The sequence below is a fragment of the Dechloromonas aromatica RCB genome, from assembly GCF_000012425.1.
In genome coordinates this window covers 1,461,709-2,384,454 of the sequence record NC_007298.1, presented here as the reverse complement: position 1 = coordinate 2,384,454, position 922,746 = coordinate 1,461,709, and the positions used below count along the sequence as shown (strand labels likewise).

Here is a 922,746-nt window from a genome sequence, read left to right as displayed (position 1 = left end):
ATGCTGGGGAATGAGCGGCATGCACCGATTGTGGCGCTTATCCCGCTCGACAGGCTGCTGACTGAAACCGACGGCCCGTTCACAAAGACGGATGAACGCCCGTCCAGACCTGCCGATGTGAGGGATGTGGTCGAAGCGCTTGGCCGACTACATGGGATGGCGGCCTCAGCGGTTGCCGCAACGATGCGGGTGAATCTTCGCGCTTTGCTCGAGCCGAATGGCGGGCCGAAGAACGATTCAGTGCTCCCGTCAAAGGCTGCCAATCAATAAGGGAGATTATCGAAGTGCCAAAAAAATTTCATGTCGCACTGTCCTTTGCCGGCGAAGAACGTGTGTATGTCGATGCCGTAGCCAAAGCGTTGCAGGCTGAAGGTATCGATGTCTTCTACGACAAGTTCGAAGAAGTCGATTTGTGGGGCAAGGATTTGTACACGCACCTGAGCGATGTCTACCAGAACCGAGCTGTCTTCACTGTCATGTTCGTCTCCGACGCGTATTGCAAGAAGCTGTGGACGAATCATGAGCGCAAGAGTGCTCAGGCTCGAGCATTCACCGAAAACCGCGAATATATCTTGCCAGCCTTCTTTGACGAGACTGTCGAAGTGCCTGGTCTCTTGAAGACAACAGGGCACATTGCTCTTGCAGGTCGTTCACCCGCTGCCCTGGCCGACCTCATCACCAAGAAGCTACGAAAGGCCGGTGTACGCCTGAAGCAAGCCTTTTCGTATTCGGATGAAGCCAAAGCCGATGTGGATTTTCCGCTAAAGAACGGAAACAAGATCGCTGGTTTTATCAAGGCGATGAAAACCTACAACTGGTATCAGCAGAATCCGGCCGTCGTCGCCATACTGGAACTCGATTGGGGCAAGGTCAGCGCTGACGAGGCCTTTGTGCTGGGGCGCAATCTATATCAATGCGCTAGTGGAAGCGAAAATCGGGCGGTCGCGTTCTTGGACAAACTGCGTCAGGAATTGGCTTCCATTCCAATCGAGCGGGCGCTCGACCTATTGAACGGGATGTTCTTCGAGGTCTATTTCAATGCCGCTGGCGAATTTCGCTCCGGCAAGATCAAGGGGCGATGTTTGGAGAAGTTGTTGGCTATTCAAACGGTGAAAAAGTATGAGCCCGCAATGCTATTCATCCAAAGGACGCTTGAGCCATATCGTGACGAACTTCCGTTTGTGCCTTCCACCGCACCTCAGGAAGTGATCCTAGAGTTGAGCGTCAGGCGTAGTGCTCCGCCTCTCGTTAAGGCGCTGACGATTGGCGGACGCAGTCTGTTGAGTGAAGACAAAGATAGCGATAGCCCCGAAGGGCGGGTATGGCGCCTGTCATTCCGCGGCTTCACAGTTAAAGAACTGAAGGCGCAATTGTCCGAGGAATGGAGCATTCCACTCGAACTGCTCACGATTGCTTCAGACCGCAAGCTGGATCCGAAGCTTGAACTCGAGCTTCCAGACGGTGTGAGTATCCGATGGTCGACGCGCTGACGACCAAACTAGCCGTACAAGGAACCAATGGCGAATACCACCACCCTCGTAAAGCCACTGTTTGAACACGCGCGCAAGGTGCCGTTCAACATTGCACCGGCGCAGGGCGCGCGGCTAGCCTCCGAGATGTTTAGGAAAAAAGGTTGGGTTTTTCTCAACGAAGCTGAGATAGGGCAGGGTTCTGATCATCCGCCAGCGTTCAACCGGTTTCGGGAAGCCTCCGCCCTGTTTCAAGGTCTCGGTTTCCGCAGTCCGGCGCTCGAGAACGCCACCTACCTGTTCAAGGCAGTGTTCGATCCTGAAGCAGTATCTCCATCGTTCGAAAATCCATCCGAAGGATTTGACTGGATGGTGGCAAGGCTGGAACAGCTGTTTCCTCGATAGGCACAGGCGGAAATGTTATGGATGACGCTGACGTAGAACTGCTCACCGTCGCTCAAACGCCAGGCGGATATTTACATGGATAAGCAGGCTGAAACTTTGAAGGAACTGCGGACGATCATTGCCGCACAACAGGAACTCTTGCGCATCGCGTTGTACACGATGACGCAAGGGCCGATCGCTTACGGCGATCAAGAGTTGAAGTGCATCCTAGAGGAAGACCAAGTGCGGGCAACGTGCGCGGTTGCCATGGGCGCCGGTCAGTCGCTGAATACCATCCTGAAGCTGTCGGACGATCAAGGCATTGGGATCCGCGACCTGTACCCGATCGCGCGCTCAGTTGTGGAAGGCTTTATCAATGCAGCCTTCTTCGTAACGCAGCCCGCTGACATTTCGCGCCGTGCACTGGAACACAGGCACTTTGCGGCTTGGAAGCACCACAACCGCATCATTGGCAACGGCGATATCATGATTGCGATTGGCGCAGCCGACCCCAAGACTGAAGCAGCAAGGCTGTTCCCCAACTTCGCGGAGAAGGGAAAGGACTCTTGGACTGCGCTGAACGCCGTGGACCGCATCAACAAGGTCGGCAAGGTCGTCAAGGCGTCTGCCGGTGCGTTGATCGGTGCATACGCTGGCATCTACGCTGTGTCGTCCGAAATCATCCACGGCTCTGTGTACGGAATGAGCTACTTTTTCAGCGCCCACGTCCGAGAACAAACCGTTGAGGGCTTCAAGTCGGGGACAGTCGAACAAGTCATCGACATACTAATAGCGGTCTCGCACGCGTCCAGCGGCTTCCTGTCCGCATTCGCAAACGTACAAGAGCTTGGCCCTTTCGTGCTGGCCGAACACGACATGTTCAAACGCTTGTTCAAAGCGGCGACGGGCGACGAATGGCAGGGGCAGGACGAATGATTGCTCTATACACGTAGGTAGTCCTAGATGTCGAGTCAATCCTCTGTTCGGTACATTCACTGAATCGGTGTTGACGCTGGGTCGCGCGGGTTCGAGTCCTCCTGTTGCGCGATGGCTTGCTTGCTGGCAAAGCAGAGTCCCGTGGCGCTCAGTCCCCAGGAATGTGTCGGATATGCCAATTTCGACAGGAGCGTATGTCGTCCTAATAGATAATATCGTATATGAATGAATCGACGATGGTGGATAAGGAGCTTGCACAATGGGAAGTCGGGATGCGTATCGGGCGTTTCGCGACGCAGTCCTGAAGAAAAGCGATTTTAAGCGCGGAAGTGGCTGGCGACCCGCACGCTACGATGACAAGAACGAATTGCATCCATTTGGTGTGCGGCGGGCCGCGATTACCGAGTTTCGCAGCAATGTGGCTTACCGTTTGGAAGCAATATTGCGCGAGTCGCCCGAGCATGAGTCCCACATTCGGCGAGCCTTGGGAATTCCCGCTTCGATACCGCTGCTCCCCAATAGGTGGCAAGTGGCAGGACAATTCGGACTGTTTTTTTTGCCGGAGGCAGTTCTGCTGCATCGCGCGTATTCGCTGCTTGGGCGGGTGCGCTGCTTCGAAGGCCGAAATCACGTCTTCATGCATTTCATCCGGCGCACACTCCCTCGATGTCATTACTACGATGATCGACTCGATTTCTCGCTGAGGCGTTTCCGTCCGGCACGAACCGTCCAGGCGTTGGAGCATCTTCAACGCTTCGAGGTGGGTGTGCTCAAGGCTGCTCTTTGCCTGGGCCTCCGCACCCCGGCCGAGGTGGTGAAGGCTTTCCCGTTGACGCATGACCGGCTGGCGGGGAGCCTGTTGCTGGCACTCGTCGAAGAAGGGGCCATCCAGCGCGCCGAAGAACTTTCTTGGGTCGGGCGTAAGGTCTGGAATCCAAGCGGGCGCGAGCCTCAAACGGAAGAGGTGCGCCACGCCAGGGGCATAATCCGCTGTCTGCTGGCGAACGGTGTTGAGCGTCGTCTTGTGGCCGCCATCTTCCAGTATGCTCTTGGGGGCTTGGCGCCCGATCAGTTGGCCGAGAATCTGGATCTGTTGCTGGCTGCTGGCATAACCGATGTGTCTATGGTTTTTGTGCGGGTAGGTGATCGGTTGTGGCGGGCATCGGCGGCAAACTGGAAATTCGTATTAGACACGGTCGGTGCGCGGAGCGCTGAGGACATTGGCCGCTTCAAGTCCTTACTTGACTCCCCGCGGAACGTGTCGGCGGAACTCGTGCGCAGACTATTCGCCTTGGGCGCGGATCTCGAGGGTTTGGCCGGCTGTCAGTCGCTGCTGCTGGCGGTCGCGCGGGACCACGGTGGCGTGCCACCACCAGTCGATGAACTGATGTTGCTGACCTCACCCCCACACGCCCTCAACATCGACCAGATCGCGCAGTGCACAACCTACCTGGGCGGCAAACGTGAGCTCGCGGCCTTCCTGAAGGTGCTGGCCGATCACGGCTACGGCGGCGCAGAAGCGGTGCTGGCGTTCCAGGTCTGCTACAGCAGCGTATCGCCGGAGGTGCTGGCCCGGCTGCTCGCCATACTGGGGGAGCGCGGGCGCGGAGAATTGATACCGTTGGTTGCGACCTGGGTGTTGCAGGCAGGCCAGGGAGGCTACCTCGATGCCTTCAAATACTTGGTCACTGCTGTCGACATGCCAAGCTTGGCCGCCTTGCAGCAGGCATTAAAGCTGGTAGCACTGGGCACACCGTTACTGCGCTATCTGGTCGAGGAGCGCAGTCTGACCAGTTTCAAGGAAATTCGCGACTGGTATTACCGGGATGCTAACGGCATCGATGGTTATCGAAGCTGGCGCGCCTTCGACGCGGTCGACAAGGTACTGCTGGATGACGCGTGCGAACGCAAGCAATTCAATCAGTTGGATGGCAATCAGCGGTGCATAGCCGATGCGGTCAACCAACGGATCAAGGTCGAACTCGGGTCATGGCCCTTCCAGGCTGATGAAAGCGTTCGGGAAAAATATCGAATAGCGAGCGAACAGGCGGTACAGCGAGAACGGGCGCCGCTCCTGCCCCTCCTGCCGGTTATCCTGCGCAGGACAGGAGGCATCTTGCTGCAAAGCCTGCTCGAAGGCGCATGGAAGGGATCCCACGACCTTGAGGCCAAGCTCGCGCAACTAGCCCCGCTAGTGAAGGAATTGCTGGCTGGGCGGGGGCCGACCCGCTTGAGCTTGAGTCCGTTGGAAGTGGACGCCATAGCGGTGCTTTATCGCACTTCGGCGGCGAACGTCGCATCGCAATGGCCGCAATTGATCGGGAGAGAGCAGGACCTCGGACAGTTGAGGCTGGACTCATACTATCCACTGGCATGGACACGGGCACAATGGCAACTCCAGCGGCCATTGGCACGCAGTGGCTTCTTCGCCTTGCTCAAAGCAGTTGAGTGTGCCGGCCGCTTCGCGCCCAGTCGGTTCGAGAACATGTTTACTGCATGCCAGCGACTGAGTCCCAAGCAATTGAACGAGCGATCCGCAGACGTTGGATCGATGGCGCTGCACCTGGGCATTCTGTTGGCGATCGCCGCAGAGGACGAGGTTGTCGCGCAGTGGATGCACCAAGGCTTCGACGCACTGACCCGAATCGACGAGGAGAGCCTACTTGCCTACCAACGCTTAGGGGAACTGCTGGCGCTGTTCGACGTGGTATTGCCCGATGCGCTGGATGCCCATGTCGAGCGATTCGTAAAGCGTTTCAGCGACGACGACGCATTTCACTTGGCGTCCCGCCTCGGGAACATCTCCTCCGAGGCAGAGCCGATGGACGGTCGGACTCGGCTCAGGAGCACCTTGGTGCGGGTCCGGGACAAGGTATTGCGCATTTACCTGACATGGGCACGCCACGAGTGGCGAAAATACGGCAAGTCGAGCAGTGCTAGTCACGAGGCGACGCCTTTGCAGGCTATCGTTTCCAAGCATCCGGCGGCGTTTTTCGCCAAGGCGGCGGTTAATCTGTGTACCAGTGGCAATGTCGAGATGTGGCGGGAATCGCGGCAATCGCACCTGCTGGTGGTCGACCCGGCAGGCCAGCGCTTGGCGGGCATGGCTTTACTCTACGTCGAGGTGGTGCCGGGGCTCGACCCAAAGCGCCCCAGTCTGGTGATACGCGCGCTCAATCCGACGGACGAGATGTTGGTCGGCCATGCGGCCGACTCCATCGTGGACGGCTTCCTCGACGTGGCTATTCGCATCGCCCGGGACAATGACCTGGCCTGCGTGGCCTTCCCGTCGCCGCTCGGGATGCACCTACTGTCGAACCGTGAAGCTATCGAGGCGGACCTCAAGAATCGCTACGTCAAACGGTCGGTGCATCACTTCGCACGGGTAGGGCACGCGTCTCTGGAGACTGATCCCCCTTTCCTGCGGGATACCCCACAGCGTGTGGAAGCGCCATTCGACGCATATGAGCGCGGGCAGACCACAGTCGATACGCTCTACGTTATCTGGCGGCCGGAACCCATCGCAGAGGCTGCGAGCGAAGACGAGTGCATGGCCGTGGCCTGAGTATTCGGTGTCTGGCGTGGAGCAAGAGGCTGTGTAGACCGGTCAAGGCGGGGGGGCATCTTGTCGCCTGCCAGCAATGCAATTTACTGGTCGACGCGACGCACTTCGAGGCCGAACATCCGGGCGAGTCTGAGGAGCGCTACGTCGCCTCGCTACGCCGCTGGCGACCCGCCCGAGCGAAGATCAATCTGCGCCGTCCGAACAATGTGGTGAATGTCCTCGCCGCCAACGCTGAAACGGCCCGCCGAAGTCGTGTAGCCTCGCGCAGCCCGTTCTACTTCTGGATGGAAGAGCAACTCGGACGCACCGATCCGGTCGGCGACCTAGCGCAGGATACCGGCAGGATCGGCACTTCCCTGTCCCGGAAGCCTCCCACGATTTGTTGCGGCGCTACATAGAAGGTGTCGCGCGGGACAGGGCTGTAGTGAATGCTTTCGATGAGGCGTGGGTCGAATTTGCACAACACAACGGCATGCGCCCTACCATGCCGTAACGCAGCACGCGCTACAGCAAGCACTCGTCAATCCCGACATAAATCTCGATGGGGTGGAATATCATGTAGGAGCAAGCTGCAAGAATCTTCGCATCGTTGCCATGGTGTTTTGGGCTGATGCAGTCTGAGTTGGATTTCCTCGGCCTTGTATGCGTGCGATTGCCGCACCGAGTTTGACGGTATTGGAGGAAAACACCGCCCGCTGATACCGTCAGGTGCCGATTTTGAACGACTTACGGGGCAAAAGCTTCTGGGAGAGTCTCGTGCGTGGGACGGAGTGGATTGAAATGGGATTAGACTGGATCGCCGCTGCAAAGGCAGAAGAGTTTGACGGTATCACTAGCGGTATCAACGGACTATGGATGGCATAACATCTTGTTAGAAAAAGACAAAACTTGTCCTGTTGACGATCGAGTGGGAATAATCGAGGAAACCGTCGCCGGACTCGGCGATGAATTTTTCATGCGCGAGGCTATTTCGCTAGCCCGCGCAGCCGAGTGCCTCGGCGAGGTGCCGGTTGGTGCTGTCGTCGTCCTGAATGGCGAGATTGTAGGGCGTGGATTCAATTCGCCGATCGGTGAAAGCGATCCGACAGCTCACGCCGAAATTGCAGCATTGCGCGATGCCGCGAGGGTTTTGGGCAATTACCGCCTGCCGGGGTGCGAGTTGTTCGTGACTCTGGAGCCCTGTGCCATGTGTGCCGGGGCGATCATGCATTCCCGGATCAGCCGTGTCATTTACGGAGCGCGTGATCCGAAGACAGGGGTGCATGGGAGTGTCGTCGATCTGTTCGGCGTTGAACGCCTGAATCATCACGCCACTGTTGAAGGCGGGGTGCTTGCGGAGGAGTGCAGCACGTTGTTGTCGGGCTTCTTCGCCAGTCGTCGCAAAAAATCGCAATGAAGCTTCAGGTATCCGTCGCCCGGCAGCTGATGAGTGTCATCGACGACGCTGGTACTACGCTCCACGAGTATCCTGTATCGACAGCGCTGGCTGGTGTGGGCGAAGTTTCCGGCAGCTACCAGACACCCCGCGGTCGACACATCATACGGGCCAAGATCGGCGGTGGTCTGCCGGAAAATGCGGTTTTCGTTCGTCGTCGGCCGACTGGCGAAATCTGGACGCCGGAGTTGGGCGAGCAGTTCCCGGATCGCGACTGGATTCTGACGCGCATCCTGTGGCTGTCGGGTTGTGAACCTGGCTGTAATCGTCTCGGCTGTGTCGATACCATGCGCCGCTACATCTACATCCACGGTTGCCCAGATAGCTCGGAAATAGGCTCGCCCGGTTCGCATGGCTGCATTCGTATGCGTAACGCGGATATCGTTGAACTGTTCGACCTTGTACCCTGCTATACGGAAGTCGAGATTACCGAAGATTGAAGCGGCTGCCCGAATGGGCCGAAGCTTTTCTCGTGGATGGTGATGTCGCCATTGGCGCCTTGCCAGACGAGCGTCGAGGCCCGGGTGCCGTAGTTTTCTGATTTGACGAAAATGGCTGATAGCAGGCGTTCCCATTCGATCGGTGCGCCTGTGCTGGGCAGGTTCTTGTCATCAACAATGCCTTGGTCGGCCAACAAGTCGAAGAAGGCCGGTTCATCAGGCAAGCGGGGCAGCGCTTCGGCGAATCGTTCGCGGGCCTGCAGCAGTTTTGGCCACGGGCTGTCCAGCAGTTGGTTGGATAGCCCATAGACGCCGGGGGCCAGTACGCGCGGTTGGCCATCGCGATTGGAGCAGTAAACCAGCGACTCGCCATCGCTCAGTAGCAAATTGAACCCGGAATATTGAGCGTAATCGATCTGCGAGGCGTATTCGCTTGCTGTTAATTCAGACGTCAGGAAATTGCGGGTCAGGGCGCCACGTGAAAGTAGTCCCTTGACCACGCCGGGCTCGCGAACATTGGTCACCGCTGCAAAGCGCCCCATGCCGGTGATGCCCAGCCAAGTCCCTCCCGCTTCCAGATCGAGACCACCAATGACTTGTGGTGCATCGGGCCAGCGAGCCAAAGCGGCGGTAGGGCGGGCGTAGAACTCGTCACGGTTGGCGGCGACGACCAGCGGGTAGTCCGGATGCACCCGCCAGCCGACGACGATCAAGCACATGACTGTGGGTATTTAAGACGGATTGACTGCAGCCGCCTGGACGCTTGGGCCTTCCAGAGAACCGAGGCGGATATTGCCCGCAAAATTGCTCTGGACGACGGCCAGCGCTTCGAAGCCACCAGCCGGCGAGGGCGCTACGGTCATCACCGTGCCGCAGGATTGATCGGGGTTGTCTGGTGAGTGCAGCGCGTCGCCAGCCTTCAGGGGTTGCTGGCTGGTCAGCCGATAGAGGTGGCGTTTTACCTTGCCTAGGTATTGGGTTCGGGCGACCACTTCCTGGCCTGGGTAACAGCCTTTGTGGAAGCTGACGCCGCCGATTTTCTCGAAGTCGGCCATCTGCGGCACGAATTCTTCCTTGGTGGCCAGGGTGACCAGCGGGAAGGCTGCTTGCACATCGAGCCAGCGCCAGACGGGCAGACCGGCCGGGCGAGCCTTGATGGTCAGCTTTTGCCACAGTGGTGCCATGGCAGATTCGGAGGCCGAAATAATGAAGCGGTTTTGATCAAGGCGGATGACGGTCACGCCGTCCGAAATGACAGTAGCCATGGCATCGGTTGGGCAGGGCAGTGCCGCATCGGCCAGCGCTTCCTCTGCCTGCGGGCCGGCAAGGCCGAGCATGATGGTGCTGTCGGTCAGTGCTGCAAGTTTGACCTTGGAGCGAAGAACAAACATCAGCAGGCGTTTTTGCGTGGCTTCCTGCAAATCGGCGGAAAGAGCCAGCAAATAGCGTTCATCGTGGCGCCAGACGAGGAAACTGGCCTGCATCCGCCCCTTGGCCGTACACCATCCGGCATGCTGCGCCAGGTTCTCTGGCAGATGGTTGATGTCGCTGGTGAATTGGCTGTGCAGGAAAGCCTTGGCATCTTCACCGGTGGCTTCGATCAGTCCGAGATGGGTGAGCGGGACGACAACGGTTTTTTGCGTTGCTGCCTGCAGTTCGCTGGCGGCATCGCCAAAATTGAGAAGCTCGGCTGAGTCAGCAGCGAAGATACCTTCGGCTGATTCCAAAAAGCTGCGCCAGTGGGGATTCATGGGGGCTCCTGATGGGGTTTCGGATATTATATCGCTCGTTATAACGTGCTCGTTCCACACGGGCAAGACCTGCTTGCAGCCGACGAGTTCCCGTGCGCACCCTGACCAAGATTCTTTTCGCTGTTTTTGTGTTGTTCGCGATCGCGGCTGGCGGGCTGTGGTGGTGGGCAAATCAGCCATTGTCGCTGCGCTCTTCACCGCTCGATTTTCGTATTGCGGCCGGTAGCAGCCTGCGTTCGGCGATTACCCAGATGCGGGAGTCGGGTATTGAGGTCGAGCCTGGCTTGCTCGCCTTCCTGGCACGGCTTAACCGGGCCGATACGGCCATCAAGGCAGGTAGCTATGCGGTCAAGGATGGGGTAACCCCGATCCGCCTGCTGGATAAATTGCTCAAGGGCAAAGTTACGCAAGGTGAACTGACCCTGGTTGAAGGCTGGACTTTTCGGCAATGGCGAGCCCGTCTGGATAAACATCCGGATCTGAAGCACGAATTGCTTGGCTTGAGCGAAGCGGAAATCATCGAAAAGCTGGGTTTGAGCGTTGCAGGACTGGAAGGGCAGTTGTTCCCGGATACTTATCTGTTCGACAAACAATCCAGCGATCTCGAACTGCTCGCGCGGGCCCAGCGGGCCATGCAGCGCAAACTGGATGCGGAATGGGCAGGCCGCGCCGCCGGTCTTCCCTACAAAACTTCGAATGACGCGCTGATCATGGCATCCATCGTCGAGAAAGAAACCGGGCGCGAATCGGATCGAGAGCTCGTTGCCGCAGTCTTCGTCAATCGCTTGCGCAAAGGGATGTTGCTGCAGACTGATCCGACTGTGATCTACGGCATTGGCGAGAAATTTGATGGCAATCTGAGAAAGCGCGACCTGCTCACGGACACCCCGTACAATACCTACACCCGTCCTGGCTTGCCGCCAACGCCGATCGCGATGCCGGGGCAGGCTTCCATCAGGGCGGCGCTGAATCCGGCGCCCAGCGACGTCATCTATTTCGTGGCTCGAGGCGATGGCAGCAGTGAATTTTCCCGGACCCTGGACGAACACAACCGGGCGGTTAACAAATATCAGAGAGGTGGGAAGTGAAAGGCAAATTCATCACTTTCGAAGGCATCGACGGTGCCGGCAAAAGTAGCCACGTCGAATGGCTGGCTGGATTGCTGCGCCAACGCGGTATCGTTGTTCATGTAACGCGCGAGCCGGGCGGCACCGAATTGGGTGAAAAGCTGCGCGAATTGTTGCTCAACGAACCGATGCATCTGGAAACCGAAACGCTGCTGATGTTCGCTGCTCGTCGTGAACACCTGGCGCGGCTGATCGAGCCGGCCCTGGCGCGGGGTGAATGGGTGGTCTGCGACCGCTTTAGCGATGCCACCTATGCCTACCAGGGGGGAGGGCGCGGTCTGGACCGGGCCAAGTTCCTCGCGCTGGAACATTGGGTCCATGGGCATTTGCAACCCGACCTGACGCTACTGTTCGATTTGCCGCTGGACGTTGCGCGTGAACGCATCGTGCTGGCCAATCGTGTACTGGACAAGTTTGAGCAGGAGCGCGTCGATTTTCATGAGCGTGTTCGTCAGGCTTATCTGGAAAGAGCGCATACCAGTCCGTCGAGAATCCGGGTAATTGACGCCAATCAGAGCATTGAAAATATTCGCAAACAGCTTGAACAAATCGTCTCAACTGACTGTTTATGAATGTAATTGAGCTTCATAGTAAGGTATGGTTAGGCTTGCAGGCAAGGCGAGAGCGCCTGCCCCATTCCTTGTTGCTGGTCGGGCAAAAAGGGCTCGGAAAATTCGAACTGGCGCGACGTTTTGCCGCCAGCCTGTTATGCGAGTCTCCTCAGTCGAATGGTCTGGCTTGTGGAAAATGCCTGGCCTGCAATTGGTTCGAGCAAGGAAATCATCCTGACTTTCGCCTTTTGCAGCCCGACGCACTCGGCGAGGATGTCGAAGTCGAAGATGGCAAGAAGAAGCCGAGTCAGCAGATCACTATCGATCAGGTTCGGGCGCTCGATGAGTTCTTCAACGTAGGAACGCACCGGGGTGGTTTGCGGATTGTCATCGTCAATCCGACCGAAGCAATGAACCGCAGTACGGCAAACTCTCTTCTTAAAACACTTGAAGAACCGTCTGCAGATACATTGTTTTTATTGGTTTCAAGTGAGCCTATGCGCTTGCTGCCGACGATTCGAAGCCGTTGTCAGGTGGTTCCCGTGCCCGTTCCTTCGGCGAAGCTGGCAGGAAAGATACTGGCCGACGAAGGGCTGCAGCAATCCGAGCGTTGGCTGGCGCTGGCCGGTGGTTCGCCGGTATTGGCGCTGGATCTTGCTGCATCCGGTCAAAGCGCCTGGATTGAGCTGTTGGTGGCCAGATTGGGCAATGGCCGGAATGCAGACCCTTTGGCGATGGCGGCTGAACTGGAAAAAGCGGTCAAGGACAGCAAAGGAAAACTTTTGCTGAAGCATGTTGTAGAAGGGGTGCAGAAATGGCTGGTCGATTTGACGCTGGCCAAGAACGGCATGCCTGTGCGTTATTTTCTGCCGCAACAGCCCACAATTTCAGGGCTGGCTGATATGATTCCGGCTGCGCGGCTGATACATTCTTATCGAGCCGTAATATCGCGCCGCCAGGAGGCCGAGCAGCCGCTAAATGCGCGCCTCTTTCTGGAAGGCCTCTTTCTGGATTATCGAGCCCTGTTTGCCAATTGATCAACGATGAGTGAAGCAAAACCCGCTCCCCAGCGCCCGAGCGTTCTCTCGCTGAACATCAATTCAAAATCCGCGCTTTATGCTGCGTTTATGCCGCATTTGCGAGCTGGTGGTATCTTTATTCCGACGACCAGAGGCTACAAGATCGGCGACGAAGTGTTCATGCTTCTTTCGTTGATGGACGACCCGGCCAAGCTGCCAATCGCCGGCACTGTGGTCTGGATTACTCCGGCGGGGGCCCAGAATGGTCGGGCGCAGGGTATCGGCGTGCATTTCAACAATGACGAAAGCGGTCAGGAAGCGCGGCGCAAGATCGAAGGCCTGCTCGGCGGTGTCATGCAATCTGCACGGCCGACGCACACGCTCTGATCAGCCATCATGCTGGTCGACTCCCACTGCCATCTCGATTTTCCTGATCTGGCCAATCGCCTGCCTGATGTGCTTCGGCACATGCAGGACAACCAGGTTGGGTTGGCCGTCTGCATCGGCGTCAATCTGGAAGATTTTCCCAAGGTTCTCGCGCTGGCCGAACATGAGCCACGCCTGTTCGCTACCGTGGGGGTACATCCGGAATATACGGATGTCGAAGAGCCTGATGAAAATCGCCTTGTCGAGCTTGCCTCGCACCCGAAGGTCATCGCCATCGGCGAAACCGGGCTCGACTACTATTGGCAAAAAGACCAGCCAGAGTGGCAACGCGATCGTTTTCGCACGCATATTCGTGCGGCAAAACGTTGCGACAAGCCGCTGGTTGTGCATACCCGCGATTCCGCTCTCGATACGCTTATGCTGCTGAAGGAAGAGGGAGCTGATGCAGTCGGTGGTGTGATGCATTGTTTTACCGAAAACTGGGACATGGCCAGGCAAGCACTTGATCTCGGCTTCTATATCTCGTTTTCGGGCATTGTTACATTCAAGAACGCCGCCATCGTCAAGGAAGTGGCTCAAAAATGCCCGCTTGATCGCATTCTCGTCGAAACCGATTCTCCGTACCTGGCCCCGGTGCCGTACCGGGGAAAGCCTAACGAACCGGCCTATGTTCGTTATGTCGCTGAAGAAATTGCTCGCCTGCGCGGGCTCTCATTTGAAGAGCTTGCCGCCGCGACGACGAATAATTTTTTCCGCTTGTTCAAACACGCTTGCCGCCCGTGAAAACCATGAAAAAAACCTTGTTGACCGCTGTCTTTGCGCTGGCCTTTCCCGTGCTGGCCTGCGCTGCGACCTATGATGATTTGATCAACTCTGCAAAGATGGGCGATGCCAATGGCGTAGCGGGGCTGGTGCAGAAAGGGGCTTCGATCGATACGACCGATATCGATGGCAATACGCTGTTGATGCTGGCTGCCCGCGATGGCCATGCCGATTTGGTCGGCTACCTGATCAAGCATCGAGCCAAACTCAATGCACGCAACTCGGCGGGCGATACCGCCTTGCGCCTGGCGGCATTTCGTGGCCACCTCAAGGTAGTCGAGCTATTGGTGGCTGGCGGTGCCAATGTAAATATGACGGGCTGGACGCCACTGGCGTATGCCGCATTCAGTGGGCATCTAGAGATAGCCAAGGTGCTGCTCAACGCTGGGGCAGATATCAATGCGCCGAGCGAGAATGGTACGACTCCCTTGATCGCTGCTTCCCGAGGCGGACACGCCGAGATCGTTCAATTGTTGTTGAGCCAAAAAGCTGACCCGAATCGGAAGCTGGATACCGGAGAGACGGCGCTCGATATCGCGCTACGAAACAAGAATACCGACATCGGCGAAGTGTTGCGACGCGCCGGTGGTGTGTCGGGTCGATCGGTGACCATCGAGGTCAGATAAGCTTGGCTCAGCAAGGCCTCGCTGGCAAGCGCGGCATGGATGCCATTCTGTTTCGATAAGTTTTGTTTGCCCCGCGATGCGGGGCATTTTGCGCTGAGGTCAGCTTGTCCGCAGCGAGTCGCCAGTCTTGCTAGGTGCTGACTAGCGAACGATTGCCGTAATGATGTCGATGTCGCGTTCGGCTGCCTTTTTGGTAGCTGGCTGTGAGTTTTTTTCGACATATGCCCTGTTCGCCTGCTTTCGTTCAGCTGTGTGCTCAGTCGCTTTTCTGCTCTTCTGCTGCGCGGTTTCTTCCCTTGCTTCCGGCTTAGTAGCCTGGCCTGAATTTGCTGACTTTTTCGATTCCGGCGCGATTGAAGCGAAAGGTGCAGATTCATCGCTTTTAGCTGAATTTGCCAAGACTGCTTCCCTGCTTTCCTGAATGACTGCGCTCCCTCCGCCGGTAGAGGCGGGCGATGAATCTGCGCCCCTGGATGTGGTGGCTTGCGAGGGGCTGCTGCTCGGGGATTTAACTGCTTCGGTGTTTAGACTGCCTTGATCCCGCCCTATGTTTGCGGTCAGGATGTTTTTTGAGGCGCCATCGTCTCGCTGCAGGGTAAAGACGAGCCAGCTGGCCCACAGGAGAACAAGCAGCAACGACAAAATCCAGGTAATCGACTTCCACCCGGCAAATGAAGATTGGGTGTGAATTTTTGCGTATTTTGGGTCGAGATCTTGCAGGATGCTCATCATTCAGCCTTTGTTTTCTTCCGGTTTTGATATGCATTCATCGTGAAATTGTCGAATTGCATATAGTCAAAAGTCATTATAATAGGACGTTGGCAAGTTCATAAAGAAATCCATTTGTATTAAAATAATACGAATTGATTATTTGCATGTTCTGTTCGCCTCGTCCGGGTGCGCCTTGAACGGCTATTTGTGAAGGTTTCTCGTGGTTGCGGCTGCCGTATTGGCGTATTTCCTGATTGTTGTGCTGGGTGTGTTGCTGATCGTTTTTCCGGGCTATCGCACATATGTCATCTCGACGCTGCTGGGCGCGTTTAATCATGGCGCGATGCCGGTTTTTCGTGCTGGGCTCAAATTTTATTCGGGCGTCATCGTGGCCGGGCAGGCGCTTTGCAATGGCATCAAAGGGGTTGGCCGCTTCGTCAGTTGCAGTCCTTTGCTCACCGCCGCTGCTTTTCTATTGGTCGTTGCCCCCTCGCTGACCGCGCTGGTTTTGCACAGTCCGGCTGTGTTCGACTTTTCCGATGACCGTCGAGTTGCCGACCGGCAGATTGCCGTCTTGCTCGAAGGCGAGCAATTGGTGCCGCCACCGCCGTTGCCGCCCGAGGTTTTTACGACCAGGGAAGTGGAGATGGTTCGCCCGGATGTCGTTCATGCCAGTCGCAACTGGAACTTGCTTGATCAGGTATTTACCCAGCGTCTTCTGGTCGTTTTCAAGCTAATGAAGGAGCGGCATGGTTACGACATGGTGTTGATTGAAGGCTATCGCAGCCCGGAGCGCCAGGCTCGATTGTATGAGCAGGGAGCCCATGTCACTCAGGTCGGCGCCAACATGAGTTACCACCAGCACGGCCTGGCTGCAGATTCAGCGTTTTACCGGGATGGCAAGGTTGTTATTTCGGAACGTGATCCGTGGGCCATGCGCGGTTACCAGTTGTATGGAGAAGTCGCCGAGCAGGTCGGGCTGACTTGGGGGGGCAGGTGGAAGATGCAGGATTACGGGCATGTCGAATTGCGCCGTAGCGGAGTCCTGGGGCGGGACAGCAATCGGTAATCAAATCCCTGTACGGGCTATTTCGTATCTTCTGGAGTAATCGATGAGCAGACCTTTCATTCTATTGGGCGACAAGACGGATCACGGCGGGGTGGTAATCACCGCATCCGAATCGAGCGACTGCAACGGAAAGGGCGTGGCCCGGGTTGGTGATCAGGTGACCTGCCCGAAGCGTGGTCATGGCAACGTAACGACCATTGTTACCGGAGATTCCACGGCGCTGATTGATGGACGCCCGGCGGCTCGTCATGGGGACAAAACTGCTTGTGGTGCGATATTGATCGCCAGCCAATCGTTGACAACTGATTAAAAAGCGGCGTTCGATATCCATGTGGCCTAGCGTATTCAAAGTAGTCGGCGGCAGCTTGCTGACATTTGCCCTCGTCTGGGCGCTTGTGCTCGGGTGGTGGCAGTCGAATGATTACGAGCCAAGCAAACTTGATCTTGCGCTCTATCTTGGGGCCTTGCCGCTGGCCTTCGTAGGTGGCTATTTGCTGTTACGCAGTTTTATCGAACATCTCAAGGCGCCGCCAGTCGTCGACAAGCCGGCAGCACCGGCCTTGCGTGACGATGACCCCCTGGCTGCCACATCGGCCAAGACTGCGGCCGTTGAGCGCGCATTCAATATTTGTCTGCTTGAAGGCTTTGTCACGACAGCGGTTGGCGCATCGACGGATGACGTACTTTCTGCAATTGATGGCGGTCAGCGGCCGGTGCCGAGTTTTCGCTTGACTGACGAGGCTGGCTTCCCTGTCTTCCTTGCCGAGGTCAAAGACCTCGACGTCGACGGCTTGCAGGAAAAAATTGCAGCCGATGCCGCACCAATTCGCGAATTTGCTGGGAGGGAAGGGGTTGCTCGTACTCTGGCGTTGCTCGATCAGTTGCTGGGCACGGTCAAGGAGCGCCTGACGCCTTTGTTGGCGCAAGAAGGTGAAGCCTTGAAGCTGCGCGTCATCTGGTTGATTCCGGCCAACTGGGATTCTTCGCAGCTAGCCGGATTGCGGGCCTGGTTGCAGTTGAACTACTGGCCGGATCAGGCGCGTTCCAGGCTGGAAATATCCCTGGTGCCTGTGGGCACTGAAGTTGACGCGATGCATCAGCTGGATGAAATCAACCTGCGAACCAATCGTGATCCGTCAAATAGCGAAGTCACCTTGTTGCTCGGGGCTGTGTCGGCCGTAGATGAGCAGACGGTGGAAAGCTGGGCTGCTGGCAACAGGCTATTTTCCGCTGATCATCAGGATCGAAGGATACCGGGAGAGGGGGCCGTCGCTTTGCTCCTTGCCAGTCGGGCAACGGTAGAGCGTCTTGATCTACCGGAGGTGGTGGTGCTCAGTCGGGTCAGCATGGGCGCTCGCGACAAGCCGGTTGATTCCGGCGGGCGAATTGGCGGCAAGCTGATCGAACAACTCGTTACCGGGCTGCTTGATGTCAGCGTTGTCGAGAGTACGCAGGTCAAGACTGCCTTGCTGGATGCCGATCATCGCGCTACCAGGGTTGCCGAAGCCATGGAAGGGCTCGGGCAGACCTTCGCGCATCTTGATCCGATCAAGGATTGTCTCGCTGTTGGTACCGTCAGTGGTGATCTGTCGCCAATTGGTAGCCTGATTGCGCTTGCCTGCGCCAGAACGAAGGTTCAGGCGACCGAGGCACCGGTGCTGTGCCTGAGCAACCAACATGAACGCGATAGGGCAGTGCTGCTGGCCATGCCTTTTACCGCGCAACCGAATACCGAATCCAGCCCTACTTGAGTCAATGAGCAAAGCCAATTCATGATGTCCCAAATCCGTTCGTTTCTGACTGACTCCCGATTTCTTTCATTTGTCGGGGTGGCCGCCGTGGCGGCATTCTTTTTCCTGGGGGCCAAGACGCTGAAGGTGGCGATGATTTGGGCCGGGATCGCCAGTCTGGCCATACTCGCTGTCTGGGCTGTGGTCTGGTTCGTGCGCCGGCAAAGGGCACGCAAGGCGGGCGAGGCAATCGGCTCCATGCTTGAGCAGCAGGCCGATGTTTTGCCAAAGCGTTCTGGTGCCGCGACCTCGGCTGAGATCCTGGCACTCAAGCAGCGCATGCAGGAGGCGGTCAAGACAATCAAGACCTCCAAGCTTGGCCAGGTCTCCGGGGCTGAGGCCTTGTATGAATTGCCGTGGTACATGACGATAGGCAACCCGGCAGCCGGGAAAAGTACGGCCATCGTCAATTCAGGTCTGAAATTCCCGTTTGACGACGGTGGCGACGCGATCATCAAGGGCATTGGTGGCACCCGCAACTGCGATTGGTTTTTCACGACCGATGGCATCCTGCTTGATACGGCGGGCCGTTATTCAGTGCATGAAGAAGACCGCGAGGAGTGGCTCGGCTTCCTTGGCTTGCTGAAGAAGCATCGGCCGCGCGCGCCGATCAACGGCATCATTGTCACCGTCAGCATTGGCGAATTGATGGGTAATTCGCCCAGTTTCGCGATCAACCTGGCCAAGAGCCTGCGCCAGCGGGTCCAGGAACTGACCGAGAAGCTGGAGGTATTTGCCCCGGTCTATGTGCTATTTACCAAGGTCGACCTGATTCCGGGGTTTCATGAATTCTTTCTCGATCTCGACTGGAACGAGCGGGACCGGGTTTGGGGGGCGACCATTCCATATGACCAGTCGAACGGCAACGAATTGATCACGCTGTTTGATCGTCATTTTGACGAGTTGTATGAAGGTCTGCGTGCCATGAGCGTCGCTCAAATGTCGCGGCTGCAGGGCGAAAACGCACCGCCTGGACTGCTGACTTTCCCATCCGAGTTTGCCTCGATCAAACCCGCCCTGAAGGCCTTTATCGCTACCCTGTTCGAGGATAATCCCTTTCAGTTCAAGCCGGTTTTCCGGGGCTTCTATATCACCTCGGCCATCCAGAGCACCGATATCAAGCCGGTCTCCAACGACCGCATCCTGAGAAAGTTTTCCTTGAATGGCGGTGGCAGTGCTTCAGTGCGTACCGCTTTGAGTCATGGTTACTTCCTGAAGGAACTGTTCTCGAAAGTGATTTTTCCTGACCGAAATCTGGTCCGCCAGCACACGACCAAGGCAAAGGCTCAGTTACGCCAGTTCGCGGTGCTGGGGGCCTTGTGTTTCCTGGGCGTAGCACTGGGTGGGTGGAGCTGGTCGTATTTCAATAACCGTAGCCTGCTGGCCAATGTCGAGCAGGACATCGCCAAGGCTGTGAAGGTGCAGGAGGGGCGGATTGATCTGCAGTCTCGTCTTGAAGCGCTCGAAATCATCCAGGATCGCCTGGCCCAACTTGAACAATTCAACGAGGATCACCCACTTTCCATTGGCCTTGGGCTGTATCAAGGTGAGTTGATGGCTGACAAACTACGTCGGGAATACTTTGCCGGCGTCAATAACGTCATGCTGATTCCGGTCAAGGATAACCTCGAAGCTTTCCTGAACGAGGTCAATGCCCAGGGTGACCGTCTCAAGCCACAAGGCGCTGCAGTAGCCAATCAGGCCGCCAAGCCGGCGCGTAGCAAACAGTACAAGGATGCGACGCCTTCCGATGTCGAAGACGGCTACAACGCGCTCAAGACTTACCTGATGCTGTCCAGCCACGAGCATGTCGATGTCGGACATCTTTCTGACCAGATGACGCGTTTCTGGCGCGGCTGGCTGGAGGCTAATCGCGGCACCATGACGCGCGAGCAGATGATTCGCTCGGCCGGGAAAGTGCTGACCTTCTATCTGGAACACGCAACGCATCCTGAGTGGCCAGTCATCGACAACAATCTGGTTCTGGTCGATGAAGTGCGCGACAAGCTGCGCCAGGTCGTACGTGGCATGCCGGCGGCCGAACGAGTCTATGCCGAAATCAAGGCACGGGCATCGACACGCTTTGCTCCGCTGACCGTCGCCAACATCGTTGGTCCGGACAATGCAGCGCTGGTTGCCGGTAGCCACGTTGTGTCGGGGGCATTCACGGTTGAGGCATGGCGCGAATACATCCAGAACGCGATCAAGGAAGCGGCAACCAATGAACAGAACAACGCGGATTGGGTACTGCAAACCTCGACCAAGGACGATCTGACCCTGGAGGGCAGCCCGGAGCAGATCCAGAAATCGCTGGTGGTCATGTACAAGCGTGATTACACGGAAGAGTGGAAGCAGTTTGTGCAGGGGGTCAGTGTCTCATCCTTTGAAACGTTCCCCGAGGCTGTGGCGGCGATGGATCGTTTGGGCGATGCGCAAATGTCACCGGTCGGCACGCTGATCAAGGTGGTTTTTGACCAGACGGCCTGGGATAACCCGGCGATGGCCAATCTTGGTCTTGAGCGGGCCCAGAAGGGGTTTATCGAATGGTTCAAGCGATCGGTGCTGCAGATGGCGCCGAGTCGTGTCCAGATGGATGTCAATGTGTCCGCCAAGCCGGCTGAAATCCCGATGGGGCCGATCGGCAAGGAGTTTGCCGGATTTGGCCGCTTGGTCATACCGCGCGACAAGGCTGATCCCTTGGTCGATACCTACCTTAAGCAGCTATCCAAGGTTCGCACCCGCCTGAATCAACTCAAGAACCAGGGAGATCCTGGGCCGGGAGCGCTCAAGCTGATGCGGGAAACCATTGATGGCAACGGCTCCGAGTTGGCGGAAACACTCCGTTTCGTCGATGAGCAGATGCTGACCGGTCTGCCGGATAATCAGCGTGCCGTCTTGCGTCCGTTGCTGGTTCGCCCTTTGTTGCAGTCTTATGCCGCGATTATCAGGCCTGCCTCGGAAGAGCTAAACAAGACGTGGGAAGCCCAGGTTTACGAGCCGTTTAACCGCAAGCTCGCGATCAAGTATCCGTTTGCCGCAAAATCCAATATCGAGGCTTCGCCGACTGAAATTGCCCAGGTTTTCGGGCCAGAAGGCGCCGTCTCCAAATACGTTGAATCTGCAATGGGGGCGTTGGTTGTCCGTCGGGGCAATACCGTGACACCGCGGACCTGGGGGGATCTTGGCATTACCTTGCAGCCTGAGTTCATGAGCGACTTCGCGCGCTGGGTCTCGCCGCTGGAGGGGGGCGCTGCAACCGATGCCGGCGGTGGGGCTGGCGGTGCCGGTGGTCAGGCGCAGACCGTCTTCATGTTGCGCCCGCAGCCATCGCCGGGAACCAGCGGCTACGTGATCGAGATTGACGGGCAGAAGCTGGCTTATCGCAATGGCGCGCCGCAATGGGCCAATTTTGTCTGGCCGAATGCCGCTGGCGCACCGGGGGCAAAGATCACCGCGACCACGTTCGAGGGCAAAATTGTCGAGGTCATCAACGTTCCAGGCCGCTTCGGGCTTGAAAAAATGATCAATGCCGCCAAGCGTACCCGTCAGGCCGATGGTTCGTTCCATATGACCTGGCTGGCAGATGGTGTAGAGGTCGGTATCGACCTCCGCGTGGTCAGCAGTGCGCAGGCGCAGGCAGCGGGCAACGCGAACGAAGGTGGCAGTGCCCAGCGTGGCCTGGCCGGGGTCGTACTGCCCCGATCGGTGGCTGTCGGCAAAGCTGGCAAATATCAGGAACCAGCGCAGGAGACAGCCGCGCCGGCCCCAGTCAATACGGGAGGAGGTGTCCAATGAGTACGGTGATCGCCTCTCAGGCCACCTGTTTCGGCAAAATTCCTTCGCGCGGCGATTTCGTCAAGGGAGCCGGGCAGCATCAGCTGATCAGCGTCCTTGACCGCTGGGTTTCGCAAACCATGGAGTTGCTGTCGGAAGATCCGCGCTGGAAGAGCGCCTACGACAGTGCCTGCGCGGTGGACTTCGCCTTTATCGGGGCTAGAAGCCGGCTGTCTGTCGTCGGTCACCTGCGGCCCAGTACCGACTCATCCGGCCGTCGTTTTCCGTTCATTGCAGCGGCAACGATCGAGCGTGATGATGCGCTGATGTTCCGCTGCGCTCCTGTAGGACTTGCCTATTCCTTTGGCGCTTTGGCACGTATTTCCGAAGCCGGGGTCAATGGCGCGGAGGTCGGAGGTCTGCTGGCCGAACTTGACTCGATCAATTGTGCTGCTGACTTTGAAACGGCCGTCCAGACTGATCCGCTGGGCAATTTTGTCCGGCGTAATACGCTCGATTCGTTGGCGAGCCTGGTCGGTTCTCCGAATGCCGAATCGGTGCGCCGGATCATTCTCGCGATTGGCTTACTGATGCGTCCGATTCTCGGTCAAGGGACGGTCTCTGTCGAAAAAGACATCGTCTTGCCGCTGCCCAACGAAGAGCGCAATCGCAATCTAGTGGCCGGTCTGTGGTTATATCTGGTGACAGCATTCCTGCGCAAAACCTCGGTTGAGCTTCAGGTAATCATCGAACGGCGCGCCGGCGACCCTCATCTGGTACTCGGCTTCAATGGATCTTCGGCTTCAACCCTGTTGGCAGCACTTTCGCCTGAAACGGCAGCCGAGAGGATTATTTCCCTTGTCGACCCCGAGTGGATTGACGACCAGCCGGATATTGTCAATGACTATGGGGTTGCCAAGCTTTCCTCATATCTCGCTCAGCCGAATATTTCCCTTGAGCATGCCATCAATACGTTCAGAGAAGTTTTTCTAGGCGAATGAATATGAAAACCCCACTAATCGTTGCTGCATTGTGTCTCGCCTTCCAAGGGGCAGCTTTTGCCCAGTCAAAATCCCCCGAAGAGCCAGGTAAGGTGATTGCATCTGGTACCGTTCCGGATGAGGCATCGCGTGCGGCGATCCTCGGCAAGCTTCGCGATCTTTATGGCGCGGGTAATGTGGTTGATCGCATGGAAGTTGGCGGGGTCGTTCCGCCAAGTAACTGGACCGAGAACATGACCAAGATCATCGGTCCCAATCTCAAGCAGGTTCATAAGGGCCAAATGCAGGTTAACGGTACCCAGATCGCGATCAAGGGCAATGTGGCCAATGAGGCTTTGCGCCAACAGGTGGTCAGCAATCTGGCCACTTCGCTCAACCCAACCTATACCATCGATAACGGCCTGGTTGCAGCTGCTGGCGAGGCACAGAACGTGCTGGACAAGACGCTATCCAATCGTGTCGTTGAATTCGAGGTTGGCGCAGCAACGCTGACGCCGGCTGGGCGTGTCATTCTTGATGAAATGTATGCCGCTATCAAGCAAATCGGCACCCCCAAGGTTCAGGTGATCGGCCACACTGATAGTTCGGGAAGCCGACAAGCCAATATCGCACTCAGCTTGTCGCGGGCTAATTCGGTCCGCTCTTACCTTATTGAAAAAGGTCTTCCGGCAGATGGTTTGACTGCAGTGGGCTCGGGGCCGGATCAACCGGTGGGTTCGAACGATTCGTCAGAGGGGCGGGCGAAAAACCGACGCATAGAATTCAAACTGGCCGGTCAATAACCAAATACAGGCGGTTGCCAGTCAGCAACCGCCTGATAAGACTGTTTTAGTTTGATTCCCCGGTGTTGGGATCGACGCCCAGCAACTCTTCCATGCGCAGCAGGGCGCTGTCGTCCTTGACCACTGTGCGTAGCCATTCGTGGAGTGGCATCGTTCCCCATTTGGCCGCTTTTTCCGCCAGATAGGCCACCGGGCTGTGCGGTTCCGTGCGCCGGAAGAAGGCGCCAATTTCCTGTAGTTGGCGAATGGCCTGGTCGCGGGAGCGAATTGGCCCGCAGGCTACCTCGCCGATTTCTCCGCCAATGCTTGGCTCGACCCGTTCGATGGCGCCAAGAGCCTTGTTTCCCGCTCCATCACTTGCTTTGTCCTGTGTTTCCAATGGTTTTGTTCCTGCATCACCAGCATGGCGCTGGAAAAAGCGATAAACGTCGTCAAGTGCTTCAAAGCTTGGACTGAAGGCTGGTGAATATTCCCCCATCTTTGCGTCGAGCACTGTTTGCAGGGATTTGACAGAATCCTTCAGGAGCTCGGCATTGCGCATGCCGTCGACAAAATAAGGTTTGGGTGTATCTTTCAGTGCTGCTTCGAAGGTTTCCAACCTGACGTGAGCGGTGCGGCTAAGTTCGTCGGCCATGCCCGGGTTGCGTTCAATATTTTTGGCCGTAGCACGGGCTGACTCGTGGTTGATCAATGAAAACCTGCCCTTGTCGGAATGCGTTAGCGGCGTTTCACGAATCAGGCGAGCCGTCTGATTGACCAGCCAATCAAGCACGCCGACCCGTTGTTCAATATCACCATCTTCCGGTTGCGGGTGGATGTCATTCCAGTAGGTTTCGCACAACCGCCCAAGTAGCGTATAGCCGTTGTCCAGGCCACCAAGGCCTTCGAGCTTGCAGCAAGCTTCAGTCAACCAGGCGGCAACGCGCAGATCTTTGGACTTCTTGGCCAGGATGCCTTCGCAGATGCGCACCACGCTTGCCCAGTCAGCCTCCTTGACCTCAGTAACCCATTCACCCTGAGACAGAGAAGGGTCATCAAAGCGCCTGGCTTCCTGAATTTCGTCGAATTCGGTAGAAAAGACCAGATCGTCACCGCACGGGCCGTGGTTGGAGGGCAGCGCTTGGGTTAGCTGTTCAAAATCCATCGTCGTATGCCTAGGTGTAAATTGGCATATTTTAAAGGCTTAAAGTGATTTAAAGTAAATATATGTCATATTTAGCTGTTCAATGCCATGTGGTTTCGACGATATTTATTTTGATTATCCCACTGGGAACCTTGGGGGGAAGGAAGATAAGCATTCCGCGGCGCACTTTGTGGCGTTGGCGTCATTGTTCACTATTTCTGAGAAACACAACTTGAATAAAATGCTGTTGGCAAATTCAGGACCGACTCATTCGACCAGAGGGCTTCAGGGTAGTCGGCGAGAATCTGGCCGATCAACGAATGAAGTTGTCCAAAATTTCTCGTATTTCATCTTTGGATATTCGCTTGGAGTTAAGAATTGACTCAAGGTCGCTTTTTGTCAAAGGATAATCACGTAAAAGTTTTAACAAATCCTCTTTGCTGGGCGCAACAGCATCAATAGGATCAATTTCAGTGGGGTCGCTCAAGTCATCCAGCTTTAATGGCATGCGATCAATATTTATATATATCTTGTATCGCGTAAAACCTTCCGGGTAAGATTTGTCAAAGTACAAAACAGTGCCTTTTGGAAGCATGTGGGTATTTTTTGAAGCCGATTCACTTGATAATATTAACGGGTATTCTAATTTATGGATTTTTGTCATTGTTTTATGCTCCGGTGCGAAGTGATTTACAGAAAGGCATAATATGAAAGTTATGGCGCTGGCGCCAATAGCGATTCCAGTTTTATTCATTTTCCGTTGCCATAAATATCTACTCGTAGAGGTTTGACCGGTTGTCCTGTATTTAAGAATGCCAACAGATTTGCTGGTAAAAATAATCGGGATGATCCCCCTTTTGCTTTGAGCGCCATTCTCTCAGTAAAAGTCAAAACATCCTCAGGTTTGTTGTTTTTTTCAGAGCCTTGGTCAATGTTATTAATGGCTTGTTTGGCGCCATCAATACTTAAGGTCGTGCAATTTGGTCCGAGGGCATGATAGTCCGTGGCTAGCTTATAAACGAGTTTTGTGGAGGTGCTTTTTCCTTCGATTTTTTTTCCTGATTTTATTAGGCAATCAAAGTATATATTCGATAAAGAGGCTTGGTGATCAAATATTGAATATACAAATCCTGTTGTTTTTCGCTGCAGGGCAATTTCCCCGCTTATATAAGGCTGAAATGAATTCCACACTCTAAGTATCCCCTCGCCACTTTCGCCAAAAGTACCACTAATTTTTCCATAGCGGCCGAAGTCGTATGTTAAATCCGAATTTTTGGTTTTAATACGCAACGCAGTGTGACCGTATCGGTGCTCCTCTCCGGAGGGGTCAGTATATGGTCCGCCCACCAAGATATGCATTTCTGCGCTTGGTTTCAGTTTGTCGTCGACAACACTCTTGGGCGTATCGTTGGTCTTCGCTTGAAAGGGTTTCTGTCCTCCTGCCATGTCATGTCTCGCTGGGTGGCATTTCACCCCAATATACTTTTACTGTGCTCGGCTCGGCAGATCCGATGCGCATGGTTTTTCCTTCTTGGTCAGTAAATCCATAGAAGACCTCGCCATCTCCTGTCACCATTTTGTATGGCATCTCGGCAATAGGCTGCCCAGTTTCAGAATGCAGCGCACGAATTTGTTCATCGAACACCTTCGCCCGTGAATCCGGCAACCCCTCCACCTGGGCCGGGTCACTCCCCGGCCCCATAAACGCATTCCCACTCCCCTTGACCGAGAAATTCCCCGGACAAGCGAAGGTGATATTGCCCCCCTCCAGCGTCACGGAAGACTGCCCGGCTTGCAGGACGATCTTGTCCTTGGCCAGGATGTGAATCTCGTCATTGGTGCTGGTCACGGTCAGGGATTGATCGGCGAGGATTTCCAGCTGATCGGTATTCGCCTGAATGGTGTGTGTTCCAGCCTGGGCAAAGCTCTTGATCCCGCCGGCGTGACTGAACCAGCTGGCGCCTTGTCCTACTGCCGTCGACACCGTATACGCACTGGCGATATGCATATCCTGCTGTGCCGTCACATGCAGATTGGCCCCAGCGAAGAGCAGGGTACTGGCCGGGCTGGCCAGGCCGATATCGCCCGGTGCTTCGGCCAGGATGAACGGTTCAGCATAACGCTCAGTCGGATCGCCCAGTTCGCGGCTCCCCGGTTGCGCCTTCTGGGCCGCCTGCCCACCGACACTGCCGGAGAATTTGCCTTGTTGCTTGGGATCGATGCCTTCGATAAATTTCGTTTGCGCCGCATTCGCCTTCAGCGGCAAGGCCTGTTGCTGGCTCGCCGCATCGGACAAGGCCTTGGCCGTTTCTTCAGCTACCTTCAACTGCGCCACGGTTTCGGCCACATCCATTTGGGTACTTTGGGCATTCGGGCGAGCTGTGGCTGAAATCAGGATGCCTTCGCCGGCTCGCACCGCTAGCCAGCCATCGGTTCTCAGTTCAAAGCCGCTGCCGCGCCAAGCACCTCGGCTGGCGCTTTCCGGGGCTTGGTGCACCAGATGTCCCAATCCGAGCTGGCCGGCATTCTCGCTGGTGGCCAGACGGGTGCGCAGTTGCCCCGGTGCATCATCGACCACCCACTGGTTATGGCCTTCCTCGTGGTTGTGGCTCATCCAGCCTGACAGTACACCGGGGTGATTGGCATTCGCCTCGTGGCCAGCCGAGAAGGGCGGCAGGTCCGCTCCGTTATAGCTCTGGCCAACAATCACTGGTCGGTCGATATCACCGTCGAGGAAATCGACCAGAACCTCGTTACCGATCCGGGGCAGGAAATGGCTCCCCCAGTTCGGACCCGACAGCCATTCGGCGACGCGCACCCAAGTGCCGGATTGGTCGTTGCCCGGTGCATTGCCGGTCTTGCCGGCGCTTCGCCCGTTCGGGCCGGTTGCGGAGATACCGCCGGTGTTGGGTGCTTCACCGCGCTGCCAGTGAAACTGGATCTTTATCCGGTGATCGCGCTCGGTGGTGATGACCTGATCGGATAAGCCAACCACCAGCGCGGTCTGCGGGTGGGCCGCCGGTTTGGCCAGCAGCGCGGAGACGACCGGGATCGACGCTGGCTGCGCATTTAGCGTATTGCGATAACTACCGGCCTCGACCTCGGTGCTGCCCAACAGCTCGGCAGCACTGGCGCCTAGATTGTTGGCTCCGTGATGATCAACGGACAACACCTTGAAACGCGACTCGTCACTGACATAGGCCTCATGCTGGGTCAGCGTGATGACGGTTCCTTCGGCTAATTGACGAACGCTGCTTTCACCGGCAAAGCGGCGATAGTTTGCTTCGATGGCGGCGAGCGCCAGGTCGGTGCGCAACTGGGCGGCAGCGCTGTCTTCAAAGCGGTAAGGGCGGGAGGCGTCGTGGATTTCCAGCCGGGGCAAGGCGCCGTTGTCATGGCTGCTCTGAGCCTGGGCACCGGTCGCGACCAAGGTCTTGTAGTCCCAGCCGGCCAGCGACACGGCGTTGGGCAGGGCAGTGCGGATTTCATGCCACTGTTGCAGAGTGTCCGACGCCTCCGTTGCGTTGTTGCGGTGGAAACGGATGGTCGGTTGTACCCCATCGGGCAGCTCGGTCTCCCGGTCGAAGACGATCAACTGGTGGCGGGCGTGGGTGGCATCGTCACCGGCTGCGGCGGATTGGTCGTGTTCGAAACGGAAGGAGAGGCCTTCTTCGGAGAGCAGGCGATGGATGAACTCGAAATCCGTTTCCCGATACTGGGTTGCCACGCTATGGGAGCGTAGCGACTGGGTCACCTGATTTGACCAATGGGCTTCCGGGTAGTCGGCCAGAATCTGGCCAATGATATCGATGACCGTTTTGTCCTGAAACAGGTAGCAGTCCCGACGCTGGGCCAGGAAGGCGAGGAAGGGCTCCATGATCAGGCGGTAGCGGGCCAGCCCGCCATCGGCACCGAGTTGCATGGCTTGCGTCACGTAGCCGTGCCAGGAGCGCTTGCTGCCGTCGGCCTGCAAAAGGCGCAGGGTGATCTCTTCGCCGATCAGTGGCTTGAGGTCGAAGTAGGCGTTGGTTGAGACGCAGTCGATTTCGAAGCGGAAGGATTCAGAGATGGCTTCGCGACCATTGAAGCGTTCGACAATCAAGGCAGCGTCAGGCAGGGCAGTCTTGAGTTCGAGCAGGCGGGCGTGCTGGTTGAACAGGGGGTCGAGGAGGAGCTGAGTCATGGCTGGCTGATCAGGGCAGGGTGATGGTCAGCGTTGGCGCCCGAGGGGCCAGTTGGACAATGTTTTTGAAGGGTGACAGGGTGTTCTGGACCGTGCTGCCGGCATGCCAGTCAAGGCCGATATAGGCGACTAGGCCGAGTAGCGCTAGTACGGAGGTGATGACCCAGAAAGGAATGTCGCGTTTGATGGCGTTGGAGATGGTGTCGGGAGCTGCCCAATTCGGGGCGAACGTCGCTGCCTTGCCCTTGATGTGGGCGATTTGCTCGCCAAGTTGCAATGTCAGGTATTTGAGCTTTTCCGGACCTTCCAGCAGGTAGCGCCCTTTGAAGCCGATTAGCAGGCACATGTGGAAGACTTCGAGGGCGTTGATCCGGCTGGCGCCACCATTGCGTGCAATTTCAAGCTTGTCAAAAAAATGTTCGCCGGCCAGCTGGTCGCCGAATAGCACCAGCTGCAAAGGGCGGCGTTCCCAGACATCGCGAATGTTCATCCTGGAGGAAAGAACGGACTCGTCGATCGCCGCACAGAAAGCGTACTTGGCATCGAAAATGTCTTCGGCATTGAAGTTGTTTTTCTTGGCTGCCCGCTCGAACTGGTCAAGAAATTTCTGGATGTTTCCGGAGAATTCGTCAGGATCCTTCGGAACGCTGCGGTTGTTGAGCAGGATCAGCATGTAGAAGCCGTCGTACAGCAGGTCGACAAGGTTCTTGGCCGGACGATCAGTGACTGAGTCGTCTGGGCGTGTACTCGGAGCGATGGAAAAAAGACTGGGGGCTGTGGTCATGGCGTAACGGCAATCAATTCAATGGTGAGATCCCGGTAACTTTCCGGGGCGTAAATCATGATGGATTGGGCTTTGAGCATTCGTTCGTAAAGCGGGCCGTGGGCATCCAGTGCGAAATAGCAGGCGCCGGGACGAACCGGAATGGCGGCTGGAACTTGGGCGGCATGGGTCAGGCGAACGCCGGACATGGCGGAGAGTACGAGTTTTTCGACATCGTCCGGGGCGCCCAGCTTGATGCGGAAAGGAATCGACTCGATGATTTCGGACTGTGGATGCGCTGCCGTGATCGAAAGGTAAAAAGCTGTTTCGCTATTGATCTTTTCGGAATCCAGATGGCCGGCGTAGAACGCCGGCTTGGGCTGAGTCAGAGAAATCGCGAAGAAACGGGTGGAAATCACGGTGTCGAGCAATTCGCGCAAAATCTGGTCGATACGGGCAAAGCCAGGGCCGGGCTGCAGGTGGTCGTAGCTGGGCAGGTCGTTCAGGGTATACGCCTTGGAAAAGGTCATCAGTCCACCGGCCAGGCGCAGCAATTCCTGGAATAGTCGTTCCGGTGAGGTGTCCGGGTTGCGGAACAGGTGGGTCAGCGTGGCGCAGGCACTACTCGCCGTGTGGAGCAGCCAGAAGGAGGCAATGTCGCCGGAGCGGAATTCGATCACGTTTTTTGATGGCTCTCGATGAAAGCCATAAAGCGCATCTACCTTGGCAAGAAGGGCATCAATCTGCCGGCGGAGCAGCGTGTATAGATTGGGGGCGCTACGCAGGCTGATCGACGGCGGAACAAAAGAGGGATCAACTTCAAAACCGTTGCTGGAAGTGCGGCGAATTCGTGCGACAGGCAGCGTCAGGAACTGGTCGCGATTCTCGTTGGCGGATTTAAGGTGCGAAATTTGGCTGAGCGTGGCGATGTCGGCTTCGGCTGCCTCGGTATAAAGATCGGCCCTGTCGCGGGGAACGATCAGATAACGAGCCTGGCCCGAGTCGGAAACGTCTTCAGCACAGTTGCCGCCATGGGCGTTCAGGTGATGCAGCGCCAGAAAGAACTCGGTAGCTCCGTCTTCGTCGACGGCAGCATCCAGAGCCAGAGGGGCGGGTAACTGGTCAATATCGGGAGCCGTGAAAAAATTTCCATTGGCAAAAACTGCATCAATGCGGTTGAAGCGCAGTACCCCGTTTTTCAGCGAATCGAGATCGAGATCCAGGTCGCGCATGCCCCAGGCGAAGGGGTTGGCCGAGAGCAAGGTGCGCCGGTTCATGGCGTCGGTTTGGATGTCCTGCTGTTGGAAATGCTGTGGACGAAGAAAAAGCCCTTCACCCCAGAGAATTTTTGCGTTGTTCATTGTTTCAGTTTGTTAAGAGTTGCATTGGATGCCGACCAGTGATCGCACTGATTCAGGGCTGATTTCGGTGACCAAGGCGCCTTTGCTGGCGCTCAGGGCACAGGCGTGCGCCCCGATGGTGATTCCGCTATCGAATGACTGCTTGCTGTCGAAAGCGAGTTTCCATCTGGACGAATACGGCGCGCGAAACATGCCAACGACACCGATCGTTGTGGCATCTCCGGGAATCTTTAGAACAGCGTCGTAGGATTTTCCGGGGAGCAGAATAATTTCACGGACTGAAATCAACTCATCGCCAAGAGCCTCCTTTTCGCTCTCGGTGGAGGTTATCTGCGGGTAGGTGAGTGTTTTAAGGCGTTCAGAAGAACGCAAAACGTAAATCTTGATGACCAGGGACAGCGGTTTGCTGTTGCTAGTCAAATTTAACTGATCACCGGCAAAAATCCTTATTGGCAGATCTTTGGTGATTTTGCTTTGGTCGCCATTGTCTTTCTTGGTGACGCCCGTCGCTTCGAGAACCATCCCCACAGCGGTTCCGGCCATCTGCAAGGCGGAAACCTGAGCACAGCCGGAAAGCAGCATGGATAAGAACATCACGGCTGCCAACTGGGTGCTGAAAAACCGTATCGGTGTTGCAATTGTCATTGAAGGTGCATTAATTATTGAAATTGGCTAAAAATCATATAAATGAGAAACGAAAATATGCATATGTGTTGATAATTGCCGAGTTCGTAATGTACTATTTCGGTTTCATCTAAGCAAACCAAATGGCATGTTATACGCCATTTGGCATACTCAGGAGTCTGAATGTTTACCTTTAAACGTCTGTCAGTTGCACTTGTTTTCAGTGCCTCGGTGGCGATTTCTGGTTGTGCCGGCAACAAGCCATCGATGAGCCAGGAAGAGTTTTCTGCTGCAATGGCTCAATCCAGCATGAGCGTAGATTCCTTGTTGGAAAAGGGTAACCAGGAGGAAGCGGTAAAAGTTCTCGGTGATTTGGCAAAAAGGAATCCTGGGCGAAAGGAACCTTGGATACGCATGGCCAAGGTGCATTTCGACGCCGAGAACTACGCGCAGGCGATTGTTGCGGCCGAAGAGGCTTTGCAGCGCGATGGTACGGATCGATCGGCAAAAAGTATTCGTGCTGTCGCCGGCTTGAGGGTGGCGGCCCAGTCTTTGACTGATCTGCGTGGAGATGTCGAGTTGAAAGGTGATGCTCGCTCTGATGCCGTTGGCTTGGCCAAGGTCATGCGCGATACCTTGGGCGAGGATGTGTTGGTTCCGCCAGGTGAAGAGAAGAAAAAGAAGGCGATACCTGTAGCTCGTCCCAAACCAGTGGCGGCAACAACTCCCAAAAAGGCCAGCGCGGCGGCGGATACCGCGCCAGCGGCATCTGGTGCCAATCCGTTCAGCCTTTTGAAGTGATTTTTTAAGTTAATTATTGATCGGCCCTGAGGCGTTTTTCGCTTTGTGTGGCCGGCTGGATATCCATACCGGAGGGTCTTGTGGCGAAAAAAGAGAGTGTTCAAAAGCGGTTGCAAAAGGTTCGTCCGCCGCGCGTTCAGCTAACCTACGATGTTGAGATCGGCGATGCCCTCGAGGTCAAGGAGTTGCCCTTTGTGGTTGGCGTACTAGGGGATTTTGCTGCCCAGTCAAAAGAGCCGCAGGGCAAGGTTCGCGATCGCAAGTTTGTGAACGTTGATATGGACAATTTCGACGATGTCATGGAAGGCATGGCGCCGCGCGCTGCATTCCGCGTCAAGAACCGACTGACCGAAGCCGGTGGCGAACTGGGCGTCGATATCAAGTTCGAAAAATTCGAGGATTTTCGCCCGGAGTCTGTGGTTCAGCAGGTTGAACCGCTGCGCAAGCTGCAGGAAGCGCGGGCCAAGCTGGCCGATCTCCGTAACAAGCTGGCCGGCAATGAAAAGCTTGAAGATCTGCTGAATGATGTCCTGAACAGCACCGAGCAGTTGCAGAGTCTGGGCGGCAAGACGAACGCAGGAGACGGACAATGAGCGCGCAGGCTGCAGTTGCCTCCGCGCCGGCCAATGCTCGCGAATCGGGCCTGCTCGACCAGATCATCGAAGAGAGCCGTGTCGCCCAGTCCGATCAGGAAAAGAACCGGGCCCGCGACATTATCAGCGAACTGGTCAATCAGGTGCTGGATGGCGAAGTGGTTGTTTCCGAGAATCTGGCAGCATCCCTCGATGCCCGCGTGGCCGAACTCGATCGCCTGATTTCCGAGCAGCTAAGTGAAGTGATGCATGCTCCTGAATTCCAAGCCCTCGAAAGTGCCTGGACCGGTCTGCATTACCTTTGCAAGCAGACCTCGACTGGCCAGCAACTCAAGATCAAGCTGTTCAACGCTTCGAAGCGCGAATTGGTCAAAGATTTCAAGACAGCCATCGATTTCGACCAGAGCGCCTTGTTCAAGAAGGTTTATGAAGAAGAATTCGGCACTTTCGGTGGTGCGCCGTTTGGTACCTTGATCGGTCAGTACGAAATCAGCCGTCAGCCCGAGGATATGTACTTCGTCGAACAGATGTCGCATATCGCCGCTGCCTCGCATGCGCCGTTCATTGCTTCCGCCGCGCCGCAGTTGTTCGGCCTGGAGTCACATACCGAACTCGGCAAGCCGCGCGACATGGGCAAGGTGTTCGATACCGTCGAATACGCCAAGTGGAAGTCCTTCCGTGAGTCCGAGGATTCGCGCTATGTCGGTCTCGCCTTGCCACGCTTCCTCGGCCGATTGCCCTATAACCCGATTGATGGCGAAGTCACTGAGGGCTTCAATTTTGTTGAAGAGGTTGATGGTACTGATCACGACAAGTACCTCTGGTGCAATGCCGCCTTTGCCTTTGCGGCCCGTCTGACCGATGCCTTCGAGAACTATGGCTGGTGTGCCGCGATTCGCGGCGTTGAAGGTGGTGGCCTGGTTGAAGATCTGCCGACGCACACCTTCCGCACCGACGACGGTGAAGTAGCACTCAAGTGCCCGACGGAAATTTCGATTACCGATCGTCGCGAAAAAGAGTTGAGCGATCTTGGCTTCATCCCGCTGGTTCATTGCAAGAACACAGATTACGCGGCGTTCTTTGGCGCGCAATCAGCGCAGAAGGCAAGAAAGTACGATACCGACTCGGCCAATGCCAATGCTTCGCTGTCCGCCCAGTTGCAATACATGTTTGCTGTGTCCCGTATCGCTCATTACATGAAGGCGATGATGCGCGACAAGATCGGCAGCTTTGCTTCCGCGGCCAATGTGCAGAACTATCTGCAGCGATGGATTGATCAGTATGTAACCGCCGACGATTCCGCTTCCCAGGAAACCAAGGCGCAATTCCCGCTGCGCGAGGCTTCCGTGGAAGTCAGCGAAGTGCCGGGTCGCCCTGGTGTTTATCGGGCCGTGTCGTTTATCCGGCCACATTTCCAGCTGGATGAGCTTTCGGTATCGCTGCGTCTGGTTGCCGAGTTGCCGCAATCGACCAAGAGCTAAGCGTTGTTTAACCTCCAAGGAGAAAGTAAGAAATGAAGGATATTTACGTCGAATTCAAGGGTAGTGACATCAAGGGCGATTCCCGCGATGCCAAGCACAAGGACACGGTTGAGGTTTACAGCTGGAGCCACACCATGCGCCAGCCGAAGTCGGCAACGGCATCGGCTGCTGGCGGCCATACTGCCGAGCGCGTCGAACACGGCGAAATGATCTTTACCAAGGATATCGACGGTTCCAGCCCGAAGCTGTATCAGGCTTGTTCGTCCGGCCTGGTGGTCAGCGATGTCATCATCTACTTCTACCGCGCTTTCGGTGGTCAGAATACGACCGGCAATCCGTCGGCTACCCAGAATCGTCATCAGTACCTGAAGATCGAACTGAAGAATGTCATCATCGCCTCGGTTTCCCCGGCTGTTGATGAGGAAGGCATTCCCAAGGAAAGTTTCTCGCTGAAGTATTCCGCCGTGAAGTGGACCTACGACGAGCTGAACATCGACGGTACCAAGTCCGGCAAGGTCAATATCCAGGGCGCCTGGAACCTGGCCAAGAACACGCCGAATCTGACCTGATAATCATTTTTGTGGAATCCACGGCGGAAACTCGTTTCCGCCTTTTTTATGATCAAAGGTTTTGAGCCTTCCCTGTTCGATAAATTATTCGACGATCAGCCCGTTGGGGCTGCCCGGCGTCGTCTGTCGCTTGAGCAGTTGAAGGACTCGGTCGCCCGTGATCTTGAAGCGCTGCTCAATACACGGGTGGTGCTCGATGATGGGTTCGAGACAACCTACCCGCTGACGATGCGCTCGGTCGCCGGTTTTGGTTTGTCCGACTTCGCCGGGCTCAGCCTGGCTAATGTCCATGACCGACGTCGAATCTGCGCTTCGATCGAATCGGCCATTGCGGCTCACGAGCCGCGCTTGCGTGAGGTTCGTGTCGATCTTGAATTGCATCGAAAGACGGTGAACGCCCTGTATTTCTCAATCAATGCCGTGCTGGTCGTCAGGCCAGCCCAGGAACCGGTCAGTTTCGATGCACTGCTGCAGCCGACCAGCCTGCAGTATTCCGTGACCCGGCACCGTCCGCGGCTGGGGGGCTAGGTGGAAGATCTGCTGCCTTATTACGAGCGAGAGCTGGCGTTTTTGCGCCAGCATTCCCGCGAGTTCGCCGAGCGCTACCCGAAGCTTTCTGCACAGTTGTTGCTGTCGGGCGAGGGCTGCGACGACCCGCATGTCGAGCGGATGATCCAGTCCTTCGCGTTGCTGACGGCGCGGGTTTCCAAAAAGCTGGAAGACAGCTACCCGCAATTCACTGAAGCACTGCTCAACGTCCTCTACCCGCACTATCTGCGGCCGTTTCCGAGTTGCTCCATCGCTCATTTCGAACATGGCGGCGGTGAGCTGACCTCAGTTGCGACCATCTTGCGGGGAACAGAGTTGCAATCCCGACCGATCAAGGGTGCCGTCTGCAAGTTCCGGACGGCATGGGATGTTCAACTGGCGCCGGTTTCCATTGGCGAGCTGGCATTCGATCCGGTGGCCAGTGCGCCCAGCGAAGTACGTCTGCCGGTCGGTTGTAATGCCATTCTTTCGTTTTCGCTTACCTTGCGTGGCAACAACCCCGAGGCCGGGCTGGGCAAGCTCGAGAAGTTGCGGGTCTATATCGATGCCGAGCCGTCGGTCGCTTCGGCGCTGCGCGACGCCATTTTCCTGCGCAAATTGAAAGTTTATGCCGTCGGTGCAGACGAGCGCTGGCGTATCGCGCGGGAGAAGCTGATCAGCGAGGTCGGCTTTGCCGATCAGGAGGCGCTGATCGACATGCCGGACACGTCACACGGCGCCTATCGCTACCTGACCGAGTATTTCTGTTTCCCGGAGAAATTCAATTTTTTTGATATCAACATCGGCGAGATTCCTTCCGGCTTGCACGCCGAAGGGAAGATATCCCTTCACATCGCGCTCGGTGATCTGCGGGCGGACAGTGATGCCTCCCGTTTGCTGCAAACGCTAACCACGCAGAACCTGCGCTTGGGTTGTGTGCCGGTAGTCAATCTGTTTGCCCAGCGGGGTGATCCGATCCGGATCAGCAATCGCCAGACGGCCTATCCGGTGGTTGCCGACGGGCGACGGGCTTACGCCTACGATGTTTATTCGATTGACTCGGTCCGACGAGTCCGCCAAAGCGCGCAGGGCGAAGCGATTACCGAGTTTCGCTCCTTCTTTTCGCTGCGCCATGGCGAAACCCCGGAGCGCAACGGCTATTACTGGTATGCCCAGCGTGATCACCTGGTTGCAGAAAGCAGCCCGGGTTACGAAACCTCGCTGTCCATCGTCGATGCCGATTTCGACCCGGTGCAGCCGAAGACCGACGTGCTCAGCCTGCAGCTGACCTGCACCAATCGCGAATTGCCGACCTTAATGTCAGTCGGCATGCCGTCCGGCGACCTGTTTCTCGAAGGCGGCTCGAGCGTTCGTTCGATCAAGCTGCTGCGTAAACCGACTCAGCCCTATCGTTTCGATCATCGACGGGATGGTCAGTGGCGGATCATTTCGCATCTGTCGCTGAATCATCTGTCGCTGACCGGCAATGGTCTCAAGGCATTCCAGGAGATGCTGGCGCTCTACGATCTGCCGAGAACGGCGGCCAGCCGCCGGCAGATCGAAGGCGTGCTCGATATCGAGCAGCGAGACAAAACGGTGTGGATGGCCGGAAAACCGTTTGCCTGCTTTGTGCGAGGCCAGGAGGTTCGCATCACCATTGACGAATCCAGCTTCGTCGGCAGCGGTCTTGATGTGTTCGTTCGCTGCATCGACCGCTTCCTCGGCCTGTACGTCAGTCTCAACAGCTTCATTCAACTGGTTGTGGTTTCCAATCGAACCGGAGAGGAATTGATCCGATGCGCACCTCGCAACGGCGACTCGATCCTGGCCTAGTCGATAGCACCCTTGAGGCGCCGGAACGCTACGAGTTTTTCCAGCTCGTGCGTCTGTATGAAAGCGTCTTCCGGAAAACGGCCCGGACAGCCGGTGGCGATGTCGTCAACGAGCGGATTCGCTTCCGTAATTCGTTGCGTCTCGGCTTTGCACCCAGCCAGGTCGACGCCATGGCACCGAGTTACCGGATCGATGAAGAAGGGCTGGCTACCGCCGATCTGGAGCGGGTCGAGATCACGCCAAGTTTCATGGGTATGCTGGGCGTCAATGGCACGCTGCCGATTCATTACACCGAGCAGGTCATCAACCAGGCGCGCTTCAAGCGTGATGACTCCGGGCGGGCATTCCTCGATCTGTTCACCAATCGCTCGGTTGGTCATTTCTACCGCGCCTGGAAGAAATACAAGCTGCCGATCCAGTATGAAACGGATCGGCAGAACCGTTTTCTCCCGATTATTCTGGCGCTGAGCGGACTGGGCTTTGATGCCTTGCGTCAACGCATGAATGAAGGACCAGGCGCCATCGACGATGAGTCGATTGCCTTCTTTGCCGGCCTTTTGCGGCAGCGGCCGGTCTCGGCCGAAACCCTGCAGCGCGTGATCAGCGGCTATTTTCGCGAAAGCGTCGAAGTTGAACAGTTCGTCGGGCATTGGTATGCCATTCCTGCTGAGCAGCGCTCGACGCTGGGTGGCCACAACGTCGTACTGGGCGGCAACGCCCTGGTTGGCGAACGGGTCTGGCAGCGTAATTTGCGACTGCGCATCCATATTGGCCCCCTGCGTCACGAGCGCTACCTGGCCTTCCTGCCTAATGGCGAGCTGGCTGCCGCCCTCAAGAAAATCCTTACGCTGGCGACGGGCGGCCAGTTCGAATACGAAATCTGCCCGATCCTGCGCGCTGCCGATGTGCGCCCGGCCGGCCTGGGCGCTGCGAACGGCTGCCGCCTGGGTTACGACAGCTTCATGCTGACTAGTCCGGAAACAAACGACCGCAGCGATACCCGCTATCTCACCAATTTCATTCACTAAGACAACGAACGACCGCGATGAGCACCTCCCTGAAAACCCTGATCAGCAAACTGAATAGCACCTGCCGCCAGGCAGCCGAACGCGCCGCCAGTCTGTGCATGTCGCGCGGCAATTACGAGGTTGATCTTGAGCACCTGTTGATCGCGATTCTCGAAAATCCCGGGGCAGACCTGCTGGTCATCGGCAAGCGTTGCGGTATCAGCCCGACCGGCCTGGAGCGCGAACTGAACCAGGAAATCGACCGCTTCAAGACCGGCAATACCCGGACGCCGGTTTTCTCGACGCACATTCTCAAGCTCTTCGAACAAGCCTGGCTGATCGCCTCGCTCGATGCCCGCCTGCCGCGCATTCGTTCCGGCCACCTGTTGCTGGCGCTGCTGACCGAGCCGGAGCTGTCGCAACTGGCTTTCCGTGGTTCCAAACTGCTGGGCAAGGTTCGTTTGGACGAACTGAAGCACAACTTCGACCAGATGACCGAAGGCTCGGCCGAAGCGGCCGAAGTAGCCGGCCTGGCAGCGTCGGCTGAGGGCGGAGATGAATCCGACCCCTTGCTCGCCGGTAGCCCGCAAGGTGGCAAGACACCGGCGCTTGACCAATTCACCACCAACCTGACGCAACGGGCTCGCGATGGCAAGGTTGATCCGGTGATCGGCCGTGACAGCGAAATTCGTCAGGTGATCGACATCCTGATGCGGCGCCGCCAGAACAATCCGATCCTGACCGGTGAGGCCGGTGTCGGCAAGACCGCCGTTGTCGAAGGGTTGGCCTTGCGCATCGCCCAGGACGATGTGCCGCCACCGCTGCTCGGAGTCGAACTGCACACGCTGGACATGGGGCTGCTGCAGGCCGGCGCCAGCGTCAAGGGCGAGTTCGAGAACCGCCTGAAAAACGTCATCGATGAGGTCAAGAAGAGCGTCAAGCCGATCATCCTGTTCATCGACGAAGCCCACACCATGATCGGGGCAGGGGGGCAGTCCGGCCAGAACGACGCGGCCAACCTGCTCAAGCCGGCGCTGGCACGCGGCGAGTTGCGCACCGTGGCGGCAACGACCTGGGCCGAGTACAAGAAATACTTCGAGAAGGATGCCGCGCTGGCTCGCCGCTTCCAGGGCGTCAAAGTCGAGGAGCCAACCGAGATACTGGCCTCTGCCATGTTGCGCGGCATGGTGCCGTTGATGGAAAAGCATTTCGGTATTCGCGTTCTCGACGAAGCCGTGACCGAAGCGGTTCGCCTGTCGCACCGCTACATCAGCGGCCGCCAACTGCCGGACAAGGCAATCAGCGTGCTCGACACGGCTTGTGCCAAGGTGGCGCTTGGCCAGAGTGCCACGCCAGCCTTGATAGACGAAGCTGACAAGCGGCTGCTGCGCGAGCGGGCCGAACTGGCCGCCCTTGAACGCGAAGCCGCCAGCGGCGCCTGGCACGATACGCGGATCAAGGAACTCAAGGCGCAGATTTCCGCCATCGAATCTGATCTCAGCATCTTCAAGACGCGTTTTGAAGAAGAAAAAACCTTGGTCAATCGCGTTCTCGAACTGCGTGGACAGCTCGAAAATGGCGAGGTGGCCGTCGACGCCGCACCAAAACCCAAAGCCAGGGCGCGCAAGAAAGGCGAGGGCGAAGCGGTCGGTGATAGCGAACTCGACAAGGCCCTGGCGCGTCTGCGCGAGTTGCAGGGCGAGTCGCCGATGGTTCCGCTGCAGGTCGATGGTCACGTCGTCGCCGAGATCATTGCCGCCTGGACCGGTATTCCGCTCGGCAAAATGGTCAAGAACGAGATCAACACTGTCCTCAACCTGAAGCCGCTCCTAAAGGAACGGGTCATCGGCCAGGATCATGCGCTGGAGGCTGTGGCCCAGCGCGTTCGCACCGCCCGCGCCTACCTCGAAGACCCGAACAAGCCGAAAGGCGTCTTCATGTTTGTCGGCCCCTCCGGTGTCGGCAAGACCGAAACCGCCCTGGCGCTGGCCGATATCCTCTACGGCGGCGAACGCAAGCTGGTTACCATCAATATGAGCGAATACCAGGAAGCTCACTCGGTGTCCGGTCTCAAGGGCTCGCCACCGGGCTACGTTGGCTACGGCGAAGGCGGGGTGCTGACCGAAGCCGTGCGGCGCAATCCCTATAGCGTTGTCCTGCTCGATGAAGTGGAGAAGGCTCACCCGGACGTGCTGGAACTCTTCTTCCAGGTCTTCGACAAGGGCGTCCTCGACGATGCCGAAGGCCGTGAAATCGATTTCCGCAACACCCTGATCATCCTGACCAGCAATGTCGGTTCGACGCAGATCATGCAGTCCTGTCTGAACAAGCCGGCCGAAGAACTGCCGGAAGCCGATGCGCTGGCCGATGCCCTGCGCCCGATCCTGTTCAAGTCCTTCAAGCCGGCCTTCCTTGGCCGTATGAAGGTGGTTCCTTACTACCCGATCTCCGACGACGTGCTGGTCAGCATCATCGAACTCAAGCTCGGCCGCATCCGTGACCGGATTGCCGCCAACCACAAGGCTGAGTTCATCTGGGACGACAAGCTGGTCGAAGCCGTGCTGGCTCGCTGCACAGAGGTCGATTCCGGGGCGCGCAACGTCGATCACATCCTCAACGGCACCCTGTTGCCCGAGATCGCCGAGGTGGTATTGGCCCGCATGGCTGAAGGCGCTGCGGTCGAGCGCATCAAGGTAGGGGCCGGCAAGAGCGGTGAATTCAAATACGCCATCAAGTAAGCGGCGCATTCCATCGGTCAAGGAACTGGAGAGCTATGCATGTTTAACCTGAACTACGCCAACTTTGCCAATGCCTACCGGCGTTATACCGCGCTGGACAAGGATAGTCTGTTCAATACCCTGGGCTGGGCCGATAAGGTCGGTTCGTTAGGCTATGCGCATAACGGCGCGGTGCTGACCAGTCTGGCGCTGCTCTCCTGTGGCGTACCGCTCAGCGGGGCATTGCGCATCGAGGCCGGCCCGCTGGCGGGTGGCAAGGCTTTCAATGGAGCCAACCGACTCGCCGACTGGTTGAGCGTGCGTCATGAAACGCCAGAAATTTTGACACTCGACAAGGGCTTGCCTGAAGTTGCCTACCAGTTGTTTGGCCGGCGCGGCATTATTGCCTTTATTCAGGGCTCAGGCCCACAGGGTGGCTTGATCGGACTGCTCGATGGGCGAAATGCTGGCGCCTTGTGCTGTGCGGCAGAAATCAAACATCCGCTTGAAGTCCGCTTCTGGCAGCTACCTTGATCAGCTATATATCCCATTGGCTTAATAAAATTCGTTTAACATATCGCGTTGGGCTCGATCCGGTTTTCGATGAGCTGCTCAAAAGTTCATCCTGCCGTTTATTTACACCACACCAACCGTTGATTGCATGACCATGAACAGCTTCCTAGATCTGATTTCCGGCGGCGCCGCCTGGCGCCAGACCGACCGGCTACTGACGCTGACCACGCCGGCCGGGCCGGATGCCTTGCTGGCCGAAACGGCCAGCATTGACGAAGCCCTCGGCCCGGTTGCAGAGCACGCCGGTTATCGCATCCAATTAACGGTTCTGACGGCCAACGCCGAGCAATCCCTGACCGCCTTGCTCGGCCAGCCAGCCCGTCTGGACCTGCAAACCAGTGCCTTGCGCACAGTGCGGCGGCCTTTCCACGGTCACATTACGCAAGTCACCCGTCTTGGTGCCAACGGCGGTTTCGCCCGTTACAAACTGATCATCGAACCCTGGCTCGCCTTCCTTGGCCACAATCAGGACAACTACCTGTTTCAGGACAAGAGCGTCATCGAGATCATTGACGAACTGCTCGGCGACTGGAAGTCCCAAGGCAAGCTCGTTCCCGACTGGCGCTGGGTCCTGGCTGACACCGCCGCTTACCCCAAGCGCGGCATGACCGTGCAATACCGCGAAAGCGATCTCGCTTTCCTCAAGCGTCTGCTGGCCGAAGAGGGGTTGTTCTGCTGGTTCGAACACCAGGCTGAAGAAGGCGACACCCTGGGTAAGCACACCCTGATCATCGCTGACCATAACGGTGCCTTCACCGATAACACGCAACCCCGCATCCGCTTCACCCAGGCCGGCGCAACGCTCTCCGAAGACAGTCTCGACCGCTGGCACGGCCTGCGCCAGCTCGACACCGTCGAAACCAACGCCAGCAGTTGGGATTACCGCAGCCTCTCGACCCGGCCGCAAGGCGCCCGCAGCAGTATCGACAGCGGCAGCCTACCCAAGACCGCTGCCTGGCACGACCCCGGCCAATACGCCTGGCAGAACAGCGCCCACGGCGAACGTATGCTCGGCAACCAACGCCAAGCTATCGATGCGCGAATGAAACAATTCGACGGCCAAGGCACCGTCCGTAGCGCCGCCCCCGGCACCACCTTCAGGCTGGCCGACCACCCCGAACACGACCTCGACGCCCCGGAACAACGCAAGTTCCTGATCACCGCCGTCAGCCACCAAGCTCGTAATAATCTGGACGAAACCGTCAATGGCGAACAAGGCCGGGAGCAGGGCAGCGAACAAAGCGTCGACCTCTACCGCAACCAGATCACCGCCATCCGTGCCAGCATCCCCTGGCGCCCCTTGAGCTCGGACAGCCACGGCCGGAACATCCACCCGCGCCCGACCATCAACGGCACGCTGACCGCTGTCGTCGTCGGCAACGGCCAACCCACCCACACCGACCGTGACAGGCGCGTCCGCGTCCAGTTCCCCTGGCAACGTGGTGCCCAATCCGCCGGGCGCAGCGAACACCCCACCGGCGCGGACAACGGTCCGGCCAGCGACGCCCTTGGCGTCTGGCTCCGCGTCATGACCCCCGTCGCCGGTGCCAACTGGGGCGGCCACATGACCCCGCGCCCCGGCCAGGAAGTCCTCGTCGCCTTCCAGAACGGCAACATCGACCGCCCGATCATCATCGGCACCGTCTACAACGGCAGCGGCAACACCGACGCCCAAGGCAACCAGCAAGCCGGCAGCACCCTGCAAGCCAGTGCCAATGCCCCCGCCTTCTTCGCGGGCAAGGAAGCCGAAGCCCACACCCACAACGCCAGCCTCTCCGGCCTCAAAAGCCAGCAACTCAATGCCAGCAAAACCGGGCAGGGCGGCTACAACCAACTCGTCTTCGACGACACCCCCGGCGAATCCCGCATCGAAGTCTCTACCACCGAATACCAGAGCATTCTCCAACTCGGCCACCTCAAACAACAAAGTGACAACGCCCGCCAAGCCGACCGTGGCCACGGCGCCGAACTGGCGACCCAGTCTGCCAGCGCCATACGCGCCGGCAACGGCCTCCTGATCAGTGCCGATGCCCGCCCCAATGCCAGCAGCAGCCACCTCGACAGCCGCGAACCCATCGCCCAGACCCAGGACGCCCAAAGCCTGACGCAAAGCTTGGCGGAGGTCGCCGCCAAACAAAACGCCGCCCTCAAAGGCGACCCCCAAGCCGACAAACTCCCGGCCAGCGAAGCCCTCAAACACGCCATCGACGTCATGAGCGCCACCGCGACTCAAGGCCAAACTCAAGCCGGCAGCGACACCATCAAAGCCACCCTCGGCGGCACCGGTACCGTCCCCGCCTGGTCAGAACCGCGCATTCAATACAGCGCCCCGGCCGGCATCGCCCAACTCACCCCGCAAAACCACATCCTCGCCGCCGGCAAACACCTCAGCATTGCCACCGGACAGGACACCAACCTCATCGCCCAAGGCCACCACAGCCTCTCCGTCAAGGATGGCATTGCCCTCTTCACCGTCGGCAAAGCCAAGGGCAAAAACAAACCCAACACTGAAACTGGCATCCACCTCCACGCCGCCAGCGGAAGCGTCAGCCTGCAAAGCCAAAGCGGCAAAACCACCGGTGCTGCCGACAAGAAAGTGACGATCGCCAGCACCACCGGTAACCTCAACGCCAGTGCCAAACAACACATCCTCGCTATGGCCCAAGGGGCTTACCTGAAGATCGAGGGCGGGAATATTAGCCTGCATGCACCGGGCAAGGTGGAACTGAAGGCGAGTCAAAAGAATTTGACGGGGCCCAAGAGTGCTTCAACAAACTTGCCGGCCTGGAACGTTGGCGAACTGAACTTGGCCAATTCTCCTGAGCGAAAAGCAACCTGCCTCCAGGCGGCAAGCCGTAGCGGCGCTGCATTCGTTCAACTGGATAAGTAACTATGGCGTGGCACTACGAATGCATCCCGGCCCAAACGCCGGATACGTTGGCGGCCTGGCTTTCAGAACCGGACCAAACTGACCGCTATGCGCTCATTGACGCCCAGCGTTTGAGTGCTGCACAGATTCAAGCAGTCGATAGACATCAATGGGGTATTGCCGTCAATTTGTACGGTGATCTCGAAGGCACGGCGATCGCCGCTATGGGGCCGAGGCTGGTTAAGCTTCCCCGCGAAGAGATACCCAATATTGTTCAGCTGGCGCTGGCGAGCCGATCCGTCAGTTTCTTGATTGGAAAATGTGATTTCTCGACGCTGTCAGCGCATCTGCAAGCAATACGCGAGGTAGAGATTCCCAACCGGACGGCGGTGCTGTTTCGCTATCAGGATATTCACGTCACTGCCGTGCTCTTTCCAATTCTTCCATCGGGGGAAATGGCACGTTGCCTTGGTCCGCTCTCCGCATGGGCTGTGCCGGATGCCTGCAACAAACTTCATATCATTTCGGCAAGCGGCCAACAACGAAGCAGCGGTTCGTTGCGCTTCGATCAGAAGACGGTTGAAATTCTTGAGGACCGCCTGTTCGTGCATGCTGCCATAGCTCAGGTCAATGATGCGGATAGCCTCCTGCTGGCCTCCTACAGTGAATGCGAAGCAGAAACCTTGGTCCGGGAACGTATCGAAACGGCCAGATCATTCGGCCTTGAGCAACGAGAAGACTTGGCGCTGTATTGCGTACTAAGCCTGCAATTTCCGCCCGGTTTCGAGAAAGAGTCACCGTTTGCCGAGGCAATCCACTATCGGGATAAAAGCAAGCCGTCCTTTGGTGCAGCCTTGGATGATGCATCCTCCGAAGTTTGGATCCGATGGGATGATCGTTTGAAAGACAAGGAGTAATGATGGGATTCTCTCGAATACTTCAATCCATTTTTATGTTCATGGTTATTCTTTTGTTGTCAGCCAGTTTTTCTGCGCTGTTGGGCTATGGGGTGCTGGAGGTTATGCCGTGTCACTGGTTCGGCTCGTCCTTTGAGGGTACTTGCGGCTATAGAGCAATGTTTTTCACCGTCGCGGGTGGCCTTGTTCTGACCTTCGTCCTCACTACAATCGGAATGGCGAAGTTTTTAGGCGTGATTCCGCCTCGCAAAGGCAAGGAGAAATAAACCATGGAAATAAGGAGATTTTTTGCCAGCGTGAACGGTGGTGGGCGGAGCGGCTTGTTTGATAAAGCGGTCTTTTACGGGGTGGTAGTCGCGCTATGTTTGGCTGGGTGCCAAGCCAGGGAACCGGCAACAGTCGGCTTGAGCGGGATTGTCTATAACTACTCGCAGGATGCTCTGATAGCGGTATACATCGACGGCAAAGACATCGGAAGCATGGACGACGTTAAACCAGGCGAAGTAACCAGCGGGGGAACCATTTGCTGTTTCAAATTGCCGGCAAACGCAACCGAGGTTGAAGTTGAGGTAAAGCTACCCAAAGGGCAGGGCTACAAAACCATCGCCAAAATCGAAAAATGGTGGCCCGATCTGGCGCATTACGGCGTGGTGCACATCTTGCCTGGGCGGAAGGTAGTGATGCAGGTGACGCCTAGCGCACCTTCTCCCAGAAAGGATTTGCTGGAAGCTCAGCAACGCGCTCTCGGGATGGAAGTGAAAACCTTATTCAAAATTTGGGATGGCGGACCAATTGAACGTATTGATGGGAAGGGGAAATAATGGCTGACGTGCTTACACCCAAGGTTCGTTCAGTCGAGAACATGGTTCAGCGGGCAAGGGGAGCGACCCGAAAATCATCTTCACCGGCTTGCCCGGTATGCCATCTCAAGGCTTGGATTTCGGTATTTTTTGATGGTACGGGTAACCACCGTGAACGGGATTTTCCAAAATGCCATTCCAATGTGGCGGCCTTGTTCGATGCGCATCAGGACAATCCCGACGAGGGGATCATTCGTCTCTATTACGAAGGCTTGGGCCGTTCCTTCAGCTTTCGGGAACGCTACGAGGAAACCAAGGTTTATACCCGCGGTGGCGTACGTACATTAAAAACCGAGGGCTATCAAGAAGCCGACGACAGAAAATTGGGCAAGGGTTTTGCCGATGGCATTACCGAGCGCCTGGAAAAGGCATTGTTTGAACTCACTGACCAAATTGACCGCTTGAGGGGAAAACTCAACGTCGATGAAATCAACCTCGCCGTTTTCGGCTTCTCCCGTGGTTCGACGGAAGCGCGAGCTTTCCTGCATTGGCTGGCAGCCCATAGCAAGGTCAAGAAAGCCGGTACGAAACTGACTTACGACGATGTTCCCCTGAACGTGAAATTTCTCGGGATTTTCGATACCGTCGAGTCGGTTGGCTGGGCGGGCACCAACAAAATGCCCGAACTGATCAAGACCAAGGTGCCGGCTTTCGTGGAAAAGTGTACGCATATCGTCGCCGCCCACGAATTGCGCAGTGCGTTTCCGCTGACCCAGGTCGACCGCAATCATCGGTGCGTGGTTTATCCCGGTGCCCATGCCGACATCGGCGGCGGCTATGAGATGGATGAGCAAGGGCGCTCCAGTCAGCTTGCCCGCATTGCCCTCTTGCAGATGCTCGACGAGGCGCGCGGGGCCGGGCTGAAGATGAGGTCGCTGGGGGAAATGAAGGCAAGCAAGCGTTGGGACGAAAGGTTTAAACCTTCCTTCGACGTCCCCGCCACCGCTCAAAAATCCCTGAACGACTACCTTGCCGCTGTCAAACCGGCGGGTTCCATGACGCATCATTTTCAGGCGCACATGGATCATTACTGGCGCTGGATCGATTCGGGTCTGGCGATGGAGGATGTCGAGCAGAAACGCCAAGCATTCAAGGGCAACAAGGACAGGGAAGCGGATTTCCGCATCATGAAACACTTGCTGACCTTCACTGCGCGAACGCCGGAAGGGCGCGGCCAGGGCAAGATGCCAGTGAAGCGCGAGGGTATTCCAGCACCCGTCGAAAGTTTTTTTGAAACCTACGTGCATGATTCGTTTGAGCACTTTTCGGCAACGGGTGGAACCTTACAGACTGATGCCAGTACAGCAGACTATTATCATTTACGAACAGTTCTTCAGCCAGTTGGTTGATTGATTCATCGCGCCAAACTGATTTACTTCCGACTCATTCCAGCGGACGGCCCAAAGTGCCACTTTGGGCCGTCCGCTAAATTCACATCGACGAACTGCTCTCCGGCTGGAAAACCCAAGGCAGGCTCGTTCCCTACTGGCGCTGGAATCTGTCCGACACCGTAGCCTACCCAAGCGTGGCTATGAACGCTGTTACCCACATAGGAGCGCACGAGTCAAAACCATGACCTTACGGCCTTTCATTTTCTCCCTGCTATTACTTGCCTCTGTATCCATCCCCGCGCTTGCTTCCACCACGTCGCTACCTAAAAGCATCATGCAGCAGATACCGGCAGGCTACGAGGTTATCTCAACAGCGGAGGGAAACCTGGACGAAGACCAACTACCGGATTTTCTAGTGGCCCTTGGCCGAAAAGTTGAAGTGCAATTTGCTAAAAAAAACCCAACAGGGATTATTGGATATGACGCCCAACCTCGTCCATTGCTGATCTTCATTCAAAACAAGGATGGCACCTACCGACTGGCCAAGCGAAACGACCATTTGATTCTGCGCATGAATGAAGGTGGCCAGTGCGATCCCTTCGAGGACGGTGAGGATGGTTTAGTGATCAACAAGCGGTTTTTTACGGTCCAGAATTCCGTTGCATGTGGCCAGCACTGGAGCCTGTATTACACCTTCAAGTACAGCAAGGAACTCAAGGACTGGATTTTCCACAAGGAAATTTCTGAAACCTGGATATTGAATCCTCGTGCCAAAAATTCCGATGACGAAGCTCTGGTTCGTGGCGGCTCAAGTGTTATCTCGGCAAAAAAGAACGCACCGGTTCGATTTGAAAATTATCGCCCCAAGAATTAACTGCTGTATCGGGAGGAGCAATTTTGCCGATTCAATGCCAATTGTTATACGGACCCCAGGGTCCGTATAAGCAATGCTTGAGCGACCAAGTCATCAAGACAACCCATCCGATTTCCACCCCCCACCCAGCGCCTTGAACAGATCAATCGCCGCACCTAACCTGGCTTGGCGCATGGTGATCATCGTTGTTACGGCATCGTTGTGGGTGCGTTGGGCGTCAAGCACTTCGAGGTAGCCAGCATGGCCGGCTTCGTAGCGCAGGCGGGAAACGTCAAGCGCCTTGCGGGCGCTATCTACGCGGATGTTTTGGGCAGTTTCGGCTTCGCCGTCTTCACGCAGGCTGACCAGGGCATCCCGGACTTCCTTGTAGGCGGTTTGCAGGGAATTCTGCCAGGCGATCAAGGATTGCTGGTTGAGGGCCTTGGCTTGATCGACGCGGGCTGAGGTGCGGCCGAAGTCGAGGATGGGCATCAGCGCGCTAAGTCCGAGCGACCAGGTGCCGGAACCGGCGCTGAACAGATCGGACAGTATCTTGCTCTCGCTGCCGATGCTGCCGGTCAGCGTGAATTTCGGGAAGTAGCCGGCCTTGGCGATGCCGATACCGGCGTTGGTGGCGATCAACTCGGCTTCGGCCTGGCGGACATCGGGGCGGCCTTCGATCAGGTCGGAGGGCAGGCCAGCCGGGGGGAGCGGCGGCAGAGGCAGTTGGCGCAGATCGCCAGCAGCGAGCTTGAGTTCCGGGTTGCCGGTCAGTAGCGCCAGCTGGTGTTCGGCCAGGGCACGCTGCCGACGTTGTTCGGCGATTTGCACCTGTGCGGCGGCGAGCGCGCCTTCGGCCTGGTAGCCATCGAGTGGCGATACCAGGCCGGCATCGACACGGGTTTTCACCAGTTTCAGGCTGTCTTCGCGGCTCTTCAGGGTTTCGCTGGTCAGGGCTAGTTGGGCATCGTAGGCCCGTAAGGCCAGGTAGTTGCTGGCGACTAGCCCGGCCACCGTGATCCGGATGGAGTCTCGGGAATATTGGCTGGCCAGCAGGGTGGCTTGGGCGGCTTCGTTGGCACGGCGGACGCGGCCCCAGACATCGAGTTCGAACGATGTGCTGAGCCCGGCGCTGCGGGCGTGGCGAATCGCCGGTTGCGAAGCGACGTAAGTGGCCGTCTTGGTGCTTGCCTTGGTGTTGCTGCTGGCGGCCGAACCATCGATTTCCGGGAAGAACGAGGCGCCGGCTTCACGGGCCACGGCTTCAGCCTGTTCGACGCGGGCGATGGCCTGGCGGAGGCTGGCGTTGTTGCTTAGCGCCTGATCGACCAGATCGTTCAGCGTGGCGTCGTTGAACAGCGTCCACCAGCGCGGATCAATCGCCGGGTTGGGGGCAATCGCGACCGTCTCGGCTGGCTTGGCTTCGCCGAAGAGGCTGGGCAGCAGTGCCGAGGGGCGCAGGTAGTCAGGGCCAATGGCGCAGCCGCTAAGGGCAAAGGCCAGTGCCAGCGGTGTCAGACGGTAAAGAGCGGGGGAAATCATGCTTGTTCCTCCTCGTTGTTATCGAGGTGCGAGGGGTCGATCTGCTTGCCGCGTTCCAGCCACTTGAAGAATAGCGGGATGAACAGCGTGGCGATGAAGGTGGCAGCCAGCATGCCGCCGAAGACGCCGGTACCCATTGACTGGCGGGCCGACGCGCCGGCACCAGTGGCCTTGACCAGCGGGAAGACGCCGAGCACGAAGGCGAGTGAGGTCATGATGATTGGGCGCAGGCGCAGACGAGCCGCTTCGACCGCGGCTTCGGCCGCGCTCATGCCTTCGGCGTACTTCTGGGCGGCGAACTCGACAATCAGGATGGCGTTTTTCGATGCCAATCCGATCAGCACGACGAGGCCGATCTGGAAGTAGATGTCATTCGGCATACCCCGCAGCCAGATTGCAGTCAGTGCGCCCATCAGAGCGAAGGGCACAGCCATCACGACAGCGACGGGCAGCGACCACTTTTCATATTGGGCGGCGAGGATCAAGAAGACCATGATGATGGCGAAGCCGAAGGCTTGCAGCGAGGAACCTGAACTGCGTTTCTCCTGGAAAGCCTGGCCGGTCCAGGCAATGCCATAGCCGCTGGGCAGGGTTTCTTCGGCCACTTGTTCAACGATCTTGATTGCGTCACCGGAGCTGATGCCCGGTTTGCTGTCACCCATCACCTTGGCGGCGATGAAGCCGTTGAAGCGCTCGACCTGTTCAGGGCCGACGACGTTCTTCACCTTGCTGACTGCCGACAGCGGAATCATCGCGTTGGTCGTTGCGCTGCGTACGTAGACCTTGCCGATATCGTCCGCCTTCATGCGGTAATTGGCTTCGGCCTGCAACTGCACGCGATAGACGCGGCCGGCCTTGTTGAAGTCATTGACGTAGAGCGCACCCATCGTGCTTTGCAGCGTCGAGTAGATGTCGCCAATGGGAATGCCCAGCGCCAGCGCTTTCTGTTCATCAACTTCGACGAACAACTGCGGCACGGTTGGGCGGAAGAAGGTGGAAATTCGGGTGAATTCCGGATGCGTCTTCAGCGCTTCCATGAACGTCTGGATGATGTCGTTGAGCTTGCGGGCATCGCCATCGACACGGTTCTGCACGTAGACCTCAAAACCGCCGGCCGAGCCCAAACCCATGATCGGCGGGGGGTTGAACACCAGACCCATGCCGTCCGACTGCATCATGCCAATGCCCATGAACTTGCCAGCCAGATCCTGTGCCTTGCCTTGCCGTTCGGACCAGTCCTTGAGCGGAATGAACATGGTGCCGGCGTTGGGCTTGTTGCCGCCGCCGATCAGGTCGAAACCGGAGACGATGAAGGTGTGCTTGACGGCCTCGTCCTTGGCGATCATCTGGCGCATGCCTTCGCCGGTCTTTTCCGTGCGTTTCAGCGTCGCACCATCCGGCAGCATCAGCGCCGAGATCAGGTAACCCTGGTCTTCGGCCGGCACGAAACTGCCCGGGATGATGCGGAAGAAGGCCAGGGTGGCACCAATCACAGCCAGGAACACCAGAGAGCCAACGATACCGTGCTTGAGCGTGAAGCCGACGGCGCGGGTGTAGTTGCCGGTCAGACGTTCGAACATCCTGTTGAACGGAGCGAACAGCTTGTTCTCGGTGTGCTGGGCCTTGAGGAGCAGGGCGCAGAGCGCTGGCGTCAAGGTCAGCGCGACCACGCCGGAGAGCACAACGGCCACCGCGACGGTCACCGCAAACTGTTTGTAGAGCTGGCCGGCAATGCCACCGAGGAAGGCGACCGGGATGAACACGGCACACAGCACCAGCACGATGGCAATCAGTGCCCCGGTGACTTGATGCATGGCCTTGATGGCGGCCTGCTTGGGCGGCAGCTTCTCTTCGGCCATCAAACGTTCGACGTTTTCGAGCACGACGATCGCGTCATCAACGACGATACCGATGGCCAACACCATGGCGAACAGGGTCAGGGTATTGATCGAGAACCCGAACAGCCACAGGCCGGCAAAGGTGCCGATCAGCGAGATCGGCACGGCGACCATCGGAATCAGCGTGGCGCGCCAGCTCTGCAGGAACAGGAAGACCACTGCCAAGACCAGGATCATCGCTTCGACGAGCGTATGCACAACCTCGTGAATCGAGGCCGAGACAAAGCGCGTGGTGTCGAAAGGAATGACGTAATCCATCGCTTCGGGGAACTTGGTCTTCAATTCAACCATCTTGGCCTTGACCAGGTCGGCAACCTCCAGTGCATTGGCGCCGGTCTGCAGGAAAACGCCCATGGCGATGGTTGGCTGGCCGTCCAGCGTCACGCGCTGGTCGTAACTGTAGGCACCCAGTTCAATGCGCGCGATGTCCTTCAGGCGCAGCACGCCGCCAGGGCCGCTGGCGCGGATGACGATGTTGCCGAATTCCTCTTCACTCAGCAGGCGACCTTTAGCGGTTACCGTATAAACCAGTTGCTGGTCATTCGGAGCGGGTTCCTGGCCGATCTTGCCGGCGGCGTTCTGGGCATTTTGCGCGCTGATCGCGTTCGATACTTCAGTCGTCGTCAGGCCAAGCTGGGCCATGCGGTCCGGCTTCAGCCAGACGCGCATCGAGTAATCCTGCGCACCAAAAATGGTAACGTCGCCGACGCCCTTGACTCGCTTCAGTTCATCGACGATGTTCAGACTGGCGTAGTTGGACAGGAAGAGCGTGTTGTACTTGCCGCCTTCCGACTTCAGGGCGACGACCTGAAGAATGTCGTTGGAACGCTTCTGGACAATAACGCCATTGCGTCGAACCGCTTCCGGCAGGCGCGGTTCGGCCGCCTTGACCCGGTTGTTGACGTTGACCGAAGCCATGTCGACATTGGTGCCGACTTCAAAGGTCGCCGTGATGGTCACCGCGCCATTGGCACTGGCCGATGACGTGAAGTAGAGCATGTTCTCGACGCCGTTCAGCTGCTCCTCGATCGGCGCAGCCACCGTCTTGGCCAGCGTTTCAGCCGAAGCACCCGGGTAGGTGGCGGTGATCAGCACCGTCGGCGGGGCAATCTGCGGGTATTGCGCGATGGGCAATACCTGCGAGGCAACCAGCCCGGCAATGACGATGATGATCGAGATGACCGACGCGAAAATCGGCCGGTTGATAAAAAACTTTGCCATGGCCGTTCCTTACTGTTGCGTACGGGTGGTGGCGGATGTTCCCGATTTGCCGGCTACTTCCTGCGGCTTGCTGCCAGCTTGCTCGGCGCCGGGCACAACTGGCGGATGCGGATCGACCGGCATGCCAGGACGCAGCTTGATCAGATTGTCCACAATGACTTTGTCGCCAGCATTCAGGCCGCCGAGGATGACCCAGTCCTTGCCGTACCACTCGCCGGCCTTGACCGGGCGGGGGGCAACCTTGTTTTCCGGGCCGGCGGTCATGACCAGCGTGCCTTGCTCGGTTTGAAGTACGGCTGATTGCGGCACCAGATAGACACCATCGCGCTCACCGGTTAGCAGGCGGACACGGACGAACTGGCCGGGCAGCAGCTGGCCGCCGGCGTTGTCGAATTCGGCGCGCAAAGCCTGGGTACCCAGGGTGGTATCGATGTTGGTCGCGAGGAAATTGACTTTGCCGGGCTTCTCATATTTCTGGCCATTGGCCATGACCAGTTCGACGCCCTTGACGTCCTTGGTGCTGATGCGGCCAGACGGGAATTTCGCCAGATCGCTTTCGCCCAGGCTGAAGCGGACCCAGATCGGGTTGGTCTGGTAAATAGAGGTCAGCAGGCTGTCGCCGGTTGAGATCAGGTTGCCGTCCGATTTGATGGCGCGGCCGGTGGTGCCGGCGACCGGCGCCGTCACGGTGGTCCAGGAAAGATTCAGTTCGGCCTGGTGCAAGGCGGCCTGAGCCATCGCATTGGCGGAGACGGCATCGTCATAGTCTTTCTGGGCGATTGCCTTGGCTTCGGCCAAGCCTTTCAGGCGGCCCACTTCGCGGGCAGTCTGCTCGGCCTTGGCCTTGGCCTCGGCGAGAGCGATTTCATAAGGGGAGCGGTCGATCTGGAATAGCGGCTGGCCGGCCTTGACGGTTTCGCCTTCCTGATAGAGACGCTTGGTCAGAATGCCGCCGACACGGGCACGGACTTCAGTTTCGCGGGCGCCTTCGGTTTGCGCCATGATCTCGATGCTCGACGGCACCTTCTGCGGTTGCATGTCGAGGACAGTGACCGGCATTGGCCCCATTTTGGGTGGTCCGCCAGCGGTCTTGTCGCCGGAACACCCGGCGACAGCCAGTGCGCCAATGATGGCTGAAACGACGAAGGGCAGGGCCTTGCGAGGGAATTTTGAGGTTGGGGTCACGCCGGTTCTCCTTGATTATTTTTGCTGGCTAGATTATAAACATTCATGAATGTATGTAAATACGAATTTGTAACTAACCGTTATCAAGCATTTTAGGACGCATAAATTAACGGAAGTTCGTTCAGGAGAGAAAGTGGTACGCAAAACCAAGGAAGAAGCAGAGCAGACGCGGAAGCACCTGATCGACGCGGCGCGCACTGTGTTCCATGAGTGTGGCGTCAGCCGTTCGACGCTGGAAAAAATTGCCAAGGCGGCTGGCGTGACACGCGGCGCCGTTTATTGGCATTTCAAGGACAAGGCCGAGTTGTTCTTCGCCATGCGCGAAGATGTTTTTGCCCCGATGGTCGAACGGACCGATGCTTTATTGCTGTCGGATCAATTTGCCAATCCGCTCGACGCCATCGAAGCCTCGATCAAGGAGTTCTTCCGAGTCCTTGATGACTGCTCGGTCGTTCGTGAAGTGTTCGAGATCATGATTTCGCGCTGCGAGTATGTCGACGAGTTTGCCGCGGTACAGGAAGAAGTCGGCCGGCCGGCCCAGACCTTTCTGGCCAAGATTGAGCGCGTTTATCTACAGGCCGCCGAGCGGGGCACCTTGCGTCAGGGGCTTGATCCACACGCCACGGCCAAGGATACTTGGGCGTTTACCACAGGGTTGGTGCATCTGCTGCTCGGTTGCCAGAAGGGTTCGGATCTGCCGTCACGGGTGCCGGAAATGATTTCCGCCCACATGGCCTTGCGGCGGGCCTGAGCCGCAAGGCGTTCTTGATTATTTACTGCAGGCAGCGCGGATGATGCGCTCGGTCTTGGCTTCATCGAGTTCGGCGTGACCACCTAGTGCCGCATTGCCGTGATCGCGCAAGGCCTGCATGACGCGAGTTGCCGCTTCGGGGTCATTGGCGTCGGTGTCGCCCAGATGCAGCGGCATGTTCAGGCTGCGATAAAAACTTTCAATAGCGGCAATGGTCGTTTCGGCGGAGGGCTGGGTCAGGCCGAAAACGGCACGTCCCATTTGTTCCAGCTTGGCCCGTTTGGCTTCAATCGTTTCTCTCAGCAACGCCGGCTGGATGATAGCCAAGGTCCGTCCGTGGTCGATGCCATAAAGGGCGGTTAGTTCGACGGCCATCCGGTGGGTGGCCCAATCTGTCGGCACGCCAACACCGATGATGCCGCACAGGGCCTGGTTGGCCGCCCACATCAGGTTTTGCAGCCAGCCGATGTCGCGACGTTGCTCGAACGTGTCGGCCAGGGTTTTCAGGGCGCGCATGACGGCCTCGGCATAGCCGTCCTGAACCAAGGCGCCGACCGGATAGGTCAGATATTGCTCGCAGACATGGACGAAGGCGTCGACGACACCATTTTCCAGCTGACGGTCAGGCAAGCTGGCCAAGACCTGAGGATTCAGGATGGCAAAGCGTGGCCGGGCCGGCTGGACATAAAACACCCGCTTTTCGTGATTGGCGGCGCGAGTCACCACGGCGCCGGCATTCGATTCCGAGCCGGTCGCCGCCAGGGTCAGCACCACGCCCACCGGCAAAGCGCGTTCCACTTTGTGCTTGCTGCTGACGATGTCCCAGCCGTCACCGTCGTACAAGGCGGCGCAGGCGATGTATTTTGCGCCGTCGCTGACCGAGCCTCCGCCAACAGCCAGGATGAAATCCAGCTTTTCGGCCCGCACCAGGTCGACGGCGCGGTTGAGCGTTTCGAAGGTCGGGTTCGGCTCGACGCCAGCGCATTCGACGACCTGATGACCGGATAAGGCCTGTGTTACTTGCTCATAGACCCCGTTTTTCTTGATCGAGCCACCACCGTAGAGCATCAGCACCCTGGCGCCTTGGGGCACCAGTTCTTTCAATTTGCTGAAGCTGTTCAATCCGAAGTGAATCTGGGTCGGGTTGTGATAGCTGAAGTCAAAAAGGTGCGGCATGGCGGTTTTCCTTCGTGAGGGTTTGTTCGGTGCGGAGCTGTCAGGATTTGTCTATGGCTGATTTTGCCCGATTGCTTCGGCTAGCGGCCCAGCTTAACAGGGGCAAGCGGGGCCATCGCGATGCAGTTGGCCAGGGCGATATCGCCGATTCAATCGGTGGTGTTCTAGCGCGTTTCGTCCACAATCATCACCATTTTGGCTTCAATCTCGGAAGCAATCCGGGATAGTTCGGCATTTTCGCCAAGCTCCGCCAGCATCGTGCTCGGGCGGGCCAGGCTAATTTTGGTGGCGCCGTTTTCGGTAAAGATTGAAATCCGCCACGGCATGGTCAGACTGAGTTGCATATCGGTGGCGAGCATTTTCTCGGCGTACCGGTAGTTGCAGATCTCAAATACCTGGCATTCTTCGTCGAGGCCGATACCTTTGCGGGAGAGGATTTCGCTGAAGTCGTAGGTATGCAGGATGACAAAGCCAAGGCGCTGGATAACAGGATCCAGGTCGAAGCAAGCTTCGTAAAATGATTTGCTGCTTTCAACGATGTAAAACAAGGAAGTTCCTTTCTGCGGCCCTCTCGGGCAATCCTCGGGGCGCAACAGGCGACAGCCCTAATTTAAGGGAAAAGCAGAATTCTGCCTGATCCGGCGCGTAAAAACAGATAGCCGGTTCAGTTCGCTGCGTTTGCTTTCGAAAGCGGACGGAGCAGCCCATTGCAGCAGGGTTTTAAAGTCGCAGCCGAGGCGGCTACTGCCTAATCAACGGAAATCACGACAATTGATTTCAGGCCACAATGCGGCGACAGGAACGGTATAGCCATACTGCTTTTTAGCCGCTTTCGGCGACAACTCGTCGCGGCAATACAGGCGCGCCAGTTCATCTTTTGCGTTCCACAGAACGACGACTTCCTCGCCGGATGGTGGGGCCGACGAAAAGACCAGTCCGGAGTCGATTCGCCAGCCACTGATCGGCCTACGGCTGGATGGATCGACTCCGAATGTCTGCGCCTGGCGTTGGCCAAGCCGCTCCAGATAGGCTTCGACCAGAGGCCAGGAGGCATGCGGAAAGCGTAGCATCTGACTACGCAAGCCGTGCTGCCCAAAACCAAAGACGACGATATGGGCCGGAATACCCCAAGCCTCTCCGATATTGGTCCAGCAATCGTGGGTATCGTCTTCCTGCAGTCGGTTTTGCGGTTCCAGTTCCGCCCGGCTGAAACAGCTCAGCCGATGCCCGCCAAGCGCAACGCGTGACTTGAGTTCGTCAACCGAGAGTTGACCGGGCAGAGTGTCAAATTCATGTATCCACGGCTTGGCTGCGCGACGCTCGGCTTCATCGCTGGCCGCGTAGCCTTGCTCTCGCGCCCGATAATCAGCGTAGCGTTGATAGATGAGCATGCCTGCCACAGCCATCAAAATGAGGGCAAGACAGGTTTTCAGCATTTCGTTTGCCGGCGTGTTTTTTCCGCACGGCAGTTGCTGGCGCGTCGCAGGTTTTGCCTGATCGAGAAAGGCGATGAGCAGGATGCTACAAAATGTCGTGCTTACAGCGGCACCCCAGCGTACGCCATTGCCCAACCCCGGCAGAAAGAAGCCAATCAGCGTCAGTGTGCATGCCAGCAGGGCGGTGAGCTGACCAAACCACCAAAACCAGCGGCCGACATGATGATAGGCGGCCACCGCATCGACGCCATCAATGCGGTCGATGATCGAAGCCAATGCAACGGTAATTCCGCAATAAGCGGCAATTGCGCTCAAGATCATCGGAGGCCCCTGCAAGGCGGTGTACAAGCCTAGAGGCAGGGGAAAACGCCCAGCCAGAAGGATCAACACGCCAGCAAGCAGGATAAGCCCGCCACCGAGCATTTTGGTGTCTGGTATGCCGCCAGCTTTTTTCATGGCTTGATCTCACGAATGGCAGTTATCCGGCGGATGGTGTCGGGGTGGGTGCCCAACAAGTCACCACGGGCTTTGCCTGACTCCTGCAATTTGCCCAGCGCGCTGACCAGCGCCTCGCTTGAGGCGCAGCATTGCAGCAAACGGCGGGCAGCGAATGCGTCCGCCTCGGCTTCTGCCTCGCGGGAATAGCCTGACATGGCGAGCAGGGCTCCGGCGCTGGCGATGACCGACGACATATCGCCAAACCAGGCGGCCATGACCAGAGATATCGCAGTTCCTTCGATCAGTTGCTGTATGCCGTGGTGGTGTACCACGTGGCCCAATTCATGGGCCAACACGCCGACGATTTCTTCGTCAGTGAGTTTGGCCACCAGGCCGTCAAGGAGAACGATGTCACCTGCGGGCAGCGCGAAGGCATTGGCACCCAATGTGGGCGATCCCCTGAAATGCAGGCGCCACACCGGCGAATTGGTGTCATTCAGGCGCGCCCTTGCGTATTCGAGAATCTGTTGCTGGCGTGGGGCAGGAAGCACGCTGCTTGTCAGCAGACCTTGGTCGGCCTGGGCCAGCGCCAGATCGGAAATGCGCTGGACGGCAGGACTCGGCACATGCGGGGCCAGGCCTTTTGCCAGGGCAGGCAAGCCCCAGATATAGGCGCTGGCAAAGATCGAGCACAGTGCGAGCAAGGATGCCAATGCCCAGCGCCAGTGGCGCTGCATACGGACCACCAGTGATTCGCGAAGGTCGGCTTCTTGCAGCAATTTGGCCAACGCCGTCTCGTTGCTTACTTCGCAACAGGCCCCATCGAGGAATTCGATGCAGCGAGATGCACCGGCCAGCGGTTCGCCAAAATCAATGTCACTCAGCTGGTCGGTGCGATTAACCGTTGGGCCAGACAAATACAGGCGGCCATCGCGAATGCTCAGACTCACGTCGTGCCGGCGTGCGCTGCGGCCATCGTAGTACGAGGCTTCAAGCATCAGAAAGATACGTCGAGACCCATGACGTCAAGCGCTTCGCTGCCCAGCGCCGCAGGATTCTCTGCCGCTTCGGAAACTGCCTCGCGCAGGGTCTGGGGGCTGGCAATGGAAAGATTGTTGGCCCGGAAATTGGCAAGACGAATCTGGGCAAATGGCCAGAAAAATCCAAGCGTGAGTACCGTCATCAGCCAGTTGGTGACAATCAGGCCAATATACGAACCGACTTTCTGCGTGCTGATGAATGTCGTTTTGCCATAAGACAGATGATTCCAGAACAGGTTGATACCGACCACGCGAATCCATGGCACGACGATTGAATAGACCAGGACCAACGCAACTATGGCTGCCTGCAGGAAGAGCATGGCCATGACCAGGCCAGCCATGCCGCTTTTTCCAATGATTGGGATCACGATGGCGAATAGCGAACCAATCAACAAGACCTGGGCCAGTACGCCAAGGATCAACGGTGCTTTCATGGCGCTATAGAAGATGGAAACTTGCCCGGCATAGTTGCACTGGCGATCGCCAAAGTGCAGATGGCTGGCCAGGAAAGCTTTTTGTTTCTGGATGAACGCCGGGACATAGATACCAAGTGTGATCAGCGACAGACCTCCGTGCACCAGATAGAGGAGAAGCGCTTGCTGATAAGTACCCGAAAAACTGAGGCGAACGCCGCGATAGCTGGTGTTACGGGCACGAAAGCGCATCGATTGAACCATCAGCCACGGAAAAGCCAGGCCAAAAAAGGCCAGCCCACCGAGCTTGGCCGCTCCACCGAGTTTGTCGGTCACGCTCAGAATAGCCAGCAGGATGACCAGCAGGATGCGTCCAAGGAGAATGGCTTTGGGCTTGCCGTGATAATTGAGGGCGGCACCGTCAATAATCAGGTTGCAATGGAAATACTTCTCTCGCCGAACTTTGGCCCAGGCCGAGTAGATGCCCAGCGTCAGGAAGCTCAGGACCATGTTGACCAGCCAGATCCGGAAATACTCGCCCCCGTTACCGCGAAACGCGACCTGGATTTCCTCGTCGTCCCGGGCGACGCGTGGCGGTGCGGAGGGGGGGGCTGCAGCGGTCGACAACGGCGATTCAGATATGGCTGACCTTGAACTGCTCGGGCTCGTTGCATGTCGTGACAGATCGTATTCAGCCCGGCAAGCAGGATCGGAAAGCACCCGGTAAGCCTCGCGAATTGCTTCAAAATGCGAGACCGGTAACGGGTTTTCGGAGTTCATCCGCTCGCGAAATTTTTTCAAGGCCTGCGCGTAGGCATTCTTGATCTGTGCCTCAAGGGCATCGGCGGTCACGCCAAGCGTGGCGTAATGGCAAGCGGCTTCCAATCCTTACTCCCTGACTGATTTTTTGTTTTTCGATATTGGCAGCCGATTCCGCGAGGTACGAGGATTTTGTATGCCAAATGCGTACTCTATCACGGCAACTTAACTTCTTATGATTTTGATGATGTTCCTGGCTTGCTGTCCCGAAGTGCGGATTTCCGCACTATTTTATTTTTCATGAGCGGGAAACCGCATTATTCTTTGTTCCCGGGAGTATTCAAGGTTTTGTTTTTTCAATTTATTCAATTGCTTGACAGATTTGTTCTGGCTGGCACATCTCCTGCAATTGCATTTGAACAATCCGCGCTGCGGCTAACGAAAAACTCTGGAGGAAATATCCATGTCCAAGACCATTTGCCTTGCCCTGATCGCCGCCTTTGGCGTTGCTACCCCTCTGGCCGCCCAGGCCCAGACGCCTGATGTCGTTCGCCTCGGCAACCTGAAGTTTGCCCACTACGGCGCCGTCTCCTACATGAAGGAGGCCTGCGGCAAGTACAACCTGAAGGTCGAGGAGCGCATGTTCCCGAAGGGACCGGACATCATGCCGGCCATCGTCGCCGGTGAAATCGACATCGCTGCGCTGGCGTCCGACGGTGCCATTTCCGGCCGGGCCAATGGCGTGCCGATCTACACCGTGGCAGGTTTCGCCAAGGGCGGGGCACGGATCGTTGCGGGGATCGATAGCGGCATCAAGAGCATTGCCGATCTCAAGGGCAAGAAGGTCGGCGTCACCCGTGGCGGCGCCCACGAACTGCTGCTTTACGCGGAACTGGAAAAGGCCGGCCTGACCTGGTCCGACAAGCCGGGCAAGGACGTGCAGGTCGTTTTCCTCGCCTTCGCCGACCTCAACCAGGCGCTGGCCGCCAAGCAGATCGATGCGATGAACCAGTCCGAACCGCAGTCTTCGCAGGCGATCAACAAGAAGTTTGGCGTCGAAATCATGAAGCCCTACACGACCAGGATGGGTGAGCCGGTCCGTCTGCTGGTCATGACCGAGAAGATGTACAACGAGAAGAAGGATGTCGCCCAGCGCCTGATGAAGTGCTTCGTCGAGACCACCACGCTGTTCAACAAGGACACCGCGCTGGCCGACAAGTATGTGCGCGAACAGATGTTCAAGGGGCAGATCACCTCGCAGGATTTCAAGGATGCGATGGATAACGCAGATTACACCTACGACGTGACGCTGGAGCATGTGGATATCACCACCGAGTTCATGCAGAAGTACGGTGTCGGCCGCATGGCCAAGCCGCCGAAGGCGGCCGAGTGGGTCAAGCTCGACCTGCTGCAAAAGGCCAAGGCCGATCTGAAGGTGAAATAAGCCATGCTGCAGAAAATGAAAGACTTCGCTCACGGTGCGCTGGTGCCGGTGCTCTTGCTGATTCTGTGGGAGGCCGGCTCGCGGGCCGGCCTGTTCTCGGAGGTGCTGCTGCCGTCGCCGACGGCGGTGGCCATCAAGTGGTGGGCCTACCTGATGCCGGGGCAGCCGCAGGAAGCAGGGCAGAGTACGCTGGCCTGGATGTTCTCCGGCGAACTGCCGCATGACGCTTACTCCAGCCTGTTCCGCGTCATTGCCGGCTTCCTGATCGGTGCCGGTCTGGCCTTGCCGTTCGGTCTGCTGATGGGGGCCAGCACCCGCATCTACGCCCTGTTCAACCCGCTGATGCAGATCCTGCGACCGATTCCGCCGATTGCCTACATCCCGCTGGCGATCCTCTGGTTCGGGCTGGGCAATCCGCCTTCCTTCTTCCTGATCGCCATCGGCGCCTTTTTTCCGGTGCTGATGAACACCATCGCCGGTGTGCGGCAGGTGGATGGCATCTACCTGCGGGCAGCGCGCAACCTCGGCGTCAATCAATGGACGATGTTCACCCGAGTGATCCTGCCCGCCGCCACGCCCTATATCCTGGCCGGCGTGCGTATCGGCATCGGTACCGCTTTCATCGTGGTGATCGTTTCCGAAATGATCGCGGTCAATGACGGCCTCGGCTTCCGCATCCTCGAAGCCCGGGAATTCATGTGGTCGGACAAGATCATCGCCGGCATGATCACCATCGGCCTGCTTGGCCTGGCCATCGACACGGCGGTTAGCCGACTGAACAACCACCTGCTGCGCTGGCATCGCGGCCTGGAGCACTAAGCATGGCGCAAATCCATATCAACAACGTACAGAAGGTCTTCAAGACGCCGGGCGAGGATGTCGTCGCCCTGAAGGACATCAATCTCGAAATCAAGGCCGGCGAGTTCGTCTGCCTGCTTGGCCCATCCGGCTGCGGCAAGTCGACCCTGCTCAACGCGGTGGCCGGTTTTGCCTTGCCCTCTGGAGGTGAAATCACCGTTGAAGGCAGGAAGATCATCGCCCCGGGGCCGGATCGCGGCATGGTGTTCCAGGAGTACGCGCTTTTCCCGTGGATGACCGTGGCCCAGAACATCGCTTTTGGCCTGGAAGTCCAGAAAAAGGACAAGGCGGAGATCGAACTGACCGTGAGCCAGTTGCTCGAACTGCTGCACCTCAAGGACTTCCGTGATCGCTTCCCGAAAGACCTGTCCGGTGGCATGCGCCAGCGCGTTGCCATCGCCCGCGTGCTGGCCCTCGACTCGCCAATCATGCTGATGGACGAACCGTTCGGCGCCCTTGATGCGCTGACCCGGCGCAACCTGCAGGACGAGTTGCTGCGCATCTGGAACAAGTTGGGCAAGACCATCCTGTTCGTCACCCATTCGATCGAGGAGTCGATTTACCTGGCCGACCGCATCGTGGTCATGACCTACCGCCCCGGTACCGTGAAGCGTGATCAATACGTCGATATGCCGCGCCCGCGCGATCCGTCGTCGGCCGCCTTCAACGATCTCAAGCGCGAACTTGGGCGACTGGTCATGGAAGAGCAGCAGCGCCATGCCAACGACGAATTGAAATTGGCTGCGGTCGACTGAGAGAAATGGCCCAAATCGCTACGACGACGGCGTGAACCACATCGATCACGCCGTCCGGCCCAGCCGCCGCAACTTGCTTATGCTCGGGGCGGCGGTCGCTTTTTGCCTGCTGCTCGGCTGGCTGGCCTACCGTACCTTGTTCGCCGTCACCCTAGATAATGAGCGACGACTGGCTGCGCAGCGCCTTGATGCCTTCGCGTTATCGCTGGAAGCCACGCTGTCGCGGCACGAATCCTTGCCTGGCCTGCTGGCGCTGGATCCTTCGCTGGCCGCCGTGCTCGGTGAGCCGGACAGCCAGCCGCGGATTGCCGCCGCCAATGCCTATCTCGAAGCGGCCCAGCAGGGGGCCAACGTGGCGGTCACGTTCCTGATCGATGCGCAGGGCAAGACGGTGGCCGCCAGCAACTGGCGCCTGCCGCGCAGCTTTGTCGGCCACAACTACGCGTTTCGCCCGTATTTTCGCGATGCGCTGGCCAATGGCCTTGGTCGTTTCTACGGTGTTGGTGTCACTACTGGTGAGCCCGGTTATTTTCTTGCAGCGCCGGTGCGCGAGCAGGGCAGGGTGCTCGGCGTGATCGTCCTCAAGGTCGGGCTGGAGAGCATGGAGCAGGCCCTGGCCAATGCCGGCGATACCCTGCTGCTGGCCGATGCCGATGGCGTCGTCTTTTTGTCATCCGACCGCCAGTTGCGCTATCGGTCGCTGGCACCACTCGGCGATGCGGTCCAAGCCCGGCTGGCTGAAACACAGCAATACGGTATGCAGCACATCACGCCGTTGGCCGACCAGCCGTTGATGCTCACCGCGACGCAGCCGGTGCGCCTTGCCTTGTCTGGTGAAGCGCCGCGCGAACGGCTGATCCACGCTCGCCCGGTTGGTCACTCCGGCTGGCAGGTCGTGCAGCTTGGCGACCCCGGCGAGGCCCGGGCCACCGCCCTTGGGGCCGCGGCGGCGGTGGCCTTTGCGGCTGCCTTTACCCTCGGTCTGGCCGCCCATTTCCGCCACCGGGCCCGCCGTCGCGACGAGCTGCGCCGCGTCTATGACGAACTGGAAAACCGCATTGCCGAGCGTACGGCCGATTTGACCGAGCAGATCGCTGCCCTCGAAAGCACCAAGGCCATCCTGCGCGAAACCCGCGATGCTGCGGTGCAGGCCGGCAAGCTGGCGACGCTGGGCCAGATGTCGGCCGGCATCAGCCACGAACTGAACCAGCCACTGGCCGCGTTGCAAACCTTTGCCGACAACGCCTCTGCCTTGCTGGCGCGCGGTCGTTACGAAGAGGTCGCCGAAAACCTGCAAATGATCAGCGAACTGGTCGATCGAACCGGGCGCATCGTTCGGCAGCTCAAGACCTTTGCCCGCAAGGAAGCGCCGACGCCGCAGGCGGTGACGGTGGCCAGCGCCATCGAGCATGCGCTGATGATCGTCGAGCCGCGTCGCCGCGAAATCGGTGCCCATATTGTCGTCGAGCCGCAATCGGCTGCACTGCTGGTCATCGCCGAGGCAGGCCGGCTGGAACAGGTTCTGGTCAACCTGCTGCGTAACGGGCTGGATGCCATGGCCGGTCAGACTGCGCCGGTGCTGGAAGTGGCTGCCCGACGTGAAGGCAGCGTGGTCAGCATGGCCGTTCGCGATCATGGTGCCGGCTTGTCGGACGAGGCGCGCAACCACCTGTTCGAACCTTTCTACACCACCAAGCCAGCCGGCGAGGGCCTGGGCCTCGGGCTGGCGCTATCTCTGACCATTGCCGAAAGTTACGGCGGCACGCTGAGCGCGCACAATGCGCCCGATGGCGGCGCTGTCTTCGTGCTGACCTTGCCAACGGCAGGAGACCCGAATGCCTCATCTGACACTTGAATACACCCGCAATCTAGCCGGCTTCGTCCCCGCGCACGCACTGGCAGCGGTCAATGAAGCGATGTTCGATTCCGGCCTGTTCAGCGAACCGGATATAAAAAGTCGCGCCATTGGGCTCGATTGTTTTCAGGTCGGTGTCCGGCCGGGCAAGCGTGGGTTCATCCATGTGCGAGTCGCCATGCTGGCCGGACGCAGCAGCGATGAGCGTCAGCAACTTGCCGAGGCGGTGCTGGCTGCGTTGAACACCACGGTCAATGGCGAAAAAGGCATGGACATCCAGCTCAGCGTGGAGACGGTCGATCTCGACCGCCCGAGCTATGCCAAGGCGGTGATCCATGGCTGATCACCCGGTCTTTCTGGTCGAGGACGATGCCGCCGTTCGCAAGGGCTGCGAGCAGGCCTTGTCGCTGGCTGACATTGCGGTGCGCGGCTTTGCCGATGGCGAATCCATGCTCGCTGCGCTGGCGACATCAAGCCCGGCCTTGGTGGTGACCGATGTCCGCCTGCCCGGCAAGGACGGCCTCAGCCTGTTGCGCGAACTGCGCCAGCTTGACCGCGAACTGCCGGTGCTGCTGATGACTGGTCACGGTGACGTGGCGATGGCCGTCGAAGCCATGCGCGAAGGGGCTTACGATTTCATCGAAAAGCCGTTTCCTTCTGAGCGCCTGATCGCCGCCGTGCGCAGCGCCCTGGAAAAAAGGGCGCTGATTCTGGAGAACCGCCTGCTGAAGGAGCGTATCGGCGACAACGGCGTGGCCCCTATCATCGGCCAGTCGCCGGCCATGCAGCATATCCGGCAACTGGTCGCCACGCTGGCGCCGACCGGCGTCGATATCCTGATTAACGGCGAAACCGGCAGTGGCAAGGAGGTCGTGGCTCGTGCCATTCACGAAGCCAGCGGCCGGCGTGGCCCTTTCGTCGCGATCAATTGCGGCGCCTTGCCGGAAACGGTGTTCGAGAGCGAATTGTTCGGCCACGAAGCCGGCGCCTTCACCGGGGCAGGGAAGCGACGTATCGGCCGCATCGAGCACGCCAACGGCGGCACACTGTTTCTCGATGAAATCGAATCGATGCCGCTCAACCTACAGGTCAAGCTGCTGCGGGTGTTGCAGGAACGCTGTGTCGAACGACTCGGCAGTAATGCTTCGATTCCGGTCGATTGCCGTCTCGTCGCGGCCAGCAAGGTCGATCTCAAGGCGGCCTCGGAGGCTGGCCAGTTTCGGGCTGACGTTTATTATCGGCTCAATGTCGTCAGTCTCGAATTGCCGCCGCTGCGCCAGCGTCGCGAAGATATTCCGCTCCTGATGGCGCATTTCCTGCACGAAGCGGCGCAGCGCTTCTCGCGGCCGGATGCGGTCTGGTCGGCGGCCGAACTGGCCCGCTGGTCAGCTCATGCCTGGCCCGGCAATGTTCGCGAACTGAAGAATGTGGCCGAACGCTGGGCGCTCGGCTTGCCTGATGCGCTGGGGGGCAACGCAATCCAGCCAGACACCACGCTGCCGCTGGCCGAGCAGGTCGATATCGCCGAGCGCGCCATTATCGAAACCGTCCTTGGCCAATCGGCCGGCAATGTGGCCCGGGCCGCTGAACTGCTGCAGACGCCGAAGAAGACGCTTTACGACAAGCTGGTTCGCCACGGGATCAATGTCGAGAGCTTCCGGTAGGGCATCGCCGGCCGTTTTTCAAAAATAAGAGCGGGTGGCTAATAGGTCATCTGCAGCCCTAATGTGAGGGGCTGCGCTCAACTCCGGCGCCATTGGTTTCCACCGGAAGCAAGGCCTTCAGCAGTGCCTTGTGGAAGCCATCCGGATCTTCGATCTGCGGTGCATGGCCGAGGCCCGGAAACTCAACCAGCTGTCCGCGCGGAATTCGCTTGATGACCGCCTTGCCCAGAACGTCGTAACGGCCAAGTTTTGCCTTGATTTCCGGGGCGGCGATGTCGCTGCCAATGGCGGTGGTATCCGCATCGCCAAGCATCAGCGTGGTTGGTACTTTGAGCAGGGGAAATTCATAGACCACTGGCTGGGTAAAGATCATGTCGTAGATCAAGGCCGAATTCCAGGCGACCAGCTTGTGGCCCGGACCTTGATTCAGCCCGGCCAGCATGTCCACCCAGCGTTCGTAGGCCGGCTTCCAGCGGCCGCCGTAATAAACGGATTTTTCATACTGACGGACCCCGTCGGCCGATAACTTCAGTTCCCGTTCATACCATTGGTCAACGGTTCGATTCGGGACACCGAGTGCTTTCCAGTCCTCCAAGCCAATCGGATTGACCATGACGAGCTGTTCAACGGACTCCGGGTACATCAAGGCGAAGCGGGTTGCCAGCATGCCGCCGGTTGAATGTCCGACCAAAATGGCGCGTGTTATGCCGAGCTGCTTCAACAGCGACATAGTGTTGGCGGAGAGTTGCTGAAAACTGTATTGGTAATACGCGGGTTTGCTGGATGCGCAGAAGCCTATCTGGTCAGGAACGACCACCCGGTAGCCAGCATTGGTTAGCGCGCTGATCGTGGTTTCCCAGGTTGCGCCGCAGAAATTCTTGCCGTGCATCAGTACCGCTGTCCGTCCGTTAGGCTGGCCCGTAGGTGGCACATCCATATAGCTCATCTGGAGGTTTTGCCCCTGTGAGACAAACGTGAAATGCTGAATAGGATAAGGGTAAGGGAAGCCTTGGAGTTCAGCACCGTAGCCAGCCGTGTTGCTTGCCGAGCAGGCGTAGCCGGTTGCAGTGAGCATCAGCGCCATCAAGAGTGCGTTCATCGATCTGCGCATCAACAGCTCCTTTATGGGGGTAGCACACGTTCATCGATCGGTTACGGCATAGAGCCCACCGGAAGCCGCCATTTTACTACCGGGCCTCAACAGGCATTTTGTGAACCCGATTCACCAGGTCGTCAGCCACGGCCATCGTGCTCTCGCGGCCAGCGTGATCAATGGATGCTTTTTTTAATCGCTAACGTTTGCCACCGTAATTGCTTTTCAGGAGTGGCGTTACAAGTTTTTCCAGGGTGGCCAGATCGATCTTCGGATCACCTTCATAACCGTTCTTGCGCAATATTCCATTCCAGTCAATCACGAATTATTGACCAGAGCGGCTTTGATGAAGCCAGGTGGTGACGACCAGATTTCGACCTGACATTCTTCGACGGCGGCAAACTGTGGGCTGGCTGGCCAGTAGCAGGTTTCAGACGAGCTTGCCGTTGACATATTGCTCGAGCCATCAGGTGATCGGTGCCGGACGCCGCCGCCTCGGATCGTCGGTCTGCAGGCGGGTGACCTAGGCCTGGGCGGCCGATTTGCCATAGTCGATATCAGCCACGTATTTCGTGACGTCGAACAGCGGTCATGGCAGCTTCGCGTTAGGTGTCTGACAGAAATGGAACCTGTGGCCGGAACCTGCAAATTCGATGATTGTCCTATCGGTTGATTGCCGCCTGGTTTGGCCGCTCGAGAGCGCCCGGTTTGCCCTTCTCGCGTTGTAGATCGACTTCGTCCGCGATGATGCGGGCTGCCGCGAGCAGTCGGGTATCCTTGGCTTTGTTGCCCGCCTTTTCATCCTTGCCGTCCGTATCGGGTTCGCGTTCGCTATCGAGCAGGCCGTCGTCGGCACGAGCCAGCCCGCTTAGGCGTTTTTCCAGGCTTTCATTTTCGCGGCGTCTTTCTGCTTCGTTCAAGGAGACGCTCGTTTGCAGGCGTAATCGCTGGAGTTCCGAGGCCGTTTCTTCGAGGCGCTGAAATTCCGGGTCGTTGGCCGCCCGCGCGACATGGCGGGCGAGCAGGGCGGGAATCACCTCGCCCTTGTCGGCAACCCGGTCGTAGGCGGCAGCGCGGATGTGCGTCCAGGGCAGGGCATTGTCGTTGCTGGCCTCACCGGTCAGCGTCGGATCATTGGCGGCCGGCAGGGCGATGTCCGGCTGGACGCCGCGTACTTGCGTGGTGCTGCCATTGATCCGGAAAAACTGGGCGATGGTCATCCGCAGTTCGCCAAGCGCCGGCTTCTCGCTGCCGACAGCCTGGTCGAGGTTGAGTACGGTCTGGACGGTGCCCTTGCCATAACTCTGCTCGCCGATGACGATACCCCGGCCGTAGTCCTGAATGGCTGCCGCAAAAATCTCGGAGGCCGAGGCCGATTCGCCATCGATCAGTACCCCCAGCGGGCCATCCCAGGCGGTGCCGGGAGTAGTGTCGCCATCGACAAAAACCTGGCCCTGTGCATTGCGTTCCATGACGACCGGCCCGGTGTCGATGAACAGTCCGGTCAGCTCGATGGCTTCCTTCAGCGAACCGCCGCCGTTGTGGCGCAGGTCGAGCACGACCCCATCAACCTTCTCCTTGCCCAGTTCCTTGAGCAGCTTCGCCACATCGCGGGTGGCGCTCCGAAAGTTCGGGTCGCCCTTGCGGCGGCCTTCGAAGTCGTCGTAGAAGGCGGGCAGGGTAATCACGCCGATGCGCCGGGCGCTGCCATTGTCCGTGACGTCGAGGACGGCTTTCTTGGCCGCTTGCTGGGCCAGGTCGACCTTCTTGCGGACCAGCGTTATCTGTCGATGTTTGGCATCCGGGCCAGCGTTGGCCGGCAAAATGTCGAGGCGAACCACGCTGTCGGCCGCGCCGCGGATCAGGGCAACCGTGTCATCGAGACGGGCGCCGACGACATCGACGAAGGCGCCTTTCTCGCCCTGGGCGACGGCAACGATTCGGTCACCAGCCTTGAGCTGGCCGGAACGGGCGGCCGGCCCGCCGGGGGTCACTTCGCGGACCATGGTGTAATCGTTTCGTTCCTGCAGCACCGCACCAATGCCGGTCAGTGACAGGCGCATCGATATGTCGAAGTCAGCCGAAGCACGCGGCCCGAGGTAGGTGGTATGGGGCTCGATGGCGGTGGTGTAGGCGTTCATGAACATCTGGAAAGCGTCGTCGCTCTTCAGACGGTTGATGCGCCGGATCGATTGCTCATAGCGTTTGTCGAGGGCGGTAACGATCTCAGGATCGCTCTTGCCAGCCAGTTTCAGGCGCAGCCAGTCGTTCTTGACGCGCTGCTGCCAGATTTCGCGCAATGCTTCGTCGGAGCTTGCCCATTCGGCCTTGTCGCGGACAAAGGTGAAGCGGTCGTTCTGATCGAAGCGGAAACCGCCTTTGAGCAGGCTGCGGGCATAGGAAAAGTGTTCCTCCGCCCGGCGCGCGTAAAGGTTGAAGATGGCAAATGGCGCTTGCAGGTTCTCTTCGATGATCGCATCGTCGAGCCGGGTTCGGTATTCACTGAGCTGGTCGATGTCGCTCTGGGTGAAATAGTATTTTTCGCTATCGAGCGTCTTCAGATAGCGCTCGAAGATCGCCTCTGACAGGGCATCGTCGAGGACTGCCGGTTTGTAATGGTAATGGCCGAGCAGGGCGGCGCTGATCCGGACGACGCGCTGGTGCTGCGGTTGCGGTGCCAGTTCGGCCGCTTGTGCGCTGACGGTAAGGCCGAGGACGATCCAGCAGAGTTGCTTCAACAAGGTAGTTCTCCAAAGGGGGCTGGACAGTCCATCCATCGCTTGTCGCGGGCGTCTTGTCATGGCTTGCTGTGACACGATTGTCGGCCACGAGTTTCTAGTGGCCGGTACGCAGTCTGGCAAAGATATTCCGCGCTGTATAGCCGGACCGGCTGGACATTGTCGCAGCCGGCCCGGCCACCTTGAATCCCTTGCTGCTCAACAGGTCGCCGACCGCGCCGGCGCGATGAGCGCGGTTCGAGACGGTGACGATGGTGCGGTCCTTGGGAATGTAGCCGAGGCTTTTTTGCAGACGTCAGGCTAATTCCGCCTCCGGATCGCAGACAGGGATCTGAAGGGCCTCGCCGACCGGTGCGCAGGTGAGCTTGCCGCGGTGAATGTTCAGCCCGGCCCGCAAGTTTGGATCATCGCGCAGGGCCTGGCGATAACCCTTGTTCGCCAGCGTCAGTACGAAGGGAAGGGTGGCGTTGTTCAGGGCGAAAGTCGAGGTTCGCGCTACGGCCCCCGGCATGTTGGCGACGCAGTAATGCACGATGTCGTCGACGATATAGGTCGGTTCGGCATGGGTAGTCGGTCGGCTCGTCTCGAAGCAGCCGCCCTGGTCGATTGACACATCGACCAGCACGGAACCCGGGCGAATCCGTTTCAGCAGTTCGCGGCTGACCAGATGCGGTGCCGAGGCGCCGGGAATCAAGACGGCGCCGATGGTCAGATCAGCCTCGCTGACGCTGGCTTCGATCGATTCGGCGGTTGCATACAGCGTCCTGATTCGATTGCCAAACTGGCGATCCAGCCAGCGCAGACGATCCAGTGATCGGTCGATGACGGTGACGTCACCCCCCATGCCGACCGCGATCTGCGCAGCGTTGTAGCCAACCACGCCACCGCCGAGGATGGTGACTTTCCCCGGCGCGACGCCGGGAACGCCGCCGAGCAGAACACCGGACCCCCCTTTCGATTTTTCGAGCGCTGCGGCTCCGGCCTGGATAGACATTCGCCCGGCGACCTCGCTCATCGGGGCGAGCAGGGGGAGGCTGGCGCCCGGGCCAGTCACCGTTTCATAAGCAATGGCGGTGACCCCCGAGGCCAGCAGCAATTCGGTCTGGCGACGGTCCGGGGCCAGGTGCAGGTAGGTGAAAAGCACCTGTCCATCCCTGAGTTGGCGGCATTCGTTGGGTTGCGGTTCCTTGACCTTGACGATGAGTTCGGCCCGGATAAACACCTCATCGGCGGTGTCGACCAATTCGGCTCCGGCACCTGCGTAGAGCGCATCAGTCAGGCCGATGGCAGTGCCGGCATTCTTCTGCACGATCACGCGATGACCATGCGCCACCAGCTCGCGTACGCTGGCCGGTGTGAGTCCGACCCGATATTCATTATTCTTGATTTCCTTCGGTACGCCGATCTGCATCGCATTGCCTCATTAGTAGGGTTGGGACTCGCCTGTCAAACATAGCCCTTGGCGCCTGGTCAGTAAACGATCAATTCGTTCTATGGACATCAGATATGCATTGTCAGGAGAAGGCGAACTTCAGGTCAGCTCCTGAATATTGCAGATGCTTATGTGGTCCGGGGCAATAAACAACCAACAAGAACGTCGTATCAGCGCCTGGCGCAGATGGCTACATTGAGGCCATGGTCATACAGGGAGTACGTCATGGCAGCGTTGATCGTTGGTGGAGATCGTGTCGATTCATTTCGTGACTATCTGTCGCAGCAAGGCTTTGAGCCGATTCGCCACTGGAGCGGACGCAAGGCCGGCGAATGTCATCACCAGATTCCGCTCGATACGCGAGTGGTGATCGTGATGGTCGATCAGATCAACCATGGCCTGGCGCGCAAGGTTCGCCGGGAAGCCGGCGACATGCTGGTGCCAGTGGTTTTCAGCAAGCGGAGTCTGAGCCAGTTAAGCAACGCGCTGGCCTGCGTTCCGGCTTGAGGGCGATGGTTTGGCGCGGGCAGGGTGGTCGTCTGGTTTTAGAGTGGAGCAGCCATTTTTAAATGGTTTCTCCCGGCCGAGACTGTGTAAAAACTCAAAATCCGATGATTTTCAGGGGTGTGCAAACCATTCCCAATGGGAAGAAAGTCGATTGTGGAGCGATTGCGAAGGCTGAATTCCATTGGCATCTCCCCTGTCGGAGTTTTTACACAGTCTGGGCCAGGAGCGGACATGAGGAATGCTCACCCAAAGCCGCCTTTTGGGCGCCAGCTTCCGCCAAGAATGACAAATGCGTTGATTGCGGGAAAAATTTCGTTATTGGCTTAAACATCCCCCCCGCAGTCGAGCGGACCTGCACGAAAAGCCCCGTAGGCCGCTCACTTCAGCGGTTATACGGTACGTTTCGCCGCATCACGGACCATTTTTTCTTGGTTCCTATCGGCGGCCATTTTGATTTAGGCTAGATCGCATGAACATCAACATTAAATTGAACTCTCTTGCGCTTGGCGTGCCTGTTGTTCGCAGCATCTTTTTTGGAGGGTTTCTTGCGAGCCTGGTTTCGGGTTGTGCACTTCTCCAACCGCCGACTATCGACCCCACGCCCCTGGAGATCGGCAAGCTCCCGGCGCCCGATATCACCGTCCGAATCCCACAGTTGGGTCCCTGTACCGATGCGCCGGAGAAGAATATATCCCTCGACTCGTCACAGCCGGTCACCGTTCTGGTGCACGGTTGTAATGGTTCAGCGGGACGGTTCCGCTCCCTCGCCCAGCTCTATGCGTTTCATGGCCAACAGGCGGTCTGTTTCAGCTATGACGACCGGGCCAGCCTGGTCCAAAGCGCAACCCAGCTGGCTGAGGCGGTCGGGGCTCTGGCGGGGAAAATGCGCAATCGCGACATCACGGTTATTGGTCACAGCATGGGCGGACTGATAGCAAGGAGGTCGATGGAAGGCGAGCACAGATCCGAGTGGGAGCGCGATGCGGTTAACGTGAACCTGGTAACAGTCTCGGCGCCACTTTCCGGCATTGCGGCGGCGAGTCCATGCGGCTATAGCGGCTTGCACTGGGCTAGTTTTGGTCTAGTGCCGCTCAGTTGCCGGGCGGTCACCGGCGACAACTGGTATGAAATCACTTCATCTTCTGATTTCATCCGCCGCCCCGGTCCGCTGATCGCCTCAGTCCAACGCTACCTGAAGGTGGTGACGGATGAGCGCGATAGATGCCGCCGTCGCGACGACGCGGGCGCTTGCGTGGAGAGCGACTATATCTTCAGCCTCGCCGAGCAGTACCAGCCGATCATCGACAGCTACCCGCGCCTTGCCAACGTTGAAGTGGCGGCCGGCCACGTGGAGATCGTTGGCTACAAAGGGGTCGCGCCGCGCCAGTTGATTTCGATTCTGCAACAGCAGGGTTTGCTGGCCTCCACCGCAGCGGAACGCGAGGCGGCCTTCAACCTGCTGATAGCAGAGCTCTACTGACGCCAAATTTATTGCCAGCTCCCGCAATGGCAAGAACAATAGGGGGGGCACGGTTTTCCATTTTGATTAGCCGCTTTCAGACAGCAGCTAGGTCCGCAATGGACACGAAACTGCCTAGGAGTTGCAACTCAATCAGCATCAGGCAATAGGCGACTGTCAGTTCCTGGCCTCTCCTTGAGCTTTCAATGAAGCAGCCCTTCAGGAATTCACTTTTCCCTGATCAACCGCATCTGCAGTCTGTGGCGGAGCTTCCTCAAGTTGCGGACGGCTCGGCACCCCGCAGCGGCCGCGCTTGCAACTCCCTGGTGCTGCGATATCGATGCCTTCTTCACTCATATTCTTCAGTATCAGATAGATAGCCGCCACACCGGCGGAAAGAATGACGAGGGCGATGAGTACAGCGAACATGGCTAAGGCTCGGATGAGGGGCGGGGTTGGACTATACCGCGGCGAACTGCATGGTCAATGAATTGCAACCTTGTAGATGGGAATCTGCCCAACAGCTTTGAACGATTGTAGTAAGGAATGTTTATGCCGACATCACCGGGTCATCAGCCCATAGACCCCGACACTCCCAAGCCCAAAGATCCTATCCATCACCCCCATAAACCGGACCACCCGTTTCACGATGAACGTGAAGAGGAAGGGATCGAAACGGATGTCGATGAAGATACCGGGGCAGACCCCTGGTGGATGTAGGGCGACTACCACCTCGGCAATAACCGGTATTTTTGCGCTCCCGGGATCGGTAATTTCTGGACAATCTGGCGTGTGACTTACCACCGCTATGGGCAGCGCGATTCTCCGGTCAGGCCGATAGCGGGTTCGCTCCTGACCGGAAATGTCTCCGCCAGATCAATCAAAACAAATGATCAGCCTGAGCCAGCGGGGCGCCACGCCGGATGGCCTGGCGGAGCAGGGCGCGGGCTTCTGCCGGGCTGAGTTCGTCAAGCCAGATGGGCAGGGCGCCAAAGCGGCTTTCGTAGCTGGTGAAGGGATCGAAGCTGGCCGGGCGGATCGGCAATTCGAGGGTGAGTACCATGGTTTGCTCCTTCTCCCCTGTTGTGTCCGGCGTAACCGGCTCCCGGGGAGTTTGGAGCGAGCGACGCTTTAGCCAGCATTTATTACCGCCCTGGCAAGTTATCGATTAAATCCGGCGGGTGAAGTGATTCTCCGTATATCTCGCCGCCGGGGGAAAGAATTTCTGGCTATTTCGATATGCATTCCGCTGTCGATAAGCATCGAATAAACGATTCGTTTGCTTGAACGAAAGTACTGCCTAGCCTGTGCCTCCAATCACCAACAACGACTGGAGAACTTTCGTGCGTATTACCCCTTTGCTCAAGGCAGCCTTGCTTCCCGCCATTCTCGCGCCAGGATTGGCGCTGGCCACCAACGGTTATTTTTCCCACGGCTACGGCGTCAAATCGCAAGGCCTGGCCGGCGTCGGCATTGCCTTGCCACAGGATGGTCTGGCGGCGGCGATCGTCTTGACGTCGGTGCAAGCTGGTTCCGTCCTGATCGCGGATCGGAAGTGACCGGCAACGGGGCCGGCCTGAACGGCACCTATAACGCCAATGACAGCAAGGATTTTCTGATCCCCGAGATCGGCTACGTCAAGCAGCTTTCGCCGCAATGGGCGGCCGGGGTGGCCATCTATGGCAATGGCGGGATGAATACTGACTACGGGAACAATCCTTTCCGCGCTTTTGGCAGTACCGGTTCGGCCGGCGTCAATCTTGAGCAATTGTTCATTTCGCCGTCGGTGGCCTACAAGCTCAATGAATATTACGCGCTCGGCCTGGCCGTCAATTTCGCCTATCAACGCTTCGAGGCCAAGGGGCTGGGGGCTTTCGACAATCCCTTCTTTTCATCATCTCCGGGCAATGTGACCAATCGCGGTACTGATACCTCGACTGGCTGGGGTGCCCGCCTCGGCTATACGGGCAAGATCACGCCCGATATAACCATTGGCGCCACCTGGTCCTCGAAGATCAGAACCAGCAATCTCGACAAGTAAAAGGGCCTGTTCGCCGAGGATGGCGGCTTCGATATTCCGGCCAATTACGGACTGGGCTTGGCCTGGAAGGCGACCTCGGCGCTGACGCTGGCCGCCGACTGGCAGTGCATCGAATACAGCGACATCAAGTCGGTCGGCGGGGCGCTGAACAACAACCTGTTTGGCAGCGCCAATGGTCCTGGCTTCGGCTGGAAGGATGTCGATGTGATCAAGCTGGGCGTCGCCTACGACGTCAGCGACTGGACCCTGCGCGCCGGCTACAGCCACGCCAGTCAGCCGATTCCAAAGGATCAGACCTTCTTGAATATCCTGGCCCCTGGCGTCATCCAGGATCACGTCAGCTTGGGCGCGACATGGCGCCAAGGAAAGTCGGGCGAATTGAGCCTCGCCTACACCCATGGCTTCAAGAAGACGGTCAATGGCTCAGGTTCAATTCCGGCGGGCTATGGCGGCGGCGAAGCCAATATCCATCTGGCCGAAGACATTCTGGGCATCGCCTACGGCTGGAAGTTTTGATGCCTGGCGCTGATGGCGATAGACAACATCCTTATTAGGGTAATTGTTATATCGATCTGAATTTTTATTCGTTCTTGGGATAAGCGGCGGGGAATAAATTGGTGGCTACAGGCATCAGTGAGCTTGTTCAGTGATCCCCGCCCCCGAACAAAGCCGGTTAATCCGGCTGGCCGAAAGCGAAAGGAATCGCCATGACCGATGCAGTAATCGACGCAGTAAACGACATTCAATCGTCTGCCCAAGTGTCCCCTTCGTTTGCCGAAGGCAGCAATGCCGGCGGCGCCTCACCGATTCTTGAGCAGGCGCGCCAGCAGGCTGCCGCCGACAACCTGCCGTACGCCGGCAGCGTCAGGCCGCAGGATGCCTGGGCGCTGTTCCAGTCCGGCGAAGCCGTGCTGATCGACGTTCGGACAGCCGAAGAGCGCAAGTTCGTCGGGCATGTGCCGGAGACCAAGCACGTCGCCTGGATGACCGGCCTGTCGTTGTCGCGCAACCCGCGTTTCGTCAAGGAACTGGAAGCCAAGGCCGGCAAGGAGACCGTTGTGCTGTTGCTCTGTCGCAGCGGCAAGCGTTCGGCTGCCGCAGCCGAAGCGGCGGCCAAGGGCGGTTTCAAGAACGTTTTCAACATCCTCGAAGGCTTCGAGGGCGATCTCGACGAACAGCAGCGGCGTGGTTCCTTCAATGGCTGGCGTAGCGCCGGCCTGCCGTGGATTCAGGACTGATTCAAACATTTTCAGGGAGAAAACAGCATGTCCAAATGGTTTGCAGATAATTCACAGTCGATCGGCCGCACGCCGCTGATCAAGCTCAACCGTGTCATCGACGGCGCCAAGGCTACCGTGCTCGCCAAGATCGAAGGTCGCAACCCGGCCTATTCGGTCAAGTGCCGGATCGGCGCCGCCCTGATCAATGATGCCGAGAAGCGTGGCCTGCTCGGTCCGGGCAAGGAGCTGGTCGAGCCGACTTCCGGCAACACCGGCATCGCGCTGGCTTTCGTCGCCGCCGCCAAGGGTATTCCGCTGACGCTGACCATGCCCGAAACGATGAGTATCGAACGGCGCAAGCTGCTGACGGCTTTTGGTGCCAAGCTGGTGCTGACCGAAGGCGCCAAGGGCATGTCCGGCGCCATCGCCAAGGCCGAGGAAATTGCCGCTTCCGATGCCAAGTACGTGTTGTTGCAGCAGTTCAAGAACCCGGCCAATCCGGCCATCCACGAACTGACCACCGGTCCGGAAATCTGGGACGACACCGATGGCGCCATCGACATTCTGGTGTCCGGGGTCGGCACTGGCGGCACGATCACCGGTGTTTCGCGTTACATCAAGAACACCAAGGGCAAGGCGATCCAGTCGGTCGCCGTCGAGCCGACCGCCAGCCCGGTGCTGACCCAGGCTCGTGCCGGCGAGCCAATCAAGCCCGGTCCGCACAAGATTCAGGGGATTGGCGCCGGTTTCGTGCCGGCCGTGCTCGATCTGTCGCTGCTCGATGCCGTTGAGCAAGTGTCTAATGAGGATGCCGTGCTTTACGCCCGCCGCCTGGCCAAGGAAGAGGGCATCATCTCCGGGATTTCCAGCGGTGCTGCGGTTGCGGCGGCCGCTCGTCTGGCCCGGATACCGGAAAATGCCGGCAAGACCATTGTCGCCATCCTGCCTGACTCCGGCGAGCGTTACCTCAGCTCCATCCTGTTCGAAGGCTTGTTCAACGAAGCCGGGCTGGCCGCATGAGACACCCCGTTGCCAACTCATCCCTGGCCTACGAGCAGGTGGGTGGCTGGGGCGTCAAAGGGATCGTTGCCGAACTGCATTCGGCACGAGATCGCTGGCGTGCAGCGCAGCAGCGGAGTCTGGAATTCGCGGTGCGCGAATTTCCGTCCCGCGAAGCGCTCAATCGGTCCGACCGGGATCGGCGTGGTCTACGGCAAGAAGGCGCTGCTGGAGCAGATGCCTCCCTGGCAGGGGGGCGGCAACATGATTGCTGACGTCACCTTCGAGAAGACGTTGTTCCAGCCGGCACCGAACAAGTTCGAAGCTGGTACTGGCAACATCGCCGACGCGGTAGGGCTGGGCGCTGCTTTGGATTACGTCGACCGCATCGGCATCGAGAACATTGCCCGCTACGAGCACGACCTGCTGGTCTATGCGACGCGCGGCCTGTCCTTGATTCCTGGCGTGCGCCTGATCGGCACGGCGGCGGACAAGGCGAGCGTGGCGTCCTTCGTGCTGGCCGGTTACACGACGGAGGAAGTGGGCCGGGCGTTGAACGAGGAAGGCATCGCGGTGCGCTCCGGTCACCACTGCGCCCAGCCGATTCTGCGTCGCTTCGGCGTCGAGGCGACCGTTCGTCCTTCACTGGCGTTCTACAACACCTGTGAGGAAATCGACCGCATGCTGGCTGTGGTACGTCGTTTGGCCCGTGGCAAGGGCAAGGTTGCGGCCTGATTCGGTCAGGCCACGACAAAAAAGGAGCCGGCGGTAACGTCGGCTCTTTTTTTACCTGCCGGTGCGGCGCTTGCGTTCGAAGGTGATGGCGCGGTGCAGGTAGGCGCCATATTCGCGCATGCCGATGGAGCTATTGCTGTAGCCCTGCTGTTCGAGGTCGGCATCGATGATCTTTTCGGCTTCCTGGGAAAGCGAGGCGGCGGGGTAGGTGGTTCGTTTCTTGGCGATTTTCATGGTGCGTCATTCCGTAGGGAGCCGCTTTATAGCAGAGGAGCGGCCCGGTTGCCTACGGGTTGTGATGCTGGCGGCACAGAATTTTTATCCCCGTTTCCTGTGGATAAGCTTGGGGGTAGGGACTGAGTTCCCTATCTAATGCACTGTTGCAAAAACGGTTTATATGGTTTGCTCAATTAACAGGCAGGTCGCTCATGCGCAATAAATTCCCTGCAGCATGCCAATGATTTCGGTCAGTCGCCGATCATTGATCGCGTAATAAACACGGTTGATTTCCTTGCGTGACTTCAGCAACTTCTGGTTGTGGAGCACGAGCAAGTGTTGGGTAATGTTGGGCTGCGTCGTTCCTACGGCCTCGCATATGTCGCCGACGCTGCGTTCTCCATCGGCGAGCAGGCAGACAATGGCCAGTCGGAGTGGGTGAGCGACTGCCTTGAAACGATAGGCGGTCTGCTCGATCTCTTTGTCGCTCCAGAGCTTGTCCATGTTATTTCTTCAGATAGATCTGGTCGAAGGTGCCACCATCGGCGAAGTGCGTTTTCTGCGCTTTCTGCCAACCGCCGAAGCTGTCGTTGATGGTGACCAGTTTCAGTTTCGGGAAAATGGCCGCGTACTTGGCCGCCACCTTGGCGTTGCTCGGCCGGTAGTAGTGCTTGGCAGCGATCTGCTGGCCTTCTTCGGAATACAGGTAATCGAGATAGGCCTGCGCTGTCAGCCGCGTGCCGCGCTTCTCGACGACCTTGTCGACGACCGCGACCGGTGGTTCGGCCAGGATGGACAGGCTCGGCGCGACGATCTCGAACTTGTCCTTGCCCAGTTCCGTCACCGCCAGAATGGCTTCGTTCTCCCAGGCGATCAGCACATCACCCAGGCCTCGCTCGACGAAGGTGGTGGTCGAACCACGGGCGCCGGAATCGAGGACCGGCACGTTCTTGAATATTGCGCTGACCAGATCCTTGGCCTTTTGCTCATTGCCACCGGGTTGTTTCAACGCCCAGGCCCAGGCCGCCAGATAGTTCCAGCGGGCACCGCCCGAAGTCTTCGGGTTCGGTGTGATGACCGCGACGCCTGGCTTGGCCAGATCACCCCAGTCCTTGATCGCTTTCGGGTTGCCCTTGCGGACCAGGAAGACAATGGTCGAGGTATAGGGCGAGGAGTTGTTCGGGAAGCGCTTCTGCCAATCGGCGGGGATCAGCTTCCGCTCGGCCAGGGCATCGATGTCGTAGCCAAGGGCCAGGGTGACCACATCGGCTTCCAGACCGTCGGCCACCGAACGGGCCTGCTTGCCGGAACCGCCGTGTGACTGGCGGACGTTAACGATCTGGCCGGTCTTGGCCTGCCATTGCTTGGCAAAGGCAGCGTTGAAGTCCTTGTACAACTCACGCGTCGGGTCGTAGGAGACATTGAGCAGCGTGGTCTGGGCAGCGGCGCTACCGAGGCCGAAAGCGAGAGTCAGTGCAGCGAAAAGGCCAATCTTGCGCATGGGGAACCCTGTCGAAAAGATTTTGATATGCGCAGTTTATGGGGCTGTGAAAAAAACCAAAAAGAATGAATTATTCGATACTTATCAGGTTTTGATATATGAATTCAGGCGCCGCGCAACTGCTCGAACAGGCGCAGGCCATCTGGCCAGGGGCCATGACCGGAGTCGACATTGATATGCCCGGCCTCGCCGATGTTCCGGTATTCGCTGCCCCATTGTCTTGCCCAGTATTCGGCGACCGGCGCCTTGACCCACGGGTCGTTGCTGCTGGAAACGACCAGGCTGGGAAAGAGAAGTTTTTCTTCGAGCAAGGCGGCTGGTTCACCGAAGCGATCCGGGTCGGCCGGTGCCACGAGCAGGGCGCCGCGTATCCGTTCCGGCCGGGTGAGCGATGCCGTGACCGAGGCCAGGCAGCCGAAGCTGTGGGCGACGATCCACACCGATTCCGTCAGCACATCGATTTCTTCGCCAACGCGAGCGGCCCAATCGGACAGGCAGGTTTTCTCCCAGTCAGCCTGTTCGACACGCCGGGTGTTCGTCAGTTGTTCCTCGAACCAGCTTTGCCAATGCGTCGGGCCGCTGTTGCGCAGCCCGGGAACGATCAGGATGGTGGTCATGGAGATGTCCTCGTGAAATCGGTTGATCCATTGTCGAAGCAGGGCCGGGGAAGGGGAACGATGATGTTCTTATGTGCTTATGCAGCACCATGGGGTTTGTCGATAGCCGCCGGTTGTGGTGTCATTGGCCCGGACAATTTTGGAAAGTTACAGCGATGGCGGCAAGACCGATCCTGCGTATGGGAGAACCACTCCTGTTTGAAGTGGCAAAAGCGGTGACCGAGTTCGGGACCTCCGAACTGCGTGCGCTGATCGAGGACATGTTCGATTCGATGGAGGCTGCCGGTGGCGTCGGGCTCGCCGCGCCGCAGATCGGGATCGGTTTGCAGATGGTGATTTTCGGCTTCGAAAAGAGCGAGCGTTATCCCGACGCCGAAGCGGTGCCGCTGACTGTCCTGATCAACCCGCTCATCACGCCCGTGGGCGACGAGGAAGAACTTGGCTGGGAAGGCTGCCTGTCGGTACCTGGTCTGCGGGGTGAAGTGCCGCGCCATACCCGCATCCGCTACCAGGGCTTCGACCCGGAAGGCACACCAATCGATCGTACCGTGGAGGGCTTCCATGCCCGTGTTGTCCAGCATGAGTGTGATCACCTGATCGGTCGGCTTTACCCGTCGCGGATCCGTGACTTCTCGCGCTTCGGCTTTACCGACATTCTCTTCCCGGAACTGGTCCGGGAAGATTGAGGGCCACTATTTCGATCGCCTCTCATCCTTCCAGCGGGCGATAGCTCCAGCGCGGAATGATGAGCAGGGCAAGCACCGAAATGCCGGCCCCCAGAATCAGCAGAGACAGGGTGAATGGCTAGGCAGGTGACCGGGAAGTCGAAAACCAGACATTCGACCGGCAGTTGCTTGCCCTTGGAAGCAGACTGCATGGTGACCAAGCCAGTCCGCAGTGTAAGTATCAAACAGCGCCAGCGATTGCTGGTGCTGGAGAGTCAGGTTATTCATGACGAGGGCAATTTTTATATCGGGGGTATATCGATATGCCTATTTCGTCGTTCGCTTTGCCTGTTGCGCTGCCTAATGTTGTAGCGTCAGATAACTGATCTCAACCCTTACGCATGTGATATTCCATGGTCGGTGACAATAATGGCGACACGCCGGATTCTTCTTGTCGCATTTCCGCTAGCCAACGGGCGTCACGCTTTGCCGCCGAGGCGATGAAGTTATTGCCGACCTTGCAGTGCAATGCACTGCGCAAGGTTTTCGACCGCCATGATTTTCTGCCGGAGGAGGTGGCCTCCCTTGGCTACAAGCGGCTCCAGCAGGCCGAAGGGATTGGCAACAAGGGCCTGGCGGCCATTACCGCCTGGCTGAACAACTACGGCTTCGAGTTGAACCCGCCACCGTTGAGCCCTCATGCCGGCGCAGCTCCCAAGCGGACGCGCCAGAGAATCGAACAGGCGCTTCGTTTACTTCGCACCCATGGTTACGAAATTGTTCCGCTATCAAGTGGCGATGGCAGCAAAGAAGGTCGGCGCTAGGAAATTAACCGCCAGCGACTTCTATATGCCCGATTTGAATTTTTATTTAAGAATTTATTATTTCTGATTATAAGCGTGCTTCAATAAACTGGTCTCATCGACGCTGCAACGCAGCCGCTCAACGTATCAGGAGACCATTTCATGAGTATCGCCGTCCGCAATATCAGCAAGCACTTCAGTGCCTTTCAGGCGCTGAATAACGTATCCATCAACATTCCTTCCGGTGAATTGGTCGCGCTGCTCGGTCCATCCGGGTGTGGCAAAACGACCTTGCTGCGGATCATCGCCTGACTTGAGCATGCCGACGACGGCCAGATTATTCTGGAAGGCGATGATGCCTCTGATCGTCACGTCCGCGAACGCGAAGTCGGCTTCGTCTTTCAGCATTACCGCCAGAACGGCGAACTGCTGGAGGTTTCCGTCCTCCGCGACACGCTGGCTGCGCTGGGTTTGCGGGATGGTGACGATGTTTCTGTTCGACCCCGGCATATCCGGGTATTCAACAATAACGACAAACTGGCCGCCTGACGGCCTCCAGAGAATAGAGCGGAGAACAGCATGAATTTCCAGCAACTCAGAATCATCCGGGAAACGGTACGTCAGGATTTCAACCTGACCGAAGTGGCCAATGCCCTGTACACCTCGCAACCCGGGGTCAGCAAGCACATCAAGGATCTCGAAGACGAACTCGGGATTGAGGTCTTCATACGTCGCGGCAAGCGTCTTCTCGGCCTGACCGAACCGGGCAAGGAACTGGTCGGCGTAGTCGAACGCATCCTGCTCGATACGCAGAATCTGCGGCGCATTGCCGATCAGTTCGCCAGCCGGGAAACTGGCCATTTTGTCGTGGCGACAACACATACCCAGGCCCGTTATGCGCTGCCCAAGATCATCCAGTGGTTCAAGGCCGATTACCCCAAGGTGCACTTGACGCTCTTACAAGGCAGTCCGCGCGAAATCGCCGAGCTGCTCGAGACAGGTCAGGCCGACGTTGGTATCGCCACCGAATCACTCGACAATGTGCCGGAACTCGCTTCCTTCCCGTTCTATTCGTGGCATCACGCGGTGATCGTGCCTGACGGCCACCCGCTGCTCAATCTCGAAAAGGTCACGCTCGAGGCTCTGGGTGAATACCCGATCATCACCTATCACGAAGGATTCACGGGGCGGGCGCATGTCGACAAGGGCTTCGCCGATGCGGGCATCGTCCCGGATATCGTGCTGTCGGCCATCGATGCCGATGTGATCAAGACCTACGTCAGTCTTGGCTTGGGCGTCGGTATCGTCGCCTCAGTAGCCTACGATCAGGAGCAGGATCGCAATCTCGCCCTGATTCCGGTTCCCGACCTGTTCCCGGCGAACACAACGCGCATCGCCGTGCGTCGTGGCACCTATCTGCGCAGCTATGTTCATGCCTTTATCGAGAAGGTTTGCCCGGATCTCGGCGAGGATGCGATCAAGGCAGCCCTCAAACCGCAGTCCGGCAACGATTGAGGCAGGGCTTGTTATTTGCCGAGAACAAATAAGTTGTTTTTCTTCGCGATTTCAAACTGGGTTCATTCCCGCTTTTTTACAATGAAGCCACTTTGATCATTCCGGACTACAGGCTTGGGCAGGGAAGTTTTTTCTCGACCCAGTGGATGAAATCGCTTGCCATCGCCTCGGTAATTTCGTGCCGGGCGGGGTAGAAGTTAGCCTCGAAGGGCACTCCGAGGTCACGTAACTGGGCCGAACTTCGCTCAGCCCAGGCGATCGGTAGCGTGCTATCCAGTTCGCCGTGCAGGATCAGCGCATCGAGCTTGGCCAGGGCATCCCGGTGGGCGATGAGCGGCGCAATTTCCGGCAGGATACGGCCGGACAAAATGCCGAACCCGGCGACACTTTCAGGACTGGTAAGTGCCAGGCTGGCCGACATGATGCCGCCCTGGCTAAATCCGGCGATCAGCGTCCGGCGCGAGCTTAGGCCGGTTCGTGCCTGCAGTTCGGAGACGAATTTCACCAGTTTCCGGCGGCTTGCCTCCGCCGCGGCCTGATCGATGACCGGGCCGTTGGGCGTGAAATTGACCGGGAATGCACAAAACGCATTGGAACCCATCGGAATCGGCGAACGAACGAGCGCAACGGCATACCGTTTCGGGAGCAGGGCGGCCAGCCCCGCCATTGAGCTTTCATTGCTGCCGACACCATGCAGCAGGATGATCAGGCCTTGATCCGCTTTCCGTGGCGCGCGACTGCGGTAGGTGAGTGTCAGGTCTTCGACCAGGGGCGGGAGTAATGGGGTTTCGGTCATGGGCATCGGTCATCCGGCGGTTTGGTAATTCAAAACGGTTGGCGGACGCAGTCCGCCGACAACAAGGTTTGGTCAATTCAGCTGCTGATTGGTTCTTGGCCACCGGCGGCAACCGCTACCACAAGAGATTAATGTCTTCTGGGGTGGCTGGCAGGTTCCCGGGTAACCCAGGCCCCCAAAAGGCGAAAGCCCCGCAGGGGGAGGCGGGGCTTTCTGACGGCCAATTGGGGGAGGGGGAGGTAGGCCGTCTGCACTGTTGGGGGTCAGCGCATGGATGTAATTTAAGGCCCATGCCTCTCCGTTTCAAGTAACAGCTTGCAACGGTTTGTATCCAAAGACGCGGGGCGATCAAGTCCTTACCCGGTGCGCCGCACCAGGTTATGGAACTCGCTAGGTGAGACCGGTTTGCCGAACAGGTAGCCCTGACAAAGATCGACTTTCAGCATGCCGAGCAAATCGGCTTGCTCTTCCGTCTCGACGCCTTCGGCGATGGTCTCAAGATCTAGCGCCTTGGCCATCGCGACAATGGCCGTGGTGATGGCAACCGCATCGGCCTTTTCCGGCATGTCGCGGACAAACGAGATATCGATCTTGAGCGAATCGATAGGGAATTGACGGAGATAGGACAAGGATGAATAGCCGGTACCGAAGTCATCGAGCGAGATGGCGGCACCCAGCGCCTTGACTTCATGCATGCGCGCCGTGACGAGCTTGGCGTCGTTGGCCACCACCGACTCGGTCAGTTCGATGACCAGTTTTGCAGGATCGACCTGGTTCTCGGCGAGGAGTTTGCCGATTTTGGTGACAAGATGTGGCTGGAGAAAATCGAGTGCGGATAAATTGACGGCAACGGTAATCGACTGGTCGGCGCAGGCGGCGATCTCGCGCATCGACTGGCGCATTACCTCGTCTGTGATGCAGCCAATCAGCCCAAGGCGTTCGGCGATTGGAATGAATTCACTCGGCTGGACCAGGCCAAGTTCATCATCGATCCAGCGAACAAGCGCTTCGGCCCCGGCAATCCGGCGATCAGCCAAGCGAATTTTCGGTTGCAGGGCGAGGGACAGCCCGCCGTTATGCAGCGTTTTGCGCAGGTGGGTTTCAATCTGCAACTCGCGCTGCGTCCGCCGACACATCTCGTCGTCGAACGCGTTAACGCGGCCTTTGCCCTGCGGGCCGGCTCGGTCGCAAGCCAGTTGAGCGTCATGCAGGCGTTGCTCGATGCTGCCCAGGGGCCGGGAAATGCCGATCGTGCAGGTCAGCGGGAAGTACATGCTGCCCTGCGTGAGCGGTTTTCTCAGCAATTGTCGCAAGCTTTCGACCCGGCTGCCGGCGTCACCCGGAATCAGGACGGCAAAGGCGTCCTCGCGCACCCGCGCCGCCATCTCGCCGGGCTTCAGAAATCCCTGCAGGCGCAGCGCGAACTCATGCAGCGTGGCCTCGCTCCAATGCCGATTGTAGGCAACTGCCAGGCGTCTGAACTCTTCAAGACGAATGAAAACGACCTGGGCTTCGCCGTCCGCGGGCAGCGGGCTGCCGCAAAAGCCCCGGTAGTTGAGTAGTCCGCTATCCGTGTCGTGAATGGCCAGGAAGTGCATGTGGTCTTCGTTTCGTTGGCGCTCGCTCATGTCGCGGACGAAACCCGTGAAATAGCGCTTGCCGCCCTGGACGAAGGCGGAAATACCAACCTCGACGGGAAAGCGAGTGCCGTCCTTGCGCTCGCCATCCAGTCGCTGGCCGCTGCCGAGCACATGCTTGATCCCCCGGTCAGGGCTGAACGCAGCGAGGAAGCCGTCATGCTGTTCTTTGAGCGGGCTAGGCACAATGCAGGAAATATTGCTGCCCAGGAATTCCTCGCGGCTCCGACCGAACATCCTTACTGCCGCGTCATTCAAATCGACGATACGACCTCGCTCATCGATCGTGAACACCGCGTCGAGGCTGGTCCCCAGGATTGAAGCGACGGTGATGCTTTCGTAACTGAACATGGCGCGCCCCAAGGAAAGAGACTTCAGACGCCAGGCCTTGCCGGCCGGCGAAAATCAAGACAATCCAGTTTGTTGACTGGCCCGGCACGCTATCGTTCAGGCGCTCGCGGACCCAGTGCCCCATCTGATTTGGATCATGGTCGCTCCACCTGAAGGTTCCGGCATTTATCACTGATTCCCTCCTGGCGCAGGAAGGCCAGCAGGTCGTGCCGCTCAGCATCGTTCTTGACGCCGTCGTAGCCCATGGCAGTTCCAGGCATGAAGGCCATTGGCGCCTTGATGAAGCGATCGAGATTGGCTTCGCTCCAGATAAGGCGTGACTGGCGCATGGCCGGCGAGTAGGCAAAACCGGGCACGCTGCCGGCACGGCGCCCGATCAGGCCGCAGTGGCGTGGTCCGGTACGGTCGGTCTGCAAGGCATGGCAGGCAGCGCAGCGTTCGTAAATGATGGCACCACGTGCATGGGCATCGGCCGGGCTGTCACCGGCATGGACCGGTGACAGGGCCAGTGACAGCAGGATGGCGAGGAGGCCCGGCCTGGGCGTCCGGCATTTCATGTCGCGTCACCGCTGATCAGGAGACGAAGGCGCCGGGTACCGGTACGTCGCCCACGGCGTTGCGCAGGATGGCCCAGTGCATGGCTTCGTCGCCGAGGATGCTGCCGGCTGCCTTGGCCAGATCCCGGTTGCCGAATACCGGGATGGCCCCGAGATAGGCGCTGACCGCACCTTTTTCCAGCCCGGCGGCGAAGCGCAGCACATCGACTTGGGTTTTCAGGGTTTCGAGCGGGAAACTGTACTTGCTTCTGGCGGTCACGGGCTTGCCGCCAAGCTTCATGATGGTGCTGCCGAGCAGATCGGCATGCTCCTTGTGGTGTCCCTGAAACGTCATTGCCAGATCGAGTACCGGTTTTTGCAGCAGGCCGCTTTCGGCGCCCAGCTGATAAGCGGCGATAGCCTCGAGTTCGGCTCCCAGCGCGGTGTTGAGGATGCGCAGATCGGATTCGACACCGTCTGCGGATTTGGCCGCGAGGGCGTCCTGGCCGGTGAGCAGCGCGACGGCGGCGCCTGAGAGGAGCAGCCCGGATTGCGAAATGAAGGCACGACGGGGGATAGCCTTGGCGCTGTCGCCAAGCATTTTGAGCATGGTCATGATGAATCTCCGGTGGGTTTGCGGCGCTCAGGAAATCTCTTCTTCCAGTCGCCTGAAGACACCGGCTACGATGCGGTCGCATCGATGGCCGGCGAAGGAAAATGCGTCACCGACAGCAATATCGATGTCCTGCGCCAGGGTCTCGCGTAACTGGTGCCGGGCGCGAAAGAAGCGGGTGCGGACGGTGGCCTCGGGCAGGCCGAGCGCGCTGGCGGTTTCTTCGACATCCAGTTCCTCGACGCCGCGCAAGATGAAGACTTCACGGTACATATCGGGCAGGCGGTCGATATGTGATTCAAGCAGGCGTCGCAATTCGCCGTTTGCCGCGTTTGATTCGGGGGTTTCGGTTGGACTTGGGTGCATATCCTCGACCTCGTTTTCAGCAGAGTCGACGCGTATCGTTGTGTCGCGCATCTGGCCTTGCCGACGGCGCAGCGCGAGATTGACGACGATGCGGATCAACCAGGTGGAGAGCTTGGCCTCGCCACGAAAACCGTGCAGCGCGCGGTAGGCGAGCAGCCAGGCCTCCTGGACGATTTCTTCGGCGTCGGCATCGTTGCGCAGGACGGCGCGGGCGGTGCGGTAGAGCGTTTGATTGTGCCGCCGCATCAAGGTCCGGAAGGCATCAGAATCGCCTGCCGCAACCTGTCGTGCAAGTTCCAGCTCGGTATCGTGCTGGCGTGGCTCCAGTGCGCTTCTTGTTTTCATTTTCGCCCCTGTGTTGGCTGCTCTTGACCCATTGGATGCAGGAAAGAGAGACGGCGTTTCAAGGTTCGAGAAAATTATTGCGGCGATCTGGCAAGTGGCCAGCAACGCTTGACGGCCTGGATTCTTGAACTCATACGCCGATTGACCGGCGGGTGCGACGATGTCCTGTCCTGGATAGCCGATGGGCTGAATCGCCCCGATCAACGGAGATCAGCGCAGCGGCCGGTCTAAATTTCAAGAGACTGCTGGGCGGGCAGATCAGCCAGCGTTGACGCGGATGCCAGTGCCGAGGCTCGAACCCCCAGCAAGCGAATACGCTTTTCCAATGGGACGCGCTTCAGACATTCTCCAGCGGCCCGACGAATCGTCATTCCGTCATCGGTTGCCAGGTCCAAGGTGAAATCCCGCGTTACCGCCTGAAAGTCAGCGTAACGCACCTTGATTCCGATGGTCTTGGCGACCAGACCCTTGCGTTTCAGGTCATCGGCAACACGCAGGCAGATGCCGGTGAATATCTCGGAGAGTTCGGAACGGTCCTGTTTGGCATGCAGATCGCGCTGAAACGTACTTTCCCGACTGATCGACTTGGTCTCCCGGCTTGTCTTCACAGGACGATCGTCGCGCCCGTGGGCAACCTGATGCATCCACTGCCCCGTGCTTCGTCCAAAATGATTCAGCAATAGCTCAACCGGGGTGGCCGCCAATTGCCCGATCGTCTGGATGCCAAGTTTCTCAAGGCGCTCATTGGCCTTCGGGCCGATTCCGTTGATCTTTTTGGCGGCCAATGGCCAGATGCGGGATTCGATATCCGCTATGCCGAGGATCGTGATGCCGTCCGGCTTTTGCAGGTCGGAACAGATTTTCGACAACAATTTGTTTGGCGTGATGCCAATGGAACAAGTCAGTCCGGTCGCATCGAAGACCGCCTGCTTGATCCGGCGAGCGAGCGGCAGGCTCTCTTCATCGATATCACTCAGGTCAATGTAGATTTCATCAATGCCTCGATCTTCGATCAGCGGAGCGATGGTGGCGACTGCGGCCTTGAAGCGCCGTGAATAGTTCAGGTAGGCATCGAAGTTGGCCGGTAGCAGGATAGTGCCTGGTGCCATTTCCGCCGATTTCATCAGGCCCATGCCCGAGAAGACACCGAAAGCCCGTGCTTCGTAGGTCGACGTCGTCACCACGCCACGGCCGACATACTCCCGCAGGCGCCCAAAGCGTTTCGTGCCATCTGGCTGGCTGATCGGTTGATTCACATTGCGACCACCCACCACCACGGGCTGGCCACGGAGTTCCGGGTAGTTCAGGAGTTCGACGGACGCGAAGAAGGCATCCATATCGAGATGCGCAATCCGGCGCTTTGGCAGGGAGGTGCTTGCTGAGTCAGTCATGCGAATACGACCATCCAGGTCCGTGCGACTTCCTGGTGTCGATCTCCGTCGGCATGAATTTCCAGACTGGCAAAGAACAAGGCCTCGAGCTGGAGACTCGCCGCACGGATCGGGCAATGAAAATTATTGTTCTCCGGCCACACCTTCTGGGGCTGGTTAGCCCGAATGGCCGGCGCAGCATCAAGCTCGCTTTGTTTCAGGAAAATGCCGAATTGGCGAAAACGGGTGACGGTAGCTAGCATGGCTGTATAAATATACAGCCTTCGGTGGCGTTAGCGAAGCACTTGACGTAACTGCCTGAATTTTAGGTAGCAGATAAGCCGCCAGACCGACATTCTGAGCTAGCGGGAATGTCAAACGAGGTGGGGTAGGGGGAACTGCAATTGCCGTTTTTCGGCCCAAGCGCACAGTGGCCTACTCATTGAAAAATGGCTGGCTATAAATTCAGAACGGCAATTGGCATTTGCCGCCTTGTCGCTTGGCTGCTGAAGAATCCGGTTCTGCGTAAGATACCTCACCACAAAGACGGCGCAACACACCAAAATATTTTCAAATAACTTCAAGCACAGATGAACTGCAATCTAGGATCTTTTAATTGTGGGACTGGCTGAGAATATTCAAAAATGTAGAAGGAGCGAGAGTGTTCACGCACAACGAGGTTCTAGCATTCTGGTTTGAGGAAATCGAACCAAGGATGTGGTGGGCGACAGATCCGGCATTTGATGATCAGATCCAGCGAAGGTATGGATCGCTTCTGGACAAAGCCTCAAAAGGTGAGTTGTATCTTTGGCGTAAAGAAGCACAAGGCCGACTCGCAGAAATCATCGTGCTAGATCAGTTTTCTAGAAACATACATCGCAATTCACCCGCTGCTTTTTCACAGGATTCAATGGCGCTGGCCTTGGCTCAGGAGGCTGTTGCTGCGGGATTCCATACTCAGCTTTCTGAAATTGAGCGTGCATTCTTGCTAATTCCATACATGCACAGTGAGTCGAAGTTAATTCACGAGCAGGCTGAACGCCTGTACCGTGAATATGCTCCGGCGGGCAACTATCAATTTGAACTTAAACATAAGGCCATCATTGACCGTTTTGAGCGCTATCCGCATCGCAACCAGATTCTTGGTCGCGAATCTACATCAGAAGAAATCGAGTTTTTGAAGCAGCCGGGCTCAAGCTTTTGAGCGACGGGGCTTAAGAGCAGGGTTCTTGCCTTCGAAAAGTTCACTGAAACTTTGTTGCTTGCGCCAGCAATGCAGATGCGGAAAGCATCAAAACAGGTGCAATTTGCACACCTCGCCGCCTGCCAACTTCCTAGTCGGAATTTCTCAATTGCATCGCCACATATAACAGGAGCCGATCATCGGTATTGGTCAGGTTCAGGCCCGTCAATTCGCTAATTTTCTGCAAGCGATAATCAAGCGTGTTGCGATGAATATGCATGGCCTTGGCGGTTAAAGTCGGCTGGCTGTTATGGCTGAACCAGGCCACCAGTGTCTTCATGAGTACTCCGGATTTTTGATCAAAGGCACCGAGTCTGGCCAGGGGTTCCCGTAGTTGCTCGGCTTGCCAGCCTGACTCAAGACCGGCAAGAAGCACGGGCAAACTCAGGTTGTAGTAGGAAAAGATGGGGGACTCTGGCGATCGCAATCGCCCGACCCGCCCAGTCTGTTTTGCCGACTCGTAGGAGGCTGCGGCGCCATCCAGCCCAGGCAAGGCGATCCCCATGCCCGGCTGGCCTCGGACAGCAAGGATGTCCTTGCAGCAGCGTTCAGTTCCTCCAGGCGTTTCCGGGCTCTCATTGCACGAATGCTCGGGCTGCCGGATGTGTCGAAGGTTTCGAACATCGCCAGTTCGCCTGGCGAGATCACGGCCGTGAGCAGCTCCGGCCAATGGGCCGCCAGTTCGGCTTGCACACCTTGCAGTTCGAGCATGGCCAAGTCCGGACGCGGCGTGTCGTTGGCCAGTTGCAACACAAAAAATGCGCCGGGTTGTCGCAAATCCACTTTCAGCCGCGCCGCCCAGGCTTGCATGCTGGCCTCCGAAATGCCGGATTTGTTGGCCAGCTGAAAAACAAACTCTTCGCGATAGCGCTTTTCATGCTGCAATTCACCGATCAGCAGCGCCTGCTCAAGAATCATCTCGGCGGTAAGGCGAACTAGTTCTCCAAACTGACGAACTTCATCGGGATTCCCGGTAATCCCGACGACACCCCAGATCGCCCCGCGCACCGACAGCGGGAGATTGATACCGGCCCTCGCTCCCGGCAGACTGGGCGTCGCCACGCTGTCGATCTCGACCGCATCCTGCTTGGCCAGTGCGAGTTGCGCCCCTGGGTGCAAGGAGCCAACCCGCTCGGGATTTCCACTGCCAATGATGATGCCGCGTGCATCCATCACGTTCACGTTGAATGGAATGATTTTCATCGTCCGCTCAACGATTTCCCTGGCCAACTCCGCTCCGATTGTTGCCATCTTTCCCCAACGTGCACTTTGGGCCAAGCCCTTGGTTTGTAATAACGCACAAAATTATTATTAATTGCTAATGATTTTACATGCATCCGCACGATGTTTGTCCATTGCCGGCACCCTACCATTTGCCTGCGTTATTGCAGTGGTAAATCAATTCACTATTAGGAGACAAACATGGCCAATGCACAAAGTGCCACGCTGCCCGCCAACATGTCGGCGAATCATGCCGAACTGGACGGCGCGTATCGCAAGGTAACCCTGCACCTCATTCCCTTCATTTTTATTTGCTACCTGTTCAATTACCTGGACCGGGTCAATGTCGGCTTCGCGAAGTTGCAGATGATCGACGCTCTGAAATGGAGCGAAACGATCTACGGTCTTGGCGCCGGAATCTTTTTTATCGGCTATGTCCTGAGCGGCGTGCCGAGCAACCTCCTGCTGCACCGTCTCGGTGCCCGCAAGGTGATCGGCACCCTGATGATTGCCTGGGGCATCGCCTCGGCCTCGCTGATGTTCGTCAAGACCCCGGAAGCCTTCTACACGCTGCGCTTCATCACCGGCGTCTTCGAAGCCGGCTTCTTCCCCGGCATCGTGCTCTACTTCACCAACTGGTTCCCGGCCTCGCGACGCGGCCGGATCATGGGCCTCTTCATGTCGGCCATTCCCATCTCCGGGCTTCTGGGGAGCCCGCTCTCGGGCTGGATGATGCAGTCCTTTGCCGGTCAGGGCGGCCTCGCCGGCTGGCAATGGATGTTCCTTCTGCAGGGCATTCCGACCGTGCTGCTCGGCCTCCTTGTTTATGTGATGCTCAATGACGGTATCGCCCAGGCGAAATGGCTGAGCACCGATGAAAAGCAGATGCTGATCGCCGAACTGGAAAAGGACGAAAAAAATCGCCGCGAAAGCAGTCTGGCGGCCGACACTTTTGCCAGCGTGCTGCGTAATCCGCATGTCTGGCTACTCGGCCTGGTCTACTTCTGCATCCAGATGGGGGTCTATGCCATCAACTTCTGGCTGCCGAGCATCATCAAATCGCTCGGCTTCCAGAGCCCGCTGACCGTTGGCTGGATCAGCGCCATTCCTTATCTGTGCGCCAGCATCTTCATGATCTGGATCGGCCGCTCCGGCGACGCCCGCAAGGAACGTCGCTGGCACTTGAGCGGTCCGCTGCTGATGGGCCTGTGCGGTCTGATGATTGCCACCATGGCCGGCGGCAACGCTGTCATCGCCGTCTTCGGTCTCTCCCTGGCAACGATGGGGGCGCTGTCCGGCCTGCCGATGTTCTGGCCGCTGCCGACCGCCTTCCTGGGCAGCGCCGCCGCAGCCGGTGGCCTCGCCCTGATCAACTCGCTCGGCCAGATCGCCGGTTTCATCAGCCCCTTCCTGGTCGGCTGGATCAAGGATGCCACGGGCGGCACCACGGTCGCGCTCTACATCCTGTCCGGTGTGCTCTTCTTCGGCGCCATGCTGGTCTTGCGTGTCCCGGCCAAAATCGTCAATCGCTAACCCGGTGAATTGCGGCTTGGGCGACCTGCCTCGCCCAAGCCGCATGACGAAGTCACACCCACTCCGAGGATTTCAGACATGACCACTCCCATCCAGCCGCGCCATTTGCTGCAGCAGATGTTCCACGCCGCCATCGAGGCCGCCCAGTCGACACATTGCATTCCGCCATACCTTCCAGAAGTACCTAACGGCCGCCTGATTGTCATCGGTGCCGGCAAGGCTTCGGCGGCGATGGCCCAGGCCGTCGAGGACAACTGGCCCGGCGAACTTTCCGGCCTGGTCGTCACCCGCTACGGCTATGGCGTTCCCTGCAAGCGCATCGAAATCGTCGAAGCCGCCCATCCGGTGCCCGATGCCGCCGGGCTCGCCGCCGCCGGTCGCATTCGCGATCTGGTCAGCGACCTTACCGCCGACGACACGGTGCTCTGCCTGATCTCAGGCGGAGGTTCGGCGCTGCTTGCCTTGCCGCTCGCCGGCATCACGCTTGAAGACAAGCAGGCAGTCAGTCGCGCCCTGCTCAAGTCGGGGGCCAGCATCAGCGAAATGAATTGCGTGCGCCGTCATCTGTCGGCGATCAAGGGCGGTCGCCTGGCTGCTGCCTGCCATCCTGCCCGAGTGGTCACGCTGCTGATTTCCGACGTACCCGGCGACAATCCCTGCGACATCGCCTCCGGTCCCACCGTCGCCGACGCAACCACCTGCGCTGATGCGTTAGCCATCGTCCGCCGCTATGGCATCGACCTGCCGCCGCATGTCCGGGAAATTCTCGAAAGCGGCGAGGGCGAATCCATCAAGCCGGACGATCCCGTGCTGAGCAGGATCGAAACTCACATGATTGCCACACCCCAGATGGCGCTCGAAGCTGCCGCCAAAGTCGCTGCTGCTCATGGCTACCCAGCTCACATTCTGGGAGACAGCATCGAAGGCGAAGCTGCCGATGTTGGCAAGGTCATGGCCGGCATGGCTTTGCAGGTTTCCCGTCATGGCCAACCGTTCAAAGCCCCCTGCATCCTGCTCTCCGGTGGAGAAACCACAGTTACCGTCAGCGGCAGTGGGCGGGGCGGGCGCAATGTCGAGTTTCTTTTGTCACTCGGCGTGGCTCTCGAAGGCCGGGCCGGCATCCATGCCCTGGCCGGTGATACCGATGGTGTCGATGGACAGGAGGAGATTGCCGGCGCCTATCTCGCGCCCCACTCGCTACAACGCGCCTGGGGCTTGGGCATCCGTCCCAAGGATAGCCTCGACAACAACGATGGGCATTCCTTCTTCAGTGCCTTGGGCGACTCGATCATTACTGGCCCGACGCTGACCAACCTCAATGACTTTCGCGCCATTTTCATTACCGGCGAGACGGCTTGAGTCGCTCGCTTGAAAGGACACTGAACATGCACCGTAACCGTAATGCCAAAATTGTCGCCACCCTCGGCCCAGCCAGTTCTGATCGCGACACGATCCAGAAGCTTTACTTGAATGGGGCCGATATCTTTCGTCTTAACTTCAGCCACGGTACCCATGAGGATCACAAAAGAAGCCTGGAAACCATCCGTGATGTCGAGCGAGAAGCCGGTCGTCCAATTGGCGTGCTCCTTGATCTTCAGGGCCCAAAGCTGCGCCTCGGCAAATTTGCCAATGGCCCCATCACTTTGGCCGAAGGCGACAAGTTCCGCCTCGACCTGGACTGTGACAGGCCGGGCGATCAAACCCGGGCCCCCATGCCGCACCCGGAGATTTTCAAGGCGCTGAGCGTACAGTCCAGCCTCCTGATTGACGATGGCCGCATTCGCCTGTTCGTCGAAAAATGCGGGCCCGACTTCGCCGAAACCAGAGTTGTTGCCGGGGGAACACTATCTGACCGCAAGGGCGTCAATGTCCCCGGATCACTTATTCCGATGTCGGCAATGACCGACAAGGATCGCGCGGACCTCGATTTTGGTTTAACCCTGGGAGTAGATTGGGTTGCGCTCTCCTTTGTGCAACGAGCCGAGGACATACTGGAAATCAAGAAAATCATCGATGGCCGTGCCGGTGTTATCGCCAAACTGGAGAAGCCAGCGGCAATCGAGCGTCTCGAGGCCATCGTCAATGTCAGCGACGCCATCATGGTTGCTCGTGGCGACCTGGGCGTCGAAATGCCACCGGAACAAGTGCCAGCGATTCAAAAGCGGATCATTCGTGCCTGCAGAAGCGCCGGCAAGCCGGTTATTGTGGCAACGCAGATGCTTGATTCCATGGTCGCTGCACCGGTGCCGACCCGCGCCGAAGCATCCGATGTAGCAACAGCGATCTACGATGGTGCCGATGCCGTCATGCTTTCCGCTGAATCGGCCTCTGGAAAATATCCAGTTGCAGCAGTAAAGATGATGGACAGCATCATCAGCAGAACCGAGTCCGATCCCTACTATCGGGTAGCCATCGACGCGTCACAACCACCGGCACGGGCCAACAAGGCGGATGCCATCGGTTCTGCTGTACGCCATGTCGCCGATCTGCTGCATATTGCCGTGACCGTTGCCTATACCAGTTCGGGCACGTCTGCATTGAGCATGGCGCGAGAACGACCCAAGGCCCCGATCATCGCCCTGACGCCACGACTGGCCACGGCCCGTCGACTGTCTCTGGCCTGGGGTTTGCATGCCGTCATGTGCCATGACGTTGTCGATGTGACTGAAATGACTGACCTGGCCTGCGAAACGGCCAGAAGGCAGCATTTTGCTTCACGAGGGCAAAGCGTTGTGATCTCGGCTGGCATGCCTTTCGGTAGGTCTGGCACGACCAATTTGCTGCGCATCGCCGAACTTAGCTGATCAGCTGATTAACCATGGCAAGGACTAAGCGGCAGTCGCAGCGCGTACGGGAAAATCACACTATCGCACGGGCGGCAAATTGGACAGAATCACCAATAATTTTCTTGTGGTGACCCAATAAGATGACGCTGAATGAAGCCCTTCTCGTTGCCCTCGGCGCATTCCTGGCTGGAGGCATGAACGCTATCGCTGGTGGAGGTACCTTTTTTTCCTTCCCGGCCATGCTCGCTGCGGGAGTGCCGCCCGTTACGGCCAATGCCAGCAATACGGTCGCTCTATGGCCAGCCAGCTTGTCCAGCGCCTGGGCGTATCGCAAGGAAGCCATGCGCCACGGGCGCTGGGCCATCTTGCTGATCGCCGTATCCGTCATCGGCGGCCTCGCCGGCGGTTTGCTGCTGCTCTCTACTTCAAATGCTGCCTTTTCGGCACTGATCCCTTGGTTACTTCTGGTCGCCACCAGCTTGTTTGCCTTCAGTGCCCGGGTCAGTCGGCTCGTCGCATGGGGCAAGCGGCGCTTCGGAGCAGAGTCAACCGGCGAGCCCGGTGGCGGTATTGGTGGGGCCTTGTTTCAACTTATCGTCGCCATTTACGGCGGATTCTTTGGTGCCGGCATGGGTATCCTGACTCTGGCTGCGCTATCCATTCAAGGTTATGAGGACATGCAGGAACTCAATGCCTTGAAGAATCTGACTTCCGCGGTGAACTACAGCATCGCAGCAGTGACCTTTCTGGTTGCCGGCGCAATCAGTTGGCCGCACACCCTAGTCGCCCTGGGTACAGCGACCATCGGTGGCATGGCTGGTGCAGCGGTTGCCAAGCGCATGCCGGCGATCTGGCTACGGCGACTGGTGATTGCCGTCGGCGCGACGTTGACCACCGTCTACTTCTTCAAAACCTACTGATCGATATCGCAGAGTAATAAGGCCCTAACTGGCCGGGTTAGGAGGTAGCAAAGGTCCCGAAGGACCAAGTGATGCCGAATGTTCGCTTCCATACGCCGGGGAGGGCAGGTTCGTGCCCAAAAGCGACTGATGACATTTTCAATGTGCTTTGGCAGCTTACTGATCCTTAAGCCGCCATTCGCTGAAAACAGACCCTGTCGGCACCTCGGCCAATGAGGTCAGTGGTGTGCTGCGCCCCCAACGGCGGCAAAGCTCAAGTCCTATTGATCCAGAACGAAAGCTCACCGATGAGACTCAGAAGTTCATTGTCCTGTATCAATCTCCCAAGTCAGGTTGGGCTATGCATTGGTGTTCGGTAAGAAACAGCCCTTCAAGGCTCACTGGCTTACACTCGTTGCGAGCAAAGCGATTGCTCGGTCAATAGCTTTCCAAGTGTGCTCAAGCAACGCTAGTGTTTCAGGTGTGATTTCTCCAGGGCGAGTTGCGTAAAAAGCAATGATCAGGCGTTTGTCAAAATCGATATACAAACTTGTTCCATGTGCACCGAAAAGCGCCACTCGATTTGGTGCCCCACCCAAGTGCACAAAACCGTAGCGTTGCTCACTGCCCTTGGATAGCCCCTTGATTTCCGTAAGTCGCATGCCCGATGATGCGACCAAGGCCTCAATGAACCAACTTGGAATTTTGGCACGATTGCGACTGCTGCGTGCCTCGACAAGCAGTTGGCCCAGTTTTGCAAAATCCCGCAAAGATAAACCTAGTCCAGACGCTAATTCGACCCCTTGCGAGTCGCTGACCCAAAGTGCGGAGTGTTCCGGCGGGTTGCGGCTCAGGAGTCCTTCGCAAAATAGTCGCGAGAGCGGCATGGCGTTACTCTCAGCCAATACCCAGGCCAACAGGTCGTCATCCGGGTTGGCAGCAAAGGTGTTTGTTTCCGGTTCGCCCAGCGGCTTTTCCCAACGCCCGGCCTGAGCAAGCCAGGCCCGGATGCCGTTGCCAGCCTGATTCGTTGTCCAGCCACCGGCTTGCTGCCAGGATTCCAAGTCTTCCGAAGTCCAGGAATGGCGCTGCTCGTTTTCGAGGAGGCGCCTTATCGACAGCTTGCGTAGCCCGGCAGACGGTGCCATTTTGGGAAGAAAACGGCTGACGGATTTGTCGGCGGCCAGCTTGCCCTGGCTGACGCTCATGGCGCCGAGCAGGTTAAGTAAAGGACGGGTTGCCTGGAGCAATAGCCTGGGTTTGTCAGGTGTCAGCCCGTTTCGATAGCGTTCTGCGACGACACGGCCGTTGCGCAGGACGACGAGGCCGTCGACATAGAGGCGACTGTCGAGCAAGAATGCGAGGTCGCGGCTACTGCCGTCGAGCGGATCGACAACCTGAAAATCATCTATCGGGCGTTGCTTTGCAGTCGTGATCTGACCATCGCCAGTCGGGGCCAGTCGCCAGGCGGGCATGAATAATTCGCCGGCCTGTAACGTCAGGCGCTGGTTTTCAATGGCCAGCCAGTTGCTCTTGTCGATCCAGGGGCCCTGTTTTTGTGGGCCGACCGGCACCTGCTCAAATTGACAAGTCGAGTTCGCCGCCCAAGTGCCCGAGGCAATGAACAGTGACAACAAGGTTGCAGGCAACCGGCGGATCATTTTGTCTTCTCCTGGAATTGATCGTTTTTGCCCATCAGCCGTTTGCTGGCTTCGCGCACCACATCGTTCAAGTTGCCATGCTGGTTTTCCCTGGCCCGCAACCAGGCTGCATCGCCCGTATTTTCAGCGACCGCCTGCTTGAGCGGGCTCAGCCAGTCGGCGCAGTCCAGTTCCCGGGCATCCTCTGAAACGGCTTCGAGCAAGTCGGCCAGGGTTTGCTTTAATGGCGTCTGGCATAAGTTAACCGGGTCGGAAATCATCGCCTCGAAGCCATAGCGACAGGCCTGAAATTTGTTGTAACGGGCAACATGAGCCTGCTTGGCGGTATGCAGTGGCGGACGGGTGCGCAGCAGCCAACGGGCAAGAGATTGAGCCAAGGCAGCCAGCGAGGTCGCCTGTTCGATGGTCAGCGGCGTATCGCAGACGCGTATTTCAACGGTGCCGAATTCCGGTTTCGGGCGGACATCCCAATACAGATCCTTGATGCTCTGGGCGATGCCGCAGGCTTGCAGGAAGGCGAAGTGTTCGGTGAATTCCTGCCAACTACCGAGCGGCGGGCACTGTCCGCTCAGCGGAAAGGCTGAAACCGCATTGAGCCGGGCCGACTGGTAGAAGCTGTCCACGCCATCTACAAAGGGCGATGAGGCGGATAAGGCGATGAATGCCGGCACATAAACGCCGAACGCCTGGGTCAGCCAAATGGCCTCATCGGCCGAGGTGCAGCCAATATGGACATGCTGGCCGAATACGGTGAATTGCTTGGCGAGATAACCATAGCGCTGGTAAAGATCGTTGAAGCGGTCACCGGGACAGATGCGTCGTTCTGGCCAATGATGGAAAGGGTGCGTGCCGCCGCCGCAGATACCGATGTTGTTGCGTTCGCAATGCTGGCGCAGGGTGTCGCGTAGGCCGCTGAGATCAGCGGCAATGCCGTCGACGGTCGACTGCGGCTGGGTGCTGATCTCGATCATGCTTTCGGTGATTTCCAGCTTGATCTCGCCAAAACGTTCGTCGTAATCGAGGCTGCCGAGCAGGTCGGTGGCGCCACGCGTCAGGTCGAAATCGCGCTTCGAGACGAGTTGCAGTTCGAGTTCGACACCGAGCGAAAAAGCGGCGCTGTCCTTGAAATCGCCCAATGCTTTGGTCGTCATGCGATACCTCCTCGATCACGCTCGCCGCTTTCGCATTCGTCTGATCTATGCAGCGCCAGTCGGCATAGGGCAGGGCCGACCAGTTCCATCATGGCGGCGGCGAAAAGGGGCAAGGTTAGGGCCGAACGCCCGACTTCCGGGTACAAACTGGCGATTTCATAGGCCATGAATACGGCCGTGGCCGACAGTGGCTGGATACCCATGCCAACCAGCAGGCGTTTGGGCAAGGGCATGCTGCCGCCCGACCAGGCCATCGCCCCAGCTTTGGCTGCCGCGCGCACCAGCAGCAGGCCGAGTGCCTGCAGGCCGGCCTGCCAAGTGAAGTCCTGCCAGGGCAAGGAGGCGCCGACGATGACAAAAAGCACGATGGCGAGTAGCCAGTGCCCTTCGGGCAAAGCGGTGTAACGCAGGGTTTGTTGCCGGTCACGCGAAGCGAGCAGAACGCCCATCAGAAAGAGGGTCAAAAAGACCGGCACGGCGAGCATGCGCGCGATGCCGACGGCCAGCAGGGCACAGGCGATCAGGACAAAAACCTGGGCCAGTGAGCCTTTCGGTAAGGTTCTAGCAATGCGCAGCGCCAACCAGGTGCCGATGCCGCCGACCAGAAACGCGCCGACGACCACCCACAGCGGATGGACAAGGGCATTGAGCCAGTCTTCGCTCAGTTCGGCGTGAACGATGCCGAGCACGACGGCGAAGGCAACAAAGGATGCGGCTGAGCCAAGAGCGGTATGCAGGATGATGCGTTCGGTGACCTGTCCCTGGGCCTTGGCTTCCTCAATGGTCAACAGGACCACGGCCGGGGCCGAGGCCATGGTCACGGCGGCCGTGGCGGCGGCCCAGGCGGGTGTCAGACCGACCAGCCAGAGGGCGAAAATGAAGATCAGGGCAAACGACAGCGTGATGTCAGCCAGTGTGCTGCGCACCAATTCCGGATTGCGCCGGAGCCAACTCAGGTCGAGACGCCGCCCGACCTCCATCATCAGCAAACCTAGGGCTGCGTCGGCAATCGGTCGCGCCTGAGCCAGGGCCTCGATGCTGATCCAGCCCAGTGCCGATGGACCGAATACGATGCCGGCCAGCACGTAGCCGGTGACCTTGGGCCAGCGGGCGTGGGCGTGCAGCCATTCGCCGAGAAGCAGACCGACGACCAGCAACAGGCTGAACAGGGCGAGCGAATCAATGGTCTCGGGAAAGGGCGGCAGGAAAAACAGGCGTTCGAGCAGGCTTTCCCAAATGGTGCGCAATGGCGCAGTGATCGTCTCGATCATGTCTGGCCCTTTGCTACGGTCAATGGTAAAAAACGGTCAAAGATCACCAACGCCTACCTCGCGCCGCACTCAGGAATTCATCGAGAATCGGATTGCAGTTCAGCAAATCCAGGGCGCCTGGTGGGTGAAACTCCGGGTGCCACTGCAGACCCAGCACATAGGGCTTTCCTTCAAGGCGGATCGCTTCGATCAGCCCATCTTCGGCGCTGCGCGCCTCGACGCGCAGACCCTTGCCGAGGGCCTTGATGGCCTGGTGATGAATCGAAATAACCTTGCTGCTACCCGGTTCGGGATACAGCTTGGCCAGGCCGCTACCGGCTTCCCAAGTGATGTTGTGGGCGTGCTTGTCGTAGTCCTCGTTTACATGGATTTGCGGCGCCTCGTACTGCGTGGCGATATCCTGGTACAAGGTGCCGCCCAGCGCCACGTTGATCAGTTGGGCGCCCCGGCAAATTCCGAGTACCGGCCGGCCGGCTTCCATGAATTCGTGCAATAGTTCCATTTCATAGGCATCACGCAGGCGGTCGCCCGCCCACTCGGCTTGCAGCGGCTGTTCGCCATAGGATTGCGGGCTGATATCGGCACCGCCCTGCAGGACCAGCCCGTCGAGGTATTGCGGATAGTCCGAAAGGCGGATGCTGCTGCGGTGCACGATGCCGTCACCACTGACCGAGGGGATCATGAAAACCATCACCTCGCGTGACATCACCCAATGCGCCACCGATTGTTCAAGGTATTGCAGTGACTTGGACTGCAGCCCGGTGGCACCGGGCTGTGGATGGTAAATTCGGGCCGAAAGCCCGATACGCAAGGGGCGTCTGCTCATGATGTGCCTCCATGGTTCTCTGCGGGTATTTCGTTTTTGGTTGTGGGGCGAAGTCGAGTTGCCTCGCCGAATCCCTTGATCGCCGTTTGAGTCGCCAGCGGACCAAATAATTGCATCAGCAGGATCGTTGCCATCAGCATGCCAACCAGCTTGGCATCCATGCCGCTATAGAGCATCTGGGTGTTAACCAGAAGTACCAGCGCGATGCTCGACATCGGTTGTAGTCCGATACTCAGGAAATAACACTCACGCATATTCAGGCCAATAAATTTGCGCGAAATAAATATAGACACCATTTGCCCAATCAATCGCACGACTGCAATCAATGTGGCTTCCAGCCAATAGTCGCGCAGATAGGCGATATCAAGTGCCGCTCCGGCAAGTACGAAGGTGATGACAAGAAATACACGGGCATCACTGGCAATCCGAATGGCAATCACCTTCCGTTCGCGGTCGATTGTGCTCACCAGAATGCCAAAGATCAGCATAGGCAGAAACACCGAGACATCCAGATAAACGGCAGTGCCGACACCGAGCACGATGGTCCCGAGAATCAAAAGATGCTGGTATTCAGCCTGCCTTTCGAGTCTTTCAGCGCCCATTAGGACCAATCCGGTACAGGCCCCACCCAGGACTATCGAGCCGATAATGCTTCCCAGTGCACTGCTTACGCGTGCGAATCCACTCATCGGCTCGTTGTCGATAAGGAAAGGAACGAGCAACACTACCGCCGCAAATGCAACAGCACCATTGATCGCTACCATCGTATAAAGCAAGCCGGTAAGATCCCCTTTGGCCCCGACATCACTGCAAGTGGCAATGGTGATGGCAGGCGAAGTGGCAACGCAAAGTGCCGCCGCAAACAAAGCAGAACCTGCTGAAAAGCCCCAGTAGCGAAACAAAACCAATACTAGGAAGCCCGTCATTAAGGAAAGGGCTAAACCAGTTAGCAATCGATTGCGGCTGTTCTCAAAATTACTGCGCGGAACCAGATAGCCTAGCTCGAACAAAATCAAGCCAAGCGCCAGATCGATGAAAAGCTGCGCAGATTCGATGTGTAAAAGCGTCACCCAGTTTAGGCCACTCTGACCAACCAGCAATCCAAACAGCACATAGCCGATCGTTCGCGGCAAGGCGAAAAATCTTCTCGAAACTTCTCCGGCGGTCAATCCACCCAGCAATACCAGACCAAAGAGTTGAATCGAGTTGAACATATAAAAAGGGGGGGCTAGCCCCCTAAAACCTTTGTCGATAAGGATTGTTGTAACAGTCGCTCAAACTACATTGATTAGCAATATAATTTCAGCTCCGAATTTGTGCAACCAATCATTCAATGAATGACACTACAGCCCCGTTGGCCCTTGAGGTTCTTCAACAGTTTCGCGTGATCTACGGCAGCATGCGGCAGTATTTTCGAGAGCTTGAGGAGTGCTTTGGATTGCCCGGTTCCCAGGCCTGGGTTCTTCAGGAGGTTGAACGTACGCCTGAAATCGGGATCACCGACTTAGCTGGGAGGCTGGCGATTCATCAATCTACATGCAGCATTCTTGTTGAAAAGCTGGTCGCAAAAGGGTATCTGGTCAAACGAAAAGCGACTAAGGATCAGCGACGAATAGGCTTGCGCCTAAGTGCGTCGGGCGAAGAGCTTATTGCAAGATTGCCTGGTCCGGCGGAAGGCGTGCTTCCAGAGGCACTATCAAGCATCCCTTTGGTTAGCTTAAAAACATTGCATATCAATTTAGATGAGTTGATACAGCATATGCCAGGAAAGAATGAAACCTTTGCAGCAACGCCGCTGGCGGAGATGGTTCGTGGCCAAGAGTAAGCCCCGTGCAAAGTGGGGCATATGCATACTTGGAATATGCTGGCTAGTGGGATGCGCATCTCCGCTGCCAGTCCAACTGGAAGCCAAACCTAAGCCAGTTGAATATCTGGCTCCGACACCAACAGTGCCTCTATCTGCAAATAGCTCTTTAAGTATGGAGGCTCATCCTGAGCCAACTGAAAAGGGTGCGCGAGAAATCCGTGACGACGAATGCGTCTTTTTCTCCCTTGGCTCATCAACGGTCAGCAACAAAGAGAAATACAAGATTGATTCCCTCGCCCGAAGATTGCTCGACGACAAAAGTCTCGTTGCAACGCTAATCGGACATGCAAATGACAACGGTAGCTCGTCTTTCAATCTAGCTGTTTCAGACAGCAGAGTTATGGCCGTTGCAGAACGACTACGAAATCACGGGGTTCAAAGATCGCAGATAAGAAAAGAGGTGCTTGGTAGCGAACGAACTCCTAAGAGTTGTCGCTCTGAGGAGTGCCGCCTGAGATCGCGTCGGGTGGAGTTTGTTTTTACAAAGCAACGATAGATTCAGTGCTATGAAAACGGAGGGTAGCATTTGCTGCTCGCACATGAGTTTAAAGAGTAGCCATGGATAAAATAAGTCTTACACTCAAGCATTCTCATGAGAAATCATCGGCTCTTGCGCATCTTTGTCGGCAACTCGATTGGGATGCATTGACCAGTTACTCGTCTGATCATGCCCAGTGTATTCAAACGCGCTACACCCTTGCCGCACTAAGGTTTTTATTGACTGATGCCGGCTATATGGCGAACGTGCCAAGTCAGTGATTACCGTAATTTTTTAGTCGTATGTCGCGCTTTAGCTGCACTGCCTATGTGCGCACAAAATAATGGCCGGTCTGGACTCAGCACCGGCCATTTGTCATTGAGCCCCCAAACGGCTGCTAAGTCCGACCAAGAGACTGATGAATAAAGCGATTGAAGGCGGCTTGGAGATCAGTTACCTGCCGTTCGAGCCTGACGACTTTTCATAGTCGCTATGTCCGCAGTTGGCCCAGACTGTGTAAAAACGTGAACGAAAATTGGCAGTCGCGATCAATGCAATAGGCATTGACGACAAGGCGACCAAGATGAAGCGTTTTATCCAGGGCGAGAGCCGAACCCAAAGCACTTTGCTTCCCGCAGTGCTGGATGACTACATCGCGGATACCAACCCGGTTCGGGTTGTCGATGTCTTTGTTGATGAACTGTCGCTGGGAGTCTTGGGTTTTGCGAGCGTTGATCCGGCGACGACAGGGCGTCCTGCTTACCACCCGGCCGTGTTGCTGAAGCTGTATATCTACGGCTACCTCAACCGTATTCCGTCGAGTCGGCGGCTGGAGCGGGAAGCCCAGCGCAACGTCGAACTGATGTGGCTCACCGGGCGCCTGACGCCCGACCACAAGACTATCGCCAATTTCCGTAAGGACAACGGTCCAGCGATCTGCAAGGTCTGCCGGCAATTCGTGGTCATATGCCGGCAACTCAAACTATTCACGGAGGCGCTGGTCGCCATCGACGGCAGCAAATTCAAAGCCGTCAATAATCGTGACCGGAATTTCACGAGCGCCAAATTACAGCGGCGGATGGCTGACATCGAGGCGAGCATTCAGCGTTATCTAACTGACCTCGAGACTGCGGATCGGCAGGAACCGGAGATTGCCCAGGCCAAGGCGGCTCGGCTCAATGACAAGATCGCGGCCCTGAAGGCACAGATGCAGCAACTCCAAGTCATCGAAACCCGGTTGGGGCAATCACCCGACGGGCAACTCTCTTTAACCGACCCCGATGCCCGCTCGATGAAAACTCGGAGCACCGGGATTGTGGGCTACAACGTGCAGACCGCAGTGGAAGCCAAACACCATCTGATTGTGGCACACGAAGTCACCAATGTTGGCATTGATCGGGATCTTCTGGTCGGCATGGCGAAGCGGGCACGAGAAGCCATTGGTGGCGGTGATCTGACAGTGATTGCCGATAGAGGCTACTTTAAAGGTGAGCAGATTCTGGCCTGCGAAGAAGCGGGGATCACGGCCATCGTCCCTAAAACCAGCACCTCGGCCGCTAAGGCTGAGGGCCGCTTCGATAAAGCTGATTTCATCTATGACCCTACGGCCGATGAATACCGCTGCCCGGCCAATCAGCATCTCATCTGGCGCTTCGCCCGCGTCGAAGGCGGTCTGATGATGAACCGTTACTGGAGTTCAGCCTGTCCACAATGTGCCATCAAGGCGCAATGTACGCCGAGTGACTACCGGCGGGTCAGTCGCTGGGAACACCAGGCGGTGCTTGATGTCATGGAACGCCGGCTGGATCGCGCGCCAGACAGCATGCGCATTCGCCGACAGACGGTGGAGCATCCGTTCGGGACCCTCAAGGCATGGATGGGCGCCACCCACTTTCTGACCCGTACCCTGGAAAAGGTAAGAACGGAGATGAGTTTGCAGATACTCGCCTACAACCTGAAACGGGTGATGAATCTCTTGGGCGTGAATGAGTTCATGGCAGCATTGCAGGCGGCCTGACGGCCAGCCCGTCACCTTCAATTTCTCCCTGCCTTCCGCCTATGCCCAACGCCCACGCCAGCCACCCTTGCTACCTGGGGTTTTTACACAGTCTGGGCCAGTTGTGGCCTCATGCCGATTGAGTTGCACCTCCTAGGCGGCTTCGTGCCCATTGCTGACGGACATACCATCAGAGCTTCAAAGGTAGGTAACGAATAACAGCAGTCCTTCCTGACGACCGCTCACTGACAATTTCTTGGCCAAAACCGACCTTGGGTTTCTTGCCAAAATCGGGCGGCAATAGCTCAATTGACTGCCATTAGGCCGCTGATCGGAGCTAACGGCTATTTTTATCTGCTGTCTAGGACGGCACGCTTCCCATAACATCGCGAAATTGTTTGCTTAAAACCGGCGCCCCAGCATGAAAAAAATACGTGGGTTGCGATCGACGTTTTCCGAGGTTGAGGGGCCGCCTTGCGTGCGCCAAGCGACGGTGGCGTCAAGACTCCAGCCGTCAAGCATGGCACGGATACCGACACCGGAGCCGGCCAACTTGCGCTTGGCTGCTGAATTTGCATCCCAAGGCTTCGCATTCGTGTCCGTTTCGCCCATATCGTGGAAAACGAAAGGCGTTACCTGGCCAATCGCGTAGCGCAGTTCCAGCTGGGTGAACCATCCCTTGTCGCCAACGCCTTCTCCCAGCGGATAAGCGCGCACACCATAGAAACCACCGAGGTTGAATTTCTCGGAGGAATCCAGATTCTTGTCCGCCCATTGCCCGGAATAGCGCGCGTAGGCGGTCACTGTGCCGAACACTTGCTGGATGCGGGCAATGTCCAGATTTACCTTGTTGAAGCTGCCTTTGGTCTTTGCCGTTTCGCTATCCGTGGCCGTCATGTTGGCATCGAGTTTGAGATTTCCGGGAAGCCAGCCGAGCGAACCGTAGGTCACACCTCCGCCCCACAGCGTATCGCGCTTGTCGAACTGTAGCCCGACCGGAATGCCATCGCTGCTCTTGTTGCGAATGGTATGTGTGCTGTCGTAACGATCTTCAAGGTCCTTGTGCTGGTAACCCAGTGTCAGCAGCACATTCGTGGCTTGCGAGCGAATCAGTGGATAGCTCAATCTGGCCGTCGCTACGTCCGCATAACCTTTGGCATTCAGCGCTGCAAACTGCGCGCCCAACTGATAACTGGTATGTGCAAAACCGACCTGACCGCGCAAGCCGGAAGCGCCCAGCGGCAATTCGTAATCCAGCGAACCGAGCCACATATCCTTGTCGGTGTACAAGCCATTCAGCGAAAGCTTGTCGCCGTACATGAACGGGCTGTTGGCATACAACGCGGCTCGGGCTCGATATTCGCCGGTGGAGCGTGCGCCGGTGTTGTCCACACCGGCCTCGCCGCTGATATACGAGGCACGCTCGACGTTCACCTCCAGATCAGCCTCGCCGAAGTTGTCGCCGGGCCGAATGACCGGGCGAATTTTCATGCCCGGCTGATCGTCAAGTATCAGCAGTCTACGTTCAAGCACCTTGTTCTCGATTGGATCACCGCCGTTCAAGCCAAAGTCGAGGAAAGGCTGGGCGCCCGCCGGCAGCGTACCTTTTCCGGTAGCGCGAATGAGGCCATACCGCCCCTCGATGACATTGATTCTGAGGACACCGTCCTTCAGGTCCTGCGGCGGAAGGATCACCTGGGTGAATGGATAGCCGGCAGCGCGATACTGCGTTTCAATATTTGCAGTCAGGGCATTCAGGCCAGCCATGTCGAAAGACTTGCCCGACACTTGGCCAAGACCGGAAAGCAGCGTGGCGCTATCCAGGGTCTTGTTGCCGGTAATTTCGACGGACTTGAGAAGCACGCTTACCCCGCCGGCCTCGGACGCCTTCGCCTTGATCGCGGGAAGCGCTGGCACAGCCCCGGCGTCAGAGGGCAAGGGCTGGGGCGGTACCGGCCCCTGCAGGGACGAGCCTGCCTGCGCAGCGGCTTGCGCCACGTAGGCCATGAGTGCCATGGCCAAGCACGTGCTGAATTTGTTCTTCTTCATGCCTATTCCTAACGATTGTTCAGCAAATCGAGCGTTACCGTGCGAGCAATGTTGATGCCGCTATCCACAACGAATACATCGAGCGGACCGGAAGAGCTGGGTACTGTCACGTTGTTTACGTTGAGTTCCTGAGCCGCCTTGCGCTTGCCAGCCTCTGCTGGGGGATTGCCGGTGCGATCGGCGGCTAGTTTGCCTTCGGCCGAATCGTCACCCACGAAATTCAAGGTCGAGCGCGATCCGGTTGGCTGCTCTCCGTTGCCTTCTGCGGCCAGGCGTCGCTCTTCGCCCGAGTTGCCAGCCTGGCTGCTAGTGCCGCTGCCGGTACGATTGCTTGTTGCATCTCCACCGGCGTTGCTTGATGTGCCATTAGCTGCGGCAAGGTTGGTGTCAGCCGAATTGTTCGTCACGTCGGACAGTGCAGAACGAATGCCAGTGGTTTGCTCACTACCACCCGCTGCTGGATTGTTCGGCTGAACGCCAGCGCCATTGCCAGCAACCTCTGTCGAGGTATTGCCGACAAAGTTAAGAGAAGAACGTCCTGCCTGCGCCTGATCGCCACTGGCACCGCTTTGCGCGACGGATCCAGCGCTTTGCCCGCCGCCGACAGGAACGTAGCTGAGGCCGCCAAAACTCGCCGGTCTGACCGCTGCGCTCAGGGCCGACGAACCGTTGTCAATGAACGCGGGCACAATGATCGGGTTAGGCGGCGGGGGGGGCTCGTTACGAGCCAGGATGTCCAGCTTGCCGTCAACCGCGGTGATCGCATAATTGCTGTTGTTCAATCCTGCGTGAATGGCGTATTGCCCCAGACTTTCGCCGGAGGCCCTGGCGAGGCTGCCGGCAAGGCTGTCACCGGCGGCCAATGAGCCGCTGGCGATTTGGTACGTCAGCCCGGGATCGGTGTCGCCGACGAATTTCTGCTGGTCGTCTGCGGCAACGGTGATTGCTCGGCGAGCAAGCGTCGCGGTATTGGTCGCACCGGAGCCATCCAGCGCGTTACCGGCCGTGGCCGGCGTCGTGTTCACCGAACCGTCGAGCACGTAGTTGCGCAGATCGAAGGTGCCGGTGCCGGTCAGCGAAACAACCTTGCTGGCACTGGCGACGTTCTTCGAATCCAGCGTCGCCGTGTTCAGGCTGATGCCTGAGTCTTGACCGACCAGGCCATAGCCCGTGATCGTTGCGCCATCAGCCGTCGATACCGTGCTCGTGCCGTTGTAGGTGCCGCTCACTGCCACGCCCAGCGGGGCGCGGACCAGCGTGGCATTGTTGTGCGCCGTGGAGATGGTCGCGCCGCTGGTGGTCGTGTTGGTATTACCGCTGAGAGTGTAGTTCGCCAGGCTGGCCGTGCCCCCCGTCAATGCAGTGATGTAGTTGCTGCCGTTGCTGAAGACATTGGCGTCATGCACCGTCACGCTGGTCAACGTGTCACCGCCGACCAGACCGTTGGTCGTGATCGTGGCGTTGCTCGAAGTAAAGCTGGTCGTGCCGTTGTACGTGCCATTGACGGCTACGCCCAGGGTGGCCCTGGCCAGGGTCGCGGTATTGGTCGCACCGGAGCCATCCAGCGCACTACCGGCCGTGGCCGGCGTCGTATTCACCGAACCGTCGAGCACGTAGTTGCGCAGATCGAAGGTGCCGGTGCCGCTCAGCGAGGCAACCTTGCTGGCACTGGCCACGTTCTTCGAATCCAGCGTCGCCGTGTTCAGGCTGATGCTCGCATCCTGCCCGACCAGGCCATAGCCAGTGATCGTCGCGCCGTCAGCCGTCGACACCGTGCTCGTGCCGTTGTAGGTGCCGGCTACAGCAACGCCCAGCGGGGCACGGACCAGCGTGGCATTGTTATGTGCCGTGGAGATGGTCGCGCCGCTGGTGGTCGTGTTGGTAGTACCGCTGAGAATGTAGTTCGCCAGGCTGGCCGTGCCACCTGTCAGGGCGGTGATGTAGTTGCCGCCGTTGCTGAAGACATTGGCGTCATGCACCGTCACGCCGGTCAGCGTGTCGCCGCCGACCAGACCGTTGGTCGTGATCGTGGCGTTGCTCGAAGTAAAGCTGGTCGTGCCGTTGTACGTGCCATTGATGGCCACGCCCAAGGCGGCCCTGGCCAGGGCGGCGGTATTGGTCGCCCCGGAGCCATCCAGCGCACTACCGGCCGTGGCCGGCGTCGTATTCACTGAACCGTCGAGCACGTAGTTGCGCAGATCGAAGGTGCCGGTGCCGCTCAGCGAGACAACCTTGCTGGCACTGGCGACGTTCTTCGAATCCAGCGTCGCCGTGTTCAGGCTGCTGTCTGAGTCTTGACCGACCAGGCCATAGCCCGTGATCGTCGCGCCGTCAGCCGTCGATACCGTGCTCGTGCCGTTGTAGGTGCCGGCTACAGCAACGCCCAGCGGGGCGCGGACCAGCGTGGCAACGCTGGTTGTGGTGCTGCTGGCGTTGCCGTTGATATCCAGCGTGGCGTTGTAAGTCTGGTTGATCGCGTAGTTGCGGATATCGGTGCTGCCGCTGCCGACCACGATTGATTTGACGAAATTGCTGCCGTTGGCATAGACGTTAGGGCTGTTGATTGTGGCACTGGTCAGCGCGGTGATGGTGTCGCTACCGAGCAGGCCGTAGGGGCTGAACGAGGTCGGGGCGATGCTGGTGGTGCCGTTGTAGGTGCCGCCGATGGCAACGCCCAGTGGCGCCGCGGCGAGCGCAACCACGTTGGTGGCGGCCGAGCCGTCGGTTGCGCCGCCGGCAACGACCGACGAGGCACTGCCGAACGTGGCGCCGTTCAGAACGTAGTTGCGGGCGTCGATGCCGCCATTGAGCGTAACCCCCGTCACCTTGGTGGCGCCCACGACGTTGGCGTTGTCGAGCGTGAAGCCGCCCAGGGTTTGCCCATTGACCAGACCGGCGGCGGTAACGTTGCCGCCAGTGGTCAGGCTGCCGGTACCGTTATCCGGAACGCCGGAGGAGGCGGTAAAGCCGGTCGAACCGTTGTAAGTGGGCGCCGCGGCAATTCCCAACGGTGCCGGGGTGATGCTGACCGTGTTGTTGCTGGTCGTGATCGCGTTGCCAACCGTACTGACGTTGTAAGTCGGGGTGCCTGCGTTGTACAAGGCGTAGTTGCTAGCCAGGAAGCCATTGCTGCCGACGGTGCCGGTGACGTACTTGTTACCGGTCACCACATCGACGTTGGCGTCGGAAACGGTCACGCCGGTGAGCCTTTCGCTACCAACCAAACCTGTGACTGCAAGCGTGCCGCCGGTGCCAATCGTTCCGGCGCTGGCATTCGTGGCACCGCCGGTGCTCACGAAGGCATTGGTGCCGTTATAAACAGCATTGACTGCCACACCCAACGGTGCGGGGTTGATGAGGGCCGATACGGCGCCGCCCGTCAGCGTGTAGTTGGATGCCTGGGTGCCGGTCAGCGACAGGCTCGACGAAGTCCATTGGGTATAGGTGCCGACGTTCTTGCTCGCTACGTCGGCACTGCCGGCCAGCGCGACGCTGTCGCCACCGGCTACGCCGGCGCCGAGGTTGAGTTGGCTGGCGCTGAAGGTCGCCGTGCCATCGTAATTCTTGCTGCCGCCAACGCCGATAACCGTCACGCCAAACGGATTGATCGTCGCGGTGTTCTGGGTGCTCCGTGCCGATAGCGACGGCAGGACGTAGTTGCTGGCCAGGCCGGCTGTACCGGAAGCACCGTTGGCGAGGGTCAGGCCGCCCAGGGCAGTCAGGAAGTTGGTTGTGTTGTCCGTCACCTGAGATGAATTTGCCGTGGCAGGGCCGCTACCGGTGAGCGCAAGCGTTTCCCCATTGACGCCGGATGCGGTGATCTGAGCGCTGCTGAAGCTGGCATCACCGTTGTAGGTTTTGACGGCGCTCAGCGTGGCCGTGGCCGGGGTAATGGTGTAGCTGGGTGAAACCGTGAAGTTGTAGCCCACGACGTAGGTGTTTCCGTTAGCCGTGTAATTGCGCGACAGCGAACTGGCCGACAGATTGGAATAGGCACCAACGTTGGCGCCAGGCGTGACATAAGAGGCCGAAGTAACGTTGGCACTTGAGTAACCGGACGTGTTGGGATCCAGGATACTGATGTTGCTGAACCCCAGATTGGTTGCTGCCAGTGTGCCGTCATAGGCTTTTGTGCCCGTCAGTGTGGCCGATACGTAGACCGGCAGCGTCGACATATTGACGGCGTTGTAAGTGGCGTAAAGGTAGGAATTGTTGGCGCCGCTGACAAACAGCATGCCGCAATTTGGATAGCCGGTACGACAACCGGAGGTTGGCGGGCTGTACGTGAAGGTGGCACCCGTGAGGCCACCGTTCAAGATGAAAATCAGGTCGGCGACAGAATAGGCGTTGAAATAAATGTTACCGGCCAGACCGTTGGTCGCCATGTTCAGTGCGTAAGTCCCCGGTGTGTCGTAGGTGCTGCTACCTTCAATACGAATGGCGCCGGTAGTCGTGGAGGCGGAGATGGTCGTTTGCCCACCGCCGCCGCTCGGGTTGTCAATCTTTACGCCAAAGACCTTGTTGGAATTGCCGCCGACACCGCCAACATACTTGCCGGAGATGTTGATATAGCCACCGTACGACGCCGTGGTTGCCGATGGCGCGTAATAACCGCTGTCGATCACTGCACTGGCGCCGACGTGCACGCCGGTCGTGTCGCTGTTACCGGCAACCGGTTGATTGGAATAACCGTTAATCGTGATGTCACCACCACGGGAGAGGATATTGGCGCTGGAGCCGATGGATACAGCCTCCTGACTCGCGGAGTAGTTCAGGGCATAGCCGATGCCGTGGGAAAGCGTCTGGGCGCCCGCCACGCTACCGCCGGCACCGCCGATGAGGATATTGCCGCCGTTTGAGTTCAGCGTCTTGCCACTGACGATCTGCACGCCGCCCAAGGTTCCGGACGCATTGTTGGCGGCGCTCAGTTCGATATTGAGCGGTGCGCCGATGGAGGTGATCGAAGCATTGACCTCAATGTTGCGCTCTGCCAGGAAGGTCAGCGAAGTGGTGCCGGCAGCCGCGGTTTTGGTGATGTTGTCGTTAATGAAGATGTCGCCGCTGCCGCCGGCCGTGCCATAGCTCGCCGTTGAAATCGTTACGTTGTTGCTGTTGATCAGGCTGGTGAACGAAGCGCCGGTTGCGTTGCCACCGCTTGCCGCGACCGTGTAGTTGTTCGGATCGACCAGCAGGGTTCCTGTCTTGCCATAAGGCGCCAGGGTGGTGACGGCCAAACCGTCTGCCATGTTGACGGTCATCGCGCTGGTTTCGATGAAGCCGCCATCGCCTCCGCGCGGTGCGCTCGCATCCAGCGTGCCGCCAACGTTGAGCGTGCCGTGGCTCATATCCCCGATCAGCCGGATCTCGCCTTTTTCGCCTGTCGCCAGGGTCTGGGCCCGGACCGTTCCGGTGTTATTGACGGTAGCGCTGGTCAGTTCATTGACCGCCTTGGCGGTAAGGTAAATGAATCCCCCGTCCGCCTGAATGGCGCCGCCATTTTCCACCAGCGCATCCAGTGTTCCCTGATTGACCTGAAGCTTGACCGGGCCGCCGAGATCAAGCGTCACGCTGCTGGCCGCTGCCATCAACACGTTGCCGCCGGTGGCTGCCAGATTGCCTTCGTTACTCACCTTGGCGGCGATCAGCGCGATGCTGCCACCCTTGCCGCCGTCTCCCACGGCAGTAATGTTGCCCTGATTTACAACGGCATTGCTGCTCGTACCCGATAGCTTGTAGTTGCCGGCCATGAAATCGGCGGTACTCATGTTCAAGGTCGATGCCAGCAGGCTGCCGACATTCACTTGGGCCGTCGGGGAAAAAAGCACCCCGTTCGGGTTAATCAAAAATACCTGTCCGTTTGCTTTGATCGACCCTTGAATGACCGAAACATCGGATCCAAGCACGCGGTTCAGCGCCACGGCATTCGCGCCGGGCTGAACGAAATTGACCTGGTAGCCTTGCCCAACGGAAAAGCTTTGCCAGTCGATTGCCAGCTTGCTGGAGGACTGGTTGATCGTCATCGCGTTGCCGCTCTGGCTAATGCTGCCAGTGCCAGCCACTACGTTGCCGCCTGTCGGTAAGGTTCCGGCAGCAAGCGCTTGATCCGCGCCGAGCAGCGACAAGCCAGCAGCAACCGCAACCGTCATGAGTTTTTCCGACTTGGTTTTGCCTCGACCTCGAGCGCATTCAGCCACGGCTTGCCACGTGTTTTTCACGTGATTCCAGACAACGCGATATGTGCGATTCACCTGTTATCCCTCCAGAACAGTCGGCGTCGGTGTAACGAGGTGCCCTCAATTTGAGTTGGACCGACCGATCTACCTTGGCAAGCCCCAAAAACACCTGTATTCCAAAAACACAAAAATAGTTAGCTTGTCGTCACATTAATTGATATTGTTATTTTTGGCAAATAGTGTGGCGTGTTGATCGTGGCATGCAGCTTCCACTTCGATGTTTTCTATCACGCGAATGCAAAAAATCTGCCTCTGGAAAGACAGATAGCAAAGGGAATCATGTGGGCTGTTTCGTTGTCAGAAGCCAGTCTTACGCTTTTTTCTCAGTCTGCGCAGTGTTGTTTGGTACTTAAGAGTAGTTGCAAATAATTCATATCTATTTTTATTGTAAAAATCATTAGAATCGCTGAATCTGATTTGTGAAACCCTCATCGCCACAACACTTTGACGAGGCATTCCCTGCAATGAGCAATGCGGAAAACGACCTTTCGAACGAACGATTGCATGATTTTTCTCGCAGTTCTGCTGACTGGTTTTGGGAAACGGATACTGATCACCGGTTTACCTATCTGTCCGATGATATTGAGTCTAAAGTCGGCGTCCCTATTGACTACTTGATGGGGAAAAGCCGCAGGGAACTGGCCACGCAACTCACTAACAATCCTCCCGGAGACTGGGAGAAGTACTTGGCCGCCTTGAATGCGCGAGAAGCTTTTCGGGATTTTGAATACTGCGCCTTAGCGCCGAATGGCGTGGCCTATTGGTTCAGCATCAGCGGCGTCCCGTTCTTTGACGAACAGGGGGAATTTCGTGGCTATCGGGGGGTCGGGCGTGATGTCACCGAAACGCACTCGATGCAGGTTGAGCTGCACCGTTACCGGAGCCACCTTGAAGACGAGGTCCGAAGGCGCACGGAAGAATCATTGAAGGAGCGTGAACGGGCAATATCGGCGTCGCAGGCAAAGTCGATTTTTCTCGCCAACATGAGCCATGAAATTCGTACGCCGATGAATGCGATCGTCGGACTGACGCATTTGTTGCGCAAAGAGATCACGACGCCCGCACAGCTTGAAAAGCTCGCCCAGGTTTCTGCGTCTGCTGACCATTTGTTATCGGTCATCAACGATATTCTCGATATCTCAAAAATCGAGTCCGGCAATGCCGCCCTGGACGAACTGGATTTTGAGCTGGAAGGCATGATCCGGCGGGTCAGCAGCGTCATCGCACTGCGCGCCCAGGCCAAGGGACTGGAACTCATCGTCGATATCAGAACGCTGCCGACTGTCCTGCATGGCGACCCCACCCGACTGAGCCAGGTCCTGATCAATTTTCTTGGCAATGCAGTCAAATTTACCGTGCAGGGGTCGATTACCTTGCGCGGCCGGATAGAGGCCGAAACGGCAACAGATATGGTTGTCCGATTCGAAGTCGAAGACACCGGCATCGGCATTTCGCCTGACGCACAAGAAAAAATCTTTGAGGCGTTTGAACAGGCGGATCAATCAACCACCCGCAACTATGGCGGAACGGGATTGGGACTGGCGATTGCCAAGCATGCGGCGAAAATGATGAAAGGCGATGTCGGGGTACGCAGCACGCCTGGCGTCGGCAGCGTATTCTGGATTACCGCCAGACTCGGGAAAGTCAATGCAGCCGGCCCGGAGTTCATTGTCCCGGAAGCGGTAGGCGTATCCACTTTGGTGGTAGACGACTTGCCGTTAACGCAGGCGGTCCACTCTCAATTGCTCAAACGCATCGGCCTCAACCCGATAGCGGTGATGTCCGGTCAAGAAGCTTTAACCGCTGTGCAGATTGCCGACCGCGAACTGCATCCGTTTGGGATTGCCTTTATTGACCTTCACATGCCCGACTTGAATGGCCTGGAAGTCATTGCGAAAATCCGAGCCTTGCCCTTGCGATACCAGCCGCATTGCGTTCTGGTCACTGCCGCTGGTATTCAAAGCATTGTCGACGAAGCCAAGTCAGTCGGATATGCGGCAGTTTTGCAGAAACCAGCCAGCTTGGCTGGCCTGCGTGAAATTGTCAGCCAGCTTCTGACAACACAGGGAAGCCAATTTCAATATCTGAAAGAAAAAAAACGTCCTTGCGAAGCCTTGCTTCGGGAACACAAAGCCGGTTGCCGCATTCTGCTGGTTGAGGATGAACCAATCAATCAAATGATCGCCCGCGAATTGCTCGAAGATGCTTCGCTGGTTGTCCACGTGGCGGACAACGGCCAACAGGCGGTTGAAATGGCGCTATCAACGCCTTCTCCTTATGACCTTATCCTGATGGACGTACAGATGCCGGTTTTGGACGGCATTGCCGCTGCCCACTGTATCCGCGAAAAGCGCCCGGATCTCCATACGCCCATCATTGCGCTGACGGCAAATGCGTTTTCTGATGACCGCCGCAAATGTCTGGCTGCAGGGATGAATGATTTTGTCTCCAAACCCGTTGATCCGGATGTTCTATTCGAGATCATCTGGAAATGGCTGTCAAAATAGGTACAGGTGTTCGTTTGAGCGCTGCCCGCCAATATTTTGTCGTCCTTGCCCACTCGTTACTGAACGTCAGGAAAGCAGTGAATGGCTGCCTGATTAGCAGCGTCCAGCCAATGCCCGTTATGGCCAAAAGCCTTCCTTTGCCATCGGCATGGGGGAGCCATAGACCGGTGGCCGACGTTCTATTACCGATTTGTCGCGCTACGTTTTGTCGTCCGCGCCTTCTTTTTCTCTCCCTCGCCACTCGATGAACGGCCGGTCGCCGGCTTTGTCGGGTCAGCGTAGTCCAGCCAGATCAGCGTATCGATGTAGGACATGAATCCTTGCAGATAGTCAGGCGCGATGTCGCGCATGACTTGCAGGCTGCGCAGTACGAGGTGCTGGGAATTCATGGGGCCGGCGTTTTCCGGGGCTTGGGCAAGGGTTTGCGTGAGGTGTTGCTCGGTGCTGAGCTTCGACCAGGTGTTGCGGAAGTAGGCGACAGACTTGAGTTCAGGGGTTTGACGGGTGGGGCTGGTTGAAGCGGTGTGTGAATTTCGCAATGAGTTCCGCTTGGCCGACGCATTCTCCGTCGCGGACTGCGCCGTTTCGGGCTGCTCATGGGCGTGCTGGCTGATATAGGCGAGCAGGTCGGTGAGCGGGCTGGCAGGGTTTTTCGTGGTTATTTCAGTCAGCGGAACGGCCGGTCGGGCAGCGAGTTGATCGGCCAGGGCGTTGAGCTTGATGAGCAGCGGCTGGCGAATCGGCTCGGGCTGCGTGGCGGCACGGCGTGCCAACGCATCGATGTAGGCGAAGCGCACCGGATATTGTTCGGCGGCACCGCTGGCGCGAAGGCCGTCGAGGCGGGTTTGCAGATCGACCGGAGTGCCTGTTGCTTCAGCCATTGCCTTCCTTGCCGGCCGGGCTGGTTTTTGGCACGGGCGCCATTTCGACGCGGCGGTTTCGGGCCCGGCCTTCGGCGGCGGCATTATCGGCGACCGGTTGCTGCGCGCCGAAGGCGGCGGCGAAGATGGACGAGGCGGGCACGCCGTCGTCGATCAGCGTGCGGGTGACGGTCAGCGCGCGCTGGGCGGAGAGTTCCCAGTTGTCGGCGAACTGGCGGTTGCTGCCGCGCACGGGCATGTCATCGGTAAAGCCGCTGACCATCAGCATCTGTTCGCTGGCGCCGAGGTAGGCGGCGATGGGCTGGGATAGGCTCTTGAGCAGTTGTTTGCCTTCCGGCTGCAACTGGTCGGAGTTGAGCGCGAAGAGGACGTTGCCGCTGATGCCGATCTTGCCGTTGGTCAGCGTTACGCGGCCGGAGGCGAGCGGGCCGGCGAGGGCCTTTTCGAGCGCCATGCGGCGTTGTTCTTCCTGCTGGCGTTTCTGGATTTCGCTTTCGAGGCTGGTGACGAGTTCGAGCTGGACGCCGAGCACGCCGACCAGAATGAGCACGAAGGCGCCGAGCAGGCCTGACATTAGGTCACCGAAGACGGCCCAGATGGGCGTACTGTGTTCGACGCTGGCGTCGATGTCTTCCATGCTCACGCCTCGCTACCCGCTGCGCGTTGCAGGTCGTCGACCATTTTTTTCTGCGACATGATGCTGAGGTCGATGATTTCGCGCGCCTGGGCAACGTAGTAGGCGAGTTGCTCGTCGCTGCGGGTGAGCGACTTGGCCAGCGCGCCTTCGATGCGCTGCAGCGCAATCATCATCTTGTCGTTGGATTCGCTGAAGAGCTTTACGGCATGGCCGAAAGCCTCGCCCAGGCTGGCGACTTCGAGGGCGCCGCCGGTGATGCTGGCGCCGATGTCGACCAGCTTGCCGGCTTCGCCTTCAACCTTGGCGGCAAACTGGTTGCCAACGCGCTCGAGCAGTTCGGCCGACGAGGCGACCAGCGCATCGATGGCGCTGCGCTGCTCGGTCGAGGCGTGGTTGATGGCATCGAGCAGGGCGCCCAGCGTTTCCATGATGCGGCTGCGTTCTTCAAGCAGGCTGTTGTCGCGGGCCATGCTGGCGGAGAGCTCATGGCGCAGTTGGCCGATGACCTCGGCGGCCGCCTTGGGCGCTTCGGCCGCGGTCTGCATCAGGCGGGTGACTTCGGCGATGGTCGTTTCGGCCTGGCGCTGGTGGGTTGCAACGAGGTCGCGGGCCGTGGCACCGAGCGTTTGAGTGATTTGCTCCTGCTGAGCCAGCGTGGACTGGCCGGCCTGTTGCCACTGGGCTTCCATCTTGGCGGACATGGCGGTCAGGGTATCGGTGAAGGTGGCCTGGCGTGCTTGTTCGCCGGCCGACCATTCGCTCTGCCAGGCAGCTTGAGTGGCGCGCATGTCGGCGAGCAGCGCAGCAGTGCGCTCGACGAAGGTTTCGGCCAGCGTGCGCTGGGTCTGGTCCAGTGCCTGAGTGAGGCGCTCACTGGCTTGCTCGTGTTTGGCCAGCGCCCCGTTCCAGGTGTCGGAAACCGTTTGCACCGTGCCATCGAAACGCTCGGCAATGCCATCGAGCTGGCTGGCGACCTGCTGGGTCAGGGCGGCCTGCTGGGCCTGCATGCTCTGGGCGAAGGTGGTGTGGCTGCTGTCTACGGCATCCAGCAGGTTTCGGGTGCGCTCGCTGAAGGTGTCGGCAACCTGGCTCACGGCCTGATCAAGGCGGGTGGTGACGCCGTCGAACTGGCTGGCGAGTGTGCTGGCCAGTTGCTGCTGACTGGCGGCTGTTGTCTCGGCCAGCAAGCTGTGTTGTTGCGCCGCTTCGGTCTGCAGTCTGGCCTGGGTGCTGTCGACCGAGGCGAGCAGCGCAGCGGCACGTTGATCGAACGTGTTGGCGTAGGTAGTGAGCGCGTCTTGCAGTTGCTGGTGCTGCGCGTCGGTGGCCTGTTCGTGGCAGTTCAGCGCGTGTGTCCAGGTGTCGCTGACCGTGCTGACGGTTTGTGCGAACTGGCCGGCGATGCCCGAGAGCTGGGTTTCCATGGTGCCGAACAGCTTGTCGTGCAGGCCGCGCGTTTCGTTGGCAATGCCTGTCATCGTGGCAGTGACCACCGGTTGTATGGTTTCTGCCGCGACCGTTGCACTGTCCCTCAGGCTGGCCTTGAGCGATTGATCGACGGACTGGGCGAGGTTGGCATAAAGCCCCCGGGCTTCGTCATGGAATCGCTGCTGGCCGGCCTGCAGCTGGTCGCCGAGCTGGCGACTGTGCTCGGCCATCTGGGTCATCAAGGTATCGAGTTTGCCGACCAGGTCGGGCAGTACCTGGGCCTGCACCTGCAGGGCCTTGAAGGTTTCCTGGCGCTGGTAGTTGAGCGAAAAATCCCGCAACACGCTGGCTGTCTTGCTGTCGAGCAACTGTCCGACCTGCAGGCGCTCACGCCGGCAGAGGGCGGAGATCATGCCGAGCATGGCCGAGGTGGCAACGCCGGCGATGGAGGTGCCGAAAGCGACACCGAGGCCCTTGACCGGCGCGGCCAGCGCGGCGCGGATGGTTTGCAGGTCGGTGGTGCTTTCCAGCGCCAGCACGGCGCCGTTCAGCGTGACGACCATGCCAAGGAAGGTGCCGAGCATGCCGAGCAGGACCAGCAACCCGACAAGATAGGGCGTGATGTTTGGCCCCGGCAAGGCAACGCGTTCGCCTTCGATGCGCAGCCGGACGGCGTTTTGCAACGCGACTGGCACGTGTTGCAGCCATTCGCCGAGGTGGCCGATGTCGTCCGGAATATTGCCGAGCGCCCTGGCCAGCGCGGCGGTATTGGCGTGGAAGCTCCGCATTTCGAGGGCGCCGGCGATATAGACCATCGCGATGATGCAGGAGACGGAAAAAGCCAACGTGTGGCTGCCGATGTAGCCGATGGCGACCCAGACAACGGCAAGCAGGCCGAGGATGAAAGCGAAGAGACTGAGTTGGCGGTTCATTGGGGTTTCGTTTCGGTAGTTTCGCTGGCGCAGCCCAGTGCGGCGATCAGGCCGGTGACGGGCTTCAGGCGCAGTTCGAGTTCGGTGAGCAGCACGGTCTGGGCATCCTGGCAGAAGGCCTCGAGCCAACCGCCCGCCTGGGCCCAGGTGGCAGGGTCGTCGGTGCAGCCCTCGGGCAGGGCTGCGCGGTGCTCGGTGTAGTACTGGTTGAAGCGCTTGGCGAGCATGATGGGGATGTTCGCCAGCAGGTTTCGCTCGCGGTCGGCCAGGAATTTCTCGAAGGCGGCGTCGAGCTCGGCGAGTTGCCGACCAGCGGCCGACTGACCGGCTAGCGCCTTGCGGGCGTTGGCGCGCAGGGCGGTGATGGCGGCGTTCATGTCGCGCTGGTGGGCGAGGTAGTAGCGGTGGTAGGGCGAAAAATCGGCGGCGTTTTCCGGTGTGGCGTTGGGCAGCGGCGTCGGAAACGGGATGCGCGCCGGGGTGCCTGTATTGGCGCTGAAAACACCGTCGTTGTGGATGGAATCGTTCAGGTTGCGGCGGAGTCGGGCCAACTGAGCCGGCAGGTCGCTGTCTGCCTGGCCTGTGGACGTGCCTTTGCCGGCCTCGGTATTGAGGACCGAAAACAGCGTCAGCGCATCCGAAAAGTCCAGCCACTGCCCGAGCCGTTCGCCGAAATCGTATTTCGGATCAGGGGCTTCCGGGAGCGTGTCGGACAGGACGCGGACGAGGGCAGAGCGGTTGAAGGTGGCGCGTTGCAATTCACGCGACATGTTCATGACCTGGTTCGACGTCGAAAGGGGACGCAAGGCTACTACAACTTTGCGGCGCGGTCAGCGTTCGTGCGAACAGGACTCCGCTGATCGCACCGGGTACGCTTGCCTGGCGCGCGATTGTGGTCCTTCGGTAGTCGCCGGAATACTTTCGATTTTGGCCATCTTCTCCGCGTGGCCGATGGGGTTTAGCCGGCTATCTCGGCACCGCAGCCAGCTGCATGGCGTTTCGATCGGCCGGGCATTCAGTCCGCAATGCACTCCTTCGTTGCACCGTCATCCTTCCGGTAGATCAGCCAGTAAATGCCACCGACGAACAATGCGCCACCCACCCAGTTACCCAGCGTCACTGCGGCCAGATTGATCACAAACTGATCAATCGGTATGTCTGCCGGTGCGATCTGAAGGTGGGCCAGGTCTTCCCAGAAGGATTGCGGCGCCCACCACTTGATGAACAGGCCGTAGGGAATGAAATACATGTTGGCCACGCAGTGCTCGAAGCCGGCTGCGACGAAGGCCGCAATCGGAAAGAACATGGCCAGGATTTTGTCGGTGATGCTGCGTGCCGCCATGGCTACCCAGGCGGCCAAACAAACCAGGACATTGCACAGAATGCCGAGGAAGAAGGCCTTGTCCGGCGCCAGGCTGCTTTTCGCCGACGCCAGGTAGAGCGCGCTGGCCCCGACTTCTCCGTGACCAAAGGCGTATTGCCCCGACAGAAATACCAGGGCAGCGACGCCCAGGGCGCCGACGAAGTTGCCGAGCCAGACGGTTGTCCATACCCGCAACATTCGGACGGTTTTCAGCCGGCCGCTGGCCCAGGCCATGACCATCAGGGCATCGCTGGTGAACAGTTGTGCCCCGGCGATGACCACCAGCATCAAGCCCAGCGAGAAGGTGGCGCCCATCAGCAGGCGCATCACGCCATAGGGCAGATGTCCCGCCGCGCCGGAGATGGTCACCGTGGCAAATAGTCCTCCCAGTGCGACGAAGGCGCCGCCGAGCATCGATAAACAAAAGATGGTCCACAGCTTTTGCTTGGCTTTCTTGACGCCGACATCTTCGGCGGCCAGGGCAACGGCATCGGGCAACAGCGGGTCGAGCGACAGTGCGGCGATCGATTCGGCATGCGGGGCGGTTTTGAAGCCGCCATCGGCATGGTGATCGTCGTGGCCGAAGTCAATTTTCTTGAGCATGGAAGGAAATCCGGAAAGGGCCCGTGGTCGTGCCATTCAATGCACCACCACGGCAACCCTGTGATCAGCGACGTTGGCGACTCAGGCGTTACCCATCATCTGGCCCAGGACATTGATCGTGTGCTTGGCGATCATCATCTCTTCGTTGGTCGGAATGACGAAGACCGGCACACGGGATTCAGGTGCGGCAATGTAGTATTCCCGCTCCCTGTTGGCGCAGGGATTGAGCCTGACGCCCAGCCATGCCAGGCGCTCGGCGATCAGGGCCCGGATTTCCGGCGAGTTTTCGCCGATGCCCGCCGTGAAGACCAGGGCATCCAGCCCGCCCATCGACGAGGCCAGTGCGGCCACCTCCTTGGCAACCCGGAAACAGAACAGATCGACCGCCTTTTGGGCGTTGGGATCTTTCGATTCCTGGAGCACCTTCATGTCATTGCTGATGCCGGAGACGCCCAGCAGGCCCGATTGCTTGTAGAGCAGGTCTTCGATGGCTTCGAGGTCCATCTTCTTCTCGCGCATCAGGTAAAGGATGACGCCAGGATCGATGCTTCCTGTCCGCGTACCCATCGGCACGCCATCCAGGGCGGAGAAGCCCATCGAGGTATCGACGCTGCGCCCCCCCTTGACGGCACACAGGCTGGACCCGTTGCCCAGGTGGCAAATGACGATGTTGCCTTCCGCCAGATCCGGCCGGCTGTCCAGCAACTGGCTGGTGACATACTCGTAGGACAGGCCATGAAAACCGTAGCTACAGACGCCCTCGTCGGTCAGTTCCTGCGGCAGGGCGAAAGTTCGTGCCAGCCAGGGCTGGGTGCTGTGGAAGGCGGTATCGAAGCAGGCCACCTGATCCAGATCGGGGAAGTTCCTGGCCAGAATGCGCATCGGGGCCAGGTTGTGCGGCTGATGGAGCGGCGCCAGGGGCACCAGGCCATCGAGTTCCTCCAGCAACTTCGGACCGACCCGCATCGGTCGGCCAAGGTTGCGTCCGCCATGGACCACGCGGTGCCCGACGGCGACAATCTCGTCGTCCACCAGGGTCGTGCGTATCCAGTTCAGCACATATTGCAGCAGGGCATCGCGGCAGGCGGAATCTTCATCGTTCCACGTATGGTCGGCCAGCAGGCGATGGTCGGCCCCCTTGGCCTGGAACCTGGCAACGCGGCCAATGCCGGAGATTTGTCCCGAGAGGAGGGTTTCCAGATCATCGGTCTGCGAGTGCTGGCGGAAGGCGGAAAATTTCAGGCTGGACGAACCGGCATTCAGAACCAGGTAGGCGGGCTGTTTGGCATGCATGATGAGCTCCTCACTTGATCACGGGCGCATGGCGCGCTGTGCGATTGGCGGCGGCCAGGAGTGCAGCCACGGCGCAGGAAGCCAGACGGCTGCGCAGGTTGTCGGCCCGGCTGGTCAGGATGATCGGCACCTTGGCACCGAGGACGATGCCAGCCGCGTCGGCATTGGCCAGGAAGGAAAGCTGCTTGGCCAGCATGTTGCCGGATTCGAGATCGGGCACGAGCAAGATGTCGACCACGCCGGCAACCGGCGAACAGATCCCCTTGGTCTTCGCTGCCTCGGCCGATATGGCGTTGTCGAAGGCGAGCGGGCCATCGAGCACGCCACCGGTAATCTGGCCGCGATCGGCCATCTTGCACAATACGGCCGCTTCCAGTGTGGAGGGAATCTTCAGGTTGATGTTTTCAACTGCAGACAGGATGCCAACGTTCGGTTTCTCGACACCGAGCGCATGGGCCAGGTGGATGGCGTTCTGAACGATATGCACCTTGTCTTCCAGGGTCGGGGCGATGTTGATGGCGGCATCGGTGATCATCAGCGTGCGCTCGTAAGTCGGCACGTTCATCACGAAGACATGGCTGATCCGCGACTTGGTACGCAGGCAGTTTTCCTTGCGGACCACGGCGCCCATCAGTTCATCGGTATGCAGCGAGCCTTTCATCAAGGCCTCGACCTCACCGGTACGGGCCAACTGCGCGGCTGCTTCGGCCGCATCCGGGCCGAATTCTGCATCGACCAGACGGTAGGGCGAGATATCGATGGCGAAGGTCGCGGCGATCTCCCGGATCAGCTCGGCCGGACCGACCAGGATCGGGTCGATCAGGTTGGCCTGGGCGGCTTCGACAGCACCGCGCAGGGCGCTCTCATTGCACGGATAGACCACGGCGGTCGGCACCGGGTCCAGCGCAGCGCACTTCTGCAGCAGCGCATCATGCTGGTCGTGGTGAATCAGTTGCACTTCCGGCAGGTCCTGCGTGTCCTGATGCACTTTCTGGGTCGGTGCCGCGACCTTAGCGGTACCCGTCACGATGACTTGGCCATCCTGATTGACGCAGACGCAGTCGAGGATGACTTCTTTGCTTTCAGTGTGTTTTTCGATGACCGTGACGGTGGCTGTAATGATGTCGCCCAGGCCGACGGTGTGCAGGAAATTCAGATCCTGCCCCAGGTAAACCGTACCTGAACCAGGCAGCTTGGAGCCGAGGACGCCCGAGACCAGCGCTCCGGACCACATGCCGTGGGCGATGATCTTGTGATGTCGCGTCTTGGCGGCATATTTTTCATCGAGATGGACCGGGTTGCTGTTGCCCGAAACGGTGGCGAACAGTTCGATGTCATCCATGGTCAATTGGCGCGACATGCTGGCCGACTGGCCAATCCTGATTTCGTCGAAGGGGACGTTGTCATAACCTTCGGCGATGACTTCATTGGTGGCAGGCGTTACCGGCGTGCCGGTAACCAGGCCAATTTTTGTTGCAAGTTCTGTCAACACGCTATTCTCCAGATGCTTCATAGGTCATTCGTTACCGGCCGGCTCGTGACGCTCAGTGAGCCAACAGCCCGGCGGCGCGAAATATCTCGCGGGTTTGTTCGATCAATGCTTCGGAGGGCGGCTGGACGCGCTCCAGGCGATAATCCAGGCCGCGATCCCGCCATTTGTGCTCGCCCAGCTTGTGGAAGGGCAGGACATCGACCCGCTCGACATTGCCCAATTGGGCGGCGAACCGGGCCAGGGACCTGATGTCGTCCAGCTTGTCGGTCAGCCCGGGAACCAGGACATAGCGCAGCCATACGGCCTTGTTCAGCGACGCCAGATCCTCGGCAAACTGGATCGTCGGTTTCAGCTCGGCGCCGGTCAGCTTGCGATAGGTGCGCCCGGTGGCCGCCTTGATGTCGAGCAGGACCAAATCGACGTCGGCCAGCAATTCGGCATCGGCCAGCGATCCCAGGTAGCCCGAGGTGTCCAGCGCCGTGTGCAGGCCCATGGCCTTGCAGCCGCGCAGGATGGCCTTGCAGAATTTGGGCTGGACCAGCGGTTCGCCACCGCTCAGCGTGACGCCTCCCTGGCTGCGAATGAAACCGCGGTAGCCGGCAATATCGGCCAGCACGTCCTCAACGGGGGTTAAGGTTCCGTCCTGGCGATGCCAGGTGTCCGGGTTGTGGCAATACAGACAGCGCATCGGGCAACCGGACAGAAAGAGCACGTAGCGAATGCCCGGGCCATCGGCCGTGCCAAAGGTTTCCGTGGAATGTACCCAGCCTTCCAGGGTCGCCTTGGCCGCCACTACCCCCGAAGAGGTAGCGGCCGAGCCATGCAGGGTTTGATTAGTGGGAGACATGGAAGGTGCGGCTGATCACGTCCAGCTGCTGTTCGCGGGTGAGCTTGACGAAGTTCACCGCATAACCTGATACCCGGATGGTGAGTTGCGGGTACAACTCCGGGTGATCCATGGCGTGCATCAGCGTTTCACGATCGAAGACATTCACATTGACGTGGTGACCGTTGCTCGCGAAATAGCCATCGAGCATGGTCGCCAGATTGCCCACTCGTTCCTTCTCCGTCGGGCCAAGCGCACTGGGCACGATGGTGAAGGTGTAGGAAATACCGTCCTGCGAGCAGCCGTAGGGCAGCTTGCAGACCGAGGCCATGGAGGCCAGTGCCCCCTTGTGATCCCGGCCGTGCATCGGGTTGGCGCCCGGCGCGAAAGGCTGGCCGGCCTTGCGACCGTCCGGCGTGTTGCCGGTCTTCTTCCCATAAACCACGTTGGATGTAATGGTCAGCACCGACATGGTCGGTACGGCATCGCGATAGGTCCGCTCGCGACGCAGATAGCCCATGAAGGTCTCGACCAGCCAGGTGGCAATCGAATCGACGCGGTCATCGTTGTTGCCATAGGACGGGTAGTCGCCTTCGATGCGGAAGTCGCTGGCCAGCCCACGCTCGTCGCGCACGACATGGACTTTGGCGTGACGCATGGCGGAGAGTGAATCGGCGACCACCGACAGGCCAGCAATGCCGCAAGCCATGGTGCGCAGGATGTCGCGGTCGTGCAGCGCCATTTCAATGCGCTCGTAGGCGTATTTGTCGTGCATGAAGTGGATGGTGTTCAGCGCCTTCATATAAACGCCGCTCAGCCATTCCATCATGGGCAGGAACCTGGCGACGACCTCGTCGTAATCCAGCACCTCGCCGACGATAGGCTCAAAGGTCGGGCCGACCTGCTCGCCGCTGATTTCGTCGCGACCGCCATTGATCGCGTAGAGCATGGCTTTGGCCAGATTGGCCCGGGCCCCGAAGAACTGCATCTGCTTGCCGATGCGCATGGCCGAGACGCAGCAGGCGATACCGTAGTCGTCGCCCCAGTGCGGGCGCATCAGGTCGTCGTTTTCATATTGCAGGGAGCAGGTCTCGATCGAGGTCTTGGCGCAGAAATCCTTGAAGCCCTGGGGTAATTTCTCGGACCACAGCACCGTCAGGTTGGGTTCCGGGGCGGGGCCCAGGTTGTTGAGGGTGTGCAGGATACGGAAACTGTTCTTGGTGACGAGCGGCCGGCCATCCTCACCGACACCGCCGATCGATTCGGTGACCCAGGTCGGGTCGCCCGAGAACAGCTGGTCGTATTCCGGGGTGCGCAGGAAGCGGACGATGCGCAGCTTGATGACCAGGTCGTCCATCATTTCCTGGGCCTGCGCTTCGTCGATCAGGCCGGCGGCCATGTCGCGTTCCATGTAGATGTCGAGGAAGGTCGAGATGCGGCCGATCGACATGGCGGCACCGTTCTGTTCCTTGATCGCCGCCAGGTAGCCGAAGTAGGTCCACTGCACGGCTTCCTGGGCATTGGCCGCCGGGCGACCGATGTCGAACCCATACTTGGCGGCCATCTGTTTCAGCTCGTCGAGGGCGCGATATTGTTCGCTGACTTCCTCGCGCAGGCGGATGACGCTTTCGGTGAATTCGGCGCTATCCAGCTCATGGAATTCCGCTTTCTTGAACTTGCGCAGCGCATCGACGCCGTACAGGGCGACACGGCGATAGTCACCAATGATGCGGCCACGCCCATAGGCATCGGGCAGGCCGGTCAGGATGGCCGATTTGCGGGCCTTGGCGATTTCCGGCGAATAGACGTCGAAGACGCCGCTGTTGTGATCCTTGCGATACTTGCTCCAGATCTCGGCCACGGTCGGGTCGAGCCTGAAACCGTAAGCCTTGAGGCCGCCTTCGACCATGCGCACGCCGCCGTTCGGCATGATGGCGCGCTTCAGGGGCGCATCGGTTTGCAGGCCGACGATGATTTCACTGTCGCGATCGATATAGCCTGCGTCGTGGGCGGTGATGGTCGAGGGGCGGTCGGCGGAAACATCGAGAACGCCCTTGGCCTGTTCCTGCTTGAGCAACACTTCGAGTTTGGCCCAGAGGGCAGTGGTACGCTGGGTCGGGCCCTGCAGAAAGGCGCTGTTGCCGGCGTAAGGGGTGAAGTTGGCCTGGATGAAGCCGCGGACATCGACGGAGGTCTTCCAGTCGTTACCGACAAAACCTTCCCAGGCATCGGCCCGGCTGGTGATCTTGGTCATGGTGTTCATGTGTTGCTCCTTGCGATTGGAATTTCTTGTGGTTTCCGATTGGCGCCGACCGGGTAGGCCGGCGCCGTCACTGCACGGAGAAGCGGCGGGTAGCCGCTTGCTGCCTTACTCAGGCGGGACTGACAGTCAGGGCTGACGGGATGCTGTTCGATTCGCCGCGGGCCTTCCACAACACCGCCCAGCGCTTGAGCGAGGCGGCCATGATGACGAAGCCGAGGACCAGCATGACCGAAGCGATACCAGCGTTGAACAGGTTGTAGCCCTTGCCGGCGCTATTCAGATAGACGTTGGAGATCATCCAGTAGCCGGCGTAATTCACCGTGACGAACAGGTAAGCGAGCGGGATCAGGCAGGTCAGGATGTAGGCACGCTTGCTGGACAGACGGAGCACGATGGTGGCGCCGATCATCAGGCCGATGGAGGCCATCAGCTGGTTGGAGACACCGAACAGGGCCCAGACCGAACCGATGTCACCGGAGAGCAGCAGGTAACCCCACAGGACGCAGGCGATGATGCTGGCGATGATGGCGGCGGGCAGGGAGTCCAGGCGCTTCATGAACGGGAAGAAGTCGCCGAGTAGATCCTGGATCAGGTAGCGCGAGACACGGGTGCCGGAATCGACTGCCGTCAGGATGAAGACCGCTTCGAACATGATCACGAACTGGAAGAAGTAGGCGGCCAGGTGGCTGAACCAGGAGATCTTGGTGAAGATGTAGGTCATGCCGACGGCCAACGTCACGGCACCACCGGTTCGACCGTAGAGGTCGATGCCCATGGCTTCGCTCAGTTGCGGCAGATCGACGACTTGCATGCCCAGGGTCTTGAAGACTTCCGGTGTCGAGTTGATGGCGAAGTAGTCGGCCGGGTGCAGCGAGGTGGCGGCAATCAGGGCCATCACCGCAACCAGGCATTCGGCCAGCATGGCGCCGAAGGCAACCGGCTGGATGTCGCTCCACTTATCGACCAGCTTGGGCGTCGTGCCGGAACCGATGAAGGCATGGAAACCGGAGATGGCACCGCAGGCGATGGTGATCGAGATGAACGGCCAGACCGAACCCTTGAGGATGGGGCCGCCGCCGTTGATGAACTCGGTCAGGGCAGGGAACTGGATGGTCGGGTTGATGACGACGACGCCGACGATCAGGGCCAGGAAGACGCCAACCTTCATGAAGCTGGACAGGTAACCACGGGGGGTCAGCAGCATCCACACCGGCAGCGCCGTCGCGAAGAAGGCGTAGATCGGCAGGATCCAGCAGACAGTGGTCTTGTGCAGCGTCAGCCAGTCGCCGAGCAGGGTGCCCTGCAGGTGCGGGCCGGCGGCCACCGAGGCCATCACGGCGGCAACGCCGACATAGGTGGCCCACTTGGACGAACCGACATAGCGTTCATAAAGACCCAGGGCGATGGCAATCGGCACCGTCATGAAGACGGCGAAGGTACCCCAGGCATTGCGTTCCAGCGCATGGACAACCACGATGGAGAGGCCGGCCATGGTGATGGTGATGATGAACAGCATGGCGAGACCGGTACTCCAGCCGGCGACCGGGCCGAGTTCGGCCTTGGCGACTTCGGAGAGCGACTTGCCCTGGTGCTTCATCGAGGCGAAGAGCACGACGGTGTCGTGTACCGCGCCGCCGACCACGGCGCCGATCAGCAGCCAGAGGAAGCCTGGCAGGTAACCGAACTGGGCGGCGAGGACCGGACCGACCAGCGGGCCGGCGGCGGCAATGGCGGCGAAGTGCTGGCCGGCATTGACCCATTTCTTGGTCGGCACGTAGTTCTTGCCGTCCTCGAGCTCGTGCGACGGGGTGATTTCCTTGTCATCGGCAGCCAGTACTTTGCGCACGAAGAATATCCCGTAGAAGCGATATGCCAGGGCCAGAATGCAGACTGTCAAGACTACGAAGTAGATGGCTTGATCCATTTTTCGTCCCTCCAGGTAGTGTTGAATGGAATGTTCTACACGGTGAATATTAGGAGTCGGCAAGCAGAGGTTCCCGGCTTTCCCGGGAGCGGTTGCCGGTTGCCCCCGAGCGGCGGATTGGCCGGGGTCAGCGGTTGGGGGATCTGGGAAACAGATCGAATTTGTTGGCCAAAACACCTGTTTTCCAGCCGGTAACTAGCTGGCAACTGCCGATCTGTGGACTTTTTTGGGTATTTCCTGCATTTCGGGCGACGTTTTTCCGCCAACGGTCGCCAGGAAGGGGCGAACGGTCGCCGAGCGTGGGCAAGTGGTTATATTCAGCCGCTTTGCACGGTTTGAAATCTCGGTCCGCCACGGTTTTTCCAGTGCCGCTGGTTGCTGCCCGGCAGTCTAGCTGCCACTATTGGGGAAACGTCGCCGCCGCGCGCGGTGCAACAGAGGCAAGTCCCATGTTCTTCGAATCAATTACGCTCAGTCTGACCCTGCTGCAGCAGACTTGCGTTTATCTGGTGATTGCGTATCTGCTCAGCCGGACCCGCATCTTCATCCCGCTGATGCACGTCACCATTCGCCTGCCACACCGGGCGACCTGCTACGTGGTGTTCTCGCTGTTCTGCATCATGGGCACCTACCTCGGCCTGAAGATCGACGATTCGATTGCCAACACGCGTGCCATCGGCGCCGTGCTCGGCGGTATCCTGGGCGGCCCGTCGGTTGGCCTGGCGGTCGGTTTCACCGGCGGGCTGCATCGCTATTCGCTGGGCGGTATTTCGGCCCAGGCCTGCATGATCTCGACCATCATCGAAGGCCTGATCGGCGGCATGTTCCACCGTCACATGATGCAGCAGGGCAAGGTTGGTGCCATTTTTCAGCCGCTACCGGTGGCGCTGGTCACCTTCGTGGCAGAAATCGCCCAGATGCTGACGCTGTTGTTGCTGGTCAAACCTTTCTCGGTGGCTTTCCACCTGGTCGAACAGATCGCCGTCCCGATGTGCCTCGCCAACGCCCTGGGGGCCGGACTGTTCATGCGCATTCTGCTCGATCGCCGGCAGTTGTACGAACGGCAATCGACGGTGTTCTCGACCAAGGCCCTGGCCATCGCCGCCCGGGTCGAGGGGGTCTTGCGCGATGGCTTCAACATCGATACCAGTGCCCAGGTGGCGCAGGTGCTGTATGAGGAAACCGGTGTCGGCGCCGTGGCCATTACCGATACCGAACACCTGCTGGCCTTCATCGGCATCGGCGCCGACCACCATATCCCGGGAACGCCGATCAGTTCTGTGCTGACCCGCCAGGCAATCGAGCGTAACGAGGTGGTTTACGCCGACGGCAATGAAATCGCCTATCGCTGCTCGATCAACCCGAAATGCCCGCTCGCCGCCTCGCTGATCATCCCGCTGGTCGGCGAAGATGGGCGGGTGATCGGTACCATCAAGCTCTACGAACCGCGCAGCCGTCTGTTCTCGACCATCAACCGGACGCTGGGCGAAGGCATCGCCCGGTTGCTCTCCAATCAGATCCTGGCCGGCCGCTACATGCGCCAGCGCGAAATGCTGGCGCAATCGGAAATCAAGCTGTTGCATGCCCAGGTCAATCCGCACTTTCTGTTCAATGCGCTGAACACGCTATCGGCCGTCATCCGGCGCGATCCGGAAAAGGCCTGTCATCTGGTGCTCAATCTGTCGACCTTCTTCCGCAAGAACCTCAAGCGGCCGAGCGAGGAGGCCGCCCTTAGCGAAGAAGTCGCCCACGTCGCGGCGTATCTGGAAATCGAACAGGCCCGCTTCCTCGACAAGCTGGAGGTCGAGTTCGACATTCCGGACCATCTCAAGCATGTCCGCATGCCGGCATTTTCATTGCAACCGGTGGTCGAAAATGCGATCAAACACGGCACCTCGCAACTGCTGGGCGTTGGCCGGGTGCGTATTTCGGCACGGGAAGAGGGCGATGATCTGCTGCTCTGCGTCGAAGACAATGCCGGCCTCTATGTGCCATCGACCGACAGCGGCGGACTCGGCGTCAATCTGGTTCGTCGTCGTATCGTCAATCGCTATGGCTCGCGTTACGGTATGGAAATCGAATGTGAACCCGAAGTTTGCACGCGAGTGACCCTCCGCTTGCCGATCCCGCCCAGCGACTGTCGGCCCATCCAAGGAGCAAGCCTTGAACGTATTGATCATTGACGACGAAACCCCGGCCCGCGAGGAAATCGCCCGCGTCCTGGCCAAGGAGCCGGATATTGTCATCCTCGGCGAATGCGCCAACGCCATCGACGGGCTCTCGGCAATCAACCGGCTGCATCCGGAAGTGGTGTTTCTGGATATCCAGATGCCGCGCGTCAGCGGCCTGGAGCTGTTGAGCATGCTCGATCCGGAAAAGATGCCGCGTGTCGTTTTTCTCACTGCGTACAACGAATACGCCTTGCAGGCCTTCGATCAGGATGCCTTCGATTACCTGCTCAAGCCGATCGATCCAGCGCGGCTGGAGATCACGCTGCAGCGCCTGCGCCGCGACCGGGCGCCAAATGAGGCTTTGTTCAAGGCCGCGGCGCCGCTCAAGCAGATTCCCTGTCCGGGTCATCAACGGGTGCAACTGGTCAAGGTCGATAGCGTCGAATATGCCTATTCCAATACGACGGGGGTGTACGTCGTGACTCAGGATGGTGCCGAGCATTTCACCGAATTGACCCTGCGCACGCTGGAAGAAAAGACACCGCTATTGCGTTGCCACCGGCAGTACCTGGTCAATCCGGAGCAGATCCAGGAAATCGTCTTTCAGGATATCGGTGGCGCCGAGATCGTCACCCACGGTGGTCGTCGGCTACCAGTCAGCCGGCGCCTGTTTGGCGAACTCAAAGAGCACCTCGGTTTATCCTGAGCGCCCCTTTGGCGCCCGCTTCAGTGGGCGCCAAGCAAGCGGCTGAAGAAGCCGAAACCGCTGAAGCGCGGCCGGGGCTCCTCGATCCGGCCGTTCGGCGTCAGCCGATTGATGGCGTGGGGTAGCGCTTCCGCGAGGATGGCACTGGCTTCGTCGGCTTCGAGATCAAGGCGGCGGGCCAGGCGATGGTAGGCCTTCTCGCCGAGTGCCTCGCGGACGGCGCAAATCGGCATTTCAAGATTGTCGCCAGTTCCGATCCAGGAACGCAGTTGGCGCTCCAGCCCGCCTTGGCGGAAGCGCTCGGCCAGCGTCAGCAAGCCGCCATCATGATGTTCGATCAGTTTCATCAGACTGTTCACCAGCCGGCTATTGGCGCCGCCGGCGCGTTGTGCGTTGCGCGCAAGCTGGATGGCCATTTCCTCAAATTCGCAGCACATCGGCGTCTCCAGAAATATTGGGGTTGGGGTGCTGGATGCTCTGCGGCATCCGTTGCTGTTGCGAAATTACAGGGATAGATTTTGGGTGTCCAGCTGCGAGTCATTGATTTGATTGAATATTGACTCGTTATCCAGCTCTTTTTGCCTGGCCGGATACCGTTCAATCCGGCTATCCGACCGTTCGCGATCGGTTTTCTGCCGTTGCTGTGAAATTAGAAAAAAGTCACTTTTTCCCCCTTTTTCGGGGTGATATTTACTGGTTTCGGCAAGGCTTGATCTCAGAAAGACAAGGACAGTAGTATTTCCAGGTCATTGCTCAGAATCGCCCTTGGAACTTTTCTGCCCGCTCCGGCTCTATTGCGGGCATTTCCACATCAGATACCCTCCCGGAGTTAAGTCGTGCAAAAGGTCATTGAAGGTTTCTTGAAGTTTCAGAAGGACGTCTTTCCGGAAAGAACGCAGCTGTTCAAGCAATTGGCGCAGCAGCAGAACCCCAAGGTGCTGTTTGTGACCTGTTCGGATAGTCGGGTGGTGCCGGAATTGTTTACACAGCAGGAACCCGGCGATCTGTTCGTCATTCGTAACGCGGGCAACATCGTGCCGTCCTACGGGCCAGAGCCGGGCGGTGTTTCGGCAACCGTCGAGTATGCGGTATCTGTCCTTCAGGTCAGCGATATCGTGATTTGCGGTCATTCGAATTGTGGGGCGATGGCGGCAATTTCCAGCTGTCAATGCCTCGATCATCTGCCGGCGGTCGCCCACTGGTTGCGCCACGCGGATTCCGCCAAGGCCATCGTCGCCTCGGAGACGTACGCGACCCAGCAGGAGAAAGCTGATGCGCTGGTTCGCCAGAACGTGATCGCCCAGCTCGCCAATATCCGCACGCATCCGTCGGTTGCGCTGGCCCTCGCACAGCGCCGCCTGAACCTGCACGGCTGGGTGTACGACATCGAGAATGGGGTGATCGATGCCCTCGACGGTGCAAGTGCGAGCTTCGTGCCGCTATCCGCCAATCACCAGGTGGTTGCCACCTAGCGCCAACCACCGAGGTGGCTAGTTCCGGCATGAAGCGGTGGCGAAAACGGAATCTCTTCATCACCGTACGCCGCGGCTGCCTGTTTGCAGGATAAGGATGCGCGGTGAACCGTAATTCGCTTATGTTTTTCATGTAATCGAAACGCGCGGGTGGCTCTGTGCGCCAGCACACAGAGCCGCCGATCCGGAAGGCGTAGCCTTGGCGCCAACTGCCGAAAGGGCAGGTGTGGCATCGGGGATGTATGAATAAGAAGATGGTTGTGCTTGCGCTGGCCTTTTTGCCACGTTTGGTCATGTCAGCGGAGCCCCTGGCCGGGTGCGCTGCCGAAGCGGATGATCGCTTGCGGCTGGCCTGCTATGACAATGCCTACAAGCGATTGAAAGCAGGGAGCGAGACGGTCAGCGATGCCCAGGTCGATGCGCAGGTGGCGACGAGCAACAGCCAGCGTGAATCGTCAGTCATGTCGAAAACCTGGGAACTGGGGCCGACCGACAAGCGCAACACCTTTGTCGTTCGAACCTATCTGCCCAACTTCCTGCTTCCGCTTCACTACACCTCGAACATCAACCGTACGCCGCATAGTCCGACCCAGCAGGCCGGTGCGGCCAATAGCGGCTACCGCAGTATCGAAGCCAAGCTGCAAATTTCATTGCGGGCCAAGGTCGTCGAAGACCTTCTTTTGCCGGGCGCCGACCTGTGGGCTGCCTACACCCAGCGCTCGCTTTGGCAATTGTGGGATGCCGGTGATTCCTCACCATTCCGCAGCACCGATTACCAGCCGGAAATGATCTATGTCGTGCCGGTACCCGAGAAATTCGGGAAGCTGCCACTGGGCTGGAACCTGCGCATGCTTCAGCTGGGTTTTGCCCACCAGTCGAACGGACAAAGCGATCCGCTTTCCCGTAGCTGGAACCGGGTCACCATGGGCGCCGGCTTCGAGCACGGCGACTTCACTCTTCAGATTCGTGGCAATCAACGGATTAGCTTGCAGGGCAAGGATGACAACCCGGATCTCGCAGATTACATCGGGCGGGGTGAGGTCAACATGGCCTGGTTGCCAGGTACTTCGACGCTCGGCCTGACCTGGCGAACCAATATGAAGTCGGCCAGTCGCGGCTCGCTGCAACTTGACTGGACCTACCCGGTATTCGCCAATCAACCGACCGGACTGCGCTGGTATGCCCAGTTGTTCCATGGCTATGGGGAGACCCTGCTAGACTACAACCAGCGGCAGACCAGCCTGGGGCTGGGGTTGACGCTGTTTCAGTTCTGACTCGCTCTTCAATGCGTACCCGATTATCAAGCCGACATCCTGAAAAGCACCGGACAACGCGGATCGGCTGGCTACGGGCGGCGGTGCTTGGTGCCAACGACGGCATTGTGTCCACGGCCAGTCTGATCCTGGGTGTTGCAGCGGCCGGCGTGGATGCCAAGGCGATCCTGATTTCCGGTGTTGCGGGACTGGTAGCCGGTGCCTCATCGATGGCTGCCGGTGAATATGTCTCGGTCAGTTCCCAGTCGGATACCGAACGCGCCGATTTGACACGTGAAAAAGAGGAATTGGCGACTGATCCTGCGCATGAACATGCGGAGATGGCAGCGATTTACGTCAAGCGTGGTCTTGATCCAGCGCTTGCTGCCGTGGTGGCCACGCAACTGACGGCACACGATGCGCTGGGCGCGCATGCCCGCGACGAGCTTGGGATTACCGATACCTCGACCGCCCGGCCGCTCCAGGCGGCACTGAGTTCGGCGCTGGCATTTTCGCTGGGGGCCGCATTGCCGTTGTTGGTGGTATTGCTGGCACCGGGTCATTGGCTGGCCTTGGCGGTGGCGGGAAGTGCATTGCTGTTTCTTGCTGTTCTAGGGGCACTATCCGCCGCCGTCGGCGGTGCTCCGGTGCTCATGGCAACCCTACGGGTGACCCTTTGGGGCGCGCTGGCGATGGCCACGACTGCAGGAATTGGCGCCTTGTTCGGGGTTAGTGCTTAAGTCTTCTGGCGCTCATCGCGAAGCGTTTTTTCCTTATGTGCGCCAAGGGACAGATGGCTTGGCACTGAGCCCATAAGCTGGGTTCATCCGATCCCATTGCAGCCATTGCTGCGGGAATCGCCGCCGCAGTCACGCTGCGCGATTCCGGTGAAGAAAGCGGCAGCACCTGCCGCGGCGAAACGAATCACTTCCATCAAGGAACAACATGAACAAGTTCAACATCAACGTAGCCGCACTCGCAATTGCTCTGGCTTTCAGCACCGGCGCCATGGCTGAAGGTATGTCAAAAACCGAGTACAAGGCCGCCAAGGACAAGATTGGTGCCGAGTACAAGACCGCCAAAGCATCCTGCGGCTCGCTTTCGGGCAATGCCAAGGATATCTGCTCGGCCGAAGCCAAGGGCAAGGAGAAGGTTGCTGAAGCCGAACTCAAGGCATCTTACGAGCCGACCCAGAAGCATCGCTACGAGGCGCGCGTTGCCAAGGCCGAGGCCGATCATGATGTCGCCATCGAAAAATGTGACGACCTGGCCGGCAATGCCAAGGATGTCTGCGTCAAGGAAGCCAAGGCGGCCGAAACGACTGCCAAGGCCGATGCCAAGGCGCAAATGAAGACGTCGGAAGCCAATACGAAGGCCGATGAAAAGACGGCTGATGCGCGTAGCGATGCCAGCAAGAAGGGCACTGATGCCCGCAAGGATGCGGCAGAAGACAAGAGCGATGCCAACTACTCGGTCGCCAAGGAAAAGTGCGACACCTACTCGGGTACCGCCAAGGACTCCTGCCTGAGCCAGGCCAAGGCGCGTTTCAACAAGTAATTACTGACGCTAATTCAGGCGTCAGACACGATGTTTCATCAGGAGTAAATCCCATGAAAACCATGCAGAAAGTCTCGTTCAACGCTGTTGTCGTGACCGTCTTGCTCGGTCTCGGCGCCTGTTCCGGCATGTCGTCGCAAGGGCAGAGCACCGCCATCGGCGCTGGCGCCGGGGCAATCGGCGGCGCGGTGCTGACCGGTGGCAGTGCTGCCGGAACCGTCGGTGGCGCTGTCGTTGGCGGCGTCATCGGTCACGAAGTGGCCAAGTAAGGGCCGGTGACCAAACGCGATGCGCCCGGCCGGCATGGTCGGGCCATCCGTTTATTGCCGGCTTAAGGAGAAGCAAATGATCAAACCAGGAAAAACACTCAGCGCAGCCGTGATGATGGCCGCTCTGCTCGTCGCACTAAGCGCTTGCCAGAAGAAGGAAGGGCCGGTCGAACAGGCGGGCAAGAAAGTCGATCAGGCCGCAGAAAAAGCGGGTCAGCAGATCGAGAAAGCCGGCAACAAGATTCAGGATGCCGCTCAGGGCGACAAGAAATAGGCTGGGCAACGGACAAAGGAGTTTCAGCATGAAATTATTCCTGCTTGCAGTGTTACTGGCTGCCGCATCGGCGCCGACACGGGCTGCCGATGTCGGTGTATCGGTCAGTGTTGGTCAGCCCGGCTTTTATGGCCGTCTCGATATCGGTGATTATCCGCAACCGCAACTGCTCTATCAGCAGCCACGGATGATCGAGCGCGTTCCAGAGGGGCGTCCGCCGGTCTATATGCGTGTGCCGCCTGGGCATGCCAGGAACTGGCGCCGGCATTGTTCCGCCTACAACGCCTGTGACGAGCGGGTCTATTTTGTTCGCGATGGCTGGTACAACAACCAGTACGTCCCGCGTTACCGGGAGCAAAACCGTTACCGTGATGACGGACGTCATGATGGACGCCGCGATGATCATCGCGGGTACAACCGGGATGACCACCAACGGGGTGGTGATGACCGTGGTCAGCGTCGGTGAGGCCAGCCATGACTAATCTCGCAGCAGTCTCTGTCGGCAAGGCGCAAACGCGCCATGGTCGCCTTGGGGTCATTGCCATGGTGCTGGCCTTGCAATGTTTGCCAGCGCTAGCCGTTGATGTCGACGATGCCGCAAAAAGCAATGTCGCCAGCAGCACGCAAGCTGAGGTTTCCTGGATCAGCGGTGGCGTTGGTGACGAAGCCATGACGGAAATGCACAAGGTGGCGGCGGCCTATAACGTTCATGTGATGATGACCGGGGTGCTTGGCAACTATCTGGCCGGGGTTCCCTTTACGGTCAGCCGCCGCAACGGGCAAATGAAGGTTTCCGGCGCGACCGAGGGGCCGCTGCTTTACCTGAAACTGCCTGCCGGCAGCTATCAGATTGCCGTTGAAATCAACGGAGCGTCGCAAACCCGGCGCATTCAGGTGTCAGCTTCAGGGCCGGCAACAAAGGTGCGCTTTGTCGCCAAGAGCGAATAAAGCGCTAAATGCCTCAGCCGGCCTTTCGTCAAATTTGGCATGGGCCGGGAAAGGGCGAAATCGTCCTGCCAGCAAATGATCAGCTTTGATCGCCACCTCTGGCTGCGTTTTCGCAAAATCGCCGCACCCTACTGGTTTCGCGAGGAGAAGTGGCAGGCCAGGCGACTGCTTTTACTGCTCATTCTGTTGCTGCTCGGGCAGACTGGCTTTGCGGTCTTTTTCAACGAGCAGACCGGCGAATTTACCTCGGCGCTGGCGGCGAAGGATATCGACCGTTTCTGGCTTTCCATTCAGAAAAGCCTGCTTATCCTGGTCATCGGCGTGCCGGTCTTTGGTTTTTACTACGTCCGGGACCGACTCGCCTTGCACTGGCGGCGCTGGCTGACGCGGGATTTTCTCGGTGATTATTTCAGCCATCGCGCCTATTACGAACTGAACGCCAGTGCCGATATCGACAATCCGGATCAGCGGATTGCCGAGGATATCAATACCTTTACCCAGCGCTCACTGCAGTTCCTGATGGTGCTGTTCGGGGCGCTGCTTCAGCTGGTGGCCTTTTCCGGCGTGCTCTGGTCCATTTCGAAAGAGCTGGTTGCCTTCCTGGTCATCTATGCCGCCGCGGGTACGGCGGTGACGCTGCTGGTTTTTGGCAAGATCCTGATCGGGCTGAACTTCTATCAGCTCAAGCGCGAAGCCAATTTTCGCTTCAGTCTGGTGCGCATCCGCGAGAATGCTGAGGCTATCGCCTTCTATCGCGGCGAAGCACGCGAATCATCACTGGTTGGCGGGTATTTCAACGAAATCTTCAAGAATCTCAGCAAGCTGATCCGGGTGCAGTTGAATCTGAACCTGTTCCAGTTTGGCTACAGTTTCCTGACGGTCGTGCTGCCCAGCGCCATCATTGCCGAGCGCGTGATCTCCGGTGAGCTTGAAGTCGGCCGGGCTGTTCAGGCGGCGGGGGCTGTCGCCGCCATCCTGAGCGCGCTGACGGTGATCGTCGACAACTTCGACAACCTGAGCAAGTTTGCGGCCGGGATTCGGCGTCTCGACACCTTCCGCAAGTTTCTCGTCGACAGTGGCAGCGCATCATCTGCCAAAGATCGCGTTATCAAGTTTGTTCCTGGCCAGGATCTGGCCATCGAAAAGCTGACGCTGCGCACACCGAATCACGAGCGGACCTTGCTCAAGAACCTGTCGCTGACAATCAGCCCCGGACATGGCTTGCTGATCGTCGGCCCCAGCGGTTGCGGCAAGAGTTCACTATTGCGCGCCATCGCCGGGTTGTGGCACTCGGGCAGCGGACGGATCATCGGGCCGGATAGCCGGGAAATGCTCTTCCTGCCGCAGCGGCCTTACATGGTTCAAGGGAGCCTGCGCAACCAGCTGCTTTAGCCGAATGTCGAGAAAGGCCTGACCGATGCCGAGCTGCTGAATGTGCTGAAACAGGTCAATCTGCCCGACATTGCCACGAATTTCGATGGTCTGGATGCTGAACTGGACTGGGGCAAGGTACTGTCGGTTGGCGAGCAGCAACGCGTCGCTTTCGCCCGCGTCCTGCTGATCGAGCCGCGCTATGCCATCCTCGATGAGGCGACCAGCGCCCTCGATATCGCCAATGAGGAGAGTCTGTATCGACTGCTCGCGGCAACGAAGACGACTCTGGTCAGCGTCGGGCATCGGCCATCGATCCTGAAATTCCACCCGCAGGTACTGGAACTGAGCGGCGATGGGGCCTGGAAATTGACTGCGGCGGCCGATTATTGTTTCGAGTGATCTTTTCGGGGCTCTTTGTGCGCCAGCGAACGGAGCGGACAAGGACGTCGGGGTACTTTGACGTGGTAACTCCCGGTGCTTGCATGGCTGCCAAGCGGATGGGCTCTCATTCAATAGCCAGGAGGAATTTCCATGAAATATTCGATCATCTTTGCGGCAGTTTTGGCTGCCTTGGCGTTAAGTGCCTGTGACAAAAAACCGACCGTCGTGACACCGACTGTGGTCACCGTGCCTGTGCCTGGTCCGGCTGGCCCGACAGGGGCCACTGGTTCGAGTGGCACGACCGGGCAGACGGGTGCGACTGGATCAACGGGTGACACCGGCGCCACCGGCTCCAGTGGTGGCACTGGCGCCACCGGCTCGACCGGGGCAACCGGCGAGCCAGGAAAAACCAGCAGCGACACGGTTATCGTCATCCCGCCAACCCCTGCGCCGGCCCGTTGAGCCTTCGCTAGATCGAGTCTGGGACAGGCGGTGAGAAGGCAATCGTGGTTTTGCTGCCCAGCCCGGATATCGACCGCATGGTGAAGGCCTGTTCGCACTTGAGACTGGCGCTGACGTCAGCGTTTCTGCTGTTCGTTGCCGCCGGTTGTGCGATGCTGCCCGATACCGATGCCATCATCGCCCGTCATTCCGCGCAAACGGCCCGTTTCGAGAGTGCGCGCGGGACGATTTCGCCCGAGAAAAGCGCCGCCATCGTCGCCAGTCTGAAAAGCAGCGCTGGCGACATCGATATTCTCGACAAGCAAATCGCGCTCGAGCAAGCCATCGTGGGCAGTCCGCTGATCGTCGGCAACAAGGTCATCCTGCTTCAGGACGGCGAGGCCACCTACGCCGCCATGTTTGCCGCCATCCGTGCCGCCCGTGACCATATCAACCTGGAGTCCTACATCATCGAGGACGATGAAATCGGGCGCCAGTTTGCTGACTTGTTGCTGGCTCAACAGCAGCAGGGCGTGCAGGTCAATGTGATCTATGACAGCTTCGGCGGCATGAATACCCCAGCGGCGTATTTCGACCGCCTGCGGCAAGGCGGCATCAACGTCGTCGAGTTCAACCCGATCAACCCGCTCATCGCCAAGGGGCAGTGGCTGTTCAACAATCGGGATCACCGGAAGCTGCTGGTCGTCGATGGCCGGATCGCCTTCATTGGCGGCATCAATATCAGCAATGTCTATTCATCGAGCCCTGGCTCACGGCGCGCCAAGAAGGCGCTGGGTAGCGCGATTGACTGGCGCGATACCGATTTGCAGATCGAAGGGCCAGTCGCTGGCGAGTTGCAGAAATTGTTCATGGACACCTGGTCCAAACAGCAGGGAAAGCCGCTGGCTGGCCGAAATTACTTTCCGGAACTCAAGGCGCAGGGCAAGGATATCGTCCGTGCCATCGGCAGTACGCCGGACGACCCCTACAGCCTGATTTACCTGACGCTGATCTCGGCCATAGGGAACGCCGAAAGAGAGATTCACCTGACCAATGCCTATTTCGTTCCCGATCCCCGGTTGCTCAAGGCCCTCAGCGATGCGGCCGGGCGCGGTGTCGATGTCAATCTGATCTTGCCCAGTCAGACCGATTCGAAAATTGTCTTTCATGCCGGCCGCTCGCACTATTCAGCGCTGCTGAAGGTGGGCGTCAAGATTCACGAGAGGGGCGGGGCGCTGCTTCATTCCAAGACGGCGCTGATCGATGGCGTCTGGTCATGTGTCGGTTCGACCAATCTGGACTGGCGCAGCTTTCTCGATAATGACGAGGTCAATGCCGTGATCCTCGGTCGCGATTTCGGCTTGCAGATGAAGGCCATGATTGCCCGCGACCTTGCGGCATCGAAGGCGATCAGTGCGGAAGACTGGGCGAACCGATCCCTGTTGTTGCGCCTCCAGGAGTGGGGCGCCAGCCTGCTGCAGAGACTGCTCTAAGTCGAATTTGCGTTCGCACGGTTCAGCGGGGATCGAGAGCGATGATGCAAAATCTATATTCGTCTCGCTTCTGCGGCCTCTATCTGTGTCCTGGCGTACAGACCAGAAACCGACGTCAGGTCACGATGCGAACTGATTGCCGCGTCGCCGGTGCCTTGACGGCTTTTGTCTGGGCTAAAAAGGAAGGGTTCATCATGTTGCGCTACGCCATTGTGTTTTTCATCATCGCGCTGATCGCAGCGCTATTCGGCTTTACCGGTATCGCAGCGGGGGCTGTCGAAATCGCCAAGATCATGTTTTTCATCTTCGTGCTTTTGGCCCTGGTCTCCCTCGTCATGGGTTTTACGCGGCGCAAGTGAATCTCTTGAACGTCACGAATGAAATGCGATTGGCGGTGCTTTGCGTCAATGTGGCCGACGGAACGAAGCGGGTGCAGAGTCTCGGCGACCCGGAAGCGCGCTACGTGATTGAACGCTGTGCCAAACGCATTCGGCGCGCTGTTGAGAATCACGGTGGCCGCCTGGTGGATTATCAGGGCAGCAAGCTGATGGCTTTTTTTAACGATGGCGCCATTGCCTTCAAGTCCGCCATCGAGATACAGCAGCGGGTATCCGATTTGCCCCCGCATTCCGGATTTCCCCTGGCCGTGGGGGTCGGTCTGTGCGCCGGACATCAGGCGAGGGAAGGGCGGTATTTTCCAGCCGAAGGAAACAACCCGGCGGCCAATCTTTCTGCCGCCGCCCAGCCCGGCCGGATCCTGCTCAGCGTGCCCCGACGGGCCAGGCTTTTTCCCTGGCTGGAACTGGCTGGCGACCGTGTGCCGGATGTCGTGCTGAATTGTGGCCAGCGGCGCCTGGGCGTGTTTCAGGTGCCGACGCAGGAACCAGAACAAATGGCATTGAGCCTTGCCCTGGCCGATGCCGGCGATGGCGCTGGGCGACTCAGCCTGCGCTTCCGGGGGGCCGAGATGGTGCTTGACGAGAACCAGCCGATTACCCGGATCGGTCGCCTGCCGGACAGCGATATCGTTGTCCGTGCGGCCCGCTGCTCGCGCCAACACGGCAGGATTGAACGCCGTCTCGACCGTTTTGTCTTTATCGATCAGAGCACGAATGGCAGCTTTGTGACCTTTGATAAACAGGCCGAGGTGTTTGTTCATCGGAAGGAATTGCTCCTCTTTGGCCGGGGCCAAATCAGTTGCGGCTCGCCAGCTTCGAGGATGGGGGCTGAGGTGCTACGATTCCAGACGCTGGGACTGACCGATTAGCCGATCTTGATCAAAGAGGGTGGCTTCTAGAATGGCAACAGATTCGAATATCCGGCCCTGGTGGCTTCAGCCGCTTCCTGATCCGGCAAGGGCAACCGCTCCGGCGACCACCGGCTTGTCGAGTGGCGAAGCCAAGCTTCGCCTGAGTAAATTCGGCCCCAACCTGTTCAGTGATCATCAGGAACAGCCTCTGTGGCTACAGTTCCTGGCCCGCTTCAAGAATCCGTTGGTCCTGCTGCTGCTCGTCGCCAGTGCGATTTCGGCCATGACCGGCGAGATGACCAATTTTTTCATCATCTTCGTGATGGTGACGTTCAGCGTCACGCTCGATTTCGTTCAGGAACACCGGGCCGGCAAGGCGGCAGCCAGCCTGCGCCAGTCGGTGTCATTGCGGGCAAGCGTCATTCGCGACGGCCAGCGGCTCGACGTGGCGGTCGCCGAGGTGGTGCCAGGGGATATTGTCGTGCTCTCGGCCGGCGACATGATTCCGGCCGATGGTTTGGTGCTGGAATCGAATGACTTTTTCGTCAAGCAGGCCCTGCTGACCGGCGAGCCCTATCCGGTGGAAAAGCGCCCGGGCGAACTGACGGCCACGGCCACCGATATTCAGGACGCCGCCAATGCGGTGTTCATGGGGACCACGGTGATCAGCGGCAGTGCCAAGGTTCAGGTCGTCAATACCGGCGCCGGTACTGCCATTGGCGCCATTGCCGACACCTTGACCCGGAAGCCGCCACCCACGTCTTTCGAGATCGGCACGCACCGTTTCGGCATGCTGATCATGCGCCTGACCATCCTGCTCGTGCTCTTCGTGCTGCTGGTCAATGCCTTCATGCACAAGCCCTGGCTGGATTCTTTCCTGTTCGCCGTGGCGCTTGCCGTCGGCCTGACGCCCGAACTGCTGCCCATGGTGGTGTCCGTCACCCTGGCCCGCGGCGCCTTGCTGATGGCGAAAAAGAAGGTCATCGTCAAACGCCTGACGGCGATTCAGAATCTGGGATCGATGGATGTCTTCTGCACCGACAAGACCGGCACGCTGACTGAAGCCAAGATCCGCCTGGAACAGCACACCGATCCGCAAGGCAAGCCAAGCGATCGGGTGCTGGAACTGGCCTACCTCAACAGCTTCTTCGAAACCGGATTGAAGAGTCCGCTTGACGAAGCCATCCTGGCGCATCAGGACATTGATGTCAGCGCCTGGAAAAAGATCGATGAAGTGCCCTTCGATTTCGAACGGCGGCGCGTCTCGGTCCTGCTCGACAAGGGGCAGGGGCGCCTGCTGGTCGTCAAAGGTGCCTCGGAAGAAATCATTGGCCTGTGCTCGACCTATGAGGAGCAGGGCAATGTCGCCCGAATCCCGCTCGACAAGGCGGCCCGGGAAAAGATACACGCGGTGCATGTCGATCTGGAAAAAGAGGGCTTTCGTGTACTGGGCATCGCCTGGCGGGATGTTGCCGCCGACCACCCCCATGCCGTGATCGGAGACGAAGCGGAACTGGTCTTCGCCGGCTTTGCCGCCTTCCTCGACCCGCCGAAGGAGAGTGCCGGTAGCGCGCTGGCTGCCCTCAAGGAGAGTGGCATCAGCGTCAAGATCGTCACAGGTGACAGCGAACTGGTGACCCAGCATGTTTGCGGCCAGTTGAACATTCCGGTCATCGGCATCCTGACCGGCAAGGAAATGGCGGTAATGGATGACGCCGCCCTGCGCATCCATGTCGAAATGGCCAACCTGTTCTGTCGGGTGAATCCAGCCCAGAAGGAGCGGGTCATCCTGGCCCTCAAGGCACGCGGCCATGTTGTTGGCTACCTCGGCGATGGCATCAACGACGCACCGTCGCTGCACGCGGCCGATGTCGGCCTGTCAGTGGATTCGGCCGTCGACGTGGCCAAGGAGGCGGCTGACATGATCCTGCTCGATCATGACCTGCATGTGCTGCACGACGGCGTGCTGGAAGGGCGCAGAACATTCGGCAACATCATGAAGTACATCATGATGGGCACCAGCTCCAATTTCGGGAACATGTTCAGCATGGCCGGTGCGGCTTTGTTCCTGCCTTTCCTGCCGATGATGCCGACCCAGATCCTGCTCAACAATGTGCTTTACGATATCTCCGAGGTACCGGTTCCGCTCGACAAGGTCGATCCCGAGGAACTGCGCCGGCCGAGGGTCATGGACATGAAATTCATTCGCAATTTCATGCTGACCATCGGCCCGATCAGTTCAGCCTTCGATTTCCTGACTTTCTACCTCATGCTCAGCGTCCTGCAGGCCGATGAGAAGCTGTTTCAGACCGGCTGGTTCGTCGAGTCGCTGTGCACCCAGGTGCTGGTGATCTTCGTCATCCGTACCCGGGGTAATCCCTTCCAGAGTCGCCCGCATCCGGTATTGGTCGCCACTTCGCTGGGGGTCGCGCTGCTCGGCGCCGTACTGCCGTTCACGCCGCTGGGTACCTACTTCGGATTCGTGCCGCCACCGGCCAAGTTCTACTTCATCCTGGCCGGCATGGCACTGGCTTATCTGGTGATTGTCGAAGTGGCCAAGCGGGGGTTTTATCGCTGGCATTCGGCCAAAAGCCCGGCCCTACCGTGACGGATGATGGATCATCCGGCCGAAAATGATTGTTGTTGGCGCAGCGATTACTTTACGGGCAAGTTGCCTACCCAGTCGCATTTCAGTGAGCGGCAGCGATAGCGCTGAACCGGTGTGAATAGACTGAGCACCAGATCGATGAAACGTCTTGGAATGCGGTTCATCGAGCCGTGGCACAAAGGGCAGCGCCGGGCATTGCTGACCAGGGTGTGATCAGCGGTCGATAGCGTTGTCATGGCGGCCTCCTGTGAAATTCTGATGATGGCCATTTGAATTTGTTTGATGGGCTGACACAGGGAAAGTTGCTGACTCCCCGCGTCAGGCCCAAAGGGATCAGCGTGTCGGCGGGACGACGATCACCGTGCTGCCACTGGTGGTGCCGCCGGTCGAGCCTGTCTTGCCCTTGGCGCCGGTTGCGCCAGTGCTGCCCTGGGTTCCTGTTGCCCCGGTATCACCAACGGCACCGGTCGAACCTTGCGTTCCGGTTTCACCCTGGGCACCGGTGTAGCCGGTATTACCCTGATTGCCGGTCGATCCCTTGGCGCCGGTGTTACCGGTACTGCCTGTATTGCCCGTGTTACCGGTATTGCCGGTGCTACCGCGCTCGCCTTGCGGGCCCATCGGTCCGGTGCAGGCGCCCAAACCGAAGGCGGCGATGATCAATAGCGTGCTGAGTGATTTTTTCATGATTTTCCTCTTGAGTCGTATGCGGCCGAAAAGCTGCATGGCCCAGACTGCTCCCGGGGAGAGGGGAGGTCTGTTCGCTGGCACGCACAGCCCGGAATTGCTGTGGCCTTCAGCCGGTGCAGCTCACGCACGATGTTCGGAATGTTTGCCAGCACACTGACTGCCATGCGGCAAACGGGGTTTCATCCCCTCTCCTTAGTGGGGGGAATCCCGCATGCTTCATTCAATTGACCTTGTCGCGGCCAGCAGCCTTGTTGTGGACCACATACTTCCGGCCCTGATGTTGTTCGTTGCCCTGGCCCTGATCATCGTATTCATCGATTGAAGCGACTCACTCCGCGGCCCCTGTGTGGCTTGGCGCACAGTATGCGCAATGAGTTTGCCCTATTCTGGATTCATGTCGGTGATGGCACCGGCGTATGACGAATCAGGAGAACCCCATGAACCAGAAACCCAAAGAGCCGCTCCATAAAACCGGGCAAACACCACCGTCCTATTCGGATGAAGTGATCAAGCAGAAACAGAAGGCCGAACAGCGGGAAATCGCAGGCCGGCACAAGAATAGCGGCCCGAAGGATCACAAGGGCGCCCGATAAGCGATCTTGGTCTGCCCCGGGGCTTCCGTGAACGACTTTCCGATTGTTTGCGTTGGCGGTTCGGCCGGTGGCCTTGAGGCCTACATCAGGCTATTGCGTAATCTGCCGGCCGACATGGGTGTGGCCATCGTACGCATTGTCCAATGCCGGATTTGAACGAAAGCATTTAATGCCGGCCAATTATTTTTGCCTTGTGTGTGCAAGCGAACCCAGGGCCTGGTCGACGGATTATGAGCATCACGGCATAGCGCTAACCAGCGCTAATGCGTTGGCAAGCCAGTGTTGCAGCAGCAACCGGGCAGTGCCTGCGCAAAATCGTCGTGGCGGAACCATCCATCACCGTAAAGGGTAGACACCATGTATATCAAACTCGCTGCAAGCTGTTTCATCAGTGCCGCACTGATGCTTCCAATGGCCGGTTATACGGCGGATTCAGACAAATCATCGGCAACCACGATGGTCAAGGACTCAGTCATCACCACCAAGATCAAGGCAGAACTGGCTGCCGAGAAAATGTCCAGCCTCGTCAATATCAGCGTCGATACGGATCACAAGGGCGTTGTGACCCTCGGCGGCACGGCCGCCAGCAAGACTGCGGTAGACAAGGCTGTATCGATTGCCAAAGCGGTCAAAGGCGTCACCTCAGTCGACAATCAGATCAAGGTCGTGGCGGACAAGTAACCCATTTTTTTCCGTGATCAAGCGCACGTTTCGGGCTGCGATGCGGTCCCGGGACGTGCGAAATAGGAGTTGTAATGAACGGTTTTGTTCAGGATATTCAAAAACTCGCCCTTGAAAATGACGACTTTCGCCAGGTGTTGTACACGGCAAAGAATTCCCAACTGGTCCTGATGTCGCTGAAACCGCAGGAGGACATCGGCGCGGAAATTCACAAGGTGGATCAGTTCTTCCGCGTTGAGGAAGGCACTGGCGAGGCAGTTCTGAACGGGGCCCGAACGCCGATTCAAGCCGGCTTCGCAGTGCTCGTCCCGGCCGGGGTGAATCACAACATCATCAATACCGGCACGGTGCCGCTCAAACTTTATACGCTCTATGCCCCGCCCAACCATCGCGATGGGGTCATCCACAAAAGCCGTTCAGATGCCGAGGGTGATGCCGAGCATTTCAACGGCAAAACGACTGAACAACGGAGTATCAAATGAATGACGTGGCGATCAATAGCCATGTAGTGAGTTCAGGCTAGGGTACGCCTTGCTGATCTTTATGGGCCACCACAAGCACAGTTTGACGTGATGCCTGATCCAGTCCTGCGTATTTCCTTGCTGCCTTTTCCCGACCGGGCGGGCAGCAAGGCTGATTTCTATTGGTGGAGACTGATTCCTGCTACGGGGGACTTTGGGCGGAAAAGGAACCACCAGCCGGCCAGTGCAATCCCGAAGACGGCATGGGCGGCCATGGTTACCCAGTCGCGGCTCACGGTGAACCATGGGAAGACGGCCGTAAAGCCATGAAGATTGACGGCGTAAATGGCCAGGCCGTACAACCCCCCGATGGCCATTGCCTGGCGCGCGCCAAGGCGGCTGGCGAGCAGGGCAGGAATAATGGCGTAGATCGCAGACAGCCCAAAGTGGAGCAAGCTGGCGACCATCAAAATATCCCACTGTGCGGTTGCTGGCGGTGGCAAAACGTCCGCTCCCATGACGATGGCAGCGGCCAGGCGTGCATCGCGTAGCAGCGTTGCGAGCATGGGGATGTCGGTCAGCCACCACAGGGCAAGCTGAGCGATTGTGGCTATCGTTCCCGCGAAAATGCCAGAAAGAAGAACCGTGACCGGATTGATTCGGCGACCCCGATGCCAGGGGAAGCGATCAGACCTTGGCGGTTCATCCTTTGCCATCAGATCAACGCTTTTCTGGCCAACAAGGGGCGACTGGAGGTGGGCAGCCAGTCCCTTGCCGCCTTGAGCCATTAGTCGCACATGATTTCTGATGAAAATGGACCGGGCAAATGGAGCGAGCAGATTCATCCACCATTTGGTGCTGTGAACATGCCATTCAAAACGCACGACACTGACTTCCCCGTCGCAAGCAAAGCGCCAGCGGCCAATGCCTTGCAAGTCACCTTCGGCCATGCCCTCGATGGCTTCCAGATTTCTGATGCTGGTGGCACGTATCTCGAAGACGACCGGGTAGGGAAGTTTTCCGCGCCAGACATAGCGCCGGATGCTGTCGATGCCATCGTCGTCACCATCGACAATGGTTTCCACTTTTTCCGCCCCTTGCCACCAGTCCGGCCAGTGCATGGAGTCGTGAATGGCGTCGTAAACCTGCGTCAGCGGCGCTTTGATGTGCCAGATCGTCAGCAGGTGGTATTCGGCCACAACGTCTCCACGGCTTCTGGTGTTGTTAGTTCCAGACCGGTTCGCCCTTTGCCCGGCGAGCCGATTTTTCCAGTTGTACCAGTGTGATCAACAATTTCTGGATCAGTTTCCGGCTCCGTTCATCGGTCAGGCGGCCATCCTGGTCAAATCGTTCGGCGGCATTGCCGATCATGACCTCGGGTTGAACGACAACGGGCATATCGAGCGCCACGAGAATTTTCCGCAGATCGTACTGGGCGCGGGCAGTGCCGAAATTACCGATCGAGACGCCCATGATGGCGGCTGTCTTGCCTTGCCAGGCACTTTGGCCGTAGGGTCTTGAGGCCCAGTCGATGGCGTTTTTCAAGCCACCGGGCAGCGAGTAGTTGTATTCCGGGGTGGCGAACAGGATTGCATCGGCGGCAATGATCTTCTGCTTGAATTCGAGCACGGCGGCGGGTGGTGCCATTTCCTCGTCCTGATTGAAAACCGGAATCCCCTGAAGATCGGCAATATCCAGCGTGACGCCTTCAGGGAGTAATTCCTGCGCTGCTTTCAGGGCAAAACCGTTGTACGAATTCTTGCGCAGACTGCCCACGATTCCGAGAATATTCAGCGTAGCCATTTCATTCCTCCATTTGTCAGTTTGCCAGCATGCCTGCCAGCGAATGCGCGCTCTGTGCGATAGCGCACATAGGCAATCCCCTGTCCTATATGCGCTGCCGAACGGAGAACCTGCAGATGGAAAGAGATACTGATTGCAGGCTCCTGATATTTGAGCGCTTGGTGTGATTTCCAGTTCAAAAGGAGCCGGTTGTAATGTCTTTTTCCGTCTGGGCGCTGATCGTCGGCGCCTTGCTGATCACCATGGCTTTGGCCGGTACGCTGATGAAGCGATTGCCGGTCAGTGCTTCGATGTTTTATCTGGCGGTCGGCTACGGGCTGGGCAGTGCCGGATGGGGGCTGATGGCGCCTGATCCACGGCAGGTATCGGTCATTCTCGAGCGGGTCGCCGAAGTGGCCTTGCTGATTTCACTGTTTTCGGTCGGCCTGAAACTGGGACTGCCGTTTTCCAGCCGACACTGGCGCTTGCCCTTGCGTCTGGCTTTTGTCTCGATGGCGCTGACCATCGGCCTCATTACGTTGGCCGGCATCTTCCTGCTGGGTATGCCGCTGGGGGCTGCGATCCTGCTCGGCGGGATTCTGGCCCCGACTGACCCGGTCCTCGCTGCGGATGTCCAGGTCGATGAACCTAGTGACCGTGATCGTCTGCGCTTCAGCCTGACCGGCGAGGGCGGTTTCAACGACGGCGCCGCTTTCCCCTTCGTGATGCTGGGCCTGGGACTGCTGGGCATGCACGAACTTGGCAGCTGGGGCTGGCGATGGATCGCGATCGATGTCCTCTGGGCCTTGGCCGGTGGCTTGCTCATCGGGAGCCTGCTGGGGGCATTGATCGGCAAACTGGTGGTCTATCTGAGAACGCGCCATCAGGAAGCGGTCGGGCTGGATGAATTTCTGGCACTTGGGCTGGTTGCCCTGGCTTTCGGTGTGGCGCAATTGCTTCAGGCTTCGGGATTTCTCGCGGTCTTCGCCGCCGGGCTTGCCTTGCAGCGAGTCAAGGAACGCTCGCGCCACCAGAAGGCGCCAGACGAAGGGCCGGCCGGTTTGCAAGGCAAGGATGCGCACCTGGCTGTCGCCACCCATCCCAATCTCGCCAGCGCCTACATGATGCAGGCGGTACGTGGCTTCAACGAACAACTCGAGCGGATCGCCGAACTGGTGATTGTCCTTGCCGTTGGCGCCATGCTGGCCTATGTCCGGATCGATGCATGGGCAATTGCCTTCCTTGCCCTCCTGTTTTTCGTCCTGCGCCCGGTGTCGGTCTGGCTGGGATTGCTTGGCGCCTCAGTGTCCGGTGATCAGCGTTTCCTGATTGCCTGGTTCGGCATCCGCGGTATTGGCTCTGTCTATTACCTGATGTTCGCCCTGAATCATGGCCTCTCAGGTTCGCTGGCCGATCAGGCGATCAATATCACCCTGCTGGCGGTGGCTGCTTCCATCATCCTGCACGGGGTTTCGGTGACCCCTTTGATGGCGCTCTATGGCAGGCGGCAGGCCGGCAGGAGCAGGCGTTCGCTATCAGAGAACCGTCGCCACGACATTCGCTGATCGCCCCGCTTCGGCATCGGCCAGCAGGCAGGCATCGTTGCGCACGGCATGCGCAATCGGTAGCTTGGCGTCTTGCTGCCAGGCGAACAAAGCGGGGGACTTTTCAGCACCGGTAACCAGGACCAATTGCTTGCGGCAGGCCCGCAGTGTCTGAAAGTTCAGGCTGACCCGCTCGCTGGGGGGCTTGGGTGCGCTGTGTACCGCGATCACCGGTGCGACGTGGTGGCCGTTCAGCGAAAACAGACTGGCGGTGTGCCCATCTTCTCCCATGCCAAGCAGCACGAGATCGAAAGGCTGTTTGTCTCGAATGGTGGCTGAGTATTCTTCCGCCGCACGTGTTGCGCCATGTTCGGCCGGCATCGGGTGGATCTGCCCGGCCGGCATCGCCACGCGGGAAAGCCAGACCTCATTTGCCAGGCGTGAGTTTCGTCCGGGGTCGTCAGCAGGCAGGCAGCGTTCGTCAGTCCAGAATATCTCCCAGGCTCGCCAGTCCTGAACCATCCCGGCGAGCATTTCATAGGTCCGTCGCGGTGTGTTGCCTCCGGCCAGGACGATGCGAAATACTTGCCGCTCGCGGATCGCAGCCTCGGCTTCGGCAATGATGATGCGGCAGGCCTGAGCCGCCACTTCCTCAGGGTTTGCCAATATTTTGGTGTTGACCGGCAGCATCAGGTTTCCCCTTCGGATTTGCCATTGCAGCTCAAAGTCTGCCGCCATGCCCGATCCGCCTGGCCAAATATCTGGTCGGCTGCTTTCGGCCCCCAACTGCCGACCGGATACTGCAATGGCGGGCGTTCATCGTCAGCCCAGCCGCGCATGACAGGATCGACCACATTCCATGCCGCCTTCACCTCGTCATAACGCAGGAAGAGGGATCGATCGCCTTGAATGACGTCCATCAGCAAGTCTTCGTAAGCATCCGCCTTGCGTTCGCCGGGATTGCCAACCGAGGCATCCATCGATATCTGACGGGTGCGCGTTTCCTGGCCGGGCACCTTGGCCGATATTTCCATCTGCACCACATCGTCCGGCTGAATACCGATCAGCAGCCAGTTCGGATGAACGGCGGAGGCACCTGTTCCTTGGAAAAGCTGCATTGGCGGTTCGCGGAAACGCACGGCAACCATCGAACGGCGTTCCTTGAGGCGCTTGCCGGTACGCAGATAGAACGGCACATCGCGCCAGCGCCAGTTGTCCACATACAGCTTCAGCGCGGCATAAGTCTCGGTATGGCTGCCGGCGGCGACTCCTGCTTCCTGCTGATAGCCGGCATACTGGGCGCGCACCGTATGGCTGGCCAGTTGCGGCAACTCTAGCGGGCGGATCGAGCGCAGCACCTTGACCTTTTCATCACGCAGCGACTCGGCTTCCAACGAAACCGGCGGCTCCATGGCCAGCAAGGCAAGAACCTGCAACAGGTGGCTCTGGATCATGTCGCGCGTTGCGCCGCCATGCCGGTCGTAATAATTGGCCCGCCCATCCAGGCCGACCGTTTCGGCATGGGTGATCTGTACCTGGTCGATGTAATGCCGGTTCCACAGGGGTTCGAGGATCATGTTGGCGAAACGCAGGACCAGCAGGTTCTGGACGGATTCCTTGCCGACGTAATGATCGATCCGGTAAATCTGCTCTTCCTTGAGGTGCGTATTGAGTTCGTGCTGCAAGTCGCGGGCCGATTGCAGGTCGTGGCCGAAGGGCTTTTCAATCACCATCCGTCGCCAGCCAGCGCGCTCCGCCAGCAAACCGGCCTGGGCCAGCCTGATGGTGATCGGCGCGTAGAACTCGGGACTGACCGAGAGGTAGAAAATCACGTTGTTGCCGCAGTCGCTGGCCCCGATCCAGCTGTCCAGCGCCTGATAGAAGGCGGCATCTTCAAGGTCGCCGGCGAGATAGTCGAGGCGCTGGAGAAAGCGGTCGAGCAGTGCTGGATCGCTTGTTTCCAGGCGCTGCCGAACCTCGCTGCGCCAGCCATCCCGCGTATGAGGCGTGCGGCCGCAGCCGAGAATGCGGACATCCGGCGCCAGCTGCCCGAGGCGGTGCAGCTGGTACAAGGCGGGCAGGAGCTTGGCCATGGCCAGATTACCCGTCGCCCCGAAGATCACATAGGCATGCGACTCGGTGGCGCAACTCATGGCAGTTGCTCCTCGACTCCGTCACCCAGCCAGCGGGTGTGGAAGTTTTCCGACCCGTCGCGGTCGGTGCGCTGGTAGGAATGGGCGCCGAAGAAGTCGCGCTGCGCCTGAATGATGTTGGCCGAACCATTGGCGCAACGATAGCCATCGTAGAAGGCGAGGGCAGAGGAGAGAGCGGGCGCCGCGACGCCGCTGCCGACGGCGAGCATCACGGCCTGCCGCCAACCGGCTTCGGCGGCCTTGATTTCGGCGATGAAGAAGGGATCCTGCAACAGGCTGGGCGGCACCGGTGTACGGGAAAAGCTGGCCTTGATGTCGGCCAGGAAGCGGCTGCGGATGATGCAACCGGCGCGCCAGAGCAACGCAATTTCGCCGTAGGGCAAAACCCAGCCCTCGGCTTCGGCGGCCGCCTGCATCAGCATGAAGCCTTGCGCGTAGGAAACCAGCTTGGCGGCATAGAGCGCGTCGTGCAGGGCGCTGAGACAATCGGCGCGAGCTGTTTTCGCCACCGCGACCGGTTTGCTGCCGAGCAGGGCAGCCGCCGCCACCCGTTCGGCCTTGCGCGCCGACAGCATCCGGGCATGCACCGCTTCGCCGATCAGGGTCAGCGGCACGGCGTGGTCGAGCGCGTCCTGAGCCGTCCATACGCCTGTGCCTTTCTGGCCTGCACGGTCGAGAATGTTATCGACCAGCGGGCTGCCGTCCTTGTCGCGCTGGCGCAGGATGCGACTGGTGATATCGATCAGGTAGGACTCGAGGCGGCCGGCATTCCATTCGGCGAAGGTGTCGGCCATTTCATCGTGGCTCATGCCCAGCGCGTGCTGCATCAGGTGGCAGACTTCGGCGATCAGCTGCATGTCGCCGTATTCGATGCCGTTATGCACCATCTTGACGTAATGGCCGGCCCCGCCGTCGCCCAGCCACTGACAGCAGGGTATGTCATCGACCCGGGCCGCAATCGACTGGAACATGTCGCGTATGGTCGGCCAGGCCGCAGCCGCGCCGCCCGGCATCAGCGATGGCCCGTGGCGGGCACCTTCTTCGCCGCCGGAGATGCCCATGCCGACGAAATGAATGCCCTGGGTCGCCAGTTCACGGCAGCGCCGCTGGCTGTCCCGGTAATTGGAGTTGCCGCCATCGATCAGGATATCGCCCGGTTCGAGCCTTGGCAGCAGTTGCCCGATCACAGCATCGACCGCCCGCCCGGCGGTGACCATCAGCAGGATGATGCGCGGCGGGGCCAGATGGCTGACCAGTTCCTCAGGGCTGCCAGCCGCTGCGATCACCCGGTCCAGGCCGTGGGTGGCGACGAATTCCGTGGTCACGGCCAGCGTGCGGTTATAAACGCTGAGGCGGAAACCCTGGTCGCTGAGGTTGAGCGCCAGGTTGACGCCCATCACCCCGAGGCCAATGACGCCGATATCTGCTGTGCTCATGCCTGTCTCCGCCTTTGAGGCCTGGTCTACGCTGGACAACGGGAAAAGCGGCTTGTTCCCAAGCCTTGCCTGCCTCAGAGAATGAAGTGGGTGTTGATGAAGTTCGATTTGTTACCGAGCACGATGGCGTCGAGCAGCTTCTTCGAGGCCTCGGTCTGCTTGGCGGCGACCATGGTGCGGATCGAGAAGGCGCGCAGCGCGTCATGGACGGACAGGGTGCCTTCGGCCGAATCCCTGCGCCCGACGAAGGGGAAGACGTCCGGGCCGCGCTGGCACTGGCAGTTGATATTGACCCGGCAGACCTGATTGACCAGCGTATCGACCAGCGAGGCGATCTGCCCCGGATCGCTGCCGAAGATGCTGACCTGCTGGCCATGGTCGGAGGTGATCACGTACTCGAGCGGCGTTTCGATGTCCTCGAAGGTCGCGACCGGGATGATCGGGCCGAACTGTTCCTCGCGGTAGAGCTTCATGCCCTCGCTGACCGGAAAGATCACAGCCGGGTAGAACAGGGTTTCAACCGTGGTGCCGCCGCCGGGGTTGATGACCTTGGCGCCCTTGCTCAGGGCATCGGCAATGCACTCGTTCATGTAGGTGACCATCGCCATCTCGGGCAGCGGGGTCAGCGTGACCCCGGCTTCCCAAGGCATGCCGATGGCCAGCTTGCCGACTTCCTCGCAGAAGCGACGCAGGAAAGTTTCGGCGATCGACTGATGCACCAGGATCATCTTGATTGCCGTGCACCGTTGGCCATTGAAGGAGAGGGCGCCGGTGATGCATTCCCTGACCGTCAGCTCGATGTCGGCGTCGGGCATGATGATCGCCGCGTTCTTGGCGCCGAGGCCGAGGATGGCGCGCAGGCGGTTGGTCTTCGGGTGCGATTTCTTGAGCTGGTCGGCGACTTCGGACGAGCCGATCAGGGCCAGCACATTGACCTGGCCGGAGCCCATGATGTGCGGAACGACGACGTGGCCCTGGCCATAGACGATGTTGATGACGCCGGGCGGGAAGGCACTACGGAAAGCTTCGAGCATCGGGTAGTAGAGCAGCACGCCAAAGCGCGGCGGCTTGAAGAGCACGACGTTGCCCATGATCAGCGCCGGGATCAGCGTGCTGAAGGTCTCGTTCATCGGGTAGTTGTACGGCCCCATGCACAGCGCGATGCCGACCGGCGAGCGGCGGATCTGGGCGATGGTGCCGTCGACGATCTCGAAGCGCGAATTGCTGTTGTCCAGCCGTTTCAACTCCTCGACGGTGGCGCGGATGTAGTCGATGGTGCGGTCGAATTCCTTCTGCGAATCGGCCAGGCTCTTGCCGATTTCCCACATGATCAGGTTCACGATCTCGCGGCGGCGGGCGACGATCTGGTTGGTGAAATCGCCAACGCAGGCAATGCGCTCGGCCACCGACAGGTTCGGCCAGGCGCCACGGCCGTGATCGTAGGCGGTTACCGCCGCGGCCAGTGCTGCATCGGCCTCGACGGTGCCGGTGACCGGCACGCTGCCCAGTTCGACATGACTCAGCGAGCCGTCACTACCCTGCACGCAGACCGGCGAATGCACCGTCCGCGTCTCGCCCTTCCAGATCCGCATTTCACCGTTGATCAGGATCGCGCGCTGGTGAATTGGCGCAATGATGCGGCAGTCGCCGGGGATCTCGCTTTCGCGAGGGAATAGCGCAGTCAGCTGATCGGCGGTTTTCATCCGTTAGTAGCGGTTGGGATTGTTCGGGCGCGAGTCTTGACGGTCAGGTACACCGTCGCGGTCATGGTCCCTGTCGCCCCGATGGGATCCGCCATCGCGCCCGCCGCGATGTTCGCCACCATCCCGGTATGGACCGTCGTAAACCACGCAGCCGGAGAGCAGGCTAGCCAAGGCGAGCATCAGTACAAGTATTTTTTTCATGGTTTTTCCTGATCAGGTTTCGAGTTTTACCGACAGCGTGATCGGTGCGTTGAACAGCTTGGATACCGGGCATTCGCGTTTGGCGATATTGGCGAGTCTTTCCAGGCTGGCCTGGTCTGCCCCCGGAACATTGGCGACCAGTTCAAGCTGGATGGCAGTAATCGAGAATGCGTTGTCGACCTTGTCGAGTGTGACAGTAACGTGGGTTTCGAGGCGATCCGGCGTCATGCCTTCGTTCTCCAGCAGCGCCGCCAGTGCCATGCTGAAACAGCCGGCATGGGCGGCGGCGATCAGTTCTTCCGGGTTGGTGCCGGCGCTTTCCTCGAAGCGCTCCTTGAAACCGTATTGGGCATTGTTCAGGATGCCGCTTTGCGTTGAGATCTTGCCGGCGCCTTTTTGAAGTCCGCCAGTCCAGGCGGCTGATGCAGTTCGTTTCATGGTGATTCCATTGATGGTTGCTCAGTTGGCAATGCGCATCGGCTTGCCGGGGAGTTGGGCCCGGATTTCGCCGTTCGGGTAAGCCTGGCTATGTACGTTCACATACAGGTTGCCGGCCAGGTAGCTGGTGTATTGGGCGTCGCTGAATTTGGCGTCGGCCGGGATGGTGAAGGTGTTATCGTCCTTCCTGATCAGGGTGATGATCGGCGGCCCATTCTTGCCGACGGCGCCCTCGTGGATATGGGCCATCGTCGGCACCATGCCCTTGGTGTCGATACTGCCGCTGACGGTGCGATTGGGCAGAACGTTGATCGTCACCATGCCGGTGGCCGCAGTGGTAACCGGTGGCACCTCGGCAGCGCCGGTCAGCGAAATCGAGATCGGCGAGTCGGCATAGAGGTTGAAAGCGGTCAGCAGCAGGGCGAACGGCACAAGGCGGCTGAGCCAGCGAGCGGAACTTGATTGCATGGTCATTTGCGGCACCTTCAAATGAATTGTCGAGTCGTGATGGTGCGCCGGTCGGGGGGGCTTCTCTGTTCGCCAACACACACAGGCGGAATTCACCGGTATCTATGTTGGCTGGCACACTGAAACCTTTGCCTTTGTCATGCATAGTCGTGACGGCAGCAGTTGGCTGCTCAGGCATTGGAGATCGCAAATGAATGACGAAATCGAACACCTGCCGGGTACGCGGCACCGCGCGACACAAACCGGTTGTCGCCACTGGGCGCCGATTGCGCCACTGCTGGAGGATGAGAAAGATGGGTCCAAGGAAAGACTGGTGATGCCGCAGCTCGGCGAATTCACCGTTGCGCACGTCGAGCCACCCGGTCCTGAGTAAAGCCTCGCCATGGAATTCAAGGACTATTACAAGATCATGGGGGTGGCGCGGGATGCGACCCAGGACGAGATCAAGCGCGCCTATCGCCAGCTGGCCCGCAAATATCACCCCGATGTCAGCAAGGACCCCGAGGCCGAGATTCGGTTCAAGGAACTCGGCGAAGCCTACGCGGTGCTCAAGGATCTGGAAAAGCGCGCCGCCTACGACCGGCTGGGTGCCAACTGGCAGGCCGGGCAGGATTTTCGGCCGCCACCCGATTGGAACGCCGGTTTCGAGTTTTCGGGCGATGGCGCGAACGGCAGGGGCGCCGAGGATTTCAGCGACTTTTTCGAATCCTTGTATGGCCGTGGTTTTGCCGGTGCCGGCCGGGGCCAGCGGGAGTTCCATGCCCGCGGCGAGGACCGTCACGCCCAGATCATGATCGATCTGGCCGACGCCTATAGTGGCGCCACCCGGGTCATCACGCTCGGCACGCCCGAGGTGGATGCCAACGGCCGGGTGACGATGCGTTCACATCAGCTCAACGTGACCATACCGCGCGGTGTTCGCGCCGGTCAGCACATTCGTCTGACCGGGCAGGGCGCACCCGGTATCGGTCAGGGCAAGGCAGGCGATCTTTATCTGGAAGTCGCATTCAATCCCCATGCCCATTTCCGGGTCGAGCAGCGCGATGTCTTTCTCGACCTGCCGCTGGCGCCATGGGAAGCGGCCCTAGGGGCAACGGTCAGCGTACCGACGCCGGATGCCACGGTCGACCTGAAAATTCCGCCCAATTCGAAATCCGGCGGCAAGCTGCGACTGAAAGGCCGCGGTATCCCGGGCAATACACCCGGCGATTTCTATGTCGTGTTGCAGGTGGTCTTGCCGGTGGCGGAAAGCGAGGCCGACAAGGCCTTCTACGCCAGTATGGCCGAGCAGTTCAAATCATTCAAACCGCGGTCTAGACTGGGAGCGTAAGCATGGACAAAGACAAGATGCTGCCGCAACCGAGCGCGATCATTCTTGAAGAGCAAACCGACCTGACGCTGAGTGACGTCAGTCAGGCCTGCGCCGTGCGCGTCGAAACCATCGTCGAACTGGTCGACGAGGGGGTACTCACGCCCAGCGGCCGGGAGCCGCATCGCTGGCTTTTTACCGGCACCCACCTGCGTCGCGCCACGGTGGCCATCCGTCTGCAGCGTGATCTCGGCGTCAATCTGGCCGGCGCTGCGCTGGCCCTGCAACTGCTCGACGAACTCGAAGCCCTGCAAGCCCGGCTGCGCAAAGCCGGCGCTCTATGAAAACGGAACAAGGATAAGCCAATGCTGACCACACACACGCCGCTCGCCGCCGACGAACTGGATCGAATGAATGCCTGGTGGCGCGCCGCCAACTATCTTTCGGTCGGCCAGATCTACCTGCTCGACAACCCGCTGCTCAAAACACCACTCACGCTGGCGCACATCAAGCCGCGTCTATTGGGCCACTGGGGTACGACGCCGGGACTGAACTTCATCTACGTGCATATGAACCGGGTGATCCGGCAGCACGGTCTGAACATGATCTTCATTGCCGGCCCCGGCCACGGAGGCCCGGGCGTGGTGGCGAATACCTGGCTCGAAGGCAGCTACAGCGAGTTTTACCAGAATATTTCACAGGACGAGGAGGGCATGCGCCGGCTGTTCCGCCAGTTCTCCTTCCCTGGCGGCATTCCCAGTCATGCCTCGCCGGATACACCGGGATCGATCCACGAAGGCGGCGAACTCGGTTACGCGCTGTTCCATGCCTATGGTGCGGTGTTCGACAACCCGCACCTGATCACCTGTTGCGTCGTTGGCGATGGCGAAGCGGAAACCGGGCCGCTGGCCACCTCATGGCACTCCAACAAATTCCTCAATCCGCGCACCGACGGCGCCGTGCTGCCCATCCTGCATCTCAACGGCTACAAGATCGCCAACCCGACCATCCTGGCCCGGATCAGCCACACCGAACTGGAATGCCTGTTCGTGGGTTATGGCTACCAGCCGCTCTTTGTCGAGGGCGACGATCCGCAAACCATGCATCAGTTGATGGCAGCAGCCGTCGACACGGCAATCGCCAGCATTGCCGCCATCCAGCGCCGGGCGCGTGAAGGCGGCGACGAAAGCCGGCCGCGCTGGCCGATGATCATCCTGCGTTCGCCAAAAGGCTGGACCGGGCCGAAAACAGTCGACGGCAAGCAGAGCGAAGGCTCCTGGCGTTCGCATCAGGTGCCGTTCAGCGACATGGACAAGCCGGAGCATGTGCAATTGCTGGGCGAATGGATGGCCTCCTACAAACCCGCCGAGCTGTTCGACAAGGATGGCCGGCTGATGCCCGAGATCGCCGCACTGGCCCCCGCTGGGCAACGGCGCATGGGCGCCAACCTGCACGCCAACGGTGGCGCCTTGCTGCGTGACCTGCGTCTGCCGGATTTTCGCGACTACGCCGTGGCGGTGCCGACGCCAGGTGGCTCAGTGGCCGAGGCGACGCGCGCCATGGGCGTCTTCCTGCGCGATGTGATGCGCCAGAACCCGGACAATTTCCGCGTCTTCGGTCCGGATGAAACCGCTTCCAACCGCCTCGGCGCGCTGTTCGAAGTCACCAACCGGACATGGATGGCCGAACACCTGGCTGGTGACGACCATCTGGCGCCCGATGGCCGGGTCATGGAAGTGCTTTCCGAACACGCCTGCCAGGGCTGGCTCGAAGGCTACCTGCTGACCGGCCGTCACGGCCTGTTCTCCTGCTACGAAGCCTTCATCCACATCGTCGATTCGATGTTCAACCAGCACGCCAAGTGGCTGAAGATGTGTGGCGAGATTCCCTGGCGGCGGCCGATTGCCTCGCTCAACATCCTGCTCACCTCGCACGTCTGGCGCCAGGATCACAACGGTTTCTCGCATCAGGACCCGGGCTTCATCGACCACGTGGTCAACAAGAAGGCCGACATCATCCGCGTTTATCTGCCGCCCGATGCCAACACCCTGCTTTACGTCACCGACCGCTGCCTGAAGAGCCGCAATCTGGTCAATGTCATCGTCGCCGGCAAGCAGCCGGACTGGCAGTGGCTGGACATGGAAGCCGCGATCAACCATGCCAGCGCCGGTATCGGCCTGTGGGAATGGGCTTGCAACGACCAGCCGGGCGAACCGGACATCGTGCTCGCCTCGGCCGGGGATGTACCGACGCTGGAAATGCTGGCTGCCATCGACATCCTGCACCGCATGGTGCCGACCCTGAAGATCCGCTATATCAATGTTGTCGACCTGATGACCCTGCAGCCGCAGGAAGAGCATCCGCATGGTCTGTCGAGCGACGAATTCAATTCGCTGTTCACCACCGACAAGCCGATCATCTTTGCTTACCACGGCTATCCGTGGCTGATTCACCGTCTGACCTATCGGCGCACCAACACCAATCTGCATGTGCGCGGCTACAAGGAAGAGGGCACCACGACGACGCCTTTCGACATGGTCGTGCTCAACAATCTGGACCGCTACCATCTGGTCATGGACGTGGCCAAGCGGGTGCCGAAACTGCACGCCCAGGCGGCGCACATCAAGCAGGCCATGCGTGACAAGCTCAACCAGCACACGCAATACATCCTCGAACACGGCGAAGACATGCCGGAAATCCTCGACTGGCAATGGCCGGGAGCGAAGTCATGAATAAATCCAAAAGCACCAACCCGCTGCTGGCGATCAAGGCGCTTGGCCAGCACCTCTGGCTCGACAACCTGTCGCGCACCTTGTTGCGCGAAGGCGGCCTGCAACGCCTGATCAACGAGGACGGCATTGATGGCGTGACCTCGAATCCGGCCATTTTCGAGAAGGCCATCGCCGGCAGCCCGTATTACCGTGAAGATCTGGAACGCTTGCGTGGTGCCGGCCTGGATGCCGAGGCCTGTTACGAATCGCTGGTCATCGCCGACATTCGGGCGGCCTGCGCCATGTTGCTGCCGGCCTTCCGGGCCAGTCGTGGCGAGAGCGGTTACGTCAGCCTGGAAGTTTCGCCGGCGCTGGCCAACGATACGGCGGGCACCGTTGCCGCAGCCCATCGCCTGTTCGATACGGTCGGGCGCGACAATCTGCTGATCAAGGTGCCAGGAACACCGGCGGGAATTGACGCTTTTGAAGCCTTGAGCGCGGCCGGACTGTCGGTCAACGTCACCCTGATTTTTTCGCTGGCGCAATACGAGGCAGTCGCTCAGGCTTATTTGCGCGGTGCTTTGCGCTGGGTGGAGAGCGGGGGAAAAGCCCGGCATCTGCGTTCGGTCGCCAGCATCTTCCTCAGTCGTGTCGATACGGTGGTTGATAAACGCCTCGATTTACTGGGCACCGCGCATGCCGAGCGACTCAGCGGGCGCGCCGGCGTCGCGCTGGCCAAATGTTGCCATGGCCGATACCGCGACATTTTCCACGGGCCTGATTTTGCCTTGCTGCGTCTGGCCGGCCTCCGGCCGCAGACACCGCTCTGGGCCAGCACCGGCAGCAAGAATCTGGCGTACAGCGATGTGCTCTATGTCGAACCGCTGATCGGCGCAGAAAGTATCAATACGCTGCCCGATCCGACGCTGGCGGCTTTTCGCCAGCATGGGCAGGTGGCCAATCGCCTGCAGGAAGGCCTGGAGGAAGCTCAGGCACATATTCAGGCCCTGCTGGACCTGGGTATCGATCTGAACGCAGTGGGCGAAAGCCTGCAAAGCGATGGTGTAAAACTGTTTGCCGAGGCCTATCAGAAGATCTTGCTTGGCTTGCAGGCGTGAGGTCCTGGCCGATTCGTGCGCTTACTGCTCGGTCAGCTTGAGCAGGATGTCGGCGTACCAGGCGCCGTTCAGTCCCAGTGCTTCATCAGCGATCAGGTCGCGATTGCCGACGTCGAAGCGCGATGAATGAATGCCGAGCAGCATCCATGGCAGATCGCCGTGGGTTGGTGCCGATTCGGCAATGCGCATGACTACCGGCGCGCCGCTGCTGCCGCGATGGGTGCGGGCATCGGTCAGAAAGAAGCCTTCCCCCTGAAAGCGCAGGCCGAATGACGAAGCGATGATGGCATGGCGCACCACCGGGGTGTGATGCAAGGCGTCATGGAAGCCGAGCGGGAAGCCGACAATGAGCAAGGACGAGCCGACCTCGACCTGATCGAGGCTGCTCAACAGATGGCGCGGGCTGAAGGCCCGATAGACGGCGGTCTTGGGCAGAGCCTTGCGGTTGATCTCGATGACCGCGACGTCAATTTCACCGGCCGCATCCAGCCCCTGGCGCCAGAGGCTTTTTCCATCGCGGTAGAGCGGAATGGAAAAGCCGGTGGATTCGGCCACGTTGGCGGCATTGGTGTGCAGCTCGATCTCGATTCGGGTCGGAAAGTGCTTGCTGGTCTTGCCGAACAGCACATGCCGGCTGGTGACCAGAAACAGCCGTTCATCGCGCTCGAAGAAAAAGCCGCTGGCGTTGGTCAGCAATGTTCTTTCGTTGAAAGTCGAGATACGGGCAGCGGTGAGTAGTAGCGGTTCGATCATGGGCGAGGGCGGCAGCAGACGAAAGGGTAACGGTTCAATTGATGGCTACTTTGCCACAGCGTTTCAGTGCGCAGCCCCCTTGTTGGCAAGGCTCGTAATTACTTCTTCTGTGAGAGGATTCTGCCAACAATAGGGTATCGCGCCATTTTTGCAAGGACGCATTGTCGTCCGGCCGTCCAACGGTGGTCAGTGCACCTGGCTGTACTCAAGAAATGATTAGTCATTGCGTTGCTGTTTGCAGCCACGTTCGACCTTTGCCCGAGCGCTCCCGTCAGGCTCGAACAGGCTGGCCGGACGGGATCAGGACTGAATGCGAAGAAAGAGCGCCTTGGCCGTAGTGCCGGCCAAGGTTTCGAATGCTTATTTACCCTTGCTGGCATCCTTGACGTCTTCTTTCAGGTCGCCGTAGGCCGCCTGGACTTTGCCCCCGGATTTTTGAATCTTTCCTTTCAGTTCCAGTTCGTCGTTGCCGACGAGCTTGCCAGCGACTTCCTTTACTTTACCTTTGGCTTCTTCAATACGACCCTTGGCTTGATCTTTGTTCATGCTTGGCTCCTGAGCGTTACATCAATGGTGGGACGGGGCCGGAACTGCAATCCGACACCCGTGATGCATAGAATAGGCAAGGTGCTACCGGCAATCGGTACGCTGGCACGCATAGCGAACCGCTCTGGCCAATGTTCGAGAGCAGACAGAGGCCGCTGCGGGTATGGCTTGATAATCGGGCCACTGACGACACCGCTTGGAGGCTGCTCAAATGGCAAGGCGAATACGAAAAACGGTCTGGAGCCGATCATTCCAGAGTGCACTGAAGGCAATGACGCGAACGGCAATGCGTGTCGGCACCAAAGCAATCAAGCAAAGTTTGCGGGCCGCGCCGCTGACGAGCCAACGCAAACCCGTCAAAAAGGCGACGGCGCACTCGGCCAACTGGACGAAGGGGATCGCCATCGGCGCGGCGGGGCCTCGTGGCTATCGACTCTATAAGCCATCCGGCATGCGGCGCAATGAGACGCGGCCCTTGCTCGTCATGCTGCACGGCTGCGGGCAGGATGCCGAAGCGCTGGCTGCCAGTAGCCGGATGAACACGATTGCAGCCCGTGAGCGATTTTTTGTGCTCTACCCCGAGCAGGATCGCCTGTCGAACGTGCAAGGTTGCTGGAACTGGTACGACACCCGGACAGGCAGGGCGCAGGCCGAAGCCAATTCGATCAGTGCGGCCATCGAGCAGATTTGCCTGTCGCAAGCGGTAGACCGCAGTAAAGTTGCCCTGGCCGGAATTTCAGCCGGGGCGGGGATGGCGGTGTTGCTGGCGACGCATCATCCGGAACGTTTTCGGGCCATTGCCATGCATTCGGGAATCGCACCGGGGGTTGCGCATTCGTCGGCCAGCGCCATCAAGGCCATGTTCGGGCAAAGCGTGACAAGCTCGCCGCTCCCGGCCATTCCGCCCGACGTGAGGCTGCCGGCCTTATTGGTCATCCACGGTGCAGCCGACCACGTGGTGGCGCCGGGGAATGGTGCCGAAGCGGCCATGCGGTGGGGGGAACGGGTTGGCGCCAAGACGAGCAAGCCGCGCCTGGTGCAGCGCGGTGCGCGTTATGCGGCGACCATTACCGATTATCGAAAAAGCGGCCGCTTGGTGGCGACGCTCTGTGCAGTCGACCGGCTTGGGCACGCCTGGAGCGGTGGCGCCGCAGGGCATTCTTACAGCGATCCCAAAGGCCCGGACGCATCTCGAATGATCTGGTCTTTCGTCGCCAGGCAATTTGCCCGTTCGGCAGACTAGCAAGCGGATTGGGTGCAGTCGGCCGGTTCTCCATCAAATTGTTTTAGCGTTGAAGTGCTCAGTATTCCCCCTGGCATCCGGGGCATTCAGCAGTGACCTTCATAAACATGGAAGAGCTGGGCAAGCTGTCATTTGCCATCCCCGTCTCGATTGATCCAGAACCATGAAAAATATTGAAACAGGACCAGTTCCCAGTTGAAATATCCGATGTCTGGATGCTTGATTGCCTGGTCAGGGCAAATATTATTTATCTGGTGGTCGTAGGCGACCTTCGAGTCTGGACGTTTGAGCGTTCTGTAGGCCTCGGCGACATCCTTGAATTTCTGCTCTCCATCCCGATCATTGGTGACGTCTGGATGAAAGCGTTGGGCCAGCGTGCGGAAAGCCGACTTGATTTCGGCACAAGAGGCGCATCGATCGATGTGCAAGGTTGCATAGTGATTCTGGCGATTCATTGCTTTCTCCTTCGCGTTGGCGGCCCGCTTCGCTGGATATTGCCTGTCGTCGATAGGTTCAGCTGTCGCCTGCCTCCAAACTACTCGCCGCTGAGTATCCGTCTGTTCGCTACCCCGCATAGGGCTTGATCATTTTGCGGACAGGGCCATTCAGGCGGATTCTGCTCTCGTCTATGTGCGCCAGCGAACGGTTCCATTGCAGTCTTGATCCTATGCTGAACCATCAACGCCAGTGACCCGTCCGCGAGAACGTTGTTGCGTTCGCCTCGGTGTCGATCTCTCAATCTTCATCCAATTCAACATAGACAGGACAAAACCATGACTACCAGACGCCACGTTTTGAAAAACATGCTTCTCATCACAGCCGCCACATTTTCGCTGGGTACATTGAGCAGCCAGGCCATTGCTGCAAGTGCAGAAGACCTTGACCAGGATGCTTCACAGGCGCTGCAAACCCTTTACAAGAGCAGCCCGGTGGCCGAAAGCCTTGGTAAAAAAGCCAAGGGCATCCTGATCTTTCCCAAGATCGTCAAGGCCGGACTGGTCTTCGGCGGCAGCTATGGCGAAGGCGTCCTGACCAAGGACTCGAAGCAGTCCGGCTATTTCAATTCCGTGTCCGCCTCGTGGGGCTGGCAAGCCGGTGCTGAATCCTACGGCTATGTCGTCTTCCTGATGAGTGACAAGGCCATCAAGTACCTAGATCAGTCCAAGGGCTGGGAATTCGGTGTCGGGCCAAGCGTGGTCGTTGTCAATGAAGGAATTGCCAAGAATCTGTCGACCTCGACGCTGAAAAATGACGCCTATGCCTTCATCTTCGACCAGCAGGGTCTGATGGCCAGCCTGAGCATCGAAGGTACCAAGATCAGCCGTATCAAGCGCTGATATAACTCGTGCCTGCTACCGGCAGGCATGAGCGGGGCGAGGGTGGCCGAGCGCTTGCCATTGTCCCGGTAACGCACACATTGGGGCGCTTGAGCGGCCGTTCGTTCCTGTGCCGGGCAAGCGGATATAAAAGGAGAAACACCATGCTCTATACGATCGCAGTTGTCTTGATCATCCTCTGGCTACTTGGACTGCTCACCGCCTACACTGCCGGCGGACTGATCCACATTCTTCTGGTCATCGCCATTGTCGCCATCCTGCTTCGGGTGATCCGGGGTGGCAACGTCCTCTAGTTTTTTGGCGGTTGCAGGTTTGTTCCTCAAGCATGGGGCAGCGCCAAATTTTCGTTCCCGTTGAACGGCCATCAGGAGTTGCCATTGCTGCCATTGGTCAAATGGGGTGCCAACTGCACTGCGCGGCGTAGGCCGAACCGGAGCGGCCGGCGACAATGATGGCCGTGATCAACGGCGCGAATTCGCGCAACATCGATAGGCCAACCAGATCAGCGACAAAGATGTTGGCGCCGTACTGCCTGAGCTGGTCTGCTCCCTGGTAGGCGACGACGATGCCGAGCAGCAAGGCGAGAATGCCAACGATGGGCAGGGCGTCGAAGCCGGCGCTGCGAATGTTGTAGAGGATAGGGCGCCAGCGCAGGCAGCTCGGGCGGGCAAGGCATCGTCCGAGAGTGAGGGTGCATTCCCCGACAAAGCCAAGGAGTGCCATGCCCTGTTCAAAAGCCGCCGCCGCGCCCAGGCCAAGGCTGGTGAGCCGAGTCGGGGGCTCGCTGGCAGCCTGCTTGCCGGTTTCAGCTTGACGACTGACTTCCTAGCCAACAACTTCAAGTAGTTTAGCAAAGACAGGCTGCAAATATATGATTTCAATAACGATAGAATCACCGCCAAGGCGACGGTGCAGCTTTTCCATGACCCAGGCACCTGTCGTATCAAAGGCCTCAATCCGCGAAGCATCAATGACCATGGTCGAGCCAAAAGATGCTGACAGGGCCTCGAGTTGCGTTTCGATCTGACCAATGCCATGCGCCGTCCAGGAACCTGATGCCGCCAGTTCCTGTGAGGATGTCCGGGTGATTTCAGCCGGCGCCACCGGGATGAGAGTCATGGCTCGCCTAAGCTTTTGTGCTTGAAAAACGCCAGGCTTCCAAAGACTTATCGGCCACGTCCCTGACTACGCTCGTCCGAGTTGTCCCGTTCCCGTTGTTGTCCTTGGCGCTGGCCTTGATCCGGCTGGCGGGAACCTGGTCGTTCCTCATTGGGCGGCCGAGCCTGCTGCTGGGCAGGTTCAGCCTGTGGACGCAGGTTGGTCTCGCGCGGAGGCTGCGGATTATTGCGCGGGGCAGGGCGCTCATCCATCCGTGGGTCCGCCTGGGGGGCGCGCTGTTGCTCCCGGTTTTCCCGGACCCGTTGGGGTTGCTGTTCCTGATTGGCGCCAGGGGCATCCTGCCTGACTGAAGGAGCGGGGCGTTGCGGTGCCGCCGAAGGCTCGGCGTTTCTCCGTTGGGGGGCTTCCGCTCTGCCGCGTTGATCATGTTCGGGCTGGTTTCTCGGCGGTGGCGACGCCTGGGATTGCTGGCGAACCAGCGGATCGCGTGCTTCGTGGCGATAGTTCTGGCTTTGCAGGACCGGCTGCCGATCCGGGGACGGGTAACGCTCCCCGGCGTAATTGCGTTGATAGGTCGGTAGCGGGGCCGGGACGGGCGTGGCTCGGCGGTTCCAGTGATCCCAGCCGCGACGGCGTTGCGACCAGTCGTTGCCCCAATGCTCATCCCAGCGCGGCGGCGAGTTTCCTTGCCAGCCCATGAAAAAGGTCGGTGGACGGCGGTAGTAGCGCACCGGAACACGCAACAGGTAGAGCGGAATGAAGTCCGGATCGACCATCATCCACGGGCCGTTGTACCAGGAACTCGAATACCAGCGGTCAGACTCGAAAATCCAGTACATGCCGTCGTAGAAAAAGTAGTTTGAATTCAGGCCAGAGGCGTAATAGACCGGGTAGCCGGGCACCCGAACCAGATTCGGGTAGGTCGACAGGCTGATGCTGACGTTATCCGTCTGGAAACCGAAGCCAAAGCTCACCTGAGCCGGTGCCGGCGCAGCAAAATGGAGCAATATCCCCAGGACGATCAGTTGTTTACGCATTGCCTTCCTCCGTTTCAACAGGTGGCAACGGTGAGTCGGTCAATGGCCGGCCGGTTGCCCATTCATCAGAACGATTGTCCGGGTGTGACGGCGAAGGTCTGTGGGGTAGCCCACACAGCGGGATGCCAGGCTCGATTCGCCGCCCATCCTGTCTTTACATGACAAAGAAATGGCGCCCTCAGGCGCCATTCTGATTACTGCTTGAATTTCGACTGTGCGTCGCTCAGTCCGGTCTTCAGGTCGTCCCACATCTTGTCGGCGGTCACTCTGACCTGTTCCCAGGCGTCGCCGGTTGACTTGCCGAGTTCCTTCATCTTGTCGCCAGCTGCGTGCTGCTTGGCGCGCAAAGCCTGAATCTCTTCCGCGCGCATGATTTTCATGTCGGCGGTAAAGCTGTCTATCTTGGCTTCCAGCAGATTGACCTGAGCGCTCCACTCCTTGAGTTGTGCGCCCATTTTTTCTCTATATTCTTTATGCAGTTCCATGATTTGCTCCTTTAGTGCGGGTGGTGGTTCGTACTTATTTGCTGGTTGTAATGACGAGCTGGTTAGTCACGTCCTTGACACCGCTAATCGCCATCGTTCGGGCCCTGGCCTTGTCACTGTTGGCTTTCGAATCAACCGTACCGCTCAGCGTGACAACCCCCTTGATGGTGTCGACACTGATTTGCATCGACTTGAGGCCTGGTTCACCCATTAGTTCAGCTTTGACTTTGGCAGTGATTTCCGTGTCATCGAATACCTGAGCGGTTTTCTCGCCTTGCTCGGTCATCTTCTTTTCGACTTTTCCGACGGTATCGCCGACCTTCTTGTCGGTATCGCTGGCGACCTGATCCATTTTCTTGCCCGCCTTTTCGGCTGATCCTGGCTTGTCGCAAGCGCTCAGGCCAAGCGCAAGGAGCAGTGAAACGGTAATAAACGTGCTTTTGTTTTGCATCATGACTTGAATCTCCGGTGTGGTTTTGGGGGCTAAATCCTGCCCAGCATCACAAGAACGAGCAGGATGACCACGACCAGCCCGATGCCGCCGCTTGGGCCATATCCCCAGCCCCGGCTATGCGGCCAGCTTGGAATGGCGCCGATCAATAACAGGACCAGAACGATCAACAGAATGGTTCCCAAGCTCATTTCTTTCTCCTCAGTGTTGCGGGGCATTAACGATTAATGCGGTGCCTCTCATCTTACGGAGGCGATCACCGTGGTCTGTTCGCCAGCGCACAGACCCGGCATTTGCCAGCACTGAAGATGCATGTCAGAGGAATGGAATGGCCATCCAGTCGGATGGTCCGTCCTTCCCTACAACCACGCATTGCAGACACCAGGAGAAATCATGAGTACAGAAATCACTACCACCCCGGGATCGACCGAAAACCCGAAGGAAAGCCTGTTCAAAGGGATGGTCGGCAAGGCCGACCATCTGCTCAAGGACGCCAGCCATTCCGTGGCCGAAGAGTTCTCCGCAACGCGCCATGCGGTGTCGGAAAAGGCTTGTGGCGCCGCCAATTTAACCCACGAATACGTGCGGGCGAATCCCTGGAAAGTCGCCGGCATCGCCGCGGCCGCCGGTGTCTTCATCGGCGCCTTGATCATCCGCCGCTGATCCACGCATACCCCCATCAATTCAGGAGGCATCAATGTCTAGTGTCGGTTATCACGAACCCGTCGACGAACTACCCGCCGAAATCCGCGACATGCACCGGGCGCTGGTTTCACTGATGGAGGAACTGGAGGCGGTCGACTGGTACAACCAGCGTGCCGCTGCCTGCCAGGATGTTGGTTTGAAAGCCATCATCGAACACAACCGCGATGAGGAAAAGGAGCATGCCGCCATGCTTCTGGAGTGGATACGACGGAAGGACGAGGGCTTTTCCGGACAGCTCAAGGAGTATCTCTTTACCGAAACACCGGTGCCTCACCCGTGACCGGCGAGCTGTTCTGAAGCAAGTCAGGAGACCGGGCGATGAATGATGCTGCGCTTCACGTACTTCTGGTTGAAGACAATTCGGACGACGCCCGACTGATCGAAGCGGCACTGGATCACCAAGGAGGGGCGACCTACCAGATCGATAAGGCTGCACGTCTGTCTGAGGCCCTGAACTGTCTGGGCAAGGCGAATTTCGATATCGTCCTGCTCGATCTCAGTTTGCCTGATGGACAAGGCATAGCAGTTTTCGAGCAGGTCTCCCGCCTGGCGGCCAATGCACTGATTCTCATCCTGAGTTCGGCCGACGATGAAGAGGTGGCACGCCTGGCCGTACAGAATGGCGCCGACGATTACTTGGTCAAGGGCCTGGTCGATGCCCACTGGTTGCCGCGCACGCTGCGCTACCTGATAGAGCGCAAGACAACACGCCAGGCCCTGACTCTCAGCGAAGCCCGTTTTCGTGCCATGAGTGATGCCTCGCCGCTTGGCATCTTCGTCTCGGACATCCACGGCGAATGCGTCTATACCAACGCGGCCTATCACAAGATATCGGGGCTGAATCTGGAACAGACCCTGGGCACCAACTGGAGCATGGCGATTCATCCCGATGATCGCCAGCGCGTCCTGCTCGAATGGCGGGCAGCGGCGCTCGGCGAGGCAACATTTCAGACGGAAGCCAGGTTTCTGCGAGCCGACGGCAGTATCGTCTGGGCCCGCCTGAATGCGGCGGCCATGCTGGATGGCCTGCATCTGCGCGGCCATGTTCAGACGGTGGAAGACATCAGCGAACGCAAGATAACGGAGGACGCCCTGTTCGAGGAAAAGGAGCGCGCCCAGGTAACGCTCAATTCCATCGGCGACGCGGTATTGACGACCAATCTGAAGGGTGATGTGACCTACCTGAATCTTGTCGCCGAGATGATGACCGGCTGGCCCAGGGAGGCGGCTATCGGTCAGCCGCTGTCCGAGGTATTCAGAATTCTCAACGGTACAACTCGTGAGGTGGCGCCAAATCCAGCGCAGCTGGCCATTCGCGAGAATCGAACGGTCGGGCTGGCCGCGGACAGCATCCTTATTCATCGCGATGGTCTGGAAGCTGCTATCGAGGATTCGGCGGCGCCGATTCATAACCGGGACGGCCAGGTGGCCGGTGCGGTCATTGTTTTTCACGACGTCAGCGAGTCGCGGGCCATGGCGCTGAAGATGGCGCATCTGGCCCAACACGATTTCCTGACCGGCTTGCCGAATCGGGCTTTGCTGACTGAGCGTCTTTCGCGAGCGATTGGCCAGGCGCGGCGGCACAACAAGCGGGTCGGAATGTTGTTTCTCGACCTCGACTATTTCAAGCATATCAACGACTCCCTTGGGCATGCCGTCGGCGACCAGTTACTGCAACAGGTCGCCGAGCGTCTGATCGTCTGCATCCGCGATACCGACACGGTTTGCCGGCAGGGCGGGGATGAGTTCGTGATCCTGCTTGCCGAGATCGAGCAGGCGAGGGATGCCGCACCGATTGCTGAAAAACTTCTCGCCGCTTTTGCCGAACCCTGCCTGATTGCCGGGAATGAGCTTCACGTCTCCCTGAGCATCGGTATCAGCATTTATCCCGATGATGGGATGGATGCCGATACCGTGATGAAGAATGCCGATACCGCGATGTATCACGCCAAGGCCAACGGCCGGAACAATTACCAGTTTTTCACCACCGAAATGAATACCCGTGCCGTCCGGCGCCTGTTTATCGAAGGCAACCTGCGCCGTGCACTGCGCCAGGGCGAGTTCATGCTCTATTACCAGCCCAAGATCGATCTGGCTTCAGGGATGATGATCGGCAGCGAAGCCCTGATCCGCTGGCAGGACCCTGAACATGGGCTGGTTTATCCCAAGCAGTTCGTGCCGATCGCCGAAGAATCGGGTCTGATCGTCCCGATTGGCAGTTGGGTACTGCGCGAAGCCTGCCGTCAGGTCCGTGCCTGGCAGGAATCCGGGCTGGTGGCCGTGCCCGTTTCAGTCAACATTTCAGCCGTCGAGTTTCGCCACAAGGACTTTCTCGAAGGGGTGGCACTGATCCTGAAGGAAACCGGCATGCTGCCCAGTTATCTCGAACTGGAATTGACCGAAAGCATCCTGATGCACGATGCCGAATCGTCGGCGACGGTACTGGAAGCGCTGAAGACGATGGGCATGCAGCTGGCCATCGACGACTTTGGCACCGGCTATTCGAGCCTCAGCTATCTGAAGCGCTTTCCGATCAATACACTGAAGATCGACCAGTCGTTCGTTCATGACATTGCGATCGATCCGGACGATGCCAGCATCGTCGGCGCCATGATCGGCATGGGCAAGAACCTCAAGCAGCGCGTCGTTGCAGAGGGCGTGGAAACCGAGGAGCAACTGGCTTTCCTGCGCACGCTGCATTGCGATGAAGGGCAGGGCTTCCTGTTCGGCCGTCCTTTGCCGGCCGATGAATTCGCCCGCCTGCTGCTCAATGACCGTGGTTTTTCCGCCGACCTGAACTGATACCGGGTGCTATGTGTGCCAACACACCGACGCATTCGTCATCGCTGACTAGTCTCTGTCATTGAGGCGTCGAAGTTCCAACGGGAAGCGGTGCCGGAATCAGGAAGTCCCGTGTTTCCCCCAATTGGAGAGTCCCATGAATCAATTCAGCAAATATCTGTCCGCCCTGTTTCTGTCACTGACGCTGCTCACCGCCGTTGGTTGCGCATCCACTTCCAAGTCGGAAAGCACTGGCGAATACGTCGACGACGCAATGATCACCAGCAAGGTCAAGGCCGCCATCCTTGGCGAATCCACCCTGAAATCAGCCGAAATCAATGTCGAAACCTACAAGGGTGTCGTGCAGTTGAGCGGTTTCGTCAGTTCGCAGGCCGCTGCCAGCAAGGCCGTCGAGGTCGCCCGTACGGTCAAGGGTGTCAGCTCGGTCAAGAACGACATGCGTATCAAGTAATTGACGATCAGCCCGCGGGCCGGTGCAGGAATTTGGTCTGGCACCGGACCGGCGGATTGAAGTAGTCAATCTCACGGTGCGCCATGCATCGTGAGATTTTTTGTTTCTGGAAAGGCCGTTCAATTTGAAATCAGGCAAGTCGCTCCCGGGATATTTTCGCCAGTTGATCAAAGGCCTCGGCGAGGCTGAATGGTCGGCCGCCCAGTCCACCGAAGAGGCACCGTTACGGGCCGCCCTGTACAGTGCCGATCAGATGGCGCAGCATGGCAAGGCGCTGGCCGCCGCTCACCGGCTGGCGGCGAGTCCGGTCGCGGATCGCCTGCTCGGTCGCCTGGCCGCCAATGAAAATACCCTGGTCGATGTTTGCCGCCGACTGACCTCGGTTTCTACCGAAAAACGACGGATCACCCCGGCTGGAGAATGGCTGCTCGATAACTTCTACCTGATCGAGGAGCAGATTCGCACCGCCAAGCGGCACCTGCCCAAGGGTTACAGCCGCGAATTACCGCGTCTGGCCAACGGTCCATCGGCCGGTCATCCGCGCGTTTACGACATTGCGCTGGAAACCGTGGCGCATGGCGATGGCCGGGTCGATCCGGAAACGCTGAGCCGTTTCGTCGCCGCCTATCAAACGGTCACCGACCTGCGGCTCGGCGAGTTGTGGGCGATCCCGATCATGCTGCGCCTGGCCGTGATTGAAAACCTGCGCCGGGTCGGGGTTCGCATCGCGGCCGGCTGGGACGAGCGCAACCTGGCCGAACTGTGGGCGGACCGGATGATCGAGGCCGCCGAGCATGACCCGAAGAACCTGATTCTGACCATCGCCGACATGGCGCGCTCGCAACCGCCGATGGTCAGCGCCTTTGTCGCCGAACTGGCTCGCCGCCTGCAGGGCCGCGGCCCGGCGCTGGCGCTGCCGCTGACCTGGATCGAGCAGCATCTGGCCGAATCGGGCCTGACGATTGCCCATATGGTGCAGGCCGAGACTCAGTTGCAGGCGGCCGATCAGGTGTCGATCAGCAACAGCATCGGCAGCCTGCGCATCCTGGGCGCCATGGACTGGCAGAAATTCGTCGAAACCCAGAGCATTGTCGAACAAACCTTGCTCGGCGATCCCGGCGGCGTTTATGGCGAGATGGATTTCGCCACTCGCGACCGCTACCGCCACGCCACCGAAGCGATAGCCCGCAAGTCCGATCTGAGCGAAGGGGCGCTGGCGGCCCGGGTGGTCGAACTGGCCCGCACCGGGGCGGAAGAGGGCGGGGCGGCTGGCCACGTCGGTTTCTATCTGCTTGGTCCGGGCTTGCCAAAGCTCGAAAGCGCCGTCGAAGTACGTCATACCTTCCCAGAGAGCGTGCGCCGGGCGGCAAGCCGCATGCCGCTGACGATCTACCTCGGCGGTGTCACCGCAATCGCCATGCTGCTGGCCGGCAGCCTGGTCATGCGCGCCATTCCGGCCGGTTTGCCGCTGTGGGCAATGATTTTGCTCGGCCTGGTCGCCTTGCTGGCGACCAGCCAACTGGCCGTCTCGCTGGTGAACTGGCTGGCCAGCCTGCTGGTGTCGCCGCACCCCCTGCCGAAAATGGATTTTTCGGAAGGCATCCCGTCAGCCTCGCGAACGCTGGTCGTCGTACCGACCATGCTGACCAGTGCGAGCGGTGTCGAGAGCCTGATCGAGGCCCTGGAGGTCAGGTTCCTGGCCAATCGCGATCCCAGCCTGCACTTCGCGCTGTTGAGCGATTTCCTCGATGCCGCACAGGAAATGCTGCCTGAAGACGCCGCCCTGATGCAGATGGCTGGCGAACGAATCGCCGCCTTGAACACGAAATATTGCGCTCAGGCAGAATTCACCGCACCCGACATCTTTTTCCTGTTCCACCGGCCACGCCGCTGGAATCCGCAGGAACACGTCTGGATGGGCTACGAACGAAAACGCGGCAAGCTGGCCGATCTGAATGCGCTGCTCCTGAATGGCACGCGCGACGGATTTTCGCTGATTGCCGGTGATACAGCAGCGCTGCTTGGCACCCGCTATGTGATCACGCTCGATACCGACACCCAGTTGCCGCGTGATGCCGCACGGCAGTTTGTCGGGACGATGGCGCATCCGCTCAATCGCCCGCGCTTTGACGAGGCCCGGCAGCGGGTCGTCAGCGGCTACGGCATCCTTCAACCGCGTGTCGCGGTCAGCCTGCCGGGTACCAATCGCTCGCGCCTGGCTCGGCTGTACGGCGGCGAGCCCGGCATCGACCCCTATACCCGCGCCGTGTCGGATGTTTATCAGGATGTCTTCGGCGAAGGCTCGTTCATCGGCAAGGGCATCTACGATATCGCCGCCTTCGAGCGTGCGCTGGGTGGCTGTTTCCCGGAAAACCGCATTCTCAGCCATGATCTTCTCGAAGGCTGCTACGCCCGGGCCGGGCTGCTCAGTGATGTGCAGTTGTACGAGGATTGCCCGGCCAGCTACCGGGCCGATGTCATTCGTCGCCATCGCTGGATGCGCGGCGACTGGCAACTGGTCGGCTGGCTGTTCCGGCGCGTACCGGGTGAGGGCTTGTGTCGGCATCGCAATCCGCTCTCGAATCTGTCGCAATGGAAGTTGATCGACAACCTGAGGCGCAGCCTCGTTCCGGCCGCGCTGAGCGTACTGCTCGTGCTGGGCTGGACCGCACTCGCGCCGGTGGCGTGGTGGACGCTATCGATTCTCGGCATCCTGATCGTGCGGCCGATTTTTGCCGCCTTGCTCGATGCCTGCCGCAAACCTGATGAAGTCCTGCTCCGGCAGCACTTTGCCGCCGTGGCCGGCTCGGCCCTGCGCCATTTCCGGCAGCTAGGCTTTGAACTGGCCTGTCTGCCCTATGAAGCATTGTTCAGCCTCGATGCCATTGCCCGCACCACCTGGCGCCTGCTGGTGTCGCATCGTCAACTGCTCGAATGGAATCCATCGAGCGAGGTCGAGCGCCAGTTGGCCGGGCGCCGCCGTAGCGAGCTGGTCGCTTGCCTGCGCAGCATGTGGGTCGGACCGTTGCTGGGCATCGTGCTGGGAGCCTGGCTGATGCTGGCCGGTCCGGAACAGATGTTTATCGCGACGCCGGTTCTGTTGCTCTGGCTGGGTTCACCGTTCATGGCCTGGTGGCTCAGCCGCCCGCTGGCGGCCCCCAAGGCTCACCTGACCGCCGAGCAGGGCTTCTTCCTGCGCCGGATTGCCCGGCGGACCTGGGCCTTCTTCGAGCATTTTGCTGGCCCGGAGGATCACTGGCTGGCCCCGGACAATTATCAGGAATACCGGGTCGCCGCCGTCGCCCACCGCACCTCGCCAACCAACATGGGGCTGGCCCTGCTGGCCAACCTGAGCGCCTGGGATTTCGGCTACATTCCGACTGGCAAGCTGCTCGAACGCACGGCCAACACGCTGCAGACCATGCTTGGGCTGGAACGTTATCGCGGCCATTTTTATAACTGGTACGACACGCAGACCCTGCAACCGCTGCCGCTGCTCTACGTGTCGACGGTCGACAGCGGCAATCTGGCCGGACATCTGCTGACCCTGCGCGGTGGCCTGCTCGGGCTGGCCGAAGCACCGATACTGCAGCCACGCTTGCTGGCCGGTCTGAACGACACGCTCGGCCTGCTCGCCGAATCTGCGGATGAAGCCGTGGCCGGCACACTGGCCGCCTTCCGCAAGGCGCTTGATGCGGCGATGCTTAATCCACCCGCGACCATCACGGCCATGGCTCGGCTGTTGCAGCAATTGGCTGAGGGCGCCGACGAGTTGGCGACCGAGGTTGCGGCGAGCCTTTCCGTGCACGATGAAACGCCGCTTGAGAATGAGTCCGCCGAATGGGTGCAGGCGCTCGTTCGGCAGTTGGCCGAGTCGCAGTCTGAACTGGAGCAACTGGTCCCCTGGCTGAGTCTGCCGCCACCGCCGGTGGGGTTGGAAGTGTTTGCCCGAATCTCCAACGAGGCAGCCTTGCCGACCCTGCGCGGTCTGGCCCGGCTGTCCACCGAACGCTGCCCGGACATCGAGACACACCTTGCGATGGACTTGAATGCCGAACAACGGAACTGGCTGGTCGAACTGTCGCGCCAGATTGTGGCCGCCGGCGATGGCGCCAACCGGAGAATTGTCCAGATCGAGGAGTTGGCCGTTCAGGCAGGCGAGCTGGCCGAAATGGACTATGACCTCCTGTTCGACAAGGCGCGGCACCTGCTGACCATCGGCTACAACGTGACTGAACGCCGGGTCGATAGCAGTTACTACGATCTGCTGGCTTCCGAAGCACGCCTGTGCAATTTCGTGGCCATCGCGCAAGGGCAACTGCCGCAGGAAAGCTGGTTCTCGCTCGGCCGTCTGCTGACCGGCACCGGTGGCGAACCAGCGTTGCTGTCGTGGAGCGGCTCGATGTTCGAGTACCTGATGCCGATGCTGGTCATGCCAAATTATGAGAACACCTTGCTCGACCAGACCTGCAAGGCCGCCGTGGCGCGGCAGATTGAATATGGCAAGCAGCGCGGCGTGCCGTGGGGCGTGTCAGAATCGGGCTACAACACGGTCGATGTCCACCTCAACTACCAGTATCGCGCTTTTGGGGTGCCGGGGCTGGGCCTGAAGCGCGGGCTGGCCGAAGATCTGGTCATTGCCCCCTATGCTTCAGCGCTGGCGCTGATGGTGGCGCCGGAAGCGGCCTGCCTCAACCTGCAACGAATGGCCGACGAAGGCTTCGTCGGCAAATACGGTTTCTTCGAGTCCATCGACTACACGCCGGCCCGTCAGCGGCGCGGCCAGTCGCACGTCGTGGTCCGTTCATTCATGGCGCACCATCAGGGCATGAGCCTGCTGGCACTGGACTACCTGCTGCTCAATCAGCCGATGCAAAAGCGCTTTGTCGCCGACCGCCTGTTTCAGGCCATCCTGCTGCTGCTCCAGGAACGCATTCCCAAGGTCACGACGCTGTTCTCGCACACGGCCGAACTGGCCGATGCGCGTTCGGCATCGATTTCCGAAGAGACGCCGATCCGTGTCTTCACCACCCCGGATACGCCGGTGCCGGAAGTCCAGTTGCTGTCGAACGGTCGCTATCACGTGATGGTGACCAATGCTGGCGGCGGTTACAGCCGCTGGAACGATCTGGCCGTGACGCGCTGGCGCGAGGATGGCACCCGCGACCATTGGGGCAACTTCTGCTATATCCGCGAACTGGCCAGTGGCGCTGTCTGGTCGACTGCCTTTCAGCCGACGCTCAAACGGCCGGATCATTACGAGGCCATCTTCTCCGAAGGGCGCGCCGAATTCCGCCGCCGTGATTCGCTGGCCGGCGGGGAAGGGGAGTTCGAAACCTATACCGACATCGTCGTTTCCCCCGAGGACGATATTGAACTACGCCGGACCAAGATCACCAACCGGTCCCGCCAGCGCCGCGAAATCGAGGTGACCAGCTATGCCGAGGTCGTCATCGCCCCGGCGGCGGCCGATGAACTGCACCCAGCCTTCAGCAACCTGTTCGTGCAGAGTGAAATCCTGCACGGGCGCAATGCTGTGCTGTGTACCCGCCGGCCCCGTTCGCTCGACGAACAGGCGCCGTGGATGCTGCACCTGATGGCGGTCCATGATGCCGTTTCGAGCGCCGTTTCCGCCGAGACGGATCGCTCCCGCTTCATCGGTCGCACCCGTAGCACCGCCAGTCCGCAGGCCATGGATGAAGCCGGTCGCCTGTCCGGCACCGATGGCTCGGTGCTCGATCCCATCGTCGCCATCCGTCACCGCATCGTGCTTGAGCCCGAGCAGTCGGTGACCATCGATCTGGTCACAGGTATCGCCGAAACGCGAGCCATGGCCCTCGGGCTGATCGAAAAATATCAGGACCGCCACCTGGCCGACCGCGTCTTCGAACTGACCTGGACGCACAGCCAGGTCGTGCTGCGCCAGCTCAATGCCACCGAAGCCGACGCCCAGCTTTACGCCCGCCTGGCCGGCTCGGTCATCCATGCCAATGCCTCGCTGCGCGCCGATGCCTCGGTGCTGATCCGCAACCAGCGCGGCCAGTCCGGCCTGTGGGGCTATGCCATTTCCGGCGACCTGCCGATTGTGCTGCTGCAGATTGGCGATGCCGCCAATATCGATCTCGTCCGCCAACTGGTGCAGGCCCACGCCTATTGGCGCCTGAAAGGCCTGGTCGTGGACCTGGTGATCTGGAACGAAGACCACGCCGGCTACCGGCAGCGCCTGCAGGATCAGATCATGGGCTTGATCGCATCGGGCATCGAGGCCAGCGTCATCGACCGGCCGGGCGGCATTTTCGTGCGGCTGGCCGAACAGATTTCCAGTGAAGACCGCATCCTGCTGCAATCCGTGGCGCGGGCCGTGATCACCGACGGCCGCGGCAGTCTGGCCGAACAACTCGACCAGCGAGCCCCGGTTGAAACCCGCGTGCCGCGTCTGGTGCCGAGCCGGCGCTATCGGCCCGAAGCCCCACCGGCCGCCACCGTGAATGGCCTCGATCTGCTGTTCTACAACGGACTGGGTGGCTTTTCCACCGATGGCCGGGAATACGTCATTACCCTGGCCCAAGAGCATGCCACGCCGGCACCATGGGCCAATGTACTGGCCAACCCGAAATTCGGTACGGTACTTTCGGAAAGCGGCAGCGCCTACACCTGGTGCGACAACGCCCATGAATTTCGCCTGACGCCCTGGCACGATGACCCGGTCAGCGATGCCGGTGGCGAGGCCATCTACCTGCGCGACGAAGAAACCGGCCACGTCTGGTCGCCCACACCTTTGCCGGTGCGCGGCGCCATGCCTTATACGATCCGCCACGGTTTCGGCGTCAGCACTTTCGAAACCAACGCCGGCGGCATTCATTCCGAACTCAAGGTTTATGTCGCCATCGATGCTGCCGTCAAATTCTCGGTGCTGAAACTGACCAACAATTCAGGTCGCCCGCGGCAAATCTCGGCCACCGGCTACGTTGAATGGGTGCTCGGTGATCTGCGGGCCAAATCGGCCATGCATGTCAGCACCGAGGTCGCGGCTGACAGTGGCGCGCTGCTGGCGCGCAACCCCTACAGCCCCGAGTTCTCCGAGCGCGTGGCCTTCCTCGATATCGATGAGCCGAGTCGAACGCTGACAGGCGATCGTAACGAATTCATCGGACGCAATGGTACGCCGCAAGAGCCGGCAGCGCTGAAGAGGGCCCGTCTTTCCGGCAAGGTTGGCGCCGGGCTGGACCCGTGCGGCGCCATCCAGATCGTTTTCGACCTGGCCGATGGCGAGGAACGCGAGATCATCTTCCGCCTTGGTGTCGGGCATGGCACTGACGAAGCGAGCCAGCTGATCCAGCGTTTTCGTGGCCCACTGGCGGCGCGCATGGCGCTCGAAGCGGTTGAAGAATACTGGATGCAGTCGCTCGGCGCCGTGCAGGTCGAGACGCCGGACCCGGCGCTCGATCTGCTGGCCAACGGCTGGCTGGTCTATCAGACGCTGGCCTGCCGGATCTGGGCGCGCAGCGGCTATTACCAATCGGGAGGCGCCTTTGGCTTCCGTGACCAGTTGCAGGACATGATGGCGCTGGTCCATACCGAACCGGCACTGGTTCGCGCCCATCTGCTCCTTTGCGCCAGCCGCCAGTTTGCCGAAGGCGATGTCCAGCACTGGTGGCATCCACCCTCGGGGCGTGGCGTTCGCACCCGTTGTTCCGACGACTACCTTTGGCTGCCGCTGGCCGTCTGCCGCTATGTGCAGTGTACCGGCGACACTGGCGTGCTGGATGAAAGCACCTGTTTCCTCGAAGGCCGACCGGTCAACCCGGAAGACGACTCCTACTACGATCTGCCGGTCCGTTCGGGCGAGGTCGGCAGCCTGTACGAACACTGTGTCCGTGCCATCCGCCACGGCCTGCGCTTTGGCGTCCATGGCCTGCCGCTGATCGGTTCCGGGGACTGGAATGACGGCATGAGCCGGGTCGGTATTCAGGGCAAGGGCGAGAGCGTCTGGCTGGGCTTTTTCCTCCATGACGTGCTGCATCAGTTCAGCGCACTGGCGACGAATCATGGCGATACGGCATTTGCCGAATTCTGCCGGGGCGAGGCGGCCAGATTGCACCAGAACATCGATCAACAGGGGTGGGATGGCGCCTGGTACCGCCGTGCCTATTTCGACGACGGAACCCCACTCGGCTCCAGTTCTAGCGCCGAATGCCGGATCGATTCCATCTCGCAGAGTTGGTCTGTCTTGTCAGGTGTGGCCGATGCTTCGCGCGGGCGACAGGCCATGCAGGCCGTCGACGAGCATCTGGTGCGCCGACCGGCCGGGCTGATTCAACTGCTCGATCCGCCTTTCGACAAAACGAAGCTCGACCCCGGCTATATCCGGGGCTACGTGCCGGGCGTGCGGGAAAACGGCGGGCAATATACCCACGGCGCGATCTGGGCCGCCATGGCCTTCGCTGCCCTTGGCGACCGTGAGCGGGCCTGGGAACTGACGGCGATGATCAATCCGATCAGCCATACCAGTTCGGTCGCCGCCGTTGCCACCTACAAGGCTGAGCCTTACGTGATGGCTGCCGATGTCTATGCACTGGCACCGCATACCGGTCGTGCCGGCTGGTCGTGGTATTCCGGCTCGGCCGGCTGGATGTACCGGCTACTCGTCGAATCGCTGCTTGGCCTGCGCCTGGAAGGTGACAAACTCCACCTGTCGCCCTGTCTGCCGGCGGGCTGGCCCGGGTTCAAGATTCGCTACCGTTATCGGGCGACGATATTTCATATTGCCGTACAGCTGATACCGGCCGGCCCGGAGTTTGCCGGGAGTTCGGTCAGCGTCGATGGCCTTGAACAGGCGGAGCAGGCGATTTCCCTGGTCGACGACCTGGGCGAACATCAGGTCGTGATCAGGCTTCAGTCCGGGTTATCGGTTTCCCGGTAGGGCAGTTCTGGCGGCCCGGAGTTCGGCTTCGAGGCGTTTCGCCTCGCTGATGTCGATGAACGTGATCACCACGCCGTCGATCACGTTTTCGAGCGTCCGGTAGGGCATGATCCGAACGATGTACCAGCATCCGTCGTTGCTGGTGATCTGTTTTTCACAGAAGGCCAGCGTTCGCAAGACCTCTTGGGCATCGTCCTGCAAATCGGTGTAGTCGAGCTTATGGACGATATCGGCCAGCGGCCGTCCGATGTCGCTCGGAATGAACTTGAATATGTGTGTCGCCTGGCGGGTAAAACGCCGCACATGCAGCATGTTGTCGAGAAAAACCGTGGCGATGTCGGTGCTGTTCAGCAGGTTCTTCATGTCGTTGCTGGTCGCCGACCATTCATCGACTTTTGACTGGAGTTCGGCATTGACCGTCTGCAACTCTTCGTTGAGAGACTGCATTTCCTCCTTGGAAGTGGTCAGCTCCTCGTTGGTCGACTGCAGCTCTTCATTGGTCGATTGCAACTCTTCGTTGGCCGATTTGAGTTCTTCGTGCGAGGTCTGCATTTCCTCCCGAATGCTCTGAAGCTCTTCCCTTGCCTGGAGCAGGGCCTGCTCCAGTTCGGCGACCCGGGCATCGACAAGCTGCTTCCGCGAATGGCGTTTGGGCGCTGGTTTTGCCGCGACAACATCGGCAAAAACGATCATTGCCATGCCGTGGAGGGGTGCGGGTTCGTCGATGGGATAAACGGTCAGGTCAAGGCTCTGGCGTTCGCTGCCATCCTCAATCGTCAGGTCTTTGACGACGACGGCCTCGCCGATACGCAGTGCTTTGGGCAGGGCGAGAATCAGCTCCTGACGCAAGCCTTCGTGGGCCATCGCATGAATGTTCCAGTTGGCCTTGCCAGCCGCCGGCTCCAGGTATTTTCCGGTCCGCCCGCTGATGAAAAGGATGTCCCCATCCGCATTGGTCAACACGGCGGCCGGCGAGAATTTCTGCAGCAGCAGTTGGTCGGCCAGGGTTTGCAGGTTGGCAGGTTGCATGGTCGGTGACGGTATCAGGGCAGGGTTGGGGGAGTCGCCTAAATAGCGGGTCGGGAAATCGACATCGATTGCTCGTTGGTTAACTTCTTCCCGGCGATAGATTCGCGCCTTGGGCTCCAGCGGGGAAAACAGCTCGGCAAAGTTGCCGATGCTTTCGGCCGAACCCAGAAAAAGCGTGCCACCGGGTTTCAGGCTGTAGTGAAAGAGGGGCAACAAGCGCTTTTGCAGGTCGGCGCCCAGATAAATCAGCACGTTCCGACAGGTCAGGATATCCAGCCGGGTAAAAGGCGGGTCCATCGTGACATTGTGCGGTGCGAACACCACCATCTGGCGGATTTCCTGGCAGATCCGAAACCGGCCATTTTCTTCAACAAAAAACCGCGCCAGCCGCTCCGGGGAAACGTCGCCGGCAATACTGGATGGATAGATTCCCTGTCTTGCCTTGGCAATGGCATCCGGATCGAGGTCGGTGGCGAAAATTTGCAGCTCGATCCGGTTGGTGGGTTTGGCATGGTCCATCGCTTCGCCGAAAATCATGGCCAGCGTGTAGGCTTCCTCGCCACTCGAGCAGCCGGCCACCCAGGCGCGCAGCAGGTTGTCGTGCGTTTTGGCGAGAATCATCCCGGGTAGCACTTGTTCCTGCAGGTAGGCCCAGGCCGCGGGGTCGCGGAAGAAGCTGGTGACGCCGATCAGCAATTCCTTGAAGAGCAGGTCGACTTCCTGCGGGTTGGTCTGGAGAAAACCGACGTAGTCGGCGATTCCGCCCAGACGATGAATGCCCATGCGGCGCTCGACGCGCCGATAGATCGTGCTTTTCTTGTACAGCGAAAAATCGTGGCCGGTCTGGGCTCGCAGCAGGATGCAGATCTTCTCGAAGGCCGAGCTCTTGGCCTCGCTATCCGGCACAAGAAAGGTTTCGGGGGGCAAAAGGCGAGGCGGGTGGTGCAGACGATCAATAATCCGTCTGGCTAGATCGCCCGGCGGGGCAACGATATCCGCCAGCCGGGCATCAATTGCGCTGCGTGGCATGGCATCGAACTTGGCCGTAGTAGGGTCTTGTACAACCGACAGGCCACCATGTTCGCTGATCGCCAGCAGGCCCTGGGTTCCATCTGATCCCATGCCGGAAAGGATGATGCCGATGGCTCGTTCGCGCCGGTCTTCGGCCAAGCTACAGAGAAAGGAGTTGATCGGCAGACGTAATCCTCTTGCCGCTACCGGATCGAGCAGGTAGAGCGTGTCGTGGAGGATCGACAGATCCTTGTTGGGTGGGATCACATAGACACAATCCGGCTTGATCTTCATCCGGTTTCCTGCCTGCTTGACCACCATCGGGGTGGACCGTTGCAAGAGCTCCGGAAGCATGCCGTAGCGATTGGGGTCGAGGTGCTGGACGACGACAAAAGCCATGCCGCAATTGACCGGCACACCGCCCAAAAACTGCTCGAGTGCTTCCAATCCTCCGGCTGACGTACCTATGCCGACGATCGGAAAGTACTTGTCCTCAGCTAATGCGGAGGAGGGTAGCAGGGCTTGCTCGTGCTTTCCTTGAGACGGCATTGGCGGATCATACCCCCCAGAGAACTGGGTTGCCGGCCTTTATGGCGCGTTCGAGCATGTCGATGAAGGGGGCTGCGCGTTGGGCGAGACTAACCGGCGGCTCGTCATCGGGCTCGGTTTCGCTCGGGCTGGTGGCAGTTTCCGAGGAACTGGCCTTCTCGGCAGCGGTCGCTTGTTGCAGCGTCGCAACCGCTCCGGGCAACTGTTCGACCGTGATGATTCCACGCGCTTCATCCGGATTCTTGCCGAGCAGGAGCAGAATTTCCTTGCCGCTCTTCTCGTGCATGATCAGATCGGCATTGGTGGCGGATTTGAAAGTAATAAGCATGATGATTATTCCTCTGAGGGGATGTTGTCGCTGGTACGACGCGACAGGTGCTTGGTGCTTGTTGCATTGCCCGAGGTGTCGATGACGACCATGCGGCATTCGCGGCCGTCGGCATCTGGCACTGCCTCGATCCGGATGTTGGTGGCCGGGCGGTGGGCATTGGCAGCCAGCACGGATTCGCAGTGCAGCTTCTTTCTTGAGCAGAGAACTTCCTCGACAAAGTGATTGAATGCCTCGGCATGATTGGGCTCCAGAAAAGCGGCAAAGCGATGCCGGCCTTTCTGGGATCCCTTGGTGCCGAGCAGCACGGCGCCGGCCAGATTCATGTCGATGATGACGCCGAGCGGATCGAGCGTTATATAGCCGACCGGCGCGAAGTCATAGATATCGGCGTAGCGTTCACGCAGATTGTCTGATTCTTCATAGGCGTGGCGGAGCTCTTCGTTGCTCATGTCAAGTTCGATCTGGTGCACCTGCAGTTCGTGCACCAGTTGGGCGTTGTCCCAGGCGGTTTGCGGCTCCGGATGCGGCGATTGCAGTAAGCGGGCTTCGGCGCGATTGCGCACGCTGGCCGGGTTGGGGCGAGGGCGCCCGGAGCTTCGAATATCGGATTTCAGGTGAAATATCCGGTCATATTCGGTCTTGACGGCGGCGTAGCATTCGCATGCCCGGGCTTTCAGGCCGGGGCGATCCAGCACTGTGATATGGCCACGGCTGTACTCGATCAGGCCGGCTGCCTGCAGTTTTCCGGCAGCTTCGGTGATCGCCTCACGGCGCACACCGAGCATGTTGGCAATAAGTTCCTGCGTCATGTTCAGTTGATTGCCGGGCAGCAGGTCGAGGCTGAACAGAAGCCAGCGGCACAGTTGCTGATCGACTGCGTGGAAACGGTTGCAGACGATGCTTTGTGCCATCTGGGTCATCAGCGCCTGGGTGTAGCGTAGTGCGAGATGCTGCAGCTCGCCCCCCTGGTCGAGTTCCCAGCGGACGACTTCGACCTTGAGCCGGTAGGCGGCGCCGGCGCTCTGCACAACGACCCGGTGCGTGGTGGTTTCGCCGCCCAGCACCAGAGGAATGCCGACCAGACCATCGTTGCCGGTAATCGCCAGTTCGGCGGTGCCGCCTTTTCTGGTGGTGAAGATCAGGGAAACGATGCAGGTGATCGGGAAGTAGATGTAGCCAAACGTATCGCCGGATTCATAGAGAACCTGGCCCAGTTCGAGATGGACAAGATCAAGGTCATCTTGCAGGCGTGCGTAGTCATTGGTTGGCAGCGAGCCAAGAATGCGGTTCTGTTTCGGGCTGTATATCAATTCGGATGGCATCGCGCCTCCATTTTTATCCGCCAGGTACTTCTCGGAAATTTGATGACACAAATTGCTGGTGTCGATCGGTGTCAGGGGTTGTTTTGAACTTTCTCTAATGTGAGGCTGGCTTCGTTTGGCGCCAGTCATTTATAAAACCCCCAACCAATTTGCATGATACAGAACAAATCAAAAACGATATGTGCGCTCGCCAACATACAGAAAATTGTTTTTTCGCTAGTTTCTGTAGTTCCCCATTAACAACAAGGAGAACGACCATGGGCAAGGAAAAACACGGAACGAAGGAAGGCAAGAAACCGGCCGTTTTGACGCATAAGGAAAAGAAGGTGGCCAAGCAAATCAAGAAACAGGAGAAGGCCGCGCCACACCCGCTGATTCCTCGCTAAGTTTGTGCTTTGTCACGGTGCCTCCCAGTTTTTCAAATGTCGGGCAAGAATAGCCAATCACACAAGGTCGAAGACTGTATGGAAAATTACTCTGTGAGGCCCGCATCACCATTGCGGCAGGAGGATGTAATCGTTTCCTCCGAGGAAGAAGTAGAAAAGGAAAATCTTTTCCTGGATGCGTCTACTGCAGCAGAAAGGCTGACAAAACGGGCTGAGACAACGGCGCTTGCTGTAATAGCCGCCGAGGCAATAGTGCTGATGGCACTTTCAGCGGTGACGGCAGTTGCAGGCAAGTTGGATAACGCGGCTCAGGAAACCCTGCTTGTGGCGAAGAAGGCTGCTGAGAAAACGCTACAGGTGGCAAAGGATGACGCTGAGGAAACGCTGGCGCTTGCAAAGGAGGTGGCTAAAGAGCTACTCGAAGATGCCCGTAGAAAAAGCGAGAGGCATGGATCAGATTCCACCTAAGGGCCGCATAACGAATGAAAGGGACTTCCCCGTCCCGAACTAGCGGCGGAAGCCGCAGGCAGCGTGAGCTGCCATGATTGAGTTTCCACACTGAATCATTTGCTCGAAAGGGGAAGTCCATGAATATTGTCACTGTAGGCATCGATCTCGCCAAGAATGTATTCGCTTTGCATGCCGTTGACCAGTATGGCAAAGCCATTTTTATCAAGCCAAAAGTAGCGCGCGGCCAATTGCTGGAAATGGTCGCCCAGCTGCCGCCCTGCCTGATCGGCATGGAAGCCTGCTCCGGTGCTCACCATTGGGCGAGAGAGTTCAGCCGCGTCGGCCACACCGTGAAGTTGATGGCACCCAAGTTTGTGGTGCCGTACCGGATGAGCGGCAAGCGCGGCAAGAACGACGCCGCCGATGCCGCGGCCATCTGCGAGGCCGTCACGCGGCCGAACATGCGTTTCGTCCCGGTCAAGGATGTCGATCAGCAGGCCATCCTCTGCCTGCACCGCACCCGGCAAGGTTTTGTTGAAGAACGCACCGCGCTCTACAACCGCTTGCGCGGCCTGATCAGCGAGTTCGGCATTGTGCTGCCACAGAAAGTCGAACGCCTGCGCCGGGAAATCGGTGCCCACCTCGAAGCACTGCCCGGCTGGGCCAACCGCTGTGTCGGTGATCTGCTGGCTCACGCCGACCGACTGAATGAACACATCGACGAGTACGACAAAGCCATCGCCCTGGCCGCCAAACAAGACCAGCGGAGCCGGCAGCTCATGCAACTTCCTGGCATCGGCCCGACCACCGCCAGCGCCCTGGTTGCCAGCCTGGGCGGCGGCCACGACTTCAAGAATGGTCGGCAGCTTGCCGCCTGGGTCGGGCTCGTTCCCGGCCAATACAGCAGTGGCGGCAAAGCCCGGCTGGGCAGGATCACCAAGGCCGGCGACGCCTACCTGCGCAGTCTGCTCGTCATGGGCGGCCGATCTGTTCTCGCCGGACTCGGTGACAAGCAAGACCGCTTCAGTCGTTGGGCCAGAAATCTAGTCGAGCGACGCGGGTACTGGAAAGCGGCGGTTGCCATCGCCGCCAAGAACTTGCGACTCGCCTGGGCGGTCATGCACTACGGAGAGGAATTTCGGCGTATCGAAGATCTCGCCTGAAAAGCAAAAAGCGTTTGCAAGGAAAAACCTGAAAGGAATCACCGGCCGTTCGCTGGCGGCCCAAGACCAGCGAAGCACTGCCAGCGTTGATGTGAAGCGGGTTGGACCCGCGCGGGGAGCGCCTGATTAACTCAAGGGGAGGCAAGCGACTCCCGGCTAACGATTGAGGCCCCCGCGCGCGTCTTTCATCAGGGTCCGGGCAAAAGCCCAAGATGACCGGTTGTAGTACCGCAGTCCTTCACCTTCTCGCACCGACACGACAGGGTTCGATCAACAGTCAGAAAACAGGATCAGGAATGAAACGATAAAACTTCAGAACGCTTGCAAAGAATGGGGAAGCCCTTGTAGTTAGTTAACTGCCTTCCGCCACGTTCCAGAAACGCGCATAATTTGCATTATGTTAAATTATCTGCACAGAAAAAAGGATCAATTCAGATCCTCCTCCTTTACTGCCGGCAGATGCAAAACCTGGATACCTTCATCACGTAATGCATCGCACTCATCCGGAGTTGCCTGGCCACGAATCGGACGCTCCGGCGCTTCGTTGTAATGAATCTTCCGCGCTTCTTCCGCGAAGGCGTTGCCGACATCTTCGCTATTGCTGACGATTGTCTGAACCAAATGCCGGTAAAGTGCCATGGCTTGAGTGCCAACAGGCATCAAGGCCGTGCTGTTACCCGAACTCCTGGGTTTGGCGTCAGCACGTCGCTCCTCGGTAGCATGAGAAGAAATGGCTACCGCCGATGGGATGCGGTGAACTTTATGGCTATCGCACTGTGGGCAGCAAAGCAGACGGCGTTCAATCTGATCATCGAAGGCATCCGCGCTACGAAACCAGCCTTCGAATTTGTGATCGTTGTCGCAGCAGAGGTCGTAAATGATCATGTGTTCAATCTTAGTGCCGGACGGGAGTCGACTAAATCTCCAAATCCATTGCAGCACAAGCAAATCAATTAATAGAAATCGGGGGTTTCCCCCAGCGTTTCCCGGCGAGAACCGGCTAGTGCCTTTTTCGTTGGGGCGCGAATCATACCACCCTACACCAACGCTTCCTGATTGAGACTACAGAGTATTGAGAAGGCAACGGTGAATCCATACAGTAAGTTGCTATCCATACCCAAGGCAATGGCAATAGCGTGCGCTTATCCCCGATCTCGTGAAGAGATCAAGGTGTCGCAGAGCGTATTCTCGGTTTGCTTGAAATGGCCAGAAGGCCAGGCTTGGAAGCTTTGCAGTGTGTTGCCCGGTTCAAATACCCGAGGACCAGTCACTACCCTGCTCTGCAGAAGCTAATCGCTGATCCATTCAGCGCCCGGGCGCCAAAATCTTCTGTTCTCCAGACCGGAAAAAGAAGGGCAACTAATCAAACAAAACCGTTAGTAGCCGTCACGTACTCGATCAAGGATTTCAGCCGCCTCGTCAAACAGGTTGGCGTTACTGCTCACCACTTTTCCGAATGAGCCGAAGTATTTAGCAAACTCGTCCGGAGATAACTGAGCCTCTTCGGCAGCAGGCAGGCGACGTTCAGCGCGGCGGCGACGCTCGGCCCAACCGCCAGGTGGGCCAAAATCGAACTGGCGACGATCAGTCGTTGCTCTATGAACGGTCATTTTCGGCCTCTCTTTCCATTATGCCTTTACCATAGCTTCGATTGATGTAAGTTTCAATACGCGACCGTATTTAATCGAAGCAATTCATCGCATCCTGTGAAAACAATAAGCAAAAAAACCCGCACTTAGGCGGGTTCTCTGGACTTGCTTGGACTACGTCAAATGCTTGATTGGTGCCCGGGACGGGAATCGAACCCGTACACTCGAAGAGCGAGAGATTTTAAGTCTCTTGTGTCTACCAATTTCACCACCCGGGCTGGGTTGTCGATTATATCGGCATCCCGACATGAAAAAAGGGAAAGCGACCGGCGCTTTCCCTTTTTGAATTTGGAGCGGCAGAAGAGTCTCGAACTCTCGACCTCAACCTTGGCAAGGTTGCGCTCTACCAACTGAGCTACTGCCGCGTATTCTGGAGGCGCGGGCCGGAGTCGAACCGACCTACACGGATTTGCAATCCGGTGCATAACCGCTTTGCTACCGCGCCCCGCCTACTAGCTATGCATTACTAATTTCACTGCAGAAAAAACCAAAGGTTCTTTCCAAAATTCTGGAGCGGCAGAAGAGTCTCGAACTCTCGACCTCAACCTTGGCAAGGTTGCGCTCTACCAACTGAGCTACTGCCGCGTCAAACAGAGCGCGCATTATAGGCCAGGCAAGGCAAATGTCAACATTTCACCCCTACTTTTCTGCACTCCGTTTGAGGATTTCCGGCCATGCCATACGCAGGTAGTAGCCCATTGACCACAAGGTCAACAAGGCTGCGATCCAGATAAGCCAGTTGCCCAGCGATTTCATGTCGATACCTGACAATGGGGCATAGTAGAGAAGCATGGGCAGGGCGAGCATCTGGGCGGCTGTCTTGACTTTGCCCAGCATCGACACAGCGACGCTTTTTGCGGCGCCAATCTTTGCCATCCATTCGCGCAGCGCTGAAATGGTGATTTCCCGACCAATGATGATGGTGGCAATGATCGCGTCGGTTCTTCCCAGCTGGACAAGAACGATCAAGGCTGCGGCAACCATCAGTTTGTCGGCGACGGGGTCGAGAAAAGCGCCAAAGGCCGAAGTCTGGTTCAGCTTGCGCGCCAAATAGCCGTCGGCCCAGTCAGTCAGTGCGGCAGCCATGAAGATCAGTGTCGCGGCGACATCACGTTCATGCAGAGTCGCCCAGCCTGTTGGCAGGTAATAAATGGCGATCAGCAGCGGAATCGCTACGATGCGGAGCCACGTCAGGAGGATGGGAAGGTTGAAAGGCATGGTTCAGTGTAATGCGGAATGTATCTTCTCGGCCATTTCCCGACTGACTCCGGGAACTTCGGCCAACTGGTCGATGCTTGCCGCAAGTACGCCAGGAAGGCCACCAAAGCGCGCGACGAGCGCCTTTCTACGAGCCGGTCCTATGCCAGGCAGGCTTTCCAGCTTCGAGGTTTTTCTCGCTTTGCCGCGCTGGGCACGATGGCCGGTAATGGCAAAACGATGGGCTTCGTCGCGGATTTCCTGGATCAAGTGTAGTGCCGGATGTTGCGGCGGCAATTGTAACGGCTCCCGCCCCTCCGGGAAAATCAGGGTTTCAAGCCCCGGCTTACGTTCTTCACCTTTGGCGACACCGATCATCGGCAAATGGGTCAATCCGAGGTCGGCAAGCGCACTGAAGGCCGAGCTGACCTGGCCTTTGCCGCCATCAATGAGAATCAGATCGGGCGCAGTCCCCTCCCCGCCCGCGATGCTGTCGTAACGGCGACTGACCGCCTGACGCATGGCGGCGTAGTCATCGCCCGCCTGAATGTCGCGGATATTGAAGCGGCGATAGTCGCTCTTTTTCATGCGATTGCCTTCGTAGACGACACAGGAGGCAACAGTTGCTTCGCCCATCGTGTGGCTGATGTCGAAACATTCGATCCGTGCTATAGGCTCTGGAAGTTGCAAGGCATCCTGCAAGGCAGCAAGTCGTTGTTCTTGCTGGGCAGTCGCCTGATTTTTCGCCAGGATAGCCAGACGTGCGTTTTGTATCGCCATTTCGACCCAGGCCTTGTGGGTGGCGCCCCGCCCTTCCTGCACGGGCACTGGGCGGCCAGCCAATTCGGCAAGCGCCACTTCGGTTTCACCCGCCTCGTCTTCAGAAGGCAATGGATATGAAAGGATCCGTGCTGGTGCTGGATGGGCTGCGTAATGTTGGCGAATGAAGGCGGCACATGCATCCGATGGTTCGGAGTCAGCTGCATTCGTGGGGAAAAATGGTCGATCGCCGAGGTGCCTGCCGCCGCGGACCATGGCCAGATTGACGCACAGCTGCCCCGCCTCCTTGATTGCGACCAGGACGTCGACATCCTCTCCTTTACTGCTGGAGACAAACTGCTTTTCTTGAACCTGATGCAAAGACTGTATCTGATCACGGAATACGGCAGCCTGCTCAAAGGCCAGCTTGGCAGAAGCCTCTTCCATCGACTTGGTTAGGCGGCGGGTTACTTCCTGCTGCTTGCCAAGGAGAAACATTGCAGCTAACTGGATGTCGGCCGCGTAGTCGTCCGCCGATATGAAGCCCACGCAGGGGCCGCTGCAGCGCTTGATCTGGTAAAGAAGACAAGGGCGCGAGCGATTGGAAAAGACAGTGTCTTCGCACGTGCGCAGACGGAACATTTTTTGCATCAAATGAATGCTGTCACGTACAGCCCAAGAGGATGGATAGGGGCCGAAATAATCAGCCTTGCGGTCCGGATTACCGCGAAAGAAACCCAGTCGAGGAAACTTTCCCTTGCTCAGGACGATATACGGATAGGATTTGTCATCCCGAAACAGGATGTTGTAGCGCGGCGCCAGCGACTTGATCAGGTTGTTTTCAAGTAGCAGCGCTTCGGCTTCGGTACGGGTTGCCGTGGTCTCAATCGAAGCGATCTGACTGACCATGTGCGCAATACGCGGACTGGAGAGGTTCTCCCGAAAGTAGGAGGCAACCCGTTTCTTCAGATTCTTGGCTTTGCCGACGTAAAGCACATTTCCGCCTATATCCAGCATGCGGTAGACGCCGGGTAATTCAGTCAGCGTGGCCAGAAAGGCCTTGGCATCAAAACTCATGATTTAGGCGAGATGTGCCTTGACCCCTGCAAAGACCGCTTCAAAGCTCTCTCGTGTCAGTCGTCCGGTACGCCAGTTATAGCCGCTGCAATGGTAGCTGGTGACCAGTGTTCGCCCATCCGGCAGCTTGTGGGTGACATGGTGGCCAAATGGCAAGTCTTTTGCCTTGAGTCCGTACGTCCAGAGTAATGCCTGATGGGCAATGGCCCCCAGGACAACGATGATCTTCAACTTCGGCATGGCTGCCAGTTCGGCCTTCAGGTGGGCATTGCACTGGCGAATTTCCGCCGTCGTTGGCTTGTTGGCCGGCGGCAGGCAGCGCACGGCGTTAGTGATGCGGCAATTAGTAAGTTGCATCGTCGGATTGGCCCAGCCATCAGACCCAAGCGGTTCCGGACTACTGGCAAATCCGAAGCGATGCAGTGCCGGGTAGAGCAACTCGCCGGCGACGTCGCCAGTAAATGGACGTCCGGTTCGATTGGCTCCTTTTTCGCCCGGGCCGAGGCCGACGACGAGCAATTCAGCATCCAGAGAGCCGAAGGCGGGAACCGGCAAGGCATGCCAGTCAGGGTCGCGTTGACGAATGGTGGCCAGGTGTTCCGCCAGCCGTGAACAGGCGATGCAGTTGGTGGGATCTTGAAATCTTGACATGGCGGGAATGTTAGCATGGCGGCCATGCAGCTTCATTGGGACATCTTTTGCCGGGTTATCGACAACTACGGCGACATCGGCATTTGCTGGCGCCTGGCCAGGCAATTGGCGGTCGAACATGGCCGTCGAGTCAGATTGTGGGTGGATGATCCATCCAGCTTGCAGCCGCTGTGCCCAGCCGTCGACCCTGCAATTGATGGATATTCGTGCCACGGTGTCGAAATCCGTCACTGGAGAGAAAACTCCTTGTTTGACCGGCCTGCCGAAGTTGTTATCGAAGCCTTTGCCTGTGATTTACCGAATGCCTATCTTGCCTCGATGGCCAGCGCCGATCCAAAGCCCTGCTGGATCAACCTGGAATACCTGACTGCCGAATCGTGGGCTGATGGCTGTCACGGCATGGCCTCGCCCCACCCCTCTTTACCCTTGGTCAAGTATTTCTTTTTCCCGGGTTTTTCAGGGGCAGGAGGTGGCTTGCTGCGGGAAAAGAATCTGCTTGATGAACGTGATCGCAGCCTTCTTCAAAACGGAGGCAGCAGCGAGTTCGAAATCAGTCTGTTCTGCTATGACACGGCACCGATCGGAGGATTGATCGATGCGCTAGCAAAAATGTCCAAGCCTGTAACCTGCCATGTGCCACCGGGGAAACCCCTGGCAGCGGTCAGCACTTACCTTGGCGGAGCCGGGCCATGGCAGTGCGGAAATGCCTTGATCCGGCCTATCCCCTTCATGCCAATGGACGATTACGATCGCCTTTTGTGGCGATGTGATGTCAATTTTGTCCGCGGCGAGGATTCGTTCGTTCGTGCCCAGTGGGCCGGCAAGCCATTCGTCTGGCAGATATATTTTCAGGACGAAGATGCCCATCTGATCAAACTCGAGGCATTCCTTGAGCGCTATTGTGCCGGCATGAACAAGACTCTGGAGGCCGTGGTCCGCGAGATGTTCCTGGCGTGGAACACTGGAAGCAATGTCGAGTTGGCGTGGCTGAATTTCATGGCTAACTACGCGGATATTGCCCGATACAGCAAGCACTGGGCCGAAACTCAAGCCTCTCAGCCCGACTTGGCATCGGCCCTCGTCAAATTCTGTGCTGCCAAGGTATAATTTAACGTTATCCTTTTCCGATCTTAGAGAATCCCGTATGAAAACCGCAATGGAACTCCGCTCCGGCAACGTCATCATGGTTGGTGCCGACCCGCTCGTCGTTCAGAAGAGTGAGTACAACAAGTCCGGCCGCAACGCTGCCGTGGTCAAAATGAAGCTCAAGAACCTGTTGACCGGCGCCGCTTCCGAAGCCGTTTACAAGGCAGATGACAAGTTCGAAGTAGTTGTGCTCGACAAGAAGGAAGTGACCTACTCCTACTTTGCCGACCCGATGTACGTTTTCATGGATGCCGACTACGAGCAGTTCGAAGTCGAAGCCGAAAACATGACCGACGCACTGAAGTATCTGGAAGATGGCCTGGCTTGCGAAGTCGTTTTTTACAATGGCAAGGCAATTTCCGTCGAACTGCCGAACAGCGTGGTTCGTGAAGTCGTTTACACCGAACCGGCTGTCAAGGGCGACACTTCCGGCAAGGTCATGAAGCCGGCCAAGCTGGCAACAGGTTTCGAACTGCCAGTTCCGGCCTTCGTCTCTATCGGCGACAAGATCGAAATCGACACCCGCACCGACGAATACAAGAACCGCGTCAAGTAATCGGCGGTTTTTCAGCAGTGCAAGATTCGGGCAGCTTCGGCTGCCCGAATGCATTTCAGGCCATCAATTCGGCGATGGTCTTTTGGGCCGCCTGATAAGCCGGGTCTGCCTGAAGCACTTGCCAAGGCACGGCGGGCGTCTTGGGGATCAGCGCCTCGACCCGTTTGCCGCGCCGCAAATCGATTTCCGGCTTCCAGTTTTCCAGCACATCGCCGACAACATCAGGGGCATTACACACGAGCAGCATGTCGCAGCCGGCTGCGTAAGCTGTCTCGACCCGAGACAGCATGCCGCCGACCACACCGGCGCCGGCCATCGATAAATCGTCGGTGAAAACCGCCCCGTTAAATTTAATGTCATTTCTCAAATAACTTATCCATTTATTTGAAAATACAGCCGTATTGCAGTCCATGCAGTTGTAAATCACATGGGCAGCCATCACGCCATCCAGCGGAAGATTCCGGTAGGGAGCGATATCTTCCTGCATTGCTTCGAAAGCACGATCATCGACCGGCAGTTCGACATGCGAATCGGGGATGACATAACCGTGTCCCGGATAATGCTTGCCACAACTGCCCATGCCTGCCTGGCGCAGACCTTCACCTAGCGCAGCGGCGAGCGCGATTACCGCGTCCGGTTGGCGGTGGAAAGCACGATCGCCGATGACGCGTGAGGGGCCATAATCGAGATCAAGCACCGGTGTAAAGGAATAATCGACGCCACGGGCGCGAAGTTCGGCGGCCAGCACGTAGCCAGTCTGGCGGGTGGCGACAAGTGCCGCCTGCGGATCCCTATCCCAAAGTTTCCCCAACGTGGCCATGGGTGGCAGACGGGTAAAACCGTCGCGAAAACGCTGAACCCTGCCCCCCTCGTGATCAACGGCAATCAGCAGCGATGGCGAGCGCAAGGTATGGATTGCCGAACAGAGTTCTAGCAATTGATCCTGGTTGGCATAGTTTCGAGAAAACAGGATGATCCCACCAACCAATGAATGGCAAAGGCGTTCGCGATCAAGATCTGTCAGTTCGGTGCCAGTAATGTCGATCATCAGCGGGCCGAGCGGTAAATGCATCATGCATGCTCCAGAATCACGTAGGCGACGGCGTATTCGGCTTCGTCGCTGATCGAAAGATGGGCTCTAAGGTTTTTGTTTTTGAGCACTTCGGCGAGTTGTCCGTAGCATTCGAGTATTGGCTTGCCCAAATCGTCGTGGGTGACAGCAATGGCTGGCAAAGTTGCCGGCGGGCGTACGCCTGTGCCGAGTGCCTTGCTGAAAGCCTCCTTCGCGGCAAAACGCTTGGCGAGAAAGCGACCTTTGTCAGCAGCTTTGGAAAAATCAGCAATTTCCTGTGGAGTCAGCAGCTTGTCGAGCACCCTGTCGCCATGTCGCTCCCACATGCCACGCAAGCGGGCAACGGCAACGATATCCGTGCCGATGCCGTAGATCATTCGCCGCGTTCCGCTGCTTCGCGCATCAGAACCTTCATTTCGCGCACCGCTTCGCGTAGCCCAACGAAGACGGCGCGACTGACAATTGCGTGACCAATATGCAATTCGCGAATGCCGGCCAGCCTGGCAAGCGGTTGCACATTGTAGTAGTTCAGGGCGTGGCCGGCATTGAAGCGCATGCCAAGGTGGCGAATGGTCTGTCCGGCTTTGCGAATCTTGGCGATCTCAGCCAGCACGGCTGGCGCCTCAGCATCTCGGCCTTTATCGTAAAAGGCATGCGCATACGGACCGGTGTGAATTTCGCAGACACTGGCACCAATTCGTGCTGCAGCTTCAATCTGCTCCGGATCGGCATCAATGAAGACGCTGGTGACAATACCGGCGTCAGCAAGACGGGAAATCACCCCCTTCAACCGAGCCTCCTGGGCAAGGATGTCGAGACCGCCTTCAGTCGTCACCTCATGGCGACCTTCCGGTACCAACATGGCCATTTCCGGCTTCAGGCCACAAGCGATGCCGACCATCTCGTCGGTCGCCGCCATTTCAAGATTAAGTTTAATCTGCGTGGTTTCACGCAGGCGCCGTACATCGGAATCCTGAATGTGGCGCCGGTCCTCGCGTAAATGAACCGTGATTCCGTCAGCCCCCCCCAGATGAGCTTCAACCGCTCCCCAGACCGGATCTGGTTCGTAGGTCCGACGGGCCTGACGGATGGTCGCGATGTGATCAATGTTGACGCCTAGTTCAATCATAGCTCCTGCAACTCCTTGAATATTTTACGTGTTTCGAGTTCTTTACCTGCCAGATAATAGGCCATCAACATGCGCATCAGGGCCTTGGCCTCATGGCGGGTACGCGGATCGGAAAAATCCTCAGCATCAAGATCGAGCAAGGTCTTGCCTCGAACGACCTGCGTAGCCCCTTCCCCGTGATCAATTCGAACCGGCCCTTGTTCTATGCGGTAGGTGTAAAATGTATCAGGTTCGATTAAATTGGCATCGCTATCGTGATTCAGCGTCAAGCCATAGCCCAGTTCCTGAAGCAGCGCTTTCTCAAAGCAACGCAGATCTGCTTCGCGGACCTTGCCGCTTGGATCGGCAGCCAGAAGTGCCAGCATCTTGGCGTAGCTGGCAAACAACTGTTCATGGGCATCTTCGCGAGGCAGAAGGTGCATCAGCAGTTCATTTAGGTAGTAGCCGCAAAACAGGGCTTCACCGGCCAGTAAGGGCAGCCCACCTTGCCACTCTGCCTTCATCAGGGTGAGCACTTCGCCCTTGCCTGCCCATGCAATCTCTAGTGGCTGAAACGCCATTAACAGGCCGCGAATTGCGGAGCGTGGACGACGGGCGCCACGTGCCAACAGTGCCATGCGACCAAAATCGCGGGAAAACACTTCAACGATAAGACTAGTTTCCCGAAAAGGGTAGCTGTGCAGAACGTAAGCCGGCTGGCTGTCGACTTTGCTGCGCAGGTTCATTCGTAACCGAGACTCTTCAGCAGGCGCTCGTCATCGTTCCAGCCAGACTTCACCTTGACCCAGATTTCAAGATAAACCTTGCTGCCAAAAAGGCGCTCCATATCCTGACGAGCTTCGCTGGCGATGCGTTTCAGCGACTCTCCCCCTTTGCCAATCACAATGGCCTTATGCCCCTCCCGGTCGACAACGATGGCCGCGAATATCCGGCGCAGGTCGCCTTCAACCTCGAATTTCTCGATTTCCACGGCAGTGGCATACGGAAGTTCGTCACCAAGCAGGCGAAAAACCTTTTCACGGATGTATTCGGAGGCCAGGAAACGCTCACTTTTATCAGTCAATTCGTCTTCCGGGAACATCAATCCCTCATTGGGCAGATGTTTCCTTGCCTCAGCCAGCAATTCGTCAGTTTGCTTTCCTTTGGCGGCACTGATCGGCACTACCGCGGCGTAATCGTGATCGGCAGACACTTCAGCGAGAAACGGAAACAGGGAGCTGCGATCCTTGATCTGGTCCGTTTTATTAACAACCAGAATAACCGGCCTGTCCTTGGGCAGGAGCCTGACTACCGCCTTGTCCTTGGCGTCATAGCGCCCAGCTTCGATCAGAAAGAGTACGACGTCGACGTCGTTCAGCGTCTGGGTGACGCCTCGATTCATCGCACGATTCAGCGCGTTGGAAAATTTGGTCTGGAAACCCGGTGTATCGACGAAAACGAACTGTGCGTCGTCGTTGGTCAGAATACCAGTGATCCGGTGCCTGGTAGTCTGTGCCTTGCGCGAGACAATGCTGATCTTTTCACCAACCAGCCGGTTGAGCAGGGTCGACTTTCCGACATTGGGGCGGCCAACGATGGCGATATAACCGGAACGGATTTTTTTCATGCGAGGAGTTCTTTCAAGGCCTTCTCGGCCGCAACCTGTTCGGCGATACGTCGGCTGGAACCATGGCCAACAGTGCGCAAAGCGGGACTTTCTATTTCACAGGCGATTTCGAAACGCTGTTCGTGAGCAGCCCCTGTCGCCTCCAAGAGATGATATCGGGGTAGCGCCTTCTTGCGCCCCTGTAGCCATTCCTGAAGACGCGTCTTCGCATCCTTCTGGAATTGACCGGGCTTCAAATCATCCAGAAGCGGTGCAAATAGCTTTTCGATGACGGCCCGAGAAGCTTCAAATCCGGCATCAAGATAGATTGCGCCAAACAAGGCTTCCAACGCATCCGCCAGAATAGAAGGGCGCTGAGCACCGCCGCTTTTTAACTCGCCTTCGCCAAGACGCAGGAATGCGCCGATATTCAACTCTAAAGCCAGGCGGTGCAGGGTTTCTTGTCGAACCAGATTAGCCCGCAATCTGGAAAGATCACCTTCCGGCAAGTCAGGAAAGCGATGATACAAAGAGGCCGCAATGACGAAATCCAAAACGCCATCACCAAGGAATTCCAGACGCTCATTATTCGGAGTGCCAAAACTCCGATGGGTCAACGCTGTCCGAAACAGCGCTTGATCCGAAAAACAGTGGTTGAGCTTCTTGGCTACGGACTGCGAAGTCATTCCTTATTACCCAGCGGTCGACCCTTTGTAGTCGATCAGCAGGCTGACATTCCAGAACAGGGGAATACGCTTTTCATAAGCAAATTCGATAACGATCCTGCCGCCATCCTTGGAAATATCGAGTTGACTCGACTTGAAATCCAGCATGTCAATATCCGCAAACTTATCAAAAGTCTTACGTACATCGGCCACGGTTGAATCAGCTCCAACTTGTGAAACGGTGCTCTTCGCATCCTTCAGAATCTTGGTGTACTCAATGTAAGTCGGCACCACTTTCATACCAAGGACCGCGACCAGAACGAGCACAACACTCCAGAACAAAAGCCCGGAGAGCGCAACGCCACGTTGATTTTTCATCTCTTTTCCCCTTAGCGGAATGAGCCAATCCGGCTGAAATCACTGAAATTCAACCAGATAAAGAATGCCTTGCCGACAATATTTTCCTCGGGAACAAAACCCCAGGCGCGGCTATCTCGGCTGTTGTCCCGATTGTCCCCCATCATGAAATAGTGACCGAGAGGCACTTTACAAATCACCCCCGTCGCATTGTAAGTACAATTTTCTCGATGCGGAAACCTTGCAGCATCTGCAACGAAGGCCGGGGCATCGGTATCGTTCAGCGCCCGATGCTCTACCTCACCCAGTTTTTCCAGAAACTGTTCGGAGTAATACAGACGCTCCGGATGCAGATAATCACCAATTTTCTGTGTTTCGACAGACTGCCCATTGATAGTCAGCTTTTTATTCTGGTAAGCCACGGTATCACCGGGCAAACCCACAACTCGCTTGATGTAGTCCAGCGATGGATCCTCGGGGTAACGGAAGACCATGACGTCACCACGCTGTGGCGAATTGAAATCGATCACTTTTTTGTTGATCACCGGCAAGCGGATACCGTAGGTGAACTTGTTAACCAGAATGAAATCCCCCACCAGCAGCGTCGGGATCATCGATCCTGAGGGAATCTTGAATGGTTCAAACAGAAAGGAACGCAGCACGAAGACGATCAGGATAACGGGGAAGAAACTGGCGCCCCATTCGACCCACAATGGCTCTCTGGCATCCTTTGCACGTAATTTCCGAAATTTCAGGACGTCGACCGCATAAAGAATACCGGTCAAAACCAACAGGACAAAAAGAATCAGGGCAAAGTTCATTGCTACTCTCAGTTATCGACGCGCAGCACCGCCAGAAAGGCTTCCTGCGGGATTTCAACGCTACCAACTTGCTTCATGCGTTTCTTGCCGGCCTTTTGCTTTTCCAGTAGTTTTTTCTTGCGCGAGATGTCGCCGCCGTAACATTTGGCCAGCACGTCTTTGCGCATTGCCTTGACGTTCTCACGAGAAATAATATGGGAGCCGATGGCCGCCTGAATCGCCACATCGTACATCTGGCGCGGAATCAGTTCGCGCATCTTGGAGGCCAGTTCGCGGCCGCGATATTGCGCATTGGCCCGGTGCACAATAAGTGACAAGGCATCAACCTTTTCACTGTTGATCAGGATGTCCAACTTAACGACATCCGCAGCACGATATTCCTTGAAATCGTAATCAAGCGAGGCATAACCTTTCGAGCAGGATTTCAGCTTGTCAAAGAAATCCATGACCACTTCGGCCATCGGCATTTCATAGACCAGCTTTACCTGGCGGCCGTGGTAATGCATGTCGACCTGATTGCCACGCTTCTGATTACAAAGGGTGATGACGTTGCCCAGATAATCTTGAGGAACGAAGATGGTGGCGGTAATAATCGGCTCACGCACCTCTTCCATTTTGGTGACGTCTGGCAATTTGGCCGGGTTTTCCACCTCGATGATCGATCCATCACGCATAACCACTTGATACACAACGGTAGGCGCTGTGGTGATCAAATCCTGATCAAACTCGCGCTCCAGGCGCTCCTGTACGATTTCCATGTGCAGTAATCCGAGGAAGCCACAACGGAAGCCAAAACCAAGCGCCTGGGAAACTTCGGGTTCGTATTGCAGCGAGGCATCGTTCAGTTTGAGTTTTTCCAGCGATTCGCGCAGCGAATCGTACTGATTGGACTCTACCGGATACAAGCCGGCAAAAACCTGCGGCTTGATTTCCTTGAAGCCAGGCAAAGCTTCAGTCGCCTTGCGGTCCATCGTGGTGATCGTGTCGCCAACTTTGGCTGCTTTCAGTTCCTTGATACCGGAAATAACGAAGCCGACCTCACCAGCGCGCAGCATGTCGCGCTTCTCGGATTTTGGTGCAAAGACACCAACCTGCTCACATAGCTGCTCTGCTTCAGTCGCCATGAAAAGCAATTTATCTTTGGGCTTGATGACCCCGTCAACCACACGAACCAACATAACGACGCCGACATAGTTGTCGAACCACGAGTCAATGATCAACGCCTTGAGCGGCGCGTCCGGATTTCCCTTGGGAGGGGGAATTCGAGCGACTACTGCCTCCAGGATGTCCTCAACGCCGAGACCGGTCTTGGCAGAAGCCAGTACAGCTTCGGAGGCGTCAATCCCGATCACATCCTCAATTTCCTGGCGAGCATTTTCCGGGTCGGCCGACGGCAAGTCGATCTTGTTTAGAACCGGTACCACCTCGACATCCAGTTCAAGCGCTGTGTAGCAATTAGCCACTGTCTGCGCTTCGACGCCTTGTGAAGCATCCACGACCAGCAAGGCACCTTCGCAAGCTGATAACGAACGGGAGACCTCGTAGGAAAAGTCGACGTGTCCCGGCGTATCGATCAGGTTCAGGTTGTAAACCTTACCATCACGCGCCTTGTAGCTCAGGGCCGCAGTTTGAGCCTTGATCGTGATGCCGCGTTCGCGTTCGATATCCATCGAATCGAGCACTTGCGCTTCCATCTCGCGATCAGACAAACCGCCGCAGAGGTGGATGATGCGATCGGCCAGCGTCGATTTGCCGTGGTCAATGTGCGCGATGATCGAGAAGTTTCTAATATGATCCATTGGTGCCAGTAAAAAAGGGCGCTGTCCGGCGCCCTTCCCTTTTCAGAAGACCCTGAATTTTAGCGGATTTCAGCCAAATATTCACGAACTTTGGCCTCATCCAGAAAGTAATGGCATAACTCTGTCTCGCCATGCAATAGCACAGGTACCTGCTCGTCGTATTTGGCCTCCAAGGCGGGATCAGCGTCAACATCAAATACAGCCACTGAGGCGCCAAACTCTTTAGCAAGCGGTGCTAGTGCCAACTCCATATCGTGACAGAGGTGACAGTAGCCGCGACTCATCAGGGTTAATTCAACCACCGTTCAAGCCTTTTACGGTGATGAAAGTCTGCATTTCGCCACGACGAACAAGCAGGGTCACGTTACTACCTTTCTCAAACTGAGCCAGTAGCTTATTGAACTGGTCCACCGTCTTGACCTCAGTGGTAGCACCTTTCGCAATCACTGCAATCACAATGTCACCAGCACGCAGATCGGTACGAGCCCCCTGCCCGCGAACATCTTCGATTAGCAGGCCGGAATTCATTTTCAGCTCGCGTTTTTGATCAGGAGTCAGTTCGCTGACGACCAAACCGAGGCGATTGGCCGTCTGTTCAGAGAGTTTCCCGCGTGGCACCTTTGTATTTGCCTGCTTTTCATCAGGAACCTCACCTATCGTGACACCGATATCGCGTGTCGCCCCCTTGCGCCAAACCTGAACTACAGAGCGGCCACCCGGCCTGGTTGCACCCACCATGCGTGGCAAGTCAGCCGAATTGTTGATCGTCTTGCCATCAAATTTCAGGATTACGTCGCCAGCCTCTATGCCGGCTCGTTCAGCTGGCCCGCCCTTTTCCACAGAGTTCACCACAGCGCCAATCGGTTTGGTCAAGCCCAGCGAATCGGCGAGTTCCTTGTTAACCTCCTGAATCACCACCCCCAGGCGACCACGACTAACCTTGCCGGAAGCGCGCAACTGATTCTGGATGTCCATCGCCACATCGATAGGAATGGCGAAGGAAACCCCCATGTAGCCACCACTACGGCTGTAAATCTGCGAATTGATACCAACCACTTCGCCACGCATATTGAACAGTGGGCCGCCGGAATTACCAGGGTTAATCGCGACATCGGTCTGGATGAAAGGAACGTAGTTTTCCTGGGGCAGAGAGCGCCCCTTGGCGGAAACAATACCAGCGGTTACCGAGTTGTCGAACCCGAATGGCGAGCCAATGGCGACCACCCATTCCCCTACCTTGATTTGGCCCGGATCACCCAGCTTGGCAGCAGGAAGTCCGGTAGCTTCAATCTTGATCAACGCAACATCGGTTCGTTTGTCTGCACCGATGATCTTGGCCTTGAATTCACGCTTGTCCGTCAGGCGTACCGCAACTTCATCGGCCCCATCAACGACGTGCGCGTTCGTCAGGATATAGCCATCACCGCTGATAATGAAGCCGGAACCGAGTGACTTGTTTTCGAAGTCACGCGGTACGGCGCCACCTGGGTTGCGTGGAATGAAGCGCTTGAAGAATTCGAAGGCAGGGTCATTTTCGTCAAACGGGAACGGCATCATTTGTGCCTGCCCGCGGACGATCTGTGTCGTGCTGATATTGACGACTGCCGGTCCCTGCTTTTCGGCCAACTCGGAAAAATCGGGTAAGCCACGCGTCTGGGCAACAACAGGCAGTGAGCACAAGAAGCAAAGAGAACACAGAGCCACAAAGCGTTTCATGGGAACAAATACCTCCGGATTCGATCAGGAACGGGAAATTATATGAGGGCGTTCAGTCGAGTTTCCAGCATTGGCTTGCGAGCGAAAACGAATGTACAAAAAAGACAGAATCAAGCCACTTGCCGCACCAAGCACGGCACCGCCGTCACCGGCAAATGAAGCCCCGATGACAGCTCCACCGATGCAGCCGATCAGCGGAACCCCGTAAGCCAGATTAGCTGTATGGCGAACGCTACCGGCAGCAACTGCGATCGTCACGTGATCACCAATATCCGCGCCGATTGCGTTGTCTACCTGATAAGTTTTTGGCCCGGCACAAAACATCTGGGTTAGGTGCTGGCCGCCACAGCCGCCTTTTTCATGACACCGCCCACAGCCACCCTGCTCTACTTCAACAAGGGCGCTTGCCCCCTCTCGAGCACGAACTACGGCCCGGATCGTTGTCTGTTCATCACTCATGCTTACCAACGCTTGTCAGGTGACGTATCAAGTAACGGGCGTAACTTTGCAGCTACAGCCTCTCTGGCACGAAAAATACGTGACCGGACAGTTCCTATCGGACAATTCATAATTCCGGCGATTTCCTCATAGGACAACCCCTCCAGTTCGCGTAGTACGATTGCTGTACGGAGTTCCTCCGGCAAGGAATCCATTGCTGCATTCACTGTTTCACCAATCTGCTTGGACAGAAGAAGGCTTTCTGGAGTATTGATATCCCGTAACTGGCTGGCTTCTTCGAAAGTTTCAGCCTCCTCTGAGTCGAACTCAGTGCTAGTCGGCGCCCTTCGCCCCTGCGACACCAGATAGTTCTTCGCAGTATTGATGCCAATGCGATACAACCAAGTGTAAAAGGCACTCTCGCCACGGAAGGAAGGCAAGGCCCGATAAGCCTTAATGAAAGCCTCCTGCGACACATCCTCGACTTCCGCCGCATCACGGATGAAACGCGACAGCAAACGCCCCAGCTTACGCTGGTATTTGCTCACCAACTGGTCGAAGGCGCGCTGATCTCCGCCTTGCGCCCGTTCGACCAGCACCTGATCGATTTCGCGCTCACTCATGGCTCTCGTTTTCCCTGAGGGTAATGATTAGTATGTTTATTGGTCAGAGTATAGCGCAGCCATTTTGGTGGTGAAGATAGGTAGTTATCCTTAATTTGTGACTATCTGTAACGGGATGAATCGTTTTCTGCGTGCTATATTTCGTTCAAAACTATTCATATAGAGAACAGCCGTGCAGAAATTTGATGTCCTGATCATCGGTAGCGGGCTTGCTGGCCAGTCTGCCGCATTGAGACTCGCCCCTCATTGCCGAGTGGTACTCGTCAGCAAGCGTAGCCTTGAAGACTCCGCATCCGGCTGGGCTCAAGGGGGGATTGCTGCGGTACTGGACAGCCAGGATTCCATCGAAGCGCATATTCGGGATACGCTGATTGCCGGCGCTTGGTTGAACGACGAAAAAGCTACCCGCCATGTCGTTGAAAACGGGCGCCGAGTTATCGAGTGGCTGATTGAACAAGGCGTCCCTTTCACCAAAGACGACTCTGGCTACCACCTTACCCGCGAAGGAGGCCACAGTGCTCGCCGTGTTATCCACGTTGCTGACGCGACTGGTCTTGCCGTACAGGACACGTTAACCAAGAAAGTTCGCGCCAATCCAAACATTACCGTTCTGGAAGATCACATCGCGATCGACCTGATCACGGGAGACAAGCTCGGTCAAAACGATAAGCGCTGCTATGGCGCCTACATTCTGAATAATCGTAATGGTGAAGTGATCACCATTGGCGCCCAGAACACCCTTATCGCCACAGGCGGTGCCGGCAAGGTTTATCTCTATACGACCAACCCCGATACCTCCACAGGTGATGGCATAGCCATGGCTTATCGTGCGGGTTGCCGGGTATCGAACATGGAATTTATCCAGTTTCACCCGACCTGTCTCTATCACCCCCAGGCTAAATCATTCCTTATATCTGAAGCAGTACGTGGCGAAGGCGGGCTACTCCGCCTGCCGGACGGAACTCGCTTCATGCCTGAGCACGATGACCGCGCAGAACTGGCACCGCGTGACATCGTCGCTCGTGCCATCGACTTCGAAATGAAGAAACGCGGCCTCGATTGTGTCTTCCTCGATATTTCACACAAGGATGAAGCGTTCATTCGCGGTCATTTCCCGAATATTTACGCTCGCTGCCTGGAACTGGGTATTGATATCACCCAGGAAGCGATTCCTGTCGTGCCTGCTGCCCACTACACCTGCGGCGGTATTGTCAGCGATCTTCACGGCCGCACCGATGTGTCAGGACTGTACGTCGCCGGTGAAGCCTCCTGCACCGGACTGCACGGTGCCAACCGCCTTGCTTCCAACTCATTGCTTGAATGCCTAGTGTTTGCCGAAGCAGCGGTTAACGACATCTTGAGCAAGAAATCCGAAAAAATCCCCACATTGCCGCGCTGGGATGAAAGCCGGGTGACTGATGCCGATGAAGAAGTGGTCATATCCCATAACTGGGATGAGCTCCGTCGCTTCATGTGGGATTACGTCGGTATTGTCCGAACGACCAAACGACTGAAACGGGCAAAACATCGCATTGGTTTGTTGATGCGGGAAATTGACGAGTTTTATGCCAATTTCCGGGTTAGCCATGACCTTATTGAGTTACGCAATTTGGTAGTAACCGCGGACTTGATCGTGCGCTGTGCCATGTTGCGCAAAGAAAGCCGGGGACTACATTTTTCCCGAGATTTTCCTGATATGGCCAGCAAGCCGAAGAACACGGTCCTCAAGCGTCGCCGACAAGCGGGCTGAATTTCGCTCGCCAACGGAGAAATACGCGCAGGCGCCTGAAATCGTCAGTTTTCATGCTATCCGCAGCCACAACAAGTACGCATTTTTTGCCGTTCAGTGCGCGGAGCCGAACAACAGTCAACCAGGGATGCACTGTTGCACCTGGCAATAATTCGGCCTCAAGGAAATTCATGCTCCCTGCTTCTGAAACAAAGATCAGACCGGAGCGCTCAAGCCGAATACCAGAAACTGTCGACTTCAATTTTCGCCAAGCATCGTAGCCAACCACCACGATAAGCAAAGCGATCACCAATCGGATGATCGCAGAATACGGTAACACCATCGTGATGGCCATTACGAGCAAAGTCGTGACGATTAATGCGCCATCCAGAAAGCGAGAACGGTGCAGTCCGATGATGGTCGGAAACTGCACCGTTTGATTCCTTTCGGAAGCGGCTGGCTTAGACGCGCTTGAAAACCAGCGAGCCGTTCGTACCGCCGAAGCCGAAGTTGTTTTTCAGCGCAATATCAATCTTCATCGGCCGTGCCTTGTTGGCACAGTAGTCCAGGTCGCACTCCGGATCCTGGTTGAAGATGTTGATGGTTGGCGGAGATATCTGGTGATGGATGGCCAGAACCGTGAACAAAGACTCGACGCCACCAGCGCCACCCAACAGGTGACCGGTCATCGACTTTGTCGAATTGACGACGATCTTATAAGCGGCATCACCGAAAGCAGCCTTGATGGCATCCGACTCGTTCTTGTCACCAAGCGGAGTCGAAGTGCCATGCGCGTTGACGTACTGCACGTCGGACGGCGCAATGCCAGCATTCTTCAGTGCATTGACCATGGAACGACGTGGGCCGTCCATGTTCGGCGCAGTAATGTGATAAGCATCAGCGCTCCGGCCGTAGCCAGCCACTTCGGCATAGATCTTTGCGCCGCGGGCCTTGGCATGCTCGTACTCTTCGAGAACCAGAACACCGGCACCTTCGCCGAGGACAAAGCCATCACGATCCTTGTCCCACGGACGACTGGCCGTCGTCGGATCATCATTGCGAGTAGACAGAGCACGAGCGGCACTGAAGCCCCCCATGCCCAGCGGCGAAACCGTCGATTCAGCACCACCGGCCACCATCACATCGGCATCGCCGTATTCAATGATGCGCGCGGCCTCGCCGATCGAGTGGGTACCCGTCGTACAAGCGGTGACGATAGCCAGATTCGGCCCCTTGAAGCCGTACTCGATCGACAGGTTGCCGGAGATCATGTTAATGATCGAACCGGGCACGAAGAACGGCGAAACCTTGCGCACACCGCCAGCAATGTATTCGTCTTTGGTTTCCTCGATCAGCGGCAGACCGCCGATACCGGAGCCAATGGCGACACCGACGCGCTCGGGGTCAGCAGCACCTTCCTTATCCAGACCGGCATCGCGGACAGCCTGTATGCCGGCAGCCAGACCGTAATGGATAAACCTATCCATGCGCCGGGCATCCTTGGCCGAAATATATTGGGTAATATCGAAATTCTTGACCTCACCGGCAAACTGAACCGGGAAGGTGGAAGTATCGAATCGGGTAACGGGAGCGATACCAGAACGGCCGGCGATGATGTTCTGCCAGCCTTCCTCTACGCTGTTGCCGACCGGGGAAATGAGCCCCAAACCGGTAATTACGACTCTGCGACGTGCCAAGATGCACTCCGAAAGCAAATGTAGCAAAGCCGGCCTTTGAGGCCGGCCTTGCCTGGTTCAAACCGGAATTGGCTTACTTCTTGCCGGCGAGGATGTAATCGACAGCCTGCTGGACAGTGGTGATTTTCTCAGCCTGGTCGTCAGGAATCTCGCACTCGAATTCCTCTTCCAGAGCCATGACCAGCTCGACGGTGTCCAGGGAGTCAGCGCCCAGATCATCCACAAAAGAGGACTCGTTCTTGATGTCCGCTTCGTTCACGCCCAGTTGTTCGGCGACGATCTTTTTGACGCGCTCTACGATGTTATCCATTAGAAAAACTCCTTCCCCTCAGGGGTACGAAAAAAAACGTTACGATTCTACCAAAAGCCGAGGCTTAGCGGAATCAATCCATAAACATGCCGCCATTCACATGCACGGTAGTGCCCGTGACATACGAGGCAGCGGGAGAAACCAGAAAACCCACGGCACCGGCGATATCCTCCGGAGTGCCGGCTCGAGCCAGCGGAATGGACGCCAGCATGGCTGCCTTCTGCTCTTCGGTCAAGGCGTGCGTCATGTCAGTGGCGATAAAACCCGGTGCAACGCAATTGACAGTGATGTTGCGGCTACCTAATTCGCGAGCCAGCGAACGACTCAGGCCAGCCACGCCAGCCTTGGCTGCACAGTAGTTGGCCTGCCCAGCATTGCCGGAGTAACCAACCACCGAGGAAATATTGACGATGCGGCCAAAACGCGCCTTCATCATGCCCCGCATCACGCCACGGGAAAGTCGGAAAACCGCCTTCAGGTTCGTATCAATGACAGCATCCCACTCGTCGTCACCCATGCGCATGGTGAGATTGTCACGAGTAATACCAGCGTTATTAACCAAAATGGTTATGGCACCGAATTCCTTGGCGATATCGGATAAGGCAGCATCCGTCTGCGCTACGTCGCAGACATTCAGCGCAATTCCCTTGCCCTTGATACCCGCTTCCAAAAGATAGGCGGAGATTTTTCCTGCACCTTCTTCACTGGTAGCAGTACCAATCACGGTTGCCCCCTGCTTGCCAAGCTCCAGAGCAATAGCCCGCCCGATACCCCGGGTCGCACCGGTCACCAGCGCAATTTTATCGGTCAGCATATTCATTCCAGACCCAGATTTGCTTCAATGGACGCCGCATCAGCCAGCGCGACACCGACGACACCATCGGCACATCGCTTGGTCAAACCAGCCAGCACCTTGCCGGGGCCGCATTCAGCAACAGTAGAGACGCCCAGCGAAGCCATGACCTGAATAGTCTCGACCCAGCGTACAGGATTGTAGGCCTGACGCACCAAGGCATCCTTGATGCGACCGGGATCATTTTCGATTGAAACATCGACGTTATTGATCACCGGAATTAATGGAGCATTCAGAGACAACTCAGCCAAGCGGGCAGCAAGTTTGTCAGCAGCCGGGCGAATCAGAGATGAATGAAAGGGAGCTGAGACGGGCAATGCCTTGGCCATCTTGGCACCACGGGCTTTGCACGCCTCCATGGCGCGCTCGACAGCTGCTTTGTGACCGGCAATAACGGTCTGACCATTGGCATTGAAATTAACTGGCTCGACTACTTCGCCTTGCGCTGCCTCTGCACAGGCAGCAGCAATCCCAGCATTATCCAATCCAAGTACCGCGGCCATGGCACCAGTCCCTACCGGAACAGCCTCCTGCATGGCTGCAGCACGCAGGCGAACCAGCGGCACCGCATCCTTCAGGTCGATCACCCCGGCCGCGACGAGCGCGGAGTATTCACCCAGGCTGTGGCCGGCAACGACCGCCGGCTTCCTGCCGCCCTTCTCTTGCCACAGGCGCCAAACTGCAATACCTGCGGTCAGCATAACAGGCTGCGTGTTAACCGTTTGGGTCAGCAATTCAGCCGGGCCATTGGCGACCATGGACCAAAGATCATCGCCCAGCGCCGCTGAGGCCTCATCAAAAGTGGCGCGAACCACGGGCGCATCGCCGTAAGCTGACATCATGCCAACGCTCTGTGAGCCTTGACCGGGAAATACGAATGCAAAAGACATGTTTTTGTCCCCTGGTTCAGAATTCAAGCAGGGCTGCGCCCCAAGTAAAGCCGCCACCAACGCCTTCAAGAAGTACCTTCTGGCCTCGCTGGATACGCCCGTCGCGCACCGCTTCATCTAGCGCCAGCGGTACAGAAGCGGCGGAAGTGTTGCCATGGCGGTCAACAGTAACGATCACCTTATCGCGATCGACCCCCAGCTTCTTGCCGGTAGCTTCGATAATTCGAATATTTGCCTGATGAGGAATCAACCAATCAACATCACTGGTTTGAATATCGGCGGCTTGACAGACTTTCTCGGCTATATCGGCCAGCACGCGCACAGCAAATTTGAAGACTGCCTGGCCGTCCATGCGCAGGAAAGGGTCACCAGTCACCTGACCGCCGCAAATTTGCCCCGGCACATTCAGGATACCGCTCTGGCTACCGTCGGCATGCATGGCCGTAGCCAGAATGCCTGGTTTATCAGCGGCCTCAAGAACCACAGCCCCGGCGCCATCGCCAAACAGGACGCAGGTCCCCCTATCGTTCCAGTCAAGGATGCGCGAAAACACCTCGGCACCAATAACCAAGGCTTTCTTGTGGCTGCCGGAGCAAATGAATTTTTCGGCAATACCCAGAGCGTAGGTAAAACCGGCGCAGACTGCCTGAACATCAAAGGCTGCAGCCCCCTTGTTGCCAAGTTTTCCTTGGATTAGGCAGGCAGTGCTCGGAAAGATGAAATCGGGAGTCGAGGTAGCAACGATGATCAGATCAAGGTCGGCGCCTGCCACGCCGGCCATTTCCAGCGCTTTTTGCGCGGCGATCAAGCCAAGTTCGCTCGAAGTAGTACCCGGTGGAGCGAGATAGCGACTGCGAATGCCGGTACGAGTGACGATCCACTCGTCGCTGGTATCGATACCGCGCGCAGCTAGATCGCTGTTGCTGACAGGATTACCCGGCAGATAACTGCCGGTGCCACTCAGGCGTGCATACATTCAGACGTTCTCCACGGCTGCAGGAATCATCGCTGCTATTCGGCTAGAAATGCGTTCAACAACCCGGTTTTCTGCCGCATCATAGGCGCGCGAAATGGCATTCCCGAAAGCCAGTATATCGGCTGAGCCGTGGCTCTTGACCGAAATACCCTTGAGTCCGAGAAGAATTGCACCATTGTAACGGCGATGGTCAAAGCGCTTTTTGAAATTATTGAGTACTGAGATGGCAATCAAGGCAGCCAGCTTGGTCAGCCAATTACGCTTAAATTCGCTGCGCAGCGAGGAGGCCAGCATCTGGGCCAGCCCCTCGGAGGTTTTTAAGGCGACATTTCCGACGAAACCGTCGCAAACGATGACGTCAGCTTCGCCTTTATATATGCCATCACCCTCGACATTGCCGATGAAGTTAAGATCTGAAGCCCTAAGTAACTCGGCAGCAGCCTTGACCACCTCATTGCCCTTGATTTCTTCTTCGCCAATATTGAGGATACCGACGGTCGGCTGATCCTTGTGTTCCATCGCAGCAACCAGCATGGCGCCCATGATGCCAAACTGGAGCAGATGGTGCGGACCACAATCGACGTTCGCGCCAAGATCCAGCATGTGCGTATGGCCATTAACGGTTGGCAGCGGCGCACAAATAGCCGGGCGATCGATACCGGGGAGCATCTTCAATACAAAGCGAGAGATTGCCATCAAGGCACCGGTGTTGCCAGCTGAAACACAGGCATCGGCATCACCAGCCTTGACCTGATTAATAGCCACCCGCATAGACGAATCTTTTTTATTGCGTAGGGCAAGCGCCGGCGACTCATCCATACCAACGATTTCGGAGGCGTGGAGAAGGCGAATGCGGGAATCGTTGGCATGATTGCCGAGCAACGGACGCAAAACCCCCTCCTGACCAACCAGGACGAGATTAGCAGACGGATGCTCCGCAAGAAATTGAATGGCCGCAGGTACCGTCACAGACGGACCGTGGTCACCCCCCATGCAATCAATGGCAATGCGGGTTGTCATAAGGCAAAAGAAAAGGCAGGCGGCTCACGATGAGCCAGCCTGCCCTTCGTTGAACGATTATTCGCCCTTGCCTTTGGTAACCTTCTTGCCGCGGTAAAAACCGGCGGGGGAGATATGGTGACGCAGATGTGCTTCACCGGTGGTCGATTCAACGGCCAGCGGCGGGGTGGTCAGGAAGTCGTGAGCGCGGTGCATGCCACGCTTGGAAGGGGACTTTTTGTTTTGTTGAACGGCCATGTTGATACTCCAAAAAAAATCAGTTCGGCTTGCCTTTAAGCCCGGACAGCGCAGCAAACGGATTAATCCGATCACCGGCATCTGCCGCACCAGGCAAGCCACATTCTTCGTGCCGCGGCGCCACTGGTAGAGTCAGGAGGATCTCATCCTCAACAAACTCAGCCACATCCAGTTCACTCGCCAACGGCAGAAAATCTCGGGTGTCGTCTTCCAGTTCATCTTGCGATAACTCGGCGCCCTCCGGAACAAGCTCCAGCAGGCTATCGACATCAAGATCGAAAAATACGGCACTCAGGCAGCGCTGACAGGCCAAAGGGAGTGTCCCCGTGACTTCCAGGCGCAGCATGAACTCCCCTCTTTCGCCCTTGAACCCCTGAAGGTGGTAAGCCACCTCACCCGTGATCTCAGTCAGCAGATCATGCAGGCGTTCAAAACCCGAGACAGGTAGCGTTCCCTTGAGAACACGACCATCTCTGGCAAATGCGAAAGCGTCCGAAATTCTTTTCAATCTTGAGCTGTTGCGACTTAAACCTTGAATGATATTATTTTTGGCTTTCCAAGTCAAAACAAAGTTCTGCTTCAAGTATTCAACGCAACGCTTTGTTGTAACGGGTCTTTCATGCCACAGAAACTAATTCTTGCTTCCACATCCCCCTATCGCCGGGAACTATTGAGCCGCCTCGGGCTGGCTTTTGACGTTGCCAATCCTCAAACCGACGAAAGCCCTATTTTTGGCGAATCCCCCGAGAGCATGGCTCTGCGCCTTTCTGAAGCAAAGGCCAGGGCGGCTGCCCAAGCCTATCCCGACGCCCTGATTATCGGCAGCGACCAGGTCGCGACGGTCAACGGAAATATCTATGGAAAACCAGGAACGCATGAGCGAGCCGTCAAACAGTTGAGAGAACTGTCCGGTAAAACCGTCAATTTCTTCACAGGCTTGTGCTTGCTGAACGCACGGACAGGCGAAGCCGAGGTTCGTGGCATTCCGACGCTAGTCACGTTCCGCGAATTAACAGACAGCGAAATCGACAATTATTTGCGCCGGGAGCCGGCCTACAACTGCGCCGGCTCTGCAAAATCCGAAGGCTTGGGTATTGCATTGATGAGCAGCATGCGTGGCGACGACCCCAATGCATTGGTTGGCCTACCGCTGATTGCGCTGTGTGATATGTTGCGCAAACAGAGCCTGGGGGTATTGTGATGGCCGGCACCCTCTATTTGATACCCGTCCCGCTTGGCCCAACCCCCCCCCAAGACTCACTACCCCAGAATGTCTTGGCAACCATTTGGCCGCTTAGCCACTTTGTTGTTGAGCAAGCCAAGACTGCCCGGGCTTTTCTGAAGGCGGCAGGCACCGAGAAGCCCCTGCAAGAGCTGCAGCTTGAGGAGCTAAATGAGCACACCCGAGCCGATGCCCTGGATCGACTACTAGCACCTCTGCACGCGGGTCACGATGTCGGCCTGCTCTCCGAAGCCGGCTGCCCGGCAGTCGCCGACCCCGGCGCCAATCTGGTTGCTTTAGCGCAGCAGAATAATATTCGTATCGTGCCGCTGATTGGCCCTTCATCGCTATTGCTGGCACTGATGGCATCAGGCCTGAACGGCCAACGTTTTGCCTTTCAAGGCTACCTGCCAGCCAAGGATGGCGATCGCTTGAAAGCACTGCGCGACCTGGAGAGCGAGTCACGGAAGCGTGTTCAAACGCAAATATTCATTGAAACGCCCTACCGGAATCGCGCCATGTTTGACGCAATTTTGCAGGCGTGTCAGCCGGCCACACGCCTAACCGTGGCCACCGACCTATCTCTACCCGGAGAATCGGTGCTAACACGCACGATTCAGCAATGGAAAAAACAAACGCCGCCCGAAATCGAGCGGCGTCCGACAGTTTTTCTATTGCTGGCGTAGGTCTCAGTACAAACGCACGCCAAGAGCGCTTTCCGAGAAACCCTTCCAAAAACCAGCGAAGGTGCTTGCCCCAAGGCGCTTGGCAAAGCGTTCGGCAATATTGTCCTTGACCGAGTAATCAAGGACTTTTTCTGCCTTGATGATGTCACGCGCCACTGAGTCGACGCTACCGAAGTCGTCGGCGAGGCCAAGCTGAATACTCTGAGCCCCCGTCCACATCAAGCCCGAGAACATTTCCGGGGTTTCCTTTAGGCGCTTGCCACGGCCAGCTTTCACCACATCAATGAATTGCTTGTGAATATCATTGAGCAACAGTTGGGCATGGGCCTTATGTTGTGGCGCCTGCGGGGAAAACGGATCAAGAAACCCCTTGTTTTCCCCAGCAGTTAATAGGCGCCGCTCAACACCAGCTTTATCCATGGTGCCCGTAAAACCGAAGCCATCCATCAACACGCCGATGGAGCCAACAATACTCGCCTTATTAACGTAAATATTATCCGCGGCTGCAGCAACGTAATAACCACCAGAGGCACACATATCCTCGACCACGGCATAGAGCGGCTTGGCGGGGTATTTTCCGCGGAGACGTCGAATCTCGTCGTTGATAATGCCAGCCTGAACCGGACTGCCTCCGGGGCTGTTGATACGCAAGATGATGCCCACCGCATTTTTTTCATCAAAGGCGCTGTTTAAAGCGGCCACCAGATTCTCGGCATTGGCCTCTCCCTTGGCCTCGATAACCCCTGTCAGATTGACCATGGCAGTGTGGCGCTCCTGATGCTCAGCGCCAGCCCCCCAGTCAACGACTGCAATTAGTACAACCAGGAGATAAACAAAACCAAGCGCCTTGAAGGCAATACCCCAGCGCCGCCGTGATCGCTGCTCATCAAGTGCGGCGAAGACCAGCTTCTCCAGGGTTTTGCGCTCCCAGGCGGAATCGTTATTGGGGGATTGGGGGTTATCCATGGTTATCGTCTTGTTCTATAAAAATCTGCCCATCTATCTCGCGAACGGGTAAAGCCTTCAAGCCCTTGCCTTGACAGCGCCCACCGAGACACCTGCCCGTCTCCGGAGCATAAAGTGCGCCATGAATCGAACAGATCAAGTATAGCTTGGAATCATCGAAGAATTCGCCCGGCAACCAGTCGAGTTCGGCGGGAACATGAGCACATTCGTTCAAATAGGCATACGCCTGCCCATGAAAGCGGACGATGAAGGCTGAAACCTCTCTGCTGTAGCGCTTCACGATAAAACGAAAGCCCTTGCCAGCCTCGGCAACATCCTCGCTGGAGCAGATCAGGCGTAGTTCTGCAGCCACAAATCCAACTCCCCGACGCTATGGAGACAGGCTGTCGGTTTGTATTCCAAAAGATGGTCATGGGGATGCGCCCCATAAGTTACAGCCAACCCATCAACGCCCGCATTGTTGGCCATCAGCAAATCGTGAGAGGTATCGCCAATCATTACTGTCGATTCTTTCGAAATGCCGAATATGCGGTTAGCTCCTCCAGCATTTGAGGATGCGGCTTGGAATGGCACTCATCGGCACAACGAGATGCCTGAAATAATGAACGAAGACCGGAGTGATCGAGCGCGCGATCAAGCCCTACCCGGCTTTTTCCGGTCGCGACCGCCAAGATATGCCCGGTTGCATGCAAGCGTTCCAGCATTTGCGGTATGCCCTTGAACAAGGTCAACTGGTGATCACCCGCGAGGTAATGAAAACGGTAGCGCTCAACCATCTCCTGATAGCGATCTGGTGATAAATCAGGTACCGCGTGACGTAGCGCATCTACCAACCCGAGACCGATTACGTGTCGGGCACGGCTATCGTCCGGCACTGACAGGTTGAGATCGCGACATGCCGACTGGATGGCTTGAACAATAGCACCAGCGGAATCGAGTAGCGTTCCATCCCAGTCAAAAACAATCAGTTCGTATTTCATCGGGCAGCAAGGATCGATTCAAGGTTTTCAGCAGAAAACTCCCGAGGGCTTTGCCCGTCGAGAGCAGCAATGTAGTTTCCAACCCCCTCAGGCAAGGGAGCAATGCATTCGAGCGGCACAGCCGTCAGAGGATGTTGAAAAACCATGCGCCAGGCATGCAGCGCCATTCGCTTCAGGCCATCGCGCTTGAGCGCCTTGTTTAGCGCAAAATCACCATATTTCTCATCACCGAGAATCGGAAAACCGAGGTGCGCCAAATGAACACGAATCTGGTGGGTGCGCCCAGTCTTCAATTGCGCTTCCAGTAGACTTGCCTCGGGCCAGCGAGCCAGCAGGCGAAATACCGTATGCGAAGCCTTACCCTGGGCGTCGACTGAAACACGTCGCTCACCGCCTTCAGTCAGATACTTGTGCAAGGGCAATTTGACGTGCTGAGTATTGTTCATCCAGCGTCCTTTGACCAGCACCAGATAGCGCTTGTCGGCACCAGCACCGTGCTCGCGAAACATGTCGTGCAATGCGGTAAGTGCCAGGCGCTTCTTACCAACGAGAAGAACGCCGGAGGTTTCGCGGTCAAGGCGATGGGCCAGTTCGAGAAACTTGGCTTGCGGACGCTGTCGGCGCAACGCTTCAATTACCCCGAAGCTGACCCCGCTACCACCGTGCACTGCAATACCTTCGGGCTTGTCGATGATCAGCATAGCCTCGTCTTCGTAGATGATCGGCAGATCAACCCGTTCCTTGGCGGCTTCATCGACTTCGTTCTGGGGTCGTTCTGCAATGCGTATCGGCGGGATGCGGATGTTGTCGCCAACACAAAGCCGATAGGTTGCATCAACCCGCTTGCTGTTCACGCGGACTTCTCCGCTACGCAAAATCCGGTAGATGTGACTCTTTGGAACCCCCTTGCAGCGCCTGATCAGAAAGTTGTCGAGGCGTTGCCCCAACTCCTCTTCGCCGACCTCGACATGGGTCACTGAATTGTTACCTGCACCATTCATTTTCTAATATACTGCCCACGTTTTACGTCTCGGTTTGCAAGAGATGCCGAACCGTCAGACCGTTTGCCCTCGCGCTAAATGCACGACCGCCATACGGCAGGCTCCGAAGTCTCACCTATGCCAATTGCACAGGCCAGACCAACGTGAAACGACTGGTTAAGTTCACTCACCAAAAGTAGTGATGTTAATGGATAAGCCCACTGTAAGCACGCACGGATTGCCCGTTGCAGGAATTTTCAGGTCGCGCATTTCAATAAAAAGCACGCGACCGTTTGTTGATCAGCACATTCACCATCGCCTTTGCCCACCATTTATGACGCAACCCGATAACTGAAACTGTCGCTGCCTGTAAGGGCGTTTCGTTGCAGCGTGCCGCTGTGCGCTGGAGCCCAAAAATAATGAAACGCATGCTATTCAATGCGACACAGGCGGAAGAACTCCGTGTCGCCATTGTCGATGGTCAAAAACTGATTGACCTCGACATTGAATCCGCCGCCAAGGAACAACGTAAAAGCAACATCTACAAAGGGGTCATCACCCGCATCGAACCGTCGCTCGAAGCCTGCTTCGTCGACTACGGTGCTGACCGACACGGCTTCCTTCCCTTCAAGGAAGTCTCCCGCGCCTTCTTCCAGCCAGGCACTGAAGTTGGTCGCGCCCGGATTCAGGATGCGCTGAAAGAAGGCCAGGAACTGATCATCCAGGTCGACAAGGACGAACGTGGCAACAAGGGTGCCGCCCTAACCACCTATGTCTCGCTAGCCGGTCGCTATCTTGTTCTGATGCCGAACAACCCGCGCGGCGGTGGTGTTTCCCGCCGCGTTGACGGCGATGAGCGCGCTGAACTGCGCGACGTCATGGATCAGCTCGAAGTACCCAACGGCATGAGCCTGATCGCCCGCACCGCAGCCATTGGCCGCCAGGCCGAAGAGCTGCAGTGGGATTTGAATTACCTGCTGCAACTGTGGACCGCCATTGACGGTGCCGCCCAGCAACAGAGCGGCGCTTTCCTGATTTATCTGGAAGGCAGCCTGGTTATCCGCGCGATTCGTGACTATTTCCAGCCCGATATCGGCGAAATTCTGATCGACACCGACGAAGTCTATGAGCAGGCTCGCGCCTTCATGGGCACGGTCATGCCGGGCAATATCAATCGCGTCAAGCGCTATCGCGATGATGTGCCACTGTTCTCGCGCTTCCAGATCGAACACCAGATCGAAACCGCCTTCGCTCGCCAGGTCAACCTGCCGTCCGGTGGCGCCATCGTTATCGATCACACTGAAGCGCTGGTCGCCGTCGACGTCAACTCCGGTCGCGCCACCAAAGGTTCCGATATCGAAGAAACCGCATTCAAGACGAATCAGGAAGCAGCTGAAGAACTGGCCCGCCAGTTGCGTCTGCGCGACTTGGGCGGCCTGATCGTGATCGACTTCATCGACATGGAAAACCAGAAGAACCAGCGTGAAGTCGAAAACCGCCTGCGCGATGCACTGCGTTTCGACCGTGCCCGAGTCCAAATGGGCAAGATCAGCCGCTTCGGCCTGATGGAGCTATCCCGCCAGCGCCTGCGTCCGGCGCTTGCCGAAACCAGCTACATCCCCTGCCCGCGCTGCACCGGCACCGGCCACATCCGCTCCGCCGAATCGGCTGCCTTGCACATCCTGCGCATCCTTGAAGAAGAGGCGATGAAGGAAAATACCGGCGCCGTGCATGTCCAAGTTCCGGTTGATGTCGCCACCTTCCTGCTCAACGAAAAGCGCCCGGACATCCAGGCCATCGAGTTGCGTCATAAGGTCACCATTCTGTTGATTCCGAATGTTCATCTCGAAACGCCGGCCCACACCATTACCCGCCTGCGCCACGATGATCTGAACCAAGACGATCTTCGCGAGCCATCCTACAAGATGGTCGACATGCCGATCGAGGAAGCTATCAAGCAGGCAACCCAGGCGGAAGCCGCCAAACCTCGTCAGGAAGCTGCGATCAAGGGTATTTCCCCTGATCAGCCCGCACCGATCATGCCGGAAAAGGCCGAAGCGCCGGTTGCCGCGCCTGCTCAGCCAGAAGGCGGCTTGTTCTCGAAAATTTTCTCGTGGTTCCGCTCCTCACCCAAACCGGTTGAACCGGTCGCAGCTCCGGAGCCCGCCAAAAAGCCGCGCGAAGGTCGCGGGGATGGCCGTCGCGATGGTCGCCGCGGTGGCCGAAATGGCAATCGTCGCGACGAAGAGCGCGGCGAACGCAAGGAACGTCCTGAGCGCAAGGAGCGCAATGCAGTCGACAAGGCTCCGCAAGACGGAACACCGGCCTCGAACGGCGAACGCAAGGAACGCCGTCCGCGTGGTGAACGCAAGGAGCGCGGCGAACGCCAGCAGCAAGCGGAAACGGTTGAAAACAAGCTGGTTCAGCAAACAGCAGCCGCCGATGCCGCCGTTGCTCCGCTGCTGGCCAACGAAGCCCCAGACGCACAGGGCAACGAAGAGCAAGGCAATCGTCGTCGCGGTCGTCGCGGTGGCAGAGGTCGTGGCGAGCGTCGCAACGAGGCTGACTCCACTCCGGTGGCCGAGGTGCTACCAGTGATTGAGCCGGCTGTTGAGCCAATCAACCAAGAGCCGGTTGTCGTTGTAATCCCTGCGGCCGAACCGGTTGTTGTCGCAGCCGAAGTTGTCACCCCGGTTGTTGAACCAGTGGCCTCGCCCATTGTTGAACCGGTTCAGGTTGCCGAAGTTATTGAAGCTGCCCCAGCTGCAATCATCGAAGCGCTTCCGGTCGAAATTCAGGAAAGCCCGAAAGCCGAAGCACCTGCACCTGCTCCTGCTCCTGTCGTGGCAGAACCAGTCAATCTTGAAGCGACACTCGCTGAAAGCGGTTTGGTCATGGTTCAAACGACATCTGCTGCAGTCGCTGCTGCCCAGCCAGAACCCCCGGTCAAACTGGGTCGTCCGCGCAAGGCGAAACCGGCAAGCAAGCAGGCTGAAAGCGAATCGCTGGTCATGGTTGAAACCGCCAAATAACGGCTGAGTCAACCAATAAAAAGGGGCACCCTCGGGTGCCCCTTTTGTTTTCGTGGATCGATCAACTTCGCCCCAACTTTTGCTTGATCTCTTCAATCAAGCCGCGCGAGGCATCCTCCACCATATCGAGCACGAGATCGAATCCGTGACCCAATCCGTAATAAGGGTCCGGCACCTCGTCATCATCAAAATTTTTCGCATAATCCATGAACAATCCAAGGCGCTTTTGCTGCTCAGGTGTTGCCATTCGCTGCAGGTTATCGAGATTGCTTTTGTCCATAGCAAGGATCAGATCGAAATAATCCAGATCCTGGCGGGCAACCTTTCGCGCCCTCAGTTGTGACAGGTTATAACCCCGAACCGAAGCTGCCCGCTGAGTTCTGGAGTCCGGCGCTTCACCAACGTGGTAGCCGTGCGTCCCCGCAGAATCAACTTCAACTTTATCGCCGAGGTTATTGATTGTAATAAAATAACGAAGAACGCCCTCCGCCGTTGGGGAGCGACAGATATTGCCCATGCAGACGAGTAGCACGCGATAATTCATTTTGTCCCATCTCCGTCGAGGTCGTGCTGAGCCGCGCCGAAAACTCGTTCCCTGAGTCGGAACAGATCGTCGCGGGCCGCCGCCGCTTTTTCGAATTCCAGGTTTTTCGCGCACTCCATCATTGATTTTTCGAGTCGCTTGATTTCCCTGGCTACTGCTTTTTCATCCATCGCATCGTATGCTGCCCGCTGCTGCGCTGCCTTCAATTCCGTCTGGGCAGAGCCTGCGTCATACACACCGTCAATGATGTCCTTGATCTTCTTGGACACCCCGCGCGGTGTAATTCCGTGTTCCAGGTTAAAGGCAATCTGCTTCTCTCGCCGCCTCCCTGTTTCGGCAATCGCACGCTGCATGGATTGCGTAACTGTATCAGCATAGAGGATGGCCGTGCCATGGATATGGCGGGCCGCCCGTCCAATTGTTTGAATCAGGGAGCGCTCGGAGCGCAGAAATCCCTCTTTGTCCGCATCGAGAATTGCGACCAGCGAAACTTCAGGAATATCCAACCCTTCGCGTAGCAGATTGATACCAACCAGCACGTCAAACTCGCCGAGGCGAAGGTCGCGAATGATTTCGACGCGCTCGACCGTATCGATGTCCGAATGCAGATAGCGAACCTTGATGCCGTTATCAGCCAGGAAATCGGTCAGATCCTCGGACATGCGCTTGGTTAGCGTAGTGACCAACACCCGCTCACCGACGGCAATTCGCTTGCCGATCTCAGCCAGCAGATCGTCCACCTGCGTCGACGCCGGGCGCACAATGACTTCTGGATCGATTAGCCCGGTCGGTCTCGCCACCTGCTCCACAACCTGACCGGCATGCTGTTGCTCATAATCGGCAGGCGTCGCGGAAACAAAGATTGTCTGACGCATGTGCGCCTCGAATTCATTAAATTGCAGCGGCCGGTTATCCAGCGCCGACGGCAGGCGAAAGCCGTAATCAACCAGGTTTTCCTTCCGCGAGCGGTCGCCCTTGTACATACCACCGACCTGACCAATGGAGACGTGCGACTCATCAATGAACATCAGCGCATCGGGTGGCAGATAGTCAATCAATGTAGGCGGCGACTCTCCTGCCTTGCGCCCGGAAAAATGTCGGGAATAATTTTCGATACCCTTGCAGAAGCCGATCTGATCAAGCATTTCGAGATCAAAGCGGGTGCGCTGTTCAATGCGCTGCGCTTCAACCAACTTGTTGTTGCGAGTGAAGAAATCAATACGTTCGCGCAATTCATCCTTGATTGCCTCAACGGCGCGCAGCACCGTCGCACGCGGCGTCACGTAGTGAGACGCAGGGAAAACCGTAAAGCGGAGCGCCTTGTGCAGCAGATGGCCCGTTAAGGGATCAAAGAACTGCATCCCTTCAACTTCGTCGTCGAACAAGGAAATGCGAATGGCGTGCTCGGCATGCTCGGCTGGAAAGATGTCGATAATGTCGCCGCGCACCCGAAAGGTGCCACGGTGAAAATCCATCTCGTTGCGCTCGTACTGCATGTCAGTCAGGCGCTTGACGATGGCGCGCTGATCGAGCTTGTCACCGACGCGCATGGTCAGGATCATGTTGTGATATTCGTCTCGGTCGCCAATGCCATAAATGCAGGAAACCGTGGCGACAATGACGACATCCCGTCGCTCAATCAGGCTCTTGGTCGCCGACAAGCGCATCTGCTCAATGTGATCATTGATCGAACTATCTTTTTCAATGAACAAGTCGCGGGATGGAACGTAAGCCTCCGGCTGGTAGTAATCGTAGTAGGAAACAAAATACTCAACAGAATTCTCCGGGAAGAACTCCTTGAACTCCGAGTACAACTGCGCCGCCAGCGTCTTATTGGGCGCTAGCACCAGCGCAGGACGGCCGGTACGAGCTATTACATTGGCCATCGTGTAAGTCTTGCCAGAGCCCGTCACGCCAAGCAAGGTCTGAAAGGACAAGCCATCATCCAGCCCCTCAACGAGTTGCCGAATCGCCTCTGGCTGGTCGCCCGCCGGCGGAAAGGGTTGGTGCAATCGATACGGGCTACCCTCGAAGGTGACGACAGGCGTGCCGGTGTTGGTTTCGCTCATGTTAAAATTCTTCGGTTTCTCGTCGCATAGCCGGTTGGCTGCGCGAACATTATTCGTATTATTCCACGGAGTCTCTATGTCCTCTTCGATCTTCGCTGCGGTGGAAATGGCCCCGCGCGATCCTATCCTGGGTCTGAATGAAGCTTTCAATGCTGATGCGCGCACTACCAAGGTTAACCTTGGCGTCGGCGTGTATTTCGACGACAACGGCAAGATTCCGCTGCTGGCCGCCGTCAAGGCCGCTGAGGACGTCCGCGTCAAGGCCGCACTGCCGCGCGGCTATCAGCCGATCGAAGGCAATCCGGCCTACAACACGGCTGTCCAGAACCTGTTGCTCGGCAAGGACTCCGCACTGATCGCCAACGGCCAGGTCATCACCGCTCAGGCCCTCGGTGGCACAGGCGCCCTGAAAATTGGCGCCGACTACCTGAAGCGCCTGAATCCAAACGCCAAGGTATACATCAGCGACCCATCCTGGGAAAACCATCGCGCCCTGTTCGAATCCGCCGGCTTCGTCGTAGAAAACTATCCGTATTACGACGCCGCCACGCGTGGCGTTAACTTCGAGGGAATGAAGGCCTGCCTGAAGGGTCTGGATGCAGGCTCGGTCATCATCCTTCACGCTTGCTGCCACAACCCGACCGGCGCCGATTTGTCGGATGCCCAATGGAGCGAAGTTGTCGCAATCTGCCAGGAGCGCGGTTTGGTACCCTTCCTCGACATGGCCTACCAGGGCTTTGCCGATGGTATCGATGCCGACGCCGTCGCTGTTCGTGCTTTCTCCGCTTCCGGCCTGCAATTCTTCGCTTCCAGCTCGTTCTCCAAGAACTTCTCGCTTTATGGCGAGCGCGTCGGCGCCCTGTCCATCGTCACGGCCGGCAAGGAAGAATCTGCTCGCGTCATGTCGCAGGTCAAGCGCGTCATCCGCACCAATTACTCCAACCCGCCGACCCATGGCGGTGCGCTAGTGGCTGGTGTTCTGGCGTCCGCGGAACTACGCCAGATGTGGGAAACCGAGCTGGCCGGCATGCGTGACCGCATCCGCGCCATGCGCACCGGTCTGGTCGATGCCATCAAGGCACAAGGCGTGGCGCAGGATTTCTCCTTCGTTGCCCAGCAGCGCGGTATGTTCTCCTATACCGGCCTGACGGCTGCCCAGGTCGAACGCATGCGTGAAGAATTCGGCATCTACGCCGTGTCGACCGGCCGTATCTGCCTGGCTGCGCTGAATACCAAGAATCTGGATTACGTGGCCAAGGCGATTGCCGCAGTTACCAAGCCCTGATCAACATCAAGTTGATTGGCAAAAAGGGCGGAACCAAGGTTCCGCCCTTTTTTATTTTTGGGTGGTGGCACTCAAGTCAGGCAACGTACCAAAAATCCGAACCGGGGCGTGCACTGTCGATACAGACGTTTGCAGGGTAACCGCCATGTTGCCTTCAACTTGCCCGTCTCGACTGGAAACAAACTGCCCTACTGCCGTCACCATACCGGCATCCATGCGAACATCCCGACCAGCAACTTGCTTGGGAGTGATGCTGATATTCGAGCGCAAGCGGTCAAACCTGGTTGCCCCAGCGCGAACCTCCGATACACCATTGCGCCGAACCGCCTCTCCGAGGTCGACACCATAAAGCACCCCGCGGGTAATTTCAGTATTCAAGGTCGCTTCAGAATTCGCCCACAGACTTTCCCAGTCGCGCCCAGTCGAGCGTAAACGCACCGAACCGTTCATGTCGCCTTCGATTTTCAAGGACGGCACAAGCGTAGCAGCAAGCTTGCGACTGTCAATTCGGCTCAGTGTGCCATCGCCTGCCATGGCAAGACCGTTGCTCCAATCTAGCAACCAGTCTCCCTTAAGAAGGCCGCCCAGGAAGGTGGTATCGATATTCTGAACCAGCAGCCTGTCCTTCTGCAAAACCCCCTTCGCCTGCAGGGATGCAAACGAAATAGTGGTTCCGGAGGGCTTCCAGGCACGCCCTTCAATATTCAAGGCAATCCCCAACGAACTGGGTTGCGCATCGATAAGAAGGCCGCGGTCATTCGTCTCGAAAGTAGCCTTTTCGACCACGCCATCCGCGCCGAAATTGATTTCGCCATAGATATCAGTCATCGCCAGATTGTCAGTGAAGATGAACTGCGAATGATCGATCCGTATTTTCCTGATGATGACTATGCCGTTTCCTGTGACCCCGCCTTTGAGTAACGGCATAGCTACGACTCGATTGGCAGCTAGCGCGGCACCGGTAATATCAATACGCGGTATCTGAAACGGTGAGCTCCAAAGCAGTGAAAGAGGAGAGGAAATACGAACCTCTGCGATACTCCCATCAGAAGGGTTGCCGATGCGAACACCGGTCAATTTGAGTTGAGGCATGGGGAATAGAGCGACACCAACGCCATCAATTTTGACCGGAGCTTGAAGGTACTGCGCAAGCGAGGACTCCAAGGCAGGCTTGAATCGCTCATAAGGATAAAGCAGCAGCGCAGCAGCCAGAGTGGCGAGCAATCCCGCAAGACCAAGCGCGGCGAAGCGCCATGTCAGCAACGCGTGCCTCACTGGGCTGTACTCTAGCTCCTGCTCGGGGGCAACCCCCGAGGTGCGTTTGAGCGCCTCTGGGGTTGCCCGGTTTTGAGCGGGAAGAATGGGTTTTCCGAAAGAGGAAAAACCACTTCCAGAGGCTGGCCCAGCCATGGAGTCGAGCGCCGCCTGTGATTTTGGCCCGAATACAGAAAACTGCGACATTGCCTCCGATGCCTGTCGTTGAGGCTCGGCTTGGGCTGCCTTCTTGCTCTCTTCCCACACAGAAACCGCTTCGCTCGCTGGGGTGATATAGCCCCCTTCTTCCAATTCGCGCAAAGCAGATTCAACAAGACGCGGATTGCCGATTTTGCCCGCCAACTCATCGACGCTGGTTTTTCCATCAACCTGCACGAGAACCATGCGCAAATTGCGCTGAACGACGCGCGTACTCTGGCGCACAGCCTCGTCACCGACGGGCGTTTTTGCGTAGACTAAATTGGGATTCATGATCGTGTTTTTCTTCTTAAAAGCCACAAAACGCTTGACACTAGGGCATTCTACTCCTATAATGCGCTCCTCTGTTCCTCGATAGCTCAGTCGGTAGAGCGCCGGACTGTTAATCCGTAGGTCCCTGGTTCGAGCCCAGGTCGGGGAGCCAGAATTTAATAGTAGAAAGCCCAGCCTGTCGGTTGGGCTTTTTGCTTTTTCGGCCTGTAATCGCTCATCGTTCACTCACAAAGTAACGGCCCAGCACCCCGGGGTAACGTCATCTCCACTCCTCTGCTGAATGGCACAAGGATACCCAACTTTCGCCGCGCCGCGGCCCAAAACCTTGTCATTGAGCGCAATGGAAAATGAATGCCTAAGCATTTCCTCTGTTCGTGAAATAGTTCCATGACAGGAAGTTGCCTCTCCTTTAACGTACGAAATCATTAGCGTTCGTCGGCCCCGAGAGGAGTGCCACCATGACATCCTATTTCAGCAACTCTGCGCTCAGTGCTCTCGAAGCCACAGCAACTACCGCATCGGTGTACTTGGATGCATGCGATAACGGCGCCAGATTTGTTCGTCTAGATCCCGCCTACTACAAATCATGTGGCGCCGTGTTGATCGGGATTTTTTCCCTGGTTGATGCAAAAAAGGTTTTCCCGCTTCTCCTTGAGCAATCAACTTCGGCACGTGAAGTAGCTGAGTCAGTTCAAATCGGACGTCGAATTGAACTTAGCAGACTGGGATTCTATCCAGAGCTGGCCGTGCTACTCAACCGCGCCGCAGCATGAATGTAGCCCCCAGGGCGCGCCCAAGCGAACCGGCCCGTGCTGAAACATAACGATTCCACTCCCTCAGGAAAAACCTGCGAACTTTTCGTTTTTTGATCTCTCTACTTGTTCAGTAGATGTTTGACGCTGATAATCGCCGTCCAGACTTCAAGCCCGCATCTTGCGGCTCGCCAACGAAATTGTCCGCCATGCAAAACGAAACCCTCAGGCCGGAATCAACCCCCGCTGGATTTGCCGATTTCACACCGATCATCTCGGCAGCGAGCGGCGGGCACAGTGAAGGAACGCTACTCGACAAATACGGGCGGCGGATTACTTATGTTCGCCTGTCAATAACCGATCGCTGTGACTTTCGTTGCACCTATTGCATGGCGGAGGAAATGACCTTCCTTCCTCGCAAGGAAGTCATGAGCCTGGAAGAATGCCTGCGCGTTGCGTCGGTCTTTGTCGGACTGGGCGTGACCAAACTGCGGATTACCGGCGGCGAACCCCTGGTTCGCAAAGGGGCCATGTGGCTGATCGAACGACTGGGCGCCCTGCCCGGTCTCGAAAACCTTGTATTAACCACCAATGGGTCGCAACTGGACAAGTTTGCAGCCCCATTGCACGCCGCAGGTGTAAAGCGCATCAACATCAGTCTGGACACCCTGAAAGCTGATCGTTTCCGGGCAATCACCCGCATCGGCGACTTGGCCAAGGTGCTGCGTGGCATCGAGGCAGCCCGTGCCACCGGCTTCCGCAGGACCAAGCTAAATGCCGTCATGATGCGCGGAACCAACGACGACGAATTCGTTGACCTGGTTCGTTTCGCCATCGATCAGGAGCTGGATATTTCCTTCATCGAGGAAATGCCGCTTGGTGAAATCTTTGGACGAAATAGCACCTTCATCTCATCTGAAGAAACCCGGGAAATGCTCGGACGTCATTTCGACTTGATTCCCTCTGCTGAAAATTCCGGGGGACCGGCTCGTTATTGGCGAATTCCGGGCAGCGAGTCGCGCGTTGGCTTCATTTCGCCGCATAGCCACAACTTCTGCGACACCTGCAACCGGGTACGGATTACTGCCAAAGGCGAGCTCTATCCCTGCCTGGGCCAAAACGATGCCGCCAATTTGCTACCGGCGCTGCGCGCCGGAAATGACAATGCCGATGTACGCCAGGCCATCGTAAACAGCATGGGTATCAAACCGTTTGGCCATGATTTCACCCAACAAATGGATACACCACAGGTCGTTCGATTTATGTCGATGACAGGCGGCTGATTTCCCCTGGCGCTCGGTAGCACCTTGGGCAATCAGCAGCCCGCATCCAATTCCTCACCAGAGAAACGTTAGCCGTACCCGGACTCAGGGATAGACCCTGCAGAAACCAATGCCATTGACCGGATCGGTTACCAAGCCAAGCACGGTAAAAAATACGGAAACAATCAATAAAAAAGCGACCCACCGGGCCGCCTTTTTATGTTCACTCGTCAAGTCCCGACAGGACTGGCAGAGGCTCATTTCTTCAAACTGATTACAGGCCGCGAACCGCGCGCTTGCGCTCAATCTCGGTCAGATAACGCTTGCGCAAACGAATCGACTTCGGCGTCAGCTCGACCAGTTCGTCTTCCTCGATAAACTCGACAGCGGCTTCCAGGCTAAGCTGGACGGCCGGCACCAGGCGAACAGCTTCGTCCGTACCGGAGGCGCGAACGTTGGTCAGCTGCTTGCCCTTGATCGGGTTAACCACGAGGTCGTTTTCACGGCTGTGGATACCGATGATCATGCCTTCGTACAGCTTGTCGCCCGGCACAACGAACATGCGGCCGCGATCCTGCAGCTTCCACAGTGCATAGGCAACAGCTTCGCCATTGTCCTGGGAGATCAGTACGCCGTTGCGACGCTCGGCAACGCTGCCATCCTTGACCGGGGCATATTCGTCGAAAACGTGGCTCATCAGGCCGTTACCACGGGTCAAGTTCATGAACTCGCCCTGGAAGCCGATCAGACCACGGGCCGGAATGCGGTATTCGATACGGACGCGACCGCGGCCGTCTGGCACCATGTCCGTCAGGTCGCCCTTGCGCTGGCCAAGGCTTTCCATGACACCGCCCTGGGTGTCTTCTTCGACGTCAACGGTCAGCAACTCATACGGCTCGCACTCGACACCATTGATGGTCTTCTTGACGACGCGCGGACGGCCGACGGCCAGCTCGTAGCCTTCGCGACGCATGTTCTCGAGCAGGATGCCGAGGTGCAGTTCGCCACGACCTGAAACGTCGAACACGTCGCCATTACCGGTGTCATGAACGCGCAGGGCCATATTGGTCAGCAGTTCCTTGTGCAGACGATCGCGGATCTGACGGCTAGTCACGAACTTGCCTTCGGTACCAGCCAGCGGGCTGGTGTTGACCATGAACTGCATGGACAACGTCGGCTCGTCGATCTTCAGCAGCGGCAGGGATTCCGGTTGCTCCGGATCGGTTACGGTGCAGCCGAGCACCAGGTCTTCGATGCCGGTAATCTGGACGATGTCGCCAGCATGACCTTCTTCCAGCTCAACCTTGTTCAGGCCCTTGTAGCCGAAAACCTGGCCAATCTTGGCCTTGATCGGGGTGCGCTCGTGTTCGGCCGCTTCTTCTTCGGTACCGAACATGACCAGCACGTTCTGACCGGTCTTGACCTTGCCGCGATTGATCTTGCCAACGCCGATACGACCGACGTAGGAAGAGTAATCAAGCGCAGTAATCTGCAGTTGCAGCGGTGCTTCGATATCGGTATCCGGGGCGGGCACGTGGCGCAGAATCGTGTCGAACAGCGGAATCATGTTTTCGCGCGGCTGATCCAGCTCCATGGCAGCCCAGCCATTGAGGCCGGATGCGTAAACGATCGGGAAATCGAGTTGCTCGTCGGTCGCGCCCAGCTTGTCGAACAGGTCGAAGGTCAGATTGACGGCCTGATCGGGATCGGCGCCATCGCGGTCAACCTTGTTGACCAGAACGATCGGGCGCAGGCCGAGGGCCAGCGCCTTCTTGGTCACGAAACGGGTTTGCGGCATCGGGCCTTCGGCAGCATCGACCAGCAGGACCACACCATCAACCATACCCAGCACGCGCTCGACTTCACCACCGAAGTCCGCGTGTCCCGGGGTATCAACGATGTTGATGTGGACGCCCTGATACTCGACCGCAGTGTTCTTGGAAAGGATCGTGATGCCACGCTCTTTTTCCAGGTCATTGGAGTCCATAACGCACTCAACCAATTGTTGGTGAGCAGCAAAAGTACCGGACTGGCGGAGCAGCTGGTCGACCAGGGTGGTTTTACCGTGGTCAACGTGGGCGATGATGGCGATGTTACGGATCGGACGAGCGGACATGGACAATAGGGCCTGAAAGACAAAGGCGATATTCTATCATCCCGTGTTGCGCCGCAGCATGCTTTGTTGCGCGTTAGGCGCTTGATCAGGCAGAAAAACGTGCTAGAAAGAACGCAAAAATTACAGCACAGCCTAACTGGTGCAGATGCACCTGTGCGGCACTATCATCCGCCATCAATTCAGGAGCAACTCGCTGCGTGATGTTTCATCCAGGCGTACCTGATCAGGCTGTGGATCAGAACGGTTGCAACAAGTTAGCAAGCCGGGCCGCCACTGGCGGCCCGAAGGGCTGGCAAAACCGGATTGCCAGACGATGACCAAGCAGCTCGATCACCCGGCAGGCCATCCCGGCAATCGTTATCAATCACGGATGAACCACGTGCCCTGCTCAGAACCGGCTTATTCGCTCTTGTTGCGCATGAAGTCAGCGGTGTTGAAGAAATTGTTCAACAGCACCTTGCGAATGTCTTCGCTGAGGCCGACATCTTCCATGGCCAGCGCCATGCAGGCAACCCACTGATCGCGCTCCTTGACCCCAATGGCGAAGGGCATGTGACGTCCCCGCAGCCGCGGATGGCCGAACTTTTCGACAAACAGATCCGGCCCGCCAAACCAGCCGGACAGGAACATGTAGAGCTTGTCACGCGAACCCTGCAGGTCTTCGGGGTGCATGGCGCGGAGCTCGGCAAATTGCGGAATTGTGCCCATCAACTCGTAGAAGCGGTCGCATAATTTCCCGACGACCGGCTCGCCGCCAATCTTCTCGTAGGTTGTCGCGGTGTTTTCCATTTTTTGAATTCTCCCTGGTTGATCAGGATGGCCGGTTCTTGCGAGCCCCGGCTCCTCCTTTATTGAAGGCTGTGGGCTTGACGCCGGGCCGTCCCGGACGAGCCTGCTCCACCCGACGTGTCGACCCAGCCTTTTTTATCTGCCCCGCTTTTTCTGGTTGGCCGCAGGACTTGCCGGGGACACCGGCCGGCTGCCATGCCGGAATCAGCTGTTTCTTGCCATTACCGATCAGGTCGGCCCGGCCCATTTCCTTGAGCGCTTCGCGCAACATCGGCCAGTTGGCTGGATCGTGATAGCGCAGGAAAGCCTTTTGCAGCTTGCGCTGCCGGCCATTACGCACCGCACCGACATGTTCGCTGCTGCGATTGACCTTGCGCAGCGGGTTGCGCTCGGTGTGATACATCGTCGTTGCCAATGCCATCGGCGTCGGAATGAAGGTCTGTACCTGATCGAGGCGAAAATTGTTCTTCTTCAGCCACAAGGCCAGGTTCAGCATGTCTTCGTCAGTTGTTCCCGGATGGGCGGCAATAAAGTACGGAATCAGGTACTGCTCCTTGCCAGCTTCGCGTGAGAAACGGTCGAACAGTTGCTTGAAGCGGTCATAGGATCCGATGCCCGGCTTCATCATCTTGGAGAGCACGCCCTCCTCTGTATGTTCGGGAGCAATTTTCAGGTAGCCGCCAACATGATGGGTGACCAGTTCCTTGATGTACTCCGGGGAGCGCACGGCAAGGTCGTAGCGCAGGCCTGAGCCAATCTGCACCTTCTTGACGCCCTTGATGCTGCGCGCCCGACGATACAGCGAGATCAACTGCGAGTGATCAGTATTCATGTTCTCGCAGATGTCCGGATAGACACAGGAAAGCCGACGACAGGCCGACTCGATTTTTTCATCCTTGCACTTCAGGTGGAACATGTTGGCGGTCGGGCCGCCGAGATCGGAGACGACGCCGGTGAAGCCCGGCGTCTTGTCGCGCATTTCCTCGATCTCGCGGATAACCGAGTCTTCCGAGCGGCTCTGGATGATGCGCCCTTCATGCTCGGTAATCGAACAAAACGTACAGCCACCAAAGCAGCCACGCATGATATTCACCGAGAAACGGATCATCTCCCAGGCAGGAATCTTGGCATCACCGTAACTCGGATGCGGGCGACGGGCATAGGGCAGTTCGTAGACTTGGTCCAGCTCTTCGGTGCTCAGCGGGAACGGCGGCGGATTCAGCCAGACATCGCGTTCGCCATGTGCCTGTCGCAGGGCTCGCGCATTGCCGGGGTTGGACTCAAGGTGAAAAGTGCGCGAAGCATGCGCGTAGAGCACCGGATCGGCCTTGACCTGCTCGTAGGACGGCAAGCGAATCACGGTATGGGCGCGGCGTTCTTTGCGGGCAGCCAAGCGCTGGGCCAGAGAAACGATGCGGATGGGTTGCTCACCAGGTGTCGCCGGGGCTGCAGTTGAGCTTCCCCCTGTATCCATCGCGTATGGGTCGGCATGCTTGACCAGCGGCCCCGGCGTGTCGACTTCAGTCGAGTCCATCACATCCCAGTCCTCCGAAGGCAGCCAGTTCGGCGACACCATGAAGGCGGTACCGCGCAGATCGCGGATTTCGGAAATTTTTTCGCCCTTGGCCAGACGGTGCGTCACCTCAACGATGGCGCGCTCGGCATTGCCAAAAATCAGCAGATCTGCCTTGGAGTCAGGCAGCACCGAGCGCCGTACCTTGTCCGACCAGTAATCGTAGTGGGCAATGCGGCGCAGACTGGCTTCAATCGAGCCGACAATCACCGCCGTACCGGGAAAGGCCTCACGGCAGCGCTGCGCATATACAGTGACGGCACGGTCGGGCCGCTTGTTAGGCTCGGCATTGGGCGTGTAGGCATCGTCCGTACGAATCTTGCGGTCAGCCGTGTAACGGTTGACCATCGAATCCATATTGCCGGCTGTGACACCAAAATACAGGTTAGGCTTCCCCAGTTTCTTGAAATCGGCTGCAGAGTTCCAATCCGGCTGGACCAGAATACCGACCCGAAAGCCCTGCGCTTCGAGCAATCGGCCGATCAGCGCCATGCCGAAGCTCGGATGGTCGATATAGGCATCCCCAGTAACCAGGATGACGTCGCAGGAATCCCAGCCCAGTGCATCCATCTCGGCACGTGACATTGGGAGGAAAGGGGCCGGACCGAAGCGGTGTGCCCAGAATTTGCGGTGGCTGAAAAGCGGACGCGCGACTTGCTGATTTGAATCCATGCAATATTTTACCCGAGTGAGCTGGCCGACATGGCATACTCGCCACTTTCAAAGCACCCGAAATCCTTACGCGATAATGAATCTCCCCACACGCGAACAGGCTGGTGTCCTGATTGTTTCGGTCAGCGGCCGCATAGACCACAATGCGAGCGAAGAGTTCACTAAAGCTCTTGAACCTTTGCTTGATCGCTGTGCCAAGGGCTGCCCGGCGCTCCTGTTAGATTTCTCCGGTGTCGACTACATCAGCAGCGCTGGGCTACGCGTCCTGATGCTGGCCTCCCGCCGTTCTAAGGTACAACAAGGTGTTTTTGCGATCGCTGCTCTGCAGCCGATGGTTCAGGAGGTTTTTGCGATCAGCCGCTTTAACCTGATCGTCCCCTGCTACATTTCTGTAGATGCTGCCTGCCGGGTCATTGGCGCATGAATCAGGTTGTTTTTTGGGGCACGCGTGGATCGCTACCCGTCGCATTGACTCACCGTGACATCCGCGAAAAAATAATTGCAGCACTGACGGCGGCCAATGGCAAATCTTTCAAGACGCAAATGGCGCTTGATGAATTTGTCGACAGCCTCCCTTTCGCCATCAACGGTACTTTCGGCGGCAACTCTTCCTGCGTCGAGATCGTAGGCGATGGCCCCGAGCACTTCATCTGCGACATGGGCAGCGGTGCTCGCCCGTTGGGGCTGGCAAAAATAGCCCGGTACGGCGTTCCCAACCAGCAGACTTACCATATCTTCATCTCCCACCTGCAGTGGGATCACCTGATGGGCTTTCCGTATTTCGCGCCCATGTACATCCCCGGCAATCGCATCGTCATCCACGGCTGCCACCCACAACTGGAAGCGTCAATCCGCCTCCAGATGCAGGCGCCCTGTTTCCCTGTTGACTACGCACAGGCTGGCGCCCGTATTGAGTTCGACGTGATGACGCCGGACAAGCCGCAATATATCGCCGAGCTCAATGTGACGCCCAAGAAACAGCTACACGCCGGCGATTCTTACGGTTATCGTTTCGAGAGCTTGACCAAGACGGTTGTCTACTCGACCGATTCCGAACATCGGCTCGACAACCCAGGTGAGCACGAAGCCTTCGTTGCTTTTTTTGCCAAGGCTGACCTCGTTATTTTCGACGCCATGTACTCGCTGGCTGAAGCTGTTTCAGTCAAAGCCGACTGGGGACACTCAAGCAATGTCGTTGGCGTCGAACTTTGCCAGGCGGCGGCAGCCAAGCGGCTGGTACTGTTTCACCATGAACCGGTGCACGACGATAAGCAGTTGGCGCGACTGGTTGCTGAAACGCGACGCCTCGAGCAGATCACCCGAGGCAGCCGGGCACCACTCGAAATCATTTCTGCCTACGACGGGTTAGCCATAGACCTGTGACGCGACCAAGCGGACTGCTCCTTGCAGCGATCCGGGCCGGACGCGGCCGGGCGCTCCCGCTGCTGTTGCTGCTCCTCGCAGCCTTGGTGCTGAATGGAATCGAGAACACACCACTGCTCAGTGTTCGCGAGGCGCAATTCGACCACTACCAGCGACTGATGCCGCGTGCTCGCGACAGCGAGCCAGTCATCATCGTCGGAATTGATAGCCAGAGCCTGGTCAAGCACGGGCAATGGCCGTGGTCGCGAGATCTGGTCGCCCGATTGGCGGACAAGATACTCGCTGGCAAACCTCTGGCCCTGGGCATCGATATTGTTTTTGCCGAGCGTGATCGCTACAGCCCGGAAATCCTTGCCAATCAGTTCCCCGGCTTGCCGGCCGATGCATTTGCAAAACTACCCGAGCCCGACCAGCAACTGGCCCTGGCCCTGGCTGGACAGCCGACCGTATTGGCTGTTGTCGGCTTGAGCAAGTTGCTGCCCGGTTCAAAACAACCGACCAGGCCGCTCCCGGTTTTCAGCCAGGAGCCCAGTCACGACCAATACCTGCCGCATTACGCCAGCGCCTTTGCCAGCCGCCCTCTTCTTGAAAGTGCCGCAGCTGGCGAGGGTTTGATCAACGCCAGCCCAGGCTTGCTGCAGTCGAACAGTGAGCGCGGCATACTGCGCCGAGTGCCAACCCTGTCATTGATCAACGACCTGCCCTTCCTGTCATTGCCACTGGAAATGGTTCGCCTGGCGCTTGGCCCTGGTGGCAAGGTGGCAATGGAAGGTGGAAGTCATGGCCTGACCGCAGTCCGGATTGGTAGCTACCGCCTGCCGACCCGCCCGAATGGCGAACTACTGATGCATTTCGGCCGCGCCAACTCCAATTACTATCTTTCTGCCGCTGACGTGCTGGCGGGCGTACATCCTCCGGAGCTCTTCAACAACCACTTCGTCATCATCGGCTTTAACAGCACAGGTCTGCAGGACCGCATCATCACCCCACTCGGCGAAAGCCTGCCGGGGATCGATATTCACGCTCAGGTCATCGAAAGCCTGTTGGATGGACAGGCATTACAACGCCCCTACTGGATAGCGCAGATCGAACTGGCTTCACTGTTGTGTGGCGGTTTGCTGCTGATCGGCACTATCCCGTTGCTCAGGGCGCGACGCTACGCGGCCCTGAGTTTTACCGTTCTAATGCTGTTTCTCCTGGCCGGCGGCTACCTCGCTTTTTTTGCCGGACGTTGGCTTTTCGACGGTGCTTCGCAAATTATCCTGCTCAGCCCGGTTTTCATAGCGTTGCTTGGCAACACACTGATCACCGCTGACACCCAGCGTCGCGAGGCGGAACGGCAGTTGCAGAAAAGCCGTGAAGAGGCGGCATGGGTTAATGGTGAACTCGATGCGGCAAGGCGAATCCAGATGGGGTTGTTACCGGACACCACCGCGATGTTTGCCGAGGAAACCCGATTTGAGGTGGCCGCCTTGCTCGAACCGGCTCGAGCGGTAGGTGGTGACTACTACGATTGCTTCATGCTCGACGACCGTCGGCTCTGCCTGGCCATCGGCGACGTCTCCGGCAAGGGCGTGCCAGCCAGCCTGTTCATGGCAATCTCGAAGACCCTGACCGGTACGCTGGCCCGCCGCCAACATGACCTCGGACTGGCGCTCCGAGAAATCGAAAGCGAACTGAACCGGGAGAATCCGGAATGCCTGTTCGTCACCGCCTTCATCAGCATCCTGGATATCGAAACCGGCACCATGGAATATGCCTGCGCCGGCCACGATGCTCCCATCGTGCTGCGAGACGGTGGTCTGTCGCGCATCGATACGGCAAACATTTCCGGACCACCACTATGCACTGCCGATGACTACCCGTTCCTTGCTGCAAAAGTGCAACTGCTACCAGGCGATCTGCTTTGTCTGTTTACTGACGGCGTCACCGAAGCCATGAACGACAAGGAAATGTTCGGCAGCGACCGACTGTTGGCGAACATCGGCGAGCTCCAGGCCGCTGATCTTCCGGCAGCCATCAAGACACTGCGCGATGCTGTTCGGTATTTCGAAGCAGGTCACCCATCATCGGATGACCTGACCCTGCTCTTGATGCGCTGGAACGGGCCTAGCGTACGTTGATTTCAACGCGTCGATTCTTCGGTTCGTCGACTTCGTCTGCCGTCGGCACCAGCGGGTCGCGCTCACCGCGCCCAACCGCTTCCATCTTTTCGGCCGAGATGCCGGATTCGATCAACAAATCACGCAGCCCTTCAGCACGCTGCAACGAAAGTTTGTCATTGCCTTCGACACTACCGACGCGATCGGTATGGCCGATGACCATAACCTCTGAAGCGGCGCGCTCGGCGATTTCCTTACGGATATTGACCAGGGCCGCTTTTGACTCCTGCGTCAGGATGTTGCCGCCAGCCTCAAAATAAAGCACATAACTCCGCGGACGGGCCGGCTGGGCTGCCAGTACATTTGCGTAGCGTTCCCTGACCTCTTCCGGCGACGATTGATAACCGACATTCGAATCCAGACGCCGCTTCACGGCAGCATAAGGCTGGTTCAACAGCACCTCGCCGGCCGGATCACGCACCACCACCGCACTCTGGCCACCATCGGCCGACGGCAACAGGACAACCCGCTCGGTGGTGCAGGCACTCAGCACCAAAGAGCCGGCCAGCGCGACGCAAAGAATGGTCTTATTCATCGCTACCCCCAAGCACTTCGACGATGAACTCGGTGCCGCGCACACCAAGCACTGAAGTTGGCGTATGGAAATCGACCGATTCCGGCGTCCGTTTGGCGATCTTTCCGGAAGCCACGGAGAGCGTTCCCTTGCGGATACTGACCGACATGTTGCCGTCCTGGGTCGTATTATCGAAGGCAAACCTGTCAATGATGATTAGCGAATTCGGGCCAGCCGAGAGCAGCGTGTTGTCACGCAGTGTGACGCCCACCGAACCATCCGCAGCGGTGCGGATGCGATCGGCTACCAGAACGGGCGTACCGACCTCTGCAGCAAGCTTTTTTCCGTCGCGCTCTATGTTGACCAGCCCCATGCTGACCTTGATCATGCCAGCCTGTTCGGCAGCCATAGCGGGAAGGCTAGCAATCAATCCACCCACCGCCATACAGACAGCCACCCAATGTGCTTTAATCATGTGCAATACCTAGTAGATTCAATGGCTGATCATTTTACGGACATTTCTGTCAGCGCGCGCCATTCAGAATTACCCGATTTGCATCGAATGCTCGCTGAACACGCCAACCGATTCGGCATTTCGGCCGACGATGTTTTGCGCCTGCAATTGTTAGCTGAGGAATTGTTTATCAACACAATCTCTCATGGCTACCGTGGCGACAGTGATGCCTCCATCCATCTGAGCCTGACCCGGAATGGCAATGCGCTGCATCTTTGTTATGAGGACAAGGCGCCGGCCTTTGACCCGACAAGAACACCCGAAAAGCAGGAGGCAGCAAGCGACATCGGCGGCTTGGGCATCTGCCTTATCCGGGGTATGTGCAAAAAGGTCCGCTACGAACGTCGAAACGACAGCAACGTTATCGACATCGACCTTTAGGCAGCGCTCCGCAAAACCAGCAAGGGCGCCGTCATGACCAGACGACGCACGGCCAGCCAGCCGATGGCCACAGTGACCAGGGCGCCGCCAGCCATCGTCAGAGGGAGCAGGCTGTATCCGAAGGCCAGGTCCAGCTGGAATACCTGCCAGCCCACAATGCGCCCGAGCACCATGGCCCCCATGGCGGCGAACAGACCGGCCATGCCACCGATGGCCGCCAGTTCAACCATCATCGCCTGCGTCAGCTGTTGGCGCTGGGCGCCGAGGGCTCGCATTACAGCCAACTCGTAACGGCGCTCGTCGAAAGCTGTCAGCAGGGCCGAATACAGCACGACCCCTCCGGCCAGCAGCGTAAAAATGAAAACGAACTGCACCGCACCAGCCACCTGCCCAATCACCGATTGCAATTGCTGGAGGACGGCCGCAACGTCGATCAGTGTCAGATTGGGAAATCGTCTGACCAGATCGGAGCCCGCCGCTGTCTGACTGGCAGAGAGGTAGAAGCTGGTGATGTAGCTGGCCGGCGCATTTTCGATCACACCGGGCGGGGCCATGACGAAGAAATTGACCCGCATCGAATCCCAGGCCAATTTGCGCAAGCTGGTCACCCGCAATCGTTTTTCGCTACCGGCAATCATGAAGACCAATTCGTCACCGTTTCGGATGCCGAGCGTCTTGGCCAGCCCCTCTTCAACCGAAGCCAGGCCCTGCCCCGCCTGATCTGGCCTGAACCATTGACCGGCGATCACTTGATTGCCGTCCGGCAGTTCCTTTCGCCACGAAAGATTGAACTCCCGCTCAATCAGGCGCTGGGCGCGCTCATCGTCAGGAAAGCTGTCCGGACTGACCGCCTTGCCGCCGATTTGCACCAGCCTGGCACGTATCATGGGCAACAATTCGGCCTTGATCCCGCTGGCGGTCAACATGGCCAAAACATCCTCGCGCTGCTCCGGCTGAATGTTAATGACGAAACGATTCGGCGCATCGAGCGGGAGCGATTTCTGCCAGGCGTCGAGCAGTTCTCCGCGAATAACCGTCAGCAACAGCATGGCCATCAAGCCGATCGCCAAGGCGACCACTTGGATGGCGCCAGATGAAGCATGTCGCGTCAAACTGGCCAAACCTTGCCGCCACCCGAAGCCGCCACCACCACGCAGGCGGGAAATGGCGCCGATAAGCAGCCTGGCAAGAACCCAGACCCCGCCGAGCGCCCCGGCAAAACCACCGACGGCCAGCCCCCCCAGCTTGGCATCCCCCGCCACCCAGATGATCAACCCGGCGAGCAAGACGAGGCCAAGCACGTAACCGCCAAGCAGGAATGGCTGTGGCGGCCCAAGCTCCCGGCGCAGAACACGCAGGGTCGGCACTCTGGCTAACTGCAGCAACGGCGGAAAAGCAAACCCAAAAAGCAGCACGCCGGCAACGCCAAAGGCACTGACCAGTGGAGACCAGCCAGGATTCGGCAACTCAAGGGACAACAATTCGGTGAGCCAACGAATCAGGACAAAATGAGCCGCATAGCCGAGCAGGCTGCCCAGCATACCAGCCAGCAAGGCCAGCCAAAGGAATAGCGAGGCATGGAAGCCCAGCAGGCGTCCATGCGTCATGCCCAGGCAACGCATCACGGCGCACGCATCGAGGTGGCGTTGCATATAGCGCCGAGCGGCCAGCGCTGCGGCAACGGCCGAAAGCACGACCGTCAGCAAGGTAGCCAGGCCAAGAAAACGTTCGGCCCGATCCAGCGCATTGCGGATTTCAGGGCGCGAATTACGCGCATCTTCCAGCCGTTCGCCGTGCGAAAGCCGGGGCAGGAGCCAGCCTTGATAGCTGGCGATGGTCTTTTCCTCGCCGGCCGCCAGCAGGTTATAGCGAACCCGCGCCCCGAACTGGACCAAGCCGGTGGCCGGAATATCGTCGACATGCATCATCAGGCGCGGCGCGAGGCTGAAGAAATTGACTCCGCGATCAGGCTCCCGGGTCAGGATAGCCCCAACCCTGAATTGCTGACTGCCGACAGTGACGGCATCACCAGGCAATACCTCCAGGGACGATGACAGCCGTTCATCGAGCCAGACTGTTCCTGGCATCGGTCCTTTGTCCACGGGCAAGCCGCCATCGCCGGCGCGCTGACTGCTCGCCAGCTTGCCGCGTAACGGATAGGCGCTGCTGACTGCCTTGATATCGGCAAGCTGTGCCTGTGTCTTGCCAATCACCATGCTGGGAAAAACCAGCGTTTGAGCTAGCTGCAGCCCGCGCCGGCGAGCCTCGGCAAGGTAGCTATCGGGCAACGGGTGGTCGGAGATAAGGACGAGATCGCCGCCCATCATTTGTCGGGCCTCGCGCTGCAAGCCCTGGCGAACTCGGTCGGCGAAGAAGCCGACCGCCGTCACGGCAGCGACGGCGATGGCCAGCGCCGCAAAAAGCAGGCGCAATTCGCCGGAGCGCAACTCCCTGCCCAGCAATCGCCAGGCAAGCATCATGGGCGAACAGACCAGCGGGCGCGAAACTCCACGGGGCTCACCGCCTGTCCATGCAAAAAACCCTGCAACTGCTCGCACCCAAGATCAGCCAGAAAGTTGGCTTGCTCGACGGTTTCAACGCCTTCCGCCACCACCTCAAAACCAAGACTCCTGGCCAGTTCCATGATGGTCCGGATGATGGCCTCATCGCCAGAATTTCGGCCAATGCCCTCAACAAACGAGCGATCAATCTTCAGTTGCTGGACCGGCAGCATCTTCAAATAGCTGAGAGACGAATAACCGGTGCCGAAATCGTCCAGCGCCAAGCTGATCCCGAGATCGCGCAAGCGTTCAAGCGGGGTAAAGGCATCACCGACGGCCATGACCACGGATTCAGTCAATTCCAGCTTGAGAAGGGTCGGGTCCATACCGGTTTCGTCGAGTATTTTGTCCAGCACGTCGATGAATTCCGGGCGCTCCAGCTGCTTGACCGAGAGATTGACCGAAACCTGCGGCAACTCGAAACCGCTCATCCGCCATTGCATGAACTGGCGGCAGGTTTCGCGCAAGACCCAGTTGCCGAGTCCGATTATCAACCCCGAGTCCTCAGCCAATGGGATAAAGCGTATCGGCATGACCTGTCCGAGCTCCGGACTGTTCCAGCGAACCAGGGCCTCTGCACCAACCAGCTGACCACTCCGGGAATCAACCTGTGGCTGCAGATGGACCGACAGTTCCCCGTTGTCGAGGGCGCGCCGCAGCAGATTTTCCATCTGGATACGCTCCTGGGCCTCCCGGGTCATTTCGGCCGTATAAAAATGGAAATTGCCGCGGCCCAGCATTTTGGCCCGATACATGGCCGTATCGGCATTGCGCATCAGATCAAGCACGCTATTGCCGTCACTGGGGCAAAGACTGATGCCGACCGATGCCGTCAGAAAGAGTTCATGGTCGCCCAGTTTGAACGGGTATTCGAACGCAGCAATGATTTCGCGAGCCAGAAGTTCGACCTCATCTTCGCTGCGCGCGGCCTCCATCAGGCAGATGAATTCGTCCCCCCCCAGGCGGGCCAGCATGTCGATCAGCCGAACGTGCTCAGACAGGCGGGCGGCGACCGAAACAAGCAGTTCGTCGCCAACGCCATGGCCAAGGGAATCGTTGACCTGTTTGAACTGGTCGAGATCGATGTACAAGACGGCCAGTTTTTCGCCATGGCGCTCGCCTTCGCTGAGACTTTCCTCGAGTCGTTCGATAAAACAGCGACGGTTGGCCAAGCCGGTCAGCGGATCGTGATAAGCCAGATAATTGAGCTTGCTTTGCGCCTGCCGCCGCTCCGAAATTTCGCCCTCAAGCTGGCTGTTGGTCCGCTTTAATTCTTCCGTACGGGCCGCCACCTGAATCTCCAGCGTATCGCGCGCCGCCTTGATGCGCCCCTCCTGGTCTTCCAGAATACCTTGGGCCCGCCGAACAACCAGGAACTGCATCAGGTAGAGCGCGGCGAACACCAGCACCACGGCGGCCGTCACCCACCACAGATTGCGGTTCAACTGGGTAACAAAGGGAGTGACGTTCTGATAGAGCTCAAAGGCGCCCTCGACCGCGTGTTCTTTGCCGAGTATGGGAATATAGCTCGACAGGACATCGACCTCGACCAACTGCCCTTCGAAGGCATCGATGGTGTTTCGATGTATCAACTCGCTGGTTACCAAACCACTGATCGCCGCTCGGAAGCCCGGGTTCTGCAACTGGCTATCACCAATTTGCCTGGTATCCGTCGAGAAAATGGTACTTCCCAGGCGGTTGTAGACCTTGACCTTGATCACGGAGGTATCCCGCATCAGATCATGCACCGTGGCCTGCAACTGAAGGATGTCATCGGTGACCTGGCCTGAATGGATGTCCCGGCCGACGGCATCGCTGATCAGCGACTCCAGTTGTGTGTGCAGCGAATTCTGGAAAACCTGCGCCATGGCGATATTTCGGCTCTCCGCCAGATTCTGCATCTGCAGCAGCGAAAGCCGTTGGTACAGAGGGCCAAGTACCCCCGCTGCCAACACGATTAGGATGAAACTGACCGTCGAGAAATAACGCGAAAGATTGAACATATATGCCGAAAGGGATATCCGCCAGCTTATTCCATCTCGCGTATCCGCGCTACCGCCTCCTCGACTCGTTTTACCGCAATAACTTCCATGCCGGGAATCGCCTGTTTCGGACGATTTGCCTCCGGGATCAGGGCGCGGGTAAAGCCGAGCTTGGCGGCCTCCTTCAAACGCTCCTGCCCACGCGGTGCCGGGCGGATCTCCCCGGCCAAACCAACTTCACCAAATACAATAAGTTTAGATGGCAATGCTTTGTTTTTTAAAGATGATGTTATCGAAAGAAGCACTGCCAAATCGGCGGCAGGCTCAGTAATCTTGACGCCACCAACCGCGTTGACGAACACATCCTGATCGAAACAAACAATCCCGGCATGTCGATGCAAAACGGCCAGCAACATGGCCAGTCGCTGCGGATCGAGGCCAACCGTCAGACGCCGCGGGTTGCCGTGCGAGGTATCGACCAGCGCCTGAATCTCGACCAGTAAGGGCCGTGTTCCCTCCTGCGTCACCATCACACAGGAACCAGCCACATCCTGACCGTGCTGGGACAGGAACAAGGCTGAGGGGTTGTTGACTCCCTTCAGCCCCTTGTCCGTCATGGCAAAAACACCCAGCTCGTTGACGGCGCCAAAGCGGTTTTTGACGGCCCGCACCAGTCGGAAGCTGGAATGCGTATCCCCCTCGAAATAAAGCACGGTATCGACAATATGTTCAAGCACGCGCGGCCCGGCCAAGGCCCCCTCCTTGGTCACATGGCCGACCAGGATGACCGTGATGCCGGCCTGCTTGGCTAACCGAGTCAATTGTGCCGCGCATTCCCGGACCTGCGCCACCGATCCCGGAGCACTGGAGAGTTGATCGGACCACAACGTCTGGATCGAGTCGATCACCGCCACGACAGGCTTTTCCGCCTGCAAAGTGGCGAGAATCCGTTCGAGGTTGATCTCGGCCATCAATTGCAGCCGGCGAGTATCCAGGCCCAGACGACGAGCCCGTAGGGCGACCTGTTCGCCCGACTCCTCGCCGCTGACGTAAAGCACCTTGTTATCGAGCGACAGATGCGCCAAAGCCTGCAGCAGCAGGGTGCTCTTGCCAATTCCCGGATCGCCGCCAATCAGTACCACGGCACCATTGACCAGACCGCCGCCCAGGGCACGATCGAATTCACCGATGCCGGTGGCGATCCGCTCGACTTCACGTGCTTCGATTTCCGACAGGTTCTGCAACCTTGCCGTCGGCGCCAGTGACTCGAAACGACTGTTGGTTGCCGCCTTTTCGGCGACAGTTTCGACCAGCGTATTCCACTCATTGCAACCGGGGCACTGCCCCTGCCACTTCGGACTGGTTGCCCCGCACTCGGTACATGAGTAGATGGTTTTGACTTTGGCCATTATGGGCGCCCTGCCGCGACAGCGTCATCCACCACCACCGGTACACGCGGCGCCACGGCACAGAAGAGCTCATAGGCAACAGTACCGGCCGCAGCGGCCACTTCGTCGGCCGGCACAGCGCCGGCTATACCCAGCCCCCACAGCGTCACCGGCGAGCCGATACCCGCCTCCGGAACATCAGTCAGATCACAGGCCAGCATGTCCATCGATACCCGGCCTATCGTACGCGTCCGGCGGCCCATGACTGCTATGGGTGTGCCGGTCGGTGCGTGACGCGGGTAACCGTCGGCATATCCACAGGCGACGACGCCAATCCGCATCGGCCGATCGGCAGTAAAAGTTCCGCCATAACCAACCCGCTCCCCCGCTGCCAGATCCTGGATGCCGATGACGGCACTCTCCAGCGTCATGACCGGTCGCAAACCCAGATCAACTGCACTTTGATCAGCAAACGGGCTGGCGCCATAAAGCATGATGCCCGGCCGCACCCAGTCGCCGTGCGCCTTGGGGTGGCTCAGAATGGCTGCCGAATTACCGAGACTCACCGGCCCCGCCCAATCTCCGGCCAGGTCATGAAAGCGCTCCAATTGCCAAGTTACGCCCCGCTCACCATCGGCGTCGGCAAAGTGAGTCATCAAGGTGACATCAACCTGCGGCAATTGCTGGAGTATCTCCCAGGCGCGGGGCAAGGTCGCGGCCGTAAAACCCAGGCGGTTCATCCCTGTATTCAGCTTCAGGCACACAGAGATCGGTGTGTCGAACCGGCCATTGCGGACGAGTAGTTCCAATTGTTCGAGGCAATGAATGACGCTGGTCAGCCGGTATTCGATAACGGCCCGCACGTCACGGGCACTGAATATTCCCTCCAGCATCAGGATGGGTTGAGTAACGCCAGCCTCACGCAGGGCAACCGCGTTTTCACATTCGAGCAGCGCAAAACCATCGGCCTCGCCGCGCAAGGCATCAACGGCACGCCATTGGCCATGTCCGTAGGCATTGGCCTTGATCACGGCCCAAGCCTTGGACTGGGGAGCGTGACGTTTAGCCAGACGATAGTTGTGCAAAATCGCCGCCGGCGCAATGCGTGCGCGGATGGGACGCGATGTTTTCATAAAGCCAGTTCTTTCAGTTTAGCTTTGGCAAATTCGATGAAGGTTGCGCTCAATCGGGACTGGAAACGATCCTGATGGAAAACGAGGTAGAGACTACGCTTCAAGGGGGGATTGAGCGGAATGGCAACGAGCTCGCCAAGCTGCGTTTCCTTTTCGACCACGGCCCGCGACACAACGGCAAAACCCAGCCCGGTCGAGACGACGCCTTTCAGGGCTTCCGGGCTGCCCAGCTCCATTTGTGTCTTCAGATTTTCCGGCGATATCTTGTGTTTCCGGAAATAACTATCGGTAATTTCGCGCGTCCCGGAACCCGGCTCCCGCGAAATGTATTCGTATTCGGCCAGTGTCTTCGGGGTAACCGACTTCATGCCGGCGAGCGGGTAATCCGGCGCACAGATCACTCGCAGTTCATCTTCGCAGCAGATCTGGCTCGTCAGTCCATTCAATTTGGCCGTTGCTTCGATCAAGCCAATATCAAGGGTATGTTCGGCCACCCTGCTCTCGATGCTTTCCGAATTAGCGACGATCAGGCGAGCCCTGACCTGCGGATAAAGCGCATTGAATTCGCCCAGAACGCGTGGCAACATGAATTCGGCGATTGTCGTGCTGGCCCCGACCAGTAGCGGACCACGCATCTCGCCAGTCATTTCACCAAGGCGAATTTCCATTTCGTCTGATAACGCAAGAATCCGCTCCGCGTAGGAGAGCACCAGTTCTCCCGCCGGCGTCAGGGAAATCCCACCGTGCCGCCGCTCGAACAGCCGGGTGCTGTACTGCTCCTCCAGTTGCTTGATCTGGAAGGTGACGGCCGGCTGCGTCATGAACAAGGCGTCTGCTGCCCGCGTAAAACTCAGATGTTTGGCGACGGCATGAAAGACCTGCAAACGCCGGTCAGCCATGATGTTTCTCCCAGATGGTGTGCGGGCGATATTCAATCACATTCCACCCTGTTTCCGAATGGCGAGTTTGATTTTGGCCCAAATTTGATAGGCCGCTGGCCTTGGAGGCTGTCATTACACCTTAACCAAGCCGACACAAACTCAAGGCTTTCCGCCGCCCGGCAAAATAATGCACAACCCCGACGACAGCGCAAGCCTTGCGCCCAATCCTGAGCGTGGTATAAACCTCGCCCAAAGTCATATAAGAGACAAATACTTCGTGCCGTTCGGCTTCTACATCATCATGGCCGCGCAGTTTTTTTCCGCGCTGGCCGACAACGCCCTGCTGATTGCCGCTATCGCCGCCCTGCGCGAGATGCACGCACCTTCGGAATACGAACCGCTACTCAAGACTTTTTTCACCGTTTCCTACGTACTGCTGGCCGCCTTCGTCGGTGCCTTTGCCGACTCCATGCCCAAGTGGCGGGTCATGTTCATCAGCAACACGATCAAGATCGTCGGCTGCAGCATGATGTTCTTTGGCGCACACCCGCTGGCTGCCTATGCCGTAGTCGGTCTGGGGGCTGCAGCCTACTCGCCGGCCAAGTACGGCATCCTGACCGAATACCTGCCGCATCGCCTGCTCGTCGTGGCCAATGGCTGGATCGAGGGGCTAACCGTCGGCGCGATCATTCTCGGCGTCGTTATCGGCGGCACATTGATCCGCCCTGAAGTGGCCCAGCATCTGCTATCTTTCGATTTTCCGCTGTTCGATACGGGGGTCGACACGGTCGGCGAAATGGCTCTTTCCATCGTTGCCGTGCTCTATGTGCTTGCCGCCATCTTCAACCTGTACGTCCCGGATACCGGGGTTGACCACAAGCAGTTGAAGAAAAACCCGATATTCCTGATCCACGAGTTCAATCACTGCCTGGCCCTGCTTTGGCGCGACAAACTCGGTCAAATCTCGCTGGCGGTCACCACGCTGTTCTGGGGGGCCGGTGCGACGCTGCAGTTCATCGTCATCAAGTGGGCCGAAGTGGCTCTCGGTCTCGGCCTCTCCAAGGCGTCAATGCTGCAGGGTGTCGTTGCGGTCGGCGTCGCAGCCGGGGCAATCATCGCTGCCAAGTTCATCACACTGCGCAAATCGGTTCGCGTCATTCCGCTCGGCATCGCCATGGGCCTGATCGTGCTGGTCATGAACTTCGTCGGCAGCTTGTGGCTGGCCGTACCGCTGCTCATCATCATTGGCGGCTTGTCCGGCTTCTTTGTCGTGCCGATGAATGCGCTGCTCCAGCATCGCGGCCACATCCTGATGGGTGCCGGCCACTCGATTGCGGTTCAGAACTTCAACGAAAACATCTCCATCCTGATCATGACCGGGCTCTATTACCTGATGATCAAGATGGATTTGTCGATCTACTGGGTTGTCACGATGTTCGGGCTGTTCGTCAGCGGCCTGATGTACATGATCCGCCAGCGCCACTTTGCCAATCAGGCAGCACAGGACGACGTCCAGCACCTGGACGATTCAGCACACCACTAAGGCCTAGAACGGCAGTTCAGGCGCCATTTGCTCGCGCAGCGTTCGACGAGCGAACAGCAGGTCTTCCCAGGCCTTCGCTTTGTCCGGCAAGTTGCGCAACAAATACGCCGGGTGATAGGTCACCACGACCGGAATCCCAGCCAATTCAAAGCGTTTGCCACGTAACGAGGCCAGCGATTTATCGTCGTGGAGCACGGCGTGAACCGCCGCCTTACCGAGCAGCACAATGACCTTGGGCTTGAGCAAGGCAATCTGCCGTTCCAGATAGGGCCAGCAGGCGGCCATTTCGGCCGCATCTGGCGTGCGGTTGCCGGGTGGCCGGCACTTTACCGCGTTGGCGATATAAACCCGGTTGCCACGCGCAATGTCGAGCGAAGCCAGCATGTTGTCGAGCAGCTTGCCGGCTTGGCCAACAAAGGGTTCACCCTTGACATCCTCTTCGGCCCCCGGGCCTTCACCGATGAACAGCCATTCAGGATTGGTATCGCCAACGCCCAGCACGGCCTGCTTGCGCTGTTCGCACAAGGAACAAGCGCGGCACTCGGCAACCTGTCGCGCCAGGGCTGGCCAATCCAGCGTATCGACGGCTGCCGCCGTCGAACGAGGCGGTGGTGTCTGCGCCGGAATGGGAGCCGAGGGCACTTCGGCGACCTGAGGCGGGGTAACTGCCTCGGCCTCCATCTGCGGGCTGGATTCAATCGCCGAAGCTGGCGGTGCGACATCGCGCAGCACCCAGATCGGGGAAATACCCATCTCGGCCAGCATCTGCTCGCGACTTAAACTCATGCCAGTTCCTTGTCAAAAATCAGGCCATCCTCGCGCCCGAGCACTGCCGGATAATAGCCCTTGCGGGTGCCAATCTGACGGAATCCGAAATGACGATAGAGTTCAACCGCCCGTTCGTTGGAGGGCCGAACCTCGAGAAACAGTTTGGCTGCTCCGCCCAGCCTGGCGCATTCCATCGCATGCCGCAGCATCCGAGCACCATAGCCCTGCCCCTGATAACGCTTGCAAACGCCGATATTGAGCAGATGCGCCTCGTCGATCACCGACATCACCACCGAAAATCCAACAAGATCCCCCCCCAGGCGCAATACCCAGACACTATGGCCAGCAGTCAGCGAGTCTTCAAAATTGCCGCGCGACCAAGGAAAAATCTGCAAGCTCGCCTCAAGCGCGGCTACCGAGTCGAGATCACGCTCGTTCATCGGGAAAAATTCGGCGGCGATCTTCAAATCGCTCACGCCCGCCCGCCTTCGCTGAGTCGCTCGGCCACCGTCTTGGCGACCTTGTCGCGCACATAAAGTGGTGCCGCCAACGCAGCATCAATCCCTTCACCCCGCATTGCCCGTGGCGCCGCCAATTGCGCCACGACAGCCGCGGTCGGCGCAGTCACAGGCAGAGTAGCGACGTCAGCGGCGCTCAAACGTTCCGCCAGAGCAGGATAGGCAGCAATCGCATTGCCGCAGGCAATCCATCCGGATTCACTCGGCAAGCTCAAATCGCCCGGTGCCGAAACACGAATCTCTCCATCCAGCGCATAGCTATCCGCAGTCAACCGGTAGCGGCCCGAATAGACCTCGCCCATGCGTGCATCGAGCAAAGCCAGCACACGTTCCGCGCCAGCCATGGCGGCCATCGTTTCCAGGCTGGTTACCGGAATCAACGGCACATTAGCGGCAACCGCCAAGCCCTGTGCCGCTCCGCAGGCGATGCGCAAGCCGGTAAAGGCGCCGGGGCCGACGCCGAAGGCAATAGCATCGAGTTGCGCGACCTTCACACCGGCTTCAAGCAACAGTTCGCGGACCAGCGGCAGCAGTGTTTCGGAATGTGACCTGCCGCGTGGGCAAACGCGTTCGGAGACCACGCCATCACGCCACAAGGCGCAGGAACCGAGATCGGTGGAGGTTTCGAGAGCAAGGATCAACATGGGCCAGCATTTTACCGGAGCTGCGACCCGGTCGGGATTCAATCTCGACGTCGACCACGCCCTTCGCGCTGATCCGGCCAGCCGCGCTGCTCGCGCATTTCGTCGCGCAGGCGACGACGATCCTCCGGCGGCACATCGCGCCAACGCGGCGGAGCCCCCTCTTCGCGGCGGATTTCCCTTTCCTGCTGCCAGTGTTCGCGCATTTGCTGACGCATTTGGCGCCGCTCGTCCGGCGGCAGGTCGCGCCAATAGCCCTGAGCCCATGCGTTACCCACCGAGCCAAGCAGGCTCAGCAGCAGGGAAAGGGCAAGACGACGTTTCATGGTGGCGAATACACACTGGGTTTCAGATGTGATCATTGTCCATCGCTCAGCGACAGGCAAGCGGCTCGAAATGTAAGAATATGTTTCCCGGCCGGCCTCCGACAATCCTTGTTACCATTTGCCGCGATTCATTCACTGTGTGCCTTTATCCTTGCCAGCATGAGCGAACAACACCAACACCACCATATTCTTGTCGTCGATGACGATGCCCGGCTGCGCGACCTGCTGGTTCGCTACCTGGGCGAACAGGGCTTCGAGGTCAAGGCCGCTGCCGATGGCCAGCAGATGGACAAGCTGCGCAGCCGCGAACACTACCACCTGATCGTGCTCGACCTGATGATGCCGGGCGAAGATGGCCTGACCATCTGCCGCCGCCTGCGCGGCCAGGGCGACCAGACACCGATCATCATGCTGACGGCCAAGGGCGATGAAGTGGATCGTATCGTTGGCCTCGAAATGGGTGCCGACGATTACCTGCCCAAGCCCTTCAACCCGCGTGAACTGCTCGCCCGCATCCACGCCGTGTTGCGCCGCCAGGGCAGCAAACCGCCAGGTGCTCCGGAAGATGAGCCGGAAACGATCACCTTCAGCAACATCGAAGTCGATCTCGCAGCCCGCACGCTGAAGCGTGGCGAAGAACTGCAAGCGCTGACCACCGGTGAATTTGCCGTGCTGAAAGTGCTGCTCCAGCACCCGCGCCAGCCGCTTTCCCGCGACAAGCTGATGTCGCTGGCCCGCGGCCGGGAACAAGGGCCATTCGACCGCGCCATCGACGTCCAGGTATCCCGCCTGCGCAAGCTGATCGAAACTGATCCGGCCCAACCGCGCTACCTGCAGACCGTCTGGGGCTTCGGCTACGTCTTCGTGCCGGACGGCGCCTCCCGGGACTGATGCCAATGCCGCGCACGCTGCTGGCGCGCACCTTCCTGCTGTTGGCCATGCTGGTGCTGCTGACCACGGCGGCCTGGCTGAGCCTGTTCCGCTATATCGACGCCGAGCCACGCGCCCGGGAAACCGCCAAGTTGGCGGCTTCGGCCGTCAATCTGATCCGCGCCTCACTGTTTGCCGCCGCGCCGGAAAAACGCCTGGGTCTGTTTACCGAGTTTTCAACCCGCGAGGGCATCCGTCTGCTACCGGCCGAACCTGAAGACGAGATCGAGGCGATGCCCGATTCACGCTTTTTTCGGCTGTTGCAGCGCGAACTTCTTTCCCGACTGGGCGACCACACCCGTGTCGCGGCCAGTGTTGATGGCATTCCCGGATTCTGGGTCAGCTTCCGGCTCGACGATGCTGACGAAGAAGAGTACTGGCTGGTCCTGCCTCGTGATCGTACCGCCAGGAGTATCGCCAGCCATTGGCTGGCCTGGGGGCTGCTCGCCATCGTCCTGGCCATGGCAGTCGCGTGGCTGATCGCCTCGCGCATCAGCCGACCACTGAAAGCGATGGCCAAGTCGGCTGAAACCCTTGGCCGCGGCCAGATACCGGACCCTTTGCCGGAAGATGGCACCGAAGAACTCAGCCGGCTGGCGACTGCATTCAATACCATGGCCGCCGATCTTCAACGCCATGAAAAAGACCGTTCCGAAGTGCTGGCCGGTATCTCCCACGATCTACGCACGCCGCTGACCCGCCTGCGCCTGGAAGCCGAAATGAGCGTTGCCGATGATGGTGCCCGGCAAGCGGTCGTGACCGACATCGAGCAGATGGAGGCGGTCATTTCCCAGTTCATGGACTACGCCCGCGCCGAATCCGGTGAGGCCCCCACCCTGACCGACCTGTCAGCCCTGCTTGCAAGCCTTGCCGAACGCCAGGCCTATATCGGCCGGCAGATCGTCACCGACATCCAGGCATTGCCGGAAGCGATGCTCCGCCCGAAAGCAGTCACCCGTGCCATCAACAATCTGCTGGATAACGCGGCAAAATATGGCGGCGGAGATATCACCTTGAAAGCAGCCACGATCAATGGCGAAATTCAAATAGACGTTGGTGATCATGGACCGGGTGTTCCGCCTGATGACATCGAACGACTGAAGCGCCCGTTTACTCGCCTGGAAGCTGCCAGAACCAATGCCACAGGAACCGGCCTGGGACTGGCCATTGTCGAGCGCATCGCCCGCCTGCACGATGGCCGTTTCGACCTGTTACCCAATCAAGGGGGCGGGCTGCTGGCCCGCCTGTCGCTACCGATCAGGCGATAAAGGCCTGACAGGTTTCGTCCATTTCCTTCATCACCTGCGGCAGAATACGGGCGATCTTTTCGCTGTCCATCCCCAGGCGCTGCCAAGCAGTCTGATCCACTGGCATCACCATTTCGCTGTCGGTTTTCGCCAAGCCCAAAGCATGGGCGACGCCGTCGGCAAGATGCATCAGATCCGCCAGCGAGTCGGCCGTTGCCGCAGACGGTGCATGATGATCAGCGACGGCCGAACGCAACGAAGCGGGAAAACGCCACGCGTCAGCCAGCAAGCCGCCGACCACGGCATGGTCCAGGCCGATGATGTCGCGCTCGGCCTCGACCAGCGTGCAATCATGTTGCGCTCGATAGGCGAGCACCTTGGCATACTGCTCGGGGAAGCACGTGGCCAGCACCAGCTCGCCAATATCGTGCAGGATGCCTCCGGTAAAGGCCAACTCCGGATTTCGACCAGTCGCCTGCGCCAATGCGCGGGCAGCCAGACCAACGCCAACGCTATGCCGGACATAGGCGTGAGGATCGAAACCCGGGCAATGCTCTGGACGAAAAACACCGCTCACGCCCACCGCCAGCACCATGCTGCGTACGGCACGAAAGCCGAGGACAACCACTGCTTCATTGATTGTCGATATTCGACTTTGCAGTCCGTAAAACGAGGAATTGGCGACCCGAAGCAGGCGCGCTGTCAATGCTTGATCATGGGATATCTGCTGGGCCAGCAGAGCGATATCGACGTCCTCATTGCCAAATGACGCCAGCAACTCGGCGACAACCGTCGGCAGCGCTGGAAGCTGCATCAGCCGGGTAACGATCTGCTCGACCTGAAGCGCACTCATGCCTGATGTTCCTGCGAAAAATCAGAGATCGCCCTATACAGCGATTTCGTTCCCGCACCATCCCCGGCTTTGCGAAAGCGGCGGGCTAGCGCTTCTTCTATTTTTTCCCGACGCGCCAAGGCTATTGCCGGATCTTCTACACATTCCCGCTCGATGGGCAACTCAAGGATATTTCGGCGAACCAGGCCGTGCAGCATGCTCTCGGTCAACTCCGTGGCAGCGGGCACCAGCACACGTCCAGCATCATCCATCAACGCATCTGCCAGACACATCCCCGGCAAAACATCGCTGATGGGCAAGGTTTCCTTGATTTTCATTGTTCAAGCGCCTCCAGCAACAGGAGACGTCCAACCCTGGATTCTTCGAGACTGAGCTGACGCCAGCGACAGTGGTAAAAGTTACCGTTGATACTCAGTGTTTCGTTGTCGCTCAGCGATGCCACCTCTGGCAGCACACGTTCGAGCTCGGCACCGAGAAACAGGCCGCGAGATGCAAATGCCTGAAGCGCGGCATCATTGGCCAGCACGATCTGGCCGTTTTCATCGATCCCGATGACCGATAACGGCAATTCGGCAAGCACCTCCTGCAAAATGCGGTAGCCCTGACGCTCCTGAACCTGCAGCACCTGATTTTCTTCGAGCAGGCGACGGCGATCTTCCTCGATACTCACCAATTGCCGTTCGACCACCTCGACTTCATGCGACAGGCGGCTGTATTCATCCGAAATATGTCGCCGACTCAATGATTCCTCGACGACCAATTGGAAAGCATCGGCCTCGACCGGCAGATGAATGACCCGATGGACCAGCCCTGAACTGCTCAGGTCGGCCACTGCCTTGCGATTCCACTGGCGGCTGTCGGCCAGCAGCATGCGCTCGCAGCGTGGCTGCATTCCAGCCGCCTGCCGGATCAGCTCCTCTGCGTTGAAACCCTTGCGAGGAGCACCGCAGACCAGCACATCAACCACATTACCGGAAAGCCACTGCAACGCCCCCGGCATGTCCGGCGCAGTACAAACCTGGTGTCCGGCCCGGATCAGCGTTGAAATAACTTGTTCAAAGCCATCGACAGCGACGAACAAGGCCATAGGCTTGCGAGTGCCGGAACGCAACATATTGTCAGGCAGGCGCCGGTCAGAGACCAACAACTCAGTCATTCCTGATGCTGGCATAGGCCGCGAGAAGAAATAGCCCTGAATGACGTCGCACTGATGTGAAATGAGCAACGCCAGTTGCTCGGGCGTTTCGACACCTTCGGCCACGACCTTGAGCTTCAGGTGGTGAGCCATGGTAATCACGGCCCGGGTGATCGAGGCGTCATCCGAATCGGCAGCGATATCCTGCACGAAGGAGCGATCGACCTTGATGGCATCGAGCGGGAAGCGTTTCAGGTAAGCCAGGCTCGAATAGCCCGTACCAAAATCATCAAGCGAAATGGTGACGCCCATTTTTTTCAGGGCCGATAACGTTTGGATCGCCATGTCGGCGTTATCCATCAGCATGCTCTCGGTGATTTCAAGATCGAGGCAGGCGGCATTGAGTCCCGTTTTCTCCAGGGTTGCCGCAACGTCCGTCAGCAATGTCTCAGCCTGCAGCTGCCGGGCCGAAAGGTTCACCGAGACGCTGGGGATATTCAACCCGGCGGCTTGCCATTCGACAGCCTGCCGACAGGCCTCCTCAAGGACCCAGCGACCAACCTGAACGATCAGTCCGGTTTCCTCAAGCAAGGGAATGAACTGATCAGGCGACACGATCCCCCGCTCTGGATGCTGCCAGCGAAGCAAGGCCTCGACACCGGTAATCCGGCCGTCGGCGCAACTGGCCTTGGGCTGGTAATACAGCACAAACTCATTGCGCAAGGTGGCGTGACGCAAGTCGATTTCCAGGAACATCCGGTCCCGGGCGCCTTCATGCATGCCAGGAAAATAGTATTGGTAGCTGTTGCGTCCCAAGTTCTTAGCGTGACGCCCGGCAATCCCGGCATTGGTTACCAGTTCGTGCACATCATTGCCGTCCTGCGGGTAGAAAACGATACCGACGCCCGCCGTTGCAAAAACATCCTGGCCGGCGACACGGACCGGCATGATCATCGTGTCGATGATCCGCCGAGCAACGATGCTCGCCTGGTGGGTATCGGCCACATCCGGCAAAAGAATGCCGAAGACATCAGTCCCCAGACGCCCCAGAATATCCGACTCACGAAGCGAGCCGGAAAGGCGGCCAGCCACCTGACGCAGCAACTCGTCTCCGGAGGCATGACCCAGCGTCTGGTTGAGCTGACGAAAACGATCGATATCGACCACCATCAGGCTGAGCGGCAGATCCTTGCGCTTGGACAGCGCAATCATCCGCTTCACCTGATCGTAAAACATCAACTGATTGGGAAGCGCCGTCAGCGCATCGAAATGGGCGAAATACGGAGATTTCCATTGATCGGCCAGCAAGCTGGTGATGTCCGTGGCCACGCCGCCAACGCTGACGATATTTCCCTCTTCGTCACGGACCGGGAAATTTCGGGCATGCAGCCAGCACTGGACATCCCCGGGGCGCCGAACGCGAAATTTGGCGTCCAGCCCACCCAGTCGATAAGTGCGCACGGCGGCAAGCACTCGATCTTGGTCTTCAGGATGAACATAGTTCAGCCAGTCGTGAGAGTCCGCATAAAGCGCTTCGACATGGCGCCCCAAGATCTTTTCGTACCCCGCACTGACATAGGTCACGCGCTGGGTAGCCGCATCGGTCAGCCAATAACATTCGGGGGTATTGCTGGCCAACTGGAAAAAGCGGGCAACCCCCTGATCGATCTGTTCAATACGCTCGGGGCTGACCAGAACCTGCTGCTCTTCACGCGACAGTTTGACGTTGGCGCATTCGCGCTCGATCACCGCAAGCAGGCGAGCCGGATTGCTCTTGAAGACAAAGTCACAGGCGCCATTTTCCAGCAGTTCGAACGGAAACTCCTGCGCCCCTCGCTCGATGGTCAGGATCACCGGCATACGCGGGGCGTGTTCACGAAACAACACAATCGCTTCTGCAGCAGGCAACTCTGCAAGTGAGCAACTGAGGAGCGCCACATCCCACACCTCACCGCGCAATGCACGCTTCAAATCCGCACGCTGCGAAACCTGACATGTCACTACGGAATGCCCACTACCCTGCAGAGCGCCAAGTAAACGCTGGCCATCCCGGCCAGCGGACTCAATCAATAGCACCCTCAGGCTTGCCGTATTTTCCGACCAGCCAATCGCCCCCAAAAGACCCCCCCTTTTTTCCGTATCCGCGTTCGCTCTGGATACGTGGAATTGATTGTGTCGTCTGTTATCCAGCTTGTTACCGACATCTATTTCGGAAACTTTAGACCCTGAGCGCGCCCTCTGTCGAATTCTTTTTATGGCAAAAACACGCCATGGTCATTTACGACATAAAAAATTCCCGAAGAATCAGATACTCCGACCCAGAGGGGGACAAGCTGGAGCGGACAAGAACAAATCGATCCGCACGCCATGCCAATGATTCGAAGGATGGAAATTGCTGGTTTTCCAACAATCCGGCACTCGCCGGAATTTTGCGAACCAGCGTCACGTGGGGCACGAAGCCCTGCTGCTCGGTATCGACCTTGAAACCGGCATTCGCCAATGCGTGGCGCAAGCGACCAACAAGCTCGCCAAGCGACGCAACCGGAGCCTGGGACCCGGCCCACAACAGATGGTTGTGCCGCCAGAAACCCAGCCGGTCGAGGCTCATGGTAAATGATTGCCCCTGAACGCCATCGGCCACGACGCAAAGCTCAGGCAGACGCGATTCGGGCACCTCGCCAAGGAAAGCCAGTGTCAGATGGATGGTTTCGCGGCGAGTGGCCCGCCCACCAAAGCTGGCCACCGCCTTGCCCGCCATATCGGCGAGGCGGTCGGCCACCTCGGCCGACGGCCACAGGGCGAAGAACACTCTGGCTGTTGCCGGCCTGTCAGCGGGTTCAACTCGGCCTTCAGCCGACACGTTCCACCAGCGCCACAGCCTGCGCCTCGATCGCTTCCTCACGCCCCAGATAACCCAGGCGTTCGTTGGTCTTGCCCTTGATATTCACGCAGTCGGGCGAAATCCCGAGATCGGCCGCGACATTGGCCACCATCGCTACGGCGTGCGGGGCCAGCTTCGGTTGCTGGGCGATCAGCGTCGCATCGACATTGACCGGCCGCCAGCCACGTTCGGCTAACAGGGCAACGGCGGCGCGCAACAGTACGCGGCTATCGGCGCCCTTGTAGCGTGGATCGGTATCCGGAAAATGCCGGCCAATGTCGCCCAGCGCAACAGCGCCGAGCAGCGCATCGGTTATTGCATGCAACAACGCATCGGCGTCGGAATGACCGAGCAACCCGGTCGGATGCGGAATCTCGACACCGCCGAGGATCAACTTGCGGCCATCGACCAGCTTGTGCACATCGTAGCCCTGCCCGACGCGGAAATTCATTTGCGTGCCCTCAGTATCATCGCAGCCAGCGCGAGATCGGCCGGATAAGTAACTTTCAGATTGGTCGAATCGCCGCGCACCAGCTTGGGTTTCAACCCCACCGCCTCGATGGCGCCAGCTTCATCGGTCACGTCACGACATTTTTCCAGTGCTTCACCGAGCAAGCCGTAGCGGAACATTTGCGGCGTTTGCGCCTGCCAAAGACCATCGCGGGGTTCGGTGGCGCCGACACGCTGTTCGGCATCAGCCCGCTTCAAGGTGTCGGCGACCGGCACAGCCAGGATGCCGCCGACCGGATCGCTGGCCAGTTCGGCAAACAGCGCATCGAGCATAGCCGCCGAGAGACAGGGCCGCGCTGCATCGTGCACCAGCACCCAGTCATCGTCTGCAGCAACCATCGCTGCCGCCCTCAAACCGTTGCTCACACTTTCAGCGCGTGTCGCCCCGCCGCAGCGTACAGTTTCGAGCTTGGAACCGAGTTCGCTCCAGTCGTAGCGTGGCCACCACGGGTCATCCGGAGCAAGTACCACCCAGACGCGCTCAATGTCCGGGCTGGCAGTCAGGGCGGCCAAAGTGTGAAAAATCAGGGGGCGGCCAAGGAGGTCCAGGTACTGCTTTGGCTTCTCGGCGCCGAAGCGGGAACCGCTGCCGGCAGCGGGAACGATTGCGTAATGACGTGGCATGGCTTAATTTTACTGAATAACGATCAGAAAAGAGGAATCGCATGAGCTTCGTCGTTCCCGAACTGGCTGCTCCCGTCGAGGCTTTTTCAACGGCGCTCGGTATCGGTCTGCTGATCGGCATGGAGCGCGAACGCCGTCCTGAAGCCTCGGCCGGCCTGAGAACCTTCGCGCTGGTCGCCATGCTGGGCTGCCTCTTTGCCCTGCTTGGTGACAAAACCGGTGGTCCCTGGCTGCTGGTTGCCGGCCTGCTGGTCATTTCCGGCAGCATGATCGCCTCGAATTTTTCGGCCCAGCAGGAAGAGCAATATCGGGGCTTTACCTCGGAAGCGGCGATCATCGTCACCTATGCGCTGGGCGCCGCCGTCTGGTTCGGCTATTCGACGCTGGCTGTCATGCTCGCCATCACGACCACCGTGCTCCTCTATTTCAAGGCCGAACTCCGGCAATTCAGCGAACGCACGACACCGAAGGATATCAACTCCATCCTGCAGTTTGCCGTGTTGTCGCTGGTCATCCTGCCCATCCTGCCGAGCGAGGATTTCGGCCCCTACAACGCGATCAATCCGCGCCAGGTCTGGTACATGGTCGTGCTGATCTCCGGGCTGGCACTGGCCGGCTATCTCGCCTTGCGCATCATCGGCGCCCGCCACGGCGCGGCATTGCTTGGCATTTTCGGCGGCCTGGCGTCGTCGACCGCAACGACCATGATGTTCTCGCGTCACGCCCGCGACCATGTTCATCTGGTCCATATGTCCGCTATCGTGATCCTGATCGCCAACGTGATGGTCATGATCCGCCTTTGGCTGGTTGCCGGCGTGGTCGCCCCCGGCTTGGCCACACCGATCGCCATCGTCTTCGCCTGCGGCATCGTTCCCGGGGTGGCCATGTCGCTCTACGGCTGGAGGGTTTTAAGCGCGGCCGGCGAATTGCCGATGCCCGAGGTCAAGAACCCGACAGAGCTGAAGACAGCCCTGTCCTTTGGTCTGCTTTACGCCGTGGTGCTGCTCGCCTCCGCCTGGTTGCAGGATATTGCCGGCAGCAGCGGCCTGTATATCGTCGCCCTGGTTTCCGGCCTGACCGATGCGGACGCCAGCGTGCTGTCCACCCTGCGCATGTTCAATCTGGAAAAAGTCGCCAGTGGCGATGCCGTGATCGCCGTCACGCTGGCGCTGATGGCCAACCTGATCTTCAAGATCAGCCTGGTCATCAGCATCGGCGGTGGCAAGCTGGCCCGCCATGCCCTTCCCGGCCTGCTCGCCATCGGTAGCGGCATGGCCGTCGGTTTGATGCTCGTTTAAGGAGCTGACCATGATCAATACCCGCCCCCCTGCCGTCGCCGGCACCTTCTACCCCGGCGATCCCGAGACGCTATCCACCACCGTCGATCGCTTTCTGGCCGACGCCAGCCCCCAGTCCGGTCAGCAGCCCAAGGCCCTGATCGTTCCACATGCCGGTTATATCTACTCCGGTTCCACTGCCGCAAACGCCTACGCCACGCTGAAACCATGGGCGAAAACCATCCGGCGCGTCATTCTGCTCGGCCCGACGCATCGCGTTGCCGTCGAGGGCATCGCGCTTCCGGAGGTCGAGGCCTTTTCCACGCCGCTAGGCACCATCCGGCTCGATGCGCAGGCCATCGCCAGCATTGCCGGGTTGCCACAGATCGTTTTCAGCAACCATGTCCATGCATTCGAGCACTCGCTGGAAGTACACCTGCCCTTCCTGCAGCGCATCCTCGAGCAATTCACGCTGGTGCCGCTCGCCGTTGGCGATGCCGCGCCGGACGCAGTCGCCGAAATACTCGATCTGCTGTGGGGAGGTCCGGAAACTTTGATTGTCGTCAGCTCGGACCTCTCGCACTTCCTGCCCTACGGTACGGCGCAGCAGGTCGATGGCAACACCTGCCGGCACATCCTGCAATTCGATACCCACATCCACCCGGAGCAGGCCTGCGGCGCCTACCCGATCAATGGATTGCTGCTTGCTGCCCGCCAGCGGGGCCTGACGCCTAGCCTGCTCGGCCTGTGCAATTCCGGCGATACCGCCGGAGACAAAAGTCGCGTCGTCGGTTATGCGGCATTCTCGTTTGCGGAGGGAGCACATCATGACTGATCTCGGCACCACCCTGCTGACACTGGCTCGCAATTCAATTGCCTCCCACTTTGGCCTTGCCGGCATGCCGGTAGCGGATTTGACAGAATTGCACGAACCAGGCGCCGTCTTTGTCACCCTGACCCAGCACGACAATCTGCGCGGCTGCATTGGCAGTCTGGAGGCTTGGCGACCATTGATCAAAGACGTGCAGGAAAACGCGCTCGCCGCAGCCTTCCGCGATCCACGTTTCGAGCCGCTGAGCCTCGACGAATTGCCGATCACCCGCGTCGAAGTCTCGCTGCTGACACCCGCCGAGCCAATGAGCTTCAGCAGCGAAGCCGACGCCCTCACCCAGTTGCGCCCGGAAATCGACGGCGTGATCTTCACTGCTGGAAATCGCCGCTCAACCTTTCTGCCTCAGGTCTGGGAACAATTGCCCGATCCGGCCATGTTCATGGCCCACCTTAAGCAAAAGGCCGGATTACCGGCCGACTACTGGGGCCCCAATGTTCAGCTTGAGCGCTACCAGGTCAAAAAATGGAAGGAGGATTGATCATGAACCAGTCCGATTCGCTTTACCCGGCCCGCTGGTGGCATGCCCTACCCGACGGCCGCGTCCAGTGCGACCTCTGCCCGCGCGACTGCCAATTGCACGAAGGCCAGCGCGGCGCCTGCTTTGTCCGCCAGATGGTCAATGGGGCCATGCAACTGACGACCTATGGCCGCTCATCGGGCTTCTGTGTCGATCCGATCGAGAAGAAGCCGCTCAACCACTTCTACCCGGGCAGCAGCATCCTGTCCTTCGGCACAGCCGGCTGCAACCTGGCCTGCAAGTTTTGCCAGAACTGGGACATTTCCAAGTCGAAGGACATGGATCGTCTGATGGACAGCGCCAGTCCGCAGGCCATTGCCGAGGCCGCCCGGCGCTACGGGGCTGACGCGGTGGCCTACACCTACAACGACCCGGTGATCTTCGCCGAATACGCCATCGACACTGCGCTCGCCTGCCGCGAACAGGGCATCCGCAACGTCGCCGTCACCGCCGGCTACATTCATCCGACACCGGCCCGCGAATTCTTCGCCGTCATGGATGCCGCCAACGTCGACCTCAAGGCCTTTACCGAAGACTTCTACCGCAAGCTCTGCGTTGCCCACCTGCAGCCGATTCTCGACACCCTGGCCTACATTCACCACGAAACCGATTGCTGGCTGGAAATCACCACGCTGCTGATTCCCGGCCAGAACGACAGTCCGCAAGAAGTCAACGAACTATCCACCTGGATCGCCAGGGAGCTTGGGCCGGACGTCCCGCTGCATTTCTCGGCCTTCCACCCCGACTGGAAAATGGAAGATATCCCGCCAACCCCACCGTCCACGCTGACACAAACCCGCCGCATCGCACTCGATGCCGGCCTGAACTACGTGTTCACCGGCAACGTCCATGACAGCGAAGGCGGCACCACCTTCTGCCCCAACTGCCACGCCGCGCTAATCGTCCGCGACTGGTACGACATTCGCCGTTACAACCTGACGCCAGAAGGTCATTGTCCGCACTGCCAGACCGCCATTGCCGGGCGCTTCGGCAAAACCCTTGGCCGTGACGGTCACGCCTTCGGCCCCAAGCGCATCCCGGTACGCCTGTCCGCATGAATCGCCACATCACCCTGCAAACCCCGCACGGCTCACTCCACGGACAGCTCGAAAGACCAGACTTTCCGCGTGGCCTGATCCTGCTCGCCCGCTCACACCATGTCCCGCTCGATACGGTGACTACGGCCAGATTGGCCGCGCAGGGCTACGCTGTATTCGTCATGGAGTTGCTGTCAGCACACGAGTTACAGTTTGCCGATGCCACGCAAAACGTGCCACGTCTCACCCTACGCCTGATCGACATCCTCGACATGATTCGCAATGATGGCGACATGCAGGATCTGCCGCTCGGCATCATCGCCAGTGGCGACATCACCCCGGCCACCATCCGTGCGGCGGCTCAGCGTGATGCACAGGTCAAGGCGGTGGTTTGCCACGGCGGCCTGATCGACCGCGCCGGCGTACAAGCCCTGGACTTGCTCGTCGCGCCGCTCCTGATGCTGTTCGATGCCGACGACACCATCGGCGAAACATCTTACCAGCGGGCGACGTCGCACCTGCGCTGCATTCATGAAAGGCAGGTACTGGAAATCAGTGAAGACCCAGTGCTACCGGTTGCCGCCTGGTTTTCAAAACACCTGGGCAGTTGAACGGCAATGGTAATCGGCCACATACGGACTAGACTGAGTATCTAAACTACAAAACAGGAGACACCGATGTCCTTCTTCGATTCCCCGCTCGCCCGTTGCGAAGCCGTTCGCGAACTGGTTCTGACCGATGAGACTCAGGCTGAATGTGCTCGCGAACACAACTGCCCACCGGGCTTCAAATGCCCGTTATGCGGCTACTTCACCGAAAGCAGCGGGATCAGCGAAGAAGGCAGCATCGAAACGCTGAGTGCCACTCACCCGGCAGCCCATTAAGATCGTCTGCGGGTGGTACTTACTTGGCAGACGGCTTGTTGTTAGCCTCGACGGTTGGTGCTGGCTTGCTCAACCATTCCTCAACACAGCACGCGTCGAGATTGAACAGCCGCCGCTCAATATTGACGCGCCGGTCACCCAAACCGATTGGCAGCCCGCCATCCATGTGACGCCGTTGAGACCCCATGCGGCGCTCGTTGCTCAAGTTTGAAGTCATTTTTTACCCATCCCTAAAACGGCAAAAATAATAGCATTTCAGCGCGGATCAGAAGTCCCACATCGATCAAGGATGCCGTTCAAATTGATGCTTACGACAAATCAGCCCTCCCATCCCGGAAGGCCAACAGTGCCGATACAAGCCATCCTCCGGATCGCCGGAACAAAATAACGTCCAACTTTTAAGCCAACAAAATTTCACAAAAAAGTCCCCGAACTCGGGGACTTTTCATCAAGCACGCAGGCGACGAATCAGCTGTAGCGAACAGTCTTCTTGATACGCTGGATATGGCCGCGGCCCAGCCCCTTCACCTCGCAACCCAGCTCAAAATAACGGGCAATGGTGGCGTCCTTGAGCATGCCGAAACAATCGATGATGGCAATCGGCCGGCCAGCCCACTCGACCACCTGCTCCGGGGTGAGATTGCGGTAGGCATCGTGCGGAACCGCCAGGATCAATGCATCGACGCCTTTTAGCGCTGCTTCAAGATTGTTCTCGACCTTGAGTTCCGACAATTCATCCTGGTTGCGGAAGAAGCGCTTCCACGAAAGGCCGGAAGTCGGGTATTTGTCCTGCTCCGAGAATTCCCACCATTGCTCGACATACGGATCATGCGCCCGCATCTCGGCGCCCATTTCGGCCAGCTTGCGGACCACCAGCTCCGAGCCGCTGTAGCGCGTGTCGCCAACGTCCTGCCGGTAGGAGGCGCCGGCAATCAGCACCTGCGAGGCGGCGATATAGCGGTCCATGTTGCGCAGCGCATCGCGGGTCAGTTCGGCCACATGCAGGGCGCGGGTGTCGTTGATATCGACGGCCACCGGTGTAATGCGGAAAACCTTGTCGCCATCCTCGAAGCCGAGGATGTGTTTGTAGGCCCAGTAGCCGAGACCACCGTCCTTGGGCAGGCAATAACCGCCGATGCCGGGACCGGGAAAGATCATGTTGCTGTGCGTCGGCCGCATCTTGATCGCGTCGACCACCTTGACCAGATCAACCCCGTTGCGCTCGGCAAAAATCGACCACTCATGCAGATAGGCGAGGATGGTGGCCCGGTAGCTGTTCTCGACAATCTTTGCCGTTTCCGACTCGATCGGGCGGTCCATCACGGTCAACGGGAACTTGTCGGTGTTCAGCACTTCGTGCAGAAACTTCTCGACCCGCGCCCGGGCAGCATCATCGCAGCCGGCACAGACACGCCAGAAGTCACGAATACTGGCCACATACTCGCGGCCCGGCATCACACGTTCGTAGGAATGCGCCAGCAAGGGGGCCGAGGCAATGCCGCGGCCGGCAAAAGCCTTCTTCAGGATCGGCCAGGCAACGAATTCCGTCGTTCCCGGCGCCACCGTTGTTTCGATCAGGGTCAGGCATTCCGGACGAACATGCTGGCCAACGGTTTTCAGCGTCGCCTCCAGCGCTGCCATATCACACTCGCCGGACTTCATGTTGCCGAGTTCCTGCTTCAGGAAATCGCACTGCACGTCGACGACCACGCAATCGGCCAGATCGAGTACCTGGCTGTTGTAGGTCGCAATCAGCGTCTTCTTTTCCAGCACACAGCGGCCGATCAGCACATCGACCTGCGGGTCTTCGGCCTTGACCGGGGAAATACCGCGGTTGAGCAGCGGTATTTTCCAGAAGGAGCGCGTCGACGGGCGTTGGCAGCCAATCACGAACTTGCTCGGCCGGCCATCCTTGTCTTCGCAATCAGCCACGATGGCCGCCATCACCGCGCCGACAAAGCCGACGCCCATGACCACCACGACCTCCTTGCCACTCGCTCGTGCCGCCTCGGCGAGGACTTTGACGCGCTGATATTCGGCCGCATAGTCGGCTTGATCAGGTAACGGAAAGGATTCGCCCGTCGGCGAAATCGATACTTTATTTTGCGATGCAGACACGATGAATGCTCCTGATGTCAGTAATGCTCAGACGATAACTCTCTGCAGATTATTCCACTTGGCAGATAAGGAAAACATCGAATTCATCACGGATAAGGCTTATCGCACGGAGTAGCGGGAGTCTTGGTCAATAAGCGCTCAGCACAAGGCACACTCAAAGTGTGAAATACCCCCACAATGGCTGCCGAAAAAATTCGCTAAAATCGATGCCGTTTCACTAAATAATAAATTTCAGGGAGAACACATGAATCGAATTGGCCTGGCCACCATCCTCGTCGCACTAGCGCTGAGCGTCTCTGCCGATGCAAGCGCGAAGGGGCGCATTCGCTCCTCACATACTCACCACTCCGCTGACACGCATGTCAGTGAAAGCGGTAGTGGTATCGTCCGTAACGCTGTGGCGCGTTCCGGGCGATCTAATGACAATTCGGCAACCGGCGACAATCCTTCGTTCGGTAACTCAGCAACGAGCGAAGAAGACGAAAACCTTCGTCGCATACGCCAGGAAAAAGAAGCTGCACGCGCCAAGCGAGATGCAGCAACCCTGGCGGCCAGAAAGCTGCAACAGGCAGCCGATGAAGAAAAGCGCAAAGAGCAGGCCGAACAGGCCGCCATCGCCGCTGCCGACGAGAAAAAGCGCCGCGAGGCCGAAGCCAAGGTCAAGAATCGCGAACTCGCCTTGCTTGAGCGCCAGAAACGTCAGGTCGCCTGGGAGGCTCGCTGCGATATCAAGCCGGTCATGAGCGACGAGGAAATCGCCATCTGCAAGGAAGTCAGAAGCAAACCAGCGCCCTGATCAGCAAAATTATCTGCCCTGGAAGGGACCAGGGCCTCCAGGGCAGCAAGCTATTCCGATCATGGCATAACCCGGAAACATCTCCGGCCCCATCGGGCGAAGCGGCTATAATCCAAGCCCCGCAACGCCGCCCGCCTCTTAGTGTCCGCTTCCAAGCCCCTGCTTTCCCTCCCCGCCCTGCCCAAGGCCGGTGCCCGACTCGATCTGCCGTCGCTGGCCGGGTCGGCCGATGCGTTGGCGCTGGCTGAAATTGCCGTCGGCAATCCCGGCAAGCTGTTGGCCGTGGTCACCGCCAATGCGGCCGATGCGCAGCGGCTGCTCGACGAGATTCCATGGTTCGCGCCTAATCTGCGCGTGCGGCTGCTGCCGGACTGGGAAACGCTGCCTTACGACACCTTTTCGCCGCACCAGGACCTGGTTTCCGAGCGGCTGGCGACCTTGTGGGCGGCGACGCAGGGCGAGCTGGACATCCTGCTCGTGCCGGCCACCACGGCCGTCTATCGGCTGGCGCCGCCGGCTTTCCTGGCCGCCTACACTTTCGCCTTCAAGAAAGGGGAGACGCTGGATGCCGAGAAGTTCCGCAGCCAGGTGACGCTGGCCGGCTACGCGCATGTGACGCAGGTGGTATCGCCCGGCGAGTATTCGATCCGCGGCGGGCTGATCGACCTCTTCCCGATGGGGTCGCAACTGCCCTACCGGCTCGACCTGTTCGACGACGAGATCGAGAGCATCAAGACTTTCGACGTCGATACCCAGCGCACGGTCTATCCGGTGCCGGAAGTGCGCCTGCTGCCGGCGCGCGAATTCCCGATGGACGACAAGGGCCGCACGCATTTCCGCCAGGCCTTCCGCGAGACTTTCGAGGGCGACCCGGCCAAGTCGGGCATCTACAAGGACGTTTCCCAGGGCATCGCCAGCGCCGGCATCGAGTACTACCTGCCGCTGTTCTTCGACGAAACGGCCACCGTTTTCGACTACCTGCCCAGGGATGCCGTGTTCGTCACGCACGGCGACGCGCCGGCCGCCATCGCCGCCTTCTGGAACGACACCCGCTCGCGCTACGCCATGCTGCAGGGCGACAAGGCCCGGCCGCTGCTGCCGCCGGAGCAGTTGTTCCTGACCGACGAGGCGTTCTTCACGGCGGCCAATTCCTACGGTCGACTGGTATTTTCGGCCAAAACCGACCACCCGGCGGCGACCGCGCTGCCCGACATTTCAGTCGACCGCCGCGCCGAAGACCCGCTCGGCAAGCTGAAGGCCTACCTCGCCAGCCAACCCGGCCGCGTGCTGCTGCTGGCCGAATCGGCCGGTCGCCGCGAAACGCTGGCCACCATGCTGACCGAACACGGCCTGAAGCCTGCCGCCAGTGCCGATTTTGCCGGCTTCGCCGCCGCCGATGCGCCGCTGGCACTGGGCGTCGGCCCGCTGCATGGCGGCTTCGCCCTGCCCGATCTCGCCTTCATCACCGAAACCGAGCTCTACGCCGGCGCACCCCGCCGCACCCGCCGCGAGGCCGCGCGCAAGGCCAGTTTCGACAACTGGCTGAAGGACCTGACCGAACTCAAGGTCGGCGACCCAGTCGTCCATGAAAGCCACGGCATCGGCCGCTACCGGGGCCTGATCCGCATGGACCTCGGCAACGGCGAGCAGGAGTTCCTCGAACTGCACTACGCCAACGAGGCCAAGCTGTTCGTGCCAGTGGCGCAGTTGCATGTCATTTCGCGTTATTCGGGCGCCGAGCCGGAAGCCGCGCCGCTGCACACGCTCGGTTCCGGCCAGTGGGAAAAGGCCAAGCGCCGGGCTGCCGAGCAGGCGCGCGACACCGCCGCCGAACTGCTGACCCTGTACGCTGCCCGCGCTGCCCGCCAGGGCCATGCTTTCAGCTTCCAGGAAAACGATTACGAGGCCTTCGCCGACGGTTTTGGCTTCGAGGAAACCCACGATCAGGCGCAGGCCATCGCCGCGGTGATCGAGGACATGCGTTCCGGCAAGCCGATGGACCGCCTGGTCTGTGGCGACGTCGGTTTCGGCAAGACCGAGGTTGCCCTGCGCGCCGCCTTCTGCGCGGTGGCCGGCGGCAAGCAGGTGGCCGTGCTGTGCCCGACCACCCTGCTCTGCGAACAGCATTACCAGACCTTCGTCGACCGCTTCGCCGACTGGCCGGTCAAGATCGCTGAAATCTCCCGCTTCAAGACCGCCAAGGAATCGGCGCAGGCTTTGCAGGAACTGGCCGAAGGCAAGATCGACGTGATCATCGGTACGCACAAGTTGATCGGCAAGGACGTCAAGTTTCAGCGCCTCGGCCTGGTCGTCATCGACGAGGAACACCGCTTCGGCGTCCGCCAGAAGGAAACGCTGAAGGCCATGCGCGCCGAGGTCGATGTGCTGACGCTGACCGCGACGCCGATCCCGCGCACGCTGGCGATGAGCATGGAAGGCCTGCGCGACTTCTCGGTGATCGCCACCGCGCCGCAGAAGCGGCTGGCGATCAAGACCTTCGTCAGCAAGTTCTCCGACGGCATCATCCGCGAAGCCGTGCTGCGCGAGCTGAAGCGCGGCGGCCAGGTGTATTTCCTGCACAACGAGGTCGATACCATCGAAAACATGCGGGAAAAGCTGGAAAAGCTGGTTCCCGAGGCGCGCATCGTCATCGGCCACGGCCAGATGAACGAACGCGAACTGGAGCGCGTGATGCGCGACTTCACCCAGCAGCGGGCCAACCTGTTGCTGTGCACGACCATCATCGAGACCGGCATCGACAACCCGCACGCCAACACCATCCTGATCAACCGCTCCGAGAAGTTCGGCCTCGCCCAGCTCCACCAGTTGCGCGGCCGCGTCGGCCGTTCGCACCACCAGGCCTATGCCTATCTGCTGGTCCAGGATGAAAAGGCGATGACCAAGCAGGCCAAGCAGCGGCTGGAAGCGATCCAGATGTCCGAGGAACTCGGCTCCGGCTTCTTCCTGGCCATGCACGACCTGGAAATCCGCGGCGCCGGCGAGGTGCTCGGCGACAACCAGTCGGGCGAGATGCAGGAAGTTGGCTTCAACCTGTTCACCGAAATGCTCAACCGCGCCGTCGCCCATTTGAAGCAGGGCAAGGCCATCGACACCGTCGATCTGACCCAGCCGCTGGGCATTTCAACCGAAATCAACCTGCGCACCCCGGCCCTGCTGCCCGACGCCTATTGCCCGGACGTCCACGAGCGCCTGACGCTGTACAAGCGCCTGGCCAACTGCGAGAACGCCGAGGAAATCGATACCCTTCAGGAAGAACTGATCGACCGCTTCGGCGAACTGCCGCTGCAAGGCCAGTCGCTGCTCGCCACGCACCGCCTACGTATCCTGGTCAAACCACTTTGCATACAGAAGCTCGATGCCTCGACTGACCAGATCACGCTGCAGTTCGGGCCGGAGTTCGCCAAGAACCCGCCTATCGAGCCGATCAAGATTATTCATTTGATTCAGAACAACCGCAGCTATAAATTAGCCGGACAGGATAAAATTTCCCTTTTGCGCCACTGCCCGACCTTGAACGACAAGGTTGCCGCAGTCAAAGACATGATTCGCCAGCTGAGCCACTGACATGACGACACAGAACATCGACAACGTAAACGTAACCGCCTTCGACGCCATGCCGACGCCGGAAGAAATCAACGCCCGCCAGCCGCTCAGCGCCAAGGCCGCCAAAACGGTTACCCACGGCCGCAACCTGCTGCGCAAGATTCTCGACCGCAAGGATCACCGCCTGTTCGTCGTTGTCGGCCCCTGCTCCATCCACGACCCGGTCGCCGGCCTGGATTACGCCCGCCGCCTGAAGAAACTGGCCGATGAAGTCGGTGACGTGCTGCAGATCATCATGCGTGTCTATTTCGAAAAACCGCGCACCACAGTGGGCTGGAAAGGTTATATCAACGACCCGTTCATGGACGACTCCTTCCAGGTCAATGTCGGCATGGAAAAGGCGCGTGAATTCCTGCTCCAGGTCAATGAGCTCGGCCTGCCCGCCGGTACCGAAGCCCTCGACCCCTACGGCCCGCAATACTACGGCGACCTGATCACCTGGACCGCCATCGGCGCCCGCACCACCGAATCGCAGACCCACCGCGAAATGTCTTCCGGCCTGTCGACCCCGGTCGGCTTCAAGAACGCCACCAATGGCGACCTGTCAGTGGCCGTCAATGCCATCCTCTCCGCCTCGCGTCCGCACTCCTTCCTTGGTCTGAACAGCGAAGGCCGTGTCGCCATCGTCCGCACCAAGGGCAACGGCTACGGCCACGTCGTGCTGCGTGGTGGTGACGGTCGTCCGAATTACGACACGGTCTCCGTCTCCATCGCCGAACAGGCCATGGTCAAGGCCAAGCTGCCGGCCAACATCGTCGTCGATTGCTCACACGCCAACAGCTCCAAGAAACCTGAATTGCAGCCGCTGGTCATGGCCGATGTCGTCAACCAGATCCGCCTCGGCAACAAATCACTGCTTGGCGTGATGATCGAGTCGAACATCGAAGCCGGCAACCAGTCCATCCCGGCTGACCTCAGCCAGCTCAAGTACGGCTGCTCGGTCACCGATGGCTGTGTCGGTTGGGACACCACCGAAAAGATGATCCGCGACGCCGCCGTGTTGTTGCGCGACGTGCTGCCGGAACGTCTGTCCTGACCGAATCGACAGACGGAACATTGCGAACAAGCCAGTGAATCACAAGAATGGCACCCGCTTCACGCTCATTGCCGAAAGCATTGGCCAATTGCTGGATACCGGAATCCGTTTCGGACTCATCTCAGGATCGGCCATTGCTGTCGCTTTCGGCCAATTTTTGCTCGGTGGCATACTGGGTGCCCTCGCCATCGGCATATTCCTTCGTTTCAAGCGTGGCCGCGTCGCGAACTGACGATGGCCGGATTTGCCTAGACTGACACCATGAACCTGATCATCCAGGGCGGCGCCCTACCCACCTTTTTGCTCGAACGTATCGTCGCGGCGACCGGCGCCATAGCCGTCGAACCCCGACCACCGCAGGTTGTCCGGCTGAAAGGTGCAACTCGCACCCCGGATTTCGATGCCCTGATTCCGCTGATCGAAGCCGAGAAGCTCGACTGGGCGTTCGCCGAAGCCGACAAGAAGCTGTCCGACTTCGGCCTGATCTGCTTCGACATGGATTCGACGCTGATCACCATTGAATGCATCGACGAACTGGCTGATTTCGCCGGCAAAAAGGACGAAGTGTCGGCCGTCACCGAAGCGGCCATGCGCGGCGAAATCGATTACCGCGAAAGCCTGCGCCGCCGCCTGTCGCTGCTGGCCGGCCTGGATGCCCGCGTCCTGGCCAGGGTTTTCGGCGAACGCCTGCTGCTCTCACCCGGTGCCCGCGAACTCCTCGAAGCCTGCCAGAACGCTGGCCTGCGCACCGCAATCCTGTCTGGGGGATTTACCTATTTCACCGAGCGTCTGCGTATCGAACTGGGTTTCGACTTTGCTACGTCAAACGAACTGGAAATTTCCGGCGGCAAGCTGACCGGACGCGTCGTCGGCGATATTGTCGATGCCACCGCCAAGGCCCATCACCTCGCTCGCCTGACCGATGAACTGGGCCTGAAGAAGGAACAGGTCATCGCCTGTGGCGACGGTGCCAATGACTTGATGATGATGGCCCAAGCCGGCCTGTCGGTCGCTTTCCGTGCCAAGCCGGCCACCCGTGCCAAGGCCGACGTGGCCATCAATTTCGGTGGGCTGGATTCGCTGCTCAATCTGTTCGACTGAGCAGCGGGCAGTCAGGTCTTCCTGACCAGCTGCTTGGCAAACGCGGCGTCGTTCTTGGTGACGCGAGGTACAACTTGCGGCCCGGTGGCATTGACCAGACGGACGAAATCATCCAGCGACAGCGCTTCGGCCACATCCTTGTCGCCACCATCAAGTCGTTCGCGCAGGATAAATTTGCCATCTCCGGTCATCACCATCAGGTAGTGGCGACCTTCACTGCGTTGATTCAGCCTGGCGACGGCAGCGGTGGCACGGGTCGAGCGCATCCGCTTACTTGTACTTATTGAAGACTGCTTTGGCGTCGAGGTGCGCCCGGTCCAGTGTGCAGATCGATGCATCATCGTCGTGGCCGCTGAAAAAGTCGTCAGCCTGGGCGCGCATCACCATCTTGATCGCCTTCTGCTCTGTAACATCGTATTTTTCGAAGATCAGCGTGGTTACTTCATCAAGGTGTTCTTCGTAGGTCATTTTTGGTTAAATTCGGTGGAAATGTAGAGTGCTTCGACCTTTTCCCGCGCCCAAGGGGTTCGGCGCAGGAACTTGAGGCTGGAAGCGATGCTCGGGTCGAGATTGAAACAGCGAATTTCGATAATCTGCCCCAGTTCGGCCCAGCCGTAATAGTCGACCAGCCGGTTGAGGATGTTTTCCAGGGTCAGGCCATGGAGCGGATTGTTGGCTTGTTTTTCAGACATCAATATCAGCTTGGTATCGGTATTTCAGGCTTGGATGAGCGCATAGAACAACACACGCTCGCGCTGGCAATCGCTGTCACCCATTTCGAACACCCGGCAGTTATCCGGCCGGCGCTCGTAGATTGTACAGCGCATGGTGTCACGATCCAGCGCAGCGCACCAACCGTCGTCCAGCCGCCGCATGACCCAGCCGCCCCAGTCATCCTGAGTGGAGAAGCGGCGGGGAACATCGTCGCCTTCCATCAGCATCACCTCCAACTGGCAGCAACAAGCCGAACAGTTTTCGCAGGTAATATTTTCCGGCGCTTCCGGGAAAACGGCTGGCATCGAACGCGCCATTTCAATGCAAGTCGATGGCGTGCTGCTTGAGCAAGTCGAGCGGGACGACCTCCAGGGCAGCCTGATTGGTCGAATTCAGGGAGACTTTCGGTGCCTTGCCGGCGCGATAGGCTTCAACCCAGCGTGCCGCGCAAAGGCACCAGCGCTGGCCAGCCTTCAGTCCAGGAAAATCGAATTCAGGGCGCGGTGTCGACAGGTCGTTACCGGCCGCCTTGGAATAAGCGAGGAATTCATCGGTCAGCACGACACAGACCGTGTGGCTGCCAAAATCGTCTTCCGAGGTATTGCAGCAACCATCGCGAAAAAAGCCGGTCACTGGCGTGTCGCTGCAAGTCAGCAGCGGGCCGCCCAGGACATTGAGCTGAGTGCCACGCCCCGGGAGATCACGCGATTTCATGTTTAGCTTCAGGCGACTTCGTCGATCCAGGCCTGCTGGATGGCTTCGAGAATCTTTTCGCCGCAGTGCTTTGGGTCGTCATTGAAACCAGGCAAGGCCATCACCCAGTCGCGCAGATCGACAAAGTTGATCTTCAACGGGTCCTTGTCCGGATGGGCATCGCACAGTTCGATGGCGATATCGTTGATGTCAGTCCATTTCATTTGCGGTGGCCCTCCTTCGCCATGTTGATGCTGTATTTCGGAATCTCGACCGTCAGTGGCGTAGCGCCAACGATTGCCTGACAACCCAGGCGGGAGTTGGGCTCCAGCCCCCAGGCTTTGTCCAGCAGGTCTTCCTCGATGTCCTCGGCGGCTTCCAGCGAATTGAAGCCTTCACGCACGATGACGTGACAGGTCGTGCAGGCGCAGGACATTTCACAGGCATGGTCGAGTTCGATCTCGTTGGCCAGCAGGTTCTCGCAGATCGACTTGCCGGGTTCTGCCTCAATCACGGCACCGTCCGGGCAGAGCTCGACGTGCGGTAGCACGATGAGTTGGGTCATGCCTTTTCTCCTTCTTCTCCAACCTTGATGTCGGCAACGTTGCGGCCGGACAGCACTTTTTTGATGCTCTGATCCATGCGGCGATGGGCAAAGGCCTGGGTTTCGAAACCGAGGTCATCCATCGCGATATTGATCAGGCGACGATTTTCGCCAGCCATGGTTTCGGCCAGCTTGGCGATCGTGGCCTTGATCTTGGCCGTTTCCGCCTCGTTGAGCAGATGCGGGTCTTCAGCCAGCGCCGCCTCGGTTGCCTCGATCATGCGTTGTGCCTCGACCTGCGCTTCCTTCAGCGCGCGGGTCATGGCGTCGTCCTTGGCGTGCTCCATCGAATCCTTGAGCATGCCGGCGATCTCGTCATCCGACAGGCCATAAGACGGCTTGACGGTAATGCTGGATTCAACGCCGGTCGTCTGTTCGCGGGCCGTCACCGACAGCAGGCCGTCGGCATCAACCTGGAAAGTGACTCGAATACGCGCTGCGCCGGCCACCATCGGCGGAATACCGCGCAGTTCGAAACGGGCCAGAGAACGGCAGTCGGAGATCATTTCGCGCTCGCCCTGCACGACATGGATGACCATCGCCGTCTGGCCGTCCTTGAAGGTGGTGAATTCCTGAGCGCGAGCCGTCGGGATGGTCGAATTGCGCGGGATGACCTTTTCAGTCAGGCCGCCCATGGTTTCCAGGCCGAGCGACAGCGGAATGACGTCGAGCAGCAGCCAATCGTCACGACCGGTCTTGTTGCCGGCCAGCAGGTTGGCCTGCGTCGCAGCACCGAGGGCGACGACTTTGTCCGGGTCGAGATTGGTCAGCGGTTCCTGGCGGAAGAAATCACCGACTGCCTTCTGCACCTGCGGCATGCGCGTTGCGCCGCCAACCATGACCACCCCCTTGATGTCTTCGGCGCGCAGGCCAGCATCGCGTAGTGCTTTCTTGACCGGCTGCAGGGTCTTGGAAATCAGGGTCTGGGTAATCTGGGCAAAAGTGGCAACGTCAAGTTTGACCTCGACGTTCTCACCGGAGGCCAGGCGCAGCGAGATTGGCGCCTCCGGATTGTTGGTCAGGAACTCCTTGGCCTCGCGGCAGCGCATCATCAGGCGCCGCGCGTCTTCCGGCGAGAGCAGTTGCAATTCGGCCTGCTCAATGACCCAGCAGTAGATGCGGTGATCGAAGTCGTCGCCGCCCAGGGCCGAATCGCCGCCGGTGGACATGACCTCGAAAACGCCCTTGGTCAGCTTGAGAATGGAGATATCGAAGGTGCCGCCACCGAGGTCGTAGACCGCGTAGACGCCCTCCGCACCGTTGTCCAGCCCATAGGCGATGGCAGCAGCGGTCGGCTCGTTGAGCAGACGCAGCACATTGAGGCCGGCCAGGCGGGCAGCATCCTTGGTCGCCTGCCGCTGGGCATCGTCAAAATAGGCTGGCACGGTGATCACCGCCCCAACCAGGTCGCCACCGAGAGCCGCCTCGGCCCTCGCCTTCAGGGATTTCAGGATTTCTGCCGAAACCTCGACCGGACTCTTGATGCCGGCGTGGGTTTTTAGCTTGACCATGCCCGGCGACTCGACGAAGTCGTAAGGCATCGACTCAACATGAGCAATATCCTTGGTGCCCCGCCCCATGAAGCGCTTGACCGAAACAATCGTGTTCTTCGGGTCGACCGCCTGATTCTTCTGCGCATCGTAGCCAACCTCGGTCGTGCCGTCGGCGTGGTAGCGCACGACGGAAGGCAGCAGCGGACGCCCTTGATCGTCATTCAGGCAGACAGCGATGCCGCTGCGCACGGTGGCAACCAGCGAGTTGGTGGTACCCAGGTCGATGCCGATGGCGAGCTTGTGCTCGTGCGGTGCCGCCGATTCGCCAGGTTCGGCGATTTGAAACAGAGCCATTATTTATTCTTCCAGCGACGCCAGCGCGTCGTCGATTTCGTACAGGAGTTTTTCCAGGAACATCAGGCGACGTACGCGATCAGTCGCCTGAGCGTGGTCGCCGGCATCATCGAGCAACTGCGCCAGCTCTTCATAGCGATTCTTGACATCACCGCTCAGGCGGTTGTGCAGATGCTCGAGTTCGTGATGATCGCCGCCATTACGTGCATCCATCACCGCTTCGCGCCATTCCATCTGTTCCATCAGGAAATCGGCCGGCATCGAGGTATTACTCTCCGCCTTGATGTCATGGCCGGCCAGATGCAGGAGGTACTTGGCGCGCTCCAGCGGCTTTTTCAGCGTCTGGTAGGCCTCGTTGGCATGGGTCGCCCACTGCATAGACATCCGGCGTTCCGCGTCACTTGCATTGGCGAAGCGGTCCGGATGAACCTGAGCCTGGATATCTCGGTAGCGAGAATCCAGGTCAGAAAGATCGAGCCGAAAACCACGGTTCAACCCAAACAGCGAGAAGTGATCGGCTCGCAGATCCATCAGACGTTAAACGATTCGCCGCAGCCGCACTGATCCTTGACGTTCGGATTGTTGAACTTGAAGCCCTCGTTCAGACCTTCACGAGCGAAATCCAGTTCCATCCCGTCAAGGTAAGGCAAGCTCTTGGCGTCGACGATGATCTTGACGCCATTTTGTTCGAAGACCAGATCGTCAGGATTCACCTCGTCGACAAATTCCAGCTTGTAGGCCATGCCAGAACAGCCGCTCGTCCGTACCCCGAGGCGCAGGCCGATGCCCTTGCCGCGCTTGGTCAAGAAGTTGGCGACGTGTTGTGCCGCCTTGTCGCTCAAGGTGACTGCCATGCTTATTCTCCGTGCTTTTTCTTGTAATCCGCCACGGCTGCCTTGATGGCATCCTCGGCCAGAATCGAACAGTGAATTTTAACCGGCGGCAGGGCCAGTTCTTCAGCAATTTCGGTATTTTTGATCGACAAAGCCTGATCGACCGTCTTGCCCTTGACCCATTCGGTGACCAGCGAAGAAGAGGCAATGGCGGAACCGCAGCCATAGGTCTTGAACTTGGCATCTTCAATCACGCCGGACTTGTTCACCTTAATCTGCAGCTTCATCACGTCGCCGCAGGCCGGCGCGCCAACCATGCCGGTACCAACGCCATCATCTTCCTTGGCAAAGGAACCGACGTTACGTGGATTTTCATAGTGATCAATGACTTTTACGCTATAGCTCATGTTAATTCTCCATTAATTCCGGGGTATTTCTCAATCGTTCTTGTTAGTGCGCTGCCCACTGAACGGTGCTCAGATCGATGCCATCCTTGTACATCTCCCACAGCGGTGAAAGTTCGCGCAACTTACCAACTTTCTGATGCAACAATTTGATTGCATAGTCAATTTCTTCTTCTGTCGTAAAGCGACCGATGCTGAAACGGATGGAACTGTGAGCCAGTTCATCATCACGCCCCAGGGCACGTAGCACGTAGGAAGGTTCCAGGCTGGCCGAGGTGCAGGCCGAACCGGACGAAACCGCCAGATCCTTGATCGCCATGATCATCGACTCACCCTCAACATAGGCAAAGCTGATGTTGAGATTGTGCGCCACGCGTTGCGTCAGGTCACCATTGACGAAAGTGGCCTCGATATCCTGCAAGCCCTTCAGCAATTTGTCGCGCAGAGCACCAACGCGCTTGTTCTCTTCAGCCATTTCTTCCTTGGCCAAACGGAAGCACTCGCCCATGCCGACGATCTGATGGGTCGGCAAGGTGCCGGAGCGGAAACCGCGCTCATGACCGCCGCCGTGCATCTGGGCTTCGAGACGGATACGCGGCTTGCGGCGGACGTACAGCGCGCCGATACCCTTCGGACCATAGGTCTTGTGGGCGCAGAAGCTCATCAGATCGACCTTCAGCTTGCTCAGATCGATATCGACCTTGCCGGTGGCCTGTGCAGCATCGACGTGAAAGATGATGCCCTTCTCGCGGCAGATTTCACCGAGTTCGGCGATCGGCTGAATGACACCGACTTCGTTATTGACGAACATCACCGAGGCGAGCACGGTATCCGGACGAATGGCCGCCTTGAAGACTTCCAGATCAAGCAGACCGTCTTCCTTGACGTCAAGATAAGTCGCCTCGAAACCCTGGCGCTCCATTTCACGCACGGTATCGAGAATGGCCTTGTGCTCGGTCTTGACCGTGATGATGTGCTTGCCCTTGGTGCTGGCATAGAAATTGGCCGCGCCCTTGATGGCAAGGTTGTTGGATTCGGTCGCACCGGAGGTCCAGACGATTTCCTTGGGATCTGCATTGACCAGCGCAGCAACCTGCTCACGGGCCTCTTCGACCGCCGCATCGGCGACCCAGCCAAAGCTGTGCGAACGCGACGCCGGATTGCCGAAATGCTCGCAGAGGTAGGGAATCATTTTTTCGGCGACACGGGGGTCGACCGGGGTGGTTGCCGAGTAATCCAGGTAGATGGGGAGTTTCATCGTCATTCTCGCTAAGTCGGGTTGTTCAGACAGCCATCGCCGTCAGTCCCTGCAGGCGTCCGACTGTAGCCTGCAAGGCGTTGATGAATTGTTCAATTTCAACTTCAGTGTTACTTGCCCCGAGGCTGACACGTATTGCCCCACGGGCGATTTCCGGCGCCACACCCATTGCCCGCAGAACATGCGATGGCTCCGGATTGGCGCTGGAACATGCCGCGCCGCTAGCCACAGCAAACCCTTCGCGGTCCAGCTTGCCGACCAGCGTTTCGCCATCGATATCCGGAAAGGCGAAATAGCTGGTGTTCGGCAAACGCATCGCATCTGTCGCAAAGACCCGGGCACCCAATGCAACCAGCCCGGCTTCCAGCTTCGCCTGCATGACTCGCAAGCGAGCCGACAGTTCGGCAACACGATTCGCTGCAAGTTCCGCAGCAACGCCAAATCCGACAATCGACGGCACGTTTTCAGTGCCGGAACGCAAGCCTCGCTCATGGCCACCACCGGCAATCAGCGGCTGCAATTCGACACGCTTGTCGAGAACCAGCGCTGCTGCACCTTTCGGGCCGTAGGCCTTGTGGGCAGATAGCGTCATGGCATGCACGCCGGCCATGTTGAGGGCGCGAAAGTCGATATCCAGCTTCCCCAAGGCCTGGACGGCATCGGTATGAAACCAGCCGCCAGCGCTCTTTGCCGAGTTTGCCAGCACAGCGACATCCTGCACGACACCGGTTTCGTTATTGGCAAGCATCACCGACACCAGCTTTGGTTTGGCCTGCATGGCTTCGGCGTAATCCGCCGCACTCACCCTTCCGGCGCTATCGACTGCGATATGTTTGACCTGCCAACCCTGCTTTACCAACTGGGCGGCCGGTTTGAGCACACAGGGATGCTCGATGGCACTTACGGCCAACGTGCCCGGTTTGAGACTGGCCGCAGCGCCCTTCAGAAAGAGGTTATTGGCTTCGCTGCCACCGCTGGTAAAAATCACTTCCGTCGGGTGCGCATTGACCGCCGCTGCAACTCTCTGTCGCGCCTCATCAATCGCCTGCCGTGCCTGCCGGCCATATTCGTGACGACTCGAGGCGTTGCCGTACTGGCTTTCCAGCCAGGGCAACATTGCTGCCAGCACCGCAGGATCGAGCGGCGTCGTGGCGTTGTAGTCGAGATAGACGGGGCGAAACATTGCGGAACTCAAATAACCGCAGGTATCTTTTCACGCCCGTTGCTGCCACGGGGCTGCGGACCGAGGCGGCGCTTGTCTTCGAGCACTGTTACACCCGCACCGCGTTTTTGTCTCTCGCGCTCAACCAGATCAGCCAGCGTCACCGAAGACAGATAATCGAACATCTTTACATTCAGCGTTGTCCACAGATCGTGTGTCATGCACCGATGCTCATCGTGGCAATTTTCGCGACCGCCGCATTGTGTGGCATCAAGCTGCTCATCGACAGCACGGATAATGTCAGCCACCCGCACCAGTTCGAGTGGCCGGGCGATGCAGTAGCCGCCACCGGGGCCACGCACGCTATCGACCAGCTTATAGCGGCGCAACTTGCCAAACAATTGCTCAAGATAAGAGAGCGATATCTTCTGGCGCTCACTGATGCTGGCCAGTGCCACCGGGCCATCATCGCCGCGCAAGGCGAGGTCCATCATGGCCGTTACGGCAAAACGTCCTTTGGTCGTTAAACGCATTCCGAGCTCCTGCTAATAACCTAGTATTAAGGTCAACTATATATAAACCAGAGAAAATTAGTCAACTATTTTGCTCAGGTATTTCGGATCAAAGGAATCAGCCTGCTGAACTTCTTCATCGCACTTCACGCCTTGCGCCTCAAGCTCCTTGACCAGAGAGGCAAGACGACGATCCGTCTCGGACGCATGATCAAGCAGCGCATGGATGGCCTTGGCCAACGGATCATCCTGATTGCGAGCAACGGCATACGCAGAGAACCCCAGCTTTTCCGCTTGCGCCTCACGTTCGCGGGTTAGCTGGTCGATAATCCGGGCCGGGTTGCCAACGGCTGTAGCACCTTCCGGGACAGGCTTGGTTACGACTGCATTCGAGCCGACCTTGGCGCCGGCGCTGATGGTGATCGGGCCAAGCACCTTGGCACCAGCACCGATGACCACGCCGTTTTCCAGTGTCGGGTGACGCTTGCCCTTGTTCCATGAGGTGCCACCCAGCGTAACGCCATGGTAGAGCGTGACGTCGTCACCGATCACTGCGGTTTCACCGATGACGACCCCCATGCCGTGATCGATGAAAAAGCGTCGACCAATCGTGGCTCCCGGGTGGATTTCGATACCAGTCAACATGCGGGAAATATGCGCCGTAAACCGCGCCAGCCAGCGCAGGCGATGGCCCCACAGCCAGTGAGCCAGACGATGCATGATCAGGGCGTGAATACCCGGGTAGCAGGTAAGCACCTCCCAGGATGAACGAGCCGCCGGGTCGCGGTCAAAAACCGCACGGATGTCCTCACGCAGATGCCGGAACATGAAGCCTGATCTCCCTATACAAAGGAGGGCAATTTTAAAATACTCGACTGAATTTGTCAGCTATTTTCCCCGAAGACAAGCAGTGGTATCTGTTTATAATCCATTGCCATTGCAGCGAAAGCTCCCCCCTTTGATGAATCACCGCCTCGCCCCACTCCTTGCCGGTGTCGTTCTTTTGCTCAGCGGCTGCGCCACGCCTCCACCCGCATCACAAAACGACGTCCGCGGCGACTATGGCCATACACAGAAACACCTGGCCTGGCTGATCGACCGTGAGATGGCGCAAAACGAAATCACCGGAATCAGCATCGCGTTGGTCGATAACCAGCAGGTTGTGTGGCAACAAGGCTTCGGTTACGCCGATCTGGAAAACAAGACACCGGCGACACCAGAAACGATCTATCGAGCCGGCTCCATCGCCAAGGTATTTACCGCTGCCGCCACCATGCAACTGGCCGAACAGGGCAAACTCGACATCGACAACCCCCTGGCGTCTGCGCTGCCCGAATTCTCGATCAAGAGCCGCTTTCCCAATGCCGCCCCGGTGACACCGCGCAACATCATGTCTCACCACTCCGGGCTGCCATCGAATTTCCTGCGCGGTCTCTTCGTTCGCGATCCTGATCGCTTCGACTCGGTGGTTGAGGCCATCCACGACGAACATCTCGCCTTTCCACCCAACTACGTTTTTTCCTATTCAAATCTCGGCGTGGCGCTGCTTGGCGCAGCAATCCAGAAGGTCAGTGGCGAAGCCTTCGATATTTACATGCATAACCACCTCTTCCTGCCACTAGGCATGCCCCAGAGCAGTTTCGCCCAACGCCCGATCGCCAAGACCTACGATCGCAACAAGGAGAGCGAGGCTTTCTCGCTGCGCGACATGCCGGCCGCTAATCTGCTGAGCAATGTCGTTGACCTGAGCCAGTTCATGAAAATGCAGTTTGCCGACGGCAAGTCAGGCAAATATCAAGTGCTATCCGCAGCCTCCCTGCACGAGATGGTACGCATCCAGAACAAGGATTTCCCGCTAACCTTCAAGCAATACGTCGGCCTCGGCTGGATGATGAGCGGCATCGACATTCCCGGCGGTGGCCCGGTGGCCAGTCACGGCGGCTCACTGCCCGATTCGCACAGCATGATGGCCATCTTGCCGGAGCACAAACTGGGGGTTGTCGTTCTTTCCAACTCAGCCACCTCGCATGTCGCCGTCTCGAAAATCGCTACCGAGGCCCTACGCCTGATGCTGGAAGCCAAGACCGGCATTCGCCAAAACCCGGAACCACCAGTCCGTGCCGCCGAGCGCGCACCAAGCTCCGAAGAGTTGCGCCAGTTCGACGGCAATTTCGACACGATGGTCGGACTAGCCAGAATCAGCACAAAATCCGGTCAAATAGACGTTGACGCCGCCGGCCACCAATTCCGCCTGGTGCCACATGAAGATGGGCTGCTAACGATCAAATACAAGCTTCTCGGCATGCTGCCAGTGCGCGTTGGAGCTTTCGAGGACATCCACCTATCGATGGCCAATGTCAACGGGCGCCAGATCATCGTTGGAAGAATTGGAAACGAATCGCTGATCTTCGGTGAAAAACTAAAACCCTCGGTCATTCCCGAGCGATTCCGGCAAAATCTTGGCAATTACGAAATCGTCGGCAAGATTGATGGCCCATCGCCTGACAGGCTTTTGCTCAAGGAAGACCATGGCATGCTGATCGGCGAAGCCCACTTTCCCGAGGTTCCCGATCTGTTGTTGAGGATCGCTTTCCTGCCGGTATCCGACAACGAAGTGATTACCGCTGGCCTGGGTACCAGCCGGGGCGATACACTACGCCTGATCGAAGCGGGCAATGAAGCCATGCTGGGCTTTTCCGGCATTCAAATGCGCAAGAAACTGAACTAAAAAATGAACGAATTACATCTTGAACTGAAGACTTTCATTATCGAAACGATGAATCTCGAAGACATCACGCCGGCAGATATCGATGACGAAGCGCTGCTTTTTGCCGACGAAGGCCTTGGTCTAGACTCGATCGACGCCCTTGAGCTTGTTCTTGGCCTGAAGAAAAAATACGGCGTGATACTTGAAGCTGGCGATGAAAAAGCGCGCGAACATCTACGCTCGGTTGCCACGCTGGCCGCATTGATACAATCAAGCAGACAGTAATTTTCGGCAGCCGCTTACTTTCGGACGCGGCTTTCCCTCCAAGAAAAACGGCACCCAAGGTGCCGTTTTTCTTTTTAGCAGAAGCGTAGATTAGCGACGCTTGCGCAAACGGAGCAAGCCAATGAGGCCAACTCCCATCAATGCCAGCGAGCCAGGCTCCGGGGCCTTGTTAGTTGAACCACAACCAGCCGTACCCGCCGTCGAGCCAGCAGCACAGACGGTGCCACTAACCGTACTCAGCTTGACGTAGTCGAAGCCGCCGGTATTAGTCCCAGTGGCGGAAGCAACCAGAGGATTGAATGCACCGATCAACCAGTAAGAGGAAGCAATATTGCCCGCCGTATTAAAAGACTGGGTATAGGTACTGGAAGTACCATTCGTGTTTGCAACCACCGTCCAGCCATTTGCGGTCAGCTTGTCGTAGGTCAGCCCCTTCAACATGGTATCCACATTGAACGTGCCGGTTCCCGTGAAAGCCAACACGGTCAGGTCGGAGTCACCAGAAATCCAACTCAGACCCACACTAGTCAACTTGACCACCGAGGCACCAAAGTTGAGCAATGCCATATCGTAGCGCTGCTCGTTGTCTATCGCATGCTCAGGATTCACCCCTTCATTCAGGTCACAGTATGACCCACTCGAGCATGCATCAGCATTTGTAATGCCGCCATAATACACAGGACTAGCAGTCGTCCCCATATTGGTCTGCCCCACCCAAGTTGCATCTCGGATGGTTTGTGTAGCGCCATTATTGGCCGAGCTAGCAGAAGTATCGATTCCACCGGTGTTTGCCACACCGCTGATAGTGACCCCTGTGCTTGGAACCGCCCCTGTCAAGTTCCAAGTCACGGCTGAGGCCTCGCCTACGACAAGCAAGCTGACTGCCAGAACGACTGCTTTCAATTGGTTTTTCATTTTTTTACCCCAAAGGTACTTTGCTGATTCAATTTTAGCAAAAAGCGTACCTGAATAAATATTCCTTGAATTTCAATGAAATGGAAAACTTTTATTCACTAAAAAACAAATGTTGTAAAGAATCTCGACATCTGGCGCTATTCATTGACTACCCCCAACTCCCGCCGAAGTTGCCCGAATAAAGCAGTCCCTTTGAACTCGCCGGAGCTAGCGATGGCAGCCCGCAATTCCTCCTTCGCCTCATCGCGTCTGCCTGCCTTGGCCAAGGCATAGGCAAGATGGAAGCGAATATCGCCATTTTCAGGGCTACGCAAGCGTGCTTCTCGCAAGTACCTCAGCCCAGTTTCAAGTTGCTCCTTGTGCACCAGAATCCAGCCCAGGGTATCGGCATAGGCCGGATGATTAGGTGAAAGATTGATCGCCTTTTCCGCGACTTGCTGGGCAGAAGGATCGTTCATTTGCAAGAGCAAGTTGGCGTAGTTATTTAGCGAAACAGCATCATCAGGGTTGGCTGCAAGCAGTTTTTGATAAGCCTGTTTCGCCACAGGAAGCTGTCCCACACGGAACAAGATATCGGCCAGCGCTTTCTGGGCCCGCTGGTCCTCGGGGTGGGTTTTTACCCAGGCCTCGAGGAAGGCCGAAGCTTTTCCTGACTCACCCGCCCTCGTCTGCGCGTCGACCAAAGCCAGGGCATTGCCGCTGGTTTCTTCACGAGCCACAAGCTTGCGATAGCCGGTGACTGCAGCCTGATACTGGCCGCGCATCATGGCCAATTCTGCGCCGGCACGAATCGTCTCGACGTCGTTCGGGTGCTTTGAAGTCAACGTCCTGAGGGCCACATCAGCCTTGCCTGAATCACCGCGCCGCGCTTCAACCTGGACCGCCAGCGCGAGCGCAGCGACATCATCCGGATTTCCCTGAAGGGCCTTGGAAACGCTGTAGGCAGCGCCGTTAGGGTTGGCGGCCGCCAACTGCATACGCGCGATCGAGACCTGGGCCTTCGGATCAAATTCAGCTAGGCGCGTTGCGGTCGTCAGTACGTTACGGGCATTTACAGCATCCCCTGTGGCCAGGTAGGTCCGTGCCAAGGCCTGTTGCACCCTCAGACTTGTCGAGAACTTGCTAACCAGGGCCTTGGCTGCCTTGAGCGCCTGTTCTCCTTGGCGTTGATTGAGGTACAGATCAATCAACGCCAAGGTCGGACCAGGATCAGTACGCTGGACATCACCCGCCTTGGTCAGATGACGAATGGCTTCGGCCGGGCGCTCAGCCCGTTGTTCAAGCAGGCCGTACTCGAACAGCACCTGATAATCGTTACTGTCTTTTTTCAATAAAGCATCAAGACGGCGACGTGCCTCATCGAAGCGCTTTTCACCGATGTCCAGACGTACCAGATTCAGAACAGAGGGGGCAAAAGCGGCATCTTTGGCAAGCACCTGCAAATAGGCACTACGCGCCCCTGCTTTGTCTCCACTTGCGCCCTTGATCGTCCCCAGAAAATTCAGTGCCGTCAGATTCGCCGAGTCCTGTTTGACCATTGCCTCCGCGGTTTTCATCGCTTTGTCTTTCTTGGCCTGGCGCATGTAAAGCGTAGCCAGGGCCATCCCAGCACGAAAATCAGCCGGGTTGGCGGAAAATGCCTTTTCCAGACTGGCCAGCCCTTTCTCGGCCTGTCCCAGACCAAGCTGGCTCAAGCCCAGCGAGCGGTTCATGTCGGGGGAACCGGTGCGAGTTGCAGCCTTTTCCAGAAGGTCTGTCGCTTGCGCATAGCGTCGTTGGGCGAGATTGACCGTTCCCAGCAGGTACATCACCTGAGGGTCGTCCGGCGTAGCTCTTTGCAGGGATTCGAGCAAAGTCTGAGCACGACCGTAATCCTTTGCATCGGCATAAATCGAAGCCAGTAATTTTTTTGCCCCCAGATTACTTGGGCTGCGCGCAATGAGCGCATCCAGATACTCACGCGCCTTTTCGTGGCTACCCAGGCCGTAATGCGCCAAAGCGGCCGCCATCAACAATTGCTCGCGCCGCGCCAACCAGGCAGGAGGAAGACTGTCGACGGTCCGCGTCACCTCTTTAAGCGCTGCGTTTGTCGCATTGGCATCGCCGTGCAGACTGGCCAAGACAGCCCGAAGATAAGCCGCACGAGGCTCATCTTCGGCAAAGGTTTTCAGGTAATCAAGATCTTTTTGAGCATCGGCATTGCGCTTCAGATCGATCAACAATGCTGCACGAGCGATGCGTGCATCAACATGTTTCGGCGCCAGCGTCAGCGCCTTGTCATAAGCGGCCAGGGCTCCGTTGGCATCAAACGAAGCGTGCAGCACCGAGGCTTTGATATTCCAGGCCGAACCGTTATTGGGTGCCAGTTCAACGGCCTTGTTGGCCTTTTCCCTGGCCTGATCGAGTCTTCCGGCAGCCAACAACATCGGCACTTCAGCGATGAGCGGCAGCGGCGACTTCGGATCAATGGCCTTGGCATTCTCAAAACTTTGGACCGCAAGACTGCTCTTGCCAGATTCCAAGTAAGCATTTCCCCGCATGGTCAGCACTTCGACCTGCAATGCGGGAGGCAAACCGGAAGCTGGTATTTTTTCGATAACCGCTTCCGGGCGGCCTAGTGCAAGATAAATCTGCCCAAGCGGCAGGGCGACTTCTCCACGATTGACGCCCTGCTTGAGCGCCTCCTCAAATGCGGCTTCAGCCCCCTTCAGATCGCCATTTTTAAGTAGTGCTTTGCCGAGCAACAGGTGCGCTGCAAGCATTTTCTGATCTTGCTGAATGGCGTTTTTCAACTGAATGACAGCCGCAGGCATCTCGTTATTTTCATACTTGCGGAGTGCATCTTCGTAATAGCTCGCTGCTTTCTCAGGTGTTGCCTCTGCGATAGCAGAAAGAGCAGCAGTAAGAGTGACTGCTACGGATGCGCGAAGGGCAAAGCCTAGCCCCTGCCTAATCAGTCCCAGGCCGGACAGCTTGAGTAATTTTGGGTGCATCATTGCGTTCGTCAATCCGATTTGATGAGATCGCACGGCTGGTGCGTATCAATGGCAGTTTGGATGACACGATATTAATGATGATTAGGGGTTGCACGCTGTGCGTTTTGTCACGATTTCAGGCCAATAGTAAGAATATCATCCGGACGCCCGGGTACATAAATGGCATATTCTTAGGCAACAAATTGATTGCTCAAAAGTCATACGCGACTGTCAGCGAGATGGTCTCGTTCAGTGAAAATCCCGGCTGACCGTTTCCAGCCGCCCCAGCCAGGCGGAGAGATCAACCAAGCGCTTGGCGACCAGATGCACCACCTCTCCTTCGACCTGCAATTGTCCGTAAACCCCGAGCAGCGTTGAGCCAAGTAGTTCGCGGCGCTGTTTTTCGACGAGTTGCGGATGAACGACCACGTTGCTCAATCCGGTTTCGTCTTCCAGCGTGACAAAGACAATGCCGGTTGCGGTGCCCGGTCGCTGACGGCCGACGACAATGCCAACGGATCGGATCAAGGTATGGTGCCCCGCCATTTTTAGATCGGCCGCAGTCACGAATCGACGTTCAGCCAGATACTGACGCAACAGGCTCAGCGGATGCGAACGTAGCGTCAGGCCAAGGCTGCGGTAATCGGCAACCAGATTTTCACCATCACTCGGCGCTGGCAGCTCGATTTCTGCTTCGACCACCGGCGTACCGTCAAACAGGTCTCCCTGTACAACAGCTACCGTGGCAGCCCAGGCGGCTTGCCGACGATGGCCGGCCAGCCCCTGCAAGGCATCGCCAGCGGCCAGCAGGTCGAGATCACGCCGTTGCAGCCCGGCCCTCGCTGCCAGATCGGCGACATTCAAAAAGGGCTGATTTTCCCGGCAGACCGCAGTAATGCGTTTGGCGGCGGCCACCGAGAAGCCACTAATCTCGCGCAGACCGAGACGCACGGCACCGCGCTCGTCAAGCCGGCTATCCCAGTCGCTGGTCATAACATCGGGGGGCAGTACCCTAACACCATGACGACGAGCATCCTGAATCAGCATCGACGGCGAGTAGAAACCCATCGGCTGGCTGTTGAGCAGACCGCACAGGAAGGCGGCCGGGTGGTGGCGCTTGAGCCAGGCCGAGGCATAAACGAGCAAGGCAAAACTGGCGGCATGGGATTCGGGAAAGCCGTATTCACCGAAGCCCTGGATCTGGGCGATGATCCGTCGGGCGAAGCTCTCCGGCAAATCGTTGGCGGCCATGCCAGCCAGCAGTTTCTGCTCGAATGGTTCCAAGCCGCCCTTGCGCTTCCAGGCCGCCATTGCCCGGCGTAGCTGGTCGGCCTCGCCGGGCGTGAAGTTGGCAGCGACGACGGCCAGTTGCATGACCTGCTCCTGAAAGATCGGCACACCATAGGTGCGTTCGAGCACGGCATCGACGGCTGGCGAAATTTCCTCGATCCGCTCCCTGCCCTGCCGCCGCTTCAGGTAGGGATGCACCATGTCGCCCTGAATCGGCCCCGGCCGCACCAGCGCCACTTCGACAACCAGATCGTAGAAATTTTGTGGCCTGAGGCGCGGTAACATGGCCATCTGGGCACGGGATTCGACCTGGAAAACACCCATGCTGTCGGCGTGACAGAGCATTTCATAGGTGGCCGGGTCTTCGGCCGGAATATCCTGCATTTTCATCGGTCGACCGGTCGTCTCGCCAACGATCTGCAGCATCCGGCGGATCGCCGACAGCATGCCGAGAGCCAGGATGTCGACTTTCATCAGCCCCATCGCATCAAGATCATCCTTGTCCCACTGAATCACACTGCGCGCCGACATCGCCGCATTTTCAACCGGCACCAGCCGGGACAGCGGCCCGCGCGAGATGACGAAGCCGCCGACATGCTGCGTCAGGTGACGGGGAAATCCACGCAGAGCCTCGGCGATGGCCAGCCATTTCTCGACACGCGGCGCATGCGGATCGAGACCAAGCTCGGCGAAGCGTTCCGGCAACTGCTCGCGCTTGTCCCACCAGGCCAGCGAAGCGGTCAGCGCGTTGATCTGGGCAATGCCGAAACCCAGCGCCCGGCCAGCATCGCGCAGGGCGCCCTTGGTCCGGTAGGTGATCAACGCTGCGGCCAGTGCCGCCCGCTCACGACCGTACTTGGTGTAGATGTACTGGATGACATCCTCGCGCCGTTCGTGCTCGAAATCGACATCGATATCCGGCGGTTCGCCGCGTTCTTTCGAAACGAAGCGCTCGAACAGCAAGGCCGAACGCGCTGGATCGACTTCAGTCACGCCCAGCGCGTAGCAGACGGCCGAATTGGCGGCCGAACCACGGCCCTGACAAAGAATATCCTGGCTACGGGCGTAGCAGACGATGTCGTAAACCGTCAGGAAATAGGCCTCATAGGCCATTTCGGCAATCAGGCCCAGTTCGTGTTCAATCCGCTCGCGAACACTGCCAGGAACACCGGCCGGGTAACGCCGTTGCAGGCCGCGCTCGGTTTCGCTGCGCAGCCAGCTGGCCGGTGTTTCACCCGATGGAATGATTTCTTCCGGGTATTCATAGCGCAGTTCATCGAGTAAAAACTCACAGCGTGCCGCGATGTTCAAGGTTTCAGCCAGAAGTTCTGGCGGATAGAGTCGAGACAGCCGGAGCCGGGAGCGCAAATGACGCTCGCCGTTGGGGAATAGCGCGTAGCCAGCCTCGAAAACCGTACTTTTCAGACGCAAGGCCGTCAGCACATCCTGCACCGGCCGACGGGCCTTGATGTGCATATGGACATCGCCGGTCGCGACCAATGGCAGGCCGCAGACCTCACCCAAGGACTGCAAGCCAGCCAGCCTCTCCGCATCCTCCGGCCCGGCATGCAATTCGACTGCAATCCAACTCCGACCAGGAAAGCGACTCACCAGCCACTCGCCATCCGCGGATGATGGATTATTGCCCGGCACCCAGAGCACCAGACAGTCAGGTAGCGCACCACTCGGCGATATGGACTCCAGATCATTGCGGTGCAGGGTGTAGCCCCCCTTCTCCGCGCGCCGCCGAGCCAGCGTGATTAGCGCCGAGAGATTGCCGTAACCATGGCGATTGCAGGCCAGAAAAACCAGCTTCAGGCCATCGACGGTCATCATCTCGCTACCGACGATGAATTTCAGGCCATGCTTCTTGGCCGCCAGATGCGCCCGAACAACACCGGCCAGGGAGCATTCATCAGTCAGCGCCAGGGCAGCATAGCCTTGCGCTAGCGCACGTGCCGCCAGCTCTTCCGGATGCGAGGCACCGCGTAGGAAGCTGAAGTTGGAAAGACAGTGGAGTTCTGCGTACTCGGGCAGTGACATGGACGCACCGACTCAGGCGAACAGACCGTGCAGGAACCAGCCCTGGGCATCGCGAAAGACCCATGCCCATTGCCCCAGCGGATTGCGGGCAACGAAATAGTCACGGCGCACGTCGCCGGTGGCACCAGCCTCCCCCTCATCCCACCAGCCGCTTTCCAGGCGCTCGGCCCGCGACAGCAGCTTCAATTGACCATGCCACTGCGGGCGACCAGCGCATTCAACCAGCGCCTGCGGATTGGGCAACAGCCATAACGGGCGATGCTGCCCAACGGCGGTGCTCGCCCGCATATCGTGAGGCGAACAGGTGACCACCTCATGCCGAAAGGTCGCGCATTCCGGACGATGGTCTGCCATCAGGGAAAGAGCCTGCACAGCCCCCTCCCCCAAGCGGGCACGCAGACGCTCCAGACAGGCCAACGCGCCTTCGCCAGTTGCCGCCTGTTCGAACAAGTGGGCGCTGGCACCTGGCTTGTCGAGCAGTTCATCGGCCTGCAAGCACAAGGCCTCGACAGGCGCCTTGAGTTGCAAGCGGGCAAGATGCTCGCGCAATAGCCGCATGAATCGCCCCTCGTCCGCCGCAGGCTCGGAAAAACGCAAGGCCAGCGGCGTTTTTTCCCCATCGTCGTGAGCCAAATGCAGCGTACAGCAACGCAGTAGCAATTGCCGCCCATGCAGCCATCCAGCCAGCGCTGCGAACAGACGTTGCCCGGCAAACGCCAGCGCTTCGGCATGTTCGACACGGGCCGGCAACTCAAGATCAATGGCGAAACTTTCAGGGAAAGCAAAGGGCTTCTGTGGATCTGGCAAATCGCCCCAGGCTCTCAGCAAATCATCCATCGGCTGATTGCCGATACGCCGCCGTAACCCGGCACCGGGCAACTGCCGCAAATCACCCAGCCGCTTGAGGCCGAACGATTCGAGCCGATCGATCACCTCCCCCGGCCACTCATCGATGGCACAAGGCAAGTCGGCCAAGGCGGCCTGCATGGCAGAGATTTCGATATGGATGCCAGCACAAGCGTTCCGTGCCAGCCAGGATGCGCCAAGGGGGGTCGGTGCCGCAGCCCAGTTCGTTGAGTAGGATTGCTCGGCACAACCAGCCAATACAGCCTCGATAATCGCCGGCGCACCGCCGAACAAACGCAGGCAACTGCCGATTTCCAGCAACAAGACATCCGGCGACACCACACTGATCGTCGGCGTAAAGCGACCAGCCCAACAGGCCAGACTTTCCAGCGCCTTTATTTCTCGGACCTCATCTCGTTCAAACACCATCAGCCCTGGTTGCAGGCCAAGCGCCGTCGACAGCTTTTGCCCGGCGCAGACGCCAGCAAGCCTTGCCGCCAGATCGCCGACCAGCACCCGCCCACGACTGACCACGGCGCTAGGCGACTGGCGTAGCGGCAATGCCTCGATCGGCAACAAGGGAAAGTGCAGGGCCAGCCACAGCACGCGAGCTTCTCCCGGGACGGGGTATGGACAAGGCGAGCGACCGGGAAACCGGCCTGCCGCGCCGCTTGATGATGCGGACCGACAGTTCGCCGTGACCAGCCTCCCGCCCCGTGTTCAACATCAGGCGCAGCGGAGCCGGTGACGGTACCTGAGCAACCGCAGTCGACCGCCATAAACAGGCAAAAACCGGTCGCCCCTCGGCGGCCACCTGCAAGCGACGCAGGGCGCGGGCATCAATGCCCGCCTCGGGCCAGGCCAGCACACCGGCAAAGCCGCCACTGGCAAGCAATTGCTCGACACACCAAGCCACATTCCTGCCGGCCTGAACGATGACCAGCCGCTCCAGAGCCAACCCTGCCGCCGCCCAGGCCGGTGCGTGCGGCTGCCAGGGCGGCGCCACCAGCGCCAGCCAGCCCCCCTCGGCAGACAATTTGGCCAAGGCCGGTAACAGCAGGCTCATTTCACCAACACTGCCGCGATCGACGAGTATTTCTGTCAGATTTCCACGTGGCCAGCCACCACCCGGCAGTTCAGCATCAAGTTCGGCGTGGCCGCTTGGAATCGCAGCTTCAGGCAGGGAGGCCAGCATGTCGCCGCGCCAGACATCGCCCCTGGCCAGCACATCCGCCAAAGCGAGCGACGACGGCACGGGCATCACGACAGCTTGGAAACAGCCCCGCGAATCAGGCCGACAGCAATGCCTTCGATGGCGAAATCGACTGCTTCCGGATCAACGATGATCGGCTCGAAATCAGGATTTTCGGCAATCAGCCTGATCTGACCACCACTGCGCTCCAGGCGCTTGACCGTGACCTCTTCATCCAGCCGGGCGACAACGATCTGGCCGTCACGCGCCTGGTTGGTCTTGTGCACGGCAAGCAAGTCGCCATCAAAGATGCCGACATCGATCATCGACAGACCGCGCACCTTGAGCAAAAAATCAGCCTTCGGCGCAAACAGGCTGGCATCCAGCGCATAGCGACCCTGCATGTTCTCGACGGCCAGGATGGGCGAGCCAGCGGCGACACTGCCAATCAACGGCAAACCAAGCTGTTCAACGAGTCGTATGCCTCGCGCCGAACCGGGTTCGAGTACGATGGCACCTTTCTTGGCCAGTGCCTTGAGGTGGTCTTCCGCCGCATTGGGCGAAGCGAAACCGAAGGCGCTGGAAATTTCCATACGCGTCGGCGGCGCACCGAGCACCTCGAGGGTACTCTTGATGAAGTCGAGAATTTCCTGCTGACGTGGCGTGAGTTTCATGGCCGGCCTCCGCTAAAAACCATTGACTGTATTTTTGTACAGTAATCGATTTTTGGCAAGCGGAAAATCAGGTCGGCAAGTCGAAACCCTTCAGCTTGCGGTACATGTCCACCGCATAGGAATCGGTCATTCCGGCGACAAAATCGGCCACCTGCAACAGGCGAATGTATGGATCGGTATCCGGCTCACCATTGTGGCCAAGGAACTGAGCCGGCAACAACTTGAGCAACATGCGTTCGCGGGTGGTGAAACGGGCATGACCAGCTTTCGCCTCGACCGCATTGGTAAATAAGCCAAGCAAGGCGCCAAGCACCTCGAAGCCTGCCGTTTCGATTTCCAGCGCCGGGCGGGCCGTGTAGATCGTTTCCTTGGCCAGTTTGAGAATGGCCTGCAGGGGATGGGAGATCGGCGAGTTCTCAAGCAGCTCGTCATCGAACGTGCCACTCAGGATGGCGTCCTCGTTTTCCAGAAAAACCGCCGCGGCACTTTCAAGAAGGCAGCCGATGGCCTTGGCACGCAGGTACTCCAGGCGCTCTTTTGGATCGTGCAGCCGATCCAGCCGCCCGCCATTGACCGTATTCCCGGCCAGGTCGGCCAGCAGACATTCGGCGTCCTTGTAATGCACGAAACCGAGCCGCGAAGCGTCTTCCAGATCGACAATCAGGTAACAGGTATCGTCGGCCACCTCGACCAGGAAAGCCAGCGGATGGCGCCGCCAGGCGGTACCCGGGATACGTTCGACCAGACCGGTCGCGCGGGCCACTTGCTGAAAGGCCCCAACATCCTGCTGGAAGAAGCCAAACTTCTTGCCGCTCTTGCCATCCAGCTCAGCGTCAAGATGGGATGGCCGTGGATATTTGGTAAAGGTCGCCAGGACCGCACTACTTAACTGCAGGCCGCCTGGGTTGGCCGGGCTTTGCAGCCGACTGACGATGCGAAAACCTTGTGCATTACCCTCGTAGCGCTCGAAATCTGCCTTCTGCGCTGGCGTGAAGTCGTGACGTTCAAGCAGGCCGGAATGGCGGAACCATTCGCGGATGGCGTCCTCGCCGGCATGGCCGAAGGGTGGATTGCCAATGTCGTGGGCCAGACAAGCGGCGGCGACGATGGCGCCAAAATCACCAGACTCGACATGCTGCAAACCGTGCCGGGCAATGATCTCGCGCCCAACCACAGCGCCGAGCGAACGCCCGACACAACTGACCTCAAGGCTGTGCGTCAGGCGAGTCCGGACATAGTCGCTCTTGGACAGCGGGAAAACCTGCGTCTTGTCCTTCATTCTCCGGAAGGCAGAAGTGAAGACGATGCGGTCGTAATCCTGCTGGAATGCCGTACGCTCAGCCGTACCGGGCGCCTTGCCGGCCCCCAGGCGTTCGCTCGACAGCAGCTTTTCCCAGATTTTTCGTTTGCCCATGCTCTTCGAATTCGATGATGCGATGGGCTGCGAGTTTACTCTGCTTCGAGTACGGCCCGCACGTGATCAGGCACCGGAACCGATTTTCCGGTCTGGGTATTCATCCACACCACCTTGGCCGCGCCTTCGGCGTAGAGCTTGTCATCACCCTCGATGCGCATTTCAACGTAGGTCTGGAAACTGGAACGGCCGATTGCTCCGACATAAGTCCGTACCTCAACCATTCCCGGATAAGTCATCGGAATCATGAACGTGCAGCTGGCATTGATGATCACCGGCCCGTCGCCGCCCGGTCGAACCGGTACTTTCATTTCCTCGATCCATTCGACCCGCGCCTGTTCCATGTAGCGGAAATAGATGGTGTTATTAACGTGTCCGTAGGCGTCCATATCGCCCCAGCGGATCGGCATTTTCGTGACGTGGATAAGCTTTTTCTTGTGTTCCATAATCCTGAATACTAGAGTGGTGTTGATCAAAGCATTTCCATACTGTACCGTATTGAAAATAAGCTAACAATAAAACTTAGGAGACATCATGGAACGCGAATCCATGGAATTTGACGTCGTCATCATTGGTGGCGGCCCGGCTGGCTTGGCTTCGGCCATTCGGCTGAAGCAACTGGCAGCAGAAAAAGGAACTGATCTGGGCGTCTGCCTGATCGAAAAAGGCGCCGAAATTGGCGCCCATATTCTTTCCGGTGCCGTCATGGACCCGCGCGCCCTGACTGAGCTTCTACCCGACTGGCAGAAAGACGGCGCCCCGCTCAACGCCCCCGTTTCCGAAGACCGCTTCTTTATCCTCTCCGAAACCGGCGCCACCAAGGTACCGAACAGCCTGCTGCCCAACTGCTTCCATAACGAAGGCAATTACGTCATCTCGCTGGGCAATGTCTGCCGCTGGCTCGGCGAACAGGCGGAAGCCTTGGGCGTTGAAATCTACCCCGGCTTTGCCGGTGCCGAAGTGCTGTTCGACGAAAACGGTGCCGTCAAGGGTGTAGCCACGGGCGACATGGGTCGCCTGCACGACGGTTCCGAAGGCCCGAATTTCCAGATGGGCATGGAACTGCTCGGCAAATACACGTTTTTCGCTGAAGGTTGTCGCGGCCATCTCGGCAAGCAGCTGATGGAGAAATTCAACCTCAATGCCGACGCCGACCCGCAAACCTATGGCATCGGCCTCAAGGAACTGTGGGAAATCGAGCCGGACAAACACCAGCTCGGCCTCGTCATCCACAGCGGCGGCTGGCCGATGCAGCCGGACACCTACGGTGGCGGCTTTCTCTACCATCTGGAAAACAACCAGATCGCCGTCGGCTTTGTCGTCGGACTTGGTTACAGCAACCCGCACCTGTCGCCCTACGAGGAATTCCAGCGTTTCAAGACACATCCGGAAATCCGCAAGTTCCTAGAAGGTGGCAAGCGCATCGCCTATGGTGCCCGCGCGCTGACCGCCGGTGGCCTGCAGTCCTTGCCCAAGCTGACCTTCCCCGGCGGCGTCCTGATCGGTGACGATGCCGGCTTGCTGAATGCCGCCCGGATCAAGGGGTCGCACTGCGCCATCAAATCCGGCGCCCTGGCGGCTGAGGCCTGCTTCGAAGCGCTGACGGCCGAACGCCAGCACGACGAACTGACTGCCTACCCGGAAACCTTCAAGAAGAGCTGGCTGTTCGAAGAGCTGCATCAGACGCGCAATTTCAAGCCATGGATGGCCAAGGGCCTGATGCTCGGCTCCATCATGTTCGGCATTGACCAGGTTCTGCTGCGCGGCAAGGCACCATGGACGCTGCATCACACGACCCCCGACCACGCCAAACTGAAACCAGCAGCCGAATGCGAACCCATCGCCTACCCCAAGCCGGATGGCGTGATCACCTTTGACCGCCTGTCCTCCGTTTTCCTCTCCAGCACCAATCACGAGGAAGACCAGCCCTGCCATCTGCAGTTGAAAGACGCCAGCATTCCTATCAGCGTCAATCTCGCCAAATACGACGCCCCGGAACAGCGTTTCTGCCCGGCTGGCGTCTATGAAATCCTGCGCGATGAAAGCGGTGGTAACCCGCGCCTGCAGATCAACGCGCAGAATTGCGTACATTGCAAGACCTGCGATATCAAGGATCCAACCCAGAACATCAACTGGGTTGTTCCGCAAGGTGGCGAAGGCCCAACTTACCCCAATATGTAAGCAGAAACCGGAAACCGCGTTCGCATACCGCGAATCGCGGTTTCCCGGTTTATAATCTTGCGGCTAAACCCCTTAGGGAGAACAACACATGGGCTTTCTCGCCGACAAGAAGATTCTAATTACCGGACTGCTGTCCAAGCATTCCATCGCCTATGGCATCGCCAAGGCATGCCACCGTGAAGGCGCCCAACTCGCCTTCACCTACCAGAATGAGCGCTTCGAAGATCGAATCAAGAAGTTTGCCGCCGAGTTCGGCAGCGACATCACCATTCCGGTCGACGTCAGCAGCGATGAGCAGATCGACAACCTTTTCGTCGAACTAGCCAAGCACTGGGACGGTCTGGATGGCTTGGTTCACTCCATCGCCTACGCTCCGACCGAAGCCATCGAAGGCGATTTCCTGAACGGCATCACCCGTGACGCCTTCCGCATCGCCCACGAAATCTCGTCGTATAGCTACCCGGCACTGGTCAAGGCCGCTCGCCCGATGATGCAGGGTCGCAGGAGCTCAGCCCTTGCGCTCTCCTATCTTGGCGCCGAGCGCACCATGCCGAACTACAACACCATGGGTCTGGCCAAGGCCAGCCTGGAAGCAGCTACCCGTTACCTGGCTTTCTGCCTCGGCCCTGAAGGCATCCGCGCCAACGCCATTTCGGCCGGCCCGATCAAGACCCTGGCGGCTTCCGGTATCGGCAATTTTGGCAAGCTGCTCGCCTACAACTCGCACAACGCCCCGCTGCGCCGCAACGTGACCATCGATGAAGTCGGCAACGCGGCCGCCTTCATGCTGTCCGATCTGGCCAGCGGCATCACCGGTGAAATCATGTACGTCGATGGCGGCATGAACACCGTGGCACTGGGTAATGCGGACCCGCTACCGGCCTAAGTAAATATTTTCGCGGCCAGCGCCGCAAAAAGGCAAAACGCCGATCCGGTTTTATACCGGTCGGCGTTTTTAATTTATGGTTTGGACAAAACGTGCTGCAGAATAATTTTGCCCAGCGCCTCGGGCTCTATCGGTTTGGCAATGTGGTCCACCATTCCGGTAGCAAAGCATTTTTGCCGCTCTTCACTGAAGGCGTGAGCAGTCTGGGCAATAATGGGCAGCTCGGGTAGCAGTTCGTGTATCCGACGCGTCGCTTCAAAACCGTCCATCTCAGGCATCTGTAGATCCATCAGCACAACATCATAGGCATCCTGACCATCGTGGATCACTCGCTCCACTGCCTCCAAGCCATTGCTGACCAGAACGACACCCGCACCATATTCAATCAAAATTTCTTCAAGCACCAGGCGATTGATCGCCTCATCATCGGCAACCAGCACTGAAATACCCGCCAGAGGCTTCCGCACCTTATCCACTTCTCCTTGCGAGGCGGCTTGCCTATCCACAGACGGTTCTGGCTTCACGTAGGGCAGACAAAATTCGACGCTGGTACCAACACCGGGGAGACTGTCGATGCTGACTTTTCCGTTCATCAACTCCAGAATGCGTTTGCTGATCGCCAGTCCAAGGCCGGTACCACCAAACTTTCGGCTGGCCGAAGCATCCACCTGATGAAAAGGATTGAACAAAGTGCCAATCTGCTCGGCACTCATGCCGATCCCGGTGTCCGCAACCTTGAAGAGCAACATGCCATCTCGACAATTGACTGACAGGGTAACGCTGCCGACCTCAGTGAATTTGACCGCATTGGAAAGTATGTTGAGAAGTACCTGCCCCATGCGTAACGGGTCGCTGATACAGGTCAGCGGCAGATCGGGCGCGAGTTCGACCTGCAGTTCGATCTGCTTGGCGCGGGCACGCTCCCTGAGCAAGTCGAGCGCATGTTCGACAACCTCCGAAAGAACGACCTCCGTCTGCTCGATCCGTAGCTTCCCAGCCTCGATCTTGGAAAAGTCGAGAATGTCATTGATCACACCAAGCAGACGGTTGCCGGAAAGCTGTATCTTGGCAAACGAATCTCGTGCTTTCTCGCTATTCTCGGCGTTGCGATAGCCAATCTGGGCAAAGCCCAGGACGCCATTGAGCGGCGTTCGAATTTCATGGCTCATATTGGCAAGAAACTCACTCTTTATCTTGGCCAGACTCTCTGCGGCAATCAGCGCCTGCTCCCGAGCCTGCGCAGCAGCCCGCTGAACGCTAACGTCAATGAAACTGGTGACCGCGCCAGTAATTTGACCGTTCTGAAGCATGGGATGGGTGGCATACATCACCGGAACGGCGTGACCGTCGGCATGCCAGTAAACCTCATCATCGACACGAACCTTCTGGCCCAGTCGCAAAGCATTGTAGCTGGGGCAATCAGCGGCAGAATAAGGAGAACCATCCTGCTTGCTGTGGTGAAACAAGGAGTGCGCAGGTAGGCCGATGACCTGCTCGGCGCCATAGCCAAGAATCGCGCAGGCCGCTGGATTGATAAAGGTGATGATGCCGTTGCAATCGATCCCGTATAACCCATCGGCGCTGGATTCCAAAATATGGCTGGCCCTGGCCTCGGTTTGCATCAGTTCCGAAGTGCGCTGCTGAACGAGCTCTGCCAGATGACGATGATGCCGCTCCAACTCGGCTTCGATCCGTGTGCGCTCGGTGATGTCCCGAAATACGTTGACCGCCCCGGTCACTTTTCCATCCCGCTCAATGGATGAAACCGTAAATTCGACGGGGAAGGATGAGCCATCCTTTCGCCAATACAACCCGTCACTCACATGCCGCCGCTCACCGTCGCGAAGCGTCTTGAAAACCGGGCAGTCTTCGTTATGAAAAGGTTTCCCATCGATATCATGATGATGCGTCAGATCATGCAGATTGAGCCCGATGCCTTCATTCTCATTCCAACCAAACATCTTGCGCGCCGCCGGATTAACGAAAATCACCCGGCCCTCCAGATCGACACCACATATACCTTCGGCTGCCGACGAGAGAATCAGTTCACTCTGCCGCCATGCAGCATCAGTCTGGCGATTCAATTGCTCAAGCTTGGCGGTATATTCCGCATCTTGGCGCAGCAGCGCCTCCCGATCCGCTTCCCGCCTTTTCCAGGCGCGCCCAATCAGAAATGATGAAACCAGGCTGGCCAGCACGAACAAACCGGCCAGCAAGACAATACTCAGGGAATCCTTCCACCATTTGGCCAGGTAATCCTCTTCGGCCAATCCAACGACCAGATATAGGGGGTAGTGACCAAGCTGCCGGAAGTAGAAGGTCCGAGTAATCCCGTCCACCCCGGAACGAGTATGGTAACTGGCGGCACGTTTGCCCGAATTAATAAGGGCATGCAAGTCCGCAGAAGGGTTAGCAAAACCCACCGATGCACCACGAGTATCGGACCTGGTATAACGTGCAATCAATGTACTCTGGTCCCACAGACCGACATTTCCTTTTTCGCCCAGATCTATATTGGCGAACATGGCAATGAAACGATCAACGGCAACTGCCACATGGACATCACCGGCAAAAGAACCATCGGGATGGTTGATACGGCGCCCCAAGGTGATCATCCATTTCTCTGCCGCGCGGCCCATGACCGGCTTTGAAAAAACCAGCCCGGCATTTGGATCATCCCGCAGGCGAATGAACTGTGGGCGGTCGGCAATGCTGGCATTGCGAACCTTGATGTCATTAACCGCGTAGCGGATGATGCCCTGAGCATCCACCACGCGCAGTCCGAGCGCTTCCGGAACATGAGCATCCTGAAGCGCGATATATTTCTCCAGCGCCTTCTGGTTAATTCCGCCGCTGGCCATCTGCCGCTCCACCTCTTCGGCGACCGTCAGCAGCGTGATATCGATCTTGCTGATAAATCCGGCAAGACTTTCCTCCAGAATCTTCGAGTAATTTTCAGTCAGAATCTCCGCCTGACTGATCTCCTGAGCCCGGTTTCTTTCGAGCACGAGGATGACCATACTGACAACGAAGAGGTTGATCAGGAAAGCGCCACCCCATAGCAATCGAAGAATGCTTTGGCGTTTCTCTATGGATACGGCCGACTTCGGATTCCCCGTCATGTCCTTACCTGATTCGTAGCTCCTGCAACAGAGGGTCACTAAGGCGGTGAAAGCCCTTCCCCAAGCGCATTTCACGACCCTCCCTGCAAGAATAGCACCCTCGTTCTCTCGCAAGCTAGAGACTTGGCTCGTTGCTCAAAATAATGCGGCAACTGCATATAAAAAAGCGGGCCGCAGCCCGCTGTTTTCATGAAGTTTTGAAGAAGCTTACTTCTCCTTGGCTTCCAACGCCGCCTGGTTAACTTCTACCTTGTAGCGGCTGCGCAGTGCGGCCAGATAGAGCTGCACCTCTTCCTTGGCCACCAGATTACCGAGTTGCTGCAGCATGCCCTTCTTGCTCGCTTCATCCAGATTTTCGCCAGCAACCACCTTGCTCAGTTTGTACAAGGCATAGCCGGTTCCCGGCAACTCAACTCCCGTATAAGCCGGCAGCTTGCCGGTTTCCATCCGGAACACCGACTGTGCGGCCGGCGGCGGAATCAGACGGGAATCCAGACGCGACACGGACTTGGCAGCCCCCCAATTCAGCTTGTCCTCACCCTTTTTCAGCGCTTCCAGACGGGCCTCGCCATCTTTGCTGGCCAGCACTTGTGCTTCCTTACGCTTCAACATGGTTTCAATGCCCGCCTTGACGCCATCGAACGGCTGCAAGGCAGTTGGCTTGTAATCGATCAGACGTGCGGCAACCAGCGTGTTGGGCGCAATTTCCACTGCCTCGGTGTTGCGCTTGTTCTTGACCGAATCGTCGGAGAACAGGGCGGCCATGATCTTCTCGTTGCCCAGTACGCCGTTGGCCGGATTGGCCTGACGACCCAACCAGTCGGATTGCTTGATGGTCAGCTTGAATTTCTCGGCGACTGGTTTCAGGCTGTCCGATTGCTCATAGACCATGTTGCTGAATGCTTCGGCGGCTTCGGCGAATTTGCGGGAAGAACCGGTTTTCTTCAACTCGGCTTCGATTTCACCCTTGACGTCAGCCAGCGGCTTTTCCTTGGCGGCATGAATGCCGGTCACCTTGATGATGTGAAAACCGAAATCGGATTCGACAACCCCCGAAATCTCACCATCCTTCAAGCCGAAGGCCGTATCTTCAAAAGACTTCACCATCATGCCGCGACCGAAGAAGCCCAGATCGCCACCCTTGGACGCTGAACCCGGATCATCGGAGTTCTTCTTGGCCAGATCGGCAAAGGCAGCCGGGTTCTTGCGAATTTCAGCCAGCAGTTCTTCGGCCTTGGCTTTTGCCTTGTCTTTTCCGAGCTTTTCGGAAGCCAGCAGGATGTGGCTGGCCCGGCGTTCCTCGGCCGCCTGGAAACGATCCTTATGGCCGTCGTACCAGGCCTTGATTTCAGCATCGCTCACCGACAGCTGAGAGCCAATCGAATCCATCGACAGCACGACATATTCAGCCTTGGCCTGCTCCGGCATCTGGAATTGCTGGCCATTCTCGTCATAGAACTTCCTGACGGCATCGTCGGCCAGTTTAACTTTGTCGAGGTAGCTCTCAAGGCTGAAGCGGTATTCCATCACTTCGCGCTTCTCGGTCTGCAGGGACAGCAGTCGGTCGCTGACAGAACGGGCAACCAGACCGGATTGTCCGACCGCCGATGCCAGCTGTTGCAGGGTCAGATCCTGACGCAGCTGCGCTTCGAAACCAGTGGGCGACATGCCTTGAGCACGCAAGGCAGCTTCATAACGTTCGGTCGAGAACTTGCCATCAACCTTGAAGGCTTCGATTGCACCGATCGTCTGGCGTATCGCATCGTTGCTGACGCTCATATGCTTCTTGCTGGCCTCGACCAACAGCAGGCGCTGGTTGATCAGGTCATCAAGAATGGCCCGGCGCGCCTCTGGATTATCCAGCATCTTGGCATCGAACTGGGCGCCCAGCTGGGTGCGCAGGCGTTCCTGCTGCTCACGCAAGGTTTGCTGGAACTGCTGCTGGGTGATCTTGATATCACCAATGGAGGCGACGTCCCCACCGGATCCAGCACTGCGCATATAGGAATCAACGCCAAAAAACGCAAAAGGCAGCGTGATTAGCGCAAGAAAAACCTGGACGATTCTTTTGTTGTTGCGGACTGCGTCGAACATGAGCAGAAAAATCCTTCGAATGCGTTCAAAAAGGCAAAAGCTGCTTGCCAAAAGGGGGCAATGATACCGTAGTTTGTGCCTCCATCATTTGATTTGGGGGCGGGAAAAGATAGCGCCGAGGCGTCGCACGGCATCCTCGATTTCTGGCGTGTGCGGGTTGCCGCAATTGAGGCGCAGGCAGTTGCGATACATGCCGCTGGGTGAAAACAGCTCCCCCGGCACGTAGGCCAAATTTTCCGCAATCGCCTGCTCGTAAAGGAGCGTGGTATCGAAGGCTTCCGGCAACTCGACCCATAGCACATACCCCCCCTGTGGCTGGGCGATGCGGGTCGCTGCCGGAAAATAGCGGCTGACGGCCAGCCGCATGGCCTCCACCTGGCGCTCGTAGGCCCGGCGCAGCGTTCGCAGGTGGCGATCATAGGCCCCCGACTCCAGATATTCGGCCAGCACATGCTGGGTGATCGGATTGGTCCCCCCGCTCGAAATTGTCTTGTGCAAGGCAACCGCCGAACGGTAGCGACCGGCTGCAACGAAACCGATGCGCAACGACGGCGACAGGCTTTTCGAAAACGACGAACAAAGCAACACGTTACCAGTCTTGTCGTAGGCCTTGATTGGCCAGGGCCGTTCATTGCCAAGGTGCAAATCACCGTAGATGTCGTCTTCAATCACTGCGACGCCGCGCGCGGCGGTCAGCGTCGCGAACAGGCGTTTCCTTTCGTCTGGCATGACGCAACCGAGCGGATTGCTGCCATTCGAGACGAGCAGACAGGCGGCAACCCGGCCCTGACGAGTCGCAAGTTCCAGCGCATCGAGCGACATGCCGGTGCGCGGATCGGTAGGAATCTCCAGCGCCTTCAGCCCCAAAGTCTCCAGCAGTTGGAGCATCAGATAATAGGCCGGCGACTCGACGGCCACTGTGTCACCGGGCTTGGTGACCGCCCTCAGGCACAACCCAAGCGATTCGGTGCAGGAATTGGTGATAATTAATTCTTCAGCCGCCACGGGCCCACCCCAAGCCAGGGAACGGCGCACCAGTTGGCGAACCAAGGCCGGTTCGTCCATATTGATGTGGCTACCACCCGACAACAGTTCAGGATGGCGCCGGACGACTCCGGCGTAAAGGCGGTTCAAAGCGGCCACCGGCAACAGCGCTGAGGCTGGTAGCGCCGCAGCCAGCGGGGCAACTCCCGGCCCGGTGCCGGCCTGCAAGACCCTGACCAGGCGCTGCGAGATATCAACCGGCATGGGCGCTTCAGGGGTCGAACGCAGCTGCGGTTCGGCGTGGCTTGTCTTTGCCTGCCGAACGAAATACCCCGACTGAGGCCGCGCCTCGACCAGCCCCCTGTCTTCAAGTTGGTGTAAGGCCTGAAGCACGGTAGATACAGAAAGGCGCCGCTCTCTCGAGAGTTGCCTGACCGATGGCAGCCGATCACCGCGACTGAGCACGCCGCTTTCGACCATGCCAGCCAATTCGCTGGCCAGTTGTTCATAACGTAATAGCTGTTCGCTCATGAAACACCAGTACAGATGAGGAATCCGACAACCGGCACAGTTTTAATTTTCAAATACTGTACCGATCACAATTTAACTTCATTGTGACTGTATCACCGCGGATCACAGCCCTACACTGTCTCCATGACAAACGTAGAGAGCGCCATGAAAATCGATCTCGTTTCCAGCGAGCTATACCTGACGAACAGCGATCCAGTTCGTCTGAGCAGGGCCCGTGGTGTTCGTATCCGTTGTGTCGGCGGAACAATCTGGATCACGACGCCTGACCGGCTTGCCGATATTTTTTTGGAGCTTGGGGAAAGCCACCTGATCGACAGCCAAGGCTTGGTGCTCGTCGAAAGCGTCAATGATGGTCGGGTCTGCTTGGAGAGGGAACGCCAGAGCAATGGGCTCACAGATTGGCTCGAATGGCTAAGGTGTACCTGCATCAAGCGCCGGAATATGCCATTTACCGCTTGCGCGCTCCGGGCAGAGCGCTAGGGCATGAGCCAAAGCCAAGCCTCTGGAACAGCCCCATCAATCAAATAGACCAGGCTGCATTGGCAACAGATTTTCCTGTTTGACCGTCAGACGAACCGGCACCCCCTGCCGCCCAATGGCCTCGACCACCATCCGGCCACCTGAAGCTTCGGCAATGACCCGGACATTGCGGGTGGAGTTGCTGCTCCGTCCACGATAGGTGGCAACCGTACCGGCGTTGGGTAAGCAGTCGGATTTTATTCTGGGCATGGCGCTAACCCCCGCTGTCTGGATGTATGAAGGCTAACCCCGAATACGCAAAATTCGAATACTGTACATCCATACAGTTATCGGTTAATCTTTGCTCACTGCCAAATCACTGGCTATCCATACAGCAATCAAACCACCACAGACGGAGGTCATCACCATGGAACGCATTCAAAAACTGTTTGAACTGCTCGCTGGCATTTCCGCAGAAGAAGATGCCCGCCTGGCCCGGGCCAAGGCGATCTTTGCCGATAGCAGCCCCGATGTCGCCGCCCTGCAGATTCCCGCCTGCTGGCGCCGGAAGCAACGGGTCAGCCTGCAATAAAAAAAGGCGGCCGCAGCCGCCTTTTGGCATTACCGATCGGGCTAGCGATCAGAATTCATCCTTGACGACCGGAAAGCCGAGCGCATCCCAGTCCAGCATGCCACCACGGTAGTAATAAATTTTGTCGGCCGGAAAACCATCGCGCACCATGGCGTTGATTGCCGTCGGACTTTGCGGGCATACCGGACCATTACAGAAGGCATAAACCTTCTTGGCATTGCTGCAATCCCACTTGCCACCTGCCTTGCTGCAACCAAGCTCGTCCATGCGGCCAGCAACGAGGGTGTAAGGGATGTGATACGAGTTGGGGATCGTTCCCTTGATTCGGTCATCCGGCTCGCGCATGTCTACGATCAGTGCATCCTTGTCGTTCATCGCATGCAGCACTTCGATTTCAGTCACCGGATGCACGCCAGCCACCGGAATCAGGGGCTGCAACCACCCCTTGTTTTTGGCACAAGGCGTCATCGTGCGGGTAATGACAAACGGACCGCTCTTGGTCTGGACGACGAACTGTTTGTCCTCACCAATGATGCGCAGTAATTCCTTTTCCTCGGCCAATGAGCACAGCGCCAACGTAGAAAGACCGATAGCAAGTAGAAGTTTCTTGTACATGTAATTCCCCCTTTGGTTTTTGAATGATTCAGCACACAAAATAAGTGTGCGTTTATATATTAATTTATTAATGTTTTTTTTGGCAATTTGATCCATGTTGTTGCAAAAATCCACCGACGGTTAGGGCATGCATCTTCTGTTTGCTGGCCGCCCAATATCGACCACCACAAAATCCCCCTCTATCATGGTGTGTAAAGAGGCAAGAGAATGATGAAAACCACTCCACCAAGCTATATGAACGGGCGAGTCCGCCTCTATGTCGGCGACCTGACCGATCAAGCGGTCGACGCTATCGTCAATGCAGCCAACAGAACCCTGCTCGGCGGCGGCGGGGTTGATGGTGCGATTCATCGACGTGGCGGCCCAGCCATTCTCGACGCCTGCCGCGAACTTCGCCGCAGCCAGTGGCCAGATGGTTTGCCTACAGGTCAGGTCGCGCTTACCAACGGTGGAAAACTCCCGGCGCCTTACGTCATCCACACCGTCGGACCCATCTATGGACAACACAGGGGAAAAGAAGCTGAACTGCTTGCTGCCTGCTATCGCAACGCCATTGAGCTGGCGGCACACCTTGAACTGAAAAGCCTCGCCTTTCCTTCAATCTCAACCGGCGCCTTTGGCTACCCACCCGACAAGGCTGCGCTGATCGTTTCGCGTTCAATGCACAAGGTTCTCGATGAAATCGCTGCCATCGATGAAATCCGGCTGGTGTTTTTCAACGCGTCGCAGATGGAAACCTTCATCGCTCACCAGAATTTTCCGCGCTGATCTCGCTTCTGCCCCCTTGCCCATAACTGGCCCTGCGGCATAATTCAGCTTTCGGCCAGAAGCGGTATCCAAGCCGCCAGCCATCAATCATCTGGAGAACTCACTCATGAAGCGTATCGACATCGACAGCGCTATACGCTTGCACACACAATGGCGGCGCCAGTTCCTCAACGCCTTCGCAGGGGGGGCCTATGCGGATATGCCACTCTCCGAGCACCGTGGCTGCACACTTGGCAAAATGCTGAATGATGCCCAAGGCACCTACGTAGCGTCGCCCGAATACAAGGAACTCGTTGCGATCCACGACCGCTTCCATGCCCTGGCCAACGACATCGTCGATCTCAGCAACAATGGCCTCGGTGATTCTGCCGACCTGTTACTACCTGAACTCAACGAGGCTTCACATCAACTCGTCGGCCACCTGGATAAGTTGCGGGAACAGCGCTAGATAGCAGAAGACCGCCAAAAGCCCAGAAAAATGGCACAGAAACTCTGTGCCATTTTTCATTTCAGCCACCAAGCACCGATCAGCAACTCCTTGGAGCCCCAAACAAGCGACTGGCAATGCCCTGGGAAATCAGGCAGTCGGCTTTCCGACCTTTTTCTTTCGTGCAGCCGTCTTGGCCCGCTGCAGGCGCTGCAGGCGACGGCGGATTTCGTCAGAATCCATCCAGACGTCCGAGCCCTTGAGGATATTGGTAATTTCCGTATCCGACAGGAAAGGCGAACACAAGCGGGACATGACCTTCTCGAACCAGTTGCCGACGGCCGCGACCTCGGCCTGCTGTTCATTTCCCTTGCCGGCGAAAATCCCCGAATAGATATGGAACATCAGCTGGCAATTGTCATGGACGATCAACTCGTCGCCACTCAGGAAGATCAGCGCTGCCATCGAATAGGCGCGTGCCTCGAGAATTGTCACCACCCGGGCGTTCGAGGAAAAAATGTTGTTGATGATCTGCAGCCCGGTATTGAAATCGCCACCGGAAGAATTGATGTGGATATAGACCAGATCGGTCTCGCTCGCTGAACGCAGGGTATAAAACAACTCTGTGTAGTATTGCGGCTCGCGAATTTCTCCGCACAGGTAATAAGCCACCTGCCGAACCGGCAACTGCTGCTCGTAGCGAATCAAGCCACGAAACGGCACCAAATCTTCGGTCAGCGTTTCTTCATCAGGTGCTGAAGGCGGACGATGCATGGTATCTCCTTGGTGTTGTATTTTTGTTCATTATGATCCAACTCTAACGACGCCACCACGAGAATTCACCGGCCTTTTCGGGTTTTGAACAGGCAATGAAAAGGGACTCCGCAGAGTCCCTTTTGTTCAACGTCGCCCGACTCATCCCACCCAGCGACGGGCATTGCGGAACATCCGCATCCACGGCGAATCCTCGCCCCAGTTTTCCGGGTGCCAGGACATCTGCACGGTACGGAAGACACGCTCGGGGTGCGGCATCATGATCGTGAAGCGACCGTCGGCCGTGGTCACGGCGGTCAGGCCATTCGGCGAACCGTTCGGGTTGTACGGATAGACCTCAGTCGGCTCGCCCTTGTTATCAACGTAGCGAACGGCCGAAAGCACCTTGGCCTGGTCGTCAGCGTTGTCGAACACCGCCCTGCCCTCGCCATGCGAGACGACGATGGGGACTTGCGAACCTTCCATGCCGGCGAAGAAGATCGACGGCGAGTCGAGGATTTCGGTCATCACGAAGCGTGCTTCGAACTGCTCGACCTTGTTGCGGCGGAAAGCCGGCCAGTGTTCGGCGCCTGGGATGATGGACTTCAGCGCGCTCATCATCTGGCAACCGTTACAAACGCCAAGTGCGAAGGTGTCCGGACGGTTGAAGAAGGCGGCGAATTCGTCGCGGCAGCCATCATGCATCAGGATGGTCCGCGCCCAGCCGAGGCCAGCACCGAGCACATCGCCGTAGGAGAAGCCGCCACAGGCAACCAGGCCCTTGAAGTCCTTGAGGCTGACGCGGCCGGCCAGGATGTCGCTCATATGGACATCGACCGAGGCAAAGCCTGCCTTATCGAAGGCGGCGGCCATTTCGTAATGGCTGTTGACGCCCTGCTCACGCAGGATGGCGACGCGCGGACGGCCACTGATCTGGCCGTAGACCTTGGTGAAATCTTCCTGCGGGTCAAAAGTCAGCTTCGGCGTCAGGCCGGGGTCGGCGACGTCGAGGATGCGGTCAAATTCCTGCTGCGCGCAGCTCGGGTTGTCGCGCATGGCCTGCATCTGGTAGCTGGTTTCCGACCAGGCACGCTGCAGGTCGACACGCTTTTCACGCAGCACGCGCTTGGCGTTGCGGGTAACGCGGATTTCGTCCCACTCATTCATGGTGCCAATAAAATGGTAAGGCACACGCAGGGCACGCAGGATCGGCGTGACCTTTTCGCGGTCGGCGCGGCGAATCTGGATCAGGGCACCAAGTTCTTCGTTGAACAGGGCACGAACGATGTTCTCGAAATCGCGGCCAGCCAGCAGGTTGGTCAGCTTTTCCGAGCCATCGACATCGCCGGCGCCGGCGTCGTAACAGATGCCGTCGAGGTCGAGCGAAACGCCACGGCGGCTGGCGAAGGCCATTTCGCAGGCGGCCACGAACAGGCCGCCGTCGGAACGGTCGTGGTAGGCAAGCAGCAGGCCGTCGCGGTTGAGTTTCTGCACGGCATCGAACAGGCCCTTGAGCTTGGCCGGATCGTCGACATCCGGCGCATCGCTGCCGGTGGCATTGTAAACCTGGGCCAGACAGGAGCCGCCGAGGCGGCTCTGACCGAGATCGAGCAGCAGCAGTTCGGTTTCGCCCTGATCGACAGCCAGTTGCGGCGTTTTGGTCTTGCGCACGTCGTCGACCGCAGCAAACGAGGTGACGACCAGCGACAGCGGGGAAACGACCTGCTTCTTCTCGCCGCCCTCTTCCCAAGCGGTGCGCATCGACAGCGAATCCTTGCCGACCGGGATCGAGACGCCAATCGCCTTGCACAGGTCGGAAACAGCCTCGACGGTATCGAACAGGCGGGCATCTTCACCGGCAACGCCGCACGGCGCCATCCAGTTGGCCGACAGCTTGACCTTGCCCAATTCGCCGACATCGGCGGCGGCCAGGTTGGTCAGCGCCTCGCCGATGGCCATGCGGCCGGAAGCCGGCGCGTCGAACACGGCGAGCGGCGTGCGTTCGCCCATGGCGAAGGCCTCGCCGAGGTAACCCTGGTAGCCCATCGTCGTCACCGCGACGTCTGCCACCGGCACCTGCCACGGGCCGACCATCTGGTCGCGGGCAGTCATACCGCCAACGGACCGGTCGCCGATGGAGATCAGGAAAGTCTTGTCGGCGATGGTCGGCAGACGCATCAGGCGATAGGCGGCGTCCTTGAGTTCGATGGCAGTCGCGTCGAAGGAAACGAAGGTTTCCGGCTCATGCTTGACGTCGCGCGTCATGCGCGGTGGCTTGCCGAGCAGCGCTTCCATTTCCATATCGACCGGATTGACGCCGAAATGGGCATCGGTCACGGTCAAATGGCCGTCGCCGGTCGCTTCGCCGACCACGGCAAACGGGCAGCGCTCACGCTCGCACATGGCCTGGAATTCGGCGATGCGGTTCGGCGGAATGGCCAGCACGTAGCGTTCCTGCGATTCGTTGGACCAGATTTCGGCCGGCGACATGCCCGGCTCTTCAGTCGGCACCTTGCGCAGGTCGAACACAGCACCGACGCCACCCGAGTGGGCCAGTTCCGGCAGCGCGTTGGAGACGCCACCGGCACCGACGTCGTGCACCGACAGGATCGGATTGTTCTTGCCCATCTGCCAGCAGCGATCAATCACCTCTTGGGCGCGACGCTGGATTTCAGGGTTGCCACGCTGCACGGAGGCGAAATCGAGGTCTTCGGCATTGGCACCGGCCGTCATCGACGAGGCAGCACCGCCGCCCAGACCGATCAACATGCCTGGACCACCGAGCTGGATGAATTTCGTGCCGACCGGGAAGGTTTCTTCCTTGAACGACTGCTCGGCCTGGATGCTGCCCAGGCCGCCGGCGATCATGATCGGCTTGTGGTAGCCGCGCACCGTGCCGGCGACGTCCTGCTCATAGGTACGGAAATAGCCGGTCAGGTTCGGGCGGCCGAATTCGTTGTTGAAGGCGGCTGCACCGATCGGACCTTCGAGCATGATGTCGAGCGCCGAAGCGATGCGCGACGGGCGGCCGTAGGCCTTTTCCCACGCCTGCGGCGCATCCGGCAGATTCAGATTGGAGACCGAGAAACCGCAGAGGCCGGCCTTCGGCTTGGAGCCCTTGCCAGTAGCGCCTTCGTCGCGGATTTCGCCGCCGGAACCGGTCGACGCGCCCGGGAACGGGGAAATGGCGGTCGGGTGATTGTGCGTCTCGACCTTGGTCAGGATGTGGGTCAGCTCTTCCTTGTAGGAATAGCCGCGGTCGGCATCCGGGTAGAAACGCTGGATGGTTGCGCCTTCGATGATCGAGGCGTTGTCGGCATAGGCCATGACCGTGCCTTGCGGGGCGGCGGCATGGGTTTCGCGGATCATGCCGAACAACGTCTTGTCCTTGGCCTGCCCGTCGATCACCCAGGAAGCATTGAAAATCTTGTGGCGGCAGTGTTCGGAATTGGCCTGGGCGAACATCATCAGTTCGACGTCGGTCGGGTTACGGCCAGCCTTGGTGAACACGTCGAGCAGGTAATCGATTTCGTCATCGGACAGGGCCAAGCCAAGCGAGCCGTTGGCTTCGACCAGCGCCGCCTTGCCACCAGCCAGCACATCAACGGTATTCAGCGGCTTCGGCTCGAAATGGCGGAACAGTTCGCCAGCGGCCTCGAAGCCTGGCAGGACAGACTCAGTCATCCGGTCGTGCAGCAGGCCGGCTACAGTTTTCTTTTCCTCAGCAGTCAGGGCGCGGCCACCCTTGACCACAACATGGAAGGCGATAACACGCTCGATGCGTTCAATGGCATCCAGATCGCAATTCCAGGCAATGTCGGTGGCCTTGGAGGACCACGGCGAAATGGTGCCGATACGCGGGGCAACCAGGAACAACTCGCCGGCTTCGACGCCAGCTGCTTTCTCTTCAAGCAGCGTTGCCAGCTTGGTACGCTCGTCGGCATTCAGCGTGCGCTTCTGCGCCACCACGTGCCAGTAATCGGCCACCACCGATTCGATATCCGACACGGCCGCGACCAGGCGGGCTTGCAGGCGTTGCAGACGGAAGGCGGAAAAGGCGGCGTCGCCCTTGAGGCAAAGAATGTCGGCCATTGGGAGTGTGGTCTGGTTAGGCGGAGAGGCCGATATTATACCTGAGACGGCCACGGAGCCGGGGTTTGGGGTGGGAGCCAAGGCTACGCCGGAACGCCGATGGATAGACCGTGGATTGGATGCTCCCGATGCAGGGAAGACCTGCATCACAATCGTTACCAGCGCCTATTCTCGCCAGATATACAAACCCAGACAGAGCCCGGCACCAACCACATAGAGCAGCGTGGTGCCGGAAATCGCATAGGGATAGATCATCAGCGCGACACCGATCCATTTGACCTTGTGACGCGACGTCCGCTTGCCGTAACGGTAGGCAGCAAAACCGATCAGGCCAAACAGGATGGCGCCAATGAGATAGCCCGGGGTTGGCATCGTCAGTCCGAGGCCGGAAAGCGTATTCAACTCATCCATGGCGTTTGCCCGACCGCCCCTGCTTCACCCAATACTGAAACTCATCTTCGTAGACCTCAACATCAAGCTCCATGACCCTTGCCTGCAACCTCGCCTGCGCATCGGCCACGGCCTGGTTATATACGGAGGGGGCAATTTCTTTCAGAAAAAAAGCGAGCAGCGCACCTGCCGCCAGATTGCCGATTTCCTCGTCCATGTTTTCGGAAAAGTAGCGCTGGATCGAGGTGACGGCCGCCTTACTGGCCTCTGGGGAAATTTCTATGGTCATTGAATTGGACGATGGGTAGCAGTAAGCAGCGAGTGTAGACGCAAGGAGTCAAACCAGGCTCGCCAAAGCCCGCAATAAAAACGGCAATCGCCGAAACGCCCCTCTGTTGTCGCTTAACCAGAAAAAAATAGTTGGATAGCCGTCTATACTGGCTGAACACCGGTTGCCGGAGCACCAAATGCAAGATCGTTCCGACCAGTTCGTTCTCGCGCTTGACCAGGGAACGACCAGCACACGCGCCATCCTGTTCGGGCGGAAGGGCGATATTCATGGCGTCGCCCAGCAGGAAATCACCCAGCATTACCCGCAACCCGGGTGGGTCGAGCACGACGCTGAAGAAATATGGCAGGCGCAGCTTGCCGTGGCGCGAGCGGCACTCCGCGATAACGGCATATTGGCCAAGCAGATCGTCGCTGTCGGCATGACCAACCAGCGGGAAACGACGGTGCTTTGGGATCGATCCAGCGGTGAACCGCTGCACCGCGCTATCGTCTGGCAGGATAGACGCACCGCCGGGCTTTGCGACGAATTGACAACGGCCGGCCACGCCGGGCTGTTCCGCGAACGCACTGGTCTCGTACTCGATGCCTATTTTTCCGGCACCAAGTTAAAGTGGCTGCTCGACCACATTCCCGGCGCTCGCTCCCGGGCCGAGCGTGGCGAACTGGCTTTCGGCACCATCGACAGCTGGCTGACCTGGAAACTCTCCGGCGGGCGCGCCCATGTCACCGACCCGTCGAATGCCTCGCGCACCCTGCTCTTCGACATCCACCGCTGCTGCTGGGATGAGGAATTACTGGCCTTGCTCGACATTCCGATGGCGCTGCTGCCGCGCATCGTCGACAGCAGCGGCGAAATCGCCACCATCGCCGCCGAATGGCTGGGCGCCGAGATCCCGCTCAGTGGCATCGCTGGCGACCAGCAGGCGGCCACTTTCGGCCAGGTCTGTCTCCAGCATGGCATGGCCAAGAACACCTACGGGACTGGCTGCTTCTTGCTGATGAATACCGGCCAAGCCCCCATGGCGTCCTGCCACCGGCTACTGACCACCATCGGCTGGCAGCGGCAAGGGAAGACCACTTACCTGCTCGAAGGCAGCGTCTTCATGGGCGGTGCCACAGTACAGTGGTTGCGCGACGGCCTCGGGCTGATCTCCAGCGCGGACCAGATCGAGTCGCTGGCAGCGAGCGTCGCGGATAACGGCGGTGTCTACCTGGTGCCGGCCCACACCGGCCTCGGCGCGCCATACTGGGACCCGTTCGCCCGAGGCGCCTTGTTCGGCATGACTCGCGGCACCACCCGCGCCCACATCGCCCGTGCCGCGCTGGAAGCCATCGCATTCCAGAGTGCCGATGTGCTGCAGGCCATGGAAAAGGATGCCGGTCAAAGCCTGAGCGAACTTCGCGTCGACGGCGGTGCGGCACGAAACGACCTGCTGATGCAGTTTCAGGCAGATTTGCTCGGCGTGCCCGTGGTGCGGCCGCAGGTGACCGAAACCACGGCGCTTGGTGCCGCCTATCTGGCTGGACTGGCCGTGGGTTTCTGGCAAGACGAGGCCGAGCTGACGGCACTGTGGCGGGCCGACCGGCGCTTTGAGCCGTCCATGGCCGAGGACCGGCGCAGTGCGCTGTTCGCCGACTGGCACCGCGCCGTCGAACGCAGCCTGCATTGGGCAAACGCGACATGATCAACGCACCGCTCAAGCGCGAAGACGGCCTCGCCAAGCTGCGCGACACTGCCCCTTGGGATGTACTGATCATCGGCGGTGGCGCCAGCGGCCTGGGCGCAGCCGTCGACGCCGCGGCACGCGGTTACCGCACCCTGCTCATCGAGGCCCGCGACTTCGCGTCCGGAACCTCATCGTGCAGCACCAAGCTGATTCACGGCGGCGTTCGTTACCTGCGCCAGGGCGACATCGGGCTGGTCCGCAATGCCCTGCACGAACGCTCGCACCTGCTTCGCAATGCCGCCCATCTGGTGCATCCGCTGGCTTTCATCATCCCAGCCTGGCGAAACATCGACCGCGTTTTTTACGGCGCCGGCCTGAAGCTTTATGACCTGCTGGCCGGCCGGCAGGGGCTGGCTGCCTCGCGCAGCCTGAACCGCCAGGACGTGATCGACGCCCTGCCCGGCCTGCGGCGCGCCAGCTTATGCGGCGGTATTCGCTACTGGGACGGCCAGTTCGATGATGCGCGGCTGGCCATCACGTTGATGCGCACGGCCACTGATCTCGGCGCAAGCTGCCTCAACTACCTGCCGGTCACCCGGTTGATCAAGACCGGCGGCCGCGTTGCCGGTGCCGTGCTGTGTGACGCGGAAAGCGGCGAGGAATTCGAAGTCCGCGCCCGTGCCGTGATCAACGCCACCGGAGTGCATGCCGACAGCGTGCGGCGTTTCGATGACAGCGCTGCCGTGCCGCTGCTGACCCCAAGCCAGGGCATCCATCTCGTCGTCGATGCCGATTTCCTGCCCGGCCAGCAGGCAATTCTGGTCCCAAAAACCGAAGACGGCCGCGTCATGTTCGCCATTCCCTGGCAAGGCAAGGTACTGCTTGGCACCACCGATACGCCGCGCCCCGAACTAAGCCAGCTCGACGACCCGCAACCGCTGGACGAGGAGATCGACTTCCTGCTGCGTACCGCCGCCAGCGTCCTCAGCCGCCCACCCACGCGATCCGATATCCGCAGTGCCTTTGCCGGCCTGCGCCCGCTGATCCACCCGGACAACAAGGATGGCAAGAGCACCGCCGCCCTGTCGCGCGAACACGCCGTGTTGGTCAGCACCAGCGGACTGATCACCGTCGCTGGCGGCAAGTGGACGACCTACCGGCTGATGGCCGAGCAGGTGATCGACCGCACCATCGAGGTCGCCGGCCTGCCCGCCGTGCCATGCCCGACCCGAACACTGAAACTGCACGCTTGCCCGGCCCAGCCAGGCAACGATGTTTATGGCACCGAGGCACCGCTGCTCGCCACGCTGCCTGGCCACGACCAGCCGCTCCACCCAGAACTGCCTTACAACGCAGCGATGGTGCGCTTCGCCATCCGCTACGAAATGGCTCGGACGATTGAAGACGTGCTGGCCCGCCGGACACGTGCCCTGTTTCACGATGCGGCGGCAGCCGAAAAAATGATCGACCGCATCGCCGGGATATTCGCCGAGGAACTCCAGTTGACCGAAGAACGTTTGGCCAGCTTGATCGAAGCCGCCCATGAAAGTGCACGGCGTTTCATGGCGGCGCAGAACTCCGGCGCCTGAATAGCGGCGCGCTCAGCGCGGAACGCAATGCATTCGTGCCAGCCCAACCGACGCAAAGCGCCAGAGGTGGCCGAACGAGGCGATCACAAGCGCCTTGGCGGTTTAAACTTCGATCTTTCCATCTCAGCAGCCTGGCATGCGCATTCTCCACACCTCCGACTGGCACCTTGGCCAGCACTTCATGGGCAAGAGCCGGCAGGCCGAGCATCAGGCGCTAATCGTCTGGCTGCTCGAACAGGTGGAAACGCAGGCAGTGGATGCCGTGCTGATCGCCGGCGACATCTTCGACACCGGCACGCCACCCAGCTACGCCCGCGAGTTGTACAACCAGCTGGTCGGGCAACTCTACAAGGCCGGCGTGCCGCTGCTGGTGCTCGGCGGCAACCACGATTCGCCGGCCACGCTGGGCGAAAGCCGCGAACTGCTCGCCCACCTGGGCACCACCGTCATCGGCGCAACGCACACCGACCCGGCCACGCAGGTCATCGTCCTGCCGCAACGCAACGGCGAACCCGGCTGCATCGTCTGCGCCATTCCCTTCGTCCGGCCGCGCGACGTGCTGCAAAGCCAAGCTGGGCAAAGCGCCGAAGACAAGCAGCTGTCGCTGCAAACCGCCATCCAGGAACATTACAGCGCCGTGTTCGCCGCCGCCGTTGAACGCCAGCAGGCACTGGCCGCCCAACTCGGCCCGAATTTCGGCCGCCAGCTGCCGATCATCGCCACCGGCCACCTGACCACCGTCGGCGCCAGCACCAGCGAATCGGTCCGCGAAATCTACGTCGGCGCCCTCGAAGCCTTTCCGACCACCGCCTTCCCGCCGGCTGCCTACATCGCGCTCGGCCATATCCACCGGCCACAGAAAGTCGGCGGACTGGACCATATCCGCTACTGCGGCTCGCCGATCCCGCTCAGCTTCGACGAAGCGAAACAAACCAAGGAAATGCTGCTCGTCGATCTCGACAGCGATGGCCTCAAGGCCGTCACCGTGCTGCCTGTGCCGCGCTTCCAGGCGCTGGTCGCCGTCAGCGGCAATCTCGAATCACTGGCCGGCGCAATCGGCGCCGCAGCCGCCGAAGGCACGCGCGAATGCCCGGCCTGGCTTGAAGTCACCGTCGCCGAAGACGATTACCTGGCCGACCTGCCGGCCCGCATCGAAGCGTTGACCGAAGGCTGGCCGGTCGAGGTGCTGCGCATCCGCCGCCAGCGCGGCAATGCCACGGCCCGACTGGCCGCCGAGGCCCGCGAAACGCTGGACGAACTCAGCCCGCACGACGTTTTTGCCCGCCGCTTGCAACAGGAAGAACTCGGCGAAGAAATGCAGTTGGCCCTCAACGAACGCTACCGCGCCGTCGTTGCCGGACTGCAGGGAGAGGAAGCATGAAAATCCTTAGCCTGCGCCTGAAGAACCTCAATTCGCTGAAGGGCGAATGGACCATCGACTTCACCAAAGCCCCCTTCACCGACAACTGCCTGTTCGCCATCACCGGCCCGACTGGCGCCGGCAAATCGACGCTGCTCGACGCCATCTGCCTCGCCCTTTACCACCAGACGCCGCGCCTGAAGACCATCTCGGCCACCGACAACGACATCATGACGCGGCACACCGCCGACTGTCTGGCTGAGGTGGAATTCGAGGTAAAGGGCGCCGTCTACCGTGCCTTCTGGAGCCAGCGCCGTGCCCGCGACAAGATCGACGGCGCGCTGCAGGCACCAAAAGTGGAATTAGCCGCCGGCGACGGCACCATCCTCAGTACCCAAACCAACGACAAGCTGAAGCGCATCGCCGAGATCACCGGCCTCGATTTCCCGCGTTTCACCAAGTCCATGCTGCTCGCCCAAGGTGGCTTCGCAGCCTTTCTGAATGCCAGTGCCAACGAACGGGCCGAACTGCTCGAAGAACTGACCGGCACCGAGATTTACGGCGAGATTTCGCGCAAGGTTTTTGAGCAGGCACGCGACGCCAAAAGCCAGCTCGAGCAGTTAAAAGCCCGTGCCGACGGCATGGAACTGCTCTCCGAAGAGCAACGCGCCGCGATGCAAGCCGAAGTCACCCGCCTCGACACGCAACTCACCGACACCCAGCGCCGCCACCAGCAAACCCAGAGCCAGCGCCAGTGGCGCCTCGATCTGGCGCAGGGCGAGCAGGAAGTCAAAACCGCCGAAGCCAGGCAGCAGGAGGCCGATGCAGCGCTGACAGCAGCGGCACCAGACCTGAAGAAACTGGCCGACAGCGAACCGGCCGAAGCCCTGAAGCCGCTGCACCAGCAATGGCAACAGGCTAGCGCCGCCTGCCAGCAAACCGAAACCGAACTCAAGGCCCTGCACGCCGAGCGCGAAAAACTGCAGGCCCACCAACTCGCCCAGCACCAAACCGCCAGCCAGTTAAGCGCCCAGGTCGCCGCACAAGCCCAGCAAGCCCTGCAACAAAGCCAGCGCGAAGCCAAACAGCTCGACGATTTCTGCGCCACCCACCCGCAACGCGCCCAGCTTGGCGAACGCCTCGGCGTCTGGCGCCAGCAGTTTGAACAGCGGGTCAAGCTGAACCGCGACCTCGCCGCCCAGCAACAGGCCCAACAGAAGCTCGAACAGGAAATCGCCGAAACCGCCCGCCAGAGCGCCACACAAGCCAGCGCTGTCGCCAGCGCCGAAAAGGCCAAAACCACCGCTGACGCCGCACTGGAAAAAACCCAGACCGAGCAGAACCTGCGCCTGGCCGGCCAGACCCTGGCCGAACTGCGCCAGCACTGGCAAGGCGAGCAAGCCGGCCTCAACCGCTGGCAGCAACTCGAAGCCCTCGCTCAGCGCCGCCGCGAACTGGCCGTGCTGCAAACAACTCAGGCCACGCAAGTGCAGCAGGGCGAACAAAAGATCGAGGCCCAGGAAAAGGCGCTGGTCGCCCTGCGCGAGCAGCACAAGGAACTCGCCGCCCAGGTTGCCGACAAGCAGAAACTGCTTGAGCAGGAACGCCGCATCCAGAGCCTGGAAACGCATCGCCGCCAATTGCAGCCGGGCGAGGCCTGCCCGCTGTGCGGCGCGCACGAGCACCCGGCGATTGCCGACTACGCCGCACTTGACGTTTCCGCCACTGAAACGGCGCTCAAGGAAAAACAGGCCTTGCTCGAAGCATTGGTCCAGAAAGGCCAGCAAGCCAAAACCGAGCAGGCGGCAACGCAGGCCACGCAAAAGGAATGGCTGGCCCAGCAGGCCAAAACAACGCAGGAAATTGCCCGCGCCCAGGCCGAATGGACCGAATTCCTCGCCGGCCTGAGCAGCGAAACGCCGCTCGCAACCGATGCCTGGCAGGAAGCCCAAACCCTGGCCTCCGCCCGCAACGCCGCCGAACAGGCACTCGCCAAACTCGCCGACCGGCTGAAAGCAGCAGACCAAGGCGAACAAGCCCTGAATGCGGCCCGCAAGACGGCCACCGAAGCCGCCCAGACCCTGCTCAACGCCAGCAACCAACTCAAGTTGCTGCAGCAGACAGCGCAAACCACTCAGCTTCGTCAGACAGAACTGGCCAAAGCAGCACAAACACTGACTCAAGAACGGGCTGAACTCGACAGCAAACTAGCCGCAACGCTGACCGATGCCGGCTACGAGACGCCTGACGAACCCACCATCTGGCTGCAAGAGCGCGATGGCGAATGGCTGCACTGGCAGCAAACGCAGAAACGCCGCCACGAACTGGCCGAAATCCTGATCAAACAGCAGGATCGTTTTGATGCCGCGCAGACGCAGGCCGCGCAGTGGCTGGAACGCTGGAAAACGCAGGCCGCAAAACGCCCGGTCGCTGAGCAGGAGCCAAGGCCTGACGAAGCCACCGACGACCCGGCAGCAGCCCTCACCCGCAGCGCCGAAACCATTGCCGATCTGACCCAACAGCTCGCCGCCCAGCAAGGCCGCCAGACGCAACTCGAAACCAACGTCACGCAGCAGAAAAAGGCCGTGGACGAGGCATCGACTGCCTGGCAAACCGCACTCGCCGCCAGCCCCTTCGCCGACCTCGCCGCCTACGCTGCGGCGCTGCTGCCGACCGATGAACGCCAGCGCCTGCAGCAATTGAAAGAAGCCCGGCAACTCGCCAAACAGCAAGCCGAAGCGGTGCTCAAAGCCGCCGGCGAAAAGCTGCTCCGCCTGCAAACCACGCCACCGCCGCAAGACTCCGCCGAGTCCCCCATTCCACCGCTGGCCGAACTGGAAGCAGCCCTAGCCCAACTCGAAACCAGCCGCCGCGAACTCAGCGAACAACTCGGTGCTCAGCGCGCCCTGCTCACCCGCGATGAACAAGCCCGGCAAAGCCAGCAGGCGCTGTTCAAGGATATCGCCGCGCAAACCGCCGAAAGCGACCTCTGGCAGCGCCTCGACAGCCTGATTGGTTCAGCGCGGGGCGACAAGTTCCGCAAGTTCGCCCAAGGCCTGACCCTCGACCACCTGCTGCACCTCGCCAACAGCCACCTCGCCCGCCTGCACGGCCGCTACCTGCTGCGCCGCAAAACCACCGGCGAACTCGAGCTCGACATCGTCGACAGCTGGCAAGGCGAAGTCGCCCGCGACACCCGCACCCTCTCCGGCGGCGAAAGCTTCCTGGTCAGCCTGGCGCTCGCATTGGCCCTCTCCGACCTCGTCAGCCACAAGACCAGCATCGATTCGCTCTTCCTCGACGAAGGCTTCGGCACCCTCGACGCCGACACCCTGGAAATCGCCCTGAACGCCCTCGACACCCTGAACGCCAGCGGCAAGATGATCGGTGTGATCAGCCACGTCGAAGGCATGAAGGAGCGGATTCCGGCGCAGATTCGCGTGGAAAAAGGTGGCGGGGTTGGGTATTCGCGGTTGAGGATTTAAGCAGCGGAACAGCTGCTACGGTCGACGTCGAAAATTGGCTATTTTTCACGTCGACCGCAGGCTTTCGGGGTAGTCAGCCAGTCGGCTCAACAATTCATTCCTGCAGCCAAATGCTTGTGCCATATCCGGCGCTCAATTAAGCTGCATCTTCCCTTTCTGCAAGCGCGCATAACGATGCCAGCAAGCTCCCCCCGCGAGAACCGCGTCGCCGGAACCGCAGCCATCAAACGGCTCAAACCCGGCACAAAACGTCTTGTGGAGCGCTTCAGCGACGCGCTCCTATGCGTCCGCTACCGACACGACCCGCTACGGAACTGTCGCCTGACCAAAGTCGAACCGATCATCGAAGAGCGACCGGAAAAACCCGAGAAAACAGCGTGGATACGCGTTGCCTACAGCGAGACAGAACTACGCTTACGCGTCAAGGAAGCGGGAGGAACCTGACGCCCGGACCGCAAACGCTGGTTGGTACCGCTCAAGAAAATAAAGGCGCTCAAATTCGAAACGCGGATGGTGACAGATGCTTAGCAATAGATATTTCGGGATGTCCAGTAATGGAAACATGTGTCCATATTTGGCTATAGATATCCAAATATGGATTTTTTCAGTGACGTCTACTTCACGTTATGCAACTGGCTCTAAATGAACATTCCTAATTACATTGGAAAGAGCCCAAACGAGATTCTGGCAACGGAGTTCTTCGACTCTGCTAGCTATTTATATCGGGGCATGGCTTGGCTCGATTATCACAAAAGAACAAAACAATTTTCCGCACTCATCTATGCCTGTGCTGAAGGTCGGCATGGGATCGAGTATTTGTTATTTGAAGAGCTAGTAATTAGCACTGGGGCCAATTTATCGGTCGAGGACTATCAGAAGTGCGTTAATGAAAGAAACCGATTCAAAAAAACCATCGCACAACTCAGCCCCGACTATGAACGACTACAGGAGTTCACACAGATACTTGCATCTTTGGAAGCATCATTTCCAAAGCTGATTTACTGGGATCATTCTGCGCTCATGAAGGCGTGGGGCTCCCTATCGCATTATCTCCATTGGTTTGGCGCCCGGAACCTCACGTCAGAGAGCGCCACTTGGGTAGCGTCTGCACAGGCTGAAATATCGAAGGTGCTTGAACCGATCTGGCTAAAGATCACGTCAGGACAAAGCGGGTTAATGCATCCGAAAGACATGAACCCTGTTGTGCGAGACATATGGGAGCGCTTTCGGTTAGGGGAAATTGATGCTCCAACCGCAAAGTTTCAACTCGACTACCTTAAGCCCCTAGCGCTCCAAAATGCATAACATTTCGGTCAAGCGGGACCGTCTTCCGGCGTGCCGCCTCCAGACGGCACCTTACCTTCAACTCTAGCCCACACCAATTTTTCAGCGGAGGAAATTAAAAAATGTATTACCAAGTGCTAATCGAAACCTCGGAAAAAGTCGGGAAGGTGGGGAGAAATAAGCAGTACTTCGAGCTAGACAGAACTGATTTAGCAGAGATTGAGGAGCGAATTGTCTATCCATTTCTCAGGAAAGAAGACTTTCAGTTTGATGGTTATTTTCTCAAGTACGGGGAAATCAAACGTATTACGATTAAAGAAACACAAAAGACCACACAGGAGCTTTCAAAATACGAAAATGACCATATGCCGTCCGGTGTGATTATGTTTGTATCATCGAGCGACATTGTTGGATATGAAAAATACACAAAAGACATCACAACAGCAGTGTTCGACAAAGCCAAATCTTCTTTGCCGACCAAGAGTACGCCGAAAAGTAATTCGAACGCGCTTGATCTAACCAAAGTTTTTATTGTTCATGGCCGAGATGACCTTGCAAAAACAGAAGCGGCACGATTTATCGAGAAGCTTGGTTTTTCGGCAATCATTCTTCATGAGCAGGCAAGTTCTGGAAAAACAATTATCGAGAAAATAGAAGCTCATACGAACGTGGGATTCGCCATCGTTTTGTACACACCCTGTGACATAGGAGGTCTTGCTAGCGAGAAGGCGCAGAAATCGCGTGCCAGACAAAATGTGGTTTTTGAACATGGTTATTTAATTGGCAAACTGGGGCGTCACAATGTTTGTGCCTTGGTTAAAGGTGATGTTGAAATTCCAAATGACATTAGTGGGGTGGTTTATGTTCCTCTCGACAGTCACGGTGCATGGCATCTCTCCGTTGCCAAAGAACTTCGTAATGCCGGGTACTTAGTTGATATGAATAAAATAATTTAGGCTAACCAATCATTCAACACGGACTGGCGCGATAAAGCCGCGCCAGCCGGTTAATTCAAACGTTGGGCCTCGCATTCGGTGTTACGGATCACATGAAACGTATGTTTCTCTCTGGGCTTGCGGTCTTTATCGCTTGGACGCTCATTGACACGTTGGTGCATCGTCTGCTCCTTCAGGCTCTTTACGAATCTACCCCTGCCATCTGGCGCCCACTTGCTGAACTGGATTCGGTGCTTATCGTCGCCGTAACCGTTTTTTTGATTGCGGTATTTATCACCGCATACAAAGCTCTCGTGCGACCAAAGTCCCTCACATGCGGCTTGACCTTGGGCGCATTGATGGGCTTGGCATTGGGTGCATCTGCTGGGTTCGGTACTTACATACACTCACCAATACCGCTTGTGCTGGCGTGGTGCTGGTTCGGACTTGGAACAATTAAGGGACTTATTGCTGGAGTGATACTTGGTCTGCTAATCGTGGAGGAACGCAATGGCTAGCCAATTTTTTGTGGCATCAAACTGTGGCCCAACCCATCATTCCACTGGACCTGCGCGAAAAACCGCACTGGCTGGTTAATTCAGACGTTAGGCAATTCGCATAAACAAAGGGGTCGGAGTGAATTAAGAATCAAAATAACGAAGCTATCTCTATCTGCCCCCCCCCTCTTTTAACCAAGAATATGCAAGTGTCCACAAAACCCCCTGTAATTCACCACCACCCAGCCCATCACCCAAGCACCAAGCCGCCGTTGCTTTTCGTCCATGGTGGTTACAGCAACGCCGCGCTGTGGGGCGTTCGCTTCATTCCGTATTTCCAGGATCAGGGTTACGACTGCTACGCGCTTGAGCTTTCCGGGCACGGCAGCCGACCGGCGGATCGGGTGCATCTGGACGATTTCGGCCTCGACGATTTCGTCGCAGACCTGGCGGCTGCCGTGGCCAGTCTGCTCGCATTGCCGGTGCTGATTGCCCATTCGATGGGCTGTCTGGTTTGCCAACGATTTCTCGAACGGGGCACGGCGCGGGCCGTGGCTTTCCTGGCGCCGGTGCCGCCGACCGGAACGGGGGGCACGGTCAGCCGCTTCGCGATGACCATGCCGGATTTCTTTGCCGAGTTGCCGAATGCGGTCAACGGCACGGCCAGCGAAAAAACCATGCGCACGATGGCCAGTGTCTATTTTTCGCCAAGCATGGCGCCGGAAGAAACCGTCCAGTATCTGCCGCTGATCCAGCCGGAATCGGAAAAGGCAGTGGCCGAAATGCTGACTGCGCCCTTGCGCATCGCCCGTGGCCGGGCGCGCATTCCAGCGCTGGTCATGGGCGGTTCGGCCGACCAGGTCTTCCCGGCCTCAATGCTTCACTTCACGGCTGCCTCGTGGAATGCCAAAACGCAGGTCATTGCGGGGGCCGGCCACATGCTGATGCTCGACCCGCAATGGCCGGACGCCGCCGTCCAGCTTGAGGAATGGCTGGATAGCCTGAACTGACTGATCAAATTGGGCGGAGCAAATTCGAATCCTTTTTTGCTCCGCCCATTTTTTATTCAGCCACCCTCGCCCACGGCACCATTGCCATGACTCAGGCTGAACGTGCGGCCTGCACGGCCAGATGCGTGTAGGCCAGGCGTACGAGATTCATGGGTAAACCGAGGGCGATGCCGCGTTCGGCCATGGCGCCGAGAATGTGCTGGTATTCCGTGCGTTGTCCGGCCAGCAGGTCACGCAACATCGAGGCGGTAAATGGCGAGCCGGGCGCAATCAGCATGCCGAGCGCCTTTTCCGTGGCAGCCTGACCGGTTGGATAGCCGCTCAGTTGGGCGACTGCGCAACATTCATCGTACATCTGGCGGATCAGCGCTTCGCCATAGGGGGTCGCGATGATCTCGCCGACCGAGCCACGGCACAGCGTGGTCATGCCGGCCAACGCGGCCAGGAAAACCCATTTGTCCCACAGCGCCTGCTCAATGTTTTCAGTATAGACGCTGGTAAACGGCGCTTTGCCGCACAGGGCAATGAATTCCCGAGCCAATTCGACGTGTGCCGGATCGCGCGGGCCGACGGTCAGGCTGTGCATATCGTTCAGTTGGCGAACGGCGCCGGTTTCGGTAATGGTCGCTGCGATATGGGCGACGCCCCCCATGACTGCCGCGCGACCGAATTTTCGATCCAGGACGACCAGATGTTCGATGCCGTTCAGGAAAGGCAGCACGACGGCACTGCCGCGGGCGTTTTCCAGCGAAGCCAGGGCGTCGTCCAGATCATAGGACTTGGGTGCCAGGATGATCAGGTCGTAGATCGGCGTCACGGTGGCGGCAGTTACCGTTGGCGGCTGCACCATGAAATTGCCGCGGGGTGTCTCGATGTGCAGGCCCTGATCGGCGATCAGGGCCTGGCGTTTTTCGCGCACAAGAAAGGTTACATCCGCACCGCTACGCAGCAACTGGGCACCGAAATAGCCGCCAATCCCTCCGGCGCCGAGAATGAGGATTTTCATGAGCTGACTCTCCTTGATAAATCAGACGGGACCGGCGTATTCGCCGCGTGCCGGGTAGTCGTTGGCGATGGCGAAGTCGATTGCGCCGAGCAGGTCCTGAAACTGCGGGCGAGCGAAGGGCATGGTTTGTACCGCACCGTAATACAGCGTGCCGTCCGGCCGGACGAGGAAGACACCCGGTTCGCTGAACAGCGCCGGCTCCTCGATGCCGATCGAGGTCTTGCCACGCGAGGCGCTGATGTACAGCCCCCACTGGCGGGCGCTTTTGAGGCTCAAGCCATAACCGATCTTCATCGTACTGGCCTTGACCTTGTCGGCCATGGCTTGGGCGCGCTCGCCATCGTCGCTACTGATGGCGACAACCTGCACGCCACGTTTTTCGAACTCGGGGGCCAGGCGTTCGAGTTCCAGCAGGTACTTGGCGCAGATCGGGCAATGCAGGCCGCGATAGAAAACGACAAGGTCAAAGCGTTCTCCCGGCGCGGCGCCGAGCACGAAACGGCTGCCATCGGTGAGCGCCACATTGAGCGCGGGAACGGGGTGGCGGGGCATCAGGGCGGTTGCAGTCATCGGGCATCCTTTCGTTGAATTGGAGGCGGCTTTGGAAACATCGTTCTGGTCCGGGGGCGGCGAAACGTGATTCGTTGACCGATGCGAGCCATTATGTTGAACTTATCGCAATCATTCGTTCATTTATATTTGCAATTCGTACAGATGCCCGCTAACCGCCTCGACCGACTTTCCGCCTTGCTCGAAGGCCTGGCGCCACGCGTCCAGGTCAACCTGCCGCCAGCCGGCATTGCCAGACTTAACTTCGCGGCGGAAGCACCTCCCTTCCTGCATATCCACTTGCTGGCAGAAGGTGAAATGCGCCTGCACCCAGGATCTGCCAGCCTTACCCTTCAGGCGCCGTGCATTGTTGTCTGCCGTTCAGACACGGCGCATGCGCTCGAGACTCCCTCGGCGGAAACATTCCAGCGCCTGATGTGCGCCCGCGCCTGGCTCGATGGACCGGTCGCCCCGCTGCTGCTCAACGAATTCGCTGCCCCGCTGGTGGTTCCGGTCGACGGTGCCGAGTCCTCGCTGCGCCACGTCATCAACCTGATTTCGTCGGAACTGGAAGCGCCGCGTTGCGGGCAGCCGGCACTGCTCGACCGGGCGGGCGATATCCTGTTCATTGGCCTGCTGCGCCACCTGATCGCCCACCCGAAAACCGCCGGCGGCCTGTTGAACGGCCTGGCCGATCCGCGCATCGCCCGCGCCCTGGTGGTGATCCACGCCCGGCCGCAGGACAAATGGACGCTGGAATTGCTGGCCGAAGAAGCCGGCATGTCGCGCACCGCCTTCGCCAACACCTTCCGCGAAGTCATGCGGACCACGCCGGGCAAGTATCTCTCGACCATCCGGCTGGCCATTGCCCAGCGAGCCGTGCAGTCGGGCAAAGGATTGAAGGCGGCGGCACGGGATGCCGGCTACAACAGCACCTCTGCCCTGTCGCGAGCGCTGTCGCACATCAACCCTTCCCCAATCAATCTCCATGCACCTGGGCAATGATCCGGATAAGGGCTGAGGGAATCCTCCCCGACGCAGATCCATGTCGAAAGTGAAAGCGACATCGGGTGTTCTCAGCTAAGCTTTACCGATTGATTGCTTTAACAACGGCGAACTTCCAGAATGTTTTTTGCCCTCATTTTTCTGATCGTCGCTGCCTTGGGCGCCTATTTCTTCCCGGAATGGTCCTGGGCGACAATTCTTGGGGCTTCTTTCGCTTGCGTCGTCGCTTTGCGGCTGGTGCTTTTTTTCACCGAGCGCTCAAACAAGGCATCGGCAAGATGACTGCCAGCGATGGGCTCAAGCCGGAATATCGACCAACGCACCGTTAGCACCGGCATCGCAGCCTTGCAGGAATTGCTCGAACTCCAGCAACGGCAGTGGTCGGCCGAACAGGTAGCCCTGGTAGTTCTTGCATCCCACATTGGCCAGGAAGCGCCACTGGGCATCAGTTTCGACACCTTCGGCGATGACTTCGAGGCCGAGGATGTTGCCCAGCGCAACGATGGTTTCGGCGATGGCGGCATCGTTGGGATCGGTCAGCACGTCACGCACGAAGGACTGGTCGATCTTCAGCTGATTCAGCGGAAGACGCTTGAGATAAGCCAGGGATGAGTAGCCCGTTCCAAAATCGTCCAGCGAGAAGCGGATGCCCAGTTGCTTGAGTTCAGCCATCCGGCCAATGATGGCCTCGGTATCTTCCAGCATCATGCTCTCGGTCAGTTCCAGCTTCAATCGCGTGGCCGGGGCACCTGTTTGGAGCAGGAGATCCCTGAGCTGATCCGTAAACCTGGCCTGCCTGAATTGACGAGCGCTGACATTCACCGCAAGGGTGAGCCCGGAAGTTTCCGGCTGTTGTGACCAGGCGGCCAGTTGCCGACAGGCTGTAGCCAGCACCCATTGGCCGATGGGGACGATCAAACCGGTTTCTTCGGCGAGTGGTATGAAGCTGGCCGGCGGGATCGTTCCCCTGGTCGGGTGCTCCCAACGCAGTAGCGCCTCGCCACCGGTCGGGCGTCCGGATTGATCCATCTGGACCTGAAAACACAGGTGGAACTGCTGTTCGTCAATCGCCTTGCGCAACTCGGTCTCGAGGGCTGCCCGATGCGTGACGGCAGCCTGCATTTCAGGGTCGAAGAATCTCAGGGTATTGCGCCCGGCTGCCTTGGCCTGGTACATAGCCGTATCGGCCCGCCGCAGCAGTTCCTTGGCGGTGACCATCGTGTCGTCGAACAGCGCGATGCCGATACTGGAGGCGCAACGGTAGTCAATCGACAATCTTTCAGGGGGCCTGACCAGGCTGAAGGGATGATTCAGTTGGGCCTGGATGTGGCCGGCAATCAGTTCGGCCTGAATGGTGCCATTCCCGGCTCCGTCGATATCTTCGAGGATGACCACAAACTCGTCCCCGCCCAGCCGTGCAGCGGTATCTCCCTGCCGGATACAGGTTTTGAGACGCTTGGCCACTTCAAGCAGTAACTCATCACCCACCTCATGGCCATGGGTGTCGTTGAGGAACTTGAAGTTATCGAGATCGATGAGCAACAGGGCACCGTGGCTTTTCCGCCGCGCACTGCCGATCAACGCATGTTCCAGTCGATCGAACATCAGTCGCCGATTAGGTAGATGGGTCAGCGAATCATAGAAAGCCAGACGGTGGATTTCCTCTTCGTTCCGCTTGCGGTCCGTGATGTCCTGGTTGAAGCCGACGATGCCGATGGTTTGACCATCCACCTTGATTGGCGCAACGACATTGTTGAAGATGCGCGTCTGGCCACCGACCTGATACTCGACCTCTGCTTCAATCACTTCACCTTCGTAAACACGTCGGTTGTTCTCCTGCCACACGGCCAGTTCGTCAGGGCTGACACCACTATCCTCCGGGCGCTTGCCCAACAGGCTTCCCCAGTGCTCGACCACCAGGGCGTTCTCCATGATGCAGCGGCCTTCGAGGTCACGGGCCCAATATTCAACCGGGGTGTTGTCGACGATGGCTCGCATCAGCGACTCGCTTTCCCGCAAGGCATGCTCGGCATTCTTGCGGTCGGTGATATCGCGTGACAAGACGATGAAGTGGGGCTGATGGTCACCATCGGAAGCTTTTTGCGCCACCGACAATTCGAACCGGCGAGACCCTTCGGGAAGATCGAGCTGGAACTGCGAACCGGTGGAGATCCCCTGCTCCATGGCTTCGTGCAGCGACTGGATGAAAATGGCCGCCACGTCCGGCGGCAAGACCTCATGGACGGTCTTGCCGACCATGTCGCTCGGAGAACCCACCAGCAATTTCGACTGCTGCGCATGGCAATCGAGAAACTGCCCCTCGATGTCGAGTTCGAACATCAGGTCCGGCAGCGCCTGAAGGGTTGCGGCAAACTTGTTCTTCAGCGCGATCAGTTCGAGTTCCTGGCGCTTGCGATCGGTGATGTCCGTCGCCACGCTGGCCAGCCCGACAATCTGCCCCTTTTTATCGCGAAGCACTTTCCGGACAAGCCAGTAACATCGTTCGCCACCATGGCCGCGATCGGGCAACCAAATCTCACAGGAAGCACTCTCCCCGCTCGCCAACAACTTGTCGTCGCATGTCTGCATCCGTCCAGCCAGTTCGCTGGCGAACAACTCGCTGTCCTTGCGACCGAGGATTTCTGGAGCAGGCCGCCCCAGCATGATGCCGGCCATCTCGTTGGCGTAGATATAGAGGCCGTTCAGATTCTTGGCGAAAACGGGGGTCGCCAGCTTGTCCAGCAGCGCCTCATGGGTGACTACCCCATCCGTCGTCATTTCCGCGAACAACCCCATCAAGCCCCCTTCCGTGTTGGATGCAACATCAATACCGGCATCCAAGATTTCTCAGTTTTGAAATATCCTGAGGTAATTTACCAGAATAATTTGTGTATTTTTTAACGAGTTATTCTAGATATTCCATCTGCCCAGGCTGCCAGGCTTGCGGTGTTACCGATAAATTCTTTCATTTTCTCGCCGGGCTCCGGTAACAGGACAGCCCGATTTTTCAGCCGGCACCCTGTCGGGAATATTGACAGTTCATATGCATATTTCACCAAACCATCCGGGTGGATTCTGTCGAGTCCGACAGGCAGGCGATCGGTTCGTTTATTGCTTGTTGTTAACGACAAAGAAGCCCCCTCAACCGCCCTCTATGGAACTGACCTGTGAACACTATGCACTTTGCTGAAAGGCGCCTGAATGAACGGCGGCAGGAAGTCGAACTGTTGGGTTCTGGCAAAACCACCCCGCCGGACATCGACCCCATCGTGAAATCGAGACGGCGTGGCGAACGCCGGGTCGGCGAACGACGCAAGGAAAATCTTGGTCCTCCCTCTGGTATCGATGAACGGCGCTTTCGTCCGGACCTGCGGGGCGTTGTTTTTCCCCTCTTCTACAACTTCAAGTAGGAAGCTGAAATTCCTATGGCTCAACCTGGCTGAACCATAGGCAATGGTAGGATCAGCCCCGGAATTCAGCGCTTTCGGCTTGGCATCGGATTTCCGTTTTAATCCCCTGATGGGGAAGCATCAAGGCCACCGGGTCTAACGGCGATTCATGGCCGGGCCAACACCAAAACACTGGATACCGCCCTCAATAGACCGCCATACACTAGCGGTAGCCCATTCGTGGCAAAAGAAGCGTTGGAACAAGCCGGCCGTGAGAAAATTCGCCCATGCGTCCATTAGCCTTCGTCGACCTCGAAACCACCGGCGCCACCGCCACCCATGACCGCATCACCGAAATCGGCATTGTCGAAGTTGATGCCGATGGCTCGGTGCGCGAATGGCAGCAGCTGGTCAATCCCGGCATGCGGATTCCACCTTTCATCGAGCAGCTGACCGGCATCAGCGACGAAATGGTGGCCGATGCCCCCCCCTTCGAGGCAATCGCCGGCGAGGTCATGAAGCGGCTGGAGGGGCGGCTGTTCATCGCCCATAACGCACGCTTCGACTATGGCTTCCTGAAGAATGAATTCAAGCGGCTCGGCGTCACCTTCCGCGCCGCCGTGTTGTGCACCGTCAAGCTGTCACGCACCCTGTTTCCCGAACACAAGCGGCACAACCTCGACAGTTTGATCGAGCGCCACGAACTGCGCGCCGAGGCCCGTCACCGGGCGCTGGCCGACGCCCAGCTGATCCACCAGTTCTGGCAAAAGATCCACCTCGAGCGCAGCCTTGAAGCCATCGATGCCGCCCTCAAGGCCCAGAATACCCACCCTAGCCTGCCGCCGCAGCTTGATGCCGGCATTCTTGAAGATCTGCCCGAGTCGCCAGGTGTTTACCTGTTCTACGGCGACAACGACCTGCCGATTTATATCGGCAAGGCCAAGGATATCCGCCAGCGCGTGCTGTCGCACTTCTCCGGCGACCATAGCTCCGCCAAGGAAATGGCGCTCTCCCAGCAGCTCAGGCGTATCGACTGGATCGAAACAGCGGGCGAGATCGGTGCCCTGCTCAAGGAGTCGAGGCTGGTCAAGACATTAATGCCGACGGCCAATCGGCAACTGCGCAAGAACGATGATGTCTGCACCTGGACGCTGGTCGATGAAGGTGAAGGCTGGCTGCGCCCCCAGCTGGCCCTGGCCGCCGATCTTGATTTCGACATTCACACCGCCTGCTACGGGCTGTTCAAGAGCACCAGGGAGGCCAACGATGTGCTGCGAGCGCTGGTCGAATCACACCATCTGTGTGATGTCCTGACCGGCCTGGATAAGGCGAAGCCCGGCAAACCCTGCTTCGGCTACCAGATCAAGCGCTGCAAGGGTGCCTGCATCGGCAAGGAGCCGCTGGCCAAGCACACGATGCGCCTGATGACCGCGCTGACCAGCATGAAGCTGGTTTCCTGGCCTTTCACCGGCCCGGCAGTGATCCGCGAAGGCGAGGAAGCCCATCTGATCAACGGCTGGCGCTACCTCGGCACGGCCAAAAGCGACGAAGAACTCCACGCCCTGCTCGACGGCTCGCGTCCGCCATTCGACCGCGACGCTTACAAGCTACTGGCCAAATACGTCGGCAAGATGGTGCCGTTGCGCTGAACACGTCAATAAGCGGGGGCGTGACATCGTCATCAAGCAGCACGAATCGTGGCAAACTGAAGGAATGCCATTCGCCCGGAATCCCGTCATGACATCGCACCCCGCCCAACCATCCCCTGCCGCCAAGCCCCCCAGGACGATTGCCATTGCCTGCCAGGGCGGCGGCAGCCATACCGCCTTTACCGGCGGCGTCCTGCAATCCTTGCTGCGCGATCTCGACCCCCGGCGATATCGCATCCTTGGCCTGTCCGGCACCTCCGGTGGCGCACTGTGCTCGGCCATCGCCTGGTATGGCCTGCTCCAGGGCAAGCCCAAGCTCAGCGCCGACCTGCTGGAATCGTTCTGGCAGCAGATGTCTTCAACACAATTGCCCGATGCCCTGTCCAACCAGTTTCTGGTCTGGCTACAGCGCAGTGCCAGCTATTTTGCGTTGCCTGAAATCAGTCCCTACCAGTTACCGACGACCGGCATGGACTACCTGAGGGGCATCGTCGAACAACATATCGACTTCGCCAAGCTGCCGGCGCTGATCAAGCCGGATTCGCCGCGCCTTCTGGTCGGTGCCGTCGAAGTGCTTTCCGGAAAATTCACCGTCTTTCACTCGCATCACGGCCAAGCCGACAAAAGGATCAGCGTTGGTGCCTTGCTCGCCTCGGCAGCCATTCCGGAACTCTTCCGCGCCGTCCATCTGGGTAAGGGCGTGTATTGGGATGGCTTGTTTTCCGAAAACCCGCCAGTGCGTGGCTTTCTGGCAGGCGAACAACGTGGCGAGGCGAAACCGGACGAAATCTGGGTCATTCAGATCAACCCGGAGAAACGCAGCAGCGAGCCGAAAACCACCAGCGATATCACCGACCGTCGCAATGAACTGGCCGGCAATCTTTCGCTCAATCAGGAACTGTTCTTCGTCGAGCAGACCAATGACTGGCTCAAGAAGGGCTGGCTGAACGCAGACCATTTCAAGCATGTCACGCTACGCAACATTCCTTTGCGGGTTGAGCTCGACTATCCGTCAAAGCTCGATCGCAGCCCTGCCTTCATCAATTCCCTGCTTGCCGAAGGACGCCGTGAAGGCTCAGAATTTCTCCATCGGCTGAAGACGGCCCCCCAGTAACTTCAACATCCTGGTATCGAATCATGCGCCTGCTTCCCATCGCCCTCATTTCTGCCCTGGCACTGACAGCCAGCGCCCCCCTGGCCGCCGAAGAAATCGACTGTGCCACCACCGCCTGGAAACTGATTGGTGCCAACCACCGGGTTTGCGTCTATGCCTACGATGACCCGGCGATTTCGGGCGTCACCTGCCATGTCAGCCAGGCGCGTACCGGCGGCGTCAAGGGCAGCCTTGGGCTGGCTGAAGACCCGTCACAATTCTCGCTGGCCTGCCGCCAGATCGGCCCGATCACCCTGCCCGCCAAGCTGCCGGAAGACGAAGTGGTGTTCAGCGAAGACACCTCGCTGCTCTTCAAGGAAACAAAAATTCACCGTTTCTATGACCGCAAACGCAATGTGCTGATCTATCTGGCAATCAGCCGCAAGATCATCGAAGGCGCCCCGGCCAATGCCATCTCGACCGTACCTATCCAGCCGTGGGGCGGCAAGTGAGCCTGAAAACGTCGCTGGGGGCCGTTGCCCCCTACATCACCAAGGATGGCTCGGAGATACGCGAATTGCTGCACCCCAACCTGCACGCAGTTCGTCACCAAAGCCTGGCCGAAGCAGTCGTTCCGCCCGGCACCGCCACCCAACTGCACAAACATGGGGTCACCGAAGAGATTTATCACGTGACCAAGGGTAGCGGCTTGATGACGCTGGGCGGTGACAGCTTTGTCATCGCAGTTGGCGACAGCATCGCGATCGCGCCGGGAACACCGCACTGCGTGGAAAACACGGGGCCGGAAGCGCTGCACATCCTGTGCTGCTGTGCACCCGCTTATTCACACGACGATACCGAACTACTCTGACTTTCTGAATTGCCCGTCCTCCGGACGATCAAGCTTCAGCCAAAGCCAAAATCGCTTCTGGCAGACCGCCGATAACCAATGGCACCGGCACGGCCAGCATCAGGTTGAGCGCTAGCCCGAAATCCTCGACGAACATCCCGTCATGATCCACTGGTCTGCCATCGTGGACCTCGAGTTCCCGGCCAAACAGCCTGGCCACTCGCTCGGTGGTCGTTTCAGCGGCAGCAAGGTAGCCAACCACCCGTTTGCCGAGCGCCAACGCGAAACCAACTTCGACGCAAGTACCTGAATCCGGCTCGCAACCCCGAAAAGGATTGAGATTGGCCAGGACGGCATCGGCCGAGCGGATCTGCTCAATGTTGGCATGGTAGATACCGCGGGCGGTCGTTTCGACGCCATCGAGCGGAATCAATGCCTGATGGCCATGCTGCCGACACAGCCGGCGAACCTCATCGGCCCACGCAAGCGCATCCTGGCGAAAGACATCCGGCCCGGCAAAATAGATCTTCATCGTTTTTCAGAAATCATCAAGGTAGGCATTTCAACAGCTTCCCGAATTCGCAGAATCGCTCAGATTTTATTGCCCGAACTTTGACGAACGGCCGTTGAGCAGGCCACGTCGAGCTGCGCAGAAAATCGTTTGTGATCGATACCTTGGCAGGCCGCCAACAGACATTCACTGCTAATTTGGCTACACAGTATTTAGCCGCCTAAGTCCGAAACCGACTGACCATCTGTTTCAGTTCCTCCGCCATGTTGCTCAGTGACGCGGCAGCTTGCCTGGCCTCCCCGGAGGCCTCACTGGTCTGCTCCGTCACACGGGAAATCCTCTCCATGTTTTTTGCGATTTCAAGGCTGGCCAATTCCTGCTCCCTAACCGAGCCGGCTATGTCGTTCACGCCGTCATTCGCCTGTTCCACTTTTCTTTGAGAACTCTGCAAGGCTTCCTTGACCGCTCCCGCCTTCGCCACGCTGGAGGCTATTGATTCAAGCCCAGCCTCGATCGTCGTGGCAACCAAGCCAGATTGCGTGTGAATCTGGTGCGTTACCGCCTCGATCTGATTGGCGGATTGCCCTGATTTTTCCGCCAGTTTCCGGACCTCATCCGCCACGACGGCAAACCCCCGCCCCTGCTCGCCAGCCCGTGCTGCCTCGATTGCAGCATTCAGTGCCAACAAATTCGTCTGATCAGCGATCTCCTTGACTTGCTGGGTCATGCTACTGATCGTGTTGGTGCTCGCGACAAATTCCTCAACGGCATGAGCCATGTTGGCCACGCTGTCATGAACGCGTGAAATGTCCCCAACCAAGCCATCCACCAAACGACAGCCATTCATCGTGTCGCTGACACTATCCGCGGAGAGTGCTCGAACATCAGCCGCATTGACAGCCACCGTCGAGATTGAGGTAGTCAGCTGTTCAGTCGATGCAGCGCTGGTCAATACCGCTTCGGACTGGGTTTCCGTCGCGTCCCTCAAGGTAGTCGACGTATGTGAAATCTGGGATGAAGCAGCGGAAACGGCGATGGCACTTGCATTCACCCCCCCGAGAACGCTTCTGAAGTCGGCCAGCATGGCATTGAAAGACCTGGCAATGCTGGTCAGTTCGTCATTACCTGTCGCATCGACCTGTATGGTCAGGTCGTGGCTGGCCTGAACGGATTTCATGCCCGATTCAACTGCGTGCAGCCGATTGATCATGCTGCTGACAATGAGTAACGACAAGATCACACCGACGACCAAAAATGCTGTTCCGCCCAAAATCAGCTGAACTCGGGTAGATGAGCCTTGGTCAGCCAGTTTTTGCGCTGTTTGCGCTTCAATTTCACTGGCCAGTTTCTTGGCCTCCTTGTTGATTTCGTCAATCAGCTTATCGGCATCGCGGTCTAAACCACGCACCGCTTTATCGGTAGCCAGCGTGAAATCGGGCCGACTCGGATCCTGTGATTTCAGCGCAACCCGATATTTTTCGCCCAGCCCCCTGATAGTGGCCTGCGCTCTGGCAGAGTCAATACGGTGACCAACGTCGAGTTGGCGGGCGATCTCCTGAACGGTCCCCAGGCGCTCTGCGACCAGTTTTTCCTCTGCCTCAAAAGCCTTCAAATATTTCTCATAGAGCGCCGGGTCGCCACCGCGAATCAGAATGTTTTTCCACTCTTGAACCTGAAGTTTGAAGTGGTGTTGCGCAGAACGGGCGGAATCGACCAGCGACACTATCGTTTTCAAGCGCTCTACGGCCTGGGCGGAGTCGCTTGTAAGTTTGGTCACCTGATAAACACCAATCGCACCAAGCAGGAGTAAGCCAGCCGCCATGGTGGCAACGATGAAAAATATCTTTGCGCGGATGCTGGTCATTCGTTTCTCCATGCCGACATTCAAACAAATAATGTATTTTGAATATATTGAAGATATAACACTTCCAGAATGCACGACTACAACAATTACCATCAGTACAAAGTCTGCGCGGCATTCCATAAATGCGAAACCGCCTTGCCGGCACAGTGGTTTGCGTAAAAATGCCTGGCCGACATGGAGAGATGACCAGCTTAGATGACATATCGCCCCCACTGGCTGCCGGTTTGCCTCTCAGACAAATATTGATACAAATCGTCGCACAAACGCTACGGGAAAAATTGCATTTCGGCGCAACACTATCTTCCTTGCTGATCGCAACAAGGAGTCTCCGATGCAACCCAACCACCATTGGCAAGAACAGACTCTCGCCCGATTCATGCAGGTCTCTCGCCTGCATCTCGGTTTGATGCACACCCCGGTCGCCGTCAGGCCACCCCGACGCGTTGCCGGCCATTGCCGGCACATGCTTCGTTCGCTGCTGGTTGCCGGCTCGCTCGGCTCGCTGTTCAGCGGCTCGGCTTTCGCCAGCGAAAGCACCTCTGCGGATTCAAGCAAGCGTAGCGCAAACACGCAAAGCGCCCGCTACAAGGGTAATGAGCGAGTCGCTCACCCCGCTGGACTATCCCTGCATGGCAAGCATCGCTGATCAATGTTCAACAAACCCACCCGACAAGAGGTCAACATGAAACTGAAACCCCTGAAAATGACAGTTGCCGCCATTGCTGTCGCTGCTGCGCTGGGCGGCGCCTATTCGCTGGGTCAATACGCGCCCTTTGCCAGTGCCAACGCGACAACCCAGCCTGCCGCTAGCAGCGTCGCCCCTGCCGCCGCTCCGGTCAGCACGCCTAACGGCCTGCCGGACATGCGCAGCATTGTCGCCAACAATGCCCAGGCCGTGGTCAACATCAGCGTGACCGGAACGCGCAAGACGGGCGCCAACCTTCCCGGCATGCCGCAACTCGACCCCGATGACCCGCTTTACCAGTTCTTCCGCCGCTTCGGTGGACAGATGCCGCAGGACAATGAACCCACGCACGGCCTTGGCTCCGGTTTCATCGTGACGCCTGACGGCACGGTGTTGACCAATGCCCATGTCGTCGACGGCGCCGAGGAAGTGACCGTCAAGCTTAACGACAAGCGCGAATTCAAGGCCAAGGTGCTTGGCCTGGACAAGGCAAGCGATGTGGCCGTCCTGAGAATCGACGCCAAAAACCTGCCTACGGTGAAGATCGGTTCATCGACGCAGACTGCCGTCGGCGAATGGGTGCTGGCCATCGGCTCGCCGTTCGGATTCGAAAGCAGCGCCAGTGCCGGCATTGTCTCGGCCAAGTCGCGCAACCTGCCGGATGGCAGCTACGTGCCCTTCATCCAGACCGATGTGGCAGTGAATCCCGGCAACTCCGGCGGTCCGCTGTTCAACATGAACGGCGAGGTAATCGGCATCAATTCGCAGATCTACTCACGCAGCGGCGGTTACCAGGGGCTGTCTTTTGCCATTCCGATCGAGGTCGCGATGAATGTCGAAAAGCAGATCGTCACGCACGGCAAGGTGCAACGCGGCAAGCTCGGCGTCACCATCCAGGAGGTCAACCAGTCGCTGGCAGACAGCTTCGGCCTGCCCAAACCGGCCGGCGCGCTGGTCGCTGCAGTCGAGAAAGGCAGCCCGGCGGCCAAGGCGGGTCTGGAGCCTGGCGATGTCATTCTCGGCATCGACGGCAAAACCGTCGAGACGCCCGGCGAACTCCCTGCCGCCATCGCCACCAAGCTGCCCGGCGAATCGGCCCGCCTGCAAATCTGGCGCAAGGGTGGAACGCAGAACATTGATGTCAAGGTTGGCAGTTTCGGAGACGAGAAAGTGGCCGCGAACGACACACAGCCCGCCACCAAAGGTCGCCTCGGCGTCGCCGTGCGCCCACTGACGCCGGAAGAACGACGCCAGGCCGAGATCAAGGGTGGCGTGCTCGTCGAGCAAGCCGACGGCGCCGCCGGTCGTGCCGGCATCCGGCCGGGCGACATCATTGTGTCGGTCAACGGACAGCCGATTGGCGACGTCGAACAACTGCGCAGCCTGATCGCCAAATCCGGTAAGAAGGCAGCCATCCTGATCGAACGCGGCGATTCTCGACTATTCGTTCCGGTCGACCTCGGTTAAACACGGAAAAGGCAGATCGGACGCCCCCCCAAGACTGAAATATTGATGCGCCGGCGTAAGTTGGCCAGGAATGCCTTCCATACCCTTTGTGGAAGGCATTTTTAATAATGGCGCAGTCATTCGAGACAAGAGATCATCGGCCAATCTTCGGCCCAGGCTGACCTCACGGAGCGGCCAGCAAGCTTGCGTTGTGCGTAGCCCCACAGTCTGTGGCGAGTCTGCTAAAGTAAGTCATACAGATCGCACCACCATTCCCGGGGTTCGTCGCTATGAAAATTATCTCGCGCTGGTTTTTCATCGCCCTGCTGCCGATAGCATCGGCTTTTGCCGAATCGTCTGAAACGGTCGGTCATATCCAGACACTGCAGGGGCAAGCCTTCATCCAGCGGGCAGGCACCACACTGCCGGCAGCGATCGGGGCCGAACTGCGAAAGAGCGACCAGATCCGTACCGGCAAGCCGGCCGCTGTCGGCATCGTGCTCACTGATGACACAACGATTTCCCTCGGTTCGAACAGCGAATTGTCTCTGAGCGACTACGCCTTCGAGCCAAAACAGAGCAAGTTCGCCTTGTCGCTCAAGATGATCAAGGGCACGTTCTCGTACATCACAGGCCAGATCGTCAAACTATCCCCGGATTCGGCACGCATACAAACGCCAGATGCCACCATCGCCGTGCGGGGCACCAAACTACTTGTCGAGATCAAGGACTAGCCATGGGACAACAATACGCCGCCCGGCTCGTCTCCCTGCCGCTGGTATTGGCTGCCTGCGGCGGGCAGTCCATCGTCCTGGTGGCCGACCCCGGCGGCCATGTGGGTCAGGCCGAGGTTGTAACGGCGGCCGGCAAGCAACGCCTGGAAAAATCAGGTGACATGACGCAAACCAGCGGCGAGGCCAAACCGCCATCTGCCGTCAAGACAGCCGATCCCGCCTACATCGCCAGCACGTTCGCCGAGGTGCTGGCCATCGAACCGCCTCCACCGCAAGTCTTTACGCTGATGTTCGAAAGCGGGACCACCAATCTGACCACCGCTTCGCTCGATCAGATTCCGAACATCGTTGCAGCCAGCCAGAAACGCCCGGCTGTCAGTGTTCGCATCAGCGGCCATACCGATGCGACCGGCTCGGACAAGGTCAACGACGCGCTGTCCCTGGAGCGCGCCATGCAAGTCTGGAACCTGCTACAACAAAAGGGCATACCGGCCAGGCTGATGTCGGTTACGTCTCACGGCAAGGGCAATCCAGCCATTCCAACGCCCGACGGCGTGGCCGAACCACGCAATCGGCGAGTTGTGGTGATCGTGCACTAGGTCGATACGGCCCCCGGTTATGGTGGACATTGCCAACCGTCTGAAAACCATCGCCTCCTCCGATGGATGGCTGGGTGGAAAACTCGCCATTCTGCTCACCGGCTTTGCGCTGACAGCGATGATCACCATCATCTCGCTGCTCCAGCCGAGCCTCCTGCAAAAAGCTGATCTGTTCGTCTACGACCAGCTGCTGACCAGCCGGGCCGTTCCAGCACCATCGGCTGATCCTGTCCTGGTCGCCATCGACGAAGCCAGCCTGGCCGCCTTCGGCCAATGGCCCTGGCCGCGCTACCGGCTGGCCATGCTGATCGAACACCTGCAAGCCCAGGGGGCCAAAGTGGTGGCGCTGGATTTCCTGATGCCGGAACCGGATCGAACCTCGCCCGAAGTCATCCGCCAGGAGCGGCGACGAGATCGGATTGATAACCCCGTCTTGTCGGCCGCCAACGGCGCCGACAGTAATTCGCAACGCCTCGCCGAAGCCCTGGCCAACGGGCCGACCATCCTCGGTTATTTCCTCAAATTCGAAAACACGGCCACAAGCACGACTGGCCGTGCGCCACCCAAAGTTCCGGATGGCATGGTGACCACCCGCTTGGCTGGCTATCGTGTCCAGCAGGCAACGCCGAGCGGCCAGCTGCGTAGCCTGCCGGCACTCACCGGTGCGGCAAGCGCCGAGGGATTCACCAATGCCCAGGAAGACATCGACGGCACGCTGCGCCGGGTTCCGCTGCTGCTGACGGTGGATGGCAAGGAATATCCATCTCTCGCCCTGGCCACGCTGCTCGCTGCCTCGTCGGAACGCCATATCCAAATCGCTGATGAAGCCGGTGAAAACATCCTGCGCTGGGATCATCGGAGAATTCCGCTGGATGCCAGCGGCAACCTGCTGATCGATTTTCGCCGGTCACCGCCACTAACGATCTCCGCCCTGGAAATTCTGCAGGGCAAGTTACCCCCCGACAGCCTGCGCAACCGAATCGTGCTCCTCGGGGCCCTGGCCACCGGGCTCGGTGACCTGCATCGCACACCGCTCGGCAAGCCAATCAGCGGCCTGGCTGTGCATGCCACGATCATCGACAACATTCTGGCCAACAGCTTTGTGCTGCGACCCGGCTGGGCGCGCGGGGCAGAATTGGCGCTGGTGCTACTTACCGGCCTGCTCGCCACCATCCTCCTGAGCAGCGCCGGATTTCTGGTTTCGTCACTACTCGTTACCGCCGGCACACTCGGCTGCTACGTGGCCAGTCGAACGCTGATGGTCAGCCAGGGCATCCACCTCTCCCCGCTGCTGCCCATGCTGACCCTGCTGCTGGTCGGCAGTGTGCTCAGCCTGCTGAAATACGGCATCGAGGCGCGCAAATTGCGCCTGCGCACGCAGGATCTGCTGAATGCCCAGGACGAGATCATTGTCAGCATGTCCGTGCTGGCCGAAGCCCGCGACAAGGAAACCGGCGGCCATATCCGCCGCACTCAGCGCTACGTGGAAATTCTGGCCAGCCAGTTGGCCACCACGCCCCGCTATGCCCACCTGACGCGATTCGACATCGAATTGCTCGGCAAATCAGCGCCCCTTCACGACATCGGCAAAATCGGCATTCCCGATGCCATCCTGCAAAAACCCGGCAAGCTGACCGAAGCCGAATATACGACCATGCAGTCCCACACGCTGATCGGCTCGGAAGCCCTGACCCAGATCGTCAGTGCCAGCGGCCATCCGGAAAAACAATATTTCCTCAACTATGCTCGCCAAATGACCGAAAGCCATCACGAACACTGGAACGGCGGCGGCTACCCCCATCACCTGCGCGGTGAAGAAATCCCCCTCCCCGGTCGCCTGATGGCGCTGGCCGATGTTTATGATGCCTTGATCAGTCAGCGCGTTTACAAAAAACCCTACACCCACGCCGAGGTCTGCCGGTTCATCACCGAAAAATCCGGCACTCAGTTTGATCCGGAAATCGTGGCGGCGTTTATGGCCAGAAACGAGGAGTTTTTGAAGGTTGCCGAAGTGTTTGCTGATCCGCTTGAGTAACGGATATATTGCGAGCACGAGTCCAGATGCTCCAAGGAAGAAGCCCAACCGAAACCCTCGTGTTTCGCTTGAATTTCTGGCGTTCCGACCTGACCGCCAGCCACGAACTCCACAAACCTCAGAAAAGCCCGGATATAAAGCGTCGTCGCTGAATTCGAACCCATGCTCATCAACCTGATCAACAACATCGCATTTCTGGTCGCCTTGGTAGCGGCCGGGCTGATCGTGCTCAAACGCTTTCGCAAGCACACGCTAAACCGCCAGGTATTGCTGGGCTTCCTGTTTGGCGGTGTAACCCTGCTCGGCATGCTTAACCCGGTGAATTTTGCACCGGGGCTCATTTTTGATGGCCGATCCATCGTGCTCTCGGTGGCAGGCGTCGTCGGAGGTGGGATCACCGCGGCGATCGCGGTGAGCATGGCCGCTATTTATCGCTATCAATTGGGCGGCATCGGGGCGCCCGTCGGAATCACCGTGATACTGCTCTCCGCCCTGCTCGGCGTGCTGGCAAGACATTGGTGGCTGCGACGTGAAGTGGCCCCATCTTCCACGGAATACCTCGCCCTGGGCGTATTGGTGCAACTGGCCCAACTGGCCACATTCACCCAGATTCCCAATGGCGCGGGCTATCCCTTCATCGAACAAGCCTGGTGGATTCTCTTGCTGTTCTACCCTCCTGCCACCATGCTGATGTGCCTGATCTTTCGTGATCAGGAGCAGCGGATTGAACAGCAGCAGGCGCTGCAAGCCGCACAGGATGCGGCAACGCGAGAGCGCTCCATGCTCCGTACGCTGATCAACACGCTCCCTGACCTGATCTGGCTGAAAGATTCCAAGGGCGTCTATCTGGCCTGCAATCATCGATTCGAGCAATTTTTCGGCGCGAGCGAGCCGGAAATCGTCGGCAAGACCGACTACGATTTTGTCGATAAGGCGCTGGCTGATTTCTTTCGGGCCCATGATCTCGCCGCGATGGAAAAGAAAGCCCCCTCGGTCAATGAAGAAGAAATCACTTTTGCCGACGACGGCCACCGCGAACTGCTGATAACCACCAAGATCCCGATGCTTGACGAAAATAGCCAGCTCGTCGGCGTACTCGGCATCGGTCACGACACCACACAGCAAAAAATGGCTGAGCAGGCACTGGAAAACAGTGAACAGCAACTACGCTTTGTCCTCGAGGGCGCGGAACTCGGCTTCTGGGATTGGGATATCGCTGCCGGCACGGTTTCCCGCAATGAACGCTGGGCCAATATGTTGGGCTATAGCCATGATGAGATCCGGCAGACGACCCAACAATGGACCGACTTCATCTTCCCTGACGACCGCAGTCGGGCCTGGGACTCAATCAACGCGGCGCTTGAAGGCCGGGCCAGCATGCACCGGCTGGAATATCGCATGCTGCGCAAGGATGGCAGCATCATCTGGATTCTCGACCAGGCCAAGGTGATGCAACGCGATGCGCAGGGCAAGCCGCTTCGAATGTGTGGCACGCACACCGACATTTCAGAAATCAAGGCGACCCATGAAGAATTGACGCAGCACCGCCGCCATCTTGAGAAACTTGTTGGTGAGCGTACTCACGAACTGACACTCGCCAAGGAAGCAGCCGAAACCGCGACCATCGCCAAGAGCGCTTTCCTGGCGAACATGAGCCATGAAATCCGGACGCCGCTCAATGCAATCACTGGCATGACCCACATCCTGCGCCGTTCGGGTCTAAGCCCCGAACAAACCGACAAACTGGACAAGATCGAAGGCGCCGGCAAACACCTGCTCGAGATCATCAATGCCATTCTCGACCTATCCAAGATCGAAGCTGGAAAACTCACCCTTGAGTCAGTACCAGTCCACGTCGGCAGTTTGCTGGAAAACGTTGCCTCGATGCTGAGCCAAAGGGCCAGAGCCTTAGGCATTGCGATCAACCTGGAACCGATCACGATTTCCTCCCCTCTCCTGGGCGATCCCACGCGGCTCCAGCAAGCCCTGCTCAACTACGCGACCAATGCCCTGAAATTTACCGAACAGGGCCATATCACCCTGCGTGTGAAGGAGGAGGCTCAGACCGAAGAGCGTGTGACGCTGCGCTTCGAAGTGTCAGATACCGGAGTCGGCATAGCACCCAATATCCTGCCCAAGCTGTTCGGCACCTTCGAGCAAGCCGACAACTCGACCACGCGCAAATATGGCGGCACCGGGCTGGGCCTGGCGATCACCAAAAAGCTTGCCGAACTGATGGGCGGTACGGTCGGCGTAAGCAGCATCGAGGGACAGGGGAGCACCTTCTGGTTTTCCGCGGTCCTCGCCAAGGCTGAGCAGACCAGCGACACTCTACACAGGGCAGACATCGAGGAAGCCGGACAGACAATTCGGCAGAACCATGCCGGCAAACGCATCCTGCTGGCAGAAGACGAACCCATTAATCAGGAAATCGCCCAGGTGCTGCTGGAGGAGGTCGGACTGACAGTCGATTTCGCCGCAGATGGCCAGGAGGCTGTCGAAAAAGCGACTGCCGGCCGCTACGACCTGATTTTGATGGACATGCAGATGCCACATCTGGATGGCCTGGAAGCGGCCCGCCAGATTCGGCTAATCCCTGAATATGCAGCCACCCCTATCCTGGCGATGACGGCGAATGCCTTTGCTGAAGACAAGGCGCGATGCTTCATGGCCGGCATGGATGATTTCATCGCCAAGCCGGTGAGCCCGGATGTCTTTTACCAGACGCTGCTGAGGTGGTTGGACAACTCACCAGGCTGATCAAGACACAATAAAAAACGGAACCCGCCTGGGTTCCGTTTCTGCTTGGACATCACCAGATCAACAACTTGACGTAGTGGCCGCCTCGGATGAACGGCCTTTTATCGAGTGGAGCCCCGAATTGATTCGATACCCCCTTGTCGAAGCGGTGTTACAGCCTGTGTTAGGGTCTGCCGATCAGTTCAGCTTTTCCGGGCTGCCGCAGCATTGCTTGAACTTCTTGCCACTGCCGCAGGGGCAAGGGTCATTGCGGCCAGGCTTGGCATCTTCGTGTTGCACCGTACCGCCGGTGCGCTTGTTACGCCAGAAGTTGTACAAAGTCTGGACGATGACCGGCAGGTTCTCCTGGATATCGGCGACCAGACGGGCTTCTTCAGCCGGCGGAAACCAGCGTTCACCACTCTTTTCGGCATCTTCCTTGAGCATGCCATTGAGCAGGAACAACGGTTCGAGCAGTTCGGACAGGTCATCGGCATGCTTGCCGGCCAATTCGTACCAGTCACCGGCCAGGCCGGCACCGAAAATATAGGAATCGGCCCAGGCTTCGTAGTCGTAGTCCTCGCACTTTTCATCCAGCGGATAGAGCACCGGGGCGATGGTTTCGCCGGCCAGCAAGGCAGCGGCCAGGTCGTTGTTCAGGCGCAGCAGCAGCTCCAGCGCGGCCTCGACATCCGGGTTGCCACCAGCCTCCAGCCCCTTGCCCAGCGCTTCGCTCAGCCAGACAGCCGGGGCGACCGGTTGCGGACCGCTGACCACAGCGCAGAGCATGGCCTGGATTTCATCGAGACGCATGGCCTCGCCCTGGAATACTTCGGTTTCGAGCAGTTCTTCAAGCCGGTCGAGATCGGCATCAGTCAGGGGTTTCGGATTCATCGCTTTAGTCCTTGGCAATTGCAGAATGATAGCCCAGATATTCCGTGGGCGCAGCCTTGGCCGGGGTGCGGACTAGCTCGAAAATGAATTTGGCGGAGTGGCTGCAAGCCCGATTTGGGACGGTCGATCAACGTCGCGAAGAACACCGGAATCATCAACCGGACAGGCGACCAGACACCCGCGATGCGCCTCGATGATGGCCTTGCCACCATGATCGCCAGTCAATGCTCGCAGCTCGGGCAGACAGTCGGCGCCGAAACCGACCGGGTGCCCCATTTGCCCCGCAAACAACGGCCTGGCGATGCGGGCGCCGTCATGCAGCGCGTGCAGGACGATGTGGTAACTCGCTGGCTGAATGTAAGGCATGTCTGCCAGCCCGATCAGCCAACCGGCCGCATCGACGCTGGCTGCGACGCCGCTGCTCAGGCTATGCCCCATTCCCTGCTCCGCCTCGGCGCAAATGACGGTTTCCAGCCCCTCTGCCGCCAGCAGGCCGGCCAGCGCCGTGTCACCAGGACGGATAACAACGATGGTTCGTGCACAAACGGCCGCCATGTTCAGCGCCGAGACGAGTGCCATCGGCCTGCCATCGGCCAGCGGATGCAGCCGTTTATCACTACCGAAGCGCCGGCTGCTGCCGGCAGCGAGCAGGATGCCGACGACTTCACTCATGCGACGCGGCAGGCGTAGGCATCAGCGACGGCTTCGGTCGACGGCGAATTCTGGCCGTTTTTTACAGCCGTCATCTCGGCCAGGATGGAGATGGCAATTTCCGGCGGGGTCCGGCTGCCGATGGGCAGGCCAACCGGACCATGCAGCCGGTCGACCTCGGCCTGCGATAGATCGAAATACTGCAGCAAGCGTTCGCGACGCTGGCGGTTGTTAGCCCGCGAACCCAGCGCACCGACGTAGAAGGCAGGCGACTTGAGCGCTTCAAGCAAGGCGAGGTCATCGAGCTTGGGATCATGGGTCAGCGCAACGACGGCGCTGCGCGGATCGAGGCCGAGCTCGGTCACCGCATCGTCGGGCATGGCAGCGACGTGCTCGGTGCCGGGAACATCCCAGCCATCGGCATACTCGCTGCGCGGGTCGCAGATGTAGACGCGATAGCCGAGGGCCTGCGCCATGGTCGCCAGATAGCGGGAAATCTGCCCGGCACCAATGATCAGCAGCCGCCAGGCCGGGCCGTGCAGGGTGACCAGCGTCTGGCCATCCCACAGCTGACTGTCGCCGGCGCTACCGCCTTCGAGAGTGACGGCGCCGCTCGCCAGCGCGACCCGCCGATGCACCAGTTGGCCGGTGCTGATGCGCTGGGCCAGCTGTTCAAGCAAGACTGCATCCGGCGCCGGTTCGAGCACCAGTTCCAGCGTGCCGCCGCAAGGCAGGCCGAAGCGATGCGCCTCGTCGGCCGTCACGCCGTAGCGCAGCAGGCGTGGCGCCGTACCGGTGAATTCACCGGCAGCCGCCCGGCGGATCAGGTCGTCCTCGATGCAGCCGCCGGAGACCGAACCCTGCACCTGGCCGTCATCGCGCAGCACCATCCAGGCGCCCGGTGGCCGCGGGGCGGAACCCCAGGTCCGGGCGACGGTGATCAGCGCGAAGCGATGCCCGGCCGCCGCCCACTGGCGGGCCGCATCGAGAACCTGCGTATCCAGGCTGTCCATGTCAGGCCACCAGCTCGGCGGTATTGAACGGCATCTTGTGCAGGAACTTGCCGGTGGCGGCGGCGATGGCATTGGCCACGGCCGGTGCCAGCGGCGGCACGCCCGGCTCGCCGATGCCAGTCGGGGCGGCGGTTGAAGGCACAATGTGCACCTCGACCTTCGGCATATCGCCGATACGCAGCAGCGGGTAAGTATCGAAATTCCCCTGCTCGACGCGTCCGGCCTTGAGCGTGATTTCTCCGCTCATGGCAGCGGACAGCGCGAAGCCGACCGCCCCTTCGACCTGCGAGCGGATGTTGTCCGGGTTGATCGCCGTGCCGCAATCCACCGCGCAAATGATGCGGTCGACCTTGATCGAGCCGTCTTTTTTGACCGTCACTTCCGCCACCTGGGCGACAAAGGAGTTGAACGACTCATGCACCGCCACGCCGCGCCCACGACGTTCACCGGCAGCCGCCTTGAGCGGCGTTCCCCAGTTAGCTTTCTCGGCCGCCAGCTTGAGCACACCGGCGTGCTTGGGGTGTTCGGTCAGCAATTCGAGGCGCAGGGCCACCGGGTCCTTGCCCATCGCTGCTGCGACCTGATCGAGGAAAACCTCGGTCGAGTAAGCCGTGTGCGAAGAACCGACCGAGCGCCACCAGAGCACCGGCACGCCAATATCGGTCGGCGTGTGCAGGTCGACCAGCAAGTTGGGGATGGCGTACGGCAAATTGGCAGCGCCTTCGACCGACACGTGGTCGATGCCGTCCTTGACCATCATTTGCTCGAACGGGGAGCCGGTCAGGATCGACTGGCCAACCAGCCGGTGATGCCAGCCGACCAGCTTGCCGCTGCCATCGAGCGCCGCTTCCAGCGCGTGGTGGAACATCGGCCGGTAATAGCCGCCGCGCATGTCATCCTCGCGCATCCAGACCAGCTTGACGGGTGCCTTGCCGTTGATCGCCTTGACGATATGCGCTGCCTCCATCACATAGTCGGAATGCGTACAGGCCCGGCGCCCGAAACTGCCACCGGCATAGAGCATGTTGAGTTTGACCTGTTCCGGCTTGAGGCCGAACAGCGCGGCAACCCGGCCCTGGTCGACGGTCTGGAACTGCTCGCCATTCCATACGTCGCAACCATCGACCTTGAGCTGGACGACGCAGTTCATCGGCTCCATCGCGGCATGGGCGAGGTAAGGAAAATCGAAAGAGGCACTGACCACCTTGGCGGCACCGGCAAAGGTTTTTGCCGTGTCGCCTGTCTGCTTGGCAACCAGGCCGGGCTGCTTGGCCATTTCCTTGTACTTGGCCAAAATTTCATCGCTGCCCAGCTTGAAGGCCTTGCTGTCGTCCCAGCTGACCGACAAGGCATCGCGCCCTTTTTTGGCGCTCCAGGTATCGGTGGCCAGCACGGCAACGCCCTGCGGAATCTGCACGACATCGACGACGCCCTTGATCGCTTTCGCCCTGGTCGCATCGAAGGACTTCACGGTGGCACCGAATTGCGGCGGATGGGCGACGACGGCAACCAGCATGCCGGGCAGGAAAACGTCCTGCGTGAATTGCGCCGTGCCGTTGGTCTTGGCCGCGCTGTCCTTGCGCTTGGCCTGCTTGCCGATCAGGCGAAAATCCTTCGGGTTCTTGAGCTTGACCTCGGTCGGTACGGTTTCATTGGCGGCATCGAGCGCCAGTTCGCCGAAGCTGGCTTTGCGGCCGCTGCCGGCATGGCTGACGATGCCGTCGCGCACGACAATCTCCGCTGCACCAACATTCCAGCGCTTGGCGGCGGCCGAAACCAGCATGGCTCGCCCGCTTGCCCCGGCCTTGCGCATCTGATCCCAGGAATTGGCCATCGCCGTGCTGCCGCCGGTGCCCTGCGCCGGCCCCCAGAAGGTGTTGTTGTAGCGCTTGGCATCAGCCGGCGCCCCTTCGACGCGAACATGCGCCCAGTCGGCATCGAGTTCGTCGGCCAGGATAGTGGCCAGGCCGGTGTAGGTGCCCTGCCCCATTTCGAGGTGCTTGGACATGACGGTGACGCTGTTGTCGGCACCGATGCGCAAGAAAGCGTTCGGCTCGAAACTCGCCGTGCTGGCCGCGACGACCCCGGATTTTCCGGCGGCACCGGCCGCCATCACCGGCAGGCAGAAGCCCAGCGTCAGGCCGGCACTGCCTTGCAGGAAACGACGGCGGCTGAGGTTTTCAATAATAATTTCGGACATGGCGATCTCCTCAGGCCAGCGCCTTGGCGGCTTCATGGATGGCAGCGCGGACGCGCACATAGGTCGCGCAGCGGCACAGGTTGCCCGACATGGCGTTATCGATGTCGGCATCGGTCGGCTTGCGGTTCTGACTGAGCAACGCGACGGCACTCATGATCTGGCCGGACTGGCAGTAGCCACACTGCACGACATCGAGCTTGCGCCAGGCTTCCTGGACAACCTTGCCGACGCGCTCGGTATCAACGGCTTCGATGGTCCTGATCTTGCGGCCAACCACCGCTGAAACCGGCGTCGTACAGGCGCGCACCGGCGTTCCATCGACATGCACGGTACAGGCGCCGCACAGGGCCTGGCCGCAGCCATATTTCGTTCCGGTCATCTGCAGGGTGTCGCGCAGCGCCCAAAGCAGCGGCGTATCAGGGGCCACATCGAGTTGATGTGCCTTGCCGTTAATAGTCAGTTTGATCATCTGCAAGCTCCTCGTCAAAAAGGGAACAGCGGCAAACGTGAAGGCCGCTGTTTATGCGAATAGTGTGGGCGATGCGACTGGGCAGCCGATAACCCAATCGTGCAAACTTATTGCCTGATCCTCCAGAGTCTGTTCTTGGCCTCTCGCCGGACAAGGCCAAAACAGCTACTCTCCAGTCATGGATACTGAGGTTCTGACCATGCTCCGCCAAAATAATTCCACCGCCATGAATGACGACGAACTGGCTCGCCAGCGCGATGAACTCGCCGCCATCATCAGCCGCCACTGCCAATCTGATGGCGCCTTCGACACAGCCATTCCCGGCGTCAAGCTTTTCCGCGGATCGAATACCGAAGTGCCGACCTGCGCCATCATGACCTCCGTCTTCGCGATGATGGCCCAGGGCGCCAAACGCATTACGGTCGCTGACGATACCTACGATTACGACCCCCGCCATTACCTGATTTCCTCGGTTGACCTGCCGATGTTCTCGCGCATCACCCGAGCCTCATCCGCCGAGCCTTACCTTGGCCTGGCGCTCAGCATCGACCCGCTGAAAATCAACGAACTGGCGGCAGCCATGCCGCAAAACCGGGTTCAGGATGCGGTCGATCGCGGCATTGCCGTCGGCCTGCTCAGCGTCGACATTCAGAACACCGCATTACGTCTGGTCCGATTGCTTGATACTCCAGCCGACATCCCGGTACTGGCCCCGATCATCGAACGCGAACTGCTCTACCGCCTGCTCGCCGGCCCCCTCGGTTCGCGCCTGCGTCAGGCGGCGGCTAGCGGCAGCCACAGCCACCAGATTGTCCGCGCCATTGGCTGGCTGAAAACCAACCTTGACCAGCCGCTCAGCATCGAACGGCTGGCCAGTCTGGCAAACATGAGCCGTTCGTCGCTGCACCATCATTTCAAGGCCCTGACGGCGATGACGCCGCTGCAATACCAGAAGCAATTACGCCTGCAGGAAGCCCGCCGCCTGATGCTGGTCAGCGATACCGATGCCGCCTCGGCGGCGCATCACGTCGGCTATGAAAGCCCCTCGCAATTCAATCGCGAATATCGACGCATGTTCGGCACCCCGCCGGGCCGCGATGTCGCCCAGTTTCGACTGAGCCAGTCTGTCTGACCCCGTACCCGCTGCGCCGGGAATCATTTGCCGTTATGCCGGTCAGACCCGGCAACCTCAAGGAAACAATCATGCCAAAAATCGAAAAGACCGACGCCGAATGGCGTGCCCAGCTCGATGAAAACGAATACCGCGTCACCCGCCAGAAAGGCACCGAACGCGCCTTCACCGGTAAATACTGGGATACCCACGATGACGGCACCTACCGCTGCATCTGCTGTGGCGCCCCACTCTTTCGCTCAGAAACCAAGTTCGATTCCGGTTGCGGCTGGCCGAGCTTTCACACGCCTAACGATGAAAAGCTGATCGACGAGCACGTCGATCAGAGCTTCGGCATGATCCGCACCGAAGTCACCTGTCACGACTGCGGCGCCCACCTCGGTCACGTCTTCGACGACGGCCCGGCGCCAACCGGGCTGCGCTACTGCATCAACTCGGCGTCGCTGAAGCTGGAGAAGGATGGGAAATGAGGAGCGGGCGAGGTTTGCCGTAAGGCCGCAATTCTGCCGAAGTCGGCGGATGATCGCTTGCTATTGACCGGCAACGACGTGCCCTAAGTGGAAGTAGCTGGTGATGGAAGGCAGGCGCTCAGGAACGTCTGAATTTAAGGGCACGGCGCCGCACCCTAGAATGGTGAGCTAGCCGATTTTTGCGGCAAGAGGTTGAAGAAACATAGTTTCGAACTGTTCGTGCTGCGGGGTGCTTGGTTCCAGCAACGTCACGACTTTCTCAACGAGCTCGTTCTTGGTATATGCGATACCGTTTCGCGATATTCGATCACCATTGATTTCAATACTGCCGCTCATACCAAAAATCTTCTCCAACAGCGTTGGCGGATAGTAGTACTCGATCCCGTTCTGTGGCCATTTGATAATGTTTTCCGCCTGCAGCCCCATGGACACAAGTTGCTCCGGCAAACCTGCGGTATGTACGGCGTCGAGGACTACGAAAATTCGATCACGGTAGGGGCTGCGTTGAATATCAGAAAATAATCCGCGTGCGATTGTAAGCACCTCCTTGATGCGGCTGTCTGAGTTCGCGGCAATGATGCTTAGCTGAGCATTCTGAAAGCGCAACGCTGTGACACGATCAATAAAGCGATGGTCGCATTTTCCTTCAACCAAAACGATTGCAGACGGCAGGTACAGGGTTTCAAAGCGATTCCCCAAAAGAAAGAAATGAACTTGGTTTAGGTCGCTTTGTGTCGCTACTTGTAGGAGTGAAATCTCATCTCCAGTTTTATTGACCACGTAGTTGTTAGAGATGTGTTGCCGATCTAGAAAAACCGTTGAGTGAGTTGCGAATACGACAGTGCGGATATGAGGAAAGTACTTCTGTCGATGAGCTCGATCAAACAGAAAATCCGCAAGAACTCCTTGGGCCTCGGGACTAATACCAAGTTCTGGTTCGTCAATGAGAAAGGTGTCGTAGTCTGTATCGAGAAGGCTAGTGACAAGCGTGGCGATCAGTCGGAAGCCTGAGCTTGTGTATGAAATGTTGTGTCCGCCACACTCGATGTATTTTTGCGACATCGAATTGCCTTCGACGGTATGTCGAATTTCTAGTTTGACCCCAAGCAGCAAATCGATAATTTCAACTAGATTTTCGCGCTGGCTGTCAGACAGTTCTGCTATAGCCTGCTGGAGATTTACGGGAGAGTTGTCAATATTCTGCTGCTGTTGGTTCCACTGCTGCATGAACTGGTTCCACCGTTCGCCTCGGCGGTTCCGATTTGGCGTGTAGTAGCCCAAGAGATTGAAGTTTTGATACCTAGCAGGGCCAAGATACGAGGCGTTCTGCCCCCAGTGCTGCGTCATCGTCTTGAGCAAATATGACTTGCCACAATTGTTTCTGCCAACCAGTACCGCGTACTCCGATTCCCGGATACGCTGTAGGAGAGTCGCAGATTCATCTGAAAAACGCGTACTCGGACGTTGATCGTATTGGTACATAAGTGAGCTCGCTCCGGTCGGCTAACAGTTATTGAACGGCCCCAGCGGACTGTCCGCATATGCAATGATAGTACGGACCGAGAAGCACTTGGTATGCCGACAGCAAGAGCGTTTTGACGAATAGCAGCTGTAGAGGAAAAACTTGGACGGCCGATTGTGGCCGATAGTCACACTTTGATCACCTCGTCCTAAACGACGGTTTTGTCCGGCAAGCAGCCCAAAACTACCTATAGCCCTTCACTCCCAAAGGCGCCCTGCACTTCCTCGTACCGCGGGCAACTGACCAAATGGTCATTGACCATCCCTGATGCCTGCATGAAGGCGTAGCAAATTGTCGAGCCGACGAATTTGAAGCCGGCGCGGGTCAAGGCTTTGCTCAGTGCATCGGATTGCGTGGTTTTGGCGGGGACTTCGGCCAGCGATGACCTGGCGTTTTGCACCGGTGCCCCGCCGACGAAAGACCACAGGAAATCGCTGAACGATTGGCCCTCGGCGGTCAGCGACAGATAGGCATTGGCGTTCTGGATGGTTGCGGCGATCTTGGCGCGGTTGCGGATGATGCCGGGGTCGGCCAGCAGGGCGGCGACTTTTTGTTCGTCGTAGCGGGCAATCTTGTGCGGGTCGAAGTGGTCGAATACCTGCCGGTAGTGCTCCCGTTTCTTGAGCACGGTGGCCCAGGACAAGCCGGCCTGGGCGCCTTCGAGGATCAGCAGTTCGAACAGGGCACGGTCGTCGCGTAGCGGCAGGCCCCATTCGGTATCGTGGTACTCGCGGTAGAGGTCGAATCCTTCGCACCAGGGGCAGCGTTCCATCGTCATGCATCCGTCAGCAAAAAGCGCAGTGTAGCGGTGTCTGCTGCATGCCGACAGGTTCAGGCTGACTGCAGCATCTTCGATCTCCCTGCTCAGTCGTTATGCGGTTCGCCGGCGGGCAAGGGACTACGTTCCTGCATGAAGCGCCCCGGCGGCACGCCGAAGGCACGTTTGAACATGGCCGAGAAGGCGGCTGGGCTGGCGTAGCCTAGTTCTGCCGCGACTTCGCCGCACGGGCGGCCGCGGCCAATCAGGTCGAGCGCTCGCGCTAGGCGCAATTGCTGGCGCCAGGCGCCGAAGCTTAATTTCAGTTCGCTGACGAACAGGCGGGCCAGTGTTCGCTCGCTGGCACCGACTCGGGCCGCCCACTCGGCCAGCGACAACGGCGAAGCGGGTTCGTCGATCAGCGCCTGACACAAGGCCTGCAGGCGCCGGTCATGGGGCATCGGCAGGCCGAGCGAGAGCGGCGGCGCACGGCGGATTTCGGTGAGCAGCAATGCCGTCACCTGACGCTGGCGCAGCGACGGCTCCTGACCGTCGCCGTCAGCCTCGCTCAGGGCCTCAAAGAGCGCCCGCATCAAGTCGGAGACTTCGATCACCGAACAGGCATCGAGCGGTAGCGGGGCCACTTCCGGCGCGATATAGACGGTGCGGAATTCGACTTCGCCGAGCATGAGCAGATCGTGCTCGATATGCGGCGGAATCCACACGGCGCGCAAGGCGGGCACCAGCCAGGTCATGCCGGCCGCCGAAATCCGGATGCCGCCGCGCAGCGGATAGGCCAGTTGCGCCCAGTCATGGCGATGCGGTGGCACATAAACCTCGGCCGGTGGACAACGCAGGTTGACCGTCATCGGCAACTCGGCGGTCGGGGCGCGGCGGGGTAAAGGGTCGAAGCTGAGGTCTGTCTGCATTGCGATAATTTTTGTCCGAATATCGCACCACGGTCAATGGGTCGTAAAGCTAGACTGTAATCCTTAACGTTTTACTCGGACTTTATCCATGACGACCGCTACCCTGCCCGCGCCCCAGCGCAGCGACATTGAAGTCATTTCGGTGATCGGCTTCGTCCATGGCGTGTCCCATTTCTTCCACCTCTTGCTGCCGCCACTGTTTCCTTGGCTGATGGCGGAGTTCGGGCTCAGTTTCACCGCCATCGGCACCACGATGACCGTGTTTTTCATCGTCTCCGGCATCGGTCAGGCCAGTGCCGGTTTTCTGGTTGACCGCTTCGGGGCTGCGCGAGTGCTCGGGGCCGGCATCAGTTGCTTTGCCCTGGCCGGCGTGCTGCTCTATTTCGCCACCGGCTATCCAATGCTGATTGCCGTCGCCGCGTTGGCCGGCTTGGGTAATTGCGTCTTTCACCCAGCTGACTTCACGGTCCTCAACCGCCACGTCTCGCAACAACGCCTTGGCCATGCCTTCTCCGCCCATGGGCTATCCGGCAATCTCGGCTGGGCGGCCGCTCCGGTCTATATCACCGGCCTCGCCACCGCCTATGGCTGGCGGACAGCGGCGCTCGGCGCCAGCGCCGTGGCCATCGCCGCACTGGCCCTGCTGTTCTGGCGGCGAGAAGCGCTGACCGACCCGGTCGAACATCACACTGAGAAGGCTAGCGAACCGGCGGGAACCACCTTCGCCTTCCTGAGTTCGCGGGCTGTCTGGCTGTGCTTCCTGTTCTTCCTGCTGATCACTGCGGCTTTCGGCACCATCCAGAACTTCGCCAGCCCGATTTTGCAGGCGCTCTACGGCTTATCCATCACCACAGCTGCACTGGCGCTGTCGACCTATCTGGTCGGCGGTGCCGCCGGCATCGTCCTCGGTGGCTTTCTCGCCCAGAAAGGCGAGCATGATCACCTGATCGCCGGCGCACTGGGCGTGGCCGCCCTGCTCGCCATCCTGCTGGCCGCTGGCATCATGCCGGCCTGGAGCATCCTGCCGCTGATGGCCGGCATTGGTTTTTGTACCGGTACCGCCGGGCCGTCGCGCGACCTGCTGGTGCGCCGTGCCGCCACAGCCCGCTTTGGCAAGGCCGCCTACGGACGGGTCTATGGCTTCGTCTATTCCGGTCTGGACCTCGGCCTGGCCATGGCACCGGTGATTTTTGGCGGGCTGATGGATGCACGACACTTCAGCGAAGTGCTGGTCGGCATCGCCATCCTGCAATTCCTCGCCATTTTCAGCGCCTTGCGCGTTGGCAAGGCCGTTTAACCCTACAACCCCCGCGCCCAGGCCGGCCGCAAATGGGCCGCTTCGGGCGCCGAAATGGCCTCGCGCACCTGCTGCAACAGGCGTTCCTTGTCTGCGCCGAGCGTGCCTTTGAGGATCAGCCAGTTCGAGGCGTGATCGCTGCGGAAGACGGTGCGTTTCAAATCCAGTGTCGCCAGAAAACGCTCCATCTCGACGAAAAGCTCATGCTGCACCAGCGGCTCCCAGCCCGGAAAACCGGCGCGGAAACGCTCCTCGCCCTTGGGAAAACTGACGACCAGCGTCGACAGAAACTCCGGCTGTGCTTCATTCATCAGACGAGCCGAGTTTTCGGCGTGCTGCATCGACAGCGCCTTGCCCCCCAGGCCGTTGAGGATCATCACCGAGCGCGTGATGCCGGCAGTGCCCAGCTTGTCGAGCGCCTCGCGGGTGGTTTCGAAGGTTTCGCCCTTGTTGACGGCGGCCAGCACCTGATCGTCGCCCGACTCAGCGCCGACATAGACCATCTTCAAACCGGCCGCAGCCAGTTCATCGATTTCCGCCTGGCTCTTTTTCCGCAGGTTACGCGGCAGGCAATACGAGGAAATCCGCCGCACTGCCGGCATGTGGGTGTGAATCGCTTCGAGAATCGTCAGCAGCCGACGAGTCGGCAGCACCAGCGCATCGCCGTCGGCCAGGAAAACCCGACGGATATCGTTGCCGTAGCGCAGGCCGGTCAGGCGGATGCTTTCCAGAACCTCATCCTCGCCCCGCGCCACAAATTTCTTCTGCGGCGCGGTGTACATCTCGCAAAAGGTACATTTATTCCACGAACAACCGTCCGTAACCGGCAGGATCAGCGACTCCGCCTCGCTGGGCGGGCGGAAAACCGGCTCAACGTAGCGGATCGGAATCACGCCGCGCCCACCTTGGCGATAAAGGCCGGCGGCACCGAGGTCGCCTTGCGGGCGGTGTAGTCGAAGAAGATGATGCCGTGCTTGCCGCGCGCCACTTCGCGGCCAGTTGCCTTGTCGCTCAAACGCCAGACCAGATCGCAACCATATTTATTGAAGTCGGCGGCGGCCATTTCGATCACCATTGTCTCGCCATGGAAAGCCTCGGAACGGTATTGCGCCGCCACATCGGCGACCACAATACCGACACCTTCGACATCCAGTTCGCTGTAGTCCATCGACTTGAAGAACCGCACCCGTGCCTCGGAAACCAGCGAGATCAGCGCGGCGTTATCCAGATGGTGGCCGTAGTTGATGTAGCTGATGTAGATCGGGACTTCAGTCGAAAAGGTGAAACGCTCGGGCAAATCGATCTTGATGCGGGGCATGGCGGCTACCTGGAAATGAGCAAAGCACGATTCTACGGGCTACGTAGAGCCTCCACCAGCACCGGAGTAGCCACCGGCAACAGAACCCCGAGGGGTAGAATCGAAGCAATCATTCAGGAAGCCATTAATGAACATCGCTCGTACGCCCCTCCTTGCCGGACTGCTGGCATTCGCTCTCCTCGCCCCGACTGCCCGGGCCGAGATGCCCGCCGTGCAAAGCGTCGGCCAGATAGACCTCGCGCGCTATATCGGCAAATGGTATGAAATCGGCGCCTTCCCGATGTTCTTCCAGCGGCAGTGCATCGGCGACACCACGGCCGAATATTCGCTCAAGGCAGACGGCGAGATCGCCGTCGACAACCGTTGCCGGACCGAGAGCGGCTTCGATCAGGCCATCGGCCGCGCCTGGGTGCCCGAGACAGCAAAAAACGCGGAATTGAAGGTGTCGTTTTTCTGGCCGTTCCGTTCCGACTACTGGGTCATCGCCCTGGATGATAGCTACCGCTGGGCTGTCGTCGGCAATCCGAACCGCAAGTACCTGTGGCTGCTCTCGCGGACGCCACGGCTGCCTCAAGCCGAAATCGAGCGCGCCTTGAACTCGGCCAAAGCCCAGGGCTACGACCTGAACCAATTCAAATACACCCGCCACACGGAGACAAAGCAATGAAGGGCATTGACCACGGCAAACTCGATAAACTCGTCCTCGATGCCCGCAAGGCGGCCGATGCCAGAGCCGAGGGCTACCGCGAACGTGCCCTGAAAATCTATCCGTGGATCTGCGGCCGCTGCGCCCGGGAATTCACCCAGGCCAACCTGCGCGAACTGACCGTCCATCACCGCGATCACAACCACGACAACAACCCGAACGATGGCAGCAACTGGGAATTGCTCTGTCTGTACTGCCACGACAACGAGCACCAGAAGCAGATCGAGGCCGACCGCGGCCATACCGACAGCCGCACCGGACGTGGCGGCGGCGCCACCCACAACCCGTTCGCCGCACTGCAATCGATGCTCAAGAAGGATTGAGCAACGCCATGGCCGAACAGCAGCGCCTCGCCATCACCACCCGCGGCCGCGGTTCCATCGAAATCACCGATGAAATTGCCGCCGTGGTGCGCAAGGCCAAAGTCGACTCCGGCATCGCCCATATTTTCGTCCGCCACACCAGTTGCGGGCTGGCGATCACTGAAAACGCCGATCCCAGCGTTCGTCGCGATCTCGAAATGCTGATGCAGCGCTGGGCACCTGATGGCGACCCGGACTATCGCCACGACATGGAAGGCGATGACGACATGGCGGCCCATGCCCGCTCGCTGCTGACGGGTGTCTCGCTAAGCGTTCCGTTCGCCGGCGGCAGGCTGCTGCTCGGCACCTGGCAAGGCATCTACCTGTTCGAACACCGTAGCCAGGCTCACCAGCGGGAAATCGTCGTTACCCTACTCGGCTAAGAGCTCACCATTTCAGCGTGACCAACTGGCAGCGGATTTCCCGGAGCGGCCAGTTCAACTGATCAGGTGCTTCTCGACGGGGGCAACCTGAACTGTTGGCAAGACAACATGCAGAAGCGCCCCCTGCCAGCGCGTCGAAACGCCCACTTCGACCGACCCATGATGCTGACGGGCGATTTCCCGGACGATGGCCAACCCCAAGCCGCAACCATCACTGCTCTGCCCCGGTGGCCGATAGAAACGCTCAAATATGCGGCCGCGTTCATTTTCGGCAATGCCGGGGCCGCTATCCTCGACATCGAGCCAGGCGTTGCCGGCTGACTGACCACAACTGACCGTGACGACCCCGCCGCGTGGCGTATGGCGCAAGGCATTGTCGAGCAGATTGCCCAGCAACTCCTGGAGGAGAATTTCATTCCCCTGGATCGAGGCCGGCGACAACTCGAAACCGAGATCGACTTCCTTGCTGATCGCCTTGGGCAGCCAGCTTTCCGCTACCTGATGAACCATGGCGACCAGGTCCACCGAGGTCGAGGTCTGACCCAGGCTCGGTTCGGCCCGGGCCAGCGCCAGCAGTTGTTCAACGATGTGGCCGAGGCGCTGGGTCGCCGCCTGAATGCCCGACAGCTTGGAATCGCCCAGCGCACCCTCCTCGCACTTGGCCACTTCGACTTGCGCCTGCAAGGCGGCAATGGGCGTTCGCAACTGATGGGCGGCATCGGACACGAAGTTGCGCTGGCTATCCAACGCCTGGGCAAGGCGCCGCAACAGCTGGTTTATCTCAATGGAAACCGGCTGAATTTCTTCGGGAACATCGACCGTCACCGGCCGCAAGTCGGCCTGCGAGCGGTCGGCCAGTTCGGAACGCAGGATGTCGAGCGGGCGCAGCCCCGAACGCACACCAAACCAGATCACGCTGGCGCTGACCACGGTGAGCAGCAGTTCCGGCAGAAGCATGCCGAGTACGATGTCGCGTACCAGCTCGCCGCGCTTGACCATCGTTTCGGCTGCCAGGATAGTCACGACCTGCCCGCCCAGCTCCTTTTGCAACACCGCCAGGCGTATCGGCTCTTTCTCCAGCACTCCATCGTAGTAAGCGCGCCCTTCGCGGCTCAGGCGATCGAGGATCTCGCTGCTGGGCATCGGCAACGCTGAATTACCGTCAAGAATCACTCCCCCGGCCCCATGCGCCGCATAGAAAATCCGGTCGAACTTGTCGGTCAGCAGAACGGCGCGGGCCTGGTGTGTCAGCGGTAACTGCACCTTGCCATCGACGATGCGCAATTGCTCGGAAATGGCGAAAGCCGTATCGAGCAGGCCACGATCGTAAGCCTTGGTTGCGGCACGCAAAGCCAGCCAGTTGGCCGAAAGCGCGCCCAGCAACAACAGCACCAGCATCGCCGGCAACAGCCGGGCGATCAGCATCAGGCGAAGGCTACTCGTCACGCGCGGCAGCATCGGCCGGTTTTTCCAGGTAATAGCCCAGTCCGCGCACGGTGCGGATCGTGATCCCTGCCTCTTCAAGCTTGACGCGCAGACGCGAAACGAGTTTTTCGATGGCGTTTGGCGTGATTTCATCCTGCCAGCTATACAGCGCCTGGATCAACTGTTCCTTGCTGACGATCCGGTTAACCCGGCCGGCCAGAAACTCAAGCGCCGCCCACTCCCGGGCATTCAACTCAAGCGCCGTATCGTTCAACCAGGCCCGCTTGCCCACCGTATCCAGACGCAGACTGCCGAGAACCACCTCGGGCGACGCCTCACCCAGCCGGCGCCGGATCAGGGCTCTGACCCGTGCCTCCAGTTCGGCCTGGGTCACCGGTTTGACCACGTAATCATCGGCGCCCAGATCAAGCAGGCGCACCCGCTCTTCAACCGCCAGCCGCGCTGACAACACCAGCACCGGCGTCTGCTGACGGCGGGTGCGCAGGCGCTGCAATACCTCACAACCATCGAGCCCGGGCAGGCCGATATCGAGAATCACCAGATCGTAGGCCTCATTGGCCAGCAGGGAATCGGCACTCAGGCCGTCATTGGCGGTGTCGACGATATATCCGGAATGGCGCAGAGCTCGGGCCAGACCATCGGCCAGCAGGGCGTCATCTTCGACGAGCAGGATGTGCATGTATGTCAGTAATTGGTCAGGGTCGCTTACTACGATAACACTCCCTAAAGAATCCTTCACTGATGCGACGCCTACTGATTCCGATCTTGCTTGCCCCGTTGCTGGCCATCGCACAAGGGCAAACTGCATTAACCCTGAGCCAGGCAGAGGCACTCTGGCAGGAACATAGCCGCGAACTCCAGCTGGCCAAGGCCGCCGTAAGCGGCGCCGAGGCCGACGTCAAGGCGGCCCGGCAGATGCCGAACCCCGATGTCTCACTGAACGCCCTGTCGATCAGCCCGCAATCCGGGTTTGGTGGTGGCCCGCTGAAAGACAAGCGGATGGACACCCAGTTGCGCATCGATCAGCTGATCGAGCGCGGTGGCAAACGGACCTTACGCGCCAAGGGGGCAGAAGCCCGCCTCGAAGCCAGCCGTTTCGACCTGGACGATGCCACGCGTCAACAACTGGGCGATCTGCGCCAGACCTATTACCAGCTCCGTCTGGCCCAGGAAAAACAGGCCCTGGCCCGCGATACCGCCGCGTTGTATGGCAAGAGCACCGAGGCTGGTCGACTGCGCCAGAAAGCTGGCGATATCGCCCCGGTCGACGTGTCGCGACTGCAGATCGACCAGGCTCGCGCCGATGCCGACGCCCGCCAGGCCCAGGCTGATCTGGCCCAGGCCCAGCAGATGCTCGCCTATCTGATTGGCCGCGAAGCTGAAGCAGCGCAATTGGTGGCCGCTGACAACTGGCCGGCGCTTGAAGAAAAAGCACTCAGCGCCGCTCCGCTTGACGAGCGCCCCGATCTGGCTGCCGCCCAGAAGCGCATTGCCGCGGCCGAAGCCGACCGCGATCTGGCCCGTGCCAAGAAGAGCCGCGACGTGACGGTCGGCTTCCAGTTCGAACGCAATCTGCAGAATGCCCCGACCAACAGCTACGGGGTCGGCATCAGCGTACCGCTGTTCATCTGGCACGAATATGAGGGTGAAATCGCCCGCGCCGAATCTGATCTCAATATTGCCCGTCTGCAATACGAGCAGCAGCATGCCCAGGCCTTTGGCCAGGTTGCCCAGGCGCGCAACGCCCTGCTTGCCGTGCGAGACCGGGTGCAACGGCTCGAGGGCGGCCTGCTGGGTGATGCCGAGCGCGTCGCCAAAGCGGCGGAACTGGCTTATAACAAGGGGGCGATGGGTCTGATGGACCTGCTCGACGCCCGCCGCACGCTGCGCCAGATTCAGATTGAAGCAGCCAGCGCCCGTGCTGACTACGCCAAAGCATTGTCGGACTGGCAGACCCAGGCCGAATTCAGGAAATCCCCATGAAGCTGACCTCCCCTCTCCTTATCCTGTTGCTGGCCCTGGCCGGCTGCTCGGCCGAACCGGAAGCGCAGAAAGCCGCCGCGATCAAGGTGGATGGCGACCGCGCCCTGCTCGCCGAACCGGACAAGGCGACTTTTCTGAAACTGGCCGTCGTCGAAAAGGACAAGGGCGGCCTGCTGCGCCTGCCCGGCCGGCTGATCTGGAACGAAGAAAAAACGGTCCGCGTCTTCCCGCAACTGGGGGGCCGCGTGCAGGGCATCGCCGTCGATGTCGGCGCGACAGTCAAGATCGGCCAGCCGCTGGCCACCCTGAGTTCGCCGGAATATGGCCAGGCGCTGGCTGATGCCCGCAAGGCCCGGGCCGATGCCCAGGTCGCCACTCAGGGCCTGGAGCGCAATCGCGTTCTGCGCGAAGCCGGTGTTGTCGCCGAAAAGGATTGGCAGCAGGCTGAAGCCACGGCCATCGCCGCCAAGGCCGAAGCCGAACGGGCGACCCGTCGCCTGGCTGGCCTCGGTGGTGAAGGCGATGGCACCTATGTGCTGCGTACGCCGCTGGCGGGCGTGGTCGTCGAACGCAACCTGAATCCGGGCATGGAGTTCCGCCCCGATCAGTCCGGAGCGCCGCTGTTCGTCGTCACCGATCCGTCCAGCCTGTGGGTTCAGGTTGATGCTGGCGAAGCCGACCTGGCCAAGCTGAAAAAGGGCGAGCCGCTGCTGATTGAATCGAAGCAATATCCTGGCGAGCGCTTCAAGGGCGTCATTCGCCACGTCGCCGATTTCGTCGACCCGAATACGCGGACGATCAAGGTCCGTGGCGAAGTGCCGAATGCCGACCGGCGCCTGAAGGGCGAGATGTTCGTCAATGCCCTGGTCGAACTGGCCCCGACGCCTGCCCTGCGCGCACCGGCCACCGCCGTCTTCCTGTTCGGCAACAAACGCTATGTGTTCGTGGAGGAAGTGCCCGGGCGCTATCGTCGACAGCTGGTTGAAGCCGGCGCCGAGCGCGATGGCCTGATCGACCTGATGTCAGGCGTCAATGAGGGCGACAAAGTCGTCACCGAAGGCAGCCTGCACCTGCTGAAATACTTCAAGCCGGCCGCAGCCGCTGAAAAACAGGCAGCCAAATGATCAAGCGCATTGTTCATTTCGCGCTCAATCAGCCGCTGTTCATCATTCTCGGACTGGTGCTGTTCATCGGCATCGGTGTTGCCTCTTTTCGCTCGCTGCCGATCGAAGCTTTCCCGGATGTGACCGATACCCAGGTCACCATCATCTCGCTCTATCCTGGCCGCGCCCCGGAAGAAGTCGAGAAACAGGTCACCATTCCGCTTGAAATCGCGCTGGCCGGCGTGCCCAATTCGATCCGGATGTTCTCGCACACCCAGTTCGGGCTGTCTTTCATCGTTGTCACCTTCGACGAAAAACCCAGCCTGTTCATGGCACGGCAACTGGTGCAAGAACGTTTGCGCGGTATCGACCTGCCCCCTGGCGTCGAGCCGGAACTCGCCCCGCCGGCCACCGCCACCGGTGAGATTTTCCGCTATCGTCTGGAAGCCCCGAGCCTGAAACCGAGCGAGATTCGCGCCATCCAAGACTGGACGGTCGTCCGCCAGATCAAGCAGGTTTCCGGCATCGCCGATGTCGTCTCGCTGGGTGGGCCGATCCGCCAATACGAGGTGCGCCCCAACCTGCCCAAGCTGCGCGACTACAAGATCACCCTCGGCCAGTTGTTCAATTCGCTGCAACGCGCTAACGCCAACGCCGGCGGCGGTTCGGTGGCGCAGGGTCGCCAGCAATTCCTGATCCGCTCGCTTGGCCTGCTGCATTCCTCGGCCGATATAGGCCAGGTTGTCGTCGCTGAAAACAACGGTACCCCTATCCTGGTTCGGGACATTGCCGAAGTCGTCGAGTCGCGCGTGCCGGAACAGGGCATCGTCGGCATCAGCGATGCCAATGGCGACCAGGACGACGTCGTTTCCGGCATCGTGCTGCTGCGCAAGGATGAGAATCCTTCCATGGTGCTCGACGCGCTGAAGACCAAGGTCGATGCGCTGAATGCCGGCGGTTTGCCGCGTGGCGTGCAGATCATCCCCTTCTATGACCGTTCCTGGCTGATCAGCAAGACGCTGAAGACCGTCTTCATGAACCTGCTCGAAGGCGCCCTGCTGGTCACGCTGGTGCTCTATCTCTTCCTGGCCGATTTCCGGGCGGCGGCCATTGTCGCCTCGATCATCCCATTGGCCTTGCTCGGCACCTTCATCGGTCTTTCGGCAGTGGGCATCCCGGCAAACCTGCTGTCGCTGGGGGCGATGGACTTCGGCATCATCGTCGACGGTGCGGTGATCGTCATCGAGAATATTTTCCGGCGCCTCGGCGAAGCCAGGCGCGATGACGATCACCGGCCCCACACCCGAACCATCCAGGAGGCTGTGATCGAAATCGGCCGGCCAACCGTGTTCTCGATGATCATCATCATCGTGGCCCACCTGCCAATCTTCACGATGCAACGGCACGAAGGCAAGATCTTCGCCCCGATGGCCTACTCGGTCGTCGCCGCCCTGATCACTTCGCTGATCCTGTCGCTGACGCTGGTTCCCTTCCTATCCAAAATCGCCTTCAAGAACAACGTGCCGCACGAAGAAACCAGGCTGATGCACTGGTTCATGAACAAGTACGAACCGGCGCTGAAATGGGTGCTCGCCCACGCCAAGCGCGTGCTGGCGGCCGCACTGGTGGCGCTGGCCATCACCGCGGCCCTGGTGCCGCAGCTGGGTACCGAGTTCCTGCCCGAACTGAACGAAGGCTCGATCTGGATCAATATCACCCTGCCCACCTCGGTATCCATCGACGAGGCCAAAGGCGAACTGCGCAAGCTGCGCCGCATCATTGCCGATTTTCCCGAGGTCAATGCAGTGATTTCCAAGGGCGGCCGCCCGGAAGATGGCACCGATCCGAAGAACATCAACATGACCGAAATGCTGGTCGACCTGAAGCCGGACAATCAATGGCGCAAAGGGATGACCAAGGAACAGCTGGTGCGCGACATGGAGGACAAGCTGAACGACATGCCGGGCATCGAGCCGACCTTCAGCCAGCCGGTGCGCGACCAGATTCTCGAATCCATTTCGCAGATCGACGGCCAGATCGTGATCAAGCTGTTCGGCGATGACACCACTACGCTGAAGCTGCATGCCAACCAATTGCTCGACAAGATCGGCAATGTGCCGGGTGTCGTCCGCGCCTTCATCGACCGCGACGGCGACCTGCCACAATACCGGCTGGAAATCGACCGCGCGGCGGCCGCCCGCTATGGCCTGAACGTCATGGATGTGCAGGATGTCGTCGAAACAGCAATGGCCGGCAAGGCAGCCACCGAACTATGGGAAGGCGACCGCCATTTCAGTGTCGTCGTTCGTCTTGATGAACCATCGCGTCAGCTCGACAAGCTGAAGGATGTGCTGGTGCCTACCCCCTCCGGCGCCCAGATACCGCTGTCGGCCCTGGTCGATTTCAAGATGGGGAGCGGCGCCATGAACATCGCCCGCGAATCTGGCCAACGTGTCGTAGCCATCGGCGTCTTCATCCGCGATCGCGACATGGGCAGCGTCGTTGCCGACATGCAGACCCACGCCAAGGACATCAAGCTGCCCGAGGGTTATTCGATTACCTGGTCGGGTGAATTCGAGAACCAGGAACGGGCGATGAAGCGGCTGATGCTGGTTGTGCCGCTCTCCATCCTGATGATTTTCCTGCTCCTGTTCGATGCCTTCGAGTCGTTCAAGGATGCGCTGATCATCATCTGCAATATCCCGTTCGCACTGATCGGCGGCATCTTCGCGCTACTGATCTCCGGAATACCGCTGTCGGTTTCGGCCGCCATCGGCTTCATCGCCCTGTTCGGACAGGCGGTGCTCAACGGGGTGGTAATGGTCAGCTACATCAACCAGTTGAAGCAACAGAAGCTCGACGACTATCAAGCCGTGTTCCAGGGCGCCCTGTCGCGCCTGCGTACCGTGCTGATGACTGCCCTGCTCGCCATGCTCGGTCTTCTGCCAATGGCCCTGTCGCATGGCATCGGCTCCGAAACACAACGCCCGCTGGCCCTGGTTGTCATTGGCGGCCTGATCACGGCTACTGTGCTGACGTTGTTCGTGCTGCCGGCACTGTATTACTACGTCGCAACGCATCCCCGGCTGGCCAAGGCATTGCACTGACACGGCATGGGCTCAAAAATCCTTGGTTTCCTGCTGTTGGCACTAAGCTGGCTGCCACTGACTGCCTTCGGCATCACTGACGACGATGTCCATGTCGAATACCGGAACGGCACCTATTACGCCAACCTGACCATCCAGATCGCGGTACCGCCGAGCTCCGCTTTCGCTGTGCTGATCGATTTTGAACGCATGCCGAACTTCATGCCCGGCCTGGCCAGTAGCCGTATCACATCGCGTCAGAACAATGTCTATTTGGTCGCCCAGCGCGGCAAAGTAACATTTGGCCCATTCTCGATGCCCTACGAAAGCGAACGGCGGATAGAGACCATCGACAATTCGAAGATTCTCTCCCGTTCGGTGGCCGGCTCGGCCCGCCGGATGCAAAGCGAAATGCGCCTGCAGTCGTCGGAGCCAGGCACTCGCCTCGATTACAAAATCGAAATCGAGCCCGATAGCTGGCTGCCGAGTTCCCTGGGCATCAACTTCCTGCAGCACGAACTGGCCGAGCAGTTCAACGCCCTGGGCCGCGAGATGGTGCGCCGGCAATGATGCGACGCAACCGAGCTTCCACTAGCCTTTGACGCACACCACCTGCTTCAGGGTATGCAGGGTTTCAGTCAGGTCCCGCTGGTTATCCATCACCGCATCGATGTCCTTGTAGGCCCCGGGAATCTCGTCGATGACACTTTTATCCTTTCGGCAAACGACGCCCTCGGTTTGTCGGCGCAGATCGGCCTCGCTGAAAGTCCGGGCGGCGGCATTGCGGCTCATTCGCCGACCCGCACCATGGGCGCTCGAATCGAAGCTCTCCGGGTTACCCTTGCCGCGCACAATGTAGCTGCGCGCACCCATGCTGCCGGGAATAATGCCGAGATCACCGGCCCGGGCACGGATGGCCCCCTTGCGCGTGACCCAGACATCGGCCCCATAGTGATGCTCGCGGGCCACGTAATTGTGATGGCAATTAACCACTTCACTGGTCACTGAAAATTCGGGCAGATGGCGATGCAAGGCGGCCAGCACCAGATCCATCATGCATTCGCGATTGGCAAATGCGTACTCCTGCGCCCAATGGACTGCCTCGACATAGTCATCGAAATGGGCGCTGCCCTCCTTGAAATATCCGAGGTCGCGGTCCGGTAAGTGAATCTGCTGGCGCTCCATGTCGCGGCGAGCCAGTTCAATGAAATAAGTGGCCAGCGCATTGCCGATGCCGCGACTGCCCGAGTGCAACATAACCCAGAGCTGCTCGGATTCATCGAGACAAACCTCGATGAAATGGTTACCGCCACCAAGGGTGCCCAATTGATTAACCCATTTCGAGAATTTTCCGAAGCTCTTGAGTAGCTGCGGATGCCTCTGTGTCATGACTTTAAGACGGGGCTCGAAAGGCCGCGCCACCAGGGCCGGCGCCCGGTCATCCTCATGCTGCGCCTTGCCGACCGGCACATCGCGACTAATCTGTTCGAAAATTTTCTTCAGCGCCTTTTCGCCAAGCGCATTGGCACCGATCGACAGCCGGCAGGCCACCATGCCGCAGCCGATATCGACGCCGACTGCGGCGGGAACGATCGCCTGCCGGGTGGCGATCACCGAACCAATGGTCGCGCCAATACCGAGATGAACATCTGGCATCGCGGCCACATGGTGGTGGATGAACGGCAGGCTGGCGATGTTGACGAGCTGCTGGCGTGAGTTGTCATCGACATCATCGGTCCAGATCTTGACCGGCACGTTGGGCGTCTTAAGGGTTTGGCGAATGGGCACGGAGAATCCGGATGAAGGCAAGCATTCAGGTTAGCAAATTCGCTCAGCCCGGCAAATGTCGCAGAGACAAACATTTACTAGGGCTTAACTGCAATTTACGCAGCGGATACAGACAATTCGATATCGATAACCCCCTTAAACCAACCATGAATACCAAAATAAGCTCCCTGCTTTTATCTGCCCTGCTTTTCACCGCTTGCACGCCGATGGAAGGCCGCGGTGGGCTGGATAGCAGCTCACCCCGCCGCGGCGAAATGGAGGGCGGAAGTGGCGACGGCAGCGCGATGGTGGTCGATAATCTGCAGGCGCAATTGCAGAAGACCGCTGAAGCACTGACGCTGACGCCGACCCAGGCCACGCTGTGGGATGCCTACCAGGAAAGGGTCGGCGCCCTGATGGCCGACCAGATGAAGCTCCAGCCGTATCGCGCCATCCGCCTGAACGCCATGCAGCAAATCGACCAGAAGGTGGAAACCGTTCGCAATCGCCTGACGGCCATGGAAGAAATCCAGGAAACCGCGAGCAAGCTCTACAGCGCGCTCAACGAAAGCCAGAAGAAAACCGCCGACCAGATGCTGCCCGGCACAGTGCCGGCACTCTATTCCGGACTACGCAACGCAGGAGATGGTGGCGGCGAACGCAACAACTCCCGCCGTAACGGCCCCGATGGTGGAATGAGAGGCCCGGGCGGCGGCATGGGCGGCTTTGGGCGCATGTAGTCGACAGCGTGTTTTCGACCTAAAGCGTGATTCCAGTATACCTTGGCTGTAAAAATGATTGACGACAAAAAACGAGTTATTTACTGACCAGACAATCCAAAAAAAATATCCGATCAAATTTAACTACGGTAGATTTTTTTTCATTGCGTCAGCCATGCTTGCAACTGTTTACATTAAGCCGACACTAAACAATGCCATACTCGAATCAGTATTTTTGCTGTAGCAAATAGCAGCTTATCTTTTTACTCCACCAGCTTCCGAATAGGAATTTATTTTATTTCGCAACCAAGATGTCAATCCATCTGTACTTAACAAGGCTGGGCGTTCAATTTTTCTATAGGAAAGATAAGAAATAAAAATCAATATCGGCGAAACTGCAATAATTGCAGACCAGTAATCAATTGGCTGAAGTAATTTTGATTTTTCAAATCCAATCACATACCTAAACAACAGAAATAAAACTATCCCGTGTAAAAGGTAAATGCTATACGCCAGCTCGCCAAGTGCTCTCGAAACGGCGTTAGTGAGCAATCCAAAAACCCCATTGCCAGCAGCAATCATAACAAACACCGCGGAAAGCATGGCAATCGGCGCCCAATCATATGTCGATGGAAAAAAAGCGACGGTTGCCGAAATTAGCAGGATTGCCGCCATTGAAAAAACTTTCTTGCGTAACAAGTAGCGTAAGTAATCAATGCGCACCAAATATGCAGCCGCGATTCCTCCAACGAAGGAAAGCCAGTGATACATGTAAGTGTGATTTTTAAATATAAATATTAAAACAAGAACGCTAAAAATAATGTAAACACGACCCACCCGAACCCGATTAACGAGTGCAAAAACAGGCAGGAGCATATAGAAACACCATTCGTACGGGAGTGACCAAGTAACTCCCGCCATAATTAATGATGTCCTTTCAATTCCATTAATATCTGGATTCCCGCGAACCGTAAAAGCCATCCAGCGTAAAACCTCCGAAGCCAAAACGCTGATGGGTTCATGAAGTGTTGCGCCTGACAAGGAGAATACAATTAAAAAAAGAGCACCCATTGCAACCGCGTACAACGGCATAAGGCGCAAGAATCTTGAGACATAAAGACGCAACCAGTCAATTTCCTTGCCTCTTCCCTCGAGTATTTTCGAGAAAAACAAGAAACCAGTAATCATAAAAAAGAACGCCACCCCGGTCTGACCAAAGTGGGTATATAGATTTGATGGCGGCACAGCCCACTGATTCGTCTTGAGGTAAAAGAACCAAATTATCGAATGATGCAGAAATACGCAGAAGGCCAAATAACCGCGCAACCCATCTATTGCCAAATATCTGCCTTGCTCTTCAGGTGGCCCGAATTTTCTTATCAGCACAAAGCAGGAAAATAGGGCCATGAGAATTGCGAATAAAGCGGGGGCTGGGCTAGTCGGGTTCAATTGGAATTAGTAGTTGTAATAGATTTATTGGATGACACCTTGTCGAAAGGAAATATCCCCCTACCACCCAAATAACTGACCTCAAAAAGTCTTTGGTGGTTTCCTGCATTTGATCCAGTATTGATTGATTAAAATGAGTCCGTTGCAGCCATCGTTTAAATCTAGCCACCCTGACCGCCCGCCGCCCCGCAGGCATGGCAGAAGCGCGCAAAGGCGCTCTTGCGTTCCTTGCATTGGCCGCAATGGTCGAACAGGCAGATGCCGCAATGCGGGCAATAATCGATCGCGGTGTTGGTCAGGTCGACAGGCCGCTCGCACCCCGGGCAAACCTTCTTGGCCAGCCGGGCCAACGCCGTGTCGTAGCTGAGTTCCTTGCGTCGCTCGACATCCGGCATCGCCTCGGCCTGCTTCTGCTTTTCGAGATAGCGGTTCAGCGCCACGATGGCGTAGCGGCCGACCAGCACGGTGATGACGATGCCAACCACGTAGCGCACATAACCACCATAGCTCGGCAGATAGGGCACCAGCTCGACGAAGAAGGCGAACAGCGCAAAGTAGATGAAGCCCCAGACAAAGGGCCACCATGTACTCTGCCGTTTTTTGGCGAACAGCCAGCCGGCGGCGACCAGCAGCGGCAGGGTCAGCAGCAGGCGATAGCCGAATACACGGAGCTCCTGATGGCGCAGTTCGACATCCAGTTTTTCCGAGGCGGTCTTTTCCAGTTCATGCAGGTCCCGTTGCGCCTTCCCCTCAGCCTGCCGGGCGTCGAGCAGGTTCTGCTGCTGGCGCTCAACATCGGCCAGCGCCTTGCGCTCGAGCATCTTCAGCTCATCCAGCGCCTGGGTCCGTTCGATCAATTCGCGGTCCTGCTCCGGACGCTGCGTGGCATGACGGGTCGCCAGCCAGTTATTGAAGGTATCGCGCGCCGCCCCTGAGTTGGCACGGGCAGCATTGATCTTCAACAGCGCCTGATCGTGTGCATCCTGCGCCACCTGGCGCTTCTCCTGCAGCCCGCGGAGTTCGGCGCGCAGTTTTTCCGCGGCCGGCTTGTCAATGAAATCGTCCAGCGTGTAGCGGTGCTCAACCTTCGGCAGATTGGCGACCACCGTTCCACCCAGCCCGATCAGGAAACTGGCGAAAACGAAGGCGACTATCCACAAGCCGAAACGGAACCATTTTTCCGACAGACGCAGTGCCTTGCTCATGCTTTCGCTCCTCCGGAAACCAGTTTGCGCGCCGCGCCGAATGCCTGCATGCCAAGCAGCGCCAACGCCCCCCCGACAACGCCGATCAGCGCATCGAGAAGCATCCCGGCCACGCCGCTCAACGCTCCGGCCATGGCGGCGCCGTGTTCGATCAGATGACTCAGCGGCGGGATACCATGCACCAGGATACTGCCGCCGACCAGAAACATCGCGGCCGTCCCGAGTACGGTCAGCAGGCGCATCAGTCTGGGCGCCGCCAGCAGCAAACCCTTGCCGACGACCTTGGTCATTCCTGAACCCTTCTGCAACATCCAGGCGCCCACATCATCCATTTTGACAATGCCGGCAACGATGCCATAGACGCCGACCGTCATGATCACACCGATACTGGCCAGCACTGTGACCTGCGACGCAAAGGGCTGCCCGGCCACCGTACCCAGCGCGATGACGATGATTTCGGCCGACAGCACGAAATCCGTGCGGATCGCCCCCTTGATCTTTTCCGCCTCAAATGCCGACAGATCGACGCTTTGATCGGCCACCGCCGCCAGCTCTTCGGCGTGGTGCACCGCATCTTCCTCGGCGCTGTGCAGCCACTTGTGCGCCAGCTTTTCGACGCCCTCCAGGCACAGATAAAGGCCGCCCAGCATCAGCAAGGGCATCACCGCCCACGGAATGAAGGCGCTGATCGCCAGCGCCAAGGGAACCAGGATCAGCTTGTTCTTCAGCGAACCAACTGCCACCGCCCAGACTACCGGCAATTCGCGTTCGGCCGCCACGCCGGCCACCTGCTGGGCATTGAGGGCCAGGTCGTCGCCAAGCACGCCAGCCGTCTTCTGGGCGGCAACCTTGGTCAGCACCGCCACGTCGTCGAGAAGCGTTGCTATGTCGTCGAGCAGGACGAGGAGGCTGGCACCGGCCATATCAGGTTTCCGTATTCGTTGCGCCGTCGTCGCCGGCTGTATCCAGTGAAAATTCACGTATCCAGGTTGAGCGCCGCTCACAGGGCGATCGCCGCTCAACCAGCACCTTGCCCTCACGCGTGTAGAACGGCGGCGGGGAAATGCGGGTGACGCCGCGACGGTCTTTCCCTCGGGGGTGCAGCTTGCGCTCTGAATGTTCGTTCAGGGTATCGCTTCCCATCGCATTCTCCTCAGGCGGGGTGGTTCGGACCGATGATTATGCCACGATGCTATTGATGGATGTCTGCTGGACATCGCTGGCAGCCTCCATCGCTCAGGCGGCTCAATCCACTGCATCCCCCCACCCGGCTGAGGTCAGATATCCGTAAAAACCGCGGCCTCCGGCAGTCGTGACTTGGGAAGCTTGGCGTTGAAATCACCTTCGCCGCGATAGCCTAGCGCCACCATCACCACGGCACGCAGGCCCTTTTCACCAAGGCCAAGCGCGGCATTAACGGCAGCAACATCGAAGCCCTCCATCGGACAGGCATCGACGCCAAGGGCGCCGGCTGCCTGCAACAGCGTACCGAGCGCGATATAAACCTGGCGGTCGATCCAGACATCCAGATCCTGCTTGTCGCGGTGCAGCCCCACATAGAAGCTCCGTGACGTATTCTGGGTCGCCTTGGCCTCCGGCGTGGCAAAACGGCCATCGCTCTCCTCCTGAGCCAGCACAGCGGCCAGATGCGCTGCATCCAGGTCGGTACGGGCACAGAGTATGACGAGATGCGAGCAGTCCTGTGCTTTCGGCGCATTGTAGGCATAGCCGCCCTGCAGCGTGGCCACGATCTTTGCCTTGCCTTCGTCACTGGCCGCCACCACGAAGTGCCACGGCTGCGAATTGACCGATGCCGGCGCGAAACGCAACACGGTGCGCAGGTCATCCATCACCTCTGCCGGAATCTTGCGGGCAGGGTCGAAGGCCTTGCAGGTGTAGCGGGTGGTCGCGATCTGGGCAATGTTCATTGGGCTTCCTTTTCTGAATATGCGTTTGATTCGTTGCGGCAGCCGCGCTGCCGGTTAAAATCCGGGTCCGCGCCGCTGCTTGCGGTCGACCGACATTATCTCCCTAATTCCAGAGCGCATGACCGACTACTCCGCCGCCTCAATCCGCGTCCTCAAGGACCTCGAACCCGTCAAGGAACGTCCCGGGATGTACACCAGGACGACCTGCCCGACTCATATCGTGCAGGAAGTCATCGACAACGCCGCCGACGAGGCACTGGCCGGTTTCGCCAAAAAGATCGCAGTCGCCATCCGTGCCGACGGGGTCATCGAGGTTTCCGACAACGGACGCGGCATTCCGGTCGAGATACACCCGGAAGAAGGCCGGCCGGCGGTCGAACTGGTCTTCTGCAAGCTGCACGCCGGCGGCAAGTTCAACAAGAAAGAATCGGGCAACGCCTACCGTTTCTCGGGCGGCCTGCACGGCGTCGGCGTTTCGGTGACCAATGCGCTGTCGATCCGGCTGGAAGTCGAGATCAAGCGCGGTGGCGGCATTCATCACATCGCCTTCGGCGCCGGCTTTGTCACCGAACCCCTGAGCCGGATCGGCGACTGCGGCCAGCGCAACACCGGGACCACGGTCCGCATCCAGCCTGACCCAAAGTATTTCGATTCGCCCAAGGTCAATCTCGGCCAACTGGAGCATCTGCTGCGCTCAAAAGCCGTGCTGATGCCCAATGTCACGGTCGAGCTGGACATCGAAGGCCAGGACAAGAAGGTCTGGTGCTACGAAAACGGCATGGCCGACTACCTGAACGAAATGATGGTCGGCACGCCGGTAGCACCGATTTTCGTTGGTGAAAAATACGTTGAGACTGCCAATGGCTTTGCCGTCGGCGAAGGTGCGACCTGGGCGCTGGCCTGGTTCGAGGAAGGTGGCGGCAAGCCGGAAAGCTACGTCAACCTGATCCCGACGCTGGATGGCGGCACCCATGAAGCCGGGTTGAAGGCTGGCGTCTTCGAGGCGATCAAGGCCTTTGCCGATCACCACGCCATCCTGCCGGCCAAGGTCAAACTGGCGCAGGAAGACGTTTGCGGCAAGATGACCTATCTGCTCTCGGCCAAGGTGCTCGACCCGCAATTCCAGGGCCAGACCAAGGAAAAACTGACCAGCCGCGATGCCTACAAGCTGGTCTCGCAGATGGTGCGCGACCCGTTCGAGCTATGGCTGAACAGCCATGCCGATTTCGGCAAGAAGATCGCCGAACTGGCCGTCAAGGCGGCGCAGAACCGGATGAAATCGACGCAGAAGATCGAGAAGAAGAAGTCGTCCGGCATCGCCACCCTGCCCGGCAAACTGACCGACTGCGAATCCGACGACATCTTGCGCAACGAAATCTTCCTGGTCGAGGGCGATTCGGCCGGCGGCTCGGCCAAACAGGGCCGCGACAAGGAAACCCAGGCCGTGCTGCCGCTGCGCGGCAAGGTGCTGAACACCTGGGAAGTCGAGCGCGACCAGCTGTTCAAGAACAATGAAGTACACGACATTTCCGTCGCCGTTGGTGTTGATCCGCACGGCATCGAACAAATCGACAGCGTCGATGTCACCGGCCTGCGCTACGGCCGCATCATCGTCATGTCCGACGCCGACGTCGATGGCTCGCACATTCAGGTGTTGCTGTTCACCCTATTCCTCAAGCACTTCCCGGCCCTCGTCGAGCGCGGCCACATCCACGTCGCCCAGCCACCGCTGTTCCGCGTCGACGTTGAAGCCCGCGGCCACACCCGCAAGGTCTATTGCCTGGACGAAGCCGAGAAGGAACAGACGCTGCAGAAGCTAGCCGACGAAGGCGTCTCGGAAAACAAGATCACGGTCTCCCGCTTCAAGGGCCTCGGCGAAATGAACCCGGACCAACTGTGGGAAACCACGCTCTGCCCGGACACCCGCCGCCTTGTGCCGTTCCAGGCCAGCCGCGAAACCATCAAGGAAATGGCCACCACCTTCACGCTGCTGATGGGCAAGGGCGAAGCCTCCGGCCGCCGGGCCTGGATGGAAAAGGACGGCGGATTGGTTGAGGCTGACGTTTGAGCGATTTTCCGCCTGACCGGGCATTTTCTGGCCTTACCGTGGTCTGATTCGCATCTGAATCACGCCGAACCCCAAGCTGTTCAAGCAAGCGAAGCCGATGAAAACCCCGAAAAGACTCACCACCCTCGTTGAAGAAGGCCTTGTAGACGAGGTGATCGGGCAGTTGATGAGCGGCAAGGAAGCCACCGTCTATATCGTGCGTTGCGGCGAGCACATTCGTTGCGCAAAGGTTTACAAAGACGCCAAGCAGCGAAGCTTCCGCAAGGCCACGTCCTATCAGGAAGGCCGCAAGGTCAAGAACAGCCGGCAGGCGCGGGCCATGGAGAAAGGCAGCCGCTACGGGCGCCAGATGCAGGAGGAAGTCTGGCAGAACGCTGAGGTCGATGCGCTGTATCGGCTGGCTGCTGCCGGCGTGCGGGTGCCGCAGCCTTACATCTGTTTTGATGGCGTTTTGCTGATGGATCTGGTGGTCGATGCCGATGGTGGCGCCGCGCCGCGGCTGAACGATGTCGCCCTGAGCGAAGCAGTGGCGCTGGAGTTTCACGCCATGCTGGTCAATCAGGTGGTGCGCATGCTGTGCGCCGGGATCATTCACGGCGATCTCTCGGAATACAACATCCTCGTCGATGAAAACGGGCCGGTCATCATCGACCTGCCACAAGCCATCGATGCGGCTGCCAACAGCACCGCAGCCGAAATGCTGGAGCGCGACGTCAACAATCTGCGCAGCTATTTCAGCACCTTTGCCCCCTCACTCGCTGACAGCCAGTACGGCAAGGAAATCTGGGCGCTATACGAGAGCGGTTTGCTCCAGCCAGAGCAGGTTTTGACCGGTAAGGTTGAACTCGACGAAAGCCTTGCCGACGTCGATGCCGTACTGCTGCAAATTGAAGAAGCGATCAAGGAAGACGAAATTCGTCGGATGTGCCAGTAAACTCAAGGCGGATGCCTGAGCGAGTTGTTACAAGCAGTCACTTCCAGACCGTCGTAAACCCGCGAGAATCAGGCCTGAAAATTTCTGCAGAATGTTTTCGAAAAATCACTCCATGGCCAAATCATTCACCGTCCCCCTTGTCATCACCGCTGGCGTTATTGCCCTCGCTTTTACGCTCAATCCGTCGCCGGAAAAACACCGGGAAAAGATCAAACAGGTCATTGCTGAGCGTAGTCAGGTCGAGCGCATCCTCGGCATCGGCCATCTGACCTCCTTCGTCTCGCAATACCACTCGCTGGGCGTGGCTTCCTACACCACCGTTAATGACAAGGTCACGTCGACTGGCGCCTTTGGCATGGTGTTCGTGCTTGATTGACCCCTCCGATTGCCTGCCACCAATAACATGCCCGATCAAACCACGCCTCTCCAATTAATCAATCGCCGACGCTTGCTGGGCGCCAGCCTGCTGCTGCTCGGCGGCTGCGCCAGTTTCCAGTCGGCCAAACCCGTTGCGCCGGCGCGGCCCAAGGTCGGCCTCGCCCTGGGTGGTGGCGCGGCACGCGGTTTCGCCCATATCGGCGTGATCAAGATGCTCGAATCGCACGGCATCTATCCCGACTACGTGGTCGGCACCAGTGCCGGGGCCGTCGTCGGCTCGCTCTACGCGGCCGGCTACGACGCCTTTGCCATGCAGAAAATTGCCCAGCAACTCGACGAAAAGATCTTCGCCGACTGGACGCTGGGCGGGCGCGGCCTGCTCAAGGGAGAAGCCCTGCAGGAGTTCATCAATCAGCACCTGAACAAACGGCCGCTGGAAAAGCTGAACCGGCCCTTCGCCACCGTCGCCACCGATCTCAACAGCGGCGAGCGCGTCGTCTTCCGGACTGGCGACAGCGGCATGGCCGTACGTGCTTCTGCCTCTGTACCCGGGGTTTTCCAGCCCACGCAGTTTCGTGGCAGGAGCTACGTCGACGGGGGGCTGACCAGTCCGATTCCGGTGCAGGCAGCGCGCGAAATGGGCGCCGACATCGTGATTGCGGTCGATATATCCTCCAGACCGGAAGGCCAGCCGGTCGATAGCATGACCGCAATCATCTGGCAGACGACGACCATCATGGGTGGCGCAATCGGCGCCAATGAGCTGCGCGGCGCCGACATCGTCATCCGCCCGAAGCTGCCCTATGTCAAGTCCTGGGACTTCACGGCCCGCAACGACGCCATGCTCGAAGGCGAGCGGGCCGCACAGGCGGCCCTGCCCGCGATCAAGCAGAAACTTGGGCGTTGACCACCGGCAGTCCCCAAAGCGTCACGAATTTCTGCCAGAATTCCATTTTTGAACCAGTCCAGCGGATTCACCATGACCTATAAAGTCTTTGTCGACGGCCAGGAAGGCACTACCGGCCTGCAGATCAATGAATACCTCGCCAAGCGCAGCGATGTCGTGCTGCTCAAGATCGACGCCGACAAGCGCAAGGATCTTGCCGAGCGCAAGCGCCTGATCAACGAATCCGACGTGACTTTCCTGTGCCTGCCGGATGACGCAGCCAAGGAATCGGTGTCTCTGGTCGACAACCCGAACACCTGCGTGATCGATGCCTCGACGGCGCACCGTGTCAATCCGGCGTGGACCTTCGGCTTGCCCGAGCTGGCCAAGGACCAGCGCGCCAAGATCAAGGCCTCCAAGCGCATCGCCAACCCTGGCTGCCATGCCAGTGCCTTCATCCTGGCCCTGCGCCCGCTGGTCGAAGCCGGCCTGCTGCCTGCCGCGACGCAGATCGCTGCCAACTCCATCACCGGCTACTCCGGCGGCGGCAAATCGATGATCGCCGATTACCAAAAGGCCAGCGAAAGCCCGACCCAACTCAAGGCGCCGCGCCCCTACTCGCTCGCCCTGGCACACAAGCATCTGCCGGAAATGCAGGCCTACACCGGCCTGACCGTCGCGCCGATTTTCCAGCCCATCGTCGGACCGTTCTACAAGGGCCTGGCCGTCACCGCCTACATTCACCCGCAGCAGTTCACCCGCCCGGCAACGCCGACTGACGTGCAGAAGATCATCGCCGACTACTACGCCGGTGAGCCGTTCATCCGCGTGCTGCCGGTTGATCTCGATGCGACCACGGAAGGCGGTTTCTACAATGTCGAAGCCAACAACGACACCAACCGTGTCGACATCGCCGTCTTCGGCAATGAAGAGCGCATGTTGATCGTTGCCCGCCTCGACAACCTCGGCAAGGGTGCTTCCGGTGCTGCCGTGCAGGCGATGAACGTGCATCTGGGCGTTGAGGAAAGCCTCGGCCTGGTCTGAAGCCTCGGCACGGACAAGCAAAAGGCCATATCCCGCGGGATATGGCCTTTTTTATCGCATTGGCAAATCGCTGATTAAACGCCTAGCCACTCCAGCAGCTTGCGCAGCCGGCTTTCCTCGGTGGCCATAAAGCCGGTGACACCAACACGCTTCAGCACTTGGCTGCCGCTATCGGAGTTGCCCAACTCGACCAGTGCCGCCTGCATCTTGGCGATCTGATCAACACTCACATCCTGCGACGCGACGAGCGGCATGTACGGCTGCGGCCTGGATTGATGGATAACGCGGTTGCCTGACTTGAGCCACTGGGCATATGCACCGGAGTACGAGGCGATGCCGCCGACATCGGAAATCCGGTTTTCGATTGAGAACGGAATGGCACCTTGCTCGCGAACATAGCTGACCGCTTCGTTGTCCAGGATGATGCCCTGGTCGCGCAGTTCGGCCCGGCAGAAGCGCGTCATGTAGGCATTTTTCTCAGGCATCACGAAGCTCTTGCCCTTGAGGTCGGCAAGCTTCTTGACTGGCGAATCCTTGTGCACGATCAATATGCATTGGCCGTCCGGTCTGGCTGTGGCCACAAACTTGTAGCGGTAATCGCGCAGGCCGCGTGCTGGATAATCGGACGGACGGGCCAGCACAAGATCGTACTGGTTATCCTTCATGCCCTTTTCGAGCGCTGAGAATTCGCGGACAAAAGCGACCTTGACTTCGCCGCCGATGGCACGTGCGAGCACGTCTGCCAAAGGCTGGTACTTGACGCGGGCGGCCTCGGCATCGATGCCGCCGGAGGTGCCTTCACTAACCGCGAAGATCAAAGCTTTTCTGGCAGAGTGCTGAGACTCGGCGGCATTAGCGCCAAGGGCCAGTGGAATCAGACATAGGGGGAAAAATCGACGCATGCTGTAAAACTCCTGGGCAATTTTTATAAGAAAACGATCAGATAGTTAATTTCTGATTTGCCAGACGATGATAAACCACTACCTCGAAATTACGATAGCATATTTGTCACTTTGATCTATTTTTTAGTCATGAATTTGTTTAATTTAATAAACTCATCAGCCAACTCGCTCAACTTAGCCAGATCCATTCAAACAAGCCCTAGCGGTTCGAACGACTGCCTTCGGTGAAATCCTTGATGTATTGCAGGCTGGTCTGATCCAGGACCTGCGCAATGCGCTCGCTGCTGCTGATCACGTTTTGTGCAGCCCGCTCCTCCCTGCGCCCGATCTTGCTCAGTTCGCTGATGGAACTATCGAAGAAAACCCATTGATTCCTGGCCAGGCCGATGGCGTCCCGGCTGGCTGGCGAATTTTCCCTGGCCATATCGAGTTCCAGCAAGCCGCTGGCAAATTCCTTGCGGGCCTGCTCGATATCGACCAGGATGCCTTGCGTCTGGTTGCCGCCGTAAGCCTGAAGGTAAAGGCGTGCCAGACGCTGCGACAACATGTTGAGACGTGACGACAAGTCAAGAAGTCGGCCGATCGGCGTTTCCCCTTCGCCTTCGATGAGCATGGCCAGTTTGCCGGTATGCACCATCATGTCGTCGGCAATCTGGTTGAAGCGTTCGACCGCAGCGATATCCGGGGCCTTCGTCGCGGCAACCCGCATTTCCTGCCACAGTGCTTCACTCCGGGCATACACCCGCTGCACAGTGGACTTTTGCCCATAACGCGCCAATCGAACAAATTCAGCATCGACTTCGCCGATCGTCGCGTCGATCTGCTGCCTGGCCAGCCCCGCCTTGAGCCCGATCCCGGCCTGCAAATACAGCTTGGCCAGCCGCTGGGACTGCATGCGCAAACGCCCCGCGCTAGCGATATCCTGGGCGATCTGGCCAGCATCGGCCACCTTGCCGCCGACGACTTTGGGAATGGCGTGAACGACGGGGCTCGAAGCAACAAGGATGGAACATAGAACGAACGGGAAAACAAAACGAGACATACCGGATCGGCGCATCTTGAAACACTCAGAATGACGTTGGGGCGGGCATTGGAACACGCCAACATTTCAGACCTTTTACAAGCTGGCCACCGACACTGACATCCTTCGCCTCACCATTTACGTGGCGCCAAATCGATCATGCACGGCGTCGCAAGTTGATTCCAGAAACCTGGCGAACAATAATCCCATTGGGTTTCACCACAACCAACGCACAAAGGAAAACAACAATGCATCGCCAACCCCACGCACTGCTGTTACTCGCCTGCCTAAGCCTTTGCAGTCCACCCATCTACGCCGAATCGGTGAGCGAAACACCCGACCAGGTATCCAGCGAGGCGCGTAGCGACAAAATCCTCGTCACTTTCAACGCCTTGCCGGCTGCAGGGGATTTTGAAGTCCTCGGGCCGATCTATGTCTTCAAGCGCTGGTTCGGCGGAACCGGGGCGGCGATGAGCCTGCTTGGCGAAAAGGCACGCAGCATGGGAGCCAATGCGGTTGTTGAATCCTCGGTATGGCTGGCACCAGCCTTTCCGGCTCAAGTAGCACCGCACGGGAAGGGAATCGCCGTCCGCGTGAACGACCCAAAATTGCTGCAGGCACTGGTCGACGAATCGAGTACCTGGGAATGACTACCGCCTACGTGATCGGTCACATCACCGTCAAAGATGCAGCCAAGTGGGACGAATACCGCAGCCAGGTGCCGGCCACGCTCGCCCCCTGGCAAGCCGAACTGGTCTTTCGCGGCGAGAAACTGGCCGTTTTCGGGGGAGAACACAAGCATACCGATACCGTGGTCATTCGCTTTCCGGATACCGAGGCGGCCAATGGCTGGTTCAACTCGCCGGCCTATCAAGCCCTGATTCCCCTGCGCCGGGAAGCCGCCGAAGTCGACCTGATCAGCTACGCGGCCAGCTAATCGAAACGCCGCAATCGTGCTGCAGTGGCATGATGTTGGCAATCCAGCATAGCAACAGGAGCACCGCATGCCCATTCAGCCAACCACGACCCGCATCAGCCTCGCCCTGCAAGGCGGCGGCGCCCATGGCGCCTTCACCTGGGGCGTACTCGATGCACTGCTCGAACAGGGCGACTTCAGTTTTGATGGCATCAGCGGCACCAGCGCCGGAGCCATGAATGCGGTTTGCCTGGCCCATGGCCTGATGACCGGCGGCCGGGATGGGGCCCGCGAAGCGCTTGAACGATTCTGGCTGGCCATTGCCGACTCAGCCTTGTTCCAGACCAACGGCGATGGCACGAGCAGCATGTCTCCCGCCCTGAAAATGATGCTGCAATGGACCAACCACCTGAGCCCGGAGCAACTCAATCCCTTCGACCTCAACCCGCTGCGCGACATCGTCGAAGCCCAATTCGACTTCGCCCGTCTGCGCAAGGCAAGCCCGGTCAAACTGTTCATCGCCGCCACCCATGCCAACTCCGGCAAGCTGCGCGTCTTCCACAACCACGAGATGTCGGCCGATGCCCTGCTCGCCTCGGCCTGCCTGCCAACCATCCATCGGACCATCTACATTGATGACCAGCCCTACTGGGATGGCGGCTACAGCGCCAATCCGGCCATCTTTCCGCTGTGCTACCAGTGCGAAACGCCGGACATCCTGCTCATCCTGCTGACGCCCCTGCGCTATACCGAAACACCGGATACCGCCGACCAGATCCGCGAACGCCTGCGCGAACTCGCCTTCAACTCGACCTTCCTGCGTGAAATGCGCATGTTCGCCCACCTGCGCGAGCAGATCAGCCCCAGCCGCCTGCCGATCTGGCTGCTCGAACGCCTGCCGGGCACCGCCCTGGAACGACGCCTGGCCCGCCTGCGCTTCCATGCCATCAGCGCCGAGCACTGCCTCGGCGAACTCCCCGCCGACAGCAAACTCGCCGTCAGCCGCCCCTTCTTCGAAAAACTGCGTGACGAAGGCCGAGCCCACGCCAAACGCTGGCTGGAAGGCAATCGCAATGAAGTCGGCAGAACCTCGACGCTCGACCTCGGCAAACTTTTCTATTGATCGCATACGCCAGAAAATCACCTGACTTTAATTTGTCATGTGAAGCATTGGCGCAGTCGACCAATGCTTCGCTTAGCATCTCTGGGAGAGAAATTCATGCGTCATCAGACAGAGTTCGGCCACAACCAGCCTTTCAAGATATGCCGCCATTGCGGCCATTCGTCTAAATGTTCTTGCAACCTGCATACCCAATGCTCAACGGTCCGTACTATCATTGCATATGCGGACAGCCTGCTGGAGCCTACCCTCAATGAATCAAGCGGTTACTTTGAATTGCCATGTTCACCGATTATCAATATGCGGACCGGTGGGTCCGTTGAATAACAGTTATGTTCTATGAGTGACCTGCGCCTACTACTTGCATCCACAGACGCTGAGCATTGCTTTGCCCAAGAACTTACCAAGCAGAACATGGAACAGCTGAGCAAGCGCCATTGGGGTGAATGGCGCTCGGATGTTCTGTCCGCCCACTATCCCGCCTGGATTAATTTCCTGATAAGCGAAGGCTCTGAACCGATTGGATATGTTGGCGTAGAACAAAAAGGTGAAGCCCTTTCTCTTCACAACTTGCAAATCCAAGACAAGTACAGAAACCACGGTATCGGAGAATGGGCGCTTCGCGAAATCGCGCACCAATTCCCGTCATGTAAATCGATAGAAGGCAGCGTTTTCAAAGATAACCGGGCCGTTTCATTTTTCAAGAGACAAGGGTTTGACGTTATTGGGGAGGACGAGCATTGTTTAACCATTCAGAAACGAACATAACCCGGCAGTCCACACGGACGCTACGCGATAAAGCTGCGCAGCGCTGGTGACTTCAACGTTAGGCCGTAACCGAATCAATTCACGCAAGTAAAGAAGAAATTTTCCGAAATGGATATCCCACGTATTTTCAACATCACTGAAAGTGCTCACCGCATCCACAACCCGTTTACTCCCGAAAAGTTTGCCACTCTCGGTGCCGCACTGCGTCTGGAATCGGGGACCCGAGTGCTCGACCTCGGCAGCGGTTCGGGAGAGATGCTTTGTACTTGGGCACGCGATCACGGCATCATCGGCACCGGCATCGACATGAGCCAGTTGTTCTCCGAACAAGCGGAACGCCGTGCCGTAGAGCTAGGTGTTGCCGATCGAGTCAAGTTCATCCATGGCGATGCGGCGGGCTATGTCTCTGACGAGAAGGTCGGCTTGGCAGCTTGTGTCGGTGCCACCTGGATCGCCGGGGGTGTAGCCGGCACTATCAAGCTTCTGGCGCAGAGCCTGGGCTCTGGAGGGATCATCCTTATCGGCGAGCCGTTCTGGCGGCAGTTGCCACCGACGGAAGAGGTTGCCAAGGGATGCCTTGCCCACTCAATCACTGACTTTCTCATGCTTCCGGAACTACTCGCGTCTTTCGGCCGTCTTGGCTACGACGTTGTTGAAATGGTTCTGGCTGACCAAAACGGCTGGGACAGATACGAAGCGGCCAAATGGCTTACTATGCGCCGATGGCTTGAAGCCAACGCCGATGACGAGTTGGCCAACGAGGTTCGAGCCCAACTGACCTCGGAACCCGAGCGCTACGCTGCTTGCACGCGTGAATACTTGGGCTGGGGTGTGTTCGCGCTGATGCCACGGTGAGCTTCGCATCTTGATCGGCCTAACCCATCATTCCACTGGACCTGCGCGAAAAGCAGCGCAGGCCGGTGAATTCAAACGTTCCTGAACGACCGCTTTCCTAACAGGCCTATGTCCGCAATGGGCACGAAGCTGCCTAGGAAGTGCAACTGACTAGTACGCTCCAAGCGGTTTTTCGTTTCCACGGGTAAACTAGCGGCAATGATCTCTGCCGATACCACCCGCCCGCGCATCCTCTCGGTCATCCCGCCGATGACGCAGTTGAATACGCCCTACCCGGCTACCGCCTACCTGACTGGTTTTCTGCGCTCGCGCGGTTTTCAGTCCGAACAGACCGATCTGGCACTGGCCTTGGTGCTTGAACTGCTGTCGCCGACAGGTCTACCGAAGATCAAGGCAGCCGCCGAAGCCATTGCCGGCAAGAAGCGCTCGAATACGCTGAAGATTTTCCTCAACGAGTTCGACCGTTACCTCGCCTCGATCGGCCCGGCCATTGCCTTGCTGCAAGGTCGTGACGGCTCGATTGCCCACCGCATCTGCAGCCGCGCCTTCCTGCCCGAAGGACCGCGTTTCGCCTCGCTCGACAACTACATCGACGAAGATGGCGGCGACCCGCTGGCTTGGGCCTTCGGTTCCCTCGGCGTGCAGGACCGGGCGCGGCATCTGGCCACGCTGTACCTGAACGATCTCGCCGATGTGCTGCGCGAGGCCGTCGATACCCGCTTCGAATTCGTCCGCTACGCCGAGTCGCTGGCCCAGAGCCAGGCCAGTTTCAACCCGCTGGCGACGGCATTGGCCGCGCCGAAAACGCTGGTCGATGAAACGCTGGAAAAGCTGACCCTGCAAGCCATTGAGCGCAGCCAGCCAGAGGTTGTGCTGATTTCCGTGCCCTTTCCTGGCTCGGTCTATGCCGCCTTCCGCATTGCGCAGACGATCAAGGCCAAAAACCCGAAGATCGTCACCGTGCTCGGTGGCGGCTACGTCAATACTGAGTTGCGCGAACTGGCCGAACCCCGCGTCTTCGACTATTTCGATTACGTCACCCTCGATGATGGCGAGATGCCGCTACTGGCGCTGTTCGAACATCTGGCCGGCAAGCGCCCGCGCCTCAACCTCGTCCGCACCTTCACCCGCGTCGATGGCGCCGTCCGCTACTTCAACACTGGCGAGGCGGACATCCCCTTCGAGGAAGTCGGCACGCCGACCTGGGATGGCCTGCCGCTCGACCACTACCTGTCGCTGCTCGACATGCTCAATCCCATGCACCGGCTTTGGTCGGACGGGCACTGGAACAAACTGACTGTTGCCCATGGCTGCTACTGGAAGAAATGCAGCTTCTGCGACGTCAGCCTCGACTACATCGGCCGTTACGACGCGGCCAGCGCCAAGGTGCTGGTCGACCGCATCGAGCAGATCATCGCCGAAACCGGCCATACCGGTTTTCATCTCGTCGACGAAGCCGCCCCCCCCAAGGCGCTGCGGGCGCTGGCCGAAGAGTTGCAGCTGCGCAACCTGGCGATTTCGTGGTGGGGCAACATCCGCTTCGAAAAGTCCTTCACGCCGGAACTCTGCCTGCAACTGGCCGATAGCGGATGCATCGCCATCTCCGGCGGACTGGAGGTTGCCTCCGACCGCCTGCTCGACCTGATGAAAAAAGGCGTCTCGGTCGATCAGGTCGCCCGCGTCACCCGTGCCTTCACCGATGCGGGGGTGCTCGTCCATGCCTACCTGATGTACGGCTTTCCGACACAAACGGTTCAGGATACGGTCGATGCGCTCGAATACGTCCGCCAGCTATTTGCCGAGGGCTGCATCCAGTCCGGTTATTTCCACCGCTTCGCCTGCACGGTGCATTCGCCCGTTGGCATGAATCCGGCCGAATACGGCATCAAACTGCAGCCGCTACCGCCCGGGAAGTTCGCCAAGAACGATGTGCAGTTCATCGACCCGACCGGCGTCGATCACAACAGCCTGGGCAAGGCGCTGAACAAGGCGCTTTACAACTACATGCACGGCATCGGGCTGGATAGCGACGTGCGCAGTTGGTTCAGCGAAAAAGTGCCGCGCCCGACCGTGGCTCGTCACAAGATTTCGAAGGCGCTGTCAGGCCAGTTTTAAGGCACCGAGCCGCGAAACGATCTCGGCGAACAGCGGGCGAGCCGAGACGTTTTCCTGGGCGCAGTCGGCCAGCAGGGATTTCAGTTTTTCGACTTTTTCCGGGTTGAGCGCGGCAGGTCCAATCCGCTCCAGCAACTCCTCCAGCAAACAGGAAAACGCCCGCACCTCGATGCGTTGCAGGGCCTTGGCAACGAGCGGATCATCCGGCGGCACGAACGACGCCGCGCCAAAGTCGCCGAGGATGGCCCGCCCATGGGCACCATGCAGGATATTGTGGCCATAGAGATCGCCATGCATGATGCCCTGCGCGTGCAGGTGTTCGGCCGCCGAGGCGATGCCGAGCGCGATTTGAATGGCCGCATCGAGATCGAAGCTCAAGGCTGCCGGATAAACATCGCGCGTGCAGGAATCCAGACTGGGCGGCCCGGCCAGGTTGCGGAAGCTGCTGTCGATCAGCGCCATGACCAGCCCGTGGGCATCTTCCGGGTGGGCCGCCAGCTTGCCGAGTACCGAAATCAGATGCGGGTGCGTACCGGCGGAGATGCAGGCGTTCATCTCATTCAGCGGCAAGCCATCGCTCGTCACCACGCCCTTGAACAGTTTGAGCGCCACCGGTTGCGCTTTACCGGCCGAACGCCATTCGGCCTGATGAATGACGCCTGAAGCGCCCTCGCCCAGTTGATGGCTGACGTGCAGATCGTCCCAGTGAATGGGCGCCCCCCCCACTTGAACCGGTACCTCCTGACAAAACGGATTGCCGGCAAAGGCCAGCCAGGAAAGTCGTGGCAAGGACAATAGCCATTCCGGCAAGGCTGTCAGGCGATTGGCCGCGATGCGTACCAGCTCCAGCCGGGTGCAATTGGCCATCTCGCCCGGCAGTGTGCGCAACTGGTTGCCGGCCAGCATCAGCTTCTGCAAGCGCGAGCAGTGACCGATTTCCGGCGGCAGTTCGGCAATCCGGTTATCGGTCAGGATCAGCCAGCGTAACTTGGGCGGCAATGCTGCCGCCGGCACCTGCCGAATCCGGTTCGCCTTGAAGCCGACCATTTCCAGCTGGGCGCATTGGCCGATCACGGCCGGCAATTCCGTGAAATGGTTGTCCGAACAAAAAAGAATGCGCATCTTCTGCAGCCGGGGCAGATCGTCGGGCAGCGTGGACAGTGCATTCCCTGATAAATCGAGAATCTCCAGCGTATCCGCCAGAGCGAAAATCTCGCGAGGGAACTCGCTCAGGCCACAGGCCAGTTTCAGGCGACGGCTGCCGGCCAGCTTGCCGGCGCGCAGCGCTTCCAGGGTGTTCATTGGCATTCAGGGTATTCCGACGGGGCGGGCGTGAGAAGGTGCGGCAGGATAACAAAAGATGGAGAGCAATGACTTTTCGCATTCGCCGCCCTCGGCGAGCTGTTCGCCCGCCAGATCCAAGCGCCCCTGTCACCGGAAGCACACCGCCCAAGCAATGATGGCATCGCCCGACCCGAACCATCACCAGGACATCGCTGAATCGCTGCTGGTGGAAGGCAAACGTTTGCTTGACGAGAGCTTCGCCGGCTCAGCGGGCAAAGAAAAGGCCCGCCACAAGAGCGGGCCTTCGCACTGACACCAGGCGAGACGCTTACAGCAGTTCAGCCGGAATATTGCCGCCGTTTTCGGCCAGTTTCTGCAACACGGTCTTGTGCAGCCACATGTTCATCTGCGCCGAATCGCCCATCTTCTCGGCCGGGCAGCCGAGTTCGGTAGCCAGCTCCTTGCGCACCGCCAGGCTGCTGTCCAGCCCCAGCAATTTCAGCAGATCGACGATGGAAACCTTCCAGTTGAGCTTTTCTGCATGCGCACTCGCCAAGGCCTCCAGCTTGGCCACGACATCAATGGCACTGATTGCTACCGGCACTGCGGTGACGGGTGCATCAACGGCGGCCGGCGCAGCCTCGGCAAGCACGTCCGTTTTGTCATCGCCAAACCCCAGTTTGGCCAAAATATTGCTAAAAATTCCCATGCGATTTCTCCTGAATGGCCGATTGAACAAATGCTCCGCGAAGCAAATCCCGGGCAGCGGTTGATAGTAGGACCATTCCAAGACCAGCTCGGTAAATTTATATGAAGCTTTTTTTACAATCACCAACATGGCCCGCGACTCTCACCGCGCGGCCGCGCCAGGGCCTGAAGCCCGGCCGCTAGCGGCTGTCGTAGCCGAGCAGCCGCTTTTCGACGATCAGCCGGGCAACCGCTTCGGGTACGCAGCTCTGCCAATCGTTGCGGTGATGTTGCAGGCCTGCCAGCACCTCCCGGGCGTCGATACAAAGGTGGCTGTCATCGAGGGGTTCGACGGCCAGTAGCTTGGTGTTTTCGACGAGGTGGGCCAGCAGGTGAGAGAGATTGGCCGGCACTTCCACATTGGCCAGCGTGATCAGCGCCGAACCTTCAGCCGCGCACAGGCGCACCGGATAGACGTAGACGTGGGTATTGTCCGGGAAGAGCTTGCCGAATCCTTCGAGAATGCCGCCCTCCAGGCTTTCATAGAATTTCTCGTCAAACAGGACTTCGAATTCGCGAACCGAGAGCACGATACCGATCGGCTTCTGCGTGTAATTCCGGAGATAGGCCCGCAACCGGAAATAGCGCACGTAATCTGAAATCATCACGGTGAAGCCCTGCGAGGCGAGCAGATCGACACGGGCCAGGAAATCGGCGCCATCGATTCGGTCACCCCGAAGCAAGGAATTGAGGGTGATTTCGGCCAGCGAGACGATATCGCTTTCGTCGACGGCCGCCAGCTGGCTGAACTGTTTGAGGCCGGCCGAGATCATGTCGACATCGATGCAGGTAACCGGCTTGAAATCGCCGCGCATGACCATGACCGGCTTGCTGTGAAAGAGATCGCCGGGAACCACGATATTGCCATCCGGATTGAACACCACGGCCCGTGTCAGCTGGCTGCGGATCAGGTGCAGGTTCATCAGGCGGTTTTCGACTTCTTCGAAATGAGGCCCGGAGAAGTGGATCAGGTCGACTTCGATACGTTCCGAGGTCAGGCCATCGGCCAGACCTTCGATCACCCACTCGGGATGTTCGTGATCGAAGCAGGCGCCGTAGATCAGGTTGACGCCAAGGATGCCGAGTGCGTCGGCCTGATGGGCATTATCGTTATCGAGCATGCGGACATGCAGGATGACATCGCTGGGCGCCGCACCGGGATGGAGTTGCAGGCGGATGCCGACCCAGCCGTGGCATTCGTTCTTCTGCTTGAAGCTGCGTGCGGTGACGGTGGCGGCGTAGGCAAAGAAGGTGGTGTTCTTGGCGCGCAGCGGAGTCAAGTGGTCGACGACTTGACGGAACTCGGTATCCAGCATCTGCAACAGGCGCTCACGACTGACATAGCGGTGCACGTGCCCGTAGATATCGTCACTGATCGCCATGTCGTAAGCCGACATGGTCTTGGCGATGGTGCCGGCCGCCGCACCGACCTTGAAGAAGCGGCGCGCCACTTCCTGCCCGGCGCCGATTTCGACGATGGAGCCGTATTTGTATTGGTCGAGATTGACGGCCAGTGCCTTCTGGTCAGTTGTCAGTGAGGTGTCGCGCTGATACATGATGCCCTCTGCTTCGGATGAGGTTCGTTGTCGGAAACAAGCGCCGAACTCGCCAATGGCCGACCAGGCAAACCTTCTGTCGCCGCAGCATGCCGAATGGTTTCAGATAGCCTACTCGCCTCCGCCGGCCAAAGGAAGGAGTGATCCGCCTGAAAGCCGGCTGGCGGTGCGCCTTAGCCGCGCCGGACCAGCCATTTGCGCACCTCTTCCGCGGCCCCGAGGAATAATGCGAAGGGCAAGGCGTAGAGGAAAACAGCGGCTGGCAGCGGAGCCGTGCCGAACAGGCTGTTGCCCCAGGGGGTGTAGAGGATGGCCAGCAGCAGGCCGACCTCACTGGCCAGCCCGGCCAGCAGCCAGCGGTTTTCGAACAACGGGAAATGCCAGGCAGGGAGGCGAGGATGGCGACAGACGAAGACATTGACCATCTGCGCCAGCACAATAGCCATCAGGCAGGCCGAGGTGGCTTGCAGGTAAGGCGGATCGCCCAGCGCCAGCGTTTCGCCATAGTGCCAGCCGAAGCCGTGCAGCACAAAGAAGAAGGTGGCCATGGCGCCGAGTGCTTCAAGCGGCCCGAGAAACAGGTAGGCCCGAGCCAGAAATGGCCCGGAGAGCAGGCGCTCCGCACGCGGACGTGGCGGCCGTTGCATGATGTCGGGCGACGGCTTTTCGGCGCCCAGCGCGAGGGCTGGCAGCATGTCGGTGCCAAGATCGACGGCAAGAATCTGGATGACAGTCAGCGGCAGCGGGATGCGGAAGAGTACGAAAGCCAGGTAGGGAATCAGTTCTGGAATGTTCGAGGTGAGGATGTAGGTAATGAACTTGCGGATGTTTTCATAGACCGCCCGTCCCTCCTCGATGGCATTGACGATGGTGCCGAAATGGTCGTCGAGCAGCACGATGTCCGCCGCTTCGCGCGCCACATCAGTGCCGGAGAGGCCCATGGCAATGCCGATATCGGCCATGCGCAGCGCCGGGGCATCATTCACGCCGTCGCCGGTGACCGCGACGATCTCGCCTTTGGCTTGCAGGGCCTGGACGATGATCATTTTTTGCTCGGCCGTGACGCGGGCAAAGATGATTTCCGGTGCATCGAGGGCAATTTGCAGGCTGGCCGCGCTCATCTGCCGGACTTCATCGCCGGTCAGGATGCGCGGCGTCGTGCTCCTGATCAGGTCGATTTCCCGACCGACCGCCAGCGCCGTGCGCGGATGATCGCCAGTGCACATGATGACGCGCAGGCAGGCCGTGTGGCAGCGGCCGACTGCTTCGTGGACATCCGGCCTGGGCGGATCCTCAAGACCGATCAGGCCGCACAGGGCCATGCCATCCTCATTCGCGTTCTCGCCGGCAGCCAGCGGCTTCCAGGCACAGGCGATGACGCGCAGACCGCGGCTGGCCAGGTCTTCGTGAGCCCGGTGAAGTTTCTCGCGCGCTTCAGCATCCAGTGGCATCACGGTATTACCGGCCAGCCAGGTCGTGCAGAGCGGCAACAGGTTTTCCGGGGCGCCCTTGCACAGCAGCACACCACTGCCGTCCGGCTCGCGGCTATAGACCGACATGCGCCGCCGCTCGGCATCGAAGGCAATTTCGCCGGCAAATTGCCAGGGCATGGGCAGTTCGCCGGCAAACTGCCAAAGCGCGATTTCCATCGGGTCGCCATTCGGCTGGCCGTCGGTAAATTTCAGGCTCTGGCAATACCGAGCCACGGCCCGCAAGTGCGGCTCACGCGCCGCCGGCCAGCGTTCGGCCGCGAGATGGTGGCGGCCACCGGCAAACCATTCGCGCACGGACATCCGGTTCTGCGTCAGGGTGCCGGTCTTGTCGGTCAGGATCACCGTCGCACACCCCATCGTCTCGACCGCCGGCAAATGCCGGACCAGGGCATTACGCCGGGCCATACGTTGCGTTGCCAGCGCCAGCGACAGCGTGACCGTCGGCAACAGTCCTTCCGGCACATTGGCGACGATGATGCCGATGGCGAACATCAGATTCACCCAGAAATTAAGGCCTATCGCTTCGCCAAGCAAAAAGAAAATGATGCCCAGCCCAAGTGCCATCATCGCCACCAGCCGCGAGACGCGACGGATTTCACCTTGCAGTGGCGATTCGGTGTCGCCGGTCGATTGGGTCAGATGGGCGATGCGGCCAAACTCGGTATGCATGCCGGTGGCGTAGACCACGGCGCTGCCTTCGCCGGAAACGATCAGCGTGCCAGCCAGCAGCAGGCAGTGGGCGGCCAGCGGATCGATCCCAACGCCTTTCTCGGCAGCTTCACTGCGCGCTTTCGGATAAGTTTCGCCGGTCAGCGTCGACAGATTGGCGCGCAAACTCCAGCTTTCGACCAGCCGGCAATCGGCCGGCACCTTGGCTCCCTCGGCGAGCAGCAAAATATCACCCGGCACCAGCTGCTCGGCCGGAATGTCCATCTCGCGCCCATCACGGCGCACCTTGACGCTTTGTGGCAGCAGTTTTTCCAGCGCAGCCAAGGCCTGCTCGGCGCGATACGTCTGCCAGAAGGAGAAACTGCCATTGACCAGGATGACGCCCAGAATGGCCAGCCCCAGCTCGAACATGCCCTCGCCCGGCTGCAGATAAGCGGCAGTGAAGGCCAGAATGGCGGCAAACCACAGGATCAGCGCGAAAAAATGGGTAAATTCACCAAGCAGATTCAGCCACCAGGGCGTACGCGCCACGGCTTCAACCCGGTTCGGCCCAAATTCGCTCAAGCGCCGCGCCGCCTCCTTGCCGGCCAGGCCATCGGGACCACTATCGAGCGCGGCCAAGGCTTCGGCAGGCGACTGCCGGGCGATCTGCATGCCGGAATGCTCCATGGACTGGCCCAAATCTGTTGTCCGAATGGTTTACTAATAGCCCGCCCCAGCCCGACCGTCCAGCGAATTCCCAGTCTTTAAGCCGAAACTATCGCCAGCGTGATAAATTCGCCGCCGACTCGATTCAGGATTTAGACGCAAGACCATGACCGACCAGCTCAATCTCTTCGACCCGAACGCCAAGGCAGCCGCCACCGAACCCGAGGCGCCAGCCCTGCCTGCCACCGAAACACAGGAACTGGCCCCCGAACTGCCACTGGAAACCGCTGCCGAGCCAGCGCTCGAACCAGCGTCGGCCTTGCCGCCTGATCTGCCCCCGTCGGCCACCGGCCCGGCCAGCGACATTCCCTCGCCGGCCGACTATGCCGCCCGCCGCTACCTCGAATACGCGATGAGCGTTGTCACCGGTCGCGCCCTTCCCTCGGCCGCCGACGGCCAGAAGCCGGTGCAGCGCCGCATCCTCTACGCCATGCACCGGATGGGCCTGTACAAGAGCCCGCGCCACGTCAAGTCGGCCCGCGTCGTCGGTGACGTGATCGGTAAATACCATCCGCACGGCGACTCCTCGGTTTACGACGCCATGGTCCGCATGGCCCAAGACTGGAGCCTGCGCTACCCGATCGTCGACGGCCAGGGCAATTTCGGCTCGCGCGACGGCGATAACGCCGCTGCCATGCGCTACACGGAAGCCCGCCTGACGCCGATTGCCGAACTGCTGCTGGCCGAGCTCGACGAAGGCACGGTTGACTGGAAGCCCAATTACGACGGCGCCAACGATGAACCCGCCCTGCTCCCGGCCCGTCTGCCCTTTGCGCTGTTGAACGGTGCCTCCGGCATCGCCGTTGGCATGGCGACGGAAATCCCCGCGCACAACCTGCGCGAAGTGGCGAATGCGGCGGTCAATCTGATCAGGAATCCCGATTTCGGCGAAGACGAAGTGCTGAAACTGATTCCAGGCCCGGACTATCCCGGCGGCGCGCAGATCATCTCGTCGCCGGAGGAAATCGCCGCCACCTACCGTAGCGGCCGTGGCAGCCTGCGCGTGCGTGCCAAGTGGAAGATCGAAAACCTGGCCCGCGGCCAGTGGAAGCTGGTCATCACCGAATTGCCACCGGGCGTTTCCACCGCCACCGTGATGTCGGAAATCGAGGCCTGCTCCAACCCGGTCGCCAAGGAAAAAGCCGGCAAGAAGGTCTTTACGCCGGAACAGCTGAATCTGAAGGCCGCCTTCCTGTCGTCCATCTCGGAAAGCGGCGTGCGCGATGAATCGGGCAAGGAACACGCCGTCCGCCTGGTCATTGAACCGGCATCCTCGCGCCAGGGTCAGGATGATCTGGTCCGCATGCTGCTCGCTCACACCAGCCTGGAAACCAATGCTTCGATCAACCTGACGATCCTCGGCGTCAATGGCACGCCGCGCCAGGCCTCGCTGTACAGCATGATCGCCGAGTGGTGCCGCTTCCGGCTGACTACCGTTGAACGGCGCACCCGCCACCGCCTGACCGCCGCTGAAAAGCGCATCCACATCCTCGAAGGCCGGCAGGCCATCCTGCTCGACATCGACCGCGTCATCAAGGTCATCCGCGAATCGGACGATCCCAAGGCCGACCTGATGGCGCACTTCAAGCTGTCGGAAATCCAGGCTGAAGACATCCTCGAAATCCGCCTGCGCCAGCTGGCCAGGCTGGAAGGTATCAAGATCGGTGAAGAACTGGCCAAGCTGCGCGAAGAAGCGGCCGGCCTGAACAAACTGCTCGATTCCGAAGAAGCCCTGCGCGCCTGCGTGGCGGCCGAAATCGAGGCCGATGCCAAGAAATACGGCGACGACCGCCGGACGCTGATCGAAGCCGACGCCAAGGTCACGATGTCGGACGCCAAGACAGTGTCCATCGTTGATGAACCGACCACGCTGATCGTCTCCAAGCACGGCTGGCTGCGTTCGCGTACCGGGCACAACATCGATCCGACGCAACTGACCTTCCGTTCCGGCGACAGCCTGCTCGCCTGCCTGCCCTGCCGGACGGTCGATTCGCTGATCATCCTCGACCATCTCGGCCGTGCCTATTCCATTTCCGCCGCCGATATTCCCGGCGGCAAGGGCGATGGCGTACCGGCCACCTCGGTGGTCGACTTTCAGGATGGCGGCAAGCTCTGTCTTGCCCTGTCCACCTCTGCCGACAAGCGCTATCTGGTCGCCGCCGACGGTGGCTACGGCTTCCGCTGCCAGGGCAGCGACTTCCTGTCACGCGGCAAGGCTGGCAAGGCCTTCCTGACGCTGGGCGATGGCGAAGCACCAGCCATCTTCATGCCAGCCCCGGCTGAGGGCGAAATTGCCTGCGTCACCAAGGATGGCCGTGCGCTGGTCTTCAACATCGAGGAAGTCCGCCTGCTGGCCAAGGGCCGTGGCCTGAAGCTGATCGACGCCGCTCCCGGCAAGACGGCACTGGAAGAGATCATTCCGGTCGTTGATGGCGTGGCCGGCAAGCTGAAAGGCGAACGCCTGGAAATCTGCCGCGGCAACCGTGGTGGCAAGGGCAAGCCGGTAAAGGCACCACGCAAGTAAATACGCGGCGTATCTTCAAAAGTAAAAACGGGGCCAGCCAGCCCCGTTTTTCATGCGTGTTCCGCCAGATCAGGCAGCGCTGTCCGCCGCATGCATTTCTTCAACCTGTTCGTGCTCCCACTCCTTGATCGTGTCGGAGACGAGTCGGGCTTTTTCGTGGGCGTCCGGCTGGTGGTGATGCACTTCCTGAAAAACCTCCAGCGCATCGTGAATCGCTTCAGCCTTCGTGGAAACGTGGGTATGAGGCATGGGAATATCCTTTCCGAATCATCAAAGAAAAAGCCCTTGACCAGGCAAGGGCTTTTTCAGTGGCCGCAGACTGGCTCCGGCCTATTCCTTCAGCATCTTTCGACGCTTAGGCAGCCTTCTTGCCAGCAGCCTTCGGGGCGGCAACAACGTTGGCGGCCTTCAGGGTGGCGTTGGTAGCAGCGGCAACGCTGGCTTCAGCAACTTCAGCAGCTTGCTTGGCAGCCTTGTTCAGACCTTCGTAAGCTTCGTTGGCCGACTTGATGGCGGTCTTGACAGCAGCGACGGCCACTTCGGAACCAGCCGGAGCGGAAGCCAGAGCCTTTTCGACCAGGCCGGAAACCTTGGCGTTGGTTTCAGCAACGTGGGTTTCAACTTCCTTGGCGATCTTGTCCTTGGTTTCGGCAGCGATGGAGATCACGTTGCGCGAATATTCCATGCCCTTCTCGATGGACGGGGAAGCCAGATCCTTCTGGATGGCGACGAAGGACTGAACATCCTTGGCACCCAGCAGGGTGGTCAGGTTGGACAGGGAGGATTCGAAAACGGAACGGGCAGCGGCCAGGTTCAACAGGGCCAGACGCTCGATGCCGTCAAAGGTGGTGTTGGCAAAGAACAGGGCAAAATTGACGCCGGACTTCGCGAAATCTTCGGGTTTGGTGAACATTGTGATTCTCCTGGGGTTGGGGTGATTTTTTTGCCGAACCATTTATGTTGCAGTGCAGCATGACTTCATTCTAACCGCAGTTCTTGAGTTGTCAACAATTTTTTGTGCACCGCACCATTCCCATCGGGCATGCCTGTGGCAAACGCCACAAAGATCAGCAATCGTCCGGGTCCAGCCCCAGTCGCTCGACGATTCCGCTCATTGCTTCGGCCGCCCCGAGCGGCAAATAGTAGTCGACGGTATCGCTGAGCTTTGTTCGCGCCGGATTGATTTCGACCGTTGGAATGCCACTGGCCGCGGCCAGCACGACCGGCTGGACGATATAAGGAAAGATGCTGGACGTGCCGATGCTGAAAACGATGTCGAAGCCCTCCTGAAAGGCTTCGATGAAACGATCCAGTTCATCCTCCGGCAAGGCTTCACCAAAGAGTACGACCTTGGGGCGCAACACCGCGCCGCAAGCCGGACACAGCGGCGGAACCTCGCGCTCACTCATGTCGGTCGCTGCCTCCTCATGGCTGCAGGCCGTACACATCAACTCCTGCAGGTTGCCGTGAATCTCGACGATCTCATGGCTCCCCGCCGCCCGGTGCAGGCCATCGACGTTCTGGGTGAACACCATGACCCGGTCGAGATGGCGCTCAAGGCAGGCAATTGCCCGATGCGCCGCATTCGGTTGGGCGCCACGGCAGTTTTCCTCAATCTGGATCAGGTATTTCCAGGTAATGTCGGGACGCATGGAAAACACTTCGCCGGATAGCGCATCCTCGATACGCAGGCCCTCTTCGGTCGTTTCGCTGTCGTAGAGACCTCCGACACCCCGATAGGTCGGCAGGCCAGAGTCTACCGAAATACCGGCGCCGGTAATGAACAGCGCGCTCCGCGCATGCCTTAGCTGTTCTGCCACGGCATCGAGCGCCGCATCGATCGAGGCTGAATGGGGCTTCATCGGGGCCATGGTTCCGGGATTACTGGATCAGAAACTTGGTAAACAAGACTTCCTTGATACCCGTTTTTTCGTCTTCGTCGATGACTTGGTTCGCCAACTCGATGATTTCCGCGATCAAGGCCTTCTTGCCTTCCAGTGTCCGCAGATTTGTCGACTCCTTATCGGAAAGCATCAGAATGATCTTGTGCTGAATCCGCGGCTTGTTGGCTGCCAGCAAATGCGCGGCCTCCGGCGAAGCGGTCTCGAAGACCAGGCCGAACTGCAGATAGTTTTCCCGGCCTAGATTGACGGTGAAAATCATCGGTTCCGGAGCACCGCCAGCAGCACCGTGGTCACTGGCCAGCGTGGACAAGGGAAAGAGCAGCGGCAAGGCCATGAGCATGGACATCGCAAAAGCTTTGAGTATCCGTGAAGCGACGTTCATATCAGTCCTAACAATCCAAGGGGCAATCGGCTAGGTCACTGCCATATCAGCAGACCACGGGGCTTTATACCGCCTGAAAATGAAAAAATCCACCGTGAAAAGCTGATTGGCCAATTCATGGCAACAGTAAATCGCTCAAAGTGGCGGTAGGCAAGGGATGCGGCAATATGTCGCATCCCCTGCGCATCATAAACTGGGTAGGATGGCGCAAACGCATTAGGGAGAGCGCCATGAATCAAAAACCGACTACCCAGAACCAGCCAGAAATGGCGTCCTTACTGCTTGGTGCTGGCTTTGCGCTCGCTTCGCTGATCATCCTGCCAGCCGTTGCCCAGCGCGTCGGCCTTGGTTCGGCCGTGACCATTGCCCTGCGCGGTGCCCTGATGCGGGCTTCAAACCGTTTTTGATCTGATCGCTGGCAAAGCGGCATCGTCACAGGCAGACTTTGCGTCTGCCTTTTGTTTTTCCGGACCATGAAAAAACTTGCCTTGATTGCCGTCGCCCTTGCGATGGCGTTGTTGCTCGGTTGCCAGCAGGCGCGCGATCCAAAATTGCCGGCCGGGGCCGATTTCGTGCTGCAAGCCGCCGACGGCCCGGTCGATTCCAAAGCCCTGCGCGGCAAGGTGCTATTGGTCTATTTCGGCTATACCAATTGCCCGGACATCTGCCCGGCCTCGCTTGCTGCTGGCGGACAGGCATTGAAGGCGCTGAGCAGTGAAGAGCGCAGTCGGGTCAAGCTGATCATGATCTCGGTCGACCCCGAGCGCGACACCATCAAGCACCTGAAGGAATACACCGCCTTCTTTCATCCCGAAATGATCGGTGTTACCGGCTCTATCGAGGAGATTGCCGCACTGACCAAGGCATACGGCGCCGGTTACATGAAGCAGGCGAAGCGCACCGACGGCAGCTACGCCGTCGATCACACCACTTCGACCTATGTGGTCGGGCCGGATGGCAAACTGAGCAGCGTTCTTGAACTCGGCGCCTCGACCGACAAGGTGGTTGCTGCGGTCAGAAAACTGCTTTGATGCGACCGTCTAGCCTTGCCTTAGGTATGCTGGCCGTTCTGGTCACCGCATGTTTATTAATTTTTGGACTTGTTTCCCGGTTGAGCGTGGAAGACGAACAAAAACTGAACGCCAACCGCGCACTGGTCGAAAAGCTCGGCCTGACCGACCTGGCGCTGTTCACCGAAGCCCGCTACACCCGCCACCCGACCCAGGCCGACCTGCATTCAGCCTTGCAGGATCACCCCGCTGCCTTCGATCATTTTCCCAGCGGCTCGCTGCTGCCTCCCCCGGCTTTACTGACCCAATCCCATGCGCATCTGGCTGGAAAAACAACGTCACCTGATTGATTTCACGCTGGCCTCGCTGGCCCGGCGCAAGACAAAGAATATCGGCCTGCTGCTGGCCTACACGCTGCTCGTCTTCGTGCTGGCCTCGCTGACGCTGTTCACCCATGCCCTGCGCAGTGAGGCGACCTACGTACTGGCCGGTTCGCCGGAAGTCATTCTGCAGCGCATGGTTGCCGGCCGCCACGACCTGATTCCACCCGGCTATCTCGACAAGATCGGCCGCATTCGTGGCGTACAGAAGAAGGAAGGCCGGCTCTGGGGCTACTACTACGACCCGGTGTTGAACGCCAACTACACCTTCATGGCACGGCCAGCCGACGAGGTCGCCGACGGCCACATCATGGTCGGCAATGCGCTGGCGCGCGAACGCGGCCTGGACAAGCACAACACCATTTCCTTCCGCTCCTATTCCGGCAAGCTGTTCACCTTCGAGGTCTCAGCCGTGTTGTCGCCGGATTCCGAGTTGCTGTCGGCCGACCTGGTGCTGCTCTCCGAAAACGATTTCCGCAGTTTCTTCGAGTACCCGGCCGGGCATTACACCGACATCGCGCTGTCGGTGGCCAATCCGCAGGAAGTGCGCACGGTAGCCGCCAAGCTGGCGAGCGCGCTACCCGATTCACGGCCCATCCTGCGCGAGGAAGTCCTGCGTACCTACCAGAGCGTTTTCGACTGGCGCGAGGGCATTGTGCTGACGGTATTGGCCGGCGCCATCCTCGCCTTCGTCATCCTCGCCTGGGAGAAGGCTTCCGGACTGTCGGCCGAAGAAAAGCGAGAGATCGGCATTCTCAAGGCCATCGGCTGGGAAACCGGCGACGTGATCCGCATGAAAACCTGGGAGGGTCTGCTCATTTCGCTGACCGCCTTCCTGCTCGGCTTCATCGCCGCCTACGTGCACGTCTTTCATTTCGGTGCGGCGATCTTCGAACCGGTGCTCAAGGGCTGGTCGGTGCTTTACCCGAAATTCCGGCTGGTGCCGACCGTCGATGGCCTGCAGATCGCCACGCTGTTCTTCTTCACGGTGTTTCCCTACACGGCGGCGGTGCTGGTGCCGATCTGGCGGGCGGCGATCACCGACCCCGATGCGGTGATGCGATGATCGAACTCTCCAACATCAAGAAGGCCTTCAACCAGAACCAGCCCAACGAATACTGGGCGCTGCACGGCATCGACCTGAGCATAGAAGCCGGCAAGGTCACCGCCTTCCGCGGCCCGAGCGGTTCGGGCAAGACCACGTTGCTGACCATCGTCGGCTGCCTGAGCCGGCCAACCAGCGGGCGCGTGCGTTTCAAGGGCGAGGATATTTCCGGACTGCCGGAGCGCTTCCTGACTGACATCCGCCGCCAGAGCTTCGGCTTCGTCTTCCAGCAGTTCAACCTGATCAAGGGCCTGTCGGCGCTGGAAAACGTCATCCTGCCGGCCTTTCCCACCGGGCGACCGCGTAGCGAACTGGTGGCGAAAGCGGGCGACATCTTCGACCAGCTCAAGCTCGGCCATCGCAGCGCCGCCAAAGTCGAATGGCTGTCCGGCGGCGAGCAGCAGCGCGTCGCCATCGCTCGCGCCCTGATCAACGATCCGGAAGTGATCATTGCCGACGAGCCGACGGCCAACCTAGACACCGCGCTGTCAAAGGAATTCATGGCCATCCTCGAAGGCTTCACGGCAGCCGGCAAGACGGTGTTGCTGACCAGCCACGACCCGCTGGTTGTCGAGTCGAGTGCCGTGCATCGCGTCGTCGGCATGCGCGACGGCCGGTTGACCGAAGCCTGATGCTTTTCCAGCCAGCCATCATCGCGCTGCTGATGGCCGCCGGCGTGGCGGTGCTGATGCTGCTCGCCGCAGCCCCCTTTGCCGTGCAGGTGATCCGCCACTGGGACATCCATAGCGGATCGGAGCGCCAACTGGCGCTGGAACGCCGCACCTACCTGTTCTCGACCTTGCTGTCCTTCGTCATGCTCGCCCAGCTGGCGGCCCTTCTGCTCTTCGTTTTCAACGCCGACCGGCTGTCGGTGATGTTCGTCGGCGCCATGTGCGCGGTCGGCACCCTCAACGTCAATGGCTACGGTTTTCCATCGCTGATCGCGCAGATGGCCGTATTTTTCCTGGCCGCCATGTGGCTAGCCATCAACCATGTCGATACCCAGGCTCGAGATTACCCGCTGGTCCGCATCAAGTACGCCTTGTTGCCGCTCCTGCTGCCCGTGCTGGCCATCAGTTTCTGGCTGGAATTCCAGTATTTCTCGGCCCTCAAGGCCAACGTGATCACCTCGTGCTGCGGCAGCATGTTCTCAGGGGAAGCCAAAACCATCGCCGCCGAAGCCTCCGGCCTCGAACCCCTGCCGGCGCTTTGGCTGTTCTACACCAGCATGGCCGCCGCCATCGGCGTAGCGCTGTGGCACTGGCGGCGGGCAAGCCGGGCCAGCGGTTATCTGCTGGCCCTGAGCAGCGCTGGCGGTTTCGTTGCCGCCATCACCGGCGTGCTGTCCTTCATTTCGCTCTACATCTACGAGCACCCGCATCACCATTGCCCGTTCTGCATCTTGAAACCGGAATACGACTACCAGGGCTACTGGCTCTACATTCCGCTTTTCGTCGCCACGGCGGCCGGGCTGGGCGCCGGCGCCACGCAGCCCTTCGCCCGAGTCCCCAGCCTGGCAAAAATCATCCCGGCCATTTCCAGCCGGCTTTCCGGGGTGGCTGCGGCCGGCTATATTCTGTTCACTGCACTGGCTACCTGGTTTGTGCTGACCTCCAACCTGATCCTGATCGAACACTGAGATGCGCGTTTTTCTTCTGATCGCCGCCCTGCTCCTGTCGGCCTGCGGCAATGAGGCACCGAAGGCCAATATCAACATTGGCAGCATCGCCCCGACTTTCCAGGCCTTTGGCGCCGATGGCAGCGCCGTGCATTTCCCCGCGGCCTATTTCGGCAAGCCGCTGGTCATCCGCTTCTGGGCCGACTGGTGCAAGTACTGCGAAGGCGAAATGAAGGCCATTGAAACGGTCTATCAGGCCAACCGGGGCAAATTACAGGTGCTGGCGATCAACGCCGGGCAGGACAAGGCGACGATCAACGCCTTCATCAAGAAAATCAGCGTCACTTACCCGGCCCTGCTTGACGAAAATTCGGCCATTGCCCGCAGTTACGGCGTGGTTGGCCTGCCGACCACGTTCTTCATCGACGGCAAGGGCATCGTCCGGGGCAAGATCGTTGGCGAGGCCGATGAAACGACTTTCGCCCGCCATGTCCAGGAATTGCTGCAATGAGCGAGAACAAGGCCTGTGATCTGTGTAGCCTCGATGTCGGGGTCAAGCCCTTCATGCTGAACACGCCGGAAAAGCAGTACCAGTTCTGCTGCGAAGGCTGCCGCGGGATTTTCGAGATGTTGCATGACATCAAGGAAACGCCGGTTCAGAATGACCAGAATCAATCGAACAAATCCTGAAAGGAAGCGCCATGATGACCGAAGAGATGATGAAGCAGATGCCGCACATGATGAGCACGGCAGGCCACATGATGACCAAGCCGATGGCCACCGGGGCGATGATGGCCGGGGCCGGCTTCGCTGCCGGCAAGGGGCTGCTCGGCCGGGCCGTGCTGCACAACCCGCTGGCCCTGCTGGCGGTCGGCGCTGCTGGAGGAATTGCCGCCGGCTTCCTTCTGTTCAAGTACCAGAAGGAAATCGTCGAGGGCCTGTCGAAGGCGACCGGCATGGGCAAGGATTTTGCGCTGCACCAGAAAGAAAACCTGAACGACCTGATGGCCGAAGCTCAGGACAAGATCGAGGGCAACCCGCCACCGGCCGCTCCGGCCAGCGAAACCCCGGCGGCCTGACGGAGGCCACATGACGCAAGCTGCCGAACTGGCACAACGTATCGTCGTTTTGCACCGTGAGCCAGGCTACCTGCGCCTCGAACTACCGGCCGAAATTTGCGGCGAGGTTGCCTTGACTGCCATCGAACAAGGCATGAAAACCCTGGCCGGATTGAGCAGTGCGGCGGTGGACCGAGGCTGGAAGCGGATTTCCATTCGCTACGATGCCCAGGCTTTGAGCCCGGCACAGGTTGCACGCCACTTGTTCAGCCTGCTGCCCGGTCTGCCGCTTGAGGCTGAAGCTGAAAGTAGCGCCGCTGAGCCGGAAGTCCCCCCATCCTTCAACCTGAACAACGGCATCCAGCCGCTGCTCGACAAAGTCAAGGCGGTGATCATTCCGGCAGCACCGCCGCCGGAAGGTTCGCTGCAGGCGCGTTTCCAACCGATGGTCGAAAGCGCCCTGACCGAGAAGGCAATCACCAATTTCTTCAACGACATCGTCGCCTTCTACCTGATCCGCGTGCATTGGGACCTGATTACCAAGCGCTGGCTGCAGAATCCCGTCGCCAACAGCAATGCCTGGCTGACCGTGTTCTATCTGGTCTTCCTGCTCGTCCGTTACCGCAAAACCAAGTGACCCGATGAAAAATTTCCGGATCGCCCACCGCCTGCGCCGCCGCCTGCGCGTGCTGGCGCCATCGCTCGAAAAAGAGCAGGAACGGTGCTACATCCTGGAAATCCTGCTGCGCAAGCATCCGGCCATCAAGGAGGTACGTATCGTCGCCGACATCGGTTCCCTGGTCGTCGAATACGACCCGGTAGAGCTGCCGGAAGAGCGCCTGCTGGCAACGCTGGATGCCGTGCTCGGCAACCTGATCGCCGCACCGACGGCAGCGCCGGTCGTTGCCGCGCCGGTCGACGGCCCGGTACAGGAATGCTCGCTGGCCATCGAGGGCATGAGTTGCGCCTCCTGCGCCCTGCTCATCGAAATGAAGCTCAAGCGCGACCCGCGCGTGCGCTACGCCTCGGTCAATTTCGCCGCCGAAACGGTGACGGTCAATGGCGTGATTGACCGTGATGGCGTGGCGAAAGTGGTTAGCGCCCTGGGTTACGCAACGCGGCCGATGGATACGCTGGCCCAGCGCCGGCTGATCGTCGAGCGCGAGAAGGAACGCGTCGAGGAAGCCAGGAAACGCTTCATCCAGGCCGCCATCCTGACCGTACCGGTAATGATTTCCGGCATGGCCATGCACCGCTCGCCGGCGCTGCGCGTCATGGAGTTCGCGCTGTCGTCGGCCATCCTGTTCGGCAGTAGCAACAGCATTTTCCGCAAGGCCTGGATGCTCGCCAAGCAGGGCGAAGCCAACATGGACACGCTGATCGCGATCGGCGCCGGCGCGGCCTGGGCCTACAGCATCCCCGATGTGCTGCAGATGCATCACCACGTCTATTTCGAGTCGGCCGCCGGCATCTGCACCTTCGTGCTGCTTGGCCGTTACATGGAAGAGCGAGCCAAGGGCAAGGCCGGCGAGGCGATCCGCAAGCTGATCGAACTCCAGCCCGAAACGGCGCAGCGCATCGAAGCCGACGGCACTGAATTCGAGGTAGCCATCGACAACGTGCAGATCGGCGACCGCCTGCGCGTACGGGCCGGCGACAAGATTCCGACCGACGGCTGCGTGCTCGAAGGCGCTTCCTCGGTCGATGAGGCAATGATCACCGGCGAATCGCTGCCGGTGGCCAAGACGGCCGGCGACAAGGTCATCGGCGGCTGCCTCAACGGCAATGGCAGTTTCGTCATGACGGTGACCGCCGTTGGTGGCGACACCGTCCTGTCCGGCATCGTCAAGCTGGTCGATCAGGCCCAGGGCAGCAAGCTGCCGGTGCAAAAACTGGCCGACCGCATTTCGGCGCGCTTCGTACCCGCCGTCGGCGGCATTGCCGCGCTGACCTTCGCCGGCTGGGCGATGGCCGGCCACCCGGTGTCGCGGGCGCTGGCCCACTCGGTCGCCGTGCTGCTCATTGCCTGCCCTTGCGCGCTTGGCCTCGCCACGCCGACGGCGATCATGGTCGGCACCGGACAGGCCGCCAAGCGCGGCATCTATATCCGCAACGGTGAGGCGCTGGAAACGGCAGCCAAGCTGACCACCGTCGTTTTCGACAAAACCGGGACGATCACCGAAGGCAAACCGGTCGTCACCGACACCTTTATCCTGTCCGGCATGAGCGAGGCCCGTCTGGCCAGACTGATTGGTGCTGCCGAAGCTGGTTCCGAACATTTTCTGGCGCGGGCGCTGGCCGACTGGAGCCGACCGCGCCAGAAAGATGCACTGACTGCCGAATCCTTCGCCGCGCACCCGGGTCGCGGTGTGACCGCGCAGGTCGACGGACTGGATGTGGTCATCGGCAACGCGGCACTGCTCGACGAAATGGGCGTGGCCTACGCGCCGCTCGCCGACGAGGCACACCGCCTGGCCGAACAGGGCAAGACGCCCGTCTTTGCTGCAGTAGATGGCCATTCGGTGGCCATTTTCGCAATTGCCGACCAGGCACGCCAGGGCGCCAGGGAAGCCATCGCCCTGCTCCATCGCCTCGGCCTGAAAACCGTGATGGCGACCGGCGATCTGGACGCCGTCGCCAGCCACGTCGCCCGCGAGGTCGGCATCGACCATGTGCTGGCCCGCTGTACCCCGGCCGACAAGCTGGCGGCCATTCGCCAGTTGCAGGAAGCCGGTGAAAAGGTTGGCATGATCGGCGACGGCATCAACGATGCGCCAGCGCTGGCTGCTGCCGACGTCGGCTTCGCCATTGGCGGCGGCGCCGACATCGCCGTCGAGTCAGCCGACATCACGCTGGTCGGCGGCGACATCGCCCGCGTCGCGGCCGGTATCGATCTTTCCCGCCGAACCATGGCGATCATCCGCCAGAACCTGTTCTGGGCGCTCGGCTACAACGTAATCGCCATTCCGGTCGCGGCGGCAGGCCGGCTCAACCCGATGATCGCTGCCGCCGCAATGGCGATGAGCTCAACCTCGGTCGTCGCCAACTCCCTGCGCCTGCAGCGCTGATCCTTGAGCGCCACCCGGATGGATGGCAGTCGTGCAGGGCAAATGCAGGAGTCTTTCAGGACCCAGGTCTTCTGCCCCTCAGGAGGCTGCCTGCTGCGCCTTGCGCAACAGGCGCTCCCGGTCGTTGCCATAACGGCGCACAACGCTGCCCGCCATTTCTTCAAAGGAAGCGCTGATGGCCACGGCAAAACTGGCTAATTCGCCGCCGTAGCTTTGCTTCGCCAGCAAAGCGGCTTCCCGACTGGCAAACGACACCTTGCTGACAGGCGTCATCACGCCACGCAGATCGCTGCCGATCAGATAGGTCGCAGCGGCGGCCTCAATGAGCGGCTTCGGATCGCTCGCCGCGCCGAAATCCGGGGCGTAGATCGTCAGGAAACCACGCCGCCGTTCCCGCAGCATGCATTCCGCCGCACAATGCACCGAGCACGTCCCCTGGGCCTGCCCGTCGCCGTAATGCAGCAGGTGCCGTGCGTAATGGAACTTGCGGCGATCCATGTTGCAGATGACGCAGCGCGGATATTTTTCCAGCTCATCCGTCAGCGGCGCCGAATCCCCCAAGGGCACGGATACCCCATCGGCACCAAATACAAGTTTGCTGACGATCAAGGTCGGCAGCAGCAATACCAGCTTACGTCGATTCACGAAATGCTCTCCGATCATTTGCCAGGTAACGAAAATAGGCCGACTACGCTGTGGCAGCCAACCCATCCCGAACTCAGTAACGCACTCGCAGCGTCAGCGCGAAGTTTCGCGGGTCGCCGTAGTAATTGTAGGTATTGGTTCCACCGAGGCGCGTGTAATAGGTCTTGTCGAAGATGTTGTTGGCCGACAGCGTGACCGCCACATCGCGACTCAGGTTGTAGCCGATCTGGGCATCATAAACGGCATAGAAGTTCTGTTCCCGCGCAGCGACCGTCGAAGTGGCCGTTCCGCTGGCCGACTGGGAGGCCCCGCGGAGGCCGAAGCCGAGACTCAGCCCTTCCAGTTCGCCCTGGCCAAAGCGGTACTTGTTCCACAATTTGAATTGCGTCTTGGGGTACCAGAGACTGACCGGCTGCCCCTGGCGCGTGGAATCCTTCAGGAACTCGGTATCGAGGCGCGTGTAGCTGCCCGAAATATCCCAGCCTTGCGCCGGCCGCCCGACCACCTCGACCTCCCAGCCCTTGCTTTCGAGTTCTCCGGCCGCAATGTAGTAGCCGGGATTGTTGGCATCGGCAAAGGCGCGATTCTTGTCCCGGATATTGAACACGCCGAGGTTGACCGCCAACTTGCCATCGACCAGCTCCGTCTTGGCGCCCACTTCGTACTGCCGCCCGACCCGGGGTTCCAGAACGGTGTTATCGACCTGTTTGCTGGTCTGCGGCGCGAAGATATCCGAGTAGCTGGCGTAGAGCGTCAGGTACTTATTCACGTCGTAGAGCAAGCCCGCATACGGCGTAAATTGGCCGGTTTCACGCCCGCCTTGCGCCCAGTTGGTCGGCGTCGGGTTGGGGGAAATGGTGCGCGACTTGTAGTTGTAATCGGACAAGCGGCCACCGAGAACGACGGTGAGCGGATCGACGACGCTGAGACGCAACTGGCCGTAGAAACCGGATTGCGTCGTTTCATTTTCGCTGCCCGTTGTGTAGATGACGTTGGGCTCGACGACCACCGGCGGGTCGGACAACAGGATGTTATTGACGCGAAGATAGCTGCTGCCCGGGGAGGATGCATTGGCGCCCACGCCGTGGCTGAAGAAGTTGGAGTAATTGGCCCCCAGCATCAGGTTATGGCGCCGGCCAAACAGTTGGAACGGACCGGCGGCATAGACATCCACGTTATCCATGTCGTATTCGTAGTCGAACTCGCGACGGATATAGCTGGAAATCACGCTGTTTGCCGGGTTCACGCCATCGGCCGGATAGGCATCCTTGAAGAACTGGGTTTGCTTGCGGCGCAGCACACGGCCAGTCACGGTCCAGCCGCTGTCGAACTTGTGCGTCAGGTCGGCCCCGAGATCGGTCGTATTCCACTCCATGCGCCCCCAGTCCGGATAGGGGTTGAAGGAGCGGTCGACATTGAGGAAGCGTCCGTTGGTATAAGCCGGCAAGCCGCTGAAAGCCGACGAGTTGTCCTGCTGGTGGGCAACATAAATATTCGCCGTTGTGGACGGCGTGATGTCGTAATCCAGCGTACCGAATGCCAGCCATTTCTCGGTATGAACACGATTGAAGACATAGTCGCGATCGACGTAGGAGAAAACGGCCCGGCCGCGCAGGCGGCCATCCTGCGCCAGGCCGCCGGTCACATCCGCCTCCAGGCGATTGTTGTTCCATGACCCCGTCGAGGCCAGAAAACGGCTGGCGAATTCTTTCTCAGCGCGCTTGCGGACGAAATTGACCGTTCCGGAAATTGCCCCCGAGCCCTGGACGAAACCCGAAGGACCGCGCAACACCTCGATGCGTTCATACATGGCCAAGTCAAACTGCTGGTAGCCCGACAAGGGCAAGGTCGAGGGCGCGCCGTCGAATTGAACGTCGAGCGCCGCCCCTCGCGAGTGGTACTGCCCCTGCGAAATATCGTTGGCGATGGCCTGAACCCCGGGCATCTGCGACATCGCATCCCAGACGGTAACCATGTTCTGATCGTCCATCTGCTCCCGGGTCAGAACGGAAACGGAGTTGGGAATCTCGCGCAGTGTGAGCGGCATCTTCCCGGCCACGCTGACCTTGTCCGCCTTGTAGCTGCGTTCCGGCGTCGCGGTTACCGTAACCTCGCCCAGCACATTGGGTGCCCCTTCTGCTGGCGGCCGCTTCTGGATGGCGTAGGTTGCCTTGCCGGTCGACACGGCCTGAAAACCGCTCCCCGATAGCAGCTTGCCGAGTGCTTCGTCAGCTGAATAGCTGCCGCGTAGCATCGAGGCCTGCTTGCCCTTGAGCGCATCGGCATCGAAGAGAATCTGGATGCCGCCCTGTTTGGCCAGCGCGGTCAGGGCACTGCCCAGCCCTTGTGCCGGCAGGTCGAATGATTTGCTCTGGGCGAAAGCGCTGCCGGCCCAGATAGCCGATACGAGCAGCGCGAGGTGAAGCGGTCTTGGCATTGCGTGTTCCCCTGTTTTTTCGTTGGTATCTCTGCTTAAGACGAAAAATTTCGGGGAACCCTGACATCGACCCGCAAAAAAATTCAGCGCTGGCGGATCAAGGTCTCTTCGCTCCGCTCCTCGAGGCGCAGCGGCAAGACAGCAACCAGGGCTTGCAGCAGCCCTTTCCGGTCGACCTGTTCGAACACGCCGCTGACCCGATAGCTGCCCAGACGCGGATCGGCCAGCACGGCCGGACGAGCATGGTGGCGATTGATTTCCTCAATCACTTCGTCAAGCGGCGTTGCCTCAAAAACCCAGCGCCCCTCCCGCCAGGGGGGAACGGCATCGGCCACTTTGGGCCATGGCAAGGCACGGTCGGCGGCAAGATAGTCCAGTTGCTGACCCGCATTCACGCGCCGAGCCTTGCCGCCAGCATCCAGCGTCACCTCGACGATCCCCTCCTGAACCGAAATCCGGGCAGAATCGTGGCGGACATATAGGTTGAAAGTGGTACCGATATCGCGCACCGTCGCGCCGGCCGCCCTGACTTCGAAAGGACGCAGGCCGGCCGCGACCTTGAACTGTACCTGGCCATGCAGCACGACCACCAGCCGACGCCAGGGCGAATAGTCGATCAACAATTGGCTATCGGCATCGAGTTCGGCAATCGTGCCGTCGTCGAGCACTTGCTGGCGAGTCTCCGCCACCTTCGTTTCGATCCGCCCTTCACTGCTGAGCATGGCGTGGAAGCCGGCCACAGTCGCCAGCGAGATCAGGAGCAGCGCAGTCAGAACCGACGTTGTGCGCCGGCGCCGGTTACGGTGGCGCAGGTTGTCGAGCCCGCCCCACAAGCGCTGGATGGTCAGGTATTCATGCCGATGGATCTCGTTGGCATTCAGCCATTGCTGAAAATCGCCGTGCGCCCCCTCTTCGTGGCCGGATTCCCGCAGGCGAAGAAACCAGCCTGCCGCCTCCTCCGCAATGCGGTGTTTGACCTCCGTTTCCAGACTGTCCGTCTTCACGCCGGCATGACCCTGAAACGCAAGAAAACCAGCGCCCGAACCAGGTGTTTTTCGATCGCGTTCACCGTGACGCCATATTCGCTCGCCAGTGCTTTTTGCGAGATGCCATCGAACTTGTGACGAACAAACACTTCCCGGCACTTGGCGGGCAGTTCATCAATGGCCCGGCGCAGACAATCGAGTTGCTGGCGGGCGATGGCATAGCGCTCGGGGCCCGGCTCATCTGAGGGCAAATCGCTGCAACTCTCCAGATCGACGGTCTGCGGCGTCGATAATCGATGCGACCGCAGGTAGTCGATGGCCAGATTGCCGGCGATGCGGAACAGAAAGGCACGCTGATTGGCAACCGGGGCAGTTGGCACAGCCACCAGATAGCGAACGAAGGTTTCATGTGCCAGCTCGGCAGCCACTTCGATGCAAGCCAGCCGGCGCACCAGAAAACGACGCAGTTCACCGATATGCTCGATGTAGAGGGTCGTAATGGCGGATGACATGCGAGGGGCTTGGCTGGCAGATGAATTGGCGCCGATTCTAGAGGCTTTCCCATGCTCAGGCGTGCGGCCAATTGCCGCAGGCTGCCCTGCCCACCAGGCTGCATGCGACACCATGACGCATACCATATGCATAACAAATACTCTATGATCCCCAAGCGTTCTAGAAACCGCCCGCTGCAAATGGGCATTCTCCCTTTGCCCCCGCCCCCAGCGGGGATTTTTTTGGCTGATCCGGGCGAGAAATGGCCAAGTCGCATCCAGATCAAGGCGGACCTCCCGGTATTTGCTAGACTGCCCGGACCCGCCTTTCGACTCTCCCACCGGACTCCATGGACCATAGCCACCACCACGCCATTGCCGAATTTTCGTACTGGCTTGCCTTCATGACCGGCCTGCTCGGTAGCGGACATTGCCTGGGCATGTGCGGCGGGCTGGTGTCCGGTTTTTTCATGAAGCTCGGCGCCAAGGGGGTATGGCCCTATCTGGCTTATCACGGGGCACGGGTCGGGATTTATACCGTGGTCGGGCTGATTGCCGCTGCGATCGGTGCGGTACTGGTGTCGACTGGCCAGTTCGGCAAATTACAGGGCGTGCTGCAAATCGTTGCCGGGTTCGTCGTCATCCTGCTCGGCCTGGATCTGCTCGGTGTTTCCCCCCTCCGCAACCGCCTGGGCTTCGCACCCATCGCCTGGCTGCGCAAGCAGTTCACGCTGGCTGTGCAGAAAGGCCCGGTCGTTGGCGCACTGATTGGTGGCGCGATCAACGGCCTGATGCCCTGCTCGATGACCATGGCGATGGCCGTCAAGGCCACCACCGCACCGTCGGTGCTGGAAGGCGGCCTGCTGATGCTGGCCTTCGGCGCCGGCACCCTGCCCTCGATGCTCTCCGCCTCCTTCTTGTTCGGCAAGTTGGGGCCGAAGCTGCGCGGCTGGTTGTTGAAAGGTGCCGCGCTGTTCGTCATTGCCCTGGGCATATCGACGCTCTGGCAGGGGGTCCGCTATTACGCGATCATGCGCAACCTGCTGGGCTGAGTGCGACACTATGTCGCAGGCCGGGCACATCACTGAGCGCTAATATTTCACGGCCAAAAATAGCGATAGGGAGAACAACATGAAACGCCGTGACCTGCTCAAGATTTCCGCCCTGGCGGGCATCGCCTCCGTCTCGACCCAAGCCGCAGCCAATACCGCCTGCACCACCGACAGCACGCCGAACCAGTTCATTCCCAAAAAACCAGCCGATGCCAAGCCGCTGGAAAACGAATTCGAGAAATATCCGAAGTGCCCGTATTGCGGCATGGATCGCAAGGAACATCACCGCACCCGGATGCTGGTCCAGTACGCCGATGACCTGACCGACGGCACCTGCTCCATCCACTGCCTGTCACTCAGCCTTGGCGTCAACATCGATCGCGAACCGAAGAACATCTGGGGGCCCGATTACGGCTCCCCCCTCGAACCGCGCCCGCTGACGCCGGTCGACAGCATGGTTTACCTGATCGGCGCCGACCTCAAGCATGCGATGACCCGGCGCAGCAAGCATTCCTTTGCCTCGCCGAGCACCGCCAAGGAATTTCAGGCCAAGCATGGCGGCACGCTGGGCAACTTCAACGACGCGCTGCGTGAGTCCTACGTCGATATGGCGTCCGATGTCGCCATGATCCGCAAGATGCGCGAAGAGCGGCGCAAGCGTGCTGCAGAAATGAAGAAGGGCTAATGCAGCGCCGCACGCTTCTCGGTCTCGGGCTGGCGCTCTGCGTCAGCCTTGCCTTTGCCCAAAGCTCGCCCAAACCTGGCGCCAAGGATCTATGCCCGGTCTGCGGCATGCTGGTCTCCAAATACCCGAACTGGGTGGCTGTCGTAACCTGGAAGGATGGCCATGCTCATTTTTTCGACGGCGCCAAGGACATGTTCAAGTTTCTCAATGACCTGAACAAGTTCGCCCCCGGCCACAACAAGGAAAACATTACCGGCATCTACGTCACCGATTTCTACAACCTCGAGCGCATCGATGCGCGCACGGCCTATTTCGTCAGTGGCTCAGACGTGCTCGGCCCGATGGGGCATGAGTTTGTGCCGCTCGCCAACAAGGCTGATGCGGATGACTTCTTGAAGGATCACAAGGGCAGGAAAATCCTGCCCTTCGAACGGATCACGGCCGGCATGGCGAACGGACTGGACAGCGGTCGTTTCGAATAAGCCTTGAGCTTCCGCGGGGAGCGCTACAACCCCTGTGGCTCCAAGCGCAGCCAGACGGTAAAACTGGCCCCACGCTCGGGTCCGCTTTCAGCACTGATTTTCCCACCATATCGCTCGACCAGCGCCTGGCTGACCCACAAGCCCAGGCCATTGCCGCCCGGCTTCTTGGCGGTGAAGAAGGGTTTGAACAGCTGTGCCAGATCGGCCTCGCTGATCCCCGGACCGGAATCGCTAACCACCAGGCGAATGCCGAGCGGCATGTCAGCTTGGTCCCAGTCCTCGACGGCAATTTTTAGCACCCCGCCCTCGGGCATGGCCTGGATGGCATTGACGAACAGGTTGATGATCACTTGCTGCAACTCGTTCTTGTTGCAGAGGATCTGCCGCGTCGAATCAATATGCTGCTCAATGGCGATATCGCCCTTGTTCAGCAAGTGGCGCACCAGCAGCAGACAATCCTGGATCAGTTGGCCGGTCTCGACCGGTTCGAGATAGCCGACATAATCCTGCGGCCGGGCAAACTGGAGCAGTTTGGCGACAATCAGGCGGACCCGCTGCACCTGGTCGTGGATCAGCTTGATCTCCTGTGCCACTGGCTCGGCCTGCGGTCCGAGCACATCGCGCAGCACATCGAGGTTGCCCTGGATAACGGCAATCGGATTGTTGATCTCGTGAGCAACCCCGGCCGTCAGTTGGCCGATGGCCGCCAGCTTTTCGTTCATCACCAGTTGCGATTGGGCGGCCTTCAGATCGGCGACCGCCTGCTGGAGTTCAGCCGTGCGCTCCGCCACCTTGGCATCGAGCGACGCCCCCCAGCGTTTCAGCGAATCGGCCTGAGCCTGCAACTGGTCGAGCAGGCGGTCGAAATGGGCGGCAACCACGCCGAGCTCATCCTGACTTTCCACAATGCCAACTCGCGCATCCGGGTTGCCGTGTTCGATGGCATGCATCGTTGCGTGCATGCGCTCGATCGGCTTGAAAACCCGGCGGGCCGAAACCACGGCAAAGGTGCCGGCAACCAGCATGGCAAGAATGAACAATCCGGCCACCGCAGCAAAGGCCTGCATGCGGGCCGTCATGAACGGGCCTTCGAGAAAGCCGACATAGAGCATGCCGATCCGTCGCTGCCGGCCATCGAGCAAGGGTTCATAGGCCGAGACATACCAGTCGCTGACAACGAAGGCGCGGTCGAGCCAGGTGCGTCCCTGACCGATGACCGTATCGTGCACCACGGCCGAGACTCGCGTCCCGATTGCCCTAGTATCGCCAAACAGCCGGACGTTGGTGGCAACCCGGACATCGTCGAGAAACAGGGTCGCCGTGCCGGCGCTGCCGAAGGGCAAGGCGCCTTCCGGATAGACGATGGCATTCATCTGATCAATGAAATCGAGGTTCTTGTTGAGCAGCACACCGCCCTCCAGAACGCCGATCAGCCGGCCATTCGAGCCGTAGACCGGCGCGGCCGAATGGACCACCAGACCGCGCGTTTCAAGCTCCCGACCATCCGGCCGGGCATTGGCGGTGGCCAGCAATGGCGTTTTGGCACGCGCCGCCAGCGCCGGATTGATCGAACCCAGCTGTTCGCTGGAAAACACCTCGGTTTCAGTCCCCGCCTTGCCTCCCAGCGCAGCGGCGATCACCGGCCACAGGCGGGCCTCCTGTTTGCCGCGTTCGATGTCCAGAAAATGAAGGAAATCAAGCTTTTGCTCAAGCTGGGTCGAACCAAGCAATTTAGCCACATTGGCCGCGTTGTTCTCCGCATTGCTCTTTTTTCCCCGGCCAAGCGCCCGCGCCAGCCGTTCAGAATCGGCCAGGCTGGTGACCGAACGGCCAACCCCTTCCGCCACCCGCTCGAAATAGCCGTGGGCGACGGAGAGGTCGCTGCGCACCTTGGTCACCAGCAGCTGGTCGAAATAGTTGCCGCCCCAGTAGGCCAGCGCCAGCATGATCAGCGGCAGCACCACGCCGAGCGGCACCAGCGCCAGCAAAAGCAGGCGCGTGCGAATGGAACGCCGGTCAGGCGTGGTCAGAGACCCCAGGCCTGGCACTTGCGGTCCATCGTCTTGCGGGAAATGCCGAGGCGCCGGCTGGCTTCCGACTTATTGCCTTCACAGGCCGCCAGCACGGCAAGAATGTGGCGTTTTTCAACGGCCTCCAGCGTTTCGTCGCTTCCCACTGTAACGTTGATGCCCATTTCCGGTTCCGGCCCGATGTCGAACCAGCCGAGAATCAGCGAACGCTCGACCAGATTGCGTAATTCACGGACATTGCCCGGCCAGTCGTAATCGGCCATTCGCGCCAGCGTGCGTGGATCGAGGCCGAGCGGCGGCACACCAAGGTTGGGCGTGAGCTGGGCCATGAAATGCTCGACCAGCAGCGGAATATCCTCTGGCCGCTCGCGTAACGGCGGCAGCGTGACCTCCAGCACCTGCAGTCGGTAGTATAGATCCTGTCGAAAGCGCTGGGCGGCCACCTCGGTTTTCAGATCGCGGTTGGTGGCCGCGATCACCCTGACATCGACCGCCACTTCCTGCTCCGAGCCGACCGGCCTGATCCGGCGCTCTTCCAGCACGCGCAGCAGCTTGGCCTGGGCGGCGGATGGTAATTCGGAAATTTCGTCCAGGAAGAGCGTGCCGCCCCGGGCGTAATAGAACAGGCCTTCGCGGTTTTGCTGCGCCCCGGTATAAGCACCTTTGATGTGACCGAATAGCTCGGACTCGATCAACTCGGCGGAAATGGCGGCACAATTGACAGGCACAAAAGGTCCGGCAGCCCGCTGGCTCATGCGGTGCAAGGCACGGGCAGCCACTTCCTTGCCCGTACCGGATTCGCCGCTGAGCAAAACGGTCGCCGGCGTCGGCGCAATGCGCTTCAGGCGCTCGCAGACCTTGATCATCAGGTCGGACTGCCCGACCACCCCTTCGATATCGACCGCATGCGTGCTGACTTCACGGCGCAGCACAAAATTTTCGCGCGCCAGCGACGAGCGTTCGAAGCAACGCTGGATGGCATTCAGGGCCAGCGCCAGCGAGAAGGGTTTTTGCAGCAGATCGGCGGCACCGGCCCGCAGGGCGTCGATCGCCGTATCGAGATCGGCATAAGCGGTCATCAACACGACGTCACCGGCGTAACCATCCTGGCGCAGCTCGTGTAGCCAGTCGATGCCGGAACAACCGTGCAAAGCAATGTCGAGCACGATCAGGTCGTAACGGTTGCGACTCAACATGGGCCGCGCGGCTTCGACCGCGTCGGCGCAATCAACCAGGCCACAGCGCGAACTCAAGGCCCGCTGCAGGAAACTGAGCATCCCCGGTTCATCATCAACAATCAGTACCGAATACTGCCGCCAAGGCGCCTCGCGTTCGCCGACCAAGCTTTCTTCCATGTCTCCGCCAATCACTGTTTTCAACGACAATTTTCGCATGCATTACCGACGAGTGCGCCGGACAATTTGTCCATGCGCCCCGGGACAAAATGACGCATTTCCCAGCTGGCATGCCGCCTCGATCCATTGAATTCGTCTTTCTGGCGCTGGCCCTGCTTTTGCTAACGACAGAAACGGCTATCATGCCGCCTGCGGTCTATGTACCGCATCGAATGGTTGGCGCCTCGGCGCCTTGTAAGCTGCCGTGACATCCGCACGGCGGCGGTTGCTGGAAAAATCGGAGTACAACATGAGCTTTTCTTCCCTGCGCCGCGCGGCGCTCAAGGGCGCGGTTGCCTGCGCTTTCGCTGCATCCGTTTCTGCCGCCCTGCCGGCCCTCGCTTCCGACGCAGTCCTGCGCGTCTCGGCCATTCCGGACGAAGCCCCCACCGAACTGCAACGCAAGTTCGCCCCGCTTGGCAAATACCTCGAAGCGCAGACCGGCATGAAGGTCATCTTCACGCCGGTATCCGACTACGCTGCTGTGGTCGAATCGCTGGCCACGAAGAAGATCGACCTCGCCTGGCTCGGCGGCTTCACCTTCGTGCAAGCCAAGATCCGCACCAACGGCACGGCCATCCCCATCGCCCAGCGCGAGGAGGATGCCAAGTTCACGTCCAAGTTCATCACCGCCGACCCGAGCATCAAGTCGCTGGCCGACCTCAAGGGCAAGACCTTCGCTTTCGGCGCCCCGTCATCGACCTCGGGCAGCCTGATGCCTCGCTTCTTCCTGCAGCAAGCCGGCCTGAATCCGGAAAAGGACTTCAAGAACGTCGCCTTCTCCGGCGCCCATGACGCCACCGTTGCCTTCGTCGCGGCAGGCAAGGCTGAAGCCGGCGTATTGAACACCTCGGTCTGGGACAAGATGGTCGAGGCCAAGAAGGTCGATACCGACAAGGTCCGCGTCTTCGCCACCACCCCACCCTACTTCGACTACAACTGGACGGTCCGCGGCGACCTCGATCCGGTCATCATCAAGAAACTGACCGACGCCTTCCTGAAGCTCGACCCGGCCAACCCGGAACACAAGGAAATCCTCGCCCTGCAACGTGCTGCCAAGTTCATTCCGACCAAGAAGGAAAACTACGACGGTATCGAAAAGGCCGCCCATTCGGCCGGCTTGCTGAAGTAAATCGGGCATGAGTTTCAGGCTGAACGGCGTGGGCTTGACCCACGCCAACGGTTTTGCCGCGCTGAAAGGCATCACGCTGCTGGCGGAGAAAGGCGAGCGCATCGCCCTGATCGGCCCGTCCGGCGCTGGCAAGACCTCACTACTATCGGTGCTCGGTACAGCGCTGGAGCCGACTAATGGCCTGGCGGAAGTTTTCGATTGTGATCAGAATTTCTGGGGCCCCTCAGCAATCAAGGCATTACGCGCCCGTATCGGCACCGTCCACCAATCACCACCGATTCCCGGCCGGCAACGCGTCGTGACGGCCGTTCTGGCTGGCAAGCTTGGCCAGTGGCCAGCCTGGAAATCCTTGGCCTCGCTGGTTTATCCGCTCGATATCCCCGGCGCCCGTGCCGCGCTCGAACGTGTCGATCTGGCCGACAAACTCTTCGCCCGCTGCGACGAACTCTCCGGCGGACAGTTGCAGCGTGTCGGCATCGCCCGCGTGCTTTACCAGCAGCCGGAACTGATCCTTGCCGACGAACCGGTTTCCGCCCTCGACCCGGCGCTGGCGCTGGCCACCATCCGCCTGCTGACGGCCGATGCCGAGGCCCGTGGCGCGACGCTGGTCGCCAGTCTGCACGCCGTCGACCTGGCGCTCGGCAACTTCCCGCGCATCGTCGGCGTCAAGGCCGGCCGTATCGCCTTTGATCTGCCCAGCGAGCGAGTTACCGTGCCAATGCTGCATGAGCTGTACGCCAGCGAAGGCGAGCAACTGCCCATCCAGGCGCACGAACCGCATTTCCTGTCGCAAGTACCTGCCAATGATGCAGCGACGCGGGCGAAATGCTGCTGAATCCAGCCGACCGCGACCCTGCTGCTCGTGGCCGCCTGATCGGCGCACTGGCAACGCTCGTCATCCTCTGTCCATTATTCCAGGCCGCCGAGGTCAAGCCGGGCGCCCTGTTCGAAAGCGGCAACCTGACGGTCATCGGCAACTTTCTTACGGCCTTCCTGCCACCGGAAACCGGTGCCGAATTTCTTGGCTATCTCGCCAAGGCGACGCTGGAAACACTGGCCATCGCCACCGCCGGCATGGCACTCGCCTTCCTGATTGCCGTGCCGATGGGTTATCTCGCCACTGGCGCCGGCCGTGAAAAACCAACCCTCACCCCGATCACCCGCAGCCTGCTGACCATCCTGCGCGGCATTCCCGAACTGGTCTGGGCGCTTGTTTTCGTCCGCGTCTTTGGTCTTGGCCCGGCGGCCGGCGTGCTGGCGCTGGGGCTGACCTACGGCGGCATGCTGGCCAAGGTTTATGCCGAAATCCTCGAATCGGTCGATGCTGCCCCGGCCCTGGCGCTGCGCCACAGCGGTGCCAGCCGGCCGCTGGCCATTCTCTACGGCCTGATTCCGCAGGCCTCGAAGGAACTCGCGTCCTACACGGTCTATCGCTGGGAGTGCGCCATCCGTGCCTCGGTGGTCATGGGCTTCGTCGGTGCCGGCGGCCTCGGCCAGTTGATGGATCAGGCCATGAAGATGCTCAATGGCGGCGAAGCGGCAACCATCCTGCTCACCTTCATGGGGCTCGTCTTCTCGGCCGACGGCCTGTCAGGCTGGCTGCGCCGGGCGCTCGAGATGCCGCCAGCGAATCATGCCTCCCCTTTCGGCTGGCGCAGCATTGGCCTGCTCGTCACGCTGTTCGCTTCAATCGTTGCCAGCTTCCAACTGCTCGACATCGGCTTTGGCGAACTTTTTTCAGCCGAAGCAGCCCATTCCATCGGCGAATTCATCGCCGGTTTCTTCCCGCCCGACCTTTCCGCAGAGTGGCTGGCCAAGGTCGCCAAGGGCATCTGGGAAACACTGGCCATCTCGGTCGTTGGCACGCTGCTGGCGGCCATCGCCGGCCTGCTGTTGGCGCTGCCGAAATGGCGCGCCCCGTTCAGCTTCATCCTCAACTCACTGCGCTCGGTGCCGGAGCTGGTCTGGGCAACCATCACCGCCCTCGCCGTCGGCCTCGGCCCCTTTGCCGGTGCGCTGGCGCTGGCCCTGCATACGGCCGGCGTGCTTGGCCGCCTCTACGCCGAAGCGCTCGACAATGCGCCGCCCACACCCGGCAAGGCGCTGCGCCTGGCCGGCGCACCGGGCGGCTTCGCCTTCCTTTACGGCACGCTGCCCGGCGCGGCACCGCAGCTGATCGCCTATACGCTGTACCGCTGGGAAATGAATATCCGGATGGCCGCCATCCTTGGCTTTGTCGGCGCCGGCGGCCTTGGCCAGCTGCTCTATTTCGAGCTTTCGCTGTTCCATCATGCGCAAGCCTCGACCGTGATCATGGCCATGCTGTTGCTATCGATTGCCGTCGATCAGGCCAGCGCCTGGCTGCGCCAGCGGATGCGCTGACCGCTCGCCCCACCCGGCAGACCGGCGTATATTTCGCCCCTTGCCGCGACCGCCACCCGGCGCCCTAACCTGCTCCTGCTCCAAGACCATGCCGCTCCCGACCTACGATCCCGCCGACTACCCGACCCAGCTTGCGACCAAGGTCGCCCATTTCGAGCAAAACTTCGCTCCCTTCGGCGTTGCAAATACGGCCATACATGCCTCCGCGCCGCTGCATTACCGGATGCGCGCCGAGTTCCGCATCTGGCACGAGGGCGATGATCTCAACTACGCGATGTTCGATCCGGCCGATCCCAAACAACCGATCACCCTCGAAACCTTCCCGCCGGCTGCCGAATCGATTTGCCACCTGATGCCGCGCCTGCGCGACAAGCTCCGGGGCAACGAGAGCCTGCGCCGCCGGCTGTTCCAGGCCGATTTCCTGGCCACGCTGAGCGGCGAAATGCTGGTCACCTTGATCTACCACCGCCAACTCGACGAGGCTTGGGAAGCTGCGGCCCGTGAAATGGCGGCCGAACTCGGCATCGGCCTGATCGGCCGCAGCCGGGGTCAGAAAATCGTCCTCGACCGCGACTGGGTGCTCGAAGGCTTCGAACTGAACGGCCGGCAGCTCCGTTACAAGCAGGTCGAAGGCAGCTTCACCCAGCCCAACGGCGGGGTCAATCGCCAGATGCTGGGCTGGGCCTGCCAGCAAGCCGCCGGGTTTGGCGGCAACCTGGTGGAGCTTTACTGCGGCAACGGCAATTTCACTATCGCGCTGTCGCCGCTGTTCGAGCGCGTACTGGCCACCGAAGTCAGCAAATCGTCGGTCCATGCCGCCCAGTACAACCTGGCCGCCAATCAGGTCGAAAACGTCGCGCTGGTTCGCATGTCGAGCGAAGAATTCAGTAATGCCCTGGCTGGCCGCGAAGAATTCCAGCGGCTGAAGGATATCGATCTCGAGCCCTTCCGCCACGCCACCTTGTTCGTCGATCCGCCACGCAGTGGGCTGGATGCCGTCACACTCGAACTCGCCCGTGGTTTCGACCGTATCCTGTACATTTCCTGCAACCAGGAAACCCTGCGGGAGAATGTCATCGCGCTGCAGGACACCCACGAAATCAAAGCTTCAGCCGTGTTCGACCAGTTCCCCTACACACACCATCTGGAATGCGGGCTGTTGCTGACCCGGCGATAGCAGTACGATCCAGCATCCCTTTCCAGCGCTGACTGATTGACTTAAGCAGAACAGACCATGATGCCCGCTCCGCCACAGCCCATCGACCGGGATGTTCCCTTGGACGAAGAGTCGACGGCCAAGATCGGCTTTCTCTACAGCGTATTCCTGCTGGCCGGGCTAGTCGCCTTCGTGATGGGGTTTGTCCGCTGGCAAACCAGCGTCGCCATGGGATTCGTCGATTTTGGCTTCGCCGGCTTCAACTTCGGACTGCTGCTCTACCTGCGGCGTAACCCGCAAAAGGTCGAAATCGTCAGCACCTTGTCGCTGTCGCTTTCGTTCGTTCTTTTTCTGGCCATCTACCTGCTGGCGACGAACAACACGATGCGCCTGTCGCTGTTTTTCCTGCTCGCCGCCTCGGGCTTCTTTCTCAAGGGCCGGAAAATTGGCCGCCTGTGGCTGAGCGGCATCATTCTGGCCATCGTCGCCGTCCATGCCTCGGGCCTTTTCGCGACCGGCTACTCAACGCTGGATATCGCCACGACCTGCGTGTACCTGATCGCCTTGTTCTTCATTTTTGAAAACTACGAATCGTTCAAGGAAAAGGAACGCGAACGCAAGCAGTCCGAAGAAGAAGCCCTACGGGCCAAGGAAATCGCCGAGGCCGAGAATCAAGCCAAGAGCCGCTTCCTGACCACCATGTCGCACGAAATCCGAACGCCGATGAACGGCATTCTCGGCATGGCGCAGCTGATGCTGGTTTCCAGGCTAACAGAGCAGGAACAGCACGATCACGCGAGGACGATACTCAACTCCGGCCAGAGCCTGCTGGCACTGCTCAACGACATCCTCGACTTCTCCAAGATCGAAGCCGGCAAGCTGGAACTGACGCCGGCCGTTTTCTCCCCCCGGCAAATCGTCGACGAAGCTGCCACGCTGTTTGCCGAATCGGCAAAAGCCAAAGGGCTCGTGATCGAGGCAGTTTGGCATGGCCCCATCGACCAGCGTTATCTGGCCGACCCGATGCGCCTGCGCCAGATGCTCGCCAACCTGATCAACAATTCGATCAAATTTACCGGCAGCGGCTTCGTCCGCATTGAAGGTCGCGAGATCGAGCCCATGGCAGACGCCAGCCTGCTGGAATTTTCCGTCACCGACAGCGGCATCGGCATTCCACCGGAGAAACTCACCCTGTTGTTCAGGCCATTCTCCCAGGCCGACAGCTCGACGACCCGTGAGTATGGCGGCAGCGGGCTGGGACTATCCATCGTCCACAACCTGGCCAAGCTGATGGGTGGCGATGCCGGTGTCGAAAGCGAACCTGGCAAGGGATCGCGTTTCTGGTTCCGGGTTCAGGCGATTCAACAGACTGCCAATGTCGACAGCCGCAAGACGGCACGCACGACCAGCATCGAGGTTCCAGCCGAGGCGCCGACGTTGGCAGGGCTTGTCCTGATCGTCGAGGACAACCCGGTCAACCGCAAGGTCGCCCAGGCCATGCTCGGCAAAATGGGCATCCAGAGCAAGAGTGTCGACAACGGCCAGGAAGCGGTCGATGCCATTGCGCAGGGGATGCGCCCCAACCTCATTTTGATGGATTGCCAGATGCCGGTCATGGACGGTTTCGAAGCAACAACGCAGATTCGCCGCTGGGAAATGGCCAATGGCCAGCCGCGCCTGCCGATCGTCGCCCTGACTGCCGGCGCCTTCGAAGAAGATCGCCAGAACTGTCTTGCCGCCGGTATGGATGATTTCCTGACCAAACCCGTCAATATGGCTGACCTGTCTGCAAGCATCAACCGCCTGCTCGGCAAGCCAACGTCGTAGCCCTTTCCTTTTGCGCATCACTTTCGGAGATTCCCGTGCAATCCATCCTGATCATCATCCATGCCCCTCCCTACGGCAGCGAACGTTGCCTGTCCGCACTGCGTCTGGCAACCGCGCTGGCTGGTCGGGACGACAAGCCAGAACTGAGCATTTTCCTGATGTCCGATGCCACTGTCGTCGGCCTGCCCAATCAGGTGGACGGTGCGGGCAATGGTCTGCAGGGTATGGTCGAACAACTGGTTGCCGCCGGCGTCACGATCAAGCTCTGCCGGACCTGTGCGCTGGCCCGTGGTCTGGGCGAGTTGCCGCTGATCCCCGGCACCAGTATCGGCACCCTGATCGAACTGGCGGAATACACGGTGCGGGCAGACAAGGTCATCACCTTCTGATCATTGACCAAGGCAGCGAAGCGGCGGCGGGTTAAACTCCCGCCTTTCCGCTTTTTACTGCCTGCCATGACCTTCTCTTCGCTCGGCCTCGCCGCCCCACTGCTCCAGGCCCTCGAAACGCTCGGCTACGAAACACCGACACCGATCCAGGCCCAGGCCATTCCTGCCGTTCTCGCCGGGCGCGACCTGATGGCCGCGGCGCAGACTGGCACTGGCAAGACCGCCGGCTTCGCGCTGCCCATTCTGCAGCGCCTCAGTGAAAGCGAAGACAAGGTCGCCAGCAATTCGATCCGCGTGCTGGTCCTGGTACCGACCCGCGAATTGGCTGAGCAAGTCCATGCCAGTTTCCGCCAGTACGGCGAACATCTGGCCGTCAGCACCTATGCGGCCTACGGCGGCGTCAGCATCAACCCGCAGATGATGCGCCTGCGCCGTGGTGTCGATGTGCTGGTCGCCACGCCAGGCAGGCTGATCGATCTGTTCACCCAGAACGCCATCAAGTTCAAGCAGGTACAGACGCTGGTCCTCGACGAGGCCGACCGCATGCTCGACCTTGGCTTCGCCCATGAACTCGACACGCTGTTCGCCGCCCTGCCCAGGAAGCGCCAGACCCTGCTCTTCTCGGCCACTTTCTCCGACGAAATCCGCAGCCTGGCCAAGGGCCGCCTGCGCGACCCCCTGTCCATCGAAGTCGCGCCGCGCAACAGTACCGTCAAGGCGATCAAGCAATGGGTCGTGCCCGTCGACAAGAAACGCAAGACCGAACTGTTCCTGTTCATGCGCAAGGACCGCAAGTGGGGTCAGGTGCTGGTCTTCGTCAAGACCCGGCGCGGTGTTGATGAGCTGGTGGCCACCCTGCTCGCCAAGAAGATCAAGGCCGATGCCATCCACGGCGACAAGCCACAACCGGCCCGCCTGCGCGCGCTGGAAAGTTTCAAGGCCGGCGAAGTGCAGATCCTGGTCGCCACCGACGTCGCCGCCCGCGGCCTGGACATCGACGACTTGCCGCAGGTGGTCAATTACGACCTGCCCATCGTCGCCGAAGACTACATTCACCGCATCGGCCGTACCGGCCGGGCCGGCGCCACCGGCCAGGCCATCTCGCTGGTCTGCGCCGACGAAGCCCCCCTGCTCGCTGCCATCGAGACGCTGATCAAGCAGACCTTGAGCCGCGAGGAAGAACCCGGCTTCGAGCCGGATCATCGCGTGCCACTGACGGGTGCCAGCGCCATCGCGGCCAAGAAACCGAAAAAGCCCAAGGTCGCCGGCGGCCGGGGCGGTAAGGGCGTCCCGGGCAACTGGGTCGGCTTCGATGAAGGTGGCGGAAAGCGCAGTGGCGCTCGCAGCACCGGAGGACCGCGATCAGCGGCCAAAGGCAGCCCGAAAGCAGGCAAGGCACGCGGCCGCTGAACTGGCTATAACAAACGGCCAGGTAGCACCAACGACGATACGAATATTTCCGCAAAACGCCCGCCAGAAGGCGCACTCAGCACACTGGACCCGCAAGACAAAACCGGGACAATTTGTCCCGGTCAGTCACCAAATGGACAAAATGTCCCACCTATCCAGCAAGGACTGAACTCGCAATTTCCCAATGTTCAACGACTTACCTGCAATGGCACGTTGATTGCAACGTGTTTCCCTTGCGACATGGGGTCGCATGAGGAGGAAAGCTCAATGAACATGAATAGGCGGCAGTTCTTCAAGGTCTGCTCCGCCGGGCTAGGGGGGTCGTCCATCGCACTGATGGGATTCTCACCGACCGCAGCCCTCGCGGAAGTACGTACCTACAAACTGGCCCGCGCCACCGAAACACGCAATACCTGCCCGTATTGCTCCGTGGCCTGCGGCCTCCTGATGTATTCGATCGGCGACAAGTCGAAAAACGTCCATCAGGAAATCATCCACATAGAAGGCGACCCGGACAATCCGGTGAATCGCGGCTCGCTCTGCCCCAAGGGCGCCGGCCTGCTTGATTTCGTCCATAGCCCGAACCGCCTGAAGCACCCGGAAGTGCGCGAAGCCGGCACGAACGAATGGAAGCGCATTTCCTGGGATGAAGCCTTCACCCGCATCGCGACCCTGATGAAGGAAGACCGGGACGCCAATTTCATCGCCAAGAATGCTGACGGGGTCACCGTCAATCGCTGGCTGAGTACCGGCTTCCTCGCCGCCTCCGCCTCCAGCAACGAATCGGGATACATCACCCACAAGGTCGTTCGGTCGACCGGGATGATTGCCTTCGACAATCAGGCGCGTGTTTGACACGGTCCGACGGTGGCCAGTCTGGCTCCGACATTTGGCCGTGGCGCAATGACCAATCACTGGGTCGACATCAAGAATGCCGATGTCGTTTTGGTGATGGGTGGCAACGCCGCAGAAGCACACCCGGTAGGATTCAAGTGGGTTATTGAAGCGAAGAAGCAGAACAAGGCAAAACTCGTCGTTGTCGACCCGCGTTTCACGCGCTCGGCCTCGGTCGCCGACTTCTACGCGCCCATCCGTACCGGCACCGACATCGCCTTCCTGGGCGGCGTCATCAATTACCTGTTGACCAACGACAAGATTCATCACGAATACGTCAAGGCCTACACCGACTTCAGTTTCCTGGTCGGCAACGACTATGCCTTCGACGACGGCATCTTCTCGGGCTACAACCCGGAGAAACGCAGCTACGACAAGGCCAGCTGGAACTACGTCAAGGGCGAGGACGGCTACGTCAAGACGGACCCGACGCTGCAGGATCCGCGTTGTGTCTATCAACTGATGAAGCAGCACTACAGCCGCTACACGCCGGAAATGGTCGAGAAGATCTGCGGCACGCCGAAGGACGCCTTCCTCAAGGTCGCCGAAATGATGGCCTCGACGGCGACCGGCGACCGAACGATGACCATCCTGTACGCGCTGGGCTGGACGCAGCACTCGCAAGGCTCGCAGATGATCCGTACCGGTGCCATGGTGCAGATGCTGCTCGGCAACATCGGTGTCGCCGGCGGCGGCATGAACGCGCTGCGCGGTCACTCCAACATCCAGGGCCTGACCGACCTCGGCCTGATGTCCAATCTGCTGCCGGGCTACATGACCCTGCCGGGCGAGAAGGAGACCGACTACGCGGCCTACATCGCCAAGCGGGCGCCCAAGCCGATGCGCCCCAACCAGATGTCCTACTGGCAGAACTACGAGAAGTTCCACGTCAGTCTGATGAAGTCGTGGTTCGGTGACGCCGCGACCAAGGAGAACAACTGGGGCTTCGACATGCTGCCCAAGCTGGACAAGGTGCATGACGTCCTGATGGTGATGGACGACATGTACCAGGGCAAGATGAACGGCTACTTCTGCCAGGGCTTCAACCCGCTCGCCTCGTTCCCGAACAAGGCCAAGCTGGGCGCGGCGATGGCCAAGCTCAAGTACATGGTCATCATCGACCCGCTGGCCACCGAGACTTCCGAATTCTGGAAGAACTACGGCGAGTACAACGACGTCGATCCGGCCAAGATCCAGACCACGGTCTTCCGCCTGCCTTCATCGTGTTTCGCCGAAGAAGACGGCTCGCTGGTCAGCTCCAGCCGCCTGCTGCAATGGCACTGGAAGGGCGCCGAGCCCCCCGGCGAAGCGAAGACCGATCCGGCGATCATGGCCGGCATCTTCATGAAGCTCAAGGCGATGTACAAGGAAAAGGGCGGCGCCTATCCGGATGCCATCCTCAACCTGACCTGGGCCTACAAGGACCCGTACGAACCGTCACCGGAAGAAGTTGCCAAGGAGTACAACGGCAAGGCGCTGGTCGACCTCTACGACCCGAAGGACCCGACCAAGCTGATCCGCAAGGCCGGCGAACAGCTGGACAGCTTTGCCCTGTTGCGCGACGACGGCACGACGACCAGCGGTTGCTGGATCTTCAGCGGGGCATGGACGCAGGCCGGCAACAACATGGCACGGCGCGACAACAGCGATCCGTGGGGCAACGGCCAGACCCTGAACTGGGCCTGGGCGTGGCCGGTCAATCGCCGCATCCTCTACAACCGCGCCTCCTGCGATCCGAGCGGCAAGCCGTTCAACCCGAAGCGCAAGCAGATCTGGTGGAATGGCACGGCGTGGACAGGCTCCGACATCCCCGATTTCAAGGCGGATTCGAACCCGGCCGACGGCATGGGGCCATTCATCATGAACCCGGAGGGGATCGCCCGCTTCTTCGCCCGCGAAATGATGGCGGAAGGACCGTTCCCGGAGCACTACGAGCCGTTCGAAACGCCGATCGGCACCAACCCGATGAACAAGAATCCCAAGGCCATCAGCAATCCGGCCGCCCGGGTGTTCAAGGGGGACATGGAAGTCTTCGGCACAGCCAAGGACTTCCCGTATGCCGCGACGACCTATCGCCTGACCGAGCATTTCCACTACTGGACCAAGCACGCCAAGATCAACGCGATCCTGCAGCCGGAACAGTTCGTGGAAATCGGCGAGGAACTGGCGAAGGAGAAGGGCATCGCCAGTGGCGACAAGGTCAAGGTGCGCTCCAACCGGGGCTTCATCAAGGCCGTGGCGGTGGTCACCAAGCGCATCAAGGGGCTCAATGTGAACGGACAGAAAGTTCACCACGTCGGCATCCCCATCCACTGGGGATTCAAGGGCGTGGCGCGGATGGGCTTCCTGTCCAACACCCTGACGCCCTTCGTCGGTGACGCGAACTCGCAAACACCGGAGTTCAAGTCCTTCCTCGTCAACATCGAGAAGATCTAAGGAGAGCTGCCATGGCACTGCAATCGCTAGACATCAAACAGCGCTCCGCGACGACGACACCCTCGACGCAGGCACGCCAGACCATCGAGATCGCCAAGTTGATCGACGTATCGACCTGCATCGGCTGCAAGGCCTGCCAGTCGGCGTGCATGGAATGGAACGACCTGCGGCCGGAAATCGGCAACAACGTCGGTGTCCACGACAATCCGACCGATCTCGGGCCGGAATCGTGGACCGTCATGCGCTTCTCGGAAGTGGAGCAGAACAACACGCTGGAGTGGCTGATCCGCAAGGACGGCTGCATGCACTGTTCCGACCCCGGCTGCCTGAAGGCCTGTCCATCTCCCGGCGCGATCATCCAGTACAGCAACGGCATTGTCGATTTCCATCAGGAAAACTGCATTGGCTGCGGTTACTGCGTGACCGGCTGCCCCTTCAACGTCCCCCGCATCTCCCAGAAAGACAGCAAGGCCTACAAGTGCTCGCTCTGTTCCGACCGGGTGGCGGCCAACCAGGCGCCGGCCTGTGCCAAGGCCTGCCCGACTGGCGCGATCCAGTTCGGTAGCAAGGAGGACATGAAGGACTTCGCCGAAACGCGGATCGCCGACCTCAAGGAACGCGGTTTCGACAAGGCCGGCCTGTACGATCCGGAAGGCGTCGGCGGTACGCACGTCATGTACGTACTGCACCATGCCGACCAGCCGGGGCTGTACCACGGCCTGCCGGCCAACCCGTCGATCAGCCCGCTGGTCTCGTTGTGGAAGGGCTTCGCCAAGCCGCTCGCCACGCTGGCTTTGGCCGGTGTTGCACTGGGTAGCCTGTTCCATTACGTGACCAAGGGTCCGAACGAGGTCTCGAAAGAGATCGAGGATGAGATCGAGAAGGAGGACGCACAATGATCCGCGATCCGAAAGACCTCAAGCGCTACGAGCCCAAGGAACGGGCCAATCACTGGGTGGTGGGCATCAGCTTCATCCTGCTCGCCCTCTCCGGTCTGGCCTTCTTCCACCCGGCCTTCTTCCCGCTGACGCAGCTGTTCGGCGGCCCTGTCTGGGCGCGCATCATCCACCCCTACGTCGGGGTGCTGATGGCGGTGTCCTTCCTCGGCCTCTTTTTCCGCTTCAAGCATCTGAACAAGATGACGCCGGCGGACAAAGAGTGGTTGTCGAAGGCCAAGCAGATGGTGGACGGCGACGACCACAACATGCCGGAACAAGGCAAGTACAACGGTGGCCAGAAAGTCATGTTCTGGGTCATGGCGACCTGCATGCTGCTGATGACGGTCTCTGGCCTGCTCATCTGGCGCTCCTGGTTCGGTTTCGACATCACGCTCGTCCGCCTGGGCGCCGTGGTGCATGCCGCAGCCGGCGCCGTGATGATCGGCATGATCTTCGTCCACGTCTATGCCGCCATCTGGGTCAAGGGCACCATCCGCGCCATGTGGTACGGCACGGTGACCCGGGGTTGGGCCAAGCAGCATCACCGTGGCTGGTACCGTCAGGTGACCGGCAAATAAGTTATTAGCTTTACTTGCGTTCAGAGGGGCTCTGCGGGGAATATTCCGCATCCCCTTCTTTTTTCAAAAACAACTCGATAGCCCACCGCAAGATGTCGCCAAGGGCAGAAAAAATCCAATATAAGCATGCAGACCCAACCGATCGATTTCCATCCGCCGGCCGAAGAGGCTGCACCCTACCTGTTACCGAATCCCGGTTCGATTTTTGCCGACCGCGCCGCGCGCTTTGCCGCACTGGCTGAAGAACACAGCCTGGGGGACTGGCTCCGCTTTCTTGGCCAACTCAGCCAGGCCCAGCACGAAATCCTGAAAGGCATACCCACGCTGCCCTTGCCCGACGCGGCCAGCCTCGAACAGGCGCGCACCCACGGCATGCCACCGCTCAACGCGTCTTCCCTGAGCCGCCCTACAGCCTGGCGCTTTGCGCTGCAGCAACTGGCCCTGCGCCTTGAAAAAACCGCCCCCGAAGGTGCGAAAAAAGCGCTCAAAGGCTTGTTTTCCGCCAGCGATGCCGATCTGGAAAAACTGGCCGACATGCTGCTGACCGGCGAGCCCGATAGCGAATACGCCGCCCAACTGCCCTTCGTCGCGGCCGCCCTGCAAATTGTCTTCACGGCGCTGGCCAGCCAGCTCGATGCCCAACAGCTTCAACCGCTTGATGCCCATGGCGTCTGCCCCTGCTGCGGCAGCCTGCCGGTCGCCAGCGTCGTGCGTCTGGGCGCCACGATCAACAACCTGCGCTACCTGCACTGCTCGCTGTGCAATACCGAATGGAATGTTCCTCGTGCCACCTGCACCGCCTGCAATACCGACAAGGGCGTGGCCCTGCATGAAGTCGAGGGCAGCAAGGGTGCCGTCCGCGCCGAAACCTGCGATGCCTGCAAGAGCTACCTGAAAATCGTCTATCAGGAGAAAGACCCGCGCGTTGATCCGGTCGCCGACGACCTCGCCACACTGGCGCTCGACATGCTGGTCGACGAAGCCGGCTACGAACGCTCCGGCCCCAACCTGTTGCTGATCGGCGCCAACGCTTAACTCCATTGATCAACCTTTCTGCCCGGTCCGGGTGAAAGCCTATGAACGAAAAACGAAATCTACCCGCGGTTGACCGCGTTCTGGCCCAGCTAGCCGATCTCATTGAAGCGCATGGCCGCCAGCTGGTCACCGGCTGTGTCCGCGCCGAACTGGCTGCCGCCCGCGAAGGCCTGAAACATGGCCTGCCGCTGCCCGACGAAGGCGCACTGCTCGCCGCCATCCGCCGCCGGGCCAACGACGCCGGCCGTGCCAATCTGCGCCCCGTCTTCAACCTGACCGGCACGGTGCTTCACACTAACCTCGGCCGTGCCCAATTGGCGGAAGAAGCCATTGCCGCCATGGTCGAAGCCGCCCGTTCACCCTGTGCGCTGGAATACGACCTGGCCTCCGGTGGCCGCGGTGATCGCGACGATCTGGTGTCCGGCCTGCTCGCCGAACTGATTGCCGGCGGTTCGCCCGACATCGCCGCCACCATCGTCAACAACAACGCTGCCGCTGTATTGCTCACCCTGAACGCCCTCGCCCAAGGCAAGGAGGCCGTGGTATCGCGTGGCGAGCTGGTCGAGATCGGCGGCGCTTTCCGCATTCCCGACGTGATGCGCCGGGCGCAGGTCAAGCTGCACGAAATCGGCACTACCAACCGCACCCACGCCAAGGACTTTCAGGAAGCCATCAATCCCAAAACGGCCTTGCTGATGAAGATCCACACCAGTAACTACGCCGTCACCGGTTTCACGGCAGCTGTCGACGAAAAGGTGATTGCCGAAATCGCCCACGCCGCCAACCTGCCCTTCGTCATCGACCTCGGCAGCGGCACGCTGTGCGACTTCGCCGCCCATGGTCTGCCAGCCGAGCCGACGCCGCAACAGGCACTGGCCGCTGGTGCCGACATCGTCACCTTCTCCGGCGACAAGCTGCTCGGCGGCCCACAGGCCGGGCTGATCGTCGGCCGCAAGGATCTGGTCGCCAAGATCAAGAAAAACCCGCTGAAGCGCGCCCTGCGCGTCGGCAAGACGACACTGGCCGCGCTGGAAGCAACCCTGCGCCTCTATCGCGACCCGGATCGCCTGGCCGAACGCCTGCCGACGCTGCGCTTGCTGACCCGACCGGTGGCAGAAATCACCGCGCTGGCTGAACGGGTGCTGCCGGCAGCCCAAGCCGCCCTCGGCGAACTGGCCGCAGTCAGCATCCAGCCCTGCAGCAGCCAGATCGGCAGCGGCGCCCTGCCGGTCGAGCGGCTCCCATCGGCTGCCCTGGTCTGCCGACCCACCGCCAGGAAACCTGGCAAGGCCTTGCTCGCCATCGAGGCCGCCTTCCGCGGTTTGCCGACGCCGGTCATCGGCCACATCCGCGACGACGCGTATCATCTCGACTTGCGTTGCCTGGAAGCGAAAGACGAAGCCCGCTTCATGGCGCAATTGCAACAACTGAAGTTTTGAAAGCAGCCTCGCTGGGCAGTCTGCGTACCGCCTGCTGTTTTCTTTCGTGCCTGAAAAGGCACCCCCGTAAATCCGGGCATCTCCGTGTCCGGGTGGTTCAAATAATGGAGAAGAGAGCATGACCTTCAATCGCCGGCAATTCCTGGCGGCAGGTGCAGCGCTGGGGGCCACGACGGCCATCGCCCAGCCGACCAGCCCGCTGCCTTTCCTGATCAACATGCAGTCCGACCCGCTGCTGCCCAAAGCCACCGGCAAGCGCGTCGTCATCTGTGGCGGCGGCTGGGGCGGCATCAGCGCCGCCAAACACCTGAAGAAACTCGATCCGACGCTGGAAGTCGTGGTGCTCGAACGCAACCCGGTTTTCTTCTCCTGCCCGATGAGCAACAAGTGGCTAGTCGATATCGTCGACGTCCAGTTCCTGACCTTCAGCTACCTCGAAGTCGCCCAGAAATACGACTACCGCTTTATCCAGACCGAAGTCACCGCCTTCGAGCGTGAGCGCAAACGCGTCATCACCGCCCAAGGCTGGCTCGATTACGACTACCTGATCATCGGCAGCGGCATCCGTTACAACTACGAGGCCTGGTTTGGCAACGACCGCAAGGCAGCGGAATACACCCGCGCCATGTTCCCGGCTGCCTACATCCCGAACGCCGAGCATTTCCGCCTCAAGCAAAGCATCCAGAATTTCAAGGGCGGCGACCTGGTCATGACCCTGCCGCCACCGCCGCATCGCTGCCCGCCGTCGCCCTATGAGCGTGCCTGTTTGATCGCCGGCCTGTTCAAGGAGCGCAAGATCAAGGGGCGAATCACCATCCTCGACCCAAAACCGAGCCCGGCGCCGATCACTGGCGGCTTCCAGGAAGCCTTCGAGAACCTCTACAAGGACCAGATCACCTACGTGCCAAAGGCCGTCATTCAGGAAGTCGATCCCTACAACAAGAAGATCAAGACCGCAGTGGGCGACTTCCGCTTCGACCACAGCATCCTGATGGCCCCGCACCAGGCCGGCGACATGGCCTGGAAGGCCGGCGTGATCGGCAAGAACGACGAAGGCAAGCCGACCGGCTGGGCCGGCGTCGATCCCTTCTTCCTGAACATGAAGGACGACCCGGACGTTTACGTGATTGGTGACTCGGTCGGCATGGTTTCGCCGCAGTTCCGCTTCTACCCGAAGGCCGGACACGTCGCCAACTACCAGGGCCGCATCGTCGCCAAATACATTGCCGAACGCGTCAAGGGGCGCGAGCCGAAGTACGCCCTGCCGGACAACCTGTGCTTCATGATGGTCAATACCGCCCCGCGTGAAGACGTTGCCGTGCGCTTCAAATACTACGTCAACGACAAGGGCATCATCATCCAGGATCAGGACGACGACAATTTGCGCCGCGAAGAAGTGGTCACCGAAGACTTCGCCTGGGCCGGGCGGATGTACGAGGACATGTTCGGCTAAACCGCCAGCGTCCCCGCCCGGCAAGGCGGGGACGTGCCAAAATACGGCTTTTGACGAAATCTTCAGCGCCATGTCCCACTTTCTTTTCCTCAATGCCAGCACCCGCGAACCCGGCCATATCGGCAATACCGAAACCCTGGCCCGGCGCGCCGCCGTCGGCCTGCCGGCCAGCACTGAGCAAACCTGGGTCAAACTGGCCGATCTGGAGATGCCGCCTTTCGTCGATCTGCGCCACACCTCGGGCACCTATCCAATGCCGATGGCCGACGCCAAGTCCATGCTCGACGCCACGCTGGCGGCGACCGATCTGGTCTTTGTCTCGCCGGTCTATTGGTTCTCGATTCCCTCGCCATTGAAAACCTACCTCGACCACTGGAGCGCCTGGCTGCGCGTTCCCGGTCTCGAGTTCAAGGAAAAAATGGCCGGCAAGCGCCTGTGGGTCATCGCCACCAGCGGGAACCGCGAAAAGGCCCAGCCCATGCTCGACAGCTACCGCCTGTGCGCCGAATTCCTCGGTATGCAATGGCAGGAACCGCTATGGGGCAAGGGCGGCGCGCCGGATGCCGTGCTGACCGACAACGCGGCGATGGCGGCCGCTATCAGCCATTTTTCAAGCCTCCCTGTGTAAATGCACGTCGAACGCCTTTTCCTCAGTCCATCCCGTGGCGAAGCGCAGCAGGAATGCCGGCAAATCGAACTGCTGGCAGGAAAAGGTGTTGTCGGTGATCGCCATTTTGCCAAGGCGGACTGGGCGGGACAGCAACTGACGCTGATCGAGGCCGAGGAAATCGAGCGTTTCTGCGCCCATACCGGGCGCGCCAACGATCTGTCCATTACCCGCCGTAATGTCGTCACCCGCGGCATCCGCCTGAGCGAACTGGTCGGCCGCCAGTTCCGGCTCGGCAACTGCCTGCTGGTCGGCGTCGAAACCTGCGAACCCTGCCGCACGCTGGGCCAGCGCCTGGCCAACGAAGCCCTGTCACCGCCCGAAGTCGTCAAATACTGGGTCGGCCGCGGTGGGCTGCGCGCCAATGTACTGACTTCCGGCCGGCTGGCTTGCGGCGATGCACTAGCTCCCGTCGAATCCGGAGAACAAGCAGCATGATCATCGGCACCGCCGGCCATATCGACCACGGCAAGACCACACTGGTCAAAGCCCTGACCGGCGTCGACTGTGACCGCCTGAAGGAAGAAAAGGCCCGCGGCATCACCGTCGACCTCGGCTACGCCTACACGCCGACGCTGGGTTTCATCGACGTGCCCGGTCACGAAAAGCTGATCCACAACATGCTGGCCGGCGCCACCGGCATCGATTTCGCCTTGCTCGTCATTGCCGCCGATGACGGCCCAATGCCGCAGACGCGCGAGCATCTGGAAATCATCGAACTGCTCGGCATCAAGCGCGGCGCCGTGGCGCTGACCAAGATCGATAATGCCTCGGCCGAACGCCAGCAACAGGCAAAAGCCGAAATCGCCGAATTGCTTGCCAGCACGGCCCTGGCCGATGCCCCAATCTTCCCGGTTGCCCCCATCAGCGGCGAAGGCATCGCCGAACTGCGCGCATATCTCGAAGAGCAATCCAGCCTCCCCTCGCCCGAACGCTTGAAGAAAGCCGGCGGCTTCCGCCTCGCCGTCGACCGCTGCTTCACCCTCTCCGGCGCCGGCACCGTCGTCACCGGCACCGCCTTCGCCGGCAGCGTCAAGGCCGGCGACCAGTTGCTGCTCTCGCCGCCCAACAAGCCAGTGCGTGTGCGCAGCCTGCGCGTGCAGGACGCCCCGGCCGAATCCGGCCACGCCGGGCAACGCATCGCCTTGGCGCTATCCGGCATCGAAAAATCCGACGTCGAACGCGGTATGTGGATCCTTGCCCCGGCACTGCATTTCCCGGTCCGCCGATTCGACGCCAAAATCCGCGTCCTCTCCGGCCAGCCGGCACTCAAGCACTGGACGCAGGTGCATTTGCACTTGGGCGCCGAAGACGTCCCGGCCCGTGTTGCTTTACTCGGCACAACCGAGATCGCCCCGGGCAGCGAACACTGGGCGCAAATCACCGTCGACCGCGAGATCGGCACACTGGCCGGCGACCGCTTCATCCTGCGCGATGCCTCGGCCCGCCACACCATCGGCGGCGGTCAGGTGCTCGACATCTTCCCGCCCAGCCGCAAGAAAGGCAGCCCGGAACGCCTGGCCATGCTCACCGCGCTGGCCGACGAAAACCCCGCCACCGCGCTGCAACTCGCCACCGAACAACAAACCGCTGGCGTCGAACTCGACACCTATGCGCTGAATCGAAATCTCGACCCGGCCACGCTACAGACCATCACCGGCCAACTGAACCTCAAGCGGGTCGGCAATATCGCGTTCTCGCCAAGCCACTGGCTGGCCCTCGAAGCAAAGCTGCTCGCCGCGCTGGCCGCCGAACACGAACGCGCCCCGGACATGCCCGGCATCGAACGCGACCGCCTGCGCCGCCTGACGCTGCCGACGCTCTCCCGCCCGGCTTTCGATGCCTTGCTGGCCGAACCTTTGGCCAGCGGCCGCATCGCCCAGACCAACGCCTGGCTGCACCTGCCGGAACACCGCGTGCAGATGGCCGCCAGCGACCGCGACCTGTGGCAAACGCTGAAGCCGCTGCTCGATGCCGAACCCTATGGCCCGCCGCGCGTTCGCGATGTCGCAAAAGCCACCGGCATCGGCGAAGACACCGTCCGCGCCCTGTTCAAGCGGGTCGCCCGCATCGGTGAGGCCTACCCGGTGGCGCATGACCACTACTTCACCGCCAGCGCCGTGGCCGCCCTCGCCCGCTACGTCGCTGCGCTCAACACCGAACACGGTTTCGCCCGCGCCGCCAGCCTGCGCGACCAGATCGGCGGCGGCCGCAAGGTCGCCATCCACATCCTCGAATTCTTCGACCGCATCGGCTACACTCGCCGGGTGCGCGACACCCACGTGCTGCGCGGTTCGCCGGAGCAATTCGGTTCATGAACAACGGAAGAGATCGTTCCCCGGTGGGACGGCCGGTCTTCAAAACCGGCAGGGCCTGTCAAACAGGCTTGGGTAGGTTCGACTCCTGCTCTCTTCCGCCATTTTTCCTCTGCTAAATGGCCCACACCCCTTTCACCGGCAGCATCCCCGACGACCGCCTCTACAGCCCCCACTACGACATGTGGGTGCAGCCCGGCGACAACGGTGAAGTCCTGATCGGCGCCACCAGTTTCGGCATTTTTCTGGCCGGCGAAATCATCGCCTTCACCGCCAAGCCCAACGGCGCCGAAATCGAAATCGGCCGCGGCATGGGCACCATCGAATCTCGCAAGACCGTGCTCGCCGTCCACGCCCCGATTTCCTTCGTCCTGCTCGAAGGCAACGAAACCGCTGAAGAGCGTCCGACCGTGGTCAACAAGGCACCCTACGACGCCGGCTGGATGGCCCGCGCCAGACCAACCAACTGGCCGGAAGATTCAGCCACGCTGGTCGATGCCAAAGCCTACCGCGCCCACATCCTGAAAATCGAACCCGAGGCCAGCTTCGATGAGCCGCAATAAACCGCCCGCCCCGGAAAACCTCGCCTTCCTGATCTGGGCCGCCACCCCGGACCACCCGGAACTGATCACCACCCCGCTCGTCCACGCTCTCGCCGCCCGCGCCCTCGACTGTCAGGTCGAAATCCACTTCGCCGGCCCTGCCGCCCGCTGGCTGGTCGAAGGCATCGCCGCCAATAGCTACGCCACCCCAACCCGCGAAAAATCCATCCTCGCCTTCCTGCGCGAACTCGCCGCCGAAGACGTCCAGCTGCTCATCTGCAGCATGGCCAGGGAAGCCTGGATCAAACCTGAAGAAACATTGATCGCTGAATGCCACGGGGCCGTCGGCGCCACCGCTTTTGTTGCACGGACACTGGAGCCATCCTGGCGAACAGCGGTTTATTAAATAACCGGCATCAGAAACAGGAAAAGCCACCGATCCGGTGGCTTTTCCTATTACACCTATCAAGCACCAAAGGAGTTGAACCAAAGGGCCGGAGTCTTACAACTTAAATCCGTGATATCGGCAAAGAACTCAACCCAAAATTACCGTACTCTGGGTGGCGTTGTGCCCCCTCCCGACGATGACGGCGAAAGAGGTGTCGGCGCTGGCGAAGCCGGTGGGGGACTGGAGTAATCAGGAAGAATTGCAGGGCCTGTTGCAGCCCTTTCTCTTGCATTTTCGGCAGCTTGCCTTGCTGTGTAGGCCTTTTGTCTTTCGAGCTCTTGCTTGGCAGTGGCGGGGTCACTATCCGATTCACTAGGGCTTATTTTTTCAATCACCGCGCCCTTGGCACAAGGGATATCCGAATAAACCGTTTCTCCAGATGACGTGTGACAAGTAAACACATCTGCGCTGGATACATTGGAACAGAGTAGCAATGCGAAAAATACACTGTAGCGCATGGAAATCTCCTTTACGTTACCAATCTACTCCCCAAAGATTACTGCTACAAAGACTTTAAATCCATTTCCAAAGCAAACAAAACAAGAAAACCGCCCATCAGAAACAGATTGGCGGGAAAAAGCCAAATTTCTGCGCAGAAAACAAAAAAGCCACCGCGAGGTGGCTTTTGCATGTTTTTAACTGGTGCGCCCGGAGCGATTCGAACGCCCGACCCCTTGGTTCGTAGCCAAGTACTCTATCCAGCTGAGCTACGGGCGCACTGCTAAAAACAACAGACTAATCCAATGATTGGTCTAATTTCTGAATGGTGCGCCCGGAGCGATTCGAACGCCCGACCCCTTGGTTCGTAGCCAAGTACTCTATCCAGCTGAGCTACGGGCGCACTGTCAGAGCGGCGCATTATACGGACGCTGGCGTAGAATGCAAGGGTTTTCAGGAAAAAAAGCGATGTCTACTGTCTGCGTCCGAATGCCGAAGTACCCGGAGTGCTGGTCAAGTTGCGGTTCGTGTGCGAGCGGCAATGTGTTTATTCTCGAACTTTTGGTCAAGGTTGGTGATGTCGTGGAATGGGACGACAACATCCTGACACTGGAAACCGGCAAGGTGGCGCTGGACATCCCCTCCCCCTACGCCGGCCGTGTGCTGGAAATCCATGTCACCGAGGGCGATACAGTGGATGAAGGCGCATTGCTGGTAACGCTGGAATCAGCCTGAACCAGCCTTGCTGACTGCCTGAATCGCCCCCGCCCTTCACTTTGGGCTATCGACTTCCATTCCGTTTCGTACCTCGCGCACACCGCGCACGCCACTGGCCAAATCCAGCGCCCGACGCAAGGCATGCTCATCAGGAACGGAGCCGGCCACCGTGACCACGGCAGCTTTCGAAAACACCCGCAATCTGGAGCCGGCGAGCCCGACGTCCGTACGCAGAATGGTCTCAACTTTATCGCTCAGCGCGCTATCGAGCACCTCGTTGTTAGCAACCACCGCAGCCAGCACTTGTGGGTCATCGGTGGCGAAGGCGGAAAGCGCCAGACCGATAAAGGTAGCGAAGGCGACCAGACTGGCGACGAAGAAGTTACGAATAAGCATGGCGAATCCCCTTTTTTGATGAATACCAATGCTCATTGCGAACTTCGTGCCAGCGCCTATTTATTACATAAAAATCAAATACATAATAAATACAAGACAAAACAATCCGCCTTGTCCAGTCGTGTGACGGCGACAGCCATTTTCTGGCTGCGCCACCGGCCGAACGTATAAAAAATATGCCGGATCAGCGTTCGGCGGCCACTTCGCTATCGCTGCGGAACATGGCCGGAGTCAGGTCATGTTTTTGCAGCAGGCGGTAGAACTCAGTGCGGTTGCGTTCGGCAATGCGCGCCGCATCGGCAACGTTGCCATCGGTCAGCTTGAGCAGCTGAACGAGGTAATTGCGCTCGAAGCGCTGCTTGGCGTCAGCGTAGGTCAAGGCATCCATGGCTGGCACCCGCAGGGCGCGCTGGACTAGCGTTAGCGGGATCAATGGCGTCGAAGTCAGCGCACAGCTTTGTTCGACGACGTTGAACAGTTGTCGGACATTGCCCGGCCAGGCCGCGGTCGCCAAGGCCTCCAGCGCCTCGGGAGCGAAGCCGTTGACCTGCTTGCCGTATTTGCCGGCGAGCAATTGGACAAAATGCGAAGCGAGCAGCGGAATGTCTTCTCGTCGTTCATCGAGACGCGGCAGGGTCAGGGAAACGACATCGAGGCGGTAATAGAGGTCCTCGCGGAACTGGCCTTGCGCCATGGCGGCATCGAGATCGCGATGGGTGGCCGACAGCAGGCGGACATCCACCGGCTCGGCCTTGGTCGTACCCACCGGCCGGACAACACGTTCCTGCAACACGCGCAGCAGCTTGACCTGCAAGGCCAGCGGCATGTCGCCGATTTCGTCGAGGAAGAGCGTGCCGCCATTGGCCGCCTGAAACAGACCAACGCGATTGGTTGCGGCGCCGGTGAAGGCCCCCTTGGCGTGGCCAAACAATTCCGACTCGAGCAGCTGTTCAGGAATGGCGCCGCAGTTGATGGCGATAAACGGCCCCTTGGCACGCGGACTGGCCCGGTGGATGGCTCGCGCCAGAACCTCCTTGCCGGAGCCGCTTTCGCCACGGATCAGCACGCTGGCATCAGAGGCGGCAATCATGCGGGCTTCGGCCATCAACTCGGCCATGCGGCTGCTACGGAAAATAACACCGGCCATCCAGGCATCGTCACCCTCGGCAGTGACGGGTGGCAGTTCGCCAACATGGGGCGTCGGTGCCGAGAGTTGCAGGGCGCGATCAATCTTTTCGAGCAGGATCTGGCTATCGAACGGCTTGGTCAGGTAGCCAAAGACGCCGCGGGAGGTGGCATCGACGGCATCGGGAATATTGCCGTGGGCCGTAAGCAGAATGACCGGCAAGGTCGGCCGCGTGCGGCGGATCTCTTCGAACAGCGACAGGCCATCCAGGCCGGGCAGACGAACATCGCTGACGACGAGCCGGGGCGGATCAACGGCGATCTGGGCCAGCGCCTGCTCGGCCGAACCAACGGCAGACACCCGGAACCCCCTCGCCCGCAAGCGCATGGTCAGCAGGCGCAGAATATCCTCATCGTCATCGACTACCAGCACATGCGCACCGACCGCCTTGGATGGCGCCGCCATCATCGCTTGACTCCTTCGGGCCGGGGCGTTCGCGACCGCGGCGTCAGTGTCCGTTCGATATCAGCCAGGCTGTCGAGTTTTTCCTGGAGTTCGCTTGCCTTGCGCTGGCTATCCTTTAATTGCTGCCCCTGTTTGTCGAGTTGGTTTTCCAGCTTGGCACGCTCGATGTAGTTGTCGGAAAGCAAGCGGGCCAGCGGATGGAATGGCACCGCCGCCGGATCGTTGGACTTGAGGACGTTATCGAGCAGGGCAAGCGCCTTGCCCAGATCCTGCTGCACACGCGGGTGGCCAAGCAGCATGGCCATCCTGACCTGGGTATAGGGCGTCTGTGGCACCGCGCTCAACACCATGCGCTCGCGACCCAGTTCCGCCGCCGTTATTTTGCTCAGGCCCTGGTTGTAACTGAGGGCCGCTTCGGGCGTCGTTTCGTCGACACGGATCGGCTTTTTGGCTAGCGGCGCGGTAGTGCAACCGGCAATCGCCAGCACCAGGAAAAACGTCGTCACCAGCTTAATGAAAGATATTTTACGATTACTGCTCATCAGGTATTTCCACACAAAAATGGGCGCCCGCCGATTGCGGGACAAGATAGACCGCACCGCCCATGGCACGTACGAGTTCGCGCACTATGGACAGGCCAACTCCGCTGCCTTGGCGCGGCGCTGGCGCCTCACGCTGGCCCTGAACGAAGGGATCGAAGATTCGCTGCCTGTCTTCGTCGGCGATGCCTGGTCCCTGGTCGATGCATTCAAAGCGCCAAAGGCCATCAGCATGAGAGGCCCGCAGGCGAACCTCGCCGCCTTCCGGGCTGAAATCGATGGCATTCGATAACAGGTTATCGAGGACAACCGTCATTTTCTCGGCATCAAGCATGGCCTGCTCATCAGGCGCCTCGACGACGATATTCAACTGCCGGGACTGACTGTGCAGCTCGCGGCGCTGCACCACCGAGGCCAATAGCTTGCGCGGCTTGACCGGCGCGATCTGCAGGCGACGCGCCTCGAAGGCCGCCGCATTGAGGGTCAGCAGGCTTTCTATCTGCTCCTGCAAGCCACGGACATTGTGCTGAAGGATCTCGACCACCTCGCGCTGACCGGAAGCCAGCGGCCCCGGAACCTCTTCACGGAGCAGTGAAATCCCCTCCTTCAAGGCGGTCAAGGGGGTTTTCAATTCGTGCGAAACATGGCGCAAGGCCCGCTCGCGATCGGATTCCAGATCGGCCAGACGCTGCCGCAACCAATCGAGGCGCTTGCCCAATTGCCGCAAGTCGGCCGGACCGCCGACCTTGACGGCTTCGTCAAAGCGACTGGCACCGAGCCGGATGATCGCCTGCTCAAGGTGGCGCACCGGCCGCACCAGCCACCAGCCGATGGCCAGCGCTACCAGCAACGCCCCGAGCAAGGCCAGGCCGATCCGTCCACCGAGGCGGAGCCGATTGGCTTCAAGGTCCTCAAGAGACTTGCGGTTCTGCGCCTCGATCCAGCGCTGCCCGCCCTGCCTCAGCAAGTCGTTCAATTCAGCCATGCGCGCCAACAAGGGAATGATCTCGGCCTGCGGGATGTTCTGCTCAAGGCCACTACGCAGCGCTTCGGCCACCATGCGCCAGCCGCCCAGCAATGGAAGCAGCGGCTCGGCCGCCATGCCATCGAGGCGATCAATCACTGCCAGCGATTGCGCCAGGTGTTCATCGAAACGCTGACGAAATACCGGGTTATCAAGAACCAGATACTGACGCGCGCTGCGTTCGATATCGACCGTGCGCTCCCCCAATTCCTGGATAGCTGCCGTCAACTGGATAGCCTGCTCGCTTCCGCGACGGCTTTGTTCAACCAGCCGTTCAACAACCAGCCAGCTTTGCACCGCAGCACCGCCAAGCAGCAAAACAATCAGTGCAAAGCCAAGCAGCATGCCCTGGCGGAAGGAAATTCGATTCATTCGCGTACTGATATGGAAACCTCCAGTGTAAACCGCATCGACCATTCCTCTCCTTGAACGACCCATCACCAAGGATTCAAAAGCCCCTAATTTTTTTAAAAATTATCTTTTATAAACAATAGATTGTAGCGAAGTCGCATTTTAACGACAGCTAATCCTTATAGCCTAGTCAGCTTTCCGGGAAATGCCAAATAAACCTGTCGCCATTACACGACAGCACCATCGTGCATTTCAATATTACGGTTTAGATAATTTAACCAATACATTGTTTTTAATTGTTTTTTTATACATGGCACGCTTATCGCAATGGACTCCCAGACAGTTAATCGTCGCAAACCTCAAAACGGGAGTTTCCATGTTCAGCAAACCCACCATCACCAATCGCAATGACACCATCACCCGCAAGGAGGTCAATAGCATCCTGGGCTCCAACGCTGCTAACCTGAAACCAGTCGCCGAACCAGTGGCAGTGGCGCCAACGCCGGCGCCCCCTGAAAAACCGGAGGCCACCAACACCTCCGAAAACGTGATGGGCGCCCGCTTGATCGTCGGTCCTGACGTCAAACTCAAGGGGGCCGAAATTCTTGATTGCGACACGCTGGTCGTCGAAGGTCGCGTCGAAGCCACCATGGATAGCCGGGTTATTCGCATCGCCGACAAAGGCGCTTTTTCCGGCAAGGTCAGCATCGACATTGCCGAAATTCACGGCAGCTTTGACGGCGAACTGACCGCACGCTCCCAGTTGATCATTCACGCCACCGGCCGGGTCAGCGGCAAGATTCGTTACGGCAAGCTGGTGATCGATGAAGGCGGAGAATTGTGCGGCGACATCAACGCAATATCCGCCGAAAAATCGGGCCAGTTCCACCATCGTGAGGAACCGGCAATCTCCCTCAGCGCCGTCGCTGGTTGATTACATTTTAGGCAGACCATAGAATGCAATCCATGCATCATGTAGCACCACCTAAATCCACACCCCCGAAAGGCCACTTCGGCGCCCATTTGTTGCCGGACGTTAGTGACCTTGAAATAGGCACGGGCATTGATTCCGGTTCGCCGGAATTGATGATTGCCCCGGCCGTCACATATCAGCAAAATCGGGCGTGCGGTGCGCTGGTTCGACGCATGTACTCCTGGCGCGGTTACCGCCTCTCTCCGCCCCGCCAGCAGCTTGGCGATCCCAACCACGTCACGCTCGGCGCCTGGCAAGACCGTGATCTGGTGGCAACGCTGACCGCTTCGCGTGATTCCAGCGAGGGTTTGCTGGCCGATACGCTTTACGGCCAGGAGATGGCCGGGCTACGCAAACCGGCCAGGGTGATCTGCGAAGTTACTCGCCTGGCGGTCGATCTCGATTGCCATGACCCGGAATTGCTGCACTCGCTCTTTCGAGCCGCCTACCAGTACGCCAGAGCGGTTTTTGGCGGCACCGATGTCGTCATCGAAGTCAATCCCCGGCACGCCGGCTATTACCGGCGGCAGCTTGGCTTTACACAAGTCGGATCGCTCCGTACCTGCCCGCGGGTAGAAGCACCAGCCATCCTGCTGCATCGTACGCTCGGCAACCTCCACTTTTAGCTTCCTCCTCAACTCAAACCAACAATGACCAGCCCCCGACATTCGGGAGGCTGGTCATTTGCATTGAAGCCCCGTAGACTTCGCAGATCAAAAAATCCCACCCATAAACAACAGGCAAGCGAATGGCACAATATGTAATGTCGATGCTCCGCGTCAGCAAGATCGTCCCGCCCAAGCGTCAGATCATCAAGGATATTTCCCTCTCCTTCTTCCCCGGCGCCAAGATCGGCCTGCTCGGCCTGAACGGTTCGGGCAAGTCGACCGTACTGAAGATCATGGCCGGCGTAGACAAGGAATACGACGGCGAAGTCCAGCATCTGGCCGGCGTTTCCATTGGCTACCTGCCGCAGGAACCGCAACTCGATCCGGCCAAGACCGTACGCGAGGAAGTCGAATCCGCGCTCGGCGAAGTGATGCAGGCCCAGGCCAAGCTCGATGAAGTCTATGCCGCTTATGCCGACCCGGAAGCCGATTTCGACAAGCTGGCCGAGGAACAAGCTCGCCTGGAGGCCATCATCGCCACCGCCGGCTCCGATACCGAAGCCCAGATGGAACTGGCCGCCGATGCGCTGCGCCTGCCGCCCTGGGATGCCGTGATCGGCAACCTGTCCGGCGGTGAAAAGCGCCGCGTTGCGCTGTGCAAGCTACTGCTGGCCAAGCCGGACATGCTGCTGCTCGACGAACCGACCAACCACCTCGACGCCGAATCGGTCGAATGGCTGGAACAGTTCCTCGTCCGCTTCCCCGGCACCGTGGTCGCCGTCACCCACGATCGCTACTTCCTCGACAACGCCGCCGAATGGATTCTCGAACTCGACCGCGGCCACGGCATTCCGTACAAGGGTAACTACTCCAGCTGGCTGGAGCAGAAGGAAGCCCGCCTGGAAACCGAAAACAAGCAGATCGACGCCCACATGAAGGCGATGAAGCAGGAACTGGAGTGGGTTCGCTCCAATCCGAAGGCGCGTCAGGCCAAGAGCAAGTCCCGTCTCGCCCGCTTTGAGGAAATGTCCAGCCAGGAATACCAGAAGCGCAACGAAACGCAGGAAATCTTCATTCCGGTCGGCGAAAGACTGGGCGACAAGGTCATCGAGTTCAACGGCGTCACCAAGTCCTTCGGTGACAAGCTGCTGATGGACAACGTCAGCTTCAACATTCCGGCCGGCGCCATCGTCGGCATCATCGGTCCGAACGGTGCCGGTAAATCGACCCTGTTCAAGATGATCACCGGTCAGCAGCAGCCCGACTCCGGCGAAGTCATCATCGGCCCCACGGTCAAGATGGCTTATGTCGACCAATCACGCGATTGCCTGGACGGCACCAAGACTGTTTTCGAAGAACTGGCCCAGGGCAGCGACATTCTGCAGATCGGCAAGTTCGAAATGCCGTCGCGTGCCTACATCGGCCGCTTCAACTTCAAGGGTGCCGACCAGGGCAAGCAGGTCGGCAATCTGTCCGGCGGCGAACGTGGTCGTCTGCATCTGGCCAAGACGCTGATGGCTGGCGGCAACGTACTGCTGCTCGACGAACCATCCAACGACCTCGACGTCGAAACGCTGCGTGCGCTGGAAGACGCACTGCTCGAATTCGCCGGTTGTGCGATGGTCATCTCGCACGATCGCTGGTTCCTCGACCGGATCTGTACGCACATCCTGGCTGCCGAAGGCGAGTCGCAGTGGAATTTCTTCACCGGCAACTATCAGGAATACGAAGAAGACAAGCGCCGTCGCCTCGGCGAAGAAGGTGCCAAACCGAAGCGGATTCGCTACAAGCCGATTACCCGCTGATTCTGCTCAGGGGCCGCAACGAATCGTTGCGGTGCCCCAAATGCAAAACGGGCGCCATTTCGGCGCCCGTTCTTCTTTCGTGCCCCGCCGATGCGAGGCTCAAAACCGGTGTGTGTGGATTTTAGTGCTTCAGGCTGGCTGAGAAAACCGCCTTGCTCTTTTCGGAAAACTGGAATTCGTTAAACGCACGGTCGATCTCGGCTTCGTTGCGGCCTTCGGAATGGTCTTCAAAACAGATTCCGATGGTCTTGCCGTTGGCGGCCAGTGTCTGGAAGGCGAAACGCCAGCGCTGTGCTTCAGCCAGACGCTCACGCAGTTCGACTTCGTTGGAAATTGTAATACCGGCTTTCTTCAGGGAATCCAGAAACTGCTCAAAGGATTCATTGCTCAGACTGCCCATTTCTCACTCTCCGTATGTTTGCGGTGTTTGATCACCATGAGCCTAATAACGACCCGACTTTGATTCGGTTGACACAATTTCAACAGAACTTTGAATGCGATAATTGCGCCCCATGAAGAAGCCAAAACCACCTGCCGCCATCCCGGAAATTCGTCCCGGCCAGTCCCTCGAACTGCTCAAGGAACTGCACATCCTGACCCGCGATGGAAAGCTCAACCAGGACACGCGGCGCAAGCTCAAGCAGGTCTATCACCTCTATCAGTTCATCGAACCACTGCTGGACGGCGCCGAGACCTTGGTCGACCATGGGGCCGGCAAGTCCTACCTCGGTTTCATCCTCTACGATCTCTATTTCAAGGAGCGTGCCAGCGGCGAGATTGTCGGCATCGAAACCCGCGCCGAACTGGTCGAAAAATCGCGCGAACTGGCCGCCCGGCTTGGCTTTCCGCGGATGCGCTTCATGGCCTGCACGGTCGAGGACTCGCTGTCGTCCAGCGAATTGCCAGACACCGTCGATGTCGTCACCGCGCTACACGCCTGCAACACGGCCACCGACGACGCCATCCGTTTTGCCCTGACCCGCAACGCCCGCCATATCGTCCTCGTCCCTTGCTGCCAGGCCGAAGTCGCCGCCACGATGCGGGCCAAAAAGAACGAATCGCTGAGCAAGACACCGCTGTCGGAACTTTGGCGACACCCGATCCATACCCGCGAACTGGGCAGCCACCTGACCAACGTACTGCGCTGCCTGCTGCTCGAGTCCCACGGTTACGACGTCACCGTCACCGAGTTGGTCGGCTGGGAGCATTCGATGAAAAATGAGCTGATCATCGCCACCAAGCGCGGCAATCCTCGCAAGAATGCCCGCGAACGGGCCGAGGCCATCCTGCGTGAGTTCAATATCGAAGAACTTACCCCTCGTTTTGCGTACTAAGGCGCCATGACTCGAATTCAACACCCTCTCGAACTCCTCGCGCCGGCCAAGAATGCCGATTTCGGCATTGAAGCCATCAAGCACGGGGCCGATGCCGTCTATATCGGCGGCCCGACTTTCGGCGCCCGTTACGGCGCCGGCAACAGCGTCGCTGAAATCCGACGCCTGTGTGATTTTGCCCACCGCTACCGGGCAAAAGTCTTCGTCGCGCTGAACACCATCCTGCACGACGACGAACTGGAAGGTGCCCGACAGCTGGCCTGGGAACTCTATGAAGCTGGCACCGATGCGCTGATCATTCAGGACATGGGGCTGCTCGAAACCGACCTGCCGCCGATCCAGTTGCACGCCAGCACGCAAACTGACAACCGCAACCCGGCCAAGGTGAAGTTCCTCGAAGATGCCGGTTTTTCGCAAGTGGTCCTGGCCCGCGAAATGTCGATCCAGGAAGTCCATGCCGTCGCCAGCGAAACCACCCTCGCCCTCGAATACTTTGTGCATGGCGCGCTGTGCGTCGCCTTTAGCGGCCAGTGCTACATCAGCCAGGCCCACACCGGGCGCAGCGCCAATCGCGGCGAATGCTCGCAGGCCTGCCGCCTGCCCTACACGCTGGTCGACGACAAGGGCAAGACGATCACCGAGAACCAGCATCTGCTGTCGATGAAGGACAACAACCAGACCGACAACATGCTGGAACTGGCCCGTGCCGGGGTCAGTTCGTTCAAGATCGAGGGGCGCTTGAAAGACCTCTCCTACGTCAAGAACATCACGGCGCATTACCGCACGCTGCTCGACGAGATCATCGCCAACAACCCGGAATTCAGTCGAGCTTCCAGCGGCCACAGCACTTTCTCCTTCACGCCGCAGCCGGACAAAACCTTCAATCGTGGCTATACCGATTACTTTGCCGGTGGCCGGCAGGACGACATTGGTGCCTTCGATTCGCCAGCCTTCGTTGGCGAGTTGATTGGTGAGGTAGCCGATATCGGCGATGGCTGGTTCATGGTCAATACCGACCAGGATTTCCACAACGGCGACGGCGTCTGCTTCTACGACGCCAATGGCGACGTACTCGGCATGCGCATCAACCGGGCCGAAGGCAAGAAACTGTTCCCGGCCGAAATGCCGGAAGAACTGACCGAAGGCGCCACGCTGTTCCGCAACCGCGACCAGGAATTCGAACGGGCGCTGGAAAAGGACTCGGCCGACCGGCGCATTTCGGTGAAGCCGGTTTTCTCTGAAACCGCCAATGGCTTCCGCCTGACGCTGACAGACGAAGATGGCGTGACCGTTGGCGTTGATCTGCCGAAAAGCGAGAAAATCGGCCGCGAAGTTGCCCAGAACGCCGATCAGGCACTGGCCAAACTCAAGGAAAATCTCGGCAAGTTTGGCAACACCATGTTTGTCGCAGAGCCGGTCGAACTGCAATTGTCGCAGCCTTGGTTTCTGCCGGTCAGTGCGATCAACGCCCTGCGCCGCGAAGCGACCGAAAAGCTCGAAGCCGCCCGTCTCGCCAGCCACCCGCGCCCGCCGCGCGCCCAGCCGGCCGACCATCCGGTGCCCTACCCACAGGACGAGCTGACCTATCTCGGCAACGTCTTTAACGCCAAGGCACGCGCCTTCTATGAAAAACATGGCGTCAAGCTGATCGAGGAAGCCTACGAGGCCGGCAACGAAAAAGGCATGGTCTCGCTGATGATCACCCGCCACTGCCTGCGCTACAGCTTCAATCTGTGCCCGAAGGAAGTTAAGCACCTGAAGCCGGACCCGATGACGCTGGTCAATGGCAACGAAAAGCTGATCCTCAAGTTCGACTGCAAGGCTTGCGAAATGCACGTCATCGGCAAGATGAAAAAGGGCGTCAAACTGAACCTGGGAACCATTCGTCCGGCATAATATCGGCATGAAGCCGCTGCCCTGCCCGTCCTGCCGACAAACGATGACCAAGCACCGCTTCGAGCGGCTGCTGCACGGCGAGGTCGTTCTCGACCTCTGCTTCCAGTGCCAGGGCATCTGGTTCGACGATTTTGAAAGCGTGCAGATCACGCCTGGCGGCATCATCGAACTGTTCAAGCAACTGCACGAACACCACGACGACCAGCGCCTACCCTTGCGCGACCCGCTGCAATGCCCGCGCTGCAATGAAAAACTGCTGCATGGACTCGACGTCGCCAAGCATGGCGGCAAGTTCAACTACCACCGCTGCCTGCAAAAACATGGTCGTTTCACGACCTTCGCCCAGTTCATGATCGAAAAGGGTTTCGTCCGGCAACTCAATCCGGCCGAAATCGACGAATTGTCTGCCAAGGTTGGCATCATCCGCTGCATGGGTTGCGGTGCCCCGGTCGATATCCGCAAGGACCACGCCTGTAGCCATTGCCGGGCGCCAATCACCATCCTCGACTCCGGCGCCGTCGAACAGGCACTCAGTCGCTACCAGCACGCCGAAGTCCGCCGCACGACCCGCGACGTTGAATTGCTGGGCGACGCCATCGTGATGCGCGAACGCGAAAAATCTCGCTTGAAACGCATGAAACAGGAGCCGGAAAACGCCGGCATCATCGATACCATCGACCTGATTTCGGCCGGTGCCGAGTTTGTCTGGCACCTGATCAAGCGTTAGCCAGAATACCGCCGGTCCACTCCGGGCAAGGCACATCCTTCTTTTTGGATTGAGCGCTGCAGCAAGAGAACTTAGACAAGCTATCCATGTCCTAAGTGTTGGCTGCAACTTACTCACCCTGAAGCGAAAGGATCCAACATGCCCAACCGCCTGGTAAGTGAAGTTATTCAAGGACGGCCATTCCCGACCACCGGGAGTGGCACCACTGTGCGAGAAGCCGCGATCATCATGAAAGAGTGGCATTCATCGGCCATACTGATCATTGACAAAGGCCTGCTCGCAGGGATTTGCACCGAGCGCGACATTGTTTTTCGTGCGGTGGCCAACGGTTGCGACCCGGCCAATACCGCAATTACCACCATCATGACCCGAAACATTCAGACCGTCAGCCCCGACAAACCTTTCGGGCATGCGCTACACCTGATGTACGAAGGCGGTTTCCGCCATATTCCAGTCGTTGATGACGCCGGCCATCCGGTCGGCTTGCTGGCTGCCCACGATGCACTGGATATCGACGGCTTGCAGATGGCACAGGATCTGGTTCGGCGCGAGGAAATCACCGTCATTCTGTGACCTGGAAAAATGAACTGAAATAAAAAAGGCGAGCTGCCAGGCTCGCCTTTTACTGATCATTCAGCCTTACTGGACGCGAATCTCGACGCGACGCCCCTCTTCCGGACTGCCGGCACCGAGCGTCGATTCAGGCTTGCGGAACTTGATGCGTTCTGCGGCGACGCCAGCGGCGACCAGCGCGTCGCGCACCGACTGAGCGCGGTGCTTGGCCAGTTCGGCATTCTTGGCCGGATCGCCGGAAGGATCGTGGAACCCGGAGAGCAGCACAATAGCGTTCGGATTGGCCGAAAGGGCTTCCAGCGTCTTGGCGACGACACCCTTGTCGGCCTCGTCGAGCGCAGCAGCGCCAACCGCGAAAAAGACCTTGGCCAATGCTTCGCCGACCGGTGCGATCTCGGCCTGCTGGACGACCGATGCAGCAGGCTTGTAGCCCTTGCCGGCGCTGGCACCATAGACCACGGCCACGACGGCCAGCACGATGCCGGCCAACACCCCAACGATTACCGCGGTTGATTCGTCATCATCATTCGCTGCCATAGTCACCTCTCAATTTGGTTGCACGGAGCCTGCAAGAGACCGAATGATTCTATGCCAAATCGCTAGCGAACAAAACTTTCGGTGTCAGTTCGACGTGCCCTTGCTCGCCCCCCAGCCAGATCGTTCCATCCTGAATCGTACATTGCAGCCGCATGCCGCGCTCAGCCAGGCCAGCCAAGGCTTTGCTGTCCTCGACACTCAGCGCCAGCACGCGCAGGTTTTTCTGGCCGGACACCTTGCCCTGCGTTTGTTGCCACCAGAGTTCGGCCGTCCGGCCGCCATAACTCAGCACCATGACGTGACGCGCCCGATTGCAGGCGCGGCGGATCAGCTTTTCATCGGGCAGGCCGACATCGATCCAGCGCTCGACACTGCCGGTGGCGTCAAGATCCTGCAGATCCCCTTCATCATCGGTGGCCGACAGGCCACGCCCGAAGGTCAGCGTTTCCGAAGCATTCAGCGCAAAAGCGAGCAGGCGAACCATCATGCGCTCGTCGGTTTCCGACGGGTGGCGGGCAATCGTCAGCGAGTAGTCGCCGAAGTGCGAACGGTCGAGGTCGGCGAGCTGCAATTCGGCCTTGAAGATGGTGGATTTGAGCGCCATGCCGGTTCCCGTAAAAAGCGCGGATTATCCCATGACGCATTCCCCAAAGCAGACTACGATTATTACTAGCCACTCTTCAGGAAATTCCGCCATGAGCCCACTGCGCATCCTTCCCCTGTTGCTCGCCAGCCTCTTCGCCGTTCAGGCCGACGCCGCCGATGCCCCGCGCCGGAAATCCGGGCTGTGGGAAATGAAAACCCAGATGGCCGGCATGCCCTCGCAGGGTCCGATGCAGATGTGCGTCGATCAGGCCAGCGACAACGTGATGCAGGAACGCGCCAAGGAAAAGGCCAATTGCCCGGTCACGGATGTCAGCCGCGGCGCCGGCAAAGTGACCATCCACGCCGTCTGCAAGCATGAGGGCGTGACCAGCACCAGCGATTCAGTCATCACCGGCGATTTCGACTCGGCCTACCGCAACGACATGGTGATCCGCTACGATCCGCCCCAGCACGGCATGAAGGAAATGAAGATGGTTCAGGAAGCTCGCTGGCTCGGCCCCTGCAAGGCCGGCCAGAAGCCGGGTGACGTGATCATGCCGGGCATGCAGAAATTCAACATGCAGGAAATGATGAACGATCCGCAGGTCCGTGAAATGATGAAGCGCCAGCAAAAGCAGTAAGGCACCCCATATAATCAGCGTTTTCTTATGAACGAGACCACCATGCGCCGCCTACTCCTCGCCTGCCTCCTTGCCGCCAGCCAGTTCGCCCACGCTGAAGTGATCGACATCGACAACGCCCAGCTTGAAAAGCTGGCCAAAAGCGGCATTCCGGTCATCGACATCCGCCTGCAATCCGAATGGGAAGAAACCGGCATCATCTCCGGCAGCAAACTGCTGACCTTCTTTGATGAAAAGGGCCGCCACGACGCCGCCGGCTGGCTGGAGAAGGTCAAGCCCATCGCCAAGCCGAACGAGCCGGTCATCGTCATCTGCCGCACCGGGAACCGCACCAAGCCGGTCAGCCAGTTCCTGTCGCAACAGGCCGGCTACGCCACGGTTTACAACGTCAAGAACGGTATCAAGGGCTGGATCGGCGCTGGCGGCCCGGTTGCCCCGGCCACCCAAACCATCGCCTCCTGCAAGGCCGCGAAAACTTGCTGAGCCAGGCCGTCGACCGCAAACGCTGCGCCAGTTGCGAGCGCTGGAGCGGTTGGCGCCAACCCGGCACCGAGCCGGGCACCGTGATCATCGAATCGGAAACCTCGGAAGGCCTCTGCCTAGGCGGCGGCTGGGACAACTCCGAACGCCGCGCCCGCTCGGCCTGTGGGCATTGGCGAATCTGGCCGGTGCTGGAGCAGACGGCGCCTTAGCCGAGCACTCTTGTTGTTACGGTCAACCGGAAAAAATGGCCAAAATTGAAATCTGGTTTAGGCAGTGGCAAAGCCAAATGAATTTGCCGCCAATCCCCCTGAAAAAAAGCCGAAGCGCATAAGCTGTGCTTTTCGCTTGTATTTCTCACTCGCCAATTCGGACAGTTCCGAATACTGGAAAGTTGAGTTCTTCATCCCAGAGCGAACACTTGAGGCGATGAACTCAGAAGTCCTTACACTAGTTATTTGATGCCAGTTAGTAATAACCGTCTAATCGACTACAGTACGGCGCGGATTGGTATGCTGGACAGCTAATAGCACAGGACGATAAGCGAGTCCATTCTCCGAACCATTCTGTACTTGATGCACAATTCTAGTCATCAGGAAAACCGCATTTACACGCCGGTTCATTTCGCCCTGGAGCTCCGATTTAAGCATGGACTCTGCTTTAGCAATTGACGCGTCAAAATCATCATTCCAAGAGTTGTCAGGAACTCTAATCCAGACAACTCCAGGCCCCTCCTTTGGCAGTTGCCCCACAGCAGAATTAAATCCGTGAATAATTCCGCTTACCTTATCGGATGGTTGGCTATTAGAAAAACCAATCACAAAAGGATTTTTGATCAGACATATCTTATTTTCATCAACACGCATCTCTGCATGCATCAGAAAGCGATCAAATTTCTCAGAAGATTGAAACTGTAGGCCATCCCCTTCGATTTCAGAATCGCTAGCCAATAGAGGCTGGACTGCCACTAGGTAATTTTTCGTGGGATCAGGTACCAATTCCGTGGCGCCACTTGCAGGATCAACCTTTCCAATCCCTCCTGCTTGCAATGAACTCAAAAGAAATATACGCAAACCGTCGATCTCGCATCGCTTCGGATCTTGCAAAGACTTTACGATGATTGCGACATTTTTTCTTTGGGGTCCAATCTCCCTTACAAGACTCGCCTCTAAGTCTTTCCACAGAGCCTCGATAGTCGCATCTCGCTCAGTTAAACGATCTCGAGATTTACATTCGACCCAAAAATAGGAACCATCGCACGCCGTAACACGTAGATCAGGTGTTCGTTCGGTACCTTCTTCTACAAAGCGAACGCTATGCCCTTTATTGCAATAGCTTGAAGCTACTTCGACTTCGAAAGCTGCGGAAAAAAAGCTTTCCTTTTGTTTGAGCCTACCAACAAGTTTTTCAAAGCCGGATTGATATCTCGATCGATCGAGGCTTTGGCCTAATATTGCTAATTTGAGAACTGATTCTTTTAGTTCAAATCGTCCGGACTCGCGACTTGCGTTTTGCCACTGCTCGAACTCAAGCGCCCACGCAATTAATGGATGCGGCTCCGGCTTATATAAGTAAGCATGCTTCCTATTTTTTGATGCCAAGCGAAACTGCTCTATTAACTTTTTCTCTTGTTTTATTTTTTTCATCACCCAATCGCCGCCCAATACCTCAGCGATAACACGAACACTATTCATAACCTCGTGGACGCTTAAACCCTCTGGATTCGGATGATGTGACATTGAAATCCCTACCCCCTCCAAGTAACACGGGGGTTAAAAAACACATGAAAAATCTGAAGTCTAAGTCGTTGCATTGCCATTCGCAATGAAATTGCCATACACGATACGCATACGCGTTGCGCGCTGGACGACAGCGCACCGACGGGCTCCACACCACTCGGATCAAAGAAAAATAGGGCCAGAATCCTATTGTTGGCTATCGCAGGCGATATGCCGAGTTTGGTTAGCGAAACACCCGGCAGGCGTATTCTGTCCGGGCCTCGATACGGCCAAATAGCGGGTCGAGATCCTGGCTCCAGTCGATTCCCAGTTTTTCGCAGGCAGCGGCTGACATGTTGGCGACCATGTTCCCGTCACGGCCGGTCAGATCCAGCGCATTGGAGAGCACTTCCGCCACATGGGTGATGGCGACCAGGCTTTCGCCCAGCCCTTGGTCGGGATCGTGGTGGAAATAGATGGCGTCGACCACCGCAGGCGGCAGGCCCCAGTGGGTCGCCAGAAGGCGGCCGATATGACAGTGATCAACGCCGAAGTATCGTCGCTCGATGTCGTTGATGCCCTCGGTGCCGCAACTGACTGCGGAGCGCACCATCTGGAATTCGAGAGGGTGAAAATGGGCCATCCATAGTTGCCCGATGTCATGCAGCAAGCCAGCGACCAGCGCATAACCAGAAGGCTGATGGGTGAAGCGAGCGAGCTCCAGGGCGCAGATGCCGACAGCCACGCTGTGCTCCCAGAAGTACGACGCCATGCGGCAGCCATGCGCGAATTCTGCCAGACTGACGGCCAGCGTGATTTCCCGAATTTTTTGCAGACCGATCAGCGAAACTGCCTTGCGAACATCGTGCACATCGGAGCCTGAGTGCCCGGCCATCGCTGCCGAATTGGCAATCGACAGCACACGGGCGGTGATCACCGGATCGCGCTCGACATGATGAACCAGCGCCCCTAGCGTTGCACCGTCATCGTCAAGGGTGGCGATTATCTCGGTCACCACTCGTGGAAAGGCTGGCATGCTTTTCGAGCGCTCGATGATGCCCTGGTCGGTCAGTTGCAGCACCATCAGGTCCTCCGATAGGCGCGCACCGCCTCGTAAAGATTGGCCATGACCGGTTGGCGCAGATCGGCGGCGCGAAAGATGCGTTGCAGACGGGCTTCGGTCTGCGCCCAGGCATTGGCCCGCTCGTCATCGCTACGGGTATCTTCTTCCCGCACGCAGACAAACTCGGCGTGCCGGACTTTCATTTGCTGGAGATTGGTTTCCGTCAGCAGATGCACTTCCGGCAGACTGAAACTGATGACCCCCTTCTCGGTGAGGATCAGCGGGGCGCCGAGGACCATGCCCTCGGTCACATCCGGCAACGGCAAATATCGCAGGTGGTAGTTCATGGTGAATCAACTCCCTTGGTCATTTGGCAATCTTAACCAAATACCCCTGCGAATTAAACTATATAAATATCAAATCCATCAATTTTATTTGGACTCTGCTTTGGCTGCGGCAGCCAGTCGCGCCTGACGCGCTGCCCGGAGCTCCAGCGTTTCCCTGCTGATCTGGCCAAGCGCCCCTATTGTTCCAATCACAGCCGCGGTTGCAATTTGATACAAAGCTGTCGCCAAGCGACAACAACAGACATTCGCGATAGACGCTAAGCTTTAGCCATCACTGAATCTTTATCAGGGAAACAGGTTAGGCATAAAACTCGCGATGTATTTCTATACAAAAACGCTTTGCCCCAACTGCAACGACGCCATGCAGCGCATCCAGAGAAAAAGCTGGATGCGGGTGATACCGGGCTCAAGGCTGTATGCCTGTCACCGGTGCGAGCAACATTACTTGAGCGCTTTTGGAAAACTGCGCCCGCAAAAGGGTAAGAAATAGGGGACTGCCCCCTATTGTTCCTTTCGGAAAGCTGCAATAGCGGCCGTTTCCGAAAACCGGCCCGTCAAGAATCAGTCATTTCCTTCATCTGTCGCTAGGTCGGGATTTTCCTTGAGACGCCCTGCAGCTTTCAGTTCGGCTTGCCGGGATGCCCGAAGCTCCGGTGTTTCCAGGCTGATGCGACCGAGGGCGCCGGAGCGGTAGTCGAGGATCAGGATGGCCGCAGCTCTTTCCATATCGATTTCGCCGCCCCGCCCCTTGATCACGCAGCCGCGCTTTTTGCCGATGGCTTCGATGACGCCGACGGCATCCATGCCCTCCGTGGCAAAACCGTAGCGAGCCTTGAGCAGCGCGGAATAATGTTCAAGCAGGAATTCAGCCAGCCAGGTGCCGACTTCTTCGTCGATGTAGGCGTTGACGCCAACCGCGTGGCTGGCGGCGAGCATCAGGCCGTCGATTGGGTGATCAATCTTCGGCCAGAGCATGCCCGGGGTGTCGTAGAGGGTCAGGCGGTTGCTGATGTCGATGCGTTGCTGGCTCTTGGTGACGGCCGGCTGGTCGCCGACGGCGGCGACCTTTTTCTTGACCAGTGCGTTCATCAGCGTCGATTTGCCGACGTTGGGGATGCCCATGATCATCAGGCGCAGCGGTTTGACGGCGTCGTTGCGGTGCGGTGCCAGCTTCTGGGCCAGACCGGGGATGCGCGCCACGTCGCTGGCTTTCTTGCAGGAAATGGCGACGGCCTTGACGTTCGGCTGGGCGTCAAAAAAAGCCAGCCAGGCCTTCGTTGCTTCGGGGTCGGCCAGATCGGCCTTGTTGAGCAGCTTGAGACACGGGCGCTGGCGGAAGACGCGCAGCTCGTGAATCATCGGATTGCTGCTCGCCTGCGGCAGGCGGGCATCGAGGACTTCGACGACGACATCGGCCACGGCCAGCGTCTCGCCGGCCTTCTTGCGGGCCTGGGTCATGTGCCCCGGGAACCATTGGATGGACATTTATATTCTTTCTATTTTCAACCGCCGGTGACCGGCGGGAAGAAGGCTATCTCGTCGCCGTCCTTGATGGCTGCATCGAGCTTGGCCATGTCTTGATTGACGGCGCAGCGCAGGTTTTTGGCGGTGGCCAGCTTGTCGCGCCCTTGCCCGACCAGCCAATCACGCAAGCCGCCGACGGTGGCGACACCGACTGGCAGGTCGATGGTTTCGCCGGGCAGGCCGAGGGCCTCCTTGAGGCCGGCGAAGTAGAGAACCTTGACGCTCACGACAGCAGCTCCGCAAAGGAGATGAAACTGAGCGTATCGCCGACGGCAATGGTATTACCCGGCGGGTTGAGCACCAGCCCGTCACTCCAGCACAACGAGGTAACGACGGCCGAGCCCTGATTCTTGTACAACTCGACGGCACCGTCGTCATTGAGCCAGCCGCGCAGGAATTCGAGACGGGCGCCATCGGCCTTGCTCCATACCGATGCCGACGACAGCTTCAGGACGCGCGGCGTTACGGCGCTTGCCCCTTGCAGGCGCAGGATGAAGGGGCGAACCATGGTCAGGAAGGTGACAAAGGCAGCCACCGGATTGCCCGGCAGGCCGAGGAACCAGGCCTTGCCTTCCGACTTGCGGATTTCGCCGAAGGCCAGCGGCTTGCCGGGCTTGATGGCGATCTTCCACATATTGAGACTGCCTTCAGCCTCGACGGCCGGCTTGACGTGGTCTTCCTCGCCAACCGAGACGCCGCCACTGGTCAGGACCAGATCGTTGTCGGCAGCGGCACGGCGCAGGGCATCGCGGGTTGCTTCGAGCGTGTCTGCCACCGCACCGAGGTCACGTACTTCGCAGCCCATGCCTTCGAGCAGCGCACGTAGCGCGTAGCGGTTGGAGTTGTAAATGGCGCCCGGCGGAAGCGGTTCGCCCGGCTGGACGAGTTCGTCGCCGGTGAAGAAGACGCCGACGCGCACACGGCGATAGACCGGCAGTTCGGGCAGACCGGCAGCGGCAGCCAGAGCGATTTCCTGCGGGCGCAGCTTGACGCCGGCCTTGAGGATTTCGGCGCCAACAGAGATGTCTTCGCCGGCCCGGCGAATGTTTTCACCTTCACGCGGTACGTGATTGATAACGACGCCGTTTTCACCATGCTCGCAGCGCTCCTGCATGATCACGGCGTCGGCGCCAGCCGGGATCGGGGCGCCGGTGAAGATGCGGGCGGCGGTGCCCGGCTGTAGCGTGGTGCCGACCGTGCCGGCGGGAATGCGCTGGCTGACCGGCAGGCAGAGGCCGGCCGCGGTGATGTCGGCAACGCGCACGGCGTAACCGTCCATGGCCGAGTTGTCGAGCGGCGGCACGGCGACCGTGGATTGCTGGGAAGCTGCCAGGATGCGGCCGGCGGCGGCAGTAATCGGCAGCGAGCGGATTTCCTCGACCGGCTGGGCTGCAGCCAGCAGTTTTTCCAGGGCTTGTTCAAAACTCAGCATGGGCGGGCCTGCAAATTCAGATAATTCATGACGAAATCGGCCATCGCGGCGTAGTCGTTGAGCGGCAATATGGGCAAGTCGGTGGCAATATCGGCATCGGTCGCCACGGCAACGATGTCGTTGCGCTCGGGGAAGAGCGGCGGTTTGCCGTTTTCAGGGCGGTAGACTTCGAGCTTGGGCACCGGTTCCTGCTTGAAGCCTTCGATCAGCACGAGGTCGCAGGGCGACAGGTGGCCGATCAGTTCATCCAGCGTCGGCTCCGGCTCGGCTCGGCGTTCATGCATCAGCGCCCAGCGGTCGCCGCAGGAAAGCAGCACTTCGGTCGCCCCGGCTTCGCGATGGCGATAGGAATCCTTGCCCGGCCGGTCGATGTCGAAACCATGATGGGCGTGCTTGATCACCGACACTTTGAGACCGCGCGCCGTCAGCTGTGGAATGAGCTTCTCCAGCAAGGTCGTCTTGCCGGAGCCGGAATAACCGGCAATACCGAAAACTTTCATGGGCGGATTTTACTCGTTCAGGCGACAAACACCGGGGCAAAACCACCGCCCGGCGTCCGGAAATTGGTCGTCTGCCCCTGATATAAACGAGCGGCGACCAGCTGGATACCGCCGTTATAGACGTAGCAGCGGAAATCAGCTTTCATCGTCGTTTCGCCATCGGCCAGCGCAACGACATGCTCGGAGGGCGGTGCGATTTCCTGGGCAATGTAGCCGCCATGCAGGATTTCCTCGAACACGCGCTTGGTCAGCTTGTCGCCCCGATAGGCGGCACGACTGCCGAAACCGGCGGGTGGCTTGAAGAACCAGCGTTTGCGCTCGGCCCAGAACTGTCCAGCCTGCTCAGGTGTCACCGCCACGGTTTGCGGAATGCCGGCGAGCAGGGTCTTGCGGGTGGCCTCAGCGACGCCAAGCGCCTGTAACGCGGCATCGTCGGAAAGCTGCATCAGGTTGCGCTTGTCGGCGTACAGGGCGTGGGCGCGTGGGTGCGGCGTCAGCACCACACCGCCGCTTTCGAAAACCGCCCGAAGGTGAGCGTTATCCGTCGCATCGAGCGCGAAATCGGTCAACCGGTTGTAGATCATGTCGACCGGCTGGCCGGCATGCAGCAGGCGGTTGCCATCGCACTTCAGCTCGGCCGGATCGGCCACCACAGCGGCAATGCCATGCTGCTCGAACAATTCCTTGAAGAGCGCAAATTCAGGGGCAAGAAACTGTTCGGCCGGGTTTTCGTCGACGATGGCGATGCGGCGCAGTGGTGCGTCGCCGCGTTCCAAACGCCATTCCTCGCGGAACATAGCGACGTATTCGTCGCGAATCCTGGCCCCCTCTTCCACCCTGCCATGCGAAGCCAGCAGGTAGGCATTGAGCAGGCCACCGCCAGCGTTGGTGTTGATCTCGATCAGCTTCGGGCCGGATGCCGTCAGGTGAAAATCGTAGCCCATGAAAACGCCGCGTGACTTGACCGGCAGGCGGGCGATTTCCGGCGCCTGGGCCAGGGCATGCGTTTGGTAGGCCGGTAGTTCGATGACCGACTCGATGGCCGTGATGATCCCGGCCATGGCCTGCATCGGCCCGGCGTCGATGGTGATGTCGGCGCTGGAGAAGAATTGCGGCTGCTGCGCACGCATTTGCTCGAAGATGGTTTTCATTGAAACACGCCGTTCATACAACACCCAGATCGCGCAAATTCAATCGTGCTGACAACTGTTCACGCAAGGCTTTTGCCCGAGGTTCATCCAGCGCGTGCCCCCCGTGCGTCGAAAAATTATTGAATGAGCCAAAACGAGCAAGCTCCAAGCTGCCCGTGCGTCCACTCAACGAAACAGCAATCCAGTTCGGCCCTGAAGGCGAGAAATTCCAAGTGGAGATGACTGTTTCGAAACGCTGAAGATCAGCTTCATCATGCTTCGAGAACGGATTAAGAGAAAAATAGCGACGCACCTTTCTCCCATCGAAATCCATCTCGCTATACGAAACCCTCTTCAGCCATGACCATGCGGCAACCAACGCCAAAATAACCAGAATCCCAGAAATGAAATAGGTGAAAAATGGGACTGGACTAGATATCAAGGCAAGCAGCAATATCGCAAGAGCGGCCAGGCCCTTGGCTGCCATGAATATTCGTTCGCCGAGCGAAAAATTGTTCATGGGAATCAGCATTATTCGTTGCTCCGGCATCAAAATCTCGCGTTGATACTCAGCGGTTGGCGAAGAAATCGAGGACGACCTGCAATTCGCGGGTCCGTTTCATGGGTGGCAGACTTTGCCAGACGCGGCGGCCGTACGGCTTTGATATGAGTCGTGGATCGCACATCATCAGTACGCCCTTGTCGCTCTCGTCGCGGATCAGGCGGCCAGCCCCCTGCTTGACGTTGATCACGGCCCGCGGCAGCTGGTATTCCATGAAGGCGTTGCGGCCTTCGCGCTTCATCTGCTCGATGCGGGCCGAAAGCACCGGATCGTCAGGCGGCGCGAAGGGAATCTTGTCGATGACGACCAGCGACAGTGCCTCACCACGCACGTCCACACCTTCCCAGAAGCTCTGGCTGCCGACCAGGATGGAATTGCCGTGGTGCCTGAAGCGTTGCAGCAGATCGTTCTTGCTGCCCTCGCCCTGGACCAGCAGCGGCATGTCGATGCCCTCGTCTTCGAGCTTGGCCTTGAGCAGTTCGTGTGTCCGGCGCATGGCGCGCAGGCTGGTGCATAGGAAGAAGGCGCCACCTTTGGCGGCCTTGACGGCCGGCCACGCTGCGTCGACCACGGCGTCGGTATAGTTCCAGGCGTTGGGGTCGGGCATGCCGAGCGGCGCGTAGAGGATGGCCTGCTCGCCGTAGTCGAAGGGACTATGCCAGCAGGCCGAATCAGGGTCACCGAGGCCGAGTTCGGCACAGTAGTGGTGGAACTTGCCCTGCACGGCCAAAGTCGCCGACGTAAAGATCCAGGCCCGCGGATGGCCGCCCATCTGCTTGCGGAAGATTTCGGCGACATTGAGTGGCGTCGAGGTGAGTTGCAGCGAATGCGTGAAGGCTTCGGCCCAGCGTACGTAGCTGAGATCGGTCAGGTTTTGCCACTGACCTAGCTGCTGAGCCAGTTCGGTCGCTCGCTGCCAGCACTTCTCCAGGCCTTCAGCTCGTTCGGCCTGGGTTTCGAGCAGGGCGGCGAAAGCGGTAACCTCGGCCTCCAGTGCCTTCAGGGCCGGGGCAAAATCGGGCTTTTCTTCCAGTTGGCCGTAGGAGAAACGGCCCGTATCGACGCCGACGGCCAGCCGCAAGTCCTTGGCGGCCTTTTCCAGCGTTTTGCTGGCTTCAGGCAAAGCCAGGCAATCGCGGGCCGAGGTCAGCGCTTCGGCGCGAGTGTCGCGGGCCAGATCGAGCACTTGCGCGGTCGATACCGAATCGCCGAAGAACAGCGTCGCCACTTCCGGCAACTGGTGTGCTTCATCGAAGATAACGGTGTTGCAAGCCGGGAGCAGTTCGGCCATGCCTTCGTCGCGCAGCATCACATCGGCGAAGAACAGGTGGTGATTGACGACGACCAGATCGGCCGCCATCGCCTCACGCCGCGCCGCCATCACGAAGCATTCCTTGTAGTCCGGGCAATCCTGGCCGAGGCAGTTGTCACGCGTCGAGGTGGCGTGGCCCCAGACCGGCGAATTCTCTGAAACCTCGATGCATTCGGCCTTGTCGCCGCTTTGCGTCGTCTTGGCGAAGACCGAGATGCGGCGGGCGTCGGCAGCATCCTCACGGGTCAGGAAGCGACCGTCGATAATGGCGTGTTGCAGATGGTAGGGGCAGACGTAGTTGGCCCGGCCCTTCAGCAAGGCAATCTTGACCGGCGCCTTCAGGGCATCGCGGACCATCGGCAGGTCCTTGTTGAACAACTGATCCTGCAGCGTCTTGGTACCGGTCGAAACAATGACCTTGCCGCCCGACTGCAAGGCCGGCACCAGATAGGCGAAAGTCTTGCCCGTGCCGGTACCGGCCTCGGCAATGAAGACGGCCTGACGGTGAATGGCTGCGGCGATGCGCTCGGCCATTTCGAGCTGCTGGTCGCGAACACGATAGCCGCCAATGGCCCGGGCCAGCGGCCCGTCGGGAGAGAATATTTCCTGGAGGGAGGACAAGGGGGAACACCTGAAAAATCAGGGCCGAATTTTATCAGATGCCGATGAAAGCCCCTTTTTTCCCGTATGGCAAAACCTGGAATCAGCCGACACCAAGCGCATGCTGTAACGCCTCATGTTGCTTTTTGGGCAATCCAGATTCTATTTTGTTGCTGCGCAGCATTATTGCCATTGACAATAATTCGCTTGTGCTAAATTGAACTCATAACAACAAGTGATGGAGACGAGCAACATGTGGACGGTCGGCATGTCGCATCGGGCTTCCGCCACGGTCGCGTCATTTCGGCTTCCGGCATCCGCCTTCGCCACTTGAAGGTTATTGCAAGGAAACATAGCCATGAGCAGCCTGATCAAAAGCAATGCCAGCGGCGAACTGGGCCTTCAAGCAATGCCCCATCCCCAGACGCATGGCACGGCACAAACCAAACCACGCAAAAGCCGCTGGCCAGCCCGTCTTGATGTGCTGCAGAGCGCCACCGGCTGCATCCTCGCTGTCTTCCTGATGGCGCACATGTTCTTTGTGTCCACCATTCTGATCAGCCAGCAGGCTTTTTACACCGTGGCCCGTTTCTTCGAAGGGGCTTACTTCTTCGCCAGGCCCTACCCGGCGCTTGTCTCGTGCGTGGTTGCTGTTGTTATTGCCCTCTTTATTGGCCACGCCGGGCTGGCGATGCGTAAATTCCCGGCCGGGTTTCGCCAGTTCAATGCCTTCCGCCGGCACAAAAACCGGTTTCAACACAGCGATACCTCGCTGTGGTGGATACAAGCATGGACCGGGTTTGCCCTGTTCTTCATGGCCACCATCCACCTCTACGACATGTTGACCCAGCCGGCGCTGATTGGCCCCTTCGAATCGGCCGACCGGGTATGGAGCGGCAACATGTGGCCGCTCTATCTGGCACTGTTGTTCGCGGTCGAACTGCATGGCGGCATCGGACTGTATAGGCTGGCGATCAAATGGGGCTGGCTGGAAGGCAGCGATCCGCAGCGCAGCCGACGGCGCCTGGCTATCGTTCGCTATTCGTTCAGTGCTTTCTTTGTCACCCTCGGGCTTGTCACGCTGCTCACCTACATCGATCTCGGCCGGGTCCATGCCGACCATGCCGGAGAGCGCTACATCCCGCCCCAGAGCATTTCTTCCGTGGACAGGCACTGACATGGAAACCATCCACACTGACGTGCTGGTCATCGGCGGCGGATTGGCCGGCCTGCGCGCCGCGCTGGCGGCCCGCAAGCGTGGCAATAGCGTGCTGATTCTCAGCCTGGTGCCCCCCAAGCGTTCGCACTCGGCTGCGGCCCAGGGCGGCATGCAGGCCAGTCTGGGCAATACAACCAAGGGCGCCGGCGACAACGAGGATGTGCATTTCGAAGACACGGTGCGCGGCAGCGACTGGGGCAACGACCAGGAGGTCGCCCGCCTGTTCGTCCATACCGCCCCCAAGGCCGTGCGCGAACTGGCCAGCTGGGGCGTGCCGTGGAATCGTGTTCAGGCCGGCGAGCGCGAGGCGATCATCGACAACCGGAGGGTCACGCTGAGCGAGCCGGAAGCGGCTCATGGCCTGATTACCGCCCGCGACTTTGGCGGTACCAAGAAGTGGCGCACCTGCTATGTGTCCGATGGCACCGGCCATGCCATGCTCTACGCCGTCAGCGACCAGACGATTGCCGAGGGCATTCCGGTCCATGAGCGCATGGAAGCCGTTTCGCTGATTCACGACGGCCTGCGCTGCTACGGCGCCATCGTCCGCAACCTGATCGACGGCAAGCTGGTGGCTTACATCGCCCGCGCCACCTGCATCGCCACCGGCGGGTTCGGCCGCATCTACCAGTCGACGACCAATGCGGTGATCAACGAAGGCATCGGCGCGGCGATTGCGCTGGAAACCGGCGTCGTTCCGCTTGGCAACATGGAGGCGGTGCAGTTTCATCCGACCGCCATCTTCCCGGCCGGCATCCTGGTCACCGAAGGTTGCCGTGGCGATGGTGGCTTGTTACGCGACGTCGATGGTCACCGCTTCATGCCCGACTACGAGCCGGAAAAGAAGGAGCTGGCCTCGCGCGACGTGGTCTCGCGGCGGATGGAAGCCCATATCCGCAGCGGCAAGGGGGCAAGAAACCGTTTCGGCGAACATCTGTGGCTGGACATTACCCAGCTCGGCGCCCAGCACATCGACCACAAGCTGCGCGAAGTGAAGGAAATCTGCCATTACTTCCTCGGCATCGACCCGGCCCGACAATGGATTCCGGTCCGCCCGGCCCAACACTATTCGATGGGCGGCATCCGCACCAATGCGCACGGCGCCGCCTATGGCCTGAGCGGGCTGTTTGCCTGCGGCGAGGCTGCCTGCTGGGACCTGCACGGCTTCAACCGCCTGGGTGGCAACTCGGTGGCCGAAACCGTCGTTTCAGGGATGATCGTCGGCGACGCGATTGCCGATTTTTGTACCTCCTCAGGCGGTGACATGTCCCTTTCGACAGCACTGCTGCGCGAATGTGCTGACAAGGTACGAGCCGAATTTTCGGCTATCGCCGATAACCACGGCCCGGAGAACCCGGCCGCCCTGCTCGGTGCGATGCAAGCGATCATGACCGACAAAGTTGGTATCGTTCGCCATGGCGAGCAACTGGCCGAAGCCGTCAGGGAACTGACGGAACTGGCCGCGCGCAGCCGGCAGGTTGGCCTGCGCACTCACCGGCCCGGCGCCAACCCTGAACTGACGCTGGCCTGGCGCCTGCAAAAGATGCTCAAGCTGGCCATCTGCGTGGCCCACGGGGCCCGCCAGCGGACCGAGAGCCGCGGCGCGCATTTCCGCACAGATTTTCCGCGGCGCAACGACGCAGAATGGCTGAAACGTACGCTGGCCTACTGGACCGATCCGGCGCAGCTGGTTCCCTCATTGCACTACGAAGCGCTCGATGTCCGCCACATGGAACTGCCGCCCGGCTGGCGCGGCTACGGCGCCCGCGATGCCATCGAACATCCGGAAACAGCCCATCGGATGGCTCAAATCGAGACGATCAGGGCACAACTCGCCACAGCCGATCGCCATGCGGTGCAGGACGCGCTGATGCCATTCCGCCACCTGCTCCCCACCCACCTGCGCGGCGACAATGCCCGCCCGGGAGAAAGCACATGATCCCCCTGCTCCGCCGCAAAAAGCCAGACGACCAGCCACGCCGCCTGACCCTGGAAATTCTCCGCCACAACCCGGCCGACCCGGCCAGCGTGCCGCACCTGCAAGCCTACGAAGTCGAGGAAGCCGAGGGCATGACGCTGTTCATCGCGCTCAACGAGATCCGCGCCCAGCAGGATCCTTCGCTGATGTTCGATTTCGTCTGTCGGGCCGGCATTTGTGGAAGTTGCGCCATGCTGGTCAATGGCCGCCCCGGCCTGGCCTGCCGCACCTTGACCCGCGACCTCGGCGAGCGCATCACGCTGGCCCCGCTGCCAGTCTTCGAGCTGATCGGCGATCTGTCAGTCAATACTGGAAAATGGATGCGCGGCACCAGCGAACGCCTGCAAACCTGGATCCACAACGATACGGAAACCGATCTCGACGCCCTCGAAACACGGATGGAGCCGGCCACCGCCGAAGCCATCTACGAACTCGATCGCTGCATCGAATGCGGCTGCTGCATCGCCGGCTGCGGCACGGTGCAGATGCGCGAGCGTTTCGTCGGTGCCGTCGGCCTCAACAAGATCGCCCGCTTCCGGCTCGATCCGCGGGATACACGTAGTGACGAGGATTTCTACGAACTGATCGGTGACGACGATGGCGTTTTTGGCTGCATGTCGCTGGTCGGCTGCCATGACGTTTGTCCCAAGCAGTTGCCGCTGCAAACGCAGATCGCCTTCTTACGGCGAAAGATGGCCCTGCAAGGGATGCGCTGAACGGAGTGCCGCAGCATTGACCAAGAGAAAATGCCATTCAGCAAACACCAATTCGCGCTTACACAAATGCAAAGCATCTGCAATACCTGCACTAATCTGCGCCTAAACTGACAAAATTGATGTCGAAAAATTTTACAAACCCATTTCCCAGAACGCCAACATCAGCAGAAAATAAATACAACGAATTGATTAAACGAGAATTTATATTTTCGGCACCAATATTGCTTATACACAATCATGTTAATAATCGTAATATGGTGACAAAGATGAAACCGAACACAATTTTGACAGTTTTGGCAATTGCCACCACCTTCGGATCAATGCCTGCTGATGCCGCGAGTTGCACATTTAGCAACACCGTCGCAATAACCGGGATTAATCTTGTAAATCCAGATGGATCAGCTGGTGCGGCTTTGGCAATTCCCGATTTGACCCCCACGGCTTGCATCGTCGCGGATGGCAACATCAGTGGAAATTACCCGGTAGGTTCCAACATCGGCATCTTGGGTGAGGGTGTCCTGAATGGCGGGGCGGGCAACGGCGCTAACACCCAGATTTTTGACCCTTATTTCTTGCCCCCCTCAAACCCAAGTACTGGCATTGTTCTGAATGACCAATACTTGCCGTCTCCATTAACGTACCCAACCGAGAAACTCGTGAATAACGTGGACCCTGGCTGGATCAAGTTGTATTCCACCGACGGCGGATATGGCGCAAATCCAACGCTGGGTAATCTATCGCTGGTCATTAGTCAGTTAATGACAATTAACGTGACCGGAGGTAATGGCACAAGCGGGACTTGGAGTCTCAATTTGGATCCACAAATCATCACCCAAGTCCAGAGTGTATTGGGTCGAAATGCCTTTGATCATTTGGCCTTTGTTCTAAAGTCAAGCACTGAATCCATTGTCTATGACTTTGACTTTAACGTATATGCCCAATACTTTGCCTATCTAGGTCAGAATATTCCTTTCGACTATGTGACGCCCTACGACTTCTCGGGCACTTGGAAGATGACGGACTTCACCAACCGAAATGGCAATACGCAGGGCTTATCTCACATGGAAATTTGGGCACGCGACCCGGATGCAACTCAGAACATTCCCGAACCCGCCAGCCTGGCCCTTCTCGGCCTCGGTCTTGCCGGTCTCGGCCTGAGCCGTCGCAAGAACAAGCAACAGTAATAACTCATTGCTCAGACAAAGGGTCGGCTAGTCCGACCTTTTTTTGTGCAGAGAAAAACTCTCCGCCGGACCGCTTACAGCCGCTTCGCCAATCGCCGCACCGTCGCCGACATCGCTATACTCCCCTGGCTGGCGAAGGCCTCCAGATTGGTTTCTATGTCATCCGGGCTGTATAGGTAATTCACCATCAATCCGAATGACTGCCGGAAGCCCTTGGCCGAACTGTCGCCAAGGTAGTTGATGCGCTCGACCCGCGCGCCATTGCCCAGATGGAAGCGCGACACCGGGTCGAATGGCGCCCCGGCTTCACCGCCACCCTGCTTGGCACTGGCCAGATATCGGGCACCAAGACGGCTCAGCGGATCGCGCAGGGAGCGAACGAGTTTCTTGTCCGCCGCCCAGGTGCCCATGGAAAGCTCTTCCAGAGGCAACTCGACGCCCGCATCCGTCAGCGCCTGCGGGTTCTTGCGCAACCAGGCAGCCATTGCAGGCATCGGCGACAGCGTGGCGAAATTGGCCAGCTTCGGAAAATCGCGTTTCAGGTCATCGATCACGCGTTTCAACAGGAAGTTGCCGAACGAAACACCACGCAAACCCACCTGCGTGTTCGAGATCGAATAGAAAATCGCCGTATCGGCCTTGCGGTTGTCGAAAACCGGCGCGTGCTCGTCGAGCAGCGCCTGAACGTTATCGGCCAGATGGTCGGTCAGCGCCACCTCGACAAAGATCAGCGGCTCAGCCGGCATGCGTGGATGGAAGAAGGCGTACAGGCGGCGGTCCGAATCAAGCCGGTTCTTCAGGTCGGTCCACGAGCGGATTTCGTGCACCGCCTCGTACTCGATCAGCTTTTCCAGCAAGGCGGCCGGGGAATTCCAGGTGATGCGCTGCAATTCGAGAAAGCCAACATCGAACCAGGCCGAGAGCCGCGACTCCAGCTCGCGGTCAAGTACCGCCAGCTCCCGGTCGTTTTCAAGATAGCGCAACAGGTCGGCGCGCAGATCAACGAGAAACTTCACGCCCTGTGGAATGGCATTGAACTGGGTCAGGATACGGATGCGCGACGAGCGCATGGCGCCCCGCATCGCCGCTTCCGCCTTCCATTGCTCCGGCGTGCCAACAGCCTTCTGATAAGCCGCATGCGCCGTCGCCACCTTGGCCGGATCGGGCCCGAACTCCAGCGCGATCAACTTGAGGAAGCGGTGCCGCCCCGCGTCATTGAGGCCGAGATAAGTCTCGGCCAGCCGTGCCGCCCGAGCACGGGCCGAGACCTCGCCGCCCTGCCCGTCAGCACATTCGCGCAACTGGGCGCGCAACTGCTCGACACCACGTGCCGTCAAGGCCACGCGCTCGGCGCTGCCGCCCATCAGGGAACGCAGCTTGTGAACCAGATTTCCTGCCACCATGACTCGCCTCCTTTACCGCTATTTTGCCTCAGGATGGACGAAGCGACGTCGGATGCAGCCTCGCGCCATCGCCTTGATCGGAACGAATCCACTCAAAGCACTTTGAATCTTTGCTGCTCCCTACAACCAGGGCACCTAATTCAATCGGACATTTCGTCGAAACCAAGGATGGCTGCCGCGGGATACCACGCCATACGACCGGAATCCAGCCAGTAATCGCCCAACAAAGCCAAAGGCCCGGCTATTTCCGTCGGATGGTAGCTCATCAGGCTGATTCGCCTTGCCAAATAGCGTATCGTCGATTGGCCGTGATAGGCCCGCAGTCGCTCGACAACCGGCCCGGCCGGCCAGGCCGCGACATAGAGGCCAACCGTGCAATGCGGCACATAGTTGCCCTGCAGGCGATTGATGCCGTTTTCAGCCAGGCATTCGCGTATCGATACCAGCCGGCCAGCGGCCTCGTTGACTTGCAGATACGGTGCCGACACGAAGCTGCTCAGGCCGCCGATCTCGAGCTCAAACTCGACCAGGCCAGCAGCGCGCAAACGTCGCATTTGATCGTGCAACAAGGCCGCCGAAAACTCATCCGGCGCATTCGGCGATCGCGCCGGAAAGCCGCACAGGTCGAGCGTTACGTGAGGCTGACGCTGGTAATCATTCAGCAACAGGCCGGACAGGTGGTGTTCGGCCCGTGACAGTTCATTCCGAACTTCCGGGATATCGACATCGAGTGCCCAGAAAACATACGGCGAACGGCCGCGATGCCATTCGACGAAATCCCGTCGCTCGCTACCGATTGTGCTGTCCGCCGAAGCCAGTTCCATGAAGTCCAAAATCCTCAAAACGGTAGGGTAGCGCAGGCGTCCCCAAGCGGGTCATCGCTCGTGCTGCAAGCGTGCTTGATTGACCAAGCATTGCATCAAAAAAACACCAAAAAACAGACACAAATCTATATTAATTGCCAAATTTCATATTTTGCATGAAAATGCCAGTTATTGATTTGTAGTATCGCGCCCCCAAGAGCCTTAGCAAGGAAAAGTCTTTCCCGCACGAGCCGCCAAGGAAACCATGAAATTATTTCAGCTCCAAGCCAACCAAAGAACCTACAACCTCGCTGCACTAGGGTTCTTCGTCATCATGGTTGCGGCAATGGTCGTCAATGCGCTGATCGTCAACTACAACCCGGAAACTCGTTCGTTCATCGCTAGCGGCGAGACTCATTTCCGGTTCTACGGCGTGTTGCTTGGGCTCGTCATGGCTGCTGCACTGTTCTTGAGTTACCACCGTGGCAACACTTTGGCACTCAAGCTGAGCACCTTGATTGCCATCATCACTGTTACATCGGGTTTGCAACTGCGGGCATTCGATTTCGCGGTACCACAAGCAATCTGGATTCCCTTCATCCTGGCGCTGGCCGTCACCAATATCCGATGGTCGCTTTTCGTTTTTGCAATAACGGTAGCACTCACCTGCTACCGCTTTCCCAACGCCTTTCAGAGTCCGCTTGGCGCCCAGGTGACTGCGATCATTCTCACGCTGCTCACGGTCAGCCGTCTCGTGCAGGATTTGCTGGTAAAAAATGCCACGAAGGCAGAGCAGAAGGCTCGCGACATGGCGGCCGACATCGCCTGCAAAAACCAGCAGCTCAAGGAAAGCCAGGATGCACTTGATGCCACGCTGGCCGCCATTCCGGACATTCTGTTCGAGATGGACGAAATCGGCACCTATCTTGCCATTCGCACCAATGACGAGCACTTGCTCGCGGCCTCAAAAAATGAACTGATGGGCCGTACTGTAAGCGATGTGTTACCACCACAAGCGGCAGCCGTCGTTCATCAAGCCTTGGCCGAGGCAAAACGGCAGGGAAAGAGTTACGGCCGAGTGATCAAGCTGCCATTGGCGCAAGGTGATGCCTGGTTCGAATTGTCGGTGGCGAGGAAAGACCGCACGGACATGGAGGGAAGTCGCTTCATTGTGATTAGCCGCGACATCACCAGTCGCCATCGGGCCGAGGAAGAAGCCCAGCGCCTCTCTCAGGTCATTGAGCAAAGCCCCGAGTCCATCGTTATTACGGACCTGAAGACACACATAATTTATGCAAATTCGGCGTTTAAAGACGCCTCCGGCTACACCGTCGAGGAGGCCATCGGTCGGCCTGCAGCCTTCCTCGGTTCGGGGCGCACGCCCGCTGCCACCAAAGATGTCATGTGGTTCACCCTGGAGCAAGGCAAAGTCTGGCAAGGTGAATTCATCAACCGCCGCAAGGATGGCAGCGACTATCTGGAGCAAGTGATCATCTCGCCCCTGCGCGACTCTTCCGGAGAGGTAACGCACTATGTGGCCATCAAACGGGATATCACCACACTGCGGCAGCAAGAGCAGGAAATCGCACGCGACAGGAAACGATTGATCAACGTGCTGTCAGGGACGGGAGCCGGCCCCTGGGAATGGGATATCGACTCCGGGAAACTGATACTGGATGGCGCCTCCAGCAATCTGGTCGGGCGCTCCCTCGCCGAATTTGGAGATGATCACCTGGAGGCCTGGTTCAGCCGTATCCATCCGGAAGATCGACTGGTTCTGGAAAAAAGCTTGGCCGACCATCTGGCGGGTGACAGCGAGCGATTCGAGATTGAATACCGTATCCAGCATGCCGACCAGCGCTGGGTCTGGATTCAAGTGCGCGGCAAGGTGATTGACTGGAGCAAGGACAGAAAGCCGCTGACCATGTACGGCGTGCATCTGGATATTACTGCCCACAAACAGGCTGAAGAGCAACGCCAATATCTGGAGAGCATCCTTCATTCGGCCATCGAGGCCATCGGGGAAGGTTTTTCAGTGTACAACGCGGCGGATCGACTGACCTGGTGCAATGAGCAGTATCGTCGCTTGTATACCATTTCCGCCCCCGCCTTCGTTCCCGGCAACTCGTTCGAAGAAATCATCCGCTACGGTATCGAGCATGGCCAATACCCAGAAGCGCAGGCCAACCCGGAAGCCTGGGTTCAAAGACGGCTTTTAGCCCACCGGCAAAGTGAATCCAATTTCATTCAAAAACTGGCTGATGGCCGTTGGCTGGATGTCCGGGAACGCAAAACCGCCGATGGCTCGATCGTCGGCTTTCGGGTAGACATTACCGAATTGATGCATGCCAAGCAGGCAGCCGAGGCGGCAAACCGTGCCAAGAGCGAGTTCCTGGCCACAATGAGTCACGAAATTCGCACACCGATGAACAGTATCCTGGGCATGGCTCAGATACTCTGCGGCCCGGATGTATCGGACCCGCGCAGCCGGGATTACGGGCGCGTCATCCTCGAATCGGGAAAAACCCTGCTCACCATTCTCAATGACGTGCTCGATCTGGCCAAAGTGGAGTCTGGGCGCGTTGAACTGGATCCGACCCCCTGGCTACCGCAACAACTGGCTCAGGACATCCTGGCGCTATTCCGGGGCGTCGCTCAGGGCAAAGGTCTGATCATCTCCGCGGAGTGGGATGGACCGCGCACTCAGGAATATCTGGCCGACGGCTACCGCCTGAAGCAGATGCTCTCGAATCTGGTCTCGAATGCCTTAAAGTTCACGGCGATTGGTTCAGTCGACATCCGCATCTCCGAAATCGACCGCACCAATGACTTCGCAACGCTCGAATTTTCCGTGACCGATACAGGTATCGGTATTTCCTCCGAAAAACAGCAGGGGCTCTTCCAGCCCTTCACGCAGGCCGACGGTTCCACCACCCGGCGCTACGGCGGCAGTGGGCTGGGCCTGTCTATCGTTCGCCATCTGGCGGAACTGATGGGAGGTGAAGCCGGGCTGGAAAGCGAGGAGAAAAAAGGCAGCCGCCTGTGGTTCCGTATTCCAGCCCCACTGGCAACAAGCACCTCGGCCGCCAACGAATCGAATGCCACCAGCCAGGCGCAGTCCGGGCTTGTACCCAGCTTCTCCGGATCCGTTCTGGTTGCCGAGGACAATGCGCTGGAGCGCAAAGTACTTGGCACACTCTTGAGCCGCCTCGGCCTCTGTGTCACATTCGCCACGGATGGTCGCGAAGCGGTCAGCGCTGCATGCGCCGATGATCGCCCCGACATGATCCTGATGGATTGCCTGATGCCTGGGCTCGACGGCTATGCTGCCGCACGGGAAATTCGCGAGCATGAAGCGCAATGCGGACTCCCCCGCATTCCGGTCGTCGCCATCAGCGCTTCGGTCTTTGCCGAAGATCGCGAATGTTGCCTGCAAAGCGGGATGGATCATTTCCTGCCCAAGCCCTTCGTCGTGTCGGATCTGCGCCGAATTCTCGTCGACGTCTTGGCCCCGGAGGCCGCTCCGGCAGGAACACCCGGCATTTGCGCTGCCAAGACCACGATATTCGACCGGGCGCAATTGCGGCGTGCCATCGAGGCGCTCATACCGCTGCTTGAATTGGGCAAATTCGATGCACTCCAACGCTTCTCCGAGCTGCAATCGAGTGCCATCAACACGGATATCGCCGACGAAATCGACGAAATCGCAGACTCAGTCAAGACCTTTCAGTTCCAAGCCGCACTGGGCCGCCTGCGTGCCCTGGTCAATGGCTAGCTCCCGAGGAATAACATGTCCCCACGCAAACCGCGCATCCTGGCCATCGACGATATGCCGGGAAATCTATATACGCTAGGGACCGCCCTGGCTAACGACTTCGACCTGGAAATCGCCACCTCGGGCAGTCAGGGACTGACCATGGCAAAACATTCGCCCCCCGATCTGGTCCTGCTCGATATCATGATGCCGGAAATGGATGGCCTTGAAACCTGTCGCCGTTTCCGCAGTGACCCTCGCCTGCAGGCCGTTCCCATCATCTTCCTGACCGCGCTCACCGACGTCGACTCGGAGGTGACAGGCCTCGATCTTGGCGTGGCAGACTACATCACCAAGCCATTCCACCTCGATATCGTCAAACTACGTATCCGAAACACCCTCAAGTTAGCCAGCCTAAACCGGGAATTGCGGGCCAGCGAAGAACGCATGCGCTTCGTGCTCGACGCCACCGGCGATGGCATCTGGGACTGGGAGATTGAATTCAATCGCGTCAGTCACAACGAGGCCTGGTGCCGCATGATGGGTTTGGATACGAGTTTTCTCAGCCACCCGCTCGCGGATTACGTCGAGCGCATTCACCCCGAAGACCTCGCTGCGGTCGAGCGGGCGCTGGATATCAGCACCCATGAAAACACGCTCTTCACCGCTGAATACCGCATCCGGCATAGTGATGGGCACTATTTGTGGATATCGGATACCGGCCAGGTCGTTGACCGGGACATCGACGGCAAGGCGAGCCGCATGGTTGGCTGCGTCAAGAATATCGATGAGCGGAAACGCAGCGAAGCCGATATTCACAGACTGGCTTTTTTCGACGCACTGACCGAACTGCCCAATCGCCGGCTATTGATGGACCGCCTGCAACAGGCCATTTTCCACAACACCCGGAATAACAGCCTGGGTGCCCTGTTATTCCTGGACATGGACCACTTCAAGCAACTGAACGACACCCACGGACATGCCATGGGCGATGCCATGCTCATTCAGGTTGCTTCACGGCTTAGACGCAACGTGCGCGAACAGGACACAGTTTCGCGCCTGGGAGGGGACGAATTCGTTGTCCTGCTCGAAAGCCTGGCCCCTGACCCGGTTAGCGCCGGCAATGCGGCAACACTCATTGGCGAGAAGTTGCTGGGCGCCTTGAATAGTCCTTACCAGTTGGGCTCCATCAAGCACCACAGTAGCCCCAGTATCGGCCTCACCCTGTTTGGTGGTGACAACGAACAACTCGATGAGATCCTGAAGCGGGCAGACCATGCCATGTACGAAGCCAAGGGGGCCGGACGCAACACCTTGCGCACACTGATCGATACCGAGCAACTACGTGCCACCCAGCCCAATCGGGGCAAGCCAACATCCGCTTGAACGAATCGATCGCAACGAAAAATACGCCAAGCTTGCAATAAAAAAGCCGGTTACCCGGCTTTCTTCATTGATGGCCACCTTTGGCCGGCGGAGCCCCGGGCGACGAATGAACCTAGCCATTCAAACGACGACGACTCCAAGCCAGACTCGAAAAGCCCAATGCCATCAAAGCCAAAGCAGCCGGCTCGGGAACCAGATGCTGATCGATGACCGAGAGAAATTCGTTGGCCAGCAACGCGTGCATCTGCGTACTCGGATGAATGCCATCCCAATAGAAATACTGGCCGGGGTCTGTGCATGCCGCATTGCCGACACAGCTATCGACCACATTATTCAGCCCATAAGCAGCCGGATTATCAAGTATCTGACCGCTAAATCCAAAGACATCAACGGTCAGCAGATCGATCGAAAATAGCGACTCCATTTGGGCAATCAGCGCGACCAAACCCATGTTATATGCCTGTGTACGAGCCGTCATCGCAGCGGCATCGGGCGAGGTGTTGTTGTAGGGAATTCGCCCCAGATCAGGGGAATTCGGGATGAGAATATTGGTGGCCCCCTGCTTGATCAAGGCGCCGATAATCAGCCCCAGATTAGCCAGAGAATCACTCAGATTGACACTCGTATCATTGATGTCATTCCCTCCGCCATAAACGATGAACAAGGCATTGGGGTCGGCAGCGTTATGGCCCGCGGCATACATGCCGTACTGTGCGAGCAGCCCTGGCGGCGACATGCCAGCATCAATCTTGGCACCACCAAAAGCATAGTTATTGCCCCCTGACAGGGCTGCTGTATTGCTCACCCCAAGAGAAGTCGCGAGGTAGTCCGTGTAATTTCCGCCATTGGTGAAGCGGCCATCGACATAACCAAGCGCGGCAGGCGGTTGTACGCCGCCGGTCGCTACCGAGATATTCCCCACGTCCGACAGGCTGTCGCCAAATACATACAGGTCATTGATCGAATAACCGGTAGCGGTTCGATAAATGCTCGCATTCGCCGGCGCAGCAATCGTCATGACCAGCAAAGAGGCAACCGCCGTGGCTGCGAGACGACCGAATCGGTGCTTCATATACAACTCCCCAGATGTCTGTATGAGAGGCACGAAATACTGACCTGTGCCCATATTTGTTGAAACGGCACATTTTAAACTTACCTATTCAAAACAGATATCCATTCATCAAGTTCAGAATTTACATATCTCACCTGAACCAAGCCTTGAAAAGCCGTCTGATAGGGTTCGAATCAAATGAATTGATCAATGACAGGCTGGGGAAATTCACGGACCGGAAAAAATAGGGTAACGCCAAAAATCCAACTGGCATCGATTTTGCGTAAGACTGAGCGCACCGTTGCCACCCGGCCACGGTGATTGATCAATAAAGGACCTACATTGAAAAAAATCATCACACTCAGCCTGATCGTCGCCGCGACCGGCTTTAGCAAGCTTGCCGTCAGCGCTGCCGAGTTTGGCAATGCAGCTGAAGCCAGGGCCATGCTCGAAAAAACCATTTCCGCAGTAAAGGCCGACAAGCCGACAGCATTAGCCCAGATCGCCAAGGGTGAAAATGGCTTCCGGGATCGTGACCTCTACCCCTTCTGTGGCGGCCCGGACGGCAATTTCACTGCCCACCCGACACTTAACGGCAAAAGCATGAAAGGCCTCGTCAACGCTTCCGGCGAACCGGTTGGTGCCAAGCTCTACGAAGCCGCAAAGGATGGCGCCATCGCCGAGGTGTCCTATAAATGGCCTCGCCCAGGCGCCTCTGAACCGGCACAGAAAATCAGCTACGTCACCAGGATTGGCGACCAGATCTGCGCTGTCGGCTACTACAAATAAGACTTAGCCTTCGTTCCGCCCACCTCCTGCACGGAGGGAACAGGCAAACGCAAACATGAAAAATCAGTGGCTCGTTTCATTTTGGACGAGCCACTGTCGTTTTTTGACAACGTCATTTAACAAAACCTGACGCGAAGCCACTACAAACAATGCATTTGGCTGTCTTCAAATGGCGACATCAAGTGGCCACACACATAAAAAAGGCCGGGTCTCCCCGGCCTTTTTTTGCAAGTTTTCAATCAGGCAGCGAAATCAGGCCTTCTTGTGCGTCGCCAGACGGGTCCAGGTATCGACCACGGTATCCGGGTTCAGGGAGATCGACGAGATGCCCTGATCCATCAGCCATTCGGCCAGATCCGGGTGATCGGATGGGCCCTGGCCGCAGATACCGATGTACTTGCCAGCCTTGTTGGCTGCAGAAATGGCCATGGCCAGCAGCATCTTGACGGCCGGATCGCGTTCGTCGAACAGGTTGGCGACCAGACCGGAGTCACGGTCGAGACCAAGGGTGAGCTGGGTCAGGTCGTTGGAACCGATCGAGAAGCCGTCGAAGACCTTCAGGAAGTCGTCGGCCAACAGGGCGTTGGACGGGATTTCGCACATCATGATCAGCTTCAGGTCGTGTTCGCCCTGCTTCAGACCGTGTTCGGCCAGCAGCTCAACCACAGCCTGGCCTTCGCCGACGGTACGGACAAACGGCACCATCAGTTGCACGTTGGTCAGGCCCATTTCTTCACGAACGCGCTTCATGGCGCGGCATTCCATCTCGAAACAGTCGCGGAAGGACTGAGCGACGTAACGCGAGGCGCCACGGAAGCCGAGCATCGGGTTTTCTTCTTCCGGCTCGTACAGCTCACCGCCAAGTAGCTTGCGGTATTCGTTGGACTTGAAATCGGACAGACGAACGATTACCGGGTTCGGCCAGAAGGCGGCGGCGATGGTGGATACGCCTTCGACCAGCTTCTCGACGAAGAAGTCCTTCGGCGAAGCATAGCCACGGGCGCGACGCTTGATTTCCTCGCGCTTCGAAGCCGGCAGGCGCTCGACATCGAGGATGGCCTTCGGATGGATGCCGATCACGTTGTTGATGATGAACTCGACGCGGGCCAGACCGACGCCGGCATTCGGCAGCTGGGCGAATTCGAAGGCCAGTTCCGGGTTGCCGACGTTCATCATGACCTTGACCGGGACGTCCGGCATGGCCGAGATGTCACGGGTGGTCACTTCGTAATCGAGGCTGCCACGATAGACGTGGCCGGTATCGCCTTCGGTACAGGAAACGGTAACGATGTCGCCTTCGGTCAGCGTTTCGGTCGCATCACCGCAGCCAACAATGGCCGGAATACCCAGTTCGCGAGCGATGATGGCGGCGTGGCAGGTACGACCGCCACGGTTGGTGACGATGGCGGAAGCACGCTTCATCACCGGTTCCCAGTTCGGGTCGGTCATGTCGGCGACGAGTACGTCACCCGGCTTGACCTGGTCCATTTCCTTCGGATCCTTGACGATGCGGACCGGGCCGACACCGATCTTCTGGCCGATGGCGCGGCCGGAGGCGAGCACCTTGGAGAAGGACTTCAGCTTGAATTTTTCCTGCTTGCCGGCAGCGGCTTGCGACTGCACCGTTTCCGGACGGGCCTGCAGGATGTACAGCTTGCCGTCGACGCCATCCTTGCCCCACTCGATGTCCATCGGACGACCGTAGTGCTTTTCGATGATCATCGCGTAGCGGGCCAGTTCCATGACTTCTTCGTCATTGATCGAGAACTGGTGACGCTGGGCTTCCGGCACATCTTCGGTGATCGTGGACTTGCCGGCGACCTTTTCGGCAGCGAAAGTCATCTTGATCATCTTGGAACCGAGGTTGCGGCGAACGACGGCCTTCTTGCCGGCAGCCAACATCGGCTTGTGCACATAGAACTCGTCCGGATTGACGGCGCCCTGCACTACCGTTTCGCCCAGACCGTAGCTGGAGGTGACGAAGACGGCATCGCGGTAACCGGATTCGGTATCGAGCGTGAACATCACGCCGGCCGAGCCCTTGTCGGAGCGAACCATGCGCTGAATACCAGCCGACAGCGCGACGTCGGCGTGGATGAAGCCCTTGTGGACGCGGTAGGAGATGGCGCGGTCGTTGTATAGGGAAGCGAACACTTCCTTGATCGCGTGCATGATGTTTTCCAGGCCGACGATGTTCAGGAAGGTTTCCTGCTGACCGGCGAAGGAAGCGTCCGGCAAGTCTTCGGCGGTGGCCGAGGAGCGCACGGCGAAGGACATGTCGGCGGTGGAATCGGCCACCAGGCGCTCGTATTGCTCGGTGACGGCGATGGTCAGGTCCATCGGGAACGGCGTGTCGAGGATCCACTGGCGAATCTCGGCACCAGCCTTGACCAGGGCGTTCACATCTTCAACGTCGAGCGCGTCGAGGACGGCATTGATCTTGGCATCGAGGCCGGACTGGGCCAGGAAGACACGGTAGGCGTGGGCCGTGGTGGCGAAGCCGCCCGGGACGCGAACGCCGGTGTCGGCCAGTTGCGAAATCATTTCACCAAGCGATGAATTCTTGCCGCCGACCTGCTCGACGTCGTTCATACGCAGTTTTTCAAAGGGGATTACCAAGGCTTCCATTGCTGTGTCCTTTCGGGGTCGAATTTGAAAATTAAAATCAGGAAGTTGAGAAATCAGTATTCAGGCGACGCTCGGCCGTTTCACGCCGGGCGACGGAACGCAGGGTCTGGGCCAGCGTTTCGCGAACGAAGTCAATGTGTGTCTCGGCAGCGGAACGGGCAGCCTGCGGCTTGCGCTCGGTAATCGCCGTGTGGATCGCCGTGTGCTGGCGCAGCAGCAGGGAACTGGCGGCAGGCACCATTTTCAGTTCGCCGAGGTTGAGGCGAATGTTGTCGTGCATCAGACGCAGCAGCGCCGCCGACAAGTGGCCAAGCAAGACGTTGTGCGAGGCATCGCCGACCGCTTGATGAAAGGCGATGTCGGCATCCGAACGCTTGGCGGTATCGTCATTCTGGAAGGCGGCTTCCAGCGCGGCAAACGTCTGGTCGAGGCGCTGCAGGTCGGCATCGGTGGCGCGCTCGGCGGCCCATTCGGCGGCCTGGCCTTCAAGCATGCGGCGGAATTCCAGCATGTCCTCGCGCAGATTGGGGTAGCTGCCCATCATGTCCTGCCACGGGTCGAAGAAAGTCGACTCGAGCGCATCGGTCACGTAAGTACCGCCCCCCTGGCGACTGGTCACCATTCCCTTCGAAGCCAGCTTCTGGATCGCCTCGCGCAAACTGGGGCGCGACACACCCAGCTCCGCAGCGAGCTCACGCTCGGGCGGCAGACGGTCGCCCGACTTCAGCGAGCCTTCGAGAATGCGCCGCTCCAGTGTCGAAGCGACGGCATCGGAAATACGTGGAACCTGCACCTTGTTCAGCATTGGTAAGACCACATTGATTGGTAAGACCAGCACATTTTAATCAGCGTTTAAACAAAGTGCAAGCTTGGGGATTTCCCTTGGTTTATTGACTAAGTACCGGTATTCACGTAAATTTTCATCTCATGAATTATTGGTCTTACCAATTGACCGTTAAATAATTAACACCGGAGACAAGATGACTCAAGCGCAAACCCCGCCGCCACGCCATCGCGACGTTTATTTTTTTGCGACCTGCGTGGTCGACCAGTTCTTTCCCGGCGCGGGCATGGATGCAATTACCCTGCTTGAACGAGAAGGCATCCGCGTCCATTTCCCGGAAGAGCAAACCTGCTGTGGCCAGCCAGCCTATACCAGCGGTTTCCCCGACGAGGCCCGCAAGGTTGCCGCCCACCAATTGACGCTGTTCCCGAACGACTGGCCGGTCGTCGTTCCCTCCGGCTCCTGCGCCGGGATGATGAAGCACCACTACCCGACACTGTTCGCTGCCGATCCGGTGCGCAAGGTGCAGGCCGAGGCCTTGTCGGCCCGCATCTACGAATTCACTGATTTCCTGGTCAATGTGCTCGGCTGGCAGCCGGAAGACAAAGGCGGTGACTGTACCGTTGTGCTGCATACCTCCTGTTCCGCCCGTCGCGAGATGGGCGTTCATCTGACCGGCCGCAAGCTGCTCGGCGATCTGGCCCAGGTCAAGGTGGCACAACAGGATCACGAATCCGAATGCTGTGGTTTTGGCGGCACTTTCTCGGTCAAGCAGCCGGAAATTTCCGGCGCGATGGTCGAAGACAAGGTCAAGGCCTTGAAGGCGACCGGCGCCGAGCGCGTGGTCAGCGCCGATTGCGGCTGCCTGATGAACATTCTCGGCCACGCCGCCTGGAAAGACGAACAGGAAGGCCGCAAGACACCGAGCCTGCCAGGCGAACACATCGCCACTTTCCTGCTGCGGAGGACTGCCCAATGAGCGCCCGTGATCGCATCCTGGCCAAATTGAAGGCCAATTCGCCGGCGACCGCAGGCGAGCTGCCCGATGTTGCCGGCTGGTACACCACGCATCGCAGCACCGAAAGCCCGGCCGACAAGGCCAAGCGTTTCCGCCACTTCATCGAACTCGCCCACGCCGAGGTTTATGCCGCCTCGCGCGGTGGCTGGCTGCAAAAGCTTTATGAAGTCCTGAGCGCCAAGCAGATCGACAAGCTGCTGGTCGCCCCCGGCACACCGCACGGTGCACGGGCCCAAAGCGACTTGCCACCACTCGGCATCGCTTGCCCAGGCTACGAAACGGCCATCGAAAACTGGAAGCCGGCGATGTTCAATGAAACACCAGCCAGCTTTACGGCTGCCCGGGCGGCCATCGCCGAAACCGGCACGCTGATCCTGTGGCCCACCGCCGACGAGCCACGCCTGATGTCGTTGGTGCCGCCGGTCCATATCGTCCTGCTCGACGCCAATACGATCTACAACACCTTCCATGAAGCCATGCTGAGCGAAGGCTGGAAAGACGGCCTGCCAACCAATTCCCTTCTCATTTCCGGCCCTTCAAAAACCGCCGACATCCAGCAAACGCTGGCCTACGGCGCCCATGGTCCGAAGGAACTGGTCGTCCTGCTCATCGGAGACGAACAATGACCACCCCGCAGACCCCACACACGCTTCATTTCATGCCGTCCGCCGGCTTCCGCGCCCGGGCCAAGGATGTGGTCGAGAATCCCTTCCTGCGCCAGAGCTTCCGGGGGGCGATGGACTTCCTGATGAGCAAGCGCGCCGCCCAGTTTCCCGATCAGGAAGAACTGGAAAGCCTGCGCAGCCTGGGGGAACGCATCCGCCAGTACAACCTGGCCAAGCTGCCGACCCTGCTCGAACAACTCGAAGCCAAGCTCACTGCCAACGGCATCCAGGTCCATTGGGCCGAAACCCCGGACGAAGCCAACGCCATCATCCTCGGCATCTGCCAGAAGCACTCGGCCAAGTTGATGGTCAAGGGCAAGTCGATGGTCAGCGAGGAAATCGAACTGAACCACGCGGCGGAAGCGGCCGGCATCGGCGCGCTGGAATCGGACATGGGCGAATACATCGTCCAGCTGGCCCATGAAAAGCCGTCGCACATCATCATGCCGGCCATCCACAAGACCAAGCAGGAAATCGCCCAACTCTTCGCCGACAACGTGCCGGGGGTCGATTACACCGACAATGTCGATGCGCTGATCCAGATCGGCCGCAACGTGCTGCGCCAGAAATTCCAGGAAGCCGACATCGGCCTCTCCGGCGTCAATTTCGCAGTCGCCGAAACCGGTACGCTGTGTCTGGTCGAGAACGAAGGCAATGGCCGGATGTGCACCACGGCGCCGCCGGTGCATATCGCCATCACCGGCATCGAGAAGATCGTCGAAAAACTGGAACACGTGCCGCCGCTGCTCTCGCTGCTCACCCGCTCGGCGACCGGCCAGAACATTTCGACCTATTTCAACATGATTTCCAGCCCGCGCAAGGCCGGAGAGAAAGATGGTCCGAGCGAAGTGCACCTCGTGCTGCTCGACAACGGCCGCAGCCAGGCCTATGCCGACGAACAGTTGCGCAAGACGCTGCAATGCATTCGCTGCGGCGCCTGCATGAACCACTGCCCGGTCTACACCCGCATCGGCGGCCACGCCTACGGCACGACCTACCCCGGCCCGATCGGCAAGATCATCTCGCCGCACATGCTCGGGCTGGAGGCGACGGCCACGATGGCCACCGCTTCATCGCTGTGCGGTGCCTGTGGCGAGGTCTGTCCGGTCAAGATCCCGATTCCCGAACTGCTGATGCGTTTGCGTGAGGAATCCTTCTCCAAACCGCACGCCAATCCCGCCATGCGCGGTCAGGGTGCCGGCTACAAGCCTCTGATTTCGGCGATCTGGCGCGGCTGGTCGACGGTTTATGCCAGCCCGGCCCTTTATCGCCTTGTCTCCTGGCTGGGCAGCCGCTTCAACTGGCTAACGCCCAGCAAGCAAGGCGCCTGGACGACCGTCCGCACGCCATTGAAACCGGCCCCGAAACGCCTGCGCGATCTGCTGAAGGACAAGGCATGAGCATGATTATCGACGCTCTGAAGAAAACACTACCCGCCAGCCAGGTCATCACTGACGAGCTGCGTCGCCTGGCTTACGGCACCGACGCCAGCTTCTACCGCCTGACGCCGGAAGTCATCGCTGTCATTGAATCGGAAGAGCAAGCGCGCTCGGTGCTCGAAGCGGCCAACCAGGCCAAGCGTCCGGTCACCTTTCGCGCCGCCGGCACCAGCCTGTCCGGGCAGGCCATTACTGATGGCGTACTGGCCCTGATTGGCGAAGGCTTTGCCACCTTCGAGCTGGCCGACGATGCCAGCCAGGTTCGCGTCGGCCCGGGCATGGTCGGTGGCGAAGTCAATCGCCGACTTGCCCCGCATGGCAAAAAGATCGGCCCTGATCCCGCCTCTATCGGCGCTGCCAAAATCGGCGGCATCGCCGCCAACAACGCTTCCGGCATGTGCTGCGGCACGGCGCAGAACAGCTACCGAACACTGGCCGGCCTGCGCGTCATGCTGGCCGACGGCGCCCTGCTCGACACCGAAGATCCGCTCAGCATCGCCGCTTTCGGCAAGAGCCACGGAGCGCTGCTCGGCGAGCTGGACCGTCTGGGCAAACAGACCCGCGCCAACCCGGTGCTGGCCGAGCGCATCCGCCACAAGTTCAAGATCAAGAACACCACCGGCTACAGCCTGAATGCGCTGGTCGATTACGAAGACCCGATCGACATCCTGGCTCACCTGATGATCGGTTCCGAAGGCACGCTCGGCTTCATTTCGCGCATCACCTACCAGACCGTTGTCGAAGACCCGTTCAAGGCCAGCGCACTGGTGTTTTTCCCGGACATCCGTACCGCTTGCGAAGCGGTCATCCAGTTGAAACCGCAGCCGGTTTCCGCTGTCGAATTGCTCGATCGTCCGGCCCTGCACTCGGTTGAAAACAAGCCCGGCCTGCCGGCCATCATGCGGGAACTGGGCGAGGAAGCTGCGGCACTGCTGATTGAAGTCCGCGCCGCGACAGCCACCGGGATCAACGAGCGAATTTCTGCGGTTCATGCCGCGATGGCTGGCATCGCCACCGTCGAGCCGATGCAGTTTTCGACCGACCCTGCCACCTGCGAGATGTACTGGAAGGTGCGCAAGGGAACCTTCCCATCGGTCGGCGCCATGCGTCGCACCGGCACCACGGTACTGATCGAGGACGTCGCCTTTCCGGTCGCTTCGCTGGCGGACGCCACGCTCGACCTGCAGGCCCTGCTCCGCCACCACGGTTATCACGAAGCGATTATTTTCGGCCATGCGCTGGAAGGCAACCTGCACTTCGTCTTCACCCAGGACTTTGGCGATCAGGCCGAGATCGACCGTTACGCCCGCCTGATGGATGATGTCTGCGATCTGGTCGTCAAGAAATACGATGGTTCGCTGAAGGCCGAGCACGGCACCGGCCGCAACATGGCGCCCTTCGTCGAAATGGAATGGGGCAAGGAGGCGACCGACCTGATGCGGCGCATCAAGGCCTTGTTCGATCCGGAAAACCGTCTCAACCCAGGTGTCATCCTCAACGATAATCCGCATGCTCACCTTGAGAACCTCAAGCCGATGCCGGCCGCCGAGGACATCGTCGACCGCTGCATCGAATGCGGTTTCTGCGAGCCGCTCTGCCCTTCGCATCGCCTGACCCTCAGCCCACGCCAGCGCATCACCAGCGTTCGCGAGCTGTCGCGCCGCGCGGCAGCGGGCGAACCAGCCGGCAGTGTCGGCGAAGACTATGCCTACATGGGCCTCGACACCTGCGCCGGCTGCGGCCTGTGCTCGACAGCCTGTCCGGTCGGCATCGATACCGGCGACCTGACCCGCCGCCTGCGTGGCCGCCAGCTCGGCAACACCAGCCGTGCCGTCAACGCCTGGACCGGCAAGAATTTCGGCACGCTGGCCAATGCCTCACGCCTCGGCCTGAGCGTCGGGCACGCCGTTTCCGGCATCCTCGGTGACAACTTTCTCGGCCGCATTTCCGGCGGCGCCTGGAAGAAGCACATGCCACATGCCGGCAAGGGCCCCGTCGCCCGTTCGTCGCAAGGTGACCCGGTGGTTTATTTCCCGACCTGCGGCAGCCGCATCTTTGGCCCATCAACGACGGGCGATGCCCAGCAAGGTGACGTCATCGTCGAAGTGCTCCGCCGGGCCGGTTACAACCCGATTCTCCCAGAGGGTTTCGACAGCCTGTGCTGCGGCCAGATGCTGGCCAGCAAAGGCATGGCCGAGGAAGCCGAAGCCATGTCGAACACGCTGGAAGCGGCGCTGATGAAAGCCTCGCAGAACGGCAAATACCCGGTGATCATGGATGCCAGTACCTGCACCGCCCGCATGGTCACCCATCTGGCAGGCCGCCTAGCGCTCTACGACTTTCACGAATTCGCCGTCGATGCCCTGCTGCCGCGCCTGATGATCACCCGCCAGCCGGGCCCGGTCGCCCTGCACGTCAATTGCAGCGTCAAGAAAACCGGCTCGGATGCCAAATTGAAGCAGCTGCTTGCCGCCTGCGTCGAGGAAATCATCGAACCGGCTGGCGTTACCTGCTGCGGCTTCGGCGGCGACCGCGGCTTCGTGGTGCCGGAACTGAACCAGCACGCCCTGCGCAAGATTCACGATGAGCTGCCAGCCACCTGTGGCTGCGGTGTATCGACCAATCGCACCTGCGAAATCGGCCTTACCGCCGAAACCGGGCGCACTTACCGATCGATCGCATACCTCCTCGAGGAATGCTCCCGCCAGGAGGAAAACGTGACCTGTTAAGAAAAAGACAGCCCGGCAGAAGGGGTTCTTGCACCGGGCCAAAAACTGAGACAAATCTGACACTAAAATGGTCACGCCACCCGTCTGCGCGCCAACGCAGCAAGTGGTCTGACCAGATGATAAAGGAATTCATCCATGGTCTGGCAACAGATATACGATCCATTGGGCAGCATTGGGCTGTCCGCATTACTGGCGTCCGTTCCGGTCGTCGTCATGCTGGCCGCATTGGCCTTCTTCCACGTCAAGGCACACGTTGCGGCGCTGCTGGCCTTGATCTCAGCCCTTGGCATTGCCATTTTCGGTTTTGGCATGCCGGCCAACATGGCCACCGATGCGGCATTGTTCGGTGCCATCAACGGTCTGGTGCCGATCGGCTGGATCGTGCTCAACATCATCTTCCTGCACCGCCTGACGACCGAAAACGGCTCGTTCAAGGTGCTGCAGGACTCCATCGCCGGCATCACCGATGACCGTCGCCTGCAACTGCTGCTGATCGCCTTCTGCTTCGGTGCCTTCTTTGAAGGTGCTGCCGGCTTCGGTACGCCGGTCGCTGTCACCGGTGCCGTGCTGATCGGTCTCGGTTTCTCGCCGCTGGCCGCTTCCGGCCTGGCCCTGATCGCCAACACTGCCCCGGTTGCCTACGGGGCGCTGGGTACCCCGGTCATCACGCTGGCCAAGGTCACCGGCCTTGACGAGATGATGCTGTCGTCGATGATTGGTCGCCAGCTGCCGTTCTTCTCCCTGCTCGTGCCGTTCTGGCTGATCTGGGCCTTTGCCGGGCGCAAGGGCATGATGCAGATCTGGCCGGCCATCCTGGTGGCCGGCGGTTCCTTTGCCATCGCCCAGTTCGTCGTATCCAACTACCACGGCCCGATGCTGGTCGATGTCATCGCCTCGCTGGTGTCCATGGCCAGCCTGATCGCCTTCCTGAAGGTCTGGAAACCGAAGAAGGTGTGGACCTCCGCCAAGCTGATCGGCCACGAGGAAGATGGTGGCGAAGCCCATCCGGAGCCGACCGACCTCCCACAAAAGGCTGACAAGGTCGCCGTCCGTCGCGCCTGGATGCCGTGGGTTGTGCTGACTGTCTTCGTCTTCATCTGGGGCCTGCCCGAGTTCAAGAAGGCTGTCGATACCGCGCCGGTCCTCGAAAACGGCCAGCCGGTGCTCGACGCCAAGGGCCTGCCGAAACTGGCCGGCAACACCTTCTTTGCCCCGGTTTTCAAGTTCGAGGATATCCACGAGAAAATCGAGAAGGTGCCGCCCGTCGTTGCCAAGAGCAAGAAGGAAGAAGCTGCCTACAAGCTGAACTGGTTCACCACCACCGGCACCGGCATCCTGCTTGCGGCCCTGTTCGCCGGCCTGATGATGGGCTACCGCCCGCTGCAACTGGTCAGCCAGTTCGGCAAGACGGTCTGGATGGTGCGTTATTCACTGACCACCATTGTTGCCATGCTGGCCCTCGGCTACCTGACGCGCTTTGCCGGCATCGATGCCACCCTCGGCCTGGCCTTCGCCTTCACCGGCGTGTTCTATCCCTTCTTCGGCACCTTCCTCGGCTGGCTGGGTGTCGCGCTGACCGGTTCAGACACGGCTTCCAACGTGCTGTTCGGCGGCCTGCAACGGACCACCGCTGAACAGCTTGGCCTCTCGCCGATTCTGATGGCGGCTGCCAACAGCTCGGGTGGCGTGATGGGCAAGATGATCGACGCGCAATCGATCGTCGTCGCCTCCACCGCGACCCACTGGTATGGCCATGAAGGCGAGATCCTGCGTTACGTCTTCTTCCATTCCATCGCGCTGTGCACCCTGATGGGCTTCTTCATCACGGCACAAGCCTATGTCTGGCCCTTTACGGCCATGGTCCTCAAATAATCGGAGCCGCACACATGTATCAGAAAATCTTTGTCGCCATCGACGACAGCCCGACCTCGCAGAAGGCATTGGCCGAAGCCATCAATCTGGCCTGGATGTCGAATGCGGCGCTGTGCATCGCCCATGCCGCCGACGAAAGCCTGCTCGCCCAGCACGGTATGGGCTTGGGGAGTTACATCGACGTCGACCGCACCAAAAAAGCCATTCGCGACACCTCGCAAGCCCTGCTCGATGCAGCCGGCAAGCAGGCGGCCGAAGCCGGTGTGACGGCTGAAATCCGTCTGCTCGAAGCCACCGACAAGCGGGTGGCCGAACAGATCGCCAGCGGCGCCGAAGACTTCAGTGCCGACCTGATCGTTGTCGGCACCCATGGCCGACGCGGCGTTGCCCGCCTGCTCGTCGGTTCGGTTGCCGAAAATCTGGTCCGTATTGCCCACACCTCGCTGCTGATGGTTCGGTCGCACTAAGCAACACCCCGGAGCGCGCCACCCCGGGCGCTCCGGGAATACCCCAAATGGCGGAACAGCCAAACTTTGCTACGTTAGCGGTTCTGGGCATTTCGCCCCTGAATTCGTCTCAGGAGAAGTCATGTACAAAAACATTCTGGTTGCCATCGACGACAGCGAAACCTCCCGTTGCGCGCTGAAGGAAGCCCTGCATATCGCCCGCACCAGCAAGGCCAAGCTTTACATCACCCACGTTGCCGACGAAACGATACTCAACATGCATAGCCATGCACTGACTAACGTGGTCAATATGGAAGCGGCCGCCAGTAACCTGCTGCAGGCCGGCCGCAAGCTGATCGACAGTGCCGTCGAGAATGCCGAAGGCGTCGATGCCGAAGCCCTGCTGCTCGAAGCGCGCAACCGCCGCGTCTCGGAAACGCTGGCTGACAAGGCCAAGGAACTGAACGTCGACCTGATCGTCGTCGGCCGCCACGGTCAACGCGGTCTGGCCACCCTCATTCTCGGCTCGGTTGCTGAACAACTGGCGAAGATTGCCGAAGCCTCGGTGCTTCTCGTTCGCAAACACTAAAATCATCCGTGCGGCGCCAGGCACAAGCGGTCGCCGAGGAAAAAACCATTACCAACAGCGGGGCCCAGCCCCGATGTTTTTTCCGCTTGCCTTACTGGAAAGCGGCCGCCAGAATATCGAGATAAACAAATAATATCGATAACCAACAGGAACAGCACCATGCACGACGCCTCCCCCAGCAAGGACGAACCCCTTCGCACCGATATCCGCCTGCTCGGCCGTATCCTCGGCGATACCGTGCGCGAACAGGAGGGCGAGTCGGTTTTCGACATCGTCGAGCGCGTCCGCCAGACTGCCGTCCGGTTCGCCCGCGATGGCGACCCGGCCGCCCGCGACGAACTTGCCGCCCTGCTCGACCCGCTGCCTGGCGACACGACGCAAGCCGTCGTCCGTGCCTTCAGCTATTTCCTGCAACTGGCCAATATTGCCGAGGACGAACACCACATCCGTCGGCGCCGTGCCCACGATCTGGCCGGCTCACCGCCGCGCGAAGGCAGTTTGATCTTCGCGCTGGACGCACTGTCGACCGCCGCTGTCTCGCCGGAAGCCATCGCCGACTTCTTCGCCCATGCCGTCGTCGCCCCGGTGCTCACCGCCCACCCGACTGAAGTCCAGCGCCAGAGCCTGATCCGCAATCATCGCGACCTCGCCCATCTGCTCGATCAGCGCGAACGCCTGCAAATGACCCCGGAAGAAGAGGCCGAGAACGACCTCGCACTGGCCAACGCCATCCTTACCCTGTGGCAATCGCGCATGCTGCGTCCGGTTCGCCTGAAGGTGCTCGATGAGGTCAAGAACGGCATCACCTATTTCAAGGAAACCTTCTTCACCGAATTGCCGCGTCTCTACATCCAGGCGACGGAACAACTGCAGAAGCGTTACCCGGAAAAAACCTGGGCCCTGCCGCCCTTCTTCCGGGTTGGCAGCTGGATCGGCGGCGACCGCGACGGCAACCCCTTCGTCACCGCCGACATCCTGCGCGAAGCCCTGCGCCTGCAATCGTCCGCCGCACTGAACCACTACCTCAACGAAGTCCATGAACTGGGTGGCGAATTGCCGCTGTCCGACCTGCTGGTCAAGGTCACGCCGGAACTCCTGGCCCTGGCCGAGCATTCCACCGATCACTCGCCGCAACGCGCCGACGAGCCCTACCGCCGTGCGCTATCCGGCATCTACGCCCGCCTTGCCGCAACGGCCCGCGCCCTCGACCAGTTCGAGCCGGTTCGCCACGAGATCGGCCATGCCACGCCATACGACACCCCGGATGCCCTGCGTGCCGACCTGAAGCTCCTCGCCAACTCGCTCAAGCTCAACGGCAGCGCCAAGCTGGCCGGTGGACGCCTGCGCCGCCTGCTGCGGGGCGTGCAGATCTTCGGTTTCCACCTGGCGCCGATCGATCTGCGCCAGAACTCCGACGTCCACGCCCGCAGCGTCGCCGAACTGCTGGCCGGTGCCGGCCGCTGCCCGGATTACGAAGCCCTCTCCGAAGCCGAGCGCATCAAGCTGCTGGTCGACGAAATCAGCACGCCGCGTCCGCTGTATTCGCCGTACCTGAACTATTCGGAAGAAACGCAGGGCGAACTGGCCATCTTCTTCGCCGCCCGCGAACTGCGCCAGAAATACGGTTCCGCCGCCCTGCCCAATTGCATCATCTCGAAGACCGATGGCGTTTCCGACCTGCTCGAACTCGCCCTGCTGCTCAAGGAGTCCGGCCTGCTGTTGCCGGGTGCCAAGCCGCAACTCAAGGTCAACATCATCCCGCTATTCGAAACCATCGAAGACTTGCAGAAGAGCGCCGCCACCATGGCCGGCGTCTTCGCCATTCCGGCCTACCGCGAACTGATTGCCGGCCGCGGTGACGAACACGAAGTCATGCTCGGCTACTCAGACAGCAACAAGGATGGCGGCTTCCTGACTTCGGGTTGGGAGCTCTACAAGGCCGAAATCGAATTGGCCCGCATCTTCGGCCAGCACGGTGTCCGCCTGCGTCTGTTCCACGGCCGCGGCGGCTCCGTCGGCCGCGGTGGCGGCCCGACCTATCACGCCATCCTCGCCCAGCCCGCTGGCGCCGTGGCCGGCCAGATCCGCCTGACCGAACAGGGCGAAGTGATCTCGACCAAGTACGGCAATGCCGATACCGGCCGCCGCAATCTGGAAGTGCTGCTCGCCGCCACGCTGGAAGCGAGCCTGACCGACCACGAAAACCGTGTCGAACCGGCCGAGCAGTTCCACGCCGTGATGGACGAGCTTTCCGCCCGCGCCTTCAATGCCTACCGTGGCCTGGTCTATGAAACCCCGGGCTTCACCACCTATTTCCGCCAGTCGACAGTCGTCTCCGAAATCGCCTCGCTGAACATCGGCAGCCGCCCCGCGTCGCGCAAGGCCTCCGAGCGCATCGAAGACCTGCGCGCCATTCCTTGGGTTTTCTCGTGGGCACAATGTCGCCTGATGCTGCCCGGCTGGTACGGCTTCGGTGCTGCGGTGGAGGGCTACCTGCAAGCCAATCCGGCCGGTCTGGCCACGCTGCGCCGCATGGTCCACGCCTGGCCCTTCTTCAAGAGCCTGCTGTCCAACATGGACATGGTGCTGGCCAAGACCGATCTCGCCATCGCCTCGCGCTATGCCGAACTGGTCGCCGATGTCGAACTGCGCGAGCACATTTTCAGCCGCATCAAGGCCGAATGGGCGCTGACCCGCCAGCACCTGCTGGCCATTCTGGAACAGGACGAATTCCTGGCCGACAATCCGCTGCTTGCCCGTTCGCTGCAACTGCGCTCGCCCTACATGGACCCGCTCAACCATCTGCAAGTCGAGTTGCTCAAACGCCACCGCGCCGGCGACACCGATGAGCGTCTGGCCCGCGGCATTCACCTGACCATCAACGGCATCGCATCCGGATTGCGTAACAGCGGGTAAAATCACAGGATGCCTACCACTATCAAACGCACCGTTTTTTTCGTGTCCGACGGCACCGGCCTGACAGTCGAAGCCCTCGGCCACAGCCTGATGACCCAGTTCGAGGACATCGAGTTCAAGCAGATCCGCATCCCCTTCCTGACCAGTGTCGAGCAGGCGCAAGAAGCAGTGGCTCGAATCAACGGTCAGGGAGAAAGCGACGGGATGCGCCCGATCGTCTTCACGACGCTGGTCAATCCGGAACTGTCCAGCATCGTTCACCAAGCCGATGCCTTCTGCCTGTCGTACTTCGACACCTTCCTCGCCCCACTGGAGGCTGAACTCGGCATCAAGTCAAACCACACGGTTGGCCGCTCGCACGGCTCGGCCGAGAGCTCGGAATACAAGAAGCGCATCGAGTCGATCAACTACACGCTGGCGCACGATGACGGCATCACCGACCGCGACCTGGAAGAAGCCGACGTGATCCTGGTCGCCGTCTCCCGCTGCGGCAAGACCCCGACTTCGCTCTATCTGGCCATGCAGTTCGGCCTCAAAGCGGCCAATTTCCCGCTGATTCCGGAAGATTTCGACCGCGGTCGCCTGCCCGGCACGCTGGAAAAACATCGTTCAAAGCTGTTCGGCCTGACCATCCAGCCCGAGCGTCTGCATCAGATTCGCGAAGAGCGCCGCGCCGCGAGCAATTACGCCTCGCTGGCCAATTGTCGTTTCGAGATTGCCGAAGCAGAAAAGATGATGCGCCGCGAAGGCATTCGCTGGCTGGATTCATCGACCAAGTCGATCGAGGAAATTTCGACGACGATCCTGCAGGAACTGAAGCTGCGTTGAAGCAGGGATCAGCCCTCACCGGCTGATCCACCCCAATCGGCTTACAACTTGCGGCGCAACGCCTCGAACAGGCAAACCGCTGCCGCAGCCCCGACATTGAGGGACTCGACCGCGCCAGGCATGGGGATCTTGATTCTCAGCTTGGCCGTTTCGATCAATTCGCGGCGCACGCCCAGCCCCTCGGCGCCGAATATCCAGGCCAGCGGCCCGGTCCAGCGCGCCTCGTAAAGCGAGGTCGCCCCATCCAGGCAGGTGACGGCCGTCGTTCCCCGATAGTCCGCCATGAAAGCCGCCAGATCGGCCTCTTCGTGAATGGCGAGGACAAAATGTGCCCCCTGCCCGGCCCGCAATACCTTGGGCGACCATGCCGAGGCACAGCCTGGCGCCATCAACACCTGTTTCACGCCCGAGGCTGCCGCCGTCCGCAACAGGGTGCCGACGTTGCCGGGATCCTGCACACCATCAAGCAAGACGGCATCCTTCCCGAGATCAACCAACGCAGTCCGTTGCGGCATGGGGGCCACGGCCAGCAGGCCGCTTGGCGTATCCACCAGGCCCAGGTCGCGCATCAGCGCATCAGCCAGAACGACCGCCTGGCGGCCTTCGAGATAAGCCGCAATCTCGCCACCGGCCGCTGCCGACTCGGCAACGATCAAATTTTCCAGCGGCCCGAAGGCTTTTTCATAGGCCTCGACCAGATGTACCCCATCAAGCAAGGTCTGCCCGGTCTTCCGGCGCTCGCGCCCTGACTCGGCTAGCCGTTTGAGTTGCTTGAAGAACGCGTTGTCGCGCGACTGGATCAGCTTCATAGCAAGGACAACTGTCTGGCCACCGGGCCAAAGCTGCGCCGATGTACCGGCGATGCCCCATGCGCTTCCAGCGCCGCGAAATGCGCCGCCGTCGGATAGCCCATGTGCCTGTCAAAACCGTAATGTGGATACTGCGCATGCAAGACCAGCATGCCGGCATCACGCACCGTCTTGGCGAGGATAGACGCCGCGGCGATCGAGGCGATTTTGCCATCCCCCTTGACCACCGCTTCACACGGAATATCGAGCTTTGGACAGCGATTGCCGTCGACCAAAGCACTTTCAGCCTTTACTTGCAGGGCAGCCACGGCGCGCTGCATGGCCAGCATCGTCGCCTGCAGGATATTCAGGCGATCGATTTCCTCGACCGTCGCTTCTGCGACGGCCCAGGCCAGCGCCCGTTCGCGAATGATTTCAGCCAACGCATCGCGCTTCTTCTCGCTCAGTTTCTTGGAATCGTTCAGCCCGACAATCGGGCGTTCGGGGTCGAGAATGACCGCTGCTGCGACGACCGGACCGGCCAGCGGACCGCGCCCGGCCTCGTCGATGCCACAAACGAGGCCGACCGGAACAATCAATTCAGGCATTCGATGACCGCACGCGCAGCCTTTTCAGCCGTGTTCTGGCGCAGTTGCAGATGGATCTCGGTAAACGCTTCTTCAACCGCTTCGGCATTTTCCTTGTCCTCGTACAACTTGACCAAGGCTTCGGCCAGATTCTCCGGCGTGGCCTCATCCTGCAGGATTTCCGGTACGACAAAACGTCCGGCCAGCACATTGGGCAAGCCCACATACGGCAGGTAGGCCATGCGCTTCATCAGCCAATAGGAGAACTTGGCAATCTTGTAGGTAATCACCATCGGCCGCTTGATCAGCGCCGCCTCCAGCGTCGCCGTACCGCTTGCCACCAACGAAACATCAGCCGCGCCAAGGGCATCCTGGGCATGGCCGAACAGCAGGCGGAACGGCACATCGCCGGCTTGCCGGTTATAGATGGCCAACTCGAACTGCAGGCGTGTTTCACGCGTCGCCAAGGGCACGACAAACATCGCGTTCGGCAGATGGCGTTCACGGATGATCTTGGCTGTTTCGACGAAGGTCTCGGCCATCATGGCCAGTTCGCCCTGACGGCTACCCGGCAACATGGCGAAGATCGGGTAATCGCGCGGTAGGGAAAGTTTCTCCCGAACCGCCTGCTTGCTGGTCTGCAAAGGAATGATGTCTGCCAGCGGATGCCCGACATAGGTCACCGGCACCCGCTCCTTTTCGTAGAGCGCCGGCTCCATCGGGAACAAGGCCAGGACACGGTTAACCGCCTTGGCAATCTTCTTGACCCGGCCGCCACGCCAGGCCCAGATCGACGGGCTGACGTAATGGATGGTCCGCACGCCGGCTGCCTTGAGATTGGTTTCCAGACCCAGGTTGAAATCCGGCGCGTCGACCCCGATGAAGATATCCGGTTTCAGATCCAGCAGCCGTTTCTTCAACTGGCGGCGAATACCGGCAATTTCGCGATAATGCTTCAGCGCATCCCAATAGCCCATGACCGACAGTTTTTCCATCGGCCACCAGCTATCGAAACCCTGCGCCTGCATCTTCGGCCCGCCGATACCGTAAAAAACGGCATCCGGCAGGTGCGTCTTCAATGCAGCGATCAGGTGGCTGGCCAGGAGATCCCCGGAGGCCTCCCCTGCCACCATGGCAATCCGTACAGCGCTTCCCATATCAGCGAATGATGCCTCGCTTGGAGACCTCAAGGAAATCGACAAGGCGCTGGATGTCCGGCTGGGTCTTGGCCTCTTCGGCCAATTTGGTCTTGGCTTCTTCAAGCAGCAGGCCAGACTTGTACAGCGTGCGATAGGCACGCTTCAGGGCGGTAATCGCATCGGCGGTGAAGCCGCGGCGCTTCAGGCCTTCAACATTGATGCCATAGGGTTGCGCCGTATTGCCGGCCGCCATCAGGTAAGGCGGCACATCCTGCAGGATGACGGTACTGACTGCCGTCATCACATGCGCTCCAATACGGCAGAACTGATGCACCCCGGTAAAGCCACCCAGAATCGCCCAGTCATCGACAATGACATGACCAGCCAACTGGGTATTGTTGGCAAAGGTCGTCTTGTTGCCAACCTGGCAATCGTGCGCAATATGCACGTAAGCCATGATCCAGTTGTCGTCACCAATCCGGGTAACGCCTGCATCCTGGACGGTGCCCAGATTGAAGGTACAGAACTCGCGGATCGTGTTGCGGTCGCCAATCTCGAGCCGGGTCGGCTCACCGGCATACTTCTTGTCCTGCGGTACCTCGCCGAGGGAACAGAACTGGAAGATCCGGTTGTCGCGACCAATCTTCGTATGTCCCTTGATGACAGTGTGCGGGCCGATCTGGGTGTTGTCTCCGATCTCGACGTTGGCACCGATGATGGCGTAAGGGCCGATCTCGACATTGGCACCAATCTTGGCACCGGAATCGACAATAGCGGTCGAGTGAATCATTTTAGAGATCCCGCTTGGCACACATCAATTTGGCCGAGGCAGCCAGCTGCCCGTCGACGCGCGCTTCGGCCTTGTACTTCCAGACGCCACGCATTTGACGCTCGATCTCGATATGCAGGTGTAGCTGGTCACCTGGCATCACCGGCTTCTTGAAACGAGCCTCGTCGATGCCGGCGAAGTAGAAGACGGTATCCGGCGACGGCTTCTCATCCATCGACTTGAAAGAAAGAATCCCGGCCGCCTGAGCCAGCGCTTCCATGATCAACACGCCCGGCATCACAGGATGATGAGGAAAATGTCCGACGAAGAACGGCTCATTGATCGTCACGTTCTTGTAGGCGTGAATGGATTTGCCCGGTTCGATTTCGAGTACCCGGTCAACCAGCAAGAACGGATAGCGGTGCGGAAGATGCTCAAGAATCTCGATAATATCCATTTAATCAACCCTCTATATCTTTTTCTTTAAGTTTTTTCTCAAGCTCTGAAACGCGCTCCGCCAACTTCGAAAGACGACGAATGTGCGACGCATTCCGCAGCCATTCTTCATGCGTATCCAGCGGAAATACGCTGGTATAGACCCCGGGATTCAGAATGCTTTTCATCACCGTCGTGCCACCGGAGATAGTCGTTCCCGCAGCAATGTTCAAGTGCCCGGAAATCATGCCGGCACCACCGACAACACAGTGTTCGCCAAAAACAGTACTTCCGGCGACACCAGTACATCCGGCAAGAACCGAGTTGTTACCAATTTTGCAGTTGTGCCCGATGTGCACCAGATTATCCAGCTTACACCCATCGCCAATGACCGTATCCTCAAGTGCGCCACGATCAATGGTCGTGTTGGCACCGATTTCAACATCATTCCCGATCACCACCCGGCCAATCTGCGGAATTTTTATCCAGGACTGACCTTCAGGAGCGAATCCGAAGCCATCGGAGCCAATGACAGCCCCCGAATGAATGATGCATTGTTGTCCGATACTGCATCCGTAATAGACCGTCACATTGGCATAAAGCACCGTACCAGCGCCGATGCTTACGCCATCGCCAATGACACAACCGGCGTTGATCACGACGTTTTCACCCAATGTCACATCTTTGCCGATATAAACATTGGGAGCGATTGCAACACTGTCCGGAACAGGCGACTCGACAACAGCACTAGCGTGAACACCGCTGAGTCCGCTCTGATAAGGATTCAGTAGCGTCGCAACCCGAGCATAGTAAGCATAGGGATTGCCGGTCACGATGCGCGGGCCGGGAAATTCTTCGGCCACATCCGGACGCAGAATAACCGCCGAAGCCTTGCAGGCACTCAATTGGCTTCTGAATTTCGGGTTCGCCAGGAAGGTAATATCCCCCTCACCCGCCGTAGCAAGCGGGGCGACCCTCGAAATGGGCGTTTGCGAATCTCCAAGCACATCGCCGCCCAATTGGGCGGCGATGTCAGCAAGCGTCAGCACAACCTTGCCAAGCGAAGCCATTATTTGGCTTCCGACAGCGCCTTGATTACACGATCAGTGACATCCAGACGGGGGCTAACCCAAACCACATCCTGCAGGATCAAATCGAACTTTTCAGCCTCGGCAATCTGCTTGATTGCCTTGTTGGCCTTCTCGATCACGGCAGCGTTTTCCTCGTTCTGGCGAAGGTTCAAATCTTCACGGAACTCACGCTGACGACGCTGGAATTCGCGAGAAAGCTCGCCAAACTCCTTTTCCTTGGTCCGACGTTCGCTTTCGGCCATGGTCACCGAATTCTTTTCCAGATTTTCCTGCAAGCCCTGCAACTGCTTGGCCATACGCTGGAGATCCTGGTCTCGCTTGGCAAACTCGCCTTCGAGCTTCTTGGCTGCCTTTTGTGCTGCGGGCGCATCACGGAAAATGCGCTGCGTATTCACATAGCCAACCTTCAATTCGGCGGCATAGGCGCCGGTCGCGAACAAGGCAGACATCAATGATGCGAGAACAACGGTTTTGACTTTCAACTTGACACTCCTGAATTAAAACGTGGTGCCCAACTGGAACTGGAACACTTCGGACTTATCGCCTTCTTTTTTGTTCAAAGGCCGACCGAAACTGAATTTTAGCGGCCCGATAGGTGAAATCCAGGCAGCCGAAAGACCTGAGGAATAACGCAATTCTGCGAAATCAAGCTTTTCGTCACTGCCAAAGACCTGACCCGCATCAAAGAACCACCCCATGCGGAACGACTTATCCATTCCCGGCAGGCTCCACAGTAACTCTGCATTACCGATCACGCGGCGATTGCCACCCAAGCGATATTGCGTACCCGTGGAAGAATCCGTATAGATTGGGCCCAGTGAAGAGGCCTTGTAGCCACGAACAGAGGTTACACCACCCGCATAATAATTCTTGAAGAACGGAAGCCCGGACGCGCCATAACCATTAGCCATCCCGTATTCGCCGTTCAGCATCAGCGTGAATTTCGAGTTTAGCGGCACAAAGTGCTGGAGCTGATAACTGGCTCTGTAATAGGTCAAATCACCGCCAGGCAAAGCCACCTCAAGGGATGCTCGCTGGAACGTCCCCTTGGTCGGGAAGAAAAAGCTGTCCTTGCCATCACTCGCCCAGCTCAAAGTCAGCGGAACCGAGATATTCGTTTCGCCAAACCGACGTACAAAATCCTTGTAGTACTGCGGCGTCTGGTCGTAGGTGGTGATACTAGTCGAATCAAGCCCAAGGCCTAGACCGATCGACTCTTTTTCACCGATCGGAAAGCCAAAACGAATGCCGCCACCGGTCGATGATGACGAATAATAAGCAAGCGTTGTAGACGTCGTATTGACAGTCCGATGATAGACGTCAAAACCTTGACTCACCCCATCCTGCGTAAAGTAAGGATTGGTATAGGAGAAAACGTATGTCCTGTAGGTCTTGGCCGAATTAACCTGGATGGCGACGTTGTTGCCGCTACCCATGAAGTTGTTCTGGGCGATGGAGCCAGACAGGATCACCTTATCGGTACTCGAAGTACCGACACCCAGCATCAAATTCCCGGTCGGCTTTTCAGTAACGTTGACGTTGACGTCCAATTGGTCGGACGTGCCAGTGACAGCAGGAGTTTCAACCGCAACTTCCGAGAAGAAACCCAGCTTATCAACGCGTTGCTTGGATGTTGTGACCTTGTCAGCATCGTACCAACCGCCTTCCATCTGACGCATTTCTCGACGAACCACCTCGTCCCGCGTTTTGGTATTCCCCGTAATATTCAGGCGGCGAACATAAACCCGCTTACCCGGATCAACAAAGATAGTGAAAGCAACATGATGCTTTTCCTTGTCAATTTCCGGTGCAGCATTGACGTTGGCGAAGGCATAGCCTTCCTTGCCGAGGCGGTCGCTAATTGCTTTGGTCGTTGCATTCAGCTTGTCACGCGAAAATACGTCACCCGGCTTGATCGTGACGAGTTTTTTCAACTCATCTTCGGCAATCGAAAAATCACCGGCCATCTTGACTGACGATACCTGATAACGATCGCCTTCATTGATGTTGGCAGTGATGTAAACATCCTGCTTATCCGGAGAAATGGAAACCTGCGTCGACTCGACCGCAAACTCCAGATAACCCTGGTTCATGTAAAACGACTTCAGTTTTTCCAGATCAGCCGACAATTTTTGCCGGGAATACTGATCATTCTTCGTATACCAGGTGATCAAGCCCGGGGTCGTCAATTCGAACTGGCTGAGCAATTCCTTCTCACGGAAGGCTTTGGCACCAACAATATTGATCTGCTTGATCTTGGCTGCCGAACCCTCTTCGATATTGAAGTTGACACCAACGCGATTGCGCTCCAGCGGCGTCACGGTCGTGGTGATATTGGCCGCATACTTGCCGCGCGTCAGATACTGGCGCTTGAGCTCCTGCTCGGCTTTTTCCAGCAGGGCACGATCGAAAATACGCCCTTCGGCGATCCCCGTTTCCTTGAGTGCCTTGACGATGACATCCTTGTCAAATTCCTTGAGGCCAACAAAATTGATGGTCGCAACAGCCGGGCGCTCCTGGACCACAACGACCATCACGTCCTGCTCAACCTCAATCCGGACATCCTTGAAGAATCCGGTCGCAAAAAGAGCCTTGATCGATTGCGCAGCCTTCTCGTCGTTCAAGGTATCACCGACCTTGACGGGCAGATACCCGAAAACTGTACCAGCTTCGGTCCGCTGAATTCCCTCAACCCGAATGTCCTTGACCGCAAAAGGTTCGAATGCCAAGGCTGGCGTGGCAAACATGCCGGCAATCAGGATGGACAACAGGGATTTTTTCATCGTTCAGCCGTTAAACAGGCGGGTCAGGTCATTAAAAAAGGCGAAAGCCATCAAGGAAAAGAGAATGGACATACCAATCTGCTGCCCAATTTCCATGGCACGCTCCGAAAGCGGCCTGCGCCTGACGACTTCGATCATATGATACAACAAATGCCCGCCATCCAGCACCGGGATAGGCAGCAGATTCAGGACACCAAGACTGATACTGACCAGCGCCATGAACTTGAGGTAGTAATCCAGCCCAAGTCGCGCCGACTGCCCGGCATAATCGGCAATCGTTACCGGCCCCGAGAGATTTTTCCACGAAACTTCACCGGTGAGCATCTTGCCCATCATGACCAGGCTAAACAGGGATTTATCCCAGGTTTCGACCAAGGCCCGGCGGCCTGCCTCGACAAACCCATAACTGACGAAGGATCGTACCTCACGCCTGGAATCGGGATTTTCTGCAACGGCAATCCCAATTTTCCCGACGCTATGCCCGCGTTCGGAAGCCGCTTCTGGAATCACCTCCACCGACACATTGCCAGCGGCACGTTCTAGATCAAGCCTGAGCGATTGCCCAGCGGAATCCCGCACCTTCGCAACAAACTCCATCCACAGCGCGACAGGCTGGCCATCAATGGCCAGCACCCGGTCTCCCGACTGCAATCCAGCCTTGGCCCCCGGACCGCCAGCGACGACCTTGCCGATCACCGGCGGCATGTTTGGACGATAAAAGCGGATACCCAGCTTTTCCAGGGCATCCCCCTCCCAGCCCTGCTCTCCGGCTGCCGCAAGATAGAGTCGATGTGAAGCGATTTCGCTTCGCTCGTTGATCACTTCCAGTTCAACACTCTCCTGATCAACAGCCTTCCGCAACAATAGCCAGCGCAGATCGTTCCAGGTTGCAACCAACTGCCCATCAACGCGGCGAACCTGCTCACCATTCTTGACAGTGGCCAGCGCTGCCGGCGACCCATCCGGTGGTGTACCGAGCACTGGCAGCAATTCCTCGCTGCCATGCATGAAGATCGCCCAATACAGCAGAATCGCCAGGGCAAAATTAGCCATGGGTCCCGCCGCAACGATAATGCTGCGCTTCCCGACCCCTTGCCGATTGAAAGCGCGATGGGCCTCACTGACCGCCACGTCGCCCTCTCGCTCATCAAGCATCTTGACATAACCGCCCAGCGGGAAAATGCTCAACGCCCACTCTGTGCGATCTTCACCCAGTTCTTTTTTCCACAGGACGCGACCGAAACCAACAGAGAAACGCAAGACCTTTACACCGCACCAGCGGGCCGCCAGATAGTGACCCAGTTCATGGACAACGATCAGGACGCCGAGGACCACCGCAAAAGCGGCGAGATAGAATGGCAGGTCGTTCACGCGAAACGCTGTTGCCGGATCAACTGGCCAGCCAGATGACGGGCTTCGGCATCCGCCGCCAACACATCGGCCAGACTGCCCTCGGGGCCAGCCGGCATTGCCTGCAATACGGCCTCGTTAAGCAAGGCGATCCCGAGGAACGGCAAGTGACCGTCTAGGAAGGCAGCTACCGCAACTTCATTGGCTGCATTGAGAATAGCCGGCGCGGTACCGCCTTCGCGTAGAACGTCGTAAGCCAGTTGCAGGCAACGGAAACGCTCAAAATCAGGAGCGGAGAAGTCAAGACGGGCAATCTTGAACAGGTCGAGCGGCTCGACACCTGCGGCAATACGCTCTGGCCAAGCCATTGCATAGGCAATCGGCGTGCGCATATCGGGATTACCCAACTGGGCCAGCACCGAGCCATCTGCGTACTGGACCGCCGAATGAATAACACTCTGCGGATGCACAACGACCTGAATCATGTCCGGTGGCGCAGCAAATAACCAGTGCGCCTCGATGACTTCCAACCCCTTGTTCATCATCGTTGCCGAATCGACCGAAATCTTGCGCCCCATGACCCAGTTCGGGTGGGCGCAGGCCTGTTCCGGGGTGACATTGGCCAGATCGGCCAGCGGCGAGTTACGGAACGGGCCACCTGAGGCCGTCAGCAATATCTTTTGCACACCGCAGGACTCAAGCCCACGCGCAAAATCGGCTGGCAGCGACTGAAAAATGGCGTTGTGCTCACTGTCGACTGGCAGCAAGGTTGCACCATATTCACGCACCGCATGCATGAACAGTTCGCCAGCCATGACCAGGACTTCCTTGTTAGCCAGCATGACCTTTTTGCCAGCCCGCGCAGCAGCCAGTGTCGGTTCGAGACCAGCCGCACCGACGATAGCAGCCATCACCGCATCGACCTCGGGCAATGACGACAATTCAATCAGCGCCTCGACACCATACCGGACCTCGGTATCCAGCCCGACAGAACGACATCGCTCAGAGAGCGTCGCAGCCAGAGAAGCATCGCGCAATACAGCGAAACGTGGGCGAAACTCGACACACTGCTCAAATAGCTTGTCGACCTGAGAATGCGCGCAAAGCGCAAAGGCACGATAGCGATCCGGATGTCGGCGAATCACATCCAGCGTACTGACCCCGATCGATCCGGTAGCACCAAGGACAGTGATATTTTGCAACTTGGAACTCACCGATAAGCCAGCAGTAGCCAGACCAGCGCCACCACCGGCAAGGTCGAGGTCAGGCTGTCGATACGATCAAGCACACCACCATGACCCGGCAGAATATTGCTGCTGTCCTTGATTCCCGCCTTGCGCTTAAGCAAGGACTCATAAAGATCGCCAACGATACTGATGGCGGTCACGCCGACCAGCGCCGCAATCCACAGCCCCCAGGGCATCAAGTCCAGTCCGAAAACCTGACGAACGACCAAGCCATAAACGACCACACCGATACAAGCCCCAATCGCGCCTTCCCGAGTTTTTCCAGGGCTGATTGACGGGGCCAGCTTGTGCTTGCCGAACGCCTTGCCGGAGAAATAAGCCGCAATGTCAGCCATCCAGACCACGGCAAAAATACCAAGCAAGGCACCTGCGCCAAGACCGCGCAACTGCACCATTGCCAGCCAGGTCGGCAACAGCACCACAGCGCCTACCAACACACCGCCAAGCCCCTGCAACGACCACTTGTTCTTCAACCAGAACGGCATCACCAGACACCAGAAGACCGCCGACACGCCATAGGCGACAAATGCCCATGGGTTGGCCGGAGCAAAAGCTTCGCCGGCGCCAATCGTGTTCGAACCAACGACAGACAGAAGGACACAAAGCAATCCGGTCGACACACCTAGCGCAATGCGGCCTATCGCTCTCCAGCCCAGCAAGGCGCCCCACTCCCAGGCAGCAACGCCGATGAACCCGGCAACTAACACGGCCCACGTAGCCTGCGACGAATAAAACAAGCTGGGCAACAGCAAGGCCATCAGGACGAGCGCCGTAATGACGCGCGTTTTAAGCATTGTTTTTTTCCACCAATTGCTCGCTGGTCCGGCCAAAACGACGCTCGCGCTGCTGGAATGAGACAATGGCCTTGTCAAACTCGGTGGTATCGAAATCGGGCCACAGCGTCGGTGTGAAATAAAGCTCGGTATAGGCCAGTTGCCAAAGGAGAAAATTGCTGATCCGCTCCTCACCGCCAGTGCGAATGAACAAATCAGGCTCCGGCGCGAAGCTCATCGACAAATGGGGTTCAAGGTCACACTCCTGCCAGCCAGCACGTTTTTCCGGGTGGGCGGCAAGCATTTGATTTGTGGCCTGCATGATGTCCCAGCGCCCGCCATAGTTGGCCGCGATGGTCAGATCGAGACGGGTATTACCGGCTGTCTTGGCCTCAGCCTGCCGGATCAGCTCCTGCAAACGTGGCTCGAAGCGCTCAAGATCACCGATCACGCGCAGACGAACGCCATTCCGGTCAAGCTTCTCGACTTCCTGTTCAAGCGCCTTGACGAAGAGTTGCATCAGCAACGTAACCTCTTCCTGAGGCCGGCGCCAATTCTCGGAGGAAAAGGCAAAAAGAGTCAGATATTGGACGCCACGCTCAAGGCAGGCACGAACCATCTCTCGGACCAGCTCTACGCCTTTGACATGCCCCGCCACGCGCGGCAAAAAGCGCTTTTTGGCCCAGCGACCATTGCCATCCATGATGACAGCGACGTGCTTAGGCACCGCAGCCGCCTCCGGAACTTGTCGCGTTGAACTTGAAAAGAAGGCCATGTAGCCGGTAATCCTGGCGGAACCGGCTTAAACCTGCATCAGCTCGGCCTCTTTCGTGGCGAGCATCTTATCGACTTCGACGATGTACCGATCAGTCAGCTTCTGGACGTCGTCCTGAGCCTTGCGTTCGTCATCTTCCGGGATTTCACCCTTCTTCAACGCATCCTTCAGATGGGTAATGGCATCGCGACGCAGATTGCGAATGGCCACCTTGACGCCCTCGCCTTCGGTCCTGACGATCTTGATCATTTCCTTGCGGCGCTCTTCGGTCAGTGCCGGCATCGGCACGCGAATCAGGTCACCCTGCGAAGCCGGGTTGAGGCCGAGATCACAGTCACGAATCGCCTTCTCGACTTTTTGCAGCATGCCCTTTTCCCAAGGCTGGACGCCGATGGTACGGGCATCGACCAAGGTCACATTGGCCACCTGATTCACCGGCACCATGGAACCGTAGTAATCAACCTGGACATGATCCAGCAGGCCGGTATGGGCTCGACCGGTACGAACCTTCTGGAGATCGAGTCTCAGCGCCTCCAGCGATTTCTGCATCTTGCCTTCGGCAGTTTTCTTGAGTTCAGGAATCATTTCTTGTTCTCTTTCAGCAATAGACCAGCGTACCTTCATCTTCACCACAGACCACGCGCTTCAGCGCGCCGGTCTTGAAGATGGAAAATACATTGATCGGCAATTTCTGGTCGCGGCACAGCGCGAAAGCGGTCGCATCCATGACCGCCAGATTCTTGGAGATCGCTTCATTGAAGCTGATCTTGTCGTAGCGCGTCGCCGAAGGGTCCTTCTTGGGATCAGCAGAGTATATGCCGTCAACCTTGGTTGCCTTCAGCACGATTTCCGCGCCGATTTCCGACCCGCGCAACGCTGCAGCAGTATCGGTAGTAAAGAATGGGTTGCCGGTACCGGCCCCGAAGATCACGATCTTGCCTTCTTCGAGATAGCGGATGGCCTTGCCACGGATATACGGCTCAACAACCTGCTCAATATTCAGCGCCGACTGCACGCGGGCATTGAGGCCACACTGACGGAAAGCATCGGACAGCGCCATGGCATTCATCACCGTGGCCAGCATGCCCATGTAATCCGCAGTGGCTCTATCCATCCCGGTGGCCGTACCGGCCATGCCGCGGAAGATATTGCCACCGCCGATCACGACGCCGATCTCGACCCCCATATCGGCGACCGCCTTGATCTCTCCGCAAATCGCCGCGATGGTCTGCGGATTGATGCCGTAGGCGTCGCTACCCATCAGGGCTTCGCCAGAGAGTTTCAGGAGGATGCGCTTATATTTCGGGGCAGACATCGGCGTTCCTTTCAATTACTTCTTGGCTGCAGCAGCGGCAGCTTGGGCAGCGACTTCAGCAGCGAAGTCATCAACCTTCTTTTCGATGCCTTCACCGACCATGTACAACGTGAAGCCGGCAACAGAAGCGCCCTTTTCCTTCAGCAACTGTTCAATGGTCTGCTTGCCATCTGCAGCCTTGACGAAGACCTGACCCAGCAGAGTCACATCCTTCAGATACTTCTGGACAGTACCTTCGGCGATCTTTTCCAGCATCGCTTCCGGCTTGCCGGCTTCGCGAGCCTTTTCGATCGCGACACGACGCTCGGTTTCCAGCAATTCAGCCGGAACACCAGTGGAGTCCAGCGACTTCGGCTTGGAAGCGGCGATGTGCATGGCCAGATCCTTGCCCAGCTGCTCGTCGCCACCAACCAGATCGACAACCACGCCAACCTTTGCACCACCGTGGATGTAGGAAACCAGCTTGCCCTTGGCTTCGAAACGAACGAAGCGGCGGATGGTCATGTTCTCGCCGATCTTGCCGACCAGTGCGGAACGGGTCGACTCAACCGTACCTTCGCCCATCGGCAGCGCGGACAGCGCAGCAACGTCAGCCGGATTCTGGTTGGCAACCAGTGCAGCGCAACCGTTGGACAGCGCGATGAATTCGTCGTTCTTGGCAACGAAGTCGGTTTCGCTGTTGACTTCGATGATCGAGCCGAGCTTGCCATCAGCGGAGATGCTGACTGCCACGATACCTTCGGCTGCGATGCGGACAGCGGCCTTGGATGCCTTGTTGCCCAGCTTGACGCGAAGGATTTCTTCAGCCTTGGCCATGTCACCATCGGCTTCGGTCAGGGCCTTCTTGCATTCCATCATGGGTGCGTCGGTCTTGCCGCGCAGTTCTGCCACCATGCCTGCGGTAATTGCCGCCATATTTCTTTCTCCTGAGCTTTTAAAACAGACGGAGCTTGGCGCTCCGCCGTTACAACTTTACTGTGCAGCGTCCTGGACTTCGACGAATTCGTCGTCGCCGCCAGCGGCCACGATATCCTGAACCACCTGGCTGCGACCTTCGAGGATGGCATCAGCGACACCACGGGCATACAACTGAATGGCACGGGAAGAGTCATCATTACCCGGAATGACGTAAGCAACACCGTCCGGAGAGTGGTTGGTATCGACCACACCGATAACCGGGATACCGAGCTTTTCGGCTTCGGTGATGGCGATCTTGTGGTAACCAACGTCGATGACGAAGATAGCATCCGGCAGACCGGCCATTTCCTTGATGCCGCCGATGGACTTCTGCAGCTTTTCCAGTTCGCGACGGAAGGTCAGCGCTTCCTTCTTCGGCATTTTTTCCAGCTCGCCAGCCTCAACAGCCACTTCCATGTCTTTCAGGCGCTTGATCGAGGTCTTGACCGTCTTGAAGTTGGTCAGCATGCCACCCAGCCAACGCTGATCGACAAACGGAGCACCGGCACGCAGCGCTTCTTCGCCGATGATTTCGCGAGCCTGACGCTTGGTACCGACAAACAGGATGGTGCCGCGGCTGGAAGCCAGCTTCTTCACGAACGCCATAGCTTCGTTGTACTTAGCCAGGGTCTTTTCGAGATTGACGATGTGAATCTTGTTGCGTGCACCGAAGATGTACGGGGCCATCTTGGGGGACCAGAAACGGGTCTGGTGACCGAAGTGGACACCAGCCTCCAGCATTTCGCGCATGGTAACGGACATAGCAATATTCCTATTAAGGGTTGAACCTCCACCCGCCGGAAACGCCCGTCATTATTGAGTTTTGACGAACACCCTTAATCGGCGGATGTGTGGATTTTGGTCGCCTGCACCACGCAGACAACCGTTTCTTTCAGCCACGATAGCCGAGAAAAACCCGACGATTATAGCAGCAGTTGGAGCAACTAAAAAGCCCAAACGGCCGCTCAGTAGCCGTTCTGCTTCAAAGCCAGCAGTTGCAGCATCCGTTCGAGGTAAGGCTGCCAGTCTGGCATCTGCAAACCAAAATCGTTTTCCAGACGACCGCAGTCCAGCCGGGAGTTGGCAGGGCGACACGCTGGCGTGGGATATTCCGCAGTGGATATTGCCTGTATTGCCCCGGACTTCAGGCGCAAATCGAAGCCTGGAGCCTGCCCGGCCAACCCCACGATCGTCCGGGCAAAATCGCACCAACTGACCGGCCGCGATGCGGCCAGGTGATACAAGCGGCTTTCACTCTTTTCGAGCAATTTTCCGTGCTGCAGCATGGCCAGAGCAATGCCGGTCACCGTGGCAATAAGGGCAGCCGGGGTCGGCGAGCCGATCTGGTCGGCGACAACATTCAAACTTTCCTTTTCCCGCGCCAGGCGCAGGATGGTCTTGACGAAGTTCCCACCACGCGCGCCGAACACCCAGCTAGTCCGAAAGATAAGGGATTTTCCGCCTGCAGCACGAATCGCCTCCTCGCCAGCCAGCTTGGTCCGACCATAGACACTCTGCGGCGCAGTCACATCCGTTTCAAGATAGGCGGAGGCCTTGGCACCGTCGTAGACGTAGTCCGTTGAGTAATGGACCAGCAAAGCATTGAGCTGCGCAGCTTCCTCGGCCAGAACACCGGGTGCATCGGCGTTGATGCGTCTCGCCAACTCAGGCTCGGACTCAGCCTTGTCAACTGCCGTATAGGCGGTCGCATTGACGATGACCGAAGGACGAGTTTCGCGCACCACGGAACGAATTTGCGCCAGATCGGACAAATCGCACTGGGCACGACCGCAAGCCACGACGTCACCATGTGGCGCCAGGGAGCGCTGCAACTGCCAGCCGACCTGGCCATCCTTACCGAGTAGAAGAATCTTCATCGCAATACAAGCAAGTTGAAAACCTGTGGAGTATGCCATTTCCCGCGGCATCTGCTTTGCGAAACAGCCCCCATCATTTATCCTTCACCGTCCCCAACGCACCATAAGAACAGCCATGAGCATCACCATCAAGACCCCGGAAGATATCGAAAAAATGCGAGTTGCCGGGCGTCTGGCCGGAGAGGTCCTCGACTACATCGAACCCTTCGTCAAGCCGGGCATCACAACCGGCGAACTGGACAAGCTCTGCCACGACCTGATGGTCAATGAGCAGGGCTGCATCCCCGCCCCGCTGAATTACGCCCCGTCCGGCTACGCCCCCTACCCGAAATCGATCTGCACCTCCGTCAACCAGCAAGTCTGCCACGGCGTACCGGGCGAGCGGGTATTGAAGAGCGGCGACATCATCAATCTCGACATCACGACGATCAAGGATGGTTATCACGGCGATACCAGCCGGATGTTTGTCGTCGGCGAAGGTTCGATCCAAGCCAAGCGCCTGTGCGAAATCACCTTTGACTGCATGTGGCTGGGAATTTCGGTCGTCAAGCCGGGCGCCTTCCTCGGCGACATTGGTGCCGTCATCCAGAAGTACGCCGAGAAAAGTGGCTACTCCGTCGTCCGTGAGTTCTGCGGCCACGGCATCGGCAAGAAATTCCACGAAGACCCGCAAGTGCTGCATTACGGCAAGCCTGGCACCGGTCCAAAACTGGAACCGGGCATGATTTTCACCATCGAACCGATGATCAATGCCGGCAAGGCAGCGATCCGGGAAATGGCCGATGGCTGGACCATCGTCACCAAGGATCGCAGCCTGTCCGCACAATGGGAACATACGGTTCTGGTGACCGAGACCGGCTACGAAGTGCTGACCCTCTCGGCTGGATGTCGCCCCAAGCCTGACTGGATCGCTTAATGTCCTGCGACGTCGCCGCTCTGCGGGCCGAAGTCAAGGCCAATCAAAACCAGCTGCGGCTGAATTATGAGCAAAGCAATGATGCCGTCGCCCTGCTCCGGGATCGTTGCCAGCATGTCGATACGGTCCTCGAAAAACTCTGGCTGTCGCTGAATTTTCCAGCCTCCCTGGCCTTGGCGGCGGTCGGCGGCTACGGACGCGGCGAACTTTACCCCGCATCCGATATCGACCTGCTGATCCTGTTACCTCAGGAAGCCAGCGCCAGCCTGCAGGAAAAGCTGGAACGCCTGGTTGGCCACTTCTGGGATATCGGCCTTGAAATCGGCCACAGCGTGCGCACCGTTCAGGAATGCCTGGATGAAGCAGCCAACGACATCACCGTACAGACCGCGCTACTCGAAGCCCGCCTGCTGACGGGCAACACCAAGCTGTTTGCTACTTTTCAAAAGCGACTGCGCGGCAATCTCGACCCACTGCATTTTTTTGAAGCGAAGCGACTGGAACAACAGGAACGTTATCTACGCTTCAACGAAACGCCGTATAGCCTGGAGCCGAATTGCAAGGAATCGCCCGGTGGGTTGCGCGACATCCAGGTCATTTTCTGGATTGCCAAGGCCGCCGGCTATGGATCGACCTGGGCAGAACTGCACCAGAACGGAATCATCACTCAGGAAGAAATGATCCAGATGGAGGGATGCGAGGCGTATCTGAACCATCTGCGTATCCGCCTTCATTTCATGCTGGGACGGCGCGAAGATCGGCTGCTGTTCGACTACCAGAGTACCCTGGCAGCCAACTACGGCTTCGTATCGAACGAAGCCAAGCGCGAGTCGGAGCAATTGATGCAGGTTTATTACCGGAATGCCAAGACGGTAACCGTGCTCAATACCATCCTGCTGCAAAACATGGGCGCCGCCCTCACACCGGAAAGTGAACAAACGCCGCAGCAGCTCGACGAGAGCTTCCAGATCGTCGGCAACCTGCTGGACATCCGGGATGAGCAACTTTACGAGCGCAACCCTCTGGCCATTCTTGACAGTTTCCTGGCCATGCAGGAAAGCCATGAACTGTTCGGCATGACGGCACGAACCCTGCGCGCCCTATGGCGTGCCAGGGAGCAGATCACCCCGGAATTCCGGGCCAACCCGGAAAACCGTGCGGCTTTCATGAAGCTGCTTCAGGGCGATCGCGGCATCGTCCATGAATTCCGACGCATGAACCAACTCGGCATCCTCGGCCGCTATCTGCCGAATTTCGGACGCATCGTCGGGCAGATGCAGCATGACCTGTTTCACGTCTACACCGTGGACCAGCATATCCTGCAAGTAATGCGCAACATCCGGCGGTTCACGATGAGCGAATTCGCTCACGAATATCCGCTCTGCTCACGGATCATCAGCGAGCTGGACCGGCCCTGGCTGCTCTACGTGGCCGCCCTCTTCCACGACATCGCCAAGGGGCGTGGCGGTGACCACTCCGAACTTGGCACGGTCGACACCCGTGAGTTTTGCGTCAATCATGGTTTGAGCGAAGAAGATACCGAGCTGGTGGTCTGGCTGGTCAAAAATCATCTGGTCATGTCGCAGGTCGCCCAGAAGGAAGATCTCAGCGACCCCGACGTCATCGCCAACTTCATTCGACTGGTCGGCGATACTCGCCACCTGCAGGCGCTCTACCTGCTGACCCATGCCGACATTCGCGGCACCAGCCCAAAGGTCTGGAACAACTGGAAAGGCAAGCTGCTGGCTGACCTTTACTACCAGGCGATTCACCACATCAATCAGGGCGAAGCACCGGCTGCGCATGGGGTCATTGCCGAACGCCAGGCTGAAGCCATGCGCCTGCTGCGCTTCTTCGCACTCTCAGCCACAGTGCATGAGCGTCTCTGGAAGCAGCTCGATACGGTCTATTTCCTGCGCCACTCGGCCGAAGAAATTGCCTGGCACACGCGCTCGCTGCATTACCGGATTTATAACAACCAGCCGGTCGTCCGTGCCCGTCCAAATCAGGAAGGGGATGGCTTGCAGGTCATGGTCTACACTCAGGACCAGCCCGACCTCTTCGCCCGCATCGTCGGCTTCTTCGCCCGCGCCGGCTACAGCATTGTCGATGCCAAGATTCACACCACGGCGCATGGCTACGCGCTGGACAGCTTCGTCGTGCTGGATATCGAAGAGCGCGACAACGATCGTGAAATGGTCGCCTATATCGAACACGAACTAGAGCAGCGCCTGTTGCATCAGATGCCGCGAGATGTACCGTCATCAGGCAGGCTATCGAGGCAAGTCAAGCACTTCCCGATCAAGCCGGAAGTCAGCATCCGTGGCGATGAAAAAGGCACCCATTTCATTCTGTCGCTGGTTGCCGCCGACCGCCCCGGCCTGCTTTACACCGTGGCCAACACGCTCACCGAACATGGCGCCTATCTGCACACCGCCAAGATCACCACGCTCGGCGAACGGGCGGAAGACGTTTTCCTGATCAGCGGTGGTGATTTGCGGGACACGCACAACCGTATCCGCCTGGAAACGGAATTGATGGAGCGACTCAAGGTCTAGAAACGATCTTGGAACCTTCCGGTAAGCGCAAGACCTTGCTGCTTACCGGAAGCATGACTTAAACCGACAGACCGAGCGGCTGGCTGTTGTTCTGACAACCCACCAGTTTTTCGATAATCGCCTTGACTCGACCCATCGCCTCCTGCAACACGGGTTCCAGGCTTTCGAAATGGATGCCGTTGGCACTGTTGCCGCGGCCCGCCGCATGATTGGCCACGACGTTGATCGCCGCATAAGGCGTACCCAGTTCGCGCGCCAGCACTGCTTCCGGCATGCCGGTCATGCCGACCACATCTGCTCCGTCACGCTCCAGCCGGTTGATTTCGGCTGCCGTTTCGAGGCGTGGCCCCTGGGTGGCTGCGTAGACTGCGCCAACCTTGACGTCAATGCTCAGTTGCTCACCGGCCTCAAGGATGCGACGGCGCAATTCCGGGTCATACGGATCGGTGAAATCGATATGATTGACCGGCGTGCCGTTGCCATCGAAAAAGGTCGATTTACGGCCCCAGGTATAGTCGATGATCTGGTGTGGCAGGACAATGTCACCCGGTTGCAGGTCGCCACGAATACTACCGACCGACGCGACGGAAATGACGCCGCTGACTTTGTGGTGATGCAGCGCCCACATGTTGGCCCGGTAATTGACCATGTGCGGCGGGATGGTATGGCCATAGCCATGGCGCGGCAGGAAGACTGCCGGCTGGCCACAGATCTGCCCGAAAACCAGGGCGCCGGACGCTTCGCCGTAAGGGGTGCGGACGACTTCCCGGTGTGAAACGTCGAGATTGGACAGCGTAGTCAGGCCGCTGCCGCCAATGATTGCCAGCATGTTATTTCTTCCTTTCAGCCAGCAGCGAAGCCAGCGTCGGCACCACGCCTTTGAGCGACGGATGCGTTTTCATCATTCGGACCAGGTCGGCCGGATTATCTTCAAGCTTGCGGTACAGCGCATGACGTCGCTGACCGACAAAGGGCAGATCAGCGAAAGTCTTGCCATTGTGGTAACCGACCAGCGTATCCCGGCCGATATCCTTGGCCTGCCAGGGAATGACCGTCCGATCCACCAGATGCAGGAACTGCACACTCGGCAGGCCGGCGGCCAGTTCTGCGACGACGCGGTGAATTTTCTCGCGATAGGCGATGACTGCCTTCCCGGCATCCGTCGGCACCGCGCCCGTGGTTTCCGCCGGAGCGCCCATCAGCCAGCAGACCACCGTGTCCGGCGCGAAGGCTTCGATGGCAGTCCGCTGCTGATCGGTCAGCGTAGAAATCTCGGCCAGCATCAGCGTGACATCACTAGCAGCGACACGCAGCCGGGTTGCTTCCAGACATGGCTCCAGGGAGTCGATGGACAACACCGCCAGACCACGCCTGGCCAAGGCCTGCGTCGCAAAGCCAACGCCGCAGCCGATTTCCAGCACCCGTTTTCCCGGGACCAGCGCCGCCATCCACTCATAGTCGCCACGCCGGACATAGGTTAGGCCTTCGGCTTCCCAGTACCCAATGAACTCGGCGACCGTCGCACCACTCATGCGTCATCCTTCATGGCGTAGATTGCTGGCAGATTACGCCAGACGCCGCCGGCGTCCATGCCATAACCAAAGACAAAGCGATCCGGTACGGTCAGACCGATAAAATCGGCGGCAACCGGCTTTTCCTTGCCATTCAGCTTATCGGCAAAGACAGCCGTCAGCACCTCTTCGGCCCCCATGCGGCGCAGGCTTTCCTTGACGGCGGCCAGCGTCACCCCTTCATCGAGAATGTCGTCCACAACCAGCACCGAACGCCCCTTGACCGAGGTCCACGGTGCCGAGCGCCAGGAAATCTTGCCGCCCTGGGTTTCCGGGCCATAGCGCGTGGCGTGTAGATAGTCGAAATCGAGCGGAAAATCGAGCTTGGTCAGCAATTGACCGCAGAAGACCACGCCGCCGGTCATCACGCAAAGGACCAGCGGATACTTGTCGGCCAGCCGCTCGCGAATTGCCTGGGCAACCTCAGCGACCGCAGCCTGCACGATCGCTTCATCGTGAATCAGTTCGGCATTGGCCAGCATGGCCTGGGCTTTTTGCAGATCCATTCAGCCTCCCAGGGTCTTCAGATAGGCATCGAAAGCCGGCCCGACCTCCGGGTGGCGCTGGCCGAAAACCACCGTTGCCTGAAGGTAGCCAAGCTTGGAGCCGCAGTCGTAGCGCGTGCCGTGGTAGCGATAGGCCAGCACCTGCTCTTCGCTGAGCAGCGAGGCGATGCCATCGGTCAACTGGATTTCGCCGCCGGCGCCCGGCTTGACGTTTTCCAGATGATGGAAGATGCGTGGCGTCAGGATGTAGCGGCCGACGACAGCCAGCGTCGACGGCGCGTCTTCCGGTTTCGGCTTCTCGACAATGGCGTTGACCTGCTCTACCCGCTCTGCCACCGGACGGGCATCAACGATGCCGTAGCTCCGGGTATCGGCCCGCGGCACATCCTGCACGCCAAGCACGGAACAGCGGTAGTAGTCGTAGGTGTCGGTCATCTGCTTCATGACGGCTGGCTTGCCGTCGAGCAGGTCGTCGGCAAGGATCACGGCAAAAGGCTCGTCGCCGATCACCGGCTTGGCACATAGAACGGCGTGGCCGAGGCCAAGCGCTTCAGCCTGGCGGATATAGATGCAGTTGATGTTCTTCGGAATCATGTTGCGGACGAAATCGAGCAACTCGTCCTTGCCGCGCGCCTGCAACTCGCTTTCCAGTTCATAGGCCTTGTCGAAATGGTCCTCGATGGAACGCTTGGAGCGACCGGTCACGAACACCATGTCGGTGATGCCGGCCGCCACCGCTTCCTCAACGGCAAACTGGATCAACGGCTTGTCGACGATAGGGAGCATTTCCTTCGGGCTGGCCTTGGTGGCCGGCAAGAAACGGGTGCCCATCCCGGCGACAGGAAACACTGCCTTGCGAACCTTTTTCATTATTCGACTCCCTTTGCGAGCAATTTCATCAATTCTGCCTCATCGATCACCGGCACCCCCAGCTCCTGAGCCTTTTCCAGCTTGGAACCGGCTTCCTCGCCAGCGACCACATAATCCGTCTTCTTCGACACCGAGCCCGCGACCTTGCCACCGGCCGCCTCGACCAGCGCCTTCGCCTCATCGCGCTTCAGCGTCGGTAGCGTGCCAGTCAGCACCAGCGTCTTGCCAGCCAATAACTGTGGTCCTGCCTGCGCCGGTTCGCCTTCCGGCCAACTCACGCCCGCCCGGCGTAAACCATCGATGACCTCGCGGTTGTGGGCCTCGGCAAAGAAAGCGGCAAGGCTCTCGGCGACTACCGGCCCGACATCGGGGACCATTTGCAGTGCAGCGCTATCGGCCGCGAGCAAGGCATCCAGTCCGCCGAAATGCTTGGCCAGGTCACGCGCCGTTGCTTCGCCCACATTGCGGATGCCCAGCCCGAAGATAAAGCGGGCCAAGGTCGTTTGCCGGCTTTTATCGATCGCTGCCACCAGATTCTGAGCCGACTTCTCACCCATGCGCTCCAGCCCGGCCAGCGTTTCGACCGTCAGGCCATAGAGATCGGCCGGCGAATGAACCAGCCCGGCATCGACCAGTTGATCGACCAGCTTGTCGCCCAGACCTTCGATATCCATCGCCCGGCGCGCCGCAAAATGCCACAGCGCCTGCTTGCGCTGGGCCGGGCAATAGAGGCCACCGGTGCAACGGGCGATGGCTTCGTCGTCGCCCTTTACCACCGCCGAGCCACATTCCGGGCAGGTGGCGGGCAACTCGAATGGCGGATTCAAGGGTTCGCTACCGAACAAGTCACGCATCGGGCGCTTCTCCGGAACGATGGCGACCACCTCGGGAATCACGTCACCGGCCCGGCGGACGATCACCGTATCGCCGAGCCGGACATCCTTGCGCCGCACCTCATCCTCGTTGTGCAGCGTCGCGTTGGTCACTGTCACGCCACCGACGAAGACCGGCTTCAGGCGGGCGACCGGCGTAATTGCCCCGGTGCGGCCAACCTGAACATCAATACCAAGCACTTCAGTCAGCGCTTCTTCGGCCGGGAACTTGTGGGCGATGGCAAAACGCGGGGCGCGCGAGACGAAACCCAGTTGCGCCTGCCAGTCGAGGCGATTGACCTTGTAGACCACGCCGTCGATGTCGTAGGGCAGGCCCGGACGCTTGACGCCGATCTCGACAAAATAGCCGAGCAGGCCGCGCACACCCTGCACCACACGGCGCTCCTCCGCTACAGGGAAGCCCCAAGCGGCCAGGAGGCCCATCATCTCGCCGTGCGTCTTGACGGCCAACGCATCGGCGCCTGCCCCGACGCCATAGGCGAAGAAGGACAGTGGGCGCCCGGCGGTGATTTTTGAATCGAGCTGGCGCAGGCTACCGGCCGCGGCGTTGCGCGGATTGGCAAACTCCTTGTCGCCACGCTCCCGTTGTCGTGCGTTGAGTTCGGCGAAATCGGCTTTGAACATCAGCACTTCGCCACGAATCTCGATCAGCGCCGGCCAGCCTTCGCCCCGCAAACGCAGCGGAATGCAGCGCAAGGTACGCAGATTGGGCGTCACTTCCTCGCCGGTTACGCCGTCTCCGCGGGTTGCGCCGCAGGTAAAGACACCGTTTTCATATGTCAGACTGATCGCCAGCCCATCAAATTTTGGCTCCACGGCATAGTCAACCGCGGCAATCGTCTCCAGGCCATCACGGATTCGCTTGTCGAAGGCTTCGACCTCTTCCGGCGCGAAGGCATTATTCAACGACAGCATGGGCACGCCGTGTTGGCGTGGCGGGAATTCCTTGAGCGGCACGCCTCCAACGCGGTGGGTTGGCGAATCCGCAGTTAGCAGTTCTGGATATTGCTGTTCCAGCTCCTGCAGCTCACGGAAAAGCTTGTCGTATTCGGTATCAGGGATAGTCGGTGCATCGAGCACGTAATAGGCATAACTATGACGCTCCAGCTCGGATCGATACCATGCTGCGCGCTTGGCAACATCTTCCGGCAAACCCATCAGGAAAACAGCCGCAGTGCCTGGGGCGAACCGGCGGGCAGGCCGAAGCTGGCCATCGTCGCTTGCGGCTTGCCGATGAATTCACGACGAATATGGTCGAGCTGGGACTCCGACAGCGGCTGGCGATTGTCATCAACCAGCGCCCCCTGCAAGGTATCGGCGAAGCGCTTGGCGATCTCGCTCATCTGCATGAAGACGCGTTCGCCGTGATCGACACGCGGCACATCGAGCAGGAAGGTCAAACCGTGCGTCGTCACCGTGCGCAGCGCATCGGCCGAGAATGGTGTGCTTTCGTAGTTCTGCAGGCTGAACTGGGCCCGGCCATTGTCGTCGTAGCGGGTAAACAGGCCATCGATGCCAAGCGCCATACCCGCTGCTTCAGCCAGCGCCCGTATCTTGGTCCCCGAAAACGCAGAGGCCCGGCTCACCAGATTCAGGCCAATTTCGAGGTCGACTGCGGCACAGAAACGGTCAATTTCCTCAGCCTGATCCAGGACGCGAGACGACGGCATGTCGGCCACCGCCATCAGCTCATCAGCCAGGGCCTGCATGGCGTTGGTGAAGATGGTGATATCGCCTTCGGAGACCGGCCCCAGACGATTGACCAGTTGCAGGCCAACCCGCAAGCGGCGCAAGTTCAGTTCGCTATCCGGCGCCAGACGCTGCCATTCGCGGGCCCGCTCGTTGAAACCCACCCAATGCACCGGCTTGTTCAGGCGATGCAGGACTGAGCGTTGCGAATGCAGTATCTGGACGGCCGATACCGGCTCGACCAGCTCCATGGCAACGATAAACTCCAGCCGCGGATCGAGTAATTCCGCCGGCACTTCGCCAGCTGCAACCTCCGGCATTTCTTCGGCGAGAGCCTGGGCAACCGGCACCGGCTCGACAGGCACCGGCTCGACAGTCGGCGGCGGAACATCGACGATGGCCGGGATTTCCGGCATTTCCGGGATTTCGACATCCGCACTGGCTGGCTGCATGTCATCTGAGGGCATGGTCGGATGCAAATCGACGAATACGGGTTCAACGCGTTCCCCGAGCGAAGGCGCAGCATCGACGCGAATTTCCGGTTCATTGCGTTCAGCAACGGGGGCTTGCGGAGCCGTCTTTGGCCCACCGCCCAACAAGACATCTTCGTGATGCGGCTTCATGACTGCTTCAGCCAGCTTGCGCTGCCGGAATTCCTGCCACTTGTTGTAGCCAAATACGCCGACCACCGCCGTCGCACCCAGGCCAATCAATCCCATCTGGAGTTCGGTCATCTCAATCTCTTCCCGGGAGCGCCTTAGGCTGCGTCCCTCATTTTCAAAGCTTCCTGAATATCCACTTCCACCACGCGCGACACACCGGACTCCTGCATGGTGACGCCGACCAGCTGCTCGGCCATTTCCATCGCGATTTTATTATGGGAAATGAACAGGAACTGCGTTGCACCTGACATTTTCTTGACCATGGCGCAGAAACGTTCGGTATTGCTGTCGTCGAGCGGTGCATCGACCTCGTCGAGCAGACAGAACGGCGCCGGATTCAACTGGAACATCGAGAAGACCAGTGCAATCGCGGTCAGTGCCTTTTCGCCACCGGACAGCAGGTGAATGGTCGAGTTCTTCTTGCCCGGCGGCTGGGCGATGACCTGCACACCAGCATCGAGGATTTCCTCGCCGGTCATCACCAGCTCGGCCCGCCCCCCGCCGAACAGCTCAGGGAAAAGTTGTCCGAAATGGCCGTTGACCGTGTCGAAGGTGCTCTGCAGCAGGTCGCGTGTTTCGCGGTCAATCCGGCGTATGGCGTTTTCCAGCGTTTCCATCGCCTCGTTGAGGTCGGCTGCCTGCATGTCGAGGTAGCCCTTGCGCTCAGTCGCTGTTTCCAGCTCCTGCAAGGCCGCCATGTTGACTGCGCCGAGTTCGGCGATGGCGTTGGTCAGCCGGGTGATTTCCCCCTGCAAACTGGCCGGCCGGGCATTTCCGAGTTCGTTCTGCAGCGCAGCCTCGTCGGCCCCGGCTTCGAGCAATTGCTGCGCGAACTGCTCGCTATTGAGCGCTGCCGCCTGTTCCTTCAGTTTAAGGTCACCAATCCGTACCCGTAGCGGCTCCAGCCCCTGCTCGATGCGCAGGCGCTGCTCCTCGAAACCGCGCAGTGCATTCGTCGCCCCTTCCAGTGCATCGCGCTTCTCGGCCAGCACTTTCTCGGCGGCCTGCCGCGCTTCGAGGGCCGTCTGCAGGGCGCCTTCCATGACGTCCGGCGGCGCCGCCTCGACCTGCTCAGCGCACTGCGCCCGGTCCTTCTCGATGCGATTCAGTTCGCGCTGCGCCATCGCCTGCTGCGCGAAGACATCCTGCAGCTTGCCATCACTTTCACGCAGTGAGAATTGCGCCTCGCGCAAGGCCCGGTCGAGGTCGGCATTGCGCTCGCGCTCGGCACGCACGGCGCGTTCGCATTCGTCGAGGCGCGATTGGGCACCATGGACCAGGACACGGATGCGTCCCAAACCGTCGCGGATTTCCTCGATACGCTCGTCGGCCGACATTTCGCGCTCGCGTTCGCCCTCTTCTTCCTCGGCCAGTTCGGCCAACTGTTCGGCGACACGCTCCTTCTGTTCCTTGTAGCGTTCGATGGCCTGCGTCAGCTTGAGCACTTCCATTTGCACCGCATGCACGCGCTGCTGGCGATCGGTCACATACTGCCGGATCTCGCCCATTTCTTCCTGCTTGTCTTCAAGCTGCTCGTCGAGCATCGCCTGCTGCTCACGCTGGCTCCCAGCCTGTTCCTCAGCCACGGCAATGCCTTCGGCCAGCGTTTCAATTTCACGCTGGCGTTCAAGCAAACCATGCTCACCCTGATCCGGCGCGAAGAAAGTGACGCTATTGCGGGTCAGAAGATCGCCGCCACGGGTCACCAGCAGTCCGCCGTCTGGCAGTTCGTGACGCTGGCTTAGCCCCTCAGCCAGTGACTCTGCCGTACGCACACTGCCCAGCCAGTCGGCCAGCACAGCACGAATCGCCATGTCATCGCTGCGCACGCGAGCAGCCAGTGTTTTTTCCCCAAATGGATGGTCGACCGCGGCATTGGTGCCGAGCATCACCGCCAAGCGCGCTTCCGGCCGATCGTGCAGCCATTCGTCGAGTTTGGCTGGATCATCGCAGGCGATGGCGCTTAAGCGCTCGCGCAGCACAGCCTCAACCGCATCCTCCCAGCCCGCCTCGACCTGAATCCTCTGCCACAGCGGCGGTGCGCTTTCCAGATTGTGACGACGCAGCCACTCGGGTAGCTTGCCGGTCTGCTGGGTACGTGCCTGCATCTGCTCAAGCGCGGCGCGGCGGGCCTGACCGGCAGCCAGTTCGCGCTCGATGCGCTGCAACTCGGCCTGCGCTTCACGGCGGCGGGATTCCAGTTGCGGCAATTCCTGCTGCAGTTGCTGCAAATGATCCTGGTCGCCGGCCAGCTCCTCGCGCAGCATGGCGAGCTCTTCTTCCTTCTCGGCCAGTTCGAGTTCGTCCGGCGCCTCGCCGAAGGTTTCCTCGCGCAGGCGTTCACGGCGCTGAATGATTGCCTGCAGGGCGCGCTGGGCATGTGACTTGTTGGTCAACTCAACTTCCAGCTTCTGTTCGCTGTTGGTTGTCCGCGTCCGCAAACGTTGCAGTTCCTCCTGCGCCTGAACATGGTCTTCCTCGACCTGCGGCGCGATATTCATCTGCTGGTGCAGACGCTCTTCAGCTTCCTCGACGCGCAGCTTGGTGATTTCCTGAGTTTCTTCCCATTTCAGGCGATCTTCCACCAGCCTCTCCGCCGTCTCGCTCCAGTGCTTCAACTCGTCTTCCAGTTGCGCCAGACGGGCTTCGAGCTGACTACGCGATTCGCGGCGATGGCGGATTTCCGCCTCCAGCCTGGCGACTTCAGCGTTGGCCGTGTACATCTCGCTCTGCGCGTTATGCAGCGCGTCACCGGCGGCGAAATGGGCTTCGCGGGTTTCCTCGGCACGCGCCTCGGTTTCGCGCAAGGCGGCGCTTTGGGCTTCAAGTTCGGTCACAGCGCGCTCGACTTCCAGCGACAAACGCTGCCGTTCAGCCTCGGCCTCACGCTTCCTCAACAGCCACAACACTTGCTGGCGCTGAACCAGCTGTTCGTTCAACCCCTGAAAGCGACGGGCCACTTCGGCCTGCGCTTCAAGGCGCTCCATCTGGTTGCCGAGTTCGAGGCGAATATCCTCGACGCGCAGCAGGTTTTCGCGGGTGTCTTCCAGCCGGCCGTTGGTTTCCTTGCGCCGCTCCTTGTAGCGGGTAACGCCGGCCGCTTCTTCGAGGAAGACGCGCAGGTCATCCGGCCGCGCCTCGATGATGCGCGAAATCATGCCCTGGCCGATGATGGCGTAGGCACGCGGCCCCAGCCCAGTACCAAGGAACAGATCGGTGATGTCCTTGCGGCGAACCTTCAGGTTGTTGATGAAGTAATCCGACTGCCCCTGCCGGGTCAGCGTCCGCTTGACCGACAGTTCGGTGTATTGCGACCACTGGCCAAGCGCCCGGCCGAGCAGGTTCTCGAAAATCAGTTCGACGGACGCGCGCGACACCGGCTTGCGGTTGGACGAACCGTTGAAGATGACGTCCATCATCGACTCGCCGCGCAGCTCCGAGGCTTTCGATTCGCCCAGCACCCAGCGCACGGCATCCATGATGTTGGATTTGCCGCAGCCATTGGGGCCAACGACGCCGACCAGTTGGCCGGGAACGGCAACAGCGGTCGGATCGACGAAGGATTTGAAACCAGCGAGTTTGAGCTTGGTGAGACGCATGCCTGATTGTGGCGGGACAAATGCCCCTGCCATGTTGGGGGCCGTATAATAGCATCGACCTATTTGATCGACCCCGCAGTACCGAGGAAGGATCGGCCAGATGAACCCGGATGACCAGTTTCTCGCCCGTGCCATCGAACTGGCGCGGCAAGGCAGTGAAAGCGGCGAAGGCGGACCGTTCGGCGCCGTAATCGTCCGCGATGGCCGGATCATCGCCGAAGGCTGGAACCGTGTCGTCGCCAGCCACGATCCGACCGCCCACGCCGAAATTGGCGCCATCCGCACTGCCTGTGCCGGGCAAGACCACTTTCACCTGCACGGCTGCACCCTCTACGCTTCCAGCGAACCCTGCCCGATGTGCCTGTCGGCTGCCTACTGGGCGCGTATCGAACGCATCGTCTTCGCCAACAGCCGGGCCGAAGCGGCTGCCATCGGCTTTTGCGACGACGAGTTGTACAGCGAACTGAATCGCCATTTTTCGGCCCGCAGCATTGTCATGGAACATCACCCCATGCCCGGCGCGCTTGAGCCGTTGGAAAGCTGGGCCGCCAACCCCGGTCGAATCCCCTATTGATCCGCCGACCGTAAGCCATGCTTCCCACCTCGATCCCCCAGCGTGCCGAAACGCTGCAGGTGCTTCGCCTGATCAGTGAGTTCGAACCGATCCTGATGCTGTCCGGTGATGACGAAGGCTACGGCTCGCGCTGGACCATCGCTGGCCAGCAGGTGCAACCCGCCATTGCCCGCTACCTGATGGAATCCGGCTTTATCGCTGAGATCGGCAAAACCGAATTCGGCGCCAGAAAACTGGTCCTGACCGAAAGCGGCCAGGCTTTCCGCGAGCACGGGGTGAAATGGTGGTCCGAGCTGAATTTTCTCGAAAAACTGAAAATCACCGTGCTCGGTTAAGTCCGCCGCAAAAGTAAATTACGTATTGCAGTAATCAACCGGAGAAGAGGCTGATTTCGAAATCCGGACAACGGAAATCAAACGCTGATTTCATCAGAAAAGTTTGGCCGTATTTTGTGCAGGAACCAGCGTAATCGCCGCAGCACACAAAATAATAAAATTAGCAAACACTAAATAACCACCAATCATTTGCCAATTATTACTAAAGGCGTATCCTGAGTCCGCTTGCACAATTCAAGGCCTGAAACCGGGCCCAATAACGATACTCAAGAACAGCAATGATTGAGGACTTCCTCAGCTATAACTCGGTCATCGATGCGCTGACCGCGCATGTTGCACTGCTGAATGCACAAGGCGAAATCGTCGCCGTCAATGAGGCTTGGCGTACGTTTTCCGAAAACAACGGCAGCAGCTTGCCGGCTCATGGCATCGGCTGCAACTACATCGGCATGCTCGACAAACTGGCACATGCGCCGCATAACTCCGGTCTCGGCAGCCATGAGGATATTCGTATTGCCATCTCCGTAATCGCCGGCATTACCAGCGTTCTCGATGGCCAGTCAGCCAAATTCCAGATCGAATACCCATGCCATGCTCCCTGGGAGCAACGCTGGTTCCTGATGACCGTCACGCCGCTACCTGGCGGCACAGCGGTCCGGGCCATTGTCTCGCATGAAAACATCACTCCGCTGAAAGCAGCCGAAACCGAGGTGCGCGCACAAGGCAGCCGCCTCGCCCTGGCATTCAGCAGCACGGTGGAAGCCATCGCGCTGGCGATCGAAAAACGCGACCCCTACACGGCAGGCCATCAGCGTCAGGTGGCGACACTCGCCCGGAAAATCGGCCAAATCATGCAACTGAACGACGACCAGCTCTTTGGCCTGCACCTTGGCGCAACCGTCCATGACATTGGCAAAATATCAATCCCTGCGGAAATCCTCAACCGGCCTGGTGCCCTGTCTTCCCCCGAATATTCAATCATTCGCTGTCACCCGGAAATCGGCCATGAAATCCTGCGCGGGGTAGACTTTCCCTGGCCGATCGCCAATATGGTTCTGCAACATCACGAACGGGTGGATGGCAGCGGCTACCCGCATGGTCTCAAGGGCGACGAAATCTGCCTTGAGGCCAGAATCATCGGCGTTGCCGACGTTTTCGATGCCATCATCTCTCACCGCCCCTATCGCCCCGGCCATCACATGGACGAAGCGCTGCGGGAACTCAAACAGGGACGTGGCAAACTCTACGATGCGGACGTTGTCGATGCCGGGCTGTCATTCTTCACCCAAGTCAGTACGGCGTGGCACCATGCGCATGGTCCGGAAGACGAAAACTCGCATCCGCTAACGCATTTCTGACCGCTACCGACCTAGCTACTTGCTGCGGTCGACCCGAAAAATCAACCGATTTCCCATTTGATCATCGCCGCCCCCCTCGAATGAGCGGCAAGTAATCGCCGTCCAGCGTACCGGCATTTCCCGACCATCGCTGCAACGGACAACCCCCTTCCCCGTCTCGCCTTCGCAACTGCCAGGGGTCGGTGAGCTGTCCGCTGGCGACATCTGGCCGTCACATTGCAGGCGACCATCACGATCAGCCAGCACAAAGCGTCCGCCACCGGTCGTATTGCCGGGATAAGCCTTGCCGCGCATTTCGCCAGGCACACCGCCCAGACTGCCTCTGGCCTGATAGCCGATGGCACAGCCGGCCACTAGCGAGGCCGAGAAAATCGACAGGATAAATGCACGTTTGTTCACAAGGCAGCGAAAGCGTTTTCAGGGATAATTCGCTTTTTACACCCATTCGACGCCTGACGTGAATCCGCACCTCGCCCAACTCCAGCCCTACCCCTTCGAAAAGCTGCGCGCCCTGTTCGCTGGCGTCACGCCGAACCCGCAATATAAAGAGATCAAGCTCTCCATCGGTGAGCCACAGCACCCGACGCCGGCGTTCATCATGGACGCGCTGGCCAACGGCCTGAAGGGCCTTGCCAACTATCCCACGACGCAGGGTATTCCGCTGCTGCGCCAGACCATTGCCAAATGGTGCCGCCATCGCTACGGACTGGAACTGAATCCGGAAACGGAGATCCTGCCGGTCAACGGTTCCCGCGAAGCACTTTTTTCCTTCGCCCAGACGGTCATTGATCCAAGCCGCGGCCACGTGCCGTTGATCGTCAGCCCGAATCCGTTCTACCAGATCTACGAGGGGGCCGCCTACCTGTCCGGTGCCGAGCCGCGCTTCCTGAACAACCTGCCGGACAACGATTTCGCTTTCGACTATGCCAGCCTGAGCGAAGAAGAATGGGCCCGCGTCCAGTTGTTCTACGTCTGCTCGCCGGGCAATCCGACCGGCAAGGTGCTGTCGCTGGCAGACTGGAAAACGCTGTTCGCGCTGTCCGACAAGTACGGCTTCATCATCGCCTCCGACGAGTGCTACTCGGAAATCTATTTCGACGAAGCCAATCCGCCGATCGGCGGACTCCAGGCGGCCAAGCTGCTCGGCCGTACGAATGAGCGCCTGGTCATGTTCTCCAGTCTGTCCAAGCGCTCCAATGTGCCGGGCATGCGCTCCGGTTTTGTCGCCGGCGACGAGAAAATCCTGAAGAAATTCCTGCTTTACCGCACCTACCACGGCTGCGCCATGGCGCCTCCAGTGCAGACAGCTTCCATCGCGGCCTGGAACGACGAGTCCCACGTGCTCGACAATCGCAATCAGTACCGCGAAAAATTCGCAGCCTGCACGCCGCTGATCGGCGAAGTGCTCGGCACCGGCATGCCGGACGCCAGCTTCTATCTGTGGGCGAAGACCCCGATTGCCGACACCGAGTTCGCTCGCGGCCTGCTCGAACACTATAATGTCGTCGTTCTGCCCGGCAGCTTCCTGGCCAGAGAAGTCAGGGGCGTCAATCCGGGCGCCAATTTTGTCCGTATTGCGCTGGTCGCTTCGCTTGACGAGTGTCTCGAAGCAACCCAGCGCATCCGTCAATTTGCCCAACAACTGTAATCAGAGAGAGCCCTCATGACTCATCCCCTGCAAGCCACCATCGAAGAACTCTGGGAACGCCGCACCGAGCTGTCCCCGCAATCCCCCCCGACCACCATCGCTGCGATCAATTCTGTGATCGGCGATCTGGATTCCGGCAAGCTGCGCGTCGCCGAGAAAATCGCCGGCGAATGGTTCACCCACCAGTGGATCAAGAAGGCCGTGCTGCTGTCTTTCCGCGTCCGCGACAACCGCGTTCAGGAAGCCGGCGACATTCGTTTCTACGACAAGGTCGACACCAAGTTCGAAGGCTGGACCGAAGAGCAGTTCCGCCAGGGCGGCTTCCGCGTGGTCCCCGGCACCATCGTCCGCAAGGGTTCCTATGTCGCCAAGAACGCGGTACTGATGCCCTCCTTCGTCAATATCGGCGCCTACGTCGATGAAAGCACCATGGTTGACACCTGGGTCACCGTCGGTTCCTGCGCCCAGATCGGCAAGAACGTACACCTCTCTGGTGGCGTCGGCATCGGCGGCGTGCTTGAGCCGCTGCAGGCCAATCCGACCATCATCGAAGACAACTGCTTCATCGGCGCCCGCTCCGAAGTCGTGGAAGGCGTCGTCATCGGCGAAAACTCGGTCCTTTCCATGGGTGTCTACATCGGCCAGAGCACCCCGATCTACGACCGTGAAACCGGTGAAGTCACCTATGGCCGTGTCCCCCCGGGCTCCGTCGTGATCAGCGGCACCCTGCCGAAGGCCGATGGCAAGTACAGCCTGTATGCAGCCATCATCGTCAAGAAGGTTGATGCGCAGACCCGCTCGAAGACCAGCATCAACGAACTGCTGCGTCCGTAAATCAATCCCCCACGAAGGTCTTGTCATGATTCTCGACAAACTGTTCCAGCTGATGGCCGAAAAGCAAGCCTCGGATATTTTCATTTCCGCAGGCGCGCCTATCCATATCAAGATTCAGGGCAACACGATTCCGGTCAATCAGCAGGTGATGCTGCCTGACATGATCGAGAAGATCGCCTACGAACTGATGTCCCCGGATCAGATCAAGACCTTCGAGGCAACGATGGAGATGAATCTCTCCTTCGGTGTGCCCAATGTCGGTAACTTCCGCGTCAATATTTTCCGCCAGCGCGGCTCGACCAGCATCGTCATCCGCTTCATCCTGGGCAATATTCCGGCCATGGATGAACTCGGCCTGCCGAACATCCTCGGCGAGCTGATCATGGAAAAGCGCGGCCTGATCCTGATCGTTGGCGCCACCGGCTCGGGTAAATCGACGACCCTCGCCTCGATGCTCGATCACCGCAATGCCAACCGTTCGGGCCACATCCTGACCGTCGAAGACCCGATCGAATTCCTGTTCAAGCACAAGAAATCCATCGTCAACCAGCGCGAAATCGGCATGGACACGATGGACTGGCAGGCCGCCCTGAAGAACGCCATGCGCCAGGCGCCGGACTGCATCCTGATCGGAGAAATCCGCGACAAGGAAACCATGCAGGCTGCCATCGCCTACGCGCAAACTGGCCACCTGTGTCTGGCCACACTCCACGCCAACAACAGCTACCACGCGCTGAACCGCATCATCAGCTTCTTCCCGCTCGAAAACCGCCCGGCGCTGTTCCTCGACCTGTCGGTCGCCCTGCGCGCCATCATTTCGCAGCGCCTGGTCAAGAAACCCGATGGCAAGCGCATCCCGACCTGCGAAATCATGCTCAACACCCGCCACATCAGCGAACTGATCGAGCGCGGTGAAGTCCAAGGCATCAAGGATGCGATGGAACAAACCCTGGCCCCGGGATCGCAGACCTTCGAGCAGGATTTGTTCAACCTGTACAGCAGCAGCACGATCACCATCGACGAGGCGCTGGCCAATGCCGATTCGCCGACGAACCTGTCGTGGCTGATCAACAACTCCGAATTCGGCAGCACCAATGGCAAGGACGACAAGAAAACCGATGTCGCTCTCGAGTTCGACAGCACCAGCGATGGCGGCACTTCCTTCAAGGAATTCACGCTCAGCCTGGCTGACCACGACGAAGAGTCGCACTGATGTCCGACACCACGCTCGAACTGGCCAAGCGAATCATCGCCTGCGCCTCCGTGACGCCTGAAGACGCAGGCTGCATGGACATTCTGATCGAACGGCTGAAGCCGCTCGGCTTCAGCATCGAATTCATCAATCGCAACGGCGTGACCAACCTGTGGGCCCGCCGCGGCACGACCGCACCGCTGTTCGTCTTCGCTGGCCATACCGACGTCGTGCCGACCGGCCCGCTCGACAAATGGACCTCGCCCCCCTTCGCCCCGGAAATCCGCGACGGCGTGCTGTATGGGCGTGGCACGGCCGACATGAAATCCTCGGTCGCCGCTTCGGTAACCGCCGTCGAAGCCTTTGTTGCGGCCAACCCACAACACCCCGGCTCCCTGGCTTTCCTGCTTACCTCCGATGAAGAAGGTGACGCCAATGACGGCACCATCGCTGTCGTTGAGGCGCTGAAAGCCCGTGGCGAAACGCTCGATTTCTGCATCATCGGCGAACCGACCTCGGTCGATACGCTCGGCGACATGGTCAAGAACGGCCGCCGCGGATCGCTGTCCGGCGTGCTGACGGTCAAGGGCATCCAGTGCCACATCGCCTATCCGGAAAAGGGGCGCAATCCGATCCACGAAGCCGCTCCGGCGCTGGCCGAACTGGCTGCGACCGAATGGGATCAGGGCAACGAGTATTACCAGCCGACTACCTGGCAAATTTCCAACATTCACGGCGGCACCGGCGCCACTAACGTTGTACCGGGCAGCGTCGACATCAAGTTCAATTTCCGTTTCTCGACGGCCAGCACGCCGGAAGGGCTGCAACAACGCCTGTCCGCCATCCTGGAAAAGCACAAGCTCGACTACGAAATCAAATGGACGCTGGGCGCCCGCCCCTTCCTGACCGGCCGTGGCCCACTGGCCGATGCGGCGACGACGGCCATCCGCGAAATCTGCGGCATCGAAACCGAACTATCGACCACCGGCGGCACCTCCGACGGCCGTTTCATTGCCGAAATCTGCCGCCAGATGCTCGAAATCGGCCCGGTCAATGCCACCAGCCACAAGATCGACGAATGCATTGCCGTCGACGCATTGCCCAAGCTGTCCGCCATCTATCGCCGCATCCTTGAACAATTGATGACCGCATGAGCGACCTTTCCGCCAAAAATGAACTGATCACCGTTCGCGACTATCTCCGCTACGCCGTCAGCCGCTTCAACGCGGCCCAGCTTTTCTTCGGACACGGCAGCGACAACGCCTGGGATGAAGCGGTGTACCTGACCCTCCATACCCTGCATCTGCCGCTCGACCGGCTGGAGCCCTTCCTCGACGCCCGCCTCTTGCCACACGAACGCGAGGTGCTGCTCGACATCTACCGCCGCCGCTGTGAAGAACGCCTGCCCGCCGCCTACCTGACCAACGAAGCCTGGCTGGGTGAACATCATTTCTATGTGGACGACCGCGTCATCGTGCCGCGCTCCTTCATCGCCGAGCTGCTCGACGATCAGCTGACCCCATGGATTGATGACCCCTGGGCCATCAAATCAGCGCTTGATCTGTGTACCGGTTCCGGCTGCCTGGCCATCCTGACCGCACTCGCCTTCCCGAACGCCGACGTGGCGGCAGTCGACCTGTCCGAACACGCTATTGCCGTTGCCGAGCGCAACGTCGCCGATTACGGCCTCTATGACCGCATCGAACTGATCCAATCCGATGCCTTCAAGAGTCTCGAAGGACGCAAGTTCGACCTGATTGTTTCCAACCCGCCTTACGTCAATGCTGAATCCGTCGCCGCACTGCCGCCGGAATATCTGCATGAACCGGAACTGGCGCTCGGCTCAGGTGAAGATGGACTGGACTTCACACGCATCATCCTGCGCGAAGCCAAGAAACACCTGACCGACAATGGCCTGCTGATTGTCGAAATTGGCCACAACCGCGACGCCCTGGAAGCGGCTTACCCGAAACTGCCCTTCACCTGGCTGGATACTGCCGCCGGCGACGAGTACGTTTTCATGCTGCACGCTACCGATTTGCCGGGCTAAGTTGACCGCTTGAGCAAGCTTTACGAATTGCCCAGCCCGTTCGAAATCGAAACGGGCACCGTGCTGATGCTGGAGCCAGCCTGGGCCAAGGCTGGTGAACTGCGCGCCCAGTTGCTTGATGAGAGCTACCCGAAGCCTTTTGTCATCGACGATGGCAAGTCACGCTTCCTGTACTTCAACGTCCGCCTGATGCAGAGCGAAATGTCGCTCAAGGCACCGCACGACCTGGCCATTCGCTATACGCAGAAAATGATGGCCTTTCTGCTCTTCCAGCCCCGCCCGAAACGCATTGTGCTGATCGGTCTCGGTGGCGGTTCGCTGATCAAGTTCTGCCACCGCCGCATGCCCGGCACGCAGCTGACGGCAATCGAACTCGACCCCAACGTGATTGCTTTTCGCGATGCCTTCATGGTGCCGCCAGACGATGAACGCCTGAAAATCATCGAGGCCGACGGCGCGGAATTTCTGGAAAACACCGAAAAAGGCATCGATGCCCTGCTCGTCGATGCCTTCGACAAGACCGGCTTCGCACCCAGTCTGGCCAACCGCGAGTTCTTCGACAACGCCTACGCCAAGCTATCTGGCAACGGTGTGCTGGTCATCAATCTGGCTGGCGAGAAGGAAAGCTACGCCGGCCTGATCGGCGAAGCGATGCACGTCTTTGACGATCAGGTCATCGTGATCTCGGTCCCCGACGATGGCAACCACGTACTCTATGCCTTCAAGGAACGCTATTTCGAGCCCCGCTGGCGCTGGTTGCACAATTACGCCAAGGAACTGCGCGCCAAGTTCGGCCTCGACTTCCCTGCCTTCGTTCAAAAGATGGAACGCTCGACCAAGCTCGGCCTCGCCCGCCGCGAAGCCATCCGCCGCCGATAGAGGCTACTTCGTCGCTTCCTCGGCCTGCGCCGCGCGCTGAGCCGCCTGCTGACTGGCGGCATCCAGGTCGCGTTGAACCCGCTCCATCGTTGCACGCCCCTGCTCGATTTCCTGTTTCTTCATGGCCGCAGCGGTGGCCGCCGTGCCAGCCGTCTCGACACCGCAGGCAGCCAGCCCGGCCAGACACATCAGGATCAATACAGCTCTCATCGGTTGCATCCTCTCAACGCAATTCGGCCAGAATCGCCGTCAGCAAGTTCCAGCACTTTTCCACCGAAGCGACTTCAACCCGCTCACCGGGTGCATGTGCCCCGCGAATCGTCGGGCCAAACGAAACAATATCCATCCCCGGATACTTGTCGCCAATGATGCCGCACTCCAGACCAGCGTGGATGACCTGAACCTTCGAATCGGCACCGAAATCCCGCCGATAAACCGACTGGCACAACTTGAGTAACTGCGAATCCGGATTGGGCGCCCAGCCCGGATAAAAACCTTCCTTTTCCACCCGACTGTCGCTCAAGGCCCACAAACTGGCGATTTCGTCAGCCAGGGCCATGCTGCCGCTACCCAGCAGCGAACGCACCATGAAGTTGCACGAGCCACCATTCGGGTGCAATTCGACCATGCCCAGATTATTGGAGGTTTCGACCACACCCGGCACCTGCCGGCTCATCCGGCGTACGCCATGTGGCGCGGCATGCAACGAGGCCAGCCAAATTCGTTGCTCACTCGGCGACATCACCATCGACGCATCGCAAGCCGAAACGCTCAGTTCCACACCTTCATCGACACCACGCAACTCGCCCTGCAGACAACGCTGAATTGCTAGCACCGCCACCGCGAGGCGATCCGCCATATCAACGGGCAGCAAAATCACGGCCGAAGCTTCACGCGGCAAGGCATTCCGGGCCGTCCCTCCGGAAAGTTCAGCCAAACGCAATGGGAACATTGCCTCTAACTCCCGCAGTACGCGAACCAGCAGCTTGATCGCATTGCCCCGCTCCTCGTGGATATCCACGCCGGAATGCCCGCCCCGCAAGCCAGCAAGGTCGATTCGCCAGGCCTGATAGCCAGCCGGAACCGCCTCTGCCGCACCACGACGTTCTACATTGACATCCAGTCCTCCAGCGCAGCCCAGATAGAACTCACCCCAGTCTTCTGTATCTAGATTCAGCATCAGCTGACTTTGCAACACTCGAGGCTCTAGACCACGCGCGCCGCCCATGCCAGCCTCTTCATCGACAGTCAGCAGGGCTTCGATGGGTCCATGTTGAAGCGAATCATCCTCCAGAACGGCAAGAATCAAGGCCACACCAATACCGTTGTCGGCGCCCAAGGTCGTTTTCTCAGTCACCAGCCAGCCATCACGCAAGACGGGAATGATCGCATCGCGAGAAAAGTCATGGTCGCTGTCAGCATTCTTCTGACAGACCATATCGAGATGCGCCTGCAGCACCACGCCCGGACAATGCTCGCGCCCAATGCTGGCCGGCTTGCGGATAATCAGGTTACCTGAAGCATCAACCTCGGCAGCCAGACCTCGGCTGAACGCCCATTGCAACAACGCGTCACGAAGTATGGCTTCGTGCTTGGAGGCGCGTGGCGTCGCGCACAGTCTAGAGAAATGAGCCCAGACAGCGGCCGGTTGCAGACCAAAAAACACAGCATCGGTCATGTTTCGCAAACTCCAAAGTGAAAACCCCCGCAGACCTTGCGGTGTGCGGGGGTTTATATTCTGGGGCGACTGATGGGGCTCGAACCCACGACAACCGGAATCACAATCCGGGACTCTACCAACTGAGCTACAGCCGCCGCTGAAGAAGGCGCGCATTGTACGAACTTCCGCTGAACCTGTCTACTGGTCACTTGCAAAAAAACCCATATACCCCGGAGAATAGGCGGAAGCATCCGGCAGCGTACCGGCCGTGATATTATTGTCAGCTTTATTTTTTTCGGCTCCGTAGTCACAAGGAATTCTCATGGAAGCAACCACTGCACAAGCTAACGAACTTGAACGCCGCGTCGATCTCTCCATCGCCATCGCCGATGTCGAGAAGGAAATGGAACAGCGCCTGAAGCGCATGGGCAAGAACATGAAGGTGCCCGGCTTCCGCCCGGGCAAGGTACCGTTCAACATCGTCAAGCAGCAGTATGGCGACCAGGCTCGCCACGAAGTGCTGTCCGAAGAGCTGGATCGCGTTTTCGGCGAAACCGTCACCGAAAAGAAAATGCGCGTTGCCGGCTACCCGCGCATCGAGCCGAAGACCACCGAAAGCAACTCGCACCTCGAGTTTTCGGCCATCTTCGAGGTTTACCCGGAATTCACTCCGGGCGATCTGTCAGGTTCCGAAGTCGAACGCCCGGTCCTCGAAGTCAGCGCAGCTGAAGTCGACAAGACCCTCGACATTCTGCGCAAGCAGCGCGTTTCCTACGCTGACGCCGACCGCGCCGCCGCCAAGGAAGACCGCGTCGTCATCGACTTCACCGGCAAGAAGGACGGCGTCCCGTTCCCGGGCGGCCAGGCCAATGATTACCCGTTCGTTCTCGGCCAGGGCATGATGCTGCCCGATTTCGAAAATGCCGTTGAAGGTGCCAAGGCTGGCGAAACCAAGACTTTTGACCTGACCTTCCCGGCTGACTACCACGCCAAGGACCTGGCTGGCCAGACAGTCCAGTTCGACATCACCGTCAAGCAGGTTCAGGCGCCGGTTCTGCCGGAACTGGATGCAGAATTTGCAACCAGCATGGGCATCGCCGATGGCGACGTGACCAAGATGCGCGCCGAGATCGAAGCCAACCTGAAGCGCGAAGTGAAGCGCCGCATCGAAGGCAAGCTGAAGGACCAGGTCATGGAAGCCTTGCTCAAGGCCAACCCGATCACCGTGCCGGTTGCTCTGGTCGACATGGAAATCCAGCGCCTGATGCAAGCTGCTCGTCAGGACATGGAACAGCGCGGCATGAAGGTCAAGGACATGCCGATCCAGCCCGAGTGGTTTGCTGACCAGGCTAAGCGCCGCGTCACACTTGGCCTGATCCTTGCTGAAGTGGTCAAGACGGAAAAGCTTCAGGCTAGCCCGGAACAGGTTCGTACGATGGTCGAAGAAACCGCCCAGAGCTACGAGCACCCGGAAGAAGTGATTCGCTGGTATTACGCCCAGCCGCAGCGTCTGCAGGAAGTCGAAGGCGTCGCCATCGAGAACAATGTAGTCGAATGGGTCCTGAGCAAAGCCAAGGTCACCGAAAAGGCTGCGGTTTTTGATGAATTGATGGGTCAGAAGCAGTAATCTGGACCTTGTCGCGAAAGCGACAATCGTCTTGAATGTAACCAACAAGCAACACACAAGGGCTGACATGAATATCGACAACGCAAGCAACTGGGATCCGCAGGCTCTGGGCCTGGTCCCGATGGTGGTTGAACAGAGCGGACGCGGCGAACGCGCGTACGACATCTATTCACGCCTGCTGAAAGAGCGGGTGATCTTTCTTGTCGGCCCTGTGAACGACGTAACCGCCAACCTGGTCGTCGCCCAGTTGCTGTTCCTTGAAGCGGAAAACCCGGACAAGGACATTTATTTCTACATCAACTCACCGGGCGGTTCGGTCACGGCTGGCATGTCGATCTACGACACCATGCAGTTTATCAAGCCCGACGTGTCGACGCTTTGCATCGGCCAGGCCGCCTCGATGGGCGCCTTCCTGCTCAACGCCGGCGCCAAAGGCAAGCGTTTCGCCCTGCCCAATTCCCGCGTGATGATTCACCAGCCGCTCGGCGGCTTCCAGGGCCAGGCTTCGGATATCGCCATCCACGCCAAAGAAATCCTGTCGATTCGTGATCGCCTGAACCGGATCATGGCCGAACACAGCGGCCAGCCGCTGGAACGGATCGAAAAAGACACTGATCGCGACAACTTTCTTTCTGCAGCGGAAGCCGCAGAATATGGTTTGATCGACAAGGTATTGACCCGCCGCGACGCGGCTTGAACGGAGAGCTAACGATGTCTAAAGGCGGCCAGGAAAAACTGCTCTACTGCTCCTTCTGCGGCAAGAGCCAGCACGAAGTCAAAAAGCTCATCGCCGGACCGTCGGTGTTCATCTGTGACGAGTGTATTTCGCTCTGCAACGACATCATCCGCGACGAACTCCCCGAAGAAGCCGCCAAGGCCGGTCGTTCCGACTTGCCGACGCCGCGTGAAATCAGTTCTATCCTTGATCAGTATGTGATCGGCCAGGAAGTTGCCAAGCGCATCCTGTCTGTCGCCGTCTACAACCACTACAAGCGCCTGCGTCACACGGCGAAGAATGCCGGTGATGTTGAACTGTCGAAGAGCAACATCCTGCTCATCGGCCCCACTGGCTCCGGCAAGACGCTGCTCGCTCAGACGCTGGCTCGCCTGCTCAACGTGCCTTTCGTGATGGCCGACGCCACCACGCTGACCGAAGCCGGCTATGTCGGTGAAGACGTCGAAAACATCATCCAGAAACTGCTGCAGAAGTGCGACTACGATGTCGAAAAAGCGCAGCAAGGCATTGTCTACATTGATGAAATCGACAAGATTTCGCGCAAATCAGACAACCCGTCGATCACCCGTGACGTCTCCGGCGAAGGGGTGCAACAAGCCCTGCTCAAGCTGATCGAAGGCACCACTGCTTCGATTCCGCCGCAGGGTGGTCGCAAGCATCCAAACCAGGACTTTGTCCAGGTCGACACGACCAACATCCTGTTCATCTGCGGCGGCGCATTCGCCGGTCTGGAAAAAGTCATCCAGAGCCGCTCGGAACGTGGCGGCATCGGCTTTGGTGCCGAAGTGAAGAGCAAGGACGATGGCAAAGCCGTCGGCAAGATTCTGCTCGACGCCGAACCGGAAGACCTGATCAAGTTCGGCCTGATTCCCGAACTGATCGGTCGCCTGCCGGTGGTTGCCACACTGCAGGAACTGGAAGAGTCCGCACTCGTCCAGATCCTGACCGAACCGAAGAACGCACTGGTCAAGCAGTACCAGAAGCTCTTTTCGATGGAAGATGTCGAGCTGGAAATTCGCCCGACCGCGCTCTCCGCCATCGCCAAGAAGGCGCTGGCCCGCAAGACCGGTGCCCGCGGCCTGCGCTCGATCCTTGAACACGCACTGCTCGACACGATGTACGAACTCCCGGGAATGGAGAGTGTCGAAAAGGTAGTCATCGACGAAAATACGATCACCGGCGACACTCCGCCTTTGCTCATTTACGCTGACCAGCCCAAGGTTTCCGGCTCGAACTGAGCCGGGACTTGAATTGCGGTTCCCCGCCCCCACGTAGGGGGCACATACCTATTTCAAAGGCATCGTAATGTCGAACCCCAACACGCTCCCGGAAACCGTCGAACTGCCGCTGCTGCCGCTGCGCGACGTCGTCGTTTTCCCGCACATGGTCATCCCGCTGTTCGTCGGCCGCCCAAAATCCATCAAGGCGCTCGAAATGGCCATGGAATCCGGCAAGAACATCCTGCTGGTCGCCCAGAAATCGGCCGCCAAGGATGAACCGGAACCGGAAGACCTGTATCGTATCGGCTGCCTGGCCAACATCCTGCAAATGCTCAAGCTGCCGGACGGCACCGTCAAGGTGCTGGTCGAAGGGACGCAGCGCGCCCGCGTCGAAGCCATCGAGGTGCAATCCTCGGTCTTCATGGCCACTGCCGTTCCGCTGGTTCAGCCGGGTATTGAAGATCACGAAATCGAGGCGATGCGCCGCGCCGTGGTTGCCCAGTTTGACCAATTCGTCAAACTGAACAAGAAGATTCCGCCGGAAGTGTTGTCCTCCATCGCCGGCATCGAGGATGCCGGTCGCCTGGCCGACACCATCGCCGCTCACCTGCCACTCAAGCTTGAGCAGAAGCAGGAAGTGCTGGAAATGGAAAGCATTCGCGAGCGTATCGACCGCCTGCTCTCCCAACTCGAAGCCGAAATCGACATCCTGCAGGTCGAAAAGCGCATCCGTGGACGCGTCAAGCGCCAGATGGAAAAGAGCCAGCGCGAGTACTACCTGAACGAACAGGTTAAAGCGATCCAGAAGGAACTCGGCGAAGGCGAAGAAGGTGCCGACCTCGAAGAGCTGGACAAGAAGATCAAAGCCGCCGGCATGAGCAAGGAAGGCCTGGCCAAGGCCGAGGGCGAGTTGAAGAAGCTGCGCCTGATGTCGCCGATGTCGGCTGAAGCCACTGTCGTCCGCAACTTCATTGAGACGCTGATCGGCTTGCCGTGGCGCAAGAAAACGCGCATCAGCAAGGATCTGCGTGAAGCCGAGAAGGTGCTCGATCAGGATCATTACGGCCTGGACAAGGTCAAGGAACGCATTGTCGAGTACCTTGCAGTGCAGCAACGTGTCGACAAGGTCAAGGCGCCGATTCTCTGCCTCGTAGGCCCCCCTGGCGTCGGCAAGACCTCGCTCGGCCAGTCCATCGCCAAGGCGACGAACCGCAAGTTCGTGCGCATGGCTTTGGGTGGCGTGCGCGATGAAGCCGAGATTCGCGGCCACCGTCGTACTTACATCGGCTCGATGCCGGGCAAGATCCTGAGCAGCCTGACCAAGGTCGGCGTGCGCAATCCACTGTTCCTGCTCGACGAAGTGGACAAGCTCGGCCAGGATTTCCGCGGCGACCCCTCCTCCGCCCTGCTCGAAGTGCTCGACCCGGAACAGAACCACACCTTCCAGGACCATTATGTCGAGGTCGACTTCGACCTTTCCGACGTGATGTTCGTGGCCACGGCGAACACGCTGAACATTCCCGCCCCGCTGCTTGACCGGATGGAAGTGATTCGCCTGTCGGGTTACACGGAGGACGAGAAGGTCAATATCGCCATGCGCTATCTGCTGCCCAAGCAGATCAAGAACAATGGCCTGAAGAAGACCGAAATTGCCGTCGCCGACAGCGCCGTTCGTGACATCGTCCGTTACTACACCCGTGAAGCCGGCGTTCGCGCCCTGGAACGCGAGATCTCGAAGATTTGCCGCAAGGTGGTCAAGACCCTGGTGCTGAAGAAGCGTGATTCGAAGATCCTGGTCAACGCCAAGAACCTCGACAAATTCCTCGGCGTCCAGCGCTACAGCTATGGCATGGCGGAAAAGGAAAACCAGGTCGGCCAGGTGACCGGTCTGGCCTGGACCGAAGTCGGCGGCGAACTGCTGACCATCGAATGCGCCAACATGCCGGGCAAGGGCAATATCCTGCGCACCGGCTCGCTGGGTGACGTGATGAAGGAATCGGTCGAAGCGGCCCGTTCCGTTGTCCGCGCCCGCTCGCGTCGCCTGGGCATCAAGGATGAGGCCTTCGAGAAGACCGATATCCACATCCACGTTCCGGAAGGCGCCACGCCCAAGGACGGCCCGTCCGCGGGCATCGCCATGACGACGGCACTGGTTTCTTCTTACACCGGCATTCCGGTTCGTTGCGACGTCTGCATGACTGGCGAAATCACCCTGCGTGGTGAGGTGCTGGCCATCGGTGGTCTGAAGGAAAAACTCCTGGCCGCCGTGCGTGGCGGACTGAAGATTGCCTTGATCCCGGAAGAGAACGTCAAGGACCTCACCGAGATCCCTGACAACATCAAAAACAAGATCGAAATCATCCCGGTCAAGTGGATCGATCAGGTGCTGGAACGTGCACTGGAACGCAAGCCAGAGGCGCTTCCGGAGCTGGCGGATGCCAATTCCGGGACACCAGCGTCAGCCGAGGCCGCTGCAGCAACAACCCTGCTTACTCATTGATTTTGAAGGAAAGGATGCCGACGTATTAAGTCCGGCAGCCTTTCCTCCAGATCAAAGCCCGGCGATTCCCCGAAAATCCGCTTGACACAAGGATTTCGGCAGAGATATAAATCCGTCCTCGCAAAGTTTAACCACACCAATTTGATCCATTAGGGGACCCAAATGAACAAGACTGATCTGATCGATTCCATCGCTGCCCAAGCTGACATTTCCAAGGCTGCTGCCGGCCGTGCGCTGGATGCCGCTGTTGAATCCATCAAGGGTGCACTCAAGGCCGGCGACAGCGTCAGCCTGATCGGTTTCGGCACCTTCTACGTTGGCGAGCGCGCTGCCCGCACCGGTCGCAACCCGCGCACCGGCAAGACCCTGGAAATCAAGGCCGCCAAGCAGCCGAAGTTCCGTCCGGGCAAGGGCCTGAAGGACGCCTGCAACTAATAGCGCCGTCGAGACACGCCGTCAGGCACAGTCTCGATACGCCGGGTGCTTAGCTCAGTTGGCAGAGCGTCTGCCTTACACGCAGAATGTCGGCGGTTCGACCCCGTCAGCACCCACCAAATACCTGCCTGATTAAATTCAGACAAGTCCAAAAAACCCCGCCAGTGCGGGGTTTTTTATTGCCCGGTTGTCCAATCTGGTCATAAAGTTGCGCTATGAAATACCGACACTTCTGACGGTATGAATACGGTCTCCGAGAGCACTGACGGTATACGTCCCAAAATACCGCCAAACTCTCGATACGAGGCACACCATAGCGCTCAGCGATGTAGCCGTCAGAACGGCAAAACCAAGCAAGAAAGCCCGCAAGCTGCCCGAGGAAAAAGGGACGTATCTCTTGACCCAGTCGAGCGGTGAAAAGCTCCGGCGCATGGACTACGCCATTAGCACCGGGATTGCGAGGCCGACCCAACACCCAACCTTCATGGCACCTTGTCGACCGTCAAACCAAGCACTACGCCGCTCTCACCGCCCCCAAGGATTTTTCAGAATTGCTTCGCGCTATCGATGAGTATCTCAGCGAAAGGAAAAAGATGATGCAAGAATGGACAGACTACCTGAGCAAGCTGAAGGCAGGGGCGAGGTGATTCAAATCCGCGAGAGCGCGGCGTAATCATGTTGCCGAATATTGGCGTCAGTACCCTTGTATTTCGCTGTGCATTAATTCAATAGGCCGAACAATCACGCAACTCTAGTCGGCCTGAGACCACATCGCGCGATGCAACTGACAAGAGCATTCAGTTGGCACCAATAAACTCCCGTGATTCGAAAATCGTACATGACCCGATTCGCTGACCCGGCTGTACTCGCCTGCCCTCATTGTGACGAGCCCATGCTTCAACCCAGGCTGGCATCGATTAACAACTATGGCGCCACAATCTGGTCAGATGGATTCACAAGCATCATCGGATTTGGCCGAGGCCAGGAGATTGCCGCACGCCCCTCGTGTGAAGGTATTTTCTGGCTCGAAGAGGCGACGCGAATCGGCATAATGCATCACGAACCTGAATCTACGGAATGGCCAGCATGGAAACGTGTGCTTGGCCATTTCAGCAAGGAGGATGCATCGATTTTGGCCAAAGAGCGAGCCTGGAAAACGATTCCCGATTCGTGGCACTGGGCAGGAAAAATCGAAAGCCTTCGGGGACGTGAGCTTTTGTGGGCACTTGAGCACGGTCTCGGTAATACACCGGAACGGGTAATGAAACTGCGCAGAAAATTATAGTGGGCCGGCAACCATCCTGAGCGGGGGTCAGCGCGTAGAAACCCAATGACTGCCAGCCAAACATACGACAACCAAGAGGCCCTGTTAGAGATAATCAGGAACGCGCCAGAAACGTCGAAAATGCCCCGGATCGAGGCCGAACTATTGCGTCAGCTGCAACGCTTCGACGATGCACTGGCAATCGTATATAGCCCTTCGTTCGCGGATGACAATCTCGCAACCATCATTTCCACAAACGCCCAACTCAAGAATACCAAGGTCTGCGAGGTGAGTAGCTGGTCTATCGTTGACTGACGTCACACAAAAGGTCTATCGAATAGCCGCGCTCAGCACAGGCGATACCGCTCTCGATAAACGTGCGCACGATCTCACCAATATGCAAACGACGTTTCTCCGGTAGAGTTCGAAAACCAATATTCAACCGGCTACAGAGTGTCTAGAAAAGCAGGGGCGCCCCCCCTTGGTTTAGAATGACCGGTTTATGGGGCTGCACGCCTTCTTGGAAATAAGCCTAAGGGAGTCGTTTTGCTTGAGAAACCGCTTGTAGTGGATTTGGATGGCACTTTAATCCATTCAGAAGAGGTGGTCCCGCGAATCAGGACATCCGGTTAAGTGAAATCTCTGCTTCAATGGGCGATGGAAATCGCCTGCCAAGGAGCAGAAGCAATGAGAAGACCTCGCCGTAACCACACAGCCGCCTTCAAGGCCAAAGTGGCGATTGCCGCCCTCAAGGGTGACGAGACGCTGGCCACGTTAGCGGAGAAATTTGATGTTCATCCGAATCAAATCACGCAGTGGAAGACGCAACTGCTCGAGAACGCCTCGGGTGTCTTTGCGACGGCTGCCGAGAAGCAGGCGGCCACGCCGGACCTGAAGGATTTGCATGCAAAGATCGGCCAGCAGGCGTTGGAGATCGATTTTTTGGCCGGCGCGCTCGGTCGCATCGGCGATGCGAGCGCAAAACGATGATCGACAAGGCCCACGATCTGCCTGTCGTCAGGCAAGTCCAGTTGCTTGAACTTTCCCGCTCTTCTGTCTATTACCAGCCGCAGCCCATCCCCGAAGACGATCTTCGGTTGATGCGTCGAATCGATGAACTGCATCTGGAATACCCCTTTGCCGGGGCGCGGATGCTGCGTGACATGCTCAAGTTGGAAGGCCATGGAATCGGCCGCAAGCATGTCGGTACGCTGATGAAGAAGCTCGATATTCAGGCCATCTACCGCAAGGCCAACACCAGCCGGCGCAACCAGGCGCACCGCATCTATCCCTACCTGCTGCGCGACCTCGCCATCGACCGTCCGAATCAGGTCTGGGCCATGGATACGACCTACATCCCAATGCGCCGGGGCTTCGTCTATTTGAGCGCGGTGCTTGATTGGGCCACTCGCCGGGTGCTGGCTTGGCGCCTATCGAACAGTTTGACCTCCGATCCTTGTGTGGATGCCCTGGAAGAAGCCATCATGAAGTACGGCCGACCAGAAATCATGAACACCGACCAAGGCAGCCAATTCACCAGCTCCGCCTTCATTGGCTTGCTTCAGGAGAGCACCATTCAGGTCAGCATGGATGGCAAGGGCTGCTGGCGGGACAACGTCTTCGTTGAGCGCCTCTGGAAATCGGTCAAGTATGAGGAGATTTACCTGCACGGCTACGACACCGTTTCCGAGGTCCGGCAGGCGCTGGCCCGCTATTTCGATTTCTACAATCGCCGTCGCCCGCACTCAACGCTTGACGGGCAAACCCCGGATACGGCTTACTTCAACCAGCCGCTGCTCGCCGCAGCGGCTTAACCCGCAGAGAAATCACTTAAGAAAACCGAATTTCTGTCCAACTGCGCGGGGCCACCTCTCAGATATGCTGCACGAATCTGCATTAAGAGTGTTTAGGGATAGCCCTTTTGAAACACTCCGCATTCCATTTCTTCTGGCCAAAGGCAAGGCTTTTTTGAAGCAACACCTTGCTTCGCGAACTGAGTTTGACCCTAAAACACTTCCATACAACGAAGAATTGCTTGAATGGCTCAAGCAACAGCGTAACGAGGGTCGGTGCTTGGTCTTGTGCACAGCATCAGATCGATCAATTGCCGACCTCATTTCTGAACACTTGGGTATATTCGATGAGGTCATAGCCAGTGATGGCGTCTCGAATATTGCGGGGGAACATAAAGCTGCAGCCTTGGTACAGCGCTTCGAGCATCATGGGTATGACTATGCGGGCAACTCCCATAAAGATTTACCGGTATGGTTGCACGCGCACAAGGCAATAGTCGTTAACGGTTCGAGCGGTCTGGTCCAAAAGGCCCAAGATATTGCAACGGTTGAACGAGTATTTCCCAAACGAGATATCGGGTTTTCTGCATGGCGCCGGGTTCTACGTATCCATCAGTGGCTAAAAAATCTTCTCCTTTTTGTTCCACTGTTTGCCGCTCATGATCTGGGCAACGGGGCGGCTTGGACATCGCTGCTGCTTGCATTCGTAGCGTTTAGCCTTTGCGCTTCATCGGTGTACATAGCCAATGATTTGCTCGATCTCGAAAGCGACCGCTTACATCCCCGAAAGCGAAACCGACCGTTTGCCTCTGGCCTTGTGCCCGCGTGGGCAGGCGTCTTGGTTGCGCCACTGCTTCTAATCGTCAGTCTGGGCGTGGCCGCGTTGGTCGGGAAACAGTTCTTGTCTTGGCTCATTTTCTACTTTGCCTTGACATGCGCCTACTCATGGGTACTCAAACGGTTGATGTTGATTGATTGCCTCACACTGGCGTTACTTTATACCTTGCGGATTATTGCTGGCGCGGCAGCTGTTGGGCACGAACTCTCATTCTGGCTTTTGGCCTTTTCAGTGTTTCTGTTCCTTTCTCTTGCGTTCATCAAACGCTACGCTGAGTTAGAGGTTCAATTGCTCAGCGGCAAGGAGAAAATTCATGGACGTGGCTACCACACTACCGATGCGCCGTTGATCCAGACCATGGGTATCGTGGCTGGATACTCATCCGTTTTGGTGTTGGCGCTGTATTTGAACAGTAATGCCGTACTGAAGCTGTATGCAGCACCTGAGTTGATTTGGGGCGCAGTGCCCGTCATGCTGTTCTGGGTAAGCTGGATGTGGATGCAAGCCCACCGGGGAAAAATGCACGACGACCCGCTCGTATTTGCAGTTAAAGATCGCGCAAGTCTCGGCGCGGGTGCCACTTTTTCAGCCATTTTGATCGCCGGTACTATGGGGGTCTCATGGTGGCCGTAAGTTCATGGGGGCGCCTTTCAATTGATGAGCATACAGTGGTCGCTCTCAGTGATCGCACCCAGATCCTGGCTTCTCTCAAGAATGCAGTACCCGGTCTTGCGCATGGCAAGGGGCGCAGCTACGGTGACGTCTGCCTGAATCCGGAAGGCACGCTCTGGGTCATGACCGGGCTCGACCATTTCATCGCTTTCGACGACAGCAGTGGCCGCCTGGTGTGTGAGACTGGTGTGCTGCTGCGGGACATCCAGCGACTGGTCATTCCGCGCGGCTGGATTCTGCCAGTAACGCCAGGGACTCAATTGGTGACCGTTGGGGGTGCCATTGCCAACGATGTGCACGGCAAGAACCACCATGTACTGGGTTCTTTCGGCGATCACGTACAGAGCCTCACTCTCATCCGTACTGATGGCGAGGTCATCCAGTGCGGCCCGAATGAGCAGCCAGATTGGTTCGCCGCCACTGTCGGTGGATTGGGCCTGACGGGCGTGATCACCCAGGCCGAAATCCAGTTGCGACGCGTGACCGGCCCATGGCTTGATACCGAGACCGTTCCCTATGCCAACCTGAACGAGTTCTTCCTGCTTGCTGATGACTCCGAGGCCGACTGGGAACACACGGTGTCTTGGATCGACTGCATCACTGGCGGTGGTGGACGCGGTTTGTTCATGCGCGGCAACCCCACCAATGCCGGAGATCGCCCGGCACCCCAGGGGCGTAAGCTGACCATGCCCCCCGTGCCGCCCGTTTCCCTAGTCAATCGGCTGTCGCTGCGCCCCTTCAACATGGCCTACTACCACCTCAAGAAGTGGCAGGCCGGAAGGGCCATCACCCACTACGAGCCGTTTTTCTACCCTCTCGACAATCTGCTTGAGTGGAACCGGATGTATGGCCCGAAGGGCTTCTTCCAGTACCAGAGTGTGGTGCCACGAGACGTTGGGCAAGACGCTATTCAGGCCATGCTGAAGGAAATCGCCCGATCGGGTGACGGCTCCTTTTTGGCAGTGCTTAAGACTTTTGGCAACCGACAGCCCGTCGGGATGATGAGCTTTCCACGGCCCGGTGTCACACTGGCGTTGGATTTCCCCAATCACGGGACTCGCACGCATAAACTCTTCGAACGACTAGATGCCATTGTGCACGAAGCGAATGGTCGCATCTACATGGCCAAGGATGCACGCATGCCTAGAGAACTGTTTGAGGCTGGCTATCCGCGCTTAGCCGAATTTATCCAATATCGAGACCCTGGCATCAGCTCAGGTCTATCACGTCGCCTAATGGGAAGTTGAATGAAGCCCAAGAAGAGAATTGTCATCATCGGTGCCACCTCAGCGATCGCTGAACAGTGCGCCCGATTGTGGGCAAAAGAGAATCCGTCTGAGATGGTTCTGGTCGGTAGAAATCAGGAAAAGATCGAACGGGTTGCGTCAGATCTCAAGGTGCGTGCCCCGGACACGACAATCACCTGCATCAAGGCAGATTTTCTCGATCCAAACCAAATTCAAACGCTGGTTGAACAGATCTACAAAGCCGGCAATGTGGATATTGCACTCATTGCGCATGGGTCTCTACCCAACCAAGAAGCGTGTCAGTGCGATCTGAACCTTTGCCGAGAAGCTATGGATGTAAATGGTATATCGCCCGTGCTGTTTGCCGAGGCTTTTGCCACGCATATGCAAAAGACCAACAGCGGAACACTTGCTGTCATAGGATCAGTTGCTGGTGATCGGGGCAGAAAATCCAACTATGTCTATGGCGCGGCCAAGGGACTAGTTACACGCTACGTACAAGGCTTGCAACACCGCCTGGCAAACACTGACACCAAGGTTGTTTTAATCAAACCCGGGCCAACCGATACGCCGATGACAGCGCATCTCAAGCAATCCGGTGCCAAACTCGCCGCCGTTGATCGTGTCGCAAGCGAGATTGTACGTGGCATTGCGAATGGGCAGATGGTTGTGTACGTACCCAAAATTTGGAACGTAATTATGATGGTCATTCGTCATCTGCCACATTTTGTGTTCAGAAGAATGGATATTTGAATATGTTGCCTAATGGCAAGCGAAATTATTTAATTTTTTTCTTTGTAGCAGCTGCCTTATTTTGGGTGCTAGCCATTGCGGGTGCATTCCGATCATATTCGCCTATTCCATTAGGGGACATGTGGGATGGCTATCTTGACTTTTACATTAAAGCGAGTGCGGGCGACTGGGGTGTCTGGTGGAAAACTCACAACGAGCACCGCATTGTCCTTTCACGCCTCTTTTTCTGGATGGATCTCTCATGGTTTAACGGGTCCGTCTGGTTTCTATTGGCTTTAAATTATGCTCTTCTTGTATTTTCGTGTTTTATTTTCTGGATTGCGCTAAAAGAAAGATTGCCGGAACAGTATCAAATTCCTGGAATTTTTATCGCCATTTGGTTGAGCTCATGGTCACAGAACGAAAATCTCACCTGGGGTTTTCAGAGCCAATTCATTCTAGCTCAATTGCTGCCCTTGGTAGCCTTCGGCATGCTGCACAGAGCTGCTTCTAATAACTCTATTTACAATAATTACTTCATTGGATCATGTTTGATAGGGGTCTTATCGCTTGGAACCATGGCTAATGGTGTAATCGTTTTGCCGTTAATGGCCGCATATGCAATTATTACTCGCATCGGCTTATGGAGAGTTCTTACCCTTGCGACTTTATCCTGCATCGGATTGCTGGCTTACTTTTACGATTACACGTCACCCGCTTACCATGGGTCTCTTTCCAGCTCTTTAAAAGAAAACCCATTCGGCCTTATTCTCTACGTAATAACGTATATCGGCGGACCATTTTACCATATTGCCGGGGGAAAGTTAGGGGGAGTTATTCTGGCCCAAGTTGCAGGCGGCGCCCTAATTTTAATTTCAACTTATATCTCTTGGACGTCATTATTAAAATCAAAGAGGGACACGTTAGAATTAGCTTTGCTGTTTTTTATATTATACATTGGTGGAACTGCACTCGGGACCGGCGGAGGAAGGCTTATTTTTGGTGTTGACCAAGCACTTTCATCACGCTACTCGACGCCATCACTAATGGCTTGGGCTGCATTATTGGTAATAATCGCGCCAAAGCTCGCCACATCATCTGAGAAAATAAAGTGGCAATTATGGCTGCCTTTATCAGCCCTTATCCTTGCAATGCTTCCGTTGCAATTCAAGGCTTGGCGTTCAGGCGATCAGAGTGTGTTTGAACGAGGTATTGCCGGGCTTGCTGTTGCAATTGGCGTCAACGATCAACTACAAATTAGCCGTATCTATCCTTCTGCTGAGCGAGCGATATCGATTGGCAAGGCCGCCTCTGAACAAGAGTTGTCGTATTTCTCTCGAACAGAATACAAAAACATTAAAAATGCCATTGGAAAACAAATTAATGGGCCTTCCGAAATATCAAAGGTTTGTCAAGGGCACATTGACTTTATAGAACCGATTGAGAACGAAAATAATTACATGCGAGCGGGTGGTTGGATATTTAATCAATCAGAAAATGTCTCTCCGAGGGCTATTTGGTTAATCGATCAAAAGGGAGTCGTTGTCGGCTATGGGTTAGTAGGCCAGCCTAGACCTGATGTCGCAGAGGCTGTTGACAAAAAAGCTTCCAAATCCGGATTTAAAGGCTATTTTTTGAGTGAGGCGCAAGGTGCTTCGGTAATAGTATTTGACCCAATTAGCAGGTGTGGTTTTTCTTCGGTACTGCCTGAGATATTTTTTACCTTAACAACTAACGGGAATAAAACCCAAGTAACTGTTGATGCGAACCAAGTTCTGCAAAACAACCAGTGGATTGGAACTGACTACCAAAAATCCAGAATTGACGGGTTGGTCGTATTTGGCTCCTTCATTCAAGCCGATAGAGACAAAGGCGAAATATCGCTACAACTTAAGCGTGGAGATCGAATCCTCTATCGATCAGGGCCAACTTTTGGCAAGCAATACTTATCGTTGAGTTTTTCAAATACAGAAATCGCGCTCCCTGTTTCACTAGAGTGGCGAGTACTTGATTTTTCGAGTAAGGCTCTGCCAGATAGTTTTATCGCGACTTTCCGAGATAATGGCGAAAACCGGGGCGAATGGTCTGCCATAGCTGTTTTAGCGTCTGAGGTTGTAAAATGAAAATCGTTCTCCCTGGCGGAGCTGGTTTAGTCGGTCAAAATTTAGTGGCTCGGCTAAAATCGAAAGGCTACTCAAACATCGTTGTGCTCGATAAACATCGTGCCAACATTGAAGTGCTCAAACGGGTACAGCCCGACATCACTGTTGAATACGCGGATCTTGCCGAACCGGGTGACTGGCAACGACATTTCGTTAGCGCTGATGTAGTCGTGATGCTGCAGGCACAGATTGGCGGCAACGACTATCAGGAATTCGTGCGCAACAACATTGATTCAACCCGGCTGGTTCTAGAAACTATCAAAGCTAATGATGTGCCTTATCTGGTGCACATCAGCTCCTCGGTTGTGGAGTCAGTCGCCGACGATTTCTATACCAAGACCAAGAAAGACCAGGAAAAAATGGTATTGGAAAGCGGAATTGTTTGCCCAGTGCTACGCCCTACACTGATGTTTGGTTGGTTCGACCGAAAGCACTTGGGTTGGTTGTCACGCTTTATGAAGAAGGTGCCAGTGTTCCCTATTCCCGGCCATGGGCGTTATATGCGCCAGCCACTGTATGTTGGTGATTTCGCTAATATCATCATAAGCTGCATCGAGAATCGCGTGCGCGATGGCGTCCACAACATCTCCGGCCATGAAAAGATTGATTACATCGACATGATTCGCGAGATCAAAGAGGCGACCCGGGTCAATACACTGATTTTGCGCATTCCGTATTCGCTTTTTTATGCGCTGTTATGGGTTTGGGGCTTGTTTGATAAGAATCCACCTTTTACCACCCAGCAACTAGCGGCTTTGAGTGCGAAGGATGAGTTTGAGGTGATCGATTGGCCCGGTATTTTCGGTGTCCCCTACACCCCGTTCAAAGCTGCTGTGGATGAGACCTTCAACGATCCGCGCTACAGCGGTGTAGTGCTGGAGTTTTGAGATGGGGCAGAGAATTGCCGTTTTAGGTGCTGGCCCCATGGGTTTGGCAGTCGCTTACCAGTTGGCACTCGATGGGCACCGGCCGGTACTGTTCGAAGCAGACGATCGTTTGGGGGGCATGACCGCCACTTTTGATTTTGGCGGCTTGGAGATCGAAAGGTACTACCATTTTCATTGCATTTCCGATCATGCTTTTTTGCAGGTGCTCGAGGAATTGGGGATTGCCGACCAGATGCGTTGGACGGAGACCAAGATGGGCTACTGGTACCAAGGTCGTTTGCAGCCTTGGGGTAATCCGCTTGCACTGGTCAAGTTCCGTGGCTTGAGCTTTATTGCCAAACTCCGATATGGCTTGCATGCCTTCCTGTCTACTAAACGCGATGACTGGCGCCCACTGGATAAGGTGGAAGCCAGTGGCTGGATCAAGCGCTGGGTGGGTGCCGAGGCTTGGGAGGTGCTGTGGCAGCGGCTTTTTGACTACAAGTTCTACGATTACGCCCATGGGTTGTCAGCCGCATGGATTTGGAGCCGTATCCGTCGTATTGGGCGCTCTCGCTACAGCCTGTTCCGCGAGAAACTGGGATACCTTGAAGGCGGCTCGAGCACCTTGCTAAATGCACTCAGGGCATCTATTGAAGCCAGGGGCGGCGAGATTCGCTTGAAATCAGCCATTGAAAAGGTTGTCATTCGTAATGGCAATGTGCTTGGCGTTCAGGTTTCGGGCCAGCTTGAATCATTCGATAAGGTGATCAGCACGATTCCGCTGCCTTATGTGCCTAAGCTCATGCCGGAATTGCCTGCAGATGTTTTGGCCAAATTCAAGGCGATCAAAAATATCGCAGTCGTCTGCGTGATTGCCAAGCTCAAGAAGGCCGTCACCGAGAACTTCTGGTTGAACACCAATGACCCAGAGATGGATATACCTGGCTTGGTGGAGTATACGAACCTGCGCCCACTCGGCCAACACGTCGTGTATGTGCCGTTTTACGTTCCGGGTGAGCATCCCTTGTATGCCGAGCCTGATGAAGTCTTTCTGAACAAAGTACGGCGCTATCTCAAGAAGATCAATCCAGCGCTTACTGATGCAGATTTTGTTGACATGCGTGCCAGCCGTTATCGATACGCACAGCCAATTTGTGACCCGGGGTATCTGGAAGTGCTTCCTCCTGTTGCATTGCCTGTGCAGGGCCTTTGGGTAGCAGATACCTCTTACTACTATCCGGAAGACCGTGGCATCTCGGAAAGCATTGGGTTTGGGCGACAAATGGCGAAGATGGCTACAGTGAAAGACGCGGGTTCTGTCGGGAAATGATCACGCCACAATTCTTGCGTTTCCTGGTAGCAGGGGGCGTTGCTGCCGGAGCAAACTTTGGCTCACGATTTGTCTTCAGTATTTTTTTTACCTACGGCGTTGCAGTCTTTTTAGCCTATCTAGTGGGGATGCTGGTCGCTTTTCTACTGATGCGAGGGCTTGTTTTCAATGCGAGACAGGGGCCACTTGCACCACAGCTGACCAAGTTCATAGGGGTAAACGTTTTAGCAGTGCTTCAGACATTGGCGATCAGCCTGCTTCTGGCTCGCTGGGTGCTGCCATCAGTTGGCATCATGGATAACGCCGAGGCGCTAGGTCATTTGGTGGGTGTGCTCGTGCCGGTGCTCACCAGCTATTTCGGCCACAAGTTTTTAACGTTTCGATGAATAAGTTCGTCGCTCGACTCCAGTTTGCTCTTCTGGAGCGGCGCACCATTCGGGCCATTATCTGGTTTGTCGCCATTGGGGTGCTGCTCTATCTGGCTGCTGTTTTCTGGTTTGGTTGGCAGGACACAGTGACGGCCTTTGCTTCTTTAGGACTGCAGACGTTGCTGATCGGTGCCGTTCTGTCGAGTAGTTCTTATCTATGGCGCTTTGGGCGATGGGAATTTTCGCTTCGGTGCCTCGTGTATACCGTGCCCAGACTCACTCATTTGGGCATTTACCTTTCTGGGCTTGCATTGACTGCAACGCCGGGAAAGTCCGGAGAAACATTTCGTTCTGCTTTGCTGGTTCAGCACGGCGTGAGGGTTACGAACAGCCTCGCCGCATTCCTCGTCGACAGGGGGTCGGATGTTTTAGGGATGATTTTGCTGGGTATGCTGGCCGCCATGATCGCTGGTCAGCATTTTGCTTGGGTATGGCTGTTGTCGCTGGTATTAGTCCTGCTGGGAAGCAGCGCCTTCGCATACCTGTTATTACACCCTTTTGCTAGCGCTGGATGGGGCCGACTTGGCCGTTCTATGACGTACTTCCCCATCAAGGTTGGGCAAGCAACACTTGAAGCTTGGGCGAAAGTATGGACTCTCCCAAGAGTTTCAGCTTTTTCGGTTGTCGCCATGCTTGCCTATGGGACACAGGCACTGGTGTTTTCCTGGTTCTGCCATGTTTTGGGGACTGGCATTTCAATTGCTGACTGCGTGTTGATCTTCGTGCAAGCAACGCTGTTCGGTGCGGCGAGTATGATCCCAGGGGGGCTCGGCGCAATGGAGGCAGCTCTGGTTTTTCAATTGGTAGAGCACGGCGTAAGCGATAGTAGTGCAATGTCCTTGGCAATTTCAATTCGCCTGGTGACACTCTGGTTTGGGATGTTACTAGGTGTTTTTTCGTTGTTGATCGTGTCTGCCCAAGAACCGAGAACAAAGGGTCTATCGAGCAACGCTGTGCCCTGAGAGAACGAAGGCTCAGTACACCTGCTGCTGTCATGGAGGGTGAGTCTGAGCCGTCGAAATGAGCCTACGGTGTGTTGCCGATTACCACCGTCACCATCGCCCGAAGGGAATCGCACCGCGACAACCACTTGCGGCAGTGGTATCTGACGGTATTTCTGACGGTAGCCAGATTTCCTCCCGACCAGTCAGAAGGGACGTTTGAGTTGGCGAGATGTTTTCGGGTCACGAAAAACGATAGGCTGATCCAACCGCCCAGAACGTACTTCCGCGGCCAGTTTGAGAGCGCTATCGATGAGTCCGTGTTGCGGCGATTTTTCGCAAACCGGGTCGGTGGCGCCAGCATCGCCAGTCAGCATGAAAGCCTGGCAACGACAGCCGCCATGATCTTTCTCCTTTTCGTCGCAACTGCGACAAGGCTCGGGCAGCCAGGCGGTACCACGGAAGCGATTGAACGCCTCTGACTCGTACCAGATCGACGCCAGATCCTGCTTGCGCACATCGGGGAAGGCGAAGCCCGGCAACATGCGTGCGGTGTGGCAGGGAAGCGCCAGACCATCCGGGGTGACCGAGAGGAAAACTTCACCCCAGCCGTTCATGCATTTCTTCGGCCGGTTTTCCTGATAATCCGGGGCAACGAAGAAAATCTTCATCCGTTTGCCGAGCCGTGCCCGCCATTGCTCGGTTATTGCCTCGGCCTGCCGCAATTGCTCGGCCGATGGCATTAGTGCGCTGCGATTGAGAAAGCCCCAGCCGTGATATTGGGTATTGGCCAGCTCCAGATATTCGGCACCAAGTTCAACAGCCATTTCGATGATGCGGTCCACGTGGTCGATATTCGCCGCATGCAGCACGCAGTTGATCACCGTCGGATAGCCGTGTGCCTTGGTCAGGCATGTCACCTCCTGCTTCAGTTCGAAGGTACGGGTATTGGTGATCAGGTCGTTGGCTTCGCGGCTGGCATCCTGGAAGGAAAGCTGGATATGGTCCAGCCCGGCAGCCTTCAAAGCGGCCAGACGCGGCGCAGTGAGGCCGATGCCGGAGGTGATCAGGTTGGTGTAGAAGCCTAGCTGGCGCGCTTCGGCGACGAGAATCTCGATATCGTCGCGGAGCATCGGTTCGCCGCCAGAAATGCCGAACTGGGCTGCGCCCAGGGCCCGGGCCTGACGAATCACCCTGAGCCATTCCTCGGTGGTCAGCTCCGGTCCCGCAGCCGCAAAATCGACGGGGTTGTAGCAGAAGGCACAGTGCAGCGGGCAGCGGTAGGTCACCTCGGCCAACAGCCAGAGCGGATGGGGTGGGCGCTGATTGTTCATAAGGCAGATTCCGCTGTGCTGTCCCAGCTCACCCAGCCCTTCTCTTCAGCCATGGCGAGAAAGGCTTCGACCTCCCCCTGCAGGCCGCTGGTGGCGAAAGTTCGCTCAAGGTCGGCCACCACCTCCGCTACGCTGCACTGGCCGTCGCAGCGCCGGAGAATCTCACCGGCGCTCTGGTTCAGCTTGACCATGCCTTCCGGATAGAGCAACACGTAAGCCTGCTGCGCCGGCTCCCACTGGAAGCGGAACAGGCGGCCGATACGAGGACGCCCCTCGGCCGGCAAAGGGGTAGTCATTTGTTGACGCCATAGCGCAGCGCCATGGCATCGTTCATTGACCACAGGATGTCGAGCTTGAACTGCAGGATGTCCAGCGCACGAGCCTGCAGGGCCGGGGTATCGAAGTAGTCTAGGGTAACCGCCAGCCCCTGCTCGACGTCGCGCCTGGCCTGGGTAACCCGGTTACGAAAATACTGCAGGCCGGTCGATTCGATCCATGGGTAGAACTCGGGCCAGTTGGCCAGGCGCTCCTTGTGAATCTTCGGCGCGAACAACTCGGTCAGCGACGAACACACCGCTTCCTGCCACGGCTGCCGGCGACAGAAGTTGAGATAGGCATCACAGGCAAAGCGCACGGCTGGAATAACGTGGCGCAGATCGGTGATTTCTTCTCGCGCCAGCCCGACCGCTTCACCTAGGCGAATCCACGCTTCGATACCACCGGCGTCGTCGCCACGGCCATCGTGGTCGATGATGCGCTGAATCCAGTCGCGCCGTATTTCGCGATCAGGGCAGTTGGACATGATCGCCGCATCCTTGACCGGGATGATGATCTGGTAATAGTAGCGGTTGGCCACCCAGCCCTGGATCTGTTCGCGCTTCGCCTGCCCGGTGTTCAGCAAGACGTTGAACGGATGGTAGATGTGGTAAGCGGCCCCCTTGTCGCGCAGTTTCGCCTCGAATTCGGCGTGATTCCACGGGGTCATCATATTGCTCACAAGTTGATCTCCATTCCGTCAAAGGCCACTTCGATGCCGGCGGCGTCGAGGATTGCCCGTTCCCGCGAGTTCTCATCGAGGATTGGGTTGGTGTTGTTGATGTGGATGAGAATGCGCCGAGTCCTGGCCGGCAAGCGGCCAAGATGCTCGATCATGCCGCCGCTGCCGGACTGGGCCAAATGGCCGATGTCGCTACTGCGTTTGCTGGAAATGCCCAGCTGAATCATCTCGTCGTCGGTCCAGAAGGTGCCATCGACCAGCACGCAATCCGCGGCTTCCATCTGCGCCTGAACGGAAGACGAGATTTCAGCCAGCCCGGGCGCGTAGAACACGCGGCCGCCACTGTTCGGATCGATGACCGTCAGACCGATATTGTCGCCTGCTGCCGGTGCGTTGCGGTGCGGCGAGTAAGGCGGCGCTGCACTGCTCAGTGGCAGGGCAAACCATTTCAGTTGCGCACTACCCTCCGGAGCAAAGGGCCGGCCATCGAAGGGGAGATTTCGCCAATCCACCCCGCAATAGTGGTCGAGCAAGGCGAGGATGGGGTTGCCGCGCGTCAGGTCTTCATGGACCGGGGCCGCAGCCCAGATCGGCCAGCGCACGTTGTGCTCGCGCAGCATATAGAGGCCGGTGGTATGGTCGATCTGGGCATCCGCCAGGACAATCGACTTGATCGGACTGCCGCGCAGCGCCGGCCCAGGCGAAGCAGCAGGAAAGGCGCGCAATTGTTGCAGGATGTCGGGCGAGGCATTGACCAGCACCCAGTCCTTGCCATCCGGACTGACGGCGATCGACGACTGAGTACGCGGCAGGGCCGAGATGCTGCCATCGCGCACGCCCTGGCAGTTGCGGCAGGCACAATTCCACTGCGGAAAGCCACCGCCGGCACCGGCACCAAGGACACGTATTTTCATAATTGGCTATTCAGGCTCATGCTCTGCGGAAATGGCCGAAGGCAGCTGCCTCCGGCCGTCTCGGCCCCCTTAGCGGGCCGCCACGTACATCGTGATTTCGAAGCCAAAACGCAGATCACAGGCTTGCGGGGTCGTCCAGGTCATGTTGTGTCTCCATTAAGTTGAGTAAGGTTCGATGCACGGCACCGGACCTGAACCCATCGTACCCAGAGCGATTTCCCGGTGCCTCGAGAAAGCCTTCAGAAACGCCTACAGATTTTCATGATTCGACAAATTGATGCATCCCCTCATTCCCCTGCTAAGGTGCTGTTCCCATTTCGCAAATTTCACTTATGTTTTCCCCTCTTGAACCGCTGAGAACTGGCTATCTCGATGTCGGGGACGGGCACCGGCTATATTTCGAGACCTGCGGAAATCCGCGTGGCCTGCCCGTTGTGGTGCTGCACGGCGGTCCTGGAAGTGGCACCAGCGCCAGAATGCGCACGCTCTATGACCCGGAGCGCTTCCATACAGTCCTCTTCGACCAGCGCGGCTGCGGGCGTTCGCTGCCTCAGGGAGAACTGCACGCCAACCATCTGAATGCGCTGATTGCCGACATCGAGCGCCTGCGCCTTCATCTCGGAATTGCACGCTGGCTGGTCAGCGGCGGCTCATGGGGCGCCACGCTGGCACTAGCCTATACCGCAAATACCCCACAGGCCGTACTCGGAATACTGGTGCGTAGCGTATTTCTTGCCGGAGATCACGACATTCAATGGTTTTTTCAGGGCGCCAAAGCACTCGTTCCCCAAGCGTGGGAAGCCTTTGCCGCGCAGGTCGCGCCAGAGAACTCCGACCTTCTGAGCGGCTTGCGCCGATACCTGAATGGCACCGACCTGGCGCAGGCAAGACAAGCCGCAGTAGCCTGGGCCCGCTATGAGCAAAGCCTGGCGCAGCCTGGCCTGGCACCGCCCCCCTCGCCTGAACTCGATGATCTTGCGACGCAGGATCGCCTGGTCAGGAAATACCGGATACAAGCGCACTATTTGGCGCAGCAATGCTTTCTTGGCGAAACGGGCATTTTCAGTCTCATTGCCCGTTTGCCTGCGGTCCCCGTGGCCATCGTTCACGGCCAGCTGGACTGTGTGTGCCAGCCGGAGAACGCCAGGCGCTTGCAGCAGGCGATCCCGGGGAGTCGCCTGGCATGGGCCGACGGCGCTGGCCACGATCCCTTTCACCCGGCCATGAGCAGCGCCTGGATCGCGTTTCTGCACCACTTTTCCGAAGCGGGAAACTTCGACATTTCCGAGGCCTGATAAAAAATGCAGACCAGCAAAGATTGACAATACGCTCACTGCATACAATTTTTCTGTACAATCCGCCATGTTTTGGGTGCCTTGCCTCGCGTTCGCGGGGCGGGTGAAACGGGAAGCCGGTGACTCTGTGCAAGCAGACATTCCGGCGCAGCCCCCGCTGCTGTAAGCCTGACGACTCCACCCCACGCCACTGTGCATTGCATGGGAAGGTTGGTGGAGAAGAACGAAGGCGAGCCAGAAGACCGGCCCAAATCAACGAAGTACCAATCCCCGGGGTGAGGGCGAGGTTCTGTTGATTTGCTGCCGGCAATCCGTTCTTCGGGATGACTCCCGACCGCAGCCACTCTTCCGATCTTCAAGACTTTTCCACGGCCTGGTGCTGTTTGCCATTTCTCGCTGTGGGAGAGAATCATGCACATCATGGAAGGCTTTTTGCCCTTCGAGCACGCGGTCGGCTGGACGATCGCCGCGGTGCCATTCGTCGCCGGAGGCCTGCTGGCCATCAAGAAGCGCATTCGGGACAAACCGGAACAGCGCATGCTGCTTGGCGTTGCCGCGGCCTTCGCCTTTGTTCTCTCGGCGCTGAAACTGCCTTCCGTCACCGGCAGCTGTTCACACCCGACCGGCACCGGACTTGGCGCCCTACTCTTCGGCCCGGTCGCCATGGCGCCTATCGGGGCGGTGGTGCTGCTTTTCCAGGCCTTGCTACTTGCCCACGGCGGCCTGACCACCCTCGGTGCCAACATTTTCTCGATGGCTGTCGTTGGTCCGTTTGCTGCCGCCGGCATTTTTCACCTGGCGCGCAGCCTGAAGGCCTCGTTTGCCGTCAGCGTCTTTCTCGCGGCCAGTCTGGCCGACCTATCGACCTACGTGACGACCTCGCTGCAACTGGCCTGGGCCTTCCCTGACCCGGCCGGTGGTTTTGTCACGTCATTCGCCAAGTTCGCCGGCATTTTCGCCGTCACACAAATTCCTCTGGCGATCAGCGAGGGGTTTCTGACTGTGCTGATTTTCAATGCCTTGGCCCGTTTCAACCCGCAGGAGCTGCAAGAACTGAAGCTGCTTCCTGCCGATAAGGCCAGGGCATGAAGCGCTATCAGAACCGGTTGTTGCTGCTCGCCGTGGTACTGCTCGCCGTGGTGCCACTATGGCTGCACTCGACGCCGGCAACAGATGGCAGCGGCAAGCCGGTCGAGATTTTTGGCGGCGCCGACAATCAGGCCAAAGACCTGATCGGCCGGATCGCCCCCGCTTATCAGCCATGGTTCGAGCCTGTCCTCGAGCCGGCCAGCGGCGAAATCGCATCGCTGCTGTTTGCCCTGCAGGCGGCCCTTGGCGCCGGCTTCATTGGCTATTACCTGGGCGTTTCAGTAGCCCGGGAAAAGATGCGATGCGCAGCGGCCGAGACGCCGGAGAAGGCTGCCAGTGCTGATTGAGCAAGCGGCCTACGCCAATCGCTGGCGCCCGGTTTCGCCGGCCGCCAAGGGGCTTTTTGCGGCCAGTGCCCTGGCTGCGGCGTTTGCCGCCAGCGCGCCATCGACCGCCGCCATCATCGCTGCGGTGCTGATGACAGTGACTGTGCTGGGGGCCGGCATCGCGCTGCTTTCCTACTTGCGCGTTGGCGCACCGGCCTTGTTGTTTCTGGCACTCGGCTGCCTGTCGCTGGCTTTTTCTGTCGATGTCGGCAATAGCGGGCCGGTCTTGCAGGTGGCACCGACGGGTTGGCACAAGCTGGCGGAAGTTGGTGCCCGCTCGCTTGGCGCCTTGGCTGCCTTGCTCTTTCTCATCCTGACCACGCCGTTGATCGATCTGATCGCCCTGCTCCGTCGCCTGAAAACGCCGGAGTTGCTGCTCGAAATCATGGTTCTCTGCTATCGCATGCTGTTCGTATTCTCGGCGGCCATCGATGAAACGCTGACCGCTCAATCGGCCCGTCTCGGCTATGCCTCCCCCCGGCTGGCCATGCGTTCGCTGGGGGAGCTGGCGGCCAATTTGACCCTGCAGGTTTGGCAGCGCGCCCACGCCTTGCATGTTGCCGCCCAGGCACGCAACAACGATGGCCCGCTCCGTTTCATCGAGCCGGTGTTCCCACATGCCGGACGCGATTGCTGCATTGCCGCACTGGCCGGCAGTAGCCTGATCGCCCTCGCGCTGGTGCTGAGATGAGTGCGCCCTTGCTTGAGTTGAGCCAGGTCAGCTATCGCTATCCCGACGGCAGTGTCGGGCTCAAGGATTGTTCGCTCGCCATCCGGCGAGGCAGCCGCAATGTGCTGATTGGCGCCAATGGTTCGGGGAAGACCACCCTGTTCCAGCACTGCAATGCCTTGTTGCGCCCACAGACGGGCGTGGTGAGCTATGCCGGCAGCGCAGTCGATTACGGCCGGGCTAGCCTGCGCGAACTGCGCAGCAAGGTCGGCATGGTCTTTCAGAACCCGGATCGCCAGCTTTTTTCCGCGAGCGTGCAGGAGGACGTTTCCTTCGGCCCGCTCAATCTCGGCCTGGACATGACCACCGTCCGCCAGCGCGTTGCCGGGGCCTTGCAGGCAGTCGGCATGCAGGCACAGGCCGACAAGGCCGTGCATAACCTCAGCTTCGGTCAGAAAAAACGCGTCTGCATTGCCGGGGTGCTGGCCATGGAGCCGGAATTGCTGATCCTCGACGAGCCGATGGCCGGCCTTGACTACGCCATGCAGGCAGACCTGATGGTGGTGCTCGACGGCTTGCACGAACGAGGCATCACCTTGCTGGTGGCCACCCACGATATCGATTTCGCCTACCGCTGGGCGGAACGGATTCACCTGATGGCTGATGGCCGCTGTACGGCGTCGCTGAATGCCCAAGAACTGGGCGATCACAGCCAGGCGCTGGCCGACATCGGCTTGCCGCTGCCCGAGGTGATCAGCCTCTATCGTGCCCTGCTGGCTCATGGCCTGTTGCCTACCGCACCAGCCGGGCCAGTCCCGCGCTGTGCCGCAAGTCTGTTGGCCATGTTGGCAGCGACCAATTACCCAAAGGAAAGCTCATGCGAAATTACCTGAAAATTGCTGCTCACCGTCGGAGAACCTGCTGATGGCCGGGAAAATCTGGTTTGTCGGCGCCGGCCCGGGCGATCCCGACCTGATCACGGTCAAGGGGCGCAAGCTGCTCGAAGCATCCGGCGCCGTGCTCTTTGCCGGCTCGCTGGTCGATCAGGCCGCGACGCTGTTCGCGCCGGACGGCTGCGATATCCGCGACTCCAAGGATATGACGCTGGACGAGATGACTGCGTGGTTGATCGAGCGCGCCCAGCTTCACGAAACCGTCGTTCGCCTGCAAACCGGTGATCCGGGACTCTATGGCGCGCTGATCGAAATGACTCAGCCGCTGACCGCCGCCGGCATCGAATGGGCCGTGGTACCCGGCGTTTCTTCGGCCATGGCCTCGATGGCTGCGGCCGGTGAAACACTGACGCTACCGGAAGTCACCCAGACCGTCATCCTGACCCGCGTCGCCGGTCGTACGCCGATGCCGCCGGGTGAAGATCTCGAATTGCTGGCCGCGCACAAGACGACCTTGTGCATCTATCTGTCGATCACCCTGCTGCACAAGGTTCAGGAGGCCCTGCGGGCGGCCGGCTGGGTCGACGATGCGCCGATTCTGGTCGTCCAGAAAGCGAGTTGGCCGGGGCAGGAAAAAATCATTCGCGGCACGCTGGCCGACATCAAGCAAAAGTGCCAGGCCGAGAAAGTCGGCAGCCAGGCCATGATCGTCGCCAGCCCAACGCTGGGCGCGGCCGACTGGCCAGACCTGATCCGTTCCAAGCTCTACGACCCCGCCTTTACGCACCGCTTCCGCAAGGCAAGCCCGGCCTCTGCCGTCACCCCGGAGATCAACCCATGAACACTGAAACCACCATCCTGCTGGTCGGCCACGGCTCGCGCGGCCGGGAAGGCAACAAGGAAACGATCAATTTTGCTGCCCAGTGGCGCGAACGCCACCCGGCATGGCGCATCGAGGTCTGCTTCATCGAGCACGCCGAGGTGCTGCTCGACGATGGTCTTGACCGCGCAGCCCGCCAGGCGAAAAAAGTGCTGGTCATTCCCTTCATTCTGAACGCCGCCGGCCACGTCAAAATGGAGTTGCCAGCCGCGATTGAAAGTGCCCGCTTGCGCCATCCGGCGGTCGAATTCGCCGTCACCCGTCACCTCGGCATGGGGCGCGAAATGTTCGCCGTGCTGCAGGGCCAGCTGGATCGCCTGATCAAGCAGATGGCCGTTCCCGACCCGATGACCACGGGCGTCGTGCTGCTCGGTCGCGGCTCTTCGGATGCCGGCGCCAATGGCGAACTGGCCAAGATGGCACGCTGGATTTTCGAGGAGAACGAACACGAACTAGTCGATCTCGCCTTCACCGGTGTGACCTGGCCCCGCCTGGAAACCGTGGTGCAGCGCCAGGTCAAGCTCGGCATGATGCAGATTGCCATCGTCCCGGTCTATCTGTTCACCGGCGTGCTGATCGAGCGGATTCAGGCCCAGGTGGAACGTCTGCGGCAACAATATCCGCAGATCAGCTTCGCGCTCGGCACGCACTTCGGCTTCGACCAGGGGGTTTTCGAGCTGCTCGACGAGAAGGTCAACGGCGAGCTGCCGGAAGGCCGCATGCTCGAATGCGATGGCTGCAAGTATCGCGAGCTGGCCGAAGACGAACACCTGCACGATCACAGCCATACCGCGACCGGCGGTTGCGGCCACAGCCACAGCCACGAACACGCCCACGATCACGTCCATTGCCAACACGCCCACGCCTGAGCCGACATGACCACCAACACTATCACCGAACAACTGACCGCCGCCGGCCGTGCCATCGAGCACGATTCATTTGCCGTGATCGATGCAGAAGCCGGCCCGCACACCTATACCGACGAGCAGTGGCCACTGGTTCGCCGCATGATCCACGCCAACGCCGACTTCGAGTTCAACGGCCTGACCGCCTTTCATCAGGAAGCCATGCGCGCCGGCTTTCAGGCGGTGTTGAAGGGCAATACGCCGATCGTCGCCGATGTCGAGATGATCTGCGTCGGCCTCTCCAAGCCACGCCTGCAGCACTTCGGCCTGAGCACGCACCACTACATTTCCGATGAAGACGTCATCGAGCAGGCCAGGGCCGAAGACACCACCCGCGCCGTCCAGGCCATGCGCAAGGCCCAGCGTCTGGGCAAGCTCGATGGCGCCATCGTTGGCATCGGCAATGCGCCGACTGCACTGATCGAACTGGTCCGCCTGATTCGCGAGGAAGGCGTCCGTCCGGCGCTGGTGGTCGCGATGCCGGTCGGTTTCGTTTCAGCGGCCGAATCGAAGGATCTGATGATGACCGTCAACGAAGTGCCCTGGGTCGCCATCAAGGGGCGCAAGGGCGGCTCGACCCTGGTGGTTGCGGCAATCCACGCCATGCTGTCGCTGGCCGAGGCCGAACAGCACAAGTCGGTGGCCTGAGTCCGGCATGAGCGATGAAACCAGGGTGGGCGAGGCGGCGGAACAAGCCGCCACGCCTGAAAAAATACGCAAGGGAAGCGCCAGGCGGGAACGCGGCAATCGCACCGGCTTCACCACCGGCGCCTGTTCCGCCGCCGCCGCCCGTGCCGCAACGCTCGGCCTGCTGCTCAGCGAAGTACCGGACACAGTGATCTGCCGCCTGCCCAACGGTCAGGAGCAAGCCTTTGCCGTCACCGATGGCTGCGTCGAGGAATCCTCCGGCCTGGCCCATGCCGTGATCATCAAGGATGCCGGCGATGACCCGGACGCCACGCATGGCGCGCACATGACGGCCGATGTGCGGCTGTTGCCCGATCGGGCTGGCGAAATCGTCCTCAAGGGCGGTTTCGGCGTCGGCGTCGTGACCAAGGACGGTCTTGGGCTGGAAGTCGGCGGCCCGGCAATCAACCCGGTGCCGCGCCGCAATATCCTCGACAACGTGCGCGCCGTTGCCGGCGAGTTACTCGACCACGATGGCCTGGAAGTCACCATTTCCGTGCCGGGCGGCGACGAGATGGCGAAAAAGACGCTGAATGCGCGGCTCGGCATCCTCGGCGGCATTTCCATCCTCGGCACCACCGGCATCGTCCGTCCCTACTCGACGGCCGCCTTCCGGGCCAGCGTCGTGCAGGCCGTGGATGTGGCGGCCAAACAGGGCCAGACCAGCGTCGTTTTCACGACGGGCGGGCGCACCGAGAAATTCGCCATGCGCCAATTGCCGGACCTCGACGAATCCTGTTTCGTCCAGATGGGCGACTTCGTCAAGGCCGCCTTCAGCAGCGCCATCAAGCACAAGTTGCCCACCGTTTATGTCGGGGCGATGGTCGGCAAGCTGACCAAGATGTGCCAGGGGCTGGCCGTCACGCACGCCTGGAAGGCGGAGGTCGACCGCGACATCCTGGCCGATTCGGCGCGTGAAGTTGGCGCCCCGGATGATCTGATCGAGGAAATCCGCTCGGCCGAAACCGCGCGCTTTGCCGCCGAACGGCTGGCCAGCCTCGGTCTTGCCGTGACTTTTCATCGCCAACTGGCCATCAAGGCCATCCGCAGTCTCAAGGACAAGTACCCCGGCAATTACCGCCTGGCCGTGCTGGTCTGCGATTTCGAAGGTCAATTTATTTGTCGGGTGAATGAAGATGAAGCGCTCTGATCAATGTGCCTTGATTGGCATTCTCGATGACGGCTGGGCGGGTTTGTCCGAAACCGCCCGCCAGCGTCTGGCGGCAGCCGATATCGTGATCGGTGCCGGGCGGACGCTGGAACTGGTTCGCCCGCACTTGTCCGCCGGCGCAACGCTGAAGGACATGGACGGCGCGCTCGGCCAGGTTAGCGGCTGGATACTGGCTGCCCGCGACGCCGGCCAAACGGTGGCCGCGCTGGCCACCGGCGACCCGCTCTGCCACGGCATCGCCTCGTGGCTGACCGGCAAGCTGGGGCGCGACGGATTCGATATCCTGCCGGCGGTATCGACCTTGCAGCTGGCCTTTGCCCGTTTCAAAACACCGTGGCAGGACATCAAGATTGCCACCTGCCATAGCGCCGATGCCGGCGAATGGTTTGTCGGCGCCACTCCGGCCCACGGCCTCTACAAGCTGATGCGGACCATCGCCCGGCATCCGCGCGTCGCGCTCTTTACCGGCCCGGAAAACACGCCGGCCCGGCTGGCCCGGGCGCTGATCACCGCCGGTTACGGCGATGACGCCAAGCTGTCGATCGCCTGTCGTCTCTTGCTGGCCGATGAGCAGATCTTCGCTGGCCTAAGCCCCGCCGAGGCCGCGACCATGGAGTTCCCGCAGCCGAACGTCGTGCTGGTCGACCGTGCAGCGGAGGCGCCCCGCCCGAGCTTTGGCCTGGAAGATCTCGAATACATCCAGCGCTCGCCGGAAAAAGGCCTGATCACCAAGCAGGAAGCCCGCGCGCTGTCACTGGCCAAGCTGCGCCTCGCACCCGATGCCATCGTCTGGGACATCGGTGCCGGCTCCGGCTCGGTCGGCCTCGAATGCGCCCGGCTGGCCCCGTTCGGCCACGTCTGGGCGATCGAGAAAAACGAAGGCGATGCCGCCAATGCCAGGGCCAATGCCGAACGTTTCCGCATCGGCAACTACACGCTGTGCGAAGGCAAGGCCCCGGCGCAGCTCGATAGCTGGCCAGACCCGGATGCCGTCTTCATCGGCGGCTCCGGCGGCGAACTGGCCGAGTTGATCAAGCTGATCCTCGGCCGCCTGAAGCCGGGTGGCCGGCTGGTCATGAATTTCGTCACCCTGGAAAACCTCGCCACGGCCACGGCAACGCTCAAGGAATGCGGCGCCACCTGGGATGTCGTCCAGCTTCAGGCCAGCCGCAGCCAGCCCATTCTCGACATGCACCGGATGGCCGCGCAGAACCCGGTGTGGATTGTTAGCGCAAGCAAGGAAAATCTATGACTCAAGCCGCAAAAACCCACGGCAAGCTGATCGGCGCCTCACTCGGCCCCGGCGATCCCGAACTGATCACCCGCCGTGCCTGGGCCGCCCTTCAATCAGGTGCCCGCTGGCTGTACCCGGTCAAAAAGGCCGAAGAATCGTCTTACGCGCTGTCCATCGTCGAACGTGGCGGCATTGCCATTCCGGCTGATGCCGTCGAACTGGTCTTCCCGATGACCCGGGATGCCGAAATCCTGGCCAAGGCCTGGGTCCGTGCCGCCGAGCGTACCGTCCAACTGCTGGCCGAAGGACGCGATCTGGTTTTCCTGGTCGAAGGCGATGCGTCCACCTTCGCCACCTTCGGCCACCTCGCCCGCGTCGTCCGCGAGTTGGTACCGCAGATCGAGGTCGAGACCATTCCCGGCGTTTCCTCCTTCGCTGCGGCGGCCGCAACCACCGGCACAACGCTGGCGGAAGAGGACGAAACCTTTGCCATCATTCCGGCCGCTTATGGGGTCGCCGTCATCGACCACCTGCTCGACGAGTTCGACACCCTGGCCCTGCTCAAGGTCAAACCGCTGGTCGACGAGGTGATTGACCTGCTTGAACGGCGCGACCTGCTCGCCACCTCGGTCTTCATCGAGAAAGTCGGCTCACCGGATGAGCGGGTGGTGCACGACGTGGCCAGCCTGAAGGGCGAAAAGGTCAATTACCTGTCCCTGATGCTGGTCCAGAACCCGAAACGCGTCCGCGGCGAACTGCGTCGCGGCTGCCGCAAACGCAAGGAAGCCATCGAGTCTTCGCTACCCGCAATCAACTAGAACGGACGCCACCTCATGAGAATCGCAGTCGTTTCAATCACCAAACATGGCATCGCGCTGGCCGGCAAGGTCGTTGCCGCCCTGCCCGGCGCCCAACTCTTCACCCCCGAGAAATTCCGTCGCGAGGCTGAAATCTCGGCCCCCGGCGCGGCAAACTGCTACGAAGGCAAGGTCGGCGATCAGGTACCGGCGCTGTTTTCCGCCTTCGACGGCATCGTTGCCATCGTCTCGCTGGGCGCCGTCGTCCGCCTGATCGCGCCGCATTTGAAAAACAAGGAAACCGACCCGGCCGTCGTCGTCATCGACGAAGCCGGCAAGTTCGTCATCCCGATGCTGTCGGGGCACCTTGGCGGGGCCAATGCCCTGGCCGGCCATCTGGCGACGGCGCTAGATGCCATCCCGGTGCTGACCACCGCCTCCGATGCGCGCCAGACGCTGGCCGTCGATCTGCTCGGTCGCGAGCTGGGCTGGACTTTCGAGGCGACGCACGACGAAATCGTCCGCTGCAGCGCCGCCATGGTGAACGATGAAGCCGTTGCGCTGGTTCAGGAGACCGGCAGTACCGACTGGTGGGCCGGACACGCCAATGGCCGCAGCGGGCCGTTGCCGGGCAACGTGACCTTGTTCAAGCGGCTGGAGGAAATCGATCCCAGCCATTTTGCCGCCGTGCTGTGGATCAGCGATCGTGAGATGCCAAATGCGCTGGCTGCCCGCCTGGCCGGCAAACGGGTGGTCTATCGCCCGGCGCAAGCCGTATGAAAATCACCCTCGGTCTCGGTTGCGACCGGAACACGCCAGCGAGCACCATCGCGCAGGCGATTGGCGAAGCGCTGGCGGCGGCCAATGCCACGCCAGCCGATGTAGCGGGCGTCGCGTCGATTGACCTGAAGGCCGATGAGGTCGGGCTGCTTGAAGTGGCCGCCCAACACGGATGGATGATTGATTTCCATCCGGCGGCAGCGCTGGCGGCGGTCGAGGTCCCCACCCCCTCGGAAACGGTCCGCAAATATACCGGCACCCCTTCGGTTTCGGAGGCGGCAGCCCTACTCGCTGCCCGTGCCGACCAGACCCATTTGATCATCGAAAAACACAAGTTGCGCGGCCCGGATGGGCGTAACGCGACTGTCTCCATTGCAAGGATTCCAGAATGAATGAAACTCAGACGAAAACCGGGAAAATCATGTTGGTCGGCCTCGGCCCGGGCAGCAACGACCACCTGACCGCTCGTGCTCGCGCCGCCATCGCCGAAGCCGACACGATCATCGGCTACGTTACCTATATCCGCTTGGTGGCCGATCTCGTGGTCGGCAAGGAAGTCATCAAGAAATCGATGACCGAGGAACTCGACCGGGCCATCGAGTCACTCGACCGGGCCCGCCAGGGCAAGAAGGTGGCCCTGATTTCATCGGGCGACGCCGGCGTTTACGGCATGGCCGGGCCGACCTTCGAAGTACTGTTCCAGGCCGGGTGGACGCCGGATTCGGACATTGAAGTCGAGATCATCCCCGGCGCTTCGGCGCTGAACACCTGCGCCGCGCTGGTCGGCGCCCCGCTGACCCACGATTTCTGCGCCATTTCCCTGTCCGACCTGCTGACACCATGGCCGACCATCGCCCGCCGGCTCGATGCGGTGGCCTATGCCGATTTCGTCGTTGCGCTGTACAACCCGAAAAGCGGTCGCCGCACCCAGCAGATCGTCGAAGCGCAACGCCTATTCCTGCGCCACCGCGATCCGAAAACCCCAGTCGCCATCGTCAAATCTGCCTACCGGCCGAAGCAGCGCATCGAATTCACGACGCTGGAAAAGATGGGCGAGGCTGACATCGGCATGCTGTCGACCGTACTGATCGGCAATTCCAACACCTTCATCAAACATGGCCTGATGGTGACGCCGCGCGGCTATGCGAACAAGTACGCCGTCGAGGCTGGCGAACGCAATACCCACGACGGCGAACAGGCTGGCCGCTCGCTGTCCACCGGCCTCAACGGCTGGATGGCGAGCATTCAGGCGAGCGGCAAGAGTGCCGCCGAACTGGCCATCGAGCACCGCCTGCCGGAGGACTACATCGCTGCCGTGCTGGCTAGCGAAGTCCCTGCGGAAGGCGAAGCGAACGAGATCGAGGCATGACGCCAGCCGGTGCAGAAATCGCACCGCTTTGAATTAATGGCTGCCGTCCGGCGCAGCAGAGATCGGTCGTTTTGCCGGACAAACAGCAACAGGTGTCTTTGGCTGATTCAACGGCCAAAGGTGAAACGGGAACGAGGTGCGTGGCGACTCGATAAAACGAGTGACCACAATGCCCCGGCTGCCCCCGCAACGGTAAGCGAGTGCGGAAGTGTCAAGGTGCCCCGGCATGGGGTCACCAGCCACTGGTTCGTCACGTGGCGTCCATAGGACGTGCGCGGTCGGGCCGGGAAGGCGACACTTCAAGACTTGCCAGCCCGGAGACCGGCCTGTTGCTTGGTGTCGCTGCGCTCTACGGTGTGGCGACGATATGCAATAGACCGTCTGCGGGGAAGCTGATGGCGGCAGTTGAAGCATGGCCCTGCGCCATGCCTTGTCGTCATCCGCAAGCTGACGGTAGAACATGGGAGTTCGACTCAGATGTCAAAAACAGGATTCAGTCTCCAGCCAGCGAGTGAGCCAGGCACCCCAGTCCATCCAGTCAGGCGACTCTCTTCCCTGGCACTGGCCCTGCTGTCGGCTTATGCCTTGCCGGCCATTGCCGCCGGCCTGCCGACGCTGCAGGAAGTCACCGTCAGCAGCGGCAGCAAGGACTTGATCGGTATCGCCGAAGCGGCCAGCGAGGGAACGGTCACGGCCAGGCAACTGGCCAACCGGCCCTTGCTCCGCCCGGCCGAGGTCATGGAAGTTGTACCGGGCATGGTGGTCACCCAGCATTCCGGTGATGGCAAGGCCAACCAGTATTTCCTGCGCGGCTTCAACCTCGACCATGGCAGCGACTTCTCGACACTGGTCATGGGGATGCCGGTCAACATGGTCAGCCATGCCCACGGCCAAGGCTACATGGACCTCAATTTCCTGATTCCCGAACTGGTCAGCACGGTCAAATACAAAAAAGGCGTCTATGGTGCCGAGGATGGCGACTTCGCCACCAGCGGCAGCGCCCGCATCGATTACCAGCGCAAGCTGAATGCCCCCTTTGTGGAACTTGGCCTGGGCCAGCACAATTACCGTCGGCTACTCGCGGCCGGCAGCAGCGAACTCAACGGTTTCAGCCTGCTCGCCGGCGTCGAGCTGGCCGGCAACAATGGCCCCTGGGAGCAACCGGAAAACCTGAGCAAGCAGAATGCGGTATTCCGCCTTTCATCCGGCACAGCGGCCAACGGTTTTGCCCTCACAGCCATGCTCTACAAGGCCGAGTGGACGGCCTCCGAGCACGTGCCGGAGCGCGCCATCAGCAGCGGTGAAATCGGCCGCTACGGCACGTTGGTCAAAAACGACGGTGGTCAGACTCACCGTTACAGTCTGTCCGGCGAATGGGCTACAACCGATGAAAAAGGTGCCACGCGAGCCAATTTATACGTCATCGACTACGGCCTCAATCTGTTCTCGGCACCCTCCGGTTATATCAGCGGTCTGGCCGGCGATCAGCACGAACAAGCCGACGAGCGCCTCGTCTGGGGCGGCGAGCTGCGCCATAGCTGGTTCCTCGGCCCGCAGTGCAAGGACAGCGAACTGATGGCGGGGATTCAGCTGCGCCAGGACCGTATCGCCAGCGTTGGGCTCTACAACACGGAAAATCGCCAGCGGACCAATACCGTGCGCGAGGACAGAATCACCGAAACGGCTAGCGGGCTGTTCATGGAGATCAAAACACAATGGCTGCCCTGGCTGCGGAGCAGTATCGGTGCACGCTACGACCAGATCCGGGCCGAGGTCATTGCGTTGGGCGGGGCCAACAACATGGAAAACGGCGGCGATGTGTCGGCCCACCAGGCCAGCCCCAAACTGGGTGCCGTCTTCGGCCCCTTCGCTTTGCTCGGCCCGACCGAGTTTTATGCCAACTGGGGGCACGGTTTCCACAGCAACGATGCACGTGGCGCAACGACGAGAACCAACCCGCAGAACGGCGCCTCAATCGATACGCTACCGCTGATCGTCAAGGCCAGGGGCAGCGAACTGGGCATTCGTGTCGTCCCCCTGCCCGGCTGGAGCAGCAGCCTCTCCATCTGGCAGATGGAACTCGCCTCGGAACTGGTTTTTATTGGCGACGAAGGCGTGACGGAACCCAAGGGGGCTTCACAACGCAGCGGACTGGAATGGTCCAACTACTTCACCCCGATCCCTGGATTGATCGTCGATGCCGACTTGGCCCTGTCGAAAGCGCGCTTCAAAACCGAAGTCAACGGCGGGCGCCATGTGCCGAATGCCATTCCGCTAACCGCCTCGCTTGGCTTGACGCTAGATGGTGGCGGCCGGTGGTTTGGGGGTATTCGTGTGCGCTACCTTGCCCCCTACAGTCTGGAAGAAACCGGCAGCGAGAAGTCCCAAGCCTTCTGGATGGCTAACCTGAAGGCGGGCTACCGCTTCAACAAGCAATGGCAGCTGAGTCTCGATGTGTTGAACCTGTTCGACAAAAAAGCCAATGACATCGAGTACTGGGGCGGTGCTTGCACGCGGAGTGAGGCGACACTGGGAACCGCTGGCTGTGGCGGCGGCTCGGCAATCGATGGCCATCTGGTCCATCCCCTTGAACCGAGGACGGTACGCCTTGGGCTCAGGGTCAATTTTTAAGAGGCCGGGGCGATCTGCATGTTCGAGCGCCCCTCTGCGCCATCAAAACTCTGCACACAGCAAACGGCCTCTGCCCACAAGGCGGGGTTTTGTTGAATAATGCAGCCATGATGATTGCTGACGCCCATGACCCCAACGATCCGGACAAGAAAGGTGACGCCCTGAAGGCACAGCGCTTTCAGATGTTGGCCGACATCGCCAAGGAACTCTCTGGCGAAGTGGTGTTTCCGACTTATTTCGATGCCGTACTGCGCCTGCGTAAAGCCTTGCATGACCGCGACCAGAGTATCGCCAACATTGCCCATGCCGTTTCGGTCGAGCCGCTGATTTCAGCCAAGCTGCTCCAGCTGGCCAACTCGGTCGCCTTCAATCCGCAGGGAAATGAGGTGGTCGACCTGAAATCAGCCATCGTCCGCCTGGGACTCAATGCAGTGCGAACGGCTGCGCTCTCAATCGTGATGACCCAGTTGATGCGGGCAAAAGGCATGGCCGAGTTTTCAGAAATTACCCGCGGCCTCTGGGAACATTCCATCCAGACCTCCGCCGCGGCCAGGGTCATCGCCAGGCAGATGCCCCGCCTGAACGCTGACGAAGCCATGCTGGCCGGCCTGATTCACGATCTGGGCGCGTTCTACATGCTCTATCGGGCAACCCAGTACCAGGAACTCCGCCATCGCCCGGAGAGCATCAAGTACCTGATCGTCAATTGGCATGAAAGCATCGGCGTTTCTTTACTTAACGCCCTGGGACTGCCGGCGGAAATCGTCGAAGCCACGGCGGACCACGATCATATGCGCTCGATCCCAACCGCCATCAAAACCCTGTCGGAGGTCATCTACGTGGCCAACATGCTCTGTGGCGGGCATTTTGAATGGCTGATGCAGGATCAACCGGAAATACCGTCCGAACTCGCCGCGCTGGAAGAAGAATTCGGCCATCTGCGGCCTGAAATCGAGGCCTTGACGGCAGAAATGCGCGACAGCTTCAGCTGATTGCGCTTAGCTCTTGCGGCCGTGGCCGGTTTTTACCTGGGTTGAGGCCAGGATGCCACGCAGGATATTGATCTCGTCCTTTTCCAGCCTGACCCGGCCGAACAAGCGGCGCAGTTTCGGGAAAAGTCGCCCTGGCTGCTCGGGATTATAGAAACCGCTATCGGTCATGATCGTTTCGAGGTGCCCATACAACCCCTCTATCTCGTCGTGCGTCGCCACCGGAGAGGCGAAAGGCGTCACGCCCGGCTCGACCACGGGGGGCTTTTCCAGGAATGCGGCCATCCGGCACTCGTAGCACAGCACCTGGACAGCCGAGCCGAGATTCAGCGAACTGAAATCCGGGTTGGTGGGAATCGTCACCGCCGCCTGGCAATGCAGGATTTCTTCGTTGGTCAGGCCGACGGTTTCATTGCCGAAAACCAGCGCGACATCGCTCCCGGCGGCAGCCTCGGTGATCAGTCGGGCCACCGTCTCGCGCGGCGCCCCGAGAACCGGGCCGATGTCACGCTGCCGCGCCGACAGTGCAACGGCAAAGGCCGTCCCGGCCAGTGCTTCCTTCAATGAACCGGTGACGGTGGCCCGCGCCAGCACATCAACAGCCCCGGTTGCCCGCGTGTCCGCCTCTGGGTCGGGAAACTGCTTCGGGGTGACCAGATACAAACTGGACAGCCCCATGGTCTTCATGGCCCTTGCTGCAGCACCGATATTGCCTGGATGACTCGGACGGCACAGGACGACTCTGATACGTGACAGCAGGACTTCGGGGTTCATGGTGTAAAATTCGTTCTTTCAAATATATATCGGGTGGCACTTGCCGCCCGTTAGCTCTTTAAGCCCATGCATCCAGCTCTGAATATCGCCATCAAGGCAGCGCGTCGCGCCGGCCATATCATCAATCGCGCTTCGAACGACCTCGACTTGCTCAAGGTTACCGCCAAGCAGCCCAACGACTTCGTGACCGAGGTCGACAAGGCTGCCGAAGCTGCGATCATCCAAACCCTGCAGGAGGCCTATCCGAATTACGGCATTCTAGCAGAGGAGTCCGGCGAGACCGCCGGCAAGGGCGATGGCGAATACCAGTGGATCATTGATCCGCTCGACGGCACGACCAACTTCATTCACGGCATGCCGCAGTATGCCGTTTCGATCGCACTCGCCAAGGGCGGCGTCGTCGAACAGGCCGTCGTCTTCGATCCGAATCGCAACGAACTGTTCACGGCCAGCAAGGGCGGCGGCGCCTTCCTCAACGAACGCCGCATCCGCGTCTCCCGTCGCACCCGCCTCGGTGAATCGCTGATTGGCACCGGCTTCCCGTACCGGATGTTCGACAAAATCGATCTCTACCTGTCCATCTTCAAGGAACTGGCCGAGAAAACAGCCGGCCAGCGCCGTCCCGGTGCAGCCTCGCTCGATCTGGCCTATGTCGCCTGCGGCCGTTACGACGGTTTCTGGGAATTCGGCCTGTCGCCGTGGGACATGGCAGCCGGCGCATTGCTTATTTCCGAAGCCGGCGGTCTGGTCAGCGACCTGCGCGGTGAGGCCAGCTATCTTGAGACTGGCAATCTTGTTGCCGGCACGCCGAAGGTTTTCGGGCCACTGCTCAAGATTATCCAGGACAAGCTTCCGGATAGCGTTCGCGGCTAAATGCGGGCTCGACTCATAAAAAAGCGCCTTCTGGCGCTTTTTTATGAGGGGAAATATCATTCAGACGGCTATTTCCTGCAAAACACTATCCAGTTTCCTGGCCTCAACCGGTTTAAAGAGAAAGTCCGTAAAGCCAGCCATGCGCATGTGCGCAACATTGACCAAATCGCCATGCGCCGTATAGGCCACTACGGGCAAATCGACTAGCCCCAGCTCTTCACGGATGATTTGGCACAATTCGATACCCGACATTTCGAACATCATGATATCGAGCATGACCAGATCGAACTGCTCCTCCTTTAGCTTGGTCAGCGCCGCCTCGGCACAATTCTGTTCACTCACCTGATAGCCGCGATGCATCAGCATGCTGGACAACAAAACACGCATCAAGGGATTGTCATCGACCACCAGTGCGCGACGGCCGGATTGATCGCTGGTATTGATAGTGGGCATAGCAAGCTCCAGTGCCTCTCAATTTTCGAGTCGAAATCAGCAGCAATTTGATAAAAATATACACATAATCATAAATGTAATTTTTACCATATTAGCAAATGAAATCACCCACTTCAAGAAAGGTCGAGCGCTTTAAATTCCAATGCTAACGGCCAATGGAATGACCATTACCATCCTACCGGCCAGTTTCTCGCCAATGATGCCATGCGCCCCGCCCGTCCTGGACGTGCTCGGCATTCAGTCTTGCTTGGCTAATAGCTCATCGAGCATGGCGATCATCTGATCAATCTCGGTCTCACTGACGTTCAGGGCCGGCATGAAGCGCAGCAGGGTCGGGCGCGGCGCGTTCAGTAAAAGGCCGACTGGCTGCATGGTCAACGCCCTTTGAACGATCTGCGGGGCACGTTCGTCGTCGAGAATCAGTGCCCGCAACAGGCCGGAACCACGCTCTCCTTTCAGTCCGTGTTTCGCTGATAGTTCGCGCAGGCATTTGGCGAGGTATTGACCGCGGGCTTCAATTTCAGCCAGGAAGCCAGGAGCCAGCATGCGCTTCATTATCGCAACGCCAACGGCCGTCATCAGCGGATTACCGTTGTAAGTGCCCCCCTGGTCACCAGGCTCGAAACAGCAGATGGCCTCGCGGGCGAGCAATGCCGCCAGCGGCACGCCGCCGCCGATGCCTTTGCCCAGCGTCATGATGTCCGGCTCGATGTCAGCATGTTCATGGGCAAACAGCTTGCCGGTTCGACCAACACCGGTCTGCACTTCATCGACGATGAGCAGGATGCCGCGCTGGCGGGTCAGTTCGCGCAGCGCTTTCAGGAACTCGATCCCAGCCGGGATCACTCCGCCCTCGCCTTGCACCGGCTCCAGCATCACGGCCACGGTTTTCGGGCCGATCAGCGCCTCGACCGCGGCAATGTCGTTGTAAGCAGCCTTCGGAAAACCCGACACCTGCGGTGCATACAGCGTATCCCAGCCGGCCTTGCCGGACGCCGACATGGTGGCCAGCGTCCGACCGTGAAAGGAATGCTCGAAGGTAATGATCTCGTGGGCACCGCCTTTATGCAGCCTTCCCCACTTGCGAGCCAGTTTGATCGCACCCTCGTTGGCTTCGGCGCCCGTGTTGGCAAAGAAAACGCGATCAAAGCAGGAATTCGCCGTCAGCAGCCCGGCCAGTTCGACCATTGGCCCGTTGTAGAAAGCCGGGCTCGGATTAATCAGACGGCCTGCCTGCTCAACCAGTGCTTCTGTGATTTCCGGCGGGCAATGGCCAAGACAATTGACCGCCCAGCCCTGGATGAAATCGAGGTAGCGCTTACCTTGATGATCGATCAACCACGACCCCTCACCCCGTTCAAAGACGAGGTCGGGACGGTTGGTGATGTACATCAGGGAATCGGTGGAAAACGCTCCGTATTGCATGACTGGCTCCGGAATTGGCTGAGGGCGAAAGTATATGGCCGGATGGTGGCCGAATTATTTTGCGGCTGTATTTTGTAACCAGGCAGCCAGTGCGGCTTCACCAAAAGCAACATCCTGTGCCTCCGAACCTCCGGAAATTCCAATGGCACCGACCCGCGCACCGTCGTACTTGATCGGCAGGCCACCGCCAAAGCTGACGAAGCGCTCGCGGTGCATCAGGCCATGCCGCAACATTTCGCCACCTTCGGCCAACCGCCTGTCCCACTTGCCGGTCGCCAGGCCAAAGCTGACGGCGGTGTAGGCCTTGTCGAGGGCAATGTCGATGGAGTGGTACGGAGCGCCGGTCTGGCGCTTGAAAACCAGCGGGTAACCGGCACGGTCGACCACCGCCACGCAGATATTGACACCGGCCAATGCGGCTTCGGCCAACGCCAGTTCGGCGATCTCACTGGCCGCAGCAAGATCGAGGGATGCAATCATTTCAATGGCCATCTTTGGCTCCTTGATGCGCGACGGCTATCTGCGTCAGCAAGCGCCGTCGCCGGGTGAACAGGAAAACAACAAAAAAGAGCAGGATGCCCCCTTCAAGCAACAGCGTGCGCCCCGCCCCTAAGCCCGCAGCAACGAAGCCGGCGAGCAGTCCGCCCAGCGCATCGAAACCGAAGCGGGCTGAGGTAAAAAAGGAAACGACGCGACCGCGCAACTGTTCCGGTGCGGTGCTCTGCAGCACCATGTTGATGCCGACATTGCACACCGAGATACCAAACCCGAGGCCAACCATCCCGCAGAGCGCCAGAGGCAGCCAGGTCGTCGTGGCAAAAACCAGCAAGCCGGCGGCACTGATCGCAACACCGGCAACCACCGCCGATATGACAGCCGGTGCTGACTTGCGGGTCGCCAGAAAAATGGTGGATACAAAGGCCCCGCAACCGGCCGCCCCCCACAGCCAGCCCAGGGTCGTCGCATCACCGGCGAAGACATCGCGCGCAAAGATCGGCAACAGGACTGCATAGGCGGAGGCCGTCAGGTTCAATGCGATCAGCGTGATGATCAGCATTCGAACTGTCCACGTCTGCCAGGCGTACAAAACCCCTTCCTTGAACACCTGCCCGACCGAGCCCTTGGCACGCATCGGTTGCTGGCCGCTGACCAGCAGGATTGCGGTAATCAAGGCCAGGAAGGAGAAGGCATTGATCGCGAAACAAAAAGCCTCCGAGGTCAGGCCGAGCAGCAGGCCGGCAATCGGCGGGCCGATGAAGCGGCCTGCGTTGAAGAGCATCGCATTGAGCGCCAGCGCGTTGGGAAGATCGTCGCGACTGCCGACAAAACTGCCAATCAGCGATTGGCGTAATGGTGCGTCGAAACTGCTCAGGACACCGAGCAGCAAGGCCATCAAAACAATAAAGCTGGTGCCGATCCAATCCATCCAGCAAAGACCGGCCAGCACGAAGGCCTGCACCGCCATCAGCGATTGCACACCAACCAGCCATTTCTTCTTGTCATGCTTGTCGATCCAGGCCCCGGCCAGCGGCCCGACCACCAACTGCGGGATCAGGCCACAGAAGGCAGTGATGCCGAGCAGGGCAGCCGAACCGGTCAGTCGGTAGACCAGCCAGGACAGTGTCACCTGCTGGATCCATGAGCCGAGAATGGAAACCGCCTGACCAACGAAATACAAGCGGAAATTGCGATGCGCCAAGGCGCGCATGCCTGCCGGCAAATGGCTGGCACGAGGGGAGGATGCAGTCATCAGGATAATCGGTAATCGGCGCAGGTCAGCTGGACGCATGCCGGAACATCAGGTAGCCGAGCAGCGAGGCTGCCGTGTTCATCACGACACCCCAGGCCCTTCAGTCGGCTGCTACGATGGAGATGATAACTGACAGCGGCACTGGTCCGCATGGCAAATCCGAACAAGGGTGCCCCCCCGGTGCTATGCGATGAGCACAGACCGCATGGTTCACGCCTGAAGGCTGGCTAGGTTATTTTTACGGCAAATAGCGCTGGCTGTTGAATCAGACCTGACGACTGGCCACCAGATCGGGGATTTCTCCGGCCGGCACCCCCGGACTGCAATAGAACCCCTGATATTCGTCACAGTGATGACTACGCAGGAACTCGAGTTGCTCGACGGTTTCAACGCCCTCGGCAATCACCTTGCGCTCTAATTCCTCCGCGATACCAATCACCATGCGGATGATCGCTGCATCATTGGTGTTGTGCTCCAGATCGCGGACAAATGAACGGTCGATCTTGATCTTGTCGATCGGGAAGCGCTTCAGGTAGGAGAGGCTGGAATAGCCCGTTCCGAAATCATCGATCGACAGCCCAACCCCCAGCATCTTCAGTTCGTCCATGATGCGAATCACCCGCTCCGGGTCCTCGATAATGACGCTCTCAGTAATTTCCAGTTCAAGATAACGTGCCTCCAGCCCAGAGTTCTGAAGCGACTGCGACACCAAGGCGACGATATCGGCACCATGAAACTGGACCGCAGACAGGTTGACCGCCACAACCTTGGGCGCCATCCCGGCATCCTGCCATGCCTTGTTTTGCCGGCACGCCTCTTCCAGCACCCAGGTACCGATTGGCAGGATCAGCCGGCTTTCTTCCGCCAAGGGAATGAAATTCACCGGCGACACCATGCCCAGTTCCGGATGCTGCCAGCGGAGCAAGGATTCGAAACCGATGATTTCTCCGCTATTGATATCGACCTGCGGCTGATAATGCAGCAGCAGCTCATTCCGTGACAGCGCCCAGCGCAGATCGCTCTCCAGGCGCAGACGTTCCGCCATACGGACGTTCATGTCGGCCGAGAAGAAACGGAAGGCGTTTTGCCCCGAGTCCTTGGCGTGATGCAGTGCATTATCGGCATTACGCAACAGGCTTGCGACATCATGGCCATCACTGCCCAGCAGACAAATGCCGGCCGACGCCGTAGTCACGATATCGCTTCCTTCGATCATCACTGGCTGAGCAATCGCATCCAGCAATTTGCGGGCAACCACCTCGGCCACAACGGGACGTATCCCCTGGGCGAGCAGAACGCCAAACTGATCCCCCCCCAGACGACCAAGAAAATCACCATCGCGAAGTATTTTTCGCAAGCGCACGCTGATGCGGCGCAGCATGGCATCGCCAGCGGCATGCCCGAAAGCATCATTGACCCGGCTCAACTGATCAAGGTCGATCAGAATCAGCGCACCTTTCCTTGCCGCTGCCAGCCACTCCCCCATGATCCGGGAAAATCCCTGACGATTCGGCAGTTCGGTCAACTGATCGACGTGGGTCAGCGACTCGATGCGTGCCTCCGCAGCCTTGCGCTCGCTAAGATCGGTGACAAATACAGCCCAGTTGACGACCTTGCCCGCATCGTTGCGAATCGAACTGATATTGCAATAGATAGGCAGCAAACTTCCATCCTTGCGCACAGCCTTCATCTCGCCACGCCAGACGCCCTGCTCGTTAAGCGCCAATGAAAGCTCATCCAGCGAAACCTTGTCCTGATAGCCTTCAAGCATGAAGCGCGGCGGCCGGCCCTTGAGATCGTCCAGACTGTAACCACTGATCGTCGTCACCGCCTTGTTCAGCGTAACCACCTGGCGCTCCGCATCAAGGATCAAGACAGCATCGTTGGCATGATCGAAGAAGTGGGTGATCAGGCGCTGGCGCTCCTCGGCCTCATAGCGCTCAGTCATGTCCCAGGCCACCCCAGCCAGGCCTCTTGGCTGACCATCATCACGGTATACCGGCACGCGCAAAAACTCGAACGGCGACAGCTTGCCGCGCAGATGCAGCCAGACAACCTCGCGTACCGGCCCACCTTTGCGATAAACCTCCAGTTGACCGTCACGCAGTACTTTGGCCTCCTCTGCCGGGAACAGCTCATCGACGGTATGGCCAAGAACCTGCTCCATTGGCAGGCCTTTGTAGTGACAGAAAGCCTCATTGACCGCCAGATAATGCCCTTCGTTATCGAGCAGCCAGGCTGGGTCGGGAATCGAATCGAGCAAGGCCCTGCCTTCACGGGTTTTATCGGCAAAATCCTTGGCCAGTTTTTCTGCCAGCGCCTCTGCCTGGCGATACCCCATTCCCCAGGAGCGCATCAGCGCAATCAAAGCAACCGCCAGCACGATGCCGAGAAAAGCATAGACCACCGCCCGGCGCCGCCATTCGGCCAGCACCTCAGCTTCGGCCAGGCCTACGATAACCACAAATGGGAAGCCTTCTATCGCGCGGTAAGCGAATACCCGCTGCACGCCATCCAGGCCTCCTGCGCGCCGAAAACTGCCAGACACTTCCCCCGCCATCAAGCGTGCCGAAATTGGATTATCAAGCAGCGCTCGACCTTGCCAGTCGGGCAGTTCCGGCCAACGGGCAAACAATTCCATATCCCGGCTCCACAGCGCAATGACGCCCTGCTGGCCGACATCCAAACCATGGTAGTAACGTTCGAAGTAATCGGCCCGCAAAGTGCCCAATACGATGCCGGCGAAATTGCCAGCCTTGTCCTGCAAGCGGCGGGCAAAAACGATCACGATATCGTTGGTCACACGGGAAACCAGCGGCGGAGAAATAACCAATCCGGCCGCAGGATCATCACGGAGACGAATAAAGTACGGGCGGTCACCAATATTGACATCAGCCAGCGTTCCACTGGCATCGTAGACATAGTGCCCTTCTGCATCGGCTACGCGAAAACTATGCACTTCAGGGAAATTGGCCTGATAGCGCCGTAACTCGGCATCAAGGCGCTCGCGCGAGGCACGATCCACGACATCCTGCTGGAAACGCTGCACAAAATCGGAAAGATGATGATCAATCTTGCTCGCCGCCCCCTGCAGATGGCTCTCCAGCAATTTGCCCAGCGTCTGGCCGAGATGCTCGGCAGCCTGTAATTCACGCTCACGTGATTGATGAAGGTCTACACCGACCCATCCGAACAGGGAAATACATAGTGCCGTCACCAGCAACACGCCAAAACGCAAAGACAACTTCCCCGCCATCCCTCCCCCCGACTAATCCAGAAGCATTTTTTATTGCAGTCTAGCACGCTGAACATGGGGTACTGGGTGCAAAAAAATCACGATTGCATTGTTTTACACCGTAGTTTCCAACCAAAGATTGCCAATCCGCAGCAAAATCCGGGGCTATTGGGCGTTATTCAATGAAATCTCCGGCGAGAGAATCATTTGAATCCTAGGTTTAATATCAGGGACGATAATTGGCTCACGCCGCTTGCCGACAACGGGGAAAACGATGGGCAGAAATGCAAAACGGCCCGGAAAGGGCCGTTTTGCATCGAATTCTGGCGGAGGAGGCGTCCGCTATTTTGTTGTCCAACAACATCCAATGATTTCCAATAACCATTTAAATAACAATGCATTAGATAAAAATATTGTCCAATAACGTACAATTAAATTCAACCCAATCCACGTCTTATTTGATAGTCAATTTGCTAGTCAACTTTACATGGCACGCCAGATCGGAAAGCTCACCGCGCTTCAAGTCACCAAGCTAACCAAGCCAGGTTTGTATGGTGACGGTGGCGGACTCACTCTGCAGATTACCAGCCGAAGCTCTAAAAGCTGGCTCTTCCGCTTCATGAAGGATGGCAAGTCCTACGGCATGGGATTAGGTCCCACACACACGGTGAGTTTAGCTGAAGCGCGACAAAAAGCACTCGATGCCCGGAAGCTACTGACCGAAGGTATTAACCCACTCACCGCCAAGAAAGAACGGGCCATTGCAGAGCAATTGACCAGGGCGCGTACGATTTCCTTCGATCAATGCGCAGAAGCCTATATCAATGCCCACAAGGCTAGCTGGAAAAATGCAAAGCACGCGGATCAGTGGACGAATACGCTGAACACCTACGCCAGCCCGATCTTCGGCAAGCTCCCCGTCGCCGAAGTGGATACGCCATTGGTCGTGAAATGTCTCTCTGCTATCTGGCAAACCAAAACTGAGACTGCAACTCGTGTTCGTGGACGAATTGAATCGGTCTTGGATTGGGCCACAACCAGTGGTTACCGATCCGGTGAGAATCCGGCCCGCTGGAAAGGCCATCTTGAAAACCTGCTGGCGACAATCTCCAAAACAAGCCGAACGAAGCATCATGCATCCCTGCCCTGGCAACAAGTTGCTACATTCATGTCCGACCTCAAATCGCGGGAAGGAACGGCTGCACGAGCGCTTGAATTGGTGATCTTGACCGCTTGCCGATCGGGGGAGGTTCGGGGAGCAAAATGGTCGGAATTCGACCGAAAGAACAAAATCTGGACGATTCCAGCAGAACGCATGAAGGCCAAACGGGAGCATGAAGTTCCGCTCTCGGCGCAAGCGCTTGAACTGCTCAAGCGCCTGCCGGAGGATGGAGAATTACTGTTTCCAGGTACGAAGGAACAGCCTCTTTCCGATATGTCGCTGACGGCGGTCATCCGACGCATGAACGGAGACGAAACCCAAAAATGGACATCGCCTGATGGCGAGGTAATCACCGTCCATGGATTTCGCGCCACTTTTCGCATGTGGGCGGCTGAGACAACCAACTATCCGCGAGAGGTTGCTGAACATGCACTGGCCCATCAGTTGCCTGATGCAGTTGAACGCGCCTATCAACGTGGGACTCAATTCGCCAAGCGAATTGCCCTCATGTCCGACTGGGGGCAGCAGTGCAAGAAGAAACCTTCTGCTGAGAAAGGACTCTGGACAATCACGTCGCTTCCTTGACGCTCAAAACGATAGTAGAAATTCGTGGGTTTTAATTGGAAGCGGTTATATCAAACATAGGCGCAGGGTGACAGCTTAGGGTGAGCCTTACTGAGCACTACCCACCTGCTTAGGCTTATTCATGACGCGCCTATGGGCTGATGATGGTCATCATGAATGTGTTCATGGGTTTGCTCCATGGCTTCATGGGTAAATCAGGCTTTGAACAAAGCGTTGCGATTGGTGCACAGAGCATTAGACAAAACTAATTTGGTGGCTATACTTGTAAGTAACTTATTACATACAAGACAACCATGTCTCTCAATCCTCGCCAATCAACCGAGTCCCGTCAGGCAGAAATCATCGCCACCTTGGTGGCCTTGGCTGCCGAACGAAACCCGGCCGACGTCACGACGACAGACATCGCCAAGGCGATGAACGTGACTCAGGGAGCACTGTTCCGCCACTTCCCGACCAAGGAAGCGATACGGCTTGCGGTTATCGAGTGGATAGAAGCGCAACTGATGGCCAAACTCGGGGATGCACAGTTGTCTGCCCCCGATGTCTTGAACGGCCTGGAAGCAATGTTCCTGGCGCACGTGAAATTCATACGTGAATTCCCTGGCGTTCCACGCCTGGTCTTTGCCGAACTCCAGCAACCGGATAGTTCGCCCGTGCGGCAGCGCGTGCAACAAATCATGCAGCGCTATCGGCAGATGTTGACTGAAACCTTAGGTAAAGCCAGGGATGCCCAGCTGATAAGAGACGATGTGGATGTCCGGGCTGCCGCTGCGCTATTTCTCGGCGCCATCCAGGGTTTGGTGATGCAGTCCATGCTCGTTGGCGTCTCACCTGATACCGAAGAGCCGGTACTTGGCGTTCTACACCTCTACCTTGCCGGCCTGAGAGCCAAATCATGAAACCCAGCCAGGTCATTAGCCGAAAGCTTGGACTCGGGCTTTTTGCCGCAATGCTTGTCGTTGGATTTGGCGTGATTGTCGCCCGCTCAGGTCCGTTATCTCCCATCCAGGTCACCACACTCCGTGTGGAGTCGGGGTCGCTGTCATCAGCGATATTTGGTATTGGCACGGTCGAAGCCCGCCGTAGTTATTTCATTGGCCCAACGGCTGCGGGGCGCGTCAAATCTGTGCATGCGGATGTGGGCGAAACGGTCAAGGCCAGGCAGTTGCTGGCGGAAATCGACCCTGTGGACCTGGATGAGCGCCTTCGTTCGACAGAAGCCGCTTATGCCCGGGCTGCCAGTGCCGTCATCGCCGCCGAAGCACAACGAAAAGATGCGATAGCCAGACGGCAACTCGCCGAGCTAAATGCCAAACGCTATCGCGACCTGGGTGGAAAGAATTTCGTCAGCCCCAGCGCAGTGGAAGGCAAGCAGCAGGAACTTGATTCGGCTCAGGCAGCACTTGAGGCCAGTGAGGCCAACCTACTGGGCGCCCGCCAAGAGCAACTTCGGCTGAAAGCTGACCAGGATGGCATCCGCCAACAACGTGGCAACCTTCGTCTGCTGGCCCCGCGGGATGGCCTAGTGATTAGCCGCGACGCGGAACCAGGTTCGACGGTCATTGCCGGCCAGGCGGTCCTCCGCCTTGTTGAGCCTGACAGTCTCTGGGTCAAGGCCCGCCTCGACCAGGGGCGCTCGCGCGGCCTGGCCGTAGGACAAGCCGCAGATATTGTGTTGCGCAGCAATGTCTCTACGCCCCTCCCTGGAAAGGTGGCGCGCATCGAGCCGGTGAGTGACAGCGTCACGGAGGAGCGCATCGCTCAAATCGCATTCGAGCGCATCCCAGAAGGACTGAGCGTTGGCGAGATGACCGAAGTGACGGTGAAGACCGGTGAAGCTAAATCCGGGTTGCTGCTTCCGAATGCCGCCATCAAACAGATGCCCCAAGGCAGCGGTGTCTGGAAGCTCAAGGACGGCAAGCCAAGCCTGACCCCGGTGAAGCTGGGCAGCAACAGCCTTGATGGCAACGTACAGATTCTCGACGGCTTGGTTGCAGGCGACGAGGTGGTCATTCATAGCGAGCGCGACCTCAACGAGGGCGCCCGCATCAAGGTCGTCAACCAACTCGTGGGGAAACCGAAGTGATTAGCCTAGCCGGGCGGGACATCCTGCACTCCTGGTCAAAATTCGTCCTGACCGGTATCGGCCTGGGTTTGTTGATTGGTGTAACTCTGACCATGGCTGGCGTTTATCGCGGTATGGTCGATGATGCCAAGGCGCTGCTCAACAACAGCGGAGCCGACATTTGGGTGGTGCAACAGGACACCCAGGGGCCGTACGCCGAGTCGTCGAGTCTGCGCGATGATGTTTATCGGGCCTTGCTGGCGTTGCCAGGGATTTTCCGTGCGGCCAATGTCACCTATTTGACGATGCAGGTCCGCCTTGGCAACACCGATGTTCGGGCCATGGTAGTCGGCTTCGAACCCGGGCAGCCGGGCGAGCCCGGTTATCTGGTCGCCGGCCGGCAGATTACTCGCAGCCATTACGAAGCAGTAGCCGATGTGAAGACCGGCTTTCAATTGGGCGACACGATACGTATCCGCCGCCACGACTATCGCGTGGTTGGCCTGACCCGGCGGATGGTCTCGTCAGGCGGCGACCCGATGGTCTTCATCCCGCTCAAGGATGCTCAGGAAGCACAGTTTCTCAAGGACAACGACGCCATTCTCAACGAGCGGGCCCGCACCACGAGCAATCCCACCCTGAACCGACCCGGCGTACCGGGATTGCTCGATGCCATCCTGGCTTCACAGAACGCCAATCACAACGTCAATGCGGTACTGGTTCAGATTGCCCCAGGCACCGAGTCGGAACATGTGGCAAGTGAGATTCGACGCTGGAAGCATCTGCAGGCCTTTACGCGCACCCAAATGGAAGAGATTCTGGTTTCCAAACTTATTGCAACATCGGCCAAACAGATTGGCATGTTCCTGGTCATCCTGGCCGTCGTCAGCGCCGCCATCGTTGCATTCATCATCTACACCATGACCCTCGGCAAGATACGGGAAATCGCGGTGCTGAAGCTCATAGGCACACGCAATCAGACGATTGCCGGCATGATTTTGCAACAGGCCATGGGCCTCGGCCTCATTGGTTTTATGGTGGGCAAAACCGCCGCAACAATCTGGGCTCCATTTTTCCCGAAATTCGTCCTGCTCGAACCCGGCGATGCGGCACAGGGATTCCTCGTGGTGATGCTCATTTGCGCCCTGGCCAGCACGCTGGCTATCCGAGTGGCTTTGCGTGTCGACCCGGCAACGGCCATAGGAGGCTAATGTGAAAGCTTTTGGGATTCACATCGAAGGCCTGCGGAAACGCTATGGCGAAGGCGATACTGCGGTCGATGCCCTTAAGGACGTCAATATGACCGTTGCACCGGGCGAGGTAGTCGGCCTGATTGGCCCGTCAGGTTCGGGCAAAAGCACCCTGCTGAAATGCCTAGGTGCTGTTATCGAGCCGACGGCTGGCCGGATGACCTTGGGTGACGAAGTGATTTTTGAGGACGGCTGGAAAATCCCTGACTTGAGAGCCTTGCGCCGCGACCGGATTGGTTTTGTTTTTCAGGCTCCGTATCTGATTCCTTTTTTGGATGTCACCGACAACGTGGCCTTGTTGCCTATGCTGGCCGGCAAGCCGAATGGCGAGGCCCGCAAGCGGGCGAATGAATTGCTGGAAGCACTCGATGTTGGCCACCGTGCCAAGGCGCAACCTTCACAACTATCAGGCGGTGAGCAGCAACGCGTGGCTATTGCACGGGCCTTGGCGAATCAACCGCCTGTGATTCTCGCGGATGAACCGACGGCGCCATTGGATAGCGAACGCGCACTCAGCGTAGTGCGCATTCTTAACGACATGGCCCAGCAGTTTCGAACTGCCATCATCGTGGTTACTCACGACGAGAAAATCATCCCCACCTTCAAGCGCATCTACAACATTCGTGATGGCAGAACCTATGAAGAGAAAGGACTCGGGGCCGACTAGTCCGAATTCTGATTCCTCAGTCTTTCACCCATCGGTGTCGTTCGGCTGTGTGGCTGTCCTGCAGATGCTAATGCCAGTGACCTATCGTTCTAGTTTTGGGTGGCGACAGGCATGATAACCAAGTCGCTACCAGCGCTAAATACTACGCAGCAGGCTATTGCAGTCACCTCGCAAAGGCAGATAATTCAAACCTGATTCCCTGTTGTTGAGGCCATCATGACAAAGGAAAAAAGGCAGCGAGAATCCGAGCGGCGCGAATTGGAAAATGGTCCTCCTAACGGTTGGAAAGAACGTCGCCGGAGTGTCGAGCGCCGGCTTCCCGAGGTCCGATTAGCGGCTATGTCAGAGGAACAGTTCTTTGCTGAACTACTTGCTGTGAAACTTCGCCTCGCAAGCAGTAAGGTAGCTAAAGACGAGCCCCAAACTCCCGACCCGAACTGACGGAGTGCAAGGCGATACAATTGAGCCAAAATACTCAAGAAAAAAAATCATATGACTCATTCTCCCACGTGGTCAGACGACCTCAGCGTAGGTAATTACCTCATTGATGGGCAGCATAAGCGGCTAGTCTCTCTCTGCGCCCGTGCGGCCGATTGTGCGTCCGCCACCTCACCTGAGGCGCTGCGAGAGTTTCACAACATCCTCAACGATCTGGCCAAGCTTACTGATGAGGATTTTAAGGATGAAGAAGTCCTCCTCATCAAAAACGGTTGCCCAAACGTCGAGGCACACATCGCCGAACACAATGTATACCGAGAGATGGTGGTGAATCTACTTTTCGACGGTACTGCAGGCCTGCTGGATAGAGCCAAGCTCTATCACGTAGCCAACGATTATCTGACTAAACACATTATCGAGATGGACCTTGCCGATAAAGCCTATCTGAAAAAATAGTCCTGACACTCAGAGTTCTACTAGGGGCTGTCTTGGCTTTTGAGTAGGTTGGAAACACTTGGAATCCGAATATGCTTGCCATGTACCTCGAGCAGCCCACTGTCAGACAGGTCGTGTAAAACCCTGGAAAAGTGTTCTTGGGTGATGTTGAGGCGAGAAGCAATGACCCCTTTGCCCGTAGTCAGCTCAAACTCCAGTTCGTTTGAGTCTATTGCTGCCTGAGGCACCTCAGTCATCAAATATCTAATAATTCTCTGTTTAGCTGACTGCAACGAATACGCTTCGACATCCGTCATCAAGTCGTGAGTACGTTTTGCCAGCCCGGCCAACATCTTCCTTGTAAATCCGTAGTCGTGCTCCAGCTCGTTCAGGATGGCTGTCTTGGGGACATGAATCAACATCGAATCCTTTAGCGCTTGAGCAAAGACAATGTAGGTCCGGTCCAAAAACATGATAGCTTCGCCAAAGCTTTGCCCCTGCTGGACGATTTCCACAATCTTCTCGGTGCCCTGAGACGACGTGAATGCTAGTTTGACCTGACCAAAAACGAGAAGATGGAAGCCTGTGCAAGCATCCCCAGCATGAAAGAGTACCTCGCCTTTTTGCGCGTGAATAAGCTTGGAGCTGCTAGCGATGCGTTCGATGTCGCTGGCAGCCATGCCAGTAAACAGGGGCAAGTTAGCCAGGTGGCTTTCAAGGCTGATTGACTTGTGGTCGCGCATATTTGTCCCAAGGCAAATGACAATGCGCCCATCATAGTTTGATTCATGTCAAATTTGAAAGTGGTATTCGCATTGCTCGAAACGCTTTGCCATCCAAGCGACCAGCCAGGTGGGCAGAGAGGCACTGCACTGGCAATGACTGTTCATCCCAGTCGCGGGAGCAGAGGCAGAGTTGCCGGCGTACCCAATCGTTGACCAGGGGTACGGTCCAGTATCTTTTGCCGCAGCTGTCCCGGCAAATGGTCGAGTTGTTCGTATCGGCTGCACCAGGCCGCTAGTTGCCTAATGCTTCCAGAAACGACGGTCGGCACCCAAAGTAATGCTGCCGTAGCGGTTTCCCGATAGCGTCCAGTCATATTCCGACTCCTGAAAACGGCCACTCGGCCTAGGTGCTCACGAGCTAAATCAGTCAAAGCTTGGACTAGGCTAAGAGCAACTCAGCCATGACTTGGCTTCGTCCATGGCACTAAAGAGCCGGGTTGTATAAATATTGAATGGGTCATTCATGTAAGCGTTTGCTATTGCCACCACTTCGGGCAGAGTCGCTACTATTGCGATGCGTATGTAAGGGTTAATGGATGCAGCAGATTTGTCGATGGCTGCAATTTCCTCAACATCGGTAGATGAAGCGGTCAATCCGGTGCAGTCTAAAAAATCGTTAATCACATACCGAAGGGTGTCAAACCTTGCATCCCCTTCAGTCTTGGCAACGGCAGCAATGAGTTCGCTGCCAGTCACCTGACCAAAGTGCCGCTTGATGACACCATCTGGCGGCACCCACTTAATTTCGTATCCCATAACGGTACGCTATCCCCAATCTCGTTCTCAGCCATCTTACTTACCTAGCTACGTTTTCAAAACAACGAAATATATCGAGCGGAAAATATATCAATACTCTGCTAATGGCCGGTTCGAGGCGGTGAGGTAGTCAAATTGCCCACTGAATAGTAGACATTGAGTTGTGTCCGACGAAGCCTTCAGTAATGAAATTAAATGGCTAGCTCGACTGGCCGGTTGTGCCCTATAGCTGCCTGATGTCATGAGCCTTCAAATACGACGGTCGGCTCCCGACCCGGTGCTGCCCTTCGTAAGTCGGTCGGCCTAAGGCGGTGATATGGCTAGTGCCAGCCATGAGAGTTGGTGACAGGTCAGCGGTGCCGCTACCAACTAGCAGGAACCTGCGAGCACCTTCAGTCGCACGGTGAACCAAAACTTGCTTCCGGCCCCAAGGGAACTCGTGCATCCTGCCTCTCCGCCCATCAGTTCAGCCAATTTCTTGGCGACGGCTAAACCAATCCCCGTCCCTCCATATTTTCTGGTTGAGGAATTGTCCGCCTGCTCAAAGCTGTTGAATACCTTGGGCAGGACTTCTGGTGCAATACCAATGCCCGTGTCCTCAACAACAAATCGAATCAATGCGCTTGTCTTTTCGGCTTCAATCAATTCGACATTTATCTTAATGCCTCCTGATGCCGTGAAACGGACAGCGTTTTCTACATAGCACTCAAGTGCCAACTTTATGTGTTGGGGGGCACCAACGCAGTGTAGAGGAGAGGCGAGCGGTATCACCTCCATGTCTAGCCCCTTGGCGGTGATTTCTTCCTGAAACTCTTCAGATACTTCCTGGAGCAATGTTGCTATATCAACAGGAATCTCGGTGACCGATAGTTTGCCTGCCTCTATCGCAGACAGATTAAGAATTAAATCGACAACACTGGTCATTCTTGCCACTGCCTTTTCTTGCATGGCCAAGTATTTCGAGTGTGCATCATTAGGTAAGGTGCGTTTCAATAACCCAGCCAGGGACGCAATTTGATGCAGGGGGGTGCGTAGTTCATGGGACATGTTGGCTAGAAACTGCATCTTGGCCACGTTGGCCACTTCGGCGGCCTCCTTGGCCTTAAGTAGTTCCCGTGTTCGAACGTCCACCAGCTTCTCAAGATTGTTTTTATGTTGTTCCAAGTCGTCGAGCGTCTCGACTAATTTTTGTCGGGTAGCGACATGCTCATCGACTTCTTTGGCGAGCTGTTCGTTTTGGGTCTGAATTTGCCTATTGGCCACCTGTCGGAGCAGGCTTTGCTTAGCCATATTCCATTTGGCCCAAGCAAATACTGCCAATAGGATGGCCGTTACACTTCCCATCAACAGCCATACTTTTAGACGCAACTCCGTCAGGGTTTCTGATGAGATGTTGGACACCGTTTTCCACGTCACGGGGTTAATGTTTCCCTTAACTTCACCGACAACACGCACGGTTTTCCAGGTCCAGACGCCATTTGACGTTTCAGTCTCTCCCTCGTCGGAGGATGAGATGAGTTGCCATTCATGCGGAAATTTTTGGCCAAACGTCTCATTATTGCCAAGCATAAACCCCCACTCCTCCTCGGGGTGCGGGCTTTTCAACCAATAACCTTCTTGATTAAGCAAAACAACGTTTCCCCCAGCTGCACTCTGGACAAACTGGCTCAACATTGATTGAGCGTTCACATTCAACACGAACATCCCAAGTAGCTTGCCATCCTTCCGAAATATTGGAGTGGCCAGGCGAATCATTGGCTCGTAGGGCACGACGAGCCGCCCCCCTTCAATATTCAGGTCAAGAGGGGTGATATAAACCTCACCCTTCGCTAGCTTGAGAGCTGCTTGGACGTAGTAGCGAGAGCTTTTATCCTGGAGGTGCTCTTCCGGTGTGACCCAAATATTGGAGCCATCAGCTTGGTTAAGACGTAATCGCTCCTTGCCATCGGTGTCAATCCATCGAATCTGAGCGTATTCAGGGTTGCGGGCCAGAATGGACCAGAAATGCTCTTGCAGCGTTTCTAGGCTATCCCTCTTTCCCTCCTGATTTAGCGCCTGTTGCACGGCCAATTCATCTAGGGCAATGCTCCTCAAATGTCGGAGGGGGCGCACCATCTGACTATCCAGAACCCCACTCGCTAGCCCGACATGAAGGGATTCAAGTTTCTGGAGTCCTACTTTCTCACGGTCAATTTCAAGATGGCCAATGACTCCTGTTGCCAGCAGTAGAAGCAAAACAACGTGGAGAAAATTTCGCAAAAAAACTGGGAGGATTTCCCGGAAAGTTGGCACCCAATCAGTCTTCCGCTCGACAGCATTTTCCGGCATCAAGACAAACTCCAAGTTCTGGTGCCATCGTAAGTATTAAGAGGCATCGAATCGATTGGCAATTTTATCATTTATGTCGCCAGTCTCTAATTTGTCATTGAAATAAATCAAAATCGTTCATCTCTAGCTAGCGGCATTTGTCATACGGCAAATTTCAAAGTGGAGAGCGTCTCTACTGGGGTCAAGCGGCGCTAAGCTGGGGCCGGGTAAGTATTGAGGTGCCTAAGCACTCTGCGGCTGGGGTCCCCGGAATCATCGGCTGCTATGCCGTTCATGCCTGACTGATTTTTTGGTGGCCACGGAAGGCCACTATTGGCCGGGAGTACGCAGTCAGGCTCGTGCTCTAAAGCAGCCATCGCCAGATACACAGTTTCGGTGAGCGACCTCTTCCGGCGGACAGGTCGAATCACCCAACCGGCGAAGAAGAATCATTCGACTAAGTCAAATTAGTCTTGAGCAAATGTCGGCTAAGAGCCCCAAAACCTACCGCTGGATGAAGTCGGAATTCTTTTCTTGATCTGTCAATGCACATGCAGCATGGGGTTGGCCAGTCTCCGCGATCACAAATATTTCCGCTAGTTGTATTGTTACAATCCAACGCATGCCTTTGCATCAAGCCCCCCTGTCATCTGATAGCTTCCCGATTAAGCCAGCTCGGGCATCGGCCTTTCCGTCGAGGATCGGATACGACTCTTCAGTGCTTTTGAGCAGGCCGATGGCTCAACGCCCCGAAAATATGCTGCTACGGGGTTGGGGATGGCGATCAGCAAGCGACTTGCATCGCTGATGGGCGGAGACATTGGCGTCGAGAGTTTGCCTGGCAATCAAAAGTTACCAATATTGGTAATGACCGCAAATGCATTCGATGAGGATCGGCTGGCGTGTATTGAGGCGGGAATAAACGATCACATTTTCAAGTCAGCTGATCCTGACAAATCATTCGAGACCTAGCTGAAGTGGCTGACGACCACTCACAGCCAATGTATCAATGAGGATGGCCGCTTAGTAGGAGGTAGCGGCCAGTAGGAATGAAGAAATATTACGTCGGCTCAGGTCACCGAAGCGATCACCTGCTGCCTACGACTTGCAGTTCGAACGGAAATGAACAATGAAAATACTAATCGTGGAGGATTCGCGTGCTGTGGCGGCTGTCATGGCAGCTCGGCTAAATTCGCTGGGTCACGAAGTCGAGATCGCTGAAAACGGAGCCGTCGGTGTCGAGAAATTTGAATCCGGCCAGCCCGATCTGGTATTCATGGATATCGAAATGCCGGTCATGAACGGTTTCGAGGCAACCAACCGGATTCGCGCCCTTGAGGCCCTGCAGCCATGGGCATGGACGCCGATCATTTTCCTGACCGCCTCCGACACTGCCGAAAACCTCATCACCGCCATCGAAGCCGGCGGTGACGATTTCATGTCCAAATCCGTTCCCGAACCGGTACTCGAAGCCAAGATGAAAGCCATGGCCCGTATTGCAGCCCTGCGACAACGGCTTTCCTTCGCCAACCGGAAACTGGAGGAGCTGGCCAGCCAGGATGGCTTGACCGGCCTGGCCAATCGGCGCCACATGGATCTACGGACCGATCTGGCCTGGGACGAGGCCTTGCGTCGGACCGGCAGTTTTGCGCTGTTCATGATTGACGTGGACCATTTCAAACGCTACAACGACCACTACGGACATCAGGCCGGTGACGACTGCCTGAGGGCAGTTGCCGGCGCACTCGCCTACACGGTCAGTGCCACGGAAGTGGAGGGATTGACCCAGAACGCGTTCGTCGCACGTTATGGCGGCGAGGAGTTCGCCGTCGTCGTTCCCGCGGCCAGTGAAGCAGCTTTCAAGCACCTTGCTGTCGCACTAATCGAAGCGGTGCGCAAACTCGACCTGCCGCATGAGAAAAACGATGCCGGCGGCCGGGTTAGCATCTCTGCCGGCGGCGTGCGCTGTGCAGTCGCGGCCGATAAGTTGGTCAATCTCTTCCGTCTGGCTGATGCCCGCCTGTATCGGGCCAAGCATGATGGGCGCAACCGGGCGGTTGTCTCGGACTGAGCATAGAGTTCGCATGGCCCCCCGCATTCTGGTAGTCGATGACAACGAGAGCAAGGCTGAGGTGCTCAGTTTTTTGCGGCATAACGTTTGAATTCACCGGACTGGCGCGGCTTGCCGCGACAGGTCCGGTGGAATGATTGGTTGGGCATCTTCCCACCACAGGCACTCACGCAGTGCTTTGTCATTCATGAGCAGGTGCTCGTTGAAGTAGCCGCGCATGAAGAAGGTCAGGCCAGGACAAACCGGTGGTGGAAACTTAATTACGGTTTGAATTGTTGACGCGTAGTCCTCGCAAGCCTTGAGCGTCTCATTCACGAGGTATGCAATCGCGGGACGAAGTGAGCAAAGATCGTTTGGAAGGCGATGCTCTTCGTTCCAGATGTTAAAGAGCGAAAACGGTTTGGTTGAGGCTTGCACAGCAAACCCTCTTTCTGTAACGAATACCAATTCCGGCGAATTTCCTCCATGAACGAATTTATCCCGGAACGTGCGCAGGATCTGGAAGAACGCTCCACTCCTTACATAGAAGGCTGCGAGTTCTTTCGGAATAAGGAAGCGAGCGACCAATTCCTCCTCGGTTCTCAGACGGTTGGCTTCTAGGGCAACGGCGGCGAATGTCTCGGGTAGTTGCCGCTTACGCTTGGTCTCGTCAAGAAGCCTGATGTTCTGCCACTGTGCCGCTACGACCTCTTGTAGGAGGTCAAATATGCTCTTACACACCGTGAACAGGTACTCAAGCTCTGTAATTACTAGCCGAGAAACCCCCGATCGATCTTTTTGAGAGTATTCGAAGAGTAAGTCGAACTTCTTCAGGCACCCGCTTAAGTTGAAGAAGTCTTCCATTAACCCTTGCATCGGTCGCGAGACACCTTGAGAGTTCCCAATTTGAGCGATGAAGTCCAGGAAATGCAGGTATCCATCTTTTTCGGATTCTGGCTGGACAGCAAAGTAGAATCCTTCAGCGGGCCAGCCCTTCAAGCGAATCAGTCCGGCGTCGGTCGGGACCCAAAGATGCCATTCACCATCGACGAAGAAAGTCAATGAAGCCAGCCCTCGTCCTCCGAGGTTGGTGTGATCGATCTGCGGAATCTTTGCGAGTTCGGAAAGCTGGATCTGTGGCATGGCTTATCTAGGATGCCTAACGTTTGAATTGAGCGGCCTTGCGCGGCTTTTCGCGCAAGGTCCGCTCGAATGATGGGTTGGGCCTCATTGCCTACTTCTCGACAGTGATTTTTTTGACAACGTTCTCGTGACCCCTATGACCGCCACCGTTGGGTGACGCTGTTACCCAATTTTGCTTTTCATAGAAAACCAGCGAAACCCTGTCGATTCCTGCGAGCGAGAGCGATTGCTTCGCCAACTCCTCGATTTCACGAATATCACTGGGCTCGACTATCTCGTAGAACGTAAATGACGGCACGCAGCCGGGGGCAACGTAATAGATTTTCCCGCTGTGAGTTCTGTCTACAGTCGTTCGATCTGCGAAGGCGTAGTGCTCTTTGATGTGTTTGGCAACGATGTCCGCAATAGCGTAGGCATCTCCTCCGGGCACGCCAAAGTGACAGACGAACGAGCCGTTGCTTCGCTCGCAACCAAGGAGAAGAAAAGAGATAAGCAACAACGCTGAAATTCGCACAACTCTCATGAGGCCCAACAGTGTTTACACGGACGCAGGGGGCCGTATAACAATTGATATTGCTGACGCCGGATACGTTGAACTAAGCACATTGTTTTCAGTTATTTGGAATATTGGCTGTCAGTATAACAACTTCAATATGCCGGACAACTTCCGCTGGGCAATGTCTGCATTGGGGAAGGGCAAGCAAGTGTCCGCTTCTGGCTGAGAGCACTAGTCTGGCTTCTTGCTACAAAGCAGTCATAGCCCGGAAAAGTTCTTTCTTGGTGTCGCCATAGGCATCTATAGTTGCATTATTCCAACGATGTCCTTTGATGAACCCAATTGGGAATCAATTTGCGATAACTTCTGGCTAGTAACTCATAATGCTTCACTGATATAGTTTTCTTTTGCTTTAGTAATACTTCTTGCCACCCGATGACTATAAAAACAGAAATAATGACATCTGGGCAATCTGCCACCCAAAATTGCGCCACGCCCCACTGGACGATTCATACGTTGTTGGGATGGCTGGTCATCATCTGCCTTATTCCTGGCATCGTCGGGACCGTCATCTTCTTTTTCCTTGAATACAGCGATGGTCGTGACCGCTTGGAAAAAGACACAATCCAGACTGCTCGCGCGTTGGTCCAGGCTGTTGATGCCCATCTGCTCAAGGCAGAAATTGCAGCCCAATCCTTGTCAACGGCTGGCTCTTTATCAAAGCGCAACTTCGCTGACTTCCACCGTCGAGCGACAGAATTGCTGGCCACGAACAAGCAAGGAAGGAACGTTGTATTGACCGACCCATCCGGACAGCAGATCGTCAACACGCTTAAACCGTTCGGACAACTGTTGCCTAAGCACGGCAACTTCACCGCTGCTCGCCGTGTATTTGAAACGGGCAAGCCATTGATTTCAGACTTGTTCATGGGTGAACTGACCCAACACCCTGTCATGAGCATTGATGTCCCTGTTCTGACCAATGAAAAAGTGAGCTACGTGCTTAGCATCGGCATCGATCCAAATGATTTTAGCGGCATACTGCTGGCACAACGGCTTCCGGACGATTGGGTCGCTGCTATTTTCGATACGACGGGGACAATTGTTTCCCGTACTCACAACGCCGAGCAGTTTGTAGGACAAAAAGGAACCGCGGAATTCATTCAGCGTTTCCAAGAATCTCAGGAAGGGGGAATGGAGACAACAACCCGAGAGGGGATTCCTGTCTTCTCCGTATTCAGCCGTTCAGCAGTCACCGGCTGGACCGTCGGCATCGGTATTCCCCGTAAGTCCCTTGAGGCAGAGCTAAAGCACAAACTCTTGATCATGGCTTTGGGCATGATGGCCGTATTTGGATTTGGGATCGTGCTAGCGTGGTTGATTGGCGGTCGGATTGCCGTCTCTGTACGAGCATTGCAAGCCCCTGCGAAGGCCTTAGGGGCCGGGGAGCCACTGCCGGCAACAGTGGTCCATATCAAGGAAGCAGCCGAAGTGCTAGGAGCGATGAGCGAAGCAGCCATTTTGCTGGAACAGCGAACGGCCAGTCTTCAATCAACCTATCAAGCTCTTTTGGCAAGAGAGAAAGAACTGCTTGAGGCGCACCGGGTAGGTAAGTTCGGAATCTGGCAGTGGAATCCAAAGTCCCATGAAATTAACGTTTCCGAGGAAATTCGTCATATCTATGGGCGTGATGTCCCCCCCTTCCCGGAACAGCGTGGAACGCTCCTCTCGATCGAGTCCTGGGAACGCGTGAATGCCGCGGCGCAAGAGGCAATAAAAACGGGGATTGGCTACGACCTCAAGTTGCAAGCCTACCGTAACGACGGTTCGCAAATTTGGATTCATGCAAGGTGCGAGGCCATTCGCGACGCAGAGGGTGATATCTTGGCGCTGCGTGGAACGGTACAAGACATTACTGAACGCATTGAAGGGGAGAAGGCGTTACGCAACAGTGAGATCCGCTTCCGTGCAACCTTTGAGCAGGCAGCGGTCGGCATGGCTCACGTTTCGCTGGATGGGAAGTGGCTACACGTCAATGACAAAACCTGCGAAATTGTTGGCTACTCGCGTGAAACACTGCTTGGCCTAACGTTTCAGGAAATCACCTACCCTCCCGATCTAAATACGGATCTCGACAACCTCCAAAAATTGCTGGCAGGGAGTATTTCAAGCTACAGCATGGAGAAACGCTATGTACGTCGTGATGCCACGCTAACCTGGGTCAACCTCACAGTTGCGCTGGTCAGAACATCTGAAGGACAGCCGGACTATTTCGTCTCTGTACTCGAGGACATTCAATCCCGAAAAGAGGCTGAAGCAGCGCTCGATGAAGCACGCAAGGTCTATCGGCAGCACCTGGAGCAACAAGTAGCGGAACGGACGGAAGCGCTATTGATGGCAAACCAGGAACTGGAGCGACTTGCCCATCAGGATGCATTGACCAAGCTACCGAATCGATTGGCAGCTAATGAACGACTTCGCCAAGAATTCCTGCGTCTAAAACGCACGGGAAGCCCATATTGCGTATTCATGATGGACATTGATCATTTCAAAATGATCAATGACACCTACGGACATGAGACCGGCGACCATGTTCTTGAACATTTTGCAGTGACGCTTACGGGAGCGCTCCGCGCCACTGATTTCGTTGCTCGCTTTGGGGGAGAAGAGTTTATAGCCCTTATGCCGGACACCGAAATCGAAGGTGCCATGGTTGCAGCCGAGAAAGTCCGAATTGCGATCCATCAAGAGAAATTCCCTGTGGTCGGATGTGTAACCGTTAGTATTGGCGTTGGAAATTCCCGGACAGAGGATGCCAATGAAGACGAGACGGTACGTCGGGCCGATGCTGCACTGTATCGTTCGAAGAAAGACGGGCGAAACCGGGTGAGTTCCTGAATCAGCGCTCTAAGCGCCCAGCCAACCCGTATTGCTTTCTCGGTTTACGTGGCTTGGCTACCAAAGCGTAGCAAGCTGTAACGGCCGCCTGTTGTCGATTTTCAGGCCGCAGCTTCTGTTAGTCTTGCAACATTATTACTTTGGCAGATGGCGGAGTTGTACCCAATGCGAATCGTGATTGTTGATGACAACGCCACCATGCGCAAGGTGTTGACAGCTCTATTCACCAGTGTTGGGCATAAGGTGGTCGGAGTTTTTGGTGATGGTAACGGTATCGAGGAACTGATCCGCGAGACGACTCCAGAAGTGGTCTGCCTTGATTACCACCTCCCGGGCCGCGACGGCTTGACTATCCTGCGCGCCATCCAGGCCGAGATACCAACTGTTGATGTCGTTTTCATTACCGCTTCCAGCGATGCCGCCGTGGAAGGTCTGGCGGCGGATGCCGGCGCATCCGGCTTTATCCGCAAGCCCTTCAGCCAGGAAAAAATCATCGCGGAACTGCGGGCCGTCGAACAAACGCGAAAGTTTGCCAAGCAGGCAACGCTCAATGTCTCCGGTACCCGCTCGTCGTCAGAGATTGGTAGCCGAAAATCACGGCGCGGGACAGCGGTAATTGCCGATGACAATGGTTCAGTTCGCCTCGTCCTGAAAGGACTGCTCGAAGCGTCTGGCCTCCAGGTGGTGCAGTCTGTCGCCAATGGAAATGAGGTCATTCAGGCAGCCTTGACGCATCAGCCTCGCGTCCTTTGCCTTGATATCAACATGCCGATAATGGGTGGGCTGGAAGCCTTGCCGAAAATCGTCGAGGCGAGCCCGAATACTAGCGTAGTGATTGTAACCGGCTGCACCGACAAGGCTCTTGTGGCACAGGCTGCCGGACTCGGCGCGGTAGGCTACATCATCAAGCCCCTGCGCCCAGCCTACGTCGAGAATTTCATCAATAAACTCCTCTCTTCATAGGGGGGCAGAGCGACAAAGCAAGCCGGTCGCTGAGTGAGTTTGTCGCAGCAAGTGACTCAGTATTTAGCCAAAGTTTCACGCGGCGATTGAGTTTTTTGATGGTGCAGTCGGATAAGCCCTTCCGCTTCGTGGCTGGTGAACGACTCGATTCAAGTTGCGATGGAGGATGTGGCACGACCTACTGCGTATTTGCAGAAAGCCGTAATTTTGCGGAGAAAATATTACCGCATCGTTAGATCTGGGGGCCGCATCGTCATATAAAAATGTCGTTTCATGGCCATGAAACACTTTGTTGTGCGATCCTGTAGACAGCGTAGAGTACGTCCTTTTAAATCATTGCCGACGTTCCTGCATCGGCCAAGATGGGCTCCGGGAACCATTCGGCCAAAGCCGCGACGACTCTCCTGTTCTCCCCAAACAACTCCATCACGCCGAGCGAACGACCCCCGAGAATTTGCGATCCTCGACATTGATGTGGTCGGTAATCCAGCCTTCGATTGTTTCGACCACCTCTCGGGCGATGTCCGCCCCTTCTTGCTCAACGCGCCCCCACTGCCTACGAACTTCAGCAACAAGTGATTTGTGTTGCTCGACGTGTGCATCCAAATCGGGGTAGTCCCACTGGCGCAGAAGACCCTCTTCAAATGCAAAGTGATCCTCGGTATAGCCAATCAGTGCTTGGATTGCTGTGAAGCCCGCAGAGAAGGCGTACTGACCGCCGACAAATTCCTTCACACCAGCTAAGCAGATCAGGAGCTCTGCATGCTGCCGGTCAATTTCGGCGTGGCCTGTTTTAAGGATGGAGATCGTCATGGGCGCATAACCAGTTCGCGCAGTTCCTTACCGGCCTTGAAGTGTGGCGTCCATTTCGCCGGTACTGCGACCCGCTCTCCGGTCATCGGATTGCGCCCCAGGCGTGGCGGCCGATAGTTGAGCGCAAAGCTACCGAAGCCGCGGACCTCGACTCGGCCCCCCTTCGCCAGCTGCTGGCCAATGGCACCCAGGATCTCGCCTACAGCCACATCGATATCTCCCCGGTTCAACTGTGGGAATCGTTGGTGCAGGCGTTGTGATAGTTCGGATCTGACAATCATGGCGTGGCATTGTAGCCACCGGCTCGCTGGGTACCTTGAGGTAGCGCAAATTAGAAGCGCGCTGCAATGAGGGGCTGGCCCAAAAAAAGAAACTCCCCGAGCCACAGAGCTTCCCCAGACCAAAGTCCAGGAAAGCCCGTCTCTCACCCCTCGGCAGAGATCCCCGAGTTCGCAGCAGCCATCTTCTCCCCCAGTCGATCCACCAGTGACGAAGGTTTCTGACAGTCGGCGTTGGACACCGTTGAGTTCTCGGCCAATTCTCCAGGGCTAAAGAACTCCTCAACCACGGTGGCCCCCTCCTCTTCGCTCTCCTCAAACGCTCCACTCCCCAATCCCAACCGGGCAGCTGACTCCAATGCCGCCTGATCGAAACCCGCCAACTGCCGATCTGCCGCCTTTTGCTTCGCCTCCGCCAACATGTCTTCGACGGACATTCCACTTCTCGGTGTGATGTCCACATAGAAGATCGGTGTGCCGTGACTCTGGCGAGTCGATTTCCCACGCAAGCGTAGTTCCAGCGGCAGACAGGACAGCCGATCACCAGAGATCGCCTGGAAGTAGTGCAGGCGGGCCACCAAGGTCCGGATGCTATTGAACCCCGTCGTCCGGAAGATGAAACTACCCAATGGATCGTCATCGCCGATACTGACGTTCAGGCGGCCATACGGCTTGCAGGCATTGCCCTTGGCCAGTGGGCAGCCATCCGGTGACGGACAGGGCAGGCTTTTGATGCCGTCCTCACTTTGGCGCTTGCAGGTCTCTCCGTTGCCGACGCAGAGTGGCCGACCGGTATTGCGGTCGAACAAGCTGTACTCCGCCCGGAAATTCAGTTCCGGGTCGTTGAACAGCAACTGGATCGGAATGCTCCGTATTTTCCCGCCCTGCTCCTTGCGCAGGCCTTCATCCAAGGGATGCGGCAACCAGCCGTCCTTGCCTTGTACCTGGCTGGTGATGGTGAATTGATCGTCCTTCTCCGGCAGTCGTTTGCCGGCCTTCTCGACGACCTTGCCAATCGAGATCCGCCCGAGAATCGGCGGGGTGATGGTGAGCCCTTTCAACATGGGTGTACTCCTCTATCAATGACCATTCCGACCTCAGCTCATCAGAGCGAGGCCGGGATGGTTTTTTGGGGTGTGTGAAATTTCGTCAGGCGACAAGGAAACGTCGGCTGCCCGGCTTGGCGATCGCATAGCGCTGCTGGAACTCGGGATAGTCCTTGAGCAAGGCGGGGAGATCGATCGTGGTGCTGTCCTTGGCTTTCTTCCAGGTCACTGCCCCCGTCTCGAAGCACGCTTTGCTGGCTTCGCCCATTGCCTGTTGCAGGGTTTGCTTCAACTGGGCTTCAAAGGCTTCGGTATCAGCAAGGGTTTGCCGTACCGAGAGCCAATCGGCAAAGGTGGCCGACAGGTTCCGGTTATCGCTGAAATCGACGGTCGTTCCGCTATCACAGGGATAGAGGGCCTTGAGGGCCGTGTCGGCGGAGTCCGAGCCATCGGCCGGCGGTGGGGTATCGGTCTCGACGTACTGCCAGAAGTGTCGTTCCAGTTCGATCAGACGGCCAATCAGGAGGTCGTCACGTTCGATCCGATGAATTTCCAGATGCTGACCACCGATCAGGACTGCCACATCGGCCGCTTGTTTGCCGGTGACGGCGAGTTGATGTTGCACTTGCAGTTGAACGTATTCAGGAACGCCTTCCTTCCATAGGCGTGCGCCATTGATGCCGGCGGTCTTGCACTCGAGGATCTGGACATCCGGTACGCCAATGACTTCCCGGTCGATGTTGGCCAGCATCCAGGCCTTGTCCGGATCGGGATGCTGGAGGACGGCATTGATCCGCCGGACCCGATGTCCGCTTCGTTTGGTGTAGTGAGCCGCGACGATGGGTTCGAGCAGGGTTCCCCAGTAGAGTGGGGATTCTTCATCGTGCGGATCGGCTTTTGGCAAGTTGCCGTCGCGACCGGTCTTCTCGAGCCAGAGTTCGAGCGGGGATTTGTAGGGATTGAGACCGACGGCTGCGGCGGCATCGGAACTGCCGATCCCTTGCTTGCGGACATCGAGCCAACGTTCTCGGCTGAGGTTGAGGGTCTTGACGAGCTTGAGGGCTGGCCGGGGTGAGATCGTCGGGATCGCGAGCGCAGTATTCGGTAGTGCCATGACAGACTCCTTGGACATAAAAAATGCCTGGCTCTCTGGAGAGACCAGGCATTGCTTGGGTGGGATGGGTCGATCGAATGGAAGATCAGGCCGCGAGCGCCAGGGCTTTCTGTAGGGCCTTTCCCTTGATCGTGGCACCTTGGCCGAACCAGGCGGAATCGAGACGATGGTCGGTACTGCGCGCCCGGCGTTCATGGTCGACGTACTGGGTGACAGCATTGAGCAATCCCCAGGCCGTGCCATTGGCTGACGAGAGTTCCGCACCTCGGCCCTGACCGTTGTAGAGCGCATATACCTGTTGCAGCCCTTTCTGGTTGGGTTGCTCGGCCAGCGGCAGATTGGGATCGCCCAACACATCAACCAGGAAGTTCATGGCCTCGAACTTGTGGATGGGACGATCGGCCAGGCGCTTGATGTCGGTGACGAATCGTTCCCAGGACGACAGGCCGAGTCCCAAGGCTTCCTTGACGGCTTTGGGGTCGAAGGTCGTGCTGTGCGGGACTTTGACGGCACCGGAGGAATCGCCAACGGCCATTTGCAGGGTGTTGTTGCAGACCACCCGGACGGAGGTGAACTGGGCCGTGGTGCACAAGGTGCCATCGCAACTGGTGGCCAGCAGCAGATAGGCGCCGACCTGATCGCCACCGCGCAATTGCGTTTCCTGACCGGTCTTGGCCAAAGCCCATAGCTTGCGACCTTCCTTCAGGACGCCGGCGGTTTCCAGGGTAAAGCCACCGGCTTCGGTCAGGTCACGGTAGAACTCCAGGACATCGTGAGGTTGAACGACCTTGTAGCGATTGGAGACCACTGACAGATGAGCGTGCGTATCGGAGCGGAACAGGACTTTGCTGTCGGGATTGGCTTTGACGTGCAAGCCGCTATCCCCGGCGACGTTATAGAGGACAGGCGTTTCGTGGATCTGCCAGTTCATGCCGGCGGCTTCCTGCCAGGTTTCGAGCGAGGCGTCGGCCGGAAGCAGATTGCCGAGACCATGCCACGGCGCTTCATGGGCATATGCCATGGTGTGGACGAGATGAGCCATGTTGGATTCTCCTTCTGAGAAATTGGGATGGATGCTCAGCGCAACTGGGGCACTTGGGGGTTGAAGCTGTGACCGCAGTCGTCGCAGACGTGCTGACTGATCACATCCCGGTCGATGACCCGACCGATCCGGGAACCAGCCAGATAGCCGGCCGTACCGCCGACCAACGCGCCGATGGCGACGCCGGCCAGAAAGCCGATACCGCTGCCAAGCGGACCGGCAATGGCACCAAGTGCAGCACCGGTTTCACCGCCACTGACGGCACCAGCGATACCACTGGCGGCACCACCGACGGAACCGATGGCGCCCCCCAGGAATTCGGCTTCATCGAGTGTGGAAACGTTGAGGGATTGGCAACGCGGACATTGAAGTGACATGGAAAAGCTCCTGAATGAGAAAGCCAAAACCGGCCGTCTACGGCAAAAACCCCGGATCAACACGCAAGCAGCGGTTGATCCGGGGTTTTAGTGGTCAGCGGTTAGGCTAGTTAGAGAGGAATGGGCTCCACAAGCCCGACCTCAGGCTTGAACGAGCACCTGAAACGACGAAAGGCCTTATTCGGGCGCCTTCAGTTTTGGGATATGTGACGATCAAATTATGGAACCGATAGTGTGATCGGGACTGAAATGGTAATGCGCCTTACATGCCGAGCACTTGTAAGCGCCATCCTTTCTCTGTTTTGATCATCGTGGATTCGATGCTGAATCCTGCCTCTTGAGCCTTGCCAAAAGAGCCTGCTGGACCACTCGCAATAAACCCTTCGATCGGGATGAGACGTTGAGAGGTGGTCCCGCGAATCAGGACATCCGGTTAAGTGAAATCTCTGCTTCAATGGGCGATGGAAATCGCCTGCCAAGGAGCAGAAGCAATGAGAAGACCTCGCCGTAACCACACAGCCGCCTTCAAGGCCAAAGTGGCGATTGCCGCCCTCAAGGGTGACGAGACGCTGGCCACGTTAGCGGAGAAATTTGATGTTCATCCGAATCAAATCACGCAGTGGAAGACGCAACTGCTCGAGAACGCCTCGGGTGTCTTTGCGACGGCTGCCGAGAAGCAGGCGGCCACGCCGGACCTGAAGGATTTGCATGCAAAGATCGGCCAGCAGGCGTTGGAGATCGATTTTTTGGCCGGCGCGCTCGGTCGCATCGGCGATGCGAGCGCAAAACGATGATCGACAAGGCCCACGATCTGCCTGTCGTCAGGCAAGTCCAGTTGCTTGAACTTTCCCGCTCTTCTGTCTATTACCAGCCGCAGCCCATCCCCGAAGACGATCTTCGGTTGATGCGTCGAATCGATGAACTGCATCTGGAATACCCCTTTGCCGGGGCGCGGATGCTGCGTGACATGCTCAAGTTGGAAGGCCATGGAATCGGCCGCAAGCATGTCGGTACGCTGATGAAGAAGCTCGATATTCAGGCCATCTACCGCAAGGCCAACACCAGCCGGCGCAACCAGGCGCACCGCATCTATCCCTACCTGCTGCGCGACCTCGCCATCGACCGTCCGAATCAGGTCTGGGCCATGGATACGACCTACATCCCAATGCGCCGGGGCTTCGTCTATTTGAGCGCGGTGCTTGATTGGGCCACTCGCCGGGTGCTGGCTTGGCGCCTATCGAACAGTTTGACCTCCGATCCTTGTGTGGATGCCCTGGAAGAAGCCATCATGAAGTACGGCCGACCAGAAATCATGAACACCGACCAAGGCAGCCAATTCACCAGCTCCGCCTTCATTGGCTTGCTTCAGGAGAGCACCATTCAGGTCAGCATGGATGGCAAGGGCTGCTGGCGGGACAACGTCTTCGTTGAGCGCCTCTGGAAATCGGTCAAGTATGAGGAGATTTACCTGCACGGCTACGACACCGTTTCCGAGGTCCGGCAGGCGCTGGCCCGCTATTTCGATTTCTACAATCGCCGTCGCCCGCACTCAACGCTTGACGGGCAAACCCCGGATACGGCTTACTTCAACCAGCCGCTGCTCGCCGCAGCGGCTTAACCCGCAGAGAAATCACTTAAGAAAACCGAATTTCTGTCCAACTGCGCGGGGCCACCTCTTTGATACCTACCTTCGACGCGGCATTGCTTTTCAAAAATCTCATAAAATTTGCCCCGCAAATTAAAATTGGTCGGGAGCGGTTCCGGTTTCAACTTGTAAAGCGCATCCTCATTTTGACGGATCTCTTGCTCCAGTTTATCGATTTGGCCGGTATACCGCCTGTCCGATACGCTATTGATCTCTCCGATGCAATCACGGAGATCGGCTGAAATGAAACAACCGGTCGCTTTTGTGAACTCAGCCAAGCAGTTTCGATCATTCGCCCGACACTCTAAATACGTTCTGGCTGATTCCATTTCCCCCTTGAGTTTTTCCAGTTCAGCGCTCGCTTCAATATTCCGCTGCCTGAGCGCTTCAACATGTCCCTGGTCGATCTCGGCGTTGTGCAGCTTGACGGCCTCAACCGCTTCATCCAGGATTTTTTCCATTTCCTTCGGCGGGGTATAAGACAGCGTATATTTTGCACTCACGTAATAGCTATCCGGTGTCGAGCCAGGACGACCATTGAGCTTCTCAACCCCGCTCACCTTAATCAGAGGGCAATCTGAAACCATGGCTTTCAGGTTGTCCTTGATGTCCCCGGATGACGGTTCGTCTTTACACCCTGCCAGCGTCATCGACAAAACAGCAGCCGTCGTCAGGGCAACCAGGCCCATTTTTTGTTGCTTCATGAATTTTTCTCCCAAGGAAGGGCGATCAGGCCCTAAAAATCACGTTTGAGGCCCTATTCGCGGGCATTCTCATCGATGGAATATGTGACCATTGCCATCTGGAATCGATGTTTTCGACCCCAAATGTCGATTCAGCGCCACAGGCTCAGTACAAAACACACGATCCACGTTGTGAAATACATCTTTGAATGCCCCAGTGCCGTGGCCCGCTGGTAGAGATAAACGGGGACCAACCAGACCCAGCCCTTGAATTGGCTGGTGTCGTAACCGGCCTTCTTCAGGCGCTGCTCATCGAAGTACGACAGGGCAATATTCAGGGCAAGCGTGACGAACCAATAGCGATGTGTCACCAAGGCAAGCTCGGCATCGTAGGTATCACCATGCAAGAGCAAAGAGAGGACAGCCTCCAGGACGAGGCCAATGAGTGGGGCTGCCGCCAGAACCCAAATGAGATTATTTTTGATCTGACTCCCAGTGAGCGGAGGGGGAACGTGGGGATCGAGGTGTCGTTTCAACTCCGTTTCACCCAAGCGAGTCCACGCCGCTAGACCATCCCGCCAGACCAAAGAGTTTCGCGACACGATTGCCCCCTTGATCATCGAGGCCAGTGTCAATTCGCTGACGGGTCCCAAACGCTGTCCGTTTTGTTCGTAAAACCACGCTACATCTGCCGTGGCTTGCGCACTGCTCTCCATAACAACTCCCTTTTCGATGTGAAATGACGGACCGAGACAAACGGCCATGCTGAACTCTGGAATGGAAAATCCAGGGATATCCCCCCGTTGCAACAAACGCGACAAGGCCTCAAACAATCCAAAATGCATCAACCAAACAAGTTGCATCGTATATCGATTGATATTTTTCGACAACTTGTTAGTTGTCATCACAATCAACCAATATTTCACACTTCGCTCATGGCGAAGACACCCGAAAAGGAAGCCTTTTCTGCAAGGCTCAAACAAGCACTCACGCACGCGCCGAAACGAATCGATGGCCCGGCGGCATTGGCCATACAGTTCAACTTGCAGTACACGGGCAAAGCGGTGACGAACCAGGCGGCGCAAAAGTGGCTGACAGGAGAGAACCGCCCCGCTCCGGACAAGATTGCCGTTCTGGCTAGGATGTTCAATGTCTCGAATACGTGGCTGCGCTTCGGCATTGATGACTCACCTGCGACGGGTAATGCCTCAGTTGCCGTTCAGCCCGAATCAGTGACGACACCTACGGCGGATGAGTTGCAGTTGCTCGGCCGTTATCGGCTGTTATCCGGGCATCAACGTGAGTTGATTGCTAATCTGATTGAGCAATTAGCTGTCTCGCTTCCGCCTTGGCGAGCCAATACCTCCAGCGAGCACTGAGCACGCTTGCTGTTGAGCTGCAGGGTAGACTTCCGGGTTAGGCCGGATGACGGATTTCCAAATGCTCGTAGTTGGGGGAGTATCTCCGGACGCTCACAACAGTCGGATCAATCCCTAATGGCACTCGATATCAATGCAGTTTATTCAATCGAACTTTGCAGTGGGGAAACCAAGGAATGGAAATACCTGGGGCCAGACAGTCGCCGCTTGGTATGGTGGATGGACTTGGAGACCAAGCAGGAATTCTGCGAATCCTCCCTCATGTTTGCTTGGAATGTGAAGGGGAAAGTGCCTTCACAGAAGTTCTAGCGAAATGACCAGCCGCATACGGATAGCTTGAGATTGGAGACTGCGGGTCGCCCATCGCCACGCCTACCAATTCGCGTATTCGAATGTTTGGAACAGGCTCGTCAGTGAGTAGCCGTAGGTAATTCGGTAGGTAGCTAAGGCCAGGCCTTGCTTCGGCGTCTGATCGTTTACGGCCGATTCTATACCAGCCAAAGATCACCTCAGGGCGGCATGGTCAGCAATGCCACTACACTAACCTTGGCCTGAAATCCCCCTTCTGCCAGAATTCCGGATTCTGATTCGATGACTTCCTTGAGATTACCCGTTCCGAACTGATCCTGTCACTGGCCGAGCGTTTCCCGCAACTACTGATCAAGGATGTGGATGTCTGCGTGAAGGAACTTCTGGATCAGATCGGTCAAACGCTGGTCGCTGGAAATCGCGTCGAAGTGCGTGGATTCGGCAGTTTTGGGCTGACCTACCGCCCGCCTCGCCTGGGCCGGAATCCCAAAACAGGTGACAAGGTCGCCGTCCCCGGCAAGTACGTTCCCCACTTCAAGGCCGGGAAGGAACTTCGCGAACTGGTGCTCACACCAAAGTAAGCGTTGAGGAAGAAATCGTACTGTGCTGACTACCGAATCGCATCAGTGTGGACCAGACGAAATCATCAACTTGTCCGGTTAGAGATAAATGGTAGAGAACGGCAACTCGTCTAAAACCTGCCGGAAAGCTTAAGCCAGCAACTCGGCCTTAGCGGTCGTCCAAAGAAATGACCGAGGATGTCCGCTCAAGGGTGATTGCCGCCACTCATCGCCGATCCGCCGATCGGCAGCGAACGGCTTATCCCTTGTTCTTCTCGTTGCCTCCGAAAAGCAGACTCCCGGTGCACCAAACGGCATGGCCGAAGTTGTGGATTAACTGCTCGCCCTGTCGCAGATACGACGCCCCAGCGTCGATGCCGGCGAGCTTGAGGGCTTCGCCGATCTTCGAGCTAGTCGGGTGCGCGTCGCCAAGGCGCATGTCGTAGGTGCCGACGATGACAGCGAAGACCTCTCGTGCGCGCTCCTCACCGGCCTTCTGGGCAAGGATGTTCTGCAGCAACTTGTTAGAGCCCAGCTTCTCCTTGTCGGGGTGGTTGGACAGCTTTCGAAGAGCGCGCACGTCGAGTCGGTCGGAGAAGATGCGTACGAGCTCCTTGGCCAGCCGCAAGAGTGACGCCTGGTCCTTGCTCGAAAAGCGAGAGACCTGCTGCATCGAGGCCGCATCATCAATCTCATGTGAAAACAGCGACACACCGAATGTCTTGCGAAAGTCGGCCTCCAGTAACCGCATGCACCCAAACAGAATATCCTCCACGGCATTGGTGTCCGCTGGCTGCGCCTTGACCTGCGAGGCGAGGAGCTCCGCGCTGACCTTTCCCTCCGGGGCGACATTGCTCGCGGCCCAGAGGAACTGCTCCCAGGCGGGCAGCTTGGCGATGTCGTACGCGTAGATGGTGATGAGTTCCGAGGCGTTGATACCGAAATGAGTTGAGTACCCCGAAGAGGATTTGATTGCGCCGGTTTCAGCCGTGTACCACTTTAGGGAGAAGCCTCGATGGCTCAGGAGTTCGTTGACCACGGACGGGCGGAACCAGAGCCACCGTCCGACGTCTTCGTTGTTGAGCTCGGCAGAGAACTTTCGAGAACCGTCCGTGTCCACGATGAAGTGCGGCAGATTCTGATCCTCGTCGCCGCGCACACGCGTGCTCTTTCCCTGGTGTTCGATCCACTCGTCTCGCCAGAACTCGCCTTCGACGCGCACACCGGGGTAGCCGCTTCGATGGCCCCTAGCACTCTCTGAGGCGGTGTTGTCGTTCGTCTCAGGCCCCATGACCGGAGCGTCTTCCTCCTCGTCGATGTCGGTGCGCCACATACGAAACGACGCCCAGCTCCCGCCAAACACGGCGTTCAGTTCCTTGATGCGCAGCTCGTACCTTCCACCTTCACGCTGCTCCTGGAACTCGTTCAGGCCGGCATAGGGGCTGTCTTTGAGGTCGGCCACGTTTTCGACGCGCTGGCGGTAATAGGACAGACGAAGGGACAGGCCGCGCGCGGCCAGATAGTCCATTAGGAACTCGCGCTTGATCTCTATCAGGCGATGGCTGCTATCGCTTTCCACCGTCTCCCTGGCGACCACGACAAAGTCCTCTTCCGGCCTGATCCAGTTAGGCCCTTCCTTAATCAGGCGAAGCGCGACCACCAAGTCAGGGTTCAGGATCCACTGCCGGCCGCCAACTACGGGCTGTGGGTGCTCGAAAACAAGGTTGATCCCGATTGGCTCCTTGTCGTTGTACTGGTACTCATCGATCGGCGAGTAATGTCCGTCCGAGTACGCATACGGTGCCACGGTGTGCCCGATGCCGATGTCGCTCCAGCTCAAGCGCTCGGCAAGTTCGCGATGCTTGCTTGGAAAGGCGACTGAGCCGCAAGCGAACATGTCGTCGACATACCCAACTTCCTTCACGTTGCCCTTCTCGTCATTGAGCGACGCCCGAAGTGGGACCCAGGTCGCCCGAGAGAACGGACGCCGAATTTCTGAGGTTTGAAGAATCCAAGCTTCGTTCATGGATCGGTTCTCTAAGTGATGTCAGAAATCTCTACTTTAATCCAGCAGCCCACGCTCATTCCCCTTGTCATGTTTTAATGTCGTCACCCGGCACAACTAAGACCGCGTTACGTACCCATTAACGCCAATCTCACCCAGCAATGACGGACACCTCCAACCGCATCAAGCGCTCTGCCATCCCACTTAGCGGGTACGTGTACCAGAACCTCGTGGGACTGAACCTTCTATGCGATTGGCTCGAGGATCCGGCGCTGTACGAATGGGTCCAGTTTGAAGCAGATCATGATGAAGTTCCTCAGTGGCTTGACGATGTCGTGGCCCAGCGCTGGGACAGTACCTTTGTACTCTTGCAGGTGAAGTTCACCGTTGACGCGGACGACCCCAGCAATGCCCTGGCGTGGCCCTGGCTTCTCGCCCACAAACCTGCAGGTCGATCTCTTCTTCAGAAGTGGAGCGATTCCCTGTTCGGCGTCGGCCTTGATCGCGTCCATTCAGCTGCTGTAATAACCAACCGTGTCCCGAGCCGCGAATTCGAGGTCTCAATGGACGCGTCAACCCGCCGGGTGAGGTTGTGCAGCGTCGATCCAACCATTCGAGCGGAAATCCTGCGGCAAATCGGCAGCTCCGATAGAGCTGAAACGTTTTTTGATCATTTCGAGTTTCGTCACAGCTACCAAGGGGCGCAAGCGCTTGAAAGAACACTTGTCGACCGACTCGTTCCACGCCACACAGATCGCTCAGGTTGAAGCTGGCGCCTTAGCTTCCATGGCAATAGTACAAGTGAATCGGACTGAGAACAGAGCCCTGCTTCATCTAAACCTACCGGTGCAAAGTGATTCTCGGTACCAGGGAGAGCTCGAAATTGTCTCCATCCTCACATCTGAAGACGCTGTTGACTGCCAAAGTGTCTTTCATCTGCACGACTGGCTCCCTGGACATCTAATTCTTCCGAGAACTTCGGATCTGACTCTCCGAGTAGATCGCTTCGACGACGCGATGGCCTTTCCGACGAAGACAGGGGGAAGTCTTCGGCCATTGTTGGTATCCGTATTCGATAATTTTGTCGGATACCTGCACTCAGATTTGGTCGGTCGCATGCCATGCTTGCCAGCAAATCACAGTTCGAATGCACCCCTAATCGCCGTACCTCGTCTTGGAGGAGCGGACCTATTTCTTTCAGGAGGTACGGTCGGCGAACTTCGCTATTGGAATTGGAACTGGAGGCCAATGCATTCGATAGAAATGGGCGGGCACGGGGGCGTCGCTCTTGTGCTTGATGATGATGCGGTCCGGCAACTTATGCATGTCGAAGGCATGCGTATTCTCCAACTCTGGCGAGTGCACGTTCGGACACGTGAAACCGACTATGGGGACTGGACCGACGAAACATGGATAGGCGAGATAGGGAGTTTGTAAGCAGCTCACCATATTGCCGACCAAAGTGCGGAGGCGGCATCGGGTAAGGGGGCCATTCGCCAATCCGACATAGCTGCCGTTCGGTAGCTCAGCGCCTCGGCGGTCAGCAATCTGACACGTTGCTGACGTAGGGGCCGGCAACTCCGAATGGCGGCAATGGCCGACATCCGGCCTCATGCCAGGTGCAACAGGCGGCACCTCGGCCTTAGCGGCCGGTAGCGAGCTCAATGAAAATGGCCGGTTCTGAGTACAGACCGGCCATTGCCATTCTGAGACGGTGAATGACAGCTTCTACGTCTTGGTCACGTCTGCTCCGTGCCCATTCCGGCCGTAGCCACTATTGGAAAGCGGTCACTCTGGAACGTGGTAGCTCAGCCGACGGCAGACAGCACCGCTGGCTGATGGTCGGCTGGTGCGGAGTGTTGGGGCAAAGACGGTCGCGAACGGCAGGTAGCTGGAAGTCCTGCGGTTGTCCGTAACTCCATCGACTCACATTTGAATTGCGTATGCCCGTTCGGGCTGGAGCCGGACCGGTGGATGAAATCCACGGCGCCAACGTGAGGGTTTTCTTATCTACCTGCGCAGCACCGGAACAAGCGCAGTGTGTGCAAGGAGTAGAGCAGGTTGTGTGTGGTTTGCACTGGTGGCGCCAGAACCATGTCGCCATCAGTCAAGACGTTCTACCGCCGCCTCAGGTTACGTTGCCAAGGCCATTGAGTGCTGCCTTACACCGCCTCCAGCGCGAGCAGCTCAGCCACCGTCTGCCTTCGTCGAATAAGCCGGGGCTCACCATTTTCCATCAGCACTTCGGCAATCAGCGGGCGCGCGTTGTAGTTCGATGACATGGAGGCGCCATACGCACCGGTGTCGTGCAACACTAGCAGATCTCCCACCTGCGCCTGCGGCAAGGACCGGTGCAACAGCACGCCACCGTCTCCTTGCGTAAACACATCTCCCGACTCGCACAGAGGTCCGGCAACCACCGTGTCAAACTGCAGGCCATTAACCGCTGTGCCATCAGAGTGGATCAACTCCATGCCGTGGTAGGCGCCGTATAGGGCCGGGCGAACCAGATCACTGAAGCCGGCGTCCACCATCACAAAATGGTTGGCGCCCTGTTGCTTCGTGGCGCGTACCTCGGTGACCAGCACGCCGGACTCGGCCATTAAATAGCGGCCCGGTTCTATTTCCAGTTTCACTGGGTGCTCCAGCAGTTGTTCCACGGCATGGCGCACTGCATCCCATAATGAAAAGTAGTGCGCCGTATCAATCGTGGGTTCACCGGCCTGGTAGGGAACGGACAGACCGCCGCCCGCGGAGATGGCGTGCAGGTCCAAACCCTGCGCATTCACTACCTCTACCAGCTTCAGCATGGCACCGCACACTTCCTGCAAGTGCGCGTAGTCCACGCCTGAGCCGATGTGCATGTGCAGGCCCTGCAAGGCCAGGCCGTTGGCCTTGATCTTTTCGCAGGCGCGTACTAGGTCGCCATGCCAGATGCCATGCTTGCTATGCTCGCCACCGGTATTTGTTTTTTTGGAATGGCCATGCCCGAAACCTGGGTTGATGCGTAGCCACACCGGGTGACCCGGGTTGACCGCACCCAATTGGTCCAGCATGTCCATGGAGCCACAGTTCACGGGAATATTGAGTTCCACCACGCGCGCAAGCGTAGCGCGGTCCAGCAGATCGGCCGTAAACACGATGTCTGCGTCCCCGTTGTGCAAGCCCGGCGTAAAACCACCAGCCAACGCGCGTTCGATTTCACCCAAAGACACCGAGTCCACCACTGCGCCCTGTCGCTTCATGAGGCGAAGGATGTGTGTATTGGAGTTGGCTTTCTGAGCGAAACGCACTACGTCAAACAACCGCAGAGCGGCAATCTGGCGCGTAATGGTGTCGGCATCATAGATCCACAGCGGGGTACCGAACTGCTGGGCCAAAGGAGCGATGGTAGCGGGAGTAAAAGGGTTCATGGGTGGATGATCCCCTTCATATTTAATTCAATCAATGCTATTACTGTTATGTAGCTATTCAATATTGATATGAATTTAACTCATCGCCAGCTGACGATTTTTCGCGCCATCATGCTGCACGGCAACTTGGGGCGTGCGGCTGCCGCGTGCGCGTCAAGCCAGCCCACTTTGAGTCGCGAGCTGGGTCGTCTGGAGCAGTTACTGGGGTTTAACCTTTTTGACCGGGTGCGGGGCCGATTACGACCTACCGTGCGGGCACTTGCGCTGATGCAGGAAGTAGAACGCTCGTTTATAGGCTTGGAACAGATCGCAGCGCGCGCCAGCGAATTGCGCACGCAAGCGACAGGTCACTTGCGCATTGCGTGTTTGCCGGCATTGGCCCATGCCTTGGTACCCCGCGCACTGGTATATCTCTCACATGCACATCCTGAACTAGGAGTCAGCGTGCATCCCTTAGAGTCGCCCTGGCTGGAGCAAGCCATGAGTGAACAGCGTTTTGACCTGGGACTGAGTGAAACCCAAGAGGCACCTGCTGGAGTTGCCTTGCAGCCCTTACTGAAAGTCAATGAAGTGGCTGTTTTGCCACGTGATCACAGCCTGTGCCGCAAGGCGCGACTGCAACCACGCGACTTTACAGGCGAGCGCTTCATCAGTCTCGCGGTTGGCGACCCGTATCGAACCGCCATTGATGCGATGTTCGAGGACGCTAAAGTACATCGCGCAACCCTGCTTGAAACCACGAGCGCAGTGGCCGTCTGCGCCATGGTGCGTCAGGGCCTGGGCGTTGCCATCGTAAACCCGCTCACCGCACTGGAACTCAGCGGACCGGACCTAGTAGTGCGGCCGCTTACCGTTGCCATCGGTTACCAGGTGAATATGCTTCTTCCGGACATCGCAGCTCCGCACCCCTTGCAGGGCGTTCTCGCAGACGCCGTACGCAAGGCCTGTGCCGCCTTGAACAAGCATCACTCGCTATGAGTTCCATAGCTGCCGGCCAAGCTGCAAATCTGAGCACCCTCAGGTCTATGACCGCTTCCGAGCGAGCGTGAAAATGAATGGCCGGAATGAAGAAATATCCTGAGCGGCTGGTTGTGGCCGGGAGTTTGAGTTCGACGCGACGCCTGTAAGCAGCCAGTCGAAAAACATCGTTCCAGTTTATGACCGCTTTGCGGCAAGAAGCCAGAGTAGTGCTACCGGCCACAAGCGGTCACTCGATTCACCCTCCCCAAAGCAGACATTGCCCCGCAGCATTTGTCCGGCATATTGGAGTTGTTATACTGACAGCCAATATTCCAAGTGACTGAAAAACATGACCTTAAGGCAACAATTCGGCTGTCAGCAATATCAATTGTTATACGGACCCCTGCGTCCGTGTAAACACTGTTGGGCGTCACAAGAACATGATCGCGCACGCTGACGAAGTTGAATCCTACTTCGGGTATTGGCCGCTCTTCTGCGACGGGAAGATAAAGAGCATTGCCTTTATTCAACCTGGAACGATCACTCTGGTCATCTTCTACATAGATGCTGATAAGCAAAAAGAGGCAGAAGTAACTCTTACGTTTTCGGGTGTCACAGAAGTCGAACTGTCCGAACTGAGATCAGAAAACGTAATTGATGCTCTCCATATTTCTGAAGAGCTTCCGATTCAGGTCACGCTTGAGGCCTGTTATGGCTTGGCGGGCGGGTTCAAATGTGCGGCTGCAGAGGTGTCATATGTGCTCAAAAAACCGTAAGCGTTTCTGCACCGTGACACCCAACATTGCGGTCAAGGCCGCTCCCTTCGGTCGCTGGACGCTGCGCGATAAAGCCGCGCAGCGCCCCTTACCTACAACGTTCCTGAGCGTCCGCTTTCCAAAGCCAGCTACGGCGGCTATGGGCACGAAGCGGAGGTAGCGAGGGTCTAAAAGCAGTCGCTCATGCCCTAAAGATGCCAATGGCCGGTCTGGAATCAGAACCGGCCATTTTTCAATTTGAGCCCACCGTCGGCTATGGCCGAGTTGCTGTCCGTGAGTAGTCGAACCAGGTGACTGCTCAACGCTGCGGACCTGCCGTTGGAATTTCGAGGCGACCAATAGCTGGATTGGGCTGCGGTCGTTTAGATGGTTGCTCCGGAAGATAGGCGACGGTCCATAGTTGGCCGATCTATGCATGATGACGATTGTGTAGCCCCTGTACCGAGTTGCTCATGTCCCTGAGATTTTCTGATCAGCATAGGTGAGAAGCGATGGGCAACTAAGGTGATATTCCCGCATTGAGGAAGAAAAAATAGCTTTGTATTCCTGTGACCAGTGCAGAGCGTTTGACGGTTTAGCGCAAAGCGATGGAGTCATTTCGTCGCCACTTGCGTCTGGTGAAAGACTGCCAACACAGACGGTAAGTGGGAATAACAATCTACATTCCCCTGTCCCCCAATGTGCCTGAGTTCCGGGGGTATCTGTGTAGCCAATCCCCTGTAATCACGGAGGATCAGAAACGCGGATATATAATTAGTAAGCTTTGGGCTATGACTCAAAAACTACTGAGAACTCACAGATACGAGAGAACCCAAAGGAAAGATAGGAATCAGATGAAGAGGGAAATCAGAGCAGAAGTGCACAGAGATCAGCCCTCAAGAATCTGGTAAATATATATGGAGACTTATGCCCAACTCCATGATGCGACATAGAAATCTCTGTTATTTGAAGCCTCCATCAGAGATGGTAGAAATGGTACAGGCCAGGACCAATCTTCACGCAATAGTTGACATCGACCTTTGCTAAGGCGTAGCCTAGAAAACAGCTTTTGCGCCCAATGGACAGTCAGCACTCAGCTGCCAATAATAGTACGCTAGACCATTTAGTCGAGATTGAAGTCACCCTGTTGTGACTAACGAGCAGTACCCCAAGTTTTTCCTCATACGCTGCAAAGCCATACACTTTTTTTGACCATCGTGCCGTCGGCGGGAGCGACACGTATGTCAAGGCTTTCAGCCTGACGATTAAAATCGTCAGGAGAACGGGGTTTCCCATGCAAAAACCATCGACTTGCGCACCCTACTGGGTCATGCGCATGCCCGAGGTCGTGAAGACGACCGGCTTATCGCGCTCCTCTGTCTACAATCGACTCGCTGATCCCAGCAGCAACTTTCCTCGCCCATTTTCCTTGTCTGGCAACGGCACCCGCGGTGCTATCGGTTTTCGTAGCGACGAAATATTCCAATGGCTCGCTGAACTCCGATAGTCCGCCCACATGCCCATCTGCTCTGAACAGAGCACCACCAGAAAAAATGACAAGGAAATAATGATGAACACACCTTACAACCCGTACGCGATTAATGAACTTGACATCGCCAAAACCGTTTGCGACAGCTTCACTTACTTGGTCAAAAACAACTCCGGACTACTCGAATGGCATTGCAGCCAACACGCTCCGTTTCTAAATCAAGTCCTCGGTCTTCTGGAAGATGAAAAGCTGGCAAAACGCCTCACGCCATCTGATGACCTGGGGTTTGTCTTCGAGCGTGGGCTGGCTGGGACGAAGTTACGCAAAGTAACGCAAACCGGACACGCCTTCGCGAGTTGGATTCGCCTGCCAACGTTGACTCAGCCCCCACCCGGATACCAGCAAGGCGAGATTCTCAACCTGATACGCCAGCAGGCCAAGCTACATCTGGGGAAAATAACTTTTTCGGGCAATCCGCTCGCAATGGTCAATCCGACTGGTACGCTCGAAGGCGAGTTGGTCAACACCTTCCTCGTACGTACCCGCGAAGCACTACTGCGCCCTTCAACGCGCAAGCTCCATGAAGCGAGCAAGGATCAACTCCGCAACGACACGAGGAAAGTGCTACGTTCCATTGACCGTTGCCAGACAGTCATCCAATTCCCCGGCATCGCCGAGCTTCGCTTGCACTACTTCGGTCGAGAGAAGCACTTTACGCAGGAAGAAAGCACTGCGCACATCGATCTGTTTGCCGAGCGACTGATGACCAGTCAATCCGGTATCGCGCCACCAATTTGGCTTCACTGGAAGCCTCTTTACACGGAAGAACAGGGCTACGGATACCACCTTCTGGTGGTTTACGACATGCAACATGTAAACGTCCATTCCGCACTGTACGGGTTGGTAGGGCTGTGGCATGAGCTCACCGATCAATATGGCGTGGCGATGGTGACAAACCATTTGGGCAGTGATTTTCGGTTGTTGAAACGCCTCGTAAGCCTGCTTTTCCGGTGCGATGCGCTGCTCCGACTCAAAGGCCAGCCCAATAAACCGAATTTCGGCATTTGCTTCAATTCGCGCGTCAACACAATGCAACTGCCAATTGTCTCGGAGGTTACCCCATGCTGATCCGCCCTCGAATTATCGATAGTGAAGCCTCATTCCGCCGGAAGGCGTATTACTTTGCAAGTCCGGACTTGCTCGATTCGGCTGCGGCCTCGGCACTCATGGTTGCGCCTGATTGCTTCCCAGACCTCCTTGAAAAGCTGCAAGTGTTCATTCAGCAGGCCAAAGAGACCAATGCCCCGCCTTTTTTGCCGGGAGTGAGCCGCACGGGAGAGCCCATTACCAGTAAAAGCGATCTCGCGACTCGGTATTTTTCCAGCACTCCGATGTTCATCCGCTGCGTCCAGGCACTGTCCACCAAATACCGCTACGACGCGCATGTGGAGGCCTTCATCGCGTGCGCAAAAGAAACTGGCCTGTACGACGCCAGATTTATTGAATGGGGAAGTGCCGCGACCGCCCATCAAATCTACCCACCCGGGTTTGGTCAAAAAACGGCAGCCGATCTATTTAATGCACTCGTCGATGCCCTTGGCAAGCGTTGTCGTTCCCCTGTCGTACGCGAACAAATGCGCCAACGCAAAAAAGAGGTAGAACGACGCTTACGATCGTGCAGCACTTACGTCAAAAAGCTTTTTGCCAAGTACAAACGCCTCGTTGTGATTCGCTTGGAATTGGGTTACCTGCCGGAACTTACAGGCTCAATCGAGTTTTCCCATGCCCTCGACGATCTGGATCGTTTTCTGAAGAATCAATACTGCAATGCCATCTTCAACGACATGGTTGGTTACATCATCAAGACCGAATATGGCGTCAAAAAGGGAATACATCATCATGTTTTCCTATTCTTCAACGGCGACAAGCGGCAGGGTCGGTATGCGGAGCAGATTGCCAAATCCATCGGTGAATACTGGGCTGGCCCGGTAACGCGGCATAAGGGCGATTATTTCAACCGGAATGAAAAAAAGAACATTGAAGGTCTGAGCAAACGAGGAGTTTTGGGTATTGGGCTCATCCATGCAAGCGACGATGTACTTCGCGATAACTTGATCAATCTCGCAATTTTTTACATCTGCAAGTCCGACCAGTATTTCAAGCCGAAAATTGACATGGATTTCCGTGCGCTCCGCATGGGTGGCGATCCCTTCAAGAAGAAGCCAAAATTACGTCGAAAGGGCCGTTCCAAGCCCAACTCAGGGCATAGTGGCGACAGCAAAGCCTGATTCGCTAGCTGCGGCCGCTCAATCAACGCCGACATTCAAATAGGGATTGGACACCATGCACGTCGGTAACTCAGCCATTGATCGCCTGATCAACTACTTTGACCACCACAATTGGCCGCTAGATCTCTCCGAAAACAAAGTTAGAGCGCGTGCATCGGTTGAAGAGGATCCGTCGAACGCTGACGTGGAAATCGTGCTGATTGAGCGGCACAGGGCAATTTTTGGCTGCCAATACAGCCCTCGCTTGGCCATGGCAGCCTTTCAAACTTACTTCATCTGCTACTCGGTCAGTAAGGAAGGAAAGAGCGTTTCGCTCCTGCCTGAACGGAATGGCCCTGCCTCATACTCGCCTTCAGCAATGGCTGATGAGTTACTCGGCGTTAATGGGAGCCACTTTCATGTCGAGCCACTTGCCGATGGAGGCTACACGATTGATGAGTTCAATTCTGGTGACAATGAAGTTATTGAAAGTTACGAGGAAGCGATTAACTTTGGTCGCTACCGAGCCGAAAGCGATCTTGTCCCAACAATCCTAAATATCGAAGAGCAAGGTCCAAGCTTTGGCCTCACCGCTCACGAAATCAAAGCGCTCATCAGCGATCTGACGGAATGTGCCTATGCTGAGTTTGAGCAAGCCATAAAGGAAGCTTGGGATCGGCGAAACGTACGTGACGACGATTGAGGGTGTCTACCCATTTGGCTGATCACCCTTCACGCCCCTCGAGCACTGACGAAACCAGCATGCATATTGGCATGTTGAACCGACAGCTAGGCAGCATTCAGCACAATGCTGGTTTTAAGAGGCTGAAGGTAGCGCCTGCGCCTCCTAATCACCTCATCAACTTGGGCGGCTCAAGAGGATCTAGTATCTGAGCGTGAGCTTTATAGACCCCAACTTGTATCGGTAGGCCTGAAATAATCGGTCTATCCGCAACAATACCAACCGACCTATTATTTGATAGTCAAATTGATAGTAGACACAACAATAAAAACAAAAAAGCCCATGAAACCATGGGCTTAGATGTTATAACTGGCGGAGGAGGCGGGATTCGAACCCGCGGTAGGGGATTACCCTACACACGCTTTCCAGGCGTGCGACTTAAACCACTCATCCACCCCTCCGGAAGCCGCGCATTGTAGCAGAAGCGCGAAAATGGTCAAACAAACTTTCGGACAAAAGCGAGTCCAGCCCAAAGCAGTAGCAGTAGCGCAAAACTGGCAATACCGATCACACTCTCATTTGATGAACGCGGCAATAGCGCAGCAACACCCCGCCGGGGCGCCTTGGTCAATAAATCAAATAATTGATAGATACGATTATTTGCCCGGCGCCGCCCCGCCAGGATGTAGAGCATGCCCTGCCCGAGAAGGCACAGGCCCAGCATCTCAATAATGGCTCTGGCGGCACTGATCAGGAAAAAGCTCACGACGACAGCCTAGTCTTCGTCCACACCGAATTCGGCATCGATCTTCCTCATCCGCCTGTTGTACCACCAGATGATCAGCAGGAAGATCACCAGAGAACCTTGAGCGGCCATGTAGAAGCCAAGCGGAAAACCGAGAAATACCATCTCGTTCACTTCCCGGGAAAACCAGGTCACGCCAAAAGTCAGACTGACCCAGCAGAGAAGCAGCGTAAAGGTCAGTCGTTTGGTCCGGCGCCAGTAGGCATCAGCTTTGGCCATCATGATGATGCCTCATTGCGAAAGCGGATGCCTTTAAGGAAGCTGATCGCTCCAGGCTCCGGCTTGGTCACCAGGCTGACCAGGATGATCGTTGCAAAGCCTGCCAGAACGCCGAAGAAACCGCTGGAGGTGGCCTGAATATGGAGCCATGGTTCCATATGAAGACCGCTGATCCCCAGCCATGGAATGGTGTCGAATTCGACACGTACAATGTAGTAGATCGAAAGTAACACACCGACAATCATCCCGGCCAGCGCCCCTTGACGTGTCGCCCGTTCCCAGAAAATACCCAGTACCAGTGCCGGAAAGAAGGCAGAGCCGGCAATCGAGAAGGCCCAGGCGACCATGGACAGGATCGTGCCCGGCTTTTGCGCCGCGACTGTTGCAGCGAGGACGGCGACGACCAGCAACATCGACTTGGAGATCACCAGCCGGAACTGCGTCGAAGCATCCGGACGGATGATTCGATAATAGACGTCGTGGGACAGTGCACTGGTGATCGTCAGTAACAAGCCGTCGGCAGTGGACAGCGCAGCGGCCAAGCCCCCCGCCGCCACCAACCCGGAGACGACGTAGGGCATACCGGCGATTTCCGGCGTCGCCAATACGATAACGTCCGGATTCAATGAAAGCTCGGCCAACTGGAGAATGCCATCGCCGTTTATATCCTCGATGCTGACCAGCCCGACCTTGGCCCACGCTGCCACCCAACCGGGTAATTTCGCGATGGGAATTTCAGCCAGGTGGGACAGGACTTCGTATTTGGCAAATACGGCATAGGCCGGCGCCGTAATGTAGAGCAACAGAATAAACAACAGCGACCAGAACACCGATTCACGTGCTTCGCGGACCGATGGCGTCGTGTAATAACGGGTCAAGATGTGCGGCAAGGCGGCGGTGCCGACGGTCAGGCAGAAGACAAGCGCCAGAAAATTGATCCGCTGAATATTCTGTTCCTCGACGGTCTCGCCAGGAAAGGCTTCCGCATGATGAATCGGTTGCTTGCTGCGATCTGCCGCCGAAAACATGGCGCTTTCCCAACGAGTCTTTGCCTGATCCGGGTCGTGTGGCAAATCCCGCCGATGCCTTTCCAGCGCGACAATCTCCTTCATCTGCGCATCGCTGGCCTTGAGGCGATTGATCTCGGTGGACAGCTGCTCACGTTCATGGATCAGGGAGTGCGGTAGCTGCATGATCTTCTGGGCGTACAGGTCTGCTCTTTCGCGAAAAAGCTGGCGCACCTCAATCTCGGCCGGCGTATCGAACAAACGATTTTCGAGTTCGGTGACCTGCTGCAACACCTGCCCGTAGACCAGTTGCGGGATCGGATTGCCGGTCACGTTGTAGGAGAGGATGGCCACCGGTGTCACGTAGGCAACGATCAGGATCAGGTATTGCGCGACCTGGGTCCAAGTGACGGCCTTCATGCCACCGAGAAACGAGCAGACGAGAATACCGGCCAGGCCGACGAAAACGCCAATTTCGAACTGCAGGCTGACGAAACGGCTGGTGATGACGCCAACGCCGTAAATCTGGGCAACAACATAGACAAAGGAAGCAAGAATGGCTGCCGCCACAGCGACCAGCCGAATAGCGTTACCGCCGTAGCGGGCCCCCAGGAAATCGGGAATGGTGTATTGACCAAAACGCCGCAGATAGGGCGCCAATAGCAGCGCGACCAGCACGAAGCCACCGGTCCACCCAATCACATAGGCCAATCCCTGAAAACCGGAGAGATACAGCGTGCCCGCCATGCCAATGAACGAGGCAGCACTCATCCAGTCGGCACCGGTCGCCATGCCATTGAAGAAGGCGGGAATCTTCCGGCCAGCCACGTAGTATTCCGAAACGTCGGACGTGCGGCTAACGATCCCGATCAGGGCATACATCGAAATCGTGAAGAACAGGAACGAATAGCCGATCCAGCGCGGCGGCATGCCATGCTGTTCAAGGATGGCCAGCGCACCGATGAACGCCAGGAAGCAGCCTGTGTAATACAGGTAGTAGCGCTGCAGCCTGGTCAGCGATTTCAACATCCGACGGTGCTAATGGTTGCGGCGCAGGAAACTGCTGGCCCGCGATTCGTCGACCAGATGCTTCGCCGTATCGATCTGTTTGCCCACGGCACGGACCAGCAACATCTGGAAGATACGGCCGATCAGCAGCGTATTGGCCATCGCATCACGCCGACCACTACCGGAATCCAGACCGAAGACGTCGATCCAGTGATCAAGCGGCATGACTGTATGCCCTTTCTCTTCGAACATCGAGGGCAGCAGCCAGGCCAGATCAACCCATTGCGGCTGGAAATCGACCCCCAAGCGCTCCTTGAAGGCACGCTGCAGAAAGCCACCAACATAGGGCACGTGATAAGTCACCAGCGGCGCCTTGGCTGCAAACAGCAGGAAGGCCGCCAGTTGGCGATCAACGGCAGCGCCCTCGCCATCCAGCGTCGAGAAGTCGATATAGAAGGTATCGTCAGGCTGGATTGCCCCTTGCCAGACGCTGCTGGCTGCGATGCTCAGCAACTGGTCGCTATCGGGTTGCAGACCGCTACTGACGATGTCTACGACGATATAGCGGGTATGAAAATGCAGGTCGTCCAGCGCCGGAGCGGCACTGGCCCGCCAGCCCTCAAGCGAGGCACGGACATCATCCGGCAGATGGGAAGGTGCGCCACCCCGAAACAGGAATTTCTTGAGGCCAAGCATGGTCATTGCACCTGATAGTCGAGTTTGAGGCGCGTCTGGATCTTGCGGGCCTGACGGAAGGATTCTTTCAGGATACGGCGATCCAGTTCATTCAAGGTATCCGGATCGATCAGGTTGTCCCCCTGCGTCCCCGGCTCGCCTTCCAGATACTGGTGTTGCAGGCGCAATAGCTGGATGAAATTAAGCCCTTCGAGCACCGCGTTGATTTCTTCGCTGCGAATGGACAGGCGCTGCGAAGCCAGCCGCAGACGCTGGATCGAATTGGTGTTGTGCACCCCACTGGCCATCGCATAGATACGGGCGACATCGACGAAGATGCGCGAGCCGTATTTCTTGAGATCGATCTTGCCCGGATGATCCGGTTCGAGATCGGTCAGGAAGTCACGAATCTTGCCCAGCGGCGGTTCGACGTCGAGCGCATTTTTCGCCATGGCACGCAGGAACATCGGATTGGCTGCCGTCTGGGCGAGCAGGTGGCGACGCATGATTTCGGCGAGTTCCGCCTTGCCGAACAAGGCGCGGAAATCGAAGAAAATGGTTGCATTGAGCAGCGCATCCGGATGCGGCACGCGAATCCAGTTAGCGAACTGATCCTTCCACTGTTCAAGTGTCAAGCACCATTGTGGATTGCTCGCCATGATGTTGCCCTTGCACAGAGGGAAGCCGCAGCGGTCAAGATCCTTGTTCACATCCAGCGCGTAGGCAAGGAAGCGCTGCTTGAGCGCCTCCTCGGAAGCCCCTTCCGGCGGCAAGAAGACGATGCCGTTATCCTGGTCGGTACTGAAGGTTTGCTCGTCGCGGCCTTCCGAACCAAACGCCAGCCAGGCCCATTCGATACCGTCAAAATTGTGCTTTTCAAGGTTGAGCTGGATAACCCGGCGAGTCAGCGCATCGTTCAGCGCCGAGATAAATTGAGTCAATTGTTCCGCACCGACGCCTTGCGCCAGCATGTTGAAGGACAGCTGCCGAACATCGGCTGCCGCATGCTGGAGCACTTCGACGTTGTGGGCACCGTCGATGGCCTGACGAATCTGGCGCAGACCGACGCGCTGCAGCGAGAACAGATCGCGCTCGGAAACGACTCCTGTCAGCTTGCCTTCGGCATCGGTGACCAGCACGTGGCGAATGCCGTGCGTCGCCATGGCGAACATCGCATCGTAGGCCGTGGCGTGCTCTTCGATCATGAAAGGATTTTGCGACATGGCCTGAGCAATCGGCGTCGTCAGCGGCAGGTCGGCCAGAACGACACGGTCAAGCAGGTCGGTACGCGTAAAGACGCCAACCGCCTTGCGATCCTCGCCGGCAATGACCAGCGAACCAACGCCGGCTTGCGACATCGTTTCCAGCGCAGCACGTAACGGCGTATCTGGCGAAACGGTGACCGGCGAGCGCGAACCGATGCCGGCCAACGGGGAATTGAGCGTCTGCTGCTCGCTGGCGCGCTGGGCAAATTGTAGTTGTAGCTGGCGACGCGACTGATCGAGCAAGCTGGCAATGTACTTGGTGCAAAACAGGTTGAATTCCGGGCTGGATGACATCAGCGCCAGGAAATCCTCGGCCGGCAACTGGTAGCAGAAGGTGTCCTCGACTGCCGTATAGACGTTGGTCGATGGCCGGCCGGCCGTCACTGCGCCAATCGGAAAGCTTTCACCGGCACCAAGACTGAGGATGGAATACTCGGTCACGGTCACCTCGCCGGCCTGGCGGGCCTGCACCTTGCCGGACTCGATCAGGTAGAAGAAACGGACATCGCCGGAGTCCGGCCCGATGATCTGGCTGCCGGCCGGGTAAAACGCAATCTGTGCCTTCTCGGCAAAGCGTTGCAGCGCGTCCGGCTGCATCTTGTTGAACGGTGCGTGGTTGCGCAGAAAAGCCAAGGTGTTGCCGGCCATACGGGCACGCCCTTCCTGGCGCAGTGTCATTTCCACTTGGCCCACGGCCATTTCCTGCCCTGATTGCTGTTGCGTATTCACGACAACCTCATCTTTTTCTTCAAAGTAAATAGTTTAACTTGAGACGCTGTTGCAGGCGGCGTGCCTGCTTGAGTGCCTCACGCAGAATGGCCCGATCCATGTCATGCAGCGCAGCGGGTTTCAGGCCCCCCCCCTCCGCTTCGCCCTTCACCGAGGCAGCCATCTGCTGTCCCAGTCGCAATCGCAAAATCTGTGAAAAAGCCGCATTGAGCGAAGCTATTTCAGTCGCTGGCAAACCGACAGCAGCGCCAGCATCGTTCAGGCGATCAACGGTATTTACCCCTCTCGCCCCACTGGTCAGCGCAAAGATACGCGCCGCATCGACAAAGATCCGGCTACCGTATTTCTTGAGGTCGATCTCATCATCTTCGTTGACCGCCAGTTCGCCGCGAAAATTGAGCGGCGCTTCGGCCTGCAGTGCATTCGCCGCCATCAGGTGCTGAAACGAGGGCGTGGCAACCGTCATCGATAGCAGCAAGGTCCGCAGGCGCTCTCCCAGCTCAAGCTGACCGTACAACGGCCGCAAATCGAAGAAAATACTGGCATTAAGAAGTGCCCCCGGGTCCGGCCGCCGTACCCAGTCGATAAACCGGCCTCGCCACTCATCCAGGGAGAGACACCACGCCGGATTGCCGGCCATGATCTGTCCACTGCACAGCGCAAAACCGCAGGCGGCCAATTGCCGATTGACATCCTGCGCGAAGGGCAGGAACAACTCGCGCAGCGCCGCGGCCTCCTGATCGCTCGTCGCGTTAAAGATCAGGCCGTTATCCTGATCGGTGACAAAAGTCTGCTCATGGCGCCCCTCGGAACCCAGCGCCAGCCAGCACCAGGCCACCGGCGGCAGGCGATGTCGCTGGGCTGTCAACTCGATGATCTTTTCAGTCAGCCGGTCATTGAAATCCGAAATGAGCCGTGTTGCCGCGCAACCATCCAGTCCGCCACTGATCGCGCGCTGTTGGAATACGTGCAAACGCGCCGCCAAGGCCGGAGCCGCTTCGAGATCGAGCAGCGCATCCAGCGCCGCCGTCAGCTCAAGCGGCTCAGTACAAGACAGAAGGATGTCGGAAATCACACCAGTCTCAGTATTTCACCCGTGCGAAATAGGTCTTCTCGGCCGCTTCGAGCGCTTGGCGAACGGTGACGATACCCTGATCTTCCAGAAGCTTGACCAGTTTCAGGAAAACCTCGCCAGTGGCCAGCGCATCTTCGAGGGCGTTGTGGCGCTTGCCGATGGTGATACCGAGCCGCTCCAGAATCACATCCAGTTTGTGCGATTCCTGGTTCGGATGGACAACTGCAGAAAGCAGCAAGGTATCGAGCACCGGCTGGGTGAAACGGATGTTGGTTCGCTCTTCCTTGAGTTGCAGGAAACGCATGTCGAAGGCCGCGTTATGCGCAATCAGCACGGTGTCCTCACAGAACTCATGGAAGGCCGGCAGCACGACATCGATATTCGGCTGGCCACGCACCATGTCCTCGGTAATGCCGTGGATCGGGATTGACGCCGGTTTCAGCGGAATCTCAGGATCGACGATCTGATTGAAGGTCTCCTGCCGCAATAAGCGGTTATTGACGATACGGGCGGCGCCAATCTGGATGATCTCATCGCCGTTGGAAGGCTCCAGCCCGGTCGTCTCGGTGTCGAACACGGTATAGGTGAGGTCTGACAACTTGCGATCGAGGTCGATCGACTTGTCTTCAAACTTAAAAAGGTCGAAGTCGTAGTACTCCGGACGCCCCTTGCCACGGGTACGTTCCTCCTGATCCTGTTCAAGCTCCGGCGTTGCCACCGGCAGCACGAAACGGAAGTAGGCGCGGTGCGCCGCTTTTTCGCGCTGATACCAGATTTCGCCACCGTGCCGATCGATCACGTCACGCAGGGTCAGCGGCGAAGTTTCGCTACCGACCTGCATGGCCTCCATTTCCCATGTGTAGAAGGTTTCCGACGACATCGCCGGCCCGGCCCAGATCAGATCGAGATAGGCCAGCTTGCCGCTGGAGGTCAGGCGAAAGCGCAACTCACGCGGCTCGTAGTGATCCTGCAGCTTCGAGGCAAGGCAGACCAGCGCAAAGACCAGCGAGAAACTGTCGGCCTTGATCCACAAGGCATCGTCCATTTCCTCCGTCTTGGTCGGCAACTTGAGCTTGTCGTCGATACGGCGCTGGGCGGCGGCGATGATGTCGATACCGAGAATGTCCTCAAGCGGCCAGCGCGTCTTGATGGCATCGGAAAACTGGCTCATGGTCTGGTCGATGACCACGCTGCGTTTGGCCACTTCGTCATCGATCACGCGCAGGAAACGCTCGCGCAACTCGGCTTCCATGTCCGGGTAGTCGAGCAGATTGGCCACGGCCGCACGGATATTGCCGATGGAGGAACGGCTGCCCTGGGTCAGCGTGTGCAGCGCCTGATCCCGACGCTCTTCTTCCTCGATGCTGCGCGTGATGTTTTCCACCGTCAGCACGTAACCCGACATCGATACCTCAGCTGCCTCACCGGGAGAGGTGGCCAGCACGGGCACCATCTGGATGCGCAACAACTGGCCACCGCGTGTTGTCGTGATGAAGTTCGAGATCGCCGTTTTGCCAGCGATCAAACGCTGGTGGATGACTTCACGGGCATGCTCGATCTGCCCCTTTTCAAGAATGGAGAAAATCGAACGGCCGAGACCGATCAGCGCCCCGCCCGCTACCGAGGTCGGGCCTTGTGACAGCGCCTTGAACTGCAGACGGGCGCGGTTGTTATAGAGCAGGATGCGGCCATCAAGATTGCAGACGACAACGGCCTGCGCCAGCTCTGACATTAGCGCCGCCAGCCGGTTTTTCTCTTCCTCGACCGATGCCTTGGCGATTGCGATCTGGGAATCGACATCATCCATCAGCGCATCGCGCTGCTGGGCCAGATCGTTCGCCGCCTGGGCCAGCTGCTGGACCTCCGGGGGGCCTTCGATCGTCACCCGAAAGTTTCGGTTCGCACCGAGCATTAAGCGCAGGGTTTCCGCCATGCGCAGCAAGCCCTCGACGTATTGCTTGAACAGTTTGTGCAAGACCAGCACGCCAATGACAAAACCGAACAGCGTCATCATCGTCCCCACCGGCAGCCGTGACACCAGCAGATTGGTGAGCATGCCGCGCTCGGCCTCCTTCATGTCCAGCCAGACAAGTAAAGAAGTAACGACAAACGGACCGGTCATCAGCAGACCGAGAACGATCACGGCTACGATTAAACGATATTTGGCCTTCATGGCACGCATCCCGACAAATTTAGGCTTGGATTTCGACCTGTTCAGGCCGTGGACCAAAGAATTCAGTGATCAGGCAACCCCGAGCATGGCCTTAACCATGGCGACCAGTTCCTTGGTCGAAAAGGGCTTGGTCACGTAAGCATCGGCCCCAATCGCCAGGCCTTTTGCCACTTCGGTATCGCGTCCCTTGGCCGTCAGCATGACAATTTTCAACCCCGCTCTGGCGGGATCGGCGCGCAAGGCTTCGCAGACTTCAAAGCCGGATTTCTTCGGCATCATCACGTCGAGCAGAACAAGATCAGGATCAAAGTCGGCCACCTTGGCCAAGGCTTCTTCGCCGTCGACCGCGACGGCGACAGCGAAGCCCTCTTTTTTCATCAAGAACTCAAGCGAGATGACGATATTCGGTTCGTCATCGACGATAAGGATTTTTTTGGTCATGTGTTTGTCTCCCTTGTTATTCCTCCGATGCCGGTAACGGCACCGTGAAAATGAAATTCGCACCCTCGCCCGGGTGGCTTTCAACCCAAAGCTTACCACCGAAATATTCGATGATCTGACGACTGATCGGCAGCCCCAGACCCGTACCTTTTGGCTTGCCGGTCAAGGTATTTCCGCCCTGACGGAATTTTTCGAAAATGACTTCGCATTCCTCGGCCGTCAAGCCCGGCCCATTGTCCCTTACCTCGACCCGAACCATATTGCCATCAACCCCTATCTTGACCTGGACACAGCCAAGTTCCCCCGGTACGAATTTGACGGCATTCGACAACAGATTGATCAACACCTGGGTCAGACGATCGCGATCAGCCAGCACAATCGGCCCGCCGTCGGGAATATCGCCCTCCAGCAGCACGCCCTTGTCACGGAACAACTGACCGACCGAATCCATGGTCTCCCGGGCGATCTCGCCGAGATCGACTTCGCCGGTCGTCCATTCGGCACGTCCCGATTCGAGCTTGGCCATGTCAAGAATCTGATTGATCAGGCGAGTCAGCCGTTCGGCTTCACCGACGATGATGCCGAGAAACCGCATCCGCTCGACCAGTTCCAGCCGAGGGTCTTCATGCAGCATTTCCGATAAGGCCCGAATCGATGTCAGCGGCGTGCGCAACTCATGGGTCACTGTCGAGATGAAATCGTCCTTCATGCGATCCAGCTCACGCAGTCGTTCATTGGCCTCGCGCAACTCGGTCGTTGCCGCTTCGAGTTCCCGCTGTTTGGCCTCCAACTCACGACTGTGAGCCCGCACCTGAGTTGCCTCGTCGAGAATATCGAGTACCTCCTCCAGGCCAAGGTCTTCCTCCTGGGCCACCGAAGCGACCATCACCCGGGCGCTGGCCGAGCCGATCGCTCCGGCCAGCTCGGCCTCAGCGAATTGCACGAACGGTGCATCGACAGGTAGCGCTCGCCAATCAGCCATCTGCCTGCCCTGGGCATAAAGACCCAATTGTTGATGCGCCCGGTTCGCCCCCAAGAAGCGCTCAAGCAAACCAACCAGCGCATCCAGCGAGGCTTTGCCACGCCACAGCCTGGCCTCGGCCTTGCGCTGGTCAAAGCGAAAGACATCGACGAAACGTTCGGCTTGACTGGCCTCAACGGCATCCGGTGTCGAGTGCAGCGACACCGCAACATAAGCGCCGATATTGGCCAGCATGCTCCACCACAGGCAATGTGAAATTTCATCCAGACCGCTCAGACCAAACAGCGCCTGCGCTTTCAACCAGCCAATCCCGAACAGGCCGTGCTCGACAAAGCCACTGGCTATCCAGCCGGACTTGGCGAACGACGGCAGCAACAGCGTATAAAGCCAGATCACAAAACCGGCCGACAACCCAGCCACCGCACCGGCCCGGGTACCCTGCTTCCAGTACATGCCGCCAAACATGGCCGGCGCAAACTGGGCAACCGCGGTGAAGGAAATCAGGCCAATGCCAACCAACGCATACGCCTCGCCAGCCGCCCGGAAATAGATGTAGCCAAGAAGCAGGATCAGGGCAATGGCGATACGCCGAATAGCAATCAGCAATCCAGACAGGTCTTGCCTGTTCTCGGCCTGCAGCCAGGTCGAGCGGAGCAGCCACGGCATGACCAGATCGTTGCAAACCATGGTGGACAAGGCAATGGTCTCGACAATGACCATCCCGGTCGCCGCAGACAATCCACCGATGAAAGCAAGCAGAGCCAGCACCTCGGCACCACGGGCCAACGGCAAGGTCAGCACGAAAGTATCCGGATTGAAGCCCTGCTCGCCAAAGTGCAACAATCCACCCAGCGCCACCGGCAGCACGAAAATATTGATCAGCAGCAAATACAGCGGAAATAGCCAGACCGCTCGCTTCAGGTGCGACTCATCGACGTTTTCAACGACAATGATCTGGAACTGGCGCGGCAAGAAAATGATCGCCAGACCGGACAGCACGATCAGCGAGGTCCACGTTCCGGCCCGGCTCGAATCCAGTTGCAGCAAACGACCAAGCTCGGGGCTGGCGGCCGCCCGCTGAAAAAGATCGCCCAGGCCACCAAACATGCCATAGGTGACAAACAGACCTACCGCCATGAACGCAATCAGCTTGACCACCGACTCGAAAGCCACGGCCGCCACCATGCCTTCGTGCCGCTCTGTCGCATCAAGATGGCGTGTTCCAAACAGAATGGAGAAAAGTGCGAGAACGGCGGCAATCAGAAAGGTGGAATCCAGTCCCCAGAAATGGACGGTGCTACCTGAGTGCTCCAGCAAGACATCAACGCTGGCCGCTACCGCCTTCAGTTGCAAGGCGATGTAAGGCACGACACCGATCACCGCGATGATGGTGACCATGCCAGCCAGCAACTGGCTCTTGCCATAGCGCGACGCGATAAAGTCGGCAATCGAGGTAATGCGCTGCGCCTTGCTGATGCGGATCATCTTGATGATGGCGCCGACGCACAACAGCATCAGGGTCGGCCCGAGATAGATGGTCAGGAACGACAGCCCGCCAGAGGTTGCCCTGCCAACGCTGCCGTAGAAGGTCCAGGAGGTGCAATAGACCGCCAGCGACAGCGCATAGACGTTGGCAGAAATAATCGACTTGCCGGCATCGGCTCGAGCATCGCCAAAACGCGCCACGCCGAACAGCAAGCCAAGATAGGCCGCCGCCAGCAGTGCGATGAACCATCCGGACAACATTTACTTGCCCCGCCGTTCAGCCACCCAGGCGGCCAATGCAATCAGACCAGCCCAGACGCCAAAGAGATAGAGATAGCTTGCCGGAATCCCCCCCACGCTGCCTCCGGGCAGACTGAGCAAGGGATAGGTCAGCAATGGCACGCCGAGCAGACTGAGCGCGGCCAGTCGTTGCCGGGTCGGATTCGCTCGTTTCATGCCCCCTCCGTGCAAAATAAAAACGGCCGGCACGCCAAGCGTGCCAGCCGTCCGGGAATGCAGTCTGGTGCGACTACACGGGAGGTCACCTTATGGGCGACCATTGTCTCCTCCTTGCCCCTTGTTTGATAGAAATGGCGAGGCAAGCGCGCCATTTCCTTTTGACTGTGCTGCACGGACAAGCCGAAGGCAGTCCGCTGGCAACCGGGTTTTGCCTGTTGGGGCGAAACCCGGCACCATTTTCTTAGCCCTTCAACTGTTCCAGAATGGCCGGATTTTCCAGCGTAGACGTGTCTTGCGTCAGTTCCTCGCCCTTGGCCAGGCCACGCAGCAGACGACGCATGATCTTGCCCGAACGGGTCTTCGGCAGGTTGTCACCGAAACGGATGTCCTTCGGCTTGGCGATCGGACCGATTTCCTTGCCCACCCAGTCAGCCAGTTCCTTGATCAGCTTCTTGGCAACTTCCGGATCGGTCGGGCGAGCGCCCTTCAGAACCACGAAGGCCACAATGGCTTCACCGGTCAGGTCATCCGGACGGCCGACCACGGCAGCTTCGGCAACCAGCGGGTTGGCGACCAGGGCGGATTCGATTTCCATCGTGCCCATGCGGTGACCGGAAACGTTCAGCACATCGTCGATACGGCCGGTGATGGTGAAGTAACCGGTGTCCTTGTCGCGGATCGCGCCGTCGCCAGCCAGGTAGTATTTACCCTGGAAGTCTTGCGGATAGTAGGACTTGACGAAGCGCTCGTCGTCGTTCCAGATCGTGCGGATCATCGACGGCCACGGCTTCTTGCAAACCAGGATACCACCCTGGCCCCACGGCAGATCGGCGCCGGTCTCATCGACCACGGCGAACTGAATGCCCGGGAACGGCAGGGTGCAGGAACCCGGAACCAGCGGGGTAGCGCCCGGCAACGGGGTGATCATGTGACCACCGGTTTCGGTTTGCCAGAAGGTATCGACGATCGGGCAACGGCCGCCGCCAACGTTTTCGTAGTACCACGTCCAGGCAGCCGGGTTGATCGGCTCACCGACGGAACCAAGGATGCGCAGCGAAGACAGGTCGTAGCTCTTTGGATGCACAGCCGCATTGGTGTCGGAAGACTTGATCAGCGAACGGATGGCGGTCGGTGCAGTGTAGAAGATGGAGACCTTGTGATCCTGGATCATCTTCCAGAAACGGCCGGCATCCGGATAGGTCGGGACGCCTTCGAAGACTACTTCGGTCGCGCCGCAGGCCAGCGGGCCGTAGGTGATATAGGTGTGACCCGTGACCCAGCCGATGTCGGCCGTACACCAGAAGACATCGTTCGGCTTGATGTCGAAGGTCCACTTCATGGTCATGATGGCGTGCAGCAGGTAGCCACCGGTGGAGTGCTGGACGCCCTTCGGCTTGCCGGTGGAGCCGGACGTGTAGAGCAGGAATAGCGGATGTTCGGCTTCGACCCATTCCGGTTCGCAAACGTCGGACTGGTTGGCAACCGCATCGTGCAGCCAGGTGTCGCGACCGGCAACCATATTGACTTCGGCACCGGTGCGCTTGAAGACGATGACGTTCTTGACGGACTCGCAACCACCCATGGCGAAGGCTTCGTCAGCGATCGGCTTGAGCGGGATGGCCTTGCCGCCGCGGAACTGGCCGTCGGAGGTGATCAGGGCAACAGCGCCGGCGTCGTTGATACGATCGCGCAGGGATTGAGCGGAGAAGCCGCCGAAAACGATGGAGTGGATGGCGCCGATACGGGCACAGGCCTGCATCGCGCAGATGCCTTCGATGGTCATCGGCATGTAGATGACGACGCGATCACCCTTCTTGACACCCATGCCACGCAGGGCGTTGGCGAACTTGGCAACCTTGGAGAGCAGTTCCTTGTAACTAACCTTGGTTACTTCGCCGTTGTCGGCTTCGAAAATGATGGCGACTTTTTCGCCCAGACCAGCTTCAACCTGACGGTCGAGGCAGTTGTAGGAAACATTCAGCTTGCCGTCGGCAAACCATTTGAAGAAGGGGGCATTAGACTCGTCAAGCGCCTGGGTAAACGGCTGCTTCCACGTGATCATTTCACGGGCGCGCTTTGCCCAGAATTCAGGGTAGTCGGCATCCGCTTCCGCGCACAGCGCCCGGTAGGCGTCCATCCCCGAAACCGCCGCGTTCTTGACCATTTCGTCAGACGGATAAATTAGCTGCACGGACTCATTCGACATATTCTTCTCCTCTGCGGTACTTCGCAATTTATGTTGAAACAACCGATCGGATCTCGGGCCAACCCCGGGACTATTTAAAGCCGCGCAAGCTGGGGAACATCAAACTCCCCGCGCCAGCGTTGATGCGGCATTAAACGTTGATAATCTTACAAAGGCCTTACGAAATCACGCTGCGGCGCAGCAATTCAGTAACATTTCATGCCAATGACCACCTACCCGCGACGCGGCAACTTGGCGTGGTAAACTCTCTGCCCCCCAAACACCACACACAGATGATGCGCTCGCCAGTCAAACATCTCGAATCGTTCATCTTCGCCAGTCGCTGGATCCAGGCCCCGCTCTACCTCGGCCTGATCGTCGCCCAGGTTGTCTATTGCTGGCTGTTCATGGTCGAACTGAGCCATCTGGTTCATAGCGCCTTCGATGCAGCTCACCTCAGCGAAACTGACGTGATGCTTGTCGTCCTTGGCCTGATCGACGTCGTGATGATCGCCAATCTGCTGGTCATGGTTATCGTCGGTGGTTACGAGACATTCGTTTCCCGCCTCGACCTCGATGACCATCCGGATCAGCCGGAATGGCTTTCCCACGTCAATGCCGGCGTGCTCAAGATCAAGCTGTCGACGGCCATCATCGGCATCTCGTCAATCCACCTGCTGAAGAGCTTCATCAATGCCGCCAACCTGTCCGAGCACACGCTGATGTGGCAGGTCATCATTCACGTTGTATTCCTTTTCTCCGCCCTGGCCATGGCGCTTGTCGACAAGACCATGACCCAGACCCTCGCCCTTCAACACCAGAAATCCCACTGACCCGGAGTTGTGCATGACCGCCATCAAACAGGAAGACCTGATCCAGTCCGTCGCCGATGCCTTCCAGTACATCAGCTACTATCACCCGCTCGATTACATCAAGGCGCTGGGTGAAGCCTATGATCGCGAGGAAAGCCCCGCTGCAAAGGACGCCATCGCCCAGATCCTGACCAATTCGCGGATGTCCGCCGAAGGCCATCGCCCGATCTGTCAGGACACTGGTATCGGCATGGTTTTCATCAAGGTCGGCATGCAGGTTACCTGGCCGGATGCCACCATGAGCATCCAGCAGATGATCGACGAAGGCGTGCGTCGCGCCTACGGCAACCCGGACAATCCGCTGCGCGCCTCGGTGCTGGCCGACCCGGCCGGTGCCCGCAAGAACACCAAGGACAACACCCCGGCCGTCGTGCATTTCGAGATCGTCCCCGGCCACCATGTTGAAGTCATCTGCGCCGCCAAGGGCGGCGGCTCGGAAGCCAAGTCCAAATTCGCCATGCTCAACCCTTCCGACGACCTGGTCGACTGGGTGCTCAAGAAGATCCCGGAAATGGGCGCCGGTTGGTGCCCGCCCGGCATCATCGGTATCGGGATCGGCGGCACGCCGGAAAAGGCCATGCTGCTGGCCAAGGAATCGATCATGGCGCCGGTCGACATCCATGAACTGAAGGCCAAGGCGGCCACCGGCACCAAGCTGACCCGTCCGGAAGAATTGCGCCTCGAACTGATGGAAAAGATCAACGCGCTGGGCGTTGGCGCCCAAGGCCTCGGCGGCCTGACCACCGTGCTCGACGTCAAGGTGCTGGATTACCCCTGCCACGCTGCCAACCTGCCGGTCGCCCTGGTCCCGAACTGTGCTGCAACCCGCCACTGCCATTTCCACCTCGACGGCTCCGGCCCGGCCAAGCTGGAAGTGCCGAAGCTCGAAGACTGGCCGGCCGTCACGTGGACGCCGGATCTCAAGTCAGCCACGCAGGTCAACCTGAACACCCTGACCAAGGACGAAGTCGCTTCCTGGAAGCCGGGCCAGAAACTGCTGCTCAACGGCAAGATGCTGACTGGCCGCGATGCCGCCCACAAGCGCATTCAGGACATGCTGGCCAAGGGCGAGAAGCTGCCGGTAGATTTCACCAACCGCGTCATCTACTACGTCGGCCCGGTCGATCCGGTGCGTGACGAAGTCGTCGGCCCGGCCGGCCCGACCACCGGCACCCGCATGGACAAGTTCACCCGCATGATGCTGGAACAGACCGGCCTGATCTCGATGATCGGCAAGTCCGAACGCGGTCCGGTCGCCATCGAGGCGATCAAGGACAACAAGTCGGCCTACCTGATGGCTGTCGGCGGCGCTGCCTACCTGGTTGCCAAGGCGATCAAGTCGGCCAAGGTCGTCGGCTTTGCCGATCTGGGCATGGAAGCCATCTACGAGTTCGATGTCGAGAACATGCCGGTCACAGTGGCCGTCGATTCATCAGGCATCAGCGTGCACGAAACCGGCCCGAAGGAATGGCAGGTCAAGATCGGCAAGATTCCGCTCAAGGCCTGATTCCCACCTTGCCCCAAACAAAAGCCCGGCTTCGGCCGGGTTTCTTTTTGGGGAGCGCCGCTGGATCGCCTCAGGCCAACCAAGAGCGGATGGCCAATATGCAAAATGAGTTATCATTGTTTTCCCCTGAGATAAAGGAAATCTGATGCAAGCCGACCAAGCGCAACCATCAGGAATAATTCTTTTCGCAGATCGGCTAATGCGCTACCTCGGCAAATTGGAATTCATTGCTGTATTTCTGCCAGTTATTCTCCTTGTAGCCGATTGTGTCTTATTAAAACGCACCGGGATTGCAACACTTCCGTACGGACTTTTTGACACTAAGGGATATTTGCTCGCAGTGCTGGTTGTGATTTGTGTTTTAGCTTTGATTATGGCCGAGATAAAACCATCGGTTATGGGCAATGATTTTTCAGTCACGGTTAACGTCGGCTTAGGGAATATCTCTTTACCGTCAAATACAACCGACAAGCTCATTGAAAGTTATTTCAAGAAGCGCAAGTCAGGCGAAAAGACATGCTTGGTTCTTGTATTTGTTGGGCTCGAGATGGTTGCGATGTTCTTGTATGGAACACTAGTGGCACTCACCATCTATAAATACTATCTTCAAAGCACCATGTTCGGATAACCGAAAACATCCACAAGAGTACTAACCAGCCCCCCATGTTCCGCAAATTCCGCACCCTGATCCTGCTACTCATCCTTGCCACCGTTGGCCTCGGCGCGTGGCGCTCAAACTCCCGACTAACCGCCTGGGAGCACACGATCCACGTCGCAATCTACCCGATTGCTGCCGACGACTCACCAGCCACTGCCAGCTACGTCAGCAGTCTGAACAAGGACAGTTTCGAAGACATCGCACAATGGATGCAGGCACAAACCGACACGCTGGGTCTTGCCGTACTACAACCGGTCGCCCTGAACGTCGCACCAACAGTCTTCGATAAGCCGCCACTGCCCCCACGCCAAGCGAGTGCCGTTGATGCCATCCTGTGGAGCCTGAAATTTCGCTGGTGGGCGTCGCAACATGACCAAATCTCCGGGCCGAAGCCGCATATCCGATTATTCGTGTTGTTTCACGATCCTGAACGAAACGGCGTCGTCCCGCACTCGACAGGCCTGAGCAAAGGGCAGATCGGCATCATCCACGCTTTTGCCAGCCGCCAGCAGCGCCGGCAGAACAACGTGGTGCTTGCCCATGAATTGCTGCACACCTTTGGCGCTACGGACAAATACGACCTGGCCACGCTACAACCAATCTATCCCCAAGGCTATGCCGAGCCGCAGCGCAACCCGCGCTTGCCACAAACCCAGGCCGAGATCATGGGTGGCCGCACGCCGATCGATGCGCAGACTTCCGAAATCCCCGCCAGCCTTGCCGACACTCTGATCGGCCCGGAGACGGCCAGGGAAATCGGCATGCTGAGATCAAGCGGCAAAAACGGCCCGATCTAAACCTGCCTGGCAGCGCTTCAGCGCTCCGTCTTGCCCACCACGCCCCACAGCGCACGGAACTTTCCGAATAGAGTCAGCCGCTCATCCGACAGCGCCTCAAGGAAATCCGAGAGGCGCTTGGACTTGGCGACAGCAAATAGCACCAGGACGATGAATATCGATGTCGCCACCAAGCCGTGCAGCGCCCGCTGCATCACCGAGCCCTCACCGAACGGAATGATGTTCATGCCGAAATAGCCGGTCGTTACCGTAGCGATCAGACCGAGAATGGTGATCACGGTCAGGCGGACGACGGTGTTTGACTGCCGGCGCTGCGAATCACTGTCGAGGTAGTGACTCATTTCGCGGATTTCGTTGCGAACATCGTCATACATGGCATCGTTGTGCAGATGATTCGAACATATTCGATACATTGCCTGCACATGTGGCCGCTCGGACAATTCGTGGAACCAATAGCGGTGCGTAAAGCGCAGGAAAGTCTCGAAATTGGAGCGGATTCGGCGCTTGAAGCGACGCACCGAAGTGTCGTTGCGAATATCAAGGTCATTGACCGCGTCGGCCAGCACCTCGGAGAAAACCAGCAACGCGGCACGATGCAGATGGGCAATCAGGAAAATCAGAAAATATTGGTGTCTAAATTGGGCCAGCACGCCACGTTCGCCGTCCACGAAGAAGGGAAATGCGGCGTCCCCAACCACCGTAAAGGCATTACCAGTGCACATGAAGCGGGTATTCGGCCCGGCATCACTGTCGGTCCAGAAACGATCGTGGCAAAAACGCTTTTCGAACTCGATGACCATCGGCTCGTTGATCGGCAAGTTCTCATTCGGGTGCAGCATGGTCGACAACCCGAGTCGCACCCAATCCTCACGGCTCAAGGCCCGAGGTTGGTCAACAGCAAGAAAGGCCATGACTGGCATGCGTTGGTATTCGATCAGGCGGTAGCGCAAATCTCCGGCCTCATCGGAATGCGCCAGGACCATCGGGCGCAACAGGCTGGCCCAATGCTCTGAAATGCAGGGGCTACGGTGCTCGCAGACGTAACCCAGGTATTTTTCGCGCTTTTCGGCATCTGAACGGGCGATGACCTGACCATCAAGGCCGATCCATTCAGCCAGATAGACATTGTGCAAACCTTCGCCGCCCTCCTCCCAACCCGATGGGTAGGCACGCCCGAAACGGAACAGGAGGTCACGCACGGTAGCCAGCGGCAGATCGTTTCCACGAACCTCCAGATTGAGCTGCACGACGTCGAGGTCATGAAAGAAATAGAGGTCTAGATGGACGATGTGCAACTCGATTGGAGCATCGCCCTTGCGCAGGGTCAGACGCAATCGGGCAATATCCTTACGCCGGAAGACGTGCATCGGCGAATTGCCCGGCGGGTCGTGCGGCGCGGGATTGCGAGAGCGCCCTTCACCATAGAGAAAGCGCTGGACATAGGGCAGGAAGGAGACGAACTCCCGGTAATGACGCTCCTTGAACTGGCTGGCATCAGCCGTGAATTCGTCATCTATCCTTTGCCACGGGTGAGTTTTCGAGCGGGACTCGAAAATCTCCCAATGCCGTCCGCCACCACCATCGATCGCCAGCGGTTCGAGCTGCAGTGGCCAGACCAGGCTGGCGTGAAACAGCCGGACATGACCGCAGCCTTGTCCGTCATGCATCGAAGTCATTCGAGATTCCCCGTTTTGCCACACTCATTTCGGTTTCGTCTTGTGCCCATCAAAAGCCCGGAAAAATTCACCGCCCTAGCATGTGGACCTCATGTCACCAGAACAGATAACCCAAATGGAAAAGCCGGCATTGTGCCGGCTTTTCTATATATAAAAAATGGCTCAGGTCACCATTCGTTCGGCCCGGGCCCTGTCCCACAGGCGCTTGTTCATTTCGTCGATCGGCAAGCCGAAACGAAAACTTCTTTCGAGCTCCTTGAGGAGAGGGATCAGTTGCAGACCAACATTCCCCAAGCAGGGCCGCAGTATGGCGGGATCAATCGTTGCCAGCAGCTCTCTCAATTGCGGCACGAAGGCTTCGCAACTACCCAGCCCCGAACCCTGATAATCGGTGCTGGCTGCCACCCGATTGCCACCAGCACGCCTGGCAAGCTCAAGACGTTCATAAGCCAGTTGGAGCAAATCCTGCCCCGACAGCATCACCCCGTCATCAGGTACAACGGCGACCCCAACACTGACTGTCAGGTCAATACGCTTGCCGCGAACCGATATCTGCGCCGCGGCCATCGCCTTGCAGATCCGATTGGCAAAACCGGCACATATTGACGACGTCGTCGAGTGCGCGACGATGACAACCATGCCATTGGCGAGTTGCCCAATGCAGTCCTCCGGCCGAATTTTCCTGGCCAGCATGAAAGAGAATTTCTGTGCGGTCCTCGCTGCCAGTTCGGCACCATAGCGCGCAACTAACGCCTCATAACCATCCAGACTAAAGGCCAGAATTCCCACCCCGTGCCCTTCTATGGCATGCGGCAGGCGTTTCGCCAGGCATTCCTCAAGCTTTTCCTGGGCCAGAACAGCATCTTCGTTGCCGAAGACGTCGTCAGATACTTCAATATCCGCTTTTTCGCCCTCTTCAAGCCCGGCGAGTGCGCCGAGTTGCCCCATGATGTCGCTGACACCAACGTCCGTTCGCACCCCGACATCATCGAGCACGTCATCGGGCGCCACCGAAGAATCGTGATGAAATACACCAGAAGCGTCATCAGGAAAGACGCCTCGCACCTCTGTCGCATCGCCTCGAAACTCCTGAAGGGAAGCAATGACACCTTCCAGCGACAGGTTGCTGGCATCCTTGGAAATAAAGTCAGTTACGCCACAGTTTCGGGCATGGGTTCGATCCGCTTCCGAAAAGGAGCTGGACACCACCAGAAAAAACGGGACATTTTTCAAACGCGACAATTTGCTGGCTCGAATGCGTTCGATCAGACCGAGAGCATCCAGGCGGGTCAGGCTCAAGCCGGAAACAACGGCGACAATCGCGCTGTCGAGAACGAGCGTTTGCCACGCCGACTCTCCGCTCGCCTCTTCCCGAACTTCAAAATGCTCTGCCAGTTGCTTGGTCAGCGATGCACGAACTACTTTCGATGCATCGGCCACCAGAACCTTGCGTTTATTCGTCATGTCGCGTCCGTTTTATCCAACCGTTTCATACGGCTGAATGTCATATCTTGTCAGACTGAGAGTTTAAGCGAGGCACCGCCTAAGCAGTCAAGCAAAAGACAGGCAAATATTTGTTAATAATAGGAAAAACTTCAACCGTATCAACAAAAAACCGGATTCTCATACTCTGGAAGACCATTGCCATACTGAAAGTGCTAAGGTACGCCCCCAAGAAAATTGCTCACTAACAACAAGGGGGGAAGACAGAGCACATGCAGGGAAATGAGGAAATCGTTAAGAGGTTGTTCCCTAGGTATCTGGCCCTGGCCCTCACATTGCTCCTCGTCATGGGCAATACGCTGCCGCCGACCAAATTCTTCTCTTCCCCGGAACACTACCTCCCGCTACATACCGTTCTCGAATTCCTTGCCATGACCATTTCGGCAATGGTTTTCAGCCTCTCGTGGAACCTGAGAACGCAACCACGGAGCAGCAATAACCTGCTGTTGGGAATTGGCCTGATGATTGTCTGCATGATCGACATGGCTCACACCCTGTCGTATGCCGGCATGCCAAAGTTGGTAACACCCAGCTCACCGGAAAAGGCCATCAATTTCTGGCTAGCAGGACGCTTTGTTGCCGCGATATCGCTTCTCGCCTACGCGACCTTGCCCGAAAAAACATGGAATGCTCTGGTTTCTGCACTGGCCTTATTCGGCGGGCTTTTATTTGCAGCGCTGGTTTGGTGGATCGGTCTTTTTCATGCAGACACGCTGCCCTGCACATTTATTCCAGGAGAAGGCCTGACTGTATTCAAAATTGCCGCCGAATATAGTTTGAGCGCTTTTTACGCCATCGCAGCCCTGCTCCTGTATTTGCGCGGCCAGAAAACACGTCGCCCCGAGCTTTATTGGGTTGCCGCCGCATCCTGGACTCTCGGCCTTGCTGAGATGTTCTTTACGCTCTATGTGGACGTCACAGACCTCTTCAATCTGCTTGGACACATCTACAAGGCCTTTGCTTACTGGATGATTTATCGGGCACTCTTCGCGGAAGGTGTGCGTGCACCCCAACATGCACTAAGCCGACAGGCGCAACGACTATCTGCCATTCTCGACGGCACAAACGTCGGTACGTGGGAATGGAATATACAGAACGGCAAAGTCATTATTAACGAGCGCTGGGCCAACATTATCGGCTACGACCTCGCTGAAATGCAGCCAGTGAATTTTCAGACATGGGTCGGGTTTGTCCACCCAGAGGATATTCAGACATCCCAATTTTTGCTTGAACAGCATTTTTCCGGAGAAATACCCTATTACGAATGTGTTGTCCGCATGCGGCACAAGGATGGTCACTGGGTTTGGGTACTCGACCGCGGCCGCATCGCAACCTGGGCAGCCGACGGCAAACCGCTCTGGATGTTTGGCACCCACCAGGACATCACGGCACAAAAAATGGCTGAGCAGGAATTGCTCGCTCATCGTGACCATCTGGAAGAACTGGTCAGTATCAGAACGCATGATCTTTCTATCGCCAAAGATGCCGCCGATGCCGCAAGTCGGGCAAAAAGCGCCTTCTTGTCCAACATGAGTCACGAGTTGCGGACCCCGCTACACGGCATTCTTGGTTTGGGTAATATCTTGAAGGGCAAGATCAATGACCAGCATAGCCGGTTACTGGTCGCCAAATTACTGACCACAGCGTCACACATGAATGATGTCGTCAATAACGTCCTCGACCTGGCACGAATTGAGGCGGGCCGCTTTGTAATCAAAAACGCTGATTTCTCGACCGCTACGCTAAAAGAAAAACTGGATTCGATCTGCGCCATCAACGCCCAAGCCAAAGGACTTGAATACAAAGCGAATTTTGATTTACCTCCCCGAGTTCACGGCGACTCAGTACAGATCCTTCAGGTGCTGATCAACATTGTCGGCAACGCAATCAAATTTACAGAACATGGCAGCATCCACGTCTCCGCTTTTGTTCTCTCTGAAGAAAGCTCCCGCTTGCGGCTGTGTTTTGAAGTCCGCGATACCGGCATAGGTATTCCTCCAGAAAAACTGGAAAGCATATTTGAAGACTTCGAACAAGCTGATGGCGGCATCAATCGGAAATATGGAGGCTCGGGCCTGGGCCTTGCCATCACACGCCGACTTGTGCAAATGATGGAAGGAGAAACACAGGTTGAGAGCCAGCCAGGCATTGGCAGCCTCTTCCGCTTTGAAATCAATGTCGGAAAAGTCGCCAGCCATGATACCGGCGGTGCTACGGAAGCCTCACCGGCTCCCCCAGTAAACCTCCTGGGGGCACACATACTGGTGGTTGATGACGAGCCACTAAACGGCATGATATTGACCGACATTCTCGCCGAGCATCAGGTCAACGTATCGCTTGCAGAAAATGGCCAAAGTGCCATCGATCTGGCCAAGACGGAACATTTCGACCTGATCCTGATGGATATGCAAATGCCTGTCCTCAACGGACTGGCTGCGACTGAACAAATTCGCCAGCTGCCAGGGTATGAAACAACCCCCATCATTGCCCTGACGGCAAATGTTCAGCCAGAGCACAAGGCACAGGCCGAAGGAGCCGGGATGAACGATTTCCTGGGAAAACCATTCAATGGCGAGGTACTTCTGGCAAAAATCAGCTACTGGCTACAAGCAAGTAAATAGTCAGAAAATAGCGCACATCGCCCCATCTACTGCGCTCTTCAGTCGCGTGAAAGCCCCCAGGCAGTCTTGGCTTTCTGCAACGAGCCGGGCTGTTTCGGACGAAGTGTGTAATTTGCCACGGATACCCAAGCGACATTGCAGTACCGTACATGCAGGAGGTATTGATATGACAATTAGTGCAAGCATTGTGCTGTTCAAGAACGAATTCATTGCATCATTGAGCGATGGGCACCGTATCGAGCAGTCCGATCTCCGCGAAATGGCCAATGCCTTACATCGGGCTGGCGTATTGGTCGGAGACATTCAGTTCGAATGGAACGGAAGCGCCGGACAACGCATGATCACTGCTGGCCAGCAAGTCGCTCTGCGTGCGGAACTACGCCGCTTGGCACGTAACACAGTAAATGGCTTGGCCATCGCGGCATAAGGTGATCTTACCCGCCGCCGTTTGAGAACCGCCTATTAGACGCCACGTACCCACTTGCTCAAGCCCAATAACCCTATTGTGAACGGGCTTGATTTTCAGTTTTAACTCAGCGATAGTTAGCACTCTTCTGAATTTCACACCCCAAAAATCCGCATGAACGCTCCCCGTACCGCCCACCGCTCCAACACTGCCCGCGCAGTGCTGCCGGTCGTCGTACGTGTAGTCGTCGTAAGCGTCGTTACGGACACGCCGTCGCGGATCGGGTAAGCAGAAGCAGCACAGAACCCCAACCCCCGCCGGCGCAAACCGGCGGGGGTTTTGTTTTGGAGCCCCACCGGTTGAGCCACCAACCCAAAGGAAACCTCCATGACTGAAACTCTCACCGGCGCGCAGATCACCGTTCGCCTGCTCGAACGCCAAGGCATTCGTACCGTTGCCGGTATTCCCGGCGGCGCCATCCTGCCAATCTACGATGCCCTCGGCCAATCAAGCGCCATCCACCATGTACTGGCCCGCCACGAACAGGGGGCCGGCTTCATGGCCCAGGGCATGGCCCGCTCTACCGGCCTGCCCGCTGTCTGCCTAGCGTCCTCCGGCCCAGGCGCGACCAACCTGCTGACGGCCATTGCCGATGCCAAGCTCGATTCGATCCCGTTGGTTGCCATCACCGGCCAAGTGCCGAAGGCGATGATTGGTACCGATGCTTTTCAGGAGGTCGACACTTACGGACTCTCCATTCCGATCACCAAACACAACTTTCTCGTCTCCTCCCCCGAGGAATTGCTGGCGGTGATTCCCCGCGCCTTCGAAATTGCCACCTCAGGCCGCCCCGGCCCGGTGCTGGTCGACATCCCGAAAGATGTACAAACCCAGGCGATCGAAATTGGCGAATGGCCAGAGCCTGGTCGCGCCCAGCCAATCACTCCGACAGACCCGGCGTTGATCGCGCAGGCTACAGCAATGATCAATGCTGCCGAACGCCCGATTCTTTATCTCGGTGGTGGCGTTGTGCATTCCGGCGCAGCAAGGACGGCAGTCGATCTCGCCGAAAAATCCAATTTACCGACCGTCATGACCTTGATGGCACTCGGCACCATGCCGGTCGATCACCCGCTGTCGCTCGGCATGCTGGGCATGCACGCTGCCCGTTACACCAACCTCGCACTTGAAGAATGCGACCTTCTGATCGCCGTCGGCGCCCGCTTCGATGACCGTGCCACCGGCAAGGTGGCCGCCTTTTGTCCCCAGGCGAAAATTATCCATATCGATATCGACCCGGCTGAACTGGACAAGATCAAGACTGCTCATCTCGGCATCGCTGCTGATGTCCAGGAAGCGCTCACGCAGCTACTACCGGCCGTAGCTGACAACGACCGACAAGTCTGGGTGGATCGTAACAATACCTTGAAGGCAGAATTTCCTTTCGAGATGCCGGGACTCGACAACCCGCGCTCTCACTTTGGCTTGATTCGCACCGTCGCCGCCTGCCTGGACAATGAAGCCACTGTCACCACCGACGTCGGCCAGCACCAGATGTGGGTTGCCCAAGCCTACCCGCTGCGCCGGCCACGCCAGTGGCTGACTTCTGGCGGGCTGGGCACCATGGGCTTTGGTGTACCAGCGGCCATCGGCGCCGCTCTGGCTGAACCGCAGCGCACCGTGGTCTGCTTCACCGGCGACGGTTCGATCCTGATGAACATCCAGGAACTGGTCACCGCCGCCGAGGAAAACGTGAACGTGAAAATTGTGCTCATGGACAACGCAACGCTCGGTCTGGTGCACCAGCAGCAGACACTGTTCTACGGCGAAAGACTGTTCGCCTCGCAATTCAAATCCTCGCCGGACTTCATCAAGATCGCACAAGGTTTCGGTATCGCAGCGGTCGACCTCGATCTGGCCGCCAACCCTTGTGCAGCCCTGATGGAAGCCATCGCTCGCCCCGGCCCCTGCCTAATCCACGCCAGTATCGATGCCGAGCAGAAGGTCTACCCCATGGTGCCACCGGGTGCCGCCAACCGTGACATGATTGGAGCCTGACATGAACGCCATAACGAAAAATGAAAACGATGCCCTTGCCCGGGCAGTGCTGGAAATCAACGTCAATAACCACCCGGGCGTGATGTCACACGTCGTCGGCCTCTTTTCCCGGCGCGCCTACAACGTCGAGGGCATCCTCTGCCTGCCGGTCGGTGACGGTAGCCAGAGCCGCATCTGGCTAATGCTGATCGAAGACCATCGCCTGCCGCAGATGATCAAGCAGGTGGAAAAGCTCGAAGATGTGATCGCCATATGCCGGCACAACGCAGACCATGCAGTGTTCCAGGATCTGGAGAGCTTCTTCCGGCCCTGAAAATGACGATCAGGAAGCTGCCGGGTTTTCCCGGCACTTCCGCTTGTATTCACGGATCAGTTCCAATTCGTCGTCACTGATCGACTCGAAGCGCAGACCGACAAGGCGCCGCTCACCCAAACGACGGATCCGCATCACGCTGACGTAAGCCTCAATTGTGCCGCCCAGATCCGGTGATTCGATCCGGCAGACGCCCACTTCGCCACTCGGTTTGGTTCCCAGAATGGCGGCATCAATCAGCACACCGACGCCAGACACCGATATATCCGCCGCCGGCAACTCAAGGTTATGCCCACCGATACTCAGGCTGACGTGACCTTTCAAAAATACACGCGGGGCGCGGCGACGTTCTCTCACGACAAAATCTCCAGCGGGCTATCGGGTCAATATTTTCCCACGCTCTGCTTCGTCACGCACAGGTAAAACGCAGATGCCATCGTAAAACTTGGTTAAGGAATATCCGACATCTGCATCGGACAAAAAGCTTGAAGCCATTCGAGCCAAGCTTCTCTTGAGCTTTTGACCCAGATCAACATAGGCACTATCAAAGTAACGGAAAGTGACGCCTATTTTCCGTTAACACTGTTTCAGCACCGAGGCTATCCAAACGTCTAGCTTCAATGGCGTGCCCAGACAGAGTTTTCACTACACGCAAAAAGTCAGAAGCAAGGCACACGCGGACGCCAACCATAGCTTGATTCATGGAGAATAGAAATGCCGATTACCTGGGATAGCAGGCTGGATACAGGAATTGATGTCATCGACGCCCAACACAAACGAATCGTCGATTACATCAACGATCTCGAAATCGCCAAGATCAAGGGCGACAAGGTGCTGACGATGGAAGTGATCGAGCAGTTGATCGACTACACACAGTCGCATTTTGGCTTTGAAGAATCGATGCTGGAGGAAGCCGGCTACAAATTTCTCAAGCCGCACAAAAAGGTACACGAACTGTTCATCAAGCGAGTCACCGAATTCACGATGCGTGCCGCCAAAGGTGAAGACATTGCCGATGAATTGCACTCGATGCTGGCCAAATGGCTGCTCAACCACATCGCCAACGAAGACCGAGATTACTCCGACACAGTCAAGAACATGGTCGGCTCCGAGGCAGCACACCACGAAGGCAATGTAGCCATGCCTGCTGCCCGTTCAGGTTTCATGGCCGGCTTGCTGGGACGCTTTTTCCGCTGATTCCCACGACAAATGGGAGGGCCATTGGAATCCCGCTGGCCTTCCCCTGACGCAAACTGGAAGCGCCGGCCATCCAGTCACGGCAAGGCAGATCAATTCCGTCAAGCCCGGCTGACGATATACTTCGGCCATTGCAATCCAATGCCGAATCATGACCAACAGCATCCGCTGGCATAGCGCCCATATCTATTCCGACATCCTCTACGAAACCAGCGAGGGGATTGCCAAGATCACCATCAACCGGCCGGAACGGCGCAATGCCTTCCGCCCGGAGACCGTCAGTGAATTGATCGATGCCTTTCACCGTGCCCATCACGACAACGCTATTGGCGCCATCATCCTGACCGGTGCCGGCAACGAAGCCTTCTGCTCTGGTGGTGATCAAAAGGTGCGCGGCGAAGAAGGCTATATTGACGAAGGTGGCACGCCGCACCTGAACGTCCTCGATCTGCAAATGCAGATTCGCCGCCTGCCCAAGCCTGTCGTCGCCATGGTCGCCGGCTACGCGATCGGTGGCGGCCATGTGCTGCACCTTGTTTGCGACCTTTCTATCGCTGCCGACAACGCCCGCTTCGGCCAGACCGGACCGCGCGTCGGCAGTTTCGATGCCGGCCTTGGCGCGGGGCTGATGGCACGCACCATTGGACTGAAACGAGCCAAAGAGGTCTGGCTGCTCTGCCGCCAGTACGATGCCACCACTGCACTCGACTGGGGCTTGGTCAATGCCGTCGTTCCCGTCGAAAAGCTGGAAGCCGAAACCGTGGCCTGGTGCCGCGATATGCTGCAACTGTCGCCGATGGCACTGCGCATGATCAAGGCCGGCTTCAACGCCGATACCGACGGCCTGGCTGGCATCCAAGAACTTGCCGGCAACGCCACCGGCCTCTTCTACATGAGCGAGGAAGGGCAGGAAGGCCGCAATGCCTGGCTCGAACGCCGGCCACCCGATTTTGGCAAGTACCGCAAGCGGCCGTGAACATCGCTGCAGCCGACTGGCAGCCCTACCAGCTCCCGTTAAATCGGCCTTGGCAAACCAGCCGGGGAACATTATTCGAGCGTTGCGGCCGCCTGCTTCGACTTCAGACAACAGACGGATTGACCGGCTGGGGTGATGCGGCCCCGCTACCTGAATTCGGCATCTGCGAAGCCGCGGCAACAGCCTTTGCCGACGAAACTGCGCACCTCGATCTGGCCGCCCAAAAAGCGGGGCTTCCTCTCCATGCCTGGCTGAGCGGGGAAGTGCCTATTCTTTCCATCAGGACGAACGCCAACTTGGGTGCGATTGACACCGTCGACCATGTCGCGCTCAAGAGTGCTGTCGACGCCGGTTTTTCCGTCGTGAAAATCAAGGTTGGCCGACAAGCACTGGCCGACGAGATTACCTACTTGCAGCAACTCACCCGGGATCTGCCGCCAACACTGAGCTTTCGTCTGGATGCAAACCAGGCTTGGCAATTTGCCGATGCGCGAGCCTTCATCGAAGCCTGCGCCGTTCTGCCTATTGAAGGTTTGGAAGAACCGCTCAGCGATCCTGATCCGGTCTTGCTCGCCAAATTACAGTCGTTTGCAGCATTCCCGCTCGCCATCGACGAATCGATTAACCTCCTCGATACGCATTTTTTCCGGCACCCACCGGTACGCCGCATCATCATCAAACCAGCTCGCCATGGCGGCCTGCTGGCCAGCATTGAACTGGCCTTGCGCGCCCGTGCTTCGAGCATCGAAACCATAATTACCTCAAGCCTTGAAAGCAGCTGCGGTCTGCTCGCCTGCGCCCAACTAGCGGCGGCTGTGGCGCCAGATTCGATACACGGGCTGGCAACAGCAGACTGGTTTGCGCAAGATACGGGTATGGCTCCGACCATCATCGGCGGCCGCCTGCAGCTACCGGGCACTCCTGGCCTCGGTTTTCAACCCGTAACCCGATAAGGGCCATCACCTGCCCGACAGCGAAACTGATAGCGAGCAAAGCATCGCCGCATCATCACGATTGCCGCCCCTGCTGCCGAATGCCATGACAAACGCGGAGCAGCAACTATATCTCGCCAAAAACGTTAGCCAGCCCGATGCCCTGCAAGGCAATCGATTAGCTGCGAACCGTCAGCCAGCGCAGCAGCGTCGCGTAAAGGACATCCGGATTGACCGGTTTGGGAATGAAGTCGTTCATACCGGAAGCCATGCATCTCTCACGGTCTTCGGCAAAGGCATTGGCGGTCATGGCCAGAATGGGAACAGTCTGGCGTCCGGGCAGTTTGCGAATTGCCCTTGTTGCCTCCAGACCATCCATTTCAGGCATCTGCATATCCATCAGGATCACGTCGTAGTCATTCTCCACGACCAGCTGCACGGCCTGTAAGCCATCGGCTGCCAATTCGACCTCCAGTCCAACTTCTCGCAACAACTCTCCAGCTACCTCCTGATTGATCGGTTCATCTTCAACCAGCAACACACGTCGACCACGATGCTCACTCACAAGAACCTCCTCGGGGTCGCTCGCGAGAGTCGGCTTTGCCTGCCCAGTCGAGCGCCCTTTGCCAAGTCTCACGGTCAACCAGAAGGAACTGCCTTGCCCGGGGATACTACTCACGCCGACCTCCCCCCCCATCATCTGAGCAATGTGCTGGTTAATGGCCAAGCCTAGGCCTGTGCCGCCAAATTTACGCGTCGTAGAACTATCGGCCTGAGCGAAAGGAATGAACAAATGCGATTGCTGCTCGGCCGTCATGCCAATGCCGGTATCGCTGACTTCGAAGCGCAGCAGGTAATCCGTCTCTGTTTCTTCGACGACGCTGCCTTTCAGAGAAATGCTGCCTCGCTCGGTAAATTTGAGCGCGTTGCCTAGATAATTAACAAGCGCCTGTGAAAGCCGGGTCGGGTCGCCACGCAACGCCTGTGGAATAGAGGACACATCAGCATTCACCGTCAGCCCCTTGGCTGCAGCAGCCCCGGCAATGACCGCCAAGGCCGTATTCACCACCTCGGACAACAAAAAATTTTCCTGTTCCAGAACGAGTTTTCCGGCCTCAATCTTGGACAAATCGAGAATGTCGTTGATGATGACAAGCAGGTGTGTCCCGGAGCTGGCAATCTTGTCGAGCTGCTCAAGCTGCGCCGGACTTGCCCCGGCACGTCGCATCAGATGAACCATGCCGAGGATTCCATTCATCGGCGTTCGTATCTCGTGGCTCATGTTCGCCAGAAAAGCGCTCTTGGCCCGTGTTGCAGCCTCGGCCGAAGCTCTCGCCGTCGCCAGTTCAGTGGTGCGGCTCTCGACCAGCTCCTCAAGGTGATGGCGGTATTGCTCTAATTCCTTGCTACTCCGCTTGCGCTCGGTAATGTCTTGAATCGTGCCATGGAGGTCGATGATCGTCCCATCAGGCCTACGTGTCGCCTCTCCGCGCACAGCCACCCAACAGCTAGTAGCGGGCGGTGACATTAGCTCGACATCGCATTCGTAGGGTTCGCCATCAACCAGGCATTTCTCAATCGTAGCTGAAAGCAGCCTCCAGCTTTCTGGCATAAAGTATTGACTAACCTCGGGATAACCAAGGGGCGGCAAACGAGGATCATGGCCATAGATACGATAGACCTCTTCGGACCATGAATGCTCGCCAGTTCCAATATTCCATGTCCAGTTACCAATACCGGCCTGGCGTTGAGCCAGTTTCAGGGCCGCTTCACTGGCCACCAATGCCGCCATTGCCCGCTTGAGCTCGGTGATTTCGCGCGAAATACCAAAGAGCCCGACAACACGCCCCTGGTGGTCAAAAACCGGCCCCTTGGTCACCAGGAAAACCATTTCCTTGCCATCCAGCGTTCTGAGGCACTCTTCGTGAGTTGTGTTTCGAGCTGCCAGCATGATCACACGATCACTGGTCATCAAATCACGGGCCGTTTCTTCCGGAAACAGGAAAGTATCATCCTGACCAATGATTTCTTCTTGCGCCTTGCCAACAAAGCCTGCTGTAGCGGCATTTGCCAAGAGGTAACGCCCTTGGGCATCCTTCAGGAAGACGGCATCCGATGTACCCGACACTATCGTGTCAAGGAGTTGGCGGTTGACCTCTGCCTTGCTCCGCGCCTTACGTAGCACTTCACTGAGCAAACTGATGGCGACACCGTTAATGACCAGGAAACTCCAATGAAAGAGATCGTAACTGGAGGCGATATAAAGGCCGCGCAGAGGAGCAATCGACAAGAAATTCACACCCAGCGCCGATAATGCCGTAGAGAAAAGCCCTGGCCCCAAGCCCCCCAGCAAGGCGCTGAGAATGATCGGCAACATGAACAAAATGAGCATTGGCCGTTCGTCGAATGGGAGCGGCAAACTTGCCCGCACCAGCAACATCAGCAGCGTAACCAGAATAGCGAAAATATAGACCGCCCAACGTGGCCATCGTCCCTGCATTGAACGATCAAGCAGTGATTTCAGTAAGCCTTCGCTAAGTGCAGCATTGTCTGTGGGCACTGCACGCATGGCGAGGTAAAACATCCCGGCTGTCGCAATGACAAAAAATATTCCCTTGGCTGTTGATAGCCAAACCATGGAATTGATGTCGGCAAATGCCGACATCAATTGGTCGGACAGGAATATCCACAGCAGGGAGAAAACTGTGTAACCAGCCGTCGCCAATAGAATAAAGCGATCACGCGAACTGACGCTCATTGCCGCCTGCTTAGCCTTCGTCGCCTTGGCAAAAAATAACAAAACCCAAGCACCCAGCCACCTCCAGTGTATTGGATAACAAATGCTAAATAGTATTTCAGAAACTACAGTATCCTGTATCGATAAGTCGACTGTGGATTTCCTCTATAGCCAAATAACAATCTAGTACAAGTATGCAGATTCGACTGATCCATGGCCCGATACCGGATTTGATTCCGTCGCATAACCTCCCGAGGCAGTAAGCTCATTGGCACAAAAAACTGCCAGATCAAGCCTCCTGATTAACAGACGAGCCAAACCACAGCATCGGCGAATCCAGGCTCGAGAATTGGCATGGCACGGGAGAAAATAATAGCCGTTGATATCGTTCTGCCAACGGAGAGGCAGGCGCCCGCACATTCGCAAGCGTATGGCAGCCAGCCTTTAGCAATCTCGGCGATGGGGTCATCTACGACGCAGCAGAACTCAAGGCCCCTGCAATATCCGGGACACAAAGAGAACCCTGCTGACGATACAAACGTACGGGTAAGAGGCGCCGCCAGAATAACGCAACTGGATATAGTCGCCGGACGAAAAGGCAATGCCGGCCGGAGTCACACTCCAGCCAAACGGATTACTTCTCTTCCTTATCCGCCGGATTGAGCAAACCGGTGATGAACATGTTCCGCGTTTGGCTTTGCAGTTGATCCTGCATCGACTGGAACATTTTCTTGGACTGATCCATGTAGGTAGTCATCATGCTCTGCATGGCTGGCTGCTGAAAATTCAGGAACTGGTTCCAGAAGTCCGCCTGCATGTGAGCGTTGTCACCACCGTTGGGGCCACCCATGGTGCGCGACTGATCCTGCAATTTCTGCTGGAAATCAACAAAGGTCTTCATGTTGTTTTCCAGGTACTTGCCGAGCATACCCTGCATCGTGCTGCCGTAGAAACGGACAAAGCCAGAAAGCAGTTCGCTGGAGAACAGCGGGACACCGCCGGTTTCTTCTTCAAGAATGATCTGGAGCAGGATGCTGCGGGTCAGGTCATCACCAGTCTTGGCATCGATCACCTTGAACACTTCGAACTTGAGGACCAAGTCCTTCACATCACCCAAAGTGATGTACGCACTCGTCTTGGTATCGTAAAGACGACGGTTGGGGTATTTCTTGATCAGGCGTACCGGTTCCGACATGCGGCGATCCTCAATACAAAGTTTTAGTGCAGTGCAGCATTATAGCGTAAAAAAAAGGCGCCCGGAGGCGCCCTTCCCTGTTGCATTGCAAAACTTCAGCAATATTTCATACCGAATGTTGCAACGAGCTACTGGTAGAGACAACAAGCTACCGCTATCCACTATTCTGCAACAATCCCGTAATTTCACTACCGAGTAAGCCCCTAGCCGGGCTACTCACTTGAGCCGTGCCAGGCGTACCGTACGGCAGCCTCACGCTGCCTGAGCACGCCTGATGCTGACCGCCGGCCAATACAGCTCAAACCAGCCCGAGATCGTAGGCAAGCCGCCCCTTCAACCAGCTCTCTGCTGTCGTGCCGTCTAAACATACCCGAAGGCGCTGCGCCAAGTCGACACTGACACCGGCCTTAGCGTTCAGTGCACGACAACGTTACCCTGTTGATGCCCAACTCTTCGGCCGCCTGCATCACCATCAAGCCAAGCCCCGACAGAACAACTTCCCTCACGGTTTCGTCGGGGTGCGACGGGTTGTAGATGCGCCTCATGCGCGTCAAATCTCTTTAAAGAGCGAGCAGTCTGATTCAGCAACACTTACGCTGGACACCTGTCTGAATTAAAACAAAAATCTGATGGAGAAATCCGTGCTGCAATTCACTCTCAACAATCACCTGCTGCTCTCTATCGCCATCCTGTTAGCCCTATTCTTAGTACCGGCAGTACTTATGCGTGACAGAGGCTTGAGGGAATCCCATGGGAATGAGCACCGAAAAAGTCATCAGAATGGGATTGATCGTAGAGCGTGACCGAATTGGAGAATCCCACGGGGAAATCTGATCGAGGCGAAATGACACATTAGCACTGTCGAATAAGCTTACAACAACCAGCTGATATGCAGAGATCAGTTTCTTGCTGATTATGCAATACATTGATTTCAATAAAAAACAACAGCCCTCCGATCATAATGGCCCGGAATTTGCATCGGCTGACGCCACGACCTTCAAGTCGACAAGGCGCCAAGAAAATACTGCTTTGTGTCTTCACCCATAGGAGAACACCAATGCGCACCAAGCTAATACGAGCAGTAGTAGCAACATCCTTGGCATCATTGTGTGCCACCAATTCCTGGGCCACACCTGTATACGAAAGCGCAGACTTTGGCGGCGGTTTGTTTAGTGTTACCTCAAGTTTTGTAAGCAGGCTAACCGCCGCTGGCATTACAGGTTTCAGTTCCACTTCCTGCTTCAACTGCGCCAATCCAGCAGTTGTTTCTGGTCATTTCATTTTTGATAGCACCGTGCCGGTACCCAGTTCTGGAACCGCAAACGTATTTTCTATCGGTGCAATTCCAAACGTAACAAACAACAGCATTTTCGAATTCAATATTGGCAGTCTGTCATTCCATTTTGGAGACGCAGGCATTCAAGGCGGTCCTGCAATTCAATACAAGAACGGTATCTTTAACGGGATATTTTTTGATGAAACATTCGACTCCCCAAATGGGACACATTTAGAGCTAAGTGTCCAAGGCGGGAGCTTCTCATTGAGAAATCAGGCCTTCCAAAACCTTTTAACTGGTTTCATCACCTTTGGTGCAAACGGTATGACAAACATCCAGTCTTTTACTCCATCAGGTGATCCGCAGAATAATATTCCCGAGCCAGCATCGCTTGCACTTCTTGGCTTGGGTTTAGCCGCTCTAGGCTTTAGTCGCCGCAAGAAAGCCTAAACAACCAAGAATGGCAATAAAAAAGCCCTGATTTACAGGGCTTTTTCTTTGTTTTCATGCGCTTCACTGCAACGCATGGACAACCATCTTACTGGTAGTACAGACCGCCATTGATATTCATCGTGGCGCCGGTCATGAAGGCGGCCAGATCGGAAGCCAGGTAGGCGCAGGCGCCACCGATTTCTTCCGGCTTGGCCAGACGCTTCATCGGCACGGTGTCGATGATGGACTGCAGCACTTCCGGCTTGATTGCCATAACCATCTTGGTGGCAACGTAGCCCGGGCAGATGGCGTTAACCGTCACGCCCTTGGCGGCCAGTTCGGCAGCCAAAGCCTTGGAGAAGCCGATCACACCAGCCTTGGCAGCGGAGTAGTTGGTCTGGCCAGCCTGACCCTTGACGCCGTTGACGGAGGAGATGTTGATGATGCGACCCCAGCCACGCTCAGCCATCTTGGCGGAGACTTGCTTGGTCATGTTGAACAGGGAAGTCAGATTGGTAGCGATAACGGCATCCCAACCATCCTTCTCCATCTTGGCGAACATGCGGTCACGGGTGATACCGGCATTGTTCACGAGGATGTCGACCTGGCCGCAAGCCGCTTCAGCTTCGGCAACCATTTTCTGGCAATCTTCCAGCGAAGACACGTCACCAGCGACACAGACGAAATCGTTGAAACCAGCAGCTGCCATTTCCTTCAGCCACTCGTCCTTGTTATCGAATTGCGGGTGGTAAGAAGCGACCACCTTATGGCCAGCCTTGGCCAGTTCCTGACAGATTGCGGTTCCAAGACCACCCATAGCGCCGGTAACGAGAGCAACACGTTGAGTCATAGTTATTCCTTCCTGTTGTTAATTTAAAGCGGGGTAAAAAATGACGCCGATCAGTACATGTGCTGACCGCCGTTGATGGAAATATTGGCTCCCGTCACAAACGCCGCTTCATCGGAAGCGAGGTAGGCGACAAGGCCGGCGATTTCTTCCGGCTTGCCCAGTCGGTTGACTGGAATCTGCGGCAGAATTTTTGAATCGAGAATTTCCTGCGGAATGGCCGTCACCATCTTGGTACCGATATAGCCGGGAGAAATGGTGTTGACTGTCACGCCCTGCTTGGCGACCTCCAAAGCCAACGCCTTGGTGAAACCATGCATGCCGGCTTTGGCTGCCGAATAGTTGGTTTGGCCAAAAGCGCCCTTCTGGCCATTGACCGAAGAAACATTGATGACGCGGCCCCACTTGCGTTCGATCATGCCATCCATGACCTGCTTGGTCATATTGAACACGGAGTCAAGGTTGGTATGAATGACCGCATCCCAATCACCCTTGGTCATTTTCTTGAAGGTCATGTCGCGGGTAATCCCGGCGTTATTGACCAGCACATCGACTGGACCGACTTCCCTGGTCACGGTCTCGACACATTCGCGAGCCGACTCGAAATCGGTCACGTCGCACGGGTAGGCCTTGAAGCCGTACCCCATGTTGTTCATTCCCTTCAGCCAGTCCTGTACCTTGGCATTACCCGGCGAATAAGTCGTCACGACCTTGAAGCCCAGCGCAGCCAGCTTGATACAGACGGCCTCGCCGAGACCGCCCATCCCTCCTGTAACCAGTGCAACTCGCGACATTTTTTGTCTCCGTGAGAAGTTCTTATACCGCGCGTTCCTTGACGTATCTGCCAGGCGCCGGTTCGATCGGCTTATATTTGGCATTCCCCGGTTTACGCGGTGCCCGCTGTTCTCCTGACAACGGTTTCAGCCAGCCAGCCCAATCGGCCCACCAGCTCCCCTTCATCTCTTCTGCTGCGGCCAACCAGCCCTCAGCATCGGCTTTCACATCTTCGTTAATCCAGTAGCTGCGCTTGTTCTTGCTGACCGGATTGATCACGCCTGCAATGTGGCCGGAAGCCCCCAGCACAAAGCGGACCTTGCCACCAAGAATGCGTGTGCTCTGGTAGGCGGAGTGCCACGGTACGATATGATCTTCGCGCGTTGCCAGCAGGTAGACCGGCATATCGAGCTTGCCAAGGTCAACCTTCGTCCCGCACATGCCCAGTTTGCCCGGCACACGCAGATTGTTTTCCAGATACATGTTGCGCATGTACCAGCAAGCAAACGGCCCCGGCAGGCTGGTCGAATCGGAATTCCAGTAGAGCAGATCGAAGGCTTTCGGCTTCTCGCCCTTGAGGTAATTGCCGGTCACGTAGTTCCAGACCAGGTCGTTGGCACGCAGGAAAGAGAAGGTATTCTGCAGGTCGCGGGCCGGCAGCAGCCCGCCTTTGCCGATCGTGCCTTCGCGGGCAGCAACACCCTGTTCGTCGATGAACAGGCCGATTTCACCGGTGTCGGAGAAATCGAGCAGGGTTGTCAGCAGCGTCAGCGAGGCGACGGGGTCTTCTCCACGCTCCTTGAGCACCGCCAGTGCAGATGTCAGGATAGTGCCGCCGACGCAAAAACCGAGCGCATTGACCTGCTTGACCTTGGTAATTTCCCGGGCCACACGCAGCGCGGCAATCGGGCCATTCTCCAGATAGTCATCCCAGCCGAGATGACCCTGCTCTTCTTTCGGGTTACGCCAGGAAACCAGGAAAACCGTATTGCCCTGCTCAACCATGAAACGAATCAGCGAATTATCCGGCTGCAAGTCCATGATGTAGAACTTGTTGATGCACGGGGGCACAACAAGCAGTGGCCGGGTACCAACCTTCGGGGTCAGCGGCGCGTACTGGATCAACTGCATCAACTCGTTTTCGTAGACAACGGCACCTTCAGTCGTTGCAATATTCTGACCGACCTCAAACACCGATTCGTCGGTCATCGAGATACGGCCCTTCTCGAAATCCTTGATCAGGTTATTGATACCGTCAGTGATGCTCTGGCCCTTCGTTTCCATGGCCAGCTTGATGAATTCCGGGTTGGTCGCGGCAAAATTGGACGGTGCCATCGCATCGGCGACCTGGCGAGCCAGGAAACGCATGCGTTCCTTGGCTTTCTCATCCTCAGCCGGGATCACTTCGACCATTTGCTTCAGATACTGGGTATTGAGCAGATAGGCCTGATGCAGGTAATCGTAAATCGGGCTTTCTTTCCACTCCGGTGCGGCAAAGCGGCGATCGCCGGGCTCAGGTGCAACCTTGAAGACTGGCTCCTGACCCTGTTGCTTGCCCAACACAGACTGCCAGAGCGACATCTGTTGATCCATGAACTGCTTTTGCAGTGCCGTCATGGCCTGCGGATCAACCGCTGGGGAAGGAATCTTGGCGGCAGAATTGCCTGTCTTGCCGAGGTAATCCATGAACTGCTGCATCATGTTCTGGCCGGCCTGCATAAACTGCGTGGCAGAACCCATGAATGCTTCGTTATCGTTCGGTCCCTGCGCCATGAGAAGACTCGTATCTGTTGTTATCGGGGTTTGAGCTTTTGGATTCTCCATACCCGCTTCAGCGCTGTCAATGCATTTGCATGCATAATTAGGGCGCCCTTGAAGCGCCTGAATATGTACATTGTTACAATCGGCAGGCACTACACAACGAGGAAATCACCCACGAAAGGCCTGCCAGAAGTGCTCGCTGCATAAATTGCGACCCTCTTCATCTTCGGCACAATCTTTCTCTAGCGTAACAATCCGAGCCCATGGGACAAGTGGCGAAATGAAACGATGGGCAAGTGCGAATTCGCGCGGGAAATAACTGATTCGCCCAGCCTCATCACCGCAAAGCTCGCCAAGTGCGGGCTTTAGCTTTTTGGGGCGACACGAAATACAATGCGCGCCATGCCCTTTGCCATCATCATCGTTATCGGCTGGCTTTACGTGACTGTTCTGGTCGCCGCCAATGAACCGACCATTACTTCCGGGATTATCTCGTTCTTGTTCTACGGCGCCCTCCCTTGCGGGATCATCCTGTATCTGAGCGGATCAAAGATTCGCAGGCAGCGCAAGCGTTACCGGGAAATGATGGCCGAAAGAAACAAAGAAAACGACGCTGACTGAACGGCCCCAGGCCCCGGCTGCAACGCCGGGGAATTTGCGAGTCACTCGCCAACCAGCGCCTGGACGATTGCGATAGAGGCGATACCTGCCCCGATCAGCAGTACCTGCAAGACTGATTCCTTGAGGGCGGTGCGTTTGTGCAACCCGGGAATCAGGTCAGCTACCGCAACGTAGATCATGCTGGCAGCCCCGAGCGCCAGAAGCGACGGAATCCATTCAGTCAGTTGGGCCAATGCAAAGTAGGCCAGCATGGCACCGACCAGCGTCGCCAGACTGGAGAGCAAATTAAAAGCCAGGGCTCTGATCCGGCTGTAGCCGGAATGGAGCAGGATCAGGTAATCGCCGACTTCCTGAGGAATTTCGTGGGCGATGATCGCCAGCGCCGTGACGATGCCAAGCTCTGTATTTTCGAGAAAGGCCGCGGCAATCAGGATGCCATCAACGAAATTGTGGAAGGTATCACCCACCAGGATGAGCAGGCCGGACCGCCCATGGTCATGGGCTGGCGCATGAGCATCGTGCGCCTCGCAGTGGTCGTGATGACAATGCCGCCAGAGCACCAGCTTTTCCAGCACGAAAAACGCCAGAATCCCGAACAGGACAGTCGCCGCCGTCCGATGGGTATCGCCATGTTCCAGCGCATGCGGCAGTATTTCGAGAAACGCAGCCCCGAGCAGGGCTCCAATCGCATAGGAAATCAGCATGCTGATGCGATGCGTTCCCAGCGCAATGCTCAGCACCGCCGCAGCAATGACGCTCAATGCGCCGCCGGCCAGCGATACGACAATGATCCAGGAAAGAGTGCTCACGGAGTTCGGTTCGATGAAAAGCCGGGAATTATACGCCGTCGGTCGCCAGCCAGATCAGCGTGGCCATGCGCCCGGTGATGCCATCACGACGGTAGGAGAAGAAGCGCTCATGTTCGCTGACGGTACATGCCCCGCCGCCGTAGATGCGTTCGACGCCACTACGCCGCAAGCGGCGACGGGCCAAGGCGTAAATATCGGCCAGCCACTTGCCGGAAGCTGATGGCAGAAATGCACGATCAGCCTCGGGGTCGGCAGCCACGAAAGCAGCACGCACCTCAGCGCCGACTTCGAAACACTGCGGACCGATCGCCGGCCCAAGCCAGGCGAGCACTTCTTCGGAAGGCACCGCCATATTTTTGATCGTTGCTTCCAGTACGCCAGCCACCAATCCACGCCAGCCGGCGTGAGCAGCAGCGACCACCGTTCCGGCACGATCGCAGAAGAGTACCGGCAAGCAATCGGCAGTCATTACAGCACACACGGTATCGGTGCGCCGAGTAAATGCCGCATCTGCCTCCATCAATCTCGGAGAGTTTCCGGCATCGATTGCAACAGTACCGTGCACCTGCTTCAACCACAGTGGCTCGCTTGGCAGATACTTGCGCAAGCTTGCCCGATTAGCCAAAACGCGAGCCTGGTCGTCCCCGACGTGGTCTCCCAGATTGAAGCTACTCCATGGCGCCGGGCTGCAACCACCTGTACGCAGCGTTTGCCAGGCGCGAACCCGAACTGGTGCCGGCCAGTCCGGAGTAAGCAGATCAGCCATAGCGCAGGTTATCGAGCAGGTTACGCATATCCTCCGGCATCGGCACTTCCCACTGCATTTTCAGACCGGTAAGCGGGTGAACCAGGCCAAGGCGGGTAGCGTGCAGCGCCTGCCGTGGAAATTCCGGCAACTTCGGGTTGTGCTTGCCATAGACCTGATCACCAACCAGCGGGTGATGGATCGCCGCCATGTGCACGCGGATCTGGTGCGTACGACCGGTTTCCAGCGAGCACTCGACAAAGGTCGTGTAGGTAAAGGCCTCCAGAATGCGGATATTGGTAATCGCCGGCTTGCCACCCCGGTTTTCCGGCACGATGGCCATCTTGATGCGCTGCGACGGATGCCGTCCGATCGGCTCATTGACCGTACCTTCGTGCTTCATCGCACCCGCAGCCAAGGCCAGATAAATCCGCCGCACCGTCCGCGCCTGCAACTGCCGGACGAGGTCCGTCTGCGCCTCCAGAGTCTTGGCGACCACCAGCAGGCCACTGGTGTCCTTGTCCAGCCGGTGCACGATGCCTGCTCGCGGCACGACCTCGATACCCGGCACATGGTGAAGCAGCGCATTCATCAAGGTGCCACTCCAATTGCCGCTACCCGGGTGGACCACCAGTCCGGCCGGTTTGTTGATGACGAGCAGCGTCTCGTCCTCAAAAACGACATCGAGTGGAATATCTTCAGGCAGCTCTGGCTGGTTGCGGACGTCTTCCGGCTCGCTGACCAGCAGCTTCTCTCCACCCATCATCTTGCGCTTGGGTTCGGTTTCCGGTTTGCCATCAACCTGCACACAGGCTTCGCGGACCCAACCCTGCAGACGGTTACGCGAATGTTGCGGCAGCAGTTCAGCCAGCACCTGGTCGAGACGGCGGCCATAAGAGGCATCAGGAACGGTCAGGCGGAGCGGTTCAGTTCGGCTATAATCGCCGGAATCTTCAATAGGATCATTCATGATGCGAAGTTTACCCGCATTCCAGACATTCCCCGCCTTCTTCCGCTTGTTGATGGCTGTTTTCGTTGTTGCATTCATTGCCGGTTGCGGCTCGACTTCCGAGAAGTTTGACGAAACAAGCGGCTGGTCAGCCGGCAAGCTCTATTCCGAATCCAAGGATGCTCAGGCCGACGGCAACTGGGAAAAGGCTGCCAAGTACCTGGAAAAGCTTGAAGCACGCTTCCCCTACGGTCGTTATGCACAACAGGCCCAACTCGAACTCGGCTATGTCTATTGGAAGGGCAACGAACCCGGCTCGGCGCTGGCCGCTTGTGACCGCTTCATCAAGTTACACCCCAGTCATCCGACCGTTGATTATGTTTATTACCTGAAGGGCCTGATCAACTTCAACGAAGATCTCGGCCTGACCGCATATATCAGTTCACAGGATCCAACCGAGCGGGATCCCAAGGCAGCTCGGGAGGCCTTCGACGCCTTCAAGGAACTAGTCACCCGCTTCCCGGAAAGCAAATACGCACCCGACGCAAGCCTGCGCATGAACTATCTGGTCAATGCCCTGGCCTCTCTGGAAGTCCATGTTGCTCGCTATTACGTCAAACGTGGTGCCTATATTGCAGCCGCCAACCGCGCTCAGTTTGCGGTCAAGACCTATCCACAGGCCCCGGCGATTGAGGAAGCCATGTTCATTCTGGTTACCTCCTACGACAAAATGGGCATGAATGAGCTGCGCGATGACGCTCAGCGTGTGATGAAGAAAAACTTCCCGAACAGCCGCTATTACAATGATGGCCTGGAGCGCAAGACAGCCTGGTGGAAGCTCTGGTAAGTTTGACTGAACCAATTCCCAAATACCCGCTGCTGCGGGTATTTTTTTGCCCCTTCAACGCTTAGCTTAAATCAAGAGAGAGGCTATCCCCGCCGCCTGCGTGCCTTGCCCCACGCTCCGCGTGCCTGGCCAGCCCCCCCTCCCCTACACAGGTTGTTTCAGGAGCCTTGCTTAATAGCCAGCACGGCCTGATTGCGTAGCGTCCGCAGCAACTGCAACTCTTTTTCCGGAATCGAAATCCCACCCGGCTCATCGCGGTCGGCATAGATCAGCGCTACCGGACTCCCTTTGATATTCAGCGGAAACAGGACGAATGAGTGGGCCGGGACGGCCTTGCGATACCAGTCGGGAATGCGGCCAGCGATCTTCGGATCGTTGATGTCACTGATCAGCAGATCAACCCCCTTCGATGTCGCTGCATGAAAGATGTCGGGTGTAAAGCTGAGCGGAAAACGGAACGCCCGGGCAAGCTCGTTGGCATCTGGCCCAAAACCGAAGCGCCCCTGCATGGCCCCTGCCTTGACATCACGGATGCACAGCACGATCCGCTTGAACCCCATGGCACGATACATCGTCTCAAGGATGATGCGCAGGACGTCATTCAACTGGAAACCATCGATCAGGGTGTTGCTGATGTCCTGAATTCCCGCCGTCAAAATAGCCTGCGCGTCGAGAATCTGCAACCCGGCTTCGCCTTCAACGGCACCTAGCGGGTCACTCTCGCCAAGGACGGTACCATCCGCGAAATCAGTATCGTTAGTATCGCCAACCTCAGTTCCCCCCTTTTTAGCGAACAAACGCATCTGCTTGCCAAAACTTGTCTGCTGCAGGTTGAGGTGAATGACGCGGGCAAAATCAGCCACTTCCTCAACGGCTCGCTGAACCGTCTGAAAGACATCTTTCGGATTGAGATCAATCGCCTCGGCAAAACGCGTCATTGCTTTTTTCAGCTCACGGTCACGAATTTCCGGTGTCGATTGAGCGATGGAGTCGCACAATTCGTTGGAAAATCCGGACAACACACGCAGTCTGTCCTCCTGTTGCGCCGGTTTCTTGACCGGCCCTGCCGGCAACTTCCGCATTGAACTGACGATCAGCGGCGGGAAGCCCCACTGGCGGGCAACGGCCATGCCCATATCTTCCAGGGAAATACCCAGCACTTGCAGCGCTGCACTCTCCTCGCTGCAGTTCTTCTGGGCCATGACACGCCGAATCTCGTCCGACTCCTCGGGGAAGTAAAACTGTGACAGCAGGCGACCCAGACTGTGGAATAAAGCGCAAATAAAGGACTGCTCCAGATCGCGCATGCGCGCGGTAGCACCAATGTCCTTGGCCAGAACACCGGCCAGGTTGGCGCGCAGGAAATCCTCTTTCAACTGGTTGGCATTGCCTTTGTTCTGCAAGTGTTCGAACAACAGGACCGTGATGGCAATATTGCGAACGGCCTCGAAACCCAGCACGATCACGGCTCGCGAGACTGTACTGATGGAGCCACCACCTGCCGGCCTGAAGTATGCAGAATTGACCAGTCGCAGCAACTTGTTGGTCAGTGCAAAATCCTTGAGGATAGTATTGGAAAGCTTATCGATGCTCTCCGTCTCGCTGTTGGCGATCTTGTTGATAGCGCTGACAGACTCGGACAAAGCGGGGAAGTCGCTCTTGTGCCGCATGCGGCGCAACAGGAACTCCAGTGTCGACTGGCGGCCAGCACCGGTCGCGCCAAGCTCGTCTTCCGGGTTCAGATAGTTGTCCAAAGCTTCGGCAAATTGCGCCGCCGTCTGAAAGCGCACTGACGGATCACGGGCCACCGCCTTGTTCAAAACACTGCTCAAACGATCATCAACCCCTGCATCCTCGGGCAATACCAGATCCTCCCGGGCCACCCGCTGCATGATCTGGGAGACGTTGTCACCAGGAAACGCGCGGCGGCCAGTCAGCATCTCGAACAGGATGACACCGGCTGAGAAAACATCTGAACGTTCACTGAGTTCGCGCTTCAGAATGTACTCGGGTGACATATAGGCCGGCGTTCCGGTCACCCGGTCAGTACCTTCACTCGCACCGTCGATGCGTGCCGCGATACCGAAATCCATGACTCGCGGCGTGCCATCGTCATCGAGCAGAATATTGGACGGCTTCAGGTCGCGATGGATGATGCCCTGGGCGTGGGCATGGGCTACGGCATCAAGCACCTTGCCCAGGATGGTCACCGCCTTGACCGGTGGCAACGCACCGCTCTGGCGCAGGAATTCAGCGAGATTTTTGCCGGGCACGTACTCAAAAACGAGATAAAGATCGCCGCGCTCCTCGCCGGCCTCGAAAATCGGCACGATGTTGGGATGACGCATCTTGCTGACGGTCCGTGCCTCGTCGAGCAAAACCTTGTTCTGGGCAGGGTCCGGCCGAGAAAAATGCAGGGTCTTGATGGCAATTTCACGCTGCAACTGGGGATCGAAGCCGAGATAGACCACGCTTTGTGCGCCACGTCCCAACTCACCCCGGACTTCGAAACGGCCGATTTTGATGCTCATTTTTCGCTTGCTTCTATCCAGACTAGATGCGGTACGCCGTCGGCGCCACCGCTGATTACTGCATTCTGCCCGTAATCTTCGGCCAATGCACAAGCATCCTCTGGTCCGAGGTCCGGTACGAAACAACTCTCCTCGACTGGCCAGGCATCACTATCCGGAACATTCTGGCCAGCATAAGGTTCGTAATTGCCTTCCAGAAGTTCGCACTCCAACTGCGCTTGCCGCTCGGCATTGATCGCCTCATCAGTCGGCTGCGACCCCGGGTTGTACGCTGTAATGATCGAAAACTGCTCGCAATCAGCCGTTTCCAGCCAGCAACGCAGCGCTTCGCATGCTTGGCCAATACGCAGATCGCAGATTCCACCGGACAAATACACCCGATAGGTCGTTGCCTTGTAGGCAACTTCTAATTCACTCGTCTTCACCATCAAATTCCACCACACCGATCAATTGTTCAGATTCTGCCGCCGGTAGCGCTTCGACTTCTTTCAACTTGCGCGACAGTTGCCTGGTCCTGGTTTCCGCCTTGGCGATACTGTTGCTTGCCTCGTCCAGCTTTTTCCGGGTATGCGCCAGCGCCTCGCCAAACTTGCCGAACTCGGTCTTCACTGCACCAAGCACGGCCCAGACCTCAGCTGAACGTTGCTCGATAGCCAGCGTACGGAAGCCCATCTGCAGGCTGTTAAGCAGCGCGGCCAAGGTCGTCGGACCGGCCAGACTGACCCGAAAATCGCGCTGCAGCGTCTCAGCCAGCCCCGGCCGGCGCAGCGCCTCGGCATAGAGGCCTTCAAGCGGCAGGTAGAGCATGGCGAAATCAGTCGTATGCGGCGGCGAGACGTATTTCTCGTGGATGCTCTTGGCCTCGCTCTTCAGCCGCGTTTCGATGGCCCGCGAAGCCTCCTCGACCGCCGCCGGATCTGCTCGCTCCTGAGCATCAAGCAGACGCTGGTAGTCCTCGATCGGATACTTGGCGTCGATCGGCAGCCAGACGACTGCACCGTCGTCCTTGCCCGGCAGGCGGATGGCAAAATCGACGCGCTCGTTGCTACCCGGGCGGGTCGCAACATTGGAAGCAAACTGATCGGCCGTCAGCAACTGTTCAAGCAGCGCTGAGAGCTGGACTTCCCCCCAGGTACCACGCGTCTTCACATTGGTCAGCACGCGCTTCAAGTCGCCAACACCGGCTGCCAGCGTCTGCATTTCGCCAAGACCACGGTGCACCTGCTCCAGTCGGTCGCTAACCAGCTTGAAGGATTCGCCAAGACGCTGCTCCAAAGTCGCATGCAGCTTCTCGTCTACGGTACGGCGCATTTCCTCGAGCTTGTTGGCATTGTCCGTCTGAATGGCAGTCAAGCGCCCCTCGACGGTCGTTTTGAGGCGCTCGAAACGCTCGTCCAGCCCCAGCGAAAAACGATTCAATTCACGGGCAAAGGCCTCCAGGCGCTCGGCCTGCAAGGTACCAAACTGGCCAACCTGTGTGGTGATCGCCTGCCCCAGCAGATTGGCTGATTGGGCTCGCTCCTCGCGGTCGCGGAATGCCTCTTCGGCATCCTCGCGCCGGCCCCGGGCCAGCTCCTCGCGCAATTCGCGCTCAAGGCGCATCAAGCCTTTTTCCTGCGCGTCCAGCAGCGTCCGGAAGTGCTCTGCATCGCCCTGTTTGCGGTTATCCCGCAACAGCAAGGCCACCTGCAGCAGGATGACCACCACCGTGCCGACCGCCAGGGCCAGCCCCATCGTTTCACTCATTAAAAATTACCTTAAGGAAAAATCGGCGCGGCTACCCGTGCCCTTGTCGTCGTGCTCGACCTTGGACGGCAGCAGGAAAACACGCTCGGGCGGCACCTTGCCCTGCTCGACCAACCAGCCCTGCACAGCCTCGGCCCGGCGATCAGCCAGCGCCTTGATGTCCTCATCAGAGGCTGGAAGGTTGGCCAACATCAGCTTTTCCATTTCCTCAACCGGTAGCTCCTTCTGCAGGCCAACCACGTTGCGCGGCTTCGGGAATTTGGCTTCCTTGTAAGCTCGGGTCAGGTAGGTCTTGTACTCCTCGGGGGAAATCTCGATATCCTCCAGCGACTTGCCTTCACCCGCCTTCTTGATATCCTTGAGTTTTTCGGCCTTCATGGCACGCTCGATACCGACGCGCTTGACGCCCTCTCTATCGACTTCGGGGTCAGCTCGTCCGGTAATTTCCAGTTTCAGCGAATTACGTTCGACCAGTGCCTTGGCCAGACTTTCCAGCTTCTTGGTTCCTGCGTCATTGATGCCCACACGACCGACTGCGAACTCGATGTTCGACAACTCCTCGCCACTTCCGAACATTGAGCCGAGCAGTGCAAACGGCGAAGTTACCGCCTTGACGAACAGGTTGACGATGACCTTGATGATCAGGCCACCAATCGAAAACTGCGGGTCATCCAGCGAACCGGCAACCGGCAGATTGAGGTCAATCTCGCCACGATTGTTCTTGAGCAGCGAAATCGCCAGATTGACCGGCAACGTGGTTGCATCCGGACTCTCGATCTTGTCACCAAAAGTGAATTGATCAATGAACAACCGGTTCTCAGCCGTCAGCTGGTTATTTTCCAGCTTGTAGGCCACATTGAGCGTCAGCTTGCCCTTCTCGATGGCATAGCCGGCGTATTTGCCGGAATACGGCGAGAAGCCGGTCAGGTCGACGCCGGTAATGTCCGCCTTGAGATCGAGATAGGTCTTGGCGGCCAGCGGATTCAGCTTGGCCAGGATCTGTACCGGTGCCGAGTTGGCATATTTGCCACGCACCTCCATATCGGCCACCGTATCTGCCGCCGACGACAGGCCGCTGACCCGACCGCCGAGCTTGGTCAGGTTGACCGTGTAGTTCGGCTTGACGAAGAAATCGGAGAAATTAACCGTTCCGTTCTGCAGCGTGATCTTGGCGATCTTGATTGGTACCGGCGGTTTGACCGGCGCGGCATCCTTGGCGGCGAGCTTGGCATCCGGCTTGGTCGCAACCGGCGTCACCGCCTCCTTCGGGGTTTCGCCCCCGTCCGGCTTCCTGACGATGTCGGCGACATTGAGCTTGCCTTCCTTGTTCAGGATCAGGCGTGAGTAGAAATCGGACAAGGCGATTTCGCCGATATTGATGGCCAGAGGCTCCAGCTTGAAATCGACACCACCAAAGTACAGTGACTTCCATTTCAGGAAATCGGTGCTGTTCGCCTTGTCGACGGCCACGAAGTCGCCGAGCGTAAAATTGCCCTTGTAGCTGGCTTTTAGGCCAGAGGTATCGAGCTTTGCCGTCGCCTCTCCCTTGTTCGAGACTTGGCCACGGGTCAGCGAAATGTTCAGGAACTGCCCCAGATAAGGCTCGAACGGCATTAGCGGAATGGCGACGGTCTCGACCTTGAGCTGCGCATCAAGCGGATAGACCTGCAGGCTGCCGTCGACATTCAGGCTGCCCTTCTTGTTGATCTTGCCCTGTAGCGCGATCTTGCCCTTCTGGTTTGCTTCGTTGGTCAGACCTTCGCCGTGCAGGCTGAACGCCTCGATTTCCTGGACCGCCACCGGGTTCATGCTCTGATCTTCGAAGCGGAAGGCGAGATCCTCAACCGCCAGCTTGCCGACCTTGCCGATCCATGGCTTTTCCTCCTTGGCCTTCGCCTCTGCCTTGGCATCAGTGGCACGAATAGTTTTCAGCACCGGGGAACTGACCCATTCGATCTTGCTGTCCTTGTTCCGCAGCATGCGGGCACGAGCGCCAGTATTGATCACCTCGGCAATGTTGACACGCCGCCCCGGCAGATCCAGCTTGATGCCCTTGATGGCCATCTTCTCGACCCGAAAGCGCTCACCGAGATCAACCTGATAGCTGACCTCGTTGATCTCGATCGGCTCGACCAGCTTGCCGTCTACCTTGCCAACGCTGACCAGCAGGTTGCGGACTTCGCCGGTAACCGGCGTCGGGTTCGAGTCGTCTTTCCAGCGCAGCAGACCGTTGCTCAACGCGAACTCGCCGAGCGTCCATTCGAAGGGCTTGGCCGACTCAAGCTTCGGCTCCGGGACTGTGGCAACCGGCTTGGCCAGTTTGTCGAGCAGCCGCAGTACGTTGAACTCGCCCTGCTTGTTCACGGCCAGACTGACATCCAGCCCATCGAGGGCCACCCGCTTGACCGCAGCCTTGCGGTTAAGCGGGTCAATACTGTCGAGTTCCACATCCAGGCGCTTCCAGCCAACCAGCGCCTGACCGTCACTTTCCGCCAGCACAAGGCCGGACACATGGGCCGCGCCAATCACTGTCACCGAATAAACCTTGTCCGAGACCTCCTTGAACATGGCCTTCATTTCGGTATCGAGCGTTCCGGCATTAAGGCGGAAGGGCAGCGATTCCGGCAGGTAAGGCTGCAGCACGGCCAGATCGAAACGATCCAGGTCGAGGCTCAGATGACTTTCATGAGTTGTCGTAAACGGTTTGCTTTCGCCGGTCAGCGCCAGTGGCGAGCCGTTAATTTTGGCAGAAAAGGCCGGGTGAACCAGGACTTCCGCCTGATAGGGCAAGCTGGAAACGAAAGGCAAGGCCAGGTTGATGTCGCTGATCGTATGAACCTTGCCCTTGGGCTGATCATCAAAGACAATCTTCGCGTTGATCAGCTGGATATTGTTCAGCGAGAAGCGCGGCGTGTCCTTCTCCGGCTCATCCTTGGGTTTCATCCACTCGTCGAGCAGATCGGAAATATCGTAGCGACCTTCGGCTACCCGGCTCACGGCGAGGCGCAGGCCCTGCAGACGAACTTCATCAACAACCGCCGCCAGCTTGAAAATTGAAGCCGAAGAGAGATTGACGAACAATTCGTCGAAGCCGGCCACCTCTTTGCCACCATCGGCCCTGATCGACAAACCGTTAACCTTGGCTGACAAGGCGTAGGGATTGATGGCGATCTGCTCGATGCTGACTTCACGGTGCAACTGCAGCGAGAGTTGCTTCTGCAAAATTGATTTAAGCAGCGGCGGCGCCGCGAAAAACCCTAAAACGCCAATAACCAGCAGAAATATCCCCAGCCATTTGCCGAGCTTCATGCTACGAGGGGATTTCAGCGCGGCAGAAAGATGTGACATTGATACTGATTTGTTTGCCGTCTGCTCTGCCATGATATTCTGCCTCGAGTACTATATATCGGCTAAATTTAGCACACCGGCGCCGCACCAATATCAGCAAAAAAAACATATGAACTGGATAATCGACGACATTTACAGCGCCATTATGCAACTCAAGCGCTGGCAAACCTGGTTAGTGATTGGTCTGATTGGAATTTTTGCCGGCCTGGCCTATCTGCTTGTCAGTTTTGCCTTCAGAACCGATGACATCCTGATCTATCTCCATCGCACAGCCGGCGCCTGCCGAGAACTGACCAATGGCACCATCATTGCCATGTTCTGCGGAATGATTTTCTTCCTATTCACAGCACTGCTCACCCTCGGTGAATTTCAACGCTATTTCCAATTCAAGCAACAGGCCGCTCACCACCAGACACGTCAAGCGCTAACCTGGGGTATCGGCTGGGGAATAACGGCCATTAGCATTGCAGTCGGCGCACTGCTTTTCTTCAGCAGCTATTGTCGTTAGACTGAGGCAATCGAGTTCGTGTCGCCGCCATGAAAATTCTCGTTGTTGAAGACAGCCAGTCCAGTCTTGCCACACTGACCAAGTATGTCGAACACTTCGGTGCGACAAGCATTCCGGCCGAAAATGGCGAAATGGCGATTGATCTGTTTTCACGCAACCGCCCCGATCTGGTTCTGCTCAACATCTTGCTACCGGATATGGATGGATTTGTCGTTGCGCAGCATATCCGGGCCATGGAAAAACCGGGGGACTGGGCACCGATTATTTTTCTTTCGTCACTCGACGACGATGCCAATATTGAAAAAGGCATTGCTGCCGGGGGCGACGATTACCTGCACAAGCCAATCAGCGAGATCGTCCTCGGCGCAAAGATTCGCGCCATGCAGCGCATCGTTCTGATGCGCGCCTCGCTGCTCGCCGTGACGCGAAAGCTTGATGCTGCCAATCAGGAATTGATCCGTATTTCGTCCACGGATAGCCTGACCGGTGTCGCCAACCGGCGCTATTTCGACGAAGCAATGTCCATTGAATGGCGCCGGGCGCGCCGGCACTCGAACAGCATCGCCTTGTTGATGTGCGATATCGATTATTTCAAGCTGTACAACGACACCTATGGCCATCAGGCCGGTGATGAATGCCTGCGCAAGATTGCCGCCGCCATCAGTCGCCATACGGAGCGCCCATCCGACACGGTAGCCCGTTATGGCGGCGAGAAGTTTGCCGTGATCCTGCCGGAAACCAGTATTGGCGGCGCGCTGATGGTGGCCGAGAAAATTCGCCAGGCCACCAAGGAACTGAACATCACTCACGCCTCGTCGCCAACAGGCCAGGTTGGCTTGAGCATCGGCATTGCCTCGGCCGCCCCCGGCTTCGACAACCCGCCGGATGATTTGATCCTTGCGGCCGACAAGGCGCTTTACCGGGCCAAGAAGGAAGGTCGGGATCGCGTCTACCGTGCCGACGCCACCTAGCAACTGACAATCCCATGGCCAGAAGACGCATCTCCATCATCATCGTTGACGACAATGACATGATGCGCGGCATTCTCCGGGCAATGCTGCGGGGCGAGGAATATGACGTCGTCGGTGAGGCACGTAATGGTGTGTCAGCCATTGACTTGGTCGAACGCCTGAAACCCGATATCGCCTGCATGGATGTCATGATGCCGGAAAAAAACGGCATTGAAGCGCTCTGTGAAATCAAGGCCGCGCACCCGGATACCGAAGTCATCATGGTCACCAGCAACTCGGACCCGGGCACGGTTCAGGAAGCGATCCAGAACGGCGCCAGCGGATTTATCATCAAGCCATTTAATGCGGCACGCGTACTTGATACCTTGGAAAAGGTCAGCGGACGAGTCCGCCAGAAAAAAACCTAGAAGGTGTTACGCCAACTGCGGATAGCCGCAAAAATTGCCGTTTTTGAACGATCTTCAATGTCCGCTCCTTGCTGGGCAGCGTGCCCGAGCAAGCAGGAAGCAGCGTGCTGCAAACCAGCCTCAACCACTGCCGCTTCATGGCAACGCAGGAAGGGATTGGTCGCCTTTTCTTCAGCCAGAATCAACGGCACACTAGGCAAGCCGGCAGCACGCAACGCAGCCACCTTGGCCACACGAGCTTGTAACGCCTGATTATTCGGCTCGACAGCAAGCGCAAAACGCAGGTTCATCTCCGTATATTCATGCGCGCAGTAGATCAAGGTGTCGCCTGGCAAGGCGGCGATGCTGTCCAGTGAGGCAGACATTTGGGCTGGCGTTCCTTCGAACAGTCGACCGCAACCGGCACCGAACAGGGTATCGCCGCACAAAAGCGCCCCCGGCGCGTAATAGGCCAAGTGCCCCAGTGTATGGCCAGGAACCGCCATAACCGTGACTTTCTGACCAAGCACATCGATGCTTTCACCACCACTCAGGGGACAAGAGCAGCCTGTGATAGACTCGTTGCCCGGCGCATAAACCTCGGCTTGCCAGCGCGCTTTCAGTTCGGCGACGCCCCCCTGATGATCGGCGTGGTGATGGGTAATCAGGATGCCTTCCAGCATCAACCCGCCAGCCTCCAGCCTTGCCAGCACAGGCGCAGCATCACCGGGGTCGACGACGAAAGCACGCTTGCCCCGGGTCAGCAGCCAGATGTAATTATCCTTGAACGCGGGAATGAACGAAATTTCTAACATGCCGGAACTATCGAGGGATGCGCCCCGGATGTCAATTCCCGGAATGGATGCCTGGCTGGCCTCGGCCCCCGGTCGCTACGTACTGGATTGGGAGCAGCGCCAGCTTGATGGCATCGTCGCTGACATTTTCGGTTTCAACGCCTTGCAACTCGGCCTGCCTCAGGGCGATTTTCTGCGCGCCAATCGCATCCCGCTACGTCAGCAGGCCGGTGAATATGGTCAGGTTGACGTGCTATGCAACTACACCGCCCTGCCCTTTGCCTCGAACAGCATCGACCTCGTTGTCCTGCCGCATATTCTCGAATTCAGCGACGAACCGCACCAGATCCTGCGTGAAGTCGAGCGCATCCTGATCCCCGAGGGCCAGGTCATCGTCATCGGCTTCAATCCGCTATCGCTCTGGGGGCTGAAACGCAAACTGGATCGCAATGGCGAGTATCCCTGGAACGGGACTTACCTTTCGATCAATCGTCTGAAAGACTGGCTGAAACTGCTTGGCTTCGAAGTCGACCGCGGTAGCCTTGGATGCTATGTCCCCCCCGTCGACCAACTGAAATGGTTGCAGAACTGGCGTTTTATCGAAAACGCCACTAACCGCTGGTGGAATTTCTCAGGTGGCGTCTATGTGCTGCGGGCCATCAAGCGCACGCACAGCATGCGCCTGATCACCCCAAAATGGAAAAAACAGGCAGTACGGGCCAAGGCACTGCGCCCGATTGCTCAAAAGGAACGTCATGACCGCTGAGGAAACTGTTGAAATATTCACCGATGGCGCCTGCAAGGGTAACCCTGGCCCCGGTGGCTGGGGGGCCATCCTGCGCCTCGGACCACACGAGAAGGAACTGTGGGGAGGCGAGAAGGAAACGACCAACAACCGTATGGAACTGACCGCTGCCATCCGCGCCATCGAAGCGCTGAAACGCCCCATCGGAGGCAAGATCTACACCGACTCGCAATACGTCATGAAGGGCATCAACGAGTGGATTCATGGCTGGAAGAAGAATGGCTGGAAGACTTCGGACAAGAAGCCGGTGAAAAACGCCGATCTCTGGCAACTGCTCGATGCCCAAGTCAAGTTGCACAAGCTGGAATGGATCTGGGTCAGGGGGCATTCCGGGCATCCGGAAAACGAACGCGCCGATGCATTGGCCAACCGTGGCATCGAAGAATTGAAGGGTTAAGGAAGCACCATGCGACAGATCGTTCTCGACACTGAAACCACCGGCCTAGACCCCCGCTCAGGCCACCGTATCATCGAAGTGGCGTGCATCGAGATGGTGAACCGCCGCTTTACCGGTCACCACCTGCACAAATATATTAACCCTGAGCGCGAAATCGACGAAGGCGCCCAGGCGGTGCACGGCATCACCCTTGAATTCCTGGCCGACAAGCCTAAATTCGCCGACATCGCCGACGAGTTTCTTGAGTTCATCAACGGCGCCGAATTGATCATCCACAACGCGCCTTTCGACATCGGCTTCCTCAATGCCGAACTCGACCGGCTCGGCCGGGTGCCGGTCGGCACCATTTGCAATGGCGTCATCGACACCCTGCGCATGGCCAAGGAGTTGCATCCCGGCAAGCGCAACAGCCTTGATGCGCTGTGTGAACGCTACGAGATCGACAATTCGAGCCGGACCCTGCACGGCGCGCTGCTCGATACGGAATTGCTGGCCGACGTTTTCCTGGCCATGACCCGAGGCCAGAACAGCCTGATGATCGAACCCGATGCAGAGCCACGTCCGAACATCGGCGCCGACGGCCAGGTTCGCGAACGCAAGCCACTCAGCGTACGCCGCGCCGCGCCGGAGGAAATCGCCGAGCACGAAACGGTATTGGCGGCAATCGACAAGGAATCGAAGGGTGCCTGCATCTGGTTGCCCAAGCCAGAAACCGAAGCAGCCTGATTTCGACATGCTGCCAATTTCCCTGCTCATCTGGATCTCTCTGGAAGTCACCGGCTACCTCTACATCGGTCGCCACTTCATGCATCTCGACTGGCCGCTCGCCATCGTCGGCGCCATCAACTGCCTGCTCGGCCTGCGCTTCTGGATGAACGCCACGACCTGGACCTTCGCCATGGCCTTCGCCTCACCGGCCCCGCGCCTTGGCTTTGCCAAGCGGCTGGCAATCATGATCAGTGAATACCTCGCCTTCCTGCTTACCTTCCTGCTCGTCATCCCGTTCGAACGGCTGTGGATGCCGGCCGACCGTCTGCCTGTCGGCAGCCGGCCGATTCTGCTCGTTCATGGTTACGGCTGCAGCCGTGGTATCTGGTGGCTGCTCCGCCGGCGCCTGGAGGCGGCTGGGCATACTGTCGCTTCGGTCAGCCTGATCCCGCCCTATACCAGCCTTGGCAAGCTGGTCCCGCAACTGAATCAGCGTATCGAAGAAGTCTGTGCCTTGACCGGCAGCAAACAGGTCACGCTGATCGCACACAGCATGGGTGGCCTGATCTGCCGCTCCTACCTCGCTCGCCACGGTTCCGATCGGGTCGACTGGCTACTGACGCTGGCCACGCCGCACCAAGGTTCGGCGCTGGCCCGCATTGGCATCGGCAAGAACGCCCGCGAAATGCAACCGGGATCGCTATGGTTGCGCGACATGGCAAGCGAGGCGATCAAGATTCCGTTCGTCAGCCTGCGCAATGCCTACGACAATTACGCCATGCCGCAGGACAACCAGCGCCTGCCCGGGGCGCGCGATGTCGAACTTCCGCCGGTAGGTCACATCGCCATGCTTTATGATAGACGCATCGCTGACCTGCTGATTGAATTGCTGAGACAGAAATCACTATGAATATTCCCGATTCCGCCCGCATCCAGGCACAGGACCTGCTCGACTTCATTGATGCCAGCCCCAGCCCCTGGCATGCCGTGCAGACCTGTGAAACCCGGCTGCAGGCCGCTGGTTTCAGCCGGCTTGAAGAGCTTGATCGCTGGACGCTGAGCGCGGGTGGTCGCCATTACGTGGTACGCGGTGGCTCGTCGATCATCGCCTTCATCATCGGCCGGCAATCGGCCGCCGAGACCGGCCTGCGGATGATCGGCGCCCATACCGATTCGCCAGGCCTGCGCCTCAAGCCGAAGCCGGCCGAGGATGTGGCAGGCATGGTCAGGCTTGGTGTTGAAGTTTACGGTGGCCCCATCCTCGCCACCTTTGCCGACCGTGACCTGTCGCTGGCCGGGCGCGTCAATGTCCGCACGCCGGGCGGCTTCACGACCAGGCTGGTGCATTTCGCCGAACCACTGCTCCGCCTGCCCAACCTTGCCGTCCACATGAATCGGGAAGTTAACGAGAACGGCCTGAAGTTCAACAAACAGACTGAACTACCCCTGCTACTGGGCGTTTCCGAAGACGGCACGAAAGCCGAGGCACGCTTCCGCCAGCCAATTGCCGATCGGCTCGGTGTCGAACCGGGTGATCTGTTGACCTGGGAACTGAACGCCTACGACACGCAAAAAGGCAGTTTCTGGGGCGTGGATCGCGAATTCGTGGCCAACAGCCAGCTCGATAATCTTGCCTCCTGCCATGCCGGACTGAGCGCCCTGCTTGCCACGAAAGAACCCAATGCCACCTGCCTGTGCGCCTTTTTCGACCATGAAGAAGTCGGCAGCGAAAGCGCGGCCGGCGCTGGCGGCAGTTTCGTCTCCGACGTGATCAGCCGACTGGCCGCCAACGCCGGCCTCGATGGCGAGGACCAACGCCGGATGCTGGCGCGGAGCTTCTTCATCAGCGCCGACATGGCCCACGGCTGGCACCCCAATTTTCCGGCCGCCTACGAGCCGTGCCACCACGCGACGGTGAACGCCGGGCCGGTCATCAAGAGCAATGCCAACCAGCGTTACAGCACCAACGCCGATACCGCCGCCCGCTTCATGGCAATCTGTGCCAAAGCAGGGGTGCCCTGCCAGCAATACGCCCACCGTACCGATTTAGGCTGCGGCAGCACCATCGGCCCCATCGTCGCATCACGTTTGGGCATACCGAGCGTCGACGTCGGATCGCCGATGTGGGCCATGCACAGCATCCGCGAAAGCGCCGGCGTCCTTGATCACGCCTATATGATTTCTGCCTTGACCACGAGTTTCACGGACTGAGATGAACGATTCAATCCTTTTCCTGATCGGCACGCTGCTTATCGTCTGGCTGTCGCGCAAGCCACTGCGCAAACCGGGTAGCCACGGCTTCTACCGTTTCTTTGCCTGGGAGGCCATTCTCGGCCTGATCGTGCTCAATCACGGTGTCTGGGGGGATGACCCTTATTCGCCGCACCAGTTCACGTCATGGATGTTGATGCTGCTCAGCATTTTCCTGGTTGCCGAGGGCACGCGCACCCTGCGCCGCCACGGTGCTGCCAATAAAAAACGCGATGACGGCTCGTTCTACGAATTCGAGAAGACCACCCAACTCGTTTCCCACGGCATCTTCAGCCACATTCGCCACCCGATGTACGCGTCTTTGCTGGCCCTGGCCTGGGGTGCCTACTTTCAGGATCCAAGCGCGCTCGGTACGCTCATCGTCGGTATCGCCACATTTTCACTTTGGCTGACCGCGATCACCGACGAAAAGGAATGCCTGGCCTACTTTGGCCCCTCTTACGCCGACTACATGCAGCGGACCAAACGCTTCATTCCCTATTTACTCTGAAGCGGCGCTTGATCCCATCATTTCGTTGCAGGTCGCCCGGCCAAAGGTTTCGGCCTTCTTCGGGCTGGAAATCTGCGGCTCTTCATAGATGCGCTTGATGATGTGGTTGGTAATCCGCGCGCCATCGCTGCCATCCTCGTCAAACAGCTTCATCGGCTGCCCGCGCTCACGGTTGTAGAAAGTCTGCAAGGCATGGTCCCGAACGCGCTCGCAGAAACGAATTTTCTGGGCATCGGGCATGCTGTCGTCGATCGGTCCCGAATGGCCATGTGCCCGGGCACCGGAAACAGCCAGCAAGGCCAGCAGGGTGAAGGTGATTCGTTTCATTCCTTCGGTTCCTGAATTGAGGTGAGGTAAGCCAGAATATCCTGAATGTCCTGAGCCTTCAGGTCGTTCAGCACGCCGATCGTACCCTCTTCGTCATGCGGCCGGTCGCCCTTCAGATAAAGATCGACCTGACGCTGCAGATAATTCGTGTATTGCCCGACCAGCATCGGGAACATGCCGCGCCCTTTGCCAGCCTTGCCATGACAGGCGGCACACTGCTTCTGGAATATCTTTTCTCCGTTGGCCAAGTTTCCCTCGACGCGCGGGATGATCATCACTTTATCAGCCATCAGCAACTTGGTCAGCGCATCCTCCTTGCCGGTGTAGGTGGGCATCTTGGTATCCAGTTCGATCCCGTTCAGATAGGCGGCAATATCCTTGATATCCGAATCCGACAACTCCCGCTCCTGGGTGTAGGGAAACATCGGAATATTGACCCGCGTACGTGCCCGAAAATTTTTCAGCTGGCTTTCGATGTACTTGACTTGCTGGCCGGCGATGCGCGGGTATTCCCCCCGCTTGCCCCCCTGGCCGTTATCGCTATGGCAAGCGGCACAGGTGCCGTTGATTTCCTTGCCTTTTTCAAGATCGGCAGCAAACACCGACGGGCTCGCCATCAGCGCAGCCAGTAAAAATGGAATTCGTAAGTAAGACCGCATGCAATAGATACTCCAAATAGCGCTGCGACGAATTGTCGCATCTCCCAAGCGACTGAAAATTGACTCAAATCACGCATAATTCGCCCCATGGCAACAACGCCCTGTACCAACGAAAACTCCGAGCATCTGGCCAACCTGCGTCGACTGGTCGCTGGCCGCTGGTTCGTACTCGCAGCCTTGACGCCACTGATCCTGCTCGCCCCGGGCCTGCTCGATATTCCGGTGCCACAGGTTCCCCTGCTCGGTATCGTTGCCATTACCGGGCTGTTCAACGCTTTTGCACAATGGCGGGTCAGCACGTCAAAAACCGCCAGCGCCTGCGAACTGTTTGTTCAGTTACTTTTCGACATCGGGGCGCTGACCGCCATCGTTTTCTTCAGCGGTGGCGCTGCCAACCCGCTGGTTTCAATGCTTCTGCCCCCCGTTGCCATCGCCGCCCTGACCCTGCCAGCGCGCTTTGCTGCCGTCGTCAGTGCCGTGGCGATCGCCGCCTACTCGCTGCTGATGGTTTTTTACTTGCCACTGCCAATGCCGGATGCGACACGCGCCACCCGCCTGCACCTGATCGGCATGTGGCTGATTTTTGTCCTTTCCGCCGCCATGATCGGCTGGATCATCATCCGCATGACCCGCCAGATTCGCCAACGCGATGCCCAACTGGCGACTGCCCGCGAACAGGCTCTGCGCGACGAACGGGTCATGGCCATGGGCACCCTGGCGGCCGGCGCCGCCCATGAGCTGGGCACACCGCTTGGCACGATGGCCCTGCTCGCCGGAGAACTGGCCAACGATCCCAGCCTGAGCGGACCGTCACGCGAAGACATCGTGCTGCTCCGCCAACAGATCGGAGTCTGCAAGGAAATCATCACTGGTCTGTCACGCCGTGCCGGTGCCGAACGCCTGGAAAATGCTCCGCTCGAAGCGTCCAATCGCTGGCTGGACAGTCTGCGCCAGCGTTGGCATGCGGCCCGCCCGCAGGCCAGCAGCCGCCTGATCATCGCCAGCGACGGTACGCCCCCCGAAATCCTTGCCGATCCACGGCTTGAGCAGGCCATCCTCAACCTGCTCAACAATGCAGCCAACGCCACGCCGAGTCCGCTGGAAGTCCGGCTTTCCTGGTGCACGGACAACCTGTGCATCGACATCCGTGACCACGGCCCCGGTTTCCCGCCAGAAGTTCTGGAACAGGGCGGGCAGACCAGTTTTCCAGCCCATGAGCAAGGCAGCGGCGTCGGCCTGATACTGACCCGTAGCGCCATCGAACAACTCGGCGGCGCGCTGACCCTGAGTAACCCTGAAGACGGCGGCGCCCTTGCCCGCATCGAACTGCCACGGATACAAGCATGAACGAAATGACGCTGATCATCGACGACGATCCTAGTTTCAATGCCATTCTGGTTCGCACCATGGAGCGGCGTGGCCACCCTGCACGTGGTGCTCAGGATGCAGCGTCCGCACTTGAGCTGGCCCGAGAAATTCGTCCGCTGCGCGTCGTCCTCGATCTCAACCTGAATGGCAGTTCTGGCCTGGCCCTGATCCAGCCCCTGCTCGACATCAACCCGGATAGTCGTATTGTCGTCCTGACTGGCTACGCCAGCATCGCCACCGCAGTCGATGCCGTGAAACTGGGCGCCATTCAATATCTGGCCAAACCGGTCGAGATCGAAGCCATCCTGTCGGCCTTCGAGGACGATGGCGGTCCGGATTTCGACGTAGCGGCCTCGGATGAACCACTCTCGGTCGACCGTCTGGAGTGGGAACACATCCAACGCATCCTCAACGAAAACGATGGCAATATCTCGGCCACGGCCCGCGCCCTGAAAATGCACCGACGGACGCTTCAGCGCAAACTTTCGAAACGGCCGGTCAAGACATGAAACCGGCAACAGTATTCGGCACAACCTAGTTCATCGCTTGCCAAAATGAAAAAAGCCCTGACGGAAGCAATATCAGTCAGGGCTTTTTTGCAGACAAGCAGCTAGGCAGGAGCTTACTTGACAGACATCAGGTAAGCGATAACGTCGCCCCGGGCAGCCGCATCACCCAGGCCGTCGTATTTCATCTTTCCGCCCGCCACAACCTTTTTCGGCTGCGTGATGTAGGCATCGATTTTTTCCGGATTCCAGGTGATGCCGCTTTGCTTCATCGCATCGGAGTATCCGGAGAAATCAGCCACCGAACCGGCCTTGCGGCTGAAGACGCCGTTCAAGCTGGGGCCTTTCTTGTTCTTGCCAGCGACAGTGCTATGACAATCCCCGCACTCTTCGGCAAAGACATCGGCGCCCTTCTTGGCATCGCCAGCAGCCCAGGCTTGCGAACCGGAAAGCATCGCCAGCAGGCAAAGTACGAAAGCAGTTTGTTGTTTTTTCATGGTGCTCACCTAAACCTTAAATCGAAGTCCACAAGAACAGCATGGTCGTGTTGTTGTCACGGGCACGACGCTCGTTGCCTTCACTGTCGAGATAGGTGGAGCCACCCATGAAGCGGGTGTAACCGGTGTATTGGACGCCGACGCGAACATTGGCCCAGCCACCGCCCCACGAGCCTTCCTTGCCCCAGGGGGTCCAGTCAGCCTGCAGGATATAACCCGAGGTGTTCGGACGACCGGAGATCGAGCCGTTAGTAACCAGACCAGTGCCTTCGTCAATGGTGCTGTTGAGGCTGGTGTTGGTCTTGCCACGCAGGTCGAATACACCAACTGTGCCGCCCCAGGTCTGGTCATAGTGATAAGAACCCGCGGCCCGGAACTGATCGATGGTGTTGTGCGCGTCATCGGCACCAAGCATCGTGTAGTTCAGGCGTTGCCATTCCCGTACATAGCTCGCATTGGCCGTAAAGATGTGCTGGCGGTTGCCGAGATACTGGTAGGAAGCATCGATCCCGACATCGCGGTACTTGTCGGCAACACCAAGATCGGCGCGATCCGGTTGAATGTCGGCACTGAAGCCGAACAGACCGACCGAGAAGTTATCCCGCTTGCGGTCCTTGAAATAAGCCAGGCGACCATAGGTTCCGACGCCCTTGAACTTGCCCTGGTCTTCCGTATTGAAAGCATTCAACGCCTTCTTGGAAAGGTTGTTGTACAAGCCCAACTCGGCATAGATGCTGTCATCGTAGAAGGCATAGGCGTTAACGCCCATCACACCGCCACCCAGGCTTTCTACCTTGGGGGCAGCCGGGCCGAAGCCGGCATTGAAGTCGGACGAGGTGTACGGGAAGCGCCACTGACCCAGCGTATTGAACGGATCAGTCAAGGTCGGGTTGGTGTTCAGCGAGACACCGACCGTCATGTCCTTGTCACCCAGCTTGACGCTACGGGCATAGCGTATGTCAGCCTGGTCTAGGGCGTAGGTACGATCGACGCCCGAATAGGTCACTTGCACAAAACTGCCGATGTTGTCTGTCAGGCGTCCGGCCAGAAAAACCGAGGCCTCCTGCATGGCGGTATTGTTATTGTTGTTGAAATGATTGACCTTGTCGCCATCCGGGACGTCCTTGGCGGTATGCGTTGAATTGACCACCATCATGGCGGACAGCGGAATCTTGCCCTCCTTGCCATCGCTATCGGTGTAGCCATTGATCTTGAAGCGGATGCCATAAGGCGTCAGCTGTGGCCCAAAGCCGCCCACGTGGCACGATGCGCACTCCGAGCCGGTCTGGCGAGCGTAACTAGGCAACGCGTTGGCACTTTGAATCGACAGGGCAAAGGCAATGCCCGCCCCGGCCAGAACGGCAAGCTTCCGCAGGCCTGACTGCCGCAGTATGGTTCTTCGAAATACAGCCATGATGTTCATGATTTTCCTCACCTTTTGATCAAGATGCGGCGATTCTCGTCGAGGCAAGCTTGCGAATGCCTGACGAATAGGAAAACTCGTCAGGCATTCGCAAGCTAGGTGTTGCGATGATGCGGGATCAACTAAATTAGGAAACCGCAATGATTTCAATCTGGCAACGCTTCCGTGCCCAAAAGCCTTGGGCAAAAATTCTCGAAGTCGAGGCGATCGTCCTGATGTTGATTGGTGCGCTATTGATGGCCGGCGGCAAGCTGTCGCTCGACCATACGAATACGATCGAGTTTTGCACCTCCTGCCACGAGATGAAGAACAACAACTACGAGGAATACAAGCACACCATCCACGCCATGAACCGCACCGGCGTCAAGGCAACCTGCTCCGACTGCCACGTGCCGCACGAATTCGTCGACACGATGATCCGCAAGATCAAGGCCTCCAATGATGTCTTTCAGCACCTGATGGGCACCATCGACACCAAGGAGAAGTTCGAAGCACATCGCCTTGAACTCGCCAAGCGAGTCTGGCTACGCATGAAGGAAAGCGACTCCCGGGAATGCCGGAACTGTCATGACACCAAGGCCATGGACCCGGAAAAACAGGGGAAAACGGCCCAGAAGCAACATCAAAAACTGGCTTCTGGTGAGCGGACCTGTATCGATTGTCACTATGGCATCGCCCATAAGGAACCCGAAGGGGGAGTTGAGCCTCGTGATGTCGTGGGAAAATAGCGAAGCAACAGATTCACGACAACACTGCAGCTAAAACATATGCGCATCCTGATCGTTGAAGATGACAATCTTGTCGCCCAGGGCCTGAAGCAGGGACTTCAGCAACTGGGCTACACGGTCGATGTTGCCCGCAGTGCGGAAGAAGCCGAGGCGTTCGCAGTGGGTGAGGATTTTGACATTACACTGGTCGATATCGGGCTACCCAAAGCCGATGGTCTGCATTTCATCCGGCAACTTAGAACGCGAGGAAATCGCCTGCCGGCATTGATCCTGACGGCCAGAGACAGCATGGACGACACAATCAAGGGACTGGATGCCGGGGCGGACGATTACATGACCAAGCCCTATCGCCTCCCGGAAGTTGCCGCCCGGATAAGGGCTCTGATCCGCCGCTCAAACGCCGTTGTCGACGCCTGCCTGCACCACGATGGCATACGCATGGACACCCGCAGCCACACGGCAACGCTGAACGGTGAACCGCTCGACCTGACAAATCGCGAATGGGCCATCCTGGAAATGCTGCTGATGGCGTCCCCCGCCGTCGTCAGCAAAGACAAACTGGTTCAGGGACTGGCCGGCTGGGACAAGGACATCACGCCAAATGCCATCGAAGTTCATGTCTCCAGGCTACGCCAGAAGCTCACCACTGGCACTATCGTCATCCGAACAGTTCGCGGTATTGGATATCGTGTCGATGCAGCCCAAAACTAACCCTCCGCGACAACGTGAGCCCTTGTCGCTGAGACAGCGCCTGATCCTGGCGCTGTTGACTCCGCTGATCGTGATACTGGCATCGTCCTCGATCTTCGATTACCAGCTGGCGAAAAAGACAGCGAATCGCGCCCATGACCAGGCGCTGGCCGACAATGTCTTCGATCTGGAATCGCATATCAAAAGACAAAATCCGTCGCCTACCCTCGACCTGACCGAAGAAGCCGAAGCCATGCTGCGTAGCAACGCACCCGACATGCTGTATTTTTCGGTCAGCGACTCGAGTGGAAAAGTACTGGCGGGCGATACCGACCTTCCCAAGACGCACTCCCAAAAAAGCGAACAGGTCGAGTTCCGTGATGGAATCTATCAGGACAAGGCTGTCAGAATTGCCTCCCATCGGGCCAACATCAGGAACCGGGAGTTTCAGATCGTGGTTCTGGAAACCACTGAAAAACGCCAACAGGCCAGCTCAAGGATTCTGACGGCGATGGTCATTCCCAACCTCGCCGTCATCCTGGCCACCATGCTGGCCGTAATCTTTGGTGTCCGGCAAGGCCTCCTCCCCCTGCGCGAGGTCGAGCACGATATTGCCGTTCGCTCAGCCAATGACCTTCACGAAATCGAGCTTTCCGGAACCCCCTCCGAAATCCGCCCGATGCTCCACCGTCTCAATGAGCTTTTTGCGCTCGTGCGCGAATCAGTCGAAGTTCAGCAGCGCTTCATCGCCGACGCTGCGCATCAGTTACGTACCCCCCTGGCCGGCCTGCAGACACAACTGGATTTGGCCACCTCCGAAGGCGCTTTTAGCAACAACGTTGAGCGCCTCCAGTTGATCGAAGAATCGACTGCGCGTATCGGCCATTTGCTCACCCAGTTGCTCACCTACGCCAGGGCTGAAACGTCAAACGCCATCAAGGCAAACTTTGAGCCCGTACAACTCAACCTGCTGGCCGAAAATTCCGCTTCGATCTTCCTTGATGCGGCCTTGGCAAAAAACATCGATCTGGGCTTCGAAATATCGCCGACGACGACCCTGGGATTCCCCTGGATGCTGCAGGAGGCACTATCCAACCTGATCGACAACGCCATCCGCTATACCCCGCCCGGCGGCATCATCACGGTTCGCAGCAGTAGCGCAGACAAGCAAGCCTGCATTGAAGTCGAAGATAGCGGCCCCGGCATTCCTGACGAGCATCTCAAGCACGTATTTGAACGCTTCTACCGCATCCCCGGCTCCCCGGGTCATGGGTGCGGACTAGGGCTGGCGATAGTCAGCGAAATTGTCCAGCTTCATGGTGCCAGAATCGATCTCGAAAAAAGCCCGCAGGGTGGCTTGCGAATTCGCATCACTTTTCAAGCGCTGGACTAATCTCGAATAGCAAATGCCATTACCCGACATACTTCGCTTGGAGATACGCCAAGCACGCGACGAGCTTGGTCGAAAAAGCGGGTAAAACAGGCAAGCCCAAAGACAATGGTGGCGACCAGTTCCGGCAAGTGGATTATTTCAGCAGCCACGCTTATGCGATATGAATGGCTTGATTTCGAGAATAATCCCCTACCTTAACTGAGTCTTTATCAGCCTCCAGAAACAGACCCGTGGCATCTGCGATGCCCTTGGAATACCACGATTTTTATCAAGCACCGGACAAACCAGAAAAATACATATGCATTTACTTGTATGACTTTAGTAAAGAAAATAGACTATGAAAAGAAAACAAAATAAATAACTAAAAAAATCTATTCACGCCAATTTGTGGAGACTTAATTGCTGGACGCAGAACAAGAGTATCAGGCGCTAATGAATAACGCGCCTGTGGGCATTCTTTACACAAAAAACGGCGAAATACTTCGCTATAACGCCAAGTTTTCCGAAATCTTTGGTTTTGATACCGAAATCATTGGCAAATCGGCAAGACAGCTCTGCCCGTCGGATGCCGCGTATGAAGCGCTGGGGGAAGTAGCCGGCCCGATCCTCTCCGCAGGCAAGCCTTTTCATCAGGAAATCCAGCTCAGGCACCACGACGGGCATACTTTCTGGGCTGACGCCGTTGCCTATCTCTTTGATCCACGACACCCCGCAGAGGGAACCATCTGGATCATCAACGATATATCGGAGCGCAAGCAGGCTGAACGGAATCTTCATGAAACCGTGCAGGAACTGCAAAGCATTTTCAACAATGCATCCGTTGGCATTGTATTCACCAACCGTCGCACCGTCCTGCGCTGCAACCGTCGCTTCGAGGAAATAGTCGGCTACGCCTCGGACGAATTACACGGGATGCCCACTGCCAATCTTTACGCCAGTGCAGAGAGCCATGAAGAACTGGGTCGCCAGTCCTCTCCATTGTTGTCAGCCGGAAAAGCATTCAGTGCCACAAAGCAGTTCAGGAGAAAAGATGGCCATCTGATCTGGTGCCAGGTATTCGCAAAAGCAATCGACCCCAACGACCCCAGTCGTGGCATTGTCTGGATTGCTGCCGATGTCACCGAGGCCGTCAGCACTCGGGAAGCACTGGAAAAATCATCGCGTGAAATGGAAGCGCTGATGGCCAATTCATCGGTGGGCATCGTTGTCACCCATGATCGAAAAATCGTCCGCTACAACCAACGTTTCGGCAAGCTGTTCGGGTTCCCCGGAGAGAATGGGATCGGCATGGATACGGCCGGACTCTACCGATCGGCCGAAGAACACACCGAACTCAATCGGCGTGCCGCCCCCGCTCTTTTCCAGGCCAAGCCATTCCAGACCGAGCTCTACATGCGCCGCCAGGATGGCAGCGACATCTGGGTCAACCTGATCGGCTACGTGGCCGATCCAACGGATCCATCAATGGGCGTATTCTGGATTGCCGAAGACCGAACTGCCTTCAAACAGGCCGAAGAGGAACTCAAAAAAGCCTATTTCGACCAGCGCCTGATTTTCGACAATTGCGTCGCGGGCATCGCCTTCGTACGAAATCGGGTATTCCAGCAATGCAACCGCCGGTTCGAAGAATTGTATGGCTACGGACCGGGCGAGTTAACCGGCAAACCGACAAGGGTCACCTACTTCTCCGATAAAGCGCACGCCGAGATAGGTACGACCGCCTACGAGATGCTGGGCAGAGGCGAAACCTTCGTTTCGGAAGTCGTTCACCGGCGACAAAACGGAGATCCGATCTGGATGCGGATTACCGGCCGGGCCATCGATCCGGCAAATCCGAACGATGGTTCCATCTGGAACTACGAAGACATCACCTCTCGCAAAGTGGCCGAGGACTCCCTGCGTGAGTCAGTCATGCTGCAGCGGGCGATTCTCAACAGCGCAAAACTGATGATCTTGTCGACCGACAGCGAAGGTCGGGTCATCTCATGCAACCCGGCGACGGAGCAGATGCTTGCTTATCCTTCCGCCGAATTGCTCGGACGAACGCCCGTTGAGTGCTTCTTCCTTCGTGAAGAAATTCAGGAACGTCGCCGGGCGCTATCCTCAGAAACGGGCTTCGATCCGGCCAGCGATATTGATGTACTGCTGGCCAGGGTCCGGCTGGGCTCGGTGGACCAGGGGCAATGGACCTTCCAGCGCAAAGACGGCGAGAAATTCATCGTTGAACTCTCCATCTCGGCACTGCACCCCGAAGATAAAAAAGCCCAAGGCTTTCTCTTTGTTGCCAGCGACATTACCGAGCGAAAACGGGCCGAAGATGCGCTGCTGCGCTCCAGGGACGAACTCGAGCTGCGCGTCAAGGAACGCACCAGCGAACTCGAAAGCGAGGTGCTTGAGCGCCGTCGTATCGAAAGCAAGTTACGCTACCTTGCCCACCATGACGCACTGACCGGCCTGGCCAATCGAACGCTGCTCCAGCAACGGCTCGGCGAGGCGATGGACAACGCAGCCCAGGACGATACCAAGGTCGCGATCCTGTTCATTGACCTGGATCGTTTCAAGACCATCAATGACTCCCTGGGCCACCACATTGGCGACACACTGCTCAAAAATGTTGCCAGTCGACTGACTGAAACGCTCCGCTCCAACGACACGATCGCCCGGCTCGGCGGTGACGAGTTCATGATCATTCTGCCGCTCAAGGCAAACGAGGCACTGGCGGGCAAGCTTGCCTCGAAAATCCTCGATGCCTTGCGCCCTCCGATACGCATCGATGGGCACGAGTTGTTCGTCACGCCATCCATCGGCATCTGTTTTTATCCGAATGACGGGGTTACCGTAAATGCCCTGATGCGTAACGCCGATACTGCGATGTATCAGGCCAAGGCCAATGGACGGAACACGTATTGTTATTTCACGGCAGAGATGAATGCCGCGGCCGACAACTACTTCCAGATCGAGTCAGACCTTCGTCGCGCCGTGGACCGGAATGAGTTCGAAGTGTTTTACCAGCCAGTCATTGACCTGAAGACTCACCGCATCACCTCCTACGAAGCCCTGGTCCGCTGGCGCCATCCCACCAAGGGCCTGGTTGGCCCGGCCCAGTTCATCACGGTTGCCGAGGAAAGCGGTCTGATCGGCGAAATTGGAACCATCGTTTTGCGTCAAGCCTGTTCTCAACTACGAAGCTGGATCGACGAAGGATTTACTTCACCGATTCTGGCGCTCAATCTATCCCCTATCCAGTTCAACGACCCCAATCTCACCGAGGGCATTTGCCGCATCCTTCGCGACTACGATCTGACGCCCGATCGGATCGAACTGGAAATCACGGAAACCGTCATCATGCAGGATGGCGAGTTGGCGCTGGGCACCTTGCAAAATCTGAGTAGCCGCGGTTTCCGCCTCTCGATCGACGACTTCGGTACCGGTTACTCAAGTCTGGCCTATCTGAAGCGCTTCCCTGTCGACACGCTGAAGATCGACCGCTCCTTCATCACGGACATGACTGCGAATGAAAATGACAGGGCTATTGTCACCGCCATCATGGCGTTGGCCAACAGCCTTCATCTTTCCGTAATTGCTGAAGGCGTTGAGACGAAGGAGCAATACGATTTGCTGTCAGCCCTGAACTGTAACTTTGCCCAAGGCTATTACATGGCCAAGCCAATGCCTGCCGAGATGATCAGCCTCGAAACAGCTGCGACCACCTGAACCCGTTGAAGTACCAAAGAATGGGGCGCTCAGTTTTCAACTGAGCGCCCCGGATAATCTGGGCAGCGAAATGCTCAGGTTTTCAGTGCTTATGGTCCATAACCGGCATCCCGGCCGCCATCGGCCGGACCACCTTGGCATCGACCTGCTTGGCACTGCCATCCTCAAAGGTCAGCGTGATCGGCACGACATCCCCCTCCTTCATCGGCGCCTTGAGATCGATCAGCATGATATGCAGGCCGCCCGGCTTGAGCACCGCCTCCCCCTTGGCCTTGATGTCGATGCCCGGGACCGGACGCATCTTCATGACGCCCCCCTCATTGAGATGGGTGTGCAGTTCGGTCACTTTGGAGACAGGATTGTCAGCCTTGAGCACCTTGACGTCCTTGTCGCCATTATTCTTGATCACCATAAAAGCACCGGTAGCCGGCGCATTGGGCGGCGCCAGGCGAACATAGGGGTCCTGTACGGAAACGTTGTCGGCAGCACCAGCAAAAACACCGGCCGAGAACATCAGGCCAGCGGCGAACATTGACAGTTGTTTCATGGCTTCACTCTCCATCATGGTTGTTTCAAATGCTTGCGTATCGCGACGACGACCTGATCGGGCGGTGTCGCATGAGCGATCTTGCCGACCAGTTGTCCGTCTGGTGCGACAATAAACGTATCGGCCGAGTGGTCGACAACATAGCCACCGCCGGCGGTCTCGACTTTTTGTTCGGCATAAAACACACCGTAGCGCTTGGCGATTTCGGCGATGTTTTCAGGTGTTCCGGTCACGCCAACGATGGCTGGGTGAAAAAACTCGACATATTCCTTCAGGCGATCCGGCGTGTCGCGTTTGGGGTCAACCGAGACAAAGATCATCGCTACCTGGGCCAGCTCCTCGGGCTTAAGCTGCTTTAGTCCCTCCGAAGTTGCGGCCAGCGAAGTCGGACAGATGTCAGGGCAAAAGGTGTAACCGAAATAAAGCAGGACCAGTTTGCCACGGTAATCCTTCAGGGACACCGGCCCGCTGGCCGACTGCAGCGTGAAATCTCCGCCAGCCGCGATCACCGCCGCGGGTATGGGACGCTCCGGCATTTCCGGCTGCCAAAAAACAGCAACACCAGCGACGACAAGGGCAAGCAACGCAGCGATCACCATCAGAATACGTTCGCCCATCACTCGTGACTCCCTGAACTGAACCGATATGGCACGGCAATGCGCTCACTGCCACTTTCGATCAGCACCGTCGCCTGCCAATCCATCTGACCGGTAATACAGACAGGCAAGGTTACCTCGCCGGCATAGTTGCCCTCGCCCTTAGCGGCCAATTGCGGGCGGTTCAACCCCATATTCATGTCGATGCCGGCAAAATCGACTTCCACGCGAGATGGCGAAAAACCACTGGTCGTCACCTGCACCTCAAATGGCTTGACCATGGGTATAGGACGCGTCCCCATCGACAGGATGACCTTACCGCCGGTCGGCAAGGTAACGCCACAAGCCTCACGCTGCAAATTGCAGGCAGGGTCGGGCCGGATAGTCACATCGGCTTTCGGCAACAACATCGGCGACAGCTTGTAGCCGATGACCACGACAAGCACGATCAACTCGATGCCGATCAGATCAATCAGTATTTTCTTATTCACGAGAGCAATTCAGGGCTTTGAGCCGTTGGGAGGATGCATTTTCGCTGATGATGAAAGTTTGAATTTAACAAAGATCAATTCTTTCACGTTCAGCGCGGAATACATTGTGCGGCATATTGTCGCAGGGGCGATTTGTCGCAGGCGACGATGGGGGAATGGAAGTTCTTACTTCTGGAATTCATGGGAGAATCAAGATGAAGAAATTTGTAGTTAAAACGACCGCGGTTTTGCTGGCGGCGGGTTTTGCCGCCACGGCATGGTCTGCCGAATCACTGCAGGACGTGATGAAGCGTCGCGGTCTCAGCCAGCAGGATCTGCTCGCTGCCTCCAAGACCTATGTCCCGACCGGCAAGCGTGACGAGTTCGTCGCCTTCAGTTCTGGCGGCCAGTCCGGCCAGATCATCGTGTACGGTATTCCGTCCATGCGCATCCTGAAGTACATCGGCGTCTTCACGCCGGAACCTTGGCAAGGCTACGGCTTTGACGAAGAATCCAAGGCTGTGCTGCGTCAGGGCAACATCGACGGCAAGGAAATCAACTGGGGCGATACGCACCACCCGGCCATGTCCGAAACCCAGGGCAAGTATGACGGTCAGTTCCTCTTCATCAACGACAAGGCCAATCCGCGCCTCGCCGTGATCGACCTGCGTGACTTCGAAACCAAGCAGATCGTGGTCAACCCGATCTTCAAGTCCGAACACGGTGGCGCCTTCGTCACCCAGGATACGGACTACGTCATCGAAGCTGCCCAGTACGCCTCGCCGCTCGAGAACAAGAAGTTCTTCCCGCTCGAAGAGTTCAACGAAAAGTATCGCGGTGGTGTGACCTACTGGAAGTTCGACCGCAAGGAAGGCCGCATCGATCCGAAGAAGTCGTTCTCCCTCGAACTGCCGCCGTACAGCCAGGACTTGTCTGACGCGGGTAAAGGCCCGTCCGACGGTTGGTCCTTCACCAATTCCTTCTGTTCCGAGCGTTACGTTGGCGGCATCGAAAAAGGCCGTCCGCCGTATGAAGCCGGTTGCTCTGCCAAGGACACCGACTATCTGCACGTGATCAACTGGAAGAAGGCTGCTGAACTGGTTGCCCAGGGCAAGGCCAAGAAGATCAACGGCCACGACGTGATCATGATGGAAACCGCGATCAAGGAAGGCATCCTCTTCCTGGTTCCGGAACCGAAGTCGCCGCACGGCGTCGACGTCACGCCGGACGGCAAGTTCCTGACCGTTGCCGGCAAACTCGACACCCACGTCTCCGTCTATTCCTTCGAGAAGATTCAGGCCGCCATCAAGGCCGGCAAGTTCGAATCCAAGGATCCGTACGGTATTCCGGTCATCGGCATGAAGGATGCACTGCACACCCAGGTTCAGCTCGGCCTTGGCCCATTGCATACCCAGTATGACTCCAAGCCGTGTATCGCCTACACCTCGCTTTACGTCGACTCCCAAGTCGTCAAGTGGAATCACTGTGAAGGCAAGGTCCTCGACAAGATCTCGGTGCACTACAACATCGGTCACCTGATGACCATGGAAGGCGACTCGGCTGATCCGAAGGGCCGTTACCTGGTGGCGCTGAACAAGCTCTCCATCGACCGCTTCACGCCGGTTGGTCCGCTGCATCCGCAGAACCACCAGTTGATCGACATCAGCAACGACAAGATGCAACTCCTGTACGACATGCCCGTACCGCTGGGTGAGCCGCACTACGTGGTGGCCATCGAAGCCTCGAAGCTGAAACCAGGCGTTCGCTACAAGGTCGGCACCAACAGCCGTACCGACAAGCCGAGCCCGTTCGGTGTTCGCGCCGGTGAAGAGCACACCGACAAGAAGGGTAACAAGATCGAAGTCTTTGGCACCCTGATCCGTTCGCACATCACGCCGGAAACCATCGAAGCCGAAGTCGGCGACGAAGTGACGGTCCACCTGACTAACCTGGAACGCGCTCAGGACGAAACCCACGGCTTTACCGTGTCGACGTTCAACACCCACGCTTCAGTTGAGCCGGGCAAGACGGTGACCGTCAAGTTCAAGGCGGACAAGGAAGGCGTCTATCCGTACTACTGCACGGAATTCTGCTCCGCACTGCACCTTGAAATGCAGGGTTACCTGCTGGTCAAGCCGAAGGGCTGGAAGCCGGGCAAGACGGCCGAAGCCAAGGCCAGCTACACGGAAGCCGACTATAAGGCGACGGTGAAGAAGGTGGCTGATACCCAGGTCGTTATTGATTCCGTGGTGGGTTTCATCACCAGCGTGAATTACAAGGACTTCCCGGATGTCGTGGCCATGGTCGAAGATGCAACCGACCAGTTGAACAAGATGAAGGATGCCAAGGCCAAGCACGAAGCCGCAGCCGCCAAGAAGGATTGGGACCAGGCCAACCTGTGGGCTGAGCAAGTCTGGCAATACCAGGTCAAGGCAGCCGACATCGGCCTGCGTGCCAAAACCTATCTCGAACAGAACGGCGCCAAAAAGGTCAAGTAAGCCTTAGTAAGCGCGGCACAATAGAGGGGCAGAGCAATCTGCCCCTTTTTCTTTTTGAGTAGGCCAAACAAGTTCACATGACGAGAACGCCTGACCCACTGCCTCTTTCTCTGGCCGGGTTTGCCGGAGCCTTGTTGACGATGCTCGTCTGGAGCGCGCTCGTTCTCGCCTCCCTGTTTGCCCAGCGTGAGCAGCTGAACCGAACCGCAGCCGAACTGGCAAGAATCGACGCCGTTGCAAACCTGAAGAAAGACATGGCCATCCGCAAATGGGCATCTTCGGTAGAGGGCGTCTTCATCCGCGAAAAATTCATCCCGCCGCACAATTCACTTGAGGAAGAAGAGCGCCTGAACGCGGAGCGTAGCAACGGAGAGCGCCTACGACTCGTCACCGTGACCCCTATTCATCTTCTGCTCGCCATACAAGGGCAAGTCAGAGGCGATTCCGGCCTTCAAGAACGCCTCACCTCAAAGCAATTGCGCAATATCGGCAACGCACCGGACGCATGGGAGACACAAGCGCTGGAGGCACTTAGCCGCGGTGGCGACATGGTCACCGAAGCCCTGCCCAAGAAGGGGGGACATGGCTTGATGCGGGCCATGATTCCGATGCGAATGGAAAAGGAATGCCTCGAGTGCCACCGTGACACCCTGGTGCCCGTCGGTGGCTTGCGTGGCGGTGCGACGGTCAGCATCGACCTCAATACCTACCGGAGCGCCCAAGAGCCAACCTGGCGTGTCATCCGCTATTGGCACACCGGTATCTGGCTACTCGGCATCGCCACTATCCTGCTCCTCCACTACATCGCCCGACGACGTACTGCGGATCTGCTACGCGTCGAGGAAGGTCGCCGGGAAAACGAGATGGCATTTGCCGCCATGGCGGAGGGCGCCGTTATCACCGATTCCGAGGGCACGATCCTGTGGGTCAATGATGCGTTCTGCCAGATCTCCGGTTACGCACGCGAAGAAGTCATCGGCGCCAACCCGCGCATCCTGAAATCCGGCGTGCATGACCGTGACTTCTATGCCGCACTCTGGCGACAACTGATGCAGACGGGACACTGGCGCGGCGAAATCTGGAACAAGCGAAAAAATGGGGAAATCTATCCAGAAGAAATATCCATGCAGGCCCTGCGTGCCCCCAATGGGAGCATCCATCGCTACATCTCCATTTTTTCCGACATTACCGAGCGCAAGAAAACTGAGCGTGAACTAGCCAGCCACCACGAGCGTCTCGAGGAGCAGGTCAGAGAGCGCACCGAGGAACTGAGCGTCGCCCGCGACCAGGCGGAAGCCGCAAACCAAAGCAAATCAGCCTTCCTCGCCAACATGAGCCACGAGTTGCGCACCCCGCTGAATGCCGTCATCGGATTCTCGCAGTTAATGGAGAAGGATCCCGGTCTGTTGCCGGTCCAGCAACGCAACCTGGAGATCATCAACCACTCCGGTCGCCATTTGCTCACGCTGATCAACGATATCCTGGAGCTCTCCAAGATCGAGTCCGGAAAACTCAGGATGACCACCGAAGAAACCGATCTTCGGCTGTTGCTCGAACAGGTCGTGGAGATGATGCATCTCCGTGCCCAGCAGCTCGGCCTGCAACTGAAACTGGAAACCACCAATCTACCACCCCTGATCGTCATCGATCCCGGCATGTTCCGCCAGATATTGCTCAACCTGCTATCCAACGCCCTCAAGTTCACGCCAAAAGGTGAAGTGTGCCTGCACGTTGCCGCCGAGGCTGTCAGCGCACAGCAGTCCCGGATAAGGTTCAGCGTCCGCGATACCGGCATTGGAATTTCCGAGAACGACCGTGAGCGAATCTTCTCCTCTTTCGAACAAGTCGGTCCGATGCATCAAGGTGGAACAGGACTGGGACTGACCATCAGTCGCCGCTACGTCGAGATGCTCGGAGGGGAACTGAGTGTCGATTCGGAACTCGGCAACGGCTCGGACTTCCATTTCACCATTTTGGTTGGCGTTGGCGAAATGAAGCGCTTGCCCAATGCCCCCGCCACACTGCAAATTTCGCCGGAGACATGCCGGCAACGCATTCTCGTCGTCGATGACAGCCCCGAGGCTCGCCTCCTCATCCGCTCCTTGCTTGAACCACTCGGCTTCTTGATTGGCGAATCGGCCAGCCTGGACGAGGCACGACAATCAATCGCTGAAAATCGCCCCGACCTGATTCTGCTCGACTGGCTCTTGCCTGATGGCGAGGGCAGCCAACTGATCCGGGAGCTATCGGCATCGCCCACCGCTCTTCCACGAATCGTCATTCTCACGGCCAACGCCCTGGCCGAAACTCGGGTACAAGCCCTCGCTGCAGGCGCCGACGATTTCCTGTGCAAGCCCTTCGAACGAGCCGACCTTCTGCGCAGCATCGGCAACTGCCTAAACCTCCCCTTCTTTGAAGCAACCGGAGGGTCAGCCTCTTCCGCACCAGAAACCACGCGTCAGCCGGAACTGGCGGATCTGCCCGATGAGTGGCGCAACCGTCTAACCCAGGCTGCGCTATCGCTCAACCCCGAGGAGATCGACAATGTCCTCCAACGTATTGCCAGCATCGCCCCCGAGACCGCCAGAGCGTTAACCGAGTTGTGCCGTGAGCGCCGCTACCAATCGCTCTGGGACCTGCTGGGCATACTGGAACAAGAGGATTGACCATGAACACCATCATCGCCGAACGCCCGGACATCCTGATTGTGGACGACACAGCAGCATCGCTGGATCTCCTTAGCGACCTTCTCGCCCAAGCCGGTTATGCCGTCCGTCCAACCCAGGATCCGCGCATGGCCTTGCGCTCCGCCCTGGCGAAGACTCCGGAATTGATCCTGCTGGACGTCCGGATGCCGGGCATGGACGGTTATGAGCTATGCCAGCGTTTGAAAGACAACCCGAAGACCCGTGAAATCCCTGTCATCTTCCTGTCGGCATTGCGTGAAACGGAAGACAAGGTACGCGGCTTCTCACTCGGAGCCGTCGATTACATCGCAAAACCATTCCAGCCTGAAGAAGTACTGGCCCGCGTCCGTACCCATATCGAATTGAGACGCCTGCAGTGTCGCCTTGAGGAGCGAGTGGCCGAGCGGACCGAACAACTGCGCCAATCCAGTGACGAACTTCGCGCCTCCCGGGAACGCCTCCAGGAGTTGGCCGCTTTCCTGCAAAGCGTACGCGAGGAAGAACGAACGGCGATCGCCCGCGAACTGCACGATGAGTTGGGGCAAGCCCTCACCGCCCTGCGCATCGACCTGGCCTGGATAAATCGACAATGCAAAACACTGGGTCCAGAGGTCCAAGCGCGCGCCGATGCGTCCTGTGCCATTGTCGAACGAACCATTGATGCAGTTCGGCGGATTTCCGAAGGTCTCCGTCCGGGGATGCTCGATGTTCTCGGACTCACCGCCGCCATTGAATATTTGGTCGAACAGTTTGCCAAACGCAATGACATTCCCTGCTATCTGACCAGCGACCGCGACGAATTTGCGATCGATGATCGGGTCTCAATTGCCGTATTCCGCCTGATCCAGGAGGCGCTGACCAACGTCGTCCGGCACGCTTCGGCCACTCGTGTCGACATCACCCTTAGCCAGGACAACAATACAATCTGCGTCGACATTCGTGATAACGGCATCGGCCTTGCGACAGGCGAACCCAAGCAGGGGTTCGGCCTGCTCGGTATGCGCGAACGTGTCACAATGCTTGGCGGCACGATCGACATTGACGGTAGCCGGGGGACTCGAATCCTCGCCCGCTTTCCGTTATTCAAGGGAGAAAAGTCATGATCAGAACATTGATCGCCGACGACCACGACATACTTCGTATCGGCCTCAAGCACATACTCTCGGACACCGGAGATATCGTCGTCACCGCCGAAGCGAGCAACGGCATCGAGGCCCTCGTCGAACTACGCAAGGGAACGTTCGACGCCCTTGTGCTGGACCTGACCATGCCGGGCCGCAATGGCATCGAACTGATCAAGCAGATCAAGGGAGAGTTTCCCAAACTCCCCATCCTGATCCTCAGCATGCACAAGGAGGATATTTACGCCGTTCGCAGCCTGAAGGCCGGTGCATCAGGCTACCTGTGCAAGGACAGTGCGGAAACCCTGCTCGCCGATGCCATTCGCAAAGTCGCGGATGGAGGGCTGTTCATCAACCAAGCTGTGGCCGAAAAACTGACGCTCCAGATACTGCATGGACGAGACACTGATGCACCACATACTGGCCTGACTGATCGAGAGCACCAAATCTTCCTGATGATATTGCAGGGTCTGGGCGTCACCGAGATCGGACGCCAACTCAATCTTAGCGTCAAGACAGTCAGCACGCACAAGGCCAGCATTCTCGCCAAAATGAATCTTCGAAACAGCGCCGAACTAGTGCGCTACGCGATCCAGCACCGACTGATTGACGAGAACGACGCTCTTCTCGGGTAGGACGATTCCTACCCCACCCCCTCCAGTTACCGAGTCCATATTTCAGCCACCGTCACCTGAGAATTTGGTGAACGGAAGCGCACAATGCGACAAATTCCCGGTGCGACACATTGCCGCACCTCGAATCCCGGCTCAATGCACTGGAGTCATGTTTCCAAGGGGAGAATCAAGATGAAGAAATTTGTAGTTAAGACGACCGCGGTTTTGCTGGCAGCGGGTTTTGCCGCCACGGCATGGTCTGCCGAATCGCTGCAGGACGTGATGAAGCGTCGCGGTCTCAGCCAGCAGGATCTGCTCGCTGCCTCCAAGACCTATGTCCCGACCGGCAAGCGTGACGAGTTCGTCGCCTTCAGTTCTGGCGGCCAGTCCGGCCAGATCATCGTGTACGGTATTCCGTCCATGCGCATCCTGAAGTACATCGGCGTCTTCACGCCGGAACCTTGGCAAGGCTACGGCTTTGACGAAGAATCCAAGGCTGTGCTGCGTCAGGGCAACATCGACGGCAAGGAAATCAACTGGGGCGATACGCACCACCCGGCCATGTCCGAAACCCAGGGCAAGTATGACGGTCAGTTCCTCTTCATCAACGACAAGGCCAATCCGCGCCTCGCCGTGATCGACCTGCGTGACTTCGAAACCAAGCAGATCGTGGTCAACCCGATCTTCAAGTCCGAACACGGTGGCGCCTTCGTCACCCAGGATACGGACTACGTCATCGAAGCTGCCCAGTACGCCTCGCCGCTCGAGAACAAGAAGTTCTTCCCGCTCGAAGAGTTCAACGAAAAGTATCGCGGTGGTGTGACCTACTGGAAGTTCGACCGCAAGGAAGGCCGCATCGATCCGAAGAAGTCGTTCTCCCTCGAACTGCCGCCGTACAGCCAGGACTTGTCTGACGCGGGTAAAGGCCCGTCCGACGGTTGGTCCTTCACCAATTCCTTCTGTTCCGAGCGTTACGTTGGCGGCATCGAAAAAGGCCGTCCGCCGTATGAAGCCGGTTGCTCTGCCAAGGACACCGACTATCTGCACGTGATCAACTGGAAGAAGGCTGCTGAACTGGTTGCCCAGGGCAAGGCCAAGAAGATCAACGGCCACGACGTGATCATGATGGAAACCGCGATCAAGGAAGGCATCCTCTTCCTGGTTCCGGAACCGAAGTCGCCGCACGGCGTCGACGTCACGCCGGACGGCAAGTTCCTGACCGTTGCCGGCAAACTCGACACCCACGTCTCCGTCTATTCCTTCGAGAAGATTCAGGCCGCCATCAAGGCCGGCAAGTTCGAATCCAAGGATCCGTACGGTATTCCGGTCATCGGCATGAAGGATGCACTGCACACCCAGGTTCAGCTCGGCCTTGGCCCATTGCATACCCAGTATGACTCCAAGCCGTGTATCGCCTACACCTCGCTTTACGTCGACTCCCAAGTCGTCAAGTGGAATCACTGTGAAGGCAAGGTCCTCGACAAGATCTCGGTGCACTACAACATCGGTCACCTGATGACCATGGAAGGCGACTCGGCTGATCCGAAGGGCCGTTACCTGGTGGCGCTGAACAAGCTCTCCATCGACCGCTTCACGCCGGTTGGTCCGCTGCATCCGCAGAACCACCAGTTGATCGACATCAGCAACGACAAGATGCAACTCCTGTACGACATGCCCGTACCGCTGGGTGAGCCGCACTACGTGGTGGCCATCGAAGCCTCGAAGCTGAAACCAGGCGTTCGCTACAAGGTCGGCACCAACAGCCGTACCGACAAGCCGAGCCCGTTCGGTGTTCGCGCCGGTGAAGAGCACACCGACAAGAAGGGTAACAAGATCGAAGTCTTTGGCACCCTGATCCGTTCGCACATCACGCCGGAAACCATCGAAGCCGAAGTCGGCGACGAAGTGACGGTCCACCTGACTAACCTGGAACGCGCTCAGGACGAAACCCACGGCTTTACCGTGTCGACGTTCAACACCCACGCTTCAGTTGAGCCGGGCAAGACGGTGACCGTCAAGTTCAAGGCGGACAAGGAAGGCGTCTATCCGTACTACTGCACGGAATTCTGCTCCGCACTGCACCTTGAAATGCAGGGTTACCTGCTGGTCAAGCCGAAGGGCTGGAAGCCGGGCAAGACGGCCGAAGCCAAGGCCAGCTACACGGAAGCCGACTATAAGGCGACGGTGAAGAAGGTGGCTGATACCCAGGTCGTTATTGATTCCGTGGTGGGTTTCATCACCAGCGTGAATTACAAGGACTTCCCGGATGTCGTGGCCATGGTCGAAGATGCAACCGACCAGTTGAACAAGATGAAGGATGCCAAGGCCAAGCACGAAGCCGCAGCCGCCAAGAAGGATTGGGACCAGGCCAACCTGTGGGCTGAGCAAGTCTGGCAATACCAGGTCAAGGCAGCTGACATCGGCCTGCGTGCCAAGACCTACCTCGAACAGAACGGCGCCAAGAAGGTCAAGTAACAAAAATGGAAGCTTGACTTAACTCAAGGTAATAAACGAGGAACAGATTCAATCTGTTCCCCGTTTCAATATAGGAGGGAAAAACCATGAAACTAATAGTAACTTTTGTCGCCGCAGCCTTCATTGCTGCCCCCGCTTTTGCCGCGCTCGATGGCGCTACGCTCTTCCAGGAAAAGACCTGCTGGTCTTGCCACGGCAAGGATGCCAAGAAAACCTTGTCACCAGCTTTCCCGAAACTTGCCGGCCAAAATGCAGCTTATACTGAACAACAGATGAAGGACATCAAGAGCGGCGCCCGTAATAACGGCCAAACCGCCGCCATGAAAGGCGTGATGGACCTCGTCAACGACCAGGAAATCAAGGCGCTGGCCGACTATCTCTCCAAACTGAAATAACCCGGAATTGCCCGTATTTACGGGCTTATGACCCACATCAAGGAACGCTGATATAGGTCGTTTGAGAATACGTTCAGCGTTCCGAACAACTTGCCACATAAGGAAACCAAACATGAAAGCATCACTTCTGCTGATCGGTCTGCTCAGCGCAGGCGTCGCCTTCGCCGGCCCACCGGCACCACACAAGGAAGGCATCGAGAGCAAGGACTACAAGTGGAACGCCGAAGGTGGCGAAAAGATGGAAGCCCTGCACAAGAAGGGTAACGTCAAGAATGGCGAGGAAGTCTATGAGATTTGCGGCGCCTGCCACCTGCCCTCCGGCGCAGGCCGAGCTGATGGCACCTTCCCGCAACTGGCTGGTCAACATTCTACGGTGCTGATCAAGCAGATGGCCGACATCCGCTCCGGCGAGCGCGACAATCCGACCATGTATCCGTTTGCCTCCACCCTGACCGATCCACAGGAACTGGCTGATGCAGCCGCTTACATCAACAGCCTGTGCATTCCACTCGAGCATGGCAAGTATGAAGGTGCTGATGCAGCCATGCAGATCGCCAAGGGCAAGGAATTGTATGAAAAGGAATGCCTGGAATGCCACGGCAAGACCGGCGAAGGTAACAAGGAAAAGTTCTACCCGGTAATCGCCGGCCAGCACTACAAGTACCTGTTGCGTCAGATGACTGAAATCCGTGATGGCAAGCGCCGCAACGCCAATCCGGACATGGTCAAGATCATCAAGAAGTACGATAACCAGCAGTTGATCGCCATCTCCGCCTACCAGTCGAGCATGGTGATGCCGGGTGCGATGTGCAAGCCGAAGGCCGGAAAAAAGAAGTAATCTGAAGTAGGCTGAAAAGGTTGCCTGCAATCGCAGGCAACCACATCCCCGACGCCAAGCCGGGGCAATTGATGACAGAGAACAGCAAAATGGAAAAACAAAATAAAATTATCGGTGGCTTGACCCTGATTTCCCTGATCTGCCTGGTCGCCGCTTATTTCGCCCCGATCTGGTGGGTTTCGCTGACCGCCCCCAATTATCCCCCCGATGCCTTCCCTGATGGTATCCGCATCCATTTCCATTTCGATGGCGTCTATAACGGCTGCAAAGCGGCCGGCAAAGGTAGCCGTATGGCTAGCGAGATCATCCAAAAGGATCTGGAGGATACCGACGAGCGCTACAACCCGATTACCGACGCAGCAAAAAATGTAGACAAAGGCGCTGAAGGGCTCGATTGCGTTCATGAGATGAACACCATCAACCACTATGTCGGCATGTTCCCGATCGCTACTGGTGCCCCCGTCGAAAAACCGCTGGCCAAATTCTTCTTCGGCTTCTTCGCCGTCATGATGCTGGCCTTCACCATGGCCAAGAAAAAACCGCGTTTATTGATTTTGACCGCTGGTTTCGCTGCTGTCGCCGCCTGGATGATTGTTGATCAATTCGTACTGGGCCATCTGGAAAGCCACGTTCAGGCGTACATGCAGGAATCCGGCACCTTCTTCAAGGATATGGAGCGAATCAGCGCCTGGGGCGACAACGTCCGCAACGTCTCGAAAATTGTCATCTTCGGCCTGATTGCGGTCATGGGAATCGTTATTGCAGGGACGGCCAAAATTCGCTCCTTCCAACTACTGCTCGCACTGGTACCGGCCCTGTTGCCTGTCTTCTTTGTAATCACCTATGCTGGTTGGTTGTGGTTCTTTGGCCACAACATGCACCCATGGGGCGCCTTTACCGTCAAGCCCTTCATGCCTACCGTATTCGGCGAAGGCAAAGTGGCCCAGTTCTCAACCTTCTCTTATCCCTACTGGGGCTATGGCCTGCTGGTGGCAATATTTGCTTGTATGATGCTAGCCCTGCTGATGCGCCGCAAACAACTGCGCGAAGGCACTGCTGAGTAATCAGTGTGAGTTCCCTGCACAATCTGGCCAGGCTCGGCCTGGCCACCGCACTCCTACTGGTTCTGAGCACTGGCAACACTGAACAGCAATCTGAACTGCCTGCCGGCATGGGCGCCCGTGCCGATGTCGATCGCCCCAAGCCGACGTTCATGCTGCACGAACGTGATAAACGTGTACATGGCTTAAAGCCATTTCAAGATCTGGTTGACCGCGCCGAACCAGGCTCGGTACTCAAGCCCCCGCCGGGCAACTATGCCGGCCCGGTCACCATCAACAAGCCGCTGACCATCGACGGTGGCGGCAAGGTGACGATCGATGCCGGTGACCGTGGCACGGTGATGATGCTCAACGCCAGCAACACGGTGGTGCGAGGCCTGCACCTGACGGGTTCCGGCGACTCGCATGACACCGATGACTCCTGTCTTGATGTTCGCGGTGACCACAACACCATCGAGAATATCGAGATGGACAACTGTTTGTTCGGCCTCGACCTCAAACAGTCAAACAACAACCTGATTCGCGGCAACTCTATCCGCTCCAAGGACCGCGAACTTGGCGTCCGCGGCGATGGCCTGCGTCTTTGGTACAGCAATGACAACACCATCGAGAAGAACCAGATCATCGACTCACGCGACATGGTGGCCTGGTACTCGAACAAGAATGTTTTCCGCGACAACCTGGGAAAACGTAGCCGTTACTCCATCCATTTCATGTTCGCCAACGACAACGTCGTCGAGCGCAACGAGTTTTATGACAACGCAGTCGGTGTTTACTTCATGTACACCGAAGGCGGTGTTGTCCGCAATAATGTCATTTCCCACGCCACCGGCGCCACCGGCATGGGTATCGGCTTCAAGGAAGCCTCCGGCACGATCATCGAAAACAACGAGATCATCTATTGCGGCGTCGGCATCGGCTCCGACCTGTCCCCCTTCCAACCCGACAGCACCATCGAAATCCGTGGCAATCGCTTCGCCTACAACGGTACCGGCATCCTGTTCAACAGCGAAACTGGCGGCAACAACATGGTCGACAATATCTTTGAAGGCAACCTGACCCAGGTCGCCTACGGAGGTCATGGCGACAACAACAATAGCCCCAAGAACGTCTGGATCGGCAACTACTGGGACGATTATCAAGGCTTCGATCGCAACGGAGACGGCTTCGGCGACAAAACCCATGAGCTGTATGCCTATGCTGATCAAATCTGGATGGAACTGCCGGTTGCTCGCTTTTTCCGCAGTTCGCCAGTCATGGAACTCCTCGATTTTCTTGAACGCCTGGCCCCCTTCTCCACACCGGACCTGATCCTGCGCGATGAAAAACCGCGCTTTATCAAACCTGAAAGAACGGCACGATCATGAGCGAGAACGAGAACAGCGGCGATGCGCCTCGGAAATCAGTATCCGATGCAACGCCAGCAGTGTCCATTGCCAAACGTCAAACCAACCGGCGCCGCGTGTTACGCACCATCCTGCTGACTGGCGGCGTGCTGGGTGCAGCGATGTCCGGTTTTCTGCCCCTCGTTTATTCAAAGAAAAAACGCCTGCGCCCGCCAGGGGCTCTTGATGAAAAAGACTTTCTTGGCAGTTGCATCAAGTGCGGGCAGTGCGTTCAGGTCTGCCCTGTCCAGGCCATCAAGCTGGCAGATCTCGTTGATGGGGTTGGTGTCGGCACACCGTACATCGATCCGCGCAATCAGGCCTGCGACTTCTCGTGCGATGCCGTGCAGTGCATTCTCGCCTGTCCGACCGGTTCGCTGACGTACCACAAACCGGCATTTCTGCCAGTTCGCCCCGGCGCTGCCTTGGCTGCGAAGCCAATCCTGCTCGCCAAAGAAAAGGATGAGGAGCCGACACTCAATCTGCATGAGCGTATTGGTGTTGCCCGCCTCACCCGTCCCGAAGCCTGCCTGGCCATTCAGGGCAAAGGCTTCAAGGGTCAAACGCGCGGCCCCGACTTCAAGGGGCAGATGCGTTACATGGACGTCGACCGGTGGAAGCCGGTCAAAATCAGCACCCACCCCTATGATGTGGCTGAGTGCGATCTTTGCGTTCGCGAATGCCCGGTCAAGGGAGCCATTTCCATCGAAACCGTATTTGCCCCCGACGGCAGCAAGCGCAAATCACCGGTGATTCACGAACCCTGTGTCGGCTGTGGCGTCTGCGAGATGGTCTGCCCGGTTGAACCCGGTTGCATTACTGTCGAAGCTGGGGAGGTCTGGAAAGTATGAGCGCTCTACTAAAACGCCGCTTTTTTGAACAGATCAAGGTAATGTTTGGCGCCGAGCCGAGCAAACCCCAGCAAATCAGCGAGAAAGCCATGCAGGTTCATGAGCTCAAGCGCATGACCAACAAGGCTGACCTGCAAGCCGTCAAAACCCACCTGCGAGCGCATGAGGAAAAATCAACCAAGTGGCGCAATCGCCGATGGATTACGCTGATATGTGCCAATCTTCTATTCACGTTGTCGTTTGGCCTCGACATTCAGATTCTCGAAGGCGCGCTGACCGCATCGCGCTTTGTCGGCTTCCACCTGATCGACCTCAACTCAGCCCTGCAGGTGATGCTGGCCCACAAGCACATTATCAACAACCTGCTGATCGGCACGGGAACCGTGCTAGCGCTGTGGGGATTGCTCGGCGGGCGCACCTTCTGCTCATGGGTCTGCCCCTATCACTTGCTGGCTGAGTGGGCCGAGAAAATCCATCTCTTCCTGGCCAAGAAAAAACTGGTCACAGACCAGACCATGGACCGCCGCCTGCGCACTGTTTTCTGGGTTATTTTCGCCCTGCTTGCTCTGGGCACCGGCTACACGGTCTATGAAGCCATCTCGCCGACCGGCATTCTCTCCCGTGCCCTGATCTACGGCCCGGGTCTTGCCCTGCTCTGGGTACTGGCCCTGCTCTTCTTTGAAGTCTTTTTCTCACGCCGTGCCTGGTGTCGCTACGCCTGCCCAATCGGCCTGACCTATGGTGTCGTCGGCATCATTTCGCCGGTGCGCATCAAGTACAAACTCGACGGCTGCTTCCACGAAGGCGATTGTCGCAAGGTATGTCTGGTTCCGCATGTGCTGGACACGGTGATCAAAGGACGCGCCGTCGAAACGGAAGTGCCCATCGGACCGGACTGCACGCGCTGCGGATTGTGTGTTGATGCCTGCCCGACCGGCTCACTCACCTTCGAGGTCAAGGGCCTTTCCAAACTGGCCTGAGCACCGCCCTGGCCTGCCGAATGGCAGGCCAGGCAAAGCTGAGCGAGATTACGGATTTTTGATCGAAGTCCAATGTCGACCATCACCATGCCCCCTATAATTTGGCCCCATGATCCAGTTCAATAACGTTGCCAAGACCTTCCGCAAAGCCCGCGTGCTCGACGGCATCAGCCTCGACATCGCCATTGGCGAGCGGGTCGCACTGATCGGCTCCAACGGCGCCGGAAAGACCACGCTGATCCGCTGCTTGCTCGGCGAGTACACTCATGACGGCAGCGTCGCCATCAACGGCCTCGATCCGCGCAGCAACCGTACAGCGGTACTCGGCACTATCGGTTTCGTGCCGCAGCTGCCCCCACCATTGAAGATGCCGGTCGGCCAGTTGATTGATTTCTCGGCCTCATTGTGTGGCACAGATCCACAACGGATTCATGGCATAGCCAAGCGCCTTGGCCTCGATGTCGAAAGCATCCTAGCTCGCCAATTCGTCCGCCTCTCCGGCGGCATGAAACAGAAGCTGTTGATCGCCATCGCCCTCGGCCGTGACGCCAAGGTGCTGGTCATGGACGAGCCCGCCGCCAATCTCGACCCGGAAGCTCGCAAGATTTTCTTCGACCTGCTGGCTGAACGTCTGGACGATGCGACCATGATCATCTCCAGCCACCGCCTCGACGAAGTGTCGGCATTGGTCAATCGCGTCATTGAAATGGACATGGGTAAAGTCGTCCTCGATGACAAGGTTGCGGATGCCGTGACGCTGACCGCCAAGCTGGCCTGCCGCATCGCGCTCAGCCGGTTTGAACCGGCCTTTGCCAAGGCTCTGGACGGCTGGAATATCGCAAGCCGCGACGAAGGCAAGCTGATATGGGAAGGTGAAATTGCCGGGCCAGACCGCCTGCGTTTTCTCGGCATCATTTCCCGTTACACCGCTTTGGTCAGCGACCTTTCGCTTTCCGAGAACTGAGCATGTGTGACAAGCATCGTCGCCAGCTTATCGGCCGCCTCGGCATTGGCGGCCTGCTACTGACGCCGCTCGCCGCCATCCTATCCGGCTGCAAAAAAGATAACTGGCCGGATGGTATGGCAGAGATAAAGTGGGATCGGGATACCTGCACCCGTTGCAGCATGGTCATTTCCGACCGCCGTTTTGCTTGCCAGGTTCGTGGCGGACCGGACAATGCAGTTTTCAAGTTCGACGACCCCGGCTGCCTCGCCTTCTGGCTGAAGGAGAAGGCCGAAAAATACCCATGGCTGGCTGATGCCGCCACCAAAATCTGGATCGCCGACTTCGACAGCAAGAGCCGTGAAGAGATGCACTGGCTTGATCCCAAGCGAGCTTATTTCATCGGCAAAACCTCCCCGATGGGCTACAACTTCGCTGCCGTATCGATGCCGATGCCTGGCAGCCTCGATTTCACCGACATGCGCCAGCACGTGCTGGCCAAGGGCAAGTAAATGAAACAACTGTGGCTCACTGCCAAACTCGATATCGTCGAATCCCTGCGTGCTCGCTGGTTCCAGATCTATACCCTGGTCTTCGGCGGCATCGTCGCCCTGCTCTTCCTGTTCGGCCTGACCGAATCGCGCGTCCTCGGCTTCATCGGCCTGTCCCGCCTGCTCGTCACCTACATCCAGCTCACCATGGCCATCCTGCCCATCTTCGTGCTGATCACGACGGTGCGCTCCGTGGCCGGCGACCGTGAGGCCGGCGTCTTTGAATACCTGCTCTCGCTGCCGGTGTCGCTGTCGGCCTGGTTCTGGGGCAAGATCGTCGGCCGCTACATCGTCGTCTTCGCGCCGGTTTTCCTGGCCATGCTCGGCGCCGTGATCTGGGCGAGCATTCAGGGCATAGAAGTGCCGTGGGACATGTTCGGCTACTACACCGCCCTGCTCGCTGTCATGGCCATGTGTTTTCTCGGCATTGGCATGCTGATCTCCTCGGTTGCCCGGACCACCGACATGGCTCAAGGCGCCGCCTTCATGGTCTGGCTATTCCTGCTCCTTTTCCTCGACCTGATTCTGCTCGGCGTGATGATCCAGGGCAAAGTATCACCGGAAATCGCCGTCACGCTGGCCTTGGCCAATCCGCTACAGGTATTCCGCACCGCCGCGCTGGCCTTGTTCGACCCGCAACTGATCGTCCTCGGCCCCTCGGCTTACGTCATCCTCGATCTGTTCGGCGCGACCGGCTACAAAATTTTCGCGCTGGCCTACCCTGCGGCGCTCGGTCTCGTCAGTGCTACCATCGGCTACTTCATCTTCCGCCGTGGTGACCTGCCTTGAGCAAACTGTCTGCGAGTTTGATTTTTTGCCTGTTTTCCGGCTTGGCTGCAGCTGACGAGTTACCCTCATCTGCCCCGCTATTCGCTGCCACGCTCAATGATGTCGACGACAAGCCAGTCGCGCTTGAGCGCTACAAGGGGAAACCACTGGTCGTCAATTTCTGGGCGCGCTGGTGCGGCCCCTGCCGCGTCGAAATTCCTGAACTGATCAAGTTTCGAGCCGCCCACAAAGGCAAGGTCGAAGTGCTCGGTATAGGCATCGAGGATAATGCCGAACCCGCCAAGGAGTTTGCCAAGGCTTACGATATGGACTACCCAGTTTTTGTTGCCAAGGACAAGGGTATCCCTCTGATGCAGGCCCTCGGCAACACCAAGGCCGGCCTACCCTACACCTTGTTTATCGACCGCAACGGTCAAGTTGTGCAAAGGAAGATGGGCATCGTCAAAAAAGCTGATTTCGACGCTGTGCAGGACATGCTGCTGAAGAAATAGGCTGCCTGATGGCCATGCTTACAGCCCCGTCGGCTTCAAACCGTATGAAGTATCGCCAATGCCGGGCAAACCATGGAAGCCAGCCGACAACATCGGTTTCGAAAACTGCCCCCTGATCACCGGGGTCAGAATCAACTTCTGATCGTTATCAGGTAACGAAGAAACGGGGAAGGCTTAGCTCTTCCCCGCTTGCACTTTCGACGACGCCCCGAGTACCAATCGCTACCCAAGCGCCGCCAGAAAGTCATCCCGCGCCTTTGCCAGCGCCTCACGCTGGCCCTCATCAAGCAGCCGATTACAGGTTTCATAAAAGACGTCGAAGGCAGCGCGTACAGCCCCCGAGTCGCGTCTGGCCAAATCAAGTCGCTTTTCCTGATGAAGCGGAGCTTCGACGGGCTTCAAGGTCGCGTAACGAGGAATGATACGCGCCCCGCCAGACTCCGAGGATGCCGTGAGTGGGCCGGTTTTTACATAAACCAAGCCCTCATATTCGAAGCGTGCCCCAATGGCGAGATGCTGTAATTTCACGTCGATTAAGTCCCGCTAGCTACCGCGCTGCTTGTCTTTAATGATGGAGAGGACCACGAAATCCACTCCGGTCTATTTTCGGCCACGTGGAACAAGGCTGCGACAACATGGCGATCATATTTGCTGCCTGACTCGCTCAACAGCCTATCCAGTGTTTCTTCCATCGGCACCCCGGCACGGTAGGCCCGAGCGCTGACCATTGCGACGAATGCATTGGCTACAGCCAGAATCCGGCTTTCCAGCAGGAGCTCCGGCTCTTTCAGCCCAGCCGGATAGCCTGTGCCATCAAGATGCTCGCTTTTCTGGGCAATTACATCGATGACCGGCCCCTCAAAATCAATAGCCTTGAGCACCTCGACGGAATGCTGAACATGCGAATGCATCAGTTGCTGTTCCTCGGTGGTCAGCGGTTCTGGCTTGGTCAGCAACTCTCTCGGCAGGAACATCTTGCCGACGTTGGCAAGCTTGGCGGCCATATCCAGCACCTCGACCGCAGCATCGTCCAGTTCAAGTTCGCGGGCGATGGCCCCGGCCACCAGCGCCGTCCGCGTCGAGTGCTCACCACAGTAGGGATCATAGGAATCGACGATGCATGTCAGAACACTGACGATCTGCTTCATCAATGCCTGCCGTTTGCTCTGTGCCTCTTGCTCGGCTGTCATGTCACGGGCAAGGCAAAGCACGAGGGCTGATCCATCAGCACTTGATATTGGCAATGCCGTGAAATATTCATGCCTGGCCATTGCACCGGCTTCCAGATCCAGCATCCGTGAAACAGGTTTTGAGGTTTTTCGGCTTTCAGCCACGACAGCCTCGATCCGGTGTGCGGTTGCCGGGCCGATAATACTGGATAGCGTCTTTCCACGGAGCGCATCAGGGGCCTCGTTAACCAGAGAACCAAACGCCTTGTTGCAGAATTTCAGTTGATCCTGCTCGACGGTAAAGACCAGATCCGGCGTGCCATCAACAACACTCTGCAATAGGGCCGACTGGGTTGCCAACTCGATAGACTTTTCGCGGAGTGCTTCGGCAATGGAACGATCCTTGACGCTGGCGCCATGCCACCACGCTGCGACCAGGCCGGCTGTAATCACCAGAACACCAAAAATCAGCGAAACAAGGAGAAAGCGTTGATGATCCCGCGATTCCTTGAGCGCCTCGGACGCGTCAATTTTCTGGACAAGAACCCATGGAGCCTGACGGAAATCCCGGCTAACCATCAGCACCTCCCGGCCGGAATAATCCTGCTTCAGCGAAAATCCCCCCGGCTTGCCCAATGCCTCTGCCTCAACCAAATTTGCCGTAGACAACGAGATTCGCTTGCGCAGGGGCGCAGTCCCATCGGCCAATGGCGATACGAATGCAATGGCGTCACCCTCGCGCCGGACCAGCAAGGTTTCATCAGCACTAGTCAGCGTTCCCTTTCTCAGCAACAAAGGAAATAGTTCGTCACGAGCCCGCTTGACACCTGCCACAGCAGCAATGGGTTGTGGTCCTGAGGCACCGGTTTGGGCAGCGAATACGGGGATGGCAAACCCCACCACAACTTCGCCTCGCCCATTCTCATATAAATCCTGCAAGGTCGGTTTCCCGCTTTCCATAGCGCGCAGTACCGTCGCCTTCAGGGTTTCGTCGCTTTGAAAGCCCGAGGTTTCGACAACTACCTTGCCGGCTTTGTCGATGATGACAAGGCCGGAATCGGAGGCTGACGCAATATTGGCCTGAACCTTTGCTTGCCTGGAGGGCGATGAAAATCCGCTTCGCTCGGCGGTCGTTTCAAGAAGATTACGCAAATAGCCGGTCTGCGCTGCCTGAGTTTCCTGTGAATCGCCGGTTTCCCCTGCAGCCGTCTGCGACAGATAGAAACGGAGCGAAGCGTTCTCGGTCAACTCCCTGACCACCGAATATTGAGCATCAATCCACTGGTTGACACTCTGTGCACGGCTCTCTGCGACCACGCCAAGCAAGGTCTCCCAAGCGCGAAGGTCACGCTCTTTTTCACTTGCCGCGTAGTGAACGACCGACCAGATTCCCCCGGCCAGCAGGATGATCAAGCCAAGGATTGCCGGCCCCCGATTAGTACGCAAATTGGTGATTTTCATAATATTTCAGCCCCAGGAACAACATATTTACTCTCGCCCGGCGAAACACAAAAACTTGCCGAGGCAGGTGCACAAGACGAACGCCGACAATTTGTGACACAACTACAAATATATGACATGAAAAAATTGGCAATCATGGTAAATGCATCCACCAATTGCGCTCATTTAGAGAAAATACAGGCACATAATGCGCTACCTTTCGGTGCGAAATAATCTCCGGAATCTGATTATCCAGAATCAGAATATCGTCACGGGTATAAACCGCCAAGATGGCATGGGGAATGCGCAAGTTGGCATCCTGCACAACAACGATCCGCATTGATTCTGCCGGTATCCCAAGTTGTCGCAGTGAGAAATACTTGATAATGGCAAAGTCTTCACAATCCCCGCCGAAAGTCAGGAACTCTCGAGGAATGGCCCAGTAATCGGAACGCCCGTAATTATCCTGATCCTGAACGTAGCGGAAGCGATTCGCAAACTCGTTGACTGCGACCAATTGATCCCGGGCAGAACGTCCGCGCAGAGAGGCGATCAATTGCAGCCAATCAGAGACCTTGCACAAGTTAGCCGGACAATTTTCCGGCGTCGGACGATCTTCAGCATGACGTCGCATTACGGAAACCCACTGCGGGAAAATCGCAAAGCCTTCCTTGCGCTCCTCGCGTGTACCAAACAGTTTCCCTTCTGTTGCCTGATTCTGCGCAAACACGGCTGCCGAGGGGAAGCCAACCCCAAGCAAAATCATCAGGACTCCAAACCATGAGTTCTTGCGGAAACGCACAAAACCGCCTCAGTAATGACCGACCAGGCACAGAATTACGACGAATCTAACCAAAAGATCAAATATTTCAAGCGTGTCGAAAAATCTTACAGTTGCAGAAACACGACAGATCAATAATTCAAATCTTCAGCACCAATCCGGCTCAAGACATAGCTAAGCGCAGCCGCTACAATCGGGCCGACTAACATTTGGTTACATATCCGCAATATTCGACAGAGGTACGATACATGAATGCTCACAAAGCAGAAACCACTGGCTCCCTGAAACTGACCTGCCTGTCAGTGATGCTGGCTCTTGCCGGCCTTTCTTCTGCAACCGCCCAGGAAGCAGTGGATACCGAGAAGCTGTTCAAGGAAGGCATTTTCCTGCGCGAGCAAGGGCAAGTATTCAGCTCCATCGAAGCCCTCGAAACAGTTCTGAGCAACAACCCTGCACTCAATCGTGCCCGTCTTGAACTGGCCGTCGCCTACTATCGTGCGCTGAACTACGACCAAGCCAACCAGCAGGCGCAAAAGGTTCTTGACGACCCGAAGACCCCGGAAAACGTTCGTCTCGCCGTGCTGGCCTTCCTTGCCCAGATCAAGCGTGACCAAGTTGCACTGGTCGCCAAGCCGCATACGTTTGAAGGCTCCATCTCTCTTGGGGCTCAATACGACTCCAACGTCAACGTGGGTCCCGGCGGCGCCATTCTTCCCGGTGGTCTGATTCTCGACCCGGGTTCTGTTCCCAAGCACGATTGGGCTTCCGTTATTCAGGCTGGCGTTACTCATACCTACAACTCTCCGAGCGTTGTGCGACTCGGTGAAACAGCAACCCGCTTCCTCTGGCAGACCAGCGCTGGTCTTTATCAGAAGAACTACTTCAGCGTGACTGATTTCAATCTGACCGCACTCAGCCTATCGACCGGTCCTGTCCTTATTGCCCCGGACAAGTGGCGCGCCAAACTCAACCTGCAGGTTGATGGCCTGTGGCTGGGCGGCAACTTCCTTGGCGTCTACACCTCGCTTTCTCCGACGGTTACCTTGCAATTCAAGAATGGCGAGTTGACCTGGGACGCTTTGGTGCTGAACAAGGCTTTTGATCGCACTATCGATGTCGGCCGCGACAGCAACTACTACTCTACCGGCGTTTCCTATGGCCACCTGTTCCTGCAAGGCAAGCTGGCGCTTCAAGGCGGCCTGCACGTCTTCATGGAAGATGCCTCGGCCAGCCGTTACAGCAATGATGGTTGGGAAGCCTTCGTTGGCGCCAATGTAGTTGCTTGGCAAAACGGTAATGTTTATGGTCGCTACAGCTACAAAGACACCAAGTTTGATGGTGTTGAGCCGGTATTTGCCCTCGCCCGCGACGAATACGAAAAACGCTACGAAGTCGGTTTCGGCCACAACTTCAAGGAAGGCTTCGCGAAGGATTGGCGTCTGTCTGGCAGCTGGCAGAAAACGGAGAACAACTCCAATGTCAGCATCTACACTTACAGCCGTCAAATCGCTGGCGTTTCGATCGGTCGCTCGTTCTGATCTAGAAATACCAACTCCCAAAAAAGGCGCCAATCGGCGCCTTTTTTACGCTCTGAATTTATTTGAATCGACCATCACAAAGAAACGTCAGGATTTCTTACACAAAAATCCATTCAAAATCACAACAGCATGATTAATAGAGGTATTTTCTTCTGGCCCAAAATATGCGTTGACAAAACTGTAAAAATACCGACTTGCATTAATGCGATCGGGTACTACAGTGAAATCAAGTAATTCTTATCAGTCAAGCAGTGAGGGACATCATGAAAACCAAGCGTACAATTATTGCAGCTTGTATCGCCACCCTCTTTATAAGCGGTACTGTGTTTGCAAAAGACACGTGGGAATACCACGAAAGTGGTTGGAACAATGTTAAATCCTACGGCAAGGTCGTCATCGCGCAAGACTCCGTTGGTCAATGGGGTCCTTGGGAAGATTTCGTAGAACCGGCAGCTGGCGCTCCAGCGCCCGTAGCAATGCCGGGAATGTCCGGCGGCGATCAATATCGCAACAATCCGGACATCATCATAATTCCAACACCCACTCCAACGCCTGAAGACAAGGGCTGTGCGGCAGGAGCATGGTGTGGCTATGCAATTTTCAAGAACTCCACCAATGTCACTTATGATGGCGGTTGGTATTCTTCATTCAGTAGTGAAGGTGGCGGGCACGGTTCAGCGAAATATTCGCCCGGATTGTTTACACTTTGGCTGAATGCCAATGAGTTCCCGATCCCCGAAGGTGGAACTCCTGGTACTGCATCGTGGAACCTTGACCCACTTAGTTCTGCAATACCCAACTTTGACAATTCCGGCTCGTCAATCCCTGTTTATTTTGGCGACGGCACCTATAGCCCGGCTCAATGGAAGAAGATTTTTGGTCATTGGGTACTAATACTTCCAGAAGGCGCCTTATTCGATAACCGAGATGACAGCCTGCATCATTTCGTCACAGGAAATCCGGAAGTTGAATCCTTGCTGGTTCCGATGAACAGCGACACCGCTTATGTAACCGGTTTTTCGCACAATCCCAAAGGTACGGAAGCTAGTTCAAGCGTAGGTAAAGGTTGGTTCGAACGGGCAGTTACCGGTCAAAGTGTTTATGCATTTGATGGCAAGAAATGGCGTGAGGTATGGATAGCAGCTGACCCGCAAGTCGCAGTTGGTGAGTTTGGGCGCACAACAGTTCAAACCGAGCAATTGGTACAAGCTTATGCTCGTGGAGACTACTGCATTGAGTGCGCGCCAACTACGACCACGACTACAACGACGAGCGGATATTACGTCGCGGGTGTTGCAACTCCTGCTGCTTACTTGGCAGGTCAGCAGGCCGGTAATGTCACAGCAACCTATTTCGGTGGCAGCTATGATGGTTCGTCTCAAGGCTCGGTACTGATCAATGTTCAATTCGGCCCAAGTACTTGGAATGGGCAATGGAACGGGGCCTTGGACTTCAAAGCCGCCGGCACTATCAGTGGCGCCAACATCGCTTCGAATAGCATCTCTGCAGCTAGCTCCTATGACAAAGCAACCTATTCTGGATTCGTCCAAGGTACGTTCTACGGCCAACAAGCAGGATCGATCGGTGGTGTTTCCAGTGTGACGAAGACTCCCGCGCCTCAAGTTGACACACGCACCATGGTACAAAGCCCGGTAACTCAAAATGCAATCTTCTTGGTCAACAAGGTCCCGACGGTTGCCTCTGCCCCTAAACCGTAATGAGCAAGTTGTTTTCTGTCCGCTTTTGACCACATATGAGAAAGGCGCCTTACGGCGCCTTTCTTTTGATCATTACTCAGCAGTGATCAGTTAGGCAGAAGCATTTCAAAAGCTACCCGATTCTGAATCAGAATAATTCATCACCAACGCCCACCAGTGCTGCGTCGCCAGCCATTACTGTCTCGGCGTAGGCAGCAGCCTGCGGCAAGAGTTGATCGGCGTAGAAACGCGCGCTAGCTAATTTTGCTCGGTAGAAAGCCTGGTCGCCCTCGCCTTGCTCAAGATAGCCGGCGGCAGCCAAGGCGGCTTTACCCATGAACCAGCCCCCGCAGACGGTGACTGCGAGATGCAGGTAAGGAACAGCAGCCGTCAACACACCGGACAAACCGGTCTTTGCATTGGCCGCCAGCCATTCGGTCGCCGCAGTCCATGCCTTCAGCGCAGTGCCGAGGCGTTGGCCGATGGCGATCAGTTCGGGCTTGCCGGAGGCGCCGAGGGTCTTGGCAGTTGCATAGACCTCGCCGAAGACGACCTTGGCGGTAGCTCCCTGGTCGCGCATCAGTTTGCGGAATAGCAGGTCATTGGCCTGAATGCCGGTGGTGCCTTCATAGATGGTGGTAATGCGCGAGTCACGCCAGTGCTGGGCAGCACCGGTTTCCTCGATGAAGCCCATGCCACCATGAATCTGGATACCGAGCGATGTGACTTCGATACCCATTTCTGTGCCGCCGCCCTTGACGATGGGAATCAGGAATTCGGCGAGGTAGAGGTTGCGTTTCTTTTCTTCAGGATCGTTGATGGCGTGAACACGATCCAGCAGGCTAGCCGTGTAATAAGTCGCTGCACGACTGGCCTCGACACGGGTTTTCATCAGCATCAGCATGCGACGGATGTCCGGGTGCTTGTCGAGCGTGACGAGTGCCTCTCCGGTCAAGGCATCACGCCCCTGCTTACGCTCCCGGGCATAGGCCAGTGCGTGCTGGTAAGCACGCTCGCCAAGGGCGACGCCTTGCAGGCCGACGCCCAAACGGGCTTCGTTCATCATGATGAACATGTATTCGAGGCCACGGTTAGCTTCGCCGAGCAGATAGCCGACAGCACCGCCATTATCGCCATAGGCCATGACGCAGGTCGGGCTGGCGTGGATGCCGAGCTTGTGTTCGATCGAGACACAGTGCGCGTCGTTACGGGCGCCCAGGCTGCCATCGGCATTGACCATGAATTTTGGCACGAGGAACATCGAGATGCCCTTCACTCCAGCCGGCGCATCAGGCAAGCGAGCGAGCACGAGGTGGACGATGTTGTCCGTCATGTCGTGGTCGCCGTAGCTGATGAAAATCTTCTGGCCAAAAACCCGGTAGCTGCCGTCGGCCTGCGGCTCGGCGCGCGAGCGGATCAAGGCCAGATCGGAGCCGGCTTGCGGCTCGGTCAGGTTCATCGTGCCGGTCCATTCGCCGGTCACCATCTTTTCGAGGTAGATCGACTTCAATTCGTCGCTGGCGCAGGTCAGCAGGGCCTCGGTGGCTCCAGTCGTCAGCAAGGGGCCGATCGAGAAAGCCAGATTGGCCGAGCAGACCATTTCCTTGACAGCGATGGCCAGCGTATCGGGCAGGCCCTGGCCGCCGAACTCGGCCGGTGATGCGATACCGTTCCAGCCGGCGTCGCAGAAGGCCTTGTAGGCGGCCTTCCAGCCATCCGGCGTGGTGACGCCAGCTGCGGTCAACTTGCAGCCTTGCTTGTCGCCGGTGGCGTTCAACGGGGCGAGTACTTCGCCGGCAAACTTGGCGGCTTCATCGAGAACTGCACTGGCCAGATCGGGCGTCGCCTCTTCAAAACCGGGCAGTTGGTTGATGTCCTTGAGGCCTGCAATTTCGTCCATGACGAAACGCATGTCCTTGATCGGCGCACGGTAGTCGCTCATTTTGTCTGTCTCCTGTTGATATTGTCAGAATGGATTGCTGCACAGCGCGCTCTTGGCGCTGCGATATTCCTGCTGCAGGCGGGCGACCAGTTCGGCGGTCGGCATTACGTCATCAATCGTGCCAACGCCCTGGCCGGCGCCCCAGATGTCCTTCCAAGCCTTGGCCGCTGTCGCGCCACCGAAGTTCATCACGGTTTTATCGCGCTCGGGCAAATTGGCCGGATCAAGACCGGCAGCAACGATGCTCTTGCTCAGGTAATTGCCATGCACACCAGTAAAATACGGGGTGTAGACCACATCCTTGGCGGCCGAATCGACGATGGCCTGCTTATAGGCGTCGACCGCATGGGCTTCGTGCGTGGCAATGAAACGTGTGCCGATATAGGCAAAATCGGCCCCCATGGCCTGCGCTGAAAGGATGGCCTGGCCATTGGTAATCGAGCCTGAGAGCGCGATCGGGCCGTCGTAGAACTTGCGAATTTCACCGACCAGCGCGAAGGGGCTGAGCGTGCCGGCGTGGCCGCCTGCCCCGGCACAGACCAGGATCAGACCATCGACACCGGCTTCGAGCGCCTTTTCAGCGTGGCGGACACTGATCACATCATGGAAGACCTTGCCACCATAGGCATGCACATGCGGCACGATAGCCGTCGGTGCCGACAGGCTGGTGATGATCAGCGGCACCTCATGTTGCACACACAAGGCCATGTCGTGTTCCAGCCGCTCGTTGGAGGGATGGATGATCTGATTGACGGCGAATGGCGCGGCCTTTGGATCGGTGGCCAGTTCAGTCTTGATCCGGGTCAGCCATTCGTCGAGCAGTTCCTTGGGCCGGGCGTTGAGCGCCGGGAAGGACCCGATGACGCCACTCTTGCACTGGGCAATGACCAGATCTGGATTGGAAATGATGAACATCGGTGCACAGAGCACCGGCAACGACAGGTTCTTGTTCAGTGATGCTGGAATCGGCATTACGCCCCCTCTTTCAAAGCACGACGCAGAATCTTGCCGACGTTGGTACGGGGCAAGTCGTCGCGGAATTCGACGTGTTTCGGAATCTTGTAGCCGGTGAGCAGGCCACGGCAGTGATCGATCAGCATGCGCTCGGTGACTTTCGGGTCCTTGCGGACGACGAAAATCTTCACCGCTTCGCCCGAATGCTCGTCGGCCACCCCGATGGCGGCGACATCCATTACCCCCGGGTGCATGGCAACAGCTTCCTCGACCTCGTTTGGATACACATTGAAGCCAGAAACCAGAATCATGTCCTTCTTGCGGTCGACCAAGAAAACGAAGCCTTTTTTATCGACATAACCCATGTCTCCTGTACGCAGAAAGCGGTCAGGGTAGAAGACCAGCGCCGTTTCATCGTCGCGCTGCCAGTAGCCCTTCATGACCTGCGGGCCACGGATACAGATTTCGCCAACCTGGCCGAGTGGCACTTCGTTGCCGTAATCGTCGCGGATCGACACCTCGGTCGAGGAAATTGGCAGACCGATTGCCCCGTTGAACTCCTCCATATCGAGCGGGTTGATGGTCGCTGCCGGAGAAGTTTCGGTCAGGCCGTAGGCTTGCAGCAAAGGCGTCCCGGTGATTTGCCGCCACTTGTCGGCAACCGGGCCCTGCACCGCCATGCCGCCGCCAAGCGTGACGCGCATGGTCGAGAAATCGAGCTTGTCGAAATCGGGGTTGTTGAGCAGCGCGTTGAACAGCGTGTTGACGCCAGTCACCACCGTCACCGGATACTTTCCCCACTCCTTCACGAAGCCGGGGATGTCGCGCGGATTGGCGATCAGCAGGTTGCGCGCACCAATCATCAGGAAGGTCAGGCAGTTCGCGGTCAGCGCAAAGATGTGATACAGCGGCAAGGCGGTGATGATGAATTCCTCGCCTTCGCGCACCACCGGCTTGATCCAGTTGTAGGCCTGGGTCACGTTAGAGGCGATATTGGCGTGGGTCAGCATCGCTCCCTTGGAAACCCCGGTTGTACCGCCGGTGTATTGCAGGAAGGCCAGATCCCCCTGTTCCAGCGCCACTTTCTTGAAACCGTTGGCCCGCCCCTGTGCCAGTGCCGTTTTGAAACTGATACCCCCCGGCAAGTGCCAAGCCGGCACCATTTTCTTGACCCGGCGCACGACAAAATTGACGATCATGCCCTTCAAGCTGCCCAAGCGCTCACCCATCGAGGTGACCACGACATGGCGGATTGCCGTGTGAGAGATGACCTGCTCCAGCGTATGCGCAAAGTTTTCAACGATGACGATGGCCGTCGCCCCGGAGTCCTTCAACTGGTGCTCCAACTCACGCGGCGTGTAGAGCGGGTTGCAATTAACCACGACGCAACCTGCCCGCAGGGTACCGAACAAGGCCACCGGGTATTGCAGGATATTGGGCATCATCAGCGCGACCCGGTCACCCTTCTGCATGCCCTTCGCTTGCAGCCAGCCTGCGAATTCGGTGGCTTCGACATCGAGCTGGCGATAGGTAATTTCCCGCCCCATGCTGATATAGGCAACCTTGTCGGCAAAGGTCGTACAGGCTTTTTCAAACAGCGCGACCAGTGACGGGATATGGTCGATGTCGATCTCCGCCGGCACGCCATTCGGATAGCTTTGTAGCCAGATTTTTTCCATTTTTATCTCCTCCTCCGTTCGCCGCCTAAGCGCCGAGCAGTGCCTTCTTCAGCGAGGCATCCGCCGGCTTGTCGCCCAGCCAGACCTTGAGCAGCGCCTTGGCGAAGCCCGGCCCAGCCACCTTGCCACGTGCCTCCCCGTTCAGGCTGAGTGCCACGCCGTCCGCGGAGAAGTCTATGGCGATGGTATCGCCTTCCTTGGCCTTGCCGATAGCCTTCAGGATGGCCGCGAACTGCTCGGCCTGCGCTTTCATGTCGGCCAGTTCGGCTGGCGTGTGGTTGTTCTTCAGCCCTTCGTCGAGCGCCGAATGCAGCGACTCGGCATCAAGGTCGCGCAGCAGGCGCATCGCCATGCGCCGCGGTAGCGGGCTATCGTAGATCGCCGTCGGCGTCGGCGACTTCTGGCCGACATAGAGCGCGCCGACGTAGACCTTGATGAACAGCTTGCTGCGCAGCCCGGCACCATTGAGCACCAGTTCGCTGCTGCCGACACGGATCTTGTCGTCGACCTTGACGCCGGCCACCTCAGCGGCATGCAGGCCCGGGATAGCCAGCAACGCGGCAATCAGCGCGGCCCGGCGAACGCTTGTCGATGTAATCATGGTTTGTCTCCTCCACCGCTCTTTTGTCGGTAGTGTTGTTTGTCGGCAATGTAAACCGTGCGTTCCACCACGGTATGCACGGTGCCGTGTGCATCCTTCAATTCGACCAGATAAGTCCGCTCCAGCTCTGGGCTTTTGGCCAGTTCGAGCCGAATCTCCGCCACTTCCTCGTCGCTCAGCACAAAATCGGCATACAGCGTCGAAAAACCTGGCTTGCGGTAGCGAATGCTGGCCGCCTTGTCCCAGACGATATAGCCATCACCCAGCGCCGCCATCAGCATCATCGGATGCGCCCCATCGGTGATCGCGAACAGCGAACCACCGTAGAGCGAACCGACGATATTCTTCGTCTTCCAGTTCAATGGCAGGCGGATCCGGATATGGCGCAGATCCTTCGCCACATGCGTGACCCGGCCACCGGTGCCGCGAAAGGCGGGATGGAAGTTGAATCCCATCCGCACCATGCGCGCCCGCCAGGTCGGCGAAAGCTTGGCCAGCCAGGCGGGTTTCACGGATTACAGCGCCTCGATGATGCCGGCTGCACCCATGCCGGTGCCAATGCACATGGTCACCATGCCGTATTTGCCACCGGTACGACGCAGGCCATGCACCGCCGTGGCGATACGGATGGCGCCGGTTGCCCCGAGCGGGTGGCCGAGGGCGATGGCGCCGCCGAGCGGATTGACCTTGTCCGGGTTGATGCCGAGTTCCTGCATGACGGCAATCGACTGCGCAGCGAAGGCCTCGTTCAGCTCGATCCAGTCCAGCTGGTCCTGGTTGATGCCGACCTGGGCCAGCACCTTGGGAATCGCCGCAATCGGGCCGATGCCCATGATCTCCGGCGCCACACCGCCGACCGCATAGCCAGCAAAGCGGGCGAGCGGGGTCAGGTTGTGTTCCTTCAGCACTTTTTCCGAAACCAGCATCACGGCACCGGCGCCATCCGACATCTGCGAGGAATTGCCCGCCGTCACCGAACCACGGGCATGGAAGACAGGGCGCAGCTTGGCAAGTTTTTCCAGCGAGGCATCGGCGCGCGGGCCTTCGTCAAATTCGACAACGCGCTCGCGCAGCTTGATCTGGCCAGTCTTCAGGTCAGGCAGGCTTTCGCGGATGGTGTAGGGCGTCGTTTCAGCCTTGAAATGACCGGCAGCGATGGCGGCGCAGGCTTTCCGGTTGGACGCCACGGCGAAGGCATCCTGCGCTTCGCGGCTGACCTTCCACTGGTTGGCCACCTTCTCGGCGGTCAGGCCCATACCGTAGGCGATACCAAGGTTTTCTTCCTTGGCAAAGATGGCCGGGTTCATCGACATCTTGTTGCCCATGATCTGAGGCATCACGCTCATCGACTCGGTACCGGCAGCAATCATCACATCGGCCAGGCCGAGGCGAATCTGGTTCGCCGCATCAGCCACTGCCTGCACCCCGGAGGAGCAGAAGCGGTTAATGGTGAGCCCCGGCACGGTGATCGGCAGCCCGGCCAGCAGCAGGCCGATACGGGCAACGTTCATACCCTGCTCGGCTTCCGGCATGGCACAGCCAACGATCACGTCGCCGATGCGCGCCGGGTCGATGCCCGGCACCTGGGCGACAACCGCCCGGATCACTTCGGCCAGCATGTCATCCGGCCGCACGTTCTTGAACATGCCGTTGCGCTTGGCTACCGGCAGGCGGGTAGCGGCAACGATGTAGGCTTCTTGAATCTGTTTGCTCATTTTTTCTGTCTCCTGGCCCGATTAGTTACGAAGAGGCTTGCCAGTTTCAAGCATGTGCTTGATCCGGGCCTGGGTTTCGGGGGTCTTCAGCAATTCGACGAACAACTGGCGCTCAATGGTCAGCAACCATTCCTCATCGACCAGGCTGCCGGTTTCGATCTCGCCACCGCACAAAGCGGTCGCTGCAGCCTTGGCCACACGATAGTCATGTGCGGAAATCATGCCGCCCTCTTTCATGTTGACCAGCATCATCTCCAGCGTCGCGATACCGTTCTTGCCGGCCACCGGAATACCACGGGCCATCGGCGGCGGGGCGTAGCCGGCTTCAGCCATGGCGCGAGCTTCCTTGATGGCGACGAAGAGCAGTTCATTGGCGTTGAACAGGATGGTGTCCGCAGGCTTGCCGAAACCCATGTCGATGACTTCGACAGCGCTTTTCGCCACCTTGGCCATGGCGATGGTCTGGAACACCGGCTGCAGGAAGTTGAACACTTCGCCCGGGGTGGCCGACTGGGCGGCCCACTCGGCGGCCCGCACGGCGAATTCCTTGCAGCCGCCGCCGGCCGGAATCAAGCCGACGCCAGCCTCAACGAGGCCGACATAGCTTTCCAGCGCCATGACGCGCTTGCTGGCATGCATGACAAACTCGCAACCACCGCCCAGCGCCATACCCTGCACTCCAGCAACGACCGGCACCTGCGCATATTTCAGGGTTTGCGAAGCGCGCTGGAACTTCTCGACAGTGGCTTCGAGGAGATCGAACTGACCAGCAGCGCAGGCTTCACCCACTTGCTGCAGGTTGGCCCCGACAGCAAAAGGCGCTTCGTGCCAGACGACCACGCCATCGAGCGTCGTTTCGGCCTGACGCACGGCAGCGATCACGCCATCGAGCACCTCATTGCCGATGGTGTGCATCTTGGACTTGATGGACAGGATGCCGATCCCAGCATCGAGCGCTGGCAGTTTCCACAGGCGAACACCGTCGTTTTCGTACAGGGTTTCGCCGGACTTTTCCGGGGTCGCACCGCTCTCGCCCAAAACACGTTCAGGGAAAAGCTGGCGCTGGTAGATCGGCAGCGATGAACGTGGCGCATAAGCCTTGTCACGAGCCGACCACGAACCATCCGGCGTATGCACGCCCGTACGGCCGGCTTCCACCACCCAGGCCGGCAGCGGCACATCGCCCATGGCCTTGCCGGCAGCTATATCGGCCGAAATGCTTTGGGCAATATCGCCCCAACCCGCCGCCTGCCAGGTTTCGAACGGACCCTGCGCCCAGCCGAAGCCCCAGCGCATGGCAAAATCGACGTCGCGCGCGTTGTCGGCGACGTTTTCCAGTTGCACGGCGCAGTAATGGAAGACATCGCGGAAAATGGACCACAGGAACTGGGCCTGCGGATGTGCCGAGGTGCGCAAGGCGGCGAACTTCTCGGCGGGATTCCTTATCTTCAGGATGGCCGCGACCTCGTCGGCCACCTCACCGGCGGAAGTGCGGTAATCCTGCTTGGCCAGGTCGAGCACCTGGATTTCCTTGCCCTGCTTGCGGAAGATGCCGCAGCGGGTCTTCTGGCCAAGCGCGCCTTGGGCGATCAAGGCCTGCAACCAGGCCGGATTGGTGAAATATTGATGCCACGGATCGCCGGGCAGCGTGTCCTGCATGGTCTTGACGACGTGGGCCAGCGTATCGAGGCCCACCACGTCGGCGGTGCGATAGGTAGCGCTCTTCGGGCGACCGATCTTCGGGCCGGTCAGCGCATCGACTTCATCGAAACCAAGACCGAAGGCCTGGGTGTGATGCATGACGGCGAGAATGGAAAAGACGCCGATCCGGTTGGCGACAAAATTCGGCGTATCCAAGGCCCGGATAACGCCCTTGCCCAAGCGCGAGGTCAGCCATGTTTCCAGCGCATCGAGCGTGCTACCGTCGGTCGTCTTGGTCGAGATGATCTCGACCAGATGCATGTAGCGCGGCGGATTGAAAAAGTGGATTCCACAGAAGCGCGGGCGAATATTGGCCGGCAAGCCTTCAGCCAGCAGGTTCATCGACAGGCCCGAGGTGTTGGAAGCGACGATGGCGTTCGGTACGATGTGCGGCGCAATCTTGGCGTAAAGATCATTCTTCCAGTCCATGCGTTCGGCAATGGCTTCGATGATCAGATCGCATTCGGCGAGCAGCGGCAGATGTTCATCGTAGTTGGCGGCGTCGATGAATTTCAGCTTGCCCTTACTGGCCAGCGGGGCCGGGTCCAGCTTCTTGAGGCCGTCGATGGCCTTCTTCACGATGCCGTTCTTGTCTCCTTCTTTTGCCGGCAGGTCAAACAGCACGACCGGCACATTGGCATTGGCGAGGTGCGCCGCGATCTGCGCTCCCATCACGCCGGCGCCCAGCACGGCGGCTTTCTTCACGATCAGCTTGTTCAAGCGATTCTCCTTTAGGTCTCTTTTTGCGGCTTCGTAATAATAAAACGAACGTTTGAATTATAGACAAGGCAACCTTATGGTCAACGTTTTTTTACGAGTCAAAGCAAAAAAATCCCCGGACTAGCCGGGGATTAAAGTAGGCAAGGAATTGGGAGGATTAGAACGCTGCTGAGTATTGCAAACCAAAAATCCAAGCACTGTCGGCAAACGTACCGGTAACACGACCACGTCCTGCTGCAGACTGATCGTTGTCAATCTTTGAATCCTTGACGAAAAGGTGAGCAATACCGAGGTCCACTGCCGAATCCTTGGTCGGCTTCCATTGGGTACCAAACGAGAGCCAGATACGGTTGTTGTCTGGCAAGGAAACAAGACGAGTAGACGCGCCCTTCACCGGCGTTTGATCATAAGCAATACCAAACTTGAACTTTAAAGCTTCCGTATATCGGTAGTTCGCACCAGCAGCGACACGCCACGTATCGCGAAACTCTGTGTCGAGAGTCTGTGCGATACGGCCAGAAACTGCTCCCGCACCAGTTGTTTGTGCGTTATAAACATCTACTTTGGGAATTGAACTCCAGCCCGTCCAAGAGATATCACCCAACAACTCGACACGATCATTCAAAGCATGCGTGGCGCTAAGAATCCAAGTATCAGGCACCTTCAAGGTAGCTTTTGCACTACGATCTTTAGTTGCCCCACCCAACAATGGATTGCTCGATTGAGCCAGTGTTCCATCAAACTTGAAATCTCCCGTCAAATCATATTTCACAGCCGAACGATAAGAAACACCGATTTTGGTAGTTGGGTTAATGGAAAACAGGGCGCCAACATTCCACCCCCATGCATCATCATCCAGATTCAGTGTTGCCTTCGTTGTAGAAAGCATTGTTGCAACAGCAAGACCAGAAGTACTTGCAACAGCTACCTGACGCTCGTATTCAGCGGTCAATTTCTGATAGTTGATACCAGCACCAACTGAAACAAACTCATTCGCCCGCCAAGCAATGCTCGGATTGATATTGACTGTCTTGATATCAAATTTTAGAGACTGCGCCCCACCTTGCCATGGGTTGTTGTACTCGGTCTTCAAGCCAAAAGGCGCACCGATACCCAGGCCAAGATACAAGTCTTTGGTAGCTTCCCAAGAAATGTACGCATTAGGCAAATAACCCCAGCCACCGCCATCTCCACCGTTACCAGAATTCTGCAAAACACCAACACTAGAGCCTTGGTCGGAGAACTTGTAGCTGGTGTGTATTGCAGTCAAGCCACCGGAAACCTGCAAACCCTTCAACTGTGTCATGCCGGCCGGATTGTAGAAAATCGTACTGGCATTTTCTGCAACTGCTGCGGAACCGGCATAGGAATTACCCAGGCCACTAGCGTTTTGTTCAAGCAACTGGAAGCCAGAAGCTGAAGCGCCACCTGAAAACGCAATGGCAATCAGCGCCGGGATCAGACGCGGTGCGAGGTTTTTGTGCATTGATTTGTCTCCTGTTTTGTAAGTGTTTGGGAAGCAATTCCCGGTACTACTACGGCGATTTAATCTCAAACAAACGTTTGAAATGCTGTTTTATCAACACACATTCAAATGACTGTTGGAAATAAACAACAAAATTTATCGATTTACCCGGCGGTAGTTAAGTGGCCCGCCCGTAAACGGTGCGAAGCCTGTCCCGAAAATTACCCCGGCATCAGCCAGTTCGGTATCGGCGACGACACCTGCAGCGACCAGCTGCTCAACACGGTCGATCAAGGGTTTGACCAAGCGATCTGCCAGCCCGGCGGGAACACCCGCGGCTGCGCCTTTTTTAGCCTTGCCATCGGTCCAGTGATAGAAGCCCTGCCCGGATTTTTTGCCCAACTGATTTTTATCAACGCGAGCGATTAGGCAACGTGGTGCTTCTGCCCCACCGGCCAATTGCTGACCGGCGGCCATCGCAATATCGAGGCCCACCGTATCGATCAGCTCTATCGGCCCCATCGGCATTCCGAAGGCAAGCATGGCTTCATCGACGGTTTCCGGCGAAATTCCCGAATCGACCGCGCGCATCGCTTCCAGCATGTAAGGCGCCAATACCGCGTTGACCAGGAAACCCGGAGCACTCTTCACCGGTAACGGCAACTTGTCGATCTGCCGGACAAAGGCGCAAGCAGCCTGAACGGCGGAGGGATCAGCTCCCTCGGCGGCAACCACCTCGACCAGCGGCATCATCGCCACCGGATTGAAGTAGTGGATACCGACCAGTCGTTCGGGGCGCTGCAACACCGTTCGCAAATCTTCCAGGCGCAAGCTGGAAGTATTGGTGGCCAGCACCGCCCCCGGCTTCAACCTGGGTTCAACCGACTTAAACAGGGCGTGCTTGGCTTCGACGTTCTCGAAAATGGCTTCGATCACCACATCAGCATGTGCCACGCCATCCCCTTTGGGGTCGGGAATCAGGCGATCGAAGGCATCACGAATTTTCAGCGGCTCGCGCAGACGTTTGGTGAACAAGGCATGAGCCCGCTTCAGCGCCGGCGAAATGCGCTCCAGCGTCTGATCCTGCAGGGTCACGGTCATGCCGCGCAACGCACACCAGGCTGCGATGTCGCCGCCCATGACGCCGGCACCAATGACATGAACGCGCTTGGCTTTGAAAGCGGACTCCTTGCCGAAGCCTTTCAGGCGCTCCTGCAGGTGGAACACCCGAAGTAGATTGCGTGCAGTCGGTGAAGAAATGATGCGATCGACTACCTCCGGCGCGGCCAGGGCATTTCCGTCGTGCTTCGCCCACAAGTCGATGATCGCGTAGGGGGCCGGGTAGTGTTCCGGCCGCGCCTTCTTCGCCACCTGCTTGCGCGCGCCGTTGGCCACCACCGACTTCAGAGGGCCATTGAGCAGGCGCTGAACAAAAGGCAGTTGGCGGCGCGGCTGGCCGGACAACACCAGCTGGCGAGCCGCCATTTCCATGACGCGCGGCGGCACGCAATCGTCAGCCAAGCCCATTTTCTTTGCCCGCTTGGCATCCAGTGTCTTGCCAGTCAGCATCAGATCCAATGCGGCAGCAGGGCCAACCCGCTGCGGCAGGCGCAACATGCCACCCCAGCCGGGAAAGATGCCGAGCATGACTTCCGGTAGCCCCATCTTGGTACCCGACTCGTCGACCGCCAGCAGATAGCGACAGGCCAGTGCCAGTTCCAGACCACCCCCCAGGCAGTGCCCACGGACCAAAGCCAGTGTCGGATATTTGACCGCCGCCAGCCGGTTGAACAGATTCCAGCCCCGTTCGACCAGCGCCCTGCTCTTTTCCGGGGTATCGAGTTGCGAAAACTCAGCGATATCGGCCCCGGCGATAAAACCAGCCTCCTTGCCGGAGCGGATGATCAGGCCTTTGGGCGGATAGGCGTCGAGCCGGTCAAGAATGGCCGAAAACTCGCTGAGCACTTCGGCCGACAAGGAGTTGGCCGATTCGCCCGCCTTGTCGAGCGTAGCGGTGGCGATACCCGCCGCATCAGCGACCAGCTTCCAGTGTTGCAGATTCATAATCATTGTCTTGTTCCTAGTGAGCCTGATGGCCCTTCGCGGCAAATGCCAGCGACAGCCCCCCCGGCCCAACATTGACGGCCGCCGTCTTGCTCATTGGCGACACGAGAATTTCCACGCCGTTATCCTCAGCCGCCCTGGCCAGCCTGGCGTAGCCCGGCAGCTTGACGACAGCAGACGGCTCGCCGCCGTAGCTGATGCAGATACTCGGCGAATCGAGACCATCCGCGATTCTCCGGACCGCCTTGTCGAACAACTGCTCAACCCCGGCCTCGAAGCCGCGCACCTTGTCGACCGTCGTCGTGATATCGCGATGGCAATGCAGGATGGGTTTGACGTTGAGCCAGGAGCCCAGCGTGTAGGACCCCCAGCTCAGGCTGGTGTCACCCTTCTTCGAGGCGCGCTTGTAGATATGGAACAGGTCGGCCGGCACCAGATAAGTGTGGGTTTCGTCGATCAGGTGTTTCAGGCGCAAGCCGATTTCACTGGGCAAGCCACCCAGACGGATCAGGCGCACCGCTTCGGCGACCGGCACCGCCTGCCCGGTAAACAGGTTGCGCGTCGACAACACAGCCAGACCAAAACGCTCCTCCATGCCGGCTTCCCGACGAATCGCCTTGTATTTGGTCAGGATGGCCCGCGATGCCTTCATCGCATGGTCGAAGATCGGGCTGCGGGTACTGGTGATGGTCAGGCAGAACACGTAGTCGTAATCCAGCACCAGACGCTCGAGAAAGAGACTTTCGATCTGCGATACCGAATACGGAATCGACTCGGCAAAATCATCATCGCCTTTCCGGTCGAGATGGCGGGCGTAGAAAGCCAGCGTCTCCTCCGGATGACGCCGGTCCTCAATCAGGGCATCGCCAATGCGCAAGGTAATCGGCATGATCAATACGCCGTGCCGGTCCAGAAACTCCCGCGGCAGATCGCACGCCGAGTCCACAACAAGTCCGATGCGCATGTCAGTTCAGGCTCTCGACCAGCATTGCACCACCCAGACCGCCGCCGATGCAGATCGTCGCGATGCCACGCTTAGCCTGGTTACGGCGCAGCACGTGCAGCAAATGCAGCACGATGCGCGCCCCGGATGCGCCGACCGGGTGACCGATCGAAACCGCGCCGCCATCGACGTTCAGGCGATCCTCGGCAATGCTCCCGAAGGCGCCATCGAGACCGAGTTGCTCGCGGCAATAGGCATCGTCCTTCCAGGCGGCCTGGCAGCCGAGCACTTGCGCGGCAAAGGCTTCGTTCAATTCCCAGTAATCCACATCGGCCAAACTCATGCCATGGCGTTGCAGAATGGGCGTCGAGGCATGCACCGGGCCGAGGCCCATTTGCTCGGGTTCAAGGCCGGACCACTGGCTATCGACGATCTTGCCCAGCGGCTTCAATCTCCATTTCTGCACCGCCTCTTCCGAAGCGAGCAGCACCCAGGCCGCACCGTCGGTGATCTGCGAGCTGTTGGCCGCCGTGATGTTGCCGTATTTCTTGTCGAAGAATGGCTTCAGCTTGGCCATGCCGGTCATGCTGGCATCGGCCCGTACGCCATCGTCTTCGGCATAGACATTGCCCTTGCCATCAACCACCGGCACGATCTCGCCGAGATGCCCGGCCTGGCGCGCTGCCAGGGAGCGCTGGTGACTGCGCACGGCAAATTCGTCCATCTGCTTGCGGTCGATGCCAAAGCGCCAAGCGAGATTCTCGGCCGTCTGGCCCATCAGCATGCCGACGACCGGGTCGGTCAGGCCCTTCATCAGGCCGATGACGGGGGTCAGCAGGGCGGCCGGACGCAGTTTCATAAAATGTTGCAGCTTCTGGCCGGCCGTGCGCATGGACATCATGCCGGCGAACCAGCGGACCATTGCATCCGAATAGAGCAGCGGTGCCCGTGACAGCGCATCGACACCGCCGGCCAGCACCAGTTCGGAACGCCCGCACTGGATGTTGGCGATGGCCGAATCGATGGCCTGCATGCCGGAAGCGCAGTTACGCATCACCGTCCAGCCCGGCACTTTCTTGCCGCAACCGAGACGTAGCGCAACCATGCGGCCGATATTGGTTTCGTCCGGCGACGGTGCGGCACAACCGAGAATGACCTCATCGAGATCGCTCGGCTCGAATGGCTGACGCAGCAGCAGCGCCCGGCCGGCCTGGGTGGCCAGGTCGGATGCAGCAAAGACGCCCGGCCCTTTCTGGGCTTTCAGGAACGGCGAACGGGCACCGTCGACCACATAGATCGTCTTGCTCATGGTCAGGCAGCCATCCGGCATTCGGCCGGCTTGTTTGCAGTCGCCACGCCGTAATCGAAGGGAAAGTCATCGACATGGACCACGATGTCGCGCAGGTGGTTACGCTGCTTCATGATTTCGTAATCGGCCGCCGAGATCACCCCGGCCTCGAAAGCAACGATGGCGATGTCGCGGACGTTGGCCAGCGGATTGTTATCGAAACGCCCTTCTTTTTCGGCAGCACGGATTTTGGCTTCGATCGGTTCAGCCAGCAGCGTCGCCTTCAGGGCCAGTTCGATGGCGCCAACCGGCTCGGTTTCAAGCAACGGCAGGAAGCACTCGGCCGTCAGACGATCACGGGAAGCCGATGGCGAAATCAGCAGCTTGGCGACTTGGTGGCCGACATCGTCCGATGGCACGACATACGGATGGCCCCACGGGAAAATCGAGCGATGCAGGAAGGCCGCGATGAAGCGCACCGGGAAGTTGGCGATCACGCCATCGAATGCCTCCTGCGCCTTGTACATGGCATCCCAGATCGCCCAGTGAGCCAGCGGTGCATCTTCGGCCTTGCGACCTTCGTCTTCGTAGCGTTTCAAGGTACAGGAAATCAGATACATCTGGGCCAGGATGTCGCCAAGGCGGGCCGACAGCTTTTCACGACGTTTGACGCTGCCCCCAAGGACCAGCAGGGAGATATCCGACATGAAGGCAAAGGCTGCCGAGAAGCGCGTCAGTTGCTGGTAATAACGCTTCATTTCCGGGGCGGTATCGACGTTCACCGAGGCGAAGTGCGAACCAGTCATGCCCAGCCACAGGGCCTTCAGGCCATTTTTAATGGTGAAGCCGATATGGCCGAACAGTGCCTTGTCGAAGTCGACCAGGCCTTTTTTCTGATCCGGGTTCTGCGCTGCCTGCATTTCCGGCAACAGATATGGATGGCAACGGATAGCGCCCTGGCCGAAGATAATCAGCGAACGGGTCAGGATATTGGCGCCTTCGACCGTGATGCCGATCGGCACCTGCTGGTAGGCACGCCCCATGAAGTTGGAAGGGCCAAGGCAGATGCCCTTGCCACCGATCACGTCCATGCCGTCATTGACCACCTGGCGGGCACGCTCGGTGACGTGGTACTTGGCGATGGCCGAGACGACCGACGGCTTTTCGCCGAGGTCGACGGCACCGGCCGTCATCGTGCGCACGGCGTCCATCATGTAGGTGTAGGCGCCGATCCGGGTCAGCGCTTCCTCGACGCCCTCGAACTTGCCGACCGCCATCTTGAACTGGCTGCGGACACGGGCATAACCGCCAACGGCACGCGCCGTCATCTGGGCCATGCCGGTATTCGATGAAGGCAGCGAGATCGAACGACCGGCAGCCAGGCACTCCATTAGCATGCGCCAACCGTGCCCGGCCTTTTCCGGACCACCGATAATGAAATCGAGCGGCATGAACACATCGGTACCGCGCGTCGGGCCATTCATGAACATGGCGTTGAGCGGGAAGTGACGGCGGCCGGTATCGACGCCTGGATGATCATAAGGGACCAGCGCGCAGGTGATACCGATATGTTTCTTGTCGCCGAGCAGGCCATCCGGGTCATACAGGTGAAAAGCCAGACCGAACACGGTGCAAACCGGGGCCAAGGTGATGTAACGCTTGTCCCAACTGACGCGCATGCCGAGCACTTCCTTGCCCTGGTACATGCCCTTGCAAACCACGCCGGCATCGGGAATCGACGCCGCATCGGAACCGGCCCACGGGCTGGTCAGCGCGAAGGCCGGCACCTCGATGCCCTTGGCCAGGCGCGGCAGATAGTGGCTTTTCTGTGCCTCGGTACCGTAATGCAGCAGCAACTCGGCCGGGCCGAGCGAGTTCGGCACCATGACCGAAACCGACAGCGCCGAAGAGCGCGTCGACAACTTGGTTACCACCTGCGAATGGGCGTAGGCCGAGAACTCCAGGCCACCGTACTTCTTCGGAATGATCATGCCGAGGAAGCCCTTGTCTTTGATGTAGCGCCAGGCCTCGGCCGGCAGATCGTACAGCTCGTGCGTCACCTTCCAGTCATCGACCCGACGGCAGGCTTCTTCACATTCGTTGTCGAGGAAGGACTGCTCGGCCGGTGTCAGTTTGGGCACAGGGTAGGCATGCAATTTCTGCCAGTCCGGCTTGCCACGGAACAGTTCCCCCTCCCACCAGACGGTGCCGGCTTCCAGCGCATCGCGCTCGGTATCCGACATCTGCGGCAGCACCTTGCGATAAGTGGAAAAAATGGGTCGGGTGATGATCGTCCGGCGGATTGGCCGAACGACCATCAGCCCGACCAAAGCCACCAGGGTGACTAACCCGAGCAGAGGGATGATGCTGTTGAACATTGCTGTCTCCTTTTATGTCTTTTTGGTTTTGGTCAATTATTTGCCGCCAACCCCAGGGCCGGAATTTGCGTCAGTGGTCGCAGCACTATCCGAAAATTGCGGCAACTGGGCACGCAGCCCGCCGAGCAGGAAGGACATCAGGCGAGGCACCAGGCGATCCAGACGGTCAATCGAATCCGCTTCTTCAATCTGCCAATCGGTCACCAGGCGCAAGGCATCAGTGCCGGCAATCGCGTAAGAGGTGGCGCCGAGCATGAAATGAAAGCGCCAGACGATTTCCGCCTTCGGCACATCGGGCAAGGCTTTGAACAACGCCTCTTTGTAGCGATCGACTACCGCTGCGTATTCATGCGCCAGGAAGGTACGGATGAACTCCGACGGATCGGTCAAGGTCCGCCCCAACAGGCGCAGGAAAGTAACCCCACCACGCTCTTCGTCGCCGGCCATACGCAGTAAGGTACCGAAGAACCCGTCGACAATCTGCGATGGCTTCAATGGCTTGCCGGCGGCCTCTTTTTCATAGGCATTGAGTACACGCATCCGCTCGTCATTGAGCCAATCCAGGCGGCGACGAAAGACCTCCTGCATCAACGATTCCTTGGAGCCGAAGTGGTAATTGACCGCCGCTAGATTAACGCCGGCCTCACCGGTGATCTGGCGCATCGAAGTACCTTCGTACCCGTGCGCCATGAACAACCGTTCAGCAGCGTCAAGGATGCGTTCACGAGTATCTACAGAGCGGACTTCGGCCATGACTTTTTCCTATGATTCATACGTTCGTTTGAATCATAGGAAAAAGCACTTGCCTTTGCAAGCGTTATTTGTGCTTCAGGAATTGTATTGACGAATGAAGGCCAGGACTTCGTCGGCCGGTACCGGTCGACTGAAAAGGAAGCCTTGCACCATGTCGCAGCCGCGACTGCGCAGGTAGTCAAGCTGAGCCTGGGTTTCCACCCCCTCCGCCACCACCTTCAACTCAAGACTATGGGCCAGGCCAATCGTCGCATCGCAAATGACACAACCGTCGATCTCTTCGCCAATCTGTTCGACAAACGAACGATCCAGCTTGAGATGGTTGATCGGAAACATGCGCAAATAACTCAAGGACGAATAGCCAGTGCCGAAGTCGTCAATCGCCACGCTAACCCCCATGGCATTCAGGAGGTCAAGAATCCTTACCGTCTCGGTTGGCTGCTCCATGGCTACCGATTCGGTAATCTCGAAGATGAGGTTGCGGGGATCAATATCGTAAGCCTCGATTACCCCACGAGCCAATAGCGGCAGGTTGCCATTGCGCATCTGAATGGCCGAAATATTGACCCCCATCTTGATACCGGAAATGCCCGCTGCGGCAAAGTCAGCCAGCTGTCGGCAAGCCGCCCAGAGTACCCATTCACCCAGAGGTTGGATCAGACCGGTCTCTTCGGCAATTCCGATGAATTTACCGGGCAGCAACAGGCCTTTCTCCGGATGATTCCAACGGATCAACGCCTCCAGGCTGGCGACGCGATTGCTAGCCAGATCAATGACCGGTTGGTAATAAAGGCAAAACTCCTGATTGGCCAGCGCCCGACGCAAGGCATGCTCAGTATTAAGACGCTCCAGTGCCGCCTCGTTCATCTTCGCGTCAAAGAACTGAAAGTTGTTCCGGCCAGCCATCTTGGCGTGATACATCGCCGCATCGGCATTCTTCATCAGGATATCGCCGTCCTCACCGTCGGTCGGGTAGATGGCAATGCCGATACTGGGCGTCGAATAAAGATCGTACCCCCCGATCTGATAGGACTGACCAACGCTGAACACCAGTTTTTCAGCAACCATGGCAACCGCGCTGGTGTGCTCGACACCGGACAGCATGATCACGAATTCATCACCACCAACGCGAGCCACCACGTCGCTGTCCCGCACGCCATCTCGCAGACGATTTGCCACTTCGATCAGCAACTCGTCCCCGACGTGATGCCCCAGCGTATCGTTGATTACCTTGAAACGATCCAGGTCGACGAACAGGACGGCCACCCGCGAACCGTCGCGTCGTGCGGCAGCCAGCGCCTGATCCAGACGCCCCTTGAGACTCAGACGGTTAAGCAAGCCGGTCAGCACATCATGGTGCGCCATATGGTGCAGGCGCTCTTCCGCGGCACGCTCCGACGAGACATCAGTAAAGTGCGCGACATGGTAGCGGATCATCCCGTCTTCGCCCCGGATAACGGATATCGACATCCACTTCGGATAAATTCCGCCATCCTTGCGCCTATCCCAGATTTCCCCCTGCCAGAAACCTCGTTCGGCAATCCCATTCCACATCCGCTCATACTCTTCGGGCATCGTGCGCCCGGCTGACAGGAAGCTCGGATCGCGCCCCACAGCCTCTTCGGAGGTATAGCCGGTCAGGCGGGTAAATGCCGGATTGACGGTAAGTATCTTGTTTTTGACATCGGTAATCAGGATCGCCTCGCCGCTATACTGGACTGCGCTGGCGAGCAATTGCATCTGCGCCAGCATCTCCTGCTGGGCAGTCACTTCCTGCGAGGTACCAATGACCCGCAACGGTGTTCCATCCCTGCCGTATTCGGTTTCGCAGGATTCCAGCACATATTTGACCCGGCCATCCGGCATCAGCAATCGATGTTTCAGCGAAGCAGGCTGCCGCGAGGCGATGGATTCATGAAGCGTTTTATCCACGACCGAGCGATCTTCGGGATGGATCTTCGCTAGAAAATCCTGATACTGATAGCCGGTTTCGCGTTTGGTAAATTCGAAAATCCGGTAGAGCTCGTCCGAACACGTCACGTGCATCGAGGGCAGATGGATTTCCCAGCTACCCAGTTGGGCAATACGCTGGGCTGCAGTCAGGCGCTCCTCTTTCAACAACAACTGTTGAGAAACCAGTTGCTCACGCCGCTGTGAGCGGTACAGGCCAACCACGACAGCGATCAGGCAGACAAACATGCTGCATCCCAGCAAGGCGACAAAGATCACGCGCTGACGCAGGGTGGCCATGACTTCAGCCTCGGATAGCGCAGCCGCGGCATAAAAGGGATAGCGCTCCAGGGCGCGATAGCCATAAATCCGCCGGATGCCATCCGACTCCGAAACGAACTCAAGAACACCACTGCGTTCCCCCGCTTGAAGTCTTTGCACAATCGGGTGGGATGCACTAAGGGGTAGATTTGCCTCCTTGGCTAGCGGCGGATGCCTGACCACCACCGTCTGCTCGTCGCTGCGCCGGATGACCAACACCTCCGCAGCACTGAGGCGAACCGCCTTGAACAGTTCTTCAAAATAACCAAGTTCGATCGCTGCACTGACTACCCCAAGAAAACGGCCGTCAGCGGCACGAACAGCCCTGGCGGCGACGATCGTCGACCGCCCGGTGATGCGCGAGGTAATCACCTCGGAGAAAATTATTCCAGTTCCGGACTGTTGCTTGGGTATCTGGAAATACGATCGATCAGCCAAACTGGCGTAGTCACCTCCACCCGAACGGTAAATGACATCCCCGTTCACATCGATAATCCTGAAACCCGCAACTTCAGGAAAGGCATGCTGGTAACGCTCCAACTGCTCTTCGATGGGCGTGCGGTATCGTTGCACTGCCCCTGATGAAAAGGATTCGGCAGGAAAGCGCTCCGCCATGTCTTCCAGCGTCACATCGACACGACGCAAGGTCGAATCGAAGCGAGCCTCAAGGAGTTCTGCCTGGCTGCTCGCCACCGACCGGGCCTCGCTCCAGACATCCTGATAGGCCGACCACAAAACATAGGCGAGCAGGACGCAGCCACCGCCCACCAGAGCAAGCAGGGCAAACCACAATCGGTGCCCGTAGCGGGCATTCTGCTTAGGCATTGTCTCCACTCATCAACGCTTCTAATTGGATTGTCAGCACATTCTGATCAGCCGGTGACTGAAATGCAATCGGTCTCAGGTAGCGATAACGGGTTTATTTGTTGATATATCAGAAAACGGCAGGTCACGTCGGTATTGCTTTTGTATTCGCGCAACTGCCGTACGGTTTCACTTTCGACTTTCCAGTCGCTCAACTGCACCGACTCCGGGAAGCGTGAATCGCCATCGAAAGCCCGCTCGATCCGCGTCAGGTAGAAGCGATGACAATAACGCCAGGCAGCGGCATAAACCGAAGCGCCACCAATGACGAATACCGGCTTGCCAGTCGCCAGCGCCCGATGCAGCCCCTCCTCGACTGAAGCAACGCGGGAGCACCCCGGGCGCACCACAAGATCGGCCTGGCGGCTGACCACAAAAGAATCCTCCGGCACCACATCCATCGACTCATAGGTCAGCCGACCAATCACCAGGGCAGCCCCCGCCACCGTCTTCTCGAAATAGGCGAGTTCCTCCGGAATATCCCAAGGCAGCCAGCCAGCCAAGCCGAGCATGCCATTGCTGGCCACGGCACCGATGGCCGAGATCAGCGTTTCGTCTTTTGCCATTGCTCGCGCGTCAAGGAAAGCGAAATGGCCGGCGTACCCTGACCGTTATAAACATGCGGTTTATGCATGGAGACAAAGGCAGAACTGACGATAGACATACCGAAAATGGCATCCATCACTTCCAGTATGCTCGATTCAAGACACTCGCAATGGGCATTGGCTTCCAGCTTGCGAATGGCCAGAAAAATCACCTCATAATCGACCACCTGACGAATATCGTGCGGATCTGCCACCGCATCCATCGGCGCCCAGGCATCAGCATGAACGAGCACGGCCTGAGGTCCGTGTTTCTCAAGAGGATTGCACCCAGTACGCAATTGAATGGTGGCATCAACGGACGCACACCAATGATCTGCTAGCAAATACGAACTCCTTTCCTGTTTTTCCAAGGAAACGCCGAATAAATTGATCAGCGCTCCCAAATATTTTGAACACGATTACACCAGGAGCATGATCACCCGGGCAAAAAAAAAGCGCCTACGCGCCCATCGAACAACAATAAATATATAACCAAAGCTCAGGCAGTCACATTCACCAAGGTTCCGGTCGACTGCCCCAACGAATTAAGCACCGGCACCAGGCTTGCCGAAGTAGCAGATATCGCCGAGGTATTGGTGGTGCTTTCCGCCTTAAGCACCGAACTTATCTGCTCGTGCAAATCGCTCAGTCCCGCCTGCACCTTGGCCATCGAGGCTCGCTCTACCAAACCCCGCTTCGCTTGCGTAGCCTCGCCCTCGGCCTGGTTCGATTCGACCTTCAGCGAACGGGCATTTTCCTGCGCACGGTCAGCCACCCCTTGCGCCTCGCGAGCCCGCTGTTGCAAGGCATTGGCGCGCTGCTCAGCCTGATCTGCACTACGCTGGGCTTGTTGCTGCTGAATCTGCCCCCACAGCGCACCTGCAACCGATTGACCACTGGACAATGACGCTACCGCCATTTTATTTCCGACCTGTCGTTAAACGGAGGCCACCGCGTCTCAGGCAACCACGTTGATCAGGGTACCAGTTGGCTGTCCTTGGGCATTCACCACCGGACGCTGCGGCTCTTCCTTGCGCTCTACACCTTCCTCGGGACGAGGTTCACGCTTTTCGGCCTGACGGGCCTGAGCTGCCTGCTGAGACTGTTGCGTCTGACTGGCCTGAGCACCGGTATTGGCATAGGCACTGACACCGGAAGTCACTGATTGAATAGCCATATTGTCACCTCTGTAAACAAATACTCCTGCTCAAACTCTACACCATTCCACAAAATATTCCAGAAATATCCGTTGCGCCCGAATCAACAGAAACAGCAAACACGACTTATTACACGCCGATTTATTGTTTTCATCACTTGCCTGGCAACATCTTTTCGGAAAAGCCGGCGGCCATCATGACATCAGGGAATAAAAGGCAATTGAAGACCTGCCGTACTGGTTGCCCCCCCTGTAGCCGAAGCACAAAGCTCACGAAAACTGCGGGCCGCTGCACTTTCATAACGCTGCCGATGCCGGGCAAAATAAAAACGCCGGCCCAGGGAAAACTGTGGCGTCTCGATCTCGACCAAACTGCCGCGACGAAAGGCCTCGCGTAATGCCAGTCGGGAAAGGCAGCTAATACCCAATCCGGATTCGACAGAACGCTTGATCGCTTCGGTATGCTCCAACTCCAGACGCAATTTGACATGTCCCAGATGACAGCCAATTTCGCGATCGAATTGGCTCCGTGTTCCGGAGCCGCGTTCACGCAGTATCCATAGCTGCCGAGCCAGAATTTCATTATCGACTGGCCCGTGACCAGCCAACTCATGGCCGGGAGCGCAAAAGACAACCAGCTCATCATCCATCCAGGGCTCGATCAAAAGATCCGGATGACTGACCTCCCCTTCGATCAAGCCCACATCGCACTCATAGCGCAATAATCGCTCGACGATGGCATCGGTATTGGCAACATGCAAGGCGACCGGGGCTTCAGGATGCAGGTGCATATAATCGGCGATGATCAGCGTCGCCAGATAATTGCCGATGGTCATGGTGGCACCGACACTGACCGGCCCGAGCTTTCCGCCGGACAGGTAGGCTTCGACATCCCGGGCTTGCGAAAGAAGACTCTCGACCAGCGGCAGCAAGCCCTGGCCGGTGGCGTTGAGGCGCAGGGACTTGCCAATCCGGTCGAACAGCGGGCAATCGTAAGCCTTCTCCAGCTCGACCAGGGCATTGCTCGCGGCTGATTGCGACATGGCCAGACGGTCGGCGGCACGGGATACGTTCTCCGTCTTGGCAATGAGCGCAAAAATCTCCAATTGGCGCAGTGTTAATCTCATATCCACATTATAGGTAAGCGATATATAAATTACACGATTCCATAAATTAGCAAGGCATCCTAGCATGCAGACATTGCCAACCAGAACGCCACGACCATGAGCAACTTTGCTACCGAAAAAGTCCTCTCCGTTCATCACTGGAACGACAACCTGTTCACCTTCCGGACAACGCGCGACCCCGGCTTGCGCTTCAATAATGGTCAGTTTGTAATGATCGGTCTCGAAGTAAATGGTCGCCCCCTGATGCGGGCGTACAGCGTCGCCAGCGCCAACTACGAAGAGCACCTGGAGTTCTTCAGCATCAAGGTCCAGGATGGCCCGCTGACCTCCCGCCTGCAGCACCTCAAGCCTGGCGATCCGCTATTGATCAGCAAGAAGCCGACGGGCACCCTTGTGCTGCGTGACTTGAAGCCAGGCAAGCGCTTGTTCATGTTTGCGACTGGCACCGGGCTGGCGCCGTTCATGAGCCTGATCCACGACCCGGAAACCTACGAGCGCTTTGAGAAGGTCATTCTCATTCACGGCGTACGCTGGACCAACGAACTCGCTTATCACGACTATATCGAAGAGGACTTGAAGGAACACGAGTATCTGGGAGAACTGCTTCGCGAAAAGCTGATCTACTACCCAACGGTAACTCGTGAGCCGTTCCGCAATGAAGGGCGACAGACCGACCTGATCCTCTCTGGAAAACTGTTCGAGGACATTGGCGAAGCGCCGCTTGATCCAGCCACCGACCGCGGCATGATCTGCGGCAGCCCGGCCATGCTGAAAGAAATATCCAGCATGCTCGACGGTTTCGGCTTCGAGATATCGCCCCACATCGGCGTTGCCGGTGACTATGTGATCGAACGGGCATTTGTCGAACAGTAACCGGGAAACACTGCCCACCGAAAAACGCCATCCAGCCAACGGCTCAGTCAAACTGGCACGTGATTTGCATATAATTTAGCGTGTTCGTTCATAGGCATCGGGGTGATCAAAATGCTAGAGCCTGAAATGCTTGTCGTACTGAGTTGTGGCGCGGTTCTTCCCTATCTTGGCGAAGCGCTATGGGACTGGATTGGGAGAAAAATCAGGCACCTATAAAGTGCGCGAACACCAGTTTCATGCACCAATACTAGCTGTGCCGTTTCTCCACATTTTCTGTGGATAACTCTGTGGACTGGCCGTTGGCAGTCTTGAGAAGACCTGCCAGGCCAAGGACTTAGCAGTCACGCTCAAAAATCAGGCGCCTTCCTTCCGCGCCTGACTCGCCTCTATTCGCTATTGGCACCTGGTCACGAAAACTTCTTCTCGTGAGCCTTTATTGCTTTCATGCGTGCCAGGAACAAGCGAAGTTTCACGGCATCAGAAAGCGCCTGATCCTTGTCCTCATCATTCTGGTCCATTTTCTTGGCGACTTTGGGTCGGCCAAAGGACGCCTGGAGATCAAGGTCGTCCGCATCGCCATCGGTATCCTCGTCATTGACGGAATAGCGCAGCGATGGATCGGCTGACTTTGGCGTTTCGATCAGCAAGGCAATCTGGTGGCGCTCTGTTCTGGTGAGCAAGGATTTGGGGAGGGACTTTTTCTGAGCCACATTCCTGACCAAACGCTTTTCCGGACGGGGGGCTAACTCCCTGACCAGTTCGACGGCCATGGAATGGCTCGAAATCGGGGTCACCGTCACGCCACTATCCGCCCCTGTAACCTGAGCGGACACTTCTGCCAATTGATTCTCCGCGGTGGCGGATTCCGAGGCGTTACCCCCCATGGAAGAGAGAGCAAGCACTGCGGCGACGACGATCCAACGCACTTCGATTTCCTCTAAACAATAAACCTGACACTTAACTAACGCGCCAGTCGCCATTAGGTTGTCATGGCCGTCTTAATTTTTTCAATCTGCGCTCGCTGTTACACGAACGCCACATACCGAGGGTCAACGAAACGCCAAGACCTCCGTTACTTGAGCATAGACGCACTTTTAATGGAGTCCAAAATGTTCGTAAACCAAACCGAATCCACTTCGTTCATCCACTCGCTGAAACGCGCCGGCATTTCGATCAGCAACGAACAAGCAGTGATCGAACGCCTCGCTGAAGCCCGTGAATGGCACTACGCCTTCAGCACGCTCGTCAAGCAAGGACAGCGAATTGGCATCTGGTTTGCCGCCACCGCCAAGACCAGCTCAAACCAGTTGAGGCGTTTGTTTGCCCAATACCATTTCTCGGGAAATGCCGAAGCCGCCTTTGAGGCGAGCCTGCAGCGATAATCGGAACGCGCCGTTTCCACAACGGAACAAGCCTGCCAACATGGTAATGGCAGGCGCCCTGAACGCACCTTGGCATGAAAATCTTCAATGGCACGATTCGTCCACACCATAAAACGCCACGGTTAATTAAGAACACCTTGCCCCTCGTATCCCGCACGACGGGTGAAATCGTCTCCATCACTCGATATCCTGCCGATGCTATGGCATTCTGTTGGTGAGTCTTGCAAACAACACCACCAATAAGAGAGAAAAATCGAAATGCGACGTAGCAAGTTGCTTAAATGGATGTTTGGATTGCTGGCCAGCCTGCTGCTAGTCAACGTTAATGCCGCACCGCTCAAGCTTCTAGGACTGGATGACATGTCGTGCCAGGCCTGGAACGCTTCAAAGCAGGAAGCTGATCAACGCCATGCCTATCTGGCTTGGGCTCGCGGCTTTTTGAGCGGGCACAATTACGCGAATCAGCGCCAGCAGGTGACAGACGTTTCCAATGGAACCATCGAGGGTTACGCGAACCGCTTCTGTCGGGAAAACGCTAAATTATCCTTTGCTGACGCCATCTACCGCATGAGCGATGAATTCTCCGGGCGAGGCGCTCCGATCACCAAATAGGCGCCGAGATAGCCAACTCGGGAAGCAATGCGCAAAACCTTATTTTGCTGCAGTGCACAATTTTTGCCGCGCAGTGCTCTATACTGCGCACCGAACACACCGAATCCAACATCTTTCAGGAAACAAACATGTCCCTCAATACCGAACAATTCGCCACCGCCAACAAGGCCACCGTCGACTCCCTGCTGGCTGTCGCCAACACCGCCCTGGCCTCGGCTGAGCGTATCGCCGCCCTGAATCTGGACACCGCCCGCGCTGCGCTGGAAGACACCGTTTCCGGCGTACAGTCCGTGATGGCCGCCAAGGATCCGCAAGCTGCCCTCGCCGCCCAGTCTTCGCTGGCCCAACCGGCTATCGAAAAGGCTGTCGCCTACTCCCGCACCGTTTATGAAATCACCACCCAGACCCAGCAGGAATTGGCCAAGATGGTCGAAGCCCAGTTTGGTGGCCTTCAGAAATCCATGGCCGGCATGATGGCCATGGCCGCCAAGTCTGCCCCGGCTGGTTCCGAAGGTGCCGTTACCGCGATCCAGAGCGCCATCGCCGCTGCCAACTCGGCTTTCGGCAACATGAACAGCGTGACCAAGCAGTTCGCCGATGCGGCCCAGGCCAACATCGCCGCGATGACCAAGGGCCGCTAAACCCGGCCGGTTGTTGCGAGACCAGAGGCCCTGCCAAATCCGCAGGGCCTTTTCACTGGGTTACACACAAGCCATCGACTCGAATGGAGAAGAACTCAATGCCAGACAAAGACGCTGACTTGAACGCCGACCGCATGCTGGAAGCCGCACTCGGCGGCATGACGCCGCACGAGGCACTGATTCAGGCATCGCTTGCTGACACAGCAGACACCGAGGGACGCGCGGCGGCTGCAGCCAAAAACCGCGAACGCGCCCTGAAATTGCTGGAAGCCATCGAGAAATCGATGGGTTGATCAGGCTTGTGCCGGATGCCGGAAAACAGATGATTTCCGGTACCTGGCACATACGATGGGTGCGCCCCGTGCTGCAAACTCGCGGCACAACACTTCAAGGCATTGCTCGATGCGCAGCCCCCTCACCTAGGATCACGATCAAAGAGTGAGCGGCGATCCGCGATCAATGCGTAAAATTACGCCCGATCAGCTCCACGTGAGCCACCATTCCCCCTTTGATAAGAGTTTTCGGTCAATACGATACTGCTTGCAGCACCTGAAGCGGCGTTGCATCGACCGGAGCCGAGCCGACAATGACAGCAATACACCTTCCCCGCATCCCGAAACCAGATGTCTGCCAGCCAACAGGTTCGGCCGAGTTGGCCATGCTGGATGTCTACATGCCGATGATGAAGTCTTCGGCCATCATCTCGGCCGGGCGCCTGGGTCTGTTTGAGGCATTGGCCAACGGTCCGCTATCGGTAGCGCAACTGGCCGAGAAAATTCAGTCCAGCCTGAAGGGTACGGCGGCCCTGGCCGATTTCCTGATTGCCCTGGGCTATCTGGAAAAACAGGATCAGCGCCTGGCTAATACGGCCAGTACCCAGCGTTGGTTCACCAGTCTTGGGCAGGTCGATTACACCCCCGGCCTGTTGTGGACGCACGAGGCCTGGCCAATGATGGGCGGACTGGCTGAAGCGGTACGCAGCGGCCATCCGGAGAAAACGCTTTGGGATGCGATGATCGAACAATCCCATCTCGGGGAACTGTTTTCTTCCTACATGGCCGCGTTTGCCTCGGACCTCGGTCCCGACCTGCTCAGGCATGTGCCTGTGTTGCCCGAACAGCACCGCTTGCTTGACCTGGGCGGGTCACACGGCTTGCATGCCATCCGTTTTTGCCAGCGCTATCCGCAGCTCAATGCGGTGATCGTCGATCTGCCCAGCGCCTTGACTGAAACCGGCGCGACCATCGAGAACGAACAGCTTTCCGACCGTATCCGCCTGAGCCCTGGCGACTTGCAGGCCCAGGATTGGGGGAATGAACACGATCTGGTGTTTTACCTCTCGGTCGCCCATAACCATACGGCAGAAGAGAATCGCCAGGTCATCCAGCGGATCGGCGAAACGCTGAGCCAGGGGGGTTTGCTGGTCATTCATGAATATCTGGCTGAAAACCCGCTGGATGCGCTTGATGCGGCATTTCGCCTGACCCTGCTGGTGGAAACCGGCACCCAGACCTATCACTACGAAGATTATTGCCAATGGCTAACGGCGGCCGGATTTGAGTCCATCGACCGTATTGATCTCAATCCACGCGAAAAAGGCTCGTTGATCCTGGCTCGGCGCTAGCATTGGCGGCGGGGTTTTAAACCCGCCGGCTGGCTCGGCACCGAGCTTTGAAAAAGCATGTTGATAGGCAACTTCTGGCCTGAAACGCTGGCCAGCCTTGCCCCGCCCCTTACGCAGCAAGTTCCCGCTTGCGCAGTGTCCAGCGGCAGGCACCAGCCGAGATGGCAAGGGCAACGATGACCAGCGCCGCTGCGACGGCGAAAGTGATCCGCATTCCGGTGGCAACGGCTTCCGGGGGGGCCGTTGTGATGTCGGTCGCCGCGGAAGCAATTGAGAACACCGCCCCCATGAGCGATGCGCCGGTGATCAGCCCCAGATTGCGCGACAGGTTGAGCATGCCGGAAATGGTGCCCCGCTGCTCCGGGCTGACATCGCTCATGACTGTGGTGTTATTGGCCGTCTGGAACAGCGCATAGCTGGATGTGAGGATGACGAGCGGAGCGAGGTAGCCGGGGATGCCGACCATCGTCGGCAGCAGGGATAGCGTGCCGGCGCCGGCGGCCATGCCGAGCAGCCCGATGCGGGTGATGCGTTGGGCGCCAAACCGGTCGGCAAGGCGCCCGGCGGGCACTGCGGTCAGCGCAGCCACCAGCGGGCCAACCGACATGACGAACCCGACCAGTGCCGCATCAAGCCCAAGCCCCCGTGCCAGATAAAACGGCCCAACCACCAGCGTCGCCATCATTACCGTCGAAACCAACAGGCTCATGACGAGGCTGGCACTCAGGTCCAGATTGCGGAACATCGCCAACCGGAGCAAAGGGGAGTTGACTCGCGCCTCGGCGAAAACGAAAGAGCCAATGCCAGCCGCAGCGAGCATCAACAAGCTCATGTTGAGCTGGCCGAAACGACCGCGCCCCAGCGTCATGGCCAGCGCATACGCCGCCAGCGTCAGCGCAAGCAGCAAGGTACCGATAGCGTCGAAGCCAACCCGGTCAACATTCGGCCCCTTTCTATCGCCAGGCAGGTAGCGCCAGACAAGAAGCAGCGCCAGGATACCCAGCGGCACATTGACGAAGAAGATTGCCCGCCAACCCAATCCAGCGATCAGGACACCGCCGAGCGACGGGCCGAGCGCGGTGCCAATTGCCGACATCGTCCCGAGCAGCCCGATGGCGCTGCCGGTCTTGGCCTTGGGGACCGTTTCACCGACAAACGCCATGGTGAGGGCCATCATGACCGCTGCGCCAAGCCCCTGGAGCGCCCGGGCGACAATCAGCAGCCACAGCGTCGGCGCGATGCCGCACAGACCCGAGGCCAGCGTAAACAGAAAGATTCCGGCCAACAGCAAGCGCCGGCGGCCGGTGATGTCACCCAGCCGGCCAACACTGACAATCAGGGTGGTAATGGCGAGAAGATAAGCCAGGACGATCCATTGGGCTTCCTGGAAGGTGGCATTGAACGCCTCAGCCAGATTCGGCAAAGCCACATTGGCGATGCTGGTACCGAGCGACGCTAGCAACACGGGGAGCGACAGACTGGCGAGCCTCCAGCGCAGCGAAGATGCCGCCTCGTCTTTTCCTGAAATGATTGCCTTCACGATGAACTCCTTTTAAGGGCAGCGCCCTGTATCGGACTATCTGAATCGTAGTGCCGGCTTTAGCATGGCGGAAGGCGCAGCATTTGCACTTTATTGCTGCGTTTGACGCCATATATCGATCAAACACTGCTATGGTTGAAGCATGTCGAGACCCGATCTGAACTTGCTGGTCACCCTTGATGTGCTGCTCGCAGAGGGCAGCGTTGCGCGCGCCGCCCGACGCTTGCGGCTCAGCCCGTCGGCGATGAGCCGGGCGCTGGCGCGATTGCGCGAGACAACGGGCGACCCGTTGCTGGTCCGTGCCGGACGCGGTCTCGTCCCGACGCCCCGCGCCATCGAACTACGCGAGCGAGTCGGTCAGCTCGTGCAGGATGGAGAAGCCGTCTTGCGCCCGGCCGAAAGGCTCGATCTGAAACAACTGGTCAGGACATTTACGCTGCGCACCAGCGAAGGTTTTGTCGAGACCTTCGGACCCGAGCTGATCGCCCGGATCAGCGAGGAAGCGCCCGGTGTGCGCCTGTGCTTTGTGCAGAAACCCGACAAAGACAGCACCCCGCTGCGCGATGGACTCGTCGATCTGGAAACCGGCGTTGTCGGCAAGACGACAGCGCCAGAACTACGGGTCCAGACATTGTTCCGCGACCGTTTCGTTGGCGTCGTGCGCCTGGGGCACCCGTTGAGCCGGGTTGAAATCACCCCTTCCCGCTATGCGGCCGGCCGCCACATCTACGTCTCGCGGCGGGGACTGGGCAAGGGCGCGATTGATGAAGCGCTGAAAGCATTCGGACTGGAACGGCAGATCGTCACCATCGTCGGTGGCTTTTCCACCGCGCTGGCGCTGGCTCGGGCCACTGACCTGATCGCCAGCGTTCCCGAACGACACACCGGAAACCTGCGCAGCGGAATGCATAGCTTCCCGCTTCCCGTCGCCATGCCGGAGATCACGGTATCCCTGCTCTGGCACCCAAGGCTGGATGCCGACCCAGCCCATCGCTGGCTGCGCGCTCATGTCAGGGATGTTTGCGCGGCGCTCCGCTGAAGGCGGGGATTTGCAATGAACGGAAGGGATCGCTTAGGCGAGATACCAGCGCCGCGTAAGCGGATATAGCGACAGATGACCGCTAATCGATAAGCCCGCCGGCTCAAGTCGGCCACAACCAGCCGCCCATCTTTTCTCCACAGCGGACATTCATGCGTCGTCTCCGCTCCAAAACCTGCCTAATGACTTGCTTAAATGCTCGGAAAGCCTCGTCAATCTAGGAATCGAGTTCGGTTTCTGCGGCAAAGTGAGCTAACGCCTCCAGCGCCAAGAACTGGCCTACTTAAAAGTTACTTGATTTAATGAGACGGTCGGTCTAATATAAAAAACATGGAAACTCAGCTTTCAACTCCCCGTAGGCGTGGCCGACCACCCAAACCCAGAGAGTATTTGGTTGAAACACGTGATTTGTTGCTGCGCGCCGGCTTGGAAGTTCTGACCGAGAAAGGTTTCTCGGCCACAGGCATTGACGAAATCTTGCACCGTGTCAGCGTTCCGAAAGGGTCTTTCTATCATTACTTTGAAAGCAAAGAGGCATTCGGTGCAGCGTTAATTGCGCAATATGCTCATTTTTTTGCTCGCAAGATTGACCATTATCTCAGCGACAAAACCATCTCTCCGCTCGCGCGTTTACGCGCTTTCGTAGCCGGAGCTCAAGCCGGCATGGCTCGTCACGATTTTCGGCGCGGCTGCCTCATCGGAAATCTGGGTCAGGAAATGGGCTCCCTCCCAGAAAGCTTCCGCAGGCAGTTGCAAGCGGTTTTCGACGATTGGCAGTCAAGATTTGCGCGTTGCCTGATGGCAGCTCAAGAAGCTGGCGAGCTTTCACGGCAAGCCGATTGTGAACAACTCGCTGCTTTTTTCTGGATTGGCTGGGAGGGTGCGGTGCTGAGGGCGAAGTTGGAACAAAGCGCAGAGCCGCTTGAAGTTTTTGCACGAGGTTTTTTTGCTGGGTTACCCCCCGGCTAATTTTTTTGCCTTTTACTAGACGTTCGGTCTAAATTACCAAGGAGACTCACATGTTCAAAGGGATTTTGATTGAGAAGGACGAATCCGGTTACCGCGCTGGACTCCGGGACATTGACGAATCAAAACTGCCGGAAGGCGATGTGACCGTTCGCGTCAGCCATTCGACACTGAATTACAAGGATGGCCTGGCAATCACCGGTAAAGGCCCCGTTGTCCGTAAATTCCCTATGGTTCCCGGCATTGACTTGGTTGGTACCGTTGAAGACTCGTCGCATCCAGGATACAAACCCGGTGATGCGGTACTGCTCAATGGCTGGGGCGTCGGCGAAGGCCATTGGGGAGGCCTGGCCCAAAAAGCGCGGTTAAATGGGAATTGGCTGGTCCCCCTGCCTGCCAGTTTTACGCCGCAGCAAGCCATGTCTATCGGTACCGCTGGCTATACGGCAATGCTGTGCGTTCTGGCACTTGAACGGCACGGTGTCATGCCGTCAGCAGGTGAAATTCTGGTCACCGGTGCGGCAGGTGGCGTCGGCAGTGTCGCCACGGCCGTGCTGACCAAACTTGGCTACACGGTGGTTGCTGTGAGCGGTCGGCCAGAGGAAGCAGACTATCTGAAAGGCTTGGGCGCCAAAGAAGTGCTCGACCGCGCGCAATTCTCGTCGCCTGGCAAGCCCTTGGGTAAAGAGCGCTGGGCCGGTGCGGTCGATGTCGTGGGTAGCCATACCTTGGCCAATGTTTGCGCCACGACCAAATACCGTGGTGTTGTTACCGCTTGCGGCTTGGCGGGCGGTATGGATTTTCCGTCGTCGGTCGCCCCTTTCATTCTGCGCGGCGTGACGCTGGCGGGCATCGACAGCGTCATGTGCCCAACGCCTGACCGCCTTGAGGCATGGCGACGTTTGGGTTCTGACCTGGACATCGAGAAGCTGGGCGTTATCAGCCGCGAAATCGGTCTTAGCGAGGTTATGCCATTTGCCACCAAATTGCTGAATGGTGAAGTTAAAGGGCGTGTTGTTGTTGATGTAAATCGCTAACACTTGTGCAGCTACAGAAAGCCTCGCAGGAACTATGCGGGGCTTTCTGAAAGCTATTGTTGCGCGCTATTGGCATTGCCGGGTGACGGCTCCGCACCGTTTCCTGACATCACAGATTTAGCTCACCGAACGTCGGCTGTGGGCACGGAAGCGACCGTCGCCTACCTGAGTTGATCGCCGTAAAGCGGTCACTGATATTCCACTTCCCGAAAGCGGCACTTCCCCAGAGGCAGTAGCGTGCCCAAAGAGATCAGTCAGACTTTGCTTTCCCTACGATGGCTTCGATGCTTGACGGGGTTAATGCGGCATTCCCGCGCAGCCGTTCAACCAGCACATCGACCAGCGCACGGACCTTCGCAGAAGCCAGCCTTCCTTCGAGATGGATGATGTGGATCGGCAGCGCTGGCGGCTCGTATTCGGGGAATAGCCGGATGAGTTGTCCGGACGCCAGATGGGCGGCAACTTGGTAGGACATCAGGCGCGTAATACCAAAACCCATCAACGCTGCCTCGATGGCCGCTGCGTTGTTGGTGACGGTCAGGCGTGGCTGGACCTTGACGCTGATTGGCTGCTTGCCATTGCCCAAGCGCCACTCCGAACTCGGCGATATGGGGCTGGCCGCAATGATCGATTGTCCAGCCAGGTCTCGCGGTTCTTTTAGCTCCACATGCCGGGTGAGGTAGTCAGGTGAAGCGCAAATAACGCGCCTGACTGAGCCGACTGGAATGGCGCGCATGGTCGAGTCAGGCAATTCGCCAATGCGAATGCCGACATCTATACCTTCTTCCAGTAAATTGACGACGCGGTCGAGAAATACTGCGTTGACAGAAACTTCCGGGTAGCGTGTCAGGAACTCCACAATGCCTGGCATGACATGCATGCCGCCAAACAGGACCGGTGCTGTAACCGTGAGTTGCCCGCGTGGCGCCGCATGCACCCCGGCGGCCGCCTCGTCGGCCTCGTCCGCCTCCGCCAGGATACGCCGGGAGCTTTCCAGGTAACGCTGGCCGGCATCGGTGGCCCGGACGAAGCGTGTCGTCCGCGTCAGCAACTTGATGCCGAGGTGCTCTTCCAGCGCGGCAATGGTTCGCGTAACGGCGGGCGGTGACATGTTCAGGCGACGCGCCGCCGCGGCGAAGCTTTCTTCTTCGGCCACAGCGACGAAAACGCCCATTGAATGAAGTCGGTCCATTTCATTATTCCGATTTTTAAAACAATTAATTGTATTTAATGGATATTCTTCTATTTAATGGATGCGAGCAAGATGCGTTTCATCCGCTGCGTAATCCACGCCGCGATTTAACCCAGGAGAGCTTCCATGTCGCGCCTCACCATTCCCCAAACCGACCAAACCCCGTCCGCTTCCTTGCCTTTGCTCGAAGCCGTCAATCGGCAACTGGGTGTCGTACCCAACCTGATGAAATTGGTCGGCAACAGTCCGGCGGCACTCGAAGGCTACCTGAGCCTGAATGGAGCACTGGGCAAAGGCACCATCGGCACCAAGACCAGCGAACGGATCGCCCTTGCGGTAGCGGAATTGAACGGTTGCGGCTATTGCCTGTCGGCCCATAGCTATCTCGGCAGCAATCTGGCCAAGCTTGATGCATCGGAACTCGACGCCAATCGTCATGGCGGCTCGAATGATCCCAAGGCTGCTGCTGCCCTTCGCTTTGCCGCGCAGATTGTCGGGACGCGAGGACATGTCGCGGACGCAGATCTGGTTTCAGTAAAGGCCGCCGGCTACAGCGAGGCCGAGATCATCGAAATCGTTCTACTGGTTGCCCTCAACACCCTGACTAACTATGTCAATAACGTAGCTCAGACCGATATCGACTTCCCGGTAGTCAAACCTTTCAAATAGCCGATTCAGCTTTGAGGAGCGGATAGTCATGACCGAAGGACGCAGAATCGCCAGTGATGTCGCCTTCACGCCCGGCGTCAAGGCCATCCAATCCCGCAAGGGGTCGCGTGACGCCTATGCCCGAATGGAAAGCCAGGGAGGCTTGGCAACGGCGATTACCGAAGAACTTGCCGCGTTCATTGCAGGGCAGACAAGTGTTTTTCTCGCCACGGCCAACGCCCAAGGCCAGCCCTACATCCAGCATCGCGGCGGACCAGCGGGCTTCTTGCATGTCCTTGATGAGCACACGATCGGCTTCGCCGACTTCAACGGCAACCGGCAGTACATCAGCATCGGCAATCTAGCCGAGAATCCCAGAGCACATTTGTTTCTGATCGACTACACGACGCGGCAACGCATCAAACTGTGGGGAACCGCTCACGTGGTTGAGGGCGACAAGGAGCTGATCGCGAGCCTGATGCCGGCCAACTACCGGGCAAAAAGCGAGCAGGCCATGCTCTTTAGCGTGGAAGCCTGGGATGCCAATTGCCCGCAACACATACCGCAACGACTGGAAGCCAGCGACGTGGCCAAGGCGCTACAAAGCCGGGATCAGAAGATTGCTGAACTCGAAGCAGAAATCCGGCGACTGAAAGCCATTCAATAAGGAAGTCATGATGGAAACCAAACCACCCTTGCCGCCATTTACCGCTGAAACCGCCACCCAGAAGGTACGACTGGCGGAAGATGCCTGGAACAGCCGCGACCCGGACCGAGTCGTGCTGGTCTATACCGAAGATACGCGCTGGCGGAACCGGACGGAATTCCCGGTCGGTCGCGAGCAGGTCCGGCAATTCCTGATGCGCAAGTGGGAAAAGGAAAAGGACTATCGCCTGATCAAGGGGCTATGGGCCTACACCGGCAATCGCATCGCGGTGCGCTTCGCCTATGAGTTCCGGGACGACGCGGGGCAATGGTTTCGCGCCTATGGCAACGAGAATTGGGAATTCAACGAGTCCGGCTTCATGATGAGCAGATTCGCCAGCATCAACGATCTGCCGATTGATGCATCAGAACGAAAATTCTTCTGGCCGCTCGGGCGTCGTCCGGATGACCACCCTTCGCTGAGTGCGTTTGATTTGTAAAGTCACCAGCGCAAACGGGTATTGCCCTGCCAGGCGCCAATCACGGCTGGAACAAGCATTCCCAGCAGGTACCAGAAGCCGATGAACGGGGCACCCATTTCCGGGCAATGCAGGCAATAGACGCTTGCCGCGATCGCGCCGGACAAAAGCCCTGCCGCAAATCCGGCAGTTCTTGGTCGGGTCGGCGCCATATCCTGCATGACTCTGAATATGGCCAGATAAACCGGCAGCGAAAGAAGCGCGATCAATAGCGGGCAAACTGTCCATGTGTCGCCGAAGAAAAGTCGTGAGCGCTCACCCGGGTCGGCGTTGATCAATGAGTAGGCAGCAATAGTCCAAATGGTCAGCACGGGTAAAACCAGGAACAACGTAATGCCATCAAGGCTTGCGCCGGGTCGCGAAAGGCGCAGCACAGCGAACAGGCTGGCCCCGGCAAGGCAGGCAACAAACCCGATCTTTACCCAAAACATCGGGAGCAACAGTGCTTGCTGAAGGTCACTACGAAGCTGCAATAGCACCATCATCATCAATCCGGCAGCAATGGCCCCCAGGCAGCCGGCCATGACGTAACGGGTTCCGGTTCGGGGACCGCCCACGCTACTGTCGCCTGTTGCCAGCATGGAAATGAGATCGTCAGTTTTCACAAAATGCCTCTGATCTTTAGTGCGAGTGCTTTCAAGCCACGATGAACGCCAACCTTGATTGCTGACTCCGACATGCCGGTGAGGTCGGCTGTTTCCTTCACCGACAATCCTTCCAGTTTGGTGTGCACAATGGGTAGTCGTTGCTGCTCGGGAAGGTCGGCCAGTAACTTGTTCAAGTCACGGCGAGCCTCTGCGGCCTCGGTGTCCGAGCTTGAAAAGACTTCCATCGCCTCATCCAGCGGATCGTTAAGGGTCTCATGCACAGCGCGCCGACGCAGCAGGTCAACCAGCTTGTAGCGGGCGATAGCCTGCACCCAGGCCGACAATGGCTGGCCGGGTTCATAAGTGTGCCGCTGGTTGTGTACGGCAAGGAGTGCTTCTTGCACCAAGTCTTCCACCTCATCAGGCAATTGGATCAAACGTCTGCGCAGGAACGCCCGCAGATGGGCGCTCAGCTCGGTCAAGAACACTTGATAGGCGGCATTCTCACCGGCCAAGCCGCGCATCAGCAAGGTCTTGAGACGATCCTCCTTCGCCCGAAAACCCTCTTCTCTATTAGTTCGTTGCATTGATGCCTTTGGTTACACCGGCAGAAGGAAATACAAGGCCAGGTTCAGGAGAAAACAAATTTTGCCTGAGCTTGTAACCAATCGCCAGCTAAGCCCGAATTACCTTTCAGAGCGCAGATTAATTCTTCACGAAGCGAAAGGATGGACATCTTGGCAAATGGCAACGGACTCATACACCCGCTCTGGGTGCGCCTCACGCACTGGGTCAATGCGCTCGCAGTCATTGTCTTGGCGATGAGCGGCTGGCGAATTTACGATGCCTCGCCTTTCCTGGGCTTTGCCATTCCCGGCCATCTGACACTGGGTGGCTGGCTGGGTGGCGCGATTCAATGGCATTTCGCCGCCATGTGGCTCCTGATGGCGAACGGGATCATTTATCTGGCCAGCAATATCGTCAGCCAGCGCCTGTTTCACAAATTCCTCCCGCTCTCGCCGCGCGCCTTGTTTGCTGATATCGCGGCTGCCCTCAAGGGAAAACTGTCACATGCCGACCTCAGTCATTACAACGCTGTCCAGCGTACTGCCTATCTTTTTGTAATGCTCGATTCCATTTTGCTGGTGCTGTCCGGTCTGGTCCTCTGGAAGTCGGTGCAGTTTCCGCTTCTTCGGGAACTGCTCGGCGGCTATGAATCGGCGCGCCGGGTGCACTTCTTCGCGATGGGCGGAATGGTAGCTTTCGCCGGGATTCATCTGATCATGGTGGCGCTGGTGCCACGCACGCTGCTCGCCATGCTTCGCGGTCGATAGAGGAAAACGATGATGATCAAAAAACCTGCACAACTGTTCTCCACCAACGGTGAAGCCCTGATCAAGAATGCCTTGAAGGATCTCGGACGCCACATCGAGCAACCGACGCGCCGAGCCTTTCTGCAACGCTCCTTGAGCCTGGGTGGTTTATCTCTGCTCAGCGGGTGTGCGGTGGTTGATGAAGAAAGCGTCGAGAAAGCGTTGATGAAAGTTTCACGCTTCAACGACAAGGCGCAGGCATGGCTATTCGATCCCAACCGATTAGCGCCGACCTATCCCGAATCGATGATTACTCGCCCCTTTCCATTCAATGCCTACTACGGCGAAGACGAGATTCGGGAAGTAGCCGAAGAATCCTATCGTCTGGAGGTTTCAGGGATGGTGGCCGACAAACGCACCTGGACACTCGCCGAGTTGCGTGCCATGCCGCAGATGGCTCAGGTCACCCGCCATATTTGCGTCGAGGGCTGGAGTGCGATCGGAAAATGGGGGGGCGTCCCATTTGCCAGCTTCCTGCGCCGGGTCGGCGCCGACACGACCGCGAAATATGTCGGATTCAAATGTGCTGACGATTACTACACCAGCGTTGACATGCCGACGGCGCTACATCCTCAGACGCTGCTGACGCTGACCTACGACGATCAGCCATTGCCGCCACGTTATGGCTTCCCGATGAAACTGCGCATGCCGACCAAGCTCGGCTACAAGAACCCAAAACACATCCAAGCCATTTTTGTCACCAACACCTACCCCGGGGGCTACTGGGAAGACCAGGGGTACAACTGGTTCGGTGGCAGTTGAGCAATCGCGCCCAACAGCCCTGAATACCCGGCGATTTCGCCACTTGCTTACTAACCACAACGGAGTTCACCATGAAAAAGATTACTTCTACCATTTTCGCTGCCTGTCTAATGCTTGCCGGTAGTAACGCATTTGCTGATGAGATGATGAAAAAAGATGCCGGCGACGGGATGGCCAAGGACGGAATGAAGAAGGAAACCATGGCCAAGGATCACATGGCCAAAGACACCATGAAGAAAGACAGCATGGGCAAAGAGCAGATGAAAAAGGATGCGATGAAGAAAGACCCTATGGCAAAGGACACCATGGGCAAGGACGAAATGAAGAAGTAAGCCATTAATTCCCGGCGTTGGCTTGAAGGCAGCTCAGCGGGACTTGGGAAGCGTTCGAGTCAACGAGCCGGGTGGGTTTTATAAATACCCATCAGTGCTTTGGAGAGAGGTATGTTAAATGCAGTTGGATCAAGCAGCCTTGCAAGCCCCGGATATGCCGTAAATTCGGTATCCGGACTGGACGTGCGATTGGACAAGTACAAGGTTCAGCTAGCGGACTGGGTAAATTGCCCATCGTGCAAGACACCGGAAGGCAAAGCCAAAATCCAGGAATTAAGCGACAAGATTGCCGCCATCGAGCAAAAAATAAAGGCGCCCCAGACGCAAAAATACGTTTCACCTGAGGCCAAACCTGAAGCATTGGGAACAGGCAGCCTAGGGAGCCGCATGAATGAATATGCATAGAACTCGGCAACCTGTGCGACACCAGCCATTCAACTGAAGGGCTGCCAACGGAGAAAATAGACGAACTGTTGTCCTTGAGTTGGCATACCGAACGGCGGCTCCCCTCAAAGACCGTTGTTGAACCATTGCCATTACGGATGGCTGCTACGGGAACACAACGAACATACAGCTCGAAGCGGCAACCGTTGCCCCGCTTCCTTTGCACGCAATCAGCAGGAGTTTCCGGATACCAAAAAAAACGCCCCGGAATTGCTTCCGGGGCGAACCGAGGTTGCTGCTGAGAGAGACGGTTGCCGTCAGGCGTAAGTCGGGGCGAAGGCGGCTTCGGGATTGGCGGCCGGGCCCTTGTCGGTCCAGTATGGTGAAAGCTTGCGCAGTTGGGCGATGATTGGCGGCACCGCTGCGATGACGCGATCGATTTCGGCTTCGGTGTTGTAGACCGACAGCGAGAAGCGGATCGTGCCGTGGGCGGCGGTGTAGGGAATGCCCATGGCGCGCATCACATGCGACGGTTCGAGTGAGCCGGAGGTACAGGCCGAGCCCGAACTGGCCGCGATGCCCAGCTTGTTCAACAGCAGCAGGATAGCCTCACCCTCGATATACTCGAACGCGATGTTGCTGGTATTGGGCAGGCGGTTGCTCACGTCGCCAGTCGGGAAGCAGTGCGTGATCTGGCTCAGGAGGCCCTGTTCCAGCTTGTCGCGCAAGCGCTTGACCGTGGTGTTCTCGGTTTCCATTTTCTGCATCGCGAGTTCGCAGGCCATGCCGAGGCCGACGATGGATGCCGAGTTCTCGGTGCCGGCACGACGACCACGTTCCTGGTGACCACCACGGAGCAGCGGACGGAAGCGGCAGCCGCGGCGCAGGTAGAGCACGCCGATGCCTTTGGGCGCGTGCAGCTTGTGGCCGGACAGCGAGAGCATGTCGATCTTGGTGTTCTTCAGATCGATGGGAATCTTGCCGACGGCCTGCACGGCGTCGGTATGGAACATGATGCCCTTGGCCGAGGCCAGTTCAGCCATCTCGACGACCGGGAAAAGGGTGCCCGTCTCGTTGTTGGCCCACATGGCCGAGACGACGGCGACGCGGTCGTTCAACAGGGACTTGTACTCGTCCATGTCGATCCGGCCCTTCTTGTCCACCTTCAGTTTGTGGACGATGTAGCCTTCCTTCTCCAGCCACTCGCACAGCGTCAGGATGGCCGGATGCTCGACGTTGGTGGTGATCACCGTGTTGCGGTCCGGCTGCGCCTTGAGCGCCGACAGGATGGCGGTCGAGTCGGACTCGGTGCCGCAGGAGGTGAAGATGATTTCCGAGTCGTGCTCGGCGCCAAGCAGCGCCTGAACCTGGCTGCGGGCCTTCTTCAAGGCCTTGCCGACTTCGCTGCCGAAGGCGTGGATCGACGAGGCGTTGCCGAAATGCTCCGTGAAAAACGGCAGCATGGTTTCGACCACGGCAGGATCGACCCGCGTCGTGGCGTTGTTGTCCAGGTAGATCGGTTTAAGTTCCATGGCGCAGTCCTCGGGTTCTCTGTTGTGACGGGGTAGGTTCGACTCAGGCCTCTACGGGCATGTGCGACGACGGCAGCACCTGCACCAGTTCACCCAGCGTCTCGATCATCTTCTGCTGGATGCCACCCAGGGTCGCCGCTTCCATCATGCAGCCGGAGCAGGCGCCCTTCAGATGGACGTAGATCTTCTTGCCCTGGACGTCGGCCAGCTCGACATCGCCGTGATCGCGGAGCAGCATCGGGCGGACCGATTCGAGCACTTCCTGAATCTTGGCAATCTTCTCGACAATCGAAAGCTTCTTTGTCGGCGGTTTCGGCGCTTCCGGCGTTGCCGGGCAGGCCGGCGGCGGCGAGACTTCGCCGGGACCGGCGCGTTCGGCCTTGACCTGGGCAAGGATTTCCTCGATGCCTTCGTGGCAGGCGGCGCAACCACCGCCGGCCTTGGTGTAGAAGGTCACTTCCTCGACGGTGTTCAGGTTGTTGGCCTTGACCACATCCTCGATCATCACGGCATCGATGGCGAAACACTTGCAGATCAGGGCGCCTTCTTCGTGGTCATCGGACCACTCTTCGCCGCGATAGTTGGCAATGGCGGCCTGCAGGGCTTCGCGGCCCATCACCGAGCAGTGCATCTTTTCCGGCGGCAGGCCGTCGAGGTAATCGGCGATGTTCTGGTTGGAGACTTCCAGCGCCTGATCCAGCGTCATGCCCTTGACCATTTCGGTCAGCGCCGACGATGAAGCGATTGCCGAACCGCAGCCGAAGGTCTGGAAATGCGCGTCGAGAATGATCTCGGTTTCCGGCTCGACCTTGAGCATCAGGCGCAGCGCGTCGCCGCACTGGATGGACCCGACATCGCCGATGCCGTTCGCTTCTTCCAGTGGACCGGAATTGCGCGGGTTGAAGAAATGTTCGCGAACCTTGTCTGAATATTCCCACATGGTGTTAGCTCCTTAAACCGAGAATGACGAGCCGCAGGAACACTGGGCGCTGGCGTTGGGGTTGTCGAACTTGAAACCGGTATGGGTCAGGGTGTCGACGAAATCGACAGTGACGTTGTCGATCATCGGCATGGTCATCGCATCGACCAGCAGCTTGACGCCATCGACTTCCATTTCCCAGTCGTCGTCGGCCTTCTCGTTTTCGAGCTTCATACCGTATTGCAGGCCGGAGCAGCCGCCACCCGAGATGGTCAGGCGCAGACCGATAACCGGTGTTTCGGAACCGCGGATAAAACGTTGAACAGCCTTAACGGCAGCGGGGGTCAGATTGATCATGGCGATTCTCCCAGAGTAGATGGGCTATTCATTGCAAGCCCTGTGCCATGCCAGAGAATCAACTTAAGCAACTGAATTAATTGAATTGTTGCACCGCAGCGCTTTGTCGCTTTTGCGACAATCAGCCAAGAACGTGTTCGTAGGCCCGCCGCAACAGGTTGCGTTCGATTTCGCTGAGCTGGCGCGATTCGGTGATCGCGATGAATCGGCTATTGGTCCGCTCCGCCGCAGAAAACGGCGGGTCTATGCCGGCAAAGGCGGCCAGCAGCACCGGCACGTCACCTTCCGGCGTATCGACCCAGGCCTGGAAATCAGGCACCGGCTCGATGCCCCCTTCGGCCAGCCCGAGATGAATCTCCGCCTCGCGGACGGCCGCCGTCGGATGGAACTGGAGGGTCGGTGAATAATCTTCGTCGCGCAGCGCCGACAGAGCCGGCAAAGGCTTGAAGGCAACCACACCAGAGCTCAGGCACAGAAAGCGGACACGACCGCTGGTCGCGTGCTTGTGAATCAGAATCAGCCGGGGCAGCGCAGTCATGGCCTACTTCATGTACGCGGCGATCACGGCTTCACCACTCAGTTTTTGACGGTTGCCCCAGATCTGTACCGAGTCAATGTAGCTGTCTTCTTTCTCCGGATGCGGCAGCAGCACCTGATATTCAGCAAAGATGCGGCCATCCGGAAAGAAGGTGGCCTTGCCGAAACGCGCCTTGCCGCGCCAATAGGCAACAACGCTGACTTCCTGCGAAAAGGGGTCGGTCGCTTCCTCGAACGTGGCCTCGGCCCAAACCGGCTCGTTGCCGATCGACAGGCCGAGTTTTTCCACCTGGCTGCGCAGGGCGATGCACACGGCTTCACCCTGCGCAGCCATGGCGGAAACTTGTGACGGCAACGCCATGATCAGGCCGGAGCGTAGGTGTAGCAGTCCTTCGGACAAACCCGCCCACAAGAGCCACAACCGATGCAGTCGGCCGGGTTGGCCAGCGACATGACCATCATGTTGTCGTCTTCGTCATCGTTGTCATCGTCCAGCTCGCGCTCGACCAGATCGAGCACGTTGCGCGGGCAGACCTTGTAGCAGCGGCCGCAGCCGATGCACTTGGACTGGTCGAGATTCGTGGCGAATTGCGGCGTCCATTCGGTGCCGCCCTTGGTGAGTCCGGTAATCATGCGGGTTGTCCTTTCTGGGCTGCGGCAAGACGGGCACTGGCTTCAGCCCAGGTCTGGCAGGCATCAAAGGTGGATTGGGCGATGCCGGGGATCTCGTGGTAGGCCGCCGGCAGGCGGTCTTCCACGAGGTCGTGCATCTGGGAAGCCCACTCGGAAGCGATGCGCTTCAACTTCTTCACTTCCTTGTCGAGGGCGGCGATTTCTTCGTCGGACATATTGCCTCCAGCGAATTACAGGCCGGCCACGGCCGGGTGCTCGCCAATGCGCTCGATGGCGATGGAGAGGATCTTGTCGGCTTCGTCCTTCATCTTGGACAGGCTGGCGAAACCGAAGCGATGCACGTCACGCAGGGTGCGGTCGACAGCAACCAGCTTGCCGACAGTGATCAGGGCGCGGCCAAAACCTTCGTGCGTCAGGTGCACCAGCGGCACGGCGAGCAGTTTGCATTCCTTTTCGATCAGCACGGCGATGGCGTTATAGAAGGCCTTGACGCGGGAAATGGTCTCGTCGTCCGGATCGCCGATCAGCGGGATTTCGGCCTTGCGTTCCTTGGTCAGCACATAAGGATCGAGAATCTTCTCGACCGTCCAGCCCTGGTAGGTGCCGTAGGTGTCGAGGGCGCGCATCTGGCGAGCCATTTCCTTGACGAAATCGGTTTGGAAGATGGGATCGGCGGCAATGGCTTCAGTCATGGTGATACTCCTGGGGGAAAGTGGTCGATAGGGAGGAAGGTGAAAGGAGTTGCGGCGCCGGCGACAGACCGGGGGTGCAGGCGATCAGGATGCGCGCCACGAGCAACGAGGCGACGAATCCTGCTGCGGCGCCGAGCGCCATCGCAGAATCGCCACCGCCGGTCATGACACCGGCCAGGGTGCCGACCAGCGTGGCCAGCACGGGAAAGAGATAGCCGAGCAAGGCGGCGAGTGAAAGGCCGGATTCCGGCAGACCGACATTGACGAAGTCGCCTTCCTTCAGGCCATCGGTAGCCGGCAGATCAAGCGTGGTTGCCAAGCCGCCATCGGCCGATTTGCCAACGCCGCAATGCCCGCCATGCCCACAGATACCGCAGGCCGTGGTCTCGACAACGACTGTCGCCCGGCCATTGTCGATGCGCCTGACCATGCCCCAGTGTTCGATCATGCCGGATCTCATCCTTCCCACCCCTCTTCTTCCATACTGGCGAAGCGGTCTTCGGACTTGGCCTTGGCCTGTGCCGCCAGCGCGCGATCGATCCAGGCGACGCCGCCTTCGGTCATCGCCCTGGAAATTTCGAGCAGCAGGTCGTCGATGGCATCGACCTCATCAACCCGAATCGGCTGCACGCCCTTGGCCAGCAGTTTCTTGATCGCCGAGGCACCAATCGCCATCACATAAACGGCGGCGCAGCCTTCGAGGAAATCGACCTTGGCACCGAGCTTGTCCTCGTTGCCATCCATCGCCTCCTCGGCGAATTCGGCCACGCCGACCAGCGTTGCGTTGTCCGGGGTGATCTCGTAGACGGCAAAGCCCTCGGCGGCGCCAAAGTGCTGATTGACGCGCGAGCGGTCGGTAGAGGCGAAGGCGACCTTGATCACGGCTTCCGGCTCCTGCTTAATGGACCAGACCAGCTGCAGACGACGAGATGACATGGGGTTTGCCGGCGCCATCGCGGTCGTCGGCCCAGTAGATTGATCGATAGGGTTCGAGTTCATGGTGTTGTCCCAGCATCAGGTTGGCGAGATCGAACAGGGCTTGCCGCGTGCCACGGTAGCCCACCCAGGTGCGGGCATAACCGCCCACGTGGTCGTACTGCGGGAAGCCGGCACGCATCAGCGGCAGGCCAAGTCTTTGGGCGGTTTCGGCAGCGTGGGAATTGGCGATGATGAATTGCGCATCGGCCGCCCTCGCCTCCTTCTCCATGTCCTCCAGATCGCCGATGATGACTTTGGCAATCGGCAGGCTGGCCAGGCTTTCGTGTTTGTGCGGGCTGACCGCGCTAACCACCTCGGCGCCCATGCCAGTCAGAAAACGCGCCTGCATGCCGAGCAGGTCCGGATCGGCCGCCAGGGCGACACGGGCGAAGCCGATCATGAAATGGCTGTCGACCATCGCATCCTGCAACTGGGCACGATGCCGCTCGATCCGCTCGGGCACCGGCTTGCCGGAGATCTCGGCCAGCGCCTGGGTGAAAGCGTCGCAATCGTCGAGTCCCATCAGACCCTCGAAACGGTAGTCCGGCACGCCCGTGCGCGCCTTGAGAATGTTGGCCGCCTTATGTAGCGATGGCCCGACGACCAGTGTGGCAGTCGACTCGCCCATGATCTCGATTTCCGAGCGCGGCGTACCGCCCAGGGTCAGTGACGAGGTTTCGGCTTCGACCAGATGGCCGTCCAGCGAATCGCCGATGTCCGGCACGACGATGGGGCGGAGGCCAAAGGCTTCGAGCCACTCCTTGATCGCCTCGATGTCGCCCGGCGTTAACATGGCCGAAGCCAGCACATTGACCTGCTTCGGCCGCTTGCCGACGCTCTGGCTTTCCGGCACCAGCGTTTCGATCAGCGATTCGATGGCCAGCGCGTAGCCGCTTTCCAGACAACCGACATAGTCCGGCGTATTGACCGGCACCACGGCGACATGGGCGAATTCGGGGTGGGCGGCGCGGAAATTGCGCAGGCAGCGACGAATGTCCGTGCCCTGCGTTTCCGACAAGCCGGTCGTCACCAGACCGATGATGTCCGGCTTGCTCTTGTCCGACAGCGTGCGCAGCGCCTCGATCACATTGTCGTCGGCACCCATGATGCTCGACACCTGATCCATCGCCGTCGTCTGCAAGGGAATCGGCTCACGGAAGTGACGCACGAAGAACACCTTGCCGAACGCCGTGCAGCCCTGCGAGCCATGCATCAGCGGCAGGCTGCGGGCGAGGCCGAGAAAGGCCAGCGAAGCGCCAATCGGCTGACTGACCTTGAGCGGATTGACCGCCAGCGCCTTCTTGGAATGGATGATTTCAGCCATTTGGACATTGCCCCGTTGAGATTACCCACTTCTCAGCAAGGAACGCGCCAAGCTAAAACTCATTTAAAACCAGTCGGTTAAATAAAAACCACTTGTCGCAAAGCTGACAATTGCACGCAAGGCCAGGACGATACGCTTGGCTCCATGCTTCCCGATTGTCGATATTTTTTACATTGACATGCCAATGCCACTCGAAAAATCGAAAAGGTGTTTGTTTTTGTTACGTTAAGTTAATTGGCGTGCATATTGCTTGATCGGCACAACCCAAACAAATAGGGAATAAATCATGCTCAAAGCCAAACTTGGTTGCATCGCTGCATCCCTGTTTGTTGCCACTTCGGCACAAGCACTAACGATCAATTACAGCAATTTCAGCGACATGTCCGCGTTCCAGCAAAACGGATCAACAGCCAGCATCGCAGACAACGCTTCCTACCTCCGCCTGACCGACAATCTGGGACAGTCGGGCAGCGCATTTCTCACAAACACGATCAGCCTGTCCAACCAGGCTTCGTTCAGTACCTATTTCTCTTTCCAGATTTCCAACCCGCAGGGAATTTCAGATGGTGATGGTCAGGGCGCGGATGGCATCGTCTTCGTCGTCCAAACAGTCTCCAACACTGCAGGCGGGGCTGGTGGAGGCATCGGCTACACCGGCATCAGCAAGAGTCTGGGGATCGAGTTTGACACCTGGGATAACGGCTCCGGCCTGAACGACCCCAATGGCAACCACATCGGGATTGACATTGGGGGGAGCTTTAACGGTCCGACCGCGCTCATTGGCAACCGGATGAATAATGGTGCCAAGTGGTACGCATGGGTTGACTACAACGGTGCGACCAACCTCGTCGAGGTGCGACTCTCCGAAAGCAATACGCGTCCCACCGACCCAACGCTGACGCGTTCCGTCAATCTCATTGATCAACTCGGCCAAACCGATGCGTATATTGGATTCACTTCCGGAACGGGCGCTGCTGGCGGATTTCACGATATTCTGGCGTGGCAGCTCAACGACAACTTTCAGCCAATCGACCCCGGCACGCAGGTTCCCGAACCGGCCACACTGGCGCTGCTCGGACTTGGCGGCCTTGGCATGATTTTGGCGCGACGCCGCAGGGCTGTTTGATATCAGGGCACGCCCAATGCAAAAGCGCCATCATTCGATGGCTCTCCTGAATGCTGACGAACCCCCGATTTTTCGGGGGTTTTGTTTTTCTGATGGGAAACCGGCGGTTTTTCCGGGTTCAGGTCGAAAAGGGCTGAATTCAGGAACCTTCGCCGAAGCGGATGTAATGGTCGAGCAGTCGGAGTAAATGGTCTTTCGGAAGCAATTGCGCCAAGGTAACCATCGCCAGTTCCGTTTGAGCTGGTAGGCAGGCTTGAGCACGCCTGCATTACAAAAAACTAAAGCCTCCAGACGATCGGAGGCTTTTTCGGCAGTCGGACCCCGCCGTTAAGGCGGGGCCGGCTTTTCTTCTAGTCCGGGCTTATGCCTTTTTGCGACGCTTCAGTCCGAGGCCGGCCAACCCGAGACCCATGAGGGCAAATGTGCCTGGCTCAGGGACACGGGTTATGTCAGCAACACGAACATTGTCGAGAGCGGGACCATAAGCACTGCTCTCCATGCTTTCGAAGCTCAGGGTCGTTTGATTTGCCAACGCCGTAAATGAAAAGCTTTGCTCAATCCACCCCATGTTTGTCCTGGAATTGCTGCTGGTGTCGTGATGGAATTGAAAGACATCGTTAAAGTTGGCCGCTACGGCACGGAGTTGCTTGACCAGTTCAGGTCCGGTCATGTCATCCGGATTGCCGGCCATGGCAAAAGTGACCTGATACGTGTGGCCAGCCAAGGTGTCAAACGCCTGCGAAATGGATCCGCTGCCGGTTCCCGAGAGGTCCAGGCTGAAGTTCCCACTGGCATCTTGCCAATAGTTCTTGATGTAATCGATGCCCTGACCACCAACGGTCCAACCCGTGATGGCAGTCGAGCCGGCTGCCAGTGTGTAATAAGCCGGATTGCCAGCCAGGGATGTATTCTCAAAATCACCGTTAATCAATGGCAGGGCCAGTGCGACATTGGGTGCAAACAATGCCGCACCAAACAGCGCTACTGCAGCAGAGAGGGGTTTGATACCGCGCGATTCCGAACGGGCGATGAGTTTCATGGGTGATCCTTGGCGATTGAGCGTAAAGCTGATGTGCCTGCATTGTGTTTGACATGAGATCGACACGACGTGAAATCAATCACGGAAAGGCCGATTCAGCGGTCTATGCGCCCAATATCCCGCCGGCAATAAGCAATTTTCGGCACACTCCCGGTCACCAGCTGCTCCGGGGAGTTCAACAAGTCCATTTGGTCGATCAGCAGGTGACGACCAAATTCATTGGATCGCCAACGGATTCATAGGGGAATATTCAGCCCCTGATCCCTGCGCTGAAATCCACACCATTCGAAACAATGCGTTGAATGATCAGGCCACGACCACCGTTCCGGGCCCCTTTTGCGCCGCCCACGGCGCTGGCTTGCGCACGGCGGCCCAGACCGGACTTTCCATCGATAGCGCCAGCTGGCGGGCCAGTTCGACCATGCCGTCGTAGCCGGCGTAGCCGAATTCGCGTTCCTGATTGATGTCGAGGAAAGGAATGCGCGCCTTCAAGGCGGTGTAGAGGTTGCGGCCACCGGCGATCAGGATGTCGGCCTTGTACTCGTGGTAAGTCGAGAGCAAGGCCTTTGGGCTGCCGTCGTCGATCATCTTGGTATCGTCACCCATCAACTCGCGGATGCGCGCCTTGTCCTCTTCGGTCGATTTCTTGGTGCCGGTCGCTACCACCTTCATGCCCAGATCCTGCAAGGCCGAGACGATGGACCACGACTTGACGCCGCCGGTGTAGAGCAGCACCCGCTTGCCGCGCAGGCGATCACGCCAGGGTTCCAGCGCGGCATGCGACTTGGCTTCCTCGCGGGCAATCACCGCCTCGGTACGCGCCGTCAAATCCGGGTCGCCGATCAGCCGGGCGAAATCGCGCAAGGCATTGGAGACATCCTGCACGCCGTAGAAGCTACCCTCGAAGAAGGGAATGCCGAAGTTGTCTTCCATCTTGCGTGCCACGTTGAGCAATGCCTTGGCACAGACGACCATGTTCACCCTGGCGCGGTGCATGGTCTGCACCTCATGGAAACGCGAGTCTCCGGACAGTGTGCAAAGAATGCGCAGGCCAAGTTCATCAAATAGCGGTGCGACATGCCAGAACTCACCGGCGATGTTGTATTCGCCGATCAAATTGACGTCGTAGGTTGGCAGGCCGTCGGCGCGCGGTGCGGCAGGGGCAGGCTCGGCGGTACCGATCACATGCTTGAACATCGCCTCGCCAGCCAGCCGATTGCCGAGGTTCTTGGTGCCGTAGAAACCGGCCGCATCGACCGGCACAACCGGCGTCCCCCAGCGTTCGGTGGCCGCCTTGCAGACGGCGCCGACATCGTCACCGATCAGCGCCGTGACGCAAGTGTTGTAGATGAAGACGGCCGAGGGCGAATAGCTGTCGATCGCCTGCTTGATGGCATGAAATAGCCGCTTCTCGCCACGGCCCATCACCACATCGGTTTCCGACAGATCGGTGGTCATGCCGATCTTGTACAGCGTGACGCCGGAAGAGCGCGTTCCGCGGTTGTCCCAGGAGGAACCGGCACAGGCAATCGGTCCATGGACGATATGGGCAACATCGGCAATCGGCAGCAGCGCGATCTGCGCGCCGTCGAAGGAACAGCCGCCCGCCGTGGCGCCAGGCTTGGGCTTGGCGCAGCCGGACTTTTCCTTCTTGTTGTGGCTACAGGCCGGCTCGTCGAGCAGGGCCTGGATTTCGCTGGCTTTCATGCTGTTCTCCAGAGGTCTGGAGTGCATACAGCAAGACGGGTGCCAACTTTAGTTCATTGTTTTATATGGGAAATACGAGCACGAGGATTGTCGCGAATACGACAATCCCCTGCCCTTACAACAAATTCGCCTTACAGGGCGAGCAAATCGCGCAGCTTGGCCAGCTTCTTCAGGCCCATGCCCTTGGCCTTACACACGTCATCCAGCGAAGCGTACGGACGAGCCGCGATGATGGCGCGGGCGACTTCGCGTGGCAGCCCCTTGATGGCTGCCAATTCATCTTCGCTGGCCTTGTTGATCGAAACCGGCTTGGCGGCTGCTTTTTTGGCCGGCTTCCCGGCGACAGCGACGGTCGCGGCTTTCACCTCAGCCACCGGCGCCTTGGCGGCGACGACAGGCTTGGCGGCCACGGCGGCTTTCGGCTTGGCCGCAGGCCTGGCTTTGACCACCGGCTTGGCCTTGACGGCAGCAACCTTGGTCGGGGTCGCGGCAAAATTGCGGTAATCGCGTGTCACATAACCGGCTGGCGTCCACTCGCGCAGCATGACGGTCAATGCGGCGCCTTCGGCCGGCATGGCAGCAGGCACGGTGTACAGGCAATCGTTCCATTGATTGCCACCACCCAGAATGCCGACGATCACGCTGGCCACCGGGCTGCCCGTCCAGTTGCCACCGGCATACGGCGTATCCAGTGCCCAGACTTCCAGTGCCAACGTGCCGCTCAGGTTGTCTTCGGCGCGCGGATTGGCAATCGCCTCGATCGCCAACGCTGCGCTGCCATCTTTCAGCGTGCAGCTGACCTTGCCGACCAGACGCGGCTGAAAGAAATTTTCAGCGGATTCATAAACGGCGAGATCACGAACCTGCACCTGGCCATCAGCCGTAGCGGCCACCAGCGCCAGGGCCAGTGCGTGATCGACTGCACCAGCCGGCGGAATGGCGTGACAACAGGCTGAGGCGATAATGCCGCCAGCCATCGGCTCGATCGCCAGCTCGGCCACCTTGACGCCGGTCAGCTCAGTACCGGAAAAACCATTGTCGCTGGCCCACAGCTGTAGCGACCAGACTGCATCGGCATTCAGATCATCGTCGGAAAAGTTCACATCCGCATTGAGATGAACAAAATCACCGTCGAAACGATAACCATGGTTTTGACCGAGAACTGTTGCGCTGTTGGCGGAGGATATATTCGTCATGTCGGCTGCCTGTTTTTCGTGGAAAAAGGCGCGCATTATATGAGCCATTTCTCCTTGTTTATCATATAGTTAGTTTTATATTTTCAGGCACCGACATGGTGCAAAAAAGCGGTGATTTTTGTCGCCAACATGACAAAAATCACCGCCTCTCACCCCTTGCTGGTGCAAGCCCGAACTCCGACGCACCACTTTAGAAACCAGGGTCAACCGAGTCGATAGTTATATTGGCGAAACTGGATCAGCCAACAGGTGCTGCGACCTCGTTGCGCAGATCGGTTTTACCCCATCGTCTTCAGGTTCTGAATGATCTCGCCGGCCATGGGTTGTGCATCGCCATAGAGCATGCGGCAGTTGTCGGTGAAGAACAGCGCGTTCTCCACGCCGGAGTAACCGGTGCCCTTGCCGCGCTTGATCACTATCACGTTCTGCGCCATGTCGGCATTGAGGATCGGCATGCCGTAGATCGGGCTGGACTTGTCGGTGCGGGCGCTTGGATTCACCACATCGTTCGCTCCGATGATCAGCGCCACATCGGCCTGACCGAACTCGCCGTTGATTTCCTCGAGGTCGAAGATCTTGTCGTACGGCACCCCGGCCTCGGCCAGCAACACGTTCATGTGGCCCGGCATTCGCCCGGCCACCGGGTGGATGGCGAACTTCACCTCGACCCCGACTTCCTCGAGCATCTCGGTCATTTCCCAGACCTTGTGCTGGGCATGGGCCACGGCCATGCCGTAGCCCGGCACGATGATGACCTTGCTGGCGTAACGCATCATCGCCGCCGCATCAAGCGCACTCAGTTCCTTCATCGTGCCGCTGATCGCTTCACCACTCGAAGCCGCCACCATCGGCGTGAAGAGAATGTTCGAGATCGGCCGGTTCATCGCCTTGGCCATTAGCTGCGTCAGCAGCGTACCAGCGGCACCAACCACGATGCCGGCGATGATCAGTGCCGGGTTCCCCAGCACGTAGCCTTCAAAGCCCACCGCCAGGCCGGTGAAGGCATTGAACAGCGAGATCACGACCGGCATGTCGGCCCCGCCGATCGGCAGGGTGACGATCAGGCCGAGGATCAGCGAGATGGCGAAGAAGAAGTAGATCAGTTCCGGCTGGGCCGGGGCCATCACCACCATGGCGATCCCCAGGCCGACGGCGTTGAGGGCGAGGATGACATTGACCGCATTCTGGGCTGGCAGGCGGATGGCTTTCTTCAGCACGCCTTGCAGTTTCGCCCAGGCGACACAAGAGCCGGTGAAGGAGACCGCACCGATCAGCGCGCCGATCACGGCGAGGATGGTCGTGATGGTGCTGTGCGTATCGCCGCGGGCGAACTCGATGGCGGCAATCGCCGCGGCGGCACCGCCGCCCATGCCGTTGTAGATGGCAACCATCTGCGGCATGTCGGTCATCTTGACCTTCTGGCCGGAGATCCAGGCGGCGGCGCCACCGAGACCGAGGGCGAGGATCATCAGGCCGATGTTCTTTAATCCCGGAACGAGGAAGGTGCCGGCAATGGCGATCAGCATGCCGTAACCGGCGATAACGATACCCTTGCGGGCGGAGGCCGGGGAACTCATGCCCTTGAGGCCGAAGATGAACAGGGCGGCGCCGAGGAACCAGGCGCCTTGAACGTAGAGGGGCAGACTCATCATGCTTCCTTCTTCTTGAACATGGCGAGCATGCGTTCGGTCACGACATAACCGCCGGCGGCATTGGCCGCCCCGAGGGCGACGGCGAAGAAGCCGATGGCCTGTTCGACGACGGTATCGGCATTGCCCAGCGCAATCATGGCGCCGACGACGACCACGCCATGAATGAAGTTGGAGCCGGACATCAGCGGGGTGTGCAGGATGACCGGCACCTTGGCGATGATCTCGTAGCCGGTGAAGGCGGCGAGCATGAAGATGTAGAGGGCGAGCAGACCGTCCATTACGCATTTCCTCCCGTGGGTTCACCCATCACTTGTTTGACCACCGGATGCACGGTGGCGCCATCGCGGCACAGCACGGTGCCGGCCAGTACTTCGTCGCTCCAGTCGAACTGGAGACTGCCGTCCTTGATCCACGGCGACAGGAAGTTGTAGAGGTTCTTGGCGTAGAGTTCGGAGGCGTGGGTGGGCATGCGCGAGGGAAGATTCAGGGGGCCGTGGATGTTCACGTCGTTGGCGATGACGTGTTCGCCCGGCTGGGTGAGTTCGCAGTTGCCGCCGGATTCGGCGGCCATGTCGACGATGATGGCGCCGTATTTCATGCGACCGACCATCTCGCGGGTGATGATGACCGGGGCTTTTTTGCCGGGGATGGCGGCGGTGGTGATCACGACATCGGCCATGGCAATCACTTTGGTCAGCTTCTCGACCTGCGCGGCTTTCTCATCCAAGGTGAGTTCGCGGGCGTAACCGCCGGTGCCATCGGCGGAGACGCCGGTGTCGACGAACTTGGCGCCGAGGGATTCGATCTGTTCCTTGGCAGCGGCCCGGACGTCGTAGGCTTCGACCATGGCACCCAAGCGTTTGCAGGTGGCGATGGCTTGCAGGCCGGCGACGCCGGCCCCGATGATCAACACGCGGGCCGGACGGATGGTGCCGGCGGCGGTGGTCAGCATCGGGAAGAACTTGGTGCAGCGGGCGGCGGCAATCAGGCCACACTGGTAGCCGGCGCAGGCGCCTTGGCTGGACAGGGCATCCATGCTCTGGGCGCGCGAGATGCGCGGCAGCAGTTCCAGCGAGAAGGCGGTGATCTTCTTCGCGTTCAGGGCAGCCAGGCGTTCCTTGGACTCGAAGGGCTTGAGCAGACCAATCAGCACCGAGCCTTCGGGCAGGACGGCAATCTCGCCCAGGCTCGGCGGGGTCACGCGCAGGATCAGCTGGGATTGACCATAGACCTCAGCCAGCTGCTGAGCGACTTTCACCCCCTCGAAGCCGGAATCCATGAAGTGGCTTTCCAGCCCGGCATTGGTTTCCAGCACCACGTTGGCCCCCAGCGCCTGAAATTTCTTGCTCATTTCAGGCACGATGGCGGCGCGATGTTCTCCCGGCGCGCTTTCGCGTGCCACACCTATTGTCAAAGCCATATTGTTTATTCTTCTTCGTTCATGTCCCGACGCGGGACGGTTTCAGGGTCGGCAATGATTCCCCGGTAAATCTCGATCCGGTCTCCGGGCTTCAACGCTGCATCGAGTTTGACCAGACGGCCAAAGACGCCCACCTTCTGCGTGCTCAGGTCAATGTGAGGAAATTGCTTGAGGATGCCGGAACGCTCGATTGCTTCCTTGACCGATGATTCATCCGGCACCTCGATGTTCAGCCAGATCTGCTGACTCGGTTCGGAATAGGCAACACCGATTTGCATGTCGTCACACCTCCATCAATTGGCCGTTTGCAGGGGCTTACCCTTGCTGTCACGACCATAAATACGCGGTTTGAAATAGGTATCGATAATCGGGGTCATCGAGTTCATCAGCAGCACGGCGAAGGCCACGCCCTCCGGATAACCGGCCCAGGTCCGGATGATGTAGGTCAGCACGCCGCAGCCGAAGCCAAAAATCAGCTGGCCACGGGGTGCATTGGGTGAAGTCACGTAATCGGTCGCGATGAAGAAGGCGCCGAGCATTGCCCCACCCGACAGCAGATGAGCCCCCATGTCGAGATAGCGGGCCGGATCGACCGCATGCATGATCGCAGCCGGAATCGCGATTCCGGCCAGCATGGCCAAAGGGATGTGCCAAGTGATCAGACGCAGTGCCATCATCGCCACCCCGCCAGCCGCAATCAGCCAGGCGGCCGTTTCGCCAAGGCTGCCGGGACGGTTTCCGAAGAACGACAGAGCCGGCGTATGCACCGCCGACTGGAACAGATCGACGCCACGGGACAGCTCGGTTTTGGCAAAGCCGAGGGTCGTCGCGCTGGTCACCGCATCCAGCGCCGGCGGAATGCCCCGGAGCACAATCAGCAAGCCCTCGATCGGCCCCGGCGCGCCAACGCTGAACATGGGCAATGGCCCCACCCACGCTGTCATCTGGACCGGGAAGGAGATCAGCAACGCAACCCGGGCGACCATGGCCGGATTGAACAGGTTCTGACCCAGACCGCCAAAGGCCTGCTTGCCCAGCGTCGTTGCGAACAGGCCGCCGAAAACTCCGATCCACCAGGGTGCCCACGGTGGCAGGGAAACCGCCAGCAGCCAGCCGGTGAGAATGGCCGAGCCATCCTGCAGGATCGGTGCCGCACTGCGATTCTGCCAGCGCAGGCAGAAGGCCTCGCCGAGCATGGCGGCCAGGATCGTGATCAGCCACAGATAGAAGGCCGGCCAGCCGTAGAGCCAGAAACCAAAGAGCGTCGCTGGCGCCAGCGCCATCATGACCAGACTCATGATTCGCCCGGGACTGTTGGTCGTCGTGGTGTGCGGTGCCGCGACGGGCATTCCGAATGCTTGGCTCATGCTGACGCTCCCTCGGTTTTTTCGACAGCGACTGAAGCCGGCTGTGCGGTAGCCGCTTTGGCTGCCTCGCGCTCGGCCTTGCGTTTGGCGGCGGCTTCGGCCTTTTCACGATTTTCCCGTTCGACCCGGGCAGCCTTTGCCTCGGCCAGCCGCTTGGTCGCATCGGTCCGCAGCTTGGTCCGCTCGGCTGCTGTCAATTCGCCCTTGGCATGGCTGAAATACTGGACAAGCGGGATGTGCGACGGGCAGACATAGGCGCAACAGCCGCAGGAGATGCAATCCGACAAGGCGAAGGCCTCCGCCCCTTCGAGATCGCCGACCCGGATGCGGGCGGCCATTTCGAGCGGCAACAGCCCCATCGGGCAGGCCTTGGTGCAGTTACCGCAGCGGATGCAGGGACCGGCCTCCGGTACCAAGGCTTCCGCCGCATTGAAGGCGAGGATGCCGGAAGCCCCTTTGACGATGGGAATCCGGTCATGCAGCAGCGGCGTGCCCATCATCGGGCCGCCGAGGATGATGCGCGACGGCGCTTCCTTGAGGCCGACGAAGGCGAACAGATCGCCGATCATCGTGCCGAGCGGCGCATAGAGATTGCCGGGATTGGCGATCGCGCCACCGTTGATGGTGATGATGCGCTCGACCAGCGGCTGCCCGAGGCGGATCGCCTTATGCACCGCGGCGCAGGTCGAGACGTTATGGACCAGCACGCCGGTTTCGGCGGCGCGGGCGTCGGAAGGCACCTCGATGCCGGTCAGGACCTTGATCAGCTGGCGGTCGGAACCCATCGGGTAGAGCGCCGGCAGCGGCCGGATCTTGACTTCGGGGAAGGCCGCGGCGGCCTTGCGCATCGCCGCGATGGCCTCAGGCTTGTTCTCCTCGATGCCGACCAGCGCCTCACTGGCGCCGATCGCATGCATGACCAGACGCGCGCCATCGACCACCATCTCTGGGTAGTCGCGCATGATGCGGTCGTCGCTCGACAGATAGGGTTCGCATTCGCCGCCATTGACGATCAGCGTAGATACCTTGAGACGCTTGCCCAGCGCGAACTTGGGGGCGGCCGGGAAGGTCGCGCCGCCCAGGCCGACGACGCCAGCGGCGGCCGTACGCTTGGTGATTTCCTCGGGCGCAGCCGAGAACGGGTCAGCCAGCGGTTTGCAATCGATCCAGCGGTTGGCGCCGTCGGATTCGATGGTGATCGCCTTGAAAGGCATGCCGGACGGATGGGGAGCGGTCACGTCACCGACCGCGGCAATCGTTCCGGAAACCGGCGCATGGATGGGGGCCGAGATATTGCCCTGCGCCTCGGCGATCAACTCGCCCTTGAGCACTTTCTGACCGACCAGCACGATGGGACGCGCGACGCCGCCAACATGCTGGTGCAAAGGCATGAAGACGCGTTCTGGCGTTGGGAAAATACGCAGCGGCGCATCCGCCGCCGGACGCTTGTGATCTTCCGGATGGACGCCCCAACTGGGGGCTTTGAGAAAGCGGTCGAGAAATCCCATCGTCGTATCCTCAGTGGTGGGCTGATGCCGGCTTTGGCCAGCTCCAGTGTTGCAGCGTGACCGGAATCGGCATCATCCCGAGGGCCTCTGTCGGGCAGACATCAACGCAGGAAGAGCAGCCGGTACAGGCTTCACGGATCACGTTATGGATCTGCTTGGCGGCACCGATGATGGCGTCGGTCGGGCAGACCTTCATGCAGCGGCAGCAACCGATGCAAATTTCCTCGGTCACTTCGGCAATCTGCGGCCCGCTATCGGACACTTTGGAGAGATCGACCTTGACGCCCAGCTTGGCGGCCAGGGCTTCGACCGTGGCCTTGCCACCGGGCGGGCACAAGGTCACCGGCGCCTCGCCCTTGGCCAGCGCAGCAGCGGCCTGCGCGCAGCCGACGTAACCACACTGGCCGCACTGCGAACCGGGCAACATCGCCTGCAATTCGGCCTCGATCGGGTTTTCCTCGACGGCCAGGTAACGTGAAGCGACACCCAGCACGCTGCCCAGGGTCAGGCCCATGACGGCGAGACTTCCTACCGACATCAACATGATGAAGCCTCCCGACGGGCCGCCCCGAGGGCGGCGGCGCCCCCCTGGGGGGCAGCGAACACAGTGAGCATGGGGGTCATAACATTCTCCTTCCTGCCGAATTTGTTTAACGATCAGCTCGTGGCGATGCCGGAAAACCCCATGAACGCCATGGCCAGCATGCCGGCGACGATGAAGGCGATGGGGGGACCGGCGAACAAGCGGGGGACATGGGCCAGGACAAGGCGCTCACGCAGTCCGGCGAAAATGATCATGACCAGGCTGTAGCCGACCGACGAGGCGAAAGCGAACATCGTCGAGCTCAGGAAGCCCATCTTGCCTTCGACCAGCAGCAGCGCAACACCGAGCACCGCGCAATTGGTCGTGATCAGCGGCAGGTAGATACCGAGCATCTGGAACAGGCTGGGCGACACCTTCTTGATCGTCATTTCGGTAAATTGCACCGCGCTGGCAATGACCAGGATGAAGGTCACCGTGCGCAGGAAGCCCAAGCCGTAGGCATCGAGCAGGTAGGTCTGCACCGCCCAATCAGCCATCGACGAGACAGTGATCACGAAGGTGGTCGCCAGCCCCATACCGGCCGCGGTATCGACCCGCGTCGTCACTCCCATGAACGAACAGAGGCCGAGGAAGCGCGCCAGGATCACGTTGTTCACCAGTGCCGCGCCTATCATCATCAGGGCAAATTCTTTCATGGTCTTTCCTAGTCAGTTCCGCAGGTTTCATCAGGCCTTGCCCGGCGCAGGAAGCGTGGGGCAAGGTCGCCCCGTGCCGCCAGGCGACGCGCATTGAGCCGGGCCACGAGCAGGCCGAGGAACAACCCGCCAGCCATGCCGAGCATCGTGGTCAAATCTTCACCGTAGACCGCCTGGATCACCGAGCCGGCCGTGAGGGCAAACAGCAGTGGCACGCCGTAGGCCGTCAGCGAAGCACTGAGCAGCGCCCGTTCGCTGACGCCGACGACCACCCGTTCGCCTTCGTGAAACCCGGACGAACCTTCCGGGTTGTCGAGCATGAAGCGGCGCGCCTGCAGGCGGCTGGTCACGGTGCCGATTCCCGCTGCTTCACGGGCACTGGCACCGCAACTGGCGCTCGAGGCACAGTGGCCGCAACTGGTGGTCTGTTCCGGCTCGAGCCAGACCTGATCGCCGGTGACGCGCACCACCCGGGCGATGCCCTCGACCGACTGGGTCGAGAAGCTCAGGCTGGCTGGCGAAGGATTCAGGGCGTCGTGGCTCATGATCACAGGGCGTGCGCACCGGCCATCTGGATTTCCTTGCCGGCAGCCAGATCCATCAGGCGCTTGCCGACGACGAGCAGACCGGTGACGATGAAGCCACCCGGCGGCAGGATCATCATCAGGACGCCCATGTCCGCCGGCAGCAGGCGCATCTCGATCGCCTTGAAGCTTGGCCCGAGCAGCAGCGAGGCATCGGCAAACAAGGTGCCGGAGCCAATGATTTCGCGAACGGCGCCGATCGCCGTCAGGGCAATCGTGAAACCCAGGCCCATGAACAAGCCATCCAGGAAGGCAGGCGTCGGCGACTGCTTGGCGGCGAAGGCTTCAAGCCGGGCCAGCGGCAGGCAGTTTGAGACGATCAGCGGGATGAACAGGCCGAGCACCTTGTACAACTCATGCATCCAGGCGTTCATGCCCAGATCGACCACCGTCACCATGGCGGCAACGATCAGGATATACACCGGGATCCGCACTTCCGTCGTGATCCGGTTGCGGAACACGGCCACCAGGTAGCTCGAGGCGGCCATCACCACCGCCGTCGCCAGCCCCATGCCGAAGCCGTTGGTGGCGCTGGTGGTCATCGCCATGCAGGGACACATGCCAAGCAGCATGCTGAACACGCCGTTGTTGTCCCACAGACCGTCCTTGACGATCGTCTTGTAGTCGCTGTTGGCCATGTCAGTCTCCCTTCGTCAAAGTGGATTTGTTTTCGGCAAAAAACTCGAGCCCGCCGCGAATCGCCGCCATGACGCCGCGCGGCGTGATGGTGGCTCCGGCAAACTGGTCGAAATCGCCGCCGTCCTTTTTCACCTTCCAGCGCTCAAGCGGCGGATTGCCCAGCGACAGCCCGGTGAAACGCTCGATCCAGGGGCCCTTCTTGGCCTCGATCTTGTCGCCCAGGCCCGGCGTTTCCTTGTGCGCCAGAACGCGCACGCCGAGCAGCTTGCCGTCAGCGGCGATGCCCATCATCAGCTTGATTTCGCCGGCGTAGCCGGTACCGAATATCTCGTAAGCCACACCGGTCACCAGGCCGTTCTTTCTGGCCCGATAAACGGTCAGCGCCCGGCCTTCAGCATTCGCCAGGGTCAGCGTGTCGGTCACCGGATTGTTGTCATGCAGCTCATCCGGCAGCACCTGGCTCAGCGAGTTCTGCTTGTCCTCGATCGCCCGCGCCGCGATGTTATCCACGGTGATTTCGTCGGTAACTGCAAGCAGCAGCCCGAAACCAAGGCAGAACAGACACAGGATGAGGCCATGCTTGAACATTCTGGCTTGGCTTCCGATTGGCAAGGCTTGAGAAGTATTCATGGTGGGATCACTCATTGGTTTGCCCATGTCCAGCAGTTTCTGTGCCAATGAATTTGTCATAGACCTAACCCGTTTGAAATTTCAATCGCCGCGCTGCAACCCCTGTAACGGCGCCGTTTGAGCCAATGACCGCCCAAAGTCGAGGCAAAACGCACAACAACGGTGCGTTTTTCCCCAAAGACAATGTCGCAAATGCAACATCAATTTCGTCGCATTTCCCCCGAAACGAGGCCAGCGGAGGACTTGGCGCCAAATGCTGCACCGCGGCATGGATTCTGCTTTGGTCGTAGAAAACGAATTCATGAGGAGCCACCCAATGACGGCAGTCCAGCGCGCAAAACAAATAATCGAGCCATCGGCCGCCCAGGCACTTCCGCCGGAAGCCTACCGGCAGGCCGTTGACCAGGCCGACCTGGCCATCTCGATTACTGACGACAAGGCCAACATCCTTTTCGCCAACGATGCGTTCACGCGGGTGACCGGCTATACGAAGGAAGAGATCATCGGCAAGAACGAATCGGTGCTCTCCAACCACACGACGCCGCCAGAGGTGTACCAAGCCCTGTGGAAGTCGCTCGCCGAACAAAAGCCATGGGCTGGCAAACTGCTCAACCGGCGCAAGGATGGCGAGCTTTACCTGGCGGAACTGAGCATTTCCCCGGTCGTCGATGCGACGGGAACAACCACCCATTTCCTCGGCATGCACCGCAACATCACCGAGCTGCATCGCCTGGAACGCGTTGTCGCCAACCAGAAGCACCTGATCGAATCGGTCGTCGATGCTGCGCCAGTCGCTTTTGCCCTGCTCGACCCAACCGGCCGCGTCATCCTCGACAACCAGGAATACAAGAAGCTGGTCACCGACCTGCGGGTCAAGGAACCGGCCCATACCGTACTCGACAGCCTGCTGCCGGCCTGGCGCGAAGCACTGGCCGAAAACCCGCAGCAACTGGTAGTCAGCAACCGCGAAGCCCGGATCGACCGGGCCGCCGGCCGGGCGCGCTGGCTGTCGGTCACCTCGTCAGTGATCGGCATGCACAGCGATTGCGCCGACAGCTATTTCTGCGCCGCCGGTCAGCCTGGCTTGCTGCTGGTTATCGCCGATGTCAGCAACCTGCGCGAGGAACAGGAGCGCGCCCGCGCCTCGGCCCTGCAGGCCGTGCTGGCCGAGGAGGAACGCACGGCGGCCATCCGCGAAGGCCTGTCGGCCGCCATCTTCCGGCTGGAAGAGCCGATGAACGTGATGTCTTCGGCCATTTCGGTGCTCCAGCGCCGCGACCCGGCCAGCGCCGCCATGCTGCAGCAGGCGCTATCGGGCAGCCGCGAACACATGGAGGCACTGCGCCAGGTCATTCCGCAAAGCCCGCAGGAGATCGTCGTCAGCGTAAACATGAATGAAATCCTGCGTGACGTGCTCGAAGTCAGCACGCCCCGCCTGCTCGCCGCCGGCATCATCGTCGATTGGCAACCGGCCGCCACCCTGCCTGCCATCCTCGGCCGCCCATTGCAACTGCGCATGCTGTTCAAGGCGCTGGTCGACAACGCCATCGAGGCGATGAACATCAAGGGCTGGAAGCGCCGCGAACTGTCGCTGACCAGCGCCCTGAACGGTGACTGTATCGTCGTTTCCGTGCTCGACAGCGGCCCCGGCATCCCACAGGACTGGCGCTACAAGGCCTTCGAACCCTTCTTCACGGCCAAGGGCGGCAGCGGCAAACACATTGGTACCGGACTGTCGCGCGCCCAGCAGGTGGTGGCCGATCACGGCGGCATCATCGATCTCGATGACAGCCCGAGCGGCGGTTGCGCGGCGATTGTCGAATTCCGGGTCGACGGTGACCCGATCTAAGAAAAACCACGAGAACAGCATGCACGAACACACCATCCACCCGCTTGGCGATGAATGCCCGCCCACCGGCGGCTTCTGCCGAACGCACGAGCTGAACATCCAGCTGCTGGCCGCGCTCTACGCCGTCAGCCGGGTGCTCAGCCGCTCCCTCGACTTCAACGAAACGCTGCGCGATGTGCTGCGCGTGCTGCACGACGAGGCCGGACTGACCCGTGGCCTGATCAGCGTGGTGGACCCGGACAGCGGCAAGCTGAACATCCACACCATCTACACGCCGGAAGGCCCGATCCTCGACGACAACCAGTACGGCCCGGGCGAAGGCGTCATTGGTCTGGTCCTCGAAAAACCACGCACCATCAAACTGGCCCGCGGCGCCGATGAGCCGCATTTCCTGAACCGCCACGGTGTCTATCAGCCCGACTTGCCCTTTATCGCCGTACCGATCAAGGTCGGCGGCGACCTGAAGGGCGTCCTCGCCGTCCAGCCGGAAGCGCCGGAAGACGGCTTACTGGAAGAGCGCGCCCAGTTCGTCGAAATGGTTTCCAACCTGATCGGCCAGAGCTTGCGGCTGGCGATGGACGTTGCCCAGGAAAAATCGACCCTGCTCGAGGAGCGTGACCTGCTCCGGCGCACCGTGCGCCACCAGTTCGGCTTCGACAGCATGGTCGGTCGCTCGGCCGTGATGCGCCGCGTCTTCGACCAGGCACGCATGGTCGCCAAGTGGAATACCACGGTACTGATCCGCGGCGAAACCGGCACCGGCAAGGAACTGATCGCCAATGCCATCCACTACAACTCGCCGCGCGCCCGCAACGCGCTGGTCAAGCTCAACTGCGCCGCGCTGCCGGAAAACCTGCTTGAGTCGGAGCTCTTCGGCCACGAGCGCGGCGCCTTCACCGGTGCCGTCGAGTCACGCAAGGGTCGCTTCGAGCAAGCCCACGGCGGCACCCTCTTTCTCGATGAAATCGGCGAGGTTTCGCCAGCTTTCCAGGCCAAGATGCTGCGCATCCTGCAGGAAGGCGAATTCGAGCGAGTCGGCGGCAGCAAGACGATCAAGGTCGATGTCCGCATCATCGCCGCCACCCACCGCGATCTGGAAACCGCCGTTGAAATGGGCGACTTCCGCGAAGACTTGTTCTACCGCCTCAACGTCATGCCCCTCTTCCTGCCGCCGCTGCGCGAACGGATCGAGGACATCCCGGAAATCGCCCGTCACCTGCTCGGCAAGATCGGCAACGACCAGAAGCGCAAGCTGACCCTGACCGACATGGCCAATCGCCGCCTGGCCAGCCACGAATGGCCGGGCAATGTCCGTGAGCTGGAAAACTGCCTGGAACGCGCTGCGGTGTTGTCCGACGATGGCCACATCGATGTCGACCTGATCCGCTTCCCCAGCGCCCGCGAACGAAGCAGCCCCCGCCCCCTGCGCACCGCCCCATCAGCGTTCAGCCCGGCTTCTGCCTCAAGCCCGGAAATCGACATCGACGACCCGAACCTCTCGGAAAAAGAACGCGTCATTGCGGCGCTGGAACAGGCAGGCTGGGTCCAGGCCAAGGCGGCGCGCATTCTCGGCATGACGCCTCGGCAGATCGCCTACCGGATTCAGACGCTGAATATCGAGGTCAAGCAGTTCTAGGCTTCTTTGGCGGCCAGGGCCAAGCCGCCTGGACTTACCAGGCGCGGGCACCCATCAGGTAGCTGCGGGTTTCCTGCTTGACGGGAGGCTCCGCTACCGGGGGTGCCACAGGCGTTTCGACAGCCACCGGAATGGACTCGGCCGGCAACAGACAGTCGCGCAAGCGGAGGACCATGACCAGCAACTCCTCATCGCCCGCCGCCTCCTCGATCTCGGACAGTCGCTGCCGCGCATAGGCCGGGTTGCGGGTCAGGCTTTCCAGATCAACGCTCTCGCCCAGCGTGCGCTTGACCTGCAATTTGAAGCGGGCCAGCAACTGGGCCATTTCCATCTGTTTTTCCATCGACACGATTTTTCCTTTCTTGGCTGCACCCCGCAGGAGAAACGGGTGACGATATGCAGCGAAAATCGTGCCGATTAATGCAGCGCACAACGGCTCGATAAAAATCAAGCACTTAGCATAAACGTCCTTTCGGCAAAGGTTTCAAGCGACTCGCCATGGTGCAGAGACAGCACTCGATGAACATTTATTGTGCAAGGCAACATTCTTGTCCGACGCTTGCCCCTCAAATCACGATTGTCGCAAACCGGACAATGAAAAAAACAACAAGTCACTGATTATATTGAAATTCAACCTGGCACCACCCTTGCAATGCATTAGCCATCGACAAGGAGAGCTCCATGCCCAAACCCAAGAAACACGTTCTCGTCTGCGTCCAGGGACGCCCCAACGGCCACCCGCGCGGCTCCTGCCAGGAAAAAGGCTGCGGCCAGACCTGGCAAGCCTTCTCGGATGAATTCACCACCCGCAACCTGTGGGCCTCCGGCTTCGCGCTGACCAATACCGGCTGTCTCGGCCCCTGCCATCTCGGGCCGAGCGTGCTGGTCTACCCGGAAGGCATCATGTACACCGGCGTCAAGCCGGAAGACGTCGGGACCATCATCGACGAGCATCTGATGTTCGATCAACCGGTCGAGCGCCTGCTGGCGCCGGCCGACGTCTGGGCCTGAGATCATGGAAAAGATCCAGTACGAAGTGGGCGACATGGTCTTCGCAGCCGAAGACATCCTGAACGACGGCGGCATGCCCGGCATTGACGAGGAAGAAGGCCTGATTGCAGCGGCCGGCACGCGCGGCGTGGTGGTCCATTTTGGTGTGGCCGAAATGGACGAAACCCAGGAAATCTATCTGGTGCAATTCGAGAATGGTCCGGATGGCAACCTCGGTAACCCGGTCGGCTGCCTGCCAGAAGAATTGACGCAGGAAGAAGCGATCAGCGCCTGAGGAAAAGCCATGGCCAAAATCGGGATTTTTTTCGGCACCGACACCGGGCGGACCCGGCTGATCGCCAAGCAGATTGCAAAGAAGCTGGGTGACGCTGCCGACGTGCCGGTCAATATCGGCCGGGTCACCCTGGCCGACTTTCTCGCCTACGACGCGCTGATCGTCGGTAGCCCGACGCTGGGCGACGGGGAATTGCCCGGCCAGTCGGTCGGCCTCAACCAGCCGAGCTGGGAGGAATTCCTGCCGCAACTGGCCGACGCCGATCTGACCGGCAAGACTGTGGCCATCTTCGGCCTCGGCGACCAGAAGAAATACGCCGAAGAATTTGTCGACGCCATCCGCCTGCTCCACGATGCCTTCGCCGATGCAGGAGCCCGCATGGTCGGGCGCTGGCCAACCGAGGGTTACGAATTCAAGGCATCGCAGGCCGTCGATGGCGACGAATTCGTCGGCCTCGCGCTCGACCAGCACCACCAGCCGGTACTGACCGAAGAGCGCATCGATCGCTGGCTGGCCCAGATCACTCCGGAGTTGCTGCCATGAACGCCAATCCCTGGTCGCTACCCAAAGACCGCGCCCTGCGCCGCCTGCTCGTCTCGCTCGACGAGCGCGCTGGCCAGGCCTGCGATGTCGCCCCCGACGACGGCCACGACCCGTGCATCGTCACGCTGCGCCACCCCGAACTGGCCACGCTGCGCGCCCACGTCTATCTGCACGGCCAGCGCCCCGGCACCTACGGCGTCTTCTTCGAATACCCGCATCCGGTTCCCGGCATCATCGAAACCGAGGAAAACCTGCCGTTGCCCAAGGCCCTGGCCAGCCTGGCCATGCACTTCGACGCCTGAACATGACTATCCCCGTGTCAGTTTTCCGACATCGTTGTATAGTTAACAACATAACGATTTCGGCTTTCACCACAAAGCCCTTCCAAAACACCTTAAACGTGCTGGCACCAATTTCGCTTAGTCAACCCTATCGCTATATAACAATCGACATATCGAAATCATGAAAATCGCCCAATGCCTCCGCCCCCCGTCCTCCGACCGGCACGCCAGAAAAGCGGCGACATCCAGCGTGACCGAGACGTCCGAAGACTGGCAGAAACATCTGCCGGAAGCCTGGCTGGCGGCCATCGAGCCCCCTCTGTATTTCAGACACTACAGCGAATACGAAATCTTCGCCGAACGCTCGGTCGGCTACGACGCCGACGACTGCCCGTGCTTCACCACCCACCAATTCATCCTGACCAGCATGGCCTCCGACGATGACGAGGAGTTTTACGAAGTCGTTACCTACGCCGAAGAAATGTCTGCCTGGCGCCTGCGCGACGAACGCTGGCTAATCTTCCGCACCATCACGACATCGACCTGCAACGCCCCTCGAGGTTTCTATGCCGTCAGCCCTGACATGCCTCGCTAGGAACGCCTCGCACAGCAGTCTGAGCGGACTGCGTCGCCTGCTCGGCCTGTCCCAGGCGGCGCTGGCCGGTCGGCTGGGCGTCTCCCAGCCGCACGTGGCCCAGCTCGAAAGCCAGGCAGACATGCACCTGGGCACCCTGCGCCGCCACATTGCCGCCCTCGGCGGAGAACTCGAACTGGTCGTCCGCTTTCCCGACCAGCGCATCGAAATTGTCTTGCCGGACAATAACACCCCACATCCCCCCCATTGACCGGCACCCCAGACAAAAATCGCTTCTAGCAGACCAATCATGGCCGGAAAAAACCACTTCGCTATCGCCGCCGTCGTCCCCAACGAGACAACAAACAGCGATGAAACAGTCGCCGGGTTTGCCATCGCCCAGATCAACCGGGGATGGCGAATCAGAGGACTGATCCAGGAGGTCTACCAGACCCATCGCTCGAAACAAATCCGGCTGGTCGCCCTGGACGACGGCAGCATCTACCCGATCAGCCAGTTTCTCGGCACCCACTCGGTATCGTGCCGTATCGATCTGTCCGGGATCGCCGAGGCCAGCGCCACCATGCGGCGCATCGCCATCAACGGTGCCGACCTGGCCATCTTCAACCGATTTTCAACCCTGGAAGCGCACGGCCACGGATTTGCAGCCGAAATGCTCGATCTGATGAGCCGGCAGATTCCAGTACTGACCATTGTTCCACCGAAACACCTGCCGGCCTGGCGACGATTCACCGGTCACCAGGCGGTTGAACTCCCCCCCGACCAGCGTTCTCTGCTGGCGTGGTTTGCCGACCTTTCAGCCCGCCGCTCCGGTTTCTGCCAGACCTCACCGGCATTTTCCGGAGCACGTGCATGATCCGACCCATCGACCGCTCTCGCGACCGGATTCCATTCGGAGCAGCCACCCGTCACCATCGAGCTACCCGAACAAACTCGTTTCCCAGATCCAGACCACCCTCAAGAAACCCTGGCCGCAACACCGGATGCAGGTCGGTCGGCGCGCCCTGCACGGCACACCGCAAAAAAGGGTGGCATATGGCCACCCTTGGCATAGCCTGCACCCAATCAGGCCGGCACACCGAGAATCACGTGGCTGGCCTTGATCAGCGCCGTGGCATCAATCCCTTCCTTGAGACCGAGTTCCATGACCGCTTCGTTGGTCACCACAGCATAGACGGTGGCCCCCCCCGGCAACTGGATGCCGACTTCGGTATTGACCGCGCCCTTCTGCACGCTGACTACTTTGCCGGACAGCTGGTTGCGGGCGGAAAACCGGACATTCTGCGGGCCAGCCAGCAGCATGACCCACGGTGCCTTGACATAGGCCACGGCTTCCTTGCCTACAGCCAAGCCCAGCGATTTGACGCTGCCTTCCGTGACAATCGCGACAATTTTGTCGCTCCCTGGCAAGCCAATTTCAACCTCGGCATTCACTGCGCCATCGGTCAAAGCGGTGATCTTGCCCTTGAATACGTTGCGTGCACTGACATTCATTGCTTTTCTCCTGAGTTGTTGAGCATTCTGGCCCAGTTCTCGCTATATACAACCATATGTAGCGAATTTTGTCGGGTTAAGAACAATGTACCGATTACCGTTCGGCGATTTCAACCATAGCGCCACCAATTTTTCAGGCATCTTCGAGTTACGTTATAGTGATTTGTATATAGATAACCAGAACTGACCATGGACACCATCCTGCATCGCCTGCGCGGCAAACTCGAAGTGGATTCCGAATTCGGCACCTTTCTCGGTGATACCCGGATTCGCCTGCTTGAAGCCATCGAACAGCACGGCTCCATCTCGCAAGCAGCAAAAGCCGTACCACTCTCCTACAAGGCGGCCTGGGATGCGGTCGATGCGATGAACAACCTGGCCGAACAGGCGCTGGTCGTGCGTTCGACCGGCGGCAAGCACGGCGGCGGAACCCTACTCACCGACTACGGCCGCAAGGTGGTCGCCCTCTACCGGGCACTGGAGGCCGAATACCAGGCCGCCCTCGACCGCCTGACCGAGAGCATGAACGATGGCCAGGCCAGCGACTTCAAGCAGTTTCGCCAGTTGCTCAAGCGCATGTCGATGAAAACCAGCGCCCGCAACCAGTTCGCCGGCAACATCGTCGGGCTGCGAGAAGGGCACGTCGATTTCGAGGTCCGCATCAAGCTGGATGACGAAAACGAGATCGTCGCCGTCATTACCGGCGATTCGGCGGAAAGCCTCGGCCTCGCCATCGGCATGGAAATCAATGCCCTGGTCAAATCGTCATCGGTCCTGCTGCTCAACGACCCCAACATGAAAACCAGCGCCCGCAACCATCTGTGGGGCGAAATCACCCGCATTCACGACGGCCCGGTTAACGCCGAGGTCACCCTGAGCATGAAGAGCGGCAAGTCGGTGTGCGCCGTGGTCACCCACGACAGCGTCGAACGCCTCGGACTGGCCGTCGGCGAACAGGCCTGCGCAGTATTCAAGGCCTCGGCCGTCATCCTTTGCAAATATTCCTGATCATCAATCTCCCGGAGCACGCACCATGAAACGCCTGAGCGCCCTGATCCTGTCCCTGCTGGCCATCGCCACGGCCCGCGCTGAGGAAGTCCAGGTGGCCGTCGCAGCCAACTTCACCGGTCCCATGCAGGTCATTTCCGTGCTCTTCGAGCGCGATACCGGACACAAGGCCAGCTTGGCCTTTGGCGCCACGGGCAAGTTCTACGCCCAGATTGCCAACGGCGCGCCGTTCGAAGTCCTGCTCTCCGCCGACGACGAAACGCCGGCTCGCCTGGTCAAGGAAGGCCTGGCCGTAGCTGGCACGCCCTTCACCTACGCCATCGGCAAACTCGTGCTGTGGTCGGCTGACCCCAAACTGATCGACGGCAAGGGCGAAATCCTGAAAAAAGGCGGCTTCAAGCATATCGCTGTCGCCAATCCCAAAACCGCTCCCTACGGCGCCGCCGCCATGCAGGCCATGGGCAAGCTGGGCGTTGCCGACAGCCTGAAACCGCTGTTCGTGCAAGGAGAAAACATTTCCCAGACGCATCAGTTCATTTCGACGAGTGCCGCAGAACTCGGCTTCGTTGCCTACTCGCAGGTCATCAAGAACGGCCAGTTCGGTTCCGGCTCAGGATGGGTGGTGCCCGGCAACCTGTACGATCCGATCCGCCAGGACGCAGTGATTTTGACCAAGGGCAAGGACAAGCCGGCTGCCACCGCGCTGCTCAATTACCTGAAGAGCGAAAAGGCGCTGGCCGTCATCAAGTCCTTCGGTTACGAATTGCGCTGATTCGTCCGGCTTTGCGGCGATGAGCCCCTACACTTTGCCCGACCGCGCGCTCGAAGCCCTGCTCGCCGACGACGCTCCGCAGGGCGATGCCACCACCTTCGCCCTCGGCATCGGCGACCAGCCCGGGCGCATGGTCTTTCGCGCCCGTTACGACATGGTGCTGTGCGGCAGCGAAGAAGCCCGGCGGATGGGCGAATTGCGTGGCCTGAAGGCAAGCGGGCTGATCGCCGCCAGCGGTAGCGCCCTGCAAGCCGGCCAGATCATCCTGACGCTGGAAGGTTCGGCCAGCGGACTGCATATGGTCTGGAAAACAGCCCAGACGCTGATCGAATACCTGTCCGGCATCGCCTCGTCGGCTGCCACCATTCTCGCCGCAGCGCGAGTCGCCAATCCCGACATCGGCATTGCCTGCACCCGCAAGAACTTCCCCGGCACCAAGGCCGCGGCGATCAAGGCCATCCTGTGCGGCGGCGCCAGCCCGCACCGCTTGAGTTTGTCGGAAACCCTACTCGTTTTCGCCGAGCATCGTGCCTTTCTGGACAATGAAGCACCGGCCGCAACGGTCCGTCGCCTGCGCCGGCAATGGCCGGAACGTGCCATCGTCGTCGAGCTTGCCGACGAGGACGAAGCCCTGCTCTGGGCAAGGGCTGGCGCCGATATCCTGCAGCTGGAAAAACTGTCGCCGGAGGCCGTCACCCGCTTGCGCCAGACACTGGGCGACTGCCCGGCCCGCATCGCGGCCGCCGGCGGCATAAATTCTGCTAACGCTGAAGCGTATGCACGGGCCGGGGCCGACATTCTGGTCACTTCGGCGCCGTATTTCGCTCCGCCGCGTGACGTGGCGGTCACCCTCAGCCCCCTGTGAACGCCCATGAAAATCGCCATCGCCACCCAGGATTTCGCCAAAGTCAGCGGCCACGCCGGCCAGGCCCGCCAATGGCTGCTCTACGACCTGAGTCTCCATCATGCCAACCGGCTGCTGCCGGCGCCACAGCGCATCGACCTGGACCAGGATCAGGTCCTGCACGTCTTCACCGATGACCGCCCGCACCCACTCGACGGCGTCGATGTCGTGATCGCCGCCAGCGCTGGCGACGGCTTCATCCGTCACATGCGCAAACGCGGCACCGACGTGCTGCTCACCGGCGAGACCGATCCGGCCGTCGCCATCACGCGCATCCTGGCCGGCGAAGCGCTGCCCGATCCGCGCTTCGACCTCACGACCACGCTGTGCCGCATCCGCGACCTGTTTTCGCGCTACTGACCGGGCGCCACAAAGCGGGCGCTACAGCACCGCTTCAAACAACTCCAGCTGCGGCGGCCCGAGGTAGAAATCGCGTGGCGACTGGCCGGCCTGCATGTGCGCCTTGCGGAAGGCTTCGGACTGCGTCCACTCGGCGAAGGCCTGCTCGGACTCCCACACCGTGTGCGAGGCGAACAGGGTGCGCTCGTCGTTGGTGTCGCCGCGCAGCAGGTTGAACGAGACGAAACCCGGCACCTCGCTCAGGTAGTTGTTGCGCTGGCGCCAGTGGGCAATGAAATCCTCCTCCTTGCCGAGGGCGATACGAAAACGGTTCATGGCGAGAAACATGGCATCTCCTGAAAAATTCTGACCGGTCCAGACATGATCGCACTGGACCACGCGGTGACCTGCCTGCGAACGGCATCGGCGGCTCAGTGCGCCAGCAGCTGGCGAATATCGGCCACGATGTCCTCGACGCTGGCGGTGTCCTTGACGTAAAGGCGCAGGCGACCGGCCGGGTCGTAAACATAGGCCCCCGTCGAATGATCGATGACGTAGCCGAGCTCACCGTCGACGGGGCGGCGGGCACCAAACACCCGAAACTCTTCAGTGACGGCCTTGATCTGCCCGACATCGCCACGCAAGCCGATAAACGAGGGATGGAACCAGGGGACGAAAGTCTTCAAGCGCTCGCTGCTGTCGCGCTCAGGGTCGAGGGTGATGAACAATACCTGAACCCGCCCGGCATCCTCCCCCAGCGCAGTCATGACCCCGGCCAGGCGCGCCAGGGTGGTCGGGCAGATGTCCGGACACGAGGTATAGCCGAAGAAAACGACGACTGCCCGGCCCTTGAAATCGGCCAGCGAACGAGGCCGGCCATCGTGGTCGGTCAGCTCGAAGCCGCGCCCGAAAGTGGCCCCGGTCAGGTCGGTATTGTGGAACGCCTCCGGCGCGGGGGTACAAGCCGCCAGCAAGGCAAACGACAGGGCGAGAAATTGGCGGCGATGCATGATGTTAAATATTGTTGAACTAATTACGAAAGTTTGATTCTCACCGGACGAATCGGTTCTCACAAGGGGAGGGAACGGGATGGTGATCGTACCGCAAGATTCTTCGGCCAGCCGCCGTCGCCGGCGGCTTTCCCTGCTCCGACGAGCAGCCCGCCTTGCCCCCGCCCTGCTCCCTGCTTCCGCCAGCGCAGGCTACAGCTTCAACTTCCCCGAGCCGGTCACGCCCATCGCCCGGGAAACGCTGCACATCCACAACGAGTTCATGCTGATCATCACCACGCTGTTCGTGGTGGTCTTCGCCATCATGATCTACTCGATGATCCGGCACCGGAAAAGCAGCGGCCACCAGCCGTCGAAATTCTCCGGCCCGACCGGCGCCCTGCAATGGTTTTGGGCGCTCATTCCGTTCGCCATCCTGCTGTTCATCGACTTCGTGCTGATGGGTATCCCGGCGGTGCAGGCCATCATCAACATGGAAGACACCAAGACCAAGGCCGATCTCGTGCTCAAGGTCACCGGCATGCAGTGGAAATGGCAGTACGAATACCCCGAGGCCGGGGTCAAGTTCATCAGCACCCTGGCCACGCCGCGCGACCAGATCACCAACGCCGAGGCCAAGGGCGAGCACTATCTGCTCGAAGTCGACAAGCCGGTGGTGTTGCCGGTTGGCAAGAAGGTGCGCGTGCTGCTCACTTCGATCGATGTCATCCACACCTGGTGGGTGCCGCAGTTCGGCGTCAAGCGCGATGCCATTCCCGGCTTCCTGCGCGAAACCTGGGTACTGATCGAGAAGCCCGGAATCTACCGCGGCCAGTGCGCCGAACTGTGCGGCAAGGATCATGGCTTCATGCCGGTGGTCGTCCATGCCGTGCCGGAACCGGAATACCTCGCCTGGCTGGAAGCGCAAAAGGCCGAAGCCAAGGCAACCGCCGGCGGGGCCGACCGGACATGGAGCCGCGACGAGCTGATGGCCCAGGGCAAGGCCGTCTATGAAAAAGTCTGCGCCGCCTGCCACCAGCCCGATGGCAAGGGGCTGCCGCCGGCCTTCCCGGCGCTGGCCGGCAGCAAGATCGTCAATGGACCGCTGCTCGACATGAACGGCAAGGTGATCACGGACAGCCACGTCGACCGGGTAATGCACGGCAAGGCGGGCACCGCCATGCAGGCATTCAGCACCAGCCTGTCCGATGTCGAACTGGCCGGCATCATCACTTACGAACGCAACAGTTTCGGCAACCAGATGGGCGACATGATCCAGCCCGCCCAGATCAAGGCCCTGCGCTAGGAGAACCGAGATGAGCCTCGCCACCACCCATCCTGCCGCCCACCCCGAGCACCACGAGCCGACCGGCCTGCTGCGCTGGCTGACGACGACGAATCACAAGGACATCGGCACGATGTACCTGACTTTCTCGCTGATCATGTTCTTCGTCGGCGGCCTGATGATCCTCGCCGTGCGCGCCGAACTGTTCCAGCCCGGCTTGCAGTTGATGAAGCCGGAGTTCTTCAACCAGCTGATCGGCGTGCATGCGCTGGTCATGATCTTCGCGGCGCTGATGCCGGCCGCCACCGGCTTCGCCAACTGGATGATCCCGCTGATGATCGGCGCCCCGGACATGGCGCTGCCGCGGCTGAACAACTGGGGCTTCTGGCTGCTGCCGCCGGCCGCCATCCTGCTCACCCTGCCCTTCTCGCTGGCGCTGTTCGGCATCGGTGACGGGGCACTGGCCACCGGCTGGACCTTCTATGCGCCGCTCTCGGTGCAGGGCGGCATGGGCGTCGATTTCGCCATCCTCGCCGTGCATATCCTCGGCATCTCGTCGATCATGGGCTCGATCAACATCATCGTCACCATCTTCAACATGCGGGCGCCGGGCATGACCATGATGAAGCTGCCGCTCTTCTGCTGGGGCTGGCTGATCACCGCTTTCCTGCTGATCGCCACGCTGCCGGTACTGGCCGGCGCGGTGACCATGCTGCTGACCGACCGTCATTTCGGCACCCATTTCTTCGATGCGGCCGGCGGCGGCGACCCCATCCTCTTCCAGCACCTGTTCTGGTTCTTCGGCCATCCCGAGGTGTACATCCTGCTGCTGCCGGTGTGGGGGCTGATGCCGCACGTGCTGTCCACCTTCTCGCGCAAGCCGACCTACGGCTACACGGCGCAGGTCTACAGCTTCATCGCCATCGGCATCCTGTCGGTGGTGGTCTGGGCCCACCATTTCTTCACCGCCGGCATGCCGGTGCCGGCCCTGATCTACTTCATGTTCAGCACCATGGCCATCTCGCTGCCGCTGGCCGTGCTCTTCTTCTGCTGGATCGCCACCATGTGGAAAGGGGCGATGACGTTCGAGACGCCGATGCTGTTCGCCGTCGGCTTCATCGTCCTGTTCGGCATCGCCGGCCTGACCGGGCTGATCCTCGCCGACGTGGCGGCCGACGCCCAGTACCACCACAGCTACTTCGTCGTCGCCCACTTCCACTACGCGCTGTTCGCCGGCGGCATCATGGGCGTGATGACCGGGGTCTATTACTGGCTGCCCAAATGGACCGGCCACATGTACAACGAAACGCTGGGCAAGCTGCATTTCTGGCTGACCGTCGTTTCCTTCAACCTGACCTTCATTCCGCAATTCTTCCTCGGTCTGGCCGGCATGCCGCGACGCATCCCGGACTACGCCCTGCAGTTCGCCGAATTCAATGCGATCTCGACCATCGGGGCCTTCATCCTCGGTCTCAGCCAGCTGCTCTTCGCCTGGAACATCTGGTCCTGCACCCGGGGCGGCCCGAAGGTCGAGAACCGTGTCTGGGAGGGAGCCGACGGGCTGGAATGGGAACTGTCTTCGCCGCCGCCTCACCATAGCTGGGAAACCCAGCCCCAGGTCAAATGAGAGAGGCCAACATGCAAGCCGGATTTTCCGAAGCCGATCTCGAACGTCGCCGCAGCGCATCCCGGCGGCTGGCCTGGCTGCTCGGCGCCATCGTGCTCGCCATCTACCTCGTCGGGCTGTTCATCAAGCGCTGAGATCATGGAACAGGTTCAGCCCACCCCGCGCAGTCACAGCCGCCTGATCGGCCGCTTGCTGCTGATGGTGGCCGGGGCCTTCGCCTTCGCCTTCGCGCTGGTGCCGATCTACAACGTACTGTGCGAGGCAACCGGCTTCAACGGCAAGACCGCTGGCCCGGCCACCATCCGCGACGGGTTCGGCGTCGGCGGCCTGCAGACAGCCACCGCACCGGCCAGCAAGGTCGACACCACGCGCACCGTCCGCGTCGAATTCACCGGCACCGTGATGCCCGGCCTGCCTTGGGACATGCGGCCACTGACCGTCAGCCTCGACATTCATCCGGGCGAACTGCAACAGGTCAGCTACCTGGTGCGCAACACCTCGAACCGGACGATCACCGGCCAGGCCGTGCCGAGCGTAACGCCCGGCCAGGCGGCGCAGCATTTCGAGAAGATCGAGTGCTTCTGTTTCTCGCAACAGACGTTGGGCCCCGGCGAAGCGCGCGAAATGCCGCTCGCCTTCATCGTCAAGCCCGAGGTCAGCCGCGACATCAGCCACATCACCCTGTCCTACGCCTTTTTCAGCATCGACGGACAACGCCAGACTCTGACCCGCTCCGGGGAGGCCCGATGAAAACCAGTCCAGCCCATGCCGCATCCGGCGAACATTATTTCGTTCCCCAGCCCAGCTACTACCCGGTCATCCTGTCGGCCGGCATGTTCCTGCTCGCCCTCGGCTTCGTCCAGTTGCTCAACCACATGGCTCCGGGCAAGTGGGTCATGTTCGGTGGCACCGGCGTCATCCTCACCGTGCTGTTCGGCTGGTTCGGCAAGGTCATCGCCGAATCGCAAAGCGGCGCCTATCGCGACTGGGAGGACCGCTCCTTCCGCTTCGGCATGATCTGGTTCATCGCCACCGAGGTCATGTTCTTCGCCGCCTTCTTCGGCGCCCTGTTCTACGTCCGCATGATTTCCGTGCCCCGCCTCGGCGACATGATGGCCATGCACGGTTTCAGCCTGTGGCCGGAATTCGCCGGCACCTGGCCGACCAGCGGCCCGAAAGGCGCCGCCTTCACGCCGATGGGCGCCTGGGGCATCCCGGCCCTGAATACTGCCCTGCTGCTCAGTTCCGGCGCCACGGTGACCTGGGCACACTGGGGACTGCTGCGCGGCAAACGCACGCAACTGGCACTCGGCCTGGCGGCCACGGTCCTGCTCGGCAGTACCTTCCTCGGCTTCCAGGCCTGGGAATATCACCATGCCTACAGCGAACTCGGCCTGACCATGGGCGCCGGCGCCTACGGGGCAACCTTCTTCATGCTGACCGGTTTCCACGGCTTCCACGTCACGCTCGGCACCATCATGCTGGCGGTCATCCTGCTGCGCAGCCTGAGCGGCCATTTCAGCGCCGAGCGCCACTTCGCCTTCGAGGCAGTGGCCTGGTACTGGCACTTCGTTGATGTGGTGTGGCTGATCCTCTTCGTCTTCGTCTATTGGCTGTAGCCGGGAATGAAGCCGAAGCGGAATCCGATCAGCAGCAGAATGAACAGGGCGATCGACAAGCCGATGCGCCAGGTCAGCACGCGTACCGTGCGTTCGCCGGCACCCCGGTCGCGGTAGAGAAAAACGAGCCCCGAGAACAGGCTGCCGACAATGGCCACCAACAGCAAAAACACCAGCACCTTGAGCATGGCCGACACCCCCGACGGGCTTGCGATACCCCAGTATGCGCGCCGGTCGAGCCCATCGGCAAGAGCCAGCCGGCGACAGGTGGCGATCATCGGCGGCCTGCTGCTGGCACTGCTGTTGCCGGCCTTCGTCTCGCTCGGCCTGTGGCAGTGGCGCAAGGCCGAAGCCAAGACCGCACTGCAGATGGAGCTCGACACCCGCAGCCACGATGCACCGGTCGCCCTGCCAACCACCCCGGCCGATGTGGAATCGCTGCGCCATCGCCGCGTCATCGTGCGTGGCCGCTACGATGCGGCGAAGCAAATCCTGATCGACAACCGGCTGTACCAGGAACGGGCCGGCTACCACGTCATCACGCCGCTGCAACTCGAAGGCTCGGACATGCATGTGCTGGTCAATCGCGGCTGGCTGGCCGCCCCGGCCGATCATCACGTCCAGCCGGTGGCCACGGTACCGTCAGGCATTGTTGAACTGACCGGCATTGCCGTGCTGCCCCCGCAGCGCTTCTTCAACCTGGCGACGCAACCGACCAGCGGCTGGGAAGCGGTCTGGCAGAACCTTGATCTGACCCGTTTCCGTTCGGCCGTTTCCTACCCGTTGCAACCCGTCATCATCCAGCTCGACCCCGAGGCACCGGGCGGTTTCGTCCGCGACTGGCCGCGCCCCGACGAACGGGCCGACCGCCATCGCAGTTATGCCCTGCAATGGTTCGGCTTTGCCATCGCCAGCCTCGGCATCTGGGCCTATTTCCTGGTCCGCAAGCCATGACCACCGCTACCCTGCCACCGCCCCGCCGCAACGGCCTGCTCATGCTGGCCCTGGTCGCCGGGCTGCTCGCGCTGCCCTTCGCCATCGCCGCCGGCCTCTATGTCGGCGGCTGGAAGCCAGCCCGGACAATCGCCCACGGCCGTCTGCTCGACCCGCCGCTGGAACTGCCGGCCAGCGGACTGCGGAGCGCCGACGGCCAGCCACTGCCGACGGCCGCGCTACAAGGGAAATGGCTGTTCATCCTGCGCCTCGACGGCCCCTGCCGGGCCGACTGTGCTGCCCGCATCGACGAAATGCGCCGCCTGCAGGTCTCGCTGAACAAAGACATGGGCCGTTTGCGCCGGGTGGTGCTCGCACCCCGCACCGATGCCCCCGGGCTGGCCGAGGCCGGCCGCAGCCAGCCCGACCTGCTGATCCTCGCCGCCCCGGACGACTGGCTGGGCAAGGCAGAGCGTTCCAGCCTGCACATCGTCGACCCGCTCGGCCGGCGTGTCATGGATTACCCCGCCGAGGTCACCGCCAAGGACATGCGCGCCGACCTCGAACGCCTGCTCAAATTCGCCTGGACCGGTTAGGCCACATCGCAAAGGAACCCAGCCATGCAAACCATCGCCACCCCGTCGCTCCCCCTCGGCCAACGCCTCGCCGCCTTCAGCCACCTGTGCAAGCCGCGGGTCAACAGCCTGATCGTGTTCACGGCCATGATCGGCATGTGCCTGGCGACACCGGATTTTCCGCCGCTGCTGCGCTTCGGCGTTGCATCGCTCGGCATTGCGCTGGTCTCCTTCGCGGCCGCTGCCCTCAACTGTCTGGTCGAGCGCACCGTCGATGCCAAGATGGCGCGCACCAGCTGGCGGGCAACCGCCCGCGGCGACATCTCGCCGCTCGAAACGGTGACGCTGGCCACCGCCCTCGGCGCCGCCGGGCTCTGGCTGCTGCACGGCTTCATCAACGACCTGACGATGTGGCTGACGCTGGCCACCTTCGTCGGCTACACCGTCATCTACACGCTGATCCTGAAACCGGCAACGCCGATGAACATCGTCATCGGCGGTGCTTCCGGCGCCATGCCGCCGCTGCTCGGATGGACGGCAATGACCGGCCAGGTCTCGGCCGAACCGCTGGTTCTCTTCCTGATCATCTTCCTGTGGACGCCGCCGCATTTCTGGGCACTGGCCTGCTACCGGCGTGACGACTACGCCTGTTCCGGCCTGCCCATGCTGCCGGTCACTCACGGCATCGCTTTCACCTGCCAGCACATCCTCTGGTACACGCTGATGCTGGCTGCCGCCAGCCTGATCCCGGTCTCGCTCGGCATGAGCGGCGGCTTCTACCTGATCGCCATCGGCCTGCTCGACCTCGTCTTCCTCGGCTACGCCATCGCCCTCTGCCGCCGCTACAGCGATGCCTTGGCCCGGCGTACCTTCCGCTATTCCATCCTCTACCTGACCCTGCTCTTCGCGGCGCTGTTCGCCGACCGGCTGATCGTCCTCTAGGCCGCCATGCGCCTCTACCGCGCCCTGCTGATCGCTGCCGCCCTGCTCGCCCTGATCGTCATCGGCTTGGGCGCCTACGTCCGGCTGTCCGATGCCGGCCTCGGCTGCCCCGACTGGCCGGGTTGTTACGGCCACTGGCTGGGCGTTCCCGAAAGCGGGCATGAACATCTGGCCGCCCAGGCCAATTTCCCGCATCAACCGGTGGATACGGGCAAGGCCTGGAAGGAAATGGTCCATCGCTATTTCGCCGGCACGCTGGGCCTGCTCATCCTGGCCATCTGCTGGCTCGCCTGGCGCCCCGCCCTGCGCTGCCGGCGGTCGCCCCTCCTGCCTACCATCCTGCTCGGTCTCGTCGGCCTGCAGGCCGCCCTCGGCATGTGGACCGTCACGCTGCTGCTCAAGCCGGTGATCGTCACCCTGCACCTGCTCGGCGGCATGAGCACGCTGGCCCTGCTGGTCGTCCTCAATTGGCGTGAGCGACAGGCCTCCCTGCCGCGCGCTGCCGGCCCGACGCTGCGCCTGGCAGCCCGCCTCGCGCTGCTTGCCGTGATCGGCCAGATTGCATTGGGCGGCTGGGTCAGCAGCAACTACGCCGGTCTCGCCTGCCCCGACTTGCCGCGCTGCCAGGGCCTATGGCAACCGTCCATGGACTTCGGCCATGCCTTCACCGTCGTCCGCGACCTGGGTTACAACGCCCACGGCCAGCTCCTGAGCACCGAGGCGCTGACCACCATCCACTGGGTTCATCGCCTGGGTGCCATCCTTGTCGCCGGAACCGTCCTTGCCCTGGCCATCGCCCTCGGCACCGGCAGCGACCGGGAACAACGACGCTGGGCCGGCGCACTGCTCGCCATGCTCGGCCTGCAAATCGCCCTTGGCATCGGCAATGTGCTGCTCTCGCTCCCGCTGCCCATGGCCGTGGCCCACACGCTCGGTGCGGCCGGCTTGTTCAGCGTACTGCTGACCATCAACCTGCGACTTCCGGCCATCGATCCCGTCGCCGAGCGCTCCCGGCACGCCTGCCCGGAACCTGGTCTGCACACCCCCGCCTAATGCGTGGTCTGCCAATTCAGGGCGCTATACTGGAAGACATGAACGGCATCGCATGGACCGGTATGCGCCGGGTGCCAAACGTGACTGAAGGACGATGCCTTTTCCCCACGCGGATCTCGACGAACCATGACCCAAACGCCTCCTGCCTTCGATTTGATCGCCTACCTGCACCACCACAAAGCCTTTTCCGACAAGACCTTTGGCCCCGGCCATCACACGAAAGAACTGCTCGCCCATCTCCAGAAGGAGTTCAAGGAGCTTGAAACCACGCCACTCGATCTGGACGAATGGCTCGACGTGGCACTTCTTGCCCTGGATGGCGCCTTGCGCGCCGGCTTCGCTCCGGAAGACATCGCCCGCGCCCTGACGGCCAAGCAGACGCTGAACGAAAACGCTACCTGGCCCGATTGGCGCACCGCAGCCGATGGCAGCACGCGGTTTTGACCGCTTTGGCAGCACTTTCCATTTTCCTCCAGGATTGAGGGCGAAAATCCGCGGCCAGGAAGACCAGACATCCAAGAACACGTAGTAAAGGCGACTGCACTTTTTTACGTGAAGATCGCCTCAAACGATCGGCTTCGGATGACGACATCCATTACGCCCCCCCCGATTGTACTGTCGAAAAAATTGACACTCGCTGATGTCTATTTATTAATCAAAAAATAACCATTTGATTATAAACGGTTATATTAATTGGCATGGAACATGCGCCACTGAGCAAATATTACTAACTGCAGCGTATCAAGGGGGTGGTCATGAACATGACGATCAAGAAAGTGCTTGTCGCGCTATCAGCATTAGCTGGATCCATATTTTCAGCCAACGCCATGGCCTTGACCTATTACTACACCGACTGGACAAGTGCGAATCCGGGAGGGGGGACAGCACAGGGTGTGATCACGCTACCGGATGCCTCGACAGTGGGTGTTACTTTTGATGCCATCAGGACGGACGGCACGCACGGATCGTTCCTCGGGGTGGCAGACGCGTCAATCTGGAATCCGACAACGGCCTATACAAGCGCTCAGGTTTCCAACGCGTCGACCTTCGAGGCACTCCAGCTGGTTGGTGAAAACAATATGACTTATCGGGTGACGCTGTCGGCGCCGATCAAGGATCCGCTGATGGACGTTACAACGCTCGGATCATCAGGAATTCCCGCGACGTATGTGTTCGATGCTCCGTTCACCATCCTGAGCCAAGGTCCGACCTGTTGCTGGGGTTCCGGCTCGTTAACCCAGTTAGCCCCCAATATCATCGAAGGCCGGGAAGGCGCCGGAGCACTGCAATTCGACGGGACGTACTCGACGTTTTCGTGGACGATGCCAAACAGTGAGTTTTGGCATGCATTTACGTTTGGTATCCGCACGACGCTCGCGATAGAGCCAGATCCCCCAACGAATGTACCGGAGCCTTCCTCGATCGCGCTGATTTTCCTGAGTCTCGCCGGACTAGGGATAGTGCGCCGCAGGCACTGACAAGTGGCCTGAATTTATTTGTGCGCGTGAGTAAGACGGGAGCTGAAGCTCCCGTTTTCAATTGCGCTAACGGGGAACCGCTTCAGCCCTGCTTCCACCACGCCGCATGCATTTCATTGGCGCCATTCACTATTCAACTATCGATGCGTCATTCTCCCTCACCCGCCTCTTCAGCCTGCCCGGCAAACAATCCATTAGCCCGAATCATTGCCTCGAATGCCTTCATCACCGGGCGAGAGATAGCGGTTTCGGCGAGGACGCGGCGTTCGTAGATGGTATTACGCAATACATCGTCGGCCCCCTGGCGGGCGGTGGCGATCAGCGCATGTTCGGCCTGACCGAAGCGCTCGCCCGGTCTGCCCTGTAGCGCTTCGTAGAGCGCCGCCATGACTGCCTTCTCGAGTGCGCCCATCTTGCACTTGCCATCGAGGATCTTGAGCATGACGGCCGTCGCACAATCGACATCGCTGGCAGTCAGCGGCTGGCTTGCTACCCAGTCCGACACGTGGGCCGTGCTCATGCCGCGGCCGACAGCGCCATGTCCAGGGCCGGATAGCCACCATCGACGCTGAACACCCGTGTGTAGCGGAAATCGATGAACATCTGCGCGTAGGTCTTGCTGGCGTTGCCGTGGTAGCAGTAGATCACCACCGGCGTTTCCTTTGGAAGGCGCTTCATCCAGGCCAGCAGGCGGTCTTCGCTGAGGTGGGCGGCACCTTCCACGTGGCCGGCCCGGTAGGCCATGCTGTCGCGGACGTCGAACAGTGCCACGTCGGATTCGCTACGGATCAGTTCGGCGGCCATGCTGCCGGGGATGCATTCGAAACTGTCTGACTTACTCATCATCGCCTCCACTCAGACCGTTTCCGTCAGCTTCTCGGAGAGCAGCGGCACGACCTGGGCCAGCCAGGCGTCGATGCGCTCGTCGGTGAACATGCCCTGCGTGCGCTGGTCGATGATCAGACCGATGAAGCGACCATCAACCTCGGCAGCCGACTGCTCGTAGGTGTAGCCATCGATGGGCCAGTCACCGACGATCTCGGCGCCCAAGGCCTTGAACTTTTCAACCAGAGCGAACAGCGAACTGCAGAACCGGTCGGCGTAACGCTCCTGGGCGCCAAGGCCGAAGAAGGCGATGCGCTTGCCGGTGAAATCGGGGGTGGCCGGCATCTGGTCGAAGAACTCCGCCCAGTTCGGTTCGAAGCAGCCGGAAGCACCATGGCCGGGAATCTCGCCGATGCCATAGCTCGGCGTACCGAGAATCAAGGCGTCGTATTTCATCATGTCGGCCGGGGTAATGCGGTTGACGTTGATCGGCTTGTCGCAAATCTCGTCACCCAGCTTTTTCTGCATCTTCTTGGCCACCAGCCGGGTCGTTCCGGTCTCGGTGCCGAAGAACATTCCGATCTTGCTCATCTTCGCTCCTCTGCTAATTACAAATAGGGTGGCACGGCCATTGCAAACCACCGGTCAAACGGGTGGCCGCCGTCGGTTTTGCGACACGACCACAAGACAACGCAGCCCAGGAGTCCGCCATGCAATTCACCACCAAAGACATCAACGGCCACAGCGTCGCCCTCGGCGACATAGTCCGCGTCCTCGACATTTCGCCCGACCCGGAACTGGAAGAAGACCAGCTCGAGATGTTCATGGACATGATCGGCGCCAACTGCGCCATCGAACGCATCGACGCCGATGGCACGGGCTGGGTAGCGGTGTGGTGGAATGGCGACGAAGGCACACAACTGACACTGGTCGGCCTGGCGCCGCGCCAGATGGAGCGGCTGGCCGGCTGAGGCCAGCCGCCCTTGGGGAGCAAAGGCTGGCCCCCAAGGCCAGGCATCGACTGGATTCCCGCCATGGCAGGAATGGCAAAAAGCAGGGTACTCATTCGTCGGCCGTCACGGCTTCCTGCGCGCTGTAGTTCTTCAAGCGCTTTTCGGCCGCCACGCCGAGTATCTTGAGCAGCCACGGTGGCGGCGACTCGAGCATGGCCGTCTGGAAGGGCTGCAGGATCTCCACCGCCGGGCCGCCATCCGGCACCTTGATCGGGTAGATGTCGGCCCGGATCACCTTGGCTGCTGCCGGCCCGCCGATCGACACAACGTAGCAGACATGGCAATCGCCGATCAGCCGGGCGCGCCACAGGTTCTTGTCGTCGGCAAACTCAGCATCCATCGTGTCGCGGATATCGATCAGCCGAATTTCGTCCGGCGATACCTGATAAACCAGGAAACGCAGGCAGGAGCCGAAATGCCCGGACAGCAGATCACCCTTGTCCGATGCGATGGCGACGCGCACCGACCCGGGCATGTCGCCGGCCTGATAGGCCTCGACCCGGGGCAGCGACTCATCGCCCTGCGTCTCGCCCCACAGGATGCGTACGGCCAGCTTCATGGCCTCCAGTCCGATACCAATATCCTCGCCATCCTCCTCGCCATCGGCGCTGGCGAAGCCGGTTTTCAGCATGGTCACCGTCACCTGGCGCAGCTTTTCTTCGTCGAGTTCGTCACCAAGGCGGCGCTGGATCAGGTCGATCAGCGCCGGCAACGAGGCGTTGGGCATGGCCCGCGCCGCCAGCGCAATGCGCAGCGCGGCCTCGCGGGTAATCGGAGGCGTGGCTTTTTCCATCATGTTCTCCTGGACTATTCGGGTTGGGGCAAGCCCTCCTTGCAGGGATGGTGCCAGCCGCCGAGAATTAGCCAAGAGCATGATTTAACGAACAAATATAAAAATAGTTCAGACCCCCAAAGCCAGAACGACACGACTCATGTCTGATAACTGACAAAATCCAGGATGACCTGAAAAGTCAGCCGCCCCTCCTGTCACATATGCGACAAGCCGTCCGACAGGGCGCCGAAACTGAATTCATAAGCCGCTGTTTTAAATGGAATTCAATGACTGGCACACCGATTGCTGAATAGGCTCCGCACAGCATTCGAGGAGCCTTCATCGTGGAACTTCCAGTCATCAGCAACACCGCGCCGGCCGCAGAAGGCGGCGGCTGTTCGTCCAGCGGTTGCGGCACTGCGCCGGACGCCCTGGGCCATCTCCCTGACCACATCCGCGCCAAGGTGCAGGATCACCCCTGCTACTCCGAAGAAGCGCACCATTACTTCGCCCGCATGCATGTCGCCGTCGCCCCGGCCTGCAACATCCAGTGCAATTACTGCAACCGCAAGTATGACTGCTCCAACGAGTCCCGCCCGGGCGTCGTTTCCGAGCTGCTGACGCCGGACCAGGCGATCAAGAAGGTCCTCGCCGTCGCCGCCGAGATTCCTCAGATGACGGTGCTGGGCATCGCCGGACCCGGAGACCCTCTCGCCAACCCGGGCCGCACCTTTGAAACCTTCGAACAGCTGTCCGCGCGCGCCCCGGACATCAAGCTGTGCGTGTCGACCAACGGCCTGAATCTGCCGCAGTACGTCGACCGCATCGCCCAGCACAACATCGACCATGTGACGATCACCATCAACTGCGTCGATCCCGAAGTCGGTGCCAAGATCTATCCGTGGATCTACTGGGAGAACAAGCGAATCACCGGTGTCGAAGGTGCGCGCATCCTGATCGAACAGCAGCAGAAGGGTCTGCAGATGCTGACCGACCGGGGCATCCTGGTGAAGGTCAACTCGGTGCTGATCCCCGGCGTCAATGACGAGCATCTCAAGGAAGTCTCGAAGATCGTCAAGGCCAAGGGCGCTTTCCTGCACAACGTGATGCCGCTGATCGCCGAGCCCGAGCACGGCACCTACTACGGGATCATGGAGCAGCCGGAACCAACGCCGGAAATGCTGCAGGACCTGCAGGATGCCTGTGCCGGCGACATGGCGATGATGCGCCACTGCCGCCAGTGCCGCGCCGATGCAGTCGGCCTGTTGGGCGAGGACCGCGGCGACGAGTTCACGCTCGACAAGATTGACGTCATGGATGTCGATTACGAAGCCGCCATGGTCCGCCGCAAGGTGGTGCACGACGAGATCATCGAGAAGCTCGACGCCAAGCGCGGCATCGTCAAGCCCAAGCACGAAGGCATTCCGGAAGGTTCACGCCCGGTGCTGATGGCGGTGGCTGGCAAGAACGGTGTCGTCGCCGAGCACTTCGGCCACGCCAAGGAATTCTTGATCTACGAGGCCTCCCCCTCGGGGGTCCGCTTCATCAGCCACCGCAAGACCGAGCTGTACTGTGGCGGCATGGATTCCTGCGGCAATGGCGACGTGGTCGATGAAGGCGCAACGGAATCCCTGCTCGACCGCAACATCCGCGTGCTCGAAGGCTGCGAGGTCGTGCTCTGCTCCAAGATCGGCTACGAACCCTGGGGCAAGCTGGAAGCCGCCGGCATCGCGCCGAATGGCGAGCACGCCATGGAGCCGATCGAGGATGCCGTGATGGCGGTGTACAAGGAAATTGCGGCAACCGGCAAGCTGCTTCCCTCCGCAGAAACCCTGAAGGTGGCGTAAATGGCACTCCAGATAACCCAATCCTGCGTCAATTGCTGGGCTTGCGTCGATGTCTGCCCGAACGATGCGATCTACCAGGACACCCCACACTTCCTGATCGACGACGGCAAATGCACCGAATGCCTGGGCGACCACAGCGTGCCGCAGTGCGCTGCGATCTGCCCGATCGAGATGGCCATTGTCGATGAACTGGGCGAGTTCCTGAACCCGCCCGGCTCGCTGACCGGTATCCCGATCGAAAAGCTGAAGGAATTCGGCTTGTGGCGCGAGGCAGCGTAATGGCCGTCATCACGTTCTATGAGAAACCCGGCTGCAAGGGCAATCTTCGCCAGAAGACCCTGCTCGCTGCAGCCGGCCACACGGTCCAGGCCAAGAGCCTGAAGACCGAGCCGTGGACGGCCGACCGGCTACTCGCCTTCCTCGGCAAGCTGCCGGTCACCGAGTGGTTCAACCGCGCCGCGCCGGACATCAAGTCCGGCCAGATCGTGCCGGAAAACCTCGGCTTCGAGGATGCCCTGCATCTGCTGCTTGGCAACCCGTTGCTCATCCGCCGGCCGCTGATGGAAGTCGGCGATGAACGCATGGTCGGCTTCGATGTCGCGACGGTCGACGCCTGGCTCGGTCTGAACAACGTGGCACTGCCGGAAGGCAATATCGAAGCCTGCGTGCATAGCCCTGAAGGTCATGGCCATTGCGGCAGCCATGCCCATGATCACGAGCAAGAGGAAAGCAGCCATGGCAGCTGCGGCCATCACTGACAGTGCTGTAGAAATTGCCCCGGGCGTCCACTGGGTGGGCGCCCTCGACCCGCATCTGCGGAGTTTCGACATCATCCTCAAAACCGCCAACGGCACGAGCTATAACAGCTATGTCGTACGCGGCGACAACGGCGTGGCGATCATCGACACGGTCAAGGAAAACTTCGCCGACGATTTCTTCCGCCGCCTTGAATCGGTGGCGGAGTACGAAGAAATCACCACCATCGTGCTCAACCATCTCGAGCCGGACCACAGCGGCGCCCTGCCCGAACTGCTCAAACGCGCCCCGCAGGCCAAGGTGTATTTGTCGAGTCGCGCCCAGATGATGCTCAAGGCGCTGTTGAAGCCGACCGGCGAGAAAGCGCCCGAATACATCCCGGTGACCACCGACGACGAGGTCGATCTCGGCGGCCGCACCCTGCGCTTCCTGCATACGCCCTATCTGCACTGGCCGGATACGCAATGCACCTATCTGGTCGAGGATGGACTGCTGTTCACCGGCGACATTTTCGGCTGCCACTTCTGCGACAACCGGCTGTTCAACGACACCGTCGGCGATTTCCGCTTCTCGTTCGAGTACTACTACGCCCACATCATGCGGCCCTTCCGCGAGTATGTGCTCGACGCCATCGCGCTGATCGAACCGCTAGACATCCAGCTGATCGCCCCGGCCCACGGTCCGGTACTGCGCCACAAGCCGCGCGATTACGTGCATCGTTACCGCGAACTGGCCACACCGCGCCTTTTCAACGAAGCACGCAGCGAGAAAACGCTGGTCGTCTTCTATCTTTCCGCCTACGGCAACACCCGGCGCATGGCCGAAGCGCTGGCCGCCGGTGCCGAATCGCTCGGTGGCGTCCGCGTCTCGCTGTACGACCTGGAAGGGGGCGAAGCGGAAATTTTTACCGATCTGGTCGAGGAAGCCGATGGCCTCGCCTTCGGCAGCCCGACCATCAATGCCGACGCCGTCAAGCCGATCTGGGATCTGTTGTCGTCACTGACCACCGTCAACATCAAGGGCAAGCTTGGTGCCGCTTTTGGCTCCTACGGCTGGAGCGGCGAGGCCGTACGTTTGATTGAGGACCGCCTGCGTGGGCTGAAGCTGCGCGTTCCGGTCGACGGCCTGCGCATCAAGCTGGTGCCGGATGCCAGCGAACTGGAGCAATGCCGCCTTCTCGGCGAAAACCTGGCCCGTCACCTGACCGGCCGGATCGAACACCGCGAGATCGACATGGCGGCTCTTGCGTAGATAAAGGGAGAAAACAATGCCAAAAGCCAAAGTCACCTTTCAGGATATCGGCGTCTCGGTCACCGTGCCAGCCGGCACCCGCCTCATTGAAGTCTCCGAAAAAGTCGGCGCCGGGATCACCTACGGCTGCCGTGAAGGCGAGTGCTGCACCTGCCTGACCAAGATCGTTTCGGGCGGCGAGAACCTCGCCACGCCAAGCATTCTGGAAGACCAGGTCCTCAAGGACAACCTGGCCCCGCGCGGCCACCGGCTGGCCTGCCAGGCGCAGATTCTCGGCGGCGAACTGGTCGTCAAGCCAGCCTGAACGCTACCGCGACAGAACAAGATTAAAAGCAATCACCCAACCCCAACAGAGAAATTCAAACAACCCGCTTTCCGGAGAAACAAGAAATGGCCCTCATTACATTCAGCAGCCCGCTGCACAAGGACAAGACGGTCTATGCCGTCGCCGGCAGCCACACCCAGACCATCCTCGATCTGGCCAAGGAACATCACATCCCGATCGACTTCGGCTGCCAGGAAGGCAACTGTGGTACCTGTCTGGTCAAGGTCTCGTCGGTCGACGGCAAGCGCGCGCCGATGGGGGGCCCGCTCAACGTCCGCGAAGTCGCCGCCCTGCTCGAGCTCGGCCACATCACCAAGGCCCAGGTCGACCAGATGTACGTCGACGACATCCCGCCGACCCAGTGGCGCCTCGCCTGCCAGATGATCGTCCGCGACGAGGACATCCTGGTCGAATATCCGAGCAAATAAGGCAAAAGACATGAACGGTCCGGATCGTCTGCCCCTGCGGCCATTGCTGCTGGCCGACCTACTGGCTTCGCCGGCAATCGGGCCGGCGGCGTTCGATCCGAACCGTCCCTTGCTGGCCAGCCTGATTGCCGGCCAGACCAGTGGAGGCGGCTGCCTGCCGCCGCACCTTGGCCTCGGCCCGGCTGCCTATCGCTATCTGCGCGAAGCCTATTTTCCCGGCTGCACGGCAACGCCGACCGCCCGGGAAATCGAATCAATCCCCGAATGGGACGATCTGCAAAAGCTGCTGCTCGACCACCGCGCCCGCAAATCGCCCAGCGAACTGCTGATGGCCAATATCGTCGCCACCGCCTGTATCGGCCGCGACCATCTCTGGCAGGACCTTGGCCTCGCCAGTCGTGACGAACTCAGCCAGCTGATGTGGGTGAATTTTCCCGAACTTGCCCGCGCCAACACCGGCGACATGAAGTGGAAGAAATTCCTCTACCGTCAGTTCTGCTCGCGTGAAGGCATTTATGTCTGCCCCGCCCCGTCCTGCGGGGTTTGCAAGGATTACGCCAAATGTTTTGGTCCGGAGAACTGATCGCCAGAACCGCGCCGGTACGCCGCCGCGCCGCCCCCTATCCGGCGCGCTCGGCGCTGCTCGACCGGGGCGTTGCCGCCTATAGCGGACTGGCGATTGGCGATGCGCTGGGCGCCACCGTCGAATTCCTGACGCCCAATGAAATCCGCCACCAGATCGGCGTCCATGCCGAGATCACCGGCGGCGGCTGGCTACGCCTGAAGGCCGGCCAGGTGACCGACGACACGACCATGTCGCTTGCCCTCGGCGAATCCATTCTGGCCAGTGGCGGTGTCGACGCCAAGGCGGCAGCCGAAGCCTTCGATGCCTGGATGCGCGCCAAGCCGGTCGACATCGGCAACACGGTCCGCCGCAACCTGATTTCCTTCCGCAAGACCGGCCATCCCGAAGCGGCTGCCTCCGAGCACGATGCCGGTAACGGTGCCGCCATGCGCGTCCTGCCTGTCGCCCTGGCCTGCTATGGCAAGGCAGCGGAACTGACGGTCAGTGCCTGCCGCGCCCAGGCCCATGTCACCCATCACAACGCACTGTCCGATGCGGCCTGTGAAACGCTGGCTTTCATGGTGCAGGACTTCCTCGCCGGCCGCGACCCCATCGAAGTCGAACGCGAACGGGCCTTCAAACTGGTCAGCGACTACCCGGTCTTTGCCTACGACAAGAAACGTCGTGAAAACCCGAGCGGCTTCGTCGTCGATACCATGCAGGCCGTGCTGCAATCCTTCTTCGCCACCGAAACCTTCGAGGATTGCCTGATCGACATCGTCAATCGCGGCGGCGACGCCGACACCACCGGCGCCATTGCCGGCATGCTGGCTGGCGCCCGCTACGGCACGGGGAGCATTCCACGACGCTGGTTGAAAGCCGTCGACGAGAACATTTCGGCCCGGTGTACCGAACAGGCCACCGCCCTGCTGGCGCTCGGCGAATCGACATCCAGCCAGCCGACCGCGCGGATGTGAGCGGCTGGCCGCGCCGCTGGCGCCTTGTCGACAACGGCGCAATGGAAATCCGGCTTGCCGCGATCGCGGCTGCTTCAACAATCTTGCCCCGGCAAAACGCTTATTGAGGGAATCGTGTTTTAATTTCCCGATGAACCTTGCGCCCCCCAAGCCAGCCACACAACAAGTAGTAAAGATTCGCCGCGACTACAACACCTGGGTCGCCAACGAAACCCTCGAAGACTACGCCCTGCGCTTCACGCCGCGCAGTTTCCGCAAATGGTCGGAAATGCGCGTCGCCAACACGGCCTTCGGTGCTGCCTCATTTCTGGTGCTCGAGGCCGTTGGCGCGACGATGATGGTTCAAGCTGGTTTCCTCAATGCGTTCTGGGCCATTCTCGCCACCGGCCTGATCATCTTCCTGCTTGGCCTGCCGATCAGCGTGATGGCCGCGCGGCATGGACTGGACATGGACCTGCTGACCCGCGGCGCCGGATTCGGCTACATCGGCTCGACGATCACCTCGCTGATCTACGCCTCGTTCACCTTCATCTTCTTTGCCCTCGAAGCGGCGATCATGGCCTACGCGCTGGAACTGGCCTTCAAGATACCGCCGGCCTGGGGCTACCTGATCTGCGCGCTGGTGGTCATCCCGCTGGTCACCCACGGCGTGACGGCGATCAGCCGACTACAGGCATGGACACAGCCGCTGTGGATCTTCCTGCTGATCCTGCCCTACGCCTTCCTGTTCATCGAGGAACCGCAGGCACTGGCCGGACTCTGGCAGTACGGCGGCGAACGGGGCGGCGATGCCAGCTTCAACCCGCATCTGTTCGGGGCAGCGCTGACGGTTGGCATCGCCTTGGTTACTCAGATGGCCGAGCAGGTCGATTACCTGCGCTTCATGCCTGAAAAGACCCCGGCCACGGCACGCCGCTGGTGGTTCGGGGTCATCATCGGCGGCCCCGGCTGGGTCGTGCCCGGCATCCTGAAAATGCTTGGCGGCGCCCTGCTCGCCTGGCTGGTGCTGCGCAACGGCATTTCCGCCGAGAAGGCCGTCGATCCGAACCAGATGTACCTGATCGGCTTCTCGCACGTCTTCGACAACACGACGCTGGCCATCGCTGCGACGGCGCTGTTCGTGATCATTTCCCAGCTCAAGATCAACGTCACCAACGCCTACGCCGGTTCGCTGGCCTGGTCCAATTTCTTCGCCCGGCTGACGCACAGCCACCCGGGCCGCGTCGTCTGGGTCATCTTCAACACGCTGATCGCCCTGCTGCTGATGGAGCTGGATGTCTTCCAGGCGCTCGGCCAGGTGCTTGGGCTGTACTCGAACATTGCCATTTCGTGGATGGCGGCGGTGGTCGCCGATCTCGTCATCAACAAGCCGCTTGGCTTCTCGCCCAAGGGCATCGAGTTCAAGCGCAGCCACCTCTACGACATCAACCCGGTTGGCACCGGCGCCATGGCCATCGCCTCGGCCCTATCGATCTGCACCTTCGTTGGCGTATTCGGCGATGCCCTGCAACCCTATGCCCCCTTCGTCGCGCTGGCTGCGGCATTCATCGTTTCGCCGCTGATCGCCTGGATCACGCACGGTCGCTACTATCTGGTCCGCCCCAACGAAACCGCATCCGCCCACGCCACCACCTGCGCGATTTGCGAACGCGAATACGAAGCGGAAGACATGGCCCATTGCCCGGCCTATCAGGGGCCGATCTGCTCGCTGTGCTGCTCCCTTGACGCCCGCTGCCACGACCTGTGCAAACCTCAGGCTCATCTCGGCGCGCAATGGAATGCCGTGCTGCGCCGCATCCTGCCCAAAGCCGCTCTGCCCTACCTCGACACCGGCCTCGGTCACTATTTGCTGCTGATGACCGGCATCGTGCCCGTCCTGGCGCTGATCCTCGGCGTGCTCTACACGCACGAACTGCTCGCCCTCGGCAGCCCGGAACCAGCGGTGGTCGCCCGCTTGCAGGACAGCTTCATCAAGACCTTTGCTGCACTGCTGATGCTGAGCGGCGTCATTGCCTGGTGGATGGTGCTGACGCAGGAAAGCCGGCGCGTCGCGCAGGAAGAGTCGAATCGCCAGACGCAACTGCTGATCCAGGAAATCGAGTCGCACCAGCGTACGGATGCCGCGCTGCAACAGGCCAAGGTCGTCGCCGAGCAGGCCAACCAGGCCAAGAGCCGCTACATCACGGCGATCAGCCACGAACTGCGCACGCCGCTCAACAGCATTCTCGGCTACGCGCAGATTCTCGCCGCCGATGAGGACATCCCGCCCAACCGCCTGCAGGCGGTCAGCGTCATCCGCAAATCCGGCGACCATCTGCTGTCGGTCATCGAAGGCACGCTGGACATTGCCCGCATCGAAGGCGGCAAGCTGACGCTGGACGTCAAGGCCATGGATTTCCCGGAACTGATGCAGCAGATCGTCGGCATGTTCGAACTGCAGGCGCGCAACAAGGGGCTTTCCTTCGACTACCAGCCGGTCGGCGAACTGCCTGCGGTGGTCCGCGCCGATGAAAAACGCCTGCGCCAGATCCTGATCAACGTCATCGGCAACGCCGTCAAATTCACCGTGCGCGGCGGGGTCAGTTTCAAGGTCGAATGCCGGCGCGACATGGCCATCTTCGAAATCCGCGACACCGGCCCCGGCATCCCGGCCGCCGACCTGGAGCGCATCTTCGAGCCCTTCACCCGCGGCAGCACGGTACAGGCGGGCGGCAGCGGCGTCGGCCTGACCATCGCCCGCATGCTCACCGACCTGATGGGCGGCGAGATGCAGGTTTCCAGCACCGCCGGCGAGGGCACGCTGTTCCGCATCCGCCTCTTCCTGCCCTCGGTCCATTCGGCACAGGCCGCGAGGGAATTGCCGAAGCTCAACCGGATCGGCTACATCGGCGTGCGCCAGCGCATTCTGGTCGTCGATAACGAGAAGGTCGATCGCGACCTGTTGCAAAACGTGCTCGAACCGCTCGGCTTCATCGTCGAGCAGGCGGCCAGCGGCTACGAATGCCTGGCGACCGTGCCCCGCTTCGCGCCGCACCTGATTTTCATGGACCTCGGCATGCCGGGCATCGACGGCTGGGAAACCATCCGCCGCCTGCGCCAGCAGGGCCAGAACGCGGCGCAGATCGCCATCCTCTCGGCCAACGCCTACGACAAGGGGCTGGACAACGATGTCGGCATCACGCCGGACGATTTCATCGTCAAGCCGCTCAAGGTCAATGAACTGCTCGACTGGCTGGGCAAAAAGCTCTGCATTGAATGGGTCACCGCCGACATGCCCGCCACAGCGCCACTGGCTGCCCCGGCCGAACCGCTGCCCTTGCTGCCGCCTGACGAAACCGAACTCGCCGCCCTCGACGAGCTGATCAACCTTGGTTACCTGCGCGGCATCCTCAACAAGCTGGGCGAAATCGAACGCCTCGATGCCCGCCACGGTGAATTCGTCCGTGTCCTGCGCGATCTTGCGCGACAATTCCAGTTCGATGCGATGAAGGAAATTCTCAGGAAAATGCGCGATGCCACCCGTTGATCGCAACATCTCGGACATCGTCCTGATCGTCGACGATGTGCCGGAAAACCTCTCCCTGCTGCACGATGCGTTGGACGAGGCCGGCTACACCGTGCTCGTCGCGACGCACGGCGAAGCGGCGCTGCAACGCGCCCGCCAGAGCCTGCCCGACGTCATCCTGCTCGACGCGCTGATGCCGGGCATGGACGGTTTCGAGGTCGCCCGCCGCCTGAAAGCCGACTTCTCGACCCAGCACATCCCCATCGTCTTCATGACCGGGCTGACCGAAACCGAGCACGTCGTCGCCGCCTTTGCCGCGGGCGGTGCCGATTACGTCACCAAGCCGATCCGCCCGGCCGAGGTACTGGCCCGCATTGCCGCCCACATGATGAACGCCCGGCAGATGAAGCAGGCGCGCAGCGCGCTCGACGCCTTCGGCCAGGCCACGGTCGCCGTGCGCGCCGCCGACAGCCGTATCGTCTGGCAGACGCCGCTCGCCCGCGGCCTGCTGAACAGCTATTTCGCCAACCCGGAAACCGTCGCCCCGGAGGAACTGCTGACCTGGATCACGGCGGCACTCCGCGCCCGGGCCGATGGCCGTGAGCCCGCGCCGCTGCTGATCGCCGAAGGCAACAAGCGCCTGCTCGCCTCCTTCCATGACCAGACCGGCGACGATGAATGGATGGTCGTGCTGCGCGAAGAAAACGACGCCTCAGCGGTCGAATCGCTGATCGCCGCCTTCCGCCTGACCCAGCGCGAAGCCGAAGTGCTCTACTGGGTGGTACAGGGCAAGACCAGCAACGATATCGGCGACATCCTCGGCAACAGCCCGCGGACGGTCAACAAGCATCTGGAGCATGTTTTCGAGAAGCTCGGCGTCGAAACGCGGACGGCAGCCGCCAATCTGGCGATGAGCAAGATCCGCGGCGCCTGAAAGCGCCCCGGATCAGCCATCATTGTCCCATTTCAGGCCGCCAGTGCGGCCGTCACGATGGTGCCCGCCTCGGCCACCAGTTGCTGCAGGTGCGCCTCGCTCTTGAAGCTTTCGGCGTAGATCTTGTAGATATCCTCGGTCCCTGACGGACGGGCGGCAAACCAGCCGTTCTCCGTCGTCACCTTCAGCCCGCCGATCGCTGCATTGTTGCCGGCCGCCCGCGTCAGCCGGGCGGTAATCGGCTCGCCGGCCAGTGTTGCAGCGCTGACCCGGTCGCCGGTCAGTTGCTTGAAGGCCACTTTCTGGGCCGGGGTCGCCGCGGCGTCGATGCGCAGGTAATACGGCGTGCCATAGCGAGAGGCAAGATCCAGATAGTGCGATCCGGTATCCCGGCCGGTCACTGCGGTGATCTCGGCCGCGAGCAGCCCGAGGATGATGCCATCCTTGTCCGTCGTCCACACCGAACCATCGCGACGCAGGAAGCTGGCACCGGCGCTTTCCTCGCCGCCGAAGCAAATGCTGCCATCGAGCAGGCCGGCCGAAAACCACTTGAAACCGACCGGCACTTCGAGCAGCGTGCGATCCAGCCCCTTGACCACGCGGTCGATCAGGCCGCTCGACACCAGTGTCTTGCCGACCGCCGAACTGTGCGGCCACTGCGGCCGATGAGCAAGCAGGTAATTGATCGCCACCGCCAGGTAATGATTCGGGTTCATCAGGCCGAGCGATGGGGTGACGATGCCGTGGCGGTCCACATCCGCGTCGTTGCCCCAGGCGATATCGAATTTATCTTTCAGGGCGACCAGGCTGGCCATGGCATAGGGGCTGGAGCAATCCATGCGGATCTTGCCATCGTGGTCCAGGGTCATGAAGCCGAAGGTCGGATCGACCGCGGGGTTCACCACCGTGATGTCCAGCCCGTAATGCTCGGCAATCGGCTTCCAGTAAGCCACGGCAGCGCCGCCCATCGGATCGACGCCTATCCTCAGCTTGGCCCGACGAATGGATTGCATGTCGATGACACTGCCCAGTTCGGCAATGTAGGGCGTCATCAGGTCGACCGCCCGGGTCGTTGCCGCCGCCAGGGCTTGCCCGTACGGCAGGCGCTTGACGCCGCGGTTGCCGTCGGCCATCAGCGCATTGGCGCGTTGCTCGATCCAGCCGGTCACATCGGTATCGGCCGGGCCGCCATGCGGCGGGTTGTACTTGATGCCGCCATCCTGCGGCGGGTTGTGCGACGGCGTGATGACGATGCCGTCGGCGCGTTCGACGGCTGGCTGGGCGTTATGGACCAGGATGGCGCGCGAAATCACCGGCGTCGGGGTATAGCCCTGGTTTTCCTGCAGATGGATCAGCACGCCATTGGCGGCCAGCACTTCGAGGACGTTTTGCTGGGCCGGGGCGGACAGCGCATGGGTATCCATGCCGAGGAAGAGCGGGCCGCGAATGCCGGCCTGCAAGCGGTATTCAGCCACCGCCTGGGCGATAGCCAGAATGTGCGCTTCGTTGAAACTGCCATTGAAGGCGCAGCCACGATGACCACTGGTGCCGAAGGCGACGCGCTGGGCCGGTTCGTTGATGTCGGGTTGCTGGTGGTAGGCGGCAAGCAGCGCGGGGATGTCGGTCAGGCTGGCAAGCGGGGCCGCTTGGCCGGCGAGTGGGTGAGCCATGCTCTATCTCTTTTCTGGAAACGGTTGTTGTTCTTGGCCAATTGGCATACCGAAGATTTTAATCCCGTTGGCAAACCAAGGGGCTGCGTACCCTACGCAATCTAACGTATTTATCGCGGGTAACCCCGGCCGTAATCTGGCGCTGCACTGCAACAACGCAGACCAGATTACCCAACCTCCGAGGAGATTCCATGAGCAATCGTCGCAACTTCATCAAGGCAACCGTTCTCGCCGCCGCCCTGTCGTCCATCGGCATGGCCGCCCACGCCGCCGATACCATCAAGGTCGGCGTACTGCACTCCCTGTCCGGCACCATGGCGATTTCCGAGACCGCGCTCAAGGAAACCGTGCTGATGACCATCGAGGAAATCAACAAGTCCGGCGGCGTACTCGGCAAGAAGCTCGAGCCGGTCGTCGTCGATCCGGCTTCCAACTGGCCGCTGTTCGCCGAAAAGGCCCGCCAGCTGCTGACCAAGGACAAGGTTGCCGTCACCTTTGGTTGCTGGACTTCGGTGTCCCGCAAGTCTGTGCTGCCGGTCTACAAGGAACTGAACGGCCTGCTCTTCTACCCGGTTCAGTACGAGGGCGAAGAACTGGAAAAAAACGTCTTCTACACCGGCGCTGCGCCCAACCAGCAGGCCATTCCGGCCGTCGAATACTTGATGAGTAAGGATGGCGGCGAAGCCAAGCGATTCGTGCTGCTCGGCACCGACTATGTCTATCCGCGTACCACCAACAAGATTCTGCGCGCCTTCCTGAAGTCCAAAGGCGTGGCCGACGCCGACATCATGGAAGACTACACGCCGTTCGGCCACAGCGATTACCAGACCATCATCGCCAAGATCAAGAAGTTCGCTTCCGAAGGCAAGAAGACCGCCGTCGTCTCGACCATCAACGGCGATTCCAACGTGCCGTTCTACAAGGAACTGGGCAATGCCGGCCTGAAGGCCACCGATGTGCCGGTTGTCGCCTTCTCGGTCGGTGAAGAAGAGCTGCGCGGTGTCGATACCAAGCCGCTGGTTGGCCACCTGGCTTCGTGGAACTACTTCATGTCGCTGAAGAATCCGGAAAACGACAAGTTCGTGAAGATGTACCGCGAATGGGCCAAGAAGGCCAAGCTGCCAAATGCCGACAAGGTCGTGACGAATGACCCGATGGAAGCTACCTACATCGGCATCCACATGTGGAAGCAGGCTGTCGAGAAGGCCAAGTCCACCGACACCGACAAGGTTATCGCCGCCATGGCCGGCCAGACCTTCAAGGCACCGAGCGGCATCCTGTCGAAGATGGACGAGAAGAACCACCACCTGCACAAGTCGGTGTTCATCGGCGAAGTGAAGGCCGATGGCCAGTTCAATGTCGTCTGGAAGACGCCCGGCCCGGTCAAGGCCCAGCCGTGGAGCCCGTACATCGCCGGCAATGACAAGAAGAAGGACGAGCCGGAAGCGAAGTGATCCGGATCGGTCTGTCAGTCGCAAACGAACGGGGGCCTCGGCCCCCGTTTTTCCAGCCAATCGAAAGGAATGCACCATGAACCGCGAAGAAGTGACCGATCTGATCGTCACCCAAAAAGTCAAAAAGAAACTGACCTGGGCCCAACTGGCCGAAGTGGTCGGCCACAGCAAGGAATGGAGCACCGCCGCCCTGCTCGGCCAGATGACGCTGACCGAAGCCCAGGCCAAAGCCATCGGCACCACCCTCGACCTGCCGGAAGAGGCCGTCACGCAACTGCAGGTCGTTCCCTACAAGGGTTCGCTGCCCACCGCCGTGCCGACTGACCCGCTGATCTACCGCTTCTATGAACTGATCAGCGTTTACGGCACCACGTTCAAGTCGCTGATCCACGAAGAGTTCGGCGACGGCATCATGAGCGCCATCGACTTCAACATGGACCTGACCCGCGAAGCCGACCCCAAGGGCGACCGCGTCAGGATCACCATGAGCGGCAAGTTCCTGCCCTACAAGACCTACTGAGCAACGCCCCAGCGAGTGAAATTTCGCCCGATTTTCCGGAAAGCCCCAGGATCCGCAGCTGCTTCCAGGGTCGCGGAAATCGGGCCTTTAGTTGGCTGATGGCATTTTTGGCTTTTGCTGGTGCCGACGAGTCCGATTCAATGGCAGCTCTCGAATAGCAGAGCGGAAAGTCACCGAGCACTCACTGCACAATCATTATCGACACCCAGAAAGTCAGTTGACGGATAGTTGGGTATCTTCCCTGCGCGGTGAGCCCTGACTGAGCCATTTCAAGAGCTTATTGAACAGCAGTTTGGGATCGACCGGCTTGGAAATAAAGTCGTTCATTCCCGCATCGAGGCATCGCTGTTTGTCTTCAACAAACGCGTTGGCCGTCATGGCGAGGATGAGTACATCGCCAGATACCGGCAGACGGCGAATGCTTCTCGTCGCCTCAAGGCCATCCATACCTGGCATCTGCATGTCCATCAGGACCAGTGCATAGTTATTGGCGCCTGCCAATTTGAGCGCCTCGATGCCATCTTCAGCAATATCTACCGTCAAACCCACGTCCTCTAACAACGAAAGAGTGATCTCTCGATTGATCGGCTCGTCCTCCGCCAGCAATATCCGGCGCCCGGCAAAATTCGTCTTGAGCTGCATCTCGGCATCGGTGACTGGTGAGAACTGGGTTTCGGCAACCTGAGCCGGGCCTTTCCTGAGCCTGACCGTGAACCAGAACGTACTACCTCGTCCTAACGTGCTTTCAGCACCCGAGTCGCCCCCCATCATCTCGGCCAGCTTTTTCGTGATAGCCAGCCCCAAGCCTGTACCGCCATATTTTCGCGTGGTGCTGTTGTCAGCCTGTTCGAAGGCAGAGAACAGTTTTGGCAGTACCTCGGGCGCGATGCCTATGCCCGTATCCCGGACCTCGAAACGCAAAACGGTGCTAATTGCATTCTCATCAACTGGATGGACACGCAGGGTAACGCTACCCGTTTCCGTGAATTTGACCGCATTGGTGGTGTAATTGAGCAAGGCCTGCTGCAAACGCGTAGCGTCGCCCAACAGGTCTTTCGGCAGCAATTCGATTTCGCAGAGCAGTTTGATGTGCTTGGCCTCTGCTCTATCGTGCAGCAATGAAAGCACGTTGCCCAGGATACTTTCCACCTTGATCGGAGATTCTTCGATCTCGAATTTGCCGGCTTCAATCTTGGAAAGCTCCAGAATCGCGTTGATGATGTTCAGGAGATGGGTGCTGGCGCCTTCGAGTTTTTCGAGTTGCTCGGACTGTTTTGGTGACAACCCGCCGCGTCGGATGAAATGAGCCATGCCGGCAATGGCATTCAAGGGAGTTCGTATTTCATGGCTCATGTTGGCAAGGAAGGCACTCTTCGCCATATTCGCGTTTTCGGCGGCGTCTTTGGCCAGCAAGAGTTCCTCGGTCCGTTCTTCGACCAGTTGCTCCAGATGGAGTCGGTGCTTTGCCAATTCCTGAGCGGTATTCTTGCGCTCCGTAATGTCGGTATAAATGCCAAGAACACCGATTACTTCATCATCCCCGGTGTGCAGCGGAACCTTTGAGGTGCTCAGCCAGATGGTATGGCCGTCTGGCGTGGTTTGTGGTTCCTCAAAGTCAATTTTCGGGACGCCAGAAACCATCACCGCCTGGTCGTCGGCCCGGTAGAGCTCTGCCTGCTCACGCCAGCTCAATTCGAAATCGGACTTGCCAATCAACTCATCAGGTGAGGTCAAGCCGGCGTCGAGGGCAAACAGGCTGTTGCAGCCCAGATATCGACAGTCCTTGTCTTTCCAGAATACGCGAAGCGGAGTGTGCTCAATGACGGACTGAAGGAGCTCTTTCTGCTTCTTCAGTTCATCGGCATTTCCTCGATGCTGTCGCAGCAACTCACCCAACTTGGCGGTCATCGAATTGATGCCGCGCTGCAGCTGCCCAAGTTCATCTTCCAGGGAAACCGGAATCCGGGCATCGATCGCGCCATCCTCGACTTTTTTCAGGACATCGAGTGACAGCTTGACGCGACGAGTAATGAGGTGTTGAGCGATCAGCACGATGGCAGCCGAACTGAGCAATATAAAAAGCAACGAACCGATTTGACCCCAGAGGGCTACGGAGCGTTTCTGTGCATTCAGTGCAGCCGTACTGATCGTGATTATCGTTATGTAGAGGGGGGGGGCTCCATTCGCAGCGCCGTGTATGTGCCTGATGCTGCATAGGCTGTCCGGACCGATCACGAACTGCTCATCAGCGGCTGAAGCATCCAGCCATCGGGGATCGATATCCGAAACATTCCTGGCCTCCTGGCCAAGTTGAGAGGCATCGGTAGATACGATGACCCGCCCGTTGCCCCCAACAACTATTCCCTTCAAATAGGGCGCACCCAGCAGTTCGCTCATAAATGAAACACGCGAAATGGCACTTACTGCCAGTTCGTCTCCAGCGATCATTTGGCCGACAAGGCTAAGACGCGAATGGATGTTCGTGTCCAGGGCTGTATTGAAGCGATCAATATAGAACGCTCCAAGCACACCAAAGGCAGCAACTTCGACACCAATAACCAGAAATGCGATACGCGAGATCAAGCCAAGCCTGAACATGAAGTAGCCTTTTATTTTGCGTAATGTGGTGTATCTGCCAGCAATTCCAGATGGGTTGTCCGTTCGGGTTCATAGCGGACTTGCTCAGGAGGGATATGCCCAACTATCTCGATACCTTGTTCAGGCCGAGCAGCAATGGGATTCCAGCGAGCGATGTAAATGCTTTGCTGGACATGGTGACTGTTCGGGTCCATGAATGCTGCGGCATCCTGCATACGCTCCTTGGCAGTTGCCTTGTAGCTTTCGAGTTGCTGGATGACCGCATGGCTATCCGTACTGCCGGCCTGCTCGATAGCGACGAGCAACGCCTTTGTAGCGAGATAGGCTGCATGAGTGACATCTCCCGGATAGTTGAGCTTGGTATGGCCATAGCGTTTCCGGTAACGCGCGACGAAGTCTGCGGTTCCCGGGGTTTTCAGATTCCAGGCCCAAGTGGTACCGAATAGCGGTCGTGGCGTTCCTGGGGCGGGATAAAGCTCTTCCCAGTCCACCTCGCCAACGATCCAGAATTGCTTTTCGAGTACCTTCGGATCAATCTGTGAAAACAGCTTGATCTGGTTGTCACCACTGATACTGACGGCGACGACATCAGCCGGCGTAGCGGCCACTTTTCTCAGGATCTCGACAGGATCAGGTAGCGTCTCCAGCGTGACAACTTCACCAACTACCGTCCCCCCATACTCAGCGATATAGGGGCGCATGGCTAGCGCATTGCTGCGACCGAATTCATTATCCTCAGTCAACAGCAGGACCCGCTTTGATTTGCGATTGGCCAGCGCATACTTCAGGAGCGCCCGGTTGAAGTTCGCGCCATGAGCGTCAAAGGCGAACTTTGTGCGATGGGCGTTCTCGACCGATTCAGAGGGCGCCGATGAATTGGTGTTGATGTAGATCACACCGTATTTCTGGCAGACCGCAGACATGCTCGCAGCAACGCCAGAAGCAAGCGCTCCCACGATGAATCCAACCTTGGTCTGTGTAATGAGCTCCTCGGCAACCGAGGCTGCACGTTTTGGATCGAGACCGGGGTCGCGTGAAACAAGTACGATTTCCCGGCCCAGGACACCGCCCCGCGCATTGAATTCGTCGATTGCCATCTCGGCACCACGCCGATCGGATTCGGCATGCAAGGAAAATCGCCCGGTTGTTGGCGCAGTATGGGCAATGATAATTGGCGATGCCGTTGGCGCAGCGCATACCCCCGGCATTGCTCCCCCCAGAAGGACGAGGGACAGGAGAGAAAATCCCAAAAACCGCTTCATTGATCGCTTCACGCAAATAACCATAATTAAAACATGGTCACAATATAGCAAACTGGAATGAAATCAGAGCATATCGGAAAGCTTAGCCTGGATCGCTGAACGCGTTGAAGCCCCCCGGAATTTTGTGCGTCGCGAGGCCACGGCTTTCAAGACGGAGTGGTCGGGCGTGGCAATTCGGTCGATTTGACGCTTCGGCTAGCCTGCTGCCTGAGGAGGCCATCAACTTAACTTCGGCAAGGTTTTCCAATCATCCTGGCCGAGTGATTTCTTGCCGATTGGATGGCGGTTTGTAGCCTACTTCTAATTGATATCGATGGAAATAAGGGTAAGCGCTATTGTCAAACAGGAGCGCCAAGCTACGTCCCTACAAGATCTACTCAATATTGGCGGAGGCATCGCGCTTAGGCAACCCGGATGCCTCCGCAGATCACCCTACACCCGCAGCAGTGCCTTGATCAGGCGCTCCGACAACTGGTCTTCGGTGAATTGCGGATTATTGGGTGGGTAAAGCGAGTTTTCTTCAATCTCGAAACCTTGTGCCTGCGCCAGAGCGCGGAGTTCCTTGATCTTCTGGCAAGCCTTCAACTGGGCGCCCAGCTCGGGATCGGCCTTGGCTTTTTCTGAAAAGGCCTTGATCGGTGCAACGGACATGATTTCTCCTTGAGTTAAAACGAAGTGAACATTTGTTTCGGCGAGCCGATCAGGCCGGGTAGTCGAGCGTCTCCGGATCGTCACTGCCGTTCTGGATGACCGCCTGAGCCAGGCGACCATCCGGGTGGTAGTGGTAGTCGTGACAAACCTCGATCTCGCCATAAACCACCTTTTCGCAGCGCCTTAAGCGTCCGCCATCATCGAAGGCGCCACGGTAAAAGGTATTGCGGTTGCGCATGTCATCCGCGGCGAGTTCGCCAACCAGATTGAGTGGCAGGCGAGCCCCGCTGTAGCTCGTGAAATAGCGGATCGTATGATCGGTGGGGGTCATGGCAGGCTCAGGATTGTCGGATTGACCACAAAAACCAGCAAAAAAGCGGGTTAGAGACTGAGTTAGCAAATTCAGGACCAAGGCGCCCCCGGCTAACTCCCCTTCCCTTGCCCCCACTACGCAATTCATCGTATTTCTGATCCCCGGCCCGCCCCGTAATCTGTCGCTGCACTGCACAAATTGCGGACGGACCATTGATGAAAAAAACTTTAATTGCTTTATTGCTCAGCCTCGGCAGCCTGTCGGCGCAAGCGGCGCTCGACCCGGCGCAGGTGCGCCAGCTGGCCGCCGAGGACTCCAGCGACAAGGTGGCGGCCATCCGCCAACTGACGCAAACCGCCGACCCGGATGCCGTGCGCGTCCTCAAGGCGATGGCCGACGACAGCCTGTTTCTGGCCGGCGACAAGGTCGTCATCATCGATGGCGACAAGGCCTTCGACGGCGCGACCGGCGAAGCGCTCAAGATGCCGGCCAACCCCGAGTCGCCGACGGTCAATAACCGCATCCGCGGCGAACTGGCCAGCGCGCTGGCCGCGCTGAAGTTGTTCGATGCCGATGCCACGGTCCGCCTCGCCTCGGCCCAGAAGCTGCAAAGCCAGGTGACACCGGAAATGGGGCCGCTGCTGGCGCGGGCGCTGGAAAAGGAAACCGACGCCCAGATCAAGGCTCTGCTCACCCTCGCTTACGCCCAGGCCAATCTCGGCAACGCCGACTCGGCCGCCCGCCTGGCCGCCGTCAAGGCGCTAGCCGAAACCTCCTCGCCCACCATCAAGAGCGTCCTGCTGCCGCTGACCGAAAAGGCTGGCGAGCCGGACGACAAGGTGCGCTACGAAGCGATCGCCGCGTTGAAGGCGATCGACGGCCGGCTGGCCATTGCAGAAAACGTCGGCCGCGCCTTTTCCGGTCTGTCGCTCGGCAGCATCCTGCTCCTCGGCGCGCTCGGCCTAGCCATTACCTACGGCGTCATGGGCATTATCAACATGGCGCACGGCGAGCTGCTGATGGTCGGCGCCTACGCCACCTACGGCATGCAGACGCTGTTCCGCGCCTACTTCCCGGACGCCATCGACTGGTATCTGCCGGCGGCCATCCCGGTCGCCTTCTTCGCCGCCGCGCTGGTCGGCGTCGTCATGGAACGCACGGTCATCCGCTGGCTCTACGGCCGCACGCTGGAAACCCTGCTCGCCACCTGGGGCCTGTCGCTGGTCCTGATCCAGTCGGCGCGCGTGCTGTTCGGCGCACAGAACGTCGAAGTCTCGAACCCGAGCTGGATGTCGGGCGGTATCGAAATCATGCCCAACCTGATCCTGCCGTGGAACCGCATCATCATTGTCGGCTTTGCGATGTTCGTGCTCTTCCTTGTCTGGGTGCTGATGAACAAGACCCGGCTCGGCATGTTCGTCCGCGCCGTGACGCAAAACCGCCCGATGGCGGGTTGTGTCGGCGTACCGACCTCACGCATCGACACCATGGCCTTCGCGCTGGGCGCCGGCATCGCCGGGCTGGGCGGCGTCGCGCTCTCCCAAATCTCCAACGTCGGGCCGGACATGGGCCAGGGCTACATCGTCGATTCCTTCATGGTCGTCGTCGTCGGCGGCGTCGGGCAACTCGCCGGTGCGGTCTGGGCGGCGCTCGGTCTGGGCATCTTCTCAAAACTGCTCGAAGGCTGGGCCGGGGCGGTCATCGCCAAGATCAGCATCCTCGTCTGCATCATCATCTTCATCCAGAAGCGCCCGCAGGGCATCTTCGCCCTCAAGGGCCGCTTCGTCGAGTAAGGCTGAACCATGCGCAAATCTCTCACCCTTCGTATCCTGTCCTCACTGGACAAGAAAAGCTGGCAGGCGCTGGGTTTCTTCCTCGCCCTCGCGTTGGTCGTCATCCCGGTGCTCCATCTCAACTTCCCGGAAGACAGCGCCCTGCACGTCTCGACCTACGCCATCACGCTGATCGGCAAGATCATGTGCTACGCGCTGGTGGCCGTGGCGATGGACCTGATCTGGGGCTACGGCGGCATCCTGTCGCTCGGCCACGGCCTGTTCTTCGCGCTCGGCGGCTACGCATTCGGCATGTACCTGATGCGCCAGATCGGCCGCGACGGCAGCTACGGCGCCGACCTGCCGGACTTCATGGTCTTCCTCGACTGGAAGGAGCTACCGTGGTTTTGGGTCGGCAGCGACAGCTTCGGCTGGGTGGCCTTCCTGGTCATGGCCGTACCGGCCGTCGTTGCCTTCGTCTTCGGCTACTTCGCCTTCCGCTCGCGCATCAAGGGCGTCTATTTCTCGATCATCACCCAGGCGCTGACCTACGCCGCCATGCTGCTCTTCTTCCGCAACGAAACCGGTTTCGGCGGCAACAACGGCTTTACCGACTTCAAGCGCGTGCTGGGCTACAGCGTCACCTCGTCGGAAACCCGGCTCGTGCTATTCGGCCTGACCGCCGTGATGCTCGCCGTAACGCTGGTCTTCGCCGCCTGGCTGGTCAAATCCAAGTTCGGCCGCGTGCTCACCGCCATCCGTGACGCCGAAAGCCGCGTCATGTTCATCGGCTACAACCCGCTCTGGTACAAGCTGACCATCTGGGTCATCTCGGCCGTACTGTGCGGCATCGCCGGCGCACTCTACGTGCCGCAGGTGGGCATCATCAACCCGTCCGAAATGAGCCCAGGCAACTCCATCGAGATCGCCATCTGGGTGGCAGTCGGCGGGCGCGGCACACTGATCGGCCCGATCATCGGCGCCTTCGTGGTCAATCTCGCCAAGAGCTGGTTCACCGTCAGCTTCCCGGAATACTGGCTGTTCTTCCTCGGCCTCCTGTTCATCGTCGTCACGCTGATGCTGCCGCAAGGCCTGGTCGGCCTGTGGAAGAAACTGATGGCGAAGAAAGGAGACGCAGCATGCTGAATACCGTCAATATTTTTGAGGACGACCGCCCGGAAGGCAGCGACGGCGCCGACCAGATGGGCCACTTCGTCACCGGCGAACTCGATCTGTCGCACGGCGTCGCGCTCTATCTCGAAGACATCACCGTCAGCTTCGACGGCTTCAAGGCGCTCAACAACCTCAATCTCGAAATCAACGCTGGCGAGCTGCGCTGCATCATCGGTCCCAACGGTGCCGGCAAGACGACCATGATGGACGTCATCACCGGCAAGACGCGACCCGATTCGGGCAAGGCCTACTTCGGCCAGTCCATCGACCTGACCCGCCTGACCGAACCGGAAATCGCCCACGTCGGCATCGGCCGCAAGTTCCAGAAACCGACCATCTTCGAGCAGCACACGGTCTTCGAAAACCTCGAGCTGGCCATGAAGACCGACAAGCGCGTCTGGAAAAGTCTGATGGCCTGGCTGGCCGGCGACGAGCGCGACAAGATCGCCGAAACCCTGCGCCTGATCCGCCTCGACGGCGAAGCCGACCGCCAGGCCGGGCTACTTTCGCACGGCCAGAAACAATGGCTGGAGATCGGCATGCTGCTCATGCAGGAACCCAAGCTGCTGCTGCTCGACGAGCCGGTCGCCGGCATGACCGACGACGAAACGATGCGCACGGCCGAACTGTTCGTCTCGCTGGCTGGCAAGCATTCACTGGTTGTCGTCGAACACGACATGGCCTTCGTCGAGAAACTCGGCGGTCTGGTCACCGTGCTGCACGAAGGCTCGGTGCTGGCCGAAGGCAATCTCGCCACCGTACAGAATGACCATCGCGTCATTGAAGTTTATCTGGGACGTTAAGAAACCATGCTCACCATTGAAAACCTCAACCAGGCCTACGGCGGCAGCCACATCCTGCGTGGCCTCAGCTTCGAAGTGAAGACAGGCGAAGTCACCACCCTGCTTGGCCGCAATGGCGTCGGCAAGACGACCCTGCTCAAGTCGCTGATGGGTCTGCTCAAGACCAAATCCGGCAGCATCACCTTCGACGGCAAGGACATCACCCACCTGCCGCCGCACGAACGCGTCAAGGCCGGCATCGGCTTCGTGCCGCAAGGCCGCGAGATCTTCCCGCGCCTGACGGTCGAGGAAAACCTGCTGATGGGCCTCGCCACCAAGCCCGGCAGCACACCCATCCCGCAACGCATCTTCGACATGTTCCCGGTGCTCAAGCAGATGATGCACCGCCGCGGCGGCGACCTCTCCGGCGGCCAGCAACAACAGCTCGCCATCGGCCGCGCCCTGGCCATGGGGCCGAAACTGCTGATCCTCGACGAACCGACCGAAGGCATCCAGCCCTCCATCATCAAGGACATCGAACGCGCCATCCGCATGCTGGCCGAAACCGGTGAAATGGCGATTCTACTGGTCGAGCAGTACTACGACTTCGCCGAATCGCTGGCCGACCAGTACCTGCTGATGGAACGCGGCGAATTCATCATGCGCGGCCGGGGTGAGACGATGCCGCAGGATGGGGTTAGAGAGGCGTTGGCTGTTTGATTTCTGATGGCTGCTTCGTGCTGCGGATTCAACCGGTGGATGCAACGGTTTGGTAAAAACGTTGTGCCGGTGTTTCGTAGTTTAGTGTTTTCCGTGGGCGCTCATTCAGTTTTCGGGCAATGGCACTCAGCTTCGCTTGCGAATAGGGGGACAGGTCAATTCCCTTTGGGAAATACTGGCGCAACAGGCCATTTGTATTCTCATTCGTTCCACGTTGCCAAGGGTGATGGGGATCGCAGAAATAGACTTGAATATCCGTCGCCAGCGTGAATCGCTTATGGCCAGCCATTTCCTTGCCCCGGTCCCAGGTGAGCGATTTGTAAAGGTCTTGCGGCAACTTACGAGCGTTTTTGATCAGGGCGTTGGTGACGGTCCCGGTGTCTTTGCCGGAGAGCTTGACCAGCATCAGGTAGCGCGACTGACGTTCGACGAGCGTTGCAATCTGACTGTTCTTGCTGCCGCACAGCAGATCCCCTTCCCAGTGCCCCGGCACCGCTCGATCATCAGCCGTGGCCGGCCGTTCGCTGATTGACACAGCATCGACGATTCGGCCGTGATCGGCAGTCTTTTGTGTGTGATGGCGAGAGCGGCGCATGGCTCGCGTCCGCCGCAAATACGCCAACAACTCTTTCTTCAGAGCGCCTCGGGTTTGAATATAGAGGGTGCGATAGATTGTCTCGTGTGACACCTGATTGCTCGCATTGTCTGGGTTGGTCCGCTTGAGCCAGCCAGCAATCTGTTCTGGTGACCACAGCGACTGCAGCTTGTTCGCCACTATATGCGCCAGCCCAGGGTTCTCAGTCAGTTTGCAAGGCTTGGGGCGAAGCGCCCGAGTCCAGGTTGCCTGGTCGGCCTGAGTTGCTCGGTAGCATTCACGGCCACCATTACGTTTGACTTCACGACTGACGGTGGACGGTGCTCGTCCCAATTGCGCAGCAAGCACACGGATTGAAAGCCCCGCCACCAAGCCTCGGGAAATCTCCTCCCGTTCAGCAAGCGTGAGCGAACGTTTCGAGCGACATCGGGGTGCCGGTGGAATGCCACCTGTCTCGGCCAGGACTCCCTGAACCGATGAGTGGTTTCGATCAAATAACTGGGCGATTTTTTGAAGCGAATCGCCCTTGCGCCAGCGTTCCCACATCAGCGCCTTCTGGCTATCCGTGTAATAGATTCGGGGTCTCTGCTTCATTGGCAACACTCCTTCTGCTCACGCAGTTTCTAGTGTGTTGCATCCACCGGTTGAATCCGCAGCCCATTGCGGACATAGGCCTGTTAGGAAAGCGGTCGTTCAGGAACGTTTGAATTCACCGGCCTGCGCTGCTTTTCGCGCAGGTCCAGTGGAATGATGGGTTAGGCCGATCAAGATGCGAAGCTCACCGTGGCATCAGCGCGAACACACCCCAGCCCAAGTATTCACGCGTGCAAGCAGCGTAGCGCTCGGGTTCCGAGGTCAGTTGGGCTCGAACCTCGTTGGCCAACTCGTCATCGGCGTTGGCTTCAAGCCATCGGCGCATAGTAAGCCATTTGGCCGCTTCGTATCTGTCCCAGCCGTTTTGGTCAGCCAGAACCATTTCAACAACGTCGTAGCCAAGACGGCCGAAAGACGCGAGTAGTTCCGGAAGCATGAGAAAGTCAGTGATTGAGTGGGCAAGGCATCCCTTGGCAACCTCTTCCGTCGGTGGCAACTGCCGCCAGAACGGCTCGCCGATAAGGATGATCCCTCCAGAGCCCAGGCTCTGCGCCAGAAGCTTGATAGTGCCGGCTACACCCCCGGCGATCCAGGTGGCACCGACACAAGCTGCCAAGCCGACCTTCTCGTCAGAGACATAGCCCGCCGCATCGCCATGGATGAACTTGACTCGATCGGCAACACCTAGCTCTACGGCACGGCGTTCCGCTTGTTCGGAGAACAACTGGCTCATGTCGATGCCGGTGCCGATGATGCCGTGATCGCGTGCCCAAGTACAAAGCATCTCTCCCGAACCGCTGCCGAGGTCGAGCACTCGGGTCCCCGATTCCAGACGCAGTGCGGCACCGAGAGTGGCAAACTTTTCGGGAGTAAACGGGTTGTGGATGCGGTGAGCACTTTCAGTGATGTTGAAAATACGTGGGATATCCATTTCGGAAAATTTCTTCTTTACTTGCGTGAATTGATTCGGTTACGGCCTAACGTTGAAGTCACCAGCGCTGCGCAGCTTTATCGCGTAGCGTCCGTGTGGACTGCCGGGTTATGTTCGTTTCTGAATGGTTAAACAATGCTCGTCCTCCCCAATAACGTCAAACCCTTGTCTCTTGAAAAATGAAACGGCCCGGTTATCTTTGAAAACGCTGCCTTCTATCGATTTACATGACGGGAATTGGTGCGCGATTTCGCGAAGCGCCCATTCTCCGATACCGTGGTTTCTGTACTTGTCTTGGATTTGCAAGTTGTGAAGAGAAAGGGCTTCACCTTTTTGTTCTACGCCAACATATCCAATCGGTTCAGAGCCTTCGCTTATCAGGAAATTAATCCAGGCGGGATAGTGGGCGGACAGAACATCCGAGCGCCATTCACCCCAATGGCGCTTGCTCAGCTGTTCCATGTTCTGCTTGGTAAGTTCTTGGGCAAAGCAATGCTCAGCGTCTGTGGATGCAAGTAGTAGGCGCAGGTCACTCATAGAACATAACTGTTATTCAACGGACCCACCGGTCCGCATATTGATAATCGGTGAACATGGCAATTCAAAGTAACCGCTTGATTCATTGAGGGTAGGCTCCAGCAGGCTGTCCGCATATGCAATGATAGTACGGACCGTTGAGCATTGGGTATGCAGGTTGCAAGAACATTTAGACGAATGGCCGCAATGGCGGCATATCTTGAAAGGCTGGTTGTGGCCGAGAGCGGGCTAAATTCGCTCTGCGTATTCCTGCGTATTCCCCGCCAACTTGGCTTTCCCGGATAATCCGGCCATGACCTCCCGCCTTCCAATATCGCAGCCTGAGCATTCACCGAGCTGGCATGCAGAGCTGCATCTTGGCTTCGCCCGTGCCGGCGAACGGACAGTGCTGCGCGAAAACCGGCACCGCGGGCCGTTGCGTGTGCAGAAGGCGCTGTACCCCGAAGGCGAAGCAGTCTGTCAGACCATTGTGCTGCACCCGCCATCCGGCATTGCCGGTGGCGATCATCTGGCGATTTCGGCCGAGGTTGGTGAAGGTTCCCATGCCCAACTGACCACACCGGGCGCTGGCAAGTGGTATCGCAGCGGCGGCGCGGAAGCCTCACAGCGCGTTGCTTTCACGGTCGGCGAAGGGGCGACGCTGGAATGGTTGCCGCAGGAAACCATCGTGTTCGATGGTGCGCGGGCGCGGATGGAAACGCAGGTCGATCTCGCAGCCGACAGCCGCTATATCGGCTGGGACATTCTGTGCCTTGGCCGCGTGGCGGCGGGCGAGCGTTTCGAAAAGGGTCGGTTCGACCTGTTTCTCCAGGTTAATAGAGACCAGCGGCCGATCTGGATTGAGCGCGGTGGCTTCGATGGCAGCGACCCGATGCTGATTAGCCCCGCCGGCTGGGCCGGTGCCACGGTGTGCGGCACCTTGCTGTGCGCCTTCCCGGAATGGCCGATGCAAGCGAGCGCGCTGCTCGAAGCGTGCCGCAAGATCGTCCCCGCCGATGGCGCCCAGCATGGCCTGAGCGCCTTGCCTGGCGTACTAATCGCCCGTTACCTCGGCAACAGCAGCGAAGCCGCCCGTTTGTGGTTCGCGGAACTTTGGACCATCCTGCGCCCGGCCTGCTGCGGTCGACCGGCCGTCATCCCCCGAATCTGGAATACCTGAGGAGTCTTCATGGAACTGACACCCCGCGAGAAAGACAAGTTGCTGATCTTCACCGCCGGCCTGCTCGCCGAGCGGCGCCAGGCCAAGGGCCTGAAGCTGAATTACCCGGAAGCCGTGGCGCTGATCACCTGCGCCATCATGGAAGGCGCCCGCGAAGGCAAGACCGTCGCCGAACTGATGCACGCCGGCACACAGATTTTGACCCGCGCCGACGTGATGGACGGCATCGCCGAGCTGATTCCGGAAATCCAGGTCGAAGCCACCTTCCCGGACGGCACCAAGCTGGTCACCGTGCATAACCCCATCGTTTGAGGCGCTGACATGATCCCCGGAGAACTCCTCGCCGAACCCGGCGAACTCGAACTGAACGCCGGCCGGCCGACGATTACGCTGGTCGTCGCCAACACCGGCGACCGCCCGATCCAGGTCGGCTCGCACTATCATTTCTACGAAACCAACGCCGGGCTGAGCTTCGACCGCGAGGCGGCGCGCGGCTTCCGCCTCGACATCGCTGCCGGCACCGCCGTGCGCTTCGAGCCGGGCCAGACGCGGACCGTGCAACTGGTCGCGCTGGCCGGTGACCGCAAGGTCTATGGCTTCCGCGGCCTCGTTCAGGGAGCACTATGATGGCAAACAAGATTACCCGTCAGGCCTATGCCGAAATGTTCGGCCCCACGACCGGCGACCGCATGCGCCTGGCAGACACCGAGCTGATCATCGAAGTCGAGAAGGACTACACGATCTACGGCGAGGAAGTGAAATTCGGCGGCGGCAAGGTCATCCGCGACGGCATGGGCCAGGGCCAGCGCCTCTCGGCCGAAACGGTCGACACGGTCATCACCAATGCCCTGATCGTCGATGCCGTGACCGGCATCGTCAAGGCCGACATCGGCTTGAAGGAAGGCCGCATCGCTGCCATCGGCAAGGCCGGCAACCCGGACATCCAGCCGGGCGTCACCATTGTCATCGGCCCCGGCACTGAAGTCATCGCCGGCGAAGGCATGATCGTCACGGCCGGCGGCATCGACAGCCACATCCATTTCATCTGCCCGCAGCAGATCGACGAGGCGCTGTATTCCGGTGTCACGACCATGATCGGTGGCGGCACCGGGCCGGCGACCGGCACCTTCGCCACCACCTGCACGCCGGGGCCGTGGCATATCCACCGCATGCTGGAGGCGGCCGACGCCTTCCCGATGAACCTCGGCTTCCTCGGCAAGGGCAACGCCAGCCTGCCGGAAGCCCTGCGCGAGCAGGTCGAAGCCGGCGTCATGGGTTTGAAGCTGCATGAAGACTGGGGCACGACGCCGGCCGCCATCGACTGCTGCCTGACGGTGGCCGACGAAATGGACGTGCAGGTCGCCATCCACTCCGACACGCTCAACGAATCGGGCTTCGTCGAAGCGACGCTGGGCGCCTTCAAGGGCCGCACCATCCACACCTTCCACACCGAAGGCGCCGGCGGCGGCCATGCGCCGGACATCATCAAGGCCGCTGGGCTGCCCAATGTCCTGCCTAGCTCGACCAACCCAACCATGCCCTACACGGTGAACACCATCGACGAGCATCTCGACATGCTGATGGTTTGCCACCACCTCGACCCGAGCATCGCCGAGGACATCGCCTTCGCCGAAAGCCGCATCCGCCGCGAAACCATCGCCGCCGAAGACATCCTGCACGACCTTGGCGCCTTCTCGATGATGTCGTCCGACTCGCAGGCCATGGGCCGGGTCGGCGAGGTCATCATCCGCACCTGGCAGGCGGCGCACAAGATGAAGCTGCAGCGCGGCGCCTTGCCGGAAGACAGCGCCCGCAACGACAACTTCCGGGTCAAGCGCTACATCGCCAAATACACCATCAACCCGGCGCTGACCCACGGCATCGCCCACACCGTCGGCTCCGTCGAAGTCGGCAAGCTGGCCGATCTGGTGCTTTGGAAGCCGGCCTTCTTCGGCGTCAAGCCGAGCCTGATCCTGAAGGGCGGCATGATCGCCGCCGCCGCGATGGGCGATCCCAACGCCTCGATCCCGACGCCGCAGCCGGTGCATTACCGGCCAATGTTCGGCAGCTTCGGCAAGGCGCTGAAAACCTCGGTCACCTTCATTTCGCAGGCGGCCCTGAACAATCCGGCCATTGCCGCGTTGGGCTTGAGCAAGCCACTGGTCGCCGTCTCCGGCACGCGCACGCTGACCAAGGCCGACATGGTGCACAACGGCGCGACGCCGGAAATCACCGTCGATCCCGAAACCTACGTGGTCAAGGCCGACGGCGTGCATCTCGTCTGCGAACCGGCCACCGAACTGCCGCTAGCCCAACGCTACTTCCTGTTCTGACATGCTGATCCTGAACCAACGCACCCAACAACTCGCTACCGACTCGGTCGCCCTCGCCTACGACGAACGCAAACGCAGCCGCCTGAAGGTCACGCTGGCCTCCGGCGCCGAAGCCGGCATCTTCCTCGAACGCGGCGACCACCTGCATGGCGGCGACAAGCTCGCAGCCGAGGACGGCAGCGCCGTCGTCGAAATTCTCGCGGCCCCGGAGAAACTGATCGAGGCCATCGCCGACAGTCCGCTATTGTTTGCGCGTGCCGCCTACCATCTCGGCAACCGCCACGTGCCGGTTCAGATCCTGCCCACCGAAAACGGCGGCAAGCTGCGCTTTCAGACCGACCATGTGCTGGCCGAGATGGTGCGTGGGCTGGGCTGTTCGGTCAGCGACGCTGAAGCGCCGTTCCAGCCTGAATCCGGTGCGTATGGTGGCGGCCACCACCACGGCGACGAATCCGCTACCGACCTGCACAACCCCGGCCACGGCCCACATCGGTCCGTACCGAAAATTCACGAGTTCAAGCCGCGTTGAAAACCTGCCTCCAACTTGCCCGTCTGCTGCAACTGGCCAGCCCGACGCTGCCGGTTGGCGCCTACACCTATTCGCAGGGACTGGAATGGGCGGTTGAATCGGGTGTTATCCGCGACGAGGCGAGCGCAGGCCGCTGGATTGCCGATCTGATGCACCACGGCATCGGCTGTTACGAAGCGCCTATGGTTGCCGCGCTAATGACGGCATGGTCGGCCGGCGATGTCGACGAGATTGAATGCCTCAATGCCGAATTCCTGGCCAGCCGGGAATCGGCCGAACTGCGCGCCGAAACCGTCCAGATGGGCTTTTCCATGCGCCGCTTGCTGCGCGATTTGCGCGATGACACGCTGGCCGCAGTCGCCACACTGGTCGAAACCCAAGCAGAAGTGGCCTTTCCCACCGTCTGGTCGGGGATCGCAGCCGCCTGGCAGATCGAACCGGAAGCCGCAGTCACCGCCTACCTGTGGTCATGGGCCGAAAATCAGGTGATGGCCGCACTGAAAGCTGTACCACTTGGGCAGGCCTCCGGGCAACGCCTGCTGGCCGAACTTGGCAGCCGGATTCCTGAGGCGGCAGCAAACGCCAACACCCTGCCGAAATCCCGGTGGTCCAACTTCACGCCGGCCTTCGCCATCGCCTGCGCCCGCCACGAAACCCAATATTCACGTCTCTTCAGATCGTAAAATCATGAGCAAACAAGCACTCCGCGTCGGTATCGGCGGCCCGGTCGGGTCCGGCAAGACTGCCCTCACCCTCGCCCTCTGCCAAGCCCTGCGCGAGCAAATCGACATGGCTGTCGTCACCAACGATATCTACACCGCCGAGGATGCCAAGTTTCTGGTCAATCACTCGGCGCTCGCGCCGGAGCGCATCATCGGCGTTGAAACCGGCGGCTGCCCGCACACGGCCATCCGCGAGGATGCCTCGATCAATCTTGAGGCCATCGACCGCCTGCAACGCGCTTTCCCCGCTGTCGAACTGATCCTCGTCGAATCCGGCGGCGACAATCTGGCCGCCACTTTCTCGCCCGAGCTGTCAGACCTGACCATCTATGTGATCGACGTCGCCGCTGGCGAGAAGATCCCGCGCAAGGGCGGGCCAGGCATCACCAAGTCCGACCTGCTGGTCATCAACAAGATCGATCTGGCACCAATGGTTGGCGCCTCACTGGAAGTCATGGCGCACGACGCCAAGGTTCAGCGTGGCGAGCGGCCTTTTGTCTTTACCAATCTGAAGACTGGCCACGGCCTGGAGACCATCATCGAATTCATCCGCGAGAAAGGGATGCTCTAGCCGGTCGCATCAGGTTCAGGCACTCGAGCGAGGCCGCAAGGTCCAGGGCACTGAAGTCGTCAAAGTTCTTCAGGGTCGGGTTCGCCCCTTTTTCCAGCAGCAGCTTGACCAGATCCGGTTTGCTGTTGGACGACACGTACATCAGGCAACTGGCGCCATTGCCGTTTTGCTGGTCGATGTTGATGCCGGCCGCAATCAGGCGCTCGATCACCGCATGGCTGCCGTTGTAGCAGGCCAGCCACAGGGCATTGCAGCCATCGGCATTGAGCACGTCGAGATTCACACCCAGTGCCAGCAGTTCATCGACAATATCGAGCCGCCCCAGCTTGGCCGCCCGCATCAGCGGCGTAAAACGGCCATCGGCCTGCAGCGCATCGATGTTGTCGGCGGGAAAGCGATAGTCGGCAAGAAATGCGGCGAGTTGGGGGCTCATGATTATTCCTTTTGGCGTTGGGGATAAGGCGGGCCGGTTTCGATACGCTCGTCGGTAATCGGCGTCCCGACCGTAAAGTGATAGACGCTCTGGTAGCGCTGGCCGCTCAGTCCGGCCACTTGATGTACCGGATCGTCGAAGAAGCAACCAATGCCGGTGCCGCGCACCCCGGCCGCTTCGGCTTCAAGATAAAGCACCTGCCCGACCAGCCCGGCTTCGCGCAATAGTTCGCGGTACCCGTGAGCATCTGCGGTGGCCGCCTCGAATTCGCCGAGCATGCCGAGCGAAAAGGCGCTGGTCGAGGCGATGTCCTGATGACACGACAGCGAGCGAGCCAGGCGTTGCATTTCCTGCAAACCCATTTCGGCGAGCTGGATCAGGCCAAGGTGAGCCGGGCACTCCGGATCGAAGTCGGCAACCGGACGACGGCCGGCGAAGCGCTGCTCGGCCGGGACCAGCGCGGCCGGCAAGGCCGTGGCCGCAGCCGGAGAACGCGGCAGCAGATAGAGACCGCTCGCCAGGCCTTCAACCCGCAGCACAAAAAGCAGTAGATGAATGCGGGGTGAGGTCTGCTGAGCCAGCCACGGGCTCTGCGGCCGAGGCAGCACGGCATCGAGCATCCGGTAGAAGGCGGGTTTGGACAAGCTGTAGCGCGGGTCGAAACGCTGGCCGCTACGGCGCTGGCGAATGATCTGTGCGGCTCCGACCGGGTTCGGATGGGGGCCAAGTGGCGGCAATGGTGCAAAACCCATGCTTCCCTGAGCGCGGACCATCCCCTCCCGGCTGGCGGCAGCAACCTGATCGATGGCCGGCCAGCGATAGCCGGGCGATGGATCGATGCGGCTGGGCTTTCCTTGCCAATCAGCGGCGTTCAGCCATTCGACCAGCAATTCCGCGGTGGGCGGCATGCTCAGGCCGGGGGCACGGATGGCGAGCAAGAGTTCCGGCTCTTCGGTTTCGGTAAAGGCGTAGCGCGACGACGGGAAATCGTCCGCCCGGTCCAGCCCGAGGTTGTGGCCCAAGGTTTTGCCATCGATGGCGAGCGGCACCACTTCCCAGCCGAGCAGCGCGGCAGCATAAGCCAGGGCGCCAATGGCGTGACCAACATCAAGCTGGCAGTAGCGAAAGGCGCGTTCGCCATATTTCCACGCTTCGCGCCACATGATGCTGGACAGGCCAACGGCCAGCCACGCCTCACCCGCCACCGGGCCACGTAGCGCGCGCCCTTCGAGGGCGTGATCTTCGGGGTCGTAGTGATGCAGGCCGTCGCCAACGCCTGGCAAACCGGCGCTCAGCACATAGGCTTCAACCGGATGCAGGTTGCCGGACGACGGATTGCAGCGCAGGGCCCAGCGGTTCGGGCCCCAGCTTTTCCAGGCAGAGAGGCCAAAGGAGAGTTCGAGCAGCGCACCGAGGCTGTTCAGGTCGGGAGTAATCGGACAATCAGGCTGGGCCGGCAGTTGAGCGAAGCAGCGCTCGTAACGGTCAGCCGTCAGCGGCAGTTCAAGTTGCGGCGCCCCGGGATAGTGGCGAAAGGCGGCTGGCTGTGCGTCCCAGTCCAGCTGGCCGGGGCCTTCGGCGTAGGCGTCGAAGCGGTGTTTGGTCCGCGCGTGGTAGGCGCGAACGATGTCTTGCGGGGTATCCGGCACGATTCGGGGGCTTTCTGGCTGAGTGTTCAACGACAGGCGGTGACCCGGAAATCGGCAATGCCGACCTCCCCGTCGCTCTCGTAGACAGCCACGGCGCTCAGTTGTTCGCCTTCGCACATGGTGCTGACCGAGGCACCGGTTTGCGGCGTGTAGACGATGCCGTGCATCGAGCAGCGCAGGTAGCGCCCGGAGTAGTCGAATACCTGAGCCTCCTCGCAATCAAGGCGGCGTGGCATGTGCACGCAGCGGTTGAGGTAGGCATAGACCACGCCTTCGAAGCGCAGGAGAAGAAACTCCTCTTCCCGCCCCTCGAAAACCAGGCTCAGCTTGCGGTGCTGGCCATTGGCCAGCTCACCACTCGGACAGACGGCAAACTTCGGCGCGTAACGCTCCACTCCATCATCCCTTCTTCAGGCACCCCGCCAACGCCGAATCCATGGTGGCGAGATGGGTGGCAAACCACTCGGGCAAGGCCCTGACGTAATTGCGGGCCATGCCCAGTCGGCCAGCGGCCACGCCGCGGGAAAAATGGGCCAATTCGCCCAACACGCGCAGGTGCTCGCTGTTGTGCTCGCCGATGGCCGGGAAACGGCAGGCTTTCATCAGCTTGCCTTCGTGCTCGAAATGCTGCCGGGTATGTTCGTGCAGGCGGACGAAAAGCGCCGGGAATTCCTCGTCGGACGCAACGAGCAAGGCATAAGCCAACTCGACGAATTCCCGGTGGGTGCCATCCATTTCCGGCACCCCCAGCGCATGGCGGGTTTCATCCCAAACCATCAAATCGCCCCGTGCGTTTCGCGCTTGGCGTTATTGGTGGTTTTCATCGCATCGTCGAGGCTCATGGTGGCCGACTTGAACTTGTAGGATTTGAGGGCGTTATAGACCGTGGCTACCTTGTCGGCGGCGCTCAGTCCCTTGAAATCGCCCTTGTCCAGCGCGACCAGATCGGCCAGTTCGTTCCAGACCATGCCCTGAACCAACGGAATGAAGGCGACCGTCGCACCATTGGCGATGGTCGAGAAGGCATTGGGAATATTGACCGTGAAGAAAACGGCAATCGTCCCGGCGTTGAATTCGGCGCCGAACTTCTCAAGCACGAACGGAAACTGCTGCAGTTCGTCCAGCGAGCCGGAAATCAGCTTCAGCCCCGCTGCATCACCGAGCAGGACAGCCTGCTTGAGCACTTCTGTCGGCGGCTTGCGGCGACCATTGGCATCGGCCACTTCACCTTCCTGCAGGATTAGTTCGCCCCGATAGGCGACGAGCCCGCCGTCGCTGGCGGCTTCCTTGAAATTGGCATTGAAGAAAAGGGATTCGTAACGATCAAGCGACATGTTGCTTCCTTGGTGGATTGAATTAATTTGGCGGCATCAGGCGGCAACTGCGGCGCCGATCAGATCGAAGACGTCGGCTTCAATCAGTTCGAGCTTCTGTTTCTTGCAGAAGCGGCGTTCCTTGTCGGTCGGGTTCTGGATCAGCACCCAGCCGGCCGGCTCGGCGGCGGCGTAGATAATGTCGGACATCACCATGCGCTCGGTATCGCGGTTCAGGCGCAGGCCCATCAGCAGGTATTGCTTGCCCTTGCGCAGTTCCTTGACCACCGGCGGGATCGAGAAGCCGCCCATCAGCTCGGTAATGAAATCGACGTAATCCGCATCGGAGGCGATGTAGTTGGCTTCCGGCTTCGGGGTACCCATCGGTTTGTAGAGAATGGGCAGGGCCGGGTTGATCACCTCGGTCTTCTGGTAGGCAACGCCATCCCAGAAATACAGCTTGTAGCGAAAATCGGTACCCCCCAGACGGGCTATGCCGACGATCAGGTTGTGCGGCAGGTCGGCGTAGGAGTCCTGCAACTGCGTGTCGCGGTTGATATCGATGACGTAGTGCGGCGCAATCGCCTTGATCCAGTCGTGTACGGCACCGCGCGTCCAGGCCGTTTCGCCATAAGTACGGTTGAGGAACTTGGTGACCGCGCTGCGGCCGCGTTTCAGCTCGACATTCATCGCGGCGCGCGGAAATTCGTACATCAGCTTGGCCGCCATCGGCTTGCCATCATTCATCGCGTAGATCAGCGAATCGCTGTCGGCCGGAATCGGCGCACCAGTCGCCGCATTTTTCACATCAGCCAGCACGCCGGGGCCAAGATAGGGAACGATGCTGCCGTCCTTGAGGCCGGCCAGCAGTTTTTCGCGCAGTTCTGGGGTCATTTTGTTTGCTCGGTAAGAGGGGTAAGCCTTTTGAGCAAATTCCACGCCCGACAGCAATGCACGCAGTGGCGCGGGTCTTCAGGCGTCCCAATTTGGGATTGTCATCTTTGCAACAAAGACCTGCCACCGGGAAATACATTTGGTCGATTGCGCTGATGCAGCTGACGAGCAAACTACTTAAAATACGCAGCAATGAAAGTCGCCTTTATCTCCCTCTCTCGCTTCTGCCGCACGATGGCGCTTGCCGCATTGGCGGGCTTGCTGCTGAGCAGTTGCGGCACAACCAAAGGCCCTCGCTCCTATCAGTCGGAAACCTTCCCAAGCGAAACGCCATTCCAGTATTACAGCAGCCGGGAACCTGATAACGCCTGTGAAATTGCCAAGCGCGCCCTGCTCAGCCAGGGCTATCAGATCGATGATGCGAAGCCCCGCAGCATTCGTGGCGAGAAATATTTCAGACCCAAGCCCGATGAAGCCAACACGCTGACCATTACGCTGGTTTGCCTTCCCAGCAGCCTGGGCACGGTGATTTACGCCAATGCCCTTGAAACCCAGTATGAAATGAAGTCGAAAGGGACCAATGCGGGCGTCAGCGTTTCTGCGCTCGGCTCTGTGTCGCTGCCCTGGGCCGTCGACAAGGACACGCTCGTCAAGGTTGGCGAGGAAACCATTACGGCGGCCGACTTTTACAAACGCTTATTCGACCTGATCAAGTCGCTGGACGCCTGACGCAGGCAGCCGCTACGGTTTCACAAGGTCGACAAGCTCACCTCGGCCACCCCGCCGATGACCAGAAATTCATCCTCGCCCTGCAAGACGCCCGGTAACAGGCCGCAATGGAAGAAAATCTTGGTCAGCGGAATGTCGACCGCGAGAATGTAGTCGCCAAACTCGCAGGCGCGGTCGCGACTGCAGGTAAAAGAATTGAGATTATTGAGCAGCACCACGTGTTGCCCCTTGCCCCGGCTTTCCAGCACTTCGTGATCGGCCAGGCGGTTGACGCCGCGATAGAGCGTGACATGGCGAGCACCATGATGACGCCGGGCCAGTTCGAACTGACAGAAGGTGTAAACCAGATCCAGCTGGGCCTCGATGGCATTGGTGCCATACAAGCCCTGCGCCCGCATTTCCTGATAGCGCCGGTAGGCGCTGCCTGATGGATCGCGCAGCGGCTGGCCATGGTAGCGCGGCGTCAGGCCGAAGCGCGATTCGACCCAGCCCTTGAGCACAGCGCCCTCGCGGCTGTCGGCATCGAAACTCCAGCCGCGGATCATCTTGATGTAATTGGCCTTGGCCCGACCTTTCTTGTCGCCGCTGAAGCCCATGTCCTCGGGGCGCTCCAGCCGGAAATGCACTGTCAGGTAGTCGCGAAAGACGTCAGCCCGCGCTTCCGGCGCTGCCGCTTCCAGGCGCTGAAACAGGTTGCGGTGCAGTTCGGCGACGCCGTCGAGCAACAGTTCTGCCGGGTAGCGCTGGAAGGTCAGGCTACCGAGCACAACGGCCGGCAGGTTGCAGCGATTGATCGGCAGTCGGGCCTCGCGCGGCAGTGTCGCTTGGAGAGTTGCGCCGGCCAGAAGGCCGCCGCTGCCTCGCAAAGAGTCAGAGTGGAGACTGTCGTCTCCTGAGTGCGGTTTTGTCTCGCCTGGGCTCGACGCATTGTCGTCACCCCTACAAATCGTAGGGACATTGTCGGATGTATTCGCTCCGACCGCCACCGGCTCATTTTCTATTTTCATTGAATAATCAATCAATTACGGCCTGCCAGTCGACCTGGCACGCTACATGCAGAAGGAGAGACGCGACTCTCAAAGATTCCTTCGCAAATCGACTGACAGACTAAGGAGATTACACCATGGCAAAACTCCGTCAATGCGCCATCTACGGCAAAGGCGGTATCGGCAAGTCCACCACCACCCAGAATCTGGTGGCGGCACTCGCTGAATCCGGCAAGAAAGTTATGATCGTTGGCTGCGACCCGAAAGCCGACTCAACCCGCCTGATCCTGCATAGCAAGGCTCAGACCACCGTGATGCACCTGGCTGCTGAAGCCGGCTCGGTGGAAGACCTCGAACTGGAAGACGTGCTCTCCGTCGGCTTCGGCGGCATCAAATGCGTTGAATCCGGTGGCCCGGAACCCGGTGTTGGTTGTGCCGGTCGCGGCGTCATCACCGCCATCAACTTCCTCGAAGAAGAAGGCGCTTATGACGAAGACCTCGACTTCGTGTTCTACGACGTGCTGGGTGACGTGGTCTGCGGTGGCTTCGCCATGCCGATCCGTGAAAACAAGGCGCAGGAAATCTACATCGTCTGTTCCGGCGAAATGATGGCCATGTACGCCGCCAACAACATTGCCAAGGGCATCGTGAAGTATGCGAACTCCGGCGGTGTCCGTCTGGCCGGCCTGATCTGCAACAGCCGCAACACTGACCGCGAAGACGAATTGATCATGGCCCTGGCTGGTCGCCTCGGCACCACGATGATCCACTTCGTGCCGCGTGACAACGCTGTTCAGCACGCTGAAATCCGCCGCATGACCATGGTCGAATACGATCCGAAGCACAAGCAGGCTGACGAATATCGCCAGCTCGCCAACAAGATCGTCAATAACACCAACTTCGTCATCCCGACCCCGATCGAGATGGAAGAGCTGGAAGAACTGCTGATGGAATTCGGCATCATGGAAGCGGAAGACGAGTCCATCGTCGGCCAGACCGCTGCCGAACTGGCTGCTGCTGCCGCCTAAGCTGTGCAAGACACGGCGGGGTGCTCAAGCGCCCCGCCACTTTCAACCAGTACGTCGGCCACAGATTGGTGGCGGCGTCAGGAGGAAAACATGACGACTCTGTCTCGCGAAGAAACCGAAGCCCTCATTGCCGAGGTGCTTGAGGTTTATCCGGAAAAAGCCCAGAAGGACCGTGCCAAGCATCTGGCGGTCAATGACCAATCTGTTGAACAATCCAAGAAGTGCATCACTTCCAACCGCAAGTCCCTGCCGGGCGTCATGACCATTCGTGGTTGTGCCTACGCTGGCTCCAAGGGCGTGGTCTGGGGTCCGATCAAGGACATGATCCACATCTCGCACGGCCCTGTCGGCTGCGGTCAGTATTCCCGCGCCGGTCGCCGTAACTACTACGTCGGCACCACCGGCGTCGATACCTTCGGCACGATGAACTTCACCTCCGATTTCCAGGAGAAGGACATTGTGTTCGGCGGCGACAAGAAGCTCGCCAAGCTGATCGACGAAGTCGAACTGCTCTTCCCGCTGCACAAGGGAATCTCGGTCCAGTCCGAGTGCCCGATCGGTCTGATCGGCGACGACATCGAGTCCGTCTCCAAGAAGGCTGCCGCCGTCATCGACAAGCCGGTCGTCCCGGTGCGTTGCGAAGGCTTCCGCGGTGTTTCCCAGTCCCTCGGCCACCACATCGCCAACGACGCGATCCGTGACTGGGTGCTCGACAAGCGCGACGGCGCCGCCTTCGAATCGACTCCGTACGACGTCGCCATCATCGGTGACTACAACATCGGTGGCGACGCCTGGGCCACCCGCATCCTGCTCGAAGAGATGGGCCTGCGTGTTGTGGCTCAGTGGTCCGGCGACGGCACCATTGCCGAAATGATGAACACGCCGAAGGTCAAGCTGAACCTGCTGCACTGCTACCGTTCGATGAACTACATCTCGCGTCACATGGAAGAGAAGTACGGCATTCCTTACCTGGAATACAACTTCTTCGGCCCGACCAAGATCATCGAATCCCTGCGAAAGATCGCCGCCTTCTTCGACGATTCCGTCAAGGAAAAGACCGAAGCCGTGATCGCCCGCTACAAGCCGATGATGGACGAGATCATCGCCAAGTACAAACCGCGTCTCGAGGGCAAGAAGGTCATGCTCTACGTCGGCGGCCTGCGTCCGCGTCACGTTATCGGCGCCTACGAAGATCTCGGCATGGAAGTCATCGGCACCGGCTACGAATTCGGCCACAACGACGACTACGACCGCACGATCAAAGAGATGGGCGATGCCACCCTGCTCTACGACGACGTCACCGGTTTCGAGCTGGAAGAATTCGTCAAGCGCCTGAAGCCCGACATGGTCGGCTCCGGCATCAAGGAAAAGTACATCTTCCAGAAGATGGGCATTCCGCTGCGCCAGATGCACTCCTGGGATTACTCGGGCCCGTACCACGGTTACGACGGTTTCGCGATCTTCGCCCGTGACATGGACATCGCCCTGTCCAACCCGACCTTCAAGAACCTTGTTCCGCCATGGAAGAAGGTTGCTGCTGAAGAAGTCAAGAAGGCCGCCTGACCTAGCTCAGTAAATCCTTAACCTTGAGCCCGCAGCCGCGAATGAGCGGGGCGGGCAAGGAGATAGCAATGCAAACCGCAGACAACATCAAGCCCTGTTACCCGCTGTTCCGCGACGACGACTACAAGAAGAACCTCGCTGAAAAACGCGAACTCTTCGAAGAAGGCCACGGCCCGGAAAAGGTCTGGGAAACCTTCGTCTGGACGACGACCAAGGAATATCAGGAACTCAACTTCAAGCGCGAAGCCCTGACCGTCGATCCGGCCAAGGCCTGCCAGCCGCTCGGCGCCGTCCTCTGCGCCTCCGGCTTCCACAAGACCCTGCCCTACGTGCATGGCTCGCAAGGTTGTGTCGCCTATTTCCGCACCTACTTCAACCGTCACTTCAAGGAACCGTGCTCCTGCGTGTCCGACTCGATGACGGAAGACGCCGCCGTGTTCGGCGGGCAGAAGAACATGCACGACGGTCTGGCCAACGCCAAGGCCATCTACAAGCCGGACATGATCGCTGTCTCGACCACCTGCATGGCCGAAGTCATCGGTGACGACCTGAATGCCTTCATCAACAACTCCAAGAAGGACGGCCACATCCCCCAGGATTACCCGGTCCCCTTCGCCCACACCCCGTCCTTCGTCGGTTCGCACACTACCGGCTGGGACAACATGCTCGAAGGCATCATCCGTTCCTTCACGCTGAACTTCATGGACGGCAAGAAGGTCGGTTCGAATGGCAAGATCAACATCGTGCCGGGCTTCGAGACCTACCTCGGCAACTACCGTGTCATCAAGCGCATGCTCGGTGAAATGGATGTCGATTTCACCTACCTGTCCGATCCTTCCGAAGTCTTCGACACCCCGGCCGACGGCGAATTCCGCATGTACTCCGGCGGCACGACGATGGACGAGGTCAAGGATGCGCCGAACGCCTACACCACCATCCTGCTGCAGCCCACCCAGCTGGAAAAGACGAAGAAATTCGTCGAAGCCACCTGGAACCAGGACATCCCCAAGCTCAACATCCCGATGGGCGTGGAATGGACCGACGAGTTCCTGATGAAGGTCTCCGAGATCACCGGCAAGCCGATCCCGGCCTCGCTGGAACTGGAACGCGGCCGCTGCATGGACCTCGTCTCCGACAGCCACGCCTGGCTGCACGGCAAGAAGTTTGCCGTGTATGGTGACCCGGACTTCGTGATGGGCGTCGTCAAGATCCTGCTCGAAGTCGGTGCCGAGCCGACCCACATCCTGGCCCACAACGGCAACAAGCGTTGGGCCAAGACCATGGACAAGCTCCTCGCCTCCAGCCCGTTCGGTGTCAATGGCAAGGTGTATGCCGGCAACGACCTGTGGCACATGCGCAGCCTGTGCTTCACGGACAAGCCGGATTTCCTGATCGGCAACTCCTACGGCAAGTACATCCAGCGCGACACCCGCCACCTGGGTGAAGAGTTCGAAGTACCGCTGATCCGCCTCGGCTTCCCGATCTTCGACCGCCATCACATGCACCGCGCGACCACCATGGGCTACGAAGGGATGATGTCCGTAGTGACCCAGCTGACCAACGCTGTCCTTGAGCAACTCGACAAGGAAACGATCGGCATGGGCACCACCGACTTCAACTTCGACCTGGTTCGCTAAACGGACCACCGGCGGAGCCCTGGCTCCGCCGGTCATGCAGGAGCGTTACATGGCCAACATCATGATCCAGCAAGGCGACAAGGGCGGGCTGGTGTTTTACCTCCCGAAGCGCGATCTGGAAGCGTCCATCGAGTCCATCGAATTCGACACCGCAGACAAATGGGGTGGCGAACTGAAACTGGACAACGGTGGCACTTACTACATCGACCCGATTGCCAAGCCGCCCCGCCTGCCCGTTTCCCTACGTGCCAAGCGCCTCGGCGCTGCCGAAGACTAGCCCGTTGAACCTGCCCGCCCAGCCAGCCGCCTGTCTGACAACAGTGGCCGGCAAAGCGGATTTAAAGGAGAGCATCATGGCAATGAAAATCGACCCCGACATGTGCACCGCCTGCGGCGACTGCAAGCCCGTCTGTCCGACCAAATCGATCAGTTCCGGCAAGATCTTCTTCAAGATCGACGCTGGCACCTGCACCGAATGCGACGGCCACAACGACTCACCGTTATGTGTCGATGTCTGCCCATCCGGCTGCATCAGCCCGGCCTGAGCAAAGTCTTGAGCCGAACGCCGGCGCAGCCAAATCTGCACCGGTGCTCCACTGAAGACTTTCCCCTGGAGCCCATCATGTCCGACACCCCCATCGCCTCCCGCGAAGCAGCGCTGCGCATCGCCCTCGCCGCCCGCGCCCTGAATGGTCTCGATGTCCGAGCCCTGGTCGGCGCGCTCGTCGAAAAGCTCGAATCCCCGCTCACCGAGGTCAAGCTCGGCACGCTGACCGTCGAAGACCTGCGCATCATCCTGGCCGGTGACTTCGCCGAGCAAGGCTGCCACGTCGGCGTCGAAGGCGAAGCGCTCAAGGAAGCCGTCCGCCTGCTCTGGGGTCAGGGCGTGGAGAACAACGATTTTCCGGCGGTCGACAGCTATACCGAGGGCGAAATGCCCGGCTCGCTGCGTGTCGCATTCGCCGCCAACCGTGGCGAAACCCTCGATGGCCATTTCGGTTCCTGCGAGCGCTTTCTCGTCTATCAGGTCAGCCCGGAACAGATCAAGCTGATCGCCATACGTACTACCGTCGAAGCCGACACCGCCGAAGACAAGAACGCCGCCCGCTCGGCGCTGATCAACGACTGCCAGATCGTCTATGTGCAGTCGATCGGCGGCCCGGCCGCGGCCAAGGTAGTGCGGGCCGGCGTTCATCCGGTCAAGAAACCGGAAGGCGGCAAGGCCCGTGAAGTACTGGTCGAACTGCAAGGCCGCCTGGCCAGTCCGCCGCCGTGGCTGGCCCAGATCATGGGCGTACCGGCCGCCTCGCTGGCCCGTTTTGAAGAGGAACTGGAAAGCGAGGAATCGGCATGATCTCCCCGACCCAACTCTTTCGCGTCGGCGAAGCCACCATGCTTGATGCCCGCGCTGCCTCGCTACGCCAGCGCTTCCCCGAGCTGCATTTCACCGAATGCAGCGAGGACGACGTTTCTCCCCGTTACCAGCCGGCGCTCAGCGTCGAAGGCTACGACCTTTTCCTGATCAGCGGCACCAGCGGCCATTGCCTGGCCTTGACCAATGACGCGACCAACGCCACCGGCATTCTTATCGCCGCCAAGGTCGATGACGAGTGAAAAAACGCTTGCCGACGCCGGCATTGGCCGGCTGGGATTGTGTTCCGGTTGCAGCTATTTTCCGGACTACCTGAACAGCCGCCGCTGCAAGCCGGGCGATGCCTGCATCCGCGCCCACAGCGGTCGTCAGATCGACCGTTTCCTGCGGGCCAACCCTGAGCTGGCCGCCAATTACCTGGGCGACATCTTCTGGGAACGCCGGGCCATTGCGACCCGCTACGCCCCGGTCGACCTTATTTTTGCGCTGAAATCCGATACCGACGAGGTCGTCCGCCGCGTCGTGGCCATGCGCCTGCCGGTCGATCAACTGATCTCGATGATCCACGACCCGGATCGCGAAGTGCGCCTCTCGGTGGCCGCTCGCCTGCCTGAAGCGCAGCTGATCCAGCTGATCAACGACCCCGACTACCTGATCCGCGCCACGATCGCCCGCCGCCTGCCACACGGCCAGCTCGCCAAGTTGATCAAGGATAGCGAGCGCGAAGTCCGCAAGGTCGTCGCCTCCCGCCTGCCCCCCTTTGCCCTGCACATGCTGGCCAAGGACCCGGAGCCGGAAGTCCGCGCCATTGTCGCCGAGCGCGCCCTGCCGGGCCTCGCCATCGCACTGCTCCAGGACGAAGAATGGTGGGTCCGCCTGGCTGCCGTCGGCAACGCCCCGCTCGACTCCCTGCCGCCGCTGACCAACGACCCGGAAACGGAAGTCCGCGATGCCGCCTTGGCCCGTCTCGCCGAACGAAATACTGCCTGATAACGAGGAAAGCACGATGAAAGAAACCCTGGCCTGGACGGAATACTGCAAATCGCTCGCCCCCGCCATCGTCGAAACCTGTGCCAAGGTGCAGGTCAGCAGCGGCCCCGGCGCCCTCGTCAAGGCGCTGGGTGCCGCCCTGCCCGACTGGAAATTCCGGCATGCCATGAGTCGTGGTGGCTGGTATCGGCTCGGCGGCATTATCGACAGCCACGGCCAGCGGGTTTCCGACAGTCTCGAAAGCTGGCTCGAAAACGCACTGGACGAACGCGATGGCGATCTCGCCAAGCTTACCGACGACTTCATCGACCAGAAGCTGTACGCCACCCGCCTGGTCGGCCAGACGCATTACCTCGTTGCCGCGGCCGATGACAGCACCGACGGTTTCCTGCAACTGGAAATCGAAGACCTGCAGGAGATGCGCGTTCATCAGCTATTCGCCAACGACCCGACCACCCTCGAAGAACTGGTCGACCCGCGGGGCGGCGCCGAGCAGCCGGTGCCCGTCGGCCTGCCTTTCTACAAATTCTGCCGCATCCAGCATATCGGCGCCTTCCTCAAGCGCATGCTGGCGCAAAAGCCCGAGCCTGCTGCCATTCACCGCATGATCGAGGACTGGTCAAAGAGCAGCGCCAGCAATACCAGCGCCTATTTCAACCACTGGGTCATCGCCACTCGCGAACACCTCGACCGCTACCACCAGCCGGTCTTCCGCGCCCAGCCCATCGCCACACTGGCCGGCGAAGCACCGGAGTTCGACACCGCAAACGACACCAGCGGCCTCAAGCTAAACGAGGCACTCAGCCATTTCGACCGAGAAAGCGGCTATCCGATGGCTTGGTACTTTCACATGCTGACCACCAAAGCTGTACCGCACTGGGTCGCCCAGACGGTCGTCGAAGACGCACTGGCCGGCTTCGCCTACCTGCCCCAGCGCGACGTTGATGTCGTCCGTGGCTGGCTGCACAGGCCGTATGCAGTGTAGCGAATTACATCAACAAAACCTGGCGAATGGTGTGGCCGACCAAGCTACCTCTTCTGAAGGTAGTGCTTCTCCTGCATATCCATTTCCAGCATATGCTCGATCAGATAGTCGGCAATCAGCCGGTGCAGGGTGCGGCTATCGATCAGCCCCCTTGCGCCGTCATATAGCAACTGGGTAAGCCTTTCCAGAAAACTCACATGGGCAGCTTTGTGGGCATCCAGATTCGGACTTTCATGGATTGCAAGTAGCGTTTCTTCGTCGCGAAAGTGATTGCCGACGAGGGTAGCCAGGTCATTCAGCAGGAGATGAAACTCCCTGTGCGCCTCATGTGACGAGAGGGCAGCACATGCCTCTGCCTTGTTGCAGAGATCGATTAATTGCCGATGCTGCTCATCGATCCAGCGATTGCAAACGCTTAAAGCGCCCGACCATTCACGCGGCTGAGTCATTGGACTATTTTTCTTGAGTTTTCAGAAGATTCTACGCTTCTGCCTATGACTTTGGTGTGAAATCAATCTGCAATTACATCGGAATTTTCCAGGTTTGTTGCGTTTACCTGGGCCATGTCGACCTTGGCTTCGATCAAGCGAACTTCCAAGACTGGCAGCCCCTAAGCCGCACTACGCGACGGCGCGCAATTGGCCAAAGTAGCGCCTTCGTCAGGCGAAAAGGCGTTCCCCGGCCAGCTGTTTGCATCGGCCCTATGGCGCTTAGGTCGCCATCAACTCACTCCCCCCGTTGCATGGAGGCCTAGTGCACACGGTCAATAACGATGTTGAGCCCACCTTGTCCAATCTTTGCCGTTTGCGCTTCGCTTTCCAGATCGCCGGCTGTGGGTACGGCATTGCCAGTTTTTGAAACCCTGGCCTGGACTAGCACCCTGGTCTGTTTCGACAGAATGTTTTCGGCGCTCATGGCAGAACTGTCGTCCAGCACAAAATCAAACGGCAAATCTGAAACACGAATTCTGGAAATCGCAATCGGCATCCGGGAGCCATCCGTGGCTCTGGCAAAAATAAACACAGTATCGTCCGGAGAAATCCTGGCGCCAAGGGCTGGAGAGAGCGCAACCCGACCGCTCACCGATTTTTTCGGATCTGCCTTGAAGCCAGCTCGTTTCTTCGCTTCGGCAACGCCTTCAGACAGCATTTTGGCATCCTCTGAATCCGGCTGAAGCGTCTTGAGCGCTCGCTCCCAGAAAATCACGGCAGTCGAAAAGTCCTTGCCATTGAACGCCGCCGTACCTGCCAGCCACAGCGCAACCACGTGGTCCGGATCGAGATGCAAGGCCTTGTTGATCAGCTCCATCGGCTTGCCATTCAGACTGCCGCCATTGAGCATCGCCAGCAGGTCTGCGTAATCGGTCAGCAAATCCGGGCTCTCAAAGACGACCGCACCGGCTTTACTGTAAGCATCTGCGGCTTTTTCCGTCTGACCCATTGATCGGTAAGAACGGGCCAGCATCAGCCAGCCCTCTGCGTCGCCCGGATTGTCCTCCAGGCGTTGGGCCAGCTTGCCGACCATACCCGCGATCTGCTCCGGCGTCAGTTTTTCCGGCTGCATGGCGGCAACCGGATCCAGGGCGCGCGTGTTGCCCAAAATCCAATAGCCAGCCACCGCGCCGAGTGGCAGCAGGAGCGCCACGACGAGCGCCATCTTGCGGCTCGGGCCGCCAAGCTGAGGAGATTGTGCGCCAGCCGGAGCATCACCTACCTCATCCAGCAGTCGACGCCGCAGCTCGCGATGGGCCTGCTCATAAGCCTCCTCACTCAATTCGCCCCCCTGCTTTTCAAGTTCCAGCTCAGCAAGATGCGTGCGAAATATCGCCACATTTGACACCTTGCGGCTAGCGGCCTCTGCTGCAATACGCGGCTGACGCAACAAGGGGGGCAGTAGAAACAAAAAAGCAATCGCGACCAGGAAGGCCGCAAAGAGGGGAAACCAGGTCATAAATCGAATATATCCAGACGAAAAAAGGGAGGGCAAAGCCCTCCCTCAACATTCAGAAACAGGGTTTTCAGTGACTGAAGAAACCTGTTCCGACCAAAGCCAGCAATCCCAGGCCAACGGTAATCAGCGTTAGACCAAGAATAACCGATCCCGTGTGCATCTGCTGTGACGGCGCATCCACCAGATACTTCTCCAGCTCTCCGGTGTCGACCAGGCGCTGGTAATGCGCCGGATGGTCCTTGCGGAACTCCTCGATCGACTGCGTACCGGTGAACATCACCACATCCGGCGGCGGCAGTTTATCCGGACGGAAGTGGTTGTTGAAGAAATGCACCGTGAAGAGGAAGACCGCTGCGAGGAAGGCCTCTTCGCCATGCACCAGCGTCGCCACATTGAAGACCCAGCCCGGCAGGAACTTGGCCGTCACATGCGGGAAGGCCAGCATCAGGCCGCTCCACCCGATGATATTGACACCCCAGAACACTGCCCAGTAATCGAACTTCTCGAAGTAGGTCCAGCGTTCGAACTGCGGCTTGGGTCCGCGGCCGAAGAACCACTTGAACATGCCCCAGCAATCGGCAAAGTCCTTCCAGTTCGGAATCAGTGAATCCGGCCCGAACCAACGGAAAGTCCTGCTACGCAACAGGCGCTGCATGACGTAGACGAAGTGGATCATGAAGATGCCGACAAACAACGCCGCAGCTACCCGGTGAATGATGCCGAGCATCTTGGGCCCACCAACCGCCGCCGCCACCAGCGGCGCCCAGCTGCTACTCGAGAACAGCGCCGAGGTACCGGTCAGAACAAGGGTCATCGTCACCAGCGCAAATACCAGGTGAGCGACGCGCCACCCCAGGGCAAAGCGCTGGAAGTGCTTCTCCGGCTTGGCCAAGCCCAAGGCCTCGGTAGAAACGCGAGACATGGTCTTGTGCGCCTTGCGCTCTTGCCATTCGCGGTAGTACCACAGGCCACAATGCAACCAGAAGAAGGCGAAGACGCCGATCAGCAGGGCAACCATGAATTTCGTGGCTATCCACATCTGCGGATATTTGTCGAAATCGTGACCATTGGCGTGCGGGCCAAACGAGATGAAACCCTCGGTCGCCAGTGGCATGCCCTTCTTCTCGTTGTGACACTCCTGGCAGGTCTTCAGGCGATTCTTGATATGGACCTTGGAGGCCGGATCATCCACTTTGGCAATGCCGTGGCTGCCGTGGCAATTCGAACACTTGGCCGTGTAGGTATAGCCGAGTTTGTTCACCTGCCCGTGATAAGTGTCGCGATAGCTATGCAGTTCTTCCTTGTGACAATCGCCACAAGCCTCGACGTTCTTCAGCTTGAACGGGTCAGACGATGCTCCCTTGATGTCATGGCTGGTATGGCAGTCGATACACACGGCCCCCTTGGGATCATCCTTGCCCATGGTCAATTTGCCATGGACAGAGCCTTCGTAGTCCTCAAGCTGCTCGTCGTGGCACTTTTCACCGCAGGTCTTGGGGATCGTCAGACGCCAGGCATCGCGCTCCGGCGTACCTTTCTTGGGTACGGCAAAATCGTGTGTTGCATGGCAATCACCGCAGGTCGCTTTCGGACGATCCGGATTGTCCGCATCTGGACGGGCATGGAACGAAGCCTTGTAAGCATCGACGTTCTGAGCGACGACGCCCAAACGCTCCTTGCCGGCCGGATTGGCTTTTGCCTGATCCCACAGCTTCGTATGGCAGGTTGCACAATCCGGCTGCGCCACGTTGGCCGCCTTTTCATGCTTTTCCTTGGCATCGACGATGTCCGTGTGGCAAGCCACACATTCCATTGTGCTATGGACACTCTTGGCCAACTTGCCTGGATTGACGGGGGCCAAGGCACGCTTTTCATCACCGGCAGCAACTTCGATCTTGTGCTTGCCGGTTTCGTGACAGGTCAGACACGATGCATTGTCGAGCTTGGGTACCGCATCTGCCGCCGTTGCGCCATGACTGGCAAGAAATGAAGCACTGGCTAGTGCCAATACCCCGAAGAATTTCTGGAAATTCATGGCCCGATCCTTTTTGAACACGCCATTGATATAAACAACCTAAAACGCATACAACAATTCCACTGAAAGGAAAAAGGGGCCAAGAATCTGGCCCCTGAATCTTGCTGCGGCGTCATCTACGAGGTTATTACTGGAAGCTATAGATGTAGCTGGCCATCAACACGTTGACCGAGTAGTTTGCAGCTTGCTGATTACTCGGCATCGTTGCGTTCGGCGTATAACCCATCTGGTAGATGTTGTAGACGTAGTCATTAGACTTCAACTGCTGGTAGACATAGCCGAGGCGAACCTTGCTGCTCTTGTCCACCTGGTAATTTCCCTCAAGCTTCACCGTCGTAATGTTTGACTTCACATCAGGTGTATCGCCGCAAGTCAAAGTACCAGATGTACCGCAGGTGCTCGAGTTCGCAGGATAACTACCGGTATAGTAGTTCGTCAGGCCATTCGACCATGACAGGTCCCCCTTGAAGGACAGCTTGCCGCCCATCAGCCCACCCCATTTTCCGTACAGGCCAACGGCATTTTGCCTATCCGTCAGACGGTTGGACCAGACATTGGTCCCCACACCATTCGTGGTGCTCACGGTTGACGCCACGTTCATGTCGCGAGTCATTGATTGCAGGCTGACATAAGCGCCGAGCATGCGCTCTTCGGCGAAGGTGTAGCTAGCATCCAGATTGACTGCCATCGTGGTGCCGTCACTGACGCCCAGCGGCGAGTCGTAGTAACGGTCCAGCGCGGCCCGACCATCTGCAGTCAGCGTAAACTTCTCGGTTACATCCCAGCTGGCACCAATTTTCAGCATGTTCTGACGGCGCGATGCATCAAAGTAGGGCTTGTAACCAACCGCATCGCCACCATTGACATAACCGTAGGTCGTCACGCCAATCGGTGTCACGGCGCGATGGTCTTCATTGGCGTGACGATCAGCATAGCCATATCCGACGTTCAGACTGACACCACCATCCAGCTTCAGGCGGTAACGGGCATTCAGCTTGTCTTCGTAACTGCTGCCAACAACGACGCAGGGAGCGCCATTCGGGTTTTTAGCCAGATCATTACACCAACGCTCGATATTCTCGCGCTCATAAGACAGGCGAATGTTCTGCCTCTTGGCCACAAGATAATCGCCAGCCAGTTCAAATTGCGTCTTCTTGTTGCTGTAAGGCGCATTAGCGATGGTCCGCAAGTTGCTGTGTCCAATGTCGTAGAAATTGTAGACGTTGGAACGAGTTTGGTTGTCGCGCTCGTTGAACTTGAAGCCGGCAGACAAGTTGAGATCCTTGATCGAACTGTCCGTCAGCTTCAGATTGGCATTGGTCGTGACCACAGCCCCTTCCAGCGACGTCGCAGGCAAGGCACCAGCCATTAGTGCCGTATCATTGAAAAACGCCTGATTTTGGGTGTTACGGCCGTAAGACATGCCACCAGCCACCTTGGTGGTTGGTCCAAACTTGTAGCCACCTGAAACATTCAATTGATGAAAATCGTTGTTCGGTGCTGTGCTCAAGGTATCCGTCGGGAATACCCTGGCTGTGCCTGTAGCGCCAGCACTAACATACGGGTTTGACCAAGACAATGTACTGTAGTCATCCCGGAAGAAGGAGCCGTAATAGCCAACCGTCAGATGTCCGCGGTCTCCTGTCCAGTTAACCGCCAGCTTGACCGAGTCGGTTTGGTAGTTGGTTGGATTCATCAGCATCGTGATTGCTTCGCCAACCGCATTATTTGCGACAGCGCCGGCCGAACCAGCTGCCTGCTGATTTGTACCGGAAGCAATCAATTTGGCGCCGGTCTGGGTCAGACGATTAATCTCGAAATCAACGCTCCACTGACTATTGAAGCGATAAAGCCCATTGGCGCCAATATTTTTTCGCCCTGAATACAGGTCATCAATGGTGCGCATTTCTGACTTCTGCGTCACCGTTAAACCCCGCGTTCCGGGAGCGGTATTGCTTCTTATCTGGCCAAAGTCTGCAGGCAGGACAAAACTGTTTCCACCCATCGAGCCCTGCAATGGCGTAATAAATGGCTCCGACGTGTAGTGACGCATCTCATCATACATAACACCGAAAGACCAGCTTCCCTGATTACCGACTGAAGCATCCAGCGAGCGGGAAGTCGTTCCGAGATTGGCACCGTTGGCCTCCCAGCGCATCGTTCCTTCACCACCGTCATAAGCGTCGTAGGCACTACCGCCCTTGACGCCGAAATTACCGATGGCGTAAGCACCCGATTGATCGAGACCGTTGTATTCACCGAACTTGTTCGAATTGCTGGAGACGTTCATCGCACCAATTTCGACAAAACTGGTCGGACGAACCTGTTGATTGGCGTCATCGTCCGCAAAAGCAACCGTCGACATGCCGCACATCACGGCCAGAGCTGCCCGCACCAACACCGTCATGGAGTTCAGGGCAAAAGTTTGAGTTCCAGAGTTTTTCATCGCATATCCCCTTTTTCCTGCTTAACGATGCAACCAGGCGCCAGCCGGGTTGTTCGAACCATGGACCATCACGTGACAGTTCATGCAGGAGCGACCACCCGCAGTACCGCTCGGAGCTGCCCCCGTGTACCCGGCTTGGAAGCCACCGGCATTTGCGGCAACGGCACTCTTGGAGTGAGGACCGTCATGGCATTCATTGCACAGGAACGGCGTGCGCGATTTCAACAACGGAGAGATATTGGAGCCATGCGGCGTATGACAGGTTGAGCAATCCTCGGTAACAGGCTGATGCTCCCAAAGCATTGGCCCGCGTTTTTCGGCGTGGCAGGTGAAGCAGGTTTCATTCAGAGTATTCTTCTTCAGAAGCTTGGGGCCTGCCGAACCGTGCGGATTGTGGCAATCCGAACAGGCGATCTTGCCGGCTGCAATCGGGTGAGCGGAAATCTTGTGGCTCTGGGCGCGCTCGGTCTTGTGGCAGGTGTAGCAGACTTCCGGCTGCGTAGCCTTCTTCAACACTTTGTCCTGATGAACGTGGTTGCTATGGCAGCTGACACAGGTCACGTCGGCGGTCTCATGCTGGCTACCGGACCAGTGGGTACGCAGACCACTTTCGTGGCAGCTGATACAGGCACCGTTCTGTTCCTTCGACGAATTCGCTGACTTTGCACCGAAGACGACGTCGACCTTGCCGCGCTTGGCGCCCTTTTCACCCGGCTTCGGGCCGTTCTTGACGTGGGCCTCACTGGCACCGTGACAAGTCTGGCAGCCTGGGGTGCGACCATCAGCCTTGACGCCATGCTTGCCTTTATAGACGGCCAGGATGGCCTTGTTGTCGTTCTCGTCGTGACACTCGGTACAAACCTTGTCGCCCTTGAGTGTCCGGTCAGCTGCCATATCGGCCGCCTTGGCCTGCAGGCCGAAGCCCAGCCCGACCACCAAGCCGCAGGCAGCGATGATGTTTCGCCACTGTTTCATGTTACTTCCCCCTGATTACCTACAAATACTTGCCAAACCGGCAGTTTTACAGCGACAGAATCCAGTGCACCAGATTCTTGATCTCAGCCTGATCCTTGGTATCGATGATCTTGTGATCCTCTTCGGTACCGTCCTCCAGCTTGACCTTCGGGCCGGTGGTAATGTTCTTGATCATCTTTTGCTCGCCTTCAGCTTCCTTGCCTTTGTACTTGGCGGCGATCTTTTTGTAGGCAGGACCTTTCTTGGTCTTGTCGATGGCGTGGCACTTGAAGCAATCATTCTTCTTGGCCAGCGCCTTGGCAGCGTCTTCATCAACGGCAGCAGAGGCTGCGGTAGTGAACAAAAAAGCAGCCGCAGAAGCGGCGATCAGTGCAGAACGTGCGAAACCGAATTTCATTTTTTTACCCACCCTAGAGAACTAGTTCTTAAGTCATAACCTTTGGGGTGAGTGTAAATTCACGTAAATATCCTCAGTATCAGCAGGGGATTAAATCACCCATAGGAAATTTCCTATTCTTATTTCAAGCATCGCTGGAATCGCTCAATCCGTGGGCAATTGCGTAGCGAATCAACTCAGCGGCATTGGTCATATTCATCTTCTGAAGAATATGGGTCTTATGCGTACTGATCGTCTTGACGCTGAGGGAAAGTTCAGCGCCAATTTCCGTCAGCCCCTTGCCCATGACAAGCATATTGAAGACCTGATACTCCCTATCCGACAGCAGGGTATGGGGCAATGGCGCCATAGCAGGCCGGATGTCACGAACCATCAGTTCGGCCACTTTTTCACTGATGTACACCCCGCCCGCTGCCACCCGACGGATAGCGGTAACCAGCAAGTCACTATCGCTCTCCTTGGTGACATAACCTGAGGCGCCGGCATGAATGGCGCGCAAGGCATATTGCTCTTCGTGATGCATGCTCAGGATCAGAATGGGTAGCGATGGCTTTTCATCCTTGATCATGCGAATCAGATCCAGGCCGCTACGTCCAGGCATCGAGATATCGAGAACCAGAACCCCCCAGTTCTGCCCCCTGATCAAGTGCATGACGTCATTGCCATTTGCCGCCTCGCCCAACACGACGAGGTCTTCGGTATCCGCCAAAATCTGCTTCAGTCCATCACGAATGATGGTGTGATCATCCGCGAGAAGTACCTTGATTTTTTCCATCATCAGCCCTTTCGTGCGCTTTCTACGGGAATGCAAATTTCGATTAGCGTACCTTGACCCGGCGCCGCCGTCAGTTCGAAGCTTCCGCCCAGGGCCTGAACCCTCTCTCGCATTCCGATTAATCCGATGCCACCCATTTTTGCTGATGACTGGTCAAATCCCTGACCATCGTCCCGAATTTCCAGTCGCCACTGATCGTTTGCTTGCAGCAGCCGAATATCGACGTTCCGTGCTCCGGCATGGCGAGCGACGTTGGTCAGCGACTCTTGCAGCACCCTGAACAGCGTCGTCGCCACCGTTCCACCGTTTTCCGGGTCGTCGTTCGGCAACTCGAGTGTGACCTTCAAATTGGTTCGTGTCGCAAATTGGTCGACATACCAGTTGGCGGCCGCAGCAAATCCCAGGTCATCAAGAACCAGAGGTCTGAGCTCCGAAGAAATTCGACGGACCGACTTAATGGTCCCATCAATCAGCTTTTTGATTGAAACAACTTTCTGTTCCAACTCGGGTTGCGTCGTGAGAAGACGCCCCCCCAGCCAGGAAATCTCCATGCGGAGTCCAGTCAACGCTTGCCCCAATTCATCATGCAACTCTCGTGAAATGCGCAACCTCTCCTGCTCCCGGACGCTTTCCAACGAGGCGGTGAGTTCTTGCAACTGACGATTGGATTTGAGCAGTTCCAACTCGGTACGCTGGCGTTCCGATAGATCGCGAAAAATTGCGGTCACCAGCCTTTCCCCTCGCACCGTTGTACTGGAAAGGCTTAGTTCCACGGGGATATCCTGATCGTCTCTCACTAACGAAACAATGCCCAGTAGCGCCAGATCAGAAGGAGATTGCCAAGCCTCGCGCAGATAGCCCAGCAGATTTGAAGCAACAATTTTTGGCTGGGAGCGCAGTAAAAACTGTTCGATATTCTGGTCAAGAACATCGGCGGCTCGTATCCCCCAAAGCTGCTCTGCTGCCGAATTGAACAAGACTATGTTTTGGGAGGAGTCGACCGTGAGAATCGCATCCCTGACCGACTGCACCATGTGCCTGAGTTTTTCGTTACTGGCATCGCGCTCAAGTTGAAGGTGCTCTTTCCTCAGCAGATTTTTAAGAATGATGGTCGTTGCCAACAAGATGAATACGATCACCGCTACGGCACCGGTTGCTATAGGTAGGGCAACTCTGCGCCATGGCGTAAGCGCTTCGTGTTCGCTAACGGCGGCCGAAACAATCAAGGGGTATTTCGCCACCTGACGATACGTTGAAATCCAGGGCTCCATCATTGCATCATGATTGGAAAGCACGACCTCATTTTCAGGATGCCCCGCAATTCTGGATAGTGAATCTGGTTCAAGCACTCGCTCACCAAGTGCGCTATCCCCCGTGCGATGCCCTGCCATCAGTTCCCCATGTCGACTCAGCAATTGAATTTTGCTGACAAAATCCAGATTGATGCTGTCATAGAGCGACTCAAAGTATTCAATGCTGATGGCGGAAGCGATGACCCCCCGAAAGCTGCCATCCGAATTCAACAATCGAACAGCCAGGTAAAAGGTCCATTGACCATCGATTCGAGCCCGTTCGGGGAGCGACACAAACAGGCCATCCTGATTCGACGTACTGAAGTATTGAAAAAATTCTCGCTGCGCAACGCTGAACGGCGAGGCCAGATCATCCCTTGACGAATTGACCACCATGCCTTTGCTATCGGCGACAAACATCGATTTCACTTGCGGCAGGCCGATAATCCGAGATTGCAGCAGCAGATGAACGGGCGTGCTATCCAATGCAAGGTCTCGCCCAACCTTGTCGGATATGCGGTCGCGGGCACCATACATGGCCAACGCCACACCATCGATCGTTCGAGTGGTTTGTTCAGCCAGAATCCGGTTCAGACTGATCGTTTCGCCTCGTGCATGCGTCAACTCCTGTTGCCGCAAATCAACGAGCAGCGCTAGCGTGCCGACAACCACTGCCATCACCATTGAAACTGACAGCATCAACACAGCCCGAACCGATGGGCTCTGGATCAGTCTCCTGACTGTTTGAGCAATCTCAATCATTTTTTCCGCCACAATAATCTGAGTGCCTAGTGCTTCCCGCACAGAAAAAGATGGGCATTATGGACTTGCTCATTCGATGAAACGAAATTTGGCACCAAGATCATCCAATTGGCGGTATCGGCTCCCGGTAAATAGCAGACTCGCCGGCAAGCGGTCAGCGAAGAGCCCCCCCGGATTAAGAGTCCTGCGTGGCCAATCACCTTCTCCAATCCGGGTAGCACCTTGTCGCGTTCCTGACACAGCTCCGACAATCTGTGAAGAAGCACGAAAAAACACACACCAATTCAGCACCTTAACCCCTGGCACCAACCTTGCAAAGGAAGCAGCAAGGAGATTGCCATGCAACAGCCCTTCATCACCATCAACGACACGACATTACGCGACGGCGAGCAATCGGCCGGCGTGGCCTTTTCGTTGGATGAAAAACTGGACATCGCCCGCCAGCTCGCCGCCATCGGCGTGCCGGAACTGGAAGTCGGCATTCCTGCGATGGGCGACGAGGAGCGCGACTCGATCCGCGCCGTCGCCGATCTCCAGCTCGCCCCGCGCCTGATGGTGTGGAGCCGCATGCACCCGACCGACATCGCCGCCTGCGCCGGCCTGGGCGCCCACTTGATCGACATTTCGGTACCGGCCTCAGACCAGCACCTGGCCTACAAGTTGAAGCAGGACCGCGCCTGGTTGCTGCGCGAACTGCCCAAGTTCATTGGCGCCGCCCTGTCGCTTGGCCTCGAAGTTGGCCTCGGTTGCGAAGACGCCTCGCGTGCCGACATGAATTTCCTTTGTGCGCTGGCCGAAACGGCCGAACGGGCCGGCGCCCGCCGCCTGCGCTTCGCCGATACGCTGGGTATTCTCGAACCCTTTGGCACCTTCGACCGCATTTCGACCCTGCGCCGCAACACCGGCCTGGAAATCGAAATGCACGCCCACGACGACATGGGCCTGGCCACCGCCAACACGCTGGCCGCCTGCAAGGCCGGTGCGACGCACGTCAATACCACGGTCAACGGTCTGGGCGAACGGGCCGGCAATGCCCCGCTGGAAGAAGTTGTCCTCGGCCTGACCAAGCTTTATGGCATCGAGACCAATGTCAGCCTCAAGGGCTTCCCGTCACTGTCAGCCAAGGTGGCCAGCGCTTCGGGGCGCGCCATCCCCTGGCAGAAGAGCGTCGTCGGCGCCGGCGCCTTCACGCACGAAGCCGGAATCCATGTCGATGGCCTGTTGAAGCACCCTGACAATTACCAGGGTTTCGACCCGCGCGAAGTTGGCCAGTCACACCGCATCGTGCTCGGCAAGCATTCCGGTTCGCGCGCCGTGCAGGTCGTCTATGCGGGCCTCGGTTTCGAACTCGGCGAGACCGAAGCCCAGGCCATGCTGCCGCGCGTCCGCACCTTTGTCGCCGAACACAAACACCCGCCGGAAGTGTCCGATCTGCGCGACCTTCTGAGCTCCCTCCGGAGCAACCTCCATGTCTGAAGCGATGACCATGACCGCAAGCACAATGGCAGCACCCGGCCTCTGGGCGACCCTGAAGGAAGACCTGAGCTGCGTCTTTCAGCGCGACCCGGCGGCCCGCTCGACACTGGAGGTACTGACCACCTACCCCGGCGTCCATGCCATCCTCGCCCACCGCCTGTCGCACCGCCTGTGGCAGAACGGCTGGCGCTTCCCGGCCCGCTTCCTCTCCTTCCTGAGCCGGACGCTGACCAACGTAGACATCCACCCTGGTGCCACCATCGGCCACCGCTTCTTCATCGATCATGGCGCCTGTGTGGTCATCGGCGAAACGGCTGAGGTCGGCGACGATGTCACGCTCTACCATGGTGTAACGCTCGGTGGCACCTCGTGGAACAAGGGAAAGCGCCACCCGACCCTGGCCGACGGTGTCGTCGTCGGGGCCGGCGCCAAGATACTCGGCCCGATCTGCATTGGCGAACGCGTCCGCGTCGGCGCCAATTCGGTGGTCGTCAAGGATGTGCCGGCCGACCGGACGGTGGTCGGCGTACCCGGCCGGATCGTCGACACCCGGGTCGGCACGGCACGCCCCGAAAATGGCATCAGCCTGGACCATAACGTGATGCCCGATCCGGTCGCCAAGTCCATCGCCTGCCTGATCGAACGCATCGAAACCCTGGAGAAGGAACTGGCTGAGATCCGCCATGAACCGCCTCCCCCCGACCACAGTGGCGATTGCCGCACCTGCACCGCCGGCGACTTGTGCTGCGAGCACGAGGCCATGCACTGAACACTGGACTGAACCAAACCATGGACCTGCTCGACTTCTCCGACTGCAAGCTCTACTTCGAGGACGCACTGCCCCCCGAGGCCGAGCGGCTGATCGCCCAGGCCGCCGAGGACTATGGCGACCCGGCCGCTGAGTTGTCGCTGCTGCGCGCCAACCTGCTGGCACCGGAGCACCTGACCGTGCTGGTCAGCCTGTACCGCTACTATTTTTATCAGCACCGGCTGGACGATGTGCTGATCGTCGCCGACCACGCCATGCGCGTTTCGGCCCGCCATCTCGGGATTCCCAACGATTGGCGCCAGATTGATGAAGCCCAGCTCGGTTCGGCCGCTGCCACCTCATTTGGCCTGCTCCGCTTCTACCTGCTGGCCCTGAAGGCCGAGAGCGTCGTCCTGCTCCGCCTCGGCCGCATCGCCGAATCGCGCGACCGCCTGACCAAGCTGGCCGCGCTGGATAGCCGCGATCATCTCGGGGCGGCCAAACTGCTTGAAGTCGTCGATGAATTCCAGAGCGAAAGCGCAACGACTGAAGACGCATCACTCACCCTTGTCGCAGCCTGAGGAGGCCATCATGGAAGACACTCTGAGCCTTGCCGAAGCCATGGAAGACCTGGTCTCGGCCGAAGATTTCCTGGACTATTTCGCAGTCCCCTATGACCCCGCCGTCGTCCATGTGAACCGCCTGCACATCCTGCAGCGCTTCCACGACTACCTGGCCAAGCAGGCGCCCAACCTGCCGCCCGAAGAAAGCCAGCAGCGCGGCATCTATCGCCTGTGGCTGGAACGTGCCTATCAGGATTTTGTTACCTCCGACTCGCTGACGGAGAAGGTCTTCGCGGTCTTCCAGACCGTTTCCAAACCGGATGGCGGCATGAGCTCCTTCGTGTCGCTCGACAAGGTCTTCCGCCAATGATGAACGCCCAGTGGGAGTACGGTGAGGCAGTGCGTCTCACCCGCAACGTCCGCAACGACGGCACCTACCCTGGCCTCGACCCCGGCGCGCCGCTGGTTCGCCGCGGCAGCATCGGTTACGTCGTCGATGTCGGCACCTTCCTGCAGGATCAGATCATCTACTCGGTTAACTTCCTCGACGAAGGCAAGATCGTCGGCTGCCGCGAAGAAGAACTGATCGGCGCCGATGACCCGTGGACGCCGTCACGCTTCGAGTTCCGCGAAAAAGTGGTAGCGGCCAAGGGGCTGTCGGTGGGCGGCACTGTGCTGGTCGAACCGGGCTTCGTCGGTGAAGTCATCAAGGTGATCCGCGATGCTGCCTCCGGCGTCGCCTACCACATCCATTTCGACCGCTTGCCGGGCCGCGTCCTGCAAATTCCTGAAGCCCTGCTGGAACCGGTCGCAACCAGGGAATGAAAGCATGCAACACGGTTACCTCGAACTAAAACTGTCCTGGGAACTCTTCAAGAAAGGCCCGGAAACGCTGAGCGAACCGGAGCGCGACCGTCTCGACGATATCGCCCGCAAGCAGGACAGCATCGAACAGCGCATCCTCGCCAGCGCGGCTTCGGCCAATGTCGTCGTCCCGGCCGCCACTGTGAAGAACCGGCTCGATGAAATCCGCGCACGCTATCCGGCAAATGAAGAATTCATCCTCGACATGGCACGCAGCGATCTTGACGAAGCCGCGCTGGAACAGGCCGTCGAACGCGATCTGCGCATCGAGGCTGTGCTCGAAAAGGTCGCATCGAGCAGCCCGCCGGTCAGCGCCGTCGATGCCGAAATCTACTACCGTCTGCATCCGGAAGCCTTCGATCGGCCCGAGGCCCGTCGCCTGCGCCACATCCTGATTACCTTCAACACCCCACAGGAAAAGGCCAAGGCAATTGCCACTCTGGAATCGCTGCGCTCGACACTGAAAAATCCCGCAAAATTCGCCGAGGCGGCACTACGCCATTCACAATGCCCAACCGCCATGGAAGGCGGCCAACTCGGTACGGTAAAGCGTAAGCAGCTTTACGCCGAACTTGAACCGGCTGCCTTCGCTTTGAACGAAGGTGAGATCAGCGCCGTACTTGCGTCTCCGATCGGCCTGCACATCCTGCGCTGCGACGAAATTCTGCCGAGCGGCATGCTGGCGTTTGGCGAGGTATGCGAACGTATCATCGCGCGCCTGGGCGACAAGCGCCGCCGCGAGGCGCAACGCGAATGGATAAAGAGCCTCCCTGTCGCCTGAGGTCCAGCCGGTGCGGAAAACAGTGGTCAATGTGCGAAGCCACTGTGCAGACTTGATCGCCCCGCTTCCGACAGCCGGTGAATAAACATTACTTATCCCCGAAAACTGTGGATAAGTCTGGGGGGTCCTACTGAGTCTGTTCTGCAAGACATTGAGCCATCAAGGATTTTAAGTCAGTGCAAAAAATTTAGGCACCTCCTGAAAGTCGAGGCTTTTCCCCTCCCGGCTGGTGCCTTGGATTGTCGTCAATCAGTTCCCAATGCTGCCCGCAGCATGTCCATGAAGGCGGTGGTTCGCAGCGGCAGCAGGCGCCGGCCCGGTGTCACGCACCAGATCGTCACTGTCGGCAAGCGCCACTCCGGCAGCACCCGCTTCAGCAAGCCCTGCTCAATCCACTGGGTAGCGAAACGCTCGGCCAGCCCGACGATACCCAGTCCGTGTGCCGCCAGATCACGCTGCAGGCTGCGCGAGTTTGCCGCCAGAGGACCGTTCGGCATCCCCTCCCATTGATCCCCGCCACACGAGAGCTGCCAGGGCAAGGCCTCGCCGGTGCCGCTGATCATCCCGAGGCAGACATGATCGAGCAGATCAGCCGGCTTGGCCGGCGTGCCATAGCGGGCCAGATAGGCCGGACTGGCATAAAGCCCGTTTTGCATTTCGCAGAGCTTTCTGGCGACCAGGGTAGTGTCATCGGGCAAGCGACTGGCGGCCCGTACGGCGAGGTCAAAACGCTCAGCCAGCAGATCGACCCGACGTGGCGACAGATCAAGCTCAAGGCGAACCTCCGGATAACTGCTCGCATACTGGAGCAGCAAGGGCGTCAGATCCAGTTCGACAAAATCGGGCGGCAGCGAAACCCGCAGCACACCGCGCGGCGTGCCTTGCCGATGCAGGGCCATGGCCGAAGCGGCCTCGGTTTCCTCGAGTAGGCGTTTGGCGTGATCGAGAATCTGCTCGCCAAATTCTGTGATGGCCAGACGGCGCGTGCTGCGCGTCAGCAGGCGCTCGCCGAGCTTGGTTTCAAGCTGAGTAATGCGCCGGGACAGCGTCGATTTCGGCAGACCGCAGCGCTCGGCCGCCCGGGAAAAACTCCCGGCCGCCATCACCTGGGCGAAAAGAATCAGATCGTTGGCATCAAGACTCATGAGTGCACTCATTGTTTCAATTACGGAACAATAATAACCATTTCAGCGGCTTCCGGATCGATATTGTGACCAATAGAATTCACTTCATGGTTTCAGCGGTTTGAACCACTTCCCACCACCCCACATTGGAGAAAACGATCATGAAAATCCTGCAAATCAATGCCAGCGCCCGTTCTGCCGGTGCCAACTCGACCCGCCTGGCCGACACCGTCACGGCTCGCCTGCTGGCGCGAAATCCGAATGCCGTGGTCGAACTGCGCGATCTGGCCAGTCACCCGCATCCGGTGCTCGACGAACCGGCGCTCGGCGCCTTGTTCACGCCGGCCGATCAGCGTACAGCCGAACAGTCGGCCCGCGTGGCCCTCGATGATGCGCTGATTGCCCAGGTTCAGTCGGTCGATGCCATCGTGCTCGGCGTCCCGATGTACAACTTCGGCGTGCCGGTCCAGCTGAAAACCTGGATCGACGCCATCGCCCGGGCCGGCGTCACCTTCCACTACACCGAGAAGGGTCCGGAAGGACTGCTCAAGGGCAAGAAGGTTTATGTCGCCCTGGCCCGCGGCGGTCTTTATCGCGATACCCCGGCCGACTCCCAGGTGCCTTACCTGAAGAGCGTGCTCGGCTTTCTCGGCATGACCGACGTCGAGTTCATCTACGCCGAAGGCCTGGCGATGGGTGCCGAGTCAGCCAGCAAGGCGTTTGCCGAAGCCGAAGCACAGATTGAAGAATTGATTGCCTAACAACGAAGCGCGGAGGCGTTCAGAAATGAGCGCTTCCACCCTGCCCCCATTGGAGAAAATCATGAACACAGCCATATCCAGCCATCAATTCAGAACGGTTGAGCGCCTCGTTGCCGGTGTTCAGACCTCCGACGGCGCCGGCGTGCGCCTGACCCGGGTGCTGACCCAGAACCTGCAACGTCGCCTCGACCCCTTCCTGATGCTCGACGCCTTCCGCAACGAGAATCCGGACGACTACATCGGCGGCTTCCCTGATCATCCGCATCGCGGCTTCGAAACGGTCACCTACATGATCGCCGGCCGGATGCGGCACCACGACAGCGTCGGCAACGAAGGCCTGCTCGGGCCGGGCGGCGCCCAATGGATGACGACGGGCAGCGGGCTGATCCATTCCGAACTGCCGGAACAGGAAGAAGGCCTGATGGAAGGTTTCCAGCTCTGGCTCAACCTGCCGGCCAGCCAGAAGATGGTTGCCCCGAGCTATCGCGACATCCCGCCGGCCGCCATTCCGGAATATGCCGACGAGAATGGCATTGTCGTCCGTGTCATTGCCGGGGCCAGCCACGGCATCAACGGGGCCGTCCACCGTCCGGACACCGAGCCGCTCTATCTCGACGTGCATCTGCCGGCGGGTACGAGTTTCGAGCAGCCGATCACCGCCGGTCACAATGCCTTTACCTACACCTATCGTGGCAGCGTGAGCATTGCCGGCACGACGGTCGCCGACCGGCACATGGCCATCCTGACCAACAACGGCGCACCGGCCGTCTGCATCGAAGCGCTTGAGGCGTCGCGCGTGCTGATCATTACCGGACAACCGCTCAATGAGCCGATCGCGCAGTACGGCCCGTTCGTGATGAACACCGCCGAGCAGGTTCATCAGGCCATGCGCGATTACCAGTCTGGCAAGTTCGAGGCGACGGTGGTTCAATCGCTGTGAACCAATCGCCCCGGCCATCGTCGAACCGTGACGATCTATTTCCCGACTTGGCCGGGCCGGTCAAACATGAAAGAAAGGCAGCTTGATGGAAATTTCCCAGCTTGGCGAAGCGCTCCAGCGTGATGCAGTCTGGGTCGTTTTCCTGAACGTCCTGCTGCAACAGATCGGGCTACCGGTGCCAGCCGTTCCCACCCTGCTCCTGGCCGGCAGCCTGATCGTCGGCTCCTGGCAGTTTGCCAGCGTCTTGGCCGCCGCCATCGTCGCGTCGGTGCTGGCCGACTGGGTCTGGTACCTGGCTGGGCGCGCCTTTGGCTATCGCGTGCTGGCCGGCCTATGCAAACTGTCGATCAATCCCGGCTCCTGCGTCAGCCAGACCGAGGCCCGCTTTGTCCGCTGGGGGCTTGGATCGCTGGTCTTTGCCAAGTTTGTTCCGGGTTTTTCAACGGTGGCACCACCCATTGCCGGCTCATTGCGCATGGGCTTGCCGGGTTTCCTGCTTGCCGCCGCCACCGGGGCTGCCCTGTGGGCCGGGCTTGGCCTGGGCACGGGCTGGCTTTTGCGTAAAGAGGTGCATCGCGCCATCGAGGCGCTGGACCAGAACTCCGGAAGCCTGCTCGGGCTGATCGCCGGCACGATCGCGCTGTGGCTGGGCTGGAAGCTATGGCAGAAATATCGCTTCCGGCAATTGTCGGCTGTCCCTCACATCACGCCGGTTGAGCTTATGGCCGCAATGGAAACCGACCAGCCCCCGCTGGTGCTCGATCTGCGCGGGCACAGCATGGTGGCCGAAACCGGCCCGATCACCGGTGCAACAGTGGCCGAACATGACAGGCTGCTCGATGCCGTGGGCGAATGGCCCAAAAACCTGCCTATCGTGACCTTGTGCGCCTGCCCGGAGGACGCCGGGGCGATACAGGCAGCCCGCCAATTGCTCAACGCAGGCTTCCTGTCGGTACGGCCACTCAAGGGGGGATACGAAGCTTGGCTAGCGACCGCCAATGGGAACAACGTCTGACTAGCAAAATTAAATTTAAGTCTGTTGTGACTGCTTGATGAATGAACGCTGTTTCTTAACCAGTCACCCGCTGCCGAAGGCAGTTCCTGCCGGTAAAAATTCTGAAAAATAAACTGGACTTTCCTTTCCAGAGGAGTAATCTGGAATCGAGTTCCGGCTAGTTTCAGGTTCAGTCAGAACGGCAGTTTTTAAGGTGACTGGAGGTTCTATGGTTGATAGTCCGCCGCAGTTTCTTGAGAAGTCCGAGTAGCACCCAAACGGCAAATTGCCGAACGCCTAGGCCGTGAGTGCCAAGGTCAAAGATTTACAAAGCCCATGTCTGAACGCATGGGCTTTTCGCTTTTTGCGATCAAATTTGATGATGTGCCATCATTTAAGGCAAATATCATTTGTTCTTCGGTGAAATGCAGTGCATAGTGTAATTCAGCGATTTTCAAGTGCTGCTGTTGTAGGTTGGTCTGGTATCCGCAGTTCTGCGGCGCAATGCCCCATCTGTACTTGCTGTCTTGATCATCGCCCTTATCAGGGGCATGGCCCCGTCAATTATTCGGAGATTCAAGGCATGGCAACAGGTACCGTCAAATGGTTTAACGATTCAAAAGGTTTTGGTTTCATTACACCGGATCAGGGTGGCGAAGACCTGTTCGCCCACTTCTCTGCAATTCAGTCCAGCGGTTTCAAGACCCTGACCGAAGGCCAGAAAGTCAGCTTTGATGTAACGACTGGCCCGAAGGGTCTGCAGGCGAGCAACATCCAGCCGGTGTAATACAGGTCAGTACCATCTGACAATGAAAGCCCGGTTCATGCCGGGCTTTTTCTTTGGCACTTTCCATCTCCTGGAAATCCGCCGAAACGTTTCAGTCACCGACTGATACACAGCATTACGTTTCTTATGACATCCCCTGAGTCACCAGCCGCGTTATTCGACACAAGGCGCTGCAAAATTTGTCAGCACCGAATACCGAATAAACAACCTACCTATTCAGGAGATTCAAAATGCAAGTTTCCAAACTCATCGTTGCTCTGACCGTTGCTGCCGGTTTCGCTTCTGCCTCCTTCGCACAAGGCAGCACAGCCCCTGCTCCGCAAGCGGCTCCGACCGCCAAGGTAGTTACTCCAGCCCCAGCCGCCGCCGAAAAGAAGGTCGAGGCACCGAAGGCTGCCGAACCGGCCAAGGTCGAAGCAGCAAAGGCTGAAACCCCGAAGGTGAATGCTGGCAAGCCAGTCGAAAAACACTCGAAGGCTAAGGCGAAGGGTCACAAGGCAGAAAAGCATGAGGCCGCACCGGTAGCCGCCCCCGCACCTGCGGCCAAGTAACAGCATCTCTCCTGCCGAACAGGCTTGCTCCGGCCAGCATGGTCGGAGACTTTTTCCGGCATGAAACGTCAAGAAGGGTCAGCATTCGCTGGCCCTTTTTGTGTCTACAATTATTTACCAAACCACCGCTGCAACATCCGGATACAAAGCGTTGCAATGGAACTGAACTCATACCCCCCGTTTGATGTGAAGATGGTTTCAATTCAAAAAACAAGCGAGACCAAATCAATGAACCAGACCAAAAACGCCCATCAAGACATGAACATCGCAACTTTCCTCAATACATCACGGAAATATCTCTCACTCCCCGAAGGCGGAAGCACATCAACCCAGCAAATTTTCGCTGCCATCGTGCCGTCGAAATCACAAAGGATCCCAATGAGTTCATATCGCAAAGTGGTTCAATCGCTCCTCCTCGCAGCAGGCGTTGGTGCCTTTGCAGCAGGCCCGGCCATGGCGGACCCTGGCTGCGATCATCGGGGCGGACATTCGGAACGGCATGCCAAAATGATGGAGCAGCATCACACCCAGCTGCATGAGGCCCTGAAACTGACAGCCGAACAGGAACCCGCCTGGAAAAAGCTGATGGATTCCGAACAACCGAGAACGGCTGCCCAGGGTGGGCCAGCAGAAGATTGGGCGAAGCTCAATGCGCCGGAGCGTGCTGAAAAAATGCTTGAGTTATCCAAAGCCCGGCAAGCGCAGATGACTGACCATGTCGCAGCCCTCAAAGCGTTCTACGCCGCACTGACCCCGGAACAACAGAAGATCTTTGAGGATTTCCATGCCGGTCCTCGCGGTGGTATGGCCGGCAAACCGGCCCCCAAGGCCTCGAGCACCGGCAAGGCCCCGAACAAGCCCTGACTCCCGTCAAATCCGTTGAAGCCTGGCAGGCCCGGGCTTCCTTTTGCAACACCTAACCGATGGAAAAGCTTGTCAGGATTGGCTAGTTTCAATCCTGGCAAAACTTCAGTAGGATTACTCACGCAACTACCACACAGGAGATTTGGCCGAATGAAAGTGAAGTCTTCAATCGAACGCGGTGCCCAGTATCTGTGCACCAAACTGGGTGATGTCGTAACCGCCATTGAGCAAGTTGCCGTGGTCAAGGGATTGGCCATGTGGGAAGTCGAGCGCAAGATTGGCGAAGGGATCAGAAAACGCCTGATTGTGTCCGAACGTTCGCTGATACCAGCGCACATCGCTTCGGCCCCGGGACTCGCCTAGGGATTGTTCTTCAGGAATACGGCGTAGTATCCTTGGAAGGACAAAAGACCAGCAAATTTGCTGGTCTTTTTTCTTTCTGTACAGCTGAATTAGCGTGGCACCTTAGTTCCAGTTGCCAGCGCAAAAACTCCCGGCCTCCTGGAACGAACAATCCGTTATCCCGAGAGCCTTGCTGCTCGCAAGTAACGGGCGCGCACCATTCGTTGAGAATGACTATTTTGGCGAATTCCCAGCCATTAAGCCTGGTTGCGACGAATGCGCGCAATGCTCGAGATATCTGTTTATCGAATGCTAGTCCAACAGCATCGCTTCTCGAAGAGCGGCCGGAAGCAACTTTTTATGCCAATAAACTTGATGCCCAAAGCTGTTTTCAACAAGAAGCGCGCATCCCTTGTCGAGTGCAAGCTGAGTTGGCTTTCCGCTTTCGCGCAGCTTAGCCAAGTCCATACGCTTGCCAAAGGCAACACCGGATAGACCAAAGGGTTTGGCGATCTCGGTGATATTCGTCCAGATCGTCCGGTCAACAGGGCCTTGCCCTGTCACACCAACGGCTTTCTTGGAAAGAGCATCTGCCTCGGTATTTTCCTCACGCGGAATCCAGGCCAAGCTGACTTTGGGTATTTGAGCCATCAGTCGCCGTACGGTCTTGCACATCGGTACCAAGCCTTTGGCGTTGATCAACCACTCGCCATTGACCTGCTTGATCACGAGTTGACTGTCGCCGTAAACAATCAGGTCTTGAACCTTGGCGGCAACTGCGGCATCAAGCACAGCCATGAGGGCTGCGTACTCAGCCTCATTATTCGTGCCCTCGCCGATATCCTCAGAAATTTCAATTCTCTCGCCAGCCGGGCCTTTGAGAAGGCCACCAACACCCCGAATACCGGGATTGGTGTGTTTGGTTGCCCCGTCGAACCAGGCGTGCCAAGTGGTGGCATTCATGCATGCATCTCCTGTTAGGCCTCGCATCCTACAGAAATCGCTTCAGCCTTTCAGGTTTTTGATACACCATCGAAGCTCATTGCTAGCCCTGACGTCAGGCGGTGCGGGCCGTTATTGCGTTAGGCAAGATAGGTGCGCGCAACCGGGAAAACATCCGCAGCATCAAGGTTGATTTGGCTGAAATCAAATCGGCGTACAAGCAATAAAAACTTGCTTCTTGGCGTCATCATGCTGGTCATGAAGGCTTTTTTTGAAATTACGACTTGCGATTGCTAAGACTTCACTGGCTACTTAAGTTACTACTCCATTCGTATTACGCACCATGCTTTGGAGTCGCTAGTTAGGCGCTTCGACCTCAGCCACCTGCCGTGCACGCTCTCGGCTGGCTATACAACCTAACGCCCAGCCCTTCGCTTCAGCCAGAAAATGACCTCATCAACATCGTCCGCATCCGAGAGCTGACTTTCAAATGCCGCACACACAGTTGCATCAACGAGAACACGCTCAGTGAGCGCCAGATACTGCGCTAACGCCTCCGGGGCATGAACCTGTTTCATCGCGATTCGCAAGGCCAAACGGCTTGGAACGCAGTACCAAATGTCGTAGTAAAGGTCGACAAGCCCCGGGCATGGCACGACCGGCAGCAATTCAGCGAGCAAGCGGATGAACGCTGGTTCAGGTCGGTAATCGATCAGGTTGGCCAGCTCGGCACGAACATCTGGAAACTGAGCAGCTAGCCAAGAGGCAGTTAAATCGGACATGGCGAGGACTGTGTTGCACGAGGGCCGTAAGGATACCAGCGCCCCTCCTACCCAAACGATGGAAATGGCACCGTCGTCTGGCTGGGTAGCTTCTGCATGCAGTGCAGAAACAACGGGCTTGCCAGCCAACCAGCAAGCCAGGCCTGTAATGCGGACAATTCCTCACACTCAAACCAGGCAGCCTCTACTGCAGCAAACTGCCGAACAAATGGGAACAGCGCCATGTCTGTTGCACAGGGCTCGCTTCCGCCAAGGAAGCTGCACTGTTCCAGGCGACTATTCAGCGGACGTAGAAATGATGCGAGCGCCTGTTCGCGATGCTTTTCCCGGGATGCCTCCTCGTAACGCTCGGGATATTTGTAGCGGTCGAGATGGTGTTTGAACACGCCATCGTTCCTGGCCAGCCAGTCCAGGTTCTCCGCTGCCTGGGCCGCTGCCCAGAAACTCTTGGCTGCCTGCTGCTCCAGCGCCCAGCGCATAATGTCCCAGCTTTGCTCCAACACCTGGCCGCCCGGGAGAAGCATCACTGGCACCGAGCCCTTGGGTGAGCGCGCCAGCATCTCGGGAGGCTTGTCTCGCAGCGAGACCTCATGCGCATCGAAATCGATGCCGGCCACCAGCAAGGCCATCCGCGCTCTCATCGCGTAGGGACACCGGCGGTAGGTGTACAGCAACGGCTTCGGCATGCGGTGGACTATTGAGATTGTTGATAGCGAGCCAAGACCTGCGCTATCTTCGCCTTCGGAAGTCCCTGAATCTTGCGAAGGAGCTCGTGGGTTACCTGCTGAATCCCGTGCTTGCTCCGCAGCTCACCGGCCAAGTACGCCAGAAGGCTGGCCGCCATTTCCGCGTCGGCCAGTGCCCGGTGGGCGCGTCCCGCTACTGGCAGCTTGGCAAATTCAATGAGCGCGCCCAGTTTGTGGCTTGGGGCCAGAGGCATCAGACGCCTGGCGAGCAGCAGTGAGCAAGCGAACTCCTGGCACCTTTGCAAATTGATGCGTGCCACTTCGGCGTCCCAAAATTTGCAGTCGAATGAAGCATTGTGAGCAACCAGCGGAATATCACCCACGAAGTCTGAGACTTCTCGCATGACCTGTGCGGCCGGCGGCGCAGAGCGAATCATGGCGTTGGAAATGCCGGTAAGCTGTTCAATAAACGAAGGGATGCGTACGCCAGCGTTCATCAGGCTTTGGTAACGGTCCACGACCTTGCCGTTTTCGAGGATGACGGCCGCTATTTCGGTCGCGCGGTCACCTTGCGCCGGGGATAAACCTGTCGTCTCAAAGTCGATTACAGCTACAACGTCCAAAATTCACTCCCCTGGCGGTTAAATTCGCAATTTCCTAGGGCGAATTGTCTCATTTGCCAAGGTGCCGTGAACTTGCTTATAGTCGTCGCTCACTACTCAAGGACGTCATCAATGTTCTATCTAGCCGCGCTCGTCCCTAGCCATGGCAATCCTGAGCGATACACCTACGGGACTGTCCATACCGAAGCAGATAGCTACTCGAACGCAGAAGACCTCTTGAACGGTCTCGTTAGCGAGGGTAATCGCGTTTATGAGCTTGGGGTCGATGAATTGCCCAGCGGAGCGGATGACATTCGGGAACTCCTCGCATGCAAGCCTGGCCGAGTATTCATGAGCCTGCTGTTCGGAGAACCAGACTACTTTTGCATCGTTGAACTACCTTAACTCAAGATAATCGGTCGTTCCCGTTGAGTAAGCTAACCATCAAGTCTGGTTGCGTTGAAGCGGTATTCAAGCGTGGCAGAGCGCGTACAAAAGGCACTGGGAACACCCAGCCCCTGAAAACCGAGCCACCCGCGCCTACGGCCGAAATACCGTTGCGAGATGCTGAGCCCAACATTTCCCAACAGGAAATCCAATCTCGGGATGACGGCACGTCATCAAATCACTGACGAAGAAAGCCTGCCATCCAGATTTTCAGGACTCGCCCATGCCTGGTCACTGGGCCGCAGATTCAAACATGCGCAGGCGCCTCTTCTGCTTTCTGAATCAAATGCGCATCGACCGGCTCAGTGAGCAGGACCATGGCGCATTCTGGACAGACAAGGCTTAGATGCCCGTCAATTGTGGCTTGTTCAAGTTCGGCGCTGGATAGCGGGCTGTGGCAACCGGGGCAGACAATGCGAATCATGACTCGCTCCTTCTGTTGAATACTGTAATTTTATACAGTAAACAATAGAGGGCAATACTGGATGCAAAATGCATCACCGGAAACCACTCAACAAATGGATACCTGCTGTTGCAATCGGTTACTTGAACTTGATGCGATGCACCCGTAAATTGCACACATGCGCTGAACCCCAACAGCCTAGGCGGCCACCTCCCCCCTCCCTGAATTGGCCGCCTTGAAAGCCCCGCACTCCCCCGGCGGGGCTTTCGCCTTTCTGAGCCCCGGATTAGTCGTCATCCACCCAGAGGATTCGACCCTGTCCTGACTCATTCAGGAGCCCTACGAGTGCATCAGCGGCAATATCGGCCAGCGAAAAGATGAACTCCACCCGTTCTCCATGTTGGACGTTTTGCAAGACGCCACCCGCTGCCTCTATCTCTCGCCGCAACATCCCCTCAAAGGCATAGGGCACGGAACACTGCAGGGTTCTCAATTTAACGATGGGCACTTTGGTCGCGCCTTTCAGTGCCTGGGCCACACAATCCGTGTAAGCGCGGACTAAACCACCAGCCCCCAACTGGATACCGCCGTAGTAGCGAACCACAGTGGCCAGGACGCCCTCGAGGTCTTGATGGCGAAGTACTTCAAGCATTGGCCTGCCCGCAGTGCCGCTGGGCTCACCATCATCGACTGCAGCTGAATGACCGCCTGCCATCAGCGCCCAACAGACATGCGTTGCTCCTGGATGCTGCGCTCGCAGGTCGGCAACGATAGCCTGTGCCGTTGCCCGGTCTGCTACGGGTTGGACGCAGCCGAGGAAGCGGCTTTTCTTGATGATGAGTTCGCTGACGACTGCGAATGAAATGCACTGGGCCATGGGTAGCATGGGTAAATCAGACAGGGTTTGTTCGCCAATAAACAGCCTGAAACGCTTCTGTCACGTACCGATACACATTATTACCTTTCACATGACATCCCTGAGTAAGCAGCCGCGTTATTCGGTACAAGGCGCTGCAAAAAGATGTCAGCACCGAATACCGAATACCGAATAAACAACCTACCCATTCAGGAGATTCAAAATGCAAGTTTCCAAACTCATCGTTGCTCTGACCGTTGCTGCTGGTTTCGCTTCTGCTTCCTTCGCTCAAGGCACTGCCGCCGCCCCAGCCGCAGCTCCGGCCGCCAAGATTACCGCTCAGGCTCCGGCAACTACCGAAAAGAAGGTTGAAGCGCCGAAGGCTGTTGAGCCAGCAAAGGTTGAAGCTACGAAGACGGAAGCCCCCAAGGCTGACGCAGCCAAGCCGGCTGAAAAACATGGCAAGTCCAAGGGCCACGAGCACAAGGCTGAGAAGCACGAGAAGCATGAAAAAGCGGAAATGAAGGCTGAAGCCAAGCCCGCAGCAACCCCGGCACCTGCCACCAAATAAGCAGCTTGCCCGCAATCCCTCTCGGCGTCCAAACCCGAGGGGGATTGCAACTGAGCCAGACATAAGAAATTAGAAACCTGGATACCATTTCCTTGGTGGCCTGAAAGGACAACCAAAATGAAAAAGGTGTTGATTCCGGCAGTATTAATTGGCGCATTGATCAGCGGTAGTGCTTTTGCCCACCGAGAGTGGGACGATGATGAAGGGTATCGCCCCTACAGACCGCAGCACGTCGTCGTTTATCAGGAACCCGTCATGGTCTATCAGGCGCCCCCCGTTGCCTATGCTCCTCCGCCGCCCCGGGTCATTTACCGGGAACGTGTTGTCTATCGGGATGCCCCGGCTTACCAATATCCACAGGAACCAGCGGGCTATTACGCTCAGCAGCCGGAATACCCTCCGACGTACCAATACGGAAACCGAGTGGCAGGGCAAGCCATTGGTGCAATCGCGGGCGGCGTTATTGGTAATCAGGTTGGCCGTGGCGGTGGGCGTATGGTATCCACTGCGGTTGGCGCCGTTCTTGGTGCTATTGCAGGTGACCGTCTGAGTTATTAGATAGCCCTCGGAAATCCATTGGTGTCCAAAACCAACGGGCTTTGCCATTTTGAGAGCGATGTGCTCTCACTATGACCCACAAACCGACCCGACCAGACACCGTACCTATATTGTTGTCGATGCTGCCCTCTGAGTTGTGCATCAAAATCATGGCCCGAATACTTTGAGGTCGTCGCTGCGCAAACAGTCTGATAGATTGTTATTGTGGAAGACCATGGAAGTAGTTTCTTCCCCCCCAATTGCCACGAGCAAGCGCATCAGGCGCCCGAGAGTCACCCGAAAACCTAAGCGGGGCGACAAACCAGGAATGCAACCGAACCCCAAAAAGCAAAAAACCTCTGACAAATCAGAGGTTTATGCTTCTTGCGAGGGCCATCGAGATGCCCTGCCGTGTGAATGCCGAGAAAATAGTTGTTTTCAACAGTACCGTATCGGGCTTAATAGTCAAATTACGGGAAATGAATCATTAACAAACTGATAATTAACTATTTTTTTGCAAACCACTTTGTGACACCTGATCCCACGCAACACCTACCGAATCGACCAACTGTCACAATTTTTGTGACAGAAGCGAATTTATCCACGCCACACATCTCTAGATCCGAATCGACTACTGCTTGCATTTCCAGTCTGCAACGTAGTAGCATGAATTCGCTCGTTTAGTTAGGGCTGGCCACGCTGCTCCATTATGCATGCGCTTAATTCTTCCGAAGTACCGTGCAGAAGTACAGTACTTAGGATGAACAAAAAATCATGAGGCTTCCAATGCCTTATGGAAGAACTTGTGTCTTTATAGCTCAAGTCTATTAAATAGCTTAGGTCCTTATGGGCCAAAGCTCAGCTTAAAGCGCGGCCCATTACGATGCGGGTTTGTTGTCTCCTCGCGCGCTCCCCACGCCGCTATACCCAATCCAAACTTATCGGAGTTGGACCAAGTCCTTCTCCACTGATCGATCGCGTTCACGTTTTCGCGCCGGCAAGTCACGCCATCGCAATAGACCGTACATCCTGGAGTAGATCATGGACACAGGTGACACTTCCCTCTTTTCAAGATCGCTTAATCGCGAGGATGAACATCGCCCATACGATCTGACGCTCTCTCTCCAAGAAAGATTGCGGCAAAAATTAGATCGATCTGATTACCGTGTTGCCGAGGCACTGATCAAGTCATTCCGAATCCTTAATTCAGGCATTGGATTGGTCTCTTTAGCAGAATCCACGGCTCGCGATCTAGCTTCACTCAAATACATCACATCGCTGATCACCGTACCAAAGTGGATTGATCGCGTCGGTGAAATCGCTAATCCCATAAGCAAAATCCTCGACACCGACGCATCGCGTGACTTGACTGCCCTGCGTAACCTGCCTCGACACCCGCTGCGCGATTATCTCGCTCCTCCAGGAAGCGAATTGCCGCATGGGAAGATTCGATTTCTACAAGCGATTCGAGGCCTATTGACCCTCATCATCCTGTCCGAGCGAGGGGAGCTAGCGACGGAATTGGCTAGAGAACTTTCCCGCTGGTTGAGCGGAAAGCTCCCAAGAGGACTTGAGCCTGCCGCCCTGACTCAGCTAGGACTAGCGCAACTAGCTGCCAATGACGAATTAAAGGGCCCTACAGTAAAACTGCTGAACCAACTTGCCGCCGTCCTGCGTAGCGAGCTGCCGGCCCCCTTCCAGGAACAGCTTTGCGAAAGTAATTGTATTGTCGCTCCGGCTACCAATAGCCACCATGATGACGAGGTTAGTGACGTTGAATCAAAGACAGACGAGAGCACAGCAGAACTCGAGATTCTTGAGCACCTCCTAGCCGAACAGGCATCTGGGACGCGTCGGGCATTCGCAGGGGTAGTCACCGCACGCGAATTGCAGCCGTTCGAACTGGATCAAACTTTCCCCAAAATCCTTGCACTTGCGGGCGGCGTTCATGACCAAGAGGTATTTGCTGCGGAATCAGCCTTCCACCTCGGTCTTATGCCCTCGAAATTCCACCTGCTCGAGATTGGCAATGGGTTTACGCAGGGCTATGCAATCTGCGCCGAGGGCAATGCTATCCGGATCGATATCAACAGGGTAATCAAGCATTCAAGCGACTCTGCAACCGCCGATGACCGGACAGTGATCATTCCCTTCCCTATGGAATTTGCGCAAAGAATCCGGGCATATCTATCAAGCAATCCATCCGCCAAGACATTCGCGCAATTGTTTTCGCTCCCCATGGATGCATTGCAAAAATCTACACGCGCCATGCTGCGCGCCATATCAATCAGTTCGCACCGGATAACCTTGACACGCCTTGCGCGGAGCCGCGGACGATATGCGCTCCACCGTTGTCGCGACGAGGCCTACTCGGCGCTGATCGGCCTGGACTTCCTCCTCGGAACGCCCGCAAATTTCAACTATCTGTCGGTCCGCGCCGATCGGCTTAAGTCAATTTTGCATGATGTCTACTTATCCCTCGGATATAGCGGCGTGTTGGCCACCGAGGATGTCCACGACGTAATTTCGCCGCGCCAGCCTAATTATCAGCAAGTGGCGACCCTTCTTTCTGCAGTTACAGCAGAAACCTCGACAGTCATTTCATCTCTACCCAGGCATTGCGGGATCGATCAATTGATCACGGCACACAACCTGGTTTCCACCAACATTTTCATCCTTTTCAAATTCATCAGCGGCTCACGCCCGGTGAAATTCGAAACCGTTACGCGCTCCCAAATTAACCTCAAAACGGGAGCAACCGGCGTCACCGACAAACGCGTCTCGCCATACCATGAGCTACGTATGATCTGCTTACCGACCTATTTAATTGGGTGGCTCGAAACATACAACAAATGGCTTGAATCCCTGGCCTATCGGCTCAGTGGCATCGCCCCCAAACTTGCGGCGCAAATCGACTCCGCAACACGTGCAGAACACCCCAAGGATTGGCATCCCCTTTTCTTCTCGCTCAATGAATCCCTGGAGTCCGTACCTATCGGCTCGCAAGTGCTTGCTGGCGTCCTGGCGAACTACGGAATGGCAATCAATGCGGGACGCCACTGGATAGACGCGGTGGCACGTGACGCAGAAATCGACAGCGCAGCGGTCATGGGACAAGCTGGCCGAGGCAATCCCGGCCAAGAGCTATTCGGGCGGTGGAGTGGCGCAATTCCCGCTATCGCCTTCAGTTCGATTTCCCTGGCTATCGATCAGTGGATCGAACAAGTTGGCCTTCCTTCGGTACCAACCTTCAACCCCAGGTCGTACACGGGTCCTGGGCTCCCTCGAGACGCCCTGCCCTACGATCCAAAGCTCATCGAAACCACCACCGGCTGGATGGAGCAAGCGCTGCCGCGAGGAATCGCTGCACCAGAGCCTTGCCCTTTTTCGCGTACAACGGTGACCCTCGCCAGCAACTTCGCGGAAAGTTTTCGAACATGGCGAAGCACTGCACCAGCGCCAGGCTGGTTTGGTGTGGCACGCTCCCTGATCATGGAAGATGGCGTTATCCATGGCAGCGAATTGCTCGGCGCAATTGCCGAAATTGCGACCGGTAAAATTTATGTCGCCCCTCAGCGTACTTTTGTCGACAGCAAGACCCGGCCGCTCGGTCTTCGCCGTACTGAAATCAGCACTGCGACACTGCAATTGGCGCAAAGGATTCCCCCGAGTGAATCCATTCCCGAAACACTTGCCGCCCTGGATACTGCGCCGATCCCCCGGGTCGGCGTGAACGAAACTTCGCAGTCCATTGGCGAGCTCCTCGCCCAAGCCGAGGCATACACGACGCTGCATTTCCCTGCGGCGATCAGTGCGTGGAGTAGAGGTTTAACTTTTTCTCGGACGACGCGACCGGCCAGCGAAGCGCGAGAAATATTCGGCTGCATCGAACCACCGTTGTTCGATTTGAGACCCAGGGCGCGCCGCGTGGCCGCCCTCGAATCGGTAGCCAAAGTACTTGAGCAAGCCAAGAAGAAGCTTGACGAAGGTGCATCGCATGCGACTGCCCTTCATCTGTTGGGTAAGCTCTTGGAGGAATTGCGCCTTATCGGAAGCGACTCGCTGCTGGAACGCATTGAGGTTGGCTATTTACAAAATCTGGCGGGCTCCCTTCGCAACCTGAATACCTTGCTGCGTTACGAGAGTGGAGCACGCAACTTCGTTCGAATCGCTGCCAATGCCATCGAGCATGCCGGCGCCGATGACATCGACTGGCGGCAGTTGGTCAATGCGGCTTTACACGAGCGGAAGGACGGTAGTGCCCCCGATGAAACAGGCATCAACTCTGTTCTGCGCTACCTCGGTATCGATATCCAGATATTTCAACGCTCGGCAGCGCCACCTTCTGCGTTCAATTATGCCGAGATAGTATCGCCCCGCGAAATTGCGGTTGCGATTGCTCTACTGGATCAACGGCAGAAAGTGCCTGGTGACGATTACCACCTCGCTACCATTGCCTTACGCCTCCTCGCGCGACACCCGCTTCGCTGGGATAGTGTTGCTCATCTGCGCTTAGGAGACTTGGCGCTCGACAATCCCAGACCACACCTCGCCATCACCGCAGAGGCTGGCGCCAATCTGAAAACCGACAATGCTGTCCGCGTTATCCGGCTGACCGACCCGGAGCTGGTCAATGGCCTTCTGCTGCTGATGCAGCTTCGCAGCGCTCGCTTTCCCGACGATACGCAACTGCCTATATTTGGTGACGCCCACGATCCTCGTACCATCGAGCGAACAGGGAATATCCATCAATTGATCACAAGCGCACTATGGCACGCAACCGGGTCGCCGGTAGTTTGTGTCCATGACCTGCGCCACCGTGTCATTACCGACCGCATCCACACCCACCTTACTCCAGGGGCGCATCAAAAATTCGACACGCTTGCCCTACGGCAAGGGTTAATCGAGTGTGCCATCGAGGCCGGTCAAAGCTGGCCGCAGGTGTCCATGGAAAACTATGGTCATGACATGGATCGTTTGAGGACGCAGCACTACCACGCATTGCTTGCCGACCTCACACCACCGTCGGACGTCTTTGTATCCGGAATCACCGGAGTCCCTGCTACCACATGTCGCAAACGGCGCAGTCGCAATCCAGGATATGAGCCAAATTTGGCCGAAGATTTCTCGTGGGACAATTTCAGAGACGGTGCCACGATTCTTCAGTTAGGGTCGCTCATTGCGGACGGTCAATCTCAAGTCACGTTCGTGCCGGAAATGAATGAGCGCCCGCTCCAAACCCCACGCGCAATCTACCTTGGCTTGCGCCTGTTGGGTGACTCTCCAGAGGTTGCTCGCGCTGTCAGTGGCCTCACCACTGACCAAGGGAAAACTGTCGAACTGGCCTTGGCCTCAGCACCGCAACGGCTGGGAGTTCCACTGCAAGCCCGAAAGGACATCAATCGGCAGACTTTTCTCCAAACCGCGCAGGACTTGGATCTTGCCTTTGCAATGTCTGTCGCTCCCCCCGATCGATCCAGCATTGCTCGGATCGAGGGATCACTGAAGCAAGCCGGCGATGAATGGGCATTTTCCAAGCCCCGTGATGCGCTAGACCTGGCCCCCTGGATTCGAATTTGGGCTGCCAATGATATCGCCACGGAATTTGTACTGCGCCCATGTGGGCGCAGCGTTGTGGACAACGCCATCCTGACAGATGCTCGAAGCAGTGGATTTAGCCGTGCTCGAACGCTGCCTGCACGTCATTTCCGTAGAGACGTCGGAGTCATGTTGCGTTTTTATCCCAGGCCAAATTCAACTTCGCGCGCGAAGCGCAGTCGTGCATCCCCTCAGACCGCTTTCTTTCTTAGTACTTGTGCAATGGCATTTCACTATCAATTTTGATCGGAGAACAAAATGGCAAAAAGATTCAAAACACGTAATCGCGCAAAGCGTCCACTCGATCTCGCCGGTATCAGGGAAGGCAAATTTGCCGTCGTTGGAGGCATGACGATGGCAGCCTCCGAATTCTCTAGCACCTCTGAAGCATTCCAGGCACGATTCCGCCAAGTAACAAATGATTTAAGAAAAACGGGCCCCGCCGGGGCAGCGGTAAGCGTGGTCGTGGACTGGCCATGTGAGATCCGCTTCCGTTCTATCGTCACCGCTTTGCCGCAGGGTGCGTTGGTCGCTGACGGTGAAAATGATGCGTGTTTTTCACCCGATAGCGGCATCGAGAATTCGGCGCTTGCAGAAGCCGAAGAAATCGCCAAGGCCGCTCGACAGATATCCCAGGCCGCAATCGATGTCGGAAATGGCATCGCGTCCGACGCTGAACGGCGCATCATTCCGCTCAACGAGGTCACTCAAATAATGGCCAGCAGCCCTGACGAGGCGGTCTCTCGTTACACTTACGGCCGGGCACGCGGTCAAGAGACTGAGATACATTATCCGGACGGTGAACGAATAATAGGGGGAGACAAACCCATACCGGCCACCGCGCATTCGAAAGAGACTTTCGCCTTGTTGCAATGCAACCTTCGGGAAATCAAGCCGGGGGTCCTTGCTATGACCTCGTCGGTACCCCACGAGGGATGGCGCCAACTTCAAGGGCACACACCAGGAATTGAGTTAATCAAAGGTGAGCCGGACTCCACAGTTCTACGGAGCCTGCTAATGGCCGCAAACGCGCGCATCCCTGTAGACATGACAGTCTGCATCTCCGAAAAAGTCGCAACAGGTGACCGCTGGTGCACGCCAATTTCGATCCAAAATTCGCGCGAGGTCTTTGAGCAAGTACACGAATGGCTTACTTATCTTGAGGAAAACTTGTCTATGTGAAGTGGCCGCATCTACTCAGGAAGGAAATGTTGTCTGCACAAGTATTCGATCAACCCTAAGGAGTTGTATCGCGGGGCTGGTTCCTTCCGTACATTAACCAAGGTCTCAAGAAGCTAAATGGGCTGGGACAACCCGGCCTATCTATTTCTCCTAGCATGAGGCTAATGTTCGGCCTTTGCTGCCGTTTTGATACATCCAGCGATACATCAGCAATGTGCCAGTAAGCTGACGGTGACAGCACCAGATTGCCCCCAACTGCTAGTCTCATGGCATCGTCGATGCGTCGCAAATGATTTAAGCTTGATTTTTTTGTACGCGATATTGCCCAAATCGCTATGGCTAGCTATTTCGACGAATTTATCCCGCTAGATCGGACCTTTCATGACCTCATACTCGAGGAACGGGCTGATGACGACGCCGGCCTTGCCCGAACATTCGGGCGCCACGAACCGCTTCGCTGGCCTGATCTTTTGCGCGAGCATCGGGTCATACTTTTATCCGAGGCTGGTTCGGGCAAGACAGCGGAAATTCGCAATATCGCCATCAGTCTTCGTCGAGAAGGTAAGCATGCCTTCTTCGTGCGAATCGAACACGTCACTCAAGCCTTCGAAGACGCCTTCGAAGAGGGTGGTTTCGACGAATTCAGCGCTTGGCTAGCATCTGGTGAGGAAGGATGGCTGCTTCTAGACTCGGTCGATGAGGCGCGGTTACGTGATCCCAAGGACTTCGAGCGTGCGATCAAGAAGTTAGGAAGGCTGCTCTCGGCGGTGCTCCAGCGAGCACATATCATCGTCACCGGCAGGACGACAGCCTGGCGAGCGAAGACAGATTTGCTGCTTTGCCAGAAGGAGCTTCCGTATCACCCTGCAGAAAAGGCTGTCGACGAGGAGGCATCAGCTGACAGCGCGCAAGAGATCGCCACCAAGAATACCGATGCCAAGACGAGTCCAACTGCCCCCTTCAGGATCGTCGCTCTTGACGATCTACATGGAAGTCAGATCGATACGTTCTTGCGCGGCAAGGGGGTTAAAGATCCTAGGGGCTTTTGCGACGCAGTCGAACGCAAAGACGCATGGTCGCTCACGACCCGACCGCAAGACTTGGCCGAGTTGGTAGAGTTCTGGAAAGACCATCAGCGGATCGGTTCTCGGCTCGAACTCATGCAGAGCAGCATCGCCTGCCGTTTGGAGGAACGCGACCAGAATCGCTCTGAGGCTCGTCCGATCTCTATCGAGAGGTTGCGCTTGGGGGCACGCTTGATTGCGGCGGCGGCCACCCTTGCCCAGGAATCGGCGATTCGCGTGCCCGATGGCGCAGACAATGCGAGAGGTATCCCAGTCCGAGAGGTGCTGACCGACTGGGACGATGTTGATTGTGCGACGTTGCTTAGCAGGCCGATTTTCGACGAGGGGATCTATGGCACAGTCCGCTTTCATCACCGGTCGGTGCGCGAGTACCTGACTGCAGAATGGTTACATGCACTGATCGTCGATGAAGGCTCTCGTGCTCGGATAGAGAATTTGTTCTTCCGGTCGCAATATGGCATTGAAGTGGTCGTTCCGACGATGCGGCCAGTGCTGCCATGGTTGGCCGTCCTTGATGAGCGGATCCTCGCCCGCGTTTGTCGCTTGGCGCCGGAGGTTATCTTCGAGGGCGGTGATCCGAGCCAATTGCCGCGAGAGACACGAAGTAACATCTTGCGCCAAGCATGCGAGCAGTTGGCACAACCGGCTCATGGCCGGTCGCTCACCGATTACGCCGCAGTTCAGCGCTTCGCGAATGACGACCTCACCGGCGATATCAAGGCGTTGCTAGCCAAATATGGTGACGACGACGACATTGCCTGGTTCCTGCTTCGCATGATCTGGCAGGGAGAGATTGTGGGTTTGGCTGCTGAAGCTAAGCGCTTCGCGCTCGGCTCACGAGCCAAATACGTACGAATCGCGGCATTCCGCGCGCTGGCGATCGTGGGATCTGAAGCGGATAAGACGGAGGTGCGGCGAGCTTTCCTCGCGGAGGACGGAGAGATCGATCGTGACTGGCTTGCGGAATTAATTTCTGGTCTCCCGCCGGACGAGCAGGCTGTCGCATGGTTGCTTGAAGCGCTTGAACGTACCCCAGCCAAGAAGCAGTTTGACGTTGATAGCCTCATGGATGCTTTGTCGCAATTGGCTTCTGAGTGGCCGTTGTCGTTGCTGCCAAGGTTTGTTACGGGGCTTCATGCACTTTTGGATAAACCCCCGGTCATTGAACGGCGATTCTGCGAAATTTCTGAGCGGCATGCTTGGCTGGCACAAGCCGCAGCTCAATCCATCCTGCGCTTAGTCGAAGCGCGGGATCGGAGCGCGCTCGAGCCCACGGTGCTTTCAACCCTACGTAAGTTCTCAATTGCTGAGGAATATTGCGAACACGAATTTCGGGACATAAGAGGGGATTTAGGGAAGTGTGTTGTCGAATGGCCTGCGCTCAACCATGCGCTGTTTTGGCAGAGTGTCGTTGAGACGCGCTCGGAGCTGGATGCCAAACGAGGAGAACGTCTCACCGACTATTGGCACGTTGGCATCTCTGGCCGCTTCTGGGCTTTCGGCCATGATAGTTTTGAAAGCATCTGCGAAGACATTGCGGCGCGACCACAACTCGACGACAAGTTAGTCGCGCTTACCCTGGCTTTTGCAATCTATCGTGAGAATGGCCGCCCGGCTGCGTGGCGTGCCAAGCTGAAGCGTTTGGCCAATAGTGAGGCAGAGCTCAAGTCAGCGCTTGATTACCTACTGCATCCGCCGGCCAGCGGCCGGCAAGAATGGAAGAGAGAGGAAGCGCGCTGGAAAAAACGTGCGGCACGACGGGCAGAACGCCAGGAAGCGAACAAGCGTGCGTGGCACGAGTATCTCGATGCGAACGCTGAAGCGCTGCGTAATCCAGGAAACGCGGGGGTTTTGACCAACGCCCAGCTTTATTTGCTGGAACGCATGCGTGGAAGGAGCAATGGCCCGGACAAATGGAGTGAAGGCCATTGGCGCTCGCTTATCCCTGAGTTTGGCGAGGAGGTGGCGCGTGCGTTTCGCGACGGCGCAGTCCGCTTCTGGCGCGGTTACGTTCCGCAATTGCTTTCCGAGGGGGCACAGGCCAATTCCACTCCGTTCTGTGTCATTTTCGGCTTGACGGGCTTGTCAATCGAGGCACGGGAGGAGCCAAGCTGGCTAAGAGATCTTTCGCGGAAAGAGGCAGAGGTCGCGACGCGTTATGCGCTCCGTGAGCTCAATGGTTTTCCAAGCTGGTTGCCTGGCCTCTACGTGACCCATTCCGAAACAGTTATCGATGTGGTGATTACCGAGATCGATTATGAGCTCGCTAACCTGAGTCCCGAGACTGAGAGCCACTATGTTCTCCATGATGCGAGTTGGAGCGGCAATTGGATGTGGGACAAGCTCGCACCGATACTCTTGGGGCGGTTGCGCAAGCCTCCCAAGAGTATCGGTAATTTGCGCTACATGCTCACCATTGTCCAAGGCTCTTCGCTCGACGACTCGGCTATTGCGAAGCTTGCAGCACAAAAGGCGAAAACAACCAGAAACCTTACAACTGCCCCAATGTGGTTCGCCATGTGGGTGGGGGGCGAGCCAGCGGTCGCAATTCCAGCGCTTGCGGCGCGTCTTGCAGAGATCAAGGGGGAGAATAACCAGACCCTATTCGCAATGCGCTTCATCACCGCACTCATTGGAGGACGCCGCGAAAGTGCTAACGCGCGCCAAGCATATCGCACGGTTGAGCATATGAAGGCGCTCTACCTGCTAATGCACGGCTATGTACGCCAGAAGGAAGATATCGACCGCTCAGGAAGAGGAGTCTATTCGCCTGGGCTGCGTGACGACGCGCAGGACGCGCGCGATGCCTTGTTCTCGTTTATTCGTGAAACGCCGGGGAAGGAGGCTTTCCTCGCACTTATTGACATCTCACGCGCTCATCCCACCGAGACGGCGCGACCGTGGATGGCATTTCACGCTAAGGAGAAGGCGGCACGGGATGCCGACTCACCCGCTTGGTCACCGCGCCAGGTACGTGATTTTCACGACCGGCGCGAACGCACGCCTGGCAACCATCGCGATCTATGGTATCTAGCAGTCGATCGGCTGCATGATCTCAAATACGATCTTGAGGAGGGCGATGCGAGCATCGCGTCGATCCTAAGGCCGATCGTCCAGGAAACCGAGATTCGAAAATTTATCGGTAACTGGTGTCGCGAGCGCTCGGGCGGCCGATATGTAATCCCGCAAGAGGAGGAACTTGCCGACGCTAAGCGGCCAGATCTGCGCTTTCATGGCGTCGGCTTCGATGGGCCGGTGCCGGCTGAACTAAAGCTTGCCGATAAATGGACGGGGCCCCATCTCTTCGAGCGGCTCGAGATACAACTCTGCGGCGATTATCTGCGCGATAGACGGTCGAGTCGAGGTATCTTCGTGCTCGTCTATCACGGGACAAAGCCCAGTTGGGATTTACCTAATGGCAAGCGTGCCGAGAACTTTGGCGCGTTGATTGAAGCGCTACAAGATCATTGGATGGTTCTGATGCCGCAGTTCCCTGGAGTCGAGGATATCAAGGTAATAGGGATCGACCTCACCAAACGAAGCGTGGATGCGAAAACGGCATCAAAGAGCAAGAACGACAAGAAACACGGCAGGACACGCGTGAAAACTCGTGAAGCAAACTACGGATAAGGGGATATGAATGTCCCAAGAGGCATTTAGGCGCAATAACCACTTTGTCCCGCGCATGCATTTAGCTCGCTGGGCAACTGACGGCAAGCGCGTATGGGTATACCAGCTCCTGGTGTCACATGACAACGTACCGCTATGGGATCACAAGTCCATCTCTAGTACCGCTTCTGTAGATTATCTGTACGCACAAACGATGTTGGGCGTACTTGACGATGAAATGGAAAAATGGCTGTGCGACGAATTCGAGACACCGGCAAAGAATGCCATCAACAAGGTCATCAATCGACAGCCTCTTACCCCCTCCGATTGGGAGCATCTTGCCTATTTCTTAGCAGCTCAGGACGTCAGGACACCGGCACGGCTTCAGGAAGCGCTAACGCGCCACGAAGAGCAGCTACCAGAAATTGTTGATTCGACGCTCGAAAGGCTCGTTCTAAACCTGCAGAACAAAACGCTACCAAAAGAGCCGGAGAACAACCCTCCCGGCCGACCCGCAATTCCGTTCCCAATGCGAATCATTAAGGAGGTAGACGAAGGTGCCGACATGGCACGGATAGGTGTAGAGGTTGTATCTGGAAGAGCTCTTTGGCTCTTTAGTATTCGGCACCTTCTTAACTCTACTACAAGGGCTTCCCCATTCTTTGCAAGCGTTCTGAAGTTTTATCGTTTCATTCCTGATCCTGTTTTCTGACTGTTGATCGAACCCTGTCGTGTCGGTGCGAGAAGGTGAAGGACTGCGGTACTACAACCGGTCATCTTGGGCTTTTGCCCGGACCCTGATGAAAGACGCGCGCGGGGGCCTCAATCGTTAGCCGGGAGTCGCTTGCCTCCCCTTGAGTTAATCAGGCGCTCCCCGCGCGGGTCCAACCCGCTTCACATCAACGCTGGCAGTGCTTCGCTGGTCTTGGGCCGCCAGCGAACGGCCGGTGATTCCTTTCAGGTTTTTCCTTGCAAACGCTTTTTGCTTTTCAGGCGAGATCTTCGATACGCCGAAATTCCTCTCCGTAGTGCATGACCGCCCAGGCGAGTCGCAAGTTCTTGGCGGCGATGGCAACCGCCGCTTTCCAGTACCCGCGTCGCTCGACTAGATTTCTGGCCCAACGACTGAAGCGGTCTTGCTTGTCACCGAGTCCGGCGAGAACAGATCGGCCGCCCATGACGAGCAGACTGCGCAGGTAGGCGTCGCCGGCCTTGGTGATCCTGCCCAGCCGGGCTTTGCCGCCACTGCTGTATTGGCCGGGAACGAGCCCGACCCAGGCGGCAAGCTGCCGACCATTCTTGAAGTCGTGGCCGCCGCCCAGGCTGGCAACCAGGGCGCTGGCGGTGGTCGGGCCGATGCCAGGAAGTTGCATGAGCTGCCGGCTCCGCTGGTCTTGTTTGGCGGCCAGGGCGATGGCTTTGTCGTACTCGTCGATGTGTTCATTCAGTCGGTCGGCGTGAGCCAGCAGATCGCCGACACAGCGGTTGGCCCAGCCGGGAAGTGCTTCGAGGTGGGCACCGATTTCCCGGCGCAGGCGTTCGACTTTCTGTGGCAGCACAATGCCGAACTCGCTGATCAGGCCGCGCAAGCGGTTGTAGAGCGCGGTGCGTTCTTCAACAAAACCTTGCCGGGTGCGGTGCAGGCAGAGGATGGCCTGCTGATCGACATCCTTGACCGGGACGAAACGCATGTTCGGCCGCGTGACGGCCTCGCAGATGGCCGCGGCATCGGCGGCGTCGTTCTTGCCGCGCTTGCCGCTCATCCGGTACGGCGCCACAAACTTGGGTGCCATCAACTTCACGGTGTGGCCGACGCGGCTGAACTCTCTCGCCCAATGGTGAGCACCGGAGCAGGCTTCCATGCCGATCAGGCAGGGCGGCAGCTGGGCGACCATTTCCAGCAATTGGCCGCGCGCTACTTTTGGCTTGATAAAAATGGCTTTGCCATACTGGTCAACGGCATGCAAAGCGAATACATTCTTGGCGAGATCGATGCCTACAGTGACAATATTCATGGACTTCCCCTTTCGAGCAAATGATTCAGTGTGGAAACTCAATCATGGCAGCTCACGCTGCCTGCGGCTTCCGCCGCTAGTTCGGGACGGGGAAGTCCCTTTCATTCGGTAAAGGCGCTCTTAAAGACCAAATGGACTATCCTTTGCCCACCGCAGGGGCATCATTGGCTGACCAGCGATTCTCCAGTGATCAAGCTTAACTATTACGGTCCTAACTATGACTTCAAGGGTGGATGGGGCAATCCAGGGACCGAAATACTCTTCCCCCTGTCCCCGTCGTGCTTGATGTATACCAAGGTAGGAGACCCTCGTCCGCCACCAAAATATACGGTTGTTTCCCCACACCTCGCGGCAATGTTTCAGCGCTTCATTACCGAGCACGCGCATCGAAACATATATTCGATGAGTCCGGACACATCGGTGCCGAATCAAAGGCCAAGAATCGTTGATGCGCAACGCTTCCAAGATGAAAAGAAGCAGCTAGAGGAATGGCACGAGAAAAATATGTGTGCTGAGCGGGATCTGTTTATGAAGTCAATAAGCCAATTGTAGGGTTAAGGGCGGCCCTTCGCTTCAGACGAAAACCGCCGTTGGACTATCAGCGGCGGCTGAACGAACGGTAACGGCCGCATTGCCGCCGGACGTTAGCGCGATTTCCAGGGTCAGCTTTGGCAGAATATCGGAAGCACGTGACTTCCCTGCCCTAGCCCGTTAGACATTTTCGCCCGATAATCCAGAACTGCACCGCGACATACTAAAGATCGAGTTGGACCGAACTCCCGAGTGAGTCACCTTCTCGTTTGCCGATACATTTGCCCTGAATGCATAGAACGAATTTGTCTTCCGCATAAATAGGCGAAGTAATGCGTGCCGAGAAATCCGAGACCTGCTCTGTCAGCTTTATCGAATCGATTAACTGCACACCGAAGGATTCCCGGAAGGCGTCCACACCTCTAAGAGCGGAATCGATCGAAGTTTTGTCATCCGCGCCGCGCCGCGATGAGTTCCGTAATCGGGAAACGCGACAGGCACACCCGACCGCCTTCGCTTTGATTGCCGCCAAGCAACGTGACGTGGGTGGCATCCACAGCAAAACACCACCCGACGTGTCCGCCGCTATTGCTGTTCGGGACTCTGACCACGATTACGTCGCCACGCTGTGGAGAAGCAGAGACATCCGTGCCCCAATTGTTCCAATTCGTGGCTAATGCGGGGTTCGCGGGCGGCACGGGTAGCGCAGTGCGTCCTGCGAGCAGAAGGTTGTGCTGCACGATGGTCCAGGTGACGAATGCGCCGCACCAGGGGATTTGATCGCCACTGTCGCCCAGTTTGCCGCCCACGGCATCGAGGTATTCGCAGATGCGCGGATTGCTGGCCTTGCGGTTATTGGCATCTTTTTCGACCTGCCCCAGTTCGCCCAAGGCCCAGTCCAGCCACGGGCAATCAACGATGCGGTCCCATGCGGGGCTTTTGCGTATGCGCGATGACAGAATTTCGTTCAACAGCGCTTCATCGAGCTCGTCGAGCGCGGCAGGCTTGTTACGCGCAAGATCGAACACAGCCCGAGTTTCGGGCGGCATCGCGGGATCGTCTTTGTAGCGATAGAGCACGCACAAGGCACGTAAGTCGTCGCTGAAATTCGCCTCAGTCGCGGGAATGCGCCCCACAAAGTCCAGCATCGCCATGAGGTTGTTCGCGAGGGCTTGTGCAGTGGCAAACGGCGCGCGCAAGCGCGGGCGATTGTTCGCATCGAGGGTGGTCACGTCGCTCGCGAGCGAAGGCCGGCCAACCAGAGCAAGGTAGCCCGTCGGCGTAAGCGTGGGATTGCCACCCTGTGCCGCGCTGATTTTTTCGCGCGTCGCGAGATCGAGAGTGCCCGTCGCGGGCTCAACGCCTAGCCGCTGTTGTAGGGCGACGATTTCGCGCACGGTGAGCGAGTTCTCGAAACCGTTCAAATCTGGACGGGCTGGAGCCGCACCGGCTTCACGCGGCGCGCTTGGCGGCGAAACCGCAGTACCGGATTGTGTCGGTAACAATGGCAAAGTGCCGGTGGCCTTGCGCGCATTGGCGTCGGCGTCGGCTTTTCGGCCGGCCGTACGCAGGCGAACGACCTTGCCGAGCAGATCGAACCAGAACGGCGCGCCGAGCATGGCGAACACTGTGGTGAGCAGGATTCCGAGCCCAAATGCCATCCAGCCCGCCAGGATCCCTTTGGCGTTCAGTACCATGGGATCGAGGCCGATCTGCGGCCTGCCTTCGAACTGATTGCCGCAAAGGCCAAACGGTCCGATGTCCTGGTGCGACACAAGCGTGGAGACCGACTTGTCCTGACCGCCGATTTTGACATTGCAGAATTGCTTGCGCAGGTTGAAATCGGTAAGGCCAAGTGGCAAACGACTGATATCGGTTTGCCGCTCCCGAGTGCAGTTCATGGCGTCGCGCGGGTTGCGCGCGCGTTTCGAACAATCCTTAAAATCTTCGGGTGACGCCAAGAATAGTTGTTGTGCATCGGGCGGGGGCACATGTTGGCGCACCAGTTCGACCAGCGCCGAAGTACTTTCTTCGAGGGCTTTGGCCGCCTCCTGCATCGCGGACTGCGCGGCGGGGTCCTTGCTAATGGTGGTTGCAGAACTTACCCAGGTGGCAACGTGTGCAAGGCAATACAGGGAACTTTTGAGTCTCGTTCGCGGGTCTTCTTCGGCGCTGCCGCCGGAATCCTGTTTCCGAGGCTTCTCTATATTGTCCGAGGCAAGGCGGATATTGGTGCGAAGTATGCCCAGGATGTCCAGCCAAGTGCTTGCATCGGAAACATAACGTTGTTTCAGCGGAAATTCGCGGTCGTCCTTGTTGTGCTTTTCGCTGCGGTTACTAGCGATGAGCACGCAGGCGTCCTCCACCTTATTGAGCCCCCGCCGGAACCCGCCTATGGCGTCATCCTTGAAATACAGCGGCTGCAGGCGATTGTATGCATCTTGCAGCCGAGACAGCGCGATCACTTCCGGTTTGTCTGGGGTCGAGGCCATGGCCGGTGTTGTCGCATTCGAAGTGTTTCCGAATTCCGCCACGACACGGCTCGCTGTATTCGCCAGCCCAGCCCGCAATTCGCCGTCGCTGCTCAGGCTGCGAACGATGTTCATCGTGTCGACATTGAGCAGCACCGCGAGAGGCAGCGCAATAAAAATCGTGAATTTTGTGCTGCGCCGCTTGAACCAGCCGTCGGCGCGGTCGCCAATTTGGGCGAACCAGGTCGCCACGGCTGCTTCAAAGCCGCTCCAGCTGGTTTCATTCCCGGCCAGTAACCCGCGCAGGGCACCATATATTCGCCGACTTGAGGCGTTCGGTTTGGCCAGCCCTTTTTCGGTGAGGGCGTCCATAAATTGCTGGGGTGTGGCGTAGCGTTCGCTGGGTGGCTTGCCGTCGCCGGCGGGGTCCAGTTCCATGAGCAGCGCGCGCGCAAAAATATCCGGTGGCACTTCGGATGGGCCACTGGGTGGCCTGAGCAACCGGATTCCTTCACGTGCCGACTTTTCCCCTGGGGACAGTGCAAATATCAGCGGATTGTCGAGCAGGCGCTTTTTCAGTTCCACATCGCGCCCAGTCGCTTCGGCCAACAGCCTGTGCATGATCGTTACGCGGCTGCTTAGCATGGCGCCTGAGATCAACTCTTGCAATGAGATGACGAGCAGGGAAAACGCTGCGTAAATGAGGATGAGGCCTATGACTACATCTATGATCACGTTTTCCATGGCAGAGTGCTCGAACGCTAGGCGATGTTGTTATAGAACAGGTGGTTGCCAATGACCGCTGAGGGAATTTTCCCATCGAGCCATTTCGGGCGATTGCGCAAGGTTCCGGCGACGTAGTGGAGTGCGCCGCCGGTCTCGTCTCGAAGGCCGCCTCGCAGTGCCGTTTCGGCAATTTGAAGCGCCTGCTGGTATTGCCCGTCACTGCTGTTGCGGTGGAGCCTGGTGAGCTTCGCACGGTTCGGGTCATCGCAGTTCCAGCAACTGAATTGTTGCGGATCGAGGCATACTTCGGCAGCCGTATCACAGCCGCGATACTTGCGTTTAAGGCGGTTAATGATCACGTTGGCCACTGCCGCCATGCCGGCCTCGCCTTCTCCACGCGCCTCACCCCACAGGGTTTTTGCGACCATCTGTATTTCATCGTCTGCCAGTATCCCGGCCGGCATATTTAGTACGGCGGAGGCGGGAGGGTGCGCCATGCGCGGCAAACTGCCGGGCGGTGGGCGGTCATCCAGCGTCGCTGGGTCGTCGCGCGTATAGGCCTTGACGCAATACCAGTCCAGCACCGGGGCGATGCGACACATTATGGCGTTGGCGCCCGCCCCTCCTTCCGGGTCTATGGCGCCAACGTGCATGCCAAGCAATTCTTGGCTGGTGCTCCAAACCGGGGCACCGCTATCGCCGCCCTCGGTAGGTTCCACCGTGCTGTAGCCCAGAGCGTCATTGAGGAAACGGGTGGAACCTTCCCCGCCATCCGGCAATCTCACTTCACCGGACCATTTGAGCTTGATGCTGCCTTCGATTTCGTCGTGATAGCGTTTGAGTACGACAGAGCGATCCCTGTCGGTGTTGTCGCTCAGGCCGACCGGAATCCAGTCGGCCGCAATTTCACGCAGGTGCTGCACAGCCACGGGCTCGATTTCGGTGAGTCCGGCATCGATATTGGCAGGCGGCTGAGCACTTCCCGTCGGCACCCATTCACGCAGTCGCCCCGGCAATTCGAGCAGTGTTCCACCTGCGGTGGGTAGGCGGATTTCGATGCCGTCGTCCCATCGTGCGCCGTGAGTGGGAGCGAGCACGTGTCCACAGGTGACCAGATAGTTGCGGTCCGGATTGAGACGGTCGCGAACCAGGCAGGTAGCCGTACCCTGTTCGATCGGTGGCGTGGCGCGCACCATGCGCGGAGCCACTTGTGCCCGTGCGGACTGTCCGGGCATTGGCCGTATGGTCAGGAAAAGACCACCGCCCAGAGCGAGCCGTGCTGGCAGGGCACGTGCAGGTATGCCTGGCCGCAAACCGACACGAAGTTCCGGCCGGTCCGGCGCCATGGCAATCCAGCATATGGCCTGTGGCTCCAGCCAATCCGGCGCAACAATGCGACGCCCCGCGACACGCCCCTCCAGGATGCGGCTCGCCCAGGCGAAACAGGCGTTCTGTAGCTGTCGCCCGTTCATTTCTTAGGGGCGCCCTGCGCGGACGAGGTTGCGGGTGATTCGGGCAGCGGCAAAGTCCCACTAGAGTCGAACAGGGGCGCCACGCAGTTACTTTCCTTGGCAATCTTGCTCGCTTCGTCTGTGCGCGCCTTGTCCTGATCGATCCAGCGGCTGGCATGGGCGATGGCACTGTCGAGCTTTTCCTCCGACTGATTGACGAATTGCTTTAGAGCGCCTGCCGAATCTCGCGTGAGACCGGCCGTGGTTCGCTCGCTCAATTCCCACTCCGGTTGTCCGGCTTGCAGTGTTGCCTTTTTGGTGCTGTCCTTGCTCGTTTCGGAAGTTTTCAAGGTGTTCGCGGCGACGATCTTGTTGAGGGCTTCCGTTACTTTCGTGAAGGCCTCCGCCGGGTCGGTCAAGGACGGCGCATTCGAAATGAGCGCCTGATTCAGCTGGTTGCGAACGCTGCTGGTGCGTGTACGCAGTGTATCGCCAGCACTGAGCAATTCGTTGGATAAGCGGTCAAGCTTGCCGACACGATCGTCCGCGATTCTTAGACGAATGCGTGCATGCTCCGAAAATGCCGTGATATTGCTTGCACCACTCGTGCCCGTACCTCCACCCTCGGGGTAGAAGCTGCGCCGACGCCGGTCAATATCGACCGAAGAGGCTTCCGTACCTTTCCCCGTGGACTTCAGCTTGGGAAGCAATGCCTTGAGCGCCTTCTCATAGTCATTGCGCGCGCCAGACAGTGTTTTCGAGGTTTCTTGCAAGGTTGGCAGACCGAGTCCCGGTGCCCGTATTCGTGTTTCCCACTGGGGCGGTTCGGAATTTTTCGGCAGATCGATTATGTCGCTCTTTGCGTATAGACGTGCACTAGCGAACGTGATTGCGCAGGCAAGCCGCCGCGACGCTTCGAGATATAGTTTGTCGCGAACGGGGATGCCGGAATTCAATACCCCGTACGTGGCCAGCGCGAGCGCACCAGCGTTGCGCATGAGACTGGGCGACGGATCGGCGATCGTGCGCACGCCGATATAGGCTCCGAGAGGCCAAAGGGCTGCGTTGAACAGGTTGCTAAGGTTGGTTTTTTCGCGCGCAAGGTCAACGTATTCATGGCGCTGCAGGTCTGTGTTCCAGATTTCCTCGCCGAGATTACCGAAATACTTGTCGATCTCGTCCTTCGGTTTTCGACATTTGCGCAGGGATGGATTGGGCTTGCTACAGTCTTCGGCCAATTGCGGGAGGTCTATTGGCTTGAAATACAGATCATCCTGGACCGGCGGCAGCGGGCGCACGATGGTACACGCGGTCAGTTGAACGGCGAGCAGCACGACTGCGTAGCGGACAAGACACAACACGAAGGGGTGCATGCAGATATCTTCTTGGCTATTGGGCGCCGTCTAGTGCGAAATATCGCCCTGTTCCGAACTTGGCTAAGTCGTCAGGCGGGACGTTGACATTACTGCTTCAAATAACCGATCAAGGCATATTTCTCCTACCCTGTTGCCATTAAGACTACTCTTTGTCATAGTGCGTATGCATCATCCAGATGGATGATGGCCTATCCGTAATAATCGTGGGGATGATGGATCAACGGCGTTGGGGAACGCGGGGGGACGGACAATTGATCAGCGGATCAGCAAGCTAACGTCCGCGTCGGATGGACACGGAGACGTTCTAGAGGGTTGGGCACAACGTCCTACTTGCCGGGGTATTCGTCCGCGATGTGGCCAAACAGGCGATGAAGAGTCGGTTTGTGCGGACTGTCAGTTCCTGCATGAGCGGCAGCTTGGAACTGCGGAAGACGTGGAATTCTTACGTCATTGCCGCGCTATCCGGGGCTATGTCGATCAAGGTATCAGCGCCCTCTTCTCACCTTATGTCGCGGCAGTTCTGGTTGGAGCAAACGGGCGCGTTCTGGATATTGATGAGCGCTCCGCCGAATACCTGCGTACATCCCGTGTTCTAGGTATACGGCACAACCGGTTATATGCGCAGGAAAAGGACGTCAATGACCACCTGATGCAGGCCATCGACCGGGTTTCGGCTGGCGGCAAGCCGGATACCCTTATCTGTTCAGTTGGCAGGAATTCTGCCGCACGATATGCGATTTTGTTGCAACCGAATCCTCACAACTCTTCGGCCATGCCAAGCGAGACTCACCCGGTTGTTTGTTTTATCTTCCCGCTGGGGCGTCGGCGGGTTGCCAGTGCCCAACAATTGATTTCTCTGTTTGGCCTCTCGCCTGCAGAGGCTCGATTGGCTCGGGCTTTATGCCATGGAGAGACACTGGAGGAGTTCGCGGAAGCACAGAACGTTAAGCTTTCTACCGTCAAGACTCAATTACGGGCCGTTTTCGCCAAGACTCAAACTGATCGGCAAGTTGCACTGGTTAACCTGATAGCAGGTATTCCACCTTTACGGTAATTCCCTCATCGCAATCAGTTTGACATTACCCCCAATTCGTTGGTTTTTCGGCCATTCCGGTCGTTGGGATGTTCAAAGCGAACGTCTGAAATTAGCGTGTCACCGGTCGTTGATGTCGCTCTGGCTTGAATGACAGCAACGCAGCAGCAGTGGAACAACAAGTCAGAGAATCATCTGACAGTACAGGCCCGCAAAATGAGCGAAAAGGTGTCGATCCGATCGAGGGGAAAATCGGTGCTACTGACAGCGGCGGGGGTGACGCTTTGGAACGCTAACAATAGTCAGACACCGAATTTCAAGTATCACAAACCAAATATTCATTTCCCCAATTTAATTGCTGTATTTCCCCGGTATGGAATACAAATTTCCCCGCAATATTCTCCAATGTGATCATCTTCGGGAAAACAAAACATCCCCGATCGCCAATAATTCACTCCACAGCAAACGTTACTTGGAGCTAACAAGATGAACATACCAATGACACTTCATGCTGCCGCCCGTCAGCAACAACGCGGTATTCCGCCGCTCATCATGGAATGGCTAAGCACCTACGGGGCATGCCGTCATGATCACCGCGGGGTGGAAATTCTGTATTTCGACAAGCAAAGCCGGAAAGCGTTGGCCAGGGACGTGGGGGAAGAAATCGTAAGCCGCCTTTCGGCCTTGCTAGACACCTATGCCGTGGTTTCCGACTCCGGATCGGTTATCACCGTCGGACACCGCTTTAAGCGCGTTTGCCACTGAGCAAGGAGAAACACAATGAAAAATATCGAAAAAGTCGCTACTCAGATTGCTGATCGCGTAATCGCTGGTATCAAGCCAGAAAACGAATTTCAGCGGCGGATACTGGAGTCCGATCAAGCGAGAGAAACAGAAGGCAAGGACGCGTTGAGCGCACTGCGTCGTTTGGGGGGGAAGAAGCTTCACTTGGGCGAGGAAGCCATCCTGGCTAGGCGCCTTTACAACGAAATCCGGGTTTTAAAGCATCACCTGCGCGCAAAAAAAAGCAGTCTCGGAAGATTTTGCATTGACGCCGGAATATCCGATGCCAGCCAATCGTCAAAGGAGCTGCACCGCCTAATTCTGGCTCCTGGCAAGAACCCGAATGAAGTCCGCCTGCGCCGGACCGCCGACAAGTACCACCGGTTAATCGTGGCGATTAGCAAGACCACCAAGGAAAGCTCTAGCACGCTGGCCGACCGGGTACTGCGTGGCACCAGCCTACACCCGGAAAAAAACGTGGGGAATCTGAGTGAAACCGAAATGGTGCAAACCGCATTGCAAGGAATAGTCGACCGGATCGACGGCGAATTCGGCATATTTGCCAAGTACATGGATATCTCGGAGTTGAAAGCCAGACACATTGCGAGTGGCGGCAAAGAAAACTGGCCGAAATGGAATCTGGAACCAGACCGGTACGAATATGAACAGGAACTCTCAGACGCGATGCATCCAGATTTTGCTTTTTGGCAAAGAGAGCACTTTCTCGTTGCCCCGGAAGAGCTTGCCAAGGGGACGGAAGGGATTGATGCGTCAATTATTTCGCCAGCAGAGAAACTAATGTTTGTAACAACCAGGTTTCCTTCACTTCATTCGCCTGTGGTTGTTAACTCCGGTGCAAGGCAGGACGACTCCTTTTTTTATGTACCGCATACTCCACTCGGCATAAGCAACTGTTTCGATCTTTTCGTCAGTCGACGTGACAATCCGGTCGGGTATGAAAAAGCTGTGCAGAAAATCATCGAACATTGGCGAAAGATCAACGACTCAACAAATGTGTCTTCGTTAGGCCGAAGCCGTGCTGTCACCGATCAATGGGATGAAGAACTCAACAAACCTTTTGGGCAATCCCTCAACGATATGGATTCGTGTATCTCGGCAGATTACGCCTGGATTGTGATTTACCCGATGCCTGACAACTCTAGATTGATGCCCATGTTTTACATGCACGGGGAGGAAGGTGGTGCGTATCTGGTACCCCTGGATGCTCGCAACCTCGACCTCTTTCGGGATGCCATCTGGCTAGACGAAACCCGCCACATGAGCGTTTTCGATCGCATCAAGGAATTGCTCGGCTATCTACCGGGGACACCCAAGAGCATCGAGGACGGACTGCGCCGGACGGCACCTTGGTTTGATTACAACCCTTTTTACAAGATGCGAGACGAAAAGAAGGAAGACCTCCGTCTACTCGGCAATTTCTGTCAACAGTACTGGGGAAACAGTACCCAGGAACCCTCGCATCAAGGAGACTCAAAATGAGCGCACCGAAAACCTTTTGGCGTCTACACATCGAAAGCGATGCAGCCTACCGCACCATGATAGAGACCTCGACGGCGATCCCGCCGGATAAAGAATTCATGCTCAAAGCGACGCGCGGGCACGGCATCTGTCTGGCGTCCTACGATCACGGAACGGGTACCGGACTGGTCCGCGCGATGGGCATCGTCACCGGTTCCGAGGGGGATCGTCTACGCGTGACTTGGCGGGAAACCTCGGTAGTGCTTAAGCCAAATGGGTCGGGACAACAGTTTTGGATGAGTCGGCCTTATTTCGCCTTCGCCAAGACTGTTGTCGAACGATACCGTTTGGCTGAACAGTTCGCGGCCCTGTTCCATGCATCGCCAATTCCGCCCAAGACGACCGGAGCTTCAATGCCGGGAGATATCTGTCGCGATACCGAATCGGGAGGGTACGTTTATCTGATCAAATCCGAATATGGCTACAAGATTGGCAAGACCAAGAACATGAAGCAACGCACGCAGTTGTTTGGTGTAAAGCTCCCTTTTCAGATCGAGATTGCCGGTTATGGGTGGTTCGATGATTATTCGGCGGCCGAAATCGAATACCACCGACGCTATGCCCACAAGCGACTGAATGGGGAGTGGTTCAATTTGAGCGAAAGCGATGTGCTGGCCATTTCTCGGGAAATGCAATCATGATCAAAACACATAAAAAAACTGCCGAACCACGCAAATCGGTTTCGCTCGATACAATTTTGGTCATCTGCGGCTACTGGATAGAGAAGCAGCCGTTAAACCCGTGAAAAATCTAAACGACAGTTAACAGGGCCATTACTGCCTGACACCGCTCGTCAGTTCAACGGCTGGATTGGCCGAGAAGCGGAAGTCGGCGCCACTCCCCTGCCCCTCGTCGTTTGACATTACCCCCCGTAGGTCAGGAATTCGGTGCGGATTCAACCGATGGATGCAACGGTTTGGTAAAAGCGTTGTTCCGGTGTTTCGAGGATAGGTTCGTTCGTTGAAATCAGTTATCTCTAAAACAGGAATCAAGTCACCCCGCTGTCGGGGTGGCCGGTGCTCAGCCACTGATTAAGCAGCGCGCTGGCCGAACACCGGACGTTCTTCTCACTAGCGATCAGACGCCATATTGGGTGACTGCCTTGCGCATGCGCCCGACCACGGCATTCAGATAATCCACCGTCGCACTGGTCTGGTTGACCACGGCCACATTCTGTTCGGTCATGCTGGCGACGCGTTCAACGTTTTGCGCCAGTTCGGTCATCGCCACTTTTTGCTCGGTCGCCGCGTGTGAAATTTCACCGACCATTTCCGTGGTCCTGGTCATTTCAACGTTGATCTGACGCAGCGACTCCTCGGTCGCATTGACCAGTTGAACCCCCTCGGCGACCTGCTGCGCTCCGGAGCGCATGCCGTCCACCGCAATCTGCGTTTCGCTTTGAATGCTTTGGGTCATGCTACCGATTTCCTGGGTCGCCTTGGCGGTACGTTCTGCCAGTTTGCGCACTTCATCGGCGACGACGGCAAAGCCACGGCCCTGTTCGCCGGCGCGTGCGGCCTCGATCGCAGCATTGAGGGCGAGCAGATTGGTCTGATCGGCAATTTCCTTGATGACCGCGGTAACGCGCGTGATTTCCTCCGAACGCTGCCCGAGGATTTCGACTTGTTCAGCCGAGCGGCGAACAGTGTCGGCCAGCGACTCGATCTTCCGGCAGGCATCTTGCGTGACCACTGCGCCATGGCGCGAGATTTCCCCGGTCTGGGTGGCCGTCTCCACGGTCGACTGCGCGTGGGCAACCACTTCGCCGATCGAGACGGTGACCTGCTCGATGGAGGCAGCCGCCGACGAGGTGGCCTCGCTTTGTGTTTCCGCAGAGGTTTGCGAACTTTTCATGCCGGCATTGACTTCCGTCGCCGCAAAAGAAACCTGGTGCGCGACATCGGCGATCCCCTGGATGGTCGCCTGGATCGACGACGCGAATTTGTCAGCCTTGCGGGCAATGCTGCCGATCACATCGCGGCGATCCAACTCGAGTCGGTACGTCAGGTCGCCACTCGATAAGACCTTCTCCAGCCAATCGGAGGTGATATTGAGATCACGGCTGGTTAGCGGGACGTAAAGGACAAGGTAGTAAAGGGTGTAGAGCACGGTGACGGCCGCCACCGACAGCGCCACGGTGTCAGGCAGCGCGGGACCGCCGAGGTGGCGACTGACCATCTCGATGGCGGGCAGCAGCGCAGCCAAGCCGGCCAGGGTCATTTGCGAACGCAGCGAAAGCAGTTGCGAGACCCATGCCGGGCGGCGCTTGACCACCCGCCCCTGCTCGATGGCAATGGATTTGTCGCCTTCACGGATGCGCTTGTAGGCCACTTCTGCCCCGGCAATTTCCTCACGGCTTGGCCGGACGCGGACCGACTGGTAGCCGACCACTTGCCCATGCTCGCGCACCGGCGAGGCGTTGGCGACGACCCAGTAGAATCCGCCGTCCTTGCGCCGGTTCTTGACCACGCCGCGCCATGGGCGGCCGGCCTTGAGGTCTCGCCACATATCGGCAAAGGCCTCTGCGGGCATGTCCGGATGGCGCACCATGTTATGGGGCTGGCCGATCATTTCCTCACGGCTGAAATTGCTGATCTTGGCGAACGCCTCGTTGGCCTCGACGAGGTTGCCTTGAAGATCGGTACTCGAATAGATGAACTCGCCTTCCGGTAGATGCGTTTCAACGTTGGTGACAGGAAGGTTAGTTTTCATTAGTGATGATGCTCTCAGACTTCAGTTGGGACATGAGTGAAACGAATGCCTTGCATCCGCAGGTTTTGGGATCCGTCCGCTCGGGACAGCTGCTACAAATGGCCGTTAACGTGAAGGATTCGAAATCCTCGATCGGTAGCGGCCGGCTGAAGTAATAGCCTTGATAGGTATGGCAACCGGAACTGGCCAGAAAGTCGCGCTGCGCTTCGGTTTCAACGCCTTCGGCGATCACCCCCAGCCCCAGGCTGTTGGCCAGCGCGACGATGGTTCGGGCAATCGAGGCATCGTTGCTATCGGTGAGTACGTCGCGAACAAAGGACTGGTCAATCTTCAAGTGGTCCAGTGGCAGGCGCTTCAGATAAGACAGCGAGGAATAGCCAGTGCCGAAGTCGTCGAGAGAAAAGCCCACACCGCGGTGCTTGAGTGCAGCCATCTTGTCAATAATGTCTTCGACGTTCTCGACGAGCAGGCTTTCCGTCAGCTCCAGCTTGAGGCGCTGGGGATTGGCACCGGTCTTTTCGAGAACCCCAAGCACCTGATCCACGAAGTCGTTCTGGCGAAACTGATGGGCACTGACATTCACCGCCAGGGTCAGATGGGCCACTTCCGGTCGCCCCGCCCATTGCGCCAACTGGGTACAAGCCGTTTCCAGCACCCAGTGGCCCAGGGGCAGAATCAAGCCGGTTTCCTCGGCCAGCGGAATGAACTCGGCCGGCGAAACCATGCCGCGCTGGGGGTGCTGCCAGCGCAGCAGCACTTCAGCACCGGTCAGGCGCTCGCCGACCATCTGGGCCTGGTAGTGGAGCAGGAACTGTTTCTCTGCCAGGGCGCGCAGCAGGTCATCCTCCATCTCGGCCCGTACCTTGACCGCGATTTCCATCGAAGGGTCGAAGAAACGAACCGCATTGCGGCCTGCAGCCTTGGCCTTGTACATGCTGAGGTCGGCCTGTTTCATCAGGTCATCGATCGGAATCAGCGGCCCCTTGAACAAGGTGGCACCGATGCTGGCGCTGCTGTGGTGGGTCACATGGCCGAGTTGGTAGGTCTGGTTGAGCGTGGCGAGAATCTTCTCGGCCACGGTTTCGGTATCCTGGGCCGCCTCTTTGTCGTTGGTGTTCAAGTTGGCGAGGACCACCACGAATTCATCACCGCCCAGTCGGGCGACCGTGTCGCCATCGCGCACACAGTGCGTCAGGCGCAGAGCCACTTGCTTGAGCAGCTGGTCGCCCACATCGTGGCCGAGCGTGTCATTGAGCGTTTTGAAGTTGTCGAGGTCGATGAACAACAAGGCACCGTGACTATCACTACGGCCACTGCTTAGTATCGTTTGCTTCAAACGATCCAGTAACAGCGTCCGGTTGGGCAGGCCGGTCAGTTGATCGAAGAAGGCCAGGGCGTTGATTCGTTCTTCGGCCTTCTTGCGCTCTGTGATGTCGTTATGGGTGCCGATGTAATGGCTGACCCTGCCATTGGTACCAACGACCGCCGAGATGGACAACCATTTGGGATACACTTCACCGTTCTTGCGCCGCCCCCAGATTTCACCTTGCCATGCCCCCGTGCGGTGGATGGTTTCCCACATTTCACGATAGAAATCTGCACCGTGACGACCCGACTGGAGCAGGCGCGGGGTCTGGCCGACAGCCTCCTCCGCCGAGTAACCCGTGGTCTCGATGAAGGCCCGGTTAACGCGCTGGATCACCCGGTTCGCATCGGTGATGATCATGCAGGTTTGGGATTCGAAAGCGGCTGCGGCAATGCGCAGTTGTTCTTCGGATTGTTTTCGGTCAGTGATGTCGGTATAGATGGAGAGAAAACCGCCGCTAGCGAGCGGCACACCGCGAATCGACAGTGAGGTTCCGTCGGGGCGTACCCGCTCGATTTTGTGGGGAACAAATTTTTTGGTTCTCGCGATGATCGCGGCGACCTGTTGTTCGGGGTCGCCGGGGCCATATTCGCCACGCGCGGCGTTGTAACGTATCAACGTCTCAAAATCCGGCTCAGGCTGCTCGAATAGCACATCCGGCAGGTCCAGCAAGGCCTTGAACTGGTCGTTGAACGCCACCAGGCGCAAGTCCGCGTCAAACAGCGTAATGCCGCCGGGGAAGCTCTGGAAGATGGTGGAGAGCACGCCGTTCTGCCGCCGCAGCTCTTCTTCTTTCCTCTTGCGCTCACTGATGTCACGCAAGGCGCTGGCGAAAAACATGCCCTCGTCCGTCTCAATCCGGCTCAGGCTGACATCAACATCACATTCGCTGCCGTCCTTTCGCCGCGCCTTGACGGCCATGCCGTTGCCCATCCGGCGAGCCCGGGGTGAAGCGGTGAACTCACTGCGTAATACCGGATGGCTGGCCTTGAAACGGTTCGGCACCAGATCTTCGATCGACTTGCCGACCAGTTCCGCCGCCACATAGCCAAGCAATTTCTCGACCTGCTGGTTGGCCATGGTAATGGTGCCGTGGGCATCGCTGATCAGCAAGGCGTCCGGCGTGGCATCAAAAAAGGAATGCAGACGCGCTTCGCTGGTACGAAGAGCCTGTTCTAGTCTGATAACCAGTCGTCGATACCGCTGATACACATATAGGCAACCTGCCAGCGCAATAAAGAAACCTACCGAGCTCCAGAGTACTAAGCTCACAAAGAACCCTCAGATTGTTTAAGGAAACCGAGCACCATGCGGTTGAATTTGTCCGCATGCTCCCACTGCGCCCAGTGGCCGCAGCGGTTGAAGATATGCAGTTCGGCGTTGGGCATGCCCCAGATCAGGCGCAGACCAGCATCCATCGGCACGAAGCGGTCGTCGCGGCCCCAGATGACCAGCGCCGGCGCAGTGACCTCGCCGAGACGCGGACCGTAGTCGGTGAACTGTTTCGGGTTGATGGCCAGGCTCTTGACGAAGTTCTCGAGGTGATCGCGACGGGACATCATGTTGTCGAGGCGCGCCTGATACAACTCTTCGGTCAGGCTGCTGCTGTCGAAAACGAAGACCGCCATCATCTTCTTCAGGTTCTCGATGGTCGGCTCGCGGTAGAGGCCCTGCAGCAGCTTGATACCTTCGGTCGGCATCGGCACGAACTGGCTTGGGCCGCCCGTACCGCCCCCCATCAGGATCAGCTTGCCGACTCGGCTCGGGTTGGCCAGCGCGAAGGCGACGGCGCTATGGCCACCCATCGAGTTGCCGATGATATGCACCTTGTCGAGGCCGATGGCATCGAGCAAGCCCTTCAGCGCGCTGGCATTGAGCTCGGAGCGAGAGCCGGAGCAAACGATGGGATCGCTCTTGCTCCAGCCCGGGCAATCCATCAGCACCACACGGTAGCCGGCAGCGACCAGCGGCTCGACGTTGCGGTTGAAGTTGGCCCAGCCGCTGGCGCCGGGACCGGAGCCGTGCAGCATGACGACCGTTTCGGCACCGCTGCCGCAGTCGTTGTAATGCAACTTGAGACGTAAATCGCCTTCCTGAATTTCTGCAAATCGGGATGTGGACAAGTCGGATAGGCTGACCGGATTATCGACGTCGTTCATCGGCATGGAGTATCCAATTTCTTTTAAGAATTTAAGGATGGGTGAGTCGATAGATCAAGCAATCTCTGGGTGCCACCTATGCCAGTCAGTCGCCGACTGAAAAGCCAACCCCGCCCGGCACAACACAGCTTCGTCACCATGCCGTGCAATGAACTGGAAAGCCAACGGCAACCCCTGCTCAGTAAATCCGCAAGGTAGCGTAATTGCAGGATGTCCGCTGGAGTTGATCGGTGCAGTGAACTGAATCAGGCGACTATTGGCCTCTGGGTCGTCTGCCAGGGCACCCAGTTGTTCATAGGTCGGCGCCGCATAGGGCTGGACCGGTAAGATCAACAAGTCGACGCTCTGCATCAATTTATTTAAGCGGCCTGTGAATTCAGCGCGATTAAGCAGCACACGTTGATAATCCATAGCATCCGTCGCCCGACCAAGTTCGATCAACCGAGACAATGCCGGACCATACTCAGCCGTAAATTTGGGGAATGTATTGGCGTGCGCAACCGCAACTTCCACGCCGCAATTAGTTTCCCACTCATCGACCACGGCCCTTGCATCCGGGAAAGCGACATCAATGAACCGGGCGCCCAAGCCAGCAATAACATTGATCGCCCGATCAATCGCCTGAGTTATTACCGGCTCAGTGCCCAAGGCATTCCAGGCGCGATCAATACCGACCCTGAGCCCACGCAAATCCTGTGCTTCATGTGGCAGGGTCAGACCTTCATCCGGCAATGAAGTCGGATCCAGCGGATCATGACCGGCCATCACGCCCAGCAGCAAAGCCGCATCAGCCGCTGAGCGGGCCATCGAACCGACATGATCCATGCTGGCCGCCAATTCGAATACCCCGTACCTGCTCACTCTTCCCCAAGTCGGCTTGATACCCGTAAGTCCGTTCGCTGCCGAAGGGAAGCGAATCGATCCTCCTGTATCCGTACCGATTGCCGCGTAGCATAGCCCTGCTGCAGTAGCCACACCGGACCCACTTGAAGAAGCCCCCGACCAGTGCGCCTCGCCCCACGGATTCAAAGGAACTGGTATGGTCGGATGGTGGGTGGCGAAGGCACCTTCGGTCAACTGCAGCTTACCCAGGATGATGGCACCGGCAGCTCGCAAACGTTTGACGACGGTTGCATCCTCTCCCGGAACAAAACCCCGGTGAACAGTAGTCCCAGCTGCGGTCGGATAGTTGGCGACCCAGCACAAATCCTTGACCCCGATTGGCACTCCACATAGAGGGCCAACATCCTCACCTGCCATGATGCTGCGCTCGGCTTCCCGAGCCTGAGCCATGGCATATTCAGGAAGCACCGTCGCATAGGCATGCAACTTGGGGTCAAGCGCCTCGATACGAGCCAAGGTAGCTGCTGTTACTTCGACTGGAGATAGCTCGCGTTTACGCATACATCGTGCAAGCTCTGTCATTTCCAAATAGTGCAATTCAGATACTGACATTCGATACCGCCCTCTCTGTAGCCATCTCTGTTGAGTACCCCCTTTGACAACCGATCACCAGGGAATAGGCAAGCAGAGCGCCTTTCCTACGCTTAGGTTTCGAGATAACTGAGTTGCCAACCTTCGCTTTGAGCGTCTGTTCAGTTCGAAGGAGTAAATTGCTCGGCAAAAATATTTTCGTGACGTACGCCCAGCGCCTCAAGGCGGCGATATGCAGCCTCTATCATTGGCTGCGGTCCGCAGATATAGGCGACCGTATCGGGGTCCTTGACGTCATCGTCACGCAAGGCATCGACCGGATTTCCTTGCAGCAGGCTGCCCGCAGCCTCGCGGTCGACAGAAATCCGATTGGTTAGACTGGGTAGCCAATGCTTTCTCAACTCGATATCGTCGAGACAGAACAGCGAATCCGGTGTAGCACACCCGAAGCTTAAGAGAATTGGGGGCTTCTTTCCGGACGTCTTCTGAATGGAGTCGATCATCGACATCACTGGAGCAAGCCCTGTGCCACCTGCAATCATGATGTGAGGTGCCTTGACCTTTTCACGCAGGAAGAAACTGCCGAATGGGCCCTCCAGTTCTAGAACTGCATCACGGGCTGCTTCGCTCCGCAAATAGTTCGACATGGCGCCGTCCGGCAACAACCGGATTAGCAGAACAATCTTGGGCAAATCGGCCGATGTGCTGGCAGGCGAGTAGCTGCGCATCACACTCAGCCCCGGCACCTTGACTTGAACGAACTGACCGGGCCTGAAATCGAGCCACTCGCCTTCAGCCAACTCCAGCGTCAAGCGCACGACGTTATGCGCCAGCTTCTCGACATCGTCAATGAAGGCCCGAACTTTGGTCGCTTGCTGCAAGCTGGCGTTGCTATCGTAGTTCAGCGCAAAGGTACAATCGCTCTCCGGCTCGGCAAGACACAGCAAACGCTGCCCTGCTTCGAACTCACTGCGCAATAGCGTCGAACTAGATCCAGAACGCATCTTCGCATTGCCCTCAGTCAGCGTCGCCATGCAACACGAACAACTTCCGGATCGACACTGATGTATCAACTGAAGGTCAGCCGCCAGTGCTGCATCCAAAACGCTCTCGCCATCCTTGACAGCAACCGATTTACATATGCCGTCGCTAAACTGTAGCGTGACATTTTTTATATTTGACATGTTTCCCTCCGCAGGAGCGCGGCTCATGCGAGCGATACCTGAGGAAGGCACCGCTCGCATAGCCTATCCAATCAGGCGTACTTAGCCTTTGAACGTGTTGATATCCTCGATCTTGTCGACGAAATAGGATGGTTCCTTACCTTGCGCCAACTTTTTGAAGCGGATGCTGCTCGCCTTGATCGAACCATCAACGCCGCGCCCCGGCTTGGCAATACCACGATTCCAACGCGAGGCCAGCTTTCGCCAGGTAATCGGCGAAACATCGGTGGACACCAGCTGTTCTTCATCCCAGCCCGTTCCATCTCCGTAAAAGTCCTGCATGGCTTCACGGGCATGCAAATCGCAATCGTTAAAGCCGTGCAAGCAAAGAGGCTTGAACAGATGCTCAAATCGATAATCAAAGGCCTTCCGGTCCTTATCGGTATCGCACACTTTGACTATCACTTCCCAATATTCATAGGTGTCGTCGGTGATTGGCACATAGAACTCGTACTGAACGAAATGTTCTTCTGGCCAGTTTTCAACCATCAGGACACCAGGCAGGAAGACTGAGGTGCGGTAGAAGCGCCCGTTGATGTTCTCGACTTTCATGTCGAGACGCTTGTTTTCGAGAATGGGCTTCCACTTGTCGGTAAACATCCACTGCATCATGCCCTTGGGGCCGTCATCGTTTTCGACCAACTCAATACAATCGTCGGAGGTCGGAATGATCCCTAGTGGCAGAACCCAATCCTTGGCGTGGACGATCGCGTTGTCCTTATGTACCAGGATATGCGCGTTGTCGAAGCCGTTTTCGCAGGCAATCCGCCAATTTGCAAAACCTGTCCGGTGCATGCCGTGCACAACTGCATTCTTGTCGAGAATGCTCGGGGTATCAGGCCACAGCGGGTGCGGGAAGCGTTCGTTATTTTCCGGGAAACGAATCGGCAGGTCGTGGGCCAGCGGCGGGACGTCTGCTTCCGGATAATCATCTTCGCGAACAAAGACGAAGATCATGCCGGCAACCTCTTCGACCGGGTAAGTCGTGATCCCCGTAGTACCGATGAGTTGATCATCCGGATTGGCAACGATGGTCGACAACTTGCCATCATCAAGATTGAAGGTAAAACCATGGTACCAGCAGGTGATGGTGTCCTCGGTCAGGCACATCGGCTTGGCCGACAGGCGAACACCACGATGCAGACATTGATCCTTCAGCGCATAGACCTTGCCGCCTGAGCGGCGCAGAACAATTGGAATCCCGCAAATCTGGATGCCTTCAACAGTGTCCTCCGGCAACTCTTTACTAAAAAGCGCGGGATACCAATGGTTGATAAAGCCCCAGGCTGCGTCTTTGTAAGGCTGGTATTGGCTTTGTAGTTTTGCGTCATTGACCCGATTCGGACCCTTCTGGCCGGAAGCGGAAGTACGACGGCGAACAATGGAATCGTCACTCATTTTTGTCTCCTAAATTCATTTGATGTTGTACGAGATTGCAGGGATTTGGCGACTAAACGCCCGCAGTTAAATTTAACATAGTTCAATTGATTATCAATTGATTTTCAATTTATTAAACAAAATTTTTTTACCAACTACAGGACAATCAGGCTGCAACCATGCCACCATCGACTGACAGGCAGGTTCCTGTGACATAGCGCGACTCATCCGACAAAAGCCACAGAGCCGCTGCAGCGACTTCCTCTGTGGTACCAATTCGCCGCATAGGAACCCCCCCCTCGTACATGTGATCATCCCCGCCGGTCACCCGGTCCAGACTGGGTGTCTTTATTGGCCCCGGACACAGGGCGTTGACCCTGATTCGGCGATCCGCATAGTCCAAAGCAGCGGCTCTTGTGAGACCAACGATTCCATGTTTGCTGGCGACGTAATAAGCTAGTTTTGGCATGGCCTTGAGGCCGAATATCGAACTGGTATTTACGATTGAACCTCGACCATTCCTTAAAAACGAGGCGATTTCGTACTTCATCAGATAGCACGTACCCTTGAGGTTGATATCGATAACTTCCGAAAAGTCCTCATCGGGAGTTTCATGAACCTCCGTGAAATCACGCTGCGTTCCGGCATTGTTGAAAGCCCCGTGAAGTTCGCCGAACTCCCTGACCGCAAGATCAACCAGCGCCTTGCAATCCTCGGCATTGGCAACATTGGTCTGGCGGAAAAGCGCGTGTCCACCATTCAGTGCTATCTGATGAGCAACATCCTCACCCTGTGCAATGTTGCGGTTTCCAATCACCACTCGCGCACCAGCAGCGCCCAAGGCAAGGCAAACGGCGTGTCCGATACCGCTACCACCGCCTGATACGACAAATACCTGATCTAAGAAATCGTATTTCAATTGTTCACACACCCCGTTCGCGTGCCATCGTGATGGCGGTATCTTCAATCATGTCTTCCTGCCCGCCGACCATGCCGCGCCGGCCCAGCTCGACCAGAATGTCGCGCGCTGGTACGCCGTACTTGGCGGAGGCGCGCTTGGCAAACAACAGGAAGGAGCCATAGACGCCGGCATAACCGAGCGTCAGCGCATCGCGGTCAATGCGGATCGGGAAGTCCATCATCGGCACGACCAGGTCTTCGGCGACGTCGGTGATCTTGGCGACATCGACGCCGGTCTCGATGCCCATCAGGCTGCACACGGCAATCAGCACTTCCATCGGCGTGTTGCCGGCCCCGGCACCGAGGCCAGCCGCAGCGGCGTCGATCCGGTTGGCCCCGACTTCGATGGCGGCGATCGAGTTGGCGACGCCCATGGCCAGGTTGTGGTGGCCGTGGAAGCCAAGTTCGGTTTCCGGCTTCAGCGCGGCGCGCACTGCACTGAGTCTTTCCTTGACGCCTTCCGGCAGCAGGTGGCCGGCCGAGTCGGTCACATAGATGCAGTTGGCACCGTAGGACTCCATCAGTTTGGCTTGCTTGACCAGGCCTTCGGCACTGTTCATATGGGCCATCATCAGGAAACCGACGGTGTCCATCTCCAGCTTGCGGGCCATGGTGATGTGCTGTTCGGAGACATCCGCTTCCGTACAGTGGGTGGCGACACGAATAGTGTGCACGCCGAGGTCACGTGCCATCTTCAGGTGATCGACAGTGCCGATACCGGGCAGCAGCAGGGCGGAGACCTTGGCGTTCTTCATCTTCGGGATGACGGCGCCGAGATACTCTTCATCGGTATGGGCCGGGAAGCCGTAGTTGACCGAGGAACCACCCAGGCCATCGCCGTGGGTGACTTCGATCAGCGGCACGCCGGCGGCGTCGAGGCCGGTGGCGATGGCGGTCATCTGGTCGAGAGTCATCAGGTGACGCTTGGGATGCATGCCATCGCGCAGGGTCATGTCATGGACGGTGACTTTTTTGCCTTTGAGGGTCATTTGTCTTTTCTCCTTATTCCTTAGGCGTGCACCGGCTCAAGCTTGAGCGTGCCCTTGATCATTTCTTCGGCGAACATTTCGGCGGTGCGCGCACCGGCGGCGGTCATGATGTCGAGGTTGCCGGCGTAGGTCGGCAGGAAGTCGCCGAGACCGGTGACTTCCATGTAGACGGAGACGCGGTTGCCATCGAAGACCGGACCATTGACCAGGCGGTAGCCCGGCACGTACTTCTGGACTTCCTTGATCATGGCGTGGATCGATTCGGTGATCGCGGCCTGGTCCGGGGCGGTTTCGGTCAGGCAGTGCACGGTGTCGCGCATGACGAGCGGCGGTTCGGCCGGGTTGATGATGATGATGGCCTTGCCCTTCTTGGCGCCGCCGACTTTTTCGACAGCACCAGCGGTGGTGCGGGTGAATTCGTCGATGTTCTTGCGGGTGCCGGGGCCGGCGCTCTTCGAAGACACCGTGGCGACGATTTCGCCGTAGGCGACCGGCTGGACGCGGGAAACGGCAGCGACCATCGGGATGGTGGCCTGGCCACCGCAGGTGACCATGTTGACGTTCATTTCACGACGCCCGACGTGTTCCTTCAGATTGACCGGCGGCACGCAGAACGGGCCGATGGCGGCGGGGGTCAGGTCGATCATCAGGACGCCGAGGGCATTCAGCTTGCGGGAGTTCTCGGCATGGACGTAGGCCGAGGTGGCGTCGAAGGCGATCTGCACGTTGTCTTCAAGGACGTGGGGCAGGAAACCATCGACCCCAGTGGCGCAGGTCTTCAGGCCCATGTCGGTGGCCCGCTTGAGGCCTTCGGATTCGGGGTCGATACCGATCATCCAGACCGGTTCAAGGAAGGGGCTGCGCTTCAGCTTGTAGAGCAGGTCGGTGCCGATATTGCCCGGGCCAATCAGGGCGCATTTGATTTTTTGGGTCATGTCGATTCTCTATTGGGGTTGGGGGATATCAAGCAAACAAGGCGCTGACGTTGCCGAGACCTTCGATGCTCACGTCGAAACGCTCACCGGACTTGACCGCGACCATCGGGCCAAGCGCGCCGGTCAGTACGATGTCGCCGGCCTGCAGCGGACGACCGCAGCGAACCATCACGTCGGCCAGCCAGATGGCCGCATTCAAGGGGCTGCCCAGACAGGCGCGACCATTGCCGCGGGAGACGACTTCATCGCCACGTTTCATTTCCATGGCACAGGCCGTCAGGTCGATGTCGCAGAGCCTGACCGAACGGCCACCGAGCACGAACAGGCCGCTGGAAGCGTTGTCGGCAACGGTATCGACGAACTTGATGTTCCAGTTCTCGATGCGACTGTCGACGATTTCGATCGATGGAAGAGCGTATTCGGTGGCGCGGATCAGGTCGGCGTAGGTGTGGCGCTCCTGCGTCAGGTCGCGACCGAGGATCAGGGCGACTTCGGCTTCGACCTTGGGCTGGATCAGACGGCCGGCAGCCACGATCTCGCCATCGCCCACCGCCATGTCGGCGAATAGCATGCCGAAGTCGGGCTGATCGACGCCGAGCTGGGCCTGGACAGCCAGCGAGGTCAGGCCGATCTTGCGACCAACCAGTCGACGCCCTTCGGCCAACCAGGCTCGCGTGTTGATTTCCTGGACGGCGTAGGCCGAATCCTGATCGGCAATAGCCAGGCGATCGCGCAGGGGAGCAATGGGACGACCATCGGCGGTCGCTGCCTTGAGCAGCGCCGCCGCGGCTTCCGGTGCCATAAAATTATTTGTCATTCATAAAACCCCGTCAAAGGACTGTTTCCTGTTATTGCATTGGATGAGTTTTCAAGATCTTTGATATTCCGCTCGGATCTCGACACTTATGTTGCTTGCTCAGCACTTCCTGCCATAGCCCCATACCCAACAATCCACTCAGGAATAGCCTTGTAGTAACGGACCTCTGCCATGTAGCCGCCGGAAGTTGCTGCGTTCATGGCTGCATGCGCCGCGACCCAGGATTTCGCCTCGTGAGTTGAAATACCAGCCTGTTCTGTAATTTCACTGTTACGGTAAGCATCTAGGGCACCCCAATCCTGATTCACAAGATCGGCCATAAAAGCCTCGTCCCATACCGAATTGATCGGATGCAGCTGACTGTCTCCTGCAGCAAAACGAATCGCAGCGTCCTTGGTTCGCTGCTGACGAGCAGCTCGTCTTTCTGGTGATGGATTGCGCCCAGCTATAAGGAATTCAGCAAACTCCTCTGTAGCTGTATCAATCTGGGGCACAGGGGGGTTATGGGAAAGTCCACCAGACCCGATAAACAAACAGCGTTTATTGAGTTTTTTTGCATACTCTCCAACCGCTGCCCCAAACAGCCTAGCTCTACGAATACTGATAAGCGGCGGAGCAACACCGTTAACGAATAAAGGGACTACGGGATAGGCATTTAGGCCTCCCATCAATTCCTCCAACGGCTGAACCATTCCATGGTCCACCTGCATTCGGTAAGAGATCGCAACATCAATGTCGTTACTGATCAAATGCTCGGCACAGGACCTTGCAATCTCACGTGGAACATTGATCGGCCCTGGCGTAGTCCGATAGTCTCCAACTGATGTCGCAGCGATCCCAACGCAAAACTGGGGCATGACATCAAGAAAAAAACCGTTGTAGTGATCAGGAGCAAAAAGAAAGATAACTTCCGGATCGAAATCCACGAGTTCCTTTCGCATACGAGCGATTGCCACTTCCACATCGGAGACAATAGCCGGTGAAGGATCCACATAACCTTTCATCGGGCTATGCGAAATACATTGAAGCAATGCTGCCATTAAGCTCTCCACTTCGCCTTAGCCATGGGAATTGCAGAATTTCCAACCATAAAAATTATTTTGGGTAGTAAAAATTCGGAGCAATTACTCGACGACAAGGTCGAGAAAACTCTCGACCTTGTCGCAACTTTCTATTGCTTTATTTACCAGCAGACTGGAGGGTCTGGAGCGAGAAATCGTTAGCCGTCCGCCCTGGCGTATTACTCTTCCAAGTTGGTGTATCTACAAGGAAGACCGTTCCGTGATTGCGCTGGAAGTCAATAACTGCCCCACCCGCGGTACGTACATCGGCAAAGCCATCATCGGCCTTGGCAGGATAGGAGTGCCACTCCATAAACTTCCAAAATTCGCCTTTCCGGTTATAGGCCTCGCCGTAATAAACACGCGGGTACTTGCTATCGACGTACACCACCTTCTTGCTGTATGGATGTTCCGAAGGTGTAGTTGCTTCGATAACATAGACTTCGCGTGGCTCGAACCGGTCATTGTTCATGTTCCAGAACGGCGCCTTGTTCTCAAGCGCAGGGTATTTTTCGGCAAAATCCTTGCCATTTTTATTCCACAATGGGTGCTTACTGTTGGCAACTGCCAGCACCCAACGCTTGCCTAGCAACTTATAGCCCGGATACCAACATGGGCGAGCATTGAAAATCTCCAAGTCATCCTGAAGTTGATCAGAAGAGCCAACTGGATCCATCCAGGCGCCGCCGGACAAGCGGCGAACCCTACGCACAGCGGGGATGTAGGCCCAGACATCATTGACCTTGGCGGAGTCATAGAACACGGTAAATGTGCCCAAGCCTTTCATGTCTGATGGTGATTTAAAGTAAAGCAATTGACGCCCACGCTCGGTGCCATCACCCTCCACTGAAGCACCCGTCAAGCGGCCCTTCATTGCATAGCGGGTAAATTCTGCCGTTGGCTCCGCATGCACACCCTTTGCCCCATCAATCAAAACCTGAGTCCAGAATGGCACGTGAGAAAGATCGGCGGTCAATTGCCCCAAATGCCAGTTCCACATAACCTTCTCGGCCGCCTGCGGATCCTTGACGTCAACATCCGGGAAGGGCTGGCCACCTCCCCATCCATCAATCTGACAGCTCTCTTTGTTAATTTTTGTCTTGCCGGCATTTGCCTGTGATGCTTTTACCCATTTAGGATCCAGTGGTATTTCCTTCGACTTTGCCAACGGTAATTTCCAGCCGTTGTTACGAATACGCCACTCCATACGCTCAGTGAGCATGCTGGCAATGCTGTGACCTTCGAAAGTGTCATTCTTTACCTTGTCGAGATTCTCGGCAGAAATGACCGTCCCTTCTGGTAACTCGGCGGCTAGTGCAGCTGCAGCGCCAAATACTGTGAGCGTGGCAAAAATTGCTTTTTTCATTGACATGATGTCTCCTGGAGAAAATCAGAACTGATAAGTCAGGCTGGTGTACAGCTGGTCGCGGTTGTGGAAATAGCCAAACAAACCGGCGCTATCGCAGTTGGACTGATTGGCGCCGGGGCTGGCGCACCGGCTGCCCGGTCCGGTATCACGCCAACGACCACCATCCCAAAAGCCGTCGTATTCGATTTTCCACTTCAGACTCTTGGATAGCTCCATGGTGACCGACGGTGCGAAGAATCCACCTTTGTAGGTCAGATCTGTACCAACGACCAGTTCAGGTTTGATGCGGCCATTGTTGTAGCTCAGGCTAAAAATACCGGTCAGCAAAAACGAGTGTTCCTTGGTGCGTGCGCCCCAACCAACACTATTCAGCAGGCCTTCGTTCTCGTTGAAGTCCTGAATCCACTTATCGAAGAGCTGAACCGAGAAGAACATCGGCTTCTCTGAGCCGAGCAGGCTCTGGGTGGCTGCGATGTTTTTATCCATGCGCAACATCCAGGCGATCACGTTTTTCTTTTTGAACCCGTCGAAGCCAGGCGCCACAACCGTCGATGCCAGTGAATTGTTCGGAAAATTGTTGAACTGATAAGGCGCATCCTTGATGTAGGCGACTTCGGTGCTGAACACGGCATCAGCCCAATCGGCATAGCCGGAAGCGGTGGCGCCGAAGACATCGACGAGCGGATAGATGATTTCGCCAAAGATGGCGCCTTGTTGAGGCTTGATATTCGAGGCGCCCTGCGTGGTCGGAACATAGAAAGCCCCCCCAGCAAAGTCAGTCGAACTGGGATTCAAAATGGGGTTTTGCCAGAAGGTCTTCAGGTACGACAGCGAATAATTGAAATGATCAGTCGTTCCGTTCCAGCGAATACCACCGGTAACCTTCTTGTAATCGCCTTCCTTGTTGTCCAGGTTATAGGGGTCGATGTTGCGGAAGTCGACGCCGGCGTACGGCTGGCTGGACCAGCGACCGCCGTAGATGTCCAGTTCGGTCCCGATATCCTTTTTGCGATCCCAACCCGGACGAACGAAAGCTTCGATAGCTCCATTGGCTTCCGGTAAATCGATGTTGGTCTTCAAGATGATCAACGGCTTGCGCAGTTCTTCATTGGCCGGCTCAAGAAAAGAACGCCAGGTCAAGTTGAAGCCATGCACCATGTCGTTGGCGTTGAAGAAATCGGTCTCGCCCCAGACGATCTGTTGCCGGCCGAAGCGGAATTTCACGCGATCGGTGGCCTGCCAGTCGACATAAAGCTCGCGGAAATCGGACTTGTTGTAGAGATCCATGATGTCAGCTTGGGTTCCAGCCCCACCAGAGGTGTAGTTGCTGGCCCCCATTTGTTCAAGATGCTTCAGGAACGGTGTCTTTAGTTCCTGCGAGCCGCGCCATTTGGCCACGATGGACAGGGTGTCCGTCGCTTTCCAGTCAGCGTTCAGGCGCAACGTTGTGCGCGCCATCGACACCTTGCCTCGGTCGTTGTAGTTCGGCGTATCCGCCCAGTTCTTTGTATTGACCGACACTTCTTCGCGCAGGTAACCATCAACCTTGAAACTGTCGAAAGCCCCCCCTTCCTCTGCTGCACAAAGAACCGGCGATACGAGAGTAACGGCAAGCGCCAGATATGTGAGACGCCCAGGCGATGTAGCGCGCACTGACCTCTGTTGATTCATTGATATCTCCTCTTTTGTGGTTAAACGCCGCCAATGTCCATCCCCCGACAAGACGGCTATTGCTTTCAGGTTTTGGCTGAAATCGGACGCAGATGCTCAAGCACTGCCTCGCCCTTGGGTTCGAAAATGAAGGCCGGACGGAAGACGTAAATCAGCGCAGGCATAACGAAAAGCGCGCTAGCTGCCGAAATGCCGAGCCAGATCGCCATCAACAAGCCCATTTCGGCCTGGAATCTCAACGATGAGACCCACCACAGCAGCGTCGAACAGATCAGCACGCTGGCCGTGACGATGACGCCCATGCCTGCTGAATGCAGCGCTTCATGAATCGCGTGTTCAGGCGTACTGCCGGCAGCTATTTCTTCCTTGATGCGATCCGCTATATAAAATGCGTAGTCGACACCGAGGCCGATGCCGAGAGCTGCGACCGGTACGGTATTGATATTCATACCGATACCCTTCCACGCCATGAAGCTGAAGGTAAGCGTGTTCGAAATAATTACCGGGACCATAAACAGCATGCCGGCGACGGTCGAGCGATACACAATGGTGCAAATCACGACTAATACAAACAACGCAAGGGCAATTGCTTCAATCTGGCTGGAAAGGATGACCTCATTGACTGCTGCCATGACACCAATCAAACCGCCAGCCAATTGCCACTCGCCTTCCTGTAGGGGATTTGCTGCGATAAATTCCTTGATTCTCGCCACCGCAGTCTGGATGGTGTCCCCCTGACGATCGCGGAACATCATGGTGATGGCACCGTTGGCCCACTTAGTGTCGGCAAAGCGATCGATATCGCCGGGTTCAGAAACGGAGTCGAGAATTGCCACCAAGCTGCCATTGACTGCCTGCGTCGCCCCTAGCTCGAGGTAGCGCGGATTTCCCTCGCGCAGGGTCGCATTGACCACTGGCAGAACGTCGGCAATCGAGACTGATCCACCGACCTCCGGTTGAGCTTCGATAAAACGCTGGAAGCGGTTCATCGACTGCAACACCTCATTGGTCTTGAGCAAGCCGTCCTTGCCATCCTGCCCGACGACCAAAAACATCCGATCAACGCCTTGGAAATGCGTGTTGATTGCCGCCGAATCTACGTTGTAGGTCGATTCCGGCCAGAGGATGGGCGAGCCCGGATTGGCATCGCCGATCTTCAGGTTGAAAGCATAGATCCCTGAAATAACCATCACTACAACGCTACAGGCGATGTTGACGTAACGAAATCTGGAGGTTGCCAACCAGACGCCGAAATCAAGTACCTTTCGGGCCGGTGGCATAAAATTGATCCCATGGACCATGCCATGCGGCTTCCGAATATAGGAGAGAAGTACGGGGGTCAAAATCACGGCGCTTACCGTCAGGGTAGAGACCCAAACCACCGAAAGGACCGTCAGCTTCTGCAACATCGGAATCGGGCTCAAAGCCACCACTGCCATGCACGCGGCATCGGCAATGATGCCCAACATGCCGGGACGGAAAAGGTCAGCCAATGCGATCTTGGCTGCCACACGGGCGCAGTCAGCACTGGGTTCGATGACTTCGAGCTCATCGTCAAAACGATTGACGATCTGCACCGAGTGAGACACCGCCCGCGACGTAATAAGCATGGCGACAACGATGACCAGCGGCTCGAAATGGATGTCGAGCAGACGGCAGATGCCCAATGCCCAGACTGCGCTGACCATACCAGCCAAGAGAGGCAAAAGTACGCCACGCCAAGTGCGAAGAAGGACAAATAGCATGATCATTGTGACAGCCAACGCAGCCGCCACCAGATCAACAGTTTCCGGCACGTAGTGGTTGACCCAGCCATAGAGGATAGGGTCGCCAACGACGCGAATACGAACGGAGCCATCATCGACCTTACCGACCAGGGCCCGAATTTCACCAAACACCTTGCCGTAGTCGACCTCACGGTCGATGAAGTCAACCGTAATCAGCGTTGCCTGCAGATCTTTGGATACGTACTGCCCGTACACCAGCGGATTCCGCAGCACTTTCTCTTTCAACTCAGCCAAGTCATCCGGTCCCTGCGGCAAATTCGGCCACATTAGGGGCTTGGTTTCGATACCCTCGGTCGACGCTCGGACCTCCTTCAACTTCTTTGATGCGAGAGAGGTGATTTGGTACGGATTAACGGCGGAGACTTCGCGTAACCCGAGGGTCAGCGTCCGCACCTTGTCCAGGACAGGCAACTGAAAGATATCCCCCTCTTTGACCTCAACCATGATTGTCACCATGTTCGAGCCACCAAAGGTGTCCTTGAACTTCTGGTGAGTCTTCACGTACTCGTGTTGCGACGGAAGCATGTCCTCGAACACCGTACGGACTTCGATATGCAGCGCGAACCACCCCAAAACCACGGTCAGCAGCGCCAATGCGGCGACCACAATCCGGCGCTGTCGAATGCAATATTCGGCAATACGTTCAATCATTTGCTTTTCTCCGAAGTGACAGGAAGTCCGATCAATGTTTTGGGCAGCCAGGACTCACCCAAGGGCTTCCATGATTTGCCATTCCATTGCCCAACATTCGCACCAGCGAACCAGACTGCATCGCCCTCGGGAACCGCCCGGACGTGCCACGAAAGATCCCGCTCGTCGAGCCGACCGGTCTCTGCTTTGCCATCAACCGCCACCACGAGCCAGCGCCCCAAATTACCTGCGCCAATCCAGCGCTTGCCAGCCGCATCCCAGGCGATGTCATAGAGGTGATCGTGCAGATCGACATCGAGTGACTTCCAATTCTTGCCGCCATCCCGCGTTATCAGAACAGTTCCCTCAAGACCGACTGCTAGGCCATTCAGGGCATCGCCGAAGGAAACCGACATCAGCGACACCTCAACGGGTGTCTTGATATCGACCCACGTCGCGCCGAAATCGTCACTCAAAGTGATTCTGCCAAACTCACCAACAGCGACACGGCGCCCATCAGGCAGCAAAGCCACGTCATTCCAGGCTTGATCCTCTTCTGGGCGCAAACGCTTCCAGTGCTCACCAAAATCCTGAGTGCCAAGCAACGCCCCCATCTCTCCACTCACCACGGCGACCCCACCGGGTGCAACTCGGACGCGGCTCAGCTTGTTAGCAACCTGAGATTTCGGCACATCACGAACCTCTTGCCAGGTTTTGCCACCATCGGCGGTACGAAGAACAACTCCCTCGTTGCCAACCGCCAGGCCATGTTCACCATCCCAAACTGCAATATCTTGAAGAGTCTGCTCCGTCACCGAAGCCAGTCTCTCAATATGGCCATCAGCATCGATTCTGACGATTTTTCCGCTTGAACCGGCCAGCCAGCGACCTTGCCCAGGAACAATGGCAAGGCCGTAGTAATGATCCCTGCGCTCCATGATTGGCGGCTTTACTGTTGCCCCAACCGGCTGTGGCTTTATAAACAGGCCAGCCCAGAGCAACCCACCGATAATCACCCAGGGAAGTCCTGACACCATCAGGCTGGAAACCCGGCCACGTCTCTTCTTTTCGGCCTTAGTCGAGACCAACAACTCCTCGCGCCCAATCACTCCGTTCATTCCCTAACCCCCATCCGTTCAGCGTTTTTTCATGCGCAGTCGTCGCAAGCGGATTTCTAGCCCCAAGCAAGCCCGACCAAACAACACACGACCAAACAACACACGACCAATCAACAGTCGACGATCAATTGATGTTCAATGCGAATTTAGTTAAACGAAAAGAGGTTGTCAATCAAATAATTTAAAAAGAGTGAATTCGTTTGACATTGATCAATATGCGACAAACAGCAACGTGCTAAGCGTGACCCAGAATCACGCACCCTGACCGCACCTAATTTAGGTTGCCTGGCACCGATCGGGCTTCAGCATTGATGAAAAGCGATGGCGAAAATAAACCAACAAGAAACAGTAGCTTGGATCGTTAATTTGCTCACCGGCGCGTCCGTTAATTTCCGCTTCTGATGACGAACAAAGAGACGTCACTGCACCTCAAACCGCAACAATTTTGTTTTCAAGCAGACCCACTCACCAACAAGATTGCAGTCAAATCTAAAACACGTTATCAATTGACAATTGATTGATGTTCGATTTGAATGAGTGCAACGTTGCGACAAAAGCATGCCGCATCGGAGAGAACACCACACCCAATAGATAAATCAATCAAGCCAAAGGAGGCAAATATGGGCCCTTCCGAGAATGGCACCATGCAAGCAGCTCGCGTGCATGGCGCTGGCGGGCAGTTTGAGATGGACAGCATCGAACGCCCCCGGATCAAACGTCCCACCGACGTAATAATCAATGTCAAAGCTAGCGGTGTCGTACCAAATTTACGCAACGTCATGAGCAACTATGGCGAACGCGCTTATCTGACCGTCCCTGAATTACCGGCGATCTATGGTCTAGATACTGCAGGCGTCATTGCCGAAATTGGCAGTGGCGTCACGGGCCTCACGGTCGGTGATCGGGTTTATCTGAATCCCGGCCGCAGTTGCGGCACTTGTCATGCCTGCCGTTGCGGCGAGCCAATCAACTGCAGCGCTTACACATTTCAGGGTTACTTTGGTTTTGGTCCTGCGTCGCGCCAGATTTATCGAGAATATCCCTATGGCGGGTTCTGTGAATTCGCCACAGGCCCAGCTAATGGGCTCATCAAACTCCCCGACACGATCAGTTTTGAACAAGCAGCACGCTTTGGCTATCTAGGTACTGCCTACTCCGGCTTGCGCAAAGCCGATGTTCGTGCCGGCCGAACGGTCCTGATCAGCGGCGCCAGTGGAACGCTGGGATTGGGCGCAGTACAAATTGCACGTGCGATGGGTGCCACCAGGATTCTATGCGTCGCACGCAACGCCGACTTGCTTGAACGTGTCCGCCTCTTGGACCCCCAGCGTATCCGCACCTTCTCTTACGGCACAGGAGATCTTGCTACCTGGGCTCGTGATGAAACAGATGGAATCGGGGTGGACGCTGTACTCGATGCCATCGGTCCGGGTGCCTCACATCAAGTGACGCTCGACTGCATTGCTGCCTTGAGACGGGGTGGAAAACTGGTGGAGGTTGGCGCCATGTCCGACCCAATGCCGGTTAATCTGCACCAGATGATGTGCGCACAGGTCAGCCTAATCGGCTCACTCTGGTTCTCGGTCGCCGAAGGACAGGAACTCGCTGCGATGGCCGATGCAGGAACCCTAGACCTGTCCATTTTCGAGCATCACCGCTTCCCGCTCGAACGAGTGAACCAAGCCTTGGAACTTGCCGAAAAGAGGATCGGCGGTTTCATGAATGTCGTGATCACCCAAGAATAAGGCCCCTGCCTTCATCAATCGCAGCCTTGCTCCTGAGCACACAGCACCACATTGCAATTTATCGATAATCCAATGAGAAAACTATGACACGACGTATCGTTACCGGAGAGAAGAATGGCCGTTCCGTTTTTCTGTCCGATGGACCTATTCCCAATTCCCATGACTATCAATCAGTCCCGGGCTTCCACACCGCCTTGGCTTGGGCTACGCCGGCAGAACCTAGGCTTCCCTACGATGGGAATGATCCGACCATCGCAATCAAGTCGGTTGTCCCCGCGCCAGATGGAACACGCATGATCATCGTCCAGTTTCCACCGGACAGCGTATTCGAATCGGAAGCATTTAACCCGGAAGGCGCTGGTCAGGAATATGCGACGTACCTGCCGGGCCTGGCTGAAAGCTTCGACAGCGACGGTTCTGGCATGCACCAGACCAAGTCCGTCGATTACGACATTATCGTTAGCGGTGAGCTTTGGCTAGAACTCGATGACGGCGAGGTTCGGCACCTTAAGGCCGGGGATATTGTTATACAAAACGGCACACGACACGCTTGGCGCAACAAAAGCGATAAACCAGCAAACATGATTGCTGTTCTGATCGGCGCCAAACGCTGATCACTCCGCACCTGTGAAAAAATGGCCGTACTACGTTGCGTAGACGGCCATTTTCACACTTGAATCGAGAAAAGGCAGCCGAGAAAGATTCTTCCTTGACGACATTACTGCACGGAAAAACTCAGGATTGAGACAAGGAAATTCGCGCCCCCCATTCCTGGCGCCTCCCCCCACTGCAGCCCTCTCGATTAATATTTCCAACCGTAGGCGATGCCAAGCCAATGCTGGCTATGCCGCGGGTTAAACCCGGCGCTAGCGCCCGTACCATCGACTTTTTCATCCAGTGCGCGTGTATATACAAGACTCAACTCTGTCTCTTTGGACACACCCCATTTACTACCGAGCGACACGTGACGCCTCGGCGTTACGGGAGCCAGATAATTCAGGGTAGTTTCATCACTCGGAATAATCTGGTCACCAGCAGAGTAACCTGCGCGCAAGCTCAGCGCATCGGAGTAGCGATAGTCGACACCGATCCGGTATATATTCTGGTCGCGCCAACCAAAACCGGGGCCATTCGATGCACCCAAGGCGCCTGGAGAAGTGACGCTATTGCCGAGTGATCGGACGTCATGCCAATTCACGCGAACAAAATCTGTACCAATGGTAATGTTTTTTGTCGCCTCAACGGCGACACCTACGCTGATGCGCTCCGGAATATCGAATTCGCCTTCACCGGCAAGCAATGTTTTATATTTATCTAGCTTCCCCATTTTGGTTTTAGAAAAATAAGAAGCTCCCAAAGTAACAATATTCGCCACTTTTCCCGTCCAACCCACTCCAATACCATAGCCAAACGAGCTGTCGAATCCTTGATCATCAAGCCCGATGTGCTGGACACCGTTTACTTTCAAACGCTGATAGGCACCAACAAGGGATACGCCAAAAGCGTTAGTTTCATTGACCCGATACGAAAGAGTCGGCAGCGCCATCAGCTGCATCAACTCGGACCCTGCATTGCTATTTGTGGGCGGGCCAATCGGACGACCATATTTGGTTCCGACGCCATTCCCAACCAGCGAGAAACCGATACTCAAACCATTTCCGATATCCCGGTTGTAGCCGAATTCGGGAAGAAAATAATTGGTTTTTTCATTAGCAGAAACATAGCCAAGCCCAGGAACATCCGCACCGCGATCAGCCTTCAGCCAAACCATGCCGAGATCGGCACGATTGCCGATAAACGCCATCCCAGCCGGGTTATTGGCTGCTGCCAGAGAATCGGTTGGCAAGGCCACAGAAACGCCCCCCATACCTTGCGCCTGAATCCCATATCCATGGGGCATTGTTCCATTGGTCGCAAAAGCCAGGGAGGCGCTCAAGGATGCAGTCACAGCGAGAAAACCACGCATTGAATTTTTCATAAAGTCTCCGAAATAATTGGATACACGAGCGATGAATCAGGCCGCTTCGAGTTGAGGCAGTTGAATCAATGTCCCGGCGTGAAACAGCAGCGGCTGAGCTTTTCTCCAGCGATACTTTTCAACCAGCCCGAAAAAGACCACGTGATCACCGCCAAGGAAACGACTCTCCTTTCGGCATTCGAACTGCGCCAAAGCACCGGAAATCAGCGGGATTCCCAAAGCACCTTCCGAGCACGCCACGCCGGAAAATTTGTCGATCACAGCTGGATTCGCGAACTGACGACAAATTTCCTCTTGGTCATCGGCCAATACGTTCACCGCAAAGTGAGAGCAGTGCTCGAATGTGGCTAGATTCGGCGACTTTTGCGCAAGGCTCCACAGCACCAGCGGCGGAGCCATC

Annotated in this window: 876 protein-coding genes, 11 tRNA genes, 4 pseudogenes and 2 riboswitches (2 of these 893 cut by a window edge); of the genes and pseudogenes, 453 read left to right on the top strand and 438 right to left on the bottom strand. The window is 58.5% G+C overall.

Going from position 1 to position 922,746, the window contains the following annotated elements; translation table 11 throughout:
- From qatD to DARO_RS11340, 7 genes are all read left to right on the top strand, one after another.
- A protein-coding gene (gene qatD / locus DARO_RS11370) for a Qat anti-phage system TatD family nuclease QatD (RefSeq protein ID WP_011287949.1) crosses the window boundary here: on the top strand, positions 1-270 show its final stretch. It extends 534 nt beyond the left edge of the window; only the last 270 of its 804 coding nucleotides appear in the window; its start codon lies off the left edge, out of view; the stop codon is at positions 268-270.
- Positions 271-284: 14 nt separating this feature from the next.
- Positions 285-1,490: a TIR domain-containing protein gene (locus tag DARO_RS11365; protein WP_011287948.1), complete on the top strand. Its 1,206-nt coding sequence runs from the start codon at positions 285-287 to the stop codon at positions 1,488-1,490.
- 27 nt (positions 1,491-1,517) lie between these two features.
- Positions 1,518-1,874 carry a hypothetical protein gene (locus DARO_RS11360; RefSeq protein ID WP_011287947.1) on the top strand — a complete coding sequence of 119 codons (357 nt, stop codon included), beginning with the start codon at positions 1,518-1,520 and terminating at the stop codon, positions 1,872-1,874.
- A gap of 75 nt (positions 1,875-1,949) precedes the next feature.
- On the top strand, positions 1,950-2,789 hold the full coding sequence (locus DARO_RS11355; protein ID WP_011287946.1) for a DUF5677 domain-containing protein: 840 nt from the start codon (positions 1,950-1,952) through the stop codon (positions 2,787-2,789).
- Between the two features lie 259 nt (positions 2,790-3,048).
- Positions 3,049-6,354, top strand: a complete 3,306-nt coding sequence (locus DARO_RS11350; RefSeq protein WP_011287945.1) for a hypothetical protein — start codon at positions 3,049-3,051, stop codon at positions 6,352-6,354.
- Positions 6,355-7,261: 907 nt separating this feature from the next.
- Positions 7,262-7,750, top strand: a complete 489-nt coding sequence (tadA, locus tag DARO_RS11345) for a tRNA adenosine(34) deaminase TadA (RefSeq protein WP_497462966.1) — start codon at positions 7,262-7,264, stop codon at positions 7,748-7,750.
- Entirely contained in the window at positions 7,747-8,229 is a 483-nt protein-coding gene (locus DARO_RS11340; RefSeq protein ID WP_011287942.1) for a L,D-transpeptidase, read from the top strand. Before tadA ends, DARO_RS11340 begins: the two co-directional genes overlap by 4 nt.
- Here DARO_RS11340 and DARO_RS11335 read toward each other — a convergent pair.
- On the bottom strand, positions 8,199-8,948 hold the full coding sequence (locus tag DARO_RS11335) for an NRDE family protein (protein ID WP_011287941.1): 750 nt from the start codon (positions 8,946-8,948) through the stop codon (positions 8,199-8,201). The genes DARO_RS11340 and DARO_RS11335 overlap by 31 nt on opposite strands.
- 12 nt (positions 8,949-8,960) lie before the next feature.
- A complete protein-coding gene (ygfZ, locus tag DARO_RS11330) occupies positions 8,961-9,980 on the bottom strand; it encodes a CAF17-like 4Fe-4S cluster assembly/insertion protein YgfZ (RefSeq protein ID WP_011287940.1) in 1,020 nt (339 codons plus the stop codon).
- 92 nt (positions 9,981-10,072) lie between these two features.
- On the opposite strand from ygfZ, the gene mltG reads away from it, so the two are divergent.
- The 6 genes from mltG to DARO_RS11300 are packed head-to-tail and all read left to right on the top strand — an operon-like array spanning position 10,073 to position 14,512.
- Positions 10,073-11,068, top strand: a complete 996-nt coding sequence (gene mltG / locus DARO_RS11325) for an endolytic transglycosylase MltG (protein WP_011287939.1) — start codon at positions 10,073-10,075, stop codon at positions 11,066-11,068.
- Positions 11,065-11,679, top strand: a complete 615-nt coding sequence (tmk, locus tag DARO_RS11320) for a dTMP kinase (protein WP_011287938.1) — start codon at positions 11,065-11,067, stop codon at positions 11,677-11,679. Before mltG ends, tmk begins: the two co-directional genes overlap by 4 nt.
- Positions 11,676-12,695: a DNA polymerase III subunit delta' gene (holB, locus tag DARO_RS11315; RefSeq protein ID WP_011287937.1), complete on the top strand. Its 1,020-nt coding sequence runs from the start codon at positions 11,676-11,678 to the stop codon at positions 12,693-12,695. The genes tmk and holB overlap by 4 nt, the downstream gene beginning before the upstream one ends.
- Positions 12,696-12,701: 6 nt before the next feature.
- Positions 12,702-13,064, top strand: coding sequence for a PilZ domain-containing protein (locus DARO_RS11310; protein WP_011287936.1), 363 nt, complete (start codon positions 12,702-12,704; stop codon positions 13,062-13,064).
- Between the two features lie 9 nt (positions 13,065-13,073).
- The gene (locus tag DARO_RS11305; RefSeq protein ID WP_011287935.1) at positions 13,074-13,847 is read left to right on the top strand and encodes a TatD family hydrolase; all 774 of its coding nucleotides are present in this window, start codon (positions 13,074-13,076) and stop codon (positions 13,845-13,847) included.
- 5 nt (positions 13,848-13,852) lie between these two features.
- Positions 13,853-14,512 (top strand): ankyrin repeat domain-containing protein, encoded by a 660-nt coding sequence (locus DARO_RS11300; RefSeq protein WP_011287934.1) that lies wholly within the window; start codon positions 13,853-13,855, stop codon positions 14,510-14,512.
- A 141-nt stretch (positions 14,513-14,653) separates the two neighbouring features.
- Here the strand turns inward: DARO_RS11300 and DARO_RS11295 are convergent, their stop codons facing one another.
- Positions 14,654-15,241, bottom strand: coding sequence for a hypothetical protein (locus tag DARO_RS11295; RefSeq protein ID WP_198134023.1), 588 nt, complete (start codon positions 15,239-15,241; stop codon positions 14,654-14,656).
- A gap of 202 nt (positions 15,242-15,443) precedes the next feature.
- Between DARO_RS11295 and DARO_RS11290 the strand changes: the two genes are divergently transcribed.
- From DARO_RS11290 to DARO_RS11265, 6 genes are read left to right on the top strand one after another with little or no spacing between them, the layout of a single operon-like run.
- Entirely contained in the window at positions 15,444-16,292 is an 849-nt protein-coding gene (locus DARO_RS11290; RefSeq protein WP_011287932.1) for a M15 family metallopeptidase, read from the top strand.
- Between the two features lie 43 nt (positions 16,293-16,335).
- On the top strand, positions 16,336-16,602 hold the full coding sequence (locus tag DARO_RS11285) for a PAAR domain-containing protein (protein WP_011287931.1): 267 nt from the start codon (positions 16,336-16,338) through the stop codon (positions 16,600-16,602).
- A gap of 19 nt (positions 16,603-16,621) precedes the next feature.
- Positions 16,622-18,043 (top strand): hypothetical protein, encoded by a 1,422-nt coding sequence (locus DARO_RS11280; protein ID WP_011287930.1) that lies wholly within the window; start codon positions 16,622-16,624, stop codon positions 18,041-18,043.
- A gap of 21 nt (positions 18,044-18,064) precedes the next feature.
- Complete coding sequence (gene tssM, locus DARO_RS11275; RefSeq protein WP_011287929.1) at positions 18,065-21,877, top strand: type VI secretion system membrane subunit TssM; 3,813 nt, start codon at positions 18,065-18,067, stop codon at positions 21,875-21,877.
- A complete protein-coding gene (gene tagF / locus DARO_RS11270; protein ID WP_011287928.1) occupies positions 21,874-22,857 on the top strand; it encodes a type VI secretion system-associated protein TagF in 984 nt (327 codons plus the stop codon). The genes tssM and tagF overlap by 4 nt, the downstream gene beginning before the upstream one ends.
- The gene (locus DARO_RS11265) at positions 22,854-23,639 is read left to right on the top strand and encodes an OmpA family protein (RefSeq protein ID WP_011287927.1); all 786 of its coding nucleotides are present in this window, start codon (positions 22,854-22,856) and stop codon (positions 23,637-23,639) included. Before tagF ends, DARO_RS11265 begins: the two co-directional genes overlap by 4 nt.
- A gap of 46 nt (positions 23,640-23,685) precedes the next feature.
- Here the strand turns inward: DARO_RS11265 and tssA are convergent, their stop codons facing one another.
- The 7 genes from tssA to tssJ form a co-directional block, all read right to left on the bottom strand.
- On the bottom strand, positions 23,686-24,783 hold the full coding sequence (gene tssA, locus DARO_RS11260) for a type VI secretion system protein TssA (protein WP_011287926.1): 1,098 nt from the start codon (positions 24,781-24,783) through the stop codon (positions 23,686-23,688).
- A gap of 292 nt (positions 24,784-25,075) precedes the next feature.
- A complete protein-coding gene (locus DARO_RS11255) occupies positions 25,076-25,516 on the bottom strand; it encodes a hypothetical protein (protein ID WP_011287925.1) in 441 nt (146 codons plus the stop codon).
- Entirely contained in the window at positions 25,513-26,208 is a 696-nt protein-coding gene (locus DARO_RS22285) for a hypothetical protein (RefSeq protein ID WP_083761523.1), read from the bottom strand. Before DARO_RS22285 ends, DARO_RS11255 begins: the two co-directional genes overlap by 4 nt.
- Position 26,209: 1 nt before the next feature.
- On the bottom strand, positions 26,210-28,945 hold the full coding sequence (locus DARO_RS11250; RefSeq protein WP_011287923.1) for a type VI secretion system tip protein VgrG: 2,736 nt from the start codon (positions 28,943-28,945) through the stop codon (positions 26,210-26,212).
- A 10-nt stretch (positions 28,946-28,955) separates the two neighbouring features.
- Complete coding sequence (icmH, locus tag DARO_RS11245; protein WP_011287922.1) at positions 28,956-29,729, bottom strand: type IVB secretion system protein IcmH/DotU; 774 nt, start codon at positions 29,727-29,729, stop codon at positions 28,956-28,958.
- Positions 29,726-31,069, bottom strand: coding sequence for a type VI secretion system baseplate subunit TssK (gene tssK, locus DARO_RS11240; RefSeq protein ID WP_011287921.1), 1,344 nt, complete (start codon positions 31,067-31,069; stop codon positions 29,726-29,728). The genes icmH and tssK overlap by 4 nt, the downstream gene beginning before the upstream one ends.
- 12 nt (positions 31,070-31,081) lie before the next feature.
- Complete coding sequence (gene tssJ, locus DARO_RS11235; RefSeq protein ID WP_011287920.1) at positions 31,082-31,651, bottom strand: type VI secretion system lipoprotein TssJ; 570 nt, start codon at positions 31,649-31,651, stop codon at positions 31,082-31,084.
- Between the two features lie 225 nt (positions 31,652-31,876).
- Here tssJ and DARO_RS11230 point away from each other — a divergent pair, with 225 nt between their 5' ends.
- From DARO_RS11230 to DARO_RS22830, 15 genes are all read left to right on the top strand, one after another.
- Positions 31,877-32,494, top strand: a complete 618-nt coding sequence (locus tag DARO_RS11230) for a tetratricopeptide repeat protein (RefSeq protein ID WP_011287919.1) — start codon at positions 31,877-31,879, stop codon at positions 32,492-32,494.
- An 80-nt stretch (positions 32,495-32,574) separates the two neighbouring features.
- Positions 32,575-33,087, top strand: coding sequence for a type VI secretion system contractile sheath small subunit (gene tssB / locus DARO_RS11225; RefSeq protein WP_011287918.1), 513 nt, complete (start codon positions 32,575-32,577; stop codon positions 33,085-33,087).
- On the top strand, positions 33,084-34,568 hold the full coding sequence (tssC, locus tag DARO_RS11220) for a type VI secretion system contractile sheath large subunit (RefSeq protein WP_011287917.1): 1,485 nt from the start codon (positions 33,084-33,086) through the stop codon (positions 34,566-34,568). The genes tssB and tssC overlap by 4 nt, the downstream gene beginning before the upstream one ends.
- 32 nt (positions 34,569-34,600) lie before the next feature.
- Complete coding sequence (locus DARO_RS11215; RefSeq protein WP_011287916.1) at positions 34,601-35,137, top strand: Hcp family type VI secretion system effector; 537 nt, start codon at positions 34,601-34,603, stop codon at positions 35,135-35,137.
- Between the two features lie 48 nt (positions 35,138-35,185).
- Entirely contained in the window at positions 35,186-35,665 is a 480-nt protein-coding gene (gene tssE, locus DARO_RS11210) for a type VI secretion system baseplate subunit TssE (RefSeq protein WP_011287915.1), read from the top strand.
- Positions 35,666-37,498 (top strand): type VI secretion system baseplate subunit TssF, encoded by a 1,833-nt coding sequence (gene tssF / locus DARO_RS11205; protein ID WP_011287914.1) that lies wholly within the window; start codon positions 35,666-35,668, stop codon positions 37,496-37,498.
- Complete coding sequence (tssG, locus tag DARO_RS11200) at positions 37,462-38,526, top strand: type VI secretion system baseplate subunit TssG (protein WP_011287913.1); 1,065 nt, start codon at positions 37,462-37,464, stop codon at positions 38,524-38,526. The genes tssF and tssG overlap by 37 nt, the downstream gene beginning before the upstream one ends.
- 17 nt (positions 38,527-38,543) lie before the next feature.
- Positions 38,544-41,243 carry a type VI secretion system ATPase TssH gene (gene tssH / locus DARO_RS11195; RefSeq protein ID WP_011287912.1) on the top strand — a complete coding sequence of 900 codons (2,700 nt, stop codon included), beginning with the start codon at positions 38,544-38,546 and terminating at the stop codon, positions 41,241-41,243.
- A 39-nt stretch (positions 41,244-41,282) separates the two neighbouring features.
- Positions 41,283-41,756: a type VI secretion system amidase effector protein Tae4 gene (locus DARO_RS11190; protein WP_011287911.1), complete on the top strand. Its 474-nt coding sequence runs from the start codon at positions 41,283-41,285 to the stop codon at positions 41,754-41,756.
- Positions 41,757-41,889: 133 nt separating this feature from the next.
- Positions 41,890-44,685 carry a type VI secretion system Vgr family protein gene (locus tag DARO_RS11185; RefSeq protein WP_157037195.1) on the top strand — a complete coding sequence of 932 codons (2,796 nt, stop codon included), beginning with the start codon at positions 41,890-41,892 and terminating at the stop codon, positions 44,683-44,685.
- A 2-nt stretch (positions 44,686-44,687) separates the two neighbouring features.
- Entirely contained in the window at positions 44,688-45,581 is an 894-nt protein-coding gene (locus DARO_RS11180) for a DUF4123 domain-containing protein (RefSeq protein WP_011287909.1), read from the top strand.
- A 2-nt stretch (positions 45,582-45,583) separates the two neighbouring features.
- A complete protein-coding gene (locus tag DARO_RS11175; RefSeq protein WP_041224345.1) occupies positions 45,584-45,847 on the top strand; it encodes a hypothetical protein in 264 nt (87 codons plus the stop codon).
- 3 nt (positions 45,848-45,850) lie between these two features.
- On the top strand, positions 45,851-46,402 hold the full coding sequence (locus tag DARO_RS11170) for a DUF3304 domain-containing protein (protein ID WP_011287907.1): 552 nt from the start codon (positions 45,851-45,853) through the stop codon (positions 46,400-46,402).
- A complete protein-coding gene (locus tag DARO_RS11165; RefSeq protein ID WP_011287906.1) occupies positions 46,402-47,790 on the top strand; it encodes a T6SS phospholipase effector Tle1-like catalytic domain-containing protein in 1,389 nt (462 codons plus the stop codon). The genes DARO_RS11170 and DARO_RS11165 overlap by 1 nt, the downstream gene beginning before the upstream one ends.
- 223 nt (positions 47,791-48,013) lie before the next feature.
- Positions 48,014-48,646: a hypothetical protein gene (locus DARO_RS22830; protein ID WP_011287905.1), complete on the top strand. Its 633-nt coding sequence runs from the start codon at positions 48,014-48,016 to the stop codon at positions 48,644-48,646.
- A gap of 93 nt (positions 48,647-48,739) precedes the next feature.
- Here DARO_RS22830 and DARO_RS11155 read toward each other — a convergent pair whose 3' ends face one another.
- The 3 genes from DARO_RS11155 to DARO_RS11145 are packed head-to-tail and all read right to left on the bottom strand — an operon-like array spanning position 48,740 to position 54,471.
- The gene (locus DARO_RS11155; RefSeq protein WP_011287904.1) at positions 48,740-50,167 is read right to left on the bottom strand and encodes an efflux transporter outer membrane subunit; all 1,428 of its coding nucleotides are present in this window, start codon (positions 50,165-50,167) and stop codon (positions 48,740-48,742) included.
- A complete protein-coding gene (locus DARO_RS11150; protein WP_011287903.1) occupies positions 50,164-53,286 on the bottom strand; it encodes an efflux RND transporter permease subunit in 3,123 nt (1,040 codons plus the stop codon). Before DARO_RS11150 ends, DARO_RS11155 begins: the two co-directional genes overlap by 4 nt.
- Positions 53,287-53,295: 9 nt before the next feature.
- Positions 53,296-54,471 (bottom strand): efflux RND transporter periplasmic adaptor subunit, encoded by a 1,176-nt coding sequence (locus tag DARO_RS11145; RefSeq protein ID WP_011287902.1) that lies wholly within the window; start codon positions 54,469-54,471, stop codon positions 53,296-53,298.
- A 133-nt stretch (positions 54,472-54,604) separates the two neighbouring features.
- Between DARO_RS11145 and DARO_RS11140 the strand changes: the two genes are divergently transcribed.
- Positions 54,605-55,222 carry a TetR family transcriptional regulator gene (locus tag DARO_RS11140; protein WP_011287901.1) on the top strand — a complete coding sequence of 206 codons (618 nt, stop codon included), beginning with the start codon at positions 54,605-54,607 and terminating at the stop codon, positions 55,220-55,222.
- Between the two features lie 18 nt (positions 55,223-55,240).
- On the opposite strand, the gene DARO_RS11135 is transcribed toward DARO_RS11140, so the two are convergent.
- The 5 genes from DARO_RS11135 to DARO_RS11115 form a co-directional block, all read right to left on the bottom strand.
- Positions 55,241-56,398, bottom strand: a complete 1,158-nt coding sequence (locus DARO_RS11135; RefSeq protein ID WP_011287900.1) for an iron-containing alcohol dehydrogenase — start codon at positions 56,396-56,398, stop codon at positions 55,241-55,243.
- 164 nt (positions 56,399-56,562) lie between these two features.
- Positions 56,563-56,991, bottom strand: a complete 429-nt coding sequence (locus DARO_RS11130) for a DUF302 domain-containing protein (RefSeq protein ID WP_011287899.1) — start codon at positions 56,989-56,991, stop codon at positions 56,563-56,565.
- A gap of 159 nt (positions 56,992-57,150) precedes the next feature.
- Complete coding sequence (locus tag DARO_RS11125; protein ID WP_041224343.1) at positions 57,151-58,290, bottom strand: hypothetical protein; 1,140 nt, start codon at positions 58,288-58,290, stop codon at positions 57,151-57,153.
- Positions 58,287-59,270: a M48 family metallopeptidase gene (locus tag DARO_RS11120; RefSeq protein WP_011287897.1), complete on the bottom strand. Its 984-nt coding sequence runs from the start codon at positions 59,268-59,270 to the stop codon at positions 58,287-58,289. Before DARO_RS11120 ends, DARO_RS11125 begins: the two co-directional genes overlap by 4 nt.
- A complete protein-coding gene (locus DARO_RS11115; RefSeq protein WP_041224342.1) occupies positions 59,270-60,610 on the bottom strand; it encodes a DUF898 family protein in 1,341 nt (446 codons plus the stop codon). Before DARO_RS11115 ends, DARO_RS11120 begins: the two co-directional genes overlap by 1 nt.
- A gap of 337 nt (positions 60,611-60,947) precedes the next feature.
- Between DARO_RS11115 and DARO_RS11110 the strand changes: the two genes are divergently transcribed.
- The 6 genes from DARO_RS11110 to DARO_RS11085 are packed head-to-tail and all read left to right on the top strand — an operon-like array spanning position 60,948 to position 67,060.
- Positions 60,948-61,928, top strand: coding sequence for an ABC transporter substrate-binding protein (locus DARO_RS11110; protein ID WP_011287895.1), 981 nt, complete (start codon positions 60,948-60,950; stop codon positions 61,926-61,928).
- 3 nt (positions 61,929-61,931) lie between these two features.
- Positions 61,932-62,747, top strand: coding sequence for an ABC transporter permease (locus DARO_RS11105; protein ID WP_011287894.1), 816 nt, complete (start codon positions 61,932-61,934; stop codon positions 62,745-62,747).
- 2 nt (positions 62,748-62,749) lie between these two features.
- Positions 62,750-63,541 carry an ABC transporter ATP-binding protein gene (locus tag DARO_RS11100; RefSeq protein ID WP_011287893.1) on the top strand — a complete coding sequence of 264 codons (792 nt, stop codon included), beginning with the start codon at positions 62,750-62,752 and terminating at the stop codon, positions 63,539-63,541.
- Between the two features lie 31 nt (positions 63,542-63,572).
- On the top strand, positions 63,573-65,396 hold the full coding sequence (locus DARO_RS11095) for a sensor histidine kinase (protein ID WP_497462965.1): 1,824 nt from the start codon (positions 63,573-63,575) through the stop codon (positions 65,394-65,396).
- Positions 65,377-65,739 (top strand): 5-carboxymethyl-2-hydroxymuconate Delta-isomerase, encoded by a 363-nt coding sequence (locus DARO_RS11090; protein WP_011287891.1) that lies wholly within the window; start codon positions 65,377-65,379, stop codon positions 65,737-65,739. Before DARO_RS11095 ends, DARO_RS11090 begins: the two co-directional genes overlap by 20 nt.
- Complete coding sequence (locus tag DARO_RS11085; protein ID WP_011287890.1) at positions 65,732-67,060, top strand: sigma-54-dependent transcriptional regulator; 1,329 nt, start codon at positions 65,732-65,734, stop codon at positions 67,058-67,060. The genes DARO_RS11090 and DARO_RS11085 overlap by 8 nt, the downstream gene beginning before the upstream one ends.
- A gap of 58 nt (positions 67,061-67,118) precedes the next feature.
- Here the strand turns inward: DARO_RS11085 and DARO_RS11080 are convergent, their stop codons facing one another.
- The 4 genes from DARO_RS11080 to ald form a co-directional block, all read right to left on the bottom strand.
- Positions 67,119-68,171, bottom strand: a complete 1,053-nt coding sequence (locus tag DARO_RS11080) for an alpha/beta fold hydrolase (RefSeq protein ID WP_011287889.1) — start codon at positions 68,169-68,171, stop codon at positions 67,119-67,121.
- 181 nt (positions 68,172-68,352) lie between these two features.
- Positions 68,353-68,475: a hypothetical protein gene (locus DARO_RS23340; RefSeq protein WP_497462964.1), complete on the bottom strand. Its 123-nt coding sequence runs from the start codon at positions 68,473-68,475 to the stop codon at positions 68,353-68,355.
- A 340-nt stretch (positions 68,476-68,815) separates the two neighbouring features.
- Positions 68,816-70,894, bottom strand: a complete 2,079-nt coding sequence (locus DARO_RS11075; RefSeq protein ID WP_157037193.1) for a carboxy terminal-processing peptidase — start codon at positions 70,892-70,894, stop codon at positions 68,816-68,818.
- Between the two features lie 292 nt (positions 70,895-71,186).
- Complete coding sequence (gene ald / locus DARO_RS11070; RefSeq protein WP_011287887.1) at positions 71,187-72,302, bottom strand: alanine dehydrogenase; 1,116 nt, start codon at positions 72,300-72,302, stop codon at positions 71,187-71,189.
- Between the two features lie 246 nt (positions 72,303-72,548).
- Between ald and DARO_RS11065 the strand changes: the two genes are divergently transcribed.
- Positions 72,549-72,830, top strand: coding sequence for a DUF2325 domain-containing protein (locus DARO_RS11065; protein ID WP_011287886.1), 282 nt, complete (start codon positions 72,549-72,551; stop codon positions 72,828-72,830).
- A gap of 469 nt (positions 72,831-73,299) precedes the next feature.
- Positions 73,300-74,310 (top strand): alpha/beta fold hydrolase, encoded by a 1,011-nt coding sequence (locus tag DARO_RS11060; protein WP_011287885.1) that lies wholly within the window; start codon positions 73,300-73,302, stop codon positions 74,308-74,310.
- 198 nt (positions 74,311-74,508) lie between these two features.
- Here the strand turns inward: DARO_RS11060 and DARO_RS11055 are convergent, their stop codons facing one another.
- The gene (locus DARO_RS11055) at positions 74,509-74,718 is read right to left on the bottom strand and encodes a hypothetical protein (RefSeq protein ID WP_041224341.1); all 210 of its coding nucleotides are present in this window, start codon (positions 74,716-74,718) and stop codon (positions 74,509-74,511) included.
- A 451-nt stretch (positions 74,719-75,169) separates the two neighbouring features.
- Complete coding sequence (locus DARO_RS11045; RefSeq protein WP_011287883.1) at positions 75,170-75,352, bottom strand: hypothetical protein; 183 nt, start codon at positions 75,350-75,352, stop codon at positions 75,170-75,172.
- Positions 75,353-75,632: 280 nt separating this feature from the next.
- On the opposite strand from DARO_RS11045, the gene DARO_RS23090 reads away from it, so the two are divergent.
- The 5 genes and pseudogenes from DARO_RS23090 to DARO_RS11025 all read left to right on the top strand — a co-directional run bounded on the left by DARO_RS23090 (position 75,633) and on the right by DARO_RS11025 (position 79,284).
- A complete protein-coding gene (locus tag DARO_RS23090) occupies positions 75,633-75,848 on the top strand; it encodes a hypothetical protein (protein ID WP_198134022.1) in 216 nt (71 codons plus the stop codon).
- A pseudogene (locus DARO_RS23335) lies at positions 75,845-76,846 on the top strand (OmpP1/FadL family transporter). Before DARO_RS23090 ends, DARO_RS23335 begins: the two are co-directional and overlap by 4 nt.
- 191 nt (positions 76,847-77,037) lie before the next feature.
- On the top strand, positions 77,038-77,568 hold the full coding sequence (locus DARO_RS11035) for a rhodanese-like domain-containing protein (RefSeq protein WP_011287882.1): 531 nt from the start codon (positions 77,038-77,040) through the stop codon (positions 77,566-77,568).
- Between the two features lie 27 nt (positions 77,569-77,595).
- Positions 77,596-78,570, top strand: a complete 975-nt coding sequence (gene cysK / locus DARO_RS11030; protein WP_011287881.1) for a cysteine synthase A — start codon at positions 77,596-77,598, stop codon at positions 78,568-78,570.
- 99 nt (positions 78,571-78,669) lie between these two features.
- Entirely contained in the window at positions 78,670-79,284 is a 615-nt protein-coding gene (locus DARO_RS11025; RefSeq protein ID WP_497462963.1) for an aminotransferase class V-fold PLP-dependent enzyme, read from the top strand.
- A gap of 51 nt (positions 79,285-79,335) precedes the next feature.
- Here DARO_RS11025 and DARO_RS11020 read toward each other — a convergent pair whose 3' ends face one another.
- The 4 genes from DARO_RS11020 to DARO_RS11005 all read right to left on the bottom strand — a co-directional run bounded on the left by DARO_RS11020 (position 79,336) and on the right by DARO_RS11005 (position 81,618).
- A complete protein-coding gene (locus DARO_RS11020; RefSeq protein ID WP_011287879.1) occupies positions 79,336-79,518 on the bottom strand; it encodes a hypothetical protein in 183 nt (60 codons plus the stop codon).
- 192 nt (positions 79,519-79,710) lie between these two features.
- On the bottom strand, positions 79,711-80,004 hold the full coding sequence (locus DARO_RS11015; RefSeq protein ID WP_011287878.1) for a metalloregulator ArsR/SmtB family transcription factor: 294 nt from the start codon (positions 80,002-80,004) through the stop codon (positions 79,711-79,713).
- 1 nt (position 80,005) lies between these two features.
- Complete coding sequence (locus DARO_RS11010; protein WP_011287877.1) at positions 80,006-81,001, bottom strand: sulfate ABC transporter substrate-binding protein; 996 nt, start codon at positions 80,999-81,001, stop codon at positions 80,006-80,008.
- A 104-nt stretch (positions 81,002-81,105) separates the two neighbouring features.
- Entirely contained in the window at positions 81,106-81,618 is a 513-nt protein-coding gene (locus DARO_RS11005; protein WP_011287876.1) for an alpha/beta hydrolase, read from the bottom strand.
- A gap of 155 nt (positions 81,619-81,773) precedes the next feature.
- Here DARO_RS11005 and def point away from each other — a divergent pair, with 155 nt between their 5' ends.
- From def to DARO_RS10985, 4 genes and pseudogenes are all read left to right on the top strand, one after another.
- Positions 81,774-82,304, top strand: a complete 531-nt coding sequence (gene def / locus DARO_RS11000; protein ID WP_041224340.1) for a peptide deformylase — start codon at positions 81,774-81,776, stop codon at positions 82,302-82,304.
- Between the two features lie 392 nt (positions 82,305-82,696).
- On the top strand, positions 82,697-83,107 hold the full coding sequence (locus DARO_RS10995; RefSeq protein ID WP_011287874.1) for a hypothetical protein: 411 nt from the start codon (positions 82,697-82,699) through the stop codon (positions 83,105-83,107).
- Positions 83,108-83,248: 141 nt separating this feature from the next.
- Positions 83,249-83,497, top strand: a pseudogene (locus DARO_RS23330) (ATP-binding cassette domain-containing protein); the annotation flags it as partial.
- Positions 83,498-83,665: 168 nt separating this feature from the next.
- Positions 83,666-84,601, top strand: a complete 936-nt coding sequence (locus DARO_RS10985) for a CysB family HTH-type transcriptional regulator (RefSeq protein ID WP_011287873.1) — start codon at positions 83,666-83,668, stop codon at positions 84,599-84,601.
- Between the two features lie 106 nt (positions 84,602-84,707).
- On the opposite strand, the gene DARO_RS10980 is transcribed toward DARO_RS10985, so the two are convergent.
- From DARO_RS10980 to DARO_RS10950, 7 genes are all read right to left on the bottom strand, one after another.
- Positions 84,708-85,397, bottom strand: coding sequence for a hypothetical protein (locus DARO_RS10980; protein ID WP_041224936.1), 690 nt, complete (start codon positions 85,395-85,397; stop codon positions 84,708-84,710).
- A 356-nt stretch (positions 85,398-85,753) separates the two neighbouring features.
- Complete coding sequence (locus tag DARO_RS10975) at positions 85,754-87,385, bottom strand: GGDEF domain-containing phosphodiesterase (protein WP_011287871.1); 1,632 nt, start codon at positions 87,383-87,385, stop codon at positions 85,754-85,756.
- A gap of 134 nt (positions 87,386-87,519) precedes the next feature.
- A complete protein-coding gene (locus DARO_RS10970; RefSeq protein WP_011287870.1) occupies positions 87,520-87,942 on the bottom strand; it encodes a c-type cytochrome in 423 nt (140 codons plus the stop codon).
- 16 nt (positions 87,943-87,958) lie between these two features.
- Positions 87,959-88,537 (bottom strand): ferritin-like domain-containing protein, encoded by a 579-nt coding sequence (locus DARO_RS10965; protein ID WP_011287869.1) that lies wholly within the window; start codon positions 88,535-88,537, stop codon positions 87,959-87,961.
- A 27-nt stretch (positions 88,538-88,564) separates the two neighbouring features.
- Positions 88,565-89,245, bottom strand: coding sequence for an RNA polymerase sigma factor (locus DARO_RS10960; protein WP_011287868.1), 681 nt, complete (start codon positions 89,243-89,245; stop codon positions 88,565-88,567).
- A gap of 227 nt (positions 89,246-89,472) precedes the next feature.
- Complete coding sequence (dinB, locus tag DARO_RS10955) at positions 89,473-90,636, bottom strand: DNA polymerase IV (RefSeq protein ID WP_011287867.1); 1,164 nt, start codon at positions 90,634-90,636, stop codon at positions 89,473-89,475.
- Positions 90,633-90,878: a hypothetical protein gene (locus DARO_RS10950; protein WP_011287866.1), complete on the bottom strand. Its 246-nt coding sequence runs from the start codon at positions 90,876-90,878 to the stop codon at positions 90,633-90,635. The genes dinB and DARO_RS10950 overlap by 4 nt, the downstream gene beginning before the upstream one ends.
- A gap of 398 nt (positions 90,879-91,276) precedes the next feature.
- Between DARO_RS10950 and DARO_RS10945 the strand changes: the two genes are divergently transcribed.
- Positions 91,277-91,819 (top strand): DUF924 family protein, encoded by a 543-nt coding sequence (locus DARO_RS10945; RefSeq protein ID WP_011287865.1) that lies wholly within the window; start codon positions 91,277-91,279, stop codon positions 91,817-91,819.
- Positions 91,820-91,949: 130 nt separating this feature from the next.
- On the opposite strand, the gene DARO_RS23325 is transcribed toward DARO_RS10945, so the two are convergent.
- Both DARO_RS23325 and DARO_RS10935 read right to left on the bottom strand, forming a co-directional pair.
- A complete protein-coding gene (locus DARO_RS23325) occupies positions 91,950-92,234 on the bottom strand; it encodes a helix-turn-helix domain-containing protein (RefSeq protein WP_497462962.1) in 285 nt (94 codons plus the stop codon).
- Positions 92,235-92,242: 8 nt separating this feature from the next.
- The gene (locus tag DARO_RS10935; protein ID WP_049758633.1) at positions 92,243-93,061 is read right to left on the bottom strand and encodes a sugar diacid recognition domain-containing protein; all 819 of its coding nucleotides are present in this window, start codon (positions 93,059-93,061) and stop codon (positions 92,243-92,245) included.
- A gap of 219 nt (positions 93,062-93,280) precedes the next feature.
- On the opposite strand from DARO_RS10935, the gene DARO_RS10930 reads away from it, so the two are divergent.
- The 4 genes from DARO_RS10930 (at position 93,281) to DARO_RS10915 (ending at position 98,318) form a co-directional block, all read left to right on the top strand.
- Complete coding sequence (locus tag DARO_RS10930) at positions 93,281-94,612, top strand: MFS transporter (RefSeq protein ID WP_011287864.1); 1,332 nt, start codon at positions 93,281-93,283, stop codon at positions 94,610-94,612.
- A 78-nt stretch (positions 94,613-94,690) separates the two neighbouring features.
- On the top strand, positions 94,691-95,971 hold the full coding sequence (locus DARO_RS10925) for a glycerate kinase type-2 family protein (RefSeq protein WP_011287863.1): 1,281 nt from the start codon (positions 94,691-94,693) through the stop codon (positions 95,969-95,971).
- 26 nt (positions 95,972-95,997) lie between these two features.
- Positions 95,998-97,416 (top strand): pyruvate kinase, encoded by a 1,419-nt coding sequence (gene pyk / locus DARO_RS10920; protein WP_011287862.1) that lies wholly within the window; start codon positions 95,998-96,000, stop codon positions 97,414-97,416.
- 122 nt (positions 97,417-97,538) lie between these two features.
- The gene (locus DARO_RS10915; protein ID WP_011287861.1) at positions 97,539-98,318 is read left to right on the top strand and encodes a sulfite exporter TauE/SafE family protein; all 780 of its coding nucleotides are present in this window, start codon (positions 97,539-97,541) and stop codon (positions 98,316-98,318) included.
- A 377-nt stretch (positions 98,319-98,695) separates the two neighbouring features.
- Here DARO_RS10915 and DARO_RS10910 read toward each other — a convergent pair whose 3' ends face one another.
- Genes DARO_RS10910 through DARO_RS21735 form a run of 5 tightly spaced genes read right to left on the bottom strand, consistent with a single transcriptional unit; the run spans position 98,696 to position 104,420 of the window.
- Positions 98,696-99,958 carry a serine hydrolase gene (locus DARO_RS10910; protein ID WP_011287860.1) on the bottom strand — a complete coding sequence of 421 codons (1,263 nt, stop codon included), beginning with the start codon at positions 99,956-99,958 and terminating at the stop codon, positions 98,696-98,698.
- On the bottom strand, positions 99,955-101,109 hold the full coding sequence (locus tag DARO_RS10905) for a YbdK family carboxylate-amine ligase (protein ID WP_011287859.1): 1,155 nt from the start codon (positions 101,107-101,109) through the stop codon (positions 99,955-99,957). Before DARO_RS10905 ends, DARO_RS10910 begins: the two co-directional genes overlap by 4 nt.
- The gene (locus DARO_RS10900) at positions 101,106-102,380 is read right to left on the bottom strand and encodes a cation:proton antiporter domain-containing protein (protein ID WP_011287858.1); all 1,275 of its coding nucleotides are present in this window, start codon (positions 102,378-102,380) and stop codon (positions 101,106-101,108) included. Before DARO_RS10900 ends, DARO_RS10905 begins: the two co-directional genes overlap by 4 nt.
- Before the next feature lie 43 nt (positions 102,381-102,423).
- A complete protein-coding gene (locus DARO_RS10895) occupies positions 102,424-103,206 on the bottom strand; it encodes a type 1 glutamine amidotransferase (protein WP_011287857.1) in 783 nt (260 codons plus the stop codon).
- Positions 103,203-104,420 carry a cation:proton antiporter domain-containing protein gene (locus DARO_RS21735; protein WP_011287856.1) on the bottom strand — a complete coding sequence of 406 codons (1,218 nt, stop codon included), beginning with the start codon at positions 104,418-104,420 and terminating at the stop codon, positions 103,203-103,205. The genes DARO_RS10895 and DARO_RS21735 overlap by 4 nt, the downstream gene beginning before the upstream one ends.
- 119 nt (positions 104,421-104,539) lie before the next feature.
- On the opposite strand from DARO_RS21735, the gene DARO_RS10885 reads away from it, so the two are divergent.
- The 4 genes from DARO_RS10885 to DARO_RS10880 all read left to right on the top strand — a co-directional run bounded on the left by DARO_RS10885 (position 104,540) and on the right by DARO_RS10880 (position 107,568).
- Positions 104,540-105,031 (top strand): MarR family winged helix-turn-helix transcriptional regulator, encoded by a 492-nt coding sequence (locus DARO_RS10885; RefSeq protein ID WP_011287855.1) that lies wholly within the window; start codon positions 104,540-104,542, stop codon positions 105,029-105,031.
- On the top strand, positions 104,979-105,569 hold the full coding sequence (locus DARO_RS22265) for an OmpA family protein (RefSeq protein ID WP_083761519.1): 591 nt from the start codon (positions 104,979-104,981) through the stop codon (positions 105,567-105,569). Before DARO_RS10885 ends, DARO_RS22265 begins: the two co-directional genes overlap by 53 nt.
- A 62-nt stretch (positions 105,570-105,631) precedes the next feature.
- Positions 105,632-105,832 (top strand): DUF7706 family protein, encoded by a 201-nt coding sequence (locus DARO_RS23320; RefSeq protein ID WP_497462961.1) that lies wholly within the window; start codon positions 105,632-105,634, stop codon positions 105,830-105,832.
- A gap of 302 nt (positions 105,833-106,134) precedes the next feature.
- Positions 106,135-107,568: an IS1182 family transposase gene (locus DARO_RS10880; protein ID WP_041224336.1), complete on the top strand. Its 1,434-nt coding sequence runs from the start codon at positions 106,135-106,137 to the stop codon at positions 107,566-107,568.
- A gap of 381 nt (positions 107,569-107,949) precedes the next feature.
- On the opposite strand, the gene DARO_RS10875 is transcribed toward DARO_RS10880, so the two are convergent.
- Entirely contained in the window at positions 107,950-109,596 is a 1,647-nt protein-coding gene (locus DARO_RS10875) for a ShlB/FhaC/HecB family hemolysin secretion/activation protein (RefSeq protein ID WP_011287852.1), read from the bottom strand.
- Between the two features lie 8 nt (positions 109,597-109,604).
- Positions 109,605-115,844 carry a two-partner secretion domain-containing protein gene (locus tag DARO_RS21730; protein ID WP_011287851.1) on the bottom strand — a complete coding sequence of 2,080 codons (6,240 nt, stop codon included), beginning with the start codon at positions 115,842-115,844 and terminating at the stop codon, positions 109,605-109,607.
- Between the two features lie 449 nt (positions 115,845-116,293).
- Between DARO_RS21730 and DARO_RS10865 the strand changes: the two genes are divergently transcribed.
- Positions 116,294-118,336, top strand: a complete 2,043-nt coding sequence (locus tag DARO_RS10865) for a response regulator (protein ID WP_011287850.1) — start codon at positions 116,294-116,296, stop codon at positions 118,334-118,336.
- A 182-nt stretch (positions 118,337-118,518) separates the two neighbouring features.
- Here the strand turns inward: DARO_RS10865 and DARO_RS10860 are convergent, their stop codons facing one another.
- The 10 genes from DARO_RS10860 to DARO_RS10815 form a co-directional block, all read right to left on the bottom strand.
- Complete coding sequence (locus tag DARO_RS10860; protein WP_011287849.1) at positions 118,519-119,217, bottom strand: DUF2894 domain-containing protein; 699 nt, start codon at positions 119,215-119,217, stop codon at positions 118,519-118,521.
- Positions 119,210-119,854, bottom strand: coding sequence for an OmpA family protein (locus DARO_RS10855; protein WP_011287848.1), 645 nt, complete (start codon positions 119,852-119,854; stop codon positions 119,210-119,212). The genes DARO_RS10860 and DARO_RS10855 overlap by 8 nt, the downstream gene beginning before the upstream one ends.
- 2 nt (positions 119,855-119,856) lie before the next feature.
- Entirely contained in the window at positions 119,857-122,214 is a 2,358-nt protein-coding gene (locus tag DARO_RS10850; RefSeq protein WP_011287847.1) for a DUF802 domain-containing protein, read from the bottom strand.
- The gene (locus DARO_RS10845; protein ID WP_497462960.1) at positions 122,211-122,990 is read right to left on the bottom strand and encodes a DUF3348 domain-containing protein; all 780 of its coding nucleotides are present in this window, start codon (positions 122,988-122,990) and stop codon (positions 122,211-122,213) included. The genes DARO_RS10850 and DARO_RS10845 overlap by 4 nt, the downstream gene beginning before the upstream one ends.
- A 239-nt stretch (positions 122,991-123,229) precedes the next feature.
- Positions 123,230-124,180 carry a formate/nitrite transporter family protein gene (locus DARO_RS10840; protein WP_011287845.1) on the bottom strand — a complete coding sequence of 317 codons (951 nt, stop codon included), beginning with the start codon at positions 124,178-124,180 and terminating at the stop codon, positions 123,230-123,232.
- 81 nt (positions 124,181-124,261) lie between these two features.
- A complete protein-coding gene (locus tag DARO_RS10835) occupies positions 124,262-125,473 on the bottom strand; it encodes an acetate/propionate family kinase (RefSeq protein WP_011287844.1) in 1,212 nt (403 codons plus the stop codon).
- A 10-nt stretch (positions 125,474-125,483) separates the two neighbouring features.
- Positions 125,484-126,965 carry a bifunctional enoyl-CoA hydratase/phosphate acetyltransferase gene (locus DARO_RS10830; RefSeq protein ID WP_011287843.1) on the bottom strand — a complete coding sequence of 494 codons (1,482 nt, stop codon included), beginning with the start codon at positions 126,963-126,965 and terminating at the stop codon, positions 125,484-125,486.
- Between the two features lie 52 nt (positions 126,966-127,017).
- Positions 127,018-127,812, bottom strand: a complete 795-nt coding sequence (pflA, locus tag DARO_RS10825) for a pyruvate formate-lyase-activating protein (RefSeq protein ID WP_011287842.1) — start codon at positions 127,810-127,812, stop codon at positions 127,018-127,020.
- Positions 127,799-130,054 carry a formate C-acetyltransferase gene (pflB, locus tag DARO_RS10820; protein WP_011287841.1) on the bottom strand — a complete coding sequence of 752 codons (2,256 nt, stop codon included), beginning with the start codon at positions 130,052-130,054 and terminating at the stop codon, positions 127,799-127,801. Before pflB ends, pflA begins: the two co-directional genes overlap by 14 nt.
- 109 nt (positions 130,055-130,163) lie before the next feature.
- Complete coding sequence (locus tag DARO_RS10815; RefSeq protein ID WP_011287840.1) at positions 130,164-131,978, bottom strand: carbon starvation CstA family protein; 1,815 nt, start codon at positions 131,976-131,978, stop codon at positions 130,164-130,166.
- Positions 131,979-132,427: 449 nt separating this feature from the next.
- On the opposite strand from DARO_RS10815, the gene DARO_RS10810 reads away from it, so the two are divergent.
- Both DARO_RS10810 and btsR read left to right on the top strand, forming a co-directional pair.
- Positions 132,428-134,161, top strand: coding sequence for a LytS/YhcK type 5TM receptor domain-containing protein (locus tag DARO_RS10810; protein WP_011287839.1), 1,734 nt, complete (start codon positions 132,428-132,430; stop codon positions 134,159-134,161).
- Positions 134,142-134,855 carry a two-component system response regulator BtsR gene (gene btsR, locus DARO_RS10805; protein WP_011287838.1) on the top strand — a complete coding sequence of 238 codons (714 nt, stop codon included), beginning with the start codon at positions 134,142-134,144 and terminating at the stop codon, positions 134,853-134,855. The genes DARO_RS10810 and btsR overlap by 20 nt, the downstream gene beginning before the upstream one ends.
- Before the next feature lie 20 nt (positions 134,856-134,875).
- On the opposite strand, the gene DARO_RS10800 is transcribed toward btsR, so the two are convergent.
- A complete protein-coding gene (locus tag DARO_RS10800) occupies positions 134,876-135,292 on the bottom strand; it encodes a YidB family protein (protein WP_011287837.1) in 417 nt (138 codons plus the stop codon).
- A 399-nt stretch (positions 135,293-135,691) separates the two neighbouring features.
- On the opposite strand from DARO_RS10800, the gene DARO_RS10795 reads away from it, so the two are divergent.
- From DARO_RS10795 to mgtA, 14 genes and pseudogenes are all read left to right on the top strand, one after another.
- Entirely contained in the window at positions 135,692-136,327 is a 636-nt protein-coding gene (locus DARO_RS10795; RefSeq protein ID WP_011287836.1) for a carbonic anhydrase, read from the top strand.
- A 293-nt stretch (positions 136,328-136,620) separates the two neighbouring features.
- Positions 136,621-137,601, top strand: a complete 981-nt coding sequence (locus tag DARO_RS10790; protein ID WP_198134136.1) for a phospholipase A — start codon at positions 136,621-136,623, stop codon at positions 137,599-137,601.
- 11 nt (positions 137,602-137,612) lie between these two features.
- Positions 137,613-138,320, top strand: a complete 708-nt coding sequence (locus DARO_RS10785; RefSeq protein WP_011287834.1) for a VIT1/CCC1 transporter family protein — start codon at positions 137,613-137,615, stop codon at positions 138,318-138,320.
- Between the two features lie 205 nt (positions 138,321-138,525).
- A complete protein-coding gene (locus DARO_RS10780; RefSeq protein WP_011287833.1) occupies positions 138,526-139,137 on the top strand; it encodes a hypothetical protein in 612 nt (203 codons plus the stop codon).
- A gap of 53 nt (positions 139,138-139,190) precedes the next feature.
- Positions 139,191-139,406, top strand: a complete 216-nt coding sequence (locus DARO_RS10775) for a YMGG-like glycine zipper-containing protein (protein ID WP_011287832.1) — start codon at positions 139,191-139,193, stop codon at positions 139,404-139,406.
- Between the two features lie 76 nt (positions 139,407-139,482).
- Positions 139,483-139,680 (top strand): hypothetical protein, encoded by a 198-nt coding sequence (locus tag DARO_RS10770; RefSeq protein ID WP_041224335.1) that lies wholly within the window; start codon positions 139,483-139,485, stop codon positions 139,678-139,680.
- Positions 139,681-139,708: 28 nt separating this feature from the next.
- Positions 139,709-140,146 (top strand): hypothetical protein, encoded by a 438-nt coding sequence (locus DARO_RS10765; protein ID WP_011287830.1) that lies wholly within the window; start codon positions 139,709-139,711, stop codon positions 140,144-140,146.
- Between the two features lie 8 nt (positions 140,147-140,154).
- Positions 140,155-140,628: a hypothetical protein gene (locus DARO_RS10760; protein WP_011287829.1), complete on the top strand. Its 474-nt coding sequence runs from the start codon at positions 140,155-140,157 to the stop codon at positions 140,626-140,628.
- A 39-nt stretch (positions 140,629-140,667) separates the two neighbouring features.
- Positions 140,668-142,401, top strand: a pseudogene (locus DARO_RS10755) (ABC transporter ATP-binding protein/permease).
- 132 nt (positions 142,402-142,533) lie between these two features.
- Positions 142,534-142,845: a hypothetical protein gene (locus tag DARO_RS22260; protein ID WP_083761516.1), complete on the top strand. Its 312-nt coding sequence runs from the start codon at positions 142,534-142,536 to the stop codon at positions 142,843-142,845.
- Between the two features lie 44 nt (positions 142,846-142,889).
- Positions 142,890-144,317 (top strand): cardiolipin synthase, encoded by a 1,428-nt coding sequence (gene cls, locus DARO_RS10745; protein WP_011287827.1) that lies wholly within the window; start codon positions 142,890-142,892, stop codon positions 144,315-144,317.
- 41 nt (positions 144,318-144,358) lie between these two features.
- Positions 144,359-144,676, top strand: coding sequence for a DUF1328 domain-containing protein (locus tag DARO_RS23315; protein WP_497463057.1), 318 nt, complete (start codon positions 144,359-144,361; stop codon positions 144,674-144,676).
- A gap of 5 nt (positions 144,677-144,681) precedes the next feature.
- A complete protein-coding gene (locus DARO_RS10735; protein WP_157037192.1) occupies positions 144,682-145,584 on the top strand; it encodes an FHA domain-containing protein in 903 nt (300 codons plus the stop codon).
- A gap of 31 nt (positions 145,585-145,615) precedes the next feature.
- Positions 145,616-148,174, top strand: a complete 2,559-nt coding sequence (gene mgtA, locus DARO_RS10730; protein WP_011287824.1) for a magnesium-translocating P-type ATPase — start codon at positions 145,616-145,618, stop codon at positions 148,172-148,174.
- 47 nt (positions 148,175-148,221) lie between these two features.
- Here mgtA and DARO_RS10725 read toward each other — a convergent pair whose 3' ends face one another.
- Positions 148,222-148,443, bottom strand: coding sequence for a hypothetical protein (locus tag DARO_RS10725; protein ID WP_041224333.1), 222 nt, complete (start codon positions 148,441-148,443; stop codon positions 148,222-148,224).
- Positions 148,444-148,507: 64 nt separating this feature from the next.
- Positions 148,508-148,861 (bottom strand): hypothetical protein, encoded by a 354-nt coding sequence (locus tag DARO_RS10720; RefSeq protein WP_041224332.1) that lies wholly within the window; start codon positions 148,859-148,861, stop codon positions 148,508-148,510.
- Between the two features lie 440 nt (positions 148,862-149,301).
- Between DARO_RS10720 and DARO_RS22825 the strand changes: the two genes are divergently transcribed.
- The 4 genes from DARO_RS22825 (at position 149,302) to DARO_RS10710 (ending at position 150,620) form a co-directional block, all read left to right on the top strand.
- On the top strand, positions 149,302-149,457 hold the full coding sequence (locus tag DARO_RS22825) for a hypothetical protein (protein WP_157037191.1): 156 nt from the start codon (positions 149,302-149,304) through the stop codon (positions 149,455-149,457).
- Between the two features lie 27 nt (positions 149,458-149,484).
- Positions 149,485-149,613, top strand: a complete 129-nt coding sequence (locus DARO_RS22645) for a chemotaxis protein CheB (RefSeq protein WP_497463056.1) — start codon at positions 149,485-149,487, stop codon at positions 149,611-149,613.
- Positions 149,614-149,814: 201 nt separating this feature from the next.
- Positions 149,815-150,138: a BON domain-containing protein gene (locus DARO_RS10715; protein WP_011287822.1), complete on the top strand. Its 324-nt coding sequence runs from the start codon at positions 149,815-149,817 to the stop codon at positions 150,136-150,138.
- Positions 150,139-150,212: 74 nt separating this feature from the next.
- Positions 150,213-150,620: a cupin domain-containing protein gene (locus tag DARO_RS10710; RefSeq protein ID WP_011287821.1), complete on the top strand. Its 408-nt coding sequence runs from the start codon at positions 150,213-150,215 to the stop codon at positions 150,618-150,620.
- Positions 150,621-150,778: 158 nt separating this feature from the next.
- On the opposite strand, the gene DARO_RS23070 is transcribed toward DARO_RS10710, so the two are convergent.
- Positions 150,779-151,798: an SRPBCC family protein gene (locus tag DARO_RS23070; RefSeq protein ID WP_011287820.1), complete on the bottom strand. Its 1,020-nt coding sequence runs from the start codon at positions 151,796-151,798 to the stop codon at positions 150,779-150,781.
- A 25-nt stretch (positions 151,799-151,823) separates the two neighbouring features.
- The gene (locus tag DARO_RS10695; RefSeq protein ID WP_011287819.1) at positions 151,824-152,402 is read right to left on the bottom strand and encodes an NAD(P)H-dependent oxidoreductase; all 579 of its coding nucleotides are present in this window, start codon (positions 152,400-152,402) and stop codon (positions 151,824-151,826) included.
- Between the two features lie 194 nt (positions 152,403-152,596).
- Between DARO_RS10695 and DARO_RS10690 the strand changes: the two genes are divergently transcribed.
- Positions 152,597-153,946 (top strand): cation:proton antiporter, encoded by a 1,350-nt coding sequence (locus DARO_RS10690; protein WP_011287818.1) that lies wholly within the window; start codon positions 152,597-152,599, stop codon positions 153,944-153,946.
- On the opposite strand, the gene pgl is transcribed toward DARO_RS10690, so the two are convergent.
- From pgl to DARO_RS10660, 7 genes are all read right to left on the bottom strand, one after another.
- The gene (gene pgl / locus DARO_RS10685; protein WP_011287817.1) at positions 153,917-154,615 is read right to left on the bottom strand and encodes a 6-phosphogluconolactonase; all 699 of its coding nucleotides are present in this window, start codon (positions 154,613-154,615) and stop codon (positions 153,917-153,919) included. The genes DARO_RS10690 and pgl overlap by 30 nt on opposite strands.
- The gene (zwf, locus tag DARO_RS10680) at positions 154,615-156,078 is read right to left on the bottom strand and encodes a glucose-6-phosphate dehydrogenase (protein WP_011287816.1); all 1,464 of its coding nucleotides are present in this window, start codon (positions 156,076-156,078) and stop codon (positions 154,615-154,617) included. The genes pgl and zwf overlap by 1 nt, the downstream gene beginning before the upstream one ends.
- Entirely contained in the window at positions 156,075-157,514 is a 1,440-nt protein-coding gene (gene gnd, locus DARO_RS10675) for a decarboxylating NADP(+)-dependent phosphogluconate dehydrogenase (RefSeq protein ID WP_011287815.1), read from the bottom strand. The genes zwf and gnd overlap by 4 nt, the downstream gene beginning before the upstream one ends.
- 74 nt (positions 157,515-157,588) lie before the next feature.
- Positions 157,589-159,217: an NADP-dependent glyceraldehyde-3-phosphate dehydrogenase gene (locus DARO_RS10670; RefSeq protein WP_011287814.1), complete on the bottom strand. Its 1,629-nt coding sequence runs from the start codon at positions 159,215-159,217 to the stop codon at positions 157,589-157,591.
- A gap of 3 nt (positions 159,218-159,220) precedes the next feature.
- Positions 159,221-159,418, bottom strand: a complete 198-nt coding sequence (locus DARO_RS22250) for a hypothetical protein (protein ID WP_083761515.1) — start codon at positions 159,416-159,418, stop codon at positions 159,221-159,223.
- Positions 159,419-159,430: 12 nt separating this feature from the next.
- Positions 159,431-159,856: an OsmC family protein gene (locus tag DARO_RS10665; protein ID WP_011287813.1), complete on the bottom strand. Its 426-nt coding sequence runs from the start codon at positions 159,854-159,856 to the stop codon at positions 159,431-159,433.
- 21 nt (positions 159,857-159,877) lie between these two features.
- Positions 159,878-160,330, bottom strand: coding sequence for a CHRD domain-containing protein (locus tag DARO_RS10660; RefSeq protein ID WP_011287812.1), 453 nt, complete (start codon positions 160,328-160,330; stop codon positions 159,878-159,880).
- 184 nt (positions 160,331-160,514) lie between these two features.
- Between DARO_RS10660 and DARO_RS10655 the strand changes: the two genes are divergently transcribed.
- The 5 genes from DARO_RS10655 to tal are packed head-to-tail and all read left to right on the top strand — an operon-like array spanning position 160,515 to position 165,462.
- Positions 160,515-160,697, top strand: coding sequence for a hypothetical protein (locus tag DARO_RS10655; RefSeq protein WP_041224331.1), 183 nt, complete (start codon positions 160,515-160,517; stop codon positions 160,695-160,697).
- Between the two features lie 9 nt (positions 160,698-160,706).
- Positions 160,707-161,654 carry a DnaJ C-terminal domain-containing protein gene (locus DARO_RS10650; RefSeq protein ID WP_011287811.1) on the top strand — a complete coding sequence of 316 codons (948 nt, stop codon included), beginning with the start codon at positions 160,707-160,709 and terminating at the stop codon, positions 161,652-161,654.
- A 2-nt stretch (positions 161,655-161,656) separates the two neighbouring features.
- On the top strand, positions 161,657-161,977 hold the full coding sequence (locus DARO_RS10645; RefSeq protein ID WP_011287810.1) for a chaperone modulator CbpM: 321 nt from the start codon (positions 161,657-161,659) through the stop codon (positions 161,975-161,977).
- 21 nt (positions 161,978-161,998) lie between these two features.
- Positions 161,999-164,365, top strand: coding sequence for a phosphoketolase family protein (locus DARO_RS10640; RefSeq protein WP_011287809.1), 2,367 nt, complete (start codon positions 161,999-162,001; stop codon positions 164,363-164,365).
- The gene (tal, locus tag DARO_RS10635; protein WP_011287808.1) at positions 164,362-165,462 is read left to right on the top strand and encodes a transaldolase; all 1,101 of its coding nucleotides are present in this window, start codon (positions 164,362-164,364) and stop codon (positions 165,460-165,462) included. The genes DARO_RS10640 and tal overlap by 4 nt, the downstream gene beginning before the upstream one ends.
- A gap of 21 nt (positions 165,463-165,483) precedes the next feature.
- On the opposite strand, the gene DARO_RS10630 is transcribed toward tal, so the two are convergent.
- Both DARO_RS10630 and DARO_RS10625 read right to left on the bottom strand, forming a co-directional pair.
- Positions 165,484-166,215 (bottom strand): S1 family peptidase, encoded by a 732-nt coding sequence (locus DARO_RS10630; protein ID WP_011287807.1) that lies wholly within the window; start codon positions 166,213-166,215, stop codon positions 165,484-165,486.
- Between the two features lie 360 nt (positions 166,216-166,575).
- Entirely contained in the window at positions 166,576-166,761 is a 186-nt protein-coding gene (locus tag DARO_RS10625; protein ID WP_011287806.1) for a CsbD family protein, read from the bottom strand.
- Positions 166,762-167,032: 271 nt separating this feature from the next.
- On the opposite strand from DARO_RS10625, the gene DARO_RS10620 reads away from it, so the two are divergent.
- Entirely contained in the window at positions 167,033-168,004 is a 972-nt protein-coding gene (locus DARO_RS10620) for an extracellular catalytic domain type 1 short-chain-length polyhydroxyalkanoate depolymerase (protein WP_157037189.1), read from the top strand.
- A 128-nt stretch (positions 168,005-168,132) separates the two neighbouring features.
- On the opposite strand, the gene DARO_RS10615 is transcribed toward DARO_RS10620, so the two are convergent.
- A complete protein-coding gene (locus DARO_RS10615; protein ID WP_011287804.1) occupies positions 168,133-168,459 on the bottom strand; it encodes a DnaJ domain-containing protein in 327 nt (108 codons plus the stop codon).
- Between the two features lie 348 nt (positions 168,460-168,807).
- Here DARO_RS10615 and DARO_RS10610 point away from each other — a divergent pair, with 348 nt between their 5' ends.
- Complete coding sequence (locus tag DARO_RS10610) at positions 168,808-169,341, top strand: YSC84-related protein (protein ID WP_041224330.1); 534 nt, start codon at positions 168,808-168,810, stop codon at positions 169,339-169,341.
- 143 nt (positions 169,342-169,484) lie between these two features.
- Entirely contained in the window at positions 169,485-169,634 is a 150-nt protein-coding gene (locus DARO_RS22820; protein ID WP_011287802.1) for a lmo0937 family membrane protein, read from the top strand.
- Between the two features lie 97 nt (positions 169,635-169,731).
- Here the strand turns inward: DARO_RS22820 and DARO_RS23310 are convergent, their stop codons facing one another.
- From DARO_RS23310 to DARO_RS22240, 6 genes are all read right to left on the bottom strand, one after another.
- Positions 169,732-170,064 (bottom strand): ABC transporter permease, encoded by a 333-nt coding sequence (locus DARO_RS23310; RefSeq protein WP_049758624.1) that lies wholly within the window; start codon positions 170,062-170,064, stop codon positions 169,732-169,734.
- A gap of 102 nt (positions 170,065-170,166) precedes the next feature.
- Positions 170,167-170,460 (bottom strand): STAS domain-containing protein, encoded by a 294-nt coding sequence (locus DARO_RS23305; protein WP_049758623.1) that lies wholly within the window; start codon positions 170,458-170,460, stop codon positions 170,167-170,169.
- Positions 170,461-170,507: 47 nt separating this feature from the next.
- Entirely contained in the window at positions 170,508-171,497 is a 990-nt protein-coding gene (locus tag DARO_RS10600) for a hypothetical protein (RefSeq protein WP_011287801.1), read from the bottom strand.
- Between the two features lie 194 nt (positions 171,498-171,691).
- A complete protein-coding gene (locus DARO_RS10595; protein ID WP_011287800.1) occupies positions 171,692-171,982 on the bottom strand; it encodes a sll1863 family stress response protein in 291 nt (96 codons plus the stop codon).
- Between the two features lie 34 nt (positions 171,983-172,016).
- Complete coding sequence (locus DARO_RS10590; RefSeq protein ID WP_011287799.1) at positions 172,017-172,436, bottom strand: BON domain-containing protein; 420 nt, start codon at positions 172,434-172,436, stop codon at positions 172,017-172,019.
- Positions 172,437-172,465: 29 nt separating this feature from the next.
- Positions 172,466-172,624 (bottom strand): DUF3309 domain-containing protein, encoded by a 159-nt coding sequence (locus DARO_RS22240; protein WP_011287798.1) that lies wholly within the window; start codon positions 172,622-172,624, stop codon positions 172,466-172,468.
- A gap of 202 nt (positions 172,625-172,826) precedes the next feature.
- Here DARO_RS22240 and DARO_RS10580 point away from each other — a divergent pair, with 202 nt between their 5' ends.
- The 5 genes from DARO_RS10580 to DARO_RS10560 all read left to right on the top strand — a co-directional run bounded on the left by DARO_RS10580 (position 172,827) and on the right by DARO_RS10560 (position 185,314).
- Positions 172,827-173,096 (top strand): glycine zipper domain-containing protein, encoded by a 270-nt coding sequence (locus DARO_RS10580; RefSeq protein ID WP_049758621.1) that lies wholly within the window; start codon positions 172,827-172,829, stop codon positions 173,094-173,096.
- 34 nt (positions 173,097-173,130) lie between these two features.
- On the top strand, positions 173,131-173,418 hold the full coding sequence (locus tag DARO_RS10575) for an encapsulin-associated ferritin-like protein (RefSeq protein WP_011287796.1): 288 nt from the start codon (positions 173,131-173,133) through the stop codon (positions 173,416-173,418).
- A gap of 38 nt (positions 173,419-173,456) precedes the next feature.
- Positions 173,457-175,940: an EAL domain-containing protein gene (locus tag DARO_RS10570; RefSeq protein ID WP_011287795.1), complete on the top strand. Its 2,484-nt coding sequence runs from the start codon at positions 173,457-173,459 to the stop codon at positions 175,938-175,940.
- A 136-nt stretch (positions 175,941-176,076) separates the two neighbouring features.
- Complete coding sequence (locus DARO_RS10565) at positions 176,077-176,391, top strand: BON domain-containing protein (RefSeq protein WP_011287794.1); 315 nt, start codon at positions 176,077-176,079, stop codon at positions 176,389-176,391.
- Between the two features lie 163 nt (positions 176,392-176,554).
- Positions 176,555-185,314: a GH36-type glycosyl hydrolase domain-containing protein gene (locus DARO_RS10560; RefSeq protein ID WP_497463055.1), complete on the top strand. Its 8,760-nt coding sequence runs from the start codon at positions 176,555-176,557 to the stop codon at positions 185,312-185,314.
- Here the strand turns inward: DARO_RS10560 and DARO_RS10555 are convergent.
- Genes DARO_RS10555 through DARO_RS10545 form a run of 3 tightly spaced genes read right to left on the bottom strand, consistent with a single transcriptional unit; the run spans position 185,297 to position 189,556 of the window.
- A complete protein-coding gene (locus DARO_RS10555; RefSeq protein ID WP_011287792.1) occupies positions 185,297-187,903 on the bottom strand; it encodes a chemotaxis protein CheB in 2,607 nt (868 codons plus the stop codon). The two genes, DARO_RS10560 and DARO_RS10555, sit on opposite strands and share 18 nt — an antisense overlap.
- Positions 187,904-187,910: 7 nt before the next feature.
- Positions 187,911-188,231 (bottom strand): DUF1840 domain-containing protein, encoded by a 321-nt coding sequence (locus DARO_RS10550; protein ID WP_011287791.1) that lies wholly within the window; start codon positions 188,229-188,231, stop codon positions 187,911-187,913.
- A 5-nt stretch (positions 188,232-188,236) separates the two neighbouring features.
- Positions 188,237-189,556, bottom strand: coding sequence for a helix-turn-helix domain-containing protein (locus DARO_RS10545; protein WP_011287790.1), 1,320 nt, complete (start codon positions 189,554-189,556; stop codon positions 188,237-188,239).
- 257 nt (positions 189,557-189,813) lie between these two features.
- On the opposite strand from DARO_RS10545, the gene DARO_RS23300 reads away from it, so the two are divergent.
- From DARO_RS23300 to DARO_RS10535, 3 genes are all read left to right on the top strand, one after another.
- A complete protein-coding gene (locus DARO_RS23300) occupies positions 189,814-189,942 on the top strand; it encodes a hypothetical protein (RefSeq protein WP_497463054.1) in 129 nt (42 codons plus the stop codon).
- A gap of 36 nt (positions 189,943-189,978) precedes the next feature.
- The gene (locus DARO_RS10540; protein ID WP_198134134.1) at positions 189,979-190,410 is read left to right on the top strand and encodes a hypothetical protein; all 432 of its coding nucleotides are present in this window, start codon (positions 189,979-189,981) and stop codon (positions 190,408-190,410) included.
- 119 nt (positions 190,411-190,529) lie between these two features.
- Positions 190,530-191,555 (top strand): IS110 family RNA-guided transposase, encoded by a 1,026-nt coding sequence (locus DARO_RS10535; protein WP_011287788.1) that lies wholly within the window; start codon positions 190,530-190,532, stop codon positions 191,553-191,555.
- Positions 191,556-191,981: 426 nt separating this feature from the next.
- On the opposite strand, the gene DARO_RS10530 is transcribed toward DARO_RS10535, so the two are convergent.
- The 9 genes from DARO_RS10530 to DARO_RS10490 all read right to left on the bottom strand — a co-directional run bounded on the left by DARO_RS10530 (position 191,982) and on the right by DARO_RS10490 (position 196,888).
- Positions 191,982-192,440: a DUF1178 family protein gene (locus tag DARO_RS10530; protein ID WP_011287787.1), complete on the bottom strand. Its 459-nt coding sequence runs from the start codon at positions 192,438-192,440 to the stop codon at positions 191,982-191,984.
- Between the two features lie 491 nt (positions 192,441-192,931).
- A complete protein-coding gene (locus DARO_RS10525; protein WP_041224328.1) occupies positions 192,932-193,165 on the bottom strand; it encodes a hypothetical protein in 234 nt (77 codons plus the stop codon).
- Between the two features lie 171 nt (positions 193,166-193,336).
- Positions 193,337-193,422, bottom strand: a tRNA-Leu gene (locus tag DARO_RS10520).
- Between the two features lie 71 nt (positions 193,423-193,493).
- A tRNA-Gly gene (locus tag DARO_RS10515) sits at positions 193,494-193,569 on the bottom strand.
- A 6-nt stretch (positions 193,570-193,575) separates the two neighbouring features.
- Positions 193,576-193,649: transfer RNA gene (locus tag DARO_RS10510), tRNA-Cys, on the bottom strand.
- A 64-nt stretch (positions 193,650-193,713) separates the two neighbouring features.
- A tRNA-Gly gene (locus DARO_RS10505) sits at positions 193,714-193,789 on the bottom strand.
- A 54-nt stretch (positions 193,790-193,843) separates the two neighbouring features.
- Complete coding sequence (pgsA, locus tag DARO_RS10500; protein ID WP_011287786.1) at positions 193,844-194,422, bottom strand: CDP-diacylglycerol--glycerol-3-phosphate 3-phosphatidyltransferase; 579 nt, start codon at positions 194,420-194,422, stop codon at positions 193,844-193,846.
- 3 nt (positions 194,423-194,425) lie between these two features.
- Entirely contained in the window at positions 194,426-196,237 is a 1,812-nt protein-coding gene (uvrC, locus tag DARO_RS10495) for an excinuclease ABC subunit UvrC (RefSeq protein ID WP_011287785.1), read from the bottom strand.
- Positions 196,238-196,240: 3 nt separating this feature from the next.
- Positions 196,241-196,888, bottom strand: coding sequence for a uracil-DNA glycosylase (locus tag DARO_RS10490; RefSeq protein ID WP_011287784.1), 648 nt, complete (start codon positions 196,886-196,888; stop codon positions 196,241-196,243).
- A 24-nt stretch (positions 196,889-196,912) separates the two neighbouring features.
- Here DARO_RS10490 and earP point away from each other — a divergent pair, with 24 nt between their 5' ends.
- Positions 196,913-197,995: an elongation factor P maturation arginine rhamnosyltransferase EarP gene (gene earP / locus DARO_RS10485; protein ID WP_011287783.1), complete on the top strand. Its 1,083-nt coding sequence runs from the start codon at positions 196,913-196,915 to the stop codon at positions 197,993-197,995.
- Between the two features lie 37 nt (positions 197,996-198,032).
- Complete coding sequence (gene efp / locus DARO_RS10480) at positions 198,033-198,590, top strand: elongation factor P (protein WP_011287782.1); 558 nt, start codon at positions 198,033-198,035, stop codon at positions 198,588-198,590.
- Between the two features lie 55 nt (positions 198,591-198,645).
- Here efp and nagZ read toward each other — a convergent pair whose 3' ends face one another.
- Genes nagZ through rpoE form a run of 13 tightly spaced genes read right to left on the bottom strand, consistent with a single transcriptional unit; the run spans position 198,646 to position 208,795 of the window.
- On the bottom strand, positions 198,646-199,665 hold the full coding sequence (gene nagZ, locus DARO_RS10475; protein ID WP_011287781.1) for a beta-N-acetylhexosaminidase: 1,020 nt from the start codon (positions 199,663-199,665) through the stop codon (positions 198,646-198,648).
- On the bottom strand, positions 199,662-200,039 hold the full coding sequence (gene acpS, locus DARO_RS10470) for a holo-ACP synthase (protein ID WP_011287780.1): 378 nt from the start codon (positions 200,037-200,039) through the stop codon (positions 199,662-199,664). The genes nagZ and acpS overlap by 4 nt, the downstream gene beginning before the upstream one ends.
- Complete coding sequence (locus DARO_RS10465) at positions 200,036-200,791, bottom strand: pyridoxine 5'-phosphate synthase (protein WP_011287779.1); 756 nt, start codon at positions 200,789-200,791, stop codon at positions 200,036-200,038. Before DARO_RS10465 ends, acpS begins: the two co-directional genes overlap by 4 nt.
- Complete coding sequence (recO, locus tag DARO_RS10460) at positions 200,788-201,516, bottom strand: DNA repair protein RecO (RefSeq protein WP_011287778.1); 729 nt, start codon at positions 201,514-201,516, stop codon at positions 200,788-200,790. Before recO ends, DARO_RS10465 begins: the two co-directional genes overlap by 4 nt.
- Entirely contained in the window at positions 201,513-202,397 is an 885-nt protein-coding gene (gene era, locus DARO_RS10455) for a GTPase Era (RefSeq protein ID WP_011287777.1), read from the bottom strand. The genes recO and era overlap by 4 nt, the downstream gene beginning before the upstream one ends.
- Positions 202,394-203,062, bottom strand: coding sequence for a ribonuclease III (rnc, locus tag DARO_RS10450; protein WP_011287776.1), 669 nt, complete (start codon positions 203,060-203,062; stop codon positions 202,394-202,396). The genes era and rnc overlap by 4 nt, the downstream gene beginning before the upstream one ends.
- A 6-nt stretch (positions 203,063-203,068) precedes the next feature.
- Positions 203,069-203,419 carry a DUF4845 domain-containing protein gene (locus DARO_RS10445; RefSeq protein WP_011287775.1) on the bottom strand — a complete coding sequence of 117 codons (351 nt, stop codon included), beginning with the start codon at positions 203,417-203,419 and terminating at the stop codon, positions 203,069-203,071.
- A gap of 11 nt (positions 203,420-203,430) precedes the next feature.
- On the bottom strand, positions 203,431-204,219 hold the full coding sequence (gene lepB / locus DARO_RS10440; protein ID WP_011287774.1) for a signal peptidase I: 789 nt from the start codon (positions 204,217-204,219) through the stop codon (positions 203,431-203,433).
- An 8-nt stretch (positions 204,220-204,227) separates the two neighbouring features.
- Complete coding sequence (lepA, locus tag DARO_RS10435; protein ID WP_011287773.1) at positions 204,228-206,018, bottom strand: translation elongation factor 4; 1,791 nt, start codon at positions 206,016-206,018, stop codon at positions 204,228-204,230.
- A gap of 59 nt (positions 206,019-206,077) precedes the next feature.
- Positions 206,078-206,302: a glutaredoxin family protein gene (locus tag DARO_RS10430; protein WP_041224920.1), complete on the bottom strand. Its 225-nt coding sequence runs from the start codon at positions 206,300-206,302 to the stop codon at positions 206,078-206,080.
- A gap of 10 nt (positions 206,303-206,312) precedes the next feature.
- Positions 206,313-207,734 (bottom strand): DegQ family serine endoprotease, encoded by a 1,422-nt coding sequence (locus tag DARO_RS10425; protein ID WP_011287771.1) that lies wholly within the window; start codon positions 207,732-207,734, stop codon positions 206,313-206,315.
- 24 nt (positions 207,735-207,758) lie between these two features.
- Positions 207,759-208,193, bottom strand: coding sequence for a SoxR reducing system RseC family protein (locus tag DARO_RS10420; RefSeq protein WP_083761513.1), 435 nt, complete (start codon positions 208,191-208,193; stop codon positions 207,759-207,761).
- Positions 208,194-208,195: 2 nt separating this feature from the next.
- Positions 208,196-208,795 (bottom strand): RNA polymerase sigma factor RpoE, encoded by a 600-nt coding sequence (rpoE, locus tag DARO_RS10415; RefSeq protein WP_011287769.1) that lies wholly within the window; start codon positions 208,793-208,795, stop codon positions 208,196-208,198.
- Positions 208,796-208,967: 172 nt separating this feature from the next.
- Here rpoE and nadB point away from each other — a divergent pair, with 172 nt between their 5' ends.
- Positions 208,968-210,545: an L-aspartate oxidase gene (gene nadB / locus DARO_RS10410; RefSeq protein ID WP_011287768.1), complete on the top strand. Its 1,578-nt coding sequence runs from the start codon at positions 208,968-208,970 to the stop codon at positions 210,543-210,545.
- Here nadB and DARO_RS10405 read toward each other — a convergent pair.
- The 9 genes from DARO_RS10405 to DARO_RS10365 form a co-directional block, all read right to left on the bottom strand.
- A complete protein-coding gene (locus tag DARO_RS10405) occupies positions 210,520-210,957 on the bottom strand; it encodes a protein YgfX (RefSeq protein WP_011287767.1) in 438 nt (145 codons plus the stop codon). The two genes, nadB and DARO_RS10405, sit on opposite strands and share 26 nt — an antisense overlap.
- Positions 210,958-210,985: 28 nt before the next feature.
- A complete protein-coding gene (gene fabF / locus DARO_RS10400) occupies positions 210,986-212,221 on the bottom strand; it encodes a beta-ketoacyl-ACP synthase II (RefSeq protein WP_011287766.1) in 1,236 nt (411 codons plus the stop codon).
- A gap of 73 nt (positions 212,222-212,294) precedes the next feature.
- Positions 212,295-212,531, bottom strand: coding sequence for an acyl carrier protein (acpP, locus tag DARO_RS10395; protein ID WP_011287765.1), 237 nt, complete (start codon positions 212,529-212,531; stop codon positions 212,295-212,297).
- Positions 212,532-212,604: 73 nt separating this feature from the next.
- Positions 212,605-213,345, bottom strand: coding sequence for a 3-oxoacyl-ACP reductase FabG (fabG, locus tag DARO_RS10390; RefSeq protein WP_497463053.1), 741 nt, complete (start codon positions 213,343-213,345; stop codon positions 212,605-212,607).
- Between the two features lie 2 nt (positions 213,346-213,347).
- Complete coding sequence (gene fabD / locus DARO_RS10385) at positions 213,348-214,274, bottom strand: ACP S-malonyltransferase (RefSeq protein ID WP_011287763.1); 927 nt, start codon at positions 214,272-214,274, stop codon at positions 213,348-213,350.
- 16 nt (positions 214,275-214,290) lie between these two features.
- A complete protein-coding gene (locus DARO_RS10380; protein ID WP_011287762.1) occupies positions 214,291-215,250 on the bottom strand; it encodes a beta-ketoacyl-ACP synthase III in 960 nt (319 codons plus the stop codon).
- A complete protein-coding gene (plsX, locus tag DARO_RS10375) occupies positions 215,251-216,270 on the bottom strand; it encodes a phosphate acyltransferase PlsX (RefSeq protein ID WP_011287761.1) in 1,020 nt (339 codons plus the stop codon). It lies immediately after the preceding gene.
- Between the two features lie 57 nt (positions 216,271-216,327).
- Entirely contained in the window at positions 216,328-216,507 is a 180-nt protein-coding gene (gene rpmF, locus DARO_RS10370) for a 50S ribosomal protein L32 (protein WP_011287760.1), read from the bottom strand.
- A 19-nt stretch (positions 216,508-216,526) separates the two neighbouring features.
- Positions 216,527-217,015, bottom strand: a complete 489-nt coding sequence (locus DARO_RS10365) for a YceD family protein (RefSeq protein ID WP_041224919.1) — start codon at positions 217,013-217,015, stop codon at positions 216,527-216,529.
- 111 nt (positions 217,016-217,126) lie between these two features.
- Between DARO_RS10365 and DARO_RS10360 the strand changes: the two genes are divergently transcribed.
- Both DARO_RS10360 and DARO_RS10355 read left to right on the top strand, forming a co-directional pair.
- Positions 217,127-217,708 carry a Maf family nucleotide pyrophosphatase gene (locus DARO_RS10360; RefSeq protein ID WP_011287758.1) on the top strand — a complete coding sequence of 194 codons (582 nt, stop codon included), beginning with the start codon at positions 217,127-217,129 and terminating at the stop codon, positions 217,706-217,708.
- Complete coding sequence (locus DARO_RS10355; protein ID WP_011287757.1) at positions 217,708-218,415, top strand: SAM-dependent methyltransferase; 708 nt, start codon at positions 217,708-217,710, stop codon at positions 218,413-218,415. Before DARO_RS10360 ends, DARO_RS10355 begins: the two co-directional genes overlap by 1 nt.
- Before the next feature lie 3 nt (positions 218,416-218,418).
- Here DARO_RS10355 and DARO_RS10350 read toward each other — a convergent pair whose 3' ends face one another.
- The 5 genes and pseudogenes from DARO_RS10350 to DARO_RS10335 all read right to left on the bottom strand — a co-directional run bounded on the left by DARO_RS10350 (position 218,419) and on the right by DARO_RS10335 (position 221,362).
- Positions 218,419-219,381: a S49 family peptidase gene (locus DARO_RS10350; protein ID WP_011287756.1), complete on the bottom strand. Its 963-nt coding sequence runs from the start codon at positions 219,379-219,381 to the stop codon at positions 218,419-218,421.
- Entirely contained in the window at positions 219,374-219,733 is a 360-nt protein-coding gene (locus tag DARO_RS10345) for a Rieske (2Fe-2S) protein (RefSeq protein WP_011287755.1), read from the bottom strand. The genes DARO_RS10350 and DARO_RS10345 overlap by 8 nt, the downstream gene beginning before the upstream one ends.
- Complete coding sequence (locus tag DARO_RS23295) at positions 219,712-219,849, bottom strand: HAD family hydrolase (RefSeq protein ID WP_497463064.1); 138 nt, start codon at positions 219,847-219,849, stop codon at positions 219,712-219,714. Before DARO_RS23295 ends, DARO_RS10345 begins: the two co-directional genes overlap by 22 nt.
- 24 nt (positions 219,850-219,873) lie before the next feature.
- Positions 219,874-220,361: pseudogene (locus tag DARO_RS10340) on the bottom strand (HAD family hydrolase); the annotation flags it as partial.
- Positions 220,358-221,362, bottom strand: coding sequence for an RluA family pseudouridine synthase (locus tag DARO_RS10335; protein ID WP_011287754.1), 1,005 nt, complete (start codon positions 221,360-221,362; stop codon positions 220,358-220,360). The pseudogene DARO_RS10340 and the gene DARO_RS10335, both read right to left, overlap by 4 nt.
- Before the next feature lie 398 nt (positions 221,363-221,760).
- Here DARO_RS10335 and DARO_RS10330 point away from each other — a divergent pair, with 398 nt between their 5' ends.
- Complete coding sequence (locus DARO_RS10330; protein WP_011287753.1) at positions 221,761-224,373, top strand: Rne/Rng family ribonuclease; 2,613 nt, start codon at positions 221,761-221,763, stop codon at positions 224,371-224,373.
- A 61-nt stretch (positions 224,374-224,434) separates the two neighbouring features.
- Here the strand turns inward: DARO_RS10330 and DARO_RS10325 are convergent, their stop codons facing one another.
- Both DARO_RS10325 and uvrB read right to left on the bottom strand, forming a co-directional pair.
- Entirely contained in the window at positions 224,435-224,917 is a 483-nt protein-coding gene (locus DARO_RS10325; RefSeq protein ID WP_011287752.1) for a low molecular weight protein-tyrosine-phosphatase, read from the bottom strand.
- Positions 224,914-226,986 carry an excinuclease ABC subunit UvrB gene (gene uvrB, locus DARO_RS10320; RefSeq protein WP_011287751.1) on the bottom strand — a complete coding sequence of 691 codons (2,073 nt, stop codon included), beginning with the start codon at positions 226,984-226,986 and terminating at the stop codon, positions 224,914-224,916. The genes DARO_RS10325 and uvrB overlap by 4 nt, the downstream gene beginning before the upstream one ends.
- 76 nt (positions 226,987-227,062) lie before the next feature.
- Between uvrB and DARO_RS10315 the strand changes: the two genes are divergently transcribed.
- A complete protein-coding gene (locus DARO_RS10315) occupies positions 227,063-228,271 on the top strand; it encodes an amino acid aminotransferase (RefSeq protein WP_011287750.1) in 1,209 nt (402 codons plus the stop codon).
- A 51-nt stretch (positions 228,272-228,322) separates the two neighbouring features.
- Here DARO_RS10315 and DARO_RS10310 read toward each other — a convergent pair whose 3' ends face one another.
- A complete protein-coding gene (locus tag DARO_RS10310) occupies positions 228,323-230,017 on the bottom strand; it encodes an AsmA family protein (protein WP_011287749.1) in 1,695 nt (564 codons plus the stop codon).
- A 75-nt stretch (positions 230,018-230,092) separates the two neighbouring features.
- Between DARO_RS10310 and DARO_RS10305 the strand changes: the two genes are divergently transcribed.
- The 3 genes from DARO_RS10305 to moaA all read left to right on the top strand — a co-directional run bounded on the left by DARO_RS10305 (position 230,093) and on the right by moaA (position 232,052).
- Positions 230,093-230,168: transfer RNA gene (locus tag DARO_RS10305), tRNA-Asn, on the top strand.
- Positions 230,169-230,475: 307 nt separating this feature from the next.
- Positions 230,476-230,790, top strand: coding sequence for a hypothetical protein (locus tag DARO_RS10300; protein ID WP_011287748.1), 315 nt, complete (start codon positions 230,476-230,478; stop codon positions 230,788-230,790).
- 188 nt (positions 230,791-230,978) lie between these two features.
- Positions 230,979-232,052: a GTP 3',8-cyclase MoaA gene (gene moaA / locus DARO_RS10295; RefSeq protein WP_011287747.1), complete on the top strand. Its 1,074-nt coding sequence runs from the start codon at positions 230,979-230,981 to the stop codon at positions 232,050-232,052.
- Between the two features lie 253 nt (positions 232,053-232,305).
- Here moaA and typA read toward each other — a convergent pair whose 3' ends face one another.
- The 3 genes from typA to DARO_RS10280 all read right to left on the bottom strand — a co-directional run bounded on the left by typA (position 232,306) and on the right by DARO_RS10280 (position 237,094).
- Positions 232,306-234,147: a translational GTPase TypA gene (gene typA, locus DARO_RS10290; protein WP_011287746.1), complete on the bottom strand. Its 1,842-nt coding sequence runs from the start codon at positions 234,145-234,147 to the stop codon at positions 232,306-232,308.
- A 399-nt stretch (positions 234,148-234,546) separates the two neighbouring features.
- Positions 234,547-234,936: a group II truncated hemoglobin gene (locus tag DARO_RS10285; RefSeq protein ID WP_011287745.1), complete on the bottom strand. Its 390-nt coding sequence runs from the start codon at positions 234,934-234,936 to the stop codon at positions 234,547-234,549.
- 22 nt (positions 234,937-234,958) lie between these two features.
- Positions 234,959-237,094 carry a YgiQ family radical SAM protein gene (locus DARO_RS10280; RefSeq protein WP_497463052.1) on the bottom strand — a complete coding sequence of 712 codons (2,136 nt, stop codon included), beginning with the start codon at positions 237,092-237,094 and terminating at the stop codon, positions 234,959-234,961.
- Positions 237,095-237,179: 85 nt separating this feature from the next.
- Between DARO_RS10280 and DARO_RS10275 the strand changes: the two genes are divergently transcribed.
- From DARO_RS10275 to DARO_RS10265, 3 genes are read left to right on the top strand one after another with little or no spacing between them, the layout of a single operon-like run.
- The gene (locus tag DARO_RS10275) at positions 237,180-237,605 is read left to right on the top strand and encodes an STAS domain-containing protein (RefSeq protein WP_083761512.1); all 426 of its coding nucleotides are present in this window, start codon (positions 237,180-237,182) and stop codon (positions 237,603-237,605) included.
- A 44-nt stretch (positions 237,606-237,649) separates the two neighbouring features.
- Positions 237,650-238,564, top strand: coding sequence for an MBL fold metallo-hydrolase (locus DARO_RS10270; RefSeq protein WP_198134132.1), 915 nt, complete (start codon positions 237,650-237,652; stop codon positions 238,562-238,564).
- Positions 238,561-240,687: a CHASE2 domain-containing protein gene (locus DARO_RS10265; RefSeq protein WP_011287741.1), complete on the top strand. Its 2,127-nt coding sequence runs from the start codon at positions 238,561-238,563 to the stop codon at positions 240,685-240,687. The genes DARO_RS10270 and DARO_RS10265 overlap by 4 nt, the downstream gene beginning before the upstream one ends.
- On the opposite strand, the gene DARO_RS10260 is transcribed toward DARO_RS10265, so the two are convergent.
- Together DARO_RS10260 and DARO_RS10255 are read right to left on the bottom strand one after the other, a co-directional pair.
- The gene (locus DARO_RS10260) at positions 240,674-241,261 is read right to left on the bottom strand and encodes an OmpA family protein (RefSeq protein ID WP_011287740.1); all 588 of its coding nucleotides are present in this window, start codon (positions 241,259-241,261) and stop codon (positions 240,674-240,676) included. The two genes, DARO_RS10265 and DARO_RS10260, sit on opposite strands and share 14 nt — an antisense overlap.
- Complete coding sequence (locus DARO_RS10255) at positions 241,254-241,649, bottom strand: FecR domain-containing protein (RefSeq protein WP_198134131.1); 396 nt, start codon at positions 241,647-241,649, stop codon at positions 241,254-241,256. Before DARO_RS10255 ends, DARO_RS10260 begins: the two co-directional genes overlap by 8 nt.
- A gap of 87 nt (positions 241,650-241,736) precedes the next feature.
- Between DARO_RS10255 and DARO_RS10250 the strand changes: the two genes are divergently transcribed.
- Complete coding sequence (locus DARO_RS10250; RefSeq protein WP_011287738.1) at positions 241,737-242,135, top strand: ATP-binding protein; 399 nt, start codon at positions 241,737-241,739, stop codon at positions 242,133-242,135.
- Here the strand turns inward: DARO_RS10250 and DARO_RS10245 are convergent.
- The 5 genes from DARO_RS10245 to DARO_RS10225 are packed head-to-tail and all read right to left on the bottom strand — an operon-like array spanning position 242,132 to position 250,098.
- The gene (locus DARO_RS10245; RefSeq protein WP_011287737.1) at positions 242,132-244,615 is read right to left on the bottom strand and encodes an FtsX-like permease family protein; all 2,484 of its coding nucleotides are present in this window, start codon (positions 244,613-244,615) and stop codon (positions 242,132-242,134) included. The two genes, DARO_RS10250 and DARO_RS10245, sit on opposite strands and share 4 nt — an antisense overlap.
- Entirely contained in the window at positions 244,612-246,699 is a 2,088-nt protein-coding gene (locus DARO_RS21715) for an EAL domain-containing protein (RefSeq protein WP_011287736.1), read from the bottom strand. Before DARO_RS21715 ends, DARO_RS10245 begins: the two co-directional genes overlap by 4 nt.
- Before the next feature lie 26 nt (positions 246,700-246,725).
- The gene (gene radA, locus DARO_RS10235) at positions 246,726-248,087 is read right to left on the bottom strand and encodes a DNA repair protein RadA (protein ID WP_011287735.1); all 1,362 of its coding nucleotides are present in this window, start codon (positions 248,085-248,087) and stop codon (positions 246,726-246,728) included.
- Positions 248,087-249,199, bottom strand: coding sequence for an alanine racemase (alr, locus tag DARO_RS10230; protein WP_011287734.1), 1,113 nt, complete (start codon positions 249,197-249,199; stop codon positions 248,087-248,089). Before alr ends, radA begins: the two co-directional genes overlap by 1 nt.
- Positions 249,196-250,098, bottom strand: a complete 903-nt coding sequence (locus DARO_RS10225) for a LysR family transcriptional regulator (RefSeq protein ID WP_011287733.1) — start codon at positions 250,096-250,098, stop codon at positions 249,196-249,198. Before DARO_RS10225 ends, alr begins: the two co-directional genes overlap by 4 nt.
- 259 nt (positions 250,099-250,357) lie before the next feature.
- On the opposite strand from DARO_RS10225, the gene lplT reads away from it, so the two are divergent.
- A complete protein-coding gene (gene lplT, locus DARO_RS10220; RefSeq protein ID WP_011287732.1) occupies positions 250,358-251,623 on the top strand; it encodes a lysophospholipid transporter LplT in 1,266 nt (421 codons plus the stop codon).
- 3 nt (positions 251,624-251,626) lie between these two features.
- On the opposite strand, the gene DARO_RS10215 is transcribed toward lplT, so the two are convergent.
- The 4 genes from DARO_RS10215 to DARO_RS10200 are packed head-to-tail and all read right to left on the bottom strand — an operon-like array spanning position 251,627 to position 253,876.
- Positions 251,627-252,409 carry a uracil-DNA glycosylase family protein gene (locus tag DARO_RS10215; protein WP_011287731.1) on the bottom strand — a complete coding sequence of 261 codons (783 nt, stop codon included), beginning with the start codon at positions 252,407-252,409 and terminating at the stop codon, positions 251,627-251,629.
- Positions 252,406-252,867: a ribosomal protein S18-alanine N-acetyltransferase gene (gene rimI / locus DARO_RS10210; RefSeq protein WP_011287730.1), complete on the bottom strand. Its 462-nt coding sequence runs from the start codon at positions 252,865-252,867 to the stop codon at positions 252,406-252,408. The genes DARO_RS10215 and rimI overlap by 4 nt, the downstream gene beginning before the upstream one ends.
- Complete coding sequence (gene tsaB / locus DARO_RS10205; protein WP_011287729.1) at positions 252,864-253,553, bottom strand: tRNA (adenosine(37)-N6)-threonylcarbamoyltransferase complex dimerization subunit type 1 TsaB; 690 nt, start codon at positions 253,551-253,553, stop codon at positions 252,864-252,866. Before tsaB ends, rimI begins: the two co-directional genes overlap by 4 nt.
- A 38-nt stretch (positions 253,554-253,591) precedes the next feature.
- Positions 253,592-253,876: a hypothetical protein gene (locus DARO_RS10200; protein ID WP_198134130.1), complete on the bottom strand. Its 285-nt coding sequence runs from the start codon at positions 253,874-253,876 to the stop codon at positions 253,592-253,594.
- Between the two features lie 159 nt (positions 253,877-254,035).
- Here DARO_RS10200 and ompR point away from each other — a divergent pair, with 159 nt between their 5' ends.
- The gene (gene ompR, locus DARO_RS10195; protein WP_011287728.1) at positions 254,036-254,767 is read left to right on the top strand and encodes an osmolarity response regulator transcription factor OmpR; all 732 of its coding nucleotides are present in this window, start codon (positions 254,036-254,038) and stop codon (positions 254,765-254,767) included.
- Between the two features lie 5 nt (positions 254,768-254,772).
- Positions 254,773-256,074 (top strand): ATP-binding protein, encoded by a 1,302-nt coding sequence (locus DARO_RS10190; protein ID WP_011287727.1) that lies wholly within the window; start codon positions 254,773-254,775, stop codon positions 256,072-256,074.
- Here the strand turns inward: DARO_RS10190 and DARO_RS10185 are convergent.
- From DARO_RS10185 to ispD, 6 genes are all read right to left on the bottom strand, one after another.
- Positions 256,064-256,906 carry an HDOD domain-containing protein gene (locus DARO_RS10185; RefSeq protein ID WP_011287726.1) on the bottom strand — a complete coding sequence of 281 codons (843 nt, stop codon included), beginning with the start codon at positions 256,904-256,906 and terminating at the stop codon, positions 256,064-256,066. The genes DARO_RS10190 and DARO_RS10185 overlap by 11 nt on opposite strands.
- A complete protein-coding gene (locus tag DARO_RS10180; RefSeq protein ID WP_011287725.1) occupies positions 256,903-257,223 on the bottom strand; it encodes a hypothetical protein in 321 nt (106 codons plus the stop codon). Before DARO_RS10180 ends, DARO_RS10185 begins: the two co-directional genes overlap by 4 nt.
- The gene (locus DARO_RS21710; RefSeq protein WP_157037187.1) at positions 257,220-259,928 is read right to left on the bottom strand and encodes an EAL domain-containing protein; all 2,709 of its coding nucleotides are present in this window, start codon (positions 259,926-259,928) and stop codon (positions 257,220-257,222) included. Before DARO_RS21710 ends, DARO_RS10180 begins: the two co-directional genes overlap by 4 nt.
- 391 nt (positions 259,929-260,319) lie before the next feature.
- Positions 260,320-260,850 carry an RNA 2',3'-cyclic phosphodiesterase gene (gene thpR, locus DARO_RS10170; RefSeq protein WP_049758613.1) on the bottom strand — a complete coding sequence of 177 codons (531 nt, stop codon included), beginning with the start codon at positions 260,848-260,850 and terminating at the stop codon, positions 260,320-260,322.
- A gap of 40 nt (positions 260,851-260,890) precedes the next feature.
- A complete protein-coding gene (gene ispF, locus DARO_RS10165) occupies positions 260,891-261,373 on the bottom strand; it encodes a 2-C-methyl-D-erythritol 2,4-cyclodiphosphate synthase (RefSeq protein WP_011287722.1) in 483 nt (160 codons plus the stop codon).
- Positions 261,370-262,056 (bottom strand): 2-C-methyl-D-erythritol 4-phosphate cytidylyltransferase, encoded by a 687-nt coding sequence (gene ispD, locus DARO_RS10160; RefSeq protein ID WP_011287721.1) that lies wholly within the window; start codon positions 262,054-262,056, stop codon positions 261,370-261,372. The genes ispF and ispD overlap by 4 nt, the downstream gene beginning before the upstream one ends.
- A 41-nt stretch (positions 262,057-262,097) precedes the next feature.
- Here ispD and DARO_RS10155 point away from each other — a divergent pair, with 41 nt between their 5' ends.
- From DARO_RS10155 to DARO_RS10130, 6 genes are all read left to right on the top strand, one after another.
- The gene (locus DARO_RS10155) at positions 262,098-263,354 is read left to right on the top strand and encodes an MgtC/SapB family protein (RefSeq protein ID WP_011287720.1); all 1,257 of its coding nucleotides are present in this window, start codon (positions 262,098-262,100) and stop codon (positions 263,352-263,354) included.
- A 10-nt stretch (positions 263,355-263,364) separates the two neighbouring features.
- On the top strand, positions 263,365-264,168 hold the full coding sequence (gene amrB / locus DARO_RS10150) for an AmmeMemoRadiSam system protein B (protein WP_011287719.1): 804 nt from the start codon (positions 263,365-263,367) through the stop codon (positions 264,166-264,168).
- On the top strand, positions 264,161-264,703 hold the full coding sequence (amrA, locus tag DARO_RS10145; protein WP_011287718.1) for an AmmeMemoRadiSam system protein A: 543 nt from the start codon (positions 264,161-264,163) through the stop codon (positions 264,701-264,703). The genes amrB and amrA overlap by 8 nt, the downstream gene beginning before the upstream one ends.
- 2 nt (positions 264,704-264,705) lie before the next feature.
- Entirely contained in the window at positions 264,706-265,800 is a 1,095-nt protein-coding gene (gene amrS, locus DARO_RS10140) for an AmmeMemoRadiSam system radical SAM enzyme (RefSeq protein WP_041224323.1), read from the top strand.
- Positions 265,797-266,390, top strand: coding sequence for a hypothetical protein (locus tag DARO_RS21705; protein ID WP_011287716.1), 594 nt, complete (start codon positions 265,797-265,799; stop codon positions 266,388-266,390). Before amrS ends, DARO_RS21705 begins: the two co-directional genes overlap by 4 nt.
- 66 nt (positions 266,391-266,456) lie before the next feature.
- Positions 266,457-266,663 (top strand): hypothetical protein, encoded by a 207-nt coding sequence (locus DARO_RS10130; RefSeq protein WP_041224322.1) that lies wholly within the window; start codon positions 266,457-266,459, stop codon positions 266,661-266,663.
- Between the two features lie 19 nt (positions 266,664-266,682).
- Here the strand turns inward: DARO_RS10130 and DARO_RS22815 are convergent, their stop codons facing one another.
- The gene (locus DARO_RS22815) at positions 266,683-266,880 is read right to left on the bottom strand and encodes a hypothetical protein (RefSeq protein ID WP_157037186.1); all 198 of its coding nucleotides are present in this window, start codon (positions 266,878-266,880) and stop codon (positions 266,683-266,685) included.
- 251 nt (positions 266,881-267,131) lie between these two features.
- On the bottom strand, positions 267,132-268,781 hold the full coding sequence (locus tag DARO_RS10125) for a UDP binding domain-containing protein (protein ID WP_011287715.1): 1,650 nt from the start codon (positions 268,779-268,781) through the stop codon (positions 267,132-267,134).
- A 244-nt stretch (positions 268,782-269,025) separates the two neighbouring features.
- On the opposite strand from DARO_RS10125, the gene DARO_RS10120 reads away from it, so the two are divergent.
- The 5 genes from DARO_RS10120 to serB all read left to right on the top strand — a co-directional run bounded on the left by DARO_RS10120 (position 269,026) and on the right by serB (position 275,338).
- Complete coding sequence (locus DARO_RS10120; protein WP_011287714.1) at positions 269,026-269,577, top strand: hypothetical protein; 552 nt, start codon at positions 269,026-269,028, stop codon at positions 269,575-269,577.
- 141 nt (positions 269,578-269,718) lie between these two features.
- Positions 269,719-273,162: a transcription-repair coupling factor gene (gene mfd, locus DARO_RS10115; RefSeq protein WP_011287713.1), complete on the top strand. Its 3,444-nt coding sequence runs from the start codon at positions 269,719-269,721 to the stop codon at positions 273,160-273,162.
- Position 273,163: 1 nt separating this feature from the next.
- Positions 273,164-274,237 carry a 3-deoxy-7-phosphoheptulonate synthase gene (locus DARO_RS10110; RefSeq protein WP_011287712.1) on the top strand — a complete coding sequence of 358 codons (1,074 nt, stop codon included), beginning with the start codon at positions 273,164-273,166 and terminating at the stop codon, positions 274,235-274,237.
- A 34-nt stretch (positions 274,238-274,271) separates the two neighbouring features.
- Positions 274,272-274,469 carry a hypothetical protein gene (locus tag DARO_RS10105; protein ID WP_011287711.1) on the top strand — a complete coding sequence of 66 codons (198 nt, stop codon included), beginning with the start codon at positions 274,272-274,274 and terminating at the stop codon, positions 274,467-274,469.
- Between the two features lie 29 nt (positions 274,470-274,498).
- Positions 274,499-275,338 (top strand): phosphoserine phosphatase SerB, encoded by an 840-nt coding sequence (gene serB, locus DARO_RS10100; protein WP_011287710.1) that lies wholly within the window; start codon positions 274,499-274,501, stop codon positions 275,336-275,338.
- A gap of 11 nt (positions 275,339-275,349) precedes the next feature.
- On the opposite strand, the gene DARO_RS10095 is transcribed toward serB, so the two are convergent.
- The 15 genes from DARO_RS10095 to cysE (DARO_RS10025) are packed head-to-tail and all read right to left on the bottom strand — an operon-like array spanning position 275,350 to position 284,193.
- On the bottom strand, positions 275,350-275,604 hold the full coding sequence (locus DARO_RS10095; RefSeq protein WP_011287709.1) for a hypothetical protein: 255 nt from the start codon (positions 275,602-275,604) through the stop codon (positions 275,350-275,352).
- A gap of 4 nt (positions 275,605-275,608) precedes the next feature.
- Complete coding sequence (locus tag DARO_RS10090; RefSeq protein ID WP_011287708.1) at positions 275,609-275,806, bottom strand: hypothetical protein; 198 nt, start codon at positions 275,804-275,806, stop codon at positions 275,609-275,611.
- Positions 275,803-276,030 carry a VF530 family protein gene (locus tag DARO_RS10085; RefSeq protein WP_011287707.1) on the bottom strand — a complete coding sequence of 76 codons (228 nt, stop codon included), beginning with the start codon at positions 276,028-276,030 and terminating at the stop codon, positions 275,803-275,805. Before DARO_RS10085 ends, DARO_RS10090 begins: the two co-directional genes overlap by 4 nt.
- 24 nt (positions 276,031-276,054) lie before the next feature.
- Positions 276,055-276,357 carry a YkgJ family cysteine cluster protein gene (locus DARO_RS10080; protein WP_041224913.1) on the bottom strand — a complete coding sequence of 101 codons (303 nt, stop codon included), beginning with the start codon at positions 276,355-276,357 and terminating at the stop codon, positions 276,055-276,057.
- Positions 276,358-276,370: 13 nt separating this feature from the next.
- A complete protein-coding gene (locus DARO_RS10075; protein WP_011287705.1) occupies positions 276,371-276,766 on the bottom strand; it encodes a DUF2237 domain-containing protein in 396 nt (131 codons plus the stop codon).
- An 8-nt stretch (positions 276,767-276,774) separates the two neighbouring features.
- A complete protein-coding gene (gene iscX / locus DARO_RS10070; RefSeq protein WP_011287704.1) occupies positions 276,775-276,969 on the bottom strand; it encodes a Fe-S cluster assembly protein IscX in 195 nt (64 codons plus the stop codon).
- Positions 276,966-277,310, bottom strand: a complete 345-nt coding sequence (gene fdx / locus DARO_RS10065; RefSeq protein WP_011287703.1) for an ISC system 2Fe-2S type ferredoxin — start codon at positions 277,308-277,310, stop codon at positions 276,966-276,968. The genes iscX and fdx overlap by 4 nt, the downstream gene beginning before the upstream one ends.
- Entirely contained in the window at positions 277,307-279,196 is a 1,890-nt protein-coding gene (hscA, locus tag DARO_RS10060) for a Fe-S protein assembly chaperone HscA (RefSeq protein ID WP_011287702.1), read from the bottom strand. The genes fdx and hscA overlap by 4 nt, the downstream gene beginning before the upstream one ends.
- Before the next feature lie 3 nt (positions 279,197-279,199).
- Positions 279,200-279,727 carry a Fe-S protein assembly co-chaperone HscB gene (gene hscB, locus DARO_RS10055; protein WP_011287701.1) on the bottom strand — a complete coding sequence of 176 codons (528 nt, stop codon included), beginning with the start codon at positions 279,725-279,727 and terminating at the stop codon, positions 279,200-279,202.
- Positions 279,727-280,050 carry an iron-sulfur cluster assembly protein IscA gene (gene iscA / locus DARO_RS10050; RefSeq protein ID WP_011287700.1) on the bottom strand — a complete coding sequence of 108 codons (324 nt, stop codon included), beginning with the start codon at positions 280,048-280,050 and terminating at the stop codon, positions 279,727-279,729. Before iscA ends, hscB begins: the two co-directional genes overlap by 1 nt.
- A gap of 2 nt (positions 280,051-280,052) precedes the next feature.
- Positions 280,053-280,436, bottom strand: a complete 384-nt coding sequence (iscU, locus tag DARO_RS10045) for a Fe-S cluster assembly scaffold IscU (protein WP_011287699.1) — start codon at positions 280,434-280,436, stop codon at positions 280,053-280,055.
- 43 nt (positions 280,437-280,479) lie between these two features.
- Positions 280,480-281,691, bottom strand: a complete 1,212-nt coding sequence (locus tag DARO_RS10040) for an IscS subfamily cysteine desulfurase (protein ID WP_041224911.1) — start codon at positions 281,689-281,691, stop codon at positions 280,480-280,482.
- A 25-nt stretch (positions 281,692-281,716) separates the two neighbouring features.
- Positions 281,717-282,874 (bottom strand): cysteine desulfurase family protein, encoded by a 1,158-nt coding sequence (locus DARO_RS10035; protein ID WP_011287697.1) that lies wholly within the window; start codon positions 282,872-282,874, stop codon positions 281,717-281,719.
- Positions 282,875-282,882: 8 nt separating this feature from the next.
- Complete coding sequence (gene iscR / locus DARO_RS10030; RefSeq protein WP_011287696.1) at positions 282,883-283,386, bottom strand: Fe-S cluster assembly transcriptional regulator IscR; 504 nt, start codon at positions 283,384-283,386, stop codon at positions 282,883-282,885.
- A gap of 57 nt (positions 283,387-283,443) precedes the next feature.
- Positions 283,444-284,193, bottom strand: coding sequence for a serine O-acetyltransferase (gene cysE, locus DARO_RS10025; protein ID WP_011287695.1), 750 nt, complete (start codon positions 284,191-284,193; stop codon positions 283,444-283,446).
- 133 nt (positions 284,194-284,326) lie between these two features.
- Here cysE (DARO_RS10025) and DARO_RS10020 point away from each other — a divergent pair, with 133 nt between their 5' ends.
- Both DARO_RS10020 and DARO_RS10015 read left to right on the top strand, forming a co-directional pair.
- Positions 284,327-286,093: a serine hydrolase domain-containing protein gene (locus DARO_RS10020; RefSeq protein WP_011287694.1), complete on the top strand. Its 1,767-nt coding sequence runs from the start codon at positions 284,327-284,329 to the stop codon at positions 286,091-286,093.
- A gap of 3 nt (positions 286,094-286,096) precedes the next feature.
- On the top strand, positions 286,097-286,357 hold the full coding sequence (locus tag DARO_RS10015; protein WP_011287693.1) for a phosphopantetheine-binding protein: 261 nt from the start codon (positions 286,097-286,099) through the stop codon (positions 286,355-286,357).
- A gap of 90 nt (positions 286,358-286,447) precedes the next feature.
- Here DARO_RS10015 and xdp1 read toward each other — a convergent pair whose 3' ends face one another.
- From xdp1 to DARO_RS09975, 8 genes are all read right to left on the bottom strand, one after another.
- Positions 286,448-287,272, bottom strand: a complete 825-nt coding sequence (xdp1, locus tag DARO_RS22235) for an exosortase-dependent surface protein XDP1 (protein ID WP_011287692.1) — start codon at positions 287,270-287,272, stop codon at positions 286,448-286,450.
- A gap of 137 nt (positions 287,273-287,409) precedes the next feature.
- Positions 287,410-290,268, bottom strand: a complete 2,859-nt coding sequence (prsT, locus tag DARO_RS10005; RefSeq protein WP_011287691.1) for an XrtA/PEP-CTERM system TPR-repeat protein PrsT — start codon at positions 290,266-290,268, stop codon at positions 287,410-287,412.
- Between the two features lie 228 nt (positions 290,269-290,496).
- Positions 290,497-293,580, bottom strand: coding sequence for an error-prone DNA polymerase (locus DARO_RS10000; protein ID WP_011287690.1), 3,084 nt, complete (start codon positions 293,578-293,580; stop codon positions 290,497-290,499).
- A 12-nt stretch (positions 293,581-293,592) separates the two neighbouring features.
- Positions 293,593-295,032: a Y-family DNA polymerase gene (locus tag DARO_RS09995; RefSeq protein ID WP_011287689.1), complete on the bottom strand. Its 1,440-nt coding sequence runs from the start codon at positions 295,030-295,032 to the stop codon at positions 293,593-293,595.
- A complete protein-coding gene (imuA, locus tag DARO_RS09990; RefSeq protein WP_011287688.1) occupies positions 294,965-295,687 on the bottom strand; it encodes a translesion DNA synthesis-associated protein ImuA in 723 nt (240 codons plus the stop codon). Before imuA ends, DARO_RS09995 begins: the two co-directional genes overlap by 68 nt.
- The gene (lexA, locus tag DARO_RS09985; RefSeq protein ID WP_011287687.1) at positions 295,687-296,292 is read right to left on the bottom strand and encodes a transcriptional repressor LexA; all 606 of its coding nucleotides are present in this window, start codon (positions 296,290-296,292) and stop codon (positions 295,687-295,689) included. The genes imuA and lexA overlap by 1 nt, the downstream gene beginning before the upstream one ends.
- Before the next feature lie 67 nt (positions 296,293-296,359).
- Entirely contained in the window at positions 296,360-297,706 is a 1,347-nt protein-coding gene (locus DARO_RS09980; protein WP_011287686.1) for a deoxyguanosinetriphosphate triphosphohydrolase, read from the bottom strand.
- Positions 297,707-297,741: 35 nt separating this feature from the next.
- Positions 297,742-298,152: an acyl-CoA thioesterase gene (locus DARO_RS09975; protein WP_011287685.1), complete on the bottom strand. Its 411-nt coding sequence runs from the start codon at positions 298,150-298,152 to the stop codon at positions 297,742-297,744.
- Positions 298,153-298,240: 88 nt separating this feature from the next.
- On the opposite strand from DARO_RS09975, the gene DARO_RS09970 reads away from it, so the two are divergent.
- Together DARO_RS09970 and fabI are read left to right on the top strand one after the other, a co-directional pair.
- Positions 298,241-299,887, top strand: coding sequence for an electron transfer flavoprotein-ubiquinone oxidoreductase (locus DARO_RS09970; protein ID WP_011287684.1), 1,647 nt, complete (start codon positions 298,241-298,243; stop codon positions 299,885-299,887).
- Between the two features lie 88 nt (positions 299,888-299,975).
- A complete protein-coding gene (gene fabI / locus DARO_RS09965; RefSeq protein ID WP_011287683.1) occupies positions 299,976-300,773 on the top strand; it encodes an enoyl-ACP reductase FabI in 798 nt (265 codons plus the stop codon).
- 74 nt (positions 300,774-300,847) lie between these two features.
- Here fabI and DARO_RS21700 read toward each other — a convergent pair whose 3' ends face one another.
- The 3 genes from DARO_RS21700 to DARO_RS09945 form a co-directional block, all read right to left on the bottom strand.
- On the bottom strand, positions 300,848-303,895 hold the full coding sequence (locus tag DARO_RS21700; protein WP_011287682.1) for a PAS domain S-box protein: 3,048 nt from the start codon (positions 303,893-303,895) through the stop codon (positions 300,848-300,850).
- Between the two features lie 207 nt (positions 303,896-304,102).
- Positions 304,103-305,989 carry a SurA N-terminal domain-containing protein gene (locus DARO_RS09950; RefSeq protein ID WP_011287681.1) on the bottom strand — a complete coding sequence of 629 codons (1,887 nt, stop codon included), beginning with the start codon at positions 305,987-305,989 and terminating at the stop codon, positions 304,103-304,105.
- 84 nt (positions 305,990-306,073) lie between these two features.
- On the bottom strand, positions 306,074-307,504 hold the full coding sequence (locus DARO_RS09945) for an aminotransferase-like domain-containing protein (RefSeq protein WP_011287680.1): 1,431 nt from the start codon (positions 307,502-307,504) through the stop codon (positions 306,074-306,076).
- Between the two features lie 144 nt (positions 307,505-307,648).
- Here DARO_RS09945 and DARO_RS09940 point away from each other — a divergent pair, with 144 nt between their 5' ends.
- The gene (locus DARO_RS09940; protein ID WP_198134129.1) at positions 307,649-307,984 is read left to right on the top strand and encodes a DUF2917 domain-containing protein; all 336 of its coding nucleotides are present in this window, start codon (positions 307,649-307,651) and stop codon (positions 307,982-307,984) included.
- A 36-nt stretch (positions 307,985-308,020) separates the two neighbouring features.
- Here DARO_RS09940 and DARO_RS22810 read toward each other — a convergent pair whose 3' ends face one another.
- Complete coding sequence (locus DARO_RS22810; RefSeq protein WP_157037185.1) at positions 308,021-308,233, bottom strand: hypothetical protein; 213 nt, start codon at positions 308,231-308,233, stop codon at positions 308,021-308,023.
- Positions 308,234-308,390: 157 nt separating this feature from the next.
- Here DARO_RS22810 and DARO_RS23060 point away from each other — a divergent pair, with 157 nt between their 5' ends.
- Complete coding sequence (locus DARO_RS23060; RefSeq protein WP_011287678.1) at positions 308,391-308,555, top strand: hypothetical protein; 165 nt, start codon at positions 308,391-308,393, stop codon at positions 308,553-308,555.
- 48 nt (positions 308,556-308,603) lie between these two features.
- Here DARO_RS23060 and DARO_RS09935 read toward each other — a convergent pair whose 3' ends face one another.
- Positions 308,604-309,170 (bottom strand): rhodanese-like domain-containing protein, encoded by a 567-nt coding sequence (locus DARO_RS09935; RefSeq protein ID WP_011287677.1) that lies wholly within the window; start codon positions 309,168-309,170, stop codon positions 308,604-308,606.
- A 207-nt stretch (positions 309,171-309,377) separates the two neighbouring features.
- Here DARO_RS09935 and DARO_RS09930 point away from each other — a divergent pair, with 207 nt between their 5' ends.
- Together DARO_RS09930 and DARO_RS09925 are read left to right on the top strand one after the other, a co-directional pair.
- Positions 309,378-309,938: an O-acetyl-ADP-ribose deacetylase gene (locus tag DARO_RS09930; RefSeq protein WP_011287676.1), complete on the top strand. Its 561-nt coding sequence runs from the start codon at positions 309,378-309,380 to the stop codon at positions 309,936-309,938.
- A 106-nt stretch (positions 309,939-310,044) separates the two neighbouring features.
- On the top strand, positions 310,045-310,386 hold the full coding sequence (locus DARO_RS09925) for a CZB domain-containing protein (RefSeq protein ID WP_011287675.1): 342 nt from the start codon (positions 310,045-310,047) through the stop codon (positions 310,384-310,386).
- 129 nt (positions 310,387-310,515) lie between these two features.
- Here the strand turns inward: DARO_RS09925 and DARO_RS09920 are convergent, their stop codons facing one another.
- From DARO_RS09920 to DARO_RS09905, 4 genes are all read right to left on the bottom strand, one after another.
- Complete coding sequence (locus DARO_RS09920; RefSeq protein WP_011287674.1) at positions 310,516-311,139, bottom strand: Clp protease ClpP; 624 nt, start codon at positions 311,137-311,139, stop codon at positions 310,516-310,518.
- A 141-nt stretch (positions 311,140-311,280) separates the two neighbouring features.
- Positions 311,281-315,210, bottom strand: coding sequence for a phosphoribosylformylglycinamidine synthase (gene purL, locus DARO_RS09915; RefSeq protein WP_011287673.1), 3,930 nt, complete (start codon positions 315,208-315,210; stop codon positions 311,281-311,283).
- Between the two features lie 165 nt (positions 315,211-315,375).
- Positions 315,376-315,621, bottom strand: coding sequence for a hypothetical protein (locus DARO_RS09910; RefSeq protein WP_011287672.1), 246 nt, complete (start codon positions 315,619-315,621; stop codon positions 315,376-315,378).
- A complete protein-coding gene (locus DARO_RS09905; RefSeq protein WP_011287671.1) occupies positions 315,614-315,889 on the bottom strand; it encodes a DUF2164 domain-containing protein in 276 nt (91 codons plus the stop codon). Before DARO_RS09905 ends, DARO_RS09910 begins: the two co-directional genes overlap by 8 nt.
- A gap of 178 nt (positions 315,890-316,067) precedes the next feature.
- On the opposite strand from DARO_RS09905, the gene glpK reads away from it, so the two are divergent.
- The 9 genes from glpK to DARO_RS09865 all read left to right on the top strand — a co-directional run bounded on the left by glpK (position 316,068) and on the right by DARO_RS09865 (position 327,718).
- Positions 316,068-317,576 (top strand): glycerol kinase GlpK, encoded by a 1,509-nt coding sequence (gene glpK / locus DARO_RS09900; RefSeq protein WP_011287670.1) that lies wholly within the window; start codon positions 316,068-316,070, stop codon positions 317,574-317,576.
- Entirely contained in the window at positions 317,573-319,147 is a 1,575-nt protein-coding gene (locus DARO_RS09895) for a glycerol-3-phosphate dehydrogenase/oxidase (RefSeq protein WP_011287669.1), read from the top strand. The genes glpK and DARO_RS09895 overlap by 4 nt, the downstream gene beginning before the upstream one ends.
- 136 nt (positions 319,148-319,283) lie before the next feature.
- Entirely contained in the window at positions 319,284-320,528 is a 1,245-nt protein-coding gene (sbcD, locus tag DARO_RS09890; RefSeq protein WP_011287668.1) for an exonuclease subunit SbcD, read from the top strand.
- Entirely contained in the window at positions 320,525-323,992 is a 3,468-nt protein-coding gene (sbcC, locus tag DARO_RS09885) for an exonuclease subunit SbcC (protein ID WP_011287667.1), read from the top strand. The genes sbcD and sbcC overlap by 4 nt, the downstream gene beginning before the upstream one ends.
- A gap of 174 nt (positions 323,993-324,166) precedes the next feature.
- Positions 324,167-324,436, top strand: a complete 270-nt coding sequence (locus DARO_RS22805) for a hypothetical protein (RefSeq protein WP_157037184.1) — start codon at positions 324,167-324,169, stop codon at positions 324,434-324,436.
- 198 nt (positions 324,437-324,634) lie between these two features.
- Positions 324,635-325,297: a hypothetical protein gene (locus DARO_RS09880; protein ID WP_011287665.1), complete on the top strand. Its 663-nt coding sequence runs from the start codon at positions 324,635-324,637 to the stop codon at positions 325,295-325,297.
- 101 nt (positions 325,298-325,398) lie between these two features.
- Positions 325,399-326,232 carry a nucleotide-binding protein gene (locus DARO_RS09875; RefSeq protein ID WP_011287664.1) on the top strand — a complete coding sequence of 278 codons (834 nt, stop codon included), beginning with the start codon at positions 325,399-325,401 and terminating at the stop codon, positions 326,230-326,232.
- Positions 326,233-326,324: 92 nt separating this feature from the next.
- A complete protein-coding gene (locus tag DARO_RS09870) occupies positions 326,325-326,729 on the top strand; it encodes a hypothetical protein (RefSeq protein WP_157037183.1) in 405 nt (134 codons plus the stop codon).
- 188 nt (positions 326,730-326,917) lie between these two features.
- Positions 326,918-327,718 (top strand): alpha/beta fold hydrolase, encoded by an 801-nt coding sequence (locus DARO_RS09865; protein WP_198134128.1) that lies wholly within the window; start codon positions 326,918-326,920, stop codon positions 327,716-327,718.
- A 91-nt stretch (positions 327,719-327,809) separates the two neighbouring features.
- On the opposite strand, the gene DARO_RS09860 is transcribed toward DARO_RS09865, so the two are convergent.
- Positions 327,810-328,724, bottom strand: a complete 915-nt coding sequence (locus DARO_RS09860; RefSeq protein WP_011287661.1) for a 2-dehydropantoate 2-reductase — start codon at positions 328,722-328,724, stop codon at positions 327,810-327,812.
- A gap of 21 nt (positions 328,725-328,745) precedes the next feature.
- On the bottom strand, positions 328,746-329,294 hold the full coding sequence (locus DARO_RS09855) for a peroxiredoxin-like family protein (RefSeq protein WP_011287660.1): 549 nt from the start codon (positions 329,292-329,294) through the stop codon (positions 328,746-328,748).
- Positions 329,295-329,438: 144 nt separating this feature from the next.
- Between DARO_RS09855 and DARO_RS09850 the strand changes: the two genes are divergently transcribed.
- Together DARO_RS09850 and DARO_RS23055 are read left to right on the top strand one after the other, a co-directional pair.
- Positions 329,439-330,278 (top strand): AraC family transcriptional regulator, encoded by an 840-nt coding sequence (locus tag DARO_RS09850; protein ID WP_157037182.1) that lies wholly within the window; start codon positions 329,439-329,441, stop codon positions 330,276-330,278.
- A gap of 120 nt (positions 330,279-330,398) precedes the next feature.
- Positions 330,399-330,560 carry a hypothetical protein gene (locus DARO_RS23055; RefSeq protein ID WP_198134127.1) on the top strand — a complete coding sequence of 54 codons (162 nt, stop codon included), beginning with the start codon at positions 330,399-330,401 and terminating at the stop codon, positions 330,558-330,560.
- A 15-nt stretch (positions 330,561-330,575) separates the two neighbouring features.
- On the opposite strand, the gene DARO_RS09845 is transcribed toward DARO_RS23055, so the two are convergent.
- Positions 330,576-333,074 carry an EAL domain-containing protein gene (locus DARO_RS09845; protein ID WP_011287657.1) on the bottom strand — a complete coding sequence of 833 codons (2,499 nt, stop codon included), beginning with the start codon at positions 333,072-333,074 and terminating at the stop codon, positions 330,576-330,578.
- Positions 333,075-333,445: 371 nt separating this feature from the next.
- On the opposite strand from DARO_RS09845, the gene DARO_RS09840 reads away from it, so the two are divergent.
- The 5 genes from DARO_RS09840 (at position 333,446) to DARO_RS09820 (ending at position 337,280) form a co-directional block, all read left to right on the top strand.
- Entirely contained in the window at positions 333,446-333,688 is a 243-nt protein-coding gene (locus DARO_RS09840; RefSeq protein WP_157037181.1) for a hypothetical protein, read from the top strand.
- Positions 333,689-333,954: 266 nt separating this feature from the next.
- On the top strand, positions 333,955-335,316 hold the full coding sequence (locus DARO_RS09835) for a 3'-5' exonuclease family protein (RefSeq protein WP_011287655.1): 1,362 nt from the start codon (positions 333,955-333,957) through the stop codon (positions 335,314-335,316).
- An 88-nt stretch (positions 335,317-335,404) separates the two neighbouring features.
- Complete coding sequence (locus tag DARO_RS09830; RefSeq protein WP_049758601.1) at positions 335,405-336,430, top strand: patatin-like phospholipase family protein; 1,026 nt, start codon at positions 335,405-335,407, stop codon at positions 336,428-336,430.
- A 23-nt stretch (positions 336,431-336,453) separates the two neighbouring features.
- On the top strand, positions 336,454-336,921 hold the full coding sequence (locus tag DARO_RS09825) for a CreA family protein (RefSeq protein WP_011287653.1): 468 nt from the start codon (positions 336,454-336,456) through the stop codon (positions 336,919-336,921).
- Positions 336,918-337,280: a cupin domain-containing protein gene (locus tag DARO_RS09820; RefSeq protein WP_011287652.1), complete on the top strand. Its 363-nt coding sequence runs from the start codon at positions 336,918-336,920 to the stop codon at positions 337,278-337,280. The genes DARO_RS09825 and DARO_RS09820 overlap by 4 nt, the downstream gene beginning before the upstream one ends.
- Positions 337,281-337,308: 28 nt before the next feature.
- Here the strand turns inward: DARO_RS09820 and DARO_RS09815 are convergent, their stop codons facing one another.
- Both DARO_RS09815 and DARO_RS09810 read right to left on the bottom strand, forming a co-directional pair.
- Positions 337,309-337,791 carry a nucleoside 2-deoxyribosyltransferase gene (locus tag DARO_RS09815; protein WP_011287651.1) on the bottom strand — a complete coding sequence of 161 codons (483 nt, stop codon included), beginning with the start codon at positions 337,789-337,791 and terminating at the stop codon, positions 337,309-337,311.
- A gap of 199 nt (positions 337,792-337,990) precedes the next feature.
- Positions 337,991-339,634: a methyl-accepting chemotaxis protein gene (locus DARO_RS09810; protein WP_011287650.1), complete on the bottom strand. Its 1,644-nt coding sequence runs from the start codon at positions 339,632-339,634 to the stop codon at positions 337,991-337,993.
- 331 nt (positions 339,635-339,965) lie between these two features.
- Here DARO_RS09810 and DARO_RS09805 point away from each other — a divergent pair, with 331 nt between their 5' ends.
- From DARO_RS09805 to DARO_RS21695, 6 genes are all read left to right on the top strand, one after another.
- Complete coding sequence (locus tag DARO_RS09805; RefSeq protein ID WP_011287649.1) at positions 339,966-340,280, top strand: hypothetical protein; 315 nt, start codon at positions 339,966-339,968, stop codon at positions 340,278-340,280.
- 36 nt (positions 340,281-340,316) lie between these two features.
- The gene (locus DARO_RS09800) at positions 340,317-341,786 is read left to right on the top strand and encodes a DegQ family serine endoprotease (RefSeq protein ID WP_011287648.1); all 1,470 of its coding nucleotides are present in this window, start codon (positions 340,317-340,319) and stop codon (positions 341,784-341,786) included.
- A 269-nt stretch (positions 341,787-342,055) separates the two neighbouring features.
- Positions 342,056-342,499, top strand: a complete 444-nt coding sequence (locus DARO_RS09795) for a FecR family protein (RefSeq protein ID WP_011287647.1) — start codon at positions 342,056-342,058, stop codon at positions 342,497-342,499.
- A gap of 2 nt (positions 342,500-342,501) precedes the next feature.
- Positions 342,502-343,098 (top strand): OmpA family protein, encoded by a 597-nt coding sequence (locus DARO_RS09790; protein ID WP_011287646.1) that lies wholly within the window; start codon positions 342,502-342,504, stop codon positions 343,096-343,098.
- A 19-nt stretch (positions 343,099-343,117) separates the two neighbouring features.
- Entirely contained in the window at positions 343,118-345,133 is a 2,016-nt protein-coding gene (locus DARO_RS09785; protein WP_011287645.1) for a CHASE2 domain-containing protein, read from the top strand.
- 162 nt (positions 345,134-345,295) lie between these two features.
- The gene (locus DARO_RS21695) at positions 345,296-347,893 is read left to right on the top strand and encodes a PAS domain S-box protein (RefSeq protein ID WP_011287644.1); all 2,598 of its coding nucleotides are present in this window, start codon (positions 345,296-345,298) and stop codon (positions 347,891-347,893) included.
- A gap of 177 nt (positions 347,894-348,070) precedes the next feature.
- Here the strand turns inward: DARO_RS21695 and DARO_RS09775 are convergent, their stop codons facing one another.
- The 5 genes from DARO_RS09775 to DARO_RS09755 all read right to left on the bottom strand — a co-directional run bounded on the left by DARO_RS09775 (position 348,071) and on the right by DARO_RS09755 (position 353,099).
- Positions 348,071-348,766: a UPF0149 family protein gene (locus DARO_RS09775; protein ID WP_011287643.1), complete on the bottom strand. Its 696-nt coding sequence runs from the start codon at positions 348,764-348,766 to the stop codon at positions 348,071-348,073.
- 72 nt (positions 348,767-348,838) lie between these two features.
- Positions 348,839-349,438: a nucleotidyltransferase family protein gene (locus DARO_RS09770; protein ID WP_011287642.1), complete on the bottom strand. Its 600-nt coding sequence runs from the start codon at positions 349,436-349,438 to the stop codon at positions 348,839-348,841.
- Positions 349,435-350,430 (bottom strand): XdhC family protein, encoded by a 996-nt coding sequence (locus DARO_RS09765; RefSeq protein WP_011287641.1) that lies wholly within the window; start codon positions 350,428-350,430, stop codon positions 349,435-349,437. Before DARO_RS09765 ends, DARO_RS09770 begins: the two co-directional genes overlap by 4 nt.
- A gap of 1 nt (position 350,431) precedes the next feature.
- Positions 350,432-352,630: a xanthine dehydrogenase family protein molybdopterin-binding subunit gene (locus DARO_RS09760; RefSeq protein ID WP_011287640.1), complete on the bottom strand. Its 2,199-nt coding sequence runs from the start codon at positions 352,628-352,630 to the stop codon at positions 350,432-350,434.
- Between the two features lie 10 nt (positions 352,631-352,640).
- The gene (locus DARO_RS09755) at positions 352,641-353,099 is read right to left on the bottom strand and encodes a (2Fe-2S)-binding protein (RefSeq protein WP_011287639.1); all 459 of its coding nucleotides are present in this window, start codon (positions 353,097-353,099) and stop codon (positions 352,641-352,643) included.
- A 178-nt stretch (positions 353,100-353,277) separates the two neighbouring features.
- On the opposite strand from DARO_RS09755, the gene DARO_RS09750 reads away from it, so the two are divergent.
- Together DARO_RS09750 and msrB are read left to right on the top strand one after the other, a co-directional pair.
- The gene (locus tag DARO_RS09750) at positions 353,278-354,231 is read left to right on the top strand and encodes an AraC family transcriptional regulator (protein ID WP_049758598.1); all 954 of its coding nucleotides are present in this window, start codon (positions 353,278-353,280) and stop codon (positions 354,229-354,231) included.
- A 71-nt stretch (positions 354,232-354,302) separates the two neighbouring features.
- Positions 354,303-354,701, top strand: coding sequence for a peptide-methionine (R)-S-oxide reductase MsrB (gene msrB / locus DARO_RS09745; RefSeq protein WP_011287637.1), 399 nt, complete (start codon positions 354,303-354,305; stop codon positions 354,699-354,701).
- Positions 354,702-354,869: 168 nt separating this feature from the next.
- On the opposite strand, the gene DARO_RS09740 is transcribed toward msrB, so the two are convergent.
- From DARO_RS09740 to DARO_RS09730, 3 genes are all read right to left on the bottom strand, one after another.
- Positions 354,870-355,928: an AAA family ATPase gene (locus tag DARO_RS09740; RefSeq protein ID WP_198134126.1), complete on the bottom strand. Its 1,059-nt coding sequence runs from the start codon at positions 355,926-355,928 to the stop codon at positions 354,870-354,872.
- A gap of 482 nt (positions 355,929-356,410) precedes the next feature.
- Positions 356,411-357,001, bottom strand: coding sequence for a DNA-3-methyladenine glycosylase I (locus DARO_RS09735; RefSeq protein ID WP_011287635.1), 591 nt, complete (start codon positions 356,999-357,001; stop codon positions 356,411-356,413).
- Between the two features lie 86 nt (positions 357,002-357,087).
- A complete protein-coding gene (locus DARO_RS09730) occupies positions 357,088-357,909 on the bottom strand; it encodes an AraC family transcriptional regulator (protein ID WP_011287634.1) in 822 nt (273 codons plus the stop codon).
- A gap of 88 nt (positions 357,910-357,997) precedes the next feature.
- Here DARO_RS09730 and DARO_RS09725 point away from each other — a divergent pair, with 88 nt between their 5' ends.
- Positions 357,998-359,206 (top strand): MFS transporter, encoded by a 1,209-nt coding sequence (locus DARO_RS09725; protein WP_011287633.1) that lies wholly within the window; start codon positions 357,998-358,000, stop codon positions 359,204-359,206.
- 2 nt (positions 359,207-359,208) lie between these two features.
- Here the strand turns inward: DARO_RS09725 and DARO_RS09720 are convergent, their stop codons facing one another.
- Both DARO_RS09720 and DARO_RS09715 read right to left on the bottom strand, forming a co-directional pair.
- On the bottom strand, positions 359,209-360,099 hold the full coding sequence (locus tag DARO_RS09720) for a radical SAM protein (protein WP_011287632.1): 891 nt from the start codon (positions 360,097-360,099) through the stop codon (positions 359,209-359,211).
- Entirely contained in the window at positions 360,096-360,524 is a 429-nt protein-coding gene (locus DARO_RS09715; RefSeq protein ID WP_011287631.1) for a thioesterase family protein, read from the bottom strand. Before DARO_RS09715 ends, DARO_RS09720 begins: the two co-directional genes overlap by 4 nt.
- 127 nt (positions 360,525-360,651) lie before the next feature.
- Between DARO_RS09715 and DARO_RS09710 the strand changes: the two genes are divergently transcribed.
- Genes DARO_RS09710 through DARO_RS09700 form a run of 3 tightly spaced genes read left to right on the top strand, consistent with a single transcriptional unit; the run spans position 360,652 to position 361,975 of the window.
- The gene (locus DARO_RS09710; protein ID WP_011287630.1) at positions 360,652-361,191 is read left to right on the top strand and encodes a lipocalin family protein; all 540 of its coding nucleotides are present in this window, start codon (positions 360,652-360,654) and stop codon (positions 361,189-361,191) included.
- On the top strand, positions 361,188-361,553 hold the full coding sequence (locus DARO_RS09705) for a YajD family HNH nuclease (RefSeq protein ID WP_011287629.1): 366 nt from the start codon (positions 361,188-361,190) through the stop codon (positions 361,551-361,553). Before DARO_RS09710 ends, DARO_RS09705 begins: the two co-directional genes overlap by 4 nt.
- A gap of 8 nt (positions 361,554-361,561) precedes the next feature.
- A complete protein-coding gene (locus DARO_RS09700; RefSeq protein WP_011287628.1) occupies positions 361,562-361,975 on the top strand; it encodes a secondary thiamine-phosphate synthase enzyme YjbQ in 414 nt (137 codons plus the stop codon).
- Between the two features lie 54 nt (positions 361,976-362,029).
- On the opposite strand, the gene DARO_RS09695 is transcribed toward DARO_RS09700, so the two are convergent.
- Positions 362,030-363,421: a sensor histidine kinase gene (locus DARO_RS09695; RefSeq protein WP_198134125.1), complete on the bottom strand. Its 1,392-nt coding sequence runs from the start codon at positions 363,419-363,421 to the stop codon at positions 362,030-362,032.
- Positions 363,411-364,100: a response regulator gene (locus tag DARO_RS09690; RefSeq protein WP_011287626.1), complete on the bottom strand. Its 690-nt coding sequence runs from the start codon at positions 364,098-364,100 to the stop codon at positions 363,411-363,413. Before DARO_RS09690 ends, DARO_RS09695 begins: the two co-directional genes overlap by 11 nt.
- A gap of 62 nt (positions 364,101-364,162) precedes the next feature.
- On the opposite strand from DARO_RS09690, the gene DARO_RS09685 reads away from it, so the two are divergent.
- Genes DARO_RS09685 through DARO_RS09670 form a run of 4 tightly spaced genes read left to right on the top strand, consistent with a single transcriptional unit; the run spans position 364,163 to position 370,163 of the window.
- Entirely contained in the window at positions 364,163-365,404 is a 1,242-nt protein-coding gene (locus tag DARO_RS09685) for a TolC family protein (protein ID WP_011287625.1), read from the top strand.
- A complete protein-coding gene (locus tag DARO_RS09680) occupies positions 365,401-366,528 on the top strand; it encodes an efflux RND transporter periplasmic adaptor subunit (protein ID WP_011287624.1) in 1,128 nt (375 codons plus the stop codon). The genes DARO_RS09685 and DARO_RS09680 overlap by 4 nt, the downstream gene beginning before the upstream one ends.
- Positions 366,525-369,614, top strand: coding sequence for a CusA/CzcA family heavy metal efflux RND transporter (locus DARO_RS09675; protein WP_011287623.1), 3,090 nt, complete (start codon positions 366,525-366,527; stop codon positions 369,612-369,614). The genes DARO_RS09680 and DARO_RS09675 overlap by 4 nt, the downstream gene beginning before the upstream one ends.
- Before the next feature lie 6 nt (positions 369,615-369,620).
- A complete protein-coding gene (locus tag DARO_RS09670; protein WP_011287622.1) occupies positions 369,621-370,163 on the top strand; it encodes an SRPBCC family protein in 543 nt (180 codons plus the stop codon).
- A 21-nt stretch (positions 370,164-370,184) separates the two neighbouring features.
- On the opposite strand, the gene DARO_RS09665 is transcribed toward DARO_RS09670, so the two are convergent.
- Positions 370,185-371,381: an RtcB family protein gene (locus DARO_RS09665; RefSeq protein ID WP_011287621.1), complete on the bottom strand. Its 1,197-nt coding sequence runs from the start codon at positions 371,379-371,381 to the stop codon at positions 370,185-370,187.
- 146 nt (positions 371,382-371,527) lie between these two features.
- Between DARO_RS09665 and DARO_RS21690 the strand changes: the two genes are divergently transcribed.
- Positions 371,528-372,100, top strand: a complete 573-nt coding sequence (locus DARO_RS21690) for a Spy/CpxP family protein refolding chaperone (RefSeq protein WP_011287620.1) — start codon at positions 371,528-371,530, stop codon at positions 372,098-372,100.
- 234 nt (positions 372,101-372,334) lie between these two features.
- On the opposite strand, the gene DARO_RS09655 is transcribed toward DARO_RS21690, so the two are convergent.
- From DARO_RS09655 to nfsB, 5 genes are all read right to left on the bottom strand, one after another.
- On the bottom strand, positions 372,335-373,486 hold the full coding sequence (locus tag DARO_RS09655; protein ID WP_049758592.1) for an acyltransferase family protein: 1,152 nt from the start codon (positions 373,484-373,486) through the stop codon (positions 372,335-372,337).
- Positions 373,487-373,689: 203 nt separating this feature from the next.
- Positions 373,690-374,733 carry a zinc ribbon domain-containing protein gene (locus DARO_RS09650; RefSeq protein ID WP_011287618.1) on the bottom strand — a complete coding sequence of 348 codons (1,044 nt, stop codon included), beginning with the start codon at positions 374,731-374,733 and terminating at the stop codon, positions 373,690-373,692.
- Positions 374,730-375,656, bottom strand: a complete 927-nt coding sequence (locus tag DARO_RS09645; RefSeq protein ID WP_011287617.1) for a DUF808 domain-containing protein — start codon at positions 375,654-375,656, stop codon at positions 374,730-374,732. The genes DARO_RS09650 and DARO_RS09645 overlap by 4 nt, the downstream gene beginning before the upstream one ends.
- A 1-nt stretch (position 375,657) precedes the next feature.
- Positions 375,658-375,876 carry a hypothetical protein gene (locus tag DARO_RS09640; protein WP_041224316.1) on the bottom strand — a complete coding sequence of 73 codons (219 nt, stop codon included), beginning with the start codon at positions 375,874-375,876 and terminating at the stop codon, positions 375,658-375,660.
- Positions 375,877-376,010: 134 nt separating this feature from the next.
- Positions 376,011-376,661, bottom strand: a complete 651-nt coding sequence (gene nfsB, locus DARO_RS09635) for an oxygen-insensitive NAD(P)H nitroreductase (RefSeq protein ID WP_011287616.1) — start codon at positions 376,659-376,661, stop codon at positions 376,011-376,013.
- Positions 376,662-376,779: 118 nt separating this feature from the next.
- Between nfsB and parE the strand changes: the two genes are divergently transcribed.
- The 5 genes from parE to argC all read left to right on the top strand — a co-directional run bounded on the left by parE (position 376,780) and on the right by argC (position 381,971).
- Positions 376,780-378,729, top strand: coding sequence for a DNA topoisomerase IV subunit B (gene parE / locus DARO_RS09630; protein ID WP_041224315.1), 1,950 nt, complete (start codon positions 376,780-376,782; stop codon positions 378,727-378,729).
- 97 nt (positions 378,730-378,826) lie between these two features.
- The gene (locus tag DARO_RS09625; RefSeq protein ID WP_011287614.1) at positions 378,827-379,663 is read left to right on the top strand and encodes a PA4780 family RIO1-like protein kinase; all 837 of its coding nucleotides are present in this window, start codon (positions 378,827-378,829) and stop codon (positions 379,661-379,663) included.
- A 112-nt stretch (positions 379,664-379,775) separates the two neighbouring features.
- Positions 379,776-380,039, top strand: coding sequence for a hypothetical protein (locus DARO_RS09620; protein WP_041224892.1), 264 nt, complete (start codon positions 379,776-379,778; stop codon positions 380,037-380,039).
- A gap of 27 nt (positions 380,040-380,066) precedes the next feature.
- A complete protein-coding gene (locus DARO_RS09615) occupies positions 380,067-380,948 on the top strand; it encodes a patatin-like phospholipase family protein (RefSeq protein WP_011287612.1) in 882 nt (293 codons plus the stop codon).
- 72 nt (positions 380,949-381,020) lie between these two features.
- The gene (gene argC, locus DARO_RS09610; protein WP_011287611.1) at positions 381,021-381,971 is read left to right on the top strand and encodes an N-acetyl-gamma-glutamyl-phosphate reductase; all 951 of its coding nucleotides are present in this window, start codon (positions 381,021-381,023) and stop codon (positions 381,969-381,971) included.
- A 74-nt stretch (positions 381,972-382,045) separates the two neighbouring features.
- Here argC and DARO_RS09605 read toward each other — a convergent pair whose 3' ends face one another.
- Both DARO_RS09605 and DARO_RS09600 read right to left on the bottom strand, forming a co-directional pair.
- Positions 382,046-382,873: a PhnD/SsuA/transferrin family substrate-binding protein gene (locus DARO_RS09605; RefSeq protein WP_011287610.1), complete on the bottom strand. Its 828-nt coding sequence runs from the start codon at positions 382,871-382,873 to the stop codon at positions 382,046-382,048.
- Positions 382,874-383,072: 199 nt separating this feature from the next.
- The gene (locus tag DARO_RS09600) at positions 383,073-383,915 is read right to left on the bottom strand and encodes a type IV pili methyl-accepting chemotaxis transducer N-terminal domain-containing protein (RefSeq protein ID WP_041224314.1); all 843 of its coding nucleotides are present in this window, start codon (positions 383,913-383,915) and stop codon (positions 383,073-383,075) included.
- A gap of 227 nt (positions 383,916-384,142) precedes the next feature.
- Here DARO_RS09600 and DARO_RS09595 point away from each other — a divergent pair, with 227 nt between their 5' ends.
- From DARO_RS09595 to DARO_RS09570, 6 genes are all read left to right on the top strand, one after another.
- Entirely contained in the window at positions 384,143-384,544 is a 402-nt protein-coding gene (locus DARO_RS09595; protein WP_011287608.1) for a hypothetical protein, read from the top strand.
- The gene (locus DARO_RS09590; RefSeq protein ID WP_011287607.1) at positions 384,541-384,831 is read left to right on the top strand and encodes a DUF1330 domain-containing protein; all 291 of its coding nucleotides are present in this window, start codon (positions 384,541-384,543) and stop codon (positions 384,829-384,831) included. The genes DARO_RS09595 and DARO_RS09590 overlap by 4 nt, the downstream gene beginning before the upstream one ends.
- Positions 384,832-384,898: 67 nt before the next feature.
- Positions 384,899-385,933 (top strand): patatin-like phospholipase family protein, encoded by a 1,035-nt coding sequence (locus DARO_RS09585; RefSeq protein WP_011287606.1) that lies wholly within the window; start codon positions 384,899-384,901, stop codon positions 385,931-385,933.
- 336 nt (positions 385,934-386,269) lie between these two features.
- Positions 386,270-386,698, top strand: coding sequence for a GNAT family N-acetyltransferase (locus DARO_RS09580; RefSeq protein WP_011287189.1), 429 nt, complete (start codon positions 386,270-386,272; stop codon positions 386,696-386,698).
- 108 nt (positions 386,699-386,806) lie between these two features.
- Entirely contained in the window at positions 386,807-387,553 is a 747-nt protein-coding gene (locus DARO_RS09575) for a class I SAM-dependent methyltransferase (RefSeq protein WP_011287190.1), read from the top strand.
- A 198-nt stretch (positions 387,554-387,751) separates the two neighbouring features.
- Positions 387,752-389,668, top strand: a complete 1,917-nt coding sequence (locus tag DARO_RS09570; protein WP_011287605.1) for a B12-binding domain-containing radical SAM protein — start codon at positions 387,752-387,754, stop codon at positions 389,666-389,668.
- Here the strand turns inward: DARO_RS09570 and DARO_RS09565 are convergent.
- Positions 389,654-390,976: a leucine-rich repeat-containing protein kinase family protein gene (locus DARO_RS09565; RefSeq protein WP_011287604.1), complete on the bottom strand. Its 1,323-nt coding sequence runs from the start codon at positions 390,974-390,976 to the stop codon at positions 389,654-389,656. The genes DARO_RS09570 and DARO_RS09565 overlap by 15 nt on opposite strands.
- 52 nt (positions 390,977-391,028) lie before the next feature.
- On the opposite strand from DARO_RS09565, the gene DARO_RS09560 reads away from it, so the two are divergent.
- On the top strand, positions 391,029-391,265 hold the full coding sequence (locus DARO_RS09560; protein ID WP_041224312.1) for a hypothetical protein: 237 nt from the start codon (positions 391,029-391,031) through the stop codon (positions 391,263-391,265).
- A gap of 15 nt (positions 391,266-391,280) precedes the next feature.
- On the opposite strand, the gene DARO_RS09555 is transcribed toward DARO_RS09560, so the two are convergent.
- The 3 genes from DARO_RS09555 to DARO_RS09545 form a co-directional block, all read right to left on the bottom strand.
- Positions 391,281-391,661 carry a DUF3597 domain-containing protein gene (locus tag DARO_RS09555; RefSeq protein ID WP_041224311.1) on the bottom strand — a complete coding sequence of 127 codons (381 nt, stop codon included), beginning with the start codon at positions 391,659-391,661 and terminating at the stop codon, positions 391,281-391,283.
- A 178-nt stretch (positions 391,662-391,839) separates the two neighbouring features.
- Positions 391,840-393,255: a hypothetical protein gene (locus DARO_RS09550; protein WP_011287602.1), complete on the bottom strand. Its 1,416-nt coding sequence runs from the start codon at positions 393,253-393,255 to the stop codon at positions 391,840-391,842.
- A 173-nt stretch (positions 393,256-393,428) separates the two neighbouring features.
- Positions 393,429-396,071 carry a cation-translocating P-type ATPase gene (locus tag DARO_RS09545; RefSeq protein ID WP_011287601.1) on the bottom strand — a complete coding sequence of 881 codons (2,643 nt, stop codon included), beginning with the start codon at positions 396,069-396,071 and terminating at the stop codon, positions 393,429-393,431.
- A 160-nt stretch (positions 396,072-396,231) separates the two neighbouring features.
- Here DARO_RS09545 and parC point away from each other — a divergent pair, with 160 nt between their 5' ends.
- Positions 396,232-398,649 carry a DNA topoisomerase IV subunit A gene (gene parC, locus DARO_RS09540; RefSeq protein WP_011287600.1) on the top strand — a complete coding sequence of 806 codons (2,418 nt, stop codon included), beginning with the start codon at positions 396,232-396,234 and terminating at the stop codon, positions 398,647-398,649.
- Positions 398,650-398,718: 69 nt separating this feature from the next.
- Here the strand turns inward: parC and DARO_RS09535 are convergent, their stop codons facing one another.
- The 4 genes from DARO_RS09535 to DARO_RS09520 form a co-directional block, all read right to left on the bottom strand.
- The gene (locus DARO_RS09535) at positions 398,719-398,898 is read right to left on the bottom strand and encodes a hypothetical protein (protein WP_011287599.1); all 180 of its coding nucleotides are present in this window, start codon (positions 398,896-398,898) and stop codon (positions 398,719-398,721) included.
- Positions 398,899-399,004: 106 nt separating this feature from the next.
- Positions 399,005-399,562, bottom strand: a complete 558-nt coding sequence (locus DARO_RS09530) for a phasin family protein (protein WP_011287598.1) — start codon at positions 399,560-399,562, stop codon at positions 399,005-399,007.
- A 154-nt stretch (positions 399,563-399,716) separates the two neighbouring features.
- Complete coding sequence (locus DARO_RS09525; RefSeq protein ID WP_011287597.1) at positions 399,717-400,520, bottom strand: NAD-dependent protein deacylase; 804 nt, start codon at positions 400,518-400,520, stop codon at positions 399,717-399,719.
- A gap of 10 nt (positions 400,521-400,530) precedes the next feature.
- A complete protein-coding gene (locus tag DARO_RS09520; protein WP_011287596.1) occupies positions 400,531-400,935 on the bottom strand; it encodes a flagellar basal body-associated FliL family protein in 405 nt (134 codons plus the stop codon).
- 230 nt (positions 400,936-401,165) lie between these two features.
- Between DARO_RS09520 and DARO_RS23050 the strand changes: the two genes are divergently transcribed.
- From DARO_RS23050 to DARO_RS09470, 11 genes are all read left to right on the top strand, one after another.
- On the top strand, positions 401,166-401,342 hold the full coding sequence (locus DARO_RS23050; RefSeq protein WP_198134124.1) for a hypothetical protein: 177 nt from the start codon (positions 401,166-401,168) through the stop codon (positions 401,340-401,342).
- Between the two features lie 66 nt (positions 401,343-401,408).
- Positions 401,409-401,966 carry an SCO family protein gene (locus DARO_RS09515; protein ID WP_011287594.1) on the top strand — a complete coding sequence of 186 codons (558 nt, stop codon included), beginning with the start codon at positions 401,409-401,411 and terminating at the stop codon, positions 401,964-401,966.
- Between the two features lie 26 nt (positions 401,967-401,992).
- Positions 401,993-402,295 (top strand): hypothetical protein, encoded by a 303-nt coding sequence (locus DARO_RS09510; RefSeq protein WP_497463051.1) that lies wholly within the window; start codon positions 401,993-401,995, stop codon positions 402,293-402,295.
- Positions 402,258-403,391 (top strand): FtsX-like permease family protein, encoded by a 1,134-nt coding sequence (locus DARO_RS09505; RefSeq protein WP_011287592.1) that lies wholly within the window; start codon positions 402,258-402,260, stop codon positions 403,389-403,391. Before DARO_RS09510 ends, DARO_RS09505 begins: the two co-directional genes overlap by 38 nt.
- On the top strand, positions 403,388-404,062 hold the full coding sequence (locus DARO_RS09500) for an ABC transporter ATP-binding protein (RefSeq protein ID WP_011287591.1): 675 nt from the start codon (positions 403,388-403,390) through the stop codon (positions 404,060-404,062). The genes DARO_RS09505 and DARO_RS09500 overlap by 4 nt, the downstream gene beginning before the upstream one ends.
- The gene (locus tag DARO_RS09495; protein WP_011287590.1) at positions 404,062-405,069 is read left to right on the top strand and encodes a hypothetical protein; all 1,008 of its coding nucleotides are present in this window, start codon (positions 404,062-404,064) and stop codon (positions 405,067-405,069) included. Before DARO_RS09500 ends, DARO_RS09495 begins: the two co-directional genes overlap by 1 nt.
- 1 nt (position 405,070) lies before the next feature.
- A complete protein-coding gene (locus tag DARO_RS09490; RefSeq protein WP_011287589.1) occupies positions 405,071-405,559 on the top strand; it encodes a TlpA disulfide reductase family protein in 489 nt (162 codons plus the stop codon).
- Positions 405,556-405,738 (top strand): metal-binding protein, encoded by a 183-nt coding sequence (locus tag DARO_RS09485; protein WP_041224309.1) that lies wholly within the window; start codon positions 405,556-405,558, stop codon positions 405,736-405,738. The genes DARO_RS09490 and DARO_RS09485 overlap by 4 nt, the downstream gene beginning before the upstream one ends.
- A gap of 11 nt (positions 405,739-405,749) precedes the next feature.
- Positions 405,750-406,127 carry a hypothetical protein gene (locus DARO_RS23045; RefSeq protein WP_011287588.1) on the top strand — a complete coding sequence of 126 codons (378 nt, stop codon included), beginning with the start codon at positions 405,750-405,752 and terminating at the stop codon, positions 406,125-406,127.
- Positions 406,128-406,137: 10 nt separating this feature from the next.
- A complete protein-coding gene (locus tag DARO_RS09475) occupies positions 406,138-406,743 on the top strand; it encodes a hypothetical protein (RefSeq protein WP_011287587.1) in 606 nt (201 codons plus the stop codon).
- Positions 406,744-406,747: 4 nt separating this feature from the next.
- A complete protein-coding gene (locus DARO_RS09470; RefSeq protein WP_011287586.1) occupies positions 406,748-409,174 on the top strand; it encodes a heavy metal translocating P-type ATPase in 2,427 nt (808 codons plus the stop codon).
- A gap of 78 nt (positions 409,175-409,252) precedes the next feature.
- Here the strand turns inward: DARO_RS09470 and DARO_RS09465 are convergent, their stop codons facing one another.
- From DARO_RS09465 to DARO_RS09450, 4 genes are all read right to left on the bottom strand, one after another.
- Positions 409,253-409,819, bottom strand: coding sequence for a nitrous oxide reductase accessory protein NosL (locus DARO_RS09465; RefSeq protein ID WP_011287585.1), 567 nt, complete (start codon positions 409,817-409,819; stop codon positions 409,253-409,255).
- Between the two features lie 73 nt (positions 409,820-409,892).
- A complete protein-coding gene (locus DARO_RS09460; RefSeq protein WP_011287584.1) occupies positions 409,893-412,256 on the bottom strand; it encodes a TonB-dependent receptor in 2,364 nt (787 codons plus the stop codon).
- A gap of 83 nt (positions 412,257-412,339) precedes the next feature.
- Complete coding sequence (locus DARO_RS09455; RefSeq protein WP_011287583.1) at positions 412,340-413,260, bottom strand: FecR domain-containing protein; 921 nt, start codon at positions 413,258-413,260, stop codon at positions 412,340-412,342.
- A complete protein-coding gene (locus DARO_RS09450; RefSeq protein WP_011287582.1) occupies positions 413,257-413,754 on the bottom strand; it encodes an RNA polymerase sigma factor in 498 nt (165 codons plus the stop codon). The genes DARO_RS09455 and DARO_RS09450 overlap by 4 nt, the downstream gene beginning before the upstream one ends.
- A 329-nt stretch (positions 413,755-414,083) precedes the next feature.
- Between DARO_RS09450 and DARO_RS09445 the strand changes: the two genes are divergently transcribed.
- The 3 genes from DARO_RS09445 to DARO_RS09435 all read left to right on the top strand — a co-directional run bounded on the left by DARO_RS09445 (position 414,084) and on the right by DARO_RS09435 (position 415,952).
- On the top strand, positions 414,084-414,785 hold the full coding sequence (locus tag DARO_RS09445) for a sulfite exporter TauE/SafE family protein (protein ID WP_011287581.1): 702 nt from the start codon (positions 414,084-414,086) through the stop codon (positions 414,783-414,785).
- 79 nt (positions 414,786-414,864) lie between these two features.
- Positions 414,865-415,470 (top strand): nitrous oxide reductase accessory protein NosL, encoded by a 606-nt coding sequence (locus DARO_RS09440; RefSeq protein ID WP_011287580.1) that lies wholly within the window; start codon positions 414,865-414,867, stop codon positions 415,468-415,470.
- Positions 415,470-415,952, top strand: coding sequence for a nitrous oxide reductase accessory protein NosL (locus DARO_RS09435; protein WP_011287579.1), 483 nt, complete (start codon positions 415,470-415,472; stop codon positions 415,950-415,952). Before DARO_RS09440 ends, DARO_RS09435 begins: the two co-directional genes overlap by 1 nt.
- A gap of 23 nt (positions 415,953-415,975) precedes the next feature.
- On the opposite strand, the gene DARO_RS09430 is transcribed toward DARO_RS09435, so the two are convergent.
- Positions 415,976-418,000, bottom strand: a complete 2,025-nt coding sequence (locus DARO_RS09430; protein ID WP_011287578.1) for a cache domain-containing protein — start codon at positions 417,998-418,000, stop codon at positions 415,976-415,978.
- On the bottom strand, positions 417,979-419,337 hold the full coding sequence (locus DARO_RS09425; protein ID WP_041224308.1) for a sigma-54-dependent transcriptional regulator: 1,359 nt from the start codon (positions 419,335-419,337) through the stop codon (positions 417,979-417,981). Before DARO_RS09425 ends, DARO_RS09430 begins: the two co-directional genes overlap by 22 nt.
- 289 nt (positions 419,338-419,626) lie before the next feature.
- Between DARO_RS09425 and DARO_RS09420 the strand changes: the two genes are divergently transcribed.
- The 19 genes from DARO_RS09420 to DARO_RS09325 all read left to right on the top strand — a co-directional run bounded on the left by DARO_RS09420 (position 419,627) and on the right by DARO_RS09325 (position 440,375).
- Complete coding sequence (locus DARO_RS09420; protein WP_011287576.1) at positions 419,627-420,508, top strand: putative selenate ABC transporter substrate-binding protein; 882 nt, start codon at positions 419,627-419,629, stop codon at positions 420,506-420,508.
- Positions 420,509-420,515: 7 nt separating this feature from the next.
- Entirely contained in the window at positions 420,516-421,343 is an 828-nt protein-coding gene (locus tag DARO_RS09415) for a phosphonate ABC transporter ATP-binding protein (RefSeq protein WP_011287575.1), read from the top strand.
- On the top strand, positions 421,334-422,890 hold the full coding sequence (phnE, locus tag DARO_RS23290; protein WP_011287574.1) for a phosphonate ABC transporter, permease protein PhnE: 1,557 nt from the start codon (positions 421,334-421,336) through the stop codon (positions 422,888-422,890). Before DARO_RS09415 ends, phnE begins: the two co-directional genes overlap by 10 nt.
- Positions 422,891-422,978: 88 nt before the next feature.
- Positions 422,979-424,067 (top strand): tRNA (uridine(54)-C5)-methyltransferase TrmA, encoded by a 1,089-nt coding sequence (gene trmA, locus DARO_RS09405; protein WP_011287573.1) that lies wholly within the window; start codon positions 422,979-422,981, stop codon positions 424,065-424,067.
- Between the two features lie 57 nt (positions 424,068-424,124).
- Complete coding sequence (locus DARO_RS09400) at positions 424,125-425,873, top strand: ATP-binding protein (RefSeq protein WP_011287572.1); 1,749 nt, start codon at positions 424,125-424,127, stop codon at positions 425,871-425,873.
- A gap of 35 nt (positions 425,874-425,908) precedes the next feature.
- Positions 425,909-426,262 carry a DsrE family protein gene (locus DARO_RS09395; RefSeq protein WP_011287571.1) on the top strand — a complete coding sequence of 118 codons (354 nt, stop codon included), beginning with the start codon at positions 425,909-425,911 and terminating at the stop codon, positions 426,260-426,262.
- 66 nt (positions 426,263-426,328) lie between these two features.
- Positions 426,329-427,672, top strand: coding sequence for an RNA helicase RhlE1 (gene rhlE1 / locus DARO_RS09390; RefSeq protein ID WP_011287570.1), 1,344 nt, complete (start codon positions 426,329-426,331; stop codon positions 427,670-427,672).
- A gap of 267 nt (positions 427,673-427,939) precedes the next feature.
- On the top strand, positions 427,940-431,002 hold the full coding sequence (gene fdnG / locus DARO_RS09380) for a formate dehydrogenase-N subunit alpha (RefSeq protein WP_157037179.1): 3,063 nt from the start codon (positions 427,940-427,942) through the stop codon (positions 431,000-431,002).
- Between the two features lie 11 nt (positions 431,003-431,013).
- The gene (gene fdxH, locus DARO_RS09375; protein ID WP_011287567.1) at positions 431,014-431,901 is read left to right on the top strand and encodes a formate dehydrogenase subunit beta; all 888 of its coding nucleotides are present in this window, start codon (positions 431,014-431,016) and stop codon (positions 431,899-431,901) included.
- On the top strand, positions 431,898-432,518 hold the full coding sequence (locus tag DARO_RS09370; protein ID WP_011287566.1) for a formate dehydrogenase subunit gamma: 621 nt from the start codon (positions 431,898-431,900) through the stop codon (positions 432,516-432,518). The genes fdxH and DARO_RS09370 overlap by 4 nt, the downstream gene beginning before the upstream one ends.
- A 126-nt stretch (positions 432,519-432,644) precedes the next feature.
- Positions 432,645-433,553 carry a formate dehydrogenase accessory protein FdhE gene (gene fdhE, locus DARO_RS09365; RefSeq protein ID WP_011287565.1) on the top strand — a complete coding sequence of 303 codons (909 nt, stop codon included), beginning with the start codon at positions 432,645-432,647 and terminating at the stop codon, positions 433,551-433,553.
- 41 nt (positions 433,554-433,594) lie between these two features.
- Positions 433,595-434,992 carry an L-seryl-tRNA(Sec) selenium transferase gene (gene selA, locus DARO_RS09360; protein WP_011287564.1) on the top strand — a complete coding sequence of 466 codons (1,398 nt, stop codon included), beginning with the start codon at positions 433,595-433,597 and terminating at the stop codon, positions 434,990-434,992.
- Between the two features lie 118 nt (positions 434,993-435,110).
- A complete protein-coding gene (locus DARO_RS09355; RefSeq protein WP_011287563.1) occupies positions 435,111-436,445 on the top strand; it encodes an FAD-dependent oxidoreductase in 1,335 nt (444 codons plus the stop codon).
- Positions 436,446-436,515: 70 nt separating this feature from the next.
- Positions 436,516-437,073, top strand: coding sequence for an NAD(P)H-dependent oxidoreductase (locus tag DARO_RS09350; protein WP_011287562.1), 558 nt, complete (start codon positions 436,516-436,518; stop codon positions 437,071-437,073).
- Positions 437,074-437,550 (top strand): MOSC domain-containing protein, encoded by a 477-nt coding sequence (locus DARO_RS09345; RefSeq protein ID WP_011287561.1) that lies wholly within the window; start codon positions 437,074-437,076, stop codon positions 437,548-437,550.
- Positions 437,547-439,430 carry a selenocysteine-specific translation elongation factor gene (selB, locus tag DARO_RS09340; protein WP_011287560.1) on the top strand — a complete coding sequence of 628 codons (1,884 nt, stop codon included), beginning with the start codon at positions 437,547-437,549 and terminating at the stop codon, positions 439,428-439,430. The genes DARO_RS09345 and selB overlap by 4 nt, the downstream gene beginning before the upstream one ends.
- Before the next feature lie 5 nt (positions 439,431-439,435).
- Positions 439,436-439,531, top strand: a tRNA-Sec gene (locus DARO_RS09335).
- 15 nt (positions 439,532-439,546) lie between these two features.
- The gene (locus DARO_RS09330) at positions 439,547-439,990 is read left to right on the top strand and encodes a glycine cleavage system protein H (RefSeq protein WP_011287559.1); all 444 of its coding nucleotides are present in this window, start codon (positions 439,547-439,549) and stop codon (positions 439,988-439,990) included.
- Positions 439,977-440,375 (top strand): DsrE family protein, encoded by a 399-nt coding sequence (locus tag DARO_RS09325; RefSeq protein ID WP_011287558.1) that lies wholly within the window; start codon positions 439,977-439,979, stop codon positions 440,373-440,375. Before DARO_RS09330 ends, DARO_RS09325 begins: the two co-directional genes overlap by 14 nt.
- 140 nt (positions 440,376-440,515) lie before the next feature.
- Here DARO_RS09325 and DARO_RS22230 read toward each other — a convergent pair whose 3' ends face one another.
- From DARO_RS22230 to DARO_RS09310, 3 genes are all read right to left on the bottom strand, one after another.
- A complete protein-coding gene (locus tag DARO_RS22230) occupies positions 440,516-440,875 on the bottom strand; it encodes a DUF4124 domain-containing protein (RefSeq protein ID WP_011287557.1) in 360 nt (119 codons plus the stop codon).
- A gap of 182 nt (positions 440,876-441,057) precedes the next feature.
- Positions 441,058-441,134, bottom strand: a tRNA-Arg gene (locus tag DARO_RS09315).
- Positions 441,135-441,181: 47 nt separating this feature from the next.
- A tRNA-Arg gene (locus DARO_RS09310) sits at positions 441,182-441,258 on the bottom strand.
- A 65-nt stretch (positions 441,259-441,323) separates the two neighbouring features.
- Here DARO_RS09310 and DARO_RS09305 point away from each other — a divergent pair.
- Positions 441,324-441,590 carry a biotin/lipoyl-containing protein gene (locus DARO_RS09305; RefSeq protein ID WP_041224305.1) on the top strand — a complete coding sequence of 89 codons (267 nt, stop codon included), beginning with the start codon at positions 441,324-441,326 and terminating at the stop codon, positions 441,588-441,590.
- Between the two features lie 36 nt (positions 441,591-441,626).
- On the opposite strand, the gene DARO_RS09300 is transcribed toward DARO_RS09305, so the two are convergent.
- From DARO_RS09300 to DARO_RS09285, 4 genes are all read right to left on the bottom strand, one after another.
- Positions 441,627-441,968, bottom strand: a complete 342-nt coding sequence (locus DARO_RS09300) for a BON domain-containing protein (protein ID WP_011287556.1) — start codon at positions 441,966-441,968, stop codon at positions 441,627-441,629.
- Positions 441,969-442,152: 184 nt separating this feature from the next.
- Positions 442,153-443,562 carry a sigma 54-interacting transcriptional regulator gene (locus DARO_RS09295; RefSeq protein WP_011287555.1) on the bottom strand — a complete coding sequence of 470 codons (1,410 nt, stop codon included), beginning with the start codon at positions 443,560-443,562 and terminating at the stop codon, positions 442,153-442,155.
- Positions 443,559-444,101 carry a hypothetical protein gene (locus tag DARO_RS09290; RefSeq protein ID WP_011287554.1) on the bottom strand — a complete coding sequence of 181 codons (543 nt, stop codon included), beginning with the start codon at positions 444,099-444,101 and terminating at the stop codon, positions 443,559-443,561. Before DARO_RS09290 ends, DARO_RS09295 begins: the two co-directional genes overlap by 4 nt.
- Positions 444,091-445,494, bottom strand: a complete 1,404-nt coding sequence (locus tag DARO_RS09285) for an ATP-binding protein (RefSeq protein ID WP_157037178.1) — start codon at positions 445,492-445,494, stop codon at positions 444,091-444,093. Before DARO_RS09285 ends, DARO_RS09290 begins: the two co-directional genes overlap by 11 nt.
- Before the next feature lie 355 nt (positions 445,495-445,849).
- On the opposite strand from DARO_RS09285, the gene DARO_RS09280 reads away from it, so the two are divergent.
- From DARO_RS09280 to ettA, 3 genes are all read left to right on the top strand, one after another.
- Complete coding sequence (locus tag DARO_RS09280) at positions 445,850-446,407, top strand: polymer-forming cytoskeletal protein (RefSeq protein WP_011287552.1); 558 nt, start codon at positions 445,850-445,852, stop codon at positions 446,405-446,407.
- Positions 446,408-446,430: 23 nt separating this feature from the next.
- The gene (locus tag DARO_RS09275; RefSeq protein WP_011287551.1) at positions 446,431-447,072 is read left to right on the top strand and encodes an N-acyl amino acid synthase FeeM domain-containing protein; all 642 of its coding nucleotides are present in this window, start codon (positions 446,431-446,433) and stop codon (positions 447,070-447,072) included.
- Positions 447,073-447,194: 122 nt separating this feature from the next.
- A complete protein-coding gene (gene ettA, locus DARO_RS09270; protein ID WP_011287550.1) occupies positions 447,195-448,859 on the top strand; it encodes an energy-dependent translational throttle protein EttA in 1,665 nt (554 codons plus the stop codon).
- A 121-nt stretch (positions 448,860-448,980) separates the two neighbouring features.
- On the opposite strand, the gene DARO_RS09265 is transcribed toward ettA, so the two are convergent.
- Positions 448,981-449,259: a hypothetical protein gene (locus DARO_RS09265; protein ID WP_011287549.1), complete on the bottom strand. Its 279-nt coding sequence runs from the start codon at positions 449,257-449,259 to the stop codon at positions 448,981-448,983.
- Positions 449,260-449,371: 112 nt separating this feature from the next.
- Between DARO_RS09265 and DARO_RS09260 the strand changes: the two genes are divergently transcribed.
- From DARO_RS09260 to DARO_RS09245, 4 genes are all read left to right on the top strand, one after another.
- Positions 449,372-450,193 (top strand): class I SAM-dependent methyltransferase, encoded by an 822-nt coding sequence (locus DARO_RS09260; RefSeq protein WP_011287548.1) that lies wholly within the window; start codon positions 449,372-449,374, stop codon positions 450,191-450,193.
- A 6-nt stretch (positions 450,194-450,199) separates the two neighbouring features.
- On the top strand, positions 450,200-452,089 hold the full coding sequence (locus DARO_RS09255) for a peptidase U32 family protein (RefSeq protein ID WP_011287547.1): 1,890 nt from the start codon (positions 450,200-450,202) through the stop codon (positions 452,087-452,089).
- A 7-nt stretch (positions 452,090-452,096) separates the two neighbouring features.
- On the top strand, positions 452,097-452,816 hold the full coding sequence (locus DARO_RS09250) for a TFIIB-type zinc ribbon-containing protein (protein WP_011287546.1): 720 nt from the start codon (positions 452,097-452,099) through the stop codon (positions 452,814-452,816).
- Positions 452,817-452,954: 138 nt separating this feature from the next.
- The gene (locus DARO_RS09245) at positions 452,955-453,389 is read left to right on the top strand and encodes a CBS domain-containing protein (RefSeq protein ID WP_011287545.1); all 435 of its coding nucleotides are present in this window, start codon (positions 452,955-452,957) and stop codon (positions 453,387-453,389) included.
- 66 nt (positions 453,390-453,455) lie between these two features.
- Here the strand turns inward: DARO_RS09245 and DARO_RS09240 are convergent, their stop codons facing one another.
- Both DARO_RS09240 and DARO_RS09235 read right to left on the bottom strand, forming a co-directional pair.
- Positions 453,456-453,926 (bottom strand): OmpA family protein, encoded by a 471-nt coding sequence (locus tag DARO_RS09240; RefSeq protein WP_011287544.1) that lies wholly within the window; start codon positions 453,924-453,926, stop codon positions 453,456-453,458.
- 49 nt (positions 453,927-453,975) lie between these two features.
- Positions 453,976-454,530, bottom strand: a complete 555-nt coding sequence (locus DARO_RS09235) for a YaeQ family protein (RefSeq protein WP_011287543.1) — start codon at positions 454,528-454,530, stop codon at positions 453,976-453,978.
- A gap of 91 nt (positions 454,531-454,621) precedes the next feature.
- Here DARO_RS09235 and DARO_RS09230 point away from each other — a divergent pair, with 91 nt between their 5' ends.
- The 3 genes from DARO_RS09230 to DARO_RS09220 are packed head-to-tail and all read left to right on the top strand — an operon-like array spanning position 454,622 to position 455,844.
- Positions 454,622-455,152, top strand: a complete 531-nt coding sequence (locus DARO_RS09230) for a DUF3617 family protein (protein ID WP_011287542.1) — start codon at positions 454,622-454,624, stop codon at positions 455,150-455,152.
- Positions 455,153-455,194: 42 nt separating this feature from the next.
- Complete coding sequence (locus DARO_RS09225; protein WP_157037176.1) at positions 455,195-455,635, top strand: rhodanese-like domain-containing protein; 441 nt, start codon at positions 455,195-455,197, stop codon at positions 455,633-455,635.
- Positions 455,629-455,844, top strand: coding sequence for a hypothetical protein (locus DARO_RS09220; RefSeq protein ID WP_011287540.1), 216 nt, complete (start codon positions 455,629-455,631; stop codon positions 455,842-455,844). The genes DARO_RS09225 and DARO_RS09220 overlap by 7 nt, the downstream gene beginning before the upstream one ends.
- A 270-nt stretch (positions 455,845-456,114) precedes the next feature.
- On the opposite strand, the gene DARO_RS09215 is transcribed toward DARO_RS09220, so the two are convergent.
- The 10 genes from DARO_RS09215 to yoaA all read right to left on the bottom strand — a co-directional run bounded on the left by DARO_RS09215 (position 456,115) and on the right by yoaA (position 465,841).
- Positions 456,115-457,326 (bottom strand): hypothetical protein, encoded by a 1,212-nt coding sequence (locus tag DARO_RS09215; RefSeq protein ID WP_198134123.1) that lies wholly within the window; start codon positions 457,324-457,326, stop codon positions 456,115-456,117.
- A gap of 268 nt (positions 457,327-457,594) precedes the next feature.
- Positions 457,595-458,434 (bottom strand): HDOD domain-containing protein, encoded by an 840-nt coding sequence (locus tag DARO_RS21680; protein WP_011287538.1) that lies wholly within the window; start codon positions 458,432-458,434, stop codon positions 457,595-457,597.
- Positions 458,434-458,760, bottom strand: coding sequence for a hypothetical protein (locus tag DARO_RS09205; protein ID WP_011287537.1), 327 nt, complete (start codon positions 458,758-458,760; stop codon positions 458,434-458,436). Before DARO_RS09205 ends, DARO_RS21680 begins: the two co-directional genes overlap by 1 nt.
- Positions 458,761-459,321: 561 nt before the next feature.
- The gene (gene ylqF, locus DARO_RS09200) at positions 459,322-460,245 is read right to left on the bottom strand and encodes a ribosome biogenesis GTPase YlqF (protein WP_011287536.1); all 924 of its coding nucleotides are present in this window, start codon (positions 460,243-460,245) and stop codon (positions 459,322-459,324) included.
- Between the two features lie 17 nt (positions 460,246-460,262).
- The gene (moaD, locus tag DARO_RS09195; protein WP_011287535.1) at positions 460,263-460,511 is read right to left on the bottom strand and encodes a molybdopterin converting factor subunit 1; all 249 of its coding nucleotides are present in this window, start codon (positions 460,509-460,511) and stop codon (positions 460,263-460,265) included.
- Positions 460,508-461,716, bottom strand: coding sequence for a molybdopterin molybdotransferase MoeA (locus DARO_RS09190; RefSeq protein WP_011287534.1), 1,209 nt, complete (start codon positions 461,714-461,716; stop codon positions 460,508-460,510). Before DARO_RS09190 ends, moaD begins: the two co-directional genes overlap by 4 nt.
- Complete coding sequence (gene mobB, locus DARO_RS09185; RefSeq protein ID WP_011287533.1) at positions 461,710-462,216, bottom strand: molybdopterin-guanine dinucleotide biosynthesis protein B; 507 nt, start codon at positions 462,214-462,216, stop codon at positions 461,710-461,712. Before mobB ends, DARO_RS09190 begins: the two co-directional genes overlap by 7 nt.
- A 17-nt stretch (positions 462,217-462,233) precedes the next feature.
- Positions 462,234-463,367, bottom strand: coding sequence for a hypothetical protein (locus DARO_RS09180; protein ID WP_011287532.1), 1,134 nt, complete (start codon positions 463,365-463,367; stop codon positions 462,234-462,236).
- A gap of 13 nt (positions 463,368-463,380) precedes the next feature.
- Positions 463,381-463,878: a hypothetical protein gene (locus DARO_RS09175; protein ID WP_041224303.1), complete on the bottom strand. Its 498-nt coding sequence runs from the start codon at positions 463,876-463,878 to the stop codon at positions 463,381-463,383.
- Between the two features lie 37 nt (positions 463,879-463,915).
- Positions 463,916-465,841, bottom strand: coding sequence for a DNA repair helicase YoaA (yoaA, locus tag DARO_RS09170; protein ID WP_011287530.1), 1,926 nt, complete (start codon positions 465,839-465,841; stop codon positions 463,916-463,918).
- A 337-nt stretch (positions 465,842-466,178) separates the two neighbouring features.
- On the opposite strand from yoaA, the gene DARO_RS09165 reads away from it, so the two are divergent.
- The 4 genes from DARO_RS09165 (at position 466,179) to DARO_RS23285 (ending at position 470,917) form a co-directional block, all read left to right on the top strand.
- Entirely contained in the window at positions 466,179-466,997 is an 819-nt protein-coding gene (locus tag DARO_RS09165; RefSeq protein WP_011287529.1) for a fumarate reductase cytochrome b subunit, read from the top strand.
- A gap of 1 nt (position 466,998) precedes the next feature.
- Complete coding sequence (locus DARO_RS09160) at positions 466,999-468,978, top strand: fumarate reductase flavoprotein subunit (RefSeq protein ID WP_011287528.1); 1,980 nt, start codon at positions 466,999-467,001, stop codon at positions 468,976-468,978.
- The gene (locus DARO_RS09155; protein WP_011287527.1) at positions 468,975-469,733 is read left to right on the top strand and encodes a fumarate reductase iron-sulfur subunit; all 759 of its coding nucleotides are present in this window, start codon (positions 468,975-468,977) and stop codon (positions 469,731-469,733) included. Before DARO_RS09160 ends, DARO_RS09155 begins: the two co-directional genes overlap by 4 nt.
- A 266-nt stretch (positions 469,734-469,999) precedes the next feature.
- Entirely contained in the window at positions 470,000-470,917 is a 918-nt protein-coding gene (locus DARO_RS23285) for a PEP-CTERM sorting domain-containing protein (RefSeq protein ID WP_011287526.1), read from the top strand.
- A gap of 74 nt (positions 470,918-470,991) precedes the next feature.
- Here the strand turns inward: DARO_RS23285 and DARO_RS09145 are convergent, their stop codons facing one another.
- Both DARO_RS09145 and DARO_RS09140 read right to left on the bottom strand, forming a co-directional pair.
- Complete coding sequence (locus DARO_RS09145; RefSeq protein ID WP_011287525.1) at positions 470,992-472,320, bottom strand: malonyl-CoA decarboxylase; 1,329 nt, start codon at positions 472,318-472,320, stop codon at positions 470,992-470,994.
- Between the two features lie 140 nt (positions 472,321-472,460).
- A complete protein-coding gene (locus DARO_RS09140) occupies positions 472,461-473,144 on the bottom strand; it encodes a 2'-5' RNA ligase family protein (protein WP_011287524.1) in 684 nt (227 codons plus the stop codon).
- Between the two features lie 244 nt (positions 473,145-473,388).
- Here DARO_RS09140 and DARO_RS09135 point away from each other — a divergent pair, with 244 nt between their 5' ends.
- Positions 473,389-476,898 (top strand): PAS domain S-box protein, encoded by a 3,510-nt coding sequence (locus DARO_RS09135; protein ID WP_011287523.1) that lies wholly within the window; start codon positions 473,389-473,391, stop codon positions 476,896-476,898.
- Positions 476,899-476,913: 15 nt separating this feature from the next.
- Positions 476,914-478,263, top strand: a complete 1,350-nt coding sequence (locus DARO_RS09130; protein WP_011287522.1) for a diguanylate cyclase domain-containing protein — start codon at positions 476,914-476,916, stop codon at positions 478,261-478,263.
- 112 nt (positions 478,264-478,375) lie between these two features.
- On the opposite strand, the gene DARO_RS09125 is transcribed toward DARO_RS09130, so the two are convergent.
- Positions 478,376-479,335: an SGNH/GDSL hydrolase family protein gene (locus tag DARO_RS09125; RefSeq protein ID WP_011287521.1), complete on the bottom strand. Its 960-nt coding sequence runs from the start codon at positions 479,333-479,335 to the stop codon at positions 478,376-478,378.
- A gap of 321 nt (positions 479,336-479,656) precedes the next feature.
- On the opposite strand from DARO_RS09125, the gene DARO_RS09120 reads away from it, so the two are divergent.
- Positions 479,657-480,103: a cache domain-containing protein gene (locus DARO_RS09120; RefSeq protein ID WP_011287520.1), complete on the top strand. Its 447-nt coding sequence runs from the start codon at positions 479,657-479,659 to the stop codon at positions 480,101-480,103.
- 252 nt (positions 480,104-480,355) lie between these two features.
- On the opposite strand, the gene ppsA is transcribed toward DARO_RS09120, so the two are convergent.
- Positions 480,356-482,731 carry a phosphoenolpyruvate synthase gene (gene ppsA, locus DARO_RS09115; RefSeq protein WP_011287519.1) on the bottom strand — a complete coding sequence of 792 codons (2,376 nt, stop codon included), beginning with the start codon at positions 482,729-482,731 and terminating at the stop codon, positions 480,356-480,358.
- 37 nt (positions 482,732-482,768) lie between these two features.
- On the bottom strand, positions 482,769-483,536 hold the full coding sequence (locus DARO_RS09110) for an FCD domain-containing protein (RefSeq protein ID WP_011287518.1): 768 nt from the start codon (positions 483,534-483,536) through the stop codon (positions 482,769-482,771).
- A gap of 175 nt (positions 483,537-483,711) precedes the next feature.
- Between DARO_RS09110 and DARO_RS09105 the strand changes: the two genes are divergently transcribed.
- The 7 genes from DARO_RS09105 (at position 483,712) to DARO_RS09075 (ending at position 492,273) form a co-directional block, all read left to right on the top strand.
- Positions 483,712-484,494 carry a (Fe-S)-binding protein gene (locus DARO_RS09105; RefSeq protein ID WP_011287517.1) on the top strand — a complete coding sequence of 261 codons (783 nt, stop codon included), beginning with the start codon at positions 483,712-483,714 and terminating at the stop codon, positions 484,492-484,494.
- Positions 484,491-485,159, top strand: coding sequence for a lactate utilization protein (locus DARO_RS09100; RefSeq protein ID WP_011287516.1), 669 nt, complete (start codon positions 484,491-484,493; stop codon positions 485,157-485,159). Before DARO_RS09105 ends, DARO_RS09100 begins: the two co-directional genes overlap by 4 nt.
- Positions 485,156-486,598 (top strand): LutB/LldF family L-lactate oxidation iron-sulfur protein, encoded by a 1,443-nt coding sequence (locus tag DARO_RS09095; protein WP_011287515.1) that lies wholly within the window; start codon positions 485,156-485,158, stop codon positions 486,596-486,598. The genes DARO_RS09100 and DARO_RS09095 overlap by 4 nt, the downstream gene beginning before the upstream one ends.
- Positions 486,595-489,366, top strand: a complete 2,772-nt coding sequence (locus DARO_RS09090) for an FAD-binding and (Fe-S)-binding domain-containing protein (RefSeq protein WP_011287514.1) — start codon at positions 486,595-486,597, stop codon at positions 489,364-489,366. The genes DARO_RS09095 and DARO_RS09090 overlap by 4 nt, the downstream gene beginning before the upstream one ends.
- A gap of 135 nt (positions 489,367-489,501) precedes the next feature.
- Complete coding sequence (locus tag DARO_RS09085; RefSeq protein ID WP_011287513.1) at positions 489,502-491,238, top strand: L-lactate permease; 1,737 nt, start codon at positions 489,502-489,504, stop codon at positions 491,236-491,238.
- A gap of 14 nt (positions 491,239-491,252) precedes the next feature.
- Entirely contained in the window at positions 491,253-491,705 is a 453-nt protein-coding gene (locus DARO_RS09080) for a universal stress protein (RefSeq protein ID WP_011287512.1), read from the top strand.
- A gap of 121 nt (positions 491,706-491,826) precedes the next feature.
- The gene (locus DARO_RS09075; RefSeq protein WP_011287511.1) at positions 491,827-492,273 is read left to right on the top strand and encodes a universal stress protein; all 447 of its coding nucleotides are present in this window, start codon (positions 491,827-491,829) and stop codon (positions 492,271-492,273) included.
- 2 nt (positions 492,274-492,275) lie between these two features.
- Here DARO_RS09075 and DARO_RS22790 read toward each other — a convergent pair whose 3' ends face one another.
- Positions 492,276-492,434, bottom strand: a complete 159-nt coding sequence (locus DARO_RS22790) for a hypothetical protein (RefSeq protein WP_157037174.1) — start codon at positions 492,432-492,434, stop codon at positions 492,276-492,278.
- Between DARO_RS22790 and ppc the strand changes: the two genes are divergently transcribed.
- Complete coding sequence (gene ppc, locus DARO_RS09070; protein WP_011287510.1) at positions 492,433-495,189, top strand: phosphoenolpyruvate carboxylase; 2,757 nt, start codon at positions 492,433-492,435, stop codon at positions 495,187-495,189. The genes DARO_RS22790 and ppc overlap by 2 nt on opposite strands.
- A gap of 9 nt (positions 495,190-495,198) precedes the next feature.
- On the top strand, positions 495,199-496,017 hold the full coding sequence (ppsR, locus tag DARO_RS09065; RefSeq protein ID WP_011287509.1) for a posphoenolpyruvate synthetase regulatory kinase/phosphorylase PpsR: 819 nt from the start codon (positions 495,199-495,201) through the stop codon (positions 496,015-496,017).
- Positions 496,018-496,058: 41 nt separating this feature from the next.
- Here the strand turns inward: ppsR and DARO_RS09060 are convergent, their stop codons facing one another.
- The 17 genes from DARO_RS09060 to rfbD form a co-directional block, all read right to left on the bottom strand.
- The gene (locus DARO_RS09060; RefSeq protein ID WP_011287508.1) at positions 496,059-496,826 is read right to left on the bottom strand and encodes a TrmH family RNA methyltransferase; all 768 of its coding nucleotides are present in this window, start codon (positions 496,824-496,826) and stop codon (positions 496,059-496,061) included.
- Positions 496,823-497,413, bottom strand: coding sequence for a ribonuclease HII (gene rnhB, locus DARO_RS09055; RefSeq protein ID WP_011287507.1), 591 nt, complete (start codon positions 497,411-497,413; stop codon positions 496,823-496,825). Before rnhB ends, DARO_RS09060 begins: the two co-directional genes overlap by 4 nt.
- On the bottom strand, positions 497,401-498,549 hold the full coding sequence (gene lpxB / locus DARO_RS09050) for a lipid-A-disaccharide synthase (protein ID WP_011287506.1): 1,149 nt from the start codon (positions 498,547-498,549) through the stop codon (positions 497,401-497,403). The genes rnhB and lpxB overlap by 13 nt, the downstream gene beginning before the upstream one ends.
- A gap of 1 nt (position 498,550) precedes the next feature.
- Positions 498,551-499,321: an acyl-ACP--UDP-N-acetylglucosamine O-acyltransferase gene (lpxA, locus tag DARO_RS09045; protein ID WP_011287505.1), complete on the bottom strand. Its 771-nt coding sequence runs from the start codon at positions 499,319-499,321 to the stop codon at positions 498,551-498,553.
- A 1-nt stretch (position 499,322) separates the two neighbouring features.
- Positions 499,323-499,757, bottom strand: coding sequence for a 3-hydroxyacyl-ACP dehydratase FabZ (gene fabZ / locus DARO_RS09040; protein WP_011287504.1), 435 nt, complete (start codon positions 499,755-499,757; stop codon positions 499,323-499,325).
- A 4-nt stretch (positions 499,758-499,761) separates the two neighbouring features.
- Positions 499,762-500,805 carry a UDP-3-O-(3-hydroxymyristoyl)glucosamine N-acyltransferase gene (gene lpxD / locus DARO_RS09035; protein WP_011287503.1) on the bottom strand — a complete coding sequence of 348 codons (1,044 nt, stop codon included), beginning with the start codon at positions 500,803-500,805 and terminating at the stop codon, positions 499,762-499,764.
- Positions 500,805-501,275, bottom strand: a complete 471-nt coding sequence (locus DARO_RS09030; protein WP_011287502.1) for an OmpH family outer membrane protein — start codon at positions 501,273-501,275, stop codon at positions 500,805-500,807. The genes lpxD and DARO_RS09030 overlap by 1 nt, the downstream gene beginning before the upstream one ends.
- Before the next feature lie 48 nt (positions 501,276-501,323).
- Positions 501,324-503,609, bottom strand: coding sequence for an outer membrane protein assembly factor BamA (gene bamA / locus DARO_RS09025; RefSeq protein WP_011287501.1), 2,286 nt, complete (start codon positions 503,607-503,609; stop codon positions 501,324-501,326).
- 3 nt (positions 503,610-503,612) lie between these two features.
- Positions 503,613-504,980, bottom strand: coding sequence for an RIP metalloprotease RseP (rseP, locus tag DARO_RS09020; RefSeq protein ID WP_011287500.1), 1,368 nt, complete (start codon positions 504,978-504,980; stop codon positions 503,613-503,615).
- Entirely contained in the window at positions 504,977-506,173 is a 1,197-nt protein-coding gene (ispC, locus tag DARO_RS09015; protein WP_011287499.1) for a 1-deoxy-D-xylulose-5-phosphate reductoisomerase, read from the bottom strand. Before ispC ends, rseP begins: the two co-directional genes overlap by 4 nt.
- Positions 506,170-507,000, bottom strand: a complete 831-nt coding sequence (locus DARO_RS09010; RefSeq protein ID WP_011287498.1) for a phosphatidate cytidylyltransferase — start codon at positions 506,998-507,000, stop codon at positions 506,170-506,172. Before DARO_RS09010 ends, ispC begins: the two co-directional genes overlap by 4 nt.
- Positions 506,993-507,754, bottom strand: a complete 762-nt coding sequence (gene uppS, locus DARO_RS09005; protein WP_011287497.1) for a polyprenyl diphosphate synthase — start codon at positions 507,752-507,754, stop codon at positions 506,993-506,995. Before uppS ends, DARO_RS09010 begins: the two co-directional genes overlap by 8 nt.
- Positions 507,755-507,781: 27 nt before the next feature.
- Entirely contained in the window at positions 507,782-508,339 is a 558-nt protein-coding gene (gene frr / locus DARO_RS09000) for a ribosome recycling factor (RefSeq protein ID WP_041224299.1), read from the bottom strand.
- A gap of 13 nt (positions 508,340-508,352) precedes the next feature.
- The gene (pyrH, locus tag DARO_RS08995) at positions 508,353-509,069 is read right to left on the bottom strand and encodes a UMP kinase (protein WP_011287495.1); all 717 of its coding nucleotides are present in this window, start codon (positions 509,067-509,069) and stop codon (positions 508,353-508,355) included.
- A gap of 15 nt (positions 509,070-509,084) precedes the next feature.
- Positions 509,085-509,984, bottom strand: coding sequence for a translation elongation factor Ts (gene tsf, locus DARO_RS08990; RefSeq protein WP_011287494.1), 900 nt, complete (start codon positions 509,982-509,984; stop codon positions 509,085-509,087).
- 57 nt (positions 509,985-510,041) lie between these two features.
- Positions 510,042-510,788: a 30S ribosomal protein S2 gene (gene rpsB, locus DARO_RS08985; RefSeq protein ID WP_011287493.1), complete on the bottom strand. Its 747-nt coding sequence runs from the start codon at positions 510,786-510,788 to the stop codon at positions 510,042-510,044.
- Between the two features lie 203 nt (positions 510,789-510,991).
- Positions 510,992-511,903, bottom strand: a complete 912-nt coding sequence (rfbD, locus tag DARO_RS08980; RefSeq protein WP_041224298.1) for a dTDP-4-dehydrorhamnose reductase — start codon at positions 511,901-511,903, stop codon at positions 510,992-510,994.
- A gap of 103 nt (positions 511,904-512,006) precedes the next feature.
- On the opposite strand from rfbD, the gene map reads away from it, so the two are divergent.
- Both map and DARO_RS08970 read left to right on the top strand, forming a co-directional pair.
- A complete protein-coding gene (gene map, locus DARO_RS08975) occupies positions 512,007-512,819 on the top strand; it encodes a type I methionyl aminopeptidase (RefSeq protein ID WP_497463063.1) in 813 nt (270 codons plus the stop codon).
- The gene (locus tag DARO_RS08970) at positions 512,819-515,377 is read left to right on the top strand and encodes a [protein-PII] uridylyltransferase (RefSeq protein WP_011287490.1); all 2,559 of its coding nucleotides are present in this window, start codon (positions 512,819-512,821) and stop codon (positions 515,375-515,377) included. The genes map and DARO_RS08970 overlap by 1 nt, the downstream gene beginning before the upstream one ends.
- Positions 515,378-515,435: 58 nt before the next feature.
- Here the strand turns inward: DARO_RS08970 and DARO_RS08965 are convergent, their stop codons facing one another.
- Genes DARO_RS08965 through smc form a run of 7 tightly spaced genes read right to left on the bottom strand, consistent with a single transcriptional unit; the run spans position 515,436 to position 525,167 of the window.
- On the bottom strand, positions 515,436-516,206 hold the full coding sequence (locus tag DARO_RS08965; protein ID WP_011287489.1) for an S-methyl-5'-thioinosine phosphorylase: 771 nt from the start codon (positions 516,204-516,206) through the stop codon (positions 515,436-515,438).
- A gap of 1 nt (position 516,207) precedes the next feature.
- Positions 516,208-516,909, bottom strand: coding sequence for a methyltransferase domain-containing protein (locus tag DARO_RS08960; protein WP_011287488.1), 702 nt, complete (start codon positions 516,907-516,909; stop codon positions 516,208-516,210).
- Entirely contained in the window at positions 516,906-517,454 is a 549-nt protein-coding gene (locus tag DARO_RS08955; RefSeq protein WP_011287487.1) for a hypoxanthine-guanine phosphoribosyltransferase, read from the bottom strand. Before DARO_RS08955 ends, DARO_RS08960 begins: the two co-directional genes overlap by 4 nt.
- Positions 517,455-518,324 carry a UTP--glucose-1-phosphate uridylyltransferase GalU gene (gene galU, locus DARO_RS08950; protein WP_011287486.1) on the bottom strand — a complete coding sequence of 290 codons (870 nt, stop codon included), beginning with the start codon at positions 518,322-518,324 and terminating at the stop codon, positions 517,455-517,457.
- Entirely contained in the window at positions 518,324-520,375 is a 2,052-nt protein-coding gene (gene ligA, locus DARO_RS08945) for an NAD-dependent DNA ligase LigA (RefSeq protein WP_011287485.1), read from the bottom strand. Before ligA ends, galU begins: the two co-directional genes overlap by 1 nt.
- Positions 520,375-521,640: a cell division protein ZipA C-terminal FtsZ-binding domain-containing protein gene (locus DARO_RS08940; RefSeq protein ID WP_011287484.1), complete on the bottom strand. Its 1,266-nt coding sequence runs from the start codon at positions 521,638-521,640 to the stop codon at positions 520,375-520,377. The genes ligA and DARO_RS08940 overlap by 1 nt, the downstream gene beginning before the upstream one ends.
- Positions 521,641-521,663: 23 nt before the next feature.
- Positions 521,664-525,167, bottom strand: a complete 3,504-nt coding sequence (smc, locus tag DARO_RS08935) for a chromosome segregation protein SMC (RefSeq protein ID WP_011287483.1) — start codon at positions 525,165-525,167, stop codon at positions 521,664-521,666.
- Positions 525,168-525,267: 100 nt separating this feature from the next.
- On the opposite strand from smc, the gene DARO_RS08930 reads away from it, so the two are divergent.
- The 3 genes from DARO_RS08930 to DARO_RS21675 all read left to right on the top strand — a co-directional run bounded on the left by DARO_RS08930 (position 525,268) and on the right by DARO_RS21675 (position 527,434).
- Positions 525,268-525,741: a nucleoside deaminase gene (locus DARO_RS08930; RefSeq protein WP_011287482.1), complete on the top strand. Its 474-nt coding sequence runs from the start codon at positions 525,268-525,270 to the stop codon at positions 525,739-525,741.
- Positions 525,742-525,758: 17 nt separating this feature from the next.
- The gene (locus DARO_RS08925) at positions 525,759-526,076 is read left to right on the top strand and encodes a hypothetical protein (protein ID WP_011287481.1); all 318 of its coding nucleotides are present in this window, start codon (positions 525,759-525,761) and stop codon (positions 526,074-526,076) included.
- Between the two features lie 278 nt (positions 526,077-526,354).
- The gene (locus tag DARO_RS21675) at positions 526,355-527,434 is read left to right on the top strand and encodes an HD-GYP domain-containing protein (RefSeq protein ID WP_011287480.1); all 1,080 of its coding nucleotides are present in this window, start codon (positions 526,355-526,357) and stop codon (positions 527,432-527,434) included.
- Positions 527,435-527,449: 15 nt separating this feature from the next.
- Here DARO_RS21675 and DARO_RS08915 read toward each other — a convergent pair whose 3' ends face one another.
- Positions 527,450-527,833, bottom strand: coding sequence for a hypothetical protein (locus tag DARO_RS08915; protein ID WP_011287479.1), 384 nt, complete (start codon positions 527,831-527,833; stop codon positions 527,450-527,452).
- A 58-nt stretch (positions 527,834-527,891) separates the two neighbouring features.
- Between DARO_RS08915 and dapC the strand changes: the two genes are divergently transcribed.
- Genes dapC through DARO_RS08885 form a run of 6 tightly spaced genes read left to right on the top strand, consistent with a single transcriptional unit; the run spans position 527,892 to position 534,037 of the window.
- Positions 527,892-529,082 (top strand): succinyldiaminopimelate transaminase, encoded by a 1,191-nt coding sequence (gene dapC, locus DARO_RS08910; RefSeq protein WP_011287478.1) that lies wholly within the window; start codon positions 527,892-527,894, stop codon positions 529,080-529,082.
- Positions 529,083-529,097: 15 nt separating this feature from the next.
- Entirely contained in the window at positions 529,098-529,916 is an 819-nt protein-coding gene (dapD, locus tag DARO_RS08905) for a 2,3,4,5-tetrahydropyridine-2,6-dicarboxylate N-succinyltransferase (RefSeq protein ID WP_011287477.1), read from the top strand.
- Between the two features lie 25 nt (positions 529,917-529,941).
- The gene (locus tag DARO_RS08900) at positions 529,942-531,129 is read left to right on the top strand and encodes a PilT/PilU family type 4a pilus ATPase (protein WP_011287476.1); all 1,188 of its coding nucleotides are present in this window, start codon (positions 529,942-529,944) and stop codon (positions 531,127-531,129) included.
- Complete coding sequence (gene dapE, locus DARO_RS08895; protein WP_011287475.1) at positions 531,129-532,262, top strand: succinyl-diaminopimelate desuccinylase; 1,134 nt, start codon at positions 531,129-531,131, stop codon at positions 532,260-532,262. The genes DARO_RS08900 and dapE overlap by 1 nt, the downstream gene beginning before the upstream one ends.
- Positions 532,259-533,158, top strand: coding sequence for a 50S ribosomal protein L3 N(5)-glutamine methyltransferase (gene prmB, locus DARO_RS08890; protein WP_011287474.1), 900 nt, complete (start codon positions 532,259-532,261; stop codon positions 533,156-533,158). Before dapE ends, prmB begins: the two co-directional genes overlap by 4 nt.
- 9 nt (positions 533,159-533,167) lie before the next feature.
- Positions 533,168-534,037 (top strand): spermine/spermidine synthase domain-containing protein, encoded by an 870-nt coding sequence (locus tag DARO_RS08885; RefSeq protein WP_011287473.1) that lies wholly within the window; start codon positions 533,168-533,170, stop codon positions 534,035-534,037.
- A gap of 3 nt (positions 534,038-534,040) precedes the next feature.
- On the opposite strand, the gene DARO_RS08880 is transcribed toward DARO_RS08885, so the two are convergent.
- From DARO_RS08880 to DARO_RS08870, 3 genes are all read right to left on the bottom strand, one after another.
- Positions 534,041-534,247: a hypothetical protein gene (locus DARO_RS08880; RefSeq protein ID WP_157037173.1), complete on the bottom strand. Its 207-nt coding sequence runs from the start codon at positions 534,245-534,247 to the stop codon at positions 534,041-534,043.
- 13 nt (positions 534,248-534,260) lie between these two features.
- Positions 534,261-535,715 (bottom strand): aminoacyl-histidine dipeptidase, encoded by a 1,455-nt coding sequence (locus DARO_RS08875; RefSeq protein WP_011287471.1) that lies wholly within the window; start codon positions 535,713-535,715, stop codon positions 534,261-534,263.
- A gap of 61 nt (positions 535,716-535,776) precedes the next feature.
- Positions 535,777-535,852: transfer RNA gene (locus tag DARO_RS08870), tRNA-His, on the bottom strand.
- A gap of 167 nt (positions 535,853-536,019) precedes the next feature.
- On the opposite strand from DARO_RS08870, the gene tig reads away from it, so the two are divergent.
- From tig to DARO_RS08780, 17 genes are all read left to right on the top strand, one after another.
- Positions 536,020-537,324: a trigger factor gene (gene tig, locus DARO_RS08865; protein ID WP_011287470.1), complete on the top strand. Its 1,305-nt coding sequence runs from the start codon at positions 536,020-536,022 to the stop codon at positions 537,322-537,324.
- A 67-nt stretch (positions 537,325-537,391) separates the two neighbouring features.
- Positions 537,392-538,021: an ATP-dependent Clp endopeptidase proteolytic subunit ClpP gene (gene clpP, locus DARO_RS08860; protein ID WP_011287469.1), complete on the top strand. Its 630-nt coding sequence runs from the start codon at positions 537,392-537,394 to the stop codon at positions 538,019-538,021.
- 14 nt (positions 538,022-538,035) lie between these two features.
- Positions 538,036-539,298 (top strand): ATP-dependent Clp protease ATP-binding subunit ClpX, encoded by a 1,263-nt coding sequence (clpX, locus tag DARO_RS08855; RefSeq protein WP_011287468.1) that lies wholly within the window; start codon positions 538,036-538,038, stop codon positions 539,296-539,298.
- Positions 539,299-539,365: 67 nt separating this feature from the next.
- Positions 539,366-541,780, top strand: coding sequence for an endopeptidase La (lon, locus tag DARO_RS08850; protein ID WP_011287467.1), 2,415 nt, complete (start codon positions 539,366-539,368; stop codon positions 541,778-541,780).
- A gap of 162 nt (positions 541,781-541,942) precedes the next feature.
- Positions 541,943-542,215: an HU family DNA-binding protein gene (locus tag DARO_RS08845; protein ID WP_011287466.1), complete on the top strand. Its 273-nt coding sequence runs from the start codon at positions 541,943-541,945 to the stop codon at positions 542,213-542,215.
- Positions 542,216-542,258: 43 nt separating this feature from the next.
- Positions 542,259-542,334 (top strand) — tRNA-Val (locus DARO_RS08840).
- A gap of 773 nt (positions 542,335-543,107) precedes the next feature.
- Positions 543,108-543,500: a hypothetical protein gene (locus DARO_RS22785; RefSeq protein ID WP_157037172.1), complete on the top strand. Its 393-nt coding sequence runs from the start codon at positions 543,108-543,110 to the stop codon at positions 543,498-543,500.
- A 45-nt stretch (positions 543,501-543,545) separates the two neighbouring features.
- The gene (locus DARO_RS08830; protein ID WP_011287464.1) at positions 543,546-543,794 is read left to right on the top strand and encodes a hypothetical protein; all 249 of its coding nucleotides are present in this window, start codon (positions 543,546-543,548) and stop codon (positions 543,792-543,794) included.
- 372 nt (positions 543,795-544,166) lie between these two features.
- Positions 544,167-545,293, top strand: a protein-coding gene (locus DARO_RS08820; RefSeq protein ID WP_497462969.1) for an IS3 family transposase whose coding sequence is annotated in 2 segments (ribosomal slippage) — positions 544,167-544,425 and positions 544,425-545,293 — 1,128 coding nt in all. Because the reading frame shifts where the segments join, the coding sequence is not laid out codon by codon here.
- 64 nt (positions 545,294-545,357) lie between these two features.
- Entirely contained in the window at positions 545,358-546,743 is a 1,386-nt protein-coding gene (locus DARO_RS08815) for a UbiA family prenyltransferase (protein ID WP_049758581.1), read from the top strand.
- Positions 546,731-548,029: an FAD-binding oxidoreductase gene (locus DARO_RS08810; RefSeq protein WP_011287462.1), complete on the top strand. Its 1,299-nt coding sequence runs from the start codon at positions 546,731-546,733 to the stop codon at positions 548,027-548,029. The genes DARO_RS08815 and DARO_RS08810 overlap by 13 nt, the downstream gene beginning before the upstream one ends.
- A complete protein-coding gene (locus DARO_RS08805; protein ID WP_011287461.1) occupies positions 548,030-548,782 on the top strand; it encodes an SDR family NAD(P)-dependent oxidoreductase in 753 nt (250 codons plus the stop codon).
- Positions 548,779-550,884 carry a hypothetical protein gene (locus tag DARO_RS08800; protein ID WP_157037171.1) on the top strand — a complete coding sequence of 702 codons (2,106 nt, stop codon included), beginning with the start codon at positions 548,779-548,781 and terminating at the stop codon, positions 550,882-550,884. The genes DARO_RS08805 and DARO_RS08800 overlap by 4 nt, the downstream gene beginning before the upstream one ends.
- Positions 550,881-551,810: an NAD-dependent epimerase/dehydratase family protein gene (locus DARO_RS08795; protein ID WP_011287459.1), complete on the top strand. Its 930-nt coding sequence runs from the start codon at positions 550,881-550,883 to the stop codon at positions 551,808-551,810. The genes DARO_RS08800 and DARO_RS08795 overlap by 4 nt, the downstream gene beginning before the upstream one ends.
- A gap of 1 nt (position 551,811) precedes the next feature.
- Positions 551,812-553,122 carry an NAD(P)/FAD-dependent oxidoreductase gene (locus DARO_RS08790; protein WP_011287458.1) on the top strand — a complete coding sequence of 437 codons (1,311 nt, stop codon included), beginning with the start codon at positions 551,812-551,814 and terminating at the stop codon, positions 553,120-553,122.
- The gene (locus DARO_RS08785) at positions 553,119-553,508 is read left to right on the top strand and encodes a GtrA family protein (protein ID WP_011287457.1); all 390 of its coding nucleotides are present in this window, start codon (positions 553,119-553,121) and stop codon (positions 553,506-553,508) included. Before DARO_RS08790 ends, DARO_RS08785 begins: the two co-directional genes overlap by 4 nt.
- Positions 553,505-554,512, top strand: a complete 1,008-nt coding sequence (locus DARO_RS08780) for a lysylphosphatidylglycerol synthase transmembrane domain-containing protein (RefSeq protein WP_011287456.1) — start codon at positions 553,505-553,507, stop codon at positions 554,510-554,512. The genes DARO_RS08785 and DARO_RS08780 overlap by 4 nt, the downstream gene beginning before the upstream one ends.
- 185 nt (positions 554,513-554,697) lie before the next feature.
- Here DARO_RS08780 and pqqE read toward each other — a convergent pair whose 3' ends face one another.
- The 5 genes from pqqE to pqqA form a co-directional block, all read right to left on the bottom strand.
- Positions 554,698-555,825 (bottom strand): pyrroloquinoline quinone biosynthesis protein PqqE, encoded by a 1,128-nt coding sequence (gene pqqE, locus DARO_RS08775; RefSeq protein ID WP_011287455.1) that lies wholly within the window; start codon positions 555,823-555,825, stop codon positions 554,698-554,700.
- The gene (gene pqqD / locus DARO_RS08770) at positions 555,822-556,121 is read right to left on the bottom strand and encodes a pyrroloquinoline quinone biosynthesis peptide chaperone PqqD (protein WP_011287454.1); all 300 of its coding nucleotides are present in this window, start codon (positions 556,119-556,121) and stop codon (positions 555,822-555,824) included. The genes pqqE and pqqD overlap by 4 nt, the downstream gene beginning before the upstream one ends.
- On the bottom strand, positions 556,118-556,813 hold the full coding sequence (gene pqqC / locus DARO_RS08765) for a pyrroloquinoline-quinone synthase PqqC (protein WP_011287453.1): 696 nt from the start codon (positions 556,811-556,813) through the stop codon (positions 556,118-556,120). Before pqqC ends, pqqD begins: the two co-directional genes overlap by 4 nt.
- Positions 556,814-556,818: 5 nt before the next feature.
- The gene (gene pqqB / locus DARO_RS08760; protein WP_011287452.1) at positions 556,819-557,736 is read right to left on the bottom strand and encodes a pyrroloquinoline quinone biosynthesis protein PqqB; all 918 of its coding nucleotides are present in this window, start codon (positions 557,734-557,736) and stop codon (positions 556,819-556,821) included.
- Positions 557,737-557,805: 69 nt separating this feature from the next.
- Complete coding sequence (gene pqqA, locus DARO_RS22225; protein WP_083761603.1) at positions 557,806-557,880, bottom strand: pyrroloquinoline quinone precursor peptide PqqA; 75 nt, start codon at positions 557,878-557,880, stop codon at positions 557,806-557,808.
- Between the two features lie 188 nt (positions 557,881-558,068).
- Here pqqA and pip point away from each other — a divergent pair, with 188 nt between their 5' ends.
- From pip to DARO_RS08680, 16 genes are all read left to right on the top strand, one after another.
- The gene (gene pip / locus DARO_RS08755) at positions 558,069-559,031 is read left to right on the top strand and encodes a prolyl aminopeptidase (RefSeq protein WP_011287451.1); all 963 of its coding nucleotides are present in this window, start codon (positions 558,069-558,071) and stop codon (positions 559,029-559,031) included.
- A 57-nt stretch (positions 559,032-559,088) separates the two neighbouring features.
- Positions 559,089-559,296, top strand: a riboswitch (cobalamin riboswitch).
- 146 nt (positions 559,297-559,442) lie between these two features.
- Positions 559,443-560,120 carry an energy-coupling factor ABC transporter permease gene (locus DARO_RS08750; protein WP_011287450.1) on the top strand — a complete coding sequence of 226 codons (678 nt, stop codon included), beginning with the start codon at positions 559,443-559,445 and terminating at the stop codon, positions 560,118-560,120.
- A complete protein-coding gene (locus tag DARO_RS08745; RefSeq protein ID WP_011287449.1) occupies positions 560,117-560,467 on the top strand; it encodes an energy-coupling factor ABC transporter substrate-binding protein in 351 nt (116 codons plus the stop codon). Before DARO_RS08750 ends, DARO_RS08745 begins: the two co-directional genes overlap by 4 nt.
- Positions 560,457-561,197, top strand: coding sequence for a cobalt ECF transporter T component CbiQ (cbiQ, locus tag DARO_RS08740; RefSeq protein ID WP_011287448.1), 741 nt, complete (start codon positions 560,457-560,459; stop codon positions 561,195-561,197). The genes DARO_RS08745 and cbiQ overlap by 11 nt, the downstream gene beginning before the upstream one ends.
- Positions 561,194-562,069, top strand: a complete 876-nt coding sequence (locus DARO_RS08735; protein WP_011287447.1) for an ABC transporter ATP-binding protein — start codon at positions 561,194-561,196, stop codon at positions 562,067-562,069. Before cbiQ ends, DARO_RS08735 begins: the two co-directional genes overlap by 4 nt.
- A gap of 31 nt (positions 562,070-562,100) precedes the next feature.
- The gene (gene cobM / locus DARO_RS08730) at positions 562,101-562,910 is read left to right on the top strand and encodes a precorrin-4 C(11)-methyltransferase (protein ID WP_011287446.1); all 810 of its coding nucleotides are present in this window, start codon (positions 562,101-562,103) and stop codon (positions 562,908-562,910) included.
- Positions 562,907-563,818: a CbiX/SirB N-terminal domain-containing protein gene (locus DARO_RS08725; RefSeq protein WP_011287445.1), complete on the top strand. Its 912-nt coding sequence runs from the start codon at positions 562,907-562,909 to the stop codon at positions 563,816-563,818. Before cobM ends, DARO_RS08725 begins: the two co-directional genes overlap by 4 nt.
- 6 nt (positions 563,819-563,824) lie before the next feature.
- Positions 563,825-564,502: a precorrin-8X methylmutase gene (locus DARO_RS08720; RefSeq protein ID WP_011287444.1), complete on the top strand. Its 678-nt coding sequence runs from the start codon at positions 563,825-563,827 to the stop codon at positions 564,500-564,502.
- Positions 564,503-564,509: 7 nt separating this feature from the next.
- A complete protein-coding gene (locus DARO_RS08715) occupies positions 564,510-565,691 on the top strand; it encodes a cobalt-precorrin-5B (C(1))-methyltransferase (protein ID WP_011287443.1) in 1,182 nt (393 codons plus the stop codon).
- On the top strand, positions 565,678-566,964 hold the full coding sequence (locus DARO_RS08710; RefSeq protein ID WP_011287442.1) for a bifunctional cobalt-precorrin-7 (C(5))-methyltransferase/cobalt-precorrin-6B (C(15))-methyltransferase: 1,287 nt from the start codon (positions 565,678-565,680) through the stop codon (positions 566,962-566,964). Before DARO_RS08715 ends, DARO_RS08710 begins: the two co-directional genes overlap by 14 nt.
- The gene (cobI, locus tag DARO_RS08705; protein WP_011287441.1) at positions 566,961-567,764 is read left to right on the top strand and encodes a precorrin-2 C(20)-methyltransferase; all 804 of its coding nucleotides are present in this window, start codon (positions 566,961-566,963) and stop codon (positions 567,762-567,764) included. The genes DARO_RS08710 and cobI overlap by 4 nt, the downstream gene beginning before the upstream one ends.
- 15 nt (positions 567,765-567,779) lie before the next feature.
- Positions 567,780-568,523: a cobalamin biosynthesis central domain-containing protein gene (locus DARO_RS08700; protein WP_011287440.1), complete on the top strand. Its 744-nt coding sequence runs from the start codon at positions 567,780-567,782 to the stop codon at positions 568,521-568,523.
- Complete coding sequence (locus DARO_RS08695) at positions 568,520-568,915, top strand: cobalamin biosynthesis protein (RefSeq protein WP_011287439.1); 396 nt, start codon at positions 568,520-568,522, stop codon at positions 568,913-568,915. The genes DARO_RS08700 and DARO_RS08695 overlap by 4 nt, the downstream gene beginning before the upstream one ends.
- Positions 568,912-569,892, top strand: a complete 981-nt coding sequence (gene cobJ / locus DARO_RS08690) for a precorrin-3B C(17)-methyltransferase (RefSeq protein ID WP_011287438.1) — start codon at positions 568,912-568,914, stop codon at positions 569,890-569,892. Before DARO_RS08695 ends, cobJ begins: the two co-directional genes overlap by 4 nt.
- A 73-nt stretch (positions 569,893-569,965) precedes the next feature.
- A riboswitch (cobalamin riboswitch) is annotated at positions 569,966-570,236 on the top strand.
- Between the two features lie 133 nt (positions 570,237-570,369).
- Complete coding sequence (locus tag DARO_RS08685) at positions 570,370-572,523, top strand: TonB-dependent receptor domain-containing protein (RefSeq protein ID WP_011287437.1); 2,154 nt, start codon at positions 570,370-570,372, stop codon at positions 572,521-572,523.
- Between the two features lie 107 nt (positions 572,524-572,630).
- On the top strand, positions 572,631-573,515 hold the full coding sequence (locus DARO_RS08680; protein WP_157037169.1) for an HDOD domain-containing protein: 885 nt from the start codon (positions 572,631-572,633) through the stop codon (positions 573,513-573,515).
- A gap of 6 nt (positions 573,516-573,521) precedes the next feature.
- Here the strand turns inward: DARO_RS08680 and DARO_RS08675 are convergent, their stop codons facing one another.
- The gene (locus DARO_RS08675; protein ID WP_011287435.1) at positions 573,522-574,286 is read right to left on the bottom strand and encodes an RNA methyltransferase; all 765 of its coding nucleotides are present in this window, start codon (positions 574,284-574,286) and stop codon (positions 573,522-573,524) included.
- Positions 574,287-574,352: 66 nt separating this feature from the next.
- On the opposite strand from DARO_RS08675, the gene DARO_RS08670 reads away from it, so the two are divergent.
- Entirely contained in the window at positions 574,353-575,159 is an 807-nt protein-coding gene (locus DARO_RS08670; RefSeq protein WP_011287434.1) for an inositol monophosphatase family protein, read from the top strand.
- A gap of 60 nt (positions 575,160-575,219) precedes the next feature.
- On the opposite strand, the gene DARO_RS08665 is transcribed toward DARO_RS08670, so the two are convergent.
- From DARO_RS08665 to DARO_RS08645, 5 genes are all read right to left on the bottom strand, one after another.
- Positions 575,220-575,612 (bottom strand): response regulator, encoded by a 393-nt coding sequence (locus tag DARO_RS08665; protein ID WP_011287433.1) that lies wholly within the window; start codon positions 575,610-575,612, stop codon positions 575,220-575,222.
- 237 nt (positions 575,613-575,849) lie between these two features.
- Positions 575,850-577,037: an acetylornithine transaminase gene (locus tag DARO_RS08660; RefSeq protein ID WP_011287432.1), complete on the bottom strand. Its 1,188-nt coding sequence runs from the start codon at positions 577,035-577,037 to the stop codon at positions 575,850-575,852.
- Between the two features lie 54 nt (positions 577,038-577,091).
- Positions 577,092-577,529 (bottom strand): heme-binding protein, encoded by a 438-nt coding sequence (locus tag DARO_RS08655; protein ID WP_011287431.1) that lies wholly within the window; start codon positions 577,527-577,529, stop codon positions 577,092-577,094.
- On the bottom strand, positions 577,519-578,826 hold the full coding sequence (locus DARO_RS08650) for an MFS transporter (protein WP_011287430.1): 1,308 nt from the start codon (positions 578,824-578,826) through the stop codon (positions 577,519-577,521). Before DARO_RS08650 ends, DARO_RS08655 begins: the two co-directional genes overlap by 11 nt.
- 226 nt (positions 578,827-579,052) lie before the next feature.
- Complete coding sequence (locus DARO_RS08645) at positions 579,053-582,031, bottom strand: EAL domain-containing protein (protein ID WP_041224868.1); 2,979 nt, start codon at positions 582,029-582,031, stop codon at positions 579,053-579,055.
- A gap of 478 nt (positions 582,032-582,509) precedes the next feature.
- Between DARO_RS08645 and DARO_RS08640 the strand changes: the two genes are divergently transcribed.
- The 6 genes from DARO_RS08640 to DARO_RS08615 all read left to right on the top strand — a co-directional run bounded on the left by DARO_RS08640 (position 582,510) and on the right by DARO_RS08615 (position 588,645).
- Positions 582,510-583,769: a site-specific integrase gene (locus DARO_RS08640; protein WP_011287428.1), complete on the top strand. Its 1,260-nt coding sequence runs from the start codon at positions 582,510-582,512 to the stop codon at positions 583,767-583,769.
- 293 nt (positions 583,770-584,062) lie between these two features.
- Positions 584,063-584,668 (top strand): TetR/AcrR family transcriptional regulator, encoded by a 606-nt coding sequence (locus tag DARO_RS08635; RefSeq protein ID WP_011287427.1) that lies wholly within the window; start codon positions 584,063-584,065, stop codon positions 584,666-584,668.
- Between the two features lie 50 nt (positions 584,669-584,718).
- Complete coding sequence (locus tag DARO_RS08630; RefSeq protein WP_497463050.1) at positions 584,719-585,855, top strand: efflux RND transporter periplasmic adaptor subunit; 1,137 nt, start codon at positions 584,719-584,721, stop codon at positions 585,853-585,855.
- Positions 585,852-587,045 (top strand): ABC transporter permease, encoded by a 1,194-nt coding sequence (locus DARO_RS08625; RefSeq protein ID WP_011287425.1) that lies wholly within the window; start codon positions 585,852-585,854, stop codon positions 587,043-587,045. The genes DARO_RS08630 and DARO_RS08625 overlap by 4 nt, the downstream gene beginning before the upstream one ends.
- A gap of 1 nt (position 587,046) precedes the next feature.
- Positions 587,047-587,751: an ABC transporter ATP-binding protein gene (locus tag DARO_RS08620; protein ID WP_011287424.1), complete on the top strand. Its 705-nt coding sequence runs from the start codon at positions 587,047-587,049 to the stop codon at positions 587,749-587,751.
- Between the two features lie 492 nt (positions 587,752-588,243).
- Positions 588,244-588,645 (top strand): hemerythrin family protein, encoded by a 402-nt coding sequence (locus DARO_RS08615; RefSeq protein WP_011287423.1) that lies wholly within the window; start codon positions 588,244-588,246, stop codon positions 588,643-588,645.
- Positions 588,646-588,665: 20 nt separating this feature from the next.
- On the opposite strand, the gene DARO_RS08610 is transcribed toward DARO_RS08615, so the two are convergent.
- The 3 genes from DARO_RS08610 to DARO_RS21670 all read right to left on the bottom strand — a co-directional run bounded on the left by DARO_RS08610 (position 588,666) and on the right by DARO_RS21670 (position 592,493).
- Entirely contained in the window at positions 588,666-589,367 is a 702-nt protein-coding gene (locus tag DARO_RS08610; protein WP_011287422.1) for a Crp/Fnr family transcriptional regulator, read from the bottom strand.
- A 426-nt stretch (positions 589,368-589,793) separates the two neighbouring features.
- Entirely contained in the window at positions 589,794-590,165 is a 372-nt protein-coding gene (locus DARO_RS08605; RefSeq protein WP_011287421.1) for a hypothetical protein, read from the bottom strand.
- 369 nt (positions 590,166-590,534) lie between these two features.
- Positions 590,535-592,493, bottom strand: coding sequence for an ATP-binding protein (locus DARO_RS21670; protein WP_011287420.1), 1,959 nt, complete (start codon positions 592,491-592,493; stop codon positions 590,535-590,537).
- Between the two features lie 660 nt (positions 592,494-593,153).
- Between DARO_RS21670 and DARO_RS23030 the strand changes: the two genes are divergently transcribed.
- Together DARO_RS23030 and DARO_RS08595 are read left to right on the top strand one after the other, a co-directional pair.
- Entirely contained in the window at positions 593,154-593,444 is a 291-nt protein-coding gene (locus tag DARO_RS23030; protein WP_083761502.1) for an ATP-binding protein, read from the top strand.
- A gap of 157 nt (positions 593,445-593,601) precedes the next feature.
- A complete protein-coding gene (locus DARO_RS08595) occupies positions 593,602-594,543 on the top strand; it encodes a diguanylate cyclase domain-containing protein (protein WP_011287419.1) in 942 nt (313 codons plus the stop codon).
- 93 nt (positions 594,544-594,636) lie between these two features.
- Here DARO_RS08595 and DARO_RS08590 read toward each other — a convergent pair whose 3' ends face one another.
- A complete protein-coding gene (locus tag DARO_RS08590) occupies positions 594,637-595,665 on the bottom strand; it encodes a hypothetical protein (RefSeq protein WP_011287418.1) in 1,029 nt (342 codons plus the stop codon).
- A gap of 91 nt (positions 595,666-595,756) precedes the next feature.
- Positions 595,757-596,164 (bottom strand): hypothetical protein, encoded by a 408-nt coding sequence (locus DARO_RS08585; protein WP_198134122.1) that lies wholly within the window; start codon positions 596,162-596,164, stop codon positions 595,757-595,759.
- Between the two features lie 432 nt (positions 596,165-596,596).
- On the opposite strand from DARO_RS08585, the gene DARO_RS21665 reads away from it, so the two are divergent.
- Together DARO_RS21665 and DARO_RS21660 are read left to right on the top strand one after the other, a co-directional pair.
- Entirely contained in the window at positions 596,597-599,059 is a 2,463-nt protein-coding gene (locus DARO_RS21665) for a diguanylate cyclase (RefSeq protein ID WP_011287416.1), read from the top strand.
- Positions 599,060-599,224: 165 nt separating this feature from the next.
- Positions 599,225-600,022 carry a response regulator gene (locus DARO_RS21660; protein WP_011287415.1) on the top strand — a complete coding sequence of 266 codons (798 nt, stop codon included), beginning with the start codon at positions 599,225-599,227 and terminating at the stop codon, positions 600,020-600,022.
- Between the two features lie 426 nt (positions 600,023-600,448).
- Here the strand turns inward: DARO_RS21660 and DARO_RS08560 are convergent, their stop codons facing one another.
- The 6 genes from DARO_RS08560 to DARO_RS08535 all read right to left on the bottom strand — a co-directional run bounded on the left by DARO_RS08560 (position 600,449) and on the right by DARO_RS08535 (position 604,692).
- Positions 600,449-600,835: a hemerythrin family protein gene (locus tag DARO_RS08560; protein WP_011287414.1), complete on the bottom strand. Its 387-nt coding sequence runs from the start codon at positions 600,833-600,835 to the stop codon at positions 600,449-600,451.
- Positions 600,832-601,113, bottom strand: coding sequence for an integration host factor subunit beta (locus DARO_RS08555; protein ID WP_041224860.1), 282 nt, complete (start codon positions 601,111-601,113; stop codon positions 600,832-600,834). The genes DARO_RS08560 and DARO_RS08555 overlap by 4 nt, the downstream gene beginning before the upstream one ends.
- Positions 601,114-601,259: 146 nt before the next feature.
- Positions 601,260-602,177, bottom strand: a complete 918-nt coding sequence (locus DARO_RS08550; RefSeq protein WP_011287412.1) for a recombination directionality factor — start codon at positions 602,175-602,177, stop codon at positions 601,260-601,262.
- Between the two features lie 85 nt (positions 602,178-602,262).
- Entirely contained in the window at positions 602,263-603,273 is a 1,011-nt protein-coding gene (locus DARO_RS08545; protein ID WP_049758578.1) for a lambda-exonuclease family protein, read from the bottom strand.
- Positions 603,274-603,358: 85 nt separating this feature from the next.
- Positions 603,359-604,315: a DUF932 domain-containing protein gene (locus tag DARO_RS08540; protein WP_011287410.1), complete on the bottom strand. Its 957-nt coding sequence runs from the start codon at positions 604,313-604,315 to the stop codon at positions 603,359-603,361.
- A 35-nt stretch (positions 604,316-604,350) separates the two neighbouring features.
- The gene (locus DARO_RS08535) at positions 604,351-604,692 is read right to left on the bottom strand and encodes a glycine zipper family protein (protein ID WP_011287409.1); all 342 of its coding nucleotides are present in this window, start codon (positions 604,690-604,692) and stop codon (positions 604,351-604,353) included.
- 491 nt (positions 604,693-605,183) lie between these two features.
- Between DARO_RS08535 and DARO_RS08525 the strand changes: the two genes are divergently transcribed.
- A protein-coding gene (locus DARO_RS08525) for an IS3 family transposase (protein WP_497462969.1) occupies positions 605,184-606,310 on the top strand; the annotation gives its coding sequence in 2 pieces (ribosomal slippage) (positions 605,184-605,442 and positions 605,442-606,310; 1,128 coding nt in all).
- Here the strand turns inward: DARO_RS08525 and DARO_RS08520 are convergent.
- Positions 606,307-607,041, bottom strand: coding sequence for a hypothetical protein (locus DARO_RS08520; RefSeq protein WP_011287408.1), 735 nt, complete (start codon positions 607,039-607,041; stop codon positions 606,307-606,309). The genes DARO_RS08525 and DARO_RS08520 overlap by 4 nt on opposite strands.
- Positions 607,042-607,172: 131 nt before the next feature.
- Complete coding sequence (locus tag DARO_RS08515; RefSeq protein ID WP_198134121.1) at positions 607,173-607,925, bottom strand: DUF4339 domain-containing protein; 753 nt, start codon at positions 607,923-607,925, stop codon at positions 607,173-607,175.
- Between the two features lie 30 nt (positions 607,926-607,955).
- Here DARO_RS08515 and DARO_RS08510 point away from each other — a divergent pair, with 30 nt between their 5' ends.
- Both DARO_RS08510 and DARO_RS08500 read left to right on the top strand, forming a co-directional pair.
- Positions 607,956-608,399 carry a hypothetical protein gene (locus DARO_RS08510; RefSeq protein WP_011287406.1) on the top strand — a complete coding sequence of 148 codons (444 nt, stop codon included), beginning with the start codon at positions 607,956-607,958 and terminating at the stop codon, positions 608,397-608,399.
- A gap of 605 nt (positions 608,400-609,004) precedes the next feature.
- Entirely contained in the window at positions 609,005-609,289 is a 285-nt protein-coding gene (locus DARO_RS08500) for an integration host factor subunit beta (RefSeq protein WP_041224292.1), read from the top strand.
- A gap of 238 nt (positions 609,290-609,527) precedes the next feature.
- Here DARO_RS08500 and DARO_RS08495 read toward each other — a convergent pair whose 3' ends face one another.
- Complete coding sequence (locus DARO_RS08495) at positions 609,528-611,294, bottom strand: hypothetical protein (protein ID WP_011287403.1); 1,767 nt, start codon at positions 611,292-611,294, stop codon at positions 609,528-609,530.
- A gap of 140 nt (positions 611,295-611,434) precedes the next feature.
- On the opposite strand from DARO_RS08495, the gene DARO_RS22775 reads away from it, so the two are divergent.
- Complete coding sequence (locus tag DARO_RS22775) at positions 611,435-612,040, top strand: hypothetical protein (RefSeq protein WP_011287402.1); 606 nt, start codon at positions 611,435-611,437, stop codon at positions 612,038-612,040.
- A 1,395-nt stretch (positions 612,041-613,435) separates the two neighbouring features.
- Here the strand turns inward: DARO_RS22775 and lysA are convergent.
- On the bottom strand, positions 613,436-614,686 hold the full coding sequence (gene lysA / locus DARO_RS08480) for a diaminopimelate decarboxylase (protein ID WP_011287401.1): 1,251 nt from the start codon (positions 614,684-614,686) through the stop codon (positions 613,436-613,438).
- 69 nt (positions 614,687-614,755) lie between these two features.
- On the opposite strand from lysA, the gene DARO_RS08475 reads away from it, so the two are divergent.
- The 6 genes from DARO_RS08475 to DARO_RS08455 all read left to right on the top strand — a co-directional run bounded on the left by DARO_RS08475 (position 614,756) and on the right by DARO_RS08455 (position 620,860).
- Positions 614,756-615,664 carry a LysR family transcriptional regulator gene (locus tag DARO_RS08475; RefSeq protein WP_011287400.1) on the top strand — a complete coding sequence of 303 codons (909 nt, stop codon included), beginning with the start codon at positions 614,756-614,758 and terminating at the stop codon, positions 615,662-615,664.
- A gap of 422 nt (positions 615,665-616,086) precedes the next feature.
- A complete protein-coding gene (locus tag DARO_RS08470) occupies positions 616,087-616,422 on the top strand; it encodes an Imm50 family immunity protein (RefSeq protein WP_011287399.1) in 336 nt (111 codons plus the stop codon).
- Between the two features lie 1,273 nt (positions 616,423-617,695).
- Positions 617,696-617,908 carry an AlpA family phage regulatory protein gene (locus DARO_RS22215; RefSeq protein WP_083761501.1) on the top strand — a complete coding sequence of 71 codons (213 nt, stop codon included), beginning with the start codon at positions 617,696-617,698 and terminating at the stop codon, positions 617,906-617,908.
- A 63-nt stretch (positions 617,909-617,971) separates the two neighbouring features.
- Positions 617,972-619,018: a hypothetical protein gene (locus DARO_RS08465; RefSeq protein ID WP_011287398.1), complete on the top strand. Its 1,047-nt coding sequence runs from the start codon at positions 617,972-617,974 to the stop codon at positions 619,016-619,018.
- Positions 619,012-620,178 carry a YagK/YfjJ domain-containing protein gene (locus tag DARO_RS21655; RefSeq protein WP_011287397.1) on the top strand — a complete coding sequence of 389 codons (1,167 nt, stop codon included), beginning with the start codon at positions 619,012-619,014 and terminating at the stop codon, positions 620,176-620,178. Before DARO_RS08465 ends, DARO_RS21655 begins: the two co-directional genes overlap by 7 nt.
- Before the next feature lie 55 nt (positions 620,179-620,233).
- The gene (locus tag DARO_RS08455) at positions 620,234-620,860 is read left to right on the top strand and encodes a hypothetical protein (protein WP_011287396.1); all 627 of its coding nucleotides are present in this window, start codon (positions 620,234-620,236) and stop codon (positions 620,858-620,860) included.
- Between the two features lie 349 nt (positions 620,861-621,209).
- On the opposite strand, the gene DARO_RS08450 is transcribed toward DARO_RS08455, so the two are convergent.
- From DARO_RS08450 to acs, 12 genes are all read right to left on the bottom strand, one after another.
- A tRNA-Ser gene (locus DARO_RS08450) sits at positions 621,210-621,300 on the bottom strand.
- Positions 621,301-621,335: 35 nt separating this feature from the next.
- Entirely contained in the window at positions 621,336-621,605 is a 270-nt protein-coding gene (locus DARO_RS08445; protein WP_011287395.1) for a hypothetical protein, read from the bottom strand.
- A 9-nt stretch (positions 621,606-621,614) separates the two neighbouring features.
- Complete coding sequence (locus DARO_RS08440) at positions 621,615-621,866, bottom strand: DUF4212 domain-containing protein (RefSeq protein ID WP_011287394.1); 252 nt, start codon at positions 621,864-621,866, stop codon at positions 621,615-621,617.
- Positions 621,863-623,899, bottom strand: coding sequence for a sodium:solute symporter family protein (locus DARO_RS08435; protein WP_011287393.1), 2,037 nt, complete (start codon positions 623,897-623,899; stop codon positions 621,863-621,865). Before DARO_RS08435 ends, DARO_RS08440 begins: the two co-directional genes overlap by 4 nt.
- Before the next feature lie 9 nt (positions 623,900-623,908).
- Entirely contained in the window at positions 623,909-624,574 is a 666-nt protein-coding gene (locus tag DARO_RS08430; protein WP_011287392.1) for a hypothetical protein, read from the bottom strand.
- Positions 624,575-624,576: 2 nt separating this feature from the next.
- A complete protein-coding gene (locus tag DARO_RS08425) occupies positions 624,577-626,517 on the bottom strand; it encodes a DUF294 nucleotidyltransferase-like domain-containing protein (RefSeq protein ID WP_011287391.1) in 1,941 nt (646 codons plus the stop codon).
- Positions 626,518-626,566: 49 nt separating this feature from the next.
- Positions 626,567-627,622: a DUF294 nucleotidyltransferase-like domain-containing protein gene (locus tag DARO_RS08420; protein ID WP_011287390.1), complete on the bottom strand. Its 1,056-nt coding sequence runs from the start codon at positions 627,620-627,622 to the stop codon at positions 626,567-626,569.
- 7 nt (positions 627,623-627,629) lie between these two features.
- Positions 627,630-629,795, bottom strand: coding sequence for an exonuclease domain-containing protein (locus tag DARO_RS08415; protein ID WP_011287389.1), 2,166 nt, complete (start codon positions 629,793-629,795; stop codon positions 627,630-627,632).
- A 69-nt stretch (positions 629,796-629,864) separates the two neighbouring features.
- On the bottom strand, positions 629,865-630,236 hold the full coding sequence (locus DARO_RS08410) for a response regulator (RefSeq protein WP_011287388.1): 372 nt from the start codon (positions 630,234-630,236) through the stop codon (positions 629,865-629,867).
- Positions 630,237-630,252: 16 nt separating this feature from the next.
- A complete protein-coding gene (locus DARO_RS08405; RefSeq protein ID WP_011287387.1) occupies positions 630,253-632,964 on the bottom strand; it encodes a sensor histidine kinase in 2,712 nt (903 codons plus the stop codon).
- Complete coding sequence (locus tag DARO_RS08400) at positions 632,965-633,159, bottom strand: hypothetical protein (RefSeq protein WP_011287386.1); 195 nt, start codon at positions 633,157-633,159, stop codon at positions 632,965-632,967. It abuts the gene before it with no gap.
- A 244-nt stretch (positions 633,160-633,403) separates the two neighbouring features.
- On the bottom strand, positions 633,404-635,368 hold the full coding sequence (acs, locus tag DARO_RS08395; protein WP_011287385.1) for an acetate--CoA ligase: 1,965 nt from the start codon (positions 635,366-635,368) through the stop codon (positions 633,404-633,406).
- 272 nt (positions 635,369-635,640) lie between these two features.
- On the opposite strand from acs, the gene DARO_RS08390 reads away from it, so the two are divergent.
- The 4 genes from DARO_RS08390 (at position 635,641) to DARO_RS08375 (ending at position 639,181) form a co-directional block, all read left to right on the top strand.
- Positions 635,641-636,180, top strand: a complete 540-nt coding sequence (locus DARO_RS08390; protein ID WP_011287384.1) for a TIGR00645 family protein — start codon at positions 635,641-635,643, stop codon at positions 636,178-636,180.
- 13 nt (positions 636,181-636,193) lie between these two features.
- Entirely contained in the window at positions 636,194-637,726 is a 1,533-nt protein-coding gene (locus tag DARO_RS08385) for a fumarate hydratase (RefSeq protein ID WP_011287383.1), read from the top strand.
- Positions 637,727-637,871: 145 nt separating this feature from the next.
- A complete protein-coding gene (locus DARO_RS08380) occupies positions 637,872-638,354 on the top strand; it encodes a hypothetical protein (RefSeq protein WP_011287382.1) in 483 nt (160 codons plus the stop codon).
- Between the two features lie 35 nt (positions 638,355-638,389).
- Positions 638,390-639,181, top strand: coding sequence for a hypothetical protein (locus DARO_RS08375; protein WP_011287381.1), 792 nt, complete (start codon positions 638,390-638,392; stop codon positions 639,179-639,181).
- Between the two features lie 17 nt (positions 639,182-639,198).
- On the opposite strand, the gene DARO_RS08370 is transcribed toward DARO_RS08375, so the two are convergent.
- Together DARO_RS08370 and DARO_RS08365 are read right to left on the bottom strand one after the other, a co-directional pair.
- Complete coding sequence (locus DARO_RS08370) at positions 639,199-640,857, bottom strand: CorA family divalent cation transporter (RefSeq protein WP_011287380.1); 1,659 nt, start codon at positions 640,855-640,857, stop codon at positions 639,199-639,201.
- A 162-nt stretch (positions 640,858-641,019) separates the two neighbouring features.
- Entirely contained in the window at positions 641,020-642,297 is a 1,278-nt protein-coding gene (locus tag DARO_RS08365) for a GGDEF domain-containing response regulator (RefSeq protein ID WP_011287379.1), read from the bottom strand.
- A gap of 350 nt (positions 642,298-642,647) precedes the next feature.
- On the opposite strand from DARO_RS08365, the gene DARO_RS21650 reads away from it, so the two are divergent.
- From DARO_RS21650 to ilvN, 4 genes are all read left to right on the top strand, one after another.
- Positions 642,648-644,981 (top strand): MASE3 domain-containing protein, encoded by a 2,334-nt coding sequence (locus DARO_RS21650; protein ID WP_049758576.1) that lies wholly within the window; start codon positions 642,648-642,650, stop codon positions 644,979-644,981.
- 166 nt (positions 644,982-645,147) lie between these two features.
- Positions 645,148-645,408, top strand: a complete 261-nt coding sequence (locus DARO_RS08350) for a hypothetical protein (RefSeq protein ID WP_041224288.1) — start codon at positions 645,148-645,150, stop codon at positions 645,406-645,408.
- A 366-nt stretch (positions 645,409-645,774) separates the two neighbouring features.
- Positions 645,775-647,445 (top strand): acetolactate synthase large subunit, encoded by a 1,671-nt coding sequence (gene ilvB, locus DARO_RS08340; RefSeq protein WP_011287376.1) that lies wholly within the window; start codon positions 645,775-645,777, stop codon positions 647,443-647,445.
- Between the two features lies 1 nt (position 647,446).
- The gene (ilvN, locus tag DARO_RS08335; RefSeq protein ID WP_011287375.1) at positions 647,447-647,758 is read left to right on the top strand and encodes an acetolactate synthase small subunit; all 312 of its coding nucleotides are present in this window, start codon (positions 647,447-647,449) and stop codon (positions 647,756-647,758) included.
- Positions 647,759-647,767: 9 nt separating this feature from the next.
- On the opposite strand, the gene DARO_RS08330 is transcribed toward ilvN, so the two are convergent.
- On the bottom strand, positions 647,768-648,115 hold the full coding sequence (locus DARO_RS08330; protein ID WP_011287374.1) for a PilZ domain-containing protein: 348 nt from the start codon (positions 648,113-648,115) through the stop codon (positions 647,768-647,770).
- 357 nt (positions 648,116-648,472) lie between these two features.
- Here DARO_RS08330 and DARO_RS08325 point away from each other — a divergent pair, with 357 nt between their 5' ends.
- The 3 genes from DARO_RS08325 to DARO_RS08315 all read left to right on the top strand — a co-directional run bounded on the left by DARO_RS08325 (position 648,473) and on the right by DARO_RS08315 (position 650,884).
- Positions 648,473-648,955 carry a bacteriohemerythrin gene (locus DARO_RS08325; protein WP_011287373.1) on the top strand — a complete coding sequence of 161 codons (483 nt, stop codon included), beginning with the start codon at positions 648,473-648,475 and terminating at the stop codon, positions 648,953-648,955.
- 151 nt (positions 648,956-649,106) lie between these two features.
- Complete coding sequence (gene menB, locus DARO_RS08320; RefSeq protein ID WP_011287372.1) at positions 649,107-649,931, top strand: 1,4-dihydroxy-2-naphthoyl-CoA synthase; 825 nt, start codon at positions 649,107-649,109, stop codon at positions 649,929-649,931.
- A complete protein-coding gene (locus DARO_RS08315; protein WP_011287371.1) occupies positions 649,928-650,884 on the top strand; it encodes an o-succinylbenzoate synthase in 957 nt (318 codons plus the stop codon). Before menB ends, DARO_RS08315 begins: the two co-directional genes overlap by 4 nt.
- 157 nt (positions 650,885-651,041) lie before the next feature.
- On the opposite strand, the gene DARO_RS21645 is transcribed toward DARO_RS08315, so the two are convergent.
- Entirely contained in the window at positions 651,042-653,621 is a 2,580-nt protein-coding gene (locus DARO_RS21645) for a response regulator (RefSeq protein ID WP_157037163.1), read from the bottom strand.
- Between the two features lie 613 nt (positions 653,622-654,234).
- Positions 654,235-654,795: a polyhydroxyalkanoate synthesis repressor PhaR gene (gene phaR / locus DARO_RS08305; RefSeq protein WP_011287369.1), complete on the bottom strand. Its 561-nt coding sequence runs from the start codon at positions 654,793-654,795 to the stop codon at positions 654,235-654,237.
- 1,057 nt (positions 654,796-655,852) lie between these two features.
- On the opposite strand from phaR, the gene DARO_RS22210 reads away from it, so the two are divergent.
- Positions 655,853-656,521, top strand: coding sequence for a PEP-CTERM sorting domain-containing protein (locus DARO_RS22210; protein ID WP_157037162.1), 669 nt, complete (start codon positions 655,853-655,855; stop codon positions 656,519-656,521).
- 88 nt (positions 656,522-656,609) lie between these two features.
- Here DARO_RS22210 and phbB (DARO_RS08295) read toward each other — a convergent pair whose 3' ends face one another.
- Genes phbB (DARO_RS08295) through phaC form a run of 3 tightly spaced genes read right to left on the bottom strand, consistent with a single transcriptional unit; the run spans position 656,610 to position 659,864 of the window.
- Complete coding sequence (gene phbB / locus DARO_RS08295; RefSeq protein ID WP_011287367.1) at positions 656,610-657,353, bottom strand: acetoacetyl-CoA reductase; 744 nt, start codon at positions 657,351-657,353, stop codon at positions 656,610-656,612.
- 50 nt (positions 657,354-657,403) lie between these two features.
- Entirely contained in the window at positions 657,404-658,144 is a 741-nt protein-coding gene (phbB, locus tag DARO_RS08290) for an acetoacetyl-CoA reductase (protein ID WP_011287366.1), read from the bottom strand.
- Positions 658,145-658,166: 22 nt separating this feature from the next.
- A complete protein-coding gene (gene phaC, locus DARO_RS08285) occupies positions 658,167-659,864 on the bottom strand; it encodes a class I poly(R)-hydroxyalkanoic acid synthase (RefSeq protein WP_041224848.1) in 1,698 nt (565 codons plus the stop codon).
- Positions 659,865-660,287: 423 nt separating this feature from the next.
- On the opposite strand from phaC, the gene DARO_RS08280 reads away from it, so the two are divergent.
- Positions 660,288-660,506, top strand: coding sequence for a hypothetical protein (locus DARO_RS08280; protein ID WP_157037288.1), 219 nt, complete (start codon positions 660,288-660,290; stop codon positions 660,504-660,506).
- Positions 660,507-660,547: 41 nt separating this feature from the next.
- Here DARO_RS08280 and DARO_RS08275 read toward each other — a convergent pair whose 3' ends face one another.
- The 3 genes from DARO_RS08275 to rluD are packed head-to-tail and all read right to left on the bottom strand — an operon-like array spanning position 660,548 to position 663,030.
- On the bottom strand, positions 660,548-661,315 hold the full coding sequence (locus DARO_RS08275) for a ZIP family metal transporter (protein ID WP_011287363.1): 768 nt from the start codon (positions 661,313-661,315) through the stop codon (positions 660,548-660,550).
- A 28-nt stretch (positions 661,316-661,343) separates the two neighbouring features.
- The gene (pgeF, locus tag DARO_RS08270; RefSeq protein ID WP_011287362.1) at positions 661,344-662,081 is read right to left on the bottom strand and encodes a peptidoglycan editing factor PgeF; all 738 of its coding nucleotides are present in this window, start codon (positions 662,079-662,081) and stop codon (positions 661,344-661,346) included.
- Entirely contained in the window at positions 662,074-663,030 is a 957-nt protein-coding gene (gene rluD / locus DARO_RS08265; RefSeq protein WP_011287361.1) for a 23S rRNA pseudouridine(1911/1915/1917) synthase RluD, read from the bottom strand. Before rluD ends, pgeF begins: the two co-directional genes overlap by 8 nt.
- Between rluD and DARO_RS08260 the strand changes: the two genes are divergently transcribed.
- Positions 663,029-663,856 (top strand): outer membrane protein assembly factor BamD, encoded by an 828-nt coding sequence (locus DARO_RS08260; protein WP_497463048.1) that lies wholly within the window; start codon positions 663,029-663,031, stop codon positions 663,854-663,856. The genes rluD and DARO_RS08260 overlap by 2 nt on opposite strands.
- A 158-nt stretch (positions 663,857-664,014) precedes the next feature.
- On the opposite strand, the gene DARO_RS08255 is transcribed toward DARO_RS08260, so the two are convergent.
- From DARO_RS08255 to DARO_RS21640, 4 genes are read right to left on the bottom strand one after another with little or no spacing between them, the layout of a single operon-like run.
- A complete protein-coding gene (locus DARO_RS08255) occupies positions 664,015-666,387 on the bottom strand; it encodes a protein kinase domain-containing protein (protein ID WP_011287359.1) in 2,373 nt (790 codons plus the stop codon).
- Complete coding sequence (locus DARO_RS08250; protein ID WP_011287358.1) at positions 666,384-666,815, bottom strand: DUF3293 domain-containing protein; 432 nt, start codon at positions 666,813-666,815, stop codon at positions 666,384-666,386. Before DARO_RS08250 ends, DARO_RS08255 begins: the two co-directional genes overlap by 4 nt.
- Positions 666,799-668,133 (bottom strand): DNA recombination protein RmuC, encoded by a 1,335-nt coding sequence (locus tag DARO_RS08245; protein WP_011287357.1) that lies wholly within the window; start codon positions 668,131-668,133, stop codon positions 666,799-666,801. Before DARO_RS08245 ends, DARO_RS08250 begins: the two co-directional genes overlap by 17 nt.
- A 6-nt stretch (positions 668,134-668,139) precedes the next feature.
- Entirely contained in the window at positions 668,140-671,442 is a 3,303-nt protein-coding gene (locus DARO_RS21640) for a DUF748 domain-containing protein (RefSeq protein ID WP_049758569.1), read from the bottom strand.
- Here DARO_RS21640 and DARO_RS08235 point away from each other — a divergent pair.
- Genes DARO_RS08235 through DARO_RS08225 form a run of 3 tightly spaced genes read left to right on the top strand, consistent with a single transcriptional unit; the run spans position 671,441 to position 673,367 of the window.
- A complete protein-coding gene (locus tag DARO_RS08235; RefSeq protein ID WP_198134120.1) occupies positions 671,441-671,989 on the top strand; it encodes a hypothetical protein in 549 nt (182 codons plus the stop codon). The genes DARO_RS21640 and DARO_RS08235 overlap by 2 nt on opposite strands.
- A 29-nt stretch (positions 671,990-672,018) precedes the next feature.
- Entirely contained in the window at positions 672,019-672,960 is a 942-nt protein-coding gene (locus DARO_RS08230; protein WP_011287354.1) for a diguanylate cyclase, read from the top strand.
- Positions 672,961-672,974: 14 nt separating this feature from the next.
- The gene (locus tag DARO_RS08225; protein ID WP_011287353.1) at positions 672,975-673,367 is read left to right on the top strand and encodes a response regulator; all 393 of its coding nucleotides are present in this window, start codon (positions 672,975-672,977) and stop codon (positions 673,365-673,367) included.
- Here DARO_RS08225 and gloB read toward each other — a convergent pair.
- Positions 673,364-674,161 carry a hydroxyacylglutathione hydrolase gene (gloB, locus tag DARO_RS08220; protein WP_011287352.1) on the bottom strand — a complete coding sequence of 266 codons (798 nt, stop codon included), beginning with the start codon at positions 674,159-674,161 and terminating at the stop codon, positions 673,364-673,366. The two genes, DARO_RS08225 and gloB, sit on opposite strands and share 4 nt — an antisense overlap.
- 28 nt (positions 674,162-674,189) lie before the next feature.
- Here gloB and DARO_RS08215 point away from each other — a divergent pair, with 28 nt between their 5' ends.
- Genes DARO_RS08215 through DARO_RS08190 form a run of 6 tightly spaced genes read left to right on the top strand, consistent with a single transcriptional unit; the run spans position 674,190 to position 678,811 of the window.
- Positions 674,190-674,906 (top strand): class I SAM-dependent methyltransferase, encoded by a 717-nt coding sequence (locus tag DARO_RS08215; protein WP_011287351.1) that lies wholly within the window; start codon positions 674,190-674,192, stop codon positions 674,904-674,906.
- Positions 674,896-675,342 carry a ribonuclease HI gene (gene rnhA, locus DARO_RS08210; protein WP_011287350.1) on the top strand — a complete coding sequence of 149 codons (447 nt, stop codon included), beginning with the start codon at positions 674,896-674,898 and terminating at the stop codon, positions 675,340-675,342. The genes DARO_RS08215 and rnhA overlap by 11 nt, the downstream gene beginning before the upstream one ends.
- A 9-nt stretch (positions 675,343-675,351) precedes the next feature.
- On the top strand, positions 675,352-676,068 hold the full coding sequence (gene dnaQ, locus DARO_RS08205; protein ID WP_011287349.1) for a DNA polymerase III subunit epsilon: 717 nt from the start codon (positions 675,352-675,354) through the stop codon (positions 676,066-676,068).
- Positions 676,069-676,075: 7 nt separating this feature from the next.
- A complete protein-coding gene (locus DARO_RS08200; RefSeq protein ID WP_011287348.1) occupies positions 676,076-676,960 on the top strand; it encodes an alpha/beta fold hydrolase in 885 nt (294 codons plus the stop codon).
- Entirely contained in the window at positions 676,957-678,261 is a 1,305-nt protein-coding gene (locus tag DARO_RS08195; RefSeq protein WP_011287347.1) for a M18 family aminopeptidase, read from the top strand. The genes DARO_RS08200 and DARO_RS08195 overlap by 4 nt, the downstream gene beginning before the upstream one ends.
- Position 678,262: 1 nt before the next feature.
- Positions 678,263-678,811 (top strand): methyltransferase family protein, encoded by a 549-nt coding sequence (locus tag DARO_RS08190; RefSeq protein ID WP_011287346.1) that lies wholly within the window; start codon positions 678,263-678,265, stop codon positions 678,809-678,811.
- Here the strand turns inward: DARO_RS08190 and DARO_RS08185 are convergent.
- Entirely contained in the window at positions 678,803-679,138 is a 336-nt protein-coding gene (locus tag DARO_RS08185; protein ID WP_011287345.1) for a hypothetical protein, read from the bottom strand. The genes DARO_RS08190 and DARO_RS08185 overlap by 9 nt on opposite strands.
- A complete protein-coding gene (locus DARO_RS08180; protein WP_497463045.1) occupies positions 679,135-679,755 on the bottom strand; it encodes a c-type cytochrome in 621 nt (206 codons plus the stop codon). Before DARO_RS08180 ends, DARO_RS08185 begins: the two co-directional genes overlap by 4 nt.
- A gap of 129 nt (positions 679,756-679,884) precedes the next feature.
- Here DARO_RS08180 and DARO_RS08175 point away from each other — a divergent pair, with 129 nt between their 5' ends.
- On the top strand, positions 679,885-681,144 hold the full coding sequence (locus tag DARO_RS08175) for an ATP-binding protein (RefSeq protein WP_011287343.1): 1,260 nt from the start codon (positions 679,885-679,887) through the stop codon (positions 681,142-681,144).
- Positions 681,141-681,674, top strand: coding sequence for a response regulator (locus DARO_RS08170; RefSeq protein WP_011287342.1), 534 nt, complete (start codon positions 681,141-681,143; stop codon positions 681,672-681,674). The genes DARO_RS08175 and DARO_RS08170 overlap by 4 nt, the downstream gene beginning before the upstream one ends.
- 113 nt (positions 681,675-681,787) lie before the next feature.
- On the opposite strand, the gene DARO_RS08165 is transcribed toward DARO_RS08170, so the two are convergent.
- Together DARO_RS08165 and DARO_RS08160 are read right to left on the bottom strand one after the other, a co-directional pair.
- A complete protein-coding gene (locus DARO_RS08165) occupies positions 681,788-682,168 on the bottom strand; it encodes a c-type cytochrome (protein WP_011287341.1) in 381 nt (126 codons plus the stop codon).
- A 16-nt stretch (positions 682,169-682,184) separates the two neighbouring features.
- On the bottom strand, positions 682,185-683,591 hold the full coding sequence (locus DARO_RS08160) for a hypothetical protein (RefSeq protein WP_011287340.1): 1,407 nt from the start codon (positions 683,589-683,591) through the stop codon (positions 682,185-682,187).
- A 140-nt stretch (positions 683,592-683,731) separates the two neighbouring features.
- Between DARO_RS08160 and DARO_RS08155 the strand changes: the two genes are divergently transcribed.
- The 4 genes from DARO_RS08155 to DARO_RS08140 all read left to right on the top strand — a co-directional run bounded on the left by DARO_RS08155 (position 683,732) and on the right by DARO_RS08140 (position 690,116).
- On the top strand, positions 683,732-684,319 hold the full coding sequence (locus tag DARO_RS08155; RefSeq protein WP_011287339.1) for a NapC/NirT family cytochrome c: 588 nt from the start codon (positions 683,732-683,734) through the stop codon (positions 684,317-684,319).
- Positions 684,320-684,358: 39 nt separating this feature from the next.
- Positions 684,359-685,030 carry a response regulator gene (locus DARO_RS08150; RefSeq protein WP_011287338.1) on the top strand — a complete coding sequence of 224 codons (672 nt, stop codon included), beginning with the start codon at positions 684,359-684,361 and terminating at the stop codon, positions 685,028-685,030.
- A complete protein-coding gene (locus tag DARO_RS08145) occupies positions 685,014-686,402 on the top strand; it encodes a sensor histidine kinase N-terminal domain-containing protein (protein ID WP_011287337.1) in 1,389 nt (462 codons plus the stop codon). Before DARO_RS08150 ends, DARO_RS08145 begins: the two co-directional genes overlap by 17 nt.
- A gap of 399 nt (positions 686,403-686,801) precedes the next feature.
- Positions 686,802-690,116, top strand: a complete 3,315-nt coding sequence (locus tag DARO_RS08140) for a bifunctional diguanylate cyclase/phosphodiesterase (RefSeq protein WP_049758568.1) — start codon at positions 686,802-686,804, stop codon at positions 690,114-690,116.
- A gap of 82 nt (positions 690,117-690,198) precedes the next feature.
- Here the strand turns inward: DARO_RS08140 and DARO_RS08135 are convergent, their stop codons facing one another.
- The 3 genes from DARO_RS08135 to DARO_RS08125 are packed head-to-tail and all read right to left on the bottom strand — an operon-like array spanning position 690,199 to position 691,750.
- Positions 690,199-690,663: a copper chaperone PCu(A)C gene (locus DARO_RS08135; RefSeq protein WP_041224840.1), complete on the bottom strand. Its 465-nt coding sequence runs from the start codon at positions 690,661-690,663 to the stop codon at positions 690,199-690,201.
- 14 nt (positions 690,664-690,677) lie between these two features.
- Positions 690,678-691,280, bottom strand: a complete 603-nt coding sequence (locus tag DARO_RS08130; protein ID WP_011287334.1) for an SCO family protein — start codon at positions 691,278-691,280, stop codon at positions 690,678-690,680.
- Entirely contained in the window at positions 691,280-691,750 is a 471-nt protein-coding gene (locus tag DARO_RS08125; protein WP_011287333.1) for a hypothetical protein, read from the bottom strand. Before DARO_RS08125 ends, DARO_RS08130 begins: the two co-directional genes overlap by 1 nt.
- A gap of 194 nt (positions 691,751-691,944) precedes the next feature.
- Between DARO_RS08125 and nosZ (DARO_RS08120) the strand changes: the two genes are divergently transcribed.
- The 15 genes from nosZ (DARO_RS08120) (at position 691,945) to DARO_RS08050 (ending at position 709,408) form a co-directional block, all read left to right on the top strand.
- On the top strand, positions 691,945-694,227 hold the full coding sequence (nosZ, locus tag DARO_RS08120) for a Sec-dependent nitrous-oxide reductase (RefSeq protein WP_011287329.1): 2,283 nt from the start codon (positions 691,945-691,947) through the stop codon (positions 694,225-694,227).
- Between the two features lie 77 nt (positions 694,228-694,304).
- Positions 694,305-696,893, top strand: a complete 2,589-nt coding sequence (locus DARO_RS08115) for an ATP-binding protein (protein ID WP_497463044.1) — start codon at positions 694,305-694,307, stop codon at positions 696,891-696,893.
- 2 nt (positions 696,894-696,895) lie between these two features.
- A complete protein-coding gene (locus tag DARO_RS08110) occupies positions 696,896-698,017 on the top strand; it encodes an ATP-binding response regulator (RefSeq protein WP_011287331.1) in 1,122 nt (373 codons plus the stop codon).
- A complete protein-coding gene (locus DARO_RS08105) occupies positions 698,014-698,670 on the top strand; it encodes a response regulator transcription factor (RefSeq protein WP_011287330.1) in 657 nt (218 codons plus the stop codon). The genes DARO_RS08110 and DARO_RS08105 overlap by 4 nt, the downstream gene beginning before the upstream one ends.
- Positions 698,671-698,841: 171 nt before the next feature.
- On the top strand, positions 698,842-701,124 hold the full coding sequence (gene nosZ / locus DARO_RS08100; RefSeq protein ID WP_011287329.1) for a Sec-dependent nitrous-oxide reductase: 2,283 nt from the start codon (positions 698,842-698,844) through the stop codon (positions 701,122-701,124).
- A gap of 86 nt (positions 701,125-701,210) precedes the next feature.
- Positions 701,211-701,519 (top strand): c-type cytochrome, encoded by a 309-nt coding sequence (locus DARO_RS08095; RefSeq protein ID WP_011287328.1) that lies wholly within the window; start codon positions 701,211-701,213, stop codon positions 701,517-701,519.
- 112 nt (positions 701,520-701,631) lie between these two features.
- Positions 701,632-702,357, top strand: coding sequence for a c-type cytochrome (locus DARO_RS08090; RefSeq protein ID WP_011287327.1), 726 nt, complete (start codon positions 701,632-701,634; stop codon positions 702,355-702,357).
- An 89-nt stretch (positions 702,358-702,446) separates the two neighbouring features.
- A complete protein-coding gene (locus tag DARO_RS08085) occupies positions 702,447-703,421 on the top strand; it encodes a hypothetical protein (RefSeq protein ID WP_157037161.1) in 975 nt (324 codons plus the stop codon).
- A gap of 5 nt (positions 703,422-703,426) precedes the next feature.
- Positions 703,427-704,785, top strand: coding sequence for a nitrous oxide reductase family maturation protein NosD (gene nosD, locus DARO_RS08080; protein WP_011287325.1), 1,359 nt, complete (start codon positions 703,427-703,429; stop codon positions 704,783-704,785).
- A complete protein-coding gene (locus DARO_RS08075) occupies positions 704,782-705,654 on the top strand; it encodes a 4Fe-4S dicluster domain-containing protein (protein WP_011287324.1) in 873 nt (290 codons plus the stop codon). Before nosD ends, DARO_RS08075 begins: the two co-directional genes overlap by 4 nt.
- Positions 705,651-706,634 (top strand): NapH/MauN family ferredoxin-type protein, encoded by a 984-nt coding sequence (locus tag DARO_RS08070; RefSeq protein ID WP_011287323.1) that lies wholly within the window; start codon positions 705,651-705,653, stop codon positions 706,632-706,634. Before DARO_RS08075 ends, DARO_RS08070 begins: the two co-directional genes overlap by 4 nt.
- Positions 706,635-706,743: 109 nt before the next feature.
- Positions 706,744-707,598, top strand: coding sequence for an ABC transporter ATP-binding protein (locus DARO_RS08065; RefSeq protein WP_011287322.1), 855 nt, complete (start codon positions 706,744-706,746; stop codon positions 707,596-707,598).
- Between the two features lie 2 nt (positions 707,599-707,600).
- On the top strand, positions 707,601-708,089 hold the full coding sequence (locus DARO_RS08060; protein WP_011287321.1) for a hypothetical protein: 489 nt from the start codon (positions 707,601-707,603) through the stop codon (positions 708,087-708,089).
- Positions 708,090-708,917 carry an ABC transporter permease subunit gene (locus tag DARO_RS08055; protein WP_011287320.1) on the top strand — a complete coding sequence of 276 codons (828 nt, stop codon included), beginning with the start codon at positions 708,090-708,092 and terminating at the stop codon, positions 708,915-708,917.
- A gap of 41 nt (positions 708,918-708,958) precedes the next feature.
- Positions 708,959-709,408 carry a TlpA disulfide reductase family protein gene (locus DARO_RS08050; protein WP_157037284.1) on the top strand — a complete coding sequence of 150 codons (450 nt, stop codon included), beginning with the start codon at positions 708,959-708,961 and terminating at the stop codon, positions 709,406-709,408.
- A gap of 222 nt (positions 709,409-709,630) precedes the next feature.
- On the opposite strand, the gene DARO_RS08045 is transcribed toward DARO_RS08050, so the two are convergent.
- The 3 genes from DARO_RS08045 to DARO_RS08035 form a co-directional block, all read right to left on the bottom strand.
- A complete protein-coding gene (locus tag DARO_RS08045) occupies positions 709,631-709,936 on the bottom strand; it encodes a hypothetical protein (RefSeq protein WP_011287318.1) in 306 nt (101 codons plus the stop codon).
- A gap of 5 nt (positions 709,937-709,941) precedes the next feature.
- A complete protein-coding gene (locus DARO_RS08040; RefSeq protein ID WP_011287317.1) occupies positions 709,942-712,038 on the bottom strand; it encodes an HD domain-containing phosphohydrolase in 2,097 nt (698 codons plus the stop codon).
- A gap of 133 nt (positions 712,039-712,171) precedes the next feature.
- Positions 712,172-712,783: a transglutaminase-like cysteine peptidase gene (locus DARO_RS08035; protein WP_011287316.1), complete on the bottom strand. Its 612-nt coding sequence runs from the start codon at positions 712,781-712,783 to the stop codon at positions 712,172-712,174.
- Positions 712,784-713,046: 263 nt separating this feature from the next.
- Between DARO_RS08035 and DARO_RS08030 the strand changes: the two genes are divergently transcribed.
- Positions 713,047-714,336, top strand: coding sequence for a porin family protein (locus DARO_RS08030; RefSeq protein ID WP_011287315.1), 1,290 nt, complete (start codon positions 713,047-713,049; stop codon positions 714,334-714,336).
- 263 nt (positions 714,337-714,599) lie between these two features.
- Complete coding sequence (locus DARO_RS22770) at positions 714,600-716,054, top strand: hypothetical protein (protein ID WP_157037160.1); 1,455 nt, start codon at positions 714,600-714,602, stop codon at positions 716,052-716,054.
- 127 nt (positions 716,055-716,181) lie between these two features.
- Here the strand turns inward: DARO_RS22770 and DARO_RS08025 are convergent, their stop codons facing one another.
- The 19 genes from DARO_RS08025 to DARO_RS07935 form a co-directional block, all read right to left on the bottom strand.
- A complete protein-coding gene (locus DARO_RS08025; protein ID WP_011287313.1) occupies positions 716,182-717,975 on the bottom strand; it encodes an acyl-CoA dehydrogenase C-terminal domain-containing protein in 1,794 nt (597 codons plus the stop codon).
- Between the two features lie 24 nt (positions 717,976-717,999).
- The gene (locus DARO_RS08020) at positions 718,000-718,947 is read right to left on the bottom strand and encodes an NAD(P)H-dependent flavin oxidoreductase (RefSeq protein WP_011287312.1); all 948 of its coding nucleotides are present in this window, start codon (positions 718,945-718,947) and stop codon (positions 718,000-718,002) included.
- Entirely contained in the window at positions 718,947-720,608 is a 1,662-nt protein-coding gene (locus DARO_RS08015) for a long-chain-fatty-acid--CoA ligase (protein ID WP_011287311.1), read from the bottom strand. The genes DARO_RS08020 and DARO_RS08015 overlap by 1 nt, the downstream gene beginning before the upstream one ends.
- Positions 720,609-720,633: 25 nt before the next feature.
- Complete coding sequence (locus DARO_RS08010; RefSeq protein ID WP_011287310.1) at positions 720,634-721,209, bottom strand: chalcone isomerase family protein; 576 nt, start codon at positions 721,207-721,209, stop codon at positions 720,634-720,636.
- Entirely contained in the window at positions 721,206-721,721 is a 516-nt protein-coding gene (locus DARO_RS08005; protein WP_011287309.1) for a DUF4442 domain-containing protein, read from the bottom strand. Before DARO_RS08005 ends, DARO_RS08010 begins: the two co-directional genes overlap by 4 nt.
- Positions 721,722-721,724: 3 nt before the next feature.
- Complete coding sequence (locus DARO_RS08000) at positions 721,725-722,924, bottom strand: acetyl-CoA C-acyltransferase (RefSeq protein WP_011287308.1); 1,200 nt, start codon at positions 722,922-722,924, stop codon at positions 721,725-721,727.
- 21 nt (positions 722,925-722,945) lie between these two features.
- Complete coding sequence (locus DARO_RS07995) at positions 722,946-725,345, bottom strand: 3-hydroxyacyl-CoA dehydrogenase/enoyl-CoA hydratase family protein (RefSeq protein ID WP_011287307.1); 2,400 nt, start codon at positions 725,343-725,345, stop codon at positions 722,946-722,948.
- A gap of 157 nt (positions 725,346-725,502) precedes the next feature.
- Complete coding sequence (locus tag DARO_RS07990) at positions 725,503-726,831, bottom strand: OmpP1/FadL family transporter (protein ID WP_011287306.1); 1,329 nt, start codon at positions 726,829-726,831, stop codon at positions 725,503-725,505.
- Between the two features lie 135 nt (positions 726,832-726,966).
- On the bottom strand, positions 726,967-728,880 hold the full coding sequence (locus DARO_RS07985) for a 3-hydroxyacyl-CoA dehydrogenase NAD-binding domain-containing protein (protein ID WP_011287305.1): 1,914 nt from the start codon (positions 728,878-728,880) through the stop codon (positions 726,967-726,969).
- A gap of 10 nt (positions 728,881-728,890) precedes the next feature.
- Positions 728,891-729,838 carry a DegV family protein gene (locus DARO_RS07980; RefSeq protein ID WP_011287304.1) on the bottom strand — a complete coding sequence of 316 codons (948 nt, stop codon included), beginning with the start codon at positions 729,836-729,838 and terminating at the stop codon, positions 728,891-728,893.
- Position 729,839: 1 nt separating this feature from the next.
- Positions 729,840-731,126: an acetyl-CoA C-acetyltransferase gene (locus DARO_RS07975; RefSeq protein ID WP_041224836.1), complete on the bottom strand. Its 1,287-nt coding sequence runs from the start codon at positions 731,124-731,126 to the stop codon at positions 729,840-729,842.
- 2 nt (positions 731,127-731,128) lie between these two features.
- Complete coding sequence (locus DARO_RS07970) at positions 731,129-733,483, bottom strand: acyl-CoA dehydrogenase (RefSeq protein WP_011287302.1); 2,355 nt, start codon at positions 733,481-733,483, stop codon at positions 731,129-731,131.
- A 36-nt stretch (positions 733,484-733,519) separates the two neighbouring features.
- On the bottom strand, positions 733,520-734,236 hold the full coding sequence (locus DARO_RS07965) for a TetR family transcriptional regulator (protein WP_011287301.1): 717 nt from the start codon (positions 734,234-734,236) through the stop codon (positions 733,520-733,522).
- Positions 734,237-734,311: 75 nt separating this feature from the next.
- Positions 734,312-737,332, bottom strand: a complete 3,021-nt coding sequence (locus tag DARO_RS21635) for an EAL domain-containing protein (RefSeq protein WP_011287300.1) — start codon at positions 737,330-737,332, stop codon at positions 734,312-734,314.
- Positions 737,333-737,379: 47 nt separating this feature from the next.
- Positions 737,380-737,937, bottom strand: coding sequence for a dihydrofolate reductase (locus DARO_RS07955; RefSeq protein WP_011287299.1), 558 nt, complete (start codon positions 737,935-737,937; stop codon positions 737,380-737,382).
- A complete protein-coding gene (locus tag DARO_RS07950; RefSeq protein WP_198134119.1) occupies positions 737,916-738,326 on the bottom strand; it encodes a dihydroneopterin aldolase in 411 nt (136 codons plus the stop codon). Before DARO_RS07950 ends, DARO_RS07955 begins: the two co-directional genes overlap by 22 nt.
- A 128-nt stretch (positions 738,327-738,454) precedes the next feature.
- Positions 738,455-738,874: a hypothetical protein gene (locus DARO_RS07945; RefSeq protein WP_011287297.1), complete on the bottom strand. Its 420-nt coding sequence runs from the start codon at positions 738,872-738,874 to the stop codon at positions 738,455-738,457.
- 39 nt (positions 738,875-738,913) lie between these two features.
- Positions 738,914-739,132, bottom strand: a complete 219-nt coding sequence (locus DARO_RS07940) for a hypothetical protein (RefSeq protein WP_011287296.1) — start codon at positions 739,130-739,132, stop codon at positions 738,914-738,916.
- 182 nt (positions 739,133-739,314) lie between these two features.
- Positions 739,315-740,238 carry a LysR substrate-binding domain-containing protein gene (locus DARO_RS07935; protein ID WP_011287295.1) on the bottom strand — a complete coding sequence of 308 codons (924 nt, stop codon included), beginning with the start codon at positions 740,236-740,238 and terminating at the stop codon, positions 739,315-739,317.
- A 96-nt stretch (positions 740,239-740,334) separates the two neighbouring features.
- On the opposite strand from DARO_RS07935, the gene DARO_RS07930 reads away from it, so the two are divergent.
- Entirely contained in the window at positions 740,335-741,111 is a 777-nt protein-coding gene (locus DARO_RS07930) for a ferredoxin--NADP reductase (protein ID WP_011287294.1), read from the top strand.
- A gap of 407 nt (positions 741,112-741,518) precedes the next feature.
- Here DARO_RS07930 and DARO_RS07925 read toward each other — a convergent pair whose 3' ends face one another.
- Positions 741,519-742,091 carry a hypothetical protein gene (locus DARO_RS07925; RefSeq protein WP_011287293.1) on the bottom strand — a complete coding sequence of 191 codons (573 nt, stop codon included), beginning with the start codon at positions 742,089-742,091 and terminating at the stop codon, positions 741,519-741,521.
- 129 nt (positions 742,092-742,220) lie between these two features.
- On the opposite strand from DARO_RS07925, the gene DARO_RS07920 reads away from it, so the two are divergent.
- The 5 genes from DARO_RS07920 (at position 742,221) to DARO_RS07900 (ending at position 745,370) form a co-directional block, all read left to right on the top strand.
- Positions 742,221-742,493: a hypothetical protein gene (locus DARO_RS07920; RefSeq protein WP_041224284.1), complete on the top strand. Its 273-nt coding sequence runs from the start codon at positions 742,221-742,223 to the stop codon at positions 742,491-742,493.
- 258 nt (positions 742,494-742,751) lie between these two features.
- Positions 742,752-743,105 (top strand): hypothetical protein, encoded by a 354-nt coding sequence (locus DARO_RS07915; RefSeq protein ID WP_011287291.1) that lies wholly within the window; start codon positions 742,752-742,754, stop codon positions 743,103-743,105.
- A gap of 128 nt (positions 743,106-743,233) precedes the next feature.
- Positions 743,234-743,746 carry a phasin family protein gene (locus DARO_RS07910; RefSeq protein ID WP_011287290.1) on the top strand — a complete coding sequence of 171 codons (513 nt, stop codon included), beginning with the start codon at positions 743,234-743,236 and terminating at the stop codon, positions 743,744-743,746.
- A gap of 98 nt (positions 743,747-743,844) precedes the next feature.
- On the top strand, positions 743,845-744,039 hold the full coding sequence (locus tag DARO_RS07905; protein ID WP_011287289.1) for a hypothetical protein: 195 nt from the start codon (positions 743,845-743,847) through the stop codon (positions 744,037-744,039).
- 293 nt (positions 744,040-744,332) lie between these two features.
- The gene (locus DARO_RS07900) at positions 744,333-745,370 is read left to right on the top strand and encodes a methyltransferase (protein WP_011287288.1); all 1,038 of its coding nucleotides are present in this window, start codon (positions 744,333-744,335) and stop codon (positions 745,368-745,370) included.
- Between the two features lie 109 nt (positions 745,371-745,479).
- Here the strand turns inward: DARO_RS07900 and DARO_RS07895 are convergent, their stop codons facing one another.
- Positions 745,480-746,910: an MFS transporter gene (locus DARO_RS07895; RefSeq protein ID WP_011287287.1), complete on the bottom strand. Its 1,431-nt coding sequence runs from the start codon at positions 746,908-746,910 to the stop codon at positions 745,480-745,482.
- A 142-nt stretch (positions 746,911-747,052) separates the two neighbouring features.
- On the opposite strand from DARO_RS07895, the gene DARO_RS07890 reads away from it, so the two are divergent.
- The 3 genes from DARO_RS07890 (at position 747,053) to acuI (ending at position 749,952) form a co-directional block, all read left to right on the top strand.
- Positions 747,053-747,949 carry a LysR family transcriptional regulator gene (locus tag DARO_RS07890; RefSeq protein ID WP_011287286.1) on the top strand — a complete coding sequence of 299 codons (897 nt, stop codon included), beginning with the start codon at positions 747,053-747,055 and terminating at the stop codon, positions 747,947-747,949.
- A gap of 330 nt (positions 747,950-748,279) precedes the next feature.
- On the top strand, positions 748,280-748,918 hold the full coding sequence (gene acuR / locus DARO_RS07885) for an acrylate utilization transcriptional regulator AcuR (protein WP_011287285.1): 639 nt from the start codon (positions 748,280-748,282) through the stop codon (positions 748,916-748,918).
- Between the two features lie 50 nt (positions 748,919-748,968).
- Entirely contained in the window at positions 748,969-749,952 is a 984-nt protein-coding gene (acuI, locus tag DARO_RS07880; protein ID WP_011287284.1) for an acrylyl-CoA reductase (NADPH), read from the top strand.
- Positions 749,953-750,202: 250 nt separating this feature from the next.
- Here acuI and DARO_RS07875 read toward each other — a convergent pair whose 3' ends face one another.
- Positions 750,203-751,144 (bottom strand): LysR family transcriptional regulator, encoded by a 942-nt coding sequence (locus DARO_RS07875; protein WP_011287283.1) that lies wholly within the window; start codon positions 751,142-751,144, stop codon positions 750,203-750,205.
- A 126-nt stretch (positions 751,145-751,270) separates the two neighbouring features.
- Here DARO_RS07875 and DARO_RS07870 point away from each other — a divergent pair, with 126 nt between their 5' ends.
- The 3 genes from DARO_RS07870 to DARO_RS07860 are packed head-to-tail and all read left to right on the top strand — an operon-like array spanning position 751,271 to position 752,937.
- The gene (locus DARO_RS07870) at positions 751,271-751,813 is read left to right on the top strand and encodes a carboxymuconolactone decarboxylase family protein (protein ID WP_011287282.1); all 543 of its coding nucleotides are present in this window, start codon (positions 751,271-751,273) and stop codon (positions 751,811-751,813) included.
- 28 nt (positions 751,814-751,841) lie between these two features.
- The gene (locus tag DARO_RS07865) at positions 751,842-752,459 is read left to right on the top strand and encodes a pyridoxamine 5'-phosphate oxidase family protein (RefSeq protein WP_011287281.1); all 618 of its coding nucleotides are present in this window, start codon (positions 751,842-751,844) and stop codon (positions 752,457-752,459) included.
- Between the two features lie 10 nt (positions 752,460-752,469).
- Positions 752,470-752,937 (top strand): nuclear transport factor 2 family protein, encoded by a 468-nt coding sequence (locus DARO_RS07860; protein WP_041224282.1) that lies wholly within the window; start codon positions 752,470-752,472, stop codon positions 752,935-752,937.
- Positions 752,938-752,939: 2 nt separating this feature from the next.
- On the opposite strand, the gene DARO_RS07855 is transcribed toward DARO_RS07860, so the two are convergent.
- A complete protein-coding gene (locus DARO_RS07855; protein ID WP_011287279.1) occupies positions 752,940-753,557 on the bottom strand; it encodes an NrsF family protein in 618 nt (205 codons plus the stop codon).
- Between the two features lie 20 nt (positions 753,558-753,577).
- The gene (locus DARO_RS07850) at positions 753,578-754,150 is read right to left on the bottom strand and encodes a sigma-70 family RNA polymerase sigma factor (RefSeq protein WP_011287278.1); all 573 of its coding nucleotides are present in this window, start codon (positions 754,148-754,150) and stop codon (positions 753,578-753,580) included.
- A gap of 186 nt (positions 754,151-754,336) precedes the next feature.
- Between DARO_RS07850 and DARO_RS07845 the strand changes: the two genes are divergently transcribed.
- The 4 genes from DARO_RS07845 (at position 754,337) to DARO_RS07830 (ending at position 756,435) form a co-directional block, all read left to right on the top strand.
- Complete coding sequence (locus DARO_RS07845) at positions 754,337-754,897, top strand: cytochrome b/b6 domain-containing protein (protein WP_497463042.1); 561 nt, start codon at positions 754,337-754,339, stop codon at positions 754,895-754,897.
- A 12-nt stretch (positions 754,898-754,909) separates the two neighbouring features.
- Positions 754,910-755,698: a molybdopterin-binding protein gene (locus DARO_RS07840; RefSeq protein ID WP_198134118.1), complete on the top strand. Its 789-nt coding sequence runs from the start codon at positions 754,910-754,912 to the stop codon at positions 755,696-755,698.
- 71 nt (positions 755,699-755,769) lie between these two features.
- On the top strand, positions 755,770-756,030 hold the full coding sequence (locus DARO_RS07835; protein ID WP_011287275.1) for a pentapeptide MXKDX repeat protein: 261 nt from the start codon (positions 755,770-755,772) through the stop codon (positions 756,028-756,030).
- Positions 756,031-756,141: 111 nt separating this feature from the next.
- A complete protein-coding gene (locus tag DARO_RS07830) occupies positions 756,142-756,435 on the top strand; it encodes a hypothetical protein (protein WP_041224280.1) in 294 nt (97 codons plus the stop codon).
- Positions 756,436-756,731: 296 nt separating this feature from the next.
- On the opposite strand, the gene nifS is transcribed toward DARO_RS07830, so the two are convergent.
- The 11 genes from nifS to nifN form a co-directional block, all read right to left on the bottom strand.
- Positions 756,732-757,946: a cysteine desulfurase NifS gene (gene nifS, locus DARO_RS07825; protein WP_011287273.1), complete on the bottom strand. Its 1,215-nt coding sequence runs from the start codon at positions 757,944-757,946 to the stop codon at positions 756,732-756,734.
- A 43-nt stretch (positions 757,947-757,989) separates the two neighbouring features.
- Complete coding sequence (nifU, locus tag DARO_RS07820) at positions 757,990-758,886, bottom strand: Fe-S cluster assembly protein NifU (protein ID WP_011287272.1); 897 nt, start codon at positions 758,884-758,886, stop codon at positions 757,990-757,992.
- A gap of 12 nt (positions 758,887-758,898) precedes the next feature.
- Positions 758,899-759,222 carry an iron-sulfur cluster assembly accessory protein gene (locus DARO_RS07815; RefSeq protein ID WP_011287271.1) on the bottom strand — a complete coding sequence of 108 codons (324 nt, stop codon included), beginning with the start codon at positions 759,220-759,222 and terminating at the stop codon, positions 758,899-758,901.
- A 121-nt stretch (positions 759,223-759,343) separates the two neighbouring features.
- Positions 759,344-759,760 (bottom strand): hypothetical protein, encoded by a 417-nt coding sequence (locus DARO_RS07810; RefSeq protein ID WP_011287270.1) that lies wholly within the window; start codon positions 759,758-759,760, stop codon positions 759,344-759,346.
- Between the two features lie 3 nt (positions 759,761-759,763).
- Positions 759,764-760,093, bottom strand: a complete 330-nt coding sequence (locus DARO_RS07805) for a hypothetical protein (protein ID WP_041224279.1) — start codon at positions 760,091-760,093, stop codon at positions 759,764-759,766.
- Positions 760,094-760,122: 29 nt separating this feature from the next.
- Positions 760,123-760,392: a ferredoxin III, nif-specific gene (fdxB, locus tag DARO_RS07800; RefSeq protein WP_011287268.1), complete on the bottom strand. Its 270-nt coding sequence runs from the start codon at positions 760,390-760,392 to the stop codon at positions 760,123-760,125.
- Positions 760,389-760,607, bottom strand: a complete 219-nt coding sequence (locus DARO_RS07795) for a CCE_0567 family metalloprotein (RefSeq protein WP_011287267.1) — start codon at positions 760,605-760,607, stop codon at positions 760,389-760,391. Before DARO_RS07795 ends, fdxB begins: the two co-directional genes overlap by 4 nt.
- A gap of 15 nt (positions 760,608-760,622) precedes the next feature.
- Positions 760,623-761,084 (bottom strand): NifX-associated nitrogen fixation protein, encoded by a 462-nt coding sequence (locus DARO_RS07790; RefSeq protein WP_011287266.1) that lies wholly within the window; start codon positions 761,082-761,084, stop codon positions 760,623-760,625.
- Positions 761,077-761,532: a SoxR reducing system RseC family protein gene (locus tag DARO_RS07785; protein WP_041224278.1), complete on the bottom strand. Its 456-nt coding sequence runs from the start codon at positions 761,530-761,532 to the stop codon at positions 761,077-761,079. The genes DARO_RS07790 and DARO_RS07785 overlap by 8 nt, the downstream gene beginning before the upstream one ends.
- Before the next feature lie 8 nt (positions 761,533-761,540).
- On the bottom strand, positions 761,541-762,020 hold the full coding sequence (locus tag DARO_RS07780; RefSeq protein WP_011287264.1) for a NifB/NifX family molybdenum-iron cluster-binding protein: 480 nt from the start codon (positions 762,018-762,020) through the stop codon (positions 761,541-761,543).
- Entirely contained in the window at positions 761,983-763,386 is a 1,404-nt protein-coding gene (gene nifN, locus DARO_RS07775; protein WP_011287263.1) for a nitrogenase iron-molybdenum cofactor biosynthesis protein NifN, read from the bottom strand. The genes DARO_RS07780 and nifN overlap by 38 nt, the downstream gene beginning before the upstream one ends.
- Positions 763,387-763,672: 286 nt before the next feature.
- On the opposite strand from nifN, the gene DARO_RS07770 reads away from it, so the two are divergent.
- Positions 763,673-764,512 (top strand): L-type lectin-domain containing protein, encoded by an 840-nt coding sequence (locus tag DARO_RS07770; protein ID WP_011287262.1) that lies wholly within the window; start codon positions 763,673-763,675, stop codon positions 764,510-764,512.
- A gap of 361 nt (positions 764,513-764,873) precedes the next feature.
- On the opposite strand, the gene DARO_RS07765 is transcribed toward DARO_RS07770, so the two are convergent.
- From DARO_RS07765 to rsxG, 14 genes are all read right to left on the bottom strand, one after another.
- The gene (locus tag DARO_RS07765) at positions 764,874-765,551 is read right to left on the bottom strand and encodes a choice-of-anchor C family PEP-CTERM protein (protein ID WP_011287260.1); all 678 of its coding nucleotides are present in this window, start codon (positions 765,549-765,551) and stop codon (positions 764,874-764,876) included.
- 306 nt (positions 765,552-765,857) lie between these two features.
- Entirely contained in the window at positions 765,858-767,258 is a 1,401-nt protein-coding gene (gene nifE, locus DARO_RS07760) for a nitrogenase iron-molybdenum cofactor biosynthesis protein NifE (protein WP_011287259.1), read from the bottom strand.
- Positions 767,259-767,389: 131 nt separating this feature from the next.
- On the bottom strand, positions 767,390-768,454 hold the full coding sequence (locus DARO_RS21630) for a helix-hairpin-helix domain-containing protein (RefSeq protein ID WP_198134117.1): 1,065 nt from the start codon (positions 768,452-768,454) through the stop codon (positions 767,390-767,392).
- A 278-nt stretch (positions 768,455-768,732) separates the two neighbouring features.
- On the bottom strand, positions 768,733-770,103 hold the full coding sequence (locus DARO_RS07750; RefSeq protein ID WP_011287257.1) for an NAD(P)(+) transhydrogenase (Re/Si-specific) subunit beta: 1,371 nt from the start codon (positions 770,101-770,103) through the stop codon (positions 768,733-768,735).
- On the bottom strand, positions 770,103-770,384 hold the full coding sequence (locus DARO_RS07745) for an NAD(P) transhydrogenase subunit alpha part 2 (RefSeq protein WP_011287256.1): 282 nt from the start codon (positions 770,382-770,384) through the stop codon (positions 770,103-770,105). The genes DARO_RS07750 and DARO_RS07745 overlap by 1 nt, the downstream gene beginning before the upstream one ends.
- Complete coding sequence (locus DARO_RS07740; RefSeq protein ID WP_011287255.1) at positions 770,384-771,526, bottom strand: NAD(P) transhydrogenase subunit alpha; 1,143 nt, start codon at positions 771,524-771,526, stop codon at positions 770,384-770,386. Before DARO_RS07740 ends, DARO_RS07745 begins: the two co-directional genes overlap by 1 nt.
- Positions 771,527-771,531: 5 nt before the next feature.
- Positions 771,532-771,804 carry an RnfH family protein gene (locus DARO_RS07735; protein WP_011287254.1) on the bottom strand — a complete coding sequence of 91 codons (273 nt, stop codon included), beginning with the start codon at positions 771,802-771,804 and terminating at the stop codon, positions 771,532-771,534.
- Between the two features lie 15 nt (positions 771,805-771,819).
- Positions 771,820-772,893: an RnfABCDGE type electron transport complex subunit D gene (locus tag DARO_RS07730; RefSeq protein WP_011287253.1), complete on the bottom strand. Its 1,074-nt coding sequence runs from the start codon at positions 772,891-772,893 to the stop codon at positions 771,820-771,822.
- Entirely contained in the window at positions 772,890-774,401 is a 1,512-nt protein-coding gene (rsxC, locus tag DARO_RS07725) for an electron transport complex subunit RsxC (protein ID WP_011287252.1), read from the bottom strand. The genes DARO_RS07730 and rsxC overlap by 4 nt, the downstream gene beginning before the upstream one ends.
- A gap of 10 nt (positions 774,402-774,411) precedes the next feature.
- Complete coding sequence (locus DARO_RS07720) at positions 774,412-774,945, bottom strand: RnfABCDGE type electron transport complex subunit B (protein WP_011287251.1); 534 nt, start codon at positions 774,943-774,945, stop codon at positions 774,412-774,414.
- Between the two features lie 113 nt (positions 774,946-775,058).
- On the bottom strand, positions 775,059-775,640 hold the full coding sequence (rsxA, locus tag DARO_RS07715; RefSeq protein ID WP_011287250.1) for an electron transport complex subunit RsxA: 582 nt from the start codon (positions 775,638-775,640) through the stop codon (positions 775,059-775,061).
- An 8-nt stretch (positions 775,641-775,648) separates the two neighbouring features.
- Entirely contained in the window at positions 775,649-776,185 is a 537-nt protein-coding gene (locus tag DARO_RS07710; protein ID WP_049758562.1) for a SoxR reducing system RseC family protein, read from the bottom strand.
- 2 nt (positions 776,186-776,187) lie between these two features.
- Positions 776,188-776,862 (bottom strand): electron transport complex subunit E, encoded by a 675-nt coding sequence (locus DARO_RS07705; RefSeq protein WP_011287248.1) that lies wholly within the window; start codon positions 776,860-776,862, stop codon positions 776,188-776,190.
- A 1-nt stretch (position 776,863) separates the two neighbouring features.
- Entirely contained in the window at positions 776,864-777,493 is a 630-nt protein-coding gene (rsxG, locus tag DARO_RS07700; RefSeq protein WP_049758878.1) for an electron transport complex subunit RsxG, read from the bottom strand.
- Positions 777,494-777,809: 316 nt separating this feature from the next.
- Between rsxG and nifL the strand changes: the two genes are divergently transcribed.
- Positions 777,810-779,342 (top strand): nitrogen fixation negative regulator NifL, encoded by a 1,533-nt coding sequence (gene nifL, locus DARO_RS07695; protein ID WP_049758561.1) that lies wholly within the window; start codon positions 777,810-777,812, stop codon positions 779,340-779,342.
- 19 nt (positions 779,343-779,361) lie between these two features.
- On the top strand, positions 779,362-780,978 hold the full coding sequence (gene nifA / locus DARO_RS07690) for a nif-specific transcriptional activator NifA (protein WP_157037159.1): 1,617 nt from the start codon (positions 779,362-779,364) through the stop codon (positions 780,976-780,978).
- A gap of 34 nt (positions 780,979-781,012) precedes the next feature.
- Here the strand turns inward: nifA and DARO_RS21625 are convergent, their stop codons facing one another.
- Positions 781,013-781,327: a hypothetical protein gene (locus tag DARO_RS21625; protein ID WP_157037158.1), complete on the bottom strand. Its 315-nt coding sequence runs from the start codon at positions 781,325-781,327 to the stop codon at positions 781,013-781,015.
- Positions 781,328-781,659: 332 nt separating this feature from the next.
- Between DARO_RS21625 and DARO_RS07680 the strand changes: the two genes are divergently transcribed.
- The 7 genes from DARO_RS07680 to DARO_RS07650 all read left to right on the top strand — a co-directional run bounded on the left by DARO_RS07680 (position 781,660) and on the right by DARO_RS07650 (position 784,538).
- On the top strand, positions 781,660-781,989 hold the full coding sequence (locus tag DARO_RS07680) for a (2Fe-2S) ferredoxin domain-containing protein (RefSeq protein WP_011287243.1): 330 nt from the start codon (positions 781,660-781,662) through the stop codon (positions 781,987-781,989).
- Between the two features lie 4 nt (positions 781,990-781,993).
- Entirely contained in the window at positions 781,994-782,263 is a 270-nt protein-coding gene (locus tag DARO_RS07675) for a nitrogen fixation protein NifZ (protein WP_011287242.1), read from the top strand.
- Positions 782,264-782,272: 9 nt separating this feature from the next.
- A complete protein-coding gene (locus DARO_RS07670) occupies positions 782,273-782,806 on the top strand; it encodes a flavodoxin (RefSeq protein ID WP_011287241.1) in 534 nt (177 codons plus the stop codon).
- On the top strand, positions 782,803-783,108 hold the full coding sequence (locus DARO_RS07665; protein ID WP_011287240.1) for a hypothetical protein: 306 nt from the start codon (positions 782,803-782,805) through the stop codon (positions 783,106-783,108). Before DARO_RS07670 ends, DARO_RS07665 begins: the two co-directional genes overlap by 4 nt.
- A gap of 160 nt (positions 783,109-783,268) precedes the next feature.
- Positions 783,269-783,682, top strand: coding sequence for a hypothetical protein (locus tag DARO_RS07660; protein WP_011287239.1), 414 nt, complete (start codon positions 783,269-783,271; stop codon positions 783,680-783,682).
- Positions 783,654-783,932 (top strand): helix-turn-helix domain-containing protein, encoded by a 279-nt coding sequence (locus DARO_RS07655; RefSeq protein ID WP_011287238.1) that lies wholly within the window; start codon positions 783,654-783,656, stop codon positions 783,930-783,932. The genes DARO_RS07660 and DARO_RS07655 overlap by 29 nt, the downstream gene beginning before the upstream one ends.
- A gap of 39 nt (positions 783,933-783,971) precedes the next feature.
- A complete protein-coding gene (locus tag DARO_RS07650; RefSeq protein ID WP_011287237.1) occupies positions 783,972-784,538 on the top strand; it encodes a DUF2478 domain-containing protein in 567 nt (188 codons plus the stop codon).
- Between the two features lie 209 nt (positions 784,539-784,747).
- On the opposite strand, the gene DARO_RS07645 is transcribed toward DARO_RS07650, so the two are convergent.
- Positions 784,748-785,176 carry a TOBE domain-containing protein gene (locus tag DARO_RS07645; protein ID WP_011287236.1) on the bottom strand — a complete coding sequence of 143 codons (429 nt, stop codon included), beginning with the start codon at positions 785,174-785,176 and terminating at the stop codon, positions 784,748-784,750.
- Positions 785,177-785,365: 189 nt separating this feature from the next.
- On the opposite strand from DARO_RS07645, the gene DARO_RS07640 reads away from it, so the two are divergent.
- The 4 genes from DARO_RS07640 to DARO_RS07625 are packed head-to-tail and all read left to right on the top strand — an operon-like array spanning position 785,366 to position 788,220.
- Entirely contained in the window at positions 785,366-786,184 is an 819-nt protein-coding gene (locus tag DARO_RS07640; RefSeq protein ID WP_011287235.1) for a TOBE domain-containing protein, read from the top strand.
- A gap of 25 nt (positions 786,185-786,209) precedes the next feature.
- Positions 786,210-786,956 carry a molybdate ABC transporter substrate-binding protein gene (gene modA, locus DARO_RS07635; RefSeq protein ID WP_011287234.1) on the top strand — a complete coding sequence of 249 codons (747 nt, stop codon included), beginning with the start codon at positions 786,210-786,212 and terminating at the stop codon, positions 786,954-786,956.
- A gap of 19 nt (positions 786,957-786,975) precedes the next feature.
- On the top strand, positions 786,976-787,821 hold the full coding sequence (gene modD / locus DARO_RS07630; protein ID WP_011287233.1) for a ModD protein: 846 nt from the start codon (positions 786,976-786,978) through the stop codon (positions 787,819-787,821).
- Between the two features lie 6 nt (positions 787,822-787,827).
- Positions 787,828-788,220 (top strand): NifB/NifX family molybdenum-iron cluster-binding protein, encoded by a 393-nt coding sequence (locus tag DARO_RS07625; protein WP_011287232.1) that lies wholly within the window; start codon positions 787,828-787,830, stop codon positions 788,218-788,220.
- 21 nt (positions 788,221-788,241) lie between these two features.
- On the opposite strand, the gene hmuQ is transcribed toward DARO_RS07625, so the two are convergent.
- On the bottom strand, positions 788,242-788,547 hold the full coding sequence (hmuQ, locus tag DARO_RS07620) for a heme-degrading protein HmuQ (protein ID WP_011287231.1): 306 nt from the start codon (positions 788,545-788,547) through the stop codon (positions 788,242-788,244).
- A gap of 83 nt (positions 788,548-788,630) precedes the next feature.
- Positions 788,631-789,209, bottom strand: coding sequence for an SCO family protein (locus DARO_RS07615; protein WP_011287230.1), 579 nt, complete (start codon positions 789,207-789,209; stop codon positions 788,631-788,633).
- A gap of 79 nt (positions 789,210-789,288) precedes the next feature.
- On the opposite strand from DARO_RS07615, the gene coxB reads away from it, so the two are divergent.
- Genes coxB through DARO_RS07595 form a run of 5 tightly spaced genes read left to right on the top strand, consistent with a single transcriptional unit; the run spans position 789,289 to position 793,719 of the window.
- Positions 789,289-790,494 (top strand): cytochrome c oxidase subunit II, encoded by a 1,206-nt coding sequence (coxB, locus tag DARO_RS07610; RefSeq protein ID WP_011287229.1) that lies wholly within the window; start codon positions 789,289-789,291, stop codon positions 790,492-790,494.
- Between the two features lie 10 nt (positions 790,495-790,504).
- Positions 790,505-792,100: a cytochrome c oxidase subunit I gene (gene ctaD, locus DARO_RS07605; RefSeq protein WP_011287228.1), complete on the top strand. Its 1,596-nt coding sequence runs from the start codon at positions 790,505-790,507 to the stop codon at positions 792,098-792,100.
- A gap of 11 nt (positions 792,101-792,111) precedes the next feature.
- Positions 792,112-792,234: a hypothetical protein gene (locus DARO_RS23280; RefSeq protein ID WP_497463041.1), complete on the top strand. Its 123-nt coding sequence runs from the start codon at positions 792,112-792,114 to the stop codon at positions 792,232-792,234.
- A 4-nt stretch (positions 792,235-792,238) separates the two neighbouring features.
- Positions 792,239-792,850 (top strand): cytochrome c oxidase assembly protein, encoded by a 612-nt coding sequence (locus tag DARO_RS07600; protein ID WP_011287226.1) that lies wholly within the window; start codon positions 792,239-792,241, stop codon positions 792,848-792,850.
- Positions 792,847-793,719, top strand: a complete 873-nt coding sequence (locus DARO_RS07595) for a cytochrome c oxidase subunit 3 (protein ID WP_011287225.1) — start codon at positions 792,847-792,849, stop codon at positions 793,717-793,719. The genes DARO_RS07600 and DARO_RS07595 overlap by 4 nt, the downstream gene beginning before the upstream one ends.
- Here the strand turns inward: DARO_RS07595 and DARO_RS07590 are convergent.
- Positions 793,707-793,997, bottom strand: a complete 291-nt coding sequence (locus DARO_RS07590; protein ID WP_497463040.1) for a twin transmembrane helix small protein — start codon at positions 793,995-793,997, stop codon at positions 793,707-793,709. The two genes, DARO_RS07595 and DARO_RS07590, sit on opposite strands and share 13 nt — an antisense overlap.
- On the opposite strand from DARO_RS07590, the gene DARO_RS07585 reads away from it, so the two are divergent.
- From DARO_RS07585 to DARO_RS07560, 6 genes are all read left to right on the top strand, one after another.
- Positions 793,987-794,673 carry an SURF1 family protein gene (locus DARO_RS07585; protein ID WP_011287223.1) on the top strand — a complete coding sequence of 229 codons (687 nt, stop codon included), beginning with the start codon at positions 793,987-793,989 and terminating at the stop codon, positions 794,671-794,673. The two genes, DARO_RS07590 and DARO_RS07585, sit on opposite strands and share 11 nt — an antisense overlap.
- Positions 794,670-795,248, top strand: a complete 579-nt coding sequence (locus DARO_RS07580) for a redox-active disulfide-containing membrane protein (protein WP_011287222.1) — start codon at positions 794,670-794,672, stop codon at positions 795,246-795,248. Before DARO_RS07585 ends, DARO_RS07580 begins: the two co-directional genes overlap by 4 nt.
- A gap of 24 nt (positions 795,249-795,272) precedes the next feature.
- Positions 795,273-796,169: a heme o synthase gene (cyoE, locus tag DARO_RS07575; RefSeq protein WP_011287221.1), complete on the top strand. Its 897-nt coding sequence runs from the start codon at positions 795,273-795,275 to the stop codon at positions 796,167-796,169.
- A gap of 6 nt (positions 796,170-796,175) precedes the next feature.
- Entirely contained in the window at positions 796,176-797,222 is a 1,047-nt protein-coding gene (locus tag DARO_RS07570; RefSeq protein ID WP_011287220.1) for a COX15/CtaA family protein, read from the top strand.
- A gap of 126 nt (positions 797,223-797,348) precedes the next feature.
- The gene (locus DARO_RS07565) at positions 797,349-797,666 is read left to right on the top strand and encodes a dATP/dGTP pyrophosphohydrolase domain-containing protein (RefSeq protein ID WP_011287219.1); all 318 of its coding nucleotides are present in this window, start codon (positions 797,349-797,351) and stop codon (positions 797,664-797,666) included.
- Between the two features lie 311 nt (positions 797,667-797,977).
- Positions 797,978-798,700 carry a PEP-CTERM sorting domain-containing protein gene (locus DARO_RS07560; RefSeq protein WP_011287218.1) on the top strand — a complete coding sequence of 241 codons (723 nt, stop codon included), beginning with the start codon at positions 797,978-797,980 and terminating at the stop codon, positions 798,698-798,700.
- 148 nt (positions 798,701-798,848) lie between these two features.
- Here DARO_RS07560 and DARO_RS07555 read toward each other — a convergent pair whose 3' ends face one another.
- Genes DARO_RS07555 through DARO_RS07545 form a run of 3 tightly spaced genes read right to left on the bottom strand, consistent with a single transcriptional unit; the run spans position 798,849 to position 800,116 of the window.
- Positions 798,849-799,220 (bottom strand): hypothetical protein, encoded by a 372-nt coding sequence (locus DARO_RS07555; RefSeq protein WP_011287217.1) that lies wholly within the window; start codon positions 799,218-799,220, stop codon positions 798,849-798,851.
- Entirely contained in the window at positions 799,217-799,543 is a 327-nt protein-coding gene (locus DARO_RS07550; RefSeq protein WP_011287216.1) for a thiosulfate sulfurtransferase GlpE, read from the bottom strand. The genes DARO_RS07555 and DARO_RS07550 overlap by 4 nt, the downstream gene beginning before the upstream one ends.
- A gap of 12 nt (positions 799,544-799,555) precedes the next feature.
- Entirely contained in the window at positions 799,556-800,116 is a 561-nt protein-coding gene (locus DARO_RS07545) for a flavodoxin (protein WP_011287215.1), read from the bottom strand.
- A 119-nt stretch (positions 800,117-800,235) separates the two neighbouring features.
- Between DARO_RS07545 and DARO_RS21620 the strand changes: the two genes are divergently transcribed.
- Positions 800,236-800,496, top strand: a complete 261-nt coding sequence (locus DARO_RS21620; protein ID WP_011287214.1) for a hypothetical protein — start codon at positions 800,236-800,238, stop codon at positions 800,494-800,496.
- Between the two features lie 91 nt (positions 800,497-800,587).
- Here the strand turns inward: DARO_RS21620 and DARO_RS07535 are convergent, their stop codons facing one another.
- The gene (locus DARO_RS07535; RefSeq protein WP_011287213.1) at positions 800,588-801,331 is read right to left on the bottom strand and encodes a dinitrogenase iron-molybdenum cofactor biosynthesis protein; all 744 of its coding nucleotides are present in this window, start codon (positions 801,329-801,331) and stop codon (positions 800,588-800,590) included.
- 323 nt (positions 801,332-801,654) lie between these two features.
- On the opposite strand from DARO_RS07535, the gene nifB reads away from it, so the two are divergent.
- The 10 genes from nifB (at position 801,655) to DARO_RS07485 (ending at position 811,898) form a co-directional block, all read left to right on the top strand.
- Positions 801,655-803,157 (top strand): nitrogenase cofactor biosynthesis protein NifB, encoded by a 1,503-nt coding sequence (nifB, locus tag DARO_RS07530; protein ID WP_011287212.1) that lies wholly within the window; start codon positions 801,655-801,657, stop codon positions 803,155-803,157.
- The gene (locus tag DARO_RS07525; protein WP_011287211.1) at positions 803,158-803,436 is read left to right on the top strand and encodes a 4Fe-4S binding protein; all 279 of its coding nucleotides are present in this window, start codon (positions 803,158-803,160) and stop codon (positions 803,434-803,436) included.
- Positions 803,436-803,915, top strand: a complete 480-nt coding sequence (locus tag DARO_RS07520; RefSeq protein WP_011287210.1) for an ArsC/Spx/MgsR family protein — start codon at positions 803,436-803,438, stop codon at positions 803,913-803,915. The genes DARO_RS07525 and DARO_RS07520 overlap by 1 nt, the downstream gene beginning before the upstream one ends.
- On the top strand, positions 803,893-805,164 hold the full coding sequence (locus DARO_RS07515) for an FprA family A-type flavoprotein (RefSeq protein WP_011287209.1): 1,272 nt from the start codon (positions 803,893-803,895) through the stop codon (positions 805,162-805,164). Before DARO_RS07520 ends, DARO_RS07515 begins: the two co-directional genes overlap by 23 nt.
- Positions 805,165-805,180: 16 nt before the next feature.
- Positions 805,181-805,468: a 2Fe-2S iron-sulfur cluster-binding protein gene (locus DARO_RS07510; RefSeq protein ID WP_011287208.1), complete on the top strand. Its 288-nt coding sequence runs from the start codon at positions 805,181-805,183 to the stop codon at positions 805,466-805,468.
- An 86-nt stretch (positions 805,469-805,554) separates the two neighbouring features.
- Positions 805,555-805,917, top strand: a complete 363-nt coding sequence (locus tag DARO_RS07505; protein ID WP_011287207.1) for a 2Fe-2S iron-sulfur cluster-binding protein — start codon at positions 805,555-805,557, stop codon at positions 805,915-805,917.
- Between the two features lie 10 nt (positions 805,918-805,927).
- Entirely contained in the window at positions 805,928-806,500 is a 573-nt protein-coding gene (locus tag DARO_RS07500; protein ID WP_011287206.1) for a nitrogen fixation protein NifQ, read from the top strand.
- Complete coding sequence (draG, locus tag DARO_RS07495) at positions 806,479-807,459, top strand: ADP-ribosyl-[dinitrogen reductase] hydrolase (protein WP_011287205.1); 981 nt, start codon at positions 806,479-806,481, stop codon at positions 807,457-807,459. The genes DARO_RS07500 and draG overlap by 22 nt, the downstream gene beginning before the upstream one ends.
- A gap of 130 nt (positions 807,460-807,589) precedes the next feature.
- Positions 807,590-810,985, top strand: a complete 3,396-nt coding sequence (locus DARO_RS07490) for an ATP-binding protein (protein WP_011287204.1) — start codon at positions 807,590-807,592, stop codon at positions 810,983-810,985.
- Positions 810,972-811,898, top strand: coding sequence for a response regulator transcription factor (locus tag DARO_RS07485; protein ID WP_011287203.1), 927 nt, complete (start codon positions 810,972-810,974; stop codon positions 811,896-811,898). The genes DARO_RS07490 and DARO_RS07485 overlap by 14 nt, the downstream gene beginning before the upstream one ends.
- 32 nt (positions 811,899-811,930) lie before the next feature.
- Here the strand turns inward: DARO_RS07485 and pgm are convergent, their stop codons facing one another.
- Complete coding sequence (gene pgm, locus DARO_RS07480) at positions 811,931-813,568, bottom strand: phosphoglucomutase (alpha-D-glucose-1,6-bisphosphate-dependent) (protein WP_011287202.1); 1,638 nt, start codon at positions 813,566-813,568, stop codon at positions 811,931-811,933.
- A 191-nt stretch (positions 813,569-813,759) separates the two neighbouring features.
- Between pgm and urtA the strand changes: the two genes are divergently transcribed.
- Together urtA and cynS are read left to right on the top strand one after the other, a co-directional pair.
- A complete protein-coding gene (urtA, locus tag DARO_RS07475; RefSeq protein ID WP_011287201.1) occupies positions 813,760-815,022 on the top strand; it encodes an urea ABC transporter substrate-binding protein in 1,263 nt (420 codons plus the stop codon).
- Positions 815,023-815,098: 76 nt separating this feature from the next.
- Positions 815,099-815,542 (top strand): cyanase, encoded by a 444-nt coding sequence (gene cynS / locus DARO_RS07470; RefSeq protein ID WP_011287200.1) that lies wholly within the window; start codon positions 815,099-815,101, stop codon positions 815,540-815,542.
- Between the two features lie 213 nt (positions 815,543-815,755).
- Here the strand turns inward: cynS and DARO_RS21615 are convergent, their stop codons facing one another.
- The 4 genes from DARO_RS21615 to DARO_RS07450 form a co-directional block, all read right to left on the bottom strand.
- Positions 815,756-818,140 carry an ATP-binding protein gene (locus DARO_RS21615; protein ID WP_011287199.1) on the bottom strand — a complete coding sequence of 795 codons (2,385 nt, stop codon included), beginning with the start codon at positions 818,138-818,140 and terminating at the stop codon, positions 815,756-815,758.
- Positions 818,141-818,151: 11 nt separating this feature from the next.
- Positions 818,152-819,348 (bottom strand): ABC transporter substrate-binding protein, encoded by a 1,197-nt coding sequence (locus tag DARO_RS07460; RefSeq protein ID WP_011287198.1) that lies wholly within the window; start codon positions 819,346-819,348, stop codon positions 818,152-818,154.
- Positions 819,349-819,834: 486 nt separating this feature from the next.
- Positions 819,835-820,053 carry a Nif11-like leader peptide family natural product precursor gene (locus tag DARO_RS07455; protein WP_011287197.1) on the bottom strand — a complete coding sequence of 73 codons (219 nt, stop codon included), beginning with the start codon at positions 820,051-820,053 and terminating at the stop codon, positions 819,835-819,837.
- Between the two features lie 49 nt (positions 820,054-820,102).
- Positions 820,103-820,384, bottom strand: coding sequence for a DUF6156 family protein (locus DARO_RS07450; RefSeq protein ID WP_041224274.1), 282 nt, complete (start codon positions 820,382-820,384; stop codon positions 820,103-820,105).
- 197 nt (positions 820,385-820,581) lie between these two features.
- Between DARO_RS07450 and urtB the strand changes: the two genes are divergently transcribed.
- From urtB to urtE, 4 genes are read left to right on the top strand one after another with little or no spacing between them, the layout of a single operon-like run.
- Positions 820,582-822,159, top strand: a complete 1,578-nt coding sequence (urtB, locus tag DARO_RS07445; RefSeq protein ID WP_011287195.1) for an urea ABC transporter permease subunit UrtB — start codon at positions 820,582-820,584, stop codon at positions 822,157-822,159.
- 9 nt (positions 822,160-822,168) lie between these two features.
- Positions 822,169-823,284, top strand: coding sequence for an urea ABC transporter permease subunit UrtC (gene urtC, locus DARO_RS07440; RefSeq protein WP_011287194.1), 1,116 nt, complete (start codon positions 822,169-822,171; stop codon positions 823,282-823,284).
- Between the two features lie 56 nt (positions 823,285-823,340).
- Positions 823,341-824,114 (top strand): urea ABC transporter ATP-binding protein UrtD, encoded by a 774-nt coding sequence (gene urtD, locus DARO_RS07435; RefSeq protein ID WP_497463062.1) that lies wholly within the window; start codon positions 823,341-823,343, stop codon positions 824,112-824,114.
- Between the two features lie 6 nt (positions 824,115-824,120).
- Positions 824,121-824,813 carry an urea ABC transporter ATP-binding subunit UrtE gene (gene urtE / locus DARO_RS07430; RefSeq protein ID WP_011287192.1) on the top strand — a complete coding sequence of 231 codons (693 nt, stop codon included), beginning with the start codon at positions 824,121-824,123 and terminating at the stop codon, positions 824,811-824,813.
- 28 nt (positions 824,814-824,841) lie between these two features.
- On the opposite strand, the gene DARO_RS07425 is transcribed toward urtE, so the two are convergent.
- From DARO_RS07425 to DARO_RS07415, 3 genes are all read right to left on the bottom strand, one after another.
- A complete protein-coding gene (locus tag DARO_RS07425) occupies positions 824,842-826,002 on the bottom strand; it encodes an IS30 family transposase (protein WP_011287191.1) in 1,161 nt (386 codons plus the stop codon).
- Positions 826,003-826,186: 184 nt separating this feature from the next.
- Positions 826,187-826,933, bottom strand: coding sequence for a class I SAM-dependent methyltransferase (locus DARO_RS07420; RefSeq protein WP_011287190.1), 747 nt, complete (start codon positions 826,931-826,933; stop codon positions 826,187-826,189).
- Between the two features lie 108 nt (positions 826,934-827,041).
- Positions 827,042-827,470 (bottom strand): GNAT family N-acetyltransferase, encoded by a 429-nt coding sequence (locus tag DARO_RS07415; protein ID WP_011287189.1) that lies wholly within the window; start codon positions 827,468-827,470, stop codon positions 827,042-827,044.
- A 292-nt stretch (positions 827,471-827,762) separates the two neighbouring features.
- Here DARO_RS07415 and DARO_RS07410 point away from each other — a divergent pair, with 292 nt between their 5' ends.
- The 7 genes from DARO_RS07410 to ureG are packed head-to-tail and all read left to right on the top strand — an operon-like array spanning position 827,763 to position 832,784.
- Positions 827,763-828,629: an urease accessory protein UreD gene (locus tag DARO_RS07410; protein WP_011287188.1), complete on the top strand. Its 867-nt coding sequence runs from the start codon at positions 827,763-827,765 to the stop codon at positions 828,627-828,629.
- A 9-nt stretch (positions 828,630-828,638) separates the two neighbouring features.
- Complete coding sequence (ureA, locus tag DARO_RS07405; protein WP_011287187.1) at positions 828,639-828,941, top strand: urease subunit gamma; 303 nt, start codon at positions 828,639-828,641, stop codon at positions 828,939-828,941.
- A 9-nt stretch (positions 828,942-828,950) separates the two neighbouring features.
- On the top strand, positions 828,951-829,256 hold the full coding sequence (locus DARO_RS07400; RefSeq protein ID WP_011287186.1) for an urease subunit beta: 306 nt from the start codon (positions 828,951-828,953) through the stop codon (positions 829,254-829,256).
- Positions 829,256-830,962: an urease subunit alpha gene (ureC, locus tag DARO_RS07395; protein ID WP_041224272.1), complete on the top strand. Its 1,707-nt coding sequence runs from the start codon at positions 829,256-829,258 to the stop codon at positions 830,960-830,962. The genes DARO_RS07400 and ureC overlap by 1 nt, the downstream gene beginning before the upstream one ends.
- Position 830,963: 1 nt before the next feature.
- Positions 830,964-831,491 carry an urease accessory protein UreE gene (ureE, locus tag DARO_RS07390; protein WP_011287184.1) on the top strand — a complete coding sequence of 176 codons (528 nt, stop codon included), beginning with the start codon at positions 830,964-830,966 and terminating at the stop codon, positions 831,489-831,491.
- Positions 831,488-832,174, top strand: coding sequence for an urease accessory protein UreF (locus tag DARO_RS07385; RefSeq protein ID WP_011287183.1), 687 nt, complete (start codon positions 831,488-831,490; stop codon positions 832,172-832,174). The genes ureE and DARO_RS07385 overlap by 4 nt, the downstream gene beginning before the upstream one ends.
- Positions 832,175-832,178: 4 nt before the next feature.
- Complete coding sequence (gene ureG, locus DARO_RS07380) at positions 832,179-832,784, top strand: urease accessory protein UreG (RefSeq protein ID WP_011287182.1); 606 nt, start codon at positions 832,179-832,181, stop codon at positions 832,782-832,784.
- On the opposite strand, the gene DARO_RS07375 is transcribed toward ureG, so the two are convergent.
- Genes DARO_RS07375 through DARO_RS07350 form a run of 6 tightly spaced genes read right to left on the bottom strand, consistent with a single transcriptional unit; the run spans position 832,759 to position 837,073 of the window.
- On the bottom strand, positions 832,759-833,217 hold the full coding sequence (locus DARO_RS07375; protein ID WP_011287181.1) for an ankyrin repeat domain-containing protein: 459 nt from the start codon (positions 833,215-833,217) through the stop codon (positions 832,759-832,761). The genes ureG and DARO_RS07375 overlap by 26 nt on opposite strands.
- A 2-nt stretch (positions 833,218-833,219) precedes the next feature.
- A complete protein-coding gene (locus DARO_RS07370; RefSeq protein WP_011287180.1) occupies positions 833,220-834,896 on the bottom strand; it encodes a nitroreductase family protein in 1,677 nt (558 codons plus the stop codon).
- A complete protein-coding gene (locus tag DARO_RS07365) occupies positions 834,893-835,261 on the bottom strand; it encodes a Rieske 2Fe-2S domain-containing protein (protein ID WP_011287179.1) in 369 nt (122 codons plus the stop codon). Before DARO_RS07365 ends, DARO_RS07370 begins: the two co-directional genes overlap by 4 nt.
- A 4-nt stretch (positions 835,262-835,265) precedes the next feature.
- Entirely contained in the window at positions 835,266-835,643 is a 378-nt protein-coding gene (locus DARO_RS07360; protein ID WP_011287178.1) for a hemerythrin family protein, read from the bottom strand.
- On the bottom strand, positions 835,643-836,200 hold the full coding sequence (locus tag DARO_RS07355; protein WP_011287177.1) for a hypothetical protein: 558 nt from the start codon (positions 836,198-836,200) through the stop codon (positions 835,643-835,645). The genes DARO_RS07360 and DARO_RS07355 overlap by 1 nt, the downstream gene beginning before the upstream one ends.
- Before the next feature lie 36 nt (positions 836,201-836,236).
- Positions 836,237-837,073 (bottom strand): SIR2 family protein, encoded by an 837-nt coding sequence (locus DARO_RS07350; protein ID WP_011287176.1) that lies wholly within the window; start codon positions 837,071-837,073, stop codon positions 836,237-836,239.
- Between the two features lie 192 nt (positions 837,074-837,265).
- On the opposite strand from DARO_RS07350, the gene DARO_RS07345 reads away from it, so the two are divergent.
- The gene (locus tag DARO_RS07345) at positions 837,266-837,802 is read left to right on the top strand and encodes a DUF2242 domain-containing protein (RefSeq protein ID WP_011287175.1); all 537 of its coding nucleotides are present in this window, start codon (positions 837,266-837,268) and stop codon (positions 837,800-837,802) included.
- A 20-nt stretch (positions 837,803-837,822) separates the two neighbouring features.
- On the opposite strand, the gene DARO_RS07340 is transcribed toward DARO_RS07345, so the two are convergent.
- Complete coding sequence (locus DARO_RS07340; protein WP_497463039.1) at positions 837,823-838,668, bottom strand: NAD(+)--dinitrogen-reductase ADP-D-ribosyltransferase; 846 nt, start codon at positions 838,666-838,668, stop codon at positions 837,823-837,825.
- A 257-nt stretch (positions 838,669-838,925) separates the two neighbouring features.
- On the opposite strand from DARO_RS07340, the gene nifH reads away from it, so the two are divergent.
- The 9 genes from nifH (at position 838,926) to DARO_RS07295 (ending at position 846,363) form a co-directional block, all read left to right on the top strand.
- Entirely contained in the window at positions 838,926-839,816 is an 891-nt protein-coding gene (gene nifH, locus DARO_RS07335; protein ID WP_011287173.1) for a nitrogenase iron protein, read from the top strand.
- A gap of 90 nt (positions 839,817-839,906) precedes the next feature.
- Positions 839,907-841,379 (top strand): nitrogenase molybdenum-iron protein alpha chain, encoded by a 1,473-nt coding sequence (gene nifD, locus DARO_RS07330; protein WP_011287172.1) that lies wholly within the window; start codon positions 839,907-839,909, stop codon positions 841,377-841,379.
- Between the two features lie 68 nt (positions 841,380-841,447).
- Complete coding sequence (gene nifK, locus DARO_RS07325) at positions 841,448-843,016, top strand: nitrogenase molybdenum-iron protein subunit beta (protein ID WP_011287171.1); 1,569 nt, start codon at positions 841,448-841,450, stop codon at positions 843,014-843,016.
- 49 nt (positions 843,017-843,065) lie between these two features.
- Complete coding sequence (nifT, locus tag DARO_RS07320) at positions 843,066-843,293, top strand: putative nitrogen fixation protein NifT (RefSeq protein ID WP_041224270.1); 228 nt, start codon at positions 843,066-843,068, stop codon at positions 843,291-843,293.
- Between the two features lie 76 nt (positions 843,294-843,369).
- Positions 843,370-843,561: a 4Fe-4S binding protein gene (locus DARO_RS07315; protein ID WP_011287169.1), complete on the top strand. Its 192-nt coding sequence runs from the start codon at positions 843,370-843,372 to the stop codon at positions 843,559-843,561.
- A 77-nt stretch (positions 843,562-843,638) separates the two neighbouring features.
- A complete protein-coding gene (locus DARO_RS07310) occupies positions 843,639-844,370 on the top strand; it encodes a dinitrogenase iron-molybdenum cofactor biosynthesis protein (RefSeq protein WP_011287168.1) in 732 nt (243 codons plus the stop codon).
- Entirely contained in the window at positions 844,367-844,630 is a 264-nt protein-coding gene (locus DARO_RS07305) for a DUF6129 family protein (RefSeq protein ID WP_011287167.1), read from the top strand. The genes DARO_RS07310 and DARO_RS07305 overlap by 4 nt, the downstream gene beginning before the upstream one ends.
- Entirely contained in the window at positions 844,620-845,378 is a 759-nt protein-coding gene (locus DARO_RS07300; RefSeq protein WP_011287166.1) for a 4Fe4S-binding leucine-rich repeat protein, read from the top strand. Before DARO_RS07305 ends, DARO_RS07300 begins: the two co-directional genes overlap by 11 nt.
- A gap of 16 nt (positions 845,379-845,394) precedes the next feature.
- Complete coding sequence (locus DARO_RS07295; RefSeq protein WP_011287165.1) at positions 845,395-846,363, top strand: hypothetical protein; 969 nt, start codon at positions 845,395-845,397, stop codon at positions 846,361-846,363.
- A gap of 44 nt (positions 846,364-846,407) precedes the next feature.
- Here DARO_RS07295 and DARO_RS07290 read toward each other — a convergent pair whose 3' ends face one another.
- From DARO_RS07290 to DARO_RS07255, 8 genes are all read right to left on the bottom strand, one after another.
- Positions 846,408-846,812, bottom strand: a complete 405-nt coding sequence (locus DARO_RS07290) for a hemerythrin family protein (RefSeq protein ID WP_011287164.1) — start codon at positions 846,810-846,812, stop codon at positions 846,408-846,410.
- A 301-nt stretch (positions 846,813-847,113) separates the two neighbouring features.
- Complete coding sequence (gene ccmI / locus DARO_RS07285) at positions 847,114-848,349, bottom strand: c-type cytochrome biogenesis protein CcmI (protein WP_157037157.1); 1,236 nt, start codon at positions 848,347-848,349, stop codon at positions 847,114-847,116.
- A gap of 31 nt (positions 848,350-848,380) precedes the next feature.
- Positions 848,381-850,348, bottom strand: a complete 1,968-nt coding sequence (locus DARO_RS07280; protein WP_011287162.1) for a cytochrome c — start codon at positions 850,346-850,348, stop codon at positions 848,381-848,383.
- Between the two features lie 127 nt (positions 850,349-850,475).
- Positions 850,476-852,794, bottom strand: a complete 2,319-nt coding sequence (locus DARO_RS07275; protein ID WP_011287161.1) for an MtrB/PioB family decaheme-associated outer membrane protein — start codon at positions 852,792-852,794, stop codon at positions 850,476-850,478.
- Positions 852,795-852,815: 21 nt separating this feature from the next.
- Positions 852,816-853,769, bottom strand: a complete 954-nt coding sequence (locus DARO_RS07270) for a DmsE family decaheme c-type cytochrome (protein ID WP_011287160.1) — start codon at positions 853,767-853,769, stop codon at positions 852,816-852,818.
- Between the two features lie 46 nt (positions 853,770-853,815).
- Positions 853,816-854,166, bottom strand: a complete 351-nt coding sequence (locus tag DARO_RS07265; protein ID WP_011287159.1) for a c-type cytochrome — start codon at positions 854,164-854,166, stop codon at positions 853,816-853,818.
- 124 nt (positions 854,167-854,290) lie between these two features.
- Positions 854,291-854,941, bottom strand: a complete 651-nt coding sequence (locus DARO_RS07260; protein WP_011287158.1) for a response regulator transcription factor — start codon at positions 854,939-854,941, stop codon at positions 854,291-854,293.
- 2 nt (positions 854,942-854,943) lie between these two features.
- A complete protein-coding gene (locus tag DARO_RS07255) occupies positions 854,944-856,995 on the bottom strand; it encodes a histidine kinase (RefSeq protein WP_011287157.1) in 2,052 nt (683 codons plus the stop codon).
- A 339-nt stretch (positions 856,996-857,334) separates the two neighbouring features.
- Between DARO_RS07255 and nifV the strand changes: the two genes are divergently transcribed.
- The 6 genes from nifV to nifM are packed head-to-tail and all read left to right on the top strand — an operon-like array spanning position 857,335 to position 861,427.
- Positions 857,335-858,471, top strand: coding sequence for a homocitrate synthase (gene nifV / locus DARO_RS07250; protein ID WP_011287156.1), 1,137 nt, complete (start codon positions 857,335-857,337; stop codon positions 858,469-858,471).
- Positions 858,464-859,240, top strand: coding sequence for a serine O-acetyltransferase (gene cysE, locus DARO_RS07245; protein ID WP_011287155.1), 777 nt, complete (start codon positions 858,464-858,466; stop codon positions 859,238-859,240). Before nifV ends, cysE (DARO_RS07245) begins: the two co-directional genes overlap by 8 nt.
- Positions 859,241-859,260: 20 nt before the next feature.
- Positions 859,261-859,800, top strand: a complete 540-nt coding sequence (locus DARO_RS07240) for a hypothetical protein (protein WP_011287154.1) — start codon at positions 859,261-859,263, stop codon at positions 859,798-859,800.
- Positions 859,801-859,810: 10 nt separating this feature from the next.
- Positions 859,811-860,152, top strand: coding sequence for a nitrogenase-stabilizing/protective protein NifW (gene nifW / locus DARO_RS07235; RefSeq protein ID WP_011287153.1), 342 nt, complete (start codon positions 859,811-859,813; stop codon positions 860,150-860,152).
- A complete protein-coding gene (locus DARO_RS07230; protein ID WP_041224269.1) occupies positions 860,149-860,607 on the top strand; it encodes a nitrogen fixation protein NifZ in 459 nt (152 codons plus the stop codon). The genes nifW and DARO_RS07230 overlap by 4 nt, the downstream gene beginning before the upstream one ends.
- A 4-nt stretch (positions 860,608-860,611) precedes the next feature.
- A complete protein-coding gene (gene nifM / locus DARO_RS07225) occupies positions 860,612-861,427 on the top strand; it encodes a nitrogen fixation protein NifM (RefSeq protein ID WP_011287151.1) in 816 nt (271 codons plus the stop codon).
- Positions 861,428-861,672: 245 nt separating this feature from the next.
- Here the strand turns inward: nifM and DARO_RS07220 are convergent, their stop codons facing one another.
- The gene (locus tag DARO_RS07220) at positions 861,673-862,572 is read right to left on the bottom strand and encodes a LysR family transcriptional regulator (protein WP_041224268.1); all 900 of its coding nucleotides are present in this window, start codon (positions 862,570-862,572) and stop codon (positions 861,673-861,675) included.
- A 140-nt stretch (positions 862,573-862,712) separates the two neighbouring features.
- Here DARO_RS07220 and DARO_RS07215 point away from each other — a divergent pair, with 140 nt between their 5' ends.
- From DARO_RS07215 to DARO_RS07205, 3 genes are all read left to right on the top strand, one after another.
- Positions 862,713-863,312 carry an FMN-dependent NADH-azoreductase gene (locus DARO_RS07215; RefSeq protein WP_011287149.1) on the top strand — a complete coding sequence of 200 codons (600 nt, stop codon included), beginning with the start codon at positions 862,713-862,715 and terminating at the stop codon, positions 863,310-863,312.
- A 61-nt stretch (positions 863,313-863,373) separates the two neighbouring features.
- Complete coding sequence (locus DARO_RS07210) at positions 863,374-864,252, top strand: pirin family protein (RefSeq protein ID WP_157037156.1); 879 nt, start codon at positions 863,374-863,376, stop codon at positions 864,250-864,252.
- Between the two features lie 85 nt (positions 864,253-864,337).
- Positions 864,338-865,267, top strand: a complete 930-nt coding sequence (locus tag DARO_RS07205; RefSeq protein ID WP_011287147.1) for a VTT domain-containing protein — start codon at positions 864,338-864,340, stop codon at positions 865,265-865,267.
- Positions 865,268-865,563: 296 nt separating this feature from the next.
- Here DARO_RS07205 and DARO_RS22765 read toward each other — a convergent pair whose 3' ends face one another.
- Positions 865,564-865,704, bottom strand: coding sequence for a hypothetical protein (locus DARO_RS22765; protein WP_157037155.1), 141 nt, complete (start codon positions 865,702-865,704; stop codon positions 865,564-865,566).
- 125 nt (positions 865,705-865,829) lie between these two features.
- Here DARO_RS22765 and DARO_RS07200 point away from each other — a divergent pair, with 125 nt between their 5' ends.
- From DARO_RS07200 to DARO_RS07185, 4 genes are all read left to right on the top strand, one after another.
- Positions 865,830-866,033: a cold-shock protein gene (locus DARO_RS07200; protein ID WP_011287146.1), complete on the top strand. Its 204-nt coding sequence runs from the start codon at positions 865,830-865,832 to the stop codon at positions 866,031-866,033.
- Between the two features lie 230 nt (positions 866,034-866,263).
- The gene (locus tag DARO_RS07195; protein WP_011287145.1) at positions 866,264-866,584 is read left to right on the top strand and encodes a hypothetical protein; all 321 of its coding nucleotides are present in this window, start codon (positions 866,264-866,266) and stop codon (positions 866,582-866,584) included.
- Positions 866,585-866,644: 60 nt separating this feature from the next.
- On the top strand, positions 866,645-867,448 hold the full coding sequence (locus DARO_RS22205) for a Spy/CpxP family protein refolding chaperone (RefSeq protein ID WP_011287144.1): 804 nt from the start codon (positions 866,645-866,647) through the stop codon (positions 867,446-867,448).
- Between the two features lie 150 nt (positions 867,449-867,598).
- Positions 867,599-867,811, top strand: a complete 213-nt coding sequence (locus DARO_RS07185; RefSeq protein WP_011287143.1) for a hypothetical protein — start codon at positions 867,599-867,601, stop codon at positions 867,809-867,811.
- Positions 867,812-868,102: 291 nt separating this feature from the next.
- On the opposite strand, the gene DARO_RS21610 is transcribed toward DARO_RS07185, so the two are convergent.
- The 6 genes from DARO_RS21610 to DARO_RS07155 all read right to left on the bottom strand — a co-directional run bounded on the left by DARO_RS21610 (position 868,103) and on the right by DARO_RS07155 (position 872,529).
- Complete coding sequence (locus DARO_RS21610; protein WP_011287142.1) at positions 868,103-868,753, bottom strand: ribonuclease HI family protein; 651 nt, start codon at positions 868,751-868,753, stop codon at positions 868,103-868,105.
- A 395-nt stretch (positions 868,754-869,148) separates the two neighbouring features.
- Positions 869,149-869,514 (bottom strand): hypothetical protein, encoded by a 366-nt coding sequence (locus DARO_RS07175; protein ID WP_011287141.1) that lies wholly within the window; start codon positions 869,512-869,514, stop codon positions 869,149-869,151.
- Positions 869,515-869,561: 47 nt separating this feature from the next.
- On the bottom strand, positions 869,562-870,200 hold the full coding sequence (locus DARO_RS07170; RefSeq protein ID WP_011287140.1) for a glutathione S-transferase: 639 nt from the start codon (positions 870,198-870,200) through the stop codon (positions 869,562-869,564).
- Between the two features lie 8 nt (positions 870,201-870,208).
- Positions 870,209-870,823 (bottom strand): 3'-5' exonuclease, encoded by a 615-nt coding sequence (locus DARO_RS07165; protein WP_011287139.1) that lies wholly within the window; start codon positions 870,821-870,823, stop codon positions 870,209-870,211.
- 673 nt (positions 870,824-871,496) lie between these two features.
- On the bottom strand, positions 871,497-871,673 hold the full coding sequence (locus DARO_RS22760) for a hypothetical protein (RefSeq protein WP_157037154.1): 177 nt from the start codon (positions 871,671-871,673) through the stop codon (positions 871,497-871,499).
- Between the two features lie 265 nt (positions 871,674-871,938).
- Positions 871,939-872,529 (bottom strand): IMPACT family protein, encoded by a 591-nt coding sequence (locus tag DARO_RS07155; RefSeq protein ID WP_041224807.1) that lies wholly within the window; start codon positions 872,527-872,529, stop codon positions 871,939-871,941.
- Between the two features lie 202 nt (positions 872,530-872,731).
- Here DARO_RS07155 and DARO_RS07150 point away from each other — a divergent pair, with 202 nt between their 5' ends.
- The 6 genes from DARO_RS07150 to DARO_RS07125 all read left to right on the top strand — a co-directional run bounded on the left by DARO_RS07150 (position 872,732) and on the right by DARO_RS07125 (position 885,802).
- The gene (locus DARO_RS07150; protein WP_011287136.1) at positions 872,732-873,079 is read left to right on the top strand and encodes a hypothetical protein; all 348 of its coding nucleotides are present in this window, start codon (positions 872,732-872,734) and stop codon (positions 873,077-873,079) included.
- Positions 873,080-873,196: 117 nt separating this feature from the next.
- On the top strand, positions 873,197-873,637 hold the full coding sequence (locus DARO_RS22200) for a glycine zipper 2TM domain-containing protein (protein ID WP_011287135.1): 441 nt from the start codon (positions 873,197-873,199) through the stop codon (positions 873,635-873,637).
- A 1,020-nt stretch (positions 873,638-874,657) separates the two neighbouring features.
- Positions 874,658-879,460 (top strand): hypothetical protein, encoded by a 4,803-nt coding sequence (locus DARO_RS07140; RefSeq protein ID WP_011287134.1) that lies wholly within the window; start codon positions 874,658-874,660, stop codon positions 879,458-879,460.
- Positions 879,461-879,472: 12 nt separating this feature from the next.
- A complete protein-coding gene (locus DARO_RS07135) occupies positions 879,473-880,396 on the top strand; it encodes a hypothetical protein (protein ID WP_011287133.1) in 924 nt (307 codons plus the stop codon).
- A 335-nt stretch (positions 880,397-880,731) separates the two neighbouring features.
- Complete coding sequence (gene hyoA, locus DARO_RS07130) at positions 880,732-885,111, top strand: NACHT domain-containing antiphage protein HyoA (RefSeq protein ID WP_011287132.1); 4,380 nt, start codon at positions 880,732-880,734, stop codon at positions 885,109-885,111.
- A gap of 10 nt (positions 885,112-885,121) precedes the next feature.
- Positions 885,122-885,802, top strand: a complete 681-nt coding sequence (locus DARO_RS07125; RefSeq protein ID WP_011287131.1) for a DUF4238 domain-containing protein — start codon at positions 885,122-885,124, stop codon at positions 885,800-885,802.
- A 277-nt stretch (positions 885,803-886,079) separates the two neighbouring features.
- Here DARO_RS07125 and DARO_RS07120 read toward each other — a convergent pair whose 3' ends face one another.
- Positions 886,080-887,105: an IS110 family RNA-guided transposase gene (locus DARO_RS07120; protein ID WP_011287130.1), complete on the bottom strand. Its 1,026-nt coding sequence runs from the start codon at positions 887,103-887,105 to the stop codon at positions 886,080-886,082.
- 30 nt (positions 887,106-887,135) lie between these two features.
- Between DARO_RS07120 and DARO_RS22755 the strand changes: the two genes are divergently transcribed.
- On the top strand, positions 887,136-887,657 hold the full coding sequence (locus DARO_RS22755; protein ID WP_011287129.1) for a DUF4238 domain-containing protein: 522 nt from the start codon (positions 887,136-887,138) through the stop codon (positions 887,655-887,657).
- 428 nt (positions 887,658-888,085) lie between these two features.
- Here the strand turns inward: DARO_RS22755 and DARO_RS07115 are convergent, their stop codons facing one another.
- The 3 genes from DARO_RS07115 to DARO_RS07105 are packed head-to-tail and all read right to left on the bottom strand — an operon-like array spanning position 888,086 to position 893,657.
- Positions 888,086-890,851 (bottom strand): CHAP domain-containing protein, encoded by a 2,766-nt coding sequence (locus tag DARO_RS07115; RefSeq protein ID WP_011287128.1) that lies wholly within the window; start codon positions 890,849-890,851, stop codon positions 888,086-888,088.
- A gap of 17 nt (positions 890,852-890,868) precedes the next feature.
- Complete coding sequence (locus DARO_RS23025) at positions 890,869-892,305, bottom strand: cell wall hydrolase (protein WP_011287127.1); 1,437 nt, start codon at positions 892,303-892,305, stop codon at positions 890,869-890,871.
- Positions 892,302-893,657 (bottom strand): hypothetical protein, encoded by a 1,356-nt coding sequence (locus tag DARO_RS07105; RefSeq protein ID WP_011287126.1) that lies wholly within the window; start codon positions 893,655-893,657, stop codon positions 892,302-892,304. The genes DARO_RS23025 and DARO_RS07105 overlap by 4 nt, the downstream gene beginning before the upstream one ends.
- A 436-nt stretch (positions 893,658-894,093) precedes the next feature.
- Here DARO_RS07105 and DARO_RS07100 point away from each other — a divergent pair, with 436 nt between their 5' ends.
- From DARO_RS07100 to DARO_RS07085, 4 genes are all read left to right on the top strand, one after another.
- Entirely contained in the window at positions 894,094-894,714 is a 621-nt protein-coding gene (locus DARO_RS07100; RefSeq protein WP_041224265.1) for a helix-turn-helix transcriptional regulator, read from the top strand.
- A 465-nt stretch (positions 894,715-895,179) separates the two neighbouring features.
- Entirely contained in the window at positions 895,180-895,458 is a 279-nt protein-coding gene (locus DARO_RS07095; RefSeq protein ID WP_011287124.1) for a hypothetical protein, read from the top strand.
- A gap of 15 nt (positions 895,459-895,473) precedes the next feature.
- On the top strand, positions 895,474-896,976 hold the full coding sequence (locus tag DARO_RS07090; RefSeq protein ID WP_011287123.1) for a hypothetical protein: 1,503 nt from the start codon (positions 895,474-895,476) through the stop codon (positions 896,974-896,976).
- The gene (locus DARO_RS07085) at positions 896,973-897,656 is read left to right on the top strand and encodes a GIY-YIG nuclease family protein (RefSeq protein ID WP_011287122.1); all 684 of its coding nucleotides are present in this window, start codon (positions 896,973-896,975) and stop codon (positions 897,654-897,656) included. Before DARO_RS07090 ends, DARO_RS07085 begins: the two co-directional genes overlap by 4 nt.
- Positions 897,657-898,092: 436 nt before the next feature.
- Here the strand turns inward: DARO_RS07085 and DARO_RS07080 are convergent, their stop codons facing one another.
- From DARO_RS07080 to DARO_RS07010, 15 genes are all read right to left on the bottom strand, one after another.
- Positions 898,093-899,727, bottom strand: coding sequence for a methyl-accepting chemotaxis protein (locus DARO_RS07080; RefSeq protein WP_011287121.1), 1,635 nt, complete (start codon positions 899,725-899,727; stop codon positions 898,093-898,095).
- The gene (locus DARO_RS07075) at positions 899,717-902,305 is read right to left on the bottom strand and encodes an EAL domain-containing protein (RefSeq protein WP_011287120.1); all 2,589 of its coding nucleotides are present in this window, start codon (positions 902,303-902,305) and stop codon (positions 899,717-899,719) included. Before DARO_RS07075 ends, DARO_RS07080 begins: the two co-directional genes overlap by 11 nt.
- Positions 902,306-902,361: 56 nt before the next feature.
- Positions 902,362-903,258, bottom strand: a complete 897-nt coding sequence (locus DARO_RS07070) for an alpha/beta fold hydrolase (RefSeq protein WP_011287119.1) — start codon at positions 903,256-903,258, stop codon at positions 902,362-902,364.
- Between the two features lie 48 nt (positions 903,259-903,306).
- Positions 903,307-904,707 (bottom strand): amidase, encoded by a 1,401-nt coding sequence (locus DARO_RS07065; RefSeq protein ID WP_011287118.1) that lies wholly within the window; start codon positions 904,705-904,707, stop codon positions 903,307-903,309.
- A 140-nt stretch (positions 904,708-904,847) separates the two neighbouring features.
- Complete coding sequence (locus tag DARO_RS07060) at positions 904,848-905,870, bottom strand: ring-hydroxylating dioxygenase ferredoxin reductase family protein (protein ID WP_041224264.1); 1,023 nt, start codon at positions 905,868-905,870, stop codon at positions 904,848-904,850.
- An 81-nt stretch (positions 905,871-905,951) separates the two neighbouring features.
- Complete coding sequence (locus DARO_RS07055) at positions 905,952-907,307, bottom strand: aromatic ring-hydroxylating dioxygenase subunit alpha (RefSeq protein WP_011287116.1); 1,356 nt, start codon at positions 907,305-907,307, stop codon at positions 905,952-905,954.
- A 145-nt stretch (positions 907,308-907,452) separates the two neighbouring features.
- Complete coding sequence (locus tag DARO_RS07050) at positions 907,453-908,205, bottom strand: SDR family oxidoreductase (RefSeq protein WP_011287115.1); 753 nt, start codon at positions 908,203-908,205, stop codon at positions 907,453-907,455.
- A gap of 4 nt (positions 908,206-908,209) precedes the next feature.
- Entirely contained in the window at positions 908,210-909,235 is a 1,026-nt protein-coding gene (gene dmpG / locus DARO_RS07045; RefSeq protein WP_011287114.1) for a 4-hydroxy-2-oxovalerate aldolase, read from the bottom strand.
- Positions 909,236-909,255: 20 nt separating this feature from the next.
- Positions 909,256-910,170 (bottom strand): acetaldehyde dehydrogenase (acetylating), encoded by a 915-nt coding sequence (locus tag DARO_RS07040; protein WP_011287113.1) that lies wholly within the window; start codon positions 910,168-910,170, stop codon positions 909,256-909,258.
- Between the two features lie 28 nt (positions 910,171-910,198).
- On the bottom strand, positions 910,199-910,987 hold the full coding sequence (gene mhpD, locus DARO_RS07035) for a 2-keto-4-pentenoate hydratase (RefSeq protein ID WP_011287112.1): 789 nt from the start codon (positions 910,985-910,987) through the stop codon (positions 910,199-910,201).
- An 86-nt stretch (positions 910,988-911,073) separates the two neighbouring features.
- Entirely contained in the window at positions 911,074-912,027 is a 954-nt protein-coding gene (locus DARO_RS07030; protein ID WP_011287111.1) for a 3-carboxyethylcatechol 2,3-dioxygenase, read from the bottom strand.
- Between the two features lie 139 nt (positions 912,028-912,166).
- Complete coding sequence (locus DARO_RS07025; protein WP_011287110.1) at positions 912,167-913,420, bottom strand: DUF1329 domain-containing protein; 1,254 nt, start codon at positions 913,418-913,420, stop codon at positions 912,167-912,169.
- Positions 913,421-913,438: 18 nt separating this feature from the next.
- Positions 913,439-915,088, bottom strand: coding sequence for a DUF1302 family protein (locus DARO_RS07020; RefSeq protein ID WP_011287109.1), 1,650 nt, complete (start codon positions 915,086-915,088; stop codon positions 913,439-913,441).
- A 65-nt stretch (positions 915,089-915,153) separates the two neighbouring features.
- Positions 915,154-917,526, bottom strand: coding sequence for an MMPL family transporter (locus tag DARO_RS07015; RefSeq protein WP_011287108.1), 2,373 nt, complete (start codon positions 917,524-917,526; stop codon positions 915,154-915,156).
- The gene (locus tag DARO_RS07010; RefSeq protein WP_011287107.1) at positions 917,523-918,623 is read right to left on the bottom strand and encodes a YCF48-related protein; all 1,101 of its coding nucleotides are present in this window, start codon (positions 918,621-918,623) and stop codon (positions 917,523-917,525) included. The genes DARO_RS07015 and DARO_RS07010 overlap by 4 nt, the downstream gene beginning before the upstream one ends.
- Positions 918,624-919,243: 620 nt before the next feature.
- Between DARO_RS07010 and DARO_RS07005 the strand changes: the two genes are divergently transcribed.
- Both DARO_RS07005 and DARO_RS07000 read left to right on the top strand, forming a co-directional pair.
- Positions 919,244-920,368, top strand: a complete 1,125-nt coding sequence (locus DARO_RS07005; RefSeq protein ID WP_011287106.1) for an alcohol dehydrogenase catalytic domain-containing protein — start codon at positions 919,244-919,246, stop codon at positions 920,366-920,368.
- Positions 920,369-920,451: 83 nt separating this feature from the next.
- Positions 920,452-920,982, top strand: coding sequence for a cupin domain-containing protein (locus DARO_RS07000; protein WP_011287105.1), 531 nt, complete (start codon positions 920,452-920,454; stop codon positions 920,980-920,982).
- Positions 920,983-921,170: 188 nt separating this feature from the next.
- Here DARO_RS07000 and DARO_RS06995 read toward each other — a convergent pair whose 3' ends face one another.
- Together DARO_RS06995 and DARO_RS06990 are read right to left on the bottom strand one after the other, a co-directional pair.
- Complete coding sequence (locus DARO_RS06995) at positions 921,171-922,346, bottom strand: outer membrane protein transport protein (protein WP_011287104.1); 1,176 nt, start codon at positions 922,344-922,346, stop codon at positions 921,171-921,173.
- A 36-nt stretch (positions 922,347-922,382) separates the two neighbouring features.
- Positions 922,383-922,746: the 3' portion of a flavin reductase family protein gene (locus DARO_RS06990; RefSeq protein ID WP_011287103.1), read on the bottom strand. It continues 161 nt past the right edge of the window; only the last 364 of its 525 coding nucleotides appear in the window; its start codon lies off the right edge, out of view; its stop codon occupies positions 922,383-922,385.

Coding starts and splice junctions, on each gene's coding strand:
- DARO_RS11360 (WP_011287947.1), top strand. CDS start 1,518: ATGGCGAATACCACCACCCTCGTAAAGCCACTGTTTGAACACGCGCGC.
- DARO_RS11355 (WP_011287946.1), top strand. CDS start 1,950: ATGGATAAGCAGGCTGAAACTTTGAAGGAACTGCGGACGATCATTGCC.
- DARO_RS11350 (WP_011287945.1), top strand. CDS start 3,049: ATGGGAAGTCGGGATGCGTATCGGGCGTTTCGCGACGCAGTCCTGAAG.
- DARO_RS11340 (WP_011287942.1), top strand. CDS start 7,747: ATGAAGCTTCAGGTATCCGTCGCCCGGCAGCTGATGAGTGTCATCGAC.
- DARO_RS11335 (WP_011287941.1), bottom strand. CDS start 8,948: ATGTGCTTGATCGTCGTCGGCTGGCGGGTGCATCCGGACTACCCGCTG.
- ygfZ (WP_011287940.1), bottom strand. CDS start 9,980: ATGAATCCCCACTGGCGCAGCTTTTTGGAATCAGCCGAAGGTATCTTC.
- holB (WP_011287937.1), top strand. CDS start 11,676: ATGAATGTAATTGAGCTTCATAGTAAGGTATGGTTAGGCTTGCAGGCA.
- DARO_RS11310 (WP_011287936.1), top strand. CDS start 12,702: ATGAGTGAAGCAAAACCCGCTCCCCAGCGCCCGAGCGTTCTCTCGCTG.
- DARO_RS11305 (WP_011287935.1), top strand. CDS start 13,074: ATGCTGGTCGACTCCCACTGCCATCTCGATTTTCCTGATCTGGCCAAT.
- DARO_RS11300 (WP_011287934.1), top strand. CDS start 13,853: ATGAAAAAAACCTTGTTGACCGCTGTCTTTGCGCTGGCCTTTCCCGTG.
- DARO_RS11295 (WP_198134023.1), bottom strand. CDS start 15,241: ATGAGCATCCTGCAAGATCTCGACCCAAAATACGCAAAAATTCACACC.
- DARO_RS11285 (WP_011287931.1), top strand. CDS start 16,336: ATGAGCAGACCTTTCATTCTATTGGGCGACAAGACGGATCACGGCGGG.
- DARO_RS11280 (WP_011287930.1), top strand. CDS start 16,622: ATGTGGCCTAGCGTATTCAAAGTAGTCGGCGGCAGCTTGCTGACATTT.
- tssM (WP_011287929.1), top strand. CDS start 18,065: ATGATGTCCCAAATCCGTTCGTTTCTGACTGACTCCCGATTTCTTTCA.
- tagF (WP_011287928.1), top strand. CDS start 21,874: ATGAGTACGGTGATCGCCTCTCAGGCCACCTGTTTCGGCAAAATTCCT.
- DARO_RS11265 (WP_011287927.1), top strand. CDS start 22,854: ATGAATATGAAAACCCCACTAATCGTTGCTGCATTGTGTCTCGCCTTC.
- tssA (WP_011287926.1), bottom strand. CDS start 24,783: ATGGATTTTGAACAGCTAACCCAAGCGCTGCCCTCCAACCACGGCCCG.
- DARO_RS11255 (WP_011287925.1), bottom strand. CDS start 25,516: ATGAATAAAACTGGAATCGCTATTGGCGCCAGCGCCATAACTTTCATA.
- DARO_RS22285 (WP_083761523.1), bottom strand. CDS start 26,208: ATGGCAGGAGGACAGAAACCCTTTCAAGCGAAGACCAACGATACGCCC.
- DARO_RS11250 (WP_011287923.1), bottom strand. CDS start 28,945: ATGACTCAGCTCCTCCTCGACCCCCTGTTCAACCAGCACGCCCGCCTG.
- icmH (WP_011287922.1), bottom strand. CDS start 29,729: ATGACCACAGCCCCCAGTCTTTTTTCCATCGCTCCGAGTACACGCCCA.
- tssK (WP_011287921.1), bottom strand. CDS start 31,069: ATGAACAACGCAAAAATTCTCTGGGGTGAAGGGCTTTTTCTTCGTCCA.
- tssJ (WP_011287920.1), bottom strand. CDS start 31,651: ATGCTGCTTTCCGGCTGTGCTCAGGTTTCCGCCTTGCAGATGGCCGGA.
- DARO_RS11230 (WP_011287919.1), top strand. CDS start 31,877: ATGTTTACCTTTAAACGTCTGTCAGTTGCACTTGTTTTCAGTGCCTCG.
- tssC (WP_011287917.1), top strand. CDS start 33,084: ATGAGCGCGCAGGCTGCAGTTGCCTCCGCGCCGGCCAATGCTCGCGAA.
- DARO_RS11215 (WP_011287916.1), top strand. CDS start 34,601: ATGAAGGATATTTACGTCGAATTCAAGGGTAGTGACATCAAGGGCGAT.
- tssE (WP_011287915.1), top strand. CDS start 35,186: ATGATCAAAGGTTTTGAGCCTTCCCTGTTCGATAAATTATTCGACGAT.
- tssG (WP_011287913.1), top strand. CDS start 37,462: ATGCGCACCTCGCAACGGCGACTCGATCCTGGCCTAGTCGATAGCACC.
- tssH (WP_011287912.1), top strand. CDS start 38,544: ATGAGCACCTCCCTGAAAACCCTGATCAGCAAACTGAATAGCACCTGC.
- DARO_RS11190 (WP_011287911.1), top strand. CDS start 41,283: ATGTTTAACCTGAACTACGCCAACTTTGCCAATGCCTACCGGCGTTAT.
- DARO_RS11185 (WP_157037195.1), top strand. CDS start 41,890: ATGAACAGCTTCCTAGATCTGATTTCCGGCGGCGCCGCCTGGCGCCAG.
- DARO_RS11180 (WP_011287909.1), top strand. CDS start 44,688: ATGGCGTGGCACTACGAATGCATCCCGGCCCAAACGCCGGATACGTTG.
- DARO_RS11175 (WP_041224345.1), top strand. CDS start 45,584: ATGGGATTCTCTCGAATACTTCAATCCATTTTTATGTTCATGGTTATT.
- DARO_RS11170 (WP_011287907.1), top strand. CDS start 45,851: ATGGAAATAAGGAGATTTTTTGCCAGCGTGAACGGTGGTGGGCGGAGC.
- DARO_RS11165 (WP_011287906.1), top strand. CDS start 46,402: ATGGCTGACGTGCTTACACCCAAGGTTCGTTCAGTCGAGAACATGGTT.
- DARO_RS22830 (WP_011287905.1), top strand. CDS start 48,014: ATGACCTTACGGCCTTTCATTTTCTCCCTGCTATTACTTGCCTCTGTA.
- DARO_RS11155 (WP_011287904.1), bottom strand. CDS start 50,167: ATGATTTCCCCCGCTCTTTACCGTCTGACACCGCTGGCACTGGCCTTT.
- DARO_RS11150 (WP_011287903.1), bottom strand. CDS start 53,286: ATGGCAAAGTTTTTTATCAACCGGCCGATTTTCGCGTCGGTCATCTCG.
- DARO_RS11135 (WP_011287900.1), bottom strand. CDS start 56,398: ATGCCGCACCTTTTTGACTTCAGCTATCACAACCCGACCCAGATTCAC.
- DARO_RS11125 (WP_041224343.1), bottom strand. CDS start 58,290: ATGAAAAAAGCTGGCGGCATACCAGACACCAAAATGCTCGGTGGCGGG.
- DARO_RS11120 (WP_011287897.1), bottom strand. CDS start 59,270: ATGCTTGAAGCCTCGTACTACGATGGCCGCAGCGCACGCCGGCACGAC.
- DARO_RS11110 (WP_011287895.1), top strand. CDS start 60,948: ATGTCCAAGACCATTTGCCTTGCCCTGATCGCCGCCTTTGGCGTTGCT.
- DARO_RS11105 (WP_011287894.1), top strand. CDS start 61,932: ATGCTGCAGAAAATGAAAGACTTCGCTCACGGTGCGCTGGTGCCGGTG.
- DARO_RS11100 (WP_011287893.1), top strand. CDS start 62,750: ATGGCGCAAATCCATATCAACAACGTACAGAAGGTCTTCAAGACGCCG.
- DARO_RS11090 (WP_011287891.1), top strand. CDS start 65,377: ATGCCTCATCTGACACTTGAATACACCCGCAATCTAGCCGGCTTCGTC.
- DARO_RS11085 (WP_011287890.1), top strand. CDS start 65,732: ATGGCTGATCACCCGGTCTTTCTGGTCGAGGACGATGCCGCCGTTCGC.
- DARO_RS11080 (WP_011287889.1), bottom strand. CDS start 68,171: ATGCGCAGATCGATGAACGCACTCTTGATGGCGCTGATGCTCACTGCA.
- ald (WP_011287887.1), bottom strand. CDS start 72,302: ATGCAGATCGGCGTACCGAAGGAAATCAAGAATAATGAATATCGGGTC.
- DARO_RS11065 (WP_011287886.1), top strand. CDS start 72,549: ATGGCAGCGTTGATCGTTGGTGGAGATCGTGTCGATTCATTTCGTGAC.
- DARO_RS11060 (WP_011287885.1), top strand. CDS start 73,300: ATGAACATCAACATTAAATTGAACTCTCTTGCGCTTGGCGTGCCTGTT.
- DARO_RS11055 (WP_041224341.1), bottom strand. CDS start 74,718: ATGTTCGCTGTACTCATCGCCCTCGTCATTCTTTCCGCCGGTGTGGCG.
- DARO_RS11045 (WP_011287883.1), bottom strand. CDS start 75,352: ATGGTACTCACCCTCGAATTGCCGATCCGCCCGGCCAGCTTCGATCCC.
- DARO_RS11035 (WP_011287882.1), top strand. CDS start 77,038: ATGACCGATGCAGTAATCGACGCAGTAAACGACATTCAATCGTCTGCC.
- cysK (WP_011287881.1), top strand. CDS start 77,596: ATGTCCAAATGGTTTGCAGATAATTCACAGTCGATCGGCCGCACGCCG.
- DARO_RS11020 (WP_011287879.1), bottom strand. CDS start 79,518: ATGAAAATCGCCAAGAAACGAACCACCTACCCCGCCGCCTCGCTTTCC.
- DARO_RS11015 (WP_011287878.1), bottom strand. CDS start 80,004: ATGGACAAGCTCTGGAGCGACAAAGAGATCGAGCAGACCGCCTATCGT.
- DARO_RS11010 (WP_011287877.1), bottom strand. CDS start 81,001: ATGCGCAAGATTGGCCTTTTCGCTGCACTGACTCTCGCTTTCGGCCTC.
- DARO_RS11005 (WP_011287876.1), bottom strand. CDS start 81,618: ATGACCACCATCCTGATCGTTCCCGGGCTGCGCAACAGCGGCCCGACG.
- def (WP_041224340.1), top strand. CDS start 81,774: ATGGCGGCAAGACCGATCCTGCGTATGGGAGAACCACTCCTGTTTGAA.
- DARO_RS10995 (WP_011287874.1), top strand. CDS start 82,697: ATGGTCGGTGACAATAATGGCGACACGCCGGATTCTTCTTGTCGCATT.
- DARO_RS10985 (WP_011287873.1), top strand. CDS start 83,666: ATGAATTTCCAGCAACTCAGAATCATCCGGGAAACGGTACGTCAGGAT.
- DARO_RS10980 (WP_041224936.1), bottom strand. CDS start 85,397: ATGACCGAAACCCCATTACTCCCGCCCCTGGTCGAAGACCTGACACTC.
- DARO_RS10975 (WP_011287871.1), bottom strand. CDS start 87,385: ATGTTCAGTTACGAAAGCATCACCGTCGCTTCAATCCTGGGGACCAGC.
- DARO_RS10970 (WP_011287870.1), bottom strand. CDS start 87,942: ATGAAATGCCGGACGCCCAGGCCGGGCCTCCTCGCCATCCTGCTGTCA.
- DARO_RS10965 (WP_011287869.1), bottom strand. CDS start 88,537: ATGACCATGCTCAAAATGCTTGGCGACAGCGCCAAGGCTATCCCCCGT.
- DARO_RS10960 (WP_011287868.1), bottom strand. CDS start 89,245: ATGAAAACAAGAAGCGCACTGGAGCCACGCCAGCACGATACCGAGCTG.
- dinB (WP_011287867.1), bottom strand. CDS start 90,636: ATGACTGACTCAGCAAGCACCTCCCTGCCAAAGCGCCGGATTGCGCAT.
- DARO_RS10950 (WP_011287866.1), bottom strand. CDS start 90,878: ATGCTAGCTACCGTCACCCGTTTTCGCCAATTCGGCATTTTCCTGAAA.
- DARO_RS10935 (WP_049758633.1), bottom strand. CDS start 93,061: ATGAAAATCATTCCATTCAACGTGAACGTGATGGATGCACGCGGCATC.
- DARO_RS10930 (WP_011287864.1), top strand. CDS start 93,281: ATGGCCAATGCACAAAGTGCCACGCTGCCCGCCAACATGTCGGCGAAT.
- DARO_RS10925 (WP_011287863.1), top strand. CDS start 94,691: ATGACCACTCCCATCCAGCCGCGCCATTTGCTGCAGCAGATGTTCCAC.
- pyk (WP_011287862.1), top strand. CDS start 95,998: ATGCACCGTAACCGTAATGCCAAAATTGTCGCCACCCTCGGCCCAGCC.
- DARO_RS10915 (WP_011287861.1), top strand. CDS start 97,539: ATGACGCTGAATGAAGCCCTTCTCGTTGCCCTCGGCGCATTCCTGGCT.
- DARO_RS10910 (WP_011287860.1), bottom strand. CDS start 99,958: ATGATCCGCCGGTTGCCTGCAACCTTGTTGTCACTGTTCATTGCCTCG.
- DARO_RS10905 (WP_011287859.1), bottom strand. CDS start 101,109: ATGACGACCAAAGCATTGGGCGATTTCAAGGACAGCGCCGCTTTTTCG.
- DARO_RS10900 (WP_011287858.1), bottom strand. CDS start 102,380: ATGATCGAGACGATCACTGCGCCATTGCGCACCATTTGGGAAAGCCTG.
- DARO_RS10895 (WP_011287857.1), bottom strand. CDS start 103,206: ATGAGCAGACGCCCCTTGCGTATCGGGCTTTCGGCCCGAATTTACCAT.
- DARO_RS21735 (WP_011287856.1), bottom strand. CDS start 104,420: ATGTTCAACTCGATTCAACTCTTTGGTCTGGTATTGCTGGGTGGATTG.
- DARO_RS10885 (WP_011287855.1), top strand. CDS start 104,540: ATGAATGACACTACAGCCCCGTTGGCCCTTGAGGTTCTTCAACAGTTT.
- DARO_RS22265 (WP_083761519.1), top strand. CDS start 104,979: ATGAAACCTTTGCAGCAACGCCGCTGGCGGAGATGGTTCGTGGCCAAG.
- DARO_RS23320 (WP_497462961.1), top strand. CDS start 105,632: ATGGATAAAATAAGTCTTACACTCAAGCATTCTCATGAGAAATCATCG.
- DARO_RS10880 (WP_041224336.1), top strand. CDS start 106,135: ATGAAGCGTTTTATCCAGGGCGAGAGCCGAACCCAAAGCACTTTGCTT.
- DARO_RS10875 (WP_011287852.1), bottom strand. CDS start 109,596: ATGAAGAAGAACAAATTCAGCACGTGCTTGGCCATGGCACTCATGGCC.
- DARO_RS10865 (WP_011287850.1), top strand. CDS start 116,294: ATGAGCAATGCGGAAAACGACCTTTCGAACGAACGATTGCATGATTTT.
- DARO_RS10860 (WP_011287849.1), bottom strand. CDS start 119,217: ATGGCTGAAGCAACAGGCACTCCGGTCGATCTGCAAACCCGCCTCGAC.
- DARO_RS10855 (WP_011287848.1), bottom strand. CDS start 119,854: ATGGAAGACATCGACGCCAGCGTCGAACACAGTACGCCCATCTGGGCC.
- DARO_RS10850 (WP_011287847.1), bottom strand. CDS start 122,214: ATGAACCGCCAACTCAGTCTCTTCGCTTTCATCCTCGGCCTGCTTGCC.
- DARO_RS10845 (WP_497462960.1), bottom strand. CDS start 122,990: ATGAACATGTCGCGTGAATTGCAACGCGCCACCTTCAACCGCTCTGCC.
- DARO_RS10840 (WP_011287845.1), bottom strand. CDS start 124,180: ATGCTCAAGAAAATTGACTTCGGCCACGACGATCACCATGCCGATGGC.
- DARO_RS10835 (WP_011287844.1), bottom strand. CDS start 125,473: ATGCATGCCAAACAGCCCGCCTACCTGGTTCTGAATGCCGGTTCGTCC.
- pflA (WP_011287842.1), bottom strand. CDS start 127,812: ATGTCTCCCACTAATCAAACCCTGCATGGCTCGGCCGCTACCTCTTCG.
- pflB (WP_011287841.1), bottom strand. CDS start 130,054: ATGAACACCATGACCAAGATCACCAGCCGGGCCGATGCCTGGGAAGGT.
- DARO_RS10815 (WP_011287840.1), bottom strand. CDS start 131,978: ATGGATCAAGCCATCTACTTCGTAGTCTTGACAGTCTGCATTCTGGCC.
- DARO_RS10810 (WP_011287839.1), top strand. CDS start 132,428: ATGTTCTTCGAATCAATTACGCTCAGTCTGACCCTGCTGCAGCAGACT.
- DARO_RS10800 (WP_011287837.1), bottom strand. CDS start 135,292: ATGTGCTGCGAATTTGAGGAAATGGCCATCCAGCTTGCGCGCAACGCA.
- DARO_RS10790 (WP_198134136.1), top strand. CDS start 136,621: ATGTCAGCGGAGCCCCTGGCCGGGTGCGCTGCCGAAGCGGATGATCGC.
- DARO_RS10785 (WP_011287834.1), top strand. CDS start 137,613: ATGCGTACCCGATTATCAAGCCGACATCCTGAAAAGCACCGGACAACG.
- DARO_RS10780 (WP_011287833.1), top strand. CDS start 138,526: ATGAACAAGTTCAACATCAACGTAGCCGCACTCGCAATTGCTCTGGCT.
- DARO_RS10775 (WP_011287832.1), top strand. CDS start 139,191: ATGAAAACCATGCAGAAAGTCTCGTTCAACGCTGTTGTCGTGACCGTC.
- DARO_RS10770 (WP_041224335.1), top strand. CDS start 139,483: ATGATCAAACCAGGAAAAACACTCAGCGCAGCCGTGATGATGGCCGCT.
- DARO_RS10765 (WP_011287830.1), top strand. CDS start 139,709: ATGAAATTATTCCTGCTTGCAGTGTTACTGGCTGCCGCATCGGCGCCG.
- DARO_RS10760 (WP_011287829.1), top strand. CDS start 140,155: ATGACTAATCTCGCAGCAGTCTCTGTCGGCAAGGCGCAAACGCGCCAT.
- DARO_RS22260 (WP_083761516.1), top strand. CDS start 142,534: ATGAAATATTCGATCATCTTTGCGGCAGTTTTGGCTGCCTTGGCGTTA.
- DARO_RS23315 (WP_497463057.1), top strand. CDS start 144,359: ATGATGCAAAATCTATATTCGTCTCGCTTCTGCGGCCTCTATCTGTGT.
- mgtA (WP_011287824.1), top strand. CDS start 145,616: ATGGCAACAGATTCGAATATCCGGCCCTGGTGGCTTCAGCCGCTTCCT.
- DARO_RS10725 (WP_041224333.1), bottom strand. CDS start 148,443: ATGGCCATCATCAGAATTTCACAGGAGGCCGCCATGACAACGCTATCG.
- DARO_RS10720 (WP_041224332.1), bottom strand. CDS start 148,861: ATGAAAAAATCACTCAGCACGCTATTGATCATCGCCGCCTTCGGTTTG.
- DARO_RS22825 (WP_157037191.1), top strand. CDS start 149,302: ATGAACCAGAAACCCAAAGAGCCGCTCCATAAAACCGGGCAAACACCA.
- DARO_RS10715 (WP_011287822.1), top strand. CDS start 149,815: ATGTATATCAAACTCGCTGCAAGCTGTTTCATCAGTGCCGCACTGATG.
- DARO_RS10710 (WP_011287821.1), top strand. CDS start 150,213: ATGAACGGTTTTGTTCAGGATATTCAAAAACTCGCCCTTGAAAATGAC.
- DARO_RS10695 (WP_011287819.1), bottom strand. CDS start 152,402: ATGGCTACGCTGAATATTCTCGGAATCGTGGGCAGTCTGCGCAAGAAT.
- DARO_RS10690 (WP_011287818.1), top strand. CDS start 152,597: ATGTCTTTTTCCGTCTGGGCGCTGATCGTCGGCGCCTTGCTGATCACC.
- pgl (WP_011287817.1), bottom strand. CDS start 154,615: ATGCTGCCGGTCAACACCAAAATATTGGCAAACCCTGAGGAAGTGGCG.
- zwf (WP_011287816.1), bottom strand. CDS start 156,078: ATGAGTTGCGCCACCGAGTCGCATGCCTATGTGATCTTCGGGGCGACG.
- gnd (WP_011287815.1), bottom strand. CDS start 157,514: ATGAGCACAGCAGATATCGGCGTCATTGGCCTCGGGGTGATGGGCGTC.
- DARO_RS10670 (WP_011287814.1), bottom strand. CDS start 159,217: ATGAAAACCGCCGATCAGCTGACTGCGCTATTCCCTCGCGAAAGCGAG.
- DARO_RS22250 (WP_083761515.1), bottom strand. CDS start 159,418: ATGAAAAAAATACTTGTACTGATGCTCGCCTTGGCTAGCCTGCTCTCC.
- DARO_RS10665 (WP_011287813.1), bottom strand. CDS start 159,856: ATGAAACGAACTGCATCAGCCGCCTGGACTGGCGGACTTCAAAAAGGC.
- DARO_RS10660 (WP_011287812.1), bottom strand. CDS start 160,330: ATGACCATGCAATCAAGTTCCGCTCGCTGGCTCAGCCGCCTTGTGCCG.
- DARO_RS10655 (WP_041224331.1), top strand. CDS start 160,515: ATGAATGACGAAATCGAACACCTGCCGGGTACGCGGCACCGCGCGACA.
- DARO_RS10650 (WP_011287811.1), top strand. CDS start 160,707: ATGGAATTCAAGGACTATTACAAGATCATGGGGGTGGCGCGGGATGCG.
- DARO_RS10645 (WP_011287810.1), top strand. CDS start 161,657: ATGGACAAAGACAAGATGCTGCCGCAACCGAGCGCGATCATTCTTGAA.
- DARO_RS10640 (WP_011287809.1), top strand. CDS start 161,999: ATGCTGACCACACACACGCCGCTCGCCGCCGACGAACTGGATCGAATG.
- tal (WP_011287808.1), top strand. CDS start 164,362: ATGAATAAATCCAAAAGCACCAACCCGCTGCTGGCGATCAAGGCGCTT.
- DARO_RS10630 (WP_011287807.1), bottom strand. CDS start 166,215: ATGATCGAACCGCTACTACTCACCGCTGCCCGTATCTCGACTTTCAAC.
- DARO_RS10625 (WP_011287806.1), bottom strand. CDS start 166,761: ATGAACAAAGATCAAGCCAAGGGTCGTATTGAAGAAGCCAAAGGTAAA.
- DARO_RS10620 (WP_157037189.1), top strand. CDS start 167,033: ATGACGCGAACGGCAATGCGTGTCGGCACCAAAGCAATCAAGCAAAGT.
- DARO_RS10615 (WP_011287804.1), bottom strand. CDS start 168,459: ATGAATCGCCAGAATCACTATGCAACCTTGCACATCGATCGATGCGCC.
- DARO_RS10610 (WP_041224330.1), top strand. CDS start 168,808: ATGCTTCTCATCACAGCCGCCACATTTTCGCTGGGTACATTGAGCAGC.
- DARO_RS22820 (WP_011287802.1), top strand. CDS start 169,485: ATGCTCTATACGATCGCAGTTGTCTTGATCATCCTCTGGCTACTTGGA.
- DARO_RS23310 (WP_049758624.1), bottom strand. CDS start 170,064: ATGGCACTCCTTGGCTTTGTCGGGGAATGCACCCTCACTCTCGGACGA.
- DARO_RS23305 (WP_049758623.1), bottom strand. CDS start 170,460: ATGACTCTCATCCCGGTGGCGCCGGCTGAAATCACCCGGACATCCTCA.
- DARO_RS10600 (WP_011287801.1), bottom strand. CDS start 171,497: ATGCGTAAACAACTGATCGTCCTGGGGATATTGCTCCATTTTGCTGCG.
- DARO_RS10595 (WP_011287800.1), bottom strand. CDS start 171,982: ATGGAACTGCATAAAGAATATAGAGAAAAAATGGGCGCACAACTCAAG.
- DARO_RS10590 (WP_011287799.1), bottom strand. CDS start 172,436: ATGATGCAAAACAAAAGCACGTTTATTACCGTTTCACTGCTCCTTGCG.
- DARO_RS22240 (WP_011287798.1), bottom strand. CDS start 172,624: ATGAGCTTGGGAACCATTCTGTTGATCGTTCTGGTCCTGTTATTGATC.
- DARO_RS10580 (WP_049758621.1), top strand. CDS start 172,827: ATGAGTACAGAAATCACTACCACCCCGGGATCGACCGAAAACCCGAAG.
- DARO_RS10575 (WP_011287796.1), top strand. CDS start 173,131: ATGTCTAGTGTCGGTTATCACGAACCCGTCGACGAACTACCCGCCGAA.
- DARO_RS10570 (WP_011287795.1), top strand. CDS start 173,457: ATGAATGATGCTGCGCTTCACGTACTTCTGGTTGAAGACAATTCGGAC.
- DARO_RS10565 (WP_011287794.1), top strand. CDS start 176,077: ATGAATCAATTCAGCAAATATCTGTCCGCCCTGTTTCTGTCACTGACG.
- DARO_RS10555 (WP_011287792.1), bottom strand. CDS start 187,903: ATGCCGTCTCAAGGAAAGCACGAGCAAGCCCTGCTACCCTCCTCCGCA.
- DARO_RS10550 (WP_011287791.1), bottom strand. CDS start 188,231: ATGCTTATTACTTTCAAATCCGCCACCAATGCCGATCTGATCATGCAC.
- DARO_RS10545 (WP_011287790.1), bottom strand. CDS start 189,556: ATGCCATCCGAATTGATATACAGCCCGAAACAGAACCGCATTCTTGGC.
- DARO_RS23300 (WP_497463054.1), top strand. CDS start 189,814: ATGGGCAAGGAAAAACACGGAACGAAGGAAGGCAAGAAACCGGCCGTT.
- DARO_RS10540 (WP_198134134.1), top strand. CDS start 189,979: ATGTCGGGCAAGAATAGCCAATCACACAAGGTCGAAGACTGTATGGAA.
- DARO_RS10535 (WP_011287788.1), top strand. CDS start 190,530: ATGAATATTGTCACTGTAGGCATCGATCTCGCCAAGAATGTATTCGCT.
- DARO_RS10530 (WP_011287787.1), bottom strand. CDS start 192,440: ATGATCATTTACGACCTCTGCTGCGACAACGATCACAAATTCGAAGGC.
- DARO_RS10525 (WP_041224328.1), bottom strand. CDS start 193,165: ATGACCGTTCATAGAGCAACGACTGATCGTCGCCAGTTCGATTTTGGC.
- pgsA (WP_011287786.1), bottom strand. CDS start 194,422: ATGCCTTTCAACCTTCCCATCCTCCTGACGTGGCTCCGCATCGTAGCG.
- uvrC (WP_011287785.1), bottom strand. CDS start 196,237: ATGAGTTTTGATGCCAAGGCCTTTCTGGCCACGCTGACTGAATTACCC.
- DARO_RS10490 (WP_011287784.1), bottom strand. CDS start 196,888: ATGTCAAGATTTCAAGATCCCACCAACTGCATCGCCTGTTCACGGCTG.
- earP (WP_011287783.1), top strand. CDS start 196,913: ATGCAGCTTCATTGGGACATCTTTTGCCGGGTTATCGACAACTACGGC.
- efp (WP_011287782.1), top strand. CDS start 198,033: ATGAAAACCGCAATGGAACTCCGCTCCGGCAACGTCATCATGGTTGGT.
- nagZ (WP_011287781.1), bottom strand. CDS start 199,665: ATGATGCATTTACCGCTCGGCCCGCTGATGATCGACATTACTGGCACC.
- acpS (WP_011287780.1), bottom strand. CDS start 200,039: ATGATCTACGGCATCGGCACGGATATCGTTGCCGTTGCCCGCTTGCGT.
- DARO_RS10465 (WP_011287779.1), bottom strand. CDS start 200,791: ATGATTGAACTAGGCGTCAACATTGATCACATCGCGACCATCCGTCAG.
- recO (WP_011287778.1), bottom strand. CDS start 201,516: ATGAACCTGCGCAGCAAAGTCGACAGCCAGCCGGCTTACGTTCTGCAC.
- era (WP_011287777.1), bottom strand. CDS start 202,397: ATGAAAAAAATCCGTTCCGGTTATATCGCCATCGTTGGCCGCCCCAAT.
- rnc (WP_011287776.1), bottom strand. CDS start 203,062: ATGACTTCGCAGTCCGTAGCCAAGAAGCTCAACCACTGTTTTTCGGAT.
- DARO_RS10445 (WP_011287775.1), bottom strand. CDS start 203,419: ATGAAAAATCAACGTGGCGTTGCGCTCTCCGGGCTTTTGTTCTGGAGT.
- lepB (WP_011287774.1), bottom strand. CDS start 204,219: ATGAACTTTGCCCTGATTCTTTTTGTCCTGTTGGTTTTGACCGGTATT.
- lepA (WP_011287773.1), bottom strand. CDS start 206,018: ATGGATCATATTAGAAACTTCTCGATCATCGCGCACATTGACCACGGC.
- DARO_RS10430 (WP_041224920.1), bottom strand. CDS start 206,302: ATGAGTCGCGGCTACTGTCACCTCTGTCACGATATGGAGTTGGCACTA.
- DARO_RS10425 (WP_011287771.1), bottom strand. CDS start 207,734: ATGAAACGCTTTGTGGCTCTGTGTTCTCTTTGCTTCTTGTGCTCACTG.
- DARO_RS10420 (WP_083761513.1), bottom strand. CDS start 208,193: ATGAGTGATGAACAGACAACGATCCGGGCCGTAGTTCGTGCTCGAGAG.
- rpoE (WP_011287769.1), bottom strand. CDS start 208,795: ATGAGTGAGCGCGAAATCGATCAGGTGCTGGTCGAACGGGCGCAAGGC.
- acpP (WP_011287765.1), bottom strand. CDS start 212,531: ATGGATAACATCGTAGAGCGCGTCAAAAAGATCGTCGCCGAACAACTG.
- fabG (WP_497463053.1), bottom strand. CDS start 213,345: ATGCTGACCGATAAAATTGCGCTGGTGACCGGTGCGACCCGGGGTATC.
- fabD (WP_011287763.1), bottom strand. CDS start 214,274: ATGTCTTTTGCATTCGTATTTCCCGGTCAAGGCTCACAGAGCGTTGGC.
- DARO_RS10380 (WP_011287762.1), bottom strand. CDS start 215,250: ATGTATGCACGCCTGAGTGGCACCGGCAGTTATCTGCCGGGTAATCCT.
- plsX (WP_011287761.1), bottom strand. CDS start 216,270: ATGACAACCCGCATTGCCATTGATTGCATGGGGGGTGACCACGGTCCG.
- rpmF (WP_011287760.1), bottom strand. CDS start 216,507: ATGGCCGTTCAACAAAACAAAAAGTCCCCTTCCAAGCGTGGCATGCAC.
- DARO_RS10360 (WP_011287758.1), top strand. CDS start 217,127: ATGCCACAGAAACTAATTCTTGCTTCCACATCCCCCTATCGCCGGGAA.
- DARO_RS10355 (WP_011287757.1), top strand. CDS start 217,708: ATGGCCGGCACCCTCTATTTGATACCCGTCCCGCTTGGCCCAACCCCC.
- DARO_RS10350 (WP_011287756.1), bottom strand. CDS start 219,381: ATGGATAACCCCCAATCCCCCAATAACGATTCCGCCTGGGAGCGCAAA.
- DARO_RS23295 (WP_497463064.1), bottom strand. CDS start 219,849: ATGGCCAACAATGCGGGCGTTGATGGGTTGGCTGTAACTTATGGGGCG.
- DARO_RS10335 (WP_011287754.1), bottom strand. CDS start 221,362: ATGAATGGTGCAGGTAACAATTCAGTGACCCATGTCGAGGTCGGCGAA.
- DARO_RS10330 (WP_011287753.1), top strand. CDS start 221,761: ATGAAACGCATGCTATTCAATGCGACACAGGCGGAAGAACTCCGTGTC.
- DARO_RS10325 (WP_011287752.1), bottom strand. CDS start 224,917: ATGAATTATCGCGTGCTACTCGTCTGCATGGGCAATATCTGTCGCTCC.
- uvrB (WP_011287751.1), bottom strand. CDS start 226,986: ATGAGCGAAACCAACACCGGCACGCCTGTCGTCACCTTCGAGGGTAGC.
- DARO_RS10315 (WP_011287750.1), top strand. CDS start 227,063: ATGTCCTCTTCGATCTTCGCTGCGGTGGAAATGGCCCCGCGCGATCCT.
- DARO_RS10310 (WP_011287749.1), bottom strand. CDS start 230,017: ATGAATCCCAATTTAGTCTACGCAAAAACGCCCGTCGGTGACGAGGCT.
- DARO_RS10300 (WP_011287748.1), top strand. CDS start 230,476: ATGACATCCTATTTCAGCAACTCTGCGCTCAGTGCTCTCGAAGCCACA.
- moaA (WP_011287747.1), top strand. CDS start 230,979: ATGCAAAACGAAACCCTCAGGCCGGAATCAACCCCCGCTGGATTTGCC.
- typA (WP_011287746.1), bottom strand. CDS start 234,147: ATGTCCGCTCGTCCGATCCGTAACATCGCCATCATCGCCCACGTTGAC.
- DARO_RS10285 (WP_011287745.1), bottom strand. CDS start 234,936: ATGGAAAACACCGCGACAACCTACGAGAAGATTGGCGGCGAGCCGGTC.
- DARO_RS10280 (WP_497463052.1), bottom strand. CDS start 237,094: ATGTCACGTGCCGAGATGGATGCACTGGGCTGGGATTCCTGCGACGTC.
- DARO_RS10275 (WP_083761512.1), top strand. CDS start 237,180: ATGCAATATTTTACCCGAGTGAGCTGGCCGACATGGCATACTCGCCAC.
- DARO_RS10260 (WP_011287740.1), bottom strand. CDS start 241,261: ATGAATAAGACCATTCTTTGCGTCGCGCTGGCCGGCTCTTTGGTGCTG.
- DARO_RS10255 (WP_198134131.1), bottom strand. CDS start 241,649: ATGGCTGCCGAACAGGCTGGCATGATCAAGGTCAGCATGGGGCTGGTC.
- DARO_RS10250 (WP_011287738.1), top strand. CDS start 241,737: ATGGCTGATCATTTTACGGACATTTCTGTCAGCGCGCGCCATTCAGAA.
- DARO_RS10245 (WP_011287737.1), bottom strand. CDS start 244,615: ATGATGCTTGCCTGGCGATTGCTGGGCAGGGAGTTGCGCTCCGGCGAA.
- DARO_RS21715 (WP_011287736.1), bottom strand. CDS start 246,699: ATGTTCAATCTTTCGCGTTATTTCTCGACGGTCAGTTTCATCCTAATC.
- radA (WP_011287735.1), bottom strand. CDS start 248,087: ATGGCCAAAGTCAAAACCATCTACTCATGTACCGAGTGCGGGGCAACC.
- alr (WP_011287734.1), bottom strand. CDS start 249,199: ATGAAAACATCGCGTCCCATCCGCGCACGCATTGCGCCGGCGGCGATT.
- DARO_RS10225 (WP_011287733.1), bottom strand. CDS start 250,098: ATGGCTGACCGGCGTTTGCAGGTCTTTCATGCCGTCGCCAAACATCTG.
- DARO_RS10215 (WP_011287731.1), bottom strand. CDS start 252,409: ATGAGTTTAAGTCGCGAGCAGATGCTGGCCGAGATGGGTATTTCCCCG.
- tsaB (WP_011287729.1), bottom strand. CDS start 253,553: ATGTTGATCCTTGCTCTCGAAACCTCCACCGATCTCGGTTCCTGCGCC.
- DARO_RS10200 (WP_198134130.1), bottom strand. CDS start 253,876: ATGAAACGTCGTCTTGCCCTTTCCCTGCTGCTGAGCCTGCTTGGCTCG.
- ompR (WP_011287728.1), top strand. CDS start 254,036: ATGAGCGAACAACACCAACACCACCATATTCTTGTCGTCGATGACGAT.
- DARO_RS10190 (WP_011287727.1), top strand. CDS start 254,773: ATGCCGCGCACGCTGCTGGCGCGCACCTTCCTGCTGTTGGCCATGCTG.
- DARO_RS10185 (WP_011287726.1), bottom strand. CDS start 256,906: ATGAGTGCGCTTCAGGTCGAGCAGATCGTTACCCGGCTGATGCAGCTT.
- DARO_RS10180 (WP_011287725.1), bottom strand. CDS start 257,223: ATGAAAATCAAGGAAACCTTGCCCATCAGCGATGTTTTGCCGGGGATG.
- ispF (WP_011287722.1), bottom strand. CDS start 261,373: ATGAATTTCCGCGTCGGGCAGGGCTACGATGTGCACAAGCTGGTCGAT.
- ispD (WP_011287721.1), bottom strand. CDS start 262,056: ATGCCACGTCATTACGCAATCGTTCCCGCTGCCGGCAGCGGTTCCCGC.
- DARO_RS10155 (WP_011287720.1), top strand. CDS start 262,098: ATGAGCTTCGTCGTTCCCGAACTGGCTGCTCCCGTCGAGGCTTTTTCA.
- amrB (WP_011287719.1), top strand. CDS start 263,365: ATGATCAATACCCGCCCCCCTGCCGTCGCCGGCACCTTCTACCCCGGC.
- amrA (WP_011287718.1), top strand. CDS start 264,161: ATGACTGATCTCGGCACCACCCTGCTGACACTGGCTCGCAATTCAATT.
- amrS (WP_041224323.1), top strand. CDS start 264,706: ATGAACCAGTCCGATTCGCTTTACCCGGCCCGCTGGTGGCATGCCCTA.
- DARO_RS21705 (WP_011287716.1), top strand. CDS start 265,797: ATGAATCGCCACATCACCCTGCAAACCCCGCACGGCTCACTCCACGGA.
- DARO_RS10130 (WP_041224322.1), top strand. CDS start 266,457: ATGTCCTTCTTCGATTCCCCGCTCGCCCGTTGCGAAGCCGTTCGCGAA.
- DARO_RS22815 (WP_157037186.1), bottom strand. CDS start 266,880: ATGACTTCAAACTTGAGCAACGAGCGCCGCATGGGGTCTCAACGGCGT.
- DARO_RS10120 (WP_011287714.1), top strand. CDS start 269,026: ATGAATCGAATTGGCCTGGCCACCATCCTCGTCGCACTAGCGCTGAGC.
- DARO_RS10110 (WP_011287712.1), top strand. CDS start 273,164: ATGACGACACAGAACATCGACAACGTAAACGTAACCGCCTTCGACGCC.
- serB (WP_011287710.1), top strand. CDS start 274,499: ATGAACCTGATCATCCAGGGCGGCGCCCTACCCACCTTTTTGCTCGAA.
- DARO_RS10095 (WP_011287709.1), bottom strand. CDS start 275,604: ATGCGCTCGACCCGTGCCACCGCTGCCGTCGCCAGGCTGAATCAACGC.
- DARO_RS10090 (WP_011287708.1), bottom strand. CDS start 275,806: ATGACCTACGAAGAACACCTTGATGAAGTAACCACGCTGATCTTCGAA.
- DARO_RS10085 (WP_011287707.1), bottom strand. CDS start 276,030: ATGTCTGAAAAACAAGCCAACAATCCGCTCCATGGCCTGACCCTGGAA.
- DARO_RS10080 (WP_041224913.1), bottom strand. CDS start 276,357: ATGCCAGCCGTTTTCCCGGAAGCGCCGGAAAATATTACCTGCGAAAAC.
- DARO_RS10075 (WP_011287705.1), bottom strand. CDS start 276,766: ATGAAATCGCGTGATCTCCCGGGGCGTGGCACTCAGCTCAATGTCCTG.
- iscX (WP_011287704.1), bottom strand. CDS start 276,969: ATGAAATGGACTGACATCAACGATATCGCCATCGAACTGTGCGATGCC.
- fdx (WP_011287703.1), bottom strand. CDS start 277,310: ATGACCCAACTCATCGTGCTACCGCACGTCGAGCTCTGCCCGGACGGT.
- hscA (WP_011287702.1), bottom strand. CDS start 279,196: ATGGCTCTGTTTCAAATCGCCGAACCTGGCGAATCGGCGGCACCGCAC.
- hscB (WP_011287701.1), bottom strand. CDS start 279,727: ATGGATCTGCGAGCCGATCACTTCTCGCTGTTTGGGTTGAACCGTGGT.
- iscA (WP_011287700.1), bottom strand. CDS start 280,050: ATGGCAGTCACCTTGAGCGACAAGGCGGCACAACACGTCGCCAACTTC.
- iscU (WP_011287699.1), bottom strand. CDS start 280,436: ATGAGCTATAGCGTAAAAGTCATTGATCACTATGAAAATCCACGTAAC.
- DARO_RS10040 (WP_041224911.1), bottom strand. CDS start 281,691: ATGAAACTCCCCATCTACCTGGATTACTCGGCAACCACCCCGGTCGAC.
- DARO_RS10035 (WP_011287697.1), bottom strand. CDS start 282,874: ATGTTTCGCCCCGTCTATCTCGACTACAACGCCACGACGCCGCTCGAT.
- iscR (WP_011287696.1), bottom strand. CDS start 283,386: ATGCGTTTAACGACCAAAGGACGTTTTGCCGTAACGGCCATGATGGAC.
- cysE (WP_011287695.1), bottom strand. CDS start 284,193: ATGTTCCGGCATCTGCGTGAGGACATCCGTGCGGTTTTTGACCGCGAC.
- DARO_RS10020 (WP_011287694.1), top strand. CDS start 284,327: ATGAATCACCGCCTCGCCCCACTCCTTGCCGGTGTCGTTCTTTTGCTC.
- DARO_RS10015 (WP_011287693.1), top strand. CDS start 286,097: ATGAACGAATTACATCTTGAACTGAAGACTTTCATTATCGAAACGATG.
- xdp1 (WP_011287692.1), bottom strand. CDS start 287,272: ATGAAAAACCAATTGAAAGCAGTCGTTCTGGCAGTCAGCTTGCTTGTC.
- prsT (WP_011287691.1), bottom strand. CDS start 290,268: ATGATGCACCCAAAATTACTCAAGCTGTCCGGCCTGGGACTGATTAGG.
- DARO_RS10000 (WP_011287690.1), bottom strand. CDS start 293,580: ATGTCACTGCCCGAGTACGCAGAACTCCACTGTCTTTCCAACTTCAGC.
- imuA (WP_011287688.1), bottom strand. CDS start 295,687: ATGCCCGTGCCGTCGTCGCTCGCTTTGGCGGATGTGCTGGCCAGGGGC.
- lexA (WP_011287687.1), bottom strand. CDS start 296,292: ATGAAACTCACGCCACGTCAGCAGGAAATTCTCGACTTCATCAAGAGT.
- DARO_RS09980 (WP_011287686.1), bottom strand. CDS start 297,706: ATGGGCAAACGAAAAATCTGGGAAAAGCTGCTGTCGAGCGAACGCCTG.
- DARO_RS09975 (WP_011287685.1), bottom strand. CDS start 298,152: ATGGAACACAAGAAAAAGCTTATCCACGTCACGAAAATGCCGATCCGC.
- DARO_RS09970 (WP_011287684.1), top strand. CDS start 298,241: ATGGAACGCGAATCCATGGAATTTGACGTCGTCATCATTGGTGGCGGC.
- fabI (WP_011287683.1), top strand. CDS start 299,976: ATGGGCTTTCTCGCCGACAAGAAGATTCTAATTACCGGACTGCTGTCC.
- DARO_RS21700 (WP_011287682.1), bottom strand. CDS start 303,895: ATGACGGGGAATCCGAAGTCGGCCGTATCCATAGAGAAACGCCAAAGC.
- DARO_RS09950 (WP_011287681.1), bottom strand. CDS start 305,989: ATGTTCGACGCAGTCCGCAACAACAAAAGAATCGTCCAGGTTTTTCTT.
- DARO_RS09945 (WP_011287680.1), bottom strand. CDS start 307,504: ATGAGCGAACAGCTATTACGTTATGAACAACTGGCCAGCGAATTGGCT.
- DARO_RS09940 (WP_198134129.1), top strand. CDS start 307,649: ATGAAAATCGATCTCGTTTCCAGCGAGCTATACCTGACGAACAGCGAT.
- DARO_RS22810 (WP_157037185.1), bottom strand. CDS start 308,233: ATGCCCAGAATAAAATCCGACTGCTTACCCAACGCCGGTACGGTTGCC.
- DARO_RS23060 (WP_011287678.1), top strand. CDS start 308,391: ATGGAACGCATTCAAAAACTGTTTGAACTGCTCGCTGGCATTTCCGCA.
- DARO_RS09935 (WP_011287677.1), bottom strand. CDS start 309,170: ATGTACAAGAAACTTCTACTTGCTATCGGTCTTTCTACGTTGGCGCTG.
- DARO_RS09930 (WP_011287676.1), top strand. CDS start 309,378: ATGATGAAAACCACTCCACCAAGCTATATGAACGGGCGAGTCCGCCTC.
- DARO_RS09925 (WP_011287675.1), top strand. CDS start 310,045: ATGAAGCGTATCGACATCGACAGCGCTATACGCTTGCACACACAATGG.
- DARO_RS09920 (WP_011287674.1), bottom strand. CDS start 311,139: ATGCATCGTCCGCCTTCAGCACCTGATGAAGAAACGCTGACCGAAGAT.
- purL (WP_011287673.1), bottom strand. CDS start 315,210: ATGGCCGACATTCTTTGCCTCAAGGGCGACGCCGCCTTTTCCGCCTTC.
- DARO_RS09910 (WP_011287672.1), bottom strand. CDS start 315,621: ATGGATGAGTTGAATACGCTTTCCGGCCTCGGACTGACGATGCCAACC.
- DARO_RS09905 (WP_011287671.1), bottom strand. CDS start 315,889: ATGACCATAGAAATTTCCCCAGAGGCCAGTAAGGCGGCCGTCACCTCG.
- glpK (WP_011287670.1), top strand. CDS start 316,068: ATGCAAGATCGTTCCGACCAGTTCGTTCTCGCGCTTGACCAGGGAACG.
- DARO_RS09895 (WP_011287669.1), top strand. CDS start 317,573: ATGATCAACGCACCGCTCAAGCGCGAAGACGGCCTCGCCAAGCTGCGC.
- sbcD (WP_011287668.1), top strand. CDS start 319,284: ATGCGCATTCTCCACACCTCCGACTGGCACCTTGGCCAGCACTTCATG.
- sbcC (WP_011287667.1), top strand. CDS start 320,525: ATGAAAATCCTTAGCCTGCGCCTGAAGAACCTCAATTCGCTGAAGGGC.
- DARO_RS22805 (WP_157037184.1), top strand. CDS start 324,167: ATGCCAGCAAGCTCCCCCCGCGAGAACCGCGTCGCCGGAACCGCAGCC.
- DARO_RS09880 (WP_011287665.1), top strand. CDS start 324,635: ATGAACATTCCTAATTACATTGGAAAGAGCCCAAACGAGATTCTGGCA.
- DARO_RS09875 (WP_011287664.1), top strand. CDS start 325,399: ATGTATTACCAAGTGCTAATCGAAACCTCGGAAAAAGTCGGGAAGGTG.
- DARO_RS09870 (WP_157037183.1), top strand. CDS start 326,325: ATGAAACGTATGTTTCTCTCTGGGCTTGCGGTCTTTATCGCTTGGACG.
- DARO_RS09860 (WP_011287661.1), bottom strand. CDS start 328,724: ATGAAAATCCTCATTCTCGGCGCCGGAGGGATTGGCGGCTATTTCGGT.
- DARO_RS09855 (WP_011287660.1), bottom strand. CDS start 329,294: ATGACTGCAACCGCCCTGATGCCCCGCCACCCCGTTCCCGCGCTCAAT.
- DARO_RS09850 (WP_157037182.1), top strand. CDS start 329,439: ATGCCCGCTAACCGCCTCGACCGACTTTCCGCCTTGCTCGAAGGCCTG.
- DARO_RS23055 (WP_198134127.1), top strand. CDS start 330,399: ATGTTTTTTGCCCTCATTTTTCTGATCGTCGCTGCCTTGGGCGCCTAT.
- DARO_RS09845 (WP_011287657.1), bottom strand. CDS start 333,074: ATGGGGTTGTTCGCGGAAATGACGACGGATGGGGTAGTCACCCATGAG.
- DARO_RS09835 (WP_011287655.1), top strand. CDS start 333,955: ATGCGTCCATTAGCCTTCGTCGACCTCGAAACCACCGGCGCCACCGCC.
- DARO_RS09830 (WP_049758601.1), top strand. CDS start 335,405: ATGACATCGCACCCCGCCCAACCATCCCCTGCCGCCAAGCCCCCCAGG.
- DARO_RS09825 (WP_011287653.1), top strand. CDS start 336,454: ATGCGCCTGCTTCCCATCGCCCTCATTTCTGCCCTGGCACTGACAGCC.
- DARO_RS09815 (WP_011287651.1), bottom strand. CDS start 337,791: ATGAAGATCTATTTTGCCGGGCCGGATGTCTTTCGCCAGGATGCGCTT.
- DARO_RS09810 (WP_011287650.1), bottom strand. CDS start 339,634: ATGACCAGCATCCGCGCAAAGATATTTTTCATCGTTGCCACCATGGCG.
- DARO_RS09805 (WP_011287649.1), top strand. CDS start 339,966: ATGCAACCCAACCACCATTGGCAAGAACAGACTCTCGCCCGATTCATG.
- DARO_RS09800 (WP_011287648.1), top strand. CDS start 340,317: ATGAAACTGAAACCCCTGAAAATGACAGTTGCCGCCATTGCTGTCGCT.
- DARO_RS09795 (WP_011287647.1), top strand. CDS start 342,056: ATGAAAATTATCTCGCGCTGGTTTTTCATCGCCCTGCTGCCGATAGCA.
- DARO_RS09790 (WP_011287646.1), top strand. CDS start 342,502: ATGGGACAACAATACGCCGCCCGGCTCGTCTCCCTGCCGCTGGTATTG.
- DARO_RS09785 (WP_011287645.1), top strand. CDS start 343,118: ATGGTGGACATTGCCAACCGTCTGAAAACCATCGCCTCCTCCGATGGA.
- DARO_RS21695 (WP_011287644.1), top strand. CDS start 345,296: ATGCTCATCAACCTGATCAACAACATCGCATTTCTGGTCGCCTTGGTA.
- DARO_RS09775 (WP_011287643.1), bottom strand. CDS start 348,766: ATGAATCCGAAACCCCTGACTGATGCCGATCTCGACCGGCTTGAAGAA.
- DARO_RS09770 (WP_011287642.1), bottom strand. CDS start 349,438: ATGAGTGAAGTCGTCGGCATCCTGCTCGCTGCCGGCAGCAGCCGGCGC.
- DARO_RS09765 (WP_011287641.1), bottom strand. CDS start 350,430: ATGGACAGCCTGGATACGCAGGTTCTCGATGCGGCCCGCCAGTGGGCG.
- DARO_RS09760 (WP_011287640.1), bottom strand. CDS start 352,630: ATGTCCGAAATTATTATTGAAAACCTCAGCCGCCGTCGTTTCCTGCAA.
- DARO_RS09755 (WP_011287639.1), bottom strand. CDS start 353,099: ATGATCAAACTGACTATTAACGGCAAGGCACATCAACTCGATGTGGCC.
- DARO_RS09750 (WP_049758598.1), top strand. CDS start 353,278: ATGGATACTGAGGTTCTGACCATGCTCCGCCAAAATAATTCCACCGCC.
- msrB (WP_011287637.1), top strand. CDS start 354,303: ATGCCAAAAATCGAAAAGACCGACGCCGAATGGCGTGCCCAGCTCGAT.
- DARO_RS09740 (WP_198134126.1), bottom strand. CDS start 355,928: ATGCAGCAGTGGAACCAACAGCAGCAGAATATTGACAACTCTCCCGTA.
- DARO_RS09735 (WP_011287635.1), bottom strand. CDS start 357,001: ATGACGATGGAACGCTGCCCCTGGTGCGAAGGATTCGACCTCTACCGC.
- DARO_RS09730 (WP_011287634.1), bottom strand. CDS start 357,909: ATGCAGACAGACCTCAGCTTCGACCCTTTACCCCGCCGCGCCCCGACC.
- DARO_RS09725 (WP_011287633.1), top strand. CDS start 357,998: ATGACGACCGCTACCCTGCCCGCGCCCCAGCGCAGCGACATTGAAGTC.
- DARO_RS09715 (WP_011287631.1), bottom strand. CDS start 360,524: ATGCCCCGCATCAAGATCGATTTGCCCGAGCGTTTCACCTTTTCGACT.
- DARO_RS09710 (WP_011287630.1), top strand. CDS start 360,652: ATGAACATCGCTCGTACGCCCCTCCTTGCCGGACTGCTGGCATTCGCT.
- DARO_RS09705 (WP_011287629.1), top strand. CDS start 361,188: ATGAAGGGCATTGACCACGGCAAACTCGATAAACTCGTCCTCGATGCC.
- DARO_RS09700 (WP_011287628.1), top strand. CDS start 361,562: ATGGCCGAACAGCAGCGCCTCGCCATCACCACCCGCGGCCGCGGTTCC.
- DARO_RS09690 (WP_011287626.1), bottom strand. CDS start 364,100: ATGCACATCCTGCTCGTCGAAGATGACGCCCTGCTGGCCGATGGTCTG.
- DARO_RS09685 (WP_011287625.1), top strand. CDS start 364,163: ATGCGACGCCTACTGATTCCGATCTTGCTTGCCCCGTTGCTGGCCATC.
- DARO_RS09680 (WP_011287624.1), top strand. CDS start 365,401: ATGAAGCTGACCTCCCCTCTCCTTATCCTGTTGCTGGCCCTGGCCGGC.
- DARO_RS09675 (WP_011287623.1), top strand. CDS start 366,525: ATGATCAAGCGCATTGTTCATTTCGCGCTCAATCAGCCGCTGTTCATC.
- DARO_RS09670 (WP_011287622.1), top strand. CDS start 369,621: ATGGGCTCAAAAATCCTTGGTTTCCTGCTGTTGGCACTAAGCTGGCTG.
- DARO_RS21690 (WP_011287620.1), top strand. CDS start 371,528: ATGAATACCAAAATAAGCTCCCTGCTTTTATCTGCCCTGCTTTTCACC.
- DARO_RS09655 (WP_049758592.1), bottom strand. CDS start 373,486: ATGGCCCTATTTTCCTGCTTTGTGCTGATAAGAAAATTCGGGCCACCT.
- DARO_RS09650 (WP_011287618.1), bottom strand. CDS start 374,733: ATGAGCAAGGCACTGCGTCTGTCGGAAAAATGGTTCCGTTTCGGCTTG.
- DARO_RS09645 (WP_011287617.1), bottom strand. CDS start 375,656: ATGGCCGGTGCCAGCCTCCTCGTCCTGCTCGACGACATAGCAACGCTT.
- DARO_RS09640 (WP_041224316.1), bottom strand. CDS start 375,876: ATGGGAAGCGATACCCTGAACGAACATTCAGAGCGCAAGCTGCACCCC.
- nfsB (WP_011287616.1), bottom strand. CDS start 376,661: ATGAACATTGCCCAGATCGCGACCACCCGCTACACCTGCAAGGCCTTC.
- parE (WP_041224315.1), top strand. CDS start 376,780: ATGACCGACTACTCCGCCGCCTCAATCCGCGTCCTCAAGGACCTCGAA.
- DARO_RS09625 (WP_011287614.1), top strand. CDS start 378,827: ATGAAAACCCCGAAAAGACTCACCACCCTCGTTGAAGAAGGCCTTGTA.
- DARO_RS09620 (WP_041224892.1), top strand. CDS start 379,776: ATGGCCAAATCATTCACCGTCCCCCTTGTCATCACCGCTGGCGTTATT.
- DARO_RS09615 (WP_011287612.1), top strand. CDS start 380,067: ATGCCCGATCAAACCACGCCTCTCCAATTAATCAATCGCCGACGCTTG.
- argC (WP_011287611.1), top strand. CDS start 381,021: ATGACCTATAAAGTCTTTGTCGACGGCCAGGAAGGCACTACCGGCCTG.
- DARO_RS09605 (WP_011287610.1), bottom strand. CDS start 382,873: ATGCGTCGATTTTTCCCCCTATGTCTGATTCCACTGGCCCTTGGCGCT.
- DARO_RS09600 (WP_041224314.1), bottom strand. CDS start 383,915: ATGTCTCGTTTTGTTTTCCCGTTCGTTCTATGTTCCATCCTTGTTGCT.
- DARO_RS09595 (WP_011287608.1), top strand. CDS start 384,143: ATGCATCGCCAACCCCACGCACTGCTGTTACTCGCCTGCCTAAGCCTT.
- DARO_RS09590 (WP_011287607.1), top strand. CDS start 384,541: ATGACTACCGCCTACGTGATCGGTCACATCACCGTCAAAGATGCAGCC.
- DARO_RS09585 (WP_011287606.1), top strand. CDS start 384,899: ATGCCCATTCAGCCAACCACGACCCGCATCAGCCTCGCCCTGCAAGGC.
- DARO_RS09580 (WP_011287189.1), top strand. CDS start 386,270: ATGAGTGACCTGCGCCTACTACTTGCATCCACAGACGCTGAGCATTGC.
- DARO_RS09575 (WP_011287190.1), top strand. CDS start 386,807: ATGGATATCCCACGTATTTTCAACATCACTGAAAGTGCTCACCGCATC.
- DARO_RS09570 (WP_011287605.1), top strand. CDS start 387,752: ATGATCTCTGCCGATACCACCCGCCCGCGCATCCTCTCGGTCATCCCG.
- DARO_RS09565 (WP_011287604.1), bottom strand. CDS start 390,976: ATGCCAATGAACACCCTGGAAGCGCTGCGCGCCGGCAAGCTGGCCGGC.
- DARO_RS09560 (WP_041224312.1), top strand. CDS start 391,029: ATGGAGAGCAATGACTTTTCGCATTCGCCGCCCTCGGCGAGCTGTTCG.
- DARO_RS09555 (WP_041224311.1), bottom strand. CDS start 391,661: ATGGGAATTTTTAGCAATATTTTGGCCAAACTGGGGTTTGGCGATGAC.
- DARO_RS09550 (WP_011287602.1), bottom strand. CDS start 393,255: ATGTATCAGCGCGACACCTCACTGACAACTGACCAGAAGGCACTGGCC.
- DARO_RS09545 (WP_011287601.1), bottom strand. CDS start 396,071: ATGCAGATCGCCCGGCAGTCGCCTGCCGAAGCCTTGGCCGCGCTCGAT.
- parC (WP_011287600.1), top strand. CDS start 396,232: ATGACCGACCAGCTCAATCTCTTCGACCCGAACGCCAAGGCAGCCGCC.
- DARO_RS09535 (WP_011287599.1), bottom strand. CDS start 398,898: ATGCCTCATACCCACGTTTCCACGAAGGCTGAAGCGATTCACGATGCG.
- DARO_RS09530 (WP_011287598.1), bottom strand. CDS start 399,562: ATGTTCACCAAACCCGAAGATTTCGCGAAGTCCGGCGTCAATTTTGCC.
- DARO_RS09525 (WP_011287597.1), bottom strand. CDS start 400,520: ATGGCCCCGATGAAGCCCCATTCAGCCTCGATCGATGCGGCGCTCGAT.
- DARO_RS09520 (WP_011287596.1), bottom strand. CDS start 400,935: ATGAACGTCGCTTCACGGATACTCAAAGCTTTTGCGATGTCCATGCTC.
- DARO_RS23050 (WP_198134124.1), top strand. CDS start 401,166: ATGAATCAAAAACCGACTACCCAGAACCAGCCAGAAATGGCGTCCTTA.
- DARO_RS09515 (WP_011287594.1), top strand. CDS start 401,409: ATGAAAAAACTTGCCTTGATTGCCGTCGCCCTTGCGATGGCGTTGTTG.
- DARO_RS09510 (WP_497463051.1), top strand. CDS start 401,993: ATGCTGGCCGTTCTGGTCACCGCATGTTTATTAATTTTTGGACTTGTT.
- DARO_RS09505 (WP_011287592.1), top strand. CDS start 402,258: ATGCGCATCTGGCTGGAAAAACAACGTCACCTGATTGATTTCACGCTG.
- DARO_RS09500 (WP_011287591.1), top strand. CDS start 403,388: ATGATCGAACTCTCCAACATCAAGAAGGCCTTCAACCAGAACCAGCCC.
- DARO_RS09495 (WP_011287590.1), top strand. CDS start 404,062: ATGCTTTTCCAGCCAGCCATCATCGCGCTGCTGATGGCCGCCGGCGTG.
- DARO_RS09490 (WP_011287589.1), top strand. CDS start 405,071: ATGCGCGTTTTTCTTCTGATCGCCGCCCTGCTCCTGTCGGCCTGCGGC.
- DARO_RS09485 (WP_041224309.1), top strand. CDS start 405,556: ATGAGCGAGAACAAGGCCTGTGATCTGTGTAGCCTCGATGTCGGGGTC.
- DARO_RS23045 (WP_011287588.1), top strand. CDS start 405,750: ATGATGACCGAAGAGATGATGAAGCAGATGCCGCACATGATGAGCACG.
- DARO_RS09475 (WP_011287587.1), top strand. CDS start 406,138: ATGACGCAAGCTGCCGAACTGGCACAACGTATCGTCGTTTTGCACCGT.
- DARO_RS09470 (WP_011287586.1), top strand. CDS start 406,748: ATGAAAAATTTCCGGATCGCCCACCGCCTGCGCCGCCGCCTGCGCGTG.
- DARO_RS09460 (WP_011287584.1), bottom strand. CDS start 412,256: ATGCCAAGACCGCTTCACCTCGCGCTGCTCGTATCGGCTATCTGGGCC.
- DARO_RS09450 (WP_011287582.1), bottom strand. CDS start 413,754: ATGTCATCCGCCATTACGACCCTCTACATCGAGCATATCGGTGAACTG.
- DARO_RS09445 (WP_011287581.1), top strand. CDS start 414,084: ATGGACCATAGCCACCACCACGCCATTGCCGAATTTTCGTACTGGCTT.
- DARO_RS09440 (WP_011287580.1), top strand. CDS start 414,865: ATGAAACGCCGTGACCTGCTCAAGATTTCCGCCCTGGCGGGCATCGCC.
- DARO_RS09435 (WP_011287579.1), top strand. CDS start 415,470: ATGCAGCGCCGCACGCTTCTCGGTCTCGGGCTGGCGCTCTGCGTCAGC.
- DARO_RS09425 (WP_041224308.1), bottom strand. CDS start 419,337: ATGGAAGAAAGCTTGGTCGGCGAACGCGAGGCGCCTTGGCGGCAGTAT.
- DARO_RS09420 (WP_011287576.1), top strand. CDS start 419,627: ATGAGCTTTTCTTCCCTGCGCCGCGCGGCGCTCAAGGGCGCGGTTGCC.
- DARO_RS09415 (WP_011287575.1), top strand. CDS start 420,516: ATGAGTTTCAGGCTGAACGGCGTGGGCTTGACCCACGCCAACGGTTTT.
- phnE (WP_011287574.1), top strand. CDS start 421,334: ATGCTGCTGAATCCAGCCGACCGCGACCCTGCTGCTCGTGGCCGCCTG.
- trmA (WP_011287573.1), top strand. CDS start 422,979: ATGCCGCTCCCGACCTACGATCCCGCCGACTACCCGACCCAGCTTGCG.
- DARO_RS09400 (WP_011287572.1), top strand. CDS start 424,125: ATGATGCCCGCTCCGCCACAGCCCATCGACCGGGATGTTCCCTTGGAC.
- rhlE1 (WP_011287570.1), top strand. CDS start 426,329: ATGACCTTCTCTTCGCTCGGCCTCGCCGCCCCACTGCTCCAGGCCCTC.
- fdxH (WP_011287567.1), top strand. CDS start 431,014: ATGGCACTGCAATCGCTAGACATCAAACAGCGCTCCGCGACGACGACA.
- DARO_RS09370 (WP_011287566.1), top strand. CDS start 431,898: ATGATCCGCGATCCGAAAGACCTCAAGCGCTACGAGCCCAAGGAACGG.
- fdhE (WP_011287565.1), top strand. CDS start 432,645: ATGCAGACCCAACCGATCGATTTCCATCCGCCGGCCGAAGAGGCTGCA.
- selA (WP_011287564.1), top strand. CDS start 433,595: ATGAACGAAAAACGAAATCTACCCGCGGTTGACCGCGTTCTGGCCCAG.
- DARO_RS09355 (WP_011287563.1), top strand. CDS start 435,111: ATGACCTTCAATCGCCGGCAATTCCTGGCGGCAGGTGCAGCGCTGGGG.
- DARO_RS09350 (WP_011287562.1), top strand. CDS start 436,516: ATGTCCCACTTTCTTTTCCTCAATGCCAGCACCCGCGAACCCGGCCAT.
- DARO_RS09345 (WP_011287561.1), top strand. CDS start 437,074: ATGCACGTCGAACGCCTTTTCCTCAGTCCATCCCGTGGCGAAGCGCAG.
- selB (WP_011287560.1), top strand. CDS start 437,547: ATGATCATCGGCACCGCCGGCCATATCGACCACGGCAAGACCACACTG.
- DARO_RS09330 (WP_011287559.1), top strand. CDS start 439,547: ATGGCCCACACCCCTTTCACCGGCAGCATCCCCGACGACCGCCTCTAC.
- DARO_RS09325 (WP_011287558.1), top strand. CDS start 439,977: ATGAGCCGCAATAAACCGCCCGCCCCGGAAAACCTCGCCTTCCTGATC.
- DARO_RS22230 (WP_011287557.1), bottom strand. CDS start 440,875: ATGCGCTACAGTGTATTTTTCGCATTGCTACTCTGTTCCAATGTATCC.
- DARO_RS09305 (WP_041224305.1), top strand. CDS start 441,324: ATGTCTACTGTCTGCGTCCGAATGCCGAAGTACCCGGAGTGCTGGTCA.
- DARO_RS09300 (WP_011287556.1), bottom strand. CDS start 441,968: ATGCTTATTCGTAACTTCTTCGTCGCCAGTCTGGTCGCCTTCGCTACC.
- DARO_RS09295 (WP_011287555.1), bottom strand. CDS start 443,562: ATGATGGCGGCGCCATCCAAGGCGGTCGGTGCGCATGTGCTGGTAGTC.
- DARO_RS09290 (WP_011287554.1), bottom strand. CDS start 444,101: ATGAGCAGTAATCGTAAAATATCTTTCATTAAGCTGGTGACGACGTTT.
- DARO_RS09285 (WP_157037178.1), bottom strand. CDS start 445,494: ATGAATCGAATTTCCTTCCGCCAGGGCATGCTGCTTGGCTTTGCACTG.
- DARO_RS09280 (WP_011287552.1), top strand. CDS start 445,850: ATGTTCAGCAAACCCACCATCACCAATCGCAATGACACCATCACCCGC.
- DARO_RS09275 (WP_011287551.1), top strand. CDS start 446,431: ATGCAATCCATGCATCATGTAGCACCACCTAAATCCACACCCCCGAAA.
- ettA (WP_011287550.1), top strand. CDS start 447,195: ATGGCACAATATGTAATGTCGATGCTCCGCGTCAGCAAGATCGTCCCG.
- DARO_RS09265 (WP_011287549.1), bottom strand. CDS start 449,259: ATGGGCAGTCTGAGCAATGAATCCTTTGAGCAGTTTCTGGATTCCCTG.
- DARO_RS09260 (WP_011287548.1), top strand. CDS start 449,372: ATGAAGAAGCCAAAACCACCTGCCGCCATCCCGGAAATTCGTCCCGGC.
- DARO_RS09255 (WP_011287547.1), top strand. CDS start 450,200: ATGACTCGAATTCAACACCCTCTCGAACTCCTCGCGCCGGCCAAGAAT.
- DARO_RS09250 (WP_011287546.1), top strand. CDS start 452,097: ATGAAGCCGCTGCCCTGCCCGTCCTGCCGACAAACGATGACCAAGCAC.
- DARO_RS09245 (WP_011287545.1), top strand. CDS start 452,955: ATGCCCAACCGCCTGGTAAGTGAAGTTATTCAAGGACGGCCATTCCCG.
- DARO_RS09240 (WP_011287544.1), bottom strand. CDS start 453,926: ATGGCAGCGAATGATGATGACGAATCAACCGCGGTAATCGTTGGGGTG.
- DARO_RS09235 (WP_011287543.1), bottom strand. CDS start 454,530: ATGGCGCTCAAATCCACCATCTTCAAGGCCGAATTGCAGCTCGCCGAC.
- DARO_RS09230 (WP_011287542.1), top strand. CDS start 454,622: ATGAGCCCACTGCGCATCCTTCCCCTGTTGCTCGCCAGCCTCTTCGCC.
- DARO_RS09225 (WP_157037176.1), top strand. CDS start 455,195: ATGCGCCGCCTACTCCTCGCCTGCCTCCTTGCCGCCAGCCAGTTCGCC.
- DARO_RS09215 (WP_198134123.1), bottom strand. CDS start 457,326: ATGAATAGTGTTCGTGTTATCGCTGAGGTATTGGGCGGCGATTGGGTG.
- DARO_RS21680 (WP_011287538.1), bottom strand. CDS start 458,434: ATGGTGCTGCAACTGACCGACCAGGGCATCATCGAGCGCTCGAAAAGC.
- DARO_RS09205 (WP_011287537.1), bottom strand. CDS start 458,760: ATGAACTACCACCTGCGATATTTGCCGTTGCCGGATGTGACCGAGGGC.
- ylqF (WP_011287536.1), bottom strand. CDS start 460,245: ATGTCCATCCAATGGTTCCCGGGGCACATGACCCAGGCCCGCAAGAAG.
- DARO_RS09190 (WP_011287534.1), bottom strand. CDS start 461,716: ATGCTGAGTTTTGAACAAGCCCTGGAAAAACTGCTGGCTGCAGCCCAG.
- mobB (WP_011287533.1), bottom strand. CDS start 462,216: ATGAAAGTTTTCGGTATTGCCGGTTATTCCGGCTCCGGCAAGACGACC.
- DARO_RS09180 (WP_011287532.1), bottom strand. CDS start 463,367: ATGAAAACCATCTTCGAGCAAATGCGTGCGCAGCAGCCGCAATTCTTC.
- DARO_RS09175 (WP_041224303.1), bottom strand. CDS start 463,878: ATGCTGATTCCCATGAACAATTTTTCGCTCGGCGAACGAATATTCATG.
- DARO_RS09165 (WP_011287529.1), top strand. CDS start 466,179: ATGAGCAGCCTGATCAAAAGCAATGCCAGCGGCGAACTGGGCCTTCAA.
- DARO_RS09160 (WP_011287528.1), top strand. CDS start 466,999: ATGGAAACCATCCACACTGACGTGCTGGTCATCGGCGGCGGATTGGCC.
- DARO_RS09155 (WP_011287527.1), top strand. CDS start 468,975: ATGATCCCCCTGCTCCGCCGCAAAAAGCCAGACGACCAGCCACGCCGC.
- DARO_RS23285 (WP_011287526.1), top strand. CDS start 470,000: ATGAAACCGAACACAATTTTGACAGTTTTGGCAATTGCCACCACCTTC.
- DARO_RS09145 (WP_011287525.1), bottom strand. CDS start 472,320: ATGGTGGCAGGAAATCTGGTTCACAAGCTGCGTTCCCTGATGGGCGGC.
- DARO_RS09140 (WP_011287524.1), bottom strand. CDS start 473,144: ATGGAACTGGCTTCGGCGGACAGCACAATCGGTAGCGAGCGACGGGAT.
- DARO_RS09135 (WP_011287523.1), top strand. CDS start 473,389: ATGAAATTATTTCAGCTCCAAGCCAACCAAAGAACCTACAACCTCGCT.
- DARO_RS09130 (WP_011287522.1), top strand. CDS start 476,914: ATGTCCCCACGCAAACCGCGCATCCTGGCCATCGACGATATGCCGGGA.
- DARO_RS09125 (WP_011287521.1), bottom strand. CDS start 479,335: ATGAAGCACCGATTCGGTCGTCTCGCAGCCACGGCGGTTGCCTCTTTG.
- ppsA (WP_011287519.1), bottom strand. CDS start 482,731: ATGGAAGCCTTGGTAATCCCCTTTGAAAAACTGCGTATGAACGACGTC.
- DARO_RS09110 (WP_011287518.1), bottom strand. CDS start 483,536: ATGCTGAACAAGGTGCAGGTTCCACGTATTTCCGATGCCGTCGCTTCG.
- DARO_RS09105 (WP_011287517.1), top strand. CDS start 483,712: ATGACTCAAGCGCAAACCCCGCCGCCACGCCATCGCGACGTTTATTTT.
- DARO_RS09100 (WP_011287516.1), top strand. CDS start 484,491: ATGAGCGCCCGTGATCGCATCCTGGCCAAATTGAAGGCCAATTCGCCG.
- DARO_RS09095 (WP_011287515.1), top strand. CDS start 485,156: ATGACCACCCCGCAGACCCCACACACGCTTCATTTCATGCCGTCCGCC.
- DARO_RS09090 (WP_011287514.1), top strand. CDS start 486,595: ATGAGCATGATTATCGACGCTCTGAAGAAAACACTACCCGCCAGCCAG.
- DARO_RS09085 (WP_011287513.1), top strand. CDS start 489,502: ATGGTCTGGCAACAGATATACGATCCATTGGGCAGCATTGGGCTGTCC.
- DARO_RS09080 (WP_011287512.1), top strand. CDS start 491,253: ATGTATCAGAAAATCTTTGTCGCCATCGACGACAGCCCGACCTCGCAG.
- DARO_RS09075 (WP_011287511.1), top strand. CDS start 491,827: ATGTACAAAAACATTCTGGTTGCCATCGACGACAGCGAAACCTCCCGT.
- ppc (WP_011287510.1), top strand. CDS start 492,433: ATGCACGACGCCTCCCCCAGCAAGGACGAACCCCTTCGCACCGATATC.
- DARO_RS22790 (WP_157037174.1), bottom strand. CDS start 492,434: ATGGTGCTGTTCCTGTTGGTTATCGATATTATTTGTTTATCTCGATAT.
- ppsR (WP_011287509.1), top strand. CDS start 495,199: ATGCCTACCACTATCAAACGCACCGTTTTTTTCGTGTCCGACGGCACC.
- DARO_RS09060 (WP_011287508.1), bottom strand. CDS start 496,826: ATGAAGCTGATCCAGTCGCGCGACAACGCGTTCTTCAAGCAACTCAAA.
- rnhB (WP_011287507.1), bottom strand. CDS start 497,413: ATGCCTGAATTGATTGTTCCGGTCGGCCTCGTTTGTGGCATCGACGAG.
- lpxB (WP_011287506.1), bottom strand. CDS start 498,549: ATGGGAAGCGCTGTACGGATTGCCATGGTGGCAGGGGAGGCCTCCGGG.
- lpxA (WP_011287505.1), bottom strand. CDS start 499,321: ATGATTCACTCGACCGCTATTGTCGATTCCGGTGCCAAGATTGGTGCC.
- fabZ (WP_011287504.1), bottom strand. CDS start 499,757: ATGGATATTATCGAGATTCTTGAGCATCTTCCGCACCGCTATCCGTTC.
- lpxD (WP_011287503.1), bottom strand. CDS start 500,805: ATGGCTTCGCTTGGCAAGGTTGTGCTGACGCTTGCTGACATCGCCGCC.
- DARO_RS09030 (WP_011287502.1), bottom strand. CDS start 501,275: ATGTCTGCCTTGTTCGCGACCGGCGCCTATGCCGCCGAATTGAAGGTT.
- bamA (WP_011287501.1), bottom strand. CDS start 503,609: ATGAAAAAATCCCTGTTGTCCATCCTGATTGCCGGCATGTTTGCCACG.
- DARO_RS09010 (WP_011287498.1), bottom strand. CDS start 507,000: ATGCTTAAAACGCGCGTCATTACGGCGCTCGTCCTGATGGCCTTGCTG.
- uppS (WP_011287497.1), bottom strand. CDS start 507,754: ATGGCCTTCTTTTCAAGTTCAACGCGACAAGTTCCGGAGGCGGCTGCG.
- frr (WP_041224299.1), bottom strand. CDS start 508,339: ATGATTCCTGAACTCAAGAAAACTGCCGAAGGCAAGATGCAGAAATCG.
- pyrH (WP_011287495.1), bottom strand. CDS start 509,069: ATGTCTGCCCCGAAATATAAGCGCATCCTCCTGAAACTCTCTGGCGAA.
- tsf (WP_011287494.1), bottom strand. CDS start 509,984: ATGGCGGCAATTACCGCAGGCATGGTGGCAGAACTGCGCGGCAAGACC.
- rpsB (WP_011287493.1), bottom strand. CDS start 510,788: ATGTCCGTTACCATGCGCGAAATGCTGGAGGCTGGTGTCCACTTCGGT.
- rfbD (WP_041224298.1), bottom strand. CDS start 511,903: ATGAAGATTCTTCTACTCGGTAAGGATGGCCAGGTCGGCTGGCAGTTG.
- DARO_RS08970 (WP_011287490.1), top strand. CDS start 512,819: ATGTCCTGCGACGTCGCCGCTCTGCGGGCCGAAGTCAAGGCCAATCAA.
- DARO_RS08965 (WP_011287489.1), bottom strand. CDS start 516,206: ATGCTGGCAATCATTGGCGGCAGCGGCCTGACTACGCTGTCCAATCTC.
- DARO_RS08960 (WP_011287488.1), bottom strand. CDS start 516,909: ATGAGTGGTGCGACGGTCGCCGAGTTCATTGGGTACTGGGAAGCCGAA.
- DARO_RS08955 (WP_011287487.1), bottom strand. CDS start 517,454: ATGGATCTGCAAAAAGCCCAGGCCATGCTGGCCAATGCCGAACTGATT.
- galU (WP_011287486.1), bottom strand. CDS start 518,324: ATGAAAAAGGTTCGCAAGGCAGTGTTTCCTGTCGCCGGGATGGGCACC.
- ligA (WP_011287485.1), bottom strand. CDS start 520,375: ATGGGTTTGCCGGAAGATGTTGCCAAGCGCGCAGCATGGTATCGATCC.
- DARO_RS08940 (WP_011287484.1), bottom strand. CDS start 521,640: ATGACCGAACTCCAGATGGGATTGATTGGCCTGGGTGCGACGGCGGTG.
- smc (WP_011287483.1), bottom strand. CDS start 525,167: ATGCGTCTCACCAAGCTCAAACTCGCTGGTTTCAAATCCTTCGTCGAT.
- DARO_RS08930 (WP_011287482.1), top strand. CDS start 525,268: ATGAACCCGGATGACCAGTTTCTCGCCCGTGCCATCGAACTGGCGCGG.
- DARO_RS08925 (WP_011287481.1), top strand. CDS start 525,759: ATGCTTCCCACCTCGATCCCCCAGCGTGCCGAAACGCTGCAGGTGCTT.
- DARO_RS21675 (WP_011287480.1), top strand. CDS start 526,355: ATGATTGAGGACTTCCTCAGCTATAACTCGGTCATCGATGCGCTGACC.
- dapD (WP_011287477.1), top strand. CDS start 529,098: ATGACTCATCCCCTGCAAGCCACCATCGAAGAACTCTGGGAACGCCGC.
- DARO_RS08900 (WP_011287476.1), top strand. CDS start 529,942: ATGATTCTCGACAAACTGTTCCAGCTGATGGCCGAAAAGCAAGCCTCG.
- dapE (WP_011287475.1), top strand. CDS start 531,129: ATGTCCGACACCACGCTCGAACTGGCCAAGCGAATCATCGCCTGCGCC.
- prmB (WP_011287474.1), top strand. CDS start 532,259: ATGAGCGACCTTTCCGCCAAAAATGAACTGATCACCGTTCGCGACTAT.
- DARO_RS08880 (WP_157037173.1), bottom strand. CDS start 534,247: ATGAGAGCTGTATTGATCCTGATGTGTCTGGCCGGGCTGGCTGCCTGC.
- DARO_RS08875 (WP_011287471.1), bottom strand. CDS start 535,715: ATGACCGATGCTGTGTTTTTTGGTCTGCAACCGGCCGCTGTCTGGGCT.
- tig (WP_011287470.1), top strand. CDS start 536,020: ATGGAAGCAACCACTGCACAAGCTAACGAACTTGAACGCCGCGTCGAT.
- clpP (WP_011287469.1), top strand. CDS start 537,392: ATGAATATCGACAACGCAAGCAACTGGGATCCGCAGGCTCTGGGCCTG.
- clpX (WP_011287468.1), top strand. CDS start 538,036: ATGTCTAAAGGCGGCCAGGAAAAACTGCTCTACTGCTCCTTCTGCGGC.
- lon (WP_011287467.1), top strand. CDS start 539,366: ATGTCGAACCCCAACACGCTCCCGGAAACCGTCGAACTGCCGCTGCTG.
- DARO_RS08845 (WP_011287466.1), top strand. CDS start 541,943: ATGAACAAGACTGATCTGATCGATTCCATCGCTGCCCAAGCTGACATT.
- DARO_RS22785 (WP_157037172.1), top strand. CDS start 543,108: ATGCTTCAACCCAGGCTGGCATCGATTAACAACTATGGCGCCACAATC.
- DARO_RS08830 (WP_011287464.1), top strand. CDS start 543,546: ATGACTGCCAGCCAAACATACGACAACCAAGAGGCCCTGTTAGAGATA.
- DARO_RS08815 (WP_049758581.1), top strand. CDS start 545,358: ATGCTGCACGAATCTGCATTAAGAGTGTTTAGGGATAGCCCTTTTGAA.
- DARO_RS08810 (WP_011287462.1), top strand. CDS start 546,731: ATGGTGGCCGTAAGTTCATGGGGGCGCCTTTCAATTGATGAGCATACA.
- DARO_RS08805 (WP_011287461.1), top strand. CDS start 548,030: ATGAAGCCCAAGAAGAGAATTGTCATCATCGGTGCCACCTCAGCGATC.
- DARO_RS08795 (WP_011287459.1), top strand. CDS start 550,881: ATGAAAATCGTTCTCCCTGGCGGAGCTGGTTTAGTCGGTCAAAATTTA.
- DARO_RS08790 (WP_011287458.1), top strand. CDS start 551,812: ATGGGGCAGAGAATTGCCGTTTTAGGTGCTGGCCCCATGGGTTTGGCA.
- DARO_RS08785 (WP_011287457.1), top strand. CDS start 553,119: ATGATCACGCCACAATTCTTGCGTTTCCTGGTAGCAGGGGGCGTTGCT.
- DARO_RS08780 (WP_011287456.1), top strand. CDS start 553,505: ATGAATAAGTTCGTCGCTCGACTCCAGTTTGCTCTTCTGGAGCGGCGC.
- pqqE (WP_011287455.1), bottom strand. CDS start 555,825: ATGAACAATCAGCGCCCACCCCATCCGCTCTGGCTGTTGGCCGAGGTG.
- pqqD (WP_011287454.1), bottom strand. CDS start 556,121: ATGACTACCCCTTTGCCGGCCGAGGGGCGTCCTCGTATCGGCCGCCTG.
- pqqC (WP_011287453.1), bottom strand. CDS start 556,813: ATGATGACCCCGTGGAATCACGCCGAATTCGAGGCGAAACTGCGCGAC.
- pqqB (WP_011287452.1), bottom strand. CDS start 557,736: ATGAAAATACGTGTCCTTGGTGCCGGTGCCGGCGGTGGCTTTCCGCAG.
- pip (WP_011287451.1), top strand. CDS start 558,069: ATGTTTTCCCCTCTTGAACCGCTGAGAACTGGCTATCTCGATGTCGGG.
- DARO_RS08750 (WP_011287450.1), top strand. CDS start 559,443: ATGCACATCATGGAAGGCTTTTTGCCCTTCGAGCACGCGGTCGGCTGG.
- DARO_RS08745 (WP_011287449.1), top strand. CDS start 560,117: ATGAAGCGCTATCAGAACCGGTTGTTGCTGCTCGCCGTGGTACTGCTC.
- DARO_RS08735 (WP_011287447.1), top strand. CDS start 561,194: ATGAGTGCGCCCTTGCTTGAGTTGAGCCAGGTCAGCTATCGCTATCCC.
- cobM (WP_011287446.1), top strand. CDS start 562,101: ATGGCCGGGAAAATCTGGTTTGTCGGCGCCGGCCCGGGCGATCCCGAC.
- DARO_RS08725 (WP_011287445.1), top strand. CDS start 562,907: ATGAACACTGAAACCACCATCCTGCTGGTCGGCCACGGCTCGCGCGGC.
- DARO_RS08720 (WP_011287444.1), top strand. CDS start 563,825: ATGACCACCAACACTATCACCGAACAACTGACCGCCGCCGGCCGTGCC.
- DARO_RS08715 (WP_011287443.1), top strand. CDS start 564,510: ATGAGCGATGAAACCAGGGTGGGCGAGGCGGCGGAACAAGCCGCCACG.
- DARO_RS08710 (WP_011287442.1), top strand. CDS start 565,678: ATGAAGCGCTCTGATCAATGTGCCTTGATTGGCATTCTCGATGACGGC.
- cobI (WP_011287441.1), top strand. CDS start 566,961: ATGACTCAAGCCGCAAAAACCCACGGCAAGCTGATCGGCGCCTCACTC.
- DARO_RS08700 (WP_011287440.1), top strand. CDS start 567,780: ATGAGAATCGCAGTCGTTTCAATCACCAAACATGGCATCGCGCTGGCC.
- DARO_RS08695 (WP_011287439.1), top strand. CDS start 568,520: ATGAAAATCACCCTCGGTCTCGGTTGCGACCGGAACACGCCAGCGAGC.
- cobJ (WP_011287438.1), top strand. CDS start 568,912: ATGAATGAAACTCAGACGAAAACCGGGAAAATCATGTTGGTCGGCCTC.
- DARO_RS08685 (WP_011287437.1), top strand. CDS start 570,370: ATGTCAAAAACAGGATTCAGTCTCCAGCCAGCGAGTGAGCCAGGCACC.
- DARO_RS08680 (WP_157037169.1), top strand. CDS start 572,631: ATGATGATTGCTGACGCCCATGACCCCAACGATCCGGACAAGAAAGGT.
- DARO_RS08675 (WP_011287435.1), bottom strand. CDS start 574,286: ATGAACCCCGAAGTCCTGCTGTCACGTATCAGAGTCGTCCTGTGCCGT.
- DARO_RS08670 (WP_011287434.1), top strand. CDS start 574,353: ATGCATCCAGCTCTGAATATCGCCATCAAGGCAGCGCGTCGCGCCGGC.
- DARO_RS08665 (WP_011287433.1), bottom strand. CDS start 575,612: ATGCCCACTATCAATACCAGCGATCAATCCGGCCGTCGCGCACTGGTG.
- DARO_RS08660 (WP_011287432.1), bottom strand. CDS start 577,037: ATGCAATACGGAGCGTTTTCCACCGATTCCCTGATGTACATCACCAAC.
- DARO_RS08655 (WP_011287431.1), bottom strand. CDS start 577,529: ATGGCCATTGAAATGATTGCATCCCTCGATCTTGCTGCGGCCAGTGAG.
- DARO_RS08650 (WP_011287430.1), bottom strand. CDS start 578,826: ATGCGTCCAGCTGACCTGCGCCGATTACCGATTATCCTGATGACTGCA.
- DARO_RS08640 (WP_011287428.1), top strand. CDS start 582,510: ATGGCACGCCAGATCGGAAAGCTCACCGCGCTTCAAGTCACCAAGCTA.
- DARO_RS08635 (WP_011287427.1), top strand. CDS start 584,063: ATGTCTCTCAATCCTCGCCAATCAACCGAGTCCCGTCAGGCAGAAATC.
- DARO_RS08630 (WP_497463050.1), top strand. CDS start 584,719: ATGCTTGTCGTTGGATTTGGCGTGATTGTCGCCCGCTCAGGTCCGTTA.
- DARO_RS08615 (WP_011287423.1), top strand. CDS start 588,244: ATGACTCATTCTCCCACGTGGTCAGACGACCTCAGCGTAGGTAATTAC.
- DARO_RS08610 (WP_011287422.1), bottom strand. CDS start 589,367: ATGCGCGACCACAAGTCAATCAGCCTTGAAAGCCACCTGGCTAACTTG.
- DARO_RS08605 (WP_011287421.1), bottom strand. CDS start 590,165: ATGGGATACGAAATTAAGTGGGTGCCGCCAGATGGTGTCATCAAGCGG.
- DARO_RS21670 (WP_011287420.1), bottom strand. CDS start 592,493: ATGCCGGAAAATGCTGTCGAGCGGAAGACTGATTGGGTGCCAACTTTC.
- DARO_RS08595 (WP_011287419.1), top strand. CDS start 593,602: ATGAAAATACTAATCGTGGAGGATTCGCGTGCTGTGGCGGCTGTCATG.
- DARO_RS08590 (WP_011287418.1), bottom strand. CDS start 595,665: ATGCCACAGATCCAGCTTTCCGAACTCGCAAAGATTCCGCAGATCGAT.
- DARO_RS21665 (WP_011287416.1), top strand. CDS start 596,597: ATGACTATAAAAACAGAAATAATGACATCTGGGCAATCTGCCACCCAA.
- DARO_RS21660 (WP_011287415.1), top strand. CDS start 599,225: ATGCGAATCGTGATTGTTGATGACAACGCCACCATGCGCAAGGTGTTG.
- DARO_RS08560 (WP_011287414.1), bottom strand. CDS start 600,835: ATGACGATCTCCATCCTTAAAACAGGCCACGCCGAAATTGACCGGCAG.
- DARO_RS08550 (WP_011287412.1), bottom strand. CDS start 602,177: ATGTTGAAAGGGCTCACCATCACCCCGCCGATTCTCGGGCGGATCTCG.
- DARO_RS08545 (WP_049758578.1), bottom strand. CDS start 603,273: ATGGCACTACCGAATACTGCGCTCGCGATCCCGACGATCTCACCCCGG.
- DARO_RS08540 (WP_011287410.1), bottom strand. CDS start 604,315: ATGGCTCATCTCGTCCACACCATGGCATATGCCCATGAAGCGCCGTGG.
- DARO_RS08535 (WP_011287409.1), bottom strand. CDS start 604,692: ATGTCACTTCAATGTCCGCGTTGCCAATCCCTCAACGTTTCCACACTC.
- DARO_RS08520 (WP_011287408.1), bottom strand. CDS start 607,041: ATGAAGCAACAAAAAATGGGCCTGGTTGCCCTGACGACGGCTGCTGTT.
- DARO_RS08515 (WP_198134121.1), bottom strand. CDS start 607,925: ATGACAACTAACAAGTTGTCGAAAAATATCAATCGATATACGATGCAA.
- DARO_RS08510 (WP_011287406.1), top strand. CDS start 607,956: ATGGCGAAGACACCCGAAAAGGAAGCCTTTTCTGCAAGGCTCAAACAA.
- DARO_RS08495 (WP_011287403.1), bottom strand. CDS start 611,294: ATGAACGAAGCTTGGATTCTTCAAACCTCAGAAATTCGGCGTCCGTTC.
- DARO_RS22775 (WP_011287402.1), top strand. CDS start 611,435: ATGACGGACACCTCCAACCGCATCAAGCGCTCTGCCATCCCACTTAGC.
- lysA (WP_011287401.1), bottom strand. CDS start 614,686: ATGAACCCTTTTACTCCCGCTACCATCGCTCCTTTGGCCCAGCAGTTC.
- DARO_RS08475 (WP_011287400.1), top strand. CDS start 614,756: ATGAATTTAACTCATCGCCAGCTGACGATTTTTCGCGCCATCATGCTG.
- DARO_RS08470 (WP_011287399.1), top strand. CDS start 616,087: ATGATCGCGCACGCTGACGAAGTTGAATCCTACTTCGGGTATTGGCCG.
- DARO_RS22215 (WP_083761501.1), top strand. CDS start 617,696: ATGCAAAAACCATCGACTTGCGCACCCTACTGGGTCATGCGCATGCCC.
- DARO_RS08465 (WP_011287398.1), top strand. CDS start 617,972: ATGAACACACCTTACAACCCGTACGCGATTAATGAACTTGACATCGCC.
- DARO_RS21655 (WP_011287397.1), top strand. CDS start 619,012: ATGCTGATCCGCCCTCGAATTATCGATAGTGAAGCCTCATTCCGCCGG.
- DARO_RS08455 (WP_011287396.1), top strand. CDS start 620,234: ATGCACGTCGGTAACTCAGCCATTGATCGCCTGATCAACTACTTTGAC.
- DARO_RS08440 (WP_011287394.1), bottom strand. CDS start 621,866: ATGATGGCCAAAGCTGATGCCTACTGGCGCCGGACCAAACGACTGACC.
- DARO_RS08435 (WP_011287393.1), bottom strand. CDS start 623,899: ATGTTGAAATCGCTGACCAGGCTGCAGCGCTACTACCTGTATTACACA.
- DARO_RS08430 (WP_011287392.1), bottom strand. CDS start 624,574: ATGCTTGGCCTCAAGAAATTCCTGTTTCGGGGTGGCGCACCTTCCCAT.
- DARO_RS08425 (WP_011287391.1), bottom strand. CDS start 626,517: ATGGCCGTGGGCCAAGTGGAAATGACACTGCGCCAGGAAGGGCGTGCC.
- DARO_RS08415 (WP_011287389.1), bottom strand. CDS start 629,795: ATGAAGGCCAAATATCGTTTAATCGTAGCCGTGATCGTTCTCGGTCTG.
- DARO_RS08410 (WP_011287388.1), bottom strand. CDS start 630,236: ATGACCAAAAAAATCCTTATCGTCGATGACGAACCGAATATCGTCATC.
- DARO_RS08405 (WP_011287387.1), bottom strand. CDS start 632,964: ATGTTGTCCGGATGGTTCATCGCACTGCTGGCGGCGGCCTATCTTGGC.
- DARO_RS08400 (WP_011287386.1), bottom strand. CDS start 633,159: ATGAAACGAGCGAATCCGACCCGGCAACGACTGGCCGCGCTCAGTCTG.
- acs (WP_011287385.1), bottom strand. CDS start 635,368: ATGTCGAATGAGTCCGTGCAGCTAATTTATCCGTCTGACGAAATGGTC.
- DARO_RS08390 (WP_011287384.1), top strand. CDS start 635,641: ATGATGCGCTCGCCAGTCAAACATCTCGAATCGTTCATCTTCGCCAGT.
- DARO_RS08385 (WP_011287383.1), top strand. CDS start 636,194: ATGACCGCCATCAAACAGGAAGACCTGATCCAGTCCGTCGCCGATGCC.
- DARO_RS08380 (WP_011287382.1), top strand. CDS start 637,872: ATGCAAGCCGACCAAGCGCAACCATCAGGAATAATTCTTTTCGCAGAT.
- DARO_RS08375 (WP_011287381.1), top strand. CDS start 638,390: ATGTTCCGCAAATTCCGCACCCTGATCCTGCTACTCATCCTTGCCACC.
- DARO_RS08370 (WP_011287380.1), bottom strand. CDS start 640,857: ATGACTTCGATGCATGACGGACAAGGCTGCGGTCATGTCCGGCTGTTT.
- DARO_RS21650 (WP_049758576.1), top strand. CDS start 642,648: ATGGGCAATACGCTGCCGCCGACCAAATTCTTCTCTTCCCCGGAACAC.
- DARO_RS08350 (WP_041224288.1), top strand. CDS start 645,148: ATGACAATTAGTGCAAGCATTGTGCTGTTCAAGAACGAATTCATTGCA.
- ilvB (WP_011287376.1), top strand. CDS start 645,775: ATGACTGAAACTCTCACCGGCGCGCAGATCACCGTTCGCCTGCTCGAA.
- ilvN (WP_011287375.1), top strand. CDS start 647,447: ATGAACGCCATAACGAAAAATGAAAACGATGCCCTTGCCCGGGCAGTG.
- DARO_RS08325 (WP_011287373.1), top strand. CDS start 648,473: ATGCCGATTACCTGGGATAGCAGGCTGGATACAGGAATTGATGTCATC.
- menB (WP_011287372.1), top strand. CDS start 649,107: ATGACCAACAGCATCCGCTGGCATAGCGCCCATATCTATTCCGACATC.
- DARO_RS21645 (WP_157037163.1), bottom strand. CDS start 653,621: ATGAGCGTCAGTTCGCGTGATCGCTTTATTCTATTGGCGACGGCTGGT.
- phaR (WP_011287369.1), bottom strand. CDS start 654,795: ATGTCGGAACCGGTACGCCTGATCAAGAAATACCCCAACCGTCGTCTT.
- DARO_RS22210 (WP_157037162.1), top strand. CDS start 655,853: ATGCGCACCAAGCTAATACGAGCAGTAGTAGCAACATCCTTGGCATCA.
- phbB (WP_011287367.1), bottom strand. CDS start 657,353: ATGACTCAACGTGTTGCTCTCGTTACCGGCGCTATGGGTGGTCTTGGA.
- phbB (WP_011287366.1), bottom strand. CDS start 658,144: ATGTCGCGAGTTGCACTGGTTACAGGAGGGATGGGCGGTCTCGGCGAG.
- phaC (WP_041224848.1), bottom strand. CDS start 659,864: ATGGGTTCTGCCACGCAGTTTATGCAGGCCGGCCAGAACATGATGCAG.
- DARO_RS08280 (WP_157037288.1), top strand. CDS start 660,288: ATGCCCTTTGCCATCATCATCGTTATCGGCTGGCTTTACGTGACTGTT.
- pgeF (WP_011287362.1), bottom strand. CDS start 662,081: ATGGCTGATCTGCTTACTCCGGACTGGCCGGCACCAGTTCGGGTTCGC.
- DARO_RS08260 (WP_497463048.1), top strand. CDS start 663,029: ATGATGCGAAGTTTACCCGCATTCCAGACATTCCCCGCCTTCTTCCGC.
- rluD (WP_011287361.1), bottom strand. CDS start 663,030: ATGAATGATCCTATTGAAGATTCCGGCGATTATAGCCGAACTGAACCG.
- DARO_RS08255 (WP_011287359.1), bottom strand. CDS start 666,387: ATGAGCATCAAAATCGGCCGTTTCGAAGTCCGGGGTGAGTTGGGACGT.
- DARO_RS08250 (WP_011287358.1), bottom strand. CDS start 666,815: ATGGTGAAGACGAGTGAATTAGAAGTTGCCTACAAGGCAACGACCTAT.
- DARO_RS08245 (WP_011287357.1), bottom strand. CDS start 668,133: ATGAGTGAAACGATGGGGCTGGCCCTGGCGGTCGGCACGGTGGTGGTC.
- DARO_RS08235 (WP_198134120.1), top strand. CDS start 671,441: ATGCTACGAGGGGATTTCAGCGCGGCAGAAAGATGTGACATTGATACT.
- DARO_RS21640 (WP_049758569.1), bottom strand. CDS start 671,442: ATGAAGCTCGGCAAATGGCTGGGGATATTTCTGCTGGTTATTGGCGTT.
- DARO_RS08230 (WP_011287354.1), top strand. CDS start 672,019: ATGAAAATTCTCGTTGTTGAAGACAGCCAGTCCAGTCTTGCCACACTG.
- DARO_RS08225 (WP_011287353.1), top strand. CDS start 672,975: ATGGCCAGAAGACGCATCTCCATCATCATCGTTGACGACAATGACATG.
- gloB (WP_011287352.1), bottom strand. CDS start 674,161: ATGTTAGAAATTTCGTTCATTCCCGCGTTCAAGGATAATTACATCTGG.
- DARO_RS08215 (WP_011287351.1), top strand. CDS start 674,190: ATGTCAATTCCCGGAATGGATGCCTGGCTGGCCTCGGCCCCCGGTCGC.
- rnhA (WP_011287350.1), top strand. CDS start 674,896: ATGACCGCTGAGGAAACTGTTGAAATATTCACCGATGGCGCCTGCAAG.
- dnaQ (WP_011287349.1), top strand. CDS start 675,352: ATGCGACAGATCGTTCTCGACACTGAAACCACCGGCCTAGACCCCCGC.
- DARO_RS08200 (WP_011287348.1), top strand. CDS start 676,076: ATGCTGCCAATTTCCCTGCTCATCTGGATCTCTCTGGAAGTCACCGGC.
- DARO_RS08195 (WP_011287347.1), top strand. CDS start 676,957: ATGAATATTCCCGATTCCGCCCGCATCCAGGCACAGGACCTGCTCGAC.
- DARO_RS08190 (WP_011287346.1), top strand. CDS start 678,263: ATGAACGATTCAATCCTTTTCCTGATCGGCACGCTGCTTATCGTCTGG.
- DARO_RS08185 (WP_011287345.1), bottom strand. CDS start 679,138: ATGAAACGAATCACCTTCACCCTGCTGGCCTTGCTGGCTGTTTCCGGT.
- DARO_RS08180 (WP_497463045.1), bottom strand. CDS start 679,755: ATGGCGAGCCCGTCGGTGTTTGCTGCCGATCTTGAAAAAGGCAAGGAA.
- DARO_RS08175 (WP_011287343.1), top strand. CDS start 679,885: ATGGCAACAACGCCCTGTACCAACGAAAACTCCGAGCATCTGGCCAAC.
- DARO_RS08170 (WP_011287342.1), top strand. CDS start 681,141: ATGAACGAAATGACGCTGATCATCGACGACGATCCTAGTTTCAATGCC.
- DARO_RS08165 (WP_011287341.1), bottom strand. CDS start 682,168: ATGAAAAAACAACAAACTGCTTTCGTACTTTGCCTGCTGGCGATGCTT.
- DARO_RS08160 (WP_011287340.1), bottom strand. CDS start 683,591: ATGAACATCATGGCTGTATTTCGAAGAACCATACTGCGGCAGTCAGGC.
- DARO_RS08155 (WP_011287339.1), top strand. CDS start 683,732: ATGATTTCAATCTGGCAACGCTTCCGTGCCCAAAAGCCTTGGGCAAAA.
- DARO_RS08150 (WP_011287338.1), top strand. CDS start 684,359: ATGCGCATCCTGATCGTTGAAGATGACAATCTTGTCGCCCAGGGCCTG.
- DARO_RS08145 (WP_011287337.1), top strand. CDS start 685,014: ATGCAGCCCAAAACTAACCCTCCGCGACAACGTGAGCCCTTGTCGCTG.
- DARO_RS08135 (WP_041224840.1), bottom strand. CDS start 690,663: ATGAAACAACTGTCAATGTTCGCCGCTGGCCTGATGTTCTCGGCCGGT.
- DARO_RS08130 (WP_011287334.1), bottom strand. CDS start 691,280: ATGGGCGAACGTATTCTGATGGTGATCGCTGCGTTGCTTGCCCTTGTC.
- nosZ (WP_011287329.1), top strand. CDS start 691,945: ATGAAGAAATTTGTAGTTAAAACGACCGCGGTTTTGCTGGCGGCGGGT.
- DARO_RS08115 (WP_497463044.1), top strand. CDS start 694,305: ATGACGAGAACGCCTGACCCACTGCCTCTTTCTCTGGCCGGGTTTGCC.
- DARO_RS08110 (WP_011287331.1), top strand. CDS start 696,896: ATGAACACCATCATCGCCGAACGCCCGGACATCCTGATTGTGGACGAC.
- DARO_RS08105 (WP_011287330.1), top strand. CDS start 698,014: ATGATCAGAACATTGATCGCCGACGACCACGACATACTTCGTATCGGC.
- nosZ (WP_011287329.1), top strand. CDS start 698,842: ATGAAGAAATTTGTAGTTAAGACGACCGCGGTTTTGCTGGCAGCGGGT.
- DARO_RS08095 (WP_011287328.1), top strand. CDS start 701,211: ATGAAACTAATAGTAACTTTTGTCGCCGCAGCCTTCATTGCTGCCCCC.
- DARO_RS08090 (WP_011287327.1), top strand. CDS start 701,632: ATGAAAGCATCACTTCTGCTGATCGGTCTGCTCAGCGCAGGCGTCGCC.
- DARO_RS08085 (WP_157037161.1), top strand. CDS start 702,447: ATGGAAAAACAAAATAAAATTATCGGTGGCTTGACCCTGATTTCCCTG.
- DARO_RS08075 (WP_011287324.1), top strand. CDS start 704,782: ATGAGCGAGAACGAGAACAGCGGCGATGCGCCTCGGAAATCAGTATCC.
- DARO_RS08070 (WP_011287323.1), top strand. CDS start 705,651: ATGAGCGCTCTACTAAAACGCCGCTTTTTTGAACAGATCAAGGTAATG.
- DARO_RS08065 (WP_011287322.1), top strand. CDS start 706,744: ATGATCCAGTTCAATAACGTTGCCAAGACCTTCCGCAAAGCCCGCGTG.
- DARO_RS08060 (WP_011287321.1), top strand. CDS start 707,601: ATGTGTGACAAGCATCGTCGCCAGCTTATCGGCCGCCTCGGCATTGGC.
- DARO_RS08055 (WP_011287320.1), top strand. CDS start 708,090: ATGAAACAACTGTGGCTCACTGCCAAACTCGATATCGTCGAATCCCTG.
- DARO_RS08040 (WP_011287317.1), bottom strand. CDS start 712,038: ATGAAAATCACCAATTTGCGTACTAATCGGGGGCCGGCAATCCTTGGC.
- DARO_RS08035 (WP_011287316.1), bottom strand. CDS start 712,783: ATGATTTTGCTTGGGGTTGGCTTCCCCTCGGCAGCCGTGTTTGCGCAG.
- DARO_RS08030 (WP_011287315.1), top strand. CDS start 713,047: ATGAATGCTCACAAAGCAGAAACCACTGGCTCCCTGAAACTGACCTGC.
- DARO_RS22770 (WP_157037160.1), top strand. CDS start 714,600: ATGAAAACCAAGCGTACAATTATTGCAGCTTGTATCGCCACCCTCTTT.
- DARO_RS08025 (WP_011287313.1), bottom strand. CDS start 717,975: ATGAGCGACTACCGTGCGCCGATCAAGGACATGCGTTTCGTCATGGAC.
- DARO_RS08020 (WP_011287312.1), bottom strand. CDS start 718,947: ATGCCGATTCCAGCATCACTGAACAAGAACCTGTCGTTGCCGGTGCTC.
- DARO_RS08015 (WP_011287311.1), bottom strand. CDS start 720,608: ATGGAAAAAATCTGGCTACAAAGCTATCCGAATGGCGTGCCGGCGGAG.
- DARO_RS08010 (WP_011287310.1), bottom strand. CDS start 721,209: ATGATTACATCGACAAGCGTTCGCCGGGCCGCGCTGATTGCCGCGTTG.
- DARO_RS08000 (WP_011287308.1), bottom strand. CDS start 722,924: ATGAGCAAACAGATTCAAGAAGCCTACATCGTTGCCGCTACCCGCCTG.
- DARO_RS07990 (WP_011287306.1), bottom strand. CDS start 726,831: ATGCACAAAAACCTCGCACCGCGTCTGATCCCGGCGCTGATTGCCATT.
- DARO_RS07985 (WP_011287305.1), bottom strand. CDS start 728,880: ATGATTATGAATCTGCAACACTGGAAGCTGGTCGCTGATGCGGCGGGT.
- DARO_RS07980 (WP_011287304.1), bottom strand. CDS start 729,838: ATGCGCATCGGACTTGTTGTGGACTCGGCGTGCGATCTGCCGCGGGAG.
- DARO_RS07975 (WP_041224836.1), bottom strand. CDS start 731,126: ATGAGCAAGACGATCTATGTGGTCGACGGTGCCCGTTCGCCGTTCCTG.
- DARO_RS07970 (WP_011287302.1), bottom strand. CDS start 733,483: ATGTTCAACAGCATCATCCCTCTGCTCGGGTTAGTCACCCTGGTGGCT.
- DARO_RS07965 (WP_011287301.1), bottom strand. CDS start 734,236: ATGGCCGAAGTCCGCTCTGTAGATACTCGTGAACGCATCCTTGACGCT.
- DARO_RS21635 (WP_011287300.1), bottom strand. CDS start 737,332: ATGCCTAAGCAGAATGCCCGCTACGGGCACCGATTGTGGTTTGCCCTG.
- DARO_RS07955 (WP_011287299.1), bottom strand. CDS start 737,937: ATGGCAAAAGACGAAACGCTGATCTCGGCCATCGGTGCCGTGGCCAGC.
- DARO_RS07945 (WP_011287297.1), bottom strand. CDS start 738,874: ATGGCGGTAGCGTCATTGTCCAGTGGTCAATCGGTTGCAGGTGCGCTG.
- DARO_RS07940 (WP_011287296.1), bottom strand. CDS start 739,132: ATGGCTATTCAATCAGTGACTTCCGGTGTCAGTGCCTATGCCAATACC.
- DARO_RS07935 (WP_011287295.1), bottom strand. CDS start 740,238: ATGAGATTAACACTGCGCCAATTGGAGATTTTTGCGCTCATTGCCAAG.
- DARO_RS07930 (WP_011287294.1), top strand. CDS start 740,335: ATGAGCAACTTTGCTACCGAAAAAGTCCTCTCCGTTCATCACTGGAAC.
- DARO_RS07925 (WP_011287293.1), bottom strand. CDS start 742,091: ATGGCGACTGGCGCGTTAGTTAAGTGTCAGGTTTATTGTTTAGAGGAA.
- DARO_RS07920 (WP_041224284.1), top strand. CDS start 742,221: ATGTTCGTAAACCAAACCGAATCCACTTCGTTCATCCACTCGCTGAAA.
- DARO_RS07915 (WP_011287291.1), top strand. CDS start 742,752: ATGCGACGTAGCAAGTTGCTTAAATGGATGTTTGGATTGCTGGCCAGC.
- DARO_RS07910 (WP_011287290.1), top strand. CDS start 743,234: ATGTCCCTCAATACCGAACAATTCGCCACCGCCAACAAGGCCACCGTC.
- DARO_RS07905 (WP_011287289.1), top strand. CDS start 743,845: ATGCCAGACAAAGACGCTGACTTGAACGCCGACCGCATGCTGGAAGCC.
- DARO_RS07900 (WP_011287288.1), top strand. CDS start 744,333: ATGACAGCAATACACCTTCCCCGCATCCCGAAACCAGATGTCTGCCAG.
- DARO_RS07890 (WP_011287286.1), top strand. CDS start 747,053: ATGTCGAGACCCGATCTGAACTTGCTGGTCACCCTTGATGTGCTGCTC.
- acuR (WP_011287285.1), top strand. CDS start 748,280: ATGGAAACTCAGCTTTCAACTCCCCGTAGGCGTGGCCGACCACCCAAA.
- acuI (WP_011287284.1), top strand. CDS start 748,969: ATGTTCAAAGGGATTTTGATTGAGAAGGACGAATCCGGTTACCGCGCT.
- DARO_RS07875 (WP_011287283.1), bottom strand. CDS start 751,144: ATGGACCGACTTCATTCAATGGGCGTTTTCGTCGCTGTGGCCGAAGAA.
- DARO_RS07870 (WP_011287282.1), top strand. CDS start 751,271: ATGTCGCGCCTCACCATTCCCCAAACCGACCAAACCCCGTCCGCTTCC.
- DARO_RS07865 (WP_011287281.1), top strand. CDS start 751,842: ATGACCGAAGGACGCAGAATCGCCAGTGATGTCGCCTTCACGCCCGGC.
- DARO_RS07860 (WP_041224282.1), top strand. CDS start 752,470: ATGGAAACCAAACCACCCTTGCCGCCATTTACCGCTGAAACCGCCACC.
- DARO_RS07855 (WP_011287279.1), bottom strand. CDS start 753,557: ATGCTGGCAACAGGCGACAGTAGCGTGGGCGGTCCCCGAACCGGAACC.
- DARO_RS07850 (WP_011287278.1), bottom strand. CDS start 754,150: ATGCAACGAACTAATAGAGAAGAGGGTTTTCGGGCGAAGGAGGATCGT.
- DARO_RS07840 (WP_198134118.1), top strand. CDS start 754,910: ATGATCAAAAAACCTGCACAACTGTTCTCCACCAACGGTGAAGCCCTG.
- DARO_RS07835 (WP_011287275.1), top strand. CDS start 755,770: ATGAAAAAGATTACTTCTACCATTTTCGCTGCCTGTCTAATGCTTGCC.
- DARO_RS07830 (WP_041224280.1), top strand. CDS start 756,142: ATGTTAAATGCAGTTGGATCAAGCAGCCTTGCAAGCCCCGGATATGCC.
- nifS (WP_011287273.1), bottom strand. CDS start 757,946: ATGGAACTTAAACCGATCTACCTGGACAACAACGCCACGACGCGGGTC.
- nifU (WP_011287272.1), bottom strand. CDS start 758,886: ATGTGGGAATATTCAGACAAGGTTCGCGAACATTTCTTCAACCCGCGC.
- DARO_RS07815 (WP_011287271.1), bottom strand. CDS start 759,222: ATGATCAATCTGACCCCCGCTGCCGTTAAGGCTGTTCAACGTTTTATC.
- DARO_RS07810 (WP_011287270.1), bottom strand. CDS start 759,760: ATGACTGCGCTGCCCCGGCTGATTCTGATTCACAAGCACGCGACCAGC.
- DARO_RS07805 (WP_041224279.1), bottom strand. CDS start 760,093: ATGGCTGCGCAGGGTGAAGCCGTGTGCATCGCCCTGCGCAGCCAGGTG.
- fdxB (WP_011287268.1), bottom strand. CDS start 760,392: ATGATTACCGGACTCACCAAGGGCGGCACCGAATGGACGCCGCAATTC.
- DARO_RS07795 (WP_011287267.1), bottom strand. CDS start 760,607: ATGTCCGACGAAGAAATCGCCGCCCTCGACAAGGAAGTGAAGAAGTTG.
- DARO_RS07790 (WP_011287266.1), bottom strand. CDS start 761,084: ATGACTGAAGCCATTGCCGCCGATCCCATCTTCCAAACCGATTTCGTC.
- DARO_RS07785 (WP_041224278.1), bottom strand. CDS start 761,532: ATGATCGAACACTGGGGCATGGTCAGGCGCATCGACAATGGCCGGGCG.
- DARO_RS07780 (WP_011287264.1), bottom strand. CDS start 762,020: ATGTCATCTCGTCGTCTGCAGCTGGTCTGGTCCATTAAGCAGGAGCCG.
- nifN (WP_011287263.1), bottom strand. CDS start 763,386: ATGGCTGAAATCATCCATTCCAAGAAGGCGCTGGCGGTCAATCCGCTC.
- DARO_RS07770 (WP_011287262.1), top strand. CDS start 763,673: ATGCTCAAAGCCAAACTTGGTTGCATCGCTGCATCCCTGTTTGTTGCC.
- DARO_RS07765 (WP_011287260.1), bottom strand. CDS start 765,551: ATGAAACTCATCGCCCGTTCGGAATCGCGCGGTATCAAACCCCTCTCT.
- nifE (WP_011287259.1), bottom strand. CDS start 767,258: ATGAAAGCCAGCGAAATCCAGGCCCTGCTCGACGAGCCGGCCTGTAGC.
- DARO_RS21630 (WP_198134117.1), bottom strand. CDS start 768,454: ATGACGAATATATCCTCCGCCAACAGCGCAACAGTTCTCGGTCAAAAC.
- DARO_RS07750 (WP_011287257.1), bottom strand. CDS start 770,103: ATGAGTCTGCCCCTCTACGTTCAAGGCGCCTGGTTCCTCGGCGCCGCC.
- DARO_RS07745 (WP_011287256.1), bottom strand. CDS start 770,384: ATGGACGGTCTGCTCGCCCTCTACATCTTCATGCTCGCCGCCTTCACC.
- DARO_RS07740 (WP_011287255.1), bottom strand. CDS start 771,526: ATGGCTTTGACAATAGGTGTGGCACGCGAAAGCGCGCCGGGAGAACAT.
- DARO_RS07735 (WP_011287254.1), bottom strand. CDS start 771,804: ATGCAAATCGGTGTTGCCTATTCCGAACCGAGTCAGCAGATCTGGCTG.
- DARO_RS07730 (WP_011287253.1), bottom strand. CDS start 772,893: ATGAGCCAAGCATTCGGAATGCCCGTCGCGGCACCGCACACCACGACG.
- rsxC (WP_011287252.1), bottom strand. CDS start 774,401: ATGGGATTTCTCGACCGCTTTCTCAAAGCCCCCAGTTGGGGCGTCCAT.
- DARO_RS07720 (WP_011287251.1), bottom strand. CDS start 774,945: ATGTTGATGTCGGTAGGAAGTCTCGCCGTCATGGGCCTGACCCTGGGC.
- rsxA (WP_011287250.1), bottom strand. CDS start 775,640: ATGAAAGAATTTGCCCTGATGATGATAGGCGCGGCACTGGTGAACAAC.
- DARO_RS07710 (WP_049758562.1), bottom strand. CDS start 776,185: ATGAGCCACGACGCCCTGAATCCTTCGCCAGCCAGCCTGAGCTTCTCG.
- DARO_RS07705 (WP_011287248.1), bottom strand. CDS start 776,862: ATGGCCAACAGCGACTACAAGACGATCGTCAAGGACGGTCTGTGGGAC.
- rsxG (WP_049758878.1), bottom strand. CDS start 777,493: ATGAATACTTCTCAAGCCTTGCCAATCGGAAGCCAAGCCAGAATGTTC.
- nifL (WP_049758561.1), top strand. CDS start 777,810: ATGACGGCAGTCCAGCGCGCAAAACAAATAATCGAGCCATCGGCCGCC.
- nifA (WP_157037159.1), top strand. CDS start 779,362: ATGCACGAACACACCATCCACCCGCTTGGCGATGAATGCCCGCCCACC.
- DARO_RS07680 (WP_011287243.1), top strand. CDS start 781,660: ATGCCCAAACCCAAGAAACACGTTCTCGTCTGCGTCCAGGGACGCCCC.
- DARO_RS07675 (WP_011287242.1), top strand. CDS start 781,994: ATGGAAAAGATCCAGTACGAAGTGGGCGACATGGTCTTCGCAGCCGAA.
- DARO_RS07670 (WP_011287241.1), top strand. CDS start 782,273: ATGGCCAAAATCGGGATTTTTTTCGGCACCGACACCGGGCGGACCCGG.
- DARO_RS07665 (WP_011287240.1), top strand. CDS start 782,803: ATGAACGCCAATCCCTGGTCGCTACCCAAAGACCGCGCCCTGCGCCGC.
- DARO_RS07660 (WP_011287239.1), top strand. CDS start 783,269: ATGAAAATCGCCCAATGCCTCCGCCCCCCGTCCTCCGACCGGCACGCC.
- DARO_RS07655 (WP_011287238.1), top strand. CDS start 783,654: ATGCCGTCAGCCCTGACATGCCTCGCTAGGAACGCCTCGCACAGCAGT.
- DARO_RS07650 (WP_011287237.1), top strand. CDS start 783,972: ATGGCCGGAAAAAACCACTTCGCTATCGCCGCCGTCGTCCCCAACGAG.
- DARO_RS07645 (WP_011287236.1), bottom strand. CDS start 785,176: ATGAATGTCAGTGCACGCAACGTATTCAAGGGCAAGATCACCGCTTTG.
- DARO_RS07640 (WP_011287235.1), top strand. CDS start 785,366: ATGGACACCATCCTGCATCGCCTGCGCGGCAAACTCGAAGTGGATTCC.
- modA (WP_011287234.1), top strand. CDS start 786,210: ATGAAACGCCTGAGCGCCCTGATCCTGTCCCTGCTGGCCATCGCCACG.
- modD (WP_011287233.1), top strand. CDS start 786,976: ATGAGCCCCTACACTTTGCCCGACCGCGCGCTCGAAGCCCTGCTCGCC.
- DARO_RS07625 (WP_011287232.1), top strand. CDS start 787,828: ATGAAAATCGCCATCGCCACCCAGGATTTCGCCAAAGTCAGCGGCCAC.
- hmuQ (WP_011287231.1), bottom strand. CDS start 788,547: ATGTTTCTCGCCATGAACCGTTTTCGTATCGCCCTCGGCAAGGAGGAG.
- DARO_RS07615 (WP_011287230.1), bottom strand. CDS start 789,209: ATGCATCGCCGCCAATTTCTCGCCCTGTCGTTTGCCTTGCTGGCGGCT.
- coxB (WP_011287229.1), top strand. CDS start 789,289: ATGGTGATCGTACCGCAAGATTCTTCGGCCAGCCGCCGTCGCCGGCGG.
- ctaD (WP_011287228.1), top strand. CDS start 790,505: ATGAGCCTCGCCACCACCCATCCTGCCGCCCACCCCGAGCACCACGAG.
- DARO_RS23280 (WP_497463041.1), top strand. CDS start 792,112: ATGCAAGCCGGATTTTCCGAAGCCGATCTCGAACGTCGCCGCAGCGCA.
- DARO_RS07600 (WP_011287226.1), top strand. CDS start 792,239: ATGGAACAGGTTCAGCCCACCCCGCGCAGTCACAGCCGCCTGATCGGC.
- DARO_RS07595 (WP_011287225.1), top strand. CDS start 792,847: ATGAAAACCAGTCCAGCCCATGCCGCATCCGGCGAACATTATTTCGTT.
- DARO_RS07590 (WP_497463040.1), bottom strand. CDS start 793,997: ATGATCGCCACCTGTCGCCGGCTGGCTCTTGCCGATGGGCTCGACCGG.
- DARO_RS07580 (WP_011287222.1), top strand. CDS start 794,670: ATGACCACCGCTACCCTGCCACCGCCCCGCCGCAACGGCCTGCTCATG.
- cyoE (WP_011287221.1), top strand. CDS start 795,273: ATGCAAACCATCGCCACCCCGTCGCTCCCCCTCGGCCAACGCCTCGCC.
- DARO_RS07570 (WP_011287220.1), top strand. CDS start 796,176: ATGCGCCTCTACCGCGCCCTGCTGATCGCTGCCGCCCTGCTCGCCCTG.
- DARO_RS07565 (WP_011287219.1), top strand. CDS start 797,349: ATGACCCAAACGCCTCCTGCCTTCGATTTGATCGCCTACCTGCACCAC.
- DARO_RS07560 (WP_011287218.1), top strand. CDS start 797,978: ATGAACATGACGATCAAGAAAGTGCTTGTCGCGCTATCAGCATTAGCT.
- DARO_RS07555 (WP_011287217.1), bottom strand. CDS start 799,220: ATGAGCACGGCCCACGTGTCGGACTGGGTAGCAAGCCAGCCGCTGACT.
- DARO_RS07550 (WP_011287216.1), bottom strand. CDS start 799,543: ATGAGTAAGTCAGACAGTTTCGAATGCATCCCCGGCAGCATGGCCGCC.
- DARO_RS07545 (WP_011287215.1), bottom strand. CDS start 800,116: ATGAGCAAGATCGGAATGTTCTTCGGCACCGAGACCGGAACGACCCGG.
- DARO_RS21620 (WP_011287214.1), top strand. CDS start 800,236: ATGCAATTCACCACCAAAGACATCAACGGCCACAGCGTCGCCCTCGGC.
- DARO_RS07535 (WP_011287213.1), bottom strand. CDS start 801,331: ATGGAAAAAGCCACGCCTCCGATTACCCGCGAGGCCGCGCTGCGCATT.
- DARO_RS07525 (WP_011287211.1), top strand. CDS start 803,158: ATGGCACTCCAGATAACCCAATCCTGCGTCAATTGCTGGGCTTGCGTC.
- DARO_RS07520 (WP_011287210.1), top strand. CDS start 803,436: ATGGCCGTCATCACGTTCTATGAGAAACCCGGCTGCAAGGGCAATCTT.
- DARO_RS07515 (WP_011287209.1), top strand. CDS start 803,893: ATGGCAGCTGCGGCCATCACTGACAGTGCTGTAGAAATTGCCCCGGGC.
- DARO_RS07510 (WP_011287208.1), top strand. CDS start 805,181: ATGCCAAAAGCCAAAGTCACCTTTCAGGATATCGGCGTCTCGGTCACC.
- DARO_RS07505 (WP_011287207.1), top strand. CDS start 805,555: ATGGCCCTCATTACATTCAGCAGCCCGCTGCACAAGGACAAGACGGTC.
- DARO_RS07500 (WP_011287206.1), top strand. CDS start 805,928: ATGAACGGTCCGGATCGTCTGCCCCTGCGGCCATTGCTGCTGGCCGAC.
- draG (WP_011287205.1), top strand. CDS start 806,479: ATGTTTTGGTCCGGAGAACTGATCGCCAGAACCGCGCCGGTACGCCGC.
- DARO_RS07490 (WP_011287204.1), top strand. CDS start 807,590: ATGAACCTTGCGCCCCCCAAGCCAGCCACACAACAAGTAGTAAAGATT.
- DARO_RS07485 (WP_011287203.1), top strand. CDS start 810,972: ATGCCACCCGTTGATCGCAACATCTCGGACATCGTCCTGATCGTCGAC.
- pgm (WP_011287202.1), bottom strand. CDS start 813,568: ATGGCTCACCCACTCGCCGGCCAAGCGGCCCCGCTTGCCAGCCTGACC.
- urtA (WP_011287201.1), top strand. CDS start 813,760: ATGAGCAATCGTCGCAACTTCATCAAGGCAACCGTTCTCGCCGCCGCC.
- cynS (WP_011287200.1), top strand. CDS start 815,099: ATGAACCGCGAAGAAGTGACCGATCTGATCGTCACCCAAAAAGTCAAA.
- DARO_RS21615 (WP_011287199.1), bottom strand. CDS start 818,140: ATGTTCAGGCTTGGCTTGATCTCGCGTATCGCATTTCTGGTTATTGGT.
- DARO_RS07460 (WP_011287198.1), bottom strand. CDS start 819,348: ATGCCGGGGGTATGCGCTGCGCCAACGGCATCGCCAATTATCATTGCC.
- DARO_RS07455 (WP_011287197.1), bottom strand. CDS start 820,053: ATGTCCGTTGCACCGATCAAGGCCTTTTCAGAAAAAGCCAAGGCCGAT.
- DARO_RS07450 (WP_041224274.1), bottom strand. CDS start 820,384: ATGACCCCCACCGATCATACGATCCGCTATTTCACGAGCTACAGCGGG.
- urtB (WP_011287195.1), top strand. CDS start 820,582: ATGAAAAAAACTTTAATTGCTTTATTGCTCAGCCTCGGCAGCCTGTCG.
- urtC (WP_011287194.1), top strand. CDS start 822,169: ATGCGCAAATCTCTCACCCTTCGTATCCTGTCCTCACTGGACAAGAAA.
- urtD (WP_497463062.1), top strand. CDS start 823,341: ATGGGCCACTTCGTCACCGGCGAACTCGATCTGTCGCACGGCGTCGCG.
- urtE (WP_011287192.1), top strand. CDS start 824,121: ATGCTCACCATTGAAAACCTCAACCAGGCCTACGGCGGCAGCCACATC.
- DARO_RS07425 (WP_011287191.1), bottom strand. CDS start 826,002: ATGAAGCAGAGACCCCGAATCTATTACACGGATAGCCAGAAGGCGCTG.
- DARO_RS07420 (WP_011287190.1), bottom strand. CDS start 826,933: ATGGATATCCCACGTATTTTCAACATCACTGAAAGTGCTCACCGCATC.
- DARO_RS07415 (WP_011287189.1), bottom strand. CDS start 827,470: ATGAGTGACCTGCGCCTACTACTTGCATCCACAGACGCTGAGCATTGC.
- DARO_RS07410 (WP_011287188.1), top strand. CDS start 827,763: ATGACCTCCCGCCTTCCAATATCGCAGCCTGAGCATTCACCGAGCTGG.
- ureA (WP_011287187.1), top strand. CDS start 828,639: ATGGAACTGACACCCCGCGAGAAAGACAAGTTGCTGATCTTCACCGCC.
- DARO_RS07400 (WP_011287186.1), top strand. CDS start 828,951: ATGATCCCCGGAGAACTCCTCGCCGAACCCGGCGAACTCGAACTGAAC.
- ureC (WP_041224272.1), top strand. CDS start 829,256: ATGGCAAACAAGATTACCCGTCAGGCCTATGCCGAAATGTTCGGCCCC.
- ureE (WP_011287184.1), top strand. CDS start 830,964: ATGCTGATCCTGAACCAACGCACCCAACAACTCGCTACCGACTCGGTC.
- ureG (WP_011287182.1), top strand. CDS start 832,179: ATGAGCAAACAAGCACTCCGCGTCGGTATCGGCGGCCCGGTCGGGTCC.
- DARO_RS07375 (WP_011287181.1), bottom strand. CDS start 833,217: ATGAGCCCCCAACTCGCCGCATTTCTTGCCGACTATCGCTTTCCCGCC.
- DARO_RS07360 (WP_011287178.1), bottom strand. CDS start 835,643: ATGGTTTGGGATGAAACCCGCCATGCGCTGGGGGTGCCGGAAATGGAT.
- DARO_RS07355 (WP_011287177.1), bottom strand. CDS start 836,200: ATGTCGCTTGATCGTTACGAATCCCTTTTCTTCAATGCCAATTTCAAG.
- DARO_RS07350 (WP_011287176.1), bottom strand. CDS start 837,073: ATGACCCCAGAACTGCGCGAAAAACTGCTGGCCGGCCTCAAGGACGGC.
- DARO_RS07345 (WP_011287175.1), top strand. CDS start 837,266: ATGAAAGTCGCCTTTATCTCCCTCTCTCGCTTCTGCCGCACGATGGCG.
- nifH (WP_011287173.1), top strand. CDS start 838,926: ATGGCAAAACTCCGTCAATGCGCCATCTACGGCAAAGGCGGTATCGGC.
- nifD (WP_011287172.1), top strand. CDS start 839,907: ATGACGACTCTGTCTCGCGAAGAAACCGAAGCCCTCATTGCCGAGGTG.
- nifK (WP_011287171.1), top strand. CDS start 841,448: ATGCAAACCGCAGACAACATCAAGCCCTGTTACCCGCTGTTCCGCGAC.
- nifT (WP_041224270.1), top strand. CDS start 843,066: ATGGCCAACATCATGATCCAGCAAGGCGACAAGGGCGGGCTGGTGTTT.
- DARO_RS07315 (WP_011287169.1), top strand. CDS start 843,370: ATGGCAATGAAAATCGACCCCGACATGTGCACCGCCTGCGGCGACTGC.
- DARO_RS07310 (WP_011287168.1), top strand. CDS start 843,639: ATGTCCGACACCCCCATCGCCTCCCGCGAAGCAGCGCTGCGCATCGCC.
- DARO_RS07305 (WP_011287167.1), top strand. CDS start 844,367: ATGATCTCCCCGACCCAACTCTTTCGCGTCGGCGAAGCCACCATGCTT.
- DARO_RS07300 (WP_011287166.1), top strand. CDS start 844,620: ATGACGAGTGAAAAAACGCTTGCCGACGCCGGCATTGGCCGGCTGGGA.
- DARO_RS07295 (WP_011287165.1), top strand. CDS start 845,395: ATGAAAGAAACCCTGGCCTGGACGGAATACTGCAAATCGCTCGCCCCC.
- DARO_RS07290 (WP_011287164.1), bottom strand. CDS start 846,812: ATGACTCAGCCGCGTGAATGGTCGGGCGCTTTAAGCGTTTGCAATCGC.
- DARO_RS07280 (WP_011287162.1), bottom strand. CDS start 850,348: ATGAATTTCCAGAAATTCTTCGGGGTATTGGCACTAGCCAGTGCTTCA.
- DARO_RS07275 (WP_011287161.1), bottom strand. CDS start 852,794: ATGAAAAACTCTGGAACTCAAACTTTTGCCCTGAACTCCATGACGGTG.
- DARO_RS07270 (WP_011287160.1), bottom strand. CDS start 853,769: ATGAAACAGTGGCGAAACATCATCGCTGCCTGCGGCTTGGTGGTCGGG.
- DARO_RS07265 (WP_011287159.1), bottom strand. CDS start 854,166: ATGAAATTCGGTTTCGCACGTTCTGCACTGATCGCCGCTTCTGCGGCT.
- DARO_RS07260 (WP_011287158.1), bottom strand. CDS start 854,941: ATGGAAAAAATCAAGGTACTTCTCGCGGATGATCACACCATCATTCGT.
- DARO_RS07255 (WP_011287157.1), bottom strand. CDS start 856,995: ATGATTGAGATTGCTCAAACAGTCAGGAGACTGATCCAGAGCCCATCG.
- nifV (WP_011287156.1), top strand. CDS start 857,335: ATGCAACAGCCCTTCATCACCATCAACGACACGACATTACGCGACGGC.
- cysE (WP_011287155.1), top strand. CDS start 858,464: ATGTCTGAAGCGATGACCATGACCGCAAGCACAATGGCAGCACCCGGC.
- DARO_RS07240 (WP_011287154.1), top strand. CDS start 859,261: ATGGACCTGCTCGACTTCTCCGACTGCAAGCTCTACTTCGAGGACGCA.
- nifW (WP_011287153.1), top strand. CDS start 859,811: ATGGAAGACACTCTGAGCCTTGCCGAAGCCATGGAAGACCTGGTCTCG.
- DARO_RS07230 (WP_041224269.1), top strand. CDS start 860,149: ATGATGAACGCCCAGTGGGAGTACGGTGAGGCAGTGCGTCTCACCCGC.
- nifM (WP_011287151.1), top strand. CDS start 860,612: ATGCAACACGGTTACCTCGAACTAAAACTGTCCTGGGAACTCTTCAAG.
- DARO_RS07220 (WP_041224268.1), bottom strand. CDS start 862,572: ATGAGTCTTGATGCCAACGATCTGATTCTTTTCGCCCAGGTGATGGCG.
- DARO_RS07215 (WP_011287149.1), top strand. CDS start 862,713: ATGAAAATCCTGCAAATCAATGCCAGCGCCCGTTCTGCCGGTGCCAAC.
- DARO_RS07210 (WP_157037156.1), top strand. CDS start 863,374: ATGAACACAGCCATATCCAGCCATCAATTCAGAACGGTTGAGCGCCTC.
- DARO_RS07205 (WP_011287147.1), top strand. CDS start 864,338: ATGGAAATTTCCCAGCTTGGCGAAGCGCTCCAGCGTGATGCAGTCTGG.
- DARO_RS07200 (WP_011287146.1), top strand. CDS start 865,830: ATGGCAACAGGTACCGTCAAATGGTTTAACGATTCAAAAGGTTTTGGT.
- DARO_RS07195 (WP_011287145.1), top strand. CDS start 866,264: ATGCAAGTTTCCAAACTCATCGTTGCTCTGACCGTTGCTGCCGGTTTC.
- DARO_RS22205 (WP_011287144.1), top strand. CDS start 866,645: ATGAAACGTCAAGAAGGGTCAGCATTCGCTGGCCCTTTTTGTGTCTAC.
- DARO_RS07185 (WP_011287143.1), top strand. CDS start 867,599: ATGAAAGTGAAGTCTTCAATCGAACGCGGTGCCCAGTATCTGTGCACC.
- DARO_RS21610 (WP_011287142.1), bottom strand. CDS start 868,753: ATGAATGCCACCACTTGGCACGCCTGGTTCGACGGGGCAACCAAACAC.
- DARO_RS07175 (WP_011287141.1), bottom strand. CDS start 869,514: ATGTCCGATTTAACTGCCTCTTGGCTAGCTGCTCAGTTTCCAGATGTT.
- DARO_RS07170 (WP_011287140.1), bottom strand. CDS start 870,200: ATGCCGAAGCCGTTGCTGTACACCTACCGCCGGTGTCCCTACGCGATG.
- DARO_RS22760 (WP_157037154.1), bottom strand. CDS start 871,673: ATGATTCGCATTGTCTGCCCCGGTTGCCACAGCCCGCTATCCAGCGCC.
- DARO_RS07155 (WP_041224807.1), bottom strand. CDS start 872,529: ATGGCCCAGTGCATTTCATTCGCAGTCGTCAGCGAACTCATCATCAAG.
- DARO_RS07150 (WP_011287136.1), top strand. CDS start 872,732: ATGCAAGTTTCCAAACTCATCGTTGCTCTGACCGTTGCTGCTGGTTTC.
- DARO_RS22200 (WP_011287135.1), top strand. CDS start 873,197: ATGAAAAAGGTGTTGATTCCGGCAGTATTAATTGGCGCATTGATCAGC.
- DARO_RS07140 (WP_011287134.1), top strand. CDS start 874,658: ATGGACACAGGTGACACTTCCCTCTTTTCAAGATCGCTTAATCGCGAG.
- DARO_RS07135 (WP_011287133.1), top strand. CDS start 879,473: ATGGCAAAAAGATTCAAAACACGTAATCGCGCAAAGCGTCCACTCGAT.
- hyoA (WP_011287132.1), top strand. CDS start 880,732: ATGGCTAGCTATTTCGACGAATTTATCCCGCTAGATCGGACCTTTCAT.
- DARO_RS07125 (WP_011287131.1), top strand. CDS start 885,122: ATGTCCCAAGAGGCATTTAGGCGCAATAACCACTTTGTCCCGCGCATG.
- DARO_RS07120 (WP_011287130.1), bottom strand. CDS start 887,105: ATGAATATTGTCACTGTAGGCATCGATCTCGCCAAGAATGTATTCGCT.
- DARO_RS07115 (WP_011287128.1), bottom strand. CDS start 890,851: ATGGAAAACGTGATCATAGATGTAGTCATAGGCCTCATCCTCATTTAC.
- DARO_RS23025 (WP_011287127.1), bottom strand. CDS start 892,305: ATGAACGGGCGACAGCTACAGAACGCCTGTTTCGCCTGGGCGAGCCGC.
- DARO_RS07105 (WP_011287126.1), bottom strand. CDS start 893,657: ATGCACCCCTTCGTGTTGTGTCTTGTCCGCTACGCAGTCGTGCTGCTC.
- DARO_RS07095 (WP_011287124.1), top strand. CDS start 895,180: ATGAACATACCAATGACACTTCATGCTGCCGCCCGTCAGCAACAACGC.
- DARO_RS07090 (WP_011287123.1), top strand. CDS start 895,474: ATGAAAAATATCGAAAAAGTCGCTACTCAGATTGCTGATCGCGTAATC.
- DARO_RS07085 (WP_011287122.1), top strand. CDS start 896,973: ATGAGCGCACCGAAAACCTTTTGGCGTCTACACATCGAAAGCGATGCA.
- DARO_RS07080 (WP_011287121.1), bottom strand. CDS start 899,727: ATGAAAACTAACCTTCCTGTCACCAACGTTGAAACGCATCTACCGGAA.
- DARO_RS07070 (WP_011287119.1), bottom strand. CDS start 903,258: ATGCCGATGAACGACGTCGATAATCCGGTCAGCCTATCCGACTTGTCC.
- DARO_RS07065 (WP_011287118.1), bottom strand. CDS start 904,707: ATGTCAGTATCTGAATTGCACTATTTGGAAATGACAGAGCTTGCACGA.
- DARO_RS07060 (WP_041224264.1), bottom strand. CDS start 905,870: ATGTCAAATATAAAAAATGTCACGCTACAGTTTAGCGACGGCATATGT.
- DARO_RS07055 (WP_011287116.1), bottom strand. CDS start 907,307: ATGAGTGACGATTCCATTGTTCGCCGTCGTACTTCCGCTTCCGGCCAG.
- dmpG (WP_011287114.1), bottom strand. CDS start 909,235: ATGACCCTCAAAGGCAAAAAAGTCACCGTCCATGACATGACCCTGCGC.
- DARO_RS07040 (WP_011287113.1), bottom strand. CDS start 910,170: ATGACCCAAAAAATCAAATGCGCCCTGATTGGCCCGGGCAATATCGGC.
- mhpD (WP_011287112.1), bottom strand. CDS start 910,987: ATGACAAATAATTTTATGGCACCGGAAGCCGCGGCGGCGCTGCTCAAG.
- DARO_RS07030 (WP_011287111.1), bottom strand. CDS start 912,027: ATGGCAGCATTGCTTCAATGTATTTCGCATAGCCCGATGAAAGGTTAT.
- DARO_RS07025 (WP_011287110.1), bottom strand. CDS start 913,420: ATGTCAATGAAAAAAGCAATTTTTGCCACGCTCACAGTATTTGGCGCT.
- DARO_RS07020 (WP_011287109.1), bottom strand. CDS start 915,088: ATGAATCAACAGAGGTCAGTGCGCGCTACATCGCCTGGGCGTCTCACA.
- DARO_RS07015 (WP_011287108.1), bottom strand. CDS start 917,526: ATGATTGAACGTATTGCCGAATATTGCATTCGACAGCGCCGGATTGTG.
- DARO_RS07010 (WP_011287107.1), bottom strand. CDS start 918,623: ATGAACGGAGTGATTGGGCGCGAGGAGTTGTTGGTCTCGACTAAGGCC.
- DARO_RS07005 (WP_011287106.1), top strand. CDS start 919,244: ATGGGCCCTTCCGAGAATGGCACCATGCAAGCAGCTCGCGTGCATGGC.
- DARO_RS07000 (WP_011287105.1), top strand. CDS start 920,452: ATGACACGACGTATCGTTACCGGAGAGAAGAATGGCCGTTCCGTTTTT.
- DARO_RS06995 (WP_011287104.1), bottom strand. CDS start 922,346: ATGAAAAATTCAATGCGTGGTTTTCTCGCTGTGACTGCATCCTTGAGC.